Origin of the sequence: Kitasatospora purpeofusca (genome assembly GCF_036010405.1) — a bacterium.
Taxonomy (GTDB): domain Bacteria; phylum Actinomycetota; class Actinomycetes; order Streptomycetales; family Streptomycetaceae; genus Kitasatospora; species Kitasatospora purpeofusca.
The window spans coordinates 6,977,391-7,900,136 of the sequence record NZ_CP108561.1 but is presented as its reverse complement, the minus strand read 5'-3'; the positions used below and the strand labels follow the sequence as shown (position 1 = coordinate 7,900,136).

At 73.2% G+C, this 922,746-nt stretch carries 773 protein-coding genes, 2 tRNA genes, 6 rRNA genes, 15 pseudogenes and 3 riboswitches (1 of these 799 cut by a window edge); of the genes and pseudogenes, 345 read left to right on the top strand and 451 right to left on the bottom strand.

The window, feature by feature from the left end:
* From dxs to OG715_RS34460, 14 genes are all read right to left on the bottom strand, one after another.
* Positions 1 to 580, bottom strand: the start of a protein-coding gene (gene dxs / locus OG715_RS34525) for a 1-deoxy-D-xylulose-5-phosphate synthase (RefSeq protein ID WP_266273339.1). 1,361 nt of this gene lie to the left of the window's left edge; the window shows 580 of its 1,941 coding nt (coding positions 1-580); its start codon is at positions 578 to 580; its stop codon lies off the left edge, out of view.
* Positions 581 to 719: 139 nt separating this feature from the next.
* Positions 720 to 1,745: an adenosyl-hopene transferase HpnH gene (gene hpnH / locus OG715_RS34520; protein WP_266273340.1), complete on the bottom strand. Its 1,026-nt coding sequence runs from the start codon at positions 1,743 to 1,745 to the stop codon at positions 720 to 722.
* 2 nt (positions 1,746 to 1,747) lie between these two features.
* On the bottom strand, positions 1,748 to 2,443 hold the full coding sequence (locus tag OG715_RS34515; RefSeq protein WP_266273341.1) for a 5'-methylthioadenosine/S-adenosylhomocysteine nucleosidase family protein: 696 nt from the start codon (positions 2,441 to 2,443) through the stop codon (positions 1,748 to 1,750).
* Entirely contained in the window at positions 2,440 to 4,530 is a 2,091-nt protein-coding gene (gene shc, locus OG715_RS34510) for a squalene--hopene cyclase (protein ID WP_266273342.1), read from the bottom strand. The genes OG715_RS34515 and shc overlap by 4 nt, the downstream gene beginning before the upstream one ends.
* A gap of 7 nt (positions 4,531 to 4,537) precedes the next feature.
* Complete coding sequence (locus OG715_RS34505) at positions 4,538 to 5,626, bottom strand: polyprenyl synthetase family protein (protein ID WP_407661144.1); 1,089 nt, start codon at positions 5,624 to 5,626, stop codon at positions 4,538 to 4,540.
* A gap of 179 nt (positions 5,627 to 5,805) precedes the next feature.
* Entirely contained in the window at positions 5,806 to 7,242 is a 1,437-nt protein-coding gene (hpnE, locus tag OG715_RS34500; RefSeq protein ID WP_266273343.1) for a hydroxysqualene dehydroxylase HpnE, read from the bottom strand.
* A 166-nt stretch (positions 7,243 to 7,408) separates the two neighbouring features.
* A complete protein-coding gene (gene hpnD, locus OG715_RS34495; protein ID WP_051742930.1) occupies positions 7,409 to 8,266 on the bottom strand; it encodes a presqualene diphosphate synthase HpnD in 858 nt (285 codons plus the stop codon).
* A gap of 41 nt (positions 8,267 to 8,307) precedes the next feature.
* Positions 8,308 to 9,354 carry a squalene synthase HpnC gene (gene hpnC, locus OG715_RS34490; protein ID WP_407661143.1) on the bottom strand — a complete coding sequence of 349 codons (1,047 nt, stop codon included), beginning with the start codon at positions 9,352 to 9,354 and terminating at the stop codon, positions 8,308 to 8,310.
* Positions 9,355 to 9,640: 286 nt separating this feature from the next.
* Entirely contained in the window at positions 9,641 to 10,417 is a 777-nt protein-coding gene (locus OG715_RS34485; protein WP_266274601.1) for an ABC transporter ATP-binding protein, read from the bottom strand.
* Positions 10,418 to 10,481: 64 nt separating this feature from the next.
* Positions 10,482 to 11,423: an ABC transporter permease gene (locus OG715_RS34480; RefSeq protein ID WP_266273344.1), complete on the bottom strand. Its 942-nt coding sequence runs from the start codon at positions 11,421 to 11,423 to the stop codon at positions 10,482 to 10,484.
* 167 nt (positions 11,424 to 11,590) lie between these two features.
* The gene (locus tag OG715_RS34475) at positions 11,591 to 12,436 is read right to left on the bottom strand and encodes a glycosyltransferase family 2 protein (RefSeq protein WP_266274602.1); all 846 of its coding nucleotides are present in this window, start codon (positions 12,434 to 12,436) and stop codon (positions 11,591 to 11,593) included.
* A 92-nt stretch (positions 12,437 to 12,528) separates the two neighbouring features.
* On the bottom strand, positions 12,529 to 13,266 hold the full coding sequence (locus tag OG715_RS34470) for a CDP-alcohol phosphatidyltransferase family protein (protein ID WP_266274603.1): 738 nt from the start codon (positions 13,264 to 13,266) through the stop codon (positions 12,529 to 12,531).
* A gap of 91 nt (positions 13,267 to 13,357) precedes the next feature.
* Positions 13,358 to 14,431 carry an iron-containing alcohol dehydrogenase family protein gene (locus OG715_RS34465; RefSeq protein WP_266273346.1) on the bottom strand — a complete coding sequence of 358 codons (1,074 nt, stop codon included), beginning with the start codon at positions 14,429 to 14,431 and terminating at the stop codon, positions 13,358 to 13,360.
* Positions 14,419 to 15,174, bottom strand: a complete 756-nt coding sequence (locus OG715_RS34460; protein ID WP_266273347.1) for a phosphocholine cytidylyltransferase family protein — start codon at positions 15,172 to 15,174, stop codon at positions 14,419 to 14,421. Before OG715_RS34460 ends, OG715_RS34465 begins: the two co-directional genes overlap by 13 nt.
* A 348-nt stretch (positions 15,175 to 15,522) precedes the next feature.
* Here OG715_RS34460 and idi point away from each other — a divergent pair, with 348 nt between their 5' ends.
* A complete protein-coding gene (idi, locus tag OG715_RS34455; RefSeq protein WP_266273348.1) occupies positions 15,523 to 16,173 on the top strand; it encodes an isopentenyl-diphosphate Delta-isomerase in 651 nt (216 codons plus the stop codon).
* Between the two features lie 113 nt (positions 16,174 to 16,286).
* On the opposite strand, the gene OG715_RS34450 is transcribed toward idi, so the two are convergent.
* A complete protein-coding gene (locus OG715_RS34450; protein WP_266272551.1) occupies positions 16,287 to 17,594 on the bottom strand; it encodes an IS4 family transposase in 1,308 nt (435 codons plus the stop codon).
* A 245-nt stretch (positions 17,595 to 17,839) separates the two neighbouring features.
* Between OG715_RS34450 and OG715_RS34445 the strand changes: the two genes are divergently transcribed.
* Positions 17,840 to 18,256: a DUF5958 family protein gene (locus OG715_RS34445; RefSeq protein WP_266273349.1), complete on the top strand. Its 417-nt coding sequence runs from the start codon at positions 17,840 to 17,842 to the stop codon at positions 18,254 to 18,256.
* A gap of 78 nt (positions 18,257 to 18,334) precedes the next feature.
* Positions 18,335 to 19,457, top strand: a pseudogene (locus OG715_RS34440) (IS701 family transposase).
* Positions 19,458 to 19,637: 180 nt separating this feature from the next.
* On the opposite strand, the gene OG715_RS34435 reads toward OG715_RS34440, so the two are convergent.
* A complete protein-coding gene (locus OG715_RS34435) occupies positions 19,638 to 20,081 on the bottom strand; it encodes an ATP-binding protein (RefSeq protein WP_266274605.1) in 444 nt (147 codons plus the stop codon).
* Positions 20,082 to 20,480: 399 nt separating this feature from the next.
* Here OG715_RS34435 and OG715_RS34430 point away from each other — a divergent pair.
* The 5 genes from OG715_RS34430 to OG715_RS34410 all read left to right on the top strand — a co-directional run bounded on the left by OG715_RS34430 (position 20,481) and on the right by OG715_RS34410 (position 25,310).
* Positions 20,481 to 20,568 (top strand) — tRNA-Leu (locus tag OG715_RS34430).
* Positions 20,569 to 20,852: 284 nt separating this feature from the next.
* On the top strand, positions 20,853 to 22,541 hold the full coding sequence (locus tag OG715_RS34425) for an APC family permease (RefSeq protein WP_266273351.1): 1,689 nt from the start codon (positions 20,853 to 20,855) through the stop codon (positions 22,539 to 22,541).
* Between the two features lie 106 nt (positions 22,542 to 22,647).
* A complete protein-coding gene (locus OG715_RS34420; RefSeq protein WP_266273352.1) occupies positions 22,648 to 23,109 on the top strand; it encodes a very short patch repair endonuclease in 462 nt (153 codons plus the stop codon).
* Positions 23,110 to 23,149: 40 nt separating this feature from the next.
* Positions 23,150 to 24,139, top strand: coding sequence for a DNA cytosine methyltransferase (locus tag OG715_RS34415; RefSeq protein ID WP_327064179.1), 990 nt, complete (start codon positions 23,150 to 23,152; stop codon positions 24,137 to 24,139).
* Between the two features lie 10 nt (positions 24,140 to 24,149).
* The gene (locus OG715_RS34410) at positions 24,150 to 25,310 is read left to right on the top strand and encodes a DNA cytosine methyltransferase (protein WP_266273354.1); all 1,161 of its coding nucleotides are present in this window, start codon (positions 24,150 to 24,152) and stop codon (positions 25,308 to 25,310) included.
* 58 nt (positions 25,311 to 25,368) lie between these two features.
* Here OG715_RS34410 and OG715_RS34405 read toward each other — a convergent pair whose 3' ends face one another.
* Genes OG715_RS34405 through OG715_RS34395 form a run of 3 tightly spaced genes read right to left on the bottom strand, consistent with a single transcriptional unit; the run spans position 25,369 to position 29,344 of the window.
* Entirely contained in the window at positions 25,369 to 26,280 is a 912-nt protein-coding gene (locus OG715_RS34405; RefSeq protein WP_266273355.1) for a DUF6339 family protein, read from the bottom strand.
* Positions 26,277 to 27,254 (bottom strand): hypothetical protein, encoded by a 978-nt coding sequence (locus tag OG715_RS34400; protein WP_266273356.1) that lies wholly within the window; start codon positions 27,252 to 27,254, stop codon positions 26,277 to 26,279. Before OG715_RS34400 ends, OG715_RS34405 begins: the two co-directional genes overlap by 4 nt.
* Complete coding sequence (locus OG715_RS34395) at positions 27,251 to 29,344, bottom strand: helix-turn-helix transcriptional regulator (RefSeq protein ID WP_266273357.1); 2,094 nt, start codon at positions 29,342 to 29,344, stop codon at positions 27,251 to 27,253. Before OG715_RS34395 ends, OG715_RS34400 begins: the two co-directional genes overlap by 4 nt.
* Positions 29,345 to 29,657: 313 nt before the next feature.
* Between OG715_RS34395 and OG715_RS34390 the strand changes: the two genes are divergently transcribed.
* The 5 genes from OG715_RS34390 to drmB all read left to right on the top strand — a co-directional run bounded on the left by OG715_RS34390 (position 29,658) and on the right by drmB (position 41,914).
* Positions 29,658 to 29,990: a hypothetical protein gene (locus OG715_RS34390; RefSeq protein ID WP_266273359.1), complete on the top strand. Its 333-nt coding sequence runs from the start codon at positions 29,658 to 29,660 to the stop codon at positions 29,988 to 29,990.
* Positions 29,991 to 30,101: 111 nt separating this feature from the next.
* On the top strand, positions 30,102 to 34,895 hold the full coding sequence (locus tag OG715_RS34385) for a DEAD/DEAH box helicase (RefSeq protein WP_266273360.1): 4,794 nt from the start codon (positions 30,102 to 30,104) through the stop codon (positions 34,893 to 34,895).
* Entirely contained in the window at positions 34,892 to 36,826 is a 1,935-nt protein-coding gene (locus OG715_RS34380; RefSeq protein WP_266273361.1) for a UvrD-helicase domain-containing protein, read from the top strand. Before OG715_RS34385 ends, OG715_RS34380 begins: the two co-directional genes overlap by 4 nt.
* A complete protein-coding gene (locus OG715_RS34375) occupies positions 36,823 to 40,056 on the top strand; it encodes a helicase-related protein (RefSeq protein WP_266273362.1) in 3,234 nt (1,077 codons plus the stop codon). The genes OG715_RS34380 and OG715_RS34375 overlap by 4 nt, the downstream gene beginning before the upstream one ends.
* Positions 40,057 to 40,060: 4 nt before the next feature.
* Positions 40,061 to 41,914: a DUF1998 domain-containing protein gene (drmB, locus tag OG715_RS34370; protein WP_266273363.1), complete on the top strand. Its 1,854-nt coding sequence runs from the start codon at positions 40,061 to 40,063 to the stop codon at positions 41,912 to 41,914.
* A 68-nt stretch (positions 41,915 to 41,982) separates the two neighbouring features.
* Here drmB and OG715_RS34365 read toward each other — a convergent pair whose 3' ends face one another.
* The gene (locus tag OG715_RS34365) at positions 41,983 to 42,972 is read right to left on the bottom strand and encodes a class I SAM-dependent methyltransferase (RefSeq protein WP_266273364.1); all 990 of its coding nucleotides are present in this window, start codon (positions 42,970 to 42,972) and stop codon (positions 41,983 to 41,985) included.
* A 425-nt stretch (positions 42,973 to 43,397) separates the two neighbouring features.
* Complete coding sequence (locus tag OG715_RS34360; RefSeq protein ID WP_266273365.1) at positions 43,398 to 44,855, bottom strand: glycine hydroxymethyltransferase; 1,458 nt, start codon at positions 44,853 to 44,855, stop codon at positions 43,398 to 43,400.
* A gap of 22 nt (positions 44,856 to 44,877) precedes the next feature.
* Positions 44,878 to 44,975: riboswitch (ZMP/ZTP riboswitch) on the bottom strand.
* Positions 44,976 to 45,290: 315 nt separating this feature from the next.
* Between OG715_RS34360 and OG715_RS34355 the strand changes: the two genes are divergently transcribed.
* The 6 genes from OG715_RS34355 (at position 45,291) to OG715_RS34330 (ending at position 53,209) form a co-directional block, all read left to right on the top strand.
* Positions 45,291 to 46,265 carry an ABC transporter permease gene (locus tag OG715_RS34355; RefSeq protein WP_266273366.1) on the top strand — a complete coding sequence of 325 codons (975 nt, stop codon included), beginning with the start codon at positions 45,291 to 45,293 and terminating at the stop codon, positions 46,263 to 46,265.
* Between the two features lie 121 nt (positions 46,266 to 46,386).
* Positions 46,387 to 48,141, top strand: a complete 1,755-nt coding sequence (locus OG715_RS34350) for an ABC transporter substrate-binding protein (protein ID WP_266273367.1) — start codon at positions 46,387 to 46,389, stop codon at positions 48,139 to 48,141.
* A 99-nt stretch (positions 48,142 to 48,240) separates the two neighbouring features.
* Positions 48,241 to 49,233, top strand: a complete 993-nt coding sequence (locus OG715_RS34345) for an ABC transporter permease (RefSeq protein WP_266273368.1) — start codon at positions 48,241 to 48,243, stop codon at positions 49,231 to 49,233.
* Positions 49,234 to 49,268: 35 nt separating this feature from the next.
* Complete coding sequence (locus OG715_RS34340; RefSeq protein WP_266273369.1) at positions 49,269 to 50,984, top strand: dipeptide ABC transporter ATP-binding protein; 1,716 nt, start codon at positions 49,269 to 49,271, stop codon at positions 50,982 to 50,984.
* Between the two features lie 225 nt (positions 50,985 to 51,209).
* Positions 51,210 to 51,773, top strand: coding sequence for an EF-hand domain-containing protein (locus OG715_RS34335; RefSeq protein ID WP_266273370.1), 564 nt, complete (start codon positions 51,210 to 51,212; stop codon positions 51,771 to 51,773).
* A 329-nt stretch (positions 51,774 to 52,102) separates the two neighbouring features.
* Positions 52,103 to 53,209, top strand: coding sequence for a beta-ketoacyl-[acyl-carrier-protein] synthase family protein (locus OG715_RS34330; protein WP_266273371.1), 1,107 nt, complete (start codon positions 52,103 to 52,105; stop codon positions 53,207 to 53,209).
* Between the two features lie 25 nt (positions 53,210 to 53,234).
* Here OG715_RS34330 and OG715_RS34325 read toward each other — a convergent pair whose 3' ends face one another.
* The gene (locus tag OG715_RS34325; RefSeq protein WP_266273372.1) at positions 53,235 to 54,263 is read right to left on the bottom strand and encodes an EamA family transporter; all 1,029 of its coding nucleotides are present in this window, start codon (positions 54,261 to 54,263) and stop codon (positions 53,235 to 53,237) included.
* Positions 54,264 to 54,399: 136 nt separating this feature from the next.
* On the opposite strand from OG715_RS34325, the gene OG715_RS34320 reads away from it, so the two are divergent.
* The 5 genes from OG715_RS34320 to OG715_RS34300 all read left to right on the top strand — a co-directional run bounded on the left by OG715_RS34320 (position 54,400) and on the right by OG715_RS34300 (position 58,340).
* Positions 54,400 to 54,822, top strand: a complete 423-nt coding sequence (locus OG715_RS34320) for a gamma-glutamylcyclotransferase family protein (RefSeq protein ID WP_266273373.1) — start codon at positions 54,400 to 54,402, stop codon at positions 54,820 to 54,822.
* A gap of 138 nt (positions 54,823 to 54,960) precedes the next feature.
* A complete protein-coding gene (cbiE, locus tag OG715_RS34315) occupies positions 54,961 to 56,214 on the top strand; it encodes a precorrin-6y C5,15-methyltransferase (decarboxylating) subunit CbiE (RefSeq protein WP_266273374.1) in 1,254 nt (417 codons plus the stop codon).
* A complete protein-coding gene (cobM, locus tag OG715_RS34310; RefSeq protein ID WP_266273375.1) occupies positions 56,211 to 56,972 on the top strand; it encodes a precorrin-4 C(11)-methyltransferase in 762 nt (253 codons plus the stop codon). Before cbiE ends, cobM begins: the two co-directional genes overlap by 4 nt.
* Positions 56,972 to 57,763 (top strand): cobalt-precorrin-6A reductase, encoded by a 792-nt coding sequence (locus OG715_RS34305; RefSeq protein ID WP_266273376.1) that lies wholly within the window; start codon positions 56,972 to 56,974, stop codon positions 57,761 to 57,763. Before cobM ends, OG715_RS34305 begins: the two co-directional genes overlap by 1 nt.
* Before the next feature lie 40 nt (positions 57,764 to 57,803).
* Positions 57,804 to 58,340 carry a DinB family protein gene (locus OG715_RS34300; RefSeq protein WP_266273377.1) on the top strand — a complete coding sequence of 179 codons (537 nt, stop codon included), beginning with the start codon at positions 57,804 to 57,806 and terminating at the stop codon, positions 58,338 to 58,340.
* 62 nt (positions 58,341 to 58,402) lie between these two features.
* Here OG715_RS34300 and OG715_RS34295 read toward each other — a convergent pair whose 3' ends face one another.
* The 5 genes from OG715_RS34295 to OG715_RS34275 all read right to left on the bottom strand — a co-directional run bounded on the left by OG715_RS34295 (position 58,403) and on the right by OG715_RS34275 (position 64,802).
* Positions 58,403 to 59,932 carry a UDP-N-acetylglucosamine 1-carboxyvinyltransferase gene (locus OG715_RS34295; RefSeq protein WP_266273378.1) on the bottom strand — a complete coding sequence of 510 codons (1,530 nt, stop codon included), beginning with the start codon at positions 59,930 to 59,932 and terminating at the stop codon, positions 58,403 to 58,405.
* Between the two features lie 159 nt (positions 59,933 to 60,091).
* Positions 60,092 to 61,225 carry a cobalt-precorrin-5B (C(1))-methyltransferase gene (locus OG715_RS34290; RefSeq protein ID WP_266273379.1) on the bottom strand — a complete coding sequence of 378 codons (1,134 nt, stop codon included), beginning with the start codon at positions 61,223 to 61,225 and terminating at the stop codon, positions 60,092 to 60,094.
* Positions 61,226 to 61,309: 84 nt separating this feature from the next.
* Complete coding sequence (locus OG715_RS34285; RefSeq protein WP_266273380.1) at positions 61,310 to 62,839, bottom strand: precorrin-2 C(20)-methyltransferase; 1,530 nt, start codon at positions 62,837 to 62,839, stop codon at positions 61,310 to 61,312.
* A complete protein-coding gene (locus tag OG715_RS34280) occupies positions 62,836 to 63,462 on the bottom strand; it encodes a precorrin-8X methylmutase (RefSeq protein ID WP_030392140.1) in 627 nt (208 codons plus the stop codon). The genes OG715_RS34285 and OG715_RS34280 overlap by 4 nt, the downstream gene beginning before the upstream one ends.
* Positions 63,459 to 64,802: a hypothetical protein gene (locus tag OG715_RS34275; protein WP_266273381.1), complete on the bottom strand. Its 1,344-nt coding sequence runs from the start codon at positions 64,800 to 64,802 to the stop codon at positions 63,459 to 63,461. Before OG715_RS34275 ends, OG715_RS34280 begins: the two co-directional genes overlap by 4 nt.
* A gap of 166 nt (positions 64,803 to 64,968) precedes the next feature.
* Positions 64,969 to 65,054: riboswitch (cobalamin riboswitch) on the top strand.
* 260 nt (positions 65,055 to 65,314) lie between these two features.
* Here OG715_RS34275 and cobN point away from each other — a divergent pair.
* Positions 65,315 to 68,929 (top strand): cobaltochelatase subunit CobN, encoded by a 3,615-nt coding sequence (cobN, locus tag OG715_RS34270; RefSeq protein ID WP_266273382.1) that lies wholly within the window; start codon positions 65,315 to 65,317, stop codon positions 68,927 to 68,929.
* 101 nt (positions 68,930 to 69,030) lie between these two features.
* Positions 69,031 to 70,647 carry an apolipoprotein N-acyltransferase gene (gene lnt, locus OG715_RS34265; RefSeq protein WP_266273383.1) on the top strand — a complete coding sequence of 539 codons (1,617 nt, stop codon included), beginning with the start codon at positions 69,031 to 69,033 and terminating at the stop codon, positions 70,645 to 70,647.
* An 18-nt stretch (positions 70,648 to 70,665) separates the two neighbouring features.
* Here lnt and OG715_RS34260 read toward each other — a convergent pair whose 3' ends face one another.
* The 3 genes from OG715_RS34260 to gdhA form a co-directional block, all read right to left on the bottom strand.
* Positions 70,666 to 71,574 carry an NADP-dependent oxidoreductase gene (locus tag OG715_RS34260; protein ID WP_266273384.1) on the bottom strand — a complete coding sequence of 303 codons (909 nt, stop codon included), beginning with the start codon at positions 71,572 to 71,574 and terminating at the stop codon, positions 70,666 to 70,668.
* A gap of 116 nt (positions 71,575 to 71,690) precedes the next feature.
* Complete coding sequence (locus tag OG715_RS34255) at positions 71,691 to 72,563, bottom strand: AraC family transcriptional regulator (RefSeq protein WP_266273385.1); 873 nt, start codon at positions 72,561 to 72,563, stop codon at positions 71,691 to 71,693.
* A gap of 114 nt (positions 72,564 to 72,677) precedes the next feature.
* Positions 72,678 to 74,057, bottom strand: coding sequence for an NADP-specific glutamate dehydrogenase (gene gdhA / locus OG715_RS34250; RefSeq protein WP_266273387.1), 1,380 nt, complete (start codon positions 74,055 to 74,057; stop codon positions 72,678 to 72,680).
* Positions 74,058 to 74,773: 716 nt separating this feature from the next.
* Here gdhA and OG715_RS34245 point away from each other — a divergent pair.
* The 5 genes and pseudogenes from OG715_RS34245 to OG715_RS34225 all read left to right on the top strand — a co-directional run.
* Complete coding sequence (locus tag OG715_RS34245) at positions 74,774 to 75,622, top strand: helix-turn-helix domain-containing protein (RefSeq protein ID WP_266273389.1); 849 nt, start codon at positions 74,774 to 74,776, stop codon at positions 75,620 to 75,622.
* Between the two features lie 235 nt (positions 75,623 to 75,857).
* The gene (locus OG715_RS34240) at positions 75,858 to 76,058 is read left to right on the top strand and encodes a hypothetical protein (protein ID WP_266273390.1); all 201 of its coding nucleotides are present in this window, start codon (positions 75,858 to 75,860) and stop codon (positions 76,056 to 76,058) included.
* A gap of 745 nt (positions 76,059 to 76,803) precedes the next feature.
* Positions 76,804 to 77,364 (top strand): hypothetical protein, encoded by a 561-nt coding sequence (locus OG715_RS34235; RefSeq protein WP_266273391.1) that lies wholly within the window; start codon positions 76,804 to 76,806, stop codon positions 77,362 to 77,364.
* Positions 77,365 to 77,440: 76 nt separating this feature from the next.
* Positions 77,441 to 77,989 (top strand): helix-turn-helix domain-containing protein, encoded by a 549-nt coding sequence (locus OG715_RS34230; RefSeq protein ID WP_266273392.1) that lies wholly within the window; start codon positions 77,441 to 77,443, stop codon positions 77,987 to 77,989.
* 367 nt (positions 77,990 to 78,356) lie between these two features.
* Positions 78,357 to 78,641 (top strand): annotated as a pseudogene (locus OG715_RS34225) (GTP cyclohydrolase); the annotation flags it as partial.
* Between the two features lie 36 nt (positions 78,642 to 78,677).
* Here the strand turns inward: OG715_RS34225 and OG715_RS34220 are convergent.
* From OG715_RS34220 to OG715_RS34165, 12 genes are all read right to left on the bottom strand, one after another.
* Entirely contained in the window at positions 78,678 to 79,949 is a 1,272-nt protein-coding gene (locus OG715_RS34220) for an NAD(P)-binding domain-containing protein (protein WP_266273393.1), read from the bottom strand.
* The gene (locus OG715_RS34215) at positions 79,946 to 81,196 is read right to left on the bottom strand and encodes a carboxylate--amine ligase (RefSeq protein WP_266273394.1); all 1,251 of its coding nucleotides are present in this window, start codon (positions 81,194 to 81,196) and stop codon (positions 79,946 to 79,948) included. Before OG715_RS34215 ends, OG715_RS34220 begins: the two co-directional genes overlap by 4 nt.
* Positions 81,197 to 81,312: 116 nt before the next feature.
* Positions 81,313 to 82,704: a glycoside hydrolase family 16 protein gene (locus tag OG715_RS34210; RefSeq protein WP_266273395.1), complete on the bottom strand. Its 1,392-nt coding sequence runs from the start codon at positions 82,702 to 82,704 to the stop codon at positions 81,313 to 81,315.
* Positions 82,701 to 84,737 carry a glycosyltransferase gene (locus OG715_RS34205; protein WP_266273396.1) on the bottom strand — a complete coding sequence of 679 codons (2,037 nt, stop codon included), beginning with the start codon at positions 84,735 to 84,737 and terminating at the stop codon, positions 82,701 to 82,703. The genes OG715_RS34210 and OG715_RS34205 overlap by 4 nt, the downstream gene beginning before the upstream one ends.
* 5 nt (positions 84,738 to 84,742) lie before the next feature.
* Positions 84,743 to 85,567, bottom strand: coding sequence for a polysaccharide deacetylase family protein (locus OG715_RS34200; protein WP_266273397.1), 825 nt, complete (start codon positions 85,565 to 85,567; stop codon positions 84,743 to 84,745).
* Positions 85,564 to 86,652: a glycosyltransferase family 2 protein gene (locus OG715_RS34195; RefSeq protein WP_266273398.1), complete on the bottom strand. Its 1,089-nt coding sequence runs from the start codon at positions 86,650 to 86,652 to the stop codon at positions 85,564 to 85,566. The genes OG715_RS34200 and OG715_RS34195 overlap by 4 nt, the downstream gene beginning before the upstream one ends.
* The gene (locus OG715_RS34190; protein ID WP_266273399.1) at positions 86,649 to 88,205 is read right to left on the bottom strand and encodes a lipopolysaccharide biosynthesis protein; all 1,557 of its coding nucleotides are present in this window, start codon (positions 88,203 to 88,205) and stop codon (positions 86,649 to 86,651) included. The genes OG715_RS34195 and OG715_RS34190 overlap by 4 nt, the downstream gene beginning before the upstream one ends.
* Complete coding sequence (locus OG715_RS34185; protein WP_266273400.1) at positions 88,205 to 89,515, bottom strand: glycosyltransferase family 2 protein; 1,311 nt, start codon at positions 89,513 to 89,515, stop codon at positions 88,205 to 88,207. Before OG715_RS34185 ends, OG715_RS34190 begins: the two co-directional genes overlap by 1 nt.
* Positions 89,512 to 90,837: a glycosyltransferase gene (locus OG715_RS34180; RefSeq protein WP_266273401.1), complete on the bottom strand. Its 1,326-nt coding sequence runs from the start codon at positions 90,835 to 90,837 to the stop codon at positions 89,512 to 89,514. The genes OG715_RS34185 and OG715_RS34180 overlap by 4 nt, the downstream gene beginning before the upstream one ends.
* The gene (locus tag OG715_RS34175) at positions 90,834 to 91,742 is read right to left on the bottom strand and encodes a glycosyltransferase family 2 protein (protein ID WP_266273402.1); all 909 of its coding nucleotides are present in this window, start codon (positions 91,740 to 91,742) and stop codon (positions 90,834 to 90,836) included. Before OG715_RS34175 ends, OG715_RS34180 begins: the two co-directional genes overlap by 4 nt.
* Before the next feature lie 394 nt (positions 91,743 to 92,136).
* On the bottom strand, positions 92,137 to 94,281 hold the full coding sequence (locus OG715_RS34170) for a putative bifunctional diguanylate cyclase/phosphodiesterase (RefSeq protein ID WP_266273403.1): 2,145 nt from the start codon (positions 94,279 to 94,281) through the stop codon (positions 92,137 to 92,139).
* On the bottom strand, positions 94,278 to 95,084 hold the full coding sequence (locus OG715_RS34165) for an SAM-dependent methyltransferase (RefSeq protein ID WP_266273404.1): 807 nt from the start codon (positions 95,082 to 95,084) through the stop codon (positions 94,278 to 94,280). The genes OG715_RS34170 and OG715_RS34165 overlap by 4 nt, the downstream gene beginning before the upstream one ends.
* Positions 95,085 to 95,337: 253 nt before the next feature.
* Here OG715_RS34165 and OG715_RS34160 point away from each other — a divergent pair, with 253 nt between their 5' ends.
* The 8 genes from OG715_RS34160 to OG715_RS34125 all read left to right on the top strand — a co-directional run bounded on the left by OG715_RS34160 (position 95,338) and on the right by OG715_RS34125 (position 105,437).
* Positions 95,338 to 97,122, top strand: a complete 1,785-nt coding sequence (locus tag OG715_RS34160; protein WP_266273405.1) for a glycoside hydrolase family 15 protein — start codon at positions 95,338 to 95,340, stop codon at positions 97,120 to 97,122.
* A gap of 67 nt (positions 97,123 to 97,189) precedes the next feature.
* On the top strand, positions 97,190 to 97,657 hold the full coding sequence (locus OG715_RS34155) for an SRPBCC family protein (protein WP_266273406.1): 468 nt from the start codon (positions 97,190 to 97,192) through the stop codon (positions 97,655 to 97,657).
* Between the two features lie 221 nt (positions 97,658 to 97,878).
* A complete protein-coding gene (egtA, locus tag OG715_RS34150; protein ID WP_266273407.1) occupies positions 97,879 to 99,177 on the top strand; it encodes an ergothioneine biosynthesis glutamate--cysteine ligase EgtA in 1,299 nt (432 codons plus the stop codon).
* A complete protein-coding gene (gene egtB, locus OG715_RS34145; RefSeq protein WP_266273408.1) occupies positions 99,174 to 100,616 on the top strand; it encodes an ergothioneine biosynthesis protein EgtB in 1,443 nt (480 codons plus the stop codon). The genes egtA and egtB overlap by 4 nt, the downstream gene beginning before the upstream one ends.
* Positions 100,616 to 101,353, top strand: coding sequence for an ergothioneine biosynthesis protein EgtC (gene egtC / locus OG715_RS34140; protein WP_266273409.1), 738 nt, complete (start codon positions 100,616 to 100,618; stop codon positions 101,351 to 101,353). The genes egtB and egtC overlap by 1 nt, the downstream gene beginning before the upstream one ends.
* Before the next feature lie 98 nt (positions 101,354 to 101,451).
* The gene (gene egtD / locus OG715_RS34135) at positions 101,452 to 102,423 is read left to right on the top strand and encodes an L-histidine N(alpha)-methyltransferase (protein WP_266273410.1); all 972 of its coding nucleotides are present in this window, start codon (positions 101,452 to 101,454) and stop codon (positions 102,421 to 102,423) included.
* A gap of 144 nt (positions 102,424 to 102,567) precedes the next feature.
* On the top strand, positions 102,568 to 104,013 hold the full coding sequence (locus OG715_RS34130; protein ID WP_407661050.1) for a sugar porter family MFS transporter: 1,446 nt from the start codon (positions 102,568 to 102,570) through the stop codon (positions 104,011 to 104,013).
* A gap of 119 nt (positions 104,014 to 104,132) precedes the next feature.
* Complete coding sequence (locus OG715_RS34125) at positions 104,133 to 105,437, top strand: nitric oxide synthase oxygenase (RefSeq protein WP_266273411.1); 1,305 nt, start codon at positions 104,133 to 104,135, stop codon at positions 105,435 to 105,437.
* Here OG715_RS34125 and OG715_RS34120 read toward each other — a convergent pair.
* Positions 105,380 to 106,135, bottom strand: coding sequence for a TetR/AcrR family transcriptional regulator (locus OG715_RS34120; protein WP_266273412.1), 756 nt, complete (start codon positions 106,133 to 106,135; stop codon positions 105,380 to 105,382). The genes OG715_RS34125 and OG715_RS34120 overlap by 58 nt on opposite strands.
* A 229-nt stretch (positions 106,136 to 106,364) precedes the next feature.
* Between OG715_RS34120 and OG715_RS34115 the strand changes: the two genes are divergently transcribed.
* The 4 genes from OG715_RS34115 (at position 106,365) to OG715_RS34100 (ending at position 111,154) form a co-directional block, all read left to right on the top strand.
* A complete protein-coding gene (locus OG715_RS34115; RefSeq protein ID WP_266273413.1) occupies positions 106,365 to 107,516 on the top strand; it encodes an acyl-CoA dehydrogenase family protein in 1,152 nt (383 codons plus the stop codon).
* 62 nt (positions 107,517 to 107,578) lie between these two features.
* On the top strand, positions 107,579 to 108,766 hold the full coding sequence (locus OG715_RS34110) for a thiolase family protein (RefSeq protein WP_266273414.1): 1,188 nt from the start codon (positions 107,579 to 107,581) through the stop codon (positions 108,764 to 108,766).
* A 53-nt stretch (positions 108,767 to 108,819) separates the two neighbouring features.
* Positions 108,820 to 109,578, top strand: coding sequence for a beta-ketoacyl-ACP reductase (locus OG715_RS34105; RefSeq protein ID WP_266273416.1), 759 nt, complete (start codon positions 108,820 to 108,822; stop codon positions 109,576 to 109,578).
* Between the two features lie 202 nt (positions 109,579 to 109,780).
* Positions 109,781 to 111,154, top strand: coding sequence for a S53 family peptidase (locus OG715_RS34100; protein WP_266273417.1), 1,374 nt, complete (start codon positions 109,781 to 109,783; stop codon positions 111,152 to 111,154).
* Between the two features lie 57 nt (positions 111,155 to 111,211).
* On the opposite strand, the gene OG715_RS34095 is transcribed toward OG715_RS34100, so the two are convergent.
* The 3 genes from OG715_RS34095 to OG715_RS34085 are packed head-to-tail and all read right to left on the bottom strand — an operon-like array spanning position 111,212 to position 112,505.
* Positions 111,212 to 111,445 (bottom strand): DUF397 domain-containing protein, encoded by a 234-nt coding sequence (locus OG715_RS34095; protein ID WP_266273418.1) that lies wholly within the window; start codon positions 111,443 to 111,445, stop codon positions 111,212 to 111,214.
* Entirely contained in the window at positions 111,442 to 111,627 is a 186-nt protein-coding gene (locus tag OG715_RS34090) for a DUF397 domain-containing protein (protein WP_266273419.1), read from the bottom strand. The genes OG715_RS34095 and OG715_RS34090 overlap by 4 nt, the downstream gene beginning before the upstream one ends.
* Positions 111,624 to 112,505: a helix-turn-helix domain-containing protein gene (locus OG715_RS34085; RefSeq protein ID WP_266273420.1), complete on the bottom strand. Its 882-nt coding sequence runs from the start codon at positions 112,503 to 112,505 to the stop codon at positions 111,624 to 111,626. The genes OG715_RS34090 and OG715_RS34085 overlap by 4 nt, the downstream gene beginning before the upstream one ends.
* A gap of 77 nt (positions 112,506 to 112,582) precedes the next feature.
* Between OG715_RS34085 and OG715_RS42520 the strand changes: the two genes are divergently transcribed.
* Positions 112,583 to 113,491: a DUF6879 family protein gene (locus tag OG715_RS42520; RefSeq protein ID WP_353962756.1), complete on the top strand. Its 909-nt coding sequence runs from the start codon at positions 112,583 to 112,585 to the stop codon at positions 113,489 to 113,491.
* A 95-nt stretch (positions 113,492 to 113,586) separates the two neighbouring features.
* Here the strand turns inward: OG715_RS42520 and OG715_RS34075 are convergent, their stop codons facing one another.
* The 3 genes from OG715_RS34075 to OG715_RS34065 form a co-directional block, all read right to left on the bottom strand.
* On the bottom strand, positions 113,587 to 113,898 hold the full coding sequence (locus OG715_RS34075) for a hypothetical protein (RefSeq protein ID WP_266273421.1): 312 nt from the start codon (positions 113,896 to 113,898) through the stop codon (positions 113,587 to 113,589).
* A gap of 21 nt (positions 113,899 to 113,919) precedes the next feature.
* Positions 113,920 to 114,240 carry a hypothetical protein gene (locus OG715_RS34070; protein WP_266273422.1) on the bottom strand — a complete coding sequence of 107 codons (321 nt, stop codon included), beginning with the start codon at positions 114,238 to 114,240 and terminating at the stop codon, positions 113,920 to 113,922.
* A gap of 222 nt (positions 114,241 to 114,462) precedes the next feature.
* Positions 114,463 to 114,795 (bottom strand): hypothetical protein, encoded by a 333-nt coding sequence (locus OG715_RS34065; protein WP_266273423.1) that lies wholly within the window; start codon positions 114,793 to 114,795, stop codon positions 114,463 to 114,465.
* 139 nt (positions 114,796 to 114,934) lie between these two features.
* Here OG715_RS34065 and OG715_RS34060 point away from each other — a divergent pair, with 139 nt between their 5' ends.
* On the top strand, positions 114,935 to 115,561 hold the full coding sequence (locus OG715_RS34060; RefSeq protein WP_266273424.1) for a helix-turn-helix domain-containing protein: 627 nt from the start codon (positions 114,935 to 114,937) through the stop codon (positions 115,559 to 115,561).
* Between the two features lie 248 nt (positions 115,562 to 115,809).
* On the top strand, positions 115,810 to 116,295 hold the full coding sequence (locus OG715_RS34055) for a hypothetical protein (protein ID WP_266273425.1): 486 nt from the start codon (positions 115,810 to 115,812) through the stop codon (positions 116,293 to 116,295).
* Between the two features lie 118 nt (positions 116,296 to 116,413).
* Here the strand turns inward: OG715_RS34055 and OG715_RS34050 are convergent, their stop codons facing one another.
* The 4 genes from OG715_RS34050 to OG715_RS34035 form a co-directional block, all read right to left on the bottom strand.
* On the bottom strand, positions 116,414 to 117,586 hold the full coding sequence (locus OG715_RS34050; protein ID WP_266273426.1) for a DUF6183 family protein: 1,173 nt from the start codon (positions 117,584 to 117,586) through the stop codon (positions 116,414 to 116,416).
* Positions 117,587 to 117,618: 32 nt separating this feature from the next.
* Positions 117,619 to 118,089 (bottom strand): hypothetical protein, encoded by a 471-nt coding sequence (locus OG715_RS34045; protein ID WP_266273427.1) that lies wholly within the window; start codon positions 118,087 to 118,089, stop codon positions 117,619 to 117,621.
* Between the two features lie 6 nt (positions 118,090 to 118,095).
* Positions 118,096 to 120,144: a hypothetical protein gene (locus tag OG715_RS34040; RefSeq protein ID WP_266273428.1), complete on the bottom strand. Its 2,049-nt coding sequence runs from the start codon at positions 120,142 to 120,144 to the stop codon at positions 118,096 to 118,098.
* A gap of 271 nt (positions 120,145 to 120,415) precedes the next feature.
* Positions 120,416 to 121,153, bottom strand: coding sequence for a hypothetical protein (locus tag OG715_RS34035; RefSeq protein ID WP_266273429.1), 738 nt, complete (start codon positions 121,151 to 121,153; stop codon positions 120,416 to 120,418).
* Between the two features lie 216 nt (positions 121,154 to 121,369).
* On the opposite strand from OG715_RS34035, the gene OG715_RS34030 reads away from it, so the two are divergent.
* Together OG715_RS34030 and OG715_RS34025 are read left to right on the top strand one after the other, a co-directional pair.
* Positions 121,370 to 122,467, top strand: a complete 1,098-nt coding sequence (locus OG715_RS34030) for a serine hydrolase domain-containing protein (protein ID WP_266273430.1) — start codon at positions 121,370 to 121,372, stop codon at positions 122,465 to 122,467.
* Positions 122,464 to 123,240, top strand: a complete 777-nt coding sequence (locus OG715_RS34025; RefSeq protein WP_266273431.1) for a MerR family transcriptional regulator — start codon at positions 122,464 to 122,466, stop codon at positions 123,238 to 123,240. Before OG715_RS34030 ends, OG715_RS34025 begins: the two co-directional genes overlap by 4 nt.
* A 108-nt stretch (positions 123,241 to 123,348) precedes the next feature.
* Here OG715_RS34025 and OG715_RS34020 read toward each other — a convergent pair whose 3' ends face one another.
* The 13 genes from OG715_RS34020 to OG715_RS33960 all read right to left on the bottom strand — a co-directional run bounded on the left by OG715_RS34020 (position 123,349) and on the right by OG715_RS33960 (position 138,260).
* Positions 123,349 to 127,449 (bottom strand): LysM peptidoglycan-binding domain-containing protein, encoded by a 4,101-nt coding sequence (locus tag OG715_RS34020; protein WP_266273432.1) that lies wholly within the window; start codon positions 127,447 to 127,449, stop codon positions 123,349 to 123,351.
* On the bottom strand, positions 127,449 to 127,976 hold the full coding sequence (locus OG715_RS34015; protein ID WP_327064178.1) for a hypothetical protein: 528 nt from the start codon (positions 127,974 to 127,976) through the stop codon (positions 127,449 to 127,451). Before OG715_RS34015 ends, OG715_RS34020 begins: the two co-directional genes overlap by 1 nt.
* A gap of 249 nt (positions 127,977 to 128,225) precedes the next feature.
* The gene (locus tag OG715_RS34010; RefSeq protein ID WP_266274607.1) at positions 128,226 to 128,828 is read right to left on the bottom strand and encodes a TadE/TadG family type IV pilus assembly protein; all 603 of its coding nucleotides are present in this window, start codon (positions 128,826 to 128,828) and stop codon (positions 128,226 to 128,228) included.
* Between the two features lie 8 nt (positions 128,829 to 128,836).
* The gene (locus OG715_RS34005; RefSeq protein ID WP_266273434.1) at positions 128,837 to 129,268 is read right to left on the bottom strand and encodes a TadE/TadG family type IV pilus assembly protein; all 432 of its coding nucleotides are present in this window, start codon (positions 129,266 to 129,268) and stop codon (positions 128,837 to 128,839) included.
* The gene (locus OG715_RS34000; RefSeq protein WP_266273435.1) at positions 129,265 to 129,552 is read right to left on the bottom strand and encodes a hypothetical protein; all 288 of its coding nucleotides are present in this window, start codon (positions 129,550 to 129,552) and stop codon (positions 129,265 to 129,267) included. Before OG715_RS34000 ends, OG715_RS34005 begins: the two co-directional genes overlap by 4 nt.
* Before the next feature lie 106 nt (positions 129,553 to 129,658).
* The gene (locus tag OG715_RS33995) at positions 129,659 to 130,537 is read right to left on the bottom strand and encodes a hypothetical protein (RefSeq protein WP_266273436.1); all 879 of its coding nucleotides are present in this window, start codon (positions 130,535 to 130,537) and stop codon (positions 129,659 to 129,661) included.
* Entirely contained in the window at positions 130,534 to 131,544 is a 1,011-nt protein-coding gene (locus OG715_RS33990; RefSeq protein WP_266273437.1) for a type II secretion system F family protein, read from the bottom strand. Before OG715_RS33990 ends, OG715_RS33995 begins: the two co-directional genes overlap by 4 nt.
* The gene (locus OG715_RS33985) at positions 131,544 to 133,175 is read right to left on the bottom strand and encodes a CpaF family protein (RefSeq protein WP_266273438.1); all 1,632 of its coding nucleotides are present in this window, start codon (positions 133,173 to 133,175) and stop codon (positions 131,544 to 131,546) included. Before OG715_RS33985 ends, OG715_RS33990 begins: the two co-directional genes overlap by 1 nt.
* Positions 133,165 to 134,682 carry a hypothetical protein gene (locus OG715_RS33980; RefSeq protein ID WP_266273439.1) on the bottom strand — a complete coding sequence of 506 codons (1,518 nt, stop codon included), beginning with the start codon at positions 134,680 to 134,682 and terminating at the stop codon, positions 133,165 to 133,167. The genes OG715_RS33985 and OG715_RS33980 overlap by 11 nt, the downstream gene beginning before the upstream one ends.
* A 1-nt stretch (position 134,683) precedes the next feature.
* Positions 134,684 to 135,601: an SAF domain-containing protein gene (locus OG715_RS33975; protein WP_266273440.1), complete on the bottom strand. Its 918-nt coding sequence runs from the start codon at positions 135,599 to 135,601 to the stop codon at positions 134,684 to 134,686.
* Between the two features lie 62 nt (positions 135,602 to 135,663).
* Entirely contained in the window at positions 135,664 to 136,608 is a 945-nt protein-coding gene (locus OG715_RS33970) for a hypothetical protein (RefSeq protein WP_266273441.1), read from the bottom strand.
* Positions 136,602 to 137,174, bottom strand: coding sequence for a hypothetical protein (locus OG715_RS33965; RefSeq protein WP_266273442.1), 573 nt, complete (start codon positions 137,172 to 137,174; stop codon positions 136,602 to 136,604). The genes OG715_RS33970 and OG715_RS33965 overlap by 7 nt, the downstream gene beginning before the upstream one ends.
* A 189-nt stretch (positions 137,175 to 137,363) precedes the next feature.
* Complete coding sequence (locus tag OG715_RS33960) at positions 137,364 to 138,260, bottom strand: hypothetical protein (RefSeq protein ID WP_327064177.1); 897 nt, start codon at positions 138,258 to 138,260, stop codon at positions 137,364 to 137,366.
* Positions 138,261 to 138,595: 335 nt separating this feature from the next.
* Here OG715_RS33960 and OG715_RS33955 point away from each other — a divergent pair, with 335 nt between their 5' ends.
* The 3 genes from OG715_RS33955 to OG715_RS33945 all read left to right on the top strand — a co-directional run bounded on the left by OG715_RS33955 (position 138,596) and on the right by OG715_RS33945 (position 141,149).
* Entirely contained in the window at positions 138,596 to 139,039 is a 444-nt protein-coding gene (locus OG715_RS33955; protein ID WP_266273444.1) for a pyridoxamine 5'-phosphate oxidase family protein, read from the top strand.
* A 171-nt stretch (positions 139,040 to 139,210) separates the two neighbouring features.
* Positions 139,211 to 139,657, top strand: coding sequence for a MaoC family dehydratase (locus tag OG715_RS33950; protein WP_323182255.1), 447 nt, complete (start codon positions 139,211 to 139,213; stop codon positions 139,655 to 139,657).
* A gap of 256 nt (positions 139,658 to 139,913) precedes the next feature.
* Positions 139,914 to 141,149, top strand: coding sequence for an MBL fold metallo-hydrolase (locus OG715_RS33945; RefSeq protein WP_266274608.1), 1,236 nt, complete (start codon positions 139,914 to 139,916; stop codon positions 141,147 to 141,149).
* 23 nt (positions 141,150 to 141,172) lie between these two features.
* Here OG715_RS33945 and OG715_RS33940 read toward each other — a convergent pair whose 3' ends face one another.
* The 3 genes from OG715_RS33940 to OG715_RS33930 form a co-directional block, all read right to left on the bottom strand.
* Positions 141,173 to 142,132 (bottom strand): DUF389 domain-containing protein, encoded by a 960-nt coding sequence (locus tag OG715_RS33940; RefSeq protein WP_266273446.1) that lies wholly within the window; start codon positions 142,130 to 142,132, stop codon positions 141,173 to 141,175.
* Positions 142,133 to 142,395: 263 nt separating this feature from the next.
* Positions 142,396 to 145,140 (bottom strand): DUF7825 domain-containing protein, encoded by a 2,745-nt coding sequence (locus OG715_RS33935; protein WP_266273447.1) that lies wholly within the window; start codon positions 145,138 to 145,140, stop codon positions 142,396 to 142,398.
* Positions 145,137 to 146,534 carry an SWIM zinc finger family protein gene (locus OG715_RS33930; protein WP_266273448.1) on the bottom strand — a complete coding sequence of 466 codons (1,398 nt, stop codon included), beginning with the start codon at positions 146,532 to 146,534 and terminating at the stop codon, positions 145,137 to 145,139. Before OG715_RS33930 ends, OG715_RS33935 begins: the two co-directional genes overlap by 4 nt.
* 193 nt (positions 146,535 to 146,727) lie before the next feature.
* On the opposite strand from OG715_RS33930, the gene OG715_RS33925 reads away from it, so the two are divergent.
* From OG715_RS33925 to OG715_RS33910, 4 genes are all read left to right on the top strand, one after another.
* Positions 146,728 to 147,636, top strand: a complete 909-nt coding sequence (locus OG715_RS33925) for an acyl-CoA thioesterase (protein ID WP_266273450.1) — start codon at positions 146,728 to 146,730, stop codon at positions 147,634 to 147,636.
* Positions 147,637 to 147,784: 148 nt separating this feature from the next.
* Entirely contained in the window at positions 147,785 to 148,438 is a 654-nt protein-coding gene (locus OG715_RS33920) for a TetR/AcrR family transcriptional regulator (RefSeq protein ID WP_266273451.1), read from the top strand.
* Positions 148,439 to 148,699: 261 nt separating this feature from the next.
* The gene (locus tag OG715_RS33915; protein ID WP_266273453.1) at positions 148,700 to 150,343 is read left to right on the top strand and encodes a BCCT family transporter; all 1,644 of its coding nucleotides are present in this window, start codon (positions 148,700 to 148,702) and stop codon (positions 150,341 to 150,343) included.
* A gap of 150 nt (positions 150,344 to 150,493) precedes the next feature.
* On the top strand, positions 150,494 to 150,679 hold the full coding sequence (locus tag OG715_RS33910; RefSeq protein WP_266273454.1) for a hypothetical protein: 186 nt from the start codon (positions 150,494 to 150,496) through the stop codon (positions 150,677 to 150,679).
* Between the two features lie 274 nt (positions 150,680 to 150,953).
* Here the strand turns inward: OG715_RS33910 and OG715_RS33905 are convergent, their stop codons facing one another.
* Positions 150,954 to 152,816 (bottom strand): DUF2398 family protein, encoded by a 1,863-nt coding sequence (locus tag OG715_RS33905; RefSeq protein ID WP_266273455.1) that lies wholly within the window; start codon positions 152,814 to 152,816, stop codon positions 150,954 to 150,956.
* 313 nt (positions 152,817 to 153,129) lie between these two features.
* On the opposite strand from OG715_RS33905, the gene OG715_RS33900 reads away from it, so the two are divergent.
* Positions 153,130 to 153,894, top strand: a complete 765-nt coding sequence (locus OG715_RS33900) for a lysoplasmalogenase (protein ID WP_266273456.1) — start codon at positions 153,130 to 153,132, stop codon at positions 153,892 to 153,894.
* 262 nt (positions 153,895 to 154,156) lie between these two features.
* Here the strand turns inward: OG715_RS33900 and OG715_RS33895 are convergent, their stop codons facing one another.
* The 3 genes from OG715_RS33895 to ggt form a co-directional block, all read right to left on the bottom strand.
* Positions 154,157 to 154,771 carry a hypothetical protein gene (locus tag OG715_RS33895; RefSeq protein ID WP_266273457.1) on the bottom strand — a complete coding sequence of 205 codons (615 nt, stop codon included), beginning with the start codon at positions 154,769 to 154,771 and terminating at the stop codon, positions 154,157 to 154,159.
* 167 nt (positions 154,772 to 154,938) lie between these two features.
* Entirely contained in the window at positions 154,939 to 155,742 is an 804-nt protein-coding gene (locus OG715_RS33890) for an exodeoxyribonuclease III (protein WP_266273458.1), read from the bottom strand.
* Positions 155,743 to 155,924: 182 nt separating this feature from the next.
* Complete coding sequence (gene ggt / locus OG715_RS33885; RefSeq protein ID WP_266273459.1) at positions 155,925 to 157,718, bottom strand: gamma-glutamyltransferase; 1,794 nt, start codon at positions 157,716 to 157,718, stop codon at positions 155,925 to 155,927.
* Between the two features lie 245 nt (positions 157,719 to 157,963).
* Here ggt and OG715_RS33880 point away from each other — a divergent pair, with 245 nt between their 5' ends.
* Positions 157,964 to 158,764, top strand: a complete 801-nt coding sequence (locus OG715_RS33880) for a hypothetical protein (protein WP_266273460.1) — start codon at positions 157,964 to 157,966, stop codon at positions 158,762 to 158,764.
* 80 nt (positions 158,765 to 158,844) lie between these two features.
* Here OG715_RS33880 and OG715_RS33875 read toward each other — a convergent pair whose 3' ends face one another.
* The 4 genes from OG715_RS33875 to OG715_RS33860 are packed head-to-tail and all read right to left on the bottom strand — an operon-like array spanning position 158,845 to position 162,879.
* Positions 158,845 to 159,951, bottom strand: coding sequence for an ROK family glucokinase (locus tag OG715_RS33875; protein WP_407661049.1), 1,107 nt, complete (start codon positions 159,949 to 159,951; stop codon positions 158,845 to 158,847).
* Positions 159,948 to 160,835 (bottom strand): ATP-binding cassette domain-containing protein, encoded by an 888-nt coding sequence (locus OG715_RS33870; RefSeq protein ID WP_266273461.1) that lies wholly within the window; start codon positions 160,833 to 160,835, stop codon positions 159,948 to 159,950. Before OG715_RS33870 ends, OG715_RS33875 begins: the two co-directional genes overlap by 4 nt.
* Positions 160,832 to 161,869, bottom strand: coding sequence for an ABC transporter permease (locus tag OG715_RS33865; protein WP_030392061.1), 1,038 nt, complete (start codon positions 161,867 to 161,869; stop codon positions 160,832 to 160,834). Before OG715_RS33865 ends, OG715_RS33870 begins: the two co-directional genes overlap by 4 nt.
* Positions 161,866 to 162,879, bottom strand: a complete 1,014-nt coding sequence (locus OG715_RS33860; protein ID WP_266274610.1) for a substrate-binding domain-containing protein — start codon at positions 162,877 to 162,879, stop codon at positions 161,866 to 161,868. Before OG715_RS33860 ends, OG715_RS33865 begins: the two co-directional genes overlap by 4 nt.
* A 328-nt stretch (positions 162,880 to 163,207) precedes the next feature.
* Here OG715_RS33860 and OG715_RS33855 point away from each other — a divergent pair, with 328 nt between their 5' ends.
* Positions 163,208 to 164,368: an alpha/beta hydrolase gene (locus tag OG715_RS33855; protein ID WP_266273462.1), complete on the top strand. Its 1,161-nt coding sequence runs from the start codon at positions 163,208 to 163,210 to the stop codon at positions 164,366 to 164,368.
* 45 nt (positions 164,369 to 164,413) lie between these two features.
* Here OG715_RS33855 and OG715_RS33850 read toward each other — a convergent pair whose 3' ends face one another.
* Positions 164,414 to 166,006, bottom strand: a complete 1,593-nt coding sequence (locus OG715_RS33850) for a PucR family transcriptional regulator (protein WP_266273463.1) — start codon at positions 166,004 to 166,006, stop codon at positions 164,414 to 164,416.
* 438 nt (positions 166,007 to 166,444) lie between these two features.
* Between OG715_RS33850 and OG715_RS33845 the strand changes: the two genes are divergently transcribed.
* From OG715_RS33845 to OG715_RS33825, 5 genes are all read left to right on the top strand, one after another.
* Positions 166,445 to 167,332 (top strand): FAD binding domain-containing protein, encoded by an 888-nt coding sequence (locus OG715_RS33845; protein ID WP_266273464.1) that lies wholly within the window; start codon positions 166,445 to 166,447, stop codon positions 167,330 to 167,332.
* On the top strand, positions 167,329 to 167,829 hold the full coding sequence (locus tag OG715_RS33840) for a (2Fe-2S)-binding protein (RefSeq protein ID WP_266273465.1): 501 nt from the start codon (positions 167,329 to 167,331) through the stop codon (positions 167,827 to 167,829). The genes OG715_RS33845 and OG715_RS33840 overlap by 4 nt, the downstream gene beginning before the upstream one ends.
* Positions 167,826 to 170,222 (top strand): xanthine dehydrogenase subunit D, encoded by a 2,397-nt coding sequence (pucD, locus tag OG715_RS33835; RefSeq protein WP_266273466.1) that lies wholly within the window; start codon positions 167,826 to 167,828, stop codon positions 170,220 to 170,222. The genes OG715_RS33840 and pucD overlap by 4 nt, the downstream gene beginning before the upstream one ends.
* A gap of 347 nt (positions 170,223 to 170,569) precedes the next feature.
* Positions 170,570 to 172,066: an NCS2 family permease gene (locus tag OG715_RS33830; protein WP_266273467.1), complete on the top strand. Its 1,497-nt coding sequence runs from the start codon at positions 170,570 to 170,572 to the stop codon at positions 172,064 to 172,066.
* Between the two features lie 172 nt (positions 172,067 to 172,238).
* Entirely contained in the window at positions 172,239 to 173,447 is a 1,209-nt protein-coding gene (locus OG715_RS33825) for an XdhC family protein (RefSeq protein WP_266273468.1), read from the top strand.
* Positions 173,448 to 173,474: 27 nt separating this feature from the next.
* Here OG715_RS33825 and OG715_RS33820 read toward each other — a convergent pair whose 3' ends face one another.
* Positions 173,475 to 173,771 (bottom strand): hypothetical protein, encoded by a 297-nt coding sequence (locus OG715_RS33820; protein ID WP_266273469.1) that lies wholly within the window; start codon positions 173,769 to 173,771, stop codon positions 173,475 to 173,477.
* Positions 173,772 to 173,989: 218 nt separating this feature from the next.
* On the opposite strand from OG715_RS33820, the gene OG715_RS33815 reads away from it, so the two are divergent.
* On the top strand, positions 173,990 to 174,283 hold the full coding sequence (locus OG715_RS33815) for a hypothetical protein (RefSeq protein ID WP_266273470.1): 294 nt from the start codon (positions 173,990 to 173,992) through the stop codon (positions 174,281 to 174,283).
* Positions 174,284 to 174,302: 19 nt separating this feature from the next.
* Here OG715_RS33815 and OG715_RS33810 read toward each other — a convergent pair whose 3' ends face one another.
* Positions 174,303 to 174,956, bottom strand: a complete 654-nt coding sequence (locus OG715_RS33810) for a LysE family translocator (RefSeq protein WP_266273471.1) — start codon at positions 174,954 to 174,956, stop codon at positions 174,303 to 174,305.
* Positions 174,957 to 175,049: 93 nt separating this feature from the next.
* Positions 175,050 to 175,262 carry a cold-shock protein gene (locus tag OG715_RS33805; RefSeq protein ID WP_266273472.1) on the bottom strand — a complete coding sequence of 71 codons (213 nt, stop codon included), beginning with the start codon at positions 175,260 to 175,262 and terminating at the stop codon, positions 175,050 to 175,052.
* A gap of 115 nt (positions 175,263 to 175,377) precedes the next feature.
* On the opposite strand from OG715_RS33805, the gene OG715_RS33800 reads away from it, so the two are divergent.
* A complete protein-coding gene (locus tag OG715_RS33800) occupies positions 175,378 to 176,418 on the top strand; it encodes a helix-turn-helix transcriptional regulator (RefSeq protein ID WP_266273473.1) in 1,041 nt (346 codons plus the stop codon).
* Here the strand turns inward: OG715_RS33800 and OG715_RS33795 are convergent.
* From OG715_RS33795 to OG715_RS33735, 13 genes and pseudogenes are all read right to left on the bottom strand, one after another.
* Complete coding sequence (locus OG715_RS33795; RefSeq protein ID WP_266273474.1) at positions 176,409 to 177,329, bottom strand: SDR family oxidoreductase; 921 nt, start codon at positions 177,327 to 177,329, stop codon at positions 176,409 to 176,411. The two genes, OG715_RS33800 and OG715_RS33795, sit on opposite strands and share 10 nt — an antisense overlap.
* A gap of 201 nt (positions 177,330 to 177,530) precedes the next feature.
* Positions 177,531 to 177,728 (bottom strand): type II toxin-antitoxin system VapB family antitoxin, encoded by a 198-nt coding sequence (locus OG715_RS33790; RefSeq protein WP_266273475.1) that lies wholly within the window; start codon positions 177,726 to 177,728, stop codon positions 177,531 to 177,533.
* 175 nt (positions 177,729 to 177,903) lie between these two features.
* A complete protein-coding gene (locus OG715_RS33785) occupies positions 177,904 to 179,649 on the bottom strand; it encodes an SDR family oxidoreductase (protein WP_266273476.1) in 1,746 nt (581 codons plus the stop codon).
* On the bottom strand, positions 179,646 to 180,569 hold the full coding sequence (locus tag OG715_RS33780; RefSeq protein ID WP_266273477.1) for a M24 family metallopeptidase: 924 nt from the start codon (positions 180,567 to 180,569) through the stop codon (positions 179,646 to 179,648). Before OG715_RS33780 ends, OG715_RS33785 begins: the two co-directional genes overlap by 4 nt.
* 32 nt (positions 180,570 to 180,601) lie before the next feature.
* Positions 180,602 to 181,717: a PDR/VanB family oxidoreductase gene (locus OG715_RS33775; protein WP_266273479.1), complete on the bottom strand. Its 1,116-nt coding sequence runs from the start codon at positions 181,715 to 181,717 to the stop codon at positions 180,602 to 180,604.
* 94 nt (positions 181,718 to 181,811) lie between these two features.
* The gene (locus tag OG715_RS33770) at positions 181,812 to 182,726 is read right to left on the bottom strand and encodes a metal-dependent hydrolase (RefSeq protein ID WP_266273480.1); all 915 of its coding nucleotides are present in this window, start codon (positions 182,724 to 182,726) and stop codon (positions 181,812 to 181,814) included.
* 241 nt (positions 182,727 to 182,967) lie between these two features.
* Complete coding sequence (locus OG715_RS33765; RefSeq protein ID WP_266273481.1) at positions 182,968 to 183,747, bottom strand: IclR family transcriptional regulator; 780 nt, start codon at positions 183,745 to 183,747, stop codon at positions 182,968 to 182,970.
* Between the two features lie 293 nt (positions 183,748 to 184,040).
* Positions 184,041 to 185,501, bottom strand: coding sequence for a catalase (locus OG715_RS33760; protein WP_266273482.1), 1,461 nt, complete (start codon positions 185,499 to 185,501; stop codon positions 184,041 to 184,043).
* Positions 185,502 to 185,834: 333 nt separating this feature from the next.
* A pseudogene (alc, locus tag OG715_RS33755) lies at positions 185,835 to 186,947 on the bottom strand (allantoicase); the annotation flags it as partial.
* Positions 186,944 to 188,320, bottom strand: a complete 1,377-nt coding sequence (gene allB / locus OG715_RS33750; protein ID WP_266273483.1) for an allantoinase AllB — start codon at positions 188,318 to 188,320, stop codon at positions 186,944 to 186,946. The gene allB and the pseudogene alc, both read right to left, overlap by 4 nt.
* A gap of 157 nt (positions 188,321 to 188,477) precedes the next feature.
* Positions 188,478 to 189,620, bottom strand: coding sequence for a glycerate kinase (locus tag OG715_RS33745; RefSeq protein ID WP_266273484.1), 1,143 nt, complete (start codon positions 189,618 to 189,620; stop codon positions 188,478 to 188,480).
* Positions 189,621 to 190,014: 394 nt separating this feature from the next.
* Positions 190,015 to 190,902, bottom strand: coding sequence for a 2-hydroxy-3-oxopropionate reductase (locus OG715_RS33740; RefSeq protein ID WP_266273485.1), 888 nt, complete (start codon positions 190,900 to 190,902; stop codon positions 190,015 to 190,017).
* 52 nt (positions 190,903 to 190,954) lie between these two features.
* A complete protein-coding gene (locus tag OG715_RS33735; RefSeq protein WP_266273486.1) occupies positions 190,955 to 191,806 on the bottom strand; it encodes a TIM barrel protein in 852 nt (283 codons plus the stop codon).
* A 204-nt stretch (positions 191,807 to 192,010) separates the two neighbouring features.
* On the opposite strand from OG715_RS33735, the gene OG715_RS33730 reads away from it, so the two are divergent.
* From OG715_RS33730 to OG715_RS33700, 7 genes are all read left to right on the top strand, one after another.
* Positions 192,011 to 192,322, top strand: a complete 312-nt coding sequence (locus OG715_RS33730; protein ID WP_407661142.1) for a thiamine-binding protein — start codon at positions 192,011 to 192,013, stop codon at positions 192,320 to 192,322.
* Entirely contained in the window at positions 192,319 to 192,699 is a 381-nt protein-coding gene (locus OG715_RS33725; RefSeq protein ID WP_266273489.1) for a helix-turn-helix domain-containing protein, read from the top strand. The genes OG715_RS33730 and OG715_RS33725 overlap by 4 nt, the downstream gene beginning before the upstream one ends.
* A gap of 203 nt (positions 192,700 to 192,902) precedes the next feature.
* Positions 192,903 to 193,406 (top strand): 2-oxo-4-hydroxy-4-carboxy-5-ureidoimidazoline decarboxylase, encoded by a 504-nt coding sequence (uraD, locus tag OG715_RS33720; RefSeq protein WP_266273490.1) that lies wholly within the window; start codon positions 192,903 to 192,905, stop codon positions 193,404 to 193,406.
* Between the two features lie 98 nt (positions 193,407 to 193,504).
* Positions 193,505 to 193,840 carry a hydroxyisourate hydrolase gene (gene uraH, locus OG715_RS33715; RefSeq protein ID WP_266273493.1) on the top strand — a complete coding sequence of 112 codons (336 nt, stop codon included), beginning with the start codon at positions 193,505 to 193,507 and terminating at the stop codon, positions 193,838 to 193,840.
* Positions 193,841 to 193,868: 28 nt separating this feature from the next.
* The gene (gene pucL / locus OG715_RS33710) at positions 193,869 to 194,789 is read left to right on the top strand and encodes a factor-independent urate hydroxylase (RefSeq protein WP_266273496.1); all 921 of its coding nucleotides are present in this window, start codon (positions 193,869 to 193,871) and stop codon (positions 194,787 to 194,789) included.
* A gap of 216 nt (positions 194,790 to 195,005) precedes the next feature.
* A complete protein-coding gene (locus tag OG715_RS33705) occupies positions 195,006 to 196,475 on the top strand; it encodes a nucleobase:cation symporter-2 family protein (protein ID WP_266273497.1) in 1,470 nt (489 codons plus the stop codon).
* 55 nt (positions 196,476 to 196,530) lie between these two features.
* Positions 196,531 to 197,916, top strand: a complete 1,386-nt coding sequence (locus OG715_RS33700) for an 8-oxoguanine deaminase (protein WP_266273498.1) — start codon at positions 196,531 to 196,533, stop codon at positions 197,914 to 197,916.
* A gap of 273 nt (positions 197,917 to 198,189) precedes the next feature.
* On the opposite strand, the gene OG715_RS33695 is transcribed toward OG715_RS33700, so the two are convergent.
* Entirely contained in the window at positions 198,190 to 199,485 is a 1,296-nt protein-coding gene (locus tag OG715_RS33695) for an MFS transporter (RefSeq protein ID WP_266273499.1), read from the bottom strand.
* A gap of 55 nt (positions 199,486 to 199,540) precedes the next feature.
* On the opposite strand from OG715_RS33695, the gene OG715_RS33690 reads away from it, so the two are divergent.
* Positions 199,541 to 200,551 (top strand): ArsR/SmtB family transcription factor, encoded by a 1,011-nt coding sequence (locus OG715_RS33690; protein ID WP_266273500.1) that lies wholly within the window; start codon positions 199,541 to 199,543, stop codon positions 200,549 to 200,551.
* Positions 200,552 to 200,593: 42 nt separating this feature from the next.
* Here OG715_RS33690 and aceB read toward each other — a convergent pair whose 3' ends face one another.
* A complete protein-coding gene (aceB, locus tag OG715_RS33685; protein WP_266273501.1) occupies positions 200,594 to 202,243 on the bottom strand; it encodes a malate synthase A in 1,650 nt (549 codons plus the stop codon).
* 248 nt (positions 202,244 to 202,491) lie between these two features.
* Between aceB and OG715_RS33680 the strand changes: the two genes are divergently transcribed.
* A complete protein-coding gene (locus OG715_RS33680) occupies positions 202,492 to 203,232 on the top strand; it encodes an IclR family transcriptional regulator (protein WP_266274613.1) in 741 nt (246 codons plus the stop codon).
* A 166-nt stretch (positions 203,233 to 203,398) separates the two neighbouring features.
* Positions 203,399 to 203,989, top strand: coding sequence for a hypothetical protein (locus OG715_RS33675; RefSeq protein ID WP_327064176.1), 591 nt, complete (start codon positions 203,399 to 203,401; stop codon positions 203,987 to 203,989).
* A 27-nt stretch (positions 203,990 to 204,016) separates the two neighbouring features.
* On the opposite strand, the gene OG715_RS33670 is transcribed toward OG715_RS33675, so the two are convergent.
* Positions 204,017 to 205,306 (bottom strand): glycoside hydrolase family 16 protein, encoded by a 1,290-nt coding sequence (locus OG715_RS33670; RefSeq protein WP_266273504.1) that lies wholly within the window; start codon positions 205,304 to 205,306, stop codon positions 204,017 to 204,019.
* Between the two features lie 2 nt (positions 205,307 to 205,308).
* Positions 205,309 to 205,474, bottom strand: a riboswitch (cyclic di-AMP (ydaO/yuaA leader).
* Between the two features lie 313 nt (positions 205,475 to 205,787).
* Here OG715_RS33670 and OG715_RS33665 point away from each other — a divergent pair.
* The gene (locus OG715_RS33665; protein WP_266273505.1) at positions 205,788 to 206,117 is read left to right on the top strand and encodes a MoaF-related domain-containing protein; all 330 of its coding nucleotides are present in this window, start codon (positions 205,788 to 205,790) and stop codon (positions 206,115 to 206,117) included.
* Positions 206,118 to 206,170: 53 nt separating this feature from the next.
* Here the strand turns inward: OG715_RS33665 and OG715_RS33660 are convergent, their stop codons facing one another.
* Together OG715_RS33660 and OG715_RS33655 are read right to left on the bottom strand one after the other, a co-directional pair.
* Complete coding sequence (locus OG715_RS33660; RefSeq protein ID WP_266273507.1) at positions 206,171 to 207,319, bottom strand: alpha/beta hydrolase; 1,149 nt, start codon at positions 207,317 to 207,319, stop codon at positions 206,171 to 206,173.
* A 263-nt stretch (positions 207,320 to 207,582) separates the two neighbouring features.
* On the bottom strand, positions 207,583 to 208,203 hold the full coding sequence (locus OG715_RS33655) for a TetR/AcrR family transcriptional regulator (RefSeq protein ID WP_266273508.1): 621 nt from the start codon (positions 208,201 to 208,203) through the stop codon (positions 207,583 to 207,585).
* 137 nt (positions 208,204 to 208,340) lie between these two features.
* Between OG715_RS33655 and OG715_RS33650 the strand changes: the two genes are divergently transcribed.
* Positions 208,341 to 209,105 carry an SDR family NAD(P)-dependent oxidoreductase gene (locus OG715_RS33650; protein WP_266273509.1) on the top strand — a complete coding sequence of 255 codons (765 nt, stop codon included), beginning with the start codon at positions 208,341 to 208,343 and terminating at the stop codon, positions 209,103 to 209,105.
* Between the two features lie 40 nt (positions 209,106 to 209,145).
* On the opposite strand, the gene OG715_RS33645 is transcribed toward OG715_RS33650, so the two are convergent.
* The 5 genes from OG715_RS33645 to OG715_RS33625 all read right to left on the bottom strand — a co-directional run bounded on the left by OG715_RS33645 (position 209,146) and on the right by OG715_RS33625 (position 213,085).
* Positions 209,146 to 210,066, bottom strand: a complete 921-nt coding sequence (locus OG715_RS33645) for a phosphotriesterase family protein (protein WP_266273510.1) — start codon at positions 210,064 to 210,066, stop codon at positions 209,146 to 209,148.
* Positions 210,063 to 210,557, bottom strand: a complete 495-nt coding sequence (locus OG715_RS33640) for a carboxymuconolactone decarboxylase family protein (RefSeq protein WP_266273511.1) — start codon at positions 210,555 to 210,557, stop codon at positions 210,063 to 210,065. The genes OG715_RS33645 and OG715_RS33640 overlap by 4 nt, the downstream gene beginning before the upstream one ends.
* Before the next feature lie 16 nt (positions 210,558 to 210,573).
* Positions 210,574 to 211,173, bottom strand: coding sequence for a DUF4865 family protein (locus OG715_RS33635; RefSeq protein WP_266273512.1), 600 nt, complete (start codon positions 211,171 to 211,173; stop codon positions 210,574 to 210,576).
* 40 nt (positions 211,174 to 211,213) lie between these two features.
* The gene (locus OG715_RS33630; RefSeq protein WP_045942007.1) at positions 211,214 to 211,780 is read right to left on the bottom strand and encodes a TetR/AcrR family transcriptional regulator; all 567 of its coding nucleotides are present in this window, start codon (positions 211,778 to 211,780) and stop codon (positions 211,214 to 211,216) included.
* Positions 211,781 to 212,053: 273 nt separating this feature from the next.
* Positions 212,054 to 213,085 carry an LLM class flavin-dependent oxidoreductase gene (locus OG715_RS33625; protein WP_266273513.1) on the bottom strand — a complete coding sequence of 344 codons (1,032 nt, stop codon included), beginning with the start codon at positions 213,083 to 213,085 and terminating at the stop codon, positions 212,054 to 212,056.
* 362 nt (positions 213,086 to 213,447) lie between these two features.
* Between OG715_RS33625 and mgrA the strand changes: the two genes are divergently transcribed.
* Positions 213,448 to 214,440 (top strand): L-glyceraldehyde 3-phosphate reductase, encoded by a 993-nt coding sequence (mgrA, locus tag OG715_RS33620; RefSeq protein ID WP_266273514.1) that lies wholly within the window; start codon positions 213,448 to 213,450, stop codon positions 214,438 to 214,440.
* Between the two features lie 234 nt (positions 214,441 to 214,674).
* Here mgrA and OG715_RS33615 read toward each other — a convergent pair whose 3' ends face one another.
* The 6 genes from OG715_RS33615 to OG715_RS33590 all read right to left on the bottom strand — a co-directional run bounded on the left by OG715_RS33615 (position 214,675) and on the right by OG715_RS33590 (position 220,645).
* Positions 214,675 to 215,751: an LLM class flavin-dependent oxidoreductase gene (locus tag OG715_RS33615; RefSeq protein ID WP_266273515.1), complete on the bottom strand. Its 1,077-nt coding sequence runs from the start codon at positions 215,749 to 215,751 to the stop codon at positions 214,675 to 214,677.
* 3 nt (positions 215,752 to 215,754) lie between these two features.
* Positions 215,755 to 216,708, bottom strand: a complete 954-nt coding sequence (locus tag OG715_RS33610; protein WP_266273516.1) for an ABC transporter substrate-binding protein — start codon at positions 216,706 to 216,708, stop codon at positions 215,755 to 215,757.
* 108 nt (positions 216,709 to 216,816) lie between these two features.
* Complete coding sequence (locus OG715_RS33605) at positions 216,817 to 217,623, bottom strand: ABC transporter ATP-binding protein (RefSeq protein WP_266273517.1); 807 nt, start codon at positions 217,621 to 217,623, stop codon at positions 216,817 to 216,819.
* Entirely contained in the window at positions 217,620 to 218,426 is an 807-nt protein-coding gene (locus OG715_RS33600) for an ABC transporter permease (RefSeq protein WP_266274614.1), read from the bottom strand. Before OG715_RS33600 ends, OG715_RS33605 begins: the two co-directional genes overlap by 4 nt.
* Before the next feature lie 74 nt (positions 218,427 to 218,500).
* A complete protein-coding gene (locus tag OG715_RS33595; RefSeq protein WP_266273518.1) occupies positions 218,501 to 219,529 on the bottom strand; it encodes an NrtA/SsuA/CpmA family ABC transporter substrate-binding protein in 1,029 nt (342 codons plus the stop codon).
* Positions 219,530 to 219,637: 108 nt separating this feature from the next.
* The gene (locus OG715_RS33590; protein ID WP_266274615.1) at positions 219,638 to 220,645 is read right to left on the bottom strand and encodes an ABC transporter substrate-binding protein; all 1,008 of its coding nucleotides are present in this window, start codon (positions 220,643 to 220,645) and stop codon (positions 219,638 to 219,640) included.
* A gap of 484 nt (positions 220,646 to 221,129) precedes the next feature.
* On the opposite strand from OG715_RS33590, the gene OG715_RS33585 reads away from it, so the two are divergent.
* Complete coding sequence (locus OG715_RS33585) at positions 221,130 to 221,912, top strand: IclR family transcriptional regulator (RefSeq protein ID WP_266273519.1); 783 nt, start codon at positions 221,130 to 221,132, stop codon at positions 221,910 to 221,912.
* A gap of 146 nt (positions 221,913 to 222,058) precedes the next feature.
* On the opposite strand, the gene OG715_RS33580 is transcribed toward OG715_RS33585, so the two are convergent.
* The 6 genes from OG715_RS33580 to OG715_RS33555 all read right to left on the bottom strand — a co-directional run bounded on the left by OG715_RS33580 (position 222,059) and on the right by OG715_RS33555 (position 228,524).
* Positions 222,059 to 222,979, bottom strand: a complete 921-nt coding sequence (locus OG715_RS33580) for a winged helix-turn-helix domain-containing protein (RefSeq protein ID WP_407661048.1) — start codon at positions 222,977 to 222,979, stop codon at positions 222,059 to 222,061.
* A 376-nt stretch (positions 222,980 to 223,355) separates the two neighbouring features.
* A complete protein-coding gene (locus tag OG715_RS33575) occupies positions 223,356 to 223,484 on the bottom strand; it encodes a hypothetical protein (protein ID WP_266273520.1) in 129 nt (42 codons plus the stop codon).
* Positions 223,485 to 223,806: 322 nt separating this feature from the next.
* On the bottom strand, positions 223,807 to 224,355 hold the full coding sequence (locus OG715_RS33570) for a GTP-binding protein (protein WP_266274617.1): 549 nt from the start codon (positions 224,353 to 224,355) through the stop codon (positions 223,807 to 223,809).
* A 97-nt stretch (positions 224,356 to 224,452) separates the two neighbouring features.
* The gene (locus OG715_RS33565; protein WP_231978716.1) at positions 224,453 to 224,782 is read right to left on the bottom strand and encodes a DUF742 domain-containing protein; all 330 of its coding nucleotides are present in this window, start codon (positions 224,780 to 224,782) and stop codon (positions 224,453 to 224,455) included.
* A 248-nt stretch (positions 224,783 to 225,030) separates the two neighbouring features.
* On the bottom strand, positions 225,031 to 225,450 hold the full coding sequence (locus OG715_RS33560) for a roadblock/LC7 domain-containing protein (RefSeq protein WP_030392000.1): 420 nt from the start codon (positions 225,448 to 225,450) through the stop codon (positions 225,031 to 225,033).
* On the bottom strand, positions 225,447 to 228,524 hold the full coding sequence (locus OG715_RS33555) for a nitrate- and nitrite sensing domain-containing protein (protein ID WP_266273522.1): 3,078 nt from the start codon (positions 228,522 to 228,524) through the stop codon (positions 225,447 to 225,449). The genes OG715_RS33560 and OG715_RS33555 overlap by 4 nt, the downstream gene beginning before the upstream one ends.
* Before the next feature lie 524 nt (positions 228,525 to 229,048).
* Here OG715_RS33555 and OG715_RS33550 point away from each other — a divergent pair.
* The 3 genes from OG715_RS33550 to OG715_RS33540 all read left to right on the top strand — a co-directional run bounded on the left by OG715_RS33550 (position 229,049) and on the right by OG715_RS33540 (position 233,562).
* On the top strand, positions 229,049 to 230,896 hold the full coding sequence (locus tag OG715_RS33550) for an AMP-dependent synthetase/ligase (RefSeq protein WP_266273523.1): 1,848 nt from the start codon (positions 229,049 to 229,051) through the stop codon (positions 230,894 to 230,896).
* Between the two features lie 223 nt (positions 230,897 to 231,119).
* Positions 231,120 to 232,322 (top strand): polysaccharide deacetylase family protein, encoded by a 1,203-nt coding sequence (locus OG715_RS33545; RefSeq protein WP_266273524.1) that lies wholly within the window; start codon positions 231,120 to 231,122, stop codon positions 232,320 to 232,322.
* A gap of 316 nt (positions 232,323 to 232,638) precedes the next feature.
* The gene (locus tag OG715_RS33540; protein ID WP_266273526.1) at positions 232,639 to 233,562 is read left to right on the top strand and encodes a nitroreductase/quinone reductase family protein; all 924 of its coding nucleotides are present in this window, start codon (positions 232,639 to 232,641) and stop codon (positions 233,560 to 233,562) included.
* Positions 233,563 to 233,653: 91 nt separating this feature from the next.
* Here the strand turns inward: OG715_RS33540 and OG715_RS33535 are convergent, their stop codons facing one another.
* The 3 genes from OG715_RS33535 to OG715_RS33525 all read right to left on the bottom strand — a co-directional run bounded on the left by OG715_RS33535 (position 233,654) and on the right by OG715_RS33525 (position 236,856).
* Positions 233,654 to 234,454: an SGNH/GDSL hydrolase family protein gene (locus tag OG715_RS33535; protein ID WP_266273527.1), complete on the bottom strand. Its 801-nt coding sequence runs from the start codon at positions 234,452 to 234,454 to the stop codon at positions 233,654 to 233,656.
* A 323-nt stretch (positions 234,455 to 234,777) separates the two neighbouring features.
* On the bottom strand, positions 234,778 to 235,419 hold the full coding sequence (locus OG715_RS33530; protein WP_266273528.1) for a hypothetical protein: 642 nt from the start codon (positions 235,417 to 235,419) through the stop codon (positions 234,778 to 234,780).
* A 216-nt stretch (positions 235,420 to 235,635) separates the two neighbouring features.
* On the bottom strand, positions 235,636 to 236,856 hold the full coding sequence (locus OG715_RS33525; protein WP_266273529.1) for a hypothetical protein: 1,221 nt from the start codon (positions 236,854 to 236,856) through the stop codon (positions 235,636 to 235,638).
* A gap of 194 nt (positions 236,857 to 237,050) precedes the next feature.
* Here OG715_RS33525 and OG715_RS33520 point away from each other — a divergent pair, with 194 nt between their 5' ends.
* Positions 237,051 to 238,220 (top strand): exonuclease SbcCD subunit D, encoded by a 1,170-nt coding sequence (locus OG715_RS33520; protein ID WP_266273530.1) that lies wholly within the window; start codon positions 237,051 to 237,053, stop codon positions 238,218 to 238,220.
* On the top strand, positions 238,217 to 241,375 hold the full coding sequence (locus OG715_RS33515) for an AAA family ATPase (protein WP_266273531.1): 3,159 nt from the start codon (positions 238,217 to 238,219) through the stop codon (positions 241,373 to 241,375). Before OG715_RS33520 ends, OG715_RS33515 begins: the two co-directional genes overlap by 4 nt.
* 85 nt (positions 241,376 to 241,460) lie before the next feature.
* Here the strand turns inward: OG715_RS33515 and OG715_RS33510 are convergent, their stop codons facing one another.
* The gene (locus OG715_RS33510) at positions 241,461 to 241,745 is read right to left on the bottom strand and encodes a hypothetical protein (protein WP_266274760.1); all 285 of its coding nucleotides are present in this window, start codon (positions 241,743 to 241,745) and stop codon (positions 241,461 to 241,463) included.
* 84 nt (positions 241,746 to 241,829) lie between these two features.
* Between OG715_RS33510 and OG715_RS33505 the strand changes: the two genes are divergently transcribed.
* Positions 241,830 to 242,543, top strand: coding sequence for a DUF1990 family protein (locus OG715_RS33505; protein WP_266273533.1), 714 nt, complete (start codon positions 241,830 to 241,832; stop codon positions 242,541 to 242,543).
* A gap of 146 nt (positions 242,544 to 242,689) precedes the next feature.
* Here OG715_RS33505 and OG715_RS33500 read toward each other — a convergent pair.
* The 3 genes and pseudogenes from OG715_RS33500 to OG715_RS33490 all read right to left on the bottom strand — a co-directional run.
* Positions 242,690 to 242,842 (bottom strand): annotated as a pseudogene (locus OG715_RS33500) (GNAT family N-acetyltransferase); the annotation flags it as partial.
* Between the two features lie 87 nt (positions 242,843 to 242,929).
* Entirely contained in the window at positions 242,930 to 243,403 is a 474-nt protein-coding gene (locus OG715_RS33495) for a YjbQ family protein (protein ID WP_266273534.1), read from the bottom strand.
* Between the two features lie 342 nt (positions 243,404 to 243,745).
* Positions 243,746 to 244,015 (bottom strand): hypothetical protein, encoded by a 270-nt coding sequence (locus OG715_RS33490; protein ID WP_266273535.1) that lies wholly within the window; start codon positions 244,013 to 244,015, stop codon positions 243,746 to 243,748.
* Between the two features lie 774 nt (positions 244,016 to 244,789).
* On the opposite strand from OG715_RS33490, the gene OG715_RS33485 reads away from it, so the two are divergent.
* Positions 244,790 to 247,054, top strand: coding sequence for a bifunctional glycosyltransferase/CDP-glycerol:glycerophosphate glycerophosphotransferase (locus OG715_RS33485; RefSeq protein WP_266273536.1), 2,265 nt, complete (start codon positions 244,790 to 244,792; stop codon positions 247,052 to 247,054).
* A gap of 152 nt (positions 247,055 to 247,206) precedes the next feature.
* Here the strand turns inward: OG715_RS33485 and OG715_RS33480 are convergent, their stop codons facing one another.
* A complete protein-coding gene (locus OG715_RS33480) occupies positions 247,207 to 247,419 on the bottom strand; it encodes an EF-hand domain-containing protein (RefSeq protein WP_266273537.1) in 213 nt (70 codons plus the stop codon).
* 216 nt (positions 247,420 to 247,635) lie between these two features.
* On the opposite strand from OG715_RS33480, the gene OG715_RS33475 reads away from it, so the two are divergent.
* Entirely contained in the window at positions 247,636 to 248,304 is a 669-nt protein-coding gene (locus tag OG715_RS33475; protein ID WP_266273538.1) for a lysophospholipid acyltransferase family protein, read from the top strand.
* Between the two features lie 111 nt (positions 248,305 to 248,415).
* Here OG715_RS33475 and OG715_RS33470 read toward each other — a convergent pair whose 3' ends face one another.
* Both OG715_RS33470 and OG715_RS33465 read right to left on the bottom strand, forming a co-directional pair.
* Complete coding sequence (locus OG715_RS33470) at positions 248,416 to 250,230, bottom strand: ABC transporter ATP-binding protein (RefSeq protein ID WP_266273539.1); 1,815 nt, start codon at positions 250,228 to 250,230, stop codon at positions 248,416 to 248,418.
* A gap of 213 nt (positions 250,231 to 250,443) precedes the next feature.
* Positions 250,444 to 251,217, bottom strand: a complete 774-nt coding sequence (locus OG715_RS33465) for an SDR family NAD(P)-dependent oxidoreductase (protein WP_266273541.1) — start codon at positions 251,215 to 251,217, stop codon at positions 250,444 to 250,446.
* Positions 251,218 to 251,393: 176 nt separating this feature from the next.
* On the opposite strand from OG715_RS33465, the gene OG715_RS33460 reads away from it, so the two are divergent.
* The 4 genes from OG715_RS33460 to OG715_RS33445 all read left to right on the top strand — a co-directional run bounded on the left by OG715_RS33460 (position 251,394) and on the right by OG715_RS33445 (position 254,657).
* A complete protein-coding gene (locus OG715_RS33460; protein WP_045938014.1) occupies positions 251,394 to 251,591 on the top strand; it encodes a hypothetical protein in 198 nt (65 codons plus the stop codon).
* Between the two features lie 186 nt (positions 251,592 to 251,777).
* Complete coding sequence (locus OG715_RS33455) at positions 251,778 to 252,593, top strand: hypothetical protein (protein ID WP_266273542.1); 816 nt, start codon at positions 251,778 to 251,780, stop codon at positions 252,591 to 252,593.
* Positions 252,590 to 253,528 carry a DUF6895 family protein gene (locus OG715_RS33450; protein ID WP_266273543.1) on the top strand — a complete coding sequence of 313 codons (939 nt, stop codon included), beginning with the start codon at positions 252,590 to 252,592 and terminating at the stop codon, positions 253,526 to 253,528. The genes OG715_RS33455 and OG715_RS33450 overlap by 4 nt, the downstream gene beginning before the upstream one ends.
* Positions 253,529 to 253,535: 7 nt before the next feature.
* Positions 253,536 to 254,657, top strand: a complete 1,122-nt coding sequence (locus OG715_RS33445; RefSeq protein ID WP_266273544.1) for a serine hydrolase domain-containing protein — start codon at positions 253,536 to 253,538, stop codon at positions 254,655 to 254,657.
* A gap of 88 nt (positions 254,658 to 254,745) precedes the next feature.
* Here OG715_RS33445 and OG715_RS33440 read toward each other — a convergent pair whose 3' ends face one another.
* From OG715_RS33440 to OG715_RS33430, 3 genes are read right to left on the bottom strand one after another with little or no spacing between them, the layout of a single operon-like run.
* A complete protein-coding gene (locus OG715_RS33440; protein ID WP_266273545.1) occupies positions 254,746 to 255,666 on the bottom strand; it encodes an SDR family oxidoreductase in 921 nt (306 codons plus the stop codon).
* On the bottom strand, positions 255,663 to 256,646 hold the full coding sequence (locus tag OG715_RS33435; protein ID WP_266273546.1) for an alpha/beta fold hydrolase: 984 nt from the start codon (positions 256,644 to 256,646) through the stop codon (positions 255,663 to 255,665). The genes OG715_RS33440 and OG715_RS33435 overlap by 4 nt, the downstream gene beginning before the upstream one ends.
* Positions 256,643 to 258,355, bottom strand: coding sequence for a flavin-containing monooxygenase (locus OG715_RS33430; protein WP_266273548.1), 1,713 nt, complete (start codon positions 258,353 to 258,355; stop codon positions 256,643 to 256,645). Before OG715_RS33430 ends, OG715_RS33435 begins: the two co-directional genes overlap by 4 nt.
* A 188-nt stretch (positions 258,356 to 258,543) precedes the next feature.
* Here OG715_RS33430 and OG715_RS33425 point away from each other — a divergent pair, with 188 nt between their 5' ends.
* The 9 genes from OG715_RS33425 to OG715_RS33385 all read left to right on the top strand — a co-directional run bounded on the left by OG715_RS33425 (position 258,544) and on the right by OG715_RS33385 (position 265,562).
* Positions 258,544 to 259,332, top strand: a complete 789-nt coding sequence (locus OG715_RS33425; RefSeq protein ID WP_266273549.1) for a MerR family transcriptional regulator — start codon at positions 258,544 to 258,546, stop codon at positions 259,330 to 259,332.
* A gap of 289 nt (positions 259,333 to 259,621) precedes the next feature.
* A complete protein-coding gene (locus tag OG715_RS33420; RefSeq protein WP_266273550.1) occupies positions 259,622 to 260,239 on the top strand; it encodes an ABC transporter substrate-binding protein in 618 nt (205 codons plus the stop codon).
* A gap of 247 nt (positions 260,240 to 260,486) precedes the next feature.
* Positions 260,487 to 260,867 (top strand): type VII secretion target, encoded by a 381-nt coding sequence (locus tag OG715_RS33415; RefSeq protein WP_266273551.1) that lies wholly within the window; start codon positions 260,487 to 260,489, stop codon positions 260,865 to 260,867.
* Positions 260,864 to 262,423, top strand: coding sequence for a hypothetical protein (locus OG715_RS33410; RefSeq protein ID WP_266273553.1), 1,560 nt, complete (start codon positions 260,864 to 260,866; stop codon positions 262,421 to 262,423). Before OG715_RS33415 ends, OG715_RS33410 begins: the two co-directional genes overlap by 4 nt.
* Positions 262,420 to 262,809 (top strand): hypothetical protein, encoded by a 390-nt coding sequence (locus tag OG715_RS33405; RefSeq protein ID WP_266273554.1) that lies wholly within the window; start codon positions 262,420 to 262,422, stop codon positions 262,807 to 262,809. The genes OG715_RS33410 and OG715_RS33405 overlap by 4 nt, the downstream gene beginning before the upstream one ends.
* Positions 262,806 to 263,324: a hypothetical protein gene (locus tag OG715_RS33400; RefSeq protein WP_266273555.1), complete on the top strand. Its 519-nt coding sequence runs from the start codon at positions 262,806 to 262,808 to the stop codon at positions 263,322 to 263,324. Before OG715_RS33405 ends, OG715_RS33400 begins: the two co-directional genes overlap by 4 nt.
* 117 nt (positions 263,325 to 263,441) lie before the next feature.
* Positions 263,442 to 264,041: a GNAT family N-acetyltransferase gene (locus OG715_RS33395; protein WP_266273556.1), complete on the top strand. Its 600-nt coding sequence runs from the start codon at positions 263,442 to 263,444 to the stop codon at positions 264,039 to 264,041.
* Positions 264,042 to 264,182: 141 nt separating this feature from the next.
* Positions 264,183 to 264,728, top strand: a complete 546-nt coding sequence (locus OG715_RS33390) for a GNAT family N-acetyltransferase (protein ID WP_266273557.1) — start codon at positions 264,183 to 264,185, stop codon at positions 264,726 to 264,728.
* Positions 264,729 to 264,848: 120 nt separating this feature from the next.
* Positions 264,849 to 265,562 carry a bleomycin resistance protein gene (locus OG715_RS33385; RefSeq protein ID WP_266273558.1) on the top strand — a complete coding sequence of 238 codons (714 nt, stop codon included), beginning with the start codon at positions 264,849 to 264,851 and terminating at the stop codon, positions 265,560 to 265,562.
* Positions 265,563 to 265,730: 168 nt separating this feature from the next.
* On the opposite strand, the gene OG715_RS33380 is transcribed toward OG715_RS33385, so the two are convergent.
* Both OG715_RS33380 and OG715_RS33375 read right to left on the bottom strand, forming a co-directional pair.
* Complete coding sequence (locus OG715_RS33380; RefSeq protein ID WP_266273559.1) at positions 265,731 to 266,132, bottom strand: VOC family protein; 402 nt, start codon at positions 266,130 to 266,132, stop codon at positions 265,731 to 265,733.
* Between the two features lie 48 nt (positions 266,133 to 266,180).
* Positions 266,181 to 267,002, bottom strand: a complete 822-nt coding sequence (locus OG715_RS33375; RefSeq protein ID WP_266273560.1) for a (2Fe-2S)-binding protein — start codon at positions 267,000 to 267,002, stop codon at positions 266,181 to 266,183.
* A gap of 189 nt (positions 267,003 to 267,191) precedes the next feature.
* Between OG715_RS33375 and OG715_RS33370 the strand changes: the two genes are divergently transcribed.
* From OG715_RS33370 to OG715_RS33325, 10 genes are all read left to right on the top strand, one after another.
* The gene (locus OG715_RS33370) at positions 267,192 to 268,226 is read left to right on the top strand and encodes a FecCD family ABC transporter permease (RefSeq protein ID WP_407661047.1); all 1,035 of its coding nucleotides are present in this window, start codon (positions 267,192 to 267,194) and stop codon (positions 268,224 to 268,226) included.
* Entirely contained in the window at positions 268,223 to 269,368 is a 1,146-nt protein-coding gene (locus OG715_RS33365; RefSeq protein WP_266273561.1) for a FecCD family ABC transporter permease, read from the top strand. The genes OG715_RS33370 and OG715_RS33365 overlap by 4 nt, the downstream gene beginning before the upstream one ends.
* The gene (locus OG715_RS33360; RefSeq protein WP_266273563.1) at positions 269,368 to 270,303 is read left to right on the top strand and encodes an ABC transporter ATP-binding protein; all 936 of its coding nucleotides are present in this window, start codon (positions 269,368 to 269,370) and stop codon (positions 270,301 to 270,303) included. The genes OG715_RS33365 and OG715_RS33360 overlap by 1 nt, the downstream gene beginning before the upstream one ends.
* Positions 270,304 to 270,405: 102 nt before the next feature.
* The gene (locus OG715_RS33355; protein WP_266273564.1) at positions 270,406 to 271,425 is read left to right on the top strand and encodes an ABC transporter substrate-binding protein; all 1,020 of its coding nucleotides are present in this window, start codon (positions 270,406 to 270,408) and stop codon (positions 271,423 to 271,425) included.
* Positions 271,426 to 271,737: 312 nt separating this feature from the next.
* Positions 271,738 to 272,970 carry an ATP-grasp domain-containing protein gene (locus OG715_RS33350; RefSeq protein WP_266273565.1) on the top strand — a complete coding sequence of 411 codons (1,233 nt, stop codon included), beginning with the start codon at positions 271,738 to 271,740 and terminating at the stop codon, positions 272,968 to 272,970.
* The gene (locus OG715_RS33345) at positions 272,967 to 274,766 is read left to right on the top strand and encodes an IucA/IucC family protein (RefSeq protein WP_266273566.1); all 1,800 of its coding nucleotides are present in this window, start codon (positions 272,967 to 272,969) and stop codon (positions 274,764 to 274,766) included. The genes OG715_RS33350 and OG715_RS33345 overlap by 4 nt, the downstream gene beginning before the upstream one ends.
* Positions 274,763 to 276,073 carry an MFS transporter gene (locus tag OG715_RS33340; RefSeq protein WP_266273567.1) on the top strand — a complete coding sequence of 437 codons (1,311 nt, stop codon included), beginning with the start codon at positions 274,763 to 274,765 and terminating at the stop codon, positions 276,071 to 276,073. Before OG715_RS33345 ends, OG715_RS33340 begins: the two co-directional genes overlap by 4 nt.
* Entirely contained in the window at positions 276,070 to 277,851 is a 1,782-nt protein-coding gene (locus OG715_RS33335; RefSeq protein ID WP_266273568.1) for an IucA/IucC family protein, read from the top strand. Before OG715_RS33340 ends, OG715_RS33335 begins: the two co-directional genes overlap by 4 nt.
* Positions 277,848 to 279,134, top strand: coding sequence for a type III PLP-dependent enzyme (locus OG715_RS33330; protein ID WP_266273569.1), 1,287 nt, complete (start codon positions 277,848 to 277,850; stop codon positions 279,132 to 279,134). The genes OG715_RS33335 and OG715_RS33330 overlap by 4 nt, the downstream gene beginning before the upstream one ends.
* A gap of 141 nt (positions 279,135 to 279,275) precedes the next feature.
* Positions 279,276 to 280,073 carry an inositol monophosphatase family protein gene (locus tag OG715_RS33325; RefSeq protein ID WP_266274619.1) on the top strand — a complete coding sequence of 266 codons (798 nt, stop codon included), beginning with the start codon at positions 279,276 to 279,278 and terminating at the stop codon, positions 280,071 to 280,073.
* A 204-nt stretch (positions 280,074 to 280,277) separates the two neighbouring features.
* Here the strand turns inward: OG715_RS33325 and OG715_RS33320 are convergent, their stop codons facing one another.
* The 4 genes from OG715_RS33320 to OG715_RS33305 form a co-directional block, all read right to left on the bottom strand.
* The gene (locus OG715_RS33320; protein ID WP_407661141.1) at positions 280,278 to 281,720 is read right to left on the bottom strand and encodes a pyridoxal phosphate-dependent decarboxylase family protein; all 1,443 of its coding nucleotides are present in this window, start codon (positions 281,718 to 281,720) and stop codon (positions 280,278 to 280,280) included.
* Between the two features lie 134 nt (positions 281,721 to 281,854).
* Positions 281,855 to 283,276, bottom strand: a complete 1,422-nt coding sequence (locus OG715_RS33315) for a diaminobutyrate--2-oxoglutarate transaminase family protein (RefSeq protein WP_407661046.1) — start codon at positions 283,274 to 283,276, stop codon at positions 281,855 to 281,857.
* Between the two features lie 130 nt (positions 283,277 to 283,406).
* Positions 283,407 to 284,126, bottom strand: coding sequence for a response regulator (locus OG715_RS33310; protein ID WP_266274621.1), 720 nt, complete (start codon positions 284,124 to 284,126; stop codon positions 283,407 to 283,409).
* Positions 284,127 to 284,194: 68 nt separating this feature from the next.
* On the bottom strand, positions 284,195 to 285,901 hold the full coding sequence (locus OG715_RS33305) for a sensor histidine kinase (protein WP_266273571.1): 1,707 nt from the start codon (positions 285,899 to 285,901) through the stop codon (positions 284,195 to 284,197).
* A gap of 220 nt (positions 285,902 to 286,121) precedes the next feature.
* Between OG715_RS33305 and OG715_RS33300 the strand changes: the two genes are divergently transcribed.
* Positions 286,122 to 287,585 carry a cation:dicarboxylate symporter family transporter gene (locus OG715_RS33300; protein WP_266273572.1) on the top strand — a complete coding sequence of 488 codons (1,464 nt, stop codon included), beginning with the start codon at positions 286,122 to 286,124 and terminating at the stop codon, positions 287,583 to 287,585.
* Between the two features lie 159 nt (positions 287,586 to 287,744).
* On the opposite strand, the gene OG715_RS33295 is transcribed toward OG715_RS33300, so the two are convergent.
* The 3 genes from OG715_RS33295 to OG715_RS33285 all read right to left on the bottom strand — a co-directional run bounded on the left by OG715_RS33295 (position 287,745) and on the right by OG715_RS33285 (position 291,575).
* A complete protein-coding gene (locus OG715_RS33295; protein WP_266273573.1) occupies positions 287,745 to 288,803 on the bottom strand; it encodes a hypothetical protein in 1,059 nt (352 codons plus the stop codon).
* 45 nt (positions 288,804 to 288,848) lie between these two features.
* A complete protein-coding gene (locus tag OG715_RS33290; RefSeq protein WP_266273574.1) occupies positions 288,849 to 289,556 on the bottom strand; it encodes an RNA polymerase sigma factor in 708 nt (235 codons plus the stop codon).
* A 594-nt stretch (positions 289,557 to 290,150) separates the two neighbouring features.
* Entirely contained in the window at positions 290,151 to 291,575 is a 1,425-nt protein-coding gene (locus tag OG715_RS33285) for a cytochrome P450 (RefSeq protein ID WP_266273575.1), read from the bottom strand.
* 389 nt (positions 291,576 to 291,964) lie between these two features.
* On the opposite strand from OG715_RS33285, the gene modA reads away from it, so the two are divergent.
* The 3 genes from modA to OG715_RS33270 all read left to right on the top strand — a co-directional run bounded on the left by modA (position 291,965) and on the right by OG715_RS33270 (position 294,922).
* Positions 291,965 to 292,828: a molybdate ABC transporter substrate-binding protein gene (gene modA / locus OG715_RS33280; RefSeq protein ID WP_266273576.1), complete on the top strand. Its 864-nt coding sequence runs from the start codon at positions 291,965 to 291,967 to the stop codon at positions 292,826 to 292,828.
* A 131-nt stretch (positions 292,829 to 292,959) separates the two neighbouring features.
* Positions 292,960 to 293,763, top strand: a complete 804-nt coding sequence (locus OG715_RS33275) for an ABC transporter permease (RefSeq protein ID WP_266274622.1) — start codon at positions 292,960 to 292,962, stop codon at positions 293,761 to 293,763.
* An 85-nt stretch (positions 293,764 to 293,848) separates the two neighbouring features.
* Positions 293,849 to 294,922, top strand: a complete 1,074-nt coding sequence (locus OG715_RS33270) for an ABC transporter ATP-binding protein (protein WP_266273579.1) — start codon at positions 293,849 to 293,851, stop codon at positions 294,920 to 294,922.
* 71 nt (positions 294,923 to 294,993) lie between these two features.
* Here OG715_RS33270 and OG715_RS33265 read toward each other — a convergent pair whose 3' ends face one another.
* The gene (locus tag OG715_RS33265) at positions 294,994 to 295,659 is read right to left on the bottom strand and encodes a response regulator transcription factor (protein WP_266273580.1); all 666 of its coding nucleotides are present in this window, start codon (positions 295,657 to 295,659) and stop codon (positions 294,994 to 294,996) included.
* Positions 295,656 to 296,927, bottom strand: coding sequence for a sensor histidine kinase (locus OG715_RS33260; RefSeq protein ID WP_266273581.1), 1,272 nt, complete (start codon positions 296,925 to 296,927; stop codon positions 295,656 to 295,658). The genes OG715_RS33265 and OG715_RS33260 overlap by 4 nt, the downstream gene beginning before the upstream one ends.
* Positions 296,928 to 297,070: 143 nt before the next feature.
* On the opposite strand from OG715_RS33260, the gene OG715_RS33255 reads away from it, so the two are divergent.
* On the top strand, positions 297,071 to 297,979 hold the full coding sequence (locus tag OG715_RS33255; RefSeq protein WP_266273582.1) for an ABC transporter ATP-binding protein: 909 nt from the start codon (positions 297,071 to 297,073) through the stop codon (positions 297,977 to 297,979).
* Positions 297,976 to 298,767: a hypothetical protein gene (locus tag OG715_RS33250; RefSeq protein ID WP_266273583.1), complete on the top strand. Its 792-nt coding sequence runs from the start codon at positions 297,976 to 297,978 to the stop codon at positions 298,765 to 298,767. Before OG715_RS33255 ends, OG715_RS33250 begins: the two co-directional genes overlap by 4 nt.
* A gap of 37 nt (positions 298,768 to 298,804) precedes the next feature.
* On the opposite strand, the gene OG715_RS33245 is transcribed toward OG715_RS33250, so the two are convergent.
* A complete protein-coding gene (locus tag OG715_RS33245; protein WP_266274623.1) occupies positions 298,805 to 299,482 on the bottom strand; it encodes an aminoacyl-tRNA hydrolase in 678 nt (225 codons plus the stop codon).
* A gap of 171 nt (positions 299,483 to 299,653) precedes the next feature.
* On the bottom strand, positions 299,654 to 300,583 hold the full coding sequence (locus tag OG715_RS33240) for a hypothetical protein (protein WP_266273584.1): 930 nt from the start codon (positions 300,581 to 300,583) through the stop codon (positions 299,654 to 299,656).
* Positions 300,584 to 300,730: 147 nt separating this feature from the next.
* Here OG715_RS33240 and OG715_RS33235 point away from each other — a divergent pair, with 147 nt between their 5' ends.
* Positions 300,731 to 301,105, top strand: coding sequence for a YbjQ family protein (locus tag OG715_RS33235; RefSeq protein WP_030391935.1), 375 nt, complete (start codon positions 300,731 to 300,733; stop codon positions 301,103 to 301,105).
* 137 nt (positions 301,106 to 301,242) lie between these two features.
* Positions 301,243 to 302,433, top strand: coding sequence for an NAD(P)-binding domain-containing protein (locus OG715_RS33230; RefSeq protein ID WP_266273585.1), 1,191 nt, complete (start codon positions 301,243 to 301,245; stop codon positions 302,431 to 302,433).
* 55 nt (positions 302,434 to 302,488) lie between these two features.
* Here OG715_RS33230 and paaE read toward each other — a convergent pair whose 3' ends face one another.
* The 6 genes from paaE to def all read right to left on the bottom strand — a co-directional run bounded on the left by paaE (position 302,489) and on the right by def (position 307,417).
* Complete coding sequence (gene paaE / locus OG715_RS33225; protein WP_266273586.1) at positions 302,489 to 303,673, bottom strand: 1,2-phenylacetyl-CoA epoxidase subunit PaaE; 1,185 nt, start codon at positions 303,671 to 303,673, stop codon at positions 302,489 to 302,491.
* Positions 303,674 to 304,213: a 1,2-phenylacetyl-CoA epoxidase subunit PaaD gene (paaD, locus tag OG715_RS33220; protein ID WP_266273588.1), complete on the bottom strand. Its 540-nt coding sequence runs from the start codon at positions 304,211 to 304,213 to the stop codon at positions 303,674 to 303,676.
* Between the two features lie 5 nt (positions 304,214 to 304,218).
* Positions 304,219 to 305,100, bottom strand: coding sequence for a 1,2-phenylacetyl-CoA epoxidase subunit PaaC (gene paaC / locus OG715_RS33215; protein ID WP_266273589.1), 882 nt, complete (start codon positions 305,098 to 305,100; stop codon positions 304,219 to 304,221).
* 17 nt (positions 305,101 to 305,117) lie between these two features.
* A complete protein-coding gene (gene paaB, locus OG715_RS33210) occupies positions 305,118 to 305,411 on the bottom strand; it encodes a 1,2-phenylacetyl-CoA epoxidase subunit PaaB (RefSeq protein ID WP_266273590.1) in 294 nt (97 codons plus the stop codon).
* Entirely contained in the window at positions 305,408 to 306,544 is a 1,137-nt protein-coding gene (gene paaA / locus OG715_RS33205; protein ID WP_407661045.1) for a 1,2-phenylacetyl-CoA epoxidase subunit PaaA, read from the bottom strand. The genes paaB and paaA overlap by 4 nt, the downstream gene beginning before the upstream one ends.
* Before the next feature lie 219 nt (positions 306,545 to 306,763).
* On the bottom strand, positions 306,764 to 307,417 hold the full coding sequence (def, locus tag OG715_RS33200; RefSeq protein WP_266273592.1) for a peptide deformylase: 654 nt from the start codon (positions 307,415 to 307,417) through the stop codon (positions 306,764 to 306,766).
* A gap of 456 nt (positions 307,418 to 307,873) precedes the next feature.
* On the opposite strand from def, the gene OG715_RS33195 reads away from it, so the two are divergent.
* Positions 307,874 to 308,497, top strand: coding sequence for an ArsR/SmtB family transcription factor (locus OG715_RS33195; RefSeq protein WP_266273593.1), 624 nt, complete (start codon positions 307,874 to 307,876; stop codon positions 308,495 to 308,497).
* Positions 308,498 to 308,629: 132 nt separating this feature from the next.
* Here OG715_RS33195 and OG715_RS33190 read toward each other — a convergent pair whose 3' ends face one another.
* The 3 genes from OG715_RS33190 to OG715_RS33180 all read right to left on the bottom strand — a co-directional run bounded on the left by OG715_RS33190 (position 308,630) and on the right by OG715_RS33180 (position 313,078).
* The gene (locus tag OG715_RS33190) at positions 308,630 to 310,234 is read right to left on the bottom strand and encodes a M20 family metallopeptidase (protein WP_266273594.1); all 1,605 of its coding nucleotides are present in this window, start codon (positions 310,232 to 310,234) and stop codon (positions 308,630 to 308,632) included.
* A gap of 685 nt (positions 310,235 to 310,919) precedes the next feature.
* Entirely contained in the window at positions 310,920 to 311,597 is a 678-nt protein-coding gene (locus tag OG715_RS33185) for a response regulator (protein WP_266273595.1), read from the bottom strand.
* Positions 311,594 to 313,078, bottom strand: coding sequence for a histidine kinase (locus OG715_RS33180; RefSeq protein ID WP_266273596.1), 1,485 nt, complete (start codon positions 313,076 to 313,078; stop codon positions 311,594 to 311,596). The genes OG715_RS33185 and OG715_RS33180 overlap by 4 nt, the downstream gene beginning before the upstream one ends.
* A gap of 164 nt (positions 313,079 to 313,242) precedes the next feature.
* Between OG715_RS33180 and OG715_RS33175 the strand changes: the two genes are divergently transcribed.
* The 4 genes from OG715_RS33175 to OG715_RS33160 all read left to right on the top strand — a co-directional run bounded on the left by OG715_RS33175 (position 313,243) and on the right by OG715_RS33160 (position 316,465).
* The gene (locus OG715_RS33175; protein WP_266273597.1) at positions 313,243 to 314,184 is read left to right on the top strand and encodes a class I SAM-dependent methyltransferase; all 942 of its coding nucleotides are present in this window, start codon (positions 313,243 to 313,245) and stop codon (positions 314,182 to 314,184) included.
* Between the two features lie 64 nt (positions 314,185 to 314,248).
* A complete protein-coding gene (locus tag OG715_RS33170; RefSeq protein WP_266273599.1) occupies positions 314,249 to 314,551 on the top strand; it encodes a GNAT family N-acetyltransferase in 303 nt (100 codons plus the stop codon).
* Between the two features lie 115 nt (positions 314,552 to 314,666).
* Complete coding sequence (locus tag OG715_RS33165; protein WP_266273600.1) at positions 314,667 to 315,689, top strand: aldo/keto reductase; 1,023 nt, start codon at positions 314,667 to 314,669, stop codon at positions 315,687 to 315,689.
* Positions 315,690 to 315,856: 167 nt separating this feature from the next.
* A complete protein-coding gene (locus OG715_RS33160) occupies positions 315,857 to 316,465 on the top strand; it encodes a TetR/AcrR family transcriptional regulator (RefSeq protein WP_266273602.1) in 609 nt (202 codons plus the stop codon).
* Positions 316,466 to 316,574: 109 nt separating this feature from the next.
* Here the strand turns inward: OG715_RS33160 and OG715_RS33155 are convergent, their stop codons facing one another.
* Complete coding sequence (locus OG715_RS33155; protein ID WP_266273603.1) at positions 316,575 to 316,841, bottom strand: GlsB/YeaQ/YmgE family stress response membrane protein; 267 nt, start codon at positions 316,839 to 316,841, stop codon at positions 316,575 to 316,577.
* A gap of 253 nt (positions 316,842 to 317,094) precedes the next feature.
* On the opposite strand from OG715_RS33155, the gene OG715_RS33150 reads away from it, so the two are divergent.
* Complete coding sequence (locus tag OG715_RS33150) at positions 317,095 to 318,336, top strand: glycosyltransferase (protein ID WP_266273604.1); 1,242 nt, start codon at positions 317,095 to 317,097, stop codon at positions 318,334 to 318,336.
* A gap of 98 nt (positions 318,337 to 318,434) precedes the next feature.
* Positions 318,435 to 319,352 carry a class A beta-lactamase gene (gene bla / locus OG715_RS33145; RefSeq protein WP_266273605.1) on the top strand — a complete coding sequence of 306 codons (918 nt, stop codon included), beginning with the start codon at positions 318,435 to 318,437 and terminating at the stop codon, positions 319,350 to 319,352.
* A 377-nt stretch (positions 319,353 to 319,729) separates the two neighbouring features.
* Here bla and OG715_RS33140 read toward each other — a convergent pair whose 3' ends face one another.
* Positions 319,730 to 320,449 carry a TetR/AcrR family transcriptional regulator gene (locus OG715_RS33140; protein ID WP_266273606.1) on the bottom strand — a complete coding sequence of 240 codons (720 nt, stop codon included), beginning with the start codon at positions 320,447 to 320,449 and terminating at the stop codon, positions 319,730 to 319,732.
* Between the two features lie 127 nt (positions 320,450 to 320,576).
* On the opposite strand from OG715_RS33140, the gene OG715_RS33135 reads away from it, so the two are divergent.
* The gene (locus tag OG715_RS33135; protein WP_266273607.1) at positions 320,577 to 321,497 is read left to right on the top strand and encodes an NAD-dependent epimerase/dehydratase family protein; all 921 of its coding nucleotides are present in this window, start codon (positions 320,577 to 320,579) and stop codon (positions 321,495 to 321,497) included.
* A gap of 51 nt (positions 321,498 to 321,548) precedes the next feature.
* Here the strand turns inward: OG715_RS33135 and OG715_RS33130 are convergent, their stop codons facing one another.
* Positions 321,549 to 321,944, bottom strand: coding sequence for a hypothetical protein (locus OG715_RS33130; protein ID WP_266273608.1), 396 nt, complete (start codon positions 321,942 to 321,944; stop codon positions 321,549 to 321,551).
* 101 nt (positions 321,945 to 322,045) lie between these two features.
* Between OG715_RS33130 and OG715_RS33125 the strand changes: the two genes are divergently transcribed.
* The 9 genes and pseudogenes from OG715_RS33125 to cas2e all read left to right on the top strand — a co-directional run bounded on the left by OG715_RS33125 (position 322,046) and on the right by cas2e (position 332,373).
* Positions 322,046 to 322,498: a MarR family winged helix-turn-helix transcriptional regulator gene (locus tag OG715_RS33125; RefSeq protein WP_266273609.1), complete on the top strand. Its 453-nt coding sequence runs from the start codon at positions 322,046 to 322,048 to the stop codon at positions 322,496 to 322,498.
* A 696-nt stretch (positions 322,499 to 323,194) separates the two neighbouring features.
* Positions 323,195 to 323,767 (top strand): annotated as a pseudogene (locus OG715_RS42615) (CRISPR-associated endonuclease Cas3''); the annotation flags it as partial.
* Positions 323,768 to 324,059: 292 nt separating this feature from the next.
* Positions 324,060 to 327,668, top strand: a pseudogene (casA, locus tag OG715_RS33120) (type I-E CRISPR-associated protein Cse1/CasA).
* Positions 327,665 to 328,345, top strand: coding sequence for a type I-E CRISPR-associated protein Cse2/CasB (casB, locus tag OG715_RS33115; protein ID WP_266273610.1), 681 nt, complete (start codon positions 327,665 to 327,667; stop codon positions 328,343 to 328,345). Before casA ends, casB begins: the two are co-directional and overlap by 4 nt.
* Positions 328,339 to 329,562, top strand: a complete 1,224-nt coding sequence (cas7e, locus tag OG715_RS33110) for a type I-E CRISPR-associated protein Cas7/Cse4/CasC (RefSeq protein WP_266274624.1) — start codon at positions 328,339 to 328,341, stop codon at positions 329,560 to 329,562. Before casB ends, cas7e begins: the two co-directional genes overlap by 7 nt.
* A complete protein-coding gene (gene cas5e / locus OG715_RS33105; RefSeq protein ID WP_266273611.1) occupies positions 329,559 to 330,269 on the top strand; it encodes a type I-E CRISPR-associated protein Cas5/CasD in 711 nt (236 codons plus the stop codon). The genes cas7e and cas5e overlap by 4 nt, the downstream gene beginning before the upstream one ends.
* A gap of 1 nt (position 330,270) precedes the next feature.
* Positions 330,271 to 331,005, top strand: coding sequence for a type I-E CRISPR-associated protein Cas6/Cse3/CasE (cas6e, locus tag OG715_RS33100; protein WP_266273613.1), 735 nt, complete (start codon positions 330,271 to 330,273; stop codon positions 331,003 to 331,005).
* 4 nt (positions 331,006 to 331,009) lie between these two features.
* Positions 331,010 to 332,008 (top strand): type I-E CRISPR-associated endonuclease Cas1e, encoded by a 999-nt coding sequence (gene cas1e / locus OG715_RS33095; RefSeq protein ID WP_266273614.1) that lies wholly within the window; start codon positions 331,010 to 331,012, stop codon positions 332,006 to 332,008.
* Positions 332,005 to 332,373, top strand: a complete 369-nt coding sequence (gene cas2e / locus OG715_RS33090) for a type I-E CRISPR-associated endoribonuclease Cas2e (protein ID WP_266273616.1) — start codon at positions 332,005 to 332,007, stop codon at positions 332,371 to 332,373. The genes cas1e and cas2e overlap by 4 nt, the downstream gene beginning before the upstream one ends.
* Before the next feature lie 47 nt (positions 332,374 to 332,420).
* On the opposite strand, the gene OG715_RS33085 is transcribed toward cas2e, so the two are convergent.
* The 3 genes from OG715_RS33085 to OG715_RS33075 all read right to left on the bottom strand — a co-directional run bounded on the left by OG715_RS33085 (position 332,421) and on the right by OG715_RS33075 (position 335,982).
* Positions 332,421 to 333,440: a TIGR03842 family LLM class F420-dependent oxidoreductase gene (locus OG715_RS33085; RefSeq protein ID WP_266273617.1), complete on the bottom strand. Its 1,020-nt coding sequence runs from the start codon at positions 333,438 to 333,440 to the stop codon at positions 332,421 to 332,423.
* A 141-nt stretch (positions 333,441 to 333,581) separates the two neighbouring features.
* Positions 333,582 to 335,117 carry a dihydropyrimidinase gene (gene hydA / locus OG715_RS33080; RefSeq protein WP_266273619.1) on the bottom strand — a complete coding sequence of 512 codons (1,536 nt, stop codon included), beginning with the start codon at positions 335,115 to 335,117 and terminating at the stop codon, positions 333,582 to 333,584.
* 22 nt (positions 335,118 to 335,139) lie between these two features.
* Entirely contained in the window at positions 335,140 to 335,982 is an 843-nt protein-coding gene (locus tag OG715_RS33075; RefSeq protein ID WP_266273620.1) for a nitrilase-related carbon-nitrogen hydrolase, read from the bottom strand.
* Positions 335,983 to 336,441: 459 nt separating this feature from the next.
* Between OG715_RS33075 and OG715_RS33070 the strand changes: the two genes are divergently transcribed.
* The 10 genes from OG715_RS33070 (at position 336,442) to OG715_RS33030 (ending at position 348,637) form a co-directional block, all read left to right on the top strand.
* On the top strand, positions 336,442 to 339,282 hold the full coding sequence (locus OG715_RS33070; RefSeq protein ID WP_266273622.1) for a hypothetical protein: 2,841 nt from the start codon (positions 336,442 to 336,444) through the stop codon (positions 339,280 to 339,282).
* Positions 339,283 to 339,329: 47 nt separating this feature from the next.
* Positions 339,330 to 339,407 (top strand): putative leader peptide, encoded by a 78-nt coding sequence (locus tag OG715_RS42515; RefSeq protein ID WP_106981192.1) that lies wholly within the window; start codon positions 339,330 to 339,332, stop codon positions 339,405 to 339,407.
* Between the two features lie 314 nt (positions 339,408 to 339,721).
* Positions 339,722 to 340,231, top strand: coding sequence for a cysteine dioxygenase (locus tag OG715_RS33065; RefSeq protein WP_266273623.1), 510 nt, complete (start codon positions 339,722 to 339,724; stop codon positions 340,229 to 340,231).
* Entirely contained in the window at positions 340,225 to 340,659 is a 435-nt protein-coding gene (locus OG715_RS33060; RefSeq protein WP_407661044.1) for a rhodanese-like domain-containing protein, read from the top strand. The genes OG715_RS33065 and OG715_RS33060 overlap by 7 nt, the downstream gene beginning before the upstream one ends.
* A gap of 263 nt (positions 340,660 to 340,922) precedes the next feature.
* Positions 340,923 to 342,107, top strand: a complete 1,185-nt coding sequence (locus tag OG715_RS33055) for an ABC transporter ATP-binding protein (protein WP_266273625.1) — start codon at positions 340,923 to 340,925, stop codon at positions 342,105 to 342,107.
* Entirely contained in the window at positions 342,097 to 342,765 is a 669-nt protein-coding gene (locus OG715_RS33050) for an ABC transporter permease (protein WP_030391900.1), read from the top strand. The genes OG715_RS33055 and OG715_RS33050 overlap by 11 nt, the downstream gene beginning before the upstream one ends.
* On the top strand, positions 342,762 to 343,454 hold the full coding sequence (locus OG715_RS33045; protein WP_266273627.1) for an ABC transporter permease: 693 nt from the start codon (positions 342,762 to 342,764) through the stop codon (positions 343,452 to 343,454). Before OG715_RS33050 ends, OG715_RS33045 begins: the two co-directional genes overlap by 4 nt.
* Before the next feature lie 161 nt (positions 343,455 to 343,615).
* The gene (locus tag OG715_RS33040; RefSeq protein WP_266273629.1) at positions 343,616 to 344,617 is read left to right on the top strand and encodes an ABC transporter substrate-binding protein; all 1,002 of its coding nucleotides are present in this window, start codon (positions 343,616 to 343,618) and stop codon (positions 344,615 to 344,617) included.
* 154 nt (positions 344,618 to 344,771) lie between these two features.
* Positions 344,772 to 345,506, top strand: coding sequence for a hypothetical protein (locus OG715_RS33035; RefSeq protein ID WP_266273631.1), 735 nt, complete (start codon positions 344,772 to 344,774; stop codon positions 345,504 to 345,506).
* A 1,040-nt stretch (positions 345,507 to 346,546) separates the two neighbouring features.
* A complete protein-coding gene (locus tag OG715_RS33030; protein ID WP_266273632.1) occupies positions 346,547 to 348,637 on the top strand; it encodes a glycosyl hydrolase family 18 protein in 2,091 nt (696 codons plus the stop codon).
* Between the two features lie 245 nt (positions 348,638 to 348,882).
* Here the strand turns inward: OG715_RS33030 and OG715_RS33025 are convergent, their stop codons facing one another.
* The 4 genes from OG715_RS33025 to OG715_RS33010 form a co-directional block, all read right to left on the bottom strand.
* Positions 348,883 to 350,226: a multidrug effflux MFS transporter gene (locus OG715_RS33025; RefSeq protein WP_266273633.1), complete on the bottom strand. Its 1,344-nt coding sequence runs from the start codon at positions 350,224 to 350,226 to the stop codon at positions 348,883 to 348,885.
* 118 nt (positions 350,227 to 350,344) lie between these two features.
* Positions 350,345 to 350,824 carry a hypothetical protein gene (locus OG715_RS33020; protein ID WP_266273635.1) on the bottom strand — a complete coding sequence of 160 codons (480 nt, stop codon included), beginning with the start codon at positions 350,822 to 350,824 and terminating at the stop codon, positions 350,345 to 350,347.
* Positions 350,825 to 351,146: 322 nt separating this feature from the next.
* The gene (locus tag OG715_RS33015; protein WP_323182217.1) at positions 351,147 to 352,025 is read right to left on the bottom strand and encodes an alkaline phosphatase family protein; all 879 of its coding nucleotides are present in this window, start codon (positions 352,023 to 352,025) and stop codon (positions 351,147 to 351,149) included.
* Positions 352,026 to 352,228: 203 nt separating this feature from the next.
* A complete protein-coding gene (locus OG715_RS33010) occupies positions 352,229 to 353,419 on the bottom strand; it encodes an acyl-CoA dehydrogenase family protein (protein WP_266273636.1) in 1,191 nt (396 codons plus the stop codon).
* 121 nt (positions 353,420 to 353,540) lie between these two features.
* Between OG715_RS33010 and OG715_RS33005 the strand changes: the two genes are divergently transcribed.
* Positions 353,541 to 354,137, top strand: a complete 597-nt coding sequence (locus tag OG715_RS33005) for a GNAT family N-acetyltransferase (RefSeq protein WP_266273637.1) — start codon at positions 353,541 to 353,543, stop codon at positions 354,135 to 354,137.
* 58 nt (positions 354,138 to 354,195) lie between these two features.
* Positions 354,196 to 354,531: a hypothetical protein gene (locus OG715_RS33000; protein ID WP_266273638.1), complete on the top strand. Its 336-nt coding sequence runs from the start codon at positions 354,196 to 354,198 to the stop codon at positions 354,529 to 354,531.
* Positions 354,532 to 354,554: 23 nt separating this feature from the next.
* On the opposite strand, the gene OG715_RS32995 is transcribed toward OG715_RS33000, so the two are convergent.
* Together OG715_RS32995 and OG715_RS32990 are read right to left on the bottom strand one after the other, a co-directional pair.
* Positions 354,555 to 354,863 (bottom strand): AzlD domain-containing protein, encoded by a 309-nt coding sequence (locus OG715_RS32995; RefSeq protein WP_266273639.1) that lies wholly within the window; start codon positions 354,861 to 354,863, stop codon positions 354,555 to 354,557.
* Positions 354,863 to 355,630, bottom strand: a complete 768-nt coding sequence (locus OG715_RS32990) for an AzlC family ABC transporter permease (protein ID WP_266273641.1) — start codon at positions 355,628 to 355,630, stop codon at positions 354,863 to 354,865. Before OG715_RS32990 ends, OG715_RS32995 begins: the two co-directional genes overlap by 1 nt.
* A gap of 69 nt (positions 355,631 to 355,699) precedes the next feature.
* Between OG715_RS32990 and OG715_RS32985 the strand changes: the two genes are divergently transcribed.
* The gene (locus tag OG715_RS32985; protein WP_266273643.1) at positions 355,700 to 356,305 is read left to right on the top strand and encodes a helix-turn-helix domain-containing protein; all 606 of its coding nucleotides are present in this window, start codon (positions 355,700 to 355,702) and stop codon (positions 356,303 to 356,305) included.
* Between the two features lie 49 nt (positions 356,306 to 356,354).
* On the opposite strand, the gene OG715_RS32980 is transcribed toward OG715_RS32985, so the two are convergent.
* Complete coding sequence (locus tag OG715_RS32980; protein WP_266273645.1) at positions 356,355 to 358,277, bottom strand: cholesterol oxidase substrate-binding domain-containing protein; 1,923 nt, start codon at positions 358,275 to 358,277, stop codon at positions 356,355 to 356,357.
* A gap of 277 nt (positions 358,278 to 358,554) precedes the next feature.
* Between OG715_RS32980 and OG715_RS32975 the strand changes: the two genes are divergently transcribed.
* Both OG715_RS32975 and OG715_RS32970 read left to right on the top strand, forming a co-directional pair.
* The gene (locus OG715_RS32975) at positions 358,555 to 359,283 is read left to right on the top strand and encodes a carbon-nitrogen hydrolase family protein (RefSeq protein WP_266273646.1); all 729 of its coding nucleotides are present in this window, start codon (positions 358,555 to 358,557) and stop codon (positions 359,281 to 359,283) included.
* A 175-nt stretch (positions 359,284 to 359,458) separates the two neighbouring features.
* Positions 359,459 to 360,856, top strand: a complete 1,398-nt coding sequence (locus OG715_RS32970; protein ID WP_266273647.1) for a class II fumarate hydratase — start codon at positions 359,459 to 359,461, stop codon at positions 360,854 to 360,856.
* 98 nt (positions 360,857 to 360,954) lie between these two features.
* Here the strand turns inward: OG715_RS32970 and OG715_RS32965 are convergent, their stop codons facing one another.
* Positions 360,955 to 361,425, bottom strand: a complete 471-nt coding sequence (locus OG715_RS32965) for an SPW repeat protein (RefSeq protein ID WP_234326073.1) — start codon at positions 361,423 to 361,425, stop codon at positions 360,955 to 360,957.
* A gap of 202 nt (positions 361,426 to 361,627) precedes the next feature.
* Between OG715_RS32965 and OG715_RS32960 the strand changes: the two genes are divergently transcribed.
* Both OG715_RS32960 and OG715_RS32955 read left to right on the top strand, forming a co-directional pair.
* Complete coding sequence (locus tag OG715_RS32960) at positions 361,628 to 362,248, top strand: PadR family transcriptional regulator (RefSeq protein ID WP_266273648.1); 621 nt, start codon at positions 361,628 to 361,630, stop codon at positions 362,246 to 362,248.
* A gap of 61 nt (positions 362,249 to 362,309) precedes the next feature.
* A complete protein-coding gene (locus OG715_RS32955) occupies positions 362,310 to 364,010 on the top strand; it encodes an acyl-CoA dehydrogenase family protein (RefSeq protein ID WP_266273649.1) in 1,701 nt (566 codons plus the stop codon).
* 75 nt (positions 364,011 to 364,085) lie between these two features.
* On the opposite strand, the gene OG715_RS32950 is transcribed toward OG715_RS32955, so the two are convergent.
* The 3 genes from OG715_RS32950 to OG715_RS32940 all read right to left on the bottom strand — a co-directional run bounded on the left by OG715_RS32950 (position 364,086) and on the right by OG715_RS32940 (position 368,654).
* A complete protein-coding gene (locus OG715_RS32950; RefSeq protein ID WP_266273650.1) occupies positions 364,086 to 365,429 on the bottom strand; it encodes a M28 family metallopeptidase in 1,344 nt (447 codons plus the stop codon).
* Positions 365,430 to 365,597: 168 nt separating this feature from the next.
* Positions 365,598 to 367,907, bottom strand: coding sequence for a sensor histidine kinase (locus OG715_RS32945; RefSeq protein ID WP_266273651.1), 2,310 nt, complete (start codon positions 367,905 to 367,907; stop codon positions 365,598 to 365,600).
* Positions 367,908 to 368,012: 105 nt separating this feature from the next.
* Positions 368,013 to 368,654 (bottom strand): response regulator, encoded by a 642-nt coding sequence (locus OG715_RS32940; RefSeq protein WP_266274625.1) that lies wholly within the window; start codon positions 368,652 to 368,654, stop codon positions 368,013 to 368,015.
* 257 nt (positions 368,655 to 368,911) lie between these two features.
* On the opposite strand from OG715_RS32940, the gene OG715_RS32935 reads away from it, so the two are divergent.
* The gene (locus OG715_RS32935; protein ID WP_266273652.1) at positions 368,912 to 371,077 is read left to right on the top strand and encodes a GAF domain-containing sensor histidine kinase; all 2,166 of its coding nucleotides are present in this window, start codon (positions 368,912 to 368,914) and stop codon (positions 371,075 to 371,077) included.
* Positions 371,078 to 371,190: 113 nt separating this feature from the next.
* On the opposite strand, the gene OG715_RS32930 is transcribed toward OG715_RS32935, so the two are convergent.
* From OG715_RS32930 to OG715_RS32910, 5 genes are all read right to left on the bottom strand, one after another.
* A complete protein-coding gene (locus OG715_RS32930) occupies positions 371,191 to 371,418 on the bottom strand; it encodes a hypothetical protein (protein ID WP_327064175.1) in 228 nt (75 codons plus the stop codon).
* Positions 371,419 to 371,646: 228 nt separating this feature from the next.
* Positions 371,647 to 372,057: a pirin family protein gene (locus OG715_RS32925; protein ID WP_266273654.1), complete on the bottom strand. Its 411-nt coding sequence runs from the start codon at positions 372,055 to 372,057 to the stop codon at positions 371,647 to 371,649.
* Positions 372,054 to 372,605: a hypothetical protein gene (locus OG715_RS32920; protein ID WP_266273655.1), complete on the bottom strand. Its 552-nt coding sequence runs from the start codon at positions 372,603 to 372,605 to the stop codon at positions 372,054 to 372,056. The genes OG715_RS32925 and OG715_RS32920 overlap by 4 nt, the downstream gene beginning before the upstream one ends.
* The gene (locus tag OG715_RS32915; protein ID WP_266273656.1) at positions 372,602 to 373,837 is read right to left on the bottom strand and encodes a 3-dehydroquinate synthase family protein; all 1,236 of its coding nucleotides are present in this window, start codon (positions 373,835 to 373,837) and stop codon (positions 372,602 to 372,604) included. Before OG715_RS32915 ends, OG715_RS32920 begins: the two co-directional genes overlap by 4 nt.
* Before the next feature lie 173 nt (positions 373,838 to 374,010).
* Positions 374,011 to 375,036: a 3-dehydroquinate synthase family protein gene (locus OG715_RS32910; protein ID WP_266273657.1), complete on the bottom strand. Its 1,026-nt coding sequence runs from the start codon at positions 375,034 to 375,036 to the stop codon at positions 374,011 to 374,013.
* A gap of 414 nt (positions 375,037 to 375,450) precedes the next feature.
* Between OG715_RS32910 and OG715_RS32905 the strand changes: the two genes are divergently transcribed.
* The 7 genes from OG715_RS32905 to OG715_RS32875 all read left to right on the top strand — a co-directional run bounded on the left by OG715_RS32905 (position 375,451) and on the right by OG715_RS32875 (position 383,957).
* The gene (locus OG715_RS32905; protein ID WP_266273658.1) at positions 375,451 to 376,800 is read left to right on the top strand and encodes a phosphoribosyltransferase family protein; all 1,350 of its coding nucleotides are present in this window, start codon (positions 375,451 to 375,453) and stop codon (positions 376,798 to 376,800) included.
* A 308-nt stretch (positions 376,801 to 377,108) separates the two neighbouring features.
* On the top strand, positions 377,109 to 378,323 hold the full coding sequence (hppD, locus tag OG715_RS32900) for a 4-hydroxyphenylpyruvate dioxygenase (protein WP_266273659.1): 1,215 nt from the start codon (positions 377,109 to 377,111) through the stop codon (positions 378,321 to 378,323).
* A gap of 144 nt (positions 378,324 to 378,467) precedes the next feature.
* The gene (locus tag OG715_RS32895; protein ID WP_266273660.1) at positions 378,468 to 379,667 is read left to right on the top strand and encodes a homogentisate 1,2-dioxygenase; all 1,200 of its coding nucleotides are present in this window, start codon (positions 378,468 to 378,470) and stop codon (positions 379,665 to 379,667) included.
* Entirely contained in the window at positions 379,664 to 380,608 is a 945-nt protein-coding gene (locus OG715_RS32890) for a hypothetical protein (RefSeq protein ID WP_266273661.1), read from the top strand. Before OG715_RS32895 ends, OG715_RS32890 begins: the two co-directional genes overlap by 4 nt.
* Complete coding sequence (gene fahA, locus OG715_RS32885; RefSeq protein WP_266273662.1) at positions 380,605 to 381,828, top strand: fumarylacetoacetase; 1,224 nt, start codon at positions 380,605 to 380,607, stop codon at positions 381,826 to 381,828. The genes OG715_RS32890 and fahA overlap by 4 nt, the downstream gene beginning before the upstream one ends.
* A 184-nt stretch (positions 381,829 to 382,012) precedes the next feature.
* Positions 382,013 to 383,047: an enoyl-CoA hydratase/isomerase family protein gene (locus OG715_RS32880; RefSeq protein WP_266273663.1), complete on the top strand. Its 1,035-nt coding sequence runs from the start codon at positions 382,013 to 382,015 to the stop codon at positions 383,045 to 383,047.
* Between the two features lie 130 nt (positions 383,048 to 383,177).
* On the top strand, positions 383,178 to 383,957 hold the full coding sequence (locus OG715_RS32875; RefSeq protein ID WP_053651031.1) for an enoyl-CoA hydratase: 780 nt from the start codon (positions 383,178 to 383,180) through the stop codon (positions 383,955 to 383,957).
* Positions 383,958 to 384,019: 62 nt separating this feature from the next.
* On the opposite strand, the gene OG715_RS32870 is transcribed toward OG715_RS32875, so the two are convergent.
* From OG715_RS32870 to OG715_RS32860, 3 genes are all read right to left on the bottom strand, one after another.
* Positions 384,020 to 384,172: a hypothetical protein gene (locus OG715_RS32870; protein ID WP_266273664.1), complete on the bottom strand. Its 153-nt coding sequence runs from the start codon at positions 384,170 to 384,172 to the stop codon at positions 384,020 to 384,022.
* Positions 384,169 to 384,603: an ATP-binding protein gene (locus tag OG715_RS32865; RefSeq protein WP_266273665.1), complete on the bottom strand. Its 435-nt coding sequence runs from the start codon at positions 384,601 to 384,603 to the stop codon at positions 384,169 to 384,171. The genes OG715_RS32870 and OG715_RS32865 overlap by 4 nt, the downstream gene beginning before the upstream one ends.
* Before the next feature lie 103 nt (positions 384,604 to 384,706).
* Entirely contained in the window at positions 384,707 to 385,894 is a 1,188-nt protein-coding gene (locus OG715_RS32860; protein WP_266273666.1) for a helix-turn-helix domain-containing protein, read from the bottom strand.
* A gap of 83 nt (positions 385,895 to 385,977) precedes the next feature.
* On the opposite strand from OG715_RS32860, the pseudogene OG715_RS32855 reads away from it, so the two are divergent.
* From OG715_RS32855 to OG715_RS32825, 7 genes and pseudogenes are all read left to right on the top strand, one after another.
* Positions 385,978 to 386,505, top strand: a pseudogene (locus tag OG715_RS32855) (flavoprotein); the annotation flags it as partial.
* 176 nt (positions 386,506 to 386,681) lie between these two features.
* Positions 386,682 to 386,993, top strand: coding sequence for a hypothetical protein (locus OG715_RS32850; RefSeq protein WP_266273667.1), 312 nt, complete (start codon positions 386,682 to 386,684; stop codon positions 386,991 to 386,993).
* Positions 386,917 to 387,447, top strand: a complete 531-nt coding sequence (locus tag OG715_RS32845; protein WP_266273668.1) for a DUF6879 family protein — start codon at positions 386,917 to 386,919, stop codon at positions 387,445 to 387,447. The genes OG715_RS32850 and OG715_RS32845 overlap by 77 nt, the downstream gene beginning before the upstream one ends.
* A 30-nt stretch (positions 387,448 to 387,477) precedes the next feature.
* On the top strand, positions 387,478 to 388,326 hold the full coding sequence (locus tag OG715_RS32840) for a helix-turn-helix domain-containing protein (RefSeq protein WP_266273669.1): 849 nt from the start codon (positions 387,478 to 387,480) through the stop codon (positions 388,324 to 388,326).
* Positions 388,327 to 388,498: 172 nt separating this feature from the next.
* Positions 388,499 to 389,008 carry a hypothetical protein gene (locus OG715_RS32835; protein WP_266273670.1) on the top strand — a complete coding sequence of 170 codons (510 nt, stop codon included), beginning with the start codon at positions 388,499 to 388,501 and terminating at the stop codon, positions 389,006 to 389,008.
* 77 nt (positions 389,009 to 389,085) lie between these two features.
* The gene (locus tag OG715_RS32830; protein ID WP_266273671.1) at positions 389,086 to 389,754 is read left to right on the top strand and encodes a class I SAM-dependent DNA methyltransferase; all 669 of its coding nucleotides are present in this window, start codon (positions 389,086 to 389,088) and stop codon (positions 389,752 to 389,754) included.
* Positions 389,755 to 389,863: 109 nt separating this feature from the next.
* Positions 389,864 to 390,295 carry an NUDIX domain-containing protein gene (locus OG715_RS32825; protein WP_266274626.1) on the top strand — a complete coding sequence of 144 codons (432 nt, stop codon included), beginning with the start codon at positions 389,864 to 389,866 and terminating at the stop codon, positions 390,293 to 390,295.
* Between the two features lie 48 nt (positions 390,296 to 390,343).
* On the opposite strand, the gene OG715_RS32820 is transcribed toward OG715_RS32825, so the two are convergent.
* Complete coding sequence (locus tag OG715_RS32820; RefSeq protein ID WP_266273672.1) at positions 390,344 to 392,164, bottom strand: NAD-binding protein; 1,821 nt, start codon at positions 392,162 to 392,164, stop codon at positions 390,344 to 390,346.
* 210 nt (positions 392,165 to 392,374) lie between these two features.
* On the opposite strand from OG715_RS32820, the gene OG715_RS32815 reads away from it, so the two are divergent.
* A complete protein-coding gene (locus OG715_RS32815) occupies positions 392,375 to 392,974 on the top strand; it encodes an HdeD family acid-resistance protein (RefSeq protein WP_266273673.1) in 600 nt (199 codons plus the stop codon).
* A 23-nt stretch (positions 392,975 to 392,997) separates the two neighbouring features.
* On the opposite strand, the gene OG715_RS32810 is transcribed toward OG715_RS32815, so the two are convergent.
* Together OG715_RS32810 and OG715_RS32805 are read right to left on the bottom strand one after the other, a co-directional pair.
* Positions 392,998 to 394,425 carry a CoA transferase gene (locus OG715_RS32810; RefSeq protein WP_266273674.1) on the bottom strand — a complete coding sequence of 476 codons (1,428 nt, stop codon included), beginning with the start codon at positions 394,423 to 394,425 and terminating at the stop codon, positions 392,998 to 393,000.
* An 82-nt stretch (positions 394,426 to 394,507) separates the two neighbouring features.
* Complete coding sequence (locus tag OG715_RS32805; RefSeq protein WP_266273675.1) at positions 394,508 to 395,881, bottom strand: cytochrome P450; 1,374 nt, start codon at positions 395,879 to 395,881, stop codon at positions 394,508 to 394,510.
* Between the two features lie 330 nt (positions 395,882 to 396,211).
* Here OG715_RS32805 and OG715_RS32800 point away from each other — a divergent pair, with 330 nt between their 5' ends.
* Positions 396,212 to 397,108: a hypothetical protein gene (locus OG715_RS32800; protein ID WP_266273676.1), complete on the top strand. Its 897-nt coding sequence runs from the start codon at positions 396,212 to 396,214 to the stop codon at positions 397,106 to 397,108.
* A gap of 464 nt (positions 397,109 to 397,572) precedes the next feature.
* Here the strand turns inward: OG715_RS32800 and OG715_RS32795 are convergent, their stop codons facing one another.
* A complete protein-coding gene (locus OG715_RS32795; protein WP_266273677.1) occupies positions 397,573 to 397,893 on the bottom strand; it encodes a zf-HC2 domain-containing protein in 321 nt (106 codons plus the stop codon).
* Positions 397,894 to 397,948: 55 nt separating this feature from the next.
* Between OG715_RS32795 and OG715_RS32790 the strand changes: the two genes are divergently transcribed.
* The 4 genes from OG715_RS32790 (at position 397,949) to OG715_RS32775 (ending at position 402,902) form a co-directional block, all read left to right on the top strand.
* The gene (locus OG715_RS32790) at positions 397,949 to 398,536 is read left to right on the top strand and encodes a sigma-70 family RNA polymerase sigma factor (protein ID WP_266273678.1); all 588 of its coding nucleotides are present in this window, start codon (positions 397,949 to 397,951) and stop codon (positions 398,534 to 398,536) included.
* Between the two features lie 377 nt (positions 398,537 to 398,913).
* Positions 398,914 to 400,368, top strand: coding sequence for an MFS transporter (locus OG715_RS32785; RefSeq protein ID WP_266273680.1), 1,455 nt, complete (start codon positions 398,914 to 398,916; stop codon positions 400,366 to 400,368).
* A 56-nt stretch (positions 400,369 to 400,424) separates the two neighbouring features.
* Positions 400,425 to 401,786, top strand: a complete 1,362-nt coding sequence (locus OG715_RS32780) for a cytochrome P450 family protein (protein ID WP_266273681.1) — start codon at positions 400,425 to 400,427, stop codon at positions 401,784 to 401,786.
* 117 nt (positions 401,787 to 401,903) lie between these two features.
* The gene (locus tag OG715_RS32775) at positions 401,904 to 402,902 is read left to right on the top strand and encodes an isocyanide synthase family protein (RefSeq protein ID WP_266273682.1); all 999 of its coding nucleotides are present in this window, start codon (positions 401,904 to 401,906) and stop codon (positions 402,900 to 402,902) included.
* Between the two features lie 161 nt (positions 402,903 to 403,063).
* On the opposite strand, the pseudogene OG715_RS32770 reads toward OG715_RS32775, so the two are convergent.
* From OG715_RS32770 to OG715_RS32760, 3 genes and pseudogenes are all read right to left on the bottom strand, one after another.
* Positions 403,064 to 403,846 (bottom strand): annotated as a pseudogene (locus OG715_RS32770) (ABC transporter ATP-binding protein); the annotation flags it as partial.
* Positions 403,843 to 404,877: a FecCD family ABC transporter permease gene (locus OG715_RS32765; RefSeq protein ID WP_266274627.1), complete on the bottom strand. Its 1,035-nt coding sequence runs from the start codon at positions 404,875 to 404,877 to the stop codon at positions 403,843 to 403,845. The gene OG715_RS32765 and the pseudogene OG715_RS32770, both read right to left, overlap by 4 nt.
* Before the next feature lie 135 nt (positions 404,878 to 405,012).
* Positions 405,013 to 406,104, bottom strand: a complete 1,092-nt coding sequence (locus OG715_RS32760) for an ABC transporter substrate-binding protein (protein WP_266273684.1) — start codon at positions 406,102 to 406,104, stop codon at positions 405,013 to 405,015.
* Positions 406,105 to 406,337: 233 nt separating this feature from the next.
* Between OG715_RS32760 and OG715_RS32755 the strand changes: the two genes are divergently transcribed.
* The gene (locus OG715_RS32755) at positions 406,338 to 407,084 is read left to right on the top strand and encodes a helical backbone metal receptor (RefSeq protein ID WP_266274628.1); all 747 of its coding nucleotides are present in this window, start codon (positions 406,338 to 406,340) and stop codon (positions 407,082 to 407,084) included.
* 107 nt (positions 407,085 to 407,191) lie between these two features.
* Here OG715_RS32755 and OG715_RS32750 read toward each other — a convergent pair whose 3' ends face one another.
* The 3 genes from OG715_RS32750 to OG715_RS32740 form a co-directional block, all read right to left on the bottom strand.
* A complete protein-coding gene (locus tag OG715_RS32750) occupies positions 407,192 to 409,504 on the bottom strand; it encodes a hypothetical protein (RefSeq protein ID WP_266273685.1) in 2,313 nt (770 codons plus the stop codon).
* A gap of 285 nt (positions 409,505 to 409,789) precedes the next feature.
* Positions 409,790 to 411,307 (bottom strand): lipase maturation factor family protein, encoded by a 1,518-nt coding sequence (locus OG715_RS32745; protein WP_266274629.1) that lies wholly within the window; start codon positions 411,305 to 411,307, stop codon positions 409,790 to 409,792.
* Positions 411,308 to 411,706: 399 nt separating this feature from the next.
* Positions 411,707 to 412,783 (bottom strand): GAF domain-containing protein, encoded by a 1,077-nt coding sequence (locus OG715_RS32740; protein ID WP_266273686.1) that lies wholly within the window; start codon positions 412,781 to 412,783, stop codon positions 411,707 to 411,709.
* 547 nt (positions 412,784 to 413,330) lie between these two features.
* Here OG715_RS32740 and OG715_RS32735 point away from each other — a divergent pair.
* The 5 genes from OG715_RS32735 to OG715_RS32715 all read left to right on the top strand — a co-directional run bounded on the left by OG715_RS32735 (position 413,331) and on the right by OG715_RS32715 (position 418,770).
* Positions 413,331 to 414,602: an acyl-CoA dehydrogenase family protein gene (locus tag OG715_RS32735; protein WP_266274630.1), complete on the top strand. Its 1,272-nt coding sequence runs from the start codon at positions 413,331 to 413,333 to the stop codon at positions 414,600 to 414,602.
* A gap of 379 nt (positions 414,603 to 414,981) precedes the next feature.
* Positions 414,982 to 417,258, top strand: coding sequence for a sensor histidine kinase (locus tag OG715_RS32730; protein WP_266273687.1), 2,277 nt, complete (start codon positions 414,982 to 414,984; stop codon positions 417,256 to 417,258).
* Complete coding sequence (locus OG715_RS32725) at positions 417,258 to 417,689, top strand: roadblock/LC7 domain-containing protein (protein WP_045943028.1); 432 nt, start codon at positions 417,258 to 417,260, stop codon at positions 417,687 to 417,689. Before OG715_RS32730 ends, OG715_RS32725 begins: the two co-directional genes overlap by 1 nt.
* Positions 417,686 to 418,066 carry a DUF742 domain-containing protein gene (locus tag OG715_RS32720; protein WP_030391835.1) on the top strand — a complete coding sequence of 127 codons (381 nt, stop codon included), beginning with the start codon at positions 417,686 to 417,688 and terminating at the stop codon, positions 418,064 to 418,066. Before OG715_RS32725 ends, OG715_RS32720 begins: the two co-directional genes overlap by 4 nt.
* A 131-nt stretch (positions 418,067 to 418,197) precedes the next feature.
* Positions 418,198 to 418,770, top strand: coding sequence for a GTP-binding protein (locus OG715_RS32715; protein WP_266273688.1), 573 nt, complete (start codon positions 418,198 to 418,200; stop codon positions 418,768 to 418,770).
* A gap of 87 nt (positions 418,771 to 418,857) precedes the next feature.
* On the opposite strand, the gene OG715_RS32710 is transcribed toward OG715_RS32715, so the two are convergent.
* The 9 genes from OG715_RS32710 to OG715_RS32670 all read right to left on the bottom strand — a co-directional run bounded on the left by OG715_RS32710 (position 418,858) and on the right by OG715_RS32670 (position 436,425).
* Positions 418,858 to 419,325 (bottom strand): MarR family winged helix-turn-helix transcriptional regulator, encoded by a 468-nt coding sequence (locus tag OG715_RS32710; protein WP_266273689.1) that lies wholly within the window; start codon positions 419,323 to 419,325, stop codon positions 418,858 to 418,860.
* A gap of 191 nt (positions 419,326 to 419,516) precedes the next feature.
* Positions 419,517 to 421,547, bottom strand: coding sequence for a hypothetical protein (locus OG715_RS32705; RefSeq protein WP_266273690.1), 2,031 nt, complete (start codon positions 421,545 to 421,547; stop codon positions 419,517 to 419,519).
* Positions 421,544 to 425,527, bottom strand: a complete 3,984-nt coding sequence (locus OG715_RS32700) for a DUF5682 family protein (RefSeq protein WP_266273691.1) — start codon at positions 425,525 to 425,527, stop codon at positions 421,544 to 421,546. Before OG715_RS32700 ends, OG715_RS32705 begins: the two co-directional genes overlap by 4 nt.
* A gap of 103 nt (positions 425,528 to 425,630) precedes the next feature.
* Positions 425,631 to 426,794 carry an ATP-binding protein gene (locus tag OG715_RS32695; protein WP_266273692.1) on the bottom strand — a complete coding sequence of 388 codons (1,164 nt, stop codon included), beginning with the start codon at positions 426,792 to 426,794 and terminating at the stop codon, positions 425,631 to 425,633.
* Positions 426,791 to 431,947: a hypothetical protein gene (locus OG715_RS32690; protein ID WP_266273693.1), complete on the bottom strand. Its 5,157-nt coding sequence runs from the start codon at positions 431,945 to 431,947 to the stop codon at positions 426,791 to 426,793. The genes OG715_RS32695 and OG715_RS32690 overlap by 4 nt, the downstream gene beginning before the upstream one ends.
* The gene (locus tag OG715_RS32685) at positions 431,944 to 432,798 is read right to left on the bottom strand and encodes a DUF4132 domain-containing protein (protein ID WP_266273694.1); all 855 of its coding nucleotides are present in this window, start codon (positions 432,796 to 432,798) and stop codon (positions 431,944 to 431,946) included. Before OG715_RS32685 ends, OG715_RS32690 begins: the two co-directional genes overlap by 4 nt.
* 160 nt (positions 432,799 to 432,958) lie before the next feature.
* Positions 432,959 to 434,218, bottom strand: coding sequence for a PQQ-dependent sugar dehydrogenase (locus OG715_RS32680; protein ID WP_266273695.1), 1,260 nt, complete (start codon positions 434,216 to 434,218; stop codon positions 432,959 to 432,961).
* A 250-nt stretch (positions 434,219 to 434,468) separates the two neighbouring features.
* Positions 434,469 to 435,260, bottom strand: a complete 792-nt coding sequence (locus tag OG715_RS32675; RefSeq protein ID WP_266273696.1) for an ABC transporter ATP-binding protein — start codon at positions 435,258 to 435,260, stop codon at positions 434,469 to 434,471.
* A gap of 118 nt (positions 435,261 to 435,378) precedes the next feature.
* Positions 435,379 to 436,425 carry an ABC transporter substrate-binding protein gene (locus tag OG715_RS32670; protein WP_266273697.1) on the bottom strand — a complete coding sequence of 349 codons (1,047 nt, stop codon included), beginning with the start codon at positions 436,423 to 436,425 and terminating at the stop codon, positions 435,379 to 435,381.
* 164 nt (positions 436,426 to 436,589) lie between these two features.
* On the opposite strand from OG715_RS32670, the gene fhuB reads away from it, so the two are divergent.
* Positions 436,590 to 438,761, top strand: a complete 2,172-nt coding sequence (fhuB, locus tag OG715_RS32665; RefSeq protein WP_266273698.1) for a Fe(3+)-hydroxamate ABC transporter permease FhuB — start codon at positions 436,590 to 436,592, stop codon at positions 438,759 to 438,761.
* A 19-nt stretch (positions 438,762 to 438,780) separates the two neighbouring features.
* Positions 438,781 to 440,007 carry an enterochelin esterase gene (gene fes, locus OG715_RS32660; RefSeq protein ID WP_266273699.1) on the top strand — a complete coding sequence of 409 codons (1,227 nt, stop codon included), beginning with the start codon at positions 438,781 to 438,783 and terminating at the stop codon, positions 440,005 to 440,007.
* A gap of 61 nt (positions 440,008 to 440,068) precedes the next feature.
* On the opposite strand, the gene OG715_RS32655 is transcribed toward fes, so the two are convergent.
* Positions 440,069 to 440,566: a beta-class carbonic anhydrase gene (locus tag OG715_RS32655; RefSeq protein ID WP_030391822.1), complete on the bottom strand. Its 498-nt coding sequence runs from the start codon at positions 440,564 to 440,566 to the stop codon at positions 440,069 to 440,071.
* A gap of 489 nt (positions 440,567 to 441,055) precedes the next feature.
* Here OG715_RS32655 and OG715_RS32650 point away from each other — a divergent pair, with 489 nt between their 5' ends.
* Positions 441,056 to 442,039 (top strand): GNAT family N-acetyltransferase, encoded by a 984-nt coding sequence (locus OG715_RS32650; RefSeq protein WP_266273700.1) that lies wholly within the window; start codon positions 441,056 to 441,058, stop codon positions 442,037 to 442,039.
* A 136-nt stretch (positions 442,040 to 442,175) separates the two neighbouring features.
* On the opposite strand, the gene OG715_RS32645 is transcribed toward OG715_RS32650, so the two are convergent.
* The 3 genes from OG715_RS32645 to OG715_RS32635 are packed head-to-tail and all read right to left on the bottom strand — an operon-like array spanning position 442,176 to position 451,085.
* Positions 442,176 to 443,633: a DHA2 family efflux MFS transporter permease subunit gene (locus OG715_RS32645; RefSeq protein WP_266273701.1), complete on the bottom strand. Its 1,458-nt coding sequence runs from the start codon at positions 443,631 to 443,633 to the stop codon at positions 442,176 to 442,178.
* Positions 443,630 to 443,827 carry an MbtH family protein gene (locus OG715_RS32640; protein ID WP_266273702.1) on the bottom strand — a complete coding sequence of 66 codons (198 nt, stop codon included), beginning with the start codon at positions 443,825 to 443,827 and terminating at the stop codon, positions 443,630 to 443,632. Before OG715_RS32640 ends, OG715_RS32645 begins: the two co-directional genes overlap by 4 nt.
* A 55-nt stretch (positions 443,828 to 443,882) precedes the next feature.
* Positions 443,883 to 451,085, bottom strand: coding sequence for an amino acid adenylation domain-containing protein (locus OG715_RS32635; protein ID WP_266273703.1), 7,203 nt, complete (start codon positions 451,083 to 451,085; stop codon positions 443,883 to 443,885).
* A gap of 128 nt (positions 451,086 to 451,213) precedes the next feature.
* On the opposite strand from OG715_RS32635, the gene OG715_RS32630 reads away from it, so the two are divergent.
* Positions 451,214 to 452,398: an amidohydrolase gene (locus OG715_RS32630; protein WP_266273704.1), complete on the top strand. Its 1,185-nt coding sequence runs from the start codon at positions 451,214 to 451,216 to the stop codon at positions 452,396 to 452,398.
* A 79-nt stretch (positions 452,399 to 452,477) separates the two neighbouring features.
* Here the strand turns inward: OG715_RS32630 and OG715_RS32625 are convergent, their stop codons facing one another.
* From OG715_RS32625 to OG715_RS32600, 6 genes are all read right to left on the bottom strand, one after another.
* A complete protein-coding gene (locus tag OG715_RS32625; protein ID WP_266273705.1) occupies positions 452,478 to 453,245 on the bottom strand; it encodes an AMP-binding protein in 768 nt (255 codons plus the stop codon).
* A gap of 17 nt (positions 453,246 to 453,262) precedes the next feature.
* Positions 453,263 to 453,487, bottom strand: a complete 225-nt coding sequence (locus OG715_RS32620) for a phosphopantetheine-binding protein (protein ID WP_030391815.1) — start codon at positions 453,485 to 453,487, stop codon at positions 453,263 to 453,265.
* Positions 453,488 to 453,492: 5 nt separating this feature from the next.
* Positions 453,493 to 454,125: an isochorismatase family protein gene (locus OG715_RS32615; RefSeq protein ID WP_266273706.1), complete on the bottom strand. Its 633-nt coding sequence runs from the start codon at positions 454,123 to 454,125 to the stop codon at positions 453,493 to 453,495.
* Positions 454,126 to 454,187: 62 nt separating this feature from the next.
* Positions 454,188 to 455,876: a (2,3-dihydroxybenzoyl)adenylate synthase gene (locus tag OG715_RS32610; protein WP_266274631.1), complete on the bottom strand. Its 1,689-nt coding sequence runs from the start codon at positions 455,874 to 455,876 to the stop codon at positions 454,188 to 454,190.
* 83 nt (positions 455,877 to 455,959) lie between these two features.
* A complete protein-coding gene (gene dhbC, locus OG715_RS32605; RefSeq protein WP_266273707.1) occupies positions 455,960 to 457,159 on the bottom strand; it encodes an isochorismate synthase DhbC in 1,200 nt (399 codons plus the stop codon).
* A gap of 253 nt (positions 457,160 to 457,412) precedes the next feature.
* Positions 457,413 to 458,270: a 2,3-dihydro-2,3-dihydroxybenzoate dehydrogenase gene (locus OG715_RS32600; protein ID WP_380438590.1), complete on the bottom strand. Its 858-nt coding sequence runs from the start codon at positions 458,268 to 458,270 to the stop codon at positions 457,413 to 457,415.
* A gap of 289 nt (positions 458,271 to 458,559) precedes the next feature.
* Here OG715_RS32600 and OG715_RS32595 point away from each other — a divergent pair, with 289 nt between their 5' ends.
* The 3 genes from OG715_RS32595 (at position 458,560) to OG715_RS32585 (ending at position 461,451) form a co-directional block, all read left to right on the top strand.
* The gene (locus OG715_RS32595) at positions 458,560 to 459,876 is read left to right on the top strand and encodes an MFS transporter (RefSeq protein ID WP_266273709.1); all 1,317 of its coding nucleotides are present in this window, start codon (positions 458,560 to 458,562) and stop codon (positions 459,874 to 459,876) included.
* 4 nt (positions 459,877 to 459,880) lie between these two features.
* Positions 459,881 to 460,651, top strand: a complete 771-nt coding sequence (locus OG715_RS32590) for a TetR/AcrR family transcriptional regulator (protein WP_266273710.1) — start codon at positions 459,881 to 459,883, stop codon at positions 460,649 to 460,651.
* Between the two features lie 98 nt (positions 460,652 to 460,749).
* Positions 460,750 to 461,451, top strand: a complete 702-nt coding sequence (locus OG715_RS32585; RefSeq protein ID WP_266273711.1) for a siderophore-interacting protein — start codon at positions 460,750 to 460,752, stop codon at positions 461,449 to 461,451.
* 134 nt (positions 461,452 to 461,585) lie between these two features.
* Here OG715_RS32585 and OG715_RS32580 read toward each other — a convergent pair whose 3' ends face one another.
* Positions 461,586 to 462,863 carry a CapA family protein gene (locus OG715_RS32580; RefSeq protein WP_266273712.1) on the bottom strand — a complete coding sequence of 426 codons (1,278 nt, stop codon included), beginning with the start codon at positions 462,861 to 462,863 and terminating at the stop codon, positions 461,586 to 461,588.
* Between OG715_RS32580 and OG715_RS32575 the strand changes: the two genes are divergently transcribed.
* The 4 genes from OG715_RS32575 (at position 462,862) to OG715_RS32560 (ending at position 466,590) form a co-directional block, all read left to right on the top strand.
* On the top strand, positions 462,862 to 463,326 hold the full coding sequence (locus OG715_RS32575; protein ID WP_266273713.1) for a dsRBD fold-containing protein: 465 nt from the start codon (positions 462,862 to 462,864) through the stop codon (positions 463,324 to 463,326). The genes OG715_RS32580 and OG715_RS32575 overlap by 2 nt on opposite strands.
* 108 nt (positions 463,327 to 463,434) lie before the next feature.
* Positions 463,435 to 464,733 (top strand): M48 family metalloprotease, encoded by a 1,299-nt coding sequence (locus OG715_RS32570; RefSeq protein ID WP_266273714.1) that lies wholly within the window; start codon positions 463,435 to 463,437, stop codon positions 464,731 to 464,733.
* Between the two features lie 66 nt (positions 464,734 to 464,799).
* Positions 464,800 to 465,222 carry a MarR family winged helix-turn-helix transcriptional regulator gene (locus OG715_RS32565; protein WP_266273715.1) on the top strand — a complete coding sequence of 141 codons (423 nt, stop codon included), beginning with the start codon at positions 464,800 to 464,802 and terminating at the stop codon, positions 465,220 to 465,222.
* Between the two features lie 81 nt (positions 465,223 to 465,303).
* Positions 465,304 to 466,590, top strand: coding sequence for a PP2C family protein-serine/threonine phosphatase (locus OG715_RS32560; protein WP_323182219.1), 1,287 nt, complete (start codon positions 465,304 to 465,306; stop codon positions 466,588 to 466,590).
* A 24-nt stretch (positions 466,591 to 466,614) separates the two neighbouring features.
* Here OG715_RS32560 and OG715_RS32555 read toward each other — a convergent pair whose 3' ends face one another.
* Complete coding sequence (locus tag OG715_RS32555) at positions 466,615 to 467,571, bottom strand: NADP-dependent oxidoreductase (protein WP_266273716.1); 957 nt, start codon at positions 467,569 to 467,571, stop codon at positions 466,615 to 466,617.
* A 176-nt stretch (positions 467,572 to 467,747) separates the two neighbouring features.
* On the opposite strand from OG715_RS32555, the gene OG715_RS32550 reads away from it, so the two are divergent.
* Positions 467,748 to 469,199, top strand: coding sequence for a helix-turn-helix transcriptional regulator (locus OG715_RS32550; protein WP_323182220.1), 1,452 nt, complete (start codon positions 467,748 to 467,750; stop codon positions 469,197 to 469,199).
* Between the two features lie 116 nt (positions 469,200 to 469,315).
* Entirely contained in the window at positions 469,316 to 469,786 is a 471-nt protein-coding gene (locus OG715_RS32545; protein ID WP_266273717.1) for a hypothetical protein, read from the top strand.
* Between the two features lie 26 nt (positions 469,787 to 469,812).
* On the opposite strand, the gene OG715_RS32540 is transcribed toward OG715_RS32545, so the two are convergent.
* Both OG715_RS32540 and OG715_RS32535 read right to left on the bottom strand, forming a co-directional pair.
* The gene (locus tag OG715_RS32540) at positions 469,813 to 470,460 is read right to left on the bottom strand and encodes a helix-turn-helix domain-containing protein (RefSeq protein WP_266273718.1); all 648 of its coding nucleotides are present in this window, start codon (positions 470,458 to 470,460) and stop codon (positions 469,813 to 469,815) included.
* Positions 470,461 to 470,603: 143 nt separating this feature from the next.
* Positions 470,604 to 471,731: a tyrosine-protein phosphatase gene (locus OG715_RS32535; RefSeq protein WP_266273719.1), complete on the bottom strand. Its 1,128-nt coding sequence runs from the start codon at positions 471,729 to 471,731 to the stop codon at positions 470,604 to 470,606.
* Positions 471,732 to 471,766: 35 nt separating this feature from the next.
* On the opposite strand from OG715_RS32535, the gene OG715_RS32530 reads away from it, so the two are divergent.
* Positions 471,767 to 471,934 carry a hypothetical protein gene (locus tag OG715_RS32530; protein ID WP_266273720.1) on the top strand — a complete coding sequence of 56 codons (168 nt, stop codon included), beginning with the start codon at positions 471,767 to 471,769 and terminating at the stop codon, positions 471,932 to 471,934.
* Between the two features lie 178 nt (positions 471,935 to 472,112).
* Here OG715_RS32530 and OG715_RS32525 read toward each other — a convergent pair whose 3' ends face one another.
* A complete protein-coding gene (locus OG715_RS32525; protein WP_266273721.1) occupies positions 472,113 to 472,772 on the bottom strand; it encodes a helix-turn-helix domain-containing protein in 660 nt (219 codons plus the stop codon).
* Positions 472,773 to 472,901: 129 nt separating this feature from the next.
* Here OG715_RS32525 and OG715_RS32520 point away from each other — a divergent pair, with 129 nt between their 5' ends.
* The 7 genes from OG715_RS32520 (at position 472,902) to OG715_RS32490 (ending at position 481,586) form a co-directional block, all read left to right on the top strand.
* Entirely contained in the window at positions 472,902 to 474,365 is a 1,464-nt protein-coding gene (locus OG715_RS32520; protein ID WP_266273722.1) for an MFS transporter, read from the top strand.
* A gap of 253 nt (positions 474,366 to 474,618) precedes the next feature.
* On the top strand, positions 474,619 to 475,158 hold the full coding sequence (locus OG715_RS32515; RefSeq protein WP_266273723.1) for a GNAT family N-acetyltransferase: 540 nt from the start codon (positions 474,619 to 474,621) through the stop codon (positions 475,156 to 475,158).
* A gap of 592 nt (positions 475,159 to 475,750) precedes the next feature.
* Positions 475,751 to 478,918, top strand: coding sequence for a sensor histidine kinase (locus OG715_RS32510; RefSeq protein ID WP_266273724.1), 3,168 nt, complete (start codon positions 475,751 to 475,753; stop codon positions 478,916 to 478,918).
* A complete protein-coding gene (locus OG715_RS32505; protein ID WP_266273725.1) occupies positions 478,915 to 479,346 on the top strand; it encodes a roadblock/LC7 domain-containing protein in 432 nt (143 codons plus the stop codon). Before OG715_RS32510 ends, OG715_RS32505 begins: the two co-directional genes overlap by 4 nt.
* Positions 479,347 to 479,353: 7 nt before the next feature.
* Positions 479,354 to 479,785 (top strand): DUF742 domain-containing protein, encoded by a 432-nt coding sequence (locus OG715_RS32500; protein ID WP_369826039.1) that lies wholly within the window; start codon positions 479,354 to 479,356, stop codon positions 479,783 to 479,785.
* A 3-nt stretch (positions 479,786 to 479,788) separates the two neighbouring features.
* Entirely contained in the window at positions 479,789 to 480,409 is a 621-nt protein-coding gene (locus OG715_RS32495) for a GTP-binding protein (RefSeq protein ID WP_266273726.1), read from the top strand.
* A 43-nt stretch (positions 480,410 to 480,452) separates the two neighbouring features.
* The gene (locus OG715_RS32490; RefSeq protein ID WP_266273727.1) at positions 480,453 to 481,586 is read left to right on the top strand and encodes an FAD-dependent monooxygenase; all 1,134 of its coding nucleotides are present in this window, start codon (positions 480,453 to 480,455) and stop codon (positions 481,584 to 481,586) included.
* A gap of 45 nt (positions 481,587 to 481,631) precedes the next feature.
* On the opposite strand, the gene OG715_RS32485 is transcribed toward OG715_RS32490, so the two are convergent.
* The 4 genes and pseudogenes from OG715_RS32485 to OG715_RS42510 all read right to left on the bottom strand — a co-directional run.
* Positions 481,632 to 482,405, bottom strand: a complete 774-nt coding sequence (locus OG715_RS32485) for a serine hydrolase (protein WP_266273728.1) — start codon at positions 482,403 to 482,405, stop codon at positions 481,632 to 481,634.
* A gap of 79 nt (positions 482,406 to 482,484) precedes the next feature.
* Positions 482,485 to 483,342 (bottom strand): leucyl/phenylalanyl-tRNA--protein transferase, encoded by an 858-nt coding sequence (locus OG715_RS32480; RefSeq protein WP_266273729.1) that lies wholly within the window; start codon positions 483,340 to 483,342, stop codon positions 482,485 to 482,487.
* Complete coding sequence (locus tag OG715_RS32475; protein WP_266273730.1) at positions 483,339 to 486,587, bottom strand: amino acid adenylation domain-containing protein; 3,249 nt, start codon at positions 486,585 to 486,587, stop codon at positions 483,339 to 483,341. The genes OG715_RS32480 and OG715_RS32475 overlap by 4 nt, the downstream gene beginning before the upstream one ends.
* A 114-nt stretch (positions 486,588 to 486,701) precedes the next feature.
* A pseudogene (locus OG715_RS42510) lies at positions 486,702 to 486,806 on the bottom strand (MbtH family NRPS accessory protein); the annotation flags it as partial.
* 254 nt (positions 486,807 to 487,060) lie between these two features.
* Between OG715_RS42510 and OG715_RS32470 the strand changes: the two are divergent.
* Positions 487,061 to 490,273, top strand: a complete 3,213-nt coding sequence (locus OG715_RS32470; RefSeq protein WP_266273731.1) for a putative bifunctional diguanylate cyclase/phosphodiesterase — start codon at positions 487,061 to 487,063, stop codon at positions 490,271 to 490,273.
* On the opposite strand, the gene OG715_RS32465 is transcribed toward OG715_RS32470, so the two are convergent.
* Positions 490,254 to 490,862: a TetR/AcrR family transcriptional regulator gene (locus OG715_RS32465; RefSeq protein WP_266273732.1), complete on the bottom strand. Its 609-nt coding sequence runs from the start codon at positions 490,860 to 490,862 to the stop codon at positions 490,254 to 490,256. The two genes, OG715_RS32470 and OG715_RS32465, sit on opposite strands and share 20 nt — an antisense overlap.
* Positions 490,863 to 490,956: 94 nt before the next feature.
* Between OG715_RS32465 and OG715_RS32460 the strand changes: the two genes are divergently transcribed.
* Both OG715_RS32460 and OG715_RS32455 read left to right on the top strand, forming a co-directional pair.
* On the top strand, positions 490,957 to 491,994 hold the full coding sequence (locus OG715_RS32460; RefSeq protein ID WP_266273733.1) for an aldo/keto reductase: 1,038 nt from the start codon (positions 490,957 to 490,959) through the stop codon (positions 491,992 to 491,994).
* A 120-nt stretch (positions 491,995 to 492,114) separates the two neighbouring features.
* Positions 492,115 to 492,603, top strand: a complete 489-nt coding sequence (locus tag OG715_RS32455; RefSeq protein ID WP_266273734.1) for a GNAT family N-acetyltransferase — start codon at positions 492,115 to 492,117, stop codon at positions 492,601 to 492,603.
* A gap of 318 nt (positions 492,604 to 492,921) precedes the next feature.
* Here the strand turns inward: OG715_RS32455 and OG715_RS32450 are convergent, their stop codons facing one another.
* The 3 genes from OG715_RS32450 to OG715_RS32440 all read right to left on the bottom strand — a co-directional run bounded on the left by OG715_RS32450 (position 492,922) and on the right by OG715_RS32440 (position 495,984).
* Positions 492,922 to 493,896, bottom strand: coding sequence for a DUF4331 family protein (locus OG715_RS32450; protein ID WP_266273735.1), 975 nt, complete (start codon positions 493,894 to 493,896; stop codon positions 492,922 to 492,924).
* Positions 493,897 to 494,361: 465 nt separating this feature from the next.
* Positions 494,362 to 494,913, bottom strand: coding sequence for a DUF3995 domain-containing protein (locus tag OG715_RS32445; protein WP_266273736.1), 552 nt, complete (start codon positions 494,911 to 494,913; stop codon positions 494,362 to 494,364).
* A gap of 135 nt (positions 494,914 to 495,048) precedes the next feature.
* Positions 495,049 to 495,984 carry a MerR family transcriptional regulator gene (locus tag OG715_RS32440; RefSeq protein WP_266273737.1) on the bottom strand — a complete coding sequence of 312 codons (936 nt, stop codon included), beginning with the start codon at positions 495,982 to 495,984 and terminating at the stop codon, positions 495,049 to 495,051.
* Between the two features lie 308 nt (positions 495,985 to 496,292).
* Here OG715_RS32440 and OG715_RS32435 point away from each other — a divergent pair, with 308 nt between their 5' ends.
* Together OG715_RS32435 and OG715_RS32430 are read left to right on the top strand one after the other, a co-directional pair.
* Positions 496,293 to 498,116, top strand: coding sequence for an alkyl/aryl-sulfatase (locus OG715_RS32435; protein ID WP_266273738.1), 1,824 nt, complete (start codon positions 496,293 to 496,295; stop codon positions 498,114 to 498,116).
* 8 nt (positions 498,117 to 498,124) lie between these two features.
* A complete protein-coding gene (locus OG715_RS32430) occupies positions 498,125 to 499,825 on the top strand; it encodes a SulP family inorganic anion transporter (protein WP_266273739.1) in 1,701 nt (566 codons plus the stop codon).
* A 49-nt stretch (positions 499,826 to 499,874) separates the two neighbouring features.
* Here the strand turns inward: OG715_RS32430 and OG715_RS32425 are convergent, their stop codons facing one another.
* Genes OG715_RS32425 through OG715_RS32415 form a run of 3 tightly spaced genes read right to left on the bottom strand, consistent with a single transcriptional unit; the run spans position 499,875 to position 501,709 of the window.
* The gene (locus tag OG715_RS32425) at positions 499,875 to 500,336 is read right to left on the bottom strand and encodes a hypothetical protein (protein WP_266273740.1); all 462 of its coding nucleotides are present in this window, start codon (positions 500,334 to 500,336) and stop codon (positions 499,875 to 499,877) included.
* A 20-nt stretch (positions 500,337 to 500,356) separates the two neighbouring features.
* Positions 500,357 to 501,544, bottom strand: a complete 1,188-nt coding sequence (locus tag OG715_RS32420) for a methyltransferase domain-containing protein (protein ID WP_266273741.1) — start codon at positions 501,542 to 501,544, stop codon at positions 500,357 to 500,359.
* Positions 501,545 to 501,709, bottom strand: coding sequence for a hypothetical protein (locus tag OG715_RS32415; protein ID WP_266273742.1), 165 nt, complete (start codon positions 501,707 to 501,709; stop codon positions 501,545 to 501,547).
* A 271-nt stretch (positions 501,710 to 501,980) separates the two neighbouring features.
* Here OG715_RS32415 and OG715_RS32410 point away from each other — a divergent pair, with 271 nt between their 5' ends.
* Together OG715_RS32410 and OG715_RS32405 are read left to right on the top strand one after the other, a co-directional pair.
* Positions 501,981 to 502,724: an XRE family transcriptional regulator gene (locus OG715_RS32410; RefSeq protein WP_266273743.1), complete on the top strand. Its 744-nt coding sequence runs from the start codon at positions 501,981 to 501,983 to the stop codon at positions 502,722 to 502,724.
* 4 nt (positions 502,725 to 502,728) lie between these two features.
* Positions 502,729 to 503,199, top strand: coding sequence for an NUDIX domain-containing protein (locus OG715_RS32405; protein ID WP_266273744.1), 471 nt, complete (start codon positions 502,729 to 502,731; stop codon positions 503,197 to 503,199).
* 297 nt (positions 503,200 to 503,496) lie between these two features.
* Here OG715_RS32405 and OG715_RS32400 read toward each other — a convergent pair whose 3' ends face one another.
* Positions 503,497 to 503,805, bottom strand: coding sequence for a hypothetical protein (locus tag OG715_RS32400; RefSeq protein ID WP_266273745.1), 309 nt, complete (start codon positions 503,803 to 503,805; stop codon positions 503,497 to 503,499).
* 103 nt (positions 503,806 to 503,908) lie between these two features.
* Here OG715_RS32400 and OG715_RS32395 point away from each other — a divergent pair, with 103 nt between their 5' ends.
* A complete protein-coding gene (locus OG715_RS32395; protein WP_266273746.1) occupies positions 503,909 to 504,505 on the top strand; it encodes a TetR/AcrR family transcriptional regulator in 597 nt (198 codons plus the stop codon).
* Between the two features lie 41 nt (positions 504,506 to 504,546).
* Here the strand turns inward: OG715_RS32395 and OG715_RS32390 are convergent, their stop codons facing one another.
* The 5 genes from OG715_RS32390 to OG715_RS32370 all read right to left on the bottom strand — a co-directional run bounded on the left by OG715_RS32390 (position 504,547) and on the right by OG715_RS32370 (position 508,546).
* Positions 504,547 to 505,107, bottom strand: coding sequence for a MepB family protein (locus tag OG715_RS32390; RefSeq protein ID WP_266273747.1), 561 nt, complete (start codon positions 505,105 to 505,107; stop codon positions 504,547 to 504,549).
* Positions 505,104 to 505,796 (bottom strand): TetR/AcrR family transcriptional regulator, encoded by a 693-nt coding sequence (locus OG715_RS32385; RefSeq protein WP_266273748.1) that lies wholly within the window; start codon positions 505,794 to 505,796, stop codon positions 505,104 to 505,106. Before OG715_RS32385 ends, OG715_RS32390 begins: the two co-directional genes overlap by 4 nt.
* A 62-nt stretch (positions 505,797 to 505,858) precedes the next feature.
* Positions 505,859 to 506,584 (bottom strand): DUF2306 domain-containing protein, encoded by a 726-nt coding sequence (locus OG715_RS32380; protein WP_266273749.1) that lies wholly within the window; start codon positions 506,582 to 506,584, stop codon positions 505,859 to 505,861.
* A gap of 262 nt (positions 506,585 to 506,846) precedes the next feature.
* Complete coding sequence (locus OG715_RS32375; RefSeq protein ID WP_266273750.1) at positions 506,847 to 507,476, bottom strand: class I SAM-dependent methyltransferase; 630 nt, start codon at positions 507,474 to 507,476, stop codon at positions 506,847 to 506,849.
* Between the two features lie 119 nt (positions 507,477 to 507,595).
* Entirely contained in the window at positions 507,596 to 508,546 is a 951-nt protein-coding gene (locus OG715_RS32370; protein WP_266273751.1) for an aldo/keto reductase, read from the bottom strand.
* A 69-nt stretch (positions 508,547 to 508,615) separates the two neighbouring features.
* Here OG715_RS32370 and OG715_RS32365 point away from each other — a divergent pair, with 69 nt between their 5' ends.
* Complete coding sequence (locus tag OG715_RS32365) at positions 508,616 to 508,990, top strand: MerR family transcriptional regulator (protein WP_266273752.1); 375 nt, start codon at positions 508,616 to 508,618, stop codon at positions 508,988 to 508,990.
* Positions 508,991 to 509,253: 263 nt separating this feature from the next.
* Here OG715_RS32365 and OG715_RS32360 read toward each other — a convergent pair whose 3' ends face one another.
* Positions 509,254 to 509,874, bottom strand: coding sequence for a hypothetical protein (locus tag OG715_RS32360; protein WP_266273753.1), 621 nt, complete (start codon positions 509,872 to 509,874; stop codon positions 509,254 to 509,256).
* Between the two features lie 468 nt (positions 509,875 to 510,342).
* On the opposite strand from OG715_RS32360, the gene OG715_RS32355 reads away from it, so the two are divergent.
* A complete protein-coding gene (locus OG715_RS32355; protein WP_266273754.1) occupies positions 510,343 to 510,774 on the top strand; it encodes a hypothetical protein in 432 nt (143 codons plus the stop codon).
* Between the two features lie 105 nt (positions 510,775 to 510,879).
* On the opposite strand, the gene OG715_RS32350 is transcribed toward OG715_RS32355, so the two are convergent.
* The 3 genes from OG715_RS32350 to OG715_RS32340 form a co-directional block, all read right to left on the bottom strand.
* A complete protein-coding gene (locus tag OG715_RS32350; RefSeq protein WP_266273755.1) occupies positions 510,880 to 511,116 on the bottom strand; it encodes a DUF397 domain-containing protein in 237 nt (78 codons plus the stop codon).
* A gap of 162 nt (positions 511,117 to 511,278) precedes the next feature.
* Positions 511,279 to 511,461, bottom strand: a complete 183-nt coding sequence (locus OG715_RS32345) for a DUF397 domain-containing protein (RefSeq protein ID WP_030391754.1) — start codon at positions 511,459 to 511,461, stop codon at positions 511,279 to 511,281.
* On the bottom strand, positions 511,458 to 512,339 hold the full coding sequence (locus OG715_RS32340; RefSeq protein ID WP_266273756.1) for a helix-turn-helix domain-containing protein: 882 nt from the start codon (positions 512,337 to 512,339) through the stop codon (positions 511,458 to 511,460). Before OG715_RS32340 ends, OG715_RS32345 begins: the two co-directional genes overlap by 4 nt.
* A gap of 127 nt (positions 512,340 to 512,466) precedes the next feature.
* Here OG715_RS32340 and OG715_RS32335 point away from each other — a divergent pair, with 127 nt between their 5' ends.
* Together OG715_RS32335 and OG715_RS32330 are read left to right on the top strand one after the other, a co-directional pair.
* Positions 512,467 to 512,955: an ATP-binding protein gene (locus tag OG715_RS32335; RefSeq protein ID WP_266273757.1), complete on the top strand. Its 489-nt coding sequence runs from the start codon at positions 512,467 to 512,469 to the stop codon at positions 512,953 to 512,955.
* The gene (locus OG715_RS32330; protein ID WP_266273758.1) at positions 512,942 to 513,124 is read left to right on the top strand and encodes a hypothetical protein; all 183 of its coding nucleotides are present in this window, start codon (positions 512,942 to 512,944) and stop codon (positions 513,122 to 513,124) included. The genes OG715_RS32335 and OG715_RS32330 overlap by 14 nt, the downstream gene beginning before the upstream one ends.
* A 63-nt stretch (positions 513,125 to 513,187) precedes the next feature.
* Here OG715_RS32330 and OG715_RS32325 read toward each other — a convergent pair whose 3' ends face one another.
* Entirely contained in the window at positions 513,188 to 513,610 is a 423-nt protein-coding gene (locus OG715_RS32325) for a hypothetical protein (RefSeq protein ID WP_266273759.1), read from the bottom strand.
* Positions 513,611 to 514,022: 412 nt separating this feature from the next.
* Between OG715_RS32325 and OG715_RS32320 the strand changes: the two genes are divergently transcribed.
* Entirely contained in the window at positions 514,023 to 515,231 is a 1,209-nt protein-coding gene (locus OG715_RS32320) for a S8 family peptidase (RefSeq protein ID WP_266273760.1), read from the top strand.
* A gap of 212 nt (positions 515,232 to 515,443) precedes the next feature.
* Here OG715_RS32320 and OG715_RS32315 read toward each other — a convergent pair whose 3' ends face one another.
* Positions 515,444 to 515,842 carry a RidA family protein gene (locus OG715_RS32315; protein ID WP_266273761.1) on the bottom strand — a complete coding sequence of 133 codons (399 nt, stop codon included), beginning with the start codon at positions 515,840 to 515,842 and terminating at the stop codon, positions 515,444 to 515,446.
* A 72-nt stretch (positions 515,843 to 515,914) separates the two neighbouring features.
* Here OG715_RS32315 and OG715_RS32310 point away from each other — a divergent pair, with 72 nt between their 5' ends.
* Positions 515,915 to 516,829: a LysR family transcriptional regulator gene (locus OG715_RS32310; RefSeq protein WP_266273762.1), complete on the top strand. Its 915-nt coding sequence runs from the start codon at positions 515,915 to 515,917 to the stop codon at positions 516,827 to 516,829.
* 104 nt (positions 516,830 to 516,933) lie between these two features.
* Here the strand turns inward: OG715_RS32310 and OG715_RS32305 are convergent, their stop codons facing one another.
* Together OG715_RS32305 and OG715_RS32300 are read right to left on the bottom strand one after the other, a co-directional pair.
* Positions 516,934 to 517,782: a S1 family peptidase gene (locus OG715_RS32305; protein ID WP_407661043.1), complete on the bottom strand. Its 849-nt coding sequence runs from the start codon at positions 517,780 to 517,782 to the stop codon at positions 516,934 to 516,936.
* A 218-nt stretch (positions 517,783 to 518,000) separates the two neighbouring features.
* The gene (locus OG715_RS32300; RefSeq protein WP_266273763.1) at positions 518,001 to 522,053 is read right to left on the bottom strand and encodes an RICIN domain-containing protein; all 4,053 of its coding nucleotides are present in this window, start codon (positions 522,051 to 522,053) and stop codon (positions 518,001 to 518,003) included.
* A 450-nt stretch (positions 522,054 to 522,503) separates the two neighbouring features.
* Here OG715_RS32300 and OG715_RS32295 point away from each other — a divergent pair, with 450 nt between their 5' ends.
* Both OG715_RS32295 and OG715_RS32290 read left to right on the top strand, forming a co-directional pair.
* Positions 522,504 to 529,646 carry an RHS repeat-associated core domain-containing protein gene (locus OG715_RS32295; protein ID WP_266273764.1) on the top strand — a complete coding sequence of 2,381 codons (7,143 nt, stop codon included), beginning with the start codon at positions 522,504 to 522,506 and terminating at the stop codon, positions 529,644 to 529,646.
* Between the two features lie 10 nt (positions 529,647 to 529,656).
* On the top strand, positions 529,657 to 530,214 hold the full coding sequence (locus OG715_RS32290) for a hypothetical protein (RefSeq protein ID WP_266273765.1): 558 nt from the start codon (positions 529,657 to 529,659) through the stop codon (positions 530,212 to 530,214).
* A gap of 84 nt (positions 530,215 to 530,298) precedes the next feature.
* On the opposite strand, the gene OG715_RS32285 is transcribed toward OG715_RS32290, so the two are convergent.
* From OG715_RS32285 to OG715_RS32270, 4 genes are all read right to left on the bottom strand, one after another.
* Positions 530,299 to 531,639, bottom strand: a complete 1,341-nt coding sequence (locus tag OG715_RS32285; RefSeq protein WP_266273766.1) for a tyrosine-type recombinase/integrase — start codon at positions 531,637 to 531,639, stop codon at positions 530,299 to 530,301.
* Complete coding sequence (locus OG715_RS32280) at positions 531,639 to 531,839, bottom strand: helix-turn-helix domain-containing protein (protein WP_266273767.1); 201 nt, start codon at positions 531,837 to 531,839, stop codon at positions 531,639 to 531,641. The genes OG715_RS32285 and OG715_RS32280 overlap by 1 nt, the downstream gene beginning before the upstream one ends.
* The gene (locus OG715_RS32275; protein WP_266273768.1) at positions 531,839 to 533,284 is read right to left on the bottom strand and encodes a replication initiator; all 1,446 of its coding nucleotides are present in this window, start codon (positions 533,282 to 533,284) and stop codon (positions 531,839 to 531,841) included. The genes OG715_RS32280 and OG715_RS32275 overlap by 1 nt, the downstream gene beginning before the upstream one ends.
* Before the next feature lie 143 nt (positions 533,285 to 533,427).
* Entirely contained in the window at positions 533,428 to 533,616 is a 189-nt protein-coding gene (locus tag OG715_RS32270) for a hypothetical protein (protein WP_266273769.1), read from the bottom strand.
* Between the two features lie 583 nt (positions 533,617 to 534,199).
* Between OG715_RS32270 and OG715_RS32265 the strand changes: the two genes are divergently transcribed.
* The 8 genes from OG715_RS32265 (at position 534,200) to OG715_RS32230 (ending at position 539,623) form a co-directional block, all read left to right on the top strand.
* Positions 534,200 to 535,447, top strand: a complete 1,248-nt coding sequence (locus OG715_RS32265) for a helix-turn-helix domain-containing protein (RefSeq protein WP_323182221.1) — start codon at positions 534,200 to 534,202, stop codon at positions 535,445 to 535,447.
* 134 nt (positions 535,448 to 535,581) lie between these two features.
* Positions 535,582 to 535,986 carry a hypothetical protein gene (locus OG715_RS32260; RefSeq protein ID WP_266273770.1) on the top strand — a complete coding sequence of 135 codons (405 nt, stop codon included), beginning with the start codon at positions 535,582 to 535,584 and terminating at the stop codon, positions 535,984 to 535,986.
* On the top strand, positions 535,986 to 536,237 hold the full coding sequence (locus OG715_RS32255) for a DUF7848 domain-containing protein (RefSeq protein WP_266273771.1): 252 nt from the start codon (positions 535,986 to 535,988) through the stop codon (positions 536,235 to 536,237). Before OG715_RS32260 ends, OG715_RS32255 begins: the two co-directional genes overlap by 1 nt.
* Before the next feature lie 632 nt (positions 536,238 to 536,869).
* Positions 536,870 to 537,325: a hypothetical protein gene (locus OG715_RS32250; RefSeq protein ID WP_266273772.1), complete on the top strand. Its 456-nt coding sequence runs from the start codon at positions 536,870 to 536,872 to the stop codon at positions 537,323 to 537,325.
* Between the two features lie 511 nt (positions 537,326 to 537,836).
* Positions 537,837 to 538,421 (top strand): low temperature requirement protein A, encoded by a 585-nt coding sequence (locus OG715_RS32245; protein WP_266273773.1) that lies wholly within the window; start codon positions 537,837 to 537,839, stop codon positions 538,419 to 538,421.
* Positions 538,346 to 538,906, top strand: a complete 561-nt coding sequence (locus OG715_RS32240; protein ID WP_266273774.1) for a hypothetical protein — start codon at positions 538,346 to 538,348, stop codon at positions 538,904 to 538,906. Before OG715_RS32245 ends, OG715_RS32240 begins: the two co-directional genes overlap by 76 nt.
* Positions 538,907 to 538,913: 7 nt before the next feature.
* Positions 538,914 to 539,195, top strand: coding sequence for a putative adhesin (locus tag OG715_RS32235; RefSeq protein WP_266273775.1), 282 nt, complete (start codon positions 538,914 to 538,916; stop codon positions 539,193 to 539,195).
* Entirely contained in the window at positions 539,192 to 539,623 is a 432-nt protein-coding gene (locus tag OG715_RS32230; RefSeq protein WP_266273777.1) for a DUF7919 family protein, read from the top strand. The genes OG715_RS32235 and OG715_RS32230 overlap by 4 nt, the downstream gene beginning before the upstream one ends.
* A 50-nt stretch (positions 539,624 to 539,673) precedes the next feature.
* Here OG715_RS32230 and OG715_RS32225 read toward each other — a convergent pair whose 3' ends face one another.
* Positions 539,674 to 540,579 (bottom strand): LysR family transcriptional regulator, encoded by a 906-nt coding sequence (locus tag OG715_RS32225; RefSeq protein WP_266273778.1) that lies wholly within the window; start codon positions 540,577 to 540,579, stop codon positions 539,674 to 539,676.
* A 130-nt stretch (positions 540,580 to 540,709) separates the two neighbouring features.
* Here OG715_RS32225 and OG715_RS32220 point away from each other — a divergent pair, with 130 nt between their 5' ends.
* Positions 540,710 to 541,459: a GNAT family N-acetyltransferase gene (locus OG715_RS32220; RefSeq protein WP_266273779.1), complete on the top strand. Its 750-nt coding sequence runs from the start codon at positions 540,710 to 540,712 to the stop codon at positions 541,457 to 541,459.
* Positions 541,460 to 541,478: 19 nt separating this feature from the next.
* On the opposite strand, the gene OG715_RS32215 is transcribed toward OG715_RS32220, so the two are convergent.
* The 4 genes from OG715_RS32215 to OG715_RS32200 all read right to left on the bottom strand — a co-directional run bounded on the left by OG715_RS32215 (position 541,479) and on the right by OG715_RS32200 (position 545,320).
* On the bottom strand, positions 541,479 to 541,952 hold the full coding sequence (locus OG715_RS32215; protein WP_266273780.1) for a hypothetical protein: 474 nt from the start codon (positions 541,950 to 541,952) through the stop codon (positions 541,479 to 541,481).
* A gap of 356 nt (positions 541,953 to 542,308) precedes the next feature.
* Positions 542,309 to 543,526 (bottom strand): MFS transporter, encoded by a 1,218-nt coding sequence (locus OG715_RS32210; RefSeq protein WP_266273781.1) that lies wholly within the window; start codon positions 543,524 to 543,526, stop codon positions 542,309 to 542,311.
* A 126-nt stretch (positions 543,527 to 543,652) separates the two neighbouring features.
* The gene (locus tag OG715_RS32205; protein WP_266273782.1) at positions 543,653 to 544,594 is read right to left on the bottom strand and encodes an EamA family transporter; all 942 of its coding nucleotides are present in this window, start codon (positions 544,592 to 544,594) and stop codon (positions 543,653 to 543,655) included.
* 84 nt (positions 544,595 to 544,678) lie between these two features.
* Positions 544,679 to 545,320, bottom strand: a complete 642-nt coding sequence (locus OG715_RS32200; RefSeq protein ID WP_266273783.1) for a mycothiol-dependent nitroreductase Rv2466c family protein — start codon at positions 545,318 to 545,320, stop codon at positions 544,679 to 544,681.
* A 266-nt stretch (positions 545,321 to 545,586) separates the two neighbouring features.
* Here OG715_RS32200 and OG715_RS32195 point away from each other — a divergent pair, with 266 nt between their 5' ends.
* A complete protein-coding gene (locus OG715_RS32195; protein WP_266273784.1) occupies positions 545,587 to 546,462 on the top strand; it encodes a LysR family transcriptional regulator in 876 nt (291 codons plus the stop codon).
* Positions 546,463 to 546,529: 67 nt separating this feature from the next.
* Here OG715_RS32195 and OG715_RS32190 read toward each other — a convergent pair whose 3' ends face one another.
* The 8 genes from OG715_RS32190 to OG715_RS32155 all read right to left on the bottom strand — a co-directional run bounded on the left by OG715_RS32190 (position 546,530) and on the right by OG715_RS32155 (position 556,575).
* The gene (locus tag OG715_RS32190; RefSeq protein ID WP_266273785.1) at positions 546,530 to 547,246 is read right to left on the bottom strand and encodes a HemK2/MTQ2 family protein methyltransferase; all 717 of its coding nucleotides are present in this window, start codon (positions 547,244 to 547,246) and stop codon (positions 546,530 to 546,532) included.
* Between the two features lie 50 nt (positions 547,247 to 547,296).
* On the bottom strand, positions 547,297 to 548,214 hold the full coding sequence (locus OG715_RS32185) for a pseudouridine-5'-phosphate glycosidase (protein ID WP_407661140.1): 918 nt from the start codon (positions 548,212 to 548,214) through the stop codon (positions 547,297 to 547,299).
* 128 nt (positions 548,215 to 548,342) lie between these two features.
* The gene (locus OG715_RS32180; protein ID WP_266273786.1) at positions 548,343 to 552,500 is read right to left on the bottom strand and encodes an amino acid adenylation domain-containing protein; all 4,158 of its coding nucleotides are present in this window, start codon (positions 552,498 to 552,500) and stop codon (positions 548,343 to 548,345) included.
* Between the two features lie 119 nt (positions 552,501 to 552,619).
* Positions 552,620 to 553,297: an NAD(P)H-dependent oxidoreductase gene (locus tag OG715_RS32175; RefSeq protein WP_266273788.1), complete on the bottom strand. Its 678-nt coding sequence runs from the start codon at positions 553,295 to 553,297 to the stop codon at positions 552,620 to 552,622.
* A 134-nt stretch (positions 553,298 to 553,431) separates the two neighbouring features.
* Positions 553,432 to 554,112 (bottom strand): uracil phosphoribosyltransferase, encoded by a 681-nt coding sequence (gene upp, locus OG715_RS32170; protein WP_266273789.1) that lies wholly within the window; start codon positions 554,110 to 554,112, stop codon positions 553,432 to 553,434.
* On the bottom strand, positions 554,112 to 554,813 hold the full coding sequence (locus tag OG715_RS32165) for a phosphoribosylanthranilate isomerase (RefSeq protein WP_266273790.1): 702 nt from the start codon (positions 554,811 to 554,813) through the stop codon (positions 554,112 to 554,114). The genes upp and OG715_RS32165 overlap by 1 nt, the downstream gene beginning before the upstream one ends.
* 174 nt (positions 554,814 to 554,987) lie before the next feature.
* On the bottom strand, positions 554,988 to 555,680 hold the full coding sequence (locus OG715_RS32160; RefSeq protein ID WP_266273791.1) for a type 1 glutamine amidotransferase domain-containing protein: 693 nt from the start codon (positions 555,678 to 555,680) through the stop codon (positions 554,988 to 554,990).
* 115 nt (positions 555,681 to 555,795) lie between these two features.
* On the bottom strand, positions 555,796 to 556,575 hold the full coding sequence (locus OG715_RS32155) for an alpha/beta fold hydrolase (protein ID WP_266273792.1): 780 nt from the start codon (positions 556,573 to 556,575) through the stop codon (positions 555,796 to 555,798).
* Positions 556,576 to 557,169: 594 nt separating this feature from the next.
* Between OG715_RS32155 and OG715_RS32150 the strand changes: the two genes are divergently transcribed.
* Positions 557,170 to 558,036: a helix-turn-helix domain-containing protein gene (locus OG715_RS32150; RefSeq protein WP_266273793.1), complete on the top strand. Its 867-nt coding sequence runs from the start codon at positions 557,170 to 557,172 to the stop codon at positions 558,034 to 558,036.
* Here the strand turns inward: OG715_RS32150 and OG715_RS32145 are convergent.
* Together OG715_RS32145 and OG715_RS32140 are read right to left on the bottom strand one after the other, a co-directional pair.
* Positions 557,981 to 558,649: a hypothetical protein gene (locus OG715_RS32145; RefSeq protein WP_266273794.1), complete on the bottom strand. Its 669-nt coding sequence runs from the start codon at positions 558,647 to 558,649 to the stop codon at positions 557,981 to 557,983. The two genes, OG715_RS32150 and OG715_RS32145, sit on opposite strands and share 56 nt — an antisense overlap.
* Positions 558,650 to 559,438: 789 nt before the next feature.
* A complete protein-coding gene (locus OG715_RS32140; RefSeq protein WP_266273795.1) occupies positions 559,439 to 560,404 on the bottom strand; it encodes a helix-turn-helix transcriptional regulator in 966 nt (321 codons plus the stop codon).
* A 97-nt stretch (positions 560,405 to 560,501) separates the two neighbouring features.
* Between OG715_RS32140 and OG715_RS32135 the strand changes: the two genes are divergently transcribed.
* On the top strand, positions 560,502 to 561,293 hold the full coding sequence (locus OG715_RS32135; RefSeq protein ID WP_266273796.1) for an NAD(P)H-dependent oxidoreductase: 792 nt from the start codon (positions 560,502 to 560,504) through the stop codon (positions 561,291 to 561,293).
* Positions 561,294 to 561,437: 144 nt separating this feature from the next.
* Here OG715_RS32135 and OG715_RS32130 read toward each other — a convergent pair whose 3' ends face one another.
* Entirely contained in the window at positions 561,438 to 561,884 is a 447-nt protein-coding gene (locus tag OG715_RS32130) for a hypothetical protein (protein WP_266273797.1), read from the bottom strand.
* Positions 561,885 to 561,971: 87 nt separating this feature from the next.
* Entirely contained in the window at positions 561,972 to 563,000 is a 1,029-nt protein-coding gene (locus tag OG715_RS32125) for a winged helix-turn-helix domain-containing protein (RefSeq protein ID WP_266273798.1), read from the bottom strand.
* A gap of 298 nt (positions 563,001 to 563,298) precedes the next feature.
* Between OG715_RS32125 and OG715_RS32120 the strand changes: the two genes are divergently transcribed.
* On the top strand, positions 563,299 to 563,817 hold the full coding sequence (locus OG715_RS32120; protein ID WP_266273799.1) for an RICIN domain-containing protein: 519 nt from the start codon (positions 563,299 to 563,301) through the stop codon (positions 563,815 to 563,817).
* Between the two features lie 13 nt (positions 563,818 to 563,830).
* Here OG715_RS32120 and OG715_RS32115 read toward each other — a convergent pair whose 3' ends face one another.
* The 3 genes from OG715_RS32115 to OG715_RS32105 all read right to left on the bottom strand — a co-directional run bounded on the left by OG715_RS32115 (position 563,831) and on the right by OG715_RS32105 (position 567,411).
* Positions 563,831 to 564,631, bottom strand: coding sequence for a hypothetical protein (locus OG715_RS32115; protein WP_266273800.1), 801 nt, complete (start codon positions 564,629 to 564,631; stop codon positions 563,831 to 563,833).
* A gap of 92 nt (positions 564,632 to 564,723) precedes the next feature.
* The gene (locus OG715_RS32110; protein ID WP_266273801.1) at positions 564,724 to 565,305 is read right to left on the bottom strand and encodes a PadR family transcriptional regulator; all 582 of its coding nucleotides are present in this window, start codon (positions 565,303 to 565,305) and stop codon (positions 564,724 to 564,726) included.
* 54 nt (positions 565,306 to 565,359) lie between these two features.
* Complete coding sequence (locus OG715_RS32105) at positions 565,360 to 567,411, bottom strand: NADPH-dependent 2,4-dienoyl-CoA reductase (protein ID WP_266273802.1); 2,052 nt, start codon at positions 567,409 to 567,411, stop codon at positions 565,360 to 565,362.
* A gap of 248 nt (positions 567,412 to 567,659) precedes the next feature.
* On the opposite strand from OG715_RS32105, the gene OG715_RS32100 reads away from it, so the two are divergent.
* Positions 567,660 to 568,919, top strand: coding sequence for an FAD binding domain-containing protein (locus OG715_RS32100; RefSeq protein WP_266273803.1), 1,260 nt, complete (start codon positions 567,660 to 567,662; stop codon positions 568,917 to 568,919).
* A 171-nt stretch (positions 568,920 to 569,090) separates the two neighbouring features.
* Here OG715_RS32100 and OG715_RS32095 read toward each other — a convergent pair whose 3' ends face one another.
* A complete protein-coding gene (locus OG715_RS32095; protein WP_030391715.1) occupies positions 569,091 to 569,666 on the bottom strand; it encodes a TerD family protein in 576 nt (191 codons plus the stop codon).
* Positions 569,667 to 569,720: 54 nt separating this feature from the next.
* Positions 569,721 to 570,716 (bottom strand): LysR family transcriptional regulator, encoded by a 996-nt coding sequence (locus OG715_RS32090; RefSeq protein WP_266273804.1) that lies wholly within the window; start codon positions 570,714 to 570,716, stop codon positions 569,721 to 569,723.
* Positions 570,717 to 570,787: 71 nt separating this feature from the next.
* Between OG715_RS32090 and OG715_RS32085 the strand changes: the two genes are divergently transcribed.
* Positions 570,788 to 571,528, top strand: coding sequence for an SDR family oxidoreductase (locus OG715_RS32085; RefSeq protein WP_266273805.1), 741 nt, complete (start codon positions 570,788 to 570,790; stop codon positions 571,526 to 571,528).
* Between the two features lie 211 nt (positions 571,529 to 571,739).
* Here OG715_RS32085 and OG715_RS32080 read toward each other — a convergent pair whose 3' ends face one another.
* Positions 571,740 to 572,168, bottom strand: a complete 429-nt coding sequence (locus tag OG715_RS32080; protein WP_266273806.1) for a hypothetical protein — start codon at positions 572,166 to 572,168, stop codon at positions 571,740 to 571,742.
* A gap of 92 nt (positions 572,169 to 572,260) precedes the next feature.
* Complete coding sequence (locus tag OG715_RS32075; RefSeq protein WP_266273807.1) at positions 572,261 to 580,609, bottom strand: ricin-type beta-trefoil lectin domain protein; 8,349 nt, start codon at positions 580,607 to 580,609, stop codon at positions 572,261 to 572,263.
* Between the two features lie 373 nt (positions 580,610 to 580,982).
* Between OG715_RS32075 and OG715_RS32070 the strand changes: the two genes are divergently transcribed.
* Complete coding sequence (locus tag OG715_RS32070) at positions 580,983 to 581,276, top strand: hypothetical protein (RefSeq protein ID WP_266273808.1); 294 nt, start codon at positions 580,983 to 580,985, stop codon at positions 581,274 to 581,276.
* A gap of 19 nt (positions 581,277 to 581,295) precedes the next feature.
* On the opposite strand, the gene OG715_RS32065 is transcribed toward OG715_RS32070, so the two are convergent.
* Together OG715_RS32065 and OG715_RS32060 are read right to left on the bottom strand one after the other, a co-directional pair.
* A complete protein-coding gene (locus tag OG715_RS32065) occupies positions 581,296 to 582,870 on the bottom strand; it encodes a glycerol-3-phosphate dehydrogenase/oxidase (protein ID WP_266273809.1) in 1,575 nt (524 codons plus the stop codon).
* 64 nt (positions 582,871 to 582,934) lie between these two features.
* On the bottom strand, positions 582,935 to 583,579 hold the full coding sequence (locus tag OG715_RS32060) for a TetR/AcrR family transcriptional regulator (RefSeq protein WP_266273810.1): 645 nt from the start codon (positions 583,577 to 583,579) through the stop codon (positions 582,935 to 582,937).
* Between the two features lie 86 nt (positions 583,580 to 583,665).
* On the opposite strand from OG715_RS32060, the gene OG715_RS32055 reads away from it, so the two are divergent.
* The 5 genes from OG715_RS32055 to OG715_RS32035 all read left to right on the top strand — a co-directional run bounded on the left by OG715_RS32055 (position 583,666) and on the right by OG715_RS32035 (position 589,053).
* On the top strand, positions 583,666 to 585,234 hold the full coding sequence (locus tag OG715_RS32055; protein WP_266274636.1) for an FAD-binding oxidoreductase: 1,569 nt from the start codon (positions 583,666 to 583,668) through the stop codon (positions 585,232 to 585,234).
* Positions 585,231 to 586,160 carry a diacylglycerol kinase gene (locus OG715_RS32050; protein WP_266273811.1) on the top strand — a complete coding sequence of 310 codons (930 nt, stop codon included), beginning with the start codon at positions 585,231 to 585,233 and terminating at the stop codon, positions 586,158 to 586,160. Before OG715_RS32055 ends, OG715_RS32050 begins: the two co-directional genes overlap by 4 nt.
* 89 nt (positions 586,161 to 586,249) lie before the next feature.
* The gene (locus OG715_RS32045; RefSeq protein ID WP_266273812.1) at positions 586,250 to 586,660 is read left to right on the top strand and encodes an effector-associated constant component EACC1; all 411 of its coding nucleotides are present in this window, start codon (positions 586,250 to 586,252) and stop codon (positions 586,658 to 586,660) included.
* Between the two features lies 1 nt (position 586,661).
* Positions 586,662 to 587,732, top strand: a complete 1,071-nt coding sequence (locus OG715_RS32040; protein WP_266273813.1) for a caspase family protein — start codon at positions 586,662 to 586,664, stop codon at positions 587,730 to 587,732.
* Complete coding sequence (locus tag OG715_RS32035) at positions 587,722 to 589,053, top strand: Clp protease N-terminal domain-containing protein (protein ID WP_266273814.1); 1,332 nt, start codon at positions 587,722 to 587,724, stop codon at positions 589,051 to 589,053. The genes OG715_RS32040 and OG715_RS32035 overlap by 11 nt, the downstream gene beginning before the upstream one ends.
* A 7-nt stretch (positions 589,054 to 589,060) precedes the next feature.
* Here OG715_RS32035 and OG715_RS32030 read toward each other — a convergent pair whose 3' ends face one another.
* A complete protein-coding gene (locus tag OG715_RS32030) occupies positions 589,061 to 589,390 on the bottom strand; it encodes a hypothetical protein (RefSeq protein WP_323182222.1) in 330 nt (109 codons plus the stop codon).
* A 217-nt stretch (positions 589,391 to 589,607) separates the two neighbouring features.
* A complete protein-coding gene (locus OG715_RS32025) occupies positions 589,608 to 591,209 on the bottom strand; it encodes a hypothetical protein (protein ID WP_266273815.1) in 1,602 nt (533 codons plus the stop codon).
* A gap of 418 nt (positions 591,210 to 591,627) precedes the next feature.
* On the opposite strand from OG715_RS32025, the gene OG715_RS32020 reads away from it, so the two are divergent.
* Positions 591,628 to 592,086, top strand: a complete 459-nt coding sequence (locus tag OG715_RS32020) for a hypothetical protein (RefSeq protein ID WP_266273816.1) — start codon at positions 591,628 to 591,630, stop codon at positions 592,084 to 592,086.
* On the opposite strand, the gene OG715_RS32015 is transcribed toward OG715_RS32020, so the two are convergent.
* The 8 genes from OG715_RS32015 to OG715_RS31980 all read right to left on the bottom strand — a co-directional run bounded on the left by OG715_RS32015 (position 592,065) and on the right by OG715_RS31980 (position 603,036).
* On the bottom strand, positions 592,065 to 592,844 hold the full coding sequence (locus tag OG715_RS32015; protein WP_266273817.1) for a helix-turn-helix domain-containing protein: 780 nt from the start codon (positions 592,842 to 592,844) through the stop codon (positions 592,065 to 592,067). The genes OG715_RS32020 and OG715_RS32015 overlap by 22 nt on opposite strands.
* A 257-nt stretch (positions 592,845 to 593,101) precedes the next feature.
* Positions 593,102 to 594,463 (bottom strand): DUF2252 domain-containing protein, encoded by a 1,362-nt coding sequence (locus OG715_RS32010; protein WP_266273818.1) that lies wholly within the window; start codon positions 594,461 to 594,463, stop codon positions 593,102 to 593,104.
* 279 nt (positions 594,464 to 594,742) lie between these two features.
* The gene (locus OG715_RS32005; protein ID WP_266273819.1) at positions 594,743 to 596,371 is read right to left on the bottom strand and encodes a multicopper oxidase family protein; all 1,629 of its coding nucleotides are present in this window, start codon (positions 596,369 to 596,371) and stop codon (positions 594,743 to 594,745) included.
* Positions 596,368 to 597,033: a hypothetical protein gene (locus tag OG715_RS32000; RefSeq protein ID WP_266273820.1), complete on the bottom strand. Its 666-nt coding sequence runs from the start codon at positions 597,031 to 597,033 to the stop codon at positions 596,368 to 596,370. Before OG715_RS32000 ends, OG715_RS32005 begins: the two co-directional genes overlap by 4 nt.
* Before the next feature lie 504 nt (positions 597,034 to 597,537).
* A complete protein-coding gene (locus tag OG715_RS31995) occupies positions 597,538 to 600,102 on the bottom strand; it encodes an FtsX-like permease family protein (RefSeq protein WP_266273821.1) in 2,565 nt (854 codons plus the stop codon).
* Entirely contained in the window at positions 600,099 to 600,914 is an 816-nt protein-coding gene (locus tag OG715_RS31990) for an ABC transporter ATP-binding protein (RefSeq protein ID WP_266273822.1), read from the bottom strand. The genes OG715_RS31995 and OG715_RS31990 overlap by 4 nt, the downstream gene beginning before the upstream one ends.
* Before the next feature lie 212 nt (positions 600,915 to 601,126).
* The gene (locus tag OG715_RS31985) at positions 601,127 to 601,918 is read right to left on the bottom strand and encodes an aminotransferase class IV (RefSeq protein WP_266273823.1); all 792 of its coding nucleotides are present in this window, start codon (positions 601,916 to 601,918) and stop codon (positions 601,127 to 601,129) included.
* A gap of 80 nt (positions 601,919 to 601,998) precedes the next feature.
* Positions 601,999 to 603,036: a GNAT family N-acetyltransferase gene (locus tag OG715_RS31980; protein ID WP_266273824.1), complete on the bottom strand. Its 1,038-nt coding sequence runs from the start codon at positions 603,034 to 603,036 to the stop codon at positions 601,999 to 602,001.
* Positions 603,037 to 603,516: 480 nt separating this feature from the next.
* On the opposite strand from OG715_RS31980, the gene OG715_RS31975 reads away from it, so the two are divergent.
* The 3 genes from OG715_RS31975 (at position 603,517) to OG715_RS31965 (ending at position 607,311) form a co-directional block, all read left to right on the top strand.
* Positions 603,517 to 604,854, top strand: a complete 1,338-nt coding sequence (locus OG715_RS31975) for a hypothetical protein (protein WP_266273825.1) — start codon at positions 603,517 to 603,519, stop codon at positions 604,852 to 604,854.
* The gene (locus OG715_RS31970) at positions 604,851 to 606,050 is read left to right on the top strand and encodes a glycosyltransferase family 4 protein (RefSeq protein ID WP_266273826.1); all 1,200 of its coding nucleotides are present in this window, start codon (positions 604,851 to 604,853) and stop codon (positions 606,048 to 606,050) included. The genes OG715_RS31975 and OG715_RS31970 overlap by 4 nt, the downstream gene beginning before the upstream one ends.
* 241 nt (positions 606,051 to 606,291) lie before the next feature.
* On the top strand, positions 606,292 to 607,311 hold the full coding sequence (locus tag OG715_RS31965; RefSeq protein ID WP_266273827.1) for an ArsR/SmtB family transcription factor: 1,020 nt from the start codon (positions 606,292 to 606,294) through the stop codon (positions 607,309 to 607,311).
* Positions 607,312 to 607,337: 26 nt separating this feature from the next.
* Here the strand turns inward: OG715_RS31965 and OG715_RS31960 are convergent, their stop codons facing one another.
* From OG715_RS31960 to OG715_RS31950, 3 genes are all read right to left on the bottom strand, one after another.
* A complete protein-coding gene (locus OG715_RS31960; RefSeq protein WP_266273828.1) occupies positions 607,338 to 608,003 on the bottom strand; it encodes a response regulator in 666 nt (221 codons plus the stop codon).
* Positions 607,991 to 609,277, bottom strand: coding sequence for a sensor histidine kinase (locus OG715_RS31955; protein WP_266274637.1), 1,287 nt, complete (start codon positions 609,275 to 609,277; stop codon positions 607,991 to 607,993). The genes OG715_RS31960 and OG715_RS31955 overlap by 13 nt, the downstream gene beginning before the upstream one ends.
* A gap of 168 nt (positions 609,278 to 609,445) precedes the next feature.
* Positions 609,446 to 610,465 carry a DMT family transporter gene (locus OG715_RS31950; protein WP_266273829.1) on the bottom strand — a complete coding sequence of 340 codons (1,020 nt, stop codon included), beginning with the start codon at positions 610,463 to 610,465 and terminating at the stop codon, positions 609,446 to 609,448.
* 127 nt (positions 610,466 to 610,592) lie between these two features.
* Between OG715_RS31950 and OG715_RS31945 the strand changes: the two genes are divergently transcribed.
* The gene (locus OG715_RS31945; RefSeq protein ID WP_266273830.1) at positions 610,593 to 611,486 is read left to right on the top strand and encodes a LysR family transcriptional regulator; all 894 of its coding nucleotides are present in this window, start codon (positions 610,593 to 610,595) and stop codon (positions 611,484 to 611,486) included.
* A gap of 332 nt (positions 611,487 to 611,818) precedes the next feature.
* Complete coding sequence (locus tag OG715_RS31940) at positions 611,819 to 613,036, top strand: carbohydrate-binding protein (protein WP_266273831.1); 1,218 nt, start codon at positions 611,819 to 611,821, stop codon at positions 613,034 to 613,036.
* A gap of 55 nt (positions 613,037 to 613,091) precedes the next feature.
* Here OG715_RS31940 and OG715_RS31935 read toward each other — a convergent pair whose 3' ends face one another.
* From OG715_RS31935 to OG715_RS31900, 8 genes and pseudogenes are all read right to left on the bottom strand, one after another.
* Entirely contained in the window at positions 613,092 to 616,103 is a 3,012-nt protein-coding gene (locus tag OG715_RS31935) for an ATP-binding protein (protein WP_266273832.1), read from the bottom strand.
* On the bottom strand, positions 616,103 to 618,031 hold the full coding sequence (locus OG715_RS31930) for an HSP90 family protein (protein WP_266273833.1): 1,929 nt from the start codon (positions 618,029 to 618,031) through the stop codon (positions 616,103 to 616,105). Before OG715_RS31930 ends, OG715_RS31935 begins: the two co-directional genes overlap by 1 nt.
* Positions 618,032 to 618,119: 88 nt before the next feature.
* Positions 618,120 to 619,034, bottom strand: coding sequence for a hypothetical protein (locus OG715_RS31925; protein WP_266273834.1), 915 nt, complete (start codon positions 619,032 to 619,034; stop codon positions 618,120 to 618,122).
* Between the two features lie 366 nt (positions 619,035 to 619,400).
* On the bottom strand, positions 619,401 to 620,282 hold the full coding sequence (locus OG715_RS31920; RefSeq protein WP_266273835.1) for a geranyl diphosphate 2-C-methyltransferase: 882 nt from the start codon (positions 620,280 to 620,282) through the stop codon (positions 619,401 to 619,403).
* Positions 620,283 to 620,297: 15 nt separating this feature from the next.
* Positions 620,298 to 621,443 (bottom strand): annotated as a pseudogene (locus OG715_RS31915) (family 2 encapsulin nanocompartment cargo protein terpene cyclase); the annotation flags it as partial.
* A gap of 317 nt (positions 621,444 to 621,760) precedes the next feature.
* On the bottom strand, positions 621,761 to 623,338 hold the full coding sequence (locus tag OG715_RS31910; protein ID WP_266273836.1) for an APC family permease: 1,578 nt from the start codon (positions 623,336 to 623,338) through the stop codon (positions 621,761 to 621,763).
* A 105-nt stretch (positions 623,339 to 623,443) separates the two neighbouring features.
* Positions 623,444 to 624,160: a flavodoxin family protein gene (locus OG715_RS31905; protein ID WP_266273837.1), complete on the bottom strand. Its 717-nt coding sequence runs from the start codon at positions 624,158 to 624,160 to the stop codon at positions 623,444 to 623,446.
* A 97-nt stretch (positions 624,161 to 624,257) separates the two neighbouring features.
* Positions 624,258 to 625,004: a DUF5995 family protein gene (locus tag OG715_RS31900; RefSeq protein WP_266273838.1), complete on the bottom strand. Its 747-nt coding sequence runs from the start codon at positions 625,002 to 625,004 to the stop codon at positions 624,258 to 624,260.
* A gap of 437 nt (positions 625,005 to 625,441) precedes the next feature.
* Between OG715_RS31900 and OG715_RS31895 the strand changes: the two genes are divergently transcribed.
* Positions 625,442 to 626,692: a serine hydrolase domain-containing protein gene (locus OG715_RS31895; protein ID WP_266273839.1), complete on the top strand. Its 1,251-nt coding sequence runs from the start codon at positions 625,442 to 625,444 to the stop codon at positions 626,690 to 626,692.
* A 119-nt stretch (positions 626,693 to 626,811) separates the two neighbouring features.
* On the opposite strand, the gene OG715_RS31890 is transcribed toward OG715_RS31895, so the two are convergent.
* The 11 genes from OG715_RS31890 to OG715_RS31840 all read right to left on the bottom strand — a co-directional run bounded on the left by OG715_RS31890 (position 626,812) and on the right by OG715_RS31840 (position 644,969).
* Positions 626,812 to 629,697: an SGNH hydrolase domain-containing protein gene (locus OG715_RS31890; protein WP_456077714.1), complete on the bottom strand. Its 2,886-nt coding sequence runs from the start codon at positions 629,695 to 629,697 to the stop codon at positions 626,812 to 626,814.
* A 358-nt stretch (positions 629,698 to 630,055) separates the two neighbouring features.
* Positions 630,056 to 631,717, bottom strand: a complete 1,662-nt coding sequence (locus OG715_RS31885) for a glycosyltransferase family 2 protein (protein ID WP_266274638.1) — start codon at positions 631,715 to 631,717, stop codon at positions 630,056 to 630,058.
* 350 nt (positions 631,718 to 632,067) lie between these two features.
* Complete coding sequence (locus OG715_RS31880) at positions 632,068 to 633,330, bottom strand: ISL3 family transposase (RefSeq protein ID WP_266273001.1); 1,263 nt, start codon at positions 633,328 to 633,330, stop codon at positions 632,068 to 632,070.
* Positions 633,331 to 633,542: 212 nt separating this feature from the next.
* Positions 633,543 to 635,000 carry a glyceraldehyde-3-phosphate dehydrogenase gene (locus tag OG715_RS31875; protein WP_266273841.1) on the bottom strand — a complete coding sequence of 486 codons (1,458 nt, stop codon included), beginning with the start codon at positions 634,998 to 635,000 and terminating at the stop codon, positions 633,543 to 633,545.
* Positions 635,001 to 635,168: 168 nt separating this feature from the next.
* Positions 635,169 to 635,285, bottom strand: a 5S ribosomal RNA gene (rrf, locus tag OG715_RS31870).
* A gap of 86 nt (positions 635,286 to 635,371) precedes the next feature.
* Positions 635,372 to 638,494: ribosomal RNA gene (locus OG715_RS31865) — 23S ribosomal RNA — on the bottom strand.
* 281 nt (positions 638,495 to 638,775) lie between these two features.
* Positions 638,776 to 640,299: ribosomal RNA gene (locus tag OG715_RS31860) — 16S ribosomal RNA — on the bottom strand.
* The 16S, 23S and 5S rRNA genes sit together here, the layout of an rRNA operon.
* 611 nt (positions 640,300 to 640,910) lie before the next feature.
* Complete coding sequence (locus tag OG715_RS31855; RefSeq protein WP_266273842.1) at positions 640,911 to 641,810, bottom strand: alpha/beta fold hydrolase; 900 nt, start codon at positions 641,808 to 641,810, stop codon at positions 640,911 to 640,913.
* Positions 641,811 to 641,874: 64 nt separating this feature from the next.
* The gene (locus tag OG715_RS31850; RefSeq protein WP_266273843.1) at positions 641,875 to 643,008 is read right to left on the bottom strand and encodes an FAD-binding oxidoreductase; all 1,134 of its coding nucleotides are present in this window, start codon (positions 643,006 to 643,008) and stop codon (positions 641,875 to 641,877) included.
* A gap of 42 nt (positions 643,009 to 643,050) precedes the next feature.
* On the bottom strand, positions 643,051 to 644,538 hold the full coding sequence (locus OG715_RS31845; protein ID WP_266273844.1) for a phytoene desaturase family protein: 1,488 nt from the start codon (positions 644,536 to 644,538) through the stop codon (positions 643,051 to 643,053).
* On the bottom strand, positions 644,535 to 644,969 hold the full coding sequence (locus OG715_RS31840; RefSeq protein WP_266273845.1) for a nuclear transport factor 2 family protein: 435 nt from the start codon (positions 644,967 to 644,969) through the stop codon (positions 644,535 to 644,537). Before OG715_RS31840 ends, OG715_RS31845 begins: the two co-directional genes overlap by 4 nt.
* Before the next feature lie 122 nt (positions 644,970 to 645,091).
* Here OG715_RS31840 and OG715_RS31835 point away from each other — a divergent pair, with 122 nt between their 5' ends.
* Positions 645,092 to 645,658, top strand: a complete 567-nt coding sequence (locus tag OG715_RS31835) for a PadR family transcriptional regulator (RefSeq protein WP_266273846.1) — start codon at positions 645,092 to 645,094, stop codon at positions 645,656 to 645,658.
* A gap of 88 nt (positions 645,659 to 645,746) precedes the next feature.
* Here the strand turns inward: OG715_RS31835 and OG715_RS31830 are convergent, their stop codons facing one another.
* On the bottom strand, positions 645,747 to 646,412 hold the full coding sequence (locus tag OG715_RS31830; RefSeq protein ID WP_266273847.1) for an MFS transporter: 666 nt from the start codon (positions 646,410 to 646,412) through the stop codon (positions 645,747 to 645,749).
* Positions 646,413 to 646,542: 130 nt separating this feature from the next.
* Positions 646,543 to 646,929 (bottom strand): winged helix-turn-helix transcriptional regulator, encoded by a 387-nt coding sequence (locus OG715_RS31825; RefSeq protein WP_266273848.1) that lies wholly within the window; start codon positions 646,927 to 646,929, stop codon positions 646,543 to 646,545.
* 53 nt (positions 646,930 to 646,982) lie between these two features.
* Between OG715_RS31825 and OG715_RS31820 the strand changes: the two genes are divergently transcribed.
* Positions 646,983 to 647,870: an NAD(P)-dependent oxidoreductase gene (locus tag OG715_RS31820; RefSeq protein WP_266273849.1), complete on the top strand. Its 888-nt coding sequence runs from the start codon at positions 646,983 to 646,985 to the stop codon at positions 647,868 to 647,870.
* 124 nt (positions 647,871 to 647,994) lie between these two features.
* Here the strand turns inward: OG715_RS31820 and OG715_RS31815 are convergent, their stop codons facing one another.
* Positions 647,995 to 648,786, bottom strand: a complete 792-nt coding sequence (locus OG715_RS31815) for a TetR/AcrR family transcriptional regulator (protein WP_266273850.1) — start codon at positions 648,784 to 648,786, stop codon at positions 647,995 to 647,997.
* Positions 648,787 to 648,908: 122 nt separating this feature from the next.
* Between OG715_RS31815 and OG715_RS31810 the strand changes: the two genes are divergently transcribed.
* The gene (locus OG715_RS31810; RefSeq protein WP_266273851.1) at positions 648,909 to 650,126 is read left to right on the top strand and encodes an FAD-dependent monooxygenase; all 1,218 of its coding nucleotides are present in this window, start codon (positions 648,909 to 648,911) and stop codon (positions 650,124 to 650,126) included.
* Between the two features lie 6 nt (positions 650,127 to 650,132).
* Here OG715_RS31810 and OG715_RS31805 read toward each other — a convergent pair whose 3' ends face one another.
* Positions 650,133 to 650,567 carry a winged helix-turn-helix transcriptional regulator gene (locus OG715_RS31805; RefSeq protein ID WP_266273852.1) on the bottom strand — a complete coding sequence of 145 codons (435 nt, stop codon included), beginning with the start codon at positions 650,565 to 650,567 and terminating at the stop codon, positions 650,133 to 650,135.
* A 173-nt stretch (positions 650,568 to 650,740) separates the two neighbouring features.
* Here OG715_RS31805 and OG715_RS31800 point away from each other — a divergent pair, with 173 nt between their 5' ends.
* The 4 genes from OG715_RS31800 (at position 650,741) to OG715_RS31785 (ending at position 655,270) form a co-directional block, all read left to right on the top strand.
* Positions 650,741 to 652,177, top strand: a complete 1,437-nt coding sequence (locus OG715_RS31800; protein WP_266273853.1) for an MFS transporter — start codon at positions 650,741 to 650,743, stop codon at positions 652,175 to 652,177.
* 264 nt (positions 652,178 to 652,441) lie between these two features.
* Complete coding sequence (locus tag OG715_RS31795) at positions 652,442 to 654,088, top strand: ABC transporter substrate-binding protein (protein ID WP_266273854.1); 1,647 nt, start codon at positions 652,442 to 652,444, stop codon at positions 654,086 to 654,088.
* 1 nt (position 654,089) lies between these two features.
* Complete coding sequence (locus OG715_RS31790) at positions 654,090 to 655,067, top strand: ABC transporter permease (protein WP_266273855.1); 978 nt, start codon at positions 654,090 to 654,092, stop codon at positions 655,065 to 655,067.
* Positions 655,064 to 655,270, top strand: coding sequence for a hypothetical protein (locus tag OG715_RS31785; protein WP_266273856.1), 207 nt, complete (start codon positions 655,064 to 655,066; stop codon positions 655,268 to 655,270). Before OG715_RS31790 ends, OG715_RS31785 begins: the two co-directional genes overlap by 4 nt.
* Here the strand turns inward: OG715_RS31785 and OG715_RS31780 are convergent.
* The gene (locus OG715_RS31780) at positions 655,245 to 656,357 is read right to left on the bottom strand and encodes an endonuclease NucS domain-containing protein (RefSeq protein ID WP_266273857.1); all 1,113 of its coding nucleotides are present in this window, start codon (positions 656,355 to 656,357) and stop codon (positions 655,245 to 655,247) included. The genes OG715_RS31785 and OG715_RS31780 overlap by 26 nt on opposite strands.
* Positions 656,358 to 656,991: 634 nt before the next feature.
* Here OG715_RS31780 and OG715_RS31775 point away from each other — a divergent pair.
* On the top strand, positions 656,992 to 657,597 hold the full coding sequence (locus OG715_RS31775; RefSeq protein WP_266273858.1) for a matrixin family metalloprotease: 606 nt from the start codon (positions 656,992 to 656,994) through the stop codon (positions 657,595 to 657,597).
* 39 nt (positions 657,598 to 657,636) lie between these two features.
* On the opposite strand, the gene OG715_RS31770 is transcribed toward OG715_RS31775, so the two are convergent.
* The 3 genes from OG715_RS31770 to OG715_RS31760 form a co-directional block, all read right to left on the bottom strand.
* Positions 657,637 to 658,257: a hypothetical protein gene (locus OG715_RS31770; protein ID WP_266273860.1), complete on the bottom strand. Its 621-nt coding sequence runs from the start codon at positions 658,255 to 658,257 to the stop codon at positions 657,637 to 657,639.
* Complete coding sequence (locus OG715_RS31765; RefSeq protein ID WP_266273861.1) at positions 658,254 to 658,784, bottom strand: SigE family RNA polymerase sigma factor; 531 nt, start codon at positions 658,782 to 658,784, stop codon at positions 658,254 to 658,256. The genes OG715_RS31770 and OG715_RS31765 overlap by 4 nt, the downstream gene beginning before the upstream one ends.
* A 354-nt stretch (positions 658,785 to 659,138) precedes the next feature.
* Positions 659,139 to 659,387 (bottom strand): hypothetical protein, encoded by a 249-nt coding sequence (locus OG715_RS31760; protein WP_266273862.1) that lies wholly within the window; start codon positions 659,385 to 659,387, stop codon positions 659,139 to 659,141.
* Between the two features lie 255 nt (positions 659,388 to 659,642).
* On the opposite strand from OG715_RS31760, the gene OG715_RS31755 reads away from it, so the two are divergent.
* The 3 genes from OG715_RS31755 to OG715_RS31745 all read left to right on the top strand — a co-directional run bounded on the left by OG715_RS31755 (position 659,643) and on the right by OG715_RS31745 (position 662,448).
* The gene (locus OG715_RS31755) at positions 659,643 to 661,193 is read left to right on the top strand and encodes a Na+/H+ antiporter (RefSeq protein WP_266273863.1); all 1,551 of its coding nucleotides are present in this window, start codon (positions 659,643 to 659,645) and stop codon (positions 661,191 to 661,193) included.
* Positions 661,194 to 661,338: 145 nt separating this feature from the next.
* Entirely contained in the window at positions 661,339 to 661,770 is a 432-nt protein-coding gene (locus OG715_RS31750; RefSeq protein WP_266273864.1) for a DUF3592 domain-containing protein, read from the top strand.
* A gap of 282 nt (positions 661,771 to 662,052) precedes the next feature.
* Entirely contained in the window at positions 662,053 to 662,448 is a 396-nt protein-coding gene (locus OG715_RS31745) for a hypothetical protein (protein ID WP_266273865.1), read from the top strand.
* Positions 662,449 to 662,482: 34 nt separating this feature from the next.
* On the opposite strand, the gene OG715_RS31740 is transcribed toward OG715_RS31745, so the two are convergent.
* The 4 genes from OG715_RS31740 to OG715_RS31725 are packed head-to-tail and all read right to left on the bottom strand — an operon-like array spanning position 662,483 to position 665,409.
* Positions 662,483 to 663,217, bottom strand: coding sequence for a hypothetical protein (locus OG715_RS31740; protein WP_266273866.1), 735 nt, complete (start codon positions 663,215 to 663,217; stop codon positions 662,483 to 662,485).
* Positions 663,214 to 663,876, bottom strand: coding sequence for a hypothetical protein (locus tag OG715_RS31735; RefSeq protein ID WP_266273867.1), 663 nt, complete (start codon positions 663,874 to 663,876; stop codon positions 663,214 to 663,216). Before OG715_RS31735 ends, OG715_RS31740 begins: the two co-directional genes overlap by 4 nt.
* A gap of 4 nt (positions 663,877 to 663,880) precedes the next feature.
* Positions 663,881 to 665,095 (bottom strand): putative T7SS-secreted protein, encoded by a 1,215-nt coding sequence (locus OG715_RS31730; protein ID WP_266273868.1) that lies wholly within the window; start codon positions 665,093 to 665,095, stop codon positions 663,881 to 663,883.
* Entirely contained in the window at positions 665,095 to 665,409 is a 315-nt protein-coding gene (locus OG715_RS31725) for a WXG100 family type VII secretion target (protein WP_266273869.1), read from the bottom strand. The genes OG715_RS31730 and OG715_RS31725 overlap by 1 nt, the downstream gene beginning before the upstream one ends.
* Before the next feature lie 580 nt (positions 665,410 to 665,989).
* On the opposite strand from OG715_RS31725, the gene OG715_RS31720 reads away from it, so the two are divergent.
* The gene (locus OG715_RS31720; RefSeq protein WP_266273870.1) at positions 665,990 to 667,357 is read left to right on the top strand and encodes an RICIN domain-containing protein; all 1,368 of its coding nucleotides are present in this window, start codon (positions 665,990 to 665,992) and stop codon (positions 667,355 to 667,357) included.
* A 99-nt stretch (positions 667,358 to 667,456) separates the two neighbouring features.
* Here the strand turns inward: OG715_RS31720 and OG715_RS31715 are convergent, their stop codons facing one another.
* From OG715_RS31715 to OG715_RS31675, 10 genes are all read right to left on the bottom strand, one after another.
* On the bottom strand, positions 667,457 to 668,824 hold the full coding sequence (locus tag OG715_RS31715) for a hypothetical protein (protein WP_266273871.1): 1,368 nt from the start codon (positions 668,822 to 668,824) through the stop codon (positions 667,457 to 667,459).
* A gap of 411 nt (positions 668,825 to 669,235) precedes the next feature.
* A complete protein-coding gene (locus OG715_RS31710) occupies positions 669,236 to 669,913 on the bottom strand; it encodes a response regulator (protein ID WP_266273872.1) in 678 nt (225 codons plus the stop codon).
* Positions 669,910 to 672,528 (bottom strand): sensor histidine kinase, encoded by a 2,619-nt coding sequence (locus tag OG715_RS31705; RefSeq protein ID WP_266273873.1) that lies wholly within the window; start codon positions 672,526 to 672,528, stop codon positions 669,910 to 669,912. The genes OG715_RS31710 and OG715_RS31705 overlap by 4 nt, the downstream gene beginning before the upstream one ends.
* 129 nt (positions 672,529 to 672,657) lie before the next feature.
* Positions 672,658 to 673,293: a K(+)-transporting ATPase subunit C gene (gene kdpC, locus OG715_RS31700; protein WP_266273874.1), complete on the bottom strand. Its 636-nt coding sequence runs from the start codon at positions 673,291 to 673,293 to the stop codon at positions 672,658 to 672,660.
* Positions 673,294 to 673,310: 17 nt separating this feature from the next.
* Positions 673,311 to 675,425, bottom strand: coding sequence for a potassium-transporting ATPase subunit KdpB (kdpB, locus tag OG715_RS31695; protein ID WP_266273875.1), 2,115 nt, complete (start codon positions 675,423 to 675,425; stop codon positions 673,311 to 673,313).
* A complete protein-coding gene (kdpA, locus tag OG715_RS31690; protein ID WP_266273876.1) occupies positions 675,425 to 677,086 on the bottom strand; it encodes a potassium-transporting ATPase subunit KdpA in 1,662 nt (553 codons plus the stop codon). The genes kdpB (OG715_RS31695) and kdpA overlap by 1 nt, the downstream gene beginning before the upstream one ends.
* Position 677,087: 1 nt before the next feature.
* A complete protein-coding gene (kdpF, locus tag OG715_RS31685) occupies positions 677,088 to 677,177 on the bottom strand; it encodes a K(+)-transporting ATPase subunit F (RefSeq protein ID WP_037779658.1) in 90 nt (29 codons plus the stop codon).
* A gap of 529 nt (positions 677,178 to 677,706) precedes the next feature.
* A complete protein-coding gene (locus OG715_RS42505; protein WP_407661139.1) occupies positions 677,707 to 677,784 on the bottom strand; it encodes a 50S ribosomal protein bL37 in 78 nt (25 codons plus the stop codon).
* A 28-nt stretch (positions 677,785 to 677,812) separates the two neighbouring features.
* On the bottom strand, positions 677,813 to 678,634 hold the full coding sequence (locus OG715_RS31680) for an SDR family NAD(P)-dependent oxidoreductase (RefSeq protein ID WP_266273877.1): 822 nt from the start codon (positions 678,632 to 678,634) through the stop codon (positions 677,813 to 677,815).
* A 405-nt stretch (positions 678,635 to 679,039) separates the two neighbouring features.
* Positions 679,040 to 679,621: a universal stress protein gene (locus OG715_RS31675; protein WP_266273878.1), complete on the bottom strand. Its 582-nt coding sequence runs from the start codon at positions 679,619 to 679,621 to the stop codon at positions 679,040 to 679,042.
* Between the two features lie 275 nt (positions 679,622 to 679,896).
* Here OG715_RS31675 and OG715_RS31670 point away from each other — a divergent pair, with 275 nt between their 5' ends.
* The 3 genes from OG715_RS31670 to OG715_RS31660 all read left to right on the top strand — a co-directional run bounded on the left by OG715_RS31670 (position 679,897) and on the right by OG715_RS31660 (position 683,842).
* Positions 679,897 to 680,676, top strand: coding sequence for a GNAT family N-acetyltransferase (locus OG715_RS31670; protein ID WP_266273879.1), 780 nt, complete (start codon positions 679,897 to 679,899; stop codon positions 680,674 to 680,676).
* A 198-nt stretch (positions 680,677 to 680,874) separates the two neighbouring features.
* Positions 680,875 to 683,091 carry a potassium-transporting ATPase subunit KdpB gene (gene kdpB / locus OG715_RS31665; RefSeq protein ID WP_266273880.1) on the top strand — a complete coding sequence of 739 codons (2,217 nt, stop codon included), beginning with the start codon at positions 680,875 to 680,877 and terminating at the stop codon, positions 683,089 to 683,091.
* Positions 683,092 to 683,305: 214 nt separating this feature from the next.
* A complete protein-coding gene (locus OG715_RS31660) occupies positions 683,306 to 683,842 on the top strand; it encodes a universal stress protein (RefSeq protein ID WP_266273881.1) in 537 nt (178 codons plus the stop codon).
* Positions 683,843 to 683,871: 29 nt separating this feature from the next.
* Here OG715_RS31660 and OG715_RS31655 read toward each other — a convergent pair whose 3' ends face one another.
* Positions 683,872 to 686,289, bottom strand: a complete 2,418-nt coding sequence (locus OG715_RS31655) for a sensor histidine kinase (protein WP_266273882.1) — start codon at positions 686,287 to 686,289, stop codon at positions 683,872 to 683,874.
* Positions 686,290 to 686,695: 406 nt separating this feature from the next.
* On the opposite strand from OG715_RS31655, the gene OG715_RS31650 reads away from it, so the two are divergent.
* A complete protein-coding gene (locus tag OG715_RS31650) occupies positions 686,696 to 688,654 on the top strand; it encodes an RICIN domain-containing protein (protein WP_266273883.1) in 1,959 nt (652 codons plus the stop codon).
* Between the two features lie 107 nt (positions 688,655 to 688,761).
* Here the strand turns inward: OG715_RS31650 and OG715_RS31645 are convergent.
* Positions 688,762 to 689,309, bottom strand: a pseudogene (locus OG715_RS31645) (histidine kinase); the annotation flags it as partial.
* 69 nt (positions 689,310 to 689,378) lie between these two features.
* The gene (locus tag OG715_RS31640) at positions 689,379 to 691,262 is read right to left on the bottom strand and encodes an APC family permease (RefSeq protein WP_266273884.1); all 1,884 of its coding nucleotides are present in this window, start codon (positions 691,260 to 691,262) and stop codon (positions 689,379 to 689,381) included.
* Between the two features lie 590 nt (positions 691,263 to 691,852).
* On the opposite strand from OG715_RS31640, the gene OG715_RS31635 reads away from it, so the two are divergent.
* The 6 genes from OG715_RS31635 (at position 691,853) to OG715_RS31610 (ending at position 698,996) form a co-directional block, all read left to right on the top strand.
* Entirely contained in the window at positions 691,853 to 692,302 is a 450-nt protein-coding gene (locus tag OG715_RS31635; RefSeq protein ID WP_266273885.1) for a hypothetical protein, read from the top strand.
* A 334-nt stretch (positions 692,303 to 692,636) separates the two neighbouring features.
* A complete protein-coding gene (locus tag OG715_RS31630; RefSeq protein ID WP_266273886.1) occupies positions 692,637 to 692,999 on the top strand; it encodes a hypothetical protein in 363 nt (120 codons plus the stop codon).
* 98 nt (positions 693,000 to 693,097) lie between these two features.
* Positions 693,098 to 694,528 (top strand): tyrosine-type recombinase/integrase, encoded by a 1,431-nt coding sequence (locus OG715_RS31625; protein WP_266273887.1) that lies wholly within the window; start codon positions 693,098 to 693,100, stop codon positions 694,526 to 694,528.
* A 101-nt stretch (positions 694,529 to 694,629) separates the two neighbouring features.
* Positions 694,630 to 696,165 (top strand): IS21 family transposase, encoded by a 1,536-nt coding sequence (istA, locus tag OG715_RS31620; RefSeq protein ID WP_266273888.1) that lies wholly within the window; start codon positions 694,630 to 694,632, stop codon positions 696,163 to 696,165.
* Positions 696,162 to 696,953 (top strand): IS21-like element helper ATPase IstB, encoded by a 792-nt coding sequence (istB, locus tag OG715_RS31615; RefSeq protein WP_033817948.1) that lies wholly within the window; start codon positions 696,162 to 696,164, stop codon positions 696,951 to 696,953. Before istA (OG715_RS31620) ends, istB (OG715_RS31615) begins: the two co-directional genes overlap by 4 nt.
* A gap of 888 nt (positions 696,954 to 697,841) precedes the next feature.
* Positions 697,842 to 698,996 (top strand): site-specific integrase, encoded by a 1,155-nt coding sequence (locus OG715_RS31610; RefSeq protein WP_266273889.1) that lies wholly within the window; start codon positions 697,842 to 697,844, stop codon positions 698,994 to 698,996.
* Between the two features lie 58 nt (positions 698,997 to 699,054).
* Here OG715_RS31610 and trxA (OG715_RS31605) read toward each other — a convergent pair whose 3' ends face one another.
* The 4 genes from trxA (OG715_RS31605) to OG715_RS31590 all read right to left on the bottom strand — a co-directional run bounded on the left by trxA (OG715_RS31605) (position 699,055) and on the right by OG715_RS31590 (position 701,116).
* Entirely contained in the window at positions 699,055 to 699,381 is a 327-nt protein-coding gene (gene trxA / locus OG715_RS31605) for a thioredoxin (protein WP_266273890.1), read from the bottom strand.
* Between the two features lie 74 nt (positions 699,382 to 699,455).
* Complete coding sequence (trxB, locus tag OG715_RS31600) at positions 699,456 to 700,469, bottom strand: thioredoxin-disulfide reductase (RefSeq protein WP_266273891.1); 1,014 nt, start codon at positions 700,467 to 700,469, stop codon at positions 699,456 to 699,458.
* Between the two features lie 7 nt (positions 700,470 to 700,476).
* A complete protein-coding gene (locus OG715_RS31595; RefSeq protein ID WP_266273892.1) occupies positions 700,477 to 700,908 on the bottom strand; it encodes an arsenate reductase ArsC in 432 nt (143 codons plus the stop codon).
* 49 nt (positions 700,909 to 700,957) lie between these two features.
* Positions 700,958 to 701,116, bottom strand: coding sequence for a hypothetical protein (locus OG715_RS31590; RefSeq protein ID WP_266273893.1), 159 nt, complete (start codon positions 701,114 to 701,116; stop codon positions 700,958 to 700,960).
* Between the two features lie 147 nt (positions 701,117 to 701,263).
* Here OG715_RS31590 and OG715_RS31585 point away from each other — a divergent pair, with 147 nt between their 5' ends.
* Genes OG715_RS31585 through OG715_RS31575 form a run of 3 tightly spaced genes read left to right on the top strand, consistent with a single transcriptional unit; the run spans position 701,264 to position 703,436 of the window.
* The gene (locus OG715_RS31585) at positions 701,264 to 701,575 is read left to right on the top strand and encodes an ArsR/SmtB family transcription factor (protein WP_266273894.1); all 312 of its coding nucleotides are present in this window, start codon (positions 701,264 to 701,266) and stop codon (positions 701,573 to 701,575) included.
* A gap of 53 nt (positions 701,576 to 701,628) precedes the next feature.
* Complete coding sequence (locus tag OG715_RS31580) at positions 701,629 to 702,387, top strand: aquaporin (protein ID WP_266273895.1); 759 nt, start codon at positions 701,629 to 701,631, stop codon at positions 702,385 to 702,387.
* The gene (locus tag OG715_RS31575) at positions 702,384 to 703,436 is read left to right on the top strand and encodes an ArsO family NAD(P)H-dependent flavin-containing monooxygenase (protein WP_266273896.1); all 1,053 of its coding nucleotides are present in this window, start codon (positions 702,384 to 702,386) and stop codon (positions 703,434 to 703,436) included. Before OG715_RS31580 ends, OG715_RS31575 begins: the two co-directional genes overlap by 4 nt.
* A gap of 158 nt (positions 703,437 to 703,594) precedes the next feature.
* Here the strand turns inward: OG715_RS31575 and OG715_RS31570 are convergent, their stop codons facing one another.
* The 5 genes from OG715_RS31570 to OG715_RS31550 form a co-directional block, all read right to left on the bottom strand.
* Positions 703,595 to 705,043, bottom strand: coding sequence for an ArsA-related P-loop ATPase (locus OG715_RS31570; protein ID WP_266273897.1), 1,449 nt, complete (start codon positions 705,041 to 705,043; stop codon positions 703,595 to 703,597).
* Entirely contained in the window at positions 704,968 to 705,414 is a 447-nt protein-coding gene (locus tag OG715_RS31565; protein ID WP_266273898.1) for an ArsA-related P-loop ATPase, read from the bottom strand. Before OG715_RS31565 ends, OG715_RS31570 begins: the two co-directional genes overlap by 76 nt.
* A gap of 117 nt (positions 705,415 to 705,531) precedes the next feature.
* On the bottom strand, positions 705,532 to 706,005 hold the full coding sequence (locus OG715_RS31560; RefSeq protein WP_266274639.1) for a GNAT family N-acetyltransferase: 474 nt from the start codon (positions 706,003 to 706,005) through the stop codon (positions 705,532 to 705,534).
* A gap of 16 nt (positions 706,006 to 706,021) precedes the next feature.
* Positions 706,022 to 706,363: an ArsR/SmtB family transcription factor gene (locus OG715_RS31555; RefSeq protein WP_266273899.1), complete on the bottom strand. Its 342-nt coding sequence runs from the start codon at positions 706,361 to 706,363 to the stop codon at positions 706,022 to 706,024.
* Between the two features lie 60 nt (positions 706,364 to 706,423).
* A complete protein-coding gene (locus OG715_RS31550) occupies positions 706,424 to 706,786 on the bottom strand; it encodes an ArsR/SmtB family transcription factor (RefSeq protein ID WP_266273900.1) in 363 nt (120 codons plus the stop codon).
* Between the two features lie 126 nt (positions 706,787 to 706,912).
* On the opposite strand from OG715_RS31550, the gene OG715_RS31545 reads away from it, so the two are divergent.
* From OG715_RS31545 to OG715_RS31535, 3 genes are read left to right on the top strand one after another with little or no spacing between them, the layout of a single operon-like run.
* A complete protein-coding gene (locus OG715_RS31545) occupies positions 706,913 to 707,116 on the top strand; it encodes a hypothetical protein (protein ID WP_266273901.1) in 204 nt (67 codons plus the stop codon).
* Between the two features lie 52 nt (positions 707,117 to 707,168).
* Positions 707,169 to 708,575 carry an FAD-dependent oxidoreductase gene (locus OG715_RS31540; protein WP_266273902.1) on the top strand — a complete coding sequence of 469 codons (1,407 nt, stop codon included), beginning with the start codon at positions 707,169 to 707,171 and terminating at the stop codon, positions 708,573 to 708,575.
* 34 nt (positions 708,576 to 708,609) lie between these two features.
* Entirely contained in the window at positions 708,610 to 710,067 is a 1,458-nt protein-coding gene (locus OG715_RS31535; RefSeq protein ID WP_407661042.1) for an MFS transporter, read from the top strand.
* A 175-nt stretch (positions 710,068 to 710,242) separates the two neighbouring features.
* On the opposite strand, the gene OG715_RS31530 is transcribed toward OG715_RS31535, so the two are convergent.
* Complete coding sequence (locus tag OG715_RS31530; protein ID WP_266273903.1) at positions 710,243 to 711,742, bottom strand: SulP family inorganic anion transporter; 1,500 nt, start codon at positions 711,740 to 711,742, stop codon at positions 710,243 to 710,245.
* Between the two features lie 422 nt (positions 711,743 to 712,164).
* Between OG715_RS31530 and OG715_RS31525 the strand changes: the two genes are divergently transcribed.
* Positions 712,165 to 712,575, top strand: a complete 411-nt coding sequence (locus OG715_RS31525; RefSeq protein ID WP_266273904.1) for a MerR family transcriptional regulator — start codon at positions 712,165 to 712,167, stop codon at positions 712,573 to 712,575.
* 84 nt (positions 712,576 to 712,659) lie between these two features.
* Here the strand turns inward: OG715_RS31525 and OG715_RS31520 are convergent, their stop codons facing one another.
* The 13 genes and pseudogenes from OG715_RS31520 to OG715_RS31465 all read right to left on the bottom strand — a co-directional run bounded on the left by OG715_RS31520 (position 712,660) and on the right by OG715_RS31465 (position 725,942).
* A complete protein-coding gene (locus tag OG715_RS31520) occupies positions 712,660 to 713,307 on the bottom strand; it encodes a hypothetical protein (RefSeq protein WP_266273905.1) in 648 nt (215 codons plus the stop codon).
* 215 nt (positions 713,308 to 713,522) lie between these two features.
* A pseudogene (locus OG715_RS42500) lies at positions 713,523 to 713,921 on the bottom strand (S8 family serine peptidase); the annotation flags it as partial.
* Between the two features lie 44 nt (positions 713,922 to 713,965).
* Positions 713,966 to 714,454, bottom strand: a complete 489-nt coding sequence (locus OG715_RS42495; protein ID WP_353962757.1) for a S8 family serine peptidase — start codon at positions 714,452 to 714,454, stop codon at positions 713,966 to 713,968.
* Positions 714,455 to 714,661: 207 nt separating this feature from the next.
* On the bottom strand, positions 714,662 to 715,459 hold the full coding sequence (locus OG715_RS31510; RefSeq protein WP_266273907.1) for an AAA family ATPase: 798 nt from the start codon (positions 715,457 to 715,459) through the stop codon (positions 714,662 to 714,664).
* A 368-nt stretch (positions 715,460 to 715,827) separates the two neighbouring features.
* Positions 715,828 to 716,355 (bottom strand): flavodoxin domain-containing protein, encoded by a 528-nt coding sequence (locus OG715_RS31505; protein ID WP_266273908.1) that lies wholly within the window; start codon positions 716,353 to 716,355, stop codon positions 715,828 to 715,830.
* A gap of 491 nt (positions 716,356 to 716,846) precedes the next feature.
* Positions 716,847 to 719,141 carry a heavy metal translocating P-type ATPase gene (locus OG715_RS31500; RefSeq protein ID WP_266273909.1) on the bottom strand — a complete coding sequence of 765 codons (2,295 nt, stop codon included), beginning with the start codon at positions 719,139 to 719,141 and terminating at the stop codon, positions 716,847 to 716,849.
* Positions 719,142 to 719,390: 249 nt separating this feature from the next.
* A complete protein-coding gene (locus OG715_RS31495) occupies positions 719,391 to 719,852 on the bottom strand; it encodes a universal stress protein (protein WP_266273910.1) in 462 nt (153 codons plus the stop codon).
* A gap of 30 nt (positions 719,853 to 719,882) precedes the next feature.
* Positions 719,883 to 720,257, bottom strand: coding sequence for a universal stress protein (locus OG715_RS31490; RefSeq protein WP_266273911.1), 375 nt, complete (start codon positions 720,255 to 720,257; stop codon positions 719,883 to 719,885).
* Between the two features lie 1,767 nt (positions 720,258 to 722,024).
* A pseudogene (locus OG715_RS31485) lies at positions 722,025 to 722,285 on the bottom strand (metal-sensitive transcriptional regulator).
* Between the two features lie 188 nt (positions 722,286 to 722,473).
* On the bottom strand, positions 722,474 to 724,642 hold the full coding sequence (locus tag OG715_RS31480; protein WP_266273912.1) for an MMPL family transporter: 2,169 nt from the start codon (positions 724,640 to 724,642) through the stop codon (positions 722,474 to 722,476).
* 104 nt (positions 724,643 to 724,746) lie between these two features.
* Positions 724,747 to 725,136 (bottom strand): DUF302 domain-containing protein, encoded by a 390-nt coding sequence (locus tag OG715_RS31475; RefSeq protein WP_266273913.1) that lies wholly within the window; start codon positions 725,134 to 725,136, stop codon positions 724,747 to 724,749.
* A gap of 34 nt (positions 725,137 to 725,170) precedes the next feature.
* Positions 725,171 to 725,476, bottom strand: a complete 306-nt coding sequence (locus OG715_RS31470) for a rhodanese-like domain-containing protein (protein ID WP_266273914.1) — start codon at positions 725,474 to 725,476, stop codon at positions 725,171 to 725,173.
* A 199-nt stretch (positions 725,477 to 725,675) separates the two neighbouring features.
* Positions 725,676 to 725,942: a metal-sensitive transcriptional regulator gene (locus OG715_RS31465; RefSeq protein ID WP_266273915.1), complete on the bottom strand. Its 267-nt coding sequence runs from the start codon at positions 725,940 to 725,942 to the stop codon at positions 725,676 to 725,678.
* A 186-nt stretch (positions 725,943 to 726,128) separates the two neighbouring features.
* On the opposite strand from OG715_RS31465, the gene OG715_RS31460 reads away from it, so the two are divergent.
* The 3 genes from OG715_RS31460 to OG715_RS31450 all read left to right on the top strand — a co-directional run bounded on the left by OG715_RS31460 (position 726,129) and on the right by OG715_RS31450 (position 727,952).
* Complete coding sequence (locus OG715_RS31460) at positions 726,129 to 726,596, top strand: OsmC family protein (RefSeq protein ID WP_266273916.1); 468 nt, start codon at positions 726,129 to 726,131, stop codon at positions 726,594 to 726,596.
* A gap of 57 nt (positions 726,597 to 726,653) precedes the next feature.
* Positions 726,654 to 727,016 (top strand): thioredoxin, encoded by a 363-nt coding sequence (gene trxA / locus OG715_RS31455; protein ID WP_266273917.1) that lies wholly within the window; start codon positions 726,654 to 726,656, stop codon positions 727,014 to 727,016.
* A 504-nt stretch (positions 727,017 to 727,520) separates the two neighbouring features.
* A complete protein-coding gene (locus tag OG715_RS31450) occupies positions 727,521 to 727,952 on the top strand; it encodes a VOC family protein (RefSeq protein WP_266273918.1) in 432 nt (143 codons plus the stop codon).
* A 45-nt stretch (positions 727,953 to 727,997) separates the two neighbouring features.
* Here OG715_RS31450 and OG715_RS31445 read toward each other — a convergent pair whose 3' ends face one another.
* Together OG715_RS31445 and OG715_RS31440 are read right to left on the bottom strand one after the other, a co-directional pair.
* Positions 727,998 to 728,627, bottom strand: a complete 630-nt coding sequence (locus tag OG715_RS31445) for an OsmC family protein (protein ID WP_266273919.1) — start codon at positions 728,625 to 728,627, stop codon at positions 727,998 to 728,000.
* A 91-nt stretch (positions 728,628 to 728,718) separates the two neighbouring features.
* A complete protein-coding gene (locus OG715_RS31440; RefSeq protein ID WP_266273920.1) occupies positions 728,719 to 730,101 on the bottom strand; it encodes a rhodanese-like domain-containing protein in 1,383 nt (460 codons plus the stop codon).
* A gap of 248 nt (positions 730,102 to 730,349) precedes the next feature.
* On the opposite strand from OG715_RS31440, the gene OG715_RS31435 reads away from it, so the two are divergent.
* From OG715_RS31435 to OG715_RS31415, 5 genes are all read left to right on the top strand, one after another.
* Positions 730,350 to 730,715: a rhodanese-like domain-containing protein gene (locus OG715_RS31435; RefSeq protein ID WP_407661041.1), complete on the top strand. Its 366-nt coding sequence runs from the start codon at positions 730,350 to 730,352 to the stop codon at positions 730,713 to 730,715.
* Entirely contained in the window at positions 730,712 to 731,497 is a 786-nt protein-coding gene (locus tag OG715_RS31430; RefSeq protein WP_266273921.1) for a sulfite exporter TauE/SafE family protein, read from the top strand. Before OG715_RS31435 ends, OG715_RS31430 begins: the two co-directional genes overlap by 4 nt.
* A 102-nt stretch (positions 731,498 to 731,599) precedes the next feature.
* Positions 731,600 to 732,166: a rhodanese-like domain-containing protein gene (locus tag OG715_RS31425; protein WP_266273922.1), complete on the top strand. Its 567-nt coding sequence runs from the start codon at positions 731,600 to 731,602 to the stop codon at positions 732,164 to 732,166.
* A gap of 245 nt (positions 732,167 to 732,411) precedes the next feature.
* Complete coding sequence (locus OG715_RS31420; RefSeq protein ID WP_266273923.1) at positions 732,412 to 732,774, top strand: hypothetical protein; 363 nt, start codon at positions 732,412 to 732,414, stop codon at positions 732,772 to 732,774.
* 355 nt (positions 732,775 to 733,129) lie between these two features.
* Entirely contained in the window at positions 733,130 to 734,857 is a 1,728-nt protein-coding gene (locus OG715_RS31415) for an aminotransferase class V-fold PLP-dependent enzyme (protein WP_266273924.1), read from the top strand.
* A gap of 222 nt (positions 734,858 to 735,079) precedes the next feature.
* Here the strand turns inward: OG715_RS31415 and OG715_RS31410 are convergent, their stop codons facing one another.
* The 3 genes from OG715_RS31410 to lgt form a co-directional block, all read right to left on the bottom strand.
* Complete coding sequence (locus OG715_RS31410) at positions 735,080 to 736,510, bottom strand: MFS transporter (protein ID WP_266273925.1); 1,431 nt, start codon at positions 736,508 to 736,510, stop codon at positions 735,080 to 735,082.
* Positions 736,511 to 736,910: 400 nt separating this feature from the next.
* A complete protein-coding gene (locus OG715_RS31405) occupies positions 736,911 to 737,732 on the bottom strand; it encodes a phosphatase PAP2 family protein (RefSeq protein WP_266273926.1) in 822 nt (273 codons plus the stop codon).
* Entirely contained in the window at positions 737,732 to 738,586 is an 855-nt protein-coding gene (gene lgt, locus OG715_RS31400; RefSeq protein WP_266273927.1) for a prolipoprotein diacylglyceryl transferase, read from the bottom strand. Before lgt ends, OG715_RS31405 begins: the two co-directional genes overlap by 1 nt.
* Positions 738,587 to 738,756: 170 nt before the next feature.
* On the opposite strand from lgt, the gene OG715_RS31395 reads away from it, so the two are divergent.
* Positions 738,757 to 739,269 (top strand): MarR family winged helix-turn-helix transcriptional regulator, encoded by a 513-nt coding sequence (locus OG715_RS31395; protein ID WP_266273929.1) that lies wholly within the window; start codon positions 738,757 to 738,759, stop codon positions 739,267 to 739,269.
* 136 nt (positions 739,270 to 739,405) lie between these two features.
* On the opposite strand, the gene OG715_RS31390 is transcribed toward OG715_RS31395, so the two are convergent.
* Positions 739,406 to 739,825 (bottom strand): hypothetical protein, encoded by a 420-nt coding sequence (locus OG715_RS31390; RefSeq protein ID WP_266273930.1) that lies wholly within the window; start codon positions 739,823 to 739,825, stop codon positions 739,406 to 739,408.
* Positions 739,826 to 740,196: 371 nt separating this feature from the next.
* On the opposite strand from OG715_RS31390, the gene OG715_RS31385 reads away from it, so the two are divergent.
* Entirely contained in the window at positions 740,197 to 741,078 is an 882-nt protein-coding gene (locus OG715_RS31385) for a potassium channel family protein (RefSeq protein WP_266273931.1), read from the top strand.
* A gap of 44 nt (positions 741,079 to 741,122) precedes the next feature.
* Here OG715_RS31385 and OG715_RS31380 read toward each other — a convergent pair whose 3' ends face one another.
* The 5 genes from OG715_RS31380 to OG715_RS31360 form a co-directional block, all read right to left on the bottom strand.
* Positions 741,123 to 741,401, bottom strand: a complete 279-nt coding sequence (locus OG715_RS31380) for a hypothetical protein (protein ID WP_266273932.1) — start codon at positions 741,399 to 741,401, stop codon at positions 741,123 to 741,125.
* Between the two features lie 346 nt (positions 741,402 to 741,747).
* Positions 741,748 to 743,037: a helicase-associated domain-containing protein gene (locus tag OG715_RS31375; RefSeq protein ID WP_266273934.1), complete on the bottom strand. Its 1,290-nt coding sequence runs from the start codon at positions 743,035 to 743,037 to the stop codon at positions 741,748 to 741,750.
* 50 nt (positions 743,038 to 743,087) lie between these two features.
* On the bottom strand, positions 743,088 to 743,813 hold the full coding sequence (locus OG715_RS31370) for a hypothetical protein (RefSeq protein WP_266273935.1): 726 nt from the start codon (positions 743,811 to 743,813) through the stop codon (positions 743,088 to 743,090).
* 399 nt (positions 743,814 to 744,212) lie between these two features.
* On the bottom strand, positions 744,213 to 745,349 hold the full coding sequence (locus OG715_RS31365) for a Fic family protein (protein ID WP_266273936.1): 1,137 nt from the start codon (positions 745,347 to 745,349) through the stop codon (positions 744,213 to 744,215).
* 23 nt (positions 745,350 to 745,372) lie between these two features.
* Entirely contained in the window at positions 745,373 to 746,077 is a 705-nt protein-coding gene (locus OG715_RS31360; RefSeq protein WP_266273937.1) for a UPF0158 family protein, read from the bottom strand.
* Positions 746,078 to 746,186: 109 nt separating this feature from the next.
* Between OG715_RS31360 and OG715_RS31355 the strand changes: the two genes are divergently transcribed.
* Entirely contained in the window at positions 746,187 to 746,750 is a 564-nt protein-coding gene (locus OG715_RS31355) for a hypothetical protein (RefSeq protein ID WP_327064174.1), read from the top strand.
* A gap of 466 nt (positions 746,751 to 747,216) precedes the next feature.
* Entirely contained in the window at positions 747,217 to 747,435 is a 219-nt protein-coding gene (locus tag OG715_RS31350) for a hypothetical protein (RefSeq protein ID WP_266273939.1), read from the top strand.
* A 530-nt stretch (positions 747,436 to 747,965) separates the two neighbouring features.
* On the opposite strand, the pseudogene OG715_RS42610 reads toward OG715_RS31350, so the two are convergent.
* Positions 747,966 to 748,202, bottom strand: a pseudogene (locus OG715_RS42610) (RHS repeat-associated core domain-containing protein); the annotation flags it as partial.
* 197 nt (positions 748,203 to 748,399) lie between these two features.
* Between OG715_RS42610 and OG715_RS31340 the strand changes: the two are divergent.
* Positions 748,400 to 748,903: a hypothetical protein gene (locus tag OG715_RS31340; RefSeq protein ID WP_266273941.1), complete on the top strand. Its 504-nt coding sequence runs from the start codon at positions 748,400 to 748,402 to the stop codon at positions 748,901 to 748,903.
* On the opposite strand, the gene OG715_RS31335 is transcribed toward OG715_RS31340, so the two are convergent.
* The 4 genes from OG715_RS31335 to OG715_RS31320 form a co-directional block, all read right to left on the bottom strand.
* Entirely contained in the window at positions 748,884 to 749,777 is an 894-nt protein-coding gene (locus OG715_RS31335) for an IS5 family transposase (protein WP_266273942.1), read from the bottom strand. The genes OG715_RS31340 and OG715_RS31335 overlap by 20 nt on opposite strands.
* Positions 749,778 to 750,193: 416 nt before the next feature.
* Positions 750,194 to 750,889: an HNH endonuclease gene (locus tag OG715_RS31330; RefSeq protein WP_266273943.1), complete on the bottom strand. Its 696-nt coding sequence runs from the start codon at positions 750,887 to 750,889 to the stop codon at positions 750,194 to 750,196.
* 44 nt (positions 750,890 to 750,933) lie between these two features.
* The gene (locus OG715_RS31325; protein WP_266273944.1) at positions 750,934 to 752,295 is read right to left on the bottom strand and encodes an AAA family ATPase; all 1,362 of its coding nucleotides are present in this window, start codon (positions 752,293 to 752,295) and stop codon (positions 750,934 to 750,936) included.
* 99 nt (positions 752,296 to 752,394) lie between these two features.
* The gene (locus tag OG715_RS31320; protein ID WP_266273945.1) at positions 752,395 to 753,228 is read right to left on the bottom strand and encodes a restriction endonuclease; all 834 of its coding nucleotides are present in this window, start codon (positions 753,226 to 753,228) and stop codon (positions 752,395 to 752,397) included.
* A 520-nt stretch (positions 753,229 to 753,748) separates the two neighbouring features.
* Between OG715_RS31320 and OG715_RS31315 the strand changes: the two genes are divergently transcribed.
* From OG715_RS31315 to OG715_RS31300, 4 genes are all read left to right on the top strand, one after another.
* On the top strand, positions 753,749 to 753,949 hold the full coding sequence (locus tag OG715_RS31315) for a hypothetical protein (protein WP_266273946.1): 201 nt from the start codon (positions 753,749 to 753,751) through the stop codon (positions 753,947 to 753,949).
* Positions 753,949 to 754,692: a restriction endonuclease gene (locus OG715_RS31310; RefSeq protein WP_266273947.1), complete on the top strand. Its 744-nt coding sequence runs from the start codon at positions 753,949 to 753,951 to the stop codon at positions 754,690 to 754,692. The genes OG715_RS31315 and OG715_RS31310 overlap by 1 nt, the downstream gene beginning before the upstream one ends.
* Complete coding sequence (locus tag OG715_RS31305) at positions 754,682 to 755,377, top strand: restriction endonuclease (RefSeq protein ID WP_266273948.1); 696 nt, start codon at positions 754,682 to 754,684, stop codon at positions 755,375 to 755,377. The genes OG715_RS31310 and OG715_RS31305 overlap by 11 nt, the downstream gene beginning before the upstream one ends.
* A 234-nt stretch (positions 755,378 to 755,611) precedes the next feature.
* Positions 755,612 to 757,213 (top strand): restriction endonuclease, encoded by a 1,602-nt coding sequence (locus OG715_RS31300; protein WP_266273949.1) that lies wholly within the window; start codon positions 755,612 to 755,614, stop codon positions 757,211 to 757,213.
* Positions 757,214 to 757,827: 614 nt separating this feature from the next.
* Here OG715_RS31300 and OG715_RS31295 read toward each other — a convergent pair.
* Complete coding sequence (locus tag OG715_RS31295) at positions 757,828 to 758,337, bottom strand: AMIN-like domain-containing (lipo)protein (RefSeq protein ID WP_266273950.1); 510 nt, start codon at positions 758,335 to 758,337, stop codon at positions 757,828 to 757,830.
* 708 nt (positions 758,338 to 759,045) lie between these two features.
* Complete coding sequence (locus OG715_RS31290; RefSeq protein ID WP_323182224.1) at positions 759,046 to 759,276, bottom strand: hypothetical protein; 231 nt, start codon at positions 759,274 to 759,276, stop codon at positions 759,046 to 759,048.
* 510 nt (positions 759,277 to 759,786) lie between these two features.
* On the opposite strand from OG715_RS31290, the gene OG715_RS31285 reads away from it, so the two are divergent.
* Positions 759,787 to 760,266, top strand: coding sequence for a hypothetical protein (locus OG715_RS31285; protein ID WP_266273951.1), 480 nt, complete (start codon positions 759,787 to 759,789; stop codon positions 760,264 to 760,266).
* Between the two features lie 201 nt (positions 760,267 to 760,467).
* Here the strand turns inward: OG715_RS31285 and OG715_RS31280 are convergent, their stop codons facing one another.
* Positions 760,468 to 760,671: a hypothetical protein gene (locus OG715_RS31280; RefSeq protein ID WP_266273952.1), complete on the bottom strand. Its 204-nt coding sequence runs from the start codon at positions 760,669 to 760,671 to the stop codon at positions 760,468 to 760,470.
* On the opposite strand from OG715_RS31280, the gene OG715_RS31275 reads away from it, so the two are divergent.
* The 7 genes from OG715_RS31275 (at position 760,658) to OG715_RS31245 (ending at position 773,206) form a co-directional block, all read left to right on the top strand.
* Positions 760,658 to 761,404, top strand: coding sequence for a hypothetical protein (locus tag OG715_RS31275; RefSeq protein ID WP_266273953.1), 747 nt, complete (start codon positions 760,658 to 760,660; stop codon positions 761,402 to 761,404). The genes OG715_RS31280 and OG715_RS31275 overlap by 14 nt on opposite strands.
* Positions 761,405 to 761,576: 172 nt before the next feature.
* Positions 761,577 to 763,013, top strand: a complete 1,437-nt coding sequence (locus tag OG715_RS31270; protein ID WP_266273954.1) for a peptidoglycan-binding protein — start codon at positions 761,577 to 761,579, stop codon at positions 763,011 to 763,013.
* A gap of 2 nt (positions 763,014 to 763,015) precedes the next feature.
* Positions 763,016 to 763,774 (top strand): ABC transporter ATP-binding protein, encoded by a 759-nt coding sequence (locus OG715_RS31265; protein ID WP_266274641.1) that lies wholly within the window; start codon positions 763,016 to 763,018, stop codon positions 763,772 to 763,774.
* Positions 763,774 to 765,084, top strand: coding sequence for an ABC transporter permease (locus OG715_RS31260; protein ID WP_266273955.1), 1,311 nt, complete (start codon positions 763,774 to 763,776; stop codon positions 765,082 to 765,084). The genes OG715_RS31265 and OG715_RS31260 overlap by 1 nt, the downstream gene beginning before the upstream one ends.
* A 213-nt stretch (positions 765,085 to 765,297) precedes the next feature.
* Positions 765,298 to 771,936, top strand: a complete 6,639-nt coding sequence (locus tag OG715_RS31255; RefSeq protein WP_266273956.1) for an RHS repeat-associated core domain-containing protein — start codon at positions 765,298 to 765,300, stop codon at positions 771,934 to 771,936.
* Positions 771,927 to 772,436 carry a hypothetical protein gene (locus OG715_RS31250; protein ID WP_266273957.1) on the top strand — a complete coding sequence of 170 codons (510 nt, stop codon included), beginning with the start codon at positions 771,927 to 771,929 and terminating at the stop codon, positions 772,434 to 772,436. Before OG715_RS31255 ends, OG715_RS31250 begins: the two co-directional genes overlap by 10 nt.
* Positions 772,437 to 772,831: 395 nt before the next feature.
* A complete protein-coding gene (locus OG715_RS31245; RefSeq protein ID WP_266273958.1) occupies positions 772,832 to 773,206 on the top strand; it encodes a DUF2690 domain-containing protein in 375 nt (124 codons plus the stop codon).
* Between the two features lie 155 nt (positions 773,207 to 773,361).
* Here the strand turns inward: OG715_RS31245 and OG715_RS31240 are convergent, their stop codons facing one another.
* Complete coding sequence (locus OG715_RS31240; RefSeq protein WP_266273959.1) at positions 773,362 to 775,158, bottom strand: reverse transcriptase/maturase family protein; 1,797 nt, start codon at positions 775,156 to 775,158, stop codon at positions 773,362 to 773,364.
* Positions 775,159 to 775,408: 250 nt separating this feature from the next.
* Here OG715_RS31240 and istA (OG715_RS31235) point away from each other — a divergent pair, with 250 nt between their 5' ends.
* Positions 775,409 to 776,884, top strand: a complete 1,476-nt coding sequence (gene istA / locus OG715_RS31235) for an IS21 family transposase (RefSeq protein ID WP_266273960.1) — start codon at positions 775,409 to 775,411, stop codon at positions 776,882 to 776,884.
* Positions 776,885 to 776,923: 39 nt separating this feature from the next.
* On the opposite strand, the gene OG715_RS31230 is transcribed toward istA (OG715_RS31235), so the two are convergent.
* A complete protein-coding gene (locus OG715_RS31230) occupies positions 776,924 to 777,205 on the bottom strand; it encodes a hypothetical protein (protein WP_266274642.1) in 282 nt (93 codons plus the stop codon).
* A gap of 106 nt (positions 777,206 to 777,311) precedes the next feature.
* On the opposite strand from OG715_RS31230, the gene istB (OG715_RS31225) reads away from it, so the two are divergent.
* The gene (istB, locus tag OG715_RS31225) at positions 777,312 to 778,037 is read left to right on the top strand and encodes an IS21-like element helper ATPase IstB (protein ID WP_353962759.1); all 726 of its coding nucleotides are present in this window, start codon (positions 777,312 to 777,314) and stop codon (positions 778,035 to 778,037) included.
* Positions 778,038 to 778,680: 643 nt separating this feature from the next.
* Here istB (OG715_RS31225) and OG715_RS31220 read toward each other — a convergent pair.
* The 3 genes from OG715_RS31220 to OG715_RS31210 form a co-directional block, all read right to left on the bottom strand.
* Positions 778,681 to 779,142 carry a group II intron maturase-specific domain-containing protein gene (locus tag OG715_RS31220; protein ID WP_323182225.1) on the bottom strand — a complete coding sequence of 154 codons (462 nt, stop codon included), beginning with the start codon at positions 779,140 to 779,142 and terminating at the stop codon, positions 778,681 to 778,683.
* Positions 779,139 to 780,068, bottom strand: a complete 930-nt coding sequence (locus OG715_RS31215; protein ID WP_323182226.1) for a reverse transcriptase domain-containing protein — start codon at positions 780,066 to 780,068, stop codon at positions 779,139 to 779,141. The genes OG715_RS31220 and OG715_RS31215 overlap by 4 nt, the downstream gene beginning before the upstream one ends.
* 478 nt (positions 780,069 to 780,546) lie before the next feature.
* Positions 780,547 to 781,965: an IS4 family transposase gene (locus tag OG715_RS31210; protein WP_266274643.1), complete on the bottom strand. Its 1,419-nt coding sequence runs from the start codon at positions 781,963 to 781,965 to the stop codon at positions 780,547 to 780,549.
* Between the two features lie 145 nt (positions 781,966 to 782,110).
* On the opposite strand from OG715_RS31210, the gene OG715_RS31205 reads away from it, so the two are divergent.
* Positions 782,111 to 782,563, top strand: coding sequence for a tyrosine-type recombinase/integrase (locus OG715_RS31205; protein WP_266273962.1), 453 nt, complete (start codon positions 782,111 to 782,113; stop codon positions 782,561 to 782,563).
* A gap of 162 nt (positions 782,564 to 782,725) precedes the next feature.
* Positions 782,726 to 783,856: a hypothetical protein gene (locus OG715_RS31200; RefSeq protein WP_266273963.1), complete on the top strand. Its 1,131-nt coding sequence runs from the start codon at positions 782,726 to 782,728 to the stop codon at positions 783,854 to 783,856.
* 30 nt (positions 783,857 to 783,886) lie between these two features.
* Here OG715_RS31200 and OG715_RS31195 read toward each other — a convergent pair whose 3' ends face one another.
* The 4 genes from OG715_RS31195 to OG715_RS31180 form a co-directional block, all read right to left on the bottom strand.
* On the bottom strand, positions 783,887 to 784,273 hold the full coding sequence (locus tag OG715_RS31195; RefSeq protein ID WP_266273964.1) for a hypothetical protein: 387 nt from the start codon (positions 784,271 to 784,273) through the stop codon (positions 783,887 to 783,889).
* 161 nt (positions 784,274 to 784,434) lie between these two features.
* On the bottom strand, positions 784,435 to 787,065 hold the full coding sequence (locus tag OG715_RS31190) for a S8 family peptidase (protein WP_266273965.1): 2,631 nt from the start codon (positions 787,063 to 787,065) through the stop codon (positions 784,435 to 784,437).
* A complete protein-coding gene (locus OG715_RS31185; RefSeq protein ID WP_327064173.1) occupies positions 787,058 to 788,035 on the bottom strand; it encodes an AAA family ATPase in 978 nt (325 codons plus the stop codon). Before OG715_RS31185 ends, OG715_RS31190 begins: the two co-directional genes overlap by 8 nt.
* A 373-nt stretch (positions 788,036 to 788,408) precedes the next feature.
* Positions 788,409 to 788,936, bottom strand: coding sequence for a flavodoxin domain-containing protein (locus OG715_RS31180; protein WP_266273967.1), 528 nt, complete (start codon positions 788,934 to 788,936; stop codon positions 788,409 to 788,411).
* Between the two features lie 313 nt (positions 788,937 to 789,249).
* On the opposite strand from OG715_RS31180, the gene OG715_RS31175 reads away from it, so the two are divergent.
* The 12 genes and pseudogenes from OG715_RS31175 (at position 789,250) to OG715_RS31120 (ending at position 800,407) form a co-directional block, all read left to right on the top strand.
* The gene (locus tag OG715_RS31175) at positions 789,250 to 789,459 is read left to right on the top strand and encodes a hypothetical protein (RefSeq protein ID WP_327064172.1); all 210 of its coding nucleotides are present in this window, start codon (positions 789,250 to 789,252) and stop codon (positions 789,457 to 789,459) included.
* Positions 789,456 to 789,905: a MerR family transcriptional regulator gene (locus tag OG715_RS31170; protein WP_266273969.1), complete on the top strand. Its 450-nt coding sequence runs from the start codon at positions 789,456 to 789,458 to the stop codon at positions 789,903 to 789,905. Before OG715_RS31175 ends, OG715_RS31170 begins: the two co-directional genes overlap by 4 nt.
* Positions 789,886 to 790,203, top strand: coding sequence for a hypothetical protein (locus OG715_RS31165; protein WP_266273970.1), 318 nt, complete (start codon positions 789,886 to 789,888; stop codon positions 790,201 to 790,203). The genes OG715_RS31170 and OG715_RS31165 overlap by 20 nt, the downstream gene beginning before the upstream one ends.
* An 11-nt stretch (positions 790,204 to 790,214) precedes the next feature.
* Positions 790,215 to 790,519, top strand: a pseudogene (locus tag OG715_RS31160) (YnfA family protein); the annotation flags it as partial.
* Between the two features lie 345 nt (positions 790,520 to 790,864).
* Complete coding sequence (locus OG715_RS31155; RefSeq protein WP_266274762.1) at positions 790,865 to 791,197, top strand: hypothetical protein; 333 nt, start codon at positions 790,865 to 790,867, stop codon at positions 791,195 to 791,197.
* A gap of 89 nt (positions 791,198 to 791,286) precedes the next feature.
* Positions 791,287 to 792,609 (top strand): PP2C family protein-serine/threonine phosphatase, encoded by a 1,323-nt coding sequence (locus OG715_RS31150; protein ID WP_266273971.1) that lies wholly within the window; start codon positions 791,287 to 791,289, stop codon positions 792,607 to 792,609.
* Between the two features lie 231 nt (positions 792,610 to 792,840).
* The gene (locus tag OG715_RS31145) at positions 792,841 to 795,201 is read left to right on the top strand and encodes an arylsulfatase (RefSeq protein ID WP_266273972.1); all 2,361 of its coding nucleotides are present in this window, start codon (positions 792,841 to 792,843) and stop codon (positions 795,199 to 795,201) included.
* A 212-nt stretch (positions 795,202 to 795,413) separates the two neighbouring features.
* Complete coding sequence (locus tag OG715_RS31140; RefSeq protein WP_266273973.1) at positions 795,414 to 795,923, top strand: TspO/MBR family protein; 510 nt, start codon at positions 795,414 to 795,416, stop codon at positions 795,921 to 795,923.
* A 445-nt stretch (positions 795,924 to 796,368) separates the two neighbouring features.
* Positions 796,369 to 797,460 carry an ABC transporter substrate-binding protein gene (locus tag OG715_RS31135; RefSeq protein WP_266273974.1) on the top strand — a complete coding sequence of 364 codons (1,092 nt, stop codon included), beginning with the start codon at positions 796,369 to 796,371 and terminating at the stop codon, positions 797,458 to 797,460.
* Between the two features lie 117 nt (positions 797,461 to 797,577).
* On the top strand, positions 797,578 to 797,970 hold the full coding sequence (locus OG715_RS31130) for a rhodanese-like domain-containing protein (RefSeq protein ID WP_266273975.1): 393 nt from the start codon (positions 797,578 to 797,580) through the stop codon (positions 797,968 to 797,970).
* A 191-nt stretch (positions 797,971 to 798,161) separates the two neighbouring features.
* Positions 798,162 to 798,836, top strand: a complete 675-nt coding sequence (locus OG715_RS31125; protein ID WP_266273976.1) for a GAP family protein — start codon at positions 798,162 to 798,164, stop codon at positions 798,834 to 798,836.
* A 287-nt stretch (positions 798,837 to 799,123) separates the two neighbouring features.
* The gene (locus OG715_RS31120; protein WP_266273977.1) at positions 799,124 to 800,407 is read left to right on the top strand and encodes a cation:proton antiporter; all 1,284 of its coding nucleotides are present in this window, start codon (positions 799,124 to 799,126) and stop codon (positions 800,405 to 800,407) included.
* Between the two features lie 115 nt (positions 800,408 to 800,522).
* Here the strand turns inward: OG715_RS31120 and OG715_RS31115 are convergent, their stop codons facing one another.
* The 4 genes from OG715_RS31115 to OG715_RS31100 all read right to left on the bottom strand — a co-directional run bounded on the left by OG715_RS31115 (position 800,523) and on the right by OG715_RS31100 (position 806,514).
* The gene (locus OG715_RS31115; protein ID WP_266273978.1) at positions 800,523 to 801,899 is read right to left on the bottom strand and encodes a glucose-6-phosphate dehydrogenase; all 1,377 of its coding nucleotides are present in this window, start codon (positions 801,897 to 801,899) and stop codon (positions 800,523 to 800,525) included.
* The gene (locus tag OG715_RS31110; protein ID WP_266273979.1) at positions 801,896 to 802,810 is read right to left on the bottom strand and encodes an SMP-30/gluconolactonase/LRE family protein; all 915 of its coding nucleotides are present in this window, start codon (positions 802,808 to 802,810) and stop codon (positions 801,896 to 801,898) included. Before OG715_RS31110 ends, OG715_RS31115 begins: the two co-directional genes overlap by 4 nt.
* A gap of 20 nt (positions 802,811 to 802,830) precedes the next feature.
* Positions 802,831 to 804,561, bottom strand: coding sequence for an FAD-dependent oxidoreductase (locus tag OG715_RS31105; protein WP_266273980.1), 1,731 nt, complete (start codon positions 804,559 to 804,561; stop codon positions 802,831 to 802,833).
* 63 nt (positions 804,562 to 804,624) lie between these two features.
* Positions 804,625 to 806,514, bottom strand: a complete 1,890-nt coding sequence (locus tag OG715_RS31100; protein ID WP_266273981.1) for a glycoside hydrolase family 15 protein — start codon at positions 806,512 to 806,514, stop codon at positions 804,625 to 804,627.
* 669 nt (positions 806,515 to 807,183) lie between these two features.
* Here OG715_RS31100 and OG715_RS31095 point away from each other — a divergent pair.
* From OG715_RS31095 to OG715_RS31080, 4 genes are all read left to right on the top strand, one after another.
* Positions 807,184 to 807,606 (top strand): DUF7144 family membrane protein, encoded by a 423-nt coding sequence (locus tag OG715_RS31095; RefSeq protein WP_266273982.1) that lies wholly within the window; start codon positions 807,184 to 807,186, stop codon positions 807,604 to 807,606.
* 233 nt (positions 807,607 to 807,839) lie between these two features.
* A complete protein-coding gene (locus tag OG715_RS31090; RefSeq protein ID WP_266273983.1) occupies positions 807,840 to 809,195 on the top strand; it encodes a diacylglycerol/lipid kinase family protein in 1,356 nt (451 codons plus the stop codon).
* 219 nt (positions 809,196 to 809,414) lie between these two features.
* Entirely contained in the window at positions 809,415 to 809,579 is a 165-nt protein-coding gene (locus OG715_RS31085) for a hypothetical protein (RefSeq protein ID WP_266273984.1), read from the top strand.
* A gap of 396 nt (positions 809,580 to 809,975) precedes the next feature.
* Entirely contained in the window at positions 809,976 to 811,088 is a 1,113-nt protein-coding gene (locus OG715_RS31080) for a tyrosine-type recombinase/integrase (RefSeq protein WP_266273985.1), read from the top strand.
* Positions 811,089 to 811,474: 386 nt separating this feature from the next.
* Here OG715_RS31080 and OG715_RS31075 read toward each other — a convergent pair.
* From OG715_RS31075 to OG715_RS31040, 8 genes are all read right to left on the bottom strand, one after another.
* Positions 811,475 to 811,551: transfer RNA gene (locus OG715_RS31075), tRNA-Pro, on the bottom strand.
* A gap of 146 nt (positions 811,552 to 811,697) precedes the next feature.
* Entirely contained in the window at positions 811,698 to 812,990 is a 1,293-nt protein-coding gene (locus OG715_RS31070; protein ID WP_323182227.1) for an MFS transporter, read from the bottom strand.
* A 140-nt stretch (positions 812,991 to 813,130) separates the two neighbouring features.
* On the bottom strand, positions 813,131 to 813,610 hold the full coding sequence (locus OG715_RS31065; RefSeq protein ID WP_266273986.1) for a MarR family winged helix-turn-helix transcriptional regulator: 480 nt from the start codon (positions 813,608 to 813,610) through the stop codon (positions 813,131 to 813,133).
* A gap of 222 nt (positions 813,611 to 813,832) precedes the next feature.
* On the bottom strand, positions 813,833 to 814,039 hold the full coding sequence (locus tag OG715_RS31060) for a hypothetical protein (protein WP_266273987.1): 207 nt from the start codon (positions 814,037 to 814,039) through the stop codon (positions 813,833 to 813,835).
* Between the two features lie 138 nt (positions 814,040 to 814,177).
* Positions 814,178 to 814,972 (bottom strand): DUF1684 domain-containing protein, encoded by a 795-nt coding sequence (locus OG715_RS31055; RefSeq protein ID WP_266273989.1) that lies wholly within the window; start codon positions 814,970 to 814,972, stop codon positions 814,178 to 814,180.
* A 232-nt stretch (positions 814,973 to 815,204) separates the two neighbouring features.
* On the bottom strand, positions 815,205 to 816,065 hold the full coding sequence (locus OG715_RS31050; protein ID WP_266273991.1) for an acyl-CoA thioesterase: 861 nt from the start codon (positions 816,063 to 816,065) through the stop codon (positions 815,205 to 815,207).
* Between the two features lie 211 nt (positions 816,066 to 816,276).
* Complete coding sequence (locus OG715_RS31045) at positions 816,277 to 817,035, bottom strand: alpha-ketoglutarate-dependent dioxygenase AlkB family protein (protein ID WP_266273992.1); 759 nt, start codon at positions 817,033 to 817,035, stop codon at positions 816,277 to 816,279.
* Between the two features lie 196 nt (positions 817,036 to 817,231).
* Positions 817,232 to 818,044, bottom strand: coding sequence for a LysM peptidoglycan-binding domain-containing protein (locus OG715_RS31040; RefSeq protein WP_266273993.1), 813 nt, complete (start codon positions 818,042 to 818,044; stop codon positions 817,232 to 817,234).
* A 680-nt stretch (positions 818,045 to 818,724) separates the two neighbouring features.
* Here OG715_RS31040 and OG715_RS31035 point away from each other — a divergent pair.
* Positions 818,725 to 819,582, top strand: coding sequence for a hypothetical protein (locus OG715_RS31035; RefSeq protein WP_266273994.1), 858 nt, complete (start codon positions 818,725 to 818,727; stop codon positions 819,580 to 819,582).
* 308 nt (positions 819,583 to 819,890) lie between these two features.
* Positions 819,891 to 820,709: a hypothetical protein gene (locus OG715_RS31030; RefSeq protein WP_266273995.1), complete on the top strand. Its 819-nt coding sequence runs from the start codon at positions 819,891 to 819,893 to the stop codon at positions 820,707 to 820,709.
* 185 nt (positions 820,710 to 820,894) lie between these two features.
* Here the strand turns inward: OG715_RS31030 and der are convergent, their stop codons facing one another.
* From der to OG715_RS31015, 3 genes are all read right to left on the bottom strand, one after another.
* Entirely contained in the window at positions 820,895 to 822,352 is a 1,458-nt protein-coding gene (der, locus tag OG715_RS31025; protein ID WP_266273996.1) for a ribosome biogenesis GTPase Der, read from the bottom strand.
* Positions 822,353 to 822,538: 186 nt separating this feature from the next.
* Entirely contained in the window at positions 822,539 to 823,258 is a 720-nt protein-coding gene (gene cmk / locus OG715_RS31020; protein ID WP_266273997.1) for a (d)CMP kinase, read from the bottom strand.
* Between the two features lie 245 nt (positions 823,259 to 823,503).
* Positions 823,504 to 824,589: a prephenate dehydrogenase gene (locus tag OG715_RS31015; protein ID WP_266273998.1), complete on the bottom strand. Its 1,086-nt coding sequence runs from the start codon at positions 824,587 to 824,589 to the stop codon at positions 823,504 to 823,506.
* Between the two features lie 384 nt (positions 824,590 to 824,973).
* Between OG715_RS31015 and OG715_RS31010 the strand changes: the two genes are divergently transcribed.
* From OG715_RS31010 to OG715_RS31000, 3 genes are read left to right on the top strand one after another with little or no spacing between them, the layout of a single operon-like run.
* Positions 824,974 to 827,310, top strand: a complete 2,337-nt coding sequence (locus tag OG715_RS31010; protein WP_266273999.1) for a DUF4139 domain-containing protein — start codon at positions 824,974 to 824,976, stop codon at positions 827,308 to 827,310.
* Positions 827,311 to 827,313: 3 nt separating this feature from the next.
* The gene (locus OG715_RS31005) at positions 827,314 to 828,939 is read left to right on the top strand and encodes a DUF4139 domain-containing protein (protein ID WP_266274000.1); all 1,626 of its coding nucleotides are present in this window, start codon (positions 827,314 to 827,316) and stop codon (positions 828,937 to 828,939) included.
* Between the two features lie 55 nt (positions 828,940 to 828,994).
* Positions 828,995 to 829,357 (top strand): DUF952 domain-containing protein, encoded by a 363-nt coding sequence (locus OG715_RS31000; RefSeq protein ID WP_266274001.1) that lies wholly within the window; start codon positions 828,995 to 828,997, stop codon positions 829,355 to 829,357.
* Positions 829,358 to 829,456: 99 nt separating this feature from the next.
* Here OG715_RS31000 and OG715_RS30995 read toward each other — a convergent pair whose 3' ends face one another.
* The 8 genes from OG715_RS30995 to OG715_RS30960 form a co-directional block, all read right to left on the bottom strand.
* Complete coding sequence (locus OG715_RS30995; protein ID WP_266274002.1) at positions 829,457 to 830,440, bottom strand: helix-turn-helix domain-containing protein; 984 nt, start codon at positions 830,438 to 830,440, stop codon at positions 829,457 to 829,459.
* 219 nt (positions 830,441 to 830,659) lie between these two features.
* A complete protein-coding gene (locus tag OG715_RS30990) occupies positions 830,660 to 832,102 on the bottom strand; it encodes a pseudouridine synthase (protein WP_266274003.1) in 1,443 nt (480 codons plus the stop codon).
* Between the two features lie 63 nt (positions 832,103 to 832,165).
* Complete coding sequence (scpB, locus tag OG715_RS30985; RefSeq protein ID WP_231978738.1) at positions 832,166 to 832,759, bottom strand: SMC-Scp complex subunit ScpB; 594 nt, start codon at positions 832,757 to 832,759, stop codon at positions 832,166 to 832,168.
* A gap of 359 nt (positions 832,760 to 833,118) precedes the next feature.
* Positions 833,119 to 834,063 carry a segregation and condensation protein A gene (locus OG715_RS30980; RefSeq protein WP_266274004.1) on the bottom strand — a complete coding sequence of 315 codons (945 nt, stop codon included), beginning with the start codon at positions 834,061 to 834,063 and terminating at the stop codon, positions 833,119 to 833,121.
* A gap of 290 nt (positions 834,064 to 834,353) precedes the next feature.
* The gene (locus OG715_RS30975) at positions 834,354 to 834,947 is read right to left on the bottom strand and encodes a hypothetical protein (RefSeq protein WP_266274646.1); all 594 of its coding nucleotides are present in this window, start codon (positions 834,945 to 834,947) and stop codon (positions 834,354 to 834,356) included.
* Between the two features lie 41 nt (positions 834,948 to 834,988).
* Entirely contained in the window at positions 834,989 to 836,056 is a 1,068-nt protein-coding gene (locus OG715_RS30970) for a ParA family protein (protein WP_380299711.1), read from the bottom strand.
* 472 nt (positions 836,057 to 836,528) lie between these two features.
* A complete protein-coding gene (gene ald / locus OG715_RS30965; protein WP_045940690.1) occupies positions 836,529 to 837,644 on the bottom strand; it encodes an alanine dehydrogenase in 1,116 nt (371 codons plus the stop codon).
* Between the two features lie 261 nt (positions 837,645 to 837,905).
* Entirely contained in the window at positions 837,906 to 839,984 is a 2,079-nt protein-coding gene (locus tag OG715_RS30960) for a tetratricopeptide repeat protein (RefSeq protein ID WP_266274006.1), read from the bottom strand.
* A 160-nt stretch (positions 839,985 to 840,144) separates the two neighbouring features.
* On the opposite strand from OG715_RS30960, the gene OG715_RS30955 reads away from it, so the two are divergent.
* Positions 840,145 to 840,273, top strand: coding sequence for a hypothetical protein (locus tag OG715_RS30955; RefSeq protein WP_266274007.1), 129 nt, complete (start codon positions 840,145 to 840,147; stop codon positions 840,271 to 840,273).
* Between the two features lie 142 nt (positions 840,274 to 840,415).
* Here the strand turns inward: OG715_RS30955 and OG715_RS30950 are convergent, their stop codons facing one another.
* Both OG715_RS30950 and OG715_RS30945 read right to left on the bottom strand, forming a co-directional pair.
* Entirely contained in the window at positions 840,416 to 841,060 is a 645-nt protein-coding gene (locus OG715_RS30950; RefSeq protein ID WP_266274008.1) for an NUDIX domain-containing protein, read from the bottom strand.
* 94 nt (positions 841,061 to 841,154) lie between these two features.
* A complete protein-coding gene (locus tag OG715_RS30945; RefSeq protein ID WP_030396093.1) occupies positions 841,155 to 842,798 on the bottom strand; it encodes a CTP synthase in 1,644 nt (547 codons plus the stop codon).
* Positions 842,799 to 843,615: 817 nt separating this feature from the next.
* On the opposite strand from OG715_RS30945, the gene OG715_RS30940 reads away from it, so the two are divergent.
* On the top strand, positions 843,616 to 845,655 hold the full coding sequence (locus tag OG715_RS30940; protein ID WP_266274009.1) for a glycoside hydrolase family 15 protein: 2,040 nt from the start codon (positions 843,616 to 843,618) through the stop codon (positions 845,653 to 845,655).
* Between the two features lie 19 nt (positions 845,656 to 845,674).
* Here the strand turns inward: OG715_RS30940 and OG715_RS30935 are convergent, their stop codons facing one another.
* The 3 genes from OG715_RS30935 to yczE form a co-directional block, all read right to left on the bottom strand.
* Positions 845,675 to 846,844, bottom strand: a complete 1,170-nt coding sequence (locus OG715_RS30935) for a glycosyltransferase family 4 protein (protein WP_266274010.1) — start codon at positions 846,842 to 846,844, stop codon at positions 845,675 to 845,677.
* A gap of 178 nt (positions 846,845 to 847,022) precedes the next feature.
* Positions 847,023 to 848,756 carry a DNA repair protein RecN gene (gene recN, locus OG715_RS30930; RefSeq protein WP_266274647.1) on the bottom strand — a complete coding sequence of 578 codons (1,734 nt, stop codon included), beginning with the start codon at positions 848,754 to 848,756 and terminating at the stop codon, positions 847,023 to 847,025.
* A gap of 191 nt (positions 848,757 to 848,947) precedes the next feature.
* Entirely contained in the window at positions 848,948 to 849,721 is a 774-nt protein-coding gene (gene yczE, locus OG715_RS30925) for a membrane protein YczE (RefSeq protein ID WP_407661040.1), read from the bottom strand.
* A gap of 135 nt (positions 849,722 to 849,856) precedes the next feature.
* Here yczE and yczR point away from each other — a divergent pair, with 135 nt between their 5' ends.
* Positions 849,857 to 851,380, top strand: coding sequence for a MocR-like transcription factor YczR (gene yczR, locus OG715_RS30920; RefSeq protein WP_266274011.1), 1,524 nt, complete (start codon positions 849,857 to 849,859; stop codon positions 851,378 to 851,380).
* 54 nt (positions 851,381 to 851,434) lie between these two features.
* Here the strand turns inward: yczR and OG715_RS30915 are convergent, their stop codons facing one another.
* From OG715_RS30915 to OG715_RS30900, 4 genes are all read right to left on the bottom strand, one after another.
* Positions 851,435 to 852,337, bottom strand: a complete 903-nt coding sequence (locus OG715_RS30915) for an NAD kinase (RefSeq protein WP_266274012.1) — start codon at positions 852,335 to 852,337, stop codon at positions 851,435 to 851,437.
* A 92-nt stretch (positions 852,338 to 852,429) separates the two neighbouring features.
* Complete coding sequence (locus tag OG715_RS30910; RefSeq protein WP_266274650.1) at positions 852,430 to 853,236, bottom strand: TlyA family RNA methyltransferase; 807 nt, start codon at positions 853,234 to 853,236, stop codon at positions 852,430 to 852,432.
* Between the two features lie 45 nt (positions 853,237 to 853,281).
* Complete coding sequence (locus OG715_RS30905; RefSeq protein WP_266274013.1) at positions 853,282 to 853,503, bottom strand: hypothetical protein; 222 nt, start codon at positions 853,501 to 853,503, stop codon at positions 853,282 to 853,284.
* Positions 853,496 to 854,317, bottom strand: a complete 822-nt coding sequence (locus tag OG715_RS30900; protein ID WP_266274014.1) for a hypothetical protein — start codon at positions 854,315 to 854,317, stop codon at positions 853,496 to 853,498. Before OG715_RS30900 ends, OG715_RS30905 begins: the two co-directional genes overlap by 8 nt.
* 186 nt (positions 854,318 to 854,503) lie before the next feature.
* Here OG715_RS30900 and OG715_RS30895 point away from each other — a divergent pair, with 186 nt between their 5' ends.
* A complete protein-coding gene (locus OG715_RS30895) occupies positions 854,504 to 854,851 on the top strand; it encodes an SCP2 sterol-binding domain-containing protein (protein ID WP_266274015.1) in 348 nt (115 codons plus the stop codon).
* Positions 854,852 to 854,909: 58 nt separating this feature from the next.
* Here OG715_RS30895 and OG715_RS30890 read toward each other — a convergent pair whose 3' ends face one another.
* Both OG715_RS30890 and OG715_RS30885 read right to left on the bottom strand, forming a co-directional pair.
* A complete protein-coding gene (locus tag OG715_RS30890; protein ID WP_266274016.1) occupies positions 854,910 to 855,953 on the bottom strand; it encodes an HAD-IIA family hydrolase in 1,044 nt (347 codons plus the stop codon).
* A gap of 92 nt (positions 855,954 to 856,045) precedes the next feature.
* Complete coding sequence (locus OG715_RS30885) at positions 856,046 to 856,666, bottom strand: tetratricopeptide repeat protein (RefSeq protein ID WP_266274017.1); 621 nt, start codon at positions 856,664 to 856,666, stop codon at positions 856,046 to 856,048.
* Between the two features lie 93 nt (positions 856,667 to 856,759).
* Here OG715_RS30885 and OG715_RS30880 point away from each other — a divergent pair, with 93 nt between their 5' ends.
* On the top strand, positions 856,760 to 858,130 hold the full coding sequence (locus tag OG715_RS30880; protein WP_266274018.1) for a DUF1015 domain-containing protein: 1,371 nt from the start codon (positions 856,760 to 856,762) through the stop codon (positions 858,128 to 858,130).
* 119 nt (positions 858,131 to 858,249) lie between these two features.
* Here OG715_RS30880 and OG715_RS30875 read toward each other — a convergent pair whose 3' ends face one another.
* The 6 genes from OG715_RS30875 to tyrS form a co-directional block, all read right to left on the bottom strand.
* The gene (locus OG715_RS30875) at positions 858,250 to 859,122 is read right to left on the bottom strand and encodes a tetratricopeptide repeat protein (protein WP_266274652.1); all 873 of its coding nucleotides are present in this window, start codon (positions 859,120 to 859,122) and stop codon (positions 858,250 to 858,252) included.
* Positions 859,014 to 860,723 (bottom strand): hypothetical protein, encoded by a 1,710-nt coding sequence (locus OG715_RS30870; protein ID WP_266274764.1) that lies wholly within the window; start codon positions 860,721 to 860,723, stop codon positions 859,014 to 859,016. Before OG715_RS30870 ends, OG715_RS30875 begins: the two co-directional genes overlap by 109 nt.
* A 128-nt stretch (positions 860,724 to 860,851) precedes the next feature.
* Positions 860,852 to 860,968: ribosomal RNA gene (gene rrf / locus OG715_RS30865) — 5S ribosomal RNA — on the bottom strand.
* 109 nt (positions 860,969 to 861,077) lie between these two features.
* A 23S ribosomal RNA gene (locus OG715_RS30860) occupies positions 861,078 to 864,199 on the bottom strand.
* Positions 864,200 to 864,477: 278 nt separating this feature from the next.
* Positions 864,478 to 866,001: ribosomal RNA gene (locus tag OG715_RS30855) — 16S ribosomal RNA — on the bottom strand.
* A gap of 528 nt (positions 866,002 to 866,529) precedes the next feature.
* Complete coding sequence (tyrS, locus tag OG715_RS30850; protein ID WP_266274653.1) at positions 866,530 to 867,792, bottom strand: tyrosine--tRNA ligase; 1,263 nt, start codon at positions 867,790 to 867,792, stop codon at positions 866,530 to 866,532.
* A gap of 342 nt (positions 867,793 to 868,134) precedes the next feature.
* Between tyrS and OG715_RS30845 the strand changes: the two genes are divergently transcribed.
* Positions 868,135 to 868,671: an HNH endonuclease gene (locus OG715_RS30845; RefSeq protein ID WP_266274019.1), complete on the top strand. Its 537-nt coding sequence runs from the start codon at positions 868,135 to 868,137 to the stop codon at positions 868,669 to 868,671.
* An 82-nt stretch (positions 868,672 to 868,753) separates the two neighbouring features.
* On the opposite strand, the gene OG715_RS30840 is transcribed toward OG715_RS30845, so the two are convergent.
* The 7 genes from OG715_RS30840 to OG715_RS30810 all read right to left on the bottom strand — a co-directional run bounded on the left by OG715_RS30840 (position 868,754) and on the right by OG715_RS30810 (position 874,764).
* Complete coding sequence (locus tag OG715_RS30840) at positions 868,754 to 870,661, bottom strand: outer membrane protein assembly factor BamB family protein (protein ID WP_266274020.1); 1,908 nt, start codon at positions 870,659 to 870,661, stop codon at positions 868,754 to 868,756.
* Positions 870,662 to 870,779: 118 nt separating this feature from the next.
* Positions 870,780 to 871,082, bottom strand: coding sequence for a 4a-hydroxytetrahydrobiopterin dehydratase (locus OG715_RS30835; protein WP_266274021.1), 303 nt, complete (start codon positions 871,080 to 871,082; stop codon positions 870,780 to 870,782).
* A gap of 37 nt (positions 871,083 to 871,119) precedes the next feature.
* Positions 871,120 to 871,284, bottom strand: a complete 165-nt coding sequence (locus OG715_RS30830) for a DUF1272 domain-containing protein (RefSeq protein WP_266274022.1) — start codon at positions 871,282 to 871,284, stop codon at positions 871,120 to 871,122.
* A gap of 29 nt (positions 871,285 to 871,313) precedes the next feature.
* Positions 871,314 to 872,072: a sulfite exporter TauE/SafE family protein gene (locus OG715_RS30825; protein ID WP_266274023.1), complete on the bottom strand. Its 759-nt coding sequence runs from the start codon at positions 872,070 to 872,072 to the stop codon at positions 871,314 to 871,316.
* Positions 872,073 to 872,253: 181 nt separating this feature from the next.
* Positions 872,254 to 873,306 carry an SPFH domain-containing protein gene (locus OG715_RS30820; RefSeq protein WP_266274024.1) on the bottom strand — a complete coding sequence of 351 codons (1,053 nt, stop codon included), beginning with the start codon at positions 873,304 to 873,306 and terminating at the stop codon, positions 872,254 to 872,256.
* A gap of 10 nt (positions 873,307 to 873,316) precedes the next feature.
* Positions 873,317 to 873,739: an NfeD family protein gene (locus OG715_RS30815; RefSeq protein ID WP_030398242.1), complete on the bottom strand. Its 423-nt coding sequence runs from the start codon at positions 873,737 to 873,739 to the stop codon at positions 873,317 to 873,319.
* 233 nt (positions 873,740 to 873,972) lie between these two features.
* Positions 873,973 to 874,764, bottom strand: a complete 792-nt coding sequence (locus tag OG715_RS30810; RefSeq protein ID WP_266274025.1) for an ABC transporter ATP-binding protein — start codon at positions 874,762 to 874,764, stop codon at positions 873,973 to 873,975.
* Between the two features lie 147 nt (positions 874,765 to 874,911).
* Between OG715_RS30810 and OG715_RS30805 the strand changes: the two genes are divergently transcribed.
* Complete coding sequence (locus OG715_RS30805; RefSeq protein ID WP_266274026.1) at positions 874,912 to 875,712, top strand: hypothetical protein; 801 nt, start codon at positions 874,912 to 874,914, stop codon at positions 875,710 to 875,712.
* A gap of 69 nt (positions 875,713 to 875,781) precedes the next feature.
* On the opposite strand, the gene OG715_RS30800 is transcribed toward OG715_RS30805, so the two are convergent.
* The 3 genes from OG715_RS30800 to OG715_RS30790 form a co-directional block, all read right to left on the bottom strand.
* A complete protein-coding gene (locus OG715_RS30800; protein ID WP_173862035.1) occupies positions 875,782 to 876,432 on the bottom strand; it encodes a response regulator in 651 nt (216 codons plus the stop codon).
* Complete coding sequence (locus OG715_RS30795; RefSeq protein ID WP_266274654.1) at positions 876,425 to 877,540, bottom strand: GAF domain-containing sensor histidine kinase; 1,116 nt, start codon at positions 877,538 to 877,540, stop codon at positions 876,425 to 876,427. The genes OG715_RS30800 and OG715_RS30795 overlap by 8 nt, the downstream gene beginning before the upstream one ends.
* Positions 877,541 to 877,874: 334 nt before the next feature.
* Positions 877,875 to 880,436 (bottom strand): FHA domain-containing protein, encoded by a 2,562-nt coding sequence (locus OG715_RS30790; RefSeq protein ID WP_266274027.1) that lies wholly within the window; start codon positions 880,434 to 880,436, stop codon positions 877,875 to 877,877.
* A gap of 287 nt (positions 880,437 to 880,723) precedes the next feature.
* Here OG715_RS30790 and serB point away from each other — a divergent pair, with 287 nt between their 5' ends.
* Positions 880,724 to 881,998, top strand: a complete 1,275-nt coding sequence (gene serB / locus OG715_RS30785; protein WP_266274028.1) for a phosphoserine phosphatase SerB — start codon at positions 880,724 to 880,726, stop codon at positions 881,996 to 881,998.
* Positions 881,999 to 882,128: 130 nt separating this feature from the next.
* Here the strand turns inward: serB and OG715_RS30780 are convergent, their stop codons facing one another.
* From OG715_RS30780 to OG715_RS30770, 3 genes are all read right to left on the bottom strand, one after another.
* The gene (locus OG715_RS30780; RefSeq protein ID WP_266274029.1) at positions 882,129 to 882,656 is read right to left on the bottom strand and encodes a SixA phosphatase family protein; all 528 of its coding nucleotides are present in this window, start codon (positions 882,654 to 882,656) and stop codon (positions 882,129 to 882,131) included.
* Positions 882,657 to 882,768: 112 nt separating this feature from the next.
* Positions 882,769 to 882,891: an SGM_5486 family transporter-associated protein gene (locus OG715_RS30775; protein ID WP_266274030.1), complete on the bottom strand. Its 123-nt coding sequence runs from the start codon at positions 882,889 to 882,891 to the stop codon at positions 882,769 to 882,771.
* 79 nt (positions 882,892 to 882,970) lie between these two features.
* Entirely contained in the window at positions 882,971 to 884,287 is a 1,317-nt protein-coding gene (locus OG715_RS30770; protein WP_266274031.1) for a CynX/NimT family MFS transporter, read from the bottom strand.
* An 85-nt stretch (positions 884,288 to 884,372) separates the two neighbouring features.
* On the opposite strand from OG715_RS30770, the gene OG715_RS30765 reads away from it, so the two are divergent.
* The 4 genes from OG715_RS30765 (at position 884,373) to OG715_RS30750 (ending at position 888,720) form a co-directional block, all read left to right on the top strand.
* Positions 884,373 to 885,044 (top strand): FadR/GntR family transcriptional regulator, encoded by a 672-nt coding sequence (locus OG715_RS30765; RefSeq protein ID WP_266274032.1) that lies wholly within the window; start codon positions 884,373 to 884,375, stop codon positions 885,042 to 885,044.
* A 118-nt stretch (positions 885,045 to 885,162) separates the two neighbouring features.
* Positions 885,163 to 885,504 (top strand): hypothetical protein, encoded by a 342-nt coding sequence (locus OG715_RS30760; RefSeq protein ID WP_266274033.1) that lies wholly within the window; start codon positions 885,163 to 885,165, stop codon positions 885,502 to 885,504.
* A gap of 4 nt (positions 885,505 to 885,508) precedes the next feature.
* On the top strand, positions 885,509 to 887,674 hold the full coding sequence (locus OG715_RS30755) for a DUF6571 family protein (protein WP_266274034.1): 2,166 nt from the start codon (positions 885,509 to 885,511) through the stop codon (positions 887,672 to 887,674).
* Positions 887,671 to 888,720 (top strand): hypothetical protein, encoded by a 1,050-nt coding sequence (locus OG715_RS30750; RefSeq protein ID WP_266274035.1) that lies wholly within the window; start codon positions 887,671 to 887,673, stop codon positions 888,718 to 888,720. Before OG715_RS30755 ends, OG715_RS30750 begins: the two co-directional genes overlap by 4 nt.
* A gap of 76 nt (positions 888,721 to 888,796) precedes the next feature.
* On the opposite strand, the gene fabI is transcribed toward OG715_RS30750, so the two are convergent.
* Entirely contained in the window at positions 888,797 to 889,564 is a 768-nt protein-coding gene (gene fabI, locus OG715_RS30745) for an enoyl-ACP reductase FabI (protein WP_030398255.1), read from the bottom strand.
* Between the two features lie 3 nt (positions 889,565 to 889,567).
* Positions 889,568 to 890,290, bottom strand: coding sequence for a 3-oxoacyl-[acyl-carrier-protein] reductase (fabG, locus tag OG715_RS30740; RefSeq protein WP_030398256.1), 723 nt, complete (start codon positions 890,288 to 890,290; stop codon positions 889,568 to 889,570).
* A 374-nt stretch (positions 890,291 to 890,664) separates the two neighbouring features.
* Between fabG and OG715_RS30735 the strand changes: the two genes are divergently transcribed.
* The 6 genes from OG715_RS30735 (at position 890,665) to OG715_RS30710 (ending at position 896,581) form a co-directional block, all read left to right on the top strand.
* Positions 890,665 to 891,810, top strand: coding sequence for an MBL fold metallo-hydrolase (locus tag OG715_RS30735; RefSeq protein WP_266274036.1), 1,146 nt, complete (start codon positions 890,665 to 890,667; stop codon positions 891,808 to 891,810).
* A 164-nt stretch (positions 891,811 to 891,974) separates the two neighbouring features.
* Positions 891,975 to 893,537, top strand: coding sequence for a TldD/PmbA family protein (locus tag OG715_RS30730; RefSeq protein ID WP_407661138.1), 1,563 nt, complete (start codon positions 891,975 to 891,977; stop codon positions 893,535 to 893,537).
* Complete coding sequence (locus OG715_RS30725; protein WP_266274037.1) at positions 893,537 to 894,940, top strand: metallopeptidase TldD-related protein; 1,404 nt, start codon at positions 893,537 to 893,539, stop codon at positions 894,938 to 894,940. Before OG715_RS30730 ends, OG715_RS30725 begins: the two co-directional genes overlap by 1 nt.
* 31 nt (positions 894,941 to 894,971) lie before the next feature.
* Positions 894,972 to 895,520, top strand: a complete 549-nt coding sequence (locus OG715_RS30720; protein ID WP_266274038.1) for an RNA 2'-phosphotransferase — start codon at positions 894,972 to 894,974, stop codon at positions 895,518 to 895,520.
* 102 nt (positions 895,521 to 895,622) lie between these two features.
* Positions 895,623 to 896,012: a DUF3099 domain-containing protein gene (locus tag OG715_RS30715; RefSeq protein ID WP_266274039.1), complete on the top strand. Its 390-nt coding sequence runs from the start codon at positions 895,623 to 895,625 to the stop codon at positions 896,010 to 896,012.
* A 335-nt stretch (positions 896,013 to 896,347) separates the two neighbouring features.
* Positions 896,348 to 896,581, top strand: coding sequence for a hypothetical protein (locus tag OG715_RS30710; RefSeq protein ID WP_266274040.1), 234 nt, complete (start codon positions 896,348 to 896,350; stop codon positions 896,579 to 896,581).
* A 17-nt stretch (positions 896,582 to 896,598) separates the two neighbouring features.
* Here OG715_RS30710 and moaA read toward each other — a convergent pair whose 3' ends face one another.
* The 4 genes from moaA to OG715_RS30690 form a co-directional block, all read right to left on the bottom strand.
* Positions 896,599 to 897,588: a GTP 3',8-cyclase MoaA gene (gene moaA / locus OG715_RS30705; protein WP_266274041.1), complete on the bottom strand. Its 990-nt coding sequence runs from the start codon at positions 897,586 to 897,588 to the stop codon at positions 896,599 to 896,601.
* 92 nt (positions 897,589 to 897,680) lie between these two features.
* The gene (locus tag OG715_RS30700; RefSeq protein WP_266274042.1) at positions 897,681 to 899,291 is read right to left on the bottom strand and encodes a solute symporter family protein; all 1,611 of its coding nucleotides are present in this window, start codon (positions 899,289 to 899,291) and stop codon (positions 897,681 to 897,683) included.
* Positions 899,288 to 899,644 carry a DUF485 domain-containing protein gene (locus OG715_RS30695; protein WP_266274043.1) on the bottom strand — a complete coding sequence of 119 codons (357 nt, stop codon included), beginning with the start codon at positions 899,642 to 899,644 and terminating at the stop codon, positions 899,288 to 899,290. Before OG715_RS30695 ends, OG715_RS30700 begins: the two co-directional genes overlap by 4 nt.
* Before the next feature lie 277 nt (positions 899,645 to 899,921).
* Complete coding sequence (locus OG715_RS30690) at positions 899,922 to 900,965, bottom strand: zinc-dependent alcohol dehydrogenase family protein (protein WP_266274044.1); 1,044 nt, start codon at positions 900,963 to 900,965, stop codon at positions 899,922 to 899,924.
* A gap of 193 nt (positions 900,966 to 901,158) precedes the next feature.
* Between OG715_RS30690 and OG715_RS30685 the strand changes: the two genes are divergently transcribed.
* Both OG715_RS30685 and OG715_RS30680 read left to right on the top strand, forming a co-directional pair.
* On the top strand, positions 901,159 to 902,157 hold the full coding sequence (locus OG715_RS30685) for a DEDDh family exonuclease (protein ID WP_266274045.1): 999 nt from the start codon (positions 901,159 to 901,161) through the stop codon (positions 902,155 to 902,157).
* A 31-nt stretch (positions 902,158 to 902,188) separates the two neighbouring features.
* Positions 902,189 to 902,986 carry an SURF1 family cytochrome oxidase biogenesis protein gene (locus OG715_RS30680; RefSeq protein ID WP_266274046.1) on the top strand — a complete coding sequence of 266 codons (798 nt, stop codon included), beginning with the start codon at positions 902,189 to 902,191 and terminating at the stop codon, positions 902,984 to 902,986.
* 19 nt (positions 902,987 to 903,005) lie between these two features.
* Here OG715_RS30680 and trxA (OG715_RS30675) read toward each other — a convergent pair whose 3' ends face one another.
* Together trxA (OG715_RS30675) and OG715_RS30670 are read right to left on the bottom strand one after the other, a co-directional pair.
* Complete coding sequence (gene trxA, locus OG715_RS30675) at positions 903,006 to 903,338, bottom strand: thioredoxin (protein WP_323182228.1); 333 nt, start codon at positions 903,336 to 903,338, stop codon at positions 903,006 to 903,008.
* A 3-nt stretch (positions 903,339 to 903,341) separates the two neighbouring features.
* On the bottom strand, positions 903,342 to 903,785 hold the full coding sequence (locus OG715_RS30670) for a MerR family transcriptional regulator (protein WP_266274047.1): 444 nt from the start codon (positions 903,783 to 903,785) through the stop codon (positions 903,342 to 903,344).
* Positions 903,786 to 903,927: 142 nt separating this feature from the next.
* Between OG715_RS30670 and OG715_RS30665 the strand changes: the two genes are divergently transcribed.
* On the top strand, positions 903,928 to 904,701 hold the full coding sequence (locus OG715_RS30665) for an SDR family oxidoreductase (protein ID WP_266274048.1): 774 nt from the start codon (positions 903,928 to 903,930) through the stop codon (positions 904,699 to 904,701).
* Between the two features lie 39 nt (positions 904,702 to 904,740).
* Here the strand turns inward: OG715_RS30665 and OG715_RS30660 are convergent, their stop codons facing one another.
* The 10 genes from OG715_RS30660 to OG715_RS30615 all read right to left on the bottom strand — a co-directional run bounded on the left by OG715_RS30660 (position 904,741) and on the right by OG715_RS30615 (position 912,049).
* Positions 904,741 to 905,382 (bottom strand): alkaline shock response membrane anchor protein AmaP, encoded by a 642-nt coding sequence (locus OG715_RS30660; protein WP_266274049.1) that lies wholly within the window; start codon positions 905,380 to 905,382, stop codon positions 904,741 to 904,743.
* A complete protein-coding gene (locus OG715_RS30655) occupies positions 905,379 to 906,080 on the bottom strand; it encodes a DUF6286 domain-containing protein (protein ID WP_266274050.1) in 702 nt (233 codons plus the stop codon). Before OG715_RS30655 ends, OG715_RS30660 begins: the two co-directional genes overlap by 4 nt.
* Positions 906,077 to 906,298 (bottom strand): hypothetical protein, encoded by a 222-nt coding sequence (locus tag OG715_RS30650; protein WP_266274051.1) that lies wholly within the window; start codon positions 906,296 to 906,298, stop codon positions 906,077 to 906,079. The genes OG715_RS30655 and OG715_RS30650 overlap by 4 nt, the downstream gene beginning before the upstream one ends.
* Positions 906,295 to 906,654, bottom strand: coding sequence for a hypothetical protein (locus OG715_RS30645; protein WP_266274052.1), 360 nt, complete (start codon positions 906,652 to 906,654; stop codon positions 906,295 to 906,297). The genes OG715_RS30650 and OG715_RS30645 overlap by 4 nt, the downstream gene beginning before the upstream one ends.
* Positions 906,654 to 906,845 carry a hypothetical protein gene (locus OG715_RS30640; RefSeq protein WP_030398276.1) on the bottom strand — a complete coding sequence of 64 codons (192 nt, stop codon included), beginning with the start codon at positions 906,843 to 906,845 and terminating at the stop codon, positions 906,654 to 906,656. The genes OG715_RS30645 and OG715_RS30640 overlap by 1 nt, the downstream gene beginning before the upstream one ends.
* Positions 906,846 to 906,918: 73 nt before the next feature.
* Positions 906,919 to 907,425 carry an Asp23/Gls24 family envelope stress response protein gene (locus OG715_RS30635; RefSeq protein ID WP_266274053.1) on the bottom strand — a complete coding sequence of 169 codons (507 nt, stop codon included), beginning with the start codon at positions 907,423 to 907,425 and terminating at the stop codon, positions 906,919 to 906,921.
* Positions 907,426 to 907,646: 221 nt separating this feature from the next.
* Positions 907,647 to 908,453, bottom strand: coding sequence for an enoyl-CoA hydratase/isomerase family protein (locus OG715_RS30630; RefSeq protein ID WP_266274054.1), 807 nt, complete (start codon positions 908,451 to 908,453; stop codon positions 907,647 to 907,649).
* Between the two features lie 232 nt (positions 908,454 to 908,685).
* Positions 908,686 to 908,919, bottom strand: a complete 234-nt coding sequence (locus OG715_RS30625) for a helix-turn-helix domain-containing protein (protein ID WP_030398279.1) — start codon at positions 908,917 to 908,919, stop codon at positions 908,686 to 908,688.
* A gap of 388 nt (positions 908,920 to 909,307) precedes the next feature.
* Positions 909,308 to 910,906 (bottom strand): ABC-F family ATP-binding cassette domain-containing protein, encoded by a 1,599-nt coding sequence (locus OG715_RS30620; RefSeq protein ID WP_266274055.1) that lies wholly within the window; start codon positions 910,904 to 910,906, stop codon positions 909,308 to 909,310.
* A 210-nt stretch (positions 910,907 to 911,116) separates the two neighbouring features.
* Complete coding sequence (locus tag OG715_RS30615; RefSeq protein ID WP_266274056.1) at positions 911,117 to 912,049, bottom strand: hypothetical protein; 933 nt, start codon at positions 912,047 to 912,049, stop codon at positions 911,117 to 911,119.
* Between the two features lie 394 nt (positions 912,050 to 912,443).
* Between OG715_RS30615 and OG715_RS30610 the strand changes: the two genes are divergently transcribed.
* Positions 912,444 to 913,748 (top strand): glycoside hydrolase family 26 protein, encoded by a 1,305-nt coding sequence (locus OG715_RS30610; protein WP_266274057.1) that lies wholly within the window; start codon positions 912,444 to 912,446, stop codon positions 913,746 to 913,748.
* Between the two features lie 12 nt (positions 913,749 to 913,760).
* On the opposite strand, the gene OG715_RS30605 is transcribed toward OG715_RS30610, so the two are convergent.
* The 7 genes from OG715_RS30605 to OG715_RS30575 all read right to left on the bottom strand — a co-directional run bounded on the left by OG715_RS30605 (position 913,761) and on the right by OG715_RS30575 (position 922,515).
* Positions 913,761 to 914,927, bottom strand: a complete 1,167-nt coding sequence (locus OG715_RS30605) for a GNAT family N-acetyltransferase (protein WP_266274058.1) — start codon at positions 914,925 to 914,927, stop codon at positions 913,761 to 913,763.
* The gene (locus OG715_RS30600; protein ID WP_266274059.1) at positions 914,924 to 915,796 is read right to left on the bottom strand and encodes a YveK family protein; all 873 of its coding nucleotides are present in this window, start codon (positions 915,794 to 915,796) and stop codon (positions 914,924 to 914,926) included. The genes OG715_RS30605 and OG715_RS30600 overlap by 4 nt, the downstream gene beginning before the upstream one ends.
* A gap of 64 nt (positions 915,797 to 915,860) precedes the next feature.
* Positions 915,861 to 916,976 carry a glycosyltransferase gene (locus OG715_RS30595; protein WP_266274060.1) on the bottom strand — a complete coding sequence of 372 codons (1,116 nt, stop codon included), beginning with the start codon at positions 916,974 to 916,976 and terminating at the stop codon, positions 915,861 to 915,863.
* The gene (locus tag OG715_RS30590; RefSeq protein WP_266274061.1) at positions 916,973 to 917,941 is read right to left on the bottom strand and encodes a polysaccharide deacetylase family protein; all 969 of its coding nucleotides are present in this window, start codon (positions 917,939 to 917,941) and stop codon (positions 916,973 to 916,975) included. Before OG715_RS30590 ends, OG715_RS30595 begins: the two co-directional genes overlap by 4 nt.
* Positions 917,931 to 919,661 (bottom strand): lipid II flippase MurJ, encoded by a 1,731-nt coding sequence (locus OG715_RS30585; protein WP_266274062.1) that lies wholly within the window; start codon positions 919,659 to 919,661, stop codon positions 917,931 to 917,933. Before OG715_RS30585 ends, OG715_RS30590 begins: the two co-directional genes overlap by 11 nt.
* Positions 919,658 to 920,983, bottom strand: coding sequence for an O-antigen ligase family protein (locus OG715_RS30580; RefSeq protein WP_266274063.1), 1,326 nt, complete (start codon positions 920,981 to 920,983; stop codon positions 919,658 to 919,660). The genes OG715_RS30585 and OG715_RS30580 overlap by 4 nt, the downstream gene beginning before the upstream one ends.
* 8 nt (positions 920,984 to 920,991) lie before the next feature.
* Complete coding sequence (locus OG715_RS30575) at positions 920,992 to 922,515, bottom strand: exopolysaccharide biosynthesis polyprenyl glycosylphosphotransferase (protein ID WP_266274064.1); 1,524 nt, start codon at positions 922,513 to 922,515, stop codon at positions 920,992 to 920,994.
* Positions 922,516 to 922,746 lie beyond the last annotated feature (231 nt).

Here is a 922,746-nt window from a genome sequence, read left to right as displayed (position 1 = left end):
GCAGGGTGGCGAGGTGGTTGGCGAGGCCGCCGATGGTGCGGGCGTAGGAGCGCTCGTTGTCGTTGACGACGATGACCAGCGGCCGGTCCTTGGCGGCGGCGATGTTGTTGAGCGCCTCCCAGGCGAGGCCGCCGGTGAGCGCGCCGTCGCCGATCACCGCGACGGTGTGCCGGTCGTGCTGGCCGAGCAGCTGGGCGGCCTTGGCCAGGCCGTCGGCGTAGGAGAGCGCGGTGGAGGCGTGCGAGTTCTCGACCAGGTCGTGCTCGGACTCGGCGCGCGAGGGGTAGCCGGACAGGCCGCCCTTCGTCCGCAGCCCCGAGAAGTCCTGCCGGCCGGTGAGCAGCTTGTGCACGTAGCTCTGGTGGCCGGTGTCCCAGACGATCCGGTCGTGCGGGGAGTCGAAGGCCCGGTGCAGGGCGATGGTCAGCTCGACCACGCCGAGGTTGGGGCCGAGATGGCCGCCGGTCCGGGTGACGGCGTCGATCAGGAACTCCCGGATCTCGCCGGCCAGCCGGGGCAGCTCGGTGGCCGGGAGGGCTCTCAGGTCCGCCGGGGATGTGACGCTGGAGAGCAGTGACATGGCTTTCACCTCACGACTCGGAGCGGTGCGGTGGTGCCCCCGGGGTCGGGCCTCGGCCTCGCGGGGTGGGGTCCGGCCCGGGTTCGGGCCCGGGCCGGACGGGGCGGACGGCCGGTGGGCCGTCCGCCGACGGGTGCGGTCAGCGGCCCCGGTTGGAGCCGACGGTGTCGGTGAGCGCCCGCAGGGACTCCTTGAGGGAGCCCATGGTGGCGAGGACGGCGGTCGGCTCGTAGCCGCAGTGCGCCATGCAGTTGGAGCAGCGGGCGTCCTTGCCGCGTCCGTACTTGTCCCAGTCGGTCTTCTCGATCAGCTCGCGGTAGGTCGGCACATAGCCGTCGGCCATCAGGTAGCAGGGCCGCTGCCAGCCGAAGAGCGAGTAATTGGGGATGCCCCAGGCGGTGCACTCGAAGTCGACCTTGCCCTCCAGGAAGTCCAGGAAGAGCGGGCTGTGGTTGAGGCGCCAGCGCCGCCGGTTGCCGCCGGCGAAGGTCTTGCGGAAGAGCTCCCGGGTCTGTTCGACGCCGAGGAAGTGCTCCTGGTCGGGTGCCTTCTCGTAGGCGAAGGCCGGGGAGATCATCATCTCGTCGACCTGGAGGTCGTCGTTGAGGTAGTCGAGCACGTCGATGATGGTCTGCGGGGTGTCGGTGTTGAAGAAGGTGGAGTTGGTCGTCACCCGGAAGCCGCGCCGCTTGGCCTCCTTGATCGCCTCCACCGCCTCGTCGAAGGTGCCCTCCTTGGCCACCGAGGCGTCGTGCCGCTCGCGCAGCCCGTCGATGTGCACGGTGAAGGTGAAGTAGGGCGAGGGCGTGAACTTGTCCAGCTTCTTGCGCATCAGCAGCGCGTTGGTGCAGAGGAACACGTACTTGCGGCGCTCCACCAGCTGCCGGACGATCTCGTCGATCTGCGGGTGCATCAGCGGCTCGCCGCCCGCGATCGAGACCATCGGGGCGCCCGACTCCAGGACCGCGCCGACCGCCTGGGCGACCGGCATCCGCTGCTTCAGCACCCCGGCCGGGTGCTGGATCTTGCCGCACCCCTCGCAGGCCAGGTTGCAGGCGAAGAGCGGTTCCAGTTCGACGATCAGCGGGAACTTGTCGCGTCGCTTGAGCTTCTGCTGCATGAGGTAGGTGCCGACCCGCACGGTCTGGCGCAACGGCATGGCCATGGCTAGCTCGCCTCCTGGGGGAGCGTCGAGGATGTGGGGTGGTCGAGGGTGGCGGGCGAGGGCCGGTCCCGGCCCGCCCGGTCGTTCCGCAGGTGCCAGTCGACCAGGGCGGGCACCGTCGCGCGCAGCGTCCGCCAGGCGCGGACGCCGGCCGGTAGGGTCCCCGGGCGCAGCAGTTCCCGCTCGGGGGTGTCGACGACGACCCGGAGCACGGCCGCGGGCAGGCCGGGCCGCAGCTCGCTGAGGGCCGCCAGCACGGCGGCGGCCTCCATGTCGACGGCGAGCGCGCCCTGCAGGTGCAGGGCGCGCCGTTCCAGGCCGCGCACCACGTGGTCGGCGGTGTGGTGCACGCCTGTGTGCACGGTCAGGCCGTGCGCGGCCAGGGCCCGGGTGAGCCCGGGCCCCGAGCCGACGGCGAAGTGGTTGCCCTCGGCGTCACGGACCCCGTCCGCGACGATCACGTCGCCGGGTGTGATGCCCGGCGCGACGGAGGCGCCGAAGCCGGCCACCACGAGCGCCCCGTAGCCGCCGGGGGCGGCGGTCAGCAGCCGTCTGACGGTGAGCGAGGCCCGCCGCCGGCCGACGCCGGTCCGCACCACGACCGGCGGGCCGCCGGCCGCGCCGCGCCAGTCCCCGCCGCGCAGGGCCCACACCTCGGGGCCGAGCGCGCAGAGCACCAGCAGCGGGGCAGCGCTCACCGGGACGCCCCGATCGGCGCGGTACCGGTGACCGGCCGGCCGGCCGCGGGGCCGCCGTACAGGTAGCGGCCGAGCGCGGTGACCGGGAACACCAGCCGGTACAGGTGGTAGTTGATGGAGAAGTCCCACGGGAAGCCGGTGCCGGTGAACTGGGGCTCGTCCCAGGTGCCCTCGGGCAGCTGGGTGCGCACCAGCCAGTCGACGCCGCGCTCGACGGCGGGGTTGGCCCGGCCGTCCGGCCCCTCGCCGGCCGCGAGCAGCGCCATCAGCGCCCAGGCGGTCTGCGAGGCGGTGGTCTCGCCGCGCCCGGCCCAGCGCGCCGGGTCCTCGTAGGAACGCATGTCCTCGCCCCAGCCGCCGTCGGTGTTCTGGCGGTCCTCCAGCCAGCGGACGGCGCGGCGGATCGCCGGGTGCTCGGCGGGCACGCCGGCGGCGACCAGGGCGGGGAGCACCGAGCCGGTGCCGTAGATGTAGTTGGTGCCCCAGCGGCCGAACCAGGAGCCGTCCGCCTCCTGGTTGCGCAGCAGCCACTCGACGCCGCGCCGGGTGCGCGGGTCGCGGGCCTTGCCGACCTCGGCCAGCATCTCCACGACGTGGGCGGTGACGTCCGCCGACGGCGGGTCGACGACCTCGCCGAAGTCGCAGAACGGCAGCTTGTTCGCCAGGGTGCTGGTGTTGTCGACGTCGAACGCGCCCCAGGCGCCGTTCTTGGACTGCATGCCGAGGTTCCACCGCACGCCCCGGTCGACGGAGCCGGCGACCTTGGCCGGGTCCGGGTGGGCGACCCGGCACAGCGCGAGCACCACCTCGGCGGTGTCGTCGATGTCGGGGTAGGTGTCGTTCTCGAACTCGAACGCCCAGCCGCCGGGGGCGAGCGAGGGCCGCTGGACGGACCAGTCGCCGCGCTTGGTGATCTCCTCGCCGATCATCCAGTCGACGGCGGAGACCAGCGCGGGGTGGTCGGCCGGGAGTCCGGCGTCGACCAGGGCGACGGTGGCCAGGCAGGTGTCCCAGACCGGGGACTGGCAGGCCTCCATCCAGCGCCGGCCGTCCGGGGTGTGCACGGTGAAGCGGTCGAAGGAGGCGAGCCCGGCCCGCATCACCGGGTGGTCGAGCTCGTAGCCCTCCAGGTGCAGGGCGATCAGCGAGTAGACGGCGGGCGGCTGGATGCCGCCCCAGCAGCCGTCGGCCTCCTGGCGTTCGACGATCCAGCGGCAGGCCTGGGAGACGGCGAGCCGGCGCAGCGGGCGCAGGGCGCGGTGGTGGTAGGCGTGCAGGGCCTTGTCCAGGCGTTCGAACAGGCCGTCCCAGCTGGTGGCCGGGGCGAGCGGCCGGACGGGGAAGGGGTCGTCCGGGTCGGTGTGCAGCTCGGTGAGCGCGAAGGGCGCCGGGCGTACGGGCCGGTGCGCGGAGACGACGGTCAGCGGGACGATGGTCTGCCGGGCCCAGCAGCCGAAGGCGTAGATGTTGAGGGGCAGCCACCTCGGCAGGAACATGATCTCCGGTGGCATCTCCGGCAGCCGTTCCCAGGGCCACCAGCCGAACAGCGCGAGCCAGATCCGGGTGAACACCCGGGCGGCGGCGATCCCGCCGGCCGACCGGATCCAGCGCGCGGCGGCCGTCATGTGCGGGGCGGCCGGATCGTCCCCCGCGAGCTTGAGGGCGACGTAAGCCTCGACGGTGGTGGACAGCTCGGCCGGTCCGCCGTGGAAGGTGGACCAGGTGCCGTCCTCGCGCTGGTGGGAGCGGATCCATTCGGCGGTGGCCTTGGTCTGCTCCTCGGTCCGGATCCCGAGGAACTGCCGGAGCAGTAAGTCCTCGGCGTCCATGGTGACGTTGGTCTCCAGATCGCCCTTCCACCACCCCTCGGAACTCTGCAGGGAGAGCAGGTGGGTGGTGGCGCGGGCCAGTGCCTCCTCGGCGGAGGCGGCCCCGTTCTGCGGTTGCTCGGTCCGGTCGGCCGACGCGGCGGCGGCCCCCTCGGGCTGCCACTCCCCGGCGCCCAGCAGCGCCGGGGCGAGGCCGCCCACCGCGACCGGCTCGGGATCGTACTCAGGGTCGAGCCGGCCGTCCGCGGTTGCTGTCAACGTAACGTCACCTCTCTCGTACCACCACGAATTCGGCGAGTGCGACGAAGTGCTCGCGCACCACATCGGGCATGGGCACCTCGTCCAGAGCGGCGAGGGCAGTCGTGTGCTGGCGGCGGGCCTCCTCCCGGGTCCAGGCGCGGCCTCCGGCCTGCTCGATCAGCAGGGCGCGGGCGGCCAGTTCGGTCTCGCTCTCCTCGCCGCGCCCCTTGGGGTCGGCGAGCTGTTCGGCCAGTTCGCGGGAGGCGGGGCCGCCCTCGGCGAGCGCGGCGGCGACCGGCAGGGACTTCTTGCGCTGGCGCAGGTCGCCCCAGTGCGGCTTCCCGGTGACCTCGGTGGCGCCCCAGATGCCGAGCAGGTCGTCCACGGCCTGGAAGGCCAGGCCCAGGTGGTCGCCGAAGCGCTGGAGCGAGGCCGAGACCCGGTCGTCGGCGCCGGCCAGGACGGCGCCGAGCGCGGCGCCGGCGGAGAGCAGGGCGGCGGTCTTGCCGCCCTCCATCTCCAGGCACTCGGCGACGGTGACGGTGTCCCGCTGCTCGAAGGCGACGTCCATCGCCTGCCCGTCGATCAGCCGGCGGCTGGCGGTGTTGAGCAGCCGGACGGCACGCGCGGCGTCGGTGGGGCTCGCGCCGCCCGCGGTCGCGGCGTCGAGCAGCACCTCCGTACCGAGCGTGGCCAGGGCGTCACCGACCAGGATCGCCTGCGCCGGGCCGAAGACCGTCCAGGCGGTGGCCCGGTGGCGCCGGGTCTCGTCACCGTCCATCAGATCATCATGGAGCAGGGAGAAGTTGTGCACCAGTTCAACAGCGACCCCACCGGGCACCCCGGCTTCCGCCGGGGCACCGGCGGCCTGGGCCGAGAGCAGCGCCAGGGTGGGGCGCACGGCCTTGCCGCCGTCCCCCGCGACCGGCGTGCCGTCCCGGTCGATCCAGCCGAAGTGGTACGCCGCGACGGTGTCCATGGGTGAGGCCAGCCGGGCGACGGCGGCCCTCAGCGGCGGGGTGCAGAGCGCGCGGGTGCGGTTGAGCAGTTCCGGCACCGAGACCGGTCCGGCGTGTGCCGTGCCTCCGCCGACGGTGCCGGTGCGTGACTCCACGTACGTTCCCTCTCCCTGGTGGTGCCTGGCCGCGTGGGACGGCCCGAGGCTGGCGGTGATGATGCGGCCGGGCTCGGCGCGGCCGGTGGCGGTGGTGGTGGTGGTGGTGCCGCCGGGGCCGAGCGGGTGGGCACCCGCTCTGGCGGGCTCGCCGAGGTCCCCGGCGAAGGCGGTGCCGGTCACCTCGGCCACCTCCCGTCGCCGCGGTCGGCCGGGCGGGGCCGGCCGTCGGCGGCCGGTACCGCGTCGGCGGCGGCGTGGCCGCTGCGCACGGCCCCCTCCATGGTCGCGGGCCAGCCGGTGGCCGTCCACGCGCCGGCCAGCAGCAGGCCGGGGACGGCGGTGCGCGGGCCGGGGCGCAGCGCGGCGGTGCCCGGGGCCGGGTCGAAGGTGGCGGTGCGCTCGCGGGTGACGAAGAAGTCCAGCACCTCGGCCCCGCCGGCGGCGGGCAGCAGCCGGGCCAGCTCCGGCAGGTAGCGGCGGCGCAGCTCGGCGACCGGCAGGTCGATCTCGTCGTCCACGGCGGACTGCGAGAGCGCCAGGTACTGGGCGTCGGGGTGGGCCGCGCCGAGCGAGGTGCCGGCCAGCCCGGAGTGCGCGGTGCGGTCGAAGACCCACTGCACGGGCGAGCCGAGCGCGGCGAAGAACGGCCGGCGCAGCACCTTGCGGTCGTAGACCACGTGGACGTTGAGGATCGGCGAGGTGCCGAAGTCGGCGAGCCGGTCCTGGTGGGCCACCGCGTCGGGCGGCAGCAGTTCCAGCGCGGTGTCCTGGGCGCCGGCCAGGACCACCGTCTCGGCGGTGAGCGGCTCTCCGCCGCCCTCCAGTCGCACGGTGTGCTGCGGGACGGCGGGCTTGAGCTCGGCCACCCGGGCGCGCAGCAGCACCTTCACGCCCGCGCGCTCCAGCTCGGCGAGCGCCCGGTCGTGGTGGATGGTGCCGAGCGGGACGGCGGCCATGCCGATGTCGGAGGCCCCGGGGTCGGAGAGCAGGCCGGTCTTGAACACCATCGCGGCCAGTGCCAGCGACACCCGGTCGGCCCTGGCGTTCAGGGTGGCCACGCCGACGAGGTCCCACAGCGCGGCGACGGTCCGCTCGTTCTGGCCCTGCCGGCGCAGCCAGTCGCCGAAGGAGACGGCGTCCAGGGCCGGGTCGGCGAGGTCCAGGCGCTGCAGCGCGAGCGCGCCGCGGACCACCCGGGCCCGGTCGGCCGGGCCCAGGTGCGGGTAGCGGGCCAGGCTGCCGGCGAGGTGCAGCGGCACCGGCAGTGCGGCGCGTCCGAGCCGGCCCAGGGTGCGGACCGGCGCGTCGGCGGGCCCGGAGACGCCCAGGACGGGCACGTCCAGCCGCTCCTGGAGGTGGACCAGCCGGTTGGCGCCGAGGCGCTCCAGCAGGCCCCGGTAGGCGGTGCAGCAGCGCAGGTAGACGTGCTGGCCGTTGTCGACGGTCAGCTCGCCGCGGCGGAAGGAGAAGGCCAGGCCGCCGAGGCGGGGCCGGCCCTCGGCGAGGGTGACCCGGTGGCCCGCCTCCGCCAGCCGGAGCGCGGCGGTGATGCCCGCGAGGCCGCCGCCGACCACGACTGCGGCCGGGCGCGCGGCGTCGGCTCGCCCGGTCATCCGACCTCCCCCTCGCGTCCGGCGCCCGGTCCGGTCGTGACCGGAGCGCCCTTGGTCAGTGCCGTCGGGTCCGCGGTCAGTGCGGCCGGGCCCGACCCAACGGTCAACAGGGCTCTACCCATAAGTGATTCCCCGCTGACACAGCGTGACAGAACTGTGGCAAGAATCAAGAACGCCCCCCGGCGAGCCCGGAAAGCGCCACGTACGCCTTCTCCCAGCCCGGCAGCGAGACCCGGCCGCGCAGCACCGACTCCGGGTCGGCGGCGATCCGGCCGAGCAGCCGGTGGTAGATGCCCGCCATGGCGGCGGTGCAGGCCCGGCTGCGGCGGTCGAGCATCGGGAGCAGCCGCAGGCCCTCCTCGAAGGCCGCCTGGGCGCGGGCCGCCTCGAAGGAGACCAGCCCGGCGAAGTCGGCCCCGACCGGGGGCCTGGGGCGGGCGAAGCCCTCCTGGCAGCCGAACCGGACGAGGTCCTCCATCGGCAGGTAGGTGCGGCCGTTGAGGGCGTCCTCGCGCAGGTCGCGCAGGATGTTGGTGAGCTGGAGCGCCAGCCCGAGGGTGTCGGCGTACCGGGCGCCGCGCTCGGGGTCGTCGCAGCCGTAGACGCCGAGCGACAGCCGGCCGATGGCTCCGGCGACGCACCGGCAGTAGACCTTGAGCTCCTCGTAGGTCTGGTACTCGGCGCCCTTGAGGTCCATCTCGACGCCGTCGATCAGCTCGTCGAAGCCGCCGAGGTCGATCGGGAAGCGCCGGGCGCTGTCCGCGAGCGCGACCTTGATCGGGTCGGTGTCGTCCTCCGCGACGGAGCCGGCCCGGATCTCGTCGAGCAGTTCGCGGGTGCGCAGCAGCGCCTCCGCCTTGCGGTCGGCCGGGAGCTCGCCGTCGCCGATGTCGTCCACCCGGCGCGCCAGCGCGTACAGGGCCGACATGGCCAGCCGCTTCGGCTCGGGCAGCAGCCTGATGCCGTAGCTGAAGTTGCGGGCCTGCAGTCCGGTCACTGCCTCGCAGTACCGGTAGGCCGCCATGACCGGAGCCGACGCCAGTGGTGATGCCGCCACGCGGGCGTTCACCTTCCCTTCGCGAAGATGGCCGCCGCCTTCGCTGCGAGGCGGCGCTTGTCCGGCTTCGCCTGCTGGGCGAGTACGTCGTACCCGGCGCCCTCGACGGCCGCCAGGGCCGCGTACCCGCCCGCGGTGAATCCCGCGAGGAGCAGTCGAAGCCTCCCCCGAACCGTACCTACCAATGGCGCACCTCGGTCGAGCAGGGTGCGGGCACGGTCCGCCTCGAAGCGGATCAGCTCGCGGACCGGCGCCCCGGCGCTCGGCGCGGCGAGGTCGGCCTCGGTGACGCCGAAGCGTTCGAGGTCCTCGGCCGGCAGGTAGATCCGGCCCCGGGCGAGGTCCTCGGCGACGTCCTGGAGGTGCTCGACGATCTGCAGGGCCCGGCAGATGTCGTCGGACATCGCGATCCGCTCGGGGGTGGCGACTCCGGCGAGAGCCAGGACCAGGCGGCCGACCGGGTCGGCGGACAGCGTGCAGTAGGCGATGAGCTCGTCGTAGTCCCGGTAGCGGGTGGTGGTCTGGTCGACCCGGTTGGCCTCGATCAGCCGGCGGAACGGCTCCGGGGTGAGCCCGTGCCGGTCGACCAGGGGGACCAGCGGGCGCAGCAGCGGGTGCCGGGGGGCCTCGCCGCGGGCGGGGTCGAGGGCGGTCTCGAAGACCCGGTCGAGGTCGCGTTCCAGGCCGCCCAGCAGGGCGAGGCGGAACGCCGTCTCGGCCGGGGAGGGCCGGTCGGGGGCGGGCGGGCCGGACTGGGCCGAAGGGGTGAGTCCGGGGGCCTCCGAGGGCCCGGACGGCTCCGGCGGCGCGGCGACGCCGAGCAGTGCGGCGGTGCCGGCCGGGTCGGCGAGGTCGCCGTCGCCGGCGTCGTCCACCAGCCGGCAGAAGCCGTAGACCGTCATGAGGTCGTCGCGCCACGCGGCGGGCAGGAAGAACGGGGCGACCGGGAAGTTCTCCGCGCTCGCCTTCGCCAGGGTCGCCGCCCCCGCGGGGCCGGGGTCCGGGCGGCCGCCTCCGGGCGGGGACTCACTACTGGGCTGGGCCGAAGCCGACACTGCTGTCACTCCCCCGTTCTACACCGCTCAGGTGATCGGCCCGAGTCGGACACGCGTCCGATCACGGGCGTCACGTCCGGCACACCACCCCCGCGCCCACAGCCTGACACCGACGCCCGCGCGGGAGAAGAGCGCCTCACCCGGCGCACGGGGCGCTCACCCGGGCGGGGGCGGGCCACCCGGGGCACGACGGGGCCGGGCGGGGGCGCACGAACGACAGGGGCCGGCCCCGGGTCTCCCCCGGGGCCGGCCCCTTCACCCGGGCCGGGTGCGGTGCCGGACGACCCTACGGGCGCTCGCCGCGCTCGTAGGCGAGGACGACGTCCTCGGTCGGACCGTCCATGATCATCTCGCCGGCCTCGATCCAGATGGTCCGCTCGCAGGTCTCGCGGATCGACGCGTTGTCGTGGCTGACCAGGAAGACCGTACCGGCCGACGCGCGCAGCTCCTCGATCCGCTTCTTGCTGCGGGCCTGGAACGCCTGGTCGCCGGTGGCCAGCGCCTCGTCGATGAGCAGCACGTCGTGGGTCTTGGCGGCGGCGATCGCGAAGCGCAGCCGGGCACCCATGCCGGAGGAGTAGGTGCGCATCGGCAGCGAGATGAAGTCGCCCTTCTCGTTGATGCCCGAGAATTCGACGATCTCCTGGTAGCGGCTGCGCACATCGGCCGGCGACATGCCCATGGCGAGGCAGCCGAGGACGACGTTGCGCTCACCGGTCAGCTCGTTCATCAGCGCGGCATTGACGCCGAGCAGCGAGGGCTGGCCGTTGGTGTAGATGCCGCCCTGCTCGGTCGGCAGCAGACCGGCGATGGCCGCCAGCATGGTGGACTTGCCGGAGCCGTTGGAGCCGATCAGGCCGATCGCCTCACCCTTGTACGCGGTGAAGCTGACGCCCTTCACCGCGTGCACCTCGCGGACGCCGGACGAGCGCCTGCGGCTGATGATCCGGCTCATCGCGGAGGTGGCGCTGCCCTTGCCGGAGCCCGCCCCGTGCACCCGGTAGACGATGTGCACGTCGTCGACCACGACCGTGGGGTCGCGGGCCACGTCGGCGTCGAACACCTTGCGGCGGGGAGGAAGCGCGTCCTCCAGGTCCTTGCGCAGGTCGGCCCCTCGAACGTCTGTGTCAGCCACGCCCGTACTCCTCCTCAGCCTTCCAGAAGAAGACGTATCCGATGACCAGCATGCCCACGCCCCAGGCGATCGCGTACTTCCACTGGTGCGGGGGGAACTCCAGGAAGACCTTCTCGTGCTTGTTGTAGATGATCGGCGCCAACGCGTGCCGGACCAGGTCGATGTAGACCGAGGCCGGGTTGAGCTCCATCACCTTCTGCCAGAACGGCGGCCAGTCCTTGATCTTGTCGGAGATGCTGTACATGACGCCGGAGAGGAACAGCCAGGCGCGCATCGCGAACGGGATCAGCTGGGAGATGTCGCTGGTCTTGGCACCGACCCGGGAGAAGATCAGGGCGACACCGGTGTTGAACATCGACTGCAGCAGCAGGGCGGGGATCACCAGGACCCAGGTCCGGCCCGGCTCGATGCCGTTCATGAGGACGACGGCGAACAGCACGACCATCGAGATCAGCAGCTGCTGGAGCTGGATCACGGTGAAGGCGATCGGCAGCGAGGCGCGCGGGAAGTGCAGCGCCCGGATCAGCCCGAGGTTGTCCGAGATCGCCCGGGTGCCCGACTGCACCGCGTTCTGGGTGAACTGGAAGATGAAGACGCCGATGCAGAGCCAGGCGACGTAGTACGGGTTGTCGTCCTTGTTCTTCAGGATCTCGCCGAAGACCAGGTAGAACACCGCGCAGTTCAGCAGCGGCGTCACGACCTGCCAGACCTGCCCGAGCTTGGCGTCGGTGTACTGGGCCACCAGGCGCGCGGTGGCGAAGGCCCAGATGAAGTGACGCCGGGCCCAGAGCTGCTTCGAGTAGGCGAAGAGACCGGGCCTTCTGCCGCTCACCGTCAGGCCGTACTTTTCCGCGAGCTGCTTGGGAGTCAGGCCCGCGTCCGCCCCCCTCGGGGCTGAGAGGCTGACGGGTTCACTCACTGTCGACACATTCATCCTTCACGCGGGATCGTCGGGGCGGGCCGGTCGACGGGGGTCCGCCGGCCTTGCGCCGATGGGGATCCACTGGGATCTCGGGGGGAGTGCGGCCGGTGTGTGGTCACCGGCCCGACGACCGACCTGCCGTCCGGTCACCGCAGGTCACCGGACGGTCGCCGGACGGATCAGATGACCGGCGGTCGGCCCAGCCTGGTCAGTCGCCAAACGGTACGCCATCGCATGGGCCGCCGCGTACCGCAGGGTTCGCGCCAGCCCGCCCGGAACCCGCCCCACCAGGCCTTGAACGCCTCGGGGGAGGGTCGGCGGGCCAACGTGAGCAGGAACCAGGTTCCCAGGTACAGAGGTACGAAGAGGGCCGGAAGGTTCCGTCGGGCGAGCCAAACCCTGTTCCGGGCCACGTTGTGGAAGTACGAGGCGTGCCGGGCGGGCGAGGTGGTGGGGTGGTGCAGCACCACGTCGGCCCGGTAGTCGATGGCCCAGCCCGCGTCCAGCGCGCGCCAGGCGAGGTCGGTCTCCTCGTGGGCGTAGAAGAACTCGGCGGGCAGCTGTCCGGCGTTCTCGAACACCGCGCAGCGCACCGCGCTCGCCCCGCCGAGGAAGGTGGTCACCCGGGAGGAGCGCAGCGGGTCGCTGGCGCGCAGCCGGGGCACGTGCCGGCGCTGGGTGACGCCGGTCTCCGGATCGGCGATCCGGAAGCTCACGATGCCGAGCTCCGGGTCGGCCGTGAAGGCCTCGCGCAGCAGCCGGGCCGAGTCGGTGCCGGGCAGCCGGCCGTCGTCGTCCAGGAACAGCACCGCGTCGACGTCCCGGCCGTCGCGGCCGAACAGCTCGATGCCGACGTTGCGGCCGCCCGGGATGCCGAGGTTCTCCGGCAGCTCGACGAAGCGCACACCGGACGGGAGGGGCGGCAGCGGGGCGCCGTTGGCGACGACGGCCAGCTCGACGGCCGGGCCCTGCTGGGCGCGGACCGACTCGATCAGGGCGGTCAGCTCGTCCGGGCGGTTGCCCATGGTGATGATCACCGCGCCGAGCCGGAAGGCGTCGGCACCGGTGGCGGGGGTCTGCGCCGACGTGTCCGTCACGCCCGGCTCCGTCACGCCGCTCACCGGAGCCTGCTCGACAGGACGATGCTCAGCAGGTGAAGCACGGTCTGCAGCATCGCGATCGCGGCCAGTACGACCACCGCGATCCGGGTGAAGAAGAGGCCGCCGTGCACGAGGTCGGCGACACCGGCGGCGAGGATGAACAGCGAGGCCTCGACCGCGCCGACCAGCCGGTGGAACTTGAGCACCGAGGCCGCCCGGCGGGCCTTGGCGACACCGGCCGAGCGCGGCACCGAGGCGCTGTCCTCCACCGCCGTCAGACCGCTGCGGGCGCGGGCCACGTCGACCAGGTCGGTCTCCGACTTGATCAGGATCGCGCCGAGCGCGGCCAGCGTGCCGAGGAAGGCCCACTCCCACTGCGCGGCGCTGCCCTCGCGGTGCAGCAGGTCGGTGGCGCGCAGACCGAGGCCGGTCAGCAGGGCCGCCTCGGACATGTAGTGGCCGACCCGGTCCAGGTAGACGCCGGTGAGCGAGGTCTGCCGGCGCCAGCGGGCGACCTCGCCGTCCACGCAGTCCAGCAGCAGGTAGAGCTGGATCAGCAGGGCCGCCAGCACCGCGCCGGCGATCCCGGGGACGATCAGCGCGGCGCCGGCCAGGATGCCGGTGAGCATCATCAGATAGGTCAGGCCGTTGGGCGTGATCGCCGTGACCGTGGAGAGCACCCGGGTGATCCGCAGCGAGATCCGCCGCATGTAGAGGCGGCCGGCCCAGTGCTCGGCACTGCGGCGCTGGAGCATGCCCTCCGGGTGGATGACCGCGCGCAGCTCCTCGATCGAGGGGCGGCGGGTCAGGTCGACCGGCGGCGTGGACCCGGCGGCGGCGGAACGGTCAGCTGTTGACGGCTTGGACATAGTCGGCGTACGCGTCCCTGATTGCGGAAGGGGAGAGGTCGAGGTGTTCGAGGATGGTGAAACGGCCCGGCCGGGTATTCGGAGCGTAGTGCACCGCCTCGGTGAACTCCGCCTCGGTGAAACCGATCTGAGCGGCGGTCACCGGCAGGCCGTGGTGCGCCAGGCGCTCCACGATCAGACCGGTCAGCTCGCGCTCGCCCCGCAGGAAGCTGGCGAAGGCGGCGCCGAGGCCGACCTGTTCGCCGTGCTGGGCGGACCGCTTGGGATACAGCACGTCCAGGGCATGCGAGATCTCGTGGCAGGCGCCCGACGAGGGCCGGGTGCTGCCAGCGATGTTCATCGCGATGCCGGACAGTACCAGTGCCTCGGCGAGGGCGGTGAGGAAGCCCTGATCCTGAAGGTTTCCTGGGTGCCGCAGCAGGTTCTCGCCCGCCGAACGGGCCATCGCGACGGCCAGTCCGTCCACCGGTTCACCGGTCTCGGCGTGCGACAGCTCCCAGTCGGCGCAGGCCGAGATGTTGGAGACGATGTCGCCGATGCCGGCCGCGACGAAGCGCGGCGGGGCGCCCTGGATCACGTCCAGGTCGATCACGATGCCGATCGGGCTCGGCACCCCGTAGGAGCCGCGCCCGGCGTCGTTGTCGAGGGTCGAGACCGGCGAGCAGATGCCGTCGTGGGCAAGGTTGGTCGGGACCGAGACCAGCGGCAGGCCGAGCCGCGCGGCGGCGTACTTGGCCACGTCGATGATCTTGCCGCCGCCCAGGGCGACGATGGTGTCGTAGTGGCCGCCGCGCACACCGCCGCGGATCTCGTCCGCGAGCAGCACCGCGCTGTCGAGGCTGCCGTCCGCCACGCTGTACCAGTCGGCGCCGGGCAGGGCCGGCTCCAGCCGGGCCCGCAGCACCGAACCCGAGCCGTTGCTGATCGCCACCGCGATCCGGCCCGAGGCGGACAGCCGCTGGTCGGCGAGGATGCCGCCGAGCGCGTCCAGCGCGTCCGGGCGGATCTCCACGAAGAGCGGCGAGGGCACCAGCCGGGTCAGTACTGGCACGCGATCTCCCGCGCCTTCGCCAGGTCGGCGTGGTTGTCGACCTCGACCCAGGAGACCTCGCCGATCGGCTGGACGTCGATCCGCAGGCCCCGGTTCACCATCTCCTGGTAGCCGTCCTCGTAGTACAGCTGCGGGTCGCGCTCGTAGGTGGCGCGCAGCGCGTCGGCGAGGTCGGCGGCGGCGGCCGGGTTGATCACGGTGACGCCGATGTACTCGCCGGTGGCCTCCGCCGGGTCCATCAGCTTGGTGATGCGGCGCATGCCGGCGGCCGGGTCGACGACCACCTTCATCTCCTCGTCGGCGAGCTTCTTCACCGTGTCGAGGGCGAGCAGGATGCCGGGCGCGCGGCCCTCGGCGGTCAGCCGGGCGTCGGCCTCCAGCATGGTCTGCTGGACCGAGACCGGGTGGACGGTGTCGCCGTTGGCGAGCAGCAGGCCCTCGGTGAAGAGCTCACGGGCGCACCAGAGCGAGTAGGCGTTGTTCCACTCCTCGGCCTTGTCGTTCTCGACCAGGGTGAGCTTGACGCCGTACTTCCGCTCCAGCGCCTCCTTGCGCTCCTCGACCGCCTCCTTGCGGTAGCCGACGACGATCGCCGCCTCGCGCAGGCCGACCTCGGCGAAGTTTCCGAGGGTGAGGTCCAGGACGGTCCGTTCCCCGTCGACCGGCACCAGCGCCTTGGGCAGGGTGTCGGTGTAAGGGCGCAGCCGGCGGCCGGCGCCGGCTGCCAGAACGAGGCCGATCATGCGGGTCTCCTGATCCGTCGTGCTGAGCGCGGCCGCGCCCGGCTCCGGGAGTCTTCCGGGTCACCGGCGGTGGCGCGCCGGGGCCGAGATGCGGCCGCAGTGTCCTATGTGATGGTAGGCGACCACGACTACCTGCCAGAACGCGGCCGGACACTCGAACACACATCGAACACATTCCGAACGGTTCTGCTAATCCGACACCCGTCCCGGGCCGCCGGGAGCCCCTCGGCCGCCGGGTTGTGCGTCGGGCCCCTCGCCCGTGCCACCCGTACGGCAGACTGGGGCGCGTCGCCACCGGTGCGTGCCGTGGTTGCTCACCGTGCTCCCGAAGCTGCCGAAAGAGGCCTCATGCCCCAGAGTCTGCCGACCGATCCGACCGCCCCCGCCGGGCTGGACACCGGTCTCGACACCGGCCTCGATGTCGAGACGGACGTCGACGCCGCCGCGGCCGCCGGTACTCCGGAGGAGATCCTGCTGGAGCTGGTCGACGACGAGGGCGTGACCATCGGCACCGCGGAGAAGCACTGGGCGCACCAGCAGCCCGGGCGGCTGCACCGGGCCTTCTCGGTCTTCCTCTTCGACCGCCAGGGCCGGATGCTGCTCCAGCGCCGGGCCCTGGGCAAGTACCACTCCCCCGGGGTCTGGTCGAACACCTGCTGCGGCCACCCGTACCCCGACGAGCCGCCGTTCGTGGCCGCCGCCCGGCGCACCGCGGAGGAGCTGGGGGTCGCCCCGGCGCTGCTCTGCGAGGCGGGCACGGTCCGCTACGACCTGCCGGACGAGGCCACCGGCCTGATCGAGCGGGAGTGGAACCACCTGTTCGTGGGCCTGGTCACCGCGCCGGTGCGGCCCGACCCGGACGAGGTGGACGACTACGCCTTCGTGACCGCCGAGGAGCTGCGCGAGCTGGAGGCGGAGCGGCCGTTCTCGGTGTGGTTCCGGACCGTCTTCGAGGCCGCCCTGCCGGGGATCCGCGAGATCGCCGGGAAGGACTGGTAGACCGCTCCGGGCGGGGCCGCCGCGGGGCGGCCCCGCATCCCGGACCGGACCCGTTCCCTCCGGGGCGCCCCGTCTAGTACCAACGCTGTTCAGTTAGGGCGGTCGGGACCGTGTCAAGGGTCGGTTGTGAGCATGTTGATGCTGATGGTGGCCTTGTAGGTGGCGCGGTCGATGGCGGGTCCGCGTGCGTTGTACTTGGAGATCGCGCGTTTGACGATGCGGTCCTTGGTGCGGACCCGCCGCTGGGGCAGGAGGTGGGCGAGCACGTTGCGGCCGATGGCTCCGACCAGGTCGATCGTGGTGTCGGCGATGAGGCCTGTGGCCAGGATCAGCTGGTCGCGGGCGGCGGACAGGGCGACGGTGAAGCCGGCCCGGTCGGGGTCGGTGCCCGGGATGCTGTCGGTGGCGTCGGTCATTGCGGTCCGCAGCGCCTGGTAGGCGACCAGCAGGGCCCAGACCTCCTGCTCGACCCCGGCCGGGGTGCGGGCGCGCAGGACCCGGCCGCCCAGGATCGTGGACTTGAGCTCCGCGTAGGCCGTCTCGATCTCCCAGCGTTCGTGGTAGAGCCGGACGAGTTCGCGGGCGGGGTGCTCCGACGGATCGGTGAGGGTGGTCAGCAGCCGGTAGTGGCCGGTGCGGGCCCCTCGGGACGTGACGATGCTGATCTCGGCGTCGATGATCCGGACGGTCAGCGTGCCGAGCCGGGCCAGGAACGAGCCGTCGCCGCAGCGGGCCACCGGCGGCAGCCTGCGGCCGGACTTGCACCGCACCAGCAGGTCGGCGCCGGTGGCGGCCAGGCGGTTCAGCAGGTCGGCGGCGGCGAAGTTGCGGTCGCCCAGCAGCAGCATCCCTGCGCGCAGATCACCTGCCAGGCGGCCGGCGTATTCCAGCTCGCCGGTGGTGGCCGGGCCGAACACGGCTCCTACCACCGCCCTCGTTCCGCAGGCCACCAGTGCTGTCAGCCGGATCTGCGGGTAGCCGCCGGACCCGTTGTTGCACCGCTGCTTGGTGAAGACGGCCAGGTTGGCCGGGGCGTCCGGCACGGGCAGGAGCGTGCCGTCGACCGCGACCACCAGCAGCCCGCGCCACCGCGCCTGGGCCGCGGTCGTGGCCGCCGGGCCGCGCACCAGGTCGAACAGTGCCTTCAGCGGCGCTGGCCCCAGGCGCTGGCGGGCCTGCCGCAACGCGCTGCCGCTCGGCCGGGCGGGCGCCAGGCCTGCCAGACCGGCGCGCAACCGGTCGAAGACCTGCTGGTAGCCGAGTTCGGCGAACAACGCCCCGGCCAGCAGGAGATACACGGTGACCCGCGCCGGCACCAGCCGGATCCGCCGCTCGACCGCCCGGGTCGCCACCAGCACCTCGTCGACCATCTCGAACGGCACGATCCGGGTCAATTCACCAAGATGGCCTGGGGCGAACACCCCGGCCGCTACCCCGAACGTCCTTGATATGGCAGCCTGTTCCAACAGCGGAGCTCCTGTGGTGAGGATGTCTTGGAGTGACAGACCTCTTCTACAGCAGCTCCGCTGTCTCGTTCACCGGTCTTGACGAACGGACCCCACGCCTAACTGAACGGCGTTGCGTCTAGTACTCCAGTCATACTTTGCGATCTGGTTCGATGACCCACGGGGTCTACTGGCCTCAGCCGAGTCGCGGAGGTGGGCGGATGGACGAGCGCACGGTCATGTTGAACGAACTCGCGCAGGGGCTGCGCCCGCTCGGGCAGGGTGTCGAATGGTTCGAAGCCCTTCCCTCCGAGGACCAGTTCGAGGTCCTTCGGGATCTGGGCGGACACTGCATTCAGGCGCGCGCGACGGTGGCGGACGGGCCCGAGAGCGTGCGACTCGCCGGTATCCGGCCGACGCACACCCCGGCGGTGCTGATCACGCGTGGGCAGGTGGCCGGGCAGCTGACAAAGATCATCAATCTGCCGCAGGACGAGCGCGTGAAGGCGTTTCGGCTGCTTGTCGCGCTGCTGGGGGTGGCGGACAAGCGCCGCCGGAAGCGGTTCTGCGTCGACGGATGCACCCATGCCTGGCACCAATTGGTGGCAGGGGCGGATACGGAAGCGGCCACCGCGTGATCATCAGAGGTTGTGTGGACTTCTGAAGATGGTGCGGTGGCCGCAGGCCATAGCGTAGACCCTGCCCGCTGGCGGGCGATGTTCGACCAGGCCATGACCCGCATCGCGGGCCGTTTCCGACGAGTGGAACCGAGGGCGACGGCACGGGCGTTCGTCCTCGGACTGCTGTCCGGCGTCGAACGCAAGAATTGCTGGCAGCTGGCCGAGGAAGCCGGCCATGCTCGCCCCGGCGCGATGCAGCGGCTGCTGCGAAGCGCACGCTGGGACGCCGACGAGGTGCGCGACGAGGTCCGTTCCTACGTGCTGGACCACCTCGGCGGTGACGGGGTGTTGGTCGTGGACGAGACGGGCTTCTTGAAGAAGGGCCTCCGTTCGGCGGGCGTGCAGCGGCAGTACACCGGCAGTGCCGGGCGGATCGAAAATGCCCAGGTCGGGGTGTTTCTCGCTTACGCGTCTTCGCAGGGAAGGGCCCTGATTGACCGTCGGCTCTACCTCCCCGAGCACACCTGGTGCCGGGATCCCGAGCGCCGGTCGGGCTCCGGCGTTCCCGAGCAGGTCGAGTTCGCCACCAAGCCCCGCCTGGCCCTGCAGATGATCGAAGCGGCCCTGGATGCCGGGTGCGCCTCCTCCTGGGTGACCGGAGACGAGGTCTACGGCCAGGACCCCCAGCTTCGCTCCGCCCTGGAGGCACGCGGGATCGGCTATGTCCTGGCGGTCGCCTGCACCACCAGGGTGCGGATCGACCAGGACCGCACGGTGGCGCGGGCCGACGCCGTGGCCACCGCCCTGCCCCGGGACGTCTGGCACCGGCAGAGCGCCGGCGCCGGAGCGAAGGGCCCGCGCTACTACGACTGGGCGTGGGTTCAGATCGGCGCCGACAGGAACCGGTTCCTGCTGATCCGCCGCAACCCCGCAACCGGCGAACTCGCCTTCTACCTGTGCTGGTCACCGGGCGAGGTGCCCCTGTCCACGCTGGTGCGCGTCGCTGGGATCAGGTGGTGCATCGAGGAGTGCTTCCAAGCCGCGAAAGGTCAGGTCGGCCTGGACCACTACCAGGTCCGTCACTGGACTTCCTGGCACCGCCACATCACCCTGGCCATGCTCGCGCTGGCCTTCCTCGCCGCCGTCGCTGTCAGCACGAAGCCCAACCGGAGCACCGACCCGAACCTTCCTGCCCGCAGCAGTGACCCGATCGACCTGACCATCCCGGAGATACGCCATCTCATCGGCACGCTGTTCAGACAGCCGACCGCACCGCCGAACCGCCTTCTGGCCTGGTCAACCTGGCGCAGACTCCACCAAGCACAGGCCAGACGCTGCCATTACCGACGACGACTCACCAACGGCTCAAACACCTAGATCACGAAGTCGCACTGGAGTACTAGGGCGCCTCGCGCGGGAGCGGCAGCGAGGCCCAGATGACCTTGCCGCCCTGCCCCGCCTGCTCCACGTCGCAGACGCCGCCGGCCTGCAGCGTGACGCTCTTGACCAGCAGCAGCCCGCGCCCGCCGGTCCGCCCGATGTCGGCCGCCAGGGCCTTCGGCCGGTACGGGTCGCCGTCCTCGACCGAGACCCGCACCCAGCCGCCCCGCACCACCAGCTCGGTGGTCACCTCCGGCGACAGCTCGGCGGCGTGGGTCACCGCGTTGCCGACCAGCTCCGAGACGATCAGCAGCAGGTCGTCCACCAGCTCCTGGTAGCGGATCTCCGCCATGCCCTGGGCCAGCAGCCGGTCACGCACCGCGTGCCGGGTACGCGGGACCGAGGCCTGCTCGGCGGGCACGGTGAAGCGCCACACCCCCTCGACAGGACCGCCGCGCGCCACTGCCGACGCGGCGGTCACCCGTTTCTCCGGCGCCTTCGGCGCCGTCTCGTCCTCGCTGATCCGCTCCACGTCCAGCCGCCCTTCGTCCGCGACCCCGGGAATCAGGCGTTCCGCTCATGGCGCCCTCGGTCCACAGAGGCTAGGAGAGCCACCCCCGGGGCCGTGGCACCGTCGACAACTTGCCCGTGTCGGACCAGAGTCGATCGGTACCGATCGTTCATCTGCCGCAACTCGACCGTTTACCGTCCTTGAACCACCGGTTCGCGCACAGCAGCGATCCGTACCGCCGCCCCCCACCATCCCGACCGGGGAAACGCAGGTGAGAAGCACTCCGAAACCCTGGTAATGTTCTCTCTGTCGCCGAGGGGGCGAGCAGAAAACCCCCGAAGCACACACCCCGTCCGGGTGGCGGAATGGCAGACGCGCTAGCTTGAGGTGCTAGTGCCCTTTATCGGGCGTGGGGGTTCAAGTCCCCCCTCGGACACCATCGATTCCCCGTGGGAACTCGCAAGAGTTCCCACGGGGAATTTCTTTTTTCCCCACTTCTTGCCCCGGGGACCTCGACGGTCCTTCCCGGGCGCCCCGCACACTCCCCTCCGGTCGTCCCCGCACGCCCCTGCCGAAGGTCAGAGGTTCGGACACGAGATGGCAACGATCGGGCGTTTTGCGGTGAATCTGAGGCCCAGTTGAGGTTTCGCCCGATTTCGCCCTTTAGGCTCTTCCCGTTTGTCCGGAAAACAAAGTGACACGACGAGACAGAGGACCGATACGGTGAGTGAGCCCGAGTCGACGACGGCATCCCATCAGCACTACCGCCGCTCGCTCGGCACCATCAGCCTCACCGCGGTCGGACTCGGATCGATCATCGGCTCCGGCTGGCTCTTCGGGGCCGAGCGGGCCGCCCGGCTGGCCGGACCGGCCTCGATCGTCGCCTGGGTGATCGGCGCGGCCGTCGCCCTGACCATCGCGCTCACCTACAGCGAGCTCGGCTCGATGTTCCCCAAGGCCGGCGGCATGGTCCGGTACGGCCAGTACTCGCACGGCTCGCTGGCCGGGTACCTGGCCGCCTGGGCCAACTGGATCGCGATCGTCTCGGTCATCCCCGGCGAGGCCACCGCCTCGGTGCAGTACATGAGCTCCTGGGACTTCGGCTGGGCCAAGGGCCTCTTCGACGGACAGGAGCTGTCCGTCAGCGGCGTGGCCGTGGCCAGTGTGCTGCTGCTCGTCTACTTCGCGCTGAACTGGTTCGCGATCACGCTGTTCGCCAAGACCAACACGGCGATCACGGTGTTCAAGGTCGTCGTCCCCACCCTCACCGCGGGCGCCCTGCTGCTGGCGCACTTCGACACCGCGCACTTCACCGACCACGGCGGCTTCGCACCGAACGGCTGGAGCGCGGTGTTCACGGCGGTGGCCGTCTCCGGCATCGTCTGGGCCTTCAACGGCTTCCAGTCGCCGCTCAACCTGGCCGGTGAGGCCCGCGACCCCGGCAAGTCGCTGCCCAAGGCCGTGATCGGCTCGATCCTGATCGCCCTGGTGATCTACGTCGCGCTGCAGATCGCCTTCCTCGGCGCCGTCCCGACCGCCGACCTGGCCAACGGCTGGGGCGGCCTCGGCTACACCTCTCCGCTGGCCGACCTGGCCATCGCCTGGGGTCTGAACTGGCTCGCCCTGCTGCTGTACGCGGACGCCTTCGTCTCCCCCAGCGGCACCGGCATGATCTACGCCGCCACCACCTCCCGGATGATCCACGGCGTCCAGGAGAACGGCCACCTGCCGAAGCTCTTCGGCAGGGTCGACCCGAAGACCGGCATCCCGCGCCCGGCGCTGGTGCTCAACCTGGTCGTCGCCTTCTGCTTCCTCGCGGTCTTCCGCGGCTGGGGCTCGCTCGCCGAGATCGTCTCGGTGGCCACCGTGATCTCCTACATCACCGGACCGGTCGCCGTGATGGCGCTGCGCCGCCTGGCCCCCGAGCTGCCCCGGCCGGTCCGGCTGCGCGCGATGCCGGTGATCGCCCCGATTGCCATGATCTTCGGCTCGCTCGTCCTCTACTGGGCCCGCTGGCCGCTCACCGGCAAGGTCATCCTGCTGATGGCCGCCGGACTGCCGATCTGGGCCTGGTACGAGCTGCGCAAGCCGTTCGCCGAGCTGAAGCCGCACCTCAAGGCCGGCGCCTGGATGGTCGCCTACCTGTTCGTGATGGCCGGCGTCTCCTGGGCCGGCTCCACCGACTTCGGCGGCGAGGGCTACCTCCCCGAGGGCTGGGACCTGCTGGTCGTCGCGCTGATCGCGCTCGCCTTCTACGCCTGGGGCGTCCGCAGCGCCTGGGCCAACCCCAGCCTCGCCGCCGTCAAGCTCGAACTGGCCACGGACGCGAGTGCTGCCGACGAGGCCGACGGGACCACCGCCGGGACCGGACGGGCCGCCGACGCGGAGCCCGCCGGAGCCCCGCGCGGCTGAGCCCGGCACCGACCGTCGGGAGGGGCGCCGTCCCGGGGATCCCCCGGAGCGGCGCCCCTCCGGCGCTGTCGGAGGGCTGTCGGAGGGCTGCGGAATACTGGGCCGCATGTCGTCGCCCGCCGCTTCCTCCCCGTCCGTCGCGGCCCGTATGAGCCGCCAGGCGTCCCGCGACACCGCGCAGGAGCTGGCCGTCCGACGGCTGCTGTTCCGCTGGGGCCTGCGCTACCGCGTGAACGCCAAGGTCCCGGGGCTGCCCCGGCGCACCGTGGACATCCTGTTCCCCGGACCGAAGGTCGCGGTCTTCCTCGACGGCTGCTTCTGGCACGGCTGCCCGGAGCACGCGACCAGCCCGAAGTCCAACGCCGAGTGGTGGCGCACCAAGCTCGACCGCAACGTCGCCCGCGACCAGGACACCACCCGGCACCTGGCCGAGGACGGCTGGACGGTGCTGCGGTTCTGGGAGCACGAACCCCCGGCCGGCATCGCCCGGACGGTCTACACCCGCCTGCGGCCGGACGGCCCCGTACCGGAGGCGCCGGACACCCCGGCGCCCGGCGGCGCTCCCTGACCCACCCGCCCGTCCGGACTGTCGGTGCCCGCCCCTAGTCTTGGGTCGAACGACTCATGGAGGTGGCGCGTTGAGGTCCCGCAGGTTCACGTCGCTGGAGATCTGCTCCGGGGTCGGTGCTCAGGCTCTCGGGCTGGAACGGGCCGGATTCGATCCGGTCATGCTGATCGACAACGAGGACAACGCGTGCCGGACGGTCCGGCTGAACCGGCCGCACTGGGACGTGCTGTGCGAGGACGTCGTCGACTTCGATCCGGAGGAGCATCCTCAGACCTACGACGTCGACCTCCTCAGCGGCGGACTGCCGCGGATCAAGTCGGCCACCGCTCTCGGCCGGTCGGGGAACGACGCCGGGCGCAGGATTTTGCGCGCGGCGGTGCTATTGATGACCGCCGTCCGACCGAGGGCATTGATGCTGGAGAATCTCCCGGACCTCGTCGCGAAGGACGCCTTCGCCGAGGACCGGAGCTGGATCGAGGAAGAACTCGCCCACGCCGGCTACCGGTCGTACTGGGCAGTTCTGAACGCCATGGATTTCGGTGTCCCCCAGAACCGCAAAAGCGGTTTTCTGGTCGCGTTCGCCGATCGGGGCGGCGTCGACTTCTCCTGGCCCCGGCCGATCGACTGTCCGCCCACCACCGTCGGCCAGGCTCTCGGCGCCTCGATGGCGTCCCACGGCTGGGCCGGAGCCGAGAAGTGGGCCGAACAGGCCGACCGGCCGGCGCCGGCCCTCGTCGGCGGCTCCGGCAATCACGGTGGACCGGACCTCGGCCCCAGCGGCAGCAAGCGGGCCTGGGCGGCGCTGGGAGTCGAGGGCAAGAGCCTCAGCAACGATCCCCCGGACTCCGACTTCCCCGTCGACGGCCGACCGAGGATCAGCCTCCGTCAGGCAGCGACGATCCAGGCCATCCCGGACGAATGGATCGTTCACGGTCTCAAGACACCTGCGTACCGCCAGATCGGACACGCCTTGCCTCCACCGCTGGCCGAGGCCGTCGGTGGTTCGATCGCCACTGCGCTGGCGGGCTAGGATCGACCCCATGTCTTCGCCCGAAACCACCCCCGAATTCAAGATCGTGGACCTCTTCGCCGGCCCCGGCGGCCTCGACATGGCCGCGCATGTGCTAGGTGTTCCGGTGACGGGCGTGGAGTGGGACGACAATGCGTGCCAGACCCGTGCCGCGGCCGGGCTGGCCACGGTGAAGGGCGATGTCCGCCTACTGGATCCCGGGCATTTCGACGCCAACGTGCTGGCCGGCGGTCCGCCGTGCCAGACCTTCACGGTCGCGGGCAAGGGCGCGGGACGGCAGGCTCTGGACCAGGTCCTCGACTTCGCCAGGCGGATGGCCAAGGGCGAGGACGTACGGGGGGAGCTCGACGCTCTCGAGGACGAACGGACCGGCCTCGTCCTGGAGCCGCTGCGCTGGGCACTCACCGCCCTCGCCGACGGCGCTCCCGGGTACGACACGATCGTGCTGGAACAGGTGCCGGCCGTACTGCCGGTCTGGCAGGAGTACAAGCGCATCCTGGAGGAGCGGGGCTACAGCGCCGAATGCGCCGTCCTGCACACCGAGGAGTTCGGCGTGCCGCAGACCCGTCGACGGGCCATCCTGATCGCACGCAAGCGTCCGACGGACTCGGTGCTGAGCGACGTGGTCGAGCTCCCGAAGCCCACTCATCGGCGGTTCCGGAAGGGTGCGACCCAGGACGCGCACGATGCCGGTCTGCCTCGTTGGGTCACCATGGGGGAAGCACTCAAGGACGTCAGGACGCCCTACAAGGTGGTGTCGAACTACGGCACCGGCGGTGACCCCGCGGCCCGCGGTCGCCGCAGCCACGACGAGCCCGCCTTCACCGTCACCGGCAAGGTGTCCCGGAACCTGCTGAAGCGCCCGGACAGTCCTGCCGATTCCAAGGAGCGCTTCGAGCTCCACCAGTCCGGCGTTCTGCAGACCTTCCCCGCGAACTACCCGTGGTCCGGGAAGGACCGGGCCCAGCAGATCGGCAATGCCATTCCGCCGCGCCTCGGTGTCCATGTCCTGGCGGCGGCCCTCCGTCGGGGCTCGGAGGACGTCGAGGTGGCCCTGAAGGGCCTCGACGCCTGGGAGCCTTCGGCCGGCGCGTCCACGATGTACTCCGTGGACGAGTGGAAGCAGCAGGTCGAGTCCGAGAAGCAGGCAGCGGCGGCCGTCGGGGCCTGAACCTCGTGACCTGTGGGTGGGGCGGCCCCTTACGCAAAGGGGCCGCCCCACCCACAGGTCACGAGGTCGCCTCGGCCTCGCGCTTGCGCCCGCGGTCCCGCAACGGCGCGTGCTCGCTGAACTGCTGGAACATCCGGGCCAGCCGGTCCACCGAGTCGCGGCGCACCGCCTCCTCGGGCGGACCGTCGGGCAGCCGGTCCCACGGGACCGACGGCGCCGTGTCCGCTTCCGTTACCCAGGAGACCAGGGCATCCGGATCGGGAAGATCGTCCTGGGCGATGACGTCGTACATCAACGTGCTGCCGGCCGCGTTCACCGCCGTGCAGAGGGCATTGACCCGGTCACCCAGCCGAGTGGCACCCGACTCGGCCAGCCCCTTCAGGATCCGGACCATCGCCAGGGCGGTGGGACGGTGGTCGATCGCGTCCAGCCGCATCGCCGTGTTGAGCATGTCCTGGTTCCGGCAGGCGATCTCGACCGGCCGGTAGTCGCCTCCGTCACGGAACAGCTCGGCCGCCCACCACAGGCGGGCGAAGGCCTGGGTGTAGTGGATCCCCGTGAATCGGGGAGTACTGACCGTCGGCGGCTCGCCGTCCTTGGCCTCGCCGCGCGGGAGGTGGCGCCACAGCACGTAGTCCGGCGCGACCGCCATGGCGAGGAAGTTCCACAGGCCCGGCCGCGCGGCTTCCGCCCGGGTCAACCGGAGTGTCGCGTGCAACCGGGGCGACAGCCAGGCGTCGGCATCGGTGGGCGAGTCGCCGAAACGGTGGATCGCCTCGTCGAGGAGCTCTCGGACGGGAGCAGTGTCCCAGCGACCGGAGTCGTCGTCGACGGCCTCGCTCGCGCGCAGCAGTGCCACCTGGGGCAGTTGCTCCCTGCCGGCGCGGACCCCGACCGTCAAATACTTGGCGGCGACCGCCGGGGACAGGAGGGCAAGCCGGTCGGGGGTGTCGGTTCCGGGTCGGGTCAACGGCTTGCACCTTCCTGGTTGCGCGAGACGGTCCGGACGGCGGTGGTCAGCTGCTTGGGGACCTGGGCCCGGCGGGCCGCCGCGAACTGGATACGGGACTGGAGTTCGGCCCAACCGTGCCCCTCACTCCGGCGGGCGTGCGCCTCGGCCAAGGCGTCGGCGAGGGGTCGGCCGGGAAGGACGTCCGGCAACATCGCACGCAGTGCGGCTTCTCGCCAACCGTCGGGAAGCTCGGGCCTATCGTCCTCGTCCAGCTCGACGTCGCCGAGCGCAGCATGGAACATGGCGGTCCACGCCTCCCCCGCCACCTGGGCGGCCACCAGTCCGGCGGTGGCCTTCTCCAACGGGCCGCGTGGGGTGTTGAGCAGTTCGGTCAGACCCTCGAAGGACTTGTTGAGGTACACCACGGGCAGGTCGCCCGTCGTCTCAACCAGCCACGGCGAGTCCCTGAAGGGGTGGAGCCACTCGTGCGGACCGTCGCGGAAGTCCTCCTGCCTGATCTCGATCTCGCGGCGCCGGATCGGGGTTCGGGCGAGGAGGTCGACGAACCAGGGTTCGTCGGCCGTTCCGATGACCCGACCGTCGACGCCGTCGTAGCTGCCGACCAGACTGACCTGCAGAGTCGCACGTGCCACGTGCGAGCTCCGGCGGACCACCACCTCGCCGCGCCACTTACGGTCGGTACGGCTGCGTTCGAGTCGGGTGACGGTCCGGGCGTTGGTGGCGCCCTCGGTCAGGACGGCGACACAGGTCACGGCGGCCCACGGGCCGTCGGCCAGTTCGTCGCCGGGGGCGGTGACCTCCAGCTCCAGCACCCCTTCACGCCAGTCGTCCCGGTCTATCTGATGCAGGGCGACAACGTGCTCCCGTTCGGAGACGTAGGAGAGCGGAAGGTCCCTGCCGTCGATGCTCGCCCTCCGAACCGAGGCGTCGATCCTGCCCAGCAGGGTCGGGTAAGGGTAGACGGTGCTCACTGGGCAACCTCCCTGGCCTGCTGAACCTCCACGATCACACCGGCGAGGGCGGCGGCGACCGGATGGCTGCCGACAGCGGTGGAGCCCGTGAACCTGGCCGTGCGGGCCTCCGGGTCCACCAGGATCCGGCCCTCGACGATCCTGCAGTTCTCGACGGCCGACAGCTCCGCCCATTTGAGCGACGGGCGCCCACCGGATCGGACGTCGAACTTGACGACCGGCGTCAACAGCCACGGGTCCTCGCGTGGTGGAAGCTTCACCACCACATCCAGTGTCCAGGCGCCGGAGGCATCGACCCGCCCCCTGGTCCGTTCCACCGCGGGGTGCCCGTCCACCCTTCGCGCGGCGACGGCCGGCAGGTCGAGACGCAGCAGGTTCCGGAGCACCTCCGGCCCGGCGGACTCCTGCCGCTCCAACCGGCGACCGACGATCGCGCGAAGGGCCGCGTCCATCGCCGTGTTGAAGTCCGACAACTTCCTCGGCGCGTTGGCGTAGGTCGCCGTCAGGTCGTCCGTCGCACCCCAACGGTCGTGCTCGGGGGGCTCGGCGGCGCGCAGGAATGCCTCGGCGGCGTGCACCGCCGCGTCGTCCTCCCCCGTGGCATAGCCCGCCAGCAGTACGGCCTGGAACGGGTCCGCGCCGAAGCCGAGGTTGCGCGGCCGTCGGGAGGTGACGGTCATCCGGGTGCCGCGCATGCACACGATCCGGCTGTGCTCCTCGTCGGAGTCGTCGGCCGGGGTGACGAGGAGAACGGCCTCGTGGGTGACCCCTTTGACCCGGCGTCCGTCGGACCGAAGCGCCGGGACGTCCAGGTTGACCCGCACCGCGGCGACCTGGTCGGCGGCGGTGAGCTCCTCCACCGTGTCGCCGTCGAGGTAGGCCCGTAGAGCATGGGTGAGCGCCGGTCGGTGTTCCCGCGGGTCGACCGGCCGTTCCGGCAGGACGGCCTCCCCGTTGTGGAGGACCCGGACCGAGGCCTCCAGGAGGGCAGGGGTCGAGCGGCCCGCCGTCATGGCGGCCCAGAAGTTGTCGGCGAGGGCGGTGACCAGCGCGTTCTGCATCTCCTGCAGTGTGGTGCAGTTGCCCGCCGCGTCGTGCGCCCCGACGATCAGGAAGGATGTCCCGGGATCGTCACCGTCACGGTCGAGGTGCAGGTCGGCGACGGTCCGCTCGTCCGCCCACCAGGAACGCGACACACCTTCGTGCTCCTTCTCGGTGTCGGGTTCGCCGAGCCATGCCGGTCCCGCGTACGCGGTGTCGTCGACGGTTCGCCACGGGAGGTCGAGCCTGCCGACCACCCGTCGGACGGTGCGACCCTCGTGCGCGGCGGACAGGGTGCTGTTGATCAGTACCAGGCCCAGCCGACTCGCCGCCCACAGCGTGGCCTTGCCGAGTCCGTACGATCCGCCCGCCCGGTCGCTGCTCTTGTGGCTGTCGAGCTGGCGGCGGACCACTGCAGCGAACCGCCCGTCACCGTACTCGGGGCCGGTCAGGCCGGATGCGTTGTAGTCGTCGATCCGCAGGAGGAGCAACGACGGTTCCTCGTCACCGAGGCCCCGTAGGCTGCGCAGCCCCTCGGCAACCACCCGACCGACCTTCTGGCGGGACAGCGCGGCCTGGTCGTAGTGCGGCTCGATGTCGTCCCAGCGCAGCGCCCGGAGGAAGGAGTGGAGGTGCTCGCCGCTCAGCTCGTGCAGGGTGAAGCGGATCCGTACCGGCCGGGTCACGTCCAACCGCTCGTCGAGGCTGTTCTGGGTGGCCTCGCGCGCCAGTACTGCGAGGTTGGCGTCGAAGGCGAACGCGGCGGCGTTGCCGTACTCGCGCCCGCCGTCCTGGTGGGCGAGCCGGTGGTGCCACCGGACCGGCCTGGTCGTTCCGGCGTCCGTGTCCCGGGTGACGACCGTGGCCACGTCCGTGGCGAGCAGCTCGGCGATCCTGGGCATGAGGTCCGGCCGGGGCTGTGCCCGACCGGTGACCCACGCCGACACCGCGGCCCTGGTGAGCCCCAGTTGTTCGGCGAACTCGGCCTGCGACATCCCGGCGCGGCGCAGCTGGCGCCCCAACCACACGCCGAAGTGTTCCTCCTCCATCGACCCCTCTCCCGACAGCTTCCGATGGCTTCCCACCCTGGACGGGCGGATCTTGTGACATCAGACTAGCACTTCGGTTGACACGATCACACTTGTCAAATCCCCTTTGACGCGACATGCTCGTTTCAGCGCCAGCAGCCCCCGTCGAGAAGTTTTCGATCTTGCTCGCAACGGGGTCGACAGCGCCATCGCCGACCGGGTATGTTCTTCGGTCACGGGGGCCGCAACTATCCCTCCAGCCACGGCTGTTGAGGGGTGAGTTGTATCTTGTGGGCGCTTCCGCGTCCACTTTTCGGAGGGGAAGAGAACGATCATGTCGTACATCCGCCACATCACCCGTTGCATCGCCGACCACGATGCGCTCAGCACCGCCCCGGAGCAGGCTGCCTTCCTGGCCAGGCGCGGCCTGACCACCGTCGAGCTGGACTACTGGCGGCAGTTCCTCCGGGCCCGCGCCTCGGCCGAGGAGCCGAGCACCTCCGTCCACATGCGCCTCCGGCCGCGTCCGATCGAGCGCTGCGGGCGGGTGCGGGTCCGCATGCGCCGTTCGCACACCCGTCGCTCCCGCACCGGCACCGTCAGCGTCACCGTCACGACGACCACCACCACGGTGACGACGACGATCACGACCCGCGTCCGGGGCTGATCGGGCTCCTCCCCTCCGCTCGCACCACCGCACAACTCGGGGTGCCGGCCCGCCATGCGCCGGCACCCCACCCCACGTGATCGTTCGGACACACCCCGGAACAGGTGCTCCATGAGTGACCGGCAGTTCGCCGACCCCTCCTCGTCCCCCGTCATCGCCACGGTGCTGCGACAGTCGTCCGTGGTGCTCCAGACGTACCGGGTCGACCCCGGTCTCGTGCAGGAGCACGCGAACGGCGAGGTCCGCATCACCCAGGGCGGCTACGGCGACCGCCAGCTCTTCGAGCTCGTGCAGAACGGTGCCGACGAGATCGCGGCGGCGCCCGGCGGGAAGCTCCACGTCGTCCTGACGGACACTCATCTCTACTGTGCCAACGAGGGGACAGCGGTCACGGCGGAGGGCGCCGAGACCATCCTGCGCATGAGTGTCTCGCGCAAGCGGGGGGGCCAGATCGGCCGCTTCGGTGTCGGCGTCAAATCGGTGCTCTCCGTCAGCGACACACCGCAGTTCTTCAGCACCAGCGGCAGTTTCGGCTTCGACCGCGACTGGTCCGCCGGGGAGATCGCCGCCGCCCTCGGTGCCACCGGGCCGCTGGAGGTGGACACACCGGTCCTGCGAATGGCCCGGCCTCTCGACATCGACCGGGAGAAGGCCGAGGACACCGTCCTCGCAAGTCTGCTCAAGTGGGCCAGTACGGTCGTCCGGCTCCCCCTCCTGCCGGGCGCCGCCCAACGCCTCGGGCACGACATCAACGGCCACAAGGGCCGCGACGGCCGAAAGGTCGACCCCTTCCCCTCCCGGTTCCAGCTGTTCTCCTCCCACGTCGGGGAGGTTCTCCTGCTCGACCACCGGACGATGCCGCCGGTCCGCCGCGAGATCACGGTGGAGAACAGTGGTGTCCACCGCCGGCTGAAGGAGATCACCCGGGGGGCCAAGCCCACCGTCGAGGACTGGAAGGTGTACTCCGTGGCGCACCGGCCCACGGACGGTGTGCGCGGCAGCGCCGGCGAGCTGCAGTACCGGCCGGTCCTCGACATCTCCTGGGCGGTGCCGGAGTACACCGTGAAGAACGGTCTGCACACGGTGCCGCAGGGGAAGGGCGAGTTCTGGGCCTTCTTCCCGACCAAGTACGAGGTGTCGCTCAGCGGGATCCTCAACGCTCCGTGGAAGACCAACGAGGACCGTCAGCACCTGCTCGACGGAAACAGCTTCAATCTTGAACTCCTGCGGGCCGCAGCCGAACTGGTCGTGGGCACGATCCCCGACCTGGTGCCGGCGGACGACCCGGCCGCCTACCTGCCGCTGCTCCCGGGCCGCACCAAGGAATCCCTCAACTGGGCGGACGACTACCTGCTCCGGCAGATCTGGGCACTCGCGAACCGCATGCCCTCGCTTCCCGACCAGGACGGTGAGCTGCGCGTCCCGGCAGAACTGCACATCACACCGGCGCACCTGGAGAAGGACTGGGTGCGGATCTGGTCCGAGTACCCCGGCCGTCCCAAGGACTGGGTCCACCCGTCCGTCGACGCCGCCGACAACGCCCTGCGTCGCGGCAAGATGAACCACATCCTCGACGAGACCGGGCAGAAGCCCGAGAGCGTCACGACCTGGCTCGAGGCCCTGGTCGGCGACGGAACGGCGGAGGCGTCCTGCCACGCCATCGAGATCCTCTCCTCGATGGTGCTCACCGACCAGTCCCGTCGACTGCGCGGGGACTCCGACATCACCGCGGCGGCCCGCCGGGCGCGGATCGTGCTCACCGAGGAGCACGGCATGGTCGCCCCGGTGGCCGGTGAGATCTTCCACCGCACCTCGGAGGACGCGCTGCGCGACGACATGGTCTACGTCGACCCACAGATCTCCGGGCGCAACGACATGGCGCGCCACCTGCACAACATCGGCATCCGGGTCGCCGACGCCCAGGGGCGCTTCGAGGGCGTCCTCGACCAGGGGTTCGACCACTACGGGGCCCAGGACTGGACCAACTTCTGGGTGCTGCTGCGCAGCGCCGGCGGCAACGCGCAGGTCGACCGCATCCGCGCCAAGGTGCCGAAGCCGATGGAGACCCTGTACGTCCGGACCGTTGACGGTCGTTTCCGCCCGATGCGCGACTGCCTCCTGCCCGGCCCGGTGGTGCCCGCCGACGGCAGCCGGGACCGGTCTGTCGCCGTCGACGTCGACTTCCACGGCGGCGACCGACCGATCTTCCGTGACCTAGGACTGGTGGATCGGCCGACCTCGGGGCACCGGCCGGACCAGGAAGCGTGGTTCGAGAAGTACCGGGAGGTCGTGCACGAGCACCACCTGCGGGCCCTGCCCGCGGACGCCCCGCGGCCGAGCCTCTCCAGGCTGACCCTCGAAGGCGCCCCGACCGCAGGACCGCTGCACCTTCTCGAAACGCTCTCGGACGAGGGCCGTGCGGGATTCGTGGCGGCACTGCCCGAGATGGGGATCGTCCGACAGTGGACCAGCCAGTACGGTGCCCAGGCGGCAACCCGCAAGGCCGTGCTCTCCCCGCTGCGGTGGATGGTCAACAAGCACGGGCGGGTCAACACCTCGATGGGCATGACCCGGGTCGGCGAGGCCGTGGGTCCGCAGCTCAAGGAGTACGCCGGGGTCCTGCCGGTCGCCGACATCGGCGCGGACGTCGCGCAGCGACTGGGGATGCCCACCACTGCCGAGGCCGTGCCCCCTGGTCGATGGGCGAAGCTGCTCGACCGGGTACTGGAGAGCGAGGACGACGCCTTCATCGGTCGTGCCTACGCCCTGCTGCTGCGGGTCGGCTTCGACTTTCCCGAGGGTGTACTGACGCGCTGCCGGATCGGTAACACCTGGGACACCCGCACCGACGGCAAGATCGCGGTGGCGACCAACGAGAACGAGTTCAAGGAACTGGTCCGCGAGCAGCTGCCCGCCGTCCTGGTCGCCGACCGGTCGGACGCGGCCACCGCCAAGGCGATGGTCGAGGAGTGGGGCATGCTCAGGGTCTCGGACGTCATCACCAAGGAGCTGAAGCCCGTCAAGAACGGCCCGGCGGTCTCGCTGTTCGACGAGTTCACCACCGTGCGCGCCCGGATCGGCAACGCCGGCAGCAACCTCAAGATCCAGCGCTGCTCCGAGCTCGAACAGGTCGTTCGCACCGAGAAGGGCGCCGAGCCCACGCCGCTCACGGCCGCGCGCAAGGGCAACACCCTGCTCGTGCTCGACTCCCTCGATCGACTGCAGGTCCTGGTCGCGGCCGACACCGAGTTCAAGTGGGGCTTCGGCGCGGCCGGATGCCGGCAGGCGCTCGAGCTCCAGGACCGCCAGGAGCAGGACCAGCAGCTCCAGGCGCGCCTGCGGGCCGTACGGGAGGCCGAGAGCGTCATCGACAAGATCGCGCTGCTCATCGGTGCCGATGCGCTCACCCGAGGCCTGCCCCCGGGCCTGCTGGAGAGCGAGATCGAGGAGCGCGGCGAGGAGCCGGAGGCCCGCCGCATCGCGGAGATGGCCTTCAACTCGCACGGCGAGTCGATCCTCGCGGAGCACGTCCGCGACCTGGCCCTGGAGTTCCCGTCCCGGGCCCCGAGCTCCTTCAACGGGAGCGACAAGGCCCGCCGATTCGTCGCCGACCTCGGCTTCCCCGACCCCTTCGCAGGTGCCCGGGCGCCGTCGCTCGACCCTCGGTTGGAGATCGACGGGCCGTCGGAGTTCCCGTCGCTGCACGCGTACCAGGAGCAGCTCGCCCAGGCGCTGTTCCGGTTGCTGGAGAGTCCCACACCGCAGCGCGGCATGCTGAGCCTGCCGACCGGCGCCGGCAAGACCAGGGTGACGGCCGAGGGTGTGATCCGCTGGATCCGGGAGGGCGAGTCCCGTCCGGGGCCCGTGCTCTGGATCGCCCAGACCGAGGAGCTGTGCGAACAGGCCGTCCAGAGCTGGCGGTTCGTCTGGTCGAAGGTCGGCCCGGAGCGCCCGCTGGTGATCAGTCGGCTGTGGTCGTCCAACTCGGCCACTCCCGTCGACGGTCGCATCCACCTGGTCGTGGCCACCGACGCCAAGCTCGCCGAGTGCCTGGACACCGATGACTACGCCTGGCTGCGCGAGGACACTTCGCTCGTCGTGGTGGACGAGGCCCACACCGCCGTCTCGCCCCGCTACACCCGGCTGCTCGAACTGCTCGAACTCACCCAGCACCGCACCGGAAGGCATCTGGTCGGACTCACCGCCACGCCCTACCGGAACAACGAGGAGCTGACCCGGCGTCTGGTCCAGCGATTCGGCGCGCGCCTGGACACCGGGGTGTTCGACGGCGACCTGGCCGATGCGATCAAGCAGCTGCAGCACATCGGGGTTCTGGCCGAAGTGCGCCATCGGGAGCTGGCCGGCGGGACGATCTCCCTCAACCCCGACGAGCTGAAGCGGTCCGCGACGTTCGCGACCCTGCCGAAGGGGGCCGAGCAGCGGTTGGCCGACGACCACGAGCGCAATCAGCGCATCATCGACGAGATCGCCGACATGCCCTCCGACTGGCCGATCCTGGTGTTCGCCACCTCCGTGGCCCACGCCAAGTTCCTCGCCGCGAAGCTCGTGGACCGGGGGATCAGCGCCACCGCCATCGACTCGACAACCTCGGTGAGCGACCGGCGCCAACGGATCGACGCCTTCCGCAACGGTCGTATCCAGGTGATCACCAACTACGGTGTGCTCACCCAGGGTTTCGACGCGCCGGCCACCCGCGCCGTCGTCGTGGCCCGTCCGACCTACAGCCAGCACATCTACCAGCAGATGATCGGACGTGGCCTGCGCGGTCCCAGGAACGGTGGCAAGGAGACCTGCCTGATCCTCAATGTCCGGGACAACGTCACCAACTTCGGGGAGCGACTCGCCTTCACCGACTTCGAGTACCTGTGGGGAGCGGAGAAGTGACCTCGCCGATCCTCGAGAACCACGTGCTCACCGCCGAGCAGCAGACCGTCGTCGACCAGCCCTGGGACGCTCGTGTGCTGGTGACGGCCGGCGCAGGGGCCGGAAAGACCCATACGCTCGTGCGACGGCTGGACGCCCTCGTGGAACGCGAGGAGCTGGAGACCTCGGAAATCCTGGTGCTCAGCTTCTCCCGAGCCGCGGTCCGCGAACTCACCGAGCGGATCGGACGCCGCCCTTCGGCCGCACAGCGGGTGCGGGCCCAGACCTTCGACGCCTGGGCCGCGGGTCTGTTGAACCGCGCGTACCCGGAGACCGACTGGAGCGCCCTGCCGTTCGAGCGGCGGATCGAGGCAGCCACCGAGGCCATCGACCGCGGCGCCGTCGAGGTCGGCGAGCACGGCGTTCCGGCCCACGTCGTCGTCGACGAGGTCCAGGATCTGGTCGGTGCCCGCCGGGAGATGGTGGAGGCGTTGCTCGACCGTTTCCAGGAGAACTGCGGATTCACCGTGGTCGGCGACTCGGCCCAGTCCGTGTACGGCTTCCAGGTCTCCGATCCGGACCGACGCGCCGAGGAGACGGACCGCTTCCGGGACTGGCTCCGGGCGAGCTTCGGCGAGGACCTGGTCGAGCTCTTCCTGGGGGAGAACTTCCGCGCGCGCACCGAGGACGTCAGGTCGGCCCTCCGGTTCGGTCCGGAGCTCCAGCGGCTGCCGCGCGACCCCGGGGCGGCGGCCGCCGAGGCCGAACGGATCCACGGCGACCTGCGGGCCCTGCTGCTCGCAGCGCCGAACTTCGGGAGCCTGGACTCCGAGTTCGTCCGGGCCGCGCTCCACGACTACCCCGGCACCACGGCCGTCCTGTGCCGGGACAACGGCCAGGCCCTGACGGTTTCCGGCCTGCTGGCGGACGCCGGGGTACCCCACTTCGTCCAGCGGTCGGCCCAGGAACGCTCCGCGCCCGCGTGGATCGCCGGTCTGCTCGCCTCGACCAGTGCCTCGACGCTCCAGCAGGACCGGTTCACGGAGCTGCTCGGTGACCTCGAGCTCCCGCCCGGATCGAGCCCCGACACGCTGTGGCGGTCCGTGCGCAAGGTCGCCAGGGGCGCCCGCGGCGTGCTCGACCTGGCAGCACTCCATCGTGCGCTCGCCGAGCGACGGCTTCCGGACGAGCTCACGGCCCCGCGGCCGTCGTCGCTGGTCGTCTCGACGGTCCACCGCGCGAAGGGCCTCGAGTTCGACCGGGTGCTGGTCGTCGAACCACGGGTACTGAAGGAACCGCGACGCGTCGCCAAGAAGAAGTACGACTACGATCCGGCGGCGGAGGCCCGCCTCCTCTACGTCGCGATGACCCGGGCCCGGGACGACCTGTACGTGCTGGACGCCCCCAGCACGTGGCAGGTCCGCAAGGACGGCCGGCTCGACCGCTGGTACCTGGGCGGTCGGAGCTCCTGGGCACGCAACGGCATCGAGATCCTCGGTGACGACGTGTCCCACGAGCTTCCGCCGGGAGCGGAGGAGCTGCGGAAGGATCCGGTCGGACTGCTCGAACACCTACGGACCGGGGTCGCTCCGGGCGCGCGGGCGGAGCTGGTGCTGTTGCACGGCATCCCGGTCGCCCCGGACCAGTCGCCGCCGTACGCCGTCACCGTGGACGGGCGGCATGTCGCCGTCGTCTCGCAGCGGTTCCGCACCGACCTGTGGCGGATGCTCCGCCGCAATGCGCACTCCGAGGTCGAGAACTGGCCGCCGCTGATCACCGGGCTACGGGTCGACTGCGTCGAGAGCGTGGCCGGCGACGCCGCCGCGGCCGAACGGGCCGGGCTCGACAACCGCGGCGTCTGGCTGGCCCCCCGGCTCTGCGGTTTCGGTCGCTTCCAGTGGTACGACGGGCAGGCCCCGACGAACGCCGACGCCGAGGAGGGGTCCGCATGAACGACTCACCGTACACAGCCCACTACGAGATGTGTGATTCCCTGCTCGAGGCGCTCCGCTCCGACCTGCTGGGTCCCGTGGAGGGCGAGGAGGAGGTCCTCACGGACGATGCGCCGATCACCGTGTACCCGATCGGCGTGCTCTTCCCCCGAACCCGGTCGGACGAGGTCCGTCCGGAGGTCCTGGAGCTGGAAGCGGAACGCGACGGGCTGGACAGCGCTCCGCTCACGGCCCGACGTGACGCCGAGGAAGCTGCCGCGGACCTCGGTGTGTCGCTCGCCAACATGCGCATGCCTTCCTCGATCGGCCTCACCTTCGCCGTCAACCCCGCCGTCGCGCGCCGGATCCGCTTCACCGTCCGGGCGGGCATCTACGTCCCGCAGGACGAGGAGGGCAGGCCCGTGCCCGCCAAGCGCTCCGAGGCGCGGACGACGAAGACCCAGCAGGAGAACTGGCGCCGGGTCCCCGTCGAGCCCGAGGCCGTGGAGGTCGACATCACCTCCCCGGGGAACCTGCCTCCGACGGTCCTGCACACCGGTCTCGAACTCCGGGTCCTGGTCCGTCCGGCCTCGGGGCCGGAGGGCACCGTGACGGTGACCGCGACCGTGGTGAACAACCTGGAGATCGGCCCGTACGACCTTCGTGACGCCCACTGCTTCTACCAGCCGGTGCTGGAGGTCACCGGCGTTCCGGAAGGCTCCGTCCCGTTCGTCGAGCGGCCGGCCGCACTGGCTGCCGTCGACTCCGAACAGGCACTCAGCCGGCTGCTCCACCGTCACGCGCCGAGCTTCGCCACCGGCCACGGGTGTGCCGCGCAGTGGGACTGGTCCCCCTCGTCGATCGGAGAACCTGCCGCGGAGCGAGCGGCCGTCGGGGCGGTACGTACCGAGTTCGTACCCGCCCACGAGGTCCTGCTGACGGAGTCGAATCCGCTGATCGACACCGAGGCCCTCACCATGCACGGCCTCGCGACCGCCGATGCCGAGGACATCGTCGCGTCACTCCACCGACTTCTCGCCGGGTACGAGGAGTGGGTGGACGCCCAGGAGGCGCAGGTGCGGTCCGCGGCGCTCGACGGGCACCGCGGGACCGCCACCGAGCAGATCGACCGCTGCCGACATGCGCTCCGCCGTATGCGTGTCGGCGTCGACCTGCTGGCCGACCCGGCGCGGCCCAAGGTCCTCCGGGCCTTCCGGTTGGCGAACCTGGCCATGGCCGAGCAGCGGGCGCAGAGCGACTGGGTCAAGAACGGTCGGCAGGACGCACCCGACGTCCGCGCCGGCCGGTGGCGACCGTTCCAGATCTCCTTCGTCCTGCTGTGCCTGGCGGGCATCGTCGACGCAGAGCACGAGGACCGCGGTGTCGCCGATCTGCTGTGGTTCCCCACCGGTGGTGGCAAGACCGAGGCCTATCTGGGCCTGATCGCCTTCACCACCTTCCTCCGTCGACTCCGTGACGGCGAGGACGGCGCCGGTGTCACGGTGCTGATGCGGTACACCTTGCGACTGTTGACCCTGCAGCAGTTCGAGCGGGCGGCGGCCCTGATCTGCGCCATGGAGCGACTGCGGCTGGCGGACCAGGAGTCGCTGGGGCGCGAGGAGATCTCCATCGGTATGTGGGTCGGGCGTTCCGCGACGCCCAACACACTGGCGGTCGCCTCCGAGAAGCTCGCGGAGCTCGTGGCCAACCCGCTCCGCTCGGTGCAGACCGAGAACCCGGTGCAGCTGCGGAACTGCCCCTGGTGCGGCGAACCGCTGTCGGCAGCCGACTACGCGGTCGACGAGGTGGAGGAGCGCATGAACATCCTCTGCCCGTCGACGGCCTGCGACTTCCGTTCCGGCCTCCCCGTGCACCTGGTGGACCAGGCCGTGTACCGGGCCCGACCGACCCTGGTGATCGCCACCGTCGACAAGTTCGCTTCCATGCCCTGGCGGGAGAAGTCCGCAGCACTGTTCAACCGGGACCGTCCGGGCCGCACCCGGCCCCCCGAGCTCATCGTCCAGGACGAGCTGCACCTGATCTCCGGCCCGCTCGGCACCCTGACCGGTCTGTACGAGACTGCGGTGGACGCCCTGGCGGCCCGGCCGAAGATCATCGCCTCTACCGCCACCATCCGACGGGCGGACGAGCAGGGGGCGCGTCTCTTCGCACGCCGGATGGAACAGTTCCCCCCGGCCGGTCTGGACGCCCGCGACTCCTGGTTCGCGGTCGAGACACCCGCCGACGGGAAGGCCGCCCGCCGCTACGTCGGTCTGCTGACCTCCAGCACCAGTCAGTCCACACTGTTGATCCGTGTCTACGCCGCGCTGTTGCACCGTGCCGCGGCGCACGATGCCCCCCCGGAGGTGAAGGACGCCTACTGGACCCTGGTCGGCTACTTCAACAGCCTCCGACTGCTGTCCGCCGCCGAACTGCAGGTCCTCGACGACGTTCAGGACCGACTGGAGTACGTCGCCGCACGCGACGGGTCGAAGCCCCGCTCCGTGAACGGGCTCACCGAACTCAGCAGCCGCGCGAACGCGAGCGACATCTCCAGGAGGCTGAAGGAACTCGAACGGGGACTCCCCCAGACCGACGTGCTGGATGTTCTGCTCGCCACCAACATGATCTCGGTCGGGGTCGATGTCCCTCGGCTCGGCCTTATGGCCGTAATGGGACAGCCACAGACCACCGCCGAGTACATCCAGGCCACCAGCCGGGTCGGCCGTCGTCACCCCGGTCTCGTCGCCGTCATGCTCAACTCGGCCCGCTCCCGGGACCGCTCGCACTACGAGGACTTCCACCACTTCCACTCGGCGCTGTACCGGGAGGTGGAGTCCAGCAGTGTCACACCGTTCTCCTCCCGGGCGCGTGACCGCGGGCTGCACGCGGTCGTCGTGGCGCTGACCCGCCTGATGCTTCCCGAGGCCGCGGCCAACCACCGGGCGGCCGAGATCGAGGACTTCCTCCCCGCCCTGGAACGACTCGTCCGTCCCGCCGTACTCGAACGGGTGGCGCGGGTCGAGCCGAACGAGTTGGAAGCCACGACCCTCGCTTTCGACAGTTTCGTCGAATGGTGGCGGGACGCGGCGCACATCTCCTCGGGCCTCGTCTACGAGGCGCCTCGCGGTACACGGACCCCGGCCCTGCTGAGCAGCTACGACGACGAGGGCCCGAACGCCACCGGATGGCCCACGCTGTGGAGCCTGCGCGACGTCGACGCGTCGTCCCCCTTCTTCGAGGAGCGCTGAAGCGATGAGCCCCCTACCGCCCCGCACCCGTCGTCGCGGCCCCCTGACCGCCCCCGTGCGCGCCGCCCGCCGCCTCGGCGAGATCCGCCGTACCCAGCTCGTCACCACGTACGGTGTCGGCGCCATGATCGCGGTCGAGAACGAGTCCTTCATGGTCCGGGGCATCGACTCCTGGGACACCTCCGAAGCGGTCACGGTGGTGGAACCCCGCCTGGCGCAGCAGTTGGGCGTGAGCGGGTTCCGGCTGCCGCCGGCACCCGACCCGACCCGGGCCAGGGACGGCGTGCGTGCGACCCGGTTCCCCCTCCTGTACTCCTGTCCGCAGTGCGGTTCGCTGGCCCCCTTCCAGCGGTTCAACTCCCCGGCCGGGAAGGCGGAGTGCTCGCTCTGCTCGGAGGACCTCGTACCGTCCCGATTCGTCGTGGCCTGCGAGAACGGCCATCTGGACGACTTCCCCTACTGGCACTGGGTCCACCGCGGCACCGGGCGACCGAGCGGCCGTTCCTGCGGCGGGAGTCTGTCCCTGCGCACAGAGGGTTCGACCGCCTCGCTCCGCGGCGTGGTCGTGAGCTGCAGCTGCGGTGTCGACCCCGTGTCCATGGAGGGCGCCTTCCGGCGGAAGGCGCTCAAGGACCTCGGACTCGACTGCACCGGGCGGCTTCCCTGGCTGAAGGACGAGCCCCACGAGTCGTGCGGTCTCCGGCCGCGCACCCTCCAGCGCGGTTCGTCGTCCGTCTGGTTCCCCGTGGTGCACTCCGCACTGTCGATCCCCCCGTGGAGCGAGGGACTGGCGAAGCTCGTGTCCCGCTACTACGACAAGCTCAAGGACGCCTCACCAGCGGGCATCCACGGTTTCCTGGAGGTCGAAGGGGTGCTCCGGAAGCACCCCGAGTACTCGGCCGACGAGGTCGTCGATCTGGTCGAACAGTGGCGACAGGCGGGAGCGGCCGCCGAGGGGAGCTCGGAAGGGCGATCGCAGAGCCTGCGGGAGAAGATCTACCGTGACGAGTACGACACGCTGCGTCGTGAGTACCCGGAACGGGAGGACTCCGAGCACCAGGACTTCGTCTGCGAGCCCCCGATCTCCTCCGTCCTGCCGCTCACCCGTTCGCACGGCATCGAACAGGTCATGCTGCTGCACCGGCTGCGCGAGGTTCGGGCGCTCGAGTCTTTCACCCGGGTGGACGAGCCCAGCATGGCCGATGCCCCGTCGCGGCGGGCCCGGATCTCGCGCACACCGCAGAACTGGCTCCCGGCCATGGAGGTCTCCGGCGAAGGCGTGTGCGTCCGGCTCGACGAGGAACGGCTCCAGGAGTGGGAGCAGACCCCCGGGCCGGTCTCCCGCGCCCGAAGGGTCCGGGAGAACCATCAGCGCCTCCTGGACGACCGCGCCGGAAGCGCCGGCACCGCTCCCCGCTCACCCGCCACCCCCCGGTATCTGCTGCTCCACTCCTTGGCCCATGTACTGATCAACGAGTGGAGCCTGGACGGCGGCTACCCGGCCGCCGCTCTGCGCGAGCGGCTCTATGTCGACAAGGACATGGCGGGCATCCTGATCTACACGGCCACCAGCGACTCGGCCGGGAGCCTCGGAGGCATCGTGGCCCAGGGGGAACCCGACCGGCTCGCCACCGGTCTGCGCTCGGCCCTGCAGCGGGCCGGTTGGTGCTCGAACGATCCGCTGTGCATGGAATCCGAGGCGAGCGGCGCGGACGGGCTGAATCTGGCCGCCTGCCACGCCTGTCTCCTGCTGCCGGAGACCAGCTGCGAGAACAACAACGTCCTGCTCGACCGTGCGGCCCTGGTGGGGACGCCGGACGGGCGCACGGCAGGGTTCTTCGGGCCGACGGGCTTCTGAGCCAGAACGGAAGCGCCGGTCGGGTGACGTCCCGACCGGCACTTCCGCCCTGCGGAGGCCCCGGCGGGTCAGCCGCGGCGGGCGCGGCGGATGGCGGAGGTGACGACCGGGGGGAGGAGGTCGCCGACGGCGCGCTTGGCGACGTTGGTGGGGCGGCGGCGCTCGGCGGCGCGGGCTCGGCGGTCGGCGAGGTCGCGGTCGGCCGATTCGCGGTCGCGCTCGGCGGCGCGGAAGGCGTCCTCGGCGGCGCGGTGGTCCGCCTCGGCGGCCAGCCGGGCGTGGTGGCGGGAGACCCGGAACGGTTCGGCGCCCGCGTCGCTGCCGCTGATCCGGACCAGCCGGTGCCCGCCGACCGACTCGCTGGCGAGGTCGCAGTGGGGCAGGGTGCCCCGGCGGGCCAGCAGGTCGAGCTGGGCGGGCTCCGGGTCGCCCCAGGTGCCGTAGAACTTGCTGTCGGTCAGCACGATCGGCCGCAGTCCGTGGTTGAACACGGCCTCCCAGGTGGCGGCGGCGACGCCCGGGGTGTGGGCGGAGCGGTAGTCGTCCAGGACCACGATGCCGTCGGAGGCGAGCGCCGTCCGGGCCACCTGGATGTCCTCGGCGACGTGCTCGTAGAGGTGCGAGGCGTCGATGTGGATGAAGCGGAAGGCGCCGGGCGCGACCCGGCCGCCGGCCAGCGTCGAGGTCGGGGCCTGGACGATCTCCGGCAGCCGCTCGTTGAAGGCGAGGTAGTTGGTCTCGAAGGCGGTGCGGGTCAGCGTCCTGCGGTAGGACATGTCCATCTCGGCGGAGTTCTCGTCGTCCGGGGCGTCGGAGTCGAAGAGGTCGCAGACCGTGAAGGCCTCCCCCGGCTGGAGGTGCGAGCCGATGACGATCGCGCTGCGCCCCAGGTAGGCGCCCATCTCCATGAGGTCCCCGGAGCGGCCGGCCTTCTCCTGCCGGCCGAGGAACCAGTCGAAGAGGTGACGGTCCTGGTCCCAGAACCACCCGGGTACGTCGTCGAGCACCCCCGGTTCAGCAGGCAGCTGCTGGTCGGCACTGAGTGCGGCGTCGGTCACGAGGCGGCTCCTAACACGGTACGAACGACCATTGGGCACGATCTCCGGACTCGGGGCGGCCGCTGCGGCCCTGCGACGGTCCGGGCGGTCCGCGTCCGGGTCCCGTGGGCGGTCCGGGCGGACGGGCGCGACCCGGTCTGACACCGACGGTAGTCCGGGGCGCCCGAGTTCGCTGCAATCTACTCGCCACGGAGCGGAGTTGCGCGGGCTCGGAGCAAAGAATTTCGGGCCCCGGCAATTTGTGCGCGGAGTTTGACCGGGACCCGTGCGCGACACGGGAACGGTGCGTCCATAGTGCCGTCCGACCACCCGATTGTCATCAGGACGGGCCCCGGAGGGGACAGCGCAACGGGCCCGTCCGGCCGGGGGCGGTGGCCCCGGTCGGACGGGCCCGGTCGACCTGCTCGGTCGGCTGCTCGGTCGGGTCAGACCAGGTCGACGCCCGGGTAGAGCGGGAAGCCGGCGAGCAGGTCGGCGGCGCGCCCGGCAACGGCCTCGGCGACCGCCGGGTCCAGCACGTACTGGGCCTTGGACGGCGTGCCGGCGGCCGTGGTGGCCGGGGTGGCGGCGCGCAGCACGGTGTCGATCAGGCCGGCGATCTCGTCCATCTCGGCGGTGCCGAGGCCCCGGGTGGTGAGCGCCGGGGTGCCGATCCGCACGCCCGAGGTGTACCAGGCGCCGTTCGGGTCGCCCGGGACGGAGTTGCGGTTGGTGACGATGCCGGAGTCCAGCAGCGCGGCCTCGGCCTGGCGGCCGGTGAGGCCGTGGTTGGAGACGTCGACGAGCACGAGGTGGTTGTCGGTGCCGCCGGTGACCAGGGTGCCGCCGCGGCGCAGCAGCCCCTCGGCGAGTGCCTGCGCGTTGTCGACGACCCGCTGGGCGTAGTCCCGGAACTCGGGGCGCCGGGCCTCGGCGAAGGCGACCGCCTTGGCGGCCATGACGTGCGAGAGCGGGCCGCCGAGCACCAGCGGGCAGCCCCGGTCGACGTGCTCGGCGAGCTCCTCGACGCAGAGCACCATGCCGCCGCGCGGGCCGCGCAGCGACTTGTGGGTGGTGGTGGTGACGATGTGGGCGTGGGCCACCGGGTCCTCGTCGCCGGTGAACACCTTGCCGGCGACCAGGCCCGCGAAGTGGGCCATGTCGACCATCAGGGTGGCGCCGACCTCGTCGGCGATCTCGCGCATCCGGCGGAAGTCGACCCGGCGCGGGTACGCGGAGTAACCGGCCACCAGGATCAGCGGGCGGAACTCCAGGGCGGTGGCGCGCAGCGCGTCGTAGTCGATGAGGCCGGTGGCCGGGTCGGTGCCGTAGCTGCGCTGGTCGAACATCTTGCCGGAGATGTTGGGGCGGAAGCCGTGGGTGAGGTGGCCGCCGGTGTCCAGGGACATGCCGAGCATGCGCTGGTTGCCGAGCTCCCGGCGCAGTTCGGCCCAGTCCGCCTCGGTGAGGTCGTTGACGTTGCGGACCTTGGCGCGCTCCAGGGCGGGGCTCTCGACCCGCTGGGAGAGGACGGCCCAGAAGGCGGTCAGGTTGGCGTCGATGCCGGAGTGCGGCTGGACGTAGGCGTGGTCGGCGCCGAAGAGGGCGCGGGCGTGCTCGGCGGCGACGGTCTCGACGGTGTCGACGTTGCGGCAGCCGGCGTAGAAGCGGCGGCCGGGGGTGCCCTCGGCGTACTTGTCGCTGAGCCAGTTGCCCATGGTGAGCAGGACGGCCGGGGAGGCGTAGTTCTCGCTGGCGATGAGCTTGAGCGAGGCGCGCTGGTCGTCGATCTCCTGGCCGATGGCGGCGGCGATCCTCGGTTCGACCTCGCGGACCACGTCGAGGGCGGAGCGGAAGGCGGTGTTGGCGGCGGGGGTGGCGGCCGTGTGCGGCTGCTGGGCCATGACGGTCTCCTGGAAGGGGAGGTCGGGGGGCCCAGGCGCTCGGCAACTGCGTCGTGATTCGGCACGGGGCCGCTTCCCGATGGTCGATTCCATCCGTGCGCGCCAGTCGCGGCCCGCCGGAATCGTACCAATGCCCGACGTCCTGTGGCGGAGATCTCAGAATGCGGGACGGCGGCGGACATGACATACCTTTTGTCCGCTTGTGCCCGTTCTTCTGCTACGGCTGTATTGCAGCGGAATGAAGCCGTCACAATTCCCGAAACAAAGCCGCCGAACCACTTCTCGGACGCCTTCGGAATGATTTGCGAAAAGTCCTCGGTGTCCGATCTGATGGCGCTCGGCGGCGCCCCGGGAAACCCCCGGAGGCCGCCCGGAAATGTACGTCGGTGCACCCCCACCCACGGGGCGGCACGGAATTCGGGGAGTACTCCTGTCATGGCAGTGGTCGAACACGTCGCCGCATCGGACGCGCCGCCCGTGCGGCCCGCCCCGCCGGGGCTGCTGCGCCGGGTCTGCCGGGACCGCACCGGGGCCGTCGCGCTCGGCGTGGTGGTGCTCTTCCTGCTGCTCGCCCTGGCGGCCCCGCTGATCGCCGCGCTGTACGGCAAGAACCCCACCGAGCACTACGGCCAGAACGCGCCCGGCCTGCTCAGCGACGGCGGCCTGCCGATCGCGCCGAACGGCGGCATCTCCGGGGAGTTCTGGTTCGGCCTGGAGCCCGGCCTGGGCCGCGACGTGTTCACCCAGCTGCTCTACGGCATCCGCGCCTCGCTGCTGATCGCCTTCGCCTCGGCCGCCGTGACCACCGCCCTCGGGGTGCTGGCCGGGGTCGCGGTGGGCTACCTCGGCGGGATCACCGACCGGGTGTTCGGCTTCTTCTCCAACGTCCTGCTGGCGTTCCCGACCCTGCTCCTGCTGCTCGCGCTCAGCCCGGTGATCCAGTCCCGGCTGGTGGACCCGGGCACCGCGGAGCCGGAGTGGATGCAGTTCCTGGTCCTGGTGCTGGTGTTCTCCGCGTTCGGCTGGATTCCGCTCGCGCTTTCCCTGCGCGCCACCGTCCGGTCGCTCCGGGAAAGGGATTTCGTGCAGTCCGCCCGGGCGATGGGCGCCGGAGGATTCCACATCGTCGTCCGGGAGCTCCTGCCGAATGTCCGGGCGCAGCTGCTGGTGCACGCCACCATGGCGGTGCCGGCGTTCGTCGCCTCGGAGGCGGTGCTGTCCTTCCTCGGCGCGGGCATCAACGAGCCGGTCCCGGACTGGGGCCGGATGATCTCCCGCGGCTCCGAGGTGTTCCGGGCCGACCCGACGTACATGTTCTTCCCCGGCGTCGCGCTGCTGCTCTTCGTGCTCGCCTTCAACCTGCTCGGCGACGCCGTGCGGGACGCCCTGGACCCCCGGGCCGCCCGCTAGGGGTTGCCGGACCAGCCCCGGGCCGTCGCCGGCCGCGGTCCGACCGACCGCCTTCCTTCCACTGTTCACCCGACAGTTCACCCGACCGCCCCGGAGACCCCGGGGCAAGGAGAGATTCGCCATGCGCTGGATCAGACCGTCCCTCGCCGTCGTCGCGACCGCCCTGCTGGCGACGTCCTGCTCGGCCGGCGCGGGTTCCACCTCCACGGCCGGCCCCGGCGCCGCGGCCAAGGACGCCTCGCCGCTGACCGCCGCGCTCGGCAACGAGAAGGAGAGCGCCGGACCGGCCCCCGCCGTCCCCGGTGCCCGCGCGGGCGGCACGGTGAACGTCTACAACACCACCGACTTCCGCCACCTCGACCCGCAGAAGGTGTACGCGGGCGCCGCCTACAACACCTCGCTGCTGTGGGGCCGCCAGCTGACCCAGTACCAGGTGGTGGACGGCAAGGCCAAGCTGGTCGGCGACCTCGCCACCGACACCGGGACCGCCAGCGACGACGGCCGCACCTGGACCTACCGGCTGAAGGAGGGCGTGACCTGGGAGGACGGTCAGCCGATCACCTCCCAGCAGGTCAAGTACGGCATCGAGCGCTCCTTCGGCAAGGGATACGAGGTCGGCCCGCCGTACTGGCCGCAGTGGCTGACCGGTGAGGCCAGCTACGACGACGCCCGCAAGAAGTACGGCGGCCCGCAGGACGGCGACCTCGACGCGATCGCGACGCCGGACGACCGCACCCTGGTGTTCCACTTCCCGCAGCCGCAGGCCGACGTGCCGTACATGGCCGCGCAGTCCTCCTCCTCGCCGGTGCGCAAGGACAAGGACACCGGCACCGACTACGACCGGCTGCCGTTCTCCACCGGCCCGTACCGGATCGTCGAGCACGTCCAGAACACCCGGCTGGTGCTGGAGCGCAACCCGCACTGGAAGGCGGAGACCGACCCGATCCGCAGCCAGTACCCGGAGAAGTTCGTCTTCACCTTCGGGAAGGAGGCGCTCAACATCAACCAGGAGATCCTCTCCGGGCGCGACGGCGGCGCGGACGCCACCACGGTGGCCACCCAGCTCTCCCCCGAGCTGTACCAGACCGTGGACACCGACCCGAAGGCCAAGGACCTGGTCGTCTCCGGGCGGCAGGGCGCCTTCGTCACCTACCTCATGGTCAACAACGAGCGGGTGACCGACCCCGAGGTCCGCAAGGCCCTCAACCTCGCCTACCCGCGCCAGCAGGCCCGCCAGGTCCTCGGCGGCAGCCGGGCCGGCGAGCTCGCCAGCACCCTCAGCTCGCCCGCCCTGGTCGACTGGCAGAAGTACGACCTGAACCCGGCCAGGCCCGAGGGCGACCCGGACGCCGCGAAGGCCGTGCTGGCCAAGGCCAAGCAGCCGCCCGCCTCGCTCACCTACGCCCACGCCAACACCCCGAACGGCCAGCGGGTCGCGCAGGTGCTGGTCGACGGCTTCGCCAAGGCCGGTATCACGCTGGTGCCGAAGCCGGTCGACGCCAAGGCCCTGCTGGACGAGGCGCACCGCGCCGACTCCCCCTACGACCTGTGGGAGGAGACCAGCTCGGTCGACTGGCCGACGCCCTCCACCCTGATCCCGTTCTCCTTCGACGGCCGCGCCAACAGCGACCTCAACTCCGCCCGCTACCACAACGGCGAGGTGGACAAGGAGATCGACCGGATCAACGGGATCGGCGAGCCCCGGGCCAAGGCCAAGGAGCTGTACGCGCTGGAGCAGACGGTGATGAAGGACCTGCCGGTGCTGCCGTTCGCCTACCCGAACGTCAACCAGCTGCGCGGCTCCAACGTCGGCGGCGCGTTCGTCCACCCGATCTACGGGTCGGTCAGCCTCGCCTGGCTCTACCTGAAGGCCTGACAGCCCGCACACCCCCGGTGGTCCCGCCGTCCGCCCCGCCCCGCGCGTCGGGGCGGCGGGACCACCGCCCCGACGCCCACCGAACCCGGACCGGCCACCATGCTCTCCTTCGCCCTGCGGCGGATCCTCCAGGCGCTCGCCGTCCTGGCCGCGGTCTCCGCCGCCGCCTTCGCCCTCTTCTACGCCGCCCCCGCCGACCCGGCCCGCGCCGCCTGCGGCCCGCGCTGCGACACCGGTCAGGTCGCGGCGGTCCGCGCGAGCATGGGCCTGGACCAGCCGCTGCTCACCCAGTACACCGACTACCTGACCGGGATCGTGGCCGGCCGTGACATCCAGGACGTCGACGGCTCCACCCTGCACTGCGACGCGCCCTGCCTCGGCTACTCCTACCGGCTGCACCAGCCGGTCACCGAGGCCCTGGTCGACCACCTGCCGGTGACCGTCTCGCTGGCGGCGGGCGGGCTGGCCTTCCTGGTGGTGTTCGGACTCGGCACCGGCTTCGTCGCCGCGCTGCGGCACGGCACCAGGACGGACCGGCTGCTCTCCGGCTTCACCCTGATCGGCGCCAGCGTGCAGATCTACTTCCTCGGCTACGTCGCCCAGTGGGGTCTGGTCTACACGACCGGACTGCTGCCGCTGCCCTCCTACACCCCGCCGGCTACCGACCCGGCCGCCTGGGCGGGCGGCATGCTGCTCCCCTGGATCGTCCTCGGCTTCGTCAACTCGGCCGTGTTCGCCCGGCTCTCGCGCTCCCAGCTGCTGGAGACGATGGACGAGGAGTACGTCCGCACCGCCCGCGGCAAGGGCCTCGGCCGGCTCCGGGCGCACCTCAAGTACACCGCGCGCGGCGCCGCCGGACCGCTGGTGCAGCTGCTCGGCCTGGAGGCGGGCGCGCTGCTGGGCGGCGCGGTGATCACCGAGACGGTGTTCGGGCTGAACGGCGTGGGCCGGTTCGCCACCGAGGCCGTCGAGGGCCAGGACCTGCCGGCCGTGGTCGGCGCCGTGCTGCTCGCCGCCTGCTTCGTCGTGCTGTTCGTCGCGCTGGCCGATCTGGTGATCGCCTGGCTCGATCCGCGCATCCGCCTCGGCTGAACCCGCCCGCCGCCCTCCCGCCTGGAGCCCTCCCCATGACCCCCACCTCCGCGACCGCGCCCACCGCCGCTGCGTCCGCGCCCGCCGCCGAGCCGCCGGTGCTCAGCGTCCGCGACCTCTCCGTCAGCTTCGCCGACCCGCGCGGCGGCGCACCCGTCCACGCCGTGCGGGGCCTGTCCTTCGAGCTCGCCCGGGGCGAGGTCCTCGGCCTGGTCGGCGAGTCCGGCTCCGGCAAGTCCGCCACCGGGCTCGCCGTGCTCGGCCTGCACGACCCGCGCACCACCACCGTCACCGGCTCGATCCGGCTGGACGGGCAGGAGCTGGTCGGCGCCGGGGAGCAGGTGCTGCGGCGGGTGCGCGGCGGCCGGGTGGCCCTGGTCTTCCAGGACGCGCTGACCTCCCTCAGCCCCTTCCACACCGTCGGCGCGCAGCTCGCCGAGATGTACCGGCTGCACCACCCCGGCGCGGGCCGGGCCGAGGCCCGCCGGAAGGCCGCCGCGATGCTCGACCGGGTGGGCATCCCGGCCGCCCGGACGGACGACCACCCGCACCGCTTCTCCGGCGGCATGCGGCAGCGGGTCATGATCGCGATGGCACTGCTGAACAACCCCGATGTGCTGATCGCCGACGAGCCCACCACCGCGCTCGACGCCCGCGTCCAGGACCAGGTGCTCGACCTGCTGGGCGAGTTGCAGCGCGAGCACGGCACCGCCGTGCTGCTGGTCAGCCACGACCTCGGGGTGGTCGCGGGCGGCACCGACCGCACCCTCGTCCTGCGCGGCGGCCTGGAGGTGGAGACCGCACCCACCCCGGCGCTGCTGGCCGCGCCCCGGGAGCCGTACACCAGGGCCCTGGTCGGCGCCGCGCTGACGCTGGACTCGGTGCCCGGCACTCCGCTGCCGACGGTCGACGACCCCTCGCCCGCGCCCCGGCCGACGGCCCGCCCCCGCTCCGGGGCGACGGCCACCGGCGGGCGGTGGCTGGTCGAGGTCGAGGACCTCTCGGTGCACTTCCCCGGCCGCCGCCGCTTCCCCGGGACGCGGTCCGAGCCGGTGCGGGCCGTCGAGGGGCTCGGCCTGCGCATCGCCCCCGGCGAGACGCTCGGCCTGGTCGGCGAGTCCGGCTCCGGCAAGTCCACCACCTCGCGGGTGCTGGCCGGCCTCCAGCCCGCCACCGCCGGCACCGTCCGGTACGACGGCCTGGACGCCACCCGGCCCGACCGGGCGCTGCGGCGGCGGCTCGCCAAGGAGGTCCAGCTGGTCTTCCAGGACCCGTACGCCTCGCTCAACCCGCGCCGCACCGTCGCGCAGACCCTGGAGACCCCGCTGCGGCTGCACACCGCTCTCGGCGCGGGCGAGCGGCGGCAGCGGTCCGCCGAACTGCTGGAACAGGTCGGTCTGCCGGCCGACCACCTGGACCGCTATCCGCACGAGTTCTCCGGCGGCCAGCGCCAGCGGATCGGGATCGCCCGCGCGCTCGCGGCCGAGCCCCGGCTGATCATCGCCGACGAGCCGGTGTCCGCGCTGGACGTGTCGGTCCAGGCGCAGGTCCTCAACCTGCTGATGGAACTGCGCGAACGGCTGGGCGTCGCCTTCCTGTTCGTCTCGCACGACCTCGCGGTGGTCCGCCACTTCTGCGACCGGGTGGCCGTGATGCACGGCGGCCGGCTGGTCGAATCCACCGACCGGGACCGCCTGTTCGCCGCCCCGCACACCGACTACACCCGGGAGCTGCTCGCCGCCGCGCGCTGAGCGGACGGCGATCCCGGGCCGCCGTCCCGGAGGCGCCGTCCAGGGGCCGCCGTCCAGGGCCGCCGTCCAGGGCCGCGCACGGTCGGCCGACGGCCGGTCACGGACGTACGCGCGGTCGGCCGACAGTTCGAGTCTTCGGCTGCGCGGCCGGTACCGGGCGGGTTAGCGTGCTGCGAACGACCGCTGTGACGGTCCGACAGGGCATCTGCTCGATCCGGGAGAAACGTGTCCGAGGAAAAACTGCTCGCGAGGATCAACCACGGCTTCGACCACCTCGACGCCGACGGGGACGGCCGGCTGACCGAGCACGACCATGTGCTGATGGGCCGGGCGGTGGCCCGTTCGCTGGGGCACGCGGAGGGTTCCCGCACCGAGGAGCGCATCGTCGACGCCTACCTCGCGATCTGGCGCGACCTGCACGTCTCCCACCTTCCGGTCGGCACCACCTCGATCGGCCGCGCGCAGTTCGTCGCCTCGACCCGCTCGCTCGCCGACGACCCGGTCGCCGCGCGGACCGTGTTCGGCGCGCTGGCCGAGGCCTTCCTCGCGATCGCCGACGTGGACGGCAGCGGAACCGTGGACGCGGGCGAGTTCTTCGTCTTCCAGCGCGGCCACTTCTCCGCCCTCTCCCGCGACGACGCCGACGAGGCGTTCCGCCGACTGGACGTGGACGGCGACGGCCTGCTCTCGGTCGAGGAGTTCGTCGGCGGCATCATCGAGTTCTGGACCAGCCGCGAGGCCGAGGCCCCCGGGCACTGGTGGGCCGGGCGTCCTCCGTACGCGGTCTGACGCGGCCCCGCCCGGCCGGCCCGGAGGGGCCGAGCCCGGTCCTCCCGAACGGACCCCGCCGGCACCCCCGGCCGGGGGATCCCCGCAGGTGACCGGCGGTGTTCCGGCCGACGGCAGGGGCCGGGGGCGGGGACGGCGGCGGGGCGCTCCGGCGGGTAGCGTGGCGGTGCCGGCGCCCGGACGGGTCGGACGCTGTCACGACGGGTCGGTGCGTCCCGGCCTTCCCCGGCCGGCCGGGCACCGCGCCGTCGGGCGGCGCGCCACGACCGCCCGGACCGGCCGTCGCGTCCGGCCGGACGCGGCGCGCACAGCCGCAAGGAACCATCCGCATGCCCAGCACGGCCCCCACTCCCGCTCCCCCCACCGCCCTGTCCGCCCCCGCCTCCGCGCCCGCGTTCGTCGCCCGCCCGGCCCTCGCCCTCGGTCCCCACACCGTGACGGCCGAGCGGATCCGGGAGGACATCCTCGACCGCAACCCCGACTACCCGGCCCGTCAGGCCCAGACCGTCCGGCTGGCCCTCGGCAACCTGCCCGGCACCCGCCGCTACTTCCGGCCCTACGAGCTGGTCTCCTCCCCCGAGCGCACCGCCGCCGAACGCAAGGCCACGACCTTCGGCGACCTGCTCGCCGCCGCCGAACACGCCGCCGCCGAGGCGATGCTGACGGCGGGCGTCCGGCCCGAGCAGGTGGACTGCGTGATCGTGTCCAGCGCGACCGGGGACGCCGTGCCCGGGCTGGACGTCCACCTCCAGCAGAACTTGGGCCTGCGCCCCGACATCAGCCGGCTGCCGATGAGCCAGCTGGCCTGCGCGGGCGGCGCCCACGTCCTGCTCACGGCCCGGCGCTTCCTGGCCTGGAACCCGGCCGCCGTGGTGCTGGTGGTCGCCGCCGAGTCGCTCTCCTCGCTCTACCAGAACACCCGCACCTCGGTGGAGGACCAGATCTACAAGGGCCTCTGGGGCGACGCGGCGGCGGCGGCCGTGGTCACGGCCGAGCAGCGCACGCCCGGGCTCAGACTGGAGCACTGCTTCGAGTACACCATCCCGCACACCACCGACCGCTACCGCAAGCTGACGGACCACCGGGGCGACCACTTCGCCTCCACCCGGGCCTCGCTCCGCTCGGTCACCGACCTGGGACCGGCGCTGCTCGACTGGCTGGACCGGCACGGCGGCCGGGAGCTGGACTTCGGCGTGCTGCACCCGGGCGGCCCGGCCATCCTGGACCGGCTCGGGGTGCTGCTCGACGCGGACGCCGCGTTCCTGCGGCACTCGCGGGACGTCCTCACCGAGGAGGGCAACCTCGGCGGGGCCACCGTCTTCTCGGTCCTCGCCCGCACCCACCGCACGCCCCCGCCGGCCGGTGCCCGCGGCCTGCTGCTGGGCCTCGGCCCGGGCGTGACCCTGAGCACCCTGCTCGCCACCTGGTCCGGGTGAGCCGGTACCGGGCCCGGCCTTCGCCTCACCCTCGGGCAGACTCCCGGTCGGGCTCCCGGGCCGGCTTCCGTCCCGACCCGCGGCTGACGCTCACCACCAGGCACACGCCGGCGACCACGACGGCCCCGCCCAGCAGGGTGGGGCCGGTCAGCGGTTCGGCCAGCACCAGCCATCCCAGCAGCACGGCCACCACCGGGTTCACGTACGCGTAGGTGGCCACCAGCGTCAGCGGGGCGGCGCGCAGCAGCCAGGCGTACGCGGTGAAGGCGACCAGGGAACCGAACACCACCAGGAAGGCCAGCGCCAGCCAGGAGCGGGTGGACACGTCGCCGGGGCGCAGCCCGCGCTCCTCCCCCCGGGCCAGTCCGATCAGCAGATTGCCGAGCCCGCCGGCGAGCATCTGGTAGGCGCTGGACGCGAGGACGTTGCCGGGCATCCGGATCCGCTTGCTGGCGAAGGAGCCGGACGCCCAGGTGAGGGTGGCGCAGATGATCGCGACCACCCCGGCGGGGGCTATCGAGCCGCCGATCGCGGGGGCGGAGAGCACGGCCAGGCCCACCAGTCCGAGCAGCACTCCGGCCAGTTCGGCGCGCCTGGGCCGCTCGCCGCCGGCCGCCGTCAGCAGCACCATCCAGATCGGCACGGCGGCGACCAGCAGCGCGGCCAGGCCGGAGGGGACGGAGGTCTCGCCGAGCACCACGAGTCCGTTGCCGCCGGTCAGCAGCAGCAGTCCGACCAGGGCGGCGGAGCCCAGCTGCCGCGCGTCCACCCGGAGTCCGGCCCTGCCGTGGCGGACGGCGACGAAGCCGGCGAGCAGCAGACCGGCGGTCAGGAAGCGGGCGGCGGCGGAGAGGAAGGACGGCATGGTCTCCACCGCGATCCGGATCGCCAGATAGGTCGAGCCCCACACCACGTAGACCACCACGAGCGCCGTCCACACCCCGGCTCCGAGCCGCCCGGAGGAGGCGTCGGAGCCGGGGTCGCCCGAGGCGTCGGCGGGGACGGGGCGGGCGGTCGCTGACCCGGCCGACCCTTGTTCGGCTGGAGCTGTCATGGGTGTCCCCCCGGAACGGTACTGGCAGATGTACCCGACATGACACCGCATCGGCCACCCCGCGCGCCAGTGGGTATCACCAGGCGGTCACCATCGAACACCGGTCCGCTTCCCACCCCGGCCCCGAGGAGTCCCCGTGCCGTCCGCCCTCCCCTTCTTCGTCTACGGCACCCTGCTCACCGGGGAACGCAACCACGCGCTGTTCCTGGCCGGCCGCTGCGCCTCGGTACGGCCCGCGGTCCTGGACGGCGCGGCGCTGCACGCGGGGCCCGGCTTCCCGTACGCCGTGCCGGACGCCGCCCCGGGCCGGCGGATCGTCGGCGAGCTGGTGACGATCCGCCCGGCCGCCTACCCGGCGGCGCTCGCGGCGCTGGACCGGCTGGAGGACTGCCGGCCGGCCGGCGGCGGCGAGTACGTCCGCGAGCGGCTGACCGTCCGCACCGGGGACGGCGGCACCGCCCCGGCCTGGGTGTACCTGGCCGGACCGGCCGTCGGCGCCCGGCTGCGCGCGCACCCGGCGCTCATCGCCTCCGGCGACTGGCGACGGCGCGACCGATGACAGCCCGCCCGAGGGCGGCCCGGCGCACCGGTCCGGGGCCGCACCCTGACCGACCGCGGGGCGAATACCGCCAGGTAGGCTGCCCCCACCCGCCCCGAGCACGCCCCCGCCCCGAGCACGCCCCCGAGGAGCCCCCCGGTGTCCCAGCAGCCACCCCCGATCACCGTCGTCGGGATCGGGGCCGACGGCTGGCCCGGGCTCGGTGCCGCCGCGCGCGCCGCCCTGCGGGCCGCCGGGGCCGTGATCGGCGGACCCCGGCAGCTGGACCTGCTGCCCGCCGAGGAGGTCGGCGCCGAACGGGTGTCCTGGCCGTCCCCGCTGCGCCCGGCCGTCCCCGGCCTGCTCGCCCGGTACGCGGACCGCCGGACGGTCGTCCTGGCCAGCGGCGACCCGATGTTCTTCGGCATCGGCCGCACCCTCGCCGAGACCGTCGGCCCCGAACGGCTGCGGATCCTGCCGCACCCCTCCTCGGTCGCGTACGCCTGCGCCCGGCTCGGCTGGCCGCTGGAGGCGACCGAGGTGGTCAGCCTGGTCGGCCGGCCCCTCGACACCCTGAGGCTCGCCCTCAACCCGGGCCGCCGGCTGCTGGTGCTCAGCGCCGACGCCGCCACCCCGGCCGCCGTCGCCGCGCTGCTCGCCGGACTCGGGTACGGCTCCGCCCGGCTGCGGGTCCTCGAACAGCTCGGCGGCCCCGGCGAACGGCAGCTGGACGGCCCCGCCGACGGCTGGCCGCACCCGCCCGGCGACCCGCTCAACCTGATCGCCGTCGAGCTCGGCGCCGACGGCCCCCGCACCCCCGTCGTCCCCGGCCTGCCCGACGGCGCGTACGAGAGCGACGGCCAGCTGACCAAGCGGCACGTGCGCGCCGCCACTCTCGCCACCCTGGCCCCCGTCCCCGGCGAACTGCTGTGGGACATCGGCGGCGGCTCGGGCTCGATCGCGATCGAGTGGCTGCGCTCCCACCGCGACAACCGGGCCGTCACGGTCGAACGCGACCCGGTGCGGGCCGAGCGGATCGCCCGCAACGCCGCCGCCCTCGGCGTGCCCCGGCTGCGCGTGGTCACCGGCCCCGCCCCGGACGCGCTCGCCGGACTGCCCGCCCCGGACGCGGTGTTCGTCGGCGGCGGCCTCACCGCGCCCGGCCTGCTCGACACCTGCTGGGCCGCGCTGCCGCCCGGCGGCCGGCTGGTCGCCAACACCGTGACCCTGGAGTCGGAGGCGCTGCTCACCACCTGGTACCGACGGCACGGCGGCGAACTGCTGCGGCTCGCCGTCGCGCACGCCGTCCCGGTCGGCGGCTTCACCGGCTGGCGCCAGGCGATGCCGGTCACCCAGTGGTCCGCCGTCAGACCCGCCGCCGACCCCCTCACCCCCCGGGAGAACGCCTCGTGACCGTCCACTTCATCGGGGCCGGCCCCGGCGCCGCCGACCTGATCACCCTGCGCGGCCAGCGGATCCTGGCCCGCGCCGAGGTCTGCCTCTACGCCGGCAGCCTGGTGCCGCGCGAGCTGCTCGCCGAGTGCCCGCCCGGCGCCCGGCTGGTCGACACCGCCAACCTCACCCTCGACGTGATCGTCGAGGAGATGGTCCGCGCCCACGCCGCCGGGCAGGACGTCGCCCGGCTGCACTCCGGCGACCCGTCGGTGTTCAGCGCCGTCGCCGAGCAGATGCGCCGCCTCGACGCGGCCGGCGTGCCCTACGACGTGGTGCCGGGCGTGCCGGCCTTCGCCGCCGCGGCGGCCGCGCTCAAGCGCGAGCTGACCGTGCCGACCGTCGGCCAGACCGTGATCCTCACCCGGATCGCCAAGCGCGCCACCCCGATGCCCGAGGGCGAGGACCTCGCCACCCTCGGCCGCAGCGGCGCCCTGCTCGTCCTGCACCTGGCCGCCGGGTACGTGGACGACGTGGTCGAGCAGCTGCTCCCGCACTACGGGGCGGACTGCCCGGCCGCCGTGGTCGCGATGGCCAGCCGGCCGGACGAGCTGGTGCTGCGCGGCACCGTCGGGGACATCGCCGGGCAGATGAAGGCCGCCGGCGTGGTCCGCACCGCCGTGATCATCGTCGGCCGCACCCTGGCCGCCGAGCAGTTCCGCGACAGCCACCTCTACTCCGCGGACCGCGAGCGCCCGCACGAGCCCTGCGGCACCTGATGACCGCGCCGGACCTCCGCCCGACCACACCCCCGGACCGCCGCCACCTGCTGATCCTCGGCGGCACCACCGAGGCGCGCGCCCTCGCCGCCGCCCTCGACGGCCGGGCCGGGCTCCGGGTCACCAGCTCGCTCGCCGGGCGGGTGGCCCGGCCCCGGCTGCCCGCCGGCGAGGTGCGGATCGGCGGCTTCGGCGGCGCCGACGGCCTCGCCGACTGGCTGCGCGCCGAGCGGGTGGACACCGTGGTGGACGCCACCCACCCGTTCGCCGCCGTGATGTCCGGCAACGCCGCCGCGGCCGCCGCGGCGACCGGCGTCCCGCTGCTCGCACTGCGCCGCCCCGGCTGGACGGCCGGACCGGGCGACGACTGGCACCGCGTCCCCTCCCTGGACGCCGCCGCCGCGCTGCTGCCCGCTCTCGGCCGACGGGTCCTGCTCACCAGCGGCCGGCAGGGCATCGCCGCCTTCGCCCACCTCGACGGCCTGCACTTCGTGGCCCGCTCGGTCGATCCGCCCGAGCCGCCGCTGCCCGCCGCGCTCGACGTCCTGCTCGACCGGGGCCCGTTCACCCTGGACGGCGAGCGGGCGGTGCTGCGCGAGCACCGGATCGACGTCGTGGTCACCAAGGACAGCGGCGGCGCGGCCACCGCGCCCAAACTCACCGCGGCCCGCGAACTCGGCCTGCCCGTGGTGCTGGTGGACCGCCCGCCGCTGCCGGCCGGAGTGCCGGTCGCGGCGAGCGTCGCCGAGGTGCTGGAGCGGCTCGCCGACCACGGCCCGATCGGGCCGTAATTCCCGCGCGGAACCCGCCCCACGCTGCAAGGATGACCGGATGACCGACGCCTACGAACTCGCCGACGCCGCCCGCCCCGAGCCGCCCCTGGCCGGTGCGGAACTCGCCACCCTGACGGGCTTCCTGGACTTCCAGCGCGCCACCTTCGCCTGGAAGTGCACCGGGCTGAGCACCGAACAGCTCCGCGCCCGCCCGCTGCTCCCCTCCACGCTCTCCCTGCTCGGCCTCACCCGCCACCTGGCCGAGGTGGAGCTCGGCTGGTTCCGCAACATCCTCAACGGCGAGGGCCACCCCGGTATCTGGCGGGACTCCAACGGCAGGTTCGCCGAGTTCGCGGCCGACGAGGCCGACCCCGAGGAGGCGTTCGCCCACTGGCGCGCCGAGTGCGAGCACGCCCGCGAACTCGTCGCCGCCGCCCCGTCCCTGGACGTGCTCGGCCACTACCGCGCGGCCGACGGCAAGGAGACCGAGTACTCCCTGCGCTGGATCCTCACCCACATGATCGAGGAGTACGCCCGCCACAACGGCCACGCCGACCTCCTCCGCGAGCACCTCGACGGCCGCACCGGCGAGTAGCCGGACCCGGGCACGCCGCCGCCCGGCCCCGGGGTTCCGGGACCGGGCGGCGGGTGCCCGGATCAGATGTCGCGGAAGGTCTCGATCTGGGCGCCGATGGAGTTGAGGCGCTCGGCGAGGTCCTCGTAGCCCCGGTTGATGACGTAGACGTTGCGGAGCACCGAGGTGCCCTTGGCGGCCAGCATCGCCAGCAGGATCACCACGGCGGGGCGCAGCGCGGGCGGGCAGACCATCTCGGCGGCGCGCCAGCGGGTCGGGCCCTGGACCAGCACCCGGTGCGGGTCGAGGAGCTTGATGTCCGCGCCGAGGCGGGTGAGTTCGGTGAGGTAGATGGCGCGGTTGTCGTACACCCAGTCGTGGATCATCGTGGTGCCGTGGGCGGCCGCGGCGATGGCGGCGAAGAACGGCACGTTGTCGATGTTGATGCCGGGGAAGGGCATCGGGTGGATGGTGTCGATCGGCGCGGTGAGCTTGGAGGGGCGCACGGTGAGGTCGACCAGCCGGGTGCGGCCGTTGTGGGCGCGGTACTCGGGGGTGCGGTCGTAGTCGAGGCCCATGCCCTCCAGCACGGCGAGCTCGATCTCCAGGAACTCGATCGGCACCCGGCGGACGGTCAGCTCGGAGGAGGTGACCACGGCGGCGGCGAGCAGGCTCATGGCCTCCACCGGGTCCTCGGCCGGGGTGTAGTCGACGTCGCAGGTGATCTCGGGGACGCCGTGCACGGTGAGGGTGGTGGTGCCGACGCCGTCGATCCGCACGCCCAGCTTCTCCAGGAAGAAGCAGAGGTCCTGGACCATGTAGTTGGGCGAGGCGTTGCGGATGACGCTGACGCCGTCGTGGCGGGCGGCGGCGAGCAGGGCGTTCTCGGTGACGGTGTCCCCGCGCTCGGTCAGCACGATCGGCCGGTCCATCGGCGTGCCGGGCTGGACCGAGGCGTGGTAGGCGCCGCCGGTGGTGGCGACCTCCAGGCCGAACCGGCGCAGCGCGGTGAGGTGCGGCTGCACGGTGCGGGTGCCGAGGTCGCAGCCGCCGGCGTAGGGGATGGCGAAGTTGTCGGCGCGGTGCATCAGCGGGCCGAGGAACATCAGCACGCTGCGGGTGCGGCGGGCGGCCTCGACGTCCATGCCGGCCAGGTCGAGCTCGGCGGGCGGGGTGAGTTCGAGGTCGCGGCCGTCGTTGGTCCAGCGGCTCCTGACGCCGATGCTGGTGAGCACTTCGAGGATGCGGTAGACCTCCTCGATCCGGGCGACGCTGCGCAGGGTGGTGCGGCCGGTGGTCAGCAGCGAGGCGCAGAGGATGGCGACGCAGGCGTTCTTGCTGCTGCGGACGTCGATCGCGCCGGAGAGGGTGGTGCCGCCGGCGACCCGCAGGTGCATCGGGCCGGAGTAGCCGAGGGAGACGATCTCGCTGTCGAGCGCTTCGCCGATGCGGGCGATCATCTCAAGGCTGACATTCTGCTTGCCCTGCTCGATGCGGTTGACCGCGCTCTGGCTGGTGCCGAGGGCCTCGCCGAGCTGGGCCTGGGACCAGCCGCGGTGCTGACGCGCGGTGCGGATGAGGGTGCCGATACGGGTGAGGTAGTCGCCTGTCACTCGCCAGACGATATCTCATGGCTGAGATAGCAATGGCGTCGACCCCGCTCCTGGCGCGACATTTGTCCGTTTCTCACCCCGTATGAGCGTCAGATCTTCACACCATGGCGAAGTTATCGGGACAGTCCTGGGACAGAACTCCCGGACAGGGGACGGCCCTCAGGGCCCCAGAGGTTGCGCGCGGCCGACGATCGTCCCCGCCCGGTCGATGCAGATGACGTCCACCGCGACCGGCGAACCCACCAGCACCCCGAGCGCGGTGGCCCGGGCCGCCTCGGCCACCAGGTCGCCCAGCGGCACCCCGGCCGCCCGGCAGAGCTGGATCGCCTCCAGACCGGTGTTGGCCGCCGCGACCGACGCCGTCAGCTCCTCGTCGGCGCCGCCCGTACGGGCCAGCCCGGCCAGGTACCCCTGGTCCACCCGGGAGCGCGCCGAGTGCAGGTCGAGATGGCCGGCGGCGAGTTTGGAGAGCTTGGCGAAACCGCCGGCGACGGTCAGCCTCGGCACCGGGTGGCGCTTGAGGTACTTGAGCACGGCGCCCGCGAAGTCGCCCATGTCCAGCAGCGCGTCCTCGGGCAGGCCGTGCACCGCCGCGGCCACCTTCTCCGAGGTCGAGCCGGTGCAGCCGGCCACATGGGTGCGCCCGGCGGCCCGCGCCACGTCCACCCCGCGCCGGATCGAGTCGATCCAGGCGGAGCAGGAGTAGGGGACGACGATCCCGGTGGTCCCGAGGACGGAGAGCCCGCCGAGGATGCCGAGGCGGGGGTTCCAGGTGGACCGGGCGAGCTCCTCGCCGTGGTCGATCGACACCTCCACCACCACGTCCCCGCTGCCGCCGCACTCGGCCGCGACCTCGGCGACGGCGTCCCGGATCATCTGCCGGGGCACCGGGTTGATGGCGGGTTCGCCGACCGGCAGCGGCAGCCCGGCCTTGGTGACCGTCCCCACCCCGGGCCCGGCCCGGAACACCACACCCGCGCCCGGCTCCCCCGCCCGCACGGTGGAGCGGACCAGCGCGCCGTGCGTGACGTCCGGGTCGTCCCCGGCGTCCTTCACCACCCCGGCCGTCGCCAGCCGCCCGCCGTCCGGCTCCTCGGCCACCAGCTCCGCCGCGAGCGCGAAAGCCGGCCGCTGCCCCTTCGGCAGCGTGATCTCCACCGGGTCCGGGAACACCCCGGTGAGCAGCGCCCGGTAGGCGGCCTTGGTCGCCGCCGTGGCACACGCCCCGGTCGTCCACCCGTGCCGCAGCCCACTGCTCCGCAACTGCCCGGCCCGCCCACCGACCTCGCCCATCGCCGGTCTCCTCACCTAGGCATCGCTCGACTGCCGTCCGGCCCCGGGCATACCCGGGGCCGGACGGCCCTGCAGACGGGAGGCTCAGGCCTCCGGGTAGCGGCGGGGGGTCCAGGTGACGTCGGGGTGGGGGGAGCGGGTGACGTGCTGGGTCTGGGAGGAGCCGATCAGGAGGATGGTCCGCATGTCGACCTCGGCCGGGTCCAGTTCGCCGAGGGGGACGGTGCGGACCCGCTCGGTGGGGCCGCCGACGTCGCGGGCCAGCACCACCGGGGTCTCCGGGGCGCGGTACTCCAGCAGGAGGTCCCGGGCCCGGCCGACCTGGGTGGTGCGGGACTGCGAGCCGGGGTTGTAGAGGGCGAGCACGAGGTCGGCCGAGGCGGCGGCGCGCAGGCGCTGCGCGACGACGTCCCACGGCTTGAGGCGGTCCGAGAGCGACACCACCGCGTAGTCGTGGCCCAGCGGGGCACCGGCCCGGGAGGCGGCCGCGTGCGCGGCGGTCATCCCGGGGACGATCCGCACCGGCACCTCGCGGTAGGACTCCTCGCAGGCGACCTCCAGCACGGCGGTGGCCATCGCGAAGACGCCCGGGTCGCCGGAGGAGACCACCACGACCCGGTGGCCGCGGCGGGCCAGGTCGAGGGCGAACTCGGCGCGCTCGGACTCGACCTTGTTGTCGGAGCCGTGCCGGGTCTGGCCCGGCCGCTCCGGCACCCGGTCGAGGTAGGTGGTGTAGCCGACCAGGTCGGTCGCGGCGGCGAGGGCGCCGCGGGCCTCGGGGGTCAGCCAGAGCGGGCCGGCCGGGCCGGTGCCGACGACGGTGACGCTGCCCTGGCCGCTCAGGTCGGGGGCCGGGGCCTCCAGCGGGGCGACCTTGCTGGGCAGCACCGCCACCGCGAAGTAGGGGACGCTGTCCGGGTCGACCGAGGCCAGCGGGGCCGTCCGCTCGCCGTCCATGAACGCCCGCTCGACGTACTGGGCGTCGGCCAGCCGGCCCGCCCGCTCCAGGGCGCGGCGCACGGTCGGGAAGGTGCGGCCGAGCTTCATCACCACGGCGGAGTCGGCGGCGGCCAGGCGCGCGGTCAGCTCCTCCTCGGGCAGCGTGCCGGGGATGACGGTGAGCGTCTCCTCGGCCTCGGTGAGCGGCTGGCCCAGCCGCGCCGCCGCGGCGCTGACCGAGGTCACGCCGGGCACCACCTCGGTCGGGTAGCGGTGCGCGAGGCGCTTGTGCATGTGCTGGTAGGAGCCGTAGAAGAACGGGTCGCCCTCGGCCAGCACCACCACGTCGCGGCCGGCGTCCAGGTGGGCGGCCAGGCGTTCGGCGGCCTCCTGGTAGAAGTCGTCCAGCGCGCCCCGGTAGCCGCCGGGGTGGTCGGTGGTCTCGACGGTGATCGGGTAGACCAGCTTCTCCTCGATCTGACCTCCCGTCAGGTACCGCTCGGCGATGGAGCGGGCGATCGAACGGCCGTGCCGCGCGCTGTGGTACGCCACCACGTCGGCCCTGCCGATGAGTTCGGCGGCGCGGACGGTCACCAGCGACGGGTCGCCGGGGCCGAGGCCCACTCCGTAGAGCCGACCTGTCGCCTGCTGGTCGACTGCCTGACTGTCCGTCATTCTTCTTCGCTCGCAATCGCGTTGATCGCCGCTGCGGCCATCGCGCTGCCGCCGCGCCGCCCGCGCACCACCAGGTGCTCCAGGCCGGCCGGGTGCGCCGCCAGGGCCTCCTTGGACTCGGCCGCGCCGATGAAGCCGACCGGTACGCCGATCACGGCGGCCGGGCGCGGGGCGCCGGCCTCGATCAGCTCCAGCAGGCGGAACAGCGAGGTCGGCGCGTTGCCGACGGCGACCACCGCGCCCTCCAGCCGGGGCAGCCACAGCTCCATCGCGGCGGCGCTGCGGGTGTTGCCCATCGCCCGGGCCAGCTCCGGCACGGACGGGTCGGTGAGGGTGCAGATCACCTCGTTGTCGGCCGGCAGCCGCTTGCGCGTGACGCCGCTGGCGACCATGTTGACGTCGCACAGGATCGGCGCCCCGGCCCGCAGGGCGGCGCGCGCGGAGGCGACCGCGCCGGGCGAGTACACCAGGTCCTCGACCAGGTCGACCATGCCGCAGGCGTGGATCATCCGCACCGCGACCTGGGCGACGTCCGCGGGCAACCCGGCCAGGTCGGCCTCGGCCCGGATGGTGGCAAAGGACTGGCGGTAGATGGACGCGCCGTCCTTCTCGTACTCGATCACGTGGTCCTCCGGGCCGCGGCGACCGCCGCGGCCATCTGCTCGTTCGTCACTTCCACGGCGGTGTCCCGCCCCTGCGGTCCGCCGGTCACCGCCACCCGGTAGCTCTCCCCGGTCGCCAGCACGTCCACCCGGCGTCCGGCGGGGTGGCCGCAGCGGCGTTCGCAGCCCGACCAGTGCACCGGCAGCAGGGCGGCGCCCTCGTTCGGTACCCGGGTCCCGTCCAGTGCCCGGGCCTTGTCCAGTGCCCGGGTCTCGTCCGGCACCGGGGCCTCGTCCAGCGCCCGGGCCGCGTCGGCCCGGACGTCGGACCGCGACTTCGCGCAGCCCGGCAGCCCGGTGCAGGCGCTCGCGCCGTCCCAGGCTGCCCCGGCCGCCGTCCCGGCCACTGCCCCGGAAGCCGTCCCGACCGCCGCCCCGGCCCCCGTCCGGAAGCCGGCCGCCGTGAGCGCCGGCAGCCGGCCGGCGGGAGCGCCGGGCAGCACCACACCGCGCCACGGGGTCAGCCGAAGCTCCCCCTCGGCGGCGTCCACCAGCGCCCGCCACTGCCCGGCCGCGGCCACGCCGAAGCGCAGGCCCACGTGCAGCCCGCCCCCCGGCAGGGCGCCGAGCGGCGGGCGGGTACCGGCCGACAGCGGCAGCGGCAGCGGACCGGGCGGCAGCAGATCGGGCAGTTCGCGCAGGTGCCAGGCCCGCAGCCCGGCGGCGCGCTGCGCGTCCAGGAACTCCCGGGCCGCGTCCAGCGCCGCCGCGACCGCCCGACCGGCCGGAACCGGCCGCGCGGTGGCGGCCCGGCCGAGGCGCAGCAGGGCGGTGCCGGCCGGACCTGCGATCAATGTCACATCGGCGTCCAGCGCGGCGACGTCCCCCCGGCCGTCGTCCAGGGCGAACAGGAACTTTCCGGACAGGCCGGTCGCCCACGGGCTGGCGCACAGGGCCGCGTCGAGGGCGCGGGCCCAGGCCCGGACATCGGCGGAGCCCTCGGCGGGCCCGGCGCCGGGGCCGGGCGAGGCGACGATGTTGCGGACCCGTTCATGGGTGTCGGAGGGCAGCAGGCCGGCGGCGCGCAGCCGCTCGGCGAGTTCGCCGCCGCAGTCCGAAGCCAGGCCGCGCAGTTGGACGTTGCCGCGCGAGGTGATCTCCGGGCGGCCGTCGCCGAGCGCCTCGGCCGCGTCGACCAGCGCCAGCGCCTGACGCTCCGTCAGCAGTCCCCCGGGCAGCCGGACCCGCGCCAGGGCACCGTCGTCGGCGGTATGCAGACGAAGGGCCCCTGGGCAGGCGTCCGAACGCGCCCGGTCGGGCACGGCGGCGCCCGGCTCGACGGCGTCGGGTTCTGGAGGCATGGCGGCGAGCATACCGAGGATCCGACGGGTTGCCGCCGTACCGTCGATCACACCTCCGAGCCCGTCCGCACCGGCCGGAACCTGCACTCCCCCAGGTCAGCCGCACCCCGTACGATGCTCGCGGACGGTCCCCGCGGACCGTCCGCACGCCAGCGACGGCGCAGGGGAGGAAACCGGTGCGAACCCGGTGCGGTCCCGCCACTGTGACCGCGCTTCACCGGGCCTCCGGGGAAGCGCGGGAGCCAGGAACTCCTGCCGTCCTCCACCCGCCCGGGGCGCGGACCCCGAGGAAGGCTTGAAGCCATGCGCCGCCGCATGCCCGCGCCCACGTGGTGCTCCGTGCTGTTGTCCTTGCCCGCAGGCAATCGCCCGCTCGCCTCCGGGCGCTCGGACCCGCCGTCGACGCTCTTCGCTCCGGCGCTCCTTCCTTCGTCAGTCGCTTGTCACTCATCGCTTTCAACGCCGGCGCGCCCTTCGGCTCGGGGCGGCTCCGAGGCCGGGAGGGCCTTCGCATGATTCTGCTGCTGTCGACGTCAGACACCGACCTGCTCAGCGCCCGCGCGTCCGAGGGTCCGGTCCGCTACCGGCTCGGCAACCCGGCCCGGCTCGCCGCCGAGGAGCTGCCCGACCTGCTGGAGGGCACCGAACTGGTCGTGGTCCGCCTGCTCGGCGGCCGCCGCGCCTGGCAGGAGGGCCTGGACGCCCTGCTCGCCGGCCCCCGCCCGGTGATCGTGCTGACCGGCGAACAGGCCCCCGACGCCCAGCTGATGGAGCTGTCCACCGTCCCGGCCGGCATCGCCGCAGAGGCGCACGCCTACCTGGCCCACGGCGGCGCGGCCAACCTCGCCGAGCTCGGCGCCTTCCTCTCCGACACCGTGCTGCTCACCGGCCACGGCTTCGCCCCGCCCGCCTCCGCCCCCGCCTGGGGCCCGCTGGAGCGCACCGCCCGCACCACCGAGGGCCCGACCGTCGCGGTGCTCTACTACCGCGCCCACCACATGAGCGGCAACACCGCCTTCGTGGAGACGCTCTGCCGCGCGATCGAGGACCAGGGCGCCCGGGCCCGCGCCTACTACTGCGCCTCGCTGCGCGGCGCCGAGCCGGAGCTGCTGGCCGCCCTCGGCGAGGCGGACGCCCTCGTCACCACCGTGCTCGCCGCCGGCGGCACCCGCCCGGCCGACGCCCAGGCCGGCGGCGACGAGGAGGCCTGGGACGCGGGCGCGCTCGCCGCCCTGGACCGGCCGATCCTCCAGGCGCTCTGCCTGACCTGGTCGCGCGCCCGCTGGGAGGAGAGCGACGACGGCCTGTCCCCGCTGGACACCGCCACCCAGATCGCCGTGCCCGAGTTCGACGGCCGGCTGATCACCGTCCCGTTCTCCTTCAAGGAGCTGGACGAGGACGGCCTCACCGTCTACGCCGCCGACGAGGAGCGCTCGGCCCGGGTCGCCGGGATCGCCGTCGCCCACGCCCGGCTGCGGCACGTTCCGGCCACCGAGCGCCGGCTCGCGCTGGTGCTGTCCGCCTACCCGACCAAGCACGCCCGGGTCGGCAACGCCGTCGGCCTGGACACCCCGGCCAGCGCGATCCGCCTGCTGGAGCGCCTGCGCGCGGAGGGCATGGACCTCGGCGACGACCTGCCCGGTCTGGACACCGACACCGACGACGGCCACGAGGGCGACGCCCTCATCCACGCGCTGATCGCGGCCGGCGGCTACGACCAGGACTGGCTCACCGAGGACCAGCTGTCCCGCAACCCGGTGCGCATCCCGGCCGCCGACTACCGCCGCTGGTACGCGACCCTGCCCGAGGGCCTGCGCACCCGGGTCGAGGAGCACTGGGGCCCGGCCCCCGGCGAGCTGTACGTCGACCGCTCGCAGAACCCGGACGGCGACATCGTGCTCGCCGGGATCCGCTCCGGGAACCTGCTGGTGCTCATCCAGCCGCCGCGCGGCTTCGGCGAGAACCCGGTCGCGATCTACCACGACCCCGACCTCCCGCCGTCCCACCACTACCTGGCCGCCTACCGCTGGATCGCCGCCGCGCAGTCCGACGGCGGCTTCGGCGCCCACGCCGTGGTCCACCTCGGCAAGCACGGCAACCTGGAGTGGCTGCCCGGCAAGACCGCCGCGCTGTCCGACGAGTGCGGCCCGGACGCCGTCCTCGGCGACCTGCCGCTGGTCTACCCCTTCCTGGTCAACGACCCGGGCGAGGGCACCCAGGCCAAGCGCCGCGCCCACGCCACCCTGGTCGACCACCTCGTCCCGCCGATGGCCCGCGCCGACTCCTACGGCGACATCGCCCGCCTGGAGCAGCTGCTCGACGAGCACTCCAACATCGCCGCGATGGACCCGGCCAAGCTGCCCGCGATCCGCGCCCAGATCTGGACCCTGATCCAGGCCGCCCGGCTCGACCACGACCTCGGCCTGGACGAGCGCCCCGAGGACGACGGCTTCGACGACTTCCTGCTGCACGTCGACGGCTGGCTGTGCGAGATCAAGGACGCCCAGATCCGCGACGGCCTGCACGTGCTCGGCCAGGCGCCGGCCGGCACCGACCGGGTCAACATCGTGCTCGCCATCCTGCGCGCCCGGCAGATCTGGGGCGGCGTCAGCGCCCTGCCCGGCCTGCGCGAGGCGCTCGGCCTGGACGAGGCCGCGCTCACCCTCGGCGCCACCGACGCGGCCGAGGCGCAGGCCCGCGCCCTGGTCGAGGCCATGGAGGCGGCCGACTGGGCGCCCGAGGCGGTGGAGAAGGTCGCCGCCGGGCTGCCGGAGGCCGTGCACGAGGTGCTGGCCTTCGCCGCCACCCAGGTGGTGCCCCGGCTCGCCGCGACCACCGACGAGCTGGACGCCGTGCTGCACGCGCTCCAGGGCGGCTTCGTCCCGGCCGGCCCGTCCGGCTCGCCGCTGCGCGGACTGGTCAACGTGCTGCCGACCGGCCGCAACTTCTACTCCGTCGACCCCAAGGCCGTGCCCAGCAAGCTCGCCTGGGAGACCGGCCAGGCGCTCGCCGCCTCGCTGATCGACCGCTACCGGGCCGACAACGACGGCACCCACCCGTCCTCGGTGGGCCTGTCGCTGTGGGGCACCAGCGCGATGCGCACCGCCGGCGACGACATCGCCGAGGCCTTCGCGCTGCTCGGCGTCCGCCCGGTCTGGGACGACGCCTCGCGCCGGGTCACCGGCCTGGAGCCGATCACGCTCGCCGAGCTCGGCCGCCCGCGGATCGACGTCACGCTGCGCATCTCCGGCTTCTTCCGGGACGCCTTCCCGCACGTGGTCGCGCTGCTGGACGACGCCGTCCGGCTGGCCGCCGCCCAGGAGGAGGCGGACGCGGACAACTTCGTCCGCGCCCACGTCCAGGCGGACCTGGCCGTGCACGGCGACGAGCGCAAGGCCACCACCCGGGTCTTCGGCTCCCGCCCCGGCACCTACGGCGCCGGACTGCTCCAGCTGATCGACAGCCGGGACTGGCGCACCGACGCCGACCTGGCCGAGGTGTACACGGTCTGGGGCGGCTACGCGTACGGGCGCGGCCTGGACGGGCGTCCGGCCCGCGAGGAGATGGAGACCGCGTACAAGCGGATCACCGTCGCCGCGAAGAACACCGACACCCGCGAGCACGACATCGCCGACTCGGACGACTACTTCCAGTACCACGGCGGCATGGTGGCCACCGTGCGCGCGCTCACCGGCAAGGCCCCGACCGCCTACATCGGCGACTCGACCCGGCCGGAGACGGTCCGCACCCGCACCCTGACCGAGGAGGCGGCCCGGGTCTTCCGCGCCCGGGTGGTCAACCCGCGCTGGATCGAGGCGATGCGGCGGCACGGCTACAAGGGCGCCTTCGAGATGGCCGCGACGGTCGACTACCTCTTCGGGTACGACGCCACCACCGGCGTGGTCGCGGACTGGATGTACGAGAAGCTCACCCAGGAGTACGTGCTGGACCCGGTCAACCGGGAGTTCCTGGCCGGCGCCAACCCGTGGGCGCTGCACGGGATCAGCGAGCGGCTGCTGGAGGCGGCGAGCCGAGGGCTGTGGGAGCAGCCGGACCCGCAGCTGATCGAGCAGCTCCAGGCCGCGTTCCTGGAGACCGAGGGCGACCTGGAGGGCGACGAGGGCTGACCCGCCCCCGATCGGCCAAACCTCGATCGGTAGGCCGTTCGAGTGATCACGGGGCACCACGGGGCTGGTGACGGGGCCGCGCCAAGCGGACAATACGGGGCATGCCGCGCCCTCCCCTGCTCACCGGCCCCGCCGGTCCCCCCGGCCCCACCGCCCCGGCGGCCGACGCCGCCCGCCCCGGCCGGACGTTCGCCCGGTACCGGCCCCGGCTGGCCGCACTGGCCGCCGGGGCGCTGCCCGTGCTCGCCTTCCCGGCCCCCGGGGTCGCGGCGCTGGCCTGGGTCGCGCTCGTCCCCGGCCTGCTGCTGATGCGGGCGGCCCCGGGCGCCCGGGAGGCGGCGGTGCGCGGCTGGTGGTTCGGCGCCGGGTTCATCCTGACCGGGATGTCCTGGCTGACCCGCTCCATCGGCCCCGGACTGCCGCTGCTCGCGGTGGTGTTCGGGGCGCTCCAGGCCGGGGTGGGCCTCGCGGTGTGGCGGCTGCTGCGGCCCCCGCTGACGGTCCGGCGGGCGCTGCTCGCGCCGGTGGTGGTCGCGGCGGTCTGGCTGACCACCGAGTACGCGCGCTCCTGGCACGCGCTGGGCGGCCCGTGGGCGCTGCTCGGCGCCACCCAGTGGCAGCACCCCGCCGTGCTGGCGCTGGCCTCGGCGGGCGGGATCTGGCTGGTCAGCGCCGCGGTGGTGGCGGTCAACACCGCCGTGGCGGTGGCGCTCACCGCCGTCGACCCGCGCCCCCGGGCGGTGGCGGCGCTGTTCGCGGCGGGGGTCCTGGCGGCCGGGCCGCTGCTGTTCGCGCTCCGGCCGGCGCCGCCGGCCGCCCCCGCCGACGGGACCGAGCCCGCCGAGGTGCGGATCGCCCTGGTGCAGCCGGGCATCGTGGACGAGCCGGACGCCCGCTTCGAGGCGAGCGCCCGGGCCACCGCCGCGCTGGTCGGGCGGCCCCCGGTGGACCTGGTGGTCTGGGGCGAGTCCAGCGCCACCGCCGACCTCGACCGCGACCCGGCGGCGCTGGCCCGGCTGCGCGCGCTGTCCGAAGCCACCGGGGCCGAGCTGCTGGCCGGCGAGGACGCCCGGAAGGCGGACGGGCGGATCTCCAAGGACGCCGTCCTGGTGTCGCCGGAGGGCGTGGTCGACCGGTACCGGAAGATCCGGCTGGTGCCGTTCGGCGAGTACATCCCGCTGCGGCCGGTGCTCGGCTGGGTGGCCGGGGTCAGCCGGGCGGCGGGCGAGAACCGGGCGCCCGGCACCGACCAGCACCTGCTGCCGGCCGTGGACCGGTCCGGTCGTGCGCTGCCGATCGGCACCCTGATCTGCTTCGAGTCGGCGTTCCCCGACATGGCGCGGACGGCCGCCCGGGCGGGGGCCAGGGTCCTCGTCTACCAGTCGTCGACCTCGACCTTCCAGCGCAGTTGGGCGCCCGAACAACACGTCTCGCTGGCCGCGATCCGGGCCGCCGAGACCGGCCGGCCGGTCGTCCAGGCCTCGCTGACCGGGGTGTCGGCCGCCTTCGACGCGCAGGGCCGCGAGCTGGCGCGGCTGGACACCGACAGTACGGGCGCCCTGGTGGTGCGGCTGCCGCTGACGGCGCCGGACGCGGCCACCTGGTACGACCGGGTGGGGGACGTCGTCCCGCTGACGGCCGTCCTGGTCACGGCGGGGGCGGCGGCGGTCGCGGTGGCCGGCCGGCGGCGGGAGCGGCGCGGGCCCGGTGCGTCCTAGGGGTTGTCTGCCCCGCCGTCAGCCCACTTCGAGGACCAGCTTGCCGCGCGCGTGCCCCGATTCGACCAGGGCCAGGGCCTCGGCCGCGTGGTCCAGCGGGTAGCGGGCGGAGACGTTCGGGTCCAGCTCCCCGGCGGCCACGAGTTCGGCCAGGGCGGCCAGGGTGCCGGGGGTGGTGGACCGGGTGATGAAGCGGCCGCCCAGCTCCTGCGCGGTGACCGGATCGCTGGTGGCGACCAGCCGGGACCGGTCGGTCAGGGTCACCGCGGCGGCCCGGAGGTCGTCCCCGCCGATCAGGTCGAGGATGCCGTCGACGCCGTCCGGCGCGACCGCCCTGATCCGCTCCGCGACGCCCTGGCCGTAGCGGACCGGCACCGCGCCCAGCGACTCGACATAGCCGCGGTTGGAGTCGCCGGTGGTGCCGACGACGCGGATCCCCCGGCTGCGGGCGATCTGCGCGGCCGCGCTGCCGACGCCGCCGGAGACACCGAGGACCAGCAGGGTCTGCCCGGCGCCCACGCCGATGTCGCGGACGGCGTCGTCGGCGGTCGCGGCCGCCACCGACAGGGTGGCGGCCAGGTCGAAGCCGACCTTCGCCGGCTTCAGCGCGCTCGATCCGGCCAGCAGCAGCGTCTGTTCGGCGAAGGCACCCGCCGCGACCAGGCCGAACACCTCGTCGCCGGGGGTGAACCCGGTCACGCCGGGACCGATCCGCTCCACCACCCCGGAGGCCTCCGAGCCCATCACGAAGGGCAGCGGGCGCTCCCGGCCGAGCAGGCCCCGGCGCACCTTCCAGTCCACCGGGTTCACCCCGGCCGCCCGGACGGCGACCGCCAGCTGCCCCGGTCCGGGCTCCAGTACCGGCCGGTCCAGGAACTCCTGGTTCTCCGGGCCGCCGTAGTCCACGAATCCGAACGCCTTGGCCATGCCCGCTCCACTCTCCCGCTCGACGGCCCCCGCCCCAGCATGCGGGCGGGGGCCGGGGCCGGTCCGGTCCTGGTGGGCCGAACGGGCGGGCGGGGTGCTCCGCTCACCCGGCCCCGTCAGCGGGCGGCCCGCGTCACCGGGATCCAGAGCTCGGCCTCCGCCTCCGCCGCCTCCACCAGGGCGCCGACCCGAAGGATCTCCGGGCCCGGCCGGAACTCGTACGGGTTGGACGGGAACCACTGCGTGAAGACGTCCCGCCACATCTCCTGGAGGGCCTGCGGGAACGGCCCGACGGCCCGGAACACCGCCCAGGTGCCGGTCGGGACCTCCCGCACGTCGAGGCCGTCCGGCACCTCGGCGTCCGGCCCGGCCGCCACCGCGTGGTAGTAGTCGAGCGGCACGCCCTCCTCGCGGCTGTCCGAGAAGAACTCGGTGACCGAGACGATCCCGCGCGGCTCCTGCCCCGAGAGGGCGGCGATCCGCTCCACCTGCTCCGGCCCGATCCCCCTGATGAACTCCGCGATGGCCGGGTTGACCCCCTCGTGCACCAACGGGACCGTGGCCCTGCGCCCGACGATCCTGAACGCCGGCTTCTCGACGATCCGGTACTCCATGCTGCTGCTCCCTTCGACGACGAGCCGGAAGGACATCCGGGGCTGGGAGACCAGCACCGCGCCGCGCTGCCGGGCCTCGCCCGGGCCGACGCCGTGCATCGCCCGGAACGCCCGGGCGAACGCCTCGCCCGAGCCGTAGCCGTGGCGGACCGCGACCTCCAGCAGGGTCCGCTCCCCGGCCAGCACCTCGGCCCCCGCGAGGGTCAGCCGCCGGCGCCGGAGATACTCCGACAGCGGCATGCCGGCCAGGGCCGAGAACAGCCGCCGGAAGTGGTACTCCGAGGTGGTCGCGATCCGCGCGAGCTCACCCGCGTCGACCGTCCCGTCGAGGTGCTCCTCGATGTACTCCATGGCCCGGTTCAGCCGCTCCAGCATCCGCCCTGCCCCGTCCTTCCGTTCCTGTGCTCCTCACCGTAGGCAGCGGCCACCCGACCGGACCCGACATCCCGTGCCCGCTCCGGTCGGGTGGCCCGCACCCGGCCCGTGAGGTCAGATCAGGCCCTGGGCCAGCATCGCGTCCGCCACCAGCTCGAAGCCGGCGATGTTGGCGCCCAGGACGTAGTCGCCGGGGCGGCCGTACTTCTCCGCCGTGGTGTGGCAGGAGGTGTGGATGTCGCGCATGATCGCGGCCAGCCGCTCCTCCGTCCGCTCGAAGGACCACACGTCGCGCGAGGCGTTCTGCTGCATCTCCAGCGCGCTGGTCGCGACGCCGCCGGCGTTGGCGGCCTTGCCCGGTCCGAAGGCCACCCCGACCTCCTGGAACACCCGGACCGCCTCGGGCGTGGTCGGCATGTTGGCGCCCTCGGCGACCGCCCGCACCCCGCCCCGGACCAGGGCCAGCGCGTCCGGCCCGGTCAGCTCGTTCTGGGTCGCGCAGGGCAGCGCGACGTCCACCGGGACGCTCCAGACACCGGTCCCCTCCTGGTACTTGACGTGGCTTCCGCGCCGCTCGGCGTACTCGGTGAGCCGGCCGCGCCGGACCTCCTTGACCTCCTTCAGCAGGTCCAGGTCGATGCCCTTCTCGTCCACCACGAAGCCGGTGGAGTCGGAGGCGGTGACCACGGTCGCCCCGAGCTGCTGGGCCTTCTCGATCGCGTACAGCGCGACGTTCCCGGAGCCGGAGACGGAGACCCGCAGGCCGTCCAGCTCCTCGCCCCGGGCGCGCAGCATCTCGGCGGTGAACAGCACGCAGCCGTAGCCGGTGGCCTCGGTCCTGGCCTGGGAGCCGCCCCAGCCGATGCCCTTGCCGGTCAGCACACCGGCCTCGTAGCGGTTGGTGATCCGCTTGTACTGGCCGAACAGGTAGCCGATCTCCCGGCCGCCGACGCCGATGTCCCCGGCCGGGACGTCGGTGTGCTCGCCGAGGTGGCGGTACAGCTCGGTCATGAAGGACTGGCAGAAGCGCATGATCTCGGCGTCCGAGCGGCCCTTGGGGTCGAAGTCCGAGCCGCCCTTGCCGCCGCCGATGCCGAGGCCGGTCAGCGCGTTCTTGAAGATCTGCTCGAAGCCGAGGAACTTCACGATCCCGAGGTTCACCGAGGGGTGGAACCGCAGCCCGCCCTTGTACGGGCCGAGGGCGCTGTTGAACTCCACCCGGAAGCCCCGGTTGACGTGCACCCGGCCCCGGTCGTCGGTCCACGGCACCCGGAACATCACCTGCCGCTCGGGCTCCACGATCCGCTCGACGATCCGCGCCTCGACCAGCTCCGGCCGCGCCGCCAGCACCGGTCCGAGCGTCTCCAGCACCTCCCGCACGGCCTGCTGGAACTCGGGCTCGCCGGCGTTGCGGCGCAGCACCTCGGCGAGCAGGGAGTCGAGGGCGGGGTTCTCGGCGTCGTGGGACGACACGGGCACAGGGGTAGCCGGCATCTTGTGAGCACCTTCCATGGGGGTGGTCGAAAGACAGGCGCTCCCCCGCCCGGGGGGAGACGCCGGCGGTCCCCTCGCCATTGAGGGCGTCACGGCGCGCCACAACACCGGCGCGGCGACTCCGGACCGCTCGCAGGCGTCAGTCTCGCACCGCTCCCCCGTGTTTGTCCGCCCCTGTCAGGTCGCTGCCGACCTCGGCTTTCGGTTCGTGAGCAGCGCCAACCCTCCGTACACCTCCGGCCGAGCTGTTGTTCAAATTGGAACTACCTAGTACCGTCGGGATCCGAGTCCCAGGAGAACCGTCCGTCACGGAGGCCCAGCCCGTGCCGCAGGTGCAGCTGCCCGAGCAGCAGAACAATTCCCCGCGGGCGCCGTTGGCCGCGGGTGCCCCGCAGACCGCCGACGACGCCCGGGTCCGGTCCCGGGTGCGGATCCCGCCGACCTTCCCGGACGGGTACCGGGCCGAGGCGGAGGTGTTCACCTTCCACGGACTGACGGACGCTGGACGCGCTGTGCCGCAACCTGGCCGAAGCCACCATCCCGCGCCCGTTGCTCGGCCGGGGCGGACTCGAACCCTACCGCCCCCGCCAAGCCCGACCACCAGGCCATCGCCGAGAGGCTGATCCGCCGTGCGTGGTGACCCCAGGGCGGCCCGTTCCGGTGATTGGGGGGACAAGCTGTCGCCCCAAGGAGAGGGGCCCGGACAAGCTGGAACCATGCCCGCCTCTCCGCTCTCCAGTGCTCAAGAGGCCCGGAAGGCCATCGCCGACGCCTTAGGAGCCATCCGCAAAGACGCTGAACTGTCCGGCCATGAGCTGGCCCAGCGCTGCGGGTGGCACCCGTCCAAGTCTTCTCGGATCGAGAACGCCCGCACCACACCCTCCGACGCTGACATACGGGTGTGGTGCGAGGCGTGCGGTGTGCCAGAGCGAGCGCCTGACCTCATCGCCGCGTCCCGGTCGGCCGACTCGATGTACACCGAGTGGAAGCGGCTCCACGGCACCGGCTTGCGCCGCGCTCAGGAAGAGGTAGTGCCGCTCTACGAGCGGACGCGCCTCATGCGGGTCTACTGCTCCACGGTAGTGCCTGGACTGCTTCAAACCCCCTCCTATGCAACGGGACTGCTGGAGGCGATCACCGAGTTCCGGGGCATCCCGAACGACGTACCAGAAGCCGTGGCCGCCCGCATGGCGCGGTCTCACGTCCTCCGCGAGGGCAACCACCGCTTTGCCCTACTGGTCGAACAGGGCGTCTTGCATCACCAAATGGCCGACTCGGAAGGCATGGCCGGGCAGCTCGGTCACTTGCTGGCCGTGATCTCCCTGCCGAACGTGTCGCTCGGAGTAGTGCCGCACGCTGGCCGCCGGAAGCTGTGGCCCATGGAGACGTTCTCCATCTTCGACGACGCCCGTGTACAGGTGGAGCTGCTATCCGCGCGCGTGGTCATCACGGCGCCCGGCGAGGTTGCCACCTACGCACGGGCGTTTCAAGAGCTGTCCCGGATGGCCGTCTACGGTGCCCAAGCGCGTGCGCTCATCACGTCCGCGATAGCCGCGCTCGGGTGAATCCCTGCAAGACCGTGCAACATGCTCGCGGCTCGGTCGGCTCGGTCCCTACCGTTCTGACTACGGATCAGAACTGGAGACGGGAGCCACGGCCAATGTCGCAGACGACGGATCTACAGGAACCGACGGAAGTCGACCGCGTCACCGCGGATTCCGTCCCGAACCGGATCAGCATCCTGCGGGAGTGGCCGCCCTGTTCCTGCGGCAAGGACGTGTGTCCGGACAGGGGCGTGCGGTGAGTCTTCACGAGATCGCGGCCCGCCCTCACGACGTGCCGCCGGACACCGACGAGTGTCCGGGGTGTGTGTTCTTCGACCGGGCCGAGGCGCAGTACCCGCAGGCTGTGAACCCGACGATCTCGCGGATGCTCGCGCGCAACCGGGCCCGGCACGTCGAGGACGGGGAGTGCGTGGCGTCGGGGGTGGCCGGTGAGTGACCAGGACGAGGTTCAGGCGGGCCTGGACGGTACCGCTGAGGAAGTTGGGGCCGGTGGACCCGTTCGCGTGGCTGCACGCCCACCCGTGGCCCGTGAGGAAGGCGTCCGGGCCCCGGCCGGTCCTCACGCCGGAGGAGTTCGGCGAGGCGCCCTTGTCGGAGGGGGACAGGGTTCGTCGCGCGAAGTTGCTGGCGCGGGTGCGCGAGGCCAACCACCCCCGGCTGCGCTGATGGACCCCTACGCCGCTCCGGTGTTCGGCATCGGCGGCCTGTGGGCGGGCCAGCGGCGGGCGTGGGACGGCCTGCCGCCGCCGGTTCCCTGGTGGGTGCAGTACCGGCCCTTGTGGGCCACCCAGATTCCCGCTCCGGCCGTCATCCCTGGCAGGCGGCCGGCCGGAGCGGGTTCCGCAACACCGAAGGACCCCGGCACCTGCCGGTGACCGGGAACCCCGCAGTGTGAGGAGTCATCAGTATGGGCCACGACCCGGAGAAGCAGCCCGAGAGGCCGCCCGGCCCCACGCCGCCGGACACCGCCGACACCGCCCCCACCGAGTAGGAGGAACCTGCCATGCGCATCGAGATCATCGTGTCCAAGCACAAGGGCAACGAGAAGCCGCCGCCGAAGCACGCGGGCAAGCCCGCCGAGGAGAAGCCCGCCACGCCGTCGAAGTAGCGGCTGCCAGCACACGGCAGGCCCCTCGCCAGCACGCGCGAGGGGCCTGCCCCCACTGCAAGGGAGAGCACCGATGGTCGACCGTCTGGTCATCTCGTACGAGTCGCGCCACTTCGCCGACGCGGACTGGTCGAGGAACGCGGACCGCTGGCGGGCCAGCTTCTACGAGAACGGATCCAAGATCTTCGGCACCGCCGATATCACCCGCGTCGTCCCCGGTGTCACACCGAATCCCCGCGAGGCGCTGGGGTTGGACCCAGGACTCCTCGACCGCATTCCGCGGGTGGTCTTCACCGAGGACGGCGGGCTCGCCCCGGCGCTGGCCGGGCTGCGGCCGTCGCTGCTGCTTCTGCTGGAGTCCGTCGAGGTCTCCACCGAGTGGCGCGGGAGGGGCGTCGGGATGCGACTGGCGGTCGAGGCCCTCCGCCGCCTGGCCGTCCCGGGAACGGTGGCCGTCTGCTACCCGGCCCCGATTCACGAACACGGGCCGGACGAGCCGTGCAGCTTCGACTCGGACGACCCCGAGGTCCGCAGACCCGACGAGGAGGCCATGGACAAGCTCCGCCGGGCCTGGGAACGCCACGGCTTCTCGCCGCTCGCCGACGGCGTCTACGCCCGGCCGCTCGAACCCTGACCTCCCGGACCGCCCCCGCCGCACGCGTGGCCCTGGCAGCGCGCGGCGGGGCTTCCTACATCTGAACGGAACCCCCGTGCCCCGCAAGATCCCAGAACCCACGGGCAGGACCCGCACCAATCTGATCACCGCCTACGCCACGGGTACGCCGGGGCGCGCACTCGCGAAGAACCACAAGGTGTCCGAGGCCACCATGGCCAAGTGGCTCCGGCGCTGGGGGGCCACCAAAGGCCCCGCGACCAGCGACCCCGGGGTGGACCGCGAGGAGGCCGTCCGTCTCTACAACGACGGCACGCCCCTCTCCACACTCATGCGGCACTACGGCGTCACCCGCCGCCGCATGGAACTCCTCCTCGAAGCCTGGGACGTCCCCGTGCGCAGAACCCCGCGCCACCCTCAGACGGACCCCAAGGTGGACCGCGAGGAGGCTGTCCGGCTCTACAACGACGGCACGTCCGCCCAGGCGCTGGCCCAGCTCTACGGCGTCACCCCGGACCGGGTCAAGCGCCGCCTACGAGCCTGGGACGTCCCCCTGCGCACCCGGAAGCAGGCCGCCCAGCACACCGCGCGCACCCGCCGGGAAACCCAGGCACGAGCCCTCGACGCCTACCGCCTGTTCCCGTGACACGCACCTGTTGCTGAAGTAGCAGCTGCGGCGCACCCCGAATCCCGGATGTCCCACGAGGCCGCCCCGAACCCCAAAGTGGATCACTGCCTAAGATCACCGCATGATGCCGACACCGCAGCGTGGCCTGATCGGGCTCGAAGTCCGAATAGTCGGGGAGGGCCCAAAGAACCGGGTGGTCTACGTGCCGACTGAAGAGCTGGCTGAAGCCGAGTTGACCATGGCCCGACTGCGCTCCTACTCGAACGAAGCCCGGCGTGAAGCTTTGAGCAAGGCTCGGGCCACGGCCGATGAGACGGGTGCATAGGCGTCTACCTCAACCCATTTACGCAGGTCGGGCACAAGGTGGAGAGGTGTACCGTTACCCCAGGACTCCGGTCTCGACACGTACGACGCCAACACCGCGCTCGGACTGCCGGAGGACGGCCGCGACTACACGGCGGCCGCGCAGATGCTCGGCGCCCTCGGGGTCGACGGGATCGAGCTGCTGAGCAACAACCCCGACAAGGATGCCCAGTTGGCCGCCCTGGGCGTCACGGTCGAGCGCCGGGTGCCGACGGGTGTGCACCTGACCGGGAGCAACGTCCGCTACCTGCGGGCCAAGGTGGAGCGGACGGGGCACTCGATCGAGCTGTCCCGGCTGGTGGGCTGAGCCGGGCGCCGCCGACGACTGTGCCGGCGGTCCCGCTCAGCGGCTCCCCGCCGGGCCGGCCGCAGCCGAGCGGCTGATCCGCCGGGCCGCGAAGCCGGTGCCGCAGACGAACCGCATCAGCGGCCCGAAGGTGTCGGCGGCGGACAGGCCGGTGAAGTACAGCCCCGGGACGGAGCTCTCGAAGCCGGCCGAGAGCCGGGGCGCTCCCCCGTTGCGCCGCTCGATCGCGCCGCGCAGCTCGGGCGACAGGTAGTCGAGCCGCCCGACGTCCACCCGGTAGCCGGTGGCGGCCAGCACATGGTCCGCCTCCAGCTCCGAGGTCGTACCGCCGGTGGCACCACTGACGGTGCCGCGCAGTCCCAGCCGCACCCCGCCGTCGCCGCCGTCCGCCCCGCCGTCACCGCCGGTCCGCTCGGCCGCCAGCAGCTGGTGCCCGGTGAGCACCGGGAAGCGGCCCTCCAGACGCTCGCGCAGCCACCAGCCGCCGGCCGGGCCGAGCACGGTGCGCACCAGCCTGGCCCTGGTCGCGTCCGGCAGGGCGCGGAACGCCCCGGTGGCCCGGCTGAACGCGGTGAACGACCAGCCGGGGCCCAGCGGTGAACCGGGCTTGGCAAGCCGCACCGGCCACGGGCGGTCGGCGGGGTCGTCGAAGTCCGGCGGCTCGCCGAACAGCAGCTTCCCGGTCCGGGCCACCAGGACGGGCTCGGCGCCGGCCTCGTGCAGCAGGGTGGCGCTCTCCAGCGCGGACTGTCCGGCGCCGATCACCGCCACCCGGCGGCCGCCGAACTTCGCCAGATCGGCGTGGTCCACGGTGTGCGAGGCGAGACCCGCCTCGACCAGGGGGCGCAGCACTTCCGGGATCCGCGCGTACGGCGGGAACCCTCCGGCCAGGACCACGGCCCGGGCGGCGAACACCTCCCCGGTGTCCAGCGTCAGCCGGAAGCCGTCCCGCGCGCGTTCGATCCCCACCACCGAGGCGCGCTCCACCTGGGGCACCCGGGCCCGCTGGAACCACTCGCCGTAGCGGACGAACTCGTCCAGCGGTACGGCGTAGCGGTCGCCCGCCGGGGGCAGGCCCGAGGCGGCCCGGAAGTCGGCCAGCCGGTACCGGCCCGCCGGGTCGGAGATCGAGGAGGCCCTCGGCAGGGACTTGAGGAACATCCCGGCCGGCATCCGGGTCCGCCAGCTCTCCATCGGGACGCCGAGCACGCGCGGCGGCAGGCCCCGGCCCGCCAGGTGGGCGGCGACGGCGAGGCCGTACGGGCCTGCGCCGACGACCGCGACGGGGACGGTGTGCGGAGTGGTCATGACGAGCCTCCTCTGGCTCGGACGGGGACGGCTCCGGCGACCCGGCGGATCGCCTGGCCGGTGAAGCGGACGCTCATGGCGGCCACCGGGACGAGGTCGTCGCGGCAGAGCCAGGCCCGCTCGGTGGACCGGCGCGGCCGCAGGTCGGTGGGCGGGTGGCGGTCGCGCCAGAGCGCGACGGCGGCGGAGAGCGCGTCCAGTTGGCCGACGCCGTAGTAGCGGTCCAGCTGGGGTCCGCGCGGGACCGGCCGGCCGGTGAGCGACAGGTGGAGGGCCCGGACGACGTCCACGCCGTCCACCGTCTCGAACAGCCGGAACTGGGCTCCGGCCCGGGGGTTGAAGTCCAGCAGCTTGTACCGGCCGTCGCGCAGGTCCAGCCGCCAGTCCAGGTCGGCGATGCCGCTGTAGCCGATCTGCTGGCAGAGCCCGGCGGCGAGGGCCGCCAGCTCGGGGTTGGAGACCGCGACCGCGCGGGTGGTGAAGCCGCCCGACGGCGGGTAGGAGCGCAGCTTGCGCCCGGTGAACAGGGCCAGCGTCTCGCCGCCCGGGCCGCAGCACAGGTGGGTGATCCAGTGCTCGGTGTGCGCGTCCGGCAGGTACTCCTGGGCGAGCACCGAGAGCGGGCGGTCCGGGGGGCAGTGGCGCAGCAGTTCGGCCTCGTCGCGCACCACCGTGGCGTGGCTGACCACGGGGTGGCTCAGCCGGGTGAAGGGGGCGAGGTTCTTCAGGACCAGCGGGTAGCCGCAGCGTTCGGCGGCGTCGAGCAGCTCGTCCCGGTCGGCGGGCGCGGCGCTGTGCGGCGCCGGGATCCCGTAGCGGAGGCAGTCGGTGTACAGGGCGCCCTTGTCGGCCAGCCGGCGGGGCAGCGCCGCGGGTACCGGTGGCAGCAGGAAGTACGGGGCGAGTTCCGCGGCGTGCTCGGCGAGCAGGACGGCGGCCTCGTCGTCGGTGGGCACGGCCACGCAGCGGCGGCCGGACTCCCGGGCGAGCCGGCGTCCGACGTCCGCGACGGTGGCGACCAGGCGTTCGGTGGGCTCGCGTCCGCTGGTGGGGCGGACGATCGCGCGGGTCAGGTAGCGGGAGAGCGCGGTCGGGGTGAGCCGGTCCTCCACCATCGCGCGCACCTGGACGCCTGCGCGGCCGAGGGAGCGGACGGCGCCGAGCGGTCCGTGCGCGAGCGGGTACCGGCCCACCCTGACCAGCAGGACCGGTGTGCTGCGGTCCAGTGCGGGGCTGGTGCGGTTCACGGTGTCGGCCTTCCTCTGGGGTGCTTCGGTGCAGCAGTGCTTCGGTACATCAGTGCTTCGGTGCCGCGGTGCGGCAGTAGTTCCGATGCTCGGTGCTGCGGCGCTCTCCGGCGTGCTCAGTGCTGCCAGACGCCGACCCAGTCGACGTCCACCTGGGTCCGGTCGACGCCGGCCGGCGGCGACTGGTGGTAGCCGACGGCCAGGTCGAGGATCAGCTCCATCGGCACGGTCGGGATCACGCTCGGGTCGGTGACCTGGAAGACCGGCACGCCGTCGACGTACCAGGTGACCGCGTCGGGTTCCCAGTCGAGTCCGAAGACGTGGTAGCCGCTGGAGAAGTCCACCGGGCCGTGGGAGAAGTGGGCGTCGATGTCGGTGCCGTCGGGGGCCTGGGCATGCAGGTTGAGGTCGGCGTACTGGTCGGTGTTGATGAACTCGGCGATGTCCAGCTCGGGCAGTCCGCCGCGGGTACCGGCGGGGAGCAGCCAGAAGGCCGGGAACATGCCGGCCGCCTGGCCGGTGGTCCTGATCGCGGCGGCGAAGTACCCGTAGGTGAAGGTCTTCCGGGGGGTGCCGTCCCACTGGTCGCGGCCGGTGGAGACCATGCCGGAGGTCCAGGGGTAGGTCTTGCCGTCGCTGCCGGACGTGGCCTTGCGCTCGGCGGTGAGGGTGAGCTTGCCGTCCGCCACCGAGACCTGGCCCGGGAGGTACCACTGGTCCTCCTGGTTGCCGGCGTTGGTGCAGCCGCCGTCGTTCCAGTCGTAGCAGGTCGCCCAGGAGCCGTGGTCGAGTCCGGAGCCGTTGAAGTCGTCGCGGAACACCGAGTGCCACGGGCCGGTCGACGGCGGCTGGTCGGCCCCCACCGGCAGCGGCGTGCCGGAGGCGGGGGCGGCCGGGGCCGACGCCGACGGGGCCGAGGGGTCGAACACGCCGCCGACGCCGGTGCCGTTGCCGCTGCTGCCGCCGCTCCCGGTACTGCCGATGCTGCCGGTGGCCCCGCAGGCGGCGGACAGCGCGAGCACGGTGGCCACCGTGAGCAGCCGCCACCTGACCGGCGGTCGCCCGTCCGGCCGACGCTCCCGGTCCCGGTCCCGGTGCAGCCGGTGCGGACGGTGCAGCCGGTGCAGCCGGTGCAGGGGGTGGCGCGGGAGGCGCGGGAGGCGCCGCGGCAGCAGCGTCAGCACCGTGGTGAGCACCGCGAGCACCAGCACCGCGCGGGCGGCGCCGAAGGAGCCGGTGAAGAACAGCGCCTCCGCGGTCAGCACCGCGAACGCCACGCTCAGCGCGACCACCAGTCCGGCGGCGCTCAGCCGGTCCGGCCCCCGTACCGGCGCGGGGAGCGGGCGGGCCCAGTCCACGGCCGCCGCGCCCGGCCCGGCCAGCAGGAAGGCGGTCACCACGACGGCCCGCAACGGCGCGCCGACCGGGAGCAGCTGGGCCGCGAGGGCGCACCAGCCGCCCAGCGCCGGGAGGACGCGGGAGGGGGTCCACGGTCGGACGGGGGTCATGGCGTACTCCCTCCGGCGGGGGCGGCCGCGCCGCCCCCCGCGTCGGAATCGGTGTACTGGTAGACGACGGCGTCCTGGTTGGCGTAGACGCGCCGCAGCGTGGGCTCGGCCGCCGCAGCGGCCGCCAGGCCCTGGACGGCGGAGGCCGGTAGCAGGCCGGTCAGCTCGCAGTCGAGCACCTGGGCCCTGGTGAGGATGAGGTAGGTGGGGCCGCCGGCCGCGTTGGGGACGGACAGCGCGCCGCGCAGGGCGTCGCCCGGGTCCGCCGCCAGGTGCCGCAGGTCCTCGCCGGCGGAGTCGCCGAGCACCAGCCGGTCGTGGGTGTCGTAGTTCAGTTCGCCGCCCGGCTCGTTGGCGGTCAGCGAGATGATCCGGGAGCCCGCGGGAGTCCCGGCGACGTAGCGCACGGCCGCGACCTCCTGCGGCGTGAAGTAGTTCATCGCCTCCTTGCTGTAGTACCCGAAGAGGGTGCCGGTGAGGAGGCCGAGCAGCAGGACGGCGCAGACGCCGGTCCGCAGCGGGCCGCCGGGGCCGCCGACCGGCCGGGGCGGGGTGCCGGGCGGGAGGACGTCGTCGGCGCGGGTGGCGGCGCGGTGGCCCCAGAGCAGCGCGGCGGCGAGGAAGGCGGCGGCCGGGAGGGCGAACAGGTAGGCCCGGAAGAGCATCTCGCCGTCGTAGGCGTTGGCCAGCAGGACCAGGACCGGCGCCGCGAGCAGCGGCAGCAGGCCGACCCGGCGCACCCACCGGTGGCGCAGGGCGCCCGCCAGGGCCAGCAGGAGGACGCCGGCGGTGAGGCCCCGGTCGGCCCAGGAGGCGAGGATCTGGCCGAAGGGTGCCTCGCCGAGCCGGGCGAGGCCCGCGACCGCGTTGTGGTCCGGGGAGCCGAGGGCGGAGATCAGGCCGGTCAGGTTCGCGGACACGAACGGCCGGGCGACGGTGGCGTCCCAGAGGACGGTGAGGCCGACCACTGCGGCCAGCACCGGCAGGACGGTGCGGCGGTTGCGGCGGCCCAGGGCCAGCAGGAGCAGGCTCGCGGCCAGCATGACCGGGGTGAGCTGGTGGGAGGAGACGATCGCGGCGATCAGGACCAGCAGCAGGGCGAACGGCGCCGCCCGCCAGCCGGCCCGCGCGGACGCGTCGAGGACCGACCCGAGGGCCCGGGCGCCGGCGGGTCCGGCCCGGCCGGCAGCACTCGCCGTTCCGGCAGCGCTCACGGGTCCGGCTGCCGCCGCCCCGGCGAGGCGCCGCCGCGCCGCCAGCCGGTTCACCACCAGGGCGATCACGGTCAGGTGGAGCAGGTAGGCGAGGGCCTGCGGGGAGAAGTAGTCCTGGCCCACCCAGGCGGTCGCGTAGTAGAGCCAGATCCCGCCCCAGATCAGCCTGCGGTCGGTGGTGAAGCTCCGGTAGAGCAGCAGCAGCGGGCCGAGCAGCAGGACGTTGGTGATCACGGGGTACCAGGAGGCGTACCCGAGCACGGAGTCCAGGCCGGTGGCGCGCAGGACCAGCGCGTGGAACTCGAAGAAGCCCGGCCACTGGTTGTAGACGTCCAGCTTGCCCGCGCCCGGCACCGCCCCGCCGTGGCGCAGCATGGTGTCGATGATCGCGACGTGCTTCCAGGCCCACGCGTAGCGCAGGGTCGGGTAGAGCAGGCTCGGCGTCGCGTGGATCACCAGGATCAGGGCCAGCACGTAGGCGCCCGCCCACCGGTGGCGGACCACCGGGGCGCGCAGGACGGCCACGAAGCCGACGGTGAGCAGGACGGGGGCGGCGTACCAGAGCGGGGGCAGGGCCTGCAGCAGGCCGAGGTCGCCCATCCGGGAGAGCCGGACGCCGGGCAGGGCGGCCAGCCAGAGGGCGGTCGCGACCGGCAGCGCGCAGAGGGCCACCCAGCCGGACGGGCTGGTCGGGGCCGCCGCGGCGAGGGCCGCGCGCAGTCCGGCCGTCCGCCGGGCGGGGTCGGGGTGGACGGGGGTTCGGGGGGCCGGTGTCCGCGGGTCGGGTCGGACGTCTTCACGTTCCGGGGCGTCGGTCACGGCGATCACTCCTGACCGGGGCTCTTCGGTGGTCCGCCGACGGGGCGGCCGAGGGCCGCGCGCACCCGGCGGTAGCCGCGCCACGCCTTGGTGGCGGCGCTCTCGCGGTGGGGCGCGGTCGGGGCTCCCCGGAGGCCGGTCCAGTCGTCGAAGAGCTGGGGCGGGGTGTCGGCCCGCACCATCAGCCGGGCGATCCGCAGCGGGTCGTCGGCCGGGGAGCTGAAGGCGTTCCCGACCGCCGCGGCGGAGGTGTAGCCGGCCTGGGCGACCTTGCGGCGGACCTCCGCGCCCGAGTAGCCGTGCGGGTAGGCGAAGGAGGTGACCTCGTGGCCGAGGACGTCCTCCAGCAGGTGCTTGCAGCCGACGACCTCGTCGGTGAGGCGGCGGCCGTGGACCGTGTCCATCGGGACGTGGGTCCGGGAGTGGGCCCCGATCTCGACGCCGAGCGCGTCGAGGTTGCCGAGCTGGCGCCAGTTCAGCATCGGCGCCGGGGGGAGCAGGCTGCCGCTGCCCCGGCCGCCGGGCGGGTGGAGGGCGCCGGTGGTGACGTACAGGGTGGCGGGCAGTCCCTGGTCGGAGAGGATCGGGGCGACCGTCCAGTAGAAGTCGGCGTAGCCGTCGTCGAAGGTCAGGACGGCCACTCCGGGCGGCAGCGCCGGTCCGCCGCGCAGGGCGGTGACCAGTCGGCGCAGCGGCACCACCCGCAGGCCGCTGTCCCTGATGCGGTCCAGCTGGGACCGGAACCCGGCGGGTGTGACGGTGTACGGCGCGAGCCAGGACGGCGGGTCGTCGGACACCGCGTGGTAGAGGAAGACCGGGACGGCGTTCACGGGGTGCCCCCGGGGAGGTCGGGCGCGGCGGCGGGACCGGAAGTGGTGCCGGCGGCGCCGGGGCGGCGGGGCGCGGACCGCGGGGCCCGGGCGGTCCGGGCGGCCCGGGCGCGGAGCGCCGCGGTGAGGTAACCGCCGGCGGTCAGGGCGACGCCCGCGCAGAGCGCGGCCGCCGTGGCGGGACGCCGCCGCCGCAGGTTGCGCAGCAGCGCGGCGGGCACGGTGTGCCGCAGGTAGGCCCGCTCGCTCGCCAGGCCGGCGGCGGCGCCGTCGTACCGGACGACGGCCGCCTTGGAGCATCCCTCCGCCCAGCAGCGGGCGGCGAAGTAGCCGAAGGTGGTGCGGGCCGCCGGCACCCGGTGGTGGACGGCCGCGGCCGGCTCGTACCGCAGGACGGCGCCGGGGTGCCGGGCGGACAGCCGGATGCAGAGGTCGGTCTCCTCGCAGCCGAGCGGGCGGCGGCCGACCCGGCCGAGGTCGGTCCGGAAGCCGCCGGCGGCCAGTGCCTCGGCCCGCCGGAAGGACATGTTGGCGCCGATGAAGTTGCGGACCGGGGCCGACCGGACCGGCAGCCCCCGGTAGGAGCAGCCGACCACCCAGTCGAACTCGGGCGGGAACCAGTCGGGGCGGCCGGTCCGCCACCACGGCCGGACGAGGCCGCCGACGCCGAGCACGTCCGGGTCCCGGTAGCCCGCGAGCAGGTGCCCGGTCCAGTCGGGGTCGGCGGCGGCGTCGTCGTCGAGGAAGGCGACCAGGGTGCCCCGGGCCTCGGCCAGGGCGGTGTTGCGGGCGCCGGAAAGGCCGCGCCGCTGCCGGTTGGCGAGGATCCGCAGGCCGGTCAGGTGCTCCCGGGCGAGGCGGAGGAGTTCGGGGCAGTGGTCGACGACCAGCAGCAGTTCCCCGGGCGGGCGGCGCTGGGCGTGGACCGACGCGACGGCGGCGCTCAGGTCGTCCCAGCGCTCGACGGTGTAGGCGCAGATCACCACCGTGAGGTCCGGTGCGGGGCCGTCGGGGGCGCCGCGGTCGGGGGCACCGCCGTCGGGGGCGCGGGTCCCCTGCCGCGGGTGGATCCGGTCCGGGGTCATGCCGGTTCGCCTCCGTCCGTCAGTTCCGTGCCGGTCCGGTTCGTGCCGGTCCGGTCCGGGTCGGTCGCTTCCGTGCTGGTCCGGTCCGTCGTGCGCAGCCAGCCGCGCAGCACCAGCAGCAGGCCCGCCGCCAGCACGTACTCGGCGATCAGCCAGGCGACGCCGACGCCGGTCAGTCCGTAGCGGGGCAGCAGGACGGCGACCAGCGTGATGACCATCGCGCTGGAGGCGACCCTGACCCCGATCATCCAGGGCAGCGCCCGGCGGACCCGGGCCATCTGGATGACCACGTTGATCACCGCGACGGGAAGGGCGCACAGCGCCATCAGGCGCAGCACCGTCGTCCCGTGCTCGGCGTAGGCGGGGCCGAAGACGCCGAGGATCAGGGGCGCGCCGGCCACGATCACCAGAACGGCCCCGGCCAGCAGCAGCCCGGTGTGGCGCAGCATCCGGCGGGCGTACTCGGCGAGCCGGTGCGGATCGCGGGCGCCCTCGACCACCAGCGAGTGGCCCATGCTGAACGTCGCCACGAACAGGGTCTCGGCGATGACGAACGCCAGCGAGTAGTAGGCGCTGCCCTCCGGTCCGAGCTGGGCCAGCACCATCAGCGGGACGACGCTGTAGCTCGCGAAGCTGAAGAGGTTGCCGAGGTAGTCGGCGCCGGCCCAGCGCAGCACCCGCTGCGGGGGTTCGGCGTCGGCGGGCCCGGCCGCCTGGTGGGCGGGCACCGCCCGGCGGAACAGGACGACGTTGGCCAGCCCGATCGAGATCAGCATCGCGGCCGCCCAGGCGAGCATGATGCCGCTGCTGACGGCCAGCACGGCGCAGGCGGCGAGCAGCACGGCCTTGGTGACGGCGAAGACGGCGTTCTCGCCGAGCACCCAGCCGGTCCGGCGGGTGCCGGTGAGCGCGCCGTCCTGGAGGACGAAGACCGAGTAGCCGGCGGTGGCGGCGACGAACGCGACGGCGAGCACCGGTCCGCGCAGGAAGACCAGGTCGGGGGCGACCACCGGCACGAGGAGCAGGAATCCGACCGCGACTGCGGCGCTGAAGCCGATGCTGATCACGTAGCACCGCAGCACCAGGCTCCGGGTGTGGCGACCGGCGGCGGGCACGAAGCGGACCAGGGCGTCCCCCAGGTTGAGGCTGCCGAGGGTGGAGAGGAACATCGCGGCCGACAGCGCCGCGTAGCTGCGGCCGACCGTCTCGACCGCGTAGTAGCGGGTGGCGAGCAGCCAGAAGAATCCGCCGAGCCCGGCCGCGACGATCGAACTCGCGGCCAGGACGTGCCCGTTGCGCATCAGCGCGTCGGAGCGCGGCCGGTTGTCCGCCGGCTGCCCGTGCGCCGTCCGTGCGTCCGCCGGCTGGCGGGCGGTGCGGGCACGGGCCGGGAGGCCGCCGGGGAGGGCCGCGCGGACGGACCGGATCCGGGCCCGCAGCAGGGCGCGGAAGCTGCAGTCGCAGGGCATGGCGACCGGGCACGGGCAGGTCGCGGCCATCGGCCGGCGGCGGCGGCGCGGCCGGGGGCGGGGGTGTTCGAGGAGGGAGGCCATCACGGCCTCGGCGCGGTGTCGGCCCGGCGCTGGCACCGGACGCTGCGCAGGTAGCAGAGCGGCCCGTAGAGCAGGCCGAGCAGTTCGAGCCGGCCGAGGTGCGCCATCAGCGGGTCGCGGCGGCCTCCGGCGGGGGTGCCCCGGCGCAGGGTCTGCCGGACCCCGCGCGGCACCCGGGCGAGCAGGGCGGCCAGCAGTTCCGGCTGGTGGCGGACGGCGGCGGTCAGGTAGGCGCCGAAGCCGACGCCGAAGCCGAAGACCTGGGTGCTCAGCGACTCCATCGACCGGCGGTGCGGGTGCCAGACCAGCGCGTCGGGCCGGTAGACGACGGTGTGCCCGGCGATCAGGATCCGGAGGAAGGCGAGCAGGTCCTCGCCGCCGCGGGCGGGGGTGCCGGTGCTGGTCGCCGGGTCGAAGCCGCCGATCGCCCGCAGCAGGTCGGTGCGGAAGGCCATGTTGGCGCCGGTGCCCAGCCGCCCGGTGGCGAAGGGGAAGAGCGGGTCCTCGGACGGGTCGCGCAGCGACCAGCTGCGGGCGGTGAAGCCCTTGGCGTAGCCGCAGTAGTGCTCCAGCGCGAGCTGGGCGCGGGTGTCGAGTTCGGCGGGCAGGACCAGGCCGGTGACGCAGCCGGCCCTCGGGTCGGTGCGGAAGCCGTCGACCAGCGCGGCGGCCCAGTCCGGGTCGATCAGCAGGTCGTCGTCGGCGAAGGCGCAGATCTCGCCCCGGGCGACCGCGAGGCCCCGGTTGCGGGCCCGGGCGAGGCCGGGGACCGGCTCGTAGAGGTAGCGGACCCGGTCGGGGTAGCGCTGTCGGCAGAGGGTCTCGGTGGCCCGGTCGGAGGGGGCGTTGTCGACCACGACCACCTCGGTGTGCCGGTAGCTGCCGGCCAGGAGGGCGTCCAGGGAGCGCGGCAGCAGGTCGGTGCGGTCGTGGGTGCAGACGACGACGGTCAGCGGCGGGCCGTCGGCCGGGGCGGGTGCCGGCGGTCCGGGGCGGTGGTCAGGGTCGAGTTCGCGGGCGGCCGCGTCGACCAGTGCACGGTAGGGCCCGGCCGCCGTACCGGGCGCGCCGTCGGCGGCCGGTTCCCCGGTGACCAGGCCGAGCGGGCGGCCGTGCTGGCGGACCAGGGCCAGCACCCGGCCCGCCGGGGTGAACACCGCGCCCCGGCCGGGGCGGCGCAGGACTTCGGGGTGCTCCAGGTCGAGTTCGGCGACCGTGACGGGGCCGGACGGCAGGACGGATCGCGCGGACGCGGAGCCGGGGGCGGCGGGGGCGGTCCGGGCAGCGGCGGGGGTGCTCGGGGTGCTCATGAGGATCGGCCTCCGGTCCTGGTGCGGCGTTGCTGCCGGACGGTGCGCAGGTAGCAGTACGGGCCGCGGGCCAGGCCGCGGCGCTCCGTCCGCCGCAGCTCCCGCAGCACCTCGTCGGCCACCCCGTCGCGGGGCCGCGCCTCGGGCCGGTGGGTGCGGTGCCAGCGCCAGAGGCCGTAGGGCAGCAGCCGGACGATCCCGGCGAGCAGGCGCGGCTGGTGGGCGACGGCGGCCGTCAGGTAGGCGGTGAAGCCGACCCCGAAGCCGTCGACCTGGTGGGCGAGTTCCGCCATGGTCCGCCGGTGGCGGTGCCAGATCAGCGCGTCGGGCTGGTAGCTGACGGTGTGCCCGGCGGTCAGCACCTGGAGGAAGGCGAGCAGGTCCTCGCCGCCGCGGGAGGGGGTGCCGGTCCCGGTGGCCGGGTCGAAGCCGCCCATCGCCCGCAGCACGTCGGTGCGGAACGCCATGTTGGCGCCCATCCCGAACCGGCCGGTGGAGAACCGGTCCAGCGGGTCCGCCAGACCGTCGCGCAGCGACCAGCTGCGGGTGGCGAAGCCCCGGTTGGGCCCGCTGTACTGCTCCACGACGAACTGTGCCTCGGTGTCGAGTTCGGCGGGCAGCACCAGTCCGGTGACGCAGCCGATGCGGTCGTCGGAGGCGAAGGTGTCCGCCAGGGCGTCCACCCAGCCGGTGTCGGCGACGGTGTCGTCGTCGGTGAAGGCGCAGATCTCGCCCCCGGCGACCGACAGGCCCCGGTTGCGCGCCCGGGAGAGGCCCGGCAGGGGCTCCTTCACGTAGCGGACCCGGTCGCCGTAGCGCGAGCGGACGAGGTCCTCGGTGGCGGTGGTGGCCGGGGCGTTGTCCACCACGATCACCTCGTCGCCGGGGCGTCGGGCGGCCAGTACGGAGTCCAGGCAGCCGGGCAGCAGTGCCTCCCGGTCCCGGGTGCAGACGATCACGCTGACCGTGACCGGGCCCGCGGGCACCCGGGCGCGCGCGACCCGACTCGGGCGCGCCGCGGGTGTCGCGGTGGACAGGGCGGGAACGCGGAGTTCCCGGTGGGCGGCGTCGACCAGCGCCCGGCACAGCGCGGCGGTGCCGCCGGCTGTTCCGGTGGCCGTGACCAGGCCGAGCGGGTGCCCGTGCAGCCGGACCAACGCCAACACGCGGCCGACCGGGTCGTCGGCCCCGGAACCGCCGGGCGAGCGCAGCCCGCTCGGCTCGTCCAGGTCCAGGTCGACGACCCGGATGGGGGTGTAGAGCGAGTCGCGGACGGCGGGACGCGGGCAGGCTGCATCGGTGCGCCGGTCGGAGCCCTTCATCGTTGCTCCTCCGCGGGGGCGGTCGCCGAGGACCGGGCGCCGGGACGCTCGGTGATCAGGGTCCTCAGCACCCGGCGGCCGTCGGCGACGGCGTGCAGGTGGGAGCGACCGCTGCGGCGGGGGAGTTCCAGGCTCGGCACCTCGGCGATCCGCAGTCCCGAGCGCAGCGCGTGGGCGATCATCTCGGCCTCGATCTCGAAGCCGGTGGACCGCAGGTCGAGCGCGTCCAGGAAGGAGCGGCGGAAGGCGCAGTAGCCGTAGCACAGGTCGGTGAGGCGCGCGTCGTACAGGCGGTTGGCGACGGTGAGCAGGGCGCGGTTGCCCAGCGAGCGGACCCTGGTGAGGTCCAGTGAGCCGCCGCCGCCGATGCAGCGCGAGCCTTTGACGAAGTCGTAGCCGTGGTCGAGGAAGTGCAGGAAGTGCGGGATCTCGCCCGGCCACATGGAGCCGTCGGCGTCGATCATGACGATGTACTCGCCGGTGGCGGCGGCGAAGCCGGTGCGCAGGGCGTTGCCCTTGCCCGGTCCCCGCTGGGCGACGCTGCGCACGGTGGGCAGGCAGTGCCTGGCCATCGGGACGGTCGCGTCGCTGGAGGAGCCGTCGACCAGGATGACCTCGTCGACGCAGTGCGGGATCTGCTCGAAGACCCAGGGGATGTTGCGGGCCTCGTTGCGGGCGGGGACGACCAGGCTGACGGAGCGACGGGTGACGACGACGTCCCCGGCCCGGCGCATCGGCCGGGGGTGGGCGGGGTCGGGCCCGGTGTCGCGGTCGGTGGCCCGTCGCAACGGGTGACTGTCGCGGCCGTCATGGCTGTCCTGGCCGTCGTGGTTGCCGGGACCGTCAGGGCTGTCCTGGCCGTCGTGGCTGTCGGGTCGGGCGCTCGGGGGCGCGGTGGTGCTCATCGAAAGCCGGCCTCTCGGCGAAGAGGTGGTGGGCGGGGCACCGGACGGACCGTTGGACGGCGGGAGCGGCGCGGCCCCTGGCTGTGACGGGCGGCGCCCGGCGCGGAGGCGCGGCGCGGCCCGGTGGGACGGGGCGGGCCCGGTGAAGACGGATACGCAGGGCTCGGACCCCGGGAGAAAGCCCCGAGGGGGCTGGTCGACGGACCGTGGGACGTCGGGCGACCGCCGGGAACCGGGCGGCCGAAAGGGGTGCGCACCGCTGGTCCCGGGCGCCGGGAAAGCGCCGGTCCGTCGTACTGGCGGGGATCCCGCACCAGCGGTGCGGGTACTGCCAGGACCTCATCGTGCGCTCGGTCGCCTCACCGCGTCAAGGGTGATTTGTCCGTTTTTTGTACTAATCTCCGTGTGTCACCGCGTGCCCCCGGACGGCGACCGGGCGGCCCTGCGGCTCCTCGGCGATCCGCCGGGCGATCTCGGACGGCCGCACCGGCCGCCCGAAGTGCCAGCCCTGCGCCCAGTCGCAGCCGATGACGCGCAGTCGCTCGGCGTCCCGGCGGGTCTCCACGCCCTCGGCGGTGACGGTCAGCCCGAGGGCGTGCGCCATCGACACCAGACCGCTGACGATCCGCCAGCCGGTCTCCTCGTCCTTGGCCGGGTCGTGCAGGTCGCCGACGAAGGAACCGGCGATCTTCAGCCCCGAGACCGGCAGGTCGCGCAGGTACGCGAGGTTGGACCAGCCGGTGCCGAAGTCGTCGACGGCGAGCGAGACTCCCTGCTCGACCAGGCCGTGCAGGGTGCGCAGCGCCTCGTCCTCCGGACCGACCACGGTGGACTCGGTGATCTCCAGCTGGAGCCGGGCCGGGTCCAGGCCGGTGCTGTCGAGGATCCGGTTGAGGTCGCCGACCAGGGCGGCGCTGCGGGCCTGGCGGACCGCCAGATTGACGTTGAGCTGCGGCGCGGCGTCACCGAACCGCCGGATCCAGTCGGCGGCCTGACCGCAGGCCTGCTCCAGCACCCAGCGGCCGAGCGGCATGATCAGCCCGGTCTCCTCGGCGGTGGTCACGAACTCGTCCGGGCCGAGCACCCCGAGCTGCGGGTGGCGCCAGCGCACCAGCGCCTCGACGGCGGCGAGCCGGCCGTCGGCCAGCGCGTACAGCGGCTGGTAGTCGATGAAGAACTCGCCCCGGTCCAGCGCGGCGGGCATCCGCACCGACACGGCGTAGCGGGAGACGGCGCGGGCGTTCTCCTTGGGGTCGAAGAGCGTCCAGCGGCCCCGGCCGGCCTCCTTGGCCCGGTAGAGCGTCAGGTCCGCGGCCCGGACGGCGGCGCCGGGGGTGGTGGTGGAGACCCGGCGCTCCAGCACGCCGACACTGGCGCCGACGGCGAGCTTGTGGTCACCGATCAGCACCGGTCCGGCCAGCGCCTTGAGCACGGTCTTCGCGGCGGCGACGGCCTCCTGCTCGCCGCGGCTGTTCTCCAGCAGGACGACGAACTCGTCCCCGCCGAGCCGGGCCACCAGGTGGCCGAGCGGGTTGAGCGCGGCCTTCAGCCGGGCCGCGACGGCGGCCAGCAGCTGGTCGCCGGTGTCGTGGCCGAGGCTGTCGTTGACCACCTTGAAGCCGTCGAGGTCGACGTAGCAGAGCCCGAACCGGGCGCCCGGGTCCGGGTCCTCGAAGAGCTTCTCCAGCCGTTCGAAGAACGCGGCCCGGTTGGGCAGCCCGGTGAGCGGGTCGTGGGTGGCCTGGTGGCGCAGCCGCTCCTGGAGCCGGTAGCGGTCGGTGACGTCCTCCAGCATCGCGACCTGGTACTGCGGGGTGCCGTCGTCGTCGCGGATCAGCGAGACCGTCAGGTGGGTCCAGACCACCTCGCCGTCCTGCCGGTAGTACGGCTTGTCGAACTGGAAGTACTCGCGCTTGCCGCTGACCAGTTCCTCGTAGACGTCCCAGACGCCGTCGGCGTCCTCGGGGTGGACGAGGTCGCCGACCCGGCGGCCGATCATGTCCTCCGGGCCGGCCCCGAACAGCTCCTGGAGGGCCTTGTTGACGGCCAGGATGTTGCCGTCGGTGTCGCCGATGCCGATGCCGATCGCGGCGCTCTCGAACAGCGCCCGGAAGCGTGCCTCGGACGCCCGCAGTGCCTTCTCGGCCTCCTTGCGGGCGATGTCGGCGGCGGTGCGGATGGCCTCCTGCTCGCGCAGGGTGCGCTCGCGCAGGGCGGCCGCCCAGCCGGCCGCGAACGCCCCGCACAGCGCCGGCCCCCGGCCGTCGGCGGCCGGCTGCCGCTGGAGCAGCTCCACCGCGCGGGCCAGCACGATCGGGTCGGTGAACTGGGCCTCGACGAGCTGCGCACCGGCCTCGGCGGCCAGGTGCGGCTCGAAGGGCTCGTCCTGTTGGGCGCGGCGGAGCAGCCCGGCCGTCCCGGACACCAGCCGGTCGAGCAGGCCGGGGTGGACCGCCGTGCCGTGGTCACCGGAGAGCAGCCGCGCCCAGTCCTCGTGGAACCGTTCGGCGCCGCTGCTCGGTTCCGGTGCTCGGGTCACGGGCGGAACCCCACCCCGGCCACCCCGGTCATCCGCTCGGGGTGCTCGCCGACGGTCTCCGGCTGGTCCGGGTGCCACTGCGGCAGGTAGACGACGCCGGGCTCGACGATGTCGAAGCCGGCGAACATCCCGGTGATCTGCTCGACGGTGCGCATCGTCAGCGGGGTGGGCGTCATCCGGTAGAGCCGCTGGTGGTCCTCGGCCTGGTCGGGCCGGCCCTCCAGGGAGGCGTGCGAGAGCACCAGGGCGCTGCCCGGCGGGAGGGCGTCGCGGATGACCGCGATCAGCTTCCACGGGTCGTCCGCGTCCTGGACGAAGTGCATGACGGCGACCAGCAGGACGGCCACCGGCTCGCCGGCCGCGAGCAGCGCGGTCACCTCGGGGCGGGACATCAGGTCGTCGACGTCCCGGACGTCGGCCTGGACGACGAGGCTGCCCGGGTCGTCCTCCAGCAGCAGCCGGCTGTGGGCGACGGCGACCGGGTCGCGGTCGATGTAGACGACCTGGGACTCCGGCCGGATGGCGCGGGCGATCTCGTGCACGGCGCCGAAGGTCGGGATGCCGGAGCCGATGTCCAGGAAGCGGCTGATGCCGCGTTCGGCGGTGAACTGGACGGCGCGGCGGAGGAAGGCCCGGTTGGAGCGCATGATCTGCGGCAGTTCCGGCCAGAGGGCGATCGCCTTGCGGGCCATCTCCCGGTCCACCTCGAAGTTGTGCGAGCCTCCGAGGTAGTAGTCGTAGACCCGGGCGGCGTTCGGTTTGTCCAGGTCCGTGCCTTCCGGTACCCAGTTCGGTCGCCGCATTCTCGGGACTCCTTCGTTCCGGTTCCGGTGAATCAGTCGCCTGCCGTGGTGGCTGGGACTGATGAGACTACAAGCACACAAGATCCTCCCCTGCACGTCGAACGGGTGCAAGCGGAGTGACGCGGTCCTTTTGACCGCCTCGGCCGGTTCCGCGGGCGGCAACGGGCCGGTTCCGCAGGCTGCCCCGGGACGGATCCGCGGGGGCCCCGGGACGGATCTGCGGGTGGCGCCGGGAGCGCCGAGAATGGACCCGATGGCCGGACGCATCGAGGACTACGCCCTGATCGGCGACCTGCAGACCGCTGCCCTGGTCGGCCGGGACGGCGCCGTCGACTGGCTCTGCCTGCCCCGGTTCGACTCCCCCAGCTGCTTCACCGCCCTGCTCGGCGACCGGCGGCAGGGCGCCTGGCGGCTCGCCCCCGCCGGCGCCCGCGAGTGCGCCACCCGCCGCTACCGGCCGGACAGCCTCGTCCTCGACAGCGAGTGGCACACCCCCGAGGGCCGGGTCCGGATCACCGACTTCATGCCGCAGCGCGGCGCGGACGGACGGCGCCCGCCCCGGCTGGTCCGGATCGTCGAGGGGCTGGAGGGCGCCGTCCCGGTCCGCGGCGAACTGCGGCTGCGGTTCAACTACGGGCGGATCGACCCGTGGGTGCGCCGCACCGGGCACCACCGGGTCGCCGTCGCCGGGCCCGACTCCGCCTGGCTGCGCGTCCCGCCCGGGGTGCACACCTACGGCGCCGACGGCACCACCGTCTCCGAGGTCACCGTTACCCCGGGCGTCCGCGTCCCCTTCGTCCTCACCTGGCAGCCCTCCCACCTGCGCGCCGCCCCGAGCACCGACCCCGACACCGAACTGGCCGCCACCGTCGACACCTGGCGGCACTGGGCGGCCGGCTGCCGCTACGACGGCGAGTGGCGGGCCGCCGTACTCCGCTCGCTGATCACCCTCAAAGCGCTCGCCTACGCGCCCACCGGCGGAATCGTAGCCGCCCCCACCGCCTCGCTGCCCGAGCACATCGGCGGCCCGCGCAACTGGGACTACCGGTTCTGCTGGCTGCGCGACTCCTCGATGACGCTCTCCGCGCTGCTGCGCGGCGGCTTCCGCGAGGAGGCCGCCGCCTGGCGCCAGTGGCTGCTGCGCGCCATCGCCGGCGACCCCCGCGACCTCCAGGCCCTCTACGGGGTGGCCGGCGAGCGCGTCGTCACCGAGACCGAGGCCGACTGGCTGCCCGGCTACCTCGGCTCGCGCCCGGTCCGGTTCGGCAACGCCGCCGTCGGCCAGCTCCAGCTCGACGTCCACGGCGAGGTCGTCGACACCCTGCACCTGGCGCTGCTGGCCGGCATCCCCATGGAACGGCACGTCTGGACGCTGCTGCGCGCGCTGATGGACCACCTCGAACAGCACTGGCGCGAACCCGACGAGGGCCTGTGGGAGGTGCGCGGCCGGCGGCGGCACTTCGTCCACTCCAAGGTGATGTGCTGGGTCGCCGCCGACCGGGCGGTGCGGCTCGCCGAGGCCACCGGACTGCCCGCGCCGCTCGACCGCTGGCGGGCCATGCGGGACGCCGTGCACGCCGACGTCTGCGCCCACGGCTACGACCGGCGCCGGGGCGTGTTCGTCCAGCACTACGGCGGGCACGGACTGGACGCGGCCGCCCTGTTCGTGGTCAAGAGCGGCTTCCTGCCGCCCGACGACCCGCGGGTGGTGCGCACCGTCGACGCCGTGCGGGACGGCCTCGACGACGGCGGGCTGGTCCGCCGCTACCGCCCGGCGCCCGGCACCGACGGACTGCCCGGCGGCGAGGGCGCGTTCCTCGCCTGCTCGTTCTGGCTCGCCGACGCGCTCGCCGCGACCGGGCGGCGGGGCGAGGCGCGCGAACTGTTCGCCCGGGTGGTCGGCCTGGCCAACGACCTGGGCCTGCTCTCGGAGCAGTGGGACCCGCGCGCCCGGCGCCAACTCGGCAACACCCCGCAGGCGTTCAGCCACGTGGCGCTGGTCAACACCGCCTTCGCCCTGGCCGAACCCGGAGGGTAGCCGTGCCGGGCGGCCCGAGGGCCCGGCGCCCTGCCGGAGCGGGTCCGGCGCCGACTACAGTGCCCCCGTGGACCCCAACCACTACCGGTTCCGCGGCGTCTGGCGGCTGGCCGCCCCGCCGTCGGCGGTCTTCGCGGCGCTCGCCGACGTCCCCGGCTATCCGCGCTGGTGGCCGGAGATCCTCGCCGTCCGGGAGACCGGGCCGGACCGGGGCGAGGTCCTGGTCCGGGCCCTGCTCCCCTACCAGCTGGTGATCGGGCTGACCTCCGTGCGCCAGGACCGCGCCGCCGGGGTCCTGGAGGCGGCCATGGACGGCGACCTCACCGGCTGGTCCCGCTGGACGGTCACGGCCGACGGCGCGGGCGGCAGCCTGGTCCTGTTCGAGGAGGACACCCGCCCGGCCAAGCCGCTGCTGCGCCTGCTGGCACTGCCCGCCCGGCCGCTGTTCCGGGCCAACCACGCGGTGATGATGCGGCGCGGACGACGCGGCCTGGCGGCCCACCTCGACGCCCGTCCGACCGGCGGCCCGGGCTGAGGCGCAGGCGTCGAAATGGCCCGATTAACCCGTTCGCACCGGCTCTGACCTGCGAGGACACTCCTTCACCAGATGTTTGCGCGGCGCCTGGGCATGGTCCGTAGCAGACTGGGCAGGGTAGTCCGGGCCGCACCCGTGCCCCAAGGATGGTGAGTCCGGTGATACCCCTCCGACCGTCCGGTCCGACCGACCGGCAGACCGCGGGACCTCCCGCCGCTACGGTGACCCCGCTGACCGAATCCGCCGCGCGCAACCACATGACCGGCGTCTGCTTCAAGATCGGCCCTCCCCGGCTGGTCGGCGTCGAGCTGGAGTGGTTCGTCCACGACGACCGATGTCCCGACGAACCCGTCCCCCCGGAACGACTGCACGCCGCACTGGACGCACTGCCACTGGGCGGCCCCGACGGGAATTCGCTCCCCTCCGGCGCCATCCTCACCCTCGAACCCGGCGGTCAGGTCGAGCTCAGCTCCCCGCCCGCCGACAGCCTCGCCGGCTGCGTCGCCGACACCCGGCGCGACCTCGCCGCCCTGCGGAACGCCTTCGCCGCCCAGGGCCTGCGCCTCACCGGCACCGGCACCGACCCGCTGGCCCGCCCCCGCCGGATGGTGCTGGACCACCCGCGCTACGTCGCGATGGAGCACCACTTCGCCTCGGCCGGGCCCTGGGGCCGGATCATGATGACCGGCACCGCCTCGCTCCAGGTCTGCCTGGACGCCGGGACGGAGAGCGGCCCGCAGGCGCTGGAGCGCCGCTGGCGCCTCGCCCACCGGCTCGGCCCGGTGCTGGTCGCCGCCTTCGCCAACTCGCCGGTGCTGGACGGCCGCCCCACCGGGCACCGGTCCACCCGGCAGACCGTCTGGTCCCGGATGGACCCCTCCCGCACCCTGGCGCCCGCGCCCGACCACGGCGACCCGCGCGAGGCCTGGACCCGGTACGTGCTGGACGCCCAGGTGCTCTGCGTGCGCCGCCGCGACGGCCTGCCGTGGACCGCGCCCACCGGACTGACCTTCCTCGACTGGCTGCGCGGCCGGGGCGAACGGCCGCCCACCCTGGCCGACCTCGACTACCACCGCACCACGCTGTTCCCGCCGGTCCGCCCGCGCGGCCACCTGGAGCTGCGGATGATCGACGCCCAGCCCGGCGACGGCTGGATCGTTCCCGCCGCCCTGATCACCGCGCTGCTGGACGACCCGGTCGCCGCGGACACCGCGCTCGCCGCCCTGGAGCCGCTGGAGCCGCCACCGGGCACCGCCGGTCCGCGCGCGCCGCGCAGCGACGCCTGGCGCCGGGCGGCCGCCCTGGCGACGGCCGATCCCGAGCTGCGCCGCGCCGCCCTCACCTGCTTCGCCGCCGCCGACGCCGCGCTGGGCCGGCTGCCCGGCGCCGAGCCGCTGCGCGCCACCGTCGCCGCGTTCGCCGAGCGCTACCCCGCGCGCGGCCGCTGCCCGGCCGACGACCAGCTGGACGCCCTGCGCTCCGGCACCCGACGCACTCCCCCGGAGGAGGCCACGCCATGATCGACGACACCCGCGCCGACCGCAGCGCCCGGGAGACCCGCCCGCCCCAGGCCCCCACGCCGGAGACACCCTCGCCGGAGACCCCCTCGCTGGAGACGCTGTCGCCCGGGGCGCTGCGCGAGACCATCGCCGCCGAGCTGCTGGCCGCCCGCGCCCGCACCGCCGCGCTCACCGACTGCGTCGGGGACCACGACCTCACCGCCCAGCACTCCCCGCTGATGTCGCCGCTGGTCTGGGACCTCGCCCACATCGGCAACCAGGAGGAGCTCTGGCTGCTGCGCAACATCGGCGGCCGCGACCCGATGCACCCCGAGATCGACCCGCTCTACGACGCCTTCGAGCACCCCCGCTCCGAGCGCCCCACCCTGCCGCTGCTGCCGCCCGGGGAGGCCCGCGCCTACGCCGGCGAGGTGCGCGGCCGGGTGCTCGACCTGCTCGCCGCCAGCCCGCTGGAGGGGGCACCGCTGCTCGACGCCGGGTTCGCCTTCGGCATGATCGCCCAGCACGAGCAGCAGCACGACGAGACGATGCTGATCACCCATCAGCTGCGCAGGGGCGAACCCGCGCTGGCCGCCCCGGCGCCGCCGCCCGCCCCCGCCGACGCCGACGCGCTGCCCGCCGAGGTGCTGATCCCGGCCGGCCCGTTCACCATGGGCACCGACACCGAGCCCTGGGCGCTGGACAACGAACGCCCGGCCCACCGCGTCGACCTGCCCGCCTACCGGCTGGACACCACCCCGGTCACCAACGGCGCCTACCTGCGGTTCGTCGAGGACGGCGGCTACGACGAGCCGCACTGGTGGACCGAGGAGGGCTGGGCGCACCGGCGGAGCGCCGACCTGACCGCGCCGCTCTTCTGGCGCCGCGAGGACGGCCAGTGGCTGCGCCGCCGGTTCGGCGTCCTGGAGCCCGTCCCGCTCGACGAGCCGGTGCTGCACGTCAGCTGGTACGAGGCGGACGCCTACGCCCGGTGGGCCGGGCGCCGGCTGCCGACCGAGGCGGAGTGGGAGAAGGCCGCCCGGCACGACCCGGCCACCGACCGCTCGCGCCGCTACCCGTGGGGCGACGGCGCCCCCGGCCCCGAGCACGCCAACCTGGGCCAGCGGCACCTGCGCCCGGCCCCGGCCGGCAGCTACCCGGACGGCCGGTCCCCCTACGGGGTCAGGCAGTTGATGGGCGACGTGTGGGAGTGGACGGCCAGCGACTTCCGGCCGTACCCCGGCTTCCGGGCCTGGCCGTACCGGGAGTACTCGGAGGTGTTCTTCGGGCCCGAGTACAAGGTGCTGCGCGGCGGCTGCTTCGCGGTGGCACCGGTCGCCTGCCGGGGCACCTTCCGCAACTGGGACTACCCGGTCCGGCGGCAGATCTTCGCCGGGTTCCGCACCGCCGCCGACGCCCCGGACGGGCCCGGCGCCGTTCCTTCCCGGGAGGCCGGCTGATGTGCCGCCACCTCGCCTACGTGGGCGAGCCGGTGTCGGCCCGGGCGCTGCTGGTGGAGCCGCCGTTCGGCCTCCACCGGCAGTCCTGGGCGCCGCGCCTCCAGCAGTACGGCACCGTCAACGTGGACGGCTTCGGCCTCGGCTGGTACGCGGACGGCGACGAGGTGCCCGCCCGCTACCGGCGGGCCGGGCCGATCTGGGCGGACACCTCCTTCGGCGACCTCGCCCGGGTCCTGCGCACCCGGGCGCTGCTGGCGGCGGTCCGCTCGGCCACCGAGGGCTGCGCGGCCGGCGAGGAGGCGGCCGCGCCGTTCGCCGCCGGGCGCTGGCTGTTCAGCCACAACGGGGCGCTGGCCGGCTGGCCGGAGCGGACCGGCGCGCTGGCCGCACTGCTGCCGCCCGCCGAACTGCTCGGCCTGGTGGCCCGCACCGACTCGGCCCTGCTGTGGGCGCTCGCCCTGCACCGGCTGCGCGCGGGCGCCGGGCTGGGCGACGCGCTGGCCGGCACCGTCGCGGACGCGGCCGCGCACACCACCGGCCGGATGAACCTGCTGCTCACCGACGGCCGGGAGATCGCCGCCACCGCCTGGGGCGACACCCTGCACCACCGGACCCTGCCGGGCCTCGGGGTGCTGGTGGCCTCGGAACCCTCCGACGACCACCCGGACTGGACCACCGTGCCGGACCGGTCGCTGCTGCTGGCCGGGCCGGACGGGGTGACCGTCAAGCCGCTCTGAGCGCCGGGAGCGTCCGGAGCACCGTGCGAGCTCTGGGCGCTCCGATCTCCGCACCCCTGGCCAATATCTTCACTTCCTGAACAGAGGATCCGCCTGTCATGAGCACCTTTGATCTCACCCGACTGCTGCCCGCCGACCACTTCAGCACGGCGCTGCGGCACGACGTCCAGTCCGGCCTGACCGCCGAGCCCAAGACGCTGCCGCCCAAGTGGTTCTACGACGCGCGGGGCAGCGAGCTGTTCGAGGAGATCACCCGGCTGCCCGAGTACTACCCGACCCGGGCCGAGCGGGCCATCCTCACCGCCCGGGCCGGCGAGATCGCCGCCGCCACCCGGGCCCGCACCCTGGTCGAGCTCGGCTCCGGCTCCTCCGAGAAGACCCGGCTGCTCCTGGACGCGCTGCGCGACCTGGGCACGCTGGGGACGTACGTGCCGGTGGACGTCAGCGAGAGCGCGCTGACCTCGGCCGGGGAGGCCCTCGCCGACGAGTACCCCGGCCTCGCGGTGCACGGCGTGCTGGCCGACTTCACCGCCCGGCTCGACCTGCCGCCGGCCGGCGGCCCCCGCCTGGTCGCCTTCCTCGGCGGCACCCTCGGCAACCTGCTGCCGCCCGAGCGGGCCGCTTTCCTGCGCGGGCTGCGGGCCGCCCTCGACCCCGGCGACTTCCTGCTGCTCGGCACCGACCTGGTCAAGGACCCGAAGGTGCTGGTCGCCGCGTACGACGACGCGGCCGGGGTGACCGCGGAGTTCAACCGCAACGTGCTCAACGTGCTGAACCGCGAGCTGTCCGCCGACTTCGAGCCGGACTCGTTCGAGCACGTGGCGCTCTGGGACCCGGAGCGGGAGTGGATCGAGATGCGGCTGCGCTCGCTCGTCGAGCAGACCGTGAAGATCCCGGCGCTGGACCTGCCGGTGACCTTCGCGCAGGGCGAGGAGCTGCGCACCGAGGTGTCGGCGAAGTTCCGCCGGGAGCGGGTGGCCGAGGAGCTGGCCGCCGCCGGACTGCGGCTCTCGGCCTGGTGGACGGACGGCCAGGGCCGGTTCGGGCTGTCGCTGGCCCACCCGGCCTGAGCGGACCCGGTGCGGGGTGCATTTGATTGTTCACCTTACTAATCAGCGAAGGCACTTGAGCGGCATCCCACGTACAACACTTGAACATTGAGGGGTTACGATCTCGGCTACCGAACTCAGCGTTGAGTACCAGGAGTCAAGATCGTGAGCGTCACCCAGCAGTCCGTGGAGCCCTCGGGGCCCTCGGGGGCGGAGACCGGGCCGGCACCGTCCGGCCGGCTCGGCTTCGTCGTCTTCATCACCGCCGCGGCGGCCCTCGGCGGCTTCCTGTTCGGCTACGACAGCTCCGTGATCAACGGCGCGGTCTCCGGCATCCAGGAGAAGTTCGGCGTCGGCGACGGCGTGACCGGCCTGATCGTCTCCTCCGCGCTGCTGGGCTCGGCCGTCGGCGCCGCCCTGGCCGGCCGGTTCGCCGACCGCTACGGCCGGATCACCGTGATGAAGGCCGGGGCGCTGCTCTTCGCGGTCAGCGCGATCGGCTCGATGCTGCCTTTCTCCGCCTGGGACCTCGCCCTCTGGAGGGTCCTCGGCGGAGCGGCCATCGGCATCGCCTCGGTCATCGCCCCGACCTACATCGCCGAGGTGGCGCCGACCGAGTACCGGGGCCGGCTCGCCTCCTTCCAGCAGGCCGCGATCGTGCTCGGCATCGCGATCTCGCAGCTGGTCAACTGGCTGCTGGCGGACGCCGCCGGGGGCGACACCCGCGGCCAGCTGCTCGGCCTTGAGGCCTGGCAGTGGATGCTCGGGATCTGCGTCGTGCCGGCCGCCGTCTACTTCGTGCTGGCCTCGACCATCCCCGAGTCGCCACGCTTCCTGATCGCCGCCGACCGCCTCGACGAGGCCCGCGCCGTGCTCGCCGACATCGAGGGCCGGGACTCCGACACCGAGGCCCGGATCGCCGAGATCCGCGGCCTGATCGACTCCGACCACCGCCCGCGCTTCCGCGACCTGCTCGGCGGCCGGTTCGGTCTGCTGCCGATCGTCTGGGTCGGCATCGGCCTGTCGGTCTTCCAGCAGCTCGTCGGCATCAACGTGATCTTCTACTACTCGTCGATCCTCTGGCAGTCCGTCGGCATCGACCAGTCCAACTCGCTGCTGATCAGCTTCATCGGCTCGGTCATCAACATCCTCGGCACCGTGATCGCGATCCTGCTGGTCGACCGGATCGGCCGCAAGCCGCTCGCCCTGATCGGCTCGGCCGGCATGGCCGTCGCGCTCGGCGCCTGCGCCTGGGCGTTCTCCTCCGCCACCGGCAGCGGGGACGACGTCACCCTGCCCGACCTCCAGGGCACCGTGGCGCTGATCGCCGCCAACGCCTTCGTGCTGTTCTTCGCGCTCTCCTGGGGCGTGGTGGTCTGGGTGATGCTCGGCGAGATGTTCCCCAACCGGATCCGCGCCGCCGCGCTCTCGGTGGCCGCCTCCGCGCAGTGGATCGCCAACTGGGCGATCACCGTCTCGTTCCCGGCGCTCTCGCGCTGGAGCCTCTCCGCGACCTACCTCGCGTACGCGGTGTTCGCGGCGCTGTCGATCGTCTTCGTGGCGAGGTTCATGAAGGAGACCAAGGGCGTCCGGCTGGAGGACATGGGCTGAGCCCCGTCCCCCTCTGGATCAGCCCCCGCACCCTAGCGCTTGGACGCCGGGGGCGGGGGCTGAATCGTTCACTCTCTGCGGCGGGCCGGGCACCTCCGGTTTCCTGTCCCGCAGGAGGGATGTCCTTGATCTTCGACCGGCTACGCACCCGCAGCATGCGCGGCGACCGCGGTGACCGCGATGACCGCGGTGACCGTGGTGAGCGGACCGACCGCGGTCCGCGCCGCGCCACCGCCGCACCCGTCGGCGCCTGCCCCTACTCGCACGGCCACGTCCACGGCCACCTGGTGCCGGAGGAACCCCCGGGCGCCACCGCCCCGGAACCGGCCGACGAGGACCACTTCACCGACCCCCGGCAGGCGGCCGAGTTCGTCCGGCAGTTCCACCGCGAGCAACCCGGCGCCGGCGACACCGCCGCCCGGGTCCGCGCCGTGCTCGACGAGATCGACCGCACCGGCACCTACGAGCACACCCCCGCCGAACTCGCCCACGGCGCCCGGCTCGCCTGGCGCAACGCCGCCCGCTGCATCGGCCGGCTGTACTGGCGCAGCCTGGTGGTGCGCGACCTGCGCCACCTCTCCTCCGCCGACGACATCGCCGCCGAGTGCTTCGACCACCTGCGCACCGCCACCAACGGCGGGCGGATCCGCCCCGTGGTCTCGGTGTTCGCCCCCGACCGGCCGGGCCGTCCGGCCGCCCGGATCGTCAACCAGCAGCTGATCCGCTACGCCGGGCACCCCTCCCCGGACGGCGGCTGGACCGGCGACCCGGCGGGCGCGCAGCTCGCCGCCCGGGCCCGCGACCTCGGCTGGAAGTGCGGCGAGGAGCCCTTCGAGGTGCTGCCGCTGCTCGTCCAGGAACGGCCCGGTGAGCGGCCCGAATGGTACGAACTGCCGGAGGACACCACCCTGGAGGTCCGGCTCTCGCACCCCGAGCACCCGTGGTTCGCCGAGCTCGGCCTGCGCTGGTACGCGGTACCGGCGATCAGTGACATGACGCTGGAGATCGGCGGCGTCCGCTACCCGACCGCGCCGTTCAACGGCTGGTACATGGGCACCGAGATCGGCGCCCGCAACCTGGCCGACGCCGACCGCTACGCGATGCTGGCCACCGTCGCCGAACGGCTCGGCCTGGACACCTCCCACGAGCGCACGCTCTGGCGGGACCGCGCGCTGGTGGAGCTGAACGTCGCGGTGCTGCACTCCTTCCAGGAGGCCGGGGTGACCATGGCCGACCACCACACCGAGTCGGAGCGGTTCCTCAAGCACATCGCGCAGGAGAAGCGGCTCGGGCGGCCGACTCCCGCCGACTGGAGCTGGATCGTGCCGCCGGTCTCGGGCGGGCTGACGCCCGTCTACCACCGGTACTACGACCCGGTGGACCCCGAGCTGCGACCGGCGTTCGTGGTGCGCGAGCCCTGGTGAGGGGTGGGCGGGCCCTGGTGAGGGGTGGGGCGCCCGGCGTCCGTGGCCCGCGAGTCCTGACCGCTCCGCCCCAGCCGGTCGAAGCGCAGCACCAGCCCGTCGAGCAGCGCCTCCAGCCCGGTCTCGAAAGCGCCCTCGTCCACGGCCGCCCGGTGCTCGGCCAGCCGGTGCGCCTCGCCGAGGTGGGGGTAGTCGGCCGCGTCGTACAGCCCGGCGTCCTCCGGGAAGCCGGCCGCGAAGGAGGCCAGGGCGGATCCGGTGACGAAGTAGCGCATCAGCGCGCCGATCCTGGTCGCCTGCCCGCGCGGCCAGCCCGCCTCGACCAGGCAGCCGAAGACGGCGTCGGCCAGCCGCAGCGCGTTCGGCCGGCGCCCGGGGCCCTGGGCCAGCACCGGGACGATGTTGGGGTGGGCGGCGAGCGCGGCCCGGTAGGAGCGGGCCCAGTCCCGCAGTGCCTCCGGCCAGGGCGCGCCGGTGCCGAACATCGACAGGTCGACCTCCCCGATCACCCCGTCCACGACCGCGTCCAGCAGTTCGTCCTTGGTGGCGAAGTGGTTGTAGAGGGACGGCCCGCTCACCGAGAGCTCGCCGGCCAGGCGGCGGGTGGAGAGCGCGGCCAGGCCCTCCTCGTCGACCAGGCGCAGCGCGGCGACGACGATGCGCTCGCGGTTGAGCAGGGGGGTGCGCGGGCGGGGCATCGGCGCGGCTCCTCCGGTGGGGTGTTCGCGGTCGGGCGGGTTCGTCCGGCCCAGTGGGTCGGTCCGGTGGGTGTGCCCGACCCGTCCGGTACATCCGGTACGTCCGGTCGGGTGGGCTCGGTGCGGGGCGGGCCCGATTCTGACAGGTCCCCCTTCCCAGGAGGCCCCGCCCGGGGCTACAGTCCCGGTAAAACTTGCAGCGCTAGTTTAACCGGATTGGTCGCCCGCCATGGATCTGGAGCTCTCCGAGGAACAGGCCGCCGTCCGCGAGCTCGCGGCCTCCTTCACCGACCGCGAGATCGCCCCGCACGCCGCCGCCTGGGACCGCGCCGAGTCGGTCGACCGCGCGATCATCGGCCGGCTGGGCAAGCTCGGCTTCCTCGGACTGACCCTCCCCGAGGAGTACGGCGGCAGCGGCGGCGACCACCTCGCCTACTGCCTCGTCCTGGAGGAACTCGGCCGGGGCGACTCCGCCGTGCGCGGCATCGTCTCCGTCTCGCTCGGCCTGGTCGCCAAGTCCGTCAACGCCTTCGGCACCGAGGAGCAGAAGCGGCACTGGCTGCCCCGGCTCACCTCCGGCGAGGCGCTCGGCTGCTTCGCCCTCACCGAGCCCGGCACCGGATCCGACGCCGCCAACCTCACCACCCGGGCCGTCTGCGGGAGCGACGGCCACTGGTCGCTCAGCGGCACCAAGACCTTCATCACCAACGGCACCTGGGCCGACGTCGCCCTCGTCCTCGCCCGCACCGGCGAGCCGGGCCACCGCGGCATCACCGCCTTCCTCGTCCCCACCGACCTGCCCGGCTTCACCCGCACCGAGATCCACGGCAAGCTCGGTCTGCGCGGCCAGGCCACCGCCGAACTCGCCTTCGACGCCGTCCGGGTGCCCGACAGCGCCCGGCTCGGCGAGGTCGGCAAGGGCTTCACCGTCGCCATGGCCGCCCTCGCCAAGGGCCGGATGTCCGTCGCCGCCGGCTGCGTCGGCATCGCCCGGGCCTGCCTCGACGCCGCCGTCCGGTACGCGGGCGAGCGCGAGCAGTTCGGCGCGCCGATCGCCTCGCACCAGCTGGTGCAGCAGCTGCTCGCCGGGATCGCCGTGGACGTCGAGGCGGCCCGGCTGCTCACCTGGAAGGTCGCCGACCACATCGACCGGGGCCTGCCGTTCGCCACCGAGTCCTCCGTCGCCAAGCTGTTCGCCAGCGAGGCGGCGGTGCGGGCCGCCAACAACGCGCTCCAGGTCTTCGGCGGTTACGGCTTCATCGACGAGTACCCCGTCGGCAAGTACCTGCGCGACGCGCGGGTGATGACCCTCTACGAGGGCACCAGCCAGATCCACCAGCTGCTCATCGGGCGCGCGCTCACCGGCGTCAACGCCTTCTGACATCCGTCCGCCCCCACCGGGGCGAGCCACCCTCACCCCCTCCCAAAAGGAGATCCGCCGTCGTGCGTCCCGTCTACTTCGCCGCGGCCCGCCGCACACCCATCGGCCGGCTGCGCGGAGCGCTCGCCCAGGTCCGCCCGGACGACCTCTCGGCCACCGTGCTGCGCGCCCTGGTCACCGACCTGCCCACCCTCGACCCGGCCCGGATCGACGACGTCTACTGGGGCGCCGCCAACCAGGCCGGCGAGGACAACCGCAACGCGGCCCGGATGGCCGTCCTGCTCGCCGGACTGCCCGACAGCGTGCCCGGCGCCACCGTCAACCGGCTCTGCGCCTCCGGCCTGGAGGCGGTCACCATGGCCGCCCGGGCGATCGGCTCCGGCGAGGCGGACGTGGTGCTGGCCGGCGGCTGCGAGTCGATGACCCGCGCCCCCTTCGTCCTGCCCCGCCCCGACGAGGCGCTGCCGCACCGGATCGAGACCTTCGACACCCGGCTCGGCTGGCGGCTCACCAACCCGCGGATGGCCGAACTCCACGGCGTGCTCTCGATGGGCGAGACCGCCGAGGAGGTGGCCGGCCGGTACGGCATCACCCGGGAGCGGCAGGACGCCTTCGCGCTGCGCAGCCACCAACTCGCCGCTGCCGCACGCAAGAACGGGCACTTCGACGCCGAGCTGATCCCGGTCGAGCGGGCCGACGGGGTGACCGTCGACCAGGACGAGTCGATCCGCGAGGACACCAGCCTGGAGAAGCTCGCCCGGCTCAAGCCCGCCTTCCGCCCCGAGGGCACGGTGACGGCGGGCAACGCCTCGCCGATGAACGACGGCGCGGCCGGGCTCGTCCTGGTCAGCGAGGAGGCGCTCGGCGAGTTCGGGCTGGAGCCGCTCGGCCGGTACGTGGCCGGGGCCTCCGCGGGCGTGCACCCGGACGTGATGGGCATCGGTCCGGTGCCGGCCACCCGCAAGGTGCTCGCCCGGGCCGGCTGGACGCTGGCGGACGTCGCGGAGGCCGAGCTGAACGAGGCGTTCGCGGCGCAGGTGCTGGCCTCGGTCGACCAGCTGGGGATCGACCCCGAGCTGGTCAACCCGACCGGCGGCGCGATCGCGCTCGGCCACCCGCTCGGCGGCTCCGGCGCCCGGATCCTCACCACCCTGCTGCACCGGATGCGCCGTACCGGCGGCCGCCGCGGCCTCGCCACCATGTGCGTGGGCGTCGGCCAGGGCACGGCGGTGCTGGTCGAGTCCGCCTGACGGCCCCAACTCCTTCTGTCCTTACCACTCTTGAGCTCCCGAGGAGCAGCACCATGACGCGTTTCGCAGGCAAGGTCGCCGTCGTCACCGGCGGCGCGCAGGGGATCGGCGCCGCGACGGCGCGCCTGCTGGCCGAGGAGGGCGCGACGGTGGCCGTCGTCGACCTCTCGGCCGAACGGGCGGCCGGCACCGCCGAGGAGATCACCGCCAAGGGCGGCACGGCCCGGGCGTACGGCTGCGACGTGGCCGACTACGACGCCGTGGAGGCGGTGTTCGCCCGGATCGCCGAGGACCTCGGCGGTCTGCACATCCTGATCAACAACGCGGGCATCACCCGGGACAACCTGTTCTTCAAGATGCCCAAGGCCGACTGGGACGCCGTCCTGACGGTCAACCTGACCAGCGCCTACAACTGCAGCCACGTGGCGCAGAAGTACATGGTCGCGCAGAAGTGGGGCAAGATCGTCTCACTCAGCTCGCGCTCGGCGCTGGGCAACCGGGGCCAGGCCAACTACGCCGCCGCCAAGGCCGGCATCCAGGGCCTGACCGCGACGCTGGCGATCGAGCTGGGCCCGTTCAACATCAATGTGAACGCCGTCGCCCCCGGCTACATCGCGACCCCGATGACCGCCGCGACGGCCGAGCGGGTCGGCGCCACCGCCGAGGACCACCAGGCCGAGGTGTCCGCCCGCACGCCGCTGCGACGGGTCGGGCAGCCGGAGGAGATCGCCTCGGTGGTCGCCTTCCTGGCGAGCGAGGAGGCCTCCTACGTGAGCGGCCAGACCCTGTACGTCAACGGCGGGGCGCGCTGACACGAAAGGCTGTCTGACGGATCATCAGAAGACCGTCCCCGGTGCTGGGTTACCTTCACCTGGGACGGTCTTGACCTTTTCCCGTGGCCGGAGACGACCATGCCTACAGTATGAAATGACTATGGCATGATCATGCGGCAGTCGATGGGATGGCCCAACCGACCCGACCGATCCCGGCCGGGTCCACGTCCCAAGGAGTCCCATGGGCAGCCCCCGCACCCTCCGCCGCGCCCTGGCCCTGCTCGCCGTCGGGGCCACCGCCCTCACGGCCGGCACCGTCTCCACCGGCTCCGTCGTCGCAGGTGCCGCCACCACGGGCGCGCCGACCGCCGCCGGCGTCCACGTCCGGCCCGCCTCGGCCGGCCACGTCAACGCCCTCGGCCGGACCGCGCCGCTGTCCACCTCGGACTGCGTCAGCCAGCTCGGCATCCACTGCTACTCCCCGCTCCAGTACCGCGAGGCCTACAACCTGAACTCCCTCTACAAGGAGGGCGTCACCGGCAAGGGCCGCACCATCGTCATCGTCGACTCCTTCGGCTCGCCGACCATCCAGCACGACCTGGAGGTCTTCGACAAGCAGTGGGGCATCCCGGACACCCAGGTCGAGATCATGAAGTGGGGCAACGTCCCGCCCTTCGACCCGACCAACCCGGACCACACCGGCTGGGCCGGCGAATCCACCCTGGACGTCGAGTACGCGCACGCCGTGGCCCCGGACGCCCACATCATCCTGGTCGAGACCGGCGTCGCCGAGACCGAGGGGGTCACCGGCCTGCCCGAGATGATGGACGCCGAGCAGGCGCTCATCCGCTCCGGCCGGGCGGACGTCATCTCGCAGAGCTTCGGCGCCACCGAGAACACCTTCCCCGGTTTCGACAAGGGCGACTTCAAGTCGCTCACCGACCTGCGCTACGCCTTCAAGGAGGCCGCCGCGCACGACGTCACGGTGCTCGCCTCCTCGGGCGACAACGGGGCCACCGACGCCAAGGAGAACGGCTCGGACCTGTACCCGTACAAGGTCAACTCCTGGCCGTCCTCGGACCCGCTGGTCACCTCCATCGGCGGCACCCAGATGACCCTGGACGACAGCGGCAAGCGCACCGCGCCGGACAAGGTCTGGCACGACGCCTACGGCGCGGGCGGCGGCGGCGTCTCCGGCGTGTTCGACCGGCCGCTGTACCAGACCGGCGTCGCCAAGGTCACCGGCAACCACCGCGGCACCCCGGACATCAGCATGAGCGCGGCCGTCGACGGCGGCGCGTGGACCTACGAGTCCTACGACCCGACCCGCGCCGGCTGGCACCTCACCGGCGGCACCAGCGAGGCCGCGCCGATCTTCTCCGGCGTCGTCGCCCTCGCCGACCAGCTCGCCGGCCACCGGCTCGGCCAGCTCAACTGGCGCCTCTACGGCCTGAACCTGCTCCCGAACCAGTGGAGCGGCATCAGCGACGTGACCACCGGCGACAACAGCTGGGACACCGTCACCGGCTACCAGGCCGCCAAGGGCTACGACCTCGCCAGCGGCCTCGGCACCATCGACGCCGGCCGCTTCGCCCACGCGGTCGCGGGACGGTAGTACCTGACGCAAGGCGGTGCGGCCGTCAGCCGATCGGCGGACGGCCGCACTGTCACGTCAGACCGACTGCGCGAACTCGACGAAGGAGCGCCAGGCGGTCGGGGAGAAGGCCAGCCGGGGACCGGACTTGTCCTTCGAATCACGCACCAGGACCGCGTCCGTGATCTCGGCGACCTCGATACAGTCACCGCCCTCGTTGCCGCTGTGGCTGCTCTTGAACCACACCTCGACGCAGTCGCCACCCTCGCCGCCGCTGTGGCTGCTCTTGAACCACAGTGGATTGCCGGTCATCGAACCGACTGCGCGAACTCGACGAACGAGTGCCACGCCTCGGAGGAAAAGGCCAACTGCGGACCCGACTTGTCCTTCGAATCACGCACCAGGACCGATTCCGCCGCCTCGGCGATCTCGACGCAAGCGCCGCCCTCGCCGCCGCTGTAGCTGCTCTTGAACCACACCAGATCGCTGCTCATCGCTCTCCCAGCATCTTTTCGATCAAGGACAGGGACTCCTGCGGAGAATGCGCCTGCGCTCTGAGGGTGCCGTACCGCACATTGAGGAACCGGACCTCCTCCGCATCGGTAATGAGCCTACCGTTCCTCTGGACCTCCATATAGCCGGTCTGCGGGCGCCCCTTGGGCGTGATGAGGATGAACGAACCATCCATACCGGCGTTCTCGGCCCGGTCCATCGGCATGACCTGAAGCGTCATGCCCCGGGTTTCCCCGATCTCCAGGAACCGTTCGAGCTGCCTCCTGTGCACCTCCGGACCACCGAGCCGTCGGTTCAGCACGCTCTCGTCGATCACCCAGCTGAAGACCGCGCGAGGCCACCGGGCAAGAACCTCCTGCCGCGCCATCCGAGCTGCCACCCGGATCTCAACCCTCTCCTCCGTCAGCAAGGGCTGTCGCATCCGGAAGACCGCACGGGCATACTCCTCCGTCTGGAGAAGCCCCGGTGCCAAGTAGGCACTCCAGTCGTGGTGTTCGAGGGCCGATGCTTCAAGGGTGGCGTAGTTCCGGAACCACTCCGGGTGCCGCACCCGCGCCTTCGCCTTCGCCTTCTCGATGTCGTCCGCGGCGGCGATCAGCAGCCCCCTGCCGTCCAACAGCCGCTCCGACGCCTCCAGCAGCTCCCGCTGCGGCGTCCGCTTCCCCTGCTCCACCGAGCCGATCAGGCTCTCGGTGTAGCCGACCTCCTTGGCGAACTGCTTCTGCGTCAGGCCCGCCTGCTCGCGCAGCAGCTTGATCTGCTGGCCGATCGCATGCAGGAAGTCCGAGACCTCCGACAGGTCCTCGTCCAACTCCGGCCTCACGTCGCCGCTCTCGCCGCCACCCCGAACCTCGGCCATCCCGGCCTCCCCTGATCTCCGGATCACACTCACGTCACACTGTCCGCATCCGCGCAGGCACGCACCGTGCGCGTCGGATGCATCGTCAGCGTAGGCCCGAGAAGGTCCCTCCATCCCCGCACTTCGAACGCCTTCCCGACCACCGGAGCCCACCCGACCCGAGGGGCTCACCACCTCCCATTTCTCCATTGACGCCCAACTCCCCTGACACCAAAGAACATCGACACCACCACGAAGCACCACCACCAACAGGCGCACACCGGTGCGAAGCCCCGCGCCGCACCTCTCCCCCGCCCCCGCACGCCGGGCGCGCACCACCCTGCTCCGCCTCGGCCCGGAGGGATCGGGAGGATATTCGAGAATCAGCGCCCGAGCCTGCCCACTCCCGCGTCATCCTGGATCTCAGACCGACAGCAAGGGGGAGCAACTCCCCGCGATACGTAGACCGGGAGCCGACGCTGATCAGCTTCGAAGAGTTCGACGGCATGTTCGAGAACTTCGAGCACACGGCCTTCCGGCTGGAGACCCGCCGCAGGTACCGGTCCGACGTACAGACCGAGACCTACCACCGGTTCGCCGCCGGAAGGGCGCCCGGATGGGACCTGGAGGACCCGTGGTGCGTCTCGCGCCGCGAGCAGGTGGCCCTCGGCAAGCGCTTCGAGCGGGTGCGGATCATGGACAACCCACCAACCCCAGGACAGCGGTACCTGCTCGACAACGCCGAGCGGAACAGCGCCGTCGGCGAGGACATCCGCTACCTCTGGCGCGCCGACGCCGATCGCCTGGGCCTTCCCGACGAAGACACCTGGCTGTTCGACTCACGCGTGATCGCCCTGTTGCACTTCGACTCCGACGACGATCTGACCGGCGTGGAGCTCATCACCGACCCGGTTCAGGTGACTCGTGCCTGCCAGGTCCGCGACTCCGCCTGGCACTTCGCCACTCCGTACCGGGCGTTCCTCACCGAGGTACCGTCCGACGTGTGAGCTCCGACTTCCAACAGACGCGCACCGGTTCTCACCGGACAGGGTCAACGCAGGCAGTACGCGTACGTGAGGACCAAAAGCGGCGGGCCTGGTGCTCAGAGCCCGTCGCCCCATCCGAAGGTGACGTTGTACGCGCGCTGGAGTGCATGCCGGCCATGGTCCCCATCGACGTGGGCCCACGCGAGGGCTGCGGAGGACCAGAGCAGAAAGACTCCGCTGACGATGCCCAGCGCGATCAGCTTGCCGTACCAGCCGAGGAGGACCAGGGCGATGGTCACGATTGCCGCGCCGAGGTGGGCTCCCCGCGAGTCGAGCTGCGCAGTCCTGCGTGCCTCTCTGCGTTCGGCCCGTTCTGCGGCGAAGCGTTCCTCTCGAACAGCCTGCGACTCGTTCTCGTCGAAGTGCATCTCGTCCCGCTGGCCCTGACGCTACCTGGGCTCAGAGCACATCGGCGGGCGATCGAGCACTTCGATGTACATGATCCGGCCGTCCACGACATCCAGGGCCACCGTGCCTTTCGAGGGCAGGAGCGGCACGCATCGATGGCCGACACCGTACGGCTGTCCCGGCGGACGAACTGCCGTCCGGATGCTCTGGCAGAAATCATCGCCGCAGTCACACGCGCCTACCAGGCGAACCTTCTGCACGCAGTCGGCGAGGTCGAGTTCTCCTTCACCCTCCAGGAGGGTGGTCAGCTCGGCGACGAGGTCCGGGTAGACGTCGCGGACAAGGGGATGGTCCTGCTCCATGCGCCAAGGGTAACCAGAGCGACAAGGCGCCTCTTCAGAATTGGATCTGACAAATGCCCGTAGAACTCCGTCCATCGTTCCCGGTGCCGGTCACCCGGGGAGTGCCGGATCCGGCCCGGAGAGTTCAATCCGCCCTGGCCCTGGGACCGGTCGGGGCCGGTGCGGTGGCGGCGGCAGGCCGTGGTGCCTGCCGCTGCCCGACCGGGTCCTGCTTCGGCAGCATCACTCGCTGATCTGAGTGTGCGCCGGCCCCGAGTCGTAGCGGTCGAGAAACGCGTTCTCCGGGAGGTCGAGCGCATGCAGTCTGGAGAACACCTCCGTACCCACGCCCACAGCCTCGTCACCACCGGAGATCCGGTACGCCTGCACCATGTCGAGGACTTCGAGACCGCCCTCCCCGGCGTACTCGGCCGACTCCCGCTCGGCCAGTTCGACGGCCTCGTCGAGGGACCGCGCCAGGAACAGCACGACACGCTCCTCGTAGGGGCGGTTTTCCCAGGTCCGCCATCTGTAGAAGGTTCTGGCGCTGTACCACGCCTCCGGCTCGTGCCTCATGGTGATCTGCCATCCCTTCGTACCGGACCATGATCGTCGCAAAGAAGGATCTGCGCTCGCAACAAGCTCCAGTGCTGCATCAGACATCGTCTGCCCGATGACAAGGGATTGCCCTGCCGGCCGGTGGGAGAGTGTGGATATGGAGACTGCCAACCGCACACTGACGACGGACGTGATCGCGGCGCTGACGTACTGGCCCGGAATCATCTGGGTCGGTCAGAAGAACCCTCCGGACCCCGTGGATGTCACCGTACTGCCGCCCTTCTTCAACGAGCTGCTGCAGGAACTTCCCTGGTGGAACCGCGACTGGCGGATCAGCGATGTCGAGCCGGGCCGTCCCCTGGAGATCAACAGTGACCACCACGGCCTACCCGCAGCATTCACAGAAGTGTCAGTGCCGGGCACGGCCGGTTCCGGCAGTGGTGAGACCCTGCCCTTCGTCGCGAAGGTCGGATTCGCGGGTGACCGACTGATCCGATTCCAGGCCAAGATCGGCGAGGTGGTCCTCGGCCCGGCCGCCGGCCCGGCCGGGCAGCTGGAACCGCATCCGTTCGCAAGGGTGCTCACCGGGTTGATGGAGTTGCGCGGGATTCCGGTCCAAGAGATGGCCGTGGAGACCGCACGATCGCCGTCCACCATCCACATGCTTCGAAACGGCAAACTCAACCCAAAGCCCCTTCTCGCCCGTGAGATCGCCAAGGTTCTGGGCATGTCCGAAGCGGACATGCGGGTCGTTGCCGGACTCGACGACGGCAGTCCGCAGTAACTGCCAAATAGTGACGCCATGATCCGCAGTCGGCACGCCTTCGAAGAACGCCCGCCCTGGTGATCACAGTGCGGAGGCAGTTGTCGGCGGCACCGCCCTCAGACCGTGGAGTGCGCAGGCCGGCGGTCGCCGGGACCGTGCTCGGAGTGGGAAGTCGGCCGGTCCGACTTCCCACTCCGACGGCTCTTCGGAACGTGCACCGCCAACCCCTGGCGGGCCGGGACGAACCGCCCTGGTTGGATACGGGTATGGACAGCCACCAGGAATCGGGTCTCGCGAAGAGCGTCTGGAGCGATGCCGACTTCGAGGAGATGGGCTGGCACGACGCCACCATTCACGGGTTGCACCTGCAACAGACGGACATCCTGCCGAGGCTCCTGCTCGACCTCGACTACATCGTGCGCTGGGTCCACCCGGTCAGGCCGGCGAAGAGTTTCTCCTTCTGGACCGCCCCCGCGACGCTCGTCTTCGAAGAGGTCGGGGACCTTGAGGGCGACCTCGGCTTCAAGGGCACGCACCCGGAGCTGGAGATCGCCGATGTGCACCGGCTGGCACCGGACGACGGCATGCAGGACTGGCCGCAATGGCACATCGAGGGCCACGCGTTCGACCTGAGGTTCCGCGCGTCGGGCTTCCGCCAGTACTTCCGCCAGGCCCCGCGGCTCACCCCGGGCCCGGTCCTGCCCGCCGCCGAGCGCGGCGGTTGCTGCTTCACCGAGGTCGGCTTCGGCTGAGCGGGTTCGTACCTCCTGCCACGACTCATGGGTCGGGGCAAGAACGATGTGCGTCGCAACGCCACCGCACCGGAGTGGGAAGTCGGGCGGTCCGACTTCCCACTGCTCCGAGGCCCCGTCAGTCGGTCGTCGTAGCTGCCAGGACGGCCAGGCGGCGGCGGTCCTGGGTGACGGCCAGTACGCCCAGGTCCCAGACCACCCGGTGGAACCACGGGGTGTCCGCGCCGAAGCGGTACCAGGTGCACTCCCGGACGCGGGCCTCCACCTCGCTCGGCGGGGCGTCCGGCGGGGCCCCGGCGAGTGCGGCCAGCGAGCGCCGGGCGTGGAGCCGTCCGTAGGCGCCGTAGCAGGCCGAGTCGTAGGCGCCGCCGGTGGAGGAGGCGGCGAACAGGGACTGCCAGACCTCGGCCGCCTCGACGGGGACCACCCCGAACGCGGTCCTCCGCCCGGGCTCCGGCAGCTCGCCCAGGTCGGTCAGGCAGTCCAGGCCCAGCGCGAGGAGTGCACCGGGCACGGCCCCGGGCTCCAGGGGCTCCGCGAAGGCGAAGGTCCGCGCTTCGACGCGTCCCTCCGGCTCCTCCGGGTGCTCGGCCCAGTTCGCCACCGCCGACGCCATGGCCCGGGCGGTGGCGGCGGTCGTCGTCTCCACCGCCGCCACCGGCGCGGCATCGAGCCGGGGAGCCGGGTAGCGATCGTCCGGGTCCGGGTAGGGGAACCCGCAGCTGCTGCCGTCGACCGAGTAGGCCGGCAGGTCCGGGTCCCGTTCCGGCTCCGTAGGCACCAGCGGCAGCGCGGCCAACGGGTGGTCGCGCCAGTGCGGGGAGGTCGCCCAAGCGGCGATGCCCGGGAGCTCCGCCACCGGGACTCCCCGGAGCACCAGTTCGTGCAGCAGGCAGGCCCGCAGCTCATCGGAGGCAACGGCCTTCTCCTCGTACACCGCGGCGAGGTCGGCGGGCCGTTGGCAGGAGGCCAGCAGGGAGGCCACGTAGCGGTCGTGCTCGGAGTCGTCCGGCCTGCTCGCGGCCAGCAGCCGCAGCAGCTCGTCGACGTGCCCGGGGCCGCGGGTCACCGCCAGCAGGCGCACCAGGCGGTCCAAGAGGTCGTCGAACGCCTCCGAGGCCTCGGAGCCGGCCGGCAACGAGCGGTGCCGCGGTGCCAGCCCGATGCCGAGGCCGGCCACGAAGGCCGCCCCGTCGCGCCGAAGCCGACGGCGGGCCGTCCGCTCCAGCATCCGGGCGTTCTTGCTGGTCATCGGTATCGTCGTGAGCTTCGTCAGCTCGGCGTCGTCCACAGCGGACGAGCATACGACGCGGCCGATGTCCGTCAGGGCGTGGGTGTTCGGCCGCGCGCCATCGCCCGGGTCTCCCACGGGGCGAGGTCGTCGTCGAACCAGCGGGAGTCCCGCCAGGTGCCCTCGCCGGTCAGTGGGACGCCCAGCAGCACCCGGCGGCGCGAGGTCGAGAAGTCCACTTCGATCTCGCCGGCCATGACGGTCCGGAGGAACTCCAGCGCCAGGCACGTCGGAACCCAGTCGAAGACGTAGGCGTCGCAGATGATCCGGCAGGAGTCGGAGCCGTCCGCGACCATGACGACGAAGGCCTGGCCGGTGGGTGCCTCCAGGTAGAGGTCGACGCTCCCCGGCGCGACCGTCACCGCTTCCGTCGACTCGAAGAGTCCCGACGCCTCGATCGCCGCGACGAACTCCGACAGGTCCGCCTCCGGCCAGGGCTCACCCGTCCGGAGCGATCGCTTGAGGGAGCGGCGGTTCTCCCGCCACGCCGACCAGAAACCCATCGCCGGTCAGGCGGGGTCGGGGCGGGGGCCGGCCAGGGTGGCGAGGTGGCGTTCGGCGGCGCGGAGCTTGCGGCCGTCGGGGCCCGGGAGGTGGGCGCGCAGTTCGATGATCTCCGGGGCGATCCGCAGGGCCTCCTCACGGTCCGGGATCGCCCGCCAGCAGGCCTCGGCGTTGGTCGCCGCGTGCTGGGTCTCCGGGTGCTCGGGCCCCTCGCTGCGGAGCAGGGTCAGGGCGACCTCGCGGTAGATGCCGGCGGCCTCGGCCGTCCGGCCGGCGAGCCGGGACACGTGGGCGCGGACCTGACGGACCTGGAGGACGGGTGCGGACACCGGACCGTGCTCGGCGATCGCCTCCAGTTCCAGGGCGAAGGCCAGGTCGGTGGCGGCCGCGTGGTCACCGGCGTCGGCGCTGCGGACGATCCGGCCGATGACCTCGCGGTAGTCGGCGCGGGGCTCGGAGCGTTCCGGCGCGGGGGCGGGCGCGGGCACGGGTTCCGGCGCGGCCTCCGACGCGGGCGCCGCCTCGGGCTCCTCGGTGGTCGCGTCCTCGGGCCGAGCCGCCTCGGGCTCGGCGTCGGTGGGCGGCGCGCCGACCGGGGCCGCGTCGGTGGGCTCCGACTCCGGCGCCTCGACGGCCTCCGGTTCAGCCACGGCCTCGGGCTCGGGCACGACCTCCGGCACGGCCCCGACCACGAGCTCGGGCTCCGCCGCCGGCGGCTGCCAGGCGCCGGCCTTCCGCAGGTCGACCGGGTGCGGCGGGGGCGGCGGGGTGGGCGGTACGCCGGGCTTGAGCAGGTTCACGGGCCCGTCGGGCAGGCGCGCCGGGGCGGCAGCGGCCGGGGCAGCGACGGACGGCTTGTCCAGGGTGACGGCCGACCGGGGACCCGGCACCGCGTCCTGCGGGACGGCGGCGTCCCGGGGCGACTCGCCCCAGGGCCGGTCGTCCCAGCTGACCTCGTCCGGCGCGGCCGGACGGGGCAGGACGGCGGCCGGGCTCGGGGCCTCGTACGGGGCGAACTCGGTCGGTGCCCCCTCGCCGCGCCGCGCGGTGTTGCGGAAGAACGGGCGGTCCGGGGCGTGGGTGCTGACCACGATCACGTCCGGGCGGAGCACCGAGTAGACCTGGTGGCGCAGTTGTTCCGGCGCGAGGACGGCCTCGCCGCCCGGGCGGCCGCCGTGCAGGGCCTCGATCAGGGCACGGGTGAAGGTGCCGATCTGGTCCGGGTCGGGGCTGACCACCGCCCACAGCGGCAGGCCCTCGCTGAACGGCGCGAGGTCGCCCTGGAGCAGCGACCAGGCGTTCTGATCGGCGCTCAGGTCGGCGACGACGAGGGTCTGCCACTCCGCCGGGCGGTGCCGCAGCTCGCCGGCGATCGACTGCCAGGCGAGGCCGTCCTGACGGATGCTGCCGGGCTTGGAGTCGCGCAGGGTGAGGTGGAGCTGGCCGCCGCGCTTGTCGGCGAGCAGGTGGCCGCCGAGGTGGACGAGCAGCGGTCCGGGGTGACGGGCGGCGGCGCGCAGGTGGGCGAGCACGGTGTGCGGGTCGCTGGCGCCGGGCAGGTGCACGGCGTCGACGGTGTCGGCGGCGAGCAGCACCTGCGGGGAGACGGCGGCGAGCATCGCGGACAGCACCGGGGCCTGGGCGGGGCCGCCTCGGCCCCAGGTGCGGCGGCCGGAGGTGCCGTAGCCGCCCTCGACGGCCAGGATCCGGCCGCGCGGGCCGCTGCCCAGGGCGCCGCCGATGCCGGACAGGCCGTGCGCGGGAGTGGCGCCGGGGACGGTGAACGGCAGCGGTGTCGCACCGGCCGGGGCCGGGACGACGGGTGCGCCGCCCATGGCGGGCATGCCGGTGACGGTCCATCCGGTGGACGGCGCGGGCGGTCCCGCCACCGGGCCCGGGGCGGGCTGCGGAATCGCGACGGGCTGCGGGACCGGGGCGGGCTGCGGCGCCGGGGGCTCGTAGAGCGCGGCCGGGCCCGGCGGGTGCTCCTCGTAGGCGTTCCGCGCGAACCTCGGCGGTACGGCGTCCTGGGGGCCGGGGCCGGCGTCCGTCACGGGGTCGGAACCTCCGGGGACCGCCGTAGTCTCCGCCATGTCCAGGTCACCGCCCCGCCCCGCCGCTGAGCGGCGTTCTGCTGCCTCGTACCCCGTGTGGCCCCTGTCACCACACCACGGGCGCCACCCTACGAGATCGGGTGATGCCGGAGCCAGGCCGGGTGGGTGAACGGGTCCCGGCGCCGGGACCCCGCAGGCCGGGGCAGGCGCTGGAGCAAGAAGTCGACCGGGCCGACTTCCTGTTCCGCGCCCGGTCCCTGCCGCGGCGACGTCAGCAGAATTCGCCCAACCGGTCGGCCACCACGAAGTCCGCCCCGCAGTCCGTGCAGCGCGCGCCCCCGAAGAGGTAGGTCAACGCGGTGGCGACGTCACGCTGACCGTCGCCGAGGGCGAGGCTGTGCAGGCGCAGGCCGATGCCGTGCAGGTCACCGGGGTCCGCGGGTCGGAGGGGCGCCTTCTCGACGTTGTCGTGCAGGGCGTAGTCGCCGCTCGTGGAGAAGTAGCCGTATTCGCCCATGGCGATGAACAGATCGGTTTCGCACCGGGGACAGGAGGTCTGGTACTCCTCGTTCACGAGTCCGTCGGCCAGCTCCTCGCCCCAGACCGGTACACCTTCGAAGGCCAGGACGGCTTCGAGCAGGTAGATGTAGTCGGAGCGGTCGGGAGCCGTCCGAAGGTGCTCGTTCGCCGCGCGCAGCAGGTCGGCGATGTCCTGGGCGTTCTTCGCACGGACGTCGCCGACCTCGTTCAACTGGTCCGCCCCCGCCACGATCCCGGCTGCCAGGTGCAGTGCGTTCAGCTGCTCCTTAGGGTCGGATGCGGCAACGGCGATCGCCGTCAGCCGGGGAAGCGCCGCGAAGCTGGCCGAGTAGACACTGCCCTGATGGCAGAGCGCCGACCAGAGGTCGCTCCAGCTCTCGGCACTCGGATCCGCCTCGATCCGGTCGAGCAGGGCGGGTATGTCGTCCGCGGAGCCGTAGGCGTGGCTGAGTTGCGACCAGTCAGTCATGCGGGCATCCCATCAGACCGGTGTGACAGCCGGCCGCATCGCGGGCGAGCGGAGCGGCGGCCAGGATCCGGAGCGGGGCTCGGAGTTCTCGCTCGCAGTCGTGCCGACCGGAGCGACTGTGGGGTGGATCACAGTTGAGGTTGACCTTGGGTCAGGGCGGAGGCTCGTCGCAGCGGCAGGACGCCGACCCGGGCACCACCGATGTGAAGGAGCACCATGTCCACCGACCTTTCCGACCAGGGGCAGGATCGTCCGGAGCTGCAGAAGGCGATCGAGGAGCTGGCCGAGTCCGGTTTCGTCGGGGTCCAGCTCCGGGTGAACGACGAGCAGGGCGAGTGGGTCGGCAGCGCCGGTGCGCGCGAGCTGGGCCGGAGCGCCGAGCCGCTGACGAACGGGCACTTCCGGATCGGCAGCAGCACCAAGAGCTTCGTCGCCACCTCGGTGCTCCTGCTGGTGGCCGAGGGCAGGATCGGCCTGGACACCCCGGCCGGTGACTACCTGCCCGAGTTCGATCTCGACCCGCGGATCACTGTGCGGATGCTGCTGCAGCACACCAGCGGGATCTTCAACCACACCGGCGAGCTCTACGAGGACGGGACGATCGTGCTGGGGGTCCCCTGGCAGGGCAAGGAGTGGGTGGACAACCGGTTCAGGACCTACCTGCCCGAAGAGCTGGTGCGGCTGTCGTTGTCCAAGCCTGCGCGGTTCGCGCCGGGTACGGGCTGGAGCTATGCGAACACCAACTACGTGCTGGCCCGGCTGGTGGTCGAGAAGGTCACCGGCCATGCGTTCGCCGAGGAGTTGCAGCGGCTGGTCCTGGGACCGCTGGGGATGACCGGCACCGTGGCGCCGGGCGCCTCGCCGGAGATCCCCGAGCCGCACAACCACGGCTACTACCGCTACGAGGACGCCGGGCAGGAGCGGACGGTCGATGTCACCCGTCAGAACCCGTCCTGGGTCGGAGCCGGTGGCGACATGATCTCGACCACTCAGGACCTGCACACCTACTTCTCCGCGCTGATGGGCGGCAAGCTCCTCCCGGCCGACCTGCTGGCCGAGATGCGCACGCCGGAGGCGACCGTCGGCTACGGCCTGGGGGTGTTCGCGCAGGAAACGGAGGGTGGCACGGTCTTCCACCACAACGGCGCCACCATGGGCTCGGCGGCGCTGATGTACAGCACCCGCGACGGCAGCAGGACCCTGACCGCCGGGCTGACCTGGGTGGACGACGCCGAACTGTCGATAGCACCGGCGTTCCGGACCGCCCAACAGCGTTTCGTAGACGAGGTGCTCTGCGGCAAGCTGGGCCGATGAGGAACGGAGTCACGATCGGACAGGCTGCGGCCTTCGTCGGCGTCACGGTGAAGACGGTGCGGCACTACCACAAGCTCGGCCTGGTCGCGGAGCCGGAACGTGACAGCTCCGGCTACCGACGGTACGGATCCGGCGAGCTGCTGCACCTGGTGCAGGTACGGACGTTGGCCGCCGCAGGCGTGCCGCTGGCCGAGATCGGGCCCATGCTCGACGCCGACGCCGCACGGTTCGGCGCCGCGCTCGCCGACGTCGAGCGGCAGCTCACCGAACGCATCGATGAGCTGGTCGCCCGCCGCGACACGCTGCACCGGCTCGCCGACGGCGACCGGGCCCTGCTGCCCGACCGTGCCTGCGCGGTCCTGGACCGGATGCCCGGCCTCGGCTTCGGCCCCGACTACGTGGCCGCGCAGCACGAGGCCCTGGTACTGGCCCGGGCACTGGTACCGGAGGGCTTCGACGGCTTCCTGTCCCAGCTCGAACACGGGCTGGACGACCCGGAGTACGTCGACCTGACCAAGCGCGGCTGGGAGGCCGAAAGCTGGGAACCGGACGATCCGAGGATCGAAGAACTCGCGACCGCCATGGCCGACCGCTACCTCGCCAACCCCGCGCTGTTGGGGGATCACGGCAGCCGACAGGCATGGGCCAAGGCTTCGGCCCAGTACAAGCTGATCAACAACCACCGCGAGGACCGGGCCCCGGTCGCGGCCCGGCTGACCGCGCTCACCGAGGCCAGACTCCGCTCCGCAGGCGTAACCGTGCCGCACCGATGACGGCATCCTCGTGCGGGCCGGACCGACCGAGGCGGGGCAGGACGCACCGCGCCCCGCTCGGCGCTCGGGCCGGGCGGGGCGCGGTGGGAGTGCTGATGGGACGGTGGGTCAGGAGCCGGCGAGGAGGTCGCGGAGGAGGGCGATGGTGTCGGCGTCGAGTTCGCGGCCGGTTCGGCGGCTGAGGGCGTCGAGGCGGTTGACGGCGCGCAGGAGTTGGTCGCGGGCGCCGGCCGAGGCGTAGGCGTAGAACAGGTCGCGGTGCAGGAGTTCGACGTCCGGGGCGACGGCGAGGCCGCGGAAGACGGCGGCCTCGGCGCTGCGGTGGTCGCCGTACTGGAGGCGGCGGGCGGCGAGTTCGTGGGCGGTGTCGACGATCGCGGCGATCATGTCCTGCCGTTCGGCCTCGGCCCAGCCGTACGAGGCGGGCGGGGCCTCCGCGAACGGGGCGCCGCGGACCAGGGCGAGGGCGTGGGCGAGGGCCGCGTCGGCGGTGGCGCTGGTGCTGCGCATGCCGCGCCGGTAGAGGCTGCGGAACTCGTCCCAGTCGCAGGTCACGGCCGGGGCGAAGGTGCAGCCCTCGGCCTGGCCGGTGACCAGCAGGGGCCGGCCGTCCGAGGTGGTGCCCAGCCAGGCCGCCAGGTCGGCGAGCTTGTCGGACAGCGGGTTCCGGGCGTCGGCGGCGGTGGGGTGCGGGTCGAGGTGGGCCGCCCCCGGGTGCAGGTCGTGGTCGAGGGCGGCGTGGTCGGCGCCGGGGCGCAGGGCCAGGTAGGCGGCGAGCTCGGTGAGCCGGCCGAGCGCACCCGGTTCGGCGGTGCCGCCGGTGCCCGCGACGTCGACCGGTCCGAGCAGGCGGATCCGGGGGGCGTTGCGGACGGCGTGGGCCTCCGGCGAACGGAGGATGGCGAGCAGGTCGTCGCAGTCGCTGCGCCCGGAGGTGGTCCGGACGAGCGCGGTGGCGGACGGGCCCGGCTCGGGCCTGGCGGGGACGCGCGGGTCGGCGCCGGTGGGCGCGGGGGCCGGGTCGTGCGTCGGTACGGGCTCGGGGGTGGGTTCGGGAGCGGGGGTGGCGGGTTCGGGGACGGCGGGTGCGGGGGTAACGGGTGCCGAGAACGGGTCCTCGACCGCCGGAGACACCGGACCCACCGGCCCCATCGGCGGCACCGGGGCAGCCGGGGCGACCGGCGCGACCGGCGCGACCGGCGCGACCGGCTGGACGGGCACGACAGCGGTCGGCAGGCCGAGGTTCTGGGTGGTCTCGTCCCCCTCGTAGCCGTCGGACGCTCCGGGGCCGTCGGATCCGCCGCCGTCGGTCTCCGGCCCGGCGGGCGGCGCGACCGGGAAGGCGGCGGCCGGCCCGGTGGGCACCGCGGCGGGGACCGCTCCAGGCACCGCGCCGGGCACCACGCCCGGCACCACGGCGACCGCCGGTGCCACCGGCAGCGGCCCGGTGGCGGCGCCGGCCTGCCGGCCGAGCCCGTTGACGAGGTGCCGCGGGGCCGGCAGCGCGGCCGGTCCGGCGGGCGCCGGGACCGGAGCCGCCGGGTCGGTGCCCGCGAACGGGCTGGCCCCGGTGCCGATCACCCGCGCCAGCAGCCGAGGTCCGGCTGCGGCCCGGCCGCCGCCGAGGTCGTCGTCCGTGTCGTCCCCGGAGTCCGGGTCGCCCAGGGCGGCGTCCAGCGCGGCGAGCGAGAAGCCGCCCGCCGGACAGTCCGCCCCGGAGCCCGAGGCCGCGCCGACGCCCGCGAGGACCGGGACGGCGACCGGGAGGTCGGCGGGCTCCAGCTCGTCGCCGTCCAGGGTCCACGCGGGGGCGGGGTGCTGGGTGCTGTCGTCGGCGGCCCGGAGCAGCTCGGTGACCTGCTCGTACTGGCCGGTGGTCAGGCGCTGGAGCTCCAGGGTGAGGTGCAGGCCGGGCACGGTGGCCTGGCCGGTGGCCGGGAGGGTCCAGCGGGCGACCGGGCCGGTGCCGCGCTCGGGGGCGCGGGTGACGACGGCGACGCAGGTGCGGGGCCTGGCGTCGAGCAGCCGGCCGAGTTCGGCCGGGATGCCGCCGCCGGGCTGGTGGCCGCAGAGCACGATCTCGGGGACCCAGGACTCGTCGGCCAGGCCCCGGCTGCGGGCGTCCCGGGGGCTGGCGGCCTCGGCCGAGACCAGGGTGGCCCGGGCCTTGGCGGTGCGCGGGCCGAGTGCGGCGAGCGCGGCCTCCAGGGTGGTGTGGCGGTGGATCCGCTCGGCGGCCGGGCCGCTGATCGGCATCTCCTCGGCGAGGTCCACCAGGTGCAGGTGGAGCCGGTCCGCGAGCGGGCTGTGGGCGAGTTCGAGGGCCAGGGTGCGCAGGACGTCGCGGGCGTCGTCCGGGTGTCCGGAGAGGTGGAGCAGCCGGACCGTCTCCAGGTCGGCGAGGACGATCGAGCCGTCCGCGGCCGAGCCCAGGGTGACCAGGGCCGGGTAGGGGGCGGCGGTCTTGCGGGCCTGGGCCGGCGAGAGCAGGCCCTCGGAGTCGGCGGCGCACCACCAGATGTCGGGCGTGTGGGCGGCGCGGAACGGCGCGATGGGCGCGGCGGGGCCGGAGAGGTGGAGCTCGATCGTGCGACCGGGGGTGATCCGGGCGGCGACGATCGCGGGCAGCCGCTTGCCGCCGCGGACGGTGTTGCGGGCCATGCTGCGCAGGGCGCGGTCGAGCAGGTGCAGTCCGGCGTCGTCCTGGCGGGCCTTCAGTTCGGCCTCGAAGGCGGCGGCCGGGGCGCTGGGCATGGCGATGCGGTGCCGGGGGCGGCGTCCGCGCAGCTGGCCGCCGCGCTTGCGGGCGACGGCCCCGACCATGATCGCGGCGAGCAGCACGCCGATGGTGGAGGCGGCGAGGGCGACACCGTAGTCGTCGTCCGCCTTCTCGGCGTGGGCGGCCGGGGCCTGGGCCCCGATCGTCGGGGCGGGCGTCCCCGCCGGGGCCGGGGCCTGCGCGGAGGGCTGCGCGGGTGCCGGGGTCTGGGCGGGCGGCTGCGCCGGGGCGGGCGTCTGCGCGGCGGGCACCGAGGGCGCCTGGGTGTTCGGCGCGGGCGGCGGCGGGGTCGGCGCGGGGGCGGGCGCCTGCTCGGGCGCCGGAGCCGGAGCGGGTGCGGGGGCCGGGGCGGGCGCCGGAGCACCGGGCAGGCTGAGCACCATGCCCGGCACCACCACGTCCGGGTCGGTGAGCCGCTCGCCGTCGGGCGCCTGGACGCCCTGGTTCGCCTCGAACAGCTTCGGCCAGGCCTCCGCGTCGCCCAGCTCGCGTTCGGCGATCGCCGACAGGCTCTCGCCGGCCTTCACGGTGACGGTGCCGCCCTGGGCCGTGCCGCCGGCCGGTCCGGTCTGCGGCGTCCCGGCCGGGGCGGGCGCGGGCGCGGCGGGCCCGGGGGCCGTCTGGTCGGGCTTGGCGTCGGCCGGCATGGCGAGCTTCCAGCCGGGCTGGATCGGCCGGTCTGCGTCGAACCGGTTCCCCGAATCGTCCATCACCCGGCCGTCGTTGAGCTTGGCGATCTCCGTCCAGCGCTCGCCGGAGCCGAGTTGGCGCTCGGCGATGGACCACAGGCTGTCGGCCGGGCGGCTGTCGCGCACGGTGTAACCGGCCTGCGGGTCGGCGGCGGGGGCTGCGGCCGGCGCGGCCTGCGCGGCGGCGGCCTGCGCGCCCGAGGCCACCTGCGCGGTGGCGGCGGCCGGCGCGTGCTCGGCGGTGGCGGCGAAGGCCGAACCGGCCACCGGCACCAGGGCGATGACCGCGCCGACCAGTCCGGCCGCGGCCCGCTGGCTCCAGCCGAAGGCGGGGATCCGTCGGGCCACCCGGCCGCGCAACTGGGCCGGGACCTCCAGCAGGACGGAGAGCGCGAAGCACGCCCAGCCGACCCAGCCGACCACCACCAGCAGCCAGAGGAACAGCCGCCCGTCGTCGGGGCTGGTCAGCAGCGCGCCGATGCCGTCGGGCGCGAGTTCGCCCATGTCGGCCACCGACCGGGTGCCGTACAGCAGCAGGGCGGGCACGCCGACCATCAGGACGAGCAGGGTGATCAGGGCCGCGATCGCGGCGAGTACGGCGCCGCCCCGGCCGCGCCGACGGCCGCCGCGCGCCCGATGGGACGGCAGCGGCGCCGGCCGTCGGCCGGACGCGGGGGTGGCGTTCGCTCCCCGGGCCGGACGCCCGGCACGGGTCTGGTCCTTGGCGCGTGGCGCGGCCATCAGGCGGTCTCCGCTTCCTTGACTCCGTGGACGAGGGTGGCGCTCCCCTTGCCCGTGACCTTCCGTGTGCCGAGTTCGCCCAGCAGGACGGGGCGGAACTCGGCCCGCACCGTGATCGTGACGGTGGCGCCGTCCGGCGAGAATTCCACGTCGGCCGCCGACAGGCCGTACAGCGCGAGGTAGCTGTCGGCCGCCGCCTCGACGTAGGTCCGTGCCCTCAGTTTGTACCCCTCGCCCCTCAGCAGGGCTGCCTCGTCCAGCTGTTGACCGGCCATCCGGGCGGCCTCCTGGGCGTAGGCGTCGACCCGCTCGGCGAGCCGCAGCTTGCCGCCGGCGTCGATGACCAGCGCGATGACCAGCACCACGTAGGCCGCGCAGATGGCGACGAAGATCGACAGCGCGCCCCGGTCCGAACGGCCGCCGAGCGGACCGCCCAGCCGGGCCCGGAACCGCCTCACAGGGAACGGCCGCAGACCCCGCGGCCGGGCAGGGAACAGCCGCACCGCGCGTGTGTGTGCGCGTGCCATGGCGTTCCCTCCCCACCGGCTCCGCCGCCCTCCCCAGGGCGTCCTCCGCTTGCGTCTCCCCCGCCCGACGGCTCCCCAATCCCCGTCCGGCCGCCTCGTCCTCACAGCCCGGTCACCCCCTGCCCCACGACCCGACACAATCTCCACCCACTTGCCGCGCTCGACCCACTCGACCCACTTGCCGCGCTCGCCCCCCACGGGCCGCTCGCGGCGCCCGGGCCGCCCGCCCCACCGGACGGCACCCGGGCCTCACGGGCCCCGGTACCGGTCGACCACCGAGACGAACCAGCCGGTCAACGTCTTCGGGAGGACCTCCGGCCCGCCGAGCAGGTCCCCGAGGTAGACCTCGCAGGTCACCGTCACCTCGACCGTGTCCCAGTCGACACCCTGACTCGTCCGTTTCTTGTGCCCGACGGTGACCTTGCTCTTCCGGCAGTTCACTCCCTGCTGCCGCATGGAGTCCGCGGCGGCCGCCTCCGCCGCCGCGTCCATGTCGGCCTTGCCGCGGGCCAGCGACGCCGCCCGGGCCGCCGAGCGGGCCGCCGCCTCGACGGTGCCGCCGGCGGTCTGCACCCGGCCCGCCGCGACCGCGACCAGGATCAGCGCGACCACGGCGGGTGCGACGATCGCCGCCTCGATCGCGACGCTGCCGCCGTCCCGCCCCCGGTGCCACCGGGCGGCACGGCGGGCGGCGAACCCCCGCGGCCACCCTCCTGGCCGACGGGAGCGGCGCTCCGACGGTTCCTCGGCCCCGCCTCCGGACCCGCGTCCGGGTCCGGAGGCGCTCTGCCCGGCCCGGTCCGCGTCGTCCGCGGACCGGGCCGGGCGCGCCGACCGCCACCCCCACCGCACCGGCCGACTCACGGCCGCACCACCGGGGGCACGAACCGCTCGCGCGGCGCCTCGGCGAACTGGGTGACGGTCGGCGGAGTGATGAACGGGATGATGACGGGGGGCGTCACCTGAACGGTGACCTTGATCAGCACCGGCGTGCTGCCGTCGGTGACGACCCGGTGGTCCGTGTCGCCCTGTCGGTCCAGGAAGTCCTCGGCCTGCCGCCGCGCGGCGTCGTTCTTCTGCTCGTCGGTCCGGCTCCCCTGGCCCCGCCCCGCGTCGACGCCCTCACGGGCAGCACTCAGGGCGAGTTGGCGGTGGTACCACCACATCCCGGTCTGGGCGACGGTCATGACCAGGATCAGGACGATCGGGAAGACGATGGCCAGACTCAGGCTCGTCGCCCCCCGGTCGGAGCGGCGGGGACGAAGACGGCGGAGGCGAGGACGGTGGGTCACGAGCCGGCCGGAGCCCCGGCGCCGCCGGTGTACTTCGGGTCCTGGTTGACCTTCTCCACCACCTTGGTCTTGAGGGCGACCAGGGCGAAAACCACCAGGCCCGCGATGAACACCAGCGCGATGACGGCGAGCGCGAGTTCGATGCTGATGGCGCCCTTGTCGCCACGCGCCCGCGCGGCCTTGGCCCGGCCCATCCGGAAGTGGAAGAGCGTGGTGGCGAACTGGAGCGGCAGCAGGGCCGCGCCGACGAGTAGGAGGGCCAGTGGCTTGAGTCGGTCCTTCATCAACTGCTCCCAGGGTGAATTGTGGTGACGGAGGCGCTGACCTCCGCGACGGGACTGCTCATCGGACGGGGTGCTTCAGGGTGCTTCGAGGTGGTTCGGGGGTGGTTCAGTTGAGCATCTTGAACAGCGCCGGAAAGACGACCAGGAAGGTCATCAGCATGGTCAGCGCCGACCCCGGCGCCACCATCCGCTCGCTGTCGGCGTTGGCCCGGGCGAGGTCCTCCGCCAGCAGCTCGCCCCGCAGGCCCTTGGACCGGGCCCGCAGGGTGTCGTAGACGGCGGCCCCGTCGGTGCCGGAGATCCGCATGATGTCGGCCAGGTCCTGGAGCGGGGTCAGGCCCAACTCCTCCGCCAGCGCGTCCAGTCCGGCCCACGGCGGCAGCCGGTCGGTGGTCGCCCGGTCCAGCGCGTCCCGGATCCGGAGGAACACCGCGCCGCGCCCGACGGCGGCGGCCCGGCGCAGCGCCTCGGCCGGGCCGAGGTCGGCGGCCCGTTCCATCGCCACCAACTCCAGGTAGGCGGCGATGCCGTGCAGGTACTCGACCCGGGCCTCCTTGGCCTCGCCGCCCACGATGCCGTCCGGAACGAACCAGAGCAGCCCGGCCAGCAGCGGCCCGACCACCAGCGGGAGGGCGAAGGGCAGGTCCACGCCGAGCAGCAGCGCCGCCACCACCAGGTACGGCGGCAGCAGCAGTCCGAGCAGGGCGAACAGGATCTTGTGCGCCATGAACCGGGCCGGGGTGCGGCCGATCAGGGCGAGTTCGCGCTCGGGGATGCGGACCCCGCGCAGTCGGACCGAGCGTTCGCCGATCCGGTCGAACCAGCGCGGCCGCTCGTCCACGTCCGGGGTGCGGTCGGCCGGGGTGCGGTGCAGCCGGTCCAGCGCCTGGCCCAGATCGGGCGGCGAGGGCCGGAGTTCGGCGATCAGCATGGCGAGGCCGCCCGCCGCGACGGCGCCGGCCAGCACGGACCACGGGGAGATCATCGGACCTCCCCCAGCAGTCGCGCGGTGCCCTCGGCGCCGTCGCCGCCCTCGGCCGGGGCCTGCCCGTCCGGGGCCTGCCCGTCGACGCGCCGGAGCAGCGCGCGGCCGGTCCGGCTGCGGCGGTCCGGCTCCAGCAGCCGCGGCACCGGCGGGTACGAAGCCAGCGCGCGCATCCAGGCGATCACGCCCACGAACAGCGCGCAGATGACGCCGAGCACGATCTGGCCGAGCGCCGTGCTGTACGGGGCGGTGTACTCGGTGTTGAACGAGCCGACCGTGACGACCAGCAGGATGATGCCCACCAGCCAGCGGATGGTGGTGCGGTGCTTGGCCCGGTCGGCCTCGATGGTGCGCCGCTGCCGGACCTCCTCCCGGACCGACTCGGCCATGTCGGACAGGGCCCGGGCCAGGCCGGGGCCGCTGTCGGCGGCGCGCAGCACCAGTGCGGCGAGCACCTTGTCGGCGGTGGCGTCGGCCATGCTGTCGGCGAACAGCCGCAGCGCCTCCTCCGGGCGCCAGCGGGCCTGCAGCCGGGCGGCCAGCTCGCCGACCTCGTCCTCGATCGCGGCGGGCGCGGTGCGGCGGCTGGTGATGATGGCCTGGTTGAGGCCGACGCCGAGCAGCAGCACGTCGGCGATCCGCTGGGTCCACTCCGACAGCGCCTCCAGCCGCTCGATCCGGTCGGTGTCGGAGCGGGTGGTGTCGAACAGCCAGGGCAGGCCGAACACCGCCATCGGCACCAGCAGCACCGTCAGCGGGATGCCGGTGAACAGCCAGCCGAGCGGTCCCCCGATCAGGACGAGCGGCAGTTGGATCCGGCGCATTCGCGCCATCCGGTGGGAGGCGGTGCCGGGCGCGCCGTACCAGAACACGTGCAGCCGGGAGGCGAGCGGGTTGAGCGCCCTGGGCCCGGCCGGCTCCCGGGCCGGGTCGCTGCCGCGCGCCCAGGCCGCCAGGGCGACCAGGCCCGCCACGACCGCGAGGCCGCAGAGCACGAAGAGCGGCATCACCGGGCACCACCGATCCGCAGCTGGAGCGGTTCGGCCCAGTTGCCGTAGCGGGAGCCGAGCAGCGCGGCGTCGAAGCCGGCCCGGCGCAGGTCGTCCAGGCACTGCGGCGGGGTGTGCGGGACGGCGCGCGGCTCGCCCAGCTCGGGGCGCGGCCCGAACACGGTGTTCAGCGCCGGCCGGCCGCTCTCGCCGAGGCCCGCGACCTCCAGGACGTGCGAGACGAAGCGGTGCCGGCGGCCGCCGACGTGCGTCTCGTCGACCATCGACACGTGCACGATGAAGTCCACGGCGTTGGCGGTCAGCCGGTAGGCGAGCGCGTCGGTCATGTGCGAGCCGTACTCCAGGCAGAGTTCGGCGATGCGGTCGACGACCATGTGCGGGCCGCGCGCGTGCAGGGTGCACATCGAGCCGCCCTCGCCGTTGGTCATGACGCGCAGCATCGGGACGACCTCGCCGGAGCGGACCTCGCCGACGATGATCCGGGAGAGCGTCATCCGCAGTGCCGCCGGGATGAGGTCGCCGATGGTCAGCTCGCCGGCCGCCCGGCCCTCCACCCGCTCGCCGTTGCCCTCCCGGGCCTCCATCGGGACGACCTGGCGCAGGTGGCCGAGGGTGTGCAGCCAGAGCTCGAACTCCGACTCCAGGGTGCCGACCCGCTCGTCCGGCGGGATCTCGGCGGCCATCGCCCGCAGCAGGCTGGTCTTGCCGACGCCCTGGGTGCCGGTGATCATCACGTTCTTCCGGGCCCGGATGGCCGAGGCCAGGAAGGCCGCGAGGGTACTGTCCACGGCGCCGAGCCGGACCATCTCCGGCAGCGTCGCCGAGGCCACCCGGTGGCGGCGGATCGCGACGTACGGGCGCGGGGTGACCTCGGTGAGCGCCTGGAGGCGCATGCCGCCCTCCAGGCGCAGGGCGAGCATCGGGCTGGCGGTGGACAGCGAGCGCTCGCCGCCGCCGTGCTGGCGGGCCAGGTCCTGGAGCAGCTCGACGAGTTCGGCGTCGCTGTCGGCCACCGGCGGGACCTGGCGCAGCGGCTGGTGCACCCGGGAGACCCAGACGTCGTCGCAGCCGTTGACGAGGATGTTCTCGATGTCCGGGTCGTCCAGGTAGGGCTGGAGCCGGCCGGCCCGGAACAGCAGGTCGAAGACGGCCTCGGCGAGCGCGCGGTCCTGTTCGCGGGTCGGCGGGATGCCGTGGGTCTGCGCGTAGGTGTCGGACCAGCGGGCGACGGCCTCCTCGATCAGCGCGCGGCCCCGCTGACGGCGGGTGGCCCGGTCCGGCTCGGCACCGGAGCCCGAGGTCAACCGGGTGATCTGCTGGTGCAGTTCGGCGGCGACCTGGCGCTTCAGCTCGCGCGCGACCGCAGGGTCGACGGCGGGCCGGGTGCCGGCGCCGCGCCGGTCGAGCGAGGGCAGCGCGGAGGGGACGGCGGTGGGCGTGGCGGCGGCCGCGGGAACGGCGGCCGCCGGCTCCCCCGCCGACCGGCCCGGGGCCACCGGGCCGGGGGCTACGGGCCCGGGGGCGACCCGGCCGGTGGTCATCGGCCCGACCGGGCCGGGCAGTGGCGTCGACCAGGGCAGCGCGGCCGGGTCGGTCGCGGGCTGCTGGTGCAGCGGACTACCGCGCACGGAGCACCTCACCGTCGACGGTCTGGTCCCGGACCTCGGGAGCGGGGGCGGGGGCGGTCGATCCGGGCTCCGGGTACGGCTGGACTCCCGGTCCCTGGTACGGGCCGCCGGGGTGAGGACTGTCGGGGTGAGGGCTGTCGGGGTACGGGGCGTCCGGGTACACGGTCCCGGGGTACGCCGTCCCGGGGTACGGGCCTTCGGAGTACGCCCGGTCCGCGTACGGCTGGCCGACGTGCCCGTGCCCGGGGAACGGCGCCGGGGCGGCCGGCTGCGGCGCGAGCCCGGCGAGCGGCGCCACCGGGCCGGTGGTGATCACGGGCGACACCGGGCCGTACGGCTGCTGCTCGTACGCCTGCTGCCCGTACGGCTGCTCGTGAGCCTGCTGCTCGTACACCTGCTGGCCCGGTTGCTGGTACGTCTGCTGCTGGTACGACTGCTGGTGCGGCTGCTGCTGGTTCGTCGGCGCGGGCTGCGGGGTCGAGGCCGCCGCCGCGGGCCGGGCGTACCCGTACCCCGCCCCGGCCGCGTCCGGCTGCTGGGGCCCGGCCGGTGCGACCGTCGCGCTGCCGGGCACCGGCGTCAGCCCGGTGGCCACCGGCACCGGCCCGGCACCCGCCCCCACGCCCGACCCGGCACCCGCACCCGCCCCCACGCCCGACCCGGCACCCGCGCCCGTTCCCGCGCCCGTCCCCGGCCCGAGCTGCGCGGGCCCCGCCGCCGGAGCGAGCCGCTGGCGACGGCGGCGGACCGTCGACTGGATCTCGTCCGCCGCCGACCGCGCCGTGCGCATCAGCTCCGAGCGGACGAACCGCCGGTCGGTGACGTCCCCGCCGTCCGACAGCACCTGGGCGGTGCGCCGCGCGTGCGGCAGCAGGCCCAGCACCGGCAGCCCGAACTCCTTGGACACCTCGGCCCCCGAGTACGGCCCCTCGGCGATCAGCAGCAGGCCCAGCGCGTCGGCGCCGGTACCGGCCGAGGCGAGGTCCTCGGCCAGCGTGGCCAGCCGGGGCCGGGCCGCGCTCAGCCCGCGCAGGGTGGTGCGCACGGCCGCCGCCACCACGTCGGCCCGGCGGGCCAGCACCGCGCTGGTGCCGGTGGCGCCGGAGCGGCCGAGGTCGAGGATGACGTCGTAGCCCTGCGGCTCCAGCCCGTGCAGCACCTCCACCAGCGGCTCCCAGGTGTAGGCGAGGCCGGGCGCCTGGGTGGGGTCGGTCAGGCCGGGCAGCAGGAGGCGTTCGGCGTTGCCCGCCGGGGAGAGGTCGATCAGCTGCTCCCAGAGGGCCTGGGCGAGCAGTCCCCGCCGGTCGGCCACGGCGAGGTTGCGCAGTCCGTAGACCGCCTCGACCCGGCCCTCCAGGGCGCCGGCCAGCACGGCGCCGCCGTCCGGGTCGCACTCGACCAGCAGGATGCGGCGGCCGGGCTGCAGCGGCCAGGCCAGCAGCAGCGCCAGCGCGCTCGTGGTGGCGCCGGGTGCCCCCGGGGCGCCGACCACCGCGATCACGGCCATCTCAGTTCCCACCCGCCCCGGTCGGCGCGCCCGAGGCCGCGGGGCGGCCGGTGGCCGGCGCTCCAGCCGGGGTTCCTGCGGCCGGGGTTCCCGCGGACGCCCCGGAGACCGCGGCCGGGGCCGCCGCGCCGCTCGTCGGCGCACCGGCGGCGGGGGTGCCGGAGGCACCGGGGGCCGGCGTGCCCGGGGCGGTCGCACCGGGCGAGGCGGCGGAGGGACGCGGGGCCAGCACCACCTGGATCCGCCCGGTGGCCACCCAGCCCGCCAGCTTGGCGGCGTCCGCCTCGTTGACGACGACGTCGAACACCTGGCTGCCGTCGGCGTCCGCCCGGCCGGCGTTGAAGACGGTGGCGGCGAGCGTCTCGGACCGTCCCCCGTCCGAGGTGTACACCACGATCACCGGCAGGCCCGGCTGGAGCCGGGTGGCCGGCAGCTGGGTGCGCCGGGCCGCGACGCCGACCAGCAGCTGCCCCGGGTTCAGGACCAGCGACTGCGCGAGGTCGGACTTGGTGAGCAGCCCGCCCCGGTGGAGGTCCGTGGTGGCCCGCATGCCGATCGCCCTGGCCCGGTCGGCCGCGTCCAGCGGCTTGAGGGCCGGGTCGCTCGCGATCCGCACGGTCACCAGGTCGCCCTCGGTCAGGGTCTGCCCCCACGGCACGTCACGGGCCAGCGCCAGCACGGTGATCCGCTGGCCGGTGCTGTTGTAGAGCACCGCGCCGCCCAGCCCGCCGGCGGCTATCAGGGCCACCGCCATGGCCAGCACGGCGGGCCGCCTGCGCCGGGCGCCGAGCGCCCGCCCGGGGGTGCGCGGTGCGCCGCGCCCCTGCTCCGGCACGGCCACGGGCGCGGGCGCGGTGCTGCTCGCGGTCGCCGTGGCGGACGTGCCGGAGCCGGATGCGGCAAAGGTACGGTTCTCCACCGGGCTTCGGCCTTCCTCGCGTCGTTCGTTCGGTCGTTGCTGGGGTGGCGGCTGTCCGCCGCCTAGTTGAGGACCTGCACCTCGGCCACCGGGAACTGGAGCCGCACGCTGGTCTCCAGGTCGATCGGCGCCACGGTCTGGTTGCCGCCGGTGATGGTCACGTCGCCGACCCAGTGCACGGTGAGGGTTCCGTAGAAGAGGCCGTCCTTACGGGTGCCGGAGCCGGTGGTGAAGACGTGTCCGCAGGTCGGCGACGGGCTGGCGCCGTACTTCGGCTCGTACGGGGTACCGGCGCCCACGCACTTCTTGACCGTCTCCTTCTTCGGGTCCAACTGGTCGCCGAGGCTCCACTCCAGGCTCTTCAGCCGGGGAGTGACGGTCACCGCGATGACATTGCCGCGCACGGTCTTCGCCGCCGGGGGCTGCGGGTTGGCCAGCCAGAACCAGACCGGTACGCCCACCACGGAGGTGCCCTCGGGGGCGATGCCGGGCACGGGGTCCGGGAAGACGATCTCATCGGCGGCGTCGTGGGCCAGCGCGACCGGGTTGTCCGGCGGCGGGCCGGCGGGCGGCTGGGCGAAGAACTCGGCCGGGGCCCCGGTGGGGTTGCCGGCGGCGTCGATGCAGGTCGCGTTGTAGACCTTGCCGTCCTCCGGCTTGTGGCCCTTCCAGACCGGATCGTCCGCCGGGGGCTGCGGGGACGCGGCCCGGTAGTAGCAACCGGTGGCGGAACTGAACCAGCCCATCGCCGGGTCGCTGCAGGCGTACACCCGACTGTTGTAGGTGCAGACCTGCGGCCCGCCGCCGGTCCCCCCGCCCCCGGTACCGCCACCGCCCTTCGGCGGCTTGGTGCTGGTCTCGCTCGTCCCGGTGCAGATCACGTTCACATGGCAGCGGGTCGCACCCCCGGTGGGGGTGGGGTCCGCCGCGGCGGTGCCCGTCGGGGCCATCAGTAATCCGGCGAACAGCGGCGCGCCGATCACCAATCGCCGTACCGGCTTCAGCATGTGCGTCCCACCTCCCGCTTGAACTCGTGGATCAGCCAACGCGTTCTGAACTGTCGTAGCGAAACGGTCGCCACATACCGGGTGAGCCGGTCGGGCGGGTCCATGACCGCGTGGGTCGCGGCGTCCGCCTGGTGCCACCCGGACACGTCCAGGCAGTCCTCGATCACGGCGGTGTTCGGATCGGCCGTGATGTCGACGGACTTCACCACCGGTGAATTGCTCGGACTTCCCGTCATGACCAGCTTGGCGTCGTGCAGTTGCTTGAGGCTGACCAACGCGTCGGTCAGCACCTGTCCGGACGCGAAGGTACCGAAGTTCGAACCGTCCGAGTCCGGCTGCCCGAAGGCCTCGGCCTGGGCATTCCACCAGTCCTGATAGGTCCTCACCGCTTCGCGTGCGGCGGCGCCTTCGACCCCGTCGGTCGGCGCGTTCCCGACGTTTGCCGAACCACCCGAAGGAGTTACCGGAGTCACCCCCGCAACCGTCGGCGCGTTCGTCCCCAGTCGATCGGCGGACCCCCCGGCCCCACTGCTGGAACAGCCGCTCAGCAGCAACGCCAGAATCACCCCACCGATCCCAACCGCCCCAGGGCGCAACACAATTCCGCGCTGCCGCATCGCCCCACCTCGTCGCAGCCTGCCCCGTGTGTGGTCCGGGGCCGCCAGAAGAATTCCGCAGTCCCGCTGGTGTTGCCTCGCGAGGATCGATTCTTCGCCAAACCGAGCCTTCACGGCAACACCTGGGGCCCCCTGACCTTACGCGGAAGGAGGATCCGTCGGGGCACTTTCCCGCCACAGAAGAGCCAACAGTTCTTCGGAAAGCGACAATCCGGCCAATGCGCCCCGAATCGCGGCCCGATTGCGCATCAACAGGCGCCCGCCCTCCGGCGGTACGAGCAGGCGCACACCCGGCGCCTCGCCCTGCCGCGGGGGCGCGCCGGCACCGTCCCCCTCGTGCGGGGCGCCGCCGTCGAGCAGTGCGCCGACGGCCGGCTGGAGGTCGTGCGGACCGACGGCGGCGGGCGCTCCCGGGACCCCCTGCCGGAGCACGGTGGTGAGCGACCGACTGAACGACCCGGGGCCGCCGGGGAGGACCGCCTCCCGGCCGCGTCTGCCCGGGGTGTAGCGGGCGGGCGCGTGCCGACCGATCCGGCCCCAGAGCGGGACCCTCGGGTAACTCAGGAGTTCACCCGCGCCGTCCTCGCCGCCGCCGCGCTCCAGCGCCGCCCAGGTGTCCTTGTCGGCCACCGCGTCGACCAGCAGCAGCGCCTCCTCCTGGTCGCCGTGCACCATCGCGCTGACCACCCAGTCCCAGGCCAGCCCGCGCCGGTAGGCGTTGTCGGCGGTGGAGCCCGCGGTGACCAGGGCGAGCCGGCGGCCGCGCGGGTCGGCCACCAACTGGCCCACCAGGCACACCAGCAGCCAGCGGCCCGGACGGGCGGCCGCCTCCCGGACGGCGGTGAGCATGGCGTTGGCGTCCGCGCCCGGCTCCACCACGGTGACCCGGCTGTCGGCCGCTCCCGCGTCGAAGCACATCCCGGGCAGCACCTCAGCCAGTTCCCGGGCGCCCTCGGCCGCCCGGGCCGAACCGCCGAAGGCCCGGTCCGGCCCGCCGTCCGCGCCGATCACCACCAGATCGATCCCGCTTGCCACCCGCACCGCCCCCTCCTGCCCGGCCCCGGTCCCCCGGGGCCGCCGAACCGTTCCGTTCCGCCACCCGCGCCGGGCCCCGGGGCACACCCGGTGCGCCCCGGTGCCACCGCCGGGCAGGCTATCGCCCCGTACCGTCGGCGTCGGGCCTCCGGGCACCGCCTTCTCGACGGATCCGGACCCGCCCGCCGTCCGGCTGCGCCGCGTCCGCTCTCCGTCGGGCCTCCGGCCGTTCTCCGGCCGTGGACCGTCCGCGTCCGCACGACGGCCCCAAAGCCCTGCCGCTCAGGGACCATGGGCCCTGTCCGCCCGCGCCCGGCGGAGGGACGATCGGACCCATGGACCGTGACGACGCACTGGACGACGAACCGGAGGAACTCGGCGCCGAGGCGTGCCTCCGCCTGCTCAGCACCGTGCCCGTCGGACGCGTGGTGTACACCGAACACGCGCTTCCGGCCGTGCTGCCGGTCTCCTTCGAGGTCGTCCCGGACGGGCGCCTGCTGCTCGCCGTGCGCCGGGACAGTGCTACCGCGCGCGGGCTCGACGGCACCGTCGTCGCCTTCCAGGCCGACCTGCTGGACCCGCTCACCCGGAGCGGCTGGAGCGTGCTGGTCCACGGCCGGGCGGACATCCTGCGCGACCCGGAGCAGATCCTCGGCGCGCTGGGCTCGGGACTGCGGCCCTGGACCGAGGAGCCCGACCCGATGTTCGTCGCCGTGGTGCCCGAACTGATCAGCGGCCGCCGGCTGTCCGCGTCCGGCCACCCCGTCCCGCACGCCTGAGGCCGACTGCTGCCGACTGCTGCCGACTGCTCCGGAGCGCGTGGGCACCCCGGGCGGGCGCTCCCGGCGGACCCCTGACAGGTGACCGGCGAGTAGGCATACTCTGCGGAGTTCGCACCACCGCACCGCGACCGCTGTCGCACCGCCCGCCCTCAGGAGCGCTCCGTGACGATCTTCGCCTCCCTCGCCGAGCTGACCGCCGCCGTCGGCACCGAGCTGGGGACCAGCCAGTGGCACACCCTCGACCAGGCGCGGATCGACCTGTTCGCCGAGGCCACCGACGACCACCAGTGGATCCACGTCGACCCGGAGCGGGCGAAGGAGACCCAGTTCGGCTCGACCATCGCGCACGGCTACCTCACGATGTCGATGATCCCGGCGCTGGCCAAGGAGTGCTACGGCGTCGAGGGCGTCCGGATGGCGCTGAACTACGGCTCGGAGAAGGTCCGCTTCCCCGCCCCGGTGCCGGTCGGGACAGCGATCCGGGCCACCGCCGAACTCGTCTCGGCCACCGAGGTGTCCGGCGGGGTGCAGGCCGTGGTCCGGTTCACCATCACCAGCGCGGGGAGCGCCAAGCCGCACTGCGTCGCCGAGACGATCACCCGTTTCTACTCCTGATCACCGGGGAAGGCCCCTGGTCGGCGGACGGCGGCCGCCGCTCGCCGGGTCCGGAGGGCCGAGCACGAGTAACCTCCGACGAGATGGTTGTCGTACCGAATCGGTGTCCCCGCCGACGGTGCGCGCCCCGGCATGCCAGGTATCCGTCGCCGTCCTTGGAGGTGCCGTGCCCCGCCCAGCCGCCCCGTGGTACTCCCGCGTCCCCGGCCTGTCCTCCGCCCTCACCGCGCCCCCCGGCCGGACCGGGCTGTCCGGCCTGACCGGGCTGCCCCGGGCGGCCTGGCACCGGGTCCGGACCGACGCCTTCGGCGCCGAGCCGCGGGGCGAACGGCTGGCCCGGGTCCACCGCTCCCCGCAGTTCGCCGACGGCGCCTTCCGCAACCCGGTACCGACCCGCCGGCTGGTCTACGAGCGCAGCCCGCTGGAGATCACCCGCGCCCAGCTGGCGGCCGACCGCGCCCGCCGGGTACCGACCGCCGCCGTGCCGCTGCACCGGCTGCTCCCGGTCGACCTCGCCGAACCGCCCGCCTCCGGCCTGCGGCTCACCTGGCTCGGCCACGCCACCGTGCTCGCCGAGATCGGCGGCCGCCGGGTGCTGTTCGACCCGGTCTGGGGCGATCGCTGCTCCCCCTTCGCCTGGACCGGCCCCAAACGGCTCCACCCGGTGCCGCTGCCGCTCTCCGAACTCGACGGGGTGGACGTCGTGGTCGTCTCCCACGACCACTACGACCACCTCGACATGGGGACCGTCCGGGCGCTGATCGGCACCGGCGCGACCTTCGCCGTGCCGCTCGGGGTCGGGGCGCACCTGGAGTACTGGGGCGTGCCCGCCGAGCGGATCGTCGAGCTCGACTGGTGGGAATCGGCCGAGGTGGCCGGACTGACGCTGACCGCCACCCCCGCCCGGCACTACTGCAGCCGCGGCCCGCGCACCAGCCCGCTGTTCCTGTGGGCGTCCTGGGTGGTGGCGGGCGGCGGCCGCACCGTGTTCCACAGCGGGGACACCGGGTACTTCGCGGGCTTCGCCGAGATCGGCCGCCGACTGGGCCCGTTCGACGCGACGATGGTGCAGGTCGGCGCCTACAGCGACTTCTGGCCCGAGGTGCACATGACGCCCGAGGAGGGCGTCCGGGCGCACCTCGACCTCGGCGGCGAGGTGCTGCTGCCGATCCACTGGTGCACCTTCAACCTCGCCCCGCACCCGTGGGAGGAACCCGCCGAGCGGGTGGTCGCCGCCGCGCGGGCACAGGGTGCCCGGCTGGTGGTGCCCCGGCCGGGCAAGCCCTTCGAGCCGGTCGACCCGCCCGCGCTGCGGCGCTGGTGGCGCGCGGTGGCCGCACCGCCGGGGGACGGTACGCCGCTGCTGGTGCCGGAAGGGTCGGCGGAGACGACGTCCGGGCCGACGGACACGACAGCCGGGCCTGCGTCGCCCGGCCCGGACGGTTCACGCCGACCGCGGCGGGCGTCCGAGGACGACGGCGTCCCGGTCTGAGCTCCGCGCCGCCGCGGCCGGGCTCAGCCGGACGCGCGCGGCCGCCGGACCCGCCGGGCCCGGCGGCGGATCCGCTCCCAGGCTTCGTGCTGCACGACCAGGGTGAGCAGCCCGGCCAGCACGATGCCGGCCAGGTTCAGCAGCAGTTGCAGGCTGGAGCCCCAGAACTGCCGGAAGTCTCCGTAACCGAGGGCGACCGCCGCGTTGGCGGCGGCCGGCACGGTGGTGACCGAGATCGCCACCCCGACCATCATCCCGGCCTTCGCCGAGGTCAAGGAGAGCAGTCCGGCGATGCCCGCCAGGAAGGCCACCACGAACGAGGTGGCGTCCGGCTGCCAGATGAACGAGGTGTTGGGCCGTGCCGCGTCGAACTCCTCCCGGGTGAACAGCCCCAGGCCGTCCATCACCAGGGTGAACAGGACGGTCGATGCCATCGCCACCGCGAATCCGGTGACCAGCGCGTTCAGTGAGCGCAGCGCCGGGCGCGCCCGGCGCTGCACCAGTGCGACGCAGAGCCCGGCCAGCGGTCCGAACTCGGGGCCCACCGCCATGGCGCCGACCACCAGGATCGCGCTGTCCAGCACCGCCCCGCAGGCCGCCAGCATCGTCGCCACCGCGAGGAAGGCGAGGTAGACGCCGGTGAGGGTGGACTCCTCGTGGGTGATCTCGGAGACTTCCTCCCACACCAGCGCGTCGGCGCCCTCGCCCGGCGCGAGGCGCTCGGCCTCGTCGGCGGCCGCCGAGAGCGTCAGCCCGATCTCCTGGACGTCGATCGCTCCGCGCTCGGGCAGACCGGTCCCGCGCAGGCCGAGCAGCACCTCGTCCGCGGACTCCCGGGCGACGTCGCAGAGCACGACGTCCCCCGCCGGGCGGACGGCCGCGTCGGGCAGCACCACCACATGGGTCACCCCGACGCAGTCGTCCAGGCAGTTCAGCACGGCGTCGCGGAGGTCGACGGGAACGATCAGACGCAGGTGCAGCACGGAAGCTCCGGACGGGCGCGGCGGAGGGGTCCCGCTCACCCTAGGGTGTGGCGGTTCCGCCCGGCCCGGCAGGCTCCCGTGACGGGCCGTCGGAGGGAGACGGACCGCGACGGACGGGGTCTGACGAGCTCGGACGGGGTCGGACGGGGTCGGACGGGGCTCGGAGGGGATGCCACCGCCGTTCCGGCCGCGGCGACGGGTGCCACCGCGCCCTCCCGGGACTCCGCCGCGCGGGGCGGGCGAGGTAACGCCCGGCCCCCGGCTCAACCCCCGGCCAGGACGTCGCGCAGCGCTCGGGCCTCCTTCACCAGACGGGCGGCGCCGGTGCGGGCCGCGGCGGCGGTCACCTCCGCCACCGGGCCGCGCGCACCCGAGCGGCGGGCGGCGCCGGTCGCGACCACGAGCACATCGGCGGTGCCCCGCAGGGCCTCGCCCCCGAGCAGCGCGGGCAGGGCTGGGGCCAGCACCGACCAGACGGTGGCGTAGGCCCCGGTGTCGGCGGCGGTGCCCAGCGCGTGCGCGAGCCGGTTCGGCTTCACCGTCCCGAGCGTGACGAGCTCGCCCAGCTCGCGGCCGAGCAGGGCGCCGTCCAGGTCCCCCCGGGCGGCCAGTACGAGCAGCGCGTCCACGGCGGCGGTGCGGTCCTCCGGGAACCGCGCGCCGAGGCAGTAGGCCAGCGCCAGGTGCAGTGCCAGCCCGGCCGGACCGCCGGCCTCGGCGAGCACGACCAGCATCCGGGCGACACCGCGCCGCTCCCGGTCGGCGGAGTCGGCGAACCGGTCCAGCCAGCGGGCCGCCAGCTCCTCCCGGTGGTGCGGGAGCATCGCGGCCCAGTGCTCGGTGGGCTCCCAGAGCCACTCGTCCTGCTTGCGGACCCGGGCCACGCTGGGCTCCGTGCCCTCCAGCAGCGCCCGGAACTCCGGACCGAGCCGCTCGCCCCCGGGCCCGGCCGGTCCGCCGCTGCCGGGCTGGGCGACCGCGAGCCGCTTCAGGGCCTCCCACCAGCGGTCCCAGTACCGCAGCGGGCGCATCGACGCCGGGGCCGGGGCGAACAGCACCCGCTCCGAGGGCTGGGCCGGCAGACCGCCCCCGCGCAGCCACGCGGCCAGCCACCGCCCGGCGGGCGAGGCCAGCCGGTCGGCGGCGGCCAGCACCTCCTGGTCCGCCGTCGGGGCGACCCGCAGCAGCGCGGCGTTCAGGTCGGCCGGACCGGCCGTCGCGCTCGCGGCCTCGTAGGCGGCGATCCGCCCGACCAGCGCGGTCGCGGCGATCGCGCCGGTGGCGTCGGTCGGCGTGGCGAGCAGCAGCGGCACCGGGTCGGTGGCGACCCGCTCGGCCGCTTCGGAGATCCGGGCGGCCAGCACCGTGCCGTACACGGTGTTGTGCTCGCCGTGCAGCGGGTGCCGCCCCTTCTTCCGGAAGACGTGGCCGAGCCGGTGCGGGTCCACCTGGCGGGCCACCACGGCGGCGAGGTAGAGCGCGTCGGTGGGGCCGCAGTCCTGCCAGCGGCCGACGTTCTGCCAGGGGTGGGCCCGCAGCACCGGCTCCAGCGCCCCGGCCAGCGCCGGGCGGTCGCGGTGGGCGTGCCGGACCAGGCCGTCCAGGACGCGTTCGAGGACGGCGACGCCGGGCCGGCCGGCGGCGAGCAGCACGGCCAGCTCCTCGGCGACCTCCGCCGGGGTGGCGAGCGGCTCCCCGAGCGGGGCGGGCTCGGGGACCGGCGGCAGCAGCTCGTCCCAGGCGGTGTCGTCCTCCCCCGAGCCGCCGAGGACGGCGCCGAACAGCTCGCCGGCCCGGGCGTGGTGGACGGGGTCGAGCGCCTCGGCGGCGAGGCGCAGCTCCGGCAGGACGGCCTCGCCGGCGGTCTTCAGACGGCGGGCGACCAGGTTGAGCGCCCGCTCCTGGAGGGCGTTGTCGGGGTGGCCGAAGGCTTCGGCGGCGGCGAGCGCGACCGGCCCGGAGCGCTCCGGCGCGCTCCTCGCCGCCTGCTCCAGCCAGGCGAGCTGGGCCCGCACCAGCTTCTTCTCGGCCCGGAACAGCACCACCGCCGAGGCCTCGGTGACCAGCTCCGGCTCGACCAGCCCGGCGGCGTCCAGCCCGGCGAGCACCTGCTGGGCGTGCCCGGCCACCGCGGAGAGGCCGTCGAGCAGCGCCATCAGGTCGCGGACCCGGGCCGTGTACTCCTGCGGCGTGGGCGCGAGCGCGGTCAGGACTCCCAGGAACGCCCGCTGGTCGGCGGCCCTGCCGCCGCGCACCAGCCGGCCCAGGCAGCGGTCGATCAGCTCCGCGCGCCCGACCGGGCCGTCCTCGGCCAGCCCGGCGATCGCCGCCGGCCAGCTGTCCCCGGGCCTGGTGCCGAGGGCGGCGTCCAGTGACCAGGCGACGTCCTCCAGCTCGAACACCCGGGGCAGCAGGACCGGGGTGAAGGCGTCCGCCCGCAGCCGGTCCAGCAGGGTGGTGGCGCTGCCGCGCGGGCCGTTCTCCCGCCCGGCCCCGGAGCGCAGCCACTCGGCGGTGAACTCGTCGGAGGCCGGCACCGCGCAGCCGGTGCGCCGCACCACCCGCTCGATCAGCGGGAAGAGGTCCCAGCTGAAGCCGGAGCCGCGTTTGGCGGCGAGCCGGCCGACCACCTCGATCTGCCACTCCTCCGGCTGGGCGTCGACGACCTCGGCCAGGGCGGGGTGGCGGGCCCAGGAACGGCCGGTGAAGTCCCGGGAGCCGATCCAGGCGGCCGCACCGGCCGGTCCGGGGTGGCAGCCGGCACCGGCCACCAGCAGCGCGCACATCCGCTGGTTGGCGCGCTTCGTCCACTCGCCGCGGTTCGCCCGGCGCAGCTCCTTGAGCGCCGGGACGCAGGAGCGCTTCTCGGCGGGCCCGAGTGCGGCCAGCAGCCGCGGCAACCGGTCGGTCGCGCCCTCGTCGACCGCTGTCAGCACCGCCCGCACGGCGTCGGCCGCCGCCCCGGTGCCCGCCCCGGCCACTGCCCCCGTCATCGTCCCCGTGCTCATCGCGTCCCCTCCCGGTCTCCGCCGTCCTGGGCCCGCGCCTCGCGGACCATGCCCACCGCCAGCACGTGCTTGCACGGCCCGCGCCCGCCCCGGTACTTCGCCCACCAGAGGCAGGTGCAGCCGACCGCGCCCGCCGCCTCCGTCCGCACCCGCTGGATGTGGTCGTCGACCGTGACGACGGCCGTCGCGCCGCCCTCCTCCAGCCGGACGGCCCCTGCGGCGACCAGCGCGCGGGCGGCCTTCAGCCGGGGGTTGGCCGACTCCGCCCGCCCCGCCTCGTAGGGGAGCCGGCGGTGGAAGTGGGCGGCCTCGGCCACGTCGTAGCCGATCTGCCCGGCGGTGCCGAGCCTGGTCAGCGCGGCCCGCACCCGGGCCGGGGTGAGGCCGGCCTGCTCGGCGAGCTCGGCGACCTCGATCCTCGGCTCCCAGGCGAGCAGCGCCGCGACCAGGTCGGCGTCCGGTTCGGCGGTGTCGGTGGCCAGCGCCCCGAGGACGCCGCCCTCGCCGCTGAAGCCCCGGGAGGCGTCCGGCGAGAGGGTGAGGGTGAGCCGCATCCCGGGCAGCTCGACCTCCCAGGCGGAGGCCGTAGGGCCGTCGCCGACGACCGGCGGGCCGTAGATCCGCAGCGCCCGGGCGTGCCGCAGCACCCGCTGCAGGGCGGCCAGCCGCTCCGGCCCCGGCAGGCAGACCGCGCCGGCCACCGGCCTGGTGGTCGGCCGCAGCGTCCGCCCGGCCAGGACCACCCACTGGACCGTCCTGGCCCCGGCCCGGCCCCCGCGGGGCAGCGAGCGGAGGAAGCGGACCGCCTCGGCGGCGGGCAGCTCGGCCCGCAGGTCGAACCCGGCGGCGGTCACCTGGGTCTCGGCGAAGCCGCGCAGCCAGCGCTCGGGCAGCGGGACCTTCTTCTCGACGACCGGCCCGTCGAAGGTGGTGACCTCCAGGGCGTCGGGGCCGACGGCGAGGTGCAGCGGCTCGGCCGGAGCGATCCGGGTGAGTGCTTCTCGCAACGGATTGTTGACGTCGACGTTGGTGGTGCCGTGGCCTATCGCGTCCCCGTCCAGACCGGCGGCGAGCACGTCCAGGCGGGCGTAGACGCCGCAGCAGCCGGAGAAGGACTCGAACCGGAGCCGGTCGCCGTTCGCGGTGACCACCGGGTCGAGCGAGGCGCGCAGCTGCGGCTGGTAGTACCGGGCGGCGGCGACGTCGGCGACGGCGAGCAGCGCGGCGGCGGCCGGGGCCGGCTCGGCCAGGAAACCCGCGAAGAACCGCGGGTGGGCGGCGTCCCCCAGCGGGGTGGCGCCGCCGGACGTCTCCAGGGCGAGGCTCCGGCCGGCCGCGCCTTCGAGGACGGCGGACGGGCGCAGATAGGCGTACGCGTGTGCGGATTGCGACATGCCCGTAACGCTAGGTCAGGGCACTGACAATCGGCCGTCCCGGCCCCGGCGGCCGCCCCTCCGCCCGTTCGCCGCGACGCCGTCCGCCCTTCGCCGGAATCCGGCTAATGGAACACGTTCTAGCAAGCGTGTTCGCCCGGACGGGTTACCCACGTCACACCGGCGGGGCGCCCCGGTCTGCCAGTATGGGCCCGTGACAGAGCTGACCGAACAGGACAGACGGGCGATCGACACGGTCGGACCGTTCGCCGATCTGCTGCGGATCGAGACCCTCGACGAGAACACGTTCCGAGGCCGCTGCCACGCCGGGGCGCCGATGCGCGCGTTCGGCGGCCAGGTCGCCGCACAGGCCCTCGTGGCGGCCGGGCGGACGATCGGGGCGGACCGCTCGGTGCACTCGCTGCACGGCTACTTCCTGATGCCCGGCAACCCGGGCCGCCCGATCGACTACCTGGTCGACCGGGTCCGCCAGGGCTCCTCCTACGCCACCCGGCGGGTGACGGCGGTCCAGCAGGGGGAGACCGTCTTCACCCTCTCGGCGTCCTTCAAGCGCCCCGAGCCGGCCGCCGACCGGCACCGCGAGATCCCCGCGCTGCCCGGCCCCGAGGAGCTCCCGGACGCCTTCGCGCACTGGGACGACGAGGCCAGGGCGGCGCTGGCCGCCAGCGGCTTCGGCGCCCTGGAGCTGCGCTTCGTCCCGCCGGACGCGCCGGGCGTGCCGCCCGCCGTGCCCGGCATGCCGCAGCAGTTCGTCTGGCTGCGGGCCGGCTCCCCGCTGCCCGCCGACGACCCGCTGCTGCACGTCTGCGCCCTCACCTACCTCTCGGACCTCACCCTGGCCTCCACCGCCGGGCTGCACGTCCAGCCGAACTTCTTCCAGCGCACCGAGCCGCCCCGGCTGCTGATGGCCTCACTGGACCACGCGATGTGGTTCCACCGGCCGTTCCGGGCCGACGAATGGCTGCTGTTCGCCCAGCGCAGCCCCTCCTCCTCGGACGGCCGGGGGCTGGCACTCGGCGAGTTCTACGACCGAGGGGGCCGACTGGTGGCCTCCGCCGTCCAGGAGGCGCTGATCCGCGAACGCCTCGTCGCGCCCCGCTGACCACCCGGTCCTCCCGGCCGCGCCGCCCGGCCGGCCCCGCCGCGTCCGCCGTTCGCCGCCCCGCCCGCACCCGGTGACCGAGGGGCGAACGGCGGGCGGCCGGACGGCGTCATATTCCTGAGCGGCCCCGGCCCGTATCATGGTGCGGGTGACCAAGGTTGACCTGTCACCACGCCCGGTGGAGGCGATGTCTCCGCGTCAGCTCGAACGCCGCGAAAGCCTGATCGCGGCGGCGCTCGCCCTGGTGAACGAGATCGGCGTCGAGCGGCTGCAGATGAAACAGGTCTGCGAGCGGTCCGGAGTCGCCCTGGGGACGGCGTACCGCTACTTCTCCTCCAAGGACCACCTGCTGGCGGCGGCGATCGCCGACTGGCACCGGCTGCTGCTGGCCGACCTGGTGGCGGAGCTGCGCGGACCGCGCGCCGGCCTGGGCGCCACGGACCGGGTGGCGCGGTTCGTCCGCGGCGGCATGCGCGCCTACCAGCGGCAGCCCGAACTGGCCCGGCTGCGGGTGGCCGTCGCCGCCTCCACCGACCCCTTCGCCAGCGAGGCCCTCCAGGGCATGGCCCGGGCCGACAGCGCGGCACTGCAGGCGGTGATGGCCGACGAAGTGCCGGCCGCGGCCAGCGATCTGGTGCGGCACATCGTCGGCCACGCCTGGCAGGGCGAACTGACCGCCTGGGTGACCGGCCGCACCACGCTGGGCGACGCCCGGCGGCGGCTGGAGGACGTGGTGCGGCTGGTGCTGAATCCGTACGAGACGCCGCACACCGCGCCGTACGAGGTCACGTCCACGGCCTGAGCCCCGGCCCGGGTCCCGGCCCGACGCGGGCGCGGTCCGGACACGTCCCGGCCCGCGCCCCGTCGTGCCGTCGTACCGTCACGCCGTCGTGCCCGCGCGCCGTCGCGGCCCGGGCCCGCTGACGGCCCCTCAGGTCACCGCCTCCCGGCGCGCCGTCCCGACACTCCCGACGAGGACTGGACATAGTACGACATGTATCCCTTTTAGATCATGTCGCCGACGCATGCCGTCGGCCCGCCAGTACGCCGCGAGAGGTACCCCATGACCAGTCAGCCCACCGGGCCGCCGGACGAACCCGCCGCCACCCTCCCCGTCGACCGGGTGGTCTTCGGGATCGGCGCGGTCGCGGTGCTCGGGGTCGTCGCCTGGGGCATCTTCGCCGAGGACAACCTCGGCCGGACCTCCAGCACCGCCCTCGGCTGGGTCCTGCACAACTTCGGCTGGCTCTTCGTCGTCGCCGCCGACATCTTCCTGGTCCTCACCGTGCTGCTCGCGTTCAGCCGCTTCGGACGGATCCGGCTCGGCCGGGACGACGACGAACCGGAGTTCTCCACCCTCGCCTGGGTGGCCATGATGTTCAGCGCGGGCATGGGCATCGGCCTGATGTTCTACGGCGTCGGCGAGCCGCTCCAGCTCTTCGCCACCCCGCAGCCCGGCTCCGGACTCGAACCGCAGTCCGCGGCCGCCGCCCAGCAGGCGCTGGAGTTCTCCCTCTTCCACTGGACCCTGCACCCGTGGGCGATCTACGCGGTCGGCGGCCTCGCCCTCGCCTACACCACCTTCCGCAAGGGCCGGGGCAACCGGATCTCCGCCGCGTTCGTGCCCCTGATCGGCGAGCGCGGCGCCGACGGCTGGCCGGGCCGGGCGATCGACCTGCTCGCCGTCTTCGCGACCGTCTTCGGCTCCGCCACCAGCCTCGGCCTCGGCGCCCTCCAGGTCGCCGACGGCCTCGGCTACGTCTCCGACGTCCGCAACACCGAGCACACCCAGCTGGTCATCATCGGCGCGCTGAGCGCCGCCTTCGTCCTCTCCGCCTTCTCCGGCGTGCACAAGGGCGTGAAGTGGCTCTCCACCGCCAATGTGGTGCTGGCCTCGCTGATCATGCTCTTCGTCTTCGTGGTCGGCCCGACCGTCTTCGTCCTGGACGCGATCCCCTCCACCGTCGGCGGCTACCTCTCCGATCTGCTCGCGATGTCCACCCAGACCGGCGCCTTCACGGACGAGAGCTGGCTCGGCAGCTGGACCATCTTCTACTGGGCCTGGTGGCTGTCCTGGGCCCCCTTCGTCGGCACCTTCATCGCCCGCATCTCGCGCGGCCGCACCGTGCGGCAGTTCCTGATCGGCGTGCTGCTGGTGCCCAGCGGGGCCACCGTGATCTGGTTCTGCGTCATGGGCGGCACCGCGATCCGGCTCGACAGCACCGGCGCCGCCGACCTCGTCGAGACCATCCCGCAGGGCGCCGAGGCCTCGCTCTTCGAAATGCTGCGCTCGCTCCCCGCCGGCACGGTCACCAGCGTGATCGCCGTGCTGCTGGTGATGACCTTCTTCATCACCAGCGCCGACTCCGCCTCGCTCGTCCTCGGCTCGCTCTCCAGCCGCGGCTCGCTCCACCCGCGCACCTGGCTGGTGGTGGTGTGGGGCGTGCTGATGGGCGGGGTCGCCGCCGCGCTGCTGCTGGCTGGCGGGCTCACCGCGCTGCAGAACGCCACCATCCTGGTCGCGCTGCCGTTCGTCGGGGTGATGCTGCTGCTGTGCGTCGCACTGGTGAAGGAGCTGCGCACCGACCCCGCCGCCGGACCGTCCCGCTTCCACCCCGCGCACGGCCTGCGGGACGCCGTCCGGGTCGCCGTCGGCGAGGCCATGGCCGACGCCCGCCGCAGGGACCGGCGTCCTCCGACCGGGTGAACCACGCCTCCCCGGGGTGGGCCGCCGCCCGCTCCGGGGCACCGGCGTGACCTGCGGCGTTGCGGTTCTCGCCCAAGCCGACGCCCACCCCCCATCCGGACTTCACCCGCACGTAGCGATCGTTAACACCGCCCTGGAAACCTCCCTGCCATGAACGCCATCCCTCCGGCGACCTCCCAGGACCCGCGCTTCCCCATGCCCAAGCGCCACCGACGCGTCCTGGCCGGCTCCGCCGTGCTCGCTTCCATCGCCCTGGGCATCCTCGGTGTCGGCGCCACCGTCGAAACCGTCCAGCACGACACCGTCGCCACCGCCACGGCACCCGTCCGGAAGTAGCCCCACCGGACACACCGGCACCACAGGCACCACCGGACGCACAGGCGCCACCGGACAGCACAGGAACCACCGCACCACGGCCCACCATCGCCCGCCCCGCCCCGCTGCGGCGCGGGCTTCCCCATGCCCGCACGCACCCGCACGCACCCGGCCGGGGCCGGGTGGGGTGACGGCCGGCGCCGGGGGTGAGGGCCGGCGAGGAAGCGGGACCGGCCCCGCCTCGCAGGCCGACGGACGCCACCCGGGCCGACCGGCCCCGAGGTGCGGACCGGGATCAGACCGGCTGGCCGGCCCGCGGGGTGACGGGGGCGGGCACCGTGAAAGCGGGGTCGGGCCGGGAGTGGCGGCCGGTGCCGGGGGCCGGGAGCAGGTCGGGGGCCGGGGCGTAGCGGGCGGCGGGGGCCCGGAGGAGCCAGCCCGGGGGGCGGGTGCCGCGCGGGGCGGGGGTGATCAGGCCCATCCGGTGGAGCAGGTCCAGCGCGTCGCGGCGCAGAGCGGTGCGGTCGGCGAGGTAGTCGCGGCGCCAGCCGGCCGGCAGGCCGTATTCGTCGGCGATGTCGCCGAGCACACCGTCTATCAGCGCGTCGGGGACCGGCACATCGGTGCCCGCGGTCTCGCCCGGGAGCGGCCGGACCTCCTCGACCAGGCGCTCGACCAGCAGCAGGGCCGCCTGGGCGGCCGTGTCGGTGCCGGGCAGGGCGAGGTCGGTGAGTTCCTCCGCCGGGTCGAGCAGGGCGACGCCCTCGGCCCGCTGCTCCGCCTCCAGGCCGAGGAACTCGGCGAGCGCGGCCGGGCCGGTGCGGCCGTGCTCGCGCAGCCAGGCGCGCTGCTCCTCGGGCAGGTCGGCGGCGAGCACCGCCGGGGTCTCGGCGAGGCGGCGGCGGACGGCGGTGCCGGGCTCGGCCTCGGCGGCGAGGCGGATCAGGTCGGTGGCGTCGTCGGCGAGCGCGGGCGGGCCGACCGGGACGGCGCGGGCGAGTTCCCGGTCGACCGTCAGCACGGTGGGACCGGCGGCGGCCGGATCGGCGAGCGCTGCGGCGGGGAGGTCGCCGAGCACCTGCCAGTCGACGAGCACGGCGAGCGCCATCGCCAGCTCGGCCCGGTCCGCAGGCCGCGCTGCCGGGCCGGGGCGGACGGCGTCCATCGCGGCGAGCAGGCCGTCCAGCGGGAGCTGCTCGGGGGCGTCGACCAGCAGGGCCAGCGCGAGGGCGAGCTGCGCGTAGCCGCCGGGGGTGAACGGGGCGCCGGTGGCGGGGTGTTCGAGGCGACGGGCGGCGCCGGGGCCGAGTCCGGCCTTGTGCAGGCGGGCGTGCCAGGGGCCGACCACCAGGCGGTAGCCGAGCAGGGTGTCGAAGCGCTCGGCGAGCCAGTCGCGGTGACGGCGGATCAGCGGGAAGCCGTCGGCGTGCGGCCCGGAGGCGGTCACCAGCGGGTGGGCGACGAGCAGCCGGGCAGCTATCCGGCGTTCGGCGGCGGTGGTCGCGGCGGAACGATCCTGCGGGACGGTACCGGCACCCCGGGAGCGTTCGGGCTTGCGGTGGCGGCCTGGCGTGCCCGGCTTGGCGCCTGAGAGGACGACGGGCAGCGCGGCGGCGTCCCGGCGGGCGCGGCGCAGGCCGCCGGCCGGGCGGGGCTCGCGGGCGCGCAGCGGCGCGGGGGTGTGCGCGGTGGGGCCGTGCCACCAGCTGACCTCGGCGGTGGACGGCGCGGCGGTGAGGGGTACGGCGGTGAGGGGCACGGCGGCGGCCGGGTCGGCGGGGGCGGATCCGGTGGCCGGTCCGGCTGTGGCGGGTCCGCCGGCCGGACCGGCGGGGGCGCCGAAGTGGCGGGCCGGGTAGAGGCCCAGGGAGGCGGCGCACAGGTCGTCGGCGGTGCCGGGCTCGGCCTCGGCGAACCAGCGCGCGAGCCGCAGCAGCCCGGGGTCGGGCGAGAGCCCGGCGGTGGAGGGGGAGCCGGAGTCGTGGACCGGTACGGCGTCGTGCGGGGCGTCAGCTCCGGTACCGGGGACGCCCCGGGGGCCGGATCCGCGTACGACGAGGACGGCGGCGGTGGTGCCCCGCCCCGCCCCGCCCGTGCGCCCGTCCGACGTGCCACCGGCCGTCCGCGCGGCGCCGGTCGCGTACTCCTGCTGCTCCATGTCGGGGACCAGACTAGACGGTGGGCGCGGCCCCCGCTGGCAGCCGCCCGGCTCCCGACGACATCCGGCCGAACGGCGGCCGGGCCGCGACGGGAGGAGCACCGGCGTCCGGACCGGCGCCGGACGGACGTCCGACGGGCGACACGTCACCCCGGTTGCACGGCCGGACCTACGCACCGGTAACAATCTCTTCCACGCCCCCTGCCGGTCGCCCGCCGTGCCCGGCAGGACGGTGACCGGCACAGGGACACCCGCTCCCCCACCCCGCCACCCGCACCGACCGCTCCCCCCACCGCCCGGAGGACACCGCCGCATGAGCATCCGTACGACCACCCGCGCCGTTCTCGGCGGCCGGCTGCGCTCCGCCGGCGGCCTGCTCACCGGCTACGCCACCACCTCGGCGGCCCACCTGGGGGCACTGCTGACCGGCACGCCCGCGCTGCGCCACGCCACCAAGCCCGCGCTGATGCCGCTGCTCGCCGCGCACAGCGTCACCAGGGCGACCGAGGCCGGCCGTCGCGCGCCGAAGCTGCTCGCGCCGGCGCTGCTGCTGAGCGCGGGCGGCGACGTGCTGCTCCAGCTCGGCAACGACACCGCGTTCCTGGCCGGAATGGGATCGTTCGCGGCGGCGCACGTCTGCTACGTCACGATGTTCGTCGGCCAGGGCGCGCTGACCGACCGGCGGCGGACGGCGGTGGTCGCGGCGGCGTACGCGACGGCCTGGGTGACGATGGTGGGCCGGCTCTGGCCCGACCTCGGGGACCTGCGGGCGCCGGTGGCCGGCTACAGCCTGCTGCTCGCGTCGACGGCGGTCGCCTCGGCCGGGCTCGGGGTCCGGGGCGGGCTCGGCGGTGCGCTGTTCCTGCTCTCGGACACGCTGATCGCCACCAAGCTGGCGAAGTGGCGGGAGCTGCCGGGGCACGACTTCTGGATCATGGCCACGTACCTCCTGGCGCAGTACCTGCTCGCGAGCGGTGCGCTGCGGGCCGCCGAGGAGCGGGAGGCCGGGGCCGACGGTTCGACGCCGGCCGGAGCGCCCACGGCCACCGGGCCGGGCGCGGCACCGGCCTGGGCGTGACCGCGACGGCGACGGCGACGGCGACCGTGACCACCACGGCCTGACGAGCGCCCGGTCACGCCACGCGCCGCACACCGCACACCGCACACCGCACACCGGCCGAACGTACGAGGGTGCCGTCGGACGCTCCGTCCGACGGCACCCCGGCACCGCAAAGCGTTCGTGGACTTTGCAAAGTGCACTTTGCAAAGTCCACGAACGCCCGGCACCCTTGCCCAGCCACAGCCCGCACGCCGCAGGCCGCACGCGCGGAAACGTCCCGTCAGACGGACCCGGCGCCGGCCGAGCGCCGTCGCAGCAGCCAGAAGCCGCCGATCCCGCCCACCACCAGCAGCGCGCCGCCCACGAGTTCCGCGGGGTCGGCAGCCACCGAGCCGCCCAGACCGGTCTTCACCGCACCGTGCGGGGCAACCTGCTGACTGCCGGCACCGGACTGGCCGAGCGAACCCGCCCACTCGCCGGCCGCCTCGCTCCAGCCGCCCAGGCCCGAAGGCGCGGAGGAGCCGCCGGTGGTCACCGAGACCGTGGTCACCGTGACATTGGTGGTGAAGGCGCCGCCGTCCGGGCAACTGCCGTCGATCTTGTTCTCACCGCTGTTCTTGCCCGCCAGCCGGGCGGAGCCGGTGTGCTTGCCGTCGGAGCCGAGCGTGAGGGTGGCCGGGCCGCCCTCGAAGGCCGGCGAGTTGGCGGTGATGGTCTTGGCGTTGGGCTTGTCGGACTTCTCGCAGGCGACCGTGACCGTCACGGTCTGGCCCGGTGCGGCCTGGGACGGGCTGACCGAGGCCGCGCCGTCCTTGGCCAGCGCGAGGGGGGCCGTCAGGCCGGTCAGCACCGTCGCGCCGATCAAGGCGGCGGCGGCCGTACGCGTGGGGCGCATACCGGAACCTCCGGGTTCTCTCGGGCGCAGCCGGGGACTCCGAAGTCCACGTGATCGAACAACTACACCCGGTCACTCCCCGACGGTAGGCACACCCTCCGCGCCCGGCCACCGCTCTGGCCCGTTCGGGGGGCCGGTCACCGACGGTGTCCGGCCCCCGGAGAGACTCAGAGGTCCAGGTCGACGACCACCGGGGCGTGGTCCGAGGTGCCCTTGCCCTTGCGCGCCTCGCGGTCGACGTAGCTGTCGGTGACGGCGTCCACGAAGGGCTTGTTGGCGTAGGTGAGGTCGATCCGCATGCCCCGGTTCTTCGGGAAGGCCAGCTGGCGGTAGTCCCAGTAGGTGTAGGGGCGGTCGTACTTGAGCGGGCGGGGCAGCACGTCGTGCAGGCCGGCCGCGTCCAGGGCGGCGAGGGCGGCGCGCTCGGCGGGGGTGACGTGGGTCAGGCCCTCGAAGGCGGCCAGGTCGAAGACGTCCTCGTCGGTCGGCGCGATGTTGAAGTCGCCGAGGACGGCGAACGGGCGCTCGCCCGCGGCGTCCTCCAGCGAGGCGACCCGCAGGGCCTCCAGCCACTCCAGCTTGTAGCGGTAGTGGGCGTGGTCGACCTCGCGGCCGTTGGGCACGTAGACCGACCAGACCCGGACCGGGCCGCAGGTGGCGGCGACCGCGCGCGGCTCGACATCGGGCAGCAGGGCGTCGTCGGCGAGGTAGCCGGGCTGGCCGGGCAGGTCGCGGACGACGTCGTCGAGACCGATCCGGGAGAGGATCGCCACGCCGTTCCAGCGGCCGTTGCCGTGCGCGGCCGTCTCGTAGCCGAGCTCGCGGACGGGCTCGTACGGGAACGCGTCGGCGGCGCACTTCAGCTCCTGGAGGCAGAGCACGTCCGGCTTGGCGCTCTCCAGCCATTCGAGGAGCTTGGGCAGCCGCGCGGTGACGGAGTTGATGTTCCAGGTGGCGATGCGGACGGTCACGGCGGGCGGCCTTCCCGGTGGTTCGGTACGGACGGGGTGGGCGCCCCGGTCCCCCGGACGACGCCCACCCCGAATCTACCGAACGGCACCGACAAAGCCGTCCGGCCGCACGACGCCGCAGCAGCCGAGCGCACGCCGCAGCAACAGCAGCAGCCGGCCGCGCGACGTCACCGCGCCCGGCGTTACGGCTCGGGCCGGACCACCGCCGCCGAGCCGCCGCCGCGGCGCACCGGTTCGGCCGCGGCGACCCAGCGGCCGTCCGGCAGCCGCTCGACACCGGTCGCCGCCCCGATCTCCGGAGTGCCGGCGAACACATGGCCGAGCGCCTCCAGCCGCGCCCGTTCCGGCAGCGCCAGGAACGCGGGCTCGGCCTGGGTGGCCGCCGTGTTGCGCTGGCTCGCGCGCGGGGCGGCGATCGCCTGTTCCAGGCTCAGCCCCCGGTCGAGGCGGCCGAGCAGCACCTGGAGGGTGGTGGTGATGATCGTCGCGCCGCCGGGCGAACCGGCCGCGAGCACGGGCTCGCCGTCCCGCAGCACGATGGTCGGCGAGAGCGAGGAGCGCGGCCGCTTGCCCGGGCCGGCCAGGTTGGGGTCGGGCACGCCCGGCACCAGCGGGGTGAAGTTGAAGTCGGTCAACTCGTTGTTGAGCAGGAAGCCCCGGCCGGGGACGGTGATGCCGCTGCCGCCGGTCTGCTCCAGGGTCAGGGTGTAGGAGACGACGTTGCCCCAGCGGTCGGCCACGGTGAGGTGGCTGGTGCTCAGCCCCTCGTACGGCTCGGCGGCGGGCGCGGGGCCCACGCTCGCGCAGGCGGCGGGGTGGCGCGGGTCGCCGGGCGCGATCGGGCTGGTCAGCGCGCGGTCGGGGCTGATCAGGCAGGCCCGGGAGGCGGCGTACCGGGCGGAGAGCAGTTCCTTGACCGGGACGTCGTTGAACGCCGGGTCGCCGACCCAGCGGTTGCGGTCCGCGAAGGAGAGCCGCGAGGCCTCCAGGAAGTGGTGGTAGTACTGCGTGGCGTCGTAGTCGGCGAGCTCTCCGTCCTCCAGGATGCCGAGCGCCTCGCCGACGGTGGTGCCGCCGGAGCTGGACGGGGCGATCGAGTAGAGGTCGTAGTCCCGGTAGGCGACATGGGTGGGCTGCTGACGGCGCACCCGGTAGTCGGCGAGGTCGGTGGCGTCCACCTTGCCGGGGCGGGCGACCCGGCCGGAGGCGGGATCGACCGGCGGGTGCTGGACGGTGCGGACGATGTCGGCGGCGATCCCGCCCCGGTAGAGGGCCTCGGTGCCCTCCTGGCCGAGCTGCCGGTAGGTGGCGGCGAGGTCGGGGTTGCGGAAGGTGGATCCGACCGCCGGGAGCGCGCCGCCGGGCAGGAACAGCTTGGCGGTGTCGGGGAAGTCCTTGAACCGGGCCTGGTTGAGCGCGGTCTGGTCCTGGAAGGTCTGGTCGACGGTGAAGCCCCGCTCGGCGATCCGCCGGGCGGGTTCGAGCGCATCGGCGAAGCTGCGGCGGCCCCAGAGGCCGACGGCGGTCTCCCAGGTGGCCGGGGAGCCGGGCACCCCGACGGACAGGCCGCTGGTGACGGCGTCGGCGAAGGGCAGCGGCTTGCCGTCCTCCAGGAACAGCGAGCTGTCGGCGGTCCGGGAAGCGGTCTCCCGGCCATCGATGGTGTGCACCCGGCCGGTGGCGTGGTCGTAGTAGACGAAGTACCCGCCGCCGCCGATCCCGGCCGAGTACGGCTCGGTGACACCGAGCGCCGCCGCCACCGCGACCGCCGCGTCCACGGCGTTGCCGCCCTTGCGCAGCACCTCGATCCCGGCCGCCGTGGCGTCGGCGTCCACGCTGGCGACGGCACCGCCCCGGCCGACCGCCTCGGGCACCTTGGTGGGGGGCGCCGCGGCCCCGGCCGGTCCGGCGGCGACCGTGCAGACCAGGGCCGTGGCGAGCAGCAGCGGTGGTGCGATTCGTGCCAGCGCTCTCATCCGGAGTCCTCCTGAATGCCTGAGTTGACGTCAACTCCGTTGTTTCACAGGAGCCATGACCGCGACAACAGCGCCTCGGCGCTACCAACGGGTAGTTGACACACCACAGCGGACCGACCGATCGTCCGTTCGACACGCGATCACATTTCGAATTCAAACAGGTGAAGAAATGAACAGGTCGTCATCGCGGCGATAGCTTGTGCGGGTCGATCATGTATTCCTCACACAAAGGACCCGACTTCCCCGTGTACCAGGCCCCGCCACCGCCGTTCCCCGCCGCCGTTCCCCCGGCGCCCCGCCCCTGGTGGCAGCGGCGCGGCGTGCACATCGCGAGCCTCCTCGTCTTCCCGTTCGCGACCTTTCTCATCGCCTGGACCTGGCCGAGGCCGCTCTGGAAGAAGCTGGTCAGCAGCGCGCTGGCGGCGTTCTGCTGCCTGGTGTGGATCGGCGCGGTGACGGACCCGAAGCCGGCCGCGCAGCCGCCCGCCCCGGCCGCGGTCACAGCAACGCCCTCCCCCGCAGAGACCTCCCCGACCTCGGTCCCCACCCCCACCGAGGTGCCGTCACCGACGGCGGCACCGGCCGACACCCCGGCTGCGGCCCCGGCGAGCCCGACCGCCCAGCCCACCCCGGAGGCCCCGGCCGCGCCGGTCCCCACCACGGCTCCGCCGGTCCCCGTACCGCTCCCGCAGACGCACGCCCCGGAGCCGGCGGCCACCACCGCCCCGAAGGCCCCGAAGTCCACCCCGGCGGCCCCCGCCACCCGGCCCGCCGACGCCGGGGGCACGGGCGGCGCGGCCACGACGACCGGCGGATCCGGCACCACGACCGGCGGCAGCACCAGCGGCACCACGACCGGCGGTGGCGGCTCGACCGGTGGGAGCGCGGCGACGGGCGGCACTACGACCGGCGGCGGCAACGCGGGCACCGTTCACGCGGGCTCGTTCTGCTCCCCGGAAGGTGCCACCGGCGTGACCGTCAAGGGCACGGCCATGGTGTGCGCTCCGGGTTCGGACGGCCGCAACCGCTGGCAGTCGGCCGGCTGACGCACCACCCCAGAACGCCTCCGGAGCAGGAAGTCGGCCCAGCCGACTTCCTGCTCCGGAGGCGTTCGCGGTACAGCCCGCTACGGCACCGCGCGTTCCACGCGGCGGCGCTTGATGGTGCGGAAGCGGCGGGCGACCTGGCGGGCGAGGTCGGCGGCGCCGACCAGGCCGGCCTCGTTGCCGAGGGCGGCGTGGACGATGGTCGACTCGGGGCGGAAGCCCCGGCCGGTGAGGGTGCGGCGGAAGGTGTCGCGGGCGGGGGTGAGGAGGAGGTCGCCGGCCTCGGAGACGCCGCCGCCGATGACGAAGCGGCCCGGGTCGAGGGCGGCCGCCAGGTTGGCGATGCCGACGCCGAGCCAGGTGCCCACGTCGTAGAGCAGTTCGGTGGCGGTCGGGTCGCCGGCCCGGGCGGCCTCGGTCACCAGCGGGCCGGTGATGCCCTCGACGGTGCCGCCGGCCCGGGTCAGCAGCGCCTGGACGACCGGGGACTCCTCGGCGACCAGTTCGCGGGCGTCCCGCACCAGGGCGTTGCCGGAGGAGTACTGCTCCCAGCAGCCCCGGTTGCCGCACGGGCAGCGGTGGCCGCCGGGCACCACCTGCATGTGCCCGAACTCGCCGGCCAGCCCGTACTTGCCCCGGTCCACGTAGCCGTCGCGGACGACGGCGCCGCCGATGCCGGTGCCCAGGGTGAGCATCACCATGTGCTCCTCGCCCCGGCCGGCGCCGAAGCGCCACTCGGCCCAGGCGGCGGCGTTGGCGTCGTTCTCGACGACGACCGGGAAGCGCAGCCGGGAGCTGAGCGCTTCCCGGAGCGGTTCGCCGCGCCAGTTGAGGTGCGGGGCGAAGAGCACGGTGGAGCGCTCGGCGTCGACCCAGCCGGCCGCGCCGATGCCGACGGCGTGAACGTCGTGCCGGTCGGCGAGTTCCAGCACCAGTTCGACGATGACGTCCTCGACGACCTTGGCGCTCTTGGACTTGTCGGGTGTGTCGGTGCGCAGCTTCTCCAGCACCTTGCCCTCGCCGTCGACCACGCCCGCGACCACCTTGGTGCCGCCGATGTCGACGCCGATGGTCGGCAGCCGGAGCAGGCCGACCGGCAGGGCCCGGCGGCGGCGCTCGGCGCGCGGCCCGAGGCCGAACAGGGCGGGCAGGACCGGCGGTCGGTTGCCGCCGTGGGGGCTGGTCACGGCTGGGGACGCTCCTCGGAAGGATCGACGGGGGCAGGGTCGGCGGGGTGAGCAGGATCGGCGGGGTGAGCAGGATCGACGGGGGCAGGGTCGGCTGGCCGCGCAGGATCAACGGGCCGGGCGAGCTCGTGCGAGAGCTCGGCCAGGTCGGAGCCGCCCGCCATCTCGGTGGTGAGCTGTTCCAGGCCGATCTCCGCCCGCGCGTGGCTGCCCGCCATGCGGCCGCGCTTCAGCAGGGTGAAGTGGTCGCCGACCAGGTAGGCGTGGTGCGGGTTGTGGGTGATCAGGACGACGCCGAGTCCGGCGTCCCGGGCGGCGGTGACGTACTTGAGCACCACCCCGGACTGCTTGACGCCGAGTGCGGCGGTCGGCTCGTCCAGGACGAGGACCTTGGCGCCGAAGTGCACGGCGCGGGCGATGGCCACGCACTGGCGCTGGCCGCCGGACAGGGTGCCGATCGGGCGGTCCACGTCGGGCAGGTCGATGCCCATGTCCGCGAGTGCCCGGCGGGTGGTGGCGCGCATGCCGTCGGCGTCGATGCTCAGGCCGCCCCAGCGTTTGTGCCCCTGTTCGGAGCCGAGGAAGAAGTTGCGCCAGACGGGCATCAGCGGGACGACGGCGAGGTCCTGGTAGACGGTGGCGATGCCGCGGTCCAGGGCCTGGCGCGGGGAGTCGAGGCGGACTGGCTCGCCGGCCACCGTGAAGGTGCCCTCGTCGTGCCGGTGCAACCCCGCGATGATCTTGATCAGGGTGGACTTGCCGGCGCCGTTGTCGCCGAGCACGCAGCTGATCTCGCCGGACCGAAGGGTCAGCGAGACGTCCTCCAGGGCGCGTACGGTGCCGTAGGTCTTCCCGATCCCGGTGAGGGAGAGCAGCTCGGTCATCGGGGCCCCCGTTCGGCGCGGCGCTTGACCCAGGTGTTCAGCAGGGCCGCGAGCAACAGCATCGCGCCGAGGAAGAACTTGAACCAGTCGGGGTTCCACTGGGCGTAGATGATGCCCTTGCTGGCCATGCCGAAGATCAGCGCGCCCAGCGCGGAGCCGACCACCGAGCCGTAGCCGCCGGTGATCAGGCAGCCGCCGATGACGGCCGCGACGATGTAGATGAGTTCGTTGCCGACGCCCTCGCCGGACTGCACGGTGTCGAAGGAGAACAGCAGGTGCTGGCCGAGCACCCAGGCGCCGAAGCCGACGAACAGGTAGAGCACCGTCTTCGTCCGGGCGACCGGGACGCCGACGGCCCGGGCCGCGGCGGCGTCGCCGCCGACCGCGAAGACCCAGTTGCCGAAGCGGGTGCGCAGCAGCACCCAGCTGCCGGCCAGCAGCAGGCCGAGCCACCACCAGACGGTGGCCTTGATCGTCAGCCCGCCGACGGTGACCTCGGAGGCGAACAGCCAGCGGCAGGAGGCGAAGCCCTCCATGTCGGAGATCGGCTTGGTGGAGACGGTGCCCGAGACCAGCTTGGTGACGCCGAGGTTGGCGCCGGTCAGCATCAGGAAGGTGCCGAGGGTGACGATGAAGCTCGGCAGCTTGGTGCGGGAGAGCATCCACCCGTTGAACAGGCCGACCGCCAGGGTGACGGCCAGCGAGACCAGCACGCCGACCCAGGTCACCGCGGTGAGCTGGTAGGAGACCATCGACGAGGTCAGCGCGGCGGTGGTGACCAGGACTCCGGCGGACAGGTCGAACTCGCCGCCGATCATCAGCAGCGAGACCGGTACCGCCATGATCCCGATGGTGGAGGCCGCGTACAGCACGGTGCCGAGCGAGGAGACCCGCAGGAAGGGCTCGGCGACGGCGGCGAAGACCAGGAAGACGGCGACGGCGGCGATCAGCGCGCCGAGTTCGGGCCGGCCGGCCAGGCGGCGCAGCGCGGCCGGGCGTTCGCGGCCCTGGACGAGGACGTCGGAGGGGCTCACCTGGTCCCCCTGGCCACGTACTCGGCGAGCGCGTCGGCGTCGTCCTTGGTGAGGATCTGCGGGCCGGTGGCGACCGGCTTGCCGCCGCCGAGCATGTCCAGGTTGGAGCGGTAGAGCCAGAGCAGGTCGACGCCCTCGTAGCCCTGGAGGTAGGGCTGCTGGTCGACCGCGAAGCCGACGGTGCCCGCCTTGAGGCCGGTCACCACCTGCGTGCCCAGGTCGAAGGTGTCGAGCTCGACGGGGCGGCGGGCGTCCTGGATCGCCTGGAGTCCGGTGGCGGCCATCGGGCCGGAGAGGGTGAGCACGGTGTCGATGGCGGGGTCGGCCTGGAGCTTGGCGGAGACCGCGGCGCGGGCGTCGGGCATGTTGACGCCGTCGACGTACAGCACCTGGAAGGCGCCGCCGGAGGTGCCGCGGGCGCCGCCGCAGCGCTGTTCCTGGCCGACGTTGCCCTGTTCGTGGATGACGCAGAGCACGTTCTTGCGGCCGCGGGAGGACAGTTCGGTCCCGGCGGCCTGGCCGGCGGTGCTCTCGTCCTGGCCGATGTGGGTGAGCGCGCCGAAGCGGGCGGAGAACTCCTGACCGGAGTTGATCGTGATGACGGGGATGCCGGCGGCCTTGGCCTTGCCGAGCACGTCGGCCATCGCCTCGCCCTTGGCGAGGGTGACCAGCAGGCCGTCGACCTTCTGGTCGACGGCGGCCTGGACGAGCTGGACCTGGTTCTGGGTCTGCGCGTCGTTGGAGTACAGGAAGGTGATGTTGTCCTTGGCGGCGGCCTGCTCGGCGCCCTTGCGCACGGTGTCCCAGAAGGCGTCGCCGGCCCCGGCGTGGGTCACCATGGCGACCTTCCAGCGCGGGGTGGTGACGGCGCCGCCGGCGGCGGCGGAGGCCTTGGCGCGGGCCTCCTCGGCGCGTCTGCCTCCGGTGCTGCTGCAGCCGGCGGCGGCGACCGTCAGGGCCAGGACGGCCAGCGCCGCGGCGACGGGCCGGAGCCGGCGGACGGGACTCATGCGGGTTGTGCTCATCCCCATAGTCTCGCTTCCCGGCGGACGGGCGTTCGCACCGCCTCGCCCGGCGGGCCGATCCGTCCGGACGGTATCGTGCCCTGCGGGGGGATTCCTGGGAGTCCGCTGGACGCGAGGTCCGGGCAGAGCCTGTCAGGGTGGCAGACTGGGGCGGACCCGAAAAGGGAGCTTCACGGAAACGTGATGTTCCTCTCAGGTTCCGCACAGATTCGGACGGCAACCGATCCCCGTTACGGGCCGTCTGATGCCATTGAGGTGGCGTTCCGGGCGAGTGGGGCCCGGGCGGCTTCGAACCCGGATACGAGAAACATTCATGCAACTGACAGGTACGCCGTTCTTCGTCTGCACGGTCATTCTGGTGCCGATCTCCATCGCCGTGGCGATGTGGGCCTGGGCCCGGGTCAAGGGACCCAAGCCCGTGCGCGTCCTGTCCAGGCTCGCCATGATCGTCTTCTGCCAGGCCACCGCGGTGGTCATGGTCTTCGTGATGGTCAACAACGCCAACCTGATCTACGGCAACTGGGACGACCTGCTCGGGACCGGCAAGCACGTGCGCGCGGTGCCGGTCGTGCCGCCGGCCGACCCGGCCGCGGGGGCCGGTCAGGGCGCGGCCCCGGGCGCACCCGCCCCGGCGGGCGACGCGGCGCACCCGCCGGCCAACAAGGTCCAGCAGGCCTTCCGCGGCGTCGACGACCCGAAGGTGCCGAACGACGTCCAGAAGACCGACCTCAAGGGGCAGCTGTCCGGCGTCGACGGCGAGGTGCTGGTCTGGCTGCCGCCGCAGTACAACGACCCCGCGTACAAGGACAAGAAGTTCCCGGTGGTCGAGCTGATCCCCGGCTTCCCCGGCTCCTCCTCCACCTGGTACGGCACGCTGAAGGTCTCCGAGCAGCTCAAGCCCCTGATGCAGCAGGGCAAGGTGGCCCCGTTCATCCTGGTCTCGCCGCGCACCCTGCTGCTGGGCAACCGCACCGACGCTGGCTGCACCGACGTGCCGGGCAAGGTCAACGCGGACACCTGGCTCACCCGGGACGTCCCGCAGATGGTGCTGGACAACTTCCGGGCCGACCCCTCCGCCGACCGGTGGGCGATCGCGGGCTACTCGGCCGGCGCCCACTGCGCCACCAAGCTCTCGCTGGCGCACCCCAACCGCTACCGGGCGGGCGTCAGCCTCTCCGGCTACAACGACCCGGCGAAGGAGCCGGACTCGCTGGTCGGCAAGGACGCGAAGCTGCGCGAGGCCAACAACCCGGTGACCATCGTGAAGGGCGCGCCCCAGCCGCCGAAGGTCTCGCTGTACATCTCCGGCAACAAGGGCGACGGCTTCGAGGACGGCCAGGCCGTCGCCGGTGCCGCCAAGGCGCCGACCACCGTCCAGGTGGTCGAGACCACCGGGCCGCACACCAGCGATGTGTGGAAGGACATGGTGCCGGGCGTCTTCGAGTGGCTGACCGGCATCATCCCGGCCCACTGACGGAGCGTCTCCGTACGGAGGGACCCTCGGGCGGGGGGAGGGCCCTCAGGCGAGTTCGAGGGCCAGGTAGAAGTCCACCCGGTCCTCCAGCCGGGACAGGTCGCGGCCGGTCAACTCCTCGATGCGGCCGATCCGGTACCGCAGGGTGTTGACGTGGACGTGCAGCTGCGCGGCGCACCTGGTCCACGAGCCGTCCGAACGGAGGAACGCCTCCAGTGTGCGGACCAGGTCGGCCTGGTGCTCGATGTCGTAGGCGATCACGGTGTCCAGCAGCCGGCTGCGGAAGGCCCGGCGCACCTCGTCCGGGACGGCCGCGAGCAGCAGCACGTGCGAGGCCAGCTCCTCCGGCCCGGCCACGCAGACCCGGCCGACCCTGGCGGCGGCGATCCGGCGGGCGTGCCGGGCCTCCTCCAGCGCGCCGCGCAGACCGACCGCCTCCTTGGCGGGGGCCGAGACCCCGAGGGTGATCCGGCCCTCCGAACCGAGCCCGGCCTCCAGCGGGGCGAGCAGCTCGCGCAGGGTGTCGGCGGGCACCGGGCCGTCCGTCGCGGGCAGCACCACCACCGCGCCGGCCCCGGCCCCGGCGACCAGCGCCCGGTCGCTGGTGCCGCCGAGCGCCTCCTCCAGGATCGCCCGCACCGCGCCCTCGGGCAGGCCGGTGCCCTCGGCGCTGACCACCAGCCAGGAGCCCTCCGCCGCCTGCGGCTTCGGCTCGCGGCTCTCGTAGCGGGCGGCCATCGCCGAGGACGCGTACAGGGTGCGGCTGATCTCGGCCGGGTCGGCGTCGCGCTGCAGCAGGGTGAGCACCTCGTCGGCGAGGCGGCGGCGCAGCCGGCGGCCCTCGTCCCGGCGCTGGCGTTCGGCGGCGACCAGCCGGGCCAGGTTCTCGGCGAGCTGCTGGCGCTTCCCGGTCCACTCGGTGACGTCGCCGGCGACGGCGAGCACCCAGTCGGAGAGCGGCGCCTCGGCCTCGGGCGCGGCCGGCGCGGGCAGCAGCGAGTAGGCGCCGGCCGCGAGGCGGGCGCGGTGCGGGGGGCGGCGGCGCTGGCGCTGGGCGGCGAGGTGGGCGCGGATCAGCTGGTCCCGGTCGGCGACGGGGAGCCGGTCGACGGGGCCGGCGATCACCGCGCCGGTCGGGGTGAGCACCCAGCAGTCGAGGTCGAGGTCGCCGCCGAGCAGGTCGAGCACGGCGTCCAGACCGCCGCCGCCGGCCGCCGAGACCAGCAGCCGGTGCCGGTCGACCAGGGCCGCCAGGTCGGCGGCCCGGTCGGCGGAGACCTGGCGGCCGACGAACTCGGTGACGGTGCCGAAGGCGATGTCGTCGGGGACGGCCAGCAGCGGCATCCGGTGCCGGCGGCAGGCCTCGACGAGGTCCTCGGGGACGGGTCCGACCTCGGCCTCGCCGGCCGCCAGGGCGACCGCGCCGCCGGCCACGATGGTGCGCACGAAGCGCTCCGAGTCGGCCGGGGCGGTGCGCCAGAGCATGCCGGTGAGGACCAGTTCGCCGCCGTGCAGATAGCGCCCCGGGTCGGACAGGTCGGTCGTCATCACCCCGCTGACCTGCCGGTCCAGCTCCTCCTCGGCCGCGAGCAGACGCAGGCGCGGGGCGCCGGGGGCGAGCAGGTCACGGACACGCATCCGGAGGCTCCTAACGGGCGGGTGGCGGGGGTGGGGGCGGTCCGAGGGCTCGGTCCGGGGTGACAGTGTGCCCGAACATCCGTGCTCGGCGTTACGTCCCAACGGGTGCCCGGATCACGAGGTCGCAGCTCGGGAATCACGGCCGGATTACGGTCGTAGGTGTGGCCCGGTCAACGGCTGGGCTGCGAGATCGTCCTTCTTAGAGGAACGTACAGGATGCCGGGCGGGACCACAGCCGGGGCTTCATGCCATCGGTGACTGCCAGTGGCCCCCGTCACAGCGGTTCACTGGCCACACGCCGCCGGACACACCCCGGTGACCGGAATCCGACGCGGAGGCGACGACGCGGAGGCTCCGGTCCGAACACCGGGGCCCGGGCGACCGGGCCGGGCACTGTGCCCACCCGTCCGGACGGTCACGACTTGAGGAGACACCCGCATGGAGTTCCTTCGGCCCGCCACTTGGGACGAGGCGCTCGCGGCGAAGGCCGAACACCCGACCGCGCTGCCCATCTCGGGCGGTACGGACGTCATGGTCGAGATGAACTTCGACGTGCACCGGCCACCCGCGATTCTCGACCTGAACCGCGTCACCGAGCTCACCGAGTGGTCGAACGACGGCGAGGTGGTCCGACTCGGCGCAGCCGTCCCCTACAGCCGGATCATCGACGAGCTGTCCGGCCCGCTGCCCGGCCTCGCGCTGGCCGCCCACACCGTCGGATCCCCGCAGATCCGCAACCGGGGCGGCGTCGGCGGCAACCTGGGCGCGGCCTCGCCGGCCGGGGACTCCCACCCGGCGCTGCTGGCGGCCGGCCGGGACGTCCTGGTCGAGGCGGCCTCGGTCCGCGGCACCCGGCTGATCCCGATCGACGACTTCTACGTCGGGGTGAAGCGCAACTGCCTGGAGCCGGACGAGCTGATCCGCGCCGTGCGGATCCCGGTCGCGGACGGCCCGCAGCAGTTCTCCAAGATCGGGACCCGCAACGCGATGGTGATCGCGGTCTGCGCGTTCGGCTTCGCGCTGCACCCGAGGACCGGCACCGTCGGCACCGGCATCGGCTCGGCCGCCCCCACCCCGCGCCGCGCCGTCGAGGCCGAGGAGTACCTGCGGGACGTGCTCGCCGGGCGCGGCCTGTGGGAGAGCGGCGAGCTGCTGGGCGCCGAGGTGGTCCAGCGGTTCGGCGAGCTGGTCAAGGCCGCCGCCTCCCCGATCGACGACGTCCGGGGCACCGCCGACTACCGGCGGCACGCGCTCGCCGTGATGGCGCGGCGCACGCTCACCTGGACCTGGAACGACTACCGCAAGCAGATCAGGAGCGCGGCATGAGGGTCACGTTCACCGCCAACGGCAAGCCGGTCGAGGCCGACGACGTGTGGGAGGGCGAGAGCCTGCTCTACGTGCTGCGCGAACGCGTCGGCCTGCCCGGTTCGAAGAACGCCTGCGAGCAGGGCGAGTGCGGTTCCTGCACCGTCTACCTGGACGACGTGCCGGTCTGTTCCTGTCTGGTCGCGGCCGGCCAGGTGCAGGACCGCGAGGTGCGCACCGTCGAGGGGCTCGGCGACGAGGACGGCGGGCTGGGCCTGGTCCAGCAGGCGTTCGTCGACGCGGGCGCCGTCCAGTGCGGCTTCTGCACGCCGGGCCTGCTGGTGCAGACCGACGCGCTGCTGGCGCAGGACGCCCAGCCGTCGGACTCGGACATCCGCGAGGCCCTGTCGGGCAACCTGTGCCGGTGCACCGGCTACGAGAAGATCATGGACGCGGTGCGGCTGGCGTCCGCCCGCAAGTGCGCCGGCGACCGTGCCGGCGGGGCGGTGGCGGAATGAACGCGCGGACGAGTGCCCACAACAGCGCCCGGACCATCCAGGGGCAGAAGAACCTCCAGGACATCCGGCAGTCCAGCAAGGACGGCATCGGCGGCTCGCCGCTGCGTCCGGACGGCACGCTGAAGGTGCGCGGCGAGTTCGCGTACTCCTCCGACATGTGGCACGAGGACATGCTCTGGGGCATGGCGCTGCGCTCGCCGCACCCCCGGGCGAACATCCTCTCGGTGGACATCTCCGAGGCGCTCACCGTGCCCGGCGTGTACGCGGTGCTCACCCACGAGGACATCCCCGGCGCCAAGTACTACGGCCTGGAGATCGCCGACCAGCCGGCCCTGGCGATCGACCGGATCCGGTACCACGGCGAGTCGATCGCGCTGGTCGCGGCCGACCACCCGGAGACCGCCCGGCGCGCGGTGAAGAAGATCAAGGTCGAGTACGAGGTGCTCACCCCGATCGTCACCGAGGAGCAGTGCCTCGACCCGGAGACGCACGGCTACGTGCACGAGCCGCACGAGTACAAGTCGCACGCCCACGGCAACATCTGCCACGAGCAGCACCTGGTGTCCGGCCTCGGCGTGACCGACGAGGTGCGGGCCCTGGCGGACGTCGTGGTCAGCGGCACCTACGAGGTCGGCATGCAGGACCAGGCCTTCCTCGGCCCGGAGTCCGGGCTCGCGGTGCCGGCCGAGGACGGCGGCATCGACCTCTACATCGCCACCCAGTGGCTGCACGTGGACCGCCAGCAGATCGCGCCGGTGCTCGGGCTGCCGGAGGAGAAGGTCCGGCTCACCCTGGCGGGTGTCGGCGGGGCGTTCGGCGGCCGCGAGGACCTCTCGATGCAGATCCACGCCTGCCTGCTGGCCCAGCGCACCGGCAAGCCGATCAAGATCGTCTACTCCCGGGACGAGTCCTTCTTCGGCCATGTGCACCGCCACCCGGCGAAGATGTACTACGAGCACGGCGCCACCCGGGACGGCAAGCTGGTCTACGCCGACGCCCGGATCGTGCTGGACGGCGGCGCCTACGCCTCCGCCTCGCCCGCCGTGGTCGGCAACGCCGCCTCGCTGGGCCACGGCCCCTACGTGATCCCGAACGTGCGGATGCACGCGATCGCGCTCTACAGCAACAACCCGTCCTGCGGGGCGATGCGCGGCTTCGGCGCGGTGCAGGCGGCGTTCGGGTACGAGACCCAGATGGACCGGCTGGCCGCCGAACTGGGCATGGACCCGGTCGAGCTGCGTCAGCTCAACGCCATGCAGCAGGGCGACCGGATGCCCACCGGCCAGGAGATCGACGCACCCGCGCCGGTCGCCGAACTGCTGCGCCGGGTCAAGGACATGCCGCTGCCGCCGCCGCTCGACACCGACGACCTGGACGTGCGGCTGCTGCCCGGCGCGCTGTCCAACACCTCGCACGGCGAGGGCATCGTGCGCGGCGTCGGCTACTCGGTCGGCATCAAGAACGTCGGCTTCTCCGAGGGCTTCGACGACTACTCCACCGCCCGGGTGCGGCTGGAGGTGATCGGCGGCGAGCCGGTCGCCATGGTGCACACCGCGATGGCCGAGGTCGGCCAGGGCGGCGTCACCGTGCACGCCCAGATCGCGCGGACCGAGCTGGGCGTCGAGCAGGTGACCATCCACCCCGCCAACACCGAGGTGGGCTCGGCCGGTTCGACCTCCGCCTCCCGCCAGACCTACATGACGGGCGGCGCGGTCAAGCTGGCCGCCGAGGCGGTCAAGCACGAGCTGATCGAGAAGGGCCGGCGCCGCTACGGCTGGACCCAGCGGGACCTCACGCTGGCCGGCGGCAAGGTCGTCTCCGAGTCGGCCGGCGCGCTGGTCTCCATGGTCGACCTGCTCGGCGAGGACGCCATCGACCTCACCCGCGAGCACCACCACCGCCCGACCGTCCCGTTCGACAAGGAGACCGGGCAGGGCTTCGGCCACGTCCAGTACACCTTCTGCGCCAACCGCGCGGTGGTCGACGTGGACGTCGAACTGGGCCTGGTCAAGGTGGTCGAGCTGACCGCCGTCCAGGACGTCGGCAAGGCGCTCAACCCGCTGTCGGTGGTGGGCCAGATCCAAGGCGGCTGCACCCAGGCGCTCGGGCTCGCGGTGATGGAGGAGATCATCGTGCGGGACGGCAAGGTGCGCAACGCCTCCTTCACCGACTACCTCATCCCCACCATCCTGGACACCCCGCCGATCCCGGTGGAGATCCTCGAACTCCCCGACCCGCACGCCCCGTACGGGCTGCGCGGGGTGGGCGAGGCGCCGACCGTCTCGGCGACGCCGTCCATCGTGGCCGCCATCCGCAACGCCACCGGCCTGGCGCTGCGCCGGATCCCGGTCCGGCCCGAGCACCTGACCACCGAACAACCCGGGGAGCTGTAACCGGCTCCGCACCCCCACGACTCCCCGGGGCGGCGTCCGGTCTTCCCCGCCGCCCCGGGGCCGAGCACGGCCCGTAGGACCCGCACGACCTGCGCGATCCGCACGACCTGTACGACCTGCACAACCTGTACGACCCGCGTGACTTGCACGATCTGCACGGCACCACCCGGCACCACCCACAGCACTGCCACCGCACCAGGACCGCCGCCCGCCCACGCCGGGGCCCGGCGACGGCCCGCACCACCCGTGCAACCGTGAGTCGAATCGTCCCCCTGTGCCACGCCTTCGTCGCCTGGCTGCCAGGTCGGCTCGCCCACCCCAACCCCCTTTGACACTTGGGAGTGGACATGACCAGGATCCCCACGGAGCCCGGCACCACTGCAGACAGACCCACCGAGGCCGACGAGGCCACCGGGAACGACACCCCCACGTCGCCCCCGGCCGCGCCCAGGAACGCCCTGGACGCCTACTTCAAGATCTCCGCCCGGGGATCGACCCTCGCCAACGAACTACGGGGTGGCCTCACCACCTTCATGGCGATGGCGTACATCATCCTGCTGAACCCGCTGATCCTCGGCGGCGCCGACGTCACCGGCGTCAAGCTGGACCACGCGGCGCTCACCACCGCCACCGCGCTCGCGGCGGCCGTCACCACCATCATGATGGGCGTGGTCGGCAACGTCCCGCTCGCCCTCGCGGCCGGCCTGTCCGTCTCCGGCGCCGTCTCGGCCCTGGTGGTGCCGCACACCACCTGGCCGCAGGCGATGGGCCTGTGCGTCATCTACGGCCTGCTGATCGTGCTGCTGGTGGTCTCCGGTCTGCGCGAGAAGATCATGAACGGCATACCCCTGCCGCTCAAGCACGCCATCACCATCGGCATCGGCCTGTTCGTCACCGTGATCGGCCTCTTCAAGGCCGGCTTCATGCACACCGGCGGACCCACCCCGCTCTCGCTCGGCCCGGCCGGCGAACTCACCGGCTGGCCCGTCCTGGTCTTCTGCCTCACCCTGCTCGCAATCTTCGTGCTGATGGCCCGCAACGTGCGCGGCGCGATCCTCATCGGCATCGCCGGCGGCACCGTGGTCGCGATGATCGTCAACAAGCTCGCCGACGTACCCGCCGAAGCCTGGCGCAACTCCGCTCCGGTCTGGCCCGGTTCGCCGGTCGCCGCGCCCGACTTCAGCCTGTTCGGCGACGTCGACCTGTTCGGCGCCTTCGGCGGCCAGGGGCTGGGCGCGATCAGCGCCTCGGTGGCGGTCTTCACCCTCGTCCTGGCCGGCTTCTTCGACGCGATGGCCACCATCATCGGCGTCGGCACCGAGGCCGGACTCGCGGACAAGCGCGGCCGGATGCCCGGCCTGTCCAAGGCCCTGTTCATCGACGGCGCCGGCGGCGCGGTCGGCGGCCTGGCCGGCGCCTCCGGGCAGACCGTGTTCGTCGAGTCCGCCACCGGCGTCGGCGACGGCGCCCGCACCGGACTCGCCTCCACCGTCACCGGCGGACTGTTCGCCCTGATGCTGTTCTTCTCGCCGCTGGCCGCGATCGTGCCGGTCGAGGTGGCCTCCGCGGCGCTGGTCGTCATCGGTTCGATGATGATGAGTCAGGCCCGGCACATCGACTGGTCCGACCGCGAGGTGGCCATCCCGGCCTTCCTCACCTGCACGCTGATGCCGTTCACCTACAGCATCACCGCCGGTGTCGCGGCCGGCGTGATCTCCTACACGGTGATCAAGGCCGGCCGGGGGCGGTGGCGCGAGCCCGGGGCGCTGATGTGGATCCTCACCGGGGTGTTCGTCGTCTACTTCGCGCTCGGCCCGGTCAAGTCCTGGCTCGGCGTGCACTGACCGGCACGCACCGACCGGCCTCGCTTTCGAAGTGCCCCGCCGCCGTACGGGATCGTTCTCCCGTACGGCGGCGGGACCGCCCGTCCCCGCCCGTCCCTCCTGTCCCCGTCCGGCCCGTCCGGCCCGTCCGCCCCCGATTGACTACCCTCGAAAGCGCAAAGGAGCTTCCGTCATGCAGGACATCGCCGAGCAGCTGCTGGCCTGGCACACGTCCGGCCGCTCCTTCGCCGTGGCCACCGTCGTCGGGGTCACCGGCAGCGCCCCGCGCGACCCGGGCGCGGCGCTCGCCGTCGACGCGGACGGCGAGGCGGTCGGCAGCGTCTCCGGCGGCTGCGTCGAGAGCGCCGTCTACGAGCTGTGCCGGGCCGCGATCGAGTCCGGTGAGCCGGTGCTCGAACGCTTCGGCTACAGCGACGAGGACGCCTTCGCCGTCGGCCTGACCTGCGGCGGGATCCTGGACGTGTTCGTCCAGCCGGTGCGTCCCGGGGCCGACCCGGCCCTCGACGCCGGTATCGCGCTGATCGCCGACGGCACCCCGGTGGCACTCGCCCGGGTCGTCGCCGGACCGGCCGGACTGCTCGGCGCCACCGTCGCCGTCACCGCCGACACCCACCACGGCCTGCTCTCCCCCGCGCCCTCCGTGGCCGCCCCGCTGGAGCGGTCGGTCGTCGCCGAGGCCCGGGCCATGCTCGACGCCGGCCGCACCGGCCGGATCGTCCTCGGCCTGGACGGGCGCCCCTGCGACGAGCACCGGCAGGGCACCGTCACCCTCTTCGTGGAGTCGTACGTGCCCGCGCCGCGGATGCTGGTGTTCGGCGCGATCGACTTCGCCGCCGCGGTGGTGCGGATCGGCAAGTTCCTCGGCTACGACGTCACCGTCTGCGACGCCCGGCCCGTCTTCGCGACCGAACGGCGCTTCCCCGAGGCCGACCGGGTGGTCGTCGACTGGCCGCACCGCTACCTGGACACCCAGCTGGACCGGCTGGACGGCCGGACCGTGCTCTGCGTGCTCACCCACGACGCCAAGTTCGACCTCCCGCTGCTGGAGCGCGCGCTGCGGCTGCCGGTCGGCTACGTCGGTGCGATGGGCTCGCGCCGCACCCACCGCGAGCGCGAGGCCGGACTGCGCGCGGCCGGACTGACCGAGGCCGAGATCGGGCGGCTGCGCTCCCCCATCGGCCTCGACCTGGGCGCCCGCACCCCCGAGGAGACGGCCGTCTCCGTCGCCGCCGAGATCGTCGCCCACCGGCGCGGCGGCAGCTGCCTGCCCCTGAGCGCCGGGAGCGGGCCGATCCACCACGACCTGGCGCAGGACCTTGCGGCGTCCGAGGCCGGCCGGGAGACGCCCGCCCGCCGGGTCCGCAAGCCGCACGCCGCCTGACCCGTCCCGCCGTCGCGCCGGGGGCGGTCAGCGCACCACGTTGTGGGCCTCGCAGATCAGCGGCGGGCCGCCCGCCATCCCCAGCTCGCGGAGGATCGGCAGCAGCACCGCCGCGAAGTGCTCGTAGGCCTCCCGGGACTCCCAGACATCGGTCACGTGCCAGCCCGCGCCGTCCGGCAGCGGGCCGGCCGCGTGCGTCAGCAGCCCGCGCACCGGCCAGTCCTCGGGCCGGTTCAGCCCGGAGCCGCCGGTCAACCGGTCCACCGACTCCTCGTACTGCTCCCGGCTGACCCCGGGAAGGTCGAACACCACGATGACCGCCATCGGGAGACTCCTGTCCTGCGCTGCCCGCGAGTCCTGCGCCGACGCGCTCCGGGGCGGCGTCCGCTCACCGCCCGGCCGCCTCCCAGTGCAGCCCCCGAACCGCCCCGGCGGCCACCCGGTACCGCCGACCGGGTGAATTGCGGGCCCCTCGGGAGCGGAGCAGGCTGGAACCGAGGACTCGTCCGGGCCCTCGCCCGCGCCCGGGAAGGGGCACCGCCATGCGCGCCCTGCTGGAGATCGAACTCGACACCCCGACGGCCAACCGGGCCGTCGCGGACGGCGCCATCATGGCGAGGTTCAACCAGATCATGGCCGACCTGAAGCCCGAGGCGGCCTACGCCTTCCCGCGCAACGGCCGGCGCTGCCAGATCGTGGTCGTCGACGTCGCCGACGAGGCCGCCGTGGTCGCGATCTGCGAGCCGTTCTGGTTGGAGTTCAACGCCCATATCGACATGCACGTCTGCATGAACGCGGACGACCTCCGCGTGGGCCTCGGCCGCGTGGGACGCTGAGCGGCCCGACCGGTCGGACCTAGTCCGAGACCGCCAGCTTCACGCCGAAGCCGACCACGGCCAGGCCCGTCACCCGGTCCATCGCCCGGCGCGCGGACGGGCGGCGCAGCCAGCCGCGCAGCGCCTGGGCGAAGCCCACCAGTACCGTCGACCAGAGCAGGCCCTCGACCACGTGCACGCAGGTCAGCGCGACACCGGCGGCGAAGTGCGGTGCGCCGGCCGGGATGAACTGCGGCAGCACCGCCACGTAGAAGACGCCCACCTTGGGGTTGAGCAGGTTGGTCAGCAGGCCGCGCCGCCAGCCCGCGGCGAGGCCGCCGGTGGAGGTCTCCGCGGGGGTGTCCGCCGCCGTGTCCGCCGGGGCGCCCTGCTCGGGCTCCGGGTGCGCGCGGGAGCGGAGCATCCCCACGCCCATCCACACCAGGTACGCGGCACCCGCCCAGCGGAGGATCTCGTAGCCCAGTTGCGAGGCGGTGAGCAGCGCCGTCACACCGGCCGAGGTGAGCGCGCCCCAGAGCAGCGTGCCGGTCTGGATGCCGAGCACCACGCCCCAGGCCTGCCGTCGGTGGCCGAGCGCCGAGGTGCGGAGGATCAGGGCGGTGTCCAGGCCCGGGGTGAGCGTCAGCAGGCCCACGACGAGGGCGAAGGACCACAGGGCGGTCGTCATCTCCATGGCCCACGATCGTACGGGGGCCGGGCGGCCCGGCCGCAAGGGAATGTGCGGCCGGGGCGGCGGAGAGGGTCACACCGGACGTCACTCCGGGGGTCACTCCGGGCGGCGCACCCGCTCCGCCACCCGGCGGCCCTCCTGCTCGGTCGGGTCGAACTCCACCCGCTGCCCCTCGACCAGCGTCCGGTCGCCGCCGTCCGCCGCCACGATCGAGTCGTAGTACACGTACAGCGCCGGGCCGTCGTCGTCGGGGGTGATCAGGCCGTAACCGTGGTCGGCCTGGTAGGACTGCACGATGCCGGTGGCCATCGGGGTCTCCTCGGGTCCGTTGTCGGCACTCGGGCCGCACGCTCCCCCCTCCGCCACCCATGATCGGTGCTGAACCCGCCGGGCGCACGCCCCGGCCCCGACGGAAGGACGACGGATGCGGACGGCCCGCGCGATCTCCCTGCTCCTGCTGCTCCAGGCCCGCCGCAGCATGACCGGCGCCGAACTCGCCGCCGAGCTGGAGGTCTCCGAGCGCACCGTGCAGCGCGACGTCCTGGCGCTGGCCGAGGCCGGGGTCCCGGTGTACGCCGACCGGGGGCGGGCCGGCGGCTACCGGCTGCTCGACGGCTACCGCACCCGGCTGACCGGGCTGGACCGGGCCGAGGCCGAAGTCCTGCTGCTGGCCGGGCTGCCCGGGCCGCTCCAGGACATGGGCCTCGCCGATCCGGCGCTCGCGGCCCGGCTGAAGGTGACCGGCGAGCTGGGCGGGGCGCCGGCCGCCGGGGCGCGGCGGTTCCACCTGGACGCGCCGGGCTGGTTCCGGGACGCACCGGTGCCGCCGCTGCTGGCCGAGGTCGCGCGGGCGGTTTGGGGCGGGCGGGTGCTGCGGGCACGCTACCGGCGGCGGCCGGAGGCGGACCCGGTGGAGCGGGTGCTGCGGCCGTCCGGGCTGGTGCTGAAGGCGGGCACCTGGTACCTGGTCGCCCGACCGGACGGGAGCGGTGGGGAACCGGGCGGGAACGGCGAGGAGGGGGAGGCCGCCGCGCACCGGGTGTACCGGGTGGACCGGCTGCTCGCCGCCGAACCGTCGGAGCGGCGGTTCACCCCCGACCGGACCGACGAGGAGTTCGACCTGGCCGCGTTCTGGGAGGCCCGGGCCGCCGGGTTCGCCCGCTCACTGCTCCGGGAGACGGTCACCCTGCGGCTCGGCCCGCCCGGCCTGGCGCTGGTCCCGCGGCTGCTCGAACCGCTCGCCGCACGGGAGGCGCTGGCGAGCGCCGGGGAGCCCGACGGGCAGGGGCGGGTGACCGTCCGCCTGCCCGTCGAGTCGCTGGACGTCGGCTACGAGGAGGTGCTGCGGCTCGGGCCGGAGGCCGAGGTGCTGGAGCCCCCGGCCCTGCGGCAGCGGTTCGCGGAGGCGGCGGCCCGGGCCGCCGCCCTGTACGGCGTACCGCCCGCCGACCGGTCTCAGCGGTAGCCGGCCGGGTCCACCGGGTCGTCCGTGCCCTCGATGTCCACCAGGTAGCGCCAGGCGTCCGGGCGGCTCCCGTCGAGGTCGGTGAAGCCGTACTCCAGGGCCAGGCCGCCGCTGGACAGCGAGGTGCCGTTGAACCGCGCCCGACCGGCGTCGGCGGCCAGCGCGACCACCGCGCGGCCCACGTACGCCGGGGACTCCGAGATGCCGAACTGCGGTTCGGCCGCCGTCGCCTCCCGCCACGTCGCCTCGGTGACGCCGAAGTGCTCCAGCATCATCTCCGAGCGCATCCAGCCCGGGGTGAGCGCCACCGCCGTCGCCCCGCGCGGGCCCAGCTCGTGGCCGAGCGCGAAGGCCATCCGCAGCACGGCGGCCTTGGCGATGTCGTAGAAGAAGGAGTTCCGGTAGCGGGTCGCGTTGTACTCGGCGGTGCCGTCGGTCATCTCGACCACCAGCCCGCCGGGGCGGCGCAGCAGCAGGGGCAGCAGGTGGTGGCTGGTGACCGCGTGCGTCTCGACGGCGAGCCGCAGCAGGCGCAGCCCCTTGTCGAGGTCGTGCTCCCAGACCGGGACGTTCCAGCCGAACAGCTCCTCGCCGCCCCAGATGTCGTTGACCAGGATGTCCAGCCCGCCCTGCTCGGCCTCGATCCGGGCGGCCACCGCCGCGACCTCGGCCGGGACCAGGTGGTCGGCGCGCACCGCGATGCCCCGCCCGCCGGCGGCAGTCACCAGCTCCGCCGTCTCCTCCAGGGTCTCCGGCCGCCCGTACTCGCCCCGGTGGCCCTCGGCGCTGCGGCCCGTCCCGTACACCGTCGCCCCGGCGGCACCCAACGCCACCGCGATCCCCCGCCCGGCCCCCCGGGTGGCTCCCGCCACCAGTGCGACCCTGCCCTTGAGCGGCTGCTGCTCCGTCATGTCTCGCCCTTCCTCACGTGCCGCGGTGTCTCCACCCGTCGGCATCGATACTCCCCGGGAATCCCGACACCTTCTGTCGGGATTCCCTGGTCGGCCTGTGGCAAAGGACGTGGAACGATGCCGCAGTCCCAGTCGGCCGTGCCGACCGGCATCATCAGATCGGGTTACCGCGCGAAAGCCGCCTGGTCGATCGGGAACTGCTCACCCACCGGTGCCCACCGGTCCGGTCAGCTCGGGCAGCCCGCCCTCAGCCAGCCGATCGAGGAACTCCCTGCCTTTGCGGCGCTCGGCGGCGCCCTCCGGGGCGGCGTCGACGGTGGCGGCCCCGGTCGTGGTCCCGAAGGTCTCGGCCTCCTCGACCCGAAGGGTGTCGTCGACGTCCGTCTCGGTACGAGCCACGGCGGACCTCCTGGAGGCTGCGGACCTGCGCTGTCACATCCCAGTCTGTCCGATGTCACAGGCTCGTACGGCCGGGAATCCGGGCAGCACCGATCGGGATTTCGAGGGCGTCCCGGGGCGCGCGGTGGCACCGCGCGCCCCGGGTTCCGGCTTTCCGGCTTTCCGGCTTTCCGGCTCAGGTGACGTTCAGGCGGGCGGCGAGGCGGAGGAGGCCGGGGGCGAGGCGGCTGAGGAAGCGGGCGGCCTTGGCCTCGGGGGTGACGGGGACGACGGCGCGGCCGGTGCGGACGGCGGTGAGGATGGCGGTGGCGACCTTCTCCGGCGGGAAGCCCCGGCGGGCGTAGAGGCGGGCGGCGCGGGCCTGCTTGGCGGCCTGTTCGTCGGCCGTGGTGGCGGAGAAGGTGGAGGTGCGGGTGATGTTGGTGTTGACGAGGCCCGGGCAGATGGTGGAGACGCCGATGCCGTGGCCGGCGAGTTCGGCGCGCAGGCAGTCGGAGAGCATGAAGACCGCGGCCTTGCTGGTGGCGTAGGCGGTGAGGGCCTTCGAGGGCAGGTACGCGGCGGCGGAGGAGAGGTTGACGATGTGGCCGCCCTCGCCCCGGTCGGCCATCAGGGTGCCGAAGGCGCGGCAGCCGTGGATGACGCCCCAGAGGTTGACGTCCAGGACCCGCTGCCACTCCTTCTCGGTGGTCTCCAGGAAGGTGCCGGAGTGGCCGATGCCGGCGTTGTTGACGAGCACGTCGGGAACGCCGTGCTCGGCGGCGACCTGTTCGGCGAAGGCGTCGACGGCGGCGCCGTCGCTGACGTCGACCCGGTAGGCGTGGGCCGGGGGGCCGATCAGGGCGGCGAGTTCGGCGGTGCGGCGGGCCGCGTCGAGGTCGAGGTCGCAGACCACCACCCGGGCGCCCTCCGCGGCGAAGGCGATCGCGGTGGCCCGGCCGATGCCGCTGCCGCCGCCGGTGACGACGACGAGCCGGCCGTCGTCGGGGGTGCCGGACGGAGCGGCGTCCGCCCCGGCCCCGGTGCGGGCGACGTGCTCACGGACCAGTCCGGCCACGGTGGTTCCCTTCTCCAGCAGTGCGGACCAGTGGGTGGCGCGCAGGGTCCGGCGGGTCAGCCTGGGCGCCCAGCGCTCCAGTCCCTCGGAGAGGTAGCTGCCGACGTAGTGGTCCTCGGTGAGGGTGATCAGCTGGACCGGCACCTCGGTGGGGCGCTCGCGCGGACGGCGCAGGGCGGGCCGCATGTTGGCGCGGTAGAGCTCGATGCCGCGCACCGCGTCGCGCCGCAGGGTGGGCTGCGGGTGGTCGGCGCGCGGGGTGACGCCCTCCAGGTCGCGCAGCACCCGGGGCCAGGCGCGGGCCAGGCCGAGCCGCCAGACGCCGGGGGCGAGAAAGGGCAGGTGGAAGGCGGTGATGTACCAGGAGTGGGCGCCCTGGGAGAGGAGTTGCCGCAGGTGGCGCGGGGTGGGGCGGCGCAGGCGCTCGCGCAGCCAGAAGCCCATGTGGTCGAGGCAGGGCCCGGACATCGTGGTGTAGGAGGCGAGGCGGTGTTCGGCGCCGGGGGCGGTGACGGCCTCCCAGGACTGCAGCGAGCCCCAGTCGTGGGCGACGACGTGGACCGGGCGGTCGGGGCTGACGGCGTCGGCGACGGCGAACAGGTCGGCGGCGAGCTGCTCCAGGCGGTAGCCGGCGCGGTCGGCGGGGACGCCGGAGGCGCCGGCGCCACGCACGTCGTAGCGGACCACGTGGTGGTCGCGGGCGAGGTCGGCGGCGACGTCGTCCCAGACCGCGTGGGTGTCGGGGTAGCCGTGGACCAGCAGCACGGTGGGTGCGGACGGGTCGCCCTGTTCGAAGACCGCGAGCGGGAGGCCGCCGGACCGGACGGTGCGGGGGCGGGTGGCGCGGGCGGCACCGGTGCTCATCGGGCGGCTCCCTCGGGGGCGGTGGTGGTGGCGGTGGCGGCGTCGACCCCGGCGTCGACCCCGGCGCCGGCTTCGGCTTCGGCTTCGGCTTCGGCCTCGGCCCAGCGGCGGACGTGCGGGAGGTCGTCGTCGAGCCAGTAGGCGTCGTCCTCGGTCACCACCAGCAGTTCCTCGAACTTGATGCCGACCTCCCGGAAGCCGATGTGCGGCTCCACCGCCCACAGGCCGGGGGTGGGCGCGTGCCGGGAGGAGCGGCCGTCCGCCCAGAGCGGGGAACGGCCCTGCAGGCGCTCGCTGACGAGCTCGCGGCCGAGCGTCTGGAGGGTCCGCACGCCGAAGCCCAGGACGTTCACCCCGGCCGGGCCGCGGGCCGTGGTCCGGGTGACCTGGTGCCCGATCACCCGGCCCGGGTAGACCCGGTGGCGGTTGTCGTAGCCGTGCGCCTCGATCTGGGCGTCGACGGCCGCGTACACCTCGGCGAGCGGCTTGCGGGCCCGGACCTCGGCGAGGATCAGCTCGCGGTAGACCCGGAGGTCGGCGGCGAGGCGGTCCCAGACCCGGTTCTCGCCCACCTTGCCGCCGTAGCCGATGTCGGCGGTGTAGCCGTCCACGACGGGCGCGCAGTCCAGCACGTACGGCATGCCCTCCTGGAGGCGGCGGTTGCCGGCGAAGAACTGCAGCGGGGTGCGGAAGTGGCGGAACGCCGTCCGGTCCCCGAACCAGGCGAACGGGACGTGGAAGAAGTCCTGCACACCGGCGGCGACCAGGCGACGGCGCAGCTCGGCGGTCGCCTGGCGCTCGGTGACGCCGGGTTCGATCCAGGCGGCGACCTGCTCGGCGCAGTCGTAGGCGAGCTGCTGGGTCTCCCGGAAGCGGGCGAGGTCGCGCTCGGTGTACGGGAAGGCGGGGGTGCGCGGCACGGCGGGGGCTCCTTCTGGTCCTTGAGCGGGCGCTAGAGGTCGAGCACGAGGGTCTCGCCGGCGGCGGCGCGGGAGACGCAGGGCAGCAGGGCGCCGTCGGCGCGCCGTTCGGGGGTGAGGCGGCGGTCGCGGTGGTCGGGGGCGCCGGCCAGCAGCCGGACCTCGCAGGTGCCGCAGAAGCCCTGCTTGCAGGAGTACGGGAGGTCGGGGCGGGCCTCGCGGAGCACGTCCAGGGCGGAGCGGTCGGCGGGGACGGGCAGTTCGGGGCCGTCGGCGCCGAGGCGGACCGTGAACGGCTCGCCGTCGGTGACCGGGGCCGCGCCGAACCGCTCGAAGTGCAGGGAGGCGGCGGGCGAGGCGTCCAGCGCCCGCTGGACGGCGGTGAGCATCGGGGCCGGGCCGCAGCAGTAGACGGCGGCTCCGCGCGGGGCGTGCGCGAGGAGTTCGGTGCCGGTGGGCGGGCCGCCGTGCTCGTCGTCGGTGCGCAGGTGGACCCGGGCCGGGTCGAGGGCGCGCAGTTCGGCGGCGAACGGGAGGGTGTCGGCGCTGCGGCCGGTGTGGACGAGGTGCCAGTCCAGGCCGTTGCGGCGGGCCTCCCGGACCATCGGGAGCAGGGGGGTGATGCCGATGCCGCCGGCCAGGAACAGGACGGCCGGTTCGGCGCAGAAGGCGAAGCCGTTGCGCGGGCGGCGGGCGGTGAGCCGGGTGCCGGGGTGGAGGGTGTCGTGGATCTCCGCGGAGCCGCCGCCACCGTCGGGCAGGCGGCGGACGGCGATGCGGTAGCCGGACCGCTCGGCCGGACCTGCCTGATCTGCCTGGTCGGCCGGGTCGCCGCAGAGCGAGTAGTGGCGCTCGCGGCCGGAGGGGAGGGTGAGGCGCAGGTGGGCGCCGGGCTGCCAGCCGGGGAGCGGGCCGCCGGAGGGGTCGGCGAGGGTGAGCTCGACGACGTCGGCGGCGACCCGGCGGCGGGCGGTGACGACCAGTTGCAGGGCCTCGGTGGGGCGGCTGAACGGGCGGCGCGGGTTGCGGCGCAGCAGCGGGCCGCCGAGGGCGGGGCTGTAGCGGTCGCCGAAGGCGGTGAGGAAGCGGAAGAAGGTGTCGGCGCGCGGGCGGCCGTAGAGGTCGGGGGGCGGGGTGCTCAGGTCCATCCGGTGCGGTCCTCGGTTCCGGTGGCGGCCGACGGCGGGGCGCCGACAGCTGCAGGGTTTCGGGCGACGAAGGGGCGGGGGTCTCCCCCGGGGGTCACCGCCCGGCGGCGGCGCGGGCGGCCGGGGAGGTCGCGAGGTAGCCGAGGGCCTGGCTGGAGGAGCCCTCCTGGGTGGGGTGGTAGCCGGGCCGCAGGTAGCGCAGTCCGGAGCGGATCGACCGTACCGGGTCGGGCAGCAGCCCCCGCTTGGCGATCCGGCCGGTCTCGCGCCAGGTGGGCCTGAGCCGCCCGTCGAGGGTCGGGTCGGCCGCCAGCAGGAAGCGGGCGCCGCGCACCCAGAGGTGGACCAGCAGCGGGCCGGAGACGAGCATGCCGCGGATCCGGCGGGCGTAGCCGGGGTCGAGGTGGACCATCAGGTCGAAGGCGACGCTGCGGTGCTCGACCTCCTCCGCGCCGTGCCAGCGCAGCAGGTCGAGCATCGTCGGGTCGGCCTGGGCGCGGTCCAGGCCGGGGGAGTTGAGCGCCCAGTTGCCGAGGAAGGCGGTGAAGTGCTCGATCGCGGCGACGAAGGCGACCCGTTCGACGAGGTTCTCGCGCTGCCGGGCCGGGCTGAGGCCGGGCTTGTCGCCGAGGACGCGCTGGAACAGCCAGGAGACCTGCCGGACGTAGGGGCGCGGGTCGAGACCCTGGCCGAGCAGGTGGTCCAGGACCTCCTGGTGCGCCTCGGCGTGGATGGCCTCCTGGCCGATGAATCCGAGGACCTCCTCGCGGAGCTGCTCGTCGCGGATCAGCGGGAGGGCGTCCTTGAACACCTTCACGAACCAGCGCTCGCCCTCGGGGAGGAGCAGGTGCAGCACATTGATGACGTGGGTGGCCATCGGCTCGTCGGGGATCCAGTGCAGCGGCAGCCGGGCCCAGTCGAAGCGGACGTCGCGGGGCTCCAGAACGAGGCTCTCGTGCACCCGGGCGGCGGGCGCGGCAACGGCGGGGACGGGGGTGGAGCTGGGCATGGGAGGGCCCTCCTGACCTGCGGGTGGCGGCTCGACCCGGCAAAACGTACTCGCGGGTAGCCCGTGCCACAAGGGGTTCTGCACGCCTTATCGACATCGAGTCTAATAAGTGATGTGCACCGCGCGGACCACCGGGAAACGCGGACCGGGGAAACATGGACCACCGGGAAACCCGGAGCACCGGAGAACCCCGGAAACGCGAGGACCCCGCCGGAGCGGGGTCCCGTGGGCGTGCGGCGGGTCAGACCGCCATCGCGAGCATCAGCGGCGCGGCGCGGGCGGCCAGCAGTTCGGCGGCCGCCTTCAGCCGGTGCGCGTCGCCGACCGGCATCGAGGTGGCCAGGCAGCCGACCGTGCTGCCGGCGGTCACCGGGACGGCCGCGCAGACCGTGCCGACGGCGTACTCCTGGATGTCCAGCACCGGCACGGTGGCGGGCTGCCGCTCCAGGCGGTGCATCAGCTGGTCGGCGTCGGTGACCGTCCTGGAGGTCAGCCGGGCCACCGGGTGGCGGGACAGGTGGTCCCGCCGGCCGTCGTGGTCGAGCTGGCCGAGCAGGCACTTGCCGATCGCGCTGGCGTGCGCGGTGGCCCGGAAGTCCACCCACTCCTGCACCGCCGGCGCCAGGTCCGAGGCCGAGACCGCCACCACCGACAACTCCCCGTCGTGGTACCGGCTGAAGTACACCGCCGCGCCCAACTCCTCGCGCAGCTCGTCGAGTTTGCGGTCCATCCGGGCGCGCACCAGCTGCTCGCGGTTGTGCTGGCCGAGCAGCGCGAAGGTGCCGCCGATCACCCAACCGCCGTCCTGGCAGTCGAGATAGCCCTCGACCTCCAGGATCTCGGCGAGCCGGCGGACCGTCGGGAGGCCGAGCGAGGTCTCCCGGGCGAGGGTCACCAGGGTGGCGCCACCGGGGTGCCGGTCGACCGCCTCCAGCAGTCTGAGGGCGTGTCGCAGGGAGGTGAACGGACCGGGCGCTCCCTGCTCCGGTACGGCGTGACGGCCCGGGGCTGGTGTCGACATGTCGTCCCCTTCCGATGTCCACCCGCCAGGTGACCCGCGGGTAGGGTCCACCCTATCCACCGCCCGCCTCCACCAACTCCCCCTCGTGGAATATTCGGGCGGACACGGTGAATCGCTTGACTGGCATATGCCCCACCGGACACCCGCTCATTCCCGTGCGCTCCGGCCTGGGTGCCGGGGCCGGGAGACGCGGCCGGGCCGCTCCCCCACTGCCTCGGGGGAACGGCCCGGTCGGGAGGGGCGGCCGGCGTGCGGGGCCGGCCGCCCTGGAACGGGGGGGTGGGGACGGGGGGTCAGGACTCGTCGACAGCCCGCAGCTTCGCCACCGCGGCCTCCAGCCGGGTGCCGTACTCCTCGTCGGCCGCGTGGAAGTGGGCGAGGTTCTTCTCCACGATGTCGTCCCGGGTGACCTGGGCGAGCGCGCCGGCCAGGTTGGCGATCAGCCGGCCCCGCTCGCCCTCCGACATCAGCCGGTAGAGCTCCCCGGCCTGGAAGAAGTCGTCGTCCTTGGTGTGGGCCGGGGTGGTGCAGGTGCCGGTCCAGCCGGTCAGCGCGGTCGGGGCGGCGAGCGCCGCGTCGGTCTGCGCCGGGCCGTCGTAGGAGTTGGGCTCGTAGTTCCGGCCCCGGCCGGCCGGGTTGAGCGCGCTGAGGCCGTCGCGGCCGTAGTTGGCGGCCTCGGTGGCCCGGGGCGCGTTGACCGGCAGCTGGGTGTGGTTGACGCCGAGGCGGTAGCGCTGGGCGTCCGCGTAGGCGAACAGCCGGCCCTGGAGCATCTTGTCCGGGGACGGGCCGATGCCGGGCACGAAGTTGTTCGGGGAGAACGCGGACTGCTCGACCTCGGCGAATACGTTCTCCGGGTTGCGGTTGAGCACCAGGCGGCCGACCTTGACCAGCGGGTAGTCGGCGTGCGGCCACACCTTGGTGAGGTCGAAGGGGTTGAAGCGGTAGTCCGCCGCCTCGGCGACCGGCATCAGCTGCACGTAGAGCGTCCAGGTGGGGAACACCCCGCGCTCGATGGCCTGGTGGAGGTCGCGCTGGTGGCTGTCGGCGTCGCCGCCGACCGCCTCGGCGGCCTGCCCGGCGTCCAGCGAGCGGATGCCCTGGTTGGTCTTGAAGTGGTACTTCACCCAGAACGCCTCGCCCTGCTCGTTGACCCACTGGTAGGTGTGCGAGCCGTAGCCGTTCATGTGCCGGTACGAGGCGGGGATGCCCCGGTCGCCGAACAGCCAGGTGATCTGGTGCGTCGAGGCCGGCGAGTGCGCCCAGAAGTCCCAGACGTTGTCGGCCTCCTGGACCCCGGTGAACGGGTCGCGCTTCTGCGAGTGGATGAAGTCGGGGAACTTCAGCGGGTCCTTGATGAAGAACACCGGGGTGTTGTTGCCGACGAGGTCGTAGTTCCCCTCCTCGGTGTAGAACTTGACCGCGAAGCCGCGCGGGTCGCGGACGGCGTCGTTGGAGCCCAGGTTGCCCGCGACGGTGGAGAAGCGCAGGAACAGCTCGGTGCGCTTGCCGACCTCGCCGAGGAACGCGGCGCGGGTGTACTGCGACACCTCGTCGGTGACCTCGAAGTAGCCGTACGCGGCGGAGCCCCGGGCGTGCACGACGCGCTCCGGAATGCGCTCGCGGTTGAACCGGGCGAGCTTCTCCAGCAGCTGCTGGTCCTGGATCAGCAGCGGGCCGTACGCGCCGGCCGAGGCCGAGTTCTGGTTGTCGGCGACCGGGGCGCCGGACTCCGTGGTCAGGATCTTGGGCATGACGGGTCCTTGGGTTTCGATAAGGGTCTTGCGTGCAGGAAGATGTGATGCGGCATCAGATAGGGCGCGGCGCCGCCGGACCGGATGCACGGGTGCGCGAATGCTCGGGCGGTCGAACGCTCAGATGCCGAGCAGTCGCCAGGCGGCCGAGCGGCGGCGGGAGGAGTGCTCGCCGTCGGGGCCGTCGGACGGGCTGAGCCCGGCGACGGCGGCCCTGGCCGCGACCGGCCCGCCCAGTGGACGGGCGGCGGTGAGCTCGGCGGCCTCGGCGGCGGTCAGTCCGGCCTCGGTGAGCGCGGCCCCGGCCTCGGCGGCCGGGACGGCGTCGAACCAGCGCAGGGCGAGGGCGGCCCGGCCGGCCTCGGTGAGGCGGCCGGTGATCCGGAGGCGGGCGAGGCCGCCGTCCGGGTGGACGTCGATCCGCACATGGGTCACCGGGCGGCCCGGGGCCAGGCGCAGCCGGTGCCGGGTGTCGGGCTGGAGGCGGGTGCGCGGCAGCAGCGGGAACCAGCCGTCCGCGTCGGTCGCCGGGTCCCCGCCGGCGGAGGCGTCGTAGCCGGCGAGGTCGGCCCAGCCGGGGGCATTGGCGACGAAGTGGGTGGTGTCCACCTCGACCGCCAGGGCCTCACCGCCCCCGGCCAGGGCGATCCGCACCCAGTCGTTGGCCTTGTCGCGCCGACGCCGGGTCTCCCAGCCCTCGCCCATGACGGAGGCGCGGCCGGGAGCGTTCAGGTTGTGCGGGGAGGAGTAGAAGCGGTCGGAGGCGGCCTCGGCGACACCGCCGTGCTCCTGGGCCGCCAGGTCGAACGTGAGGCCGTCCAGGTCGCGCGGGTCGGGCAGCACCTCACCGTGGACGCGGAGCCGGGCCACCCCGCCGTCGGGGAAGATGTTGAGCCGGACGTGGGTGTACCGGGCCGAGGAGTCGACCGGGAACTCGTGGGCGGTGTCGCCCCGCAGCGGGGTGCGCGGCAGGAGCTCCGTCCACTCGGCGTCGGCGAGTTCGGCCGGCGAGGGGTGGCCGGGTATCGAGGCGGCCTCGACGGAGGCGCTCTCCGGGTAGTTGCCGGTGAAGTGCGCGGTGTCGACGACGAGTCCGCGGACCACCCCGGCGGCGCCGAGCCGGACCACCGCCCAGTCGTGGTCCTCGTCGGTGGGGTGCGGCTGCCCGGCGCTGACGCCGCGGCGGCGGCGGGACTCCCAGCCGTCCATGATCTGGCCCTTGTGGCCGAAGGTGTGCGGGCGGAACTCGGCGGGCGCGGCGACCAGCAGGTTCTCGGCGTCCGCGAAGGTGTCCTCGTTGGTGGCGACGACGCCGGCGCCGAGGGCCCGGGAGGCGAGGTTCACCAGCTCGGTGAACGGCGCGCGGGCGGGGGCGGCGGCCGGGGCCTCGGCCCCGCCGGGAGTACCGGCGGTGGCGGGGGCGCTCTGGGCGGGGACCGTGGTCACTGGATCTCCTCGGACGGGTTGCTGGGGCGGGTGAGCTGGATGCCGAACGGTTCGCCGCCCGGGTCGACGACCCGGCCGCGCAGCCAGGTCGTGCGCACGGCGCCGGTGAGCGTCCGGCCCGCGTACGGGGTGACGGGGTTGCGGTGGTGCAGCTCGGCGGCGTGGACGGCGAAGTCGGCGTCGGGGTCGAAGGCCACCAGGTCGGCGTCGTGGCCGACCGCTATGGCGCCCTTGCGCCCGTCGAGGCCGACCAGCCGGGCCGGGCCGGCCGACATCCAGCCGACCACCTCGGCCAGGGTGCGGCCGCGCCGCCGGGCCTCGGTCCAGACCGCCGGCAGGCCGAGCTGGAGGGAGGCTATGCCGCCCCAGGCGGCCGCGAAGTCGCCGCTGCCGCCGTGCTCGGGCAGCAGCTTGAGGTCCGGGGTGGAGGGCGAGTGGTCGGAGACCACGGCGATGAACTCCCCTGCCACCAGGGCCTCCCAGAGCGCGTCGCGGTTGGCCTCGTCGCGGATCGGCGGGCAGCACTTGAAGGCGGTGCCACCGTCCGGTATTCGCTCGGCGGCGAGGGTCAGGTAGTGCGGGCAGGTCTCGGCGGTGACCCGGACGCCGTCCGCCCTGGCCTGGCGCAGCAGGGGCAGCACGGCCGCCGAGGACACGTGCAGGACGTGCACCCGGGCGCCGGTGCGGCGGGCCGCGTCCAGCAGTCGGGCGGCGGCGGCGGTCTCCGCGCCGGCGGGGCGGGAGGCGAGGAAGTCCCGGTAGTGGACGCCGGGTTGCTGCGGTGCGGCGGCGAGTACGGCCGGGTCCTCGGCGTGGATGATGGCGAGCGCCCCGAGCCGGGCCTGCTCGGCCAGTGCGGCTTCCAGTCCGGCCGCTTCGAGGTGCGGGAACTCGTCGACGCCGCTGGGCGCGAGGAAGGACTTGAAGCCGAACACGCCTGCCCGGTGCAGGGGTTCGAGGTCGGCGAGGTTGTCGGGGACGGCGCCGCCCCAGAAGCCGAGGTCGACCCAGGCCTGGCCCTCGGCGGTCTTCCGCTTGGCCTCGAGCCCGGCGAGGGTGGTGGTGGGGGGCACCGAGTTGAGCGGCATGTCGACGATCGTGGTGACGCCGCCGGCGGCGGCGGCCCGGGTGGCGGTGGCGAAGCCCTCCCACTCGGTGCGGCCGGGCTCGTTGACGTGCACGTGGGTGTCGACCAGGCCGGGGAGCAGGGCGGTGCCGCCGAGGTCGGTCACCCGGTGGCCGTCGGCCGGGAGGGTGCCGTGGGGGGCGATCCGCTCGATCTTCCCGGCCCGGACCAGCACGTCCGCGGGGCGCTCGCCGTCCGGCAGGACCACCCGGCGGGAGCGGATCACCTCGGTCTCGCTGATGGGCATGGGGAACCTCCGAAGCCTGATGAGGGGATGGCTGGTACGAGGGGTGCGCCGAAGGATGGCCCGGAGCCTAGGCCCGCCTTCAACAAAACGTCAATGGAGGAAACTACGAGGAGCGGGCGGACGGGAGCCGTGGCCGGGAGGCCGGGAAGCGGTGGGTTCAGCGGCGCAGGAGGTCGGCGGCGAGCCGCTCCCCCGCGACCTCGGCCAGTTCCCCGGCCCTGGTCATGCCCTCGCCCGGGGTCTCGCCCAACTCGGCGAGGGCGTAGGCCGCGACGAAGCCGGCGGACCGCCACTCGCGTTCGGACAGCTCCACCCGTCCCGCGACGGCGGCCACCCGGACCCCCGCCCGGGCAGCCGCCGCGGCGACGCCGGCGGGGGCCTTGCCGTGGAGCGTCTGTGCGTCCAGGCAGCCCTCGCCGGTGACGACGAGGCGTGCCCCACGCACCGCCCCGTCGAAACCCAGCAGGTCGAGCAGCAGCTCGATGCCGGGTCGCATGGTGGCGCCGAGCACGGCCAGCGCGGCGAAGCCGACCCCGCCCGCGGCCCCGGCGCCGGGGGCCTCCCGGACGTCCCGGCCGACGGCGGCGGCGACCACGTCGGCGAACCGGGTCAGACCTTCCTCCAGGACCAGCAGGTCCTCGCCGTCCGCGCCCTTCTGCGGGCCGTAGACGGCGGCGGCCCCGCGCGGGCCGAGCAGCGGGTTGTCCACGTCGCAGGCGACGACCACCTCGACGCCCGCCATCAGGTGGGCCGAGGTGCCGAGGTCGATCCGGGCCAGTCGGCGCAGCGAGGCCCCGCCGGGCGGGAGTTCGACGCCGTCGGCGTCCAGCAGCGAGACCCCGAGCGCCTGGAGCATGCCCGCCCCGCCGTCGGTCCCGGCGCTGCCGCCGAGGCCGAGGACGATCCGGCGGGCCCCCTGGGCGACCGCCCTGGAGATCAGCTGGCCGACGCCGTAGGAGCCGGCCGCGAGCGGGGCGGTCCGCCCGCCGGGGAGCCGGGCCAGGCCGGAGGCCTGCGCCAGCTCGACCACGGCGGTGGTGCCCCGGACGGCGAGCGCGGCGTCCACCGGAAGGCCGGTGGGACCGGCCACCTTGGCCGCGACCCTGGTGAAGCCGGCCGCGAGGGCGGCGGCCAGGGTGCCTTCGCCGCCGTCGGCGACGGGCAGTTCGCGCACCTCGGTGCCGGGCGCGGCACGGCGGATGCCGGCGGCGATCCGGGCGGCGGCCTCGGCACCTTCGAGGGTGCCCTTGAACTTGTCGGGAGCTACGACCACATGGCCCTGGTGGGGGGTGGCGGGCATGGTGCGGGCCTCACTTCCGGGCTGGTCTGGCAATGGTTCGTCAAGCATGGGCCCGGGCGGCCCGGGAGCGGCTCCCTCCCCGCCGTTCCCCTCGCCCGCTTCCGACGTACGAGGGGCTCCCCTCGGTGAGGGAGGGAGCCGGTGCGACGCGCCGGGTGCACGACCGAAGTGCCCCGTGAGGGTGGGCGCGTCGCAGCCTGGTCGATCGACGGGCGGGCGGATGAGCCCCGGCCCGCCCGCCGATCGGGTCTGGAGTCGGCCGGCGGCCGACGAACGCCGTCGGCCGTCGGCCGCCGGTCGGCCTCCCGGTGGCGCGGGCACGACCGGACAGGTCACGCCACCGGGAGGAGCTGTGGGGGCCGGCGGGGACGCTCCGCCCCGCCGGCCGGAGGGGCTACTTCACCTCGCGACCGGAGAGCCGCTCGACGCCGCGCAGCAGCGCCGAGTGGTCGAGGGAGCCGTCGCCGTTGGCGCGGGCGGAGGCGACCAGCTGGGCGACGACCGCGCCGACCGGAAGCGCCGCGCCGACGGCCCGGGCGGCGTCGGTGACGATGCCCATGTCCTTGTGGTGCAGGTCGATCCGGAAGCCGGGGGCGAACTCGCGGTCCAGCATGTTGGCCTTCTTGCGGTTCAGCACCGTGGAGCCGGCCAGGCCGCCGCCGAGCACGTCCAGCGCGGCGGCGAGGTCCACGCCCGCGTTCTCCAGGAAGACCACGGCCTCGGCCAGCACCTGGATGTTGACCGCGACGATCAGCTGGTTGGCGGCCTTGACGGTCTGGCCGGCGCCGGCCGGGCCGACGTGGACCACGGTGGTGCCGAGCGAGGCGAACAGCGGCTCGGCCTCGGCGAAGTCCTCGGCGGCGCCACCGACCATGATCGACAGCACGGCCTCGACCGCGCCCGCCTCACCGCCGGAGACCGGGGCGTCCAGGGCCCGGACGCCCTTCTCCTTCGCGGCGGCCTCGACCTTGATCGAGGTCTGCGGGGTGATGCTCGACATGTCGATGAGGAGGGTGCCCGGCCGGGCGTGCTCCAGGACGCCGCCCTCGCCCAGCACGGCCTGCTCGACGTGCGGGTCCGCCGGGACCATGGTGATCACGACCTCGGCGTCCTTCACCGCGTCGGCGATGCTGGTGGCCCCGTGGCCGCCGGCCGCGACCAGGGCGTCGATCTGCGGCTGGGTGAGGTTGTAGCCGGTGACGTGGTGGCCGGCCCGGACCAGGTTGGCCGCCATCGGGCTGCCCATGATGCCGAGGCCGATGAAGGCGATCTTGCGGCTCATCGCGTCGTTCCTTCTGTTGCGTGCGTGCGGGGTGCGGAGGGAGGGGAAGGGATCAGAGCGCCGCCGCGCGGTGCTCCCGTGCGAGCCACTCGAAGCTGTCGGCGCTGACGCCGGTGGACGGCCGGTACTCCAGGCCGATCCGGCCGGTGTAACCGGCCGCGGTGAGGCGGGCGAGGAGGTCCTCGAAGTCGAGTCCGCCGGTGCCCGGCTCGTTGCGGGCGGGGGTGTCGGCGATCTGCACGTGGCCGATCCGGTCGGCGTAGGTGTCGATGACCTCGGCGAGGTCCTCGCCGTTGCGGGCCAGGTGGTAGAGGTCGCAGAGGAACTTGGCGTTGCCCAGGCCGGTGGCGGCGTTGACCTTGTCCACCACCTCGACCGCGGCGGCGGCGGAGACCAGCGGGTAGTCCGGGGACTCCGGCCGGTTCAGGGCCTCGACCAGCAGGATCGCGCCGATGCCGTGGGCGGCCCGGGCGGCGAGCACGAGGTTCTCCAGGGCGAGCGCGTCCTGCTCGGCCGGGTCGACGCCCTCGACGCGGTTGCCGTAGAGGGCGTTCAGCGCCGGGGTGCCGAGCGAGGCGGCGAGCGCGGCGGTGACCGGCACATTGGCCCGGAAGCGCTCGCGCTCCGAGGGCAGCGAGACGGTGCCCCGGGCGCCCCGGGTCAGGTCGTCGAGGAAGTTGAGACCGGTGAGGCGGACCCCGGCGTCGGTGAAGGCCTTGCGCAGCGCGTCGAGTTCGGCCTCGGACGGGTCGTGCTCCTCGCCGAACGGCCACCACAGCTCGGCGGCGGTGAAGCCGGCGGCGGCGGCCGCGGCCGGGCGCTCCAGCAGCGGGAGCTCGCCGAACAGGATCGACAGGTTGACCGTGAAGCTGTGCCGGGCGGCGGCGCTCGTTCCGGCGGCCATGTCCATCACCTCGTAATCTCTCTTCCGACATCCGCAACTTCCACGATCCGGAAGAGGGATTCTGTCTGGTGGAAGCATGTCCGGGGCATCGAGCGACTGTCAAGGCATCTGCAACAAATTGTTGAAGTGCTCCGCCCGCAGGCCGGGCCCCCTTGACCGACCCACCGCCGCACCCGCGCTCGCTAGAGTGGCCGCGTGCGATTGATGGTGGAGTTCACGACAGAACCGTTCGAACTGGACACGTTCCCGCCGCACGCCGTGGCGGCCCGCAAGGTGGTCGACGAGGCGGGCCTCGACGTCGCGGTGGGCCCCTTCGGCACCGGCGCCGAGGGCGAGGCGGACCGGATCCTGGAGGCCGTGTCCAAGCTGCTCCGGGAGAGCCTGGACGCCGGCGCGACCCGGATCTCGGTCCAGGTCAGCGTCCTCGCAGAGGCCGAAGCCGAGGCCGAGCCCGAGGCCGCAGCCGCAGCCGAGGCCGGGAACGAGAGCGCAGCCGGGGAGGGCGGTACGCCGTGACCGAGCAGACCGAACACCCGCTCGCCGCGGCGATCAAGCCGCTGCTGGACGCGGTCGGCGCGACGCCCGTCCCCCTGGACGAGGCGAAGGCCGAGGACGTCGTCCTGGAGTGGGAGGGCGAACGGGCGCTGGCCGTCCGGCTGCCGCACCTCAGCAGCGCACTGGACCGCCTGCTGACCGAGATGGCCCGCCAGTTCGACGGCCGCCCGCTGACCGAGCTGGACCGCTGGGAGAAGCAGCGCGTGGTCGCGCTGCTGGAGGAGCGCGGCGCCTTCACCGTCCGCCACGGCGTCGAGACGGTCGCCACGGCGCTCGGCGTGAGCCGCTTCACCGTGTACAACTACCTCAACCGCCAGGACGGCGCGAAGCCGAACTGACCCCTCCCGCAGGGGTGCGCCCCACCGGGGCCCGGCCAGTCTTGCCCGGGCCCCGGCGGGGCGCACTTGTCTCATCACACACGAAACACCCCGCGACCAGGGCCGTCGCGAAACGCAACCACCAACAGTTCAACAAAGTGTTGACGGCCTGATCCCGCCGATCTAGCTTGTGCGGGTGGCACCACTCTCCAGGAGGTCCACCCGTGACCAACCACCCCCACGCCCTTGACGCCCTGGCGGCGGCCGACGCCGTCGAGCTCAGGGAGATCCTGCTGGACGTCTGCACCAGCCCCAACTGGGCGGACGCCGTCGCGGCGGCCCGTCCGTGGAAGGACCGCCGGGCCCTGCTCGAGGCCAACGCCGAGGCGATGGCCGGGCTCTCCGTCCCCGACCTGCACGAAGCGATGGCCGGCCACGCCCGGATCGGCGCGCCCAAGCCGGGCGACGCCACCTCCGAGCGCGAGCAGGCCGGCGTCCACGGCGCCGACGAGGCCCTGCTCGACGAACTGCGCCGGGCCAACGCCGCCTACGAGGCCAAGTTCGGCCATGTGTTCCTGATCTGCGCGACCGGCCGCACCGCGGCCACGATGCTCGACGCCCTGCGCGAGCGCCTGCCCGACGATCCCGCCACCGAGGCGGAGATCGTCCGGGGCGAGCTGCGCAAGATCAACGACATCCGGATCAACCGGCTGCTCGACGACAACTGACGGTCGGTCGGACGCCTCCGGCGCGGCCTCAGGTATCACTGACGCAGCACCTCCGCGTCCCCCGCACCACCTCTGCCATCAGTAAGGTCACCTCACCCATGACTGGCATCTCCACCCACGTGCTCGACACCAGCCTCGGCCGCCCGGTCGAGGGCGTCCCGGTCGAGCTCGCACTGCAAACCGAGGGTGGCTGGCAGGTGCTCGGCACCTGCGCCACGGACTCCGACGGCCGGGCCAAGGACCTGCCGGCCGTGGAGGCGGGCTCGGTCGTCCGGCTGCTCTTCGACACCGGCGCGTACTTCGCCCGGAAGTCCGCGGAGCCGCCGTTCTTCCCCGAGGTCACGATCGTCTTCACGGTCGCGCCCGCGCAGCACCACTACCACGTGCCGTTGCTGCTGAACCCGTTCGGATACTCGGTCTACCGCGGAAGCTAGACCGATCGATTGATATGGGAGCCATGTCATGGCCCACGTGCTCGGTCAGAACCAGTACGGCAAGGCGGAGAACCGGATCGTCCGCGTCTACCGCGACTCGACCCGCCACGAGATCAAGGACCTGAACGTCTCGGTCGCCCTCTCCGGCGAGTTCGACGACGTCCACCTCACCGGGTCGAACGCCAACTGCCTGCCCACCGACACCACCAAGAACACCGTCTTCGCCTTCGCCAAGGAGTACGGGATCGACTCGGCCGAGGCCTTCGGCATCCTCCTGGCCCGGCACTTCGTCGACGACACCGAGCGCGGTGTCGTGCGCCGGGCCCGGATCCGGATCGAGGAGTACTCCTGGGACCGGATCCGCACCCCCGACAGCAGCGCCCGCTTCATCGGCTCCGAGGAGGTCGGGCACTCCTTCGTCCGCACCGGCCAGGAGGTCCGCACCAGCGAGATCGTCTACGACGGGGACTCCGTCCAGGTGATCTCCGGACTGAAGGACCTGGTCGTGCTGAACTCCACCAACTCGGAGTTCTGGGGCTACATCAAGGACAAGTACACCACCCTCCAGGAGGCGTACGACCGGATCCTCGCGACCCAGGTCACCGCCCGCTGGAAGTACGGCTTCACCGGCCGTGACGACGAGGCCCAGCCCAACTGGAACCGCAGCTACACCCACATCAAGCGGCACCTGCTGGAGGCCTTCGCCGAGACCTACTCCTACTCGCTGCAGCAGACCCTGCACGGGATGGGCACCCGCGTCCTCAACAACCGCACCGAGGTCGACGAGGTCCGGCTCGAACTCCCCAACAAGCACCACTTCCTGGTCGACCTGGAACCGTTCGGACTCAAGAACGAGAACGAGGTCTACTACGCCGCCGACCGGATGTACGGGCTCATCGAGGGCACCGTGCACCGCGAGGGCGTCGTACCGGTGATCCCGGTCGTCTGAACACGCCGACCGCATCACCTCCCGCACCACCTCCTGCACCTGCACCCACCTGCTTCTCCACCCCCACCCATCGGAGACCGTGCCCAGCCTCACGGCGGCCGGCCCGGGGAGCTGGAGAACCCGCCCCGAGGGACTCCTGCACCGCCGTCCCCGCCCTCGGGGGACACCTCCAGCGTCACGGGCGCGCCGAGAGCCGAGGCACAAGAGGGGCTCGACATGGCACCCAGCACCACCGGCAGCAACGACGGCGGTTCCACCCCTGCGAGAACACCCGGCCCGGACGGCGCACCGGCACGCCCCGCCGGCACGCCGTCCGGACCGGAGGTCCACCCCGTGGACCAGCTCCTGCCCCCGGTGAGGCTCCTCACCAGCGGGCTCCAGCACGTGGCCGCGATGTACGCGGGAGTCGTCGCTCCCCCGCTCATCGTCGGCGCCGGCGTGGGCCTCACCCCCGCCGAACTCGCCCTCCTGATATCGGCCAGCCTGTTCACCGCCGGACTGGCCACCCTGCTCCAGACCATCGGCTTCTGGCGGATCGGCGCCCGGCTGCCGTTCGTCAACGGCGTCTCGTTCGCCGGCGTCGCCCCCATGATCGCCATCGCCAAGGAGCACGGGCCGAAGGACGCCCTCCCGGTGATCTTCGGCGCGGTGATCGTCGCGGGGATCCTGTGCCTCCTCGCGGCACCGTACTTCTGCAAGCTGATCAGGTTCTTCCCCCCGGTCGTCCAGGGCACCGTGATCACCCTCATCGGGGTGTCCCTGCTGCCGGTGGCCGTCAACTGGGCCCGCGGCGGTTCGCCGGACGCCCCCGGTTACGGCTCCACCAAGGCCATCGGGCTGGCCGCGCTCACCCTCGGCGCGGTGGTCCTCGGCAACCGGCTGCTGCGCGGCTTCTGGCAGCAGCTCTCCCTGCTCGTCGGCCTGGCGGTCGGCACCCTGCTCGCCTTCCCGCTCGGGCTGGCCGACTTCGGCGCCGTCCACGAGGCCCGGATCTTCGCCCTGCCCTCGCCCTTCCACTTCGGCGCGCCGATCTTCGACGCCGCCGCGATCGCCTCGCTGTGCATCGTCATGGTGGTCGCCATGACCGAGTCCACCGCCGACATGCTCGCCCTGGGACGGATCGTCGACCGCGAGGCCGACGAGAAGACCCTCGCCGCCGGACTCCGCGCCGACGGTCTCGCCACCGCCGTCAGCCCGGTCTTCAACGGCTTCGCCGCCAGCGCCTTCGCCCAGAACATCGGGCTGGTCGCGCTGACCGGGATCCGCAGCCGCTTCGTGGTCGCCACCGGCGGCGGACTGCTCGTCCTGCTCGGGCTCTTCCCGGTGCTCGGCGCGGTCGTCTCGCTCGTCCCGCAGCCCGTCCTGGGCGGCGCCGGGATCGTGCTCTTCGGCACGGTCGCCGCCAGCGGCATCCGCACCCTCGCGGAGGCCGGCCTGGACTCGGGCGCCAACACCGTCCTGGTGTCGGTCTCGCTCGGCGTCGGCATCGTCCCGATCGCCGCGCCGACCTTCTACGACGCCTTCCCGGAGGCCGCCCGCACCCTGCTCCACTCCGGCATCTCAGCCGGCTGCGTCGCGGCCGTCCTGCTCAACTTACTGTTCCACCACCTCGGCGCCGCCCGCCGGGCCACCGCCGAGGGGTCCTCCGACCCGTCGGTGCCGACGGCGACCCCGTCACCGTCCTGACCCACCGGGCGGGCATGCGCACCGTGCCCGCCCGGCCCTCCCCCTTGGAGTCACCATGGCAGTCCAGCCCCCGCCCGCCGATCAGCGGATCGTCATCGAGAACGCCGCGATCGCCACCGTCGACGCCCACGACACCGAGTACGCCCGCGGCCACGTGGTCCTGCTCGGCAACCGGATCGAGTCGGTCGGCGACGGCCCCGCCCCGGGCTGGCTGGACAACGTGGTACGCCGGATCAACGCCGAGGGCCACCTCGTCACCCCCGGCCTGGTCAACACCCACCACCACTTCTACCAGTGGATCACCCGCGGCCTGGCCCAGGACAACATCCTCTTCGACTGGCTGGTCGCCCTCTACCCGACCTGGGCCCGGATCGACGACCGGCTCGTGCACGCCGCCGCCCAGGGCTCCGCCGCCGCGCTCCTCAAGTCCGGCTGCACCACCGCCGCCGACCACCACTACGTGTTCCCCAAGGACGGCGGCGACATCCTCGGCGCCGAGATCGAGGCCGTCCAGGAGCTGGGCCTGCGGTTCACCGCGCTGCGCGGCTCGATGGACCGCAGCAAGAAGGACGGCGGCCTGCCCCCGGACCACGCCGTCGAGGAGCTGGACGCGATCCTCGCCGCCTCCGAGGAGGCCGTCGACCGCTACCACGACGCCTCCGCCGACTCGATGCTGCAGATCGCGCTCGCGCCCTGCTCGCCGTTCTCGGTCTCCACCCGGCTGCTGCGCGAGTCCGCCGAACTCGCCCGCCGCAAGGGCGTCCGACTGCACACCCACGGCTCCGAGACGGCCGAGGAGGAGGCCTTCTGCAAGGAGCTGTTCGGCATGGGCCCGACCGACTACTTCGAGTCGGTCGGCTGGCTCGGCGAGGACGTCTGGATGGCGCACTGCGTCCACATGAACGACTCCGACATCGCCAAGTTCGCCGAGACCGGGACCGGCGTCGCCCACTGCCCCTCCTCCAACGCCCGGCTGGCCGCCGGGATCGCGCGGGTCCCCGACATGCTGGCGGCCGGCGTCCCGGTCGGCCTCGGCGTCGACGGCACCGCCTCCAACGAGTCCGGCGAACTCGGCACCGAGCTGCGCAACGCCCTGCTGATCAACCGGCTGCACGGCACCCCCACCGCGCTCACCGCCCGGCAGGCGCTGCGCCTGGGCACCATGGGCGGCGCCCGGGTGCTCGGCCGGCACAACGAGATCGGCTCGATCGAGGCCGGCAAGCTCGCCGACCTCGCGCTGTGGAAGGTCGACGGCATCATGCACTCCTCGATCGCCGACCCGGTCGCCGCGCTCGCCCTCGGCGCGCTGCCGCCGCTGGCCGTGCTCTTCGTCAACGGCAACGCCGTCGTCGAGAAGGGGCAGCTCACCACGGTGAACGAGGACCGGATCGCGCATGCCTGCGCCCGGGCCGCCAAGGAGCTTGCCGCCAGGCCGATCTGACAGTCGGTCCGCTTCTTCCCACCGCTCACCGGGAACCGCTCTCCACCCGAACTCCGGGCCGCCCCAGGGACGGTGCGTCACCCGGACTCCGTCGGCCGGACGGCCCCGGACCCTCCCGGTCCGGTCCGCCCGGCCGGTGGACCGCGGCCCCGGACCCACGGCGAGGGTCCGGGGCCGCGGCGTGCCGCCGCACCGGAGCCGGCTCCCACCCCCGTGGGGCGCCCGCACCGGTGCGCGACAGGCCGGGCCCGTGCCCGACAGGCCGGACCGGGCTCAGCCGACGCGGACCGCCGGGCCCGGGGCCGCACCCGTACCCGGGCCCGCGCCCCGCACCGCCGCCGTCAGCGCCGGTCCGGCGAGCGCGAACACCCCCGCCAGCACCACCCAGCCGACCGCCCCGTGGTCCACCGCCGTCAGCGTGACGACCAGCGGCCCGATCACATGCGCGGCCGCCTGCCCGCTCATGAACACCCCCTGGTACTCGCCGTGCGAGCGCGGGTCCGCCAGGTCCAGGCTGAGCGTCCAACCGCCGGCCGAGGTCAGCAGTTCGCCCAGGGTGTGCACCAGCGCCCCCACCAGCAGCGCTCCGGCCGCCGCCCACGCCGGGCCGTACTGCGCCGCCGCGTAGACCAGGCACCCGCCCGCCAGCAGCAGCGCCCCGCGCTCGCACGCCCGCGCCGCCGACGGCACATCGGTCACGCCCCGGCTCGCCCGCACCTGGAACACCACCACCAGCAGGCAGTTGACCACGTTGACCGCCGCGACCATCGCCGCCGGAGCCCCGGTGCCGAGCACGATCCACAGCGGCAACCCCACCGTCAGCACGGCGAGTTGGAGCTCCAGCACCGCGTGCAGCGCCGTGACCAGCAGGTACCGGCGGTCGCGCAGCGCCGTCCGCGGCCCGCGCGGGTCGTCGGCGGCGGCACCCCTGCCGCCGGTGGCACTGGCAGCCGTCGCCGACACCGGCAGGCCCGCCAGCAGCAGCGTCACGCCCAGGAAGCTCACCGCGTCCAGCACCAGCACGGTCACGTACCCGGTGTAGCTGTCGGCCTGCAGCGCGAGCGCCGCACCACCGGAGCCGACCACCAGGCCCGCGTTCATCACCGAGCGCAGCAGCGCCCGCGCCCGCACCTGCCCCTCGGCGGGCAGCGCCCGGGCGATCAGCGCGCTGCGCACCGCCGCCGCCCCGCGCCCCAGCACCGTCGCGGCGCAGGTCAGCACCACGAAGGCGGCGAAGGAGTGCACGAAGGCGTAGCCGAGCACGGCCGCCGCCTCCAGCGGCCCGACCACCAGCAGCAGCCGCTTGCTCCCGACCCGGTCGGCGAGCCGCCCCATCGGCACCCCGGAGAACACCCCGCACACGCTGGCGACGGTGAGGCCGAGCGCCACCGAGGTGGGCGTCAGACCGACGGAGCGGGTGAAGAACAGCACGTTCACCGTGACGAAGAGCCCGTCCCCGACGGAGTTCACCAGCCCCATCAGGACGAGTCTGCGCAGCAGCGGGTCGGTGGGCAGGAGGCGGCGGCCGGAGGCGCGCGGGGGCGCCCCCGTGCGGGGGGAGGAGGTCATGGAGCAAGCACAGCGGGGTTCCCGGACGGGCGGAATTCTTTTACCGTTACGGTCAATGTTCGAGTTCCGCCTCGGGGTCGAGGACCTCGCCGCCACCTGGTTCGCCTACTCCCCCCTGCAGGAGACGGTGCTGGGCCTGCGCGCGCGCCGCTGGACGTGGTACTACCCGGAGCAGCAGCCCTGGATCGCCGGCTGGCAGGACCGCTGGGAGACCCTGGACACCGCGCTGCTGGACGCGCTGATCACGCCGAACGCCTTTGTCCCGGACTTCCTGACACCCCGCCCGGCGGTGCCGCGGCCGGACTTCCACGACGAGCTCGCGGAGCTGGCCCGGACTCCGCCGGAGGAGGTCAGGACGGACGTGCTGGCCGCCTACTCCGGCGACGGGAGCCCGCTGCCGCCGGTGCTGACCGCGCTGGTCGACCGTCCGGCGGTGCTGCGGGACCGGGTGGCGGAGGCGCTGTCGGCGTACTGGACGCGCTGCCTGGCCCCCGCGTGGTGGCCGAGGGCGCGGGAGGTGCTGGAGGCGGACCTCTCCTACCGGGGCCGGATGCTCTCGGAGCGCGGTTCGGAGGGGCTGTTCGCGGACCTCGACGGCCGGATCTCCTGGCGGGCCGGGGTGCTGCGGCTGAACGACAGCAATCCGGCGGTGCAGGCGCTGGGCACCTCGGTGGACGTGGCCGGGCGGGGCCTGGTGCTGATCCCGACGCTGGCCGGGATCGGTGCGCAGACCGACATCACCCAGGACGGCCCGCCGCTGATCGCCTATCCGGCGCGCGGCCGGGCGACCATGGCGGAGGGTCTGGCCGGCGCGGCCGGGCCGGGCGGGGCGCCGGCCGCTCTGGTCGGACTGGTCGGGGCGGCGCGGGCGCGGCTGCTGGTCCTGCTGGCCTCGCCCGCCAGCACCACCGAGCTGGCCCAGCGGCTGGGGGTGACGCCCGGCGCGGTCAGCCGCCATCTGGGGGCGCTGGCCTCGGCCGGTCTGCTGGACCGCACCCGGCACGGCCGCCGGGTGCTCTACCGGCGCAGCACCCTCGGTGACGCGCTGACCTGCCACAAGGGGTGACGGGCCGGGCGGCGCAGTGTCGCCCGGCCGGTAGCAGGGACCTCAGCCGAGCAGGGGCAGTGCGGGCAGGGTCAGGAAGTCCGCGAACTCCTCGGCCAGCGCGACCTGTTCGAAGAGCTGGGCGGCCTCGCGCCAGCGCCCGGCGGCGTAGACCTCGTCGCCGACCTCGGCCCGCAGCGCGGTGAGTTCCTCGGCGACCAGGCGGCGGACCAGGTCGGCGGTGGCCTTCTCCCCGGTGTCGGCGAGGACGACGTCGTTGTGGATCCACTGCCAGATCTGCGAGCGGGAGATCTCGGCGGTGGCGGCGTCCTCCATCATGTGGAAGATCGCGACCGCGCCGAGGCCGCGCAGCCAGGCCTCGATGTAGCGGATGCCGACCTGGACGGCGTTGTGCAGCCCGTGCCGGGTGCAGCTGCCGCCCGCGCCCGCGATGTCGAGCAGCTGCTCGGCGGTGACCGGCCCGTCCGGGCCGGGGTTGTCCTTCTGGTGCGGGCGTCCGCCGAGCACGGCGTCGAAGGAGGCGCGGGCGACCGGGACGAGGTCCGGGTGCGCGACCCAGGAGCCGTCGAAGCCGTTCCCGGCCTCGCGGTCCTTGTCCGCCTCGACCTTCTCCATCGCGGCCGCGTTGACCTCGGGGTCCCTGCGGCTGGGGATGAACGCGGCCATGCCGCCGATCGCGTGCGCGCCGCGCCGGTGGCAGGTCCGCACCAGCAGCCGGGTGTAGGCGGCCATGAACGGCGAGGCCATGGTGACGGTGTTGCGGTCGGGCAGGATGTAGTGCTCGCCGGCGTCGCGGAAGTTCTTGACGATGGAGAACAGGTAGTCCCAGCGGCCGGCGTTGAGGCCGGCGGCGTGCTCCCGCAGCTCGTAGAGGATCTCGTCCATCTCGAAGGCGGCGGTGATGGTCTCGATCAGCACGGTGGCGCGGATCGTGCCGTGCGGGACGCCCAGCTCGGCCTGGGCGTGGGTGAACACGTCGTTCCAGAGCCGGGCTTCCAGGTGACTCTCGGTCTTCGGCAGGTAGAAGTACGGCCCGGAGTTCGGGTCGTCTGCGCCTCGGGCGAGCAGCCGGGCGGCGTTGTGGAAGAAGTAGAGGCCGAAGTCGAGGAACGCGCCGGCCACCGGCTCGCCGTCGACCAGCAGATGGTTCTCGTCGAGGTGCCAGCCGCGGGGGCGGACCACGACGGTGGCGAGTTCGGCGGCCGGCCGCAGGGTGTACGCCTTGCCCGCGTCGGTGGCGAAGTCGATCCGGCCCTCGAAGGCGTCGATCAGGTTGATCTGACCGCTCACCACGTTCTCCCAGGTCGGGGAGGTGGCGTCCTCGAAGTCGGCGAGCCAGACCTTCGCACCGGAGTTCAGCGCGTTGATCACCATCTTGCGGTCGGTGGGGCCGGTGATCTCGACCCGGCGGTCCTGGAGGGCCCTGGGCGCCTCGGCGACCCGCCAGTCGGCGGCGCGGACCCCGGCCGTGTCGGGCAGGAAGTCCAGGGTTCCGGTGCGGGCGATCTCCGCGCGGCGCTCCCGGCGGCGGGCCAGCAGTTCGCGGCGGCGGCCCTCGAAGGAGCGGTGCAGGCCGACGACGAAGGCGACCGCCTCCGGAGTGAGCACCTCCTCGGCCCGGTGGACGCGCGGACCCGCGACCGTGACGACCGGAGCGGTGGGGGAAGCTCCGGGTCCCTGATCTGCAGCCATGAGCAGGACACTCCTAAGTGGAGGGCTTGATTCTGTAAGGTGGAGACTAGTTTCCGCGATACAGAATTTCAACGGTTTGTTGAGATGATCGCTGGGACTGTACTCCTCCTCCGACCGCGAAGGGAACGCCGGTGGCCCCGACCTCCGAGAGCAGTGAGAGCACCGAAAGCAGCGGGAGCGCCGCGAGCGGCGGGGGCGGTGCCCCGAAGGCCCCCGCCCCGACGGCACCGGAGCGCACCGGCGGCGGAGTGCAGTCGGTCGAACGGGCCTTCCAACTGCTGGAGGCACTCGCCGACTCCGGCGGCGTGGCGACGCTCAGCGAGCTCTCCACCTCCTCCGGACTGCCGATGCCGACCATCCATCGCCTGGTTCGTACCCTCGCGCAGCAGGGCTATGTCCGCCAGGACACCGCCCGCCGCTACACCCTCGGCCCCCGGCTGATCCGGCTCGGCGAGACCGCCGGGCGACTGCTCGGCAACTGGGCCCGCCCCTACCTGGCCGAACTCATGGAGGCCACCGGCGAGACCGCCAACCTGGCGGTGCTGGAGGGCGGCGAGGTGGTCTACGTCGGGCAGGTGCAGTCGCGGCGCTCGATGCGGATGTTCACCGAGGTGGGCCGCCGGGTGCAGCCGCACTGCACCGGCGTCGGCAAGGCGCTGCTGGCGCAGCTGCCCGAGGAGGAGGCGCGCGCCGTCCTCGGCCCCAACCCGCTGCCCGCGCACACCCCGCACACCGTCACCGACCCGCAGGAGCTGATGGCGCAGCTCGCCGAGGCGCGCGAGCGCGGCTATGTGGTCGACGACCAGGAGCAGGAGATCGGGGTGCGGTGCATCGCCCTCGCCGTCCCCGGCGCGCCGACGCCGACGGCGCTGTCCGTCTCCGGGCCGGAGGCCCGGATCAGGGCGCTGGAGGAGCAGGCCGGCACCGCCTCACTGGTGCCGGTGATGCACGGGATCGCGGCCCGGCTGGGCCAGGTCCTGGCCCCCTGACGCACGTTCAGTGCGGGCGACACGCCCGGGCGTTCACCCGTTCGAGCCACCCTTCGGGCCGTCCGAGGGCGGGTCGCCCCGGCCCCGGAGACCCGTCGGCGACGCTGGTCCGGACGCGGCCCGCGACGGCGCGGGGCGCCGGACACGAAGGGTTGGGTGAGCGGCGATGACCCGCAGCGGTTCCGTTCGGAAGCTTCTCGGCAGGTCGTTGGTGACGGGGTGCGTGGTGGCGGTGCTGGCCGCCGGGCAGGCCGCCGGGGCGGTCTGTCCGCCGGACGACAAGGCGCCCGTGTCCGGGGAGGCTGCCCCGGGCACGACGGCCGACCCGGCGGTGGCGGCCGCGCCCTCGGACTCCGACCTCTACGTGGTCCGGATCGACCCGGACCCGGCCGCACCCGGCGGCACCACCGTCCTGCACGCCTTCGTCGGCAACCTCGGCCCGGACCGGACCGCCTCGCCGTTCACCGTCGTGATCACCCTGCCGGCGGGGGTGACGGCCGAGGGGCCGTTCTTCCCGGAGAACTGCTACGAGTTCCAGAACGGCCACCGGGTGCGCTGCACCTTCCCGGCCGGTCTGCCGAAGTTCCGCAGCGCGACGGCGCTGATCCCGCTCCGGCTCTCCCCCGACGTCCCCCTCGGCACGCTGGCGGGCGGCTACGTCGCGGTGCGCGGCGACGACGACCGGGTCGAGAGCAACAACCGGCAGCCGTTCACGATCGAGGTCGTCGAGTCCACCGGTCCGAGGCCGATCGTCTGACCGTCGGCCCCGGACCGGTGGGCGTTGCTAGCGGTAGACCCGGACGTAGTCCGCCGCGAAGGTGATCGGCGTGGTGCCCGAGGGCGCGGGGTGGTAGTTCCCCGCGCTCAGGGACAGGTTGAGGATCGGGTACGCGGTCCAGCCGGCCCCGACGCCCTTGCCGTCGGAGAACACCTTGGTGCCGTTGATGTACCAGTCGACCGAGGTGGCCCCGTAGTGAGTGCCGACGGTGACCCACTGGTCGTGGGCGATCGCCTTGGCGTCGGTGACGTACAGGTGGCCCGGGTTGATGTGGTTGGTCAGCTCCAGCAGGTTCGGGTTGTCGCTGTGGTACTCGAAGGAGTCGATCTCCCCGTGGGTGCCGCTGGTGCTGTTCCACGTCCACAGCGCCGGCCAGGCACCGGTGCCGGCCGGGAGCTTGACCCGGGTCTCGATGTAGTCCCCGACCTTCACCTTGAAGCCCTCGCTGGAGTACTCGGTGGTGAGCAGCCCGGTGTCCCAGGCCTGCTTGCCGTTCTCCAGGGTGTGCGCGCTCGGCCGGGCGGTGAAGGTGGCGACGCCGCCGGAGACGGCGACGTTGTTCTTGTTCAGCCAGTCGAGCTTGTTGTCGTTCGGGTTGTGGTCGCCGTAGTGGTAGGAGCTGCTCCGGTCGGCGGTCCAGCGGGAGCCGAGGGCGAGGCTGTCGAAGTCGTCGGACCAGGTCAGCTTCTTGCCCGCTACCGGGGCACCCGTGGCGGGGGTGGTGGGCGTGGGCGTCGGGGTCGGGGTGGGTGTGGGTGTGGGTGTGGGTGTGGGTGTGGGGGTCGGCGTCGGGGTGGTGGTGGCGGGGACGACGAGCTGGCGGGAGGGCAGGTTGTGCCAGCCGCCGCTGCTGTCCTGCCAGAAGCCGAACTGGGTGTACGTCCCGGCCGCCAGGGTGCGGGAGCCGGTGGTGACCGTCAGGCCGGACGGGCAGACCTGGACGTTGCTCTTGCTGCCGGGGAAGTCGAGGTTGCGCCCGGCGGCGTCGCGGATGCCGACGCCGACGGTCTTCGCGGTGAAGCAGGACGAGGAGTGCAGGGTCAGCGAGGCGGCGGACGCCTTGCCCGCGACCATGGCGGCCGGGGCGAGCTTGTCCTGGGTGACGGTCGGCAGGGCGGCGGCCTGGGCACCGGTCACGGCCGGAAGGCCGAGCAGTCCGGCACCGGTGACGGCGAGCGCCCCGGTGGCGGCGAGGGCGGCGGTGCGGCCCCGGTGGGAGGGACGGGCGTGGCGGGGCGCGGGGTGGCGGCCGAGGGCGCGCCGGTTCGGCGCGGGCTGCGGGGAGGCAGTGGGCATGGCAGGGTCCTCTGCGACGCCTACGAGGTGAGCTGTCGGGTTCGGGCGCGAGGTTGCCCGGCCGTCCGGAGAGCGGCTTCACCCCTAGCCACGACTCGCACGCGTTGAGCGCGCGGCCGGGCACTGACCTGGGTCCCCCGCTCCCGTCCGCTGTGGTACTCGATTGCCGGCCGGCGGGTGGACGGGACTCGGCGTCCCGACGGCGGGGCTCCGCTGTGGCGGAAGCCCCTGCAGGCTAGGCAGGCCGTCCGCGCACGGACAACCTTCCGGGGGTGGTTGTCGCGCAGCTCACACCGCCGCCCCGGACCCCCGGGCGGCCGTTCCAGGTGGCCGTGGTGGCCGCAGTGGCGGGTCCGGCGGGGAAAGTGCGCCACGGAGGCGGGGTGGTCGGATAGGTTGGAGATCCATCCGCGCCCGGAACCGTCCGGGTCGCAGCGAGCACCACGACAGCTTGTCCAGAGACGAGGAGACCCGCCCCGCCATGACCGCGTCCCCGCCCGCCTTCGCCGGCCGTACCTTCCTGTTCCGGGTCGACAACGGCGCGGCGTTCCGCAACGCGTACTCGGCCGACGGCAAGCGGCTGCGCTGGGAGGGCCTCGGCGAGTCGGCGGGCCAGTGGGAGGACGTCTCCCTGCACGTCGCCGAGGTCGGACCGCAGCTCTACTTCGTCAGCTGGACCGAGGTGAGCGGCATCACCGTGAGCCACGTCATGGACCTGACCCGGATGACGGTCCGCGCGTTCTGGACGTACGAGGGCGAGGGCGGCCGGGTCGGCGAGCTGCACACCGGCACCCTGGAGCAGGTGGCCTGAGCGCCTGCCCGCGCGGACACCTGTCCGTGCCGGTCGGGCCGGCGGCCGGGCGGTCAGGCCGACGGGCTCGCGGCCGGGACGGTCAGGTGCTGGGAGATCCACTCCAGTGAGGACGGGAGCAGCTTGCTCCAGGTCTCGAAGTTGTGGCCGCCGGTCTCCAGCATGCTGTAGGAGACCTTCATCGGGCCGTGCGCGGCGGCCACGAACGCCTCGGTCTCGCGCCGGTAGTTGCCGTCGCCCTCCCGGGTTCCGGCCAGCAGCACGGAGACCGGGGGCTGCGGCAGGTTCTTGAGACGCCACATCAGGTCGGCCTCGTCGCGGCGCCGTTCGCTGCCGCCGAAGAGGTCACCGGTGCTCGGGTCGTCGGCCGCCTGGTAGTAGCCGGACAGCGAGACGGCCGTCGGGAACACCTCGGGGTGGCGCATCGCCAGCTTGAGCGCGCAGTAGCCGCCGGTGGAGTTGCCCATGAACGCCCAGGCCCGCGGGTCGGCCGAGACCCGGTAGGTCGCCTGGACCGCCGAGGGCACGTCCTTGGTGAAGTACGTCTCGGACTGCGCGGCACCCGGGATGTCCTCGCACTCGGTGTCCCGGGGCAGCGCCGGCGAGGGGGTCACCAGCACCAGCACGGTCGGCTGCATCCGCCCCTCCTGAAGCAGCTTCAGCGCCGCGCCCGGGTAGTTGAGGCGGGTGACGAGGTTCTTGGCGATGCCGGGGAAGCCGGTGCTGACGACCAGGACCGGGAACTGCTTCTGCTCGTACTCGGGCTGGAAGTACTGCGGCGGCAGGTAGACGTACCCCTCGGTGGAGAGCCGGGTGGTGGCGCCGTCGATGCGGACCTCGCGGATCTCGCCGGACTTGTCGCGGTCGCGGCCGAGCGCCCCGCCGCCCTGCACCTCGGCGTGGCCGATGGTCTCGACGCGCAGCCGGCCGGAGGCGTCCACCTTGTTGTGGATGACCACCGGTCCGCTGTCCCCGGTGCCCAGCAGGTCGTCCCAGCTGCTGTAGAACGCGAAGTAGTTGTTGGCGACCAGGCCGAGCGCGGCGAGCACGGCCAGCTGGGTGGCGAGCAGGGCGCCGATCCGGCCGAGGACGGCCTTCCAGTTCCGCTTCGACAGTCTCGGCCACAGCCAGACCGTCCCGACCATCGCCGCGACGGCGATCAGAACGGTCAGTGCCAGCACCTTGTGGCTCGTCAGACCCATGTCGTGTTTGCTCCCACGCCTCGTACTCCCCCGCCCCCGGGGGAAGGACACCCGGGAGGGCCGCCCCGGTTCCCCCGTCCACGCGGGGCACCGTCGCCGAGGCGCGACCACCCAGCGTAGCCGCTCCGAAGTACCCGCCGCCCCCGCCGACCAGCGGTGACGCCATCGGTCTTGAGGAGGAGAAGCGGGCCGTGGGGGTGTGCTTCCGGCCCTTTGCCGCGCCCGCTGCGGCCGCCGCGGCGGGGCGGGTGACGGAGGCGGCGTCAGTTGACGCGGGTCCACAGGTCGAGGCCGGCGGTGAGTTCGCGCATGCAGCGGGCACCGAGTTCGCGCGGCGAACCGGGGCCGGTGGCCGGGGCGCCGGAGCGCGCCCACTGCTCCAGCGCGACCCGGATCGCGGCAGTCGCGGCGGCAGCGGCGAGCCGGATCTCCAGCACGTCGGTGCCGGGCGGGCAGCGGTCGGCGATCGCGGCCCGCAGCCGCTCCTCCGAGTCGGCGTGCACCCGCTGCCAGACCGTGGCCAGCCGGGGGTCGCGCAGCAGGTCGCGGGTCCAGCGCAGGGCCTCGGCGGCGGGCGCGTCGGACGGGCTCAGGGACTCCGCCGCCGAACGCTCCAGCGCCTCGCGGACCGGCAGGTCGGAGGCGCTCTCCGTGAACAGCCGCACCCAGCGTTCGCCGCCGGCCGCGAGCAGCGGGGCGACGGCGTCCTCCTTCTCCGAGAAGTAGCGGTAGAAGGTGCGCAGCGAGATGCCCGAGGCGGTGGCGATCTCCTCGGCGGTGGTCGCTTCGGCCCCGCGGGCGGCGAACAGCTCGGCGGCGGCCTGGGCGATCTCCAGCCGGGTGCTCTCGCGGCGGCGCTGGTTCAGGGTCGGACGTCCGGTCACGGGCTCAGCGTACGCGGACGAAGGGATCCTTGGCATCTCATGTCGATGCGGCATGTCGAGCCTTTTTGGCACGACATGCCATTCGGGCGTACCGTGTCAGCGAGGTCGAGAGACCACGAACGGAACGGAGAACCACCATGGAGCGCTTCGACGGACGGAACGTCCTGATCACCGGCGGCGGCTCGGGCATCGGCCGGGCCACCGTGCACCGGATCCTCGCCGAGGGCGGCCGGGTCGTCGCCGTCGACGTCAGCGAGGAGGGCCTGAGGTCCACCCTGGACCGCGCCACCGCCGACGGCACCGCCGACCGCCTCACCACGGCGGTGCTGGACGTGTCGGACGAGGCCGCCGTACGGGCCGTCGTGGCCGGGGCGGTCGCCGCGCTCGGCGGACTGGACGTCCTGGTCAACGCGGCCGGCATCCTGCGCTCCGCCCACACCCACGAAACCGGCCTGGACTTCTGGAACCGGATCGTCGCGGTCAACCTGACCGGCACCTTCCTGATGACCAGGGAGTCGCTGCCCGCGCTGCTCGCCGGCGGCCGGGGTGTGGTGGTGAACTTCAGCTCCACCTCCGCCGCCTTCGCCCACCCCTACATGGCCGCCTACGCCGCGACCAAGGGCGGCGTCCAGTCGTTCACCCACGCGATCGCCGCCGAGTACGCCAAGCAGGGGCTGCGGGCGGTGTGCGTCGCGCCGGGCAGCATCGACAGCGGCATGACCAACAACCCGGGCCTGCCGGCGGACGCGGACTTCAGCCTGCTCGCCAAGCTCTCGCCCGCGCTCGGGCAGGGCTTCGCCGGGCCGGAGACGGTCGCCGGTGTGATCGCCATGCTCGCCTCGGACGACGGCGCCTTCGTCACCGGGACCGAGCTGCGGATCGACGGCGGCACCCACATGTGACGCCGGCGGGCTCCGTGCCCGCGCGGTGGAGCGGTGGGGCTCAGCCCCGCCACTCCACCGCGAACGCCCGGGCCGGGTTGGCGGTGAGGATGCCGTGCGGGACCTCGGGGCCGAACGCCCGGGCCAGCCGCGGCGCGAGGGCGGTGAGCAGGTGCGTGGGCCCGGGAGCGGAACGGGCGGTGCGGGTGGTGGTGTCGCCGCCGAGGAGCAGTCGGTCGCCGTACCCGGCCTCGACCAGGGCCGCCACCGTGTCGAAGAGGTGGTGGTCGGTCGCGTGGTTGGCCCGCGAGGGGCCGTCCAGCGCCACGAAGGCGCCGCGGGCGGCGAGTTCGCGGTGCAGCCGGAGGTCCGGGAAGCGGTTGAGGTGCCCCAGGACCACCCGCTCCGGCGGGACGCCGTGCCGTTCGCAGAGCAGGTCGAGGACATCGGGTGCGGCGGTGCCGAGCTCGTGGTGCACGGCGATCGGCGCGCCGGTGGCGTGGTGCGCCTCGGCGGCCGCCGCCATCACCCGGCGGGTGTGCGGGTCGAGGCCGTGGTAGCCGCCCGCCACTTTGATCAGTCCGGCGCGCACGCCCTCGGGAGCGCCCCGCAGTCCGGTGGTCAGCTCGGCGGTGAAGAAGCCCGCCAGGCCCTCGTACCGCCGGTCGAGTTCCGCCGGATCGTAGTGGACCGCCTGGTGGAGCCCGGTGGCCGCGACCAGGTGGACCCCCGTCGCCCGGGACAGCCCGGGGAGCGCGTCGGCCCGCCGTCCCATCCCGGCCGGCGTCCACTGGACGAACGCCCCGCCGCCGGCCGCCGCGAAGCCCCGCAGCACCGCCTCGGCGGCGGCGGGATCGTCCAGTTCCTCCCCCGGCAGCCTGGGGCTGCGCAGGAAGAGGTGGTCGTGGGCGTCGCAGACGCCGAGCCCGGCCGGATCGAGGTCGCCGAGGACGGTGCGGACGCGGTGGCCGGGGGCGTTCACTCCGCCGCTCCCCCGGTCCCGGGCGCCGCCGGGGCAGCGGCCGCGTCGGCTTCCGCCTCGGCCTCGGCCTCGGTGAACACGGCGGCGGCGACGCGCAGTCCGGCCAGCGCCTTGGGCACGCCGACGTAGGGCGCGAGGTGGACCAGGACCTCGGTGACCTCTGTCCTGGTCAGGCCGATCCGCAGGCTGTTGCGCACATGGTCGGCGAGTTGCGGCTCCACGCCGCCGAGGGCGGTGAGCGCCGCGAGGTTGGCCACCTGACGGTCCCGCAGGGCGAGTCCGGGCCGCTGGTAGGTGCCGCCGAAGAGCGCGGTGACGATCCAGTCCGCGAAGCCCGGCGCGAGTTCGTCGAGGGGGCCCAGCGTGCCGGACCGGGTGCGGTCACCCGCCAGCTCGGCGAGCAGGGCGTGACCGGCGGCCCGGTCGAACGGGGAGGGCACCAGGCCCGCGTCATGGGGCTGTCGGGTCGAGGTCGGGGCTGCCGGATTCACGGGGCGGACGGTCCTTTCACCAGTGGCGGCCGACGGGCAGCCGGTCGAGTTCGGGGCTGGAGAGGTGGTGCACCCGGTACCGGGTGCCGGGCGTCCCGGCCGGGGCGACGGCTTGCCAGAGGGCGATCCGCAGCAGCTCCCAGCGGGCCGGGTCGAGGGCGACGGCGGCGGTGTGCAGGTCGGGGTGGTCGGGCAGTTCGGCCAGGGCCCGTTCGACGGCCTCGGCCGGGTCCGCGCCCTCCGGCAGGCGTTCCGTCAGCCTGGTGGCGGCGACGGGGCCGGGCGGGCCGGCCGAGCCCGAGCCCTCGGCCGCCGGACCCCGGCGGAGGCCCGCACCGATCCAGTGCCGGACGGCGGGCCGGCCGAAGTCCGCGCAGAGGGTGCGGAATCCGGGGCCGAGCAGGAAGGCGTTCAGACCCTCGGTGGTGCGCCAGAGGTAGAACGGCGCGTACTGGTTGACCGGCGAGCCGTCCAGGCCGCGTTCGCGCACCAGGTACGCCTTGAGACCCAGACCGGGCCAACTGTCCAGCAGCGGGCCCTTGGTGGCGATCCGGTGGTGGACGGTGCGCATGTCGTGGTCGGCGGGCAGGGTGATCTCGTACTGCATCGCGTGCACGGTGGACTCCGATTGCGGGCGGCGGGAGGTGTGCTGCCGCTCAGTCGCGGCGGTGGGCGGCGAACAGGGCGAGGGCACCGCGGGCCGCTTGCTCGAACGGTTCGGCGCTGTCGGCGGCGCGGGCGAGCACATAGCCGCCCTGCACCACGGCGACCACGGCGGCGGCGAGGTCGGCGGGCTCGGCCCCGGGGCGCAGTTCGCCGTTCGCCTGCCCCTCCGCGATGACGGCGGCGAGCCGCCCGCGCAGCCAGTCGAAGGTCTCCTCGACCGGCGCGCGCAGCCGGGGATCGGCGACCACGTCCGGGTCCTGGGCCATCCGGCCGATCCGGCATCCGCGCAGGGCGTCGCGCTCGCGCCCCAGATAGGCGGCGACCCGCTCGTAGGCCGTCCCGGGACCGGCGAGGTCGGCCTCCGCGACGGCCCGCATCTGCTCGGCGCTGCGGCGCAGGGCGGCGGCGGCGAGGTCGGACTTGCCGTCGAAGTGGTGGTACATGCTGCCCTGGCCGACGCCTGCCCGCTGCTGGATGGCCTTGGGGCTGGTGCCGACGTAGCCGCGCTCCCAGAGGAGTTCCTGGGTGGTCTCGATGAGGCGGTCCTGGGTTGCCATGGCCATCACTGTACCTACTGGTACAGCCGCTGTACATACCAGTAGGTACAGAGCAGCCGGGGGGCGCCCACGGACCCGGCCCGATCGACCTGCGGCCGTGGACGGTGGACCGTGGACCGTGGGCCGCCCCCCGGCGGTCCACAGCCCTGCGAGATCGTCGTCCCCAGGAAAACCGCACGGCACGCGCCCGCGGACCGTGGCGCGCATCACCTCACGGACCGCCGCCGGCCACGGTGCGTCACCGACGGCGGAGCGGCGTCCCGTCAGCGCCGATCACGGCCGCCGGGACGGCAGTTCACGCCGGACCACCGGCGCGACCTCCCCCGCGAACAGCTCCAGCTGCTCGCGCTGGGCCCCCTCGGTGAGCAGGTCCACGCCGACGCCCACCACCTCGTTGCCGAAGGCCTCGTGATAGCGGTGGATCTTCTCGATCACCTGCTCCACGCTGCCGACCAGCAGGGAGCCGCGCTCGACGGCGTCCTCCAGCGAGGTGAACGTCGAGCCGCCCCGCCGCCCCGCAGCCCACTTCGCCATCGCCTCCCAGTACGGACGGAAGCCGGCGAAGGCGTCCTGCGAACGCCGGGCGACGAACAGTCCGCCGAAGCCCGTGCCGACCCGGGCGTCCTCCGGGGCGCGGCCGTAGTGCTCCCAGCGTTCCCGGTAGTGGTCCACCAGCGCCCTGTACTGCTCCATCGGGTGCGAGGTGTTGGCCGAGAACAGGGGATCGCCGTAGCGGGCGGCCAGGTCGGTGGAGAGCGTGCTGGTCGCGCTGCCGTGCCAGACCGGGATCGGCTCCTGGTGCGGCCGCGGCCAGGTGGTGACCGCGTGCAACGGCGGCCGGGTGGTGCCCTCCCAGGTCACCTTCTCCTCCCGCCAGAGCCGGCGCAGCAGACCGTAGTTCTCGGCGAGCGCCTCCCACTGCCGATCCTCCGCCAGGCCGAACTGCTCGAAGAGGCGCGGGTCGTTGCCCTTGCCGATGATCAACTCAAGGCGCCCGCCGGAGATCTGGTCGACGAGGGCGTACTCCTCCGCCGCCCGGACCGGATCCACGACGGACAGCACGGCGACGGTGGTGAACAGCCGGATCACCGAGGTGCGGGCGGCGACGGCGCTCAGCAGCACGGCCGGAGCCGGGGACAGGAACGGCTCGCCGTGCCGCTCCCCCACGCCGTAGCCGTCGAAGCCGAGACGCTCGGCGGTGACGGCCTGCTCGATGATGTTGTGCACCTTCTCGTGCGGAGTGCGCCGCACGCCCGTGACGGGATCGGGCACATTGGACGCGAGGGACGAGACGATGAACCGCACAGCGGTCTCCTTGGGGGCGCTCGGTGGGCGGACGGCCGGCGCGGCGGCCCGGCGGAGCGCCCCGCGATCGGCCGCTCACGCAGGGGCAGCACCGAGAGGTCGGATCGCGTGGGGCCGGTCGGGAGTTCGGGAACCGGCGTTCAGCACGCGGCGCTGCGGGGGCGACAACAGCGCAGGTCGACGGCACGGACGCACATCGCTCCGGCCCCCTCCGCTCGCACGCGCACGATCCACGATCTCCCGCGAGCATAGGCACCGGTCCGCGCTCCGGGCAAGGGCCTTCCCCGGCACCCCGGGTGCGGCTGCCGGCGACCGCGGCCCGTCCCTCGGCCGGCCGGTACCGACCTGGCAGGATGTCCGGCATGAGCTACCTCGCTGCGGATGACCGCTATGCGTCGATGACCTACCGCCGGGCCGGCCGCAGCGGTGTGCTGCTCCCGGCCGTCTCCCTGGGCCTGTGGCACAACTTCGGCGACACCCAACCGCTGGACGTCCAGCGGGCGGTGCTGCGCCGGGCCTTCGACCGGGGCATCACCCACTTCGACCTGGCCAACAACTACGGTCCGCCGTACGGCAGCGCCGAGCGCAACTTCGGCCACCTGTTCGCGCAGGACTTCCGTCCGTACCGGGACGAGCTGTTCATCGCCTCCAAGGCCGGCTACGACATGTGGCCCGGCCCGTACGGCGACGGCGGCAGCCGCAAGTACCTGCTGGCCAGCCTGGACCAGTCGCTCGGCCGGATGGGCCTCGACTACGTGGACGTGTTCTACTCGCACCGCTACGACGCGAACACCCCGCTCGAGGAGACCATGGGCGCGCTGGCCTCCGCCGTCCGGTCCGGGAAGGCGCTGTACGCGGGCATCTCCAACTACCCGGCGGAGCAGCACCGGGAGGCCGTGGCGATCCTGCGCGACCTGGGCACGCCGGTGCTGATGAACCAGTGCTCCTACTCGATCCTCAACCGCTACGTCGAGGACGAGGGCGTGCTGGACGCGGTCGCCGACACCCGCACCAGCCTGATCGCCTTCTCGCCGCTCGCCCAGGGCCTGCTGACGGACCGCTACCTCACCGGCGAGGTGCCGAGCGGATCGCGGATGTCGGTGGGCAAGTTCCTCCGCGAGGAGGCGCTCACCGGAGCGAAGCTCGACCAGCTGCGGGCACTGAACAAGGTGGCCGAGCGGCGCGGGCAGACCCTGGCGCAGCTGGCGCTGAGCTGGGTCCTGCGGGACGAGCGGGTGGTGTCGGTGATCATCGGGGCCAGCAGCGTCCGGCAGCTGGACCAGAACCTCGACGCGCTGGCGGGCGGTCCGCTGACGCAGGAGGAGCTCGCGGAGATCGACGCGCTCAGCCGCTGAGGCGCGCGCCGGGCCGCCGGAGCGCCCCCGGAACGGAACGCGCGGTGCCCCGCCGGTCGATGCGTGACCGGCGGGGCACCGTCCTCGTTGGACCGCGGGTACGGGACCGTCCGTACGCGTCCTTCGAGACCTCGGGAGCCCGTCGTGCGGATGTACCTCCTCCGGACCGTCGCCCGCTTCGCCCGGCAGCTTGCGCTGACCTCGCCGCTGCCGTTCCCCCTCCTTCCGGGTGTCCTACCGGCGTTGGACGCCCAGCGCCGGTAGCACCGTCTCGGCGACCCGGTGGGCCTCCTCCAGCAGCGGATTGCCGGAGAGGATGAAGGTGTCCACCCCGAGCGCCTCGAACTCCTGGAGCCGCTCGACCACCTGGGCCGTCGATCCGACCACGGCGGTACCGGGGCCGGGGCGGAACAGGCTCATTCCGGGCCACATATTGGGGTGGACCTCCAGTTCCCGGGCCCGGGCCGGCACCTTGCCGCCGTGCTGGCGGAACTGCCGCTGCCAGCCGACGCCGTCCTCGCCGCGCGCGCCGCCCAGTTGGCGGGCGTAGGTGGCCTCGCTGGTCACGTCGAGCAGCCGGTCGGCGGCGGCCCAGGCCTCGTCCTCGGTGTCGCGGACGATCAGGTGCAGTCGCAGGCCGATCCGCAGGGTGCGCCCGTGCGCGGCGGCGCGCTCCCGGACCAGGTCGAGCTTCTCCTTGAGCTGGTGCGGCGGTTCGCCCCAGGTGAGGTAGACGTCCACGTGCTCGGCGGCCATCTCGATCCCGGCCGCCGAACTGCCGCCGAACCAGAGCGGGATGCCGCCCGGCTGGACCGGGGTGAGCTCGCGCAGGCTCGCTCCGGCGTTCCGGAGGTCGTAGAACTCCCCCTTGTGGTCGAAGACCTCGCCGGAGGTGAGCCGCTTGACGATCGACCAGTACTCGGCGCTGAGGCGGTAGCGGTCGTCGTGCTCGACGTGCAGGCCGTACTCGCGCAGCTGCTCGGTGGAGCCGTTGACCACGTTGAAGCGCAGCCGGCCGCCGTGCAGGTGGTCGAAGCTGAGCGCCATCTTGGCCAGCAGGGTGGGCGAGATCAGTCCGGGGTGGACGGCGAGCAGCGGCTTGAACGCCGGGGTGGTGGCGGCGGCGAGTGCGTTGCCGAGGTCCCACACGTCGTGCAGGTCGGTCGCCAGCAGCGCGCCGGTGTAACCCAACCGCTCCACACTGCCGGCCAGTTGCTGGAGGTAGCGGAGGTCGGCCGGGCGGCGTCCGGCCGGCTCCCAGGGGTAGTGACCCTCGCGCGGGATGATGTACCAGAGGAATTCGGAGGCCATCGGTCAGACCGCCCCGGTGCCGGCGTCGGCCGTGGCGGCCGTGATGGTGGCGGTGGTGGCGGCGGTCGCGGCCGCAGCCACCGGGGCCTCCAGCGCGGGCAGATGGGCGTCGGCGACGACCACCGGGCGGTCGACGAAGCCGACCCGGTGGAAGATGTCGGCCGCCTCCTGCTGCTCGGCGACGAACCCGGCGGTCGCCGGCTCCAGCCGCCACGGCAGGCCGGCCAGGGCGGTCCGCCAGTCCTGGGCGCTGCCGCCGAGGTCCGCCGCGGCGATCGCGGCCGCCTCCGACAGATTGGCGGCCACCCAGGCGTCCGCGCGCCCCAGGGCGGTGACGATCGCCGCGACCACCTCGGGCCGGTCGACGGCGAAGCCGCGCCGGGTGAAGAACACCGAGCGGTCGGTGATGACGTCACCGGTGCGGACCAGTTCGCGGAACCCGCCGTCGCGCCGGGCGGCCGCGAGTTCGGCGCCCTGGGCGATCCAGCCGATGATCTCGCCCTCGCGCAGCCGCCGCGCCTGGTCCTGCCCCGCCGCCGGGCGGACGGCCGTGACATCGGTGGCGTAGGACAGACCCTCGGCGTGCAGGGCCTTGGCGAGCAGGTGGGTCTGCCAGGAACCGATGCCCAGGACGACGGTGCCGCCCTTCAGGTCCGCGACCGAGTGCACCGGTCCGTCGGCGCTCACCAGCAGCGCGCCGTGGTCGGGCCGGGGCGCCGACACCGCCGCGTAGACCAGGTCGTGCCCGGCCGCCTGGGCGGTCACCGGCGGGGTGGAGCCCGTGCCGCCGAAGTCGATCACGCCCTCCGCCAGCAGCTCGCCGGTGCGGGTCCCGTCGGTGTAGTGGTGGAACGCTCCGGTCTCCCCGAGCGGTGCCAACTCCTCGTCCAGGTAGTCGAGTCGGGAGAGGTAGTACAGGGACGGGTTGCTGGCGTGGACGCCGAGGGTGATGGCCATGGGATCAACTCCTGTGCTGCGGGTGGGGCAAGGGGGGCTTCGGGCGGGGGCGGTTCGGGCGGGGGCGAGCGGGCTTCGGGGGCTTCGGGGGGAGGGGGACGGGCGGTGTCAGTGGACGCCGAGGTCGGCGAGCAGCTGGCGGCGCAGGTCGGTGAAGGCGGGGTCGGCCGGGTCGCGCGGGCGGGCGACGCCCACGCGCTCGTCGCGCACCAGCTTGCCGTCCCGGAGCACGGCGACCCGGTCGGCGAGCCGCACCGCCTCGTCCACGTCATGGGTGACCAGCAGGACGGCCGGCCGGTGGCGGCGGACCAGATCGCCCACGAGGTCCTGCATGCGCAGCCGGGTGAGCGCGTCCAGGGCGGCGAACGGTTCGTCCAGCAGCAGCAGTTGGGGTGCCCGGACCAGGGCCCGGGCGAGTGCGGCGCGCTGCGCCTCGCCGCCGGAGAGGGTGACCGGCCAGGCGTCGGCGTGCCGGTCGAGGCCGACCTCGGCGAGCGCCCTCAGCCCGGTCTCCCGGGTGGCGGCGCCGCGCGGCAGGCCGACGGTGACATTGGCGAGCACCCGCTTCGAGGGGACCAGTCGCGGCTCCTGGAAGACCACCGTCCGCACCGGCGGGACGAGGACCGTTCCGCCGTCGGCCCGGTCCAGCTCGCCGAGGATGCGCAGCAGGGTGGTCTTGCCGGTGCCGCTGGCACCGAGCAGTGCGACGAACTCGCCCCGGGCGATGGAGAGATCGACGCCGTCGAGGACGGCCCGGGTGCCGAACACCCGGCGCAGGCCGCGCAGATGGACGGCCGGGGTGGCCCCGGCTTCGGTCCCGGCTTCGGTCCCGGCTTCGGTCCCGGCTTCGGTCCCGACTTCGGTCCCGGTCTCGGTCTCGGCTTCGTTGAAGGTCGGGGTGGGGGTGGTGGTCATCGGGTGCCTCCCTGGGCGGCCCTGCGCCAGGGCATCAGGACCCGCTCCAGCAGGCGGACGATGCCGTCGGCGGTGAGTCCCAGCACCCCGTAGATCAGGATGCAGACGGCGAGGATGTCGGTGCGGGAGAAGTTCTGCGCCTGGGCCATCAAGTAGCCGATGCCCTCGGTGGAGTTGATCTCCTCGGCGGCGATCAGGGCGATCACGCTGAGCGTCATGGAGAGCCGCAGGCCGGAGAGGAGGGCGGGCAGGGCGCCGGGCAGCACGACGGTGCGCACGATCGCCCAGCGCCCGAGGCCGAAGCTGCGCATGGCCTCGATCAGCTTGGGGTCGGTGTTGCGGACCCCGCCGGAGGTCGACACGTACATGGGGAAGCTGGTGGCGACACCGATCAGCGCGACCTTGGCGGTCTCGGTGATGCCGAACCAGACCATGAACAGCGGGACGAGGGCGAGGAAGGGGACGGTGCGCAGCACCTGGACCGCCGAGTCGAGGAGCTCCTCGCCGAGGCGGAAGAAGCCGGTCACTACGCCCAGCACCAGGCCGGTGCCGGCGCCGATCAGCAGGCCGAGGCCGGCCCGGGTGAGCGAGACGCCGAGGGCGTCGGTGAGTTGGCCGTTGCCCCAGAGTTCGCCGACCGCCTCGGCGACCTGGGCGGGCGAGGCCAGCACGTCCTGGGTGAGCGCGCCGGTGGCGGAGGCGAGGGCCCAGCCGCCGAGGAGGGCCAGCGGGCCGAGGGCGCGCAGGGTCAGCGCGAGCGCGCGGGGGCGGGAGGTCCGGCGGCGGGTGCGCGGTTCGACCAGTCCGGCGGCACGCGCGGCGGCGGTCTCCGGATCGGCGGCTCTGTCGCCCGGCGCCGACGGGCGGGTGGCGGTGGTCACTTGGTGCCACCGCCGAGCGCCCCGAGGTCGACCAGATAGGGCTTGACGTCGACCGGCTGCTTGGTGACCTTCTGCTCCGCGAAGAACGCGGCGACGGTGCCGAACCGGGCGATGTCGGCCTCGCCGATGGCGTCGGCGGCGGCGCCCTGGCGGGTCACCTCGACGGCGACGTCCTTCTCGGCGGCGGTGACGGCGGTCGGCCCGGAGTCGGTGAAGACGTTGAGGTAGGCGGCCGGGTCGGCCTTCTCCTTGAGGCCGTTCTCGCGGAGGTAGGTGTAGAACGCCTTCACCACCTCGGGGTGCTTGTCGGCGAAGCCGTTGCGGACGGCCCAGACGGCGTAGTTGTCGGAGCCGACCTCCTTCCCGTTGACCAGGAAGTGCGCGCCCGAGTTGGCGATCGTCGGGGTGGAGAAGGTGTTCCAGGTGGCCCAGGCGTCCACCTGGCCGGAGTTGAAGACCCCCGCCGTCTGGTCGGCGCGCAGATAGACCCGCTCGACCTTGTCCGCCGGGATGCCGTTCTTCTCCAGCGCCTTCAGCAGCAGGTACTCGCTGGTGCCGCCCTGGCTCACGGCGACCTTGTGGCCGACGAGGTCCTGCACGCTCTTGATCGGCGAACCGTTCTTCACCAGGATGCCTTCGCCGACGCCGTCGGGGGCGGTCTGGGCGAACAGCTTGAAGCCGGGCTTCTGGGCGAGCGCGGCGACGGCGGAGGTGATCGAACCCTGGGCGACGTCGAGCTGGTCGGCGGAGAGGGCCTGGGCGGCGGGGGCGAACGGGCCGGCGCTGCCGGTCCAGGCGACCTTGGCGTGGACGGCCGCGAGGGCGCGGTCGAGCGAGCCGTCCTTCTTCCCCAGGGCGAGGAAGCCGTTGTTCCCGGGGTCGGGCAGCCGGAGCACCGCTTCGGCCTTGTCGCCCTTGCCGCCGCCGGCGGCGGCCGCTCCCCCGTCGGCGGAGGAGCCGCAGGCGGCCAGGAGGGTGGTGGCGAGCAGGGCGGTGGCGGCGAGGACGGGGCGGGAGGGATTCACGGGGTCGGCTCCTGAGATCGGGGGGGTGCGGGCGGAGAGCGGAGGGGGCGGGGCGGTAGCGGCGGAGGAAGAGGCGGGCGACTTGGGGGAAGTGTCGGCCGCTACCCGTCAGTCACCGTGCGTCCGCCCCTCGGCGCGGCGGGCGGCGAGCAGGTCGCGGGCGGCACGGAGCGGCTCCGGGTCGGCCCAGGCCCGGACGTCGACCGGACCGGCCAGGAACCCGTGCCGGTCGAGGAAGCGCTCCTGCTGCTCCAGCAGGGCGAGGCGGTCCTCGGAGAGGTCGAGGTGCAGGGTGCGGTGACCGCCCGCCGCGTACGCCCCGGCGACGCCCTCCTCCCCCGCGCCGGTCTCGGCGCCCAGGATCCGCGCGACCTCCGCCGGCTGCCCGGCGGCCCAGTCGGCGGCCTCCAGCAGCACGGCGAGGAAGCGGGCCACCAGGTCCGGGTGCGTGTCGAGCAGTTCCTGCCGCACGGTGATCGGCCGGGGCGTGCCGTTGTTCACCCGCGCCCGGCGGTCCGGCACGGCGTCCAGGTCGACGGCGACCTCCGCCCCGATCCGTCGGGCCGCCTCCACGGCGAGCGCGCCCTTCGCATAGACCGCGTCCACGACGCCGTCGCGCAGCGCCGTCAGCTCCGCCTCCCACTGGCCTTCGCCCGGCGCGGCCGGCACGTCCACCAGTTCGACGTCCGCCGGCGTGAGACCCGCGAGCGAGAGTGCTCCGTGCAGGCCCGCCAGTGCCATCGCGCGCCAGAAGTCGATGGCGATCCCATGTCGTGGGACGGCGAGCCGCAGCCCGCGCAGCTGTCCGGGCTCGGTGATCCCGCTGCCGGACCGGACCAGGACGACCTGGCGCTCCTCGATCCAGGTGAGCCCGACCAGCCTGGTCCGCTCGCCGCGCGAACGGGCCCAGAGCGCCGGCACGTTGCCGCCCTCGCGGAACAGCCCGGTCAGGGCGTGGGTGTAGTGGTGGTCGGCGGCGACCTCGGGAGGCGCGTCCTGGAGCGAGCGGACGGCGATGCCGTCGGGGGCGAACTCCCGGCCCAGCCAGCCCCGGTCGGCCGCGATGCCGGTCGCGGTGGGCACCGGGCAACGGGTGAACCAGAGGGTGTCGGGCACCCCCGGGGCAACGGCGGTGGTCGGGGCGGGCCCCTCGGCGGAACTGCGGGCGGAACTGGGCACGGTGGCTGGTCCTCTGCGGCGGGGCGGGGTGCGTGCGCGCCCCCGACGGCGGGGCGGGGTGCGCGGTACGGGTCACCAGGCGTGGTGGAAAGGAACGGGGGGCGGGGCGGAGTCCTACGGGGACCGGCGCGGGCCGGGGCGCGTCAGCGACAACAGGCGCGGGAGGAGGGGCACCGGTGGGTCGTCACGGCACTGCTCCTCTCCCGCGGTCCGGGCGCCGTCGGACGGGGCCGTCCGGTGCGCTGCGCCGAGCGTTCCACGGCGGGCGAGCCAGGAGCAAGGGTTTGCCACATCATGGGATTGGTTGTTCATGAACGGCATCCTTTTGCAATGCCGTTGACACATTCCCGCAGCGCACGCTGCCATAGTCTGGGAGCGACTCCGGTGAACGGCCGGAGCCACGGACAGAACGAGAGATGCCATGGCCGAGGCCGTCACCGCCGCTCAGAGCCCGCCGGCCGGCGCCCAGGCCGTTCAGCGGGCCCTCGGACTGCTGCACTGCTTCCACGACAACGGCCCCGACCTGAGCGCCTCGGACCTGGCCCGCCGGATGGGCCTGTCCGTGTCCACCGCACACCGGCTGGCCCGCACCCTGGTCAGCGCCGCCTTCCTGGAACAGGACGAGCACACGGCCCGCTACCGGCTCGGCCCGGCGGTCGCCGAGCTCGGCCAACTCACCTTCCACCAGCGCGGGCTGCACCTGGCCGCGCCCGAGCTCGACCTGCTGTCCCGCCGGACCGGCGCCGCCGCCGATCTCGCGATCCGCAGCGGTCCGCACGCGGTGATCCTGGTCGGCGCCTCCGTCCGGCCGGACACCGGGCTCGGGCTGCGACGTCCGCTCCACTCGACCGCGCTCGGCAAGGTCCTGCTGGCCTGGCCCCGCCCCGGCGACGCGGGCGTCGCCACGCTCGGCCCGCTGGCGCCGTTCACCGACCGGACCATCACCGCGCCGGAGCGCCTCGCGGAGGAGCTGGCGAAGGTCCGGGCGGCCGGCCACGCGCTCAACGACGGCGAGTCGGAGACCGGGGTGCGCACGGTCGCCGTCCCGGTGCTGGACGGCGCCGGACAGGCCAGGTTCGCCCTTGCCGTCCGCTCCACTCCCGTCCACCTCACCGACGAGCGGCTGGAGTGGTTCCTCGACCACGCCCGGGCCTGCGCCGGTGCACTGGCCGTCCTGCTGCTGCCGCCGGACCAGCGGATCTGATACATCGTCAGAACACGGAAGAGGGCCGGGCGTTCGGAGAGAACGCCCGGCCCCCGGCCGATCGGTGACACGACGTGCGGCGGAGCGGGATGCGCTGTGCGTCGGGATGCGCTGTGCGTCGGGATTTGGGGTGCGTGCCTCAGTGCTCAGGCCACCGGCGTGTACTTGTAGCCGACCCGACGGACCGTCACGATGCTGTCGCGGTAGGCCGCTCCGAGCTTGCGGCGCAGCCGGGCCACGTGCACGTCCACCGTGCGGCCGTCGCCGACGTGGCCGTAGCCCCAGACGGCGGAGACCAGGTGGTCGCGGGTGTGCACCCGCTGCGGGTGCTCGGTCAGATGGGCGAGCAGCTCGAACTCCAGGTAGGTCAGGTCGAGCAACTGGCCGTCCACGTAGGCGTTCCGGCGCTCGGTGTCGACCGTGATCCCGCGGCCGACGGGCCGCACCGGACGCGTTCCGGCGGCGGCGCCGACTGCGGCCGCACCGATGCCGCCGATGCCGGGAGCACCGAGGACCGACGCCCCGGCGGCGCCCGGACCGGCCTGCGGGGCCGGGATCGAGGCGGTCGGGAAGCCCTGCCGCCCGACGCCCGGCGCGACGGCGACTCCGCCGCCCTCGGCCGGGACCAGCACCAGGTAGCCGACCATCGACTGCCCCGCCGAGGCGCCGAACTGCGCCCCGTACTGGGCCAGCAGGGCCTGCGGCAGCGAGCCCTGGGGCAGCGCGGCGACCACCGCCGCGCCCTCGGGCAGCGCCGCGAGCAGCGCCTGCGGCGGGAGCGCCGGAACGATCTGCGGCGCGACCGGCGGAACCGGCGAGACGGACGGGACCGCTGCGGCGGCGACCCGCGCGGACCCCGACCCGGCGAAGCCGGACGGGCCGAAGCCGGGCTGCCCGAAACCGGACTGGGCGGGCCCCTGCACGGAGCCCGGCTGGCCGGCGGCGGCCGGCCGCTGCGGTACGGACCCCCCGTGCCGGCGTTCGACGGGGGACGGGACGGAGCGGACCGCGCGCAGGTGCGGGGTCGCGGCGGGGAGAGGGAGAGTGGCCGTGGAGGTGGAAGACATGACGTCGCTCATTTCGCGCGTGACGGACGGGGTGGAGTCGTCTGCGCGTCTACCGGGCGTGCTGCCGTGGACCGACCCGAGGTCAGCGGAGGGAGTGCCGGGACGCGCTGGGCGAGCCCGGACACGTCTGGTCGAACAGGTGTGGCTGGCGGGACGGCCAGAACGGTTCGAGGAGTTTCACTGGTGCTCTCCGCAAAGCGGGCAGGGCCGACGGCGGACCACCGGACTGCTGTCCGGTACTGCCGGGTCGACGATGCGATGGACCGTCAGCGTCCGCCGGGCCCGTCCGGCGACTCCGGAAGGGGCGTACCGGCCGGGAGATCCCCCGGGCGGCGAACGGCGGTGACGGTGAGGTGGCTGGCGACGGTTGGCTGGGTCAGCGACAACAGGCGCTGCAGATCAGCGCGTGGTCGATGTACCGCCGGACGGTCAGCGCCGGGGTGGCCGGCATGGCGAGATCGGCTTGGGCGGACCCGGCCGCAACACATCGCTGCTCGACGTTCATGGTTCGGTCCTCCCCCCTCGGCCTGCCGGTACGTCCCTGTACCGCGCTGCGACACGCGTGCCGGACGCACACCGGGTGCGCGGCACGATCGAGGCATCCCGGCCATGGGCCCGGGCGGCCTTCGTCACCAGAGCCTTCCACGCCGGGCCCGTCAAGGCAACCTGCTCGGCCAGGATCGTCCGGCATGTGAACACCCTGATGAGACGCCACCTGCCGGACCGGGGAGGGGCCGGGACGCACGGGACGGGACGGACGGGACGGGCCGGACGGAGCGGGCCGACCGGGCGGAGCGGGCCGACCGGGCGGACCGGGCGGACCGGGCTCATCGCGCCCCGGTGCCCGCCCCCCGGCGCGCCGCCGCGTGCTCGACCAGGGCCACCAGCAGTTCCTTGCCGTCCTCGCGGCGGCGGGCGTCGCACAGCACCACCGGGATGTCCGGGTCCAGGTCGAGCGCGTCCCTGACCTCCTCCGGCGAGAACAGCTCACTGCCCTCGAAGCAGTTCACGGCGACCAGGAACGGGATCCGCCGCTGCTCGAAGAAGTCCACCGAGGGGAAGCAGTCCGCCAGCCGCCGCGTGTCGGCCAGCACCAGCGCGCCCAGCGCGCCCCGGGCCAGCTCGTCCCAGACGAACCAGAACCGGTCCTGGCCGGGCGTGCCGAACAGGTAGAGCGCGAGCCCGGGCCGCAGGTCGATCCGGCCGAAGTCCATCGCCACCGTGGTGGTGCGCTTGGCCTCGACGCCCGCGGTGTCGTCCACCGGGCGGCCCAGCTCGCTCAGCTCCTCCTCCGTGCGCAGCGGCCGGATCTCGCTGACCGACCCGACCAGGGTGGTCTTGCCCGCGCCGAAGCCGCCGGCGACCAGGATCTTCACCGCGACCGCCGGACCGCCCCGCCAGCGCGGGTCGTTGGCCCGCTCGGCGCCCCCGTCGTACGCGGGGCCCGGGGCGGTGGCGGCGGGGGCGTGGAGGTCAGAGCGCACGGAGTCCATTGATCACGTCTCGCAGCAGGCGCTCGTCCGGCAGCTCGGCGAGCGGAACGGGTCGGGTGACGCTGATCAGCTCGGCGTCGTAGAGATCGCCGAGCAGGACGCGTACGACGCTGACCGGCAGGTCGGTGTAGGAGCCGAGCTCGGCGACCGAGATCGGCTCCCGGCGGCACCAGGCCAGGATGGTCTGGTGCTCGGGGTCCAGCACATGGGCGGGGACGGCCGCGGCGACCGGCGCCGGGTCCTTGGCGACGATCAGCGAGATCAGGTCGAACAGGCCGTCCTCGACCGGTCTGGCCCGGCCCCGGGTCATCGAGTAGAGGCGCACCACCGGGCCGGCCTCGTCGTCGAACCAGCGGTCGTCGACCGGGGTCCGCGCACGGAACAGGTCGAGCCCCGGATCGTCACCGTCCGGACCCCGGTCGTCCGGACCCCGGTCGGCGGCTTCCCCGCCGGTCGCTCCGGCCGCGCCGGAACCACCGGTCGGCTCCGCACCGGAAGCACCGGCCGGCTCCGGGCCGGCTGCCACCGCCCTCGGCTCCTCGTCCGCCATCGGACCGCTCATCTCCCGGGCGGTGCCACGTCGGCGCGCGGTTCGGCGGCGAGGTGCTCGCCGACCCGCTTGACCAGCAGGGCCATCTCGTAGGCGATCTGGCCGATGTCGGCCTCGGCCTCGCTCAGCACCGCCAGGCAGCTGCCGTCGCCGGCCGCGGTGATGAACAGGAAGGCCTCGTCCAGCTCGACCATGGTCTGGCGCACGCCGCCGACCTTGAAGTGCCCGCCCGCGCCCTTGGCCAGGCTGTGGAAGCCGGCCGCCACGGCGGCCAGGTGCTCGGCGTCCTCCCGGGCGAGGTCGCGGGAGGCGCCGGTGGCCAGGCCGTCGCCGGAGAGGATCACCGCGTGGCGCAGGGCGGCCACCCGGCCCACCAGGTCGTCCAGGAGCCAGTTGAGGTCTCCGGACGACTGCGTCGAAGTGGTCATGAATCAGTTCCTTCTGCTGGAGCGGGTCGTGCGGATGGTGCGGGTCGTACTGGTCCTGCCCGGCGTACGTGCGGTGCGGGTCGTGCCGGTCGTGCGGATGGTGCGGTGCCTTCGGGCGGCCCGTCGGACAACGGACCGGCGGGTGCGTCCGGTTCCGCCACGAGGCGCGGGGGCCGGACGAGCCTGGTCGGCGGCGGCACCGGCGCCCGGCGGACCAGCGGCGCCGGTTCGCCCCCGGAGGGGCCGGGCAGCGCCGCCGGGGCGGGTGCCGGGGCCAGCGCGCGGCGCACCGTCGGCACCGGGAAGGGCACCGGCGTCGGGGCGGCCGTCGGCCGGGCGGCAGGGGTGCCCCGGCCCCGGGTGAAGCCGCGCTGGAACGAGGCGAAGGTGGCCCGCGCCTCCTCGGGCGAGCGCTCGCGCGCCGGTTCGGCGCCGCCGCCCGGCGCACCGGAGCCGCCCGGGCCGTCGGCCCGTCCGGCGGCGGCCTCCGCCGCGCGCTCACGCAGCTGCGGGGCGAGGCTCGCCTGCCGCACGCGTCGCGGCAGCCCGCCCGGCGTACCGGTGGTGGCGGTCCGGGGCGTGGCGGTCCGCGGCGTGGCGGCGTCGGCGGTCCCCGGGGCCGACGCTGCGGGCGCCGCTGCGGACGCCGCTGCCGCGACGGGCCGGTCCGCGGCCACGGCCCCGGCCCCGGCCTCCGCCGCGTCGGCGGGCCCGGTCCGGAGCTCGGCCGGGTCCGGCCCGACGGAGTCCGGGTCGTCGGCGCGCCGGTGGCGTCCGGTCCCCGGTCCGGTCGCATCGGCGGCTGCCGCCGCGACCAGTACGGGCCCGCCGCTGCCGCGCGCGCGGCGCGGCAGACCGCCGGGGGTACGGGCCGGTTCGGGTGCCGAGGGGCGCGGCCCACCGGCGATCCGGTGCCGGCCGCCCGCTCCGTTCACACCCTTCGACGCACCGCCCGCGCTGTTCGCACTGTTCGCGCCGTTCGTACCTCGCGAGTCGAGGGAGTCGTGGGTGTCGTCCTCGGCCAGGGCGGGCACGGCGACCAGGTCGCGCTGTCCGCGCCGCCCCACCGCTGCCCGTCGGCCGCCGACCGGTCCGGGTGCGACGCCCGGGCCGGTCCCGTTCCCGTTCCCGTTCCCCGCGCCCGGGCCCGAGGCCGCGGGCGGCTCGGGCAGCCCGTCCGGCGCCTCCGCCAGCAGCTCGCGCGGGATCAGCACCACCGCCGTCGTCCCCCCGTACGGGGAGGGCCGCAGGTGCACCCGGATACCGTGCCGGCGCGCCAGCCGGCTGACCACGAAGAGGCCCAGCCGGTCGGTGTCGGCGAGGTCGAACTCCTGCTCCACCGCGAGGCGTTCGTTGATCCCGGCGAGCAGTTGCTCGCTCAGGCCGAGCCCCCGGTCGTCGATCTCCAGCGCGAAGCCGTGCGCCACCACCTCGCCCTGCACGGTGACCTGGGTGCTGGGCGGGGAGAACACCGCCGCGTTCTCGACCAGTTCGGCGATCAGGTGGGTGACGTCCGCGACCGCGCTGCCGAGCAGGCCGGTGCCGGGGAACGGCCGGACGATCACCCGGGCGTAGTCCTCGACCTCGCCGACCGCCGCGCGGACCACGTCCACCATCCGCACCGGCTTGCGCCAGGCCCGGCCCGGCGAGCCGCCGGCCAGGATGATCAGGCCCTCCGCGTGCCGCCGCATACGGGTGGTGAGGTGGTCGACCTTGAAGAGGTCCTCCAGCTCCGCCGGGTCCTCGGCGCGCCGCTCCATGGTGTCGAGCAGCGTCAGCTGGCGGTGCAGCAGGACCTGGCTGCGGCGGGCCAGGTTGACGAAGACGGCCGAGACGCCGCGCCGCAGTTCGGCCTGCTCGACGGCGGCCTCGACGGCGGCCCGCTGCACGGCGTTGATCGCGCGGCCGACCTGGCCGATCTCGGCCTGGCCGAACTCCAGCTCGGGGGCCTCGGTGGCGACGTCCACCGACTCGCCCTTGCGCAGCCGCAGCATGACCGAGGGCAGCCGGGTGCCGGCCAGTTCGTTGGCCGCGTTGCGCAGGCCGATCAGCTCGCGGACCAGGCCCCGGCCGATCCGGAAGGAGATGAGGACCGAGAGCACCACGGCGACCAGGCCGATCGCACCGGCGATGCCGCCGCGCCAGAGCAGTCCGACCGCGTAGGAGTGGTCGCGGTCGTCGATGGTGCCGCTCAGCCGGGCGTTGATCGCCGCGAGGTCGCCGAGGGCGCGGTCGGCGGTCTCCCGCCAGGCGTCGCCGTTGATCGCCTGCACGACCCGCTCGGGTCCGCCGGCGCCGACGAAGTCCGCCTCGGCGCGGGCGAGCGCGGCCCAGGCCTCGCCGCCGCGCAGGGCGATGTAGTCGGCCTGGTCGACCGGGTCCAGCTCGGCGATGTAGACGGTGAACAGCGCCTGCTGGTTGTGCAGGGCGTCGAGCGCGACCTGGTACTGCTCGGAGGTCGGCCGGCCGGTCCCGGTGCGCAGCCCCTCCATCGCCGCGTCCTCCTGGGCGAGGTACTCCCGGGCGCGCATCAGCTCGATCATGATCGTGCCCTGCCGCGGGAGTTGGCCGCTCTGGCGGGCGACGAACGCGGACCGGAAGCCGAAGGTGGGCTTGATCAGGTCGGTGTACTGGCCGAGGGCGAACTCCCAGTTCAGCGCGGCGCGGCCGATCTGGGCGCGGAGCGGGCTGAGCTGGTCGGCGGCGGCGAGGATCTGCAGGTAGCGGCCGCGCTGGGCCTCGTCGAGCCGGCTGCCCTCGGTGTCCTTCTTCTGCTGCAGGACGGCGAGGTCGTGGTCGGTGGCGGCGCGGGCCTGCTCGAAGGCGTCGCGGGCGGCGCGGGAGGCCGGATCGGCGAGCCTGCGGACGGCGGCCCGGCGCTCGTTCTGCAGGTCGTGCGCGTACAGGTCGACCGGGGTGCCGAACTCCTTGTAGGTCGCGCTGACGTCGAGCCGGCTCCAGACATCGCCGGTGGTGGCGAGCGTCGCGTACGCCCAGAGGGCGGTGAGGGCGACGATGGGCACCAGGAGCAGCGCGATGATCTTCGCGCGGATCGAGCTGCTGCGCAGACGCATGGAGTCCTCGGTCGGGAAGTGCCAGGCGCGGACGGGGTGCGGGGAACACGGGGAGGCGTCAGGGGGCGGGGCGGCCTGGGAGCGGGAGCGTGGGGGCGGACGACGCGGGGGCGGCTCGACCCGGAGGCGGGTCGGCACCGGCGAGTTGACACGGACGAGTTGGCGCGGACAGGGTTGGTACGGACCAAGCGCCGACCAGGGGCAGCGCTCGGCCGCGACCGGGGGCCCCGGCCGCAGGTCTGCGAGACTCTACTACGGCCTGACCACTCGTTCGAGGGTCGAACCCACCCTCTCCTCGGGCCTCCCCTCGCACCCCTCCCCGCACCTCTCCCCGAGCCGGGCCGGATCGTGTCCGGATCGCCGTCGCGATCACCGCTCCCGCACAGTCGTACGACGCCCCCGACGACTCCGCGACACTTTCCGCACACGCCGGTGCCGATCTCGTCGCGTCACGGCCACAACCCTGGGCAGTCGGCGAGCGATCCGATAGTTTCGCTGCACCTGCAGGACTGATCGGGGGGATCGTGCGCGAGTTCACCACCCCCGCCCCGGCCGGACCGCCGGCCGCCGGAGGGCTGGCCGACTCGCTCTACGACACCGCGGAGCGCTCCCCCGCCCTGGTCCAGCTGTCCCGCCGGGCCGACCGCGCCCGGCACGCCGCGACCGGGGACGCGTGGCAGGACATCACCGCCGCCGACTTCCGCGACGAGGTGCTCGCCCTCGCCAAGGGCCTGCTCACCCGGGGCGTGCGCTACGGCGACCGGGTCGCGCTGATGTCCCGCACCCGCTACGAGTGGACCCTGTTCGACTACGCGATCTGGTCGATCGGCGCGATCTCCGTCCCCGTCTACCCCACGGCCGCCCCCGAGCAGGTCCGCTGGATCCTCGCCGAGACCCAGGCGGTGGCCTGCCTGGTCGAGGACGAGGACCACGCGATGACGGTCGGCGCGGTCTGCGACGCGTTACCCGACCTGACCGGCATCTGGCAGCTGGACCGGGACTGCGTCGAGGCGATCGTCGAGGACGGACGCGGGGTGCCCGACTCACTGGTCCACCGGCAGCGGCTCGGCGTCACCACCGACACCGTCGCGACCGTCGTCTACACCTCCGGCACCACCGGGCGCCCCAAGGGATGCCTGATCACCCACGGCGCGCTGGCCGCGGCGGCCGACGCGCTGCTCGACGGCTGGGGCGAGGCACTCCGCGACACCGGCGGGCACCCGCCGTGCACCGTCCTGTTCCTGCCACTGGCGCACGTCTACGGACGGATGGTGCAGATCGCCTCGATCCGCGGCGGCTTCCGGATCGGCCATGTCTCCGAGGTGTCCACGGACGCGCTGCTGCCCGCGCTCGCCGCCCTCCGCCCGACCTTCCTGCTCGTCGTCCCCTACGTCCTGGACAAGGTGTTCCAGCAGACCCGGCGCACCGCCGAGGAGGCCGGCCGCGGCGAACTGCTCGAACAGGCCCGGCAGGTGGCCGTCGACTGGGCGGCCGCCCGGGAACAGCGCGCCTTCGGGCAGGGCCCCGGCCCCGGCACCGCGCTGCGGCTGCGCCACCTGGCCTACGAACGCACCGTCTACCAACGGCTGCGCACCGTGTTCGGCGGCCGGGTACGGGCGTTGATGTGCGGCGGCTCGACCCTGGACCGCGAACTCGGGCTCTTCTTCGCCGGGATCGGCTTCCACCTGTTCGAGGGCTACGGGCTCACCGAGACCTCGGCCGCGGTCACCGGCAACCCGCCCGGACGCTCGAAGATCGGCTCGGTCGGCCGGCCGGTGCCCGGGGCGACGGTGGCCATCGCCGACGACGGCGAGGTGTGGGTCCGCGGCCCCGGCGTCTTCGGCGGCTACCTCAACCATCCGCGCTGCACCGCCGAATCGCTCTTCGAGGGCTGGTTCGGCACCGGCGACCTCGGCAGCCTGGACGAGGACGGCTACCTGACCATCACCGGCCGCAAGAAGGACATCATCGTCACCAGCAGCGGCAAGAACCTCGCGCCCGCCGCGCTGGAGGTCCGGGTGGAGTCGCACCCGCTGGTCTCGCAGTGCCTGGTGGTGGGCGACGACCGGCCGTACGTGGCCGCGCTGATCACCCTCGACCCGGCGGCGCTGGCGCACTGGCTGAAGCGGCGCGGGCGCGGGCAGTCGGACCCGTGGACCGTACTCGCCGACGAGGACCTGCACGCGGAGGTCCAGCGGGCGGTGGCGGCGGCCAACACCGCCGTGTCGCGGGCCGAGTCGATCCGCGCCTTCCGGCTGCTGCCCAGGGAGTTCGGGGTGGATCAGGGGCTGATGACGCCCTCGCTGAAGCTCCGGCGGGCGGCGATCGTCGAGTACTACGCGGCGGACATCGAGGAACTGTACGCCCCCTGACGTCTCGTCTTGTCCTGTTTTACGCAAGTGAATTGGGAGTCCATCGAGTACGACCGGTCCCTTGACGATCGCGGTGGTCCAGTCCATTGTTTTGCTCCGGTCCGAGTGCGGCACGCCGACGCTCCCGCCCCCTCCGGGAGCACCCCCACATCCCGTTGTCCGCGCGTCCGCCCCACGGGCGCGTCCCCCACGCTGGAGTCCCCACGTGTCCATCTCCTCGCGCATGTCCACGCGTCTGTCCGCCCTCGGGTTCGGGCGGCTGCCCTCCCGCCTGCCCTCCCGTCTGCCCGCGCTGGCCGCCTCGGCCGCGCTGCTGGTGGCCGGCCTGGCCGGACCGGCCGTCGCGGCCCCGTCGTCCACCGAGCCGTCGTCCGCGGCCGCGCCCACCGCCGCCGCGCCCGCCGTCAACCTGGCGACCAACCCCGGGTTCGAGATCCCCGCCTCCTCGCTCGCCGACTGGGGCAGTGTGCCCGGCTGGCGCTGTTCCGGCGGGCCCGCCGAGGCCGCCCTCACCACCACCGCCCCGCACTCCGGCACCTCCGCCCTGGCCGTCACCCCGGCCGGCGACGAGTCCACCGGCGAGTGCGTGCAGACCGTCTCGGTCCAGCCCGGCACCACCTACACCGCCTCCGCCTGGGTCCGCGGGAAGTTCGTCTTCCTGGGCGCCACCGGCGGCACCGACCGCCCGACCGCCCCCGCCTGGACCGAGTCCACCAACGGCGGCTGGCAGAAGCTGACCACCCGCTTCACCGCCGCCGCCGGCGCCACCACCGTCAAGCTCTCCGTCCACGGCTGGTACCAGCAGGGCCCGTTCGCGGTCGACGACGTCCGCGTCGACGGCCCCGCGCCCGCCCCGGCGACCGCCGCCGCCTCGGTGCCGACCAGCGACAAGGTGGTCTTCTTCACCGTCGACGACGGCTGGCAGACCACCCCGGAGGCGGAGCAGGTCATCGCCGCCAACAAGCTGCCGATCACCGCCTTCCCGCTGCCGATGGCCGCCGCCAACAACCCCGACTACTTCCGGCGGGTGACCGCCGCGCCCGGCTCCTCGATCCAGAACCACAGCGTCTCCCACACCGACCTCACCACCCTCTCGCCCGCCGCGCAGCAGGTGGAGATCTGCGACGCCCGCGACTCGCTGACCCGCCTCTTCGGCACCGCGCCGACCGTGTTCCGCCCGCCGTACTTCGCCTGGAACGCCGACACCCTCCAGGCCGCCGCCAACTGCGGCATGCGCACCGTGCTCACCGCCGACGCGGACTTCAGCTGGGGCGCCTCCAACGTCTGGCACGAAGGGACCCTGTCGCCCGGCGATGTCGTCCTGATGCACTGGACCGACACCCTGGCCGACGACCTCCGCCGCGCCCTGGCCGCCGCCGAGGCCGCCGGTCTCAAGCCCGCCGGCCTGGCCTCCTACCTGCGCTGACACCGCCGACGCCCAGCCGCACCGCGCACCGCCGACCCCGCACCGGGGCCGGCGGTGCGTCGTTTCCCGGGCGCGTCGACGCGTTGACAGCGGCGCCGCACGGGTGCTGGGATGGGCCGTGTGCAGCGTGGCGCCGGCCAAAGAGATGTGGGCCGGCCGGCAGCCGGGCCGGCACTCGACACCGAGGGACGACGCGTGATGAGAACGATCTCCGCTCCCCTTTCCTGAGCTCCTCCTCGGAGCGCTTCTTCGCGGCCGCGTTCGGACCCCTCGCGGGACGGCGCCGCCGCTTCCCCAGAAAGAGCCGCACAGTCGTATGCCCATGTCTTCCCTGTCGTTCAATCAAGCTGTCGTCGAGGAGTTCCGCGCCCGGGGCGGGAGGGTCGGCGGACCCTTCGAGGGCGGGGACCTGTTGCTGCTGACCACCGTCGGCGAACGGTCCGGGCGGGAGCACACCGTCCCGCTCGGATTCGTCCGGACGGAGGGGCTGCTGCTGGTCGTCGCCTCGGCGGCCGGGGCGCCCGAGCACCCGCAGTGGTACCGCAATCTGCTCGCCCGCCCGCTGGTGCGGGTCGAACTCGGCACGGAGGTCTTCGACGCGACCGCCGTCCCCGCCGAGGGCGACCGGCGCGAGCGGCTGTTCGAGGCCGTCGTCCGGTCGGCCCCCGGCTACGGGGACTACCAGCGGCACACAGCGCGGCTGCTGCCCGTGGTCGTCCTGGAGCACCCCGGGGCCGGGGCCGGCGTTGGGGCCGGGGCCGACGCTCCGGCGGCGCGCGAGGTGGCGAGCCTCGCGGACAAACTGCTGGAAGTGCACGATTGGCTGCGCGCCCAACTGCGGCAGCTGCGGGCCGAGACCGAGGCGCACCTCGCCGGAGGCGCCGGGCGCGCTCCGACGCTCGGACTGCAGATCCGCCAGCACTGCCTGGCGTTCTGCCAGGGCCTGACCGTGCACCACACCGGCGAGGACCGGGGCGTCTTCCCCGCGCTGGCCCGCAGCCACCCGGAACTGCGGGGCGTGCTGGAACAGCTGGCCGAGGAGCACCGCACGGTGGCGCGGCTGAAGGACGAGCTGGTCGCGCTGGTGTCCGGCCTCGACTCCGCCGAGCCGGAGCCGTTCCGGGCCGCGCTGGCGCGGACGGCGGACGAACTGGAGGCCCATCTCGCCCACGAGGAGCGGGAACTGCTGCCCGCCCTGGCCGGGATCCCGTTTCCCCCGCCGGAGCGCTCGGGGCGCTGACGGGACGGGCCCGCCGGTCCTCCCTGGTGGGGGGAACGGCGGGCCCGCCGGGCTGTGCGGTCGGGGACGGGGTCCGGCCTGTGTGTGTGGGTCAGGCCTGCGCGGTGAACACCGGCAGGAAGCCGCCCGAGTGGCCGGCGGCCTTCGGGTGGTAGCTCTCCTCCACCGGCAGGGTGGTGCTGTTCAGCCAGGTGGTGCTGGAGCCGCAGATCTCGTGCTCACGGAAGATCGACCGGACGTCGCCGAAGGCGAATCCGGCGTTGGCGGCGCGCTTGGCGATGACGTCGTCGAGCACGTCGGCGGCGCCGTTGATGGCGGCCCGCTTGGTGTCGCCGATGCCGAAGATGCAGCTGCCGCCGACCTTGTAGAGGTGCGGGTAGCCGAGCACGACGACCCGGGCGTTCGGGGCCTTGGCGTGGATCGCCGAGTAGACCTGGTCGAGCTTGCCGGGCAGCGTGCCGGTGGCGTAGTTCTTCGCGGTCGCGACCGCGTTGAGACAGGCGCTCTCCGAGTCCAGGACGCAGGTCTGCATGGTGCTGGCGAAGCCCGCGTCGTTGCCGCCGACGCTGATGCTGACCAGCGTGGTGGCCGAGTTCAGGGTGGACAGCTGGTTGTTGAGCACGTCTCCGGTTCTGGCGCCGGAGCAGGCGAGGAACGAGAAGGAGGACGGCGCGTGCGCGTTCTTCCACAGGTACGCGTACGCGTTGGTGCTGCGCTTGCAGCTGCCGCTCTCGCTCGTGTAGCTGCCGGCTCCGAGGCCCGAGGCGTAGGAGTCGCCGAGCGCGACGTAGTTGACTCCGGCGGCGTGGGCCGAACCGGCTGTGACGAGGGTGGTCAGGGAGAGGAGCGCCGCGGTGACGGCGACGGACATGGCACGGGCAGGGCGTAGCATGACACCTCCTGGGAGTGACGTGCGTCACACAATTTGATACCAGGCGGTAGCTGACTCTGGAAGTTGTCATGCCAAGGCAATTGACGGTCAGTCTGACAACGGCGCGGTGAACTGCCCCTTCTGGCACGGTAAGTGCGCCAGTGCGCCGGTTTCGGGGCATCGCCCGATCGGAGGACGGAACTCGGCCGGACGTGCGACCGCCGGTGGCGCCGCGCTCGGGCGCGCGGCCCGGCGTGCGGGCGGCCGGGCGACTTTCGGCCCCGGCACCCGGTCAGGCGGTCAGGCGGTCAGGCGGTCAGTCACTCAGTCAGTCGGGCGCCCGGTCAGACGGTCGACGGTTCCCCCGGGGCGGCACCCGGCGCCGTGCCGGGGAACAGCTCGCAGCCCGCCGCCGGCAGCTCCTCGATCGTCTCGTCGGCGGCCGAGGGCACACCCAGCCTCCGGACGGCGGTCGCCACCGCCGCCCGGGCCTGACGCAGGCCGGGCGCACCCCAGCCGAGCAGCTCGACGGCGAGGCCCGGTGCGACCAGCAGCCGCCGGTAGTGCCGCCCCGAGGCCGGGTCCGGCGCGCTCGGACCGACGGCCCGCAGCGCGGCGGCCATCCGGACCCGGGCGCACTCGTGGCCGCCGTTGGCCGAACCGACCCGGTCGTAGAGGTAGCCGAGGTAGTACGCCGTGCCGATCAGTGCCTGCGCCTCCTCGGCCGCCTCCCGGGCCAGCGCCGAGCCGGGGTCGCCGGCGTCCTCCGGCTCCAGCGAGCCCCCGGGCAGCGAGACCACGCCGTCCTTGGGGTTGACCAGGGTCAGCACCCGGCCGTCGGGGGCGAAGAGCCACCCCCAGGACTGCTTCACCGGCAGCCCGGCGGGCACCTGCTCGCCCGGCCGCCACGGCCAGCCCGCCGTGGGACGCCGGCGCACCCGGCCGAGCAGCTCGGCGATCTCCGCGCTGTACTCGATCCGGCTCATGCGTCCCCCCTTTCGGTGTCGGGCTCGCCGGACCGACGGTGCGCGGGGACGGTTCGCGGTGCGCGGTTCGGGGCGGAGCGGCGGGCGCGGCGGCGTGGGGTACCGGCCGTTCCCACTGTTGATCTTCCCCGAAATCTTCCCCGAACAGGCGGTCGATGAACAGTCCCCAGCGCCGCTTGGTGGACAGCCGGGGCCGAACGCCCTGGTCAGCCGCCATCAGGCCAGGGGCCCACCCCCGCCCCCGGTCGGCCGCTCCCCGGGCCGTCCGCCCCCGCCCGACGGCGGCGGCGCCGGCAGCGGGAAGCCCGGCAGCGGGACGACGGCCGGCGGGAAGGGCAGGCCCCGGCCGACGTCGTCGGCGAGCTCGTCCAGCACCTCGCGGACAGTCATCGGCCGCAGCCTCCCGCCCCGCAGGGCCCACCCCCGCACCGTCTGCCCGCCGGGGGCCGCCGGGTCCCCGTGCAGCACCATCGCGCCGGCACCGCCGACGGCGAGGCCCGCCGCCAGGGTCACGCAGAACGCCTCGGCGTCCCGCCCGCCGGGCCCGGGCCGGCCCCGCTCCACCCGGACGTCGGTCGCCGAGGTCAGCTCCTCGCCGTCCTCGGGGCCGTGGCAGCGCAGGGTCAGCAGGTGGATCCCGTCACCCGCCCCCGCGCCCACCGCCAGCTGGACCTCGACGGCGTGCCGCATCACCGCCACCAGCCGCCGCTCCCCCGGCGGCCCCTCGCCCGCCGCCGTCAGCAGGACCGCCATCGCGACGGAGATCCGGACCCGCGCCCGGTGGTCGTCGGCCAGCTCCGGCAGCAGCACCGCCAGCCGCTGCCCCGCGTAGACGAACGGCTCCCCGGCCAGCTCCGGATCGGCCGCGTACGCGACCCGGGCCGCCGCGTCCCCCGGTGCGAAGCCGAGCTCCTCGCAGTACTCCGCGTAGTCCGCCGGGTCGAGCACCCGGAGGTGGACCTCCAGCCCGTGCCCGCGCAGCGCGCGCAGCTGGACCGCCACCCGCCGCAGGTAGGAGCGGAAGGTCAGCCCGCCGAACAGCCCGTGCCGCGCCAGGTCCGCGAAGTCGGCGGCGCCCACGGCCAGCGCGAGCGCCACCGGCTGCGGCGGCGGCGCCCCGCGCGGACGCCCCCGGCGCCGCTCCAGCACCCCGGGACCGGCGGGCCCGCCGGAACCGCCGACCCGGGGCCCGCTCACCCCGCCGCCCGGCGGCCGCCCGTCGGGGACCCTCCCGCCCGGCCCGGTCGACCCGGGGCGACGCCGCTCCGCCCCGGGACCCCGCAGCCGCACCACGGGCGCGCGCCACCGCCCCCGGCAGCCGCCCGCACCCGGACGCCCGGCCCGGCCCCGCCTCCGGCGCCGCTCCCGCCCCTGCTCCTGCTCCCGCCCCTTCTCCCGCTCCTGCTTCCCGCCCCGCTCCTGCATCCGCTCGCGCACGGCCGTCTCCCTCCGTCGTCGGTACTCCCGCACCGGCCCCACGAGCCCCTCGGCTCCCGGTGAACGCGACCGTACACACCGTCACTGACAATCGACCCGGAGTGACGTCCCGGAGGCTGCGCGGACCGCCCGGGAGGACCGGTGACACCCGTTCCGGACCGGGTTGTCGGTGGCGCCCGTTATGGTCGGGAACCATGCGACTGCTGCATACCTCCGACTGGCATCTCGGGCGCTCGTTCCACCGGGAGAGCCTGCACGACGCCCAGCGCGCCTTCCTGGACCACCTCGTGGCGGTGGTCAGGGACGAGCGCGTCGACGCCGTGCTCGTCGCCGGTGACGTGTACGACCGCGCGCTGCCGGGCCTGGAGGCGGTGGCGCTGTTCGACGACGTGCTGCACCGGCTGGCCGACCTCGGCGTGCCGACGGTGTTCATCAGCGGCAACCACGACTCGGCCCGCCGACTCGGCGTCGGCGCGGGTCTCATCGGCCGGGCCGGCGTCCACCTGAGGACGGACCCGGGCGAGTGCGCCGAGCCCGTGCTGCTGGCCGACGCGCACGGTCCGGTCGCCGTCTACGGGCTGCCCTACCTGGAGCCCACCCTGGTCCGGGAGCGCTTCGGGCTGGCCCGCGGCGGGCACGCCGCCGTACTCGGCGCGGCGATGGACCAGGTCAGGGCCGACCTCGCGGCCCGCCCGGCCGGCACCCGCGCGGTCGTCCTGGCACACGCCTTCGTCACCGGCGGCCAGCCCAGCGACAGCGAGCGCGACATCGCGGTGGGCGGGGTCGCGGCCGTACCCGCCTCGGTATTCGACGGCGTGCACTACGCCGCGCTCGGCCATCTGCACGGCTGCCAGACCCTGGCCCCGCACCTGCGCTACAGCGGCTCCCCGCTCGCCTACTCCTTCTCCGAGCACGAGCAGCGCAAGAGCATGTGGCTGGTCGACCTCGCGGCGGACGGCGCGGTCACCGCCGAGCGGGTGCCCTGCCCGGCCCCCCGGCGGCTGGCCCGACTGCGCGGCCGGCTCGACGAGCTGCTCACCGACGAGCGCCACACCGCCGACGAGGAGGCCTGGGTGCAGGTCACCCTCACCGACCCGAGCCGCCCCACCGAGCCGATGGAGCGGCTGCGCCGCCGCTTCCCGCACACCCTCCAGCTGCTGTTCGACCCGGAGGAGAGCACCGCCGCCGCCTCCCCCTCCTACGCGGCCCGGGTCAGCGGACGGACGGACCTGGAGATCGCCGAGGGCTTCCTGCGGCACGTCCGCCCCGGCGCCGACCCCGACCCGGACGAGCTGGGCTGGCTGCGCGAGGGTTTCGAGCGCGTCCGGGAGACCACCGACCGGAAGGCGGAGCAGCCCCGATGAGACTCCACCGGCTGACCGTGACCGCCTTCGGCCCCTTCGCCGGCGCCGAGACGGTCGACTTCGACGCGCTGGCCGCCGGCGGCCTGTTCCTGCTGCGCGGCGCCACCGGAGCGGGCAAGAGCAGCGTGCTGGACGCGGTCTGCTACGCCCTCTACGGCGAGGTGCCCGGCACCCGCCGGGCCAACCGGCTGCGCAGCGACCACGCCGAGCCCGACCGGCTGACCGAGGTCCGGCTGGAGCTGACGCTCGGCGGCCGGCGGCTGGAGATCGTCCGGATCCCCGAGCAGCCCCGGCCGAAGAAGGTCGGCACGGGCATGACCGTCGAGCGGGCCCAGACCCTGCTGCGCGAGTGGTCGGCGGACGGCGCGGGCACCGGCGCGGACGGGCCCGGCTGGCGGGCGGTGAGCAAGTCGCACCAGGAGGCCGGCGAGGAGATCCACCGGCTGATCGGGATGAGCCGGGACCAGTTCTGCCAGGTGGTGCTGCTGCCGCAGGGGGACTTCGCGCGCTTCCTGCGGGCCGACTCGGAGGAGCGCGGCAAGCTGCTGCGCCGACTGTTCGACACCGAGCGGTTCCAGTCCGTCGAGGCCTGGCTCGCGGAGCAGCGCCGGGCCCACGAGACCGCCGTCCAGACCGGGCGCCGCCGGCTGCGGGACTTGGCCAGCAAGGCCGAGCAGGCGGCCGGGCCGGGCGCCGAGCCCGCCGAGGGCCCGGTGGCGGCCGAGGACGAGGCGGCGCCGAGCGCGACGGCGGACGCCGGGCTGACCACGGGGGTGCTGGGCTGGGCGGCGGTGCTGCGCGGTGGCGCGGCCGAGCGACTGACCGTCGCGGAGGCCGCGCTGGCCGGCGCGGAGGAGGCGCACCGGGCGGCGCAGCGGGCCCGGGAGGCCGCCGAGCAGCGGGCCGACCGGCAGGAGCGGCACCGGCAGGCGGTGCGGGAGGCGGCCCGGCTGGCCGAGGACGAGCCCGCCCGCGCGGCGGACCGGCGGCGGCTGACGGCGGCGCAGGCGGCGGTCGGCGTCGAGTCCGTGCTGCACCTGCGGGAGCGTGCGGCGGCCGCCTACCGGCAGGCCCGGGAGGAGGAGCACCGGCACCGGGCGGTGCTCGCCGAGGTCGCGACCGGGCGGACCGGCCGTGAGCTCCTCGGCGGCGGCGACCGACCCGGCAGCGGCGACGGCGGCGACAGCGGTGAGCGCGGCGACGGACCGGTCGGCACCGGCCGGGCGCTGGCGCACGCCGAGGCCGAGGAGCTGGCCGCGGCCGAACGGCGGCTGCGCGAGGAGATCGTCCGGCTGGAGGCGGCCGGGGCGGACGAGCGGCAGTGCGCCGAGCTGGCCCGCGCCCGGACGTCGCTGACCTCGGACCTGCGGCGCGCCGAGGACCTCGCCGAGGAGGCGGGCGAGTGGCTGGCCGATTTCGACGCCCGGCACACCGCCCTGAAGGAGGAGGAGTCCGCCGCCCGGGAGGCCGCCGCACTGGTCGAGCGGCTGGACGCCAAGCGCGCGGACCTGACCCTCCGGCTGTCCGCCGCCCGGGCCCGGGACGCGCTGGACGGCGAGGTCGGCCGGGCCGGGCCGCGCGCCCTCGCCCTGCGCGCGGAGGCGCTGGACGCACGCCAGTACGGCCTGGACCTCCGTGAGCGCAGGCTCGCCGGGATGGCCGCCGAGCTGGCCTCGGGGCTGAGCACCGGCGAGCCCTGCCGGGTCTGCGGCTCGGCCGAGCACCCGGCCCCGGCGCGCCCGGTCGGCGAGCCGGTCCGGGCCGAGGACGAGGAGCGGGCCCGGCGGGCCCAGACGGCCGCCGAGCAGGCCGCCGACGCGGCCGAGCAGGAGCTCGCCGGGCTCCGGGTGCGCCGGGCGGCGGCCGCCGGCGCGGCCGGCGAGGAGGCCGCCGACGCCCTGGCCGGGATGCTCGGCGGGCTGGCGACGGAGCATCGGGAAGCGGTCCGGGTCGCGGAGCGGCTCGGTGCGGTCGGCCGGGCGGTCGAGCGGCTCACCGAGGAGCAGTCCGCCCGCCGCACGGCGCTCTCCGACGCCCGGGAGCGGAGCGCCGAGCTCGCCGCCCAGGCCCGCGCGCTGCACGCCGAGCAGGACAAGCTGACCGCCCGGGTGGCGGCGGCCCGGGGCGACGCGCCGTCGGTGGCGGCCCGGGCGGCCGCGCTCGACCGCCTCGCCTCGGCGGTGGCCGCGCTGGCCGGCGCCGCCCGGGCCGCCACCGAGGCGGCGCACCAGCTCAAGCAGGCGGACGACGAGCTGGCCGGGGCCGCGGTGGCGGCCGGGTTCGCGAGCGCCCAGGACGCCGTCGCCGTCCTGCTGCCGCAGGCCGAGCGGGACGCCTTGGAGCAGCGGATCGACCGGCACCGGGCCGGGCTCGCCGCGGTGGAGCGGCGGCTCGCCGAACCCGAACTGGTCGCGGCCGCCGCCCTGCCGCCGGCCGACCTGCCGGGCACCCGGAGCGGGCTCGGCGCCGCCACCGACCGGTTGCGGTCGGCGCACGCGGCGCGGGACGCGGCCCGCCTGCGGTGCGAGTCCCTCGCCGCCATCGGGCGGCAGCTGGCCGAGCTGGCCCGCTCGCTGGCCCCGGAGCTGGCCAGGTACGCGCGGATCAGCCGGCTGGCCGCGCTCGCGGCGGGCACCTCGACCGACAACCGTCTCCGGATGCGCCTGGAGTCGTACGTCCTGGCGGCACGGCTGGAGCAGGTGGCGGCCGCGGCGAGCGACCGGCTGGTCCGGATGTCCGGCGGCCGGTACACGCTGGTCCACAGCGACGACCGGGGCGGCGGCAACAAGCGCTCGGGGCTGGCGCTGCGGGTGGTGGACGCCTGGACGGGCACCGAGCGCGACACCGCGACGCTCTCCGGCGGCGAGAGCTTCTTCGCCTCGCTCGCCCTGGCCCTCGGTCTGGCGGACGTGGTCACCGACGAGGCCGGGGGCATGCCGTTGGACACCCTGTTCATCGACGAAGGATTCGGCAGCCTCGACGAGCACACCCTGGAGGAGGTGATGGACGTCCTGGACGGGTTGCGCGAGCGGGACCGCGCGGTCGGCATCGTCAGTCACGTGGCCGATCTGCGCAGCCGGATCCCGGCCCAGCTCATGGTCCGCAAGGGCCGGCACGGCTCCACCCTGGCGCCGGCGGGTCGGGAGGACGCGTGACGCCGAAGAGCGCCTGACCAGGGAGAGCGCCTGACCCGGGCGCCGTCGGACCGGGGCGGTCCCTGTGGCCGACCGGGCCGCCCGCTCAGCCGGAGCAGGCGATCCGCTGGGCCTGCTGCCAGGCGCAGACCGGGCAGAGGGTGCTGCCCGGGTGGTCGGCGGGCAGTTCGGTCGGCTCGCCGCACAGCACGCAGTCCGCGCGCGGGCCGGTGGAGCCGGGGTCGGGCAGCAGGGCCGCCTCCGCGCCGCTCGGGGCGAGCTCGCAGACCTGCTCCGCCGCCGGGCTGCTCACGATGCCCGGGGTGATCGGGCTGTCCGGGCTGTCCTGGGTTCCGAGGGCGACCGCATCCTGCCTGGCTGTTTCGCTCATGCCGCCTCTCTACTCCCCGGACCGGGCGGGGCGCAAGGCGGTCCCGGGCGAGGCCGGGCCGGAGGCCGTCGATACGGTGGCCGCATGCCCGACTCTCCCGGTCACGAGGTGCCCCGCGCCGTTCCCTCCGTCCCCTCGCCGGTCCCGTCGGTCCCCTCCGCCCGGGCCGGATCCGCCCTGGAGCGGAGGCTGAACGCCGCCCGGGCCACCGAACCCGACTACCGCGAGGTGGGCGCCACCGCGGACGGCCGGCTGCCGGAGGGCTACAAGCATCTGCGGCGGCGGGTGCATCTCGGGCACGGCCCCGAGGTCATGGCGCGGGCCGGCCGCTTCGTCCTCGGCTGGGGCTGCCAGCTCGGCACCGGCTTCGCCGTGTTCCCGTACGCGCCCGCCGAGCCCGGGGCGACCGTGCTCCTGCGGCTCCGCCTGCCCGGCAGCCGCTGGCCCCGGCTGGTGATCCCGTGCCGGGTGGTGTGGACGGTGGACGAGCCGGACCGGATCGGCTTCGCCTACGGGACGCTGCCGGGGCACCCTGAGTGCGGCGAGGAAGCGTTCCTGGTGTCGATGGACGCGGCGGGCGAGGTGTGGTTCGAGGTCGTCGCCTTCGCCCGGCTCACCGCCTGGTACGCACGGCTCGGCCGCCCGGTCGCCGTGCTCTGCCAGTACCTGGCGATCGAGCGGTACCTCGCGTCCGTGCTCCGGGCCGCCGCCGACCCCGACCCCGACCCCGGATCCGACCCCGACCCCAGGACACCGCGGCCGGACGGCGCACCGCCGCCCGGTGCGCCCGCTGCCTGAACCGCCGTCCGCTCGGAGCCGCACGAGCCCGGCGGCGGTCGGCCGGAATCCGCACTGACCGTAGAAGGACTCAGGTGCGGCTCGTGGTCGACGTGCAGCCACTCGGCACCGCGTGCCTTCGCCTCCTCGGCAGCCGCCCGCACCAGCCGTACCCCGAGCCCCCGCCGACGCCCGTCCGGATGCACGGTCGTGTCCAGGACGAAGACGTGCGCGCCGCCGTCACCGACGACGTTGACGAAACCGACCAGCCGGCTCCCCCGACGTGCCGCGATCCACGTCGGACTGCGGGCCGGCATCGGCGCGAAGACTGTCGCCCGGCCCCGGCGGGGTCGACGCCTCCGGGGCCGCCTCCAGGGCCACCTCCGGGGCCGGGGCCGGGCGGCGGCTCAGCCCAGGAAGGAGAGCCGGAGTGTGCGGTGCGGGTTGTCGCCGTTGGTGTCGACCAGCACCACCGACTGCCAGATGCCCAGGGCGAGTTGTCCGTCGATCACCGGCAGGGTGGCGTGCGGGGCCACCAGGGCGGGGACGACGTGGTCGCGGCCGTGGCCGGGGCTGCCGTGCCGGTGACGCCAGCGGTCGTCGGCCGGCAGGAGGTCGCGCAGGGTGGCGAGGAAGTCCTCGTCGCTGCCGGAACCGGTCTCCAGGACGGCGATCCCGGCCGTGGCGTGCGGGACGAAGACATTGAGCAGGCCGTCCCGTCCGACGGCGTGTTCGTCGAGGAACCGGACACAGCGGTCGGTGATGTCGAGCGCGACCTCCTGGCTTCCGGTGGTGATGTCGAAGGTCTCGGTCCGGAAGGACGAGGAGGTGGAGGTGGGAGTGGAGTGGGACGTGGTTCGGGAGTGGGTGTGGTCCGCCATGGCGCCATCCTGTCCCACGGCCGGGGGTGGACCGGCAAGCCTCGCCGACTCCCGGCGCCGGAGGGGTCGGTCGTCATAGGCTGAGAGGTTCAGACCAAAGATGACATTCGAGGACCGGCACGGACCGCAAATGATCGGCCGGGCCCGCGTCGATCCTCGTCGACCCGCACCGACCCGACCGCCCCGATCCGACCCGAGGAGCGGGAACGCCGAAGACCCGACGGTCGTCAGGATCCGTCGGGCCGGTGCCGAAAAAACGTGTGCGCAGGAGGCGGGGCAGTGCGGGAGACCCGGGGATCGGGGCCCCGCACGGCCGGTCCGGACTCGACCGGACCGGTCGGCTCAGCCTCGGCTGCCGAAGAGCCCCCGCCGCAGTCGGCGCAGCGGCGCCAGCAGCTTGACCCGCGTGTGGCGGCGCGGCGGCGCGGTCGGGGCGCCGACGCCACGCGGCGTCAGCTCCCTTATCAACCCGAGCGCCTCGGCGGTGTCCACCGCCGGGAGCGCGGGCGCGCCGAGCACAGCCAGGTGCCGCTCGATCCGGCGGCCGGTCGCGCCGACGCCGCACTGGATCGCGGGCACCCGAGGCCGGGGCCGCACTTGCATGTGTTCCATCAGTTTTCCCACCCCTACGAGGCGCCAGGGCCGTGAGGCGAAGACTATCCGTGACAGACGGCCTTCGCGCAACCGTCCTGGTGTTCTGCAACCGTACCGTGCTGCGTCAACTGACACCGCACCAGGGCCCACCCGACCGATCACGACTGAGCATCAATGATGGTGCACGACCGGCGCCACGTCACCGGTTCGTCGGGTCGCACACCCGGCGCCCGCCGTGACGGTGTACGCCCGGCGCACGGGGTCACCACCCCTTCACCCGCCGTGGCCACCCTGCGGCCACCGCACCGCCTTCTCGCCATCACCCCCGGGACGACCCCGGTCCACCGGCGACAAGGTACGACTATCCGTTTAGGAAGTGAACACAGCCGGGGGATTGACGCCGGAGTCGGCTCCAAGCAATATCTCTATCGACCATGCGGGCGCGAGCATGACCGCCCCCCGTGTTCGACTGATGAAGACTCCGGCTCCCCCGTGCCTACTGCCAGGCCGCCTCGACGCTGCGGTGGCCAGGTTCGGGCGGCGCTCGGACCGGCGGGCCGGCCGTAGAGGGTCGACCGGGCCGCCACCAGGCTGCCGGTGCCACCCCGCACGGGGTCCGGCACCGGCGGCTCCGGCTCCGCGCCCCTCGGCCGTGACCGCCCCGAGCCGTGACCACCCCGAGCCGCGTAAGCCCCGGGGTCGCACACCCCGCACACCGCGCACACCCCGCCCACCAGCGCCGCCGCACCCGTCCTCCGCCCTCCGCAGCCGCGCTCGGTAGACTCGGCCAGCGTGCCAGTCCTCCTCAGCATCGTGCTCCCCGTCCACGGGGTGGAGCGCTTCCTGCCCCGCTGCCTCGACTCCCTCCTGGCGGACACCCCGCCCTCCGAGTCCCGCTTCGAGGTGATCGCGGTCGACGACCGCTCCCCCGACCGCAGCGGCGCGATCCTGGACGAGTACGCGGCCCGCGATCCGCGTCTGCGCGTCCTCCACCTCGCGGAGAACCAGGGCCTCGGCGGCGCCCGCACCGCCGCCCTCCCCGAGGTGCGCGGCGGGTACGTCTGGTTCGTCGACAGCGACGACTGGGTGCCGGAGGGCACGGTGACCGCCATCCTGGACGAGCTCACCGGCGAGCTGGAGCGCGAGCGGCGCGGCGAGGCGCCCGCCGACGTCCTGCTGACCGACTTCGTCCACGTCTACCCCGACGGCGGGACCGAGCCCAACCCGTGGCGGCACGTGCTGACCGGGTCCCCGCTGGTCGCGGGGGCCACGCTGGCCGAGCACCCGGCCGTCTTCAGAACGGTGATGTCGGTCTGGAACAAGGTGTTCCGCCGGGAGTTCCTGCTCGGGCTCGGCGTCTCCTTCGGCCGCGGCTTCTACGAGGACATCTCCGTCACCTACCCCGCGCTGCTCGCCGCCGAGCGGCTGCGCTACCTCGACCGCCCCTGCTACTTCTACCGGCGCGGCCGGGCCGGGGCGATCACCAGCACCGCCTCCGCCAAGCACGCCGACGCCTTCGCCCAGTACGACGCGATCTTCGCCTTCCTGGACCGGTCCGATCGGCCCGAGAGCTCCGACCAGCCCGACCAGCCCGACCAGCCCGACCAGCCCGACCGGCCCGGCCGCCCCGTCCCCGCGACACTGCGGACCCTGGTCTTCGAGCGGACCGTGCAGCAGGCGCTCACCGTCTACGACACCCCCGGACTGGTCCCGGTCGGGCTGCGGCCGGAGTTCTTCCGGCGGATCGCCGAGCACTTCACCCGGCACCGCCCGGCGGGCTACCGCTTCCCCGGGGGCGTGCGCGGCGTGCAGTACCGGCTCGCGGCCCGGGGCTCCCGGCGCGCGTACGCGGAACTGCGCCGGACCGGCCGACTGCCGCGCGAACTCAAGCGCGGGGCGCGGGCGGTGGCACCGGCCCTGAAGAAGGGGGTGCGCAGCAGCGCCCGGTTCACCGCGTACAACACCTTCCGCCGGATGCCGCTGAACCCGAACCTGGCGGTGTACGCCGCGTACTGGCACCGGGGGTACGCGTGCAGCCCGGCCGCGATCTACGAGAAGGCGAAGGAGCTCGCGCCGGGGATCCACGGGGTCTGGGTGGTGGAGAACCGCGCCCAGGCGGCGACGCTGCCGGACGGTGTGCCGTACGTGATCGTCAACACCCCGGCGTACCTGAGGACGATGGCCACCGCCAAGTACTTCGTGAACAATGTCAACTTCCCCCGGACCATGGTGAAGCGGCCCGGCACGGTGCACGTCCAGACCCAGCACGGCACGCCGCTGAAGGCGATGGGCATGGACCTCAGGGACCACCCGGTGGCCGCCGACGGGATGGACTTCGACCGGCTCCAGGAGGCGATCGACCGCTGGGACTTCCTGGTCTCCTCCAACCCGCACACCAGCGAGCACTTCGCCCGTGCCTTCCCGGGCCGCTACGAGATGCTGGACACCGGGTACCCGCGCAACGACCGGCTGGCCGACGCGACGCCGGCCGCGACGGCGGCGATGCGCGAGCGGTTCGGGCTGGCGCCGGGGCGCACCGCCGTGCTGTACGCGCCCACCCACCGGGAGGCGCGCGGCGGTTATGTGCCGCTGCTGGACGTCCGGGAGCTGGCCCGGCGGCTGGGGCCGGAGTTCACGCTGCTGGTCCGCACCCACTACTTCCACACCGGCGGCCCGGGCGACCTGACGGCGGACGGGGGCGCGGCGGAGATCCTGGACGTGTCGGCGCACCCGACGGTGGAGGACCTCTACCTGGCGGCCGACGTCCTGGTGACGGACTACTCGTCGATGATGTTCGACTACGCCGTGCTGGACCGGCCGATCGTGGTCTTCGCGCCGGACTGGGAGGAGTACAAGCGCGACCGGGGCGTCTACTTCGACCTGTTCGAGCAGCCGCCGGGAGCGCTGACGACGGATCCGGAGGGGCTGGCGGCGGCACTGCTGGCCGGTGACCCGGAGCCGGCGGCGCGGGCGGACTTCCGCAAGCGGTTCTGCCCCTGGGACGACGGCGGGGCGGCGGAGCGCGTGGTCCGCCGGGTGTTCCCGACCGCAGGCTGAGGGCACGACGGCAACAAGCACAGGCACGACCGGCCGGCAGGCCAGCAGGCAGGCACGACCGGCACGACCGGCACAGCAGGCAGCGACAACGCGAGGACGGGGCCCCGGAAAGCGATCCGGGACCCCGTCCGGGCCGGTCGGCCCCTGCTTCGTCAGCCCTGGCGCGCGGCCAGGAACTCGTCGAAGGTCAGCTCGCCGTCGTGGTTGGTGTCCATCCCCTTGATGATGGCCTCGGCCACGGCGACCGAGGTGGTGAGGTCGCCGAGCTCACGCGCGACGAGGGCGTACTCGACGGCGGTGATCCGGCCGTTGCCGTTCCGGTCGAACTTGTCGAACGCCGCGCGGATGTCGTCGACGTCTGCCATGGGGGCCTCCTGGGACCGAATCAACTGCTGATGTGCATTTCCGACGGCGGTACCCTACCCGCCCGTGGTGAGCGCCACTGCGGGCGGGAGTGGACGGGCTCGGGGGTGGGTGTCGTAGTCTGCGGGTCTGAATCCCGGCCCGGCCGGGGAAACGAACGCCGCTCGTCGTACCCCAGGCCCGGGCACCTCCCGGGCATGCTCGTCCAGGGAGGGACCATGCTCGATCTCGTCACCAGGCTGGTGCTGAAACCGCTCGCCCGGGGGATCTGGCGGCCCACCATCGAGGGTATGGAGAACGTGCCGCGCAAGGGCGGCGTCATCCTCGCCAGCAACCACCTCTCCTTCATCGACAGCGTGGTCATCCCGCTCACCGCGCCGCGCCGGGTGCACTTCCTGGCCAAGGCCGAGTACTTCACCGGCAAGGGCCTCAAGGGCGCGCTCTCCCGGGGCTTCTTCCAGGGCATCGGCGCGGTGCCGGTCGAGCGCGGCACCTACCGGTCCGCCCAGGCCTCGCTGGAGTCGGCGCTGGAGATCCTGGAGGACGGCAAGGCGTTCGGCATCTACCCCGAGGGCACCCGTTCGCTGGACGGCCGGCTCTACCGCGGCAAGACCGGCGTGGCCTGGCTGGCGCTGACCGCCGGTGTCCCGGTGGTGCCGGTGGCGCTGGAGGGGCCGGAGCAGATCCTCCCGATCGGCAAGCGGCTGCCGCGCCTCAAGAAGGTGACGGTCCGTTTCGGGGAGCCGCTGCACTTCGACGAGTTGCACGGCCAGGCGCGTTCGCTCAAGGCCCGCCGCCAGGTCACGGACGAGGTGATGGCGGCGATCCAGCAGCTCTCCGGCCAGGAGCTCGTGGGGTCTTACAACGAGGTCCCCAAGGCCGCCTGAGCCCGGCGGCCCCACCCCTCCTGCCCCGTCCTGGCGACCCCACCCCACCGGCCCCGCTCCCTGCCCACAACCCCGACCGGCCCCCGCCCCCGACCGGCCCCCGCCCCCGGCTCAGGGAGCGACGGCCGCGACCGGGGCCTCCCGGCGGAGCAGCGCCGCGTACCGGCCGTCCGCCGCCAGCAGCTCTTCGTGGGTGCCGAGTTCGGCGACCTCGCCGCGCTCCAGGACGGCGATCTGGTCGGCCCCGCGCACGGTGGAGAGCCGGTGCGCGATGGTGATGGTGGTGCGGCCCTCCGCGAGGGTGTCGATGGCCTCCTGGACGGCGCGTTCGGTGCTGTTGTCCAGCGCGCTGGTGGCCTCGTCGAGGATCAGCACGGGCGGGTTGCGCAGGATGGTGCGGGCGAGCGCGAGGCGCTGCTTCTCGCCTCCCGAGAAGCGGTAGCCGCGCTCGCCGACCAGGGTGTCGTAGCCGTCCGGCAGCGCGGCGACGGTGTCGTGGATGCGCGCGGCCCGGGCCGCGGCGACGAGTTCCTCGTCGGTGGCGTCCGGCTTGGCGAAGCGCAGGTTGTCGCCGACCGAGGCGTGGAAGAGGTAGGTCTCCTGGGAGACCACGCCCACCGCGCGGGACAGGGTCTCGAAGGACAGCTCGCGGACGTCGACGCCGTCGATGGTGACCCGGCCGCCGGTGACGTCGTAGAGCCGGGGCACCAGGTAGCTGAGCGTGGTCTTGCCGGAGCCGGTCTCGCCGACCACCGCGAGCGAGCCGCCCGCCGGGATCCACAGCCCGACCCCGCCGAGGGTGGGCCGCTCCTGCTCCGGGTCGTAGCGGAAGTCGACGCCCTCGAAGCGGACCTCGCCGCGGATCTCGCCGAGGGTGACGGGGTGCTCGGGCTCGTCGATCTCCACGGTCAGGTCGAGATACTCGAAGATCCGCTGGAACAGCGCGAGCGAGGTCTGCACGGCGACGCCGGTGGCCAGCAGGCTGATGGTCGGGCGGAACAGCCCCTGCTGGAGCGAGACGAAGGCGACCAGAGTGCCGACCGAGACGATCGGCGCGCCGCCGGCGGCGGTCATGCCGGCCGCCCAGTAGATCACCGCGGGCATCGCGGCCATCACGATCTGGATGGTGTTCATCCGCCAGCGGCCGGCCATCGAGGCGCGGACCTCCAGGTCGGCCAGCCGGTCGGACTGGCCGGTGAACTCGCGGGCGAGCGAGTCGGTGCGGCCCATGGTGCGGCCGAGCAGGATGCCGCTGACCGACAGCGACTCCTGGACCGCCGAGCTCATCGCGGCGAGCTGCTTCTGCCGCTCCCCGGTGATCTTCTTGCGCTCGTTGCCGACCCGGCGGCTGATCCAGACGAACACCGGCAGGAGCACCAGCGACACGACGGTGAGCCGCCAGTCCAGCGCCACCATGGCGACCACCGAGGCGACCACGGCGGTGAAGTTGGAGACCAGCGAGGTGGCGGTGGAGGTCACCGTGGACTGCATGCCGCCGATGTCGTTGGCGATCCGGGACTGCACCTCACCGGTGCGGGTGCGGGTGAAGAAGGCCAGCGACATCCGCTGGAGGTGGCCGTAGACGGCGGTGCGCAGGTCGTGCATGACCCGCTGGCCGACGGTGGTGGAGATCAGGGTCTGGAGCACGCCGAAGACGCTGTTGACCACGGCGGTGGCGACCATGCCGAGCACCAGGACGGTCAGCAGGCCGGTGCGGCCCTGCGGGATCGCGGTGTCCAGCACGGCGCGGAGCAGGAACGGTGTGGTCACCGAGACCACGGCGGAGGCGGCCACCAGCAGGCCGACGACGGCGAGGCGGCCCCGGTAGGGGCGGAACAGCGCGAGTATGCGCCGCCACTGGGTGGGCGGGCGCGGATCGTTCTCGGTGTGGGCGGGCGGGGTCCACTGGATGCCTTCGGGGCGCACGGTGGGGCAGCCTCCCTCGGAAGGCCGCGGGGGCGCGGCGCCCGGGGGCGCACGCCGGCGGCGGGTGGGCGGTCGGGCGACCGCCAGCATAACGAGAGAGGCTCATAGTTAGCAAAGCTAATAGTGAGATGGCCTCCGCTGTGCTGCTCGGAACCCCCGACCGCCCGACCCGCCGCCCGACCCGCCGCCCACCCGCCGCCGGGCGGGAGGCCGTCAGTCGGTCCGGTACGTCCGGGCCGCCTTGGAGGAGACGCCGCCGAGCCTGCCGGACGGCAGCACCCGCGCGACGGCCACCGCCGCCTTGTAGCGCTTGCTCGGCACCGACACCGAACGCCCCCGGGCGAGGTCGCGCATGGCCTCCTCGACCACGCGCTCGGCCGACAGCCAGCCCCAGGACGGGATGTTCCCGGTGCCCATGCCGGCCCGCTCGTGGAACTCGGTGTGTGTGAAGCCCGGGCAGAGCGCCATCAGCCGCACCCCGGTACCGCCGAGGTCCCGCATCACGCCCTGGGTGAAGCTCACCACCCAGGCCTTGCTCGCGCCGTAGGTGCCGCGGGGCAGGAAGGCCGCCACCGAGGCGACGTTGACGACCGCGCCGCGCCCGCGCTCGCGCATCCCCGGCAGGGCGGCCGCGGTCAGCCGCAGCACCGCCTCGATGTGCACCTTCAGCATGTCCAGCTCGTCCTGCAGCGGCACGGTGGAGAAGGCGCCGCGGTTGCCGAAGCCGGCGTTGTTCACCAGCAGGTCCACCGGGCGGGCGTCGTCGGACAGGCGGGCCTCGACGTCCGCGATGCCCTTGTCGGTGGAGAGATCGGCGGTGAGCACCTCCACCTCCACGCCGAACTTGCCGCGCAGGTCCGCGGCGGAGCCCTCCAGCCGCGCGGTGTCCCGGGCCACCAGGACGAGTCCGTAGCCGCTCCGTGCGAGGCGGCGGGCGAAGGCGGCTCCGATGCCGGCGGTCGCGCCGGTGATCAAGGCAGTGGTCATGCAGCGACCGTACCTACTCCCGAGTACCGGCGACAGCGCTGCGCGGCAGCGCGGTACCTCTTCGTGACGACCGTCACGGAGCGTACTGCGGTCGCGCCGGACGGTTCGTGCTCGTATCGTCGTTCGAGGGGGGCGCCGCCGGGCCTGGCGGCGGAACTTCGATGAGGAGGCACCCGATGCTTGCTCAGACCACCCGAACCACGCGGACGACGCTCGCCACCCAGGGCGAGCTCGACGCACTCGGCATGTTGATCACGGAGGACGAGGCGACCGTCAGCGACGCGCCCACGTACCGTCCGGAAGCCGCCGCGCTGCTGCTGCTGGCAGGCGCGCTGCTGCTGTCCCCGAAGCCGCCGAAGGAGAAGACGCGGTAATCGGAACGGACGCTGCCGGGCGACGCGCGGAGTCCCACCGCGCCACAGCCCTCCGGTCCCGCCGCGGCCACCGGCCCGGCGGCCGGGGCGGCAGGCCGACGGCCCGGACCCCGGCGGGGCCGCCACGCGAACGCGCCGCGACCCCGTAACTCCGCGAAGCCCACCTCCAAGGAGAAGCACGCAACCATGCCGACCGCCGATCTCGCACTCCGCGACGAATACGCCGCAGCGGTGGAGCGGCTGGCGGGCCACACCCTCGACGCCCTCCGGGGCGCCGGGGGTGCGGTCGCGCCCGCGCCCGCCTTCCCCGGTACCGGCCCCGTGCCGCGTCCCGTCCTCGCCGCCGCCCGGGTGCTCGGGCCCGACGTCCTCGCACCGCAGGCGCTGGGTGCGACCGGCCCCGACGAGCAGGCAGTCCTGCTGCTCGCGGAGGCCCACCGGGCCTTCCCCCCGTCCGCCTTCCCGGCCGCCGCCACCACTCCCCCGTCCTCCCCCGACGAGGAGCGGGCCGCCGGTGCCGCCCTGGTCACCGCCTGGCGGGACTGGGGCACCGCCGTCCTGCTGGCCCGCGCGCTCGGGCCCGCCGCCGACGCCCCGCTCCCCGGGGCGACGGACGAGGACGCGGGCGCGGACACCGGCCTGGGAGCGCCCCGGCCCGGCCACGCCCCGCACCCGGAGCCGTACGCCTGGCAGGCCTGGTCGGTGCGGATGGCCCAGCTCTCCGCGCTCGCCCTGCCCGGCCTCGACGGGCCCGTCCACGACGCCGCCCGCGAGCACAGCCTCGCCCTGTCCCGCGGCGCCGTCCGCTCCCTGCTGCGCTGCGACCATCGCGTCGCAGCCCGCCTGACCCGCTGGCTCGCCTGGCTCGCCGCCGACGGCCGCGAACTGCCGCTGGAGGTCGAACCCATGCTGGAGCGGATCCGCTCCGTCGGCGACGGCAGCGCCCGCACCGCACTCGAACTCGCCGTCGCGGAGCGCCTGCTGACCGGAGGGACGTCATGACCGAGCACCAGATCCTCTCCACCGCACAGCAGTTGGGCTCCCGGGCGATGTCCTGGCTGCACACCTGCCACCAACGCGGCTTCGGCCGGCTGCCCGACGACGTCACCATCGACCTGGCCGACCCCAACAACGCCTACAAGCCGCTCGCCGAGTCCGCGCTCGCCGCCTCGCTCGTCCTGCGCGACGGCGTCACCGGCCCGGAGGACGCCCGGATCGCCCGTGAACTCCTCGACTTCGGCTGGTCCCAGCTGCGCGAGGGCAACCTCCTCTACGAGCGGCTGCTGCGCTACCCGGTGATGACCGACCCGCTGGAGACCTACGTCCACTTCGCCCGGTCCGGCTACCGGCACGCGGCGCTGGAGGAGTTGCTCGAATCGCTCACCAAGGTGCGCGGGATCCAGGCCATCGAGATGATGCCCAACCGGCGGCTGGCCCTCGCCAACGCCCGCCGCGTGATCGGGCTGCGCAACCAGCCCGACGACTGGCCCGCCCTCACGGCCAGGACCTGGCTCGGCGCCACCCCCGAGCCCTGGGCGCTCGACTGGCTGACCGGCTACCACATCACCCACGCCGTCTTCCATCTCACCGACTGGGGCGCGCAGCCGGAGAGCATGCCCGAGCCGATGCGCGACTACGTCCGCAACTGGCTGCCGGTCTGGGTCGACACCTGGCTGGAGGTCGGCCAGTGGGACCTCGTCGGCGAGCTGCTGGTGGTGGACTCCTGCATCGGGGAGCCGGTCACCGGCGCCCAGGGCTGGGAGGCGCTCGCCGCGATCCAGCGCGAGGACGGGCTGATCCCCCGGGAGAGCGCGGAACCGGTCTCGGACGACCCCGAGCAGGCGTTCCGGGACCACGAGCACACGGCCGTGGTCGCCGTGGTCGCGGGCACCGTCACGCTCTCCCGCGCGCTCGGCGGCGCGGCGGTCCCGGCGTGAGGACGCGATGAGCACGACGGTGGCGGGGGCGGGGACGGGAGCGGCAGACGTCGCGGGAGCCGGGGGCACCGGCCCCGGGGCGCCCGGGGCGGAGCAGCTCGCCGGACTCGTGCTCGCCGCCGGGCCGCACGCCACCGCCGTGACCCTGGCGGTGGCACGCGGCGGGCGCTCCGCCGTGCACTGCCACGGGCGGACCGCCCGGGACGGCGGCCCGTGCACACCCGACACCGGCTACGAACTCGGCTCCGTCACCAAGACCTTCACCGCGCTGCTGCTGGCCGAACTGGCGGCGCGCGGCGAGGTCGCCCCGGACGACCCGGTGCAGCGCCACCTCCCGGCCGGCCGCCGGCCCCCGGACGTCCGGCGCGGCGGACCGATCCGGCTGATCCACCTGGCCACCCACACCTCCGGTCTGCCGGGGCTGCCGCCGGGCCTGCTGGCGAGCGCCGTGCCCGCCTGGAACCGCACCCCCTACGCCTCCTACGACGAGCAGCGGTTCTGGGCGGCGCTGGCCCGAACCACCGTGCGCCGCCCGCCCGGTGAGGTGTACTGGTACTCCAACTACGGGGTGGGGCTGCTCGGCTGGCTGCTCGCCGAGGCGGGCGGCGGCCCCGACTACGCCGGGCTGCTCGACGAGCGGGTCGGCCGCCCGCTCGGACTGGCGACGCTCAGCTGCTCCCCCGACGCGCCGCACCTCGCGACCGGGCACCACCTCGGGCGGCCGCTCCCGCCGTGGCGCATCCCCGCCCTCCCGGGCGCGGGCGCCGTCCGGGCCGGGGGTGCGGACCTGCTGCGCTTCCTGCGCGCCCATCTGGAACCGCCGGACGGCGGCCCGCTCGGCACCGCGCTGCGGGAGGTGCGGCGGCCCCGGTTGCGGCTGCCGCGCTCCGGCCCCGAGATCTGCCTGGTCTGGAACCACCGGCGCACCCCGGACGACCGCGACCTGTTCTTCCACTCCGGGGGGACGCGCGGCTTCACGGCGTTCGTCGGCTTCTGCCCGCAGACCGCCACCGCGGTCGCCGCGCTCACCAATTCCGGCCCCACCGTGCGGTCCACTTTCATCCAGACCGCCTACGACACCTTCAAGCGGCTCGCCCGGCCGGACGGGGAGACCGCCGGAAGCGGCTGACGACCGACGGCGGACGGCGGACGGCCGGTGGATCCGGGAGATCCACCGGCCGTCGTCGGGCCGCCCACGTCCGGCGCGGGCCCGGCCGTCAGTCCCGGTCGGACCGGTCGGACCCGGCGGCGGTGTCGGACCGGGCGGCGGTGTCGGCCGCCCCGCCTGCGCCGACCGGCCGCAGGCGGGAGGCGGCGGTGGCGGCGAGCTGGGGCGCCAGCCTGGCCACGTCGCGCGAACCGACCGCGGCGATCAGCGACGGCAGGGCCCAGCGGACCGGCTGCATCCCGCGCAGCCACGCCTGGGCGTAGACATGGGCGGAGCGCCGGGCGATCCCGGCGGCCAGGCGGTCCACCGCCGGTTCCAGCGGATAGGTCTTGTTGGCCGGCCACGGCAGCCGGGAGCGCATCTGCTTGAGCACGGTGTCCTCGTCGGCCCCGCGCACCATGTCGGTGTCGGTCCAACTCAGGTACCCGACACCGACCTTGACACCCTGGTGGGCCACCTCGGCCCGGATCGCGTGGGCGAACGCCTCGACGCCCGACTTGCTCGCGCAGTACGCGCTCATCAGCGGCGCCGGAGTCAGCGCGGCCAGCGAGGCGATCTGCAGGAGGTAGCCGCGGCTCTCCGCGAGGACGGGCAGGAAGGCCCGGGCGGTGGCCACGCTGCCGAGCAGGTTGACCTCGATCACCCGGCTGAACGCCCGGTGGTCGCTGTCCAGCAGCGGACCGCCGAGGGCGATGCCGGCGTTGGCGACGACGGTGTCGATCCGGCCGTAGTGCGCCTCGATCCGCCCGGCGAGGCCGGTGAGCGCCTCGACGTCGGTGACGTCCGCCTCCCAGGCGGTGGCGTCCGGGCCGCACGACGCGGCGACGGCCTTCAGCTCCTCCGGCTCCAGGCCGACCAGCGCGACCTTGGCGCCGCGCCGGGCGAGGTTGCGGGACAGGGCGGCGCCGACGCCGCGCGCGGCTCCGGTGACGACGACGACCTGGGCGGAGAGCGGTGGGGTGGCGGTCATGCGACAGCGGTCCTCTCGGGGTCGGCGGTAGCGGTCGGCTGCTCGGCACCGGAGTCGTCGGCGCGGCGGGCCGGGAGGTGGGCGGTCGCCATCCGGTCGATCTCGGCGGCGACCTCGGCCGGCCGCTCCAGCGGCGCCATGTGGCCGACCCCGGGCAGCAGGAGCAGCCCCTGCGGATCGGTGAGCGCCGCGACCATGCGGTGCGCGTGCACCGGCGGGGTGAGCCGGTCCTCGGCGCCGACGACGACGGCCGTCGGCACGGAGAGGCGGGCCAGTCCGGGGCGGACGTCCAGCCGGTCCAGCACCCGCGCCCAGTTGGCGCGAACCCCGGTCGGGCAGGCGTGCGCCATCCGGACGGCCACCTCGGTGCGCTCGGCGGGCGCGTCCGTGCCCATGATCGCGTACTTGAGCCCGGCCCGGCTGACCGGACCGACCGGCCCGAGCGGCAGCCGGGACCGCAGCACCTGCCGGTGCAGGAAGCGGCGCAGCCCTGGCGGGCGCACGGCGTCCGGGACGATCCGCACCTCGGCGAGGAGGTCGGAAGGCCCGGTGGAGATCAGGACGGCGGCCGCCGTCCGCCCGGCGACCTCGGGGCGGGCGGCGCCCGCCATGATGGTCATGCCGCCCATGCTGTGCCCGGCCAGGACCGCCCGCTCGCCCTCCGGGACCACCCGGGTGAGCACCGCGGCGAGGTCCTCGGCCAGCGCGCGGGTGGAGTAGCGGGCCCGGCTCGACGGGACCTCGCTCCGGCCGTGGCCCCGCTGGTCGTAGACCACCACCCGGTAGCGGTCGGCGAGCCGGTGGATCACCGGCGCCCAGAAGTGGGTGGTGCAGGTCCAGCCGTGCGCGAGGAGGACGGTGGGCGCCCCCGGCTGTCCGTGGACCTCGACGTGCAGCCGGGTGCCGTCTGCCGAGCGGACGGCCAACTCCTCGGCGGGTACCGGCTGGAGGCAGTCGGCGGGGATCGGACGGCGGCTCATGCCATGACCTCCTCGGTCCCGGTGGCGGCCGCGGGCGGCCCTGACAGCTCCGACGACTCCGACGGCGCGGGCGGCGCGGGCGGTGCGAACGGTGCGAACGGTGCGGGCGGTGCGGCCCGGTCGTCGCGGCGGAGGATCAACTCGTACTCGGTGAGGTCCACCTTGCGGGTGGCCCGGCGGAACGAGGTGGTCGAACCGGGCCAGAGCACCGTGTTCTTGCCGCTCTTGTCCAGGTACCAGCTGCGGCAGCCGCCGGTGCTCCAGACCGTGCGGTCCATCCGGTGCTGCAGTTCGAGGTTCCAGCGCCGCTGCGCCCGGGCGGTGGGCTGCATAGCGGTCGCGCCGATCTCGTCGAGCCTGGTCAGCGCGTCGATCAGGTAGTTGAGCTGGGACTCGATCATCAGGATCATCGAGCTGTTGCCGAGTCCGGTGTTGGGGCCGATGACGAAGAAGAAGTTCGGGAAGCCGTGCACGGTGGACCCGCGCAGGGCCTCCATGCCCTCCTTCCACTTCTCGGCGAAGCTCGTGCCGTCGGCCCCGAACACCCGGGAGCCCATCGGCATGTCGGTGACGTGGAAGCCGGTGCCGAAGACGATCGCGTCCACCTCGTGCTCGCTGCCGTCGGCGGCGACCAGGGTCGAGCCGCGCACCTCGCGCAGTCCGGCGGGGACCACCTCGGTGTTGGCGGCGGCGAGCGCCGGGTAGTAGGTGTTGCTGAGCAGGATCCGCTTGCAGCCGATCCGGTAGTCCGGGGTGAGCTTGGCGCGCAGGGCCGGGTCGGCGACGCCGTCGGCGAGGTGGCGTTCGGCGAGGCGCTGGACCAGCTTGAGCAGTCCGGGCCGTCGGACGAACGCGTCCACCTGGAGCTCGCGCAGGGCGAACAGGGTGCCCCGGCGGGCCTTCGCGGTGATCGGGAAGCGGGTGTGCAGCCGCTTCTCCAGCTCGGTGATCGCCCGGTCGCGGCGCGGCAGCACCCAGGCGGGGGTGCGCTGGAAGACCGTCAGCTTCCCCACCTGCGGCTGGATCGCGGGGACGATCTGGGCGGCGGAGGCGCCGGTGCCGACCATCGCCACGCGCTTGCCGGCGAGGGGGAAGTCGTGGTCCCAGCGGGAGGAGTGGAACACCTTGCCGGGGAAGGAGTCCAGGCCCGGCAGTTCGGGGATCTGCGGGTCCGCGAGCGGTCCGGCGGCGGCCACCACGGCGTCGGCGGTCCAGCGGCCGGCCGTGGTGGTGATCTGCCAGCGGGTCTGCCCGACGTCCCAACGGGCCTCGGTGACTTCGGTGTTGAAGCGCAGGTGGGGGCGGAGGCCGAAGACGTCGGCGACCTTCTCCAGGTAGGCGCGGATGTCCGGCTGGCCGGAGAAGCTGCGCGGCCAGTCCGGGTTGGGGGCGAAGGAGAAGGAGTAGAGGTGCGAGGGGACGTCGCAGGCGCAGCCCGGGTAGCTGTTGTCGCGCCAGGTGCCGCCGACCGAGTCGGCGCGCTCCAGGACGACGAAGTCGGTGATGCCGGCCCGGCGCAGCCGGACGCCGGCGCCGAGGCCGCCGAAGCCGGAGCCGATGACGGCGACCCGGACGTGCGGGACGGCTTCCGGGCCGACCGCTTCCGGTTCGACGACTCCCTGCTCCACGGCCTCGGGCGCGGTGCGCGACCGGTCCTGGTCGGTCGCCCCGGAGGCTCGGGGGCGGGGGCGCTTGGTGCTGGATGCCATGCGGCGTCCTCCTGGGGGTGGGGGACCGTGGGGCGCATCGCCGCTGCCAGGGGTTGTCCGGCAACTCCGGCGGCGCGGCGCGGATCACGCCAACCGTGCCAGCAATCACTGGCACGATTGGCAGGGTAGCCCTTGCTGACACTTGATGGAAGAAGCCCGACCGGTCCGATCGGGCGAGGGTCGGTCCTATGCTGATCGCCGTGGACAAGGTCGAAGCCGCCGCCGAGGGCGGACAACGCGAGTTCCGGGTGGAGGAGCTGGCCGAAGCGGCCGGGATCACCACCCGCACCCTGCGCTTCTACCGCGAGCGGAAGCTGCTCCAGCCGCCCCGCAAGGAGGGGCGGATCGCCTGGTACGGGGAGGCCCACCTGTCCCGGCTGCGGATGATCGCCGAACTGCTGGAACGCGGCCACACCCTCGGCGGCATCACCGAACTGATCGGGGCCGGGGAGAGCGGACGGGACGTCGCCGACCTCATCGGGCTGGAGGCGGCGCTCGTCGCGCCCTGGTCCGACGAGACGACGGTCCACCTCGACTGGGACGAACTGAAGGCGGCCTTCGGCGACCAGCTCACCGAGGAGAACACCGCCGAGTCCATCGACCAGGGCTTCATCACGGTCGAGGACGACGGGATCACCCACGTCAGCCGCCGCCTGATGGACGCCACCACGGCGCTGGTGGCGGAGGGCGTACCGCTGTCGGTGGTCCTGGCCGCGAGCCGGCGGACCCAGGAGCACGTGACCGCGATAGCCGAGATCTTCACCGCGCTGGTCCGCGAGCACGTGCTCGGCGCACTGTCCGCCGAGACCCCGCTGCCGCCCGGCGAGGCGGCCCGGCTGACGGAGCAGATCCTGCGGATCCGCCCGCTCGCCCGTACGGTCACCGACGCCCAGTTCGCCCTGGCCATGGACCGCCGGGTGCACGCCGAGTACGAGGAGCTGCTGCGGCAGCGGCTGGAGCACCGGGACAGCGACTGAGGGTCGCGCAGGCGTAACGATCCGTGCCGCCGGGCAGGGATCAGCCGCCCCGCCGCCTGCCGCCGGAACGGAGTCGCCCGATGCCCGACGCCCCCGCCCACCGCCGTTCGACCCCCGCCCCCGCCCGCCCCGCCCCGACCCGTCGCGGGCTGTTCGCGCTGGCCGCCGGCCTGGCCGCCGGGGCGGCGCTCACCGCCTGCGGGTCCGGCGGCCCGGCCTCGGCCGACGGGCCGGGCACGACGGCGCGACCGGAACCCCGGGAACGAGCGGCACGACGGGGGCCCCTCGCGTGGTGCGGCACGCGCGCGGTGAGAGCACCGTCCCGCCGCGGGCCCGCCGGGTGGTCGTCCTGGACACCGACGCCCTCGACTCCGCCGTCACCCTGGGCCTCACCCCGGTCGGCGCCACCACCGTCGCCGCCGGCGCGCCGCTCTCCGCCTACCTGCCGGCCGAACGCCTCACCGGCGTCAAGGCCGTGGGCGTCATCGGCTCGCCCCAGCTGGAGGTGATCGCCGGGCTCCGCCCCGACCTCATCCTCGGCAACCAGGTCCGCGACGACAAGCGCTACGACGAGCTGTCCAAGATCGCGCCGACGGTGCTGAGCAGGACCACCGGCCCGGCCTGGAAGGAGAACGTCCGGCTGCACGCCGAGGCGCTCGGGCGCCAGGCGGAGGCGGCGACCGCCGAGCAGGCGTACCGGGCGAAGGCCGCCGAGCTGGTCGCGGCGCTCGGCGGGCCGGAGAAGGCGGCGGCGCTCAAGGTCGAGATGGCCCGCTTCCTCGCCGGGGCGCCCACCCGCCTGTACCTCAACGACACCTTCGTCGGCTCGATCCTCACCGACCTCGGCATCGGCTACACCGGCGCGGGCCTGATCCTCGACGAGATGCGGCGCGACCTCGTCGGCTGACCCCCGCCCACCCGGTCCGCGCGGACGCCGAACCCCAAGAGCGTGCCAAGGACCGACGGCCCGAAGCGGAGCCCGCGCGCTCCCCGCGTGAAGAAATCGCGGGGCCGGGGCGGGCGGCCGGACGGACGCGGTCCCCGGCCGGCGGCAGGCGCTAGGCTCGCCGCTCGGCTGCCGCGCGGACCACCGCGGCGCGGCGCCGACCGAACCGGGCCGGCGGACGGCCCGCAGCACGGGGGGAACGACCAGGATGAGCGACGGAACAGTGCCCGGTGCCGCCGGCGGCACCGTCAACGGCTCCGGGCCGGGCGGATCGGCCGGTCAGGACGGATACCGCGTCAATGTGGCGGGCCTGAACGGCGTCGCCGAGCAGTTGGGCCGGACGGCGACCGACATCGCCGAGGCCAAGGCGGCGTACGCGGGCTCGGTCTGCTACGCCTCCACCGCCTTCGGCGAGTTCGGCGTGGACCGCGCCTGGTCCTCCTTCGACAGCGCCTGGTCGAAGGAGATCGGCGTGGCCCAGCGCGCGCTGGAGGAGCTGTCCCAGAAGATGGCGACCACCACCGCGAACTACCGCGACACCGAGCACGCCGTCGCCTCCGGCCTGGTGCCCGCCGGCGGCGGCCGGTGAGCAAGGTCAAGGATCTGGAGCACGCGCGGCACAGCATCGAGCAGTTCACGTTCATGCTGCCCAACCTGCACCTGGTGCAGGGCATCGAGGAGGCGCTCGCCGTCCCGGAGCCGGTAGGCGACCCGGCCTCGGTCCGCGCCCGGGCGCAGGACTACGCGAAGGCGGCGGCCTCCTTCGCCAAGGCCACCACCGACCTGTCCGGGGTGGCGGCCAACCAGCTGCCCTCGGTGTGGACGGGCTCGGTCGCCGAGCACGCGGCCCAGGCGGTGCACGCGATGTCGGCGGAGACCACGACCTCCAAGGACACCCTCGCCGAGGCCGCCAAGGTGCTCGACACCTGGGCCGGCGACCTCCAGTGGGCGAAGTCCACCGACGCCCAGGGCCGCCAGCAGCTGCACGACGCCGGCGAACGCGCCCGGCACGACCCGACCGGCTTCGACCAGGGCGCCCGGCAGACGGCGCTGGCCGGCGTCGACGCCCGGCTCGCCGCCGCGCGGCGGGCCGAGAGCTGCGGCACCGGCACCGCCGGCAAGCTCAACCAGCTCGCCGCCAAAGCACGGGCGGCGCGCGCCGGCGACGGTTCGATCGACCCGCTGGCGGCTGTGGTGCTGGCCACCGAGAAGAACCCCGGCGCGGGCGAGGACGGCGACTACATCCTCACCCCCAACCAGCTCGACCGGGCGAACCAGGTGCTCGGGGTGATGACCGGCGCCGACCAGGCGGCGTTCCGCGCGCTGCTCTCCGGCGCCAAGTCCCCCGAGGAGTCCGCCTACCTGTGGAAGGCGCTGGCGGCCGGGCACCCGGTGGCGGACATCCAGCGCTTCGACGCGCAGATCCACCCGCACGGCGACGACCCGGCCTGGCTGGCCCAGCACCTCGTACCGGCCACGTCCACCGACGACACCCGGCGCGAGTCCTCCGACAACCTCGACGTCACCTACCAGGGGCAGCCGGTCAGCATCGACGGCTACGGCGTCTACTCGCAGCGCAACGTCAGCGACTGCGTCGCCGCCTCCACCGTCATCGCGCAGGCCAAACTGGACCCGCTGCTGATGTTCCAGCTGACCACCGGCGGCACACCCGACACCCCCGGGGCCGACTCGCCGGAGAACTTCGGGCAGCGCCTCCAGGACGCCTACCTCGGCGAGTACAAGGACGGCCAGCGGGCCGACGGCAACAAGAAGGTCTATCCGCAGGTGGACACCGGGCTCGGCGCCACGGCCCAGACCTACCTCGCCGACAAGGACCTCGGCCGGGCGACCGGCGCCGACTACGAACACGTCGAGCTGAAGAGCGACGAGGACCGGCGCGCCGCGGTGACCCGGATCGAGAAGTCCGTCGACGAGGGCCTGCCGGTGCCGATCACCGTGCGCAACGAGGACTCCGGCCACCAGATGATGATCATCGGCCGGGACGGCGACAGGCTCCAGATCTACAACCCGTGGGGCTTCACCTCCTGGGTGACGGAGGAGCAGTTCATCAACAGCCAGCTCGGCGGACTCACCCCCGGCGACCACCCGCTCAACCAGTCGACCGCCCTGGAGCTGCCGAAATGACCACCGTCCGGTCCGATGCCGAACTGGCGGACCTCGACGTGCCCGCCGCCGTCACCCGCGGCCTGCTGCTGGCCGGCGGGCCGCGGCAGGCCCTGTTCACCGAGGCGGCCATCGCCGCCGCGCACCGCGCCGAGGCGGCGGGCATCGGCCCGTACCCCCTGGGCTTCCTGGCCCGGCACGTGCGGGCCGGCGGCTTCGCGGCGGCGCTCGCGCTGCCCGAGCCGGTGATCGGCGAGTCCGGCACGGCGCTCGTCCGCGACTGGCTGCGGGCCGCAGCGGCGACCGGGGCGGACGTGGGGCGCGAGCACCTGTTCGCGCGCTGGCTGGTCGAGGTCGCCGCGCTGCTCGAACTGCGCCGGGACGCGCGGGCCGGCGGTGCGGCATGAGGGACCGGGTCCGCGGCGCCGTCGTTGCCGTCTCCGCCGTCACCGCCCTCGCCACCGGACTGGCGGCCCTGACCGGGTGCTCGTCCGGCGGCTCCGGCGGCTCCGGCGGCTCCGGCGGTGGACCCCCCGCCGCCCTGCTGGCCCTGCCCGCCGATCTCGACGCGGAGGCGGTGGCCGGCGGCAAGCAGCCCGCCTTCGAACCGAGCGAGGTCCACCTCGCCGTCGGCCGCACGCTCGGCATGGACGTGCGGGTCGCGCCGCTGCCGCACGGCTGGCGGCTCGTCGAGGGGGGCGACACCGCCCTGCTGCGCCGGGACGCCGACAGCAAGCAGAGCACCTGCGCCCCGAAGACCGCCGGCTGCGGCCACACCGTCCGCCAGAGCTGGACCGCCACCGCCGCCGGGAGCACCACGCTCACTTGGCGGTACGTCGACCTCGCGACCTGCACGGAGCCGCAGAACCCGGCCTCCTGCCGGATGCTGGCCGGCAAGGAGGTCCGGGTCACCGTCGGCTGACGGGCAAGGAGGTCCGGGTCACCGTCGGCTGACGGGCCTGGTCACGGTCGGCCGACGGGCCCCTCGCGACCCGGAAAGCAGGTGCCGGGTGCGCGGTGCGCGGCCTACCATCCGGTCATGATCGAAGGTAAGGCAGTACGGCTGCGCGCCCTGCGCGCGGAGGACGCGGAACACCACCTCCGCTGGCGCAACGACCCGGAGGTGGTGCGGCTGGCGGCGGCCGGCGACCCGCGCTTCGGCCCGACCACCGCCGAGGCGCTGGCCGACCGCTTCGCCCGGATGCTGCGCATCGACCCGCGCGAGAGCGGCGTCCTCACCGTCGAGGAGAAGCCCGGCGGCCGCCCGATCGGCATGGTCGACTACCGGGGCGTCGACCCGTACGAAGGCGTCGCCGAGGTCGGCATCTTCATCGGCGAACGGGACTTCTGGAGCCGCGGCTACGGCACGGAGGCCCTCGGCCTGCTGGTGGACCACCTGTTCGGCATGTTCCCGCTGCACCGGCTGGAACTGGACACCTGGAGCGGCAACACCCGGGCGGCCAGGGCCTTCGCCCGCCTCGGCTTCCAGGAGGAGGGCCGCCGCCGGGACGCCGTCCTGCTCGCCGGGGCCCGCTACGACCGCCTGCTGTTCGGCCTGCTCCGCCGGGAGTGGGAGGCCCGCCGCCGCGCCGCACCCGGGGCTCCCGAGGCGGCCGTCGCGTCGGCCGCCGCCGGGTAGCCGTTCGCACGCCGGACGCACCGGGGCGAATCCGCTCCCGGCCAGGGCAGTCGGTCGCACCGGGGCGACGGCGGCCCGGCGGACCGATGCCTCCGCCCGGGCACCCTGGACGGGCCGTGCGGCGCGGCGCAGACTGCTGGCGTGATCGAACTGCGCGTCCTCGCCCCCGCCGACCCGGACGACTGGCCACTGTGGCGGGACGCCCGGCTGGCGGCGCTCCGCGACGCGCCGCACGCCTTCAAGGTCCGGCTGTCGGACTGGCCGACGGGCGGCGAGGAGGAGTGGCGGGCCCGGTTCGGGCGCCGGGACGCCGTACACGTCGTCGCCGTGTCGGCGGACGGGCGGCCGGTCGGGCTGGCGGGCGGGCTTCCCTCGCCCGGGCGGGACGGGGTGGGCGAGTTGCGCTCGCTCTGGGTCGCCCCGGGGGCCCGGGGGCGGCGGACCGGGGACCGGTTGCTGGCCGCCGTGGAGACCTGGGCCCGGCGGACGGGCCGCACTTCGCTGCGGCTCGCCGTGCTCGCGGGCAACACGTCGGCCGAGGCGCTGTACCGGCGCAACGGGTTCACCGGAACGGACCGGCCGGACGTGCCGGACCGGCCGGCGGGGGGCGGCGCACCGGGGGCCGAACGGGCCTTCGGGGAGCGGGTGATGGTCAAGCGACTGGCATCCGTCGTACCGGAGCGGTAGTGGGCCGTCGTCCGGGACGACCATCGGCGGTGGCCACCGGTGCGCGGGCCCGGCAGCCCGTGGCCGACATCTGAGCGGAAGCGTCCGTTTCGCGGTCAACCAGGGGTAAAGTCAGCGAGCATGGTCGAATCGACAGTTCCGATCCTGCCCTGTCAAACACTCCCGCCGGTGCTCGACTTCTACACCGCGCTCGGCTTCGAAGTGACTGTCCATCAGAGAAACCCGGAGCCCTACGCGGTCGTCCAACGCGGCGGCATCCAGCTCCACTTCCTCGGCATGCAGAAGTACGACCCGGGTGCCGGCTACAGCACCTGCCTGGTCCGCACCGACGACGTGGACGCGCTGCACGCCGCGTTCCAGGAGGGCCTGCGGTCCGCCTACGGGCAGGTGCCCACCCAGGGCCTGCCCCGGCTGGGCGCGGTCGGCGACACCCCGCACGGTGTACGGGAGTTCCTGCTGACCGATCCCGGCGGCAACTGCCTGCGGATCGGCCAGTCGGTCCGTGCCGACCGGCACCACCGGCCCTCCTCCGAGGAGCCGTTCGCGAAGGCGCTGCACCACGCCGCGCTGTTCGCCGACTCACAGGAGGACCCGGCCGCGGCGGCCCGGGTGCTGGACCGGGCACTGGAGTCGCCGGACGGGCCGCCCGCCCCGCTCCTGCTGTTCCGCATCCTGGCGCTGCGGGCCGACCTGGCGCACCGCCTGGCGGACGGCGGCAGCGCCGAGGCCCTCACCCGGCGGGCGGAGTCGATCGCCGAGGGGCTCACGGCCGAGGAGCGGGAGTCCGTCCGGGACGAACTCGGGCGCCTCGCCGGTCTCCTGGTCCGGGGCTGACGTCCCGCGACCGCGCGGACGGCACCGAACGAACGACGCCCGACGGATGACGGATGGCGGATGACGGATGGCGGCCAACAGATGGCAGATGGCAGATGGCAGCATCTGCGGTCCGTTGGCCGTCATCCGGCCCCGGGCCGTCGGACTGCCGGTCACCGGACGAGCAGGTCAGGACGCCCAGAGCCGGGTGCACAGCACCAGCCGGTAGCCGTCCGGATCCGCGACCGTGACACCGTGTTCGTCCCAGTAGGGGTTGTGGGAGGGCACCCGGGTGCCACCGGCGGCCTCCAGGCGCCGGACCAGCGCCTCGTCCACCGGCGCCCCCAGGTAGACCACGAAGAGGTCGTCGACGGTGGGTGCCGGTTCGACCGGCCGCTCCGGGTCGTGGGTCAGCTCGAAGTGCCAACCGCCGCCGGGCGGGCCGACCATGAGGAGGTCGTGCTCACCCGGGACACGTTCGGTGGTGCGCCACAGGACGGCCAGGCCGAGGCCGTCGACGTAGAAGCGCTCGGCCGCCGCGAGGTCCCGGGAGGGACGCGCGACGCGGATGTGGGCGGTGGGGTCGATCACGGCCACCGAGCCTACCGGGGGCGCCGCGAGGCCCCCGTCGGCGGACCGTCAGAGCCGCAGCAGGCGCTCCTCGTCCCCCGTCCGGGGACAGGTGACGCAGGCCCCGCCGGGCTCGATCGCGTAGTAGAGGCAGCAGCCGAGGCGGGTCCGGGTGTGGTGGGCGCGGCCGTCCTCCCCGCACAGGACGCGGAAGTCCGCGGCGCCGAGGAGCGGGTCGGTGTGCCCGGGGAGCACGGCCGTCGCGGCGGCGACGGCGGCGTCCTCCTCGACGGGGACGGCCGACCCGGCCGACTCGTCGAGTCGCTTGCCCAGGTACCAGATCGCCGAGGCGAGGTCGTCGGTGACCATGCCCCACAGCGCCCGGGTGCCGCGCCGGGTGGGGGCGGCGAACGCGGCCAGCAGCGGTTCGACGTGGGCGACGACGGCGGCGCGCAGTTCGGCCCGGAGCTCGTCCTCGCCCGGGAGGGTGACGTGGGCGTGCGGGCGCAGCGCGAAATCACCCGTAGGAGCGTGGAACCACAGATTCGCGCCATCGATCGACGGGACGCGCCCGCCCAGCCGCCACGGTCCGGCGATCAGCACGCAGACCGACCAGAGGTAGTGGTGCAGCAGCCGGGAGGCGGCGACGTGGGGGCGCGGCGCGGTGCCGTGCCCGGCGGCGACCGGGGCGATCCGTGCGGCCTCGCCGGCCAGCGCCGCTTCCAGCGCGGCCGGGTCGGTCGCCAGTTCGACCGCGGAGTACCAGCCGAGCGCGCGAGCCGGGGCGGGCTCGTCGGCCGCGAGCAGCCGCACCCGGAGGACCGGGCAGAGGTCGAGCAGCAGCCGGTAGTCGGTGTCCAGCGGATTCGCGGGACATGGCGCGACGGGCACGGCGGCAGGCAGGGGCGGACCCGAGAAGATCACCGGCACTCCCGAGATCGTGTTAGGTGAGCCTCACCTTATAGGCACTCACCGGCCGGTTCGCGCCACCCCGGCCGCTCACGCCCCGACTCGCCCGGTACGTACCAATCCAGCCACGACTTGACTCACTTAGGCATACCTAACCTAATATCTCGCCCCGTGCTCACCACCGATCCGCCGGCTCCCCCGACCCCGGCCCCGAGAACCCGCTCAGCGGCCCGGCTCCCCCTGGTGCTGGTCGCCGGGCTCGGCCTGCTGGCGCTGTGCGTCGCGCTGAGCCTCGCGCTCGGCTCCCGCACCATCCCGCTGGGGACCGTGATCGGCGCCCTGACCGGCGGTGAGCACGGCGGCGACGCCGATGTGGTGACGGGTCTTCGGGTGCCGCGCACCCTCATCGGCCTCGCGGTCGGGGCCGCGCTCGGCGTCGCCGGGGCGGTCGCCCAGGGCGTCACCCGCAACCCGCTCGCCTCGCCGATCACCCTCGGCATCAACGCCGGCGCGAGCTTCGCCGTGGTCGCCGCGATCTACGCCTTCGAGCTGACCCGCCCGATCGAGTACGTCTGGTTCGCCTTCGCCGGAGCGGCGGTGGCGGCCGTGGCCGCGTACGCGATGTCGCGCCACGGCGGGGACCTCGACCCGGTCCGGCTCGCACTCGGCGGCACCGTGCTCACGGTGGTGCTCACCTCGTGGACCTCCGCCCTGATGCTGGCCAGCCACCGCACCCTGGACGAGGCACGGTTCTGGCTGGCCGGGTCGGTCGCCGGACGGCACCTGGACACCCTCGCGCCGGTACTGCCGTTCCTGGCGCTCGGCCTGATCGCCTCCTTCGCCGTCGCGCCCGCGCTCAACGCGCTGGCGCTCGGCGACGAGAGCGCCCAGTCGCTCGGCGTGCCGGTGGCCCGGATCCGGGTGGTCGGCGGCCTGGCCGTCGTCCTGCTCGCCGGGTCCGCGGTGGCCGTCGCCGGTCCGGTCGCGTTCATCGGACTGGCCGCCCCGCACCTGGTCCGGCCGTTCCTCGGCAACGACCACCGGCTGCTGCTGCCCGGCTGCCTGATCGCCGGTCCGGTGCTGCTGCTCACCGCCGACGTGCTCGGCCGGACGGTGGCCCGCCCCTCCGAACTGGAGGTCGGCATCGTGACGGCGTTCCTCGGCGCGCCGCTGCTCGCCGTGCTGGCCCGCAAGGTGGCCCGATGAGCACCCCGGCCCTCGACCCGGCCCTGGACCCGGCCCTCGACCGCGCCCCCGGCGGGACCACCGGCGACGGCGACGGCGACGGCGACGGCGACGGCGCCGCCCCGGCCCGTTCCGCCGCCCCCGGCCCGGGCACCTCCGCCGCCCGCCGCCGCGCCCGGACCGCCGCCTGGTCGCTGGTCGCCGCCGCCCTGCTGGTCCTGCTCACCGGGATCGCGCTCGGCACCGGACAGGTCAGGATGACGGTCTGGGAGGCGCTGAGCGCGCTGGCCGGATCCGGCGACCCCGGGAACGTGCTGGTGGTCCAGGAGTTCCGCGCCCCGCGCGTGGTCTCCGCGCTGATCGCGGGCGCCGGGCTGGCGGTGGCCGGCTCGATGCTCCAGCGCCTGTTCCGCAACCCGCTCGCCTCGCCCGACACCATCGGCGTCACCGGCGGCGCGTCCTTCGGCGCGGTCCTGATGCTCGCCACCGGCGCCTCGCAGGAGCTCATCCCACTGGCCGCGCTGGGCGGCGGGCTGCTGGCCGCGCTGCTGCTCGGCGGCTTCGCCTGGCGCTCCCGGATGGCGGTGACCCGGCTGGTCCTGGTCGGGCTCGCGGTCCAGCAGGGCCTGGCCGCCGCCGTCAATCTGATGATCGTGCGGTTCCCGGCCGAGCTGGCCTCCTCCGCGATGCAGTGGACCACCGGCTCCCTCTACGGCCGCAACTGGGACGAGGTCTGGATCGGCGGCTCCGCCATCGCCCTGACCACCGTCGCCGTGGTGCTCGGCCAGCGTCGGGTGGCCGTCCTCGACCTCGGCGACGACTCGGCCGGCGGGCTCGGACTCGACCCGCGGCGCGACCGCGTCCTGCTGCTCCTGCTCACCATCGCCCTGGCCTCCCTCGCCGCGGCGCTCACCGGGCCGGTCGCGTTCGTCGCGCTCGCCGTGCCGCACCTGGTCCGGCTGCTCGCCGGACCGCCCACCCTCGGCACGCTCGGCCTCACCGCCCTCACCGGCTCCCTGCTGCTGCTCGCCTCCGACCTCCTCGTGCTCCATGTGATCCCCGTCCACGGCCTGCCGGTCGGTGCCGTCACCGCCACCCTCGGCGCCCCCTGGCTCCTGGTGCTGATGATCCGCCAGGGCCGGCTTCCCCAGAGGACCAGCTGATGACCCTCGACGTGACCACCGGGGCCAGCACCGCCGCGGCCGCCGCCGCAGGTGCCACAGGTGCCGCAGGTGCCACCGACGCCGACCGGCCGACGAACCGCCTCGCCGCCCACGGCCTCGACCTGCGCTACGGCCACCGGACCGTCGTGGACGGGCTCGACCTCGAACTGCCCGGCAACGCCGTCACCGCCATCGTCGGCCCCAACGCCTGCGGCAAGTCCACCCTGCTGCGCGGCCTCGTCCGGCTGCTGGACCCGGCCGCCGGCACCGTCACCCTGGACGGCTCCGACATCCACCGGATGCCGGCCCGCTCGCTCGCCAAGCGGATGGGCCTGCTGCCCCAGCAGCCCGTCACCCCCGAGGCCGTCACCGTCGAGGCGCTGGTCCGGCTCGGCCGGTTCCCGCACCAGCGCATGCTCACCCCGTGGTCCAAGGCCGACCAGGCCGCGGTCGAGGACGCGCTGACCCGCACCGGCATGGCCGAGCTGCGCGACCAGCACGTGGACCGGCTCTCCGGCGGCCAGCGGCAGCGGGCCTGGATCGCGCTCGCGCTGGCCCAGGACACCGACCTGCTGCTGCTCGACGAGCCGACCACCTTCCTCGACCTGCGCCACCAGCTCGACGTGCTCGACCTGGTCTCCGACCTGCACGCGCAGGCCGGCCGGACGGTCGTCATGGTGCTGCACGACCTCGGCCAGGCGGCCAGGTACGCCGACCACCTGGTCGTCCTCAAGGACGGCCGGCTCGCGGCCGCCGGGGCGCCCTCGGACGTGCTCACCGCCGAACTGGTGGAGAGCGTCTTCCAGGTGGCCTGCCGGGTCGTGCCCGACCCGGAGACCGGCACTCCGCTGGTCGTGCCCAGGGCCCGGTCGAGACGGGCCGCCGCCGCGGTTGCCCCCGCTGCCCCGGCCACCCCCGCCGCCCCGGAGCGCTGAGGCCCCTCCCCGAGCTCCGCTCCCCTGCTTCCGGCCGCGCCCGCCCCTCGCGGGTCGTTCCGGCGCCCCGCCCTGCCCCGAAACAGAGACAAGGAACCCTTCATGAACTGCTCCGTCCGCGCCCGCAGACTGCCCGCCGCCGTCCTCGCCGTCGCCCTCTCCACCACCCTGCTCGCCGCCTGCGGCAGCAACGGCGACAGCAAGGCCGCCGACACCGCCGAGCCGGCCGGCGACGCCTCGGCCGCCGCCGGTGCGGCCGCCGTCTTCCCGCGCAGCGTCACCCACGCGGCCGGCACCGCCGAGATCAAGGCCCAGCCCAAGCGCGTGGTGGTCCTGGACAGCGGCGAGCTGGACGACGTCACCCTGCTCGGCATCACCCCGGTCGGCGCGGTCTCCCCGCACATGAAGACCGAGGGCGGCTTCCCGAACTACCTCAAGGACAAGATCAAGGACGCCAAGGACGTCGGCCCGATGAACGAGCCGAACCTGGAGCTGATCGCCTCCCTGAAGCCGGACCTGATCCTCTCCTCGAAGGTCCGGCACGCCAAGGTCTACGACAAGCTCAACGCGATCGCCCCGACCGTGCTCGCCGAGACCACCGGCTTCCCGTGGAAGGCCAACCTCGCCCTCTACGCGCAGGCCCTCGGCAAGGAGGCGGAGGCCAAGAAGGCCCTCACCGACTACGAGGCCCGCGCCGCCAAGCTCGGCGAGGCGATCAGGGCGAAGAACGGCGGCACCGCGCCGACCGCCTCGGTGGTCCGGTTCGTGGCCGGCCCGACCCGCCTCTACGCCAAGGCCTCCTACAGCGGCGTCGTGCTGAAGGACGTCGGCCTGGCCCGCCCGGCCGCCCAGGACGTGGACCAGAACATCCTGGAGGTCAGCGCCGAGCAGATCAACCAGGCCGACGCCGACCTGGTCTTCGTCACCGTCGCCGACGACCCGTCCAAGACCAAGCAGAGCGAGGTCCAGGACACGCCGGTCTGGAAGGGCCTGAACGCCGTCAAGGACAACAAGGTGTTCAACGTGCCGGACGAGACCTGGATGTCGGGCATCGGGGTCCAGGCCGCCGACGCCATGCTGGTCGACATCGCCAAGGCCGCGGACGTCGACGCCCCCAAGTAGGCCCCGGCACCCGAACGGGCGGGCGGCGAGGGGCGGCAGGGGGGACGGCCGGAGGCCGCCCCTCGGCCCGCCCCTCGCCGCCCGCCCCTCCGGCCCCGCGCGGCGCGCCGTCGCCCTCCCCCGACGCGCGCCGGACGCCGTCGGGCACGCCGTCGCACACGGCTCCACGCACGGTTTCACGGACGGCTCCACGAGCACGCCCACGCACGCCCTCCCTCACCCTCGCACCCTCACCGCTCCACCCCACCCGAGCCGGCCCGCGCTCCCTCGCGCCCGCCCTCGCCCGCCCACACGGAGAGGACCCGCCCTGCCATGCGCCTCTACCTGCTCGCCCTCAACCCGACCGACTCGGTGACCGACGGATTCCTGCCCGCCGCCGCCCGCCTCGGGCTCGCCGTCACCGTCCTCACCGACCACGCCGAGGCCCACCGACGCGCCTACGCCGGAACGGAGTTCGCGCCGGAGGTGACCGAGTGCGAGGTCCGGGACTTCCGCGAGGTGATCGGGCTCATCTCCCGCCTCCGCGCCTCCGGCACCGCCGACGCGCCGTTCGCCGTCTTCAGCAACAGCGACCACCTGCAGACCCAGACCGCGCTCGCCGCCGAGTACTTCGGCCTCCCGGCCAAGGACTGGAAGGCCACCCTGCGGGCCAAGAACAAGGGCCAGCTCCGCCGCCACCTGGCCGCCGCCGGCCTCGACGCCGTCCGCTCGGTCGAACTCGCCCCGGAGCAGGACCCGTCCGTGCTGCGCGCGGCGGACCTGCCCTTCCCCGTCGTGGTCAAGCCGCGCGAGGGCGTCGCCAGCGAGGACGTCTCCCTGGTCGCCGACATCGAGGAACTGGTCCGGCGCGCCAAGGAGATCCAGGACCGGCGCCCCGACGCCGCCCTCGTCGTCGAGGAGTTCCTGGAGGGGCAGTTGTACACCCTGGAGACGCTGGGCGACGGCCGCCGCCGGCACGTCCTCGGCGGGTTCCGGACCAGACTCTCCCCGCCGCCGGACTTCGTCGAGGAGATGCTGGAGTTCGTCCCCGCGCACCCGTCCGCCGTGGTCGCACAGGTACTGGCCCAGCTGGACGCGCTCGGGGTCGGACTCGGCGCCTGCCACACCGAGTTCGTCGTCCAGCCGGACGGCCGGGCCCGGATCATCGAGGTCAACTACCGCGCCATCGGCGACCAGTGCGACCTGATGCTGACCGAGATCCTCGGCATCCCGCTGTTCGAGCACATCCTCGCCGCCCACCTCGGCCTCGAACTCCCCGCCGACCTCGGCGAACGCTGCGCCGCCACCCGGCTGCGCGCCCGCAACGAGGTGGTCTGCGCCGACCGGGCCGGGACCCTCACCGCCGCCCCCGGGCCGTACGACGAGGACGCCGACGGGGTCCGGCTCGCCTACCGGCCGCTGCGCCCGGTCGGCGAACGGCACCCGCACTACCGCACCAACCGGGACTACCTGGGCGTGATCTGGGCGATCGGCCCCGAGCAGGCCGCCGTCGACGCCGCCGTGGCCCGGTACGTGGCCGCCAACCGCTGGGAGATCACCCCGTGAGCGCCGCCACCACGCCTTCCGCCACCAGCACTCCCGCCACCACCACTCCCGCCGGCCTGCTCGCCCTCCGGGTCCTCTCCACCCTGGTCCGCGAGGACGTGCTCGGACTGCGCACCCGCGGCACGGTCGAGCACCGCGCCGACGGCGCCTGGCTGGTGGCCGCCGAGCACGGCATCGCCGTCCCCGTCGCCGCCGAGGGCTTCCAGAGCGAGTACGGCGCCCGCCTGCCGCTCGTCGAGGTCGACGGCCGCCTGATCGGGGACCTCGACGCCGCGCTGACCGCGCTCGCCGCCCACGCCGACGCCGAGGACCGGCCCGGCTGGGCCGCGTTCGCCGAGGAGTGCCGCCAGACCCTCGCCACCATGGAACTGCACGAGCGGGTCCGCGCCGAGGTGCACACCGCGCTCACCGACCTCTACGGCGCCGACCCGGCCCACTGGACCGGCCCCGCCGCCGCACTCGGCCACGACACCCTGGCCGCCTTCCTCGACCACCCCGTCTACCCGACCGCCCGCGGCCGCTCCGGCCTCGACGAGCACGAACTGCGCTCCCACGCACCGGAGTTCCACCCCGCCTTCGAACTGCGCTGGCTCGCCCTGCCGGCCGGCACGCTCACCCGGCACGGCGACCGCCCGCTGCCCCGCTGGTGGCCCACCCCGAGCTGGCTCGGCCTCGACCTGCCCGGCGGCGACGCCGCCTGGGAGACCCTGCCGGTGCACCCGCTGACCGTCGGACCGGCCCTGGAGGAGGCGCTGCGCGCCACCGGCCTGGACGGCCGCGCCGTGCTCGCCGAGCGCCCCTACCTGACCGTTGTCCCGACCCTCTCGATGCGGACGGTCGCGGTCGCCGAGAACCCGCTCCACCACCTGAAGCTGCCGCTCGCCACCGCCACCCTCGGCCGGCTCAACCGCCGCACCATCAAGCCCGGCACGCTGGTCGACGGCGCCGCCGGACAGCGGCTGGTCGAGGCCGTGCTGGCGCGCGAACCCCGGTTCGCCGGGCGGATCCTGCACGCCGACGAGCAGACCTGGGCGCACGCCGGGCACGAGCTGCTGGCGGTGCTGCTGCGCCGCTACCCGGAGGGACTGGAGCGGTCCGTGACCGTCCCGCTCGCCGCGCTGCTCGCCCCGGCCCCGGCCTCGGTGGCCACCCGCGGGCACCTGGTCGTCGACCGGCTCGCCGACCGGTTCCACGGCGGCGACCCGGTCGCCCTCTACGACGCGCTGCTGGAGCTGCTGCTCGACTGGCAGACCACGCTGTTCGGCCACGGCGTCGCCCTGGAGTCCCACCAGCAGAACACCTCGCTCGTCCTCGACCAGGACGGCGGCCTGCGCCTGCTCTACAAGGACGACGACGGCCCGCGCGTCCACACCGGGCGGATGACCGCCTCCCTCGGCGAACTCTCCCCCGCACGGGAGGAGTTCGACGACGTCCGGATCTTCGGCGACGACGACCGGCGGCTCACCGACCTGTTCACCACCATCACCGGCCACCTGTGCGCCGGCTCGCTCGCCTTCGGCCTCGCCGCCCACGGCCGGGCCGGACTCGACGAACTGCTCGTCCTGCTGCGCAAGCGGCTGACCGAGGCCGTCGAACGGACCGGACCGGCCGCCGAACCGCTGCGCGCCGCCCTGCTCGACGCCGACCGGCTCCCGGTCAAGGCGATGGTCACCGCCGGCACCCTGCTCAGCAAGCAGCGCTCGGGCGCCGCCGACATCAACAAGCACTACACCGACGGCCCGAACTACCTCATGCCGCAACAGCGTTCCGCGAACGAGCCAGGACCGGCACAGTGACCGTCGACGCGCTGCCCCGGCCGTCCGAACACGACACCGCCGCACCGGACGGACTCGGCCGGCGCCAGGTGCACGCCGTCGCCGCCTGCTACTTCGTCGCGTCCTTCGCCGCCCTCGGCCTGCCGCCCTACCTGACCGCGATCCTGCCCGGACTCGGCGACCAGCAGGGACGCTGGGCGGGCGTGCTGTACATCGTGCCCACCGTGTTCAGCGCCCTCGGCGCCCCGATGTGGGGGCGGCTCGCCGACCGGTACGGCCGCAAGCGACTGCTGCTGCGCGCCCAACTCGGCCTCGCCCTCTCCTTCCTGCTGGCCGGGGCCGCCGACTCGCTGACCGCCTTCACCCTCGCACTGGTGCTCCAGGGCTTCCTCGGCGGCACCTTCGCCGCGACCAACGGCTACCTCGCCGCCGCCCTCGACGGCGCCCGACTGTCCCGGGCGCTCACCCTGATGCAGGGCAGCGCGCGGGCCGCCCTGGTGGCCGCGCCGATCCTGGTCGGCGTACTGTCGCCGTGGATCGACCCGCACCGGCAGTACCTGCTGATGGCCGTACTGCCGCTCACCGCCGCGGTGTTCCTCTCCCTGCTGCCGGAACCGGGACGCCCCGGGGCGAAGGCGACGGCCGAGAGCGCGGCCGAGGCCGGGACCGCCTCCGAACCCGACCCCGCCCTCGGCCCGGGCCCCGGCAGCGCGACCGCCGCAGCCGCGCCGACGGACGCGACCGCCGACGAGCCGACCGGCCGCACGCCCCTGCGCGTCCTCTACGGCCTGGAGTTCGCCTTCGTCTTCGCCACCATCATCTCCTTCCCCTATCTGATATCCCTGGCCGAGGAACGCCTCCCCGGGGTCTCCGGCACCACCACCGGCGTGCTGTTCGCCCTGCCCCACCTCTGCTACCTGGCGTTCGCGGCCCGCACCCACACCGCCTTCCTGCACCGCCCGCACACCGGCATCGCGCTCGGCTTCGGCTTCGTCGCGCTCGGCCTCGCCGGGCACGCCGTGGCAGACTCGCTGCCGGCCTTCGTCGCCGTCCGACTGCTGCTCGGCGCCGGACTCACCCTCGGCCTGGTCTGCCTCTCGGTGCTCGCCGCCGAGGCCTGCCGCGGCCGGGCACCCGGGCGACTGTTCGGCTCGCTCGAATTCGTCTCCAAGGGCGGCGCCGTGGCCGCCGGCGCCGTCGCGGCGCTGGTCAACGGCCGGTTCGGCGCCACCTCCCCCGTGCTGGTCGGCACCGCCGCCGCACTCCTGGCCGCCGTCGCGGCCACCGCACTCTCCTCCCACTCCCGCCAGCGTTGGAGTCGCACATGACGCACCGACTGCCCACCGCCGACCATGCCGTGGTCCACACCCTGCTCAACTGCCTGCTGCGCGAAGTGTCCGCACCCGAACACCAGACCGCCGTCACCGACGGCCGCCTGCTGATCCGCCTCCCCCGGCGCGGCACCCTGCTCCGGGTGGCCCTGCGCCGCACCTCACTGATCGGCGCACACCGCTTCACCGGACCGGTGGAGGAAGAACACCACGGCGGCTGGCGCGAGTTGGACTGGCACGAGCTCGCCCGCCAGGTCCAGGGCGAACTGGAACTGCGCACCGGCACCGTCAACGAGGAGTTCCTCGGCCAGCTCGCCTCCAGCCGCGCGGTGGTCTCGACCGCCCTGGCCGGCCGCCCCGGCCCCGGAACCAACCGCTACCTGGAGTCCGAGCAGGCCCTGCTCTTCGGACACCGGTTCCACCCCGCACCCAAGTCCCGCTCCGCCGAACGCGGCGACTGGCGCGACTACGCCCCCGAGGCCCGCGCCGAATTCCCGCTGCGCCACCTCGCCGTCCGGCAGGAACTGATCGCCGAGTCCTCCACCGACCCGGCCGCGACCGCCCTGCTCGACAGCCTCGCCGCCGTCCCGGATGGCTACCGGCTGCTGCCCGCCCACCCCTGGCAGTACGAACTCGTCGGCGACCACCCGCTGTTGCGCGGAGCGCTGGACCGCGGCGACATCGTCGACCTCGGCCCCGGCGGCACCCCGTTCGCGGCCACCGCCTCGGTGCGGACCCTGTACGGCGCGGGCGCGTTCCTCAAGTTCAGCCTCAATGTGCGGATCACCAACTGCCTGCGCAAGAACGCCGCCTACGAGCTGACCGGCGCGGTCACCCTCACCCGGCTGCTCGCCCCGGTACTGGCCGACCTGGCCGACCGGTTCCCGGACGCGGCCGTGCTGCGCGAACCGGCCTTCCGCACCCTCGCCCTGCCCGGCGCCGACGGCCGGCCCGACCGGGCGCTGTACGAGGGCTTCGGCCTGATCGTCCGCGAGGGCCTCGGCGGCTCGCTGCGCCCCGGCGTCACCCCGCTGCTGGCCGCCGCCGTCGCCGACGAGTACCCCACCAGTTCGGCGCACATCTCCCGACTGCTGTCCGAGCCGGCCGACCCCGCCCGCGCGCTCGACTGGTGGACGGCCTACCTGCGGCTGCTGCTCCCGCCGGTGCTGGCCGCCTTCTTCGACCACGGCGTGGTGCTCGAACCGCACCTGCAGAACGTCCTGATCGGCGTGGACGCGTCCGGCCGCCCGGCCCAGGTGCTCTTCCGCGACCTGGAGGGGACGAAGCTCGTCCCCGAGCGGCACGCCGAACTGCTCGCCGCACTGCCGCCCGAGGTGGCCGGCCCGATGGCCTACGACGCCGAGCGGGGCTGGGACCGGGTGGTCTACTGCCTGCTGGTCAACCACGTGGCCGAACTGCTCGCCGCCGTCGCCGACCTGCACCCGGCGGCGGAGGGCGCGCTCTGGGAGGCGGTCCGCCGCGTCCTGGAGGAGTACGCCGCGGAGCACGGCTGCCCGCCCCGGCTGCGTGCGCTGCTGGCCGGTGTGCCGCTGCCCGCCAAGGCCAACCTGCTCACCCGCTGGGAGCGCAAGGCCGACCGCGCGGCCGGGTACGTCCGGATGGCCTCGCCGCTGGCCCGCTCCGTGCTGGCCGAGGCCGCCCACACCGGCGCCGCGTCCGCGACACCGGCCCCACCCGCACCGCCCGCCCCACCTACCGCCCGGATCCCGCAGCCCGTCCAGGCCCCGCCCGTCGCCGCCGGGAGGACCCGATGACCGCCGCCACCACCACCGGCGCCACCACCGCCACCACCACCGGCGCCACCACCGCCACCGACGCCGTCCGCCGCCGGGTCGCGGAGCTGGATCCGGAACAACTCCCGGCCTATGTCTACGACCTGGCGGCCCTGCGGACGCACGCCGCCGCCGTCCGGGCCGCCCTGCCGGAGCGGGTCGAGCTGTACTACGCGGCCAAGGCCAACCCCGAGGCCCCGGTACTGGCCGCGCTGAGCTGGGCCGTGGACGGCTACGAGGTCTCCAGCGGAGGCGAGTTGGCGCACGTCCGGGCGGCCGTCCCGGACGCCCCGCTGGCCTTCGGCGGGCCGGGCAAGACGCCCGCCGAGATCGCCGCCGCCGTGGACGCCGGTGTGCACCGCTGGCACGTCGAGAGCGAGCAGGAGCTGTACCGGCTCGCCGCCGTACTGGCCGACCGGCCGGACGCGGCCGTGGACGTGCTGCTGCGGGTGAACCTGCCGGTCGGGTCGGGCGCGCTGGACTCCGTCGCGCTGGCGATGGGCGGGCGTCCGACCCCGTTCGGGCTGGACCCGGACCGCGCCGAGGCGGCGGTCCGCCTGCTCACCGAGCCGGTCGGCCCGCTGGGCCCGGTCCGGCGGCAGCTGCGGCTGCGCGGTGTGCACGCCCATCTGGCGAGCGGGCTGGCGGCCCCCGAGCAGCTGGCGCTGGCGGAGCAGATCGTCGGCTGGTCCACCCGTTTGGCCGAGCGGCACGCCTTCGCGCTGGACGAGGTCAACGTGGGCGGCGGCATGGCCGTCGACTACGCCGACCCGGCGGCCCGGTTCGACTGGGCCGCGTTCGGCGAGGGCCTCGGGAAGCTGCTGGACCGCCACCCCGGCCCGGTCCTGCGGATCGAGCCCGGCCGGGCGCTCACCGCCTACTGCGGCTGGTACGCGACCGAGGTACTGGACGTGAAGCGCAGCCACGGCGAGGACTTCGCGGTCGTCCGCGGCGGCACCCACCACCTGCGGACCCCGGCCACCCGGGGCCACAGCCAGCCGTTCGGCGCCCTGCCGGTCGAGGACTGGCCCCATCCGTGGGAGCGGCCGGCCGTGACCACCGGCCGGGCCACCCTGGCCGGCCAGCTCTGCACCCCGAAGGACGTGCTCGCCCACGCCGCCCCGGCCGCCGCCCGCCTCCGCACGGGCGACCGGGTGCTCTTCGACCTGGCCGGGGCGTACGCCTGGAACATCTCGCACCACGAGTTCCTGATGCACCCCCGCCCGGGCTTCCACTATCTGGACGGCCCGGCGGAGGACAGCTGAGGGAGCACCCCTGACGGCCGACGGATTCCGGAGGTCCGACCACGGATTCCGGGACCCGTCGGCCGCCGGTCGTGCCCACGACCCACTCGACCCGTACTGACGTGCGAAGGTGGTAGCGACGAAGGGAGCGGGCACGTGCTGATGGAGAAGGTGGCGGAGATCATCGCCGAGGCCTCGGCCGAGGCGGTGGAGCCCCGGTTCCGGGCGCTGGCCTCCGGCGAGGTGATGGAGAAGGCCCCCGGCGAGGTGGTCACCGTCGCCGACCGCGAGGCCGAGCTGATCATCGCCCGGCGGCTGCGCGAGCTGCTGCCCGTCCCGGTGGTCGGCGAGGAGGCGGTGTCCGCCGACCCGGCGCTCGCCCGGGCCCTGCACGCCGAACCCGCCGTCTGGCTGGTCGACCCCGTCGACGGCACCGCCAACTTCGTCGCCGGCCGCCCCGACTACGCGGTGATGGTCTCCCTGGTGCGCGACGGCCGGACCGTCGCCGCCTGGATCCGGCAGCCGGCCACCGCCACCACCTACACCGCCGAACTCGGCTCCGGCGCCTGGCGGGACGGCCACCGGCTGACCCGCACGCCCGCCGGCACCGATCCGGCCGCCTGGCGCGGCTCGGTGAAGAGCCGGTTCCTGGACCCGTCCCGCCGCCGACTGATCGAGGCCAACGCCCACGCCTTCGGCGGACTCACCGCCGGCCGCCACGCCGCCGGCATCGAGTACCCCGACATCGCCGAGGGCGCCACCGACTTCGTCCTCTACTGGCGCACCCTCCCCTGGGACCACGCCCCCGGCTCCCTCCTGGTGGCCGAGTCCGGCGGCCGCGCCGCCCGCCTCGACGGCTCCCCCTACCGCCCCGAGGCCCCGGGCGGCGAGGACGGCCTGCTCGTCGCGGCCGACCCGGCCACCTGGGAACGGTGCCGCGAGATCCTGTTCGCGCCGTAGGCCGCGCCCCGGGCCTCACGCGGAGAACCGGGCGCGCGGTCGGCGGTCCGGGGCGAGGCCAGTGACCCGGAGATCACGGTGGTGGTGGACCACCACCTGCGGGCGGACGCGCCCGTCCCCACGGCGCCCGCCCCACCCGGGCCGTCCCCACCGCACCCGTCCCCACCGGGGCCGTCCGACCCGCCGCCCGGTCCGGCCTCCGGTCTACCGGCCGACCCACCGCCAGGTCCGGCGGCCGGCGCGGACGACCTCGCCGATCAGGGCGGCCACCTCGGCCGGGGTGGTGTGCGGGTTGAGCAGGGTCAGTTTGAGCCGGACCCGACCGGGGCCCTCGCCGGGCAGTTCGGTCCGGCCGACCACCGCCCGTCCGCCGCGCAGCAGTTCGCGCCGCAGTTCGGCGTTGACCCGGTCGAGGGCCGCCGGGTCGACGTCGGAGCGCGAGGAGTCCAGGCCCGCCGGGCGGTAGCGGAACAGCAGGGCGGTCAGCACGGGTTCGGCGTGCAGCTCCAGCTCCGGTTCGTCCCGGACGGTGTCGGCGGCGGACCGCGCGAGGTCGTGGCAGGCGTCCACGAGGCGGCCGAGCCCGGCGCGGCCGAGGGTGCGCAGGGTGACGGCGAGTTTGAAGGCGTCGGCCCGCCGGGTGGTGCGCAGCGAGAGTCCCAACAGGCTGGGGTAGCCGGCCTGTTCGTCGTCGGCCGGGTTGAGGTAGACGGCCCGGCGGGCGAGCGAGACGTAGTTCTCGGCGTGGCGCACCAGGAAGACACCGGCGGCGGCGGGCTGCCAGCCGAGCTTGTGCCAGTCCAGCGAGACGGAGTCGGCGCGTTCGATGCCGTCGAGCAGGGGGGCGAGCCGGTCGGAGAGCAGGGCGCCGCCGCCGTACGCGGCGTCGACGTGCAGCCAGGCGTCGTAGCGGGCGGCGAGTTCGGCGGCGGCGGGCAGCGGGTCGACGGCGCCGGTGTCGGTGGTGCCGGCGGTGGCGACCACCGCGACGGGGGTGTGTCCGGCCCAACTCGCCTCGGCCAGGGCGCGTTCGAGCGCCACCGGGTCCATCCTCAGGTCGCGGTCGACGTCGATCGGGACGACGGCGCGTTCGCCGAGGCCGAGCAGGGCGGCCGCCCGCTGGACCGAGAAGTGCGCGGCGCGGGAGGCGAAGATCCGGGGCCGGACGCCGGCGGGCAGACCGAGGAGCCCGTCGAGTTCGACGATGCCGTCGAGCTTCTGGTCGCGGGCGAGCATGAGGCCCATGAGGTTGGACTCGGTACCGCCGGAGGTGACGACGCCCGCGGCCCGGGCGGGGTCGTAGCCGACCAGGGCGGCGAGTTCGGCGAGCAGCGCGGTCTCCAGCGCCGTCGCCGCGGGGGCCTGGTCCCAGGAGTCCTGGGAGGGGTTGAGGGCGCTGACGGCGAGGTCGGCCGCGGCGGCCACGGCGAGCGGCGGGCAGTGCAGGTGGGCGGCGCAGAACGGGTCGGCGGGGTCGGCGGCGCCGTGGGCGAGCAGTTCGGTGAGGCGGGCGAGGGCGTCGGGGCCCTCGGCGGCGGCGAGGGCCCGGTCGACCAGGGCGGCGAGGTCGGCGGGGCGGCCGGGCGGCAGCGGGCCGCCGCGCCGGGTGGCGCCGGTCTCCAGCGCGTCGAGGACGGTGGCGAGCAGCGGGCCGAGGGCGGCCGGTCCGCCGACCCCGCCGGAGAGGGCGTCGAGCGGCGCGTCGGCGCCCTCGCCGGCCCCGCTCCCTGCTTCCGCTCCCGCCCCTGTTCCCGCTCCTGCTCCTGCTCCTCGGCCGCCGCTCACGCGGACGCCGCCGCGATGGCGTCGGCGAGCCGGTCCAGCACCGCGGCGGCCTGCTCGTCCGTGGCGGTGAGCGGGGGCAGCAGCCGCAGGACGGCGTCGTGCCGCCCGCCGAGTTCGACGATCAGGCCGCGGGCCAGGCAGGCCTCGCGGACCCGGACGGCGAGTTCGGGCGCGGCCGGCCGGGCCCCGCAGGCGTCCGGCTCCGCGGCCGGGTCGACGAGTTCGACGCCGATCATCAGTCCGCGTCCGCGCACGTCGCCGATCGCGGGGAGTTCCCCGGCCAGCGCGCGCAGCCGTTCGACCATCCGGTCGCCGACCACCGCCGCCCGTTCGGCCAGCCCGTTGGCGGCGACGTAGCGCAGTGTGGCGGCTCCGGCGGCCATGGCCAGCGTGTTGCCGCGGAAGGTGCCGGTGTGGGCTCCGGGCCGCCAGCCGTCGTACTCCTCCCGGTAGACGACGACGGCGAGCGGGAGGCTGCCGCCGATCGCCTTGGAGAGCACCATCGCGTCGGGCACGATCCCGCTGTGCTCGACCGCCCACATCGCCCCGGTGCGGCCCACGCCGGTCTGCACCTCGTCGACGATCAGCGGGATGCGGCGCTCGGCGGTGATCCGGCGCATGGCGCGCAGCCAGTCGTCCGGCGCGGGGACGACGCCGCCCTCGCCCTGGACGGCCTCCAGGACCATCGCGGCGGGCGGGACGACACCGCCGGCCGGGTCGTCGAGCAGCCGTTCGACGTAGGTGGCCGAGAGTTCGGCGCCCGCCTCCCCGCCGACCCCGAACGGGCAGCGGTAGCCGTAGGGGTAGGGCAGCCGGACGACCTCGCCGCCGCCGGGCAGCGGCTCCTTGACGGCGACGTTGCCGGTGAGCGCGAGGGATCCGGCGGTCATCCCGTGGTAGGCGCCGGTGAAGGCGAGGGCGCCGGAGCGGCCGGTCGCGGTCTGCATCAGCTTGAGCGCGGCCTCGACGGCGTCGGTCCCGGCGGGCCCGCAGAAGTGCACGCGCGCGCCGTCGGCGAAGGCGGGCGGCAGGCTCTCGAACAGGGCGGTGGTGAAGTCGTCCTTCTCGGCGGTCGCGAGGTCGAGCAGGTGGAGCGGGGCGCCGCTGTCGAGGGTGCGGCGGATCGCCTCCAGGACCACGGGGTGGTTGTGGCCGAGCGCGAGGGTGCCGGCGCCGGAGAGGCAGTCGAGGTAGCGGCGGCCGTCGGCGCCCTCGACGGTCATGCCACTGGCGCGCACGGGGACGATCGGGAAGGAGCGCGCGTAGGTGCGGGCGGCGGACTCGCGCAGGCGCTGGCGGCGCAGCACGGCGCCCGGCGACGGCCCGGTCCCGGCGGCGGGCTCGGGCGCCGGGGCGGGCGCGGGAACGGCGGCACGGGGGACGGTCGGACCGGTGGCGGGCTCAGCGGCGAGCGTCAAGGCGGACTCCCAGAAAATTAGGTGAGCCTAACCTTACTTGTCTGACCTGCCCTGATCCGTCCGGGGGCACCTGAACCACCCTTGCGGGTGACAACCCGTCCACTCCCTCAACGAGCGACCCGCCAGGAGGTCACGGCCGACCGGGGACGTCCGGTCCGTCGGGGCCGCCGGTCCAGCGGTAGCAGAGCTCCGGCCGGCCGACCGTGCCGTAGCGGGGCTCCCGGACGCAGAGACCGGTGTCCACCAGGTGCTCCAGGTAGCGGCGGGCGGTGATCCGCGAGACACCGGCCGCCGCACCCGCGGCGGCGGCCGACAGGCCGGTGCGCTCCGCGCGCAGCACCCCCGCCACGGTGTCCAGCGTCGGAGCGCTCAATCCCTTCGGCAGGGCGGTGCGCTCGGGCATCCGCAGCAGCGCGAGCGCCTGGTCGACCTCGTCCTGCCCGGTGGCCGCACCGGTCCGCCCGAGGGTGTCCCGGTAGCGGGCGTAGCGCTCCAGGCGGTCGTGCAGCGCGGCGGCGGCGAACGGCTTCAGCAGGTACTGGACCACGCCGGCGGACACCGCCCGGCGGACCATCGCGAGGTCGCGGGCGGAGGTGACCGCGATGACGTCGGTGGCGTGCCCGGCCGCGCGCAGGGTGCCGCAGAGCTGGAGGCCGTGCCCGTCGGGGAGGTACAGGTCCAGCAGCAGCAGGTCGACGGGGCGCCCGGCGGCCCGGGCCCGCTCCAGGAAGCGCAGCGCCTCCGCGCAGCCGTGCACGGTGCCGACCGCCCGGAATCCCGGCTCGCGCCCCACGTAGAGGGTGTGGGCGGCGGCGGCCACCGGGTCGTCCTCGACCACCAGGACGGAGATCTCGGACCGTTCGGCGTCGGCGGCGCTGTCGGCGTCGGCGCCGTTCTCGGCCCGGCCGTTGCCTCGGCTCACGGGGCCACCGCCACGCGCTCGCGCTCCCCGGCGTCGTCGCGCGCCGGGCGGTCGAGCGGCAGCCGGACGGTGAGCACCGCGCCGCGCTCCCGGCCGACCTCGACGGTGCCGCCGTTGCGCCGGGCGGCCTGGGCGACCAGGGCGAGCCCGAGTCCGCGCCCGTGGCCGCTGCTGCTCGCCCGGCTGCCCCCTTCGCCGCCCCCGCCCGCGCGGCCGTCCTGTTTGGTGCTCCACCCGCGCCGGAACACGTCGTCCACCGCGCCCGGGGCGATCCCGTCCCCGCTGTCGGCGACCCGCAGCAGCAGGTGGTCCCCGTCGATCCGGGCGGTGACGGTGACCTCCGGGGGGCCGGGGTTCGCGGCCGCGCCGGTGATCGCGGCGTCCACGGCGTTGTCGATCAGATTGCCGAGGACGGTGATGAGGTCGCGGGCGGTCAGTCGCGGCGGCAGCACCCCGTCGTCGATCGAACTGTCCGGCGTGAGCGTCAACTCCACGCCCCGCTCGGCAGCCTGGGCGGCCTTGCCCAGCAGCAGGGCGGCCAGCACCGGTTCGCCGACGGCGGCCACCACCCGGTCGGTGAGCCGCTGGGCGAGGGCGAGTTCGGCGGTGGCGAACTCCACCGCCTCGCGGTGACGGCCGAGTTCGATCAGCGACACGACGGCGTGCAGCCGGTTGGCGGCCTCGTGCGCCTGCGCGCCGAGCGCCTCGGTGAAGCCGCGCACGGAGTCCAGCTCGCCGCTCAGCGCCTGGAGTTCGGTGTGGTCGCGGAGGGTGAGGACGCGGCCGAGCCCGGTGCCGATGGTGGAGGTGTTGAGCACCACCACCCGCTCGGCGGTCAGATGGACCTCGTCCCGGACCGGCGCGTCCCCGGAGACGGCCGCCAGCAGCGCGTCCGGCAGTCCCAGCCCGTCGACCGGGCGGCCCTCCACCGCCCCCTCCAGGCCCAGGAGTTCGCGCGCGGCGTCGTTGCAGAGCACCACCCGGTGCTCGCGGTCGAGCAGGACGAGCCCCTCCCGGACGGCGTGCAGGGTGGCCTGGTGGTACTCGTAGAGGTGGCTGAGCTCGGCCGGCCCCATGCCGTGGGTGTGCCGCCGCAGCCGGGAGTTGGCGAGGTAGGTGCCGATCCCGCCGACGGCCAGCGCGGCCCCCGCGACCCCCACCAGGGCGAGCAGCGGACCGCGCAGCCGGGCCGAGATCGACTGCACCGTGATGCCCGCGCTGACCAGCGCCACCACCCGGTGCCGCTCGTCCAGCACCGGGGTGACCACCCGCACCGACGGGCCGAGCGTGCCGGTGTAGGTCTCGCTGCGGGTCTCCCCCGCGAGCGCCCAGTCGATGTGCCCGAGGAAGGGCCGCCCGATCTGCTCGGGCAGCGGGTGGGTCCAGCGGACGCCGGCGGTGTCCATCACGGTGACGAAGGAGACCCCGGTGTCGACCCGCACCCGCTCGGCGTAGGGCTGGAGCACCGCCGTCGGATCGGGCGCCCCGGCGGCGTCAAGGACGGTCGGCGAGTCGGCGACGGCGCGGGCGACGGCGGTGACCTGGCGGCGGGCCGCGTCGTCGGCGCGCCCGGCGGTGAACAGGTACGCGAGCACCGCCCCGCCCGCGACCACGGCGGCGACGATCACCACTTGGACGAGGAAGAGCTGTCCGGCCAGGCTGCGCACCAGCCGGCGCGGCGGGAGAGGGGTACGCGCGGACATGCCTGTCAGTGTGCACCACGGCCCCGGCGGCGCGGACCCCGCTGCGGGGACGAGAACGACGTGAACTCTATGAACGCAAACGTGACCCCCGTCACGCCCGGACGCCATAGTCGGAGCGGCCCACCACCCGGGGCCCCCGGACCGCACACCGGCGCACCCCCATGAGCGCATCCCCACCGGCGCTCGCGCCACCGGGCACAGCAGGGCGAAGGAGCCACAGATGTCGATCACCGGAGCAGCGGCGGGCGCGGCCACCAGACCGAAGGACCGCACCCACCTCCTCTACCTCGCCGTGATCGCGGCGGTCGTCGCGGGCGTCGTGGTGGGCCTGGCCGCGCCGGACTTCGCGGTGGAGCTGAAGCCCGTCGGCACGGGCTTCGTCAACCTCATCAAGATGATGATCAGCCCGGTCATCTTCTGCACCATCGTGCTCGGCATCGGCTCCGTCACCAAGGCCGCCAAGGTCGGCAAGGTCGGCGGCCTGGCCCTCGGCTACTTCCTCGCCATGTCGACCGTCGCCCTCGGCATCGGCCTGCTGGTCGGCAACCTGCTGGAGCCCGGCGGCGGCCTCCACCTGACCTCCGCGCTCGCCAAGTCCGGCCACGCCCAGGCCGCCGCCGGCGGCGCGCAGTCCACCGCCGACTTCCTGCTCGGGATGATCCCCACCACCATGCTCTCCGCCCTCACCGAGGGCAAGGTGCTGCAGACCCTGCTGATCGCCCTGCTGGCCGGCTTCGCCCTCCAGGCGATGGGCCCGGCCGGCGCACCCGTGCTGCGCGGCATCGAGCACGTGCAGCGGCTGGTCTTCCGGGTCATGGCGATGATCATGTGGGTGGCGCCGATCGGCGCCTTCGGGGCGATGGCCGCGGTGGTCGGCGCCACCGGTACGGCCGCGCTGAAGAGCCTCGCCGTCATCATGATCGGCTTCTACCTGACCTGCGCCCTGTTCGTGGTCGTGGTGCTCGGCACCCTGCTGCGCCTGGTCGCCGGCGTCAACATCTTCACCCTGCTGCGCTACCTGGGCCGCGAGTTCCTGCTGATCCTCTCCACCTCCTCCTCGGAGAGCGCCCTCCCCCGGCTGATCGCCAAGATGGAGCACCTGGGCGTCAGCCGCCCGGTGGTCGGCATCACCGTCCCGACCGGCTACAGCTTCAACCTGGACGGCACCGCGATCTACCTGACCATGGCCTCGATCTTCATCTCGGAGGCGATGGACAAGCCGATGTCGGTGGGCGAGCAGCTGTCGCTGCTGGTCTTCATGGTGATCGCCAGCAAGGGCGCGGCCGGCGTCACCGGCGCCGGACTGGCCACCCTCGCGGGCGGGCTCCAGTCGCACAAGCCTGCCCTGGTGGACGGCGTCGGGCTGATCGTCGGCATCGACCGATTCATGTCCGAGGCCCGGGCACTCACCAACTTCGCCGGGAACGCCGTCGCCACCGTGCTGATCGGGCAGTGGACCGGGGAGCTCGACCGCGAGCGGGCCCGGCAGGTGCTGGCGGGCGAGGTGCCGTTCGACGAGCGGACGCTGCTGGACGCCGACGCGCACGGCGGCGCGGGCGCCCCGGCGGCGGAGGGCACCGTCCCGGCCGGGTCGGCCCCGGCGGCACCGGTCCCGACCACAGTCCCGGCCGCTGTCCCGACCACCGCCGCCGCCACGACGGCGGCGACCACGACGGCCGCCTGAGCCGCGGGCCCGTCCCTCACACTCCCCTGGTCCGGCGCCCCGCCCAACCCCCCGGAAAAGGCGCCGGACCAGGGGTCCCGCATGTCCCGGGGCCGAGCCGGTGCTCGGGCAGGTCCCTGCGAGGCGCGAGCCCGCGTCTCGCAGGGACGATCGGCCCGCTCAGACCTCCTCGGAGCCGCTGACCGCCCAGCTCAGCCCGGTCGCCGGATCCTCCAGCGCGAGGTGCAGGTGCCGCAGCCGGTCGGCCGGATCGTCCCAGGTGAAGCAGCGCATCCGCGCGACCAGGGCGCGGACCTCCGCCCGGTCCGCCGCCTCCGGCCGCTGCGCGCCGGTCATCGCCGTCAGCACCCGCCACAGCGCCAGCCGCCCGTGCGCCGCGCCGTGCGCGCGGTCCGCGATGCCCGCCTGCACCAGCGCCGGCCAGGCGAGGGCGAACGGCAGGTACCCGCCGATGACCAGCGGCCCCGGCACGAGCTGGGCGGCGGCCCCCGCCGCCGGTCCTCGCACACAGACCGTCCGCGCCCAGCCGGCCAGCTCGGCCAGCGCCCGGGTGGCCGGCTGCCCCGGCAGCCGGACGCCGGGTTCGGGCAGCTCCACCCGAGCCAGGCCCTCCCGGCTGGCGGGCAGCGTCAGCAGGGCGCTGCGCGAACCGCCCTGGCGCAGGTACTCCCGGACCGGCATGCCCTCGGCCCGTCCCACGGACTCCCAGGGCTCCAGCAGCAGCGGCACCCCCTCGGGGTCCGGTTCGGCGCCCCGGGAGAGGTCCTCGCCGAGCAGCACCCGGGTCTGCGCGACCAGCCGCCGCACCGGGGGCGGACCGAGCAGCGGAGCGAGCCGCCGCCAGGTGTGCCGGGTCGCCAGCACCTCCCAGAGCGGCCCGGCGTCGTGGTCGGCCACCCCCGCCGCCGTGCCGGGACCGCCGTCCGCGTCGAACAGTCGTGCGGCCACCTCGGGCGGTGCGGCGTACGCGATCAGGTGGCCGAGCGCGGCGGTGGCGATGCCGGCCCGGCTCTGCGCGGCCGACACTGCGGTCGCGGTCGCGGCCGTCCGGCGGCGGTACGCCGGGTCGCTGCCCGTCAGGTCGCCGTCCACCGGGTCGCCGTCCGCCAGATCGAGCGCGACGGCGGCGGCCCGGGCCTGCCGGTAGGCGCCCAGCAGTTCGATCCAACGGCCCTCGTCCACCAGGGAGCGGAGCCGATGCTCCTCGTACGTGATCACGATTTGCAGCGTACGGGGCGAGGCCGGAGCAGAGCTGACTTGCCGTCAGACCGGTGCGTCGGACCCCGCGCGCGCCCCTGGCACATGCCCGGGCGCTGGGCCGGACGGGGGACCCGGCGGGGGGCCGGGCAGTGTGCCGGACGGGGAACCGGACGCTCGGCCGGGCCGGGAATCGGGCCGACGGTCGGGCGAGCGACCGCCGGACGGGCGACGGACCCCGGACCCCGCCCCGGCGGGCGACTCGCGCTCCCGTTCGAGGACGTTCCGCAACCGGTCCAGCGCCCGGCGCCGGGTGACCGCCAGGGTGGAGCGGTGCACGCCGAGGAGTTCGGCGGCCTCCTCCAGGCTGTAGCCGTCGAGGTCGACCAGCAGCACCACCCGCGCCTGCTTCACCGTCAGACAGCGCAGCAGCCGCACCACCTCCCAGTGCGCCTGCAGCTCGGCCACCCCGCCACCCGACGGATCGCCGCACCCCCCGCCCCACCCGCCGACGGCCGCGAGAACGCCGGCCGGTCCGACGTCCTCCAGCGCCTCGGACTGGCGCAGCCGGCGGCGGTCGCGGCGCCACTCGTCGCGCACGACGTTCGCCATCGCGGTGAACGCGTAGGCGTAGGGCCGGGGATGACCGAGGAAGCGGGCGGGATTCCGGGCGATCCGCAGATACGCCTCGTGGACGACATCACCCGCGCCGAACGGATCCCCGAGCATGCGCACGGCGGCACGCTGGAGCCTGGGCAGCAATTCCGTGAACACCCGGTCGAATTCGGCGGATCCGGCGGACGGGCGCGGCCTCGGATCCGGGTCCGGGTCCGGGTCCGGGTCCGGGGCCGCTCCGCCTCGGCAACCGGCCGTGATTCCCATCCCGCCCCCTCGGAAATCGGCACCCCGAAAGCCCGGTCGGTGGACATCGACCCGTCGGCCGTACGGCCTTGTGACGCACATCACATCATAGTTCGTCGTCCCACCGTTCCGCAGCCATTCGCATGAGGGCGGGAGGCGGGCCCAGGGTGACACCGGGGTCGCCCGGCCCGGGCGGGCGACCCCGGGCCGGGCGGACTCCGCGCGGAGGCCGGGGTGGTGGAGCGACGGTGCTTCTTGTGCCGTCCGTGCGTGCGCTTCCGACCCGGGGTGCATGGGACGCTATCGGCGCGGCCGCCCGGCGGCGGCGAGGATCCGCGAATCCGCCCGCGGCACCGGCGCATTGTGTTCGAATGTCCCCGTCGTGTGCCCCGACCGGCACGGCCGCCCCGAAAGCGAAGGGCCCCGCACCCGGGCACTCCACTTCCAAATCCCCTGCGCCGTCAACTGATTGCCGTCGGCCACCCGCCCGCCGTCGGCCACCCGCCCTCAACCGCGCGGCGTCAGCCGGACCCGCATCGGGCTCCGCACCTGGAGCGTGATGCCCTGGCCGAGCCGGACGCCGCGGTCCACCGCCTCGAACTCGAAGTCCCGCAGCAGCGCGCCCAGCGCCAGCACCGACTCCAGCATGGAGAAGTGCTGCCCTATGCAGGCCCGCGGCCCACCCCCGAACGGGTACCAGGCGTACCGGTGGCGCTCCTTCTCCCGCTCGGGCAGGAAGCGGTCCGGGTCGAAGCGGTCCGGCTGCTCCCAGTGGTCCGGGTGCCGGTGGGTGACCCACGGCGCGAGGATGACCTGGGCGCCGGCGGGCACGACGTAGCCGTCGATCACCGATTCGGCCACCGAGCGTCGCCCCATCTGCGAGGCGGCCGGGTAGAGCCGCATCGCCTCCTTCATCACCTGGGTGAGGTAGGGCAGCGCCTCCAGGTCCGCCGCCTCCGGCGCCCGGCCGGCCAGTACGGCGTCCGCCTCCTCGCGGGCCCGGCGCCGCTGCTCCGGGTGCTTGGCCAGCAGGAAGAGCGCGAAGGCGAGCGAGGTCGCCGTGGTCTCGTGCCCGGCGAGCAGGAAGATCAGGACCTGGTCGCGCAGTTCGGCCGGGTCGAGCCGCTCCCCGTCCTCGCCCCGGGCCCGGGTCAGCAGCTCCAGCAGGTCGTCCGGACCGGCGGTGTCGGCCACGCCCGCCGCCCGCCGCACCGCGCGCTCGGCGATGATCCGGTCGCACACCGCGTAGAGGTCGCGCTGCGCGCCGGCGGCCCGCCGGTTGGCGGGGGTCGGCCAACCGCGGGGCACCTTCACCGGTGCGAAGCCGCGTTCGAGCACGAACTCGCCGAGTACCGGGAAGCTGTGGTGCACCACCCGCACCGCCGCCTCCACGTCCGCCCCGAAGAGGATCCGGGACACCGTGCGCAGCGCGAACCGCGACATCTCCTCCGCGACGTCGACCACGCCGCCGGGCACCACCCGCCAGCGGTCGGCGAGCACCGCGCACTCCTGCCCGACGGCCTCCGCGTAGCCGTCCACCCGGCGCCGGGTGAACAGCGGCTGGATCAGTCGGCGCTGGCGGTGGTAGTCGCCGTCCTGGCTGGTCAGCAGGCCGTTGCCGAGGCTGGTCCGCAGCTCGTCGTAGAAGCTGTTGTCCTTGCGGAAGTTGGCCGCTTCGCTGCCGAGCACCTGGTGCGCGCCCTCCGGCGAGAACACCGCGTAGAACTCGGCGCGCAGTCCGGGCGGCCCGGCGGCGAAGCGGACGACGTCGCCGTAGTCGCGGCGGGCGTCGAGGTAGGTCCGCAGCGGACGCCGGGTCAGGTCGAGCAGCGAGCCCACCAGCGGGAGTCCCGGCGGCCCGGGTATCCGGGTGATGGTGGCGGCGGTGCCGGTAGTACTGGTGGTGCTGGTGGTCGCGGCGGTCAGCGACATGTCCCCTCCTCGGTCGTGCGCCTCACCGGTCCCGCTGCCGGTCGGGCACCCCCGCCCCCGACCGCGCGACCGGTCGGTCGTGCCCCCCGTTCCGTCCCCAACGTAACTGCCGGGTAATCGGCACAGAAGGGGCGCACAGAGCGCTGCCGACGCGCGCCACCCCGCGCTCACCGGCCGCCCCGCGCCCCGGAGGCAGCGCGGGATCCGAACGACCGCCCCGGGCCGCTTGCGTCTTCCGACAGACCCGCCACCCGCTTCGGCACCCCTGGCCTGTGCGATGAGACAGACGAAATTAGGCCCGCATATGCGGCACTATGATCGGCGTAATGGCCGCACCTGCGGCATTGACCCCGCGCCCCTCCCGGCGCGCCCAGGAGGGGAAGCCAAGGATGACCGTCCGCAGACTCACCGCCACCAGGTTCACCGCCACCGCGGCGGCGGCCCTCGTCCTCGCCCTCGGCGCCACCGCCTGCGGCAGCGACGGCGGCACCGACGCCAGGAGCAGCAGCAGCTCCCCCGCCGCCCCCGGCACGGGCGCGGCGACCGGCGGCACGAGCGCGGCCGGCGTCCCGAAGGCCACCGGAGCGATCACGGTGTTCGCCGCCGCCTCGCTCAAGGAGACCTTCACCGAGCTCGGCAAGAAGTTCGAGGCCGCCAACCCCGGCGCCAAGGTCACCTTCAACTTCGGCGGCAGCTCCGCCCTCGCCACGAGCATCAACTCCGGTGCCCCGGCCGACGTGTTCGCCGCCGCCAGCCCGGCCACCATGAAGACCGTCACCGACGCGGGCGGCGCCACCGGCGAGCCGAAGACCTTCGTGCGCAACACCCTCGCCATCGCCGTCCCCAAGGGCAACCCCAAGCACTTCGCCGGTCTCGCCGACCTGGCCGCGCCGGGCGTGAAGGTCGCGCTCTGCGCGAAGGAGATGCCCTGCGGCGCCGCCGCGCTGACCGCCCTCAAGGCCGCGAACGTCAACCTCACCCCGGTCACCCTGGAGCAGGACGTCAAGGGCGCGCTGACCAAGGTCGAGCTCGGCGAGGTCGACGCCTCGCTCGTGTACCGCACCGATGTGAAGGCCGATGCTGCGAAGATCGACGGCGTGGAATTCCCCGAGGCCGCCAAGGCCGTGAACGACTACCCGATCGCCGCCCTGGCCAAGGCGCCGAACAAGGACGGCGCCACCGCCTTCGTCGCCTACATCCAGTCGTCCGAGGCGCAGCAGGTGCTGACCGCGGCGGGCTTCCAGGCGCCGTGATCCGTCGCACCGGCCGCGTGGACGGCGCGGCTGACGGCACGGCGGACGGCCCCGCGGGCGGCCCCGGGTCCGGGGATTCCTCGGGCCCGGGGTCGCTCCCGGGCCAGGGCTCCGGTCCGGGCTCCGGCCGGCTGCGGCGGCGCGGCCGGCGGGGGGCGGGCCGGGTGCCGGTCGCCCTGCTGCTCCCCGCGCTGCTCGGCCTGGCGTTCCTCGTCCTCCCCCTGGTCGGGCTGCTGGTCCGGGCGCCCTGGAGCGCACTCCCGGAGCAGCTCACCAGCCCGCAGGTGTGGGAGGCGCTGCGCCTCTCGCTCGTCTGCGCGACGGCCGCCACGGCGGTGTCCCTGGTCCTGGGCGTGCCGCTGGCCTGGCTGCTGGCCCGGACCGAACTGCCGGGCCGGCGGCTGGTCCGGGCCCTGGTCACCCTGCCGCTGGTGCTGCCTCCGGTGGTCGGCGGTGTCGCGCTGCTGCTGGTGCTCGGCCGGCGCGGAATCGTCGGCTCCTGGCTGGACTCCGCCTTCGGCATCACCCTGCCGTTCACCACCACCGGCGTGGTGATCGCGGAGGCGTTCGTCGCGATGCCGTTCCTGGTGATCAGCGTCGAGGGCGCGCTGCGCGCCGCGGACCCGCGCTACGAGGAGGCCGCCGCGACGCTGGGCGCCTCCCGGCTGACCGCGTTCCGGCGGGTCACCCTGCCGCTGATCGCGCCGGGCATCGGGGCCGGTGCCGTGCTGGCCTGGGCGCGGGCGCTCGGCGAGTTCGGCGCGACGATCACCTTCGCGGGCAACTTCCCGGGCCGCACGCAGACCATGCCGCTGGCCGTCTACCTCGCGATGGAGTCGGACCCGGAGGCGGCGATCGCGCTGTCGCTGGTCCTGCTGGTGGTGTCGATCGCGGTGCTGGCCGGCCTGCGCGAGCGCTGGATGTCCGCGCCGTGAGGCCGGCTGCCGCCCCTGCCCCCGTCCCCCTGCCCGTCGTCCCTGTCGTCCCCTTCCCCCTCCCCGTCCCCGGAGCGCCGCGCCGATGACCTCCCACCCCGGTGCCGCCGGTCTGGACGCCCGGCTGCGGGTCGACCGCGCCGCCTTCACCCTGGACCTCGCCCTCACCGCCGCCCCCGGCGAGGTGGTCGCGCTGCTCGGCCCGAACGGTGCCGGGAAGTCCACCGCCCTGCGCGCGCTGGCCGGGCTGCTGCCGCTCGGCGCCGGTCACCTGCGGCTGGACGGCGACGTCCTGGAGGACCCGGCCCAGCGCCTGCACACCCCGGCCGAGGAGCGCCCGGTCGGCGTGGTCTTCCAGGACTACCTGCTCTTCCCGCATCTGAGCGCCCTCGACAACGTCGCCTTCGGCCCGCGCTGCCGGGGCCGTTCCAAGCGCGAGGCACGCGCGGAGGCCGCCGGCTGGCTGGAGCGGATGGGCCTGGCCGAGCACGCCGCCGCCCGCCCGGCCCGGCTCTCCGGCGGGCAGGCCCAACGGGTGGCGCTCGCCCGGGCGCTCGCCGTCCGGCCCCGGCTGCTGCTGCTGGACGAGCCGCTGGCCGCCCTGGACGCCCGCACCCGGCTCGACGTGCGGGCGCAGCTGCGGCGCCACCTGGCCGAGTTCGAGGCGGTCGCGGTGCTGGTGACGCACGATCCGCTGGACGCGATGGTGCTGGCCGACCGGCTGGTGGTGATCGAGGACGGACGCGAGGTGCAGTCCGGCCTGCCGGCGGAGATCGCGCGCCGGCCGCGCACCGACTACATCGCCCGGCTGGTCGGGCTGAACCTCTACCGGGGCACCTCGGCCGGGCACCTGGTGACGCTGCCGGACGGCGCCGTGCTGACCACCGACGAGGACCTTTCCGGGCCGGTCTTCGTCGCGTTCCCGCCGTCCGCCGTCGTCCTCCACGGCTCGCGGCCGGAGGGGAGCGCGCGCAATGTCTGGGAACTGACGGTCAACGGGCTCGACCTCCACGGCGACCAGGTGCGGGCCGACCTGGCGGGGGCCGTCCCGATGGCCGCCGACCTCACCCCGGCGGCGGCCGCCGAACTGGGCCTGGCCCGGGGATCGACGGTCTGGGCCGCGGTCAAGGCCGCCCAGACGCACGCCTACCCGGCCTGACCACCCACCGACCACCTCTGGCCCCTCCCGCCGTCGGCAGCTCCGGTGGTCGCCCGGTGGTCACTCGGTGGTCACTCGGTGGGCGTCACGAAGCCCGACTCGTAGGCGAGGATGACCGCCTGGGTCCGGTCCCGCGCGCCGAGCTTCGCCAGCAGGCTGCTGACGTGGGTCTTCACCGTCTGCACCCCGAGGAAGAGCTGTTCGGCGATCTCGCCGTTGGTCAGCCCGCGCGTCACCAGGCGCAGCACCTCGGCCTCGCGTTCGGTCAGGGCGGCGCGGGCCATCGTGCCGCGGGCCGCCGCGTTTCCCTGGGCGGCGGCGAGCCGGCGGATCTGGGCGGGGAAGAGCAGTGACTCGCCGGCCGCCACCAGCCGTACGGCCTGGGCGATCTCGCTCGGCCGGGTGCGCTTGAGCAGGAAGCCGTCCGCGCCCGCCCGCAGGGCCTGGTAGACGTAGTCGTCGATCTCGAACGTGGTGACGACCAGGATCTTCGGCGCGTACCCGCCGGGCGCGGCGGCGTCGCGGACCAGTTCGCGGGTGGCGGCGAGGCCGTCCAGGCCGGGCATCCGAACGTCCATCAGCACCACGTGCGGGCGCAGTCGGCGGGCGAGCGCGATCGCCTCCGCGCCGTCCTCCGCCTCGCCCACCACCCGCAGGTCGCCCTGCGCCTCCAGCACCACCCGCAGGCCGGCCCGGACGAGTTCCTCGTCGTCGGCCAGCAGAATGTCGATCGTCACCCGGCCAAGCGTAGGGGTACCCGAACGGTCAGCACCCACTCGCCGCCTTCGGCGCCCGCGGCGGTCTCGCCGCCCAGCAGGACGGCCCGTTCGCGGATGCCGCGAAGTCCCTTGCCGCCCCGACGCGGTGAGCTGCCGCGGGAGCGGGCGGACTGCGGGCGGAGGGCGTTGGCGCAGCGCAGTTCCAGGCTGCCGTCGCGGACGGCGATCCGGATGCTGATCGGCTCCCCGGGCGCGTACTTGAGGGCGTTGGTGACGCCCTCCTGCACGATCCGGTAGCCCTCGCGGGAGAGCACCCCGGGGAGGGCTCCGGAGGAGACGTCGACCCGGGCCTCGACGGGGCTGCCGGCCGCCCTGGCGGTCTCGAACAGGGCGGGGAGCCGGTCTATCCCGGGCCGCTCCCGCGCGTCCTCGCCGCCGGGGCCGGTCCCGGAGTCCGGACCGGGGCTGCCCGATCCACCCTGGTCACCCGGGTCGCGCAGCAGGGCGAGCGTGCGCTCCAGGTCGTCCATCGCCCGCCGGCCGGTCTCCTCGATGACCTCCAGCGCCCTGGCGGCGAACGCCGGGTCGCCGAGCTCGCGCGCCGCCCCGGCCTGGAGCACCGTCACCGTCAGCGCGTGGCCGATCGAGTCGTGCAACTCACGTGCCAGCAGGTTGCGTTCCAGCAGGCGTTCGGCGCGGAGCTCGGCGGCGGCGAGTCGCTCCGCCGGGGACGGCCCCAACAGCCTCACCGCCATGGCGAGCTGGAGCCGCCCGGCCCAGACGACCAGCCAGCCGAGCGCGAACAGCAGCACCGGCGCCAGCAGCACCGCCCAGCCCGGCCCGCCGTCCCTGCCCTCGCCGGCCGACCGCAGCCCGAACACCGCCTGCTCCGGTCGCGCCACCAGGTCGAGGACGGCGGCGGGCACGAGGACCGAGGCCCCGCCGACGAGCCAGCCGAGGACCACCCGGCCGACCAGCCAGGCCGCCGTCCGCCGCCGGTCGGCCCAGCCGCGGGAGGGCTCGACCGCGATGTCCTGCTCCCGGTCGGGCACCAGCAGCAGCCGCGCCTGCACACCCTCCGCCCGCCGCATCGCGGGCACCAGCGCGGCCAGCACCAGCAGCGCGGCGTCCAGCGGCACCGCCCGCGCCAGCAGCTCGCCGCGGCTCCACCCCTCCACTCCCGGATAGACCATCAGCACGACGCCGACGAAGACCAGTCCGATCAACAGGTGCAGCCAGCGCGCGTAGGTGGTGGCGCTGAACAGGGGCGCGAGTATTCGGGGCATCGCGCCATCCTGCCAGGTCAGGGCCCCGAGCAAACTCCCTCTCGGGAGGGAGGCGGATCCCCTCCCGGGCGGGATCCGCCGGCCCCCCTGACTGCGGTCCCATGGAGTCACCGAAGCACGGAGGAGAGGAACGGAGGACGATCGTGATCAAGGTGGAGGGCCTCACCAAGGAGTACGGCGGGGCGCGGGTGGTGGACGGGCTCGACTTCGAAGTGGCCCCGGGGGTGGTGACGGGCTTCCTCGGGCCCAACGGCGCCGGCAAGAGCACCACCATGCGGCTGATCCTCGGCCTCGACCGCCCGACGGCCGGCCGGGCCCTGGTCGACGGCCGCCCCTACGCCGAACTCGACCGCCCGCTGCGGCGGGTGGGGGCGCTGCTCGACGCTCAGGCCCTGCACGGCGGCCGCACGGCCCGCGGCCACCTGCGCTGGCTGGCCGCGAGCAACGGTCTGCCGGACCGCCGGGTCGACGAGGTGCTCGACCGGGTCGGCCTGACCGGGGCGGCCGGGCGGCGGATCCGCGGCTTCTCGCTCGGCATGCGCCAGCGCCTCGGGGTGGCCTCGGCACTGCTCGGCGATCCACCGGTGCTGATGCTCGACGAGCCGGTCAACGGCCTCGACCCGGAGGGCATCCGCTGGATCCGCACCCTGCTGCGCGGACTGGCCGCCGAGGGCCGGGCGGTGCTGGTCTCCTCGCACCTGATGACGGAGATGGCCCTGACCGCCGACCACCTGGTGGTGATCGGCCGGGGCCGGCTGCTGGCGGACTCTGCGGCCTCCGACTTCATCGACCGCCACGGCCGGACCAGGATCCGGGTACGGGCCGTCGACCCGGTCCGGCTGGCCGCGCTGATGCTCCGTTCCGGCCTGGACGCGCAACCCTCGGCGGACGGCGCCTGGGAGGTCACCGGCACGACGGCCGAGTCCGTCGCCGCCCTGGCCGCCGCCGACGGCGTGGTGCTGTTCGAGATCGCCGTCCAACAGGACTCCTTGGAGGAAGCCTTCATGCGGATGACCGCCGACAGCGTCGAGTACCGGGCGGTGGCCGCATGACCACCGCGACGACGACCACGACGACCACCACGACGACCACCGTGACCGGCTCGACGCTCCCTGCCGCCCTGCGCGCGGAACGGATCAAGTTCACCACCCTGCGCTCGCTCTGGATCACCCCGCTGATCGGCCTGCTGCTCACGGTCGGGTTCACCACCGCCGTCGCCGCCACTCTCGGCGACAAGGACAGGAGCATCACCTCCGACCCGGGCGTCGGCATCCACTACGGCCTCAACTTCGGCCAGGCGGCCCTGGTCTGCTTCGCCGTCCTGCTGTTCGGCCAGGAGTTCAACACCCGCATGATCGGCCTCTCGCTGACCGCCGTCCCGCACCGCGGGCGCCTCTACAGTGCCAAGCTCGCCCTCGCCGCAGCCGTCGCCCTCGCCGTCGGACTGGCCGGGACGGCCGGGGCGTTCGCCGGCTACGCCACGTTCGTCCCGGAGGTCTGGGACGGCCCCGCCCTCGTCCGCAGTGCCACGGCGGGTGTGCTCTACCCGGTCCTGCTGGTGGTGTTCTGCCTCGGGCTGACCGCCGTCCTGCGCAACCTCACCGCGGCCATGGGCCTGCTGCTGCCCGTCGTCTTCCTGCTCTCCCCACTGCTGTCCGGCGTCCCGGTCGTGCGCCACGCCGTGCAGTTCCTGCCCGACCGGGCCGGCCAGTACGCGCTGCGCTACACCGACGACCCGCAGGTGGCGTACGGGCACTGGACCGGCCTGCTGATCATGGCCCTGTGGGCCGCGGCCGCGACCTACGGCGGCATACGCAGCCTGCGCCGCCAGGCGTTGTGAGCCCCCGGCACCGACACCGGGCGTCCGCCGACACCGCTCAGTCGCGCAGCGCCGGGTGGTCCGCCACCACGGTGCTGCTCCCCGGGGCGATCTCCGTGAAGCCCGCGTCCTGCACCAGCGGGAGGCCGCTCGCCACCAGTTCCGTCCAGGCCTCCGGCGTCGCCGTGCGGACGGCGAGCGCGAAGCCGCTCTCCGCCCACTCCTTGCGCCGGGCCTCGTCAAGACGCCACCAGGCCAGCTGCGCGGCGTGGCCGGTCTGCGCCATCGTCTTGCCGGCGCTCATCTCCAGCTCCGGGTTCAGCCACAGCACCGGCACACCCGGGGGCGCGGCGCCGACCGGACCGGCCTCCTCCAGGTCGGTGCCCGACACCTGGAGCTTGGCCAGCTCCTTCGGCCAGCCGTCCAGCGGCACCGGCGGGAACACCCGCACCTCCGCCTCCAGCCCCGTCACCGTGATGCCGGGCAGTTCCCCGGCCCGGCGCCACTCGCCGCCGCGCGCCCGCCGGACCACCTTGCGGATCCGCGCGTCCTCCCAGGCCAGCACCCGCTCCGCCCACTCGCCCTCCGCCTCGACCACCCGCGGGTCGTTCAGCAGGGTCAGCACCGCCCGCGCCGAGGTCTCCAGCGCGTCGGTCCGGCCGGGCGGCGTCGCGCGCTCCATCCGGACGACCAGCGGCAGCACGTACTGCTGCCGGGCGTCGCGGTCCTCGGGCATCGGGTCTGGAACGGGGGCGTCGAACGGTGAGGTCACCCGACCAGCATGCCAGCCCCCGCCCCGGGGCGATCACCTCGGGGCTCCCGGCGCCCGGCGCCCGGCACCCGGCACCCGGCGCCGGGCGCCGGGTCGGCGGCTCGCGGTCGGCGGCTCCCGGGCAGCGGCTCGCGGTCAGCGGCGGTAGCCGCGCTGCGCCTCCCGCTCCTCCGCGTCCTCGTAGTTCAGGAACCAGCCCTCCGGGTGGGTGGCGGTGAGCAGCAGTTCGGCTCGCTGCTCCGCGGTCAGCTCCGGGTCGCCGTCGTCCGGTCCGTAGACGCCGAACAGCTCGTCGTGGCAGCCGTCCCAGTCGTAGTCGTACAGGTCCGCGGGCAGATCGCCCATCATGTCGGCGACGGACTCGGGCTGCGCGCCGAGCAGTGTCCGGGCGTCGACGAGGGCCATCCGCAGCGCGATCTCCTCCGCCAGGCAGCGCGGCAGCGGCCATTCGCCGAGCGCGAGGTCGTCGGCGAGGTCGTCGAAGGTGCGGGCCATCGACCGGCGCCAGTTGCGGTGCAGCCGCCAAGTGCGTTGCGGCAGCCTCCCGAACACCGTCCAGTCGGCCTCCTCGCCGTCGGCGACCGGCTCGTCCTCGTGCTCGTCGAGGTCGTCGTAGGCGGCGTCGGCCAGCCCGAGCAGCTGGGCGTGGAGCAGGCACGCGGTGCGCGGGGTGAGCGTCCAGTCGCCCGCCGCGTTGCCGCCCTCCTCGTCGCCGTCCAGCGGGAACAGCTCGGCGAAGTCCGGCGCGAAGTCCTCGGTGACGCTGATCTCCAGCGTGCCGCCGACCGCCTCGACCCCGGGGATCGCCGCCACCAGCCGGTCCGGGTGCAGCAGTGCGCCGAGTGCCGCGTTGGCGTCCTCGGCCACCTCGCGCAGCAGTTCACGGCGCTGCCCGGCCGGATCGATGCCCTCGAAGTCCAGTTCCTCCACGGCCGCGATGGCCGCGGCGCGCAGCGCCGGCCAGTTCGTGATCCGCAGTCCCAGGACCACCGTCGCCTCGATCTCCTGCGCGCCGGAGTCCTCCGCCGCGCCCGGCCCCTGTGGATGATCGCTTCGCTCGCCCATGGGGCTACGGTACGGCCTTTCGGCCGTCCGATCACCGGTCTGTTCCGGCTACCCTACGCGTTCTCGCCGTCACTGCTCCGCCTTCTCCCGGGCGCACCCCCGCGCGCCTCTGTTCGGCGGCGTCGGACCGCCCGCAGGATGGGCGCCATGGCAAACATCGACGAGTACGGCGGCGGGCAGCGCCCGGACGCCCAGGTGCTGGTAGTGACCACCAACGACATCCCCGGCTACCGGGTGGACCATGTGATCGGCGAGGTCTTCGGCCTGACCGTGCGCAGTCGCCACATCGGCAGCCAGATCGGTGCCTCGCTGAAGTCGCTGGTCGGCGGCGAGCTGCGCGGCCTGACCAAGACCCTGGTGGAGAGCCGGAACGAGGCGATGGAGCGGCTGGTCGAGCAGACCAAGGCGCGCGGCGGGAACGCGGTGCTGATGTTCCGGTTCGATGTCACGGAGGCGGCCGACGCGGGTACGGAGGTCTGCGCGTACGGCACGGCGGTGGTGATCTCCCCGGCCACGGCCTGAGCCGAGGGGGTCGGGGAGGTCCGGCCCGGTCTGCTCCGGCCCGGCCCGGACCCGACGGCGGAGGGGCTCGCGGACGCCGGTGTTCCCGGTCCGGAGGCGGCCGGGAACACCCGCCGCGCACCGGATGTTTCACCCGCGTGACTGTTTACGGTGCAACCAACTCCGACCCGGTCCGCCGGGTCGACGTCCTGGTGATCGGCGCGGGCCAGGCGGGCCTGTCCGCCGCCTACCACCTGCGCCGCCGCGGCTTCGCCCCGTACCGCGAAGCCGTCCGGGGCGGCGGGACGGGCGAGTTCGGCGGGGCGGGAGGGGCCGGTGACACCGGCGGCGGGTTCGTCGTCCTCGACGCCGACGACGCCCCCGGCGGCGCCTGGGCCCACCGGTCCCCCTCGCTGCGGATGGCCACCGTGCACGGATTCCACGACCTGCCCGACGTGGAACTGCCCGAAGTCGACCCGAACGCGGCGGCGCGCGACGTCGTCCCGGGGTACTTCGCGGCGTACGAGGCGCAGCACGCGCTCCCGGTGGTGCGCCCGGTCAAGGTCCTGTCGGTGCGCTCGGAGTCGGCGCGGCCCGACGCCCGACTGCTGGTCGAAACCGACTCCGGCACCTGGTCGGCCCGGGCCCTGATCAACGCCACCGGCACCTGGACCCGGCCCTTCCTGCCCCACTACCCGGGCCGGTTCGCCGGGCGGCAGCTGCACTACGCCGCGTACCGGGGGCCGGAGGAGTTCGCCGGCAAGCGAGTCCTGGTGGTGGGCGGGGGCGCCTCGGCGATCCAGGTGCTGTCGGAGGTCGCGGCGGTCGGCGAGACCGTCTGGGCCACCCGTACCCCGCCGGTCTACCACGCCGGTCCGTTCACCCCGGAGTACGGGCGCGCCGTGGTCGCCCAGGTCGAGGAGCGGGTCCGCCAGGGGCTGCCGGTGCGCAGCGTGGTGAGCGTGACCGGGCTCGGACCGTCGGTGGCCTACCGCCGCGCCGAGGAGCTGGGCGCGCTGCGGCGGCGGCCGATGTTCGACCGCCTCACCGAGCACGGGGTCGCCTGGGGGGACGAGGAACTCGCCGTCGACGCGATCGTCTGGGCGACCGGCTTCCGTCCCGAGGTCGGCCACCTCGCACCGCTCGGCCTGCGCTCCCCGGGTGGCGGCATCGCGCTGACCGGCACCCGGGCCACCGCCGACCCCCGGGTCCACCTGGTCGGCTACGGGCCGTCCGCCAGCACCGTCGGCGCCAACCGCGCGGGTCGGGCGGCGGTCAACGAGATCGTGGGGCTGCTCGGCGCCCCGGCCGCCGCCCCGGCCGCTGCCGTCGCGGTGGCGGCCGGGTAGCGCCAGCAGTCCGGGACGGGCGGGCGCGGCCGGGGCGGGCGCGGCCGGGCGCCCGTCAGCGGTCGTAGTCGACCGTCACCCGGTCCGTCACCGGACGGGCCTGGCAGGTGAGGACGTAGCCGGCCGCCAACTCCTTCTCCTCCAGGGCGAAGTTGCGCCGCATCGACACCTCCCCCTCGGTGACCAGGGCGCGGCAGGTCCCGCACACCCCGCCCTTGCAGGCGAACGGCAGGTCCGGCCGGGAACGCTGCGCGCCGTCCAGCACCGAGCGGTCGCGCGGCAGGCTGAGCGTGCTGCCCCGGCCGTCCAGGACGACGGTGACCTCGCTGCGTTCGACGCCCTCGGCACCCTCCGTCGCGCCCGGGGTGTCGTCGGCGCGTTCGCCGATCGGCTCGTCCTCGGCGTGGAACAGCTCCTGGTGCACCCGGTCCGTCGGCACGCCCAGACCGCCGAGCAGTTCCTTCGCCCCGGTGACCATCCCGAACGGCCCGCAGAGCCACCAGTGGCCGACGGCCGGGACGTCCACCAGCGCCCGCAGCAGGGCCTCGACCCGCTCCGGGTCGAGGCGGCCGCTGAGCAGTTCGGCGTCCCGGGTCTCCCGGGAGAGCACATGGACCAGCTGGAAGCGGCCCAGGTAGCGGTCCTTCAGGTCGGCCAGCTCGTCCGCGAACATCACGGTGTCGCTGCGGCGGTTGCCGTAGAGCAGGGTCACGGTGGAGGCGCGGTCGGCGGCCAGCACGGAGGCGGCGATGGACAGCATCGGCGTGATGCCGGAGCCGGCGGCGAGCAGGACGTGGTCGGCGGGCTCGCCGAGGTCGGGGGTGAACAGGCCGGACGGCGTCAGCACCTCCACCTCCTCGCCAGGCCCGGCGTCCCGCACCAGCCAGCGGGAGAACAGGCCGCCCGGCACCTCGCGCACGGCGATGCGCAGCGGGCCGCCGACGGGGGCGCAGATCGAGTACGAGCGGCGCTCGTCGACCCCGTCCACCACCCGGCGCAGCGTCAGGGTCTGCCCCGGCCGGAAGGCGAACGCCTCCGTGAGCCCGTCCGGCACCGCGAAGGTCACGGCGACGGCGTCGTCGCAGAGGCGCTCCACTGCGGCGATCCGCAGGGCGTGGAACGCCGGTCGGCGGGCCGGACGGACGGGCGAGGGCTCGGCGGACGGCGGGACTGCCGGCGCTGCCGGGACCGCCGACGGGCCGGCTGCGGGTGGGACTGCTGCGGGTGGGACGGCGGCCATTCAGATCTCCTTGACGCGTTCGAAAGGCTCGCGGCACTCGCGGCAGCGCCACAGCGCCTTGCACGCGGTGGAGCCGAAGCGGGACAGCTCCTCGGTGTCGCTACCGCCGCAGAGCGGGCAGGCGACGGGCGCGGCGGCCGCGACCCGGGTCGGGCCGAGGCTCAGCAGGGTGGCGACGCCGCCCGCCGCGCCGCCCCCGGGCCGCGGCGGGGCGATGCCGGCCTCGGCGAGCTTGCGCCGGCCCTCGGCGGTGATCAGGTCGGTCGACCACGGCGGGTCGAGCCGCAGTCGGACCCGGACGTCCGCGAACCCGGCCGCGCGCAACCGCCGGTCCACATCGGCGGCCATCTCGGCGACGGCGGGACAACCCGAGTAGGTCGGGGTGAGCCAGGCGGTCACCACCGGGTCCTCCGGGCCCCCGGCCACCTCGACGTCGGCCAGCACTCCCAGGTCCGCCAGGGTCAGCATCGGCAGTTCCGGGTCCGGCACGGCGGCCGCCACCGCCCAGGCCGCCCCGCTCGACGCGCGCTCCCCGGCCACGGCCGTCACCACGTCGCGCCCGGGTGCGCGCGGGCCAGCACCTGCATCTCGGCGAGCAGCAGACCCAGGGCCTCGCTGTGCACCCCGTCCCGGCCCGCCCGGCCGCCGACGGTCGCCAGCCCCGGCACGTCCGGCACGGTCAGCCCGGCCTCCGCCAGCACCGCCGCCAGTGAGCGCAGCACCGGTTCGCGCAGCGTCGCCGGGTCCACGCCGACCCGCAGCTCGACCGGGTGCGCGGTGAGGAGCTCCTCCAGCAGCGGCCAGACCGCGTCCAGACCGGCCTGCATCCGCGCGGCCGAGTACGGCGTGCCGTCGCCGAGGCGCAGCGTCCACGCGGTGGCGTACTCGCGGTGGTAGGCCAGCTCCTTCACCCCGCGCGCCGCGACCGCCGCCAGCACCGGGTCGGCGTGCCCGGCCAGCGCCTCGTAGAGGGCGCCGCGGACGGTGGAGAACAGCAGCAGGCGGGCGATCGAGTACGCGAAGTCCCCGTTCGGCGCCTCGACCAGGCGGACGTTGCGGAACTCGTTCTCCTCGCGCCAGTACGCCAGGTCGTCCTCGGTCCGCCCGGAGCCGTCCGCCTGCCCGGCCCGGGTGAGCAGTTGGCGGGCCTGGCCGAGGAGGTCGAGGCCGAGGTTGGCGAGCGCGACCTCCTCCTCAAGTTCGGGCGCGCGGGTGCACCACTCGATGAGGCGCTGGGCGAGGACGAGCGCGTCGTCGCCCAGCATGAGGCAGTAGGCCGCGAGGTCGGTCCCGTCCAGCCCGGGCGGGACGGCGGTGTCCACCCCGAGCAGTGGGTCGGCGAAGCCCGTCCCGTACGCCCAGCGGCCCTCGCCCTCGGGCTCGGGGGACGCCTCGGCGAGGCTCAGGTACACGTGGTCGTCGGTCATGGTTCGGCTGCTCCCGGTCAGATGTGCGGGACATCCTCGGGGATGTCGTAGAAGGTCGGGTGGCGGTAGACCTTGTCGCCGCTGGGCGCGAAGAAGGGGTCGCGCTCGTCCGGGGTGGACGCGGTGATGGCGTCGGAGCGGACCACCCAGAGGCTGACGCCCTCGTTGCGGCGGGTGTAGAGGTCGCGGGCGGCGAGCAGCGCCATCCGGCCGTCGGCCGCGTGCAGGGAGCCGACGTGCACGTGGTTCAGGCCCCGCCGGGGGCGCACGAACACCTCGTAGAGCGGCCAGCCGGCCTTGGACTCGGTCACTTTCCGTTCTCCTGTTCCGTCTTCGTGCCGGGGTTCGAGGCCGTACCGGCGTCCGTCCCGGTGCTCGTGCCCGTCGCGGTACTCGTGCCGGTCGCGGTACTCGTGCGGGCCTCGGCGCGGCGCTTCTCCGCGTACGCGGTGGCCGCCTCGCGGACCCACGCGCCGTCCTCGTGGGCGACCCGCCGCCGTTCCACCCGCTGGGCGTTGCACGGGCCCTGGCCCTGGATGACCCGGTTCAGCTCCGACCAGTCCGGCTCGCCGAAGTCCCAGCTGCCGTGCTCCTCGTTCCAGCTCATCCCGGGGTCGGGGAGGGTGACGCCCAGGTGCTCGGCCTGCGGCACGGTCATGTCGACGAAGCGCTGCCGCAGCTCGTCGTTGGTGTGCCGCTTGATCCGCCAGGCCATCGAACGGGCGGTGTTCGGCGAGGCGGCGTCCGAGGGGCCGAACATCATCAGCGACGGCCACCACCAGCGGTCCACCGCGTCCTGGACCATCCGCCGCTGGGCCTCGGTGCCGCGCATCAGCGTCATCAGCAGCTCGTAGCCCTGGCGCTGGTGGAAGGACTCCTCCTTGCAGATCCGGACCATGGCGCGCGCGTACGGGCCGTAGCTGCAGCGGCAGAGCGGGACCTGGTTGCAGATCGCGGCGCCGTCGACCAGCCAGCCGATCACACCGACGTCGGCGAAGGTGAGGGTCGGGTAGTTGAAGATCGAGGAGTACTTCTGGCGGCCGGAGATCAGCTTCTCGGTGAGTTCGGCGCGGTCCACGCCGAGGGTCTCGGCGGCGGCGTAGAGGTAGAGGCCGTGACCGGCCTCGTCCTGGGCCTTCGCGAGCAGGATCGCCTTGCGCCGCAGGGAGGGGGCGCGGGTGAGCCAGTTGCCCTCGGGCTGCATGCCGATGATCTCGGAGTGCGCGTGCTGGGCGATCTGGCGCACGAGGGTCGCCCGGTAGGCGTCGGGCATCCAGTCGCGGGGCTCGATGCGCTGCTCCGCGGCGATGACGGCCTCGAACGCGTCCTCGGGCGATGCCCCGGGCCGCTCGGCCACCTCTGCTGTCACCACGGTCCCCTTTCGCTGCCTGTGTCCCCACCCGTCGGCGGGCCGCCAACCGACTGACCGTTCGGTCGGTACCATTGTGCGCGGTGGGACGGGCGACTGACAAGGGAGCACCGCCGATGACGGGGCAGCGGCTCGGGGGACGGGGCAGCGGCCCGGGGGCGGGCAGCTGCTCGTGACCCGGCGGGGCGGGGCCAGGAGCGGGCGAAGGCCGGGCCCGGGCCCCTGGGGGGCTCGGGCCCGGCCGAGTGGAACGCGTCGCCGCCGGCCGCTCACCGACGGCGCGGAAGACCTGGGTCAGGCCGACGTCCGACGCAGGGCGGCCAGTTCCTCGGCGCGGACGGCCCGCCCGGCGAACACCTCCGCCTTGCGCTCCTCCATGCGGCGCAGCGCCGCGCGCCGCTCCCGGGCGGCGAGGCGGTCGATGTAGAGGCCGCCGCCCAGGTGGTCGGCCTCGTGCTGGAGGCAGCGCGCGAAGTAGCCGCGCCCCTCGACGACCAGCGGCCGGCCGTCCAGGTCCCGGCCCCGGACCACCGCCCGGTCCGGACGGGCCAGGTCCGCGTACGGGCCGGGGACGGACAGACAGCCCTCCTCCGCCTCGACCAGTCGCCGCTCACCGGCGGGAAGCTCGTCGAGCACGGGGTTGAGGATGTGGCCCACGTGGCGGACGCCGTCCTCGTCGGAGCAGTCCCAGACGAAGAGCTGGAGGTCGACGCCGATCTGGTTAGCGGCCAGTCCGGCGCCTTCGGCGACCCGCATGGTGGCGAACATGTCGTCGATCAGCCGCGCCAGCGCGGGCGTGCCGAACTCGTCCTCCGCCACGTCCCGGCACCGGCGGTGGAGGACCTCCTCCCCGACGACGGTGACCCGTCGCACCTCGCCCCGCAGGGCCTCCGGCGGCACCTCGGGGTAGGCCGCCTGCACCTCGCCCTGCAGTCGCACCTGCCTCACCTGCCCCATCTGCCTCCGGGTCGTCCCCGTCCGGTTCGCCGACTCGTGTCGCGCCATGACCTTCTCCCCCTCCTTGTGCCTGCGGCTTCCGTGGTGCTGCTGCGCTGCCGGGTTGTTGCGGTCCCGTGCGTCCGTGCAGTCCTGCGGGTCGCGTTCCCGGAATCCCGGGCTCCCGCATTGCCGGGCAACCCGGATTCCCGAGTACCCGGCTCGTGGCGCTCTCCGCGCCGCGGTGTCGGATGCGGCGCCGCGGCGCGCAGGATCCGACACCGGCTCCACTGCTCGCCACTCTCCCACACTTTGCAAAGTGTGCACTTTGCAAAGTCTGGGAAGGCGTTCGCCGGAGCCCCGCCGAACGCCGCCGATAACTCCACAAGCCTTGCAAACACTGGCCTGACCACGGATCGACACGATCCGGACTTGCCAAATAACTTTGCAAAGTGGAGTCTTTGCAAAGTGACCACCCACAGCAACACCCCCGCCGAACCGGCCGCCGTCCAGAGCGGGGCGCCGTCCCGGCCGCTGCCGCAGCACGCGGTCCGCGCCGCACTGCTCGACCTGATCGCCGAGTGGGGCAGCATCACCTCGAACCAGGCCGCGCAGATGCTCCGCCAGAGTTCCGGAACGTGCTCCTTCCACCTCCGACAGCTGGCCCGGTACGGGCTGGTCGAGGAGGCGCCGACCGTGGACGGCCGCTCCCGTCCGTGGCGGCTGCGCTGGGAGGGGTCGCTGATGCCTTCCGAGCCGGGCACGCCGACGGCCGGCCGGACCGGCGGCGACCTGACCCCCGAGCTGGCGACCGAGCTGGAGGACAGCAGCTACCGCCACTGGCTCGCCAACCGGTCCGCCGCGCCCGCCGAGTGGCAGCGGGACCAGACCTCCAGCGACGTCCTGCACCTCACCAGCGACGAGCTCGCCGACCTCGGCGCCGCCGTCCGCGCCCTGCTCGCGCCCTACCGGCAGCGCGAACCGCGCGCCGGAACGCACCCCGTCGCGGCGGTCACCCGGCTCTTCCCGCTGCTCGCGGACGCCGGAGAGAACACCGGAGAGGACACCGGCAGGGAAACCGAACAGCACTGAACAGCCGACGGCCGACAGATGTCACCATCTGCCGGCCGTCGGCTGCCGCCAGTTGTCCTCCGACGGCCGACGGTCACTCGTCAACCGTCAGCCGTCACCGGCCGGGAGCACCGGCCAGGACTCCCCGCCCCGTCACCCCTCCGAGCGGTCGCGCAGCCGCGGGAGCGGGACGGCGAGGAGCGCCGCCAGCAGGGCGATCCTCGGTGCCAACTGGTCGATCCGGATGTGCTCGTGCCGGGCGTGCGCGCCCCCGCCGACAGCTCCGAAGCCGTCGAGCGTGGGGAGTCCGCGCGAGCCCGGCAGGTTGGTGTCGCCCGCCCCGCCCGCCGGAGCGCCGTCCAACTGCTGCCCCAGCACCGCCGCCAGCGAACGGACGTGGCGCAGCAGCGGGTTCGCGGAGCGCTCGGGCCAGGCCGGGCGGCTGGACAGCACCTCGGTCCGCACCCGCGCGCCCGGCCGCAGCGCGGTCAGGCGGGCGAGGTTGTCGAGGGTCCGGCGCTGCGCCTCGGTGGTGGAGAAGCGCAGGCCGAGTTCCGCCTCGGCCCGGCCCGCCACCACGTTGGCCCGGCTGCCGCCGCTGATCCGGCCGGCGTTCAGTTCGGTGCCGGGGAGGCTGGTCAGGCCGCGGACGGCGACGAGCTGGTCGACCAGTTCGTCCACTGCCGATACGCCGTCGGCGGCGTCGTTGCCGGCGTGCGCCTCGCGCCCGGTGACGGTGAGCCGCACCCGGGTGGAGCCGCGGCGGGCGGTCTTGAGCCGGCCGTCCGGGTGCGGCGGTTCGAGGCCCAGTACGGCAGCGGCGTCCCGCAGTTGGCGTTCGACGAGGCGCCTGCCGTCCGGGCTGCCGACCTCCTCGTCGGAGACCACGACCAGGCGGACCGTGCGGTGGGGGCGCTGGCCGAGGTCGGCGAGCAGGGCGAAGGCTCCCTCCAGGATGGCGAGTCCGCCCTTCATGTCGACCACGCCGGGACCGCTCAGGGTGCCGTCCTGCTCGGTGACCGGCCAGTCGGTGAGGATGCCGGCCGGCCAGACGGTGTCGTGGTGACCGACCACGAGCAGGTGCGGCAGGCTCTCGTCGCGGCCCTCCCATTCGAGAACGAGGTGATCGCCGGCCGGGCCCGGTTCGCGCTGGACCGTGGCGCCGGTGGCCCGGAATCCGGCGGCCAACTCCTCCGCGAGGGCGTCGAGTCGGGGTGCGTCGCCACTGGGGGACTCGATCCGGGCCAGGTCCGCGCAGCGTCGCCGGACGGCTCCGGCGAGGGTGCGGGCGCGGGTGCTGAGGGCCTGGGGCAGACCGGGGAGAGCGGCGGTGGGACCGGTTTGGCCCTCGCTGTCGGGGACGGCCGGAGTGTGGGGGGCCGCTGCGGTGGGTGGCGCGGCGGCGGGTGTGGGGGCGGCCGGGGCGAGGGTGGTTCGGGCGGTGCCGGTTCTCACGGTGCCGGAGGCGGCCGTGCCGGTTGCGGCGCCGGCGGTCCTGGTCGGCTCGACGGGGGTGAAGGCAGTGGTGGCTGCTGTCGCGGTGACGGCGGCAGTGGTGGCGCCGGCCGTCATCGTGGTGACCGTCGTGGTGCTGTCGGTGCTCGTGGTGGCAGCGCTCGCGATGGCGGTGCTCGTGGTGGTGGTGCTCGCTGCAGCGGATCCGGTGGTGGCCGCCGGGGTCGGGGCGGCCGGGGCGGTGGTCGCGCCAGCGGCGACGGCCACCGGGGCAGTGGCGGGGACGGGGGTCGCGGCGGTCACGGGGCCTGCTGCGGGAGTGGCGGGGCGGACGGCTTGAGGACTCAACGCTTGCCTCCGCGGCCGCCGCCGGTATACAGCGGCCGCGCGGATCGACCGGGACGGCCGGTCCGCTCCGACCAGGTCACCGGGCCGACGGGCCCGACTGTGACGGCGGGACACCAAGAGGGTCCGTCCGTTCCAAGTACGTTGGAACGGCTGGGCGGCGTGTGTGGCATGTGCGTCCTCCTCGCTCGATCCGGTGGCCCCGATCGTCCCGGAGCCTCCGTGGACGGCGGCTTCCCTTGCGGCGGGCGCAGAACGACACGCCACCACAGGGAAGCCGAGATGTGAGCCTAGAAGAACCGTTCGGTTTCCTGCGAGGTGGCCCTGCTCCCAGCGTGCCGGGGTCGGGATCCGCCCCGTCGCCCGGCCGCTGAACGGCGGTCGGCGCACGACATGCGAACCCGGCTCGGCGCGCGGGCGCGGTCGCCGGATCGCGCCCACCTCCACCATGGACCCGGGGCCGGGGTTCGGCAGCACAGGACGCCAAGGCGCGCCTTTTCCAAGCCAGATGGGTGACGGCGGATCGGCGTCGACTACCGCGCGGCGCTGATCCGGGGGCGGTTGATTCGGGGCAAACCACCGTGTTCCCAGGCGATGCTGGAGAAGTGCGGACGGATCGTCGCACGAGGGGAGATCGGTCGGGTCAGCCGCCGTCGCCCACCGTGCCGCCGTCACCCACCACCCCTGCGTCCCGGGCGAGCAGCGCCGCCTGGACGCGGTTGCCGACGCCCAGCCCGGTGAGGATCCGGCTGACATGGGCCTTGACGGTGCTCTCGCGCATCCCGAGGACGGCCGCGATCTCGGCGTTGGAGCGGCCGACGGCGAGTTCGCGCAGCACCTCGCCCTCGCGCGGCGTGAGCCCCTCCAGGCGGCCCCGGGCCGCGACCGCGCGTGGCTCCCCGGTGCGGTGGTAACGGTCGATGAGGCGGCGGGCGGCGGCCGGGTGGAGCATCCCCTGCCCGCCGGCGACCACGTGGACGGCGCGGGCGATCTCGGCGGGCGGGGTGTCCTTGAGCAGGAAGCCGTCGGCCCCGGCCGCCAAGGCCCGGTACACGTACTCGTCGAGGTCGAAGGTGGTGAGCGCGATGACGCGCGGACCGTCCGGCAGGGCGCGGAGCCGCCGGGTCGCGGCGATGCCGTCGAGCCTGGGCATCCGGATGTCCATCAGGGCGACGTCGATGCGGTGGCGGGCGGCGAGTTCGACGGCCTCCAGTCCGTCGGCGGCCTCGGCGACCACGGTCAGCTCCGGGTCCTGGGCGAGCAGGTCGACGAGGCCGAGCCGGACCAGCGCGTCGTCGTCGACCACCATGGTGCGGATCACGTCGCCTCGCTCGGTGGGTTCGGGCCGGTCCGCGGGCGGGCGGCCGCCGGGGCGGGACACCGGCCGGGCGGTGGGACCGGCGGTGGGACGGGTGGTGAGGCGGGCGGCGGGGCCGGCGGGTCGAGCGGTGGCCGGACCGGGAGCCGGTCCGGTGCCGGAAGGCGGGCGGCGAGACGGAACCCGCCCCGGCCGTCGGGGCCCGCGTCGAAGTGGCCGCCGAGCGCGCCGACCCGCTCGCCGAGCCCGACCAGGCCGTAACCGCCCCCGGTGCAGGCACCGGACGGCGCCGGGTCTCCCGCGCCGTTGCACACCTCGACGGTCGTGGCGGGCGCGCCGTACCGGACGCGGACGGTGACCGGGGCGGTGTGGGCGTACTTGCGCGCGTTGGTCAACGCCTCCTGGACGACCCGGTGCACGGCCAGCCGGTGGGTGGTCGGGACGGCCTCCGGGTCACCGGCGAGGGCCAGTTCCACGCGCTGGCCCGAGGCCGTGGCCTCGGCGACGAGTTCGGCGAGGTCCCGCAGGGCGGGCGCGGCGACGGACGGGCGGGGAACGACGGGCGCGGAGAGCAGCGCGGCGCCCGCCCCGGTGGGCGCTGGGCCCGGCTCGGCGCCCGGTCCCGTACTCGCCTCCGCGCTCCCCCGCCCGGAGTCCGTTCGCACACAGTCCAATACCCCGGCGTCACCGTCCGGTTCGACGGAACCGGCCGACCGGGTCGCCCCCAGGGGCACCGGCGGATCGGCCCGGAGCGCGCCGAGAACGTCGCGCAGGTCGTCGAGCGAGCGGGCGGCCGTGGACCTGAGCAGTTCGAGGCGGTGGGCGAGGCGTTCCGGGTCGTCCGCCACGGTGCCGGCCCGGGCCCGGTCGCGCAGCACTCCGGCGTGCAGGACGAGCAGGCTGAGCCGGTGGGCGAGGACGTCGTGCATCTCGCGGGCGATCCGGGCGCGTTCGGCGGAGCGGGCCTGTTCGGCCCGGAGTTCGCGCTCCCGGCCGAGTGCCTCGACCTTGGCGTTCAGGGTCCGGATCAGGATGCGGCGGCTGTGCAGCCACAGTCCGAGGGAGAGGACGGCCGCCTCGACCAGGAGTTGGGAGCCGGTGGTGCCGGCCCAGTCGGCGAGGGAGTCGGCACGGACCGCACCGAGCCCGGCGAGCACGACCGCGGCGGCGAGCGCCGGGCCGGAGCGGCCCGTCGAGGCCAGGTGGTAGAGGCTGAACAGGCCGGGGAAGGCGCGGTTCAGCAGTCCGCTGAACAGGACGGGGAGCACGGCGGCGGCGACCGGGTGGCGGCGGGCCGACAGCAGGGACAGTGGGGCGAGGACGGCTCCGGCCATGCGCAGCGGGCGCCAGGGGAGGTCGTGGACGTGCCACTGGGCGAGGCTCTCCTCGACGGCGAGCACGAGGACGGTCAGCAGGAGCAGCGTCTCGGTCGTGCGGTGCCGGCCGGGGGCGTACCGACCGAGCAGGCGTTGCTGGTTGTTCACGCGGATCGCGCCTCCTTCCGTCCGTCGTCCGGGCCCCGATGCTACGACGGACCGAGGGTGCGCCACCCCTGCCGATCGGCCATCGGCACCCTCGACTTTCGTCGGGGGTGCGGGGCATCCTTCGGCCGTTCCGGGCAGGTCGGACTCTTTCTAGCGTCGCTGTCATGACGACACATCAGCTCGGCTGCGGGCCCGTCTCCCCCGCCGGCACCACGGAGAACGCGAACACCGCGACCGCTCGGGCCGGGCGGCGGAGAGCGGGCGGCGGTGACGGGTGGCTCTTCCTGTCCGAGGCGCTGCGCACGTTCCGGCTGACGGGCGCGGTGGCGCCGAGCGGGGCGGGCCTGGTGAACGCGCTGACGGTCCCGGCGACGAGCCGTCCGGACCGGCCGCTCTCGGTGCTGGAGGTGGGGGCCGGGACGGGTGTGGTGACGCGGCGGCTGGTCCGGGTGCTGCGGGCGGGAGACCGGTTGCACGTGGTGGAGCCCAATCCACGGTTCGCCGAACGGCTGCGGACGGACGAGGAGTTGGCGCGGCGCGGGGCGGATCTCGGCCTGCGGCTGTCGACCTGCCGGGTGCAGGACCTGCCCGGGTGCGGCCCGCCTCCCGCCGGGGACGGAGGCCGCGTCGACGGTCGGTCGGGAGCGGGGGCCGAACGGTACGACGTGATCGTGTCGGGGCTGCCGTTCACCAACTTCGAGCCGGCGGAGGTGCGGCGCATCCTCGATCTCTACCTGGAGCTGCTGGTGCCGGGGGGCGAGCTGACGTATTTCGGCTATCTGGGGACGTCGGCGGCGCGGCTGCTGTCGTCCGGCCCCCGGCAGAGCGTGCGGCACCGGGCGGTGGTGCGGTTGCTGCGCCGGTTCGAGGAGGAGTACGGGCTGGGGAGCCGGGTGGTGTGGCGGAACGTCCCGCCGGCGCGGGCCCATCTGCTGCGCGCCCCGGGCGGGAGCCGGTCGGCGCCGGGCGCGGGGCCCGCGGGCGCGGCGGCGGGTGGAGCAGGTGCGGGTGGACGAGGTGCGGGTGGACCAGGCGCGAGTGGACCGGCTGCCGCCGCCGCAAGTGCCGACGGCCCGGCGAGCGGGGTCGCGGCGCCCGCTCGATGATGGACCGGGCGGCCCCGGCCCGGCCGACGGGCCGAGCAGTGGATCGAGCAGCGAGGAGTCCGCCATGACAGTCACGATCCGTGACACCGACGGTGCCGGCCGGTTCGAGGCATGGTCGGACGGCGCCCTGGCCGGGTTCGCCGAGTACCTGCGCAGCGACGGGCTGGTGGTGTACCCGCACACGGTGGTCGAGCCCGCCTACGAGGGGCAGGGCGTCGGCGGGGCGCTGGCCCGGGCGGCCCTGGACGACGCACGGGCGCGGGGGGTCGCGGTCCTGGCGACGTGCCCGTTCATCAAGGGGTGGATGCTCCGGCATCCCGAGTACCTCGACCTGGCGTACGAGAACCGCAGCCGGGTGAGCGACTGACGGCCGCCGTCGGCCGCGCGCCGAGGACGCGGGCCCCGGTGATCGACGAATAACAGCTGACAGATTTCAGATGACAGATTTTGAAATCTGTCAGTCGTCGTGTCATCGTTGACCCATGTCCACCACCCAGAACCCTCGCTACCTCCCCCCGCGCAAGCTCGGCGCCACCGGCCCGACGGTCTCCCCCCTCGGCCTCGGCTGCATGGGCATGTCGGACCTCTACGGCCCCGCCGACGAGGCCGAGAGCATCGCGACCATCCACGCCGCCCTCGACGCCGGCGTCACCCTGCTCGACACCGGCGACTTCTACGGCATGGGCCACAACGAGCTGCTGATCCACGAGGCGCTGCGCGGCCGCGACCGCGAGGACGTCCGGATCAGCGTGAAGTTCGGCGCCCAGCGCAGCCCGGACGGCCAGTGGCTCGGCTACGACGCCCGCCCGGCGGCGGTCAAGACCGCCCTCGCCTACACCCTGCGCCGCCTGCGCACCGACCACATCGACATCTACCGCCCCGCCCGGCTGGACCCGGCCGTGCCGGTCGAGGAGACCGTCGGCGCGATCGCCGAGCTGGTCGAGGCCGGCCACGTCCGCCACATCGGCCTCTCCGAGGTCGGCGCCGACACCCTGCGCCGCGCCGCCGCCGTCCACCCGATCAGCGACCTCCAGATCGAGTACTCGCTCATCTCCCGCTCCGTCGAGGCCGGGATCCTGCCCGTCGCGCGCGAGCTCGGCATCGGCGTGACCGCCTACGGCGTGCTCTCGCGCGGCCTGCTCAGCGGCCACTGGCAGAACGACCGCGAACTGGCCGGCACCGACTTCCGCGGCCACAGCCCCCGCTTCCAGGGCGACAACCTCACCCACAACCTGCGGCTCGTCGACGCCCTGCGCGCGGTCGCCGCCGAACGGAACGCCACCGTCGCGCAGATCGCGATCGCCTGGGTCGCCTCGCGCGGCGAGGACATCGTCCCGCTGGTCGGCGCCCGCCGCCGCGACCGCCTCACCGAGGCCCTCGGAGCGCTCGACGTGACCCTCACCGGGGCCGACCTCGCGGCCATCGAGCCGGCGGTCCCCGCCGGGTCCGCGGCCGGCGACAGGTACGCTGCCGCTCAGATGGCCCATCTCGACAGCGAGCACTGAGTCGCGGTCCCGGCCGTGTCGGCAACCCGCTCCGGGCGGGGCCGTCAGCACCCGTACCAACCGCAGGCCGACCGGTGGCCCCGCCCCCGAGCGGCCGCCGACCGGTCGGCCGTCCGTCCGCCGCACCCCGGCGGACGGACGCCGCACCCGTAAGGACGTACCTCCCCGTGAGCCCGGACAACGCACTGACCGCCGAGCAGATCCTGAGCGCGACGGAGGACGTCCTCAGGCGGTTCGGACCGGCGAAGGCCACCGTCGTCGACGTCGCCCGCACGCTCGGTGTCAGCCACGGCAGCGTCTACCGGTTCTTCCCGAGCAAGGCGGCGCTGCGCGAGGCCGTCACCGAACGCTGGCTCGACCAGGCCCACGACGAGCTGCGCCTCATCACCGACGAGACCGGGCCGGCCGCCGATCGCCTGCACCGCTGGCTGGCCACGCTCTTCGCCGCCAAGCGCCGGAAGGCCTTGGACGACCCTCAGCTGTTCGCGACCTACATGACGCTGGTCGGCGAGAACAGCAGCACGGTCGAAACCCACATCGGGACGCTGATCGCCCAGATCGCCGACATCGTCCGGGACGGCGTGGAGAGCGGGGAGTTCCAGTCCGCCTCCACCGACCCGACCGCGCACGTCGGCTCGACCGCCCGCGCCGTGTTCGAGGCGACCGCCCACTTCCACAACCCCGCCCACGCGGCGAGCTGGTCCGACCCGGCCGCCGGCGAGCGGTTCGAGGCCCTCTGGCGGCTCATCCTCGGCGGCCTGGCCACCAGGGCCTGACCGCTCCCCGCCCGGCACAGGACGCGAAGAACCGGCCGCGCCGTCTCCCGCGCGGCCGGTCCGGCCCGTCCTCCCGACTCTTCGCTGCGCCCCGGTGGCCGGCCCGCCGTCAGTTGCGGGAGTTGCCGAAGACGAGCCGGTAGAGGATCAGCAGCACCAGGGCGCCACCGATCGCGGCCCCCCAGGTCGCCAGGTCGAAGAACTGCGCCGTCACCGGCCGGTCCAGGAATTTCGCGGAGATCCATCCGCCGACGAAGGACCCGGCGACACCGATCAGGGTGGTCACCACCAGACCCCCCGGGTCCCGCCCCGGCAGCAGCAGCTTGGCCAGGGCCCCAGCCACCAGGCCCAGCACGATCCATGCGACGAAGCTCATGCGTCCTACCGCCCTTCGAGCCGTACGGCGGCCCCGTGCACGCCGTACAACCTGCTGGGACGCCTCACCGGCCCCGGACGGTTCCGTGCCCGGCACGACCGCACTCGGCACGTCCGCGCTGGGACATCCGCACTGGCACGTCCGCACCGGGACATCCGCACCCGGCACGTCCGCGCGCGAAGGCCCGCAGCCCGCCGTGCACCGCTGGCGTGGCGCCCTTCTCGGGACCCGACTGCCCCGGAATACTGCGGCCATGCGCATCCTGATCGCCACCGCCGGCTCACGGGGCGACGTCGCCCCGTTCACCGGACTCGGCGCCCGCCTCCAGGCGGCCGGCCATCAGGTGGCCCTCGCCACCCACGCGACCTTCGCCGACTCCGTCCGCGCCTGCGGACTGGAGTTCCGCCCGCTGCCGATCGACCCGCGCGCCGAACTCGCCTCCGCCCACGGCCAGCAGCTCCTGCGGTCCGGCGCCGGACCACTCGGCCTCCTCCACCTGGTGCGCCTCGCCCGATCGTTCATGCCCGCCCTCGGCGCGGGCATCGCCGCCGCCGCAGAACCTGGCGCCGACCTCCTCCTCACCACCAGCACCACCGCCGACCTCGGCCAGGCCGTCGCCGAGGCCGCCGGCATCCCGAACATCGCCCTCCACCTCCAACCCCTCTCCCCCACCCGCGAGTTCGCACCGGCCGTCACCGGCACCCGATCCCTCGGCGGACCGGGCAACCTGCTCGCCGGCCACGCCGTGCAGGCCGCCGTCGACCGGCTCTTCGCCCCCGCCGTCCGCGGGCTCCGCCGCCAACTCGGCCTGCCCGCCAGCTCTGTGGCACGCGGCCGCCGCAACCGCACCGTGCTGCACGGCTTCTCGCCACGCGTCGTCCCCCGGCCCGCCGACTGGCACCCCTCCCTCGGCGTCACCGGCTACTGGTGGCCCCGGACCGACCCCGACTGGCAACCCCCGCACCGCCTCCTGGACTTCCTCGCCGCCGGACCGCCACCCGTGTACATCGGCTTCGGCAGCCTCGTCGTCCCCGACCCCGAACGTCTCACCGCCACCGTCCTCGCCGCCGTCCGCGCCGCCCGCGTCCGCGCCGTCGTCCAGTCCGGCTGGAGCGGCCTCACCGCACCCGACGACAACGACGACGTCCTCACCATCGACGACACCCCCCACGACTGGCTCTTCCCGCGGATGGCCGCCACCGTCCACCACGCCGGCGCCGGAACCACCGCCGCCACCCTGCGCGCCGGAACCCCCAGCGTCCCCGTCCCCGCCCAACTCGACGCGCCCTTCTGGTCCGCCCGCCTCACCCGCCTCGGCACCTCCCCCGGCCCGATCCCCCTCCCCCACCTCACCGCCCCCCGCCTCGCCACAGCGATCCGCCAGACCCTCGACAACCCCCACCACCGCACCCACGCCCACACCCTCGCCACCGCTCTCGCCACCGAGGACGGCCCGGCCAAGGTCCTGGCAGCCGTCGAAAGGCTGTCCCGATAGCCCTGGAACTCATCACCTCCCCCTCGACGTCCTGGAAATGGAACGCCGAACGATCCCTGTCGGGGAATTCGGTGCCACCAACACGAGAAGGAGGCGGCATGAATCGTCGACCGGGCCGACGGCAGGTTCTCGGCGGAATCGCCGCGGCGGCCGCGACCGTCACCGTCCTGTCCGGCGAAGGGCGTGCCTTCGCGCAGGAATCACCCGCGCCCGGCGGCGAACTCACGGATCGACTGCGTACCCTCGAAGGGGCGTATTCCGCACGACTGGGCGTCTTCGCCAAGGACATCGCCACCGGCCGGACGGTGGCGTACCGCGCGCACGAACCGTTCCCCCTGTGCTCCACGTTCAAGACGATCGCCGTGGCCGCGGTACTGAGGGACCTCGACCGGGACGGTACCTTCCTCGCCCGACGACTGCACTACACGGCCAAGGACGTCACCGACTCGGGCTACGCACCGATCACCGGCCTGCCCGCCAACCTCGAAGCCGGCATGACGGTCGAGGAGTTGTGTGCGGCCGCCCTCCAGTACAGCGACAACGCCGCCGCCAACCTCCTCCTCCGCGAACTCGGCGGCCCTGAATCAATCACCCGGTTCTGCCGCTCCATCGGCGACCGCGTGACCCGCCTCGACCGCTGGGAACCCGCCCTCAACTCCGCAGAACCGGGCCGCCTCACCGACACCACGAGCCCCCACGCCCTCGGCCTCACCTACGCCCGCCTCACCCTCGGTCCGACCCTCGGCGCGCGTGACAGGCAACGGCTGACCAAGTGGCTCCTGGGCAACACCACGGGCGCCAACCGCCTCCGCGCCGGCCTGCCGAGCACCTGGGCCGTCGCCGAGAAGACCGGCACCGGCAACTACGGCACCACCAACGACGCCGGAGTCACCTGGCCGCAGAGCGTGGGCCCGATCGTGCTGACGGTGCTCTCCACCAAGCACGCCCCCGACGCCCCGGCGGACGAACCACTGATCGCCGCCGCGGCCAGGCTGGTCGCCACCGCACTGGCCTAGCATCCGACCCACCCGTGCCCCTGGAGACTCGCCACATCTGCCCTCCCTCGATCTGCCGTGCCGGGTAGCCTGAGATCGCCCCGCACTGTCGCCGGATTGCGAAGAATGCCCGATTCAAAGGAAGTTGCCAAAACCGCCACCCCCGCGTGACAACACCCCAGCTCACGAACCTGCTCCCCGCGCCTGCGGGGTTGGTCCCTGTGGCAGTACTGGCGGGCGCCGCCGTCGTCGCTGCTCCCCGCGCCTGCGGGGTTGGTCCCCGGGAGAAAGACCCGCTCAAGGCCGTCAAGCTCTGCTCCCCGCGCCTGCGGGGTTGGTCCCGATGAGCTGGCGCTACCGGTGCGGCGCCTGCCTGCTCCCCGCGCGTGCAGGGTTGGTCACGCAGGCGGAGGCGGCAGGACCTGGAGCCCGATTGCCTCGGCGGCAATGGTCATGGCGGCGTCGAAGTACGCGGGGAAGTCCGTGATCACCTTGTTCAGATGGCCGAACAGCTCGAAGCTGATCGTGCCGATCAGGGAGATCCACAGGGTGAGCGACCGTTCCACCAGGTCCGCGTACGGTTCGGCCGGTGCCCCGCCCGCGCCGTCGAGCACCTGTTGGGCGACGAGTCGCGGCCCGGGGAGCGGCTGCGCCGGGGGGCGCAGGAGGCCCGAGGCGTGTGCCTCGACGACGAGGCCGGCCATCAGGCGGGTGACCCGGGTGGCGGGGTCGACCGTGTCGGCGGGGGCCCGGTAGCCGGGGACGGGCGAGCCGTAGACCAGGGCGAACTCGTGCGGGTGGGCCAGGGCCCACTGGCGGACCGCCCGGCATGCGGCGAGCCACCGAACGCCCGGATCGGCGGGAGCGGCGGACGCTGCTCCCGACTCCGCAGCCGCCCCGATCGCGTTGAACGCGTCGACGATCAGCGCGGTGAGCAGGGCGTCCCGGCTGGGGAAGTAGCGGTACAGCGCCGAGGAGGCCAGGCCCAGGTCACGCGCCACCGCGCGGAGCGACAGCGCGGCCGCCCCGGTCTCGGCGAGCTGGCGGGTGGCGGCTTCCTTGATCGCGCGAGTGAGCTCGGCGCGGGCCAGCTGCCGCGCGGTCTGCGATGCCGTCATGCCGCCCATCCTGCCATTCAAGAGCAGTGCACACAATCGAGATCACCGCTCTTGACTTCTCCCCACCAGCGCGAGAACACTCCTCAACGACGAGAACACTGCTCTCGCAATTCCAAGGAGGACCTGCATGGCACGGCACATCGTCATCGGCAAGGGCCCCGTCGGCGCCACCACCGCGCGACTGCTCGACCAACAGGGGCACGAGGTCGTCGTCCTGAGTCGCTCCGGCGGCGACGGGAGTACGGCGCTCGACGTCACCGACACGGCGTCACTCCGGCAGGCCACCAAAGGCGCCGACGTGATCTACAACTGCGCGAACCCGCCGTACCACCGGTGGCCCACCGACTGGCCGCCGATCGCGAACGCCCTCCTCGACGCGGCGGAGTCCGCCGGCTCGGTGCTGGTGACGATGGGCAACCTGTACGGCTACGGCCCCGTCGACACCCCCATGACGGAGGACCTGCCGCTCGCGGGCACCGGCCCCAAGGCCCGGGTCCGCATCGGCATGTGGCGCGACGCGCTGGCCCGGCACCGGGCCGGCCGGATCCGCGTCGCGGAGGCGCGGGCCTCGGACTTCTTCGGACCCGGCGTCACCGAGGCCGGCCACCTCGCCCAGCGGATGATGCCCGCACTCCTGGCCGGCCGTGCGGTCAGGCTGATCGGCAACCCGGACGCGCCGCACAGCTTCACCTACATCCCCGACATCGCCCGTGCGCTCGTACGGCTCGGTACCGACGAGCGGGCGTGGGGACGCGCCTGGCACGTTCCCACCGCCCCGCCACTGTCGACCCGGGAGGCCGTCCGACACCTGTGCCGGCTCGCGGGCCTGCCGCCGACCAAGGTCGGCCGGATTCCCTGGTGGCCGCTCCACCTGGCCGGCCTGGTCAACCCCATGCTCGGGGAACTGCGCGAGGTGCAGTACCAGTTCGACCGGCCGTTCGTGCTCGACTCCCACACGTACACCGCGACCTTCGGCGAGATGTCTACCCCGATCGACGAGGCGCTGGGGGCGACCGTCGAGTGGTGGCGGGCGCGGCTCGGCCGGTAGCGCAGCGCGCAAGGCATAGACCTTCGGGGCCGGTTCGCCCGCCACCCGCCGTCAGGCCGCCTCCGGGGCCGGGATGCCAGTCGGGCCGATGCCGTGGGCGGAGCGGGCGAGGCGGGCGGCGAGGCCCAGGTGGAGGGCGGCGAGCACGGTGCCGCCGACCACCATGCCGGGATTGTGGGACGAGACGCCGATGGCCGCGTCGGCCACCTGGACCGCGCCACCGACCAGCAGCAGCGGCGTGAGACCGCGGCCGGTCCGACTGATCAGCAGCTGGTGGAGCAGGACTGCGCCGAGCGGCAGGGCGCGGGCCGCGTAGAGCTGGGCGTACAGGTCGGCGAGCGGGGTGACCGCGTCGGCCCCGCCGGACAGGGCGAGCCCCGGGGAGAGCAGGCCGGCGGCACTGAAAGCCATGGACACCGCGGCGCCGGCCGCGTTGGCGATCACCATGGCGCGCATGCCTAGGCCAGCGGTGGAGGTGGAACGGAGCATTTGGTCAGCCCTCGAATCGTTCGAAGTGTGAATCGTTAGTGCATGCTAGCGTTCCTCGCGTGAATGATGTCAACCCCCTGCCGCTGACCGCCTCCGTGGTCTTCCGGCTCGGCACCCTCGGCAGCATCGTCACGGCGCGGTTCACCACCGCTCTGGCGGAGCTCGGGCTCAAGCCCAAACACGTCGGCGTGATGGCGGCGCTGGACTCCGGCGCGCCACCGTCCCAGCTGGAGCTGGCCCGGATCATGGCGGTGGCACCCAGCCTGGTCGTCTCCCTGGCCGACCACCTGGAGCGGATCGGCGCGGTGGACCGGGTGCGCGACCCGGCGGACCGGCGCCGTCAGGTACTCGCGCTGACCGATGCCGGGCGGGAACTGCTCGCCGACTGCACCGCCCTCGCACACCGGCTGGACGAGGAACTCACGGCCTCGCTGACCGGCCCCGAGCGGGAGGCGCTGCGCCGCACACTCGGCCTGCTGGGCGCCGAGGCGGGACTGCCGACGAACGATTGAGGTCGGCAGCCCACTCGACCCGAGGTCCGCTCGCCACGTGCTGCACGACCAGTACCAGCGGAACCGAACGAAACCTCACGCCGATTTCAGCGTGAGCGATGTCCAGTCGTTCCCCACGTTTGGGGGACGACCCCGCCGGCGAACCCAACATCGAACAGACGACCAACTACTCCCGCGCCTGCGGCGATGGCCCTCCGGACCCCACCTGGGACCGGAGGGTCCACTTCTTCGCCACCCCCATGGAGATCTTCCGTCGGCATCGTCGCAGCTGCGCATGTGACGGCTGGGACAGGGTCGAGCGCCCGAGCCGATGCCGGCGTCCGGCTCGGTGTCGCCACCCTGGTCGCCCTGGTGGTTGTCGCGGCTGCCGCCGGGCCCGCACACCGCCACGGGTCCAAGCGGGCTTCGTAGCCCTCACCCGGCGCCGGATCGCATCCCCTGCCCACGAACGGAGTTGCCATTGCCGACCCATGGGCCTGCCGTCAAGAAAGCCGGAGGAGGGATCAAGCAAATACTGACGCCAGAACTCATCATCAATCAGATCCGATCACTACCGATCGTTCAATCAGAGCCCGCCCGCAGGCCCTGTTGAATGGCGGCGTGACGGGAAAGCCTTCCGGTCCAGAACTGTCCGCGCGCCTCTCCGATGCCGCTCGCACCGTCTGGGCCAAGTCCGACAGGGACACCTCCGGGTGGATGCCGCTGTGGCGGCACATGGCGGACAGTGGGGCCGTCGCGGGGTCGCTGTGGGACAAGTGGCTTCCGAGAAATGTGCGGGAGTTGATCGCGGGGGCGCTCGGGGGAAGCCAGACACTGGCACGCGAACTCGCCGTGTGGTTGGCGACCGTGCACGACGCCGGGAAGGCCACGCCCGCGTTCGCATGTCAGGTCGACGGGCTCGCCGACCGGATGCGGGCAGCCGGGCTGGCAATGCGTGATCCGAAGCAGTACGGCGACGACCGGCGGCTGGCTCCGCACGGGCTGGCCGGTCAACTGATCCTCCAGGAATGGCTGGTGGAGCGGCACGGGTGGAAGCACCGGGCCGCCGGGCAGTTGGCGGTGGTGGTCGGCGGGCACCACGGGGTGCCGCCGGGGCACGGGCAGTTGCACGACCTCGAATCGCGCGAGGACCTGATCCGTACTCCCGGAGCGAGCGAAAAGCTCTGGCGCGACGTGCAGTTCGAGCTGCTCGACGCGTGCACGGCGGTACTCGGCGCCGACGGTCTGCTGGCCGCCGTCAAGGGCCTCAAGCTGCCCCAGCCGGTGCAGGTGCTGCTGACCGGCATCGTCATCATGGCCGACTGGATCGCCAGCAACCCCGACCTCTTCCCCTACTTCCCCGAGGAGCACCCCCGTTCGGAGGAGGAGCGAATCCGGTCCGCCTGGGACGGCTTGAACCTCCCGCCCGCCTGGGAGGTCGGATCCACCTCTGGCGGCGACGGAGCTGCTCGAAGCCCGCTTCGAGCTGCCCGTCGGGGCGACACCGCGCCCGGTCCAGGAGGAGGCCGTCCGGCTGGCGCGCGAACTGCCCGCGCCGGGGCTGCTGGTGATCGAGGCGCCGATGGGCGAGGGGAAGACGGAGGCGGCGCTCGCCGTCGCCGAGATCTTCGCCGCCCGGACCGGCGCCGGCGGGTGCTACGTCGCGCTGCCGACCCGCGCGACCGCCAACGCGATGTTCCCCCGCCTCACCGCATGGTTGAACCACCTTCCCGCGGACGGGGACCGGACGCTCTTCCTCGCCCATGCGAAGGCGGCCCTCAACGACGAGTACGCGGGCCTGATGGCCGCCGACCGGCGCCGGATCGCGGCTGTGGACACGGACGGGTCGCAGGGTTCCGGGCATCGCGCACGGCGGAAGAACGCCGGGCTGATCGCCCACCAGTGGCTGCGCGGACGTAAGAAGGGCATGCTCGCCTCCTTCGCGGTCGGGACGATCGACCAGGTGCTGTTCGCCGGTCTCAAGAACCGGCATCTCGCCCTGCGCCACCTCGCGCTCGCCGGCAAGGTCGTCGTGATCGACGAGGTGCACGCCAACGACGCCCACATGAACACCTACCTGGAGCGGGTGCTCTCCTGGCTGGGCGCGTACCGGGTGCCGGTGGTGATGCTGTCCGCCACCCTGCCCGCCGCCACCCGGAGCGCCCTGGTCCAGGCGTACTGCGGATCGGCTGCCGAGCCGGAAGGCGCAGCCGAGGAGCTCGGCTATCCACTGCTCACCGCCGTCGTGCCCGGCCGCCCTCCGCTGACCCGCCGCCCCGAGGCCGACACCGCCCGTCGGACCACCGTCCACCTCGAACCGCTGGACGACCGCCTCGCCGTGCTCACCGACCGGCTGGCGGCCGAACTGGCCGACGGGGGTTGCGCGCTGGTCGTCCGCAACACCGTCGACCGCGTCCTGGCGACGGCGGAGCGGCTGCGCGAGCGGTTCGGGGCGGAGGCGGTGACCGTCGCGCACGCGCGCTTCGTCGACCTCGACCGGGCGCGGAAGGACGACGGCCTGCTGGCCCGCTTCGGCCCCACCGGGGACCGGCCGCGCGGGCCGCACATCGTGGTCGCCAGCCAGGTGGCGGAGCAGTCGCTCGACGTCGACTTCGATCTCCTCGTGACCGACCTCTGCCCGGTCGACCTGATGCTCCAGCGCATGGGCCGGCTGCACCGCCACCGCCGCGGCGAGGGGCAGCGCGCCCGGCCGGCGCGCCTGCGGACGGCCCGCTGCCTGGTCACCGGCGTCGACTGGGCGGCGCAACCGCTGCCGGGCCCGGCGAAGGGATCGGTGTCCGTCTACGGCAGGCACCACCTGTTGCGCTCGGCGGCCGTACTGCGGCCGCACCTGGCGGAGAGGGTCCCGGTGACGCTCCCCGACGGCATCAACGCACTCGTCCAGCGCGCCTACGGCCCCGAACCGCTCGGACCGCCCGACTGGTCCGTCGCGATGGCGGAGGCGGCGGAGGAGCAGCGGCTCGCAGACGCCGCGCAGACCGCCCGGGCCGAGGTGTTCCGGCTGGACGAGGTCCGGCGGCCGGGGCGGTCGCTGGTGGGCTGGCTGGACGCGGGGGTGGGTGACGTGGACGACCACCGTTCCGGCCAGGCCCAGGTCCGAGACGGCGAGGAGGGCCTGGAGGTGATGGTCGCGATGCGCCTCCCCGACGGCAGCCTCACCACCCTTCCCTGGCTGGACCGGGGCCGCGGCGGCCTGCCGCTGCCGACCGGGACCGCGCCCGGCTGGAACGCCGCCCAGGCCCTCGCCGCGAGCAGCCTGCGGCTCCCGTACCACTTCTCCAAGCCCTGGGTGATCGACAGGGCGATCAAGGAGCTGGAACAGCTGTACGTCCCCGCCTGGCAGGTCAAGGAGTGTCCGCAGCTCGACGGCGAGCTGGTGCTGCTGCTCGACGAGCACGGCCGGGCCGAACTGGCGGGCTTCGAGCTGGAGTACAACCCGAGCGACGGCCTGTCGGTGCACCCGGCCGGAGCCCGTGAGGTGAGGTTGGTGAAGAGCGTGCCCTCGTTCGACCTGGTGTCCCGCCCCTGGCTGCCGGTGCAGCGGCTGGACGGGACGACCGCCGAGCTGTCGCTGCGCGAGGTGTTCACCGAAGCGGCGACGCTCCGCCGGCTGGTCGGGGACGTGCCGACGCAGGAGTTCGCGCTGATGCGGCTGTTGCTGGCGATCCTGCACGACGCGGTGGAGGGGCCCGCCGATCTGGAGGACTGGGAGGAGCTGTGGGAGGACCCGGGCGCCTTCGCCGCCGTCGGCCGCTACCTCGACCGGCACCGTGAGCGCTTCGACCTGCTGCACCCGTAGACCCCGTTCTTCCAGGTCCCGGAGCTGCGCACCGAGAAGGACGAAGTAGCCTCGCTGAACCGGCTGGTGGCCGATGTGCCGAACGGCGACCCGTTCTTCTCCATGCGGATGCCGTCCGTCGACCGGCTCGCTTTCGCTGAGGCGGCGCGCTGGCTGGTGCACGCGCACGCCTTCGACACCTCGGGCATCAAGTCGGCTGCGGCGGGCGACGGTCGGGCGAAGGGCGGGAAGGTGTACCCGCTGGGCACGGGGTGGGCGGGCGGTCTCGGCGGCGTCCTCGCCGAAGGGGACGATCTGCGGGAGACGCTCCTCCTCAACCTGGTGGCCGCGGACACCGCCGGGGCTCGCTTCCGCAAGGAGGACTGTCCCGCCTGGCGGCGCGGCCCGTACGGCCCGGAACCCGACCCGGAGGCGTCGGACCCCTCCCGACGCCCTTCCGGGCCGCGCGACCTGTACACCTGGCAGTCCCGACGGATCCGGCTGCACCACGACGGGAGCGCGGTGACCGGGGCGGTGCTCTCCTACGGGGATCCGCTCGCGGCCCACGACCGCCGTTCCACCGAGCCGCTCACCGGGTGGCGGCGCAGCCGGCCCCAGGAGAAGAAGCTCGGCCGGGTGCCGGTGTACCTGCCCCGCCAGCACGATCCGGCACGTTCGGCGTGGCGCGGTCTGCCCGCGCTGTTGCAGAAGGAGACCGCGTCGAAGGCCACGAAGCCCGGTGAACCGGCGGAGTACCTGAGCCCGTTGGTGCTGGAGTGGGTGGCCCGGCTGACCACCGAGCGGGCACTGGAGCCCGGGCGCCTGATCCGCGCCCGGACGGTCGGCGCGGTGTACGGGACCCAGCAGTCGGTGTTCGACGAGGTGGTGGACGACGGCGTCGCCATGGCGGTGGTCCTGATGCACGAGGGGGACCAGCGCTACGGACGACAGGCCGAACGCGCGGTGGAGCGCTCCGAGGACGGTGTGAAGGCCGTCGTCCAACTGGCGGCCGACCTCGCGGATGCCGCCGGTGCAGTGGCCGACGGGCCCAGGGCGGCGGCCGCCGAGCGCGGCTACGCCGACCTGGACGTCGCATTCCGGCGCTGGCTGGGCGGGTTGGGACAGCCGAGCGACCCCGAAGAGGCTCTGGCGGACTGGCGGCGGCAGGCCCGGCGCATCCTGTTCGCCCTGGGCAGCGAACTGGTGGACACCGCCCCGCAGGCCGCCCGGGAGGGCCGGGTGGTGGCCGGCCGGACCGGGCGGGTCTGGCTCAACGACGCGCTGGCGTTCCGGCGGTTCGGCTTCGCGCTGGCCAAGGCGCTACCCGACCCGGACCCGCGGGCGGTCCCGGCCGGGAACCACGACAACTCCGCGGAGGGCGAGGACCGATGACCACCGACCCCGTACCGTCGCCCCGGCTCCCCGCTCTCGGGCGGGCGGGCACGGCGACGCGCGACCACATCGGCCAGTTGCAGCGCGGCTACCGCGCCGACGAGTCCGCCGCCGTCGCCCGGGTCGCGCAGATCCGGCGGGGCGCGGGCCGGCCGATCGACGCGCTGCCCGAACTGTGGGGCCTGACCGGCCTGGAGCGGCTGTATCCGCAGGGCCGGACCGGGCCCTCGGACGCCCTGGCCGAGAACGCGATGCACACGGCGGTCACGCTCTGGTCGCTGCACCAGCAGTCGCACCGCGAGGCCGGGATGCACCGCACCAGTGGCCCCCAGCTGGGCGGCGCGGTCCGGCAGTTGATGCCTTCGGACGACATCGACGAGCCCCTGCGGAAGCGGTTCGTGCGGGCGGGTGCGGCGCCCACCTTCGACATCCTCGGGCAGCGGCTGCGGGAGCTCGTCGTGCTGCTGCGCCGGGAGGCCGTCCCGCTGGACTACGGGCTGCTCGCCGACCAGCTGTACCGGTGGCAACTGCCCGACGGCCGGGGTGAGGTGAACAGGTCCTGGGGGCGGAGCTTCCACGCGTACCGGCGTCCGAGGAGCCCGGGCGGCGCCTCCGCCGAGCACACCGCCGCCGACCGTTCCGACACCGATCCCTACACCGACAAGGACCAATCGTGAGCAGCCGCACCATCCTGGACGTCCACATCCTGCAGACCGTGCCGCCGAGCAACCTCAACCGGGACGACACCGGCTCGCCCAAGTCGGCGGTGTACGGCGGCGTTCGGCGGGCCCGGGTGTCCAGTCAGGCGTGGAAGCGGGCGACTCGCAGGGCGTTCGACGGGTTGCTGGACCCGGCCGAGCTGGGGGTGCGCACCAAGAAGGTGGCGGAGCTGCTGGCGGCGCGGATCACAGCGTTGGGGGTGGGGCTGGAGGAGGCGGCGGCGTGGCAGGCGGCGGCGGACACGATCACGGCCGCGACGGGCGCCAAGGTGGCTCCGCCGACGCGGAAGGCGAAGGGTGACGGTGACGATCCGGCGCCGGAGTCGCAGTACCTGATGTTCCTCAGCAGTCGGCAGTTGGACGCCCTGGCCGCGCTCGCCGCCGAGGGGTTGACGGAGTCCGGCGGGCAGAGGGGGTCGGGCGAACTGAAGGAGTTCTTCAAGGGCAAGGAGAACAAGGCCCGCGCCCGGGAGGCTGCGAACACCCGTCATTCGGTGGATATCGCGCTGTTCGGCCGGATGGTCGCGGACGCCTCGGACATCAATGTGGACGCCGCCGCGCAGGTGGCCCATGCGATCAGCGTGCACGCGGTGGAGATCGAGTCGGACTACTACACGGCTGTGGACGATCAGCGGAACGAGGACGAGCCCGGTGCTGGCATGATCGGCACGGTCGACTTCAACTCGGCGACGCTGTACCGCTATGCGGCGGTGGACGTGGACCGGCTGCGGGCGAACCTCGGGGACGGGCTGCGGGCGGACGAGCCGGCGGCGGAGCCGGTGCGGCGTGCGGTGGAGGCGTTCGTCGAGGCGTTCGTGACGTCGATCCCCACCGGAAAGATCAACACCTTCGCCAACCAGACCCTCCCGGACGCGGTGGTCGTCAAGCTCCGATCGGCCCGGCCGATCAGCTTCGCCGGGACGTTCGAGGAGGCCGTGCAGGCGGGTGGCGACGGCCTCACCGGGGGCCATGTCGCGGGCGCCTGTGCGGCGTTGGCCGCGTACGTGCCCGAGGTGGAGAGGGCGTTCGGCGCGGTGACCGAGGACAGCTGGGTGCTCAGGGTCGGCGAGCGGACGTCCGCGCTCTCCGGGCTCGGCGCCGAGGTGGGGCTCGACGCGCTGGTCGGCGCGGTCGGCGCGGCGGTGGCGAAGCGGCTGTCGGGGTCGGCCGGGTGAGCGTGCTGCTGCTGCGGCTGGCCGGGCCGCTCCAGTCCTGGGGGGTCGCCGCGCGGTTCGTCCGGCGGACCACCGAGCCGGCGCCCACGAAGAGCGGGGTGCTGGGGATGCTCGCGGGAGCGCTCGGCCGGGACCGGGGCGAGGACCTGGCGGACCTGGCGGCGCTGCGGTTCGCGGTCCGCACCGACCAGCCGGGCACCCGGGTCCGGGACCTCCAGACGGCCCACCACGGGGACACGGACAAGCCCATGCCGCTGTCCGAGCGGTTCTACCTCGCGGACGCGGTGTTCGTGGCCGCGGTGGAGGGGCCGGACGCGACGGTCGACGCGCTGGCGGCGGCGCTGCGCGCACCGGTGCACCTGCCGTACCTGGGCCGCCGCTCGTGCCCGCCGAGCGGGCCGGTCGACCTGGGGGTCCGGTCGGGGGCGGGGCTGCGGTCGGTGCTGGAGCGGGAGCCGTGGCAGGCGGCGCCCTGGTACCGGAGGCGTCACCATGCAGCCTCCGTGGCGCTGCCGGTCCAGGCCGACGCCGAACCGGAGGAACAGCCCCGGGCGGACCTGTTGCGCGACCTTCCGCTGAGCTTCGACCCCCGGCACCGCCGGTACGCGCTGCGCGGGGTGGTCTCCTTCGTCGTCAACGCGCCGACGGCGGAGGCCGATCACGATCCGACGGCCCACCTGAACCCCCTGGAACCGGAATCGGACTGACATGTTCCTCACCCGCTTTCGCGTCAACACCGCCCGCGACGGGGCCCGGCGGCTGCTCTCCTCGCCCCAGCTCCTGCACGGCGCCGTGATGGCCTCGTTCGCCGAACCGCCGTCGTCGATCCCGTCGGCGATCCCGTCGGCGGCGGCCGGGTCGGTGCCCCGCGTGCTCTGGCGGATCGACCACAACTCCCGGTCCGAGGTGCTCCTCTACCTGGTGGGCCCGCAGCGCCCGGACCTCACCCACCTGGTGGAACAGGCCGGCTGGCCGACCACCGGCGGCTGGCAGACCTTCGACTACGGCGCGTTCCTGGCCGGCATCGCCGCCGGTTCGACCTTCGCGTTCCGGCTGACCGCCAACCCCGTCCACAGCATCCGCCGCAAGCCGGACGAGCCGACCAAGCGGACCGCGCACCTCACCCAACGGCACCAGGCGGCCTGGCTGTTGAACCAGCAGCAGCGGTCCGGCTTCACCGTCGTCGAGAAGGCGCCGGACCGGCGGCTGCTGCCGGAGGGCGACGAGCACGAACTCGTGGTCCACCGGCAGCACGCGGTGTCGTTCGGCAAGAACGACCGGGTGAAGGCCGGTCGCCACCGGGTCACCCTGGTCACCGCGACCTACGACGGCCGCCTGCGGGTGACCGATCCGGACGCGCTGCGCCGTACCCTCACCGCGGGGCTGGGCAAGGCGAAGGCGTACGGGTGCGGGCTGATGACGCTCGCGCCGGTGCGGGGGTGACGCGATGGCGACAACCCCGGCGCGCAGGCCGGTTTCCTCCCCCCGCGAGCTGCCCCGGATCGGCGACCGGGTCTCGTTCCTCTACCTGGAGCGCTGCGTGGTCCACCGCGAGGACAACGCGATCACCGCCACCGACGAGTCCGGCGTCCGGTACATCCCCTCGGCGACGATCGGGGTGCTGCTGCTCGGTCCTGGCACCCGGGTGACGCACCAGGCGATGAGCGTGCTCGGCGAGTCCGGCGCGGGTGTGGTGTGGGTGGGCGAGCAGGGCGTGCGGTACTACGCGGGCGGCCGGGCGCTGACCCGGTCGGCCGGGCTGGTGGAGGCGCAGGCCACCGCGTGGGCGAACCGGCGCCATCGGCTGGACGTGGCGCGGGAGATGTACCGGTTGCGGTTCCCGGACGCGGATCCGGCGGGGATGACCCGGCGGGAGCTGCTGGGCGGCGAGGGCACGCGGGTCAAGGAGGTGTACCGCGCGGAGGCCGCCCGGACGGGTGTGCGCTGGGTGCGGCGTACCTACGACCCGGGGGACTTCGCGGCGGGTGACGCGCCGAACCAGGCGGTGACGGCGGCCGCGCAGTGCCTGTACGGGGTGGCGCACTCGGTGGTCGTCGCGCTGGGGTGCTCGCCCTCGCTCGGCTTCGTGCACTCGGGGCACGAGCGGTCGTTCGTGCTGGACGTCGCGGATCTCTACAAGGTGGAGTTCGGCATCCCGGCGGCGTTCGACGCGGCCGCGGAGGGGGCGGAGGACGTGGCCGGGCGGACCCGGCGGGCGCTGCGGGAGCGGATCCGCGCGGGCAGGCTGCTGGAGCGGGTGGTCGCGGACGTGCGGGGCCTGCTCGCGCCGTACCGGCAGACCGGCAGGGGCGAGGCGGACGGCCCGGAGGGTCCGGACGGGCCCGACGGCCCCGACGTGCCGGAGGAGGACGTCGTACTGCTGCACGACGACCACGACAGCCTGCTGCCCGGCGGCCGCAACCACGGTGCCGGGGCGGTCCGGTGATCACCCTGGTGCTCGCCGACTGCCCGGTCGGGTTGCGGGGGCTGCTGACCAGGTGGCTCACCGAGATCTCGCCGGGCGTCTTCGTCGGCGATCCGTCGGCGCGGATCCGCGAGGTGCTGTGGGAGGAGGTGCGGGAGTACCGGGGCCGGGGGCGGGCCGTGCTCACGTACAGCACGGACACCGAGCAGGGCTTCGCCTTCGCGACCCACGAACACCGCTGGCGGCCGGTGGACCACGAGGGGCTCACGCTGACCAACCGGCCGGCGGACCGCCCGGTGCCGTCGCCCCGGGGCGGGCCGCCGACGGACGGGGCCGCGAGCGGGTGGAGCAAGGCCTCCAAGCGGCGCCGGTTCGGCGGTCGTTGAGGCGTCGGAGGAGCGTCGGCCCTGCCCCGGGATCGCTCGGGGGCCGGTCAGGCGCCCAGGGCGGGGACGATGTCCGTGCCGTAGGCGTCGATGGTGGATTCGACGGCGTCGTGCATGGCGTAGACAGCGAACTGGTCGACGCCCAGGGCGCGGAGCTGTTCGAGGCGGGCGCGGTGGGTCTCGACGGGGCCGATGACGCAGAAGCGGTCGACGATCGCGTCGGGGACGAAGGCGGTGTCGGGGTTCCCGGCGCGGCCGTGGTGGCTGTAGTCGTAGCCCTGGCGGTCCTTGATGTAGGCGGTGAGTTCGTCGGGGACGAGACCGGAGTGCTCGCCGTAGTGCCGGACGAGTTCGGCGACGTGGTTGCCGACCATGCCGCCGAACCAGCGGCACTGCTCGCGGGCGTGGGCGAGGGCGGCCGGGGAGTCGTCGGCGGTCACGTAGGCGGGGGCGGCGACGCAGACGGTGAGCGACTCGGGGTCGCGGCCGGCCTCGGCGGCCGACCGGCGGACGGCCTTGACCATGTACTCGGTGAGGAACGGGTCGGCGAGCTGGAGGATGAAACCGTCCGCCTGGCGGCCCGTCAGATCGAGGGCCTTGGGTCCGTAGGCGCCCATCCAGATCGGCAGGCGCGCACCCTCGCCGACCCAGGGCAGGTGCATCTCGGTGCCGTCGACCTCGGCGGTCCGCCCCTCGGCCAACTCCTTGACGGCGTGCATGGCATGGGAGAGCCGGTCGAGGGTGGCGGGCTTGCGGCCGGCGACGCGCATCGCGGAGTCGCCCCGGCCGATGCCGCAGACGGTGCGGTTGCCGAACATGTCGTTGAGCGTGGCGAAGAGGGAGGCGGTGACCTCCCACGTGCGGGTGGAGGGGTTGGTGACCATGGGGCCGACGGTGAGGGTGCTGGTCTCGGCGAGGATCCGGCTGTAGATGACGAAGGGTTCCTGCCACAGGACGCAGGAGTCGAAGGTCCAGCCGTGGCTGAAGCCGGCCCGCTCGGCGCGGATCATGCGATCGATGAGCAGGCGGGCGGGCGGGTCGGTCTGCAGGACGAGGCCGATGTCCAAGGCGGGCTCCGGGAGTTGGTCGGGGGGTGCGGTCGGGAGAGGTCACCGGTCGGGAGAGGCCAGCGGGTGGGAGAGGTCACCGGTCGGGAGCGGCCGACCGGCCGGCGGGAGGGACCACTCGGCCGGTCGGGGCGCGGCGGATCAGTCGAGGTACCGGCAGGTGTCCCGGCGCAGGAAGGCGCCGTGGCCGGCCCGGCCCAACCAGGTGCCCCGGTCGAGCACCACGGTGCCCCGCGAGAGCACGGTGCGGGCGCGGCCGGTGAGGGTGCGGCCCTCGTACGCCGAGTAGTCGACGTTCATGTGGTGGGTCGCGGCGGAGACGGTCTGGACGGCGTTCGGGTCGTAGACCACGATGTCGGCGTCGGCCCCGGGGGCGAGGGTGCCCTTGCGCGGGTGCAGGCCGAACATCCGGGCCGGGGTGGTGCAGGCGATCTCGATCCAGCGACGGCGGCTGATCCGTCCGTCGACCACGGCCTGGTGGAGGAGGTCCATCCGGTTCTCCACGCCGGGAAGGCCGTTGGGGATCTTCGAGAAGTCGCCGCGGCCGAGCTCCTTCTGGCCCGTGTAGCAGAACGGGCAGTGGTCGGTGGAGACCACCTGGAGGTCGTTGGTGCGCAGCCCGCGCCAGAGCGCCTCCTGGTGCTCGCGGGGCCGCAGCGGCGTGCTGCACACGTACTTGGCGCCCTCGAAGCCGTCCGTGCCCTCCTCGGCGAGGTTGTCGGTGGAGAGGAAGAGGTACTGCGGGCAGGTCTCGCCGAAGACGGGGAGCCCTTCGTCGCGGGCCCGGGCGAGTTCGGCGAGCGCGGAGGCGGCGGAGACGTGGACCACGTACAGGGGGCTGCCGGCGACCTGGGCGAGCTTGATCGCCCGGTGGGTGGCCTCGGCCTCCAGCAGTTCGCGGCGGACCTCGCCGTGGTAGCGGGGCGCGGTGCGGCCGGCGGCGAGGGCCTGTTCGACCAGGACGTCGATGGCGATGCCGTTCTCGGCGTGCATCATGGTCAACCCGCCGTTGGCGGCGCCGCGTTGCATGGCGCGCAGGATGCGGCCGTCGTCGCTGTAGAAGACGCCCGGGTAGGCCATGAACAGCTTGAAGGAGGTGGACTCGCCGGAGTCGACGAGGGTGTCCATCTCCTTGAGGACGGCGTCGGTGACGTCGGAGACGATGGTGTGGAAGGCGTAGTCGATCGCGCAGTTGCCCTCGGCCTTGGCGTGCCAGGTGTCGAGGCCCTCGCGCAGGCTGCCGCCGACCGACTGGACGGCGAAGTCGACGATGGTGGTGGTGCCGCCCCAGGCGGCGGCGCGGGTGCCGGTCTCGAAGGTGTCGGAGGCGTGGGTGCCGCCGAACGGCAGCTCCATGTGGGTGTGGGCGTCGACGCCGCCGGGGACGACGTAGTGGCCGTCGGCGTCGATCTCGGTGTCCGCGGTCCAGGAGAGTGCGGCCCCGCTGCCGGTGGCGGCGAGGGCGGCGATCCGTTCGCCCTCGACGAGGACGTCGGCGCGCAGTTCCTCGGTGGCGGTGACGACGAGGCCGCCGCGGATGACGGTGCGTCCGGTCCGGGCGGTGGCGGTGCCGGTGCCCCTGCCGGTGGCGGGGGTGGTGCTCGGGGTATTGCCGGGATTGTTGCTCGGGGTGTCGCCGGGAGTGGTGCTCGGGGTGTCGCCGGGAGTGCTGGTCATGGTGTGCTCGGGCCCCTCTCCGTCACGCCTCGGTCAGTGGTCCGTACGCCTCCGGGCGGCGGTCGCGGTAGAACGCCCACTGCTGGCGGACCTGTTCGATGAGGTCGAGGTCGAGGTCGCGCACGACCAGCTCCTCCTCCTTGTCGGAGGCCACTTCGCCGACGAACCGGCCGCGCGGGTCCACGAAGTAGGAGGTGCCGTAGAAGTCGTTGTCGCCGTACTCCTCGGTGCCGACGCGGTTGATGGCGGCCACGTAGTAGGCGTTGGCGACGGCGGCGGCGGGCTGTTCGAGCTGCCACAGGTAGGCGGAGAGGCTGCGGCTGGTGGCTGAGGGGTTGTAGACGATCTGCGCGCCGCCCAGGCCCAGGGCGCGCCAGCCCTCGGGGAAGTGCCGGTCGTAGCAGATGTACACGCCGACCTTGCCGACCGCGGTGTCGAACACCGGCCAGCCGAGGTTGCCGGGCTTGAAGTAGAACTTCTCCCAGAAGCCCTTGACCTGCGGGATGTGGTGCTTGCGGTACTTGCCGAGATAGCTGCCGTCGGCGTCGATCACGGCGGCGGTGTTGTAGTAGACCCCGGGCTGGTCCTCCTCGTAGACGGGGACGACCAGGACGAGGCCGAGCTCGCGGGCGAGTTCGCGCATCCGCCGCACGGTGGGGCCGTCGGGGACGGACTCGGCCCAGCGGTAGTGCTCCGGGTCCTGCACCTGGCAGAAGTACGGGGAGTTGAAGACCTCCTGGAAGCCGAGGATCTTCGCGCCCTGCGCGGCCGCCTCGCGGGCGTAGCGCTCGTGGAGGGCGATCATGCTCTCCTGGTCGCCGGTCCAGCGGGTCTGGACGAGGGCGGCGCGGACGATCTGCGACATGGTTACCTCCGCAACTCCGCGGCCCGTCCGGGGGCGGGCCGCGGTCCGAGGGTCGGCGGGCGGTGCTGCCTGCGGTGGATGTCTACGTGCGTAGAAAGTGGGTGCGTCGACCGTAGGCCCGGCTCCGGTCGCCTGACAATACGTCCGACGCGACGTGGCCGGGGCGATCTTGCCGGGCGGACACGCGGGGTCTCGTAGGTGGGATGAAACGGTCATCTACCCCGGGAGCGCACTCCTTACTCATTCGGGTGAATCCATGCTCGGGGTGGGGTGGGACGGGGCAGGAAGGTGGTGACGCCCCTACCGGATGCAGGTCTGCGGGAACAGACAGGATCCGGACGGGATCGGGGCGTTCGTAGGTCGCTGGCGCTGGCGCGGGGTGCGCGCTCGGGGTCGGGTGACGGTGGTGACGCGTTGGCGGTGCGTTGGTGGTGCGGTGGCGGAGAGGGGTGGATCGGTGTGACGGCCGGGGACAGGGCGGCGGGCAGGGCGCCCGCCTGGGGAGGAGTGCTGCTCGGGCTCTCGGTGCCGGTGCCGGCCGTGCTCGGATGGCTGCTGCGGCGGTCGGAGGGTTCGGAGGGTGACGAGGCTGGGGTGGGGCAGGGGGCCGAGTACGGGCAGGGGGACGCGCACGGGCAGCGCGGGCGGGAGGCCGACGGGCGCGCCGCGCGCGGACGGGGCGGGGCCGGGGCAGCCGGGGCGGCCCCGGGACCGGATCCGCCCACCGCCGCCGGACCGCCGCTGATCCCTCCCTGGCCGGTGCTGACCGCGCGGGGCGGGCGGTGGCCGCCGGGTCCCCGGGTCCACGGACCGCCCACCCGGCACGCCCGCTGGCACAACGCCGCCCGGGTCCCGCCCGGTCGCAAGCACGCTCAGCTCGGCTTCTGCGTCTCCGGCGGCGGCATCCGCTCGGCCTGCGTCACCCTCGGCGCGCTCCAGGCGCTGCGCCCCTGGCTGAAGCGGGCCCGCTACCTGGTCGCGGTCTCCGGGGGCGGGTACACCGTCGGCGCGATGCAGTTGGCGCTGAGCGACTCCGCGCCCGACAGTCCGGTCCGGGTGCGCTCCGGGCTGACCGCCGACACCGTGCTCGAACCCGGCTCGCCCGAGGAGGACCACCTCCGCCGCCACTCCAGGTACCTCGCGGACGGCGCGGGCGAGTGGCTGGTCGCGCTCGGCACCCTGCTGCGCGGCCTGGTCGCGGCGCTCGCGCTGCTGCTCGCCGCCGTCCTGGTGCTCGGCCTCGGCCTGAGCCGGTTCTACCACCTCGTACCGCTCGCCGACCTGGACGGCCTCGGCACGGCCGGCGGCTCGCCGACCGTCCGGGTGCCCGTCCTGCTCACCCTCGCCGGGCTGCTCTCGGCCGCCGCCACCGGGTGGCTGCTGTGGCTGCTCACCTTCTCCTGGCTCGGCTGGAACACGCCGCTGCCGCGCCTCCTGCGCCGCTTCTCGCACGGCGCGCTGGCGCTGGCCGTGCTGCTCTCGCTGGGTGTGCTGGCCGTCCCCGCTCTGGCCTGGGGCGCGGTGGCGCTGCGGCGGGCGCTCGCGGTCGGCGCCCGGCAGGCCTGGGCCGGCATCAGCCTCACCGTGCTGCTCAGCTACCTGGCGCTGCTGCTGGGCATCCTCTGGCACGGCCGCCACGCCATCGGGCAGGGCGCGGCGGTGCTCGGCGGTGTCCTGCGCGGGGCCCGCCGCAGCGGTCTCACCGTCCGGATCACCGAGTACCTCGTGCTCTGGTCGGCCCTGACCGCGCTCACCGTCGGCGCGCTGCTCGCCTTCGGGTGGGCGGTGGCCACCGGGCACGCCTGGCCGACCGCCGTGCAGGTGCTGCTGCCGCTGGTCCTGGGCACGGTCGGCCTCAACCTCGACCAGACCTGGATGGGCCTGCACCCCTTCTACCGGCACCGGCTCGCCTCGGCCTTCGCCGTCCGGAGGGCGGTCGAGGGCGGGGAGGCCGACGGGGAGGCGGGCGCGGAGGCGGGCGGGGAGGCGGGCACGGAGGCGGACGGAACGGCGGACGCGGACCGGGGCGGGGAGGTGCTGGCCCGGCCGTACCACTTCTTCCGCGAGCAGACCCGGCTCAGCCACTACGGCGCCCGGCACCCGGACTTCCCCCAGGTGATCTTCGCGGCGGCGGCCAACCTCTCCGGCAGCGCGCGGACGCCGCCCGGCCGGCGGGCGGTGTCGTTCACCTTCTCGTCCGACTACGTGGGCGGCCCGGACGTCGGGTACGCGCGCACCGACCTGCTGGAGCGGCGCACCCGGCGGCACATCGCCCGGGACCTCACGGTGCAGTCCGCGATGGCCGTCTCGGGCGCCGCGTTCTCCTCCGCGATGGGCCGTCAGTCGCGGGCGTACCAGGGGCTGTTCGCGATCACCAATGCGAGGCTGGGCACCTGGCTGCCCAACCCGGCCGCCCTGGCTCCGCTCTGGGCGGCCGACCGGGACTGGCGCTACGCTCCGCAGCCCGCGGTGCGCCGGTTGTCGTACCAGCTGCGCGAGGCGTTCGGGCGGTACCCGATGGACGCGCGGTTCCTGCTCACCACCGACGGCGGGCACTACGAGAACCTCGGCCTGGTCGAGTTGCTGCGGCACGGCGTGCGGACGGCGGTGTGCGTCGACGCGAGCGGCGACTCCGCGTTCGCGGGGTCGCTCGCGGCGGCGATCACCCTCGCCCGGGAGGAGCTGGGCATCGCCATCACCCTCCGGGAGCCGGACCTGCTGGTCCCGGGCAGTGCGGGAACCGGCACCAGCACCGGGAGCGGGAGCGGAGCCGGCGGCGGCGGGGGCGGGGCCGGGCGGGCGCCGTTGCGCGGCCTGGCGGCCCGGCTGGCCGAGCGGCTGGCCGCGCGGGCGGTCGTGGTCGGCGACATCGTGTACCCGTGGCCGCTGGAGCTCGGGGACTGCGACGGCGGCGCGTCGGCCCGGCACGGCACGCTGATCGTGGCGCAGGCCGTGCTGACCCCCGACATGCCGTACGAGCTGCACGCCTACGCGACGGGTGATCCGGCCTTCCCGTACGACGGCGCCGGTGACCAGTGGTTCGACCACCGGCAGTTCGACGCCTACCAGACCCTCGGCCGGTACCTGGGCGAGCAGGCGGGCCCGGTCGTCGAAGCGGCGCTGGCCGGGACGGCGGCGGGAACGGCGGCGGAGCGGGAAGCGGCGGCGGCCAAGGGCGGCAGGGCCGACCGACCGGGCCGGGGCCCGAACGTGAACGGCACCGTCCCGGGGCCCGGGACGCCGCCCGACGCCGAACGGGCTCCGACCGCGTCCGACCAGGGACGCGACGGGCGACCGTGACCGCGCTCGCTTGACTCGCGCCCGTCCCGTCGGGAAGGATCCGGCACATGGACACCGGCACCACTCTGGTCTGCCGCCTGCACGTCGACCTCCGACGCCAGGCGAGTTCCATCTGTGCCTGTTGACCTTGTTCCTTCCCGCCGGTCCCGCCCTGTGACCTTCACCAGGGCCCGCGCCGCGCACTCGCTCTCCTGACGCCACGCCGCCCGGCACGACCGCGCCACCCCGCCGGTCCGACCGGTGCGGCCCGCACCCGCCACCGGTTCCGGCACGGTACGGACCCCGCGCCACCGCGCCGCAGCGCACGGAAACGCACCGCACCGCACCGCACGCACCGAGCAGTCCCACCCCGCCCCGCCGCCCCCTGTCCCACGGCGGCGCGCGGGCCGCACGGCGAACCGCTCCACGACCACCGCCCGCCCGTCCCGAGGACACCCACATGAACCTGGACCTCGCACCGACAACAACGCCCGCCCCCGTCGAGGAGGGCCGAACGCCGCTCACCCCGAGCACGCTGCGGGAGATCGTCCGCGAGCTGGCCGAGCAGCCCGAGCAGTGGATCCACCACGTCCGCCTCTCCACCGAGGAGCGCTGGTACCGGCGGCTCGCCGCCGACGAGGACCACGAGGTCTGGCTGATCAGCTGGCTGCCCGGCCAGTCCACGGGCTTCCACGACCACGGCGGCTCGCGCGGGGCGTTCACCGTCGCGCTGGGCGAGTTGGAGGAGCTGTCGCTGGGCGGCCCCGAGCAGGGGCTGCTGATCCGGCGGATCGGGTCCGGCACCACCCGCGCGTTCGGCCCCGAGTACGTGCACGACGTCCGCAACACCGCGTCCGGCCCGGCCGTGACGCTGCACGCCTACTCCCCGCCGCTCAGCTCCATGGCGCACTACGAACTGCGGGCCGGTGGCCTGGTCCGCACCTCCGAGGAAGGACCCGACCAGTGGTGACCACGATCGACGACCTGGTGGCCCGCGCCCGGGAAGGGGTGCACCGCCCCGGCCCGGACGAGGCCCTGGAGGCGCAGCGCGCCGGTGCGCTGCTGGTGGACATCCGCCCGGCGGCGCAGCGCGCGGCCGAGGGGGAGATCCCCGACACGCTGATCATCGAGCGCAATGTGCTGGAGTGGCGGCTCGACCCGACGGGCAGTCACCGGATCCCGGAGGCCACCGGCCACGACCTGGAGGTGGTCGTGGTGTGCTCGGAGGGGTACGCGTCGAGTCTGGCCGCCGCTTCGTTGCGCGAGCTGGGCCTGCACCGGGCGACCGATCTGGACGGCGGCTTCGTCGCCTGGGCGGCGGCAGGGCTGCCGACCCGTCAGGGAGACCGCGAGGGAGGCCGCGAGGGAGGCCGCGAGGGAGGCTCTCGGGAAGGCTGAGGGTCGGTGCTTCCGGGGCACGCGCCCCGTGCTCCCCGCGTACGCGTCGGCCGCTCCTGGTGAATCCGACCACGCCCGGTAAATCAGGGACACCGGGTTCACCAGGTCATAGGCTGATCAGAGTTTCCGCCGGTCCGAAGGCGGGCAGACCAGGCGACCGACAGGCACAGCAACAGGCACAGCGACAGGCCGACGGACCGGCACAGCGACAGACACCACCATCGGCGCCGCCACCGGGGGCCGCCGAGACGAGGAAATTCCCCGTGATCAGATTCGACGGCGCGGGCAAGCGCCACCCCGACGGCACGGTCGCCGTCGAGGGCCTCGACCTCGACGTCCCCACCGGTCGGACGACCGTGCTGGTCGGCCCGTCCGGCTGCGGGAAGACCACGCTGCTGCGAATGGTCAACCGCATGGTCGAACCGACCTCGGGGCGGGTCCTGCTGGACGGCACCGATGTGGCGGAGCTGGACCCGGCCAAGCTGCGGCGCGGCATCGGCTACGTGATCCAGCAGGCCGGGCTGTTCCCGCACCGGCGGGTGATCGACAACATCGCGACGGTTCCCTATCTGCTCGGCTGGGACCGGAAGAAGGCCCGCGCCCGGGCGGCCGAACTGCTCGATCTGGTGGGGCTGGCACCCGAGACCGCCAAGCGGTACCCGTTCCAGCTGTCCGGCGGGCAGCAGCAGCGCGTGGGTGTCGCGCGGGCCCTGGCCGCCGACCCGCCGGTGCTGCTGATGGACGAGCCGTTCAGCGCCGTCGACCCGGTGGTCCGCGCCGGGCTGCAGGAGGAACTGCTCCGCCTCCAGTCCGAGCTGCACAAGACGGTGCTGTTCGTCACCCACGACATCGAGGAGGCGGTCCGGCTCGGCGACCAGGTGGTGGTGCTGCGCGAGCGCGGCCGGATCGCCCAGCTCGCCGATCCGCACACGCTGCTCACGGCGCCCGCGGACCTGGACGTCGCCGCCTTCCTCGGCCGCGACCGGGGCCTGCGCGGCCTCGGGCTGAGACCGGCCGCCTCGGTCGTCGTCCGGCCGATACCCGGCGGTCCGGGCGAGGACGCCGCCGGGCGGTCTCCGCACGGGATCCGGTTCGGCGGTTGGGAGCTGATGCTGGACGACGGGCGGCGGCCGATCGGCTGGATCGACCGGGACGCGGTGGGCGCGGCCCTGGAGCCGGCGCCCGGGTTCCGGCCGGACGCCGACACCCTGCGCGCCGCCCTGGACGCGGCCGTGCTGTCCCCCACCGGGATCGCCGTCGCCGTGGACCCGGAGGGCCGCGCGGTCGGTACGGCCGACCGTGAGGCGGTGCTGGCCGCGCTCGCGACCCGCCCGCCCGCCACGAACGGGGCGCAGCAGGCCGAGAAGGCGCAGACCGCGACAACCGAGAAGGCGGAGGCCACAACGGCCGCGACGGCCGCGACGGACGGAGCCGGCGGTGGACGATGAACCGCTCGTCCGCTGGTACTGGATCGGCGACCACCTCGGCTACCTCGGCGACCTGCTCGCCGACCACGCCGTCATCGCCCTCGTCCCGGTGCTGATCGGTCTGCTGCTGGCGGTGCCGCTGGGTCTGGCCTGCACCCGGTTCCCGCGCCTCTACCAGCCGCTCGCCGCCGTCTTCAACATCGTCTACGCCCTGCCCTCGCTGGCCGTCTTCGTGGTGCTCATCCCGTACACCGGGCTGGCCACCCAGGCCACCGTGATGATCCCGCTCACCTTCTACGCGGTGGCGGTGCTGCTGCCGACCACGGTGGACGGGCTGCGCGCCGTCCCCGACCCGGTGCGGCAGGCCGCGACCGCGATGGGGTACGGGCCGTGGCACCGGCTGGCCGCCGTCGAACTGCCCGCCGCCGTCCCCTACCTGGTGGCCGGTCTGCGGGTGGCGGCCGTGTCCAGCATCTCGCTGGCCTCGGTCGGCGCGCTGGTCGGCCGGGGCGGCCTCGGCTATCTGTTCGTCGACGGCTTCCAGCGCACCTTCCCGACCCCGATCGTGGCCGGGATCGTCCTGATCGCGGTGCTCGCGCTGGCCGTGGACCTGCTGCTGGTCGGCGCCCGCCGGCTGCTCGCGCCCTGGGCCGTCCGGGAGAAGGGGGCGGGGCAGTGAACTGGTTGACCTGGCTGGGGGACTTCTTCTCCGACCCGGACCGCCGCAGCGGTTCGAACGCGATCGCCCACCGGATCGCCGAGCACCTGCTGCTCTCCGGCGAGGCCCTGCTCTACGCCGCGCTGCTGGCCGTCCCGCTCGGGCTGCTGATCGGCTACACCGGGCGCGGCGTCACCGTGGTGACGGCGATGGCCGGGGCGGCCCGCGCGCTGCCGACGCTCGGGCTGGTGACGCTGGCGGTGCTGCTCGCGGGGGTCGGCGACACCGCCGTCCTGGTGCCGCTGGTGGCACTGGCGGCCCCGCCGCTGCTGGTCGCCGCCGTCGAGGGGGTCCGGGGCACCGACCCGGACGTGCGGGACGCGGCCCGCGGGGTCGGCCTGACGCATCCGCAGGTGCTGTGGCAGGTCTGTCTGCCGTCGGCGCTGCCGACCCTGCTGGCGGGTTTCCGGACCGCGACCGTGCAGGTCATCGCGACCGCGACGGTGGCCGCGTACGTCGGGCTCGGCGGCCTGGGCCGGTACGTCGTCGACGGGCTGGCCACCCGGGACTACGCGGCGACGGTGGGCGGCGCGCTGCTGGTCGTCCTGCTGGCCGTCGCGGCCCAGGCGTTCTTCGCCCTGCTGGCCCGGTACGCGCTGCCGCCCGGTCTGCGGGCGCAGCAGCGGGCCTCGGGCCGCCGGTCGTCGTGACCGCCCGTTCTTCGCCTTCCCTTTCCCCTGCTTCCGGTTCCGGTTCCGGTTCCGGCCCCGCTTCGGGTATCGCCTTCGTTCCGGACCCCGGGACGCCGTTCGTTCCTTCCTGATGTGACCACCCCGAGAGGAAACCTGTCACCATGTCGACATTCACCCCAGTGAGCGGTTCCGCGACCCCGAAGCCGGCTGCGGCCCCGGTGCGGCGGACCGCCTCCGCGGCGGTCCTGGCCGTGCTCGCGCTCGCCGCGACCGCCTGCTCCTCCTCCGGCGGCGACCCGCTGGGCGGCGGCGCCTCGACCTCGGCCGCGGCCGCGGGCGGCGCGCCGACCTCGGCGGCCGGCGGCACCGGCACCTCCGCGGCGGCCGCCCCCGGCGGGACGGTCGTGGTCGGCTCCGCGAACTTCCCCGAGAACGTGCTGCTCGGCTCGATCTACTCCCAGGCGCTCCGGGCCAAGGGCGTCAAGGTCGAGGAGAAGTTCAACATCGGCAGCCGCGAGGTGCTCTACGGCCAGCTGCAGAGCGGCAGCCTCTCCGTCCTGCCCGAGTACAACGGCGCGCTGCTCGCCTACCTGGGCGGCAAGTCCGCCGACCCGACCTCGGCGGCGGTCAACGCCGAGCTGACGAAGACGCTGCCCGCCTCGCTCGGGATCCTGGAGTCCTCCCCCGCCGAGGACAAGGACACCCTGAGCATCAGCCAGGAGAGCGCCGACAAGTTCGGGCTGAAGACCATCGCGGACCTGGCCGCCAAGGCTGGCGAGTTCACCATCGGCGGTCCGCCGGAGTTCAAGTCGCGGCAGGAGCAGCCGCTGAAGGACGTCTACGGCCTGACGTTCAAGGAGTGGAAGTCGACCGGCGAGACCACGGCCAACGCCGTGAAGGACGGTTCGATCCAGGTCGGCAACGTCTTCTCGACCGATCCGAAGATCACCCAGCTGAAGCTGGTCCCGCTCGCCGACCCGAAGAACCTGTTCGGGGCCCAGAACGTCACGCCGCTGGTCAACAAGGCCAAGGTGGACGCGACGGCGACCGGTGCGCTCAACGCCGTGTCGGCGAAGCTGGACACGGCGGGGCTGCTGGCGCTGATGAAGAAGGTCGCGGTGGACAAGGAGGACCCGTCGGCGGTGGCCAAGGACTGGCTGAAGAGCAGCGGGCTGTCCTGACCTCCGGGTCGGAGGGGAGCCGCCGCGGGGCGGGACCGGTCGGGAGGACGGTCCCGCCCCGCGGCGGCTCCCGCGTTCGGAGGGCGGGGCAGGGCGGCGATCCCGGTCCCGACAGATCTTCCCTTGAAAGGCGCGGACATGACAGTGTGACAGCATGCGCACTCGCCTTCTCGCCGCCACCCTCACGGCGTTCGCCGCGGTGAGCCTCGCCGCGTGCTCCAGCTCCGGCTCGGGCTCCGGCACCACCGCGGCCGGCAGCACGGCCTCCGGCTCCCCCGGCGTGTCGGCCACCGCGACCGACTCCGGGCCCGCCCCGGTAGCCACCGACACGCCCGGCACGGGAGCCGCCGGCACGGCCGGCAGCACCGCGGGGTCCGGGCCCGGCGGGACGGCCGGCGGCTCTGCCGGAACGACCACCGGAACCACCTCGGGGGCGGGCACCGGAACGACCGCCGGGACGACAGGTTCCGCGACCGCGAACCCGCCCGCCCCGGCGGCCACCGGTCCCGCACCGGCCACCGGCGCCCCCGACGGCTCCCCGGCCCCGGCCGACCCCAACAAGCCGCCGGCCGAGCCCCCGGCCGCGCCGAAGCCGGCGCCGCCCACCGACGCGGGACTGCCCGGCAAGCCCGCCGCCGATGTCACGGCGCAGCTGGTGGCCGCCCTGGACGCGATCGATCCGGCGATCGTCGGCGGCAAGCCGGAGCAGGCCGTCGAGCGGGCCCGCACCCAGTGCCAGTCGATGTACCAGTTCCCCAAGGACCGGGCCAAGTTGATCGACCTGGCCGACCAGCGCTTCACGGATCCCGCCCATCCCCAGGGTTTCGGGGCCGCGAAGGCGGAAAAAATTATCGACGCGCTGCGCACCGTTCTCTGCCCGTCGGTCTGAGCCGGGCCCGGCGGGCCCCGATCGGCCCGGTGTCCTGAGCGCCGGGCCAGCCGTGGCCGCGCGCGACGACCACCCGCGCGGCCACGGCGCACACCTGCCACCGGCTCAGACGTAGCTCCAGGCGGTGTCCTTGTCGTCGGACGGAACGAAGTCCATGGCTCCTCCTTTCCAGGCGTAGGCGGGCATACGGGCACGAGCGTCGGCGCGGGGTGCCGGCTGGCCGGCGCACCCGCGGACGGACGCGTACAGACGGAACGGGCAACGGGGCGGCGGACGCGCCGCGCGCGCCGAACGGTGCCCCGACGGACCGGAATCCGGCCCGACCGGGTGGCGGGCACCACGACGGGCGGAGATCACCACGCGGGGGCGTCGCGGCACCGGGGCGTCACGACGTGGGAGCGTCGTCACGCGGGGGCGTCACGGCGCGAAAGGTGTTCGGGCCCACCGACGGACGCGGCGAACAGGGCGGCGGGCGGGCGGCGAGGCGAACGGACACGGTCCGGCCACCGGCCACCGGAGGTGGCGGGCGGGGACCCGGGAGCCGGGGGCTCACGCCTGCGGGCGGCAGCCGCCCTCTCTGTCGAGCTTCCAGTCGAGGTCTCGCATGACTCCGATGATGTCCGAGCGTGCGCACCGGTCACAACCGGATTGTTCGGCGGTTGACCGATCCTCGGCCAACCTCACCCCTTCGCTGACGAACTGTTAGGACTCTTGACAGACGAGTGGTCTAGTCCAACCATAGGCATGTCGATCCGACCGGGATGCACTGTGGGGGTGTGACCACCGGCGGCTGAGGCAATGCCCTGCCCTGCTCCGCTCCGCCCCCAGGCCCCGTCACGGCCCATGCGCGCGCCCACGCTCGCCGCCCGCCGTGCCCTGCGTCCTCGGGGTTTGCACACCCCCGAACACCGCCCCGCCGTACGGCCGAAAAGCTCCTCTCCCGGCCCGGCACGTCCACCCCGCGCGTCCACCGCGGACGCTTCGGCACAGCTCTGCGCGCATCACCAACGTCCTGCCCCACCACGTCTGTTGGAGAAACCATGCGTCTACCCAGAACACTCCAGGCCGCCCTGACGGCCTGTGTCACGCTCGTCGCGTCGGCCGGCCTGGTGGCCGGCGCGACGTCGGCGGGCGCGGCGCCGACCGGCCCGGCCACCGCCGGGGCCGCGGCGGCGGCGACCCCGCTCCCCACCCGGGTGTTCGCCCCCTACTTCGAGGCCTGGACCGGCGAGAGCCCGGCCACGCTGGCCGCGCAGTCCGGCGCCAAGTACCTGACGATGGCGTTCCTGCAGACCGCCACCAAGGGCTCCTGCACGCCGTACTGGAACGGCGACACCTCGCTGCCCGTCGCGCAGTCCTCGTTCGGCGCCGACTTCGCCAAGATCCGCGCCAACGGCGGCGACGTCATCCCGTCGTTCGGCGGCTACACCGCCGACACCACCGGCACCGAACTGGCCGACAGCTGCACCGACGTCAACCAGATCGCCGCCGCCTACGAGAACCTGATCACCACGTACGACATCAGCCGGATCGACCTCGACATCGAGGTCGACTCGCTGGACAACTCGGCCGGTGTCGACCGCCGCAACAAGGCGATCAAGGTGGTGCAGGACTGGGCCGCCGCCAACGGCCGGCAGATCCAGTTCTCCTACACCCTGCCGACCACCACCAGCGGCCTCGCCGCCAGCGGCCTCGCGGTGCTGAAGAACGCCGTCACCAACAACGCGAAGATCGACGTCGTCAACATGATGACGTTCGACTACTACGACAACGCCGCCCACGACATGGCGGCCGACACCCAGACCTCCGCCACCGGCCTGTACAACCAGCTGGCGAAGCTCTACCCGACCAAGACCCCGGCGCAGCTGTGGGGTTCGATCGGCATCACCGAGATGATCGGCGTCGACGACTTCGGCCCGGCGGAGACCTTCACCCTCGCCAACGCCACCACCGTCTACAACTGGGCGGTCTCGAAGGGCATCAACACGCTGTCCTTCTGGGCGCTGCAGCGCGACAACGGCAGCTGCGCCGGTGCCGCCGCCCGTGACGACTGCTCCGGAATCGCCCAGAACAAGTGGGACTTCACCAAGATCTTCGCGCCGTTCACCAGCAACACCCAGCCGGTGAACGACTTCTCGGTCGGCGTGAACCCCAACTCGGGCACCGTCGTGGCCGGTTCCTCGGCGACGGCGACCATCAGCACCGCGGTGGTCTCCGGTTCGGCGCAGAGCGTCAACCTCACCGTGAGCGGCGCCCCGGCCGGGGTCACCGCCACCGTCAACCCCGGTAGCGTGACCGCCGGTTCCCCCGCGACGCTCACCGTCGCCACCACCGCCGGGGCTGCCGCGGGCACCTACCCGCTCACCGTCACCGGCACCGCCGCCTCCGGCAGCCACACCGCCACCTACACGCTGAAGGTGTCGAGCACCCAGCCCGGCAACGACTTCTCGGTCGGCGTGAGCCCCGCCACCGGTTCGGTGACCGCCGGCTCCTCGGCGACCGCGACCGTCGGCACCACCGTGGTCTCCGGCTCGGCGCAGAGCGTCAACCTCACCGTGAGCGGCGCCCCGGCCGGGGTCACCGCCACCGTCAACCCGGGCACCGTGACCGCCGGCTCCTCGGCGACCCTCACCGTCGCCACCACCGCCGCCACCACCCCGGGCACCTACCCGCTCACGGTGACCGGCACCGCCGCCTCCGGCAGCCACAGCAGCACCTACACGCTGACCGTCACCGGCGTCACCCCGCCCGGCGCGATCGTGAACGGCGGCCTGGAGACCGGCAGCCTCGGCCCGTGGACCTGCCAGACCGGCGGCAGCGTGGTGAGCACCCCGGTCCACTCCGGCTCGTACGCGCTCCAGGCGGCGGCCACCGCCTCCCAGAACGGCCAGTGCTCGCAGACCGTCACCCTGGCGCCCAACAAGGCCTACACCCTGACCGGCTGGGTCCAGGGCAGCTACGCCTACGTCGGCGTGAGCGGCGGCGCCACCGGCTCCACCTGGACCAGCGCCTCCGGCTGGACCAAGCTCAGCGTCCCGTTCACCACCGGCGCCTCCGGGACCGTCACCGTCTACCTGCACGGCTGGTACGGCCAGGGCAGCGTCTACGGCGACGACTTCTCGATCGCCTGACGGTCCCGACGGTCGGACCGGACGCGCGGGCGGGAGGTACTGAAGGGCGGATGACGGCCACCGGCTGAACGCCGCCGTCGGGTACTCGTCCGCCGGCCGACCCCGCCCCACTCCCCCGCCGGGGTGCCACGACAACTGGTCGTGGCACCCCGGCGGACTCCGTTCAGCGGCCCTCCGGCGACCGGGAACGGACGGGCGGGGAAGGACCCGGCGGGGAACGGCCGGAACGGGAACGGCCGGAACGGCTACGCCGCGGCCGGCTCCGTCGCGTCGGCCGGGGCGGTCCGCGCGGGCCGCAGGAGCAGCAGGTAGGACGCCGCGGAGAGCACCGAGCAGCTGAGCACGACGACCGCGAGCAGCACCGCCGACGGGCTGCCGCCCAGGCTGCTGAGCGGGGCGACCACGGCGCCGCAGAGGAAGGTGCCGGTGCCGAGGAGCGCGGAGGCGGAACCGGCGGACTGCGGGGCGACCAGGCTCAGCGCGCGGGCGGCCGAGTTCGGCAGCACCATGCCGAGGCTGGCCATCATCACGAACAGCGAGGCGCACACCGCGACCAACCCGAGGTCCCAGACCGCGGTGACCAGGACCAGGGACACCCCGGCGGCGATCATCACCGCGAGGCCCGTACGCATCAGCGCCCCGGCGGTGAAGCGGGGCGCGAGGACCCGCCCGTTGAGCTGGGTGGCGCCGACGATCGCCACCGAGTTGAGCCCGAACAGCAGGCTGTAGGTCTGCGGCGACACGTGGTAGACGTGCTGGAGCACCACCGAGGAGCCGCTGATGTAGCCGAACAGCGCGCCGAAGGCGAAGGTGCTGGTCAGCAGCAGCCCCAGGAACGGCATGTCGCGCAGCAGCCCGCCCATGGTGCGCAGGGTGCCGCTCAGGCCGCCGCCGCGCCGGGCGGAGGGCGGGAGGGTCTCGCGCAGGGCGGCGAAGGCCACCAGGGTGAGCAGGAGGCCGAGGGCGGCCAGTGCGCCGAAGGTGCCGCGCCAGGAGGTGAAGCGCAGCATCTGGGCGCCGAAGAGCGGCGCGAGGATCGGGGCCAGGCCGGATATCAGGGTGATCGAGGCGAGGAAGCGGATCATCGCGACGCCCTCGAAGCGGTCGCGGGCGACGGCCCGGCCGATGACCAGTCCGGCGGCGCCCGCGGCGCCCTGGACGAAGCGTGCCGCGATCAGCGTGGTCAGGTCGGGCGCGATCACGCAGACGATGCTGGCGAGGGTGTAGACGACGAGTCCGGCGAGCAGGGGCGGACGGCGGCCGAAGCGGTCGCTGAGCGGTCCGAAGATCAGCTGCCCGGCGGCCACCCCGAACATCGAGAAGGTGAGGGTGAGCTGGACGGCGGCCGGTTCGGCGACGAGGTCGTCGGCGATCGCGGGCAGACCGGGCAGGTAGAGGTCGGTGGTGAGGGGGCCGAGGGCGACCAGTCCGCCGAGGACGACGATGGCGGCGCGGCCGGTCGCGCCGGCGGCGTCCGCAGGGGTCCCCGCGGCGTCGGCGGCGGTCCCGGCGGCGTCGGCGGGGGTGGCGGCGGGTGAGGCGGGGGCGGTCGACGTGTCACCGGCAGAGCCGGCGGTCGGACCAGGCATGGGGCTCCTCTCGGAACGAGCACGGCGATCGTGCTCGCTCCGTCCTACCCCAGCGCCCCTGGCCACCGACAGCCGGGGCGGCCGCCCGGCCCATTTCGCCACCGGCCGGGAGCCCGCGTCAGCGCGGGAGGCGCTCGGCGCGGAGCGCGGCCTGCACGGCGGCGCCGTCCTGCCACGCGTAGAGCTGGTTGCCGTTCAGGGTGACCTTGTAGTGGCCGCAGGAGCCGGTGACCTTGGAGGTGATCCCCTCCGGGAACCAGCCCGCCTTGAGCGTGACCGGTGCCAGGTGGTTGCCCTTGGCGGTCGCGGTGGTCGTGCAGCCGGCGGGCAGCCGCCCCTCGGGGACGGTGGCGCGCAGCAGGCGGTCGTCGCCGGTGGTGGACATCAGGTAGCGGACCGAGGAGGCGTTGTCGGGCAGCCAGGTCGGCATCGAGCGGCGGTCGGCCTTGGCCTCGCTGCCGCTGGCGTAGGTGGCCTGCTCCTGGTGCCGGCCGTCGTACCACTCGGCGACCCTCGGCCCGACCGCCACAGTGGCGACGGCGGCGGCCATGCCCGTACCGACCAGTCCGATGGCGATCTTCCCCGCGATGCCGTTCATGCCCGTGTGTCCTCTCCCGCGCCCTGCTGATCCGCGTCCGCTCCCGTGCACCCCGTCGGGGCCGGGAGCGGCTCCCCGTTGTCTTCCATCCTGGCGGGCACCGGGGGCCCTGACGTCACCAGGAGGTCTTGATCCACCGCCGTCCTCGGGGGGTACGACCTCCACCTTGAGAGGTACACGGGCGCGACCGTTCTCGGGGTTCACCCCGGACGAGCCTGGCCCGGGGCCGGTCGGCGCGCAGCCTGGCCGGGGCCGCCCGGGTGCCGTGACGGCGTGTCGCTCACCCGGACGCCGGACGGTCCGCACCCGGGCGACGGTGGGGTCAGGCCGCGGCCGTCGCGGGCACGGCGACCGGGAAGGGCCGGCCGTCCAGGGTCCAGTGCGGGTCGATCGGCCGGCCGAGGGCGGCGTAGACCTGGGCCGCGACGTCGGGGTGGCGGATCTCCCCGGTGGGCGGCGCGGCGGGGATGCCCGGGCCGGCGCAGGCCACCCAGGCGGTGCGCTCCTCGACGGTCCGCCCGCCGTGGCCGCCGACGTCCACGTGGCCGTGGTCGGTGACGACGATGACCGTCCAGGCCTCCTCGGCGTGGCCGGGCCGGGCGCGGACCGCGTCCAGGAGCCGGCCGAGCCGCTCGTCGGCGGCGCGCATCGAGGCGCGGTACTCCTCGCCGCAGCCGAGGAAGTGGGCGGTCTCGTCGACGGCGCCGAGGTAGACGAAGGAGGCTTCCGGGTCCGCGTCGCGCAGCACGTCGACGGCCTCCCGGGTGACCTCCTCGTCGACGACCTCCCAGGCCTCGGGGGTGTCCTCGGCGGGGGCGACGTAGCAGAGGCGGCCGGGCGCGCGGAACAGCGGTCCGCCGGACTCGCCGATCACCAGCGGGTCCCAGCCGGCCGCGACGAAGGTGCGGCGCCGGTCGCCCCGGGCCAGCCGGGTGGTGAAGTCCGGGAAGACGTCGAGCCGGTTGCCGCCGAGGTGGTTGCCCCAGACGCCGTGCTTGGCGGGCTCCACGCCGGTCACGATGGTGGCCCAGCACGGTCCGGACATGGTGGGCGTGGACTCCGCCACCGTCACGGGCGCCAGGAAGCCGGCCTCCGCGACCTCCGCGAGCCTCGGCATCGGGACCTGCTCCAGCAGGTCGTACCGGACGCCGTCGATCCCGACGACGAGGACCCGGGGGCGCGGCAGCAGCGGTACGGACATGAGCGGGGCGGTTCCTTTCACGGTGCGGGTGCCGACCGTGCCCGCACCGGGGCGGACGGCGGCGACCTGGCCATGCTCCACGGCCCGCCGAACCGCGAGGTTGCCTCCCGGACAACGCGGGATGTCCTGGCCGTGTCCGAACGACGCCGGCCGACCGGTGACGGCCCACCTGCCGTCACCGGTGGGCCGTCACGGCGGGCCGGTCACTGGTACGCGGACTCGCCGGTGATCGCCTCGCCGAGGATCAGGGTGTGGATCTCGCTGGTGCCCTCGTAGGTGAGGACCGACTCCAGGTTGTTGGCGTGCCGCAGGACCGGGTACTCGGTGGTGATGCCGTTGGCGCCGAGCACGGTGCGGGCGCTGCGGGCGATCTCCAGCGCGGCCCGGACGTTGTTGAGCTTGCCGAAGCTGACGTGGGCCGGGCGGGCCGCGCCCTCGTCCTTGAGGCGACCGATCCGCAGGGCGACCAGGTAGGCCTTCTCGACCTCCAGCATCATCTCGACCAGCTTCTGCTGGGTGAGCTGGAACCCGGCGATCGGGCGGCCGAACTGGACCCGGCTCTTCGCGTAGTCGAGGGCGGCGGTGTAGCAGTCGCGGGCGGCGCCGACGGTGCCCCAGAGGATGCCGTAGCGGGCCTCGTTGAGGGAGGACAGCGGTCCGCGCAGTCCGGTGACGCCGGGCAGGACGGCGTCGGCCGGCAGCACCACCTCGTCGAAGGCGAGCTCGCTGGTCACCGAGGCGCGCAGGGACAGCTTGCCGTGCACGTCGGTGACGGTGAAGCCGGGCATGCCGGGTTCGACGAGGAAGCCGCGGACGCCGTCCTCGGTCCGAGCCCAGACCACCGCGACGTCGGAGAGGGAGCCGTTGGTGATCCACATCTTGGAGCCGGAGAGCACCCAGTCCGCGCCCTCGCCGGCGCCCTTGCGGCGGGCTCGGGTGCGCATGTTGGCGGGGTCGGAGCCGAAGTCCGGTTCGGTGAGGGCGAAGCAGCCGATCAGTTCGCCGGCGGCGAGGCCGGGCAGCCAGCGCTGCTTCTGCTCCTCCGAGCCGAACGCGTGGATGGAGCGCATCGCCAGCGAGCCCTGGACGGAGACGAAGCTGCGCAGGCCCGAGTCGGCGGCCTCCAGTTCCATGCAGGCGACCCCGTAGGCGACGGCGGTCGAGCCGGCGCAGCCGTAGCCGTCGAGGTGCATGCCCAGGACGCCGAGGGCGCCGAGTTCGGGGGCGAGTTCGCGGGCGGGGAAGACCCCGCGCTCGAACCAGTCGCCGATGTGCGGGCGGATCCGGTCCTCGGTGAACTTCCGCACGGTGTCGCGGACGAGCCGCTCCTCGTCGGTGAGCAGGTCACCGACGGCGAGCAGGTCGGCCGGGTCGATCCTGGTCGGCTTCGCCATTGAAGCTCCTTGTAGTCTCGGCGGCGCGAACCGGGTCGCGGCGTCTGGACCGGTCGCGGCGTTGGGTACCGGTGAGTATCGCGCACCGGCCCCCGGGACCGTCGGGAACGAGGGAGTGAGCATGTACACAGTCCGGCCGGTGACGGCGGAGGAACTGCTCGGCGCGGCCGAGCGGCTGGGCGGGCTGCTCGCGGACAGCGTCGACGGCGGCGCCTCCGTCGGCTTCCTCGCTCCGCTCGACCCCGGTGCGGCGGCCGACTGGTGGCGGGCGCTGGCCCCGGAGGTCGGGGCGGGGCGGCTGCTGGTCTGGGTCGCGTACCCGGAGGCGGGTGCGGGCGCAGGCGCGGGCGCGGGCGCGGGTGCGGGCACCGACGCGGGTCGGCGGATCGCGGGGACGGTGCAGCTCCGGCCGGCGTCGACCGCCAACGGCCGGCACCGGGCGGAGGTGGCCAAGTTGATGGTCCACCGGGCGGACCGGGGCCACGGTCTGGCCGGCCGGCTGCTGGCGGCCCTGGAGGAGGAGGCCGTCGGACGCGGGATCCGGACCCTGGTGCTCGACACCGAGACGGACAGCCCCGCCGAGCGCCTGTACGCGGCGGCGGGCTGGACCAGGGTCGGCACGGTGCCGGACTTCGCGACCGACCCGGCGGGGGTGCCGCACGCGACGAGCATCTACTTCAAGGCGCTGGCGGCGGCCGCCCACTCCCCTGGGCGCTGAGCGGTCTCGTCGCTACGATGACCGCTTTCGCACACGGACGAGTGACAAGGGGTGGACCGTGGGACGTTGGGCCGTGGTGGTCGAGGAGACCGAGGGCATCGGGGACGACCGGATCTGGGGCAGCAAGGTGCTCGCCGAGGTGACGGGCACCCGGGAGGACGCCGTCGCCGAACTGCGGCGGCTCGTCCCGACCTACACGCCGCAGCACCCGTTCAACGCCCGGCGGCGCCGACTGCTGCGGGACGGCGACAGCTACCTGCTGATCCTTCAGGGGAGCATGCGGGACTACCACTGCGTGTTCAAGGTGTGGGAGCTGCTGTGGGACAGCAAGCACCCGGAGGTGCAGCAGGAGCGGCTCGCGGCGGCCCAGGCCGGGGAGGCGGAGGCCGGCTGACGCCGGTGCCGGCCGGCGGGGGTTCAGGCGACGCCGCACAGCCGGAGCACCGCCGTGGTCGCGGCGGCCGCGACCACCACGAGCGGGAACGGCGCGCGCCGCAGCGCGAGGACGCCCGCGACCAGGACGCCGGCCGGGCGGGCCCAGCCGGCGAAGTCGCGGCCGTCGGTGAGCGCGCCGGTCGCGACCAGGGCGACGAGCAGGACGGCGGCGGCGACGGCGAGCAGGTGGCGCAGCCGGTCGGAGACGGTGAGCCGGCCGCCGAGCAGGGGGCCGGCCAGCCGGAACGCGTAGGTGCCGGCGGCGAGCAGGAGGACGGCGAGCAGGGACATCAGTGGACCTCCTCGGCGAGCGGGCGGGGCTCGCCCTCGCCCTCGGCAGCGGAAGCGGTGGCAGTGGAAGCGGCACCAGCGGCGGCGGCACCAGCGTCGGCGGCCGGGCGGCCCGCGAACAGCAGCCCGGCCAGGGCGAGCAGCACCGACAGGCCGGCCGGGACGAACGGGGTGGCGGCCACGGCGACGGCGGCGCCGGTCAGGGCGGCGGTGCGGGTGCGGCGGTCGGTGAGCGAGGGCAGCACGAGCGCGAGCAGGACGGCGGGGAAGGCCGCGTCCAGCCCGAGCGCGTCGGTGTCGCCGATCAGCCCGCCGGCCAGCGCGCCGGCCAGGACGGAGGCGTTCCAGATGAGGAACAGCGCGAGGCCGCACACCCAGTACGCGGCCCGGCGCCTCTTCGGGTCGGGCTGGAGCAGGGTGAAGGCGACGGACTCGTCGGTGAGCAGCTGCGCGCCGAGCAGCCGCCGCCACAGCGGGCCGTCGAGGGCGTCCGCGACGGTGAAGCCGAAGGGCAGCAGCCGGGCGTTGAGGACGAGGCCGGTGACCACGGCGGCGAGCACGCCGCCGCCGGAGAGCACGATGCCGACGGCGGCGAACTGCGAGCCCCCGGCGAAGACGAGGACGGACATGGCGACCGGCACCCAGAGCGGGAGGCCGCCGGAGACGGAGATCGCCCCGAACGAGGCGCCGACCAGGGCGTCCGCGAGGCACACCAGGGCGATGTCGCGGAGGGTGGCACGTTCGAGGGTTCGGAGGAGCGAACGCATGTCCAGTAGAGTGAACCCCAACGGTGTCGTTCGTCAAGGCGAACGCCTGGACCTGTGGAGCGAACGCGGATGAGTGGAAGCAACAGCGGACCCGGCCCCGGATCCACCTCCGGCCCCGGCGCCGCCGGGAACGAGCTGATCGGGCTGATCTCGGCGTCGATCCGGCGCGAGCGCGAACGCGCCGGACTGTCGATGGCCGAGCTGGCCCGCCGGGCCGGAATCGCCAAGTCGACGCTCTCCCAGCTGGAGTCGGGCGTCGGCAATCCGAGCGTCGAGACCCTGTGGGCGCTCGGCGTCGCGCTGGACGTGCCGTTCAGCCGGCTGGTCGACCCGCCGCGCCCGGTGGTCCGGGTGGTGCGGGCCGGCGAGGGCCCGGTCACCCACTCCGAGCGGGCCGACTACGCCGCGACCCTGCTCGCCTCCTGCCCGCCCAACGCCCGGCGCGACATCTACCGGATCGAGGCCGAGCCGGGCGAGACCCGGGCCTCCGACCCGCACATGCCGGGCACCGTCGAGCATGTGCTGCTGGGCGCCGGACGGGCGCTGGCCGGTCCGACCGGGGCGCCCGTCGAGCTGGGCCCGGGCGACTACGTGAGTTACCCGGGCGACGCCCCGCACGTGTTCCGGGCCCTCGCGCCGGGCACCCTCGCGGTGATCGTGATGGAGCACGTCTGAGGCCGCCCGGCGGGCCCGGCCGCCGGCCGGTCGACCTGGGCCAGAGGGCCTAGTGCTTCAACAGCCGGTCCAGGAACGGGTTGCCGAACACCCGGTGCGGGTCGTGGCGGTCCAGGACGGTGACCGCCTCGTCCCAACCGGCTCCGCCGCCCGCGCGGTGGCTGGCGGGAATGACCCGGTCCAGCATGTCCGCGTCGGCCCAGGCGGCGTCCTCGGTGTAGGCCCAGCCCTTGGACCACTCGACCCGCAGACCGGCCCGGGTGCCGTCGAAGGAGCGCAGCAGGCCCTGTTCGAGGTCCCGGGCGAAGCGGTTCAGCCCGGGGGTGCCGGGGAAGCCGAGCACGTCGAGCCAGACCGCGGTGTCCCACTCGGGCCGGTCGGGGCGCGGGCGCAGCGCGGAGAGCAGCGGCGGCCGGGCGCCGGGCACCCCGGAATGCGCCGGGTCGTCCGTGCCGGTGACCCGGATCTCCACCGCGCCGTTCACCGGGAACTCGCCGCGGGACCGGTAGTCGTCGAGCAACCGCCGGTACAGGTCGGCGAATTCGGCCACCACCCACTGGAGGTCGGCGCGCCGGGCGAGGACCGCGTAGCCGTTCGCGGTGACCCGCAGGGTGGTCGGGCGGACGTACTGGAGCAGGGTGCGGGAGGGGCCCCAGAGGTCGGAGTGCAGGCCGCCGGCGAGCAGGTGGGTGAGCACCTCGCCGGTGAGCAGGTCGCGGATCAGTCCGCCGGAGAGCAGTACGTCGGTGATGTCCCCGGTGAGACCGATCTTGGCGATCAGGTACTGGAGTTGGCCGAACAGAGGGGCGGATCCCCAGGCTCCGGCGAGGAGTTGGCCGGCCAGCCAGGCAATGGGTTCCGGGATCGAGTCCGAGAACGGGTAGTTGTAGGGCTCGTCGACGGCGCGGGAGCCGAACGGGCGGTTCGGGGCGATGCTCCAGGTCTTCAGCCACGGCCGGTCGGTGTAGGCGAACCAGATCGCCTCGGCCCGGCCGTCGCGGTCGACGAAGTCGGCGAAGGTGCGGGGGCGGGAGAGGCCGCCGAGCCCGGTCGTGGTGCCGGGGCGGGCGAAGAGCTCGGTGGCGGGGATGTCCAGCCGGCTGACGCAGCGCAGCGGGCGGTCGGCGCCGGCCCGGAGGACCACCTCGGTGACGAAGGCCCGGCCGAGGTGGACCAGGAAGGCGGCGCTGTCCGCCTCCGACCGGTCGAAGGTCCGCAGGGTGTAGCGGTCGGTGGCCGGGTCGAGGACGACGGCGGTCAGCCGGGTCACCTGGTTGCTGACCGAGCCGTAGCCGTGTCCGTCGGCGCGCAGTTCGCCTGCGGCGGGGACGGCGGTGCCGTGGCCGCCGATCGCGAGCACGCCGCCGACGGTGAGTTCGCCGGGGGCGGGGACGGCGGTGAGGCCGAGGCCCCGGTCGGCCAGGTGGGCGAGCAGCGCCTCCATGGTGGCGCCGGTCTGGGCGCGGACGGTGGTGGGCGAGTCGGCGGTGACGGCGGTGAGGTGGCGGGTGGTGTCGAGCAGCAGCACCCGGGCCGCCTCGGGGGTCCCGTCGGCGACGGTGAGCGGTGCCCAGGTGTGCCGGTACCCCTGGGCGCGCAGGCGCCAGCCGTGGGCGCGGGCCCAGTCGGCGAGCGCCGGGACCTCCTCGGGGGTGCGCGGGGTGCAGGTCCAGAGCTGGTCGGTGCCGATCTCGCCGGACCAGTTCCGGTAGACACGCTGGAACAGTTCGGTGCCGGCGGGCAGGTCGGGCGGGACGGAGGCGTCGGCCCGGGCGCTGTCCGGGCCGACGGTGCCGCTCACCAGCCAGCCGGTGGTGCCGAGCGCGGCGGAGAGGCCGAGGAGACGGCGGCGGCTCAGGCTGCGGTCGCCCGGCTCCCCGGCCGCCGGGTCGGGGGCGGCGCCGTCGGCCGGGCCCTGTCCGTCGTGCTGCCGGTGGTGCCCATGGTGCTGGTGGTCCGGTGCTGCCGTCATGCCCGCCCCTGTGTCCTGTTGTCCGGTGGACTCGTGTCCAGTGAGATCGGGTCCGGTGGACCCGTGTCCGACGGACGCGCGTCCGGTGTCTCCCCCGATTCCGGGTGAGCGTACGAAGCAGCCGCCGGGGTGCCCCGCCCCGGCTCGTGATCTTCACTCGAAGTAATGAACCTTGCCGGATTTCCCGGTGGGCTCGTAGGTTGATCGTGATCGCCGTCCCCGCACTCCCGCCGTCCCCGCGCTCCCGCCGTCCCCGCACTTCTCCGGAGGCCCCACCGTGCCCGCGCCCGCGCCCCTCACCGTCGCCGTCGCCCAGCCCGCCTGCGCCGAGCCGGGTCGCCCCGACACCGTCGCGGTCAACGTCGAGCGCCACGCCGCCGCCGTCCGGGAGGCCGGCGCCGCCCGGCTGGTGGTCTTCCCCGAGCTCTCCCTCACCGGCTACGACCTCGCCGCGCCCTCGGTCGACCCGTCCGACGAGCGCCTCGCGCCGCTGGTCGCCGCCTGCGCCGCGACCGGTGCCACCGCCCTGGTCGGCGCGCCGGTGACCGACCCCGACGGCCGCGACTACATCGCCACCCTCGCCGTCACCGGCGCGGGCGCCTCGGTCGCCTGCCGCAAGACGAACCTCTACGGGAGCGAGCCCGAGCGCTTCGCCGCCGCCGAGCGGCCCGCCCTGCTGGAGCTGGACGGCTGGCGGCTGGGCCTGGCGATCTGCGCCGACGCCGCCGACCCCGGGCACGCCGAGCGGCTGGTCGGGCTCGGCGCCGAGGCGTACGTCGCCTCCACCTTGTACGGGGCGGGCCCGGAGGCGCTGGCCACCAAGGCGGCCCGCTACCCGGCCCGGGCGGCGGACAACGGCGTCTGGGTGGTGCTGGCGACCGCCGCCGGGCCGAGCGGGGAGTTCGACGCCAGCTCGGGCGGCTCGGGCGTCTGGGCCCCGGACGGCGGCGAGGTCGTCAAGGCGGGCACCGGGACGGGCGAGGTGGTGACCGCCGTCCTGGGGTAGTCACAAGCGTCGGGCACAGTGCCCGGGTCCGCGTCCGCGTCCGCCCCGGAAATACCCCGGGCCGGCGCGCGGCTGTGGTCAGCGGAAGCCGAACCCGGCCGGAGCGGGGACCCTGGATCCGCAGGGGTCCCCGGCCCCCGGTCCGACCGGGACCGTTCAGGAGGTGCAGCGCACGATGGGTGACGAGCAGTACCGGATCGAGCACGACTCGATGGGCGAGGTGCGGGTACCGGCCGCCGCCAAGTGGCAGGCGCAGACGCAGCGCGCGGTGGAGAACTTCCCGGTGTCCGGCCAGCGGCTGGAGCCGGCGCACATCGCCGCGCTGGCGCGGATCAAGGCCGCCGCCGCGCGGGTCAACGCCAGGCTGGGCGTCCTGGACGAGGAGACCGCCGGGGCGATCGTGTCCGCCGCCGAGGAGGTCGCGGCGGGCCGCTGGGACGGCGAGTTCCCGGTCGACGTGTTCCAGACCGGCTCGGGCACCTCGTCCAACATGAACGCCAACGAGGTGATCGCCACCCTGGCCGGCGAGCGCCTCGGCCGGCCGGTCCACCCCAACGACCACGTCAACGCCAGCCAGTCGTCCAACGACGTGTTCCCGTCCTCGATCCACATCGCCGCCACGGCCGCCGTCAGCCACGACCTGATCCCCGCGCTGGAGCACCTGGCCGAGGCGCTGGAGCGCAAGGCGGCGGAGTTCGCGGGCGTGGTCAAGGCCGGCCGGACGCATCTGATGGACGCCACCCCGGTCACCCTGGGGCAGGAGTTCGGCGGCTACGCGGCGCAGGTCAGGCACGGACGGGAGCGGCTGCTGGCCACCCTGCCCCGGGTCGCCGAACTCCCCCTCGGCGGCACCGCGGTGGGCACCGGCATCAACACCCCGCCCGGCTTCGCGGCGGCGGTGATCGAGGAGGTCGCGCGGGCCACCGACCTGCCGCTGACCGAGGCCCGCGACCACTTCGAGGCGCAGGGCGCGCGGGACGGCCTGGTCGAACTGAGCGGCCAGCTGCGCACCGTGGCGGTCGGGTTCACGAAGATCGCGAACGATCTGCGGTGGATGGGCTCGGGCCCGCGCACCGGCCTCGGCGAACTGAACCTCCCCGACCTCCAGCCCGGCTCCTCGATCATGCCGGGCAAGGTGAACCCGGTCCTGCCCGAGGTGGTGCTGATGGTCTCCGCCCAGGTGATCGGCAACGACGCGACCGTGACGGTGGCCGGGGCGAGCGGGAACTTCGAGCTCAACGTGATGCTGCCGGTGATCGCCCGCAACGTCCTGGAGTCGGTCCGGCTGCTCGCCAACAGCGCCCGGCTGCTGGCCGACCGGGCTGTGGACGGCATCACCGCCAACGTCGAGCGGGCCCGGGAGTACGCGGAGTCCTCGCCCTCGGTGGTCACGCCGCTGAACCGGTACATCGGCTACGAGGAGGCGGCCAAGGTCGCCAAGCAGGCGCTGGCGGAGCGCAGGACGATCCGCCAGGTGGTCCTGGAGCGCGGGTACGTCGAGCAGGGGCTGCTCACGGTCGGGCAGTTGGACGAGGCCCTGGACGTGCTGCGGATGACCCGGCCCCAGCAGTGAGGCACACGCACTGAGACACACGCACCGAGGCACGCGCCCGGGGCGCGGAACGGCGGGCCCGCCGTTCCGCGCCCCGGGTTCCGGGCTTCCGTCGGACGTCAGCTCTTCGCTCGGCCGGCCCGGCCGAGTCGCATCGCGGCTCCGTTCGACGTCATGGTGGCCATCGAGATGGCGGCGAGCCCCAGCAGGAACATGACGCCGCCCGCGATCATGCAGGTCACGATGTTCTTGCCCCGGTTCACCTCGCCCGAGACGACCCACGGGGACACGAACGTCCACGCGCCGAGCAGGGTCGCGGCCCAGGCCCGTGCGTGTGTGCGCTCGTACGCCGAGCCGTAGCCGGCCATCAGTACGCAGTAGGCGATGCCGACGATCAGGCAGGTGACCGTCAGCGTGCTGAAGGCGGTGAAGCCGACGATCCACGGCGAGGCCGCCAGGAACAGACCGGCCAGGACGGCCAGGGCCTCGACGGCCTGGGCCCGTGGGGTCAGAGTGACCCGCTCGTAGTGCTCCCGGAGTTCGACGATGTCCGGATGGTGCTCCATGCCCATCGGGATCTGGGTAGACACCGATACCACCTCCTAGTGCTGGAACATGGAGGGCGCAAGCCCAGTACCATTCTGGCGCCGTTGGACCGTTTTGCACCTTTTCGCCGTGGAAGCTACCCTGCCCACCCGCCGGTCCGCCCCCTCCGCCCGACCGGGTGACCTCCGTCTCAACCCCGACCGCCGCCATTGCGTATGCAACTCGTTGCATAGCAGGATGCCGCCCATGGCACTGGAGCACGCGATCCTCGTCTCGCTGCTGGAACAGCCCGGTTCCGGCTACGAGCTGGCCCGGCGCTTCGACCGGTCCATCGGCCGCTTCTGGACCGCCACCCACCAGCAGATCTACCGGGTGCTGCGGCGGATGGAGACGGACGGCTGGATCTCGGTCGAGGAGGTCGCCCAGGACGGGCGGCCGGACAAGAAGGTCTACTCGGCGGCCGCACCCGGCCGGACCGCGCTCGCCGCCTGGCTGCGCGAGCCGGTCGAGGCGGAGACGGTCCGCCACGAGCTCGCCGTGCGGATCCGCGCGGCGGCCTTCGACGACCCCGCCGCGCTGATCCCCGAGGTCGAACGGCACCGGGACGGCCACGCCGCCCTGCTCGCCCACTACCTCTACGGCGAGGGGCGCGACTTCCCGGCGCCGGACACGCTCGACGCCCGGCAGCGGCTCCAGCACGTGGTGCTGCGCGGCGGCATCGAGTACGAGCGGATGACGATCGCCTGGCTGGACGACGTGCTCGCCACCCTGCGCGAACTGGCCCCGGAGGCCGCCGCCGCCCCGTCCGACAGCGGGACCGGGACGGACGACGACACCGGGACCGGCACCGCCGCCGCCACCGACTGACCCCGCGTACTCCTCGCCCCACCCACCTCAGCTCTCCACCCTCGACCCCCGGGAGCCCGCGATGCTCTTCAACCCGCGTTCCTACGACCCCGCGCAGTTCGACGAGCCGACCCGCCGGCTGCTGCGCGCGACCGTCGACTGGTTCGAGTCGCGCGGCAAGAAGGCGCTGATCGACACCTACATCGATCGCAGCTGGTACGCCGACTTCCTCGAATTCGCCGCCAAGGAAGGCCTGTTCGCCGAGTTCCTGACGCCGTCCGCGGCCGACCCGGACAAGCGCTGGGACACCGCCAGGATCGCCGAGCTGAACGAGATCCTCGGCTTCTACGGCCTCGGCTACTGGTACACCTGGCAGGTCACCATCCTGGGCCTCGGCCCGGTCTGGCAGAGCGAGAACGAGGCCGTCCGGGCCCGGGCCGCCAAGCTCCTGAGCGAGGGCCACGTGATGGCGTTCGGGCTCTCCGAGCGCAGCCACGGCGCCGACATCTACTCGACCGACATGGTCCTCACCCCGGACGGCGAGGGCGGCTTCACCGCCACCGGCTCCAAGTACTACATCGGCAACGGCAATGTCGCCGGCCTGGTCTCGGTGTTCGGCCGCCGCTCGGACGTCGAGGGGCCGGAGGGCTACGTCTTCTTCGCCGCCGACAGCCGCCACGAGGCGTACCACCTGGTCAAGAACGTCGTGAACGCCCAGATGTACGTCAGCGAGTTCCGGCTGGAGGCGTACCCGGTCCGCGCCGAGGACGTGCTGCACACCGGCAAGGCCGCCTTCGACGCCGCGCTGAACACCGTCAACGTCGGCAAGTTCAACCTCTGCACCGCCTCCGTGGGCATCTGCGAGCACGCGATGTACGAGGCCGTGACGCACGCCCACAACCGGGTGCTCTACGGCAAGAAGGTCACCGACTTCCCGCACGTGCGGCGGGAGTTGACCGACGCCTACGCGCGGCTGGTGGCGATGAAGCTGTTCGCCGCCCGCTCGGTGGACTACTTCCGCACCGCCTCCCCCGAGGACCGCCGCTACCTGCTCTTCAACCCGATGACCAAGATGAAGGTCACCACGGAGGGCGAGAAGGTCATCGACCTGATGTGGGACGTCATCGCGGCCAAGGGCTTCGAGGCGGACACCTACTTCGACAAGGCCGCCAAGGACATCCGGGGCCTGCCGAAGCTGGAGGGCACCGTCCACGTCAACCTGGCGCTGATCCTCAAGTTCATGGCCAACTACCTGTTCGCCCCGGCCGAGTACCCCGCGGTGCCGACCCGCCGGGACGCCGCCGACGACGAGTTCCTGTTCCGGCAGGGCCCGGCCCGGGGCCTGGGCGCGATCCGCTTCCACGACTGGCGGACCGCCTACGACGCGCACGCGCACCTGCCGAACGTCGCCCGGTTCCGCGAGCAGGCCGACGGCTTCTGCGCGCTGCTGCTGGAGCACGCGCCGAGCGCCGAGCAGCAGGCGGACCTGGACTTCCTGCTGGAGATCGGCCAGCTGTTCGCGCTGATCGTCTACGGCCAGCTGGTGCTGGAGCAGGCCGAGCTCACCGGAGTGGACCAGGACCTGCTGGACCAGGTCTTCGACGCGCTGGTGCGGGACTTCTCCGCGCACGCCACCGAGCTGCACGGCAAGGCGTCCACCACCGAGGCGCAGGCGGCGTGGGCGCTGGCGCACGTCCGCCGCCCGGTCGCGGACGGCGACCGGACGGCGAAGGTGTGGGGCATGGTCGAGGCGCTCTCGGGCGCGTACGAGATGGCCGAGTAGCCGCCCCACCCGGGCTGCACCCGGGGGTGCCGGTCGGCGGACCGGCACCCCCGGAGTCGTGTCACCGACCGGTCGTCAGAAGGTGAGCTTCCAACTGTCGATGTAGCCGGTGTCCTGCGGCCCGACATCCTGGACCTTGAGCTTCCAGGTGCCGTTGGCGGCCACGGCGGACGCGTTCACGGTGTAGGTGGTCTGCACATTGGGCGCGGAGTCGCTGCTGGACGCCTTCAGGCGGAAGGACGTGCCGTTCGGCGCGACCAGGTCGATGACCAGGTCACCGCGGTAGCTGTGCTTGATGTCCACCCCGACCTGGAGCGCGGACGGGGCGTTGCCGGTGCGGCCGGTGACGGTGACGGCGGAGGTGACCGCCGCGCCGTTGTCCGGGATCTGCACGTCTGCGGTGTTCTCGAAGACGGTGCCGGTCGGCGGGGTGGTGCTGCCGGCCGACAGGGTCCAGATCGCGTACGCGATGGCGTCGCTCATCCGGTCCAGCGCGGTGTCGTTGATGTTGGCGCTGGTGTCGCAGGAGGAGTGGTAGCAGCGGTCGAAGGGCTGGCCCGCCGTTCCGCCCCACTTCGCGGCCTGGGCGCTGGTCTTGGTGTAGTCGGCGCCGCTGAACAGGCCGCCGACCCGGATGCCCGCGTCCTGGAACGGGGCGTGGTCGGAGCGGCCGTCGCCCTCGAAGTCCTGCTCGGTGCTGATCCCGATACCGGCGAACCAGTCACGGAACAGGGCGTCGAGCGCGCTGTCGTAACGGTAGGTGAAGTAGCCGGGGTTGGGCGAGCCGATCATGTCGAAGTTGAGGTAGGTGTCGATCTTCGAACGGTCGGCGGAGGACAGGCTGTTGACGTAGTTCTTGGAGCCGATCATGCCGTACTCCTCGGCGCCCCACCAGCCGAACCGCAGGTGCTTGGAGGGCGTGAGACCGGCCCGGGAGACGGCGAGCGCGGTCTCCAGGATGCCGGCGGAACCGGAGCCGTTGTCGTTGATGCCCGGCCCGCCGGTGACGGAGTCCAGGTGGGCGCCGGCCATCACGACGTGCGAGGTGTCGCCGCCGGGCCAGTCGGCTATCAGGTTGTAGCCGGTCGAGCCGTTGTAGCTGAAGGTCTTCAGCGCCGTGGTGTACCCGGCGGCGTCCAGCTTGGCCTTCACATAGTCGATCGAGGCCTTGTAGCCGGTCCGGCCGTGGGCGCGGTTGCCGCCGTTGGCGGTGGCTATCGACTGGAGCTGGGCGAGGTGGGCCTTGACGTTGGCCACCGGGATGTCGGGGGCGGCCGCTGCCGCCGACGGCGCGGCGACGGGCGCCGCGGGAGCCGCGGCGGCGGCCGGGGTCAGGAGGGCGGCCGCGAGGGTGACGACGGCGGCGGCGGACAGGGCGGATCGGCGCAGGCGGGATCGCCTCGGCGCGCGCTCGGTCAATGGAGGCTCCGATATCTGATGGGGCAGAACGGAAGCGCGCCACTTCACGGGCGACGTCGGGGCATTGAGGGGGTGTGGGGCCGATGCCGCATCGCAAAGTTGACGCGACCATGATGATTGGGGGAAGTTCCGGGCCCCGTCAAGAGGAAGCGGGCAGAACGGCGGTTGTCAGCCGTCAGCCGTCATGCGGTCCGGCTCCGTCGTCGGGCGGTCCGGGGTGCGGGGAAGCTCCGCGCGGACGAGGGCGCCGCCGTCGTGGTTGCCGGTGGTGAAACGGCCGCCCAGCTCCTCGGCCCGCTCGGCCATCGAACGCAGCCCCAGCCCCGACCCGGCCCGGCGGGACCCGTCGGCGCCGACCGGCTCCGGCCGGTCCGGGGGGAATCCCCGGCCGTCGTCCCAGACCTCGACCACCACCGCCTCCGGCCGCACCCGCAGCGTCAGCCGGGCCTGCCCGGCCGCCGAGTGGCGCAGCACGTTGTGCAGCGCCTCGCCGCTGATCCGCAGCGCCGCCACCTCCACCGCGGCCGCCAGCCCCGGCGGCGGGTCCGGGTCCAGCACCAGTGCGATCCGGACCCTCGGCCCGTCCAGCTCCGCGACCAGCCGCCGCAGCGCCACCGCGAGCCCCTCCCCCGCCAGCGCGGCGGGCGCCAACCCCTCCGTGATCCGCCGCAGTTCGTCGATCGCCTGCCCGATCCCCGCCGACACCGCCCGCAGCGAACGGGCCGCCGAGGAGCCCTCCGGCACGGCGGCCCTGGCGGTGTCGACACCCAGCCGCAGCCCCGAGAGGGTGGGCCCGAGCCCGTCGTGCAGGTCGTGCCGCAGCCGGCGGCGCTCCTCCTCCCGGGCGAGCACGATCTGCCGCCGCCCGCGCTGCAGTTCCTCGTACATCCGCAGCGAGGCGATCGCGGGCGCGGCCTGGTCGGCGAGGAAGCGGAGCACCTCGTGGTCCTGGGCGTCCAGCTCCGGCTGCCCGGCCCTCGGCGGCGCGTAGAGGTCGCCGATCACCGCGCCCTCGTAACTGAGCGGGAAGACCTGGCTGTTGGCGCCGACGGTGCCGACGGAGGCGAGTTCGTGCGGGCCGGTGCGGGTGTGCAGGACGACCCGGGCGCCGGGCAGGCCGAGGGCGCCCACCACGGTGTCGCACAGCAGCGGCGGGGCGTCGGCCGGGCTGACGGCGCGGCTCAGGCGTTCGGCGAGCGCCCGCACCACCTGGTAGGGGCGGGCCCGGTCGCCGTAGTAGAAGCGGTCGACGGCCCGCACGACCCAGCGGGTGGTCGGTCCCAGCAGTCCGCCGATGGCCAGCGCCGCGGCGGCCAGCAGCTGCGCGCCCGCGTTGCTGGCCGTCGGCAGGGCGCGGCGCAGCAGCAGGGCGATGCCGAGGTAGCCGGCGATCAGCAGGGCGATCAGCGCGAGGACGCTGAGCATCCGGCGGGTCGCCCGGTCGAGGTAGCGGGAGCGGTCGCGGGTGAACGCGTAGCCGACCGCGCCGAGCATCCACAGCGCCGACCCGGCGAAGTAGGCCGCCGCCGCGACGCTCTCCGCACTCCCGACCTGCAGCGCGATGTTGGTCGTGACCAGCCACACCAGGTAGGGCACCAGTACGGCGGTGACGCTGCGGTGCGGCCGTGCGGAGCGGCGCCAGCGGACGGCGGCCACGGTCAGGCTGATGACGACGATGCCCCAGGCGACCAGGGTCGCGTGCCATTCGTCGATCGGCGCTCCGCCCGGGACGAGGATGTCGCCGTAGTAGGGCAGCTTGCTGCCGAGCCGCACGGCGCAGGCGTGCAGCGCGCTCCAGACGGCGATGGCGGCGACGAACGCGCGGCCCGGTCCGCCGGGCAGCCGTCCCTCGGGCAGCCAGAGCGGCAGGGCCAGGGAGACGAAGACGAACAGGGTGACGGAGGCGAGCAGCAGTGCGGCGCCGAGGGTCTGCACCGCCGGTCCGGCGTCGGCGGCGGCGCCCGCGAGGAGGGCGAAGCGGGAGAGGCAGCCGCCGAGTCCGGCGGCCAGCAGGCAGCGGCCGAGGCTGCGGCCGACCGGGGCCGCGGCGGGCCCGGGTTCGCGGCCGGGGGACCGGACGGGCGCCGGTCCGTCGGCTCCCGGGCTGTCGGCTCCCGGGCCGTCCGCTCCCGGGCCGTCCGCTCCCGGTCCGGAGCGGTGGGCGAGGATGAGCAGCCCGGAGAGCGCGAACGCGAAGCCGAGCAGGACGGTCTCGCCGTCGTGGAGGTAGTACGGCACGGCCCAGGCGGCGTCCTGGTGGGTGACGGCGAGCAGCACCCAACCGAATCCGCTGAGCAGGGTCGCCGCGCAGACCCAGGCGGCCGGGGTGAGGCCGCTCCGCCGGGGCGGCGCGTCCGGGCGGCCCGGCCGGGGGGCCGACGGCCGCGGGCGCGCGGGCACGGCGGGCCTGCTGGGCGCAGTGGGTGCGGTGCTGTGCCCGGTCCCGGTGGTGGCCGGGGTCGCGGCCGGTTCGCTCATGAGAGCCTCCTCTCCCGCATCCTCGACGGCCCGGTGTCCCGGGGGCGCGGGACGGCGGTCCGGTCCCGGTCCCGGCCGCACCCGGCGGGGACCGCCGTCGCCGGGTCAGCTGTCGCCGAGGCCCATGTCCCTGGCCCGGGCCACGGCCTCGGCCCGGGTGGCGACGTGCAGCTTCTCGAAGATGTGGGTGACGTGGTTGCGCACCGTCTTCTCCGCGACCACCAGCTCGCGGGCGATCCGGCGGTTGTCCAGCCCCCGGGCCACCAGGTCGAGGACCTCCGCCTCGCGGGCGGTGAGCGCCGGGAAGAGCTGCCCGGCCTCGCGCACCCGCGCGCCGGCCAGCAGGGTGGTGATCCGCTCGGCCACGTCCGCGCCGAACACCGCGCCACCGGCCGCGACCGTCCGCACCGCGTGCAGCACCTCCTCCCGGCCCGCGCCCTTCACCAGGTAGCCCCGGGCCCCCGCCTGGAGCGCGGCGAGCAGGCTCCCGTCGTCGTCCGCCATGGTGAGCATCAGCACCGGCGGGGCCGGACGCTCGGCGGCGAGCCGGCGGGTGGCCTCCAGCCCGGAGCCGTCCGGCAGGGAGAGGTCCATGACGACCATGTCCGGACGGTGGCGGGCGACCGCCTCCGGCACGTCGCCCACACGCTCGGCCTCGGCGACGACGACGATCCCCTCGGCGCTCTCCAGGGCGGCCCGCAGCCCCTCCCGGAACAGCGGGTGGTCGTCGACGATCAGGACCCGCACGGGTGCGGCCGACTGCTCCTCGTCCGGTCGCGGTCCCCCGGCCCGGGGGTCTTCGGCGGGCTGCTCTTCATCCACCCGGCCGACACTACCAGCGATGCCGGTGTGACTTTCCGTGGTCGTGGGGCGGTGCTGCCGGGGCGAACGAGACCGCTGCCCCATGCGCCCGGGACGACGGGCGGCCGAGACTGGGAGGAACGCGCCCGACGCGGCGGCCGGCCCCCGGCGGACCCCACCCCCATCCGTCCCTAGGCGGTGCCATGACCACGGTGACCCCTCTCCCGCCCCTGCCGCGTACGCCCGCCGGGGCCCCGCCGCGCCGGACGCCCGCCCGGCGCCGGCTCACCGGGGCCGCAGCGCTCACCGTGCTCTGCCTGGCGGTCGCCGCCCTCTGGCTCTGCTACGTGCTGGTCCACCTCGACGCGCCCGGGGTGGAGGCCCCCCGGGACCAGCTCGCGATCCTGGTCTACGCGCTGCCCACCGCCGCCGCGGGCATGCTGCTGCACGCCCACCGCCCGGGAAATCCACTCGGTTGGGTGATGCTCGTCTACGCGCTGACGTCGATGCTGCCGAGCGCGGCCGCCGCGCCCGTCTGGGTGGAGGTCTCCGACCCCGGGCTCGTCGGCGCGGCCGCCGTGGTGCGCGCGGTGTGCGACACGGTCAGCGTGGCACTGTTCTACGTCCTGCCGCTCTGGCTGCCGGCCGGCCGGCTCACCACCCGCAGGTGGTGGTGGTACATCGGTTCCGTCACCCTCTGGGTGCTCCCGGACACCATGTCCTTCCTGGACCGCGAGAGGGTGTTCGGCCACCCCAATCCGCTCGCCGACAGCGCCGTCGCCAACGCCCTCGGCTCGGTGTCCGACCACCTCGACCGCCTCTACGACCCGGTCAACTACCTGCTGATCGGCATCGCGGCCGCCGTGCTGCTGGTCCGGCTGCTCCGCCGGAGCGCGCCCCGCCACCGCGCCCACCTGGCCGGCATGCTCGGCGCCTACCTGCTCTGGGCCGGGATGCAGGACTACTACACCCGGCGGTTCCGGTACGAGTACTGGCTGAGCTACTCGCTGTTCACGGCGGCGGGCGCGGTGTGGGCGGTCGCGGTGGCGTTCCTGGTGGTGCGCGACGGCGGGTGGCGGCTGGACCGGGCCGCCCGGTCCGTGCTCAGCGGCCTGCTGCTCGCCGCCGGGCTCACCGTGGTGTTCGTGGTCTGCGCGGCGCTGCTCTCGGGCCGGCTGGTGCCCGGCCGGGGCGGTGCGGCCCTGCTGCTGATCGCCCTGCTCCTGGCCCTGGGCGCGGGCCTGCCCCGGGCCGCCCGACGGGCCGTGGGCCTGGTGGACCGGCTCTACTACGGCGAACGCGCCCAGCCCTACCAGGTGCTCCGTACCCTGGCCGGGCAGGTCCGGCAGGTCGTCGACCCGGAGCGGCTGCCGGCCGCGCTCTGCGGCACCGTCGCCCAGGAACTGCGGCTGCCGGGGGTGGCACTGGCCGTCAGCACCCGGGCCGGGCGTCGCCCGCTGGCCGCCGTGGGGCGTCTCGACGGGCCGGTCCAGGGCTTCCCGCTGGTCCACCACGGCACGACGATCGGGGAGTTGACCGTCGGGCTGCGGGCGGGCGAGGAGCGGCTCGACCCCAGCGATGTCGACATCCTGCGCTCGCTGGCGGACCAGGCCTCGCCGGCCGTCGCCTCGCTGCGGCTCCAGGAGGACCTCCAGGCCGGTCGGGAGCAGATCGTCGCGGCGCGGGAGGAGGAACGGCGGTGGCTGCGCCGGGACATCCACGACGGGCTCGGACCGGCGCTGGCGGGTCTGCGACTGAGGGTCGACAACGCGGCCTCGGCCGCTTCCACCCCCGGGAGAGGCACCGACGCGCTGGCCCCGACACTGGAGGGCATCTCCGGCGACCTGGCGCTCACGATCAAGGAGGTGCGGCGGATCACGGACCGGCTCGGGCCCGCGCCGCTGGGCGAGTTCGGCCTCACCCGGGCCGTCGAGCACCTGGCGGCCACCTTCAGCAGCGACGGCCTGACCGTCAGCACCGCGCTGCGCCCGGACCCGCTGCCGGAACTGCCGGCCGCCGTCGAGGTGGCCGCGTACCGGATCACCGCCGAGGCGCTGAACAACGTGCTCCGCCACGCCCGCGCCCACCACGCCGAGGTGACGCTCCGGGTGGACGAGTCGAACCTCGTGCTGACCGTCCAGGACGACGGGATCGGCCTCGGGGAGCCGGAGGGCCCGGCCCCCGACCCCACTGACCCGGGCCCCGCCGACGGCGACCCGGCGGACGGGGTCGGGCTGCGGTCGATGTCGGACCGCGCGGCCGAGATCGGCGGCCGCTGCACCGTCGGCCGCCTCGCCCGCACCAACGGCACCCGGGTGCTCGCCGTCCTCCCCCGCCACCCCTTCCGAAGCCCCCGGCCCGGCGGCTGAGCACCCCACGGGCGTGGCGCTGCCGACGCGCCCGTGCCCCCCGCGCGGTGAGGCACGGGGGGCACGGGCGACGGGGGCGGTACCGGGTGGGAGCGTGCGGGGAGGGATCAGCTCTAGCAGTCCCTCTGGCCCGGCTTGCAGTGGCGCTCGGCGGTCTCGGTGGCCCCGCCGACGGGCGCCGTCCCGCCTGCGGGCACCGTCCCTCCGGCGGGCACCGTCCCTCCGGCGGGCGCCTCCTTGGCCAGTGCGCCGAGGGCGCTCCTGACGGCCACGGTGGCTGTGACGATGCCGACGACTACGGATGCGACGCCGAACGTCTTCGTTCTCGTGTTCCTTGCCATGAGTGGTGCTCCAGACTTCTTTCCCCTCGAACGGTCCGACCGATCGACCGCTCCGCCCTCCACTCTGGTCGGCGGCGCGACCCGGGCACATGGGCCTGCCGTCCCGTCCCGGTCCCAGGACGGGCCCGCGGGCACGAACACCCGGCCCCCACCGGGGCGGCGGGGGCCGGAGGTCGGACAACGGGGGTCGGGCAGCGGAGTGGTCGGGCGGCGGGGCGGCAGGACCGGTCATGGCCGGCTGCGCCGGTCGGCCCGGCGCCGGGCCAGGGAGTTCCTGGTCGCGGTGGTGCGTCGCGGCGCGTCCAGCGCGAGGCAGAGCACCTCGGCGCCGAGCGGGCCGGCCTCCAGGCGCAGCGAACAGCCCCGGGTCGCCAGCAGCAGGTCGCCGTCGACGGCCAGGTGGTCCGGCTCGTCGGCGGTCCGGCCGACGAGCAGCGAGCCGCGCACCACGAACAGGACGGTCTCGCCGTCGGGCCGTCCCGGCAGCGCGTGCTGCGCGCCGGGGCTGAGCCGCAGGTGGTCGAAGGTCTCGCAGGCGCTGGTGAGCATGGACCGGCGGGCCAGGCAGCGGACGCGGACGCGTTCGCCGTTCGGGCCGAGGAGGACGGTGGCCGAGGCGGTGGCGGTGGTGACGATCATCGTGACTCGCCTCCCTTGGGGCTCGGAGGGCTCTCGGGGCGGTCGGGGCTCTCGGGGCGGTCGGGGGTCTCGGGGGTGTCGGTGGCGGCGTCCGAACCGGGCGGGGGCCCGGCAGGCGGGGGCTCGGTCCTCGGCCGCGCGGCGGGCGGGCCTTCGGCGGGCCGGCGCTCGGCGGTCGGGCGCTGCGCCGCCGGGTGGGCGGTGGCGCCGCCCGGGCGGCCGGTGACGGCGAGGATCGCGTGGAAGTACTCCAGCCCGGCGGTGCCGGCCGTGAGCACGGTGCGCGCGCCGAGCGGCAGGGTCAGGGCGGTGCCCTCGACCAGCGGGAGTCCGGAGTCGGCGACCGTCGAAGCGTCGGCCCCGGGCACCGTGGCGGTGCCCGAGCCGGCCGTGATGTAGAGGGCGCGTTCGACGCCCTCGGCGGCGACCTCGACGCTGCGGCCCGGGTCGAGCCACTGCAGTCCGACGGCGCGGAGCGGTCCGGTCAGCACCCGGGTGGGGTCGACGGCGCCGCGGCGGCGGAGGTCGGTGATGACGGTGCCCGTCATGACGGGAACTCCTTCTGCTGAACTGCGGTCCCTGCTGGGCCGCTTCTGGTCTCCACGGTGCTGCGCCCGCCGTCCCGGCCGCACGGGGACCCGGTCCCGTCCTGCTCCCGACCGGCGGCCGGGCGCCCGTCCCCCCGGTCCGGGCGTGCGACCGGGCCGGTCCCGGCAGCCCGGCTGTGCGGCACGGTGACCCGGTCCGCCCGGTCGGCCCTGTCCTCCCGGTCGGCCAGATCGCCCGCGGCGGCCCGCAGTACCGCGCCGTCGACCCGGGTCAGCAGCCGCCCGTCGGCGCAGTACGGATGCCCCAGGTCGGCGAGGAGCAGCAGGCCGGGCCGGGTGGTGGCGACGGCCGCGGCGGCGAGCCGGTCGAGGTCCGCTCCGGCCGGCAGCGCGGTCGCGGAGCCGTTCCGGGCGAGCAGGTCCCGGTGGGCCCGGCCGGTCGGGCGGGCGGCCAGGCCGAGCCGGGCCGCCACGGCGGCGGCGAGCAGCAGGCCCAGGGCGTCGGCGTCGCCGGGCGCGAGGGCGGGGCCGAGCGTCGCCCGCACGGCGGCGGCGAGGCTGCGGCCGTAGCCGAGGGCGAGGGCGGGGCCGGTCTCGTCCGGGTCGAAGTTGACCAGGGCGGACCGGGCGTCGGCGCACAGGGCGAGCAGTGCGGTCAGGGTCCGCGCGTCGTGGCGGGCGCCTGGCGAGAGCAGGCCCGCGAGCGCCGGGAAGTGGGCCGGGCAGACGGCGAGCACGTGCCGGACGACGGCGACGAGCCCGGCCCGGGTCCGTGCGGCGGGCCCGGCGGCGAGTCGGTCGGACCGGACCCAGGCCAGGGCGGCCGGGACCGGACGGTGCAGGGTGAGGGCGGGACCGCAGGCGGCGGCGAGGTCGGTCGGCACCCGGACGGCGGCGGGGACGGCGCAGGCGCGTTCGCCTCCGACCGCGATCACCGTGCCGCCGGGCAGGGTGTCGGCGTCCGTCCGGCCGTCGGTGGCAGCAGCGGTGGTTCGGGGCCGCGCGCGGAGCTCGTGCAGGACGGTGGGTGCCCGGGCTCCGGCGAGCGCGCGGACGCGGGCCAACTGGTCCCTGGGCGCGGTTCCGTCGGTGACGAGGACAAACCGGCGGGCCTCGAACCCGGCGATCCGCGCGCCCAGTTCGTCCCAGGAGTGCTCGCCGTCGCGGACGGCGAGGGTGAGGTGTGCGGCACCGGCCTGGATCCGCCGGTCCAACCGGGCAGTGCGACGCATGGGGGCCTCCTCCCGTTCGGGGTCGGAGGCCCAGCGTGTTCCGCCCGTCGCCCCGGGCGCCTGAGTCCCGGGGCCCGTCCGTGCCCTGCCCGCCGGTCGGGACGGCGGGGCCGTTCGGGTGGGACACCCGGGCCGTCGGGGCGTGGTGGCGGGTGCAGTTCCGCTGTCAGCCGTCAGCCGTCGAGTGTCGGCGCCGCGGCCGCCACCGCCGACCAGGCGCGCAACCACCCTGCCGCGCCGACGAGTTCGCGCCCGCCCAGGTCGTCGACGAGCACCCCGGCGCCGATCCCGGACGGCAGCGGCAGCCACCGCCGTCCGTCGCGTCGCCGCACGGTGTCGGCGAGCGCCTCTCCGAGCGCGATCGACTCCAGCAGCGGATGCCGGACCGGCAGTTCGAGCCGCCGCATCAGCCGGAGGATCCGTTCGGCCTGCTCCGCGTCGACCAGGCCGCGCCGCCGGGCGACCACCGTGCTCAGCGCCATGTCGACGCAGACCGCCTCGCCGTGCAGCAGCTCCGGCAGCGCGCGCGTCTCCAGCGTCGGGCTGAAGGTGTGCCCGTAGTGCCGCAGGCGCTCCCGGCCGTCCGTCCCGTCCAGGGCGGCCCCCTCGAAGGCCGTTCCGTCGACGACGCGCGCGAGCACGGCGGTGCCGACGCCGGCGGCCTGGAACCGGGTGTCGAGCAGGTCCCGGCCGCGCCGCTCCAGCAGCCCGAACAGCTCCGCGTCCGCGATCAGCGCGACCTTGAGGACCTCGGCGAGGCCGCTGGCGACGTGGCGGCGCCCCAGGGTGACCAGGAAGGCCGGGTCGATCAGCGTCTCGGCCTCGGGACGGCGGGCGACCAGGCCGTGCAGGGTGGTGGGGATCCGCACGAACGGCGTGGAACGGCGGTAGAGGGTGCAGGCGAGCCCGACGACCTCGGCGAGCACGCCGCCGCCGACCGCCAGCACCGGGGCGCCCCGGCGGGAGATCCCGAAGGAGTCCGTCCGGTCGGCGACCTGGAACACCGCGTCCATGGTCTTCACCTGTTCGTGGACGGGCAGCACCAGCGTCTCGTGGTCGACGCCGCGGGCGTCCAGGTAGTGGTGGAGCCGGTGGCCGTGCAGCTCGTGCACCCGGGCGTCGACCACGACGAGCCGGCGCCCGGGCGGGCCGCCGGCGAGGGCGAGCGCCGGATTGCCCGGATCCAGCAGGTCGGGCACGAAGCGGAGCCCCGGGCGGACGGGGCCTCCGGGGGCGGCGGGTGGTGCCGGGGGAGGCCCCGCGGGGGCGGGGCTGTCCTGGGTTCGGGTTCGGGTTCGGGGGACGTTCACGGGTCGGCTCCTTCGAGCGGGACGGGACGGCGCGGGGAGGGCGCAGGACGGACGCGGACGGACGCGGGGGGCGGCCCGGCGGGCGAGGGAGGGCCCGCCGGGCAGCTGTCCCCACGGTGCCGCGCCCGCCGTCCCGGTTGCACGGGTGGACGGCCCCATCCGCGTCCCGACCCGGCGCGGGACCGCGCCACCGTCCGACCGCCCCGTCCGGCCGCCCCGCCCGACCGCCGCCGGGCCCCGCTCGCGACGCCGGGTCCGGCCGGCCGCCCCGGCGACGTAGGGTGGAACGGAGAGGCCGCACCCATGCCCGCCACCCGCACCCGCTTCACCGACCGCGCCGACGCCGGCCACCGACTGGCCGCCCGGCTCGCCCACCTGCGCGGCCCCGGCACCGTGGTGGTCGCCCTGCCGCGCGGCGGGGTGCCGGTGGCCGCCGAGGTGGCCACCGCGCTCTCCGCACCGCTGGACATCTGCGTCATCCGCAAACTGGGCCTCCCCCACCAGCCGGAGCTGGGGATGGGCGCGATCGGCGAGGACGGGGTGCGGGTGCTCAACGACCAGGTGCTGCGGCCCGCGCGGGTCACCCCGGGGCAGCTGGCCGCCGTGGAGGCCCGCGAACGGGCGGAGCTGGAGCGCCGGGCCCGCCGCTACCGGGGCGACCGGCCGCCGGTCGACCTGCGCGGGCGGACGGTGGTCGTGGTCGACGACGGCGTGGCGACCGGTTCCACCGCGCGGGCCGCCTGTCTGATCGTGCGGGCGCGCGGCGCCCGGCGGGTGGTGCTCGCCGTGCCGGTGGCGCCGGAGGACTGGACGGAGCGGCTCGGCGATGTCGCGGACGAGCTGGTCTGCGTCGCCACGCCCTCGCCGTTCTTCGCGATCGGCGAGTTCTACGCCGACTTCTCGCAGACCGGGGACGCCGAGGTGCTGCGCCACCTCGCCGAGGCCGCGGGCAGGCCCGTCCCCGGGGCCGGACCTCCCGCCGCCGACCGCGAGCTGACCGTCCGCGCCGCCGGTGTCCGGCTGACCGGCCGGCTGACCGTGCCCGACGGCGTCCGCGGCACCGTGGTGTTCGCGCACGGCAGCGGCAGCGGCCGGCACAGCCCGCGCAACCGCCGGGTGGCCGAGGAGCTGAACCGCGCCGGGCTGGCCACCTTCCTGTTCGACCTGCTCACCGAGGACGAGGAGCCGGACCGGGGGAAGGTCTTCGACGTCGCCCTGCTCGGCGCCCGGCTGACCGACGTCGCCCGCGCCCTGCCCTCGGAGCCCTCGGTCGGACCGCCCGCGGGCCCCGCGCTCCCCCTCGGCCTGTTCGGCGCGAGCACGGGTGCCGCGGCCGCGCTGTGGACGGCCGCGCGGCTCGGCGACGGGGTGGCCGCGGTGGTCTCCCGGGGCGGGCGGCCCGACCTCGCCGGGGCCCGGGTGCTGGCCGCCGTGACCGCGCCGACCCTGCTGGTCGTCGGCGGCCGGGACCACGAGGTGATCGACCTGAACCGGCGGGCGCGCGAGCACCTGCGCTGCGAGAGTGAACTGGCGGTGGTCCCGCACGCCGGCCATCTCTTCGAGGAGCCCGGCACGCTGGACCGGGTCGCCGAGCTGGCCCGGGACTGGTTCCGCGAGCACTTCGGCGCGGACCCGGGAGGCGCGGCGTCCTGACCACCGGCCCCGTCGGCCCGCGCCGACCCGCCGCCGACCCGTGGCCGACCTGTTGGCGACCTGTTGGGGACCGTTACGCAGAAGCCGTGAAACACCACTGATCCACCGAGCATTCTGCACAGCCCGGTCAGCGATTTCCTGATCACCTTGTACACATTGAACAGTGAAAACCCGACCTGTTGCCCAACCACCCCGACTGGAGCAAGCTCAGCGCTCAACCGCCCGCGCAGCCTTGCCCACCCCCTCAGCGGCGCGGCCGCCACCAGCGGATGCCTCAACGCCGAGGCCTCAATGTGGAGGAACGACCGATGACCCCGCAGACCCACGCCCTTGAGCTGACCCCCGAGGAGCGCGAGGCCGGTCTCGACGCCGAGCAGCTGCGCCGCCTCGTCGGCCTCGTCGAGCACGACCCCGCCAGCGACCCGTTCCCGGTCACCGCGCAGGACGCCGTCGTGTTCGTGGTCGGCAACGCCACCCAGACGGCCCAGTTCTACCAGGTCGTCTTCGGCATGGAGCTGGTCGCCTACTCCGGCCCGGAGACCGGCCGCCGCGACCGCAAGGCCTATGTGCTGCGCTCCGGTTCCTGCCGCTTCGTGATCAAGGGCGGCGTCTCCCCGGACAGCCCGCTGCTGGACCACCACCGCCGCCACGGCGACGGCGTCGTCGACCTGGCGATGGAGGTGCCGGACGTGGACAAGTGCATCGCGCACGCCCGTGCCCAGGGCGCCACGATCCTGGAGGAGCCGAACGACGTCTCCGACGAGCACGGCACCGTCCGCCGCGCCGCGATCGCCACCTACGGCGAGACCCGCCACACCCTCGTCGACCGCTCCCGCTACACCGGCCCCTACCTGCCGGGCTACATCGTCGCCGAGAGCCGGGTGAAGCACCCCGAGGGCTCGCCGCGCCGCCTGTTCCAGGCGCTGGACCACGCGGTCGGCAACGTCGAGCTGGGCAAGATGGACGAGTGGGTCGCGTTCTACAACAAGGTCATGGGCTTCGTGAACATGGCCGAGTTCGTGGGCGACGACATCGCCACCGACTACTCCGCGCTGATGTCCAAGGTCGTCGCCAGCGGCAACCACCGGGTGAAGTTCCCGCTCAACGAGCCGGCCATCGCCAAGAAGAAGTCGCAGATCGACGAGTACCTGGAGTTCTACACCGGCCCGGGCTGCCAGCACATGGCGCTGGCCACCAACGACATCCTCACCACCGTCGACGTGCTGCGGGCGCGGGGCATCGAGTTCCTCAACACCCCCGACTCGTACTACGACGACCCCGCGCTGCGCGAGCGGATCGGCCACGTCCGGGTGCCGATCGAGGAGCTGAAGAAGCGCGGCATCCTGGTCGACCGCGACGAGGACGGCTACCTGCTGCAGATCTTCACCAAGCCCATCGGCGACCGCCCGACCGTCTTCTACGAGTTCATCGAGCGGCATGGTTCGCTGGGCTTCGGGAAGGGCAACTTCAAGGCGCTCTTCCAGGCCATCGAGCGCGAGCAGGACGCCCGCGGCAACCTCTGAGGCCGGCCTCGCCCGACGGACGACCGGTCCGGGGGCGACAGGCCCTCGGGCGACAGGGCCCACGGGCGAGCCCCGAGGGCGACAGGCCACCGCTGGAGCCGTACGAAGGTCTGGGCCCCGGAGGGTCCGGGAGGAGCAGGGACGATGGCGCACTACCGGCAGCTGGGCAGCATCCCGCCCAAGCGGCACACGCAGCACCGCACGCCCGAAGGCGGGCTGTACTACGAGGAGTTGATGGGCGAGGAGGGGTTCTCCTCGGACTCCTCGCTGCTCTACCACCGGGGCATCCCCTCGGCCGTGGTGAACGCGGTCGCGTGGGAGCTGCCCGACCAGTCGACGGTCGCCAACCACCCCCTGCTCCCCCGGCACCTCAAGCTGCACGAGCTGTTCGCGGGCCAGGAGTGGAAGTCCGCAGACGTCGTCAGCAGCCGCCGGCTCGTCCTCGGCAACGGCGACGTGCGGATCTCGTACGTCGCCGCCGGGGCGCCGAGCGAGCTGTACCGCAACGGGCTCGGCGACGAGTGCGTGTACGTGGAGTCCGGCTCCGGCACCCTGGAGACGGTCTTCGGCACGCTGGAGGTCGGCCAGGGCGACTACGTGCTCATCCCCCGGGCGACCACCCACCGCTGGGTGCCCACCGGCGAGGAGCCGCTGCGCGCCTACTGCATCGAGGCGAACAGCCACATCACCCCGGTCAAGCGCTTCCTCTCCAAGTACGGGCAGCTGCTGGAGCACGCGCCGTACTGCGAGCGGGACCTGCGCGCCCCGTCCGGACCGCTGCTGGTGGACGGCACGGACGTCGACGTCCTGGTCAAGCACCGCGGCCCGAACGGCATTTCGGGCACCCGGTACACCGTGCCGCACCACCCGTTCGACGTGGTCGGCTGGGACGGCTGCCTGTACCCGTACGCGTTCAACATCAGCGACTACGAGCCGATCACCGGGCGGATCCACCAGCCGCCGCCGGCTCACCAGGTGTTCGAGGGCAACGGGTTCGTGATCTGCAACTTCGTCCCCCGCAAGGTGGACTACCACCCGCTGTCGATCCCGGTGCCGTACTACCACTCCAATGTGGACAGCGACGAGGTCATGTTCTACTGCGGCGGCGACTACGCGGCCCGCAAGGGCTCGGGCATCGCCCAGGGTTCGATCTCGCTGCACCCGGGCGGGCACACCCACGGCCCGCAGCCGGGCGCGTACGAGCGGTCGATCGGCGCGGAGTTCTTCGACGAGCTCGCGGTGATGGTGGACACCTTCCGCCCGCTGGAGCTGGGCGAGGGCGGCCGGGCCACCGAGGACCCGAACTACGCCTGGACCTGGGCCGGTCGGGGGCCGCAGTCGTGAGCACCACCCCTGCCACCCCTGCCGCCTCCGGGGCGGCCGTCGTCCCGCCGCTGTTCCAGGGACTCTTCGACGACGCGGCGGTGTTCCCGCCCGGGAACCTGCCCGTCGCCGACGCGGTGCCCGCGCACCTCGCGCACCGCGCCGCCCCGTACGCCGACGCCGTGGGCCCGCTGCTCTGCGGGGCGGGTCGGCTGGGCGAGTTGGCCGCCGCGGCGGACGCGGCGACGGGCTCGGCGGGCGGCACTGCGGTGGCCGCTGCGGCGGGCGGCACCGCGGCGGACGGCACCGGCCCCCGGCTCCGGGTCGGCCTGGTGCTGCCGGGGGGCAGCTCCGAGCTCGGCCCGGCCCTCACCGCCGCCGCCCCGTTCGTGGTGGCCGGCGTCGAACTCGCCACCCGGGACGCCGGCGAGGCCGTCGCCGCGCTCGACCTGCTGCTGCCGCCGGACGTGCCCGCCGCCGTCGAGCTGCCGCGCGAACTGCTGCGCGGCGACGGGCTGGAGGAGGTCCTGGACGTCCTGGTCGACAGCCCGTACCGGGCCAAGTTCCGCACCGGCGGCGTGGTCGCCGGCGCCTTCCCGGACGAGGCCGAGCTCGCGGGCTTCCTCACCGGATGCGCGCAGCGCGGCCTGCCCTACAAGTGCACCGCCGGGCTGCACCACGCCGTCCGGCACACCGACCCGGCGACCGGCTTCGAGCACCACGGGTTCCTGAACGTCCTCCTGGCGGCGGCGGAGACCGACCCGAAGACGGCGGCCGAGATCCTGGCCGAGCGCTCGGGCACGGTGCTCGCCGAGGCCGTTCGATCACTGACCGACCGTCAGGTGACGGTGATCCGGAACTCGTTCACCGCTTTCGGCACCTGTAGCATCGCCGAGCCCCTGGACGACCTGGCCGCCCTCGGCCTGCTGTCGCCCGACCTGACGTCCCAGGAGGACCGTTGACCACCCCCCGCAGCTGGCTCGCCCCCGCGAACGACTCGCCGTTCGGCGTGCACAACCTGCCGTACGGCGTCTTCACCGCGGCCGACCGGCCCGGCGTGCGGCGGATCGGCGTCCGGATCGGCGACTTCGTCCTCGACGCGGGCGCCGCCGCCCGGGCCACCGGGGAGCCCTCGGTCCTGCTCGACGCGGACTCGCTCAACCCGCTGCTGGCGGCCGGCCGGCCGGTGTGGACCGAGGTCCGCGCCGCGCTGACCCGCTGGCTGACCGACGAGACCCACCGGGACGCGCTCTCCCCGCTGCTGCTGCCGCTCGACGAGGTGGCGCTGCACCTGCCGTTCGAGGTGGCCGACTACGTCGACTTCTTCGCCTCCGAGCACCACGCCACCAACCTGGGGAAGATCTTCCGCCCCGGCACGGAGCCGCTGTCGCCCAACTGGAAGCACCTGCCGATCGGCTACCACGGCCGCTCCGGCACCGTGGTGGTGTCCGGCACGCCGGTGAGCCGCCCGCAGGGGCAGCGCAAGGCGCCGGCCGACGCCGTCCCGTCCTTCGGGCCGACCCGCAAGCTGGACATCGAGGCCGAGGTCGGCTTCGTCGTCGGCGCGCCCTCGGTGCTGGGCGAGCCGGTCCCCCTGGACCGCTTCGAGGAGCACGTCTTCGGGGTCTGCCTGGTCAACGACTGGTCCTCTCGGGACATCCAGGCCTGGGAGTACGTGCCGCTCGGCCCGTTCCTCGGCAAGTCCTTCGCCACCTCCGTCTCGCCGTGGATCGTGCCGCTGGCCGCCCTGGAGCACGCCCGGGTCGCCCCGCCGGCCCGTGACGTCGAGCCGCTCCCCTACCTCGACGACCGCGAGGGCGACCGGCCCTGGGGCCTGGACCTCGCCCTGGAGGTCCGGCTGAACAGCCACCTGGTCTCCCGCCCGCCGTTCGCCTCGATGTATTGGACGGCCGCCCAACAGCTCGCCCACATGACGGTCAACGGCGCCTCGCTGCGCACCGGCGACCTCTTCGCCTCCGGCACCGTCAGCGGCCCTGAGCCCGAGACCCGCGGCGCCCTGATCGAGCTGACCTGGAACGGCGAGAACCCGCTCAAGCTCCCGGACGGCACGACCCGCACCTTCCTGGAGGACGGCGACGAGGTGACCATCACCGCGACCGCCCCCGGCCCGGACGGCACCGTCGTCGGCTTCGGCGAGGTCACCGGCCGCATCACCCCCTGACCCGGCGGGGCCACCACCCGGGCCCCGTCGCGGCACCACCCGCACCACCCGCACGGCGGAGGGCGGCACCGGTCAGCACCGGTGCCGCCCTCCGTGCTTGCGGACCGGCCGGGGCCCGAAGGTACGGTGGCAGCGCGGATCCTGACCGCACGGGGCCGGGCGAGGACGGACGGGAGTGGGGACGATGGGCGACGAGGTGCTGGTCCGGCGGGACGACGGGGTGGGGCGGATCGTGCTCGACCGGCCCCGGGCGCTCAACTCGCTGACGCACGGCATGGTGCTGGACGTGCGGGCCGCGCTGGACGCGTGGGCCGAGGACGACGCGGTGCGGGTGGTGGTGCTGACCGGCGCCGGGGAGCGCGGCCTGTGCGCGGGCGGCGACATCCGGGCGTTCCACGACGACGCCAAGCTCGGCGGGGCCGGGACGCGCGCGTTCCTCCGCGACGAGTACCGGCTCAACGAGCTGATCTCCCGCTACCCGAAGCCGTACGTGGCCGTGATGGACGGCATCACCATGGGCGGCGGCGTCGGCGTCTCCGCCCACGGCTCGGTGCGGATCGTCACCGAGCGTTCGGTGGTGGCCCTGCCGGAGACCCGGATCGGCCTGGTGCCGGACGTCGGCGGCAGCCGGCTGCTGTCCCGCGCGCCGGGCGAGCTGGGCACCCATCTGGGGCTGAGCGCCGCCTCGATGACGCCCGGCGACGCGCTGCTGTGCGGGTTCGCCGACCACTTCGTGCCCTCGGCGAAGCTGCCGGGGCTGCTGGCGGAACTCGACGGTTCGCCGGTGGCGGAGGTCGTCGCGCGGTACGCGGAGCCGGCGCCGGCCGCGCCGCTCGCGGAGCAGCGCGCGTGGATCGACGCCTGCTACGCGGCCGACAGCGTGGAGGAGATCGTGGCCCGGCTGGTGGCCAGCGGCGTCCCGGAGGCCAAGCAGGCCGCCGAGGAGCTCGCCGAACGGTCGCCGACGATGCTCAAGGTCACGCTGAGCGCGCTGCGCCGGGCCCGGTCGCACGGCTCGCTCGCGGAGAGCCTGGAACAGGAGTACCGGGTCTCCTGCGCGGCGGTCGCCCACCACGACCTGGTGGAGGGCATCCGCGCGCAGGTGGTCGACAAGGACCGCAACCCGCGCTGGTCGCCGGCGACGCTCGCCGGGGTCGACGAGCGGGCGGTGGCCGCGTTCTTCGAGCCCCCGGCCGACGGTGACCTGCGGCTGGGGTGACCTGTCTTGCCCAGGCGGGTGACGACCGTCTCGCGGATCGAGACTGGCGCGAGGCGGCCCGTTTCGGAGATCGTTGGACGGTCCTGGGCGCCCCGAGCGGGGCCGAGCAGCGAAATGGGAGTCAACGGCGATGACCGAGACCTACGAGACGATCCTGGTGGACCGCAAGGGCCGGGTCGGGCTGATCACGCTCAACCGGCCGGAGGCGCTGAACGCGCTCAACACCACGCTGATGAACGAGGTCGTGGCCGCCGCCACCGCGTTCGACCGTGACCCGGAGATCGGCTGTCTGGTGATCACCGGCTCCGAGAAGGCGTTCGCGGCGGGCGCGGACATCAAGGAGATGCAGGGCAACCGCTTCCCGGACGTCTACCTGGACGACTGGCTCGGCCCGTGGGACCGCCTCGGCGCGCTGCGCAAGCCGGTGGTCGCGGCGGTGTCCGGCTTCGCGCTGGGCGGCGGCTGCGAGCTGGCGATGCTCTGCGACATCCTCATCGCGGCGGACACCGCGAAGTTCGGCCAGCCGGAGATCAAGCTCGGCGTCATCCCGGGCATCGGCGGCTCCCAGCGGCTCACCCGCGCCGTCGGCAAGGCCAAGGCCATGGAGCTGTGCCTGACCGGCCGGATGATGGGCGCCGAGGAGGCCGAGCGGGCCGGCCTGGTCTCCCGGATCGTCCCCGCCGACCAGCTCCTCGCCGAGGCCCTCGCCACCGCCGAGAAGGTCGCCGCGATGTCCACCCCGGCCTCGATCATGATGAAGGAGTCGGTCAACCGCGCCTTCGAAACCACCCTCGCCGAGGGCGTCCGCTTCGAACGCCGCCTCTTCCACGCCGCGTTCGCCACCGCCGACCAGAAGGAAGGCATGGCCGCCTTCGCCGAGAAGCGCCCGCCGGAGTTCAAGCACCGCTGACCCGGCTCACAGCAGTCGGTCCCCCCGTCCGCGCTGCCGGGCCGGCGGCGCGGACGGGGGCTTCAGCGGCATCGGCCGAACAACACCAGTGCGGCGGCGAGGACATGGAACCCCGCCGCCACCGACACCCCGTACGCGGCCCAGACCCGGGCCGCATCGCGGCCGGGGAACGAGTCGTCGGAATCGAGATCGTCGTCAGGCTGCTGCCAACTCACCGGGTGATCACCAGGTCGGCGTGGACGATCTTCCCGAAGGGGAGCAAGGTGACGCCCCAGCGACCGTGCGTGAGCCGATGAACGATAGCCAGGCCCCGGCCGGACGTGGCATCGGATTCGGCCTCGATCATCACGGGCATCGCACCCGATCCGTCCACGACGAGAAGCCGGACAAGGTGTTCGGCCGGTCGGCGGACAGCAACGATCATGCGGGTCCTGCAGCCGGTCCTGACGGCATTGGTGGCCAGCTCGCTCACGACCACCGACGCATCGTCCACCAGCTCGTCGAGTCCCCAATCGTGCAGCTTCGCGCGGATGCAGCAACGCGCGGCGGCCACGGACTCCGGCCGGTACGGCAGGCTGACGGTTGCCGGTCGGGTGGCGCGGCGAAGCGCCACGCCACCTCCGGCAGCGTTCGAGGTGAGGGTCATCGACGCTTCTCCGTGGCGTAGTGAGGACTCGTTGCCTTGAGCATCGCCACTGGAGAAGAGCCGAACTATCACCGATTGGTGATAGTTCGACTCCAACAAGTGATTATCCGATTCCCACCCAGTGCGCCAGGCCGGTGAGTGTTCCCGGCGTCGATCGGTGCGCGGAGACGAGTCCGGCGACCGTCTCGCGCACCATCGGGTGGTAACGCATCTGCTGGGGCGCGAGCGACCGGGCCTCCTGCAGCGACCTCAACGAAGCCTCCGACCGTCCGAGCCACAGCTGTGCCCGCGCCACCTCCGCAATGTGCGCGGCCGCCCGCGATGCCGGCCAATCGCTCGAGACCCTCACCCGCTCGGCGACCTGGACCGCTTCTGCGTACTTGAATTGCTCCGCGAGTGTCGCGACCTGGTGGACCGCCACATTGGTCGGCCCGAAGGAGAGCCAATGCACTCGGACCGCCTCGCCCGTGGCCTCGGAGAGGCGCGCAGCCTCAGAGATGTGCTTGGCCGCCGTGTCACCGTCACCGGATCGAGCGGCCAGCATGGCGGCGCCGAGATGGAGTTGCCCCACCGACACGTCCCGGACCCGGCCGGCGTCCGCCTGTTCGAGGGTCGTCATGCCCACCCCGACGAGTCGCTTCCCGAGGTCGAACTGGCCCGAGCGGAGGTAGACGATCGACCGCAGATATTGGCGGATTCCGGCAAGAACCGGGTCGGACGCGCGTTCGGCGGCCCATGCCATCCGGTCCAGGGCGACGACGCACAGATCGCTGTAGCCCAACTTCGTGGTGATGTCGTACGCCGTGCGGTACGTGCTCGCCAGCACCCGCCACGCACCCTCGGACGGAGCCAGGTGCGCCGCCGTAGTGGCCTCGGCGATCAGACCCGGCAGCTTCCGGGCGGCATCCTTGATCCGGGCCTCGCGGACCAGGTGGCACAACTGATCGGCCGCAGATCTGAGTTCGCCTGCGGGGCGGGGTGCGATGTCGGGATCAGCTCCGAGGTCGTACAGGTCGAGGGCTTCGCGGATCGGCTGAATCAGCATGTCGAGCTCGTCCTGTCGCAGCTCCGCCAAGTACGGCTGGCCGGTGAGGTCGACGGTCTGCACGAAGAGCGTTCGAGCAATTGCGGCGATCACAGCGGGCGTTGCCGGTTTGACGCCCTGCTCGATCTTGGCCAGCATGCTGTAGGAGATGCTGGCACGGACGGCGAGTTCACGCTGGGTCAGCCGGCGAAGCTTGCGGTACTGGGCGATACGTTCGCCCATGTGCTCGGAGATGTGCCTGGGCATACTGGTACTCCGTTCCTAGCGACCAGTGCGGACGATACCCGCCGGGGACAGCGGGATGTCCCCCCCTTCAAGGGAGTCGAGGCTTGACCGAGCACCACGGGCCGTTCCTCTACGCGGTCGTCTGTGCCTCCGGGGTCGCTGACGGGGTCGGCGAGCTGATCTCGGCAGCTCAGGCCGAGGGATGGCAGGTCGGAGTGATCGCCACTCCCAACGCGCTCGGACTTCTTGACCAGGCAGCCGTCGAACGGCAGACCGGCTACCCGATCCGCTCCGCCTGGCGCACACCCGGCAGCCCGCGGCCGCTGCCCCCGGCAGACGCCATAGCAGTCGTCTCCGCCACCTTCAACACCGTCAACAAGTGGGCTCTCGGCATCGCCGACACCCTCGCACTGGCGATTCTCTGCGAAGCGTACGGCCAGGGAATCCCCACGGCTGTCCAGCCCTACCTCAATTCCGCGCTCGCCGCCCATCCCGCGTACACGGAAAGCCTGGCCCGACTCCGCGCCATGGACGTTCTGATCGGCGACTACGTCCCCCACCCGCCCAACTCCGGTGGTGGCCGCGACACGTACAGCTGGACCGACGTCCTCGATCTGCTCCGGCCGTTGGTTCGTTCGAGGCAAGCGTCATGCGCGGTGGGTAGGGACGACCCGACAGTCGAGGTCCACCGATCCGGCGGGTCACCGACGGGCGAAACGCCTGACAGGGCAGCCCTGGACATCTGATGCTGGTGGTCACGTCAACTCCGAGCGCAGAAATGCGCGAGGTGTGCGAAAGGAGGAGTCCCATGAGCCTGGAGTTCTTCGGCATCGATCCTGAGACCAACGAGGAAGGCTCGCCCACCGTCTGGGCGGACGTGGATCGCCGTCGCCTGGTGATCCAGAGCGACACCGTTACTGGCGCCGAGCTTGCTGAGGTCAACGAGACCGAGTGGGTTGCCGGTCACAAGATCGGCGTGCCCTCACACGAGTCCGTGATCAGCATCCCCGAACGAATGATCCCCTTCATCAGGAAGGCTTGCGATGCCATCGAACGTGCCGGACTTCAGGACCCTGCTCCGGGAGACGAAGAAATCGGCCGTGCATCTGGAGATGCGTGATCAGTACAGCGTCTCCGACGAGGCCGACCAGTTCGCCGCTTGGAAGGCCGGGCACCGGTACTCCGCGGAGAACCGGGCCGAGTGGTGGCACCCGTTCCACGACTTCGTGGTGGAGACCATCGCCCGCGGTGTGACCATCCGGCGCGCGCGCATCGTCTCTGAGCCCGTCACCGAGTACATCCGCTACGAGCACTCCCACACGTTCACCAACATCGCGGCCGGTGAGCAGATCCGATGGCTCCCCAGGAGCCGGGCGCTGGACCTTGCTTTGCCGGGCGCCGACTTCTGGTTGTTCGACAGCCGGATCGTGCGCTTCAACCTGTTCACCGGCGATGGTGAGTGGGCCGATCCCCGAAACGTGATGACGGAGGAACCGGCGACCGTGGAGCTGTGCGCAAATGCCTTCGAGGCGGTGTGGGAACGAGCCTTGCCCCACAGCGACTTCGAGGTCTGAGTTGGTTCCCGGCCACCGAGTGGACAGCACATGCCATCGTCGCCTTCATCCAGCGTTGTCGCAGCACGGAAGGCCATCGCCGACCGACTGACCGAAATCCGCAAGGACGCCGGTCTCAGTGGGGCTGAACTGTCTGCCCTGTGTGATTGGCACCCGGCCAAGACCTCCCGCATCCAGTCCGGCAAGTCTGCCCCGTCGGAAGCCGACATACGGACATGGTGTGGTGCCTGCGGTGCCGGCGACCGGATCCCCGACCTGATCGCGGCGTCCCGCGCTGCCGAATCGATGTACCAGGAATGGCGGCGCCGCAACAGCTCCGGCTTGAAGTTCGCCCAGGAGAAGGTCATCAGTGACTACGAGCACACGAGGCTCTTCCGCATCTACGTCTCGAACGTGCTCCCCGGCTTCTTCCAGACCGCCGAGTACGCGACGGCGCTCATGCAGTCCATCACGGATTTCCAGGGCACTCCGAACGACGTCGCGGCAGCTGTACCGGCTCGTCTGGCACGCACGCGGCTCATGTACACGGGAGCGCACCGGTTCGCGGTACTGATCGAGGAATGGGTGCTGCGGACCAGGATCGGAAGCCCGGCGGACATGGCCGCTCAGCTCCGCCACTTGATCACCTTGATGTCGCTGCCGTGCGTCGCCGTCGGGATCATCCCAGCCGGATGCCACCGCACCGTCTGGCCACTTGAAGCCTTCTACCTGTTCGATGCTCAGCGGGTGGTCGTCGAGACCCTGACGGCGAAGGTCACCGTGCTCCAGCCCAGAGAGATCACGGACTACATCCGGGCCTTCGCGGGCCTGTCCGAAATGGCCGTGTATGGGGCGAGAGCGAGGGCGTTGGTCACCGCAGCCGCTGCCTCGATCGAGTGATACACCGCAATAAGGCGCAAGCTCGTTGAGCCCATCGCGTGGGGTTTCTACGGTCTAACACGTACCCGCCACCTCGGTGAGGAGGCCCCTCGCGCCGAACCACGGACGGGGACCGTCCGACCAGGGCGGGTCCGTGAAAGGCAGTGCGCCACCGAAGAGAGAGGGACGAACCATGACCGTTGCGCTGGAAGCGCCCACGGAGACCGAGTTCCGTGATCCCCGCGCGCTCCTCAATGCGGTTCGGCCGTACGTCAAGGAGCTGACGTACAACGTGTTCGAGGGCCCGGGTAACACCGGCGACCTGTACGACCGGGAGATCGCGCTCCTGCTCCGCGACAACACCATGGTCCGCAACATGGCAGAGCGGATCCTGGACAACGCCATCGCGTACACGATCACCGCCATGGAACACCCGGAAGTGCACCTCGGCGTCGGCAAGGTCGTGGACATCGGAGTGCACCAGCTCCTGCTGGACACGCCGGTGTACTTCGCCATCTGCGAGGCGTACAACGCCGGTCGGTACAAGCACCACGCCCCGCTGATCCACCGGCGCGGCGACGGCATCGTGATCCGGACCGCCGATTTCCTTCGTGCTAACGGGTTCGACGCCGACGAGGAACTCTGGGCCGTTGACGGGGCAAACTGTTCCCCGTGCGACTCGAAGGTCCCCGACAGCCACTGATCGGACAAACGGGTGCCCCTGCCTCGTGTCTCGAGGCAGGGGCACTTATCCGTCAACTCTTCTTCGAGGGAAGCCCGTTGCCCGCACAGCACGACATCGACTCCGAGCGCGAACTCTGGGACACCTACGCGACCGGTACCAAAGCCGACGTGTTCGACGCCGGGCCGGTGTTCCGCTGGACCCAGTACGCCGACCACGGACCCGGCCCGGAGCTGCTCGGGGCGCCGCAAAGTGCCTTGGAGATCGGGTGCGGCACCGGGCGTGCGTTGGCCGCGCTGGCCGAGCGGGGTGTGAAGGTCACCGGCGTCGATCTCTCGCCCGTCATGGTCGGGAAGGTCTCCGAACGGTGGGGGCCGTCCGGTGTCCGGATCCACTGCGCGGAGGTCCTGGACTACCTTCGAGGAACCGACGAGACGTGGGACGCGGTCTACTCGGTGTTCGGAGCGGTCTGGTTCACGGACCCGCTGAAGCTGCTCCCCCTCATCGCCTCCCGACTGAACCCCGGCGGCGTCCTGGCCTTCTCACAGCCTCCCGCCATCCCCGGCGCCTACGGCCCGCAGGGCATGTACAAGGGCGGATTCGCAGGGCGGGCGCTCTACACCTACCGCTACTCCTACACGCCCCGAAAGTGGGTAGGTCTGCTCCGGCGGAGCGGATTCGAGTCGGTGGAAGCGACGGTCCTCGACGCCCCCACCGAGGGCCACATCGGCACGCTGATCGTCACGGGCAGGACTCCGGGAGAATGAATTATCGGCAAGGCGTCAGATCATGGCCGCCCTCTCCGGGAGGGCGGCCATGACCGGGAACAACCCCACTCAGCAAGCCCTCTCCGTGGCAGGTGACGCGGACGGCGGGATGCCATCGCCGATCCACTCGGTGTCCGTCGCCGGGGTGGTAGTGCGGGAGGACGGGCGGGTGCTGGCGATCCGGCGGGCGGACAACGGGATTTGGGAGCCACCGGGTGGAGTCCTTGAGGTGGCGGAGGGCTTCGAGGACGGTGTACGGCGCGAGGTGTTCGAGGAGACCGGGATCAAGGTCGCTGTCGAGCGGCTGACCGGTGTCTACAAGAACGTGAGCCGCGGAATCGTCGCCCTGGTCTTCCGCTGTGTCCCGGAAAGCGGGAGCGAGCAGCTCTCCGCCGAGTCGACCGCCGTCGACTGGCTCACGTCGGAGGAGGCGTCCGAGCGGATGGCCGAGGTGTACGCCGTGCGCGTCCTGGACGCGCTCCGAGGTGACCTGGCGCCGGCCGTCCGTGTGCACGACGGCCGACGCCTGCTGGGAAGGTAGTGGTCCTTGAGGCCACAGGAAGTCGGCGTGGCCGACGTCCTGCGGCTCTCAGGCGTTCTCCGTCAAAGTTGTATTGAGGCGCGCCAAACCGCTACGGGTGGCGGCCACCACAACGCTGTCGCCCGGCTCCAGCGTCCGGGTGCGGTCCGCATAGTTCCAGTGGTAGAGGCGGGGGCTGCGAGCCAGCCGAACCGCCAGGACCCGCACACCGCCGGTGTCCTCCAGGTCGTGGCGGTTGAGGCCGATCAGGCCGGTGCCGAGCTCGGCGGGGAGTTCGGCGATCAGCAGGACGTGCCGGAAGACCGAGAGGGTGCCCAGCACCTCGCGGCCCATCAGGGCGGCGGCGAAGGCGGGGGCCGCAAGGTACGAGGTGGAGCGCGAGACGACGTTGTCCAGGGTGGCGTAGACGTGGCTCGCGAAGGAGTCGTCGAAGAGGCGCAGCACCACGCGGACGTCGGGCCGGACGGCGCGGGCCTCCAGCGCAGCCTCCAGGTTGGTGGCGTCGTCGCCGCTGACGGCGACCACCGTGCGGCTGTGCTTGAGGCGGGCGCGGCGGAGCTGTTCGGCGAGGGGGCCGTCGTCGACGACGACCGGGACGCCGAGGGCGCGGACGGCGGAGATGCCGCGCGCCTGCGGGTCGCTCTCCAGGCCGACCACCGGGACGCCGAGGCCGTGCAGTTGGGCGACCACCCGGGTGCCGACGTTGCCGAGGCCGACCACGACGACGTGGTCGCGGGTGCCCGCGCCGGGGCTGCGGTGCTGGCCGCGGCGGCCCGAGGCGAGCACCTCGACCATGATCGCGGTGGCGACCGGCGCGAAGGTGATGCCGCAGAAGGTGATCACCACCTGGGCGATCCGCTGCCAGGTGCCGCCGGTGCCGCTCCCGTCCCCCGTGCCGGGCTGGTCCGGCTGGGCGGCGCCGGCGAGGTCGAGCAGGGAGGCGTAGAGGGACCAGGCGAAGTTGCCGTTGAGGTACCAGAGCAGGGCGAAGGCGAACAGTACGGCGGCCAGGGCGGTGATCAGCACGACGCGGAGACGGGCGCTGGTGAAGAAGCGCAGGGTGTCGAGCAGGCGCCAGCGCAGCCGCCGCCACCAGGGGATCCGGACGGCCGGTTCGGTGGGCAGGGTCTGGAGCGCGGCGACGCCCCCGCCGTCGGGGTCCGGCCCTGCGGGGGCGGGTTCGGCGGCGCGGCGGGCCTCGGGGCCCGAGCGGACCGGGCCGCCGTCGCCGAACTCGCCGGCGAGGCGGACGAAGGAGGCGGAGTCGCCCTCCTGGTCGGGCAGCAGGCGGATCCGGCCGAGGTCCTGGCGGTCGATGCGGTCGGCGACGACGCAGATCCGGTCGGTGGCTATGTCGTCGTCGTAGGCGATGTGCAGGAAGCGGTCGCCGACCTGGACGGAGTTGGGCCGGGACAGCGCGGCGTCGGCGAAGGCCGGGGCGGCGGTGGCGGAGCCGGAGAGCGCGGTGCCGTTCCTGAGCAGCCGCTCGATGTTGGAACCGAGCCGCTGGTTGAACATCCGCAGCACGATGCGGATCCCGGGGTTGTGCCCCTGGGCGGAGAGCGCGGCGTGGATGTTCTCCTGGTCGTTGCCGTCGACGAGGGCGATGCCGCGCGCGGTCTCGACCCGGACGGCGCGCAGTGCTTCCTCGGTGACGCTGGTGTACTCGACGACGGCGGCGACGCCGTCCAACTGCTCGATCCGGGGTGCGTGGTCGCGGGTGCGGTCCGGGACGAGGACGACGACCGGTACTTCGTAGTGCTCGACGAGTTCGAGGACCAGGCGGTGGGCGAGCGCGTTGCCGCCGCAGACGATGTAGTGCTGACCGATCGGCTCGACCGGAGGGGTCCCCCACCCTTCAGAAGTCATATCGCCGGATCCTATCGACGGTTAGTGAGGGTGAGGTGACGTTCCGGGAACCCCGGGGGAAATCCGTTCGACCGCCCGAACGGGTGCGCCCCGCGAGCGCGGTCCGGCGCGGGCGGTGATCGTGAGGTGATCGTGAGGAACGCCCTCCCGTGAGGAACGCTCTCCCGCAAGGAACGCCCTCCGCTGCCCGCACTCCAGGAGGATGCCACCGTGGTCTCCCCGATCATCACTCCCGACGGTTCCCCGGTCCGGGGTCCGCTAGGGATGCTCGCCAAGGCCGCCTGGCAGGTGCTGCTGCTCGCCGGGCTGGTCTCGCTCGCGCTCGGGATCATCGTGTTCGTCTGGCCCAAGCAGACGCTGATGGTGGTCGGTGTGCTGTTCGGCCTCTATCTGCTGGTCATCGGCATCGTCCAACTGGTCGCCGCGTTCGGCACCCACGCCAGCACCGCGATGCGGGTGCTGGCCTTCATCAGTGGGGCGATCTGTGTCCTGCTCGGCCTGCTGTGCTTCCGCAGCGCGGTGCAGTCGCTGCTGCTGCTGGCGATCTGGATCGGCATCGGCTGGCTGTTCCGCGGCATCACGCAGCTGGTCGCCGCGATCTCGGACGAGACGATGCCGGCCCGCGGCTGGCAGGCGTTCGCGGGCGCGGCGAACACGCTGGCCGGTGTCCTGCTGATGGTCTGGCCGGTCGGCTCGATCAAGGCGCTGACGGTGCTGGCCGGGTGCTGGCTGCTGTTCCTCGGTCTGGTCGAGATCGTGACGGCCCTCCAGGTGCGCAGCTCGGCGAAGCAGATCCCGTCCGGCGTCTGACCGGTCGGAGAACGGGACGGCCGTCAGCGCCAGACCGGGGCGTCCGTGCCCCAGCGGCCCGGCGGGCGGGACCAGTCGGTGGGGGCGCCCGCGTAGCCGAGGGGCGGGCGGGCGTGGCGGAGCGGGCCGTAGTCCGACGTGGCGGTGTCGGTGATCCACCGGGCCGGGTCGTAGGGCTCGTCGTTCGGCAGCACGTGCGGGTCGGCGGTGGGGGCGATGCCCTGCAGCAGCCAGCAGGCGGTGCCGGCCAGGGAGTAGCGCAGGTGGCGGCTCCCCGGACGGCCGGTGCGCTGCTCGGTGAGGGCGCGCAGGACCCCGGCCGCGATCAGGTAGCCGGTGCCGTGGTCGAGGGCCTGGGCGGGCAGCACACCGGGGCGGCCGTCGGCCCCGGCCTCGACGGCGGCGATGCCGCAGCCCGCCTGGACCAGGCTGTCGAAGCCTCGGCGTCCGCTCCACGGGCCGGTCCAGCCCCAGGCGTTCAGCTCGACGGCCACCAGGCCCGGCCGGCGGGCGAGCAGTTCGTCGGGGGCGAGTCCGTACGCGTCCAGGGCGCCGGGACGGTAGGCGGTGACGAGGACGTCGGCGGTGGCGAGCAGCTCCTCGAAGACGGCCCGGTCGGTCGGAACGGCGAGGTCGAGGCGGGTGGAGCGCTTGCCGAAGCCGGTGTCGGCGTGGGCGTCCTCGGCCTCGGGCATCCGGGACGGGTCGACCCGCAGCACGTCGGCGCCGAGCAGGGCGAGGGTGCGGGTGGCGACCGGTCCGGCGATCACCCGGGTGAGGTCGAGGACGCGGATCCCGGCGGCGGGCAGCTCGGCGGGGGCCAGTGGACGGGGCGCGGCCGCGTCGACGGTCCGGAGTTCGGCCAGCGGCAGGACCAGCTCCCGGGTCGGGGCGACCGCGACGGCGAGCGCCCCCGCCGCGTACGCGCGCTCCTGGACGGTGGCGGCCGGCTGTTCGCGCAGTTCGGCGGCGAGCCGTTCGGGCCCGGTGTCGGCGGGCAGGCCGAGGGCGGTGAGCAGCCGGTCCCGGTGGTGGGGGTAGTTGGCGTGGGTGCGCAGCCAGCCGTCGGCGGTCTGCCAGAAACCCGAGAGCGGCGCGAAGCTGACCGGGGCGCGGCCGTCGATCCGCAGGTGGCGCTCGCTGACGAAGGCCGTGGCGACGGCGCCCTGGTCGACCCGGACCTCTGGCACCGGGCCGCCGGAGCGTTGCGCGGCGAGTTCGGCGGCGGCCAGCGAGCAGGCGGCGACGGTGGCCCGGGCCAGCCGCCGCACGGGCAGCCGGGAGGGGAGCACCGAGTCCGGGCCGTGGAAGGAGACCCGGTCCAGCAGCGCGGCCGGTCCGCCGAGCGCGGTCCAGGCGTCGGCGGTGGGCCCGTCGACGCCGGACGGCAGCGGGTCGGCGGGGGCGGGGGCCGGGGTGGGGTCCGGGGCGGGGAGCGAACGGTCGGTCATATCGGCATTCTGCTCGGCGGCCCGGGCGGCCGCAGTGACGCCGGCCACCTTCCGAACCGGGTCGGACCGGCCGGTCGGCGGGTCAGAAGGTGAACCGGAGCGAGCGGACCCGGTGGTCGAAGCTGGACGGCGCGAGGTCCGGTTCGCCGACCGAACGGACCTCCGGGAGCCGGGTGAACAGCTCCCGGTAGAGCACCTTCATCTCCTGCCGGGCGAGGTGCGCGCCGAGGCAGTAGTGCGGCCCGCCCCCGCCGAAGCCGAGGTGGGGATTGGGGGTGCGGGTGATGTCGAAGGCCTCGGGGTCGGCGAACACGGTCTCGTCGTGGTTGGCGGAGCCGTAGTAGAGCACCACCTTCTCGCCCGCCCGCAGCAGCGGGCCGTCCGGGCCGCCGAGCCGGTGGTCGACGGCCAGGGTGCGGCGGAACTGGATGATCGGCGTGGAGTGGCGGACGATCTCGTCGACCGCGCCGCCGAGGTGCCGGTCGAGGTCGCCGAGCAGCAGGGCGCGCTGGCCGGGGTGGACGGTGAGCAGGTGGAGGCCGTGCGCGAGGGCGTTGCGGGTGGTCTCGACACCGGCGACGAGCAGCAGGGAGAAGAAGGCGCCGAGTTCGCGGCCGGTGAGGCGGCGGCCGTCGACGTCGGCGGTGACCAGGGCGGAGATCAGGTCGTCGGCGGGGCGGCGGCGGCGCTCCCGGCCGAGGGCGGCGACCATGCCCTGCATCCGGGCCAGCGCCCGCAGCCCGCGGCCGGGCGTCCGGAGGCGTTCGCGCAGCGGGCGCGCGACGCCGGTGTGCTCGGAGGCGTGGTTGACCTGGTCGAGGATGGCGCGGCGGATTTCGGCCGGAATGCCCATCATGTCGCAGATCACCCGGAAGGGGAGTTCGGCGGCCACCGCGTTGACGAAGTCCCGGGGGCGCTCGTGCTCGACCCGGTCGACGAGTTCGGTGGCGACCCGGCGGATGTCCTCCTCCACCCGGGAGAGCAGGCGCGGGGTGAAGGCGCGGGAGACGATCCGGCGCAGCTGGGCGTGCCGGGGGTCGTCCAGGTTCACCATCGAGTCGCCGAACAGGAGGCGGACCCAGCGGGCGGGTTCGGGGGTGGTGACGCCCGGTCCGCTGAGGAAGACGTCGGGGGTGCGGCTGGCCTCGACGACGTCGGCGTGCCGGACGAGGGCGTGGAAGCCCTGGTCGCGGCCGCCCCGGCCGTGGCCTGCGCCGAAGCGGGCGGGGGCGGGGAGGCGGCGCAGTTCGGCGAAGGCGGCGGTGCGGACCGGGGCGGGCAGGCCCCAGAAGGCCGGATCCGCGAGGTCGACACCGCCCGGCCGATCGACGGCGGTCGCGGGGCGGACGTCCGCCGCGCCGGACCGGGCGCCGGTCCCGGAGTCGAGGCCCGCGGCCGCTCCGGCCGTCGCGCCGCTGGTCGTGGTCGCGCCGGCGTCGGATGCGGTGGTGCCCATCCCGGGCCTCCTGTCGCTGTCGGTCCCGTGTGCGTAAGGTCACATTCAGTGCGTATCGGAACGAAGCTGTCAAACCGATATGACGGCATGAATAACACCTTCCGGGACCAGTCGGGCACCGATCGGCGCTCCGACCCCGCCCGCACCGTCGGGATCCGGCCACCGGGTGACACCCCTTCCGCACCACCCCTCCCGGCGGCCCCGGAGGTGTCGGTGCCCGAACGGCCTGCCTCCCCGGGACCCGCCCGAGGTGCCCGGACGTGCCGTCACAGGGGTGGAACCGGCCAATAGCGGAGGGTGCGGTACTGGTCGGCGGAGGCGGGTGCGACGATGAGTGTCATCGTGATGACCGACCGGATCCGCTCTCTGCGCGCCGTGGTCTTCGCCGCGCTCTGCGTGGCGCTGGCCGCCACGGCGCACGTCTCCATGTCCGGTTCGGGGGTTTCGGCCCCCGTCCTCGTCGGCGCCTTCGGTCTCGTCCTCGGCCTCACCTGGCTGCTGGCCGGCCGGCGGCGCGGGCTCACGGTGATCAGCCTCTGGATGGTGGCGGCGCAGACCGCGCTGCACCTGACCTTCGAACAGGCGGGCACGCTGTTCGCCGGTGGCGGCGCGAGCCGTACTCCGCCGACGGACTGGGCCTCGCTGCTGCTGTGCAATCCGGACTCGGCACCCGTCGGGGTGACGCCGGACGACCTGGCCGTGATGGCCGGGCTCGACCCGGACGTCCCGCCGGCCGGGGTCCAGGCCGCGACCGCCGCGCACCACGCGCACGGCGCGGCGGCGGCGCCGGACCTCCCGTCCGGGGCGGGCACGGGCCTGACCGGCCAGAACGTGACCGGCCAGAACGTGACCGGCCAGAACGTGACCGGCCAGAGCGTGACCGGTCAGGGCGCGGGCGGTCACGCGATGGGCGGTCACGACATGGCCGCGCACGGCATGTCCACCGGCATGATCGCCGCCCACGTGCTCGCCGCGCTCGCCTGTGCGCTGCTGCTCTGGCGCGGCGAGACGGCGCTGGTGCGGCTGTTCGACCTGCTCGGCGCACTGGGCGCGGTCCTGGCCGGGGCGCTGCTGGCACCGCTGCTGGCCCTGTTCGGCCGACCCGCCGGGTACCGGCCGCCGGGAGCGCCGAGACCCGTCGGCCACCGGACCAGATTGCCCCGGCTGGTGCTGCTCTCGCACGCCCTGGTGAGGCGTGGGCCGCCCCTCGTCGCGTACGCCCGCTGACGCGCCCTCCGCCCTCCCGGACACCACGGTGTCCCCGGCGCGGTGGGCAGGTCGCCCCGCGCCGCAGCCGCGCCGCCGGGTACCGCCGCCCGTCCCGGACGACCCCGACCGACCGCGAACCACCGCACCGCCGTGCCGTCGCACCGCTCCGCCCAGCCCCGCGCCTTCCGCCGGGAAAGGGACCGGGAGCGGCACCGACCGCCACGGACGGCGACGGAGGCCGCCGACGGCCGGGTGCCCCGGGGACGGCGCGCTGCCGGTACCGACGGACGCCGCCCGCGCCACCGGGGCCCGGGCCCGTGCGCGCCGACCGTCCCGCCGTTCCGCCGGCCGGGGCTCCGGCCGCGCGGCCGCCCACCGACGCCGACGGTTCCGCCCGCAGCGGGACCGCACCCCCGTTCTCCCCTCGGGACCCTTCCATGTCTCACATCGACGGCGCACCGGCCCGAACCGGCGCCACCGTCCTACCGCGTCCGCCCGCCGTCCCCCTGCCCGGGACGGCCCTCCGCCTCACCGAACGCCTCACCGACCACCTCACCGTCGGACTCCGCCCCGCCCTCCGGCTCCGCGCCGAGGCGGGCGAGCAGCCCCGCCGTCCACTCCGCCGACGGGTCGCCGCCGCTCCGGTCGCCGAGCAGCGGTCCGCGCAGCCGCTCCGCCCGCTCCAGCCAGTCCCGGCAGACCGCGCAGCGCGCGACGTGCTTGTCCAGTCGACGGTCCGGCACACCGGCCGGCTCGCCGTCGAGGCGGGCGGACAGAGCGGTACGGAGTTGCTCGCATCTCATATGACCATCGTCCCGCACCTTCTCCGAGGTGGGACTGTCCGGGTAGGAGGCCGCCATGGATGACGAACAGCTGACCGCCCTCGCCCTGGCCGCCCGCGAGGGGCGGTCCGCCGACGTCGAAGCCTTCGTCCGGGCCACCCAGCGGGACGTGTGGCGGTTCGTCGCCCACCTCACCGACGTGCAGTCCGCCGACGACCTCGCCCAGGAGACCTTCCTGCGCGCCCTGCGCAGCCTGCCCGGGTTCGCCGGACGCTCCTCGGCCCGCACCTGGCTGCTGTCGATCGCCCGCCGGACCGTCATCGACCGCTACCGGACCGCCGCCGCCCGCCCGCGCTGCGCTGCGCTGCCGGACTGGCAGGAGGCCGCCGAACGGCAGGGCACCACGCCCGCCGCGGGCTTCGAGGACGGCGTGGCGCTCGGCGACCTGCTGGACCGGGTGCCCGCGCAGCGGCGGGAGGCCTTCGTCCTCACCCAGGTGGTCGGGCTGAGCTACGCCGAGGCCGCCGAGGTGGCGGGCTGCCCGGTCGGCACCGTCCGCTCCCGGGTCGCCCGGGCGCGCGAGGAACTGATCGCCCGCCTGCGGGCCGCCGAGGCCGGCGAGCCGGCCCCGGGCGCCGCGGCGGAACTGGCGGCCGCCTGCTGAGCGCCGCGCGAGCACTGCCGACCGGCGGGTGACGGATCCAGGGATCCGTCACCCGCCGGTCTGTCGTCCGGAAACCGCTGTCCGGCGGGTCGGGTGCCGCCGGGCGTCCGGCGCGACGGGAGAAGGGCCGGGAGAGGGCAGGGAGAAGCCCGGAGAGGGCCGGGACGAGGTCTGCCGCAGCCGATGCCCGGCCCCCGGCGGGCCCCGGGGAACCGGCGACGGGCACCGGGCAGGGATCGGCCACTGTGGGCATGATCCGGCCAAGCCTTAAAAATCCCCCACCTGTTCGGAACTGGAGCCGAGGTATCTCCGACTGCTGTACCGGACGCCGCCGCCGAGGTGGTGTCCGGACAGCACGGGGGAACGGAGGATGACCCATGGCAGCGCAGCAGTCGCCCGCCACCAGTACGTCGGGTGACGGCCCGGTCCGGTCGGAGGACCGGTGGAGCCTGGTCTTCGCCGCAGGGCTGATCTCCTTCGTCGCGATGCTCGACATGAACGTGGTCAACCTCGCGCTCACCGACATCGCGGACGCCCTCGACGTCTCCCCGACCACCGCCCAGTGGGCCGTGCTCGGCTACCAGCTCCCCCTGGTGGCCCTGCTGCTGCCCGCCGGACGGTGGCTGGACCAGGTCGGCCTGCGCGCCGCCCTGCTGCTGTCGGTCGGCTGCTTCGCGCTCTGCAGCGCCCTGGCCGCCGTCGCGCCCTGGGCGAGCTGGCTGATCGCCGCCCGCCTCGCCCAAGGGGCCTTCGGCGCCGTGCTGTTCGTCCTGATGCCGGTCCTCGCGGCCACCGCCGTCCGCCCCGAGCTGCGCGGCCGCGCGATGAGCGTGCCCGCCACGCTGGGCCCGCTGGGCGCCGTCCTCGGCCCGGTCGTCGGCGGCCTGCTGCTCGACCACGTCGGCTGGCGGGCGATCTTCCTCGTCAAGCTGCCGATCTGCCTGGCCGCCTGGCTGATCGCCCGCAAGGACGCCCCGCGCGGCGGCAAGCGGCTGCGGCTGCCCGACCGCGCCTCGCTCGGCGACGCCGCGCTGATCGGCTCGGCGGTCGCCGCCGTGCTGCTCGGCCTCACCCTGGCCCCGGACGCGCCGCTCTGGCTGCTGCTCACGCTGCCCTCCGTGCCGCTGGTGCTGTTCTGGCTGCGCCGCCCCGGCGGACGCCCGGTCGCCGGAGTGCTGCGCGCCTCCGGCACCGCCGCCGTCAACGGCTCGGTGCTGGCCCTCGCGGCCGGCTTCGCCGCCAACCACTACCTGCTCGCCCAGTACCTGCGCCGCGACGACGGCGAGAGCGCCACCAGCACCGCGCTCACCATGCTGGCGTTCCCGCTCGGCATGGTGGTGGCCGGCCGGTTCGGCGGGCGGCTCGCGGACCGCTGGGGCGCCCGCCCGACGGCGCTGACCGGCGCCGCCGTGACCGCCCTCGGCCTGCTGCTGCTCGTCCCGGTCGACACCGACTGGTCCGCGGTCGACATCGCCTGGCGGCTCGCGGTCGCCGGCGTCGGCATGGGCCTCAACGGCGGGCCGGTCCAGGCCCTGGTGATGAGCTCCGCCCCGCCCGACCAACTCGCCACCGCCGGCTCGGCCGTCCAACTGGCCCGCAGCCTCGGCTTCGCGCTCGGCCCCGCGCTCGGCACCGCCGCCGCGCTCTACGGCACCACCGAGGTCGCCGGCATCCGGGCCGGGCTCACCCTGGCCGGCACCGCCGCCGCCCTCGCCGTCGGCCTGCTGACCCTGCACCACCGCAACAACCGCACCAAGGACGCCGCCGCCGGCGGCAGCACCGGCAGCGGGAGCACCACCGGAACCGACCGGACGATCCGCAGCCGCGTGTGACCCACCGTCGCACCTCCCCCTACGCACGGCAGATCCTTACCGGAGGAACAACCGCAATGACCGACACCGTCCACGACCCGACCGCGGCGGGCGAGACGCCCGACGGACCGCGCTGCCCGTTCGGGTACGACGAACTCCCCGATCCGGTACCGCTGTTCGGACCGGAGTACAAGAGCGACCCGTACCCGCTGTACCGGCAGATGCGGGCCGCGGGACCCGTCCACCGGGTGACCTTCCCGAGCGGCGTCGGCGCCTGGCTGGTCACCGGCTACAAGGCGGCCCACTCCGCGCTCAACGACCCCAGGCTCGGCAAGAACCACTCACTGGGCAACGAGGACTGGCGCAAGCTCGCCTCGATCATGCCGGAGCCGCAGCACTCCCAGCTCCAGGTGCACCTGCTGCACCAGGACCCGCCGAAGCACACGACGATGCGCAAGCTCGTCCTGGACGCCTTCGCACCGCGCCGGGTGGAGGCACTGCGCCCGCGCATCCAGGAGCTCGCCGACGCCCTGATCGACGAACTCCCGCCCACCGCCCCGGCCGGCGGCACCGACCTGGTCGAAGGCTTCGCGGCCCACTTCCCGTTCCGGGTACTGGCCGCCGTGATCGGCCTGCCCCAGGAACTCGCGGTGCGCTTCGACCGCGACTGGGGCAAGGTGGTGCAACCGGTCGGCCCGCAGGACCCGGGCCGACCGGCGTACGAGGGCCGGCTGCACGGCCTCCAGGGCTACATCGCCGACGTGGTCGCCCACAAGCGTGCCACCTACGACCCCGCCGGGCCCGACGTGGACCTGCTCGGCCGGCTCGTCGCCGCCTGCGACGCCGGCGAGTTGAGCCCCGAGGAGCTCGCCTCCATGGTGTTCCAGCTGCTGGTCGCCGGCCAGGAGCCGGTCACCAACCAGATCACCACCATGCTGATCACCCTGCTGCGCCACCCGGACCAGCTGGACCGGCTGCGCGCCAGCCTCGACCCGGACGGGCCCGTCGCCGAGCCGGGCCTGCTCACCCGGGCGATCGAGGAACTCCTCCGCTACGACGGCGCGTTCGAGCTCACCACCTGGCGGTTCTTCGGAGCCGACAGCGACCTGCACGGCACCACCGTGCCGGCCGGGGACTCGGTGATCGTCTCGCTCGGCGCCGCCAACCGCGACGAGGAGCAGTTCCCGGACACCGACGTCCTGGACTTCGACCGCTCCCCCAACGCCCATCTGGCCTTCGGCCACGGCATCCACTTCTGCCCCGGTGCCGCCCTGGCCCGCGCCGAACTCCAGATCGCCGTCGGCACCCTGCTCACCCGGCTGCCCGGGCTGCGCCCGTCCGCCGCCGACGGCGAGGCGATCGACTCGCTCGCCTGGGTGCCCGCCGTTCTCGCCCGAGGGGTGAACCGGCTCCCGGTCGCCTACGACCGGCGGCACTGACCGCCCGCGAGGACCCAACGACGCGTCTCCCCGCATCCACCGCAGCGTCCCGGCGAACACCGCCGGGGCGTGGCTCCGCCTGCCCGAAGCCCGTACAACGTTCCGTGGAGGACAACCATGCCGCCCGCCGGCACCACCGTCACCAGTGACTCCCAGGCCGACAGCAACGAGAGCACCGGCACCGCGTACACCGCCCCGGACCAGCAGACCGTGGCCCGGCTCTCCGCCGAGATCCTCGACCTGCTGCTGCCGCACCGCCGCGCGTCCGATCCGGACGCCGAGGCGATACCCGCCGACTTCCCGCTCCAGCTGGAGCAGTTGGCGGACTTCATCACCGCCGGGGACCAGATCCTGTTCACCCTGCCCGGCTTCCCCTGCAAGTCGCCGAACCTCGCCAAGGTGCTCAGCCACCTGCCCGACGAGGGCGAGCGGCTGTCGCTCACCTTCCTCAACCGGCTCGCCGAGGAGATCGGCAAGATCTACGAGCCCGGCGCCAAGATCCTGATCTGCTCCGACGGCCACATCTTCGGCGACCTCATCCACGTCCCCGACGACCACATCGACCAGTACTCCGACGAGTTGTCCGCGCTGATCGAGCGCGAGGGCCTGACCAACCTCGACACCTTCGACCTGCGGGCCGTCCTCGGCGACCTGCCCTTCGACGAGAAGCGCGCCCGGGTGCACGCCCAGTACGCGCCGACCAAGGAGGAGCTGCGCGAGCAGGTGCTGACCGACGAGGAGACCGCCAAGCTCTATCGCGGCATCACCCGCTTCCTCACCGAGGACACCTTCGGCTGGACCGGCACCAAGTCCGCCCTCCAGAAGGACTGCCGCCAGCGCGCCTACGGCGTCATCCAACGCAGCCGCGCCTGGGGCGACCTGATCGCCGAGCAGCACCCCCGCTCGTTCCGGCTCTCCATCCACCCGCAGAAGGTCGGCGTGCTGAAGTTCGGCATCCGGCTGCTGGAGCACACCGACATGTGGATGACCCCGTGGCACTCCTCGGTGCTGCACCGTCCGGACGGCGAGTGGGAGCTGATCCGCAGCGCGGAGGCGGCGAAGGTCGGCCGGCTGGTCGAGCGCAACGGCCGCCCGAGCCACTACGAGACCTCCTGACGTTCGACGGAGACCGGGGCGGGGAGACCGGCGGGGACGGTGACTCCGGTGACTTCGGTGACCGGTACCACCGGGGGCGGGGCGATCACGTCTGCCCCGGTACCCGCGGCACTCCCCGCCCCCCTGCCCGACGGCGGCGCGACCGGACCCGGCACCCCCGGGTCCGGCGCGCCGACCGGCGCGCGGTGGTCGAACGCGATCAACGGGTCCCCCGTGAGCGGGTGCTCGATCACCGCCGCCCGCACCCCGAACACCTCCGCCAGCAGCTCGGCGGTCAGCACCTCCCTCGGCTCCCCGGAGGCGACCAGCGTGCCCCGGTGCAGCACGTGCAGCCGGTCGCACACCGAGGCCGCCGCGTTCAGGTCGTGCAGCGCGACCAGCGTGGTGCGGCGCTGCTCCCGCAGCAGCGCCAGCAGCTCCACCTGGTGCCGGACGTCCAGGTGGTTGGTCGGCTCGTCCAGCACCAGGACGTCCGGCTGCTGCGCCAGCGCCCGCGCCAGCAGCACCCGCTGCCGCTCCCCACCGGAGAGCTGGGCGAACCCCCGGTCCGGCGCGTGCGCCATGCCGACGCGGGTCAGCGCCTCGGCCACCAGCCGGTGGTCCTCGGCGTCGTCCTTGGCGAACGCCCGCTTGTACGGGGTCCGGCCCATCGCGACCACCTCGCGGACTGTCAGCTCGAAGTCGCCGCCGCGCTCCTGGGGCAGCGCCCCGATGTGCCGGGCCGACTGCGCCGGACTCAGCTCCGACAACTCCCGCCCGGCCAGCAGCACCCGCCCGGCACTCGGCCGCAGATGCCGGTAGACGGTGCGCAGCAGACTGGACTTGCCGCTGCCGTTGGGACCGACCAGGCCGGCGATCTCGCCCTCCTTGGCGACCAGGTGGACACCGGCCACCACGGTCCGCCCGGCGAGGGAGACACTCAGGTCTTCGACGGCGATTCTCAATTCCGCTCCAGTCGTCGGTCCAGCAGGTAGAGCAGGGTGGGCGCGCCGAGCAGCGCGGTGACCACGCCGATCGGCACCTCCTGGCCGTCGAGCGCGACCCGGGCGATCAGGTCGACGACGACCAGCAGGACGGCGCCGGTGAGGGCGGACAGCGGCAGCAGCCGCCGGTGGTCGCCCCCGACCAGCAGCCGGCACACGTGCGGCACCATCAGGCCGACGAAGCCGATCGCACCGGAGACGGCGACCAGCACCCCGGTGAGCACACTGGTGACGGCGAAGATCTCACGGCGCAGCCGGACCACGTCGACCCCGAGGCCGGCCGCCGTCTCGTCGCCCATCAGCATCGCGTTCAGCCCCCGGGCGCGGCCCTGGAGCAGCACCAGTCCCAGCACCACGGCGGCGGCGGGGACGGCGAGCTGGCCCCAGGTGGCGCCGCTGAGGCTGCCCATCAGCCAGAACAGCACGCCCCGGGTCTGCTGCTCGTCGCCGGTCTGGAGCACCAGGTAGCTGGTCAGGCCGGTGAGGAACTGGCCGATGCCGATGCCGGCCAGTACCAGGCGCAGCGGCGAGAAGCCGCCGCCGCGCCGGGCCAGCACCCACACCAGGGAGAACGCGGCGAGCGCGCCGAGGAAGGCCGCCACCGAGACGGTCAGTCCGGCGATCCCGCCGATGGTCAGCGACAGGCCCATGCCGGTGCCGAGCACGATCACGCCCACCGCCCCGAGCGAGGCCCCCGAGGAGATGCCGAGCAGGTAGGGGTCGGCGAGCGGGTTGCGGACCAGGGCCTGCACCGCCGTACCGACCAGGCCGAGCCCGGCCCCGACCGCCGCCGCCAGCAGCGCGCGGGGGACGCGCAGCTGCCAGACGATGAGGTCGCGGGTGCCGGGCGCCGGGTGCTGCCCGGTGAGCCGCCGGCCGACCACCGACCACACCTCGCCGGGCGGGATGTCCACCGAGCCGAGCGAGACGGCGGCGGTCAGCGCCACGACCAGGGCGGCGGTGAGCAGCGCGGCCAGCGGCCCGGGGCGCAGCGCCCGGACCCGCCCGCGGCGCCGGGGGCCCGGGGCAGCCGGGTCGGCGTCGGGGGCGGTGTCGGGGGCGGTCCCCCCGGCGACCGCGGTGGCGGCGGCGCCCGTGGTGTCGGTGGTGGCGGCGCGGGCCACGGCCTACTGCCCGTTCTTGACGAGCGTCGGGTGGACGGTCGCGGCGATCTGCCGCACGGTGTCGGCGTTGCGGATCCCGGCGATCGTGGTGACCTCGGAGCCGATCCGCAGGAAGTGCCCCTCCTGCACGGCCTTGAGCCCCTGCGTCGCCGGGAAGCCCTTGAGGAACGCCTCGGCCTCGTCGAAGGCCTTGCGGTTGGCGTCCTCGCTGCCCCGGTTGCGCACGGCGAGCTGGATCCAGTCCGGGTTCTTCGCCACCACGTCCTCCCAGGAGACGGGCCGGAAGTCGGCGTCGCAGTCGGAGAACACGTTGCGCGCGCCGGCCAGGGTGATCACCGCGTTGGCGATCTGCTTGCCGCAGACGGCCATCGGTTGCTTTGTACCGGCGTCGAAGTCGAAGAGGAAGTACCCGGGACGCTGCGCCTCCGGTACGCCCGAGGTCGCGTTCTTGACCTCATTGATCCGCTGGTCCATCGCGGCCACCAGTTCCTGGGCGCGGGCCGCCGTCCCGGTGACCGCGCCCAGCCGGCGCACGTCCTCCGCCACCCCGGTCAGATCGGTGCGCGGCCCGGCCGCGGCCTTCGGGCCGCTCGCGCAGGCCGTGGAGAGCAGCAGCACGTGCTGCATGCCGACCGCCTTGAGCTCGTCCTCGGTCGGCCCGGCACCCGCGGCGCCCATCATCGGCATCGGCCCGAAGGTGTCCACGTAGAGGTCCGCGCCGGAACCCAGCAGCTTCTCCTTGGGGATCAGGGTGTCCCCGAGCACCGGCACCTTGGCGCCCTGCTCGGCCACGGCCGCCGGCAGGCTGCCCTTCCCGGGCGGGAACCCCGTCCCGATGACGCGGTCACCGGCCCCGAGCTGGAGCAGCATCTCCAGACCGGCCGCGTCGGTGGTGACGATCCGCTGCGGTGCCCGGGCGACCGTCGTCTCCTTGCCCGCGCAGTCCGCCACCTTCACCGGAAACGCGCCGGCGGCGGACGCCTGTGCGCTCCCGCCGCCGTTCGTGGTGTCGCCGCTCCCGTCACCGCCGCTGGAACAGCCCGTGGCGAACAGGGCGACGGCTGCCGCGATACCGCAGAAGACGCGAGGGCGCATCAGTAACTCTCCTGGTCAATGGTCGTGCTCGGGTTCGTCCTGTGAACCCGGACCAGGTAGTCGGCCGTTGTGCCCTGCCGGTTCCCGGAACTTTGCCCTCCCGGCCACTGGAGGGCGGTTAGGGTTGCGCGGTGAGTTTCCTCAGGACCGGCGGGACGCCGGGGGGCGGTGCGGCGGTCGACGATCTGGGGCTGGTCGTGCCGCTGTTCGGGGCGGGTGGTGGTGTCGGGCCGGTGCGGCGGGTGGTGTCGCTGGTGCCCTCGCTCACCGAGGCCGTGGCCGCCACCGCGCCCGGGCTGCTGGTCGGCGTCACCGACTGGTGCAGCCACCCCGCCGACCTGACGGCCCCCCGGATCGGCGGCACCAAGAACCCCGACCTGGCCCGGATCACCGCCCTCGCCCCGGACCTCGTGATCGCCAACGACGAGGAGAACCGCCGGTCCGACCTCGACGCGCTGCGGGCGGCCGGACTGCCGGTCTGGGTCACCGACATCCGCACCCTCGACCAGGCGTTCCGCTCACTGGACCGGCTGCTCACCGTCGGCTGCGGCCTGCCCCGCCCCGCCTGGCTGGACGCCGCCGAGGCCGCCTGGGCGGAGGTCGTTCCCCTGCCCGGCCCCGCCCGCCGGGCGGTCGTGCCGATCTGGCGCCGCCCGTGGATGGTGCTGGGCCACGACACCTTCGCCGGCGACCTGCTGCAACGCCTCGGCCTGCATCTCCCGCACGCCGAGGACCCGGCCCGGCCGGAGCGCTACCCCGCCGTCCCCCTGCCGGAGTTGCTCGCCGGCCGCCCCGACCTGGTCGTCCTGCCGGACGAGCCCTACCGGTTCACCGCCGAGGACGGCCCGGAGGCCTTCCCGGGCATCCCGGCCGCGCTGGTGAGCGGACGCCACCTCACCTGGTACGGGCCGTCACTGGCGGAGGCCCCGGCGGTCCTGGCGGAGCAGCTGCGCCGGGCCCGGCCCGCCGGGGTGGGGTAGACCGGGCCGGGCGACGACGACGACACGGCCCCGGGGCGCGGTTCGTGGACCGTGCCTCCGGGGCCGTGGTGGTGCGGGTGCTGCGGGGTGCGGCCGTGCGGCCTCGGTCAGGCGCGGGCGGCGGTGATGGCGGCGCCCAGCGCCTCCTTGATACGCGGGCCCAGGCGGGCGAAGCCCAGCTCCTTCATCGCCGCACGGAGCAGTTCCTCGTCGGTCCGCCCGACGCCGTCGGCGTCGATCCAGCGCACGATGGCGAGCAGCTCCTCCGCCGAGTACGCGGTCACCGGCCGCCCCGGGGTGAACTCCGGCTTCGCCGGGGACGCGGCCGCTTCGGTCTCGGTCTCGGTCTCGGTCTCGGTCTCGGCAGCAGGCTCCTCGACGACGACGGCTGGCACCTCCGCAGCCGACTCGGCTTCGGCGGCGGGCTCGCTCTCGACGGTCTCGGGCTCGGTGACGGCGGGCTCGACGGCCTCGACCTCGACCTCCGTCTCGGGCTCGGCGGGCGCGGGCGCCTCGGCGACGACCTCCGCCTCGGGCTCGACCTCCACCTCGACGGACGGCTCGGCCTCGACGGCCGACTCCGCGACCTCCGCGACCTCCGCGACCTCCGCGACCTCCGCGACCTCCGCGACCTCCGCGACCTCCGCGACCTCCGCGACCTCCGCGACCTCCGCGACCTCCGCGACCTCCGCGACCTCCGCGACCTCCGCGACCTCCGCGACCTCCGCGACCTCCGCGACCTCCGCGACCGGAGCCTCGTCCACGGCGTCAGCGATGACGGTCGGCTCAGTGACGGCCGGAACCTCGGCCACCGGCTCGACCTCGGCAGGGGCCTCCGTAACCGGCTCCTCCTCGACCTCGACCGCGGTCTCGGCGACAGCCTCGACCTCGGGCTCGACCTCGGCGATCGGCTCAGGGGCCTCCTCCGGCGCGATCGGCTCCGCCTCGGTCGCAGCCTCCGGCGCGATCTCGACCGCAGGCTCGGGCTCCACCACGGGCTCGACCTCGGCCACGGGCTCCGGCTCGACCGTCGGCTCGACCTCGGCGACAACCTCGGGCTCGGGCTCGACCTCGGCGACAACCTCGGCCTCGGCCACGGCGGGGGCAACCGCCTCCGCCTCCGGGGCGGAGGGCTGGGCCGGCGGAGCGGGGGTGGTGCCGAGGATGTCGTCGGCGGCGGGAGAGGGGGCCGGGAGGGTGACGGCGAGCGGCTGCTCCTCGACCGGGGCCTCGGCCTCCGGGCTGTCCTCCTCGGTCTCGGCTTCGGCGCTGACGGCCTCAGCGGCCTCAACGACCTCGGCGGCCTCCGGTGCGTCGGTGTCCACCTCGGCCTCGACCGCGACCTCGACCTCGACCTCGGCGGCCACGTCGGCGGCCGTCTCGGTCTCCTCCGTACCCGTCACGTCAGCCGCCTCGTCGGCCGTTGTGTCGGCGGCCTCCTCCACCGGCGGCACCAGACCGTCGCGCTGCCCGCCGGCCAGGGCCTGGCGGGCGGCGTAGGCGGCCTCGGCGGCGCGGCGGTCGGCGCGGGCGGCGGCGAGCTCGGTGAGGAGCTCGGCGAGGCCGGCGTCCTCAAGGGTGGTGCGCAGCCCCCGGACGGTGGGCAGGCGGTAGAGGGTGCCCTCGTCGGCGGCGAGGCGGTCGACCAGGTCGACGAGCTCCGGGAAGGACAGCGCGTCGAGGTCCTGGCCGGGCAGCAGGCGGGCGAGTTCGCGCACCCCGCTGTTGATCGCCTCGAAGGCCGTGGCCGTGCGGTGGACCAGCGCGGCGTCGGACGGCGCGGCGGGCAGGGTGCCGGCGGGCGCGAGGGCGGCCCAGGCCCGGCGCTCGACCGCGGCGGAGGCGAGGGCCTCGTGCAGGTCCTGGCTCCGGGGGCGGCCGGTGGTGACGGCGAGGGCGCCGGCCTGCTTGCGCAGCGAGCGGCCGCGCAGCCAGGAGAGCTTGACGCCGCGCTCGCGCCGCCAGGCCCGGTCGGCGGTGGCGGCGATCAGGGAATCGAGGTCGGCGTCGTACGCGGCCGGGGCGAGCACGGTCGAGGTGCGGCGCAGGAGCTGGAGCATCTCGACGAGCACGGCGGTCTTGCCGACGGTGTCGGGCGCGTCGATCCGGACATCGGCGGCGAGCGCGGTGATGTCGTCCCAGACCTGCTGGAGGTCGTGTCCGCGCAGTTCGGCGAGGACGGTGGACGCGGCGCGGGCCTCCTCGGGGGTGGCGACGGTGTCCAGGGCCGCGTACCAGGGATGGGTGTCGGCGGTGAGGGTGAAGGCACCGAGTTCGGCGTAGCGGCCGAGGTCCTCGCGGAGGTCGGTGCCGGTGGTGGTCGCGGCGGCCGTGGTGTCCGCGGCGGCCGTGGTGTCCTTGACGTCTGCGGAGCCGGCTGCGTCGGCCGCGTCGGCGTTGCGGGAGTGAAGCACTGTCATGTGAGGTCCGGTTCTGGGCGGCTGCGGCGGGGGCGTGGGCTGGCGGCGAGGGGGCGGCGGTCCGGGTGCGCGGTGCGGCCCCGGCGGGTGGGGCTGAAGGGGCGCGCGGTAGGGCTGCCGGTCGGAGGCCAAGAATACGGGTGCCCGTTCGAGCCATGCACGCACCCACCGCTCCTCGGGGCGGTGTGGCGTGCCACAGCGCCCGGCCGGGCGCCACCGGGGAGGGCCGGTCGGGTGGTCCGGCGTCATCGGTCGTCATCGGGCCGTCACCCGGTCGTCGCCGGGTCATCGCCCGTTCGGAGCACGCCGGGCTCGGCCGTCCAGGTCCGTACCGACGGCCCCGGCCGGGCCCGGGGCCGGTGGCGGGTGGTGTCCGGCGCGGGCGAGGGCGGCGAGGTCGACCGGCGCGAGGTACTCGGTCAGCGGTGTCCGGTGCCACCAGGCGCGGGTCTGCCGCAGTTCGCGCCGATCGGTGAACCGGTAGTGGTGGAGGGTCGCCCGGACGTGGGTCGGCGGGGTGTCCGGGAAGGGGTTGTGCCGCAGCAGGCGCAGGGTGTCGGGGTCGTTGACGAGCAGCCGTGCGACGAACGGCAGGAACCACGGCCGGGCGTACCCGGTGGAGATCGCGGCGAACCACATCAGCCAGTCCAGCCGTAGGTGGTAGGGGGCGTACTGGCGCGGGAGGCGGTGCACGTCGCCGGGTTTGCCCTTGAACCCGTACTCCTTCCACACGGTGTGCCGGGTGACCACCGGTTCGTCCGTCCCTTCGACCACGACCTCCTGCCGGGTGCGGCCGACGCTGCCGAACGCGCCGTAGGTGTTGACCAGATGGAGGCGGTTGAAGGAACGGTTCATGACCTGCTGGGGCGAGACCATGTTGCGGACCGGCCAGTAGCTCAGGACGAGCACGGCGGCGGTGAGCGCCAGGGCCAGGGCCTCGAACCAGGCGGGGGCGGCGGGGTAGGCGCGCGGGTGGACGGGCAGGCCGAGGCGGGCCGGGTCGACGGCGGCGAGGGCGAGCGCGACGGTGAGCCAGTTGAGCCAGGCGAAGTTGCCGGAGGCGATCAGCCAGAGCTGGGTGGCGACGACGACGCAGGCGGCGACGGTCGCGACCGGCTGCGGGAGGAGCAGGCAGACCGGGACGAGGAGTTGGGTGACGTGGTTGGCCGCCGCCTCGACGCGGTGCAGCGGATCCGGCAGGTGGTGGAAGAACCAGCTGAGCGGACCGGGCATCGGCTGGGTCTCGTGGTGGTAGCGCAGACAGGTCAGATCGCGCCAGCAGCTGTCGCCGCGCAGTTTGATCAGTCCGGCGCCGAACTCGACCCGGAAGACCAGCCAGCGCAGCAGCCACAGGACGGGGGCGGGCGGGGCGGTGTCGGCGTTGCCGAGGAAGGCGGCCAGGAAACCCGCTTCGAGCAGCAGCGATTCCCACCCGAACGAGTACCAGGTCTGCCCGACGTTGACGATCGACAGGTAGAGGACCCACAGCACCGCCCAGCAGAGCATCGACACCCCGAGCGGGACGGCGTCGCCGAGGCCGACGAGCAGGGCGGCGGAGAGCGCGGCGCCGGTCAGGGCCGAGGCGGCGAAGAAGCGGTCGCTGTAGTGGAGGTGGAAGAGTCCGGGCGCCTGCCGGAACGGGACCCGGGCGGTGAAGCGGGGCACGGGGAGCATGCCGCGGCTGCCGATCAGGGCGCGGAACTGCCGGGCGGCGGCGAGGAAGGCGATCAGGTAGAGGGCGGCCAGCAGCCGTTGCACGAGCAGTCTGCTGAGCCAGTACTCGGGGGCGGCGAACCACTGCATGCGGCCCATGCCTACCACCGGCGGCGGCCTCGGGGGCCGGTCCGGCCGGGCGGCGGCGGGCGGTTCACCCGGACAGCAGCGCGGCGGGGAGCCTCTCCTCGGGGGTGAGAGGCGCCCCACCGCGGTGGGACGGCCTGCCGCGGTGGGCGGGCCGGTGCTGCGGGTCCCGCCACGACGCGCGGTCGGGGCGCGTTCGGGACCTGGCCGGGACGTGGGAAGAACATGGGACGGACATCGGAGGGACGAGGGGAAAACGTGGGTGGAACGTTTCGGGACGTGGTCGGGGCGCGGTGCCGCCGCGGTGGGCGGCCGGTGCTGCGCCGTACGGAACTCCGGTGGTGCGTACGCGGTCCGGGGGGGTGACCCGCACGCGGTCCGGCCGGATCGGGCCGGTGGTGCTCAGCCCGGCAGGACGAGGCCGGTCTCCCCCGCGCCGAGGCCGGGGCGGCCGACCGGGGTGGTGCCGTTCTGCTGGAGGCGGTCCACCAGGAGGGCCGCGAGCGTGCCGAGTTCCTCCTCGGTGCGGGACTGCGCGGTGACGTCCATGCCGACCGTCAGCACGCCGGTGACCTGGCCGGTGCGGGCGGTGCGCAGCGGGGTGCAGGTGAAGCTGAAGATCTGCTGCCCGCGCTGGGCCTCGGGGCGCAGGGACTGGACCCGCACCTCGTTGAGGACGGTGGCGCGGCCGGTGTGGTACGCCTCGGAGACCGCCTGCTGGAGGCCGGCGACGCCGAGTTGGGGGTAGGCCAGGCCGACGGCGCCGTACGCCGCCGGGGCGCCGAAGGTGTCGGCGTGCTGGGCGTTGGCGTAGCGGATCTCCTGGCCGGGCCCGTCGGTGAGCATGATCGGGAACGGCGAGCCGTCGAAGGCCGCGAACATCTCCTGCTGCTGGGCGAGCAGGTTGTCGCGCAGGCGGATCTCGGAGAGCAGGGCCTCGGCGAGGTGCTGGATGTCGCGGAGTCGTTCGCGGCCCCACTGGCGGGGTTCGCGGTCGAGCACGCAGACGGTGCCGATGACGGTGTTGGTGTCGTCGACGAGCGGGGCGCCGAGGTAGGCGCGGACGCCCAGTTCGTCGACGACCGGGTTACCGGCGAACCGGGGGTAGGCGAGGATGTCGTCGAGCGCGAGGGGGGAACGCTGCGCGACGACGTGGGGGCAGAAGCCGTGACTCAGCGGCATCTCCCGGGTCGGAAGGTCGAAGGCGATGCCGCGATCGGCCCACGAGGAGCCTTCTTCAGCCACCGCATCGGTCGAGTTTGGCGGGATGTAGAGCCCCCGGAACATCTGGCGCTCGTCGTTGATGAAGTTGACCATCGCGATTGGGGCGCGGGTGATGCTGGCGGCCAGGTGGGCGAAGCGGTCGAAGGCCTCGTCCGCGGCGGGCTCGTTGAGGCCCAGGCTGCGCAGCCTGCGGGCCCTCTCGGACTCCCCGGCGGCACCCGGGAACTGGCCTTGAGTGCTCATCACATCAGTCATGGCGCACATGTAATCAGACATCCGGCGCCTTACGCGCTCCCGGCCCCTCCCCTTCCCCACTGCTGATGCTCAGTCAAAGCCGCATGTCGGCGGCGAGGCGACGGACGGCCCACCTGCGGGCGGCGGTGGGCCGTCCGGCGGGCCGCCGGGCGGGAACGGGTCGGGAACCGCCGGGCAACCGGTACGGAAGCGGCGGACAACCGGAACGGGAAGCGGCACAAACCCCGGATCCCAAAAGCGGGAGAGGTCACTTCCCCGCCGGGCGCCGCTTCAATCCCCGGCAGTCCGTGAACGGCCCGAATCACGCCAATCCAAGATCCACTGTAGAGCGCTTACGGCACACATATGACAATGAGCCCTGCCGAAAAACGGCGGTCCCCAAGGGCAGCGTGGGCCACCGCCGGCACATCCGCACGCACCGGCTGCAACTCAGGGGCAACCGGCCGCCACCGTCACTCCCCCACCCCCTCGGCGGCCGAAGCGGATCGGCTGCACGGACGGAGGCACATCCACCGAACGACCCGAACCGAGAGGACCTGGTATGGCGATGGACTACTTCACCGACGAGCGACACGAGAGCCTCCGAGCGGAGGTACGCGAGTTCGCGGAGAAGGAAGTGCGCCCGCAGGTGGCCAGAATGGAGGCCGAGCGCCAGGTCGAATTCGAGCTCGCTCGGGAGATCGCGCGCCGTGGCTGGATCGGCGTCACCATCCCGCGCGAATTCGGCGGACTGGGGCTGGGACACCTGGCCAAAACCGTGATCGTCGAGGAACTCTCGCGCGTCAGCGGCGCGATGGGGGCGATCGCGCAGGCCTCGCAGCTCGGCGTCGCCAAGGTCATCCACTTCGGCAGCGACACCCAGCGCCGCCACTGGCTGCCCAGGTTCGCCAACGGGACGGCGCTGCCCACGATCGCCGTCACCGAGCCGGAGTCCGGCGGCCACGTGCTCGGCATGAGCGGCACCGCCAGGCGCGACGGCGACGAGTACGTGCTCAACGGCCGCAAGTGGTTCGTGGGCAATTCGCACATCGGCGACGTGCACGGCGTGGTGCTCCGCACCGGCGAGGGCAGCAAGGGGCTGTCCGCGTTCCTGGTGGAGAGCGACCGCCCGGGCTTCCGTACCGGCGAGCTGGGCTCGCAGAGCGGTCTGCACGGCTTCAGCTTCGGCGAACTCGTCTTCGAGGACTGCCGGATCCCGGCCGCCAACCGGCTGGGCCTGGAGAGCCAGGGCCTGGACGTGGCCTACTCGTCCTCGACCCTCTACGGGCGGCTGAACCTGGCGGCGGTCGCGCTCGGCATCCACCGGGCGATCGTCGAGGACACCGCGCGGTTCGCCGAGGAGCGCATCATGTACGGCAAGCCGCTGTCCCAGCTGCCCAACATCGCGCTGAAGCTGGGCGAGATGCAGTCCCGGCTGATGACCGCCAAGCTCGCCGCGTACCACGCCTCGCACCAGCTGGACCACGGCCGGCCGTGCGACGCCGAACTGATGAACGCCAAGCTCATCAACACCGAGTACGCGCTGGACTCGGCACGCAACGCGATGGAGATCCACGCCGCCCGCGGGCTGCACGCCGATTTCCACATCGAGCGCTACCTGCGCGACGCCACCCACGTCTACCCGCCGGCCGGCACCTCGGACGTCCAGCGGCTGCGGCTCGGCCAGGTGGCCTCGGGCACCTACGGGAAGCAGTGGTCGGCCGAGCTCGCCCACCTGGCCAGCTGGGCGTGGACCGAGCTGGCCGAGCGCGAGGCCGGGGCGGAGGCCCAGGCGCAGGGCGCGCCGGCGGCCGTGCTGCGGATGCCGCTGGCGGGCTGACCCGGGCAAGGTCGGATGCCTCCCCACAGGCGCTCTTGACACGTCCCTGACGGCTTTCCGGAGGCCGAACCCCGGCCTCCGGAAAGCTCTCAGGGACGCCCTCCACCTCCCCCGACCTGCCGGAACAACCCCCGGGGCGGACCCCGGTCGAACCCGCCGCCCTGTCATCACCCGTTCACATATCGTCAGTTGATGTTGCCCAGAGGGCACCTGGGGCTGGTAGCGTGCCTGCAGTCGGCGGCCGTGCAGCATCCGTCCGGACGGTGACAGGACGTCACCACATCCGGCAACCCTCCGGGCACCGCCGGCCGCGGCGCCCCGCGACCGCGGTCGGACCGCACACGGACAACCGCCGTTCGGCCCTGCTACAAGGAATCAGATGCCAGGCATATCGGCCCCCCGGACGGGCCACCGCGCCGGCCGGTCCGGCTCCCTCCGCAGCTCGCTCCTCGCCCTCGCGGTGGTCCCCTGCCTCGGCCTCGCCGCCGCCTGGGGCTACGCCGCCTACCTGCTGCGCGACGCCGGGGAGCGCACCGCCCTCTACGGCGGCACCGCAGTGGTCGTCGTCGTCCTGCTCTGGAGCCTGGTCCGCGGCCTGCGCGCCGCGCGCACCCTCCCGGGCCGGCTCGCCGACCTCCACGCCGAGACCCTGGCCCTCGCCCAGCACGAGATCCCGCAGGTCGTCGGCCGGCTCCAGGCCGGCGAATCGGTCCCGACCCCGCCCGCCTGGACCCCCTCCCGGCGGATCGGCGACGAGGTCCAGCAGACCGCCGACGGCCTCGCCGCCGTCCGGCAGGCCGCCGTCGCCGCGATCGTCCACCAGGCCCAGGGCCGCGAGGGGACGAAGAAGGTCTTCCTCAACATCGCCCGGCGCACCCAGATCCTGATCCACCGCCAGATCAGCATGCTGGACGCGCTGGAGCGCGAGCACGAGGAACCCGAGCTGCTGCGCGAACTGTTCGCGGTCGACCACCTCGCCACCCGGATGCGGCGCAACGCCGAGAACCTGGTCATCCTGGGCGGCGCCCTGCCCGCCCGGCGCTGGCGCAACGCCGTCCCGATGGTGAACGTGCTGCGCAGCGCCGTCTCCGAGACCGAGAACTACTCGCGGGTCGTCGTCCAGGGCGTGCCCCGGGCCTCGCTCAGCGGCCAGGCCGTCGCCGACGTGATCCACCTCGTCGCCGAACTGATCGAGAACGGCACCACCTTCTCCCCGCCCTACACCCAGGTGCAGGTCTCCGCGCAGGAAGTGCCCAAGGGCCTGGCGGTGGAGGTCGAGGACCGGGGCCTCGGCATGGCCGAGGACGAGTACGAGCGGCTCAACGACTACCTGGCCAACCCGCCCGAGCTGGACGTCTCCGCGCTCGGCGACGACCTGCGGCTCGGCCTGTTCGTGGTCGCGCGGCTCGCCGCGCGGCACGACATCCAGGTCACCCTGCGGCCCTCGCCGTACGGCGGGACCAGGGCCGTGGTGCTGGTGCCCGCGCTGCTGCTGGAGCAGGCCGGACAGCCGGCCGCCCTCCCCGGCCTGCCCTCCGGCGCCCGGGTCACCCGGACGCCCGTGCCCGACCTGCCGCCCGGCGGCGGGGCCGACGCGGACGCGGAGCTCGGCGAGATCGACCAGGAGCTGTCCGGCGCGCTCGCCGGGGTCCTGGGCGGACTGCTGGGCACCCGGCCGGGTGCGGGGCAGGGGCAGAGTTCGGAGGCCGTCGTGACGGAGGGGCTCCCGGCCCCCGGTGCGGCGCCGGCCCCCGGTGCGGCGCCGGCCCTCGGCGCGGCTCCTGCTTTCGCTCCGGTTCCGGCTTTCGCCCCGGTTCCGATTCAGGCTCCGGCTCCGGCTCCCGTCGCGGACCCGGTTCCGTACGGTGACGACCCGACCGGAGTGCTCGCCGGTACGGCGGACCGGTTCGACGGCAGCGTGGTGATCGGCGAACTGCTCGCCCGCTACCCCCAGGGCGGCGCCCGCGACGAGGACGACCCGACGGTCAACGCCGGCCTGTCGGTGGGCTCGTCGATCCCCGGCCTGCCGGGCGCCGTGGTGGTGGCCCGACCGGCCATGCCGCGCCCCTACGGCGAGTCGGAGGACGAGTCCGGCCCGGACGGGGCCGCGACGGCGGTTACCGCAGCGGCCGGGGCCGGGGAGCCGGTGGCGGGCGGCAGCGACGGGCCGACGAGCGCGCTCGCGGCGCTCGCAGCGGCGACGGCGGCGGCCTCGGCAGCGGCGGCCGCACCGGCGCCCACGCACCAGCGCGCCGAGGAGGCCGCGCCGGAGCTCGGCCCCGACGGCGAGCTGCGCACCCCGCGCGTACTGCCGCAGCGGGTCCGCAACGCCAGCCTCGCGGAGCAGTTGCGCGAGGCCAATGCGCCGGGCGCGGCGTTCGGCCACCCCGGCCCCGGCGCGTACGGACGGCCCGGCACTCCCGCCCCCGCCCCGTACGGCCGCACCGGCCCGTCGGCCCCCGACGCGGCCGACGGCGTCGGCGGGACCGGCTCCTTCGGACCGTCCGGGGACGACTCCGCGCCGCAGCGCTCGCGGGCCACCATGGCCGCCATCCAGCGCGGCACCCGCACCGCCCGTGCGACGACACCCGACGCGGACGCGCCGGCCACGCCCTCCGCCCCGGCCGCACCTTCCGCAGCTAAGGAACAGCAGTGATGACGCAGTACACCGATACCCAGCGCGACCTCAACTGGCTGCTGGACCAGCTGGTGGCGCGGGTCCCGGAGACCCGGCACGCCATCGTCCTCTCCGAGGACGGCCTGCTGATCGGGCTCTCCCAGGGCCTGGACCGGGCCGACGCCGAGCACCTGTCGGCCGTGGCCTCCGGCCTGCAGAGCCTCGCCCGCGGCGCCGGCCACCGGTTCAACGGCGGGCGGGTCCGGCAGACCGTGATCGAGATGGACCAGCTGTTCCTGTTCGTCACGACCGCAGGCCAGGGCGCCCGGCTCGCCGTGCTCACCAGCGAGGCGGTCGACGCCGGGCTCATGGCCTACGAGATCAACATGCTGGTGAAGCAGGTCGGCCAGTACCTCACCGCGGCGCCGCGCAGCGACGCCGGCCAGCCGGGCGTGGGTGGCGGTGCGTGACCGTCGACGCCGACGAGGCCTGGTTCTTCGACAAGGACGCGGGCCATCTGGTCCGCCCCTACGCCATCACCAACGGGCGTACCGGACCGGTCCGTGACGGATTCGCGCTGATCACCCTGGTGGTCACCGCCGACCCGCGCACGGACACCAGCCGACTGACGCCCGAACCGGCCGCGATCCTGGACCTCTGCCGCGAACGCCCGCTGGCGGTGGCCGAGATCGCGGCCACCATGGACCTCCCGGTGAGCGTGGTCAAGGTCTTACTCGACGACCTCGCCGAGGCCAGGATGATCCTCACCCGGGCACCCGTCCAGCTCGCCGAGGCACCGGACATCGCGCTGATCCGGGCCGTCATCGAGGGTGTCCGGCGGCTCTGACCGGCTCTGACCGGCTCGGACCGGGTCGGACCCGTGCGGGACGGGCCCGTTCGGAACGCCTTCCGCTCCCCAGCTCTTCGTTTTCCCAGCTCTTCCGACCTTTCGCTCAGTTCCTCTCCAGGAGACCAGACGTGACGACCCAGAGCCTGGTGCCGGGCGCGGTCAAGATCCTCGTGGCCGGCGGCTTCGGCGTCGGCAAGACCACCATGGTCGGCTCGGTCAGTGAGATCGAACCGCTCCAGACCGAGGAACGGATGACCCGGGCCAGCATCGGGATCGACAGCCTCGACGGTGTCCAGGGCAAGTCGACGACCACCGTCGCGATGGACTTCGGCCGGATCACCGTCCGCCAGGACCTGGTGCTCTACCTGTTCGGCACCCCGGGCCAGTTCCGGTTCTGGTTCATGTGGGACGACCTGGCCCTCGGCGCGCTCGGCGCGATCGTGCTGGCCGACACCCGCCGACTGGAGTCCAGCTTCGCCGCCGTCGACTTCTTCGAGCAGCGCGGCATCCCGTTCGCCATCGGCGTCAACTGCTTCCACGGGCGCCGCGACTGCACCCCCGACGACGTCCGGCGCGCGCTCGACCTCGACCCGGGTGTGCCGGTCGTGCTCTGCGACGTCCGGGAGCGCGCGTCCAGCAAGCAACTGCTGCTCGCCCTGCTCGACCGGGTCCACGAGAACGCGCTCGGCTCACGGCGCTGAGCACCGGGCGTCCGGGCGTCGGGGCGCCCCGATGTCCGGGCGGCCCGATGTCCGGATGCCCGGGCGCCCCGCTCCCCCGCGCTGTGCTCAGGAGGCGGCCGGGGCGGCGGGAGCCGGCTCCAGGTCGTGCAGCGCACGCACCAGCGGCGCCAGTTCGGGGACGTCGGCGGCCCCGGTGAGCGTCGCCTCCAGGGTCGCGTCGTGCAACGGCCGCGCCGCCCGAAGCAGTTCGCGGCCCTGCGCGGTCAGCTCGGTGTAGATGCCGCGCCGGTCGTCCGCGCACAGGTAGCGGCCGAGCAGCCCGCGCTCCTCCAGCCGACTCACCAGCCGGGTGGTGGCGCTGCTGCTGAGTGCCGCCGCGCGGGCCAGCTGCTGCATCCGCATGTGCCAGCCGTCCTGCCGCGACAGCGCCTCCAGCACCGTGTACTCGACCACGGAGAGGCGGTACTCGGCCTGCAGGGCCTTCTCCAGGGCCGAGTCGATCAGCCCGTGCAGCGCGGCGAGCGTGCGCCAGCCGCTGGCGCGGATCTCGGCGGCATCGTCCTGGATCCCCATGGCTCGCGTCTCCCTGCTCGGGTCATGTGCCCGTACGGTCCTGCTGTGCGGCAGTGCAACTCCGGTGGCGTCCTGCGGGGCCCTGCCCCGGGCGGCCGGCCCCCTCCCGCAGGCCACCGGCCGTTCGAACGTTCCGCTTCGTTCAAGTATGCCATTTGGCGCGGCATATCTGCTTGTGCAAATAGTTCTCCTTATGGCCGATTGCCGGGAACATCCTCGGACCAGGCGGTCGCACAGAGTGCCGAGGCCAACTCCTCCTCGTACCAGGCCGCCGCCAACCAGGCGGCCGCGAAGGCGCCGTGGTCGTCCTCGACCACCCGGCCGAAGACGTCGCGCGACTGGTCCACCGCCGTCGCGAGCAGCCCCTCCAGCAGCGATGCCCCGGTGGCCAGCCCCGCCGACCGCAACCGGGCCCGGTCGCCGCGCGCCGCCGCGGTCCCCAGCGCCAGCACCGCCCGGCCGCCGGTCACCGCCTGCTCCACCCGGCGGGACAGCAGGTGCACCGGCGTGGCCGGCGGGAGCGGCTCGGCCGGCGGGGCCGTGAGCGGCGGGGCGGCGTCCCGGGGCGGGAGGGCCAGGTCCGCCGTCTGGAGCCGTTCCAGACCGAGATTGACCCGGCCGGCGCGAGCGGCGGGCAGGGCGAGGGCCGGGATCGGGGGGTGGGGCTGGGGCTGGGCCTCCGTGGGCTGGGCCTCCAGGGTCTGGGCCTCCGTGGTCTGGGCCTCCGTGGGCTGGGGGGACGGTGGCTCGCCGACGGCCAGCAGGCGCAGCTCGGGGCGGGCCGAGCGCTCCAGGCGGCCGATCACCCGCAGCCGCAGGCCCGGGGCGGTCGCGAGCAGTGCGAGGTTGCCCCGGTGCGCGAGCCCCGGGTGGTCGTGCGCGGCACGCAGCGCCACCACCACTCCCCCGCAGTCCGCCAGCAGGCGCGGCTCCCCGCCCGGCCCGTACGGGACCGCCCCGAGCAGCGTCACGTCCAGGAAGAGGAGTTCGCCCCCGGCCGGCCGGACCTCCGGGGGCAGTGCGGCCGCGCCGAGCGCCCGCGCCACCTGGGCGGCGGGCGGCTCGGCCCAGAGCCGGGCCGCGGGCTCGACCGTCCAGGCCGCCCCCGCCGCGCGCACCGCCCGGACCGAGGCGCCCGCCCCGAGCCGCCCGGCCGCCGACCTGGTCGCCCCCTGCACGGCCAGCCCGGCCCTGGTGAACTCGCGGTGGCTGAGCATCGCGTCGCCCAGCCGGACCGCCCGGTTGCCGGCGCCGACCGCCTGCGACGCCGCCGCGGCGGCGGCGTCGGTGTGCGGCATGATCTCGGCCATCGTGTGCAGGCCGCCGCCCGCGTCGACCGCCCAGGTGAGCACACCCGCGTGGGTGGCCGTCAGCACCGGCTCGGAGAAGAGTCCGTACAGCCGCAGACCGCCCGCCGCCGTGTACACCTGGCGGGCCGTGCCCCGGAGGGCGGCGACGCCCGGTCCGGCGATGTCCGCCGCCGCGGCGGCGGACAGGGCCGTGCTGAGGCCGAGCAGCTCGCGCAGACCGGCCACCAGATCGGCGAGCCGGTGGTCCGGCTCGCCCGACCGGGCCGCCCTGATCCGGGTGACCACCGCCACCGCCGCGGCCGCAGGCCGGTGCAACCCGGCCAGCCGGGCCCGGTGGGCCGCCCGCAGCAGCTCCGCCTGGAGCACCGCGCCCGTACCGCCCACACCTGCCGCCAGTGCGGCGGAGGCCACCCGGTGCAGCTGGTCGACGGCGGCGCGCTCGGCGGCGCCGAGCGTTCCGGCGGCCGGAGCGTCGCCCTGCGGAGCTCCGGGGGAAGGGACCGGGGCTGCGGCCGGGGACCCGCCGGCGGCCACGGCCGGTTCGGCCCGGTCGGCCTGCTCGGCTGGTTCGGCCTGCTCCGCCGGCGGTTCGCCGTCGGCCAGCGGGCAGACCGTGACCGCCGCCGCCCGGTGCACGCAGGCGGGCGCCAGCAGGCAACCGCAGCGCACATCGTCCGACGTGGCCACCACCCCGCCCGGCGCGTGCAGAACAAGCTCCGTCTCCTCGTCCACGGCGATCCGCCAGTCCTCGCCCGTCCGCTCCACCGGCCGTTCGGCCAGTTTGGCGGCGGCCCCGTCCAGCCTCTTCTGCAGGCGCGCCGACAGTCCGGCCACCACCTCGGCGACCACCTCCGGTCGCACCGCCGGCCACTGCACCCGCGAACCCGCCACGCCCTGCACCCCCTCCGTCATCGGACCTTCTCCCCCACCCAGCGGGCCAGTTCGAGCGGGCTGAGCGCCGCCACCGGCATCCCGGCCGCGACCAGTTGGCTCGCGATCGCCTTCGAGTACCGGGCCGTTCCGGTGTCGTCCAGTGCGGCGCAGCCCAGCAGATGGCACCCGGAGTCGACCAGCGCCCGGGTCTGCGCGAGCAGCCCGCCCACCGGACCGCCCTCCTCGAAGTCGCTGACCACCGCGATCAGCGTGCGGGACGGCACCGTCACCAGCTCCCGCGCGTACTTCAGCCCGGCGGCGATGTGGGTGCCGCCGCCGATCCGGACCTCCAGGAGCAGGCCGAGCGGATCCGTCACCCGCTCGGTCAGGTCGACCACCTCGGTCGAGAAGGCGACGAAGTGCGTGCTCAGCGAGGGCACCCCCGCCAGGATCGACGCGGTCAGCGCCGCCCAGACCGTGGAGGACTCCATCGAGCCGGAGACGTCCACGACCAGGATCATGCGCCACTCGGACGCCTGCTTGGCCCGGGTGCGGAACACCGGGCGCTCCGGCACGATCACCATGCGGCCCGGCTCGGTGCCGGTGCCGGTTGCGGTACCGCTGCCGGTCGAGGGGGCGGCGGGGCGGGCGGTCGCCAGATTGGCGCGAATGGTGCGGTGCAGGTCCAGGCCGCCGCCGGGGCGCCGGCTCGGGCGCGGCACGCTGATCCCGGTGAGCGCGGGGCGCAGCCTGGTCGCCAGCTCCCGGCTCAACTCGTCGACCAGGCGCCGGACCAGCGGGCGCAGCGCGGCCAACCGGGCCTCGGGCAGACCGCCCGCGTGCTCCAGGACAGTGCGCAACAGGTCGACCGACGGCCGGACGGCGCCCGGGTCGATCGCCTCCAGGGCGTCGCCGCGACCGTGGGCCACGGCCGCCGCGAGCACCTCCTCCCGGATGCCGGGCCCGAACAGGGCCGTCAGCTCCTCGGACCACTCGCGCACGCCCGGGTACGGCGCCTCGCGGCCGCCCCGGTTGCCGCCCGCCCCGCCCCGCCCGTCCAGACCGGGGCCGGAGCCCTCGCCGTGCCCGGTGCCGTAGAGCTCGTCGAGCGCGGACGCGAGCCGCGAGGCCCGGCTGCCGGGGCGGCCGCTGCCCGGGCGGCCGAGGAGCAGCCGCCAGCGCTCGGCCGCACCGAGGGCGTGGGAGCCGGACGGCTCGGGTGCAGGTGCGGGTGCGGGTGCGGGGACGGGTGCCCTGTCGGTGGGTGCTGTGTTGGTGGGTGTCGCACCGGTGGGTGTCGGGAGGCTCGGGGGGAGCAGCCCCAGGCGGGCGAGCGCGGAGCGGGCCGCGAGGTCGGCGCGGGACCAGTCGGCGAGCAGAGCGGGCGGCACCTCCTCCGGCAGCGCGTCCAGCCGGGCTCCCAGACGCTCCTCGACGAGCGTCAGCAGCCGCTCCCGGGCCGCCGGGCTGAGCGTGTCGAACCCGCCGCGCAGGGCGGGCAGCCGGTCCAGGAAGGCGTTGTCCGGGAGGGTGGCGATCCGCTCCAGCAGTGGTTCGAGCACCTCGGGGGCGGTGGAGAGCAGCCCCTCCGCGGCCGTCAGCAGACCGACCAGCGACCGGCCCAGGGCGTGCCGGGCGTCGGGTCCGGTGGCGCCGTCGACCCAGGAGGCGGCCCGGTCGCCGAACACCGCCGGGACCTCCTGCCGGAGCAGCACCCGCACCGCACCGGCCGCACCGCGCACCAAGGGGCTGCCCCGGTCGGCGAGTTCGGCCAGCGCGTGGCGCAGCCGCAGACCGCCGGAGAGATCGGCCCGCCGGGCCAGCTCGACCAGCGCCCTGGCGTCGTCGGCCTCGTCCGAGCCGCCCAACCCCTCCAACTGCCGCACCGCCGCCACCGTCACGACCTCTGCGGCGGCGGCCACAGCGGCCAGGAACGAGTCCTGCGCGCCCGGGCCGGTGGGGCTGGTGGGACCGGAAACGGTGGGGTCGGCAGGGCCGGTCGGGCCGATGGCGATCGGGCCGTGAGCGACAAGGCCCGTCGCGGCGGGGCCGGTCGCAGGGGAGCCGGGCGCGGTGGGTCCCCCGCCCCCGGGAAGGGGAGCGGGGACAGCCGCGAGGGCGGTGCCGGTGGCGGCCAACGGGTCGGCGGCAGCACCGGGGGCGGGGAGGCCGGTGGCCGCGCCCGGGTCGGGGGTCGTGGCCGGGGTCGTGGCCGGGGCCGGGGCCGGGGCCAGGGCCGGGAGCGGGCGGTGGGTGGCGGTGAGGCGGTCGAGGAGGGCGAGGGCGTCGAGGAGTTCGGGGAGGGTGCCGCTCTCCGGGAGGACGGCCGTGAGCTGGGTGAGGCGGCTGCCGGTGAGGGCCGGGAGGCCGCAGGCGTCGGCGTCGGCGAGGCCCCGGAGGACCTCGCGGGCGGTCGGGCCGTCGGCCTGCCGCTCCCGGCGCAACCGCTCGCGCAGGGCGCCCTCGGCGGCCTGGGCCGGGGTGACGCCCTGGGTCCCGGCGACGGTGAGCATCGCGGCGACGGCCGGGGTCCAGCGGACCCGCCAGCGGGTGGTGAGGGTCTCGGTGCCGCCCGCTCCGGTGGACTCGACCGGTTCGGCGTAGGGGACACCGCAGGCGGTCAGCCGGTGGAGCAGGAGTTCGCGGCGGCGGTCGAGGGAGGAGCGGAGTGGGTCCAGGCGCAGCTCGCGCGGGGTGGGCTCGGCGGTGTCGCCGGGGCCGGGCAGGCCGAGCTCGGCGAGGAGTCGCTCGACGGCGGGGGCGAGGCCGCTGCGCGGGGCGGACGGGGTGGGCGCGCCGGTCCGGGTGCCGACCAGGACGCGTTCCAGTGCGCGGGCCACCGCCCGGCCCCGACCGAGCGGTTCGCCCTGGGCGAGGGCGGTCTGCACGGCCTCGATCAGCTCGCCCCGGCCGGGGGCGGCCAGGCCGCGCAGCCGGGCGAGGTCGCCGGCGAGGCGGACGACCTCGCGGGCGTCGGCCGGGCCGGAGGGGTGGTCCTGGCCGCGCAGGGCCTCGCAGATCCGCACGGCGGTGGTGATCAGCGCCTCGGCCAGCCGGTCCTGGTCCCCGGCGGCGTCGAGCACGGTGTGCTGCCACTCGGGGTCGCGGATGCCCGCCGGGTAGCCGGAGCGGGCGTCGAGCAGCGGGTAGGTGTAGGGGATCAGGGAGACGACGTGGCGGCCGTCCGGCACCCGATCGGGGGTGAGGAGGAGGTCGGGCCCGGGTGTCTCCGCGCCGTCCGCCCCCGCCGGGACGAGCGCGGGCGCGTGGAAGGCACCGACCACGGCGGCGACGCGGCGGCCGCCCTCGGCCGCCTCCTGGATGCGCGCCCGCATCCAGGCCTCGCGCCGCAGGTCGTACGGGTCGACACCGGTGCCGTCCCGGGCGTCGCGGCGCAGCGCCCAACCGACCAGCAGCGCGGCGCGGCGGACGGCCTCCGGGGTGGAACCGGGGGCGGCGGTCTCGACGAGGCGGTCCCAGAGGTCCTCGTCGTCCTCGCGGCCGGTGAGGCGGTGGCGGAGGGCGTCGGCGACCCCGGGCCGGGGAGTGCCGGGGCCGGTGCCGTCCCGGTGGGCGTACCGGTCGCGGACGGCGAGGGGAAGGTCGCAGGCGACCGTCTCGACGCCGTGCCGACGGGCCCAGCGCAGGGCGGCGAGCTCGGGCGAGAAGTCGGCGAACGGGTAGAAGGCGAGCCCGGCGCCGTCGGTCGCGTCGTCCGGGCGGTCGGCGGCGGGCGCGGCGGCGAGGGCGACCGGGGCCCGGGTGGCCTCGTCCGCGAGCAGGCCGAGCCAGGGCTGGAACTCGGCGGGCAGCTCGACCAGCAGGACATCGGGCCGGGCGGCGTCCAGCAGCGCGGGCACGACGACGCTGAGCGAAGGGGCGTGGTGGCGCACCCCGATCAGGAAGGGCCCGGGTGCGTCGAGGCCGGAGGCGGCCAGTCGGGCCGCCTCGGTCGCGACCGTCCCTCGCGGGTCGTCGTGGCCGAGGTCCGCCCCGCCGGGCGGCGCCGCGCTGCTCATGTGTTCACCTCTCGGTGGAAGTTCGGGGAGGGGGAAGGGAGGAGGGAGATGTGCGGGGCCGGGGGTCGGCCCGCCGCCCCGGTGGCGGCGGGCCGACCGGGCCTCACTCCAGGGCGGAGCGCAGCTCCCACAGGGTGCGCCAGGTGGCGGCGCCCTGTTCGGCGCGGCGGCGGACCGGGCCGTCCCAGTAGCCGAGCAGCCGGGCGGCGTCGGTCGGGTCGTCCTTGCGGACGACGCCGATCAGCTGGCCGGGGAGCCGGCCGAGCAGGTCGCCGCCGTCGGGCAGGTAGGCGGCGCCGACCCCGAGCGCGGTGGCCACCGAGACCGCCTCGGCGGTGCTCATCACGGTGGACGGGCGTTCGACGTCCCAGCCCTCGGTGGAGCGGCCGGACCGCAGGTCGCGGAAGGCCGTGACGAGGGCCTCCAGCACCGCTTCGTCGACCGCGTAGGCGGCCCCGGCGCGGGCGACGGCGGCGGTGGACTGGCGGCGGACCAGCTCGACCTCGGCCGCCAGGCTGCCGATCGGCCCGACCGTCTCGAAGTTGAACCGGCGCTTGAGCGCGGCGGACATCTCGCTGACGCCCTTGTCGCGCAGGTTGGCGGTGGCGATCAGGGTGAAGCCGGGAGCGGCGTGCAGCTGGCCGTCCGGGGTGCCGGCCAGCTCGGGGACGGCGATCCGCCGCTCGGAGAGCAGCGAGACCAGGGCGTCCTGGACCTCCGGGAGGCAGCGGGTGACCTCCTCGACCCGGGCGACCGCGCCGGTGGTCATCGCGCTGAGCACCGGCGAGGGCACCAGCGCCTCGCGGCTGGGGCCCTTGGCGAGCAGCAGGGCGTAGTTCCAGCCGTACTTGAGCTGGTCCTCGGTGGTGCCCGCGGTGCCCTGGACGGTGAGCGCGCTGGTGCCGCAGACGGCGGCGGCGAGGAGTTCGGAGAGCATCGACTTGGCGGTGCCGGGCTCGCCGACGAGCAGCAGACCGCGCTCGCCGGCGAGGGTGACGACGCAGCGTTCGACGAGGGCCCGCTCGCCGACGAACTTCTGCTCGATCGCCAGGCTCCTGCGCCCGGCCTTGAGCTTCTCGCCGCCGCTGCCCATCACGAAGGTGACGACGGCGCGCGGGGTGAGCCGCCAGCCGGGCGGGCGCGGGCCGGAGTCGTGCGCGGCGAGGAACTCCAGCTCGGCGGCGAACTTCTCCTCCGGCGGGACGACCTGCCGGGCCGGGGTGTCGGTGCCGGCGGTGGAGGCACTGGTGGCGGGAGTGGTGGTCATCGGCGGGCCTTCCTGCGCTTGCCGGTCCGGAGCTCTTCGAAGCCCGGGGCGTCCCCGTCGGTGACGCGCTGCCAGGCCCGGGCGAACAGCTCCGGGACGGCGAAGCGCGGCAGCACGTCGTGGTGGGTGGGGAGATCGTAGAAGGCGGCCTTCCAGGTCTCGACGGGCAGGCCGGGGGCCTTGGCCTCCTGCCAGCCGCCGGGGAGGAAGAGGGTGCGCCCGGCGCGGGCCCGCTTGGCCTCCATGACCAGTCCGGAGGCGAGGAGCTCGGCCCGCGCCTTCTTCAGCCGGGCCGGCTTCCAGCCCGTCCAGCGCGCGGCATTGCGGTCGGTCGGGTCGGGCAGGGCGAGCAGCTGGAGGTAGAGGACGGCGGCGTCCTCGCCGAGCTCGTGCGCCTTGGCGACCTCGGTGACGAGCTCGGGCACCGTGAGCAGCGGGTGCTGCGCCCAGACCTCGGCCCCGTCGACCGGCGCACCGGCGGCACCGTCGGCAACGGGCAGCTCCGGCAGGACGACCAGCCGGTCCAGCTCCCCGTCCAGGAGTGCCGTGAGCACCGTCCGCTGACGGGACAGCCAGTAGCTCTCGCCGAGCCCGGCCAGCTGGTCCAGCGCCTGGTCCTGCGCCCCGTCGAGGCCGGCCGGGCGCCACCAGATCTGCTCCGCCTCGTCGTGGGTGGGCGAGAGCACCAGGGCCTTGCCGCAGCGGACCAGCCCGTCCGTGTCGGCGCCGCCCTCGGCGGGCAGACCGAAGCGGGTGCGCAGTACGGCGGCCAGCGGCTCGCCCTTGCCGTTGCGGCGCAGGTCGTAGGCGAGCAGCAGCTCCGGGTCGGCCAGGCGGGTGTGCAGGGCCCGGACGGCGGGCGCGAGCGAGGCGCGCAGCGGACTGTTCCAGGGCAGCCGGTAGGCGAGCCAGGCGATCGCGTCGGCGGCCTCGGACAGGGTGTTGTAGTCGGGCAGGGCCAGCGGGTCCTCGGCCTGGAGGACGGGGGTGGCCGACTCCCCCAGGGGGAGCACCCGTTGGCGAGTGGTGCGGCTCAGCCAGGGGGTGGTCGCGGAGTTGAGGATCTCCTCGACCCGCTGGATGGTGGTGCCGCTGACGGTGGCCTGCTCCGCCTCGGGCAGGGTGACCAGCCGGCCGAGGCGGGCCGTCCAGTGCGCGGCGCCGGCGGCGCTGTCCGGGCCGGTGCTCCAGAGCTCCTCCGGGTCGGCGGGCAGCAGGGCGGACCAGACCTCGGCGAGGGCGTCCCGTTCGCATCCGCGCAGCCAGTCGCGGGCGGCCTTGGCCTCGCCGGACTTGAGGCCGTACTCCTTGAGCGCCTCGGGGGGCAGCGGCGCGCCGTACCAGTGGATCAGGGCCTCGGTGGGGCTGAACAGCAGGGTGGAGCGGACGGCGCCGATGCCGGTGCGGGCGCCGAAGTCGGCGGCGCGGTCGGCGCGGTGGGTCATGGCGCCGTGCTCGCGCAGCAGGGCGGTGAAGCGGGCCACCCACGCCGCGTCGACGGTCTCCTCGGTGCCGCGCTCCTCGGCGGTGCCGAAGTGGGCGACCGCGCCGAAGGCTCCGCTCGGGTCGTGGTCGACGGCGATCCAGTGCGCCTTGTCCTCGCGGTGGTGGCTGCAGGCGAGGACGACGACGGTGCGGTCGCCGTGCCGCCAGACCTGGCCGGCCCGCCGCTCGTGCTTGCCCTCCTTGGCGTTGGGGTCGGTCAGCGGCTCGGTGAGGACGATCTCGCGCAGGGTGGCGCCCCGGTCGGCGAGCGGCCCGGCGGTGAGCTCGGTGAGCAGCAGCGCGAGCGAGTCGCGCTGCTCGGCGGAGGTGAGCGGGGCGGCGGCGGCGTAGGCGAGGGTGCCGAGCCGGCCGAGGGTCTGCAGCCAGCCCTGGTGGTCGTCGTCGCCGTGCAGCGCGATCCGGTGCGGGGTGCTCCAGCCGTCGCCCTCGGCCGCGGGGGGCGCGGCGAGGACGGCGGTGACGGCCCTGAGGTTGTTGAGGACGCGGTAGTTGGCGCTGCGGTCCCAGGAGCGGCCGAAGCCGCCGACGCCGGGCAGCAGCAGGGCGACGGCCTGGCCGAGTTCGTAGTCGGTGCCGTGCTCGGGCCGGTAGGCGCACTCGACGGCGCCGGAGCCGCCGGTGGCACGACCGTCGTCCTCGGGCTGCGGGAGGTAGCGGGCGATCCGGTCGAGCAGGTCGGCGGCGGTGCGGGCGAGGCCGGTGACGCCGGCCAGCAGCAGCCGGTGGGTGATGCCGGGCAGGACGCCGGCGACGGCGTCGACCGGCAGCCGCTCCTCGGCCTTGTCGCCGCTGACGACCGGGCGGCGCACGCCCTGGACGGTGATCCAGCGCTGCCGGGCGGCGGGGACCGGCTCGGCGTCGGCCGGCCAGGCGGCGTCGATCAGCCGGGCGGCCTGCTCGTGGTCGATGCCGCGCAGCTCGGTCGAGCCCTGCTCGTCGCGCGGGCGCAGGACGTGCCAGTGGGCTATCGGCAGGACGAGGGCGGTGCCGGCGCCGCCGAGGCCGCCGGGGCGGCCGGGTTCGAAGCCGGCGGTGAAGCCGGCCGGGTCGGCGGTGACGGTGCCCTCGGCCGGGGAGTCGGCGGCGGGCAGGGCGAGGGCCAGCTGGCGACCGCGGCCCTCCTGGAGCACCGGCCGGCCGCCGCCGGGCAGGGTGAGCCGGCCGAGCGGGTACAGCGATCCGCCGTCGCGGGTGTTGTCGGCGACGAGCGCGGTGCCGTCGGCGGTGAGGGTGGTGGTCCGCTTGCCGTCCTTCCGGAGCCAGCTGCCGAGGACGGTGCCGTCGGTGCCGAGCGGGGTGGCCTCCAGGCCGGGCTGGAACGGCAGCAGCCAGGTGCGGCGGACGTCGAGGCGGCCCGCCGCGGCGTTGGCGGCGATCCGCGGCGGCTCGGAGGCGCGGCCCGCGGCGCCGGTGGCGGCGTCGAGCTCCTCCAGTTCGGGGCCGCCGGAGCGCCGGTGGACCGTCCAGTGGCCGGTGCCGTCGCCGAGGACGCCGCTCTGGGCGGGCAGCACGGTGTCGCCGACGTGCAGCGGCCGGTGGCCGCCGGTGCGGCCGCCGCCGGGCAGCGGCAGGGTCGGCGTGTCGATGTCGCCGGCGCCGTAGTAGTGGGCGATCCGCTCGCCGCCGAGCTCGAAGATCTCGGCGGGGCGGCCGGACCAGTAGGCCCGCTGCTTGCCCTCGTGGGCCCAGGCGACCAGGAGTTCGCCGTCGACGAAGCGGAAGCGGGGGCGGTGCCAGCTCTCTAGCTTGTCGGGGATGCGCAGGGTGTGCTCGAACACGATGGCCTGCGGGCCGGCCACCACGACCTGGTTGCCGCGGGCGAGCACCAGGTGCGGCCAGGCCTCCTCCAGCAGCAGCCCCTCGGGGAGGTTGCGGCCGCTGCCGACGCCGGGGGTGTCTCCGGCCTCGACGCCGAGCCGGGCGAGCGCCTCCTCCAGGGCGGGCCAGCCGAGTTCGTCGAGGATGCCGCCGCGCAGGGTGTCGGCGAGCAGTCCGGTCACGTCGAGTGCGGCGATCCGCCGGGCGGCGGCCGGGTTCTCGTCGCGGACGGCGGTGCGGTGGGAGCTCAGCTGGTGCAGGATGCCGCTCGCGCTCTCCAGTCCGCGGGCGGCCGTCAGCTCGTCGGCGCGGGCGTCGGACCACTCGACGAAGAGTTCGCGCAGGACCGGGCGGGCGGCGAGGCGGCGGCTGTCGACGGTGTCCCAGACGGGCGGGACGGCGGCGCGCAGCGCGGGCCGGAAGCGGGGGTCGGCGGCGAGGGCGGTGAGGGTGCGGCCGTCGGTGTCGGAGGCGGCGACCCAGTCCTGGAGGACGAAGGTGTGGCCCTCGGCCGGGTCGGCGACCGGGATGCCCTCGGCGAGCAGCAGGTCGAGGAGTTCGAGCTGGGTGGCGCTGCGGCGCACCCCGGTGAAGAGGTCGACCGGCACGGCCTCGGCGCGCAGCCGGTCGAGCATCCGGTGGGTCAGCGCGACGGTCTCGGTGCTGAGGCCGAGGGTGCGCCAGCCCCGGCCGAGGTGGTTGGTCCAGCGCTGGAGCCAGGCGGCGGCCGGCTCGGCCGCCGAGGCCCCGGCGGCCGCGTCGGCGGGCAGGTCGGTGAGCAGGCGCTCGGCGCCGCTCTCCGCCAGCACGGCGAGCCAGCCGGCGTCCTGGTGGGTGCGGTCGTCGTTGCCAGGCGGGTCGGGCATCAGCTCCAGCAGGCGGGCGCGGACGGCGGCGTCGCCCCGGCCGAGCTCGACGACGGCCTCGTGCCAGCTCTTCCAGAAGGTGCCGGGCGCGCGGTTGACGGCGGGCGAGGCGAGGAGTTCGAGCAGCAGGGCGCGCTCGTGCTCGCCCCGGTCCAGCCCGGCGGCCTTGAGCAGGGTGCGGGCGTCCTCGGCGACCCCGGCGTAGGGGGCCATGCCGGCCGCCGAGCGCTCGGTGCACAGCTGGCGGAACCGCTGCCAGGCGGTCAGCGGGTCGAGCCGACCGCTCAGCTCCTTGACGTACTGGCGCAGCGCCTTGACGGTGAGGGCACCGGCCAGCGCGAACTCCAGGAAGACGGCGCGCAGCCGCTCCTCGTCGACGGGCAGGTTGTGGGTGCGCTCGGCCTCGCGGGCGCGGCCGAAGAAGGTGCTCGCGTAGGTCTGGTTCTCCTGCTCCAGGAAGATCCGGCCGACCTGCTCGCAGAACGTGGGCAGGAAGTGCGGGACGGCGCGGCCGAGCCGGCGGGCCAGCTCGTCGAAGCCGTCCTTGGCGTGGCCGGGCTTGGACTTGGCCTGCCGGGCGAGCCGCTCCATCTCCTTGACCAGGGCGAGCGCGTGGTGGCCGTTGGCCGGGTCGTGCACGAGCGCCCAGGCGGGGAAGCCCAGCGCCTCCTGGCGGACCTGGCCGACCTCGACCGGCTCCTCGGCGGGGACGAGGCCCAGGAAGTCGACGGCGAGGTCCTCGGCGGGGCCGAGCACGCCGGGGACCAGGCGGACGATCCGGCGGCCGTCGAGCGCGGGGTGGGCGTAGCCGCGGGCGGTGAGGACGTCGGCGGCGCTGTCGGGGGCGCCGGCGCCGGGCAGGGTGCCGGGGGCGAGGATCGCCCCGGACTCCAGCAGCCGCTGGTGGCGGTCGGCTCCGCCGAGGGCACCGGTGGTGCGGTCGGCTCCGGTGGTGGTGCTCATGCGGCTTCCTCCCCTTCGATCGTGCGGCCGGCGTACAGTGCGGCGGCCATCCGCATCCCCTCGGACCAGGCGACCGGTCCGACCTCGGCCAGCGGCAGGACCTTGCCGTCCGGGCCGGTCCAGCTGAGCGAGCCCGTCTCGCACTCGTCGTACTCGTAGTAGTCGCCGACCCAGACCCGGGCCTCCAGGGCCCGCCCGTCCTCGACCACGGGCAGTACGGCGTGCCCGCCGCGGACCCGGTGGCCGAGCCTGGTGCAGCGGCCGAGCAGGTCGCGCAGCGCGGCGTAGCGGCCGCCCGCGTAGGTGTCGACCTGGGTGCCGGTGGCATCCGCCGGCCGGTGCCAGACCTCCCGGTACAGCTGCTGGACCTGCTGGGAGACGCCGAGCTCGACGGCGAACTCGCGCAGTTCGTCCAGCTCGTCCAGCAGGACCGGGTGGGGTATCCGCAGCTCGCTGCCGGTGAGCCGGACGGTGTCCCCGTCGAGGTCGACCAGGCCGATGCCGCGCTCCGGGTCGGCCCCGCGCAGGAAGCCGGCCACGGCGCCGTCGGCCCCGGTGACCACGAGGTCGCGCAGCACCTCGCGCCACGCCTCGTCCGCCCAGACGGCGGTGACGACGGCGGCGGGCACCGGCAGGGAGCGCACCATCCACCGCTCGGCGGTCTCCAGGCAGCCGCGCCGGTGGGCGTCCAACCACTCGGTGAGCTGCCGGAGTCCGACCACCACCGGATCGTCGTTCAGCTTCGGCGGGACGGCTTTCAGCTGACGGCCCGCCGCGTTGCGGCAGACCACCTTGCCCTCCTCGTCGAAGGCGACGAAATAGCCGCCCGAACCCGTTTCAACCCACGCCACGGCCGCTCTCCTCCCAGCTGGTCGGTCAGTTGGGAGGAACGTAACGGGACACACTGACAACGCGGCGGGCAGGGAGGGGTACTGAACGGTAGGAAAGCGGTGGATCCCCGGTCGAACCGCGTTCAAACCGCTCGAACGGGTGGCCGAACGCGACCCGCCGCTACCCGGCGCTGACGTCCAGTCGCAGGATCCGGTCGTCGCCCGGCCGCGGCGAGCCCCGGCCGTCGGTGTTGTCGGTGACGAGGAGCAGGCCGCCGTCCCCGTCGGCCGCGACGGTGCGCAGCCGGCCGTAGTCGCCGCGGAGGAACTCCTGCGGGGCACCGGCCGCCCGGCCGCCGTCCACCGGGACCCGCCAGAGCCGGGTGCCGCGCAGCGCGGCCACCCAGACGGCGCCGTCGGCGAAGGCGATGCCGCTCGGCGAGGCGTCGGCGGTGTGCCACTGGGCGACCGGGTCGGTGAACCCCTCCCGCCCGGCGGTGCCCTCGACGGTGGGCCAGCCGTAGTTGCCGCCGGGGGTGATCAGGTTCAGCTCGTCCCAGGTGTCCTGGCCGAACTCCGAGGCCCAGAGCCGCCCCTGCGGGTCCCAGGCCAGCCCCTGGACGTTGCGGTGGCCGAGCGACCAGACCGGCGAGCCGGGGAACGGGTTGCCGGGCGCGGGGGTGCCGTCCCGGGTGAGGCGGAGGATCTTGCCGCCGAGGGAGTCGCGGTCCTGGGCGAGCGAGCGGTCGTCGGCGTCGCCGGTGCCGGCGTAGAGGAAGCCGTCCTGGCCGAACGCGATCCGCCCGCCGTTGTGCCGGGGTCCGTGCGGGATGCCGCTCAACAGCACAGTGGGAGAGCCGAGTTGGGAACCGGCCGGCCGGGAGGGGTCGAGGTCGAACCGGACGATCCGGTTGTCCGAGCCGGTGGAGAAGTACGCGTACACCTGGTGGTCGGTGGCGAAGTCGGGCGACAGGGCGAGGCCGAGCAGGCCGCCCTCTCCGCCCTGGGTGACACCCGGGACGGTACCGGCCACCGCCTTGCCGCCGCCCTTCGCCGGGACGCGCAGGATCCGGGCACTGTCGCGCTCGGAGACCAGCAGGTCGCCACCGGGCAGGACGGCCAGGCCCCAGGGGGACTTGAGGCCGTCGGTGACGGTGCCCCGAACGGCCACCGAGGCGACGGCGGGGGCGGAGGAAGAGGACGGAACAGAGGACGGAGAAGAGGTGCCGGGCACCTCGGTCGACGCGGAGGCCGTCGGAACAGGGGACGTCGACGCGGAGGCCGACGGCGCGGAGTCCACCGGGGTGGGCACAGTGGTCGTGGCCCCCGCCCCCGAGGACGACCCGCCGGCCCGGTCGGGACCGGCGGCCGAGGAACAGCCCGCAGCGGCGGCCGAGCCGAGGGCGATGGCGACGAGCAGGGCGGCGGTACGACGGGGCATCGGTGACCCTCCCGGAGGCGGCGCGGGCGACGGCGGCGGCACGGACGTCCGGCGGACGCCCGTCCAGCAGACCACACCGGGCCCGACGGCCGCCCGGCAACCCGCCGCGCCCGACGCCCCCGCCCGGCAACCCGTCGCACCTGACGCACCCGACGCACCCGACGCACCCACCCGGCAACCCGTCGCGCCCGCCTGGGCAACCCGCCGCGCCCGCCGGTCCGCCCGGGTGAGCCGCCGACAGACGGCCCGGTCAGGCCGCCTTCCGGCCCCCCGCCCGCGGGACGATCACCGGCGCGCCGTCCCCGGGGGCCGCGAGCACATCGCTGTCGACGTCGTACAGCGCCCGCACCAGCGGCGCGTCCACCACCTCGCGCGGCGGGCCGCAGGCGATCATCTCGCCGCCGCGCATCGCCACCACCAGGTCGGCGTAGCGGGCGGCCGCCGCGAGGTCGTGCAGCACCATGACGACGGTGCGCCCGCCCGCCGCGACCTCGCGCACCAGCTCCAGCACCTCGACGGCGTGGCCGAGGTCGAGGGCGCTGGTCGGCTCGTCGAGCAGGACCACGGGCGCGTCCTGGGCCAGCACCATGGCGAGCCAGCAGCGCTGCCGCTGCCCGCCGGAGAGCCGGTCGAGCCGCCGGTCGGCGAACTCCTCGACGCCGGTGGCCCGCAGGGCCTCGGCGGTGAGCCGCTCGTCGTCGGCGGACCACTGCCGGAACAGGCCCTGGTGCGGGTGGCGGCCGTAGCGGACCAGCCCGGCCACGGTGACCGCCTCCGGCGCCTGCGGGCTCTGCGGCAGCAGCGCGACCCGGTGGGCGGCCTGCCGGGGGCGCAGCTTCCAGATGTCCTCGCCGCCGACCAGCACCCGGCCGGAGTCGGGCCGGTGCAGCCGGGCGATCGAGCGCAGCAGGGTGGACTTGCCGCAGCCGTTCGGGCCGACGACGGCCACCACCTGCCCACCGGGCACGGTGAGATCGACGCCACCGAGCACCGGGCGTCCGGGGCCGTAGCCGGCCGTGAGGCCCTCGACCGTCAACTCCATGGCGGATTCCTCGGTTTCGCAAAGGTGGCAGGGGTGGCAAAGGTGGCGGGGCAGCGGGACGGTGGAGAAATGGCGCAACGGCGGGCGCCCGGTGAGGAGGGCGCCCGCCGTCGGCCGGTCACTTGGCGGCGAGCGCCTTGCCGATGTCGCCGATCACGACGTCCGCGGCGAGCGGGCCGCCGCGGGTCGACCAGACCGAACCGTCCACGGTCACGGTGTGGCTGTTCTTCACGGCACCGAGCTCCTGGTAGGCGGGCTTGGACTGGACGTCCTTCAGCGCGGCCTTGCCGTCGTCGGTGAGGGTCGACAGGAACAGCCAGTCGCCGTCGATCTCGTTGATCTTCTCCAGGCTCAGCGCCGGGGTGTGCGCGTTGCCGTCCTTGTCCTGGGCCTTCGGGCGGGTCAGGCCCATGTCGAGGGCGACGCCGCTGGCGAACTGCTTCTTCTCCATCCAGCTGGGACCGGTCGGGTTCCAGCGGACGATGGAGACGGCCGCGCCCTTGTTGGCGCCCAGCTCGCCGCCGGCCTTGACGGCCTTGGCGTCGTAGTCGGCGATGACCTTGTTGGCCTGCTCCAGCTTGTTGAGGGCGTTGCCGATGCCGCGGAAGGAGAGCTTCCAGTCGTCGGTCGGCGCCATCGTGACCAGGGTGGCGGGGGTGATCTCGCGCAGCTGCTTGAGGACCTGCTGGTCCTGCATGTCGCCGGCCAGGATGAGGTCGGGCTTGGCGGCGATCACCTTGTCCATGACGGGCTGGAGCAGGTTGCCGACCACCGGGATGCCCTGGACCTTGTCCTTCAGGTACGCCGGCGGCTCGTTGAGGCCCTGGCCGTTGGTGATGCCGGCCGGCTTGAGGCCGAGGGCGAGCACCGCGTCGAGGTCCTCCTGGGTGAGGGTGACGATGCGCTTGGGCTCGGCGGGGATCTCGACGGCCGTGCCGGTGGCGTCCTTGACGGTCCGCTTGTCGCCGGCGGCCGGGCTGCCCGCGGCGGCGGTCGTCGCGGCGGCCGAGGTGCTGGCGGCGGACGGGGAGCCCTTGTCCGACGCCTTGTCGGAGGAGCCCGACGAGCCGCAGCCGACGAGCAGGAGCGTGGCAGCCCCGGTGGCGGCCACCGCCTGGACCGCGCGACGGCGGGCGAGGTGCAGCGAGCTCTGGGGGGTCGACATGAATGCCTCCGGGCAAGGGTGTTACGTACGGGCGGTACGGACGACGGTGCGGACTGCGGCGGTGCAGCGGTGGTGCGGTAGTACGAACCAGGACGATCCGGACGGATGCCACCCCGGCTCGGACACCTGTCCGACCGCGCTGACCATTAGGTTAGCCTTACCTTATGACATTGTCGCAAGTGGGTGCCGTCGAAGCGGCCGGCGCGGACCCCTCCGCCCCCGCACCGCCGACGGCCGACCGGTCCCGCCGCACCGCCTGGATCACCCTCGGCGGCATCCTCGCCGCACTGCTCGCGCTGACGGCGCTCTCGCTGTCCGTCGGCGCCGGCGAGGTCGGCCCCGGCCGCGTGCTGGACTACCTGCTCGACACCGGCGGCGCCCGCGCCGACAGTCACCTCGCCCTGGTCGTCGGCGACCTGCGCCTCCCCCGCACCCTGACCGCCCTGCTGGTCGGCGGCGCGCTCGGCGTGGCCGGCGCCCAACTCCAGGCCGTCACCCGCAATCCGCTCGCCGAGACCGGCCTGCTCGGCGTCAACGCCGGTGCCTCGCTCGGCGTCGTCCTCGGCATCGCCGTGCTCGGCGTCCAGACCTCCTACGGCTACCTCGCCTTCGCCTTCGGCGGCGCCGTCCTGGCCAGCGGACTCGTGCTCGCGATCGCCGGCAGCCGGGGCGGCGGCTCCCCGATGCGGCTCGTCCTCGGCGGCTCCGCCGTCGGCGCCACCTTCGGCGGCCTCACCGGCGTACTGATCGTCAACTCCCCGGAGGCGTACGACCGCTACCGGGTCTGGGTGCTCGGCTCGCTGTCCGGCGTGGAGGGCTGGACCACGCTGAGCCAGCTCGCCCCGGTGCTCGGCGTCGGCTTCGTGGTGGCCCTGCTCACCACCCGGCCGCTGTCCGCGCTCGCGCTCGGCGACGACCTCGCCCGCGGCCTCGGCCACCGCCCCGGCGCCACCCGCGCCGCCGTCGCGCTGGCCGTCACCCTGCTCACCGCCTCCGCCGTCGCCCTGGCCGGACCGATCTCCTTCCTCGGCCTGCTCGCCGGCTTCCTGGCACGGGCCGCGGCCGGCCCCCGCGTCGGCCGGCTCACCCTGCTCGCCGGGCTCGTCGGCGCCGCCGTGCTGACCGCGGCGGACGTGCTCGCCCGGGTGGTCGCCCGCCCCTTCGAGGCCCCGGTCTCGGTGATCGTCGCGCTGATCGGCGCGCCCACCCTGATCGCCATCGTGCGGTCCCGGAAGACCGCCGCGCTCGGCCTGACCGACACCGCCCCCGCCGAGTCCTCCGGCCGGAGCGGCCACCCGGAGGAGAAGCCGCCCAGGCCGGACGTGGTGGTCCGGCGCGGCGCGCTGTCCGTCCTGCTGCCGCGGCGCTCGGCGCTGGCCGCGCTCGGCCTCGCCGCCGCGCTGCTCGCCGCCGTGGTGGTCTCCGCGCACGCCGGTCAGAGCGAACTCGACCTCGGCTCCACCTTCCGGGCCGTCTTCGGCTACGGCGACCGCCTCGACGTCCTGCTGGTGCAGAAGTTCCGGCTCGGCCGGATCGTCGCCGGGCTGGCCGCCGGCGCCGCGCTCGGCCTGGCGGGCTGCCTCACCCAGACGCTGGCCCGCAACCGGCTCGCCACCCCCGAACTGCTCGGCGTCAACGACGGCGCCACCGCCGCCGTGCTGATCTCCGTCACCGCCACCGGCGCGTTCGGCGCCTGGTGGGCCGGACCGATCGGCGCGCTGGTCGCCGTCGCCGTGGTCACCGCCGTCTCCGGCGGCCTCGGCGCCCGCGGCTACCGGGTGCTCGTGGTCGGCCTCGCCATGTCGTCGCTCGCCTCCGCGATCATCCAGGTCGCGATGGCCCGGCGCTCGCTCAGTTCCGCCTCCTCGCTGTACGTCTGGACCTCCGGCAGCCTCAACGGCCGGGACTACGAGGTCGCCACCCCGGTGCTGATCGGCCTCGCCGTCCTGGTCCCGGTCGCGCTGGTGGTGGCCCGCCGACTCGCGGTGCTGCGCTTCGACGACAATGTGGCCTCCTCGCTCGGCGTCGACCCCGGCCGGGTCCGGCTCACCTGCCTGCTGCTGGCCGTGGCACTCGCCGGACTCGCCGTCGGGATCTGCGGACCGGTCGGATTCGTCGCACTGGCCGCACCGGTCGTCGCCGGCCGGCTGGCCGGGCCGTCCCGCGTCCCGGTACTCGGCTCGGCCCTGGTCGGCGCGGTGCTGATCGTGCTCGCCGACACCCTCGGCCGGGTACTGATCTCCGGTGTCGAGATCCCGGTCGGCATCGTCACCACCGTGCTCGGCGGCCCGTTCCTGCTCTGGGTGCTGCTGGGCCGCAAGGGCAACCCCGCCTGATCATCGAGGAGTTCTCGCAGTGCAGAACGAACAGCCCCGCCCGGCAACGGCGAACGAGCAGCCCGGCACCGCGGCACAGAACGAACAGCCCGGCACCGACGACGCGTTCTGGGCCCGGGTGGCCGCCGAGGGCGCCCCGCTGGTCGACCCCGACCCCGAGGACCCGGCCTACCGGCAGGTGACCTTCGTCCTGCGGGACGAGCCGGGCGAGCAGCCGTACGACGGCGTGCTCGCCCTCGTCCACACCGTCACCGACAAGGACCGGCACGCCGGCGACCTCACCCCGCACCTGATGGAGCGCCGGGGCGGCGGCTGGTCGCGCACCTACCGGCTGCGCGCCGACCACCGGGCGTCCTACCAGTTGTACCCGGTGCGCGGAGCCGCCCCCGGCACCCGGCGGGCCGACTGGCTGAAGGTCCTGGACGACGCCCGCCCCGACCCGCTCGACCGGGGCCCGCGACTGCCCGGCCGCGACGGGCGCCACCCCTCCTCGGTGCTCGCCCTGCCCGAGGCGCTCGCCCAGCCGTACGCCGAGCGCCGCCCGGAGGTGCCGCGCGGGCGCACCGTGCGCGCCGAGGCGGCCGGGCGGACGATCGACGTCCACCTGCCCGCCGGGCACCGCGCGGACGGCGGCCCCTACCCGGTGCTGGTCCTGCTGGACGGCGACGTGTGGGGCGGGCAGTTGTCCGTCGGCGACACCCTGGACAACCTGACGGCCGAGGGGCTGATCCCGCCGACCGTCGCGCTGCTCGTCCACACCCCGCCCCGGACCAGGCCGGACGACCTCAGCTGCAACCCGGACTTCGTCGACCTGCTGGCCGACCGGGTGCTGCCCTGGGCCGGCGCCGAGTACCGGGCCACCGCCGACCCGGCCCGCACGGTGATCGCCGGCCAGAGCGCGGGCGGCCTGACCGCCGCCTTCGCCGCCTTCCACCGGCCGGCCCGGTTCGGCAACGCGCTCTCCCAGTCCGGTTCCTTCTGGTGGCCGGACCCCACCGAGCACAACGACGGCAGCGAGTGGCTCACCCGTCGGTTCGCCGCCGCCGAACGGCGCGACGCCCGCTTCTGGGTGGAGGCCGGTCTCCAGGAGTGGCTGCTGCTCCCCCAGAACCGCAATCTGCGCGACGTGCTGCTCGACCGGGGCTACGACCTCGCCTACCGCGAGTTCAACGGCGGGCACGACTACGCCTGCTGGCGCGGGGGCCTCGCCGACGGCCTGATCCACCTGCTGGGGCAGCACGGCTGAAACCCCTCCCCGGCCCGCCAGGGGTGGTGGGTGCGGCCACCGCACCCACCACCCCTGACGCTCAGAGCTCGACCTCCGCGAGGGCCCCGGTCGCGACGTCGAACACGAAGCCGCGCACGGACCGGGTGTGCGGGATGAAGGGGCTGGTCCGGATCCGCGCGGCCGACTGCCGGACGTCGGTCTCCAGGTCCGAGAAGGCCTCCGCCGCCCACGGCGGCTTGACCCCGGTCTCCTTCCGGATGTCCTCGCGGAAGGCGTCGTCGCCGAAGGTGAGCATCCCGCAGTCGGTGTGGTGGACGAGGATGATCTCCTCGGTCCCGAGCAGCCGCTGGCTGATCGCCAGTGAACGGATGGCGTCGTCCGTGGCGACGCCGCCGGCGTTGCGGATCACGTGCGAGTCGCCCTCGTTGAGGCCGAGCGCGCCGTAGACGTTCAGCCTGGCGTCCATGCAGGCCAGGACGGCCGTGCGACGGGCCGGCGGGAGCGGCAGCGGACCCTCGAAGGCCGCGGCGTAGTCGGAGTTGTTGCGCAGGTAGTGGTCGGTGGCGGTGTCGGTCATGGCGGAGGGTGGTCCCTTCGGTGCGGTCGGATCGTGGTCGTCCGGGCACACGGGGACGCCTGGCGGTGTGCAGGGGTCGGCCGGTGCGCCCGGGACGGCGCCGCGCGGGCGCGGACCGGCCCGCCCGGAGGCGGCGGACCGTGCGCGGCGGCGGAGAACGACGGCCGTCCGGCGCGGCGCCGTCCTGCCGGGCGGCGCGGCCCGACGGGCCGGGGATCGATCGATCGATCAGAAGGTGACCGGACAGCCGGTGGAGTGGATGCGGCCGAAGTCGATGTGACGACGGCGGACGAGCACGGTCATGCGGGCACCGTACCGCCCGCCGTACCCGCCTGCCGGGGAATCCGGCATTCTCCACCCCGTCGGGTGACGGTACCCGGGAGTCCGGGACGGGCGGCCGCCCGGTAGGCAAGGGAAACCCCGGCGGGAGGCCGCGAAGGCCAGTACCGTGTCACATGTGACGCATTCCATTCTGTCCGGCGGCCGCCGGTGATCCGCGCTTTCCGGCCCGACACCGACTACCCCGCGCTGGCGGAGCTGCTCTCCGCCGACGGGGCCGGGCCGCCCGTCACGGCCGCCGAACTGCGCGGCCGGGACGCGGCGTTGCCCGACGCGGACCGGCTGACCACCGACCTGCACGGGCGGCTCACCGGGCACGGCCGGGTCCGGCTGGTCCAGCCCGGGCCCACCGGGGACCTGCTCGGGTACGCCACCGCCTGGCGGGCGCCCTGGACGCCGCCCGGGGACCTCGCCTCGCTCGTCGTCAGCGCGCCGGGCCGCGCCCCGGCCTGGCTGCTGCCGCTCTACGACGGGCTGGAGCGCTGGGGCCGCGAGGCCGGAGCCGGCCGGCTGCTCGGCGAACTCCCGGACGGGCACGACGGGTCGGCGACCGCGGGGCGGGACCCCACCGCCGAGCTGACCGGGCTGCTGCTCGGCCGCGGCTACCGGGTGGACGCCCATGTCCGGTCGGCGTGCGCCCCCTTGGGCCCACACCTGCCCGCCCCGCAGCCGCCGCCCGGGCTGTACCTGGACACCCTCGCCACCACCCTCGCGCCCGAGCCCGAGCGGCAGCTCCACCACCTCTACCGCGAGACCCTCCGCGACAACCCCGGATTCGCCGACACCCTGCCGGAGTTCGACGACTGGCGGGCCGAGGCCCTGGCCGGTCCCGGCGGCCGCCCCGACTGGGTGTTCACCGCCGAGTGCTCCGGGCGGATCGTCGGCGCCACCGTCGTGCACGGGACGGCCGACCCGCTGGCCTGCCGCGTCCACTACACGGCGGTGCTGCGGGCCTGGCGCGGGCGCGGGCTCGCCCGGGCGCTCAAGCTGCAGGCGGCGCGGTACCTGCTCGGGCACGGTGTGCGGACGGCGCACACCGAGGTCGAGGCCGGCAATGTGCCGATGGTCGCGGTGAACGCCGCCCTCGGGTACCGGTGGGGCAGCGGGCACCGGCGGCTCGTCAAGGAGCTCTGAGATCCAGGCCGCACACGGCCGCGAACGACCGCGAACGACCGCGAACGGAACGAACGGCACGAACGGCACGACGGCCGGAAACGGCCGCAGGACGGCACCCCGACCGGGGTGCCGTCCTGCGAGTGCCACGAGGTGCTCAGTCCATCGGCGGCGGACCCGGGGCCTCCTTCGGCAGCCGGGCCGCGACCAGGGCGCCGAGCGCGACCGCGCCCGCCGTGGCCAGCAGCGCGACCCGGTAGGGCCCGGGTTCGGCGCTGTGCGTGCCGTCCTCGGCCAGCGCGCCGATCAGCGCCGCGGCGCCGGCGATGCCGAACGCGCCGCCGAGCGTGCGGACGATGGTGAACAGACCCATCGCCCGGCCCATCGCGGGCCCCGGCACGTCCGCGAAGCCCGCGATCTGCACCGTCAGCACGGCGGTGCCCAGGATCAGGCCGACGCCGAACATCAGCGCCCGGACGGCCCAGGCGTTCTCACCGACGCCCGGCAGGGCGAGGGCCGCCAGCACCAGCGCCGCGAGCAGCAGGGCCGGCAGCGCGAGCCGGCGCGGGCCGAGCCTCGGCAGCAGCCGGCCGACGACCTGGGAGGCGGCCATCAGGCCGATCGCCTCCGGGAACACGCTCAGGCCCGCGTCCAGCGCCGAGGCGCCGAGCGCCGCCTGGTAGAGCAGCGGGAAGGCGAACAGCGCGCCCATCAGTCCGGCGGCGGTCAGCAGGGCCAGCCAGCTCGCCGCGCCGAAGGTCCGGTCGACCAGCAGCCGCAGGTCCACCAGCGGCTCCTCGGCCCGCAGCTGGTGCCGGACGGCGAGGACGAGCAGCACCGCGCCGAGGACCCCGGAGAGGCCGACCGCCGGGGAGGTCCAGCCGTGCGCGGGGCCGAAGCCGAGCGCGTAGGTGAGCAGGCCCAGGCCGGGGGTGGCGAGCAGGAAGCCGGTGGTGTCGAAGCGCCCGGCCGGCGGCTCCTCCTGGTCGCGCAGGGCGAACACGCCGGTCAGGACGGCCGCCACGCCGATCGGCACATTGACCAGGAACAGCCAGTGCCAGGAGAGGTGCTCGGTCAGGAAGCCGCCGAGCGGCGGGCCGAGCGCGGGCATCAGGGCCGTCGGCACGATCAGCACCTTGCCGAGGCCGGCCCGCTCGTGCGGTTCGAAGGCCCGGAACAGCAGCGTCATGCCGACCGGGGTGAGCAGGCCGCCGGCCACGCCCTGGGCGGCCCGGGCGGCGGTGAGCGCGCCGAGGCCGGGGGCGGCCGCGCACAGGGCGCTGGCCAGGGTGAACACCGCGAGCGAGCCGAGGAAGACCCGGCGGACCCCGAACCGGTCGCCGAGCCAGCCGGCCGCCGGGAGGCCGACGGCGAGGCCGACCAGGAAGGCGGTCTCCACCGCGTTGGCGGCGGAGACCGGGCGGCCGAAGTCACCGGCGATGGTGAACAGGGCCGGGTTGACGATCGTCGAGTCCAGGCCGTTCATGCACATCGCGGCCGTGTACACGAGCACCACGGCGAGGCGCCCCGCGAACAGCGGGCGGGCCGGGGCGCCGCCCCCGGCCCCGGCGGGGTTGCCGGGGGCGGGGGCGGGCTTGGCGTCCGTGTCGGTCATCGGGCCGGGCTCAGCTCGGTCCAGTGGGCGGTGATCCAGTCCAGCACCGCGGCGCGCTCGCCCGGCCCGTGGGCGACGGTCCAGCCGGCCGGGACGGCGGCGAAGGCCGGCCAGAGCGAGTGCTGGCCCTCGTCGTTGACGAGCGCGAGGAACTCGCCGTCACCGTCGAAGGGGTTGGCGGGGGCGTCACTCATGGGGTGGGTTCTCCTGTGTGTTCGGAGCGGGTTGCGGGTGCGGACGGGGCCGGGTTCAGCGGCCGGAGTCGAGGGCGGTGAGGTGCTCGGCGACGACGCCCGCGATGTGCGCGATCGGCTCCGGCAGCGTCATGTCCTTGTGCGAGCAGGCGACATCGGTGTTGTCGATCCGCCCGGCCACGTACGGGGTCCACAGCTCGGGCACCAGGGTGTCGTCGATGGTGTCGACGACGGCGCGGAAGAACAGCACGTCGCCGGTGAGGCGGCGGTGGTCGTACTCGCGCACCAGGTGGTTGATGTGCAGGTAGATCCGGTTCAGCGCCTCGACGGTGGCGTCGTCGAGACCGGCCAGCGGGCTGCCCTCGCGGCGCAGCACCTCGGTGACGTGGGCGAGTTCCAGCGGCCGGCCGTCGAGGTCCTCGGGGCCGAAGCCGCCCATGGTGAGCAGCGCCTCCAGGGCCTCGGCCTGGTCGGGCACCGGCAGGTCGCGGAAGCCCTCGGCCGGGTAGGCGTCGAGTACGGCGAGCAGTTCGACGACGCAGCCGAGCTCCTCCAGCCGGGCGGCCATGGCGTGGGCGATGATGCCGCCGGTGGACCAGCCGAGCAGCCGGTAGGGGCCCTCGGGCTGGACCTCGCGGAGCCGGTCGACGTAGTGCGCGGCGAGGTCCTCCATGGTGGCGGGCAGCGGCTCGTCGGCGGTGGCGGCGCCGACGCCCTGCGCCTGGAGGCCGTAGATCGGCACGTCCGCCGGGATGTTGCGGATCAGTCCGGTGTAGCACCAGCTGAGGCCGCCGGCCGGGTGGACGGCGAAGAGCGGGTTGCGGCGGCCGGGGGCGGTGGGCCGCAGCGGCAGCAGGACGTCGAGCGCGTCGGCGCCGGGGGCGTCCGCGGACAGCGCGGTGTCGAGCGCGGCGACGGTCGGCGCCTGGAACAGGGTGCCGATGCCGACCTCCAGGCCGAGCACGGCCCGGATCCGCCCGGCGAGCCGGACGACCAGCAGGGAGTGGCCGCCGAGTGCGAAGAAGTCGTCCTCGACGCCGACCGCCGGTACTCCCAGGACCTCGGCGAACAGTTCGCAGAGCTGCTGCTCGCGCGGGTTGCGCGGCGGGCGGCCGGCCCCGGCGGCGGGGGCGTCGGGGGCGGGCAGGGCGCGCCGGTCGAGCTTGCCGTTGGCGGTGAGCGGCAGCCGGTCGAGCAGGACGACGGCGGACGGCACCATGTGGACGGGCAGGTCGGCGGCGGTGCGGGTGCGCAGTTCCTCGCCGGTGACCAGGTCGGCGCCGGGGGCGAGGACGGCGTAGCCGACCAGCCGCTTGTCGCCGGGCACGTCCTCGCGGACGATCACGGCGGCGTCGGCGACCGCCGGGTGGGCGGCCAGGACGGCCTCGATCTCGCCGAGTTCGATCCGGAAGCCGCGGATCTTCACCTGCTGGTCGGCCCGGCCGAAGTACTCCAGAACACCGTCGGCCCGGCGGCGGGCGAGGTCGCCGGAGCGGTACATCCGGGTGCCGCGCTCGCCGAAGAGTTCGGCGTACGGGTCGGCGACGAAGCGTTCGGAGCTGAGCGCCGGGCGGCCGAGGTAGCCCCGGGCGAGGCCGGCGCCGGCCACGTACATCTCGCCGGTGACGCCGGGCGGGACGGGCTGGAGGTACTGGTCGAGGACGTAGATCCGCAGGTCGGGGATGTTGACGCCGATGGTGCTGCTGCTGCCGGCGGCGGCGCTCGCCCGGTCCAGGGCGATGTAGGAGACGTGCACGGTGGTCTCGGTGATGCCGTACATGTTGACCAGGGTGGGCGCGTCGTCGGCGTGCCGCTCGTACCAGTCGTCGAGGCGGCCGAGTTCGAGCGCCTCGCCGCCGAACACCACGTAGCGCAGGGCGAGTTCGGTGCCGGGCCGCTCCCGGTCGGCGGCGCTGAGCTGGTAGAAGGCGGACGGCGTCTGGTTGAGGACGGTCACCCGCTCGCGGGCGAGCAGGTCGAGGAAGGCCGCCGGGTCGCGGCTGACCAGGTGCGGGACGACGACGAGCCGCCCGCCGCGGAGCAGGGCGCCCCAGAGCTCCCAGACCGAGAAGTCGAAGGCGTAGGAGTGGAACAGCGTCCACACGTCCTCGGCGCCGAAGCCGAACCAGTGGTCGGTGGCGGAGAACAGCCGGACCACGTTGTGGTGGGTGACCGGGACGCCCTTGGGGCGGCCGGTGGAGCCGGAGGTGTAGATGACGTAGGCGGTGTCCTCGGCGGTCAGCGGCCGGGTGCGCTCGTGCTGGGCCAGCGGGACGGCCGGGTGGGCGTCCGCCTCGCCGCCGTCGACCAGGAGCTGCGGCACCTGGTGCTCGGGCATCCGGGGCGCGGTGGCGGTGTCGGTGAGCAGCGCGGCGGGCGCGGCGTCGGCGAGCATGTAGGCGAGCCGGTCGGCCGGGTACTCGGGGTCGAGCGGCAGGTAGGCGGCGCCGGACTTGGCGACCGCGAGCAGGCCGGTGACCAGGTCGAGGGAGCGCGGCAGGGCGAGGGCGACGATGGTGCCGGGCCCGATGCCGCGGGCGGCCAGCAGCCGGGCCAGCCGGTCGGCGCGGGCGCCGAGTTCGGCGTAGCCGAGGCTCTCGCCGTCGCAGCTGACGGCGGTGGCCCCCGGATTCGCGAGGGCGGCGGCCTCGAACAGCTCGGGCAGGGTGGCGCCGGGCACCGAGCGGACGGGGGTGCCGTTCCACTCGACCAGGGCGCGGTGGTGCTCCTCGGCGCCGATCAGCGGGAGCCGGCCGATCGTGGTGTCGGGCGCGGTGGCGGCGGCGGTGAGCAGCCGGGCCAGGCGCTCGGCGAGGGCGCGCACGGTGGCCTCGTCGAAGAGGTCGGTGCGGTACTCCAGGAAGCCGGCTATGCCGCCCTCGCGCAGTTCGCCCGCGTTGAGGGTGAGGTCGAACTTGGCGGTGCCGGAGGGGATCGCGGCGACGGTGGCGGTGAGGCCGCCGCCGAGCGCGAAGGCCCGGTCGGGGACGGACTGCCAGGCCAGCATGACCTGGAACAGCGGGTGCCGGGCCAGCGAGCGGCGCGGGTTGAGCTCCTCGACCAGGCGGTCGAAGGGCAGGTCGGCGTGGTCGTGGGCGCCGAGGACGGCGGTGCGGGTGCGGCCGAGCAGGTCGCGGAAGGTCGGGTCGCCGGACGTGTCGGTGCGCAGGACCACGGAGTTGACGAAGTAGCCGACCAGGGCGGCGGTCTCGTCGGAGTCGCGGCCGGCGACGGGGGTGCCGACGGGGATGTCGGTGCCGCAGCCGTGCCGGGTGAGCAGGGCGGCCAGACCGGCCTGGACGGCGGTGAAGACGCTGGTGCCGGTGGTGCGGGCGAGCGCGGCCAGCGCCGCGTGGGCGTCGGCGTCGAGGCGGAACGGCACGGTGGCGCCCCGGTGGGCGGCGACGGCGGGGCGGGGGCGGTCGGTGGGCAGGTCGAGCTGGTCGGGCAGGCCGGCCAGGGTCTTGCGCCAGTGGTCGAGCTGGCGGACGGCGAGGGCACTGGGTGCCTCGCCGGTGCCGAGGAGCTTCGCCTGCCAGTCCACGTGGTCGGCGAACTGGACGGTCAGCGGCGTCAGTTCGGGGGCGCGCCCGGCGAGGCGGGCGGTGTGGGCGGCGGCCAGGTCGCGGGCCAGCGGGGTGGTGGAGGCGCCGTCGCCGGCGATGTGGTGGAGCAGCAGCAGGAGGGTGTGGGTGCCGTCCTGGTGGGCGAACAGGCTGGCCCGCAGCGGCGGTTCGGCGCCGAGGTCGAAGGCGTACCGGACGGCGTCGGTGATCTCGCCGGTGCCGGTGTGGAGTTCGACCGGGGCGGGCGGCAGGATCCGCTGGTAGGGCTCGCCGTCGGCGGACTCGCCGTAGACGGTGCGCAGGGTCTCGTGCCGGGCGACGAGGTCGCCGACGGCGAGCGCGAGGGCGTCGCGGTCCAGCGGGCCGGTGAGGGTGAGGGCGAGCGGGATGTTGTAGGTGGGGCTGGGGCCCTCCAGCCGGTAGTGGAACCACAGGCCGCGCTGGGCCGGGGAGAGCGGGAGCCGCTCGGCGCGCTCGACCGGGACCAGGGCGGGGCGGGGTTCGGGGGCGGAGCGCTCGCGCAGCAGGGCGGCGAGGGCGGCCGGGGTGGGGTGGCGGAAGACGTCGGCGAAGCCGACGGCCACGCCGAGGGCCTCGCGCAGCCGGGCGGCGAGGCGGCCGGCCAGCAGCGAGTGGCCGCCGAGGTCGAAGAACCCGGCGTCGCGGGAGAGCGGTCCGGCCTGGTCGAGGAGGTCGGCGAACAGCCCGCAGATGTTCTCCTCCTGCGGGGTGGCGGGCGCGGCGCCGGCCTCGGCGGCGTCGGACTCGGGCTCGGGCAGGGCGCGGTGGTCGAGCTTGTCGTTGCCGGTGCGCGGCAGGTCGTCGAGCACGAGCACGGCGGCGGGCACCATGTGCTCGGGCAGCCGGGCGGCGAGGCCGGAGCGCAGGGCGGCCGGGTCGAGCAGGGCGCCGGCGGCGGGCACGGCGTAGCCGAGCAGCCGCTTGCCGTTGGGGCCGGGGCGGGCGATCACCACGGCCCGGTCGACGCCGGGGAGTTCGCCGAGCACGGCGGCGATCTCGCCGGGTTCGATCCGGAAGCCGCGGATCTTCACCTGGTCGTCGGCGCGGCCGAGGAACTCCAGGGTGCCGTCGGACCGGCGGCGGGCGAGGTCGCCGGTGCGGTACATCCGGCTGCCGGGCGGGCCGAAGGGGTCGGCGAGGAAGCGTTCGGCGGTGAGGTCGGGGCGGCCGAGGTAGCCGAGTGCGAGGCAGGCGCCGGCCACGTAGAGCTCGCCGGCGGCGCCGTCGGGGGCGGGGCGCAGCGAGCCGTCGAGCACGTAGGCGCGCGAGCCGCGGACGACCTTGCCGACCGGGGCGCCGTCCGGACCGGGGGTCCAGGTGTAGGCGTCGACGGTGGTCTCGGTGGGGCCGTAGAGGTTGACGGGGCGCAGGCCGTCGACGGCGGTGAGGCGGCGCCAGAGCGGCTCGGGGGTGGCCTCGCCGCCGACCGCGACCACGGCGGGGCGGTGGGCGTCCTCGGCGAGCAGGCCCTCGGCGATCAGCACGTCCAGGTAGGACGGGGTGACGTCGAGGTAGTCGATCCGCTCGTCGCGGACGTGGCCGACGAGGGCGGCCGGGTCGCGGTAGGTCTCGTCGTCGAGCAGGTGGAGCTCGTGGCCGTGGAGCATCCACAGCACCGGGTCCCAGGAGGCGTCGAAGGCGAAGGAGGCGCTGTGGGCGATCCGCAGCCGCTGGCGGCCGGTGCGGGCGAGGGCGGGGGTGATGTGGTCCTCGTCGTGGCCGGCGGCGAGGTTGGCGAGCGAGGCGTGGGTGACGACGACGCCCTTGGGGCGGCCGGTGGAGCCGGAGGTGTGCAGCAGGTAGGCGGTGTGCGCCGGGTCGGGGGCGGGCAGCGGTCCGGCGGGCAGGGCGGCGAGTTCGGCGCGGACGGCGGGGTCGTCGAGGGCGACGGCGGGGCGGTCGGCGGCGCCGGGCAGCGCGGCGAGGGCCTCGGCGGTGCCGACGGCGCACACCGGGCGGGTGTCGTCGAGGATGTCGGCGGTCCGCTGCCGGGGGTGGGTGAGGTCCAGGGAGAGGCAGGCGCCGCCGGCCTTGAGCACGGCGAACATCGCGACCAGGGTGTCGGCGCCGCGCGGCATGGCGAGGGCGACGGGGGTGTCGGCGCGGACGCCGAGGTCGGTGAGGCGGTGCGCGAGGCGGCTGCTGGCGGCGTCCAGTTCGGCGAAGGTGAGGGTGGTGGCGCCGCAACGCAGGGCGACCGCGTCGGGGGTGCGGGCGGCCTGGCCGGCGAGCAGTTCGGGCACGGTGCGGGTGGCGGGCGGCTCGGTGCGGCCGGCGGTGGCGCGGCGCAGCGCGTCCTGGTCGAGCAGGTCGATCCGGGCGATCGGGGTGTGCGGGGCGTCGAGCAGCAGGCCGGCGAGGCCGTCGAGGTAGCGCAGCAGGCCGTCGCGGTGGGCGGCGAGGGCGTCGGCGCCGTACTGGTCGGGGTGGGCCTCCAGGCCGATCCGCAGGGCGCCGTCGGGGCCGGGCGAGACGGCGAGGGCGAGGTCGTCGACGGGGCCGGCGGCGAGGTTGCGGACGGTGCCGGGCAGGCCCGCGAGGTCGAGGTCGCGCTCGAAGGCCTTGATGTTGACCATCGGTCCGAACAGGGCGCGGCGGGTGCCGGTGAGCCCGAGGTCGCGGCGCAGGTCCTCCAGCGGGTAGCGCTGGTGGCGGCGGACGTCGCGGACCTCCAGGACGACCCGGCGCAGCAGTTCGGCGGCGGTGTCGCGGGGGTGGACGGCGAGGCGCAGCGGCAGCACGTTGGCGGTGGCGACGGGGGTGCGCAGGGCGGCGGGGCCGCGGCGGTTGGCGAGCGGCAGGCCGAGCACGACGTCCTCGGTGCCGGCGAGGCGGTGCAGGTAGCCGGCGGTGGCGGCGATGACGAGTTCGGCCCAGGTGGCGCGGGCGGCCTTGGCGGCGGCCTCCAGCCGGGGCAGGGTGCCGGCGGGGAGGGAGGTGGCCAGGCGGGGCAGTCCGGCGGGGCCGGCGGGGGTGCCGCCGGGGAGGGTGGCGGGGGCGTCGGCGCCGGCCAGGCGGTCGCGCCAGAAGGCGCGGTCGGCGGCGTGCTCCGGGCCTGCGCGGTAGGCGGCCTCCTCGGCGGCGACCTCGGCGGGGGTGGCGAAGGTGCGGTCGGTGGGGCGGGTGCCGGTGGTGAGCGAGGTGTAGAGCTCGGCGACCCGGCCGGTGAGCAGGGTGAGCGCGTAGGCGTCGACGGCGAGGTGGTGGACGCGCTGGTACCACCAGTGGCGGTCCTCGGCGAGGCGGACCAGGGCCTGGGTGAAGAGCGGGCCCTCGGCGAGGTCGACGGGGCGGGCCAGGTCGGCGCGCATCCAGGTCCCGGCGGCGGCCTCCGGGTCGGCCTCGGCGCGCAGGTCGAGGTGGTGCAGGGTCCAGGGGCGGCCGGGGGCGAGGCGCTGACGGGGCGCCGGGTCGGCGTCCTCCGCACCCGTGTTCTCCGTGACGACGACGGCGGAGAGCGCGTCGGCCTCGTCGACGGTGCGGCGCAGGGCGCTCTCGAACAGCCCGGCGTCGAGCGGGCCGGTGATCTCGACGGCGTCGCCGGTGTTGTAGACCGGGCTTTCGGGGTCGAGCGCCTGGGCGTACCAGATCGCCGCCTGGGTGGCGAGCAGCGGTACGTCGGTTGCGGCGGGGACGGCGACGGGGTCGGACGCGGCCTGGTGGCGACGCATGGTTCTGAAAGCTCCTCGGGTCCGGCGAACGGCACGCCAATTGCCTGGTTAGGTTAGCCTAAGCTATCTGCATATTGTCTGGTCAACAGCCTGCCGATGGGCAGGCCCTGACAGCCCCGGAGGCGCCGATGTCCCCCTTGAACGCGAGCGTGCCCGCGCCCGGTCCGGCGGTCGCCGCCGGACCGGCCGACCCCACGTCGAAGCAGGCCGTGCGCGAGCGCGTCCTCGCCCACCGGGACGAGCTGCTGGCGCTCAGCCGCCGCATCCACGCCCACCCGGAGGTCGCGTTCGAGGAACACCGGGCCGCCGAGTGGTGCGCCGAACTGCTGCGCGAGCACGGCTACTCCGTCGAACCCGGCACCGCCGGCCTGCCCACCGCGTTCAGCGCGAGCACCGGCAGCGGACCGGTCACCGTCGCGATCGTCTGCGAGTACGACGCCCTGCCCGGCCTCGGCCACGCCTGCGGCCACAACCTCATCGCCGCCGCCGGCCTCGGCGCCGCGCTCGGCCTCGCCCCCCACGCCGACCGGCTCGGACTCACCGTCCGGGTGATCGGCGCACCGGCCGAGGAGCGCGGCGCCGGGAAGGCGCTGCTGCTGGACGGGGGCGCGTTCGACGGCGTGGACGCCGCGATGATGGTCCACCCCTGTCCGGTGGAGGTCGCCGACTTCCACTCCTTCGCGCTCGGCACCCTGTCCGTCCGCTACACCGGCCGCGCCGCCCACCCCAGCCTCAACCCGCACGAGGGACGCAACGCCGCCGACGCCCTCACCGTCGCCCAGGTCGCGCTCGGCCTGCTGCGGCAGCAACTGCCGCCGCAGTGGCGGGTGCACGGCATCACCACGGCCGCCGGCACGGCGCCCAACCTCATCCCCGACAGCGCCACCGCCGAGTACGAGATCCGGACCTCCGCCGCCGAGGACCTCGCGGCGCTGCGCGAGCGGGTCGAGGACTGCTTCCGGGCCGGCGCGCTGGCCACCGGGTGCGAGGTCGAGCTGACCCGGCCGGAGCCGGACTACCTCGACTTCCGCAGCGACACCGGACTGCTCGCGCTGTGGCGGGCCAACGCGGCGGCGGCGGGCCGCCCGGAGCCGGTCGAGAGCGGGCCGTTCGCCTGCACCGACATGGGCAACGTCTCGCACGCCGTCCCCTCCATCCACCCGGTCCTGGACATCACCGGCGGCTCCTGCGGCCCGCACGAGGCCGCGTTCGTCGAGGCCGCCGTCTCGCCGCAGGCGGACCGGGCGATCCTGGAGGGCGCGGTCGCGCTGGCCTGGACCGCTGCCGACTTCGCGGCGGCGCCGCGCGGGTGACGCGGGCGACGCACGGATGACGGCGGCGGACAGCGGCCGACGGGCTCGGAAGTCCGTCGGCCGCTGTCCGTCGGGTCCGTCAGCCGCGCTCCGGGACCAGGTGCACCGGCCCCGGCTCGGGCACCAGCTCTCCGAGCACCGAGGGCGCCGCGCGCAGCGCGGTCACCCCGGCCGCCCGGACGAGGTCCCCGACCTCGCCCGGCAGGTCCGGATCGGCCAGCACCAGCGCCGCCCCGGTCCGCAGCGGCCACAGGAACTCCCACAGCGGCAGGCCGAGTTGCAGCACCCGGTCGCCCGGGCCGAGCCCGTAGACGGACTGCAGCTCGCGCACCCGGCGGTCCACCTCGGCATGGGTGGTCCACACCCCGGCCGGACGCCCGCCCGGCCCGTAGGCCCGGCACAGCGGGTGCTGCGGGGTGAGCGCCCGGGGCGGGTCGGTGGCCGCCCGCCCGGCCAGCTCGGCGGGGCTCGGCCGCTCGGCGTCCGGCACCCCCTCTCCCAGCACGCACACCGGCGCCGCGTCGGCCAGCAGCCAGGACAGCCGCCCGGGGGCGTCGTCCGGGTCCAGCGCCAGGTACGCCGCACCCGACTTGGCCACCGCCAGCAGCGCCGGAACCAGGTCGGCCGGGCGGGTCAGTGCGAGGCCGACGACCGTGCCGGGGCGGGCGCCCCGCTCCGCCAGGCAGCGGGCCATCCGGTTGGCCGAGGCGTTCAGCTCGCCGTAGCTCACCGGCGCCGCGCCGGCCGGCAGCAGGGCCGGGGCGTGCGGCGTCCGCGCCGCCCGGGCCTCGATCGGACCGACCACCGTGGTGGCCGGCCACCGCTCCGTCCGCGACGGCTTCGCCACCGCCGTGCCGGACTCCATCAGGACGCGCCCAGCAGCTCGGCCCAGGCCTCGACGGCCGGACGCTCGGCCAGCTGGAGGAAGGCCACCTCGGCGCCCTCGGCCCGCCAGCGCTCGGCCAGCGCCATCAGGCGCACCGAGTCCAGGCCCCAGTCGGCCAGGTTCTCGTCCAGCGGGATGTCCGCCGGGTCCTCGCCGAGCAGGTCGGCGACCTCGGCCCGGATTCGCTCCACGGTGAAGGCCATGGCTGTCACTTCCCTTCCACGACGGAGTCGGTACCGGTGACGACGCCGCAGCGGCCGGCCACCCAGGTGAGCGCGGCACGGTGCTCGTCCGCGCCGAAGTCGGCGACCGCGTCGGCCACCACGAAGGCCCGGATGTCCCGCATCCAGGCGTCGCAGGCGGTCGCCTGCACGCCGATGTGCGCGTACACGCCGGTGATCACCAGCTCGTCGCGGCCCTGCTCGCGCAGCAGCTCGTCCAGGTCGGTCCGGACGAAGGCGCTGTACTTCCACTTGGTGAGCAGCCGGTCGCCCTCGGCCGGGGCGACCTCGTCGACGATCGCCGCCGCCTGCGGGTCGTCCGGGATCCCCGGGCCCCAGAAGTCCTGCTGCAGGCCGCGCTGCTCGGCGCTCTGGCCGCCCGGCTGGGCCGAGTAGACGACGGGCACGCCGTGCTCGGCGGCCCAGGCGCGCAGCCGGTTGATGTTGGCGAACAGCTCGGTGACCGGCTCGGCCGAGGTGTCGAAGGCGCGCATGAAGTGGTTCTGCAGGTCGTGCACCAGCAGCACGGCGCGGGACGGGTCGACCGTCCAGTCGACCCGGTTGGCCGGCAGCTCGGCGGCGGCGGGCATCGGATAGGAGGGGATGCGGGGCAGGCCCACGGCGTGCGTCCTTAACGTTCGGGAGACTGTGAAGTCGGGAGGCGAGGCTCGGGAGTCGAGGCTCAGGAGGAGGTGAGGGAGGCGGCGATGGCGGCGCGCAGGTCCTTCTTGCTGACCTTGCCGATACCGGTGGCGGGGAAGGCGTCGACGAACTCGACCCGGTCCGGCACCTTGAAGTCGGCCAGGCCGCGCTGCCGCACGAAGCGCTTCAGCTCCACGGACTTCGGCGGCTGCGCGCGGTGCTCCTCGCGCAGGACGACGTAGGCGCAGGTGCGCTCGCCGAGGTACGGGTCGGGCATCGAGACCACCGCCGCGTCGTGCACGGCCGGGTGGGCCAGCAGGTGGTTCTCGATCTCCTCTGCGGCGACCTTCTCGCCGCCCCGGTTGATCTGGTCCTTGGCCCGGCCCTCGACCACCAGGTGGCCGGTGGCGGTGCGGCGGACCAGGTCACCGGTGCGGTAGAAGCCGTCCGCGGTGAAGGAGGCGGCGTTGTGCTCGGGCGCGTTCCAGTAGCCGCGGATGGTGTACGGGCCGCGGGTGAGCAGGTGGCCGGTGGTGCCGTCGGGCAGGTCGCGGTCCTCGTCGTCGACCACCCGCACCTCGTCGTCCGGGGAGATCGGCCGGCCCTGGGTGGTGACGACCACCTCCTCCGGGTCGTCCAGCCGGGTGTAGTTGACCAGGCCCTCGGCCATCCCGAACACCTGCTGGAGGGTGCAGCCCAGCACCGGGCGCACCCGCCGGGCCGCCTCCTCGCTGAACTTGGCGCCGCCGACGAGCAGCACCTCCAGGGTCTCCAGACCGGCACTGCCCCCGGCCTCGCGGATCCGCTCGGCGGAGTCCAGCCAGAGCAGGGCCAGCGGCGGCACCAGGCCGGTGATGGTCACGCCCTCGCGCCCGATCAGCGGGAACGCCGTCTCCGGGCTCGGCTGCGGGCAGAGCACCACCCGGCCGCCCGCGTACAGCGTGCCGAGCGAACCCGGCGAGCTGAGCGGGAAGTTGTGCGCGGCGGGCAGCACCACGAGGTAGACGCTGTTCTCGTCCTGGCCGCAGAGCTCGACCGAGCCGCGCAGCGAGTAGATGTAGTCGTCGTGGGTGCGCGGGATGAGCTTGGGCACCCCGGTGCTGCCCCCGGACAGCTGGAGGAAGGCAACGTCGCCGGGCTGCGGCTCGTCACCGGGCGCGCCGGCCGCATCGGCCGGGTCGACCGGGACCTCGGCCAGCGGAGTGTGCTCCCCGGCGTCCCCGCCCACCACCAGGACGTGCCGCAGCGAGGGCGTCTCCGCCTTCACCCTGCTCGCCAGGTCGCGGTGGTCGAAGCCGCCCTCGACGGCCGGGACCACATAGCCGACCGCGCCGGTGAAGGAGCAGAAGTAGGAGATCTCGGTGTACCGGTGGGCGGGCAGCGCGAAGACCGGCAGCGCGCCGACCCGGAACAGCCCGAAGACCAGCTCGAAGAACTCGGCGGTGTTGGGGAGCTGGACCACGACGCGGTCGCCCCGGCGGATGCCCCGGGCGCGCAGTCCGGCGGCCATCCGGTCGGCCCGCAGGTCGAGTTCGGCGTACGTCCAGCGTCGGGTGGGGTCCTCGCCGGTGCCGCCGGCCGGGTCGACGATCGCGATCCGGTCGGGGTGGGCGGCCGCGCGCTCGCGCAGCACCGAGCCGAAGGTCTCGCCGCGCCAGTGGCCGTCGGCCCGGTAGCGCGCGGCGAACTCGTCCGGGTACGGGGCGAATCCGGCCAGCACCTCGGCCATCGGGTGGTGCGGATCGGTCACGGCGGAGGCTCCCGGGGCGGTCGGGTCGGTCACTGCGGAAGCTCCCGGAGTGGTCGGTTCGGTCACTGCGGCACCCCGGCGGCGTCCAGGAAGGTGCGGAACTTGGCGCTGGTCTCGGCGAGTTCGGACTCCGGCCGGGACTCGGCGACGACACCGGCACCGGCGAACACCCGCAGCGTCCGCTCGTCGGCCTCGGCGCAGCGCAGGGTCACCACCCACTCGCCGTCGCCGTCCGCGTCGCCCCAGCCGACCATGCCCGTGTACAGGCCCCGGTCGAAGGGCTCGATGCCGCGGATCGCCTCGCGGGCGAGCGGGGTCGGGCTGCCGCAGACCGCCGGGGTCGGGTGCATGGCGACGGCCAGCTCCAGGGCGGAGACGGCCGGGTCGATCAGCTCGCCGGTGATGGTGGTGGCCAGGTGCCACATCGCGGCGGTGCGCACCAGGGTGGGGCGGGCCGGCACGACCAGGTCGCGGCAGTACGGCGCGAGCGCGGCGTGGATCGCGTCCACGACGAAGGCGTGCTCCTGGAGGTCCTTGGGCGACTCCAGCAGCGCGGCGGCGCGGCGGACGTCCTCGCCGAGGTCGGCGCTGCGCGGCACCGAGCCGGCCAGCGGGTTGGCGACGACGGCGGTGCCGCTGCGCGAGAGCAGCAGCTCGGGGCTGGCGCCGATGAGGGTGCGTCCGCCGCCGGCGGGGACGGCGAAGGTGTAGCCGCCGGGGTCGCGGCGGCCGAGCCGCTGGAGGATCGCGGGCAGGTCGAGCGGGCGGTCGGCGTGCAGCTCCAGGGTCCGGGAGAGCACGACCTTGCTCAGCTCGCCGTCGGCCCGGAGCAGCTCCACGGCCTCGGCGACGCCGGCCCCGTACGCCTCGGGCGCGGGCACCGGGCGGACGTCCCAGTCGATCCGGTCGGCGGCCGGGGCGGGCAGCGCGATCAGCGGGTCGTCGCGCAGCGCGCCGCAGGTGCGGAGCGTCGCGGGGACGGCGAGCTCGGCCCGGCTGTCGTGGTCGAACGCCACCGCGCCCACCACCAGCGGGTGTTCGACACCGTCCCGGCGGGCCCGGGCGAGGCTCTCGGCGACCCGGTCGACCAGCGGGCGCCCGTCCTGGGGCACCCGGGCGTGCACGCCCTCGGCGAGCAGCGTGCGGGTCGGGGAGGCGAAGAACGCCTCGTCGGCCGCGGCCCGGTACTGGCCCAGCAGCCCGCTGGCCGCGCCGATGACGGTGTGGTCCGTCCCGGCGGGGGCGTGATGCACGGTGGTCACCTGGAATCTCCCAGTCTGCGAGTGGTCGCCGGACGCTGCTCGTCGCGGCGGTCGGCGGTGGTCTGGTCGGGGGCGCGCCCCGGTGGGGGTGCGGTCCCGGTGGGGCGCCGGGCCCCGGGTGCTGCTCGCCCCGGGCGTCCGGCCCCGCCGTGGGTGTCGGGGGCCGCGACGGACCGGGGCGGGGCCGTCGTGGAGTCGTGCCGGAGTGGTGCCGGAGGCGTGCCCGATCCGGGCCGGAGGCCGTGCCGGGGCGTCAGGCCCGCAGCGTGGCGCCGCCGTCCACGTAGAGGTCGTGCATGGTGATGTGGCGGGCCCGGTCGGAGACCAGGAAGGTCACCGCCTCGGCGATGTCGGCGGGTCGGGCGATCCGGCCGAGCGGGATGCCGACCCGGTAGCTGGTCGGGTCGCCGTCGATGACGCGCCGTTCGGCGGCCTCCGCGTCGTCCCCCCAGAGGCCGCGCTGCATCTCGGTGTCGGTGGAGCCGGGCGAGACGATGTTGCAGCGCACGCCGGAGCGGCCGAGCTCCAGGCCGAGACATCGGGTGTACATGGTGGCCGCCGCCTTGGAGGCCGCGTAGGCGGCCATCCCGGTGCGCGGGACGCCGGCCGCGTTGGAGCCGACGGTGACGATGGCGCCGCCGCCGCGCTCGGCCATCCGTCGGCCGAGCGCCCGGGTGGTGTGGAAGACTCCGGTGGTGTTGACCGCGAAGCTGTCCGCCCAGTCCTGGTCGGTGAGCTCCACCGCGGGGGCGACACGCAGGATTCCCGCGACGTTCACCAGGATGCCGATCGGGCCGAGTTGGCTTTCCATCAGCTCGACGGTGGATTCGACCGCCGCCGCGTCGGAGACGTCCAGCAGGTAGGGGTGGACGGGTCCGCCGGAGGCCGTGCCGCCCGGGGCGGTCCCGACCGGACGGACCGACAGCTCGTCGGCGAGCTCGGCGAGCGGACCGGGGTTGCGGTCGACCGCCGCGACGACGGCGCCGGCCGCTACCAGCGCGCGCGTCACCGCCGCGCCTATCCCCTGTCCGGCGCCGGTGACCATCGCGACGGCGCCCGCGAGTTCGGACTGCTGCACTGAAAATCCCCTCCGACCAGCAACATTAGGCAAGCCTAACCTAACACAATTGTTCGGACTCTCCGAGGGGTCCTGCCGGTGCGGACCGACGCTGCGGGGTCGTCAATTGCGGTCGACCGGAGGCCGGGGGCGCATCCGCCGACCGGGGGCGGGCCCGGCGACCGGCGCGCGAATGAATGTAGACGCAACGTTGCGTCCAGTGTTAGCGTCGGGGCGTTGGATCGAGACGCAACGTTGCGTCCATGTTCAGTTCCGACGGCGCGGACCGTGACCGAAGGCCCCGACGCGCCCTCCTCCCACACCGTCACCCCCGAGGAGCACCATGCCCTCCGCCCCGCCCCCGCGCCCCGGCGGCCCGCTCGCCCCGGCCGCCGTCGCCCTCGCCTTCTGGGTCACCATGGCCGGAACCACCGTCCCGACCCCGCTCTACCCGCTCTACCAGCACGCCTTCGGCTTCACGACCTTCACCGTCACGGTGGTCTTCGCCGTCTACGCGCTCGGCGTCGTCGTCGGTCTGCTGACCCTCGGCCGCCTCTCCGACCGGATCGGCCGACGCCCCGTCGTCCTGGCCGCCCTGCTGCTGGCCTCGGCCGCCGCCACCCTGTTCGAACTCGCCGACTCGCTGCCCTGGCTGCTCGCAGCCCGGGTCCTCTCCGGCTTCGGCGCCGCCCTCGTCACCGGCGCCGCCACGGCCGCCCTGCTCGACCTCGCCCCGCCGGAGCGCCGACTGCGCGCCCAGACCGTCGCCCTCGCCGCCAACATGGGCGGACTGGCCGGCGGCACCCTGTTCGCCGGGGCCCTCGCCGAATGGGCCGACGCACCGCTGCGCCTGCCCTGGACGGTGACGCTCGTGCTCACCGGCGCCGCCCTGCTCGGACTGCTCGCCGCCCCCGAGACGGTGCCCGCCGAGATCCGCCGCGCGGGCCGGTCCGGTCCGCGGACCGGGAGCACCTTCCGGTTCCGGCTGCCGCACGTCCCGCCCGCCGTCCGCCCCGCGTTCCTGCGCGCCGCACTGGCCGGCGGCGCCGGATTCGCCGTCACCGGCGTGCTGACCGCCGTCAGCGGACTCTTCCTGGCCACCGTGCTCGGCCTGCACAACCACGCGCTCACCGGCCTCGTGGTCGCTCTCGCCTTCCTCTCCACCGCCGTCGGACAGCTGCTCGTCCGCGTCCTGCCACCGGCCCGCGCCCTGCCGCTGGCCTGCGCCGGACTGGTGCTGGCCGCCGCGCTGGTGGCCGGTGCCCTGCTCAGCGGGACCCTGCCGCCGCTGCTGCTCGGCGCCTGCGTCAACGGCCTCGCCACCGGCACCGCGATCGGCACCGGACTCGGCACCGTCAACGGCGGCGTGGAGCCGCACCGGCGCGGCGAGGCGGTGTCGGCGTTCTTCGCCGTGCTGTTCACGATGCTCTCGGTGCCGGTGATCGGGGTCGGCGTGCTGGTCCGGGCGACCGGGCTGCGCACCGCCGGGGTCGCCTTCAGCGCGGCGGTCGCCGTGCTGGCCCTCGCCGTCGCCGCCGGACTGGTCCGCCGACCGACACGCGGGGCCCCGCCGGAGCCGACGGTGACGGTGGCGGCGGACCCGGTGCCCGCGACAGCGGAGCCCTCACCGGCACCGGCCGCCCCGGCCGGGAAGGCGTGAGAGGATGGCCGCGACCGTCGCCAACGGCCAGCAGCCGCCCCCGGACAAGGACCACACCGCCATCGCCGCCCAGCCCCGCCCCGCCACCGGAAGCCGGTCCGGTGCGAGCCGCGCCGCCGGTGACCGTGCCACCGGCGCCGCGCGCGCGGCCCGGGCGAGCGGGAGCACGACGAAGGGCGGCGCCGTCAAGGGCGAGGTGGCGAGCACCGGCGGCAGCGGTCGGCGCAGCGAGGCCGCGCGGCTGGCGGTCCTGAACGCCGCCGACGACCTCCTGGTCGAGGTGGGCTTCGAGGGCCTGACCATCGAGGGCATCGCGGCCGCCGCCGGGGTCGCCAAGCAGACCATCTACCGCTGGTGGAAGTCGAAGGTGGACATCCTCTTCGACAACCTCGTCCTGGACGCCGCCACCGGTCTCGCCTGGCCCGCTGAGACCCCCGCCGACCCGGCCGATCTGCGCGCCTACATCCACCGGTTCGCGGACTTCCTCGGCGCGGCACCGGCCGGCAAGGTGCTGCAGGCGCTCCTCGGCCATGCCCAACTGGACGCCAGAACCGCCGAGTTGCTGCACGGCGGCTTCCTGGACGCACTGCGCGCCCGGGACGTCGCGCACACCCGCGCCTGCCTCGGGGGCGCCACCGGCGAGGGCGACTCCGACGAGGCCGCCGTGCTGCTGGACGCCCTGCTCGCCCCGCTCTACCACCGCGCCCTGGTCCTGCGCCGACCGCTGGACCGGGCGTTCGTCGACGCGCTGCTCGACCAGCACCTTCCGGGCTGAGACCCACCCCTTTCCCGTTCCTCCCCCGCGCGCCGCACCGCGCCACCCGTGCCGATCCCCGGGCCCGCGCAGGCGCCACCCCATTCCCTGGAGTCCCCGTGTTCCGTCGCCCCCGGCCGACCCACGACGTACAGGTCGTCGCCGTCACCCCGCTCACCCCCGCCCTGCTCAGGCTCACCCTCGCCGGACCGACCCTGGACACCCTCACCGTCGAACACCCCACCCAGTGGGTGAAGTTGGCGACCCCCGACGGGCACTCCCGGGCCTACACGATCCGGCACCACCGCCCCGCCGAGCGCGAGACGGACATCGACATCGTGCTGCACGGCAACGGCCCGCTGTCCCGCTGGGCCGCGTCCGCCCGCACGGGCGACCGGGCCCGGATCGCCGGCCCGCGCGGCCGTCGGCCGTCCTTCGAGGGTGCCGGGCACGTCCTGCTCGCCGTCGACGAGAGTGCCCTTCCCGCCGCGCTCACCATCCTGGAGGAGCTCCCGCCGACCGTGCCGGTGACCCTCTTCGCCGAGGTCGGCGATGCCACCGGGGCCACCCTGCCGCTGCCCGCCCGGGCCGGTCTGACCACCCACTGGCTGGTCCGCCCCCAGGACCGCGCCAAGGGCCGGACACTCACGGACACCCTGCTCGCGACCGACATCCCGCCCGGCACCACCGCCTGGCTGGCCGGGGAGTCTCAGGCCGTCGCGGCCGTCCGCCGCCACCTGCTCAACGACTGGACCCTGCCCCGCGAGCGCGTCCACGGCAAGGGCTACTGGAAGCTCGGCGAGGTGAACCACAAGGACTGACCCTTCGTCAGCCCACGTTCTGCTCAGACGACTTGTCGCCGGGGCCCGTTCCGTCCGCGGACAGGAGGTGCGGGCCCAGGAAGTAGGACAGGGTTGCCAGCGAGGCGCCGTCCGCCACCGCCGCCCGTCGACGCTCAGCGCGAGGCGGTCGGGGCGGGCGCGGCACTCCGCGCGGCCGGGGCGGCGGGCGCGGTCGTCCGCGCGGACGCGGACCCGGACGCGGACGCCGACGGGGACGCCGACGCGGGCCCGGCCGCGGCCCCCGGGACGGGGGCGAGGCCGGTGCAGCCCCGGAGCCCGTCCCGCCGCTTGAGCGCGGCGGTGGCGGCGGCACCGGTCTGCGGCACCGGCACGCCCTTGTCGTCGATGGTCGCCGGCGCGAACTCCTCGCCGAGCACCTTGCCGTTCGGGCCCAGGGTCAGGGTGGTGACGCCGGTCTCGTTGGAGTTGGCGTAGTTGGAGGTGCCGTACCAGAGGAAGTTGCCGAAGCCGTACCCGATGTAGGTGGAGCCGAGCATGCCCGAGCCGACCATGGTGTGCGCGTGCGTGCCGACCACGGCGGTCGCGCCCGCGGTGGCGAGCTTCTTGGCGATGGCGGTCTGGGCGGCGGTCGGACAGGCCTTGCCCTCGTCCCCCCAGTGCAGGTAGACCAGCACCACCGGCGCCTGCTTCTTCGCCGCCTCGACCGCCTTGACGATCGCGGCCTGGTCCAGCGCCGAGGCGATGCCGGGCTTGTTGGCCCCGGCGCGCCACTTCTGGTTGGTGAGGTCCTCGACCTGGCTGGCGGCGACCACCGCGACCTTCACCCCGCGCACGGTGGTGACGTACGGGGCGTACGCCTCCTGGGAGTTGCGGCCGAGGCCGACGATCGGGAGCGGCGAGGACGCCTTGGCCGCGAGGGTGTCGGCGAGACCGTCGGCGCCGAAGTCGACGGCGTGGTTGTTGGCGAGCGAGACGACGTCGACGCCGGAGTCCTTGAGCGCCGTGAGTGCCTTCGGCGAGGTGCGGAAGGTGTAGGTCTTCGCCTCGGGCGCGCCGCGGTCGGTGATCGCGGTCTCCAGGTTGAGGACGGAGAGGTCGGCGGCGGCGAGGCTCTTGGAGATCGGTCCGAGCGCCGTCCCGGGCGGCTGCACGGACAGCCTCTCCTCGGTGCGGCCCTCGAAGTGGACGTCCCCGGCGAACGCCACCGTGATGCTGCCGTCCGGACGGGGCGCCCCGCCGTCGGCGGAGGCCTGGTCCCCGGGAGTACCGGAACCGGCGGCGTCCGGCGAGGCCTTCGCGGCAGCGGCGTCGGCGGCGGCCTTGGCGGACCGGGAGGCCTTGACGGCGGCCGGGTCGGGGTCGTCCGGTCCACAGGCGGCCACGGGTATCAGCCCCAGCAGCAGTGCGACGGAGGCCGCGGCACGGCGCATGTCTGTTCCCCCAAGGGTCGATCCGGAAGCGGTCAGCCTACGCCACTCCCCCGCACCGCCTCCGCGCTGCGGCCACAATCCGCGCCGGGCCGCCGGGTGGCCCGCGGAGTGGCAGCGTAGAGGTACGGAGGCACGGCGGAGGCCGCCAGGACGGAGGTGCGACGGGGGCTCGACGGGGGCGGCAGGCGAGGCTCGGGGACCGGAGCAGCCCGCCGCCCGCACCACCAAGGACTGGCAGCTGAGCCTGCACCTGGTCGAGGAGCGCGACACCACCCGGGTGCACGCCGTGCTGGACGCCGGGGGCGCGGTGCTGCACAGCGACGCGTACGCCCGCCGCAATCCGCTCGACGATCCGGCGCCCGCGGTGGGCGACGAGTTCGCGGTCGGCCGGGCGCTGATCGACCTCGGCCACCAGTTGCTCCGGGCGGGCACCCGGCACGCCACCGGGCCCGGCGAGGAGTGACATGCTGGCTGCCGGGGGACGACGGTCCACGAACGCCCCTGCCGGCCGACGGCCGAAGCTCGACGACTGACGACTGACGACTGACAGACCTCGGATGACGGACAACAGATGACAGATTCTGTCGGCCCACCGCCGGGCGACGACGGCCGGGCCCCCGACCTCACCTCCGGCCTCGCCCCCGGCCCCACCCCCGACCTCACCTCCGGCCTCGCCCCCGGCCCCACCCCCGACTTCACCCCCGCCGAGCGCGCCCGGGGCCGGGCACTGCGCCGCGCCCAGCTGCCCTGGGCGCTCGGCGCGCAGGCCACCGGCCTGGCGCTGACCCTCGCGCTCGGCCTGACCCCCGCCGGGGCCGGGCTGGTGTCGACGGCCGGCGGCTGGTTCGGGGGCTCCCGAACGGCGGAGGTGCTCGCCGGGACGGCCGCCCTGGTACTGCTCGGCCGGGCGGCGCAGCTGCCGTTCGGGGCGGGCGCGCGCTCGGTCCGGGCCCGGTTCGGCCTGGTCACCCAGGGCTGGGCCGGCTGGGCGGTGGACGCGCTGCGCGGACTCGCCCTCACCCTGGCGCTCGCCCTGCCGGTGGTCCTCGGCCTGTACGCGCTCACCGGCCGTTCGCCGGAGCGCTGGTGGCTCCCGGCGGCGGGCGCGGCCGCGCTGCTGACCGCCGCGCTCTCCTTCCTCTACCCGCTCCTCGTCGAGCCGGTGTTCAACCGCTTCACGCCGATGGCCCCGGGCCCGCAGCGCGAGGCGCTGCTCGGCCTGGCCGCGCGGGACGGCGTCCGGGTGCGGGACGTCCTGGTGGCGGACGCCTCGCGCCGGACCACGGCGCTGAACGCGTACGTCTCGGGCCTGGGGGCGACGCGGCGGATCGTCGCCTACGACACGCTGCTGACCACCGCCGATCCGCGCGAGGTGGAGCTGGTGGTGGCGCACGAGCTGGGGCACGTCAAGCACCGGGACGTCCTGACCGGGACGGTGCTGGGCGCGGTCGGCGCGGCCGTCGTGGTGGTGCTGCTGGGCCTGGCGTCCGGCCGGGACGCGCTGCTGTCGGCGGCCGGCGCGGCGGACGCGGCCGATCCCCGGTCGCTGCCGCTGCTGGCGGCGCTCGCGGCGCTGCTGGGCGCGCTGTCCGGCCCGGTGCAGTGCGCGGTGAGCCGCCGGGTGGAGGCCAGGGCGGACCGGCACGCGCTCGAACTCACGGGGGACGCGGAGCAGTTCGTGGCGATGCAGCGCAGGCTCGCGGTGACCAATGTGTCCGATGTCGACCCGCCGCGGGTGCTTGAGCTACTGTTCGCGACTCATCCGAGCGCCACCCGCCGGATCGCGGCGGCGCGCGCCTGGCAGGCGGGCCGGGCCGGTGCGGCGGACCGTCCGCCGGGATCTTCGGACGCACCCAAAACCGTTGTATAATGCAACAACTCCCCGCGCGGCAGATTCCCGAGCGGTAGACCCCCGAGCCCCCGGAGGACGGTCCCCGTGCCCGACCGCGAGACGTCGATCGCGACCATCCAGCGCGAACTGACCGCCTTCGCCCGCCGCGCCCGGCACAAGGCCTCCCAGCTGCACCCCGACCTCTCCCTGGTCACCTACAGCATCCTGGACCTCATCACCGAGCGCGGCGGCTGCCGGGCCGCCGACGTCGCCGCGCACTTCATGCTCGACAAGTCCACGGTGAGCCGCCAGGTCACCGCGCTGGAGAAGCTCGGACTGCTGCGCCGCGAGACCGACCCGGAGGACCAGCGCGGCCAGATCCTGCTGGCCACCGAGGCCGGACTCACCCTGCTGCGCGAGGCCAACGAGCAGCGGCGACTCTCCTTCTCCGCCCGCTTCACCGCCTGGTCGGACGAGGACGTCGCCCGGTTCGCCGACTACCTGGCCCGCTACGGCGCCGAGGACTGACCCGGCCCGGCCGCGCCGCCCGGGACGCGTCACCACCGGCTCGGGGTGCGGCCGACCACCCGGACGGTGTACAGAGGAGGAGTGCCCCTCCGGCAGCACCCCGACGATCGGCGTCCCCACGACCGCCGCCGGTCCTGGACGCCCGACCGCCGGGCGCTGACGGCCGTACCGCTCGCCCTGATCGTGGTGATCACGGTGGTGGACGTGCTCGCCCCGCCGGACATCCACCTGGGCCCGCTGCTGATCGTCGCCCCCGCGCTCACCGCGTCCCTGGCCGGTGCCCGCGCCACCGCCGTCGTCGCGCTGCTCTCGCTCGCCGCGCTCACCGTCATCGGCATCCTGCGCGACGGCCTCACCACGGGCAACCACGAGACCCAGCTCGGCGCCCTGCTCGCCGTGTCGGCGCTGATCGTCGCCCTGCGGGTGCTGCGCGACCGGCACGAACGCGAGCTGGCACAGGTCCGCTCCGTCTCCGAGGCCGCCCAGCGGGTCCTGCTGCGCCCGCTGCCCGACCGGACCGGTCCGCTGCACCTCGCCTCCTTCTACCTGGCCGCCGAGGCCGAGGCGCAGGTCGGCGGCGACCTCTACGCGGCGGCCCGCACCGCCACCGGCACCCGGCTGCTGGTCGGCGACGTCCGGGGCAAGGGCCTGTCCTCGCTCGGCGACGCGGCGCTGCTGCTGGGCGCCTTCCGGGCGGCCGCGCACCTGTACCCGGACCTGCCCGGCCTGGTCGGCCACCTGGACGGCAGCATCGCCTGGGACCTCGCCCAGCTCGCCGAGCAGCAGCGCGTGCAGCGCGAGGACAGCCTCGGCGACCGGCCGCGCCCGCGCGGGTTCCGCCGCACCGGGCCGACGGACACCGGGGCCCCGCCCGGTACCCGACCAGCGGACGACGGGCGGCCCGACCCCGCGACGGACGACAGCGGCGAGTCGTTCATCACCGCCGTCGTCCTGGACGTCCCGGACGACGGCGCGGTGGTCCGCCTGGTCGACTGCGGCCACCCCCCGCCGCTGCTCCTGCACGGCGACCGGGTCACCGCGCTGGAGCCCCGCCGCACCTCGCCGCCGCTGGGCCTGGGCGAACTGGTCGCGGCGCCGTACGTGGTGGAGGACTTCCCGTTCCTGCCCGGCGACCGGCTGCTGATCTACACCGACGGCGTGATCGAGGCCCGCGACAGCGAGCGGCGGTTCTACCCCCTGACCGAGCGGGTCGCCGAACGGACCGCCGCCCGCCCCGCCGAGCCCCCGGCCGCCCTGCTGCTGCACCTGCGCCGCGACCTGCTGGCCCACGCGGGCGGGCGGCTCGACGACGACGCGGCCATGGTCGTCGTCGAGCGCCTCGGCCGACCGGGCCCCGGCACGGGATGAGCGCCCGCCGGGCCTCCGCAGGACTCAGCCGACGGTGAGGACGATCTTCCCCCGGACGTGGCCGCCCTCGCTCTCGCGCTGCGCCTCGGCCGCCTCCGCCAGCGGGAGCACCCGGTGCAGCGGCAGGTTCAGACCGCCCTCGGCGGCGAGGGCGAGCGCGCTCTCCAGGGCCGGGCGGAGGTAGTCGGTCGGCTCGTCGCCGCCGGTGAAGCGGACCCCGTGCTGCGCGGCGCCCGGCGCGTCGGCGATGGTCAGCACGTGCTCCGCGCCGCCCGCCAGCTCGATCGACAGCGGCAGCACGCCCGCCCCGGCCGTGTCCAGCACCCGGTCCACACCCTCCGGCGCGACGGCGCGGACCCGCTCGGCCAGGCCCTCCCCGTAGACGACCGGCTCGGCGCCCAGCTCGCGCAGGTACGGGTGGTTGGCCTCGCTCGCGGTGCCGATCACCCGGATCCCCCGGGCCCGGGCGAACTGCACCACCAGCGTGCCGACGCCGCCCGCCGCCCCGTGCACCAGCAGCGTCCGGCCGGGCTCGACGCCCAGCAGGGCGAGCGACCGCCAGGCGGTCTCGGCGGCCACCGGGAGCGCCGCGGCGACCGTCCAGTCCACCCCGGCCGGCTTGCGGACCAGCTGGTCGGCCGCCGCCAGGGCGTACTCGGCGTATCCGCCGCCCCAGACCTGGCCGAGCACCTCGTCGCCGGGCTGCCAGTCGGTGACGTCGGCGCCGACGGACTCCACGACGCCCGCGATCTCGTAGCCGAGCACGGCCGGGAAGGTGACCGGGAACAGGTCGGTCAGCGAGCCGGAACGGACCTTGTGGTCGAGCGGGTTGACGCCGACGGCGCGCACGGCCACCCGGACCTGGCCGGGGCCGGGCGCGGGCACCTCGACCACGGCCGGCCGCAGGACGTCCGCGGTGCCGTACTCGGTGATGGCGACGGCCTTCGTGGCGAGGGCGGCGGCGTTGAGGGTGCTGCTCATGGCGGATCTCCAGCGTTCTTCCGGACCTGGGGACGCCGGGGCCGGGGGCCGCCGTCGTCCTGGTGACGGGCTCCAGCCTGGTACGGCGGACCCGGCGGTCCGGCCGGCCGTTCGGACAGTTCCACCTGGCCGTTCGGGCGGGCGGGTTCGGGCGGGCGCGGACTAGGCTCGGTCGCATGGTCGAGCGCGGCGGTGGGCACGGTGGCGGGCACGGTGGTGACCGGGGTGGCGGGTGGTCCTGGGAGGACGCCGAGGGGGTGCTGACCCTCGCCGCCGAGGTGCTGCGCGAACCCCGGGTGACGATCCTGCCGAAGCTCTCCGAGGTGCTCGCCGGACTCGTCCCGCACCTCGCGGTGGCGCAGCTCAGCGGCGTCTGCACCTACTCGCCCGCGAACGCCGTCGGCCCCGAGGAGCTGTCCGCCCGGATCACCGGCACCGAGCTGGGCCTGCTGGCCCAGGAGGTCACGCCCGGCCGCCCCTGGCAGGGCGAGGCCGTGCTCGGCGGTCGGCCGCGCCCGGCGGTCGCGGTGGCGTCGGCCCCGCCCGGGAGCAACGGCGCCCTGCTGGTGCTGGTCCGTCCGGCCGCGACCGGTCCGACCGTCCCGCCAGGACGGACCAACGGCAGGCCTTCCGGGCGCGCACCGGAGCCGCCGGAGTCACCGGAGCCGCTGCCCGAGCGCTCGCTCGGCCTGCTCCAGCAGTTGTGGGAGCTGGTGACCACCCACTCCCACCACCGCGCCGTGGACGCCGCGCCCGCGCAGGCCGCCGCCTCCCGGGCCTCGGCCGGTGCCCGGGCCCGGGCGATCGCCGAACTCAGCGGCGCCCACGCCTCCGCGCTGTCCGCGATCCTCGGACCGCTGCGGTCGGCCGGCCTGGACGACGCCACCGCCCGACGCAACGCCACCGAGCTGGCCGTGACCGCCCTGCTCGACCTGCGCAGCGCAGGCGACCTCGACCGCGAGCTGAGCGAGGAGCCGGCCGCCACCGCGTTCGCCCGACTCGCCGACGAGGTGAAGCCGTTGCTGCGGCACAGCCCGGTCCGGCTGGACCTGCTGGCGCCGACCGAGGGGGACCGCTCGGTGCCCACCGACACCGCGCACACCGCCCGCACCGCCGTCCGCTCCGCCGTGCTCGCGATGCTGGAGCAGGACGGCCTGACCCGGCTGCACGTGAGCTGGCAGTTCGTGGCGGACGGCCTGCGGGCGGTCGTCCGGGACGACGGCCCGGGTCTGCTGACGGCCGACGCGCTGGCCGTCCACCGCACGGCCGACCGGATCGCCGCGCTGGCGGGCCGGTTGACGGTCGAGGCCGTGCCGGGCTGGGGCACCACGGTGACGGTCGACCTGCCGCTGCACGCCCCGGCCGGTCCGATCGGCGCGGCCCGGCCGCTGGAGGGCCTGCAGCCCCGGGAGCTGGAGGTGCTGGACCAGCTGGCCCTGGGCCGCCGCAACCGGGAGATCGCCGCCGCCCTGCACATCAGCGAGTCGACGGTGAAGTTCCATGTGGCGAACATCCTGGCCAAGTTGGAGGTGGGCTCCCGGGGCGAGGCAGCCGCCCTCGCCCACCGCGCCGGCCTGCCGACGACCCCTGCGGCGGGCACACCGACCGCCCTGCACGCCGCCTCCTGAGCCACCCCCTGAGCCACCCCCGACCGGGCCCGGGATCCTCCGGGGAACTCCGCCGCGCGGTACGCGCCGCACGGTACGGTCGGGCGCGTACCGCAGCCTTCGACACAGGAGCCGCGATGGGACCGGACCATGTCTCCGACGGGTTCTGGGAGGTCCTGGAATCGACCCGACCGCGCCTGTCCGCCCTGGAGTCGTGGCTCGGGACCCAGCCGCGGGAGGCGCTGGAGGCGTTCGCACTCGCCTACGAGTCCGCGGCGGAGTCGCTGGCCGACTTCTCCGAAGGTGTGACCGTGGACGGGGAGGTCTGGTCCGAGGACAGCACCGAGGACCTGTGCCTGTGGGTGGTCGGGCAGGGCCGCGCGCTGTGGAGCTCGGTGGTCGTGGGTGACCTGCCGCTGGCGGAGGCCGCCCGGATGTATCTGGGGCGTGCTCCGCTGGGTCCGGACGTCGCGACGCCCTGGGACGGGGAGGTCTCGGACCCCGGGCACCGGGGCTACCAGTCTCCCGGGACCATCGTCCACGGCGTCTACCGGACGCGCTTCGCCGAGGACCTCCATGAACGGCTCGACGGCGTGCGAGGGGATTGAGCGGCACGGGGACCGGCCGGGTCGGCTCAGGAGTCCTTCGGGCGGGTGCGGGCGCGCAGGTGGAGGCGTTCGCCCTGCTTGCCGAAGAGGCTCAGGACCTCGACGTCCCCCGTCCCGGTGGAGCCGAACCAGTGCGGGTTCTGGCAGTCGAACTCGGCCGCCTCGCCCGGCGCGAGGACGACGTCGTGCTCGCCGAGGAGCAGCCGGAGGCGGCCGGAGAGCACGTAGAGCCACTCGTGGCCGGTGTGGGTGGCGAGGGTGGGGGTGTGGTGGGCGGCCGGGATCAGGATCTTGAACGCGCGGGGCTCGGTGCGGTGGCGGGAGAGCGGGACGAAGGTCCGCCCGTCGGCCCGGCCCGGGTGCTGGTGGACCCTCGGGTCCTGGACGCGCGGGGCGGAGACGATCTCGTCCAGCGGAACGGCGAGGGCGGCGGCGATGGGCAGCAGGAGTTCGAGGCTCGGCTTGCGCTGCTCGGACTCCAGGCGGGAGAGCGTGCTCTTGGAGATGCCGGTGGCCTGGCTCAGGTCGGCCAGGGACAGGTCCTTGCGCTCGCGCAGCCGGCGCAGCCGGGGGCCGATCTGGCGCAGGGTGGCGGCGATGGCGGGGGCCGAGGCGGCAGCGGCGGCGACGGGGTCGGGGGCGGGGGCGGGGGCGGGGGCGGGTTCCTGGTCCATACGGACGATCGAACCAGGGCGTCCCGGTTCCGGCAACGCGGTGTCCCGCCGGGACGGGCGGGCCCGGTGCTCCCGGGCGCCCGCCCCGGCGGGACACCGGGGCGGGACGCCGAGCGCGTGCCGTCGGACGGGGGCGGGTGCCGTCAGCCGACGAGCAGCTGGCTGCGCAGGTCGCGCAGGTCCCGCTTGTCCAGGCCGAGGCCGGACTTGAGGTAACCGTCGAAGGAGCCGAACTTCCGCTGCACCTCGTCGAACCCGGCGGCCAGGTACTCGGACCGGACGTCCAGCAGCGGCTTGTAGATCGCCTGGTAGGCGGGCGGCAGCTGGGCGAGGGTGGCCGCGATCTCGGCGGCGCGGTAGGTGTTGCTGGCGAGGTAGTCGGCCTCGACGGTCTCGCGCGGCACGCCGAGCGCGGTCAGCAGGGCGGCGGAGGCCCAGCCGGTGCGGTCCTTGCCGGCGGTGCAGTGGAAGAGCACGTTCTCGTCGTTCCGCTCGACCAGGGCGTTGAGCACCGCGTGGTAGGCGGTGCGGGCGCTGTCGGCGGAGACCATGGTGCGCTCGGCGTCGACCATGGCCCGGACGGCGGCCTGCGGGCTGGTGACGTTGAACGCGCCGGTGTCGGCGACGCCCAGCACATTGGCGTTCACGGCGGTGGCACCGGCCGGGATCCGGTCCGGGGCGGTCTTCTGCTCCCCGGGGGTGCGGAGGTCGAAGACGGTGCGGACGCCGAGGCGGCGGAGCTTGGCGAGGTCCTGGTCGGTCAGCTTGGAGAGGTCGCCGGAGCGGTAGACGACGCCCGTCCGCACCCACTGGCCGTCGGCGGTGCGGTAGCCGCCGGCGTCACGGAAGTTCGGCGCGGAGGCGAGGTGCAGCGAGCGGTCGGCGACGACCAGCGGCGCGCCCCGGTCCGGGACCAGCTCGAAGAACCAGCGGTCGGCGGCGGCCAGGCCGGTGACCGTGACGCTGGCGGAGCCCGCGCCCTTGGCGACGGCCTTGCGGTGGCGGATGTCGTCCGGGTCGGTGCCGGCGTAGACGGTGACGTTGCGGGCGCCGTGGGCGGTCCAGCTGAGGGTGAAGCTGCCGTCGGCCTGCTGGGTGGCGGTGGCCGAGGTGAAGGGGATCGCGTGCCGGGCGACGGCCGGGGCGGCGGCCGCGCTGTCGGCGGAGGCGGAACCGGCGGCCGGGGCGGCGACGGCCAGCGCGGGGGTACCGAGGACGAGGGCGCCGGTCAGCGCCACGGCCGCGGTCAGCCGGGTGTGGGAGTTGCTCATGGCCCGGCACGGTAGGCAGCGCGGAGTGTCACCCCGTGGCCGCCGGATGGCGTGACGGCAACAATTTGTTGAACGTCCAGGTGAACGCCCCTGCGGGCTTGATCGCCGCACCGGGCGTGCTGAGCGAGGTCTCCTTCACCAGCGCCCTCGAAGCCGTCTCCCTCACCCTCGGCCACCACCCCACCCGGCAGTTCACCCACTGAGGCTCCGCCCCGCACGGGAAGTCGGACCCGCCGACTTCCCGTGCGCAGCCCCCCGAGCCGAGCCAGTACGCGAGGCCGCACCGGAGCGCAGCAGGGCCCGCAACACACCCACCACCCCCACCGCACGGGAAGTCGGACCGGCCGACTTCCCGTCCGAAGCCCCTCCCGCAGCCGCCCGCTACGCCGGGGCCTCGCCGGTGCGGAGCACGGCCTGGTCGCCGTGGGGGCCGAAGAGGTGGAGGATCTCGACCGCCTCGGTGCCGGCCGGGCCGAACCAGTGGGGTTCGGCGGTGTCGAACTCGGCGGCCTCGCCCGGGTGGAGGGTGAGGTCGCGGTCGCCGACGAGGAGGCGCAGCTCGCCCGCGAGGACGTAGAGCCACTCGTAGCCGACATGGCTGACGAGCCTGGGCTCGCGCGGGGCCAGGACCTGCTTGAAGACCTGCACCCGACCCGGGTACTGGGTGAGCGGGACGAGGACGCTGCCCGGGTCCCGGTGGCGGGGCCGGAGGTGGAGGCGGGGGTCGCCGGTGGCGGGGGCGGCGATCAGGTGGTCCAGGGCGACGCGGTGGGCGCGGGCGAGCGGGATGAGCAGGTCGAGGGTGGGGCGGCGGTGGCCGGACTCCAACCGGGAGAGGGTGCTCACCGAGATCCCGGTGATCACGGCCAGCGCGTCCAGGGTGAGGCCCCGGCCGAGCCGCAGCGCGCGCAGCCGGGGCCCGATGGCGGCGACGATCGCCTGGACGTCGTCGGTCGCGACGGGCGTGGTGTCCGCCTCGACCGGGCGGTCGGGCTCGGAGGGACCAGCGGGGCCTGCGGAATCAGCGGGGTCGGCGTCCATGGGGGCGATTCTGCCCCGTCCGCGGTTTTGCGGTTTCCGCAAGGACCCTGGGCGACCGCCCACCGCCGGTCCGACCATGGCGATCACCAGCACGACCCGTGCCACTGTCCCGACCGGAAGGCGCCCCCCATGACCACCTCCCCCTCGACCGCGACCACCGCGGCCACCGCGGCCACCGCCCCTCCCCCGCTGAGCGCGCGCCGACGGTGGACCGTGCTCGCGGTCTGCGCGCTGAGCCTGTTCCTGGTCGGCCTGGACACCACGATCGTCAACGTCGGCCTGCCCGCGATCGGGCACGGGCTGGGCGTCGGCACCCGCGACCTGGAATGGATCGTGGACGCCTACACCGTGGTCCTGGCCAGCCTGCTGATCTCGGCCGGCGCGCTCGCGGACCGGTTCGGACGCCGCCGGGTCTTCCAGTGCGGACTGGTCGTCTTCGGCCTCGCCTCGCTGGTGTGCGCGCTCGCGCCCTCGGCCGGCGCGCTGGTCGCGGCGCGCGCCCTCCAGGGGGTGGGCGCGTCGATGCTCAGCCCGGTGGCGCTGGCGATCGTGGTGAACGCGATGCCCGACCCCCGGGAACGGGCCCGGGCGATCGGGGTCTGGGCCTCGGTGTTCGGGCTGAGCATGGCGGCCGGGCCGGTCACCGGCGGCGCGCTGGTCTCGGCCCTCGGCTGGCGCTCGGTGTTCTGGGTGAACGTGCCGGTGGTGCTGGCGGCCGTGCTGCTGAGCATCCGTTTCGTGCCCGAGTCCCGCGCGCCCCGGGCCCGCCGCCCGGACCTGCCCGGCCAGCTCCTGCTGACCCTCGCGGTGTGTACGACGGTGGCCGTGCTGATCGAGGGCCCGCGGATCGGCTGGGGCTCGCCCTGGGCCCTCGCCGGGTACGCGGCGGCCGCGGCGGCGACCACCGGCTTCGTCCTGGCCGAACGCGGCCGGGCCGAACCGCTGATGGACCTCGGGCTGTTCCGGCGGCCGGCGTTCAGTACGGCCGCGCTGGGCGCGGTGACGGTGTTCGTCGCGCTGACGGTGACCCTGCTGCTCACCACCTTCCAGCTCCAGCACGCCCGGGGGTGGACGCCGCTGGCCGCCGGGCTGGCCTCGCTGCCGATGGCGCTGGGAGCGACCGTCTGCGCGCCGCTGTCCGGCGCCCTGGTCGGCCGGGGCGGGCCGCGCCGGCCGCTGCTGCTCGCGGCCTGGTTCACCACGGCCGGCGGGGCACTGCTGCTGGTCCGGGCGTTCCTGGTCGACGACGCCCCGCACGGCGCGGACGGCAGCCCGTCCGGCGTGGCCGACGTGGCTGACCTGCCCGGCCTGCTGCTCGCCCTGCTGCTGCTCGGTGTCGGCTTCGGCTTCGCGAACGCTCCGATCACCAACACGGCCGTGGGCGGCCTCCCGGCGGACCGCGCGGGGGTGGCCGGGGCGATCACCTCCACGGCCCGCCAGCTCGGTTCGGCGCTGGGCATCGCGATCGCCGGCGGCCTGGTCGCGGGCGCGGCCCCGGCCGGCCTCACTGCCGCCTCCCGGACCGGCTGGGTGGTGGTCACGGCCTGCGGCCTGTTCCTGCTCGTGGTCGCCCGCGCCGCCCGCCGCCGCTGACGCCCGGGCTGCCCCGGGGCGGGCGCAGAAAACCCTTCGCGGCCCGTCCGGGGCCCGTGTTACGTTCGATCGTCGAGCCCGGCCCACCGGCCGTTCGAGCTCGCGCGAAGTCCGCTACGGAGACAGGGAAGGTGAATTGTGGTCGCGGTGACAGCCGCTGCGCACGTGCTGCGCGGCACCCGGACTGTTCTCACCTCCCGGGTCCCGGTCTGACGCCCTTCGCTCTCCGGGGCCCCTTCTCCAAGGGACTCCCATGTCTTCTTCCGCTTCCTCGCCTTCTTCCTCCTGGCACACCCGGGTCGAGCAGCCCCGCGACCTCCCGGCCGTCCATGAGCTGACGGTCGCCGCTTTCGGGCGGCCGTACGAGGCCGATCTCGTCGAGGCCCTGCGCGCCGACGAGGCGTGGATCGACGGTCTCTCGATCGTCGCCACCACCGAGGCCGGGGCCGACCCCGTCGGCCATGTGCTGCTCACCCGCGCCTTCATCGGCGACACCCCGGCGCTCGCGATGGCTCCGGTCTCCGTGCACCCCGACCACCAGCGGTCCGGCGCCGGCTCCGCCCTCGTGCGGGCCGGACTCGACGCCGCCCGCGAGCGGGGCGAGCGGTTCGTCATCCTGCTCGGGCACCCGTCGTACTACCCGAGGTTCGGCTTCGGCCGGGCCTCGGAGCACGGGATCACGCTCACCGTCGACGCGCCGGACGAGGCGTGGATGGCCCTGAGCCTGGACGAGGCCCGTCACCCGCTGCCGTCCGGCACGGCCCGCTGGGCCGCCGCGTTCGGCATCGCGTAACACCTTCCGGCGGCCCCGGGGTCCCGACGGACCCCGGGGCCGCCCCCACCAACGCCGAACGCCTCGCACCGGACGCCGCGCACCGGACGCCGCGCACCGAACGCCGAACGCCGAGCACCGAACGCCGAGCAGCGTGCCCGTGAACCTCCACCGGGGGCGTTCCCGTTCCTCCGAGGGCACTCCCCGACGACGGAGCGAACAGGGCTGCGGACACCGTCCGACCAGCCCGGGGCGGGTGCCGGAGCACCGCCGGGAGACCGGGCGGGAGACCGTGTACGGGCGTGAACCACGTGCTACCGGGATGTTAAGGACCTGTGTGTGTACCGTCCGAAGATCGAACGGGCTTTCACTCCTAACACACCGTATGACTAGTATCGCTTCGTCATAAAGCCCGTGCCCCGGACGGTCCGACCCTCGCAGGCCGACCGCCAGCCCCAAGGAGTCAGCTCTGCGCGCGCGTGCGAATCGGCGGCCCCCGACGCCGAAGGCCCCCCGCAGGCGTCGGCCGCGCCTGTCGCTGCGGACGGCACTGCTCGTCCTGGCCCTCGTCCCCAGCATCGCCCTGGCCGCCCTCTGGGCGGTCACCAGCGGCGTGACCTTCTTCGACTTCCAGCGCCTGGCCGCCCAGGGCCTGCTGGCCCAGAAGGCGGGACAGCCGTCCAACATCGTCTACTACAACCTCCAGGAGGAGCGCCGGCTCAGTGCCGAGGCGCTCTCCCGCCCCGGCAGCGTCGCCGACCAGCTGAAGCGCCAGCGCCGGCTGACCGACGAGGCCGTGGAGAAGTTCCAGACCCTGTCCGGCGAGACCGCCGACAGCGCGCCCGCCGAGGTGCGCACGGCCGTCGCCGAGGCCCGGCGCGCGATGGAGAAGCTGGGCGACCAGCGGGCCCTCGTCGACAAGGGCACCGCCGACCAGCAGGGCGTCTACGCCTACTACACCGACCTGATCGCGGTCGACCTGCGGCTGTTCACCGCGCTCAGCCACGTCGACACCGGTGAGGTCACCTGGATCTCCAAGACCCTGGTCAACTCCTTCTGGGCCAAGGAGATGCTGGCCCGCGAGGACGCGATCCTGGCCCGGGGCTGGCCGTCCGGCAAGCTCAGCGCCTCCGACTACCAGCTCGTGCAGCAGTCGATCGGCGCCCAGGAGCACCTGTTCACCGTCCAGGTCGTGCCCTACGTGCCGACCGACGAGCGGGCCGCCTGGTCCGAGCTGATGAGCGGTCCGGCGTGGCAGGCCAAAGCCGCCGTCGAGCAGGCGCTCACCCGCCCGGCCGTCGCCGACGCCACCGGCACCGTGCGGCTGCCGCAGCTCCAGGACCAGTGGCGGCAGGCCGTCGACCAGGTCAACCCGCAGCTGGTGAAGGCCATCGAGACCCGCACCGAGGGCGTGGTCGAGGTCGGCAAGGGCTCGATCCTCTCGCTGCTCATCCGGGTCGCGCTGACCTCGGTGATCGGTCTGCTCGCGGTGGTCGTCGTGGTCATCGCCAGCTGGCGGCTGACCCGCTCGCTGCGCCGCCGGATCAACGATCTGCACGCCCAGGCCCAGGACATGGAGCACACCCTGCCCGAGGTGGTGGAGCGGCTGGCGCGCGGCGAGCAGGTGGACGTCGAGGCGGAGAGCCGAGCGATCACCGCCGGCACGCACGCCCGCGGCGGCGACGAGCTGGCGCAGCTCGGCCAGGCCATGAACCTCGCCCGGACCTCCGCGCTGGGGGCCGCCGTCCGGCAGGCCGAGCAGCACCGGGGCTTCGAGCGGCTGCTCCAGCGGATCGCCCGCCGCACCCAGCTGCTGATCGGTCAGCAGCTGCGCAAGCTGGACGCCCTGGAGCGGCGGCACGAGGACCCGGAGGTGCTGGAGGGCCTGTTCGACCTCGACCACCTGACCGCCCGCCTGCGCCGCTACGAGGAGAACCTGGTCATCATGGCCGGCGGCCAGCCGCAGCGGAAGTGGCGCAAGCCGGTGCCGCTGCTGGACGTGCTGCGCGCCGCGCAGGGCGAGGTCCAGGAGTACCGCCGGATCGTGCTGGACGTCGAGGGCCACCCGTGGCTCTCCGAGCGGGCGGTCGGCCCGATCGCGCACGTGGTCGCCGAGCTGATGGAGAACGCGGCGAGCTTCTCCAAGCCGCCGACGCCGGTCGACGTCCGGGCGGCCGTGGTCGGCCGGGGGCTCGCGATCGAGATCGAGGACCGCGGCCTGGGCATGGACCCGGAGCAGTACGACACGGCCAACGCCCTGATGGCCGCCGCGCTCGCGGACGAACCGCCCCGTACGGACATGCTGGCCCGCGGTGACGACATCCGCCTCGGCTTCCACGTGGTGGCCCGGCTGGCGTCGGCGATCGGCCTGCAGATCGAGTTCCGGCCGTCGGCGTTCGGCGGGACCAGGGTGGTCGTGCTCGTCCCCGGCGAGCTGATCCTCGACGGCGACTCCGGGCTGCCCGACAACGCGGCGGTCACCCCGATCCCGCTCGCCCGGCGGCAGCGGCCCGCGGACCGGGCCCAGCCGCCCGTGCCGCTCGCCTCGGTGACCGAGATGCCCTCCCCGGCACTCCCGGCCGGCACGGAGACGGAGCGGGCGGCGGACACCACGACCTCGTCGGCGGTCGTCGCGGTGGACGAGGAGGAGGAGCGCGCCGCCCACGCGGACGCCGCTCCGCACCCCGGCCAGGCCGGCGGCGACTGGTTCTCCTCCGGCAGCGCCCCCCTCGTGACCCCCGGCGCGGCCTCCGGCGCCCAGGCGCCCTCCCAGGCCCAGGCGTTCGGGTACGTCGAGTACGTACCCCCCTCGGACGACGAGCTCCTCGGCGACCCGGTCCGGATCGACTTCGGCAAGCACGACGGCTTCCCGGAGCCCGGCCCCTTCCCCGAGCAGGACGCCTTCGGCGCGCGTGACGTCTTCGGCGGACCCACCGCCTTCGGCGAGCGCGACGGCCTCGGTGGGCACGACGGCCTCGGTGGGCGTGACACCTTCCGCACGCGCGACGGCGCCTTCCCCCACGTCGAGGCGGACGGCTATCTGCACCCGCCGGCCGAGCACGGCCAGCCGGTCGAGCACGGTTCGCCGGCCCCCGCCGGTGGCGGCCACGGCTACGACGGGCAGCCCTACGACACGTCCCCCCACTCCGCCGGGGACGCCCCTCCCGCCTACCCGGACATCGCCTACGCCACGGTGATGCCCGCCGAGGCGCCCTACGCCGACGAGCAGTACCGGCCCGCCGACCACTACCGGCTGGCGGAGCGACGCCAGCACGACGGGCCGCCGGCGAACCCGCTCCCCGGGTCCGCCGTCGCACCGGCCGACCCCCCGGCCGCCGCCCCGGGCGCCCCGACCGGCGGTCTCCAGCCGCCGCTGCCCCAGCGGGTGCGCCAGGCCAGCCTGGCCGCCGAGCTGCGCATCCCGCCGCCGCCCCGTACCCCGTACGCCGGGGCCGGAACGGGCACCGGGACCGGCTTCGGAGGCGCCACCGGCCCCGGCAGCGCCGAGGGCCCGTTCCAGCGTCCGCCGCGCCGCTCCGGCGCCACCGTCGGCGCCTTCCAGCGCCAGTCCCGGGCCGCCCGGGGCCTCGACGGCGCGGAGGACCGGTCCCCCGCCGGCGGCCCCGCGGCCGGCGCCCTGCCGCCGGGGCGCGGCCCCCTCCCCCCGTCCGGCCCGGCCTCCCCCACGGCCGCCGGAACCCCGACTCCCGCGCCGGGTCCCTCCCCCTGGGCCCTCCCGGCCGCGGACCCCCGAACCACGAGGACGGAAGAGCAGTCATGAACCGCACCATCGCCACCCATCAGGACCTCGACTGGCTGCTGGACGGACTCGTCGACACGGTCCCCGGGACGAGAAGCGCCGTGCTGCTCTCCGACGACGGCCTGGTGGTCAGCCACTCCCGCACCATCGAGCGGTCCGACGCCGAGCGGCTGGCCGCCGTCGCCACCGGTCAGCAGAGCCTCGCCCGCGGCATCGGCCAGCTGTTCGACGGCGGCCCGGTCCACCAGGTGATCGTCGAGCTGGCCGAGGTCTGGCTGTTCGTCATCGCCGCCGCGCAGGGCACCCACCTGGCCGTGGTCGCCGACCAGGAGGTGGACGCCGAGGTGATGTCGGTGGCCATGCACCAGCTCGTCCAGCAGGTCGGCCAGAAGCTCAGCACGCCGGTCCGCAGCGAGTTCGACGCCTTCGCCTCCAGGAACCGGGGGTGAGTCCCCGGTGAGGCCGCACTGGAGCGAGCTGCCCGAAGAGGACGAGGACGACGACTACGGCGCGGGCACGATGGTGCGCCCCTACACCATCACCCGCGGCCGGACGGCGCCGGAGCGCGACGACCTCACCCTGATCACGCTGATGACCACGGTGGAGGAGCTGGCGGACCAGGCGCTCGCCACCCGGTCGTCCGGTCCGCGCGGGCTCCAGCCGGAGCACCGGCTGATCCTCGAACAGTGCCGCCGGCCGGCCGCGGTGGCCGAGGTGGCCGCCGGACTCAACCTGCCGGTGTCGGTCACCAAGATCCTCCTGGGCGACCTGATCGCCCAGGGAATGCTGCTGGCCCGGGCCCCGATCTCGGTGGCCCGGGCCGCCGGGGACGGCGGTCTGGACCTCGGGCTGCTGACGGCCGTACGCGAAGGACTCCGGAGGCTCTGAACCATGGCACCATCCGCACCCCGCCCCTCCTCCCCCTCCTCCCCGCTCCCCTCCTCCGCCCCCGCCGTCCCCGCGGCCGTCAAGATCCTCATCGCCGGCGGCTTCGGGGTCGGCAAGACCACCCTGGTCGGCGCGGTGAGCGAGGTCGCGCCGCTGCGCACCGAGGAGTACCTGACCCGCGCCAGCGAGGGTGTCGACGACCTGGCCGGGGTCGACAACAAGGAGACCACCACGGTCGCCCTGGACTTCGGGCGGATCACCGTCAACCCGGAGCTGGTGGTCTACCTGTTCGGCACGCCCGGACAGGAGCGCTTCTGGTTCATGTGGAACGACCTGGTGAACGGCGCGCTCGGCGGCGTCGTGATCGCCGACACCCGCCGGCTGGACACCAGCTTCGCCTCGATCGACTTCTTCGAGAGCCGGGGCATCCCGTTCGTGGTCGCGATCAACTGCTTCCACGGCCACAACACCCGGACGGCGGACGAGATCCGGGCCGCCCTCGACCTGGACCCGCAGGTCCCGATGCTGATCGGCGACGTGCGGGTGCGGACGTTCGGGCGGGACCTGCTGCTCGCGCTGGTCGACCACCTCATGGAGCTGTCGGCCGGCGCGCCGGTCCGCTGAAACGTTTCCCCACTTCTCCCACCACAGCTTGGAGCACCCCGTCATGACCCCACCCCTGCGCGTCCTCGTCCACGGCGGCGGCATAGGCGGCCTCACCGCGGCCACCGCCCTCGCCCGCCGCGGCCACCGGGTCGACGTCGTCGAGCTGCGCGACGCCCTGGAGGCCCTGGGCGTCGGCATCATCCAGCCGTCCAACGCGCTGCACGTGATGCGCGAGATCGGTGTGCTGGAGCAGTGCCTGGCAGCCGGGTTCGAGTGGGAGGTGCTCACCATCTGCGACCCGACCGGCGGCATCCTCGCCAAGATCCCGCAGCCGCGGATGGACGGCGCGCCGTCCAACAACGGCATCCCCCGCCCCGAGCTGGCCCGGGTGCTGGGCGAGGCCGCCACCGCCGCCGGGGCGACCCTGCGGTTCGGCACCACGATCACCGGACTCGCCGACGAGGGCGAGGAGGTGGCGGTCACCCTGAGCGACGGCAGCAGCGGGCGCTACGACCTGGTGGTCGGCTTCGACGGCATCGGCTCGCCGCTGCGCAAGCGGCTCTACGGCGAGAAGTACGCGCCCGAGTACACCGGCTTCGCCAACTGGCGCGTCACCCTGCCGCGTTCGCCCGAGGTGCAGGGCGTGGTGATGTCCACCGGCAACCTGAAGGCCAAGGCGCTGCTCACCCCGATCAGCGCGGACCTGATGTACCTGGGCTCGGTGTTCGCCGAGGCCGAGGACTTCCGGCCGGACCCGGAGCACGCCCACGAGCAGCTGCGCGAGCGGCTGGCCGGCTTCGGCGGGCCGATCGCCGAGGCGCTGACGCAGGTGACCGACCCGGCCGCGGTGGTGTACTCGCGGATCTCGCAGGTCACCGTCGAGGAGCCGTGGCACGTCGGCCGGGTGGTCCTGGCCGGCGACGCGGCGCACGCCTCCACCCCGCACCTGGCCCAGGGCGCGGCGATGGCCGTCGAGGACGCGCTCGTCCTCGCGCAGAGCCTGGACCCGGCGGAGACGGTGCCCGCCGCGCTCGCCGCCTGGGAGGAGCGCCGCCGGCCGCGCGCCATGTGGGTGCAGGCGCTGTCCCGGGCGATCCTCAAGCAGGAGACCGGCACGGCGACCACGCCGGAGGAGGACGAGCTGCTGAAGGTCGGCATCCCGGGTGCGGCGCACTTCCTGGTGAAGCCGTACTGACGGGCTGACGGTCCGACGGCCGCCGGTCGACAGCCTTCTGCGGCGTCAGCCGGCGGCCACCGGGCCGGAGATCGTGTGCCGGCGGGCCCAGACCGCCGCCGAGACCCGGGCGACCAGCCGGGCCGCCGGATCGTCCTCCGCCGCGTCCGCGCCGGAGGCCAGCGGGCCGGTGTAGCAGACGGCCAGCAGGTAGGGCGGGCAGTCCCCGGGCCGCACCAGCCCCACGCAGTGCCGGGCGCCGGGGATCCAGCCGTTCTTGAACGCGACGGCGGTCCCCGGCGGCAGCCCGGCCGCGAGGTCGACCCGGAACGCGTTGCGTTCCAGCAGCGCCAGCAACTCCGGCTCCCCGGCCAGGGACTGGAGCAGCCGGACGAGGTCGCGGGCCGTCACCCGGTTGTGCAGGCCCGCGTCGCGCGCCGGGTAGTCCTCGATCCCGCGCGGGCTGCCGCTCCGGGTGGCGCCCGCCCGCCGCCAGACCTCCGCGACGGCCTCGTGACCGGTCCGGGCGAGGCAGAGGTTGGTGGCGAGGTTGGACGAGTGGGTGATCATCCGCTCGGCGAGCAGGCCCAGCGGCGCGGTGCCGCCGAGGAGGCCCCACGGCACGGGGTCGCTGTCCCACTCCGGGTCGTTGGCGAACTCCCCGCCCGCCCGCGACTCGAAGGAGTTCACCACCGGCACGGCCTCGTCGAGGTCGGCCCCGGCGCGGTGCAGGGCGGCCAGGACGGCGATCTTCATCGTGCTCGCGGCGTCGTGCGGCTCGTCCGCGCCTCGCTCGAACACCAGTTCTCCGCCCCAGGGGGCGACCACTACCGACAGCATGCCCGCCACCGTGCCCAGCACCCGCCGCCCCGAAACCGGCGGGCCGCCGTCCACCGGCAGGTCACCGCGCACCGGTGCGTCAGCTGCGGTCGGCGCTCGCGGCGGGACGGTGCCCGTGCCGGTGCCCGGGCGGCCACGGCGGGCGGGGCTTCGCGGGGGCCAGGCGGACGGCCGGGAGCCGGGAGGTGTCCAGCGGCGCCCCCGGCCCGGGTCCGGCGGCGAGCGCGGCGAGGTAGTCGGCCCGGGGCAGGGGCGCGGCGCCGAGGGAGCGCACGTGCGGGGAGTCCCACTGGGCGTCGAGCAGCCGGCCGCCGACGGCGGCGAAGCGGGCGGCGAGGTCGGCGACGGCGACCCGGGCGGCGTCCGGGCGGCGGTGGAACATCGAGTCCAGGCTGAGCACCGGCCCGGCCGCGGTACCGAACACCCCGCCGATCAGCTCCCCCTCCTCCCACACCTCGACGCTGTGGGCCGCGCCCAGCCGGTGCAGGGCGGTCAGCGCCTCCCGCAGGTCCCGGGTGAGCCAAGGGGGTTCGCGGCCCTCGGCGCAGGCCGCGAGCACCTGCTCGAAGGCCGCGTCGGCGGTGGTCGACCAGTCCAGGCGGTTGCGCAGCAGGCGGGAGAGCTTGCGGCCGAGGCGCACGCCGTCGGCGGGGAGGACGGGGCGGGGGTCGGGCGACCACCAGGCGAGCGCGTACGGGTCGGCCTGCCCGGGCCCCGGCAGCAGGGCGATCCGGCCGGCCTCCACCTCCTCCTCGTAGCGGGCCTCGCTGAAGGCGCTCGCGTAGGCGTCGGCGGCCGGGAGCGGGAACAGCCCGCGCCGGTAGGCGGCGAGCAGGGTGCCGGGCGCGAGGTCGCCGCCGAAGGCCGCCGGTCCGTCGGCGGGGGCGCGGGCGACGTCCACCGCCGCGAAGAGCTGCTCGGGGGTGGTGGCGGTCATCGCACCGCCCCGAGCGGCGAGGTGCCGAGCGGCGGGGACAGGAAGCCCTCCGCCGTCAGCCGGTCGAGGTAGAAGTCCAGCAGCCCGCCGTCGACGGCGGGCAGCACCACGCCGCTGCCGGCCAGGGCGTGTTCGGTGTTGGCCCGGTCGAAGCGCGGGAAGGTGGGGCGGAAGTACATCTCGCTGATGGACAGTTCGGTGCCGGGCACGCGGTCGACGAAGAGCGGCACGAACGGCGTCATCGGGTGGGTGGGGTGCCCGGCGGCGAACCGGACCAGGCCCTGCACCCACTGCTCGTAAGGGACTTCGTCGACGGGGTGGCCCCGGGCGCGCAGCCGTTCGGCGAGTTCGGGGAGGCCGGCCGGGGTGGGCGAGGTCAGGTGGTAGACCTCGCCGATGGCGGGCGCGTGGGTGACGATGTGGCAGATCGCGCGGCTGAACCGGTCGGCCGGGACGAAGTCGAGCGGCAGCCGGACGTCCGGGCAACTCCCGCTCTCGGCCATGTACTTGATCAGCGCGCACATCTCGGTACCGGTGTTCATCACGCCGGTGCGGAGGTCGCCGGTGACGTCGTTGGTGCGCAGCACGGTGACCGGCAGCCCGGCCTCGGCGGCGTGGTGGAGGAGCTGTTCGGCGACCCATTTGCTCTCGACGTAGCCGACGGCGAGCCGGTCGGCGTGGTCGAGCGGGGTGCGTTCGGTGACCTCGGGGATGCCCGCCGCGCCGAAGCCCGCGACCACGGCGAGGGTGGACAGGTAGTGGACGGGGATGCCGCGCGAGTGTCCGGCGAGCCGGACGATCTCGCGGGTGCCGCCGACGTTGGCGGCGCGCAGCTGGTGGTAGGGGTAGATGAAGTTGACCAGGCCGCCGAGGTGGTGGATGGCGTCCAGGGTGTTGGCGAGGTGTTCGAAGCGCTGCTGGGTGAGGCCGAGCAGAGGTTCGGCGAGGTCGCCGACGAGCGGGACGACGCGGCGGTCGGCGAGGTCCTGGCGGAGGAAGCGCTGCTGGGCGGCGCGGAGGCGTTCCAGGGCGTGTTCCTCGTCGGGGGCGCGGACCAGGCAGTGGATGCGGGCGGCGGTGGTGTGCAGCAGGGCGTCGAGCAGGTGGGCGCCGCAGAAGCCGGTGGCGCCGGTGAGGAGGATCTCGGTGGGTTCGGCGCGGGACGGCGCGGGGCTCCAGGACTGCCGGACGGGTGTGTCCAGGCGGGCTTCGGCAGCCCAGTCGACGGCGGCCTCGCCGCCGGCGCCGGCGGGGTCCTGCGCCCGGGCGGAACCGTCGGCGCGGGCCGGGCCGCCGGTGCGGGCGGCGAGGGTGTCGGCGGCGAAGGCCCTCAGGGTGGCGTCGCGCAGCAGCGAACGGGTGAGGAAGCGGATCCGGGTGACGTCGATGCCGAACATGATCCGGGCGCGGGCGAGCATCTCCATGGCGAGCAGGGAGTTGCCGCCGAGGTCGAAGAAGTCGTCGTCCGGTCCGACCTCCTCGACGCCGAGGAGTTCGGACCACAGTTGGGCGACGCCCGCCTCGACGGCGGTGGAGGTGCCCCCGGCCGGGGCCGTTCCGTTCGCGGACGAGCCGTTCGTTGACGATCCGTTCGGGGCGGTGCCGTTCGGGGACGGGGCCCCGCGCGCGGCCCCGGCCCGGCGCGCGCCGGTCGGGTTGCCGCCCCCGGCCGCCTCCTGGCCGTCCCGCCGCTGCAGCTGCGGCCGGGCGTCGGGCAGCCGGCGGCGGTCGATCTTCCCGGCCGGGGTGAGCGGCATGCTGTCGAGGAGCACGAAGTCCGACGGGACCATGAAGTCCGGCAGCCGTTCGGCCAGGTAGGCGCGGATCCGTCCGCGCCGGGCGTGCGGTCCGGACGCGGCGCGTTCGGTGAGCGTGTAGTAGGCGATGAGGACGCGGCTGCCGTCGGCGCTGCCCTCGGCGGCGACCCGGGCCTGCCGGACGTCGGGGTGGGCGGCGAGCACGGATTCGACCTCGGCGGGGTCGACCCGGTGGCCGCGGACCTTCAGCTGGTCGTCGAAGCGGCCGAGGATCTCCAGGTTGCCGTCCGCCCGCCAGCGGCCGGCGTCGCCGGTGCGGTACATGCGCTCGCCGGGCTCGGACGCGTACGGGTCCGGCAGGAACGTTTCGGCGGTCAGCCCGGGCGCCCGCCAGTAGCCCCGGGCCAGGCCGGGGCCGCCGAGGTGGATCTCGCCCTTCTCGCCGGGCGGCACGGGGCTGAGCCGGGCGTCCAGCAGGTGCAGCCGCACCCCGGGCAGCGGCCGACCGATCGGGACCGGCGCGACGGACGGATGGCCGGGGCCGGCGTGCTGGGCCCCGGGCTCCAGCGCCTCCGGCGTGAGTTCGCAGAGCGTGGAGGTGACGGCCGCCTCGGTCACTCCGTAGGCGTTGACCAGCCGGACCCCCGGCAGCCGCTCCAGGCAGGCCCGGCAGTCGTCGGCGTGCACGGTGTCGCCGCCCACGATGATCAGCCGCAGGCCCTCCGGCGCGGGCCCGCCCGGCGGGAACAGGCCGAGCAGGTGGTGCCAGTACGCGGGCGTGAGGTCCGCGACGGTCAGCCGCAGCTCGCGCATCCGGTGGGCCAGCTCGGTGGGCGCCCAGGTGCGGGCGCCGCCGAGCACCAGGGTGGCCCCCGCGGCCAGGGTCGCGAAGACCTGCTCCAGCGAGGTGTCGAAGCCGAGTGCGGCCAGTTGGAGGACACGGTCGCGCGCGGTGAGCCCGTAGGCGTCGACCACCCGCTCCAGGGTGAAGACCAGCGCGCGGTGGGTGACCGGCACGCCCTTGGGGGTGCCGGTGGTCCCCGAGGTGTAGATCAGGTAGGCGAGGTCGTCCGGGCCCGCCGGGTCCTCCCCCGGCGCCGCGTCGACGGTCGGGTCGACGGTCGCGTCGGTGCGCCCGTCGGGTGCGACCGCCCGCACCCCGGGGAAGGTCCGCCCGTCCGCGGAGACCACCACGTCCGCCCCGCAGTCCTCGACCAGCCGGGCCAGCCGCCGCCGCGGGTGCGCCGGGTCCAGCGGCAGGAACGCGCCGCCCGCCTTGAGCACGCCGAGCAGGGCGGTCACCAGGTCCGCGCCGCGCTCCAGGCAGACCGGGACGATCCGCTCCGGGCCGACGCCCAGGCCGCGCAGGACGCCCGCCAGCCGGTCACTGCGGGTGTCGAGGTCACGGTAGGTGAGCGTCTCCTCGTCGGTGACCACCGCGACGGCGTCCGGGGCGTCCGCCGCCCGGGCCCGGACCAGCCCGTGCACGGTGTCCGGGGGGCCCGTCCGGCCGGTGCGGGCGACGCGAGGGACGACGGCTCCGCCGGGGCCGCCCGGGCCCAGGCCGAGCCCCGGCGCACGCCACTCACGCTCGACGTAGCGACGGCACTCCGTACGCCCGGCGGGCCCGAAGACCGTCCGCCAACCGCTCGGAACCGTGAAGTCCCCGGGCCAGATCGTATACTGACCGTCCTCGTTGACCAGCACGGCGTGACGTCCGGAGCCCACTCCGGCACGTACTCCCCGTGCGCTGTCCGCTGCTTCATCCACCGGCTTGACCTCGTGCTGTAGCGGCAGAATGCTGGGAGGTGCGACATTTCCGACTATACGCACTCAAGGACCATTTCGAACGTTCGGCCGGACCACCCCGGTCCGGCCCGGACGCTCGCGAGCCCCTGCCCGGAAATCCCACCACCCGTCACCGCGGGAGGACGGGGTGATGTCGCGGAGGAGGTAGCTCGTTGACACGTCGGCGCCAACGCCTGATGGCCTGTTACCTGGCGTGGATGGTGCTGTTCACCGGCATCTACTACGCCAATCCCTCCCAGCGGATCATCTGGTGGACGGGCATCGGCCTGGGCGGCGTCGCCGCCATCGTGGTCGGCGTCCGCCTCAACCGCCCCTCGCACGCCCGCTACTGGTACCTGCTCGCGCTCGCCAACCTCAGCTTCACGGCGGGCGAGGTGGTCCAGGTCGTCCAGATGCAGTTCCTGCACCTGGGCAGCCCCTTCCCGTCCATCGCCGACGGCTTCTACCTCGCCGAGTACCTGCTTTACGCGGCAGGCGTGTTGGGCTTCATCCGCTGGCGGACCGCGCATCAGGACCGGGCCAGCCTGCTGGACGCGCTGATCCTCACCATGGGTCTGGCGCTGCTGGTCTGGATCTACCTGATCCTCCCCTACGCGCGGAACCCCGACCTCGACTGGTTCCAGAAGGCCGTCTCGATCGGCTACCCGCTGGGCGACGTCGTGGTACTGGCCCTGTTGCTCCGTCTGGTCGTACCGCGGGGCGGCGTCAGCCGATCGCTCCAGCTGCTCGCCGTCGGCACCGTCGGCCTGCTGGTCTCCGACATCGCCTACGGGCTGATCGTGCTGCACGGCAACTGGCACATCGGCACCCCCGTGGACTTCGGCTGGGCCGCCTTCTACACCGCCTGGGGCGCGGCCGCCCTGCACCCGTCCATGGTCGAGCTGACCAGGCCCATCCCCAGCCAGCAGCCGGACCTCAGCCCCGTCCGGCTGGCGCTGCTCACCGCCGCCTCACTGATCGCGCCGACCATCCTGATCATCGAGGCCGGCGCGGGCAACACCAGCAACGCCGGGGTGATCGGCGCCTTCTCCGCCCTGATCTACCTGCTCGTGCTCGCCCGGCTGGCGGTCGTGGTGCGCGCCCGCCGCCAGGCCGTCGCCAGGGAACGCGCGCTGCGGGTCGCCGGCTCCGCCCTCACCTCGGCCGTCACCGTCGAGGAGGTCGCCGACGCCGTCCAGGCCGCCGCCTCCACCCTGATGCCGACCGAGCCCGGCCATGTCGCGCTGCTCGCCGTCACCGAGGGCGGCGTCCTGCACGTGCGGCACGCCGAGCGCGGCGCCGACCGCCACCTGCTCGGCGCCGAGCACGAGTCCGACGAGGCGCTCGCCCTCGCCGCCTACCGGGAGACCAGGCTGCTGTCCGTCGAGGACATCGGCAACGGCCTCGCCACCCGGCTGGACGGCATGCCCAGCGCCCTGCTGTGCCCGCTCACCCTGGCCGAGCGCCCGTCCGGGGACCCCTTGATCGGCGCCCTCATCGTCACCGGCACCGAGCAGGAGCTGACCAGCCTCTGGGGCTCGCTGGAGATCCTGGCCGGCCAGGCCGCGTTCGCCGTCGAGCGCGTCATGCTCAGCCAGGAGATCACCCGGCGGGACAGCGAGGCCTACTTCCGCACCCTGGTCCAGAGCGCCAGCGACGTCATCCTGATCCTCAACGGCGACGACTCCGTCCGCTACGCCTCGGGCTCCTCCGCCGAACGCGTCCTCGGCTACCCGAACCTCTCCGGCTCCCTGATCACCGACCTCGTCCCGACCGAGGACAGCCGGTCGGTCGGCAAGGCGCTGGCGCGGATGCGCAGCCGGGACGCCGGCCTCCCCGCCTCGCGCCCCGGCCGTTCCGGGCTGGACGCCCAGCGCGACCACTGGCGGCTGCTGCGCGCCGACGGCACCCCGATCGAGGTCGAGGTTCACTCGAACGATCTGCGGGCCGATCCGACGGTGGGCGGGCTGGTGCTCACCCTGCGCGACGTCACCGAGCAGCGGCAGATGGAGCGCGAGCTCACCCACCGGGCCTTCCACGACTCGCTGACCGGCCTGGCGAACCGGGTGCTGTTCCTGGACCGGGTGAGCCACGCGCTCTCCCGGGGCGAGCGCAGCGGCGCCGTCACCGGGGTGCTCTTCCTCGACCTGGACGACTTCAAGATGGTCAACGACACCCAGGGGCACGCGGTCGGCGACGAGCTGCTGATCGCCGTCTCGCTGCGGGTGTCGACGGCGCTGCGCACCTCGGACACGGCGGCGCGCCTGGGCGGCGACGAGTTCGCGGTGCTGGTGGAGGACGCGCTGGCGCCGGCCGACGTCGGGGCGCTCGCGGACGGCGTGCTGGCGGCGTTCGCCGAGCCGTTCCGGCTGAGCGCGGGCGCGGTGCGGGTGTCGGCCAGCATCGGGGTGGCGACGACGGAGGACAGCGTCGACGCCACCGAGCTGCTGAGCCACGCCGACCTGGCCCTGTACTCGGCGAAGTCGGCGGGCAAGCGGCAGTGGTGCCACTACCAGCCGTCCTTGCAGGCGGGCCTGGTGGCGCGGCACGAGCTGAACGAGAACCTGGACACGGCGATCGCCGAGTCCGCGTTCCGGCTGTACTACCAGCCGATCGTCGACCTGGCCTCGGGGGCGCTGGTGGCCTTCGAGGCGCTGGTGCGCTGGCCGCACGACCGGCGCGGCATGGTGCTGCCGGACGAGTTCATCGCCCTCGCCGAGGAGAGCGGCCAGATCGTGCCGCTCGGCGCCTGGGTGCTGGAGCGCGCCGCCCAGGAGACGGCTGTCTGGCACGCCGCCAGCTCCGCCGCCCGCGCCGCCGTCGGCCTCCCGCCGCTGCGGGTCAACGTCAACGTCTCGGCGCGCCAGTTCCGCGACCCGGGCTTCGTGGACGTGGTGCGCGGCGCGATCCGCTCCTCCGGGATCCCGCCGCAGTCGCTGGTCCTGGAGCTCACCGAGTCCGTCCTGATGCGCCGGGACGACCGCGTCCACACCGATATGCGCACCCTGGGCGACCTCGGCGTCGGCATCGCCATCGACGACTTCGGCACCGGCTACTCCTCGCTCTCCTACCTGCGGGAGTTCCCGATCTCGATCCTGAAGATCGACAAGTCCTTCATCGACGGCCTCAGCCTCTCCCAGCAGCAGTACGCCCTGGTGGAGGGCATCACGAGGATCGCCGACACCCTCGGCGTCCAGGTCATCGCCGAGGGCATCGAGCACCCCGACCAGCGCGACCTCCTCGCCGCCATGGGCTGCCCCCTCGGCCAGGGCTACCTCTTCGCCCGCCCCCTCACCCCCGACCAGGCCCGCGCCTTCATCGAAGAGCACACGGCGCCCCCCTCCACGAACCCACCGGCCCCGGCGACTAGGGCGACGGACGACTGAAGGCGCCGGCGTGGGCCGCCGCGAGGGCGGCCTCGGCGGCGCGGTCGGCGGTGGTCTCGTCGATCGGGTCGGCCGTGGTGAGCATGCGGTAGTAGAGGGGGGCGGAGACGGCCCGGATCACCTCGAACGGGTCGGTGCCGGGCGGGAGTTCGCCCCGGTCGACGGCCTCGGTGACGCACGGGGCCCACTCCTCCACCCGGGCGCGGTAGAAGCGGTGCAGGGCCTCGGCGGCGTCCGGGTCGCAGGTGGCGGCGACCAGGACGGCGCGGAAGAGGGCGCCCTGCCGGGGGTCGGCGAGGGTGCGGGCGACGAGGCGGGCGTTGGCGCGGAGGTCCTCGGCGAGGGAGCCGGTGCGGGCGCGCGGGAGGGACTGCTCGGCCATGTCGGTGAGCAGGTCGGCGAGCAGTGCGCCGACCGAGCCCCAGCGCCGGTAGACGGTGGTGCGGCCGACCTCGGCGCGGCGGGCGACGTCGCCGAGGTCGAGCCCGGCGAAGCCGACCTCGACCAGGGCGTCCTCGGCGGCCCCGAGGACGGCGGTTCGGACGCGGGCGGTCCGGCCGCCGGGGCGCTGCATGTCCGATGCTGTCATTAACGGGATTCCTGTTCCATTAGCGAGCGCGACGGTGCTAGGGTCGAGGCATCTTAACGGAACAGCAGTACCGTTAGCGAAGGGAACACCTCTCATGGAGTACCGCCGCCTCGGCGCGTCCGGCCTCACCGTCCCCGCACTCTCCCTCGGCACCGGCACCTTCGGCGGCCGCGGCCCGCTGTTCGGCGCCTGGGGCACCACCGACGAGACCGAGGCCCGCCGCCTGCTGGACATCGCCATCGACGCCGGCGTCACCCTGTTCGACACCGCCGACGTCTACTCCGACGGCGCCTCCGAGGAGGTCCTCGGCCGGGCGATCAAGGGCCGCCGCGACCAGGTGCTGATCTCCACCAAGGCCGGCCTGCCCACCGGCGACGGCCCCAACGACGCCGGGACCTCCCGCGCCCGCCTCACCACCGCCGTCGACGCCGCCCTGCGCCGCCTCGGCACCGACCACCTCGATCTCTTCCAGCTGCACGCCTTCGACGCCGCCACCCCGGTCGAGGAGGTGCTCGGCGCCCTGGACGAGCTGGTCCGGGCCGGCAAGGTCCGCTACACCGGCGTGTCCAACTTCTCCGGCTGGCAGCTGATGAAGTCGCTCGCCGCCGCCGACCGCGACGCCCGCCCCCGCTACGTCGCCCACCAGGTCTACTACTCCCTCGTCGGCCGCGACTACGAGTGGGAGCTGATGCCGCTCGGCCAGGACCAGGGCGTCGGCGCGCTGGTGTGGAGCCCGCTCGGCTGGGGCCGCCTCACCGGGAGGATCCGCCGCGGCGCCCCGGTCCCGCCCGGCAGCCGCCTCCACGACACCGCCGACTACGGCCCGCCGGTGGAGGACGAGCTGCTGTACGACGTGGTCGACGCGCTGGACGCGATCGCCGCCGAGACCGGGCGCACCGTCCCCCAGGTGGCGATCAACTGGCTGCTGCGCCGCCCCACCGTCTCGTCCGTGATCATCGGCGCCCGCAACGAGGAGCAGCTGCGCCAGAACCTGGGCGCGGTCGGCTGGGAGCTCACCGCGGAGCAGGTCGCCCGACTGGACGCGGCGAGCGCCCGCACCGCGCCGTACCCCTACTTCCCGTACCGCCGCCAGGAGGCCTTCGCCCGGCTGAACCCGCCGCTCGCGGGGTGAGCGGGGCGGCGCGGCGGCGGGGCGGCGGCGGGGGGCGGCGGTGCGGGGCCACGGGATGCGACGGGCGCGGGCGCGTAAACCGCTTGTCGTCGCAGGTGGGGGCAGTGCATGGTCGGTGCCATGATCGAACTCCGCGCACTGACCCCCGAGGACTGGCCGCTCTTCCGGGAGCTGCGCCTCGCCGCCCTGGCCGAGGCGCCGTACGCCTTCGGCTCCACCCTCGCCGCCTGGCAGGGCGAGGGCGACCGGGAGGAACGCTGGCGCTCCCGGCTGGGGATCCCCGGCGCCCTGGACCTCGTCGCCCTCGTGGACGGCAAGCCCGCCGCGATGGCCACCGGGGTGCCGGAGGACGGGCACGCGGAGCTGATCTCGATGTGGGTCGGCCCGAAGGCGCGCGGCCGGGGTGTCGGCGCCCGGCTGATCGCCGAGATCGAGGGGTGGGCGGCCCGGCGGGGTTTCGCCACCCTGCGCCTCGCCGTGATGCCGCACAACACCCACGCCATCGCCCTCTACGAGCGCGTCGGCTTCACCGACACCGGCGAGCCGGGCGACCTGCTCCCGGACGGCGTCACCCGCGAGCTGGTGCTGGCCAAGCCGCTGTCCCCCTGAGCACCTGCGGCACCAGCCCCCACCTCCATCAACTCCCTTGTGTTTTACCGGAGTTCACACGTCCGTTCCGGCCGCGCACCGTGTGGAACGCCGAGCCAGGGAGTCCGTACTGTGCCGCCCTTGCTGCCCTACGAGATCGTCGCGGATCCGACACCGCTCCAGGCATCGCTCCCGGCATCGCTCCCGGACGAGCCCTCCGTGGGGACGGTGTACCTGATCGTCGCCGACACCCACCGGGTCCAGGTGGAGTGGGTGACGCGCCGGCCGCGCGCGGAGCCCCGCGCGGCCGGTGGTGCGTGCGGCCGGTGGTGCGTGCGGCTAGCCCGCCGGGGGGACGGGGTGGGGGTGGCCGAGGTGGGGGAAGTCGGGCAGCAGATCGGCGTGCGGGGGGATGTGGTCGCTGGTGATCTTCCCTCCGGAGACCATCGCGAGCCGCGCGGAGGTCACGTCGTCGGTGAGGGTGCGGCCGTTGGGGTAGACGGCCGGGCGGGCGCGGTCGTAGCGGAGGATGTCGGGCAGGACGATCTTCAACGTCTCGGTGGCGGCGTCGGTGGTGTAGTCGCCGGTGTGCTGGAGGACGGCCGTCCAGGGCTCCCGGTACCTCTCCCAGTCGTCGGCCGGCTCACCGGCGTTGTACACGTCCTTGACCTCCTCCGCGTTGAAGTAGGCGGTCAGGGAGGGGTGCGCGCCCCGGTCGACCGAGATCAACTGCCCGTCCTGGTGCAGACTCACCCGCGCCCACACCCCGATCCCCGGCTCCGGCCCGAGGTCCGCGTCCGGCACTTCGAGGGCGATGCCGAAGACGTTCGCCTCGGCCATCGCGTCCTTGCCGGTCCAGGTGAACTCGTTGACGATCCCTTCGAGATCGGCGAAGAACGGGTCGCTGCGCAGCCCGACGGAGACCCTTCGCCCGTCGGCCTCGGCGACGTGCGGGGTGTTGCCGAAGACCACCGGCACATCGGTGAACAGGACGTCGCCGCCCGCCTCGTGCTTGCGCGCGGCCTCACCGGCGGCCCGGCGGACGGTCATGTTCTGCGTACCGTCGGCGGGCGCGGAGAAGGTGAACGAGTAAGCGACGTCGGCCTGGTGGTCGCCGTCGCTGTCGATGTTGATCCGGTAGACGGCGTCCGGGTGGAACTCCGTACCGCCGGTGGGTGCGTAGGGGTTGACGTTCATGATCAGGACCGTCCGCCCGGGGCCGCCGACGGCGGGGAAGGCGAAGAGGTCGGTGAGGTCGAGCCGCGCGTCGCCGCGCGGGGAGCGGAGGTTCGGTCCGCTGAGGTGGTGGGACATGGCCGTAGAGCTACCAGCCCCCGCCCGAGCCCGACCGAACGACACCCACGCACGCTGCGGCCGTCCACCGATCGGCGGAAACCCGGCTCAGAGGAGCCAGGCGGTCGCCCCACCGTCGGGGCCGGTGAAGCCGGCAGCTTGGGTGCAAGCTAGCGTCTGCCGATGCTACGTAGCGTGATGATCCCGCGGACGGAGCTTTCAATCTGCCCGATGGCCTGCCTCGTCAGGCCATCGGGCAGGCTTCCTCGGATCGCTTCCTCAACTGCCTCGGTGACGAAGTGTCACTGACGATCAACCATAGAGTTGGGCGGTCGTGGAGCGCCACGAACAGCTTCAACGCCACTGACGGCAATACGGCCGCGGTACCCACGACAGGATGATCCAGCTCCCGTGCCACAAGTGCCCTTGCAGGAAAGCGAAATCGGTGCGGTGCGCGGGAAGTCGGGCCGGCCGACTTCCCGCGCGTCAGCCGAGGCCGGTGGCCGTGGAGGCCAGGGAGAGGAGGAGGGCGCCGAGGGCTCCGGTGGCGGCGAAGCGGCGGCCGACGGGGCGGAGGTGGGGGGCGGTCGCGGCGGCGAAGGCGAGGCCGCCGGCGAGGAACCACGGGCCCCACAGGTAGAGGTACCAGCGGGTGAGCCCGGCGAGGTCGGGATCGACGGCGGCGGCGCCCGTTTCGACGAGGATGCCGTGGAGGACGAAGAGGCCGCCGTGCCAGATCAGCAGGACCGCCGCGCCGCCGCCGCAGAACACCAGGGAGCGGCCGGCCAGGCGACCCCGGGGGCGCGTCAGGCCGAGCCCGATCGCCGCCCCGACCAGCTTGAGGAAGCCCGTCACCCACAGGACGGCCAGGAACCACGGCACCCGGTCCTGCGCGAGCCGCACCAGTTCCGGCGCCACCGTCGACCGCGCGCCGAAGGTGCTCCCCATCGCCCAGAGGAGGCTGGGTATCGCGAACAGCACCCCCCACACCGCGACCGCGTAACCCCACCGCGTGCCCGTACCGCTCTTGATCGACATGACTCCACCGTCGCAGTACGACCGGCGGAGGGGCCTCGTCCGCGTGGACGAGGCCCCTCCCCCGCGAGAGCCAAACCGCTCCGCCCTGCGCAGGAAGTCGGACGGGTCGACGTCCTGTGCAGGGCCATCGGGCGCCTACGCGTCACGCGCCCGCAGGGCGGCCGTGAACCAGCCGAACACCGGTGCCAGGCTGGGCGGAACGGGCCACCCGTTGATGACGGACAGCAGGTGCCAGTAGCGCTCGGTCCGCGGGTCGCCGGCGATCTCCAGGCGGGCCAGCAGCCAGTGGCGCAGCTCCGCGTCGTCGGTGCGGTCGAAGGTCTGCGCGTAGCGCGCGGTCAGGGAATCCACGACGGCCGCCGCCTCGGGCGAGGCCGGAGGAACGCCGGCGTCGAGCGCGCGGCCGACGGCGGCGCGGACGGCCTCGGTGAGGTCGTGGTGCAGGCCGGTGCGGTCGCCTCCGGCGCGTTCGGCCGCCTGGTACTCGGCCATGCGGCGGACGGCGGCGCGGAAGTCGGGGTCCTGGGCGAGTTCGGCGAGTTCCACCCAGGCGTGGACCTGTTCGGGCTCGGGGTCGTCGGGGAGTTCGGGCACGGCCGAGCGGAGCAGGTCGACGAACTCGGCGTTGGCGTCGAGGCCGCCGAAGGTGTCGTCGACGAAGTCGGTGATCAGGCGTCGGCGTTCGTCGTCGGAGAGCTTTGCGAGCTTGTGCATGAGGTCCATTTCCTCGGGAGTGGAGCCGCGTTCGGCCACCGCGCGCAGGACCGCGCGCCGCAGGCGGAGGATGCGGATCTGCACCTCCAGGGCGTCGGCGTGCGCGGCCGCGACCTCGGGCACCGTGACCTCCCGGTCCAGCACCCGCCGGACGACGGCGAGTTCGAGGCCGAGGTCGCGCAGGGTGCGCACCAGGTCGAGGCGGGCGAGCGCGGCGGGGTCGTAGAGCCGGTAGCCGGCCGGGCTGCGGTCGGTCGGCGGCACGAGCCCGGAGTCGGCGTAGAACCGAATGGTCTTGACCGTGAGCCCGGTCCGCCGGGCCAGGTCACCGATGGTGAAGAGCGTGTCGCCGTCCATGCCCCTACTCTGGCGTCTCCCCCGAGGGGAGACTCAAGCCCCATGCGGCCAGGAAGCACGCCTCCGCCGGCGGAGGCTCGCCGAGGTCGCCGTGCCCGAGCACCGTTCGCCGCGATGACCACGCACCCGTTCGCCGCGGTGACCGCGCACCCGTTCGCCGCCCGCGCCGTGCGTTGTGCCCCGGTATGTCGCAGACTTCCCGAAGATGCCCGCGGCATTCCCGAGCCCGTAGTCCCGCGGCATTCCCGAGCCCGTCAGGGGCCGCGCCCGGCCCCTGACTGCTGCTGATCGGATGATCGGAGCGACGCATGAGTCACCTGCCCTCGTTCGAGGACACCACCGACTTCGAGAATGCCGACCGGGGCTTCCTGGGGGCGTTGGTGCCCGCGGTGGTCAGGGCCGCGGACGGGCGGGTGGTGTGGGACAACGATGCCTACGACTACCTCCAGGGCGAGTGCCCGGACACGGTCAGCCCGAGCCTGTGGCGGCAGGCGCAGTTGTGCGCGAAACAGGGTCTGTACGAGGTGGCGGAGGGGATCTACCAGGTCAGGGGGCTGGACCTGTCGAACATGACGCTGGTGGAGGGCGAGCGGGGGGTGATCGTGATCGATCCGCTGATCTCCACCGAGTGCGCCGCCGCCGCGCTCGCGCTCTACCGCGAGCACCGCGGGGAGCGGCCGGTGACCGGTCTGATCTACACCCATTCGCACGGGGACCACTTCGGCGGTGCGCGCGGGGTGCTGCCCGAGGGGAGCGAGCAGGGCGTGCCGGTGATCGCACCGATCGGGTTCCTGGAGCACGCGGTCAGCGAGAACGTCTACGCCGGCAGCGCGATGACGCGGCGGGCGATGTTCATGTACGGCGACCGGCTGCCCAAGTCGCCGGAGGGGCAGGTCAGCGCCGGGCTGGGGATGACGACCTCGACCGGCACGGTCTCGCTGATCCCTCCGACTCTGGACGTCACCCGCACCGGGCAGGAGGAGACGGTGGACGGGGTGCGGATCGTCTTCCAGCTCACCCCGGGCACGGAGGCTCCGGCGGAGATGAACTTCTCCTTCCCGCAGCGGCGCGCGCTGTGCCTGGCGGAGAACGCCACCCACAACATGCACAACATCCTGACCCTGCGGGGGGCGGTGGTGCGCGATGCGCGGATCTGGTCGCGGTACCTGGACGAGGCCGTCGAGTTCTTCGGCGACAGCTACGACGTCGCGTTCGCCTCGCACCACTGGCCGACGTGGGGCCGGGAGAACGTGGTCGAGATGCTGACCCAGCAGCGCGACCTGTACGCCTACATGCACGACCAGACGCTGCGGATGCTCAACTCCGGCCTGACCGGCGCGGAGCTGGCCGAGGAGATGCAGCTGCCGCCCGCACTGGAGCAGGCATGGCACGCGCGCGGCTACTACGGCTCCCTCAGCCACAACACCAAGGCCGTCTACCAGCGCTACCTCGGCTGGTTCGACGGCAATCCCGCCCACCTGTGGGAGCACCCCCCGGTCGAACTGGCCACGCGCTACGTCGAGTTGGCCGGCGGCCCGGAGGCCGCCCTGGCCAAGGCCCGCGCCTGCGCCACCGACGGCGACCTGCGCTTCGCGGCCACCCTGCTGAACCACCTGGTCTTCGCCGATCCCCGGAACGACGCCGCGAAGGAGGAGTTGGCCGGCGTGTACGAGCGCCTGGGGCACGGCTGCGAGAACGGCCCCTGGCGCAACTTCTACCTCATGGCCGCGGTGGAACTGCGCCAGGGCCCGGGCACCGTCGAACTGGACACCAGCACCGGGATGGCGGCGGCGCTGACCACCGAGATGCTGCTCGACTCCGTCGCCGTCCGCATCGACGGGCCCAGGGCGTGGCACGACTCCCTGACCGTCGACCTCGCCCTGACCGACGAGGGCGCCCGCCACCGGCTCACCCTGCGCAACGGGGCCCTGACCCACCGCGCCGCCCCCCTCGACACCGCCCCCAAGGGCCCGTCGGACCTCACCCTGACCCTCACCAAGCCGCAGCTCCTCGGGCTGCTGGCCGGCAAGGGCCTGGACGGCGTCCGGAACGAGGGCGACCCCGCCGTCCTCGCACGCCTCTTCTCCTACGTCTCCGAGCCCGACAAGTCCTTCGCCATCGTCACCCCCTGACCGGACCGATGGCGACCGACCTGGCAGGACGGGCGCGCAAGCTCACGGCCCGGGTGCGGTGGGGCCGGCCGACCGGTGCCGATGTGACGGCGGGCATGGTGACCGGACTGTTCAGCATCCCCGAGGGGATGGCGTACGCGTCCATCGCCGGCTTCAACCCGGTCGCGGGCCTGTACGCGGGCGTGGTGCCCCCGATCCTCGGGTCCCTGACCGCGCCCACGGTCCTCATGGTCACCACCCTGACCAGCGCCATCGCCCTGACCGGACAGAGCGTCGTCGCCGACGCCGGCCTGGACCCGCACGCGGGCGGCACCGTCGCCGCGCTCACCCTCCTGGTGGGCGTGGTCATGCTGCTCATGGGCGCGCTGCGCCTGGGCGTCGTGCTCAGCTTCGTCTCCAACGCGGTGATGACCGGGTTCTCCACCGGCATCGCCCTGCAGATCGTCACCGGCGTCCTGGGCGACGCGAGCGGCTACCAGCCACCCGGCCACAACAAGCTGCTGCAACTGTGGAACTGGCTCACCGGCATCGGGCACTGGCAGCTCGCCCCCACCCTGGTCGCCGCCGCCACCATCGCCGTGTGGGCGCTGGCACGCACGGTCCGCAGGCTGGAGCCGGTGGCGCTGCTGGTCGCGATGGTGCTCGTCAGCATCGCGGTCGCCCTCCTGGGCACGGACGTGGAACTGGTGCGCGGCATCGCCCGAATACCCGGCTCGCTGCCCGGACTGTCCTTGCCCGACTGGAGCGCGATGCCGCACTTGATCGGCGGCGCGCTCTCGGTCGCTCTGGTCGCCCTGGCCCAGGCCGCGGGTGTGTCCCCCTCGATGCCCAACCCGGACGGCAGCCGCTCCAACGTCAACGGCGACTTCGCCGCCCAGGGCCTGGCCAACCTCGGCGGCGGCCTCTTCCAGGCCCTGCCCTCCGGCGGCTCGCTCTCCCGCACCGGCGTCGCCGCCAGTGCGGGCGCCAGAACCCGCTGGGCCGGAGTGATCTCCGGGGTGTTCCTGGCCCTGGTCGTCCTGGTGGCGGGCAAACTGGCCGAGCGGATCCCGATGCCGGTGATCGGCGGCCTGATCCTGGTCGTCGGCGGCGAACTGATCTGGGGCAAGCGCGCGGATATCGCGCTGGTCCTGCACACCTCCGCACTCTCCACCGCCGCCATGGCCGTCACCTTCGCCGCCACCACCCAGCTCCCGCTCCAACAGGCCATCGTCATCGGAGCCGTGCTGTCCTTGCTGCTCTACTGCGTCCAGGCCGCCCGTCAGTCCGGGCTCGCCACGCTGGAACGCGACCACGAGGGCGCCTGGGCCACCACCGGCGACCCACCGCCGGCCGTTCTGCCCCCCGGACGCGTCACCGTCCTGGTCTACGGGGGAACCAGCCTGTTCGCCGAACTCCCCCGCCTGGAGACCCAACTGCCCCGCGTCGACGGCGCCCGCGCGGCCGTCCTGATCCTGGTGATGCGCACCGCCCCGGACGTCCCGTCCTCCGCCATGCTCAAGCTGATCCGCCGCTACGCGAACAGCTTGCACGCCCAGGGCGGACGCCTCGTCCTCGCCGGTGTCCAACCGGCCCTGGCCACCCTCCTCGCCCGCACCGGAATCACCGCCCAACTCGGCGACAACGCCGTCGTCCCCACCGAACCCGCCCTGCTGGCGCCCCTCGACCGCGCGGCGGAGCAAGCCCGGGAGTGGATCGCCACTCGGTGAAGGGGCCGCGTTCGTCCCGGCGATCCGGTGGTAGCCGCGGGCGCGGCCGTCAGCCCCGGCGGCTCGCCGCGTTGCGGACGCGGCGGGTGCGTCCCCGCTCGGCGAGGAGGCCGAACGCGGCGGGAGAAGTGACGAGCGGGGATGTGGTGACCGTGCGTTGGAACCAGTCGGAGGCGGTCAGCAGTTCCTCCTCGGCCCAGGGCTCGTCCAGGGCAATGGTCCTGAGCAGGGTCCACTCGCGCAGGCGGCGGACGAGGAACGCGCGCTCGCCGATGACCTCGGCCGTCCTCCCGGCCCAGGCCGGGAACCCGGGGCCGGTCAGCTGCGCGGCGGCCCGGCGTTCGAGATGCTGGTTCACCGCTGCCTCGGCCACGGACTGGTCCTCGTCGCGAAGGACGGTGGCCAGCAGCTCGGCCTCCTCCGCCTCGGCGACGCTTTCCAGCGCCCGCAGGTACTGGGCGTAGCGCCGGTGCTCGGGCGGTTCGTCGTCATCGATGGGCGAGCCATTCATTCGGCCATCACATCATTGACTCACTCCAGCGGGGGTGCGGAACTCCGTACGACCGTCCGCGGGTCGTCGAGCCAGAAGCTGTGCGACCCGTCGGGCGCCACGGTCAGCCCGAAACGGTCCGGCCCGGGCTCGTCATTGACCAACCACCAGGCATGGGCCTCGGCCACCTCGGCCCACAGCCGCCGGGGGCCGTACTGCCACACCGTGAACCCCTTCGTTCCCTCGCCCGCCCAGTCCACGGCCGCCCACGACTTCGCGTCCGTGGTGGCGAGCCAGAGCCGGCGAGCTACGCCGTCCACGTCCGGATCGTTGTCCCACGCCTGCCACACGTCGGCGAGGCGAATGCCGATGCCGAACGACGGGTCCCCCCGGTCCTCGGCGATCTCGAACGCGGCCAGGTCCGTGGACGACTCGTCGGGCACGTGCTCGTCGTGGACCACGTCCCGGTAGAGCCGGACCCCGGATCGCTGCCTCCGGTTGAGCATGAACGCGCTGTGCGGGCTGAACCGCCCCGACGCGCTGCCGTCCGCGCCGACGATCAGCAGCAGTAGCCCCCACCCCACCCACGGACTGTCCCACGGCAGCAGAACCAACCCACCCGCTACGGTCTGCGCGATCAGAGCCGACGGCACGGACCGGAACGCGCAGGTCGCGACCACGCGATCGTACGGAGCACCCGGGGCCCACCCACGGCTGCCGTCACCGCACACCACCACCGGGGACAACCCGAGCTCGTGCAGGGCGGCGCGGGCGCTCGCGGTCACGTCGGGGTCCACTTCGACACTGGTCACCAGGCCCGGGCCGAGTCGGTGCGACATCAGCGCCGCGTTCCACCCCGGACCGGTGCCGACCTCCAGCACCCGCATGCCGTCCCGCAGGTCGAGCATGTCGAGCATGCGGAAGACGATTCCCGGATCGGACAGGGACGACGTCGGAACCGGGTCGTCGTCGCTCTCCCGGCCGTCGTTGATCTGAGTGACCACCGGGGCTTCCGCGTAGGCGGAAGCCCACCAACCTGCGGGGTCGCCGGTCCTGCTGGTCGGCTCGAACGTGTCCGCGTCCCAGACCAAATCAGGCATGAATCGGTGGCGAGGTACCGCGTAGGCGGCCGCCTCCCACTCGGGGGCCACATCGCGGCCGAGGTACTCCGCGACAGCCCGGAGCAGGCCGCGCATGGCGACCTGCCCCGTCCCGTGCTCACCGGTCACCTACTTCTCGTCCTTCTTGTGCTTGTTGTCGACCTTGCCGCTCTGGTGGTCGGCGTTCGTCTTGGAGTCCCCGGGGTCCTTCTTCCCCCCGTGCCTGCCCTGCCCGCCGTCGTTGGCGCCCGATCCGCCACCACTGCTTCCACCCTTGCCCGTTCCCCAAGCCATAACCAGTCCTCTTACGTTGATTGTCAGTCGGTGTTCTCGGTGAACCGCTTGGTCTCCGGCGCCGTCGGGCCGGGAGGACGTTCGATCGGGGTGCTCATGATGAAGTTGCCTTGCGCAGTGGCCATTGCTTCCTCTCCTCTCCCCCAAGTTGGCACCAAGATCTGCCAGGTACCTGGGACGGTGGAACCTCACTCAAGGGACACTTCAGTACGTCCCTCGTGCGGTAGAACGTCCCTGGCACAGGACCAGGATGTGAGGTGGGACGGGCGAGATGCCGAACGAGCGGCTGAAAGACGCTATGGCCACGGGTGGTTGGACGTGCTCAGCTCTGGCGGAGAGAGTCGGCGTGGACACCAAGTCGGTTGAGCGGTGGGCCAGCCAGAACCGAACGCCTCGATTGGGTGCGGCTCGCTTGGCCGCGGAGGCCCTCGGATCGGACATGCTTGCACTGTGGCCGAGCCTTCGGCAGCCGCGCACCGCACGCGCGATAAGCCCCGAACTGGTCGCCCTGTACGAGCAGCGAGCAGATCTTCCAGCGTCGGCTTTTGTGGACTTGCTCGGAAAGGCCACGAAAAACATCGATGTACTGGTCTACGCCGCCGTTTTCCTTCACGAAGCGTATCCCCGACTCAACGATTTACTTCGCGAGCGTGCCGCCGAAGGATGTGTGGTTCGGATCGCTCTCGGCGACGCCGAGAGCGAGAACGTCAGGCAACGCGGGGAAGAGGAGAAGTTCGGCGATGGCATCGAGTCCCGGTGCAGGCTCGCCCTCATGCACTACCGCCCGCTGCTCGGCACGCCAGGCATCGAGATCCGCACCCATGGGACCACGCTCTACAACAGCCTCTACCAGGCAGACGACCAGATGCTGGTGAATGCGCATGTGTGGGGGGTCAACGCCTTCGGAGCCCCGGTTTGGCACCTACGGAGGGCTGGAACAGGGACGCTGTTCGGCACCTATGCTGCGAGCTTCGAGGCAGTGTGGAACGCTGCCCAACCTGTCGAGAGGAGTTGATCACGTGGCACGCACCGAGTTCTACGACAACCCCGACGCGCCGGTGCCGAATCGGCTGGTGGTGGCGGCGTCGGCGGTGGTGACCGATGGTGAGGGGCGGGTGCTGCTGCAGCGGCGGGTCGACAATGGGCTGTACGCGCTGCCCGGTGGGGCGATGGATCTCGGGGAGTCGCTGCCGGGGGCGGCGGTCCGGGAGGTCCGGGAGGAGACGGGTCTTGAGGTGGAGATCACCGGGATCGTCGGCACGTACACCGATCCGCGGCATGTGATCGCCTACTCGGACGGCGAGGTGCGGCAGCAGTTCAACATCTGCTTCACCGCGCGCATCACGGGTGGGGAGCTCCGGATCTCCGACGAGTCGACCGATCTCCGGTTCGTGGCACCGGAGGACATCGGCGACCTGCCGATGCACCACACCCAGCAACTGCGGCTCCAGCATTTCCTGGAACACCGGGCGACTCCCTACTTGGGATAGCCGCGCAGGAAGTCGGAGGGGCCGACTTCCTGCGCGGGTCAGTCGAAGAGGCGGCCGAGCAGGGCCCCCTGGCCGGACTGGAGGATGTGGGCGGTCTCCAGGGGAGCCAGAAGCACTCGAAGGCGGTGGGCAGCCGGGTGCCGTCGTGGGTCTCCTGGCCGGTCCAGCGTTCGGGGGTCGGTTCGGCGAGGGCCAGGTGGAAGATGTGCCGGTGCTGGATCTCGTACCGGTACGGGGTGAGGTCGTACTCGGTCTCGCCGCCCCGCCCCGACCCCGGGGCGGGGCGGCCAACGGGCGTCAGCCGTAGTAGGGCGAGTCCAGGTCGACGCTGGCCTCCCTGACCACCTCGCCGTCGAAGAGCCGGGTCGTCGCCGGGGCCCCGGCGCGGCGGGCCTCCTCGGCGAAGGGGCCCTGGGCGAAGGCGAGGGCGTTCTCGGCGGTGTCGAACTCGTAGAAGCCACCGATGGAGTGGGTGCCGATCCCGGACAGCCAGGTCTTGCGAATCAGGCCCGGTGCGGCCTTCAGGGCCGCGTTGACCTGCTGCCAGTCGAACTCGTCGAACGGAACTGCCGCTTGGATCTCGGTGTAGAGGAAGGTCTTGCCCATCACGAACCTCCGGTTTCGGGGCCTGTCCGGCCACGTCACTAGTACGTGCGTCCTAGTGGCACGAGCTTGGAGTAGGATGCGCGTACTAGTCAAGGGGGTAGCGATGGCGACGGACACCAAGTCCCGCATGATCGGCGCGGCGATCGGGCTGCTGCAGCGCCACGGCCTGGCCGCGATGTCCTTCACGGAGGTCCTGGCCGTGAGCGGTGCCGCGCGCGGGGCGATCTACCACCACTTCCCCGGCGGCAAGCAGCAGCTCGCGCTCGAAGCCGCCCGCCAGAACGCGGCGGACGTCCGCGGCCACCTGCGCGAACTGCCGGACCGCACACCGCGCGAGGTGGTGGAGGCGTTCCTCGGCAACGTCCGCCCCGTGGTGGAGGCGTCCGCCGGGGGCGGCGGTTGCGCGGTCGCGGCGGTCACCATCGACGGCGGTGCGGCCATCGCCGACCAGAGCGGCCTGCTCGCGGTCGCGGCCGAGGGATTCGCCGGCTGGGTCGGCGAGCTCACCGGGAAGCTCACCCACGCCGGTATGAGTCCGTCCGAGGCCGCCGACCTGGCCACCCTCATGGTCGTCACCCTCGAAGGCGCCCACGTCCTCTGCCGCGCGGCGGGCAGCGTCGCACCCTTCGACCGGGCTGCCGCAGCCGTGCTGTCCGCCCTCCCGGAGCCGGGCGGCCCCGGGGGCGATCGGCTCGGTTGACGTCGCAGGCGCTCAGTGGAAGCGCGACTGCCGGCGCCGCCCTACGGGTGGTACAGCTCCCGGGCGCGGGCCAGGTCGACCGGCCCGCCCTGGGGCAGGTGCAGGAAGAAGCCCAGCTGCCACGCCTGCGTACGAGCGGCCTGGCGGCTGGCCGGGGTCACCCAGGGCGGGTAGACACGAAAGGCCCGCTTCCCACCCGCGCCGTTCGCCGATACGACGTCGTGCCGACGGAGCGCGTCCACGGGGAGGACGAACTGGCCGAAGTGGTCGTCGTCGCGAGTGCTGATGACAAAGAGGTCGACGGGGTCCGTGGCGTCGAAGGGCCGGATGGGCCCGGCCGGGGACCTCTTCCAGACGGTGACGAACTGGCCGGCCTTGGTGGGGGTCGTCCTGGCGGCGCGGAACCGGACGGCGAGGCCGTCGAGGGTGAACTCGTGTGCGGCGTACTCGGCACTCTCGGCCTCGGGGACCGGCAGCGAGCAGACGAATCCGCAGGGGTCGTAGACGAGCGCCTTCGCCGCGACGAGATCTCCGTGGACGGCGGCGGTGCCCGACCAGGGTTCCGGGCGGAGACCGGCCGAGTGGTCGGGGTCCGTGGTCATTCGCCCAGCGCCGTGATACCCAGCAGCAGGACGCGCAGGCCGTTGTCGATCGCCGCCGTGCGCTCGGCGGGCGCGAGGTCGGGCTGCAGGTTGACCAGTATGGTCGCGAGCCCGTGCACGGTGGCCCAACTGGCCACCACCGCCGCCCCGGTCTCCTCCGGTGGCAGGCCTCCCGCGTCGGTCAGCCGGTCGAGGGCCGCCAGGAGGATGGCGTCCGGCTGCGGGCGGCCCTCGGCGTCGGGGGCCGGCTCGTGGCCGGGCGATCCCGGCGTGCCGACACCCGAGGGGTTGCCGTCCATGGCGGTCCGGAACAGCCCCGGCTCGTCGAGTGCGAACTGCACGTACGCGCGGCCGACTTCGCGCAGGTGGGACACCGCCGCCTCGCGCGGGTCCGAGGGCTCCGGGACGGAGGCGACATGTGCCGCCATGGCCGCTCCCAGCTCGCACAGGGCCTGCTTGGCCACCGCCGCCTTCAGTTCGGCCAGGGTCTTGAAGTGCCCGTACGCGGAGTTGGGCGCGACCCCGACGAGGCGCGCGACCTCGCGCAGGACCACCGCCTCCGGCCCGCCGGTGCGGGCCAGTTCGATGCCCGCTCCGATCAGTGCCGCCCGCAGGTCGCCGTGGTGGTAGGTGGTGCGGGTCGTACGGGTCGTACGGGTCGTGCGGGTGCGGCGGGTCGGCTGGGTCATGCAGGGATCCTGGCACGGAAGGATCCCGGGCGGCCACTCGCGCCCGGGATCCGAACGAGGGCCTACGGCACGACGAACCGCAGGCCCGGCAGGTTGCGGCGGCGGACCATCAGCTCGGCGACGACGAGGTTGGGCAGCCAGCACAGGAACGGCACCGCGGCGTACGCCTGGCTGACCATCCGGTCCACGTCGCCCCCGGCGGCAGGGCCGGCCAGGACCTGCACCAGGATCAGCACGCCGAACCAGAGCCGCAGCGTCGGCGCCGCGAAGGTCAGGGCGAAGCTGCGTATCATCCAGGCCTCGTGCGCGGCGAAGTCGCCCTCCCGGGCGGCCCGGTAGCCGCGGTAGGTGGTCCACCCCCAGAGCACGGCGAGGCTGCCGAAGCCGAAGAACCCGGCGAACGCCACGGAGTTGAAGCAGGACATCACCAGCGCCGCCACCGAGCCCAGGCCGACGGCGGCCACATAGCCGCGCCCGATCCAGCGGTGCACCCGGGGGAAGCGGCGACGGATCGCGCGGACGAACTGGAACGGACCGACCGCCAGGGCGAGTCCGGCGGTGACGATGTGGACGTAGAAGGCGACCTGGACCGCGAAGGGCCGGTCCGCGTACGTCGGCGCGAGGCCGACCTTGTCGGCGGCGAGCGCCTGGAGGCTGCCGGCCGCGTACTGGCCGACGGACCAGCCGGTGATCGCCACCGACAGCAGCAGCATCACGGTCCAGCTGAAACGGGAGCCGCGGCGGGGCCGACCGGTGACCGTCGGCGGGCGGGAGGTCAGTACGGACATGGCGAAGAAGCCCTCTTTCGGGGCGAGGCGAGGCACGGGAACGGCGACACATGCTCAATCTGTACAGTGTGAGTTTTAGTGCCCGCCGAGCGCGGGTGTCAACAACTCCCGAAAGTGCGCAGGTCGAGGCACTGCGTCGGCAACTGGGCTTCGACGAAGGGGATGTCGCCGGTCGGTTCTTGACGCTCGTGGTGCTGACCACTCTCGCGGAGCGCTCGTTGGGCCGGGCACTCGGGAGGCGCACAGGCCCCCCGGCACCCGCCTAACGACGCCGGGCCAGCAGGTGGGCGTCGAGGAAGCCCCGTTCCGAGGCCGGGTCGTGGAGCAGCCGGGCGAAGGGGTCGAGCCCGGCCCCGGTCAGCAGCCCGGCGAGGCGGTCGACCGGCCAGCTGTACGCGGGTGTCACCTTGTGGTCGAACCGGATCGGCTCCGGTCCGTCGGTGCCGAAGAAGGAGAGCAGGAGCAGGCCGCCCGGCGCCAGGACGCGTACCAGTTCGGCGAGCAGTGCCGGCAGTTCCGCCGGCGGCGTGTGGATCGTCGAGTAGTGGGCCAGCACACCGCCGAGCGCGCCGTCCTCGACCGGGAGGGCCTCCATCCGCGCCTCCTGGAAGCGCAGCGCCGGGCGGGCCCGCCGGGCGTGCTCGACCATGCCCGGGGAGAGGTCGAACCCCGAGGCGTCCAGGCCCAGTTCGTTCAGCATGGCCGTGATGTGTCCGGGCCCGCAGCCGACGTCGGCCACCCGCGGGTTGCCCGTCGCGCGCACCAGTTCGGCGAAGGTGCCGATCATGGCGCGGGCGAACGGCCGCTGCTCCAGCCCGTCGGCGAACAGCGACGCGTACAGCTCGACGACCCCGTCGTAGGCCGCCCCGGTCTCGTCCTGGTGATCCGCCACCGGAGGACTGTAAGCCATGCCCCGTAGACCGCGGGCGGGATCCTGACGAGGACCGCGGCCGGAGCTGCCGGGAGTGGGAAGTCGGCCCCTCCGACTTCCCACTCCGGGCAGGACGCCGGTCACACGCCCTCGGTCTCGCCCTCGGTCCCGCCCCCGGCCCCGGCCTCGGCCTCGGCGGCGGCGATTCCGTCCAGGCGCGCGTACTGCTCGTCGCTCAGCTCGACGGCCACCGCGCCCAGGTTCTCCACCAGGTGCTTCGCGGACGTGGTGCCCGGGATCGGCACGATGTTGGGCGAGCGGTGCAGCAGCCAGGCGAGCGCGGTCTGCGCCGGGGTGGCGCCGACCTCCCGGGCGACCTCGGAGACCGGGCCGCCCTCGCCCGCGTGGCCGCCGACGGCGATCGGGAAGAACGGCAGGAACGCGATGCCGTGCTCGGCAGTGAAGTCGACCACCGGTTCGTGCTGCCGGGCGGCCAGGTTGTACCAGTTCTGCACGGAGGCGATCGGGGCGATCTCCAGCGCCTGCCTCAACTCGTCGACCGTGACCTCGGAGAGGCCGATGTGCCGGACCTTGCCCTCGTCCTGGAGCTGCTTGAGCGCGCCGATCTGGTCGGCCAGCGGCACCCCGGGGTCGATCCGGTGGAGCTGGAGCAGGTCGATCCGCTCCACGCGGAGCCGGCGCAGGCTCAGCTCGGCCTGCTGGCGCAGGTACGCGGGGTGGCCGACCGGGATCCACTCGGAGGGGCTCGGGCGGGTCACGCCCACCTTGGTGGCGACCACGACGCCCGGGGCGTACGGGTGCAGCGCCTCGGCGACCAGTTCCTCACCGCCGCCGAGAGCGTAGGAGTCGGCGGTGTCGACCAGTTGGACGCCGTGCTCGACGGCGGCGCGCAGCATGTCGAGGGCGGCGGAGCGCGGGGTCGGGGCACGCCAGATGACCGCGTCGCCGGGCTTGATGTCCGGGGTGTCGGCGAGACGCATGGTGCCGTAGCCGATCCGGTGGAGCGTCAGGTCACCACCGATGGAGAAGGTCTGACGGACAGGACGGGCGCTGATCTCGGTGTTGGTCATGGGGATCACGCTAGGATCTCTCATCCGTGTGAGGTTCAAGGAAGCACGACGAGATGTGAGGGGCGTCACATGCGGATCGGCGAGCTGGCGGCGCGGACCGGGGTCAGTGTCCGCCTGCTGCGGTACTACGAGGAGCAGGGCCTGCTGGAGCCCCGGCGGCCTGCGGGCGGCCAACGGCGGTACGACGAGGACGCGCCGACGGTCGTCCGCAACATCCGGGCCCTGCTGGGCGCCGGGCTCTCCACCAGCGCCATCCGGGACGTGCTGCCCTGCGTGAACGGCGACGGCGCGGTGGCCGCCTGCATGCTGGAGGTGCTGGAGCAGCGGCTCGACCTGATCGACACGCAGATGCTGGCGCTCGGGGCGAGCCGGGTCGCGCTGGCGGGGATCGTCGCGGCGGCCCGCCATGAGGCCGGAACGGCCGCCGAACCGGTGCCGGTGTAGGACTTCGACGATCGCCTCGCTCCCGAAGCTCAGACCGGTCGGGCCGGGCATACGCGGGTGGGATCCACCGCGCACTCCATGCCGAGCGGCACGGGCGACCACCAGGTAGCCTCGCCGATCGATTCGTCCTTGGCGCATCGAGCCCGCGGCCACGCGGTGCGGGCGCGAGCCGTCGGGGCCGGCGTCGCGTGCGACGCCGGCCCCGGTGGTGCTCGTCCGCACCCGCCCCAGGCCTCATCGGCGGGGCGCCGGCGCGGGCCGGATCAGATGGAGATCCAGAACGCCTCCATCCAGCGGTTCTCGTCGATGCTGCCGATCCACTGGTCGTACGACCACTGGTTCGTACTCTTCCAGCCGAAGTTCTTCACATGGGCGCCGGCCTTCATGCTCTCGTTGGAGCTCCGCAGGTGGATAGCCTCAAGGACATTGCCGTTGCCGTTCCACATCTGGACCCAACCACCCGGCTCGACGTGGACCTCCGGGCCCCTGGCATCGTTCGCCCAGTGCAGCTGCACGTTGAAGTCCATCCCGCCGGTCGGGCCGACGGCGAAGTAGACAGCGTCGATCGGGTCGCCCTGCCCCACCGATCCGGTGAAGCCCGACTGGTCGGTACAGATCAAGCTGGTCCATACATTGGCGTTCCGCACGTGCGCCTGGTAGCACACGACGCGCCCCTGGATCGTGGCGCCGTCCGTGACTCCCTGCGTGTTCACGTCGGCCCGCGCCGCGCGCATCTTCTGGAACTCCTCCGGGCTCAGCTTCCCGACCGTGGTCACCTCGTTCGCCGCAGGAGCGGACGGTTCGGCGGCCTGCGCCACCGGCATCATGCCGAGGAGCGCGAGCGCGGTGAGCCCCGAGACGGCGGTCAGTGCACGAAATCGCATGACTGTTTTCCCTTTTCGATCACTCGGTCAACCTACTTCGTGAACACCATTCAATGGCACTCGAAATGATTGCGCCGTATAAAAACCAGCCACGTTTTCCGCCAGCCGTCCATGAATGGGGAAGAGGGCCCGAATCCCTCGACATGCATATCTTTTGACGGATATGTGGCCCCATACTCCCGCCCGCTGGGTCGTCAGCCCCCTTCGAGGGGCGGTCGGCGCGGGGCGCCGGCAGTCCTCCGGCCGGGCACCGAGGTCCGGCGGGCCTTTGCCACACGTCGGAGTGAGGTGAACCGGAGGGGGACGGGACCCGTCGCCGAGGAATTCTCGGGCGGGATCATCCTCGTTTGAGGGGTTTTCGCATCCGAACTCATTTTACGAAACCCGACCCGCCTCATAAGCTCCCGCATCGTGAGTGAGTCTCCCTCGAAGCGCCACTGGCGCACGTCCGTATTCCTCTGGATCGGTTTGCCCTTCATTGCCGCCATCGGCCTCGCCAAGGCCGCACCCGATCTCGTACCGGCCTGGAAGGCTCAGAGCGGCAGCGGGGTCATCGGGACCTTCACCGCTGTCCGGGAGAGCTGCAGCCACGGGTCCTGCGACTACTACGGTGACTGGAAGGCGGCGGACGGCAGTTCCGTCCGCACGAACGTCCACCTCTACGACTCGCCGGACTCCATGGCGATCGGCGGCACTGCGGAAGCGCGGGACGTCGGCGCCCTCGGCGGTGTCTTCGCCACTGCGGGCGGCTCCGCCTACCTGCTGGTGACGGCCTTCGCCGTCGGCGGCGTGGCGGCGGCGATCGCCTGGCCGGTGTTCCTCTGGCGCACCTGGCGCACCTGGCGCTCATCGCGGGGGCACGGGACTCCGTCCCTGGGATCGGCCGAAGTCACCGCGTGAAGCCGATTCGAGAATGAAAGCGTTGCCGCTGTCCGGCCCCGTCGCACGAGCGGCGGGGCCGGACTCGTACCGGGGGTTCCCTGCGACCGGACCGACGGCCGGCCCTCAGGCGGAGCGGGCGTAGGCGACGAACGCCTCCCAGGCGGCCGGGGTGAAGGTGAGGTGGGGGCCGGACTTGTCCTTGGAGTCGCGGACGAGGACGGCGGCGGTCGTCCCGGCTACCTCGACGCAGGCTCCGCCCTCGTCGCCGCTGTGGGTGCTCTTACGCCAGGCGATCTCGACGCATTCGCCGCCCTCGTTGCTGCTGTGGCTGCTCTTGAACCAGACCAGTTCGCTGCTCATGGCGCTCCCTAGGCGAGGGTGTCGTGGCGCGCCCAGGATACGGAGCAACTCCCCTGGGGGATACCGGTACAACCCACACAGCGGGGCAGGGGCGCCCACACAGAAAGCGACCGTCCACCGGTCGGTGGACGGTCGCGGGGCACCGAGCGGGGAGACTGGTCGTCAGACCGACTGCGCGAACTCGACGAACGCCTCCCAGGCGGCCGGCGAGAAGGTGAGACGGGGACCGGACTTGTCCTTGGAGTCACGGACGAGCACGGCCGACGTCGCCTCGGCGATCTCGACGCAATTGCCGCCCTCATCACCGCTGTAGCTGCTCTTGAACCACACCAGTTCGCTGCTCATCGTTCTCCCAGAATCTTCTCGATCAAGGACAGGGACTCCGGCGGAGTGTGCGCCTGCGACCTGAGCGTGACGTAGCGCGCGTTCAGGATCCGGACCTCACTCTGACTCGTGATCAGCCTACTGCTGGTCTGAATCTCGATATAGCCCATCTGCGATTGCCCCTTAGGGGTGACCAGTACGAACGGTCCGCCCATACCAGCGTGCTCCGTGCGATCGAGGGGCAGGACCTGCACGACCATCCCTCGGGTGTTACCGATCTCCAGCAACCGTCGCAGTTGCTCCGCGTGCACGTCCCAGCCACCCAGCGGTCGACGGAGCACACTCTCGTCGATCACCCAGCTGAACATGGCGCGAGGCCACTTCGTGAGGACATCCTGCCGCGCCATTCGGGCCGCCACCCTCATCTCGATGACCTCCTCGGACAGCAACGGCTGGCGCATCGAGAACACGGCACGCGCGTGAGCCTCGGTCTGGAGCAGGCCTGAGAGATCCCACATGCTCCAGTCGTTGAGTTCTTCCGCCTTCGCCTCCAAGCCCGCGTAGCCCCGGAACCACTCCGGGTGGCGCACCCGCGCCTTGGCCTTGGCGCTCTCGATGTCGTCCGACGTGACGATCAGCAACCCGCCGGCGTCGAGGATCCGCTCCGACGCCTCCAGCAACTCCCGCTGCGGCGTCCGCTTCCCCTGCTCCACCGCGCCGATCAGGCTCTCGGTGTACCCGACCTGCTTGGCGAACTCCTTCTGCGTCAGACCCGCCCGCTCGCGCAGCAGTTTGATCTGCTTGCCGATCGCCTTGAGGAAGTCGGAGACCTCGGAGAGGTCCTCCTCCAACTCGGGCCGCACATCGCCACTGTCGCCGCCGCCCCGAACTTCAGCCATAACGGCCTCCCCATTTCCCGGTCACGGCCGACGGGCCGTCACACAACACGTTCCGCACGCATACAGGCACTTACCGTGCTCACCCGATGCATCGTCAGCGTAAGCCCGGGGGGGCAGGCTTTTCCCCATGAAGTCCGAAATCCCCCTCGACGACCCGGCCCCGCGCGCCCACACCGCACTCCTCTCTTCCACCCCCAAGGGAGCCGCGATCGGTCGCCGGACAGCCAGACAGAAGCTGACCTCCTGGGAGCTCAACTCCCTTTGCCCGGATGCCTTTCACTCCGCGCTGATCATCGTGGCAGAACTGGCCGCGAACGCCTCGATCCACGGGCGCACACCGGGGCGCGGGTTCGAGCTGAGCCTCTCGCTCACCTCCGTGCGCCGGTCGCGCACCACCGTGCTCCGCATCGAGGTGTCCGACTGCCGGGGCGACAAGCGGCCCGTGCTGCCGGACCCGAGGAGCTGTTCCACCGAGGCGCAGTCGGGGCGCGGGCTCACGCTCGTCGACGCGCTCGCCGACCGCTGGGGCACCCTCCCCCGGGAGCCCAACGCCAAGACGGTCTGGGCCGAACTCGACCTCCCCGAAGACAAGTTCGAGACCGATGACACCGCCTGAGCGCCACTCCCCCGACGCCGCGACCACCGCGACCGTCGCGGTCTGCACCGTCCTGCCGATCACCCTGCTGCTCGCCCTGGTCGCGTGGATCTACCCCGTCCTCAAGCACCACCACGAGCTGCACCCCTCCCCCGCCAGCACCACGTCCAGCCCGTCCGCCCCCCGATGACAAGCGCCCTCGGCCCCTCCCGCCCGGGAGGAACCGAGGGCATCCGCCGTGCGGGCCGTCGGGTCAGGAGACGACCACCGCGACCTTCCAACGGGCCACGAACGGCGGGCAGACCGTGCGCGGGTCCGGGACGCAGCGGCCGATCGCGTTGATGTCGCTGGTGCCGGCGGTCGAGGCCGTGAAGGTGGCGTGGGAGTTGCCGTTCGGGTCGGCGGTGCCGGCCGTCTGGGTCAGGACGGCGGCCGAGGCGGCGGCGGGCGCGTACCAGAACCACGTCACCGTGTAGTCGCGCAGGGCGGTGAGGTCCACCTGCACGGTGTCGCCCACACCGGCGTGCACGGTGGTGCCACCGTCCTCGCTGACGATGTGCACGGTGGTGGTCGTCGTGGTCGTGGCGGCCGTGGTGGACGCGGTGGCGGCGGGCGCGGCGCTCAGGGCCAGCGCCAGGGCGACGGCGGGCAGGGTGAACAGTCGCATGATCTTCATCAACACTCCCGGGCTTCAGTGGGGTTCGGCACTCGGAGCCTCCCGTCTACCGGGCCGCACCCGCCCCGGGCAATGCCCTCCGCCCCCACCGCCCCGAAGCTCCGCCGAACGCACGCCCCACACGCTCCCCCGATCACCGTAGGCGGCCCCTGCACCACCTTTGCCCTCCTTCCCACACTTTGCAAAGTCGCACTTTGCAAAGTGTGGAGAGGCAGCTGCCCCGCCTGGGGCAGCTGCGGGTGCCTGACCGTCTCCGACCTGGTAACGACCACTTCGCCAACCGGTAACCGAGCAGGCTCCCGCAGCGCGCCGGGCTCAAGGAAGGCAGGCGGGCGGACGATACGTCAGGTGATCCTCATGCACGGGGCCGTCCCCGCCCCGGGGACGGCCCACTTTCGTGAACGGAGACCTGATGCGACTGTCCGCGCGCTGCGCGTCCGCCGCCCTCATCCTGATCGTTCCCCTGGCCGCCGCGCAGGGAGCGGCAGCCGACGGCCCGTCCGGGCGGGCTGTCGCGGCTCCCCTGCACAGGACGGCCGCGGCTGTCCCCGGCGAGTACATCGTCACGGTGGACAAGGGCCTGGACCCGGCCCGGGTGGCGGCCAGGGTCGGGGGCGTCGAGCCGTTGCACACCTACCGCCACGTCCTGAACGGCTTCTCCGCCCGCCTGGACGCAGCGCAGCTGGAGCAGGTGCGTGCCCTGCCCGGGGTGGAGGCCGTCGAGGAGAACGGCCGGGCCGGCACCCGGGCGGCCACCGTCCCGCCCGCCCCGGCCACCCGGGGAGCCGCCTCCAGCTGGGGCCTGGACCGCATCGACCAGCAGGACTGGGACAAGGACGCGGGTACGGGTGACGGTCAGTTCACCGTCGAGGGCGACGGAACCGGCGTCACCGCCTACCTGATCGGTACCGGCATCGAGTTCGGCCACGACGAGTTCGAGGGTCGCGCCGTCCTCGGCACCGACACCGTCGGCGACGGGCAGAACGGCGCCGACTGTCAGGGCGTCGGCACCCACGTCGCCGGCATCGTCGGCGGCAAGACCTACGGCGTCGCCCGGAAGGTCAACCTGGTCGGCGTCCGCGTCGTGGGCTGTGACGGCCAGGGCACCAACGAGCAGCTCATCGCCGGCCTCGACTGGGTGGCGGCGAACGCCAAGAAGCCCGCCGTCGCCAACATCTCCGTCGGCGGTGACAGGAACGAAACGATCGACAAGGCCGCCGACGCGCTCTCCAACGCGGGCATCCTGCCCGTCGTCTCCGGCGGCAACGGCGCCCGCGACGCCTGCCTCTCCTCCCCCGCCGCCGCCAAGCGGGTCATCACCGTCGGCTCGACCAACAAGTACGACGAGGAGACCGACTTCAGCAACTACGGCACCTGCGTCTCGCTGTACGCGCCCGGCGAGGACATCACCTCCGCCAAGCTCGGCGGCGCCAGCGTCGTCCGGAGCGGCACAGCCATGGCCGCCCCGCACGTCACCGGCACCGTGGCCCTCTACCTCGCCGGACACACCGACGCGACCCCCGAGGCCCTCGCCCTGTGGCTCTCCACCGAAACCACCAAGGGCGCCCTGACCGTCAGCAAGTCCAGCCCCAACGAACTGCTGTACACCGCCGGCCTCTGAGCGGCCCGGAGGCCCACCGGACGCCCCGCCGTTGATCAGACCCCGCGCCCAGGGCCGGCGGGGCAGTCCCCACTGACGGACGGCGAACGACAGCTTCACAGCTCGTCGTTCTGGGCGGCGGCGGGCGCGGGTGCTGGACGCCGCCGCTCGTGACGAGCGCCCGAGCGGAGTGGGAAGTCGGCGGGCCCGACTTCCCACTCCGCGCAAGGCGGCTACTCCCCTGCCGCGCGCGCCCGGTACGCGTCGACCTCGATCTCGATCCGCATCCGCTCGTCCGCCAACCCCGCGACCAGCATCGTCGCCGCCGGCCGGACGTCCCCGAAGCAGCGGCGCAGCACCGGCCAGCACGGCTCGAAGTCCTCGCGCCGGGGCAGCAGGTAGCGCACCCGGACGACGTCCGCGAAGGTGCAGCCCGCCTCGTCGAGGGCCGCGCCGATGTTGCGCAGGCACTGCTCGGCCTGCTCCACCACGTCGTCGGAGATCGTCATCGTCGTGTAGTCGTAGCCGGTGGTGCCGGACACATGGACGTGGTCGCCGACGACAACCGCGCGGGCGTAGCCGATCTGCTCCTCGAAGGTCGAACCGCTCAGGATCACGCGTCGCTCTGTCATGCGCCGAACGCTAGGTGACCTGCGGTGATACGTCCAATACCCAGAAATCCATCGTCTGGTATCCCTAGGGATATGGACCGCCCCGAACTCGCCCTCCCCCAGTTGCACGCGTTCACCGTGCTCGCCGAGGAACTCCACTTCGGCCGTGCCGCCGCGCGTCTCGGTATCGCCCAGCCGCCGCTGAGCCAGCAGATCGCCCGGCTGGAGACGAAGGTCGGGCACCCGCTCTTCGTCCGCGGGCCCGGGCGGGTCGTGCTCAGCCCGGCCGGGCGGGAGCTGCTGCCCTCGGCGCAGCGGGCGCTCGCCGGCCTTGCGGACGGGCTGGCCGCCGCACGGGCGGTGGGGAGCGGACGGGCGGGGCGGTTGCGGATCGGGTTCTCCGCCTCGCTGGCGCTGACCGTCCTGCCGGGGCTGCTGCGGACCTTCCGGGAGCGGTTCCCGGCCGTCGAGCTGGACATCCGGGAGATGACCACAGCCCCGCAACTGGCCGCCCTGCAGCTCGCCGTCCTGCACGAGGACGCCGTCGACATCGGGCTGCTGCGCGAGCCGCCGCCCGCCGGGGAGGCGGGGTCGCTGGGTTTCCGGACCGTCCTGACCGAGCCGTTCGTCGCCGTGCTGCCCTCGGACCATCCGCTGGCCGCCCGGCGGACCGTGGGGGTGGGCGCGTTGGCGGAGGAGCCGTTCGTGCTGCTTCCCCGGGCGGCCGGGCCGGGGCTGTACGACCGGATCACCGAGGTGTGCGGGTCTGTGGGGTTCGCGCCGAGGATCGTGCAGCACGCGGTGGAGTGGCAGACGGTGTGCGCGCTGGTCGGGGCCGGGCTGGGGGTCTCGCTCGCGCCGGCGAGCATTCGGCGGATCCGGCTGCGGGGTGTCGCGTTCCGGGCGGTCGAGCCGAGCACCGTCCGCACGCGGGTGGCCGTCGCCTGGCGCCGGGACGACCCGAATCCGCTGGTGGGGCAGCTGCTGGAGGTCGTCGGTACCGAGTGACCGGCCCCGGGACAAGCGGCTCGTCGACGCTGCGTGATCCGTCCGCCCAGTGACCGGGCGGACGGCTCACGCGGTGCGACCCGCGGCGGGGCCGTGAGGTCCGGTCAGCCTGCGGTCGGCACGGAGGCGGTGGCGGGAGCCGCGGTGCGGTTGTCCCTCAGGGTCTGCTGGATCCAGCCCTTGTACGCGGCCGCGTTGGTGTAGAGGCCGGGGCCCTCGGAGCAGGGCACGCCGGGGGCGCCCGGGCCGGAGGTGACGCCGATCAGCTCCCAGCGCCCGTTGCGGGCCTTCTGGAGCTGCGGGCCGCCGGAGTCGCCGTGGCAGGCCATGGCCTTGGGCTTGGTGGTGAGCGTGCACAGCCGGGTGGCGTCCGCGAAGCCGGGGGCGCAGTCGGACACGGCGCCCACCCGGGTGTTGAGCTCCTGGAGCCGCTCGGGGAAGGCGAACTTGCCGTCCACGGTGGTGCCGTAGCCGAGCAGTCGGGTGGCGGTGCCGGGGCGTCCGGCCTCGGCGATCCTGATCGGCCGCTGGGTGACCGGGCGGTCGAGGCGGACGAGGGCGAGGTCGTCCTTGTTGGCGGTAACGCCCGCGCCGTTGACGTAGCCGGGGTGGACGAAGGTGCGGTCGATCTTCCGGACGGTGCCGCCGGTCTTCCGGTGGTCGCTGCCGACCCGGACGATGCCCTCCAGTTCGATGCCCTCGACGGCGATGCAGTGCGCGGCCGTCAGCACCCACTGGGGGTCGATCAGCGAGGCGCCGCAGTTGCCGTCGACCAGGCCGAGGCTGGGGGCGGACTCCGGGATCGTCGCCATGAACGGGTAACGCTCGGTGGAGTCGCCGCCGTTGACGATCGCTCCGGCGCTGCCGGCCATGACGGTGGCGCAGACTGCGGCGGCGAGGACGCCGACGGAGACGGTTCGGAGGGCGGTGCGGGAGAGCTTGGCGCTGAACACGATTGGTTCCCTTTGCTCGGAAATGCCGATGTGCTCCAGCCTGGTCGACCAAGATCCACCGGACCACGGTGGCAGCCGGTGGACCGGCCGTCGGGGCAGCCGGACCGCGCGTGGTGGGGGTATCCCCCGGCCGCCGGTGCCGCGAAGGCCCCCGGCCCGGGCACTCCGTGAGGAACACGGAGCGCCCGGGCCGGGGGTCGGAATCGGGGGACCACCCGTCAGGTGGTGCTCCACCTCTGATTGGGGCCGCCGTTGCAGTCCCACATCATGAGCTCGACACCGTTCTCGGCCCCGCCTCCTGGGATGTCCAGGCACCGGCCGGACGGCCCGTTGACGATGGCGCCGTCACCATTCATCGCCCACTGCTGACTGTTCCCGTCGGTGCCGGGGAGGCAGGTCCAGAGGACGAGGCGGGTGCGGTTCTCGCCGCTGTTCTCGGCGCCCGCGAGGCACTTGCCGTACACACGGAGGGTGCCGTCGGTGTAGAGGGTCAGGTACTGGTTGGTGCCGTTCCAGCAGTCGTACAGCGTGATCGGCGCTCCATCGTAGGCGCCGGCGGCGTCGATGCACTTCCGGCGGTCGACCGCACTGTGGAGCGGGCTGGGGCCGTTGGCCGTCGTGGTCCATCGCTGGTTGTCACCACCGTTGCAACCCCAGAGCCCCGGGTCCGTTCCGTTGTTGCCGTTCCACTGCGGTACGTCCAGGCAGGAGGTCGACGACGGGTTGTAAATGGAACCGTCGGCGCGCAGCTCCCACTTCTGGCCGTCGGTCGCCGAGGCCGTCGGGCCGGACGGACAGGACTGGACGGTGATCCGGCCGTCCGCCCCGGCGGTGACGCACTTGCCCGACACACGCAGGGTGTTGTCACTGTGGAAGGTAAAGTGCTGCTGGTCGCCGTTCCAGCAGTCCCAGAGGGTCAGGCTGTCACCGTCGTTGGCGTTGCGGGCGTCGATGCACCGGCCGGTGAGCGCCGTGTGGATGCTGACGGTCCCGCCCGGGAAGCCGAGGAGGGGCTGTCCGGCGAATCCGGTGACTGGGGTGGCGGCGGTGCCGTCCGCAGTGGTACCACGCCAGTTGTCGAGTCCGCCACTGGAGTTGAGGCCCCAAAGGTCGGCGATGCCGTCGGAGGCGAAGTCGCCGGAGGAACCGACGGCCGGGTAGACCAACGGATTCAGGCCGACCCCGATGGCGCTGTCGGTCACCGGATTGCTGAAGGCGGCGAGGTCGCCCTTGCCCGCGGCGTTCTTGCGGCTCGGGTACTGGTAGAGCTTGCCGGACTGGCGGTCGCGGGCCCAGAGGTCGGCCAGGCCGTCCCCATTGGTGTCGCCGGGCGCGATGAGGTCGAGGTCGCGCCAGTCACCGGCGGAGAGCAGGACTGGGTAGTCCAGGACACCGGTGGCGGCGGTGCCGCGGAACAGCCAGAGCTGGGTGCCGCCCTGGCCGTTGTCCTCGACGGTGAGCAGGTCCGTGCGGGTCTTGTCCGGGGCACCGCCCTCGGCGGAACCGAGCGCGAGGATCTGCCTCACCCTGGTCCAGTCGGTGACGTAGGCGGAACCGCACGGCTGTCCGTCCAGGAGCTTGCAGCGCGGGGCCGGGGGCCGCTTGACCACGATCCTGGCGTTCGCGGTGAAGTACTGCGAGGTGGTCGAAAAGGTGCCGGTGGTCAGGGTGTTGCGGTAGAGGGTCAGCTCGCGGTCGCGGTAAGCGAACAGGTCGTCCACGTGGATCCCGTTGCCGCCGCGGTGCGTGACGAGCGTGTCCTTCCAGCCCTTGCCACCCGGGCTGTTCTCCTTGTCGGACGCCAGGACACCGGTGGCACCCGGGTCGCTGGCGGCCGGGTAGACGCGCAGGTTGTCGCCCGCGTCGGGCAGCAGCAGGTCGACCCGGTCGTCGCCGGTGATATCGCCAAGCACCGTCCTGTCGTTCGGGTCACTCGGCGCGTAGAAGGTGTAGGTGTTCTCCTGCGAGCGGTTGCCGGCCCGGTCGACCGCCTGGACCCGGAGGATGTTGGTGCCCCACATGGTGGGCGTCAGGTTGAGGACCGCAGAGCCATCACCGCCGGCGTAGACCGTCGCGGCGCCGCCGACCGGGATGCTCGAGTTGAAGGCGTACTCGTAGTAGAGGATGCCGCTGGCGTTGTCCATCGCCTGGACGGTGAAGGCGCCGGCCTGGCCGATCACCTTCGTGGAGCCGGGCAGGGTGCCGGACTTCGGGTAATCGGTGGAGGTGACGGTCGGCACGTCCGGCGGGGTGAGGTCCAGGCTGAACATGCAGCCGAACGCCCATTCCGAGGGGAGCTCGCCGTCACCGGCCTGCACCCGCCAGTAGTAGGTGTGGCCGTCCTGGAGGTTGCCGGGCACGACGGCGGCCTCGTGATTGCTGTTGCCGAGGTTGCCCCAGCCGCTTCCCCAGGCGACCGGCTCGCCGGCCACGCCAGCCTCGCGGACCTCGAACTGGGCGTCGGTCTGGTTGCCGTCCGGGTCGCCGACCCAGGCCGACATCCGGATGCCGGTGGCGGCGTTGGTGGCGCCGATCCAGCCGCAGCCGTTGCCGTTGGCGTTCACCGGGGTCGGGGTCATGCCCAGGTCCCACGGCTTGAGCGGGGCGCGGTTGTACTCGACGTCGATGTACGGCAGCTTGCTCGGGGCGCGGGTGAACCGCTTGAAGCCGATGTTGCCGGCCTGCTTGGACTCGTCGGCCGCGAACAGCGCGAAGGTCAGCGCGCCGCGCCAGTTGTTCGCGGTCAGGTGGTCGCGGACGTCCCACTCACCGGTGGCGGTGGCACCGGGGCAGCCGTCGCCACCGGCGCTGTTGAAGTTGAATGTACCGAGCGGGCCCCAGTCCCAAGGCTGCGTGCCCCACGAGGTGGAGCCGTCGATGGGGTGCGTGGGGTGCAGCACGACACCGAACTCGGAGGCGCAGTTCTTGGCCGCACCGTAGGACTGGGTGGCCACCACGGAGGCCTTCCGGATGGCCTTGTAACCCAGGTCGCCAGTGTCGATCTGGAAGTAGTAGCGCTCCAGACCCTTCTTGACCTGCCACTGCTGGTAGCCGACGCCGGGGTCGTACTGGTCGCCGTAGTCGTCGTAGTGGGTCTTGCCCGGGTACGCCTCCTGGACCCAGGTCCAGTGCTGGGTCCCCCGGCTGGTGGGGGTCCAGGTCGGGTCGATGTAGACCGGGTAGGTGGTCGTCGACTCGTCGAGGAACGTGGTGTCCGGGGTGATGGTCAGCGAGGTGGCGGCCGGGGTGGCCGCCAGCTGGGAGACCTTGGCTGCGGCGCCGGGGCCGGCCGCGTCCGAGTGGGTCTTCAGACCGTCGGAGTCGGCGGGGGCGGCGTCGGAGTCGGCGGGCGCGGCGTCGGAGGCGGCGGGCGCGGCGTCGGAGGCGGCGGGCGCGGCGGCTGCGTCAGGGTTCGCGTCCCCGGCCGGGGCGGCTGCCGCGGCCGGCGCCGCAGCACGGAGGCCGGCCTTCGCCGCCGCGGGCACGGCGGGCACGGTCAGGGCCTGCACGGCGGTGCTGGAGTCCCACATGGTGGGCGCCGGTGCGCGGAAGACCACCCGGCCGCCGGTGTCGGTGGCGTTGAGGTTACCGCCCGCGTCGGCACTCACCGAGACGCCGTCGGCCTTCATGCCGAGGGTGAGGTCCTTGATCCTGGGGTTCTTCGCGGCCTCCGGGGTCTTGACCACCAGGACCTGGGAGAAGCCGCCCGCCTGGTTCGCGGTGACCTTCAGGTCGACGCCGGGCACGACCTCGGGATAGGTGGCGGTCTCGCCGTCGAGGGCGGGCGCCGGAAGCGTGCCGGGCCAGCTCAGGGCGAGCTTCTTGCCGTCCTGGTCGAGCGTGGCGAGCGGCCCGGAGCCACCGCCCGAGAGGGTGAGGTGATTGCTGGTCACCTTGGGGACGACGGTGCCGTCGGCGCCCCGGGCGAGGGTCGCATCCAGGCCCTTCCAGGCCCCGTCCTGCTGCTTGGCGCGCGCGGGGGCAACCGTGCGCCGCAGGCCGAGCGTGCCGTTCGGGTTGGCGACGACCGTGTCGGTCTCGGTGGTCAGGGCCGGGATCTCGACCGGCTTGCCGGTGCGCTTCGCCTCGGCCAGGGCCGCGGCCTCGGCGGAGCGGTGCTCGGCGTCGGCGGCCTGGGCGGCGGCGGTCCGGTCCGCGCCCGGAGCGGTCGGGGCCGGAGCGGTCGGGGAGGACGCGGTCGCGGCCAGCGCCGGTCCAGTGGAACCGAGCGCGCCCACAGTCAGTACGAGGCCGATCGATGCGGCGAGCACCGATCTGCGTCGACGACTGCGGTCAGGGGATATCGACCCCATATGTAAAAACCCCTCGTCAGGTCGTGTAGAGCCGTGCGGATATCGGCGAACGGGAACTTAACACCCGCGTGTGACGTCCAATCTGACGGGAGGTCGCCGCCAATGTGATGCGGCTCACGAGCCACAGCTCTCCGTGACCATTCAGTCCGCTTCAGTGGGTCGTTCGCCTGCGCTCAGTAGCGGAACTTCGGGAATCCGGTGCAGCAATGCAGGCAAATCACCCACCATTCCTTGACGCTCCGTGATCCCCGGAGTAATAGTTGACTTCACGTCAGTTCACCCCTTATCGGCGCGGCCCGGGTCACCGATGGATCACGTTCTCCGACGGGCGTTAGGCTCCGCGAAAATATCTCCGTTCAGCAGGCCTTCCCGTCGGAAGGTCTGCTTCGGCGTGCCAGGGGGCAAGTCGTGTCGTCATCATCAGGGGGATTCCGCGCCGGCAGGCGGTCACGAGGAAGACGACGGCTCAGTACCGTCGCCGTCGTCGTACTGTCGCTGCTCACCGGCGTCGGGCCCGCAAACGCGGCGGAGTGGAAGCCGCGCAATCCCAAGGTCTGGTCGCCCCGCGACCTCGAACCGGTCGCGGCGGTCGGCGGCAAGAACGCCGCCGCCGTCAAGCCCACGCCGCCCAAGGGCGACGGCACGCCGGCCTGGAAGTCCAAGGCTGTCAGTTGGCCAGCGGCAGTGGACAGCGAGGTCGACCTCGCACCGAAGACCGCGACGCCGAACAGCGTCCGGGAATCGGCCTTCGCCGCCGCACCGGCGGCCGTGCCGGCCGGTGGCCGGGCGGGGGCCGCACCGGTCTGGGTGAGCTCGCCGGCCGTGGCGGCCGTCGCCGAGGCACCAGGAATGCTGGGCGCGCGGTCCGCGCCCGCCCCGCAGAAGGTGCGGGTGACGGTCGCGGACCGGTCGGCCGCCGAGAAGGCGGGCGTCAACGGCCTGCTGCTGTCGGTGCGTCCGTCCGCCTCCGGCGGCGGGGCGGGCGCTCCGGTCAAGGTCGACGTGGACGTGTCCTCGGTCGAGGGCGCGTTCGGCGGCGACTGGCTCTCCCGGGCCCGCCTGGTGGCACTGCCCGAGTGCGCGCTGACCACGCCCGAGCAGCCCGAGTGCCGCACCCAGACGCCGGTGGAGACGCGTCGTGCCCAGGCCCGTCCCGGTCTGCTGAGCACCGACGTCGAGCTGCGGCCGGGGGCGGCGCAGGCCGCGCCCGCGGCCGCCGACCTCGGCGCCCGCTCGCTGGCGGCCGCGCCGTCGGGCGCCATGGTGCTGGCGGCGTCGGCGGCCCCGGGCGGTGGCGCGGGAACCTTCGCGGCCACCGGTCTGGCACCGTCCGGCACCTGGACCGTCGGTGGCAGCACCGGCGGCTTCAACTGGTCGTACCCGATCGCCGTCCCGGACGGCCTGGGCGGCTCCAAGCCGAACGTCAGCCTGTCGTACAGCTCGCAGGCGGTGGACGGCCGGACGGCCGCGACCAACAACCAGTCCTCGTGGATCGGTGAGGGCTGGGACTACACCCCCGGCTTCGTCGAGCGCCGCTTCAAGCCGTGCGCCAAGGACGGTCAGGCCGGCTCCGGTGAGCAGTGCCTGTCCGGCTGGAACGCGACGATCTCGCTGAACGGCCGCTCCTCGACGCTGGTCCGCGACGACGGGACCGGCGCATGGCGTCTGGAGGGCGACGACGCCTCGCGCGTCGAACTGCTGACCGGCGCCACCAACGGCGACAACAACGGCGAGCACTGGCGGGTCACCACGACCGACGGCACCCAGTACTACTTCGGCGCCGGCCGCAAGCCCGGCGCGGGCGCCGGTTCGCCGGCCACCAACTCGGCCTGGACGACGCCGGTGTACGGCAACAACGCCGGCGAGGAGTGCAACAAGTCGACCTTCGACACCTCCTGGTGCGACCAGGCCTGGCGCTGGAACCTCGACTTCGTCGTGGACCCGCGCGGCGGTGTGGTCTCCCACTGGTACGAGAAGGAGACCAACTACTACCAGCGGGGCGTCTCCGCCCAGAACCCGTCCGGCACCCGTACCTCGTACGTGCGCGGCGGCTACCTGACCCGGATCGCCTACGGCTCCAGGCTCACCGACGCGGACAGCGTCAAGCCGACCGGTCAGGTGCTGTTCGGCACCGTCGAGCGCTGCCTGCCCGACGACGCCTTCGACTGCGCGCCCGGCAAGCTGAACGCCGCCAACGCGGCCAAGTGGCCCGACGTGCCGTTCGACCAGAACTGCGGCGCGAGCGGCACCTGCACCAACTACTCCGCCACCTTCTGGTCCACCAAGCGCCTGGCGAAGATCACCACCCAGGTCCTCAACGGCGGCGGTTACGCCGACGTCGACTCCTACGCGCTCGACCAGGAGTACCCGGACCCGGGCGACCGCACCGCCCCCGCGCTGTGGCTGAAGTCGCTCACCCACACCGGGTACGACGGCGCGAACAGGATCCAGCAGCCCGCCATCACCTTCACCGGGCAGTTCCTCAACAACCGCGTCGACTCCAGCACCGACGGCCGCCCCGCGCTCAACCGGCGCCGCATCATCGGCGTCACCGCCGAGACCGGCAAGGTGACCGAGGCCGTCTACGCCGGGACCGACTGCGCCCCCGGCGCGCTCCCGGGCAGCCAGGACGGCAACGGCAAGCGCTGCTATCCGGTCTACTGGAACGCCGACGAGAAGAGCCCGCTCGACCCCACCCTCGACTGGTTCCACAAGTACGTCGTCTCCCAGGTCAACGAACGCGACCCGTTCGGCGGCTCGCCCGCCCGCACCACCACGTACCAGTACCTGGGTGACGCGGCCTGGCACCGCGACGACGACGAGTACACCGACCCCAAGCGCCGTACCTGGAACCAGTTCCGCGGCTACGAGCAGGTCGTCACGCGCAGCGGCGCGGCCCCCGACCCGATCGGCAAGGCCGTCGCCTTCTACCTGCGCGGCATGGACGGGGACTACAAGGCCGACGGCTCCAAGCGCTCCGTGACCTACACCGACATCAACGGTGCCACGGTCAAGGACGCCAACCCGCTGGCCGGCTCGCTGCGCGAACGCCACACCTACACCGCCGACGGCGGCACGGTCGTGGCGATCACCAAGTCCGACATGTGGCTGTCGAATTCCACCGCCACCCACAACCGCGGCACCGGGCTGCCCCCGCTGACCGCGCAGATGATGCGCAACGGCACGGGCAAGGACACCGCCCTGCGCTCGGACGGCGGCTGGCAGTCGACCTCGAAGACCGCGGTCTTCGACGAGTACGGCATGCCCAAGCGGGTCGTCGACCGCGCGGACGGTCTGCCCGACCTGTGCGTGGTCACCAAGTACGCCCGCAACACGGCGGCGTGGATGGTCGACCGGGTCGCCGAGACGATCCAGGGCCAGGGCGACTGCGCCACGGACCCGACCGAGGCCAACACGCTCGGGCGCAACCGCGCCTTTTTCGACGGCCAGGCGTTCAACGTCCTGACCGGTCCGGGGCAGGTGACGCGCACCGAGGAGCTGGACGGCTTCTCCGGCGGCCAGCCGGTGTTCTCCCTGGTCTCCACCGTCGGCTACGACAGCTACGGACGGGTCACCACCAGCACCGACGCGGCCGGCGCGACCACCGGCACGGAGTACCAGCCGGCGAGCGGCGCCCTGCCCACCACGGTCAAGGTGACCAACGCCAAGGGCTGGAGCAGCACCACCGCCTTCCACCCGACCCGTGAGGTCCCGGTCAGCTCGACCGACCACAACGGCCGCACCTCGCAGCAGACCGTCGACGCCCTCGGCCGCACCACGGCCTCGTGGCAGCCCGGCCGCACCCCCGGAAAGGACCTCGCCGACACCGTCGTCGAGTACCAGCTGACCAACACCGGCACCAGCTCCGTCACCACCAAGCAGCTGCGGGAGAGCGGCGAGAGCTACACCGTCGGCGTCACCATCCTGAACGCCTTCGGCGAGCCGGTCCAGAACCAGTCCTCGCCGGCGAACGCCGCCGCCGACGCCCGCGTCGTCAGCGACACCTTCTACGACAGCCACGGCCAGGTGGTGAAGACCAACCAGCCGTACATCAACCGCACCGGCAACCCCGGGACGACGCGCTTCGTCGCCAACGACAACGAAGTCCCCGGCCAGAACGCCGCGTTCTACGACGGCCTCGGCCGCCCGGTCGTCCGGACCTTCTCGTCCAAGGCGATCGAGCAGTGGCGCTCCACCGTCTCCTACCCCGGAGTCGACCGCACCGACGCCACCCCGCCCCAGGGCGGCGTCGCCACCAGCACCCTGGTCGACTCGCGCGGGCGCACCACCGAGCTGCGGCAGTACAGGAACGGCGCGCCGCAGGGCGCGTACGACGCGACGAAGTACACGTACGACGTCGAGGGCAAGCTGAGCCAGGTCAACGACCCGGTCGGCAACGCCTGGAAGTACGGCTACGACATCCACGGCCGCCAGACCCGGGCGGAGGACCCGGACAAGGGCACCACCACCACCGTCTACGACGCCGCCGACCGCCCCGTCTCCACCACCGATGCCCGCGGCATCACCGTCGCCGTCAGCTACGACATCCTCGGCCGGCCGCTGTCGCGCAACCTCGACAGCACCACCGGCACCCCGCTGGCCACCTACGAGTACGACACCCTGCTGCCCGGCCTGCCCACCGCCGCAACCAGCTGGTCCGACGGCAAGGGCTACCGCCAGGAGGTCACCGGCTACAACACCGCCTACCAGGCGACCAGCACCCGGATCACCGTCCCGGACGGTGAGGGCGCCCTCACCGGCACCTACAGCAACGAGACCACCTACGATCCGATCTCCGGCCTGCCGGTCCTGACCGACCTGGGTGCGACGGGCCCGCTGCCGGCCGAGACCGTGTACCTCGGCCGCAACCCCAACGGCCTGCTGATCTCGATGGGCTCCTCGCTCGGCGACGACTTCGTCAACTTCACCGTCCACGACGAACTCGGGCGGCTCGAGCGGATCACCTACGGGGACGTCCCCAAGCAGGTCGCCGTCACCCACACCTACGACCCTGGCACCGGCCGGCTGCTGCGCTCCCTGCTGGACAAGGAGGACGGCCGGACTTCGGTGGACATCACCGACTACACCTACAGCCCGGCCGGTGACGTCACCTCCGTCTCCAGCTGGCGCAACGACGGCGCCACCGACACCCAGTGCTTCACGTACGACCACCTGAAGCGCCTCACCCAGGCCTGGACCGACACCGGCGGCACCAGCACCCGCCCCGGCCCGTCCGTGCCCGGCATCGGAGGCTGCGCCAACACCAACCCCGACCCGGCCGCCATCGGCGGACCGAACCCCTACTGGCAGTCCTTCGGCTACGACGCCACCGGCAACCGCACCGGCACGGTCGACCACGACCCCACCGGCAACACCGCCAACGACGTCACCTCCACCCACACCTACCCGGCGCCCGGCCAGCCCCGGCCGCACGCCCCGACCAGCACCCGGACCACCACCGGCGACGGCCCGACCGTCACCACCGGCTACACCTACGACCAGACCGGCAACACCCTCACCCGCCCCGACGGGGGCGGCAACACCCAGACCATGACCTGGGACCCGGACGGCCACCTGGCCACCGCGGCCACCGCCGGCGGCGACTCGTCGTACGTCTACGACGCCGACGGCAACCGCCTGCTGCGCCGCGACCCGGGCCGCACCACGCTCTACCTCGGCAGCACCGAGCTGACCCTCGACACCGCCAGCGGCGAGGTCACCGGCACCCGGTACTACCCGACCGCGGGCGGCCCGACCATCGCCCGCACCTCGGACGGACGGCTCAGCTACATCGCCTCCGACCTCAACGGCACCGGCACCACGGCGATCGACACCTCCTCGCTCGGGGTGACCCGGCGCGCGTTCAAGCCCTTCGGCGAGGAGCGCGGCGCGCAGCCCGCGCCCGGCGAGTGGCTCGGCGAGAAGGGCTTCGTCGGCGGCACCCAGGACAAGGCCACCGGCCTGACCCACCTGGGCGCCCGTGAGTACGACCCCAAGCTCGGCCGCTTCCTGTCGGTCGACCCGGTCATCGACACGAGCGACCCGCAGCAGCTCCAGGGCTACCTGTACGCCAACAACAGCCCGCTGACGTTCTCGGACCCGAGCGGCCTGTGGTGGGGCTCCAGCATCGTCAAGAAGGCGACGCAGGCGGTCAGCAAGGCCGTCGACGTGGTCAAGGAGAACTACAGCACCATCTCCAACATCGGCCACACCGTCCTGGACGTGGCCGGCATGGTCCCGGTGATCGGCGACGCCTGCGACATCGTCAACGGCGTCTGGTACGCGGCCGAGGGCGACTGGAAGAACGCGGCCATGTCCCTGGTCGCCGTCGTCCCCGTCATCGGCAGCGCCGCCACCGCGGCCCGCATCGCCTCCAAGGCCGCCAACATCGTCGACGCCGCCACCGACGTGGCCAAGGCCGTCGAACGCGGCAGCGAAGCGGCGAAGAGCGTACGGAGCGCCTCCAAGTCCGTGCCCTCCTCCCCCCGCGCCGCCACCGCCGGCGGCAAGGCCGGTCCCACCCCGGGCGCCGGCAAGGCCGGCGGCGGGAAGTCGACGGGCGGCGGGGGCGGCAAGGCCTCCGGCGGCGGTGCCAAGTCGTCCGGAGGCAGCAGCAACGCCGGCGGCCGCGCCGCCCCGGGGTGCAAGAACAGCTTCACCCCGGAAACCATGGTGTTGATGGCTGACGGCACGACCAAGCCGATCGAGCGGATCACCACCGGCGACCACGTTCTCGCCGCCGACCCCACTACAGGTCGGATCACGGCAGAGGAGGTCACCGCCACCGTCATCGGCGACGGTGACAAGAACCTCTACGAGATCACCGTCGACCCGGCTACCACCACCCAGACCCCGGGCATCACCCACCCGACCGACGACGCGGTCAAGTCGGCCGCGAACTTCACTGTCGACGTCACCAAGTCCCAGACCGTGACGGCCACCGACAACCACCCGTTCTGGCTCCCCCGGACCAAGGAGTGGCTCACCGCCGACAAGCTCCAGCCCGGCCAGTGGCTGGAGACCTCTGCCGGTACCTGGGTCCAGATCAGCAGCATCCGCAGCTACACCCAGCAGCAGCGCGTCCACAACCTCACCGTCAGCGACCTGCACACGTACTATGTGCTGGCGGGAACCACGCCGGTCCTGGTGCACAATTGCGGTGAGACCGATGTCACGACGGTCTACCGAAAGCAGGACACGTCGATTCCCGAAACTCAGCGGCTTTCTGTCGATGAGGGAGGAAATGTCTCACACTCGGGGTCTGGATCGCTATATCTTAATATGACTGGCGATATTAGCCATTCGCTTGGATTTAAGGGCGATCAGCTAGTCGCCTTCCACGTGCCGACCTCCTTTGTTCGGCAGCTTTCTGAAGCCTCTCTGCCTCAACGTATGCCGCGTGGATGGGCGGGAACGAGGCGCGAATGGAATCAGGCCCTCAAAATGGCTCCGGATCAGTCTGACGGGCCTGGACTATTTGGCCTTCGCGATCACCACATCCCTGGACTAATGGAAGCCATTATCCCGGGATCCGGCCGGATCATTGGGTAGGACGGATTTGATGAGTCGTTACGATCTTGCAAGTGAGGGGCGCCGCTTGCGGGGGCGCCCCCCAGAGGACCCGATCAGCCTGCTTGGGCTGCTGGTGGTCACTCCCGCAGCGGATGGTTTGAAGTACGCCCAGCGCCTTCGGGACTTGATTGCTGGAGCCGTAGAGATCTCCAGTTCTGCCAACTTCGAGAGCGATGATGTTTCGGAGGACACGCTCCCGTCCTGGTTCCTGTCGCTTTCTGACGGTGAACTGGGGGACGCTCCGGGTGACTCAATTGGGAGTAAAGGGAAGCGTAGATACCTAGAGGTCAGAGACGATCGCCCTTGGAATTCAGGGGATTGGATCTATTGCTTCGACCCGGATCTCCGGGCATGGTCCTGGTGGGATGTAACAATCGATGAAAATGGGAAGATTTGCGTTTGGGTCGACACGAAGGGTGAGGCTCATATTCCCTGCGAAGAGCTCTGGTGGGCGATTTTTGTGTCAGGGGCGGCAAGTGTTGAGCCGTTGACACTGGAACTTGCTTCAGCGTGGAGCGGTCAGCGGAGCATTGGCCTCGAAAAGTAGGCTCATCCGTAGTGCAAGGAGCCCCGCCGGAATTGTTTCCGGCGGGGCTCCTTGGGTGTCTGACGGCAGTAGTTGACGGCAACGTCAGCGGACAGGGGCTGCACAAAGCGGCGGGTCGTCGCCGTCGTCGGGCTGGCTGGCGGTCTCTGCGGGGTCGCGGAGGGCGCGGCCGAGGAGGTCTATGGCGTCGCGCTGGAGGCGGAGTCGGACGTGGGCGTAGACGGTGGCGGTGACGCCGATGTGGGCGTGGCCGAGGAGTTCCTTGATGACGACGAGTTCGACGCCCTGCTCCAGGAGGAGAGTCGCGGTCGAGTGCCGGAGGTCGTGGAATCGGATCTGACGGAGCCCTGCTCGGCGGAGGAGCACCTTGAAGTGTCGGGTGAGGGTTGCGGGTTCGATCGGCTGGCCGTCGGGCCGGACGAAGACTTGACCGCTCTCCTGCCAGTTCCCGCCAGCCTTCTCCCGCTCCCGAGCCTGCTGCTCGCGGTGGGCGCGAAGCGAGCGCAGGCAAGGAGTGGGCAGAGCGATACGGCGTTCGGAGCTGAGGGTCTTGGTAGGAAGGGTGGTCAGACCGCCGGTGCTGGTGCGCTGGAGGGTGCGACGGATGCTGGCGGTTCCGCCGCCCAAGTCGAGGTCTTCCCAGCGCAAGCCGAGGAGTTCGCCCTTGCGGAGCCCGGTGCGGAGGGCGACTTCGAACAGAGCGTGCAGGCGGTGACCCTGCGCGGCGGAGAGGAAGATGCGAGCCTCGTTGGAGGTGAGGGGTTCGAATCGGCGGGGCCGCGGTGTGCCGGTGCGGACGTTGCGGGCGACGTTGCGCGGGATCTCTTCCTCGCGCACCGCGTGCTCCAGCGCCGACTTCAGCACGGAGTGAATGTAGGCGAGCGTCAGCGGGGAGAGCCGCTTGCGGCAGCACTTCCCGACCGCGCAGCAGCGGGGGCGGCGGTCGGCCTGTGCGTCGGGCTTGCGGCCGGCGTCGATGCCGCGCGCACAGCACTGGCAGACGGCGCGGAGCTCGTTCAGCCAGGTGCGGACGTCCTTGGCGGCGAGCTTGGCGGCGAGCTTGGCGAGCTTCTTCCGGCCCAGGCCGGGGATGAGGTACTGGTTCGCGCAGGCGGTGTAGCGGGTGTGGGTGGTCTCGCGGAGGTAGTGTACGGCGACGTTCTCCAGCCAGTACGTCAGGTAGGCGCCGACGCTACCCTGCGCGGTGGGTACGGGGACGCCGCGGTTGCTGGCAGCTGTCTTCTCAGTGAGCTTGGCCAGGGCGTCCTTGCGGGTGGTGCCGTAGACGCGGACGCGCTTGCGGGTGTTGCCGGGGGCGAGGACGTATCCGGCGGCTTCCCAGCGGCCGTCCTTGCGCTGGTAGACGGTGCCGTCGCCGTTGGCGCGGCTGCGGCGGGAGGCGGGGGTGTCGCGGGGTGTGGCCATCAGGCGGCTTCCTGTTCGAGTCGGGTGCGGATGAAGTCGGTGAGCGCGTGGGTGGGGATGCGGCGGGAGCGGCCGAGGGTGATGGAGGCGAGCTGCCGGGTGCGGAGCAGGTCGTAGACGGCGGAGCGGCCGAGCTGGAGGCGGGCCATGACCTGGGGGACCGTCAGCAGGTCCCCGCCAGGGCCCGGGAGTGGGGGCATCAGTAGCCACCTTCTGCGGTGAACTGCCGTTCCAGTTCTCTGCGGTGCCAGACGGCGGCGGCGAGGAGTTGCGCGCCGGGGTTGTAGCCCGAGCCGTGGTAGGTCCAATGGCCGATGACGAGGGTTGTGTTCGGGTCGAGGTCGGGCAGGCCGGCGTGTGCGCGGGCCTGTTCGGCGCGCCAGGCGCGGCGGTCGTCGCGTAGTTGGCCGAGGGTGACGGAGTAGCAGCGGGACTTGGTGGAGAAGTGGCCCCGGAAGCCGAGCATGTGCGCCCACTTCCAGAGCTTGAGGTCGGCGAACTCAGGGCGCTTGCCGAGCTCCCAGCAGGTGCGGATCATCTGCCGTACGTGGCGTTCGACGGCGAGGCGGGGCAGCGGACGGGCCTGTCCGGTGCCGCCGCAGGCGGTGCACTGGAGCGGGGTTCCGTGGCCGGTCAGGGTCATGCCGCGTCCTTGGCAGGGGCGGCAGAACAGGGCGCGGTCGAGAGCGCCGGATGAGTCGGCGGACTTTGTGGCGTACTTGGCTACGTAGGCGGCGACCGCGTGATCGGTGAGCTCTGCGTCGGTGCCGAAGGCGGCGATCTCGCGCACGTCGAGCTGTTCGCCCCAGGCGAGTTCGCGTTCCCCGACCGCGTCCGAGACGACGCTGACCGAGACGCGGGCGGCGGCGGCCCGGATGGCGTCGGCGAGCAGGGTCGCGGTGGCGGACGGTGGTGGGGGCTGGGTGCTGCCGTCCGGGCCGTCGAGGCGGATGACGGAGTGGAAGTGGACCAGGCCGCGCTTCTGGTACTCGGCGACCTTGGCGAAGGAGACGCGCAGCACTGCGCGAGCCGCCTTCTGGGTCAGGCCGAGCCGGGCGGCGATCTCGCGGCGCAGGTAGATCGTGAAGCGCGCCCACAAGGCTCCGGCGTGGGCGTTGAACAGGACCGCGCCCGGGTAGTCGTAGGTCTTCGGGTCCAGCGGCGTGCCGAGCAGCGCGTCCATGGGTTCGTGGAGCTTGCCGCAGCGGCAGGGCCGGTGGGCACCGCCCGTGTCGGTGGGGCGGTTGTGGACGGGGCCGAAGGAGGGCGCGGTGAGCGTGGCGAACACGCGGGGGTGGGTGCGGACGGTGTCCGGCACGCTCTTGCCGCCGGTCAGGCCCGCCCGGATCAGTTGGAACGTGTCGGCGGCGTAGACGCGGGAGCAGGCCGGGCAGCGCGAGGCTCGGCGGTTGCCGCAGGACATCAGCAGGCTGCCCGTGGGTTCATCGGCCGTGGTGTAGGAGCGCAGTACCTCACCGGTTGCCGTGTCGATGGTGGTGGTCTGGCCGATCAGGCGCACGGGTTCGGTGCAGCCGCCGAGGTGTTCGATCTGCTGGTGCGTGCGGTCGAAGTCCGGGTGGTTGACCAGGTGGATCAGGTCCCGCAGGGCGGGGCTTGCCACGTGGCGCAGGTCCAGGGCAACCATGTCGGGGCGTGTCCCTTCTGTCGGGTGGGCTGGCCCCGAGCAGCAACCAGCCAGTCAGGAAGGCGTGTTGGTGCTGCTCGGGGCATGGCGAACCGAGCCCGGTCGGGCAGGGGTCGGTCAGGTGGGGAGGGGGCTGGCGGGGCTCAGGCGGAGAGCTGAGCGTGTGCGGCGGTGGCCAGCGGCAGCGTGACGCCCAGGCGGGCCTTCAGCTGACCGGGCGTGATGTGCTCGCCCTGTTCGGCCTGATGCGTCTCGGCGATGCGCCGGGCAGCGATCAGCAGGGCCTCAGGGACAGCCGGGAGCGTGGCGGACACGGTCCTCTTGGCCGGCACGGGAGCAGGCTCAGGCTCAGCGGTGACGACTACAACCGGGGCAGGCGCCGGCCCGGAGGGCGGTACGCGGACGGGCTCCGGTGCGGGGTCGAGCGATGCGAGCGGGTCCGGCAGGTGTTCCACGGCCGGAACAGGGACGGGGGTGTTTGCCGGGTTCGGGGCGCTCAGGGCGTGGAAGCAAGGCTCTACCCCACACCAGGCCCTCCCTCCGAGGGACCAGGGGTCGAGCACCGGTGCAGCACCGTCGTGGTGAGAGGTCGCGGTCGCGGGTCGTGCCCCTCGCCGGCCGACCCCCGGAGGCGTACCAGGAACCCCCGGGGGCCACCAAGGCCGAGCGCCAGCGTCACCCGGTGAGCCTTGGCGGCCCCCGGAGAACCCTGGTCCGGCGAAGCTGCCCGACCGACGAGGGACCCGTCCCGCTCAGGCCCACAGCCTGCCGGAAGCTCCGGCGCCGCACCGCTCCAGTCAACCGCGTGCCCGGCGCTGCGCGTGGCGGTGGGTCACCGCCCCGGGTGGGTATCTGCCCAGAGAGCCCGGTCAGTTCGCCCGCCAGGCGTACCGTGGCGCTGGAGGTGGTGAGCAGATGACGATGGAACTCGCGGACAACGTACGGAAGTACCGGCGCCGCGCCGGGATGAGCCAGGAGGAACTTGCCCACGCGGCGGGCCTGTCCCCGGCGACGGTCCGGAAGGTCGAGCAGGGCGGAACGGTCCGTATGGAGACGCTTCACGCTCTGGCCCGCGCGATGGGCATCCCCACGGCGGCACTCGTCGCATCCAACGCGCCGGAGCCCGTGGGACGGGCAGAGGAGCCGAACCGGCTCAACCTCATCCAGCTTCGCGCCGCGCTCACCCCGGCGGTGGGGCTGGTGGACCAGGACGTCCAGGCCGTGGGTGAGGAACCGAACCTGCGTGCCTACGCGCGAACGGTTCGAGACGCGCGGGTGCTGTACTTCTCCGACAGCTACCAGAGCGTTGCCGCCCAACTGCCCGGCCTGTTGCGGGACGCCGCGCGGGCCGTCGCCCACTACGACAGCGGAGAAGAGCACCGGCAAGCGCTGCTCGCCCGCGCCGAGGCGTTGCGCCTGGCTGGCACCTACCTCACGCAGGTCAGGCAGTACGACATCGCCTACACGGCCCTGCGAGGAGCCATCACGGACGCGCGGGAGGGCGGGGACCTGCTCGCCGCCGGTTCCGGAGTCGGCTGCATGTGCTGGCTGCTGGTGCGGCAAGGCCGACTGGAGGAGGCGGAGCGAATCGCGGCCCAGAGCATGGACGTAGTGGAGCCGAAGATCACCGGCGCCGAGCCCGACCACTACGCGGTGTGGGGTGGTCTGGCCATGGAGGCCGCAGCCGCGGCGGCACGCAACAACCGCCCGAATGAGGCCAAGGAGTACCGCAGGGCGGCGCGGGTAGCGGCAACCGCAGTCGGCACGGCGCACCGCAACGTCTCCCGGCACTGGTCCGTCTTCGGACCGGTGACTGCCGCCATCAAGGCGCTCGAAGACTCCATGGTCGTCGGGGACGCCCGCGCGGTGGTGCGCAAGGCAGGCGAAGAGGTCGAGCTGTCACCGAAGGCGTGGAAGCGACTGGGCAGGCCCAGCACGAACGATGGGAACCGCTTCACCCTGGACATGGCGCGCGCCCACACCCGGACCGGAGACCTGTCGGCCGCGATGGGCGAGCTGAGCCGCGCTCGTGAAGCCGCTCCCGAGTGGCTGAGGCACCAGAACTCGGCGGCCGAGACGATGCAGGAGATCCTGAGCAAGCGCAAGCGCACGCTGACCAGCGACATGCGCGAGATGGCCGCCCACCTGGGCGTCGTCGGATAGCTGCTACACAGCGTGGCAGTTCGCGGACCTTGCGTTGCGATCTGCCCTGCCGAGTCCGTGGATTGACGTGAGGTCAGGTCATTACGGTCGCCGTGTCCCATTCCAGCGACCGAGGCCGGAGATCCACTGTGAGCATGCCGAGGAGCGACGCGGACCGTCTGCGTCGCAGGGAGTTGCACGAAGCGGCATCGGGCATGGCGGGCCCCCGCCTGCTGCCATGGACCGAGGACGGGCGCCCCTGCTACCTGAACACCGACGGCAAGGGCTACATCTCGACGCTCGCCGACGGCATCGAAACCGTGCAGCTCGGCATGGGCCAGGAGCTGCTGGAGTACGCCCGGGGCATCCTGACCCCCGGAGCCCAGGCGCAGTCGGCGATCGAATACCGCTGGCTCGCCCGCCGGCTGACCGAGGCCCTGTCGGACGCGCTCAGGGTCGCCCAGTCGCGCGGAGAGCGCATCCCGGCCCATCAGGAGGAGGCAGCCAAGGACGGTGAACCCGCGAACGCCAGCCCCCTTGGCGGACAGGAGGAAGGCTGATGGGCAAGGCCACCCGCTACCGCTTCCGCGAGTACCACGTGACCACCGTGGCCGACCCCATGGCGTTGCCGACCTTCGAGGCGGTCTGCGTCACCGGCGAAGAACGGAACTGCGCTGCCGCCTCCGGCGAGCTGCACACCCCCGAGGAGCTGACACGCTGGATCGCCGGCCACTGCGCGCAGACCGGTCACCAGTCGTACGAGCAGACCACACGCACCGTCGTCCGCGCCGAGCCCGGAGCTTGGCAGTAGGATCGCGCGCAGCCGACGACAGCACGATTGGTCTACACCTCTGACGGCAGCGGCGACGGCAACAACCACGGACTTCGGCGCACATCCACGGACATCGACGGACCGTCAAACCACCGTTGAACTGCGAAAAAGCAGGTAGAGAGGGGTCGCGTAGCACACGTACTATGTGCTGGCGGGTGCCACGCCGGTCCTGGTACACAACTGCGGAAGCAATACGGGGGGAACCTACGGGAGCCTGAAGCCGGCGAACCAGCCGGGCCTGCCTCCGCAGGAGATCAACCACATGCCTCAAAATGCCTCGACCTCTCTCGGATACGACCGGGGACCGGCAATCCGTATGGACAAGGTTGACCACCGTCAGGTTTGGTCGACGGGGCAGGGGAGTCGCCCGGAGCCTAAGGCGTGGCTCATGATGCAGCGAGAGCTCGTAGATTCCGGCCGAATAGACGAAGCCATGCAGAATGATATCAATGACATCGTTACGCGCTTCCCGGGGAAATATAACAATGCAATTGGCGATATGATCGGCGCCCTGTCGAAAAATTCTCAGTACCAGGCGCTGCGAACTATCCCGAGTCAAGTTCACGTGCAGTTGGCCCTGTGGTAGACCAAAAGAACTCCGGAGACGGAAAATGCTAATCGACCTCGATCCCCCAAGGGGATTCGGCGACCTGACAATCGGCATGCCCATCGAAGAGGCGGAGCAGATCCTTCGGGAGATCCCGGGGTTCATGCCTCCAAGAGTCGGGGAGGTCAGGAACAAAGGGTTTGCACACTACGACTCGGAGTTGTCGATCTCTCTCGGCTTCGATTCCCGCGGAGCAGTGAATGCGATCGAGCTTTTTCGGCCGGGAGGTGACGTGCAGGTCACCGTCCGCGGCTTGTCGTTGTTCGGCGAGCCTGCCGATGTTGTGATCGCGCGGCTCGCTGAGATGTTCCCTCTCGAGATCGAGGACGAGGGGCTGAACGTCACGGCCCCTGATGTCTTCATCGGACTCTGGAGGAGCGTAACCCCCGAGGATTCCGGCGGAGAGGAGGGGCATTTCTTCGAGTCCGTTCTAATCGCCGCTCCCGGCTACGGGGCGTAGAGAACTCCGAACCTGACTGCCGACTTCCTCAGGACTGACGGCCGAGCAGTTCAGGACGCTTGAAAGCAAGCGCTGCCCACCGGACAGGTTCCGGTGGGCAGCGCTTCATGTGGCCCAGAGGACTCCCGGACGCGCTTGTCCGAGCGTCGCGGACGGCCTACTGAGACTGGTACCAGTCCGGACAGTCAAATACGGGGAGCACGGATACCGGCCGCCGGACGAATTCCGGGCCCCTTCGGCTTGTGCCCGCTCGCCGTCCTGCGACGCGGGCAGCCGAAGCAGGGCCAGGACGGCATCCATCGCCGGGCGGGCGACAGGGGCCGGGGGAGTCAAGGCGTCGATGCGCCGTCGCATTTCGGCCCGTTTCGAGGGGTTCGCTGACCGCAGGCGTCGGTGGACGTGGGATGCCCGGGGTGTCGGCGTGCCCTAGCCTCTGCACTGCTGTTACGGGCCCCGGCCCGGCCATCGGCCGGGGCGGGGCCCGTTCGTCATGTGCGTCGGGGAGGACGTCATGGGGAACACGGGGGAAGCGGTGGGGGAGCTGCCGGAGAAGCGGGTCACCTGGGCGGAGTTGTACTTCGACCTGATCTTCGTCTTCGCGATCACGCAGGTGTCGGGCCTGCTGCACCACCGGCACGACCCGGTCGGGATCGTGCAGGCGCTGGTGGTGTTCGTGCCGGTCTACTGGTGCTGGGTCGGCACCACCGTGCAGGCCAACATCCGCGACGTGGACACCGCGCGCGACCGGCTGGGCATCCTGGCGGTCGGGTTCACCGGGCTGGTCATGGCGCTGGCCGTGCCCGGCGCGTACGGGAACCGGGGTGTGCTGCTCGGCGCCGGGTACTGGGCGGCCCGGGTGGTGCTGCTGTTCCTGCTGGTGCGCGTCCCGGGGGTCTGGCGCGGGCCGTACGGGGTCGGTGTGCTGGTCAGCGGGCCGCTGCTGGTGGCGGGCGGGTTGCTGCCGGAGGGGCCGAGGGTCTGCCTCTGGGCGCTGGCGGCGCGGTCAGCGAGGCCGTCGACGTGGTCAAGGAGAACTACAGCACCATCTCCAACATCGGCCACACCGTCCTGGACGTGGCCGGCATGGTCCCGGTGATCGGCGACGCCTGCGACATCGTCAACGGCGTCTGGTACGCGGCCGAGGGCGACTGGAAGAACGCGGCCATGTTCCTGGTCGCCGTCGTCCCCGTCATCGGCAGCGCCGCCACCGCGGCCCGCATCGCCTCCAAGGCCGCCAACGTCGTCGACGCCGCCACCGACGTGGCCAAGGCCGTCGAACGCGGCAGCGAAGCCGCGAAGGCTGTCAAACGGGGGGAAGAGCGGCGCGAGCCGCCTCGAAGTCCTCGCCGAGTTCGGCGTCCGTTTCACAGCCGCGGCCGCCAAGAAGTCCGGTCCCGCTCCCGGAGCCTCGAAGGCGAGCGGCGGAAAGAAGCCTTCCCGGAGCAACGGGGTGTCAAACAACGGCGCCCGGGCCGAGGCGGGATCCGGCAATGGAGAGGCGGCGCAATGGAACCAGCGGAGACGCCCCGACGGGCAGAAGGTCATCGCCGGGCACGGATCCTATGTCAGGGGATCGGGTGAGTTCGAGGTGTCCAAGGGCACCACGCTGAAGTTCCATGTCAAGGACGGCGAGGAACTCGGACAGATCGATGCGCTGAACGTCGAGCTGGGAGGGTTCCCACAACCGAAGATCGCCCAGGTGGTCAAGCCCGGGAAAACGGTGCAGGACTGCACTTTGTTCCCGGGCGAGAACCTGGAGATGTCCGTCGAATCGACCACCGTGAGCAACGCGATGCGGCTCAGTGGAATCCTGAAGGAGAATACGGCCATCGTGCCTGTTGCCATCTGCAGAAAATGGTCGAACTCGTGACGCACTTCCCGGACGGATCGCCGTACACCTACCACCGGCATGCCGAGGGAATGGTGAATATCGGCTGGCTGGACAGCTCGCACGAGTACCGGCGGGGCGAGGTGGCCGAGGAGGTCGTGGACGGCCTGCTGAGGCTGGTCACCAGGCCGGACAATCAAACGCGGGGCCTGCAGCACGAGTGCCACTTCTGCGGTGTCATCTACCTGCAGGTGGACAACCCGCACTCCAAGACCGGCACCAGCCTGCTGGGGAGCGCGGAGATCCATGTCAGAGGGTCCTCCGACGACACCGTCCTCGTGGCGCCGACGCTGGTGATCCACTACATCCTCGAACACGGATACCGGCCGCCGGACGAGTTCCTGGAGGCCGTGGAGGTCGAGGTGCGACGGCGTTTCGGCGAGGAGGCCTTGACGGGCCGCTCGTCCTGACGGTCGGAGGGGCCCCGCCGGATTCCGGCGGGGCCCCTCCGGCTCGGTCCCTACGCCGCAGGCGGGCGCAGCAGGGTCAGGACAGCGTCCACGGCCGGGCGGGCCGAAGGTGCCGGGAGGGTCAGGGCGTGGATGCGGCGGACGAGTTCGGGGCCGCGTACCGGGTGCAGCGCGATGTCGGCGGCGGCCGGGGCGTGGGCTGCGGCCGCGAGCCTTGGCAGCAGGGCGACTCCGAGGCCGTTCGCCACCATGCGCAGGACGAGGTGGTAGTCGTCCACCGCGTGGGCGATCCGGGGTGCGAAGCCCGCCAGTGCGCAGGCGGCGCGCACCAGGGCGGCGCTGCCGTCCTCGCGGGAGCCGACGATCCAGGGGGTGTCGGCGAGGTCGCGCAGGTCGACGGTGTCCGCCAGATCGCTCCCTGCGGGGAGGGCGAGCAGGACCGGGTCGGCGGCGAGCGGGTGGACGGTGAACTCCTCGGCCACCGGGCCCGGTTCGGGGACGAGGTCGTAGGTGTAGCGGACGGCGACGTCGCAGCGGCGGGCCCGGAGGGCGGCCAGGGCCTCGGGCGGTTCGAGTTCGCTCAGCGAGACCCGGAGCCCGGGGAAGCGCTCGCGGGCGGTGACCAGGGCGGGCACCACGTGCACGGCGGCGAAGGTCGAGAAGCAGGCCAGGCCGACCGGGCCGCGCGGGGTGTCGGCGGCGGCCCGCAGGTCGCGTTCGGCGGTCTCCAGCGCGCCCAGCACGATGCGGGCGTGCGCGACCAGGCGCACGCCCTCGGGCGTCAGCCGGACCCGGCGGCCGTCCCGCTCCAGCAGCGGCACCCCGGCCTCGCGCTCCAGCACGGCGAGCTGCTGGGACACCGCGGAGGAGGTGCGGCCGAGGGCGGTGGCAGCGGCCGTCATCGTCCCCCGGTCGGCGAGTTCCCGCAGCAGGAGGAGCCGCGCCGGATCCAACATCAAGCTCTCCTTACAGGTCTGTGAAGCATTACGTGGTGGACCTCAAAGATCCTTTCGAGGCATCCTGCCGCATGCACCGGGCAACGCGCCCGGACGGGGACGGGAGCACGCGGTGGTACGGGAGCAGACCTTGATTGACACACGGCTGATAGAGCGGCACGCGGCCCGGGCCTGGCCCGCCGAGGAGGTGCGGGAGGAGGACGGCTGGCTGCTGCGGCACACCCCGGGGGTCCCCCGCCGGCGCTCCAACTCCGCGCTGCCGGTCGGTCGGGGCGACGGCCTGCTGAGCGGGATCGAACGGGTGGAGGAGTACTACGCCGGACACGGGCTGCCGGTCGCCGTCCAGGTCTCCCCCGCCGAGGAACACGCCGCCCTGGACGCCGGCCTCGACGCGCGCGGCTACCGGAAGGACGGAGAGGTCCTGGTCTGCACGGCACCGTCCGCCGCCGTGGCCGACGCCGCCCGGCCCGCCACGCCGCTCGACGTCACGCTTGCCGACCACCCCACCGGGGCCTGGCTCGACGCCTACGCGGCACTGGAGCCGTCCGGCAGCGGACGGGCGGAGGCCGAGCAGTTGTTCCGCCGCATCACCGGACCGGCGGCCCACCTCGGTGTCGAGCGCGACGGCCGGCTCGTCGGCATCGGCCTCCTGGTGGCGGCGCCCGGCTGCGCCGGTGTCTTCTGCATGGCCAGCGACCCCGCGCACCGGCGGCAGGGTGTCGCCGGGGCGATCCTGCACGTCGGCGCGCGCTGGGCACAGGCCCGGGGCGCGGGGACGCTGTACCTCCAGGTGACGGCCGAGAACGCGACGGCGCGGCGGCTGTACGAGCGGCTCGGCTTCGAGGTCTCGCACAGCTACCACTACCGGCTGAAGCCCTGACCGCGCGGCGGGGGGACGGTCAGGAGCCGTCCTGGCAGGAGGACTTGCGGCGCTTCTCGAAGTCCTTGGCGTTCAGCAGCTTGTAGTCCCAGTCCCAGCCGCCCGCCGCCCACTTGCCGGCGGGCAGGCCCAGCAGCACGTCACCGGGCACGGTCACGGTGAGGGCGCGGTCGCGGACGACCTCCACGGTGTAGCGCCGGTCCGCGACCACCGGGCCGGGGGGCTTCCCGGAGGTGGTCCATCCGGGCGGGAGGGCGCCGAGGTCCACGGCCTCGGTGGCGGAGCGTCCCTCGCGCGGGTGCACCTCCAGCTTCTCCGAGCCCGGGAACACCTTCACCCGCACCACGTGCAGCCGCTCCTCGTGGCACATGCCCGTCCGCACGACCAGGCGACCGGCGTCCAGGCGCACGGCGATCAGCCGCTCGGCCCTCGGTTCGGGGTCGCCGCACCCGGCCACCGCCCCGGCGACCACCGTCACGGCCGCGGCCGTCACCGCCGCCCTGTGCCACCACCGCTTCACGAGCCCCCGCTCTCTCCTACCGCTGCACAGGAAGTCGGCCCGGCCGACTTCCTGCTCCGGGACGGCGGACGAGTTCCATCGGGCCATCATCCCAGGGTGCGCGCACCACCCCGGGCAGGGGGTCGGGGGGCTGGCGGGAAGTCAGGAGCGCGGGGCGGGAGGACAGGATGCGGGGCGCGGCCCCGAAGGCCGCGCCCCGCAGAGAGAAGTGTGGGCGCGTGCCGGCCGGCCGTCGCCGGGGGCACGCGCCCACCTCACCGGAGGGGTCGGTACGGACGTCGCGACGGGGGTGGCGCGGCGTCCGTACCGGGCTCCGGTGGTTCGAGGGGTCAGCCCGCCGCCGGGACGGCGCGGCGGCCGGTGGCGGCGCGCAGGGCCACGGCGAGGCCGACCAGGACGATGCCGAACCAGACGACGCTCTTGACGCCGGTGTGGTCGGCGAACAGGCCGCCGATCAGGGCGCCCAGGGCGATGCAGGTGTTGTAGGCCATGGTGTTGAGCGACATCGCGGCCTCGAAGGTCTCCGGCGCGGCCGCGAGGGTCATGTTGATCTGGCTGAGCTGGACGACACCGAAGGCGAGGCCCCACAGCACCATGGCGACGATCACGCCGACGTTGTTGGTGCCGATGGTCAGCAGCATCACCAGGGCGGCGATCAGCAGCAGGCCGCCGACCACGAAGCTGCCGCGCAGGCTCTTGTTGACGCTCTGGCCGCCGATGAAGTTGCCGATCGCGCCGCCGATGCCGAAGACGATCAGGACGACGGTGATGAAGCCGACGCTCGCCTCGGCGCTCTTCTCCAGGTACGGGCGGACGAAGGTGTAGGCCCCGAAGTGGCCGAGGACGAAGAACACCACCATGACCAGGACCACGCGCAGCGGCACGTTCTTGACCGGCAGTCCGAAGACCTCGCGGACGGAGACGGCGTTCGCCGACGGCAGCGAGGGGATGGTGGCGGCGACGGCGAGCAGCACCAGCGCGCTGAGGCCGGCCCAGATCAGGAAGGTGGTGCGCCAGGAGCTGACGCTCTCCAGCAGGGTGCCGAGCGGGATGCCGACGACGGTGGCGATCGAGATGCCGGACATCACGACGGCGGCGGCCTTGTTGGCCTGCTTCTCCGGGACGATGCGCATCGCCATGCTGACGCCGATGGCCCAGAAGACGCCGCTGGCGAAGCCCATGAACATGCGGGTGACGAGGATCAGCGGGTAGTTGGGGGCGATCGAGGTGATCAGGTTGCCCACGGCCAGCACGCCGAGCAGGGTGGTCAGCAGCTTGCGCCGGTTGACCTGGCGGGTCCAGGCCACGATGAACGGCACGCCGAGGCCGGCCGCGACGCCCTGGGCCGTGACCATCAGGCCGGCGGTGCCGACCGAGACGTCCAGGCTCTCGCTGAGCGGGGTGAGCAGGCCGATCGGCATCAGTTCGGTGGTGAGGAAGACGAAGAGGCTCGCGGTGATGGCGGCTACACCGAGCCATCCGTCGGCCGCCGGACCGCGCTTCTGCGGCGTCGCCGCTGTGGGGAGTTCTTCTTCTTGCGTGGTCATGTCATATCTCCGGAAGTGGAGTGGGTCGGGCGGAAGGGGTCGGGCGGATCGGTCGGGCGCGGTACCCGGCGCCGGGCGGCGCCGGGTCCGACGAGGTGGTGGGCGTGCTGGGCCGCGCCCGTGCCGCTATCCGCTGCGTTCCTCTTCGAGGGCGCGTGCGCCGGTGCCGGACGCGAGGGGCTCGGGAGGCGCGGCCCCGGGCTCCTTCCGGGGTGGGCGGGACTGGCCGAGCACGACCGCCAGGAAGATCACGACGATGCCGAGGAGCTGGAGCAGCGACAGCGTCTGGTCCTTGAAGAGGTAGCCCAGCAGCGTCGCCACGACCGGGCTGCCCAGCGCCAGGAAGGACACCGCGGTGGCCGGCAGCAGCCCGATCCCCCGGAACCAGACGATGTAACTCAGCACCGCGCCCAGCGAGATGAGGTAGGCGAAGCCGAGGACGTTGTCGCCCGTCAGACCGTCCGGCATGTCCTCCAGCGACAGCCAGAACGGCAGCAGCACCAGACCGCCCGCCGTCAGCTGCCACCCGGTGAAGGTCAGCAGGCTGACGCCGTCGGGACGGCCCCACCGCTTGGTGAGGGTGATGCCCGAGGCCATGCACAGGGCGCCGCCGACCGCGGCGAGAACGCCCACCGCGTCCAGCGACACCCTGCCCTTGAAGACGAGCAGGGCCACACCCCCGGCGCCCAGGGCGCAGGCCAGCGCGTGCACGCCTCTGACCCGTTCACCGAGGAACAGCGCCGCCAGGATCACCACGAACATCGGCTGGGCCGACATGATCACGGCGGCGATGCCGCCCGGCAGCCGGTAGGCCGCGACGAACAGCAGGAAGTTGAAGGCGCCGATGTTCAGCACCCCCAGCACCAGCGCGCGCAGCCACCAGACGCCGACCGGCAGCTTCCGGCCGAGGGCCAGCAGGAAGAGGCCGCCCGGCAGGGCCCGCATGGTGGTCGCCAGCAGCGGCCGGTCCGGGGGCAGCAGCTCGGTGGTGATCAGGTAGGTGCTGCCCCACACCGTCGGTGCCAGGCCGGTCAGGGCCACCGTGGACAGGTTCCGTCTGCTCGTCATGTCGATCTCGCCTCGAATCCGGTGGGAAGCACCGTGGGAATACGTCCGGTCGGCCCGGCGGCCGACGAGCCCGGCGGGGACGGCTCAGTCGAAGATCGGGTCGCGGTCGCGGCCGCGCTTCAGCTCGAAGAAGCCGTCGGTGCTCGTCACCGCCAGTACGCCGTCCCAGAGCTTCCCGGCCGCCTCGCCGCGCGGGGCGGGGGTGAGAACGGGGCCGAAGAAGGCCAGCGGCTCGCCGTCCGGGCCGGGCACGTGGATCACGGGGGTGCCGACCTCGGAGCCGACCGGGTCCATGCCCTCGTGGTGCTGGATCCGCAGCTTCTCGTCCCAGGAGTCGTCGTCCGCGGCCGAGAGCAGCTCGACCGGCAGCCCGGCCTCCTTGAGGGCGGCGGTGATCATGTCGTGGCCGAGCCCGGCCTTCTCGTGGTGGATCAGCCGGCCCATGGCGTTGTAGAGGGGGCGCAGCACCTCGGTGCCGTGCTGCTCCTGGGCGGCGATGCAGACCCGCACGTTGGCCCAGCCGTCGATCATGCCCTGGCGGTACTTCTCCGGGACCTCGCGGCCCTCGTTGAGCACGGACAGGCTCATGATGTGGAACCGGGTCTCGACCGCCCTGACCTGCTCCACCTCCAGCATCCAGCGGGAGGTGATCCACGCCCAGGGGCAGCGGGGGTCGACCCAGATGTCGGCGGTGATCGTGTCGGGACTGGCCGGCGTGGCGCTCATGACGGTCGCTCGTCCTTTCGGTCTGACGGGCGGCACGGGCGCGCGCGGGCACGCCTCGGCGGAGTGCGCCCAGGTGCGGGTGAACGGGGAGAGGTCGACGGCGGCACGGCGTCCGGGCAGGACGGACGGACCCGGTCGGGGCCCGCCCGGCGGAGCCGCTCCGGGGCGGCTCCGACCGTGTGCGGTCGCCTTCAGTGTCGGGCCGCGCGCATCGATGAGTCCAACACATGCTTGTCACCCGTTGCATCGCGGATCACGATGGACGAATGGAGCTCCAGCAGATGCGCTACGTGATCGCGGTCGCCGAGACGAACAGCTTCACCCGTGCCGCCCAGCGCTGTCTGGTGGTGCAGTCCGCGCTCAGCCACCAGATCGGGCGGCTGGAGAAGGAGCTGGGCGCGCGGCTGTTCGAGCGCACCAGCCGCCGGGTGCGGCTGACCCCGGCCGGGGCGGCCTTCCTGCCCGCCGCCCGGCAGTGCCTGGACGCGGCGGAACGGGCGGCCACCGAGGTCGCGGCCGCCGTCGGGGAGGTGCGCGGACTCCTCAAGGTGGGGCTGATCCCCACCGTCGCGGCGGTGGACATCCCGGGCGTGCTCGGCGAGTTCCACCAGCGGCACCCCAAGGCCCGGATCAGCCTGAGCGTCGGGGCCAGCGACGAACTGGTCGAGCAGGTCCGGCAGGGCGAGATCGAGGTGGCCTTCCTCGGCATCCCGGTCACCGCGCACCCCCGGGGGGTGATGGCCAGGGAGCTGGCCCGGGAGCGGCTGGTCGCGGTGGTCTCCCCGGACCACCCGCTGGCCGGCGAGAGCTCGGTGGACCTGCGGCGGCTGGCCTCGGAGGTGTTCGTCGACCTGCCGGCGAAGACCGCCGGGCGGGCCCAGTCGGACCTGGCGTTCGCCGCGGCCGGCCTCACCCGCGAGGTCGCCTTCGAGGTGACCAACGCCGACTACCTGGCCCGGCTGGTCGCGGCGGGGCTGGGGGTGGCGCTGCTGCCGCCCCGGTACGTCGCGGGCCTGACCGGCATGGTCACGATCGAGGTGACGGACGCGCCGTCCCGGGCGGAGTACGTGATCTGGGGCCGGGAGAGCCCGCACCCGGCGGCGGCGGCCTTCCTGGAGCTGCTGGGGATCACCGAGGACTGACGCCGGGTCGGTGGAGGCGTTGGGACCGGGGCCTCCCCGAGGGGAGGGAGGCCCCGGCGGGTGGGGGTCAGGAGAGGCGGTGCACGGTGAAGTCGACCGCCACGTCCAGGACGGGCTGGGTGGTGGTGAACACCCTCTTGTGGGTGAAGCCGCTGTCGGCGACCAGCTTCTCGAAGTACGCGACGTCGCCCATGGTGCTGAAGAAGAGCACCATCCGCCCGTCCTCCGTCAGGTGCTCGCGGGCCTCGGCGAAGAAGCGGGTCAGCGCCCGGTAGCCGGCGTCGGTGCCCGCGACGTCCGCGTAGTCGGCGGCGGCGAACCACTGGAACGGCGGGTTGAAGACGATCAGGTCGAACCGGCCCTCGACGGCGGCGAAGACGTCGCTCTCGCGCGCCTCCACCCGATCGCGGACCCCGTTCAGCTCGGCGTTGACCCGCACGGCGGCCACGGCGTCCGGGTTGAGGTCGACCGCGAGGACGTCGGCGCCCTTCTTCGCGGCGACCAGGGCCAGCGAACCGCTGCCGGTGCCCATGTCGAGGACCCGGTCACCGGGCTTGACCTCGGCGAACACCGCGCCGCCCAGCATCGGGGAGACCGGGCAGGGGGTCATCACGGAGGCGGGCACCCGCAGGGTCAGGCCGAGGAACGGGACGGTCTGCTCGCCCTCCTCGCCGCCCAGCTCGCCCAGGGCCCGGCGCAGTTCGGTGATCTCCTTCACCTGCGCCTCGGGGACCAGCGGGCGGTAGGACTCGGCCTCGGAGGTGGACTGCTGCTGAAGCGTCATGTCGTGTTGTCCGTCCATGTGTCGGGTGGGGTTCGGTGAATGACGTGCGGTCAGAGCTCGGCCCGGAGCCGGGCGTACGCGGCGGCCAGTCGGCCGCCGACCTCGGCGGTGCTGATCAGCACCGCCATGTTGGCGCGCGAGGAGCGGCCCTCGGTGGCCGCGTCCACGGCCCGCATCAGGTACTTGGTGACCGCCTGGCCCCGGATGCCGTCCCGCTCGGCGGCGGCCGTAGCCCCGGCGATCGCGGCGTCCACCTCCTCGCCGTCGATCGCCTCCTCCGGCCGGACCGGCGTGGTGACCAGGAAGCCGCCGCGGTTGCCCAGCGCCCAGTGGTTCTCGATCGAGCGGGCCACCTCCTCGTCCTCGTCCAGCCGCAGCGGGCTGCGGAAGCCGCTGGACGCGCAGTAGAAGGCCGGGAAGTCGTCCGAGCGGTAGGAGACCACCGGGACGCACTGGGTCTCCAGGTACTCCAGCGTCAGGCCGAGGTCCAGGATCTTCTTCGCCCCGGCGCACACCACCGCGACCTTGGACCGGGTGAACTGGATCAGGTCCGAGGACACGTCCATGGTGGTGGCCGCGCCCCGGTGCACCCCGCCGATGCCGGCCGAGGAGAAGAACGGGATGCCCGCCAGCTCCGCCGCCACCAGGCAGGAGGCGACCGTCAGCGCGCCCGTCCGGCCCCGGGCCAGGACGACCGGCAGGTCCCGGCTGCTGACCTTGGGGATGCCCGGCGTGGAGGCGAAGCGCTCGATGTCGGCGTCCGTCATGCCGACCACGATCCGGCCGCCCTCGACCGCGATCGTGGCGGGGACGGAGCCGCCCGCCCGGACGGCCTGCTCCACCTTGCGGGCGGTCGCGGCGTTGTCCGGGTAGGGCAGTCCGTGGGTGATGACGTTGGACTCCAGCGCCACCACCGGGCGGCCCTCGTGGAGCGCCTCGGCCACCTCCTCGCTCAGGGTGAGCGGCACGGCCCGGTGGGAGAGGGCGGTGGTCGGGAGCACGGCGGGGGTCGCGGGTGTCACGGTGGCGGTCGCGGGAGTCACGGTGGCGGTCCCGGGAGTCACGGTGGCGGTCGCGGGAGTCACGGCGGCGCCCATCAGAGCGCGTCGGGGCGGTAGTCGGGCACCTTGCCGAGGAGGTCCCGGCGGTTGACGATCTCCGGGATGTAGACCTGCTCGGTCCAGTTCTCCTCGGCGATCGACTCGACCGCGATCGACACCACGCCCTCCTCGCAGCCGAAGGCGTCGGTGACCGCCTTGGTCACCGCCGCCAGCAGCTCGGCCTGCTGGGTGTCGCTGAGTTCCATCGGGAAGTGCTTGATGTTGACGTGCGGCATCACGGTGTCCTTCCGGAGGTGCAGGCGGCGGTGGACGGCCGTCACCAGCTCGTCGACGTCCGGCGCCCGGAGCAGGGAGTAGTGGTCGGCCGTCAGCTCGACGACGGTCGGCGGCTCGGCGGAGTACCCGCTGCTGCCGTCGAGGAACGAGTACTCGTCCCCCCGCGCCTTGAAGACGGTGATGGGGGCCGAGACCCGGCGCTCCCGCAGTTCGCGGAAGGTGTAGTTGAACTCGAAGGTCGTCCCCACGATCCGGACGATCCGGCGCACCAGGTCCGGGTCCAGGCCGGGAACGCCCTCGCCGACGACGCGGGCGAAGCTCTCGTCGTCCCGGGCCGCCGCGAGGCAGCGCTCCAGCAGCGGGCTGTCGATCGTGCCGGTGAAGACCGAGAGCAGGATCGCCACGAAGGCCCGGCTGCTGTAACTGGCGGTCCGCTCCTCGGGGCGGGTCCCGGTGGTGCGGACCTTGGGCGAGCCGGGGGCGATCAGGAAGACGTGGTCGACCGTGCGGCCGGCCTGCTCCAGCTGGTACGCCGCCTCGAAGGCGACCCGCGCCCCGAAGGAGTAGCCCCACAGGGTGTACGGGCCCTCGGGCTGGACCTCCAGCAGTGCCCGGACGTCCTCGGCCGCCATCTCCCTGATCGTCGGGTACGGGACCTCGCCCGGGTTGACGCCGTGGGCCTGCACGCCGAGGAACGGCCGCTCGGTGCCGAGGCGTTCGGCCAGCAGGCGCAGGTTCATCGGGTAGCCGCCCAGGCCGGGCCAGCAGAAGACGGGGCGTCCGGCCGTTGCTGGTGAGGCGGCGCCGGAGCCGGTCAGCGGCACCAGCCGCGAGGTGTGCTCCGCCGGGCCGCCGGAGAGCCGGCGGGCCAGGCCCTCCACCGTCGGCGAGGTGAACACCACCTCCAGCGGCAGCGCCGCCCCGAAGGCCCGGTTGATCCGGTTGACCAGGGTGACGGCCAGCAGCGAGTTGCCGCCGCAGGCGAAGAAGTCGTCCTGCGCGGAGACGCTCTCCTGCTTCATCACTTCCTGCCACAGCACCGCCACCCGGCGCTCGGTCTCGTCCCGGGGAGCCACGAAGGGCCGGTCGGCGGCCCCCGCGACGACCCGGTCGGAGACCGCCAGCGCCTTGAGGTCGATCTTGCCGTTGGCGGTGGTCGGCAGCGCGTCGAGCACCACGACCTTGTTCGGGATCATGTAGTCCGGCAGGTAGTTGACCAGGTCGTCGCGGATCAGCTCGGCCGGCCCGCGCATGTGGACCGCGTCCTCCCGCATCCCCTCGTGCCGCCGCTGCTCGCGGCTGACCCGGCCGCCGAGGAAGAAGTACGAGGCGCCGCCCGGCCGCCCCAGCTCGCGCAGGATGCCGTCGAACCGACGGGCCGAGGGCAGGTCGTCGCCGCCGCGGGAGCTGTAGCCGGAGGACATGAAGCCGAGGTCGAGGTCGTTCAGCGACAGCCGCTGCGCCGTCCGGCCCAGGTCGATGTAGCGCCGCCACCGCTGCGGGCTGCGGCTGATCACGGTGACCCCGAACGACGCCCGGCCGTAGACGGCCTGGTTGATCGCGATGACCTGCTTGCGCAGCACGAGGTCCGACGAGACCAGGCGCAGCCGGCCGTCCTCGTGGAGGTACTGCCCGGCCGGGAGGTCCACGCCCTTGCCGGGGTGGACCTGGACGAACAGGTCCACGTCCCGGTCCTCGCGCGGTCCGCGCCAGGGCGTCCAGTCGAAGCTGCCGAGGTAGTGGTCCTGCTCGGCGACGCCCAGCCGGGCCTTGACCTCCGAGGTGAAGGGGGCGGGCCCGATGTCCAGGCCGTAGGCGGGCAGGACCTCCTCCAGGAGGCCGAGGATGTGGCCGGTCTCGATCTCCAGGACCTCGGTGATATTGGTCCTGTAGACCGGCTCGATGGCGCCTCGGCGGCCGAGGAAGTGCATCCGGATCCGGGGGCCCTCGGCGGCGGCCGTGTCGTCGGGGGCCTTGCGCGGTCCGGGTATCAGACGCGCGGGCCCTGCCGGTGCGGCGGGTGCCGCCGGGGCCGCGGAGACCAGGACGAGCCGGTGGTCGATCGGGTGGTGGTAGTGGATGCCCGGCCGGATGCCGGGGAAGCCGGTGATCTCCAGGTAGACCTGCGTCGCGTAGAGCGAACCGGGCGAGGCGTAGGCGTACTTGGGGAGCAGCCGCTCCGGGCTCAGGTGCTGCCCGAGGTGGCGCAGGATCGTGCCGAGCGTCCCGGTGTCCAGCTCCGCGAGCGGCCGCGAACGGCCGGCGGCGGCCGGGCGGCGGGCCAGCAGCGCCAGCAGGTCGCGCTCCGAGACCGGTGCCTCGCCCTCGTAGAAGCGGTAGGTCTTGCGGGCGAAGGCGAGGGCGCGCTGCGCCTCGGTGGCCGTGCGGCCGGGCAGGTCGACGGAGGGCAGTCCGGCGAGCTCGGCCGGGGACCGCACACCCGGGTTGGACAGCTGCGCCTTGACCTGGAGCTTGCTCTCCTTGGACTGGTGGTGCGCGCCGTGGCTGCCCTGGTCCATCAGGGCGGCCTCCCTGGGGTCGAGCTCGACGCAGGCGACGAGGTTCTGGAAGCCCGTCCTCGGGTCGTCCTTGACCAGCACGGCCGCGTGCCGGACCCAGTCGTGGGTCTCGATGGCGAGCCGGATCTCGTCCAGCTCCACCCGGAAGCCGCGCAGCTTCACCTGGTTGTCGGCACGGCCGGTGAACTGGACGGTGCCGTCGGCGTTCCAGTAGGCGAGGTCGCCGGTGCGGAAGAACCGCCCGCCGCCGTCGGGGTCCTCGGTGAAACGCTGCTCGGTGAGGTCCGGCCGGTGCAGGTAGCCGCGCGCCACCTGGACGCCGCCGACGGAGAGTTCGCCGATCTCGCCGACGCCCAGCTCGGCGCCGTCGCGGCCGAGGATCCGGTACTCGGTGCCGTCGACCGGGGCGCCGATGGAGACCGAGTTGGGGCCGTCGCCGACGGAGGACTTGGTGACCACGAAGGAGGAGGAGTTGATGGTGCACTCGGTCGGCCCGTAGAGGTTGACCAACTCGCGCCCCGGCAGGGCCTCCAGGAAGGTCCGGGCCAGGGATCTGGAGAGCGCCTCGCCCCCGGTGAAGACCTGCTCCAGCGTGCGGCAGGAGTCCAGCTCCTCGGTCTCCAGCAGGGCCTGGAGCAGCGTCGGGACGCACTGGAGGGTGGTGACGCCGTGCTCCTTGACCGCCGCCACCAGCCGCTCGGTGTCCCGGTGGATGCCGGCCCCGCCGACCACGACGGCGGCGCCGACCGCCGGGGCGAGGATCTCCCACTGGGCGGCGTCGAAGCTGATCGGCGTCTTCTGCAGCACGACCCGGGTGCGGTCGAGGCCGTGGGCCGCGCGCAGCCAGGCCATCTGGTGGGCGATGCTGCGGTGCTCGATCATCACGCCCTTGGGCCGGCCGGTGCTGCCCGAGGTGTAGATGACGTAGGCCAGCGCGTCGGGGGCGGGGTCGGGCAGGGCGAGCGGCGGCGGGTGCTCGTCCTCGGCGCGGACGACCACGGTGCCGGCGGGCGCCAGCGCGGTCAGCCGCTCGACCAGCCGCTCCTGGGCGACGATCACCTCGACGCCGGAGTGCTCGATCATGAAGCGCAGGCGTTCCTCGGGGTACTCCGGGGCCAGCGGCAGATAGGCGCCGCCCGCGAGGAGGATTCCCCAGGCGCCGGTCAGCACCTCGGTGGAGGGCTCGACGAACAGCCCCACGCACCGGTCCGAGGTCACTCCGAGGCTCCGCAGGTGCCCGGCCAGTCCCCGGCTCCGGCGGACCAGTTCGGCGAAGGTCAGCCGCTCGTCGCCGCCGGTCACCGCCGGGTCGTCGGGGCGCTCGGCGGCGGTGCGCAGGAGCAGTTCGGGCAGTAACGGGTGGTCGGCCGGGCCTCGGCCCGACGCATGGGCAGTCATCTGGTCCCCCTGGGTGTACGGGTGTCCTGGTGTCCGGCTTTCCTGGTGTCCCGGCGCTCCGGCGTCCCGGTGTCCTGGTGTCCTGGTGTCCTGGCGTCCCGAGGTGCGGGGCGGGCGGGTCAGCGGTCGGCGGCGGTCCGGCCCCGGCGCAGCGCGTCGGCGACGTCGATCATGCGGCGGGTCTGGTACGCGAGGGCGGCGAGGTTGTCCTCGGTGACGTTCTCCGCCAGCCGGCCCGGAACCGCCTGCCGGCCGGAGACCGAACTGACGCCGTAGGGGTTGCCGTTGCTGGGGGCCGTCATGATCTCGTCGGTGACGCCGGGCGGCACGATGATCCCGCCCCAGTGGTAGAAGACGGAGTTGAGCGACAGGATCGTCGCCTCCTGGCCGCCGTGCGGGGCGCCGGTGGAGGTGAAGGAGGCCATCACCTTGCCCTGGAGGCCGCCGCGGGCGTTCAGCGGCCAGGCGAGCTCGATGAAGTGCTTGAGCGGGGCGGCGATCATCCCGAACCGGCCGGGGCCGCCGAGCAGGATCACGTCGGCCCAGGCGAGGTCGTCGACGGAGGCGGCGGGGACGGCCGCGATCGCCGCGGCGTTCTCCTGCCAGGCCTCGGTCCACTCGGTGAACTCCGGGGCCAGGGAGGCCTGGACGTACTCGGGGACGCGGCGCAGCCGGACCACGGCGCCGGCCTTCGCGGCGGCCTCCTCGGCGGCCAGGGCGAGCTTGTGGACGTTGCCGGTGCCCGAGTAGTAGACGATCGAGATCCTCGTCGGCGCGGAGGTGTCGGCGGTGGACACGGTGGTGCTCCTCAGGGTCGGTGGCTTCCGTGGTTCCCGCGGCGGCGGGGGCAACGGGGGGTGGGGGCCGGAGCGGTGGGGTCGCGGGGTTACGGTTCCCGGACCCCGCCCGCCCCGGCGGGTGGGGAGGGTCCTCAGGCGGGGACGTCGGTCCCGAAGTAGCGGTCGCCGAAGTCGCCGATGCCGGGCAGCATGAACGCGTTCTCGTTGAGCCGCTCCTCGATCGAGGAGGTCACGATCCGCACCCCGGGGTGGCGGTCGTGCACGGCGCGGATCCCCTCCGGGGCGGAGAGCAGGTTCACGAAGAGGATGTGCTCCTCCGGCACGCCGTGGTCGAGCAGCACCCCGATCGCGGCCAGTGCGGTGCCGCCGGTGGCGAGCATCGGGTCGAGGAGCAGCACATGGCCCTCGCCGATCCCGGCGGGCAGCGCCGCGTAGTACAGGCGCGGGAGCTTGGTGACCTTGTCCCGCTGGATCAGGATCTTGCCCAGCCTGGTCTCCGGTGCCATCACCCGCAGCTCGGACTCCATGCTGTCCCCGGCCCGGGCGACGGACACGCCGTAGACCGGGGTGGCCGGCGACAGGCCGTGGTAGACCTGCCCGACCGGGGTGCGGACGTCGCGCGGCTCGTACGGCAGCAGGTCCAGCGCGGCGTCCAGGAGGCCGCGGATGATCCGGTTGGCGGAGAGGACGAAGTCCTCCCGGCGGGCCTCGCGGTCGCGGACGACCGCGTGCAGGGCCCGCAGACGGTTGGTCTGGGGCACCAGGTGGGTCACCCGGGTGACGCCCCGCAGCGGCTCGGTCCCGGTGGTCATCAGGAGGCGCTCCGGCCATCCTCTGCGGCGACCCGGGCGAAGGCCGCGCGGGCCTCCTGGACGAAGACGCGCACCTTCTCCCGGTCCTTGCGGCGGGTGGCCCTGTCCTCCAGGCCGGTGTGGGCGTCCACGGCGGCGGGGCGGACGGCCTCGATGGCGGCCGCGACGTTCTCCGGCGTGAGCCCGCCCGCCATCATCAGCGGCTTCGGGGAGAGCCGGACCAGCTCGGCGCTGACCGACCAGTCGTGGGTCAGGCCGGTCGCGCCCTTGGCGCCGGTGGCCGGGTTGAAGCTGTCGGTGATGAACATGTCGACCCACTCGGCGGAGGTCTCGACGACGGCGCGCAGCTCGTCGATGTTGTCCGACTTCACCACCAGGCTCTTGAGCACGTAGAGGTCCGGGGCGAGGGTGCGAAGGCGGCTCAGCTCGGCCGGGGTCACGTCGCCGTGCAGCTGGATCGCGCTCACGCCGATCTCGGCGCAGAACGCGGCGATCTCGTCGGCCTCGGTCAGGTAGGTGATGATGACGCCCTTGTTGCCGGGCTGGATCGCCTTGACGATGGCGGCGGCGTCGGCCTCCGAGAGGTCCTCGTTCTTGGCCGGCAGGCGCAGGGCGAAGCCGAGCCAGTCGGCGCCCTCCTCGATGATCAGATCGGCCTCGGCCTGGTCGATGATGCCCGCGACCTGGATCAGTCCGTACATGTCTGCCTCCTCGGGCCTCGGCGGTCCTGGCCGGGGCCGGTCTTCGACGGTTTCGGGGGGCCGTCCGGGGACGGCGGGGGTGGTGCGGGGCCGCTCTGCGGGGCGGGCCCGGCGGGTGCTTCCCGGGACTGCGCGTGCGCGTCGCGGGGCGGGCCCGGGTGGGCGCGCCCGGGGTCAGCGGGTCTCGGCGGCCTTGGCGAGCTCGGCGACGACGAGGCGGGCCACGGGGGCGGCGGAGGCGGGGTTCTGCCCCGTGACGACCCGGCCGTCGCTCTGGGTGTGGGCCTGGTACACGGGCGCCTTGCTGTGCAGCGCGCCCGACTCCTTCAGCCGGTCCTCCAGCAGGAACGGCATGACCTCGACCAGGCCGAGCGAGTCCTCCTCCTCGTTGCTGAAGGAGGCAACCCGCTTGCCGCTCACCAGCAGCGTGCCGTCCGGCAGCCGCAGGTCGACCAGCGCGGCCGGGCCGTGGCAGACGGCGGAGACGACGCCGCCCCGGCCGTGGATGTCCATGGCGATGCGGGCCAGGTCCGGGGAGTCCGGGAAGTCCCACATGGCGCCGTGGCCGCCGACGTAGAAGATCGCCGCGTACCCGGCGGGGTCGACGTCGGCCGCCCGGCGGGTCGCCACGAGCTTGGCCTTGACGGTCTCGTCGGCCAGGAAGCCGACGATCTCGGGGTCGTCCTCCTCGCCGGGGAAGACGACGGCCGGCGGCTCGCCGCCGCGCACCGAGACGAAGTCGACCTCGTGGCCGGCGCCGACGAAGACGTTGTAGGGGTGGGCCGCCTCCGAGACGCTGTAGCCCGTCCGGTTGCCGGTGTCGCCCAAGGTGTCGTGGCTGCTGACGGCGAGCAGGATCTTGGCCATGGTTCCTCCTGGAGTCGCTGCGGAGTGCTCCGCGGGTGGTCGGGCGGGGTGCTCGGGCGCGGGGCGGGTGGCCGACCCCGGCCGGTGCCGGGGCCGGGTGGTACCGGGTGGAGGATCAGGCCCGGTGGATGAAGTCCTGGATCAGCTGCACGAGTTCGGCCGGCCGCTCGAAGATCACCATGTGGCCGCTGTCGATCTCGGTGTAGCTGGAGTTCGGGATCGCGGCGGCCAGCTCGCGGGAGTGCTCGGCGGGCACGGCGGCGTCCGGGTACGGGGCCAGCACGAGGGTCTCGGCCTCGACCTTGCCGACGATGTCGCGGATGTCGACCTGGACCAGCAGCTCCAGCTGGCGGATGCGGCCGTTGGAGGGGCTCAGCTCGGAGCCGAGGTTCTCGACGTCGCTCAGACTCGGCCGGGTCCGGATGTAGCGCGGGCTGAAGGCCGTGGTGCTCAGGACGCGGCCGAAGGCCTTGGCGTCGTGCTTCTGACTGAGCGTCAGACCGATCAGGTTCTCGATGTAGAGGTCCGACTTCACCAGGCCGCCGATCGGCACCAGCCGGCGCACCAGCCCGGGGTGGAGCGCGGCGGTGGCGGCGACGACGGCCCCGCCGAGCGAGAAGCCCACCAGGTCCACCGGGCCGAGGCCGGCGTGCTCGATCACGGCGGCGACCTCGTCGGCGAGCTGCTCGACGGTCAGCGCCGTACCGTCGTCCTCGGCGGTCTCGCTGCCGGACAGCTCCGGCAGGATGACGGTGTTGCGGCGGGCGAAGTCCTCGACGAGGTGCCCGAAGGTGACCTGGCCCCCCTTGCCCACACCGTGCACCAGGACCAGGGCCGGCCCCTCGCCGGTCACGGTGTAGTGGACGCGCGAGTTTCCGACAGAGATCGTGGGCATGACGGATCGCCTCCTGTGACGATGTGGAAAGGAATACCCCGACAGACCCGACCGGGGAATCGGAAAATATGGTGCTGGCATGCGTACGGAAATGCGCACGGAGAATTCCGCCGGCCCACCGGATTCGCGTGGGTGCAGGCCGCCGGGTTCCGCGGGGTGCAGCTGCGCAGGATTTCGACAACGCCGACCGGCTTCGCCCGAGGGGCGGCCGGACGGATGGTGCGGGTCCGCACGACGGACCGCGGGGCCAATGACGACGCGGACACGACATGCCGGAGTACGGGAAAGGAGCGCCTCCGAGCCCCGCCCCCTCGATCACTCGAAGTAGAATTTATCTACTTCCAGCGATCCGGTCAAGCTTGCAGATCACCTTCCGGTGATCCGAGGCCCGTCCCGTAGCGCGCAAAGGTATGCCTCGAATGCACAGAAAAGCAATGAAACACAATAAAACGGACACCGGGCCACGGCGGGAGCGGAGCCTTCGACGGCCAGCCTGAACACCGGCCGCGGTCACGAGCTCATGCCGATGCCCCGGATGTCGGGATCTTCCGCTGCCTGGGCACTATCATTCTTTCAGACCCCATCCAGTGGAGTATGCCCGTGCCCGACCGCTTGTTCGACGGCAATAAGCTGCGCAACCTCCGCGTCGTCAAAGGAATGTCGCAGGCCACACTGGCGGCCGGGCTTCATGTGAAAGTGAACGCCGTCTATCGCTGGGAGAACGGCCTGGCAGCTCCCCCGCCGGAGCGGTTGCCGACGATTGCCGCATTCCTGGACACCGAGCTGGACAAGCTCTTTCCGCGCGCCGGATCACCGAATCTCGCCGACCTGCGGTGCGACGCCGGGATGACCCAGGCGGACACCGCGCGCCACACCAACACCGCCTCCCCCATGCCGGTGCGGGCCGCCGAGCAGGGCAAGCGGCCGCTCTCCGAGCAGGCGGCGGCCGCACTCGCCGCCGCCTACGGGGTGACCCGGGCCGAGCTGCTCGCGGCGCAGCGGCGCTCCTTCGGCCAGGACGACGAGCCCGCGGCGGAAGCCTCGGCCGAGGGCGCCCGGGTGGCGCGGAAGCTGGAGTCGCTGCGCACCGAGGTGTACGGCGGGGTGACGCCCTCGGACGCGCACCTCGCGGCCGAGGGGAACCGCCGGAGCGGTTCCGCCGCGCTCACCGAGGACCTGGTCCGCTCGCTGCGGGCCGGCGAGGTCGCCGAGCCGCCGGACGCGGCGCTCGACGCCCTGGCGCTCGCCCTCGACGTGCCGCCGGTCTACTTCCGGCAGGACGATCCGGAGGTGGACGCGCTGATCCTGTCCACCCGGGCCGTGCGCGACAGGTTCACCGTGATGGCCGCGCGCGGCGCGGGCCAGGACCTGCCGAAGGAATCCTGGGACCAGCTCCGGGACTTCATCAGCGGGACGATGGCGGAGATCTTGGCAGAGGACGGGGACGGGCGCCCGGAGTGAGGCGTTCGGCCGCCGGCTGCCGGGACTCCCGGCCGGCAGGCTCGGCCGCGGGCCCGGCCCCGGAGGACGCACGGCGGTCCGTTCCGGCGGCGCGGCGGTCCGCCCCCGGGGACGCGCGGCGGTCCGCCCCCGGTGCCGGTCCGCGCTCGCGCCGCCGACTGATCAACCGGGCCGCGTGGTCGGCGCGCAGCTCGATGAAGGCGTCCCGCTTCAGGGACCTGGCCGTCGCCGGGACCCCTCCGACCGGTGCCATCCCGCGCGCCCGCAGGACGTCGGGCGGGCCGACCAGCCCGGCGCCGTCCCCCGCCCACAGGTGCACCAGCTGGTGGACCTTCAGCTCCACCTCGTGCGAGAGCGACCGGCCCTCGCGGTGGAGGATCAGGTCGACCGGGCGGGTGTCGTGCTTCACCAGGAGGCCGCAGGTGCCGTCGAGCCCGGTCAGATGGGCCGCCGGGATCGGCCGCAGCACGATGTGCCGGCCGCTGGCCTCCGCGAGGTTCCCGACCAGGCGGTCGAGGTCGAAGGGGTCCGGGAGGGGCATGGAGGCGACGAGGCGCTCGCCGTCCTGCTCGGCCTGGAGGTGCAGCAGTCCCGCACCTCGGTGCCGGTACATCCCCGAGAGAATTCCGGGTGCGTCGTGACCACGGCGAGGAGCCCCGCTCATTTCGGGGATCCCGTACCGCCGATCCCTCTTTCCAGAATTTGGCACCGGGTGTGTAAGTAGCCTACTCTGCGCATTCTACATTCCCCCTTCTGTGCACGGCTCATAAAGTCGTCGCAAAGGCATGCGGAAACGTTCGGAATCGCTCGCTAATTCGCTCGTGGATATGCGAAGGGCGCGACGCGATGATATATGTCTATCGGTCGCAGCAGTTCGCCGTCGAGTCCTCGGGCCCTGAATTCCGCCCTTACGGGCAGGTTGTCGGCCCGGAATCCCCCGCTTCCTGCGACGCCCGGGTCCACGATGTTCACAGCGACCCGGCGCGCAAGGCACGAATCCGATGCCCCCCGTTCATGCCTGTCTGACAGTGGTCCCTCCCGAGGGCGCCGGCCGACGCCCGGCCCGGCGTTACCGAGGTGCGAGCGTGCCGAGGCTACGATAAATCTCGGACAACCACCATGGTGCACGGTTTACGACATGTGGCCGAAACTCACCAGCCATCGGGCGGCGAAATCCGAATTTCGCCCGACGGCCCGCGCCCGGCCTGCGGGCGGCCCGGCACCGGCCGCCCCGGGGCCGTCCCGCCGCGCGGCCGGTCCCTCCGGCATCGTCCGACGTCATACGATGTCGCGCGGTGCCGGGCGACGCCGTCCGCACCGGCGGACCCGGCGGCGCCACCCGGCGGCCCGGTTCCGGGGCGCGGCCGGCCCGGCCGGGGACAGGGCCCGGATCAAGTCGTGATCAATCCGCCGGATTCACCGTAGCGGTGGGCGTGGGAAGCGGTGGACCGTCGACCCCCCTGGGCGACGGAATGTCAGCACGTCGCGCGGCCGGTCCTCCTCGGCCCGCGTCCACCGCCGCGCCGAGACGGGCCAGGGCCTCGGCGGCGGCCGCGTCCGACCCCGCCGAGAAGACGTGCACCACGAGACCGGTCTCGCCCGGCGCGGCCGGGACGTGCAGGGCCTCGAAGTCCAGTGACAGGGTCCCGGTGACCGGGTGGTGCAGCCGCTTGTGCCCCGAGGTGCAGTTCATCACTTCCCCGGAGTCCCAGATCCTGCGGAACTCCGGGCTCTGCGAGGACAGTTCGGCGATCAGACCGGTCAGCTCCGCGTCGTCCGGCCAGGTCCCCGCCGAGGCCCTCAACTGGCCGACCGCCTCGGCGGCGCGGTCCGACCACTCCGGGTGGACGGTGCGGGCGGCCGGGTCCAGGAACAGGAAACGGGCCTGGTTGCGGTCCCGCCGGCCCCCCGACTCCCCCAGACCGCCGATGAGTTCGGCCCCCAGCGGGTTCCAGGCCACCACGTCCAGCCGGTGGTCGGTCACGAAGGCCGGCATCCGCGCGCCCAGGGTGTCCAGCATGCCGCGCAGCAGCGGGCTCACCCGGGGCGCCGGCGGCGGCAGCCGACGGGAGCCCGCCAGGGTGTCCAGATGGCGGCGCTCGGCCGCCGACAGGCCCAGGATCCGGGCCAGCGCCTCCAGCACCTCGAACGACGGCTGGGTGGACCGCCCCTGTTCCAGCCGGACGTAGTAGTCGACACTGATCCCGGCCAACTGCGCCAGTTCCTCCCGGCGCAGCCCGCGCACCCGGCGCCGTCCACCGGCCGTCAGCCCGACCAGCTCGGGCGCGACCCGGCCCCGGCGGGCCCGCAGGAACTCCCCCAGGGCGGGGCGGGGAACGGCGGAACGAGCGGCGGCGGTGGTCTCCATACGCTCCAGTATGGTGGCCCTCGCATTACCAGGATCCGGAGTCCGACGGAACAGGGGGGACCTGGCTGCGCCCCGCCGCCACGGCGAGGCTGGAGCCATGAGCAACCACACCTCGCAGCAGCAGCGGCCCCGGCGCGTCCTGGTCGTCACCGCCCACCCCGAACCCCGCTCGCTCAACGCCGCGCTGGGCGACTTCGCGGTCGCCCGGCTGCGCGCCGCCGGGCACGAGGTGGAGGTCTCCGACCTGTACGCGATGAAGTGGCACGCCGCCCTCGACGCCGACGACTTCCCCGACCACCCGGCGGACGCCCGGCTCGGGGTGCTCGGCGCCCAGGACGCGGCCACCCGCGCGGGGCGGCTCTCGGCCGACATCGCCGCCGAGCAGGAGAAGCTGCGCCGGGCGGACGCGGTGGTGCTCCAGTTCCCGCTGTGGTGGTTCTCGGCGCCGGCGATCCTCAAGGGCTGGATCGACCGGGTGCTGACCTTCGGCTTCGCGCACGGCCCGGACGTCCCCCCGCCGTACAGCGAGGGCGCGTTGGGCGGCCGGCGCGGCCTGCTCGCGGTGAGCGTCGGGGGCCGCGAGTCCGCGTTCACCGACCGGGGCGCGCACGGGCCGCTGGCGGACCTGCTGTTCCCGCTGCAGCACGGGGTGTTCTGGTTCAGCGGCATCGCGGCCCTCGAACCGTTCGCCGTGTACCGGTCGGAGGGCCTGTCGGCCGAGGAGTTCGAGGCCGCCGCCGAAGCCTACGGACAGCGGCTGGACGCCCTGTTCACCGAGGAGCCGGTCCCGTTCCGCCGCCTGGACGGCGGCGACTACGGGCGCGACATGCGCCTGCACGAGGGGCTGGAGCAGCCGGGCACCACCGGCCTCGCCCTCCACCTGCGCTGAGCGCACACCGGTCCCCGGTCCCCGGGGGCGCCGACCGTACAGGGGTCGACCGGCGCCCCCGGGGGCCGGTCGCGCCGGAGGGCGGGCCGCGTCAGGAGGTGGGCCGCGTCGGAAGGCGGCCCGGGGTCGGAAGGCGGCCCGGCGTCAGAAGGTCGCGAGGTCCAGGGCCTCATGGAGCGAGGCGTAGCCGACGCAGGCCAGCAGCCAGACCCCGAGACCGGCCGTAGCGGCGGCCAGGACCCGGCCGACGCGGCCGCGCCGCTCCTTCGGGCGGCGCGACTGCCGCACGCCGAGGAGCACCAGCAGGACGGCGGCGAGGCCCAGAGCGTAAGCGAGCAACGGGTCCTGGCGGTGGGCGAGTTCGGCCAGCACGAAGACACCGGCGAGGGAGGCGGTGGTCAGCAGCGCGAGCAGGGTGCCGAGCACCAGCTCGCCGACCAGTTCCCCGAGGAACTCCCCGATCGCCGTCAGACAGCCGCGCACCGGCCCGTGCGCGGGGTCGTCCACCGGCGTCGGGTCCCCCGGCAGGTGGAGCGGGCGGCCGGGCTCGGGCCCGCCCGGGTCCGGTATGTCGGGACCTCCGTCGGCCATGCTCCCCACCGTCCCCTCCCGCCGGGCGCACCGCTGTCGCCCGTGCCCGGTACAGGCGGACAGGCTATCGGCGGCGCGACGGACCCGTCAGGTCTTCCCGGGGGCGGCCGGCCGCGGGACCGGCCGGTCGTCGAGGAGGGCCCGGCCGAGCGGGGTGAGGGTGTGGCGGACACCCGGGCCGGTGCGTTCGGTGGTCAGCAGGCCCGCAGAGCGCAGGACGGTGGCGTGGTGGCTCGCGGTGGCGGGCGAGGTGCCGGTGCGGCGGGCGAGTTCGGCGGTGCCCGCCGGGTCGGCGACCGCCCGGAGGGTGCGGGCGCGGGTGGCGCCGAGCAGCGCGACGAGCGCGCCGTCGGGCTCCGCCGGGGCCGAGGCCGCCCAGACCGTCCGGTAGGTGGCCAGGTCCCGGGCCAGCGGGTAGTGCAGCACCACCGGGTACTCGGGGCCCCGGTTGTCCGTCAGGGCGAGCGGCTCGGGCCAGAAGAAGGTGGGTACCAGGACGATCCCGGTGCCCCGCAGACTCAGGTCGGCGTCGACCGGACAGGGCAGCGACAGCACCGGTGACTCCCAGCGGACGTCCGGGTGAAGCGAGCCGAGCAGGCCGTCCAGTCCGGTGTCGGCGGCCGCCAGCGCCCGCCCGGTGCGCTCGGTGTGGGTGGCGGCGAGCAGTTGCGGCCAGTAGGGTGCCACCGCGAAGGCGTGGTACTCGCGGAGCCTGCGCTGCACCAGGCCGCGCCACTCGCGGTCCCCCCGGTGCAGCTCGCGGACCCAGCGGGGCGCCTTCGGGCGCAGGTACTCCAGGGCGCACAAGTCCGCCGCCCACAACTGCCGGGGCATCGACCAGGTCTGCTCCAGGCTGTCCGCCAGACTGCCGGTGCCCGCGTGCAGGAACGCCTCCGGCGCCTCCGTCGCGCCGGCCGAGGTCGCCAGCTCGAACAGCATGTGCAGTTCGGGGCGCAGGCGTCCCCGGGTCCTGCTGCGCCAGCCGTCCAGCGCCACGCCGCCCAGGTCTCGGGTCTGCACGAGTGACAGGCTCAGCACGGTCTCCGCGAGCGGGTCGGGCGCCCGCGCGATCCGTACCCTGGTCAGGTCGTCGTGGGTGAAGTGGATGCGCAGCAACCCGGTCCTTCCGTCGGCTTCCCCGGCGAGGCACGGCGGCGGCGGTGGTCCGGCCCGGTCCCCCGATCGGGCGGCCGGGCCCGCCGCGTCCTTGGGTCCACCGTATGCGCACGCGCCCGGCCGGACGGGCGCGTTGCCCGGCCCTGACCGGTTCGTGGCACGTCACGGACATTGCCACGCCCGAATTCGACGGACCCCGAAGGGTCTTGGGGCGGACGCTTCCGGACGCCGAGACTGGCGGCCGGGACGCCCCGGTGCGGGGCGTCCGGACCACCACCAGACCGGGAGTGCACCGATCATGCGATCCAGCCGCCAGTCCACCGTCCGCTCCGTCGCCCGCTCCGCCGTCGTCGCCGGGTCGGTGCTCGCCGCCGCCACCGTGCTGGCCGCCCCCGCGCAGGCGGCGCCGGTGCTGCACAGCTACGTCAACGTCGTCCAGGGCAAGTGCCTGGACATCCGCGGTGCCTCCACCGCCGAGGGCGCGGTGCTCCAGGAGTTCGACTGCAAGAACGACGCGAACCAGCGCTTCTGGTCGGACACCGGGGCCGACGGGGCCACCGAGCTGCGGGTGCAGAAGTCCGGCCTGTGTCTCGAACCGACCACGCTCAACGCCTACAGCAGCGTGATCCAGCGGGCCTGCTCCGGTGCCGCGACCCAGCGCTGGGAGCTCCTCCCGCACGGCCCGAACGCGGTCGTGTTCAAGAACGTCGCGTCCGGCCTGTGTCTCCAGGACTACTACTCGGCGGGCGGCGCCCGGCGCGACGTCAACATGTGGCAGTGCCAGGAGAGCGCCTACCAGCAGTGGGTGGTGCGCTGAGCGGGGCCGGGGGTCAGACGGCGGAGCCCGGGGCCGCGGTGGTGCCCGGGCTCCCGGTGGTGGCGCCCGCCTTGACGCCGAGGGTGCGTTCGGCCTTGGCGACGGCCGCGCGGTAGTAGAGCGAGGCGAGCTGCGAGTCGTCGGAGTCGCGCTGGAAGTACCCGTAGGCGAGGGCGACCTCGCCGAGGCGCTCGATGCCGAGGTAGCCGTTCAGCCGAACCCCGGCGAGGTCGCCGTCGAGGCGGACGGCCGGGGCTCCGGCGCGGTCGCCGAGGGCGATCGGGGTCACCGAGAAGGTCACGGCCGCGCCGGTGTTGTCGGTGAAGGTGATGCTGTGGCAGTCGGCGAACGCGCCACTGACGGTGGCGAAGTCGGCGTCCAGCCGGGACGCCTCCTCGGCGCTGAGGGACTCGGTGACCATCGGACTGCCGTCCGGCCCGTCGAACTGCGCCTCCTGGTGCGGCCCTCGGCCGGAGGCGCCGGACGGGTTCCGGTTCAGCAGCGCGCGCAGGGCGTCGCAGCCGGCCACCGGGGAGGCCCCCGCCTCCGGCGAGGGGTTCGGGTCCACCGGGACCTCGGTGAAGTCGGGGCCGAGTTCGGCGGTGGTCAGCAGGGCGGCCCGCAGCTGCTCGTCGGTCGGCAGCAGCGGCGCCGACGCCGCGACGGCGGAGGCCGCTGAGGTCGTGGAGGCGGACGTGGGCGCGGGCGCGGGTGGCGCGGGTGGCGCTCCCGCCGCGAGCTGGGCGGTGCCGAGGGTGAGCACGGTGGCGACGGCCGCCGCGGTGAACGCACGGAGATGCCTCGGGAGGGACATACGGGCCCCCGATCGATGAGGTCGGGCAGGGACAGGCGTCCAGTGTCCCACCGGCCCCCGGGGAGCGCCCGCCCGGAGCGCGAAGGCACAGGTCAGGAGGGGTTTGCCCGGGCCTTCGAGTCTTCTGCCGACGGTTCGCCCGGTGCCGGCGGCAGGCTCTCGACGGTCTCCGCGAGCCACCGCACCCAGAAGGACTCCAGCCCGACACCGGCCCGCAGCACCGCGTACTGGAGCGGGTCGGCCCCGTCCTTCTCCCCCGCCGGGAAGTCGCGCCGCCCGATCGCCTCGTAGTGGGCCAACTGCGCCCGGTGCAGGTCGAGGTGGCGGCGCAGCTCGGCGTCGAGCCCGGCCGTGCCGACCACGGCGGCGGCGCGCAGCCGCAGCAGCAGCGGGTCGCGGATCGGCCGGGGGTCGTCCGCGGCGGCCGTCCACCGCGCCAGTTCGGCGCGGCCGGCGGGCAGCACCTCGTACTCCTTCTTCTGTCCGCGCACCGGACCGGCCTGCGGGAGCGCCCGGATCAGCCCGGTGGTCTCCAGCCGGCCGAGCTCGCGGTAGATCTGCTGGTGGGTGGCGGACCAGAAGAAGCCGATCGACCTGTCGAACCGCCGGGTCAGCTCCAGCCCCGAGGAAGGCTGCTCCAGCAGGGCGGTGAGGATGGCGTGCGGCAGCGACATGGCACCGATCCTAGGGCGCCGCCCCGGGAGGCAGGCCGGGGCGACGTCCCGGTGTCAGAGGGCGGCGGCGAGCTCGGTGCCCTGCTTGACGGCGCGCTTGGCGTCGAGTTCGGCGGCCTCGTCGGCGCCGCCGATCAGGTGCGGGGTGACGCCCAGGGCGCGCAGGGCGGCGTCGAGGTCGCGGCGCGGCTCCTGGCCGGTGCACAGCACCACGGTGTCGACGGGCAGCAGTTGCGGCTCGCCGTCGACGGTGAAGTGCAGGCCGGCGTCGTCGATCCGGTCGTAGCCCGCGCCGGCGACCATGGTGACCCCGCGGTGCTTGAGCTCGGTGCGGTGGATCCAGCCGGTGGTCTTCCCGAGCCCGGCGCCGACCTTGGTGGTGCGGCGCTGGAACAGGTGGACCCGGCGCGGCGGCTCAGGCCGCTCGGGGCGGGCGAGGCCGCCGCGCTCGCGGTAGTCCCCGTCGATGCCCCAGTGCCGGCGGTGCACGGCCGGGTCGAGGCTCGGCGCGTCGCCCGCGTCGGTGAGGAACTCGGCGACGTCGAAGCCGATGCCGCCCGCGCCGAGGATCGCGACCCGCTCGCCGACGGCCGCGCCGTCGCGCAGCACGTCGAGGTAGCCGAGCACGCTGGGGTGGTCGACGCCCGGCAGGTCGGCGGGGTCGGGGACGCGCGGGCTGGCGCCGGTGGCGAGCACGACCTCGTCGAAGCCCTCGGCGGCGAGCGCGGCCGCGTCGACCCGGGTGCCGAGCCGCAGCTCCACGCCGAGGTCCGCCAGCCGGTGGCGGTAGTAGCGCAGGGTCTCCGCGAACTCCTCCTTGCCCGGGATCCGGCGGGCGATGTCGAGCTGCCCGCCGATGACGGCGGCGGCGTCGAACAGGGTGACCCGGTGGCCGCGCTCGGCGGCGGTGACGGCGCAGGCGAGGCCGGCCGGTCCGGCGCCGACGACGCCGACCCGCTTGGCCCGCCGGGTCGGGGCGAGCACCAGCTCGGTCTCGTGGCAGGCGCGCGGGTTGACCAGGCAGGAGGTGATCCTCCCGCTGAAGGTGTGGTCGAGGCAGGCCTGGTTGCAGCCGATGCAGGTGTTGACGGCCTCGGGGCGGCCCGCGGCGGCCTTGGCGACGAAGTCCGGGTCGGCGAGCAGCGGGCGGGCGAGCGAGACCAGGTCGGCGCAGCCGTCGGCGAGCAGTTTTTCGGCCAGCTCGGGGGTGTTGATGCGGTTGGTGGCGACCAGCGGCACGGACACCGAACCCATGACCCGCTCGGTCACCCAGGCCCAGGCGCCGCGCGGCACCGAGGTGGCGATGGTGGGGATGCGCGCCTCGTGCCAGCCGATGCCGGTGTTGATGATGGTGGCGCCGGCCGCCTCGACCGCCTTGGCGAGCCGGACCACCTCGTCCAGGGTGGAGCCGCCGGGGACGAGGTCGAGCATGGAGAGCCGGTAGACCAGGATGAAGTCCGGTCCGACCCGCTCCCGGACGCGGCGGACGATCTCGACCGGGAAGCGCATCCGGTTCTCGTAGCTGCCGCCCCACTCGTCCTCGCGGTGGTTGGTGGCGGCGGCGACGAACTCGTTGATCAGGTAGCCCTCGGAGCCCATGATCTCGACGCCGTCGTAGCCGGCCCGGCGGGCGAGTTCGGCGCAGCGGGCGAAGTCGTCGACAGTGGCCTCGACCTCGTCGGCGGTGAGGGCGCGGGGCGGGAACGGGCTGATCGGGGCCTGGACGGCGCTGGGGGCGACCAGGGCGGGGTGGTAGGCGTAGCGGCCGAAGTGCAGGATCTGGAGGGCGATCCGGCCGCCGGCGGCGTGCACGGCGTCGGTGACGACGCGGTGCTTGTCCGCCTCGTCCTCGGTGGTGAGCTTGGCGCCGCCGTCCCAGGGGCGCCCGGCCTCGTTGGGGGCGATGCCGCCGGTGACGATGAGGCCGACGCCGCCTCGGGCGCGTTCGGCGTAGAAGGCGGCCATCCGCTCGAAGCCGTTCTCGGCCTCCTCCAGGCCGACGTGCATGGAGCCCATGATCACGCGGTTGGGGAGGGTGGTGAAGCCGAGGTCGAGCGGGCGCAGCAGGTGCGGGTAGGGCGGCGGGGTGCTGGCGGTCGTCGTCATCGCGGCTTCTCCTGGCGGGGGCGGGCGGGGCGGTGGTCGGGAGGGGCAGTGTCGGGAGGGCGGAGGGGGTGGCTGGCCACCACACGGTAGGCGAGCCCGAGCGCCCTATGCAACCAGTTGCATAGGTGATCCAGGGAACACCCGGGGAACACCTCGGACACTGCGCTGACGGACCGTCAGTCCACGGCGTATGGTCGACGGGACGACGGACGGGGCCGCTGGCGCCCCGGCGAGGAGGGGGAGCGGTCGTGCGGGGTGGATCGGTGGCCGTGGTCGGCGGCAGCATCGCGGGTTGTGCGTTCGCGCGGGCGGCGGCCCGGGGCGGGGCCGAGCGGGTCACCGTGCTGGAGCGCAGCCCGGGTCATCTGGAGGACCGCGGGGTGGGCCTGTGCGTCCTGCTGGACCGCTACGACGAACTGGTCCTGGCCGGCCACCTGGACGACGGCATCCGCCACCATCCGCTCACCACCCGGCACTGGGTGGCCAAGGACCCGGCGGGCGCCCCGCGCGGGCGGGTGCTGTGGGTGCAGCCGATGGCGATGCACTCGTTCCACTGGGGTGTGCTGTGGCGGGGGCTGCGCGAACGCACCCCCGAGCAGGTGGAGTTCCGCCCCGGGACGGCCGTCACGGCGGCGGGCGGCACGGACCTCGCCGGACCGGCCTGGGTGGAGACGGCGGACGGCGGGCGCGAGCCCTACGACCTGGTGGTGGGCGCCGACGGCCACCGTTCGGTGGTGCGCGCCGCCGTCTGCCCGGAGGCCCGGGCCGAGTACGCCGGGTACGTCGCCTGGCGCGGCAGCTTCGACGCCCGGCTGCTCGACCGCCTCCCGGGCGGCGCGGCCCGGTGGCCCGAGGCGGAGGTGATCACCGCCTGCTTCCCCGGCGGACAGGTCGTGCTCTACCGGATCCCGGGGCTGACCCCCGGCAGCACCCTGGTGAACTGGGTCTTCTACGCCCCCGCGCCCGACTGGCTGCGGACCGCCGGCGGCACCGACCCGCTCGGCTTCGCGGTCGGCTCGCTCGACGCCGCCCACCGCGGCGAACTGTCCGCGCTCGCCGAGCGCGTCCTGCCGTCGTACTGGGCCGGGGTGGTCGACCTGACGCCCGTCGAGCGGATCCTGCTCCAGCCGATCCACGACCTGGAGACCCCGCGCCGCACGGCCGGCCGCCTGCTGCTGGCCGGGGACGCCGCGACCCTCGTCCGCCCGCACACGACCAGCGGTGCGGCGAAGGCGCTGCAGGACGCCTGCGCCTTCGAGGACGCCTGGCGGGCGGCGGAGGGCTGGGCCGACCTGCTGCCCGGCTACGACCGCGAGCGCGGCGCGGCGGGGCGGGCGCTGGTGGAGCTCAGCCGCCGGCTCGGGCGGGCGCAGGTCACCGGGGCTCCGGACTGGTCGGCCGTGGACGGGCCGGCGATGGCCGCGTGGTGGCGCGACCAGCTGGGCGCCTCGGGCGGGTTCGGCGGGCTGGCGCTGGAGCGGAAGCCGTCCGGTCCGGCCGGTCGCTGACCTGACCGGGGGGCGACCCCGCCGGGGCCGACCACCGGGCGGCGACCCGCTCAGTCGACCGCCCGGTGGCCCGTTCACGTGGCCTGTTCAAGTGGCCCGTTGGGACGGCCCGCTCAACCCGCCCGCTCAAGTGGCCCGTTCACGTGCTCCCGGCACCCCGGGAACCCGCTGTCAGACGTTGACGCCGTAGTCGGTCGCGATGCCGCGCAGGCCGGAGGCGTAGCCCTGGCCGATCGCGCGGAACTTCCACTCGGCGCCGTTGCGGTACAGCTCGCCGAAGACCATGGCCGTCTCGGTGGAGGCGTCCTCGGTGAGGTCGTACCGGGCCAGCTCCTGGCCGTTGGCCTGGTTGACGATCCGGATGAAGGCGTTGCGCACCTGGCCGAAGCTCTGGAACCGGGCGTCGGCGTCGTAGATCGACACCGGGAAGACCACCTTGGCCACGTCGACCGGGACACCGGCCAGGTCGACCTTGATCTGCTCGTCGTCGCCGTCGCCGCCGCCGGTCAGGTTGTCGCCGCTGTGCTCGACCGAACCGTCCGGGCTGCGCAGGTTGTTGAAGAAGACGAAGTGCTGGTCCGAGACCACCTTGCCGTGCGCGTTGCAGAGCAGCGCGCTCGCGTCCAGGTCGTAGTCGGCGCCGGTGGTGGTACGGACGTCCCAGCCGAGTCCGACGATGACGGCCGTCAGGCCCGGCGCCTCCTTGGTCAGCGAGACGTTGCCGCCCTTGGCCAGCGAAACTCCCACGATTGCCCTCCTCGGTTGCTCTCCCTGCCAAACGAATCTACAGCACTGTAGAGATCACGAGAATCCGTCGGTCGGCACATCCGCCGATCCGGCCGGCCCGCCCGCCGACCCGCCCTCCGCCCCACCGGCCGCCCCACCGCCCGCTCCACCGGCCGCGATGTCGGGCAGCAGCCGGACCCGGCGGGCCAGCAGCTCGACGAACGCCGTCGTCAGCGCGTCCGGCCTGCTCCGGGTGTAGGCCACCAGCGGCCGCCGCACCGGCGGTTCGGGCCGACGGACCAGCCCGTCGAAGCCGGGCGGCACGATGTTCGCGGGCACCAGCGCCGGGCCCAGCCCGGCGGCCGCGAGCAGCGGCGCCGCCGCCGTCTGCTCGGTGCGCACCGCCACCCCCGGGCGGAACCCGGCCGCCGCGCAGGCCGCGTCCAGCACGTCCGCCAGGCCGTTGCCGGGGGCGTAGTGCACCCAGTCCCGCCCGGCCAGGGCCGCCAGCGGCACCGGGGCGTCGTCCTGCCCCTCCCGCCCGTCCTCCCCCTCGGACGGGAGAACCAGCACGAACTCCTCCTCCCCCAGCTCCCGGATCGGCCCCTCCCAGCCCGTCGGCAGCGGCCCCACCGCCACATCCGCCTGGCCCGCCGTCATCGCCGCCCGGAGGTCCTCGGTGTGTGCGAACTCCCGCAGCCGGATCCGCACCTCCGGATGCGCCGCCCGCCAGGCCCGCAGCACCGGCGGCAGCAGGCCCAGGCTGACCGAGTACACCGTCGCCAACTCCAGCTCCCCGCCCGCCAGTCCGGCCGCGCCCAGGGCCGCCGCCCGCAGCCGCTCGGCGTCCGCCAGCGCCGCCCGCGCGTGCGGCAGTACCGCCCGCCCCATCGGCGTCGGCCGCACCGCCCGCGGCAGCCGCTCCAGCAGCGGCCCGCCGAGGGCCCTCTCCAGCGCCCGCACCTGGTGCGACAGCGCCGGCTGGGTGACGTGCAGCAGCTCGGCGGCACGGGTGAAGGACCCGGTGTCGACGACGGTCACCAGGTACTCGAACTGTCGGAGCGTGGTCATGCAGCCAGTTTATGGATCTCTTCGAAAACAAGCCTTGGACGCATCACCCCTGGTCGGAACAGCCTTGTCCCATGACCGACAGCACTCTCCCCCTCGCCTCCCGCCGCGTCGTCGTGATCGGCGCCGGCTCCCGCACCGGCCGCGCCCTCGCCCACGCCGCCTCCGCCGCCGGAGCGGAACTCGTCCTCGCCGGCCCCGACCCGCGCAAGCTGGAGTGGACGGCCGGCGAACTGCCCGGCCCCGCCCGCACCGTCCCCGTCGACCTCGCCGACGAGGCGTCCGTCGCCGCCCTCGCGGCGGCCACCGGCAGCTTCGACCACCTGGTCTCCACCGCCGCCATGCCCGCCAACGGCCCGCTCGCCGAACTCGAACTCGCCGACATCCACCGGGCGTTCGCCGCCAAGGTCTACGGCCCGCTGCTGCTCGCCAAGCACCTCGCCCCGCAGGCCGCCACCGACACCCCCGACGGCGCCTCCTTCACCTTCTTCTCCGGCGTCGCCGCCTGGCGCCCGGCCCCCGCCCGCACCGTGATGGCGACCACCAACGGCGCGCTCGCCTTCCTCGTCCAGGCCCTCGCGGTCGAGATCGCCCCGGTCCGGGTCAACGCCGTCTCCCCCGGCATCGTCGACACCGGCGCCTGGGACGGCCTGGGCCCCGAAAAGGCCGCCTTCCTGCGCTCCGTCGCCGAACGCAACCCGGCCCGCCGCACCGGCACCGTCGACGACCTGGTCAGCGCCGTCCGGTTCGCCATGACCAGCCCCTTCGTCACCGGCACCGTCCTGCACGTCGACGGCGGCGGCCGCCTGGCCTGAGCCGTCGGAGACAGAACGGCCGGTGCCGGGGTGAGCAGCTGCTCACCCCGGCACCGGCGTCCCTACGACCTGCGACGTGCACGTGGCTGTCGGAGCCGCACGGACCGCGGAACCCGCACCGCCCGCTGCGCGCGGCGGTCGCCATGGCCGCCTTCGCCGCCTCGGCCTTGCTCTTGAAGTCCCCAACGCTTCCCGTTCGGCTTCGTCGGCGTCAGACCGCTCCCGCCACTTCAAGGGCGAAGATCTTCAGTCGATCACTGGGATCGCGGTATTCGCGTGCAAGGAATTCGTCCACGACATCCTGCACACGGTCGACGAAAAGCAGCGATGCCCGGAACGGAAGATCATCGCGCCCGGCGGATATGAACGACATGCGCAACTGCGCCGCCTGGTCGTCGTACCACGCATAGACGACGCCAGGCCTTCCCGTCCCGTCGGACGCGGCATCCCGCAACCAAGCCTCCATAGTGTCCGCCAGTGCAGCAGCCAGCTCGGCCGAGTCGGCATCCTCGGCATCGTCAACCAGGTCGGAAAAATACTCGATGTTCTCCAGTGCCTCCTCATCAAGGTTTCCAGTGCCACGCCAGACACCGACCTCGGCCGTTTCCTTAATGATGTCCACCAGCTCCGAAAAACTCAATTCGGAAAGCCCTCCAATACTCGAACACGAGAGGCGACGGCGAAGGCATGGCCCGCGCCGCCGCCTCGACTACCGTGAGGGAGCGGTACCGCTTATCGCCTTCTCACGACCTTACCGGCCTTCCCCTTGTGTTTCTTCGTCGCGTAGGTCCCACACACACATGCGTCCGCGTGCCACACGAACTTCTTGCCGACCTTCTTCATGACCTTGAAGGCGATGCTCGCGTGGTTCGTATCGTCGCGCGACCACCAGTAGACGTTGCCCTTGCGGTCCTTCGGCTGCTCGATGTACGTGCGAGTGCCCTGCCTCTCGGTCTTCCCGTTCCTGCCGGGCGAGAGCTGCCAGACCCGCTTTTGCGGCCCGTGGACCGGGCAGACGACCTCGCTGCTGTTGTGGGCGATGATGTCGGACCCGTCATCGCCCATGACGGTGAAGGTGTGAACATTGCCGACGTTGAGGTTGACGACCAGTTGGTCGGCGACATCGCCCTCGTCGACGACCAGCGCGACCTGACTCTCGCGGCCGTCCGGTCCGAGGAGGGTGTCCCCAGGTGCGACGTCCACGGCATCGGTCCAGCCCTCGCCCACCACCCAGAGCGGGTGGTACGAGGTCACGCGAAGGCCGTCGTCGTCGCTGTCGAGCGAGGTGACGATGTCGACCATGTGCTTGGTCGCGTAGGTCGTAAAGACAGCGACCACGGGCTGCGCCGAGGTCTCGCCAGTACCCGGATCCGTGGCACTCACCATGTCACCGACCTTGATGTCGATGATGCTCGCGTATGTGCCGTCCGCCATCAACACCGGCGTCTGCGGATCGAATGAGTTGCATCCCGACCGCCGGAAGACCTTCCGTGCAACGGATGCTGCCCGCTCAACCCTTGTGGCGGCTCGAGTGCTCTTGACCGCGGCGACCGCCGCCTTCACGACGGGCCCGGCGCCGACCGTGGCGGCGACCGCCGTCACGGCCATCTCTGCGGCCTTCTCCCAGTTGCCGGTGGCCGCGTAGGACACCGAGGAGACCACGGCCGCGATCGCGCCGATCGGGCCGGGGACCACGGTGGCCACGACCTCCGCAACGACAGCCACGACCTGAACCGTCTTCTTCAGCCACTTGGGCATGCCCCAGTTGCCGTCGAGGTCGGTGCAGTTGACCGGGTCGCCGGTGCAGTAGTCGTACGTGCTCGCGTTGCCGCCCGGCATCGGGTCGATCTGCAGGAAGCGGCCCAGGGCCGGGCTGTAGAGGCGGGCACCCATCAGGATGTCGCCGTCCTGCGCCTCGGCGGAGCGCTGCTTGCCGCCCAGCCAGCCGTAGCGGACGACGCCCTGGCCGTCCTGCGGGATGCCGAACTCGTCGAAGTCCAGCACCACCGGCCTGGTGAGCGCGGTGTCGGTGGTGACGACCACCGAGCCGAACAGGTTGGTCAGCTGGAGCTGGACGTCACCGGTCCTGCTCGTGGTGGCGATGAGGTCGCCGTCCGGGCCCGAGACGTTGCGGGTCACATTGCCCAGGGTGGTGTCCTCGACGGTCCAGCGGACCTCGTCGGAGTCGTCGCCGTAGTGGTTCAGCTTCGACGTGGCGCCGGCCCAGGAGCCGTCCGCCTGCTTCTTGCTGGTGGTGAACGCGGTCAGGCGGTGGGCGGCGTCGACGGCCCACTCCTGCTTGGTGTCCCCCTTCTCCTGGGCGGCGACGCGGTCGTTCGCCCAGTAGGTGTTGGTCGCCCCGGTCGCGGTCTTCACCGTGCGCCCGAAGGCGTCGTAGGTGAAGCCGGGGTCGGTGAGGCGGTCGGCACTGTCGTAGGTGTGGTTCTCCGCTGCGGCCCCCGTCGTGCCGCACTCGCCCGACGCCCCCTTGGGGGAGGTCTGCTTGGACAACCGGTTGGAGTGGGAGTCGAAGGCGTACTGGCGGGTGACGCAGCCGGTGGCGACCGTGGACTGCTCGGCCTTCACCAGGCGGCCGAGCCGGTCGTACTGGTAGGAGCGGGTGGCCGTGGAGCTGGTGTCCTTGGCCACCTGGCCCTGGGTGGAGACGTCGGCGGTCTGGGCCCAGACCACCTTGTTGTCGCTGGTACGGGTGTAGGTGCGGCCGGTGGCCTCGCCCGCCGCGTTGAAGGTGTCCTTGCGGACGATGCCGCCGGGGTAGGTCTGCTCGACGAGCTGGCCGTCCGGACCGTACTTCGCGGTGAACTCGCCCGCGACGCTGTCGCTGATGGAGGTGACCAGCCCGCGCGGCTCCTTCGCGCGGTCGTAGGTGTAGGTACTGGAGCCCGTCGGGTCGGTGACCTTCACCGGCTTGCCGAACTTGTCGAACTCGCTGGTGGTGGTGCCACCGTCGGCGTCCGTGTAGGAGATCAGCCGCCCAAGGGCGTCGATCACCCGGGTCAGCGACTTGCCGCCGGCGTTCGTCTTCACGATGCCGCCGGTGGCGGGGTCGTACTCGGTGGTGACCTTCGGCAGCGGCTTGCCCTCGTCCGAGGTGATCTCGGTCGACAGGATCCGGTCCGCACCGTCATAACTGGTGACGGTCTTGCGGGACTTGCCCGCGTTGGTCTCGGTGGTCTCCTCCGGATCGCCGAACGGCGAGTAGCGGGTGACCCGCTTGACCGGCAGGGTGGTCGGCATCCGTGCCGCGTCCGCGCCGGTGATCGCGCCGCCCGGCATGGTGACACAGGCCAGGCCCGCCCACTCCGGGCGGTTGCCGCACGCGCCGTCGTCCGGGTTGGCACCGGCGGTGTAGTACACCGCCTTGACCGCGCCGGCGTCCGCACCGTTGGACCCCGGCTTGCGGGACTCCAGCGCGCGGGCGTGGGCGTCGTACTTGACCGTGGCCGTCAGCTTGGCGCCGAGCGCGTCGGTGGTCACCGAGGTCGCGGTCTTCAGCGTCCAGCCGGAGGTGCCGCCGATCGGCGCGTCGTAACCGTTCTTGGTGACGCGCACCTCCGCGTCGTCGGCGTAGCCGTCGATGCGGGCACCGTCGGTGGCGGTGGTGACCAGGTGGTAAACCTGGCCGTCGGGCTTGCCCTCGTCGTAGGTGCTGGTGTTGTGGTCGCGCGCCACCACCGACGTCCCGGCCGCGAGGGTCGGGTTGACGGTGCTCTTGGTCAGCGTGACGGTGTCGATCCCGGTGTGGTAACGGGCGCCGCTGCTGGCCGGGTTGGCGTCGACGACGGTGATCCTGAGCTCGTGGTCGCCGCGCGCCAGCCGGACCGACTGGCCGGTCGCGTACGGGACGACGGCCCCGTCGGCGGAGTAGGTGTCGATCGGCTGGCCGACGTTCTGCCCGTCGATCGCGAACTGCACGATGCCGTGGTCGCTGTACTTGGTCAGCTGACCGGAGAGCACGTAGTCGCCCTCCTCCGGCACCTTGACGCGCACGGCGTCGAACGCACCGGCGGCAGTGGGCCGGATGCTCAGATGGGCACCGCCGGACCAGGTGAGGCCGCAGCAGTTGGTGTCGATCTGCGTCGGCGCGGTGCCGCCGAGCTGCGGGAGCGTCTCCGCCTCGGACGTGACCGTGACCGGGGTGCTCTGCCCGTTGACCTGCTCGGCGAGCGAGGCCCGGTAGACCGGGCCGAGCGTCTCGACGACGTCGATGCCGTCCGGGTCGTAGGTGGTCCGCGAGTCGAGCAAGCGGGCCCGGGACTTGGTGATCTCGGCCTTGCGGGCCTTCTGCTCGTCGGTCAGGTTCGCGGCGAGCAGTTCCGCCGGGATCTGCGGCAGGCCCAGCTCGGCCGTGAACCGCTCCCACTCGGGGTGCGTCCCGAGCGCGATCGCGCGGTTGGTGGCCTGCAGCGAACGCACGGCGTGGCCGTAGCGGTCGTACTCGGTGGTGTCGATGTCACCGCCGGGGGTCACGGACGGGCCGGCGGTGTTGACCTCGTTGCCGGAGGCGTTGAGGTAGTGGACGGCGGCCGCCTTGTAGCCGCCACCCCCCGGCTTGGCAACCGTGGCGGTGTTGACGCCCGGGTCGTCCTCGGGGCCGAAGACGGCGGTGGCGTCGGTGGGCGCGTCCAGCTGCGCCCACTTGGCCACGTCCGGGCCGGCCAGGTCGTACGGACCGCCCGCGCCGGTGGTGAGCGGCACGTCGTAGACGACGCTGGACGCGACCTCGCCGTTGAGCTGGTCCTTCGAGCCCTGGGCCAGGGCCGCGCGGCGGACCTTCAGCAGGCGCCCCGGGTCCTGGTCGGCCGCGGCCCTGCCGTAGTCGAAGTTCCACGGCAGCGAACCGGCGGAGCCGACCCGGGTGACCCGGCCGTCCGCGTCGTAGCCGTAGGTGGACTTCAGCGGCTGGGCCAGGCGCGGGTCCCAGACCTCGGCGATGCGGCCCTTGTCGTCGTACGTGTAGTGCGCGACCTCGACGGCCTCCTGCTTGGAGGTGGTCGGGTTCCACGACCACACCTTGATTGCCTTGACGCGGTCCGGGTAGTCGCCGGGCGTGCTGCCCGTGGCGGTGAGGGCCTTGGCGTACTCGTACTCCATGACCTCGCAGCCGCGCGGCAGCGGGTCGACCGAGCAGTGGTTGAGGTCGTCGACGCCGGGCTCGACCGGGGGGATGACGCGCTTGACCAGCGAACGGGCGTCAGCGGTGTCGTACTGGTAGCGGGTGGTCGAAGCCGCCTCGGGGCCGCTGTCGCTGACCACCTGGTAGATGTTCGAACCGGCCTGCTGCGCGAACACCGTCTTCGAACCGTCCAGCTCGGACAGCTCGTAGGTGGTGGCGGCGGTCTGGACGTTCCAGAGCTGGTTCGGGCCGGCCCAGCAGACCCAGACCGAGGCGCCCTTGTCGGCGTCCAGGCACTTGCCCGAGTGGCGGTTCAGCACCATGCCGTCGGTGCGGACCTCCCACTGCTGGTTGATGCCGCCGTTGCAGGTCCAGAGCAGCATCCGGGTGCCGTTGTCGACCTGGCCCAAGGGGTTGTCCAGGCAGTAGCCCAGCAGCCGCAGCGTCAGGTCGTCCCCGCGCGTCCACTGCTGGTTCGCCGCGCCGGTGCAGGGCGCCGGCTGCAGCCCGGCGCCGTCGCCGACCGCGCCGTTCGGGGCCTCCAGGCACTGGCCGGTGCTGCTGAGCACGATCGCGCCCGCCGTGGCCGGGGCGGCCTTGAGGGTGAGCGACTCGGCGCCCGGCTCCGGGAAGAAGGTGCCGTCGGTGCCCTTGGCGAAGGTCAGCGAGGTGTCGTCGTTGCCCTTGATCTCGACCAGGTCGGACTGCGGGAACGACAGCGAACGGTAGTCCGAACCGGCACCCGCGTCGGGGCCGCCGGCCCACTGCGGACCGAACGGCGCGACGATCTCCTTCATCGACAGGTCGTCGAAGAAGACCTGCTTGTCCGCCGCGATGAAGCCGTTGTAGAGGCGGAAGAACGCCTCGGTGGCGTCGGCGGGGACGGCCAGGTCCACGCTCAGCTGCTGCCAGCCGTCGGTGAAGCCGGCCTTGGCCGAGGTGGTCTTGGCGTAACCGGCCGGGGTCTTGACGAAGCCGGCGAGCCGCAGGCCCCGGTCGCCGAAGTCCGGGTTGAGGCCGGTGGAGCCGGGGACGTAGATCCAGCCGGTGAGGCGGTAGGTGCGGCCCGGCTTCATGCCGAGCGCCATGGTGTTGTCCGGACCGACGCCCGCATAGGAGTCGATCTGGCCGCTCTGGCCGGTCGGCGTGATCAGCAGCGAGTCGGTCGAGCTGTCGTGACCGCGGACCGTGGAACGCGACAGCGACGCCAGGCCGGCCGAGAAGCCGTTGGTGTCGGTGCCCACCTGGCGCTGGTTGGCGCTCAGGCGCTCGCCCTGGGGCTGCCAGCCGCGTCCGAGGTCGCGCGAGGAGGTGGTGCGGGCCACCGACATGCCGAACTCGTTGGCGTCGGTGACGTCGGTGGAGTAGTCACCGGTCAGCAGGTTGACCGAGCCGGGACCGATCGGGGTGGCAGCCGCGCCGTCGGCGTTGCGGTCCACCGTGATGGTGTTCCAGACAGTGGCGTAGCCGTTGCCGGAGCCGTCCTCGGGGAACAGCTTGGCCCGGACCTGGACCACACCGCCGACACTGCCGAGGGTGTCGATGACCGTCCAGTTGGCGTGCGCTCCCAGGTCCGCCAGTCGGGGCCGGTCCTCGGTGACCGGGGTGTTGTCCGCCTTGGTGAGGTTGACGCGCGGGACGGCGTACTCTGTGGCACCCGGACCGCGGCGGTACTCGTACACCACCCGCTTGAACTGCGCCTGCGCGTCCACTGCCAGCTTGACCCGCTTGGCGGACTGGGTGCCGTTGATCGGCGAACTCAGACCGGCCTGGCCGACCTGGAAAGTGTAGGTCGCCGGCGGGGACAGGTTGCCCGCGCGGTCCTTGGCCTTCACGCTGAGCACGCGCCGGCCCTCGGTGGCCGGGGTGATGCTGGTGGTCAGCGTGGCACCCGAGTTCACGGTGACGGCCGTGCCGCCGTCCAGCGTGTAGACGTACGCGGTCACGTCGTCCGTCCCGGCCGGGGCCGAGAAGGTGAACGAACCGGCCTGGTTGGCCGCGCCGTGCCACAGCCCGTCCGACGGGTAGTCGGCGGAGGTCACGAACGGCGTGCCCGGCTTGGTCGTGTCCACCACGAACTGCGTGGTCGCCCAGTTGGAACGGGACTTGCCGTCGTCCAGCAGCGAGGAGATCGAGTACTGCACACCCTCGTCGAGCTTCGGCAACCCGAAGTCGGAGGCCCGGACGGACGCGACCGCGCCGTTCGGGGTGTCCTTCGAGAGGGAGCCGATGAAGGTGCCGCCGCGCCACAGGTCGAAGTAGACCTTGACGTTGTCACCGTCGACGTCCGCGGCCTGTGTCAGGAAGAGCGGGTTGGCGTCCGAGGTGTACTTCGGGTTGCCCGGCTGCGACGGCTGGATCTCGACCGCGGACGGGGTGGCCGGCACGGTGTTGTAGGTGATCGACAGGAACGGGGAGTGCTCGCCCTCGGAGGACTCGAACCGCTTCCAGGTGTAGGAGTCGTTCTCGTCCACCGCCTTGAGTCCCAGCGCGTACGTACCCGCGCCCATGGCGGACCAGTCCCGCACCAGGTTGGTGACGTTGGCCTTCACCCAGTAGGTGCCGCCCTCGCCGAGGCAGTCGTGGCTGTCACCGTCGTTCGGCACGTCACGGGTCTCGTCGGAGACCGCGTAGCGGTCGATCATGCCGGGCTGGTTGCCCCAGCGGTTGCCCGTGTCCGCGTACTGGGAGGACCAGACCCCCCACTGCTTCGGGATGCACGAGGAGGAGTGGAAGTTCGCCAGGTACAGCTCGGCCTTCAGGATCTGCTTGCCGTTGAACTCGCCACCGGGGAAGTGGATGAACGAACGGGCCTTGGTGGCACCGCCGTTGTACGTTCCCAGCTTCAACTCCGTGGATGAGGAGTTGTCGGTGTTCTCACCGGTGTGCACGTACGTGTCGAAGTTCGCCTCGACGTTGACCACCGGGTCGATCGTCACGGGGAACTGCGTCTTCGCGTCGGCCAGGAACGCCGCGTCCGGGGTGAACACCAACTCGGCGTCCCCCCCGCTGCCACGCAGCTCCATGAGGACGGGTGCGCGGTTGAGGTGTTCGCCCGAGCGCTCCTCCACCGAGGCGTCCCACATGACCGGCGCCGGGATCCTGACGGCCACACTGCCGTCGGCGCCCAGCAGGTGGATCGCGCCGTCGGGCTGTCTGGCCACCTGGTAGCCGGTGGTGTCGATCGGCAGCGTGAGCGTGCCGGCCTGGGAGACCGCGCTGCGGTCCTTGACGATCAGGTACTGCTCGAAGCCGGTCCGGGTCGCCTCCAGGAGGAGGTCCACCCCGGGGCGGGCGTCGACGTACGTGGCCTTGTTGCCGGACAGCTTGGGCTTGGGCAGTCGGCCCAGCCAGCCGAACTCGACCTGACGGCCCTCGGAGCCGATCTTGACCAGCGGGCGCTCGGCGGGCCTGGGGGCCTGCTCGGGCTTGGACTCGGGCTTGGACTGGAACTGGGACTGGGACTGGGCCTGGGCCTGGGCCTGGGGCTCGGCGGCCGGCTCGCCCTCGGTCGCAGCCCCGGTGCGTGCGACGCCCCGGGAGGCGTGCTCGGTCGGCTCCGGCGTGCCGGCGACGGGGAGGCTGTCGCCCACCGTCACCCCGGCGTCGCCGCCCTCGAAGACCAGCCCCTCCGGGTGCGCCTTCGGTGCGACCTTGCCGTCCGGCGTCTGGACGAGGGTGGTATCGACCGGGACCCACGCCTCGCCGACCTTCATCCGGATCGGACCGGTCGACCGCTCCGCGGTCAGCGTCCCCTCCGGGTTCGCCCACAGGGTGGTGAACTCGGTGCGGGCCTTGGTGACCTCGATCCGCTTGCCCTGCAGGCGGGCCGCCAGCAGCGCCGACGCCTCGTCAGGGGCCTCGGTGGACGGCGCGGCCGGGGTGCCAGGCGCCTGCGGAGCAGGCTTCTTGTCCGCCCGGGGCGAGGCCAGGGCGTCGGTCATGACACCGGCCTGCACCAGCAGACCGAGTGTCAGAGCCGTTGATATTCGGCGCAACCAGCGCATGGAAAAGGCCCCGCCGGTGGAACCGGACGAGGCCGAGAATCGTGGTGTCATCTGGACTCTCTCGAATGGTGACAGGTCATCAGACAGTCCCGTTCGGGACCTCGGAAAACCTCTCACTCCAAGCAAAGCCACCGCTGCAACCCAGGATGACAATCATGTAACAGATCGCCTACGCAGCGTTATTTCATCATGATTCCTGCACGAAGGAGATGATCATGACATTCATGCCGATCACCCCACCGCGGGGGGAATTCACCCGACTTGCGACGTACACTGACCGTGTCCCGGAGGGCAGCACCGGAGGTCTCCCATGCGCCAGCGGCACAGCTTCCACCTCGACCGGATCGGCCATTCCGTCACAGTGAACGTCCGGTCCGGATGGATCACCGAGACCGAGGTGCTGGTGGACGGCAAGGAGGTGGCCTTCCACCGGGTCCACGGGCACGGGGCGTACCCCCTGGTGCTCGCCGCGCAGCTGCCGGAGGAGCCGCCGCGGCCGCTGGCCGTCCGGCTGGAGCGGACGGGCGCGCCGGAGCGGCCGCTCAGCTGCACGCTGGACCTCGGCGGGGCCGTGCAGCCGATGGCGGAGCGGACCGGGCGCTGAGCCGAGGTGCCGGACGCGGTCAGACCGAGGCCTTGGCCACGATCCCCTCGACGGCCGCCCGGGCGCGTTCGGCGTCCGCCGCGACGAGGCCGATCCGGGTGCGCCGGTGCAGCACGTCCTCGACGTCCAGCGCGCCCTCGTGGGTGAGCGCGTACGCGATCTCGGCGCGGCTGACGTCGATCCCGTCGGCGACCGGCGCCCCGTACCCGGCGCCGAGGAGTTCCTCGCCGACCGCCAGTACCTCGGTGGCCGCCCCGCCGTGCCGGGCGAGCAGCGAGGCCGCCACCTCTCCCTCAGGCACCGGGCGGCTGTCCCGGTGGCCGGGCGCGCCGACCAGCGGCAGCCGGGCGGTCCAGCAGGCGCGGGCGGACAGCTCGCGCAGCCGGACGGCGGTGTCCACCGCGTCCTCGGCCATCCGGCGGTAGGTGGTGAGCTTGCCGCCGACCACGGTGATCACGCCGTTCGGCGACTCCAGGACGGCGTGCTGCCGGGAGATGTCGGCGGTGGCGCCGTCACCGGTGTCGATCAGCGGACGCAGCCCCGCGTAGGCGCCGCGCACATCGGCCCTGGTCAGCGCCGTCTCCAGGGCGCCGTTCACGGTGTCGAGGAGGAAGTCGACCTCGGCCTCGGAGGGCTGCGGCTCGTCGGGGACCGGGCCGGGCGCGTCCTCGTCGGTGAGGCCGATCGCCACCCGGCCGAGCTGCTGCGGCAGTGCGAAGACGAAGCGGCTGGTGGAGCCGGGCACCGGGACGGTCAGCGCGGCGAGCGGCCGGCCGAGCGCGGCCGCGTCCACCACCAGGTGGGTGCCGCGACTGGGCCGCAGCCGGACGGACGGGTCCACCTCGCCCGCCCAGACGCCGGTGGCGTTGACGACGGCGCGGGCGTTCAGGAAGAACGACGCCCCGCTGAGGGTGTCGACGAGCCGGGCGCCCGTCCCGGTGACCTCCTCGGCGCGCACCCGGGTGAGCACGGTCGCCCCGTACTGCGCGGCGGTGCGGGCCAGTGCCACCACCAGGCGTGCGTCGTCGACGAGTTGGCCGTCGTGGGCGACCAGCGCGCCGGACAGGCCGGCGCCGCGCAGACCCGGCACCAGGGCCCGGGCGCGGTCGGCGCCCACCCGGCGGACCCGGGGCAGCAGACCGCCCGGGGTGCCGGTGCTCAGCCGCAGCGCGTCGCCCGCGTGGAAGCCGACCCGGACCAGCGCGGCCTGGCCGGGGCGGAACAACCCGTCCAGCAGCGGCACGAGTTGGGGCAGCGGCCGGACCAGGTGCGGGGCGGTGCGGGTCATCAGCACGCCGCGCTCGACGGCGCTCTCCCGGGCCACGCCGATCCGGCCGGAGGCGAGGTAGCGCAGACCGCCGTGCACGAGCTTGGAGCTCCACCGGCTGGTGCCGAAGGCGAGGTCGCGGGACTCGACCAGCACCACGCACAGCCCCCGCGCGGCCGCGTCCAGGGCGACACCCGCGCCGGTGACGCCGCCGCCGATCACCAGCAGGTCGACCGACGGGCGGTCGGCGAGCACGGAGAGCTCCAACTCGCGGCGGCGGGCGGTGAGTCGGGCGGTCCCGGCGAAGGGCCCGGCGGTGGTGGTCATCTGCGGCCTCCGGAGGCGGTCGGTCTGCGGGCGGTGCGCGGGCACTGGGCTCTAGGGGCTGGTACTACGGCGCGAGGTAGCCGTCGAGGGCCCGGGCGAGCTCCCGCCGCCAGGCCTCCTCGGGCAGCACCGGGGCCACCATGCGGTGCGACTGCACGGTGGACTGGGCGATCAGCAGCACCATCGCGGCCAGTTCGAGCGGCTCCCCGGCCCGGATCGAGCCGTGCCGCTGCCCCTGCTCGATCCCCGACCGCAGCGCCTCCAGCAGTCCGCGCTGGCTGGCGCCCAGGCGGTCGACCACGTACTCGAAGAGCGTGTCGGAGTCGCCGGAGCGCAGCAGCGCGCCCAGCACCGGGTGGTCGCGCAGCCGGACGGCCACCTCGACCACGCCGTCGACGAACGCGCCCCGGTCGGTGCCGGTGAGCCGGACGGCGTCCCGGGTGGCCGCGATCTCCCGGGTGAGCAGTGCGCCGATCACGGCGCGGACGTCCGGCCAGCGCCGGTAGACGGTCGGCCGGCTCACCCCGGCGCGGCGTGCGATCTCGGCCAACTGGGCTCGTCCGACGCCGAGTTGGACGATCAGTTCGGCGGCGGCGTCGAGGATCGCGTCGTCGGTGCCACGCTCGGGGCCGCGCTCGGCGGCAAGTGCGGCGGCAGGCGCGGCGGCGCTCCCGGTGCCTCGCTCGTGAGGCTCGTTACTACTTGACATGATGTGTAAAACTGTAACGCATGACCCCCGAGAAGCAAGCGGCACCGGCGACCCCCACCGGTACGGGCTCCCTGCCGCTCCCCCCGATGAAGTGGGACGCCTGGGGCGACCCGGCCCTCGCCAAGGAGCTGTCAGCCGACATCAAGGGCCTGCTCGCCGCCGCCCTCGGCGTCACCGGCGACGCCGCCCCCGGGCCCGACGCCTCGGAGGTCGTCCTGCGGCCGTCCGCCCTCACCCCCGACGACCTCGCGGCCCTCGCCGCCGTCGTCGGCGAGGGGCACCTGAGCACCGCCGACGCCGACCGCCTCCCCCGGGCCGGCGGCAAGTCCACCCCCGACCTGCTGCGCCGCCGCTCGCGCGACCCGCAGGACGCGCCCGACGCCGTCGTGCTGCCCGGCAGCGAGGACGAGATCACCGCGCTGCTCGCCGTCTGCACCGAGCGCCGGATCGCCGTCGTGCCGTTCGGCGGCGGCACCAGCGTCGTCGGCGGACTCGACCCGGAGCGCGGGGAGTTCGCCGCCGTCGTCTCCCTCGACCTGCGCCGGCTCGACCAGCTCCTCGACCTCGACGAGACCTCCGGCGAGGCCCTGCTCGGCGCCGGCCTCACCGGCCCGGACGCCGAGGCCCTGCTCGCCGGGCACGGATTCGAACTCGGCCACTACCCGCAGAGCTTCCGCTTCGCCACCATCGGCGGCTTCGCGGCCACCCGCTCCTCCGGCCAGAACTCGGCCGGCCACGGACGGTTCGACGACATGGTGCGCGGCCTGCGGGTGGTCACCCCGACCGGCGTGCTCGACCTCGGCCGCGCCCCGGCCTCCGCCGCCGGACCCGACCTGCGCGAGCTGTTCCTCGGCTCCGAGGGCGCCCTCGGCGTGATCACCGCCGTCCGGGTGCGCGTCCACCCCGTGCCCGCCGTCAAGGCGTACGAGGCCTGGTCGTTCCCCGACTTCACCACCGGCGCCGCCGCGCTGCGCGCCGTCGAGCAGCAGGGCACCGGCCCGACCGTCATCCGGCTCTCCGACGAGGCCGAGACGATGATCAACCTGGCCATGACCGAGAAGATCGGCGGCGAGGCCGCCATCAGCGGCTGCCTCGCGGTCACCGTCTTCGAGGGCACCGCCGAGCAGGTCGCCGCCCGCCACCAGCTCACCCGCGCCGCCCTGCTCGCCGCCGGCGGCACCTCGCTCGGCGAGGCCCCCGCCCGGGCCTGGGAGCACGGCCGGTTCAACGCCCCGTACCTGCGCGACTCGCTGCTCGACGCGGGCGCGCTGTGCGAGACCCTGGAGACCGCCGCCGGCTGGCGCGACCTGCACGCCCTGCGGTTCGCCGTCACCACCGCGCTGACCGAGGCCCTGCCCGGCTCGCTCGTGCTCTGCCACATCTCGCACGTCTACCCGACCGGCGCCTCGCTCTACTTCACCGTGGTCGCCGCCCTCGGCGAGGAGCCGCTGCAGCAGTGGGGCGCCGCCAAGCGGGCCGCCTGCGACGCCATCGTCCGCTCCGGCGGCACCATCACCCACCACCACGCCGTCGGCACCGACCACCGCCCCTGGATGGCCGACGAGATCGGCGACCTCGGCGTGCGCATCCTGCGCGCCGTCAAGGCCGAGATCGACCCCGCCGGCATCCTCAACCCGGGCAAGCTGATCCCGTGAGCGACCGGAGAACCATCGCCCGCGTCGTTCTCCTCACCAACCCAGCGGCCGCGGCCGGCCACGCCGAACCGGCGGCCCACCGCGCCACCGCCCGCCTGCGCGCCCACGGCATCACCGTGGACCCGCGGGCGGGCGGCTCCGCCGCCGAGTCGCTCGCGCTCGCCCGGGAGGCGGTCGCCTCGCCGTCCTGCGACGCCCTGGTCGTCGTCGGCGGCGACGGCATGATCAACCTCGCCCTCCAGGCCGTGGCCGGCACCGCCACCCCGCTCGGCGTGATACCCGCCGGCACCGGCAACGACCACGCCCGCGCCCACGGCCTGCCCCGGGACACCCCCGAGGCCGCCGCCGACACCGTCGCCGCCGGGCACACCCGCACCGTCGACCTCGGCCGGGTCACCGCCGCCGACGGCACCACCCGCTGGTTCGGCTCCGTCCTCGCCAGCGGCTTCGACTCCCTGGTCAGCGACCGCACCAACCGCCTGCGCTGGCCGCGCGGCCGGATGCGCTACAACCTCGCGATCGCCGTGGAGTTCGCCAACCTCCGCCCGCTGCCCTTCCGCATCACCCTCGCCGACGGCACCCGGATCGACCGCGACCTCACCCTCGCCGCCGTCGGCAACACCAGCAGCTACGGCGGCGGGATGCTCATCTGCCCCGACGCCGACCCCGCCGACGGCCTGCTCGACGTCACCCTCGTCGACGCCATGCCCCGGCGGCGGATCGCCCGCTTCTTCCCCACCCTGCTCAAGGGCACCCACACCGCCCGCCCCGAGGTCACCACGCACCGCACCACCTCGCTGCGGCTCGACTCCCCCGGCATCACCGCCTACGCGGACGGCGAGTTCATGGCGCCGCTGCCCGTCGAGGTCAGCGTCGTGCCGGGGGCGCTGCGGCTGCTCGTCCCGGACCACGGTCCCGAGCAATGATCGGGAACTCCCGCGAGGCTCCCGCGGATCAGTAGACCGACCGCTCTCGACTCCGTCCAGAACCAGCCTTGTGGGGGGCACCTGTGGACGTGCACATTTCCGTGACCGGTGGGGAGACCGTCGCGGAGGCCGAATCGCTGACCGACTGGCTCCGGGGCGAACCGGGCCTGGCAGGGGTCACCCTGACCGGGCGTCCGCCCGGGCCCGGGGAGATGGGCTCGGTGCTGGACACCGTCACCGTCGCCCTCGGCGCCGGCGGCGGGCTCTCGGTGCTCGCCTCCTCCCTGCGCACCTGGTTCGCCCAGCCCCGGCGCAGCGACGTCCGGGTGAAGATCCGCCGGACCGACGGCGGGACGGTGGAGATCGACGCCGAGCGGGTGCGCGCCGGGGACCTGGAGGCGATCCTGCGCACCGCGCTGGAGGGCCCGGCGGCGGAGGGCCAGGCGTTGGAGGGCCAGGCGTTGGAGGGCTCGGCTCCGTCCGGTCCCGAGCAGGGCTGAGGTGCGCCTCCCGGACCCCCTGCGGTCCCGGATCGTGCTGGTCGGCGCGAGCACGTACACGGACCCGGACCTGCCGGACCTCCCGGCGGTCGCGCGCACCGTGACCGACCTGGCGGCCCTGTTCGCCGACCCGGACCACGGGGTCGTCCCGGAGGAGCACTGCACCGTCCTGCTCGACGACGCCGACCTCGGCCGGGTCGGCCGGAAGCTGCGCGAGGCCGCACGGGCCGCCGAGGACCTGCTGCTGGTCTACTTCACCGGCCACGGCCTGGTCGGCGGCCGCCGGCACGACCTCTACCTCGCGCTGCCCGACAGCGAGTACGCGGACCCGGACTTCACCTCGATCGAGTACGACAAGCTGCGCGGCGCGGTGCTCAACAGCCGTGCCACCACCAAGATCATCGTGCTGGACTGCTGCTTCTCCGGCCGCGCCGTCACCGGCACCATGGTCGGCGGCGACCCCGGCACCATCGACCGGCTGGAAGTCTCCGGCACCTATGTGCTGACCTCCGCCCAGCGCGACCAGGTCTCCCTCTCCCCGCCCGGCGAGGACCACACCGCCTTCTCCGGACGCCTCATCCGACTGCTGCGCGAGGGCGTCGTCGGCGGCCCCGAGTACCTCACCATCGACGACATCTACCAGCGCCTCGTCAGCCTGATGGTCGCCGAGGGCCTGCCCGTCCCCCTCAACAGCACTACCGACAACGCCAACCTGATCGCCCTCGGCCACAACCGGATCTACGCCGACAACGTCGCCCCCGCACTGCGCGAGCAGCAGGCGGCGGCCGAGCAGCAGGCCCTGGAGGGCGACTGGGCCGGCGCCGCCGCGTCCCTGCGGGACGTCCTGGACGAGCAGACCCGCCTCCTCGGCGCCGAACACGAGGACACCCTGCGGACGCGGCACATGCTGGCCCGAAACCTCGCGCTGACGGGCGCCGAGGAGGAGGCGACGGCGCTGCTGCGGCAACTCGTCGCGGAACGGGACCGGGTGCTGGGGACGCAGCACCCGCACACGGTACGGGCGCGGAAGGAGCTGGCGGTGCTGGAGAGGAGTGGGCGGCATGGAGTTTGAGAGGTTCACCCTCGGCGCGCGGCGTGTGGTCGGCCTGGCACAGGAAGAGGCCCGAACACTGGGCTACCGCCAGGTCGGCACCGAGCATCTGCTGCTGGCCCTCCTGCGCTACCCGGACAGCCCCGCCCAGCAGGCCCTCACGGCCCTCGGGGTGTCGCTCGAACCAGCCAGGGCAGTGGTGGGGCAGATCAGCGCCCGGCTTCCCGTCCCGGGCAACGAGCAGATTCCGTTCACGGCGAGGGCCGAGAGCGTCCTGGACGAGGCCACCAGGCTCGACAGCGTCCGCATCGGCCCCCAGCACCTACTGCTGGCCCTCCTGAAGTCGGAGCACGGCCGCGCGATGGCGGTGCTGACCTCCTTCAAGGTCGACCTCCGCCAACTGCGCGAACAGGTCCTCGCCGCGAGCGCGCGGGCGGCCGAACCGTCCGACGCACGGCCCAAGCTGCGTGGCTCACTACTGAAGCTCGGCCGGGAACTCACTGCGGCGGTCGACCGCGAGCGACCCGAAGGTGTACTCGGACGCCGCCCGGACATCGACCGCGTCCTCCAGGTGCTCAGCCGACGGGCCCGCAACGTCGCGCTGCTGGTGGGCGATCCCGGGGTGGGGAAGACCAGCATCGCGGCCGGGCTGGCGCAAGCCGTCGTCCGCCAGGACGTTCCCGCGCGATTCCTCGGCCGGACCGTCCTCCGGCTCGACGTCACCGCACTGTTCACCGACCCCCGGCACCACGGCCGCTTCACCGAGGTGATGGCCGAGCTGGTGCAGGACATCCTCCGGTCCTCGGACCTCATCCTCTTCCTCGACAACGCCCTCTCCGTCGTCCGCACCCGGGAGGGGCAGGCCGAGGCGCTGGCCTTCTTCCGGCCCGTGTTCGACGTGCCCGGCGTCTCGATCGTCGCGGCCACCGGCTCCGCCGACCACCAGCGGTGGGAACGGGACTCGGGCCCGGACCGGCGGATCCAGCCGGTCCCGGTGGCCGAACCGGCGCCGGAGGACGTCCTGGAGATCCTGCGCAGCGCCCGGCGGCGGCTGATCGACCACCACGAGGTCGAGATCACCGACGAGGCCCTCGCCGCGGCCGCCCGACTCGCGCACGGCTACCTGCCCGGGCACGCCCTGCCCGGTGCCGCGATCGACCTGCTGGACGAGGCCAGCGCACAGATCCGCTCCGGACCGGTGGCCCCCGGCACGACGCCGAGCGTCACCGAGGAGGTGGTGACCCTGGAGGCCGGCGCCTCCGCCGCCCTCCCGGTCGCCCCCCGCCCACCGGTCCTCTCCCCTCCCGTCCCCCACGACCCGACCGTCTGGTCCATGAGCTGACCCGCCACTACCCCAACTCCAGTGCCTCCCAGGCGAAGCCCTCGCCCCACCCGGGCTCGCGGCGGGCCCAGGCGGCCATGGCGGCGATCACCGGTTCGGGGTCGTCCAGCTTCACCTGGAAGTGCCGGTCGGCACTGCCGTCCCGGTACTCGAAGGAGTACTCTTCCCCGCTCTCGTGCCACACCTGCACGTAGACGTCGGGCTCGTCGGGTATCCGCTCGACCACCAGGAACCTGTCCCGCCTCCCCCCGATCCGCCGCACCAGCCCGCCCAACGCCTCGGCGTCCGGCCGGGGGTGGTTCCGGTCGTCTTCCGTCCGCACCGTGATCGCCAACATGAACCGGATCCTGGCACGCCCCACTGACAACGCCTCCGGCGGCAGCCGTCCGGAGTTCGGCCGCACGGCCCTGCCACACCGGCGAATCGCGCCACCGCGCGCAGGAAGTCGGACCTGCCGACTTCCTGCGCGACAGGACCCTCGACCTCCGCACGCAGAACGCCCCCTGCCGCACGGAGCTCGCGGCAGAGGGGCGTTCGGTCGGCGGGGAGGCGGGTCAGCCCTTGGGGGTGGGGGTGGGCAGGGTGCCGGTGAGGAGGGGCCATTCGCGGTGGAAGGCCGGGAGGGGGAGGCGGCCCTCGATCAGCGGGGTGCCGAAGATCTTGAGGTGGGCGAGCAGTGCACCGTTGAGGTCGATGCCGCCGACGAGGCCCCAGCTGCCCTGGACCCGAGGGGCGCCGCCGGGGACGTCCACGGCGAGGGAGCCGTCGGCCTTGGCCTGGAGGTAGGGGGCGACGGTGGCTTCGACGCCGACCGCGTCGTAGAGGCCGACGCTGACCTCGGTGCCGAGGGTGGCGCGGACGGAGGCCCTGCCGTCGAGGCGGACATGGACCGGGGAGACCCTGGTGTCGGGGGCGTCGGCGGAGGATGTCCAGCCCCGGCCGCCGCCGGTCCAGTCGGCACGGACGGCCCAGGTGCCGGTGGCCTCCTGCTCGGCCTCGACGTGGACCTGGCCGTCGGCGCCGACCTCCAGGTAGCAGGTGAGGGCGAGGTTGACGACGACCGGCAGCCCCGCGACGGTCAGCACCGGGCTGGCCCGGAGCTTGGCGAAGGGGACGCGGACCGGCGCGGCGGTGGCGCGGGCGAAGTCGCCGGTGACCTTCCAGTGGGCGCGGGCGCCGAGGTCGAAGCCGATGGAGGCGGTGCGCGGGGTGCCGACTCCGGCGCCGTGGTAGGCGAAGCGGACGGTCGGGTGGAGGGCGAGTTCGCCGGTGGCCTCGGCGGTGGCGCCGCCCGGGAGCGGGATCGGGGCCTTGGCGTCGACCTCCAGGGTGCCGGAGGCCTCGGCCTTGGTGGTGCCGTTCTCCCGGCCGACGGTGGCCGTGACGTCCTTGACCAGCGGGGTGACCTTGATCGACTTGGGGTCGACGGGGACCGTGCCGTCGGCCTCGGCGGCGCCGAGCAGTTCGGGCAGGGTGGCCGGGCGGGTGGCGAGACCGAGGGTGTTGCCGGCGCCGGGGTGGACGGCGGTGACGGCGAGCAGCGCGCCCTGCGGGGCGGCGTCGGTGGGCGGGCTGGCGAGCAGGCGCCCCGGCTGGACGGCCTGGGCGAGAGCCGGGACGGCGGCGGGCGAGGAAGCCGCGGGGGCGGTGGCCGGGGCCGAGGACGCTGCGGGCGCGGACAGGACGGCGGTGCCGGCGGCCGGGTCGTAGGCGGTGAGCCGGAGGTCGGTGGCCGCCGCCGGGGTGGCGGCGGACCCGTCGGCGGACGGGGTGCCGATGGCCACGGTCTGCGCGCCGGGCTGTGCGGCCGCGACCGGCAGCGGCAGCGGGGCGGCGCCCGTCGGCGGCGGGACGGCGGGAGCCGCCGGGGCCGAGGAGACCGGGGCCGGGACGGCGGAGGATCCGCCGGGGGCCGGGGCGGACGCCTTGCCGGCGGGACGGGCGGCAGCCGCCGAGGCGTGCGCGGTCGGGGATCCGCCGGACGCGGGGGCCGCCGGGTTCGCCGCGCCGGTGGCGGCGACGGGGACGGCGGACGGCACGTCGATGCCGACCGACGCGGCCCGTCCGTCGCCGGAGGCGGGCCCGCAGGCGGCGACGCCGAGCAGGAGCAGGGAGGCGAGGGCAGGCCGGACGGCCGGGACGAGAGGACTCTTCACCGGGGCTCTTTCAGCGGGGTGTTCCGCACGGGCGGCGGCGCACGGACGGTGTGCGCCCGCCCGGGAACGAGGGTGGGTGGTGGCAAGGGGGAGCGCGGCCCGCACGGCCGCACGGCTCGTCATGTTACTGACGAGAAATCAGGTTGTCGAAGACATGTCCGACAAGTGAACAGCGTCCCGATCGCACCTCAGGAGCTTTGTCGGCAAGGGTGGTTGGTGCACGTTCGGAGCCCTGGCACCCCCGTTCGGCGGGGGCCTAACCGTTCGCAATCCACCACTCGGCGGGGGCCCTCCCCCGCCGACGGGCGGGTCCCGGGGGCGGGCCGTCGGCATTCCCCGCCGGGAATTGTCGGGCCTCCCTCCACCTCCCAGGATGGGTGGCGCGAAGGACGACCACGAGGGGAACGAGGAAGTCACGATGAGCACGAGGACCAGCACCGACACCGACACCGGCGTCGGCACCGGCACCGCGCAGGGGATCGCCGACCGCTATGTCGCACTCTGGAACGAGCCCGACCCGGAGCGGCGGCGCCGGGCGGTCGAGGAACTGTGGGCGGCGGGCGGCGTCCACCTGCTCCAGCCGCCGGAGGACCTGCGCGAGCGGGCGGCCGAACTGGGATTCACGGACACCGTGCTGGAGGCGCGCGGCCACGACGCGCTGGAGCGGCGGGTGGCCCGGGCGCACGAGGAGTTCGTGGCCGGCGGCGGCTACGCCTTCCGCCGGCAGGGCGGGGCGATCCGGGTCGGCGACGCCGTCAAGCTCAGCTGGATGATGGTGCGCCCGGGCGAGGAGGAGGTGCTCGGCGGCGGGGTGGAGGTGCTGGTACTGGACGAGAACGACAGGATCACGGTCGACTACCAGTTCCCCGGGCTCTGATCCCCGGACTCCCGCTCCGCATAGGCGCGCAGGGCGGCGGCCGTCGGTTCGTCGACCGGCAGGAAGGCCTCCAGTCGCAGTTCGGCGAGCGTGACGTCGACGGCGGTGGCGAAGGTGGTCACCGTGGTCATCAGGTGCAACTCGCCGTACGGGCTGCGCAGATGCAGCGGGACGGCGAAGCCCAGGTGGTCCCGGGTGGCCGGCGAGGCGTTCAACGGCGGTACGTAGCCTTCGAGTTCGTCGTGGAGTTCGGTCAGGTGGGAGGTCGCCGCCAGCACATGCCGGGACCACGCCGCGAAGTTGAGGATCCTCGGCGCGAGCCCGGCCGGGTGCAGGGCGAGCCGGTAGGCGTTCGCACCCCGGCCGAGCAGCTCGGGCGCGGCCCCCTCGGTCAGCAGTCCGAGCGCGGCGTTGGCCGCGACGATGCCGCCCCGGCCGTCCACCACCACGGCGGGATAGGGGAGATGACCCTCCAGGATGTGGCCGAGCGCGGACCGGACGGGCGCCAGCTCGGGCCCGTCGAGCGGGCACTCCGCGTACACGGGGGCGTAACCGGCCGACAGCAGGAGCTCGTTGCGCTCGCGCAGCGACAGGTCGAGCGACTCGGCGAGCCGGACGACCATGCCGCGCCCGGGCGCCGACCGGCCCGACTCCATGAAGCTGAGGTGGCGCTGGGTGGTGCCCGCCCGGCCGGCGAGTTCGAGCTGGCTGAGGCGGCGGCCGGTGCGGCGCTCGCGGAGCGTGCTGGGAAAGTCCACGACAGCCAGTTGTAGCCGGAGCGGGGCCGCCGGGCCATTCCCCGGAGGGAATGGCCCGGTGAACTCCCGGTGCGGGGCGGTCTGGCCGGGCACCTTGTTGGCCGGACGCCCAATAGCCCCGATGCCGCATTGGTCGGGCGCCCAATCCCTCGGATCCACCATCGGAAGCACTATTGGTCAGGCGACCAACCCTTCGGGCGCACTACTGGTCGACCACCCAATAGATCCGACGCCCTATTGGCCGGACGCCCAACCCCTCAGACGCCCCGCTGCGCCGTCACCGTGCCGTCGTCGACCGCCGCCAGCAGTTCGGCGTGGTCGGCGGCGGTCCGGTCGGCGTACCGGACCGAGAAGTCGGCGATCGCCTCGGCGAAGACGTCCGAGCGGCCCAGGTAGCCGGCCACGGCGAACCGGTCGCCGGAGCGGGCGTGCGCGCGGGCGAGGGTGCGACCGCAGAGGTCGGCGTACTGGCGCAGGTCGGCGGGCGTCATCCGGGCGATGACTGCCGAGCCCTTCATGTCGCGCAGCTGGCGGCCGTAGAAGTGCCGGCCGGCCGGGCCGCTGGTCCAGCCGAGGAAGATGTCGCTGGCCGCCTGCATGAGGTGCTGCCCGGTGACGACCCGGCGCCCGCCGTGGACCACCGGGGCCTCGGCGGACGGCCGGGAGACCGGCAGGTGCTCCTCCAGCACGGACCGCCCGGCCTCCTTGATCTGCAGGAACAGCGGATCGCTCTCGTCCCGCCCGGACAGCAGCAGGATGAAGCAGCGGGTGCCGACACTGCCGACACCGACCACCTTGCGGGCGACGTCCACCAGTTGGAACCGGTCGAGCAGGACGCGGCGGTCCTCGGCGAGGGTGGCCCGGTAGTCGCCGTAGATCTTGCCGACCAGGCGCAGCTCGTCCTCCGGCAGCCGCTCGATCAGCGGCGGGTCGTTGACGATGCGGCGCCGCCCGTCCTCGCCCTTCTCGGTGAGCTTGCCGAAGGCCTGGAGGCTGGTGCGGCGGCGGGCCTTGTCCAGGTTGGCCTCGAAGCGCTTGCGGCGGCTGGCCTTGCCGACCAGCGGCAGGATGTCCTCGGTGTCGATCCGGGCGTACCAGACGTCGAGTTCGCCCATCCCGGCGAGGCGGCGCACGGCGGTGGCGTAGCCCTGCGCGGCGGTGAGCGCGGCCCGGCGGACCTGCTCCTCGCTGTGGCCGTTGTCGCGGGCGGCGACGGCGACGCTGGCGGCGAGGCGCTTGACGTCCCACTCGAACGGGCCGGGGTAGGTCTCGTCGAAGTCGTTGACGTCGAAGAGCAGCGCCCGCTCCGGCGAGGCGTACACGCCGAAGTTCAACAGGTGGGCGTCACCGCAGAGTTGGACGGTGATACCGGTGTCGGGGACGGCCGCCAGGTCGGCGGCCATGACGGCGGCGGAGCCGCGCAGGAAGGCGAACGGCGATTCGGCCATCCGCCCGTAGCGGATCGGGCCGAGGTCGGCGAGCCGGTCCTCGGCCTGCCGGGCCAGGACGGCCAGCGGGTCGGGCCGGTCGGCGGCGGGGATCCAGGGGCCGTGGGCGGAACGCGGTACGCGGTCGCGGGCGGCCCGGCCGCGCCGCCGGCGTTCGGTCGGACTGGTCATGCGCGACTCCTCGGTGCGTCCGTCCTGCGGGTCCGTCGTGCTGCGGATCCGTCGTGCTGCGGGCTTGTCGACCTGCGGATCCGCCGTCCTGCGGGTCCGTCGTGCTGCGGTCCTCCCCGCGACGCTAGATCACGCCCGGCGGCGCGGCATGTCGGGACCGGACGGCCCGCACCGGAGGCGGAGCGGGACGGACGGGGCGGGACGGGCGTCCGGTCGCCCCGCCCGCGCTCCGCCGAACGGGTAAGGGAACGGGTAGGGGAGCGGGCGGGGGAACGCCGGTCACTCCACGACGAAGTCCGCCATCATCGCCATGTCCTCGTGCTCCAGGTTGTGGCAGTGCAGCATGTACGTCCCCGCGTAGTCGGTGAACCGCACCAGCACCTGCACCGCCTCGGCCGGCCGCAGGTCCACGGTGTCCTTCCAGCCCGCGTCGTACGGCCCCGGGTCCTTGCCGTTGCGGGACAGCACCTGGAAGGAGTTCAGGTGCACATGGACGGGGTGGTGGACGTCCGAGAAGAACCGCCAGATCTCGGTGGAGCCGAGCGCCGGCCGGGCGAGCGAGCGGCCCGGCTCGTAGGGCTGGTTGTTGATCGTCCAGCCCGCGTTGCGGCTTCGCCGGAAGCCGAAGGTCCGGGTGGTGACGGCCGCGGCCGGGTCGAGCCGCTCCAGCGTGCAGAGCCGTTCGGGGACCGTCGAGTCGTCGCGCACGGGCCGCGAGGAGACGTCGAAGAGCATGACCTCCTCCGTCCGCCCGCTGCCGAACCTGTTCATCAGCCGGACCTGGGTGCCGGCCGGGTAGCGGGAGAAGTCGACCACCAGGTCGAAGCGCTCGGCGGGCGCGATCTCGACCGCGTCGTGCGCGATCGGCTGCTCCAGCAGGCCGCCGTCGCCGCCGATCTGGACCAGGGCGCCGCCGCCGGACGGCTGCGGGTCGAGTTCGAGCCGGTAGAGGCGCGCGTTGGAGGCGTTGAGCACGCGCAGCCGGTAGCGGGCCCGGTCGACCTCGGCACGCGGCCAGGGGGCGCCGTTGACCAGGACGATGTCGCCGAGCACGCCGTTCATGTAGTCCTCGGTGACGCCGGGGACGGCGAGGGCCGCGTCGAGGGCGGGGTAGGCGAAGGAGCCGTCGGCGGCGAAGGAGCGGTCGGCGAGCATCAGCGGGAGTTCGCGCTCGCCGCGCGGCAGCGGCAGGGCGTCCTCCTCCTCGTCGCGGACCAGGTGGAATCCGGCCAGGCCGCGCCAGACAGCGGGGCCGGTGAAGCCCATCCGGTGGTCGTGGTACCAGAGGGTGGCGGCGCGCTGGCGACCCGGGTAGGTGTGGGTGCGCTCACCGGTGACGGTCCGGGAGCGGTCTGCGGCGCCCATTCCGGCCATTCCGACCATGCCTGCCATGCCTGCCGTCGTGTGGTCCGCATGGTCCGCGTGGTCGGCATGGGCGGCCCAGGTGGAACGGTCGGCGGAGGAGCCGACCGGGAGCAGCAGGTCCACCGGGTAGCCGTCGCTCTCGGCCGGGGTGTGACCGCCGTGGAGGTGGACCACCGTGGGCACCGCCAGCTCGTTGCGGTGCCGCACCATCATCTCCCGGCCGGAGCGGGCCACCAGGGTCGGGCCGGGGAAGGTCCCGCCGTACGTCCAGGCCTCGGTGCGCAGACCGGGCAGGATCTCCAGCCGGGCGATCTGCTGGGTGATCTCGTAGTGGTCCGCGGTGGCGTCGGAGTGGACGGGGGCGAGGACCGCCGGAACGGGAAGCGGCACCTGGAACGCCGCCGGCAGCGGGACCTCGCTGCTCAGCAGCCGGCCCGGTCGGGCCTCGGCCAGCAGTCGGGCGGTCGCCGGGCCGGCGAGGGCTCCGACAGCGCCCGCGCCGAGCACGGCCGCGCCGGCGCCGAGGAACCGGCGGCGGTTCACGGCGCCACCTCCACCGCGTCGGCCCCCGCAGCGGTGGGCCGGGGCAGCCGGCCGGAGCCGCCGTCGCCACCATCGCCGGTACCGCCGGTACCGCCGGTACCGGAGCCGGTCCCGGATTCGGATTCGGATTCGGATTCGGATTCGGCGAGCGGCTCGGCCTCCGACGTCGCCGGGGGCACCGGGGCCGGCCGCCAGGCGCCGACCAGGCCGAACAGCAGTCCGCTGACCAGCAGCACGCCCAGGGTGACGTGCACGCCGACCGCCCGTTCGTAACCGGTCCCCGTCTGCGCCCCGGACGCGGCCAGCAGCAGCGCGGTGGCGCCGAGCGGCCACCACGGCCCGCGCGCGCCGCCCGCTCCCCCGCCCCGGCGGACCAGTGCGGCCACCGGCAGCTGGGCGATCAGCAGACCGCCGAGGGCCATCGCGGTCAGCTCGTGCGCCCGGAGCGCCTCGTAGTGGCCGTTCAGGAAGCTGCCGGCCAGCACCGTCTGGGCCAGCCCCAGCACGGCCGACGCGGTCGTGGTGGCCCGCAGCAGCAGCCGCGGCACACGGACCCCTCGGGGGACGGCCCGGGCCGGGGCCGACGGGCTCGCCGGGGCGAGCCCGGGCAGGCGGGGCAGGCGGGGCAGGCGGGGCGTGCGGGCCACGGGGGGACTGCTCAACGGTCGGCCTTCTCTCTGCCGGGCACCGCGGCGGAGCGGGCAGGCCGGGACGACGGCATGCCGGACGTGCTCGGCGCGGGGGTGGGTGGGTGTGTCGTGGGCACTACGGGCGCGCGCCACCTGGACGGACGCGGCCGTGAGCGTAACTGATCACACATCACTATCGGCTTGGCTCAGGGGCTTTACGGCCGACGACCACTCTCGCGCGGCGTTTCGGCGCGGCTTTGTCACCCGAACGGCCGGTGGGACGCCCCCGCGCGGGCCTCCGCCGCGAGCCCCTGTCGCGCCCCTACCTGCCCACACGCGTGCGAGGCCGGTGTGCGCGGGCCCGTGCACACCGGCCCGTGCGTACGTGCCCGCGTGTCGCGCGTCCCCGTGCACGCGAAGGGCCCCGGTCCACCGACGACACCCCCGTCGCCCTCGGTGGACCGGGGCCCGGACCCGAAGGCCGCCCCTCCTCGCGCTGCTCCCCTCCTCCCCCGCGCCCTTCCTCCCTCCGAACCGCTACTGCTTGCCGCCGCTCATCGCGATCGGGCTGGCCCGCAGCAGCGCCCTCGCCGGCAGGGCCGTCGCGGCCAGGCAGAGCGCCACCGCCCCGGCGGCCAACGGCAGCGCCGTCCCCGGCGGCACGTACGGCGTGGCCCCGGTGAGGCCCCGGGTGACCGGCACCAGGGTGACCCAGGCGATCACCGCGCCGACCCCCAGACCGGTCGCGGCCACCAACAGCGCCTCCCAGCGCATCATGTGGCGCACCTGCCCCCGGGTGGTCCCGGCCAGCCGGAGCAGCGCCACCTCGCGCCGCCGGTCCAGCACCGTCATCACCAGGGTGTTGGCCGCCGTGACCGCGGCGAACCCGCCGAGCACCCCGGCCATCACCGCGTTCGCCCAGGCACCCATCTCCTGGTCCTTGTCCGCCTGCGCGGCGAAGCCCTCCCCGTCGGTGACGGTCATTCCCGGGACGCCGAGCCCCGCCAGCCCCCGGGCGACCGCCGCCCGGTCCGCGCCGGGCGCGTCCGCGACCAGCACCTGCTGGTCGAAGGCCGCCGTGACGTGCTCCGCGACCGCCGCCCTCGGCAGCAGCACCTGGCCGAAGCCGAGTCCGCGCCCGTACGTGGCGACCACCAGCGGCTTCGCCTCCGTCCCGTCGCCGAGCCAGAGCTGCACCCGCTCGCCCACCTCGGCGCCCAGGGCGGAGGCCAGGGTGGCGTCCAGCGCCACGGTGTCCGGGGAGCGGCCCAGGTCGGCGAGCGAACCGGTGCGGACATCGAGGTCGAGCACTCGCGGCAGCCGGGACGGGTCGCCGGTGACGCCCAGCGCGGCGGCCGAGTCCAGGTTGTGGCCGTCGCGGTAGACGACGCCGGTGCGCAGCACGCCGACGGCCGCCTCCACACCGGGCAGCCCGGCCGCCCGCTCGACCACCCCGGGAGTCCCGGCCGCACCGGCGGCACCCGGCACGGCGGCCGGCAGGCCGGGGCCGGTGGAGCCGAGCACGTGGTCGGCGGTGAGACCGGCCCGCACCTGCTCGCCGCTCTCGTGCCGGACGGTGCTCTGCATGAACAGCAGGGTGCCGCAGAACGCGGTGACCATCGCGATCGGCGTGATCGCCGAGGCCAGCCGACGGGCGTTGGCGCGGGTGTTGTCTGCCGCCAGCGAGCCGGGCGCGCCGCCCGCCCGCAGCGGCACCCCGAGCAGTCCGGCCGCGACCCGGGCCACCCAGGGGCCGAGCAGGGCGACCGCCGTCAGGAAGCACATCACCACGCCCAGCGCGGTGTTGGCGGCGTCGGTGCCGTTCAGCCCGGTGGCGACCCCGGCGAGCACGATGCCGCCGACGGTGAAGAGCAGGCCCAGGCCGGTCCGGATCCACCCCGGCCGGGACGGTTCGACGGCGGCCGCGCCCAGCGCCTGACTGGCCCGCATCCGGGCCGGGCGGCGGGCCGCGAAGAAGCCGGCCGCGAGCGCCGCGAGCGTGCACAGCACCACCGCGGCGACCATCGGCAGCGGTCCGACGGACAGTTCGACGGCCTCGGGGACGGCCCCGCGCTCCACCATCCCGCCGAACCACCAGCGGGCCAGACCGACGCCGGGCAGGATGCCGCTCGCGGCGGCGAGCGGCGCGACCAGCATCGCCTCGGTGGCGATGGTGCGGCGGATCTGCCGGGGCGTGGCACCGACGGCGCGCAGCAGCGCGAACTCGCGGGCGCGCTGGCCGGTGGCGAGGGCGACGGTGGAGACCACCACGAACACGGCGGTCATGGTGGCGATGCCGCCGAAGGAGCCGCCGATCCCGGCCAGCGCTTCCCGGGCCCCGGCGAGCGCGGGCTGCTCGACGGCGCCCCGGTCCCGGCCGGTCCGCACCTCGGCGGCGTCGCCCACGGCCGTCCCGACCTGGGCGGCGAGGGCCTTGGCGGTCACTCCCTCGCGGGGCTGGACGGCGATCGCGTCCACCCGGCCGGGGTGGCCGGAGAGCCGGTCGGCCTGCTGGTCGGCGAACCAGGCGGTGGACCCGGCGGACTGCGGGGCGGCGAGGCCGGAGATCCGGTAGCTCCCGCCGCCGCCCGGCGCGGTGAGCGCCACGGTGCCGCCGGGGGCCAGGTGTGCGGCGCGCGCGGTGTCGGCGTCCAGCACGACCTCGCCGGCGCCGGGGGCGCGGCCCTCGACCAGGCGGTCCTGCGGGCCGGCGATGCCGAGCGCGGCGAAGCCCCGGCCGGTGAGCGGGCCTCCCGGCCCGCCCTGCAGCGGGAACGCGCTGTCCGGGCGGGCGGCCGCCACGCCGGGCTGTGCGGCGATCCGGGCTGTCAGCGCCGCGTCCACCCGGGCCCGGTCGGGGACGGGCTGCTCCTCGGTGTCGGTGTCCTCGCCCTGCCGGAAGGTGATGCCGACGGTCGGGTCGGCGGCGACCACGACCGGGGTGTCCGCGTACCGGGCGGCCGGCACCGAGGCCGTGATGCCGGTCTGCAGGAGGGTGCCGCAGGCCGTGATCACGGCGGCGGCGAAGAACAGCGCGACGAAGGTCCCGACGAAGGAGGCGGGACGGAAGCGCACCGAGGCGCGGGCGAGTCCGTTGCTCATGCCGCCGCCTCCATCGGGCGGGCGGTCAGCGACACCATCCGGTCGGCGACGGTCTTCGGGTCCGGCCGGTACAGCTCGTCGGCGAAGGCGCCGTCGGCCAGGAACACCACCCGGTCGGCGAACGAGGCCGCCACCGGGTCGTGGGTGACCATGACGACGGTGGCGCCCATGGTGTCCACCGCGTTCCGCAGCAGGCCGAGCACCTCGTGCGCGGTACGGGTGTCCAGCGCGCCGGTCGGCTCGTCCGCGAACACCACGTCCGGGTCGGTGATCAGCGCCCGGGCGATCGCCACCCGCTGCTGCTGGCCGCCGGACAGCTGCCCCGGCCGCCGCCCGGCGTGCTCCCCGAGGCCGACCCGGGCGAGCAGTTCCCGGGCCCGGGAGCGGTCCTGGCGCTCACCGGCGAGACGCAGCGGGAGCAGCACGTTCTGCAGCACGGTCAGCGAGGGCAGCAGGTTGAAGGACTGGAAGACGAAGCCGATCCGGCCCCGGCGCAGCTTGGTCAGCCGGTCCTCGCTCAGCCGGGTGATCTCCTCGCCGCCCAGGTGGACCTCGCCGGAGGTCGGGCGGTCCAGGCCGGCCGCGCACTGCAGGAAGGTGCTCTTGCCGGAGCCGGACGGTCCCATCACGGCGGTGAACGTGCCCCGGCCGAGCGCCAGGTCGATGCCGCGCAGCGCGTGCACGGCCTCGGCGCCCCGGCCGTAGCTGCGCCGGACGCCGCGCAGCTCGATCGCGGCCTGCGGGGCGGTTCCGAACGACGCGGCGGGGTGGCCGGTCTGCTCGGGCCGGGGGCGGGAACGGCGGGGTGCCATGGTGGGCCTTCCTTCGTGGATCGTCGCCGGTGGTCGACGTGTTCCAGGCTAGGAAGGCGGGGTGCGGCGGACCATGGAGTCCGCTGGCGGACGTGGGGTGGGGTTATCCCCCCCGGCGTGTCCCCCGGAGGGCCCGGGGGTAGAGCCGCGCCGGGCCGCCGGAATGGCCCGGGGCCGTTCGGCGCCGGCTCCCGGAGTGTCCTGGCGGCAGGTCAGATCTCGTCCCCCGGCACGCCCTCGTAGGCGGCGCGCAGCTCCGCGACGACCGGGTGGGCGGGGTCGAAGGAGGTGCCGTCGATAGCCGCGATCGGGCGGACGCCCACGCCCGCGTTGACGGCGACGGCGGCGACGAAGCGCCCCAGGCCGTCCGGGGAGAGGACCTCGCGCCGCTGCGGTCCCGGGTGGACGCGGGCGAGCAGGGCGGCGGTGACACCGGGCAGCGCGGCGTCGGTCTCCGGCCAGACCAGCGTGCGGCCGTCGTACAGGGCGAGGTTCCAGGTGGTGCCCTCGACGAGGCGGCCGGCGCGGTCCAGCAGCAGGGCGTCGTCGTAGCCGTCGAGTTGGGCTTGCCGACGCTGGTGGACCAGGGCGAACAGGCCGACATGCTTCACCTCCGGCAGCTCGCGCCGGTACGCGGTGGTGCGGACCCGCAGCGGGCCGGGCGCGGCGGCCGGCGCGGGGCGGGTGGTGACCAGCAGGTGGGGCGTGGCGGGGGCGGCCGGGCGCTCCAGGCCGAGCGCCGGGTCGAACGCGGTCACCCGGACGATCACCGGCGCGCCGTCGGCGGGGAGCACCCGGCGGATCCGGGCCCGGACCTCCGCGGGGTCCAGCTCGGCGTCGAAGACCGTGCGGCAGTCGCGGACCAGGCGGTCCAGGTGGAGCGCGAGGCCGCGGGTGCGGCCGGACTCGGCGCGCAGGGTGGTGAAGTGGCCGTAGTTGATCAGGCCCAGGGCCGCCAGCCGGGCGGGGTCGGCGGGGCCGCCGTCGATCTCGATCTCTGCCATGGTGTCGAGTCTCCCAGGGGCGGGGCCGGTTCGGGGCGGGGGCCCGGCCCAGGAGGCGGCCCCGGTCCCGGGCGGTGGTCCTACGGTGCCACCGCGCCGGGGCGGTGGGCGGGGGCGGGGGCGGGCAGCGCCCCATCCGGGAGGGCCGCACCCGGCAGAGCTGTGCCGGGCGGGGCCGACGTCCGGTCGTCGGCGCCGCGCCGTCGCCCGAACCGCTCGAACTGCTCGATCCGGTGGGCCAGTCCCTCCGGCTCCCCGCCGTCGGACCAGCGCCAGGCCTCCGCCCACCACTGCGGGCCCCGGACCAGCGGACGGCCGGCGAGCGCCAGGTGCAGCGCGAGGGTCGAGCGGGCGTAGTCGTGCACCCAGCCGTCCGCCTGCCGGTAGGCGGCGGTCTCGTCCAACCGCAGCCAGCGGCCCTCGCGGCCGGCGGCGAGCAGCGGCGTCCAGACCTCCCCGGAGGGGGCTCCCGACGGCCGGTCGGCGACCAGCAGCACCAGTCGGTCCTGCTCCTCCCGGATCCGGTAGGCCGGGAGTTGGGGCATCCGGGTGAGACCGATGGTGTGCTTCCAGGACCGCACCCAGAGACCCCGGCGCAGGTAGTAGCGGACGGCCCGGGGCCAGGCCCAGTCCGCCTCCAGCCGGTAGCCGGACAGGCCCTCGGCGGTGGCGGCGCGGTAGACCCGGTCGAGGGCCGCGGCGGCCAGGCCCCGGCCGCGCGCGTCGTGGCGCAGATAGAGCGAGGAGACGGCCAACTGGCCCGCGCCCCTGGTCCAGTTGTCGACCGCGACGGTCCCGACCGGGACGGCGGGAGCGGTGGGGGCGGAACCGGTGGGGGCGTCCGGGCGTCCGCCGCCCAGCAGCCAGTAGCGGCGCCGGTAGAGCTCGCCGCCCGGCCATTCACGGCCGGACTCGCCGAGCCGGGCGCGCAGCCGGGCCTCCTCGGCCGGACCGATCGCCGCCGGATCGACCGGCTCGCCCAACTCTCCCTCGGCGCAGGCCGCGAGGTCCCAGAGCGCGAACTCGCGCCCCTCCTCGTCGGCCACCGCCCGCAGGGCGGGCGCCGCGGCCAATCGTTCCTGCACCCGCTCGACCGCCATGTCCCAGGAGTTCACCACGCGCCCACGATAGCGAGTGATCGGCACGGTGTGTAATTCGATGGACACCGAACGTCAGGTCGGATACGAATTCCCTTGTTCGGAAAGTCCGCTGTCGAGGAGGAGTCCAGCACCGTGCCCGTCGTCCGCACCGCCCGCACCCACCCCGGAGCCCGGGGGCCGCCCGGCGCGCCCGCCCGGTGGTAGGGGAAACCCGACCGAAGGACTCGACCTGACCGCCATGACCTCGCTGACCTGCGCCGCTGCAATGAAGTGGTGCTGATTCACCGCGTCCGTACCCCACGTCCGCCCGTTCCCGGCCCCGTCGTTCGGCCCGTAGTTCGGCCCGTCGTTCAACCTGCCCGTCGCTCCACCCGTCACCCCGACACCGACACGGGCACCGGCCCCCGACCCGGTTCCCGAACCGCTGCCGGCTCCCGTCGGGTCCACCGCGTCCCCCGTCCTCCCGGCGGGCGGCGGGCGCTGTGGTGCGGCGGGTGGGTGCTCGCCGCCGGGTGGGCGGGGGCGTTCCCGCTGGTGTCCGGGCTGGGGCCGCACCGGAGTTGGGGGCTGTGCGCGGCGGCGGGGTACCTGGCGGCGGCGGTCGCCGTGCTCGTACTGCCCCGACGGTGGGCACGCGCGGGTTCGGTGGCGGTCGCGCTGCTCGGCGCCGTCCTCGTACCGCTGCTCGTCCTGGTGGTGGGCGGGCAGGGGCAGAGCGAGGTCGCCGTCATCGAGCGCTCGGGCGAGTTGCTGCTCCGGCACGGGACGCCGTACCTGGCCGAGCCGCGCACGGTCGCGGAGTACACGCCCTACCTCCCCGGGATGGCACTCTTCGGGCTGCCCCGCGCCCTGTTCGGTACGGACGGGTGGCCGGCCAGGGTGGCCGGGGACGCCCGGCTCTGGTGCGCCGCCGCGTTCCTCGGCTGCCTGGCCGCCGCCGCCCTGCCGACCCGGCACCGCCCCGGGCGGCCCGGCGTCACGGCGGCGCTCAGGGCAACGGTCGCGGCAGCGGTCACAGCGGCGCGCACAGGAGCCCTTCCTGCAGTGCTCCCCGCCGCGCTCCCGCGCGTGCTCGCAGTAGCGGCGCTCGTCGCCTCGCCGGTGGTCGCGCTGCCGCTGAGCGTCAGCGGGGTCGACCTGCCGCTGGCCGGCCTCTGCGTCCTCGCCCTGGCCCTGGCCGGCCGGGCCCGGCCGGTCGCCGCCGGGTGGGCGCTCGCCCTGGCCTGCGCGCTCAAGTGGACGGCCTGGCCGGCGGTCGCGGTGGTGGTCGCCCTGCTCGCCGCCACCACCGGACGGCGCGCCGCGCTGCGGGCCGCCGTCACCGCCGCCGCCGGCACGGCCGCCCTGGTGCTGCCCTCAGCACTGCGCTCCCCGGGACCGCTGCTGCAGCAGGTGTTCGCCTTCCCCACCGGGCGCGGCGACCTGCCCACCCCGGCCGGCAGCCCGCTGCCCGGACGGCTGCTCGCCGACCTCGGCCCGGTCGGCTGGTACGCGGCCGTCGCGCTGCTGCTGCTCGCCGGGGCCGCCGTCGCCCGGTCCCTCGTGAGCCGCCCGCCACTGCACACCCGCGCCGCCGCCGACCGGCTCGCCCTCGGCCTCGCCCTGGCGTTCCTGCTCGCCCCCGCGGGCCGGTTCGGCTATCTCGCACTGCCCGCCCTCCTGCTGCTCCTCCCCCGGCCCGCCCCGCTCCCCGACCTCCCCCACCTCTCCGGCCCCGGCCCCGGCCCCGGCCCCGACCGGCTCCCGCGCCTCCCCCGGCCACAAACACCCCGCCCGCACGCACCCCGGCCACAAACACCCCGCCCGCACGCACCCCAGGTGGTTCCCGCGCCATGACCGGCACCCTCGTCGTCACCAATGACTTCCCGCCCCGTCAGGGCGGCATCGAGACCTTCGTCCACGCCATGGCCACCCGGCTGCCCGCCGGGGAGGTCGTCGTCTACACCTCGGCCGAACCGGGTGCCGACCGGCACGACGCCGCGCTGCCGTTCCCGGTGGTCCGCGACCGGTCCCGGCTGCTGCTGCCCACCCCCCGGGTGACCCGGCGGGCCGCCGAGCTCGCCCGGGCGTACGGGTGCGACCGGGTCTGGTTCGGCGCAGCCGCCCCGCTCGCCGCGATGACCCCGGAGCTGCGGCGGCAGGCGCCCGGCATACGGAGGACCGTCGCCACCACCCACGGGCACGAGATCTGGTGGGCCCGCACCCCCGTCGCCCGGCGCCTGCTGCGGCGGATCGGCGACAGCGTCGACGTCGTCACCTTCCTCGGCGCCCACACCCGCGAGCGGATCGCCCCCGCGCTCGGCCCGGCACCCCGGCTGGAGCGGCTGGTCCCGGGCGTCGACACCGAACTGTTCCGCCCGGGGAGGCGCGAGCAGGACGCCGACCCGCGCGCACCCGTGATCCTCTGCGTGGCGCGGCTCGTCCCGCGCAAGGGGCAGGACACCCTCGTCCGGGCACTCCCGCTGGTCCGGCGCAGCGTGCCGGGCGCGGTCCTGGTCCTGGTCGGCCGGGGCCCCGCCGAACGCCGGCTGCGCGAACTCGCCCGGCGGCACACCGAGCCCGGCTCGGTCGTCTTCGCCGGCGGCCACGAGCACGCGCAGACGCCCGCCGACTACGCCTCGGCCGATGTGTTCGCGATGCCGTGCCGCACCCGCCGGGCCGGACTGGAGGCCGAGGGCCTGGGCATCGTCTTCCTGGAGGCGGCGGCCGCCGGACTGCCGGTGGTCGTGGGCCGCTCGGGCGGCGCGCCGGACGCCGTCCTGGACGGCGTCAACGGGACCGTGGTGGACGGCCGCGACCCGGCCGCCGTCGCGGCGGCGATCACCGGCATCCTCCGCGCCCCCGCCGCCGAGCGTGACCGGATGGGCGCCGCCGGCCGCTGGTGGGTCCGCGACCACTGGTCCTGGGACACCACCGCCGACCGCCTGGCCGCCCTCCTCGCCCCGCCGCAGGACCACCCCGGCCACTGCGGCCACCCCGACGCGGCCGCCCCCCGCGACCCCCTCGACCCCCGCCCGGCCGACGCCAGGTGATGCCCTGTCGGACAGGGCACGATCCGCCGGGCGGCACCGGGCGTCCGGATCCACGAACGCCCGGTCGAGGAACGTGCTCCGGCCCCCACTCCCCTCGTGGTGGGGGCCGGAGCGGGCCTCCGCCGCGCCGACGAGAGAGAGCATGCCAACGGGAGGGGCCGGACGGCCATGCATTAGCCTCTGGGCCTAATAGTCAACAACGCGGCAGGTCAGAACGGCTGCGGGGGTCGGGGGAAGGTTCGTGATCGCACTGCGGTTCGGGGTCGCGGACCTCGCGAGGACCCGCTTCGTCATATCCCCGTTCGACCATCTGATGGCCGGCTCGGCCCGGTTGGGCGTGCACCAGGGCAGCGGGTCGCGCAGCGAGCGCTGGTGGCGGGACGTCCGCCGCCACGTGCCCCACCGGGCCGTGCGCTTCCTGGAGGTGGTCAACGCGAGCCCGGTCGGCGTCCCCGACTTCATGGTGGCGGACCTCGACGCCGTCCGCCGGCAGCTGACCGACGAGCTCGACGCGCTCCTCTCCGTCCCGCAGCAGGCCGTGGAGGAGGGGGTCGCGATGTTCGGCAGCGGCCCCGAAGTACCGGCCGCCCTGGCCCGGTTGCGCGAGGACGGCAGCCGGGGCCTGCGCGAGGTCAGCGACGGCGCCTGGGCGCTGTTCCGGGCCTGCCTCGCCCCGGACTGGCCCGACATCCGCCGCGCCCTGGAGGCCGACATCGCCGTCCGGGCCCGCACCGCCGCCCGCGCCGGGATCGGCGAGATGCTCGACTCGCTCCACCCGAAGGCCGTCTGGCGGGACGAAGGGGTGCTGGAGTGCACCCTCGGCGACCTGGAGGGCTCCTTCGAGCTCGGCGGCCGGGGCCTGGAGCTCCGGCCCAACTACTTCGTCCAACGGAGCATCAGCCTGCTGGCCGGGCCCGACCGCCAGAGCCTGCTGCTGCACCCGATCGCCGCCCCGGCCGCCGCGCCGATCGCCACCGCGGTCGCCGGGGCCTCGGCCCGGACACCGGCCGCCGACGGCCTCGCCGCCGTGCTCGGCGCCGCCCGGGCCCGCGTCCTGCGCGCCGTCGCCGGCAGCGACTGCTCCACCACCGAGCTCGCCCAGCGGCTCGGCGTCACCCCGCCCTCGGCCTCCGCCCATGCCGCCGCCCTGCGCACGGCCGGTCTGATCGCCACCCGCCGCGAGGGCAGGCAGGTCCGCCACACCCTCACCGACGTCGGCCACGACCTCCTCCGCGACAACCCGCCGCCGCCCCCGGCCTGAGCATCGGCCGGTCGCGGGCGGCGGCGCTACTCGCCGTGCAGGTCCGCGAGGTGGGCCAGGACGGCGAGGACGCGGCGGTTGCCCTCGACCGGGTCGAGGTCGAGCTTCATGAAGATGTTGCCGCAGTGCTTGACCACGGAGGCCTCGGTGATGTTCAGCCGGGCGCCGACGGTCTGGTTGTTGAGGCCCTCCGCCATCAGCCCCAGCACCTCGCGCTCGCGCGGGGTCAGCCGGGCGATCGGGCGGTCCGCGGACTGCTGGCGGAGCAGCACCCGCACCACGTCCGGGTCGATCACCGTCTCGCCCGCCGCCACCCGGCGCAGTGCGTCCAGGAACTCGGACACCTCGCCGACCCGGTCCTTGAGCAGGTAGCCGAGCCCGGCCCGCTGCGCGCCCGCCGCCCCGAGCAGCCGGGTCGCGTAGGGGGTGGCCACGTACTGGGAGAGCACCAGGACGGGCAGGTCGGCGTGGCGGGACCGGAGGTCGAGCGCGGCGCGCAGCCCCTCGTCCCGGAAGCCGGGCGGCATCCGGACGTCGGTGACGACGATGTCGGGCCGGTCGGCGTCCACGGCGGCGGCCAGGGCGTCCGCGTCGCCGACGGCGGCGGTCACCAGGTGGCCGCCCCGGGTGAGCAGTTCGACCAGGCCGGCCCGGAGCAGCACGGCGTCGTCGGCGAGGACTATCCGGAGCACGGCACCTCCAGCCGGAGCGCGGTCGGCCCGCCGGTCGGACTCGTCACCATCAGTCGTCCTCCCAGGATCGCCACCCGGTCTGCCAGTCCCTGCAGCCCGGTGCCGGCGGCCGGGTCGGCCCCGCCGCAGCCGTCGTCGGTCACCTGGAGCACCAGCCGGCCGGCCGCGACCCGTCCGTGGACGGTGACGGCGGTGGCGCCGCTGTGCTTGGCGGCGTTGGTGAGAGCCTCGGTGACGGTGAAGTAGGCGGTGGTCTCGACGGGGCCCGGCAGTCGGCCCGGCAGGTCGAGGTCGACCTCGACGGGGACCGGGTGGCGCAGCGCCACCTCGGCGACGGCGGCGGCCAGGCCGTGGTCGGTGAGCACCTGCGGGTGGATCCCCCGGACCAGGCCGCGCAGTTGCTCCAGCGCCTGCCGGGCCTCGCCCCGGGCCCGGTCGACCAGGGCGAGCGCCCCTGGCGGGACACCCGCGCTGTCGGCGCCCGCGTGTTCGCGCAGCTCGTGCGCGGCCAGGCCGAGCGTCATGGTGAGGGCGACCAGCTGCTGCTGGGCGCCGTCGTGCAGATCGCGTTCGATGCGGCGGCGCTCGGCCTCGAAGGCGTCCGCCAACCGGGCCCGGGACCGGGTCAGTTCGAGGACCTGGCCGCCGGGGTCCTCCTCCCGGGGCCCGAGCAGCAGCCGGGCCAGCCGGACGTGGGCGGTGGTGAGCAGCGCCCCGGCGTGGCCGCCGAGGTAGAGCCCGACCAGGCCGACGGCGGTGAACGGGAGCGCGTGCAGCGGTCCGGGCACGGCATGGCCGGGGATCAGCATCACGGTCTCGGGGGCGAGCACCTGGACCACCACCGGGCTGACGACCAGCGTCGCGGAGAACAGCAGCAGGGCGGTCAGCCCGAGGCCGGCGGCGGTGAGCGGCGGGGCGACGAGCAGGGTGTGGGCGAGTTCGCGCCAGGTCGCGCGCTCGCGCAGCCGGGTGCGCAGTCGGGCCGGGCGCCCGGCCCCGGGGAGCGCCCGGTGCGGGTCGGGCAGCGGCGCCGGTTCGACGAGCCGGAGCAGGCGGCGTTCCAGGGCCCCGGCCGGCAGGCCGGAGAGGGCGGCGGCGAGGAGCAGCGGAAGGCCGACGCCGACCACCGAGAGCCCGAGGCCGAGCGCGGTCAGGGCGAGCAGCAGCACCGCCGTCACCAGCCCCAGGACGGCGCCGCCGGCCAGGTAGGCCCAGCAGCGCAGGGAGTCGCGGGTGAACGGGAAGCGCAGTGGGCGGGCCCGCAGGGCGGCCATGACGGCCACCTCGGCCGACCGGTCGGCGGGCCCGGCAGTCCGGACGGCCTCAGCGGCCCCGACGGCGGCGGCGGTGGAGGAGAGGAACGAGGAAGCGGCGCCGACCTCCCCGGTCGCGCCCGCCCCGGTGTCCTCGGCCGTCGCCCGCCCCGTGCCCATCACCCCACCCTAACCGACCGGCTGACGTGCCCTTCGGCCCCACCGGACGGCCGGTCCCCGCCCGTCCCCTCCCCCGCCTCCGACGGACGGCGGCCGGGTGAGCGCGACCGCGGCGATCACCGCGAGGCCGCCGGCCAGGGTGTTCCAGCCGACCGGTTCGGCGAGGAGCAGCGCACCGATCGCCGTCGCCCAGAGCGGGGTCGCGTAGGTGACGGCGGCGGCCACGGCCGTCCCGGCGGTGCGGACCAGGTCGAGGTTGAGGATGTAGCCGACGCCGGTGCCGAGCGCGCCGAGCACCAGCAGGGCGGCCGCGGCCCCGACCCCGGGCCAGTGCGGGGCGCCCGCCGCCAGCGGGGCGGCCACGGCGAGCTGGGCGCCGCCGCAGGTGATCTGGACGGCGGACAGGGCGGTCGCCGACTGCGGACGGCTCGCGAGGTGGCGGCGCAGGTAGGCGAAGCCGGCGCCGTAGCAGCAGGTCGCGGCCAGGCAGGCCAGTCCGCCGGCCACCGCGCCCGCTCCGCCGCCGGCCGCTCCCGCCGCCCCGGCCGGTCCCCCGCCCGGTCCCCCGGCGGAGGCGTCGCCGAAGCCGTGCCACACACCCAGCACGGTGAGCACCCCGGCGAAGCCGAGGGCGAGTCCGGCGAGCCGGCGCGGGCCGGGCCGGGGCTCCCCGGGTACCACGGCGAGCGCGAAAAGCATGGTGAACAGCGGGGTGGCCGCGTTCAGCACCCCGGCCAGCACCGAGCTGACCCGGGTCTCCCCGTAGGAGAAAAGGACGAACGGCACCGCGTTCAGCAGGACGGCGGCGACGGCGCTGTGGCCCCAGACGGCGGGGTCGCGCGGGACGGCCTCGCGGCGGACGGCGAGGATCACCCACAGCGCGCCCGCGCCGAGCAGGCAGCGCCACGCCGCGACCCAGACCGGGGGCACCCCCGCCTCCACCGCCACCTTGATCAGGGCGAAGCTCGCACCCCAGATCGCCGACAGCACCACGAACCCCGGCCACCAGCGCCCTCGCACTCCGACCACCCGCCTTCCCTGCCGCAGGTCCGGGCCGACCCGGCCCGACCCCTGCTCGTACTCGATGGACAGAGGGTCGCGGGTCGGCCGATCATGAGTCCAACAAGTGATGGTGCTGCACGGATGAGGAAGTCTCATGGCCCAGGAGGTGAACCTCGCCCAGCTCAGGGCGCTGGTCGCGGTGGCGGACGCGGGCGGCTTCGGATCGGCGGCCGCCGAGCTCGGCGTGAGCCAGTCGGCGGTCTCGCACGCCGTGGCCGCGCTGGAACGGGTGCTGGGCGCGCCCGTGCTGCACCGGGGCACACCCGCCCGGCCGACCCCGCTGGGCGAGCGGATCCTGCCGCACGCCCGGACGGCGGTCGCCTCCGCCACGGCGGTCCGGTCGATCGCCGAGCACCACGGCGGCGGGCTGACCGGCACCGTCCGGCTGGCCGCGCCGACCACCGTCTGCCAGGGGCTGCTGCCGGCCCTGCTGCGCGACTGGCGGTCCGAGCACCCCCGGCTGACGGTGCGGGTCTTCGAGGGCGAGGACCACGAGCTGGCCGTCTGGCTGGAGACCGGCACGGTGGACGCGGCGGTCCTGGTGGACGTCGACCGGCCGCTGCCGGGGGCGGTACCGCTCGGCGCCGACTCGATGCACGCGCTGCTGCGCCGCGACCACCCGCTCGCGGGAGAGGCGGGCGTCGACGTGGCGGACCTGGAGGACGACGACTTCCTGCTCTCGGAGGGCGGCTGCGAACGGCACGTCCGCGACGCCTACCGCCGGGCCGGCGTCCGCTTCGCGCCCCGGCACCGGATCCGCGACCTCAACACGCTGATCGGCATGGTGCACGCGGGGGTCGGCGTCTCGGTGATGCCGGCGCTGGCGCAGCCGATGCTGCCGCCGGACTGCGTCCTGGTGCCGATCCGGCCGGCCACGCACCGCACCCTGACCCTCACCGGCCCGGCCGGGCGGCCGTGGTCCCCGGCGGTGACGGGCCTGCTGGCGGCGGTGCACCCCGGTCCCGGGGCGTCCGTCGTCGCGTCCTGACCGATCCGCCGACGCAGCCCGGTCGCACGCGGAGCAGCGGCCGGGGCGGTTGACGGCCCCTCAGGACAGGTCTATACCAGTGAGGGCCTCGCGGCGGCCCGACCCCGACGCGGGGCGCCGTCGGCCCGGCGCGCCGCCCCCACTGTTGGCGCGGGTGGGCCGCAGTCCGCCGTTTCCTGGAGAGGCAGATCCCGATGGAACGTGCACTTCCCCCACAGCCGGACCGAAAGCCGAACCCGCCCCAGCCCCCGCACCCGCACCCGTCCGACCGGAGACCCCGCCGGAGCTCCCCCCGGAGGTCCCGTCGCGGCGCCCTCGCCGCCGTCGCCGGGGTGCTCGGCCTGGTGGCCGGCGGGCTGGTCACCGGCGGCCTGGTCGCCACCGCCGACACCGGCACCGGCACCGGCACCGGCACCGCAGCCGCCGTCGCGGGCGGCATCGGCAGCAATTGGTACGCCTCCGCGCCCTATCTGATGCCCGAGGACAACAGCCCGCCGGACGTCTCGACGGTGATGGACGCCACCGGCCAGAAGGCCTTCCAGCTCGCGTTCATCCTGGACAAGGGCGGCTGCGTCCCGGCCTGGGGCGGGACGTCCCCGATCGACACCGACACCACCATGCCCGCCGTGATCCGGACCGTGCGGGCCAAGGGCGGCGACGTCTCCGTCTCGATCGGCGGCTACGGCGGCACCAAGCTCGGCCAGACCTGCGGCACGCCGGAGGCGACCGCCGCCGGGTACCAGAAGGTCGTCGACAAGTACCAGTTGAAGGCGATCGACTTCGACCTGGAGGAACCGGAGTACGAGAGCACCGCCGCGATCCACAACGAGATCGGCGCGGCCCGCATCCTGCAGCGCAACAACCCGGGGCTGTACATCTCGATCACCACGGCCGGCACCACGGCGGCGGGCACCGGCTGGTTCGGCCAGCAGATGCTGAACGAGGCCAAGGCCCAGGGCTTCACCCCGGACAACTACTCGATCATGCCGTTCGACGGCGGCTTCAGCGGCGCGGCCGCGCAGACCGACGCGCTGGTGAAGTTCAACCAGCTGCTGCGCACCACGTTCGGCTGGTCGGAGGCGGACGCCTACGCGCACGAGGGCGTCTCGCTGATGAACGGACGCACCGACGCCGCCGAGTACTTCCGGCAGGCGGACTTCCAGGCGGTGCTGGACTTCGCGCTCGCGCACAAGCTGGCCCGCTACACCTACTGGTCGGTCAACCGGGACCGGCAGTGCCCGGGGCCGGTCGACCCGGGGCTGTCCGGCTCCTGCTCCAGCGTGGCGCAGAACGACTGGGACTTCACCAGGTTCACCGTCCGCTTCGCCGGGGCGACCCCGCCCACCGACCCGCCGACCACGCCGCCCACGACCCCGCCCACGAGCCCCGGCAGCTGCCTCGACCAGCCCTGGGACAGCGGCACCGTGTACACCAACGGAGCCAAGGTCTCCCACCAGGGCCACAAGTACCACGCCAAGTGGTGGACGCTGAACGAAGTGCCGACCGCGAGCGGCCAGTGGGGCGTCTGGGGGGACGACGGCCCCTGCTGAGCCCGTGACGGTGGGGCGGGCCGCACCGGCCCGCCCCGCCCGCCCCGCCGACGCGTCAGTCCGCGAGCCGCTCGCGCAGGTCCGCCAGGATCTCCGCGGCCTCCTCCAGCCCGTACGCCCGGCAGCGCTCGACGGCGGCGGCGAGCCGCTGCCGGGCCGCCGCCGGCCGGCCGAGGTCGGTGCCCTCGATCAGCGCGGCCAGCCGGACGGCCTCGGCGCGCGGGGTCTCGGCCCGCTCGCCGCCCGCCTCGTAGGCGGTGATCGCGAGGTCCGCCTCGGTCAGCGCCTCCTCGTAGCGGTCCGCCACCGCGTAGGCGCGGGCCCGCTCGTAGTGGACGGAGGCCCGCAGGTACCAGGCGTCGGCCTCGGGCTCCGCCCGCTCGCGCACGGCGTCCGCCTCGGCCAGCCGGGCCAGTGCCTGCTCCAGCCCGTCCGGGCCCTCCTGCTGCACGACCAACCGGGCGAACTGCCGCAGCATCGCGGAGACCGGACCGGTCTGCGGCCACTGCTCCTGCGCGGCGAGCGCCCGGGACCTGGCCGCGTGCGCGGCCTCCCAGCGGTCGGCGAGGGCCAGCGCGACGGCCGCCTCCGCGGCGACCATGGTGCGCAGGTGCAGGTCCTCGGTCCAGCCCTCCAGGGCGGTGGCCAGCCGCAGGTACTCCTCGGCGGAGTCCCGGTACTCGTCCAGCGTGAACAGGCCGCGCGCGAGGTCCAGCCTGGCCTGGGCGAACAGCCGGTCCTCCGGGCCGGCGGCGGCCGCGTCGGCCAGCACCGACTCCAGCACGGCCACCGCGTCGGCGGGCCGGTCGGCGGTGCTCAGCAGGTCGGCGAGCTGCAGCCTGGTCCTGGCCGCGTCCCCGGCGCCCGCCGGGCCCTTGCGGTCGAAGCGCCCGGCGGCCTCGGAGAGCGCCCGGATCGCGGCATCGGTGTCCCCGAGGTGGGCGCTGGCGTGCCCGGCCATCAGGTAGGTGGCGGCGAACGGGTAGGACTCGTCGGCCCAGCGGGCGGCCGCGGCCAGGGCCCGGTGCAGCACCTCCACGGCCTCGGCCTGCTCGCCGTTCTGCAGCAGCGCCTGCCCCAGCAGGCCGTAAGCGCGGGGCGTGTGCCAGGGCTGCCCGGCCTGCTCCAGCTCGGCTATGACGGTGCGCAGTTCCTCGGCCGCCTCGGTGATCCGGCCCTGCCGGGCGGCGACGTCGGCGGCGTACTGGCGGGCCACCGTCAGCCGGCGGACGGAGCCCCGGGCTGCGGCGGCCTCGCGGTAGGCGGTGACGGTGCGGGCGAAGCGCCCGGCCTGCTCGGCGGGCGGCTCCTCGGGCGGCTCGGGCAGTGCCAGGACGAGTTCGTGGTGCGCGGCGTAGGCGCGGCACTGGAGCACGACCAGGTAGTCGTCGTCGGCGAGGGCGGGGCCGCCGGGGGCGGCGGCCAGCTCGTCGGCGAGGGCCAGCGCGGCGTCCAGGGCCGCCCAGTCGACGGCCCGTGCGGTCCCCGCCGCATCGCTGCCGCCGGAGCCGTCCCCGTCCCCGTCCTTGTCCTCGTCGGAGGCATCCCCGTCCCCCGGGTCGTTCCCGACCAGGACGGCGACCAGGGCCCGGGTCCGGGCCGCCAGGGCCCGCCCGGCCAGCCCCTCCCGCTCGAAGAGGTCACCGGCGCCCCGCAGTTCGGCGGCGCCCTCCTCCCAGTCCTCCCGGTCGAGCGCCGCGTGCGCCCGCCGCTCGGCGAGTTCGGCGCGCAGCTGCCCGGCCGTACCCACCCGGTCCGGGTCGGCCGCACCCGTGACCTCGGCCTCGCCCCCGGCGGTGAACCGCTCGCCGATCCGGCGCCAGAGCCGGTCCGCGTCGGGGTGGCCGAGCAGCTGCAGCTCGCGGGCGCGCAGCACCAGCGCGCCGAAGTCCTCCGGCTCCGGCTCGACCTCCCGGACCGGCACCGCCGGCACGACCGGGACGGCGGCCAGTTCCGGCGCGGCCGAGGCCCGCACGCCGAGTGCCAGCGGCTCGGCGAGCAGCGGCCGTCGGGCGAGCCGGTCGCGGCGGCGGGATCCCACCGCCGCGGTGCCGTTGCGGGCGTCGAAGCGGGCGGCCAGGGCGTCGGCCTCGGTGCGCAGATGGGCGAGCAGGGTGTCGACGGTCCAGCTCCTGCCGGGCGGGCCGCTGACGGTGAGCTCGCCGTGGCCGGCCCGGGCCAGGCCGGCGATCAGCACCTCGACGCCGGTGAGGAAGTCCAGCTGGCCGCTCGGGTCGCCGGTGACGCCGAACAGGTCGCGGTTCTCGGCCAGGATCTCCAGCCCGCGCGGCTCGTTGCCGGACAGCGCGCAGAACTCGATGTGCTGGCCGACCGAGCGGACCAGCCCGCTCTTGCCGCGCGCGAAGCGGTAGCCGACCAGGTGGCTGGAGCGGGCCTCGTCCAGCCGGCCCTGGCGCAGCAGCGGAAGCAGCGCCTGGGCGTGGCTGACATGGGGCTCCTCGGCGCAGGTGCTCTCACCGCTGAGCACCGGCCGCCAGGCGTCCAGCGCGGCCGCGTCGTCGCCCTGGCGCACCAGGTGGGAGGCCGCGGCGCGGACCTCGCAGGCGTGGCAGTCACTCAGCTCGGTGCGCGGCCGGGCGGCCCACAGCTCGTAGGCGTCCTGGACGTCCTCGCCGATGTGGGCGGCGAGGTGGAAGCGCTGGGCGTAGTAGGGCTGGAGGCCGTGGCCGGCGGCGCGGTAGCGGTCGCGCATCTCGCCGTGCCAGCGGCGGACCGAGGCGAGCGGCACGTCGGGGGTGCCGAGCAGCGAGGTGGCGACCCACTTGAAGCGCCAGAACACCTGCTGGCTCGCCCACTCGCCGAAGCTGCCCCGGTCGGCGTCCCAGAGCTTGAGCACGCGGGCGAAGACCACCGGGGCCTTGCTCCGCTCGCCGTCGTACTCGTAGGCCTCCATGAGTTCCAGGAGGGCCATGGCGCGCAGCCCGGTGTCGTCGAACCGGTCGGCGGCGTCGACGAGTTCCTCGGCGGTGACGGTCCGGGGCCGGCCGTAGGGTCGGGCGTCGTTGTCGCGCAGCGCGGCCATCACCGCGTCGATGGTGTCCAGCATCACGCCTCCTTCTGCGGGTCCTGCGGGCCCTGCGCGCCGCCGCCGGACCGGCCGGCCGCCTCGTGGCCGAGCATCGCGTGGTCCAGCAGGCTGATGAACGAGCGGTTGAGCAGGGCGCTCTCGCTGGAGGTGAGCGGCCGGCGGGTGAGCAGCACGGCCTGCCCGTAGAGCGTCTCGACGGCGGTGACGGCGAGTTCGCGGTCCACGATCGAGGCGGCCCGGCGCACCAGCGGGTTGAGGTGGTTGAGGACGAGCTGCGCCCGGGGCACCTCGGCGCGCAGCGAGCCGAGGATGTCGGCCCACAACCCGTCGGCCTCCTCGGCGAGTTGGGCGCGGCCGCGCTCGTGCCTGGCCTCCCGGTTGTCGAGCAGCAGGGCGGGCGCGCTGGTCGGGTGGAAGCTGCGCAGGGCGACGTCGCAGTCGAACCGGCCGACCACCTCGCGGGCCACCGCGAGGAAGGCCGAGGCGGCGAGTTCGGCGGCCGGGTCGACGGTGTCCAGGTGCGCGGTGACGGTGCTGGGGTCGAGGTCGGCGACGGAGGTGCCGGGCCGGATCTCGGGCAGCCGGTGCACGAGGTCGCGGTCGTAGGTGTAGCCGCCGTTGACGACGCCGAGCCCGGCGGCGCCGGCGATCGGGGCGACCTGGCGGAACTCCTCGACGGTTCGGGTGACCAGGACGACCGGGTGGGTGCGGGCGAACTCGTCCAGGGTGACATTGCCGTCGGTGGTCTCGAACGGCAGCCAGGGCAGCAGCATCCGCAGCAACTCGTCGTCGTAGCGGGCGAGTTCCTTGACGGCCAGGTGGTGCACCGAGATGAACCGGTGCAGCAGCGCCGGGTCGCTGGCGGACAGGCCGGTGAGCCAGTCGCGGATCCGGGTGCCGAGCGCGTCGCGGACGGCGGCGAGCATCTCGTCGGCGTACAGGCCCTCGCGGGAGGCGGTGGGCCGCAGGCCGTCGGTGTCGACCACGCAGCGGACGAAGAACGCCCAGTCGGGCAGGAGTTCGTCGGCGTGGTCGGAGAGCAGCATGCCCTTGAGGTGGACCCGGTGGCCGGCCCGGCGCGACGGCGGGACGGCGTCGGGCAGCACGTAGGCGACGCCGCGCAGGCCGACCAGCGGCAGGTCCAGCTCGATGGTGTCGAGCGGGGTGAAGTCGAAGGTCGAGCGGCAGTACGCGGCCAGCGCCTCGCGGCGGGCCAGCGGGGAGCCGTGCCGCTCGGCCCACGGCGGGGTGTGGTTGACCCGGGTGGTCTCGCCCCGGCCGTCGACCACGGTGACGTCGTGGCGCAGCAGGCTTCCGAAGTCCCTGGCCAGGGAGATCACCCGGTCGGTGCGGGTCCACTCGGCGGCGTCGGCGCGGGGGGCGAGCCGGACGGTGGTGCCCGGCTCCGGCTTGGCCTCGGGCGGCAGGGTGCGGATGGTGTAGCGGCCGTCCGAGCCGCCGCGCCACTCGATGACGGGGGCGTCGGGGGTGGCGGCGGAGCGGGTGACGACGGTGATCTCGTCGGCGACGACGAAGCAGGCCAGCAGGCCGATGCCGAACTGGCCGATGAAGTCGCCCCGGGCGCGGGCGAGTCCGTCACCGTCGAGGCGGCCGTCGGCGTCGCGCTTGGAGCTGCGGCCGATGGTGGCGAGGAAGGTGTGGACGTCCTGCTCGGTCAGGCCGATGCCGGTGTCCGTGACGGTCAGCCCGTGGTCGGTGCGGACGGTGATCGCGGCGGGTGCCGACGGGTCGAGGGCCTGCCGGGCGGAGATGGCGTCGACCGCGTTCTGCAGGAGTTCGCGCAGGTAGACGCGGGGGCTGGAGTAGAGGTGGTGGGAGAGCAGGTCGACCAGGCCGCGCAGGTCGACCTGGAAGGTGTGCGCGCTCGTCGGGTTCTCGGATGGGGACACCGGTGGCTCTTTCGATCGCAAGGGCGGTTCGGGCATGGGGAGGGGCGGCGCGACGGCTCCCGGCGGCGGCAGCCTCAGCGGGGGTCGCGGGGCCGGGCGTCGCGGGACCGGGAGGCCCGGGCCCCTAGGGTGCGCAACGGTCGCGGTGGGTGCGGAAGTTCTCGGCCTCGTCGCCGCCCAGGTAGTACCAGGGCCAGTCGGTGACCACGTCGTCGAGGGTGGCGAACACCGCGCGGGCGAGCTCGCGCTCGTCGGCGAGCGAGAGGACCATCGCGAACACGTTGTGGGTGGCCCGCCAGTCGCGCCGGCGCCGGTAGGCGGGGTGCAGCACGGAGCGCAGCGCCGCCTCGCGCAGCGCGGCGCGGACGGTCGGGCCGGTCAGGTAGGCGTGGTCCTCGCCGTCGGGCAGGTCGAGCCAGTGCTCCAGGTGCGCGAGGGCGACGATCTCGCCGAGCGGGCTGCCCTCGGGGGCGTCGAGCATCGCCCGGCGGGCGAAGGCGTGCATCTCCTCGTGCGAGCCGCCCCACTTGGCGCAGAGCTGCTGCAGCCGCTGCTGGTGGGAGGCGAGGTGCTCGGGGTCGCGGCGCAGCGCGGCGTCGAAGCGGGCGGTGGCGATGCCACGGCCGAGCGAGGCGCCGCGAGCGCCGATCTGCAGGAAGAACCAGGGGGCGAGCCAGGACGGTTCGCGCTCGGCCACCTCCAGCAGCTGTTCCTCGGCGGTGCCGAGCCGCTCGCGGAAGAGCCGCCACTGCTCCTCGGTGACGTGCTGGGCGCGCTGCCCGGTGCGGGCCTCCCAGCCCCAGGCGATGTGCCGGGCGCCGGAGAACAGCAGCAGCAGGGTGTCCTCGGGACGCTCGGCGACGGCGCCGACCAGCCAGCGCTCGGTGCCCTCGACGGAGGAGAGCCGGTGGAGCAGCCAGGTCAGCTCGGCGTCGTCCTCGATCTCGGCGAGGACGGAGCCGACCGCGTTCCAGTCGCCCGCGTCGGCGAGGGCGCGCAGCCGGCGCAGCTCCTCGTCGCCGTGGGAGAGGTCGAGCACCGGGGTGAGGCCGCGCGGCGCCTTCCGCCCGAGGCCGCGGCTCCGACGGCCGGCCGGACCCGCCGGGGCGTCATCGGCTGATCGGCGTCGGAAAAAGGACATGGTGCGGCCCCCCTGAGACCTCGTCGACCGGGACGGTCAGCGGTTTCGTTCGTATGGCCTCGCAGTGGCCACTCGGATGCACTGCATATCACGCGCCTCCGACATCCCGATGACCAGCCCTGTTCCCGGACGCCCCCGAACGCTCCCCGGACGACCCCGGACGACCCCGGACGCCGCCGGACGCCGCCGGGCGACCCCGGACGCACGGGACCCGGCCCGCCGCCGTGCGGCCGGGCCGGGTCCTCGCCGTGCGGCGACGCGGGGTCAGACCCGGTCGGCGGCGATCAGCAGGTACTGGAAGGAGCCGTCCTTGTAGGAGTTGATGAACGCCTCCTCGATGCCGGTCACCAGCGACGGCACGGTGGCGCGCAGCTCCCAGTACGGCAGGGTGGCCGCGGTGAGGTCGATGACCGCGTTCGGCACCAGGCGGTTGTCGGCCATCGCCTTGAAGTACTCGCGGCGGGAGTGGATGTTGCACTCGAAGTGGGCGTTGATCTGCGAGACCCACTTCGAGGGCTGGCCGTAGGTCGGGTTCCAGCAGCCGGTGATGGTGACGTAGCGGCCGCCGACCGACAGGATCCGGGAGTGCTCGCCGAGCAGGTCCTCCAGGTCCACGTACATGCTGGACTCGTTGTTCCAGGACGCCCGGACGCTGCCGGTCTCGAACGGCATGTCCAGCATGTTGCGGACCTGGGCGCGCACCGAGCCGTCGATGCCGAGTTCCTTGGCCCGCCGGTTGCCGAACTCGGCCTGCTTGGCGGACAGGGTGACGCCCTCGACCTTGCAGCCGAAGCGCTGGTGGGCCATCACCATGGAGCCGCCGCGACCGCAGCCCGCGTCGACCAGGGTGTGCTCGGGGCGGATGTCACCGAGGTTGTCCAGCAGGACGTCGGTCTGCGCGGACTCCAGCCGGTGCAGCTCGGCGACGAGCTTCTTCTCGCGCTCGCTGTCGTCCGGCGCGCCCAGCGCGGCCTGGTCGACCGCGCCGATGCCGTAGTGGTGGTGGTAGAGGCCGTCGACGTCGCCGAGGCGTAGGTTCACCGGCCGGGCCTCGTGATCCCAGTAGCGGGCGATGTCGCCCTGGTACGGGGTGGCCGGACCAGGGACGGCGGTGCGGTTCACGGGGGTGGTGTCGGTGACGGACACGGTTCAGCTCCTTGGTTACCAGAAGTCGGGCAGGCTGTAACGGAAGGTGTTGGTCTGGTGCCAGTTGTGGTTGCCGTCGACCCACGCGGCGACGCCGCGCAGGAAGCGCACCACGACCGGGACGGGGCAGGTGGCGGCGAGTGCGGCCGCCTCCGCCTCGAAGGCGTGCATGAGCTCGTTGTGCACCTCGACGGCCTTGAGGTAGCCGGCGCGGTGGTCGACGCCCTCGCGCTCGGAGATCACCACCGGAAGGTTCAGGTGGACGCCGGGCGAGCGGAGCTCCTTGGTGTACGAGTAGAGGTCGTTCACGATGGTGGTGGCGTTCGAGGCCAGCGCGATGACCCGCTGCATGCCCGGACGGGCGTGCAGGTCGGCGGGCAGCTCGTAGCCGCCGACGGTGTCGGTGATGGTCGGGCAGGGGCGGAAGTTGTTGAACTGACGCATCGCCAGGTACTCCCACACCTCCGGGACGTACTCCTCCTGGGCCCAGGCACCCTCGGCGAGGTACCCGAGGTGCAGCCGCGCCATGTCGTGCCGGAACCGGTCCGACTGGGCGGCGGTGGCGCTGCGGTCGAAGTGCTCCATCGCCGAGCGGTAGGCGCGCCGGGGCGCGTCCGCCGCCAGGGACTCCGCCCAGGCGCCCTGGTACTCGGCGGTGGTGTGCACCGGGTCGAGCGCGGTGTGGGCGAGCAGCAGCCGGCTGCCGAGGCCGATCGGCGAACCGCCGTGGTCCTCGCAGTAGTAGTCGTCGACGGCGTTCTCGGCGACCATCAGCCGGGTGGCGATCATGACGTGGTCGACGCTGGGCGCGTCGGGGTGGCAGCCGACCATGTAGCGGCTGACCGAGAAGCCGTCGAACTCCTCCTCGTAGTCCGGCGGGAAGAGCTCCACCTCCTCGGTCCACAGCTTGATCCGCCGGCTCACCTCGTCGACCCGCGCCTGGTCCGGCTCGGCGACGGGGTGGAAGTACAGGCCGGGGATCGGGTCGCCGACACCCGACTTCGCCGATGCCGCGGGAGTCGCCGACTCCGGTGCGGCAGAAGGTTCCTGACGTGGCGTCAGACTCAGTCCGGCCGTGCCCAGCCCGCTCGGTCCGCGGAGGATCTGCTCCAGCGCCGTGCCGCTCATGACCGCACCGCCGCCCTGCGGCCGGGGTGCGGGTGGTGCGACGTCTGCGGTGTCTCGCTGCTCGTGGCCACGGGCATGGGAGAACCTTCCTCTGTGAAGGGGGACACGTCAGGACGGGCCGTCGCCTCGTCCGAAGAAGGGGATCTCCACATGCGGCGGGCCCCGTCTCGCTTGCTGCCCAACCGTAGGCGTGGCGGAACGATCTGAGCCGCTTCGCATGATCCTGTGCACTCGAAAGGGTGAACGTGTGCATGTGTTGCGTTTGAAACCGCGCATCAGATGATCGGTTCGGACCTGCCCCTCCGGGGAGGCCCGCGGACCGCCCTCCGGAGCGGGGCAGGTCGGGGGCCTCAGCCCCGCGGGGCGTCGGCCGGGTCCGCCGCCTCCACCGGGACGTCCGGGTGCCGGAACCACGAGCCGTCGACCGCCCACTGGACCAGCATCAGCACCACGCCGAGCAGCAGCGCCCCGATGCCGATCACGGTCACCCCGCCGGTCTCCCCGAACAGCGGCAGGTCGATCGAGGTCGAACCGTAGTCCGGGTCGGCGTAGACGTCGAAGGCCCCGTAGCAGAAGAAGTACAGCAGCAGCAGGCCGCCGAGCAGCGGCATCAGGCCCTTGAAGACGAAGTCCCGCACACTCCGGGTGAGCACCCTGCGGTAGTACCAGACACAGGCGAAGCCGGTCAGGCCGTAGTAGAAGGCGATGGCCAGGCCGACCGAGGCGATCGAGTCGGCGAGCACGTTCCCGCTGATCGCGGTGAGCAGCACGTAGAACGCGATCGACGCCAGGCCCATGGCGATCGTGGACCAGGTCGGGGTGCGGTGGCGCGGGTGCACCCGGGCGAACTGACGGGGGACGGCCCGGTGCGCGGCCATCGAGAAGGTGGTCCTGGCGGTCGGCAGGATGGTGGTCTGGGTCGAGGCCGCAGAGGAGGTCAGCACCATGAAGATGAGGAGTTTGGTCAGGAACCAGCCGAGGCCCGCACTGCCGAACACCGCGCCGCCGAGCGAGGACAGCACGTCCCCGACGTTGTCCTCGTTGCCCAGTCCGATGCCGTCCGTCCCGATACCCGCGAAGGCCTGCGCCGAGGTGGCGACCAGGGCGTAGATGATCAGCAGCAGGACTGTGGAGATGACGGCGGCCCGCCCCGGGGTGCGCGCCGCGTCCTCGGTCTCCTCGTTCACGGACACGGCGGTGTCCCAGCCCCAGTAGATGAAGACGGCGGCCAGGATGCCCGCGGTGAAGGCCGTCGTGGAGGTCACCTCGAACGGGTTGAACCACGATCCGCTGATCCGGATCGCCGTGTCCGGGGGGTGGTCCCCGTACACCTTGACCAGGGCCGTGATGGCGAGCAGCACCAGCATCACGACCTCGATGCACAGCAGCCAGCGCTGCAGGGCGGCCGAGATCTCGATGCCGACGTAGCAGATCGCCGTCATCACGATGATCCAGACCACCCCAGCGATCGTGGTCCAGACGGTGCTCTCGGCCAGGCCGTCGAAGCCGAACAGCTGGAAGCCGTAGACGCCGGCGATCTGGGCGAGGTTCGCCATCACGATGATGTCCGCGATCACGATGCCCCAGCCGCCCATCCACCCCGTGCGCGGCCCGAAGGCCCGCGCGCCCCAGGTGAACGTGGTGCCGCAGTCCGGGTCGGAGGCGTTGAGCTCCTTGTAGGCGTACGCGATCAGCAGCATCGGGACGAAGGCCAGGATGGTGATGATCGGCGCCTGCAGGCCGACCCCGACCACGATGATGCCGAGCGTCGCGGCCAGGCTGTAGGCCGGGGCGGTGCTCGCCAGGCCGATGGCGACCGAGGAGACCAGGCCGAGGGCACCGGTCTTCAGGCCCTTCTCACCGGCACGGGAACTGACGACAGTGGGTGCGGCGGGCGGCGGAGTGTGTCCGCCGTGGGGTTCCGGCACGTTTCCCACCCCCTGATCCTGCACGCAGAGGTACTGACGGGGTCGATGAGATCAGCGTACGCCCGTGAGCCGTTCCCTTCCTGGCCGGTGTCCGCCCGGTCACGGTCAGCGGTGTTCGGGGTTCTCGAAGTCGAAGCGGCAGCCCGCGTCCCACTCGGAACGCTGGTTGCCGTGGGCCGGGATCCCGCCCGCGTCCTTGATCATCCGGGCGAGGTGGAGCAGGTTCCAGGTCATGAAGGTGGCGTTGCGGTTGGTGAAGTCGTTCTCCGGCCCGCCCGAGCCCGCGTCCAGGTAGGACGGTCCCGGACCGGCCTCCCCCACCCACCCCGCGTCGGCCTGCGGCGGGATCACGTACCCGAGGTGCTGAAGGCTGTAGAGCACGTTCATCGCGCAGTGCTTCGCACCGTCCTCGTTCCCGGTGATCAGACAGCCGCCGACCCGGCCGTAGTACGCGTACTGGCCGTGCTCGTTCAGGATCGACGAGCAGGAGTACAGCCGTTCGATCACCTGCTTCATCACCGAGGAGTTGTCGCCGAGCCAGACCGGCCCGGCCAGCACCAGGATGTCGGCGGCCATCACCCGGCTGTAGAGCACCGGCCAGTCGTCGGTCTCCCAGCCGTGCTCGGTCATGTCCGGCCAGACCCCGGTGGCGAGGTCGTGGTCGACCGCGCGGACCACGTCCACCCGCACGCCCTGGCGCTCCAGGATCCCGGTGCTGACGTCGATCAGCCCCTGGGTGTGGCTGCGCTCGGGCGAGCGCTTGAGCGTGCAGTTGACCACCATGGCGGTCAGATCGTCGTACCGGGCGGGCGAGGAGGACATCGGCGGCCTTTCCAGGTCCTTCGACGGGTCGGGTCACCCACCACTCCACCCCGGGCCGGCGCCGACCGCCCGCCGGGATCCGCCGACCGGGCCCGCCTCACGCCCTCCCGAACGGCCCCGACTCCGCCTCCGTCTCCGGGGTCGGGACCGGGATCGGGGTGACCAGCATCCGCCCGGCCAGCGCGGTGCCCGCCGTGACGGCGGCAAGGGTGGCGTCGAACAGCGGCCGGATATTGCGCTGGTGCCAGAGCGACAGCGTGGCGGCCCAGGCGGCCTCCCTGGCCCGGGCGGTCGAGAACGCCCCCACCAGATGGCGCAGCGGCTCGGCCGCCCCGGCCGCGACCCCGGCGATCCGCTGCTCGAACCCGGCCCGCTCCTCCGCCTCCGCCCGCACCAGCAGCTCACCGACCAGGACGTAGTCCTCCTGCACCGGCGGGGTGTCGGGCGTGGTGCGGCGCTCGATGCAGGTCTCGACGACGGCCAGCGGCAGATCGTGGCAGAGGTGGGCGTTGGTCCCGGCGAAGGCGAACTGCACCGGCCACACCCTCCGGTCGTCCCGCGCGTCGACCAGCGGCTGCCAGGCGTCGCCGACCTCCCGGCCCGCCCCGGCGGCGTCCAGCACGTCGAAGTACTGGTTGGCCAGCAGGACCCCGAGCCGCTCGACGAACGCCGGGTCCCGGACCTCACCGGCCGCGATCCGCCGCTCCACCAGCGCGGCCACCCGCAGGTGCATCCGGTTGAAGCAGGCGATCCCGTCACCGGGGTCCAGCCGCGCCCCGATCGCCCGCATCCGCTCGACGACCTCGTCGGCACTCTGCGCGGGCCTGGCGTGTGACTGAGCCATGGGGGCGGTCCTTCCGTCGCGGTTCTCCGGCTGTCACCTATACACACCGCCACCGCCCCTGGTCCGCCGCCCCGGTGGACGCCCCACCACCGTCACCCGATCCGATGAGTCGGCCGCCCCGGCCGGGGGTGGACCGGCCGGCAGTCGGGCGAGGAGCGGAGAAGGGAGGAGAGGTCGCTGCGCCTCCAGAACCGGGCGTGGGCCCGCACAGAAGGAACTCCGCGGCGGACCCTTCGACCGGTCCGTCCCGGCCGGGATCCCCGATCTCCGGCGCCGGGGTACAACTGCCGTGCGGGGCAGTCTCCTTCCGGCGGCGTACACGAGTACCTCCCGGGGCCGAGAGGCCGGTCCTCAGTCAGGGCGACGATCCGGCGGCGGGCAGCCGGAAGGCTGAGGTCGGAGGCGGACGCGGTCCGCCCACAGCAGGGGAGGAACCCGTGAAACGTCGCCTTGCCCACATCGTGGCTGCAGCAGTCTGTCTCGTCCTGGCCACGCCCGCGGCCCCCGCCCTGGCGTCGGCGGCGAGCTCACCGCCCGCCACCGGGGCGGCCGACGCGGCCGGAGCGGCCGGGTCCGACGACCGGGGCGACCAGTCCGACCGGACTGCCTCCGGGCAGCGCCAGCGGGCCCTCGCGGCGCTGCCCGGCGCCGGGGCGGTCTCCGCCATCGCCGAGATCCGCGACCGCGGCGGCGTCTGGCGAGGCGCCTCGGGAGTGGCCGACCTGGCGACCGGCGCGCCCGTGCGCGGCGACGGCCGCTTCCGGGCGGGCAGCGTGACCAAAGTGTTCGTCGCCACCACCGTCCTGCAACTGGTCGGCGAGCACCGAATCGGTCTGGACGACTCCGTGGAGAAGCACCTGCCCGGCCTGATACCCGGCGGCGCGCACATCACGGTCCGCCAACTGCTCAACCACACCTCGGGCCTGTGGGACCCGACCAACGAGAGCGGCGGGATCTTCCCCGAGCTGTTCGACCCGGCGGTCTTCCGCGCCTGGGTGGCCGACGGGGGGCTGCTGCGCACCGTCACCGCGCGCGAGCTGGTCGCGGCCTCGGCGGCGCACGCGCCGAACTTCCCGCCGGGATCCGAGTGGCAGTACTCCAACACCAACTACGCGCTGCTGGGCCTGCTGATCGAGAAGACCACCGGGCGCGGGTACGGCCAGGAGATCACCCGGCGGGTCCTGCGACCGCTCGGGATGACCGACAGCCTGTTCCCCGGTACCGCGAGCACGATTCCGGGCCGGCACGCCCACGGGTACTGGACGATCGTCGACGAGACGGCACCGGTCCGTAGGACGTACGTCGACGTCACCGAGCACAACCCCTCCTGGGCCGGGGCCGCCGGGGAGCTGATCTCCACCACCGCCGACCTGGTCCGCTTCGAACGGGCCCTGCTCAACGGGCAGTTGCTGCCGCCGTGGCTGATGCGGGAGATGACCTCCACGGTGCCGACCGAGCCCGGGGCGCACCAGCTCGACTACGGCCTGGGCCTGGCCCGGTACCAGCTCTCGTGCGGGCCGGTACTCGGCCACAACGGCGGGATCTTCGGCTTCGACACCCAGCTCTGGGGCACCGCCGACCGCCAGGTCGCGCTCTCCTACACGGGCCGCGGCGACGAGAAGGACGAGGCGGGCCAGCTCGCGGCGATGCGGGCGTTCCTGGAGACGGCGTTCTGCGGCGGCCGCTGAACGGCGGCGTCCGGCCGGGAACCGATCGCCGCCCGGCCCCGGCCGGACGCCGACGGCCCCGTCCGGGGAGCGAGGAGAGCTCCCCGGACGGGGCCGGGCCGTGCCGCCGGGCGGGCCGGCTACTGCTTCGAGGCCACCGACACGTAGTCCACCCGCATCGGGTGGCCCGGCTCGGTGGCCGGGGTGACGGAGCCGCCGAAGGCCGCCGGGAGGTTGCCGCCGACGGCGACGTTGAGGATGAGGAACAGCCCCCGGCCGACGGCCCGGTCCCAGGTCGCGCGGTCCATCTGCGCGGCCGTGACCCGGTGGTGCTCCCGGCCGTCGAGGTACCAGCGGACCGCCTCGGCGCCCGGCTTCAGGTCGACCTCGACCGCGTAGCGGTGGAAGCCGCTGCGGCACTCGGCGCCGCAGGGCTGGTCGCCGGAGCCGAGGCCGCGCGGCTCCTGGCACGGTCCGCCGTCCAGCACGCCGCAGTGCATCGTGCCGAAGACCGCGTCCCGGCCGTTGACCTGCTCCATGATGTCCAGCTCGCCGATGGCCGGCCAGCCGGTGAACCCGTTGCGCAGCTCGCCGCCGAGGGTCCAGAAGGCGGGCCAGTAGCCGGCGGCGGCCGGACCGGTGACGTCGGGCAGGGCGATGCCGGCCTCGATCCGCAGCACACCGCCGGGCGGCGGGGCGAGGTCGGCGCGGCGGGACTCGATCCGGCCGGAGGACCAGCGGCCGTCCGCGGCCCGGGTGGGCACGATCTCCAGCGCCCCCCGGCCGTCGAGCCGGACGTTGTCGGTCGAGTCGGTCATGGTCTCGACCTCGCCGGTGCCCCACTGCGCGGCCGGGCAGCCCGGGTAGCAGGTACCGAGGTCGTACTGCCAGTCCACGGCGGACGGGCGACTGCCGGCCGGGCCGTCGAAGTCGTCGCGCAGCAGCTGGGTCCAGCCGGAGGCGTCGGGCGCCGGGGCCGGGGCACCACCGGTACCAGCGGCACGCGGCGGCAGGGCGCCCGCGTCCGTCAGCACCCGCTCCAGCCGCGGCGTCAGGACGACGGCGGCGACGTTGGTCAGGTGCGTGTCGTCGCGGTAGAGCAGGATGCGCTCCAGCACGGCCGGGCAACTCCGGCCGTTGCCGGGGCAGATGACGTCGTTGACCGACACCGAGCGCACGCCCGGCATCCGGCCGGCCGCGATCTCCTCCGCGAGCGGGTCCGCCCAGAGCGCCTTGTCGCGCGGGAACTCGCAGGCCGCCGGGTCCTCGGTGTGGCCGGAGACGCAGGCCGGCACGTCCCTCCCGGGGATCGGGGTGTCGCGCAAGTAGACGATCGGTACGCCGAGTTCGCGCAGCGGGGCGAGGGTCTTCGCCCAGCCCCGGAGCACCGCCCCGCGGTCGTCTGTGTACCGGTTGAGGGTGGAGACCACGATCAGCCGGGGCTTGGGGCCCTCGGCCAGCCTGGTCAGGGCGTTCGCCCGCCAGGTGTCGCACTCGTGGTAGCTCCGGCCCAACTGCGGGTTCACCACAGAGAGTTCCGGCAGCGGGCAGCCCTGCTTGACCAACTCCTCCAGCTCCCAGCGCCGTTCGGCCGCGAGGGCGAGCAGCGAGGAGAACCACTGGCCGGCGTGCGAGTCGCCGAGCAGCACGATCCGGTCCGGGCTGCCGACCACGCCGAAGCGGCAGTCGGGGCTGGTGGTGGCCGCCGGGTCGACCTCGCACTCACCGTCCGGCGGGAAGTCCTTGCGCGCCTGGACGGCGTCCGGCACCACCGCCGGACCGGCCTTGACCGGGGCCGAGGTGCGCACCAGCAGCGAGGTGCCGTCCGGCGAACCGGGCGGCAGCCCCTGGAGGTCGACCGGCGCCGCCGGACCGAGCAGCCGCAGCGTCCCGGTGCCGACGACCAGTGCCAGCACCACCGGGATGACCACCGAGGCGAGCCCCAGGGACAGTCCCCGGCGCGGGAGTTCGGAGACGGTGCGGCTGTGCCGCAGCGGCTGCTCGACCCACCGCATGACGGCCGCGGCGGGCAGGGCCGAGGCGGCGGTGAGCGCCACCTTCACCGGCCAGTCCAACGGGCCGAACTTCGCGCCGACCAGGACCAGCACCGGCCAGTGCCACAGGTAGAGGTTGTAGGAGAGCCGGCCGATCGCACGCGGGAGGCGCAGGCCGAGGACGCGGTCCACGCCGTAGCCGGAGGCCGCGATCCCCTCCCGCCCCGGCGTACCGGCCAGGATCACGGCCGCCGTGCCCAGGGTCGGCACCAGCGCGGCCCAACCCGGGTACGGGGTGCCGCTGTCGTACGCCAGCACGCACCACACCACGGCCGCCGCACCGCCCCAGCCCACCGCCGCCCGCAGCGGGCGCGGCCCGCGCAGCAGGTGCCAGGGCAGCAGGGCCAGCAGCGCGCCGACCCCGAACTGCCAGACCCTGGAAGGGGTTCCGAGGTAGGCGAGCGAGACGGAGTCGTGCGTCCAGTGCAGCGAGAGCACGAAGGAGCCGACGGTCAGCACGGCGGCGAGGACCGTCGCGACCGGCCGCAGCGACCGCCCGCGCCCGTCCGCCCGGCCGCGCCGCGCCACCCGCAGCACCAGGTAGGCGGTGAGGGCCAGCAGCGGGCCCCACACCAGGTAGAACTGCTCCTCCACGGCGAGCGACCAGAAGTGCAGCAGCGGGCTCTCGTCCCGCCCGGCGGCCAGGTAGTCGGTCTGCTGGGCGACGAAGCGCCAGTTGCCGACCGAGAACGCCGCCGCGAGCACGTCGTACTCCAGGTCGGCCCGGCGCAGCGGCACCGTCAGCCAGGCGCCGAACAGTGCCACCGCGCCGAGCACGATCGCGGCCGAGGGCAGCAGCCGGCGGGCCCGGCGGGAGAAGAACTCACCGAGCCGGACCCGGCCGGTGGTGGTGGCCTCGCGCAGCAGCAGGCCGGTGATCAGGTAGCCGGAGACGACGAGGAAGACGTCGACCCCGACGAAGCCGCCGGCCAGCCCGGGGACGGCGGCGTGGAAGGCGAGCACGGAGAGCACGGCCAGCGCGCGCAGGCCCTCGATGTCGGGACGGAACCCGGCCGAGTGGCGCGCCCGGCCCGGGGCATCGGAACCCCGGGAGAGGGCGCGGCCGAAACGGCCGCCGCGACCGGCGTGACCGGCCTGACCGGTGCGGCCGGCGGCGGTCCGCTGGCCGGGGATGGTGAACGCGTCCGGCGCGAGCTCGGGTACGAGGGCCGACGGTTCCGGCGGTGACGACCCGGGAGGTGACGACTCGGGTGGTGACGACTTGGGTGGTGACGACTTGGGTGGTGACGACTCGGGTGGTGACGACTTGGGTGGTGACGACTTGGGTGGTGACGACTTGGGTGGTGACGACATGGAAGAAGGCGACCTTTCAACCCAGCCAGGGCAGCATCGGGCGGACCCAGCCGGACGCGAGCAGAGCGGTGAGCACGAGCGTGGCGGTGGCGGCCAGCCCCTCCGGCCAGCGGCGGGGCAGCATGCCTGACCGGGGCGCCTTCGGCCCGGCTGTGACGTCGTCGCGGCGGGCGGTGCCGCGCACCTCGCCGACGAGGTCGCGGATCAGCGGCAGACCGATCTGCGCCTGCACCGCGAGGTAGAGCCCGAGACCCCAGTTGGGGGCCCATCCGTACTGCGCGACGGCCAGGCCGAGGCCGAGCGCGGCGGCCCCGAGCGAGCCGCAGAGCCAGACCAGCGAGACCAGCACGACCTTACGCGCCATCCCGCCGGAGCGGGACTTGCTCCGCGCCGCGGGCGCGGTGGCTCCCTCGGCGGCACCCGCCGCGTCCGCCCCGGCCGAACCGGCGGCGCCGGTCGGCACCCAGGCCGCGCTGCGCCCGCGCAGGGTGTGCCAGAAGGCGACCCCGGCGGCGACGCCCATCAGCACGTTGGAGCGGATCACCTCGATCCGCCAGCGGGTGCGGCTGACCCGGGGCATCAGCACGTGCCAGAGCCAGAGCGGCGCCAGCATCGGCAGCACGTGCCAGGGCCGGATCTGGTCCGGGTACCAGAACATCATCACCAGCGGCGGCAGTGGCGCGACGAAGATGTTCACGGCGGCGGCGAGATAGCCGACGATGCCCTCGTAGAAGCAGAGCCGCATCCGCCAGGGAGCGCCGATCCGCTTGAGCTCGGGCGAGCCGAGCAGGTGCAGATTGCCCATCGCCCAGCGGTACTGCTGGTTGACGTACGAGGCCAGGTTGTCGGGCGAGGTGCCCTTGGCGACCAGCACCGGGACGTACAGCGTCCGGTAGCCCTTGGCGTACAGGCCGAGCCCGGTGAAGAGGTCCTCGCTGTGGTCGAGCCGGGCGAAACCGCCGGCCCGGTCGATCGCGACCCGCCGGTAGACGGCGTTGCTGCCGCAGCAGATGGCGGCGTCACTGGCGTCACGGGAGGGCTGGATCCAGCGGAAGAACCACTCCTGCGCGGCACCGGCGGCGCGCTCGATCCAGCTCATCGACTCGTCGGTGTCGAAGCACTGCGGGCTCTGGACGATGCCGATCCGCGGGTCCGAGAAGTACGGGACGAGGTGGCGCAGGAAGTCGGGCCTGGGCGCGAAGTCCGCGTCGAGGATGGCGATGAGCTCGCCGGTGCTGAGCGTGAGCGCGTGGTTGAGGTTGCCGGCCTTCTTGAGGTGCCCCCGGTCGGGCCGCACCACGTACCGGTACCCGTGCGCCGCCGCCAGGTCGGCGACCTCCGCCCGGTCGGCGTCGTCGAGCACCCAGACGGTCAGCGCGCCGGGCCAGTCGACCTCGGCCACCGCCCGGTAGGCGTTCTCCAGGATGTCCAGCGGCTCGCCGCAGGTCGGCAGGTAGAGATCGACGGTCGGCAGCTCCTCCGGCGCCCACGCGTGCACCAGCACCTCGTGGGACTGCCGGGTGAGCCTCCGCTGCCGCAGGCTGTTGACCGAGGACAGCGCCAGCGCGACGACATTGAGCCCCAGCACGGCGAGGAACACCCACAGCGCGGGCGTCCGCAGCGCGAACGTGAACATCGTCCCGGCGGTGAAGACGAACGCCGCCGAACTGGCCACCAGCACCCACCGCCGCTGCGGTCCGAAGTACCAGTAGAGCTCCTGGTCGTCCGGCGGTTGCGGCAGATGCGTCGGAGGAGAGGAGGAAGAGGATGAAGTAGACGAAATGGACGTAACTTGTCGGACAGTCATATGGCCCCCACAGCCGTGTTTCTGACAGCTCCAACGGCCACAGTACCGCATTGGTATAGACCATTGACCCATCGTCCGGCGGCCGGACGTCACCTCCGCGCCACCTCGCCCCCTCCCGTGAAGCAGCAGGTCACGCGGGCGTTAACACTCCTCCAACAAGCGCCCCGTCCGACCCTTCCGACACCCGAAAACGGGCTCTTGTGTTGGACCTGTGGGTCTGGTCATGCGAGTTGGCGTCGGGGCAGGGTGGGGCGGTTGCCGCCGAGGCAGAGCATGACGAGGGCGATGACGGCCTCGGCGGATCGGAAGCCGAAGCCTCTGCGGATGATCAGGCGGGTCTTGGTGTTGGTGGACTCGATCAGGCCGTTGGACAGCTTCTCGACGATCGCGTGGAGGATGGCCTCGTAGTGGCGCTTGATCTTGCGGGCGAGGTCGGTGAAGGCCGGAAGGCGGGACCGGACAGCCCAGGACAGCCATCGGTCCAGGGCCTTCACAGCGGCCTCGACGCCCTCGTCGGCGGCGATCCGGTAGATCGTGCGCAGGCCCTCCTTCAGCAGATAGGCACGGTGCAAGCGGGGGTCGTTGGTCGCGATCCAGGCGAGTTTGACCTGCTGGCGGGGCGTGAGGTCCTCGGGGTTCTTCCACAACGCGTGGCGTGAGTGCTTGAGGCGTCGGGCGAGTTCGGGGTCCGCGGCCTCGCGTCGGGCCCGGTTCCACGCGGAGCGGCGTTCCTCGTCCAGGGCCTCGGTGGCCCAGGCCACGACGTGGAACGGGTCCATGGCCCGGACCGCGTTCGGAGCGCGCTCGGCGACCACGTCGGCAATCCACTCGGCGCCGTCGGCACTGATGTGGGTGAGCCGGTGCGCGCGGTCGGCGCCGAGTGCGTCGAAGAAGGAGCGGAGCACGTCCTTGCCGTGGCCGTCGGCCATCCACACCACGCGGCGCGAGTCGTGGTCGACCACCACGGTCATGTACTTCTGCCCGCGCCGGTAGGAGATCTCGTCGATGCCCACACGCCGCAGGCCGGCGAGCCGGTCGATCCCGGCATCGGCGTCGGCCTGGTGGCGGGTGATGATCGCGCCGACCGTGCGCCAGGAGGTCCGCATCAGCTGGGCGGTGGCCGCCTTGGAGCATTCGGTGGCCATCCAGGCGACCTGCTGGTCGAAGTCTCGGGTGTGTCCCGCATCGTGGCGGGCCCAGGGGACGGCGGCGACCACCACCCCGTGCCGCCCGCAGGTCACACGAGGTGCGTCGGCCTCCAGGTAGAGCTTGAGGCCGGCGGCGTCCAGGTGGCGCCAGCGCCGCCGCCCCGCACCGGCGTCGAACCCCGGACAGCGGCTTCCACAGATCCCGCACCGGCGACGCGCCCGAGACCTGGGCCGGACAGTGACCACGATGACCTGCGACTTCTCCTCAAACCGCACCTCCTCCGGCACTGCCTGCTCGCATCCGACCAACGCCTTCAATACCGTGGTCAACCGCACGCCGTTCTCCCTGCACCCCAGATTCTGAGTCTCGACACCTCAAGATCTGCACAGGGGACGGCGTGCCCCGCGTTAGACGCGCCTCAGCGACCCACAGATGGAGCAGAAGAGCCCGAAAACGCCAGTGGGGCGGCAACCGGATCACCGGTTGCCGCCCCACTGTTCATGTCCGCGCCCCTGGCAGGGGCCCCGCAGACGTCGATCCGTCCGGATCAGGCCGTCGGGACCGCCGGAACGGGGTAGGTCGGGTACTCGACGCCCGAGACGTGCTGGACGACTCGGATGACCTGGCAGGAGTAGCCGAACTCGTTGTCGTACCACAGGTAGAGGATCGCGTTGTCGCCCTCGACCTTGGTGGCGCCCGCGTCGACGATCGACGCGTGGCGCGAGCCGATGAAGTCGTTCGACACCGCGTCGGGGGCGGTGGTGAAGTCGATCTGGCGCTTCAGCGACGAGGTCAGCGAGACGTTGCGGAGGTAGTCCAGGACCTCTTCGCGGTTGGTCTCGCGGGACAGCTGGAGGTTCAGGATGGCGATCGAGACGTCCGGCACCGGCACGCGGATCGAGCTGCCGGTGATCTTCGCCTTGAGGTCCGGCAGCGCCTTGGCGACGGCCGAGGCGGCACCGGTCTCGGTGATCACCATGTTCAGCGGTGCCGAGCGGCCACGACGGTCGGCCTTGTGGTAGTTGTCCAGGAGGTTCTGGTCATTGGTGAACGAGTGGACGGTCTCCACGTGGCCGCGCAGCACGCCGAACTCGTCGTCCATCGCCTTCAGCGGCGGAACGATCGCGTTGGTGGTGCAGGAGGCGCAGGAGATGACCTGCTCGTCCGGCTTGATGGTGTCGTGGTTGACGCCGTGCACGATGTTGGGCACGTCGCCCTTGCCGGGGGCCGTCAGGACGACCTTCTCGATGCCCGGGCGCAGGTGGTTCGACAGGCCCTCGCGGTCCCGCCACTTGCCCGTGTTGTCGATCAGGATGGCGTCCCGGATGCCGTGGACCGTGTAGTCGATCTCGGACGGGTCGTTGGCGTAGATCACCTTGATCGCGGTGCCGTTGGCGACGATCGTGCTGTTCGCCTCGTCGACCGTGATGGTGCCCTGGAACTGCCCGTGGATGGAGTCACGGCGAAGCAGCGAGGCGCGCTTCACGAGGTCCTGGTCCCCACCGCCACGGACGACGATGGCCCGCAGACGGAGGCCGTTGCCGGAGCCGGCCTTCTCGATCAGCAGACGGGCGACCAGGCGGCCGATACGGCCGAAGCCGTAGAGCACGACGTCACGGCCCGACTCGCGGCGCTCGAACTTGTTGGCACCGGTGGCGCCGGCGACGGCCTCCGCGGTGAACTCCTCCACCGAGAGACCGCGGCTGTCGGCGCGGTAGGTGGCGGCCAGCATGCCGAGGTCGATCTGGGAAGGGCCGAGATCCAGGGTGGTCAGCGCCTGCAGGAAGGGCAGCGTCTCGGTGACCGAGAGCTCCTCGCCGGCTATCTGGCGGGCGAACCGGTGGGTCTTCAGGATGCTGACCACCGACTTGTTCACCAGGGAGCGGCTGTACAGCAGGACAGTGACGTCCCGCTCCCGGTGCAGTCGGCCGATGATCGGAATCATCGACTCCGCGATCTCCTCGCGGTTCTTCCAGTCCGTGAACACGTCGTCGTTGACAGTCACAAGTCCATCTTTCGAGCTAGGAGGGTGTTCACATGCTAACTGCGACCCACCCACCAGCTGAAACGGGTCCCCCCCTGGCCCGCATGACAAGAATCACACAGGGTGACAAAAAGGGCAGAACGCAAAGAACCCCCGTCGGTTACCCGACGGGGGTTCTTCACAATGATTGTTCGGCGGCGTCCTACTCTCCCACAGGGTCCCCCCTGCAGTACCATCGGCGCTGTGAGGCTTAGCTTCCGGGTTCGGAATGTAACCGGGCGTTTCCCTCACGCTATGACCACCGAAACACTATGAAACTGTCAACCGCACCCACACCGTGACCTTGGTGTGGGGGTCGTTGTTTCAGAACAACACAGTGGACGCGAGCAACTGAGGACAAGCCCTCGGCCTATTAGTACCGGTCAACTCCACCCCTCACAGGGCTTCCATATCCGGCCTATCAACCCAGTCGTCTACTGGGGGCCTTACCCTCTCAAGGAGGTGGGAGTGCTCATCTCGAAGCAGGCTTCCCGCTTAGATGCTTTCAGCGGTTATCCCTCCCGAACGTAGCCAACCAGCCATGCCCTTGGCAGGACAACTGGCACACCAGAGGTTCGTCCGTCCCGGTCCTCTCGTACTAGGGACAGCCCTTCTCAACACTCCTACGCGCACAGCGGATAGGGACCGAACTGTCTCACGACGTTCTAAACCCAGCTCGCGTACCGCTTTAATGGGCGAACAGCCCAACCCTTGGGACCTACTCCAGCCCCAGGATGCGACGAGCCGACATCGAGGTGCCAAACCATCCCGTCGATATGGACTCTTGGGGAAGATCAGCCTGTTATCCCCGGGGTACCTTTTATCCGTTGAGCGACGGCGCTTCCACAAGCCACCGCCGGATCACTAGTCCCGACTTTCGTCCCTGCTCGACCCGTCAGTCTCACAGTCAAGCTCCCTTGTGCACTTACACTCAACACCTGATTGCCAACCAGGCTGAGGGAACCTTTGGGCGCCTCCGTTACTCTTTAGGAGGCAACCGCCCCAGTTAAACTACCCACCAGACACTGTCCCTGATCCGGATCACGGACCCAGGTTAGACATCCAGCACGACCAGAGTGGTATTTCAACGACGACTCCACCATGACTGGCGTCACGGCTTCAAAGTCTCCCACCTATCCTACACAAGCCGAACCGAACACCAATATCAAGCTATAGTAAAGGTCCCGGGGTCTTTCCGTCCTGCTGCGCGAAACGAGCATCTTTACTCGTAATGCAATTTCACCGGGCCTATGGTTGAGACAGTCGAGAAGTCGTTACGCCATTCGTGCAGGTCGGAACTTACCCGACAAGGAATTTCGCTACCTTAGGATGGTTATAGTTACCACCGCCGTTTACTGGCGCTTAAGTTCTCAGCTTCGCCCCGACGAATCAGAGCTAACCGGTCCCCTTAACGTTCCAGCACCGGGCAGGCGTCAGTCCGTATACATCGCCTTACGGCTTCGCACGGACCTGTGTTTTTAGTAAACAGTCGCTTCTCGCTGGTCTCTGCGGCCACCCCCAGCTCTGGCAGCAAGTGCCGTCACCAGGAATGGCCCCCCTTCTCCCGAAGTTACGGGGGCATTTTGCCGAGTTCCTTAACCATAGTTCACCCGAACGCCTCGGTATTCTCTACCTGACCACCTGAGTCGGTTTGGGGTACGGGCCGCCATGAAACTCGCTAGAGGCTTTTCTCGACAGCATAGGATCATCCACTTCACCACAATCGGCTCGGCATCAGGTCTCAGCCTTGATGAGTGACGGATTTGCCTATCACTCGGCCTACACCCTTACCCCGGGACAACCACCGCCCGGGCTGGACTACCTTCCTGCGTCACCCCATCGCTCACCTAGTACAGACTTGGTCCAGCGGCTCCACCACGTCCCTTCGTCCGAAGACTCCGGGCCGGCTTCACGGCTTTAGCATCACCTGGTTCAGCGTTGGCGCTTCAAAGCGGGTACGGGAATATCAACCCGTTGTCCATCGACTACGCCTGTCGGCCTCGCCTTAGGTCCCGACTTACCCTGGGCAGATCAGCTTGACCCAGGAACCCTTGGTCAATCGGCGCAAGAGTTTCCCACTCTTGTATCGCTACTCATGCCTGCATTCTCACTCGTGTACCGTCCACGACTGGTTTCCACCGCCGCTTCACCCGGCACACGACGCTCCCCTACCCATCACAGCAGGCGTTGGCCCTATATGCTGCAATGACACGACTTCGGTGATGTGCTTGAGCCCCGCTACATTGTCGGCGCGGAATCACTTGACCAGTGAGCTATTACGCACTCTTTCAAGGGTGGCTGCTTCTAAGCCAACCTCCTGGTTGTCTCTGCGACTCCACATCCTTTCCCACTTAGCACACGCTTAGGGACCTTAGTCGGTGTTCTGGGCTGTTTCCCTCTCGACCATGGAGCTTATCCCCCACAGTCTCACTGCCACGCTCTCACTTACCGGCATTCGGAGTTTGGCTAAGGTCAGTAACCCGGTGAGGCCCATCGCCTATCCAGTGCTCTACCTCCGGCAAGAAACACGTGACGCTGCACCTAAATGCATTTCGGGGAGAACCAGCTATCACGGAGTTTGATTGGCCTTTCACCCCTAACCACAGGTCATCCCCCAGGTTTTCAACCCTGGTGGGTTCGGTCCTCCACGAAGTCTTACCTCCGCTTCAACCTGCCCATGGCTAGATCACTCCGCTTCGGGTCTTGGGCATGCAACTGTATCGCCCTGTTCGGACTCGCTTTCGCTACGGCTACCCCACACGGGTTAACCTCGCTACACACCGCAAACTCGCAGGCTCATTCTTCAAAAGGCACGCAGTCACGAGACACACAGCAAGCTGCATGTCCGACGCTCCCACGGCTTGTAGGCACACGGTTTCAGGTACTATTTCACTCCGCTCCCGCGGTACTTTTCACCATTCCCTCACGGTACTATCCGCTATCGGTCACCAGGGAATATTTAGGCTTAGCGGGTGGTCCCGCCAGATTCACACGGGATTTCTCGGGCCCCGTGCTACTTGGGAGTTCTTCAAACGAGCCGTACAGATTTCGTCTACGGGGGTCTTACCCTCTACGCCGGACCTTTCGCATGTCCTTCGACTACCTGTACGGTTTCTGACTCGCCGACCGGCCGGCAGACCGGTCAAGAAAAATCCCACGACCCCATCAGCGCAACCCCTGCCGGGTCTCACACGCTCATGGTTTAGCCTCATCCGGTTTCGCTCGCCACTACTCCCGGAATCACGGTTGTTTTCTCTTCCTGCGGGTACTGAGATGTTTCACTTCCCCGCGTTCCCTCCACATACCCTATGTGTTCAGGTATGGGTGACAGCCCATGACGACTGCCGGGTTTCCCCATTCGGAAACCCCCGGATCAAAGCCTGGTTGACGGCTCCCCGGGGACTATCGTGGCCTCCCACGTCCTTCATCGGTTCCTGGTGCCAAGGCATCCACCGTGCGCCCTTAAAAACTTGGCCACAGATGCTCGCGTCCACTGTGCAGTTCTCAAACAACGACCAGACACCCACACTCGACAAGTCCGAAAACTCGCCTCGCATGAGACCGGCATCACTGAAGCAACAGACCATACGGCCGTTCCCTCAGGACCCAACAACGTGCCCGACACACCCCATCAACAATCCGTTTTCCACGCCGAAGCAGTACTGACGGATGCCAACCAAGTGTGCCGAATAGTCAACGTTCCACCCATGAGCAACCGTGCAGGACATTCGCCTGCAAGCGGCACATTGCTCCTTAGAAAGGAGGTGATCCAGCCGCACCTTCCGGTACGGCTACCTTGTTACGACTTCGTCCCAATCGCTGGTCCCACCTTCGACGGCTCCTCCCCTTACGGGTTAGGCCACCGGCTTCGGGTGTTACCGACTTTCGTGACGTGACGGGCGGTGTGTACAAGGCCCGGGAACGTATTCACCGCAGCATGCTGATCTGCGATTACTAGCAACTCCAACTTCATGGGGTCGAGTTGCAGACCCCAATCCGAACTGAGGCCGGCTTTTTGGGATTCGCTCCGCCTCGCGGCATCGCAGCCCTTTGTACCGACCATTGTAGCACGTGTGCAGCCCAAGACATAAGGGGCATGATGATTTGACGTCGTCCCCACCTTCCTCCGAGTTGACCCCGGCAGTCTCCTGTGAGTCCCCATCACCCCGAAAGGCATGCTGGCAACACAGAACAAGGGTTGCGCTCGTTGCGGGACTTAACCCAACATCTCACGACACGAGCTGACGACAACCATGCACCACCTGTATACCGACCACAAGGGGGCGACCATCTCTGGCCGTTTCCGGTATATGTCAAGCCTTGGTAAGGTTCTTCGCGTTGCGTCGAATTAAGCCACATGCTCCGCTGCTTGTGCGGGCCCCCGTCAATTCCTTTGAGTTTTAGCCTTGCGGCCGTACTCCCCAGGCGGGGAACTTAATGCGTTAGCTGCGGCACCGACGACGTGGAATGTCGCCAACACCTAGTTCCCAACGTTTACGGCGTGGACTACCAGGGTATCTAATCCTGTTCGCTCCCCACGCTTTCGCTCCTCAGCGTCAGTAATGGCCCAGAGATCCGCCTTCGCCACCGGTGTTCCTCCTGATATCTGCGCATTTCACCGCTACACCAGGAATTCCGATCTCCCCTACCACACTCTAGCCTGCCCGTATCGAATGCAGACCCGGGGTTGAGCCCCGGGCTTTCACATCCGACGCGACAGGCCGCCTACGAGCTCTTTACGCCCAATAATTCCGGACAACGCTCGCACCCTACGTATTACCGCGGCTGCTGGCACGTAGTTAGCCGGTGCTTCTTCTGCAGGTACCGTCACTTGCGCTTCTTCCCTGCTGAAAGAGGTTTACAACCCGAAGGCCGTCATCCCTCACGCGGCGTCGCTGCATCAGGCTTTCGCCCATTGTGCAATATTCCCCACTGCTGCCTCCCGTAGGAGTCTGGGCCGTGTCTCAGTCCCAGTGTGGCCGGTCGCCCTCTCAGGCCGGCTACCCGTCGTCGCCTTGGTAGGCCATTACCCCACCAACAAGCTGATAGGCCGCGGGCTCATCCTGCACCGCCGGAGCTTTACACCCGGGACCATGCGGTCCCAGGTCATATCCGGTATTAGACCCCGTTTCCAGGGCTTGTCCCAGAGTGCAGGGCAGATTGCCCACGTGTTACTCACCCGTTCGCCACTGATCCACCCCGAAGGGCTTCACCGTTCGACTTGCATGTGTTAAGCACGCCGCCAGCGTTCGTCCTGAGCCAGGATCAAACTCTCCGTGAATGTTTACTCGGCCCAATGATTAGAAGGGGCCGGTCTACACTCGCGTCGAGCGGCACGGCAACCACCGGAATTGGGCGGTCCCGCGCACTGCGTCCTCGCTAGTGTTTTACTTCAAAAGGAATCTCCAACCCCGGAACAAGTCCGAGGCCGGGGATGTCAACATATCTGGCGTTGACTTTTGGCACGCTGTTGAGTTCTCAAGGAACGGACACTTCCTTCAGGCGGCTTTCACACCGGCCCTCCGGGCGCTTCGTTCTTTCGTGTTCCCAGCCTATCAGATGTCTTCCGCTCCGTTTTCCGGAGTTTCATTCGTCCGACTCGCCGGTGTCTTCTGCGGCTTGCGCCCCGTCCGACGTTCCAAACTGTAGCCGACCCCCGCTCCGAAAAGCGAATCCGGCCGCAATCCCCATTAATGGACACGCCAAATAAACCCGGAGCCGGGTGTCGTTGGTATTTCCAGAGGATTATTCGCCCCGGGACCGTCCGCGCGTTTGCGTGTCCGGTGCTCCCTGTCAAGCGACTAGAAAACACTACCCCTCCCCCGCGGACGGGGCAAGTCGCCGCTGGTGAGCCCTCTCCCCGGGCCGGTCCCCGGCCCGGGGAGAGGGCGGTCAGCGCGCCAGAAGGGAAGCGGCAGCGTCGGCGAAGGCCTCGGGGGTCTCCTGCGGGACGTTGTGGCCCACTCCCGGCAGGAGGCGGTGTTCGTACGGGCCGGTGAAGCAGTCCCGGTCGTCCGCCGCGCTCGGGCCGGCCACACCGTCGGCTCCGCTTTCGAGGACGACGGTGGGAACGGTGATCGGCGGCAGGGCGGCAATGAGGTCTTCGAGTCCCTGGTAGCGGGGGTCGCCCTCGGCCAGGCCGAAGCGGTGGCGGTAGGAGTGGATCACCACATCGACGAAGTCGGGGTTGTGCAGGCTCGCGCTGCTGGCCGCGAAGGCCGCGGTCGCGTCGGCCCAGGTCGGCGACCAGGAGCGCCAGAGCAGCTCGCACAGCTCGTCGCGGTTGCGTTCCAGGCCGAGACGGCCGCGCTCGGAGTGGAAGTAGTACTGGTACCAGTAGGTGCTCTCCCAGGCCGGGGCGGCGGGCTCTCCGGCGTGGGCGAGGTCCTGGACGTTGTAGCCGTCGACCGTGACCAGGCCGCGGACGCGCTCGGGGTGCAGCGCGGCGGTGATGCACGCGGCGCGGCCGCCCCAGTCGTAGCCCGCGAGGACGGCGCTCCCGATGTCCAGCGCGTCCATGAAGTCGACGAGGTCCTGGGCGAGCGCCGCCTGCTGTCCGGAGGGGGGCGTCGCGGCGTCCCGGAACCGGGTCGGTCCGAAGCCGCGCAGGTACGGTGCGAGCACGTGGGCGCCCCGGTCCGCGAGGCGTGCGGCCACATCGTCGAATGCCCTGACGTCGTAGGGGAAGCCGTGGAGGAGGACCACCGTCCCGGCGGCGCCGGGTTCGCCGGCGAACTCGTAGCCGATGTCCAGTACTTGGGTCGCAACCCGTCCTGATGATGAGAAGGCCATCGTGCGATCCTGGCACGGCCGAGCGTCGGTCTCCCTCGATTTTCCCGTCGTGCGCGGCGCTCTGTCAGAGGTCGAGTTCGGTGTCCGTGATCGGGTAGGCGACGCAGGAGTGGGTGTAGCCGAAGCGTTCGTCGGACAGGCGGAGGCGGGCCTCGGTGGCGGTGTGGACGTGGCCCTTGACCACCCGGATCCGGCAGAGGCCGCATTCGCCGGAGCGGCAGGCAGCCTCGGGGCGGATGCCGGCGTCCTCCAGGGCGTCGAGCAGGGGCCGGTCCCGGCGGGTGCGGAAGGTGCGGCCCCGGGCGGTGACGGCGACCTCGGTCGCCGGGTCGGTGCCGGTCGGCCAGTGGGGCTGGGCGGTGGGGTCGGCGGGGGCGCCGTTGGCCTCGAAGCGGATCCGGCGGCGGGGGTGGCCCAGCGCCGCGAGCTGTCGCAGGGCGTAGGGGTAGAGGGCCTGCGGTCCGCAGACGTAGACGGTGCGGCCGGCGAGCGGTCCGGCGAGGGCTTCGACCAGGGCGCCGGTGAGCAGGCCGGTGGGTCCGGTCCGGCCGGCGGGGGCGTGCTGGACGACGTGGTGGACGTGGATGCCGGGGTGGGTGGCGGCGAGGGCGTCGAGTTCGGTGCGGAAGACGATGTCCTCGGCGCTGCGGGAGCCGTACAGCAGGTGGAAGCGGCGGGACAGGCCCCGGTCGGCGATCTCGCGGACCATGCTCATCGCCGGGACGACGCCGGAGCCGCCGGCGAGGAAGACGACGTCCTCGCCGTGGAAGAGCGGGTTGTGGTGGAAGGTCCCGGTGGGGGCGGTGGTGGTGAGGGTGTCACCGGGCGCGAGGGTGTCGATCAGGTGGTTGCTGATCCGCCCGCCGGGCACCCGGCGCACGGTCAGGTCCCAGTGGTCGGTCCGGGCGGGGCTGGACGCGATGGCGTAGGGGCGGCTGGTGCCGTCGGCGAACACCCCGACGTACTGGCCGGCGAGGAAGGGCGGCAGGTCGCCGCCGTCGGGGCGGCGGAGCCGGAAGGTGCTGGTGCTGACGGTCTCGGTGACGACCTCGGCCACGGTGAGGCGCAGCCGCCGGGGGTGGTGGGCGTCGACGGCGGCGGTGCTCGCGGCGGGGTCGGTGGCGTGGCGCGGGCGGGCTTCGAGTTCGGCCCGCACCGCGTCGTGGTCGTCGAAGAGGGGGGCGATGGGGTGGCTCACGGGCGTTCTCCAACCTGGTGCGGGCGGGCAGAGGGGCCGGGCTCAGGCCGCGTCCCTGGCGCGGAGCAGGCGGCGGGCGACGCGGGCGCCGGCTTCGAGGGTGGGCTGGAAGCCGCCCGGTCCGGCCCAGGAGCCGGCCAGGTGCAGTCCGGGGACGTGGCTGCGGCGTTCGCTGTTGCGGAAGAGCCAGCCCTCGGTGCGGTCCTGGTCGTAGCCGTAGATCGCGCCGCCGGGGTGGCCGAGGTAGCGGGCCATGGTGAGCGGGGTGGCGACGTCGACCTCCTCGATCGCGTCGCGGATGCCGGGGGCGACCGCCTCGACCCGGTCGAGCAGGGTCTGCGCGTAGGCGAACTTGGTCCGGGCGTAGTCGGCGGGCGGGATCTTCGCCCAGTGGTCCCCGTACTGGAGGGTCATCAGGCTGACGTGGGTGGCGCCGGACGGGGCGAAGCCGATCGGGGCCACGTCGTAGGAGGTGACGCAGATGCCGCGGGCGGGTTCCAGGGTGCGGGTGGCGGCGTAGGTGCGCTCCTCGTCCTCGTCGGTGTGGACGAAGGTGGTGCTGGTGGTGAAGCCGAGTTCGGCGGGCGTGGCGGCGAGGCCCATGTGCAGGACGACGCCGGAGACGCCGGTCCGGCGGGTGGCGAGGTCCTCGCGGACGGCGGCGGGGACGGCGTGCTCGCCGAGCATGGCGTAGGTGACCGGGAGCGAGGCGTTGGAGACGACGTCGCGGGCGGTGACCTCCTCGCCGTCGTCGAGCCGGACGCCGGTCACCCGGCCGTGCTCGGTGAGCAGGGCGGTGGCGGCCGTGTTGAAGCGCACCTGTCCGCCGGCGCCGAGGAAGGAGTCGAGGATCGCGGTGGACAGCGCCTGGGATCCGCCCACGAGGTGCCAGGGCTTGTACTCCAGGTAGGCGTAGAGGGTGAGCGCGAGGTCCTGGAAGGCGAGCCGGGAGGGCGGCTGGCCGAGGTAGGTCCAGTAGGTGCCGAGCACCGACTTGGGGCCGGGGTCGTCGAAGAACTCGTCGAGGACGTCCTTGACCGGGCGCAGCCCGTACCGGAACAGGACCGGGTCGACCTGCTCGGGCGGCATGCCGCGGATGGCCGCGATCTGCCAGAAGGTGACGTCCCTGACGAGCTGGAGGAAGCGCTCGATCCGGTCGCGGTTGCCGGGGAAGGCGGCGGCCAGCGCGTCGGTGGTGCCCTGCCAGTCGGCGGGCAGGGTGACGTCGTAGCGGCCGGGGACGACGGCCCGGTAGAGGTCGTGCTCCTCGACGAACTCCAGCTTGTCGCTGACGCCGAGCCGGTCGAAGAGGCCGCGGAGGGTGAAGGGCTGGCCTTCGGCTCCGACGCCGGAGAGCTGGTGCAGGGCGACCTCGAACTCGAAGCGGCCCCGGCGGTAGGAGGTGGCGCAGCCGCCGGGCAGGTTGTGCCGCTCGACCAGCAGGGTGCGCAGGCCGGCGAGCTGGAGGCTGGTGGCGGCGGTGAGCCCGGCGTTGCCGGCGCCGATGACGACGGCGTCGAAGTCGCTCACCGCTCGGCCGCCCCGGCCGTGTCGGCCGCTCCGGCGGGGTCCGCCTCCGCCGCCTCGGCGGCGATCCGGTCGAACTCGGCGGCCATCGCGGCGGCGAGCGCCTGCGCGGCGGAGAGCGGGCGGACCATCACGGTGAGCTCGTCGATCCTCCCGTCCTCGTCGAGGTGGAGGAAGTCGCACCCCTGGAGCCGCTTGCCGCCCACGGTGGCGGTGAACACGAGGGCGTGGTCCCGTCCGTCGGGGTCGCCGATCTCGCGGACGTAGGCGAAGTCCTCGAAGACGCGCAGCACGCCGCGCAGGATCGCGCCGGTGATCGCCTTGCCGGGGTAGGGCTTGAACGCGACGGGGCTGGTGAACACGACGTTCTCGGCGAGCAGATCGATCATGGCCTGGGCGTCGCGGTCCTCGACCGCCTTGCGGAACGGGTGCATGGGAGGTCTCCGGTCCCTAGTCATCGAATTGAGTAGGTGTACCGGCGAGTATGGAGCTGGCGGGAGCGCACTGTCCATAGCCATTAGTCGCCTTGTTGACTAGTGGCTGCTAGCGTGACCGCATGGCTCTGCGGCACGCGGTGATGGCCGCCCTCCTGGAGGGCGAGGCCTCCGGCTACGACCTCTCCAAGGGCTTCGACGCCTCGGTGGCGAACTTCTGGATGGCCACCCCGCAGCAGCTCTACCGCGAGCTGGACCGGATGGAGGCCGCCGGCCTCATCTCGGCCCGGGTGGTCGAGCAGGAGCGGCGCCCGAACAAGCGCCTGTTCTCCCTCACCGAGGCCGGGCTCGCCGCCGTCCACGCCTACACTGCCGAGCACTCGAACAAGCCGACCACCATCCGCGACGAGCTGATGGTCAAGGTCCAGAGCGTCGACGCCGGTGACGCCGGCGCCGTGCGCGCCGCCGTGGCCGAACGCCTGGAGTGGGCCCGCGCCAAGCTCGCCCGCTACGAGCGTCTGCAGGCCAAGCTCCTCGACGGCCGCACCGAGGAGCAGCACCTCGCCGAGGCCGAGCGCGTCGGCCCCTACCTCACCCTGCTGCGCGGGATGGCGTTCGAACGCGAGAACATCCGCTGGTCCGAGACCGCCCTCCGGGTCCTCTCCGCCCGCACCGCCTTCCACGGCTGACCGCACCGCCCGCCCCCCGGCGGACCGGGAGACGGGAGCCGGGGGACGGGCGGTGGGGACGGGCGGTGGGGACGGGTGCGGACAGCGGTCAGGACGCTTCGCCCAGGCGCAGGCCGGGGGCACGGCGGCGCGGGACGCGGACGCCGGCGGAGGGTGCGGGGTGCCGGGCGGGGCCGGGGATCAGGGCGGTCAGGCGGTTGGGCATCACGACCGCCCCCCACTCCTCCAGCAGCGCCAGCGCCTGGCGCTCGCCGAGCCGGTGCCCGTTCTGCTGGTGGATGGTCAGCGCGCGGCGGGCGAAGTCGTGGGCCGAGGCGCCGCGGGCGCTCTGGGTCCGGGCCAGGATCAGCAGGCTGTCGGCCTCGCACAGCCGGAAGCCGTAGGTCTCCGCCAGTCGCAGCGCCTGGAGGGCGCAGTCGCGGGCGGGGCCGATCGGCAGCAGCGCGATGGCCGCGGCCCGCCCGATGTCGGCCGCCACCATCACCCGCCTGCGGTCCCACCGGTCGAGCAACGCACCCGCCGGGAGCCCGAACAGGAGGAACGGCAGGGTCTCCAGCGCCGATATGAGACCGAGTTGTCCCGTCGACGCCGAAAGGGTCGTCAGAGCGAGCACGGGGACGACGAAGAACGTGATCTGGGTGCCGAACTGGCTGACGGTGTGCGCCGACCACATGGCCCGGAAGTTGCGCTGCCGCCATACGCCCACCGGCCGAGCGGTGACAACGGTCGGGGCGGGTTCGGAGTCGACGTTCACGGTTCCTCGTTCCTGATCGGTGGTCGCGGCCGTCTGCCGACGCAGTAGCCACCTTTTTGTGCGTACTGGGCAACGGCGTGCGGCGCGACGAGACTTGGTACCCGGAGCACGGAAGGGAGAGGGCAGCGGATCAGGAGGCCGACGACTCGACCTGTCCGGTCCGTCCGGCCCGTTCGGCCTGTTCGGCCGCCAGGCGGTCGAGGCGCTCGTGGCCCAGGTCGGAGACCGGGCCGAGGGCGACGGAGAGCCGCCGGCCGAAGTCGGTCAGGGAGTAGACCGTCTTCAGCGGAAGGACGTCGTGCACCTCGCGGTGCACCAGGCCGTCGGACTCCATCTCGCGCAGGGCCTGGGTGAGGACCTTCTCGCTGAGGCCGGGAAGGCGCCGGCGGATCTCGGCCGGGCGCTGCGGGCCTGCCTCCAGCAGCCAGAGCAGGGACGTCTTCCACTTGCCGTCGATCACGGCGACGACGGCGGTCACCCCGCACACGTCCAGCTTCACGGCCTGACCGCGCGTCATGTCTTCCCCCCGGGCTCATTGTTGTCCACCACCATGTCTACAGGAGATGAAGTATGCCCACCAACCACCCCCGCCCCACCGTCACCGTGCTCGGCCTCGGACCGATGGGACGCGCCCTGGCCGGAGCCTTCGTGGACGCCGGCGTCCGCACCACGGTCTGGAACCGCACCCCGGGCCGGGACGCGGAACTGGTCGCCCGGGGCGCGGTGAGCGCGGCCACGGCCGGAGAGGCCGCGGCCGCGAGCGCGCTGACGGTCGTCTGCGTGGTGAACTACGACGCCTCGGACGCCGTTCTGCGCCGTGCGGAGGTCGAGGCCGCGCTCAAGGGCCGGGCGGTGGTCAACCTGACCGCCGACTCGCCGGACCGGGCCCGGTCCACGGCCGCGTGGGCGGCGGAGCACGGCGTCGAGTACCTGGACGGCGCCGTCATGACGCCGGCCCCGAGCATCGGCACACCGGCGGCCGTCTTCCTCCACAGCGGGCCGGCCGAGCTCTACGAGCGGTACGCGCCGGTGCTGGCGCTGCTCGGCGGCACCCACACGCACCTCGGCGAGGAGATCGGCCGGGCGGCCGGCTTCGACCTCGCGCTGCTGGACATCTTCTGGACCGCGATGGCCGGGTACGTGCACGCCCTGGCGCTGGCCGGGGCGGAGGGGATCAGCGGGCGGGAGCTGGCACCGTTCGCCCAGGGGATCGGCGCGATCCTGCCCCCGCTGTTCACGGAGTTCGCCGAGGACTTCGACAGCGGCAGCTACTCGGGCGCGGTCAACCCGCTCACCTCGGCGGTCTCCAGCATGGCCCACGTCGTGCACACCGCGGAGTCGCACGGCATCGAGTCCGGGGTGATGCGCGCGGCCGAGGGCCTGGTCCGCCGGACCGTCGCCCTCGGCCACGGCGCGGACGGGGTGAGCCGCCTCGCCGAGGTGCTGGGCCGCCGCTGAGCCCGGCGCGCCCCGGCGCACCCCCGCCCCCTCCGGCGCGGTCACCGACCGGCGCTCCGGTGGCACCGGCCCCGGCCGACAGGCCGCTTGAGGGCCCTCTCGGGACCGCTTCCACCCGTGCGAACTACACCCCCGGCCGAACTCCTCCCGGCCCCGGCCGGCCGGCTCCTTCGGCGTCGCCCCCGGGGAGGCCGAACTCGGCGCGATCGGCGTCGACGAGGTCGTCGAGGAGTGCGGCGGTGGCGGCGGCGATGGCGGGGAGTGTGCCGTCGGCGGGGGCGGCGCCGGTGGGGGCGAGTCCGGTTTCGAAGGCGCGCCGGACAGTGCGGGCGAGGAGGTCGGCCCGCTGCCCGGTGTCGAGCGCGGTGGGCCCGGCGCGCAGGAAGCCCTCGAACGTGGCCTGGTAGGCGTACGCGATCTCGCCGAGGTCCAGGTCGTCGCGCAGGAGGCCGTGTGCGGCGAGGAGTTCGAGGTGGCGGTACGCCGTCGCGCCGTGCCGTTCGTCGCGTCCGGTGTCAGGGGCGTCGGTGAGCCTGCCGAGCAGATCCGGGTCGTTCAGCAGGAAGCCCCGCAGCAGCGGTCGGTCGTCGACGGCCAGGAAGTACGTCCGCGCGAACCGGTGCAGCAGGCAGTTCTCCGGGTCGCGGCGCAGGGCGCGGCGCAGTTCGTCGACGGCGGCGAGGATCTCGCGGGCGAAGACCGCGCCGAACAGTTGCTCGCGGGTCTTCCAGTGCAGGTAGACGGTGCCCTTGCCGATGGCGGCCCCGGCGGCCACGTCGTCGATGGACACGTGGCGGTAGCCGCGGCGGGTCAGCAGGTCGGCGGCGGTGTCGAGGATCCGGGTGGCGCGGGCGGCGCGCTGCTGCGGGTCGCGAAGGCGTCCGGGTTGCCCGGTTCGCCCGTCAGGCAGGGTCATGAGCCCCAGCATATGACCGGATTCGAGATTCGGTCACCATCCGGTTGACCAACTTTCAGAAATGGTCATATCGTCATGGACGGCTCGGGCGGCCCGGGTCGGCAGTTGCGAGGGGAGCTCCCATGAACACCCGCACCACCGGCCCGACGGTCCTGATCTCCGGCGCCGGCGTCGCCGGGACGACGCTCGCGTACTGGCTGGCGCGGCACGGATTCCGGCCCACGATCGTCGAGCTCGCGACCGGTCTGCGGTCCAGCGGCAACCCGGTGGACGTCCGCGGCCCCGCGGTGGAGGTCGCCGAGCGCATGGGGGTGCTGCCGCGACTGCGCGACGCGGCCACCGAGGTCACCGCGCTCAGCTTCGTCAACACCGCCGGCCGCCCGGTCGGCCGCATCAACATGCTTGCCCTGCAACGGGCTTCGCGCAGCGGCGAGGTCGAGCTGACGCGCACGGACCTGGCCCGGATCCTCTTCGAGGCGAGCCGGGACTCCACCGAGATCCTGTTCGGCGACACGGCCACCGCGTTCCACCAGGACGCGGGCGGTGTCGACGTCACGTTCGCGCACTCGGCGCCGCGCCGGTTCGACCTCGTGATCGGCGCGGACGGCCTGCACTCGACGACACGCCGCCTGGCGTTCGGGCCGGAAGCCGGGTTCGTGCGCCACATGGGCCTGTACATCGCGACCGTGCCGCTCGACGGACCTGCCGACAGCCGCACCGACGTGGTCATCCACAACGCGCCCGGCCGGATGGCCGCCCTGCACCCCGTCCACGACCGCGCGGTCGCGGCGTTCGTCTTCCGCCACCCCGGCGTCACCGACTTCGACCCCCGCGACACCGAGCAGCACAGGCGCGTACTCGCCGGCTCCTACACCGGCGGCGGCTGGCGCGTCCCCGAACTCCTCGACCGCGCCCTGACCGCCGAGGACCTGTGGCTCGACTCGGTGAGCCGGGTGCGCATCGCTTCCTGGGCCGACGGCCGCATCGCCCTGCTGGGCGACGCCGCGTCCTCGGTCTCACTGTTCGGCGACGGCTCGACCCTCGCCATGGCCGGCGCGCACACCCTCGCCGAGGAACTCGCCGCCACCCCCGCCGACCACCGCGCCGCGTTCGCCCGCTACGAGGCGAAGCACCGCGAGCTCGTCGACCCCCGCCAGAACAACGTCGGCGCGGCCGCGGCCCTCATGGTCCCCGCCACCCGCGCGGCCATCGCCGCCCGCAACGCCGCGACCCGCCTGTGGCCCGCGGTCGCCGCCGGGGCCTGGCTCCGCGACCGCGCCAGGCCGCGCCCCGCCCACCGGGCACCGGCCCCGCCGCGGGTGGACACGGACCGGGCCTGAGGGGGTTCAGAGGTCCCCGGTGGCCGCCGCCTCCTGCTCACGGTCGTAGGAGTCGCGCGAGCGGGCGATGGCGTCGCGGTGGCGCTCCGCCCAGGCGGTGAGGCCCTTGAGGGAGGCGTAGAGCTCGTCGGCCATCTCGGTGCCGCGGTACTCCACCTTGGGCGGCACGGTCGCGTAGACGGTGCGCCGGATCAGTCCGTCGCGTTCGAGGTTCCGCAGCGTGAGGGTGAGCATACGGCGGCTGATTCCGGGTACGGACCGTTCGAGTTCGGTGAAGCGGACCGGGCCGTGGCTGAGGTTGAGCAGGATCCCGATCGCCCACTTGCCGCTGATCCGGTTGAGCGCCTCCAGGACGGTGCACGCCTCGCGGACGGGGGCCGGGTCGTCGAGGCCACCGGCCTCATCGAGGTCGTCGATCACATCGCTGTTCCCCAGGAACATGAAAGTGCCTCCTTACGGTGGGACTTGATGGTCACACAGGATGGTCGCTGTAACAAGAAGTGCCCTCAGGGAGCGCGGGCGCCACCGGGCGCCCCTCCCCGGCCATTCCCCGAAGGACTCCTCCGATGACCACGCATGCCCCGCCGTCCCTCCAGCCTTCCAGGTCACGCTGGTTGGCACTGGGGGTCCTCTGCACCGGCAACCTGATGATCATCCTCGACGGTTCGATCGTGACCGTCGCCCTCCCGACCATCCAGACCGACCTCGACTTCACCCAGTCCGGTCTGGCCTGGGTGGTCAACGCCTACCTGATCGCGTTCGCCGGGCTGCTGCTGCTCTCCGGCCGGCTGGGCGACCTGCTGGGCGGCCGACGCGTCTTCAGCGCGGGCCTGGGCCTGTTCACGGCGGCCTCGCCGGCCTGCGGCCTGTCCTCCTCCTCGACGGCGCTGGTGGTGTTCCGGTTCGTCCAGGGGGTCGGCGGGGCGCTCGCCTCGGCCGTCGTCCTGGGCATGATCATCACCCTGTTCCCCGACGCCGGCGAGCGCGCCAAGGCACTGGCGGCGTACGCGTTCGTCTCCGCGGCCGGCGCCTCGCTGGGCCTGATCCTGGGCGGCGTGCTGACGCAGAGCTTCAGCTGGCCCTGGGTGTTCTACGTCAACGTGCCGATCGGCCTGGTGGCGCTCGTGCTGACGCAGAGCGTGGTGCCCGGCGGGAAGGGAGCGGGGCTGCGCGAGGGCGCCGACCTGGTCGGTTCGGTGCTCGCCACCGGCGGTCTGATGCTGCTGGTCTACACGATCATCAAGGCCGAGGAGTACACCTGGGGCGACGGCCGCACGCTGGGCCTGCTGGCCGGCTCGCTGGCGCTGCTGGCCGGCTTCGTGGTCCGCCAGGCGTACGCGGCCAAGCCGCTGCTGCCGCTGCACATCTTCCGCTCCCGGGCGGTCTCCGGCGCCAACGGCATCATGGTCCTGATGGTCGCCGGCCTGTTCGGCTACCAGTTCTGCACCGCGCTGTACTTCCAGAACGTCCTGGGCTACGACGCGCTGAAGACCGGGCTCGCCTTCCTGCCCGCACCGGTCACCATCGCGATCGTCGCGCTGGGCTTCGCGGTCAAGCTGAACCAGAAGTTCGGGCCCCGCCGGGTGCTGGTCGTCGGCCTGCTGCTGGTGGCCGCGGCGCTCGCGCTGCTGGCCCGGGTGCCGAGCGACGGAAGCTTCCTCCTCGACATCGTGCCGCCGTTCGTGCTGCTCGGCCTCGGCTTCGGCGCGGCCATGCCCGCACTGATCGGCCAGGCCATGTCGGTCACCTCGCCCAACGACGCCGGCATCGCCTCCGGCCTGGTGAACACCACCCAGCAGGTCGGCGCCTCGATCGGCACCGCCGTGCTCGCCACGGTGGCCGCCTCCCGCACCGCGACGCTGCTCGGCGAGGGCGACAGCAAGGTGGCGGCGCTCACCGGCGGCTTCCACCTCTCCTACGGGCTCAGCGCCGTGTTCGTGGCGATCGGCGTCCTGGTGGCCGCCTTCGTCCTGCGCAGCCCCTCGGCCGTCGCCGAGAACGCCCCCGGACCGGACCTCAAGTCTGCGGACACCCCCGTGCCGCAGATCTGACGGTCCCGGTGCGGCCGTTCCGGAGGGCTCCCCGGAACGGCCGCACCACCCTGACCGGGCGCACCCGCGAGCGTCCGGCAGCCAAACCCGCGGGCCCCGGAAGAGGGCCCGCATAGGGGGACGGTCAGGGGGTTCGGATCCGGACGGAGCCAGCAGACTCGTCGCATCGTCCGTGGCCGGGGCCGTCAGCGCCTCCCCCTCGGGGTGGGCGGGCCTCGCGCCGCCCACCGTTCCGCCGTCTCGCGCAGGATCGAGAAAGAACCCATGTACACCAGACGCCGTTTCCTCCGTTTCCCGGTCACCCTGACCGCCGCCGCCGTCATCGGCCCCGCCGTCCTCACGGCCTGCTCGGACTCCTCCGCCCCGCCCTCCGCGAAGAAGGGCGGCGGCACCCTGCGCTACGGCGCCGCCGTCGAACCCGACAGCTGGGACCCGCACGCCGCGTCCACCGCCGTCACCGGACGGCTGCTGCGCCCGGTGCTGGAGTCGCTGGTCTCGGTCGCCCCGGACGGGACCGTCAAGCCGTGGCTGGCCGATTCGTGGACGGTCTCGCCCGACGGCCTCACCTACACCTTCACCCTGCGGGCGGGCGTGACCTTCAGCGACGGCACCCCGTTCGACGCGGCGGCGGTGAAGGCGAACTTCGACCACGTCACGGCGGCGAAGACGGCGTCCAAGCGGGCGGCCGGCCTGCTCGGCCCCTACAAGGAGACCGAGGTGGTCGACCCGCGCACGGTGGCCGTCCACCTGACCGCCCCCCACTCCTCGTTCCTCAGCTCGACGGGGAGCACCTTCCTCGGCTTCCACTCGCCCGTCGCCCTGCGCGACCACAGCGGCGACCTCTCCTCCGGCGGCGCGTTCGTCGTCGGCACCGGCCCGTTCACCTTCGAGTCGGTGACGCCCGGCCAGCAGGCGGTGTTCAAGCGCCGGCCCGACTACAACTGGGCCCCGTCGACCGCCGCCCACCAGGGGCAGGCGAAGCTGGAGAGCATCGTCGTCCTGCTGCTGAAGGAGGACGCCTCCCGGGTAGGCGCCCTGACGTCGGGCCAGGTCGACGCCGCCGAGCTGATACCCGCCAACCGGCTGGCCGGCCTGCGCGGCCAGAACGGCGTCCAGGTGGTCCGCAAGGCGGTCCCCGGCGTCCCCTACACCTACTACCTCAACACCGCCCGCGCGCCGTTCGACGACCCGCGCACCCGGCAGGCCGTCCGGCACGCCATCGACTTCGCCGGGATCGTCAAGGGCATCTTCCAGGGCGAGTACGAGCAGGCCTGGGGGCCGCTGGCGCCCTCCACCCCCGGCGCCGAGCCGTCGTTCGCCAAGCCGGCCTGGGAGTACAGCAAGGAGAAGGCGGAGAAGCTGCTCGACGAGGCCGGCTGGACCGGGAAGGACGGCGAGGGCTACCGCACCAAGGACGGCAAGCGCCTCACCGCCGAGCAGCCGTACGTGCAGACCTTCGTCTCGGCCCAGAACCACACCTTCGACGTGGGCGTGCAGGACGCGCTGAAGCAGGTCGGCATCGAGCTGAAGCTGGTGCCGCTGGACTCCGCGGGCTCCATCGGGCGCACCGGCAAGGGCGACTACGACGTGTTCGCCTTCGCCTGGCAGGGCTCCGACCCGAGCCTGCTGGGCAACCTCTACCACTCCAAGTCCCAGTTCGGGGGCGGCGGGGCGAACGGCAGCCGGGTCAAGGACGCCGAGATCGACGGCTGGCTGGACCAGGCCGAGGCGACCGTGGACGCTGCACAGCGCGCCGAGCTGTACCGCAAGGTCCAGCGGAAGATCGTCGAGCAGGCGTACTCCTTCCCCGCCTACATCGCCACCATGGACGTCGCCCGGCACGGCAAGGTCGACGGGCTGGTCCTGGACGTCGACGCCAACACGGACTTCTACGGCATCGAGGTGGCCTGAGGTGTCCGACCGCGCCCGGCTCGCGCCGCGACGGCACGTGCCGCCCTGGGCCAGGTTCGTCGCCCGGCGGCTCGCGGCGGGGCTGGTGGTGGTGTGGGGGACGCTCACGGTGACGTTCTTCGCCCTCCACCTCGCCCCCGGCGACATCGTGGACGGACTGATCGGGCCGGGCGCCGCCGCGACCCCGGCCCTGCGCGGCCAGGTGATCGCCGAGAACGGCCTGGACGACCCGCTGCTCCTCCAGTACGGCCGCCAGCTCGGCCAGTTGGCGAGCGGCGGCCTCGGCTGGTCGTACCAGCTCAACGAGCCGATCGAGCGGCTGCTCGGCAGCCAGCTCGGCCCGACCGTCGAGCTGGCGGTGTCCGCGCTGGTCACCGCGCTGGTGCTGGCGGTGCTGGCCGCCGTCCTGACGGCCGGCCGGGGCCGGGCGGTGCGCGGCGCCGCCGGTCTGACCGAGCTGCTGATGGTGTCGATGCCGTCGTTCTGGCTGGGCATCATCCTGCTGACGGTGTTCTCCTACCGGCTGCACGCGCTGCCCTCGATCGGGGCGGACGGGCCGGCGGCGCTGGTGCTGCCGACGCTGGCGCTGGCACTGCCGCTGGCCGGAGTGCTCGCCCAGGTGATCCGCCAGGAGCTGGAGAGCACCGACGGCCGCCCGTTCGTACTGACCGCGCGCTCGCGCGGCCTGGGCGAGACGGCGGTGCTGCTGCGGCACACCCTGCGGCACGCCCTGCTGCCGCTGACCACGCTGGGCGGCTTCGTGCTGGGCAGCCTGTTCGGCGGCGCGGTGCTGGTGGAGAACATCTTCACCCGGCCGGGCCTGGGCCGGGTGCTGGCCAACGCGGTCGGCTCGCGCGACCTGCCGGTGGTCAGCGCCCTGGTGGTCATCTCCAGCGCGGCGTTCGTGGTCATCAACACCCTGGTGGACGTGCTCCACCCGCTGATCGACCCCCGGCTGCGCGAGGGAGGCCCGGCATGAGCACCGTGACCGCCCTCCTCGACCGGCCGGCCCCGGCCGCCGCCCGCCGGGGCGGGCTGCTGCGCTCGCCGGCCGGCCTGGCCCCGCTGGTCCTGTCGAAGGGGATCGCCTGGCCGAGCACCACGTCGAGACCCGGGACCGGGAAGTCGTCCGGCAACGCCTTCGCACTGCCCGCCATCAACGCCGTATGTCCGTGCAGCTGAGGTACTCGACACGGAGCGCATCGACTTCGTGGCGATGCGCGGCGAGAAAACCTCGGAGAGTCATAAGGTTCCCGTTGAAACAGAGGCTCTGCCAAGCCGTACTGAACTCCTCCGGATCGTCGGACGAAATGCGCATCGACTGCCCGTCCTCGACCAGCCAGAGTCCGCGTTCGTCTTCGGGAGCCGGGAACTCCGGGCCGTCACCAACAATCTCAAGCAGCACGTAGCGCAAGCCCAGGAGACCGAGCAAGCCCTGGTCGTACTCCCAGGTGACACCGCCGTACCGAGTCGTCATCCACTTGATCGGGTCCCGGTACACCACATGGACCATGTCGAGAAAACCCGGAGCCCCGTAGCCGTCCGCGCACAGCATGCCCTGGACGACGGAGCGGGTGCCGTCGGCGAACTCGGCAGTGGCAATGACACCCGGCTGCCACCGGTCCAGCTCGTCCGGCCAGCCGTGCACGATGGCCTGCACCAGATCACACGGGTTGTAGACGCGCAGCGTGACATCGACATCGCCCGGCTCCTGCGCAATTGCTCGAGCTGCTCGCACGAGCGTCCGCCCGATCTGCCGGATCTGTCGCCATCCTCGGTCTCGTTCCCGGGGACTCGCGTAGAGGTAGATGCCGTGCACGGGCGTGATGTACCGCTCGGGCGACTCGGGCAGGAGTGCGACACGGTCGGCATCGAGCCGACCGTCGACATCCACGTGGAGCTCGTAGCCGCGAAGGTCATGGCTCCAGTCACGGGCCATGTTGCTCACCGGCACGAGCAGTTCCGTCCAGTCGGTCGAAACGATGAGGGCGCGAATCCGGTCGGGGGCAAGCTGCTTGTCCCGCTGGAGCAGTTCCGCGTACTTCGCGATCTCGTGCAGCGCCTGACGTGAACTGGACCTCTCGCGCTTCAACTCGATGATCACCCAGAGCCCGTGCCGATCACGAGCGAGGATGTCGATCCGACCCCTGGTCCCGAGTGGGGCGTCGCGCAGCGAAAAATCGCATCGGACCAGACTCAATCCCGGCTCCAGAACTTCCAGTCGGGTTGCCAGGAGGTCCCTGAGCTCGCTTTCGAGTAACGACGTCACCAGCGGAACAGTACCGATGCGTACCGACACAGTGGCACGGGGACCCCGACCCACCCCGCACCGGCACCATTCCGGCGAGCCGGTCGTCGCACCGCCGCAGGACGAGTCCACCGTACGGACCGAACGCCTGGCCAAAATGTGATCAAGGTGAAGACGCACTGAGCTGCATCCCTATAAACGGATATGGCTGGCACGACGCTTATCGGCCAGAGCCGCGAGCTGGGCTTTCGTCAAATGTGTGGCGCCGTAGCGCACACCGCCGCACTTCGAGAAGCGGCCAAGTTGCCGAACGACCCCCGGCACCGCGATCTGTGCGTGCAAGGATCCCTCTCGGCCTGAACACATGTTCGGACACAAAGGGGGACTTATGCTTATCAAACGGACTCTCGTCACAGCAGCCGCAGCAGTACTGGCAGCCACCGCTGTCGTCCTGTCACCCGCTCAGAGCGCCTTCGCAGGGGAGGGGCCCGCGCCGGGGCCGCGCCCCGTAACACCCTCCGCACCGACGCCCGCTCCCGCCCCGCAGACGCCCGCTCCCGGGTCCCCGACTCCGGGCGTCCCGACGGAGGTACACGTCGAGTACCGGACCGCGGACGGCGTCACCCACGGCGCGAACTACCTGGCCGCAACGGGCGTGAGCGCCGACCAGCTGTACAAGCAGCTGAAGGCCACAGGCGTCAAAGGCCTGATCGACCCCAGCACGGTCGGCACGGCCGCCACGAGTCCCTCCCTGGTCGCAAGCGGGTCCTGCGGCTACGGGACCGCCAGCAACATCGCCGGCACGTGCCCGCCCCTGACCTGGGCGCGCAACGGATACACCAACCCGCAGATCTACTACAACGACCGCACCGGTGCCGGTTGGCCCGTGGGCACGGTCATCACCGAGTGGAACCAGTCCCCGAACATCCATGTCGCCCGAGCGGTCGGAGGCTGCCCGGGCTACAGCGGCACCCACTGCGTGGACGTGTCCGAGGACTACTACGGTACGAACGGATGGCTGGCCCTGACCTCCTACAGCTGGGACGGGAACAGCCACTTCGTCGACGGCTCGGTCTCGATCCAGTACAACGACTCCTACACCTCCAACCACCAGGCCGTGGCCTGCCACGAGACCGGCCACGCCTTCGGCATGGGCCACAACGACTCGACGGGCAGCTGCCTGTACTGGCAGGACCCCCAGGCCACCTGGCCCAGCAACGACGACTACTACGAGGTCCTGTACCAGCTCTACCCCCGTTGACGCCCTCCGGGGCGGTGCCCGCCGGGCACCGCCCCGGGTTCACGCGCAGAGCGGTGCGTCGGCCACGGCCCGCAACGCGGCCGGTTCCCGAAGGTAGCCGGGCGCCTCGAACCGGGCCGTGTCCGCCCCGGTGACCGTCACATAGCCAGGCACCACCAGCGGAGCGGAGTTCGGCCCGTGGACTCCCGGCAGCCCCGGCGGCAGTGGCACCTCACCCTGCGCCTGCCAGATCCTGCCCGAGAACCACAGGTACCGCGCCCCGCAATGGACTCCCCAGTCGAACGGATACGCCTGGCCCAGCACCGGACTGCCGGGCTGGGCCGGCGGACCGGCGGGATCCACCTCACGGCGGACCAGCGCCGCCGCCGGTGCGGACGCAGACGCAGACGCGGATGCAGAGGTCGTCGCCGAGACCGTCGGTTCCGCGGCCGCCGACGCCGGCCGGCGTTCGTCCGGCGCGGACCGCGACCCGGACAATACGCCCACCACCACCGCACACGCCACGACGGCCGTGACCGCACCGGCCACTCGCACCCGACGACGGCGCCGCCCACGCTCCACCACCTCGCGCACCGGTGCCGGCACCGGAACCTGCCGATCCGCCAACCCCCGTAGGCCCGAACGGAGTTCTTCCTGCTCCCGGCCCTCGAAGTCGTTCATTCCTGGTCCCTCCTTGCGCGTCCGGACAGTTCCACCCGTCCGCGGATCCGGTCCAGCGCCCTGCTCGTCCTGGATTTGACCGTCCCCACCGAGCACCCCAGCAACTGCGCGACCTGCTCCACGCTCAGGTCCTCGTAGAACCTGAGGACCAGAACCGTGCGCTGCGCGGCCGGCAGCGCGGCAAGAGCGCGCTCCAGATCCACCAGGTCCCCCCAACGCTGTGCGGGGTCCTGGGCCTGCCCCTGCTCCCGGGGACTGCGGTGGGGAATCTCCCGGTACCAGTGCCTCCGACGCCACGTGGCGTGGACGTTGACCAGGGTCCTGCGGGCGTAGGCCGCCGGGTTGTCCCACGTACCGGAACGCCCCCAGGACATGTAGATCCGCAGCAGGGCACTCTGAGCCAGGTCCTGTGCAGCATGCGGGTCCCCGGTCAGCAGCCTGGCGGTGCGCAGCATCGCCGGATGGACATCGTGGGCGAAACGGCTGAAGTCCGCTTCCCGTTCGGAAGGCGAGTCCCGCACTGGCATCCCTCCCGCAGGTCGTGTCGTCATGTCGTTCTACTGGACAACCTGGGAGTCCGAGCGGGTTCCCTCCACCCGACAGCTGCCGTTCGAACGGCAGAGTGAACGCGCTACGGCTCCGCGAGGAGGGCCGACCAGCCGAACCAGGACCGGAAGACGGCCCGGAGCGACAAGGGGACTCCCAGCACTGAGGGGCCTGCACGAGCCCGGCGCCGCGTACGGGCCGTGGGCAGGGGATGTTCCGTCGCCGCGCTTGCACTTTCCCGCTGCCCGGTCCGTCTACAGCTGCAAATACGGGTCCCTGGCCCGCCCCGGGCCACGGACTACCGCCCCACCAGCAGCCGACCGCGCCGCGCCTTGTCACCTCCCGGCGGCGAGTCCGGCCGGAACACCACCGACCACAACGCCGCCCCCGAACCCGCTGTTCAGCCACGCGACCTGCGCCTGCTCGACGGCGAACTCGACGGCGTCACGACTGCGTGCAGGCACCGCGGGACGTGCCTCGTGCTGCGGACCGCCCCGGGGCTCTGCGTCGACCAGACGCTCAAGGTCGCGCTGCCCGGCCTGCCCCGCATCACCTCGGGCCGCGCCAAGCTGCTCGTCCTGCACACCTTCGCTGTGGTGGAAACGGCCCGGCGAGCGTCGGGCCACAGCGCTCGGCACCGCTCCGCCCGAAGCGACTTCGCGGTCCGAGGCCGCTGGCGCTCTGCCGATGCACCTCGGCCGTCTCTCGCACCTTGCCCGAATCCGCCGTATGGAATTGATAAAGTACGGCCCGGTGTGCCGGGAAGCCTGGTCGGCCGGGGGACGGACCGCGGCACTCCGCTGCGGCGCCCTCGTGAACGAAGTCCGGGGTTTCCTCAGATGCGCGCGGTGGGCACGGTTCTCCTCCTGGTGGTCCTGGCGACAGCGGTGGCGACCGGTGCCCGACGATGGCGGGTGCCCGCGCCCTCCCTGCTCGTCCTGGCCGGACTCGGGGTCGCGCTGATACCCGGGGCCCCGGCCCTGCACGTCGCGCCGGAGACGATCGGGCTGGTCGTCCTGCCACCCCTGCTCTACGCCGCCGCCGAGGAGCTGTCGCTGCGTGACCTGCGCGCGGTGTGGCGGCCGGTGACGGTGCTCGCCCTCGGGCTGGTCCTGGCCTCCGCCGCGACGGTCGGCCTGCTCGCCGCAGCGCTGACACCGCTGCCCACGTCGATGGCGTTCGTCCTGGGCGCGGTACTGGCCAGCACCGACCCCGTCGCGGTCAGCGCGCTCGGCCGGCGCCTCGCCCTGCCGGGGCGGGTGCAGGTCCTCGTCCAGGCGGAGAGCCTGTTCAACGACGCGACCTCGCTCGTGCTGTTCCGGGTCGCGGTGACGGTGGCGGTCGCCTCTGGGACGGTCGGCTGGCAAGCGGCCGGCGGCCAGTTCCTGCTCCTCGCCGGCGGCGGCTGCGCGATCGGTGCCGCCGTGGCGGTCGGCGTGGCACTGATCCGCCGCCGTACCACCGACCCGGTGCTGGAGACGGTGATCGCCCTGGTCACCCCGTACGGCGCGTACGTGCTCGCCGAGTCCGCGCACACCTCGGGGGTCACGGCGGTCGTGGTGACGGGGGTACTCCTGGGACGGTCCGGCCACCGGTTGAGTGACGCGCGGATCCGCCTCCAGCTGCACGCCGTGTACGCGGTGGTGGTGTTCCTGCTGGAGAGCGTCGTCTTCAGCATCATCGGGCTCGAACTGCCCGCTCTGGTCAGGGAGCTGCCCGACGGCAGCGGGCTCTGGCCGCTCCAGGCACTCGCACTCGCCGCAGTACTGATCGGCTTGCGGGTGCTGTGGATGCTTCCGCTGTCGGCCGCCGTGAAGCCGACCGGGAGCCGACCGTCCTGGCGGGTCGCGAGCGTGGTCGCCTGGGCCGGCACCCGCGGGGTGATGCCGCTGGCGGCCGCCCTGTCCGTCCCGCTGGTCGCCGACGACGGACAGCAGCTGGACGGGCGCCCGCTGGTGCTGGTGCTGACCACGGCCGTGGTCGTCTTCACCCTCGTCGTCCAGGGTCTGAGCCTCGCCCCGCTGGTCACCCGCTCGGGCCTCGCGCTGGCTCCCGAGCACACGGCCCGCGAGGAGGCGGAGGCCCGCACGGCCATCGCCCGTACCGGGCTTTCCCACCTTGAGCAGCTCACCGACCTGGAGTCCGTCCCCGATCACGTCCTGAAGCGCGTCCGCCGGGGTCTGGAGGCCCGTCTGCGCAACGCCGACGAGCAGGACGACACGACGGGCGCCGACGACCTGGCCGCCTACCGGGACGTTCGCCGCGAGATCATCGGTGTCCAGAGCGAGGAACTGCACCGTCTCTACGACGACCACCGGATCAGCGACACCACCCTCCGGCAGCTCCAGCGCGACCTCGACCTGGAGGAGACCGGCCTCGGTGAGCGGTGAACGCGCCGTGCCCGGTCACGCCCGCGCGGTGACGACGGAACCTTGACGCGGGGACAGCGCCGGGCCGGGCCGGCGAGGGCAATACTGGGACGGTCGCGAGCGGCGGATCCGGTGGGCAGCACGGGTTCCGGGGACAGGAGGAACCGTGGGAACCACGACCGGGGTCGTGGCCGCTCTGGCGGTGTTCACGGGGCTGGGCGGCCTGGTGGCCTGCCTTTCCGGCGTGGCCGGGCTGCGGGAGCTCCGCCGACTGCACCGGAGCGGTGTCTCGGTGTGGGCTCTGGTGCGCGAGCGCCTGCCAGGGCCGGAGGACCGCTCGGCCGTTTCGCGCCCGCTGCTGCAGTTCACCACCGAGGACGGGCGGGTCGTCGAGGTGTTCTCGCCGGTGCCGTCGAGCCGGCGCAGGCCCCTCGTCGACGGCTCGCACGTCCCGATCCGCTACGACCCGGCAGACCCCCGGCAGGTGCTCGTGGCGGGCCTTGAGCGCCGACGACTGGAGTACGCCTTTCTCGGACTCGGCTGCGTCATGGCGATCACCGCGGTCGTCCTGGCGGTCCTGGTGCTCCTGGGGAGGTGACCGCGCTCCAACGGTCCTGCCGGAGAACGACCCGGGGCGGCGTTCCCTACGACACCCTGACGCCTGCGGGCCTTGTCCCCGATTCCGTCGGCTTGCCAGGGTGGAGGGTCCGAACAGACTCGGTTCCGAAAGGAACGAAGTGAATCAGCGCACCAGGTCCGGCCGGTCGGCCGTGGCGGCCCGTACCCTGGCAGCCGTCTCCTCGACAGCCGCGGGTCAAGGATCCGTTCGGACCGGTGCGCCCGCCCGACTGTTGCACGGACCCGATCGGCGGTCGGAGCGATGAGCACGCACGGCACCACCGGCGGCGGATTCCATGTCCGGATCCTGGACGGCCTGCACGAGTTGACCGTCCACTCACTGACGACCACGGCGGAGGGGTTCACTGTCACCTACTCCGTCACCCCGCCCCTGCCGGGTGACCTCCTCCCCCACTCTCCCGGCGTGCCGCCACTGTTCCTCTGGCTGGAGGCCGTCGACGACCGCGGCCACCACTACCTCGACTACGGCGGCGCCCACGGGCTCAGCGCCGACGGCCTGCGGACCGACGGCAGCATCTGCGGGCGCCCCACCGTGGGTCCGGACGTAGGGGTTCTCACGGTCCGGCTGGTCTTCCTGCGGGACGGCACGGAGCAGACCTACGACATCGCCTTCCCGCTGTCAGCGGCCACCCGTTGAGGGTCGGGAGCCGGAGCTGCGACCCCGGCCGGCGTCACACCAGTACGGTCCCGAACGGGTCGGTGCCCGGTGTGCCGGGCCCGTTCCCGCCCGACGCGACCGGCCCGATGCCGCCGGCCGGGGCGGCCGGCCCGGCGGGGGTGTCCGCCGAGCCCGGCATCCCGAACCGGACACTGCGCAGAACGGCGACCAGCAACGGCGCGTAGCCGTCCGTCCAGTGGTCCACGTCCGGGGTGGTCAGTTCCACGATCAGGACACCGGGCAGTGGCGGGGGAAGCGGCAGGTGGGCCTTGGCGGAGAGCAGCGGGACACTCCGTCCACCGCCGAGCTGCCAGCCCGGGGTCTGCTCCAGGGCGACGACGACCGGGCCGGCCGGTGCTTCGAAGCGGCGCACCGGTCGCCGATGGCCGCTTCCAACGGCGGTCCCCGGTGCCGGGGCGAGGATCTCGGCGAGGGCGGCTGCCACCGCTTCCTGGGGCGCGGGGTCGGCGGTGTCCAGCCGGGCGACGGTGAGCGTCGCCGTGGACAGCTGTCCGTCGAGAGTGCCGACGCAGGTGCCCGACCAGAGCGCGTCGAGTTCACCGAGGGCCGCCGAGCCGGTCAGGTGGAGGTCGGTCAGGGCCCGGCGCCGGTCGGCGCCGAGTTCGGCGGCCCGCTCGCCGAGCCGGTCCAGCACCAGCTCGTACGCCTCTTCGGGGTCGTCGGTGGCGCGGAACTCCTCGAAGACCGCCGGGACGTCGAACTCCACGGTGCCGGTCTCCGGATTCACCGGGTCTCCCCTCGGTCGTGCGGTCCTGCCCCGCGGGGCGGGCGCGGAGGTCCGGGCGGCGGGACTGCCCCGCCGCTCTCCGGGTACAGCGGCCGGTGCGCGCGGGCCCGTTCCAGCAGCCGGTCCCGGTGGCGGGCGTACGGGCGCGCACCGAGCAGGCAGGCCGCCGCGAGCACCAGGAGGACGGCGCCGGCCGCGGGCAGCGACCACACGAGTACCAGCCCCGCCAGGGCGAGCGTGACGCCGAGGCCGAGCAGGGCCCGCGGGCCGGGCCGCGCCTCGATCTCCGCGACCGAGGCCGTCGGCATCCGGTCCGGTGCGGGCCGCACCGGTCCCAGGCCCGGTGGCCAGCCCGGCGGTGTCCACACCACCGGCCCGCCGGGCTGCGGCGGGCCCCACGGCACGGGCGAGGGGACACCTGGCCGAAGGTCCGGGCGGCGCATCCAGGCCGCCCGGGCAACCGCCCGCGGGTCCGGGTCGAGGGCGGCCCGCACCCGGGCGCTCCCCAGGCGGTCGGAGAACTGCTTGAAGTGCTCCAGCCGGTAGCCGTAGAGCCAGCACAGCCACCGCATCTCGGCCTCCCCGAAGGAGAAGAGGTTGACGGGCCGGTCGACGTGCGGCCGGCCGTCGAGCAGCAGGGCCGCCCCGTTCATGTCCATCCCGTCAACTCCCCTTGCCCGCGGCTTCCTTGTCCTTCTGCGAGCCGTCCTGCCAGGCGTTCTCCAGCCCGACGATCAGTGGGCCGCCGGGCAGCAGCATCTCGCCCCACTGGCGGCCGCCGCGCGGCAGGAACTGCTTGAGGCCGCCCGCGTCCTTGGACCACCCGTCCAGGGTGATGCCCGTGCCGCCGAGGCTGACGCCGTTGCCGACGGCCTCACGGGCGAACAGGGAGGTCGCGAGCTTGCCCGCTTTGCCCACGGTGCCGATCACCGGGACGACGCCCATCACGTCGACGGCGAGGCTCAGCGGCGGCACGTCCGCACCGGCCGCCTTGGCGGCGGCGTGGGCTCCCAGGGCCGCCCCGGACAGACCCATCGACACCGCGCCCAGCCCGCCCGCGACCACCTCCAGCGGCGGGAAGAACACCCCGGCCGCCGCGACACCGATCGCGGCGAGGCCGACCAGCGTGCTGGCGTTGGACAGCAGGTCGCCGACGGCGGCGATGGCGTTGGCGTGGTCCTTCACCCACTGTGCCGCGTCCTTGGCGAGCTGGATGTGTGCGGCGGCGAGCTGCTTCACGCCGTCCATCAGCCGGGCGAACCAGCCGGGACCGTCGGGGGCCGCGTCACCGGCCTTGCCGACCGCGCGCGCCGCCTCCTGCGCCAGGCGGTCGTGTTCGGCCCGCAGTTCCTCCGCCTGCGCGAGGATCGCTTCCAGTTCGGCGTCGGCGGTCTTCAGCCGGGCCTGGGCGGAGCGCAGCTTCGCCGTCGCCTCCTCGGCCTGCTGGCCGTCCTGGAACCAGAGGCCGTCGAGGTCGAGGTCCGGGTCGTCCGCCGCCTTCTGCCGCTTGGCCTTGGCAGCCTTCGCCCGGCTCTCCTGGTCGTCGGCCCTGGTCTGCATTCCGGCTAGCTGGTCCCGCCAGCCGGCCATCGTGGCGGCCGCGGAGGAGAACGAGGTGTGCGCCGTGTCCAACTGCCCGGGCAGCTTGGCGATCCGGGCCGAGAAGGCGTCCGCCGCCTCCCCCTGCCAGGCTTCTCCGTTCCGCGAGGCCCGCTGGACGCTGCCGCGGGCGTCGTTCAGCTCCTTCGCGGCCAGCCGGAGATCCTTCACCAGGGTGTCGACGCCGCCCAGGCTGCCCGGCGCCGGGTCGAAACCGAGGGCGTCGAAACCGTCCCGTTCCACCTTCGGGCCCCAGCCGGGGAACCCGGGGCCCGCCATCAGGCGGCCGCCTTGCCGGTGGACGCACTGCCGGTCATCGTGCCCTGGATCACCGCGTCGGTGTCACGGTACGCCTTGGCCGTGGCGTCCAGCCCCTCGCCGATGGCGTGCAGCGTCTCGTTCAGCTGCTTGAGGCCGAACTTCCATTCGCCGCCGAAGTGCGCGCACGCGCCGTCCAGAGCGAGATGGCCGGCCACCTGCGGCGAGGCCTTGTCGAGCGCGTGCATCGCCCCGGCCATGCTGCCGGTCGCCTCGCGCAGTTCCTGCGACACCTGGCCGAGTGCTCCCGCGTCGACCCTGAACCTGTCCGCCACTGCTCCCCCATGAGCCCCGTACGAATGATCACCGGCACGCTAACGGCCGGTTCCGCGAAGCGATCACGGTGTTGACGAAGCCCTGACGCAACCCCAACGGATTCCGTACGGCGAGGGCACTCCCGGGCGGCCGACCAGTGCAAGGACCGGAGGAGCGCGCGACCCGAACGGCGGGCCACGCGCTCCTCTCCCCTGTTTCGACCGACCTCGGCCCCGGCAAGGAGGCCAGGACCGGGATTCGGCGCGGTTCACCACTCAAGCCCCCACGACCGAGAGGCGAACCGTTTCCGCACGACCGACGTTATGGCTCTCCGGAGCCGGTTCCCGCTCTCGTTGGCACACCCTTGACGTCGCGGACCAGGACCTTGACGCGATTCTGGCGACGGCCCCGGCGCGCTGCCGACCCCCTCGGATCCGGCGGTTCCGGCGGAAGGATCCAGGTCAACGGGCCTTCCGGTGCCCGGTCGGACCGGTGCGGGCGCCCCTTGGGGCAAATGTGCGTATCGGGACCGTTCAGGAAGCGTTGTCGGCACGACAAGAAGCCCTGCGGGAGCGACCGCATGGTGTGGTGTGTCCGTCCATGAACGCACCTTCACGTCGAACCACCGCCCTGCTGTCGGCAGTGGCCCTGGGACTGACCCTCTTCAGCACGGCCTCCGTGGCCGGCTCCGCGCCGGCCGAAGCCGCCACGACCGCCGAGAAGGACCCGGGCCAGAAGAGCGCGCAGGAGGTCGGATACGACTGCGACCACGCGCGGATCTGGAGCTTCCCCCGCGTGAAGCCGGGCCTGTCACCGGTCTGCAAGGTCCTGCGCGTCTACGACGAGCAGAAGTACGGCGGCCCGGTGAAGCTCATGGGCGAGGTCCTGAAGAACTGCAGCGACATCCCCGGCGCCCAGGGCTACAGCCGCTCGGAGACCATCACGCAGTCGTTCAGCATCGGGCTCAACCCGGGCCTGGGCCTCGGCAAGGCGATCAACCTCGACTTCGGCTGGGAGACCAGCACCTCGCAGTCGACGGAGATCTCCTCGACCGCCTACATGCCCGCGATGGGCGTCGGCTGGATCACCTACCAGGCCCCGATGCTGCGCGGCGGCTACGAGATCGAGGCTACTTACTACAACCCGACGAGCTACGGCTACAAGACGGTCAAGGTCAACGGCACGGTCACCCGGCCGCAGAAGCAGGAGAACCTCTCGTCCGGCTGGGTCGCGCGCTCCCGCGCGATGACCGACACGGAACTCAGCGGCAGCTGCGGGCCGCGCGGGTTCAACAACCAGTCGTCCGCCGCCGAGGACCTCGCGCCGGCAGGGCCCCTCACTCCCATGACGGAGGTGCCCTCCACCGACCTCGCGTCACCCGCGCAGCAGGCGACCCCCTCGCCGGAGCAGGCGGTGGAGCAGAACGCCCTCACGGTCGGACAGAACACGGTGCAGACGGCGGAGCAGGGCGCCGCGCCTGCGGTGAACCCGTTCACCCAGGTGTCCGCCAAGGCCGCAGCCTGGCCCAAGTACGGGCCGGACTTCCGGTTCTGGGCCGGAAGCCAGGGGCGCTGGATGAACAGCTACAGCAGCTTCTGCCTGAGCAACGACGGGGCCGCCTCCAAGCAGCGCGCCTGCACGTACCCGATCGACAAGTCCCAGGCCTTCAAGACCGTCCCCGCGACCGACGGCTACTACTCGCTCCGCAACACCGGCACCGGCAAGTGCCTCAGTGACCCGACGAAGTCCGGCAGCTCGGCCACCAAGGGGGTCGCCGAGGCTCCGTGCAACGTGAAGGACCTCTCGCAGCACTGGTCGGTCAATCCGATCGACCTGCAGCTCCCGCCCTTCGCCGACTACCAGCGCGGCTACTCGTTCAGCAACCGCAAGAACGGCCTCTGCCTGGCCCTGGACTTCAACGACCTGCTGAAGGACCGCGGCCGGGTGGTCTTCCAGAACTGCCCGTAACAACACCTGTCGGTGGAGAACGCGAGGCTCCGCGCACGGCGTGCTGAACGCTGTGCACGGAGCCCTCGCCGAACCCCGGTCAGGGTTCCGTCGCGCCCGTCAGGCGAACTCCCGCAGCCTCGGCCGGACTCCGAGGGCGACCAGGGCGAGCGCGGCTGCCAGGACCGCCCCACCCAGAACCGCCGTCGCGGTGTCGAGGTCGTCGTCGGTGGCGGCCACCGCACGGTCCAGCGCGTGCTGGTTGATCGCCTGGACGTCGTCGAGCGCCGTGGCCAGCAGACCGAAGTCGGCGTTGGACTGGCCGGCGGCGAGGCCCGTGTTGAAGGTGACGGCCTCTTTGAGGCGACCCTGCGCGTTGAGTTCGCGGATCTTCCGGTCGTCCCGCTGGTAGGCCTGGAACGCCGTCAGTACACGCTCGGCCGCGTCCTGCTCGCCGGCGAAGGTGATGTTCCGCAGCTCGTCGCCGAGGAAGCCGCCGAAACCGACCGTACCGAGGTCGGCCCGGTGGGTGTCGGCCAGGGCCGCGAGCTTCGCGTTGTACGTACCGAGGATCGCGCCGTCGACCCGGGCGAAGGACTGGGTCTTGTCGAAGAAGCTCTGTTCGTACGCGGCGGCGCGGGCCGGATCGGTCAGGTAGCGGCTCTCGTCGGCGTTCAGGTCGTAGGCCACCGCGCGCGCCCGGCCCAGAGCGATCACCGAGTCGTAGGAGTTGCTCTTGGCCACGACCAGCTGGTGGTCCGCGCGGGAGGCGAGCGTGAGCCCGGTGACCAGCCAGGCGAGAGTGAGGAGAGTCGTGACGGCGAGCGGCACGTTCACCAACCGGTGGAAGCGCATCGCCAGGACGCGCTGGAGAACGCCGAGGGCGGCGAGCGCGAGCAGGCCGGTGACCAGGATCCACCACCAGCCCGCACCGAGATCGCCCCGCTGGGCCGCGTAGATCCGTTCCACCGTGGCCGCGTTGGCCGCGGTGACCTCGTCCACGGCAGGCAGCAGCCGCTGCCGCAGCAGGTCGGTCCCCTCGCGGTAGGCCGCGAGCGCCTCCGCCGACGGCTTGCCGGCGGCCGCGTGGGCCTGCTCCTCCAGCAGCTGGGCACGGGCCACCCGGCCCTCGTAGCGGCCGAGTTCGCCGATCACGCTCTGCACCGCCCGCTGCCCGGCCGGATCGCCGACGACCGCCTCGGCGACGCGCTGGAGGTCGGTGTCGGCGCGGGCGCGGCTCTGCTCGTACGTGTCCAGGGTCTGCCCCCGCAGAGCCGCGAAGTCCGGATCGGCGCCGAAGAGCAGCAGGTTGGCGGCCTGGGCGTCCATGTCGTTGAGCGCGAAGTACAGGTCCGCGGAGCGCACCACCTGGGGCGCGGCGTGGTGGCCGATGGTGTCGGTGCCGTCCCGCGCTCCGCCCAGCACGGTGGCGGTGGCGGCTCCGGCGGTCAGCAGCGCCGCCAGGCAGACACCGGTGAGGCCGTGCACCAGGCGCGGGGTGTGCCACCACGACCGGTGCAGCCAGCCGTAGGAGGAGATTCCCCCGCGAGGTCGCCAACGAGGTCTCCAGTGACGGGGGGCGCGCACTGCGGGTGCCGGACCGGACGGTTCCGGGCCCGCCACCCCCGGCGAGCCCGTTTCCACAACCACCGATCTGCCCGACGTAGCCGTTGGCATCGCCGCGCGCCCCCCTCCCCTGTTTTCACTGGCCGCCGAAACGGCCCCGGAGGAAGATCCGCCGGGGCTGGCATTCGGCACGGCTCACCACCAGTCGTTGACCCTGGTGGCGAATCGTTTCCTCACTGCTGACGCTATGCCCCGACCAGGCCGGTCCCGGCCGTTCCTGACGCACCCTTGACGGCCCGCGCCACCGTCTTGACGCACTCTTGGCACTGCGGCTCAGGGCTGGTACCGGTAGCCGATTCCCGGCTCGGTGATCAGGTGCCGCGGCCTGGCGGGGACCGTTTCGAGCTTGCGCCGCATGGCTGCCAGGTAGACCCGCAGGTAGTTGCCGTGGCCCTCCGCCTCCGGTCCCCAGACCTCGGCCAGGATCTGCCCTCCGGGCACCAGCCGACCCGGGTTGGCCATCAGCAGGGCGAGGATCTTCCACTCCGTGGGTGTCAACCGCACCGGCCCGTCCGGCCCGGTCACCGTGCCGGCGGCGAGGTCGACCTCGTACGGGCCGATCCGGGGCAGCCCTGCCGGAACGGCCGCCGCCACCGGCCGGCGCAGGACCGCGCGCAGCCGGGCCACCAGCTCGTCCATCACGAACGGCTTCGTCACGTAGTCGTCCGCCCCCGCGTCCAAGGCCCGGATCTTCTCGGCGGTGTCGGCCCGGCCGGAGAGCACGACGATCGGCACGTCCAGTGTGGAGCGGACACCCCGGATGACGTCCATGCCGTCGAGGTCGGGGAGGCCGAGATCCAGCACCACGACGTCGGGCGGCACGAGACCGACGGAGTCCAGTGCTTCCTGACCGGTGCTCGCCGTCAGGACCGAGTAGTGGCGCGCCTGGAGGCTGATTCGCAGGGTGCGCAGCAGGGCCGGCTCGTCGTCGACCACCAGGATGTGACTCATCGGGTCGCCCTCTCCTCCATGCGCTCCGTCCCGCCCTCGGGCACCGGAAGCTCCGAGGTGTGGCGGTCACCGTCCGCCTCCGCCGGGGCGGCGGGCAGGGTGAGCAGCATGGTGGTGCCGCCGCCGGGGGTGTCCTCGACCTCCAGGCTGCCGTCCATGGCTTCGGCGAGGCCGCGGGAGAGGGCCAGGCCGAGGCCGACGCCCGTGGTGTTGTCGGTGTCGCCGAGGCGCTGGAAGGGCAGGAAGACCCGGTCGCGGTCCTCGGGGGCGATGCCGGGGCCGCGGTCGATCACCCGCAGTTCGACGCGCCCGGCGTGCTGGCTGGCGGCGACCAGCACGGGCGCGCCGGGGGCGTTGTGCCGCAGCGCGTTGGCGATGACGTTGGCCAGCACACGTTCCAGCAGCGGCGGGTCGACCAGTACCGCAGGCACGGTGTCGAGGTCGAGCGGCTGGACGGGGGCGTACGGGTCCGGGAGTGAGTCCACCGCGCGCCGCAGGATGTCGTCCAGCCGCGTGGGCGCCAGGTGGAGGGTGAGGGCGCCGGCCTGGAGGCGGCTCATGTCGAGCAGGTTGTCCACCAGACGGGTGAGCTTGAGCAGGGACTCGTCCGCCATCGCGAGGAGTTCGGCCTGGTCCTGGTCCGAGAACTCGACGTCGGGGCTGCGCAGCGAACCGATCGAGGCGAGGGCGGCGGCGAGCGGGGTGCGCAGGTCGTGGCTGACGGCGGCGAGCAGGGCGGTGCGCATCCGGTCGGCGGCCTTGATGGGTTCGACCTCGGCGGCGACGACGGCGAGGCGGTCGCGTTCCAGGGCGGCGGCGACGTGGGCGGCGAAGGCGGTGAGGACGCGCTGGTCGGCGGCGGGCAGCCGGCGACCGGTCAAGACGAGCAAGGCCTTCTCCCCCACCGGCACTTCGGTCGTCTCCCGCTCCGGCCCGCTCTCGCCCACACTCTCGCTCTCGCCCGTTCCGTCACTCCGGGCAATCAACGTGGCGTCGCCCCGGTCGAGCAGGGCGACACAGTGCATTCCGAAGGCCGTCCGGGTCTTCTCCAGCAGGGCGGGCAGGGCGTCGGCGCCGCGCAGCACGCTTCCCGCCAGCGTGCTCAGGGTCTCGGCCTCGGCCGTGGCCCGGGCGGCCCGGGTGGTAAGTCGGGCGGCGTGGTCGACCACGGTGGAGACGGTCAGCGCGACGGCCGCGAAGACCACCAGGGCGACGATGTTGTTGGTCTCGCCGATGGTCAGGGTGTGGACGGGCGGGATGAAGAAGTAGTTCAGCAGCGCTGAGGCGACCAGTGCGGCCAGCAGAGCGGAGGTGGCGCCGCCGAGCAGCGCCACTGCCACCACGCCGAGTTGGAAGATCAGCGCGTCCGTGGTCAGGTTCACCGTCTCGTGGAACTGGGAGAGGATCAGGGTGAGCAGCCAGGGCACCACCAGTCCTGCGGCGAACCCGGCGACGGTGCGGCGCCGGGAGTGTCGCCGGCCGAGCGAGGGCAACCGGCCGCGGCCGGTGAACTCGTGGGTGACCATGTGGACGTCGATGTCCTCGGAGGCGTCCACCGTGGTCTCGCCGATGCCCGGGCCGGTCAGGAGCCGGGTGATCCGGCCGCGCCGGCTGGTGCCCAGCACGAGCTGGGTGGCGTCGTGGGCGCGGGCGAAGGCCAGCAGCGAGGTGGGGATGTCGTCACCGACCACCACGTGGTAGCTGCCGCCCAGCGCCTCCACCAGTTGGCGCTGCTGGGCGAGCGCGCCGGACGAGGCGCCGGCCAGGCCGTCGCTGCGGGTGACGTGCACGGCGAGCAGGTCGCCACCGGCGGTGCGGTCCGAGATCCGGGCGGCGCGTCTGACCAGGGTCTCACCCTCGGGGCCGCCGGTGAGGGCGACCACCACCCGCTCGCGGGTCTCCCAGACCCGGTCGATGCTGTGGTCGGCCCGGTAGTCGCGCAGGCCCTCGTCGACCCGCCCGGCCACCCAGAGCAGGGCGAGTTCGCGCAGGGCCGTGAGGTTGCCGACCCGGAAGTAGTTCGAAAGCGCGGCGTCCACCTTCTCCACCCTGTAGACGTTGCCGTGGGCCATCCGGCGGCGCAGCGCCTGGGGGGCCATGTCGACGAGTTCGATCTGGTCCGCGCGGCGGACCACCTCGTCGGGGACGGTCTCGCGCTGCGGGATGCCGGTGATCTTCTGGACGACGTCGTTCAGCGATTCCAGGTGCTGGATGTTGACCGTGGTGATGACGTCGATCCCGGCGTCCAGCAGCTCCTCGACGTCCTGCCAGCGCTTGGCGTGCCGGCCGCCGGGGACGTTGGTGTGCGCCAGCTCGTCCACCAGCGCCACCGATGGACGCCGGACAAGCAGGGCGTCGAGGTCCATCTCCTGGAACTCGGCATCACGGTAGCTCCGTCTGACTCTGGGCAGCACTTCGAGCCCGTCCACCAGCCCCTCGGTGAACCTCCGGCCGTGGCACTCGATGTAGCCGACGACGACGTCCGCTCCCCGCTCCTGTCTGCGGTGGGCCTCGTCCAGCATCCGGTAGGTCTTGCCGACACCGGGGGCGGAACCGAGGTACACCCTCAGCCGGCCGCGTCGGTGGCCGGTGCCGGGGGTGAGGTCGCGGGCCATGGGCGCTGCTCTTTCCGTTCAGTAGGTGAGGCAGGTCGATTGCGGGGCGAACATGGGCGACCGACCCGGGCGGCGGGGTGTGTTTCCGCTGCCCGGGTCGGTCCGGTTACCGAGATGACTGATTGAGCGTCACTTCTGCTCGCTCAGAGCCTTGTTCAGCAGGACGATGTTGACGCCCTCCTGGCCGAGGAAGCCGAGCGAGCGGCTCTCGGTGTACTTCTCGACGAGCTTGTTCAGCTGCTCGGGCGAGACGTTGCCGCGGGTCTTGGCGACCCGGTCGACCTGCTCCTTGGCGTAGGCGACCGAGATGTGCGGGTCGAGGCCGGAGCCGGAGGCGGTGACGGCGTCCACCGGCACGCTCGCCGGGTCGACGCCGTCGAACTCGGCGACGGCCTTGCGGCGGTCCTCGATCGTCGTGGTGAGGTCCTCGCTGTTCGGGCCCAGGTTGGAGGCGCCGGAACTCTGCGGGTCGTAGCTCCCGGAGGAAGGGCGGGGCTGGAACCACTGCGGGTCCGGCTTGGCCTCCTCGTTCTCGTCGTCCGGGTTCTGCTTGGGCAGGTTGTAGTTCTGGCCCAGCAGGCTGGAGCCGATCTCCTTGCCGTCGGCGGTCTTCACGATCGATCCGTTGGCCTTGTCGTTGAAGACCGCCTGGCCGATGCCGGTGACCAGCAGCGGGTAGGCGAGGCCGAGGATCACCGTCATCACCAGCAGCATCCGCAGTGCGGTGAAGTGCGTGCGCACGGTGGTGGGCAGGGGCTTGGACATCTGGGTTCTCCTCTCTCTCAGCTCAGGCCGGGGATGAACTGGACGACGAGGTCGATCAGCTTGATCCCGACGAAGGGGACGACCAGCCCACCGAACCCGTAGACCCCGATGTTGCGGCGCAGCAGGGAACTGGCGTCGGAGGGGCGGTACTTGACGCCGCGCAGGGCCAGCGGGATCAGGCCGACGATGACCAGGGCATTGAAAATGATGGCCGAGGTGATCGCGGACTGGGGGCTGTGCAGCTGCATGATGTTGAGCTTGTCCAGGCCCGGGTAGACCGCGGCGAACATCGCCGGGATGATCGCGAAGTACTTGGCGACGTCGTTGGCGATGGAGAAGGTGGTGAGCGCGCCGCGGGTGATCAGGAGCTGCTTGCCGATCTCGACGATCTCGATCAGCTTGGTGGGGTTGGAGTCCAGGTCGACCATGTTGCCGGCCTCCTTGGCCGCCATGGTCCCGGTGTTCATCGCGACACCGACGTCGGCCTGGGCGAGGGCGGGGGCGTCGTTGGTGCCGTCGCCCGTCATCGCGACCAGCTTGCCGCCCTCCTGCTCCTTCTTGATCAGGGCCATCTTGTCCTCGGGGGTGGCCTCGGCGAGGAAGTCGTCCACGCCCGCCTCCTCCGCGATCGCCCGGGCGGTCAGCGGGTTGTCGCCGGTGATCATGACGGTCCTGATGCCCATCCGGCGCAGCTCGTCGAACCGCTCCCGCATGCCCTCCTTGACCACGTCCTTGAGGTAGATCACACCGAGGGCTTTGGGGGGCGCGCTGCCCACCCGGGAGGCGACGAGCAGGGGGGTGCCACCCGCGGCGGAGATGCCGTCGACCAGCTCGGCGATGTCCTTGCCGACCGTGCCGCCGTTCTCGGTGACCCAGTTGGTGACCGAGCCGGCCGCGCCCTTGCGCACCGAGTGGACACCGTCGGCCTCGTCCAGGTCGACGCCGGACATCCGGGTCTGCGCGGTGAACTGCACCCAGGTGGCGTGCTCCAACTCGCCCTGGGCACGGGCCCGCAGACCGTACTCCGTCTTCGCGAGCACGACGATCGAGCGACCCTCCGGCGTCTCGTCCGCGAGGGAGGAGAGCTGCGCGGCGTCCGCGAGGTCACCGATGCCCACGCCCTTGGCCGGCTGGAACTCGGCGGCCTGGCGGTTGCCGAGGGTGATGGTGCCGGTCTTGTCGAGCAGCAGGGTGTTGACGTCGCCCGCCGCCTCGACGGCGCGGCCCGACATCGCCAGCACATTGCGCTGGACCAGCCGGTCCATGCCGGCGATGCCGATCGCCGAGAGCAGCGCGCCGATGGTGGTCGGGATCAGCGCCACGATCAGCGCGACCAGCACGATCATCGACTGCGGGGCACCGGCGTAGGTGGCCATCGGCTGCAGGGTGACGACCGCCACCAGGAAGACGATGGTCAGCGAGGCCAGCAGGATGTTGAGCGCGATCTCGTTCGGCGTCTTCTGCCGGGCGGCGCCCTCGACCAGGGCGATCATCCGGTCGATGAAGGACTTGCCGGGCTCCGAGGCGATCTTCACCACGATCCGGTCCGACAGCACCTTGGTGCCACCGGTCACGGCCGAGCGGTCGCCGCCGGACTCCCGGATCACCGGCGCGGACTCACCCGTGATCGCCGACTCGTCCACCGAGGCGACGCCCTCGACGACGTCGCCGTCGCCCGGGATGATCTGCCCGGCCTCGACCACCACGTGGTCACCCAGCTGCAGGGCGGTGCCGGAGACCTCCTCCTCCGCCTGCGACCTCGGCCAGTCGAGCAGCCGGCGGGCCATGGTGTCGGTCTTGGTCTTGCGCAGGGTGTCCGCCTGCGCCTTGCCGCGGCCCTCGGCGACGGCCTCGGCCAGGTTGGCGAAGATCGTGGTCAGCCAGAGCCAGACCGTGATCGACCAGGCGAACACCGACGGATCGGCGACCGCGGCGACGGTGGTGACGACCGAGCCGACCTCGACCACGAACATCACCGGGTTCTTGACCATCACCCGGGGATCGAGCTTCTTCACCGCGTCCGGGAAGGAGGCGACGAGCAGCTTGGGATCGAGGAGCCCACCGGAGACTCTGTGGGGCACCGTGCTCTCGGCCTTGTCAGCCGGGGTGGGAGTGAGAGTGGTGGACGACATCAGGAGAGACCTTCCGCGATCGGCCCGAGAGCCAGGGCCGGGAAGTAGGTGAGGCCGACGACGATCAGGACGACGCCCGACAGCAGGCCCACGAACAGCGGCTTGTGGGTGGGCAGGGTGCCCGGGGTGGCGGGGACCGGCTGCTGCTGGGCGAGCGCGCCGGCCAGGGCCAGGACGAAGACCATCGGCAGGAACCGGCCGAACACCATCGCCAGCCCGATCGCGGTGTCGTACCAGTCCGTGTTCACCGTGATGCCGGCGAACGCCGAACCGTTGTTGTTGGCGCCCGAGGTGAACGCGTACAGCACCTCGGAGAAGCCGTGGGCGCCCGAGTTCAGCATCCCGGCCCGCTGACCCGGCAGCGCCATCGCGACACCGGTGCCGACCAGCACCAGCGTCGGCGTGGTCAGGATGTAGAGGGAGGCGAACTTCATCTCCCGCCCGCCGAGCTTCTTACCCAGGTACTCCGGGGTGCGTCCGACCATCAGACCGGCCACGAAGACCGCGACGATCGCCAGCACCAGCATCCCGTACAGGCCCGAGCCCACACCGCCGGGCGCGATCTCGCCCAGCATCATGTTGAACATCGTCAGCCCGCCGCCGAACGCGGTGTACGAGTCGTGGAAGGAGTCCACCGCACCGGTCGAGGTCAGCGTGGTCGAGGCCGCGAACAGGCTGGACGCCGCGATGCCGAACCGCTGCTCCTTGCCCTCCATCGCCCCGCCCGCCGACTGCAGCGCGGAGCCCGCGTGCTGCGACTCGGCCAGGGTCATCAGCGCCACCGAGGCGACCCAGAACAGGCCCATCACCGAGACGATCGCGTAGCCCTGGCGATTGTCGCCGACCATCCGGCCGAACGCCCGCGGCAGCGCGAACGGGATCAGCAGGATCAGGAAGATCTCCAGGAAGTTCGTGAATCCGGTCGGGTTCTCGAACGGGTGCGCCGAGTTGGCGTTGTAGAAGCCGCCGCCGTTGGTGCCCAGCTCCTTGATGACCTCCTGCGAGGCCACCGGCCCGCCCGGGACCGCCTGCGCGTCCCCGCCGAGCGTGGCCACCTCGTGGAAGCCGTGGAAGTTCTGCACCAGGCCGTTCGCCACCAGGACCAGGGCGAACACGATCGACAACGGCAGCAGCAGGCGCAGGGCGATCCGGGTGAGGTCCACCCAGAAGTTGCCCAGCCGGTCGGTGCGGTTGCGGGTGAAGCCCCGGATCAGGGTGGCCACGACGGCGATGCCGACGGCCGCGGAGACGAAGTTCTGCACCGCCAGACCGGCCATCTGGGCCAGGTGCCCCATCGCGGCCTCACCGCTGTAGGACTGCCAGTTGGTGTTCGTCACGAAGGAGATCGCGGTGTTCCACGCCTGGTGGCCCGGCATCTGCTCGACGCCCAGCCCCAGCGGAAGCCACTGCTGCACCCGGATCAGGGTGTAGAGGAAGAGGACGGACACCGCCGAGAACGCCAGCACCGAACGCAGGTAGACCGGCCAGCGCTGGTCGGCGTCGGCGTCCACGCCGATCACCTTGTACAGCGCCTTCTCGGCTCTCAGGTGCTTCTTCGAAGTGAGGGTGTGGGCGATGTAGTCGCCCAGGGGGCGGTAGCACAGGGCCAGCGCGCCCACCAGGGCGAGGACCTGCAGCCAGCCCGCGAGAGTCGAACTCATGTCAGAACTTCTCCGGGTAGATCAGCGCGAGAACGAGATAGCCGACGAGGGCGACGGCGACGATGAGACCTGCGACGTTCTCGGCGCTCACAGCTTCTCCACCCCCCGCGCGATCAGGGCGATGACGCCGAACACGGCGACCGTGACGACGACGTAGATGAGATCGGACATGGACTCCACCAGAGCGGCTACGAGGATGCCGCGGGCCGCCCGGATCGGGCTGCCCTCAGCACCGGGGGAAGACCGGCTGGAGCAGCCAACCAGCCGGTGGGGGTGCGCAACGGTTCCCTGATGACCTCCATACGGGTGATTCGGAAACATTGACGCGGCCTTGATATCCGCGTCATGCCCCGGAACCACGGGTTGTCCTGAACATTTCGCCGGGCCCGGACAGCGGCGCTGTCCGGGCCCGGCGAATGTCCCACGATCGTGCGGCCGACCGAATCACCGGCCGCTGCTCACGACGCTCCCTACGCGGACACCAGGAGCCTTGACGGCATTTGACGGCCGTGGGCATGCAGCGGCCCCCGAGGCCGCCCGTCCGCACAATCGGGCAGGCCCCGGGGGCCGCTGTGGTTCCACCCGGTGCCGGTGGCACGCGGCACCGGGTGAGTCATGGGCTACCGGCCGCCGGGCTTGCGGCCGTGGTTGGCCTTCTTCTTCCGCCGGGCCTTCTTCTTGCGGGCGCGCTTGGACATGTCGTTCTCTCTTCGCGGTGGGGGTGGTTCAGGCGGCCTTGGCGACCAGCTGGTCCGCGAGCTTGGCGAGGCGCTTCTGCGAGCGCTCCTCCTGCACGACGGCGGCCGTCGGGGCGAGCTCGCCGCCGTCGTAGTACTCGCCGTTGATCAGCGTCGTGGTGGGCAGGCAGAGCCGGACCACGGCCGCCGCACCCTCGGCAGCCGGTGCGCCGACCCGCCCGTACAGCGGGAGCAGCGCGGTGTCGCACAGGCCGGGGTTGAGGCTGACGGCGGTGATGCCGGAGCCGGCCGGGGCCATGTCGGCGGTGGCCATGGTCAGGGCGAGCTGGGACTGGGCGTAGGCGGCGACGCGGGAGTACTTCTTCACGCGGTGCGGGTCGGTCCAGTTCATGGAGGCGGTGCGGTGGAGGGAGGAGGAGACGTTGACGATCCGGGCGTCGCCGGCGGCGGAGAGCGGGGCGCGCAGGAGTTTGGCGAGCAGGTGGGCGGCGAGGAAGTTGACCTGGAGCGAGACCTCGTTGCCGTCGTCGGTGAGGGTGCAGCGCTCGGGGGCCATCGCGGCGGCGTTGTTGACCAGCAGGTCCAGTGCCGGGTAGTGCTTCACGACCGAACCGGCGAGCACGGCGACCTCCGAGAGACGGGTGAAGTCGGCTGCCAGCTCGACCAGTCGGTCCCGTCGGGCGCCGGCGGCGACCAGCCGTTCGACGGCGTCCTCGGCCTCGGCGGTGGTGCGGGCGTGCACCAGCACGGTGGCCCCGAGCCCGGCGAGCAGGCGGGCGCTCTCCCAGCCGATGCCGGAGGAGGCGCCGGTGACGAGAACGGTACGAGCGGACAGAACAGCGTCGGACATGACCCATCCAAGGGTGGCGGGCACCGCCGGGGTGCCGGCGGGCGTGACGGGTCACGCCCCCGGGGGCCGGCGGTGCGGAGAAGGTGGAACGGCAGGAGAACGCGTCCGCCTCCCCGCGCAGGAGGGCGGGGAGGCGGACGTCCTTGAGCGGCACACGCCGGAGGCCGAGCGGGGAGGCAGGGACCTACCGGACGGTGGCGACCGCGACAGCGACAACCAGTGGCCGCGGATGCGGCGGGCGGTCGTGATGGCGTGTCGAGCGGTTCATGTCCACCATCCAACGCGACCCCGCCGCTCCCCGGCAAGCCCCGCCCGCCGCCCTGACGCAGCCCTGACGACTCCCTGACGGGCCCTTGGCGCCCGGTCCGATCAGCAGCCTGGCCGACAGGCCGCAGGAAGGTCGGGTCAGGCCGACTGCCTCCGCGCAGGGGGCTGACCCTTCGCCCGGAGCAGCTCGGGCGTCGTGTCGAGCGGCAGGTGCCAGTGGTTGCGCCGGTGCAGCGTCTCCAGGTCCTGCTGGAGCTCCGGCACCGGCACGGCGAGGACCGCGCAGCCGGCCTTCCGGGTGCAGTATGCGGTCACCGACGGCCGCAGCCGGCGGCGCAGCGGGCCGCCGCTGCGCCCGACCACGAGCAGGTCGTCGGGGCGGTCGGCGATGTGCACCAGTGCGGGCCCGGTCTCGCCGCGGACCACCAGCGGCCGTATCGGCACACCGGGGTCGACGGCGGCGAAGGCCGTGTCCAGGGCGTCGCGCAGGCGCTGGTCGGCGTCGTCCCGGACGACCGCGAGCAGCGGCGGACACGGGGAGCGGCGGTAGCCGAACTCACCGCCGGGCGGCTCCCAGGCGAGGACGGGGAGGAGTTCTGCTCCCGTGCGGCGGGCCTCGGCGACCGCGCGGTGCAGGGCGGCCAGGCTGCCCAGGGAGCCGCTGACGCCGACCACCACACGGCCCCGGGGCCGCTCGTCGTTCAGGTGGCTGCCGTTCATGTCCCGTTCCTCACTCCGCCGTGGTTCACTCGTTCGTCCTCGGCTGTCTCCAGCCGCTTCCAGCCAAGCCGCGCGAGCGGCCGGGCCGACCGGTCTTGACGGGTTTCTGACGGGGCCGTCCATGATCCGAACGCGGTCTTGACGTGTGCCGAGGCCGGCCGAGCCGGGTCTCCCGCCAAGGCTGTGTCAGCGCGGTGGCGATCACCGTCAGACTTCCGTCAACGACCGGCCGCCGGGGCCCTGCGGTACGCGGTACTGGGCGGGTGCCCGCTTCCGTGACCGCCCCCGTCGCCGCCCTGCCGTCCACCGACTGGTTCACCCCCGAGCGTCCGGGGGCCACCGTTCTCGCCAGCCATGTCGACCGGAGCGGTCACGGCGGCTGGTGGGCGGACGATCCGGGCGCGGTCGGAGCGCTGCTGGTGCACTGCGGGCCGGAGCGGCTGCTGCGCGGCGACCCGGCCCGGCTCGACCCCGCCGTCCTCGCCGGGTTCGGGCGCGGCCAGTTCCATACCCCGGACCGTTTCCTCCCGCTGCTGGGCCGTACCTTCACCCACATCACCCCGTGGGTGCGCGTGGTGTACGTCGAGCGGGAGCGCCCGCGTCCGGTGTCGCCGCACATCGCCGGCTGGGTCCGCCCGCTCGGCCCCGACGACCGGGGCCGGCTCGACCGCTTCGCGCTGCGCGGCGGCGGTGCGGCCCGGAGCGGCGAACCCCACTGGACCGCCGGCACCTGGGGCGGCCACCGTGGGATCGCGGCGAGCGGGTTCTCCTGGGGCGCCTTCGTCGGCCCGTACCTGGCGTCGCTCGCCTGCGGGTACCTCGTCGGCCGGGACCATCTGGAGATCGCCGTCGCGACCGATCCCGCCTTCCGCCGACTCGACCTGGCGCTGGCGTGCGTCCGGTCGGCCGTCGTCGCCGCTCACGCTCGCGGCCTCACGCCGACCTGGTGCGCCCCGGAGAGCAACCTCGCCAGCCGGGCCCTCGCGGAAGCGGCCGGCTTCCGCGCGGTAGGACGCGAGGTCGTCTACTGGGTGGGCCCGACCAGGTCCTGGTGATCGGCCCGGCACCTCCCTGCCGACAGGGCATCAGGTCGCCGCGTCAGGGTCGTGTCAAGGACACCGCGCCGCACGCCAAGCGGACGTCAAGACGCGCATGGCGTGCGGAGGTCCGGTGCTTCGCTGTGCGGCGTCCCCCGTCCCCGTCGATGGCTGCTCCGCTCCCCCGGGGCTGCTCCGGAAGGTCCCAGAACACCGATGCGCCGCTCGGCTCTCACCCCACCGGACACCACCACCGACCAGGCAGGGCCCCGGCCCGACCGGCCCGACTGGTTCCGCCGCCCGAAGGAACCCGTCCCGGAGCCGGCACACCCGCACCAGCACCCGAGCCACCGCCCCGGCCCGGCCCGGCCCGGGCGGCGCCGGCTGATCACCGCCCGCCAGCTCCGGGAGGCCCTGCCCGCCGCCGTGCGCAAGCTGCACCCGCGCACCATGGCGAAGAACCCGGTCATGCTGGTGGTCGAGACCGGATCCGCCCTCACCACCCTCACCGCCGTCCTCCACCCGAACGTCTTCGCCTGGATGATCAGCTTCTGGCTCTGGCTCACCGTGCTGTTCGCCAACCTCGCCGAAGCCGTCGCCGAGAGCCGCGGCAAGGCCCAGGCCGATTCCCTGCGGCGGGCGCAGGCGGGCACCACCGCCCGGCGCCTGCTGCACTGGCGGGTCGGCACCCGCGACCACCGCCACGAGAGCATCCCCGCCGAGGAGTTGCTGCTGCACGACATCGTGCTCGTGGCCGCCGGCGAGGTGGTCCCGCGCGACGGCGAGGTGGTCGAGGGCGTCGCGGCCGTCGACGAGTCGGCGATCACCGGCGAGTCCGCGCCGGTGATCCGGGAGTCCGGCGGCGACCGCACCGCCGTCACCGGCGGCACCCGGGTGCTGTCCGACCACCTGGTGGTCCGGATCACCTCCCGACCCGGGCAGAGCTTCATCGACCGGATGATCGCCCTGGTCGAGGGCGCGAACCGGCAGAAGACACCGAACGAGATCGCGCTCAACATCCTGCTCGCCTCGCTCACCGTCGTCTTCGTCCTGTCCGTGGTCTCGCTCCAGCCGATGGCCATCTACGCCGGGTCCCCGCAGACGACCGTCGTCCTGGTGGCGCTGATGGTCGCGCTCATCCCGACCACCATCGGCGCGCTGCTCTCCGCGATCGGCATCGCCGGCATGGACCGGCTGGTCCAGCGCAACGTGGTCGCGCTCTCCGGCCGGGCCGTCGAGGCGGCCGGCGACGTGGACGTGCTGCTGCTCGACAAGACCGGCACCATCACCCACGGCAACCGGCGCGCCACCGCCCTGCACCCGCTGCCCGGCGCCACCGCCGCACAGCTCGCCGAGGCCGCCCAGCTCGCCTCGCTCGCCGACGAAACACCCGAGGGACGTTCGGTCGTCGAACTGACGACCCGTCAGTACTGGGTGCCGCCGCGTGCCGAGGGCGAACTGGGCGAGCGCACCGACGTCCCGTTCACCGCGCGCAGCCGGATGAGCGGCGTCGACCTCGCCTGGCCCGACGGCACCGCCTGCCTGATCCGCAAGGGCGCGGCGACCGCCGTGGCACGCTGGGTGGTGAGCTCCGGCGGGCGGCTGCCGATGGAGGCGAAGCCGCTGGTCGACCGGATCGCGGGCGAGGGCGGCACCCCGCTGCTGGTGGCCGTCCACGACCGGCACGGCGCCCGCGCGCTCGGGGTCGTCGAGCTGAAGGACGTGGTCAAGGAGGGCATCGCCGAACGGTTCGCCGAACTGCGGCGGATGGGCATCAGGACCGTCATGGTCACCGGCGACAACCCGCTCACCGCCCGGGCGATCGCGGCGGAGGCGGGCGTGGACGACTTCCTCGCCGAGGCCACCCCCGAGGACAAGCTCGCCTGTCTGCGCAAGGAGCAGGCGGCCGGGAACATGGTCGCGATGACGGGCGACGGCACCAACGACGCCCCCGCCCTCGCCCAGGCCGACGTCGGGGTCGCGATGAACACCGGCACCCCGGCCGCCAAGGAGGCCGGCAACATGGTCGACCTCGACTCCGACCCCACCAAGCTGATCGAGATCATCCGGATCGGCAAGCAGCTGCTCATCACCCGCGGCGCGCTCACCACCTTCTCGATCACCAACGACGTCGCCAAGTTCTTCGCGATCATCCCCGCGATGTTCGCCGGCACCTACCCCGGCCTGCGGCACCTCAACATCATGGGCCTGCACAGCCCCCAGTCCGCGATCACCTCGGCGATCGTCTTCAACGCCCTGATCATCGTCGCCCTGATCCCGCTGGCCCTGCGCGGCGTCCGCTACCAGCCCGCCGACGCCACCGACCTGCTCCGCCGCAACCTGCGCGTCTACGGCCTCGGCGGCCTGATCCTGCCCTTCCTCGGCATCAAGGCCATCGACCTGGTCGTCCAGTTCCTGCCCGGCCTGAACTGAGGTCCTCGACCGGCGCCCCCGGCCCGGGCCCGACAGGGTACTGGGCCGCGGGGCGGGCAACCCCGTCATGGATACGTCAGGAATACGCTTCCCGCCGTCATGGTGCCGTCAGCGGCCGGCCCGGGAAGGCTCCCGGAGGCGTTCCATGAACGAAGGTTCCCTGGACTCGGCGAACCACCGGGCTTCACGCGATTCGAGGCGGAGGCGACCAGCCATGACCGGCACCAGCAGAGTGATCGTCGGACTCAACGGCTCCCTGGGCAGCCTCGCGGCGCTCTACCGCGCCGTGGCCGAGGCGGCCCGGCGGGAGGCCGTCCTCGTGCCTGTCGCCGCCTGGTCGCCCGCGGACGGCGACCGGCGGGGACCGCGCCCGCTGTCCGAGCTGGAACGCGCCGCCCGCAGGCGCATCGACACCGCCTTCGAGCAGGCCTTCGGCGGCTACACGGCCGACCTCGTGATCCACCCGCTGACGATCCGGGGCCAGGCCGGGGCCGCCCTGGTCTCCGCCGTCACCGGACCCGACGACCGGCTCGTGATCGGCACCGGCCGGCACGGCCGTCTCGACCGGCTGCTGCACGGCTCCGTCCTGGGCCACTGCCGCGCGCACGCGCCCTGCCCGGTCATCGCCGTCTCCGCCTCCGAGCTGCTGGAACGGCTGGAGTTCAGCGCCCGCGTCGGAGCCCCGCTCCCCCTCGCGGTGGGACAGCACCGCGCCGCACACCCCGTTCCCCCGGCCGTCGGCCTGCACTGACCGTCGCCCGCGCGCCCGGCCGTGGCCGACTACGCGGCACGGCCGAGAGCGATCACGAAGGACGTCCCGCCTCCGGATGCCTCGTCCACGGTCAGCTCACCGTTCATCGCCTCGACGAACCCCACGGCGACCGCCGGCGCCACTCCGGCGCCGCCGCCGGTCCGCCCGACGACCCTGATGCCGACCCGCCCGGCCACCACACCGGCATCGACCGTCACCGCGTCCGGCCCCTCCGCCGCCCGCGCAGCGGCCAGGACATCGGCGAGCGCGCGCTCCAGCAAGCCGGGATCGGCCAGCACCCGCGGCAGCCCGTCCACCGCGCCGATCCGGACCGGTGGCACGGTCGGCCCCTCGGGCAGCCCGGCGACGGCCGCCCGGACGACCTCCCCGACCACGGTCGGCCGCAGCACCACCGGCGTCACCCCGGCCCGCAGCCGACTCAGGTCCAGCAGGTTCGCCAGCAACCGCTCCATCCGCGCCGCCTCTGCCCCGATCCGGTCGGCCGCCGCACCGGCCGGACCGTCCCCGGCCGCGAGGTCGGCGGCCGAACGGCGAACGGCCGCCAACGGATCACGCAGATCCCGGCCCACGGCCTCCAGCAGCGCCGTGTGCAGGGCATCGGCGTCCGCCAGGTCGTCGGTCGCGGAGGCACGGGCCACCAACCGCTCCCGCTCCAAGGCCAGCCGCAGCTGGGCGACGTACGGGCCCAGCAGCCGAGTGTCCTCCCCGCTCAGCGACCGGCCGCACAGAAGGAGCACCGCACCACCGCCCAGGTCCACGGCGTACGACGCCTCCTCAGGGTTCGGCACGGCCGCCCCGGACGCGGCCAGCGGCTGCCGGAACTCCTCCTCGCGCCACACCACCGCCGCGCCGTCCTGCCCGAACACCTGCCGCAGCTCCGCCACCAGCTCGGACAACGTCCAGGCCCCGGCGTCCACCGTCCCGCCCGCAAGCCGGGCCAGCACCGCCGCCTCCGCCCGGGCCCGGTCGGCCTGCTGGGAGCGCCGCGCCAGGCCGTCGATCAGATGGGCGACGATACCCGCGACGGCCAGGAACACCATCAGCGCAGCAACGTCCGCCCCCCGCTCCACCACCGGACTGTGCCAGGGCCGGGTGAAGAAGAAGTCGGCGGCGAGCGCCCCCGCCGCGGTGCTGCCGGCCGCCGGCAGCAGACCGCCCAGCCGGGCCGTCCCGGCCACGGGCAACAACAGGCAGAGCAGCACCCCCGACAGCCCCAGCGAGTCGCGCAACGGTGAGAGTGCCCAGGCCAGCGCGACCGTACCGGCCGGCCCGAGCAGCCAGGCCGCCCGGCGCCGTCGCGCGGACACCGGCGCGGGCCGGCGCCTGCGCGGTCCGGGCGGAACGACCAGTAGCCCCGCTTCGGGCGGCGGCAGGACGTGCACGTCGATCGGCCCGGCCGACCGGATCACCCGGTTGATCACGGACCCCGACAGCAGCTCGCGCAGCCGTGAGCGACCGGTCGGTCCGAGCAGGATCTGGGTCGCGCTCTCGGTCCGCGCGAAATCCACCAGGGTCCGGGCCACGTCCGCGCCGCCGACCTCGACGTAGGTGCCCCGCAGCTCCCGCAGCAGCTCACGCTGGGCCGCCAGCTCCGGTGGCGCGGCCCGGGCGGTGCCGTCGTCCGGCCGGACGTGCACGCCGATCAGGTCACCGTGCACCCGGGTCGCGATCCGGGCGCCCCGCCGGACCAGGTGCTCGCCCTGCGGCGCGCCGTCCAGCGCGACCACGATCCGCTCCTTGGTCTCCCACGGCGCCCGGATGCCGTGCCGGGCCCGGTAGTCGGCCAGCTCCTCCTCCACGCGGTCGGCCAGCCAGAGGAGCGCCAGCTCCCGCAGCGCGCCCAGGTTGCCGGCCCGGAAGTAGTGGTCCAGTGCGACGTCGATCCGGTCCGGCGCGTAGATCTCACCCTGCGCCATCCGGGTGCGCAGCGCCTGCGGGCTCAGGTCCACCAGTTCGATCCGGTCGGCGGCGCGCACCACCTCGTCCGGGATCCGCTCCCGCTGGGCGACACCGGTGATCTGCTCGACGACGTCGCTGAGGCTCTCCAGGTGCTGGATGTTGAGCGTCGTCGCCACATCGATCCCCGCCGCCAGCAGCTCCTGGACATCCTGCCAGCGCTTGGCGTTCCGACTGCCGGGCACATTGCTGTGCGCCAGCTCGTCCACCAGCGCGAGCGCCGGCCGACGCGCCAGCAGACCGTCCAGGTCCAGCTCGCTCAGCTCGATGCCGCGGTACCGCACCGGGCGGCGGGGCAGTACCGGCAGGTCCCCCAGCTGCTCCTCGGTGCCGCGCCGGCCGTAGGTCTCGGCGAGGCCCACCACGACGTCCAGCCCCTCGCCCCGCAGCCGCCGGCCCTCGGCGAGCATGGCGTACGTCTTCCCGACCCCCGGCGCCGCCCCCAGGAAGACCCGCAGCCTGCCTGTCACGTCCCGCTCGCCACCTCCGTCAGATCCATGCTGCTCCTGCTCGGGCGTGCTGTCGCGCAACGTTGGCCCAACTGCCGCGCCGTCGCACTGCACCCGTTCCCCGGCAGCACCGTCGAGCAGCTCGCCGAGGGCGCCCGGCTCGCCTCCCTCGCCGACGGGACCCCCGAGGGGTGCTCCGTCGTCGAGCTGACCAACCGCCGGTACTGGACTCAACGGGTGGTTGAGCAGTCTCGCGTCCAGCCGGCCCTCGATTCCGCCGGACCAGGGCGATGCACGAAAGGGCAGACCTCTCGACCCTGCCGTATGGATGCCGCCAGGAACCGCGGGCCGCTGAATTCCGGGACCTACGATCCGTCCCTGTCGAGAAGAAATACTCTTCCGAGTCGAGCAGAAGGACGATCCTGACGTGGAAATCCTGTCCCGCCTGAAACGCGCCGTCGTCTGTGGGACCGCCGCGGTCGCGGTGGTATCCGGCCTCACGGTCCAGGCCCAGGCCGCGCCGGCTGCCCCCGTGGACAAGACCTGCGGAACCCCGGCCGTGCCGGGCGGCGGCAACTGCATGAGCTCGCTGATCAGCTCCACCTTCGACATGATCAAACTCATGCACAGCGCCGCCAACGCCAACAAGCTGGACAACGCGGAGTTCACGCAGAGAACCGCGGCGCAGCTGAGCCAGAAGTTTCCCGGGTTCAATGTCCTGGTGTTCAAGACCGTGGGCACCGACCTGTACGACACCGAATGGTTCACGAACGAGCACAAGGCCGACATGAAGGGGGTGCTGATCGACACCACCTACAAGCTGAACCATTTCATGGACAAGGAGAAGAAGGAGCCCTCCGGCTACGACAAGTTCCGGATCTGGGTGTTCCAGGGCGAGTCGACCTTCCGCAACCGGGGCGACGGCGGCTACATGAACTGGGCGTTCGTCGGCAACGACGGCGACAGCGTCAAGAAGGAGCCGTGGACCTGCCGGTCGGGCACCGCGCGGCCCTACAAGTGCGACGGCGACGTGCGCACCCTGCACTTCCCCGCCCGCTCCGGCTACGGCAGCAGGACCGGCAGCCTGACCCCCGACAGCGCCCCCGGCAACCACGCCTGCCTGGACGTGAGCGGCAACGGCAGCGCGAACGGCACCCCCGTGCAGATGTGGGAGTGCAACGGCGGCGACGCCCAGAAGTGGACCTACAACGGCTACAAGCTCCGGGCCGCCAACGGCAAGTGCCTCGACCTGGCGGACAACAGGGCCGCCAACGGGAACAAGCTCCAGGTCTGGGACTGTCTGGAGATCCCCGGCCAGCGCTGGAACATGTCAGCCAGCGGAGGCTTTCGGCACATGACGGACCAGGACGACCGGTCCAAGGACGTCTGCATCGACGACTACAGCGGCCGCACCGCCAACGGCAGCTCCGTGGTGGCCTGGGCCTGCGGTTCCGACAGCAACCGCGACGCGCCCAACCAGAACTGGGCCTGGGGCGGCACCCCGCCGACCACCAACCCCACCACGCCCGGTAACGGCGCCGATGTGACCCTGAAGCTGGACAACGGGCTCGGCGCCGTCCCGCTCAACGGCTCCGCCGGCGCCGCCGTGGTCCCCGGGATCCGGGGCGGCAACGAGTCCAAGTGGAAGCTCACCCCGGTGGGTGGCGGCCGTTACCGGATCACCAGCTCCTACGGCCTCGACCTCACCGAGAGCGGCGGCTACATGGCGGAGCTCCAGCCGTGGAGCAACTCCTCGAAGCAGAAGTGGGAGCTGTTCGGCGTCGGCAACGGCCGGTACCAGATCCGGATCTCCGACGACGACTGCCTCGCCCACGACGCCGACTTCAAGCAGCTCGGCGTGTGGACGTGCAAGCGCGGCTGGCAGCAGGAGTGGGTCCTGGAGTCCAAGTCCGGCGGGATCACGCCCGGCGAACCGGGCACGCCGACCGACCCGAAGGACCCGAAGCCCCCGACGGGCGGCGGGGCGAGTGTCCCGACCGAGCGGCCGCTGTTCCTGAAGCTCTCCAACGGCCTGGGCGCCACCGCCCCCAACGAGACCGCGAGCTGGGGCGCGCCGGTCCTGGGCGGGCTCCTCGGCTACAAGGGGTCCACCTGGACGATCAAGCCGCTCGGCGGGGACCGCTACCGGATCGTCAACGACCTCGGGTACAACCTCACCGAGAACCCCGAGACCTACGTGGCCGAGCAGCAGGCCTGGGGCAACACCTCCAACCAGAAGTGGCAGTTCGTCAGCCTCGGTAACGGCAAGTACCGGATCCAGATCGACGACGACAACTGCCTCACCCACGACTCCGACCACAAGCAGCTCGGGGTGTGGACCTGCGAGGGCGGCTGGAAGCAGGAGTGGTCCTTCCAGCTCCACTGACCGTAGCCGCCAGACCGGCATGAGGCCGAGGACACCCGATCCTCATGCGGGCCAGAGCCACGCCGAAGGGCGCCAGCCGCTCGGCTGGCGCCCCAGGTGCCGGCCCCGTAGACGTCGCTCTGCGCAATCCGGGCTCGCAGTGCCTGCGGACTGAGGTCCACCAACTCGATCCGGTCGGCCGCGCGCATCCCCTCGTCCGGGATCTGCTCGCGCTGGGCGACACCGGCGACCTGCTCGACGACGTCGTTCAGGCTCTCCACGTGCTGGATGTTCAGCGTCGTCGCCACGTCGATCCCCGCGTCCAGCAGCTCCTGCACGTCCTGCCAGCGCTTCGCGTGACGGCGGCCGGGGGGCGTTGGTGTGCGCCGGGGCGAGCGCGGGGCGGCGGCCGCGCACCGCGTCCGTGTCCGGCTCGGTCAGCTCGATCCCCCGGTAGTGCATCGTGCGGCGCGGCAGCACCGGCAGGTCTGCCAGCTGCCCCTCGGTGCCCCGACGGTCGTACGTCTCGACGAACCCGACCACCACGTCCACCCGCCGGCCCGCGGGCGGCGCCCCTCGGCAAGCATGGCGTACGTCTTCCCGGCCCCGGCGTCGCCCCAGAATAGACCCGCAGCTTCCCCAGCACGTCCCGCTCGCCGCCTCTGTCACCGTCCATGCTGCCCGGCTCGGATCCGGTGTCCCGGGGCGGCCCGGGAGACCGTGGTGGTCTCCGGCTCCCGCGCGCTCAGCCGACGTGGACGCGGGGGCGGCGGTTGCGGTCCGGTTCCGCCTCGCGCAGCACCTCGCGGGTGACCGGCGCGACCTCGCCCTGTCCGAACAGGAAGAACCGCAGGAACTGGGCGAACGGGTTGCCCTCGGTCCACTCGAAGTAGATGTGCGGCTGCTGCCCCGTCCGGTCCCGGACCTGGATCAGCAGCGCCGCCAACGCGTTCGGCACACTGGAGCTCTCAAGCGAGAGCACCCGGTAGCGGTCGTGCATCACCTCACCGCGGACGGTGAGCACCGCCTCGAACTCCGAGGGGTCGAGCACGGTGACCTCGACGAAGACCAGGTCGTCCTCGGCCGGGATGTCGTTGTCCGCCCGGATCTGCCGCTTCTTCTCCTGATACTCGGCGAGGTCACGGTTGTCCGGCTCGTTGGCGATCAGCCGCAGCGGGCGGTGGGCGCAGTCGCGGATGAACCGCTCGGCGGCCTCGTCGAACACGACGTCCGTCACGCGGAGTTCGAAGGCCCGCTTGAGCCGGGAGAGCAGCGAGACCAGGACGATGGCGGCGATGAAGCAGGCGCCGATCTTCACCCCGTCCGGCCGCTCGGCGATGTTGACCGCCGTGGTGTAGAGGAAGACTGCTGCGATCACCGCGAAGCCGATGGTCCAGTTGCGCTGCCGGGCCTTGCGGGCGGCGATGGTGACGGCGATCGCGGCCGAGGAGATCAGCACCAGCACGCCGGTGGCGTACGCGCCGCCCTGGGCATCGACGCTCGCGTCGAAGATCCACGTCACCAGGAAGGCGATCAGGGTCAGCACGATGACCATCGGCCGCACCGCCCGCGCCCAGTGCGGCGCCATGCCGTAACGCGGCAGGTAACGGGGCATCAGGTTGAGCATGCCCGCCATCGCCGATGCGCCGGCGAACCAGAGGATGAGGATCGTCGAGAGGTCGTAGACGCTGCCGAAGGTATTGCCCAGGTACTCGTGCGCCAGGTACGCGAGGGCGCGTCCGTTGGCCGCGCCGCCCTTCTCGAAGGCCGCCTTCGGGATCAGGAGGGTGGTGATGAAGCTGGTGGTGATGAGGAAGACGCTCATGATCAGCGCCGCCGTGGTCAGCAGCTTCCTGGCGCCGCGGATCCGGCCCGTCGGCCGCTCCTCGGTGTCCTCCGGGCCACCCTCGATGTGCGGCATCACCGCGACGCCGGTCTCGAAGCCGGACAGACCCAGCGCCAACTTGGGAAACGTGATCAGCGCGACGCCGATCATCGCGACCACGTTGCCGTGCTCGGCGGTCAGCGCGTCCTGCCAGTCGCTGACCAGGTGCGGCGCCTGCAGGACCTCCCAGAGCCCGGTGGCGACGACGACCACGTTCAGTGCGAGGTAGATCGCGACCAGCACCACGGCCAGGCCGATCGCCTCGCCGAACCCCTTGAGGAAGACGGCGCCGAGCAGAGCCACCAGAACGAGCGTGATCAGCACCTGTTTGCCGCTCAGTGCGCTCTGCAGGTGCGGGTTCTCCACCAGGTGCGCGGTGGCGTCGGCCGCCGACAGTGTGATGGTGATCATGAAGTCGGTGGCGGCGAAGCCAAGCAGCGCGAGGACGAACAGCTTGCCCTTCCAGAACGACAGCAGCCGCTCCAGCATCGCGATCGAACCCTCGCCGTGCGGCGACTCCCCCGCCACCCGCCGGTACACCGGCAGCGCGCCGAACAGCGTGACCGCCACCAGCACGATTGTCGCCACCGGGGACAGCAGACCGGCCGCCAGCGCCGCGATACCCGGCTGGTAGCCGAGCGTCGAGAAGTAGTCCAGACCGGTCAGGCACATCACCCGCCACCAGCGGGCGCCCTTGTGCTCGACGGGCGCCTGCGCGTGCGGCCCCGGATGCTGCTTGGCCATGTCGGCCAAGCCCTCCAGCAACCACGCACGGAAGCGCTGCCGTCCCGACAGTGCGGCCCCCGGACCGGCTGAACCCGACAAAGCCACGCCGCACCCCTGTCACAGACCCGAACCGCCTCGCCGTCGGGCCGACGGCAGGGCGACAGGGTATGCGACTCGGATGATCAGACCGCGGAACGCCGGAGCGATGTCACCGCAACGGCGGAGCACCCCCTCCAACAACACGGCTGCTGCGGGTGCATGGCGGACCGATCACGCGCACCGCAGCGGCCCAACCCGGCACCGACGCCGCAGCAACCACGCACGGGTCGGCGACCACCGACCACCCCTGACGCTTCCTTGATTGCGCCAGTGCGGCTGCTGACGTCACCCTGACGCCGTAGCGGGACGCAGACGGACGAACGCACAGCGCGGCGGATCAGCCGCCCCGTTTCTCGATGGCCGCCTCGCCGCCAGAGCAGACTGTACGGACCAAATGCCGTTCCAGCTCGACGGATCCGCGACAACCGGACCATCGGGCATCTGACGGTCGGCCAGAATAGCCGGGTGCCACGAGGCACGCAGTCAGTGGTGGAACCGGAGGAAAGCCCATGACGCGGTACTGCGTCGACCCCGACCGACGTGAACTGATCGCCACCTGGGGTACCGGCCAGGGCGACCTCGCCACCCGCATCGCCATCCCGCCCGCGGATACCGAAACCTCCGCGCTCCTGAGTCTGGCCCGATCCCTCGGCCAGCTGTCGGACGCTGCGTGGCGCACCTACACCCACCCCGCGAGCGCCGCCGGCTCCCTGCAGCCCAACAGCGAGGGCCGGCGCCGCGAGCGGGAGCGCGGTCACTTCGGCGAGGTCGTCGACGCCATCGCCAAGCCGAACCTGCCCAGTGGCGGCTCGATGGTCGTCTCCTACAGCCCCCTGATCGAATCCGCGAACCGCGTCGGCCGCGCCCTCCACGAGCTCGCCGACCCTGCTCTCACGGAGGCCGTGCTCGCCGAGGCCGCCACCGAGCTCGCGGCCCGTCGAAAGCGCCGAACTCGGTGACCTCGCCGGACGCGCGCAGCAGGCCGTCCTGCTGAGCCGGGAGGACGCCTCCCCCGTCCAGGCCGCCGCCGACCGCCTCCTGGAGCAGAACCCGATCGGGTCGGCGGAGCTCTTCTCCGCCGTCGACCCGACCGCGGCCGCCGTCGCCGCAGCCCACTGGCTGGCCGCCGCGGCCGAGGTCACCGCAGAGGCCTCCGGAGACGACCCTGCCCGGGTCGTCCTGGAGGCCGACAATATCGAGGCACTCCCCCATGAGACCTCCACCCTCGTCCTCGGCCTCATCGAGGACGGTGCCACCCCGTACGACGTCGTCACCGGCCTCGTCCGCCACGCCATGCACGTCGCCGACGGTCTCCTCCCCGACCCCGCCGGCCTGCGCGAACAACTCGAGAACCTCGAGGACGCCCTCACCGAGTACACCGACGACGAGGAGGCCGACCCGGAGGACACCGGCCTGCGCCTCACCCCCCTCGATCCCCGGCGCCCGGCCCGCGACCTCCTCGAAGACCTCCTCACCGGCATCCACGGCTGCTGGCTCCTCCACAGCGAGTACGACGAACTCGACACGGACGAAGACCTCGGCGACGCCCAGGACTGGGACGACGAACAGGCCGAGGAACACCAGCGACGCAGCCGGGACCGCTTCGCCCAACTCGTCCGCGACACCGCAGCCGCGAACCGCGACCGCCTCGTCTGACCGAGCCCTGGGCGGCAGCACACTCGGCGCAGCCCAGCGAGCGACCGTTCTCCCTTTGCCGCTGGTCAAGGGAGAACCGCAGGTCAGCCAGTACTTTCGTGGCCAGGTGGTCGCACGGCGGTCGCCTGGCGGGCGCACACTGGAAGGCAGAGACCCGCGCGCTCGACCCTTCGAGGCGATCACCATGCGCTGCTCACCCCACCCCCACGTTCGACCGAGGGCGCGTCTACCGGCGCTGCGGCTGCCGCGACGACCACCGCCACCAACTCGGCACCACCTGCCCCCGCCTTACCGCCGACCCGCACCACGGCACCTGGGCATTCGCCGTCGACACCCCGCCCGTCGACGGCCACCGCCACACCGTCCGCCGCGCCGGCTTCCCCGACGAACTTCAGGCCCACATCGCACTGCGGCGCTTCAACGAGGGCCTGGCCCTGTGCGTCATCGCCGACCCCAGGCAGCGCACCGCCGACTACCTGCGGGACTGGCTGAGCGAGGCGGAGCTGCGCCTCAAGCCCACCACCATGGCCCGCTACCGTGCCTACGTCGAACAGGACCTGGTCCCCGCCCTCGGCACCGTCCCCCTGATCGACCTCACCCGCGAGCACCTGCGCGCCTTCGTCACCGCCCAACTGCGCAAGGGCCGCGGCAGGGTCACCGTCCACCGGATCATGGCCACTATCTCCAGCGCCCTCAGCAGCGCCGTCACCGACGGCCGACTCGCCCGCAACCCCGCCAAACCCCCGCTCCTCCCCCGCCCCGCCTCCGCCCCCAGACGCCTGTGGACCGAGGAGCAGACCGCCCGCTTCCTGCGCTTCACCCACGTCACCGACCCCCTCTACGCCGACCTCGCCGAACTCATGATCGGCTCCGGCATCCGCAAGGGCGAAGCACTCGCCCTGCACTGGGACGACGTGCACCTGCCCGAACGGGTCTTCTTCGTTCGCGCCACCCTCTCCGTGATCGACAACAACCGGCTCCTGCTCACCGCCCCCAAGACCAGAACCAGCAAGGCCTGGGTTGCCCTGTCCGACCGCGTCGTCGACACCCTCGAAGACCGGGCCGCTCCACGGGCCTTCGGCGAAACCACCCCCGCCGGCGGCTACGTCTTCCACCGCCACGGCCGCCCCCTGCACCCCAAGAACGTCCTCGACCACTTCCACCTGCTCTGCGACAAAGCAGGCGTCCCCCGCATCGCCCTCCACGACCTGCGCCACCTCATGACCAGCTTCGCCCTGGCCGCCGGAGTCCCCCCGCCCGTCATCTCCAAGACCCTGCGCCACCGCACCCTGTCAACCAGCGCGAACATCTACGCCGACCTCACCCGACTCGCCGCCCGCGCGGCCGTCGACGCCGTAGCCTGGACCCTCGACAACGCAGACCGCTCCCTGCTCGGACGCACCGTCTGCCGCGCCCGGCGCCCCTGGCACCAGCACCCACGCCCCCACCGGCAACTGCCCGCCTATCAGCAGGCCCGAACAGAAGAACCACCGGCACCATTGACAGCGGTCGTGACAAGCTCCCCATAGGCGGCCATATAGGGCCCCACTGATGGCCAGGGGTTTCCCCGTGGACGGCCAGATATCTCCCCGCTCGCCCCACCCCTCCCCGGTCGGCGACGCTCGACCGGGTGAAGAACAGCAGGGAGATCATGGAAATCCTGGAGGCCTACGACCTCACGGGCAGTTACCGCTCGGCCGCTGAGCTGGCCGGATGCGACCACCACACGGTCGCCCGGTATGTGAAGATGCGCGCGGCCGGCCTGCAGCCCGACCAGCGCCGACACCGCGACCGGGCGATCGACGCCTTCCTGCCCAAGATCGAGGAGCTCGTGGTCCGCTCCGGCGGCAGGATCCGCGCCGACGTGGTCCACAAGCGGATCTCCGCGATGGGCTTCACTGGCGGCGAACGTACCACCCGCCGCACCGTCGCCGAGGCAAAGGCCCAGTTCAGGGCCGGGCAGCGGCGAATCTACCGACCCTGGATAACCGAGCCGGCGCTCTGGCTGCAGTGGGACTGGGGCGAGGGTCCGACCATCGGCGGGCGGCGGACCTCGCTGTGGTGCGCGTGGCTGGCCTGGTCCCGCTTCCGGGTCGTGATCCCGGTCTGGGACAAGACCCTGCCCACGATCACCGCCTGCCTCGATGCCACCTTGCGCAGGATCGGCGGAGTGCCCGCCTACGCGCTGACCGACAACGAGAAGACGGTCAGTACCGACCACATCGCCGGGATCGCGGTCCGCAACCCGGAGATCGTCGAGGTCGCCCGGCACTACGGCATGACCATCCGCACCTGCCTGCCAGCCGACCCGGAGACGAAGGGCGGCAGCGAGGCGACCGTGCGGATCGCCAAGGCGGACCTGGTTCCCAAGGACGTCAACCTCCTTGAGGAATACCGAAGTTTCGCCGTGTTGGAGGCGGCTTGCCGCAGCTTCTGCGAAGAGGTCAACAACCGCGTCCACCGAGAGACCCGCCGCCGCCCGGTCGAGATGCTCGCCGAGGAACAGCAACGGCTGCACCCGCTGCCCAAGCAGCCCTTCACCGTCGCGTTCGGCACCACCCGCCGGGTCAACTGGGACGCGACGATCTCGGTGGAGGCGGTGCGCTACTCGGTCCCGCACCCGCTGATCGACACCCGGGTCTGGGCCCGGTTCCACGGCGACGAGCTCATCGTCACCGCCGTCCAGGCCGACGGAACCGCGTCCGAAGTGGCCCGCCACCAGCGCGGCACCCCGGGCAGCCCGGTCATCGACGAGGCCCACTACCCCGAGCGCGAGAACAAGGAGGGCGACCGCACTCCGCGCGCCACCAGCGCCGAGGAGGCCGCGTTCTTGATGCTCGGACCAGGAGCCGCCGCCTGGCTGGTCGAGGCGGCAACCGCCGGAACCCGCAGGGTCAAGGCCAAGATGGCCGAAGCCGTCTCGCTGTCCAAGCTCTTCCCCGCCGCCCAAGTCGACCGGGCCCTGGGCACCGCCGCGGTCACCGGCCGCTTCGCTGAGAAAGACCTGCTGTCGATCCTCGACTACCAGGCCAGACACGGCATCCCCGAACCCACCCGCGCGAGCGAGGCCCACAGCCTGCAGCCGGGCACCTCCGCCTGGGCCCGCTTCGGCACCACCACCAGCAGCGACGCGACCGACGACGACGAACAGGACGACTTTCGATGACGACCCCGCTCCGCAGCGTCCCTGGCTCGGCCGGCGATCCCCTGAACGAGGCGATCGCGCTGACCCGGCGCTTGAAGCTGCCTCACATCCGTCGCGCGCTGGGCGACTTGATCCCCACCGCGAAGGCCCAGCGTTGGGACCCGGCCGAGGTCGTGCGTGTCCTGCTGGCCGAGGAGGCCGCCGGCCGCGACCGCGCCAACCTGCACACACGCCGCAAGCGGGCCGGGTTCCCCGCCGGGAAGACGTTCGGCGACTGGGACGAGACGGCATCCTCCATACCCCGCGCCACCCAGGACGCCCTCAAGACCCTGGAATGGGTCAGGCGCCGGGAGAGCCTTTGCGTCTGCGGACCGTCCGGCACGGGAAAGTCGCACTTCACCGAGGCGCTCGGGCAGGCCGCGGTCGAGGCCGGAATGACCGTTGCCTGGTTCACCATCGAGGACCTCGGCGCCCTGGTCCGCCGCCACCGCGCGGACGACTCCATCGCCCGAGCCCTGGCCCGGGTCATCCGATCCGACTTGATCATCGTCGATGACATTGGCCTGCTGCCGGTCAGCCCCGACGCGGCCGAGGGCTTCTACCGGCTGGTCGATGCCGCCTACGAACGCCGCGCGCTCGCGGTCAGCAGCAACCTGCACCCCTCGGGATTCGACGAGATCATGCCGAAGACCCTGGCCACGGCCACCGTCGACCGGCTCATGCACCACGCTCACATCGTGGTCACCCAGGGTGACAGCTTCCGCCTCACCCAGGCCACCTCCGGTCAGGGCGTCAAGCCCTTCAGCTGAGCATCACACCACCCAGGGCGGGGAGGTATCTGGCCGCCGTTGGGGAGAACCCGCAGGCCACCAGTGGGGAGAACTCCTGGCCGCCTACGGGGAGAACTTCAAGACCGTTGACACACCATGGCCGATGTGGCCCGGCGACCACCGTGCGACCACCAGCTGACGTAGAAACAGAAAGAGACGGCACCTGGTCTCCCAAGCACCGTCCCTCACAACCGACTTCACAGTCGGGACGACATGATTTGAACCTGCGACCCCTTGACCCCCAGTCAGGCGGTTCAACTATTGTCGGCAGCCGGGGCTCTGATGCCTCGGCCTTTTTGTTACTCAACCATCTTGGGGAACAAGTGAGTTGGAACTCCTCGACGGAATCGTTGGCACAGAGATCTGACAGTTGCTCAGCGTCTACTTCGTGCACAAGTGTCCGTTTCGGACCATCGGCGCCCATAGGCGCTCATCAGGTGTGGTCCCAAAGCGGTCCCCAGGCCTACCGCCCCGCCACAGCTACTGCCTGTGATCGAGACCTGTCGACCCTTCAGCAAGCGGCGTCACGCCTGCCCGACCGCACCTGCATTGATGCCGTCAGCCGGCTCACGGAGCTGGCTCCTGCGGGCAGATCATGGTCGCTTACCCACCGGTTGCGGATGGTGATCTTCCGGACGGTGTGTCGTCTTGAGCGTGTCGTCGCCGTGTGGTTCTGACGTGCCTCGCGCACCCTCCCGCACGCGCTGCCACCACGCCCGACGAGGCGGCGAATCTTGGTCCCAGGACCACCCGGACCGAGAGAAGGAGAAGCTCATGGGACAGCGTGCGCAGCGTGGTCGGGTCTATCGGCGGTGTGGTTGCAAGGGCGGGCACGGGAAGCAGTTGGGTCCGTGGTGTGTGCGGTTGTTGGAGGAGGCGGGTAACGGGTCGTGGACGTACTGCGTCGACCTGGCCCCGGAGGAGGGCAAGCGCCATACGCATCGTGGGGGCGGCTTCGCGACGCGGGCGGAGGCGGTGCGGGAGATGAAGGCGGTGCTGGATGGTGAGCTTCGCGGGGTCTACGAGGACCGGCGGACCACCGTTGCGAGCTTCCTGCGGGAGTGGCTGGCGGCGAAGAAGGAGGTGCTCGCGCCGAACACCTACGCCGGCTACGAGGACTGCGTCGAGCGTGACCTGATCCCCGCCTTCGGCCACTACCGGCTCCCCGACCTGCGCCCCAAGCAGATCGACGCCTGGGTGAGTGCCCAGCAGCAGGCCGGCCGCGGCCGGGTCACGATCTACCGGGTCGTCTCCACGCTGCGCAGCGCGCTGAACCACGCGGTGCGCTCGTGGCGGCTTCGCTACAACCCGGCCAAGCACTCCGTCCCGCCCAAGCCGCGAGCCGCCGAGCGTGTCTGCTGGACCCCGGACGAGGCGGCGGCGTTCCTGCGCCACAATGCGGAGCACTATGCCGACCGGCTGACCGACCTGTTCGAGGTCATGCTCGGCACCGGCATGCGCCGCGGCGAGATCCTCGCCCTGCACTGGTCCGACGTCCACCCCATGGACCGAAAGCTCTACGTCCGCTGGACCCTCGCCGCCGTCAACAACGGGAAGATCCACCTCCGCGAGCCCAAGACCGAGGCCAGCCGCGCCTGGATCAGCCTCTCCCCCAGAGTCATGGCAGCCCTCCACCGCCAGGCCGCCCACCAAAAGGCCGCCCACCCCGACGGCCGGCTTGAAGGCCTCGTCTTCGCCCGCCCCGACGGCCTGCCCCTACGCCCGCAATGGGTCCTCGACCAGCTCCGCAAGCGCACCGCCGAGCTCGACCTACCCAGGATCGGGTTGCACGACCTGCGCCTCCCCGCGGCCAGCATCATGATCGCCGAAAACATCCCCGTTGCCGTCGTCTCCAAGACCCTGCGCCACTCCACCATCGCCACCACGATCAACCTCTACGGTCACCTCCTCAAGGACTCCGCAGACCAGGCCGTGCTCGCCTTGGCCCAGGCTCTCGACCGGGCCGCCGCCAGGCGGAGTCCGGTCCTGGGGCCTGGCGAGGTCCTCCGGCGGGCGGCGTAACACGCGTCGAACGGCTTCGGTACTGCGGACGACGACACCTTCGCCGGATCACCGAGGCCTACAGGTAGTCGGCGAGTTCGGCGAGCAGGGCGGCCTTTGGCCTGGCGCCGGTGATGGTCTTCACAATCTGACCGTCCTGGAAGAGGTGCAGGGTGGGCAGGGACAGCACGTTGTACTGCACGGCGGTCTCGGGGTTGGCGTCGGCGTCGAGCTTGGCGATGGTGATCTTGTCGCTGTGCTCGGCGGCGATCTGCTCCAGGACGGGCGCGATCTGTCGGCACGGTCCGCACCAGTCGGCCCAGAAGTCGACCAGGACCGGATTGCTGCTCCGCAGGACGTCGGCGGCGAAGGTCTCGTCGGTGACGGTGATGGTGGCGCCTGCCACAGTGGCTCCGGCTTCGAGAGGGCCCGGGTGGTGGTCCACCCGGGCCGTGCTGAGGGATGTTGGTGCCGGGTCGGTCAGCCGACCGGCACAGGTTCCGAAGTGTCCTCGTCGAGGTCGTCGCTGCGGACATCCGCGAGGGCGGCGAGGTAGCGCTCGGCGTCGAGCGCGGCCGAGCAGCCGGAGCCGGCGGCGGTGATGGCCTGGCGGTAGGTGTGGTCGACGACATCGCCCGCACCGAAGACGCCGGGCAGGTTGGTGCGGGTCGACGGCGAGTCGACCTTGAGGTACCCGGCGTCGTCCAGGTCCAGCTGACCGGCGAACAGTTCGGTGCGCGGGTCGTGGCCGATCGCGATGAACAGGCCGGAGGCGGCCAGGTCGCGTTCCTCGCCGGTGACGGTGTCGCGCAGGGTGACACCGGAGACCAGCTTCTCGCCGTGGATGGCGGTGATCTCGCTGTTCCACGCGAAGGTGATCTTCGGGTCGGTGAACGCCCGGTTCTGCATCGCCTTCGACGCGCGCAGACCGTCGCGGCGATGGACGACGGTCACCGAGTTGGCGAACCGGGTGAGGAAGGTGGCCTCTTCAAGGGCGGTGTCGCCGCCGCCGACCACGATGACGTCCTTGCCGCGGAAGAAGAAGCCGTCGCAGGTCGCGCACCAGGAGACGCCGCGGCCGGAGAGCTCGTCCTCGCGCGGAATGCCGAGCTTGCGGTAGCCGGAGCCGGTGGCCACGATCACCGCCTTCGCGCGGTGGACGGTGCCGGCGGAGTCGGTGAGGAGCTTGATGTCGCCGGTGAGGTCGACCTCGATGATGTCGTCGTCGACCATCTCGGCGCCGAACTTCTCGGCCTGGGCCCGCATGCTGGTCATCAGGTCGGGGCCGTCGACGCCGTTCGGGAAACCGGGAAAGTTCTCCACCCCGGTGGTCGTGGTGAGCGAGCCCCCGACGAAGATCGAGCTGCCGAACAGCAGCGGCTTGAGCTGGGCCCGGGCGGTGTAGAGGGCGGCGGTGTATCCGGCGGGGCCGGAGCCGATGATGACGACCTCGCGGACGTCGCTGTCGCCGGTGATCGATGCGTTCGCGCTCATGAAGGGCTCAGCTCTCCTTGCCCTGGACGGCCTTGGCGTCGATCTCGGCGATCAGGTTCTCGATGAGGCCCTTGATCTCGTCGCGGATCGGACGGACGGCCTCGACGCCCTGGCCGGCCGGGTCGTCCAGCTTCCAGTCGAGGTACTTCTTGCCGGGGAAGTACGGGCAGGCGTCGCCGCAGCCCATGGTGATCACGTAGTCGGACGCCTGGACGGCCTCGGAGGTCAGCACCTTCGGCTTCTGGTCCGAGATGTCGATTCCCAGCTCGGCCATCGCGGCCACGGCCGAGGGGTTGATCCGGTCGCCCGGGACGGAGCCGGCGGAACGGACCTCGACGCGGTCGCCGGCGAGGTGGCGCAGGAAGCCCGCGGCCATCTGCGAACGGCCGGCATTGTGGATGCAGACGAACAGCACGGAGGCGATCGGCGCGGTGGTCATGGTGAGGTGTCCTTCGGTTGTGCGGTGCCCGCTGTGGGACGGGTGGGGGTTACTTCGGCTGGTCGGTGAGTTCGGCGAGGAGACGGTAGGAATCGTCCAGCAGCCGCTGGACGGCCTCCGGCGCGAAAGCGCCGTCGTAGCGCAGGGCCAGGCGGGCGGCACCCGCCGAGAGTCTCGGGTCCGGCACCGACGGCGGGGATTCGGTCATCAGGGGTTCCAGCCCTTCAGGGGATGGGGGCACCGCCCGGCCGAAGGCTGGGGGAGGGTCATGAGGCGAAGTCGCGCAGGTGTCCCCGGTGGCGGCCGGGAGGAGGGGGCTCGCTTCGGGGCCCCGACACGGGTAACGTATCAGCCCATGGTGACATCAGTCGACAGTGACGTCTTGAAGGCTCTGGCCGATCCCCTCCGGATGCAGATCATCGCGCTCCTCGCCGAGGAGGCGCTGTGCACGACGCATCTGGTCAAGGAGACCGGTGCCCGGCAGACCAACCTGTCGAACCACCTGAAGATCCTGCGCGAGGCCGGGCTGGTCGACACCGAGCCCTGCGGGCGCTTCACGTACTACAAGCTCCGCGCCGAGGCCCTGGAAGCCGTCGCCGGGGAGTTCGCCGGGCTGGCCGCCACCGCCCGCGAAGCCGCCGCGGTCAACCGCAAGCGGTCCTGCTGAACCGTCCAGCCCCATCCCGGCGGCCCCACTCCGCCCTGCACGAGGAGTACCTGTTGAGCGCCATAGACGAGGCGAGACCCGAAGTCACCGAGGCCGAGCCTCTCGCTGCCGAGCCGTCGGCCGTTCCGCTGCTGAACCGCGTCGCGGCCGAGTTGGTCGGCACCGCCGCCCTGGTCGCCGTCGTGGTCGGTTCCGGTATCCAGGCCACCGAGCTCACCAAGGATGTCGGCCTGCAGCTGCTGGCCAACTCCCTGGCCACCGTCTTCGGCCTCGGCGTTCTCATCCTGCTGCTCGGTCCCGTCTCCGGTGCGCATTTCAACCCGGTCGTGACGCTGGCCGAGTGGTGGTCCGGCCGCAAGGATCCCCAGGGTCTCGGGGGCCGGGAGGTCGCCGCGTACGTCCCGGCGCAGATCGCGGGGGCGATCGGCGGCGCGATCCTCGCGGACGCCATGTTCGGCGAACAGCTGGTGAAGTGGTCCACCCACGACCGCTCGGCCGGACACCTGCTGCTGGGCGAGGTCGTGGCCACCGCCGGACTGGTGCTGCTGATCTTCGGCCTGGCGAAGACCGACCACCTGCGTTTCGCACCGGTCGCGGTCGCTTCCTACATCGGCTCCGCGTACTGGTTCACGTCCTCGACCTCGTTCGCCAATCCCGCGGTCTCCATCGGCCGGGCGTTCACCGACACCTTCGCCGGCATCGCCCCGAGTTCGCTGCCCGGGTTCATCGGGATGCAGCTCGTCGGCGGCATCGTCGGCCTGGCCCTCGTCGTGCTGATCTTCACCCACCGCACCAAGGCCACCGCCAAGTGAGCCCGGTCCGGCGCGTCCAGGTCCTCGTCGTCGGGGCCGGCCAGGCCGGCCTCGCCGCCGGATACTACCTGCGGCGCGCCGGACTCGACTTCGCGATCCTCGATGCATCCGACGCGCCGGGTGGCGCATGGCAGCACTACTGGGAGAGCCTGCGGCTGTTCTCTCCTGCCGCGTACTCGTCGCTGCCCGGGCGTCCGATGCCGGGTCAGGCCGGGCAGACCTATCCGGACACGGAGCACGTCGCAGCGTACTTGGCTGAGTACGAGAAACGGTACGAGCTGCCCGTCCACCGACCGGTTCAGCTGCGGGCGGTCGAGAACGCCGGTGACGGCGGCCTACTGGCCCGCACCGAGGAGGGCGACTGGCGCGCCCGGGCGCTGATCAGCGCCACCGGCTCCTGGTCGCGGCCATTCATTCCCGCTGTTTCCGGCCGAGAGCTGTTCGCCGGTCGACAGCTGCACACCCGTGACTACCACCGCGCCGAGGACTTCACCGGCCAGCGGGTCGTCGTCGTGGGCGGCGGCAACTCCGGCGCACAGATCGCCGCTGACCTCACCGGCCGTGCCGACGCCGTCCGGTGGGTGACCCGCCGCTCCGCCCGGCTCCTGCCCGACGAGATCGACGGCCGCGCCCTGTTCGAGATCGCGACCCGCCGCGTCCAGGACGGCGGCCCGCGCATCAGCGACCTCGGCGACATCGTCGCCGTCCCGCCCGTCCGCCAGGCCCGTGCGGCCGGACTCCTCGATGATCACCGCATGTTCGACGCCCTCACCGCCGAAGGGCCGCGCTTCACCGACGGAACCGTGTGGCCGGCCGACGCGGTCATCTGGTGCACCGGCTTCCGCCCCGCCCTCACCCACCTCGCCCCGCTCGGCCTGCGGACCGGCGAACGCGGCCGGATCGACACCATCGGCACCCGGGCGACGGCCGACCCGCGCATCCACCTGATCGGCTACGGCGACTGGGCCGGACCCGCCTCCGCGACCCTCATCGGCGTGGGCCGCACCGCCCGGCAGGCCGTCACCGAGATCGCCGATCTCCTGCACTGACCGCTGCCCGGTACTGCGACGGAGAGACGCAACCTGTCACCCGGTGCAGACCTGCCTTCGAACACGTCCCCGCCCGGCGAACTCGGACGCCCCACAACGGGTAGCGGGGCCGGTCATGGTGCAGGTCGGACCACCACGGCGGCGGCATCCGACTGGCCTCAACGAACGTCCAAACTGCGCCAGGGTGCCAGCCAGGTCCGGGCTGCCAACTCGTCGCGGACGCGGTGCAGATGGGGGTGTTCGAGGGCGGCTCGGGCCCGCAGGAGCGGATCGCGGGTACCGCTGGCGGTCAGGGCGGCGTTGACCACCCAGCCGTACGGTTCGATGCCGGCCCGGCGCAGGTCGTCCTGGAGCGCGGCGGCCTCCGAGACCGGGGTCGGTTCGGGAAGCGTCACGATGAGCACCCTGGTGGAGGCCGGGTTCTGGAGGCGCATCAGGGGTGTGGTGATCCGCCCGGCGATGCGGTCTGCGTCGGCCATGGCCTGGCGGTGGTAGGAGCCTGTGAGGTCGAGCAGTCGCAGGGTGTGGCCGCTGGGGGCGGTGTCGACGACCACGTACCGCCGGCGGGCCTCGGTGAGCAGCCCGGCGAATGCGCGGAAGACTGCCAGCTCCTGGGTGCACGGTGATCGCAGGTCCTCTGCCAGCAGTGCGCGGCGCTGCGCGTCGAGGTGTGCGGCCGCGTGCAGGCGTCCGGCGGTGTAGCGGGCGAGTTCGGCGCGGGGGTCGATGCGGTCGACCGTGAGGTGGTCGGGGGCGTCGCCTTCCAGGACGTCGGTGAAGCGGCCGGCGGGGTCGGTCGTGGACAGGTGCACCTCGTGGCCCCGGTCGGCGAGGCCCTCGGCGATTGCGGCGGCGATGGTCGTCTTGCCCACTCCGCCCTTGCCCATCACGAGGACTGCTCCGGGCGGGCCGGCCGCGAGCTCGTCGACGAGTGCGTCCAGGCCGGGCAGCGCGGGCTCCTCCTCGCCCTGGCCTCGTTGCGGCTCGGCGTCCCCCGGCGGGGTGTCGGCCCCGGGCACGGCGCGGGGCCTGTTCGCGGCCAGTTCCCGCAGTGCGCCGATGCCGGTCAGCTCCAGTGCGACGAGCGGCACCGCCGCGGCGGGCATCCCACGCAGCGACGGCGGCATGGCGTCCAGGGCCGCCGCCTGCCGCGCCGCGAACGCCTCGGCGACCACGTCACCGGCGAGCGGCCCGGTGAACAGGCCGTTGACGACCAGGCGCTGGTTGCGGATCCCCTGGTCGGCCAGCTCGGTCCCGGCCCGGCCAGCCTCGCGCAGCGCGGACGCGTCCGGTCGGCTCACCAGCACCACTGTCGTCCGCGCGGGATCGCCCAACTGCTGCACGGCCTCGGCGTACTGAGCGTGCTGGCTCTCCAACCCCGACTGCGGGCCCAGGCAGCTGGCGCCCTCAGCACCGCTGTCGAGGTAGCGGGACCACGCCGCGGGCAGGCTCAGCAGCCGCAGCGTGTGACCGGTCGGCGCGGTGTCGAAGACGACGTGGTCGTAGGCGCCCACCTGCTCGGGATGGACGATCAGCTGGGTGAAGCGGTCGAAAGCGGCGACTTCGACAGTGCACTCGCCCGCCAACTGCTCCTCGATGCCCCGCACTCCTCCTCCGGGACCGTCCCCCGGTAGGGGGCGATCACACGCTCGCGGTACGCGTCGGCCGCCGCGTCCGGATCGAGGTCGAGCACCTCCAGGCCAGGAACTCCCTCAACAGTCCGGCGCTGAGCTCCCACGGTCGTGCCGAAGAGCTCCGCGAGGTTCGATGCCGGGTCGGTTCCGACCACGAGCACCCGCCGTCCGGCGTCCGCCAGTGCGACGGCCACCGCACCGGCCACCGTCGTCTTACCCACTCCGCCCTTGCCGGTGAACAACACGAACGGCGTCCGCCACGAACCCCAGTCCAGGGCCGGCAGCCGATGCGCCCGAGCGGCAGGGACGGCGCCCGGCATCTGCCGGTCACGGAGTCCGTCCATGCGTCCAGCCTGCACCCGCGCGGCCCGGCCCGCCGCCCGGACCTGCGCCGAGGTCCGGCCCGGCTTGGATAGGTCGCGCGGACTCCTGTCACCAGTGTCTCGGCGGTCGGCGGGTCGTCACACGACGGCAGAGCTCCGCCGCTCGATCAGGACGGTGTCCCGCCAGATTCCGCGGTGGCGGCCGATGCGCTCACGGGTGCCGATGATCCGAAAGCCCGCCTTGGCGTGGACGGCGAGGCTGGCGGTGTTCTCCTGGAAGACACCGGACTGGATCGTCCAGATCCCCGCCGTCTCGGTCGAGACGATCAGCGCTCCGAGCAACCGGCTGGCGACGCCCCGGCCCCGGGCGTCGGGATGGACGTAGACGGAGTGCTCCACGACGCCCGCGTACGCGCACCGGTCGGACACCCGGCTCGCCGCCACCCAGCCCAGGACCCGGCCGGCCTCGTCGAGGGCGACGTACCGATGTCCTGGCAGCCTGGCGGCGTCGAACGACTCCCACGTCGGCGCGGTGGTCTCGAAGGTGGCGTTGCCCTCGTCGATCCCCGCCCGGTAGATCGCCAGGACCTGCGCGGCGTGCTCGGGCGTCATCGGGGCGATCAGGGGTTCAGCAGCCACTGGCCCGCTCCTCGTCCTCGCCGAGGATCACCCGCACGGCGGCCGGGAAGACCGTCAGGCAGGCCCGGTTGACCTCGTACCGGGTGGAGGTGCCCTGCCGTTCGGGCAGGACGAATCGCACCGCGGCGAGGATCTTCAGGTGGTGCGAGACGGTCGACTGGCCGACGCTCGCCAGCTCGACGATCTCGCCGACGCTCATCGGTCGGCCTTCAGCGGCCAGCAGGTTCAGCAGCCGGATGCGGGTCGGGTCGGCCAATGCCTTGAACCACGCCGCATACCGCTCGGCGGCCTCCGCATCGACCCCGGGGCTGGTGGAAGAGGTCTCATTCATCGATAATCGACGATAGTTGATGAAAGGCTGGCCCGGAAGCCCTGCGCACCCCAAGGAGCTTCAGCGGGCCGCCGACAGCAAGCCGGCCATGGCGGCAAGGACCTCGGGGGCGACCCGGTAGTAGACCCAGGTGCCGCGCCGCTCGCTGGTGAGCAGACCGGCCTCGCGCAGCTTCTTGAGGTGGTGGGAGACGGTGGGCTGGGAGACGCCGACGTCCTGGATGTCGCAGACGCACGCCTCGCCGCCCTCGTGCGAGGCGACCCGGGAGAACAGCCGCAGCCGGACCGGGTCGGCGAGCGCCTTGAACATCGCCGCCATCTTCACCGAGTCCGCCTCCGACAGTGCCGCCGACGTCACCGGCGGGCAGCACGGCACGGCCTCCGGCTCGATGACCGGCAGCTCCACCAATTCCAGATTCGACATATGTCTATGTTGACATCCGTCGATGCGAGCGGCAAGCTCGAAGCACATCGACAAACGTCGAATCAGCGAAGCGGGATGGTCTTCCCGGTCCGCCGACCAGCACGTGTCCTCGCCGAGGAGATCACCATGAGTGACAACGCCACCCCCGCCCCGGACTCCGCCACTCAGTCCGCCGGTTGCTGCGGCCCGACCGCCACCGAGCGCGCCGTTGAGGCGCCCGCCGCAACGGCTCCCTGTTGCGGGACCGTCGAGGACGCCACCGCCGCCGACACCTGCTGCGACCCGGCCGCCAAGCACGAGGCCGTCGCCGCTGGTGCCGGCTGCTGCTGACCACCCTCGACCCACCTCCCACCTGCCCCATCACCGTTCCGGAGACCCTGAGATGAGCGAGAACACCCCTGCCGGCCGGCTGCCCGTCGTCGTGGTCGGCGCCGGCCCGATCGGACTGGCCGCCGCCGCCCACCTGATCGAGCAGGACATCGATCCCCTGGTTCTGGAGGCCGGCCCCACTGCCGGCACCGCGGTGCGCGAATGGGCCCACGTCCGGCTGTTCTCGCCCTGGGCCGAGGTCGTCGACCCGGCCGCCGAGAAGCTGCTCGCCCCCACCGGCTGGGTCCGGCCCGACGGCGCGGCCTACCCGTCCGGCGGCGACTGGGCCGAGCTCTACCTGCAGCCCCTCGCCGACGTCCTCGACATGGGGGCACCCCCGGCCGAAGGCTGGGGGAGGGTCCGCTACGGAGCGAAGGTGACCGGGGTGGCCCGTGCGGGCCGGGACCGCATCGTCGACTCCGGCCGCGACGAGCAGCCCTTTACCGTCCACGTCGAGTACACCGACGGCCGCGAGGAACGCGTCCTCGCCCGCGCCGTCATCGACGCCTCCGGCACCTGGTCCACCCCCAACCCGCTCGGCGCCAACGGCGTGCCCGCCCTCGGCGAGCGGGCCGCGAACGGCCGAGTTTCCTACCGCATCCCCGACCTCAAGGACCCAGCCGTCCGCGCCCGGTACGCCGGCAAGCGCACCGCCGTCGTCGGCACCGGCGCCTCGGCGTTCACCGCTCTCGCCTACCTCGCCGACCTGGCGACGGACGAGCCCGGCACACACGCGGTGTGGGTGCTGCGGCGCGGCATCACCGGCTCGACCTACGGCGGCGGCGAGGCCGACCAGCTCCCCGCCCGCGGCGCGCTCGGCCTGCGCGCCAAGAAGGCCGTCCAGGACGGCCACGCCTCCGCGCTCACCGGCTTCCGCACCGCCGCCGTCGAGACCGACGGCGAGCAGCTGGTCCTGGTGGATGAGGGCGGGCACCGCAGCGAACCGGTCGACCAGGTCGTCGTCCTCACCGGCCTGCGCCCCGACCTCTCCTTCCTGTCCGAGGTCCGCCTCGGCCTCGACGAGCGCCTCCAGGCGCCGGTCGCGCTCGCCCCGCTGATCGACCCCAACCAGCACTCCTGTGGGACCGTCTACCCGCACGGCGCGAACGAGCTCGCCCACCCCGAGAAGGACGTCTACCTCGTCGGCATGAAGTCCTACGGCCGCGCGCCGACGTTCCTCGCCATGACCGGCTACGAGCAGGTCCGCTCGGTGGCCGCCGCCCTCGCCGGCGACCACGAGGCCGCCGCCCGCGTCGAACTCACCCTCCCTGAGACCGGAGTCTGCGGCGGAGCCGGACTCTTCGACCAGCCCGATGCCGACCAGGCGGACGGCGGCGGCTGCTGCTCGGTCCCCGCCGCGCCGCAGGTCCTCAGCATCGGTCTCGGCACCCCGACCGCGGCCCCGTCCGGCTGCTGCTGACCAGGCCGTGACGACCCTTCAAACCAGTGGGGCCGTGACCGGATCGGGGGATCGGTCACGGCCCCGCGCCGCCCTGCCCGCCCTCTGCGCCACCCAGATCACCGGCTGGGGCATCCTCTACTACGCCTTCCCCGTCCTTCTCCCGCACATCACCGCCGACACCGGCCGGTCCACCCCGGCGACCACGGCCGCGTTCTCCGCGGCCCTGCTCGTCTCCGCCCTCGCGGGCATCCCCATCGGCCGTATCCTCGACCGGATCGGCCCGCACATCGTCATGACCACCGGCTCGTTGATCGGGGTCGCCGCCCTGATCGCGGCCGCGCTGGCCCCGAACCTTCCCGTCTTCCTCGCGGCCTGGCTGCTGGCCGGCACAGCGATGGCCGCCACCTTCTACCAGCCGGCCTTCGCCGCCCTCACCCGCTGGCACCAACCCGACCACGTCCGGGCGTTGACCACCCTCACCCTCGCCGGCGGCCTCGCCAGTACCGTCTTCGCACCCATCACCGCAGCCCTCGCCGAGCACCTCAGCTGGCGCGGCACCTATCTGGCACTCGCCGCGATCCTCGCGGTCACGGCGCTCCCGCTCCACGCCGTCGCCCTGTGCCACCCCTGGCCGCCGCCGCCCCGAGCCGCCGGCAGTGCGGCACCCGGGGAAGCCTCCACCGCCCGGAGTCGGCCGTTCATCCTGCTCGCCACGGCGTTCACGCTCTCCGGGTTCGCGATGTACGCCGTCGTCTTCAACATCGTCCCCCTCCTCACCGAACGCGGCAGCAGCCCGACAACCGCGGCCTGGGCGCTCGGGCTCGGCGGCCTCGGCCAGACCCTCGGCCGCACTCTCTACGCAGCCCTCGCCCGCCGCACCACTGTCACCATCAGAACCACGGCAATCATCGCCGCAGGCGGCGCCACCACCGCCCTCCTCGCCGCCGTACCCGGACCCGCCGCCCTGCTCATCGCCATCGCCGTCCTGGCCGGCACCGTCCGGGGCAACCTCACCCTTCTCCAGGCCACTGCCGTCACCGACCGTCGGGGCACCACCGCCTACGGCCGCCTCACCGCCCTCTTGACCGCGCCGGCCACCGTGGCCGGCGCGCTCGCGCCGTGGGCCACCGCCGCCCTCGGTCCGCGTCCAGGTGGCACCCCGGTGATGTTCGCGTTCCTGGCGGTAGCTTCCGGTGCGGCAGCGGTCCTCGCACTGGCCTCTGCGGGCACGAACGTCGCCAACTCCGATCGGCGACCGATGACAGCCCGGCTGCTTCAGTTCAGGCGTGGCGGCTGGAGATCGGACCCGACCCGGACCGCCACCACGGGCACCGGCGTGTCGGCTGCCGGGTGGCAGCCGACGGCGAGGACCAGGCGCCGCGCACCGGGGACGACCCGTCAAGTGGCTGGGCAGACCTCCCGGGGAGCCCCGGCGCAGCCGAGCAGCAGCGGGGAGGGGCCACGCAGGACTTCTGCTGCCTCGCCCGCCGTGAGCAGGAGCCGTCGATGACCCGGTGTGGCAACGCCGTCTGCCCCGGCCGGCCGACTGCCATTGGCACGCCGTCAGGTGAGGAGGATGTAGCGCAGCCAGAGGTAGAGGGCGGAGACGGCGACGGGGGCGCTGGGGGCGCCGAACGACGGCGCCGGCCCTCCGGGAGTTCGGAGAGCCGGCGCGGTGTGGCGCGTCAGTGGCTGGCGAGTTCGCCGCTGAGTGTCTGGTGGATCTGGGCGCTGGGCTGGTTGAGGCCGATGATCTCCACCGTCTTGCCGCGCTGGGCGTACTTGGTCTCGATGGCGTCGAGGGCGGCGACGGAGGAGGCGTCCCAGATGTGGGCGGCGGTGAGGTCGATGACGACCTTGTCGGGGTCGGTGGCGTAGGCGAACCGGCCGACCAGGTCGTTGGAGGAGGCGAAGAACAGCTCGCCGGTCACCGAGTACACCACGCTGGTGCCGTCGGGGTCGGTGACGGCGGTGACGTCGGCGAGGTGGGCGACGCGCTTGGCGAAGATGACCATCGCGGTGATCGACCCGACGACGACGCCGATGGCGAGGTTGGAGGTGGCGACGACGACGGCGACGGTGATCACCATGACGGTGACCTCACCGGCGGGCATCCGCTTGAGCGTCTTGGGGGCGATGGAGTGCCAGTCGAAGGTCGCGAACGACACCATCACCATGACGGCGACCAGCACGGCCATCGGGATGTCGGAGACGACGGGGCCGAAGACGATGCACAGCACCATCAGGAACGCGCCGGCCAGGAAGGTCGACAGGCGGGTACGGGCGCCGGACACCTTCACGTTGATCATGGTCTGGCCGATCATCGCGCAGCCTCCCATGCCGCCGAAGAAGCCGGTGACGATGTTGGCGATGCCCTGGCCGATCGACTCGCGGGTCTTGGAGGAGTGGGTGTCGGTGATGTCGTCGACGAGCTTGGCGGTCATCAGCGACTCCATCAGCCCGACCAGCGCCATCGCGAGCGCGTACGGGGCGATGACCGTCAGGGTGTGCAGGGTGAACGGCACGTCCGGCAGGCCCGGCACCGGGAGGGAGGAGGGCAGGTCGCCCTTGTCACCGACGGTCGGCACCGCGATCCCGGCTGCGACCGTGATCACGGTGAGGACGACGATCGAGACCAGCGGCGCCGGGACGACCTTGGTGACCTTCGGGAAGAACACCATCAGCGCCAGGCCGCCGATGATCAGCGGGTACACGGCCCAGGGCACGTGCGTCATCTCGGGGACCTGGGCCATGAAGATCAGGATCGCAAGGGCGTTGACGAACCCGACCATCACGCTGCGCGGCACGAACCGCATCAGCTTCGCCACCCCCAGCACGCCCAGCACGATCTGGAAGACACCGCCGAGGATGACCGCTGCGACCAGATAGCCCAGGCCGTGCTCGCGGTTGAGCGGTCCGACGACCAGGGCGACGGCACCGGTGGCAGCGGAGATCATCGCCGCCCGGCCGCCGACGACCGAGATGACCACGGCCATGGTGAAGGACGCGAACAGCCCGATCTTCGGGTCGACGCCGGCGATGATCGAGAACGAGATCGCCTCGGGGATCAGCGCGAGCGCGACCACCAGGCCCGCCAGCACCTCGGTGCGGAAGACCTTCGGCGACAGCCAGGACGGACGGGAGCCGCGCAGGCGCGAGGCAGCGGCGAGCGGGGAAGTCTGCAAGAGGGGGTGGACCTGTCGTGCTCGGGCGCGACCGGCGGTACGCGCGGGGACTGGAACGCGGGAGGCCAGGGCGGCAACCCCGCGGATCGCCCGAGGTGGCGGGCGGAAGACGGAAGGGGCCGAGCGAGGCGGGCCCGAAGGCAGCCGATCAGCTCACGGCACGTGCTGCGTCACGGCGGGCAGACGGCGGCGCCGGGCACGTGGGGCATGCGCACGCTTCGTCTCCTGCCGGCGGATGTTCGCGGGAGCGGCTTCGGCCCCGACACGGCGGTGGGCCCGCACCACGCGCACAGGCCGTAGGGTCGGGGAAGGCACGAGGCCACCCCGCGCCGCCAACTCTACCCTGACGTTAGAGTAGGGAGGGTTTGGAGTCGTCGGCCGCCGACGGACCGAGAGACGAGAGTGACACGGGGATGGCGGGCGTGGAATCCGAGCACATGCAGATCGGCGAGGTCGCCGCCCGCACCGACCTGTCCCTGCGCACCATCCGGCACTACGAGGAGACCGGCCTCGTCATCCCCTCCGCCCGCTCCCAGGGCGGCTTCCGCCTGTACACGGAGGCCGACGTCGCCCGCCTCATGGTCATCCGCCGCATGAAGCCCCTCGGCTTCAGCCTCGACCGGATGCGCGACCTCCTCGACGCCACCGACCGCCTCGACGCCGGCAGCCGGCTCGACCCCGGCGCGCGGGAGAAGCTGCTCGACCGCGTCCGCGACTACGAGCAGGCCGCCCAGGACCGCATCGCCGATCTGCGCGTCCAGCTGTCCCGCGCCGAGGACTTCGCCACCACCCTCCGCCGGCGGATCCAGGGAGCCGACCCGGCCGGCCGCTGAGCAGGTCCGGCGCCGTGCCGTCCGTGTCCACTGCGCCGGCTCCGGGGGCGTCGTACTCGACGGCCGCTGCCTGCCCGATGCCAGCTACCAGCTGATCGGCAGTTGGACCGGCACTCCGTGCGACGTCTCGACTCGGGCGGCGAGGCCGGCCGGGATCGGCACGTCGAGCTTTACGGCCGTGGGCGTGTAGAGGTCGGCCTCGACCTCTGTTGTCGCCAGCGACACCAGCAGGGCGCAGGAGACGGGACGGCCGACCCGGTCGGAGCGGTCGTGGTCCTTCCACCAGCCGCCGGCAGGGTAGACGGCGGGCATGCCGCTGCCGGCCAGCGCTGTCGCGTCGCCCCTCCAGACGTCGGAGTGGAGTGAGCCGCGTTTGCGGTTGGTCGGGCCGACGACCCACGCGTCGTCGCTGTCGAACTTCTTGACCCTGGTGATTCCGTCGTCCCCCGCCTCCGCGGTCTCCGCGATGCGGCGCTCGAAAGCGGCCCGGGACTCGAGGGAGCCCTTCATGGCGAACCTGAGCCGATGGGAGGGGTAGGTGCGCTGGCCTCTGACACCGCGCCGGCCGGGGTTGGGTTCGACGAAGTACGACAGGGTGACCCGCAGCTCGACGTCCGTGCCGCCCAGGTCGTCCAGCTGCTCACGGGGCCAGGGAAGCTCGTGGAGCTTGAGCTCACCCAGGCGGACACCCCCCGGGTAGCGGCGGTACGGGATGAGCGAGCCCTGGAACATGAGGGTGACGGCGTTCGCCGCGCTCGACAGGACCCTCTCCTCGGTCGGTACGCCCCAGCCGTAGCGGCGCAGTACCTTTCTCGCGAAGTCACCCGGCCCATTTTGGGCCGGCCGGTCCTGGTGTAGACGCCCTGGAGCATGGGCGTGGTCCAGCGGGCCTCGTGGACCAGCAGGCCGCGGATCGCTTCGGGGCCAAGGGCTGGGTAGGCGGCGTGGGCCATCGCTGCCAGGCGGGCGGCCTGGGCGGTGGCTGCGCTGGTGGCATTCGCCGTGGTGAGGGGCCGGTCGATGTGGATGCCGGTGGTGGTGAGGCCGACGATGTCGTGCTCGTGCCACTGGGTGTTGGCGTCGTCGACGAGGAGGTTGCCGCCTTCGAGGACGATGTCCGGCTTGATGGGGGTGGACTCGCCCATCGCCACGGAGGTACGGCTGAAGGGCGAGAGTTCCCCGGCCGACGCGAGGGCGCGGTAGCCCTTGAAGTCGGGGTGGTCGGGAACGTCGGTGAGGTTGGTGTGGGCCCCGACGGCGAGGATGTTCCAGGCCTGTGCGGGGTCTTCGATGCGGGAGGTGTCGCACAGGTCGAGGTGCGTGGGGCTGCCGTCGGCGGCTCGCATCTCGTGGGGCAGGCGGTCGCGGATGTTGCCGACCGAGACGACGATCAGCCGGGAGGCGGCCGGGTCGGGGGCGCCGTGCAGTTCGATTCGGTCGTCGCGGACGGTGACGGACGTGCCGGCCGCGAGCGCGTCGACGTGGCCGACCAGAGGGTCGCCGTTCCGTCGGTGCCGTTCTCCGGGCGGACGGAGTGCTTGGTGACGGCCATCGAGAACACCCGGGCACGGGGCTGCTCGACGGATCCGGTCTCAGCGACGGCTACCGCGTCGGCCGTGACCTCGCCGAAGGTGCGGGGAGTGCCGGGGGTCTTCGCCGGCAGGAGCATGACCGCTTCGATGCCGTGGGTGAGGCGCACGGGATCATTGGTCGTCAGTGCGGCGTCGAGGTCACCGTAGAGCGCCAGGCCGGCCATCCAGGTGCCGTGCCCGTTGCGGTCCTCCGGGCCTTCCGTGGGGAAGGCGCTCTGCGCGCGGCCGGCGAGCGCGTCCTTCAGCAGAACGTGTTCCTGGCGGATTCCGGTGTCCAGGATGCACACGGTGGGTGGATCCGGGCGGTGCCTGCTCGAGACGGGTGGCGAGGTCGGCCACGAGCGGCATCTGCAGGGCGCGCTGGGTCGTGTGGATCTCTTCGGTGAAGTTGGGGATGGCGCGTTTGGCTGCCGACTCCGCGGCTTTGACCAGCTCGGCGTGGCTGAGCTGGTCGACCTTGCCGGTCAGGTCGGACCACCGTACTGCTGCGGTGTTCATACCGGTGAGCCTTCGCTGCAAAACCTCGATCGCCTGGTCCGGGGAGGGGGCGCGTAGCGGACGACGAGGTCGAAGCGGCGGAAGAGGGCTCGGTCGAGGAGTTGGCGGTGGTTGGTGGCGGCGACGACGAGGCTTTCGGAGGGGGCCTCGTCGAGGAAGAGGAGGAAGGAGTTGAGGATGCGGCGGGCTTCACCGACGTCGTTACCGGCGGTGCGCTCCGCGCCGAGGGCGTCGAACTCGTCGAAGAGATACACCGCCCGGGTCTCGGCTGCTGCTTCGAAGATCAGGCGGAGCTTGGAGGCGGTCTCGCCCATGAAGCGGCTGATCAGCCCGTCGAGGCGGATGGTGAACAGCGGCAGGGAAAGTTCCTTGGCCAGGGCGGCGGCGGTCATGCTCTTGCCGGTGCCCGGCGGCCCGGACAGCAGGATCCGGTGGACGGGCGTGAAGCCGAACCGTTCGAGGCGGGCGCGCTGGCGCTGCTCGTGGAGGACCTTGTCGAGGCAGGCGCGGAGGTCCTCGGCGAGAGTCATGTCGTCGAGGCGGACGTCGGAGTAGCCGGCGGTGAGCAGGCTGGCCAGCTCGCCCCTGGGTTGCACGACGGGGGTGGGGCCGGTGCGGGGGATCTTCTGGGCGCGGGCGGCGTCGATGAGTTCGCGGATCTCGACGGCGAGCTTTCCGTGCCCCTGCCGGGCGGACTTCGCAGCGACCTGGAGAGCGACGCTGTAGAAGAGGTCCTCGTCGCCTTCGGCATGCGCGGTGAGGAGCGCCTTGAGGTGGTCAGCTGTCGCAGCCACGCACCCCACACCCCTTCTCCGAAAACCTGGCCCGCCATAGGAACGGGCGTTGATGACAGTCGACACTCGCACAGTGGAAGAGGCGGTGCTTTCCGCCATCGTACGGGGGCGGCAGGAGCCGGCGAGGCCCGGCACACAAACCGATGCTGTCAAGTCCGCGCGTCCCGGCGAGCCGGACATGGCCGACCGAAGGGCTGCGCCTGGCCCTGCCCTGCGTGAGGTGCGAGGGCCCACGTCCACGCGCTTTCGGCGCTGGCCCGGCTTGAGTACCGCCTGCCCGAGGACAGGACCGCACAGCCGGGAGGTCCATGAGCGGTCAGCAACCGGGGATCGGCGCGGTGGTGTCGCAGTGATCCCCAGGGCCGAGGTCAGCGCCCCGGGGCCTTCCCGGCGGCCATGAGCGTCTCGGCGATCTCGGCGGCCCAGGCGTCGATGGCGTCCCAGTCACGGTAGTCCCCGGTGTGGCCGCCCAGGAGGCGGAGTGCGAGTGTGCCCACCCGGCCGAGTTGTTCGCGGGTGACGACACCGGAGAAGAGGCGGTGCCCGCACAGGCCGGGCAGCGGCACGAGCGCGTCGAGGACGATCGCCTCCTCGCGCCAGGCGAACCTGCGCCACGGCCCCCGCAGCGCGGCGGGCATACCGACGCTGAAGGCCCAGACCCGACCGTGCACGAGCGTGTCACAGTGGCGTCGCAGGAAGGCTGCCGCCTCCGGCAGCCACCGTCGGTTGTGGACCGCGCTGCCCAGCACGAAGGCGGTGTAGCCGTCCACGGCCGTCCCGTCGTCGAGCGGCCGGACATCGGCACGGCAGCCGGACTCGGCCAGCCGAGCGCCGATGCGCTCGGCGATCTCCCGGGTGGAGCCGTGCGCGCTCGCATAGCCGACCAGGACCGTCATCGCGCCTCCTCGAAACGCCCCCGTCCGCGGGTCATGACCAGTCTCCGTACCGTGACCGTGCGGCGCCCTGGGTCCGACGGTCCCGATGCCGGGCCGGCCGGCCCCAAGCCAGCCCACAGCACCGGGCTTCTACGGCGTGCCTCCATCGTCCAGCCTGTACCCGCACCACCCGGTTACGCCGCGCGAAGCCGCGCGCGGGCGATCGCGTGACGCGCCGGGCGCCGACCGCCGGTGGGGCGCAGACCACCGGCAGCGAGCCGATCACGCCCACCCCTGCGGCCCGGGGCAGGACGATCACGGTCACCTGTGCCGGCTCGCTGCCGCCCCTCCGGCGTCGCGTAACAGTGAAGGGGATGCGCCCGAAGAGCGCGACCGATGCCGGCCGATCCGGAGCGAGCCCACGCACCGATGGTCGGCGCGACTTCGGCACCGGCGACCGGTGAGCGGCAGCGGTGCCGCGGATGGGTGTCCGCGTCTCGGTGGGCGGCAGTTCAGGGGACGAGGGAGAAGTAGCTCTCCTCCTCCTGCTGGAAGTGCAGGCGCAGGACGGCGTGGAGTCCGTAGAGGCAGGCGGTGAGGTCGTCGATCTGCTCCGGGCGCAGGTGGCCTTCCTCGTCGGCGAGGTGGAGGTGGGTGGTGATGCGGCGGGCGAGGCGGTCGATCTCGGTGTGGGCGCGGCTCATGGTCTCGGTGGCTTCGGTGCCGCCGAGGCGTCGGGTCAGGGCGGGGTAGAGCTGGTGTTCCTCGGCGTGTTCGTGCGGGAGGAGGCGGTCGGTGAGGAGGCGGTCGATCTCCCGGACGGCAGCGAGGGCGCGTGGGCCGTGCTCGGTGGTGAGCAGGCCGGCTGCTTCGCGGATGGCGTCGAGGGTGTCGCGGAGGTCGTCGTGTTCGGTGGCGAAGCGGTGGATGAGGTCTTCGGTGTCGGGTTCGAGTGGGGGCCTGGCTCCGCGGGCGGGCAGCAGGGCGCGCAGGGCGTTGAGGATGACCAGGACGTCGATGGCCTCCTGAAGGAGCGCGCCTGCGGCCGGGGGCAGCAGGCCGAGCAGGGCGGCGACCATCGCGAGCAGCGACAGGGCCATGCCGCCGGCGGCGCTCTGGACGGCGATGCGGCGGGCGCGGACGGCGATCTCCATGGCGTCGGAGAGGCGGTCCACTCGGTCGGTGGTGAGGACGATGTCGGCGGCTTCGGAGGAGGCGCTGGAGCCGCGTGCGCCCATCGCTGCGCCGATGTCGGCGGCGGCGAGCGCGGGGGCGTCGTTGACGCCGTCGCCGACCATGAGGGTGACGGCACGGGCGGATTCGGCGCGGACGGCAGCGACCTTGTCGGCGGGTGACTGCCCGGAGCGGACCTCGTCGAGTCCCAGAACGGCGCCTACCTCGCGGGCGGGTTCGGGGCGGTCGCCGGTGAGCATGACCAGCCGGATCAGTCCGGCTTCGCGCAGCCGTTGCACGGTGTGCGGGGCGTCGCGGCGCAGCGGGTCGCGCAGCAGGACGGCTCCGGCGAGCGTGCCGTCGACGGTGAGCCAGGCGGTGGCGGCGCCGTCGAGGACCGCGCGGTTGTCGACGGCCCGCGCCCAGGCGGGGAGGGCGGCCGGCGCGAGGTCGGTCCTGCCGACGGTGAGGTGGTGGCCGTCGACGGTGCCGGCGGGGCCGCGTCCGGGCTTCTCGGTGCTGTCCCGCGGGAGGGAGAGGGTGAGGTCGCGGGTGTGGGCCTCGTGGACGATGGCCTGGGCCAGGACGTGGGTGGACACCTGGTCGAGTGAGGCCGCCAGGCGCAGTACCTCGGTCGGGGTGCGGCCGGGGGCGGCGGCGACTTCGAGGACGCGGGGGCGGCCGGCGGTGAGGGTGCCGGTCTTGTCGATCACCAGGGTGCGGGCCCGGCCGAGGTTCTCCAGCGCCACACCGTCGCGGACGATGACGCCGCGCCGTGCGGCGCGCGAGAGTCCCGAGACGATGGCGACCGGTGCGGCCAGCAGCAGGGGGCAGGGGGTCGCGACCACCAGGACCGCCACCGCCCGCACGGCGTCGCCGCTGAGCAGCCAGGCCAGCCCGGCGAGCGCGAGGGACAGGGGCAGGAACCAGGCGGCGTAGCGCTCGGCGAGGCGCACGGTGGGTGCCCGTTGCGCGCCGGCCTGCTCGGCGAGGCGGACGATCTCCGCATAGGTGCTGTCCTCGGCGGTGGCGGTCGCCGTGATCTCGAAGACGCCGCCAGCGTTGACGACACCGCTGCGCACGGCGTCCTCGGTGCCGCGTTCCACCTGTTCGGACTCGCCGGTGAGCACGGACTCGTCGAGCACGGCCGTGCCGTCGCTGACCCGGCCGTCCACCGGGACCACGTCGCCGGGCCCGACGACGAGCACGTCGCCGACGGCGACTTCGGCCAGCGGGACGACGGCCACCTCGCGGCCCGTGCGGCGGCGCGCGGTGCGCGGCGCGTGCTCGAGCAGGGCGCGCAGGTCGTGCGAGGCCCGGCGTTCGGCGGCAGCGTCCAGAGCGCGTCCGGTGGCCAGCATCACGGCGATCAGGGCACCCGCCAGGTACTCGCCCACCGCCAGGGTGCCGACCAGGGCCAGCACCGCGATCAGGTCGACGCCGGCGCGTCCCTTGCGCAGCGCGACCACGACCCAGGCCACAGCCGGAGCGATGGCCAGTACGGTGCCGGCCGCCCAGCAGAGGTCGGCGACGGTCTGGCTGCCGGCCAGCCAGGCGATGCCACCGGCGGCAAGCGCCGCGGTGGTCACCACCAGCAGAACGGGCTCCAGCCATCGGCGCGCACGTGCATCCACTGGCCGACCTTCGTCACGGCCGGTCGTCAGGCCCTTCTTGTCCGGCACGACATCCTCCGGTCTCCCCGGGTAGCGCCCACAGCAGCCGCGACGGCGGCCCGGACCTTCAGTTCATCGTGGTACCGCGTCCCGGGACAGGGTCCACCGGTCCACATCGCCTCCCCTGAATGGTCCACTCCGGCGCAGGGCGCCGGGAGACACCTGTCGGCCCCCTGCGAGGCCTTCACCGACCGTGCGCGGCGGTCACGGTCAGGCCGGTGTCTCGGCAGGTCGGGGCCGCACGACGGCGATGGGGCAGATGCCGTAGTGCAGGAGGGTGTGGCTGACGGAGCCGAGGGCGAGGCCGTGGAATCCGCCGCGACCGCGTGAGCCGACGACCGCGAGGTCGGCGCGGTCGGAGGCGCGGATGAGGGCGGGTGCGGCCCCTCCCCTGACCAGGCGCCGCTCGACCTCGACGTCGGGGTACTGCTTCCTGAGGCCTGCGAGTTGCTCCTCGAGTTCGACCCGGTGCTCGGCTTCGACTTCCTCCGGGTCGGTTTCACCCTCGGGGGATTCGGACGAATTCGGCATGCTCCATGCGCGCAGGGCCTCGAGCCGGGCCCCGCGCAGGGACGCTTCCTCGAAGCCGCACTCCAGGGCGGTGTCGGAGTGTGCCGATCCGTCGGTGCCCACGACGACCTTGTGGTGGCCGGTGGTGATCTGGCCGACCACCACGACGGGGCCGGCCGCGTGTCCGGCGACCTACAGGCTGACGGAGCCGAGCAGCAGGTTGCCGAAGCCGCCCTCGCCGCGGGCGCCGAGCACGATGCTGTGGGCCTGCTCGGAGGCGGATCGAAGGACCTCGGACGGAGAGCCGGGAAGCTGGGTGGTTGCCACCTCCAGGCCGGGGTGGCTCTCCCTGACGATGGCCTCGGCCTCGGCGAGGATCGCCGCGCCGCGCCGGCTCGCGCCCTGCGACCGCCCAGGAGGGTAGAACGGGAAGTCCATCTCCCAGGACGGCAGCACGTGGACGATGTACAGCGGGCGCTGGTGGAGCGCCGCCTCGTTCGCGGCCCATATCAGCGCGCGCAGGCTCCGTCCGGAGCTGTCAACCCCCACAATGACCGCGTCCCTCATCGTTCCTCCTGTCCATACTGTCCATATCGGTTTGCTGCCCGCTGCCCAATCCGGACGCGCCCGAGCGACGGATCCCGGCCAGGTCCCCTCGGGGCCCGGTAATCTCCTCTTCGAATCACGACACGTGGTTCACCGGCTTCCGCGCCTTGCCCGCACTGAGGGCTGGGTGCTACGCGCCGTCGTTGTCACCGGGCTGCGGACAGCCGCCACCGGGAGGGTCCGGTGGCGGACAGGCCAGCACATACTGATTCCCTGGTCCGCGCCCGCATCGGGGGTCGTCGGAGAGTCCTTCCGGCAGCCCCCACCTTCCAGACTCACCCGTCCAGGCGCGGCCCGCCATCGGGCAATGTCCCTCGCGGCGCACCGAGAACCGTGCGCCGGCGGACCGAGCCAACGAACGCCCGGGACCGGACAGGTCGGGCGCAGCGCCAACGGATGTCCTCGACGACACGCCCGCACCCCCCGTCCCACATACCCCCTCCGGTATATTTGAGGCATCGGCCTCGCCGGGGCCGTCGAGAGAGGATTCATGCGATGTGCCGACGCGTCGTCTGCCGGACTTGCAGCAAGCTCACCTACGCCGGATGCGGCATGCACGTCGACCAGGTGCTGGCGGGCGTACCCAAGTCCAACCGCTGTGACTGCAGCAAGGATGCCCGAAAGGCCAACGGCTGGCTGGGGAGACTGTTCGGCCGGCGCTGACGCCCCCGCCCACCGGAGCTGCACGGTTGCCACCGGGGGCGGTCGGAGGCTGCGGCGCCCCCGGTCGTTGGGCCAAGCCGTGCGGGCCGACCGCGCGGGGCCCGCACGGCCGCAATTCGCACCTGGCCGCAGGCCGTCCGGCCACGAATCTGGTGCCGCTGCTTCCGATCCGGTCGCCATCGCGGGGCTGGGGGCGCCACGCGCTGCTCGCCGTCAACCGGGCCCGACCGGGCCAACGACCATCGTCATGGAGATCGAGACAACCGCTTACGGCACTCCGGCCATGGCCATCGGCGGGATCCCAGCCCACCCCGGCCTGCGTGCCGCGCTGCTCCTCCTGGGCACCGCGTACACCGCACTGGAAATGGGCCGACCACCGTCGCCATACGCCGGACCCGCGAGCCGCCCGCACCGAAGCCGCCCTTCGCCCGGCGCCGGCCGGTGGGGCCCGCCCAGCCGATCCGGCCAGCACCCGGGTCGCCCGGGTCACGAGCCCCGGTGACAGAACCCCGCGCTCCGCAGCCGTAGAGGGCGTGGCCCGCGGCTCAACGAGGCGCCTGCCTGTGACGTCGTCCCGCCGCTGCACGCCGCCCACGGCCTGCCCGTCGCTCGGATCGGCCTTCCTCCCCGCCCTCCAGTCGGCCAGGCGGGCCCGCGCAGTCCGCGTCCACCAGCTCTGCCACGGCGGCGGCCTCGCCATCGACGCCGCTCTCCCCTGCACCCTTGCCGACGCGAACCGGGCCGCCGCCCCGCCCGCCGCCCCCGGCCCGCCGCAGTGCGAACGCACAAGCACCCGCCCCGATCCCGGCCCGCGGCGGGTCGCCAGGCGGCATGGACAGGATGCCGCCCGCCGACTCCCGGCCACCACACACCCGCGAGGAGATCCGAGCGGATCCGTGTTCAAGCCGCGCACGGCCGGCGGCCGGCCGGCCGGCGCAGCGGCGGGTGGGCTGTCGGGCGGCTCTGCCTCGGCGTGCCGTACGGACGGACCGTCGCAGCCGGTCCGGCATGACGTCCCTGTGGACGGCAAGGACGGCTTCACGTCGCCCGGACCTGGGTGGGGCGTCAGACGAGGGCGAGGAAGAGCTTTTCGAGTTCCGTTTCGGTCCTGGGCGTTGTGTCACCGTCGACGGCGGTCATGCACCGGCGCGTGCCACCGGCGGCGACTTTGAATCCGGCGCGATCGAGGGTCGGGAGACGGCGGCGGGCTCGGTGACGATGTCCTGGCAGTCCCGCCCCGCCTCGATCATTGCGCCGGCTCCGGCGAGTTGGCCCTGCGCGGCGCAGGTGGTTGACGACGGCACTGACGGGCTCGTCAACCTGCATGGCATGCACTCTCCTTGGACGACTTTACCCAGGGGTTGTATGAGCGGGGCGGCCGGACCCGCGACCGGCCTTCCGGTCACGGGCGGCGGGCCACGGCGCCGAGAGGGCGGCAGTTCGACATCCCTCCGGTGCGGCACGCCGAAGGTGGCAGGGCCGCCGCTGTGCGACCCCGCCACCGATGGTGCGGGTCAGCTGTGGGAGAAGCTGATCTTCGGCAGGACCCGGTCGAGCCAGGCGGGGGTGTGCCAGGCGGCGCGGCCAGTGAGGCGGAGGATGACCGGGAGCAGGACGAGCCGGACGAGTGCGGCGTCGAGGAGGACGGCGACGCCCAGGACGATGCCCATCTCCTTGGGCGGCAGCGGGCCGGAGATCGCGAAGGTGAAGAAGACCGCGACCATGACGCCGGCCGCCGCGAAGATCACCCGGCCGGAGTGGGCGAGCGCGCCCACCATCGCCTCCTTGGGGTCACCGCTGCGCTCGTAGTGCTCCTTGGCGGAGGCGAGCAGGAAGACGGTGTAGTCCATCGCGATGGCGAAGATCATCGCGAAGAAGAACACCGGCGCCCAGCCGTCCAGGAAGCCCTGCGGCTTGAAGCCGAGCAGCCCGGCACCGTGGCCGTCCTGGAAGACCAGCCGGGCGACTCCGAAGGCCGCCCCGGTGGAGAGCAGGCTGGCGGCGGTGCCGAGCGCGGAGATCAGCGGAGCGCGCAGCGCGATCAGCAGCAGCAGGAAGCCCAGTCCCATGACCACGCCGATGACCAGCGGGGTCTTCTGGGTGAGCAGGTGCTGCAGGTCGAGGTTCTCCACCGCGGCGCCGCCGACCATGGTGTCGTGCGGGAGTTCTGCGCGCAGGGTGTTCAAGGTGGAGCCGAGCTGCGGGCTGGACGGGTCGACGGTCGGGACGGCCTGGATCATCGACCATCCGGAGCCGTCGGCGGCGCTCTGGGCAGGCATCACTCCGGCGATGCCGGGCGTGTGGGCGATCTGCGCGCCGACCGAGGCGGCCTGCCCGCTGGGGGTGATGATCTGCAGGGTGCCGGGGGCGCCGGGGCCGAAGGCCTGCTGGACGGCGGTGTAGCCGGCGCGGGCGCTGTCGTGGGCGGGGACGACGGTGATGGACGGCATCGCGGTGCGCAGGCCGATGACCGGTGCGGCGAGGGCGATGAGCGCGGCCAGGGCGATGGCGCCGTAGCGGACGGGGTGCTTCCACAGGCGCTCGCCCCAGGCGGCGAAGCGCGGTGAGCGGTGTTCGCCGGTCTTCACCCAGGGCAGGGCGAGGGCGTCGACGCGGTGTCCGAGCTTTCCGAGGACGGCGGGCAGCAGGGTGAGGGTGGCGGCCAGGACGAACAGGACGGCGAGCATGATGCCGCCGGCCATCGAGCGGAACGCCGGGGACGGCACGAGCATCACTGCGGACAGGCTGACCAGCACGGTCGCCCCGGAGAGCAGCACGGCCTTGCCCGCGGTGTCCATCGTCTCCGCGACCGCCTCGGCACTGTTCAGTGAGCGTCCCATGCGGGCGCTGCGGAAGCGGACGACCAGGAAGAGCGCGTAGTCGATGCCGAGCGCGAGGGCGAACATCATGGCGAAGTTCATCGCCCAGATGGAGACCGGGAAGAGGTGGCTGATCAGCACGAGCGACCCGGCGGAGGCGGCAAGTCCGGCCATGGTGAGCAGCAGGGGCAGTCCGGCGGCGACCAGCGAGCCGAAGGCGAGGACGAGGATGGCCAGGGTGACCGGCCAGGACATGATCTCGGACTTCATCATGGCGTCGTGGTTGGCCGTGTTGAAGTCGCTCCACAGCACGGAGGCGCCGGTGGCGTGCACGCTGACACCGTCGGTGGACAGGGCGTTCAGCGGCCCCTTGAGGTCGTCGGCGGCGCGGACCATGTCATCGGGGTTGGCCTTGGCGCCGGCGAGCAGGATGGCGGTGCGGCCGTCCTGGCTGATGGTGGTGCCGGGCTGGGGCGGGACGACGGTGGAGATCCGGGGGTCGGCGGCCGCGACGGCCTCGGCCTTGCCGATGACCTGCTGGACGGCGGGGTCGGTGACCGGCCGGTCGGCGGCGACGACGATCTGCAGGGCGGTGGAGGCGTTGCCCGCGAAGTGCTGTTCCGCCAGTTGGCGCACCTTGACCGACTCGGAGCCGTTGGCCTGCCAGCCGGCGCCGGAGAGGGCGCTGGTGACCTGCGGGGCGAACGCGCCGAGCGCGACCACGACGAGCAGCCATCCCACGAGTACGGCCTTGAAGTGCTCGGCCGACCAGGCGCCGAGGCGGCCCAGGAGGCCGGCTCGGCCGGGAGTTCCGGGCGGCGGCGCGGTGGGGGGCTGGGCGAGCGATGTGTCCGGGTGGTTCACGGGGGTGCTCCGTTCCAAGGGCGGCCCAGTGGGCTCGCTATACGGGTGGGGGTATATGAAAGACCGGGAAAAAGGGCCCGCGGGGGCGGGCCCGGGAGGGACGGTCAGCCGGCGAGGACGTCCAGTGCGGCGCGCAGCCGGCCGGCGGCCTCGTCGGCCACGGCTTCGAGCGCCGGCTGCTCGGTGACCCGCACCATGAGTTGCGGGTCCATCACCTCGACCACGGTGCGCCCGTCGGCCGCGCGGACCACCACATTGCACGGCAGCAGCAGCCCGATCCGCCGGTCTACCTGGAGGGCATGGTGGGCCAGCGCCGGGTTGCAGGCACCGAGGATGACGTACTCCTCGATCTCCTCGCCGAGCTTGGCCCGCAGGGTGGCCCGGACATCGATCTCGGTGAGGATGCCGAAGCCCTGCTCGGCGAGTGCGGCGCGCACCCGCTCGACGGCCTCGGCGAAAGGCAGGTCGAGGGTGAGGGGAATGCCGTAGTCCATGGCGTGCTCCGTTCGTGGCATGAGGTCAGGGAGGTCAGACGGCGAGATCGCGGCCGGAGAGCGACCACTCTGCGGTCCCGCCCCGGACGGAGGCGGCGTCGAAGCCGGCCCGGCCGAGCAGTTCGGCTCCGATCCGGCTCCGGTTGCCGGAGGCGCAGATCACCATGACGGTGCGGTCGCGAGGCAGTTCGGCGATTCTTCCCGCGAGCATGCCCAGCGGGACCCAGCGGGCGCCAGGCACATGCCCCGCGGCAAACTCGAAGGCCTCACGCACGTCGAGCACCAGCGCGCCGCGTGTCCGTGCGGCGGCGAACGCCTCGACGTCGACTTCCCGAACCATGATCCACCTCCATAAATACCCCTAGGGGTATGCAACAGAGTACGTCAACACCCAGAGGGAGATATGCATTCCACTGAGGGTCTTTGGGGCGTGTCGCACGCCCTCACGTCCCGGCTGCCGGATGTCCCGGCCTGCCCGCAAGCAGGCCGGGAGGGCATGGGACCGCACCACACGACGCCGCCGATGGGCGGGCGGGACGTCAGGCGAGGGCGAGGAAGAGCTTTTCGAGTTCGGCCTCGCTCATCGGTGGCGCGTCGCCGTCGGCAGCGGCCATGCACTGGCGCATGCCACTGGCCACGATCTTGAATCCGGCCCGGTCGAGGGCGCGGGAGACGGCGGCGAGCTGGGTCACGATGTCCTTGCACTCGCGCCCGGCCTCGATCATCGCAATGACGCCGGCGAGCTGACCTTGCGCGCGGCGAAGGCGGTTCAGGACCGCGCCGACCGCGTCGTCGTCGACCTGCATGTGCGCACCTCCAGAGTGTCGTTCCCCCTCCAGTTTACCCCGTGGGGTATATATCGGGCGCAGGTGGGGATCAAGGGCCCTCCCGGCAGGGCCGGTCGGCTCTGGCCTGTCGCTCGGCACCGGTCTCCACTGGAACTGAACCCGACCGCCACCGGCCGTTTCGCGGCCCGTCGACAGGAGCAGACCGTGACCTCGCCCGCGCAGAGCGCCTCACCCACCGACTCCGGCGCAACACTCCCTCCTGGCCGGATCCGGATCGAGCACCTGACCGGAGACCGCTACGAAATCGCGGTTCGCGGCCACCGCCTCGTCGTGGACCAGCCGGTCGAGGACGGCGGCCAGGACGCCGGCCCCACCCCGACCGAACTGTTCGCCGCGTCGCTCGCCTCGTGCGTGGCGTTCTACGCCGGCCGATACCTGGTCCGGCACGATGTCGATCCGAAAGGGCTGCGGGTGGACGCCGGTTTCACGATGGCCACCGACCGCCCCGCCCGGGTCTCCGAGGTGACCCTCACCGTGGAGCCGCCGAAGGGCCTGGACCCGGCCCGGTACAACGCACTGCTCGCCGTCGCCTCGCACTGCACCGTCCACAACACCCTCCACCGGCCGCCGACCGTCCGCATCGAGACGACCCCGTCCGACGGACCGGAATAGCCGACCGCGCTTCACCGTTAACATACCCGTGGGGGTATTTGCGAGAGGAGATCGGCCATGGCCACTGTCGAGCTGACCGAGAAGAACTTCGACGAGATCGCCGGCGGCGAGGGCATCGTGCTCGTGGACTTCTGGGCCGCGTGGTGCGGTCCGTGCCGGATGTTCGCGCCCGTCTTCGAGCGTGTGTCGCACAAGCACCCGGACATCGTGTTCGGCAAGGTCGACACCCAGGCGCAGCAGCAGCTCGCCACCGCCTTCCAGATCGCCTCGATCCCGACCCTGATGGCGGTGCGCGACGGCATCGTCCTCTACGCCCAGCCCGGCGCGCTGCCGGAGGCCGCACTGGAGGACGTGATCCGCCAGGTCCGCGCCGTGGACATGGACGACGTGCGTCAGCGGATCGCGGCATCCGCCGCGTAGTCCACAAGCCCGCCGGACGAACCGAGGGCCGCCGGAAGAGCACGCTGCGCCGACCGGCTTCGTGACGGACCGATGGGCGCAGGCCGCCGGGCCGCATCACCTGCACCACGGGTGATGCGGCCCGGCGGCCTGCGCCCGCCCGGCTGAGGCCTGTTGCGGCGTGCTGGTCATGGCGGCTCGTTGATGGCCGTGACCAGCACTGTTGCTCCGTCGCGGATCGCCGGCTTCGTGCAGACACGTCCGCCGAGTGCCCGTCGGCTCTGTCATGCACCTCTTCGACCGCCCCCTGCTCGACACCTTTGCGGAGGTCCCCGAGGGCCCGAGGACGGCTGACCTGCCGCAGCGGCTGTGGCGGCTCACGCAGGTGCTGCTCCGCTAGATTGGAGCTGAGACCGGACGACCTTCTTCCACGTCTGCGAGGGCCTCCGTGGCGAGCAGCCCTGGCGTCCGCCGGTGAGTACGTACTTCAGTCGCACGACGCGGCCCGAACGTCTGGAGTAGGACATGAAGCCGAATCGCTCCATTCCGGCGTCGACGGTGATCCCCGTCCTGATCTATCCCGATGTGCGCGAGGCGGTTGCCTGGCTCGGTGCAGCCTTCGGGTTTGCCGTGCGGGTGCGGATCGGCGAGGACCACCGCGCACAGCTCGCTTTCGGCGATGGTGCCGTGATCGTCGGCGATGTACGACATGATCGCCGCCCGCCACGCCCCGGCGAGGTCACACACTCGGTGATGGTGCGCGTGGAAGACGTTGGCGCTCACTACGAGCGGTCCCGGGAGCATGGCGCACGCATCATCATGGAACCGACCGATTTCGACTACGGCGAACGGCAGTACACCGCCGAGGACCTTGCGGGCCACCAGTGGACGTTCTCGGAGACGCTCGCAGACGTTGCCCCGGAGGAATGGGGCGGAACGTCCGTCACGACCGATTGACCCATCCTCAGCGTCGCTGCGCGGCGGCGTGGGTAGCAGCCCCCGTCAGAGTAGGTCGACCATGACCTTCGGTGGGTGCCGGAGGGTGTTGGTGACCGCGCACCGGGTGAGGGCCTCGCGCAGCGCTGCGTGCCGCTGCGGGTCGAGGCCGGGCGGTAGGGCGAGGACCAGGCGCAGGGAGGTGATCCTGGCGGGCTGGTCGTCGAGTTCGTCGTAGTGGGCGGTGACGCGCAGGGTGTCGTGCGGGAGGCCCCGGCTTTCCAGGAATCGGGCGGCGCGTTCGGCCGCACACGTTGCCGCGGATGCCACCAATTGCTCCACGGGAGTGGGCGCCGGGGCGCGACCTCCGGCGGTGAGCAGGTGCCGGCCGTTTGCGGTCGCGGCCCAGCCGTGGGGGCCGGCACGGGCAACCTCGACCACCCTCCGGGCGGCCGTCGGTGACGACTCCCCCTCGGCACGGGCTGCCTGGTCGAGCAGGCGCTGTGCGAGTTCACGCGCCTCGGCCGGGCTGAGTCCGGCCCAGATGCGGGAGGTTCCGCCGGTCTCGGGTCCGACATCGAGGGTGACCCGGCCGATCCGGACGGAAGGGCCGTCAACCTTGAGCTGTCCTACGTCGATCCGCCGCCCGCAGGCGGTGACGAGCGGCTCCGCCGCCTGGACCACCATGTTCGCCATCACTCCCACAACCCTTCCATAAATACCCCCATGGGTATCTATGGAAGCGGTCGCGGGGCGGTGGGTATTCCTTCCGGACCAGGGACCGGGTTCAGGCGGCGGGCTGGTGGGCGGCTGCCCAGGCGGCGTAGCCGCCGAGCAGGTCGGAGACGTCACCGTAGCCGTGGTGGCGCAGGAGGCTGGCGGCGATGGAGGAGCGGTGGCCGCCGGCGCAGTGGAGGACGAGCGGGCGGTCGGTGGGGATCTCGTCCAGACGGCCGGGCAGTTCGTTGAGGGCGATGTGCACGGAGTCCTCGACGGCTCCTTCGGCGCGCTCGCCGCAGGTGCGGACGTCGATGACGAGCGGCGGCAGGTCGGCGGTGAGGGCGGTGCGCAGCTGGTCGACGGTGAGGCGGCTGGCGGGTGTGAGGTCGTCGGCGAACGCGGCGAGGGCGCTCTCCGCGTCGGCGAGGTGGCCGGCGGTGCGGTCGAAGCCGATGCGGGCGAGGCGGGTCACCACTTCCTGCTCCTGTCCGTCGGGGGCGACGACGAGGAGTTCGGCGTCCGGGGTGAGGACGGCGCCGGCCTGTTCGGCGAAGCGGCCGTCGGCGGGGACGTTGATGGCCCCGCGCAGGTGTCCGGCGGCGAACTCCTGGGGGCTGCGGGCGTCGACGACGACCGCTCCGGCTGCGCGGCGGGCGCGGAACTCGTCGGCGGTGAGCGGGCGGTGGGCCTGGGCGGTGTCGTAGAGGGCGCGGTCCTGGCGGTTGAGGGTGGCGTCGTAGCCGAAGTAGCCGGGCGCGGCGGACTGGCCGGCGGTGACGATGGCGACGAAGTCGTCCTCGCCCATGGGGGCGCAGGCGTAGTTGGTGGCGCGCTGCGCACCGATGGTGGACTGGCGCTCGGTGGAGAGGTTCTTGCCGCAGGACGAGCCGGCGCCGTGGGCGGGGAAGACCCGGACCTCGTCCGGCAGCGACATCAGCTTGCGCTGGACGCTGTCGTAGAGCATCCGGCCGAGCTCCTCGGCCGTCACGCCGACGGAGGCGAGCAGATCGGGCCGGCCGACGTCGCCGATGAACAGCGCATCGCCGGTCAGCACGCCGTACGGCACGGCATCCTCGGCGCGCTCGTACGCGAGGACGCTGATCGACTCGGGGGTGTGGCCGGGGGTCTCCACGATCTGCAGGGTGACCTCACCCAGGCTGATCCGCTCGCCGTCGGCGAGGTGGCGGATCGGGTACTCCGTCTCGGCGCGCCGCCCGTAGCCGATCCACGCGCCGGTGCGGGCCGCCAGCTCCAGGTGGCCGGCCAGGAAGTCGGCGTGGAAGTGGGTGTTGATCACGGCCTCGATCGTGAAGCCGTGCACCTCGGCGTCCGCGACGTACTCGTCGATGTCGCGCCGCGGGTCCACCACGACCGCGCGGCCGGTGGCCTCGTCGGCGATGAGGTACGAGGCCTGGGAGAGGCAGTCGAGGTAGTACTGGGCGAAGAACACGTGGATCGCTCCTGTTCCTGAGGCATGGCAGCCCGGGCCGATGCGGCCGAGTCGGGCCGCCGCGTGAGCCCGAAAGATACGGGGTGGGGTATCCCTTGCCTTCAAAGATACCCCCATGGGTATTATCGGAAGCAAGGGGCGTCGTTCACAGGCCGCCGCGCACTCCGCCCCTCACCGCCCGGCCAGGTCGCCACCGTCACCTGGGCGCCGCTTCCATCGACTCGCAACACACCCACCGGAGGCCAGCCATGCTCTCGACCCACCAGCCACCCGCCCCGCCGCAGGCCACCCCGGCCGAGGCCGAGCGGATGGTCGCGACCGGCCGGGCGGTCCTCGTCGACGTCCGCGAGCAGGAGGAGTACGCCGCGGGCCGATCGCCCTCCGCGCTCTGGGTGCCGCTCGGCGTCCTCGACGCCGGTGACGATCTGCCGCCCGACGCGGTGGGACGGACGGTGCTGGCGATCTGCCGCTCGGGCAACCGCTCGCAGCACGCCGTCGCCCTGCTCACGGCGCGCGGCGTCACCGCCGTCAACGTGGCGGGCGGGATGCGGGCCTGGGCCGACGCCGGGCTCCCCGTCGTCACCGCACACGGCGCAGGCGGCCAGGTCATATGACCACGCTCGTTCTCGCCCTGATCGCCGGCGCCGTCGTCGGCCTGGCACTCGGCGGCCTCGGCGGAGGGGGCAGCATGCTCGCCGTCCCCGCCCTGATCTACCTGCTCGGCTTCACCCCCGCCCACGCCGGCACCGCCAGCCTCCTCATCGTCGCCGCCACCTCGCTCACCGGGCTCCTCGCCCACGCCAGGGCCGGGCGCGTACGCTGGCGCACCGGTCTCTTGTTCGCCGCCGCCGGACTCCCCCTGGCCGCCGCCGCAGGCGCGCTCTCCGCCCACCTGCCCGCCACCCTGCTCACCGTCGCGTTCGCGGTGCTGGCAGCGTTCGCCGCCTGGCGCATGCTCGCCTCGGCCCGCAAGCCCAAGGACTCCGCCCGGTACCGCACCGGCGACCTGGACGCCGACCGGCCCAATGCGAGCGGCCCCGGGCGTTCGGCCGCCGCCGGCGCCGGCCTCGGCGCCGTCACCGGCCTGCTGGGAGTGGGCGGCGGCTTCCTCGCCGTCCCCGCCCTCGTCTCCGTCCTCGCCTTCACCATGGCCGAGGCCGTCGGCACCAGCCTGCTGGTCATCACCGCCAACTCCCTGGCCGCACTGGTCCCTCGCATCGGCACGACAGGCTCGCTCGACTGGGCCGTCATCGCCCCGTTCACCGCCGCCGCCATCCTCGGCGCCTGGGACGGCAAACGCCTGGCCGACCGCTTCAGCAGCCGCACCCTCCAGAAGGCGTTCGCCGTCGCACTGCTCGCCGTCGCCGCACTGATGATCACCGACGCGCTCCGCTGACTCCGCACACAACTCCCGGACGCCGGCACCCGTCTGCGGCACGCTCCCCCATGGACGCCGACGTCCCGACGGCGCCCCGCCCCATCGGAAGGACCTCACCCCATGGCAACGCCCCTGACCGTCGAGCAGCTCCACCCCCGCCTCGAGCAGCTCACCGTCATCGACGTTCGCTCCCCCGGCGAGTACGCCGGCGGCCACATCCCCGGCGCCCACAACATCCCCCTCGACCAGCTCGACCGCGCCCTGCCCACCCTGCGCGCAGCCGCCGCGCACGGCGCGATCGCCGTCGTCTGCGCCTCCGGCGCCCGCTCCCAGAACGCCTGCGAGAAGCTCGCCGCCACCGGCATCACCGCCCACACCCTCATCGGCGGCACCTCCGCCTGGGCCCAGAACGGCCACCCCCTCAACCGCCCCGAAGGCGCACGCGCCGTCTGGGCCATGGACCGCCAGGTCCGCCTCGCAGCCGGCTCCCTCATCGCCCTCGGCATCCTCGCCGACCTGGCACTCCCCGGCGCCCGCTGGTTCTCCGCCGCCGTCGGCGCAGGCCTCGCCTTCGCCGCGATCACCAACACCTGCGCCATGGGCGCCATGCTCGGCAAACTCCCCTACAACCGCCCCCGCACCGGCGGCCCCGACCTCGACACCACCCTCGCCGCACTCCACCGGTAGCCGCCCGCCGCCGGGCACGCCGCACAGGCCGTGCCCGGCACACCGCCGAGACCATGAACAGCGCACCGACGGGGCATCCACGCAACAAAGCCCCGGGGCTTCGCCCTCAACCCGATGCGCGCCCTACTCGGCGCGACCGACCGCCCAGACACCAGTGACCGGCTCCACCCCGACAGCTGAACTTGATTGAGCGATGTCGGGTAATCGCCTGACAGCCGAGGGTCAGGTCCGGTAGGTCTATGCAGGTGAACGCCTCCGACGAGACCCCTGAGGTCAACGACCGGGCCAACCCCGCGGACGGCGAGCCCACCTCCTTCGCCGAGACCGCGAAGAACTGGTACAGGAAGCACAAGCCCAAGATCGTCGCCGTCGGCGCCGTGGGCCTGGCCGTCGTCGGCGTGGTCGCCAGTCTCGCCGAGAGGCAGGACACCGAGGACATCGAGGATTCCGAGCCGGTCTTCGCCCCTGAAACCATGCACGAGCCTCGTCGGTCCCCCAGCGCCTATGCCGTTGACGACTTCCTGCGGAAACTCCCCGCCGGCCAGCGCGCTAGCGAGGCAAAGCAGGCGAAGTACAAGGAGGGCGACAGGGGAAGACCTTCCTCCTGATCACACCTTTGTCGATGGGTGGTCTTTCCCGGGCGGCTCCCCGGAGGACGGGAATCCCGATCCACCCGCAGCCTGACTCGGCGGGTACCGTCGCGCGCTGATCATTCCTGTGCAGTACCGACGGATACCGTTAAGGACGGTCGGATTGCCACTGACCTGCGGTTTTCTGAAGCGGGAGACGCCGATCCCGCCCACCCGGGCCCGGCGCCGGCTGTACCAGCGGAAGGCCTGCGAGGAGCTGTGCGGGAGGGCCGTCCGGCTCTGGCCCGCCGGGAGCCGATGCGGGATGCTGGCAATCAACGGGGTTCTCCGGGACCACGCCGACCGGTCCCGGCCGCCCTGACAGGAGGGCGACGTGAGCACCACCACCGCATCGGGCGAACGGTCCACCTCCCCCGCCCCGCCCTCACCGCTGCTGGAGCGCATCCGGGCGGGCATCATCGGCGAAGGCGAAGTCCTGGACGGCCCCTACGGACCACGCAGGGTCACCTACGCCGACTACACCGCCTCCGGCCGCTCAATCGACTTCATCGAGGACTTCATCCGCGAGGCCGTGCTCCCTCGGTACGCGAACACCCACACCGAGAGCTCCGGCACCGGTCTGCAGACGACGCGGCTGCGCGAGGATGCCCGCCGCATGATCCGGGAGAGCGTCGGCGGCACCGACGACCACCTGGTGATCTTCTGCGGGTCCGGCTCCACCGCCGCCGTCAACAAGCTCATCGGCATCCTCGAACTGCGGACGCCCACCGGTCTCGCCGCCCGGCTCGGGCCCGACGGACGACTGCCGCCCGGTGAGCGGCCGGTGGTCTTCGTCGGACCGTACGAGCACCACTCCAACGAACTGCCCTGGCGCGAGACCGTCGCCGACGTGGTGACCATCGGCGAGGACGCCGACGGGCACCTCGACCTCGCCGACCTCGCGGCCCAGCTCGCGCGCTTCGCCGACCGGCCGCTGAAGATCGGCAGCTTCTCCGCCGCCTCCAACGTGACCGGCATCCTCACCGACGCCGACCGCACGGCCCGCCTCCTGCACGACCACGGCGCACTCTCGTTCTGGGACTACGCCGCAGCCGCGCCGTACGTGCCCATCCGCGCGGCCGACAGCGCCCCGGGCCGGGGCGACGGCAAGGACGCACTGTTCCTTTCCCCGCACAAGTTCCCCGGCGGCCCGCAGACACCCGGCGTGCTGGTCGTACGCCGGGAACTGGTCCGCAACCCCGTGCCCACCGCGCCCGGCGGCGGCACGGTGCTGTTCGTGGACCCCACCAGCCACCGGTACCTCGACGACCCGGTCGCCCGCGAGGAGGGCGGCACACCCGCCATCGTCGAATCCATCCGCGCCGGCCTGGTATTCGGCCTCAAACAAGCCGTCGGCACCGACCTGATCCAGGCCCGCGAGGAGAGCATGTGGCACGCCGCCCTCGACCGGTGGGAACGCAACCCTCGCATCGACGTCCTCGGCAGCCACGCCGCCCGCAGGCTGTCCATCGTCTCCTTCCGGATCCGGCACGGCCACCGGTTCCTGCACCACAACTTCGTGGTCGCCGTCCTCAACGACCTCTTCGGCATCCAGTCACGCGGCGGCTGCTCCTGCGCCGGCCCCTACGGCCACCGCCTGCTCGCGATCGACGCACCGCACTCGCACGCCTTCCGCGACGAGATCGTCGGGCACCGGTGCGAGGGGATCAAGCCGGGCTGGACCCGGATCAACTTCCACTACTTCCTGTCCGACACCGTCCGGGACTACCTCATCGACGCCGTCGACCTGCTCGCCGACAACGGACACCGGCTGCTGCCCGACTACCGCTTCGACCCGCGCACCGGACTGTGGCGCCACCGCGACGCCGCGGCCGGACCGCCGCTACGACTCACAGACACCGGTTATGACGAGCACGGCCACCTGCACTGGCCGCACGGACGCGCGCGGATGGGCGAGGAGGCACTCGCCGGACAACTCGCCGAAGCCCGCACGCTGCTCGCCGGCCTGCCCGACCCCGTCGCCTCCGGCCCCTGCGCCCTCCCTGCAGACTTCGAAGCCCTGCGCTGGTTCCCGCTGCCACCGCAGTGCCTGGCACCGTGACGGCGAACGGGCCGGCCACCACCCGCACCACCGTCCGTACCGGCGCCCACAACGCCCCGGCCTCGGCCCCCCCTGCCGGCTCCGCTCGCGGCCGACGACCCTCGGCGAGTCCGCCATGCTCTGCCCTTCGGGCACCCGCTCCGCCCCCGCCCCCGGGGCACCACCCGCGATCTACGGCTGACTGCTATCCGGCTCGGGCACTCTCCCGGTATCCCGGGCAGGTCAAGGGTGGTGGGAGGCGTATCCGAGTGCCCAAGCGAGGGCGGCGAAGGCGAGCAGGACGAGGGTGGCGGTGCGGGCTCCGGTTCCGGTGCCGCCGAGGTGGAGGGCGAGAGTGACGGCGGCGACGCCGATGGCGGTGCCGAGGCCGCGGGTCATGTTGACCATGCCGCCGCCGGTTCCGGCGGCGGTGGCGGGGATGGCTTTCATGACGAGGGTGTTGTTGGCCGGGATGAAGACGCCGAGGGCCAGGCCGAGTAGGGCCAGGGGGCCGGGAAGGAGTGCGGGCTGTTGCGGGACAGCGGCGAGCACGGCGAGGGCAGCGATGCAGCCGGCAGCGCCGTAGCGGCTGCGCCGCTGGTCGGTCCAGGCGGCGGGGAGGAGGCGGTCCGCGGTGGTCGCGGCGAGGGCGAAGCCGAGCGGGAGTGCGGTCAGGACCAGGCCGGCGATCAGAGGTGGGGTGCCGTGGCGGTCGAGGTCGACGGGGACGAGCACGAGGGGGCCGAACAGTACGAGGTAGCCGCACAAGCCGGCGGCAAGTCCTGGGCCGATCCCGCCGGTGCGCAGCAAGGCCAGGTCGACCAGGGGGCGGGGGTGGGTGTGCTGGCGGCGGGTGAAGGCCCACCCGGCGAGGATCGCTGCGCCGGCGAGGGCGAGGGCGGTCCAGAGGGGCAGGCGCAGTCCCGAGGCGATGGACAGGGCGAGCAGGGCACAGGTGGTGGTGGCGGCCAGGAGCAGGACGGCGGCCGTGTCGATGCGGGTGCTGGTGGCGCGCTGGCGTGTTCGCGGTAGCAGGTAGTGGCCGGCGATGAGGGCGATGACGCCGATGGGGACGTTGACACCGAAGACCCAACGCCATCCGACCGTGGCGACCAGGGCGCCGCCGATGGTGGGGCCGAGTGCGAGTCCGAGGGCCTGGCCCGCGGCCTGGATGCCGAGGGCGGGCCGCATCTTGCCGGGCGGGGCGCTGGTGGTGACGAGGGCGACGCTGTTGGCCTGCATGAGGGCGGCGCCGGCGGCCTGCACGGTGCGGAAGGCGACGAGGGCGGTCAGGGTGGGGGCGAGTCCGCAGGCGGCGGAGGCGGCGGTGAACACGGCGAAGCCGTAGAGGTACATGAGTTTGCGGCCGCGGGCGTCGGAGAGGCGGCCGGCGGGGACGAGCAGCGCGACCAGGGTGAGCAGGTAGGCGAGGGAGACCCATTCGACGCCGGCGAGGGTGGTGTGGAACTCGTTGCGGAGCGGCCGGTAGGTGAGGGTGACGATGCTGGCGTCGAGTTGGCCCATGAACGCGCCGAAGCAGACGGTGGCGACTGCCAGGCGCCAGGCCCGGGGGCTGGTGCGTATCGCGTCGGGCCGGGGCCGTTCGGTGGTGAGCAGGTGCCGAAGGCGCGGTGTGGCGGGGTGCGGGTCGGTTCGGTGGTCGCGGACCGGCATGGCGGCATCCCCCGGAGGGTTCGGCTGGGAGTGAGGGTGGGGACCGCCTCCGGCGGGATTTTCGGTGGCGGCACCCACGAACAGATTACATCTGCCACAGACATTATCTATAGGGGACGTGTTCGGTATGGGAATGAATTTCCGATGACGTTGTGGTGTGCGGCCCGGTCACGCGCGGGTGCCGGTCCACGCGAGAGCGGAGACGGTGAGCACCGCGAGCGCCAGGGCTGCCAGCAGGCGGGCGGGGCCAGGGTGGGCGACGGTGCGGCCGGGCGGGGGAACGCCAGACGGCCGATGAGCAGGAGTGCGGGGACGGCTACGAGGAACTCGGTCGCGGGAATGCCGGCAGTCTCAGGTGCGGCGGCCTGGAGCACGCGGTGCACGGGGGATGCCTGGGCGCTCAGCCGGCCGCCGGCGCCGGTGTAGCGGATCCGGGGCGGCCGACGAGCAGCCGGGCGGCGGCGAAGCCCGCGCCGATGGTGAGCAGCCCGGCCGCCGCGTCGGCCTCGAAGTGGTTGGCGGTGGCGAGGATCACCACCAGCGTGGCGACCGGGTAGCAGGCGGCGGCGATGCGCACGGTGCGCGTGCGGGCGTGGTGGTAGAGGACGACGGCGCACCAGGTGGCCCAGACGATGTGGACCGAGGGCATGGCGGCGTACTGGTTGGAGACCTGGTCGACCGATCCGGAGGCCCAGGATCCCCAGGTGTGGTGGACGACGACGGTGTCGATGAAGCCGTCGCCGGCCAGGAAGCGGGGTGGGGCGAGGGCGAAGAGGTAGAAGCCGGCGAGCGCGGCGGCGGTCGCGGCGTACAGGGCGGTGCGGGCGTGGCGGAAGTGGTCGGGCCGGCGGGCGTAGAGCCAGAGCAGGACGCCGATGGTGACGATGAAGTGCAGGGTGGCGTAGTAGTAGTCCATGCCGGTGATCAGCCAGGTGACGTGGTCGGCGGCGTGGTTGACGGCGAGTTCGAAGCTGAGGTGCAGGCTGCGTTCGGTGTCCAGGATCTCCTGCGCACGATGCAGGGCCGCGACACGGTGGTCGGGCACGGCGTTGCGGCTCACCGTGTACAGGGCGTAGCCGATGCCGGCGAGCAGGAGTTCGGCCCACCACGCGGGGCGGCCCGTGCGCGGCCGGCGCGCCGGGCGTGTCGCGTGGCGGTCGGCCGGGTCGGTGGCGGTCGGTCGGCGGGTGTCGGCGCTGTGTGTCGTCGCGGACCTGGGCATCAGACGCCCGCCCGGTCGCAGTCGGCGGGTGCCGCGATCCGCACGGGGCCGCCCTCGGGCGTTGTGCGGTGGCGGGTGGCGATCAGGTAGGCCACGGCGGCGGTGAAGACGATCAGGGCCGTCCAATCGTTCAGGCGCAGGCCCAGGATGTGGTTGGCGTGGTCGCTGCGCAGCGCCTCGACCCAGCCGCGACCGACGGTGTAGGCGGCGACGTACAGGGCGAACAGCCGGCCGGAGTGCAGCCGGTAGCGGCGGTCGGCCCACAGCAGGAGGGCGACGACGCCGAGGTTCCAGAGCGACTCGTAGAGGAAGGTGGGCTGGTACGTGGCGAGGCCCGGGGTGGCGGCGGGCCGGTTGGCGGGGTCGATGAGCAGGCCCCAGGGAAGGCTGGTCGGGTTTCCGAACAGTTCCTGGTTGAAGTAGTTGCCCCACCGGCCGAGGGCCTGCGCGAGGACGAGCCCCGGGGCGAGCGCATCCGCGTAGGCGGCCAGGCGGATGCCGCGCCGGCGGCAGCCGATCCACGCGCCGACGGCTCCGAGCGCGACCGCACCCCAGATGCCGAGCCCGCCGTCCCAGATGTACAGGGCGCGGATGGGCTGGTGGCCTGCGGTGAAGTACAGCTCCGGGTCGGTGATCACGTGGTACAGGCGGCCGCCGACGATGCCGAACGGCACCGCCCACACCGCGATGTCGGAGATGTCGTCGGGGTTTCCACCCAGCGCCGTCCACCGCCTGCGGGTGAGCCATACGGCTGCGGCGATGCCGGCGATGATGCACAGCGCGTACGCGCGGATGGGCACCGGGCCCAGGTGCCACACGCCCTGCGAGGGGCTGGGCAGGTAGGCGAGATCCATGAGCGCCGGGTTCCCTTTGCGGCCGGGCGCGGCGGTGGTTCCCGCCCCGCGAGGGGCACCACAGTACATCGGTCGACGAATAGATCGGCAACAGCAGTATTTGCCGTTTGATCCCGGCCGCTGCGGCCGGGCGCACCGCTCACCTCGGGCCCCGTGGTTAGGTTGGCGGCATGGCCAGCCTGCCGACCAACAGCCGTCCCGCCCACGACGAGCAGCCCGCGCTCGATGCCCACCTCCTCACCGAGGCGATCACCGGGCTTCGCCGCGCGCTTCGCGCCTCGATCCGGTCCGACTACCCATGGGAGACGCTCCCCATCGCCCAGGTGGAGATCCTCCAGTCGCTGGCCGAGTCCCAGCCCGCTCCGGCAGGCCAGCTCGCCGAACGGCTGCGCCTGGCGCCGAACACGGTCTCCGGACTCATCAGCCGTTTGATGGCCGCGGGCCTGGTCGTCCGTGGCACGGACGTCCGGGACCGCCGCCGGGCCGCCGTCCAACTCACCGAGGAGGGCGAGGAGCGCCTCGCCGCCTGGCAGCGCGCGCACGAACGCCGTATCGGAACAGCCCTCGACGCCCTCAGTGGAGACGAGCGCGCGGCCCTGGGCGCCGCGATTCCGGCCATGGCGGCCCTCGTGCGCGAGCTCCATCACGAACTCGCCGCCTCCCAGGCCGAACCGGAGGCATAGCCGCCGACACCGTGCCGCGGCACCTCACGGACGATCCGGCAGCGACCCGCTTTCAGACCCCGGCGCCCGCCCGCGTGACCCCCGCCGTCCGGCACGTGAACTCCGCGACGTCCCCCGCGGTGCGCACGCACTCGCGTCAGGCGGTCGGCGGCTCCGGGAGCATTCCGGCACCGACCAGCGCCAGCAGCCGCACCGGCAGCTCGGGGTCGGCCTGGCCCACGGTCAGGCCCAGCCACCGGTCAACGGACGGCTGCCACACCCGCAGCTCGGAGGCGACGCTGGCCAGGAACCCCAGTGGGCCCGGTGCGGCGGGGTCCGGCAGGTCGGTCTCGGAACAGAGCCACAGCTCGACCGTGGTCGGGGCGCCCCAGGTATTGGTGAGAGCGGCCGCAAGCATGTCAAGGGCCGCCTCCACCCTGCGCTCCTCCGCGTCGACCACATCCGGGTCGCGGACCTCCCAGAAGTCCCGGGACTCCAACAGCGCGGCCAGCCGGAAACCCGGACCGCTCCACTCCGCACCGTCCCGGTCCTCGATCTCGGCGAACGGAGCGGCCAACAGGCGATCGACGGCAGCCCGATGGGACGCAACATCGGTGTCCAACATGCTGCGAGCCTAGTCCCGCCCACGGACAGCCGGCCGACCGCCAGGGCGTGGGCGGGGGGACGAGCGAGGCGTGGTGGCCGCCGAGCACGAAGGAGTCGGTGAGGGCGCCCGGCAGGGCTCGCGGCGAGCCCGACAGGCCTCCCCTCCTGAGCTTCCGGTGTCCCGCGGCCGAGGCCATGCCGTTGCCCGACGGTTGCGCCGGGTGCACGGCTCCGGCCACCCTCCGAGACGCAGCACCTGCACGCAAGGCCCGGGTCCGTGCGCGCGGCTCCAGCGGTCACACCTCCCGGCGCGAGACCCTGACACCGCGGCGAAAGGAAGCTATGGACTGGCTGGTGACCGTTCTGGGGGCGCTCCTAGTGCTCCTCGTCCTGCGGGACGTGTTCCACACACTGTGGCACCCCACCCGCCACGGCGGACTCAGCAGACTCGTCATGACAGCCGCATGGCGGCTGACCTCGCACCTCAGCACACACCGGCGAGCAGCCGGGCTGGCGGGCCCGCTCGCCATGGTCTCGGTCGTGGCCCTGTGGGCATCCGCCGCAACGATCGGCTGGGCACTCGTCTACTGGCCGCACATGCCGGTCTCCTTCACCTACGCCACCGGCCTCGATCCCGCCGACCACGCCGGCTTCGTGGACGCGCTGTACGTCTCCCTCGTCAACCTCACCACCCTCGGCCTCGGGGACATCGCGCCGACCGCGGGATGGCTACGCATCGTCGCCCCCATCGAGGCCCTCGTCGGCTTCGCCCTCCTGAGCGCCACCGTCTCCTGGATCATCGGCATCTACCCCGCCCTCGCCCGCCGGCGCGCCCTGGCCCTGCGACTGTCCCATCTGCGCCGCAGCCGCCCCACGACAGGACTGAGCGGGGCAATCGCCGGGGCCACTCTGCTCGACAGCCTCTCCAGGGAAGTCGCCGTAGTATCCGTCGACTTCATGCAGTACGCCGAGTCCTACTACTTCTACGACGGCAACGACCGCACCTCACTGCCCGCCCAGATCGGCGACGCCGTCGAACAAGCCGACCAAGCCGCAGCCGCCGCTCATCCGGAGGTCCGGCACTCCGGTTCGGCGCTCAAAGCAGCCCTCGAAGATCTCGCCGCCATCCTCGACGAACGCTTCCTCCACACACACGGCACACCGAAGCAGACATTCGAAGCCTACGCACGCGACCACGGCCGCCAATCCGGGTCGGCAGGCTGAGGTACAACCCCGTCGGGCGCCATGTGCCCGGCGACCCGCTTCCGTCAGGTCCCGCGCCACCCTGGAGCGACGAAGGCGGCGTCGACCCCGACCAGCGCGAGATGATCGCCGCACGGGGCTGCGGCGAGCGTGACCACCCGGCCCGCATCACCACTGGTCTCGACAAACGCCGGCGCCCCACCCTGCTGAACCTGGCCTGTGCCCTCCCCGAAGAACTCCTCGCCGGCATCCACAGCTGCTGGCTCCCCCAGCGAGTACGACGAATCGACGGAGACCTCAGCGACGACGCCGAAGACCATGGCGCCGAAGGCGCCGAGCAGCACAAGAACCAGCAGCGGCGAACGCGGCCGAGCCCGGACTGTGGTTGCATCTCCCCTTGTAGCTGGCCAAGGGAGACCCGCAGGTCAATAACCATTCTCCGGGCTTAGTGGTCGCACGGTGGTCGCCCCAGAGGAGCAGCCGATTCGTTCAGGTCTGGGTCCATCTCGTCCACCTCCCATGACGCCTGATCCCATCTCATGACACCCAGTCCGTGAGAGGCGCGTGAGAGGCCGGTGAGCCGCAGGAGCTTCCTCACTGCGGCTCACCTCGTTCTGAGTCGGTTCCCCGTCATCGCCAGACACGCTGGTTCAGGCTGTTGCTTCGGCGAGTGACCTTGGCATCCGGTGGTCATCGGACCTGCGCCAGCGGGTATCCCTGGGCGAGGACAGTCTTGCGGAAGGCGGCGAGCCGGTCGGCGGGGACGGCGATGTGGCGCTCCCCCAGCCGGGTCGCGAAGGTACGCAGGTGCCGGTCCCCGGCCAGGAGGGCCGCCACCGCAGGGTCCGCGCATTCGATCAGGTGGACCGGGCCGGTGTCACGAACCTGGCCGAGGCGGCGGGCCGTGTCCTCCAGGAGCGTCGTGACGGTCTGCGACAGCGGATGCCGACTTGCCGACTCAAGGTAGCGGCGCAGCTCGGTGAGGTCGCGTCCGGCGTCGGCGGCTCGAAGCAGGGAGCGGCGGGTGAGGCTCCAGACGCGGTCGCCGGTCTTGTCTGCGAAGGCGTCCAGGAGCATGGCGTCGGCGGGGGCCAGTCCGTCGAGGGCGGCGATGTCGTGGTTCGGCAGTACGGTGAGCCGGCCGAGCGGGGTTGCCGGTTGGGGCTTGGGGCTTGGGGTATAGGTGGCCGCTTGGTCGGTGGCGTAGGCGCCGAGTGGGTTGAGGCGCAGGGCGAGCAGGCCGTCGTAGCGGCTGAGTTGTTCAAGGTAGTCGCCGCCCCAGTTGTTCTGGTAGTCGGTGCGGGCTCCGGCGGGCGGGATGTAGTCGATGTCGATCAGGCCGAGGACGGCGGCGTATTCGAACAGCACGGCGAGGGTATAGCGTCCTTGGAGCAGCGACCAGTCGTGGTGGCCGTCGTAACCGAGGCTTCCGTACTGGGGGTCCTCCAGGTACAGCTTCCACAGGGCACGTTCGCTGCGGGTGATGACGGGGTCCTGGCCGGCTCGGCGCATCTGGGCGAACAGATCGTCCGCGGTGATCCATTGGCCGGTGGTGCGGGCGGTGAGTGCCTGGCCGACGAGTTCGCGACGCGATCGGACGGCGGTGAGCACGTTCGCGGCGCGCTGGCCCTTGATCTCCTCGATCCGGTTGAACTCGTCCAGCAGGGTGTTCTTCAGCCAGCGCTGCCAGAGGGCCACGATGGTCTCGTGTGCGGGCTTGGCGAGTGCGGTGCGGCCGCGCGGGGTCAGCGTGAGCCTGCCTGATGCGAGGGTTGCCAGGGCGCCTGCCTGGAGGAGCAGGGGCCAGGCGAAGGCGGCGATGGCCTCGTGCTCGTAGAAGTCGTCGCCGTCGAGGACCTCGCCGATCGCGGCGACGGCGGCCGCGCTCGGCCTGCGGGTCTTCTCGCTGCAGCGCAGCTTGCCCGTCGCGCACAGCTGGAGCATGGCGGCCAGGTTGGCCTGCGCCTCGTGTTCGGTCACACGGACCCGGCGTCCTTTCTCCTGGCGGTCATCGAGCTGGTGATCGATGCTCATACCTGCCCCATCGCCACGGTGTAGTGAAAGCCGTCCGTTCCGCAGGACTGCTCCAGGGTGTGGACGATGTGCCGGGCGTCGTCGTACGGGCCGGAGACGTAGAACGGCTTCCCCTCGCGGCCGAAGACGATCGCGGGCTCATCGCCTCGCACAGACCCGAGGTAAGGGGCGGTATCCGCGAAGCCGGGTGCGGGTGTGAAGCCGAGGGAACGCGCGTACGCGACCGCGCCTTGCACGATCGTGCGAGCCTGGTCGAGCTCGATGCTCAGCGGCGGCTGGTCGAAGGCCGAGTAGTACCGGCGCAGATAGGCAAGGAGTGAGCCAGCTCCGACAACCTCCGGCTCGACGGTGTTCTTCACACCCAAGCAGTAGACGTCCACCAGGAACCCGCACACTGTCACTCTGCTGGCTCGCTCCTGACGGGCCACCAGCACCTGCGCGAAACCGCCGGTCGCGGGATCAGCGGTGGCATGCGGGTCGGCCTGCGCCCACGCGGACGCGGCGGCCAGTCCCAGGCCGGCGCTCCAGCCCGCGTTCACCCAGCATCCGACCACCGGCCGATCGGCCGGGTCCCTCCCTTCCGCCCGGCACTCGGCGGCCTGTCGCAGCAGCGCACTCGCCTGCGCGGGGCGCAGACCGAGCGCCCTGGCGATCTGCTTCGGCCCGCTCCCCGCGGCCCGCAGCTCCAAGACCCTCGCCAGCACATCGTTACTCTCCATCACCCGGGCATTCTCCACCAGCCCCGCACTACCTTGGACCTGGCCCTGGGATGTCGACCCGAACGGCTGGCAGACGCTTCAAGCAACCGCCGGCGCCCCTGATGGCGGTATACCCTGCGCTCCGAGCCCAGCTTCAGCGGTGGAACTGCCATCCGTTCTCCACGAAGACCCGCCATGTCGCCCGTGTCCCGCAGCGGCAAGCCCGAGAAGAAGAACCAGGGCGCCAGGGGACGATAGGGCAACCCTGGCCGCCGTGTCCCAGGGAGGCCGCCGGGCCGCCGAGCACTGCCCCCAGGTGCACTGACCCATCGCCTGCCCCTCGGACGAATCCGAGGGCCGCAGTCCCAGCGCACCTGCGCCCGGACCGGTCTGCTGGCAGCCCCCGCCAATGACCGCAGGACCTCACTCGGCGAACGGGTCAACCAGGGCCATCGGAGTACGTGCCACCTCCAGTGCGAGCTGTGGGAATCGGGGTCCGGCCGTGTAGTACCTCGCCCGAGTACGCCCGACCGGCTCAAGCACCTGGGTAGCGACCATGTCTCGTAGATCTCGCTGCGCCTGCTGCAGGCTCAGACTCTCGGCGTGCTCGTAGCGCGAGCGCCGCACACGGCCAGCCATCGCCACATCGTGCAGGGCGGAGACCAGGCGCTCGTCGACGCCTGCGCCTGCCGCGAAGTCGGCAAGCAGGCCCCAGACCCGCCCAGACCTCTCAAGGCGGGCTCGTACGGTCTGCGCCTGCTGATGGTAAGCGGTCAGGTTGAAGCGAACCCAGCTGGAGACATCCTGGTCGGGCACGTACTCGGAGCCGCGGCGACCCAGCTCCCGGTAGTACTCCCAGGTATTGCCCGGACGCCCCAGCCAGGCCTCGATCGAGGAGAACTCCGGCGCCAGTACCCCCTCTCTGGCGATCATGAGCGTCTGCAGCGAGCGTGACATCCGGCCGTTCCCGTCCGCCCATGGATGAATGGCCACCAGATGCAGGTGCGCCATGGCGGCCCGTACCAGCGGGTGGGTACCATCGTCGGAGTTCAGCCAGTCCACCAACTCCCCCATCAACGCCGAGACATCCCCCGCGTCGGGGGCGGTGTAGGCGGCAATGCTCGGATCGCGGGCATCGGTGACATACACAGGCCCCCTCCGCCACTGCCCGGCCGGCTTTCGCACAGTGTGACGATGCCCCTGCAGCATCCAGTGCAGGGCATTGAGAAGGCCCTTGCTATAGGAGAAGTCCTCGACATCGAAAAGCGTCTGGATGTACGTCATCATCCGCTGGTAGGCGAGCGTCTCCTCGCGGTTCTCCTCCGACACCTCGACGTCGCGCTCACCTTCCAGAAGGTCCTCGACGTCGACCGTGGCGACCTTGAATCCCTCGATGGAGTTGGACGCCGCCACGGCATCGGCCGTCAGGAACTTACGCAGGCCCTCAGTCCACTTCGAGGGAGCCGAACGCACCTGGTGGCGCAGAGCCAGGCGCATGCTCTCGACGTCGTGGAGAACTCCTTCGTCGCGAGCAGTGAGGACAGGGATAGGGAAGAGCATGCAGCAATGATAGAGTGACGCAGTCATTGCGTCAAATCGCGAGGCGCCGGACGGTAGCCGTACCCGGCGAGCCAGGCCCGCGCCCGGCCGCGCTGCCGCTCCTCGGCGAACACGTGGAACCGGCGCAACTCGTCCTCACGGCGCGCCAGGACGTCCTTGAAACGGCGGAACGCCCCACGGCCCGTGATCGCGATCTCCAGGCGATCCGTGAAATCGGCGTCACCGACTGTCGCGATGAACAGCTCCATATCCCGGTAGCCATCCCGGGGGCCCTCGCACCACACCGGTAGCCACCGCTCGGGGTCTTCGTCATCCTCCGTCTGCTCGTCGGAGTCGGCCTGCTGGGGCCAGCAGTCACCGGTGGTCAGGTCGATCCGGCCACCGCCGAAGACCGGGTCGCCTTCCAGCAGCCCGGACAACTCCTCCAGATCCACCGGCAGTGGCCTGAGCACCCGCACGCGGCCGGCGCCCAGCGCGGCCTCGAGCTGCCGTGCCAACTCCGCGTCCCCCTCCCAGTCGCGCTCGGTGAGCCCGACGACGCACTGTGCGGCCAGTTCCTCCGCGCCCGGCACCCGCGCGGTCACCGCGTCGCCGACGGCATCCCCCACCTGCTGCAGAACCTCGGCCAGCAGTTGCTCCGACAGCAGCGCGACCAGCGCTGCCCAGTCGCCGGCATGCCGCGCCGCGCGCAGCTGCCGCAGACTCTCCTCGCTCCACGTACCCCTCATGGACAGCACGGTAGCCGCATACCCGATCCGGCGAACGCCAGGTCCTCGGTCAGGGAACAGGCCCTCGGGCGTCTACTCGCGGGCATGCCCGATGTGGTGGGATGGGCGCATGGGCGCGAACACGGTCTCCCCGGAAGGGCTCGCCACACTGGTGGACAGGTTGCGGTGGGACAAGCGCCGCCATCCTTACCACGGGCGCGGCGAGTACCAGGCAACCGCCCACCAAGCACTGGAGACCGCGACCGCCCTGGTCGAGGCCGGCCACGCCCAAACGGTCGTGCGGACGCTGCGCACCGCCGTGGACCGGGTCACCCGCACGCTGATGTATCTGGACGACTCCTCCGGCATCGTCGGCGACGCGCTGCAGGAACTGACCGACCTGTACGCCCGCGCCCTCGAACTCGCTCCGCCCGCCAGCCCGAAGACCCTCGCCTCGTGGCTGGTGGCGGCACAGTTCGACGGGCCCGGCTGGCCCGCATCCACCTGCGCGCCTTCGCCCCAGCCCTCGGCGAGAAAGGAATCGCCGACATCGCCGCCCAGGTCGAGGCCCGCGCCGCCAGTGCCGCACCGGACTCCTGGAGCGCTCAGTTCTCCGTCCGCGACTTCCGCGAACAGCTCGCTGAACTCACCGGCGACGTTGACCACTACGTCGCAGTCCTCGCCGAGGACTTGAAGAGCCCCGAGCAGTACCAAAAGATCACCCTGGCACTGGTGGCCGCCGACCGCACCGCGGAGGCCGCGGCCTGGGCCCGGCGCGGACTGGCCCACCACCCCGGCAACCCCTACAGCGAACGCCTTCGCGACCTGCTGGTCGACCTCCTCCTCGACGACGACCAACCGGCCGATGCGCTCGAGGTGCGCATCGCCGAGTTCAACCGACACCCGGTCGCCGCCACCTACCGGGCCCTCGCCGCCACCTGCGAGCGCATCGGCGACACCGCGCCGCTCGCCTCGGCCCTGGATGAACTACGCGCCCGCGCCACCGCCGACCCCAACCGCCTCAGCGAACTCGTCCGGCCCTCACGCTGGCGGGCCTGGACGACGAGGCCTGGTCCACCGCCGCCGCCCATCCCCACCAGGTCGGCCCGCTTCTGCTGCACAGCCTCGTCGAACAGCGCGAGACCACCCACCCCGCCGACGTGCTGCCCGCCTACCGATACCTCGTCCAGGCCCAGCTCTCCGACACCAGCAAGTACCGCTACGACCGCGCGGTCAAGCTGCTGCGCCGCCTGCGCGCCGCCCACGCCGCAGCTGGCAACCCAGACGGATTCAGCGACTACCTCACCGAACTACGGGACGAGCACAAGCGCAAGACCACCTTCATCGCCAAACTCGACAAGGCCGGCCTGACCCCCTGACCCGCCCAGTGCGGAGACGGTCAAGGCCGGAACGGTTACCAGCGGCGCAACGCCTTCCATCGCTGTTCGAAGGCGGCTACTCCCTGCGGGCCGAGCAACTGCCGGTACGCGGCGGGCGGGTTCAGGCACGAGTCCATGTCGCAGGCCGCGGCCAGCTCCACCGGATCCGGCCGGAGCCGCTCGCACAACTCCACGCGAACGGCGCCGAGTTCACCGCCGATCGCGCCCGACTCGGCGGCTTCACCCGCTCCGCCGGACATGCCGATGTCCATCTTCATCGCGACGTCGAACTTGCCTTGGGCGATGAGGGCGCGTTGCTTGGCGCGCCATGCCTTGCCCTCCGCGCTGGATCCGGTGCTGATGAAGTCGCGGTGGTCGTCGTAGTCCATCCGGATCGCCGGCCCGGGCCCGTAGCCGAGCTGGGCGGTGCCGACGCCCAGGTAGGCGTCCCGGGCCGGTATGTGGTTGCGCTCGTAGCTGTTGTTGTCGCTGCCGTCGGTCCAGTTGCTCGGCCGCAGGCTGTAGTGCGATCCGCCCCAGCCGACGGGCTGTCGACGCGGGGCCAGGCCCAGCGGGTCGGTGAAGAACAGCGGGTTGGGGACGTAGGCGTGCGGGTTGGGACCGCCGTCCAGGCCGAGCGGGTCGCTGCTCAGGTAGCGGCCGGTCGACGGGTCATAGTAGCGGAAGCAGTTGTACTCGAGGCCCGACTCCGCATCGTGGTACTGGCCCGGCCTGGGCAGGTCAGACCTGATCGAAGGCCTGGTCCACCTCACGGAACTCAGCGCGCACGAGGTCACCGCACCGGAGGACGTCGTACGCGAGCGCGACAACGTCAGCGTCATGCTCAGAAGCGATTCCCAAACCGAAGGTAGGGTCACGTTTTCCCAGGTGAGGTATGTGGCCGCCGCTCGGTAGGCATGCTCGGTCCGTCTGTGTCGGTGCGGGGCGTGCTTGGAGGTGGCGGATGCCGTCGGTGCTGGGGGTGCTGGAGCTGCGCGAGCGGGTGGCGCTGGCCCGTGCGGAGGAGTTGCGGGCCGAGTTGGAGCGGCTTCAGGCTGCTGTGGTCGAGGCGGATGAGGCCGCGCGGCGCGCGGTCATCGCCCGGGAGGAGACCGTCGCTGCCTTGGCCGAGTTGGCCGATGAGGCCGCGGTGACCGGGGCGCCTGCTGGCGGTCCGGTGGTGGAGCCGGTTGCGGGTGCTGCCGGGCCGCGGCTCGAAGTCCCCGTCTGGTCCGAGGGGTTGGGGGTTGATGTGCTTCCGTCGGACTGCGCGCGGATCGTTGCCCTGGTCGAGCGCGATGCGGCCAGTGGTGGGGAGGGGGTGCGGGCTCGGCGGATGCGCGAGGATCTGGGCTGGCTCGCGGGTGACGCGAAGGAGCAGGCGGCTCGGTTCCGGGCGAAGCGGCTGGTGGAGCGGGGCTGGTTGAGCGAGGGGCGGCCGGGGTTGTTCAGGCCGCGGACCGCTTGACGCGGCGGGGTGCGGGCCGGCCGGAGCGGGCCAGGCGGCGGGTGGCCGGGACGCTCGCGGCCCACCAGGCCATCGCCTCGGCGCTGTCGATGCGGGTCTCGTAGTCCCGGGCGAGGCGCCGGGCCCGGATCAGGTGGGAGAAAGATCGTTCCACGACCCAGCGGCGCGGCAGCACGACGAACCCGGTGGCGTCGTCGCTGCGCTTGACGACGGTCAGCGCGAGGGCCAGGACGGTCGCGGCGAAGGCGACCAGCCAGCCGGTGTAGCCGCCGTCGGCCCAGACCAGGGCGATGCGGTGGTGTTCGGCGCGCAGTTGTTCCAGCAGGTCGCGGCCGGCGTCGTTGTCCTTGACCGAAGCGGCGGTGACCATCACCACCAGCAGCGGGCCCAGGGTGTCCACGGCGATGTGCCGTTTGCGGCCGTTGATCTTCTTTCCGGCGTCGTAGCCGCGGGTGGCCGCGCCGACGGTGGCGTCGGCCTTCACCGATTGTGAGTCGATGATCGCGGCCGTGGGCTCCTCCTTCTTCCCGGCCAGTTCGCGCAGGTGCTTGCGCAGTCGACTGTAGAGCTCCTTGATGAAGTCGTTGTCGCGCCAGCGGCGAAAGAACCGGTAGACGGCCCGCCACTTGGGGAAGTCGGCGGGCAGGCCGGCCCAGCGAACGCCCTCGGCGACCAGGTAGCGCACCGCGTCGATCATCTGCCGGTGGCAGAAGCCCTCCGGGCGCCCGCCGCGTCCGTTCATCCAGGCCGGAACCGGCAGCAGCGGCCGCACGATCGCCCACTCCGCGTCGGTGAGGTCGGAGCCGTAGCGGCGGGTCCGGCCGGGCTGGTCGGCGGCATTCCCGAGTCGGTGTGCGAGGCAATCGCACGACATGCCGGAACTGGACGCGGACGGCGCGAGCACGCCACAGTGGGACACCAGGGCCTCCTGTTGGTTCGTTGACTCGACATCACCGAACTGTGCAGGAGGCCCTTCTTCTATGCGCCGGCCGCGGAGTGATCACCTGAACGAGGCTGATCCGCGCGGAAGTTCGACCGGCAGCCGGGTTCCCCGGTTTGGGAATCGCTTCTGAGCTTAGCCGGGGACGCCGACAGCCAGGTCCGGAAGTAGCAGCCAGGTGGCCACAGATGTCGCCTGGCGGGCGCTCCGGCTCGGTAGAGCGGGGCTCGGCGGCGCGATCCGGTGCCGCCGCCAACGGCGGGTGCCGACGCAAGGCTCGGCCCTTCCGATGTCGGCTCCGACCGATGACGTGGTCAGTCCCACAGGGTCACCGGGCCCACCTGCGTGTCCTACCGGATGAGCAGTGCCGCTCGCAGCCCGGGTTCGCGGAGGTGGGTAAGGAGCTCGGGGTCGTCGTCGAAGAGGATCTCGGCGGCGGGGTCGAGGGCCTGGTGCAGCATCGCCTGGACGACGTCGGCCATCGGCTGTTCGTTGACGACTGCGGCCCAGCGAGCGGCGTCGTCGTGGTCGCCCTCGGCGGTGGCGCCGGCCCACTGAGCGACACAGGCCTTGGTGACGTGGAATGCGTTCACCCGGCCCTTGGCCAGCAGGCCGCGGTTGAGATCGAACAGGTCGATGGTGGCCTCGCCCCTGGGGGTGAGCGGGTGGTACTGACCGACTGCCAGGACCAGGCGCAGGTGCGGTGTCGGGTCCTCGGCCGTGGGGTCGATGAGCAGCGGGTTCCCGCCGTCGTCGAGCGGGAAACCGGCGCCCTTCAGATGGCTGTTGCACAGCGAGCAGGCGAGGACGTGGTTGGTCCAGTCGAAGGCGCGCATCGGGTGCAGGTCGATCGGCTCGAAGTGGTCGATGTCGGTGCCCTGGTTGTCCCCGCAGTACATGCACCGCTCTCGCCCGGCCGCCATGTCCGCGAGGAGGTCCCGAAGCGGCGCGTGCACGTTCCGTCGCACCGTGGTGTGCTTCCAGAGCTCTCGCGCCCGCGTCGCGGGCTTCTCGGCGAGCACGATGTCGCAGGTGCATTCGGCCATGCGGGAGCCCGGTGGCTCCGGGAGGGGGAGCCGGTGGATCCGGATCACGCGACGTGCCCGGTCAGGGCGTGCAGGTGGGCGGCGACCTCGTCGACGCGGGCGGCCGGCGAGCTGGTCAGGGTTCGCTTCAGCTGGCGGTAGCGCTCCCGCTCCTCCTCGCTGGCCCCGTCGGCCACGATCTTCATCTCCAGTGCGACCAGGAGTGCCCGGGCCTCGTCCGCGCGCTGCGAGTACGGGGTGTCGAGGCCGAAAAGGTCGGACAGCACCGCGTCGTCGCCGCTGCCGAACACCACCCGGTCGTACAGGTCCGCCCCGACGACCTCGGGGGCCTCGTCGACGTCCGGTCCCGGCAGCCGGATCAGCCCGGCGGGGTCGGCGGCCTGGCAGATGTAGGGGCTGTGGGTGGTGACGAGGAACTGCACCAGCGGGAAGTGCTGCTTGAGCCAGCCCCCGATGCGCTTCTGCCAGGACACGTGCAGGTGGGCGTCGATCTCGTCGATGATCACGACACCGGGGACGGTCACGACAGGATGGCCGCTGTCGCGATCGACGCGAAGGGCGCCGTAGGTGTCGTGGAGCTGCTTGAGGATGTCGACCACGAGCGCGGCGACTGTTCGGTAGCCGTCGCTCATCTCCCGCAGGGGGAAGGAGCGGCCGCCGTGCGCGACCCACAGGCCGTCGGAGTCCACGTTCCCGATGGTGTAGTCGTCGGGCAGGAGCTCGTCACCGAGGATCTCCAGCGCGACGAGCTTCAGCTCCGCGGCGCCTGGGCGGTTCTCCAGGGACCGCAGGTGCTGCTCGATGAGCCAGCTGACGCCCTCGGCCAGCGAGGCGTCCTCGTGGAAGAGGCTGGTCAGCCGGGCCACGGCACCCGACCCGGCCATGCGCCGCTGGACCTCCCCCGAACCACCGACGAGCCGGCGGAACGGACCGTAGCCCGCGCAGAACCAGCCCACCGGGTTGTCCGCCCACGGCCCTCGCTGGGCAGCGGTCGGCGCTCTCTTGTAGCCCACAGGGGTCAGGGCCGGCTGTACATGCCGGGTGGACACGGTCTCGGCATCCGGCGCGGTCCACTTCAAGCCCGCCCAGAACACGCCGGCCGGGGGCCGTCCCGTGGTGGTGAACTTGTCCTCGGCCGGGTCCGGCTGAAGGCAGACCTCCGCGACCGCCTCCGACCGCTCGTCGCTGATCCACGAGTCGAAGCCGGTCACCAGCCCGCGCGCCGCGCTCGGGCCGCTGACCGCCAGCGCGACGGCGCGCAGCAGAGTCGACTTCCCGGAGCCGTTGCGGCCGGCCAGCACCGTCCATCCGGCGTACGAGCCGTCGGGCCTGGTCAGGTCGAGGTCCACCTCACGGGCGCCGCGGAAGCCGCGTACGTTCCGCACCCGCACGTTCTTGAGGTACATGCCCCGTCCTCCAGCCCGTTTCCTCCGTTGCACGTCCCGGTCCTGGGCCGCTGCGTCGACTCTATCCGTGCGGGCGTCTTCCTTGTCGGGTGTCGGGTGTCAGGTGTGCCGCCCCGGCCCGGGATCGATGTCGAGGACCTGGTAGAGGTGCTGGCCGGCGCCCCAGCGGGCGAGGCGTTCACGGTCGACGAGGTGGAGGCGCTGCCGGGTCGCGAAGGCGGCAGCGGGTTCGGTGAAGCCGTTGAGCGCCACGACGACCGGGACCGCGGCGCCGTGGACGGGTCTGGCGGTGCCGTTGAACGTCTGGACGGCCTCGGACCCGAGTGGGCTCGCGTATCGCTTGCACTGCAGCACCACCCGTCGCCCCAGCCCGTCCACGGCGACGACATCGGCACCGAGGTCCCCGGCGCCGCCGACCCGTACGGCGTCGATGAACCCGTCGCGTTCCAGCAGTTCGCGGCACATCTCCTCGAACCGGGTCGGTGTGGCGGCCTCGAACGCCTCCAGGGTGTGGTCGAGGGAGCGCCGCGTGTAGGAGGCGTCGGGTTCTTCCGGCGTCTCATGGCGCACCGGCCGCTGGGCCCACTGCTCGATGCGGCCGGTGACGGACGCCGCGGCTCTGGTACGGGCGAGCGTGAATCGCGTAGCGACACCGGCCTGGACCAGGGCCCACAGCGGCCGCAGGAATCGGCGCACGGGTGGGCCGAGGGCGGTGCGTCGAAGTGCCGCACGCAGGGCGAGCAGCACGGCGGCGAAAGCGCCAAATGCGGCGGTGGCGGCCAGCGGATGGCCCCACAGCCAGGCCGCGGTCTGCACGACGATGCCGAGCGTGAAGAAGCCCATCAGGAACGCGAGACCGCTGTCGCCGTCCGGCCCCGTGCTGTCCGGACTAGTGCTGTCCTGCCGCCGCAGGCGTTCGTCGCCGGAGGTCATACCTGTCACCGTTTCCTTCCCGTCCGACGAGAGGTTAGGGCCCAGCTGCGGTCCCGGTTCACGCTTCTGATGAATCTCCGCAATCGGGCGGCCTGTTCGCAGCTTCGACGGGCTGGTGGACGACGTGCGACCGCTGACGGGCCCACGGCGCGAACGCCCCACTCGTGCACCCCCGGCGTACGCTGCCGGTTTTCGCCAGATGCGTCGACGACGCCACCGCGCCGCCCCGGCCGGGCATTCGTGCAGCTGACAGACGGTTCGCAGGGTCCAGGCCGTAGCCGCGGATGCTTCGTTCCTCACAGGCACCACTGGGACGGGCGCTTCGGCAGCCTGGGCCGAGGCCGCCGGCCGGCCCCGCCGGGATGCCGGCATCGGCGCGAGGCCCGTGTCCGAATCCCTTCGCGCCCTGTGATCGATTGCCGACGTTCCGTCAGTTCGTGTCGGAGGGCGCTGCTACATCAGAGGGCGGAACGGGCCGCGAAGGGCGGCCCGCCGATGGGAGAGGAGTTGTCCGGTGCCGGTGCCCGATGGATACCACACGGTCCGCAGCCACATCCGCCGCAACCCGCGGCCGAGCGCGAAGAAGACGAGCGGCTGGTCGATCATCGGCGTCTGCGCGCTGGTGTGGTTGTGGAGCCATTTCATCGGCTTCGGCGACACCGGCACGGTCACGCCGAACAATCCGGCCCCGACGGCCGCCTCCGCCCCGGCGGCGCCGTGATGGTGCGTAGGCGACGCCGGTGGCTGCGTCGGCCCCGGGGATCCACCGAGCACCTCGCGGCCGGTGTCACCGCCCTCGCGGTGGCCACCCTGCTCGCCCGGGCCACGACCGCCGGCGCCCGGGCCTCCGCCGAGCACTGGCCCGTCCTCGCCGCTCTCGCCGCCTCGGCCCTCGTCGGCATGACAGTGCGCCGGGTGCGGCGCGGCACCGCCGATCGGGCCCGCGCGGCGCGACTGGCCGGTCTGCGGCTCAGCCTGAGCGGCATCGACGCGCTGGACGACCAGGAGTTCGAGTTCGCTTTGCGGGACCTGCTGGTCCGCGACGGCTGGACGGCGCGGAAGGTCGGCCGGCAGGGCGACCAGGCCGCCGACGTGATCGGCCGGCATCCGGCGCTGGGCCGGATCGTGCTGCAGGCGAAGCACACCACGGTCGGCGGAAAGGTCGGCTCCCCAGTGATGTACCAGGTCAAGGGCACCGCCAGCCCCGTCCACGGTGCCGACATCGCCGTCGTGGTGACCAACGGCTCCGTCACCCGCGACGCCAAGTCCTGGGGCGACAAGCACCAGGTGCGCCGGGTCGACCGCGAGAGGCTGCGCCTGTGGGCCGAGCACGGCTCCGCCCACCATGAACTGCCGCACATGTCGGCCCGAAGGCCCCGGCGGCGAGTCCGCCGCCCCACAGCCCGGCCGTTCCGGCCCCAGCATCCCGAGACGGCACAGGAGAGGCCGCACAGTGCGCCATGACGGCACCTTCGATCCGCTGCTGAAGGCCATCGCCTGGGCGGTACTCGCCATCGCCGTCGCCAAGGTGGTCTGGCAGTGGCTGAGCACCTCCTTCTGGCGCTGGCTCAGCGTCGACGTCTGGGGCTGGATCACCGATCACCCCTGGTGGTCGGCTCTCATCGCCGCCCCGCTCGTGGTGGTTCCCGCCCTGCTCGCCGCCCGCTTCCTCGTCCCGCGCAGGTACGTCCGTTACCTGGACGACGCCTTCGACGACGAGGCCCCGGCCGTCCTGAGGTACGGGATGGATTATCTGGACGCGCTGGAGGCCACGGAGTTCGAGCGGGCGTGCGCCGCCCTGCTCGTCCGCGACGGCTTCACCGGGGTCCAGCACTCGGGCCGCGCCGGCGACCTCGGCGCGGACGTCGTCGCCTGGGACCACCTCGGCCGCAAGGTGGTCGTGCAGTGCAAGCACTACGCCAAACCGGTCGGCTCCCGGGACGTCCAGACCTTCAACGGCACCGCCCGCCCCGAACACCACGCCGACGTACCCGTCATGATCGGACTCAACGGCTTCACCCGCGACGCCCGCGCCTTCGCCGCCCGCCACGACCTCATCCTCGTCGACCGGCAGATACTCCACGACTGGGCCCAGGGCGCCGACCTCTACAACGCCATCGACGATGAAGCGGACCGCACCGCCGCCTGAGCACCTGCCAGCGCCCTGACGGCGAAGAAACCCGTCCTCGCCCCCGTGTCCCTGAAGCCGCCCAAGCCGAGGCTGAGCACATCATCACGGGCACGGGACGACCCAGTACGGCGGATCAGCCGGCACCCGGACGACCGGTCGTTGGATCACCGTGTAGTCGACTTTGCCGTATGGCGCCGGGTCGGTTAGGGCAAGGTGGTAGCGGCACACGAGCTATGAGCATAAGGAGGGCCAGTGGCGGGAGGGGCGGCGCGTCCGAGGCGGCAGCCGGACTATGCGGCGCAGGCACGGCGGGCCGAAGCCGAGCAGCGCAGGCTCCAGCAGCAGGCGGAGCGTGAGCGCAAGGCCGCGGAGACCCGTGCCAAGCAGGCTGAGCGGGAGCAGCGTGCCGCCTACGCAGTGGCGCGGGCGCAGGAGGTGGTGGACCTGACGAGCGTGGCGGAGGACGATGCCGAGAAGCTGCGGACGCTTCTCGCCCGGTCGGTCCAGCAGGCGGCTCCGTTGTCGTTCAGCGCGCTTCGCCAACAGTTCACGCCTGCTGTGTTCGTGGCCGGCAGGTTGGACCGTGCGGCGCCGGCACCGCGGTGGGAGGACTTCGAACCGCCCGCTCGGCGTGGCCTGCTGGCCTCGCTGGGTTTCGCCAGCCCGCGTCACGAGGCAGCGGTCGAGGAGGCCCGGCGGCGTTTCGACGAAGCGCTGAGCGAGCACGCCCGAGGAGACGAGAAGCGGGTGGCCAAGCTCGCGGAGCGCCGGGCCGCGCACGACTCGAAGGTCCGAGAAGCCGCCGATCGGGTCCACGCGTTCAACGCCGCCCTGGCCGAGCGGGAAGCGGCGTACAGGGCCGGAGACGTCGAGGCCGTGGAATGGTTCGTCGACCAGGTACTGGCCGCGTCTGTCTACCCCCACGATTTCCCGAAGCGGCACCAGGTGTCCTACCAGGCCGACACCGGTGATCTCCTGGTCCAGTTGGACCTGCCGCTGGAGGACGTGGTGCCGCCGGCCCGCGCCTTCAAGTACGTGAAGACGCGGGACGAGATCGTTCCTGTGCCGCGGCCCGAGAAGGAGCGTAAGGAGCTGTATGCGTCGGTGCTCGCCCAGAGCGCGCTTCGCACTCTTCACGAGGTCTTCGCCTCCGACCCGAACCGGGTCATCCGGTCCATCGCCCTCAACTGCCACGTCGACACCATCGACCGCGCCACGGGACGCGGTGTCCATCCGTGCCTGATCACCCTGCAGGCGAGCAGGGAGGAGTTCGAGGCCCTCGTTCTGACCAAGGTGGAACCCCGGCTCTGTCTCCAGCGGCTTCGGGCTCTCGTCTCCCCGAACCCCTACGAGCTGGAACCGGTGCGCCCGCTAGTGACGTTCGACCTGTCGAAGTTCAGGCTGATGGACAGCATGGACGTGGTTTCCGGCCTTGACAGCCGACCGGTGCTGATCGACCTTTCGCCTCTCGAGTTCGAGCACCTGGTCCGTCAGCTCTTCGAAGCCATCGGCATGGAAGGGTGGAACACGCAGCCGTCCAAGGACGAGGGGGTCGACGCCGTCGTGATGAACACCGACCCGGTGATGAAGGGGCTGTGCGTCATCCAGGCGAAGCGCAGCCGCAACGTGGTGCCCTTCGAGACCGTCTCGGCCCTGGCGGGCGTCGTCGAGCACAAGCGGGCAGCGAAGGGCATCCTGGTCACCACCTCGTGGTTCGGCAGAGCCAGCCAGGCATTCGCCCAGGACCACGGCCGACTCGAGCTCCTCGACGGAGCCAACCTGATCCACCTCTTCAAGGAGCACCTGAATCTCGACGTCATCCCCGGCCCGGTTCCCCCCAAGCGTCGATCCTAGAAGCGCTGTTGGCTCCACTCCGGGCGGGCGCTCGGCGGGGCGGGAGTTCGCGGGTTGACTCGCACGCGGCCGGGACGAGGATTGGTCAGTTCGCCGGTTCATATGTCGGTGGCGAACGCGAGGAGGACCCGTGCCCCACCACGCCGACGCAGCTCCGGCAGCACTTGCAACCGCTCCACTGGTGACAATCCGCCAAACTGCCCAGCGGGTGCGACGTGGTCAGATAGATGGATGGCGTGCCGAAGCTCCGGCGGGTCAGGGCGATTGGCAAGGTTACCGCGACCAGCCGGAGCTTCGATGATCTGTTCTTGACGGACGGCCAGCTTCCGCGCACCGCTGTGGCCTGCGGACTCACATGATCGCCGGAAGTTGAGATGCCCCTGGGCCTAACTCGGCTCGATGGATTTCATGCCGCAGGCTATCTGCAACCTTCACCGGGATAGCGCGATACAGCGCCGGTGGACTCCCCGGGGCGCCGGTGCCGAGCAGCGCGGCCCGGCCGGCCGGGCCGCTCAGGGCCATGGGTTTGGCGGTCTACCGACCCGACGCGAACCGTGGTTGTGCCCGAACTTCGCGGGTGGGTCGGTCGGCGCGGGCGCAGTCCCCTCACCAGGTCAGTGGTAGATATCCACTACGATGCGGTTGGGGCTGGTGAGGGTGAAGAAATTGTAGCTTGTGTAGTTGTCGAGCGAGATCCCGAAGTCGGTGTAGCCCTCGAAATCGCTCAGGAGTTGGACTCCCTTGAGCGACGGGAGCGCGACGGGGAGGACAGTCGGGGTCGTATAGGACCGAGAGCCGTCGTCGTAGGTAGTGCGTGAGAAGAATGTGTGGAGCATCAGGTACGACTTGCCGGGTATCTGGACGACCTTTGTGTCACCGCTCCCGCCGACGGCATACTCGCCGGTGGGCGAGATACCAGCCTGCACTGTGGGCAGTGCTGAGCCGCCGACGTCGAAGACAAGACGGTCGAAATCGGTGTGGGCACCCGCTCGGGCATCCAAATAGCAACTTTGAGTGCACGTCATTGCTGCGTCGGCGGGCGAGGCGCCAATGAGCGTCGCAGCAGTCAAGGCAACGGCGGCGATTACTCCGGCAAAGCCATGGCGCGTCTTGAGAACAGGCATCAGCGATCCTTTCGAGGTGACTATCTGCGGAGTGTTTCGATTGGGTCGATCCGGGCGACTCGTTGCGCGAGGCAGCGGGATACGGGTATCTCGACGACCCGCGTGGGCATGACTGCTGCCAATTCGAAAGAATTTGTTGAAAGTCCAACGAGACAGGAGCTCTCGACACGGGACGGCAAGCACGTTGATCAGACGGCAAACTGTGGTCGCGGCTTGGCCGAGCACTCCAGCAGTGTAAGCGTCGGAGCTGCCGAGCGACGATTGTCAGCCTAGCGGATGATGAGAGCTGTGCGTCTACTAATTGCGAATCGCGCACATCCCATGTCGCCGACCTGCAGGAACGATCAGGGATTGACCGGCGTGAGATCATCTTCCGCTTGCTGGGGCGGCGAAATATCCGTTCCGGGTGCTTTGAGTGATTAAGGGGGACAGGGGCGGTTCATGCCTCTCGGGGTCCGCGTGAGCCCAGCCCACCATGAATTTGCGAGGGCCCACCGAACCGGATCAGGGACCGGCGGGAATCAAGAAGCTTGCGGCCGGCCGTTAGGATTTCAACGGTGTCTCCGCGCCCCAGTTTCTTGCGGATATCACCGATCGGCAAAATTCTCACCGCGAGGGCCAGCAACTCGAACGCAACTCGCCGGAAGAACGGCAAGCCCCTCCTCACCTCGGCCTGAATAGGCCTGGACCGGGATCCCGCCAAGCACGTCAACTGGAAAACAGGTATGCGGCCTCGGCCTCAAACGGGATATACCCCGCCTCGTCGATCATGATCAGCGGGTAACGGCCGAGCTTGACCAGTTCGCCCTGGAGCCGGCCAGCGTGATGGGCGGCGGACAGGGCCCGTTTCACCGTACTCGCCGGCAATGCGCCGTCAGCGCCGCGCTCCGCTCGTGCACCAGTGGACTTCGCCGACCGGTCGCCTGCCTCCCCGTGCAACTGCGAACAGTGGAACCGGAAGTGGAATCGCCTATTTCGGCTGCCCCAGACAAAAGAAGATGCACGAACCGATACTGGACAAATAGTGCGGCACCAAGCCTTGACCAGCGGTGAACAATATCGACATCACCGTCAAATTATTAAATTCTCGGCAGGCGGCCGTTCGAATCTGTCGAAAAATAAACCCATCACCCCCAGGGGCACTCCGGCCCAATTCGGGCATGTCGGTGAATTTCACTCCCACCCAGAGCCGAATGATCGACGGAATCAGCCATCGAGAATCAAATCGCTACCAGCCCATACAGTATATATCCGATTTCTGCCCGCCTTGGCGATGATTCAATGGGTCCGCACACGACCTGGTCAACGAGCATCGCGAGGAAGGAAACCCATCTCCTTGTCACAGCAGCGGGAGGAACAGCAGAGCCCACTCGGCATCTCTCAAAAGCGTGGCCACCGCGGCCGTAAGGTCGAGTTCAATCGATTCTCGAGAAGAAGAATTGGAATGCCATGAAGATCAAATCGAAGAGCATCTTGCGGGGAGCGGTACTCGCCTCCGTTCTTGCCAGTTCGCTGGCCTTCGCGAGCCAGGCGAGCGCTGCCGACTACTTCGTGTCGGACAACTGCCTCGTCAATACGAATCCCGACTGCACCACGGGAACGAACGTGCTGTACGTTTTCTACAACTCGGTCGATTCGAACGGCTATACCGACAGCGCTCGCGCGAAGTTCCTCGGCAACGTTCCTGACTACGCCGGGGCGGGGGTCAACATCCACTACATCTTCTCCGGCAACTCCGGGAACGGCGTGGCTGTGAAGAACCATGCGGCGTCCGTGCTCGGCTGCTCGTCCCAGGCGAACTACCGGGTTTACCTCTATTCCAACTACGGAGGCCACTCCCAGTACATCTCGGGCAACTACGGCTGCAGTAGGGGCGTCAACCTCGACTCGCAGCTCCACGACGACAACGCCTCACAAGCCTGGGCCTGAAAAGGCGGACCCCGAGCCTCCGATCGGACCACCGGAGTGCTTCGCCTGCGGTCCTCGGACTTTCCAGGTCGGAGACGGTTCGCCCGGCCCGGGGTCGGGCCGGGCGGCCGAACCGGCGATGTTGTCGGAACCGTCGCATCCTCCGCACCACGACCGACGTCAACCTTCGCGAGAAAGTGACCCTATGGCCGGTACACCGCTTCACCAGCGCTTCCGGGCTCTCCCCGGAACGGTCATCGCGGCGCTGATCGCCGGCAGTGTGGCCGTGAGCATCAGTGCCTGCTCCGGATCGCCCATGACAGGGCGGGCCACCGTGTCCAAGGACCGCACCAGCGCGACGGCACCGCCACCCTTTCCGTCGACCGGTCTTACCAAAGGGATGGTGCTCCCGATGTCGGCGTACATGGAGAACTACTCGCAGCGCCAGACCATCGACAGCGCAGTCAACCGCTTCACCCGTGACTGCATGGCGCGCTTCGGCTTCTCCTACAATCCGCCGCCGTCCGACGGAAACCCCGCGAGCATCTACGACGACACCAACATGGTGCGCCGGTACGGCATCACCGACCGCGAGTCGGCAAGCAAACTCGGCTACCACCTGGGGAGCGAGTCCTACACTCCGCCACCCGTACCAAGAATGAGCGCCGCGGAGGTCGCGGTCCTCAGCGGCCACGTGGAGATGAAACCGGGCGCGCCTGAGGCCCCGCCGACCCTCAACGGAATCCCCATCCCCCGGGAGGGCTGCCAACGGGAGGGCCTGGACAAGGTCGGAGCAATGTTGGACACCACCCTGTCGGGCCGACTCGACAGTGAAAGCTTCGACACCTCCAAAGCCGCCCCCCAGGTACAGGCGGCACTGGGCCAGTGGTCCTCCTGCATGGCGGGCAAGGGTTACACCGTCGACCTTCCCGAGAACGCCTTCAGGCTCGCGCCTGCCGGCGGCTCCGGGGCGGTGAGTTCGGCCGAGATCGCCGTCGCCGTCGCGGACGTCGACTGCAAGGAGACGGTGAACCTGGTCGGCATCTGGTTCGAGACCGAGAGCCGGGTCCAGCAGGGGCTCATCGAGAAGAACCAACTCGCCCTCACCGAGCTCCGCGACCGGATCAACGCGGCCGTGAAGGCCGCCGCCGCCCGGTGAACGGCCGGGCAGCTCCCCGGAGGACATCTCGTCCTCACCTCTCATTCCGTGCATTCGTGGTTGGCCGGCGACAGGAACAAGCGAAGTGAACGTCATGGAACAAGCCGGAGAGCCGTCCGAACCGCCGCCGGCGTCCGGGGCGGCGCGGCTGGTACGACGCAGGCGGGCCATCATGGCAACCGCGCTGGGCGCCGCGCTGGTGTCGGTCGGCGCGGTGGCCGGCTCGTCCTTCGTCCGGTCCCCCGCGCAGGCGGCGGCCGACTCCCGGCCGCCGCAGGCCAGCACCGTGACCGCTCCGGTCACGTCACAGGTCCTGCGCAGCACCGTGGTGCTGCGCGGCACGTTCTCGGAGGGGAAGAAGATCTCCGTGACGCCCACGTCGGTCGCTGCGACGGCCGGCAACCCCGGCGGAGCGAACGCGGTCGTCACCCGACTCCTGGCCAAGCCCGACGACGAGGTCAAGCCCGGGATCCCGCTGGTGGAGTACTCGGGACGTCCGGTGTTCGCCCTGGAGGGCCCCCTGCCGTTCTACCGCGATCTGACGCCCGGTGAGTCAGGAGCCGACGTGGAACAGTTGCAGACCGCCCTGGGCAAGCTGGGCCACGACGTCGGCTCCGACACCCCTGGGACGTTCGGGCCGGGGACCAAGCGGGCCCTCACAGCGCTGTACACGGCCATGGGCTACCAGGTCCCGATCACGGGCGCGACCACCGCAGCCGCGGTGAAGGCGGCCCGTCAGGAGGCGGACCAGGCCAGGGCCGCATTGAAAGAGGGGCAGAAGCCGGCGCCCTCGACCACGACGGCTTCCGCTCCGTCCCTGGGTGCCACCCCGGACGCGAGCGGCGGAGCCGGTCCCGCGAAGGCACCCGATCCCACGAGGAGCGCCGGGCCAGGAGGCGGTGCGGCTCGCGCCCCGGACCTCGCGGCGCTCCGCCAGCGGGTCACCCAGGCGGAGGAAGCGGTACGGCAGGCGGAGAGCATCGACGGACCGATGCTGCCCGCTTCGGAGTGTGTCTACCTGCCCTCCCGACCCACCCGGGTGGCCACCCTGCCCTTGGAGGTCGGCGACCCGGTCAAGGGGCCGGTGATCACCCTGGCGCGGGGCGACATGCAGCTGGTCGGAATGCTGGATCCGGCACGCGCAGCCCTCGTCCAGCCGGGGATGCCGGCGCAGGTGCTCTCCGAGACCCAGGGCCGGGAGGCGAAGGCCACCGTGGCATCGCTAGGGGAGCTGATGGCGCCCGGTGACGTGCCGCCGGCGGCCAAGGGTGGCGAGCCCACCGGCCCCCCACCGCAGGCGGTCAACGGGGGAGCCGCTTACTTGCCGCTGGCGATCAGTCCGGCCGAGCCCTGGGACAAGGCCTGGGCGGGCCGGGAGGTGCGAATCACCATCACCTCCGCGACGACCTCCGGGCCCGTCCTGACGGTGCCTGAGGCGGCGGTCTTCGCCGGAGCGGACACCCGCACCCACGTCACCACGGTGCGGCAGGACGGCACCCGGCAATTGGTGAACGTCACCACCGGGCCGTCCGCCGACGGCATGGTCCAGGTGACGGCCGTCGACGGCGGACACCTGGCGCCCGGTGACCAGGTGGTGATCGGCGAGTGAGGATCACCACTGTCCACTCCACAGACCCCACCCGCACCGCGCCACCGCCCACGGCGGATCCGGTGATCGAGCTCGTCCAGCTCGCCAGGTCGTTCCCGGGCCCTCCGCCGGTCGATGCCCTGCACCCGACCGACCTGACCGTGCGGCAGGGCGAGTACCTGGCCGTCACCGGTCCCTCCGGCTCCGGCAAGTCGACGCTGCTGAACCTCCTGGGCCTGCTGGACCGCCCCACCTCGGGCATCTACCGCTTCTGCGGAACGGATCTCCGGGACGTGGACGAGGCCGGGCGCACCGCGCTGCGCGGACGGCGGATCGGATTCGTCTTCCAGTCCTTCCACCTGGTCCCGCACCGCACCACCGTGGAGAACGTCGCCCTAGCCCAGCTCTACGTCACCAGCACCCGCCGCGAGCGTCGCGAGCGCCGGGGCGTCGCCGAGTCCGTCCTGCGACGGGTCGGGCTCGCCCACCGCCTCGACGCCCTGCCCACCACCCTCTCCGGCGGCGAGCGCCAACGCGTCGCCGTCGCCCGGGCCCTGGTCAACGCCCCGGACCTGCTGCTGTGCGACGAACCCACCGGCAACCTCGACTCCGGCACCGCCGGGACGGTGCTCGACCTCATCGACGAACTGCACGGCGACGGCGTCACGGTCATCGTCATCACCCACGACCCGGGGGTGGCCGCCCGGGCCTCCCGCCGGGTCGCCATCCTGGACGGTCGGATCAGCCACCGGCAGGACACCGCCCACGGGCGGGACACATGATGCCCCAGGTACCTCCGGGCCGGGCCCGACGGCTCCGCTCCACCGTCCGCGACCGCAGGACCCGCCGGGCCGGGTACACCCGCCTGGGCATCCACGACCTCGTCAGCGAGGCCGTCACCGGTCTGATCCAGCGACCGGCCAGATCCGTGCTCACCATGCTCGGAACCGTCCTCGGTGTCGGGGTGTTCGTTGCGGTGCTGGCCCTGACCACGACCGTTACCCACCAGATCGGCAAGTCCTTCGACCTCCTCCAGGCCACCACCGTCACCGTCACGGACACACCGACGAAGGCCCCGAAGACCGCCCTCGTACCGGGGGAGGAACCGCGCACGGGCTTCCCCTCGGACACCGACGCGCGGTTGGCGCGGCTCAACGGGGTCGTCGACGGCGGCCTCTGGTGGACCGTTCCCCTGCGCAGTCCCGCCATCGGGACCAAACCCGCCGGGTCCACCACGGCCCCGGACCGGCGGGGAGGCGGAATCGGGCTGTACGCCGCCACTCCGGGTGCGCTCGCCGCGATGCAGCCCACCGTCAGGAGCGGGGTGCTGTTCAACTCCTTCCACCAGGAGCGCGGGGAACAGGTCTGCCTCCTCGGTTCCGCCGCGGCCCGCCTGTTGGGCATCACCCGGGTCGACAGCCGGCCGGCGGTGTTCGTCGAGAACACCGCCTACACCGTGGTGGGCATCATCGCCGAGACCCAGCGCCTGCCCGAGTCCCTCCTCGGCGTGATCATCCCTGCCGGTACCGCACTGACCGCCTACGGCCCCCCGAACGACCGGCCCGCGCAGGCTGTCGTCCACGTCCGTCTCGGAGCCGCCCCACTGATCGCAGACCAGGCGCCGCGGGCCCTGCGTCCGGACCAGCCCCAGCTGCTGAAGGCCGCCGCCCCGCCCGACCCGCGCTACCTGCGGGACCAGGTCAGCACCGACCTGTCGGGTCTGTTCCTCCTGCTCGCCGCGATATGCCTCGCCGTAGGCGCCCTCGGAATCGCCAACACCACCCTCGTCGCCGTCCTCGAACGCACCGGAGAGATCGGACTGCGCCGGGCACTCGGCGCCCGCCCCAGTCACATCGGTGTCCAGTTCCTCACCGAGTCCACCGCCCTGGGCACCCTCGGCGGGCTGATCGGGACGAGCCTCGGTGTCCTGAGCGTCATCGCCATCGCCGTCGCCAAGCGGTGGACCGCCGTCATCGAACCGGCCACCGTCCTGCCCGCTCCGCTGATCGGCGGCCTCGTCGGCCTGGTGGCCGGCTGCTACCCCGCGCTTCGGGCGGCGCGCATCGAACCCCTCGAAACACTGCGCCGGTGACCGCGGACACACCGCTCGTGGTGGCGTCCGCACGGTCGCCCGGTGCAGCCCGGGCCGGCCCGCCGGAAGAGAGGGTCCGGTGGATCCTCCTCCGAGGGCCGGCCGTTTCCGTCCATCGAACGCAATGAGAGGTACCACGTGTCCCTGCGCAAACGGCCGCTCCTGGGATTACCCGGGACGGCTTTCCTCAGCATGGCCCTGATAGCGGGAGTGATGTCCGCGACCAGCCCCGCCTCGGCGGCCGCCCCGCCGCAACAGCCGTCGACCGCGGCGGGCGAGGGTACCCTCGGCCCCGCCGAGGACGTCCTGGTCAACGGCTGGGGCGACGGCTCGGGCTACCACATCGACGTCGCCACCGGCGCCGGCGGCTACCGATGGCGCGAGACGGCGCTGCTGCGCCCCGCAGGTATCGACGACGCGTCCTGGACGGGCTACCAGTGCGTGTCGGGCGACGGCAGGTTCGCCGCCGTCGCGGTGCTGCCCGCCGGCGCCGTCAATCGGGCCGAGGCCCGTGACCACGGAGCCCTCGCGTACTCGGTCGACCTGTCCAGCGGCGTGGTGAAGCCGGTGGCCTCCGGGGTCGCGCTCAAGTACCACTCGCCCGGCTGCGGTACCGGGCAGACCGCCACTTTCACGGTCAACCCCGGAAGCGATCAGCGGCTCACGCAGGTCCTGACGGTCGATCTGCCGACTGGCGAGATCAAGGAGTCCACCACCGTGGTGGGCCAGGTGACGTCTGTGGTCCCGACCCCCGGCGGCCCGATGGGCGCCCAGGGCGCCTCCCTGGTCCGCCTTCCCGCGTCCTCGGCCGAGACCCCCGTCGAGCCGGTGCGGATCGCGCAGGTCGACGGCCTCGCCCACGACCTGCGCCCTGCCACCAGCGGCGGGGTCGACTTCGTCGTACACAAGGACGGCCGGCCGACCTCCGCCCTGATGCACGAGCGGGACGGCAAACTCTCCACCCTCGGCGAGGGCCCCAGCGACGCGCTACGGCTGATGCAGGGCCGGGGCGGGAAGTCCGTCGCGCTGGGAGCCACCAAGCTGGCCGAGAAGTCCGGCATCCGCTCCGTCTCCACTGGCAAGCTGCCCCTGGGCGCCGCCGACGTGTCCCTGGACGGCGGCGCCCTGCTGGGCCTGGGGCCGGACACCGCCGCGTCGGCCCCGCTGCTCGTTGCGACAGCGGGTGACACGCTGTTGAAGCGGGACGCCGCCGACGCCGCTGCGGTGTCCGTGTCGAGCGCGGTTCCGGCCCTCGCGCCGGCTCCGGCCGGAGCCGTGTCGCCCTCCACCGCGTCTGCGGACAAGGACGCTCGCGGCACCGAGGAGTCCCCCGCCGTCGCCGATCCGGCAGCCGCACCGCCGGCCACGCTGGCTGCTGCGGCGCCCAAGTGCGCGGTGGACCGGCTGGCCGAGAATCGGCAGGTGATGCAACCGGGTACCGCGCAGGCGTCCTGGGCCATCCAGATGGCGGAGCAGGGCCTGCTGACCGGCGCCGCCTACACCCGCCCGGCCGGGTACGCCAACCTGGGTCTGGCCGCCTACGCACCGAACGGCGACTTCGCCCGGGTGCCGCTCAAGCACCCCGCGAGCGACACCTTCGACTCCGTACCGCGTTCGGTCTACCAGGCGATCGTCGCGCAGGAGAGCAACTTCAGCCAGGCCTCCTGGCATGCCCTGCCGGGTATCGCGGGCGGCGCGCTGGTCGGCGACTACTACGGCGCCGGCGGCTCCATCTCCAAGATGGACTACGCCAAGGCCGACTGCGGCTACGGCCTCGGCCAAGTCACCAACGGCATGTCCAAGGGCGACACCGTCTACTCGGTCAACGGCCAGACCAAGATCGCCGTCGACTACCAGGAGAACGTCTCCGCCGGCCTCCAGATCCTGGAACGGACCTGGAACCAGCTCTACGACGCCGGCATCACCGTCAACGGCGGCAACCCGCGCTACCTGGAGAACTGGTACCTGGCCGCCTGGGCCTACAACTCCGGTATCCAGCCCACCGCCGCGTTCGGCAACACCACCGGCTGCGTGCCGAGCCCCACCTGCACCAGCGCCGAGGGCAACTGGGGCCTCGGCTGGGCCAACAACCCCCGCAACCCGGACTACCCGCCGACCCGCGCGCCCTACCTCAAGAACTCCTACGCGGACGCCGCGCACCCCGGGAACTGGCCCTACCAGGAACGCATCATGGGCTGGATCGGCCAGCCGATCCTGCGCTTCAACCAGCCCGCCTACACCAAGCCCGACTACCACGGCGGCAAGACCTGGCTCCAGATCCCCCCGGTCACCGCCTTCTGCTCCACCGACAACAACTGCGACCCCACCGGGGCCGCGAACCCCAAGTTCTGCACCCTGGCCAGCTCCCAGTGCTGGTGGCACCAGGCCGTCACGTTCATTCCCGACTGCGCCACCACCTGCGCGACCAGCGCCTACACCGTCGGCGCCGGCTCGACGGAACCGGCCATGGTGATGCCGCACCCGCACCCGCCGACCTGCACGCTGGACTCCTCGAAGGTCGGCAACGCCGGCTACGGCGCTCCGATCGTCGTCGACGAGGGGCAGACCCAGCCACCGCTCAACCTGGTCGGCTGCGGCGCACCGTCCAACTGGTCGCAGGGCGGCACCTTCACCTACGGGTACGGCACCAACGCCGCCGGTGACAAGATCGGCGCGATCGACACCCACCAACTGGGCGTCGGCTTCGGCGGCCACGTCCTGTTCACCCACACCGAGGACGGCTCCAACCCGGACCTGATCAACACCGGGACCTGGACCCCGAACCTGCCCAAGCTCCAGTACTACAAGATCAAGATCCATCTCCCTTCGACGGCCGCCACCGCCACCAACGTCGTCTACACCGTCAACCCCGGCGGCGGCGCTGCTCCCTGGAAGATCCGGGTGAACCAGAACTGGGGATCCGAGGAATGGGTCACCATCGGCACCTTCGCGATGCAGAACGGCGGCAACCTCCAGCTCACCAACAAGAGCGAGGTCACCGGCGCCGGGAACATCAACTACGCCGACTACGACGTCGCCTACGACGCGGTCGCGTTCGTCCCCATGGGCGGTACTCCCGGCCAGCCGATCGGCGGCCCGCCCAGTGTCCAGGACGCGCCCAAGGGCAGCAACCCCTCGTGGGTGCAGTGCGGCTGCGCGCGCCGCACCGCAGGCGACCCGGTCGACACCAGCACCGGCTACTTCGGTGAGACCTTCACCGACCTCACCACCCCGGGCCGCGGCAAACCGCTCGACTTCACCCGCACCTACGCCTCCGCCGTCGCCGACCTGGCCGGACCGGCCGGCGCCCTCGCCTCGGACGGGCCGTTCGGCTGGGGCTGGACCCACTCCTACAACCTGAGCACCGTCACCGATCCGGCCACCGGCAACGTCACGGTCCGCCAGGAGGACGGCTCCCAGGTCGCCTTCCTCAACAACGCCGGCACCTACGCGCCGTCGGCCCCGCGGTTCAACGCGACACTGACGAAGAGCGGCACGAGCTACACCTTCACCCGCAAGTCGAAGGAGGTCTTCACCTTCGACACCGCCACCGGACGGCTGCTCCGCGAAACCGACCTCGCCGGCAGCAAGGCCTCACCGCCCTACGCCACCACCCTCGGCTACGACGGCGCCGGCCACCTCACCACGATCACCGACCCCGGCGGGCGCAGCTACACCCTCACCTGGACCGGCAACCACATCACCGGCCTCTCCGACGGCTCCGGACGCCAGGTGACCTACCGCTACGACGGCGCCGGCAACCTCACCGACGTCCTCGGAGTCGGCACCACCCGCACCCCGGTGGTCAAGGACGACGACCACTTCCAGTACGGCTACACCGCCAACCACCTGCTCAACTCGATGCGTTGGCCGAGCCAGTACGGCTCCACGGCCACACCGGCCCCGGTCGTTTCGATGACCTACGACGCCGCCCAACGGGTCCTGGTCCAGACCGACCAGCTCGGCGGAGCCACCACCTTCACCTACGGCCCCGACACCGGAGCCAACCTGACTTCCGGCCAGACCCTGGTCACCGACCCGGGCGGCCACAAGACGCTGTACACCTACCAGAACGGCCTTCTCCAGTCCGAGACCAAGGGCTACGGCACCGCGGCCGCCGGGACCTGGAGCTACACGTACGACCCGGTCAGCCTCGGCGTCACCGCGGCCACCGACCCGGCGGGCAACCTCCGCACCTACACCTACGACGACCACGGCAACCAGACCTCGGCCAGTGACGCCCGCGGCTTCACCCGCGTCAGCTCCTACGACTCCGCGGACAACCTGACCTCAGTCATCGACCCGAACGGGCTACGGACCGGCTACGGGTACGACGAGGCCGGCCGTATCGCCGTACCGGGCGGCGGGACCAGCCCCGCCGGGGCTGGCTACCACCTACTCACCAGCATGCTCCGAGAACCCGTCAACGGCTCTGCCCCGGCCCAGACGGTGAACTTCTACTACGACGACGCGGCCCACCCCGGCGACGCGACCCGGGCCGTCGACGCCCGCGGCAACACCACCACCAACGGCTACGACGCCGCCGGCAACGTGGTCAGCTCCACCGACGCCACGGGGAACGTCACTCGCTACGGCTACAACCTCCAGCGCGGCCTGCTGACCACCACCGTGCTGCCGAGCGGAGCCGCAGCCGGGACCGCTCCCGGCTGCGCCCCGCCTGCCAAGGGCTGCTACCGCTACACCTACAACGCCTGGGGCAACCGCATCGGCGCCACCGACCCGCTCGGCCACACGACGGCCGAGGTCTTCGACGCCAACGGCCGGCGGACCACCGCCACCGACGCCAACGGCCGGACCACGACCTTCGGCTACGACGCGCTCAACCGGCAGACCGCCGTCCACCGGCCCGACGGCACCGTACTCACCACCACCTTCAACCCCGACTCCACGGTGGCCACCACCGTCGACGGCGCCGGTGCCACCACGAGCTACGGCTACGACGCCGCCGGACGCCAGAGCAGCCGGACCGATCCTGCCGGCCGCACCACCACTACCGCCTACGACACGGCGGGCCGACAGAAGACCTTGACCGACCCGGCGGGCCGTACCACCACCTACGCCTATGACGCCGCCGGTCACCGCACCTCGATCGGCTACTCGGCTCCGGGCGGCCCGACGATCACCGCGATCGGGTACGACGCGGCCGGCCGGCAGACCTCGATCACCGACTCCACCGGGACCGGCCTCCGAAGCTACGACGCGTTCGGCCGACTCGCCTCCCAGACCGACGGCACCGGTTCCACCGTCTCCTACGGCTACGACGGCAACAACAACCTGACCACCATCACCTACCCGGGAGCCACCGCCCCCGTCGTCACCCGCACGTTCGACAAGGACAACCGGCTGACCGGGCTCAAGGACTGGAACAACCGCAGCACCACCTTCGGCTTCGACCCGGACGGCCGCTGGGCCACCACCACCTTCCCCAACGGCACCACGGCCACCACCACACGCGACGACGCCGGGATGCCGGCCTCCGACACCCTCCGGCAGGGCGCCTCCACGCTGGCCTCGCTCACCTACGGCCGGGACAACGAGAGCCAGCTCACCTCCGAGAGCCCCAGCGGCCTCCCGGGCACCAGCCAGACCTATCAGTACACCCCGCTCCAGCAGTTGCAGTCGGCCACCGCCGGTGGCGTGACCAGCTCCTTCGAGTACGACGCCGCAGACAACCCGACGCGAGTCGGCGGCCGCACGCAGGGCTTCGACCAGGCCAACCAGCTCTGCTGGAGCACGAGCGGGGCCGCACCGCCCACCGGCACCTGCGCGGCACCGCCGAGCGGCGCGACCACCTACCAATACGACGCCCAGGGCAACCGCACCAAGGCCACCACCGGCCCCGGCACCACCGTGGACTACGGCTACGACCAGGAGGGCCGGCTCACCTCGTTCGGCACCGGTTCCACCACCGCGTCCTACCGGTACGACGGCAACGGCCTGCGTGCCTCCAAGACCGTCGGTGCCACCACCACGGCGTTCATCTGGGACTCCGCCGACAACCCGAACCTGCTGTCGGACGGCGCCACCAGCTACCTCTACGGTCCGGGCGACACGCCGGTGGAGCAGATCTCCGCGACGGGCAGCCAGTGGTACTTCCATGACCAGCTGGGCTCCACCCGCGCGCTGACCGACACCGCCGGAGCCGTCGTCGGCAGCTTCGCCTACACCCCGTACGGGGCACCGGCCGGCCAGACCGGCACCGTCTCCACGCCGCTGCGGTACGCGGGCCAGTACACGGACACCGAATCCGGTCTGATCTACCTGCGGGCCCGGTACTACGACCCAGCGACCGCGCAGTTCCTCACCGTCGACCCGGCAGTGCGCAGCACCCGCAGCACCTACGGCTACACCGAGGACAACCCGCTCAACGGAACGGACCCGTCCGGAAGGTTCGTCTTCGCCCTCCCGGCCATCCCGTTCATCGCCGTCGTCGCCGTCGTCGTCGTCGCGGTGGTGGTCGCGGCCGCGGTAACCGCCTCGGTGACCACCACCCTGCGGAACGTCAACGAATGGGAGGACGACCGTTCCCGCTCCAGTTCCGACTCGGCTGCCGTCGGCTCGAACTCCACGAACGTGCCACTGGACGACTCGATCCTGGACACCTGGGACAGGGGGGAGGGCGACGCCGACAGCCAGGACGGCTACAAGACCACCAAGAGCCGCGAGAAGCAGCAGCAGGAGATCCAGAGCGCACGCGCGGAACTGGAGCACGCTCTCGGGCGTAAGCTCACCGGGAAGGAGCGACGGAAGGTGCACGACGAGGTGTCGGGTGAGGGTTTCGACTACTCGGAGATGATGGTTCGACTGAAGAAGGCTTTCGGATGCCCGTGAACGAGGACTCCGGCGAGGGCGGGAGCAGGGATGACGCCCTGTTCCAGCGGCTGGTCGGCGAAGTGTGCGTCAATGTCTACCGGTTCGGCGGTATGGGCGTGGTCGACTTCGGGGAGACGGTCTCCTGGCCGCTCGGCGAATCCGGGGAGGTGTCGACGGGCAGCCGGTTCGCCGTGCACGCCCAGTGCCCGTTCCGGATCGTCCAGCACGGGAAGATCTTCCTCGGCTCCGACGACCTGGTGCCCGCCCGTCGCGGGGACCCGTCGGAGGGCGAGGACCAGCGGCTGCAGTACGACACCGGCGCCGACGTCCTACGGGAGTTCCTCAACCGCAAGGCACCCCGGGTGCTGACGGTCGAGCGGGCACCCGAGGGCGACATCCGGATCGCGCTGGAGCACGGGATCAGGATCGACGTCCTGCCCACCAGTTCGAAGCCGGAGGAATCCTGGCGCTTCATGGTCCGCCTCGGCGAGCACGTGACCTTCCCACCGACCGACTGACCACCGCCTCCCGACCAGCCGCGCCGTCCCCCGGATCCGTCCGGGGGACGGCGCGTTCCGTTGGGCGACATGGCGGGTCATGGCCGCACATGCCTCGACTTCCGGTGATCATCCCGTCTCTTTTCCGACCGACCGGACAATTCTTCCGAACAGGTCCATTCGTCAGCAAACGAAGTGGAAAAGGCAATGTGATCATGGCTAAAAGAATTCCTTGCGGAGTCGATCGCCATTTAGTGAAGATGTGTAGTCGATCCTCCTGGGGCGTCGGTGTTCGACAACGATGGATCGGTGCTGTCGCAGGTATCCGTGCCGCTTGTCCGAACGTGGTTTCGCGCGGCGCCGGTCCCAGGCCGCCGCCGGGCGGCAAACCGTGGACCAGATCCGAAGGACGAAGGATGAGGACCTTACGTGCCATGGCGCGAGTCGCCGTGGGTGCGACGCTGCTCGCGGCGGCGCTGCTGCCCGCGGCGCCCGCCCATGCGGCGGCGTCGTGCAAGTACAGCACCTGCGAGGGCGGTGACCCGGACGCCTCCGGCTGCCGCGAGGACGAGGAAGTACTCCAGACAGTGAACGGTCAGAATGCCGCCGTCAAGCTGATGCGCTCGCGCGCCTGCGGAGCGACCTGGGCGGAGGTACAGGTGCTCCAGGGCAGCAACTACGCGTCCGCCTATCTCTGGTCCATTTCCGGGGACGGCGGCATCGAGAACGCCAAGGGGACCATCGTCGGGTACGAGTTCCGCGCGAGCTACCCGTACACGGCGGTCGGGTAGCCGGAGGGATTCTCACCCTCCGGCTCCCACAGATCCGTACGTGACGTTGGGTAGGCCGCCAGCGAGGTGCCTGTGACCAGGCCCTTTTCCGACGGCCCCCCACCGAACCGGACGTGCGACGTTAATCGCATCCGGCTCTCCAGTGCCTTTTCTTCTCATGAGTTCTGTCGGGAGGGACGTCCGCTGTAGTGGATGCCCTCGTGGCAGGTGCGGCAGACGACCAGGGTCTTGCGATGGCGCGCGGCCATCATCTGGGCCCAGGCGGGCTTGACGGCCCGTCCCTTCACGTTCAGGTCCTTCAGATGCCGAACGTGGTGCACTTCGACATTGTCGTGGGACCCGCACATCTCACAGGTGTCGGCGAGCAGGCGCTTGACGATCTCGTTGCGTCCGCTGTTCCAGACCTGCGTCGGGTGGTCGTCGAGACTGTTGATCTTGATCTTGCGGGCCAATGAGATCCCGCCCCACTGCGCCACCAGCGGCTTCTTACCCTCACGCTCGACGGTGACTTGGAGCCCCCGGCGGGGGCCCTGGTCGGTCTGGAGCACGGCCCGGTAGCGCTTGTAGACCCTGGAGACGCGGACGCGGTACTTGCGCGCCAGCGTCTTGGTCAGGGAACGCTCCATCACGTACTTCAGCCGTCCGAGACGGTGAAGGTTGTAGGCCAGCTGGTAGTAGCCGGCGATCCCGCGAAACTCTGCCTGGTACTGGGCGACGATGGAGAAGTCGCTGTTGACCGTGCGTTCGGTCCGCCGTATCGGCTGGCCGTGGTGCATGTAGGGACGGCACTTGGCCCGGATGACGTCAGCAGGCACCTTCAACCCGATCTGCGCGTTGATGCTGCGATGACCGCGATGATCGCGCTTGCTGTCGTTGCCCAAGACCACGATCTCGTAGCCGAGGAACCGGACGGCCTTCGTCCGCCCGTGGGTGATCAAGGTCTTCTCTTCGGACAGTTCCAGCTTGAGCTCGTCGCGCAGGAACCGGCCGACGTCGGCCTTGATCTCCTCGACCTCCCCCTTCGGGCCGGTGAAGCCCAACAGCCAATCGTCCGCGTAGCGGGCGTAGTTCAGCCGCCTGTAGTCCGGATCGTTGGGGTCACGGGACGGCATGGCCTTCATCTGCTTGCGCAGCGCCAGGCCCGCCTCCACGTCACCCTGCTGTTCCAGCCTGCACGCGCGCTGCCATAACCGCGCATAGGGTCGATGAGCTTTGCGTCGGGCTCCCCGGTTGTAGGTGGGCAGCAGGTTCGTCTCGATGTACTTGTCCAGCCGGTCCAGGTAGATGTTGGAGAGGATCGGCGAGATCACGCCGCCTTGCGGAGCACCGCTCAGCGTCGCGTGATAGCGCCAATCTTCCAGATATCCGGCCTGGAGCAGTCCGTCAACCAACCGCAGGAAGCGGTTGTCATGGATCTTCTCTGCCAGAATCGACCGCAGGACACCGTGGTCCAGACTGTCGAAACAGGCTTTGATGTCGCCCTCGACGAACCAGGTCGTACCCCGCCAGCCGGGATAGATCGCTTGCAGCGCGGTGTGACACCCCCGGCCGGGCCGGAAACCGTGGGAGTGGGCGGAGAACTGCGGCTCGTAATACGCTTCAAGCAGCAGGCGCATCACTTCTTGCAGCAGTTTGTCCGACCACGTCGGCAGTCCCAACCCGCGTCGCTTCTTCGTGTTTCCCTTCTTCTCGATGTAGACGCGGCGTGTGGGTGACCATCGGTAGCGCTCACTGCGTAGCGCGTCGATGATCGCCTGGATCTTGCCCAGGCGCATGCCGTCCACGGTCTCGGCCGTGGCGCCGGGCGTCATCGCACCGTCGTTGCGGTAGATCCGCCCGTAGGCCAGCAGGTACAGATCCGGGTTGAACAAGCACCGATAGAGACGTTCCAGCGGCAGTCCCTTCCTGCCGCGCTCACGGATGATCCCCAGTACGGATTCGGCGCTCTGCATTTCGCATACCTCACCATCATGGACGATCAGTTGACACCTGGGGTGTCGGCGGCCGTGGCAAAGTCCAGGTGTGCGGCCAGCCGGGTCCAGGCTGATGGCCACCGGAATTCCAGGTGTATGGCCGTCTGACCTGTGGTGTTCCTGATCGCTTCCTTATCTGAAGGAGACCCCTCCGTCCGGTTTGCTGGTGTTTGCGAAGCATCAGCGAACTGGTCGAAGAGGTCCTGTGACGAAGTCTGACAGAGAGATCATGGAAATCTTTGAGGCGTACGACCTGACCGGGACGGTCTGGTCGGCGGCGGCCTTGGCGGGGCACGACCCGAAGACGGTCAAGCGGTATGTCGAGGCCCGCGACGGCGGGCGCAACCCCTATGAGCGAGAGCCGCGGCCGAAGATGATCGACGCGTTCCTGGAGAAGGTCGAGGAGTGGGTCGAGCAGTCGAAGGCGACGATCCGCGCCGATGTGGTCCACGAGAAGCTCGTGAAGATGGGCTACCGGGGCAGCGCGCGCTCGACGAGGCGGGCGGTGAACGCGGCGAAGGCCGCGTGGAAGACGGGCAAGCGCCGGACGTACCGGCCGTGGATTCCCGAGCCGGGCCGGTGGTTGCAGTTCGACTGGGGCGAGGGGCCGCGGATCGGCGGCCGGAGGACCTGGCTGTTCTGCGCGTGGCTGTCCTGGTCGCGGTTTCGGGTCGTGATCCCGGTCTGGGACTGCACGTTGGGCACGTTGGTGGCCTGCCTGGACACCACGTTGCGGCGGATCGGCGGGGCGCCGACGTATGTACTGACCGACAACGCGAAGACGGTCACCGTCGAGCACATCGCCGGGATCCCGGTGCGTCATCCGCAGATGGTCGCCGCGGGCCGGCATTACGGCTGCCAGGTGGTCAGTTGCGTGCCCTACGACCCCGAGTCGAAGGGCGGCGCGGAGGCCACGGTCCGTATCGCGAAGGCCGACCTGGTGCCCACAGGTGCGAACTTGTTGCCCGCCTACGACTCCTTCGCCGAACTCGCCGATGCCTGCCGCACCTGGTGCGAGCAGGTGAACTCCCGTCGTCATCGGGCGACCGGGCAGATACCCGCGGACCGCCTGGACGTGGAGCGCACCACCCTGCACGTCCTGCCCATCGAGCCGCTCGCGCTCGCGCTGGGCGAGGAGAGGCTGGTCGGCTCGGATCGCACGATCAGCTTCAACTCGGTGCGCTGCTCGACCCCGCCGGGCTATACCGGCGCGAGGGTGTGGTGCCGGGTCGTCGGCGAGGAGCTGTCCATCACCGCCCGCACCAACTCCGGTGATCTGTCGGAGATTTGGCGCCACCGGCTCTCCACCCCGGGTGTTCCGCAGATCATCGACGCCCACTACCCCGACCACCCGGACGGCCGCAGCGTCCACCAGCCGAGGCTGCGGCCCCGCTCGGAGGCGGAGATCGCGTTCGTGGGCATCGGCCCCGGAGCCGGGCGCTGGCTCAAGGAAGCCGGACCCGCCGGCGCGGTCCGTATCCGCGCCAAGATGGCCCGCGCGGTCGAGCTGGCCACCGTCCTGGGCAACGACCAGGTCGACCACGCCCTCGGCCTGGCGGCCACGGCCGGGCGCTTCGCCGACGACGACCTGCTCTCGATCCTGGGACACATCGCGGACAGCAAGCCCGCCGGCGAGGTCGTCCGCGCGGACGAGGCCCACTCCGTCCAGAACGGAACCATCGGCTGGCAGGCTCTGCGCCAGTAGGCAACAACCCCAAGGCAGTTGAAGGCCAGCCGATCGGGGTCAGTCGCCGACGAACCACAGATACAGGTGTATTCCGCGCTCGACGACCTGGCACAACTCGCGGGCCTGCGCGACCCAGTCGCCACCACAGGCGGCGGGAAGCCGGTCGAGTTCCGACAGCAGCATCGGCATCTGCCGCCAGTTGAACACCGCATCCCCAGACGGGTCGAGGGCCCAGAGCAGCGGGAACCTCACCCGGTCCAGGTCCGCGAAGGCAGCGGTCCACTCCACGCCGACCTTGGCGCTGGCCACGATGTCCCCGCTGTCACCACGCACCACCATATCGATCACCCGCCGAGCCTATCGGCGCCCACCCCGACCATCGAAGGAATATACGACCGTGACGTTTCCCCAGGCCCCGGCCCTGCCCGAGGAGCTGGACAGGCTGATGCGCCGGATGCGCCTGCCCTATATGCGCAAGGCCGCACCCGACGTGCTGGCCACCGCCCGCGCGCAACGCTGGGACCCCGCCGAGGTGTTGAGGCTGCTGATAGCCGAGGAGGTCACCGGCCGCGACGCGGCCACCCGACGGCTGCGGCGGCATTCGGCGAACTTCCCCACCGGCAAGACCCTGGGCTCCTGGCGGGCCGAGGACTCCACCATCCCCGAACCCACCCAGAACTCCCTGATCACCCTGGAGTGGATCGGCCGCGCCGAGAACCTGGTGGTCGCCGGCCCGTCGGGGACGGGCAAAAGCCACTTCACCGAGGGCCTGGCCCAGGCCGCGATCGAGAAGGACCTGCGGGTGTCCTGGTTCACCCTGGAGACGCTGAGCGCCGCGATCGGGAAGTCAAAGGTCGACGGGTCCACCGCACGGACCGTCGCCCGGATCTGCCGCGCGGACCTCATCGTCATCGACGACATCGGCCTGCTGCCCGTCGGGGAAGACGCCGCCGAGGCGTTCTACCGAATCATCGACGCCGCCTACGAACGCCGGTCCATCGCGGTGACCAGCAACATCCACCCCTCAGGCTTCGACACGATCATGCCGAAGACCCTCGCCGGCGCGAGCACCGACCGCCTCATGCACCACGCCCACCTCGTGACCACCACCGGCGACTCACACCGCCTCGCCGAAGCCCTCGCCGGCAAGGGAGTGGTCCCCTTGAACTGACCCCCACCCCCAGGAACACCACTGGCCACACACCTGGGTTTCTGATGGCCACCAGCCTGGACACCCAACGGCCACCCACCTGGGCATCTCAATGGCCGTTGACATGGGGCCCTTCGCCCGTGTAGACGGCTTTCCCGTCCTCCCCGGTCGGGCGTTACTCCGACGACTACTACGGCCCCTCCGTAGCCATAGGGCTCTCGCCCCTTAGGCCATCCCGCATTCCCCTTGCGCTGGACGTATCGAGCGTGACTTAGGCGGCCTTTCCGTCCCCTTGAGCGAACTCGCTGTCCGCCGCCCGCCGGCCGGAAGGGTTGAGACGAGGAAACTCGGACTCGTCCGATGCCGACGGCTGCGACCTAAGACGTCGTGTCGCAGAGTGTGCCAATTCCACCGCTGGTGACTGGGCTTCAGGCAGTATGGCTTTCGCCGTATCACGCGGGCCTCGCGCGGCAGCGTCTTTGACGCCTTCTCAACGCTCCGCGCTTTCCCGCCATGCTGCTGTCCCCTCGCGCTTTCGCGTCCAGGTGAGGCGGGCGACCCCAAGGTCATCTCCTTCCGAACCTAGGCCCCCTGCGGGGGCGATCCAGCGCCGAGTGAAACGGCGCACGATCTCTCGGCAACGGGCTCTCCACGGTTCCTGCCGTCAGGCGGGGTTCGCAGGTGGCCATGGGGTCGGGATCTTGTTGCCCCGGTAGGTGTAGCGGGAGACCGTCACACCCTCGATCCGGAAGTACTCGACCCCGTCCGCCGCGATCTTCCACCGCCCGGAGGCGGCCAGATGGCGTCGGACCTGACTCCAGTTCCAGCCGTGGCGCGCCCGCAGCATGTGGACCAGTCTCCACCAGGTGAAGTCGTCCAGTTTGCTGAAGGTGTGTTTGGCCACGGCGTACTTGAAGTAGTTGGCCCATCCGCGCATGATCTGACCGAGCCTGGTCAGAACCGACGCGAAGTCCTGCTGCGATGTCTTGTGCGTCAGGGCACGGATCTTCGCCTTCAGCGTCCGGACGGGCCGGTGCGCGATGAAGGTGTAGACGTACCACTTGTTCGTCCCCCTCTTGCGCTTCCACCGGATGCGGAAGCCGAGGAAGTCGAACCCGTCGCTCATGTGCACCACTTGGGTCTTGGCCGGTGACGCCGCAACCCGAGCGGGGCCAGCGCGACGGCGACGTCTTCGCGCAGCGCCTCGACGTGCTCGCGCTCACCGTGCACCAAGACGACGAAGTCGTCCGCGTAGCGGACCAGCCGCCACGTCGGCCGCCCCTTGGAGCGCCGGTACTCGCGCTTGCCGGGGGTCGACATCGCCCCGCCCGGCTTCCACGGCCCCATCACGTGCTCGTCGAGCACCGTCAGAGCAATGTTGGCCAGCAGCGGAGACAAGATGCCGCCCTGCGGCGTCCCGGTCAACGTCTCCCGGTGATCGCCGAGTTCCGTGAGGATCCCGGCTTTCAGGAACGCCTTGACCAGCGCCAGGACGCGTTTGTCCTTCACGCGGCGACGCACCCGGTCCATCAGGGCCGCGTGGTCGATCGAGTCGAAGCACGCCTCGATATCCGCATCCAGCACCCAGCGGTAGCCGCGGGAGCCGAAGTGGTGGATCTCGGCGATCGCGTCCTGCGCACGCCGCTTGGGCCGGAACCCGTACGAGCACGGCAAGAACTCCGCCTCGAAGATGGGCTCCAGCACCAGTTTCAGCGCCGCCTGGACGACCCGGTCCGCAACCGTCGGAATCCCGAGCGCGCGAACCTTCCCCGACCCGCCCGGTTTCGGGATCTTGCGCTCCCGCACCGGCAGCGGCCGGAACGAGCCGTCCTTCATGGCGGCCCGCAGGTCGTCCAGGAACCCGGGCACGCCCACCAGTTCCGCGACGTCGGCGACCGTGAGACCGTCCACGCGAGCAGTGCGCGCACCCTGGTTCCCCGCGACCCGGTCGAACGCCACGATCAGCGTCGCCGAGTCATGCACGAAGTTGAACAAGTCATCGAACCGGCGGCCGGGATCGGCCACCGCCCAACGATGAAGCTTGGCCTGCATCTCCGATACCCGAGACCATGCTCCCGAAGGGACGTGGTCCGGGGCACCGCCGTTCGGCGGCGCGTCTTTCGGCATTGCAGCCTCCTCCCCTTCCCGAAACCGCTGCCGCCCTTCCCCATGTGCCGGGCTCTCCCCGGCTCGGAGTACTACGGCGGCTCCGCCCCGCCCCGGACCGATCGGCGGTCGACGCGCCCAGGCCCACTCCCGCCGGCAGCGAGGCAGAAGGGCAAGACCCGGGACGGTTCCCGTGTTCACTGTGGTTCGCTCAACGAAGTAGGAGCCCGACTATGCCCCTGCGGCATCGCTGCGAGTACGCCGCAGACCTTCCTCGCAGCCTCCCTGGCAGCTCGTGCCCACCACCTCGGGAGTTCCCCGCCAACCATCGACGGGTGCGCGCCGCCCCCGGCCCAGATCCACCAGGTTCGAGCCGGTGCCGCATAAAGGGCAAGACCGGGAAGTTAGGGCCCGTTGGCGGTGGTCAACTGGGGGCGATGGCGATGGTGATTTCTACTGGTTTCTTTCCTCCGACGCTGCCTGCGACCTTGTTGTAGGCGTAGGGCGAGAGGGTGCGTTTCACGCACCGCGGGCTGATCCGTGACCGGCGGCGCCGGGGGCCGAGATTTCTTGCGAGGACCAGCACGTCGGCAAACGGCACCTGCGGCACCGGGGCGCCGAGGGCTCCTGCTGCGGTGATCACGCGGAGTCGGGCGGTTCGCAGTGCGATGGTGAAGGACAGCCGGTCGGGGTCGATCCCCGCTGCCGTCGCGGCCTGGGTCATCGCCATGCGGGTGATCTGAAAGACGATCAGCAGGGCGTATATCTCCTGGTCAACCCCATCATCCCAGTGCGAACGCAGGACACGGTCGGCGCCGCGCAGGGTGACCTTCAGGCCGAAGTAGGCTGTCTCGGCCTCCCATCGCTCGTGGTAGAGGGCCGCCAGTTCGGTGGCCGGATAGCGATCGGGATCGAGCAGAGTGGTGATCAGGCGGACGTCGGTAGTGCTGCGTTCGCCGCTCGCAGTGGTCACGGTCACAGAGAAGCTGATCACCCGGACAGCCACCCCGGTGACCTGGGGCGGGACCGTCCGGCTGGCCCTGTTCAGCCATGCGGTCAAGCGCGCCATCGATCGGGTGTCGGTGATCACCGACAGATGGGACCCGTCGGCGAGCGCATGCAGAACGGGGAGATTCCGACGCGTGTGCATCCTCCACAACAGGTCAGCACCGGTGGCAGCAGCATCACGGATCAACTCGAAGCCGTCGTAACCACGGTCGGCCAACAAGAGCATGCCCCGTTCCAGTGCCGACAGCAGAGCGTGTGCCTGGACTCGTTCCTGCTGGTCACGCGGTCCGAACACCACCGCGATCAACGCCCGGGTTCCGCATTCGACCAGCGCGGTCAAACGCACCTGCGGATAGCTGGCCGGGCGACTGCAGCCGCTGCCGTGCAGACCGAAGCGCGCCACGTTCGCCGCACTGCCGGCGACCTCCAGCGATGTACCGTCCCAGGCCACCACCCGCAGTCCCCGCCAGAACGCACCCACCGTTCCGGCGCTCGCCACCGGCCCGCGCAACCGGTCGAACAGCATCGCCAGCGGTGCCGCTCCCAAACGCCGACGCGCATGACGCAACGCCGCCGACGAGGGATCCGACAGACCAGACCGTGGAAGCCCGGCGACCAGCGACGCCCACACCCCGCCATACCCGCAGTCCATGAACAGCACCATGGCCAGGACGAAGTAGACCACCACCCGCGCGGGAAGCAACCGGACCCGCTTCTCCACTCGGCCCGTCGCCGCCAGAACCTCATCCACCAGAGCACCCGGAACCCACCCGGTCAGCTCGCCCAGATGCCCCGGACCAAACACCCCCAAGCGACTCGGACCGATTCCACGCATGACAGACTGAACCAGCAACGGAGCTCCCCAACTGCGACTTCGACACTCACAGTTGTGACAGGAGCTCCGTTGCCTCGTCAACAAACAAGCACTCGGTTTGACCACCGCCAACGGGCCCTAACTTCCCGGTCTTGGCATAAAGGGGGTGTCACACGCCGGTTCCTCGCGTACTCCTCTCCGTCCCGCTCGCCGAACCCGAACCGTCTGGCAGTACCGGCCCGTCCCGGCTTTGTCAGGGCTGCTCCCACCCTCCCCGGCGTCACCCGGATCAGGCTGCCCTCAGCTCCACCGCCCTGCTGCGACAGGATCAGCGGCGAAGGTCTCTCACCTCCACTCGAACCACAGCGCCTCACGGCGCACGCACGACCTCAGGCACACCGCCGCCAGCATCATGATCGCCGAAGACATTCCCCTCGCCATCGTGTCCAAGACGCTGCGGCACTCCACCCTCGCCACCACCATCAACCTCTACGGCCACCTTTTCAAGGACTCCGCCGATCAAGCCGTACGCGCCCTCGCGAAAGCGCTCGACCAAGCCGACGCCCACCGTGAGAATGCCTCGGCTGTCGTCGACGCATCCGGTCGTTTCGCCGCTTAGGCCCTTGCCGGCAGGGCGACTTGGGTGGAGCCGAGGGTCTGCCCAAATTCGGATGGCCTGTCCGGGGTCGCAGGTATCCTCCCGTTACGGTGGTCAGCGTCGCGCCTGACCGGTCGGCCTGCTGGCCAACTCTCCTGGCCGGCAGGCGTGGAAGGACCCCCAGTGATAGATCTCAGCAACTACGAGCTGCTCTGGCCTGCCGATCTCTTCATCGCCGAGGCCAACCACGTCGCGGCGTCAGGTCGGCGGGACTGGACCTCCAGGGCCGAATGGCTGCTCACCGAGGCGTTCCAGGGATCGAGTGCCTGCTCGGACTTCGAGAACCTGCCCGCCGCGGCCCCCAAGGACGACCCCTGGGGCCAGCCCGACCTGCCTGCGTGGGTGCAGGCTCCGGCACTGACGCAGCGGACGTGGTTTCGCGAGTTGGTCGACCGGGCGAAGGAGATCCGGCACTTCACGGAGCCCCGCCCCTACTGGCCTCACCGCCAGGGGCGGGTCACCCCCGCGGCGCCGGCGCAGCCGGATTCGGTGCGCCTCGGGTTCGCCCGGCTGGTCATGGAGATGCACGGCAACGGCTACCTCGTCGAGCACTTCGGGGAGGAGTGTGTCGACGTCGACGAGGAGTTGCCGGACGCTGCCGAGGTGCTGGAGCTTCGCCTGGGCATCGCGCAGCTGTGGCCTCTCAAGCCGCAGCGGTGGGACGAGGACGTCTTCTTCGGCCTGGTGGAGGTCTTCCATGATCTGCTGTCGCGTCCGCGCGACCGCTACTTCCATGACTGGGACCGGTGCGGTTGGCACCACCGGGAGTTCCACGCCGGCCCGGCCCGGGTGTTGTACCGGTGGCGGGTGAACCGGCTGCTCGCGGGCGCCGGTATCCACTACCGGCTTGCCGATGAGGGAGAGGATCAGGGACGCCTGGTTGCCGTGACTGACGATGCCCGGGGCGACCTTGTCCACCGGGCCCTGGCTGTCACCGACCCCGACATCAAGCAGCGCACCGCGCACGCTGTCGCCCTGTATCGCGCCCGCAGCGCAGCCATCGAGGAGAAGCGCTCAGCGATCATTGCCCTGGCGGGAATCCTTGAGGAGCGGCGCGACCTGATCCGCGCCGAGCTTGGAAAGCCGGATGACGGCGCGTTGTTCATGATCGCAAACAAGTTCGAGATCCGTCACCGCGACGCCTCCCAGCAGGAGGACTACGACCCGGCGTTCCTCGACTGGATCTTCTGGTGGTACCTGGCCACGGTCGAACTCACCACCACGCTCGCCGGGCGCCAACAGGCCGGCGGCTGAACTGGTCACCTGGCTGGGTTGCTCCGTCCTCTACTCCAGCGGACGGTTGAGCCGCTCGGTGGGGATGTTGCGGCGCCGGAGGAAGGCCAACATTGCCCTGGAGTAGGGGCCGTCGATGTGGAATTGTCCGTATCGGTTCTCCAGGTCGATCCAGATGGCGTCCATGAGCCCTCTCCCTCGCTCGTAGGGGTGGATCCGGATCCAGTCCATCCACCACACGCCGTCCTCGATCGCGAAGCCGGCAGCGCCTGCGGCGATCGGGAACGTGGCGTGGAAGCGACGGGAGACGAACAGCACGCCCTCCGCTTCGCCGCGTTCAGCACTGAACGGGGCGATGTCGCTGGTCGTCTCCCGCTGGAATTGTTGGCCGATCACGTCCACGGCTTCGCGCAGGATCTTGCTGTCCGCGACGATCACGGACCTGCTGCTCGGTCGCTCCATACCGAGCAGGGGGACCATCCGGATGTCGAACCGCGGAGGATCACCGTAGTTCGCCAACTCCCTCTCCTGCCCCTCCGCACCTACTGCTGCCTCCGATGTCGCGATGCTTGAGGTGGCCGTTGCCTGCCCGATGTCACCTACCAGCTGATGGGAAGCTGTACCGGCACTCCCGAGGACGTCTCGACTCGGGCGGCGAGGTCGGCAGGGATCGGCACGTCGAGCTTTACGGCCGTGGGCGTGTAGAGGTCGGTCTCGACTGCTGGTGTCGCCAGCGACACCAGGAGGGCGTAGGAGACGGGAAGGCCGACCCGGTCGGAGCGGTCGTGGTCCTTCCACCAGCCGCCGGCGGGGTAGACGGCGAGCATGCCGCTGCCGGCCAGTGCTGTCGCGTCGCCCCTCCAGACGTCGGAGTGGAGTGAGCCGCGTTTGCGGTTGGTCGGGCCGACGACCCAGGCGTCGTCGCTGTCGAACTTCTTGACCTTGGTGATTCCGTCGTCCCCCGCCTCCGCGGTCTCCGCGATGCGGCGCTCGAAGGCGGCCTGGGACTCGAGGGAGCCCTTCATGGCGAACCTGAGCCGGTGGGAGGGGTAGGTGCGCTGGCCCCTGACACCGCGCCGGCCGGGGTTGGGTTCGACGAAGTACGACAGGGTGACCCGCAGCTCGACGTCCGTGCCGCCCAGGTCGTCCAGCTGCTCACGGGGCCAGGGAAGCTCGTGGAGCTTGAGCTCACCCAGGCGGACACCCCCCGGGTAGCGGCGGTACGGGATGAGCGAGCCCTGAATCATGAGGGTGACGGCGTTCGCCGCGCTCGACAGGACCCGCTCCTCGGTCGGTACGCCCCAGCCGTAGCGGCGCAGTACCTTTCTCGCGAAGTCACCCGGCCCCATTTTGGGCCGGCCGGTCCTGGTGTAGACGCCCTGGAGCATGGGCGTGGTCCAGCGGGCCTCGTGGACCAGCAGGCCGCGGATCGCTTCGGGGCCAAGGGCTGGGTAGGCGGCGTGGGCCATCGCTGCCAGGCGGGCGGCCTGGGCGGTGGCTGCGCTGGTGGCATTCGCCGTGGTGAGGGGGCGGTCGATGTGGATGCCGGTGGTGGTGAGGCCGACGATGTCGTGCTCGTGCCACTGGGTGTTGGCGTCGTCGACGAGGAGGTTGCCGCCTTCGAGGACGATGTCCGGCTTGATGGGGGTGGACTCGCCCATCGCCACGGAGGTACGGCTGAAGGGCGAGAGTTCACCGGCCGACGCGAGGGCGCGGTAGCCCTTGAAGTCGGGGTGGTCGGGAACGTCGGTGAGGTTGGTGTGGGCCCCGACGGCGAGAATGTTCCAGGCCTGTGCGGGGTCCTCGATGCGGGAGGTGTCGCACAGGTCGAGGTGCGTGGGGCTGCCGTCGGCGGCTCGCATCTCGTGGGGCAGGCGGTCGCGGATGTTGCCGACCGAGACGACGATCAGCCGGGAGGCTGCCGGGTCGGGGGCGCCGTGCAGTTCGATGCGATCGTCGCGGACGGTGACGGACGTGCCGGCCGCGAGCGCGTCGACGGTGGCCGACCAGAGGGTCGCCGTTCCGTCGGTGCCGTTCTCCGGGCGGACGGAGTGCTTGGTGACGGCCATCGAGAACACCCGGGCACGGGGCTGCTCGACGGATCCGGTCTCAGCGACGGCTACCGCGTCGGCCGTGACCTCGCCGAAGGTGCGGGGAGTGCCGGGGGTCTTCGCCGGCAGGAGCTTGACCGCTTCGATGCCGTGGGTGAGGCGCACGGGATCGTTGGTCGCCAGTGCGGCGTCGAGGTCACCGTAGAGCGCCAGGCCGGCCATCCAGGTGCCGTGCCCGTTGCGGTCCTCCGGGCCTTCCGTGGGGAAGGCGCTCTGCGCTCGCCCGGCGAGCGCGTCCTTCAGCAGAACGTGTTCCTGGCGGATTCCGGTGTCCAGGATGCACACGGTGGGTGATCCGGGCGGTGCCTGCTCGAGACGGGTGGCGAGGTCGGCCACGAGCGGCATCTGCAGGGCGCGCTGGGTCGTGTGGATTTCTTCGGCGAAATTGGGCCGTCTGATCTCGGCGGGGCAGTTGGTGGTCAGCAGGAGCCTCAGCTGGTCGCCCGGGGCCTCAACTTGGGCGACGTGGTAGTCCCCGAGGGTGATCGACCGGGGGGCGACCCGCCAGCCGAGCTCGGCGGCGGTGCGGCGCAGACCCTGGATCTGGTCCCCTTCGGTGATGGAGGGGTCGAACCACAGTTCCCACCATCGGGGCGCTTGTAGCTCCGGGAGCGGTGCCTCCTCCTGCCAGAAGTGTTCGAGCAGCGCGCGCTGGATTCGCTGCATGTTGGCGACGGTCGCGGCCTGCTTCGGGTTGTGGTCCCTGGTGTCCTGGGTGAACTGGCTGATCTTGTCGGCGAAGGTCGGCACCAGTCCGTCCGGAATCCAGACCACCGCGTCCTGCGGGTGGCCAGGCGTCGCCGGGTGGGCGCTCAGCAGGGTCAGGCCGGAGCTGTCGAGGGCGCCCAGGTTCAGGCCGTGGCCCTCCGCCGCTTCGACGCGGATGGCGAACCCGTCGGGCCGGTTCTCTGCGGGGCTCTCCCGCCGGTCCTCGACAGCTTCGTGCTGGGCCTGGCGCAGTCCTTCGAGCAGGCGTGTGACGTGGCCCTGCCGGTCTGCGGACCTGTCGACCAGGTCGTCCCCGCCGCCACGCGCGGTCTGCTTCTTCGGCACCAGGGTGGCGGCGCTCCACGGGACGAGCAGGTGCGGGGTGAACCTCGGCAGGGCCGGGTCAGGCATGGCGCAGCGCGTGCCGCTCGTCCAGGGCGTCGATGAGTAGGCGTTCGTCGATCATGTCGTCCCCTCCGAGGATGGCGCGTTTGGCTGCCGACTCCGCGGCTTTGACCAGCTCGGCGTGGCTTAGCTGGTCGACCTTGCCGGTCAGGTCGGACCACCGTACTGCTGCGGTGTTCATACCGGTGAGCCTTCGCTGCAAAACCTCGATCGCCTGGTCCGGGGAGGGGGGCGCGTAGCGGACGACGAGGTCGAAGCGGCGGAAGAGGGCGCGGTCGAGGAGTTGGCGGTGGTTGGTGGCGGCGACGACGAGGCTTTCGGAGGGGGCTTCGTCGAGGAAGAGGAGGAAGGAGTTGAGGATGCGGCGGGCTTCGCCGACGTCGTTGCCGGCGGTGCGTTCGGCGCCGAGTGCGTCGAATTCGTCGAAGAGGTAGACGGCCCTGGTTTCGGCTGCTGCTTCGAAGATCAGGCGGAGTTTGGAGGCGGTTTCGCCCATGAAGCGGCTGATCAGTCCGTCGAGGCGGATGGTGAACAGCGGGAGTGAGAGTTCCTTGGCCAGGGCGGCGGCGGTCATGCTCTTGCCGGTGCCCGGCGGCCCGGACAGCAGGATCCGGTGGACGGGTGTGAAGCCGAACCGTTCGAGGCGGGCGCGCTGGCGCTGCTCGTGGAGGACCTTGTCGAGGCAGGCGCGGAGGTCCTCGGCGAGGGTCATGTCGTCGAGGCGGACATCGGAGTAGCCGGCGGTGAGCAGGCTGGCCAGCTCGCCCCTGGGTTGCACGACGGGGGTGGGACCGGTGCGGGGGATCTTCTGGGCACGGGCGGCGTCGATGAGCTCGCGGATCTCGACGGCGAGCTTGCCGTGCCCCTGGCGGGCGGACTTCGCGGCGACCTGGAGAGCGACGCTGTAGAAGAGGTCCTCGTCACCTTCGGCATGCGCGGTGAGGAGCGCCTTGAGGTGGTCAGCTGTCGCAGCCACGCACCCCACACTCCTTCTCCGAAAACCGGGCCCGCCATAGGAACGGGCGTTGATGACAGTCGACACTCGCACAGTCGAAGAGCCAGCACTTTCCGCCATCGTACGGGGGCGGCAGGAGCCGGCGAGGCCCGGCGCACAAACCGGTGCTGTCAAGTCCGCGCGTCCCGGCGAGCCGGACATGGCCGGCCGAAGCGCTGCGACTGGCCCTGCCCTGCGTGCGGTGCGAGGGCTGAGTGACGTCCACGCGCTTTCGGCGCTGGCTCGGCTTCAGTACCGGCTGCCCGATGCCAGGAGCACATAGGCGGGAGGTCCATGGACGGTCAGCGACCGGGCATTGGTGCGGTGGTGTCGCAGCGGCTCCCCGGGCCCGAGGTCAGCGCCCCGGGGCCTTTCCGGCGGCGAGGAGCGTCTCGGCGATCTCGGTGGCCCAGGCGTCGATGGCGTCCCAGTCGCGGTAGTCCCCGGTGTGGCCGCCCAGGAGGCGGAGTGCGAGTGTGCCCACCCGGCCGAGTTGTTCGCGGGTGACGACACCGGAGAAGAGGCAGTGTCCGCTCAGGCCGGGCAGCGGCGCGAGCGCGTCGAGGACGATCGCCTCCTCGCGCCGGGCGAACCTGCGCCACGGCCCCCGCAGCGCGGCGGGCATACCGACGCTGAAGGCCCAGACCCGACCGTGCACGAGCGTGTCACAGTGGCGTCGCAGGAAGGCTGCCGCCTCCGGCAGCCACCGTCGGTTGTGGACCGCGCTGCCCAGCACGAAGGCGGTGTAGCCGTCCACGGCCGTCCCGTCGTCGAGCGGCCGGACATCGGCACGGCAGCCGGACTCGGCCAGCCGAGCGCCGATGCGCTCGGCGATCTCCCGGGTGGAGCCGTGCGCGCTCGCATAGCCGACCAGGACCGTCATCGCGCCTCCTCGAAACGCCCCCGTCCGCGGGTCATGACCAGTCTCCGTATCGTGCCCGTGCGGTGCCGTGGATCCGACCGGTCCCGATGCCGGGCCGGCCGGCCCCAAGCCAGCCCGGTCACCGGGCTGTTTCGGCGTGCCTCCATCGTCCAGCCTGTACCCGCACCACCCGGTTGCGCCGCGCGAAGCCGCGCGGGCGATCGTGTGACGTGCCGGGCGCCGACTGTCGGTGGGGAGTGCCACACGGCCACGGTTCGCTTGCCGCACCGTTCCCGGTAGGAGCCCGAGCCGGCTGCGGCTGCGGCTGCATGTGGTGCTGGCCAGCGGCGAGGGCGTCGAGGAGCGGGTACGCGACCTGGCGGACCGCGAGAGCGGCTGCTGCTCGTTCTTCACCTTCAGCGTCACCCAGGCCCTGGGCGGCGATGAGGTGCAGCTCGAAGCCGAGGTAGACCCGGTTCACGAGAACGTGCTGAACGCCCCGCAGGAGCGAGCCGGCTCCGCCGCCGAGAGCGGTGGACAGTGAACGCCAAGGGCCTGCGCTCCGGCCAGGTCGCCGAGGCGGCTGGGGTGAACATCCAGACCTTGCGCTACTACGAGCGGCGCGGCCTGCTCGCCGAGCCGGACCGCTCGCCGGGCGGTCACCGTCTCTACGGCGAGGACGCGGTGACCGCCCTGCGGGTCATCAAGGCCGCCCAGCGCTTGGGCTTCTCCCTGGAGGAGGTCGCTGAGCTGCTGGAGACCGGCCGCCACCGCCACGGCCGCCCCGTCCCCGGCCTGCAGGAACGTGCGCGGGTCAAGCTCGCCGAGGTCGACTCGAAGATCGCCGACCTGTCCACGATCCGCGAAGCCCTCACGGCCGCAGTCGACGCCGGCTGCGATGACCTGACCCTGTGTGCCACCAGCACGTGCTGCCCCATCCCGTTCACCGACCTCGCCGAGGAGTTGCGCCATGCCGGACCCTGCTGTTGACCGGCCCACGGCCCGCGCTGTGAAGGCCCTGGGCGCGCTGGCGGCCGCGGCGTGCGCGGCGTGCTGCCTTCTGCCCGCTCTGATCGCCGTCGGCGTCGTCGGCGCGGGCGCCGGGGCGGTGGTCGGCTGGCTGCCCGCCATCGCGCTCGCCCTGGCCGTGGGTGCCGGCGCCATGTGGTGGCTGGATCGGCGCCGGGCCGCCCGCGGCTGCGGCTCCGCCGCCTGCGGGCAGGGCGGATGCGGCTGCAAGGCGACCGAGGACCCGCTGCAGATCACCCTGGCCGCCGCCCGCCGGTAGGGTCGCTGCCTGTGACCGTCCTGCGCTCCGTCGCTCTGTTGGCCGCCGTCGGCCTGTTCGAGATCGGCGGCGCCTGGCTCATCTGGCAGGGCATGCGCGAGCACAAGGGCTGGGCCTGGATCGGCGCCGGCGTCGTCGCATTGGGCATCTACGGCTTCGTCGCCACCCTCCACGACGACGCCAACGGGCGCGTCCTGGCCGCCTACGGCGGAGTCTTCGTCGCTGGCTCCCTGGCCTGGGCATGGTCGTCGACTGCTACCGGACCGACCGCGCCGATGCCGTCGGCGCTCTGACCTGCCTGGCCGGCGTCGCCGTGGACGTGCACCGTCGATCTTGCGCAGGAGGGCCGGCGTCGTGTCCGCCGCCGGGGCGGGTTCGCCAGCCGCGGCGAGGCGGCCGGGGCGAGGCGGCCGGGGCGATGGCCGCAATGATGGACGGTGTCTACGAGAACAGCCGAACCATCTTCGCTGACTGCCTGCGCGGGGGCGCTGGCAACGAACAACGCCGGTGCTCGCTCCGAACTCATTCGCCCGACACAAAGCGTGGGTCGAGCGCGACCTCATCCCCGCCTTCGGCCGATGCCGACGACTCGCCGGATCTGCGATTTCCCACGAGCCGCCACGGCAGGACGGGGCTTCAATGGAGAAGGAGGTGCGATCCAATGCTCGAAATGCACTCGTCAAGGTCCCCCGGTGTGAGGGGTTCATCCGGAGTGAGTCGGGGTGAGTGGCTCCTGCTCGGCGCCGGTGCCATGGCGGTGGGCGCGGGCCTGCACGCTGCCGCAGGACTGGTGGAGATCATCAAAGAGACGTGGGGCATCAAGCCGTCCTACGAGAAGACGGGCGAGGCCGGCGCGGATTCGAAGGCGGTGCCCGGGACCGCGAGCTGGATACTCTTCGGTGCCATCACCCTCGGAGCCGCGGCCCTCCTGCACGCGGTTGCCAGCCTTGTGGAGATCATCAAGGAGATCCTGCAGGCAAGGCCGAGCTCATAGAGCCGGGGTGTGTCCCCGCCGGCCACGGCACAGACGACCTCCGGCAGGTACACGGCAGCGCCGAGCCGGCACGAGCGAAGGCGGGCTCGATGGATCCGCAGGAAGACTCTTCGCGGTCGGACGTTCCCGACCTCGGCCAGCGCCGTGACGACGATGTCGACCGGATCGTCGGGCGTCTGCGGGACCTCGCGCACGCCCAGAGCCGGTTCCAGGACCTGCTGGACGCGGTGATGGCGGTGGGCCGGGAGCTGGAACTGCCGGTCGTGCTCCGGCGGGTGATCACCACCGCGATGGGCCTGGTCGACGCCCGCTACGGCGCGCTGGGCGTGCTCAGCGCGAACGGCGAGGAACTGGACGAGTTCATCCCCGTCGGACTCACCGAACGGGAGGTGGGGGACCTGACCGGCGTCGCGCTGCCGCACGGACGCGGACTTCTCAAGCTTCTGATCGACCACCCCGAGCCACTGCGTGTCGCGGACATCGGCGACCACCCCCACTCGGTCGGCTTCCCACCCGGGCATCCCCCGATGCGGACCCTGCTCGGGGTCGCCGTGACCTCCCGCGGACGCGTCTACGGCAACCTGTACCTGTCCGAGCGGCGCGACGGGCAGCCGTTCGACGTCCACGACGAGGCCATCGTCGTGGCGCTCGCCGGTGCGGCGGGCCTCGCGATCGAGAACGCCCGGCTATACCAGCAGGTCCGCGCCGGCGCCGAGTACTTCCAGCGTCTCCTGCTGCCCCGGCTTCCGGACCTCGACCCGTTCGAGACCGCGGCCGTCTACCGGCCCGCCGCGACCCCGGATCACGTCGGCGGCGACTGGTACGACGCCCTGATGCTCCCCGACGACGCGTGCGCCCTGGTCATCGGCGATGTCGGCGGCCACGACCTCCAGGCCGCCGCAACCATGGCCCAGACCCGCAACATGCTGCGCGCCCTGCTGTACGACCGCCGCACGCCGCCCAGCGCGGTCCTCACCCAGCTCGACCGCACCCTGGACGCGATCACCGACAACCCGATCACCACCGCCTGCCTGGTGCGCATCGAGCCTGCCGGTGACGGCTGGACGCTGCACTGGAGCACCGCCGGACACCCGCCGCCGCTCCTGCTCTCACCCGACGGCACCCACCGCTACCTGCACGCCGACCCCGGCCTGCCCCTCGGCGTGGACACCGACCTGCCCCGTCCCGACCACAAGCACCCGCTCCCCGGGGACGCCCGGCTCATCCTGTTCACCGACGGGCTGGTCGAACACCCCCACCGCCCACTCGACGCCGGCCTCGCCGAGCTCGCCCGGATCGCCGCCGCCCACGCGGACCTGCCCCTGGACGACCTGTGCCGGACCCTGGCCGACGCCCGGGTCGGCGACGGCCGCGACGACCTCGCCGTCCTCGCCCTGCGCACCCCGCCGTAGGAGCCGGGTTCGGCCGGATAGCGGGGGTGATGGTCGCGGCCTAGCGTGGAGGGGAGTGCCGGTACCCGGCCCGAGCGTCTGCCACATGGACCCGGACCTCGGTGTTCGACGGAACTGCCCTCGATGCGGCACCCATCGACACCCTCGCCGTGGCGACGGCGCCGAACCCCACCCCGAACGGTATGCGGCGCCGGCCCTGAACGGTGTTCGCCGCGAATTGGAGGCACGGGCATGTCGCAGGAATCCTGGAGTGAGTACAAGCCGGGGCAGCCCTTTCCAGGGATGATCGGGCGGACGACGGACGAGTCGGCTCCGGCGTGGCCGCAGCCGGTGCGGGCAGTGCCGGGGGCGCCGAACGTGCTGTTCATCGTGCTGGACGACACCGGGTACGGACAGTTCGGCTGCTACGGCAGCCCGATCGAAACACCGAACCTCGACGCGTTGGCGGCGGCTGGGCTGCTGTACACCAACATGCACACCACCGCGCTGTGCTCGCCCTCGCGCTCCTGCATCGTGACCGGCCGCAACCACCACGCCAACGCGATGGCGGCGATCACCGAGGCGGCCACCGGATACCCCGGCTACAACGGACAGGTCCCCTTCGAGAACGGGTTCCTGTCCGAGATGCTGCTCCAGCACGGCTACAACACGTACATGGTCGGCAAATGGCACCTGGTGCCCTCCGAGCACGAGTCCGCAGCGGGGCCGTACGACCGGTGGCCGCTGGGGCGGGGCTTCGAACGGTTCTACGGCTTCCTGGGCGGGGACTCCAGCCAGTGGTATCCGGACCTGGTGTACGACAACCACCAGGTCGAGCCGCCGGCGACGCCGGAGGAGGGCTACCACCTGACCGAGGACCTGGCCGAGCGGGCGATGTCGTTCATCGCGGACGCGAAGCAGGTCGCCCCGGACAAGCCGTTCTTCCTGAACTTCTGCCCCGGCGCGACGCACGCCCCGCACCACGTGCCCAAGGAGTGGGCGGACCGCTACCGGGGCCGGTTCGACGACGGCTGGGACGCCTACCGCGAGCGCACCTTCGCCCGGCAGAAGGAACTCGGTGTGGTGCCCGCGGACGCCGAGCTGTCGCCGCACGACCCGGACGTACCCGCGTGGGAGTCGCTGACGCCCGACGCGCGGAGGCTGGCGGCGCGGATGATGGAGGTGTTCGCCGGGTTCCTGTCCCACACCGACCACCAGATCGGGCGGCTGCTGGACTTCCTGAAGGAGACCGGCGAACTCGACAACACCCTGGTCATGGTCGTCTCCGACAACGGCGCGAGCGCCGAGGGCGGGGTCACCGGCACCACCAACGAGCTGCAGTTCTTCAACAACGCGCCCGAGTCGCTGGAGGAGAGCCTGGCGCGGATCGACGAGATCGGCGGCCCGGAGACGTTCAACCACTACCCGTGGGGCTGGACCTGGGCGGGCAACACCCCCTTCCGGCGGTGGAAGCGCGAGACCTACCGCGGCGGCGTCAGCGACCCCTTCCTGGTCCACTGGCCCGCCGGCATCCGGGCCCGCGGCGAGATCCGCGACCAGTTCGCGCACATCATCGACATGGTCCCCACCGTCCTCGACGTGCTCGGCATCGAGCCGCCCGCCACCATCCGCGGCGTCACCCAGTCGCCCCTGCACGGCGTCAGCTTCGCCCACACCTTCGACGATCCCGCCGCGCCGACCCGCCACCGCACCCAGTACTACGAGATGCTCGGCCACCGGGCGATCGACCACGACGGCTGGCGCGCCGTCTGCCCCTGGCCCGGTCCCAACTTCACCGAGGCCCAGCGCCCGTTCGGCACCCCGATCACCATGGCCGACCTCGACGACCTCGACGCGAACCACTGGGAGCTGTACCACGTCGAGAAGGACATCGCCGAGACCCGCAACCTCGCCCAGGAGCACCGCGGCAAACTGATCGAGATGATCGCCCTGTGGTACGTCGAGGCCGGCAAGTACAACGTCCTCCCCATCGACGGCAGCGTCCTGGAACGGATGATGACCGAACGCCCGCAGATCACCCAGGCCCGCACCAGCCACACCTTCCGCCCCGGCACCCAGGTCCTGCCCGCCGCAGTCGCCCCGCGGGTCCTCAACCGCCCGCACAGCGTCACCGCCGACGTCGAGATCCCGCCCGGCGGCGCCGAGGGCGTCCTGCTCTGCCAGGGCACCAACGCCGGAGGCTGGACCCTGTACGTCAAGGACAACTACCTGCACTACGCCCACAACTACGTCCGCCGCGCCCTGCACCACGTGGCCTCCGCCGAGCCGCTGCCCGAGGGACGGCACACGCTGCGCTTCGAGTTCGAACCCACCGGCACCCCGGACATCGCGGCCGGCAAGGGCTCACCCGGCCTGGCCCAGCTCTACGTCGACGGACACCTGGTCGGCGAGACCGCGATGCCCTACACCACGCCGGTCGCGTTCAACCCGGGCGGCATGTGCTGCGGAGCGAACCCCGGCTCGGCCGTCACACCCGACTACCGGGCACCGTTCCGCTTCACCGGCACCCTGCACAGCGTCACCGTCGACCTCTCCGGCGACCTCATCGTCGACGCCCCCAGCGAGATGCGCATGCACATGGCCCGCCAGTAGAACCCCACCCACGGGGGCCGCCCGCTGCATCGGCCACACCATCCAGCAGCGAGGCCCGTTCCCAACAAGGGTGAACACGAAGGCAGTTGAAAAACCATCCACCGACGTCACCGCGCTCCGGGAGTCACAGACCTTCACCCGCCCCGGGCGGCATTCCGAAGGCCCCCGGCGGCGCGGGATCGAGTGACGGCAGACGGGGAAGGCGAACGCGCATGAGGATCATCAGTGAACGATCACGGCCCTCGGCACCCGCCCGGTGGCCGGTGTACGCGGCGACCGCGGCGGCGGTGACCGCGACCGCGGTGGTGGGCGGGAAGGCGGTGGACGCGGACAGCGACTGGTACCGGTCACTGGCCAAGCCGCCCTGGCAACCGCCCTCCTGGGCATTCGGCGCGGTATGGACGCCGTTGTACGCCTCCATCGCCTGGGCCGGCGGTCGCGCCCTGCTGAAGGCCCACGGCCACGAACGGCGAGCCCTGACCGCCGGCCTCGGCGTCAACCTCGGCCTGAACGCGGCATGGAACTGGATGTTCTTCCGCTGCCACAGCCCCGCCGCCGGCGTGGCCGGCACCCTCCTGCTCGACCTCAGCAATGCCGACCTCATCCGGCGCACCGCCCGCACGGACCGCACCGCCGCCACCGCCCTGCTCCCCTACGCCGCATGGTGCGCCTTCGCCACCGCCCTCAACGCCGAGATCGCACGCCGCAACCCCGGCAGGTGACGCCACCCGACCCGACGACAGAAGTCGGCCCCGAACCGGAACGCGAACGGAAGCATGCCGTGGCGCCCACCTGGCACTGCAGCAGCCCGTCCACAGCCGGCGTTCCCCATGCGCACAGCTACGAAGGCTGGCCCTGCCGCGACAGCACAGCTGCCGGACCCGCGCGAGACCAGTGCCCACACCCACCCCGGGCTGACTCGACAAGCCGGCCGCACTCGGACGCAGCAACATGGCAGGGATCGGCTCGCGGAGCCTGCTCCGGCGTGATGGGTTGGGCATAGCCCTATCTCCCGACGTCGGCAGCCGTCCCGGCTTTGCCCTTCCAGCGCGGGGAGAGGTCCCCGAGCGGCAGGAGAGAGCGATGGCGGCGAAAGAGGCTCCCGGAAAGCAGTCCAGCACGGTGCCCCTCGACTGGAGTGAGGTGTACTACACGAACTGTCCTCTGGTGTCCGCCAGCAACGTCGACCAGGAGCTGGGGTGGACCCGGGAGGAGTTCAAGAAGATCGGCGTGTCGTACGCCTTTCTCCGCTCCCGCCGGGAGAACAACTGGTACCCGCACTACATCCACAACCTGGACAACCTGATCCGCTTCGGCGGACTGTTCCCGCCCGTCCACGTGCACGCGGACCTGCGCCGGACCAGGCTCCTGGGCGCGACCCACGCTCCGCGCGAGGGCGGCTGCATGCTGGTGCGCGCACGGGACGACATCTACCGGATGACGGAGCTTCGGGGGAAGAAGATCGGGCTGACGAAGAGCCTGAACACCATCAAGAACGACTGGTGGCGCATCCAGGAGGAGCAGGGCATCGAGCTGATGCTGCGGGTCAACGGCATGACCCGCGACGACGTGGAGATCGTCGAGTTCCCGTACCCGGACGACTGGTACGACAACCCGAAGATGCTGGACCCGATGGACAACCCGTCCGAGCTCTGGCTCAAGCGCGACCACAAGCACGACCTGGCGTTCCGCCCGCTGGAGACGGCGCTGGAGAACGGCACGGTCGACGCGATCTACACCCAGAGCAAGCCCTTCCAGCACCTGCAGGAGGCGACGGGCAAGTTCAAGGCCATCGAGGACCTGTCCCGTTACCCGGACTGGACGCTGCAGGTCGCCAACATCCCCGCCGTGATCACCTGCACCACGGAGATGGCCGAGCAGCACCCCGAGCTCGTGGTCGCGTTCATGAAGGGCATGATCAAGGTCGGGCGCTGGGCCAACGCCCACAAGCACGCCGCCGCCGCGATCCTGAACCGGCAGACGTTCTACCTCGACGTCGAGGACACCTACCGCGGCATCAAGAACATCGACATGGTGCCCAACCTCTCGCCGCAGAACATGGCCTCCATCGACATCGGCAAGGACTTCATGCTCAGCCACGGCTACATCCAGAACGACTTCGACGTGCACGAGTGGGCCGCACCAGAGTTCCTCGAGGAAGCCGCCAAGCAGCTGCTCGAAGAGGAATGGGAGCGGGTCACCCTGGCGAAGGTCGGAACCCAGGAATCGCTCGGTATCGGCCACGCCCGACTCGGCTAGCACAGGGCTGTTGTCGCCACCCGACCTGGTTGTGGCCGCGCGCACGGTGCGTGACCGGGCGCGCGGCTTCGTGCGCGGCCCGGTTCGGGGACGTGAGAGTGAAGAAGGTAGAGCGAGATGACCAGGACTGCGATGCAGATGATCGATGAGGCCCGGGCACAGGTGGGGCTCGTGGCGCCGCTGAAGGCCGCGGACGAGCGCGGCAGTAGCGCGGTGTTCGTCGACGTGCGTGAGCCCGAGGAGTGGCAACACGGCCATATCGACGGCTCCGTGCCCGCGCCCCGGGGACTACTGGAGTTCTTCGCGGACCCGACCAGCCCCCGCCACAAAGAAGCCCTTGACCCGGGCCGGCGGGTCATCGTCGTGTGCGCCTCAGGGGCCCGTGCCGCCCTCGCCGCCCTGACCCTCAAGACGATGGGCTATGGCGACGTGGCCGTCCTCGACGGCGGACTCAAGGCCTGGATCGCGGCGGGCCTGCCGACCAACGAACACGAATACGCGGGCATCTGAACAATCGTCCGCCAGCGCCACGGCGGTCCGGGAAAGCTCGGGCATACGCCTGCGCCATGAGGCAGGGCCCAACCCTCTCCACTTGGCAGTGAAGTACGCCGGATCAGCCGGGCAACCGGCCGCCGAACCAACGTCAGCGGTGCGGAGGGCGGGAACGACCCCGCCCGGACTGCTCGGGAAGGCAAGGAACCATGGCTCAGGGGATCGGCGAGGTACTGACGTTCGCGATCGGTGTGGCGATCAGCCCCGTACCGATCATCGCGGTGATCCTGATGCTGTTCTCGCACCGGGCCAAGGTGAACGGGCCGATGTTCCTGGCTGGCTGGGTGGTCGCACTCGGCGCGGTCAGCAGCATCGTCTACCTCGTCTCGGACGCCGGTGACGCCTCGACCGACAGCACGGCTGCCGACGGGGTCTCCTGGGCGCAGATCGTGTTCGGCGTGCTCCTTCTGCTCCTCGCCGGCCGTAGTTGGCGCAACCGTCCGGCGCCGGGAAGCGAACCGCGGATGCCGCCGTGGATGGCGGGGATCGACGCGTTCACGCCGGGAAAGGCATTCGGGCTCGGCGTGCTGCTGGCGGGGGTGAACCCCAAGAACCTCCTCCTGGCGGCCGGCGCCGGGTCCGCCCTGGCGGTGGTGGGGCCCTCGACGACGGAGGCGGTCGTCTCGCTGATCGTCTTCGTGGTCGTGGGCAGCCTCACGATCGCCGGCCCCGTCCTGTTCCACCTGACCGGCGGCGATCGCGCGAAGGCGTCCCTGGACTTGGCGAAGGGCTGGCTGTCGGTGCACAACGATGCCGTGATGACGGTCCTGTTCCTCGTCTTCGGCGTGAACCTCATTGCCAAGGGCATCCCGCCACTGACCTGATGACCGGGTGTTGGCCGGAGGAAGAGGCATCGTCACCATGACGACACCACCCGACCCCGCCAGGCAGGGCACCACGCGCGTGCCAGGCCCGGCACCCCACCGGCCATCGCCGACCGCGCCGGTTACGCGAGGCGTCCGGTGAGCCCCGGCGCCTTCCACGAGGTCTCCCAGCCAGCCGGTGGGCCGGACACCGTCACGGGCGGTGCCGGCCCGTGGCCGTCCGGACTCGTCGCCCGCTCCTGCCCGCCGGCGGGCCGTCGCGGCAGCAGCCAGCCCGGAGCGGGCCGATGACGGTCACGGATCTGGCGATCATCGCCGGGCTGGTCTTCGTGTGGGGGATGCTGTCGGCGCGGCTGGAGCACTTCGACATGACCGCGCCCATCGTGTTCACCGCCGCAGGTGTGCTGCTGACCCACGGCCCGCTGGCACCGCTGGGGATCACCCCGAGCGCGGAGCTGGTGAAGGTCCTGGCCGAGGCGACACTGGCGCTGGTGCTGTTCTCCGACGCTTCCCGGGTCGGGCTGCGTCAACTGCGGGCGGACATGGGACTGTGCCTGCGACTGCTGGGCATCGGGCTGCCGCTGTCCATCGGCCTGGGCACGCTGGCCGCCTTCATGCTCCCCGGGGTGGGGAGCATCTGGCTCGCCCTGCTCGTCGGTGCGGCACTGGCACCGACCGACGCCGCACTGGGCGCGGCCGTCATGGTGAACCGGGCGGTTCCGGCCAGGATCCGGCGGCTGATCAACGTCGAGAGCGGACTCAACGACGGGATCGCCACGCCGATCGTGCTGGTCGCCATCGCAGGGGCGTCCACCGCCGAACACGCCGGCGACACCGGGCTCGGGAAGGCGGTGGCCGAACTCGCGCTGGGCCTGCTGATCGGCGCCGTGGTCGGCGGCGGCGGCCGGCTGACCAAGGTGGGCCGCGACCGCGGCTGGGTGGCCGAAGGCTTCGCCGGCGCAGCGGTGCTGGGCCTGGCCCTATGCTGCTACGCCACCTCGGTGGCACTGGACGGCAACGGGTTCATCGCGGCGTTCACCGGCGGCCTGGCGTTCACCGCCGCCGGCGGCCCGGCGGCGAAACTGGTCCCCTTCGTCGAGGACACCGGCGCCCTGCTGTCGCTGCTGGTCTGGCTGGTCTTCGGGGTGGTCGCGGTGGTGCCTGCCCTGGAGGCGCTGACCTGGCAGACCGCGCTCTACGCCGTGCTCAGCCTGACGGTGATCCGGATGCTGCCGGTGGCGCTCGCGCTGACCGGGGCAGGACTCGGCCGGCCCGCCGTACTGTTCGTGGGCTGGTTCGGGCCACGCGGACTGGCATCCGTCGTCTTCGGGCTACTCGCCCTGGAAGACCTCGGTGAGCCCGCAGCGCAGCCGGCCGTCACCGTGATCGGCTTCACCGTGCTGCTCAGCGTCCTGGCACACGGACTCACGGCGGACCCGCTGGCCAAACGCTACGGTCCCCGGCTCGCCGCACTACCGGGAACGACCACTGCGGCTCCGGCCGGCCTGGCCGAGATCCCCGAACGACGCCTCATCCGCCGAGCTCCGGCCGCGGACCGGCGCAAGGAGTAGCAGGAGCGGGAGCGGTGATGCAGCCGCTCCCCGGGCCCGCTCGGGCGCCCTGCCAGGCCCCGCTGCCTGCTGCGGGCCGGCCAAGTGCAGTGCTGTGCTCGCCGGCCGGCCAGCCTCAGCCGGTGGGTCCTGGCGGTGCCTCGCCGGCCGGGTACTCCTGCATCGGGACTCCTGCGGCGGTCCACGCCGTCACCACGGGGTCGATGATGCGCCACGCTTCTTCGGTCTCGTCGCCGCGGATGAAGAGGGTGGCGTCGGCGCGGAGCATTTCGAGGAACAGATTGGCGTAGGGGGTTCGCCGGGATCCGGCCGAGGAAAGTTCGAGTTCGCGGTTCTCGGCCGTGCGGTCCGGGCCGTTGAGGGTGGTGGTCAGCCGGACGTAGGGCTGTTTGAGGCCGAGGCGCAGTACGTTCGGTTGGATGCCGGGCCACCGGTCGAGGAGGTAGGCCGGTGCGGGCCGGAAGTGGATGGCGATCTCGGCGGCGTCCTGGGCCATGCCCTTGCCGGATCGCAGGGTGAACGGTGTGCCGTGCCAGCGGGCGTTGTCCACCTGGAGTGTGAGGGAGGCGTACGTCTCGGTGGCGCGGGCGGGGTCGACGCCGGGTTCGTCGGTGTAGGACGGGATGTGGCGCTCTCCGATGGTGCCGGCGGTGTACCGGGCGCGGACGGTGTCGGTGCGCATCCGGTCCTTCGCGGGTGTGGCGACGGCGCGCAGGGCTTCGACCCTGTTGCCCCGGAAGGAGTCGGCGTCGATGCGGGCGGGCTCTTCCATGAGGACCAGGGCCATGACCTCCATGAGGTGGTTCTGCACCATGTCCTTCAGTGCGCCGGCCTTGTCGTAGTAGGAGGCCCGGCCTTCGAGGGCGAGGCTCTCCAGCCAGCTGATGTCGACGTGGTCGACGTGGACGGCGTTCCAGGTGGGTTCGAAGACGCGGTTGAGGAACCGCAGGACCATGACCCGGCGGACGAGTTCGTCGGACAGGAAGTGGTCGACGCGGAAGATGGTGGGCAGCGGCAGGCGGGTGCGCAGGATCTCGTTGAGGTGGCGGGCGGAGGCGAGGTCGGTGCCGAAGGGCTTCTCGATCGCGACGGCGTCCCCGGCGCCGAGTCCTGCGGTGGCGAGTGCGGGGAGGACGGACTGGAGCAGGCCCGAGGGCAGGGCGAGGTAGACGAGGGCGGGTTCGCGGTCTGCGTCCCCGGTGGAGAGGACCCGCCGTACGTCGTCGGGGTCGGTAACGTCGGCGGCCCGGTAGTCGAGCATTCCGAGGACGGCGTCGCGCGCGGACGGCGTCACGGCGCTGGCGTGTTTGTCGAGCTCGTCGGCGATGTGCCGGTGGAAGTCCTCGGCCGACCAGTCGGTGTTGGCCGAGCCGGTGATGGTGAGCCCGGGTGGGAGGAGTTCGGCCTCGGCGAGCTGGGCGATCGCGGGCATGATCAGGCGGCTGGTGAGGTCTCCGGAGGCTCCGAAGAGGGCTATGCGTCGGATCGTCATGGGTCGCCTCGCTCGGAGGGAGAAGTGGCATGTCGGGTCCGCACGTATCGGGCGGCTGGTCGGCCGGTCGTACCGGGGCGGCAGCGGAGGACAGCGCCGGCGAGTGGCTGGAGGGACCGGTTGGGCGCTTCGAGGTCGGACCAGGAGGTGGTGATGAAGAGGTCGCCTGCGTCGGGGCCGCCGAAGGCCACCGAGGTGGGGTTGGGGGTGGGGAGGGTGATCGCCCCGTCGAGCGTGCCGTCGGGGCGGTAGCGGTGGACGGCGCCGGCCCGCCCGAGCGCGATCCACAGCATGCCGTCGTCGTCGACGGTCATGCCGTCCGGCCACACCCCGGCCCCGGTGAAGTCGAGGAAACGCCGTCGGCCGCTCAGGGCGCCGGTGTCGACGTCGAGGTCGAAGAGGTCCACCGTCATCACCGTGGTGTCGGCGAGGTAGAGACGGCCTGCTGCCTCGTCGAAGGCGGGCCCGTTGGAGCAGGTCAGTCCGTCGACCATCCGAACGACCCGGTCGCCGTCGACCCGGTACAGCGCGGCGTTGCGCGGCTGTTTGTCGTATGCCATCGTCCCGACCCAGACCCGGCCGCGGCTGTCGGTCTTGGCGTCGTTGGCGCGGTTCTGGGGCTTGTCGCGCTCGATCGGGACGCACAGTTCGGTCGAGCCCGTGGCGGGGTCGAGGACGCGCAGGCCGTCCGGGTCGGCCACCACCGGGTGCCCGGCGGTGTCAAGGACGACGCCGCCGGGCTGGCCGGTGGTGCTCCAGGAGCAGTCGCCGCCCGACACGGGGTCGAAGCAGTGCACCCGCCCGCCGGTGATGTCGACCCACCACAGGCGGGCGGTGGCGGCGTCCCACACCGGGCCCTCGGCGTGCTGGGCCCATACGTGCAGGGCGGTCTCGACCGCGATGTCTCCCATCGGGCGCACCTTCGCCTGGGTCAGATGCCCGTGAGCGCGCCGGGCCGCTGGGCCAGTTCGTCCTCGGCGTGGGTCACTACTGGCTGGCCGGCCTTGCCGGTGGCCAGCGGCGTCTTGTGGAAGCCGTGGTAGGTCATCGTCCCGCCGGACAGGAACGCAGTGTCCCAACCTCCCTGCCGCAGCACGCAGTAGGCGATGTAGCTGCGGAATCCCGATCGGCAGTAGGTGTACACGGGCTTGTCGCGGGGCACTTCGTCGAGGCGCTCGCGCAGTTCGGTGTAGGGGATGAGGACCGCGCCGGGGATGTGCCAGGCGTCGTACTCGGCCCGGGTGCGGGTGTCGAGGATCAGAGCCCGCTCGGCGCACTGCGGGAAGTCCTCCGGGTACCAGAGGTGGATGTCGCCGCGCAGCAGGTTCGAGGCCAGGAAGCCGACCATGTTGACTGGGTCCTTCGCCGAGCCGTAGGGCGGGGCGTAGGCGAGTTCAAGGTGTTCGAGGTCGTAGACGGTCATGCCGGCGCGCTGGGCGACCGCGAGGACGTCGATGCGCTTGTCGACTCCGTCCCAGCCCAGTACCTGCGCGCCGAGCAGTTTTCCCTCGGCGGGGTCGAACAGCACTTTCATGAACAGCGGCGCGGTGCCGGGGTAGTAGGCGGCGTGGCCGCTGGGGTGGGCGTACACCTTGCGGAAGTCGATTCCGGCGGCTCGTAGTTGGGCTTCGGTCAGGCCGGTGCCGCCGGCGGTCATGTCGAAGACCTTGACGACGGCGGTGCCCTGGGTGCTGCGGTAGGCGCTGTCGCGGCCGGCGATGGTGTCGGCGGCGATGCGGCCCTGCCGGTTGGCGGGCCCGGCGAGCATGGAGAGCATGGGTTCGCCGGTGACGAGGCTCGGCGTCTCCACGGCGTCGCCGGCGGCGAGGATGTCGGGCGCGGAGGTGCGCATGTGGGCGTCGACGACGATGCCGCCGCGCGGGCCGATCTCCAGGCCGGCGTCGCGGGCCAGCTCCACGTTGGGGCGTGCTCCGGCGGCCAGGACGAGGACGTCGGGCTCCAGGGTGGTGCCGTCGGAGAGGTCGACGGTGAAGGTGCTCTTGTCGCCGCGGTGGATCGCCTCGGCGGAGGTGGACAGGCGCACGTCCACGTCGTGGCTGCGGACGTGGTAGTGCAGGATCCGGGTCATCTCGTGGTCGAGCCAGGGCATGAGCTGGTCGGTGCGCTCGACGATCGTGGTCTCCAGCCCGCGCGAGCGCAGGGCCTCGGCCAGTTCCAGGCCGATGTAGCTGCCGCCGACCACAGTGGCCCGTGAGGCGCTCTCGTCGAGGTGGGTGATGACGCGGTCCATGTCGGCCACGTCGCGCAGCACGTCCACCTGCGGGTCGTCCGCGCCCGGGATGGGCGGGCGGATCGGGTCGGCGCCGGGGCACAGCACAAGCGTGTCGTAGGACTCGCGGTAGGTGCGCTCGGCGTCGAGGTCGCGTACCTCGACCTCCTTGGCGTCGCGGTCGATGCGCAGCACCTCGTGGCCGGTGCGGACGTCGAGCGCGAGGCTGCGGGCAAGGCTCTCGGGGGTCTGCAGTAGCAGGCTGTCGCGTTCGGGGATCGCTCCGCCGATGTGGTACGGCAGGCCGCAGTTGGCGAACGACACGAAGCGGCCGCGTTCGAGGATGACGATCTCGGCCGACTCGTCCAGTCGCCGCAGGCGCGCACCGGTCGACGCTCCGGCGGCGACTCCGCCGACGATGACGGTCTTCATGGAAGACCCCTTCCAGACTCACTACTTCGGGGGGTGGCTCCGGGCGGCCCGGGGCCCGGGGCGTCAGCTCGCGAGCCACCTCTCTCCGGGCAGGGCGCCGAGGGTGCCTACGCCGTGGTCGATCTGGTAGTCGAGGTTCATGGCCGCGGTGATCAGCGCGAGATGGCTGAACGCCTGCGGGAAGTTGCCGAGTTGCTCGCCGGTAGGGCCGATCTCCTCGGCGTAGAGGCCGAGGTGGTTGCCGTAGGTGAGCATCTTCTCGAAGGTGAGCCGCGCTTCGTCGAGCCGCCCCGAGCGGGCGAGGGCGTCGACGTACCAGAAGGTGCACATCGAGAACGTGCCCTCCGAGCCGCGCAGCCCGTCGGGTGAGGCGCTCGGGTCGTAGCGGTAGACCAGGCTGTCGGAGACGAGTTCCTTGTCCATCGCGCGCAGGGTGGACTGCCACATCGGGTCCTTGGGGGCGATGAAGCCGACCAGTGGCGTGTAGAGCAGGGCCGCGTCCAGGACCTGGGTGTCGTAGTGCTGGACGAACGCCTCACGGCCCGGATCCCAGCCGCGGTCCATGATCTGGCGGAAGATCGCGTCCCGTGCGCCGGTCCAGCGTGCCAGGTCCGCGGGTTTGGCGTGGTCGGTCGCCAGGCGGATCGCGCGGTCCAGTGCCACCCAGGACATCAGGCGGCCGTAGGTGAAGTCCTTGCGTCCGCCGCGGGTCTCCCAGATGCCGTCGTCCGGTCGGTCCCAGTGGTCGCAGAGCCAGTCGATGATGCGGGTGATCCGCTGCCAGCCCCAGTAGGTCAGCGGCAGGCCGTGCGCGTCACCGAGCCGGATCGAGTCCAGGGCCTCGCCGTAGACGTCGAGCTGCAGCTGGTCGAAGGCACCGTTGCCGATCCGCACCGGCCGCGAGTCGCGCCATCCGCGGAGGTGGTCGAGGACCTCCTCGGTGAGGTCCGAGGAGCCGTCCACCCTGTACATGATCTTCAGCGGGTCGACCTCGTGCCCTTCGCCGCCGGCGGCCTCCTCCACCCGGTGCGCCAGCCAGTGCAGGAAGCCCTCCGCCTCCTCGGTGTAACCGAGCCCCAGCAGCGCGTACACCGAGAACGACCCGTCTCGTACCCAGGTGTAGCGGTAGTCCCAGTTCCGCTCCCCACCGGGCTGCTCGGGCAGGCCGGCGGTCGGCGCCGCGACCAGCGCCCCCGTGGGCCGGTACGTCAGCAGCTTGAGCGTGATCGCCGAACGCTCCACGTGCTCCCGCCACCGCCCGCGGTACTGCGACCGGGCCACCCAGCCGCGCCAGAAGTCCCGGGTCTCCTCGAACAGCCCCGTGACATCATCGAGCGTGACCGGGCCGCCCTGCCCGTCGGGGGCGGTGTCCAGCACGATCCCTCCCGCATCGCCCACCGCCGCCGTCACGGCCACGTGCACGGCGCCGTCCTGAACGGTCGGCTTCACGTACTCCGACGGCGCCGCGCCGGGGCGCCGGACGAGACTGAGCGCCACGGCGTCGCCGTCGTCGGTGCGGAACACCGCTCCGTTGTCGGTGATCTCGGTGCGGTGGGCCCGGCGGCCGTAGTCGAAACCAGGCCGGCACTCGACGACGAACCGCATCCGCCCGCGCACCACGCGCATCAGCCGCACCAGCCGGTGCCGGTCGTTCGCGCCGCCCTCGATCACCGGCATGAAGTCGACGACCTCGCCCACCCCGTCCGGGGTCAGGAACCGCGTGATCAGGATCGCGGTGCCGGGCAGGTACAGCTGTTGGCTCTCCCACGCGTCCGTGTCCGGGGAGATCCGGAAGTGCCCGCCCCGCTCGGGGTCCAGCAGCGAGGCGAACACGCTGGGCGAGTCGAACCGCGGATGGCAGAACCAGTCGATCGTGCCGTCCGTCGCCACCAGCGCGCTGGTCTGCAGATCACCGATGAGACCGTGCTCGCCGATCGGCGTGAAGGCTTTCATCCGTGGAACTCCTCAGCGGTGACACTGCTGCCCGCCGGTAACCCGTGGGAGCAGAGGCGGGTCGGACGGCTGCCCTCGCGGACCAGGCCCAGCAGCGGGCGCGCCGGCGCCGGAGGCCGTCGCGGCGTCGGCGACTTACCGGCAATGGCATCGGATGTGCCAGATCTCAGCCGGACGAACTCCCGAGCGCGGATACACCGCTCGAATGAGCGTGCTCACACCGCGTTCTCGTGCCGCAGTTGTCTCTCATCCCACCGTAAGCAGCTCACTCCGAATTGCGCCATCGGACGTCGCCTCCGGCAGACGGCTTACCACGATGATCCGGCATCGACCGGCGCCTTGCCGAAGCCGGGGGCCGACTGCCACACCGCAACTCCCGTCTGCGCCAGGCACCACGCCCACGTGTCCCCCGGTGAGATCCGGGGGACACTACTGGTGATCGCTGCAGCCGCCGTCGACATCCGCGGACCAGCTCTCCGACAGCTCTTAGGCTGCCCTGGCAGCAGGTCCCCGAAGGCTCGACTCAGTGCTTCACAGCGGCCGTGAGGGCTTGGCGCAAGCGCTCCCACTTCCAACGAACCGGCAGCTTGTCGACCATCCCCCTCCGTGGACGCCCTGGCCCGACGTTTCCGCCGCCCGGCCGTGGACACCGTGAATCGAGGTAAAGGAATGTCCTCACCCGCGAAAACCCGCAGTGATTCGTCCGCGAGCCTGCGCAGTGGCCTGGTGGTCTTCGCCGCCGTGATGCTCCTGATCGCCGGATGTCTGAACATCCTCCGGGGAATCATGGCGATCGCCGAAGACGACGTCTTCGTCAGTACGCCCAAGTACGTGTTCCGGTTCGACCTGACCAGTTGGGGCTGGATCCACCTGGCCCTCGGTGTGCTCGCGATCGGCATAGGCATCGGGCTGTTCAGGCTCGCCCTCTGGGCCCGGATCCTCGGAATAGTCGTGGCGGCACTGCTCATCATCGCCAACTTCCTGTCCATCCCGTACTACCCGCTCTGGTCCGTCACCGTCATGGCCGCCTGCGCCCTCGTCATCTGGGGCCTGTGCGTGATACGCCGCGACGAGCCATCCCGGTCCACCTGACCCAGCAGCCGAGCCGGACCAGGCACCCTGCGTACATCGCAGCGCCGCCCCGACTCATAAGCCGACGACCAACGGCCCTGGCTGTTCGCAAGGACGGACAGGCCGCCGCGGTCAAGGGCTGAAGCCCGTCGAACTGTGACACCCGTCCGCTGACCGGTCGCATCCCGAGCCACCTGGGCAGACACCCGCCATAGAACTGACGGGACATCAGAGTGGATCGGAAGGAGGTCCCGATGGCAACGACCGATCCTCGCGCACCGTGGCGCGTCCGTCTCGTCGCCCTACTCGCGTTGGCCTGCCCGCTCGGCGCGATGGCGGTGCTGATCTCCGTAAGCGGACCAAGTGGCCTGATGATCCTCGGCATCGGGCTGGCCGGACTCGCTGCGGCAGCTGCCGGGACATGGTGGGCCCTGTCACATCACGGGCCCGTGCGGGCTGTCGGGGCACTGCTCGCGATCGCTGCACCCGCAGTCGTGCTTGTGCTCTACACCCGCGCCGGCCTGTGGCCCGCAGCGCTCGCCGCGATCGCCCTGCTGGCCGGCGGGCTGGCATTCGCACGATCGGCACTGCGCTCGGCGCACACCACCCACGGCATGCACGCGGTTGCTTGCGCCGCTCCCACGCAAGCAGTACTGATCATGAACCCGAAGTCCGGAGGCGGGAAGGTCGGCCGCTTCGGTCTCGCCGAGAAGGCCGAGGCCCTGGGCGCGCGGGTCATGCTGTTGGACACGTCCATGCAGACCGATGTCGCCGCCCTCGCCCGTCGTGCCGTGGCCGAGGGCGCGGACCTGCTCGGGGTCGCCGGCGGCGACGGCACCCAGGCCCAGGTGGCCGAGGTGGCCGCAGAGCACGACCTCCCGTTCCTGGTGGTCTCCGCCGGCACCCGCAACCACTTCGCCATGGACCTCGGCCTGGACCGCGACGACCCCTCACTCTGCCTCGACGCGCTGACCGACGGTGAGGAACTGCGGGTCGACCTGGGCATGGTGAGCGGCCGGGCCTTCGTCAACACGGTGTCATTCGGCGTGTACGCCCAGATCGTCCAGCAACCCGAATACCGGGACGCGAAGACGGGCGTCGCCTTGGCCGCACTTCCCGACCTCCTGCTCGGATTCGCCGGCCAGCCGCTGGACGCACTCTCGGACGGCACCCGCCTGGAAGCCCAGCAGGCCCTCCTCGTCAGCAACAACCCCTACGCCGCCCCCGGACCGCTGGCGGCAGGCGGGCGCAGACCCCGGCTGGACCTCGGGACTCTGGGAGTCGTCGGGGTTCGTGTCCGCAACGCGGCCCAAGCAACCGAGGTCGCGCTCCGCGGCACCAAGGCTGCAGGTCTCCACGTCCTGACCTCACCTCAGGTCACCGTCAGCGCCGACGGGGAAAGCATTCCGGTCGCGGTCGACGGCGAAGCACTGCAACTTCCCACCCCCGTCACCTGCAGCATCCGCCAGGGCGCGCTGCGGGTCCGGGTACCCAAGCACCGACCCGGTTCACCGGCGAGCAGGCCACCCCTCGAGTGGCGGCAGATCCTCGCCCTGGCGTTCGGCCGGCCGCTAAGGGGCCCGACCGTTGAGGATCAGGCCGGTAGGTAACGGCGACACGATACTGAACGGCCCCGGGGGATGTGGGCCCGGCCGTACACGAGCTGTCCACCCGATCGCGTGACCGTCGATAGAACGACTCGCCGCGCAGCATGGGCATAGGCGGCAGAAAGAGCAACCCACGCCCGCACCGGAGTCGTCCTGCACCCGCGCGCCGATCCCCGCCACCGCGAAGCCGCCCGCCGACGTGCCCGCCTGCGCGGACAGCCGATGGCATCGGCCGCCCTCCAGATCCACCGCCGCGCCTGGACCCGACGCTCCGGCCAACCGCGCGCCGAGAGCCTCGACGAGAACACCCCAGCCAAGGGCCCCGAGCCGTTCACGCTGATCCACTCCCTCCGGAAGCCCCTGCCCCCGGAGCGCTCCGGCGTGTAGTCCGTCGTGGCAACCGCCTCCAGCACGGCCACCAGCAGCCGTCCACCACCTGCGGCACCTGCCGCCCTTCCCACGCAGCACCTTCCACGTGCGGGTGCTCACCGAAAGTCGCAGGTCAGCGCCGTGATTCCGTGCTGGTGATCGCATGGTGGTCGCAGCAGGCCATCCAGGCGCGGGATGTGTAGCCTCGCGGGCTGATCAAGGAATCAGGACCGCAGGAGGCAGAAGAACGTGCGCAGTTCGGGACGGCGACGGGGCCGGGTCTACCGTCGGTGCGGGTGTCGTGACGCGGATCGGCGCCAGCTCGGGGCCGGGTGTCCTCGCCTGGCCGAGGAGGGGCACGGTACGTGGACCTTCGCAGTCGACATCCCCTCCCTCGACGGCCGCAGGCGCACCGTGCGCCGTAGCGGGTTCGAGGATGAGTGGCACGCGGAGGGCGCGCTGCGCCGCTTCCTCGAAGGCCGCAAACTCGGCTTCGATGCCGACCCGCACGAGACGGTGGCCGTCTACCTCACCAAGTGGCTCAAGGGTATGGAGTTCCTGCTCAAGCCCACCACCTACGCCCGCTACCGCACCTACGTGCTCTGCGAGTTGATACCCGTGTTCGGCAAGTTGCGCCTGGAGGAGCTCGCCCACGACCACATCGCCGCCTATGCCCACGACCACATCGCCGCCTATGCCCACGAGCAGCTCGACGCCGGTCGCGGACGCCAGGCCGTCTACCACTGCCTCGCGACGCTCTCCAGTGCCCTGGGCACGGCCGTGCGCACGCACCGCCTGCCCTTCAACGCCGCGCAGCCGCTGCCCATGCGCAAGCCCCGCCCCGACGAACGCGTCCCCTGGACCGCGGAACAGGCTGTCGCCTTCCTGGGTCACTGCCGGAATGTCGACCCCGCCTTCGCCGACCTCTTCGAGGTCATCATCGGCACCGGCCTGCGCAAGGGCGAGGCACTCGGTCTCCAGCGCCCGTGCGTGCGGATGGACGACCGCGTCATGTACATCCGCCACACCCTCTCCGCGATCGACAACCACGAACTCGTCCTGACCGCGCCGAAGACCAGGAAGAGCCGCAACTGGGTGCCCCTTTCCGAGCGCGTCGCCGCCGCCCTTCAGCGCGCCATGGCCCGCAGCACGGCCACTATCAACGGTCACGTCTTCCAGGGCCCCGACGGCCAGCCCCTCCACCCGGCCGCCGTCCGCCGGCGCTTCCACGAACTGCGCGAACAGGCCGCACTCCCCCACGTCACCATCCACGACCTGCGCCACCTCGCCGCCACCCTCGCCCTGGAGGGCAACGTCTCCATGGCCGTCATCTCCAAGACCCTGCGGCACTCCACACTCTCGACCACCGCCAACATCTACAGCCACCTGACCTGGGACGTCGCCAGAGCCGCCGTGAACACCATCGAAGCAAGGCTCCACCTCGTCGAGGCCCGTACCCAGTGCGGCCGGGACATCACCGACCTCGACGTCGGCTCGCCGAACCCGCTGTTCAGCAACGCGGCCTGACCAACGCACCCCTGAGGTCGGCTCAGCGTTCCGAGCCGCTCCGGCTCCGGGGCCGAAAAGTACCCGGGATTCCCGGCTCATAGCTGACACCCGATAAACGTGCGGCCCGTCGCGACAGACGACGCCGCAGGTTCCACCGGCATGCCCATTCCCCGCGAATCCGGGCCCATTTCTGCGCCGCCGAGGCGACCGGTCCGCGATCGGCCACACGCGGATTCCGGATAGGTGAACAAATACCCCGTCACGGCCGGGTCGTAGGGGCCAGGCCTGCGGAAACGCGCCCAGCAAGGCCGCGTGAACGAGCGTTCACGACCACCTTGCGACCACCAAAGGAAAAAGCCACTCCTATCGTTTCGATAGAAGTGGCTTCCGACCTGCGAAAAAGCTGGTCGGGACGACAGGATTTGAACCTGCGACCCCTTGACCCCCAGTCAAGTGCGCTACCAAGCTGCGCCACGTCCCGTGGTCTCGTGGCCCGGGCTGAGCCTGGGGGGCTCGGCTTCGGGTTTCTCGACCTTGTCGGCCGGTTCTCCCGGCGACGTGGAAAACAATACAGCACGTCGGGGGGTGCTCGCTGCAGGGTTGTCGCGGGATGGGTGGGGTGGGGGGTCAGGGGGTGGGGTGGCGGGCGTCGTAGCGGAGGAAGGCGGGGCGGCGGGCGGCGAGGAGGAGGATGGCGGCGACGCAGGCGAGGCCGCCGCTGACGACGGAGACGGTCGGGCTGGTGAGGGAGGCGACGGCGCCCGACTCGAAGTCGCCGAGGCGGGGGCCGCCGGCGACGATCACGATGAAGACGCCCTGGAGGCGGCCGCGCATCTCGTCGGGGGCGGCGACCTGCATCATCGTGTTGCGGAAGATCATGCTGATGGTGTCGGCGCAGCCGGCGACGGCGAGCAGGAGGAGGCCGAGCCAGAGGTTGCGGGCCAGGCCGAAGGCGGCGATGGCGAGGCCCCAGGCGGCGACGGCGGTCATGACGGCGGCGCCCTGGCGGTGGATGCGGCCGACCCAGCCGGAGAAGAGGGCGCCGGCCAGGGCACCGACGGCGGGGGCGGCGGCGAGCAGGCCGACGGTGCGGGCGTCGCCGCCGTAGAAGGTGACGGCGAGGGCCGGGAAGAGGGCGCGCGGCATGCCGAAGATCATCGCGGCGAGGTCGGCGAGGAAGCTGGTGCGCAGGTTGGGCTGCTCGCGCAGGAAGCGGAGGCCGTCGAGGACGGAGGCGCGGCCCTTGCGTTCGCCGAGCGGGCGCATGGCGGGCAGGCGCCACATCGCGTAGAGGGTGGCCCCGAAGGCGACGGTGTCGACCACGTAGGCGGCCTGGACCCCGTAGGCGCCGATGAGGACGCCGCCGATCATGGGGCCGACGGTGAGGCCGAGGTTCATGCTGACGGTGTTCAGGGCATTGGCGGCGGGGAGCCGCTCGGCGGGGACGAGGCGCGGGATCATCGCCGAGCGGGCGGGCGAGGCGAGCGCGAAGAAGGCGGCCTGGAGGGCCACCGCGGCGTAGAGGACCGCGACGAGGCCGAGGCCCGCGATCGCCTGGGCGGCGAGGACGGCGGAGACGACGGCGAGGCCGGCCGAACCGATCAGACCGAGGCGGCGGCGGTCGGCGGTGTCGGCGATGGCGCCGCCGTAGAGGCCGAAGGCGATCAGCGGGACCAGCGAGAAGAGGCCGACCAGGCCGGTGGCGAAGGTGGAGCCGGTCAGGTCGTAGACCTGGACGGAGACGGCGACGGCCGTCATCTGCTGGCCCATGGAGGAGATGGACTGGCCGAACCACACCCGCCGGTAGTCGGCGTGGTAGCGCAACGGGCTGAGGTCGGCGAAGGCTCCCCGGGCCAGCCGCCGGTAGCGGGACCGCGGCGGCGCTGAGGGCTGCGCGGAGGACGGAACGGAAGGCTGCACGGGGGCCGGGACGGGGGCCGGCGGCGCGTCTCCGTCGGCCGGTGAATTGGCAGGATGATTGGTCGACACAGTGCCCCATCGTCGTCCCGCCCGCCCCGGCCACCGACACCGGGGGCGCTTGCGGCGGCTCGACCCCGGTCCTAGCGCGGCCCGACGTTCTCCAGGATCCGGTCCAGCAGCGTCGCGAGCTGCGCGACCTCCCGGTCGCTGAGGCCCTTCAGCATGTCCTGCTGGCTGCCGATCGCGACGGAGGAGATCCGGTTGTACATCTCCTCGCCGTCGGGCGCGATCTCCACGGTCGCCGCCCGGCGGTCGACGTCCGTCCGCTTGCGGACGACCAGGCCGCGCCGCTCCATCGACTCCAGGTGACGGGAGAGCGTCGGACCCTCGATGCCCAGGTACTGGGCGAGTGCTCGCTGGATCATCGGACCCTCCAGCTTGAGGGCGGCGAGCACCGTCCAGGCCGCGAAGGTCGCACCGGCCTCGGCGAGGCGCTCCTCGAAGAACGCCCGGCAGGACTTCGCGGTCAGGTGCAGCTTGGGCGCGACGCTGCTCCGCAGCCACGTCGGACCGGCATCCGCCTCGGCGGCCAACCGTTCTGCGCTCTGCCGACCGGGCATCCGCGCCTCCCCATCGTCACGAAATCCTCCGTGCAGCGTAGCGCCGACCGGCACATCGACCAGTCCCGGGCGAGTGACCGTCGCTCGCAGGAAGCGGCACGCCGCGCGAGAGGAGGCCCGCACCGCGCCACCACGGTGCGAACCCCTTCCCGCGCACCCGGAAGGACCCACGCGCGGGAGTTCAGAGCACGGGAGTTCAGAGCAGGAGTTCAGCGCAGGACCTCAGAGCGGGACGACCCGGAACAGCGGAATCCCCCGGGCCGCCCGCTCGAAGCTCTCCGGCCGCTTGTCCGGCACCACGCCGTTCCTCACGAAGATGCTCGCGCCCATCGGGACCTGGGTCGGGAACTGCCGGGCGATCGGCCCGCGCTCGTGCGGCGGCACCTCCACCAGCCCGACCCGCCGCGCCCTGCGACCCCGCACCAGCACGCCCCCGCGAGGCTGTCAACGCGGCCCCTGTCGCTCCAACTCACCTACCGGACCCGGCAGATGGACTTCGGAGCAGGTGGCGCAGAACCCGCCGGCCCCGGAACGCACCGGGGCCGGCGGGCGCAACGAACCCGGCGCCTACCGGGTGAGGACCTGCTTCTCGCCCGCCTCCACCGGGAAGTCCAGCCGGTTGCCGGGCGGCGGGAAGGGGCAGATGAAGTGGTCCGCGAAGGCGCAGGGCGGCAGGTAGGCGCGGTTGAGGTCCAGCACCGTGCGGCCGTCCTCGTCAGGGGCGGGGAGGGTGACGAACCGGAAGCGGTAGGTGTCCCGGCCGCTGGTCGCGTCGGCGATCACGCCGCTCAGCCGGCCGTCGCCCGAGCGGCTGACCGTCAGGGTGCGGTGCTCACCGGCGACGGTGAACGCGATCTGCCCGGTCACCGCGAGCGGGCGCTCCTTGCCGTCGGCGTTCGGGACGAGCACCGTCTGCCCGGTGCCGTCCTCGAAGGGGGTGAAGACGGCCGGGACGGCCCACTCCGGCGCGTAGGGGTAGGCCGCGATCCCGGCGAACGACGCCCGCCCGGGCGAATTCGGGTCGAAGACCCGCAGGGCCGGCTCGCCCTCGCGCTCGATCGGCACCAGCAGGACCTCGCCGAGCGCGGCGGTGTCCGCCGCCGGGTCGGTGTCCGGGCGCAGCAGCACCTCGCCGTCGACGGGGGTGCCCGCCCCCGCGACGGTGACACCGTCGGCCGCCGCAGCCCGCAGCCGCACGCCCTCCGCGTCCGCCCACCAGACCCCGGGCAGGCCGGCGATCGCCGCCGGCTCCGGCTCCAGCCAGTGCGTACCGGTGAGCGCAAGCTGGCCGTGCGGCGCGCTGACGGTCGCCGCCCGTCCGTCGCTCCAGTGCTGCCATTCCTCCGCGGCCGTCGCCGTCATCGGCTGGCCCTCCCACTCCGGTCAAGGGCCCGCGGCGCGGGCCGTCCGTTCTCCGTCACCCCATCGAACATCCGGCACCCGGGCGCGGCATTCCCGGGCCCGGACACCGCCACACGGTCGTCGCACGGCCGTCACGCGAGCCACACGGCCGTCATGCGAGCCACACGGCCGTCATGCGGGCCACAGCGCGGTCACACCGGTCAACACGCCGGTCACGGGCCAACAGCACCGGTCACGCCTTGATCCGCCGGAACAGACCCTCCTGCACCACCGACACCACCAGCTGCCCGCTCCGGTCGAAGATCTGCCCGCGCGCCAGGCCCCTGGCACCGTGGGCGATCGGGGACTCCTGCTGGTAGAGCAGCCAGTCGTCGGTACGGAACGGCCGGTGGAACCACATCGCGTGGTCCAGCGAGGCCATGTCGAAGTGCCGGGTGCCCCAGAGCGGCTCGACCGGGGCCCGGACGGCGTCCAGCAGCGTCATGTCGCTCGCGTAGGTGAGCGCGCACACATGGATCAGCGGGTTGTCCGGCAGCGCCCCGTTGGTGCGCAGCCAGACGCCGCTGCGTGCCTCGACCCCGGCGAGCTCCTCGGTGCTCCAGCGCAGCCGGTCGACGTAGCGGATGTCGAAGGGCTGGCGCCGGCTGATGAACGGGGGCAGCTCGCCGAGCCGGGAGCCGACCTCGTCGAGTGCGCTCGGCAGCTTCTCCGGGCCGGGCACGTCGGGCATCGGGAACTGGTGCTCGATGCTGTCGGGCTCCGGGGCGTGGAAGTCCGCGGTCAGCGCGAAGATCGACCGCCCGCCCTGGATCGCCAGCACCCGGCGGGTGGTGAACGAGCGGCCGTCCCGGAGCCGGTCCACCTGGTAGACGATCGGCACCCCCGGCACGCCGGGCCGCAGGAAGTACGCGTGCAGCGAGTGGACCGGGCGGTCGTCGTCCACGGTGCGCCCCGCCGCCACCAGCGCCTGGCCGGCCACCTGCCCGCCGAACGTGCGCTGGAGCGCCTCCTCGGGGCTGCGCCCGCGGAAGATGTTCAGCTCGATCTGCTCGAGGTCCAGCAGTGCGACGAGATCGTCGACGGGGGTAGCCATGGGACACGTCCTCTCCGGACCGCCACCCGGGCCGGAGGTCTTCCGCCCCGCCGTCGGCAGCCCGTTCTCTCGAATTCTCCAGCTCAATCGAATTCCTCAGCGAGCCGGGACATTCCCCTCCCCCGGGCCGACCGCGCCAATTCACTCGAACGAGTTCGAACAGTAGCCCCTGCGCGGAACGTCACCGCAGGTGGGAGCCGCCTGGCACCGGTCACAGGCCCGACTGCCGGACGGTGATGTTCAGCCGACCGGTCAGCCCCAGCGCCGGGTCCGCCGTCCCGGGCAGGGTGCGCACCACACCGTGGTACGCGAACCGGGCCGGGCCGCCGAACACCAGCAGGTCGCCGCCGCACAGCTCCAGATCGGTCCACGGCCTGGTCCTGGTCTCCGTGTTGCCGAGCCTGAAGACGCAGGTGTCGCCGAGCGACAGCGAGACCACCGGGGCGTCGGCGCGCTCGTCGCGGTCCTGGTGCAGGCCCATCCGGGCACCGTGCGGGTAGTGGTTCACGATCGCGACGTCCGGCTCGTAACCGACGGCCCCGGCGATGCCCTCGGTCCCAGCACCAGCACCAGCACCAGCACCGGTACCGGTCCCAGCGCCAGCACCGGTACCGCCGTCACCACCGCCCGCGCTCCCGTACGCCTCGGCCACCGCCCGCCGGGCGAGCGCGCCGAGCTCGGGCGGGAAGGGCTTGACCGGGGTGCCGTCCTCGGCCACGGGCCGATAGCCGTACGGATACCAATGCAGCCCGAGGCTGACCATCCGGACGGACATCGTCCCGCCGGTGGGCATCCGGACGGTGTGCATCCCCGCAGGCGGGCGCGCCCACTCCCGGCAGGCGGCGAGCAGGCGCAGTTGGGCAGCGGCGTCGAGCCAGCCGGGGAGCAGCACCGCCCCCGGGGCCGGCTCGGACCGTCCGCGCTCGGGGGAGGCTTCGAAGAGTCCGCCGAACAACTCGCCCTGGGTCACGCTCCCATCCTCGCGCACCCCTCCGACAACCGCCGGAAACCCCCGACGGCCGCCCTCCCGTGGTGCGGGAGGACGGCCGTGGAGGCGTGGACCGGACAGCGTCGGACCGAACAGCACCGGACCGGACGCTGCCGGTGCGGACGCCGCCGGATCAACCGGCGTCGGATCAAACACCGCCGGATCAACCGGCGCCGAATCAGACGGTGAGGGTCTGACCCGGGAGGATCAGGTCCGGGTTGGCACCGATGACCGTGGCGTTGTTGTCGTACAGGGCGTGCCAGTCGAGGCCCTTGGCGGCGGCGATGCTGCTCAGGGTGTCGCCGGCCTTGACGGTGTAGGTGCCGTTGACCTGCTTGGCGTCGTTCGAGGTCCAGGACTTGCCGGACTTCGCGGCCTTGTCGGCCTTCGGCGCGGCGTCGGCCTTGGGCGCGGCCTTCGGAGCCTCGGCGGCCTTGGGGGCGGCCGGCTTCGGGGCCTCAACGGCCTTCGGCGCGGCCTTGGGGGCCTCGGCAGCCTTCGGCGCAGCGGCCTTCGGAGCCTCGGTCGCCTTGGGGGCGGCCGGCTTCGGGGCCTCGGTGGCCTTCGGGGTGGAGGTGTCGACCGCGGCGGCGGCGCCGCCCTTGGTCAGACCGGCCTTGACGGAGCAGACGGGCCAGGCGCCCGGGCCCTGCGAGGCGAGGACCTTCTCGGCGACGGCGATCTGCTGCGCCTTGGTGGCCAGGTTGGCCTGCGAGGCGTAGGCGGTGCCGCCGAAGGCGGCCCAGGTGCTGGAGGTGAACTGCAGACCGCCGTAGAAACCGTTGCCGGTGTTGATGGCCCAGTTGCCGCCGCTCTCGCACTGGGCGACGGCGTCCCAGGTGGAGACGGAGGCGGCCGAGGCCGAGGTGGCCGTGACGAGGCCGGCCACCGGCAGGGCCGCGACAGCGGCGCCCGCCACAACAGCCATCCGGACGCGGTTGCGCTTGGTGGCCGTGGTGGTGGCAGCGGCGATCTCGTTACGGAAGGTCATGAGGTTCCTCTCGACAGCCCCGGGAGGGCATGCGGAACCAAGCCCTGAAGGGTCTGGAAATCGCTCGCCGCGTCCGTCGGGCGACCGGAGACGTGTCGGACGTTCCGTGCCGCCCCGGCCACCCTCCACACGCCGGCGACCTGTTCGAGCGGTCGCTTCGGCGGGCACTGCCGGCGCCGGTACGAACCGGCGGGCTGTGCGTCGGGGGTGAACCCGGGTGGTGCTCGTTGCACCGCCAATGAAGCTACGAGGCGGGCGGCCGGGGTTCAAACAGCGGGAGGTCTCCCCAGCTCAGCACGGGGTTACCGACGGTAACGACCATGCAAATGTGTCCAATTTGTCCGTTTTAACCGTCATTTCCTAGATCAAACATCGGCGAGCCGTGACTCACCTCACCGTTTCATTCCGGCAGTCCCGCCATCGAGATCGACAGATTGCGACGCCGAGAACACCCTCCGCGATCGGATCAGAGGCAATTCCCGTCACCCCTACCCCCCACCCGTGACCCCTGCCACAAGGGCCCGTTGGTAAGGGCGGCCGGGCCGCCGTCGCCTCCCGGCTCGAACAGACCCGACCCTCCGGCTCCACCCCGTTCGACCCCGGGGGCCGGCCCCGAGACCCCGGGCGCCGGTCCCGACAGCCCCCACCCGGTATTTCCGACCCCGCACCGAGGAGACCCAGTGCCGCGCATGCTCGACGTCAGCGACGAGGTCCGATCCGAGATCGGCGACGACGAGGCCGACCGCCTGCTCGGCGGCGCCCACGCACCCGACAACTACGAATGCACCTCCTGCCGCACCCCCGGCGACGCCCTTCTGGAGCCGACCAGCACCGTGCTCTTCGTCGGCGACGAGACAGCCGTGCTCGCCTTCGCCCATGCCCGCTGCATCCCGTCCCAGGTCGTCCCGGTCGCCGAGGAGCAGCTGGCCGGCGCCGTCCGCAGCATCAGCCAGGCCCAGAGCGACGTGTCCGCCGACGCCGCCCGGCTGCAGCCGTCCCTCCCCGCGCAGGCCCTTCCCGCCCCCGCTCCGGCGTCGGACCCGGCCGGCCGGACGGGCGCACCCGGCCAGGCCGCGATCCTCGGCATCACCTGCGGACTGGTGCTGCACGGTGGCACCGGCCACGCCTCGCTGGTCGTCGAGCCGACCGGGCCGGTCGGCCGCCCCGGCAACACCACCGGCGAGGACGAGTTCCTCGACCTGCTCCAGGACGCGGGCTTCCAGCCGGTCGCCGACCTCGACAAGACGCCGGACCAGCTGCCCGGCTGGTCGGTGCTGGTCGCGATGGGCAAGCTGCACGCGATCCTCCAGCCGGCCGCGGCCGGGGGCAGCACCGGCTGGTGGCAGGCCCATCAGCCGCTCCAGGTGACCGACGCCTGGCGGTTCGCCGCCAACCAGCTCGGCGAGGTGACCATGTACGCCGTCCCGGCCGGGACGGTCGGCCGGCAGCCGCGCGAGGACCTGCTGCGCCAGGCGCTGGAGCGCGCGGTGGCGCTGGGCCAGGTGGTGTCCGCCTCCCTCCCGCTCGCGGGCACCTGAGCGACGCCCGGGACCGCAGGCCGGGGCGCCGAGCGCCTCGCGTAAACGGATGTCGGCCGGACCACCAGCCGGAACGCCGACCGAACCGCCCGCCCGTGGAGGCCGCTGCCCGAACGCGGCCTCCACCGGCGCCGGCCCGGGGCAACGGCACCCCCGCCGCACGCCCCGCCGCACCCCCGCCACACGCCCCGCCACCCCACCACCGCACCCCGCATCCCCCGGCGTCCTCACTCGTTGGGCCCTGCGTGTACAGCTACGACGTCCCCGCAGCCCCTCGGCGGTCCGCCGCCTCCCGCGCGATCCCGGGCATGCGCCCGTCGTACGACGCCGAGCACCCGCACTCGGCGACGCCGATCTACGACGAGCTGTACTCCGAGTACCGGCGCCTCTTCCGTGCCCTGCCCGGCGACCGCTCCGGTGAGGAGGACCTCGCCTTCGCGGGCTTCGCCGTCCGCGACACCGGACCGGGGCGCGCCGACCACCGCGCCGACCACCGCGCCGACCACCGGACCGACCACCGCGGCTACCCACCCCAGCACCAGGCGTTCCAGACGTACGCGGGCCAGGCGCTCGGCCTCCCCCAGTTCATGCCGAGCCAGCCGAGCAACCCCGACCCCACCGGCCCGGCCGAGCACCACGGCCACGCCGCCCAGCACACCGGCCACCACAGCAGCACCGGCCACCAGGGCCCGCACAACCAGCAGGCCCAGCACAGCCAGCACAGCCACAGCAACCTCCCCGCCCTCCCGGCCCAGATCCACGCACACGACCAGGGCCAGGGCCACACCCACGGCGGCCAACCCGGCCACGCGCCGAGCCCGTACGCGACCGGCTTCCACCCCGTCGCGGCCCCGGCCCACCCTCACCCGCATGCCCCGGCCCAGGCACACGCCCAGGCCCAGTTCGGCACCGGCCAGGGCTGGGTGGCGGCCGGATACCTCGGCGCCGTCCCGCACCCGATGGCGACGCACCTGCCCGCGCCCGTCCCGGTGACGGTCCCGGTCCCGGCCCCCGTGCCGACCGTGGGCACCGCCTACGGCCCCGGCGGCGGCCCGGGCACGACCACCGGCGGCCGCCACCGCAGCCTGCTCTCCCTGCCCCCGGGCCGCAGCGGCGACCACCACTGACCCACCGCGCACCGCACCCGCGCACCGCACCCCGCACCCCACGCACCGCACCCCACCGCTCCCGGCCGGACACGACGAAGGGCCCCGCCGCCCGGTCCGAAGACCGGCCGACAGGGCCCTGCCCCGGGGCTTCCGCCCGGCTCACCGCCTCAGCGGCCCCACCGGAGCGTCCACCCGCCCACTCGTCACTTCTTGCGGCTGCGCTTCTCCCGCACCCGCACCGAGATCGAGATCGGCGTCCCGACGAAGCCGAACTCCTCACGCAGCCGGCGCTCGATGAAGCGCCGGTAGCCCGCCTCCAGGAAGCCCGAGGCGAACAGCACGAACCGCGGCGGCCGGATGCCCGCCTGGGTGCCGAACAGGACGCGCGGCTGCTTGCCACCGCGGATCGGGTGCGGGTGGGCGGCCACCAGCTCACCGAGGAACGCGTTCAGCCGGGCGGTCGGGATCCGGGTCTCCCAGCCCTGCAGCGCGGTCTCGATCGCCGGGACGAGCTTCTCCATGTGCCGGCCGGTCTTCGCCGAGACGTTGACCCGCGGCGCCCACTGCACCTGGACGAGGTCGCGCTCGATCTCGCGCTCCAGGTAGTAGCGGCGCTCCTCGTCGAGCTGGTCCCACTTGTTGTAGGCGATGACGACGGCACGACCGGCCTCGACGGCCATCGTGATGATCCGGGTGTCCTGCTCGGCGAGGGTCTCGCTGCAGTCGACCAGGACGACCGCGACCTCCGCCTTCTCCAGCGCGGCGGAGGTGCGCAGCGAGGCGTAGAAGTCGGCGCCGGCGGTCATGTGGACCCGGCGGCGGATGCCGGCGGTGTCGACGAACTTCCAGGTCTTGCCGCCGAGCTCGATCATCTCGTCGACCGGGTCACGGGTGGTGCCGGCCAGCTCGTTGACGACGACGCGGTCCTCGCCGGCGACCTTGTTCAGCAGGCTGGACTTGCCGACGTTCGGGCGGCCGATCAGCGCGACCCGGCGCGGGCCGCCGGGGGCGGCGTCGCCGAAGGTCTGCGGCGGGGCGTCGGGCAGGGCGGCCATCACGGCGTCCAGCAGGTCGCCGGAGCCGCGGCCGTGCAGGGCGGAGACCGGGTAGGGCTCGCCCAGGCCGAGCGACCAGAGGTAGGCGGCCTCGGCCTCGGTGGACTGGCCGTCGACCTTGTTGGCGCAGAGCACGGTCGGCTTGCCGGCCCGGCGGATGATCTTGATCAGGGCTTCGTCGGTGTCGGTGGCACCGACGGTGGCGTCGACCACGAACAGCACCGCGTCGGCCTGCTCGATACCCAGCTCGGCCTGGGCGGCGACCATGGCGTCGAGGCCGAGGACGTCGATCTCCCAACCGCCGGTGTCGACGACCTTGAAGCGGCGGCCGTTCCAGTTGGCCTCGTAGCTGACGCGGTCGCGGGTGACGCCGGGCTTGTCCTCGACGACGGCCTCGCGGCGGCCGATGATGCGGTTGACCAGGGTCGACTTGCCGACGTTCGGGCGGCCGACGATGGCCAGCACCGGCAGCGGGGCGTGGCTGCCGTCGCCGAAGCCGTCGATGTCGTCGAGGTCGAAGCCCTCCTCGGCGGCGAGCGCCATGAACTCGGCGTAGTCGGCGGCGTCCAGCTCGCCGGGGCCGGTGGAGGTGTGCTCTGCGGTCATGTTCGTACTGTCCGTTTCCCGGTGCGGCCCTTCCCAGGGGCGCGCCGTGCGTACCTGCCCCTCCGGGGCAGCGCGAATGGGTTCGGGTGCCACCGCGGCACCCCGTTGTTGTCAGAAAGTTCTTGCCGGGAGTCCCGGTCGATCATTCAAGGAGTCGAGGAGCCGGACCGAACGGTCCGGCCGGTCTCAGACCGTCGACAGCGCGGCTCCGGCCCGCTGCTCGACCAGCGTCGTGATCCGGTCGATCACCTGCTCCAGGGTGAGCTCGCTGGTGTCCACCAGCACGGCGTCCGCGGCCTGGGTGAGCGGCGCGGTCGCCCGCGAGGAGTCCGCCGCGTCCCGGCGGGCCAGGTCGGCGGCCATCGCGGTGATGGTCGCCTCGTCCAGGCCCTTGGCCCGCAGCTCGGCCGCCCGGCGCTCGGCCCGGGCCGCCTCCGACGCGGTCAGGAAGACCTTGACGGTGGCGGTCGGGAAGACCACGCTCCCCATGTCCCGGCCCTCGGCGACGATGCCGCGCTCGGCGACACCGGCGCAGCCGCGCTGCAGCTCGACCAGACGGGCACGCACCGCCGGCACCGCGGAGACGGCGCTGACCTGCGCGGTCACCTCGGGGCCGCGGATCGGGCCGGAGACGTCGCGGCCGTCGACCGTGATGGTCGGGCCGTCCGCGTCCGTGCCGGACACGATCACCGGCTTGCCGCAGGCGACCGCCACCGCCTCCGGGTCGTCCACGTCGATGTCGTTGGCCAGCATCCACCAGGTCATCGCCCGGTACATGGCACCGGTGTCCAGGAAGCTCAGGCCCAGCCGGGCGGCGACCGCCCGGGAGACGGTCGACTTGCCGGAGCCGGAGGGTCCGTCGATGGCGACGACGACCGGGGCGTGCGCTCGGTCGGCAGTGTCCACGGCGGGAACCTCTCTCTGAAGCTCGGATCTGTGATGTCTGATCCCTGAGCATGGCGACCCGGATCTACGGGGCAGCCGGGGATTGTCTCCCTCAAGGTTAATGGACCGGCGCCCGACCCGGCCCCGCCGGTGCCGAGCGCTCCGCAGCCACCCCCGCCGACCCCTCCGCGCCCGCCCAGCCCCGGGCCCGGCAACCGTCCCGGACCGGGACGGTCGGCGGGACGGTCGACGGGCCCGCAGGACCCTCAGTCCCGGACGCTCCACCCACTCGACCGCAGCGCCGCCGTCAGCGCCCGGACCGCACCCGGCGCCACCGCGAGCTGGACGAAGCCCACCTGCTGGCCGCTCGAATGCTCGATCACGACATCCTCGATGTTGACCCCGGCCGCGCCGACCTCGCCGAACAGCCGGCCCAGCTCGCCGGGCTGGTCGCCGAGCACGACGGCCACGTTCTCGTAGCGGGTGGGCGGTGCGCCGTGCTTGCCCGGGATCCGGGCCTGGCCGGTGTTCCCGCGCCGCATGACCGCCTCGATGCCCGCCGTGCCGCCCTGCCGCTCGGCCTCCTCGGCGGCCTGCAGGGCGCGCAGCGCGGTGACGGTCTCGCCGAGGTCGGTGGCGAACTCCGCCAGCACGTCCGCCACCGCGCCCGCGTTGGCGGACAGGATGTCCACCCACATCGCCGGGTTGGAGGCGGCGATCCGGGTGACGTCCCGGACGCCCTGGCCGGAGAGCCTTATGGCGGTCTCGTCGGCGTGCTCCAGCCGGGCGGCGACCAGCGAGGAGAGCAGCTGGGGGGCGTGCGAGACCAGGGCGACCGCGCGGTCGTGGGCTGCGGCGTCCATGACGATCGGCATGGCCCCGCAGAGCGCGACCAGTTCCAGGACGGCGTTCAGCGTCCCGGTGTCGGTGTCGGGGGTCGGCGTGAGCACCCACGGCCGGCCCTCGAACAGGTCGGCCCGGGCGGCCAGCGGACCGGACCGCTCCCGCCCGGCCATCGGGTGGCTGCCGAGGTAGTGGACGGTGTCGCAACCGAGCGCGGCGATCTCGGCCCGAGGACCGTCCTTCACGCTGGCGACGTCGGTGTAGTACTGCGCCAGGCCGCGCCGCTGGCAGTCTGCGAGCACCTTGCCGACCAGCGCGGGCGGGACGGCGATGATCGCCAGGTCCACCGGGCCGTCGGCCGGCTCGATCGTGCCGGCGCCCAGCGAGGCGGCGGTGCGGGCGGCATCCGGGTCGGCGTCCTCCAGATGGACGGTCAGACCCCGTCCGGTGAGGGCGAGCGCGGCGGAGGTGCCGATGAGTCCGGTACCGACGACGACAGCTGTGCGCATGGCGGGGTGGCTCTCCTCACAGAACGGAACAGCACGGAACAGCACGGGACGACTAGGACCGGCACGGACCAGCACCGCGGACCGGGTCCGCCTTATCCTCCCCCATCGCCACCCCCCACGCGGCCGCCGTCCGCAACCGCGCCGGGCCCCGCGACCGTCCCCACTCACACGGACCCGCACCGCCCGCCACGGCACCGCCCCGCGACGGCACCGCCCCTCCACCCACCGCACCGTCCGGACGCCGCCGACCGAGCGCGACCGACCGCACGCCACGCACGACGGAAAACCGGGGACGCGGGAACGGGCACACGGCAGGATGGGCCGCCCGGGAGAAGGCTCGGCGCGCGCTCGGCGCCGAAGGTACGCGACGAAGGGGTTGGCCGGGTGAACGATCAGCACAGCAGCGACCAGCATCAACCGCAGGACCACAGCACCACCACCGGATCCGCCACGGGGAACACCGGGGACACCGCGGACATCGGGAACACCGGGGACACCGGGGACACCGGAGGAGGGAGCACCGCCCCGACCGTCCCCTCGGTCCTGGAGTCCGTCGTCGTCCACGCCGCCGGCGCGGTCTGCCGCCGCCGGGCCCGGGTGGCACTGCCCCCGGACGGGCGGGTCCGGCTGACCGGCCTGCCCGGAAGACTCGACGAACGCTCGCTGCGCGCCCGGGTGCTCTCCGGCCCGGCCGGCACCGCCGTCACCGGGGCCCGGCTGGAGGCCGTCGCCGAACTCCGCGACCCCTCCGAACTGCCCGAACTGCGCCTGCGGCTGGACGCGGCCAGGGAGCACGAGAGCACCCTGCGCGAACGCCTCCGGCTGGTGCTCGCCGCCGTCGCCGAGACCATCGCGCTGCGCGCCGTCCCGCCGGCCCGGCGCCGCGACGAACCGCTGCGCCGTACGCCGGCCGACGCCTGGCTCGAACTGGCCGACTTCGTCGACGAACGCCTCGAACGGCTCCAGGGACGCGCCGAGGCGCTCACCAGGGACATCGAACTCGCCGAGCACGAGACCGAGTTGCTCGCCGACCGGATCGCCCGCGCGACCACCGCCGACCCGCAGGAGGCGATCACGACCGCGACCACCGCCCTCCTCACCCTCAGCACCACTGCCCCCACCGCGCCCACCGGCACCGAAGCCACCGCCCCCGAGCTGGACATCGAGCTGGAGTACACCGTCCAGGCCGCCCGCTGGGTGCCCTCCTACCGGCTGTCCTACCGCCAGGGCGACGACACCGGCCGCCTGGTCCTGCGCGCCTCCGTCGCCCAGCAGACCGACGAGGACTGGAGCGGCGTCCGCCTCGCCCTCTCCACCGCCGACCTGGAACGCCGCACCGAGCTGCCCAAGCTGCGCTCCCTGCGGATCGGCCGCAGCCAGCCGGCCCCGCCGCCCTCCGGCTGGCGCGAGCCCCCGGCCGGGCTGTCCGACCTGTTCTCGGCCTACGACGCGGTGGGCCCGCGCCCGGTGCCGGACCGTCCGCTCCGCTCCCCCGGGGCGCCGCTCGCGGTGTCAACCCCGACCGCCCCGATCACCCCGACCGCCCCGGCCGTCGCCGCGCCGCCCCCGCCCCCGGCCCCCGTGGCCTCGTTCCCCGCCCCGGGGTCCTTCCCGCCCCCGGCCCCCCAGGCCCCGGGCGGCTTCGGCCGTCGCCCCGCAGGCGGCGGAGCCCGCGGCGGCACCCAGGGCGGCATGCGCGCGGCCGACGAGCCGCCCACGTTCGGCGGCTACGGCGGGGTGCCGCTGCCGCCCGAGGCCCGCCGCGTCCGCGCCGCCTTCACCACCGAAGGCGCCGGAGCTGCCGGAGCTGCCGGCCCCGCCGGATTCGCCGAGGAGGCCGACTTCCTCCTCGCCGGCGCGCCCGGCCCGTTCGCTCCCCCGACCGGACCGCCGGTCCCGGACGAACGGCTGCTCGACTACCCCGTGCTCGAACTGCTCGGCCCGGACGGCGACACCGACCGGCGCGGCACCCTGCACCGCGGGTTCCGTCCGGGCGCCGGCATCAGAACCGCGGTCGGCCCCTACGGCGCCCGGCTGCAGCGCCTCCCGATGCCGCTGCACGCGGTGCCGCCCCGGGTCTCGGCCGGCTCCTTCGACCACCGCTTCGACGCCGCCGCCCCCGCCGACATCCCGTCCGACGGCACCTGGCACACCGTCACGATCGACGACATCGCGGTCAGCGTGCGGCCCGAGTACGTCGCCGTGCCCTCGGTCGAGGAGCGGGTCTACGCGACCCTGGTGCTCACCAACGGCACCGCCCGCGCCGTGCTCGCCGGCCCGGTCGAGGTGACCGTCGACGACGAGTTCCTGCTCACCGGGGCCCTGCCCACCCTCGCCCCCGGCGGTGTGCGCCGACTGGGCATCGGTGTCGCCGAGTCGGTCGAGGTGACGCGCCGTACCGAGCTGCACGAGTCCACCGCGGGCATGCTGAACAGCAGCACCGTGCTCGACCACCGGGTGCGCGTCGAACTGGCCAACCGGCTCGGCCGCCCGGTCACCGTCGAGGTCCGCGAACGGGTACCGGTCAGCTCCGACGCCGATGTCCGGATCGAGGAACGGCCCGGCTGGCACGCACCGGACGAACCGTCCCCCGAGTGCCCGCCCGGCACCCGGCTCCGACGGGTCGACCTGCCGCCGGGCGGCCGGGCCGAGCTGGACGGCGGCTACCAGATCAGAATCCCGGCCGGAAAGGCCATCGTCGGCGGAAACCGGAGGAACTGAACGATGACCGTCACCCCCCTCCCCGGCGCCGCGAGCGCGGGCGCCCCGGGGCCGGACACCCCAGGCCCCGCAGGCACCACCGCCCCGCACCCCGTGACGCCGCTGCCCGTCACCACCGTCACCTGCCTGGAGGACCGCGCCCGGATCGGCCGCACCGCCACCCCGGACCTCGCCCCCGGCGTCCAGCGGCTGCGGCTCGGCCCGCTCACCGCCCTCGCCGTCGACCGCACCCTGCGCGCCGAGTCGGACACCCCGGGCGTCCGTGTCCTGGACGCCCGGATCACCCGCGCCTGGACCCCCCGCGCACCCCTGCCGCCCGGCCCGGGCGACTCCGGGCTGCGCCACCGGCTGCACGCCCTGGAGGTCCGGATCCGCGAGGAGCAGCGGCTGACCGACCGGCTGGAGGCCCGACTGGCCCTGCTCGCCCAGCTCAGCGCCGATCTGCTGCGGGAGGTCGGCGAGGACGCCGGCGCCGGCGAGGTCGAACGCACCCGCTGGCACCGCGAGCTGGACCGGGTCGACTCCGGCCGCGAGCAGCACGGCGAGGAACTGCGCGCCGCCCGGGTCCGGCTGCGCCGGCTGGAGGTGGACCGCGCCGCGGCGCTCGGTGCCCTGGAGGAGTCCGAGGAGCGGCCCGCCGAACTGGTCGCCCACCTCGAACTCACCGTCGAGGCGGCCACCGCCGGTCCGGCCCGGCTCACCGTGCACCATCTGGTGCCGTGCGCCCTGTGGCGGCCGTCCTACCGCGCCACCCTGGCCGACGGCGTGCTGCGGCTGGAGTCCGAGGCGGTGGTCTGGCAGCGCACCGGTGAGAGCTGGGACGGGGCCCGGCTGACCTTCTCCACCGCCCGGTCGGCGCTGGCCACCGAGCCCCCGGCGCTGGTCGACGACGTCCTGGTGCTGCGCGAGCGCACCAGCGAGGAGAAGCGCGCCGTCGAGGTCGAGCTGCGCGAGGAGGCGATCTCCGAACTCGGCCCGGACGGCGTGGTGCCGGGTGTGGACGACGGCGGCGAGGTGCGGGTGCTGACCGCCCCGGCCCCGGCCACCGTGCCGTCCGACGGCAAGGCGCACCGGGTGCCGCTGGCTTCCTTCGACGGTCCGGCGCACAGCGAGTTCACCTGCGCACCTGAGCTGTCGCCGCTGGTGACCCAGGTGGTCCGGTTCCGCAACACGGCCGGCCACCCGCTGCTCGCCGGGCCGGTGGAGCTGGTCCGCGGCAGCGGGTTCACCGGGCGCGGGCAGCTGCCGTTCACCGCGGCGGGCGCCGACACCGAGCTGTCCTTCGGCAGCTCGGACGGCTACCGGGTGGTGCGGGAGACCGAGGAGCGCCGGTCCACCGCGGGCCTGAGCCAGCGTTCGGTGACCACCCGCACGGTGCGGCTGCACCTGTCCCGGTTCTCCGGCCCGGAGGAGCGGGACGAGCAGCTGGTCGCGGTGCGCGAACGGGTGCCGGTTTCCGAGGTCGCGGCGGTGGAGGTGCGGCTGCGCAAGGAGGAGTGCTCACCCGTGCCGGACGCCTTCGACGCCGAGGGCATCGTGCGCTGGGACGTCCCGCTCGGCCCGGGCGCCCGCCGCACGCTGACGCTGGTGTACGAGATCTCCGCCTCGTCGAAGGTGGCCGGCCTGTGAGCGGCGGCGGCCCGGGCGCCCGTCCGGGCCCGGCCGGAGCAGGTACAACAGGAGCATGATCCTGCACCTCGCTCCCCTGGACGACTGGCTGGCCGACCCCGGGCGGCCGTACGCGACCGCCTCGCTGCTCACCGACGGGTTCATCCACTGCTCGGCGGACGAGCCGACCGCGCTGGCCGTGGCCAACGCCTTCTTCGCCGACACCCGCGGACCCCTGATGGTGCTGCTGATCGAGGAGTCACTGGTGGAACCGATGGTCAAGTGGGAGGCCCCGAACGGCGCACCGCCGTCCGGGGCCACTCCCGGGGTGCTGTTCCCGCACATCTACGGGCGGCTGAACCGCACGGCCGTGGTCGGCCTGGAGAAGGTCGAACGGGGCCCGGACGGCCGCTGGGCGTCCCTCTCCCCCTGGAGCTGACGTCCCGCCCGGCCCCGCCCGGCCGCGCCCGCGGATCCCGGGGCACGTCCTCGGGCCCGCTCCTGCCCGGCGGGGTCCGGCGGGTCCGGCGGACGCGCCCTACAGCCAGCCCCGCTCCCGGGCCGCCATCCCGGCCTGGAAGCGGGTGGTGGCACCGAGCTCGCGCATCAGCGACTGGAGCCGGCGCTGGGTCGTCCGGGCGCTCCAGCCCAGCGAGCGGGCGATCGACTCGTCGGTGAGGCCGGCCGCCAGCAGGCCCAGCAGCTTGCGGTGGTCGGCCTCCGGTTCCAGCGCCCCGTCCCCGGTGCCGATCGCGGCCTGCAGTTGGACGGCCCGCTCCCACTCCGCCTCGAAGAGCGTGTCCAGGGCCTGGAGCAGGGCCGAGGGGTGGATCACATAGGCGGCGTCGAGGACGCTGTCGCCGACGCTGATCGGGATGATCGCCATCCGGTCGTCCGACATGACCATCTTCATCGGGAGCACCGGCCTGACCCTGGCCTCCTCCCCGTCGGCGACACCGGCCAGGATGTTCTTCTCCAGCCGGCCCGGCCAGGCCACCGCCTCCCGGTCGTAGATGGTCCGGAACCGCACGCCCTCCCCCAGCCGCTGCCGCTGCAGCGGGATGTTGGCGACCGGGTCCTGGATGTAGGGCGGGCAGTCGAAGCCGCGGATCTGGTACTGGCTGGTGCCGGTGATGTGCTCCAGTCGCTGGGCTATCGCCTCACCCCCGGTCAGCACCTCGACCGAGTGCGCCGGGTCGGTGTACCGGGACGCCTCCCGGAAGGCGTCCATCAGCCGGTGCATCTCGGCCCGGGCGTGCCGCAGTTCGGACTCCCGGTGGCCGATCAGGGTGCCGATCGCGACGTCCGGGGCGACCGGCAGGAAGCGCTGGCGGTCCACCGGGGCCCGGGTGGCCATGCCCTGCTGGGCGAGCCGGTCCAGGGCCCGCAGGCTCTGCTGGGGGGTCAGTTCGCAGAGCCCGGCGAGGTCCTCGGCCGTGGACTGCGGGTTGGCCACCAGCGCCGCGTAGACCCGCCCGTCCGGTCCGGCCAGTCCCAGAGCACTGAGTGGTGCATCGGACACGGCGTCGCTCCCCCGTTCGCCCATCGCCCCCCGCACGGGGGTGGCGCACTCCCGCCACCCGGCGGGTCGCGGTCAGGTGGCAATCCTCGGCCACGGATCACCGGGCTGACAAGGTGATCACCCCACGATGCGGTCCGCTTCACCACGGATCCGCCGAACGACGGAGGGCCTCCCCGCCGATCGGCGGGGAGGCCCTCCGGGGACCCTGGGGTCGGGGTGTTACAGCCCGACCTCGTTCATCAGCTGACCGACCTCGGGGTTGGTCAGCCGGCGCAGCCAGCCGGACTTCTGGTCGCCGAGCGCGATCGGCCCGAAGTGGGTGCGCACCAGCTTCTCGACCGGGAAGCCCGCCTCGGACAGCATCCGGCGGACGATGTGCTTGCGACCCTCGTGCAGGGTCACCTCGACCAGGTAGTTCTTGCCGACGTTCGAGACCACCTTGAAGCTGTCGGCGCGGGCGTAGCCGTCCTCCAGCTCGATGCCCTTGGCGAGCTGCTTGCCCAGGTCGCGCGGGATCGGGCCCTGGATGGCGGCCAGGTAGGTCTTGGTCACGCCGTACCGGGGGTGGGTGAGGCGGTGGGCCAGCTCGCCGTGGTTGGTGAGCAGGATGATGCCCTCGGTCTCGGTGTCCAGACGGCCGACGTGGAACAGCCGGGTCTCCCGGTTGGTCACGTAGTCGCCGAGGCACTGGCGGCCGTCCGGGTCCTCCATGGTGGAGACCACGCCGGCCGGCTTGTTCAGCGCGAAGAACAGGAAGGACTGGGTGGCGACGGTCAGGCCGTCCACCTTGATCTCGTCCTTCTCCGCGTCGACGCGCTTGCCCTGCTCGGTGACGCGCTTGCCGTTGACGTCGACCCGGCCCTGCTCGATCAGCTCCTCGCAGGCGCGACGGCTGCCGATGCCGGCCCGGGCCAGCACCTTCTGCAGTCGCTCGCCCTCGGGCTCGCCGAAGGTCTTCGGCAGCTTCACGGCCGGCTTGTCGTGCCGGGCCAGCACCGCGTCCTCGATCCGGGCCTGCAGCTCGCGCGAACGCTGCGGCTGGCGGCGCGGGTCGCCCGGGGCGGGCGCGCCCTCACGGCGCGGCCGGGGGGCCGGGCCGGGCCGGCGACCGGTGTAGCTGCCGCGGGCCGGGGTGGCGTTGGGGCCGCCGCCGAACTCGGGGCGGTCGTACCTGCGCTCCTCGGGCCGCAGCGGGCGGTCCGGGAAACGACGGTCGTCACGGCGGTCGTCGCGCCGGTCGTCACGGCGGTCGTCCCGTCGGTCGTCCCGTCGGTCGTACGAAGCGGAGCCGGAGCCCGGACGGCCCGCACCCGAGCCCGGACGGCCCGCACCGGAGCCCGGACGGCCCGCGCCGGATCCACCGCGGGGCGCGCCGGATCCACCGCGGGGCGCACCGGAACCGCCACGGCCGGAGCCGGAGCCGCCGCCGTACGAACCGCCGCGCTCACCCGAGCCGCCACGGCCGGAGCCGCCGCCGTAGGACCCGCCGCGCTCGCCGGAACCGCCGCGGCTCGCGCCGCCGCCGTACGAACCCCCGCGCTCACCCGAGCCGCCGCGGCTCGCGCCGCCCCCGTAGGAGCCGCCCCGGCCCCCGCCCTGTCCGCCGCGAGCGCTGCCGCTGCCGCCGCCGCTGCTGTTCCTGCCGTTGCCACTGCTACGCATCAAAGTGTCCGTACGTCGTTACCGTCTGGGCTGTGCGGTCGTTTCGGCCGACCTCACCGCCCCCTACCGATCAGGCGCAGCCCGACCGGCCTCGCCACTGCCGTCCGCAGCCTTCGCGGCAGCGGCGGCGACCGCCTCCGCGATCATCGTGCCCTCCAGGGACTCCGCTTCCACGTCGTCGACCTCGGGCAGGAACGGGGCGAGCTCCGGCAGCTCGTCCAGGCCGCGGAGCCCCATCCGTTCCAGGAAGTAGTTCGTCGTCCGATACAGGATCGCACCTGTTTCGGGCTCGGATCCGGCCTCTTCCACCAGTCCTCGCTGTACCAGGGTACGCATCACGCCGTCACAGTTCACACCGCGGACGGCGGAGACCCGCGATCTGGACACCGGTTGCCGGTATGCGACCACCGCCAGGGTCTCCAGTGCCGCCTGGGTCAGACGGGCCTGCTGGCCGTCCAGGACGAAGCGGTCGACGGCCGGAGCGCAGGTGGCACGGCTGTGGAAACGCCAGCCGCCGGCCACCTGCCGAAGGTCGAAGCCGCGCCCCTGGGCGGTGTACTCGGCGGACAGTCCGCGCAGGGCAGAGGCCACCTCCGCCCGCGGGCGCTCCAGCACGGCGGCCAGGTGGGCCTCGGCGGCCGGCTCGTCGACGATCATCAGGATCGCCTCCAGCTCCGCCCGCAGGCCCGGCCCGTCCTCCGCCGGGAGGCCGGGAAGATCCGCGGAGAAGTCTTCGGGAAGCTCCGCCGGAGAATCAGCCGGAGAAGTCGACGGAGCCGACTTCTGGTGCACCACCTCCACCGGCACCGCCCCGGCCGCCTCGACCGCTGCGACCACCTCGACCGCGACGGCCGCGACGGCGGCTGTGACCGCAGGGACGGCCCCGGGAGCCGTCACCGGACCGTCCTCCAGGACGCTCGGCGCCGGTTCCTGCCACTCCTCGGCCCTCGGCTGCCCCGGGACCCCCAGCGCCCGCCTGGCCGGCCGTCCACCGCCCGCCTCGCCGTTCCCGACCGTCATCGCCCGTCCTCACTCCTCGCCGCCGCCTCGTCCACCGGCCGGTCGAACTCGTCCGTCACCTCGACCGCGCCCCGGTCCGCCTCGGCCACCCAGCGCACCACCAGCTCGCCGAGCGCGTCCGGCTGCTCGAAGGCGAGCACCCGCTCCCGGTACAGCTCCAGCAGCGCCAGGAAGCGGGCGACCACCACCATGGTGTCCGGGGCGTCCGCGACCAGCTGCTGGAAGGTGGCCTCGCCCAGCTCGGCCAGCAGGTCGACCACCAGACCGGCCTGCTCGCGCACGCTCACCGGCGGGCTGTGGATGTGGTCGACGTAGACGACCGGCGGGGGCTTGGGCGTCATCGCCCGGGCGGCGAGCTGCGCGAAGCGCTCGGTGCCGATGCTGATCACGACCTCGGGCAGCAGCGCGGCGTGCCGGGGCTCCAGACCGACGCTGCGCGGGCGCCGGAGCAGCTCGGCGGCCCACCGCTCCCCGAACAGCGCCGCCGCCCGCTTGTAGGCCCGGTACTGGAGCAGCCGGGCGAAGAGCAGGTCGCGTGCCTCCAGCAGGGCGAGGTCCTCCTCGTCCTCGACCTCGGCGGCGGGCAGCAGCCGGGCCGCCTTGAGGTCGAGGAGGGTGGCGGCGACCACCAGGAACTCGGTCGCCGCGTCCAGGTCCCAGTCCGGCCCCATGGCCCTGATGTGGGCGAGGAACTCGTCGGTGACCGTCGCCAGCGCCACCTCGGTGACGTCCATCCGGTGCTTGGCGATCAGACTCAGCAGCAGGTCGAACGGGCCCTCGAAGTTGTCCAGCCGGACCCGGAAGCCGCCCTGCGGCCCGTCGGTACCCGCCCCGCCCCCACCACCGGCACCCGCCGCACCCACGGCGGCCGACGCGCCGGGCTCCGCCGCAGCGACAGCGGCGGCCTGGGCGACGACGGGGCTCTCGGACGTGCTCGGCATGACGGTCCATCTTCGCCCGGCAGCACCGGTCACCCCGCACCGGGGCCGCCGACACGCCGGTCCCTCCGGCCCCGCAGCCGCCCGCACGGCCGCCGCACGGCCCCGGGCCCGCCCCGGCCCCCCGCGGCCGCGAGGCGGGCGCTCACCGCCCGCACAGCCGCCGTCCCGGGGCCCGACGGCCTCGCCACGCCGCCCCGCGACCCGCCGGGACGGCCGCGAGCCCTCCCGAACGCCTGCCGCCGCGCGAACCGCGACCCGCCCCGGACCCCCCGCGGCCCCGAGGCACGGGCTCAGCGCCCGCGCAGCCGCCGCACCAGGATGCTGGCCTCGCCGCGCTGCTCCAGGTCCGCCAGGACGACCGCGATGGCCTCCCGCACGATCCGGCCCCGGTCCACCGCCAGGCCGTGCTCACCGCGGAGCACCAGCCGGGTGTGTTCGAGGTCCATCAGCTCCTCGGCGGACACGTAGACGGTGATCTTCTCGTCGTGCCGCTCGCGCCCGCTGGGGCGGCGGGGGGCACGGCCACGCGGACGGGGCCGCCCCGCGGCACCCGTCTGGTCCTCGACCGCGCCGGCGTGCTGGCGCGGCGCCGGGGCCGAGGTCCGGCCGCCCGGCTGTGCGGGGGCGGGCACGGAGGCGCCCGCCGCACCGGTCTCGCGGCGCATGCTCCGTCGGCCGCCCGCCTGGTCCCCGTCCCGGTCCGCGCCGTTCCCGGCGCGCTCCGGCCCCTCGCCGCCGTCGGCCGGGCCGACGCCACCGGCTGCGGCGACCTCGTCGGCGCCCCCGGCGCCGTCCGGGTCACCGGCGCCGTTGACCGCCCGGGCGGTCTCCGGTCTGGGCGCCTCGACGGCCGAACGCGACGCGAGGGACGGCGAGAGCGCCATCCCGCCGGTGGTTCGGAACAGCTCGTCGGCCCCCGGGAGACTCACTCGGCGGGGCGGCACCGGTCGAGCACCTCCCTGGCGAGCTGGCGGTAGGCGGCGGCACCGACCGAATTGGTCGCGTACGTCGTGATCGGTTCGCCGGCGACGGTGGTCTCCGGGAAGCGCACGGTCCGCCCGATGACGGTGTGGAAGACGTGCTCGCCGAACGCCTCGACGACGCGCGCCAGCACCTCGCGGCTGTGCACGGTGCGGGAGTCGTACATGGTGGCGAGGATGCCGTCCAGCCGCAGCTCCGGGTTGAGCCGCTCGCAGACCTTCTCGATGGTCTCGGTGAGCAGCGCGACACCGCGCAGTGCGAAGAACTCGCACTCCAGCGGCACGATCACGCTGTGAGCGGCCGTCAGCGCATTGACCGTCAGCAGACCCAGCGAGGGCTGGCAGTCGATGATGACGAAGTCGTAGTCGGGCAGCAGCGGCTTCAGGGCGCGCGCCAGCGCGGACTCCCGGGCCACCTCGCTGACCAGCTGCACCTCGGCGGCGGAGAGGTCGATGTTGGACGGCAGCAGGTCCATGCCCGGCACGGCCGTCTTCAGCAGCACCTCATCGGCCGTCAGCCCGCGCTCCATGAGCAGGTTGTAGACGGTGACGTCGAGTTCCATCGGGTTGACGCCGAGTCCGACGGAGAGGGCGCCCTGCGGGTCGAAGTCGACGAGCAGCACGCGGCGGCCGTACTCGGCGAGCGCGGCACCCAGGTTGATGGTCGACGTGGTCTTGCCGACGCCGCCCTTCTGGTTGCACATCGCGATGATCTGGGCGGGGCCGTGCTCGGCCACCGGCGCCGGGATCGGGAAGTACGGCAGCGGACGTCCGGTCGGGCCGATCCGCTCGCGGCGCTGACGCGCGGCGTCGGGGGCGAGCGTGGCCGCGTACTCCGGGTCCGGCTCGTACTCGGCGTCGGGGTCGTCGTAGGCGCCGTAGGCGAACTCGCCGTAGGCCAGGCCGTGGGCCGGCAGTTCGGCGTCGTAGTCGGTCACCGTGGTCACCTGTGCTGTGTTCTGGCGTGCTTCGAAAGTACGGAGAGCGACCGAGCCGACCTCGGCCGAGCCCACGGAGGCCTGCCTGGCCCCGGACTCCCCACTCGGCTGGCCGGCGGTGTGCTCCGCCAGTCCTGGCTGACCACCCCCGGGAGCAAATGTCGACTCATTCACAAGTCGTCTTACCTCCTTGGGCATCCAGGACTCTATGTCGATTCGTCAGCGTGGCAGCATGCCGACGGTTTGCGACTCTAGGCCGTTCAAGGCGTTCGCAGCAACACAATCCACGGTAGTGGGCAGGATGTGTCGACTATCGGGCAACCCTCTGTCAAGGGATGCGAGGGCCCTTGACCCTAACGTTTCTGCGGTGGGGTGACACGACCCACAGAAATTGACGACAGAGCGACCCACCCGTTCCGCCCCCGAAGTCGTCACCGGGTTCACCCGTCGTTCACACCCTCCGCGGGGACACAGCGTGACCCCGCGGACGGGCACGGCGAAGCCCCCGACCCGAGGACATCGGGTCGGGGGCGACACTGGGTGGTGCTCAGGCGAGCACGGACTCCAGGGAGACCGACTCCAGGCCGAACGCCTCGGCGACGGCGGCGAAGGTGATCTGGCCCTCGTGGACGTTCAGACCCTTGGCGAGCGCGGCGTCGCGGCGCAGCGCGTCCTTCCAGCCCCGGTTGGCCAGCTCGACGACGTACGGCAGCGTCGCGTTGGTCAGCGCGTAGGTGGAGGTGTTCGGGACGGCGCCCGGCATGTTGGCCACGCAGTAGAAGACCGAGTTGTGGACCTGGAAGGTCGGCTCGGCGTGCGTGGTGGCGTGCGAGTCCTCGAAGCAGCCGCCCTGGTCGATGGCGATGTCGACGAGCACGGAGCCCGGCTTCATGCGGGAGACCAGCTCGTTGGTGACGAGCTTCGGGGCCTTGGCGCCCGGGATCAGCACCGCGCCGATGACCAGGTCGGCCTCGATGACGGCCTTCTCCAGCTCGAAGGAGTTGGACATGATGGCCTTGATCTTCGTGCCGAAGATCTTGTCGGCCTCGCGCAGCTTGTTGATGTCGCGGTCCAGCAGGGTCACGTCGTAGCCCATGCCGATGGCGATGGTGGCCGCGTGCCAGCCGGAGACGCCGCCACCGATGACGACGGCCTTGGCCGGGTGGGTGCCGGGGACGCCGCCCGGGAGGGTACCGCGGCCGCCGGCCGGGCGCATCAGGTGGTAGGAGCCGACCTGCGGGGCCAGCCGGCCCGCGACCTCGGACATCGGGGCGAGCAGCGGCAGGGCGCCGTTGGCGAGCTGCACGGTCTCGTACGCGATGGCGGTGGTGCCGGAGGCGACCAGCGCGTCGGTGCCGGCCCGGTCGGCCGCCAGGTGGAGGTACGTGAAGACCGTCTGGCCCTTGCGCAGGCGGTGGTACTCCTGCGCGATGGGCTCCTTGACCTTCAGCAGCAGGTCGGCGGTGGCCCACACCTCGTCGGCGGTGGGGAGGATGGTGGCGCCGGCGGCCACGTACTCCTCGTTCGGGATCGAGGAGCCGACACCGGCGTTGTCCTCGATGTAGACCTCGTGCCCGTTGCGGACGAGCTCATGCACGCCGGCGGGCGTGATGGCCACGCGGTACTCGTGGTTCTTGACCTCGCGGGGGATGCCGACCTTCACGGCTAAACACGTCCTCTTGCCATGGGGGTCCCTACCGGAGAAGACCGGCGGGCGACGCGCACGGGGGGAAGCCTCCGGATGGCACCGGGGCACGGCTCGCTGCGCGACTGAGTACGAGTGTAATGAAGCCCAGGCGGCCTGTCAGCCTTCCAAAGTGAATAAATCCGTCGAGCTCATTGGCAGGTTCGTAGGCTTCCATCGCGATCTTCCTGCCAAAGCCGTGCCGACCAGGCATATTCGACAATACTCCTGAACCGGGACCTACCACCCGGCGGAGACCCGTTCCCGCAGCTCGGCGAGGGCGGCGGCGACGGCCTCCCGGCCCCGTTCGTCACCGATCCGGCGCAGCACCGAGAGGGACGCCCGGTACTCCCGCTCCGCCTCGTCGAACCGGCGCTGGGCCGCGTGCGCCTCGGCCACCCGGGCCAGCAGCCGGGCCTCGGCGGCCTGGTCCCCCATCGACTGCCGGACACCCAGCGCCCGGCCGTACCAATCGGCGGCGCGCACGGCATCGCCGAGCGCCCGGTGACAGCCCGCCGCGCCCTCCAGCGCGCGGGCACAGAGCGCCTCGTCGTCGGCGGTCCTGGCGTGCTCCAGGGCCGCCCGGTAGTGCCCGGAGGCCTGTTCCCAGCGGCCCGCGGCGGCCTGGAGGTCGCCCAGGTTGAGCAGCGCGGCCGAGGCCCGGCGCGGCCGGCCGTGGCGCTCGGCCACCGTCAGCACCAGCTCGTGCAACTGGTGGAGGTCGGCCGGGGCGGCGGCGCCGGTCAGCGGCAGCGACCGGAGCAGCGCGGTGACCAGCCGGCCCGCCGAGCCGTCGAGATCGCCCTGGCCGATCGCATCGGCGACCGCGCCGAGCAGCGGGTCCCGCTCGCCGAGCAGCCACTCCCGGGCATGGGCGGCGGACTTCAGGCGCAGCGGACCGGGCAGCGGGTCGGGCCCGGCGCCCTCGGACGAGTCGAGCAGCGAGCGGGCCGACTCGGTGAGCCGGACCAGCCGCTCCAGCAGCCGGGCCCGGGCCAGTTCGATCTCGGCGGGCCGGTCGTCCCGCTCGCGCAGCCGGACCAGCCGGGGGTGGAGCCGGCCGGGGACGCGGTAGCGGGCGGTGCCGTCCGCGGCCGGCGGCTCCTCGGCCAGCAGCTCCCGCTCGGCGAGCGCGGCCAGGGTGGTCGCGGCCTCCGGGGCCGGGCAGCCGACCAGCGCGGAGGCGGTGCGCGGGTCCGCGGACTGGGCGGGGGCCAGGGTGAGCGCGCGCAGCATCCGGGCCTGTGCGGCGGTCAGACCGGCGTAGGCCAGGGTGAAGGCGCCGACCAGCGGGTCGTTGTCGGGTACCGGGACGGGTTCGGCGGGCTCCGGCCCGGGCCGGACCCAGGCGGCCGGGTCACGGGCCGGCTCCGCCGGCGGGTCCACCGCGGCGGCGGGCTCAGGCCCGGTCACGGCCGCCCCGCGCCGCCCCTTGCCCCGCTCCCCTTTGCCCTGCTCCCCCTTGCCCTTCCCGTTCGGCGCCGGCGGCTCCACGGCCTCCACCGGCTCCTTCACGCCCTCCGGCTCCGCCTTCCCGGCCTCGGCGACGGCCCGCAGCAGTTCCTTCGCCGCCTCCGTCACCGCCAGCTCCGGCTTGCCGCGCAGCCGCCCGGCCATCAGCCGCAGCGCCGCCGGCTGGGAGCCGCAGGCCTCCGCCAGGTCCGCCGCGCCGACCGGGTCGCAGCCGATCCTGGTGCCGCCGACCAGGTCGCCGAGCAGCTCGGCGGCGGCCGTCCGGTCGAGCCCGCCGAGGATCACCGGATCGATGTCCTCGATCCCGGTGAGCGGCCCGGCCGTGGTGGCGAGCACCAGGCAGCCGGGCTCGTCCGCGAGCAGCGGCCACAGCTGCCCGGCGTCCCGGACGTCGTCCAGCACCAGCAGCACCCGCCGCCCGGTCAGCGCGGCGCGCAGCGCGACGCACGCCGGGTCGTCCCGGCCGTCCCCGGCGGCGCCGGGCAGCGGGACGTCGGCGGTGTCCGCGCCGAGCTGCTCCAGCAACCGGCGGGCGGCCCTGGCGGGCGGCACCCGGCCGCCGTCGGGGGCGGACAGCCGGGCGAACAGCACACCGTCGGGGTACTGGCCGGCGACGGTGACGGCGAACCGGACGGCCAGCGCGGTACGGCCCGAACCGGGCCGCCCGGCCAGGACCAGCACCGGGCTGCGGCCCTCGGCCGGACGCACGGCGGCGGCCCGGAGCGCGGCCAGCTCGGTGCGCCGGCCGACGAACAGGGCGGGGCCGGCGGGCAGCCGGTCCAGCCCGGGAACACGCTCGGCGGGCGCGCCGGTCCCGGCCTCCATGGTCGCCGTCTTCCTCGCCACCCGTGCCACTCCCGACGTCACCCAGCACCGACCGGCGGCCGCCCGCGACGGACGCCCCGTCTGCGAAGCGTAGTTCGGCCGCCCGCCCCGACCGAGGTGACATCCGGTCGTACGAACCGGTAAATCACCCCCCCGGCCCCAAACCCGCCAGAACTCACCCGTGGAGACCCCGGTCGGACACCACCACGAGGAGCCCTCACTCACGCCACGCACGGACCGCGACCAGGCCGAGGGGGTGCGCCAGCCGGTCACCGAACCCCGCACCCCGACCCCCACCCACCCGCCGTGACCCCCACCACGCACGGACCGCGAGCGAGCCGAAGGGGCGCGCCGGTGCCGAAAGGGAGAAGCGAGGACGACGCGACGAAGGAGCGGCGTTGGAGCGCCGACCGTCGGCACCGGACAAAAGCGCCCCGGAGGCGAGCCGAGCCTCAGATAAACGGCCTCGCGGGCCACGGCGAGTCCGCCGCCCGCAGCGCGTCCAGCCCCCCGGGCCCGTGCAGGGCCGCGTACACCGCCAGGGTCCCGGTGATCAGGGTCGGGTTGTGCAGCTCGCCGGCGTGGATCAGCCGGACCAGCTCCTCGACCGGCACCCGGGCGGACTCCAGCTCCAGTTCCTCCCCGTGCGCCTCGTACCGGTCCCCCTCGGCCTCGGAGAGGTCGGTGGCGAGGAAGAGCCGCAGTGCCTCGTCGGTGCCGCCGGGCGAGGTGTAGAAGTCGACCAGCACCCGCCATTCCCCGGCCTTGCAGTGCGCCTCCTCGTACAGCTCGCGCTGGGCGGCGTGCAGCGGGTTCTCGCCGGGCACGTCGAGCAGCCCGGCCGGAAGCTCCCAGAGCCGCTGGCGGACGGGGTGGCGGTACTGGCGCAGGATCAGCACCCGCTGCCGCTCGTCCAGGGCGAGGACGGAGACCGATCCGGGGTGGGTCTGGTAGTCCCGGCGGGCCCAGCTGCCGTCGGGCATCAGGACCTCCTCGGTGCGCACCCCGGTGACCCGGCCCTGGAACGGGGTGGTGCTCCCCCGGATCTCCCACTCCTCGGCCACGTCGGCGACATCGGCGGTGCTGCGGTCGTCCATCACGCTCTCCCCTTTTCGTCAGTACGACACAATCTAACGCCGAACGGCGGCCCCGCAGGAATCGCGGGACCGCCGTCCGGGGAACGGACCGGGACTACTGGGCGTCGGCCGGCGCCGTCTTGATCTCGATCGCGGCCTTGACCAGACCCGCGAACAGCGGGTGCGGGCGGGTCGGCCGGGACTTCAGCTCCGGGTGGGCCTGGGTGGCCACCAGGTAGGGGTGCACCTCGCGCGGGTACTCGACGTACTCGACCAGGTCGCCCTTCGGGGAGAGGCCGGAGAACTGCAGGCCGGTCTTCTCCAGGTCCGCGCGGTAGGCGTTGTTGACCTCGTAGCGGTGGCGGTGGCGCTCCTCGACGTACTGCTCGCCCGCGTAGACCTCGCGGACGATCGAGCCCTCGGCGAGCTTGGCCGGGTAGAGGCCCAGGCGCATGGTGCCGCCCAGGTCGCCCTTGCCGTCGACGATGGCCAGCTGCTCGGCCATGGTGGAGACGACCGGGTGCTTGGCGGCGGCGTCGAACTCGGTGGAGTTCGCCTCGGGCAGGCCGGCCAGGTTGCGGGCGGCCTCGATGACGACGCACTGCAGGCCCAGGCAGAGGCCGAGCAGCGGCACCTTGTTCTCGCGGGCGAAGGTGATCGCGCCGACCTTGCCGTTGACGCCGCGGTCGCCGAAGCCGCCGGGGATGCAGATCGCGTCCACGTCGCCGAGCTGCTCGCGGGCGCCCTCGGGGGTCTCGCAGTCGTCCGAGGTGACCCACTTGATCTCGACCCGGGCGTTGTTGGCGAAGCCGCCGGCGCGCAGCGCCTCGGTCACCGACAGGTAGGCGTCCGGGAGGTCGATGTACTTGCCGACCAGGGCGACCTTGACGATGTGCTGCGGCTCGTGGACGCGGCGCAGCAGGTCGTCCCAGGTGGTCCAGTCCACGTCGCGGAACGGCAGGTCCAGGCGGCGGACGACGTAGGCGTCCAGGCCCTCGCCGTGCAGCACCTTGGGGATGTCGTAGATCGACTTGGCGTCGATGGCCGCGACCACGGCCTCCTCGTCGACGTCGCACATCAGCGAGATCTTGCGCTTGATGGCCTGCGGCACCTCGCGGTCGGCGCGCAGCACGATGGCGTCGGGCTGGATGCCGATGTTGCGCAGCGCGGCGACGGAGTGCTGGGTCGGCTTGGTCTTGAGCTCGCCCGAGGGGCCGATGTAGGGGAGCAGCGAGACGTGCACGAAGAAGACGTTGTCCCGGCCGACCTCGTGGCGGACCTGGCGGACGGCCTCCAGGAACGGCAGCGACTCGATGTCGCCGACGGTCCCGCCGACCTCGGTGATCACCACGTCCACGTCCTCGGTCGCCATCCGGCGGATCCGGGACTTGATCTCGTTGGTGATGTGCGGGATGACCTGGACGGTGTCGCCCAGGTACTCGCCGCGGCGCTCCTTGGCGATGACGGTCGAGTACACCTGGCCGGTGGTGACGTTGGCCGACCCGTGCAGGTTGGTGTCGAGGAACCGCTCGTAGTGACCGATGTCGAGGTCGGTCTCGGCGCCGTCGTCGGTGACGAAGACCTCACCGTGCTGGAACGGGTTCATGGTGCCCGGGTCCACGTTGAGGTACGGGTCGAGCTTCTGCATCGTCACGCGCAGGCCGCGGGCCTTGAGCAGGGCACCGAGGCTGGAGGCGGTGAGGCCCTTGCCGAGCGACGAGGCGACACCCCCGGTGACGAAGAGGTGCTTGGTCGTCACGGCGCGGCCGTTCGATGCCTTGCCGGAATGGGGCTGTGCCAAGAGGGGGCTCCCGTGGGTCGCGTGTCGAAGGTGACGTGGTGGGAGGCTCGCGGCTCGCCGTCGCGACGGGGGAGGGCGGTGCTGCGCACGGAGCCCTGAGGGTCGTCGGTTCGGCCGGTCCGGGGCGTTTGATCCCACCGGTCCACGGGATACCAGGGTATCAGCGACCCGGCCCGGACGCGTTCCGGCCCGCCGTCGGCGGGCCCCGGGGCCCCGGTTTCCGGTCGGGGAGCCGCAGGGGCGCTCCCGGGGCGCACGCCAGGCGCACCACCGGCGCACCATCCGGCGCAACGGTCACACCCGTTGCACCACCCGCCCGTCCGGGCCACCCGGCGGCGGTCCGGAGCCCTCGGGCGGGCCATCGGCGGATCCCCACTTCGTGCCATCCGGAGCTGATCCTTCCGAGCCATCCTGACGGCCGCTCCCGCGATGCGCGGTATTTCCGCCGAAATGCGGCGCCACATCGCGCTGCGCCCGCGTGCTTCGCCCCTTTCGTCCGTCGTAAGCTGCTCGGACGCATCGCCGACAACACGAGCTCGCGGAGGGCGTGGGAGGGTCAGGAACCTCTCGGTCCCCGATGCGCGACCGGACCTCCCCGCAGTGCCGCTCCTCCCACCCACCCAGAGGCTCGACCGAGCCCTCGCGGATGCTCCGGCAAGGCCCGCCACCACCCCACGGAGGGCCGGACGTCCCGGGGTGGCCCAGGTCCCGCGGTCCCGCTGGCTCCCCCTCGGATCGCCGATGCGTCGTGACCACATTGCGAACTGGAGATCACGTGGCCGGCCGTATCGAGGACTACGCACTCATCGGGGACATGCAGACCGCCGCCCTCGTCAGCAGGGACGGAGCGGTCGACTGGCTCTGTCTGCCCCGGTTCGACTCGCCGGCGGTGTTCGCCGGCCTTCTCGGCACCGACGAACACGGCTTCTGGCGGATCGGCCCCGCCGAGGCGGTGGCCACCGCACTGCCGCACCCGGCCACCGCGCCCGCCGCCGAACCGGCCGACCCCTCGGCCGCGCGGCCGAGGCTCGCCGACACCGGCGACCTGAGGGTCCCGCCGCCCACCGCGGCCGCCCCCGCCGTGCCCGCCGACCGCCGCCGCTACCGGGGCGACTCGCTGATCCTGGAACAGGAGTGGGACTCCCAGGGCGGCACCGTCCGGGTCATCGACTTCATGCCGCCCCGCCCGCTGGCCGGGAAGGACGCCGTGCCGCAGGTGATCCGGATCGTCGAGGGCGTGGCCGGCACCGTGCGGATGCGCTCCGCCCTGCGGATGCGTTTCAGCTACGGCCGGGTCGTCCCCTGGGTGCACCGGGTGGAGCAGCCCGACGGCGGCCACCGCACCGTCGCCGTGGCCGGGCCGGACTCGGTCTGGCTGGACGGCGAGGCCGACACCTACGGGCGCAACCTCACCACCTATGCCGACTTCACCGTCCGGGCCGGCGAACGGATCGCCTTCGCCCTCACCTGGCAGGCCTCCCACCTGGAGCAGCCGACCCCGCCGGACGCCGAGGGACTGCTGGAGGCCACCGCCGACTTCTGGCTCGACTGGGTCGGCCAGTGCACCTACCAGGGCCCCTACCGGGAGGCCGTGGTCCGCTCGCTGATCACCCTCAAGGGCCTCACCTACGCCCCCACCGGCGGGATCGTGGCCGCCCCCACCACCTCGCTGCCCGAGGACATCGGCGGCGAGCGCAACTGGGACTACCGCTACACCTGGCTCAGGGACGCCGCGATCACCCTCTCCTCGCTGCTGCGCACCGGCTACCGCGACGAGGCCAAGGCCTGGCGCGAGTGGCTGCTGCGCGCGGTCGCGGGCGACCCGGAGAACCTCCAGATCATGTACGGCATCGCCGGCGAGCGCGAGCTCACCGAGTCCGCGCTGGACTGGCTGCCCGGCTACGAGGGCTCGCAGCCGGTCCGGGTCGGCAACGGCGCGGCCGGCCAGCTCCAGCTGGACGTCTACGGCGAGGTCGTCGAGGCGCTGCACCTGGCCCACATGACCGGTCTGGTCCGCAACGACCACGCCCACCACCTCCAGCTGCGGCTGATCGAGTACCTGGAGGACCACTGGACCGAGCCGGACGAGGGCATCTGGGAGGTCCGCGGGCCGCGCCGGCACTTCGTCCACTCCAAGGTGATGGCCTGGGTCGCGGTGGACCGCACCATCAAGCTGCTGGAGCAGACCCCCGAGGACGCCCCGGCCGGCGGCCAGCTGGAGCGCTGGCGGGAGCTGCGCGACACCATCCACCGGGACGTCTGCGAGCGGGGCTACGACCCCGGCCGCAACACCTTCACCCAGTACTACGGCGGCAAGGAGCTGGACGCCTCGCTGCTGCTCATCCCGCAGGTCGGCTTCCTGCCGCCCGACGACAAGCGGGTGATCGGCACCATCGAGGCGATCCAGCGCGAGCTGTCCACCGAGGACGGCTTCGTGCTCCGCTACCCGACCCACGACGAGTCGGGGAACAACGTCGACGGCCTCTCCGGCCACGAGGGCGCCTTCCTGGCCTGCTCGTTCTGGCTGGCCGACGACCTCGCCATGATCGGCCGGGTGCAGGAGGCACGGGAGCTGTTCGACCGGCTGCTGTCGCTGCGCAACGACCTCGGGCTGCTCGCCGAGGAGTGGGACCCGCGGCTCAAGCGCCAGGTCGGCAACTTCCCGCAGGCCTTCAGCCACGTCCCGCTGATCGACACCGCGCTGCGGCTCACCGCCTGCGGCGGCGCCTACCTGTCGGCCCAGCCGGACGGCCCGGCCGCCGAACGGGCCGGCGAGCGGGCCGGCGAGCGGGCCGGCGAGCAGGCCACCGTCTGACCCGCCGCCACCGTCGCGCTCACCCGTTGCGCTGCACCAGCTCGTCGTAGGTGCTGAGCACCTGGGCGACGGTGGCGGCCTCGTCCGGCCAGGTCTCCGCCTGCTGCCGGCCGGCCGCCACCAGGCGCTCGCGGCGCTCCGGGTCGGCCAGCAGCTCCCGCACCGCCCGCCCGAGGGCCGCCGCGTCGCCGGGCGGGACCAGTACGGCGGCATCGCCGACCAGTTCGGGGATGCCGCCGACGGCGGTGGCGACCACCGGCACGCCGGCCCGCATCGCCTCCTGCACCACCAGCGAGCGGGCCTCCCAGCGGCTGGGGAGCACCAGCACGTCGGCGGCGGCCAGCAGGTCGGACACGTCGGTGCGGTAGCCGAGCAGCCGCACCGGCAGCTTCTCGGCGGTCACCCGCTCGCGCAGCCCGGCGGCCTCCGGGCCGTCCCCGGCCAGCAGCACCAGCGGCTCGGGCGTGAGCGCGGCCAGGTCGCGGGCCGCGTCCAGCAGCAGCCCGAAGGCCTTCTGCGGGACGAGCCGGCCGACCGCGAGGACCAGCGGGCGGTCCGGGCCGCCGTCGAGCAGCGCCGCCCTGGCCCCGGCCCTGGGCAGCCGCGCCTCGGGCATCGGCGGGGCCGCGACCGGGCCCAGCCGGGCGTCGGTGGCACCGAGTTCGCGGGCCCGGGCCACCAGGTCGGAGGAGGCGCCCAGGACGAGGTCGGCGGCGCGCGCCACCCGCCGCTCCATCAGCCGCTGGAGGCGGCGCTCCATGCCGGTGGCGTCCAGCGCGTGGTGCGAGGTGACCACCAGCGGCGTCTCCGGGCGCAGGCCCGGGAAGCGGCCGGCGGTGCGCAGCGCGAGGTCGGACAGCAGCCCCGCGCGCAGGCCGTGGGCGTGCACCACGTCGGCGCCGGTGAAGGCGCGGCGCAGCTCGCCGATCGCGGTGGCGTCGCTGCGGGCGCCCGCGGTCGGGGTGATGTCGACCAGGTGGAACCGCGCGCCGGTGCGGGAGAAGCCGTACAGCGCGTCCGCCCCGGCGGGGGCGCACACCGTGACGGTCACTCCGTGCGCGACCAGGCCCTGTGCCAAGGAGCGCACATGCGCACCGATGCCGCCGCTACTGGCGGCCAGGACGAGCACCGCGTGCAGCTGCCCCGGTTCGGGGGTGGCCGCGGCTGCCCGGGCGGCGGAATGGTCCACGTCGTCTCGCATCCGACTCGATCAGCTACGCGCGCCCCGGGCGGGGGTTGCCCGTCGGTGGCGCTCGGGACAGGAAGGGCCAGTGTCCAGCCGCCACCATGCCAGGTCGGCGGCCCTCTTGGACAGTCGGCGCCCCCGGCGGGGCGCGTCGTGGCCGGTCCGCGAGGGCCGCCCGGGTTCAGCGGTGGCGGGGGGCGCGGGCCGCGGCGAGCAACTCCTCCGCGTGCGCCCGGCCGAGCTCGGAGTCCTCCAGGCCGGCCAGCATCCGGGAGAGCTCGCGGACCCGCTCCTCGTCGGTCAGCACCTTGACGCCGCTGCGGGTCACGGTGCCGTCGTTGGTCTTCTCGACCACCAGGTGGCGGTCGGCGAAGGCCGCCACCTGCGGCAGGTGGGTGACGACGACGACCTGGGCACTCTCGGCGAGCTTGGCGAGCCGGCGGCCGATCTCGACCGCCGCCTTGCCGCCGACGCCCGCGTCCACCTCGTCGAACAGATAGGTGGGGACGGGGTCGGCGCCGGCGAAGACCACCTCGACGGCGAGCATCACCCGGGACAGCTCGCCGCCCGAGGCACCCTTGGCGATCGGCCGGGGCTGGGCGCCGGGGTGCGGGGCCAGCAGCACCTCGACCTCGTCCACGCCGTGCGGCCCGTAGGCGACGGTCCGGCCCTCGATCTCGATCCCGGACAGGTCGTCGACCTGGCTGATCGCGAAGGTGACCCGGGCGTGCGGCATGGCCAGTTCGGCGAGCTCGGCGGAGACGGCCGCCGCGAAGCGCCCGGCGGCGGCCTGCCGGGCGGCAGACACCTCGGCCGCGAGTTCGGCCAGCTCGCCGCGCAGCTCGGTCTCCCGGGCGCCGAGCTCGTCGATCCGCTCGTCGTCGCCGTCGAGCTCGGAGAGCCGGGCGGAGCCGGACTCGGCCCAGGCGATCACCTCGGCCAGCGAGTTCTCCGGGCCGCCGTACTTGCGCAGCAGCTGGGACAGCACGGCCCGGCGGTCCTCGACGGCGGCCAGCCGGACCGGGTCGGCGTCCAGGTCGTCGGCGTAGCCGGCCAGGTCGCCGGCCACGTCGGCGAGCAGGTAGCCGACCTCGTTGAGCCGGTCGGCGAGGGCGGCGAGCCGCTCGTCGTGGTGCCGGACGGCGTCCAGCGCGCGGCGGGACTGGGCGAGCAGGGTGCCCGCGTCCAGCGCCTCCGGGTCGGCCGGGTCGCCGGCCAGGGCGGCGTGGGCGAGGGTCGCGGCGGAGGAGAGCGCGTCGGCGTGGCCGAGCCGCTCGGCCTCGGCGGACAGCCCCTCGTCCTCGCCCGCCACCGGTTCGGCGGCGGCGACCTCGTCGAGGCCGAACCGCAGCAGGTCAGCCTCCTGGGCGCGCTCGCGGGCCCGGGTGGTCAGCTCCTCCAGCGTCGAGGAGACCTCGCGCAGCCGGCGGTACACCTCGCGGTAGCGGGCCAGCGGCTCGGCGAGCGACTCGCCCGCGTACCGGTCCAGGGCGCCGCGCTGGCGGGCCGGGCGCAGCAGCCGCTGCTGGTCGGTCTGGCCGTGCACGGCGACGAGGTCCTCGCCGAGCTCGGCGAGTAGCCCGACCGGGACGGACCGGCCGCCGACGTGGGCGCGGGAGCGGCCCTCGGCGGAGACGGTCCGGCTGATCAGCAGCGCGCCGTCGTCCAGCTCGGCACCGGCCTCGACGGCGCGGGCGGCCACCGGCGAGCCGGGCGGCAGGTGCAGGCGCCCCTCGACGACCGCGCGCTCGCTGCCGTTGCGCACCAGGCCCGGGTCGGCCCGGCCGCCGAGCAGCAGGCCGAGGCTGGTCACCACCATGGTCTTGCCGGCTCCGGTCTCCCCGGTCACCGCTGTGAAGCCGGGGGCCAGCTCGACGACAGCGTCGTCGATGACCCCGAGATCCCGTATCCGCATCTCGTCCAACACGGAGACGACCTTACGAGGTTCCGCACCCGCCGCGCGACGAGCGGCAACGACGCGCGGCAACTCCGTGCCCCCAAGTTCATCCGTTCCGGGCGTTTCCGGACGGGCCGCGCCGTGAGCCGGGGCGGTCCTCCGTGCCCGCCCCACCGGCGGCCCCGGCCCGGGACGGGCCGGGCGACCCGTTACTCGCCCGGACCGGGCTTTCCGGCCTGCTCGGCGGTGGGCACGGTGAACCAGGGCAGGAAGAACTGCGCGAGCGGGCCGATCGTCAGCGCGTACGCGACGGTGCCCACCCCGGCCGTGCCGCCGAGCAGGACGCCCACCGCCAGCACCACCAGCTCGATGCCCGTGCGGATCAGCCGCAGCGAGCCCCCGGTGCGCCGGTGCAGCCCGGTCATCAGCCCGTCCCTCGGCCCCGGGCCCAGCCGGGCGCCGATGTACAGCCCGGTGGCCAGGCCGTTGAGCACGATCGCGGTGACCATCAGCACGATCCGGACCGGGAGCGCCTCCGGGGTGCCGACGAAGCGCAGGGTGAGGTCCATCGCGGCGCCGATCAGCAGCACATTGGCGACCGTGCCGACCCCGGGCAGCTGGCGCAGCGGGATCCACAGCAGCAGCACCAGGGCCCCGCAGATGGTGACCCAGGCGCCCACCGAGAGGCCGAAGCTGCCCTGGAGCCCCTGGTGGAACACGTCCCACGGGTCGAGCCCGAGGCCGGAGCGGAGCATCAGGCCCATGCTGCCGCCGTAGAGGGCGAGGCCGACCACCAGCTGCGGCAGGCGGCGGCCCAGGGCGTGGGTGTCGCCCAGCAGCCGCAGCAGCGGACCGGGCCGGGCGGCGGCACCGGCGGGGGCGGCACCGGCCGCCCCGGCGGCGGGGGACGGCGACGCGGGCCCGGACGGGCACTCGGACGGGGACGACGGGGACGGGGAAGGGAGGGCGCTCGTGGTGGCCATGGAATCTCCGGACAGATGGTGCTGCACCGCCGGCGGACCGGCCCGACAGTGGCGGTCTCTACAGCCGCCCTGTCATGATGGCCAAGCCAATAGGGCCCAAGACAGGGCCAATCACGAGTAAGTGGACTGATCACCTTGGCCGACTGGCAGACCACCGTCGCTCCCCCGGCGCTCGCCCGGCTGCTCGCCACCGCCCGGCTGCCCGAACCGCCCGGCGCCGCCCGCCGCCCCGCCTACCGCGCGCTCGCCGCCCGGATCCGGCTGCTGGTCTCGGAGGGCCGGCTGCCGGTCGGCGCCCGGCTGCCCGCCGAACGCGAGCTCGCCCTGGCCCTCGGGCTCAGCCGCACCACTGTCGCCACCGCCTACGAGGCCCTGCGGGCCGAGGGGTACCTGCACAGCCGGCGCGGCGCCGGCAGCTGGACCGCCCTGCCCGAGGGCTCCGCCCCGCCCAGCGACGCCCTGCACCCCGTCCCGCCGGACGAGCAGGGCAACATCCTGGACCTCGGCGTCGCCGCGCTGCCCGCCCCGCAGCCCTTCCTCTCCGCGGCCGCCGCCCGCGCCGTCGACCAGCTGCCCGCCTACGCCGCCGGGCACGGCCACTACCCGACCGGCGTCCCGGTGCTGCGCGAGGCCGTGGCCCGCCGGTACACCGAGCGCGGCCTGCCGACCACCCCGGACCAGATCCTGATCACCATCGGCGCGATGGGCGCCCTGCACCTGGTCCGGCAGGCCCTGCTCGGCCGGGGCGACCGGGTCGCCGTCGAGGCCCCCAGCTACGCCCACACCCTCCAGGCGCTGCGGCTCAGCGAGGCCCGACCGGTCCCCGTCCCCCTGCTCCACACGCCCCCCGGGCCGGGCGGCGGGGGCGGGCCGCGCTGGGACCTCGCCGAGTGGCGGCGGGTGCTGGGCGGGGCCGCGCCGAAGGCCGTCTATGTGATCCCCGACTTCCACAACCCCACCGGAGCGCTGATCGACGAGGAGCAGCGGCGCGAACTGCTCGCCGCCGCCCGGTCCGCCGGCGCCGTGGTGCTGGTCGACGAGACCACCGCCGAACTCGGCTGGGGCCTGCCCGAACGAGTGCCGCTCCCCCGCCCGACCGCCGCGCTGGACCGCGCCGCCCAGGTGGTCACCGTCGGCTCGGCCGGGAAGCTGCTCTGGGGCGGCCTGCGGATCGGCTGGGTGCGCGCCGCCCCCGCGCTGGTCCGCCGACTGGCCACCACCCGGGTCTACAGCGACGTCGGCGCCCCCGTGCTGGACCAGCTGATCGCCGCCGAGCTGCTGGCCGAGGACCTGCCGGCCGTCCGCGCCCACCAGCTGACCCGGCTGCGGGACACCGCCGAGGCGCTCACCACCGCCCTGCGCGAGCAGCTGCCGCACTGGCGCTTCACCGTGCCGCCGGGCGGGCTGTCGTTCTGGGTCGCCACCGGCGGGGTGTCGGGCACGGCGCTGGCCCGGGCCGGCGAGCGCTCCGGGGTCCGGCTCGCGGCCGGCAACCGGTTCGGCTCCGACGGCGCCTTCGAGCACCACATCCGGATCCCGCTCACCGTGCCCGCCCCGGCCGTGCCGGCCGCCGTCCGCCGGCTGGCGGAGACCGCCGCCCGCGCCGAGGACGACGGCGGCTGGCGGGGCACCGACGACAACCAGCCGCTCGCGGTCTGACGGAACGGCGGACCGGGCGACGCCGAGTCACCCGGTCCGCCCGCTCCGCGGAACTCAGGCGGTGTCCGCCCGGCCGCGCCAACCGGTCACCGGCAGCGCGAACTTGGCCACCAGCCGGTCCGTGAACGGCGCCCGGTGCAGCCTGGCCAGCCGCACCGGCGTCTGCCCCCGGCGCACCTCCACCCGCGCCCCGGCGGGCAGTTCGACCGAACGGCGGCCGTCGCACCACAGCACCCCGTGCGGGGTCTTCGGCTGCACCTCCACCGCCAGCACCGAGTTCGGCGAGGCCACCAGCGGCCGGGCGAACAGCGCGTGCGCGCTGATCGGCACCATCAGCAGGGCCTCCACCTCGGGCCAGACCACCGGCCCGCCGCCGGAGAACGCGTACGCCGTCGAGCCGGTCGGCGTCGCGCACACCACGCCGTCGCAGCCGAAGTTGGAGACCGGACGGCCGTCCACCTCGGTCACCACCTCGAGCATCCGCTCCCTGGCCGCCTTCTCGATCGAGGCCTCGTTCAGCGCCCAGTCGTGGTGCACCACGTCACCGTTGGTCCGGACGATCACGTCGAGGGTCATCCGCTCCTCGACCTCGTAGTCGGCGTCGACCACCCGCTCGACCACCACCGCCAGGTCGTCCCGCTCCGCCTCGGCCAGGAACCCGACCCGGCCCAGGTTGATGCCGAGCATCGGCAGCCCGTGCTCGCGCGCCAACTCCGCCCCGCGCAGCAGGGTCCCGTCCCCGCCGGCGACCAGGATCAGCTCGCAGCCGTCGGCCGCGCCAGGCCCCCCGGCCACCGTCTCCACGCCGTCCGGCAGGTCCAGGTCGACCGCCTCGGCAGCCAGCAGTCTGATCCGGATCCCCGCCTTCAGCAGGCCGTGCACCAGTCCCTCGACACTGCGCAGCGCCGCCTCGCGGCCCGTGTGCGCGATCAGGAAGACCGTACGTTCATCACTCATGCCCGCTGCCCTCTCCCTACGCCGGCCGGGTCGTCGTCGGCCCGGTACGGCCGCGCCACCCAGCATGACGGACCGGACGTTCGCAGAGCACCCTATCGGGGGCCTTCGGCGACAGCCCGGTCCGCCTCCGCGGGGTCCAGCTGCGGTGCGTCCCGGCGCATCCAGAGGAAGTACTCGACATTGCCCGACGGCCCCGGCAGGGGGCTCGCGGTGACCGCCCGCACACCCAGCCCGAGCAACCAGGCCTGCCCGGCCACCTGGCGCACCATCTCGGCCCGCAGCTGCGGGCTGCGCACCACGCCGCCGCTGCCGAGGCGCTCCTTGCCGATCTCGAACTGCGGCTTGACCATCAGCACCAGGTCCGCGTCCGGGGCGGCGCAGCCGGCCAGCGCGGGCAGCACCAGGCCCAGCGAGATGAAGGACAGGTCCCCCACCACCAGGTCGACCCGGGTGCCGCCGATCATCTCCGGGGTCAGCTCCCGGACGTTGGTGCGGTCCATCACGGTCACCCGGTCGTCACTCTGCAGCGACCAGGCCAGCTGCCCGTAGCCGACGTCCACCGCCAGCACGTGGGCGGCGCCCGCCCGCAGCAGCACATCGGTGAACCCGCCGGTGGACGCGCCCGCGTCCAGCGCCCGGCGGCCCTCGACGACCAGGCCCTGCGGCACGAACGCCGCGAACGCCCCGGCGAGCTTGTGGCCGCCGCGCGACACGTAGTCGGGATCGTTGTCGTCCGCGGCCACCACGACCGCCGCCGCGGTCTCCACCTGGGTGGCCGGCTTGGTCGCGGTGGTCCCGCCGACGGTCACCCGGCCGGCCGCGATCAGCTCGGAGGCGTGCTCCCGGGACCGGGCCAGCTTGCGGCGGACCAGCTCCGCGTCGAGTCGGCGTCGTGCCACTGCCACTGGTGTTTCAGCTCCTACGGTGGTTCCCGCTCGCCCCGGTCAGTCCCGGTCGAGCGCGGCCAGCGTGTCGGCGAGCCGCTGATGGACATCTTCGTACACCGCGACGTGTGCGTCGGTCGGCACCCCGTCCAGCGCCGCCAGCCGGGCCAGCCCGGCGTCCACCGCCGGGTGCCCGGTGGGCGTGAGCTCGACGCCGAGCGGCAGCGGCTCACCGGGGGCGGGGACGGGAGCGGCGGCGGTCCGGCCCTCCGGTTCAGGCATCGGGCTTCTTCGTGGTGCTGGTCCGGCGGACCGTGGTCTTCCGGGTGGCGGTGCGCTTGGCGGGCGGCTGCTCCGACCCGGCCTCGGCCGGCTTCTTGGCGGCCGTCGCCCTCTTCGCGGTCGAGGTCTTCTTGACGGCCGTCTTCTTCACCGCCGTCTTCTTGGCCGCCGCCTTCTTCGCGGCCGGCGCGGCCTTCTTCGCGGCGTCGGGCTTCGGCGCCGCAGCCTTCTTCGCGACGGTCCTCTCGGCGGCCTTCTCGGCGGTCTTCTCCGTGGCCTTCTCCGAGAGGGCCTGCGCCGCCACCGCCGTCCCGTTCGGCGGCACCGGCGGGTCGACCTCCACCGGCTCGTCCACCACTATCCGCTCGGCCCCCGCCGAACCCCTCGTCTCCTGCTCCCAGCCGTCCTCGAACAGCCCGCCGGCCCGGGGCGCGGGCGGCGACCCGGCCTGCTCCGACGGCGCCCCCTCGTCCTCCTCCTCGACCTCGCGCAGCTTGCTCTCCAGGTAGGCCAGCACCACGCCCACCTTGGTCACCTGGTCGCCGACCTTCTCGAAGACCTTCTCGACCTCACCGCGCGCCACCCCGACGGCCAGGTCCACCCCGGCCCGCCCGGCGGTCACCGCCTCCTCGGCGAGCGTCTGCAAGGACTGCGCCGACGGAGGGAACTGTCCGCCGAAGCGGCGCTCCACCTCCGTGACGTCGATCCCGCCCTTCTCCAGCAGACCGGCCGCCGTTCCGACGACCCGCTTGCCCACCTCCTCCACCAGTACGGCCGCGGCCGCCACCGCTCCTCGTACCGTCTTCGGCAGCATCCGGGTGCCTCCCATTCGCCTGCGCGCATCGCTCCGTCGCCACGGCGCCCGGACGGATCCGGGCATCCCACCGACGACGCTACCGCCAAAACCCTCCTGCGGTAGCGTGGCCCGGCAGTCGGCCGCCACCGGACCCCGCCACCCGCCGGGGGCGCGGCGGCCCTTCCGGGGAGGGGATCCACCGCCATGGCCAACGCCGAGGAGTGCCGCGAGGCACTGGAGCAGCTCAGCCTCAACCTCGCCAAGGCCACCGGCGACGTCCGCACGGCGGCCGGCCTCGACCGCTCGCTGAGCTGCCGGATCACCGACCTCGACCTGACCTTCACCGGGCAGCTGCGCGCCGGGAGCATCCAGGACGTCGAGCAGCACCCCGGCGGCCCCACCGAGAAGGCCGACATCCGGCTCACCATGGGCAGCGACGACCTGCTCGCCCTGGTCGGCGGCCGGCTCAACTTCGCCTCGGCCTGGGTCGGCGGCCGGATCAAGCTGGAGGCGGGCTTCCGCGACCTGCTGCGGTTGCGCACCCTGCTCTGACCCGGCCACCGACCGGCCGGCGACCGGGGCCGCTCCAGGAGCGGCCCCGGTCCCGGGCTCAGAACCCCAGCTCGGCCAGCGCCTTCCGCCCGTCCACCGGCGCGCCGTCCGCGTCCAGCGCCGTCCAGGCCGCCGCGCACAGCGCCCGCAGACCGTCCCAGCGGTCCGCCCCGACACCCTCCAGCCGCAGCACGCCGTCCTGCGCCACCGCGACGAAGCCGCCGCAGCCGAACCCGCCGCCCTCCCCGGCCGTGACCGGCGCGTGCGCGGTCAGCAAGCCCCGCAGGTCCTCCGCCAGGTACGTCGGCCGGTGCTCGGCCGGGGCCGCCAGCAGCTGCGCCGCCGTCGTCACCCCGGTGAAGACCAGCAGGCTGTCCACCCCGCCGTTGAACGCGCCCTCGATGTCCGTGTCCAGCCGGTCACCGACCACCAGCGGCCGCTTCGCCCCGGTCCGCAGCACCGTCTCGCGGTGCATCGGCGGCAGCGGCTTGCCCGCCACCTCCGGCTCCACCCCGGTCGCCGCCCGCACCGCCGCCACCAGCATCCCGTTGCCCGGCGCGATCCCGCGCGCGGTCGGCACCGTCACATCGGTGTTGGACGCCACCCACGGCAGCCCGGACTGCACCGCGTAGGAGGCCTCCGCCAGATGCGTCCACCCCACCGAGGCGTCGAAGCCCTGCACCACCGCCAGCGGCTCCTCGGCCAGGGTCCGGACGGCGACCAGGCCGCGCTCGGCCAGCGCCTCCTCCAGGCCGAGCCCGCCGACCACCAGCACCTTCGCGCCGGCCGGCAGCTTCTCGGCGAGCACCCGGGCGGCGGCCTGGGCGGAGTTGATCACGTCCGCCGCCTCGGCCGGCACCCCCAGCTCGGTCAGGTGCTCGGCGACCACCCGGGGCGGCCGGGAGGCGTTGTTGGTCACGTACGCCAGCCGCATCCCGGCGGCGCGGGCCGCGTCGAGCGACTCCACGGCGTACTCGATCGCGTTCGGACCGGCGTACACCACGCCGTCGAGGTCCAGCAGTGCCGTGTCGTACGCCTCGGTCAGCGGCAGCTCGCTGCCGCCCGGGGCGGTCCGTCGCACGGTGGTGGCCGTTTCGGTCATGCCTGCTCTACCTCACTCATCACGTCAGTCGTACTCGTCCGTCGGGAGTCCGCGCGGCGGCCGGAACCGCACCCGTCGGGCACCGCACCGGCTCAACCGTCCTGCCGGTCCCGATCACCGGTCGGCTCCGGACCCTCCGTGGTTCCCGGCCCCGACCCGATTCCCGGACCCGGCCCGTCCGCCCCGGTCGGCGGCTCCAGGTAACCCGGCGCCCCCGGCAGCAGCGGACCGAACCCCCCGGCCCGGGCCGTCAGCGTCGCCCGGGTCTGCCGCAGCGCCGCCCGGTAGTGGTCGTTCTCCGGCCGCATCGCCACGGCCAGCGCCAGATGCTCGGCGGAGGCCTCGAAATCACCCAGCCGGGCCGCCGCCACACCCCACCCGAACTGAGCGTAGTCGTCCGACGGATCGGCCAGCGCCACGGTCCGGAAGTTCTCCAGCGCCGCCGCGTACGACCCCGCGTCGAACTGCGCCCGGGCCAGCGCCTCCCGAATACTGCGCGAGTCCGGCTCCGCCGAGGCCGCCCGGGCCAACAGCTGCTCGGCCGCCGCCGGGTTCCCCTGGGCCAGCAGCCGCGCACCCCGGCGGAACCACTCGTAGACATCCCCCTCCGGCTCACCGGACCGCTGCTGCTGCCCGGACGAAACCGCCCCGCCACCACCGGTGTCCGCACCGCCACCAGCGCCGTCGTCCACCCGCTCGTCGCGCTCGTCCACCCCGAACCTCGCCCTCGGTCACGACACCCGGCCACCGGTCCGGCACGGGTGTTCCGATCTCTGAACAACGCGTACCCGGTTACGATGCCCAGAATGAGCACACCCAGTGCAGAAAGCGGAGTGGAGTCTCCGCAGGGCGGCCCCGGCAATCCCGGCCACGTCGCCACCGCAGGCCTGTCCCTGTCCCCGTTCCGCGGCCTCCGCTACGACCCCGACCGGGTCGGCGCCCTGGCCGCCGTCACCTCACCCCCGTACGACGTCGTCGACCCCGGCCGAAGGCTCGACCTGGAGACCGCCGACCCGCACAACGTGGTCCGGCTGATCCTCCCGCGCCCCGAGCCCGAGGACACCGGAGACCGCCCCGACCGCGACACCCGCTACCGGCACGCCGCCAGGCTGCTGCGCGAGTGGCAGCGCGAAGGCGTCCTGGCCGCCGACCCCGAGCCGGCCCTCTACGTCTACGAGCAGCGCGTCCCCGCCGCCGACGGCAGCGCGGAGGTCCTCCAGCGCGGACTCATCGGCGCCCTCGCCGTCAGCGGCAGCGAGGCCGGCGTGGTCCTCCCCCACGAGGACGTGATGCCCCGGCCGGTCGCCGACCGGGTCGGCCTGATGCGCACCACCCGGGCCAACCTCGAACCGCTGCTGCTCACCTACCGGGGCAGCGGCGGGGCGTCCGACGTGATCGAACGCGCCGTCCGCGCCGAGCCGCTGCTCACCACGACCACCACCGACGGCACCCACCACCGGCTGTGGGCGGTCACCGACCCGGCCGAGATCGCCGAGATCGGCCGCGACCTGGCCACCTGCCGCGCCCTCATCGCCGACGGCCACCACCGCTGGGAGATGTACCTGCGCCTCCAGCGCGAGCACCGGCACCTGCCCCGCAGCCCCTGGGACCGGGGCCTGGTCCTGCTGGTCGACACCGCCCGCTATCCGCTGCGGGTGCGGGCCATCCACCGGGTGCTCTACCGGCTGCCGGTCGAGGAGGCCCTGGCCCGGCTCGGCGGCCAGTGGCAGGTCAAGGAGGTCCCCGGCCCGCTGGACGGCGCGCTGCAGGCACTCTCCGAGCAGAAGCGGCACGGCGGCAGCGGCTTCCTGCTCACCGGCGGGAACGGCGTCTACCACCTCGTCACCGACCCCGACGAGGCCCTGCTCGACGCCACCGTGCCGCAGGACAAGCCCGAGGAGTGGCGCCACCTGGACGCCACCGTCCTGCACGCCACGCTGCTCGACCACACCTGGCGGGTCCCGGACGGCCCCGACGACATCGGCTACCTGCACACCGCGGTCGCCGCCGAGCGCGAGGCCGCCCGCAGCGGCGGCACGGCCGTCCTGCTGCACCCGGTGCGGGAGAGCGTGGTCCGCCGGCTCGCCGAACAGGGCGTCACCATGCCGCGCAAGTCCACCTCCTTCGGCCCGAAGCCGGCCACCGGTCTGGTGCTGCGCAACCTGGAGCTGGGCTGACGCCGTAGTGGCTCCGAACGCAGTGAGGCCCTGCCGCACTCCGGATCTCCCGGGGTGCGGCAGGGCCTCACTCGTGACGCGCCCGACCGCCAGCACCCGCCGGCGGTCGGGGCCGTCGACTACTTGTCGTCGCGCTCGGCGGAACGCTCCGGCACCACGCCGTCGAACTCCTCGTCGATCTCGAGGTCGTCCTCGTCGTAGAACTCCTCGACGTCCTCCTCGTCCTCGAAGATGACCCGCTCGTCCGAGGACTCGCCACCCTTGCGGGCGGCCGGCTCGGCGGCCTGCTCGGCCTCCTCCTCGGCGAGCTCCGGGTCGAGGGCGTCGATGAACTCCACACCGTCGATCTCGGCGAGACGCTCGGCGGCGTTGGTGGTGCCGTCGGTGTCCGCCTCGACGGCCTTGGCGAACCAGTCACGGGCCTCGTCGCCGCGGCCGGCCGCGATCAGCGCCTCGGCGTAGGCGTAACGCAGGCGCGCGGTCCACGGGTGCACCGCGGACGAGGCCAGCTCGGAGCTCTGCAGGGTGACGACGGCGGCGTCGAACTGCTCCATGTCACCGCGCGCACCGGCCGCGACGAGACGCATCTCGACCTGGCCGGCCTTGTCCAGCTGCTTCACCTCGGGCTCGCCGGCCATCGCCAGCGCCTTCTCCGGGCGGCCCAGGCCGCGCTCGCAGTCGGCCATCACCGGCCACAGGTCCGCGCGACCGGTCATCCGACGGGCGGCACGGAACTCGGTCAGCGCCTCCGAGTAGCGCTGGGTCACGTACGAGGCGAAACCGGCCGCCTCACGGACGGCGGCGACGCGGGAGGCCAGCCGCAGCGCGACGCGCGAGTACTGGTAGGCCTCCTCCGGCTCGTCGTCGAGCAGCCGGGCGACCATCACCAGGTTGCGGGCGACATCGTCCGCGAGCGTCTTGGGCAGGCTCTTGAGCTCCTGGCGCACATCCGCGTCGATCTCGAAGCCGGTGACGTCCTCGGGGATCGGCAGGCGCTTGACCGGCTCGTAGTTGCCCCGGCGGTCGTCCTGGTAGTCCCGGCCGCCGCCGCGCTCGTCGCGGCCACCCCGGTAGCCGCCGCGGTCGTCGCGGTCACGGCCGTAGCCGCCGCCCGAGGGACGGTCGCCGCGGTCGCCGCGGTCGTCACGGCGGAAGCCGCCGCCACCGCCGCCGCCGTAGGGGCGGTCGCCACCACGGTCGTCACGACCACCACCGAAACCACCGCCCGAGGGACGGTCGCCGCGGTCGTCACGACGGAACCCGCTGGGGCGGTCGTCGCGGCGGAAGCCACCACCGGTGGGACGGTCACCACGGTCGTCACGACGGAAGCCACCACCGGCCGGGCGGTCGCCGCCACGGTCATCGCGACGGAAACCGCCGCCACCGGTCGGACGGTCACCACGGTCATCGCGACGGAAACCGCCGCGGTCGCCACCGCGGTCGTCACGACCACCACCGAAACCACCGCCCGAGGGACGGTCGCCGCGGTCGTCACGACGGAAGCCACCACCACCGGTCGGACGGTCACCACGGTCATCGCGACGGAAGCCACCGCCGGTCGGACGGTCACCACGGTCGTCACGACGGAAGCCACCGCGGTCGCCACCACGGTCGTCACGACCGCCACCGAAACCACCCGGGCGGTCGTCACGACGGAAGCCACCACCGGTGGGACGGTCACCACGGTCGTCACGACGGAAACCGCCGCCACCGGTCGGACGGTCACCACGGTCGTCACGACGGAAGCCACCGCCACCGGTCGGACGGTCACCACGGTCATCGCGACGGAAGCCACCGCCACCGGTCGGACGGTCACCACGGTCATCGCGACGGAAGCCACCGCCACCGGTCGGACGGTCACCACGGTCGTCACGACGGAAGCCACCGCCACCGGTCGGACGGTCACCACGGTCGTCACGACGGAAGCCACCGCCACCGGTCGGACGGTCACCACGGTCGTCACGACGGAAGCCACCGCCACCGGTCGGACGGTCACCACGGTCGTCACGACGGAAACCGCCGCGGTCGCCACCACGGTCGTCACGGCCACCACCGAAACCACCGCCGGAGGGGCGGTCACCGCGGTCATCGCGACGGAACCCACCCGGGCGGTCGTCGCGGCGGAAGCCGCCACCCGACGGGCGGTCGCCGCCACGGTCGTCACGGCGGAAGCCGCCGCCACCACCGGTCGGACGGTCACCACGGTCGTCACGACGGAAACCGCCGCCGCCACCGCCGCTGTAGGGGCGGTCACCACCACGGTCGTCGCGACGGAAGCCGCCACGGTCGCCGCCGCGGTCGTCACGGCCACCGCCGTAGCCACCGCCGGCGGGACGGCCGCCGCGGTCGTCGCGGCGGAAGCCGCCACGGTCGTCGCTGCGGTCGTCGCGTCGCGGAGCACGGTCGTTGGACCAGCTCCCGCGAGACCGGGGCTCGTAGCCGCGGCCGTCGTCCGATCGACGCTCGGGACGGTCCTGGGGCTCGTTCGCCATCGTGGTGACTCCTTCTGCTTCTTCATCTCCACCGCGCACCGGGCAGCACCACTGCCCGCTCGCGGTTCGGCGCCGACCTCCTGGCCGTGCACCTTCTCCATTGTCCGACATCCAGGGACACCCCGCGTCCGGGCGGAAGTCCCTGTCCTGCCGGTCGTACACACATGCGCACAACGCAAAAAAGCCGCGGCCCCCAGCGATTCGCTGGGGGCCGCGGCTTTGAATAATTGTTCGGCGGCGTCCTACTCTCCCACAGGGTCCCCCCTGCAGTACCATCGGCGCTGTGAGGCTTAGCTTCCGGGTTCGGAATGTAACCGGGCGTTTCCCTCACGCTATGACCACCGAAACCCTATCGGGTATTCAGCGAAACACACTTTTTAGTTGATAAGTGTTTCTTGTGTTCGCCGGCGATAGCTGTTCGCTACCCGGGAACCACACAGTGAACGCGAGCGTCTGAGGACAAGCCCTCGGCCTATTAGTACCGGTCAACTCCACCCCTCACAGGGCTTCCATATCCGGCCTATCAACCCAGTCGTCTACTGGGAGCCTTACCCTCTCAAGGAGGTGGGAGTGCTCATCTCGAAGCAGGCTTCCCGCTTAGATGCTTTCAGCGGTTATCCCTCCCGAACGTAGCCAACCAGCCATGCCCTTGGCAGGACAACTGGCACACCAGAGGTTCGTCCGTCCCGGTCCTCTCGTACTAGGGACAGCCCTTCTCAACACTCCTACGCGCACAGCGGATAGGGACCGAACTGTCTCACGACGTTCTAAACCCAGCTCGCGTACCGCTTTAATGGGCGAACAGCCCAACCCTTGGGACCTACTCCAGCCCCAGGATGCGACGAGCCGACATCGAGGTGCCAAACCATCCCGTCGATATGGACTCTTGGGGAAGATCAGCCTGTTATCCCCGGGGTACCTTTTATCCGTTGAGCGACGGCGCTTCCACAAGCCACCGCCGGATCACTAGTCCCGACTTTCGTCCCTGCTCGACCCGTCAGTCTCACAGTCAAGCTCCCTTGTGCACTTACACTCAACACCTGATTGCCAACCAGGCTGAGGGAACCTTTGGGCGCCTCCGTTACTCTTTAGGAGGCAACCGCCCCAGTTAAACTACCCACCAGACACTGTCCCTGATCCGGATCACGGACCCAGGTTAGACATCCAGCACGACCAGAGTGGTATTTCAACGACGACTCCACCATGACTGGCGTCACGGCTTCAAAGTCTCCCACCTATCCTACACAAGCCGAACCGAACACCAATATCAAGCTATAGTAAAGGTCCCGGGGTCTTTCCGTCCTGCTGCGCGAAACGAGCATCTTTACTCGTAATGCAATTTCACCGGGCCTATGGTTGAGACAGTCGAGAAGTCGTTACGCCATTCGTGCAGGTCGGAACTTACCCGACAAGGAATTTCGCTACCTTAGGATGGTTATAGTTACCACCGCCGTTTACTGGCGCTTAAGTTCTCAGCCTCGCCCCGACGAATCAGAGCTAACCGGTCCCCTTAACGTTCCAGCACCGGGCAGGCGTCAGTCCGTATACATCGCCTTACGGCTTCGCACGGACCTGTGTTTTTAGTAAACAGTCGCTTCTCGCTGGTCTCTGCGGCCACCCCCAGCTCTGGCAGCAAGTGCCGTCACCAGGAATGGCCCCCTTCTCCCGAAGTTACGGGGGCATTTTGCCGAGTTCCTTAACCATAGTTCACCCGAACGCCTCGGTATTCTCTACCTGACCACCTGAGTCGGTTTGGGGTACGGGCCGCCATGAAACTCGCTAGAGGCTTTTCTCGACAGCATAGGATCATCCACTTCACCACAATCGGCTCGGCATCAGGTCTCAGCCTTGATGAGTGACGGATTTGCCTATCACTCGGCCTACACCCTTACCCCGGGACAACCACCGCCCGGGCTGGACTACCTTCCTGCGTCACCCCATCGCTCACCTAGTACAGACTTGGTCCAGCGGCTCCACCACGTCCCTTCGTCCGAAGACTCCGGGCCGGCTTCACGGCTTTAGCATCACCTGGTTCAGCGTTGGCGCTTCAAAGCGGGTACGGGAATATCAACCCGTTGTCCATCGACTACGCCTGTCGGCCTCGCCTTAGGTCCCGACTTACCCTGGGCAGATCAGCTTGACCCAGGAACCCTTGGTCAATCGGCGCAAGAGTTTCCCACTCTTGTATCGCTACTCATGCCTGCATTCTCACTCGTGTACCGTCCACGACTGGTTTCCACCGCCGCTTCACCCGGCACACGACGCTCCCCTACCCATCACAGCAGGCGTTGGCCCTATATGCTGCAATGACACGACTTCGGTGATGTGCTTGAGCCCCGCTACATTGTCGGCGCGGAATCACTTGACCAGTGAGCTATTACGCACTCTTTCAAGGGTGGCTGCTTCTAAGCCAACCTCCTGGTTGTCTCTGCGACTCCACATCCTTTCCCACTTAGCACACGCTTAGGGACCTTAGTCGGTGTTCTGGGCTGTTTCCCTCTCGACCATGGAGCTTATCCCCCACAGTCTCACTGCCACGCTCTCACTTACCGGCATTCGGAGTTTGGCTAAGGTCAGTAACCCGGTGAGGCCCATCGCCTATCCAGTGCTCTACCTCCGGCAAGAAACACGTGACGCTGCACCTAAATGCATTTCGGGGAGAACCAGCTATCACGGAGTTTGATTGGCCTTTCACCCCTAACCACAGGTCATCCCCCAGGTTTTCAACCCTGGTGGGTTCGGTCCTCCACGAAGTCTTACCTCCGCTTCAACCTGCCCATGGCTAGATCACTCCGCTTCGGGTCTTGGGCATGCAACTGTATCGCCCTGTTCGGACTCGCTTTCGCTACGGCTACCCCACACGGGTTAACCTCGCTACACACCGCAAACTCGCAGGCTCATTCTTCAAAAGGCACGCAGTCACGAGACACACAGCAAGCTGCATGTCCGACGCTCCCACGGCTTGTAGGCACACGGTTTCAGGTACTATTTCACTCCGCTCCCGCGGTACTTTTCACCATTCCCTCACGGTACTATCCGCTATCGGTCACCAGGGAATATTTAGGCTTAGCGGGTGGTCCCGCCAGATTCACACGGGATTTCTCGGGCCCCGTGCTACTTGGGAGTTCTTCAAACGAGCCGTACAGATTTCGTCTACGGGGGTCTTACCCTCTACGCCGGACCTTTCGCATGTCCTTCGACTACCCATACGGTTTCTGACTCGCCGACCGGCCGGCAGACCGGTCAAGAAAAATCCCACGACCCCATCAGCGCAACCCCTGCCGGGTCTCACACGCTCATGGTTTAGCCTCATCCGGTTTCGCTCGCCACTACTCCCGGAATCACGGTTGTTTTCTCTTCCTGCGGGTACTGAGATGTTTCACTTCCCCGCGTTCCCTCCACATACCCTATGTGTTCAGGTATGGGTGACAGCCCATGACGACTGCCGGGTTTCCCCATTCGGAAACCCCCGGATCAAAGCCTGGTTGACGGCTCCCCGGGGACTATCGTGGCCTCCCACGTCCTTCATCGGTTCCTGGTGCCAAGGCATCCACCGTGCGCCCTTAAAAACTTGGCCACAGATGCTCGCGTCCACTGTGCAGTTCTCAAACAACGACCAGACACCCACACTCGACAAGTCCGAAAACTTGCCTCGCATGAGACCGGCACTGAAGAAACAGACCATACGGCCGTTCCCTCAGGACCCAACAACGTGCCCGACACACCCCATCAACAATCCGTTTTCCACGCCGAAGCAGTACTGACGGATGCCAACCAAGTGTGCCGAATAGTCAACGTTCCACCCATGAGCAACCGTGCAGGACATTCGCCTGCAAGCGGCACATCGCTCCTTAGAAAGGAGGTGATCCAGCCGCACCTTCCGGTACGGCTACCTTGTTACGACTTCGTCCCAATCGCTGGTCCCACCTTCGACGGCTCCTCCCCTTACGGGTTAGGCCACCGGCTTCGGGTGTTACCGACTTTCGTGACGTGACGGGCGGTGTGTACAAGGCCCGGGAACGTATTCACCGCAGCATGCTGATCTGCGATTACTAGCAACTCCAACTTCATGGGGTCGAGTTGCAGACCCCAATCCGAACTGAGGCCGGCTTTTTGGGATTCGCTCCGCCTCGCGGCATCGCAGCCCTTTGTACCGACCATTGTAGCACGTGTGCAGCCCAAGACATAAGGGGCATGATGATTTGACGTCGTCCCCACCTTCCTCCGAGTTGACCCCGGCAGTCTCCTGTGAGTCCCCATCACCCCGAAAGGCATGCTGGCAACACAGAACAAGGGTTGCGCTCGTTGCGGGACTTAACCCAACATCTCACGACACGAGCTGACGACAACCATGCACCACCTGTATACCGACCACAAGGGGGCGACCATCTCTGGCCGTTTCCGGTATATGTCAAGCCTTGGTAAGGTTCTTCGCGTTGCGTCGAATTAAGCCACATGCTCCGCTGCTTGTGCGGGCCCCCGTCAATTCCTTTGAGTTTTAGCCTTGCGGCCGTACTCCCCAGGCGGGGAACTTAATGCGTTAGCTGCGGCACCGACGACGTGGAATGTCGCCAACACCTAGTTCCCAACGTTTACGGCGTGGACTACCAGGGTATCTAATCCTGTTCGCTCCCCACGCTTTCGCTCCTCAGCGTCAGTAATGGCCCAGAGATCCGCCTTCGCCACCGGTGTTCCTCCTGATATCTGCGCATTTCACCGCTACACCAGGAATTCCGATCTCCCCTACCACACTCTAGCCTGCCCGTATCGAATGCAGACCCGGGGTTGAGCCCCGGGCTTTCACATCCGACGCGACAGGCCGCCTACGAGCTCTTTACGCCCAATAATTCCGGACAACGCTCGCACCCTACGTATTACCGCGGCTGCTGGCACGTAGTTAGCCGGTGCTTCTTCTGCAGGTACCGTCACTTGCGCTTCTTCCCTGCTGAAAGAGGTTTACAACCCGAAGGCCGTCATCCCTCACGCGGCGTCGCTGCATCAGGCTTTCGCCCATTGTGCAATATTCCCCACTGCTGCCTCCCGTAGGAGTCTGGGCCGTGTCTCAGTCCCAGTGTGGCCGGTCGCCCTCTCAGGCCGGCTACCCGTCGTCGCCTTGGTAGGCCATTACCCCACCAACAAGCTGATAGGCCGCGGGCTCATCCTGCACCGCCGGAGCTTTACACCCGGGACCATGCGGTCCCAGGTCATATCCGGTATTAGACCCCGTTTCCAGGGCTTGTCCCAGAGTGCAGGGCAGATTGCCCACGTGTTACTCACCCGTTCGCCACTGATCCACCCCGAAGGGCTTCACCGTTCGACTTGCATGTGTTAAGCACGCCGCCAGCGTTCGTCCTGAGCCAGGATCAAACTCTCCGTGAATGTCTGCTCGCAATCGAGCACCACTCGCGTCGAGCGGCACGGCAACCACCGGAATTGGGCGGCCCCGCGCACTGCGTCCTCGCTAGTGTTTTACTTCAAAAGGAATCTCCAACCCCAGGAAACCCTGAGGCCGGGGATGTCAACATATCTGGCGTTGACTTTTGGCACGCTGTTGAGTTCTCAAGGAACGGACACTTCCTTCAGGCGGCTTTCACACCGGCCCTCCGGGCGCTTCGTTCTTTCGTGTTCCCAGCTTATCAGATGTTTTCCGCTCCGTTTTCCGGAGTTTCATTCATCGGATTTCCCGAACTGGCCGGGGTCGCTTTCTTGCGACGTCCTCCACATTAGCGTATTCCGAGAGTTACTCGAAATTCATGCTCCGAGCGACAAGCACTCGATGGGATGGCCGTTTCAGCGACTCGTTCAACACTAGTCCACCTGGCGGACACCGTCAAACATCAGGGGCAGGATCCGGCTGGATCCCGCCCCTGAGAGTCGAAGCCGCAGGTCAGCGGCGTCGGGTTTCGGTCACTTGGCCAGCTCGGCGGCGGCCAGGTTCCGCTTCCCGCGGCGCAGGACCAGCCAGCGGCCGTGCAGCAGATCGGTCTCGGCCGGCACTGCCTCCTCGTCCGTCACCTTGACGTTGTTGAGGTAGGCACCGCCCTCCTTGATCGTCCGGCGCGCGGCCGAACGGCTCGGGGAGAGACCGACGGCGACCAGCAGGTCGACGATCGACTGGAGCTCGGTGACCTCGGCCTTGGGGACCTCGGCCAGCGCCGCCGCCAGGGTCGGGGCCTCCAGGTCGGCGAGGTCGCCCTGGCCGAACAGCGCCTTGGACGCGGCGACCGCGCGCTCGTACTGCTCGGCGCCGTGCACCAGCGTGGTCAGTTCCTCGGCCAGCGCGCGCTGGGCGAGGCGGGCGGCCGGGCGCTCGGTGCTCTCGCGCTCCAGCTCCTCCACCTCCGCCTGCGAGCGGAAGCTGAAGATCCGCAGGAAGTTGGAAACGTCCCGGTCGTCCGCGTTCAGCCAGAACTGGTAGAAGGCGTACGGGGTGGTCAGCTCGGGGTCGAGCCAGACCGTGCCGGACTCCGTCTTGCCGAACTTGGTGCCGTCCGCCTTGACGATCAGCGGCGTGGCCAGCGCGTGCACGGACTTTCCGTCGGCCTTGCGGATCAGGTCCGTACCGGCCGTGAGGTTGCCCCACTGGTCGCTGCCGCCGGTCTGCAGGCTGCAGCCGTAGCGGCGGTTCAGCTCCAGGTAGTCCATGCCCTGCAGGATCTGGTAGCTGAACTCGGTGTAGCTGATGCCCGCGTCGGAGTTCAGCCGTCGGGAAACGGCCTCCTTGGCGATCATGTTGTTGACGCGGAAGTACTTGCCCACGTCGCGCAGCAGGCTGATCGCGGACATCCCGGAGGTCCAGTCCAGGTTGTTGACCATGCGCGCCGCGTACGGGCCCTCGAAGTCGAGGAACCGCGAGATCTGGCCGCGAAGGCGGTCGACCCAGGCGGCCACCGTCTGGGGGTCGTTGAGCACGCGCTCGGCGGTGGGCTTCGGGTCACCGATCAGACCGGTGGCGCCGCCGACCAGGCCGAGCGGGAGGTTCCCCGCCTGCTGGATGCGGCGCATGGTGAGGATCTGGACCAGGTTGCCGAGGTGCAGGCTGGGGGCCGTCGGGTCGAAGCCGCAATAGAACGTGACCGGGCCGTCCGCGAACGCCTTGCGCAGTGCGTCCTCGTCGGTGGACAGGGCGATCAGCCCACGCCACCGCAGCTCGTCGACGATGTCCGTCACGGTCACGCTTCTCCTTCGATCGGGCGCCCGCCCGGTGCGGGCCCGGTTCGTCCGGGCCAAGGTGCGGGGCGACTCCAGCTTTGTAGAGCCTACGCGGTCCCGGCCAACGAGTTTTCTCCGCACTGGCATGGACGCGCCGGACGGGTCGGATTCCCGGTCCTCCGATTCCGGTCGGATCCCGTTCCCGTCGGTCCGGTCGTGACCGTGCCCCTCGGCGACACCGGAAATTCCGTTGTTCGACGGCCCGGTGCCCCTTCAGAGTGGTCCCACCGCCGCGCGGCGGCAGTGACGTGTGTGGAGACGGTCGTGCCGCCGTGGCACGCCCGCGGAAGGGTGGCCGAGGTGCGCAGCACGCTGGTTCTGAACGCAAGCTACGAGCCGCTGACAACGGTGTCGCTCCAGCGTGCCGTGGTCCTGGTACTCCAGGACAAGGCCGTGGTCGAGCAGGCCCACCCACTGCGCACCATGCGCGGGACGGGGGTGACCGTACCGGTGCCGCGGGTGATCAGACTCCAGCGGTACGTCCGGGTGCCGTTCCGACAACAGGCTCCGTGGTCCCGCCGCGGGGTGCTCGTCCGGGACCAGCACCTGTGCGCCTACTGCGGCCGGCGGGCCACCACGGTGGACCACCTGCAGCCCAGGTCGCGCGGGGGTACGGACACCTGGATGAACACGGTGGCCGCCTGTTCCGAGGACAACCAGCGCAAGGCCGACCGGACGCCGGAGCAGGCGGGGATGAAGCTGCTCCGCCGGCCGTTCGTGCCGACGCCGCAGGCCACGCTGATGATGGCGCTGGGCCTGCGCGGCGCGGACGTCCGTGAGCTGGCCGCCTGGCTGCCGGCCCAGGTGGTCGCGTCCGCCGCGTCCGCCGCCGCCTGACGCGGTACCCGGACCAGGGGGGAACCGGGGGGAAGCTCGGCCGCGCATCGACGGGGGGAAGTCGGTGCGCGGCCGGGCACGACTACTCCTGCGCCCGGTAGCCGGTCGCGGTGCCGAAGTTGGTCGAGTGCTCGGGGACGGCGACGACCCGGCCGCCGCCGATCAGCACCCGTCCGGAGACCAGCAGCGAGCCGGTACCGGGCGGGAAGTTGCCGCCGACCGTCTGCCGACCGTCGGCCAGGGCGAAACGGCTGAGGTGGGCCGGCTGGTCGAGGCGCTCGTCGACCGCGAGCACCAGGGCGCCGCCGTCCACCGCGACCGCCCGGGCCGCGCCCTTCTCCCGCGCGGTGGTCCGCCAGCGCTGCTTGCCGCTGTCGAGGTCGTAGCCGACCACCGCGACGGAGCCGCCGGCGCCGTTCGCCGGGGCGACCGTGGTGATCATCGTGCGGTCCTGGAAGAAGGCCCCGGGGGTGGCCGAGAACATCCCGTGGGCGACGTCGAGCCGGCCTCCGGAGCCGGCGACCGGGATCTCGGTGGCGGGGTCGCCGTTGGCGCCCCAGGCGAGGACCCGGTCGTCCTCGGGCTTCTCGCCGGTGGTGAGGACGACCGGCGGCTCGACGGAGAGCACCGTCGAGGTCCGCGGCCGGTTGTTCAGGGGGCGCGACCAGGTGACCTTGCCGTCGACGGCGTTCAGCGCGACGGCCTGGTCCACGGGGGTGGAGTCGGCGCAGGAGCTGGCGACCAGGACGGTACCGCCGGACGCCCCGCCGGAGAGGGTGCAGAACTTCCCCTGCCCGGTGTACTGCCAGAGGTCGTTGCCGCCGGTGGCCTCCCAGGCGACGGCGTGGCTGTCGCCGACGGCTATCACCTTGTCGTCGGTGACCCCGACGCTCGCGCCGTAGGCGCCCTTGGCGTCGGAGAGCGACTTGGTCCAGGCCGTCCGGCCGGTGCCGCTGTCGACGGCCGCGACCAGGGAGCACGGGCTCTTGGGGTCGGCCCGGGGCCGGAACAGCACGGCCCCGAGGCCGGTCAGGTTGACGGTCGGGGACAGCGCGCAGGGCACGGCGCCGGCGGCCGGCGGCTCCATCGACCAGGTCGGACGGCCGTCCGTCAGGTCGTAGGCGCGGACGCCGGTGGCGTCGGCGCGGACCACGGCGCCGCCCAGCAGCCAGCTGCCGACCAGGGTGTCGTCACCGCCGGGTTGGGTGGCGGCACCGGCGGCCCAGGTCCGGGTGTGCGCGACGGTGAAGCCCGGCTCGCCGCCGGTGGCGTTGTCGGCGGAGCCGCCGCCCTCCAGGCCGACCATGAGGCCGGCCGCGACCAGGACACCGAGGGCGGCGACACCCGCCCCGGTGCGCACCAGCAGGGCCCGGCGGCCGGGGGTGTGCTCGGCGGCGACGACGGCGTCCGCGGCGGCCCTGGCCTTGGCGGCGAGGCCGGACCGGCCGGCGGCGCGGTCCGCCCGCCGCGAGGAGGGCGCCACGGGCTGGGCCTCGGACTCGGGTTCCGGCTCCGGCGCGGGCTCGGGCTCGATGACGGGATCCGGCTCCAGCCGCAGATAGCCGTCGGCGGAGTACTCGGCCCCGGCGGGGGCGTACAGCTCGCCGCTGCTCGGCTGCTGCGGGACGACGACATAGGGCGCGTACTGCTGCTGGTCCGGTGCGTCGACGGTTCCGTGGGGCCAGGGCTGCTGAGGGATGTGGCCGTACCCGGCCTGCGGGGTGTGGGGGTCGTGGACGGCGTAACCCTGCTGTCCGTAACCCTGGTGTCCGTACCCCTGCTCCACGTATCCCTGCTGCCCGTACGCCTGTGCTCCGTAGGCCTGTGCTCCGTGGGCCTGCTGCCCGTACTCCCCCGGCCACGCCTGCTGCGCCGGGTACTCGGCGGGCTCCAGGTGCTCCGGGTGCTCGGGGTATCCGGCGGGCCACTCCTGGGGCGCCTGCTGCGGGTACCACTGCTGGTGGCCGTCGCCGAGGGGATCCTGAGCCATCCGTTCCGTCCCTCCCGACCGCCGGCAATGCGGCAGTCAGCATCTCACGGCCCCGGAGTGGGGCGGAGCGGACGGTTCCGGTGCGGTCGGACGGGGCCGACCGCACCGTGGTTCCGGCCTACCGGGCGGACTCGGCGGCGAGCGCGGCGTCGATCCGGGCGGCGAGGTCGAGGTCGAGGGCGGTGAGGCCCCCGGCGCTGTGGGTGGAGAGGACGAAGCGCAGGGTGCGCCAGCGGATGTCGATGTCCGGGTGGTGGTCCATCGCCTCGGCCGTCCCGGCGACGGCCGCCACGACCCTGATCCCGGCCGGGAAGTCGGGGGCGTCGGCGGTCCGGACGATGCTGTCGCCCTCGCGCGTCCAGTGCGGCAGGCCCGCCAGCCCGGCGGTGATCCCGTCCTCGGTCAGCCGTTCGCGGCTCATCGGCTCTCCTGTCCTGTCGCCGGCGGCCGGTCGGTCGTCAGCCCGTCCGTCGGGGACGGGCGACCAGTTCGCCGCCGCGGTTCGGGCGGGCGCCGGCCATTTCCTCGGTGCGCGGCCCGCAGAACGCGCACTCGTAGGAACATATAGAGGCCGGGCCGTCCTGGGTCGGCGACACCTCGCAGCGCTCGCAGATCGGGCGCATTTCCGGGGCCGTACCGGGGTCCCTCCGGATCAGGTGGCGAGCAGCTTGACGATCGCCGCCAGGCCGACGACGACGATGACGGCGCGCAGCGCCTGCGGCGGGAGGCGGCGGCCCACCTTGGCGCCGACCATGCCGCCGACCAGCGAGCCGGCCGCGATCAGTCCGGCGGCGGTCCAGTTCACGGTCGAGGTGAAGAGGAAGAACAGCGCCGCGACACTGTTGACGATCATCGCGAGGGCGTTCTTCACCCCGTTGATCCGCTGCAGGTCCTCCTGGAGCAGCATGCCCATCATGGCCAGCAGCAGGACACCCTGCGCCGCGCCGAAGTAGCCGCCGTAGACGCCGGTGAGGAAGATGCCGACGAGCAGCAGCGGTCCACCGTGCGGGTCGCCGTCGGGGCGGCGGCGGGCCGCGACCGCCTTGGCGACCCGGGGTTGCAGCACCACGAGGACCAGGGCGAGCAGGATCAGCACCGGGACGATCGCGTCGAAGGCGGCGCTGGGCAGTTCGATCAGCAGGTAGGCGCCGAGGACGCCGCCGAGCAGGGAGGCGGTGCCGAAGCGGGCGAGCCGGGCGCCCTGGCCCACCAGCTCGCGCCGGTAGCCGAGCACACCGCTGGCCGAACCGGGCACCAGGCCGAAGGAGTTGGAGACGTTGGCGGTGACCGGCGGGAGTCCGACGGCGAGCAGCACGGGGAAGGTGATGAGGGTGCCGGAGCCGACGATCACATTGATCATCCCCGCGCCGACGCCCGCCACCAGGACGGCGATCGCCTCCCAGACCGTCATGAGCCACCTCCCGTTGGGGTCCTGTCGCCGTGATCATGCCGGACGGACGGGCGCCGGTACCAGCCTCGACCAGGATTCGGGACGTAGGACACACCGGGCGCGAACACGCCCGAGGGCCCGCCCCCGTGCGGTACGGAAGCGGGCCCTCGGTGGAGCACTCGGTGGAGCCGGGACGCGCCGCTTACTGCTCGGGGTCGTTCTTGCGGTACTCCCGGAGCGGGTCGATCCGGGGGCGGGCGGCGCCCTTGGTGTCGGTGTCCAGCGGGCGCGGGCCGGCGGCCGGGTCGATCGGCACCTGGGTGGCGGCGGGCGGGGCGGCCGGGGCCCCGGTGGGGACGGCCATCGCGCTGCCGTTGGCGCCGCCGGTCACCCCGGTGAAGGCGCCGCCGATGCCCTTGAGCGCGTCGCCGATCTCGCTCGGGATGATCCAGAGCTTGTTGGCGTCGCCCTTGGCCAGCTCGGGCAGGGTCTGCAGGTACTGGTAGGCCAGCAGCTTCTGGTCCGCGTCGCCCTCGTGGATCGCCTCGAAGACGGTCCGGATGGCGGCGGCCTCACCGTCGGCGCGGAGCACGGCGGCCTGGGCCTCTCCCTCGGCCTTGAGGACCTCGGCCTGCTTCTCGCCCTCGGCGCGCAGGATCTGGGACTGCCGGTTGCCCTCGGCGGTGAGGATCGCGGCGCGCTTGTCCCGCTCGGCGCGCATCTGCTTCTCCATCGAGTCCTGGATCGAGGTCGGCGGCTCGATGGCCTTCAGCTCGACCCGGTTGACCCGGATGCCCCACTTGCCGGTGGCCTCGTCGAGGACGCCGCGCAGGCCGGCGTTGATGACCTCGCGCGAGGTCAGGGTGGATTCGAGGTCCATCGAGCCGATGATGTTGCGCAGCGTGGTGACGGTGAGCTGCTCGATCGCCTGGATGTAGCTGGCGACCTCGTAGGTGGCCGCCCGCGCGTCGGTGACCTGGTAGTAGATCACCGTGTCGATGTTGACCACCAGGTTGTCCTGGGTGATCACCGGCTGCGGCGGGAACGGCACGACCTGCTCGCGCAGGTCGATCCGGTTGCGGACCCGGTCGATGAACGGGACCACGATGTTCAGGCCGGCGTTGAGCGTCCGGGTGTAGCGGCCGAAGCGCTCCACGATCGCGGCGCTGGCCTGCGGGATGACCTGAATCGTCTTGATCAGCGCGATGAAGGCCACCACGACCAGGACGACCAGGACGATAAGGACGGGTTCCACTGACTCTCCCCTAGACGACCAGGGCGGTCGCGCCCTGGATTTCGACGACGTCGACCTGCTCACCCGGCTGGTACACCTGCTCCGGGTGGAGCGCGCGGGCCGACCAGATCTCACCGTTGAGCTTGATCCGACCGCCCTCCCCGTCGACCTTCTCCGCGACGACCGCGGTGGCGCCCTTGAGCGCCTCGATGCCCATTCTGATCTGCGGGCCCTTCCGCAGTGCCCGGTAGGCGATCGGGCGGACGACGACCAGTTGCGCGACCGAGACCGCGACGAAGGTCAGCACCTGCCACACCACGTCGGCGCCCAGGCCGGCGACGCCGGCCGCGAAGAGCGCGCCGACGGCGAACATCGCGAGCTCCGGCATCGTGGTGATCACCAACGGTATGCCGAGGCCGACGGCGACCAGGAGCCACCAGATCCAGCTGTCCACGTGTCCATCCTAGGGAGGAAAGGGCCTATGAGGCGGTCAGTTCCCGCAGGTGGAGGGGCGGAAACCGGTCGCACGTGCGACCGGTTCCGGTTCGGCCGAGTTCAGCGGAGTTCAGTGGCGTCCCGGTCGGGGCCCGGTCGGGCCGCGGAAGGACCCGCCCGGTCCCGCCCGGACCGGCGCGGGCCGGTGCGGGCCGGTGCGGGCCGGTGCGGGCCGGTGCGGCCCGGGCCGGTTCAGCCGAGCGGCAGGCCCTGGGCGGACCAGCGGTCGCCGTGGCGCTCCAGGGTCAGCGGCAGGCCGAAGCACTTGGAGAGGTTGCGGGCCGTGAGCTCGGTGTCGATCGGTCCGGCGGTGAGCACCTTGCCCTGGCGGATCATCAGGACGTGGGTGAAGCCGGGGGCGATCTCCTCGACGTGGTGGGTGACCATCGCCATGGCCGGCGCGAACTCGTCCTGGGCCAGGGCGCCGAGGCGGCGGACGAGGTCCTCGCGGCCGCCGAGGTCCAGGCCGGCGGCGGGCTCGTCGAGCAGCAGCAGCTCGGGGTCGGTCATCAGGGCGCGGGCGATCAGGGTGCGCTTGCGCTCGCCCTCGGAGAGGGTGCCGAAGCGGCGGTCGGTCATACCGGCCATGCCGAGGCGGTCGAGCAGGGCGAGCGCGCGGGACTCGTCGAACTGCTCGTAGGACTCCTGCCAGGTGACGGTCATGCCGTACGCGGCGGTGAGCACCGTCTGCAGCACGGTCTGCTCGGCGGGCAGCTTGTCGAACATCGCCGCGCCGGCCAGGCCGATCCGCGAGCGGAGCTCGAAGACGTCGATCTCGCCGAGCTTCTCGCCGAGGACGCTGACCTTGCCGGAGGTCGGGAACAGGTACGAGGAGGCGATCTGCAGCAGGGTGGTCTTGCCCGCGCCGTTCGGGCCGAGGATGACCCAGCGCTCGCCCTCGGAGATGGACCACGAGACCTGGTCGACCAGCGTGCGCCCCTCCCGGACCACGGAAACGTCCACCAGCTCCAGCACGTCGCTCATGCCTATGCCTTCCCCAAAAACAGATATACGGCCGTCGGTGCGGGCGGCGTCCCGTCCCTGCGGCCGGTGGGCACGGAACGGTTGCGCCGCACGCGCATGGGCAAACCTACGCCACCCGGGTGTCCGCCGATTCCGTAGGCTGGCCGGATGCTCGCCACACCTGCCGACAATCCGTACGAAGAGCCCCGTTCGGGGCGGCTGGCCGCCTGGGGCAACGCTCTGCTGGCCGGACTGGTGCCGCCCGACAACGCCGCCGCGGCGGTCCTGGGGGCCGACGAGAGCCACCGGGTGACCGGTCTGCCCGGGGACGGCCCGGACGAGCGGCACGGGCTCACCTGGGCGCTGGGACGGCTGCGGGTGCTCGGGGTGAAGGGCCTGCGGCTCGCTCTGCCGTCGGCCGGGCACCCGCTGGGCCTGACCGGCCCGGCGCCGTTCAACGCTCGCGCGCTGGTGGCCGGGGAGGCCGTACTGGCGGTCGGGGTGCCGCTGGGGCTGGTGCCCGAGGTGGAGGTGTTCGGCCCGCCCGGGGACCGGTCGGCGACCGTGCTGTGGCGCTGCGCCGAGGTGAACGACGCGCCGCCGGCCGACGTGCCCTCGCTGCACGAGGCCGAGTTCGAACTGGCCGACGGGCTGCGCCGGGCCACCGTGCTGCTGACCCGGCTGGACGTGGCCGGGGCCGGACCGGAGGCGCTGCGGGCGCTGGAGGCGTACCGGCGGCGCGGGCACGCCGAACTGCTCGCGCCCGGGTACCCCCCGCGCGCGGTGCGGGTGCTGGAGTCGGCCCGGCAGGTGGCGGCGCTGCTGTCGATCGCCTCGGGCGGCCACGGCGCGGCGGTGAGCGCCTCCGAGATGGCGGCCCGGCAGGAGGCGCTGGCGCCGCTGTGGCGCACGGCCCGCCGGGCCCGGGTGGCGGCGTACAACGCGCTGGTGGACGAGCGGGAGCCGTAGCGGTCGCGGTGGCCCGAGCGGCGGTGTCGGCAGAGTCACGACGCGACTTCGCCGACGCCCCTCCAGGGCCTATCGGGTCTCGCCGTGCCGGACGGCCCAGAGCGCGGCCTGGGTGCGGTCGGCGAGGTCCAGCTTCATCAGGATGTTGGAGACATGGGTCTTCACCGTCTTCTCGGACAGGTGCAGGCTGCGCGCGATCTCCCGGTTGGAGCGGCCGTCGGAGATGTGGCCGAGCACCTCGCGCTCGCGCTCGGTGAGGGTGCCGCCGCGGCCCTGCGGGGGGCGCGGGCCGTCGTCGGCGAGCAGTGCCTCGGCCAGCTCCGGCTGGAGCAGCACATGGCCGGCGTGGACCGAGCGGATCGCGCCGGCCAGTGCCTCCGGGTCGACGTCCTTGTAGACGTACCCGGCGGCTCCGGCCCGCAGCGCGGGGACCATGGTGCGGTGCTCGGTGAAGCTGGTGACGATGAGGATCCGGGCCCGGCTGCCCTCCTCCTTGAGCGTGCGCAGCGCCTCGATGCCGTCGACGCCGGGCATCTTGAGGTCCATCAGGACCACGTCGGGGTCGAGCGCCCGGGCCCGCTCGACACCTTCGGCGCCGTCGGCGGCCTCGCCGACCACCTCGATGTCGTCCTGCACCTCCAGGAAGGTGCGCAGGCCGCGGCGGACGACCTGGTGGTCGTCGACCAGCAGGACGCGGATCGCGGACAGGGTGTCAGGCACCGGGGACCTCCATCTCGACGATCGTGCCCGTTCCGGGGGCCGAGTCCAGGGTGAGCCGGCCGCCGACGGCGGCGGCGCGGTCGCGCATCGAGGCCAGGCCGAGGTGGCGGCCGGCCCGTCGGACGGCGCCGGGGTCGAAGCCCCGGCCGTTGTCGCTGATCCGCAGCAGGGCGCCGCGTTCGGGCGTTCCGACCAGGGTGACGGTGACGCGGCCGGCGCCGGAGTGGCGCAGCGCGTTGTGCAGGGCCTCCTGGGCGACCCGCAGCAGAGCGGCCTCCTGGGCCTGCGGGAGGGCGCGGACGCGGTCGGCGGCGAAGGCGATGTCGGCGGTGTGGGCGCGGTCGAGGACCTGCACCTGGGAGGCCAGGGTGGCGCTCAGGCCGTCCTCCTCCAGTGCGGCGGGGCGCAGTTCGACGACGACGGCGCGCAGTTCGTCGGCGGCCTCGGCGGCGAGCCGGGCGACCTCGGCGAGTTCGGCGCGGGCGCGGGCCGGGTCGCGGTCGACGAGCTTGGCGGCGGCCTTGGCGGTGAGGCGCAGCGAGAAGAGCTTCTGCGAGACGGCGTCGTGCAGGTCGTGGGCGATCCGGGCGCGCTCGCCGGCCAGGGTGAGTTCGCGGCTGCGCTCGTAGAGGCGGGCGTTGGTGAGGGCCAGCGCGGCGTGCGCGGCCAGTATCCGCAGCAGTTCCTCGTCGTGGTCGGTGAAGCCGCCGCCACCGCGCTTGTTGGCGAGGTAGATGACGCCGAGCACCTCGGGTCCGTCCTCGTCCTCGTCGCGGTCCTCGTCGGCATCGGCGTCGACGATGGGCATGCCGAGGAAGGCGCCGAGTTGGGGGTGGGCCTCCGGCCAGCCGCCGAAGGCGGGGGCGCGGCGGACGTCGTCGAGCCGGATCGGGCCGGTCTCGTGGAGCATCGCGGCGAGCACGCCGTGCTGGCGGGGCAGCGGTCCGATCGCCCGCCACTGCTCGTCGGTGACGCCGTCGACGACGAACTGGGCGAAGCCGCCGTGGTCGTCGGGGACCCCGAGGGCGGCGTACTCGGCGCCGAGCAGCCGGCGGGCGGAGGCGGTGATCCGGCGCAGGACCTCGCGGACCTCCAGGTGGCGGCTCATCCCGAGCAGGGCCTGGCTGACGGCCTCGATGCCGGCCAGGCAGGGTTCGCAGGCGGGCAGGGTGCCGTCCGGCGGCGGGCCGACCGGGATCCGGTCGGCGGGCAGCAGTCCGGCGTGCCGGTGGTCGCTTGGCACGGTGGGCATGACGCCAACCTACCGCCGTCCGCGGAGCCCGCGCGTCGGTCCCCGGCCGGGCGGGACGCAGGTCCAGCGACCTAGGTCGTGCCCTGCGGACCGCGCCGGGCGGGGCGTGGTGAGCGGGCCCGGGAACGCCGCGGGGGCGGCCCGCCCCGGTCGGGGTGGGCCGCCCCCGTGCTGGTGGCGGTGCCGGGCGTCAGCCCTTCTGCATGACCTCGGGCTCGTGACGGCGCTGGAGGCGGGTGACGATGATGCCGAGGACGACGGACATCAGGATCAGCACCCCCGCGTCGAACCAGAACTGGCCCGAGTTGTGGCCCCAGAGCGCGTCGTACTCGGGGTTCTGGAAGTCCTTGTTCCAGGGTCCGAGCAGCTTGGACAGGTCGAGCGTGGTGGCGACCATGCCGGTGCCCCAGCGGGCGGGCATCAGCCAGGCGAACTGCTCCAGGCCGGGCTTGGAGAAGATCTGGAACAGGCAGCCGGTGAAGACGACCTGGATGATCGCGAACATCACCAGCAGCGGCATGGTCTTCTCGGCGGTCTTGACCAGCGCGGAGATCACCAGGCCGAACATCATCGAGGCGAAGCTCAGCAGGATCAGGCCGAAGCTCATCTCCAGGATGGGCAGGTCCTTGATCACCAGTCCGTGCGCGGGCAGCTTGCGCGGCAGGAAGCCGACGGCGGAGATGATCGCGCCCTGGACCACGCTGAAGAAGCCCAGCACGATGATCTTGGACATCATGTACGCCGAGCGGGACAGGCCGGTGGCCCGTTCCCGTTCGTAGATCGCCCGTTCCTTGATCAGCTCGCGGACCGAGTTCGCCGCGCCGGAGAAACAGGCGCCGATCGCCAGGATCAGCATGATCGTCGCGGCGCCGCTGTTGAGGCCGAGCTGCGACTTGGGGTTCGGCGCCAGCCCCGGTTCGTTGGGGATCAGCACACTGACCGCGCCGAGCACCGCCGGCAGCAGCACCGACAGCGCCAGGAAGCCCCGGTCGGAGGCGAGCACCGAGGCGTAGCGGCGGATCAGCGTCCACAGCTGCGAGCCCCAGCTCTGCGGCTTCGGCGGGCGGACCGCCTCCTGGACGATCTGCGCGGACTGCACGGCGCCGGACTCCACGTCCGCCGAGTACTGCTGGTGGTGCACCGAGCTGCGGTAGCGGCCGGCCCAGTCGTGGTCCGGGTAGTTCTCGAAGGCCTGGAAGACATCGGCCCAGGTCTCGTACCCGAAGAAGTGCAGCGCCTCGTCCGGCGGGCCGAAGTAGGCCACCGAACCGCCCGGCGCCATCACCAGCAGCCGGTCGCAGAGCGCGAGTTCGGCCACCGAGTGGGTGACGACCAGGATCGTGCGGCCGTCGTCGGCGAGGCCGCGCAGCATCTGCATGACCTCGCGGTCCATGCCCGGGTCGAGGCCCGAGGTGGGCTCGTCCAGGAAGATCAGCGAGGGCTTGGTGAGCAGCTCCAGCGCGACCGAGACGCGCTTCTGCTGGCCGCCGGAGAGGGCGGTGATCCGGTTGTCCGCGCGCTTGTCGAGACGCAGCTCGTAGAGCACCTCGTCGATCCGGGCCTCGCGCTCGCGCGGCTCGGTGTCGCCGGGGAAGCGCAGCCGGGCCGCGTACTTGAGGCCGGTGCGGACGGTCAGTTCCTTGTGCAGGATCTCCGACTGCGGCACCAGGCCGATGCGCGAGCGCAGCTCGGCGAACTGCTTGTAGAGGTTGCGGCCGTCGTAGAGGACGTCGCCCCGGTCGGCCGGGCGGTAGCCGGTGAGGGCGCGCAGCAGGGTCGACTTGCCGGAGCCGGACGGGCCGATGACGGCGACCAGGGACTTCTCCGGGACGCCGAAGCTGACGTCGTTCAGCAGGACCTTCTTGCCGCCCTTGAAGTCGACCTCGACGGTCAGGTGGCGGGCGGAGAAGGAGACGGCGCCGGTGTCGACGAACTCCTGCAGCTGGTCGCCGACCAGCACGAAGCTGGAGTGGCCGACCGTCAGCCGGTCCTGCGGCCCGATCAGCTGGCGCTCGACCCGCAGGCCGTTGAGGAAGATGCCGTTGTGGCTGCCGAGGTCGACGATCTCGTACCGGCCGTCGGGCAGCTGGCGCAGCTCGGCGTGGTGGCGGGAGACCTGGAGGTCGGAGACGACGATGTCGTTGTCCAGCGCACGACCGATCCGCATGGTGTTCATGCCGGCGGTCAGGTTGCGGATGACCGTCGGCTGCGGGCCGCCGTCGTGGGGGACGGGCGCCTGCTGCGGGAACCCCTGCGGGGCGTGCTGCCCCGGGAAGCCCTGCTGCTGCGGGAAGTGCTGCGGCTGGGCCTGCGGCTGCGGCCGGTCCTGAGGCTCCGGCTGCCACTGCTGCTGCGGCGGGTAGGGCTGCTGCGCCGCCGGGGGCTGCCACTGCTGCTGCGGGGCGGCGCTCCGGCTGGTCGCGGCCTCGTGCCAGGCCGGCTGGGCGGCCTGCTGGGCGGCCGGCGCGGAGAACGCGAGCCTGGGGCCGTTCTCGGCGTTGCCGAGGTTGACCACGGCCCCCGGGAACAGCTGGGCCTGCATGGTGCGGGCCCCGCCCGTGTACGTGCCGTTGGTGCTGCCGTGGTCGTCCAGCTGCCAACCCGCCCCGTTGAAGGAGATGGTGGCGTGCTGCCAGGACACCCGCGCGTCGTCGAACTGGAAGTCCGACTGCGGATTGCGACCGATGGTGTAGGACCGCCCGGGTTCCATGACCCGCTGCTGTCCGTTGATCTCGATGACGAGTTGCGGCACTCTCGCCTGCCCCGCTCTCTCGGTTCCCCCGATGGTGCGCCCCGGCCAGGTGGGGCGAAATGATCGTGAATCTGACGGGGGAATCATTCCAGCCCGTCGGCCGCGGGTGAAAGCCGCCCCCGCGGACTGTGACCAGGCGGCAACGATTCAGGGACCGCCCTTGTACGACCTGGTCCGGCCCGGTCCGGCCGGACGGCGGGCCCGTCGTCCGGCCCGGGCGGCGGGCTCGTCCACGAACCGGACGGGTGCCGTCGCGGCCTCCGGCTGCGGGTAGCGTGGGACGCACCATGAACGCATCGCCCTTGGCCGCCGAGCCGTTCCCCGCCCCGCAGCCCCGGACCGAGGACGGGCGCACCCTGCTCGTCAAGGTGTTCGGCAAGGACCGCCCCGGCATCACCGCCGGGCTCTTCGCCACCCTGGCCGGGTTCGGCGTCGAGGTCGTCGACATCGAGCAGGTGGTCACCCGTGGCCGGATAACGCTGTGCGCCCTGGTCTCCGCCCCCGCCGTGCTGGGCGCCGAGGGCGACCTGCGGGCCGTGGTGCACCGCTGGGCCGAGGAGCAGAAGCTCCAGGCCGAGATCATCTCCGGTATCGGCGACAACCGGCCGCGCCGCGAGGGCCGCTCCCACGTCACCGTGCTGGGCCACCCGCTGACCGCCTCCGCCGTCGCCGCGCTCACCGCGCGGATCACGGCCGCGGACGGCAACATCGACCGGGTCTTCCGGCTCGCCAAGTACCCGGTGACCGCCGTCGAACTGGCCGTCTCGGGCGTGGCCACCGACCGGCTGCGGGCCGAGCTGGCCCAGGAGGCGGCCACCCAGCGGGTGGACGTCGCGGTGGTGGCGGCCGGGCTGGAGCGGCGGGCCAAGCGGCTGATCGTCATGGACGTCGACTCGACACTGATCCAGGACGAGGTGATCGAGCTGTTCGCCGCCCATGCGGGCTGCGAGCAGGAGGTCGCCGAGGTGACGGCCGCGGCGATGCGCGGCGAGCTGGACTTCGCGGAGTCGCTGCACGCCCGGGTGGCGCTGCTGGCCGGGCTGGACGCCGCGGTGACCGAGAAGGTGCGCGCGGAGGTCCGGTTCACGCCGGGCGCCCGCACCCTGATCCGCACCCTGCAGCGGCTGGGCTTCCAGGTCGCGGTGGTCTCCGGCGGCTTCACCCAGGTCACCGACCACCTGGTGGAGCAGCTGGGCCTGGACTTCGCGGCCGCGAACACCCTGGAGGTGGTGGACGGGAAGTTCACCGGCCGGGTGGTCGGCGAGATCGTCGACCGGGCGGGCAAGGCGCGCTGGCTGAAGCGGTTCGCCGAGCAGGCCAAGGTGCCGCTGGAGCAGACGGTGGCGATCGGCGACGGCGCCAACGACCTCGACATGCTGAACGCGGCCGGGCTGGGCGTGGCGTTCAACGCCAAGCCGGTGGTGCGGGAGGCGGCGGACACCGCGGTGAACGTGCCGTTCCTGGACACCGTGCTCTACCTGCTCGGAATCACCCGCGAGGAGGTCGAGGCGGCCGACGTGGTGGACGTCCTGGACCACCCGGAGGCCGGCGCGCGGGCCTGACCGCGCGGGACCGGCACCGGCGCGCACTGCGGCGCGCGGGGCCGACCGGACGCACCGAGCCGGACGCACCGAGGGGCGCGTGGACCATGTCCGCGCGCCCCTCGTCGTCGGTCCGGTCCTCTGCCGCCGCTCAGTCCTGCGGCGTGAAGTACGAGACCAACTGCGCCACACCCGGTTCGACGTCCTTCCACGAACCGGAGAAGCTGAGCACCGCGACCGCCGCGGTCGGGAAGCCGCCCAGCCGCAGCCGCTCCAGCGCCTCCCGGTCGCCCTCGTCGCCGGCCAGCACCTGGGTCAGACCCAGCACCCCCGGGTTGTGGCCCACCAGGACCACGTCGGCGTACTCCTCCGGGGTCTCGTGGAGGACGGTGATGATCTGGCCGGGACTGGCGTCGTAGACCCGGTCCTCGTAGACGGTCTTCCGCACCCGCTTCGGCAGCTCGTGCGCGGCGAGCTTCCAGGTCTCCCGGGCGCGCAGGGCGGTGGAGCAGAGCACGTAGTCGGGGTTGATACCGGAATCGACGAGCCAGCGGCCGGATTCCGGGGCCTGGTGGCGGCCCCGGTCGGCCAGCGGCCGCTCGTGGTCGTCGACGCCGTCCGGCCAGTCGGCCTTGGCATGGCGGAGAACGATGATCCTGCGGGGCGTGTCTGCGCTCATACCCAGCAAGCTTGGCAGAAAAGCCGGCTGCGGGCGCGATGCTGCCCGATGGCGCCACCCACGGCGTCGGGGAGTGCCATCATGCGCGGTTCACCGGGGCGTCCCCCGGGGGTCAGCCGATGTTCCGGGCGACGATCGCGACGATCACCAGCAGGACGACGATGCCGCCGATGATCGCGGCGAGCTGGCCGAGCTTCTTGTGGCCGTCGGTGGGGTTCGGTTCGAGAACGGGCATGCCCGGATTCTCCCACCCCGGACACGCCCGTCCCCCACCGGGACCCGTTCTCCCCCGCCGGCCCCGCTCCCTCCTGGCGTCAGGCCGCGACGGCCCCGGAGGCCGTCGCCACCGCCTCGTCCTCGATGTGCCGGGCCCGGGCCGCCCGCAGGCCGAACAGCATCTGCGGCACCAGCAGCACCGCCAGGAAGCCGAGCGGCAGGTACCACTCGCCGGTGGCCTGGTAGAGCCGGCCGATCAGGATCGGGCCGGGGATCGAGATCAGGTAGCCGACTCCCTGGGCGAAGGCCGACAGCTGGGCCACCCCGCCGGCCGTCCTGGCCCGCAGGCCGATCATGGTCAGCACCAGCGGGAAGGCGCAGTTCGACAGGCCCACCAGGACCGCCCACAGCCACGGCGCACCGGCCGGGGCGAGCGCCAGCCCGGTGTAGCCGGCGATGCCGAAGGCCGCCAGGACCACCACGAAGAGCCGCTGGTCACCGCGCCGGGCGGCGAGGTTGGGCAGCACGAAGGAGACCGGCACGCCGATCACCATGGTCAGCGCCAGCAGCACGCCCGAGGTGCCCGAGGAGACCCCGGCGTCCTGGAAGATCGTCGGCAGCCAGCCCATCACCACGTACGCGCCGGTGGCCTGGAAGCCGAAGAAGATCGCCAGCGCCCAGGCGGTGCGGCTGCGGGTGATCGGCAGCCGCACGGTGTCCGGCGCGCCGGCCGCCGCGCCGGCGGACTCCCGCCGCCGTCCCAGCAGCACCGGGATCCAGAGCAGCAGCGCGACGGCGCCGAGCCCGGCCCAGACCCCGAGGCCGAGCCGCCAGTCGCCGCCGAGCCCCTTGGTCAGCGGGACGGTGACGGCGGCGGCCAGCGCGGTACCGGCCGAGAGCGCCATCGAGTAGAGGCCGATCATCGGCCCGACCTTCTCCGGGAAGTACCGCTTGATCACCACCGGGATCAGCACGTTGGAGACGGCCACACCGGCCAGCGCGAGCGCGGTGAGCAGCAGGAAGACCGCCGTGCCCCCGGCGAAGGAACGGGCCAGCACGCCCGCGGTGATCGCGCCCATGCCCGCGGTGACCACCGCGACCGGGCCGAGCCGCCGGGCCAGCCCGGGCGCGGCGAAGCCGAACAGGGCGAAGCAGAGCGAGGGGACGGCCGTGAGCAGGCCCGCGACGGTCGGGCTCATCCCGAGGTCGGTGCGGACCTGGTCCAGCAGCGGCCCGAGGCTGGTGACCACCGGGCGGAGGTTGAACGCGGCGGCGGCGATCGCGAGGGCGAACAGCCAGCCGAGGTGGCGACTTCTGGGCGGAACCGGCCGCTCGGTCTGCGGCCGGTCGGCGCCCCGGGGGTCGACCCGGGTGGAAGCGGTGACGGGATCTGCGGTGTCTGCTGCGGACGACATGCGGGCCATCATAGAATGATGGGATGAATTAGCGCATCCTCGAATTGGCATGATGGCCCGACCCACCCGACCCAAGGAGTCCCCCGTGGCGCTGTCCTCGCCGAGGCGCACCCCGCTGTCCGACCAGGTGATCGACCAGCTCCGCGCGCAGATCACCTCCGGGGAGTGGCCCGTCGGCTCGCGCATCCCCACCGAGGCCGCCCTGGTCGAACAGCTGGGCGTGGCCCGCAACACCGTGCGCGAAGCCGTCCGCGCCCTCGCCCACAACGGACTGCTCGACATCCGCCAGGGCTCCGGCACCTACGTCCTCGCCGCCAGCGAACTCGCCGGAGTGATGCACCGCCGCTTCGCCGACGCCGACCGGGCCCAGGTCGCCGAACTGCGCACCGCCCTGGAGACCGCCGCCGCCGGCCTCGCCGCCGGCCGCCGCACCGACCGCGACCTCGACCTCCTCGACGCCGCCCTGGCCCGCCGCGACGACGCCTGGCACTCCGGCAACGCCGAGGACTTCGTCCAGGCCGACGCCGCCTTCCACCAGACCGTGGTCGCCGTCGCCCACAACGACGTGCTCGACGCCCTCTACGCCGACCTCGGCGAGGTCACCCGCGCCCTGCTGCGCCACGACGTCGGCCCCGAGATCGTCCCCGAGCGCTACGTCGGCCACGACGGCATCGTCCACGCCATCCGCGCCCGCGACGCCCAGCGCGCCTCGCACGAGGCCGGCCGCGCCATCGGCGCCTGCGACCAGGAGGGCTGACCGGGGGCCGGTCCGCGGCCGCTCGCGCCTTGCGGGCGGCGGGATTTGGCGTGCTAACGTCCATGCAAAATTCGGGGGCGGCCGGGCTGTCGTCCGGGCACGAACACAGGGGGAACTGATGGCGGATCCGGACCTGAAGCTGGGCCAGGGACCAGGCGGCGCAGGACCGACCAAGGTTTCGACGGCGGCCATCGACAAGGCCGCCACCGCGCTCGACGGCATCGCCAACGACAGCACCGCCGCAGGGAAGGCCGCCGACGAGTCCACCGAGGCGGCGGCCGGCAAGCTCAGCGGCTGGGACACCGCGACCGCGCTGCGCGGGGCGCTCAAGGAGTGGCACGAGCAGGTGTCGCAGCTCAACGGCCGGATCAACCAGGAGGCCGGGATGATGCGGCAGACCCACAGCAACTACCTGAACGTCGAGCACGGCATCGCGACGTCGTTCACCGGGAAGGCGTGACCGCATGAGCCTGCTCGGTTTCGAGGACGTCATGAAGGCCGACCCGGCCGCGATGGCCAAGGCCGCCGCCGACTGGACGGCGATGGCCGGCAAGTACCAGCAGATCCAGCACCGGCTGGAGAACGAGGTGCTCTCGGTCACCGGCAACCAGGGCCTGTGGCTCGGCTACACGGCGTTCACCGCCAACCAGCACGTGAGTTTCACCCGCCAGCAGAGCATCGACGCCCAGACCGAGGCCAAGGCCGTCGCCTCGATCATCACCGACGCCAAGAACGACTTCGAGTCGGCGCAGAAGAAGCTGAAGCAGGCCGTCACCGATGCCCAGGCCGACGGCATGAAGGTGACCGGCACCGGCTCCGTGATGTTCGACGTCGGCGCGCTCGACCCGGCCACCCGGAGCGCCTACCACCACGAGCCGGACTACCAGCGGGAGCGCAACGAGGCCGCCGGCCAGTGGGCGCAGAAGATCAAGATCTATGTGGAGGAGGCGACCGCAGCCGACCAGCGGGCCGCCCTCCAACTGCGCCGCGCCGCCAAGGTCGGCGACATGGTGAACGAGTTCAACGGCCAGGCGGTCGGCGGCGGCGACGAGGCGGACGGCAAGCGGGCCGCCGAACTCGCCTCCCGGCTCAAGGACGGCAAGACCCTCAGCCCGGAGGAGCTCGCCGAGCTCAACAACCTGATGAAGGCCAACTCCGGCAGCCCCGCCTACGGCCAGACCCTGCTCAACGCGCTCGGCCCCGAGGGCACCCTGCTGCTCGCCGACGAGCTGGAGGTCCGGCTCAACGAGCGCGGCGGCAAGCTCAAGGGCGAGTACGGCGAGCTGCAGACCAACCTCGCCAACACCATCGCCGGCGCCACCAGGGACACCAGCACCAAGTTCTACCAGGACTTCCGCAAGGGCCTCCAGGAAGCCGGCGTCAAGAACATCGACGCCCGCCACTTCGGCGGCAACACAGCGCCGATCTACGGCTACCAGACGCTCGCCACCCTGCTGCAGCACGGCAACGCCGGGTACGGCGCGCAGTTCCTGAACGACCTCGGGGCCGATGTCATAGCCGCCGAGCGCAAGGACAACCACTGGTCCTCGCACCAGTTCAACGGTCCCCGCCCGGACCTCGTGCACGACCCGGTGGACGGCGTGCTCAAGCTGATGGGCCAGAACCCCGAGGCCGCCACCCAGTTCCTCGACCCCAAGGGACCGGGCTCCGAGGACCGCCTCAAGTACCTGCTGCGCGACCGCGAGTGGCCCACCACCTACACCAACACCCTCTTCGGCCCGCCGATGAACGACAAGGGCACCCACCAGGCCGGCCTCGCCGCCGCCATCGAGGCTGCCGCCACGGGCGACGTCCCGGGCGACGGCACCCACACCGGCGGCCCGCACACCCCGGCGCAGGCCCGGGTGATGCAGGGCGTCGTCGACGCGCTGGACGCCGACGGCAAGGGCAGTGAGGTCCACGACGACCTCAAGATGCCGATCGCGAACGCGCTGTCGGACTACGTGGACGACACGCACCTCATCCTCAGCGAAGACGTCAGCAACGTTCAGCACAACGGCGCCTGGGAGAAGAACGGCGAGGGCCACCTCGGCGGCAGCTCCGACCACATCGTCCGGGTGATGCGCGGCGTTGCCGACGACCCGGAAGCCTACGCCACGCTGTACGCCGCCGAGCGGGCCAAGGCCGCCGACGCCCTGGCCGTCCTCCCGCCCGATCCTCAGCACGCCCCGGAGGACCGGGACATCCCGGCCCGGCAGGTCGGCACGGCACTCGGTGCCTACGACGCGATCCGGACCTCCGTCATCCTGGACGAGAAGGACGACCGGATGGAGTGGGCCGAGAAGACGGGCGAGTTCGCCTCCACGGTGAACGGCAGCGTGACCGGATTCATCCCGGAGGTCGGCGACATCGCGGGCGGCCTCGTCGATCTCGGCATCTCCGAGTGGACCGACCACATCAAGGAGGACGCCCAGAACGCGGGCAACTCCAAGTCGGCCGATGCCCACTACGCCGCCCTCACCCAGGGCAAGGCCATGGCGGCGGGCTGGGGCGACGCGCACCACGCGGACCCGAGGACGACCAGCGTGGTCTCGCAGGAACTGGGCACCGGCCACACCACCGGTCATGCGAACGCCATGAGCGCCCTCGGACGGAACGGCCAGAAGTGACCATCTCCCGACGTGCCTGGGCGATCATCGCCGGCGTGCTCGTCCTCGTCATCGGCGCAGGCGGCTATGCGTCCTGGCGGTACAACCTCTTCCTCCCGGACCGGCTCTGCGACAGCGCCGTCGCCGCGAAGGACGTTCGGCAGGTCCTGGGCGACGGCAGGATCGAGGTCGTACAGAGCCGCCTGTCGAAGGACCGCGCCGAGCCGGAAGGCCGTTGCGTGATCCGGATCAGGAACGGCGCCGACCTCACCCTCCAGAGCCACGGCGTCAAACGCGCCGACGACCGCAGTCCCGTCGATCCCGCGATGTCGCAGCCGGACCGGGGTCCGCTTGGCGCCTTCGCCAACGACACCGGTTGGCTGGTACTCCCGGCAGGCTGCCGAAAGGCCACTGGCACCGGATCGGACGTCTTCCCGGACCGGTACGCCGACATCCTCGCCGCGGATGTGCGCCATCGCGGCGAGCACGAGCTCATGTGGCAGGACGACCCGTCCAAGGAGACTCCCGACCAGGAGGCCCGCGCCGCCCTCGCCCGGCTCGCCGCCGACTTCGGCGCGGCCCTGGCCAAGTCGTCCGGCTGCGGCTCCGCCGACGTGCCGGACATGCACCTCACCGCCCCCGGCCCGGCCGTCACACCCGCGACCGACGGGCAGCTCTGCGGCCTGCCGGGCGTCGGGACCGGCCGGAACCTGCCGGAGCTGGCCCAGCGGGTCAGCGATCCGGCGGCGCCGCTCCAATCCTGCTGGGTCTACAGCCAGATCATGTCCGAGCCTGCGCTCCGTTTCACCGTCACCACCGACACCCGTTATCCGACCTTCGTCGCCAGCAGGAAGAGCCTGGACACCCTGTTGCCGAGCGGTTGGCGCGGTGCCGGCTCGGACGGTGCCGTGCACGCGCAGTGCGGGAAGGACGACCTCTTCCTCCACCTGTCCGGACGGCGCGACCTCATCGCCCCCGAGCCGAATGCCTTCAGCACGCCGCTGTTCGCCTCCTGGGCGAACGCCGTGGCCGCGCAGCGCGGCTGCGAGCCGGTCGCCCCCAAGTAGCACCGAAACGCCGCTGCCCGGCACCCCCTCCTACGAAGGGGGTGCCGGGCAGCGGCGTTCGAACGTACCCGAGGCGTCAGGCGCCGATGGCGTGCAGGCCGCCGTCGACGTGGACGATCTCGCCGGTGGTCTTCGGGAACCAGTCCGACAGCAGGGCGACGACGCCGCGGCCGGCCGGCTCCGGGTCGCTCAGGTCCCACTTCAGCGGGGAGCGGTCCTCCCAGGTGGCGGCGAGGTCGCCGAAGCCCGGGATGGACTTGGCGGCCATCGAGCCGATCGGGCCGGCCGAGACCAGGTTGCAGCGGATGTTCCGCTCGCCCAGGTAGCGCGCCAGGTAGCGGTTGGTCGACTCCAGGGCGGCCTTCGCCGGGCCCATCCAGTCGTACTGCGGCCAGGCGTACTGGGCGTCGAAGGTGAGGCCGACGACCGCGCCGCCGTCCTGCATCAGCGGCAGCAGCGCCGTGGTGAGCGACTTCAGCGAGTACGCCGAGACGTGCATGGCGGTGGCCACGGACTCCCACGGCGTGTTCAGGAAGTTGCCGCCCAGGGCGTCCTGCGGGGCGAAGCCGATCGAGTGGACGATGCCGTCCAGGGTCGGCAGGTGCTCGCGCACCTGGTCGGCGATGCCGGCCAGCTGCTCGGGGCTGGAGACGTCCAGCTCCAGCACCTTGACCGGGTTCGGCAGCTTCTTGGCGATGCGCTCGGTCAGGCTCGGCCGCGGGAAGGCGGTGAGAATGATCTCGGCACCCTGCTCCTGGGCCAGCTTGGCGGTGTGGAAGGCGATGGAGGACTCCATCAGCACACCCGTGATCAGAATGCGCTTGCCCTCAAGGATTCCGCTCATGACTCAGTGACCCATGCCCAATCCGCCGTCCACGGGAATGACGGCTCCGGTGATGTACGCGGCCTCGTCCGAACCGAGGAACCGCACGGTGGAAGCGACCTCGGCGGGCGCCGCGTAACGGCCCAGGGGCACGCCGGCGACGATCTCCGCGCGGCGCTCGTCGGTGAGCACCGCGGTCATGTCGGTGTCCACGAAGCCGGGGGCGACCACGTTGACGGTGATGTTGCGCGGGCCCAGCTCGCGCGCCAGCGAACGGGCGAAGCCGACCAGGCCGGCCTTGGACGCGGCGTAGTTGGCCTGGCCCGGGGAGCCGGAGAGGCCCACGACCGAGGAGATCAGCACGATCCGGCCCTTGCGGGCGCGCATCATCAGCTTGGACGCGCGCTTCACCACGCGGAAGGTGCCGGTGAGGTTGGTGTCCAGGACGGAGGTGAAGGCCTCCTCGGACATCCGCAGCAGCAGGGTGTCGTTGGTGATGCCGGCGTTGGCGACCAGCACCTCGACCGCGCCGCCGTGCGCGGCCTCGATCTCGGTCAGGGCGGCGTCGACCTGGGCACTGTCGGTGATGTCGCAGCGCACCGCGAGCACGTCGTACTTGGCCAGCGCCTCGGGGACCTCACCCGAGCGGCTGGTGATGGCGACCTTGTCGCCCGCCTCGGCGAAGGCCAGAGCGATCGCGAGGCCGATGCCCCGGTTGCCTCCGGTGACGAGAACCGAGCGGCTCAACGATCCACCTCTCTCCGTTGTGTGCGCACGCCGTGTGTCCGCGTACCACTCCGTGATGATGTCCGCGCACGTCGAAACGATGTACGCGGTGCGACGCTATCGGTCGGCCCGGCGCGGCGACGAATCGGGCTCCCACAGCGCAGCACCGGTGGAACTGTCGGTATCCGACAATCCGGCCCGGGGTGGATTTCCCGCCGTTCCCCCATGTGGCGGGGCCGTATTGTCGTGTCCACTGAGCCGCACGTCCGGGAACCCGGCGGCGGGGCACGCCCGTTGTGCCCCCTGGTGCGGCACGAGCCGGGGCCGCCGCACCGGGGGCCGACCCGGGCCCACGGCCGGACACGGGCCCCGGCGACGACGATGCGGAGCGCGGAATGAGCGAGGCACAGGCCGGGACGACCCACCGGCGCGGACGACTGGCGGCCCTGGTCGCACTGGCGGCCGGCGCGGGAGCGGTCGCCTGGGCGCTGCGCGACCTGCCGGCGGCGTTCGGCCGGCGGCCGGACGGCGAGCGGGAGGAGCGGCTGCGCAACTCCCCGCAGTACCGCGACGGCGTCTTCCACAACGCGCCCTCCGAGCTGGCCCGGCCGACCGCCCAGGCCGGTATCGACGTGGAGACGGTGCGCCGGGCGCTGTTCCAGCGCGACGGCCGCACGCCGAGCCACCCGGTGCCGACCGTCCGCCCCGCCGAGGGCCCCGGGCCGGCCGCCGAGGGCGTGGCGGTCACCTGGTACGGGCACGCCTCGGCACTGGTCGAGGTCGAGGGCGCGCGGGTGCTGCTCGACCCGATCTGGAGCGACCGGTGCTCCCCCGCCGCGCAGGTCGGCCCGCGCCGGCTGCACCCGGTGCCGGTGGAGCTGGAGGAGCTGCCGCAGGTGGACGCGGTACTGATCTCGCACGACCACTACGACCACCTGGACATGGCGACCGTCCGGCGGCTGGTGCGCAGCCAGTCCGCGCCGTTCGCGGTGCCGCTCGGCATCGGCGCCCACCTGCGCCGCTGGGGCGTGCCCGAGCACCGGATCATCGAGCTGGACTGGAACGAGACCTGCACGCTGGGCGAGCTCACGGTCACCCTGACCGCCGCCCACCACTTCTCCGGCCGGGGCCTGACCCGCAACACCACGCTGTGGGGCTCCTGGGTGATCGCCGGCCCGAACCGCCGGGTCTACTACACCGGCGACTCCGGCTACTTCGAGGGCTACGCGCGGATCGGCGCCCAGCACGGCCCGTTCGACGCCGCGCTGGTGCAGGTCGGCGCGTACGACCCGGCGTGGGCCGACATCCACATGACGCCGGAGGACGCCGTCCTCGCGCACCGCGAGCTGGACGCCGGGCTGCTGGTCCCGGTGCACTGGTGCACCTTCAACCTGGGTCTGCACCCGTGGGCCGAGCCGATCGAGCGGCTGCTGGTGGCGGCCAAGGAGCAGGGCGTGCCGCTGGCGGTGCCGCGCCCGGGCGAGCGGGTGGACGTCGACAACCCGCCGGAGCCGGACGGCTGGTGGGAGGGCGTCGCCTGAGCCGGACGGGACCGGGCGGGACAAATCCGGACCGGACGGGGCCACGCCGGAAGGAATGCGCTGGCCGAAACCCCTGTGACGGGCCATGATGCCGTGCGGGTACCCCCGTTCACCCGGGGGTCCTGCACCACCGTCCCCCCGACCAGGGAGCCCGATTGTCTCCGCTGCCCCCGACCAGCACGCCCCCGGCCCCCGGCGGCGGCGCCCCGCGCACCGTCGACCCGCTCTTCCTCGGCCTGCCGCTGCGCGCCCTGGCCGACGCCGCCCTCACCCGGGCCCGCGGACTCGGCGTCGAGCACGCCGACTTCCGCCTGGAGCGGGTCCGCAGCGCCTCCTGGCGGCTGCGCGACGCCCGCCCGGCCGGCACCTCCGACAGCGTCCAGCTCGGTTTCGCCGTCCGGGTGCTGCTGGACGGCGCCTGGGGCTTCGCCGCCGGGGTGGACCTCACCCCGGACGCGGCGGCGCGGGTGGCCGAGCAGGCCGTCGCGGTGGCCCGGCTGTCCGGCGGGATCAGCCGCGCCGCGGGGTCGAAGGAGCGGGTGGAGCTGGCCGCGGAGCCGGTGCACCCGGACGTCACCTGGGTGTCCGCGTACGACGTGAACCCCTTCGAGGTGCCGGACGCCGAGAAGACGGCGCTGCTCGCCGGGTGGAGCTCCCGGCTGCTGGCCGCCGAGGGCGTCTCGCACGTCCAGGCGACCCTGCTGACCGTGCAGGAGAACAAGTTCTACGCGGACACCGCCGGCACCGTCACCACCCAGCAGCGGATCCGGCTGCACCCGGAGCTGGAGGCCACCTCGGTGGACGGGCGCACCGGCGCCTTCGAGTCGATGCGCACCCTCGCCCCGCCGGTCGGCTGCGGCTTCGAGTACCTGACCGGCACCGGCTGGGACTGGGACGCCGAACTCGGCGAGCTGCCCGTCCTGCTGGCCGAGAAGATGCGGGCGCCGAGCGTCGAGGCGGGCCGCTACGACCTGGTGATCGACCCGTCCAACCTGTGGCTGACCATCCACGAGTCGATCGGCCACGCCACCGAGCTGGACCGCGCGCTCGGCTACGAGGCCGCCTACGCCGGCACCTCCTTCGCCACCTACGACAAGCTCGGCTCGCTGAAGTACGGCTCCGAGCTGATGCACGTCACCGGCGACCGCACCGCCGAGCACGGCCTGTCCACCGTCGGCTACGACGACGAGGGCGTGGCCGCGCAGTCCTGGGACCTGGTCAAGGACGGGGTGCTGGTCGGCTACCAGCTCGACCGGGCGATGGCCGCGCTCAAGGGCCTCGGGCGGTCCAACGGCTGCGCCTTCGCCGACTCCCCCGCGCACGTGCCGGTGCAGCGGATGGCGAACGTCTCGCTGCAGCCCGCCGCCGACGGTCCGTCCACCGAGGGCCTGTTCGCGGACGTCGAGAACGGCCTGTACATCGTCGGCGACCGGTCCTGGTCGATCGACATGCAGCGCTACAACTTCCAGTTCACCGGCCAGCGCGCGTACGCCATCCGCAACGGCGAACTCGCTGGCCAGGTCAAGGACTTCGCCTACCAGGCGACCACCACCGACTTCTGGGGCTCGATGACGGCCGTCGGCGGCCCGCAGACCTACGTCCTGGGCGGCGCCTTCAACTGCGGCAAGGCGCAGCCCGGCCAGGTCGCCGCCGTCAGCCACGGCTGCCCGTCGGCGCTGTTCCGGAACGTCAATGTGCTCAACACCCAGCAGGAGGCGGGTCACTGATGGCCGCGACGCAGCCCCACGAACTCGTCGAGCTCGCGCTCGGCCTCTCCCGCGCCGACGGCTGTGTGGTGATCGCCGACGAGGAGTCGACCGCCAACCTGCGCTGGGCCGGCAACGCCCTCACCACCAACGGCGTCACCCGGGGCCGGCGGCTCACCGTGATCGCCACGGTGGACGGCGCCGAGGGCACCGCCTCCGGCGCGGTCTCCCGCGAGGCCGTCGTCCCGGAGGAGGTGGCCGCACTGGTGCTGGCCGCCGAGGAGGCCGCCCGCGCGGCCGGTCCGGCCGAGGACGCCCGGCCGCTGGTCACCACCGCCGAGCAGACGCCCTCGCCGGACTTCACCGCACCGCCGGCGGAGACATCGATCGAGGTGTTCGCGCGCTTCGGACCCGCCCTCGGCCGGGCCTTCGCCGACGCGGCCGGGCGGGGCGAGCTGCTGTACGGCTTCGCCCGGCACGAGCTGGTCAGCAGCTACCTGGGCACCTCCACCGGTCTGCGGCTGCGGCACGACCAGCCGACCGGCATGGTCGAGCTGAACGCCAAGGCCGCCGACCTGTCCGACTCGGCCTGGGTCGGCGCCGCCACCCGGGACTTCACCGACGTCGACATCACGGCACTGCACGCCGAGGCGACCCGGCGGCTCGGCTGGGGCGCCCGGCGGATCGACCTGCCGGCCGGCCGGTACGAGACGCTGCTGCCGCCGTCGGCCGTCGCCGACCTGATGATCCAGCTGAACTGGTCGTCCGGCGGCCGTGACGCCGTCGAGGGCCGGACGGTGTTCTCCCGGCCCGGCGGAGGCACTCGGATCGGCGACAAGCTGGCCGCGCTGCCGCTGACCCTGCGCTCCGACCCGGCCGAACCGGGCCTGGAGTGCGCGCCGTTCGTGCTGGCGCACGCCAGCGAGGACGAGTCCTCGGTGTTCGACAACGGCCTGCCGCTGACCGCCACCGACTGGATCCGCGACGGCGAGCTGGCCTCGCTGGTCACCAGCCGCCACTCGGCCGCGCTGGGCGGCCTGCCGGCGCGCCCGGCGGTCGACAACCTCGTCCTGGAGGCGGCCGGCCAGGAGTCCGCGCCGACCCTGGAGGAGATGATCGCCCGCACCGAGCGCGGCCTGCTGCTCACCTGCCTCTGGTACATCCGCGAGGTGGACCCGGCGACGCTGCTGCTGACCGGTCTGACCCGGGACGGCGTCTACCTGGTGGAGAACGGCGAGGTGGTCGGGGCGGTCAACAACTTCCGCTTCAACGAGTCGCCGGTGGACCTGCTCGGCCGGATCACCGAGGTGGGCCGGACCGAGCGCTGCCTGCCGCGCGAGTGGAGCGACTGGTTCACCCGGACGGCGATGCCGCCGGTCCGGATCACGGGCTTCAACATGAGTTCGGTCAGCCAGGCCTCGTAGCCGGGCGGCCGTCGAGGGGGGAACGACGGGGATGGACGAGAAGCGCACGGTCAGGACGAGCAAGATGCTGTCGCGGATCCTGCGGCACGAGCCGGAACGGGTCGGGGTCGCCCTGGACCCGGCCGGCTGGGTGGGGGTGGACGTCCTGCTCACCGCGCTGGCGGCCCGGGGCACCCGGCTGACCAGGGCGGAGCTGGACCACGTGGTGGCGACCAACAACAAGCGCCGCTTCGCCTACTCGCCGGACGGCCTCTCGATCCGGGCCAGCCAGGGGCACACGGTGGCGGTCGACCTCGGTCTGGCCGCCACCGAGCCCCCACCGGTGCTGTTCCACGGCACCGCGACCCGGAGCCTGGAGGCGATCCACCGGGAGGGGCTGCGCCCGATGGCCCGGCAGGACGTCCACCTCTCCGCGGACTCCGAGACCGCGACCCGGGTGGGCTCCCGGCACGGCCGCCCGGTGGTGCTGCTGGTGGACGCGGCCGCGATGGCCGCCGCGGGCCACGAGTTCCGGGTGAGCGCCAACGGGGTCTGGCTGACGGACGGGGTGCCGCCGGAGTACCTCTCCCGGCGTCTTTGAGGCGTGTCCGCCGACCCGGTCTCGTCGCCGGACCCCTCCGGGCGTACCGTGAGGTGGCCGTGCGGCGAGGCGCGCGGGAGCGTGGACGAGGGCGGTAGGGACATGGGCAAGAGCACCGGGGCCGGACAGGTCCACCGGATCACGGGGGCCCGCAGCAGCCTCAGCGAGGACGTCCGGGGCCGCCAGCGCCGCTATGTGGCGTCGATGCTGCTGCGGACGGCCTGCGTCCTGCTCGCGGTGGTCCTGTGGGACGTGGAGCGGTGGCTGGCGCTCGTGGCGCTGGCGGGCGCGGTGCTGCTGCCGTACTTCGCGGTGCTGCTCGCCAACGCGGGCCGGGAGCGCGCGCCGGGGCTGCCGTCCACCTTCGACGTGCCGCCGGAGACGCCGCTGATGCTGGGCCCCGGGGGCACCGGCGGCGGAGGGGCGAATGTGACTCACGGTGCCGATGGGGCGGGCCGTGTGCCCACCGATCCTTCACAGAATCAGAACTGAGCGCCCGTTTTGACCGAATTTCCATCCTTTGCCTGAGCGGAAAGCTCAGAAGAAGCTCAGATTAATCATGCAAGACCTCCCCATACCCGGCTCCTACCGTGACATACTGCGTACGCGCTCCGCATCCCCCGTCGGAGCGACGGACCGACGCCGGGCGGCTCCCCCCGTGGCTGCCCGGCGTCGCCATGTGTTCTCCGGGTCCGGCTCCCCCGCCTCCTCCCGGAGGAACGGCTCCGGAGCGTGACAGACTGGCGGTGACCACCCCCGCCGATCGCCCGCGGACCGCCCGGCGATCACGCGACGACCCGCCGCCGACCGCCCCGAGGACGACTCCGATGCTGCTCCCCGACGCCCCTCAGCCGCAGACCCCGATCTGCTCCGCCAAGGGCTGCCGCGCGGACGCCGTCTGGGTCCTGGTCTGGAACAACCCCAAGCTGCACACCCAGGACCGGCGCAAGACCTGGCTCGCCTGCGACGAGCACCGCGAGCACCTCTCCCAGTTCCTGGGCGTCCGCGGCTTCCTCAAGGAGGTCCTCCCCTTCGCCGGGTGGACCCCCGACGCGGGCTGAGCCGCAGCAGAGCGGTCCTAGCCGCCGATCGCCGACATCGGGCGGTCCGGCTGGTGGAACTCCGGGCTGTCGATCCCGGCTCCGGCCTTCTTGCCCCACATCGCCGTACGCCAGCGGGCGGCGAGTTCGGCGTCGTCGGCGCCGGAGCGCAGGGCCGAGCGCAGATCGGTCTCGCCGGTGGCGAAGAGGCAGTCGCGGACCTGGCCGTCGGCGGTGAGCCGGGTGCGGTCGCAGGCGCGGCAGAACGGGCGGGTCACCGAGGCGATCACCCCGACCCGGCCGGGGCCGCCGTCCACCAGCCAGCGTTCGGCGGGCGCCGCGCCCCGGGTCGTGGAGGGCTCGGGAGTGAGGTCGAAGCGGGCGGACAGCCGGTCCAGGATCTCCTCGGCGGTGATCATCGAGGAGCGGTCCCAGCCGTGCTGGGCGTCCAGCGGCATCTGCTCGATGAACCGCAGTTCGTAGCCGCGCTCCAGGCACCAGGCGAGCAGCGCGGGCGCCTCGTCCTCGTTGACGCCGCGCATCAGCACCGCGTTGAGCTTGACCGGGGTGAGCCCGGCGGCCTCGGCGGCGGCCAGGCCGTCCAGGACGTCCTGGTGGCGGTGGCGCCGGGTGAGGGTGTGGAAGGTGTCCGGGTCGAGGGTGTCGAGCGAGACGTTCACCCGGTCCAGTCCGGCCGCGCGCAGCGCCGCCGCGGTGCGGGCGAGGCCGATGCCGTTGGTGGTGAGGGAGAGCTCGGGGCGCGGGTCGAGGGCGGCGCAGGCCTGGACGATGCCGACCAGTCCGGGGCGCAGCAGCGGCTCTCCGCCGGTGAAGCGGACCTCCTGGACGCCGAGGTCGCGGACCGCGACCGTCACCAGCCGGACGATCTCCTCGTCGGTGAGCAGGTCGGGCTTGGCCAGCCACTGGAGGCCCTGCTCCGGCATGCAGTAGGTGCAGCGCAGGTTGCACCGGTCGGTCAGGGAGACCCGGAGGTCGACGGCGCGGCGGCCGAAGGTGTCGAGCAGCACAGCGGTCCCTTCCCGAGTGAGGTGCCGCCTGGGTGCGGCCGGCCCGGCCACCGTCGCGGCGGGGCCGGGCCAGCTTAGTCACCGGCTGTTCGTCAGTGGGCGCCCAGCCCGGTCAGCGAGCGGACCTCCAGTTCAGCGTACTTCGCCGGGTCGGCCTGCTCACGGGAGAGCACGGTGCCGAGCCAGCCGGCGAGGAAGCCGACCGGGATCGAGACCAGGCCGGGGTTCTCCAGCGGGAACCAGTGGAAGTCGGAGTGCGGGAAGAGCGAGTTCTTACCGCCCGAGACCACCGGTGAGAAGACCACCAGCAGCACCGAGCTGACCAGTCCGGCGTAGACGGAGCTGACCGCGCCGACCGTGTTGAACCTTCTCCAGAAGAGCGAGAACAGCAGGGTGGGCAGGTTCGCCGAGGCGGCGACCGCGAAGGCCAGGGCGACCAGGGCGGCGGTGTTGAGCTTGTCGGCGAACAGGCTGAGCGTGATCGCCACCGCGCCGATCCCGGCGGCGGCCCACTTGGCCACGTGCACCTCCTGGCGCTCGGAGACCTTGCCGCGCCGGATGACGTTGGCGTAGAGGTCGTGGGCGAAGGAGGCCGAGGAGGCCAGGGTGAGCCCGGCGACCACGGCGAGGATGGTGGCGAAGGCGACCGCGGAGATCACCGCGAGCAGCACGGCGCCGCCGGTGGTGCCCGCGCCGCCGCCGAGGTTCTCGGCGAGCAGCGGGGCCGCGGTGTTGCCGGCCGCGTTGGAGGCCTTGATGGTCTTCGGGCCGACCAGCGCGGCGGCGCCGAAGCCGAGCGCGAGGGTCATCAGGTAGAAGCCGCCGATGATGCCGATCGCCCAGAGCACGGACTTCCGGGCGGCCTTGGCGGTGGGCACGGTGTAGAAGCGGACCAGGATGTGCGGCAGTCCGGCGGTGCCCAGCACCAGCGCGAGGCCGAGGCTGAGGAAGTCGAGCTTGCTGGTGCCGGTGGCCCCGTACTTCAGCCCCGGCTCCAGGAAGGCGTTGGCCTTGCCGCTGGCGTCGGCGGCGGCGCCGAGCAGGCTGGAGATGTTGAAGTGGTACTTGGCGAGCACCAGGACGGTCATCAGCGCGGTGCCGGCGATCAGCAGCACGGCCTTGACGATCTGCACCCAGGTGGTGCCCTTCATACCCCCTATGGCGACGTAGAGGACCATCAGCGCGCCGACCGCGACGATGGTCCAGCGCTTGGCGCCGTCGCCGCTGACCCCGAGGAGCAGGGCGACCAGGCTGCCGGCGCCGACCATCTGGGCGAGCAGGTAGAAGATCGACACCACGATGGTGGAGATGCCGGCGGCGGTGCGCACCGGGCGCTGGCGCATCCGGAAGGCCAGCACGTCGGCCATGGTGTAGCGGCCGGAGTTGCGCAGCGGCTCGGCGACCAGCAGCAGGGCCACCAGCCAGGCGACCAGGAAGCCGATCGAGTACAGGAAGCCGTCGTAGCCGAACAGCGCGATGGCTCCGGCGATGCCGAGGAACGAGGCCGCGGACATGTAGTCGCCGGAGATGGCGAGGCCGTTCTGGAAGCCGGAGAAGCTCCGGCCGCCGGCGTAGAAGTCGGCGGCGTCCTTGGTCTGGCGGCCGGCCCAGACGGTGATGCCGAGGGTGGCGAGCACGAAGATCCCGAACAGGGTCATCGTGAGGCCGCGGTGGTCGGTGGCGGACGTGGCGAGCAGGTTCATTCGGCGGCCTCCCGGGGGGCGTGGACGACGGCGCCGCGCGCCTCGCGGATGGCGGCCGCGGGCGGGTCCAGCCTCCGGGCGGCGTAGCGCGCGTACCAGGCCGCGATGGCGAAGGTGGTGACGAACTGGAGCAGTCCGAGGACGAGGGCGACGTTGATGTGTCCGACGACCCGGGTGCCCATCAGGCCGGGGGCGTAGCTGGAGAGCAGGACGTAGAGCAGGTACCAGAGCACGAAACCGATGGTGACCGGAAACGCGTAGCTCCGGAACGAGGACCGGAGGTCGCGGAACTCGGCGCTCTCCTCGATGAGTTGGGTTTCGGTGACGGTGGTGTCGATCGGCGGCGATTCCACTCTGACTCCTCACTCGTTCGGCGTAGTGGTCGCACCAGTGGAACGATCGGACGTGAGCGGCGTCACAGTCCGGATGCGCGCCGCGCAATGCTAGGAGGGTGGCGCGTAAGCCGAAAGTGTTTGACCGTGACCAGCCAGACGTTCACCCCTCTGCACTAACCGATTGGCCGAAAACCACCGTATCCGGGCAAACGGAAGGGGCGGCACCGGCCATTCGGTGCCGCCCCGACCACCCGTCAGGACCTCTTCGCGACAAGCCCCGCCAAGAGGCGTCCGATCAGAACTCGATCCGCACCTTCAGCGCGGAGCGGTCGGTCATCGCCCGGTAGCCGTCCGGAACGCCGTCCAGGTCGACCGTGCGGTCGAAGACCAGGCCCGGCTCGATCGCGCCGGACAGGACGTCCGCGAGCAGCTCGGGGATGTAGGCGCGGGCCGGCGCGACGCCGCCGTTGAGCGAAACGTTTCGGCCGAACATCTGACCGATGTCCACGCCCGCGCTGCCGCCGTGCGGCACACCCACGTAACCGACCGCGCCGCCGTCCCGGGCGATCGACACGGCGGTGCGCATCGACTCCTCGGTGCCGACCGCCTCCAGCACGGCGTGCGCGCCCTGCCCGCCGGTCAGCTCGCGCACCGCCTCGATCGCCGCCTCGCCGCGCTCGGCGACCACGTCGGTCGCGCCGAACCGGCGGGCCAGGTCCGTCCGGGCGGTGTGCCGGCCCAGCGCGATGATCCGCCCGGCGCCCAGCCGGTGCGCGGCCAGCACCCCGCACAGGCCGACCGCGCCGTCCCCGACCACCGCCACCGTGTCGCCCGCCCGGACCCGCGCCGAGACCGCCGCGTGGTGACCGGTCGCCATCACGTCCGACAGCGCCAGCAGGCCCGGCAGCAGCTTCTCGTCGCCCAGCGCCTCCTTGGGCAGCTTCACCAGGGTGCCGTCCGCGAACGGGACGCGCACCGCCTCGCCCTGCCCGCCGTCCGAGCCGACCTCGCCCCAGAAGCCGCCGTGCGGGCAGGAGGTCTGCAGTCCCTCGCGACAAAAGTCACACGTGCCGTCCGACCAGACGAACGGCGCCACCACCAGGTCGCCCCGGCGGAAGTCGCGGACCTCGGCGCCGACCTCCTCGACCACACCCAGGAACTCGTGCCCGATCCGCTGCCCGGCCACCCGCGAGGCGACACCCCGGTACGCCCACAGGTCGCTGCCGCAGATGCAGGCGTTCACCACCCGCACCACGACGTCGGTCGGCTGCTGGACGACCGGGTCCGGCACCTGCTCGATCCGGATGTCATTGGGACCGTGGATGACCGTGGCGCGCATGAGGGTTCGTCCTTCGCAGAGGTGTCCGCAGGGGTGGCGCGGACGACCGGAAAACAATCGACCAGATGTACGACGACTGCACCGTCCACTCTATTCCGGGGCGCCCCCGGCAACATTCCGGACAGCGGCGGACCGGGGCCCACCTCGCCGGACCGCCCTCCGCGACCGCCGACGGGCCGTATTCTGTTGCACCATGTACGCGATCCAGCCCGAGACCCCCGGCGCAGCTCCGCGGACCGCCCCCCTCCCGGCCCAGCGGTCCGCCGCGCCCGCCGCCGGCTTCGCGGTGGTGGACGTCGAGACCACCGGCCTCGGCCGGACGGACCGCGTCATCTCGGCGGGCGTCTACCAGCTGGACGACGAGGGCGAGGTCACCGACCACTGGTACACCCTGGTCAACCCCGAGCGCGACCCCGGCCCGGTCTGGATCCACGGCCTCACCGACGACCAGCTGGCCGGCGCCCCCACCTTCCCGGAGATCGCCGGCGAGTTCGCCGAGCGGCTGCGCGACCGGGTTCTGGTCGCCCACAACGCGCTCTTCGACTGGAACATGATCTCCCGCGAGTTCTCCCGGGCCGGCCTGCACGCCCCGGTCGACCAGCGGCTGTGCACCATGGTGCTCGCCCGCGACCTGCGGCTGCCGCTGCCCAACGGCAAGCTCTCCTCGCTCGCCCAGTACTTCGGCGTCCAGCAGCGCCAGGCGCACAACGCGCTCGACGACGCCCGGGTCCTCGCCGAGGCCTTCCGCCCCAGCCTGCACCTGGCCCGCTCCGGCGGCGTCCCGCTGCCGCTCCAGGCCTGCGTCGCCGTCACCGACCTCGGCGAGGACACCCCCGCCTCCCCCTCCCGGGCCTCCTGGACCGGCGCGGCCTACCGCCAGGCCAAGAAGCGCCCGCCGTGCCCCTACCCCAACCCGGGACGCTGGGCGGACGGCGGTCCGCTGGTCCAGGGCATGCGGATCGCCTTCACCGGCGACACCGCCACCGACCGGGAACTGCTGGAGGACCGCGCCGTCGAGGCCGGCCTGCACATCGCCACCTCGGTGAGCCGCCTCACCAGCCTGCTGGTCACCAACGAACCGGGCAGCTGGAGCGGCAAGGCCCGCCGGGCCCGCGAGCTCGGCACCCCGGTCGTCGGCGAGGACGCCTTCCTCCAACTGCTCCGCGAGGTCGCCCCGCACCCCGGTGCGTGAGCCCGTTGTGAACAGGGCGTACCGTGCCCATGTGTACCGTTTTCTGCTCTCCCGGCGCTGGCTGATCACCCTGCTGATCGCCCTGCTGCTGATCCCCGCGACCGTCCGGCTGGGGTTCTGGCAGCTGCACCGCCACGAGGCGCGGGTCGACCGCAACGAGCTGATCGCCCGGTCCCTCACCGACCAGCCCGTGCCGTTCGACACCCTGTCGGCGGCGCCCGGCTTCGCCGTCCCCAAGGACCTCACCTGGCGGACCGTGACGGCCACCGGGCAGTACGACCCGGCGCACGAGTTCGTGGTCCGCAAGCGGACCGACTCCAGCGGCGACAAGATCGGCTACTTCGTGATCACCCCGCTGGTGCTCGCCGACGGCGCGGGCACCGTCCTGGTCAACCGGGGCTGGGTGGCCTCCGGCAACTCCGCCGTCGAGTACCCCGCCGTCCCGGCCGCCCCGGCCGGCCAGGTCGCCCTGACCGGCCGGCTGCGCGCCGACGAGGCCGCCGGCGGCAGCATCAAGGACCGGGCCGGACTGCCGGACCGGCAGTTCAACCTGATCAGCTCCACCCAGCAGGCCAGGGAAACCGGCGCCGCCCTGCTCGGCGGCTACCTGGAGCTCACCGCCACCCTGCCGGCCCCCGCCGACCAGCCCGAGCTGCTGCCCGAGCCCAACCACTCCGACATCGGGCCGCACATGGCGTACGCGATCCAGTGGTGGCTCTTCACCGCCCTGATCCCGGTCGGGTTCGTGGTGATGGCCCGGCGCGAGGCCAAGGACCGCCGCAAGGAGGCCGCCGGGACCGAGGGCCTGCCGGTCGCCGTCCCCGCCTGAGCCCCCGGGCCGCCACCCGTCAGATCACGTCCTCCAGGTCGCGCAGCAGCCGGGCCTTGGCCCGCGCGCCGACCACCGACTTCACCGGCTCACCGCCGCGGAACACCATCAGCGTCGGCATCGACAGCACGCCGTAGGCCGCCTGGGTCTCCGGATTGTGGTCCACGTCCAGACTGACCACCGTCAGCCGGTGCGCCTCCTCCCGGGCGATGTCCGCCAGGACGGGCGCCATCTGGCGGCACGGCGGGCACCAGTCCGCCGTGAAGTCCACCAGCACCGGCCCCTCGGCGGCCAGCACCTCGGCGGCGAAGGTCTCGTCCGTCACCGTCGTCACTCCCGCGATCCGCATCATGCGCTACCACTCCCCTGTGTTCCGGTCGGGGGCCGCGGACGCGGCCCACTCGCACTGCGGCGGCTCCCCGGCGGCCCCGGCCGCCAGCGCGTCGCGCTCCCGCTCCGCCCGGGCGAACTGCTCGGACACCCGGGAACGGACCTCCTCCAGCCGGGCGATGCACTCGTCCAGCTCGGACAGCTTCTTCCGGTAGACCTCCAGCGAGGCCGGGCAGGAGTCGCCGTGCGGGTGCCCCGCCTGCAGGCACTCGACGAACGGCCTGGTCTCCTCCAGCCCGAAGCCGAAGTCCTGGAGGGTGCGGATCTGCCGGAGCAGCCGCACGTCCTCCTCCCCGTACGCGCGGTACCCGTTGCCGGCCCGACGGGCCGGGAGCAGCCCGAGCTGCTCGTAGTACCGCAGTGCCCGGGTGGTCGTCCCCGCCCGCTTCGCCAGTTCACCGATCCGCATGTCCGGACCCTGCCCTTCCGGCAGCCGTCCGAACGCCGCCGGGACCGACGGTAGACCTTGACGCCGACGTCAACGCCAGCGGCACCGGCCGGCCCGCCGCGCCCGCTACCGACGGCCCGGGCCCACCCGGCAGGATGTGCCCATGGATCTTGGACTGCAGCACAAGGTGTACGTGGTCACCGGGGCGACCCGGGGCCTGGGCCTGGCCACCGCCCGCGAACTCGCCGCCGACGGCGCCCGGGTGCTGGTCACCGGCCGCGGCGCGGAGGCCGTCGACGCCGCCGCGGCCGAACTCGCCGCCCTCGGCGACGGGCCCGACGCGGTGCACGGACTGGTCGCCGACAACGCCGACCCCGGCACCGCCGAACGGCTGGTCGCCTCGGCCGTCGAACACTTCGGCCGCCTCGACGGCATCCTGATCAGCGTCGGCGGACCGCAGGCCGGACCGGTCGCCACCGCCCCCGAGGAAGCCTGGCGGGACGCCTTCGAATCGGTCTTCCTCGGCGCCCTGCGGATCGCCCGCGTCGCCGCCGCGGCCCTCGGCGAGGGCGGGGTGATCGGCTTCGTGCTCTCCGGCTCGGTCCGCCAACCCATCCCCGGCCTCGGCATCTCCAACGGCCTGCGCCCGGGCCTGGCGATGGCCGCCAAGTCGCTGGCCGACGAGCTCGGACCGCGCGGCATCCGGGTGGTGGGCCTGCTCCCGGCCCGGATCGACACCGACCGGGTCCGTGAGCTCGACGCGCTCGGCGGCGACCCGGAGGCCTCCCGGGCCCACCACAGCGCCGCGATCCCGCTCGGCCGCTACGGCACCCCGGAGGAGTTCGGCAAGGTCGCCGCGTTCCTGCTCTCCCCCGCCGCCTCCTACCTCACCGGGGTGATGGTCCCGGTCGACGGCGGCGCCCTGCGCGGCCTCTGAGCCGCCGCCGGGCGGACGTCGCCGTCGGGGACCGGGCGGTCAGACCACGCGTGGCCGCTTGCCCCGGCGGTGCTGACGCCCGGTGACCTCCGGCCGCGCCGCGACCACCCGGATCCGCAGCTCCGCCGGCAGCTCCGGCAGCCCCAGACTGGCCCGCGCCCCGGTGCGCGGGCCGGTCTCGAAGTGCTCGGCGAGCGCGGCCGGATCACCGCCCGGGGTCATCCGCACGGCCGCCCGCAGCCGGGGGTGCCGACGCCCGCGCACCAGCCGGACGCCCACCCGCTCGACCTCCGGCAGGGTGACCGCACCGCTCTCCACCGCCTCCTCCAGGGCCCTGGTCCGCAACCGCAGCCGCAGCCCGGACACCCCCGGCGTCGGCAGCAGGACGGTCGTCGGGCCGCTGCGGCGCAGCTGCGCCAGCAGCCACCAGCCGGTGCCCAGGACCACCAGCGAGAGGCCCCCGATCACCACCGGCCACCACCAGGACCGGTCCGCCCAGCGGGTGCGCGCCCGGACACCGAGCACCGGCCGGTCGGGCGAGGCGAGCGGCCAGCGGGACGGCGGGTCCACACCGAGGCGCCGGTACAGGTCGAGCCCGCCGAGCAGCACCAGCAGCCCGGCCGCCAGCAGCACCGCCCCGACCACCCCCAGCAGCAGCCGGTTGACCGCGGTCCGGCTCACCCGCCACCACCGCCCCGCACCGGACCCTCCGGCACGCTGCGCTCCGGCCCGCTGCCTTCGACCACGCTGTCCTCCCCCACCGGCTCCTCCTCCACCGGACCGGCCCCGGCCCGTCGACCCCGGCCCGCCGTCCGCACGTCCAGCCGCAGCGGCCCGGCCAGGGTGACCGCCGCCAGCTCCGCGCGCAGCTGCCGCTGCACCGAGGCCGGATCGGCCGGTCCGACCAGCGCGATCCGCACCCGGCGCCGGTTGATCCGCACCTTGAGGTGCTCGACACCCGGCAGCCCCGCCGCCCGGTCGGCCAGCAGCGCGGCCACACCGGACCGGTCGATGGCCGCCGCGGTGTCCCCGTGCGGGCGCAGCGGCAGCCAGCGGCCGAGGCCGGGGGCGAGCGCGAGCCACAGCAGCCAGCCGCCGAGCAGGGTGACCGCCCCGGCGCCGAGCAGTACCGCGAGATCGTCCACGTGCCGGGCGGCCAGCTCGTCGGCGAGGTCCGTACGCCACTGCCGGGCCGGCTGTCCGGCCCGGACGGCCACCACGTCGTACAGCAGCGCCAAGGCCAGGATCAGCAGCACGGTGGCCACCACGACGGCGGCCGTGGTGCGCGGCGCGCGCAGCCGGGGCACCTTCGGCGCCGGTTCGGCGGCCGGGTCCTCCGGGGTGTCCCCGGCCGGCGGCTCGCCGCCCCCGCCGCTCATGCCCGCCCCTCCTGGCCCGGCCGGCCGGGCCGGCGCACGACGAGGTCCGCCCGCCGCACGGCGGGCCCGGTCATCCAGCAGCCGCCGTGGCAGGCCGGTCCGCCGCCCGGGCCGGGACGGCCCCGGCCCCAGCCCGGCCCGGTGCTGCCGCCGCAACGGCCGCCGCCGGTGGCCCAGACCTCCCGCCGGCCCACCCCGGCGCTCCGCCAGGTGCTCATCCCGCCACCTCCGGCACCAGGTGCTCGACCACCACGACCACCTCGGCCACCCGGGTGGCCGTCAGGGCGCGGACGTCGGCGCCGATCCGGTCCTTGACGGCAAGGGCCAGGGCGGTGAGATCGGAGGGGAAGGGCAGGTCTACGGCCACCCGCACGGTGACCGGGGCGCCCGGCGCGGACGGGGTGTTCACCGAGACCGTGGGCGGTGCGCCGCGCGCGGTCCGGCCCTGCCAGGCGTCGGCGAGCGCCTCCCGGGCGGCCCTGGCGGCGATCCGGGCGTAGACCCGGTCGGCGATCCGCAGCCGGCCGCGTGTGCCGGGTCCCCCGTGCGCGGGCGCGGGGACGAGGGCCGCCATCAGCGGCGCCGGTCGCGACTGCGCAGCAGGTCGCCGAGCTCGCCGAGCTCGATGTCGCCCTCCAGCAGACGGCCGACCACGAATCCGACCACCCCCAGCGCGGCCACCAGCAGGAAGGCCGCGAACCCGCCGAAGTATCCGGCGAAGCCCAGGGCCATTCCCACCACCAGGCCGACGATGGCCAGGTTCATGCGTTCCACCTCGTCTTCGCGGGGGCGACTTCAGCCGGGGAGTGCTTCGGCTCGGGACGGCTTCAGCTTGGGACTACTTCAGCTTGGGGCGCTGGGCGGAGGAGGGAGGCTCCTCTTCCTCCTCCACGACGTCGGGCTCGTCGGGCAGGTGGACGTCGTTGACGGCGATGTTCACCTCGACGACCTCCAGACCGGTCATCCGCTCGACCGCGTCGACGATGTTCTCCCGTACCTGGCGGGCGAGTTCGGGGATGACGACGCCGTACTCGACGACCAGCGCGATGTCGATGGCGGTCTGCTTCTCCCCCACCTCGGCCTTGATGCCGCGCCCGATGCTGCTGCGGCCGCCGGGGACCCGGTCCCGCATCGCGCCGAAGGTGCGGGCGAGGCCGGAGCCGAGGGCGTGGATACCGCTGACCTCGCGCGCGGCCATCCCGGCGATCTTCTCGACCACGCCGACGGCCAGCGCGGTGCGGCCGCGATCGGCGACCGCTGTCGCGCCGTCGGCGCCCGTCGAGGACGCGGCGGCACCGGCCGAGGGGTTCTTGTGCAGGGTGGCGGGCGTCGGAGTGTCAGGCATGGCTCATCTCCCGTTGTGCGGCTCCAGCTATATCGCAAATCGCTCCAACTCTGGCATTTCGCCACGGTTCCCGCCCCCGGAGCAGCCGGACGGACGGACCGGCGGGTGAACGGCCGGCCGAATGGCCGAACAGATGGCCGGAGGGACACGCGGAAGGGCCCGGCCCCGTGGGTCGTCCCACGGGGCCGGGCCCCGAAGCAGCCGTTCGGGCGAGCGGCCGGTCAGTCGCCGAGGCCGGCCAGGTCGCGCAGGCGGCGGGCCTGGGCCGCCCGTTCGGCGGAGCGCTGCTCGTCGTAGGAGCGGGCGGCGGCGCCCTGGAGCAGGGCCTTGGTCTCGATGACCGCGTTGCGCGGTGCGGCGAGCAGGGCGGCGGCGAGGTCGCGGGCGGCGGCGTCCAGCTCGGCGGCCGGGACGGCGAGGTTGGCCAGGCCGATCGCGGTGGCCTCGTCGGCGCCGACCCAGCGGCCGGTGGCGCAGATCTCCAGCGCCCGGCCGTAGCCGACCAGGTCGGCCAGCGGCTTGGTACCGCCGAGGTCGGGGACGAGGCCGAGCGAGGTCTCCTTCATGGAGAACTGCACGTCCTCGGCGACCACCCGCAGGTCACAGCCGAGGGCGAGCTGGAAGCCCGCGCCGACGGCGTGGCCCTGGACGGCGGCGAGGGTGACCAGGTCGGGGCGGCGCCACCAGGTGAAGGCCTCCTGGTAGCCGGCGATGGTCGCGTCGAGTTCCTTGTCCTCGGCTCCGGCCAGCTGGAGGAAGCTGGGCTCGCCGGGGATGCCCTCGGGGCTGAACATCGCGCGGTCCAGGCCGGCGGAGAAGGAGACGCCCTCGGCGCGGAGCAGCACCACCCGGACGTTCCCGGGCAGCTCGCGGCCGACGGCGGCAAGGGCTCGCCACATCGCGGGGGACTGCGCGTTCCGCCGCGCGGGCTGACAGAGGGTGACGACGGCGAGGTCGCCGTCGAGCTCCAGGCGAACGCCGTCCTGCTCCCCGCTCGGGGTCTGCGGATCGGTGGCGGGAGCGGTCATGCGGGAACCTCCGGTGGCGAGGGTGCTTGGCTACCGGAGAGTAACAAAACTGACGGCGCAGCGGCAGGGCCCCACCGGCGATCGTCGTGCGGCGGCTCGCGACCGGGTCACGGCCGGGCCGCGACATGACGATCGGCGGCCGGTTCGCTCTGGCCGGGGACTGGCGATCGACGGTCGCCCTCCCGGTCGGCGCCCTGCCGCCGAGTCATCCGTCCGATGAATTGACGGGGCGTCAGGAGCCGGCCCCGGCTGCGGCTTTGTTCTTGCCCCGCGTAGCACCGCCGCGTCCCCGGAGGATCACTCCGGATTCGCTCAGCATTCGGTGCACGAAGCCGTACGAGCGACCGGTCTCCTCCGCGAGGGCACGAATGCTCGCCCCGGAGTCGTACTTCTTCTTGAGATCGGCCGCGAGCTTCTCACGCGCGGCACCGGTTACCCGGCTGCCCTTTTTCAGAGTCTCGGCCACCCGTGCCTCCTCGTAGCGTTGCTCGGTCAGATTCCCATGATCACCCATCCACCGCGTCCTGGCCACCCATTCGACAAGGTCCATGTCTGGAATGGGCGGTCCTGCGGTGGTGATCCGAGCGCACAAGGGCGCTCACGCTGAGTGCACGCCCCCGGAGGTCTACCGCCGTTCGGTGCGAATGGGCTGATCAGCAGCGTGGGCCCGACCACGATCGAGTGGTGGGCTGACGGAAGCTCCTCAAACGGAATGCGCGACCCCTTCATTCCCGGACACGCCGGAAGGAGTAGTTTTTCTGGCGCAGAAAGTGGAGGAAGCGTCTACGGCCGGCCGGACGGGAACACGAAGGCCCGGTCGTCCGTACGGACGACCGGGCCCTGACGTGGCGGAATCAGGCCAGCGAGACCAGGTCGGCGTAGGCCGGGCTCCAGAGGTCCTCGACGCCGTCGGGGAGCAGGATGATCCGCTCCGGCTGGAGCGCGTCGACCGCGCCCTCGTCGTGGGTGACCAGCACGACCGCGCCGCTGAACTCGCGCAGCGCGCCGAGGATCTCCTCGCGGCTGGCCGGGTCCAGGTTGTTGGTCGGCTCGTCGAGGAGCAGCACATTGGCGCTGGAGACCACCAGCGAGGCCAGCGCGAGCCGGGTCTTCTCGCCGCCGGAGAGCACCCCGGCCGGCTTGTCGACGTCGTCGCCGGAGAACAGGAACGAACCGAGGATCTTGCGGATCTGCACCAGGTCGGTGTCCGGGGCCGAGGAACGCATGTTCTCCAGCACCGTGCGCTCCGGGTCCAGGGTCTCGTGCTCCTGGGCGTAGTAGCCGATCTTCAGGCCGTGGCCCGGGATCACCTCGCCGGTGTCCGGCTTCTCCACCCCGGCGAGCATCCGCAGCAGGGTGGTCTTGCCGGCGCCGTTGAAGCCCAGCACGACGACCCGCGAGCCCCGGTCGATGGCCAGGTCGACGTCGGTGAAGATCTCCAGCGAGCCGTAGGACTTGGACAGCCCGCTGGCGGTCAGCGGGGTCTTGCCGCACGGGGCCGGGTCCGGGAAGCGCAGCTTGGCGACCTTGTCGTTCATCCGGACCTGCTCCAGGCCGGAGAGCAGCTTGTCGGCGCGGCGGGCCATGTTCTGCGCGGCGACGGTCTTGGTGGCCTTGGCGCGCATCTTGTCGGCCTGGGCGTTGAGCGTCGCGGCCTTCTTCTCGGCGTTGGCCCGCTCGCGCTTGCGGCGCTTCTCGTCGTCCTCGCGCTGCTGCTGGTACTGCTTCCAGCCCATGTTGTAGACGTCGATCGCGGAGCGGTTGGCGTCCAGGTAGAAGACCTTGTTGACGACCGTCTCGACCAGCTCGACATCGTGCGAGATGACGATGAAGCCGCCCTTGTAGGTCTTCAGGAAGTCCCGCAGCCAGACGATCGAGTCGGCGTCGAGGTGGTTGGTGGGCTCGTCGAGGAGCAGCACGTCCGAGTCGGAGAACAGGATCCGGGCGAGCTCGACGCGGCGGCGCTGGCCACCGGAGAGGGTGTGCAGCGGCTGGTTGAGGATGCGGTCCGGCAGGCCCAGCGCGGCGGCGATGGTCGCGGCCTCGGCCTCGGCGGCGTAGCCGCCCTTGGTGAGGAACTCGGTCTCCAGGCGCGCGTACTTCTTCATCGCGTTCTCCTGGGTGGCGCCCTTGCCGTTCGCCATCCGGTCCTCGTTCTCGCGCATCTTCTTCAGCACGGTGTCGAGGCCGCGGGCGGAGAGGATGCGGTCCTTGGCCAGGACGTCGAGGTCGCCGGTGCGCGGGTCCTGCGGCAGGTAGCCGACCTCGCCGGAGCGGATCACGGTGCCGGCCGCGGGGATGCCGTCGCCGGCCAGCACCTTGGTCAGCGTGGTCTTGCCGGCGCCGTTGCGCCCGACCAGGCCGATCCGGTCGCCGGCGGCGACCTTGAAGTTCGCGGACTCGATCAGGATCCGGGCGCCGGCGCGCAGTTCGAGGCCGTTGACGGAAATCATGGCTGGGCACTACTCCTGGGACGTGGGCGGGCGACCGGACGGGCTCGGGCCGGGGCGGCGGGAAGGGGCGTCGTCGACGGGGTTCGGCGGACCGCTCGGGGCGGTGCCGCGCACCCGCTAGTGCCCGGAGAGAACAGCCATGGCGGCAAGTCTACCGGGCCGCGCGCGCGGCCCGGGAGGAGCCGCCCGACCGGGGGCCGGAGACCCGTCCTAGCGGGCCTGCGGGCTGTCCGGGTCCGGTACCGCGCAGCCGCCCGCCGGGGGGACGGCGGCGAACGGCTCGGCCGCGCTGCCGCAGGCGGCCTCGGGGGCGGCGGCCCAGGTGTCGAAGACCCGCGGGGTGACGATCGGCCCGTCCGAGATCAGCACCCGGCGCCCGTCCAGCGCCTTCATCGAGACGCCGGGGCCGGCGTTCAGCTGCCAGCCGGTGCTGTCCAGCCGGTAGCCGGAGATGCCGCCGGAGACCTGCTGCCCGGTGCTGTTGGCGCAGCTGCGCGGGACCAGCACCGCGTAGTCGGTGGCCACCGTGCGCTCGGGGTCGTAGACGCAGTTGCCGGCCGGCTTGGAGTTGTAGCGCAGGTCGCCGTCGGCGTCCCGGAAGCCCATGGTGAGCTGGGGAGTGACGACCGCCACCCAGGGCGTGGACTGCTGGACGGTGCGCAGTGCGGCCGAGGCCCGCTCGGTGGCCTGCTGCTTGCGCTGCTCCTCGGTCCGCTTGTCGGCGCCCGGTTCGCCGGCGGCGCGCAGCCAGTCCGCGAGTCCGGGTACCGCGCGGTGCCAGCGGACCTGCTGGTCGCCGGGGCGCACCGAGGTGACGAGGCCGTCGTCCCAGATCACGACGGCGTTCTCGGCGGCCATCGCGAGGTAGAGCGCGGTGGCGCCCTCCCGCTGGTAGGACCAGGCGTGCTCGCCGGTGGCCCGGTGGTACGCCTCCAGGCCGGGGCCGACCCGCAGGTCGAGGTCGGCGGCGTCGAGGGTCGCGGTGGGATCCGTGCTCGGGTCCGCGGCGCTCCGTGCGGCCACCCGGTCGCCGAACGGGACCGGCTTGTTGGCGTGCGCGGCGGCGCCCGCCACAAGGACCAGCAGCACCGCCAGGGCAGGCAGGATCGATCGGGGGCTGAGGGCGCGCGACTTCCAGGACACGGGCGGAGCGTACCTTTCGGCACCCGCGCGAGTCAGCCGCGATTCGTCGTACCGCCGAACGGCGCAGGCCCGCGCGGCGGGCGGGCGCGGGCCTCCCGGACCCGCCCGGCGACCTGCGCCGTCGGGCCCGGCGGGGCCCCGGGCGGGGCGCGCGGTAGGGCCTCCGGGGCGGTCAGGACTGTTACGGAGGTGATACACGGCACACCGCCGGACGGCGTTCGAATATCGCCCACTTTAGGGTGACATTCGACTTTTCCCCGGCCGGGCGGCCCTACTGTCGGCAATCGGGACACCACTGTGCGTGCCCCTGCCCGCCTCCGCCCAGACTGTTCCGCCCCGACCCGCCCGCGGCCCCGCCCGCGGCACCGTCCGGGGAACCGCCCGAGGAGAGACCATGCGATTCGGCCGCCTGGCGCTGGCCGCCGCCACCCTGCTGCTGCTCACCACGGCCGGCGTTCCCGCCGGGACGCCGCTGAGCCAGACGGAGCGGCACGCGCTCTCCTCGGACGGGATCTCGCCGCGCGGGGCCGCGCCCCGTCCGGTGGTGCAGCGGCCGCCGCACGAGCCGCCGTTCGGGGCCTTCGTCGGCTCCTGGGACAAGTACATCCCGCAGATCGGCCGGTACTCGCAGTGGCTGGGCAACGCGAACCTGCAGGTCGGGCACACCTATCTGGCGGGCAACGGCTGGGCGGACGTCGAGGGCGAGCCGGTGGTGCTCGGCCTGTGGTCGCAGTGGCGCCAGGCGGACCCGTCCCGGATGCTGATCCTCGGTGTGCCGATGCTGGTGCCGAACGAGGCGAACGTGCCGGACGGCGAGGTGGCCCGGCTGCTGGCCCAGGGCGCGCGCGGCGACTTCGACGGGCACTTCCTGAAGCTGGCCCGGCGTCTGGTGGCGCTCGGTGGCGCGGACACCGTGCTCACCCTCGGCTGGGAGATGAACGGCGTCACCTACACCCACCGCTGCAAGCCAGACCCGGCCGCCTGGAAGACGTACTGGCGGCGGATCGTCACGGTGATGCGCTCGGTGCCGGGTCAGCGCTTCCGGTTCGACTTCACGCCGAACCGGGGGCTGGACGCGATCCCGTGGACGAAGTGCTACCCGGGGGACGACGTGGTCGACATCCTGGGCATGGACAGCTACGACCAGCCGGCCGGCGGCACCTTCGACGACTACGTGCGCGAACCGTACGGACTGCAGGACCAGGTGGAGTTCGCGGCCAAGCGCGGCAAGCCGGTCTCGTACCCGGAGTGGGGACTGTTCCGGAACGGGGACAACCCGGAGTTCGTGCAGCGGATGGTGGAGTGGATCCGCACCCACGACACCGCGTACCAGACCGTCACCGACTACTGCCCGCACGGGTTCTGGCAGTGCGACCGGAACCCGCGGGCCGGTGCCCGGTTCAAGCAGCTGATGGCCGGCTCCAAGGGGGCCCCGGCGGCGCCGACGCCGCCGTCGGCCCCGGTCGTGCCGGTGGCGCCGAGCGCCCCGGCGCAGCCCGGTGTGCCGACCGCGCCGGCCTCGCCGTCCGCCACCCCGACGGCTCCGCCGAGCCCCGGGGGGCCGGGCGAGCCGTCGCCGTCGGCGGCCCCGACGGCCCCGGCGAGTCCGACCACCCCGACGTCCCCGGCGGCGCCGTCCGCGGTGCCCTCCCCCGCGCCGACCGCCCGGCCGGGGTGGCACTGGTGGCCCTGGTGGTAGCGGGGCGGGCGGTCAGCCGCGGCGGCGGGCGGCCAGCGCCTCCTTGAGCCGCGGCATCCGGGTGGTGAGCAGGTGCACCGTCGCCCGCCGGGCGCGGACCGCGCCGCCCCGGGCCGCGGCCGCCGGGGCAGCACCGCGCGGGCCGAACAGCAGCCGCTGGTTCGGCAGCTGGTCCGGGCGCCAGCGCTGCTTGTACGCCTCCTGGCCGCGCAGCAGGCTTATCACCGGGATCCCCGCTGCCAGCGTCTCGTCCAGGGCGGCACCGAACAGCAGGCCCGCGATGTCCAGCCGCTCCCGCAGCCGGGGGTGCGCGCCGTACAGGTAGAGGCCGCTGTAGGCGGGGCAGAGCAGCACCAGGTTGACCGCCAGCAGCTCGCCGTCCAGCCAGAACCGGTGGACGGCGGCGCCGCCGGTGGCGACCAGCGCCGCGGTGGACTCGGTGAGGTGCCGGGAGAACCGCTCGGTGCGGTGCTCCGGCGTCACCCCGCGCTCCTCCCACTGGGCGAAGTGCAGCCGCAGCAGTGCCTCCAGCGCCTCCGGGACCTCCTCCGGGCTCGTCGGCCGCACCTCGACGCCGGATTCGGCGATCTTGCGCTGCTTGACCCGGCTGCGCTGGGCGGTCTTCCCCGGCAGCCGCTTGAGCAGCTGGTCCATCGGGACGGCGGGCAGGTACTGGCAGAGCGAGTCGGCGAAGCGGTGGCGCCGGCCGCGCCACTGCTCGAAGACCCGCTGGACGGCCGCCTCCGGGTGGACCTCGCGCAGTTCCAGGCTGTGCCAGGGGCGGGTGAGCGGGAGGGCGGCGGCGAACTCGGCGGCGGCCCGGTCGGCGCAGGCGTCGTCGAGCAGGATGTCGGTGAAGTCGACCAGTCCGGCGCCGAGGCCGGTCAGTCCGCCGAGCGGGCCGCCGCGCCGCCGGAAGGCGCCCGCGCCGACCAGCCTGCCCTCGCGGCGCACCAGCACCACCACCAGGGCGCCGGGGCGGCCGTAGTGGCGCCACCAGGAGCGCTGCCAGGCGGAGGTCTGGAAGGTGGTGGCCGTGCGGCAGCGGGCGGCCAGGTCGTCCCACTCCTCGGCGAGGGTGTCGAGGGCGTCGTCCTCGCGGCGCAGCTCGGTGGTCCAGCGGGGCGAGCGGGCCTGGGCGGGGAGGCCCGCGGTGGGGGTGACGGCCTCGGTGCTCATCGTCCGCCCCCTGCCGTCGTCTCGGCCCGGGCGGCGCCCCGGGCGCCGTTCCCGGGTCCGGTCCTCGCCCCGGCGGGCTCGGCCTTCGCCGTTCCGGCCTTCCCGGCCTCGGACTTCCCGGCCTCGGGCTTCTTGGCGTCGGGCTTGGCGGCCTCGGGCTTCGTGGACCCGGGCTTCACGGCCTCGGGCTTCACGGACCCGCTCGTCGCTTCCCCGGCCGGGCCGACGGGGTCGGGGTCCGGTTCGGCGGCGCGCGGGCGCGGGGTGGTCGCGGGACCGGCCGCGGCGGGCGCCTCCTCGGCGGCGGTCCCGGTGCCCCGGCGGCGGGTCATCATCACCAGCGCGCCGATCAGCACCCCGGCCGCGCCGCCGACGGCGACGTCCAGCTTGCCGGAGGGTGTGGTCGGCCGGTCGGGCTCGGCGGCGCCCGCCAGCGGGACCAGGCGGACGCCGGTCTCCTTGCTGCTGCCGTTGGCGAACGCGACCAGCGAGCGGGCCACCGCGTCGGCCGCCCGGACGGCCTCCCCGGGCTCGGCGCCGGTGCCGGTGATCTCGATCATCGGGGCGTCCGGCGACGTGGTGCCGTGCACCAGGCTCTCCAGTTCACCGCGGCTGTGCCCGGTCTCGGCGGCGGCCGCCGCGAGCACCTGCGGCTGGCCGGCCAGCCGTCCGTACGCCTGGGCGAAGTTGACCGCGGTGGCGGCCTGGCCCTGGGCGTCGGGCACGACGATCACATAGGAGTTGGCGGCGTACGAGGGGTGGGCGACGACGGCGTACCCGGCGCCGGCGGCGGCGCCCAGCGGCACCGCGAGGGCCACCGGCCACCATCGGCCGACGAGCCGACGGGCGCTACGGCGCGATTCGCTCATGGGGACTCCTTGGCTATGAGGGCCGCCCGGCCGGCGGCCCGGTGTCTGCGGGGGTGCGGCCGGCTCAAGCCCGGGCCAGCCGGTCGTAGAGCGCGCCGAGGTCGGCGGCCACCCGGACGATGTCGTAGTGGCCGACCGCCGGCGGCCTGGGCAGCGGGTCGGCGCCCAGGTCGTCGAGGTGGCGCAGGTCGCGCAGCGCGGCCGTGTAGGCGGCCGCCCCGGAGGGGATCCGGCGGGCCTGCGGGGCGGCGCCGGGCGGCAGTTCGTCCAGGGCCGGGCAGGCGCTGTGGCGCACCGGCAGGCCCGCCGCGAGCCCTTCCAGTACGCCGAGGCCGAAGGTCTCCTCGGTGGAGGGGGCGGCGAGCACGTCGAGCGCGGCGAGCAGGTCGGGGACGTCGTCGCGTTCGCCGGTGAGCACCAGGCGGTCGCGGACGCCGAGTTCGTCGGCCCGCCGCTCCAGGGCGGCGCGTTCGGGGCCTTCGCCGATCAGCACCAGGCGGGCGGCGGCGTCCAGGGCGGCGAGTGCCTCCAGCAGGACGGCGAAGCGTTTGCCGGGGACGAGCCGGCCGATCCCGCCGATCACCCAGGCGTCCTGCGGGAGGCCGAGTTCGGCGCGCAGCCGGGCGCGGGTGCCGGCCCGGTCGGCGGGCGGGTGGTGGTAGCGGGCGGCGTCGATGCCGTTCGGGATCAGTTCGACCCTGGCCGGGGGCACGCCCCAGGCGTGCAGGGTCTGGGCGACCTGCCGGGACACCGCGACGGTGGTGGTGCCGAGGCGTTCGGCGGCCAGGTAGAGGCCCTTGACGCCGCGGGTGACCGGGCGGCCCTCGATCACTCCGGCGTGCAGCGAGTGCTCGGTGGCGACGACCGCCCGGACGCCGGCCAGCCGGGCGGCGAGCCGTCCGTAGAGTCCGGCCCGGTAGAGGTGGGTGTGCACGATGTCGTAGCGGCCGGCCCGGACCAGCCGGGCCAGCCGGGGCAGTGCGCCGAGGTCGCGGTTGCCGCGCATGCCGAGGTGGTGGACGGTGACGCCGTCGGCGCGCAGCGCGGCGGCCACGGTGCCGGGGTTGGTCAGGGCGAGGACTTCGCACTGCTGGTGGGCCGGCAGGTGGCGGAGCAGCAGCTGCAGCTGGCGTTCGGCGCCGCCGGAGGCGAGGCCGGTGACGATGTGCAGGATCCTCACGGCACCCTCCGGAGGCGTCCGGCGCGGGCGGCGAGGCGGTGGCGGCGGAGTTCGGTGACGGTGTCGCGCAGGCGGTGGCGGCCGCGTTTGGCGCGCAGCCGCCAGGCGCCGTCGCGGTCTCCGACGTAGCAGCGGGGCAGCGCGTAGCGGCCGGTGAGCGGGGAGTGCGCGATGGCGCAGGCGTAGTCGTAGCCGGCGTCGCGGACGGCCAGGGTGGCGGCCAGGTCGACGGCTCCGTAGGGGTAGCAGAAGCCGGTGACGGGGCCGCCGACGACCTCTTCGAGGAGCCGTCGGCTGTCGCGGGTCTGGGCGGTCAGCACGTCGGCGGGCAGTCCGGGCAGGGCCTGGTGGCCGAGGCCGTGCGAGCCGATCTCCCAGCCGGCGGCGGCGAGGTCGGTGACCTCCTGCACGGTGAGCAGGGTCTTGCGGGGGCCCTCGGTGTCCCAGTCGTTGGCCCGGCCGAGCAGGTCGGCGACGACGTAGGCGGTGGCGGTGAAGCCGTAGGCCTGGAGAATCGGTACGGCGTGGCGGGCGAAGTCGGCGTAGCCGTCGTCGAAGCTCAGGCCGACCAGCCGGTCGGCCCGGCCGGCGGCGCGGGCCCGCATCAGTTCGCGGACGGAGACGCCGCGCCTGCCGCGCCGGTGCAGCCAGGCGATCTGCTCGGCGAAGCGTTCGGGGCTGACCGTGAGCCGGTACGGGTCCTCCTTCTCGACGGCCACCGAGTGGTACATCAGGATCCACGGCGAGGTGGTCTCGGTGCTGGGGAGGTCGGCGAGCGGGCGCCGGCTCCTGGGCAGCCGGGCCGGTGGTCGACGGGCGCCGGGGTGCGGCGGGTCGGTGTGCGGCGGGTCGGCGCGCGGGGTCGCGGTGTGCGGCGCGTCGGTGCGCCGGCCGCCGGCCGTCGGCGCGGCCGGGCGGCGTACGCCCGACGGAGCCGACCTGACGGTTCCCCGTTCAGCGTCCATGAGGAGGGTTCCCTTCATCGGCGACAGGTGACGGGTCGGGGACCGGTCCCAGGACCCGGACGGCGGCGCGGACCGGGCTGCGCACCTCGTGGGCGCCGAGACCGGTGCCCAGGGCGGCGAAGGCCAGCGCGACGGTGAGGCCGCCGAGGACGGTGGAGAGCAGCGGGTCGGCGGTGAGGCCGGCCACCGGCGTGCCGAGGGCGGCGGCGCCCGCGGCGGCGGCGAGCAGCCGGGCCTGGCCGCCGAGGACGCGTCGCAGGCGCAGCGGGATGCCGCGCAGGACGAGGCCGCGGAGCAGCAGCGCGGCGGCGGCGGTGATCCCGGCGGCGTTGCCGGCGGCCAGGCCGAGGGCGCCGAAGCGGGGGGTGGCGAGCAGTCCGACGGTGACGGTGACGACGAGGCCGAGGGCCATCGCGGCGGCCGGGTACCAGTCGAGCAGTCGGCGGCCGCCGTCGTCGGGGCTGGGGTCGCCGGCCCGGCGGACGACCGGGCGCAGCGAGAAGTAGGGGCGGATCATCACGCCGATCAGGGCCTGGGCGAGCAGGCCGAAGCTGTAGACCCGGATGACGGCGGCGGTGGCGGCGGTGTCGGCGGGGCCGAAGGCGCCGCGCTCGAAGAGCAGGGCGACCACCGAGGGGGCGCAGGCCATCAGGAAGGCGGTGCCGAGGAGGACGACGGCGGCGGCCTGGCCGAGGTCCTTCTCGACCCGGTCGCGGGCGGCGGTGAGGTCTCCGGCGGCGAGGGCCCGGGCGACCAGGGGGAAGGTGACGGTGCAGATCAGGATCCCGGCGGTCATGGCGAGCTGGGAGACCTTGGCGGCGTAGTTGAGGTGGGAGATGGTGCCGGGCGGCAGTCCGGAGCCGAGGTAGCGCTCGATGAAGACCTGGGCCTGGCGGGTGAGGGTGAACGCGCCGACGGGGAGCAGGGCGAGCGGGATCAGGACGAGGGCGTTGCGGGAGCGGCGGGCGCGGGCGGCGCGGCCGGGTGCGGTGCGCAGGGCGCGCAGGAACGGCCCGATCAGCAGGCCCGCCATGAGGAGGCTGCCGAGGGCGACGCCGATCGCGGCGGAGCGTACGCCCCACAGGGCGTGGCAGCTGAGCAGGACGACCAGGATGCCGAGGTTGTAGGCGACGTAGATGCCGGCGGGGGCGGTGAAGCGGTGGTGGGCGCGCAGGGCGGCGGCGAGGTAGCCGGCGACGCCGAACGGCAGCACGGTGATCGCGGTGATCCGGGTGCAGGTGACGGCGAGTCGGGGGTCGGCGAGGCCGGGGGCGAGCAGGTCGACGAGCTGGGGGGCGCCGAGGGCGGCGCCGAGGGAGAGGGTGGTGAGGGCGAGCAGCAGCCAGGGCAGGGTGGCGCGGACGACCTGGCGGACCGGGTCGGGGCCGTCGGGGCGTTCCTCGCGCAGGACGAGGGCGAGGGCGAAGGCGGGCACCATGAGGAAGGACATGGCGTCCTCGATCAGCAGGGGTGCGGCCGTCTCCGGGACGGTCCAGGCGACGAGGAAGGCGTCGGTGCCCTGGTTGGCGCCGAAGTAGCGGGCGAGCAGGAGGTCGCGCAGCAGTCCGAGGGCGGAGCCGGCGGCGCTGAGGACGGCGGTGACGCCGAAGGCCCTGGCGAGGACGCGGCTGCGCGGGGCGGCGGCCGGTCCCGGTCCGGGCGGGGCCGGGCGGGGGGCCGGCAGGGTGGCGGGGGCGACCGTCGGTCGGTCGGTCGTCATGGCGTGCCCGCCGGGGGTCGGGCCGCGCGGGCGGCGAGGCCGAGGACGATCGAGGTCAGCACGGTGGTGGTGCCGCCGATGTCGGCGTAGAGGAAGTCGATCAGGACCCAGGTGAGCAGGGCGAGGGCGGCGAGGGCGGGGCCCCGGCCGCGGGCGTGGCGCAGGCAGCCGACGAGGAGGCCGAGGAAGAGCAGTCCGTAGGCGACGATGCCGATCAGGCCCTGTTCGCTGAGGACCAGGAAGTACATGTTGTGCGGGGAGAGCAGCGGTTCGCGCTGGAAGCCGATGGTGGCGTCGGCGGCGTCGCTGCCGGAGGAGAGCCGGAGCGGGGCGTGGCTGTCGCGCAGTTGCTGGAAGGCTTTGGGGCCGGCGCCGGTGACGGGGTGGTCCTGCCAGATCCGGCCGGCGGTGGCCCACAGGTCGTAGCGGTCGGAGACGGACTGGTCGGGGGCGGCGGAGACGGAGCCGATGGAGCTGATCCGGTCGGTGACGCCGGAGCCGCCGAGGCCGAGTCCGCCGACGAGGACGACGGCGGCGGCCGCGGTGAGCAGGGCGCCGCGGACGGCGAGCCGGGCGTCGGCGCGCAGCAGCAGGACGGTCGCGGCGGCGGCGGTGGCGATCCAGCTGCCGCGGCTGAAGGAGACGGCGAGCGGGAGGGCGAGGAAGGCGGCGGCGGCGAACATGGCCCGGCGCAGCCGGGGGTTGCCGTCGGGTCCGCGTTCGCCGAGGGCGAGGGCGAGGGCGGCGAGCAGGCCGTAGGCGACGACGGTGGACATCGCCATGATGTCGAGGGCGCCGAAGGTGCCGACGGCGCGGATGGGACGGCCGGTGTAGGAGGCGCCGGTGCCGGTGAGGAACTGGTGGACGCCGACGACGCCCTGGATCAGGGCGGCGGCGACGAAGGAGCCGAGCACGAGGCGCTGGTCGGTGCGGTCGCGCAGGGAGCAGAGCACGGCGGCGGGGACGAGGACGAACACCTGGGTGAGCCGGACGAAGCCGGTGAGGCTGGTGGCCGGGTCGATGGAGCCGACGGTGGCGACGGCGGCGGCGGTCACGATCGCGCCGAAGCGGACGGCGTCGGCGCGCCCGAGGGCGGGGGTGCGGCCGCGCAGCAGGTTGACGGCGGTGAGGGCGACCAGGGCGAGCGAGGCGAGGTCGGCGGCGGTGATGTGGACGGCGGCGGCGACGTCCTTCTCCCCGGTGGGGACGCAGACCAGCAGCACGGTGGCGGCGGCCAGCAGGCCGGGGCGTTCCTGGAGGACGCCGCCCGCACGCCGTAACAGCCGGGCGGGGTGCGGTGGTGCGGCGAGGGTCAGGGCCACGGCGTTGTTCAGCTCCCGTCCGGGTGGAGCATGAGGGCTGCGGTGCGGCACAGGATCTTGACGTCCTGCCAGAGGCTCCAGCTCTCGATGTAGCGGTTGTCGAAGCGGGCCCGGTCCTCGATGGAGGTGTCTCCGCGCAGGCCGTTGACCTGGGCGAGGCCGGTGAGGCCGACGGGGACGCGGTGGCGGTCCGCGTACTCGGGGTAGGCCTGGCTGAACCGCATGACGAAGTAGGGGCGTTCGGGGCGGGGACCGACGAGGCTCATGTCGCCGCAGAGCACGTTCCAGAGCTGCGGGAGTTCGTCGAGGGAGCTGCGGCGCATCAGGCGGCCTACGGCGCCCATCCGGTGGTCCTGGGAGATGTTCCAGCGGGTGGCGGACTCGTGTTCGTTGCTGGGGCGCAGGGTGCGGAACTTCAGGACGGTGAAGACGCGGCCGTCGAGGCCGGTGCGCTGCTGGCGGAAGAGGACGCCGGGGCCGGTGTCGAAGCGGACGGCGAGTGCGCAGAGGGCGAGTACGGGCGAGAGCAGCAGCAGGCCGGTGGCGGCGGCGGTGACGTCGAGGGTGCGTTTGGCAGCCCAGCCGGGGCGGCGGGTGGCGGCGCGGCCGACGCGGAGGCAGGGGTAGCCCCAGAGGTGGTCGGCGCCGGTGAGGCGTCCGGCGGCGAGGGAGCCGTACTCGCGCAGGGCGGGGACCAGCCAGACCTGGCAGCCGAGGCGGGCGGCGTCGCGCAGGGCTGCGGCGGTCTCGGCCTCGTCGGCGGCGCCGGCGGTGGCGACGACGTGGTGGACGCGGTGGCGGCGGACTTCGCGTTCGAGGACCTCGCGGCCGCCGAGCACGGGCAGGTCGGTGTCGCCGGTGAGCAGCGGCGGGTCGGCGTCGAGGAAGCCGATGGGGCGCATCCCGTACTCGGCGCGTTCGTTGAGGGCGGCGGCGACGCGGCGGCCGAGGCGGCCGGCGCCGAGGACCAGGACGGGGCTGGGGCGGCTGCGGCGGATGCGGCGCACCAGGTGGTAGAGCAGGGCGCGGCCGCAGACGGCGAGCAGCAGTTGGGTACCGAGGAGGACGGTCAGCCGGGCGGGGGTGGCGGGGCCGGTGTCGGGCCAGCGGCCTTCGAGGCAGCCGGCCAGGCTGATGGCGAAGGCGGAGGCGACGAGCGCCCGCGCGGTGAGGGCGGGCAGCTCGTCGAGGACGGAGAGGGTGAGGCGGGTGCGGTAGAGGCCGCCGGCCAGGTTGAGCAGGAGGAGCAGGGGCAGCAGGGCGGCGACGCCGAGCAGGGGTGCCACCCGGACGGCGGGGTCGAGGGCGCGGTTGGCGACCCCGGTGGCGGTGCAGAGGGCGAGGGCGTCGACGGCGACCAGGGTGACGGGCAGGGCGAGCCGGGCGCGGACCGGGCGGCGGTGCCGGCGGGCCGGGGCGGCGCTGCGGGTCTGGGCGGAGCGTGCCGGGCGGTCGAGCAGCCCGGTGGCGGGCCGGGGTGGGCCTGACAGGGACCGCCCGGGCCTTGGCACGCTGTCGTGGTCAATGGTCATCAGCGCACGAACTCCCCTGCTGTGTGCCCGGGGTGACGGCGGCCCGGCACCGGTTGGCCCGGAGCGGCCGTCCCGGCCCGGTGGGCGCGGTCCTGACAGCACCTGCTGCCGCTGGCGGCTTTCGAATTCCTCGCGAATTGCCGGCGTGAAATCGAAACGAAGCAGGCAAAATCAGACGTTACCGAACGCTGGCTTGAATGCTGGAAGTTGACTTGCCGTTTCATTCCAGCC

Bases quoted from the DNA above. Each gene is read 5' to 3' on its own strand.
- OG715_RS33260 (WP_266273581.1), bottom strand. From the start codon at position 296,927: ATGCCCCGAATACTCGCGCCCCTGTTCAGCGCCACCACCTACGCGCGC.
- OG715_RS33555 (WP_266273522.1), bottom strand. From the start codon at position 228,524: ATGCGTCTGCGCAGCAGCTCGATCCGCGCGAAGATCATCGCGCTGCTC.
- OG715_RS31105 (WP_266273980.1), bottom strand. From the start codon at position 804,561: ATGAAGACCGTCATCGTCGGCGGAGTCGCCGCCGGAGCGTCGACCGGT.
- OG715_RS32435 (WP_266273738.1), top strand. From the start codon at position 496,293: ATGAGTCACCTGCCCTCGTTCGAGGACACCACCGACTTCGAGAATGCC.
- OG715_RS31065 (WP_266273986.1), bottom strand. From the start codon at position 813,610: ATGCCCGGTCGGCAGAGCGCAGAACGGTTGGCCGCCGAGGCGGATGCC.
- OG715_RS30980 (WP_266274004.1), bottom strand. From the start codon at position 834,063: ATGCCGAGCACGTCCGAGAGCCCCGTCGTCGCCCAGGCCGCCGCTGTC.
- OG715_RS31660 (WP_266273881.1), top strand. From the start codon at position 683,306: ATGACCGGCACCAGCAGAGTGATCGTCGGACTCAACGGCTCCCTGGGC.
- OG715_RS31210 (WP_266274643.1), bottom strand. From the start codon at position 781,965: ATGCGTGGAATCGGTCCGAGTCGCTTGGGGGTGTTTGGTCCGGGGCAT.
- OG715_RS32705 (WP_266273690.1), bottom strand. From the start codon at position 421,547: ATGACGGAGGGGGTGCAGGGCGTGGCGGGTTCGCGGGTGCAGTGGCCG.
- OG715_RS34325 (WP_266273372.1), bottom strand. From the start codon at position 54,263: ATGACAGCTCCAGCCGAACAAGGGTCGGCCGGGTCAGCGACCGCCCGC.
- OG715_RS33490 (WP_266273535.1), bottom strand. From the start codon at position 244,015: ATGGAACACATGCAAGTGCGGCCCCGGCCTCGGGTGCCCGCGATCCAG.
- OG715_RS32065 (WP_266273809.1), bottom strand. From the start codon at position 582,870: ATGACCACCACCGCCGGGCCCTTCGCCGGGACCGCCCGACTCACCGCC.
- aceB (WP_266273501.1), bottom strand. From the start codon at position 202,243: ATGGCTGCAGATCAGGGACCCGGAGCTTCCCCCACCGCTCCGGTCGTC.
- OG715_RS33450 (WP_266273543.1), top strand. From the start codon at position 252,590: ATGACCGAGCACCAGATCCTCTCCACCGCACAGCAGTTGGGCTCCCGG.
- istB (WP_353962759.1), top strand. From the start codon at position 777,312: ATGCGCCGGATGCGCCTGCCCTATATGCGCAAGGCCGCACCCGACGTG.
- OG715_RS33005 (WP_266273637.1), top strand. From the start codon at position 353,541: ATGTACACAGTCCGGCCGGTGACGGCGGAGGAACTGCTCGGCGCGGCC.
- OG715_RS32730 (WP_266273687.1), top strand. From the start codon at position 414,982: ATGCCAGGCATATCGGCCCCCCGGACGGGCCACCGCGCCGGCCGGTCC.
- OG715_RS33675 (WP_327064176.1), top strand. From the start codon at position 203,399: ATGACCCGCAGCGGTTCCGTTCGGAAGCTTCTCGGCAGGTCGTTGGTG.
- OG715_RS32385 (WP_266273748.1), bottom strand. From the start codon at position 505,796: ATGACCCAGCCGACCCGCCGCACCCGCACGACCCGTACGACCCGTACG.
- OG715_RS32450 (WP_266273735.1), bottom strand. From the start codon at position 493,896: ATGTCCCACCACCTCAGCGGACCGAACCTCCGCTCCCCGCGCGGCGAC.
- OG715_RS32320 (WP_266273760.1), top strand. From the start codon at position 514,023: ATGCGACTGTCCGCGCGCTGCGCGTCCGCCGCCCTCATCCTGATCGTT.
- OG715_RS32020 (WP_266273816.1), top strand. From the start codon at position 591,628: ATGAGCACGAGGACCAGCACCGACACCGACACCGGCGTCGGCACCGGC.
- OG715_RS31490 (WP_266273911.1), bottom strand. From the start codon at position 720,257: ATGAGGGACGCGGTCATTGTGGGGGTTGACAGCTCCGGACGGAGCCTG.
- OG715_RS31705 (WP_266273873.1), bottom strand. From the start codon at position 672,528: ATGGCCCGCGACCTCACCCCCGGCACCGGCCACCGACGCGGCCGGCTG.
- OG715_RS32795 (WP_266273677.1), bottom strand. From the start codon at position 397,893: ATGAGATGCGAGCAACTCCGTACCGCTCTGTCCGCCCGCCTCGACGGC.
- OG715_RS33155 (WP_266273603.1), bottom strand. From the start codon at position 316,841: ATGAGCTTCGTCGCATGGATCGTGCTGGGCCTGGTGGCTGGGGCCCTG.
- OG715_RS33660 (WP_266273507.1), bottom strand. From the start codon at position 207,319: ATGGGTCTGACGAGCCACAAGGTGCTGGCACTGACCGTTCTGATCGCC.
- OG715_RS31115 (WP_266273978.1), bottom strand. From the start codon at position 801,899: ATGACGATCCGACGCATAGCCCTCTTCGGAGCCTCCGGAGACCTCACC.
- OG715_RS31540 (WP_266273902.1), top strand. From the start codon at position 707,169: ATGAGCGAGAACACCCCTGCCGGCCGGCTGCCCGTCGTCGTGGTCGGC.
- OG715_RS32960 (WP_266273648.1), top strand. From the start codon at position 361,628: ATGGCACTGGAGCACGCGATCCTCGTCTCGCTGCTGGAACAGCCCGGT.
- OG715_RS32555 (WP_266273716.1), bottom strand. From the start codon at position 467,571: ATGAGCAGCACCCTCAACGCCGCCGCCCTCGCCACGAAGGCCGTCGCC.
- OG715_RS32330 (WP_266273758.1), top strand. From the start codon at position 512,942: ATGACACCGCCTGAGCGCCACTCCCCCGACGCCGCGACCACCGCGACC.
- OG715_RS34360 (WP_266273365.1), bottom strand. From the start codon at position 44,855: ATGGCCCAGCAGCCGCACACGGCCGCCACCCCCGCCGCCAACACCGCC.
- OG715_RS30635 (WP_266274053.1), bottom strand. From the start codon at position 907,425: ATGCCTGACACTCCGACGCCCGCCACCCTGCACAAGAACCCCTCGGCC.
- OG715_RS30780 (WP_266274029.1), bottom strand. From the start codon at position 882,656: ATGAGCGCAGACACGCCCCGCAGGATCATCGTTCTCCGCCATGCCAAG.
- trxA (WP_266273917.1), top strand. From the start codon at position 726,654: ATGGCCACTGTCGAGCTGACCGAGAAGAACTTCGACGAGATCGCCGGC.
- OG715_RS32440 (WP_266273737.1), bottom strand. From the start codon at position 495,984: ATGGACGGCGACACGCTCTTCACCATCGGTGACCTGGCCCGGCGGACC.
- OG715_RS34075 (WP_266273421.1), bottom strand. From the start codon at position 113,898: ATGCACTTCGACGAGAACGAGTCGCAGGCTGTTCGAGAGGAACGCTTC.
- OG715_RS32290 (WP_266273765.1), top strand. From the start codon at position 529,657: ATGAGTCGTTACGATCTTGCAAGTGAGGGGCGCCGCTTGCGGGGGCGC.
- hpnE (WP_266273343.1), bottom strand. From the start codon at position 7,242: ATGACCGGGCGAGCCGACGCCGCGCGCCCGGCCGCAGTCGTGGTCGGC.
- hpnH (WP_266273340.1), bottom strand. From the start codon at position 1,745: ATGGCCATGCCGTTGCGCCAGACCGTGCGGGTCGGCACCTACCTCATG.
- OG715_RS32590 (WP_266273710.1), top strand. From the start codon at position 459,881: ATGGCCGCGACCGTCGCCAACGGCCAGCAGCCGCCCCCGGACAAGGAC.
- OG715_RS32010 (WP_266273818.1), bottom strand. From the start codon at position 594,463: ATGACCAGTCCGACCGAACGCCGGCGGCGCGGCCGGGCCGCCCGCGAC.
- yczE (WP_407661040.1), bottom strand. From the start codon at position 849,721: ATGGCCACCACGAGCGCCCTCCCTTCCCCGTCCCCGTCGTCCCCGTCC.
- ggt (WP_266273459.1), bottom strand. From the start codon at position 157,718: ATGAGAGCGCTGGCACGAATCGCACCACCGCTGCTGCTCGCCACGGCC.
- OG715_RS32840 (WP_266273669.1), top strand. From the start codon at position 387,478: ATGCCATCGTCGCCTTCATCCAGCGTTGTCGCAGCACGGAAGGCCATC.
- OG715_RS31050 (WP_266273991.1), bottom strand. From the start codon at position 816,065: ATGGCTACCCCCGTCGACGATCTCGTCGCACTGCTGGACCTCGAGCAG.
- OG715_RS32760 (WP_266273684.1), bottom strand. From the start codon at position 406,104: ATGCGCCCTCGCGTCTTCTGCGGTATCGCGGCAGCCGTCGCCCTGTTC.
- paaC (WP_266273589.1), bottom strand. From the start codon at position 305,100: ATGACCGACGACCACGTGTACCTGAGCCTCGCCGAGGCGTCCCCCGAG.
- OG715_RS32930 (WP_327064175.1), bottom strand. From the start codon at position 371,418: ATGGCAAGGAACACGAGAACGAAGACGTTCGGCGTCGCATCCGTAGTC.
- OG715_RS31945 (WP_266273830.1), top strand. From the start codon at position 610,593: ATGGCCCAGGAGGTGAACCTCGCCCAGCTCAGGGCGCTGGTCGCGGTG.
- OG715_RS33900 (WP_266273456.1), top strand. From the start codon at position 153,130: ATGAGCATCCGTACGACCACCCGCGCCGTTCTCGGCGGCCGGCTGCGC.
- OG715_RS32570 (WP_266273714.1), top strand. From the start codon at position 463,435: ATGACAGATTCTGTCGGCCCACCGCCGGGCGACGACGGCCGGGCCCCC.
- OG715_RS42505 (WP_407661139.1), bottom strand. From the start codon at position 677,784: ATGTCCAAGCGCGCCCGCAAGAAGAAGGCCCGGCGGAAGAAGAAGGCC.
- lgt (WP_266273927.1), bottom strand. From the start codon at position 738,586: ATGGATCTCGCCTACCTGCCCAGCCCCTCGCAGGGCGTGTGGCACCTG.
- OG715_RS32335 (WP_266273757.1), top strand. From the start codon at position 512,467: ATGAAGTCCGAAATCCCCCTCGACGACCCGGCCCCGCGCGCCCACACC.
- OG715_RS30685 (WP_266274045.1), top strand. From the start codon at position 901,159: ATGTACGCGATCCAGCCCGAGACCCCCGGCGCAGCTCCGCGGACCGCC.
- OG715_RS30670 (WP_266274047.1), bottom strand. From the start codon at position 903,785: ATGCGGATCGGTGAACTGGCGAAGCGGGCGGGGACGACCACCCGGGCA.
- OG715_RS33300 (WP_266273572.1), top strand. From the start codon at position 286,122: ATGTCGATCACCGGAGCAGCGGCGGGCGCGGCCACCAGACCGAAGGAC.
- OG715_RS32245 (WP_266273773.1), top strand. From the start codon at position 537,837: ATGGGGAACACGGGGGAAGCGGTGGGGGAGCTGCCGGAGAAGCGGGTC.
- OG715_RS34340 (WP_266273369.1), top strand. From the start codon at position 49,269: ATGACCCCCACCTCCGCGACCGCGCCCACCGCCGCTGCGTCCGCGCCC.
- OG715_RS30590 (WP_266274061.1), bottom strand. From the start codon at position 917,941: ATGGACGCTGAACGGGGAACCGTCAGGTCGGCTCCGTCGGGCGTACGC.
- OG715_RS31930 (WP_266273833.1), bottom strand. From the start codon at position 618,031: ATGCCCGAACCGCCCTTGCGATCGAAAGAGCCACCGGTGTCCCCATCC.
- OG715_RS31255 (WP_266273956.1), top strand. From the start codon at position 765,298: ATGTCCGCGACCAGCCCCGCCTCGGCGGCCGCCCCGCCGCAACAGCCG.
- OG715_RS33235 (WP_030391935.1), top strand. From the start codon at position 300,731: ATGGCAAACATCGACGAGTACGGCGGCGGGCAGCGCCCGGACGCCCAG.
- OG715_RS30645 (WP_266274052.1), bottom strand. From the start codon at position 906,654: ATGGCGGCCCTCGTCCCCGCGCCCGCGCACGGGGGACCCGGCACACGC.
- OG715_RS33065 (WP_266273623.1), top strand. From the start codon at position 339,722: ATGAACCTGGACCTCGCACCGACAACAACGCCCGCCCCCGTCGAGGAG.
- OG715_RS32145 (WP_266273794.1), bottom strand. From the start codon at position 558,649: ATGTACCGGCACCGAGGTGCGGGACTGCTGCACCTCCAGGCCGAGCAG.
- OG715_RS32415 (WP_266273742.1), bottom strand. From the start codon at position 501,709: ATGGCTTGGGGAACGGGCAAGGGTGGAAGCAGTGGTGGCGGATCGGGC.
- OG715_RS32550 (WP_323182220.1), top strand. From the start codon at position 467,748: ATGGTCGAGCGCGGCGGTGGGCACGGTGGCGGGCACGGTGGTGACCGG.
- OG715_RS33915 (WP_266273453.1), top strand. From the start codon at position 148,700: ATGACCAGTCAGCCCACCGGGCCGCCGGACGAACCCGCCGCCACCCTC.
- OG715_RS32315 (WP_266273761.1), bottom strand. From the start codon at position 515,842: ATGACAGAGCGACGCGTGATCCTGAGCGGTTCGACCTTCGAGGAGCAG.
- OG715_RS34260 (WP_266273384.1), bottom strand. From the start codon at position 71,574: ATGGCCAAGGCGTTCGGATTCGTGGACTACGGCGGCCCGGAGAACCAG.
- OG715_RS31285 (WP_266273951.1), top strand. From the start codon at position 759,787: ATGAAGATCAAATCGAAGAGCATCTTGCGGGGAGCGGTACTCGCCTCC.
- OG715_RS30630 (WP_266274054.1), bottom strand. From the start codon at position 908,453: ATGACCGCTCCCGCCACCGATCCGCAGACCCCGAGCGGGGAGCAGGAC.
- OG715_RS30760 (WP_266274033.1), top strand. From the start codon at position 885,163: ATGGCGGATCCGGACCTGAAGCTGGGCCAGGGACCAGGCGGCGCAGGA.
- OG715_RS31585 (WP_266273894.1), top strand. From the start codon at position 701,264: ATGGTGACATCAGTCGACAGTGACGTCTTGAAGGCTCTGGCCGATCCC.
- OG715_RS34095 (WP_266273418.1), bottom strand. From the start codon at position 111,445: ATGACCGGCAATCCACTGTGGTTCAAGAGCAGCCACAGCGGCGGCGAG.
- OG715_RS34285 (WP_266273380.1), bottom strand. From the start codon at position 62,839: ATGACGGACAGTCAGGCAGTCGACCAGCAGGCGACAGGTCGGCTCTAC.
- OG715_RS31095 (WP_266273982.1), top strand. From the start codon at position 807,184: ATGTCCTCACCCGCGAAAACCCGCAGTGATTCGTCCGCGAGCCTGCGC.
- OG715_RS32110 (WP_266273801.1), bottom strand. From the start codon at position 565,305: ATGTCGCTGCCGCACGCCATCCTCACCGCCCTGCTGGAGCAGCCTTCC.
- OG715_RS32970 (WP_266273647.1), top strand. From the start codon at position 359,459: ATGGGTGACGAGCAGTACCGGATCGAGCACGACTCGATGGGCGAGGTG.
- OG715_RS31180 (WP_266273967.1), bottom strand. From the start codon at position 788,936: ATGACGGTCCTGGTCGGCTATGCGAGCGCGCACGGCTCCACCCGGGAG.
- OG715_RS31970 (WP_266273826.1), top strand. From the start codon at position 604,851: ATGACCGGCACCCTCGTCGTCACCAATGACTTCCCGCCCCGTCAGGGC.
- OG715_RS33400 (WP_266273555.1), top strand. From the start codon at position 262,806: ATGAGGGACCGGGTCCGCGGCGCCGTCGTTGCCGTCTCCGCCGTCACC.
- OG715_RS32155 (WP_266273792.1), bottom strand. From the start codon at position 556,575: ATGCCCACGATCTCTGTCGGAAACTCGCGCGTCCACTACACCGTGACC.
- OG715_RS32285 (WP_266273766.1), bottom strand. From the start codon at position 531,639: ATGGCCACACCCCGCGACACCCCCGCCTCCCGCCGCAGCCGCGCCAAC.
- OG715_RS33355 (WP_266273564.1), top strand. From the start codon at position 270,406: ATGAACTGCTCCGTCCGCGCCCGCAGACTGCCCGCCGCCGTCCTCGCC.
- OG715_RS32430 (WP_266273739.1), top strand. From the start codon at position 498,125: ATGGCGACCGACCTGGCAGGACGGGCGCGCAAGCTCACGGCCCGGGTG.
- OG715_RS33650 (WP_266273509.1), top strand. From the start codon at position 208,341: ATGGAGCGCTTCGACGGACGGAACGTCCTGATCACCGGCGGCGGCTCG.
- OG715_RS33785 (WP_266273476.1), bottom strand. From the start codon at position 179,649: ATGAGCACCGGTGCCGCCCGCGCCACCCGCCCCCGCACCGTCCGGTCC.
- lnt (WP_266273383.1), top strand. From the start codon at position 69,031: ATGCCGCGCCCTCCCCTGCTCACCGGCCCCGCCGGTCCCCCCGGCCCC.
- OG715_RS31215 (WP_323182226.1), bottom strand. From the start codon at position 780,068: ATGCAGGCCAAGCTTCATCGTTGGGCGGTGGCCGATCCCGGCCGCCGG.
- OG715_RS30710 (WP_266274040.1), top strand. From the start codon at position 896,348: ATGCTGCTCCCCGACGCCCCTCAGCCGCAGACCCCGATCTGCTCCGCC.
- gdhA (WP_266273387.1), bottom strand. From the start codon at position 74,057: ATGCCGGCTACCCCTGTGCCCGTGTCGTCCCACGACGCCGAGAACCCC.
- OG715_RS31815 (WP_266273850.1), bottom strand. From the start codon at position 648,786: ATGACCCTGCCTGACGGGCGAACCGGGCAACCCGGACGCCTTCGCGAC.
- OG715_RS33630 (WP_045942007.1), bottom strand. From the start codon at position 211,780: ATGGCAACCCAGGACCGCCTCATCGAGACCACCCAGGAACTCCTCTGG.
- OG715_RS30950 (WP_266274008.1), bottom strand. From the start codon at position 841,060: ATGGACGACCGCAGCACCGCCGATGTCGCCGACGTGGCCGAGGAGTGG.
- bla (WP_266273605.1), top strand. From the start codon at position 318,435: ATGAATCGTCGACCGGGCCGACGGCAGGTTCTCGGCGGAATCGCCGCG.
- OG715_RS32880 (WP_266273663.1), top strand. From the start codon at position 382,013: ATGGGCGACGAGGTGCTGGTCCGGCGGGACGACGGGGTGGGGCGGATC.
- OG715_RS32825 (WP_266274626.1), top strand. From the start codon at position 389,864: ATGCCATCGCCGATCCACTCGGTGTCCGTCGCCGGGGTGGTAGTGCGG.
- OG715_RS30755 (WP_266274034.1), top strand. From the start codon at position 885,509: ATGAGCCTGCTCGGTTTCGAGGACGTCATGAAGGCCGACCCGGCCGCG.
- cas6e (WP_266273613.1), top strand. From the start codon at position 330,271: ATGTTCCTCACCCGCTTTCGCGTCAACACCGCCCGCGACGGGGCCCGG.
- OG715_RS31450 (WP_266273918.1), top strand. From the start codon at position 727,521: ATGAAGCCGAATCGCTCCATTCCGGCGTCGACGGTGATCCCCGTCCTG.
- OG715_RS32925 (WP_266273654.1), bottom strand. From the start codon at position 372,057: ATGATCGTCACCACCGCCACCGCCTCGGCCACCGTCCTCCTCGGCCCG.
- OG715_RS32905 (WP_266273658.1), top strand. From the start codon at position 375,451: ATGCCCGCCACCCGCACCCGCTTCACCGACCGCGCCGACGCCGGCCAC.
- OG715_RS31795 (WP_266273854.1), top strand. From the start codon at position 652,442: ATGTACACCAGACGCCGTTTCCTCCGTTTCCCGGTCACCCTGACCGCC.
- OG715_RS32780 (WP_266273681.1), top strand. From the start codon at position 400,425: ATGACCGACACCGTCCACGACCCGACCGCGGCGGGCGAGACGCCCGAC.
- egtC (WP_266273409.1), top strand. From the start codon at position 100,616: ATGTGCCGCCACCTCGCCTACGTGGGCGAGCCGGTGTCGGCCCGGGCG.
- paaE (WP_266273586.1), bottom strand. From the start codon at position 303,673: ATGGCCGCCGTCCCACCCGCAGCAGTCCCACCCGCAGCCGGCCCGTCG.
- OG715_RS30775 (WP_266274030.1), bottom strand. From the start codon at position 882,891: ATGCCCGTTCTCGAACCGAACCCCACCGACGGCCACAAGAAGCTCGGC.
- OG715_RS34065 (WP_266273423.1), bottom strand. From the start codon at position 114,795: ATGAGGCACGAGCCGGAGGCGTGGTACAGCGCCAGAACCTTCTACAGA.
- OG715_RS33335 (WP_266273568.1), top strand. From the start codon at position 276,070: ATGACGCACCGACTGCCCACCGCCGACCATGCCGTGGTCCACACCCTG.
- fabI (WP_030398255.1), bottom strand. From the start codon at position 889,564: ATGAGCGGAATCCTTGAGGGCAAGCGCATTCTGATCACGGGTGTGCTG.
- OG715_RS32480 (WP_266273729.1), bottom strand. From the start codon at position 483,342: ATGACCGCCACCACCCCCGAGCAGCTCTTCGCGGCGGTGGACGTCGCC.
- OG715_RS32365 (WP_266273752.1), top strand. From the start codon at position 508,616: ATGCGGATCGGCGAGCTGGCGGCGCGGACCGGGGTCAGTGTCCGCCTG.
- OG715_RS30605 (WP_266274058.1), bottom strand. From the start codon at position 914,927: ATGAGCACCGAGGCCGTCACCCCCACCGCGGGCCTCCCCGCCCAGGCC.
- egtD (WP_266273410.1), top strand. From the start codon at position 101,452: ATGAGCACCTTTGATCTCACCCGACTGCTGCCCGCCGACCACTTCAGC.
- OG715_RS31220 (WP_323182225.1), bottom strand. From the start codon at position 779,142: ATGAGCGACGGGTTCGACTTCCTCGGCTTCCGCATCCGGTGGAAGCGC.
- OG715_RS31100 (WP_266273981.1), bottom strand. From the start codon at position 806,514: ATGAAAGCCTTCACGCCGATCGGCGAGCACGGTCTCATCGGTGATCTG.
- OG715_RS33905 (WP_266273455.1), bottom strand. From the start codon at position 152,816: ATGGAGCAGCAGGAGTACGCGACCGGCGCCGCGCGGACGGCCGGTGGC.
- OG715_RS33830 (WP_266273467.1), top strand. From the start codon at position 170,570: ATGACCAGGATCCCCACGGAGCCCGGCACCACTGCAGACAGACCCACC.
- OG715_RS32545 (WP_266273717.1), top strand. From the start codon at position 469,316: ATGGGACCGGACCATGTCTCCGACGGGTTCTGGGAGGTCCTGGAATCG.
- OG715_RS32350 (WP_266273755.1), bottom strand. From the start codon at position 511,116: ATGAGCAGCGAACTGGTCTGGTTCAAGAGCAGCCACAGCAGCAACGAG.
- OG715_RS33585 (WP_266273519.1), top strand. From the start codon at position 221,130: ATGGCCGAGGCCGTCACCGCCGCTCAGAGCCCGCCGGCCGGCGCCCAG.
- OG715_RS32370 (WP_266273751.1), bottom strand. From the start codon at position 508,546: ATGACCAACACCGAGATCAGCGCCCGTCCTGTCCGTCAGACCTTCTCC.
- OG715_RS33075 (WP_266273620.1), bottom strand. From the start codon at position 335,982: ATGTCGCAGATCGTCCGCGCCGCCCTCGTCCAGACCCGCTGGACCGGC.
- OG715_RS32525 (WP_266273721.1), bottom strand. From the start codon at position 472,772: ATGGACGCCGACCCCGCTGATTCCGCAGGCCCCGCTGGTCCCTCCGAG.
- OG715_RS32675 (WP_266273696.1), bottom strand. From the start codon at position 435,260: ATGGAGTTGACGGTCGAGGGCCTCACGGCCGGCTACGGCCCCGGACGC.
- OG715_RS33895 (WP_266273457.1), bottom strand. From the start codon at position 154,771: ATGCGCCCCACGCGTACGGCCGCCGCCGCCTTGATCGGCGCGACGGTG.
- OG715_RS33330 (WP_266273569.1), top strand. From the start codon at position 277,848: ATGACCGCCGCCACCACCACCGGCGCCACCACCGCCACCACCACCGGC.
- OG715_RS33465 (WP_266273541.1), bottom strand. From the start codon at position 251,217: ATGACCACTGCCTTGATCACCGGCGCGACCGCCGGCATCGGAGCCGCC.
- OG715_RS33010 (WP_266273636.1), bottom strand. From the start codon at position 353,419: ATGGCGAAGCCGACCAGGATCGACCCGGCCGACCTGCTCGCCGTCGGT.
- OG715_RS34350 (WP_266273367.1), top strand. From the start codon at position 46,387: ATGCGCTGGATCAGACCGTCCCTCGCCGTCGTCGCGACCGCCCTGCTG.
- OG715_RS33015 (WP_323182217.1), bottom strand. From the start codon at position 352,025: ATGTCCGTACCGCTGCTGCCGCGCCCCCGGGTCCTCGTCGTCGGGATC.
- OG715_RS33775 (WP_266273479.1), bottom strand. From the start codon at position 181,717: ATGGACCTGAGCACCCCGCCCCCCGACCTCTACGGCCGCCCGCGCGCC.
- OG715_RS33130 (WP_266273608.1), bottom strand. From the start codon at position 321,944: ATGGTGATCGCCAACGCGGCCGGCGCCGCGGTGTCCATGGCTTTCAGT.
- OG715_RS30640 (WP_030398276.1), bottom strand. From the start codon at position 906,845: ATGAACCTGGCCATCGTCGGCCTGGTGGTGGGAATGGCCCTGGGCTTC.
- hydA (WP_266273619.1), bottom strand. From the start codon at position 335,117: ATGACCAGCACTCCCGGCGACACCCCGAGCACCACTCCCGGCGACACC.
- OG715_RS31190 (WP_266273965.1), bottom strand. From the start codon at position 787,065: ATGCCTGACCCGGCCCTGCCGAGGTTCACCCCGCACCTGCTCGTCCCG.
- OG715_RS31325 (WP_266273944.1), bottom strand. From the start codon at position 752,295: ATGTACCTCAAGAACGTGCGGGTGCGGAACGTACGCGGCTTCCGCGGC.
- OG715_RS34195 (WP_266273398.1), bottom strand. From the start codon at position 86,652: ATGACCCCGGACCGGATCCACCCGCGGCAGGGGACCCGCGCCCCCGAC.
- OG715_RS34300 (WP_266273377.1), top strand. From the start codon at position 57,804: ATGACCGACGCCTACGAACTCGCCGACGCCGCCCGCCCCGAGCCGCCC.
- OG715_RS31260 (WP_266273955.1), top strand. From the start codon at position 763,774: ATGCCCCAGGTACCTCCGGGCCGGGCCCGACGGCTCCGCTCCACCGTC.
- OG715_RS31015 (WP_266273998.1), bottom strand. From the start codon at position 824,589: ATGCGCACAGCTGTCGTCGTCGGTACCGGACTCATCGGCACCTCCGCC.
- OG715_RS34190 (WP_266273399.1), bottom strand. From the start codon at position 88,205: ATGGCCTCCCTCCTCGAACACCCCCGCCCCCGGCCGCGCCGCCGCCGC.
- OG715_RS33365 (WP_266273561.1), top strand. From the start codon at position 268,223: ATGAGCACCCCGGCCCTCGACCCGGCCCTGGACCCGGCCCTCGACCGC.
- OG715_RS33825 (WP_266273468.1), top strand. From the start codon at position 172,239: ATGCAGGACATCGCCGAGCAGCTGCTGGCCTGGCACACGTCCGGCCGC.
- egtB (WP_266273408.1), top strand. From the start codon at position 99,174: ATGATCGACGACACCCGCGCCGACCGCAGCGCCCGGGAGACCCGCCCG.
- OG715_RS32115 (WP_266273800.1), bottom strand. From the start codon at position 564,631: ATGTCCCTCCCGAGGCATCTCCGTGCGTTCACCGCGGCGGCCGTCGCC.
- OG715_RS33665 (WP_266273505.1), top strand. From the start codon at position 205,788: ATGACCGCGTCCCCGCCCGCCTTCGCCGGCCGTACCTTCCTGTTCCGG.
- OG715_RS33285 (WP_266273575.1), bottom strand. From the start codon at position 291,575: ATGTCGCTGACCGCCGCGACCACCAGCACCACCAGTACTACCGGCACC.
- kdpC (WP_266273874.1), bottom strand. From the start codon at position 673,293: ATGTCCAAGCCCCTGCCCACCACCGTGCGCACGCACTTCACCGCACTG.
- OG715_RS32750 (WP_266273685.1), bottom strand. From the start codon at position 409,504: ATGACAGTGCTTCACTCCCGCAACGCCGACGCGGCCGACGCAGCCGGC.
- OG715_RS33845 (WP_266273464.1), top strand. From the start codon at position 166,445: ATGGAGTTCCTTCGGCCCGCCACTTGGGACGAGGCGCTCGCGGCGAAG.
- OG715_RS33505 (WP_266273533.1), top strand. From the start codon at position 241,830: ATGCCCGACTCTCCCGGTCACGAGGTGCCCCGCGCCGTTCCCTCCGTC.
- OG715_RS32670 (WP_266273697.1), bottom strand. From the start codon at position 436,425: ATGTCGACCCCCCAGAGCTCGCTGCACCTCGCCCGCCGTCGCGCGGTC.
- OG715_RS30610 (WP_266274057.1), top strand. From the start codon at position 912,444: ATGCGATTCGGCCGCCTGGCGCTGGCCGCCGCCACCCTGCTGCTGCTC.
- OG715_RS34330 (WP_266273371.1), top strand. From the start codon at position 52,103: ATGCCCAGCACGGCCCCCACTCCCGCTCCCCCCACCGCCCTGTCCGCC.
- OG715_RS31355 (WP_327064174.1), top strand. From the start codon at position 746,187: ATGGGCGCGAACACGGTCTCCCCGGAAGGGCTCGCCACACTGGTGGAC.
- OG715_RS30665 (WP_266274048.1), top strand. From the start codon at position 903,928: ATGGATCTTGGACTGCAGCACAAGGTGTACGTGGTCACCGGGGCGACC.
- OG715_RS32540 (WP_266273718.1), bottom strand. From the start codon at position 470,460: ATGGACCAGGAACCCGCCCCCGCCCCCGCCCCCGCCCCCGACCCCGTC.
- OG715_RS34020 (WP_266273432.1), bottom strand. From the start codon at position 127,449: ATGGCCGCGCCACGCGCCAAGGACCAGACCCGTGCCGGGCGTCCGGCC.
- OG715_RS31765 (WP_266273861.1), bottom strand. From the start codon at position 658,784: ATGCCAGTGCGGGACTCGCCTTCCGAACGGGAAGCGGACTTCAGCCGT.
- kdpA (WP_266273876.1), bottom strand. From the start codon at position 677,086: ATGAGTTCGACTCTCGCGGGCTGGCTGCAGGTCCTCGCCCTGGTGGGC.
- OG715_RS30805 (WP_266274026.1), top strand. From the start codon at position 874,912: ATGCTCGCCACACCTGCCGACAATCCGTACGAAGAGCCCCGTTCGGGG.
- OG715_RS32680 (WP_266273695.1), bottom strand. From the start codon at position 434,218: ATGCCCCGTCGTACCGCCGCCCTGCTCGTCGCCATCGCCCTCGGCTCG.
- OG715_RS32995 (WP_266273639.1), bottom strand. From the start codon at position 354,863: ATGTCCCTGCTCGCCGTCCTCCTGCTCGCCGCCGGCACCTACGCGTTC.
- OG715_RS32505 (WP_266273725.1), top strand. From the start codon at position 478,915: ATGAACCGCACCATCGCCACCCATCAGGACCTCGACTGGCTGCTGGAC.
- OG715_RS32255 (WP_266273771.1), top strand. From the start codon at position 535,986: ATGGGCAAGGCCACCCGCTACCGCTTCCGCGAGTACCACGTGACCACC.
- OG715_RS32105 (WP_266273802.1), bottom strand. From the start codon at position 567,411: ATGACGACGACCGCCAGCACCCCGCCGCCCTACCCGCACCTGCTGCGC.
- OG715_RS34100 (WP_266273417.1), top strand. From the start codon at position 109,781: ATGGGCAGCCCCCGCACCCTCCGCCGCGCCCTGGCCCTGCTCGCCGTC.
- OG715_RS30620 (WP_266274055.1), bottom strand. From the start codon at position 910,906: ATGATTTCCGTCAACGGCCTCGAACTGCGCGCCGGCGCCCGGATCCTG.
- OG715_RS32610 (WP_266274631.1), bottom strand. From the start codon at position 455,876: ATGGCCGAGGTGCTGGCCGGATTCGCCCCGTACCCGGACGAGTTCGCC.
- OG715_RS32340 (WP_266273756.1), bottom strand. From the start codon at position 512,339: ATGGCTGAAGTTCGGGGCGGCGGCGACAGTGGCGATGTGCGGCCCGAG.
- OG715_RS31090 (WP_266273983.1), top strand. From the start codon at position 807,840: ATGGCAACGACCGATCCTCGCGCACCGTGGCGCGTCCGTCTCGTCGCC.
- OG715_RS32620 (WP_030391815.1), bottom strand. From the start codon at position 453,487: ATGGCCTTCACCGTGGAGCGAATCCGGGCCGAGGTCGCCGACCTGCTC.
- OG715_RS31385 (WP_266273931.1), top strand. From the start codon at position 740,197: ATGGACTGGCTGGTGACCGTTCTGGGGGCGCTCCTAGTGCTCCTCGTC.
- OG715_RS33840 (WP_266273465.1), top strand. From the start codon at position 167,329: ATGAGGGTCACGTTCACCGCCAACGGCAAGCCGGTCGAGGCCGACGAC.
- OG715_RS32935 (WP_266273652.1), top strand. From the start codon at position 368,912: ATGACCACGGTGACCCCTCTCCCGCCCCTGCCGCGTACGCCCGCCGGG.
- OG715_RS33035 (WP_266273631.1), top strand. From the start codon at position 344,772: ATGCGCACTCGCCTTCTCGCCGCCACCCTCACGGCGTTCGCCGCGGTG.
- OG715_RS33270 (WP_266273579.1), top strand. From the start codon at position 293,849: ATGACCTCCCACCCCGGTGCCGCCGGTCTGGACGCCCGGCTGCGGGTC.
- OG715_RS31785 (WP_266273856.1), top strand. From the start codon at position 655,064: ATGAGCACCGTGACCGCCCTCCTCGACCGGCCGGCCCCGGCCGCCGCC.
- OG715_RS32035 (WP_266273814.1), top strand. From the start codon at position 587,722: ATGGAGTTTGAGAGGTTCACCCTCGGCGCGCGGCGTGTGGTCGGCCTG.
- OG715_RS31595 (WP_266273892.1), bottom strand. From the start codon at position 700,908: ATGACCACCGCGCCGATCGCCTCCGTGCTGTTCGTCTGCATCCACAAT.
- OG715_RS34125 (WP_266273411.1), top strand. From the start codon at position 104,133: ATGTCCTTGATCTTCGACCGGCTACGCACCCGCAGCATGCGCGGCGAC.
- OG715_RS33535 (WP_266273527.1), bottom strand. From the start codon at position 234,454: ATGCTACGCCCTGCCCGTGCCATGTCCGTCGCCGTCACCGCGGCGCTC.
- OG715_RS31445 (WP_266273919.1), bottom strand. From the start codon at position 728,627: ATGGCGAACATGGTGGTCCAGGCGGCGGAGCCGCTCGTCACCGCCTGC.
- OG715_RS31430 (WP_266273921.1), top strand. From the start codon at position 730,712: ATGACCACGCTCGTTCTCGCCCTGATCGCCGGCGCCGTCGTCGGCCTG.
- OG715_RS33455 (WP_266273542.1), top strand. From the start codon at position 251,778: ATGCCGACCGCCGATCTCGCACTCCGCGACGAATACGCCGCAGCGGTG.
- OG715_RS32595 (WP_266273709.1), top strand. From the start codon at position 458,560: ATGCCCTCCGCCCCGCCCCCGCGCCCCGGCGGCCCGCTCGCCCCGGCC.
- OG715_RS34475 (WP_266274602.1), bottom strand. From the start codon at position 12,436: ATGGGCAACCGCCCGGACGAGCTGACCGCCCTGATCGAGTCGGTCCGC.
- OG715_RS32725 (WP_045943028.1), top strand. From the start codon at position 417,258: ATGACGCAGTACACCGATACCCAGCGCGACCTCAACTGGCTGCTGGAC.
- OG715_RS34030 (WP_266273430.1), top strand. From the start codon at position 121,370: ATGTCCACCGACCTTTCCGACCAGGGGCAGGATCGTCCGGAGCTGCAG.
- OG715_RS32490 (WP_266273727.1), top strand. From the start codon at position 480,453: ATGACCCCACCCCTGCGCGTCCTCGTCCACGGCGGCGGCATAGGCGGC.
- OG715_RS31825 (WP_266273848.1), bottom strand. From the start codon at position 646,929: ATGACGCGCGGTCAGGCCGTGAAGCTGGACGTGTGCGGGGTGACCGCC.
- OG715_RS32345 (WP_030391754.1), bottom strand. From the start codon at position 511,461: ATGAGCAGCGAACTGGTGTGGTTCAAGAGCAGCTACAGCGGTGATGAG.
- OG715_RS31140 (WP_266273973.1), top strand. From the start codon at position 795,414: ATGAGGATCATCAGTGAACGATCACGGCCCTCGGCACCCGCCCGGTGG.
- OG715_RS31245 (WP_266273958.1), top strand. From the start codon at position 772,832: ATGAGGACCTTACGTGCCATGGCGCGAGTCGCCGTGGGTGCGACGCTG.
- OG715_RS32160 (WP_266273791.1), bottom strand. From the start codon at position 555,680: ATGGCCAAGATCCTGCTCGCCGTCAGCAGCCACGACACCTTGGGCGAC.
- OG715_RS34175 (WP_266273402.1), bottom strand. From the start codon at position 91,742: ATGAGCACCACCGCGCCCCCGAGCGCCCGACCCGACAGCCACGACGGC.
- OG715_RS34275 (WP_266273381.1), bottom strand. From the start codon at position 64,802: ATGCCTCCAGAACCCGACGCCGTCGAGCCGGGCGCCGCCGTGCCCGAC.
- OG715_RS33850 (WP_266273463.1), bottom strand. From the start codon at position 166,006: ATGCGTGTCCGTGACCTGCTCGCCCCCGGCGCCCCGCGCCTGCGTCTG.
- OG715_RS32850 (WP_266273667.1), top strand. From the start codon at position 386,682: ATGAGCCTGGAGTTCTTCGGCATCGATCCTGAGACCAACGAGGAAGGC.
- serB (WP_266274028.1), top strand. From the start codon at position 880,724: ATGAACGCATCGCCCTTGGCCGCCGAGCCGTTCCCCGCCCCGCAGCCC.
- OG715_RS42515 (WP_106981192.1), top strand. From the start codon at position 339,330: ATGGACACCGGCACCACTCTGGTCTGCCGCCTGCACGTCGACCTCCGA.
- OG715_RS33745 (WP_266273484.1), bottom strand. From the start codon at position 189,620: ATGCCCGCCACCCCCCACCAGGGCCATGTGGTCGTAGCTCCCGACAAG.
- OG715_RS30905 (WP_266274013.1), bottom strand. From the start codon at position 853,503: ATGCCTGAACCGGAGGGCCGGACCGCCGCCGCTCCCGTCCCCGCCCCC.
- OG715_RS32400 (WP_266273745.1), bottom strand. From the start codon at position 503,805: ATGGGCAAGACCTTCCTCTACACCGAGATCCAAGCGGCAGTTCCGTTC.
- OG715_RS34070 (WP_266273422.1), bottom strand. From the start codon at position 114,240: ATGGAGCAGGACCATCCCCTTGTCCGCGACGTCTACCCGGACCTCGTC.
- drmB (WP_266273363.1), top strand. From the start codon at position 40,061: ATGAGCCCCCTACCGCCCCGCACCCGTCGTCGCGGCCCCCTGACCGCC.
- OG715_RS33770 (WP_266273480.1), bottom strand. From the start codon at position 182,726: ATGCCCAGCTCCACCCCCGTCCCCGCCGTTGCCGCGCCCGCCGCCCGG.
- OG715_RS34115 (WP_266273413.1), top strand. From the start codon at position 106,365: ATGGATCTGGAGCTCTCCGAGGAACAGGCCGCCGTCCGCGAGCTCGCG.
- OG715_RS33245 (WP_266274623.1), bottom strand. From the start codon at position 299,482: ATGCCCGAGGACCGCGACGCCCGGCAGCAGTACGTGCTGCCGCTGGTC.
- OG715_RS32635 (WP_266273703.1), bottom strand. From the start codon at position 451,085: ATGCGTCGCCACCAGGCCGCGTCCGACCCCGTCGCCGTCCCCGCCGCA.
- OG715_RS34480 (WP_266273344.1), bottom strand. From the start codon at position 11,423: ATGAATGTGTCGACAGTGAGTGAACCCGTCAGCCTCTCAGCCCCGAGG.
- OG715_RS42520 (WP_353962756.1), top strand. From the start codon at position 112,583: ATGCATCGTCAGCGTAGGCCCGAGAAGGTCCCTCCATCCCCGCACTTC.
- OG715_RS33030 (WP_266273632.1), top strand. From the start codon at position 346,547: ATGCGTCTACCCAGAACACTCCAGGCCGCCCTGACGGCCTGTGTCACG.
- OG715_RS31560 (WP_266274639.1), bottom strand. From the start codon at position 706,005: ATGACGCCCGAGCACGCCGCGCAGGTCCTGGCGATCTACCGGGCGGGG.
- OG715_RS34385 (WP_266273360.1), top strand. From the start codon at position 30,102: ATGAGTGACCGGCAGTTCGCCGACCCCTCCTCGTCCCCCGTCATCGCC.
- OG715_RS31905 (WP_266273837.1), bottom strand. From the start codon at position 624,160: ATGTCCTCCTCGCCCGCCCGGTACGACGATCTGACCGCCATGGTGGTC.
- idi (WP_266273348.1), top strand. From the start codon at position 15,523: ATGCCCCAGAGTCTGCCGACCGATCCGACCGCCCCCGCCGGGCTGGAC.
- OG715_RS31590 (WP_266273893.1), bottom strand. From the start codon at position 701,116: ATGACCGAATCCCCGCCGTCGGTGCCGGACCCGAGACTCTCGGCGGGT.
- OG715_RS34085 (WP_266273420.1), bottom strand. From the start codon at position 112,505: ATGGCCGAGGTTCGGGGTGGCGGCGAGAGCGGCGACGTGAGGCCGGAG.
- OG715_RS33980 (WP_266273439.1), bottom strand. From the start codon at position 134,682: ATGGCCGTGATCGCGGTGGTCGGCGCCCCGGGGGCACCCGGCGCCACC.
- OG715_RS33475 (WP_266273538.1), top strand. From the start codon at position 247,636: ATGCTCGATCTCGTCACCAGGCTGGTGCTGAAACCGCTCGCCCGGGGG.
- OG715_RS32520 (WP_266273722.1), top strand. From the start codon at position 472,902: ATGACCACCTCCCCCTCGACCGCGACCACCGCGGCCACCGCGGCCACC.
- OG715_RS33805 (WP_266273472.1), bottom strand. From the start codon at position 175,262: ATGGCCACCGGCATCGTGCAGTCCTACCAGGCCGACCACGGTTACGGC.
- OG715_RS32800 (WP_266273676.1), top strand. From the start codon at position 396,212: ATGAGTGTCATCGTGATGACCGACCGGATCCGCTCTCTGCGCGCCGTG.
- OG715_RS31990 (WP_266273822.1), bottom strand. From the start codon at position 600,914: ATGGCACCCCGCCGTTCCCGCCCCCGGCCCGAGCAGACCGGCCACCCC.
- OG715_RS34015 (WP_327064178.1), bottom strand. From the start codon at position 127,976: ATGGCACGCGCACACACACGCGCGGTGCGGCTGTTCCCTGCCCGGCCG.
- OG715_RS32205 (WP_266273782.1), bottom strand. From the start codon at position 544,594: ATGACGAGCAGACGGAACCTGTCCACGGTGGCCCTGACCGGCCTGGCA.
- OG715_RS34025 (WP_266273431.1), top strand. From the start codon at position 122,464: ATGAGGAACGGAGTCACGATCGGACAGGCTGCGGCCTTCGTCGGCGTC.
- OG715_RS32250 (WP_266273772.1), top strand. From the start codon at position 536,870: ATGCTAATCGACCTCGATCCCCCAAGGGGATTCGGCGACCTGACAATC.
- OG715_RS32920 (WP_266273655.1), bottom strand. From the start codon at position 372,605: ATGACGGGCACCGTCATCACCGACCTCCGCCGCCGCGGCGCCGTCGAC.
- OG715_RS32835 (WP_266273670.1), top strand. From the start codon at position 388,499: ATGACCGTTGCGCTGGAAGCGCCCACGGAGACCGAGTTCCGTGATCCC.
- OG715_RS33765 (WP_266273481.1), bottom strand. From the start codon at position 183,747: ATGTCGACACCAGCCCCGGGCCGTCACGCCGTACCGGAGCAGGGAGCG.
- OG715_RS33735 (WP_266273486.1), bottom strand. From the start codon at position 191,806: ATGGCCGCCGGAACGAGCGCCGCCGCCCGGCACAGCTTCACGGTCAAC.
- OG715_RS32130 (WP_266273797.1), bottom strand. From the start codon at position 561,884: ATGGCCGACGGAGGTCCCGACATACCGGACCCGGGCGGGCCCGAGCCC.
- OG715_RS31410 (WP_266273925.1), bottom strand. From the start codon at position 736,510: ATGCCGGTCCGCGACCACCGAACCGACCCGCACCCCGCCACACCGCGC.
- OG715_RS32425 (WP_266273740.1), bottom strand. From the start codon at position 500,336: ATGAATGGCTCGCCCATCGATGACGACGAACCGCCCGAGCACCGGCGC.
- OG715_RS31085 (WP_266273984.1), top strand. From the start codon at position 809,415: ATGGCATCGGCCGCCCTCCAGATCCACCGCCGCGCCTGGACCCGACGC.
- OG715_RS33325 (WP_266274619.1), top strand. From the start codon at position 279,276: ATGGAGAAGGTGGCGGAGATCATCGCCGAGGCCTCGGCCGAGGCGGTG.
- OG715_RS31710 (WP_266273872.1), bottom strand. From the start codon at position 669,913: ATGAGTCACATCCTGGTGGTCGACGACGAGCCGGCCCTGCTGCGCACC.
- OG715_RS30915 (WP_266274012.1), bottom strand. From the start codon at position 852,337: ATGAGTGATGAACGTACGGTCTTCCTGATCGCGCACACGGGCCGCGAG.
- OG715_RS31320 (WP_266273945.1), bottom strand. From the start codon at position 753,228: ATGACCTCCGGCGACGAACGCCTGCGGCGGCAGGACAGCACTAGTCCG.
- OG715_RS34305 (WP_266273376.1), top strand. From the start codon at position 56,972: ATGACCGCGCCGGACCTCCGCCCGACCACACCCCCGGACCGCCGCCAC.
- OG715_RS33575 (WP_266273520.1), bottom strand. From the start codon at position 223,484: ATGAACGTCGAGCAGCGATGTGTTGCGGCCGGGTCCGCCCAAGCCGAT.
- OG715_RS33395 (WP_266273556.1), top strand. From the start codon at position 263,442: ATGATCGAAGGTAAGGCAGTACGGCTGCGCGCCCTGCGCGCGGAGGAC.
- OG715_RS31055 (WP_266273989.1), bottom strand. From the start codon at position 814,972: ATGACGGCGACGGCCGCGGAGGAATGGCAGCACTGGAGCGACGGACGG.
- OG715_RS32735 (WP_266274630.1), top strand. From the start codon at position 413,331: ATGGACTACTTCACCGACGAGCGACACGAGAGCCTCCGAGCGGAGGTA.
- OG715_RS31150 (WP_266273971.1), top strand. From the start codon at position 791,287: ATGGATCCGCAGGAAGACTCTTCGCGGTCGGACGTTCCCGACCTCGGC.
- OG715_RS30655 (WP_266274050.1), bottom strand. From the start codon at position 906,080: ATGAGCGGCGGGGGCGGCGAGCCGCCGGCCGGGGACACCCCGGAGGAC.
- OG715_RS31280 (WP_266273952.1), bottom strand. From the start codon at position 760,671: ATGTACGCCGACATCGGGAGCACCATCCCTTTGGTAAGACCGGTCGAC.
- OG715_RS31295 (WP_266273950.1), bottom strand. From the start codon at position 758,337: ATGCCTGTTCTCAAGACGCGCCATGGCTTTGCCGGAGTAATCGCCGCC.
- OG715_RS30825 (WP_266274023.1), bottom strand. From the start codon at position 872,072: ATGACGGTCTGGGAGGCGATCGCCGTCCTGGTGGCGGGCGTCGGCGCG.
- OG715_RS31230 (WP_266274642.1), bottom strand. From the start codon at position 777,205: ATGGTGGTGCGTGGTGACAGCGGGGACATCGTGGCCAGCGCCAAGGTC.
- OG715_RS32955 (WP_266273649.1), top strand. From the start codon at position 362,310: ATGCTCTTCAACCCGCGTTCCTACGACCCCGCGCAGTTCGACGAGCCG.
- OG715_RS30840 (WP_266274020.1), bottom strand. From the start codon at position 870,661: ATGGCTCAGGATCCCCTCGGCGACGGCCACCAGCAGTGGTACCCGCAG.
- OG715_RS32260 (WP_266273770.1), top strand. From the start codon at position 535,582: ATGCCGAGGAGCGACGCGGACCGTCTGCGTCGCAGGGAGTTGCACGAA.
- OG715_RS34255 (WP_266273385.1), bottom strand. From the start codon at position 72,563: ATGCTGGAGCGGCTGAACCGGGCCATGGAGTACATCGAGGAGCACCTC.
- OG715_RS32465 (WP_266273732.1), bottom strand. From the start codon at position 490,862: ATGACAGCATCGGACATGCAGCGCCCCGGCGGCCGGACCGCCCGCGTC.
- OG715_RS31395 (WP_266273929.1), top strand. From the start codon at position 738,757: ATGGCCAGCCTGCCGACCAACAGCCGTCCCGCCCACGACGAGCAGCCC.
- OG715_RS32945 (WP_266273651.1), bottom strand. From the start codon at position 367,907: ATGAGCGAACCGGCCGCGACCCCGGCCACCACCGGGACCGGGCACAGC.
- OG715_RS31675 (WP_266273878.1), bottom strand. From the start codon at position 679,621: ATGAACGGCAGCCACCTGAACGACGAGCGGCCCCGGGGCCGTGTGGTG.
- OG715_RS30890 (WP_266274016.1), bottom strand. From the start codon at position 855,953: ATGACCGAAACGGCCACCACCGTGCGACGGACCGCCCCGGGCGGCAGC.
- OG715_RS32180 (WP_266273786.1), bottom strand. From the start codon at position 552,500: ATGACTGCCCATGCGTCGGGCCGAGGCCCGGCCGACCACCCGTTACTG.
- OG715_RS33140 (WP_266273606.1), bottom strand. From the start codon at position 320,449: ATGACGGCATCGCAGACCGCGCGGCAGCTGGCCCGCGCCGAGCTCACT.
- OG715_RS34460 (WP_266273347.1), bottom strand. From the start codon at position 15,174: ATGATCGGCCTCGTTCTGGCAGCCGGCGCCGGCCGCCGGCTGCGCCCT.
- OG715_RS34220 (WP_266273393.1), bottom strand. From the start codon at position 79,949: ATGACCACTCCGCACACCGTCCCCGTCGCGGTCGTCGGCGCAGGCCCG.
- OG715_RS33250 (WP_266273583.1), top strand. From the start codon at position 297,976: ATGACCACCGCGACGACGACCACGACGACCACCACGACGACCACCGTG.
- OG715_RS31465 (WP_266273915.1), bottom strand. From the start codon at position 725,942: ATGCAGGTCGACGACGACGCGGTCGGCGCGGTCCTGAACCGCCTTCGC.
- OG715_RS33605 (WP_266273517.1), bottom strand. From the start codon at position 217,623: ATGACCACCACCCCCACCCCGACCTTCAACGAAGCCGAGACCGAGACC.
- OG715_RS32070 (WP_266273808.1), top strand. From the start codon at position 580,983: ATGCGCCAGCGGCACAGCTTCCACCTCGACCGGATCGGCCATTCCGTC.
- OG715_RS33435 (WP_266273546.1), bottom strand. From the start codon at position 256,646: ATGAGCCGCCGTCCGATCCCCGCCGACTGCCTCCAGCCGGTACCCGCC.
- OG715_RS31630 (WP_266273886.1), top strand. From the start codon at position 692,637: ATGCACGTCGCCGACGGTCTCCTCCCCGACCCCGCCGGCCTGCGCGAA.
- OG715_RS32060 (WP_266273810.1), bottom strand. From the start codon at position 583,579: ATGTCAAGTAGTAACGAGCCTCACGAGCGAGGCACCGGGAGCGCCGCC.
- OG715_RS33425 (WP_266273549.1), top strand. From the start codon at position 258,544: ATGCTGATCGCCGTGGACAAGGTCGAAGCCGCCGCCGAGGGCGGACAA.
- OG715_RS32860 (WP_266273666.1), bottom strand. From the start codon at position 385,894: ATGCCCAGGCACATCTCCGAGCACATGGGCGAACGTATCGCCCAGTAC.
- OG715_RS33580 (WP_407661048.1), bottom strand. From the start codon at position 222,979: ATGTCTTCCACCTCCACGGCCACTCTCCCTCTCCCCGCCGCGACCCCG.
- OG715_RS31820 (WP_266273849.1), top strand. From the start codon at position 646,983: ATGCCCACCAACCACCCCCGCCCCACCGTCACCGTGCTCGGCCTCGGA.
- OG715_RS31425 (WP_266273922.1), top strand. From the start codon at position 731,600: ATGGCAACGCCCCTGACCGTCGAGCAGCTCCACCCCCGCCTCGAGCAG.
- OG715_RS30810 (WP_266274025.1), bottom strand. From the start codon at position 874,764: ATGAGCGACGTGCTGGAGCTGGTGGACGTTTCCGTGGTCCGGGAGGGG.
- OG715_RS31770 (WP_266273860.1), bottom strand. From the start codon at position 658,257: ATGAACGACTTCGAGGGCCGGGAGCAGGAAGAACTCCGTTCGGGCCTA.
- OG715_RS30700 (WP_266274042.1), bottom strand. From the start codon at position 899,291: ATGAACCTGCTCGCCACGTCCGCCACCGACCACCGCGGCCTCACGATG.
- OG715_RS34090 (WP_266273419.1), bottom strand. From the start codon at position 111,627: ATGAGCAGCGATCTGGTGTGGTTCAAGAGCAGCTACAGCGGCGGCGAG.
- OG715_RS32745 (WP_266274629.1), bottom strand. From the start codon at position 411,307: ATGCAGTGGTTCGCCGCCCCCGAGTACTGGCTCAGCAGACTGCTCGTG.
- OG715_RS33520 (WP_266273530.1), top strand. From the start codon at position 237,051: ATGCGACTGCTGCATACCTCCGACTGGCATCTCGGGCGCTCGTTCCAC.
- OG715_RS32380 (WP_266273749.1), bottom strand. From the start codon at position 506,584: ATGTCCGTACTGACCTCCCGCCCGCCGACGGTCACCGGTCGGCCCCGC.
- OG715_RS32455 (WP_266273734.1), top strand. From the start codon at position 492,115: ATGATCGAACTCCGCGCACTGACCCCCGAGGACTGGCCGCTCTTCCGG.
- OG715_RS33560 (WP_030392000.1), bottom strand. From the start codon at position 225,450: ATGACCACTTCGACGCAGTCGTCCGGAGACCTCAACTGGCTCCTGGAC.
- OG715_RS31735 (WP_266273867.1), bottom strand. From the start codon at position 663,876: ATGGACATGAACGGGGCGGCCCTGCTGCTCGACGGCCGGCCGCACGTC.
- OG715_RS31110 (WP_266273979.1), bottom strand. From the start codon at position 802,810: ATGGGAGACATCGCGGTCGAGACCGCCCTGCACGTATGGGCCCAGCAC.
- OG715_RS32225 (WP_266273778.1), bottom strand. From the start codon at position 540,579: ATGTTGGATCCGGCGCGGCTCCTCCTGCTGCGGGAACTCGCCGACCGG.
- OG715_RS31275 (WP_266273953.1), top strand. From the start codon at position 760,658: ATGTCGGCGTACATGGAGAACTACTCGCAGCGCCAGACCATCGACAGC.
- OG715_RS31635 (WP_266273885.1), top strand. From the start codon at position 691,853: ATGACGCGGTACTGCGTCGACCCCGACCGACGTGAACTGATCGCCACC.
- OG715_RS33610 (WP_266273516.1), bottom strand. From the start codon at position 216,708: ATGGCCATCACCCTCGGCGTCCACGCCAGCAACCCGTCCCTGTACTAC.
- OG715_RS31640 (WP_266273884.1), bottom strand. From the start codon at position 691,262: ATGGCCAAGCAGCATCCGGGGCCGCACGCGCAGGCGCCCGTCGAGCAC.
- OG715_RS34000 (WP_266273435.1), bottom strand. From the start codon at position 129,552: ATGAAGGACCGACTCAAGCCACTGGCCCTCCTACTCGTCGGCGCGGCC.
- istB (WP_033817948.1), top strand. From the start codon at position 696,162: ATGACGACCCCGCTCCGCAGCGTCCCTGGCTCGGCCGGCGATCCCCTG.
- OG715_RS34345 (WP_266273368.1), top strand. From the start codon at position 48,241: ATGCTCTCCTTCGCCCTGCGGCGGATCCTCCAGGCGCTCGCCGTCCTG.
- OG715_RS30715 (WP_266274039.1), top strand. From the start codon at position 895,623: ATGGGCAAGAGCACCGGGGCCGGACAGGTCCACCGGATCACGGGGGCC.
- OG715_RS32165 (WP_266273790.1), bottom strand. From the start codon at position 554,813: ATGTACGGACTGATCCAGGTCGCGGGCATCATCGACCAGGCCGAGGCC.
- OG715_RS32785 (WP_266273680.1), top strand. From the start codon at position 398,914: ATGGCAGCGCAGCAGTCGCCCGCCACCAGTACGTCGGGTGACGGCCCG.
- OG715_RS31125 (WP_266273976.1), top strand. From the start codon at position 798,162: ATGGCTCAGGGGATCGGCGAGGTACTGACGTTCGCGATCGGTGTGGCG.
- OG715_RS33350 (WP_266273565.1), top strand. From the start codon at position 271,738: ATGCGCCTCTACCTGCTCGCCCTCAACCCGACCGACTCGGTGACCGAC.
- OG715_RS32360 (WP_266273753.1), bottom strand. From the start codon at position 509,874: ATGCGATTTCGTGCACTGACCGCCGTCTCGGGGCTCACCGCGCTCGCG.
- OG715_RS33445 (WP_266273544.1), top strand. From the start codon at position 253,536: ATGAGCACGACGGTGGCGGGGGCGGGGACGGGAGCGGCAGACGTCGCG.
- OG715_RS31000 (WP_266274001.1), top strand. From the start codon at position 828,995: ATGATCCTGCACCTCGCTCCCCTGGACGACTGGCTGGCCGACCCCGGG.
- OG715_RS32690 (WP_266273693.1), bottom strand. From the start codon at position 431,947: ATGAGCACCACCACCGGAGCCGACCGCACCACCGGTGCCCTCGGCGGA.
- OG715_RS34210 (WP_266273395.1), bottom strand. From the start codon at position 82,704: ATGACCCCCGTCCGACCGTGGACCCCCTCCCGCGTCCTCCCGGCGCTG.
- OG715_RS30880 (WP_266274018.1), top strand. From the start codon at position 856,760: ATGAGCACACCCAGTGCAGAAAGCGGAGTGGAGTCTCCGCAGGGCGGC.
- OG715_RS34410 (WP_266273354.1), top strand. From the start codon at position 24,150: ATGTCTTCGCCCGAAACCACCCCCGAATTCAAGATCGTGGACCTCTTC.
- pucD (WP_266273466.1), top strand. From the start codon at position 167,826: ATGAACGCGCGGACGAGTGCCCACAACAGCGCCCGGACCATCCAGGGG.
- OG715_RS33810 (WP_266273471.1), bottom strand. From the start codon at position 174,956: ATGGAGATGACGACCGCCCTGTGGTCCTTCGCCCTCGTCGTGGGCCTG.
- OG715_RS32980 (WP_266273645.1), bottom strand. From the start codon at position 358,277: ATGACGGCAGCACCGGACCACCAGCACCATGGGCACCACCGGCAGCAC.
- cobN (WP_266273382.1), top strand. From the start codon at position 65,315: ATGATTCTGCTGCTGTCGACGTCAGACACCGACCTGCTCAGCGCCCGC.
- OG715_RS32395 (WP_266273746.1), top strand. From the start codon at position 503,909: ATGGCGACGGACACCAAGTCCCGCATGATCGGCGCGGCGATCGGGCTG.
- OG715_RS33440 (WP_266273545.1), bottom strand. From the start codon at position 255,666: ATGACCGCCACCCCACCGCTCTCCGCCCAGGTCGTCGTCGTCACCGGA.
- kdpB (WP_266273875.1), bottom strand. From the start codon at position 675,425: ATGTCGTCCACCACTCTCACTCCCACCCCGGCTGACAAGGCCGAGAGC.
- OG715_RS31165 (WP_266273970.1), top strand. From the start codon at position 789,886: ATGCCGGACCCTGCTGTTGACCGGCCCACGGCCCGCGCTGTGAAGGCC.
- OG715_RS31310 (WP_266273947.1), top strand. From the start codon at position 753,949: ATGGTGCGTAGGCGACGCCGGTGGCTGCGTCGGCCCCGGGGATCCACC.
- OG715_RS32990 (WP_266273641.1), bottom strand. From the start codon at position 355,630: ATGCGTTCGCTCCTCCGAACCCTCGAACGTGCCACCCTCCGCGACATC.
- OG715_RS31340 (WP_266273941.1), top strand. From the start codon at position 748,400: ATGCCGTCGGTGCTGGGGGTGCTGGAGCTGCGCGAGCGGGTGGCGCTG.
- OG715_RS33545 (WP_266273524.1), top strand. From the start codon at position 231,120: ATGTCCACGCGTCTGTCCGCCCTCGGGTTCGGGCGGCTGCCCTCCCGC.
- OG715_RS33995 (WP_266273436.1), bottom strand. From the start codon at position 130,537: ATGATCTCCCCGTGGTCCGTGCTGGCCGGCGCCGTCGCGGCGGGCGGC.
- OG715_RS30600 (WP_266274059.1), bottom strand. From the start codon at position 915,796: ATGAGCGAATCGCGCCGTAGCGCCCGTCGGCTCGTCGGCCGATGGTGG.
- paaA (WP_407661045.1), bottom strand. From the start codon at position 306,544: ATGGTACCGACCGAACGGTCAGTCGGTTGGCGGCCCGCCGACGGGTGG.
- OG715_RS33360 (WP_266273563.1), top strand. From the start codon at position 269,368: ATGACCCTCGACGTGACCACCGGGGCCAGCACCGCCGCGGCCGCCGCC.
- OG715_RS33150 (WP_266273604.1), top strand. From the start codon at position 317,095: ATGCGCATCCTGATCGCCACCGCCGGCTCACGGGGCGACGTCGCCCCG.
- upp (WP_266273789.1), bottom strand. From the start codon at position 554,112: ATGACCACCGGGACCGAGCCGCTGCGGGGCGTCACCCGGGTGACCCAC.
- OG715_RS32695 (WP_266273692.1), bottom strand. From the start codon at position 426,794: ATGACCACCACTCCCGCCACCAGTGCCTCCACCGCCGGCACCGACACC.
- modA (WP_266273576.1), top strand. From the start codon at position 291,965: ATGACCGTCCGCAGACTCACCGCCACCAGGTTCACCGCCACCGCGGCG.
- OG715_RS33870 (WP_266273461.1), bottom strand. From the start codon at position 160,835: ATGACCGAGCTGCTCTCCCTCACCGGGATCGGGAAGACCTACGGCACC.
- OG715_RS32810 (WP_266273674.1), bottom strand. From the start codon at position 394,425: ATGACCGACCGTTCGCTCCCCGCCCCGGACCCCACCCCGGCCCCCGCC.
- istA (WP_266273960.1), top strand. From the start codon at position 775,409: ATGGAAATCTTTGAGGCGTACGACCTGACCGGGACGGTCTGGTCGGCG.
- OG715_RS30895 (WP_266274015.1), top strand. From the start codon at position 854,504: ATGGCCAACGCCGAGGAGTGCCGCGAGGCACTGGAGCAGCTCAGCCTC.
- OG715_RS30735 (WP_266274036.1), top strand. From the start codon at position 890,665: ATGAGCGAGGCACAGGCCGGGACGACCCACCGGCGCGGACGACTGGCG.
- OG715_RS31985 (WP_266273823.1), bottom strand. From the start codon at position 601,918: ATGGCAGAGATCGAGATCGACGGCGGCCCCGCCGACCCCGCCCGGCTG.
- OG715_RS34060 (WP_266273424.1), top strand. From the start codon at position 114,935: ATGGAGACTGCCAACCGCACACTGACGACGGACGTGATCGCGGCGCTG.
- OG715_RS32580 (WP_266273712.1), bottom strand. From the start codon at position 462,863: ATGCGCCGTGCCGCGGCCTCCGTCGCACTGCTGCTGGGGCTGATACCC.
- pucL (WP_266273496.1), top strand. From the start codon at position 193,869: ATGGCCCACGTGCTCGGTCAGAACCAGTACGGCAAGGCGGAGAACCGG.
- OG715_RS34035 (WP_266273429.1), bottom strand. From the start codon at position 121,153: ATGACTGACTGGTCGCAACTCAGCCACGCCTACGGCTCCGCGGACGAC.
- OG715_RS32485 (WP_266273728.1), bottom strand. From the start codon at position 482,405: ATGCTGTCGGTAGTGGTCGCCCCCTGGGGCGGAGAACTGGTGTTCGAG.
- fhuB (WP_266273698.1), top strand. From the start codon at position 436,590: ATGACATTGTCGCAAGTGGGTGCCGTCGAAGCGGCCGGCGCGGACCCC.
- cas1e (WP_266273614.1), top strand. From the start codon at position 331,010: ATGGCGACAACCCCGGCGCGCAGGCCGGTTTCCTCCCCCCGCGAGCTG.
- OG715_RS31550 (WP_266273900.1), bottom strand. From the start codon at position 706,786: ATGTCGAATCTGGAATTGGTGGAGCTGCCGGTCATCGAGCCGGAGGCC.
- OG715_RS34390 (WP_266273359.1), top strand. From the start codon at position 29,658: ATGTCGTACATCCGCCACATCACCCGTTGCATCGCCGACCACGATGCG.
- OG715_RS31005 (WP_266274000.1), top strand. From the start codon at position 827,314: ATGACCGTCACCCCCCTCCCCGGCGCCGCGAGCGCGGGCGCCCCGGGG.
- OG715_RS30725 (WP_266274037.1), top strand. From the start codon at position 893,537: ATGGCCGCGACGCAGCCCCACGAACTCGTCGAGCTCGCGCTCGGCCTC.
- OG715_RS33615 (WP_266273515.1), bottom strand. From the start codon at position 215,751: ATGGCCTCCGAATTCCTCTGGTACATCATCCCGCGCGAGGGTCACTAC.
- allB (WP_266273483.1), bottom strand. From the start codon at position 188,320: ATGCCCATCAGCGAGACCGAGGTGATCCGCTCCCGCCGGGTGGTCCTG.
- OG715_RS34045 (WP_266273427.1), bottom strand. From the start codon at position 118,089: ATGGGTTTCTGGTCGGCGTGGCGGGAGAACCGCCGCTCCCTCAAGCGA.
- hpnD (WP_051742930.1), bottom strand. From the start codon at position 8,266: ATGGCGGCCTACCGGTACTGCGAGGCAGTGACCGGACTGCAGGCCCGC.
- OG715_RS33970 (WP_266273441.1), bottom strand. From the start codon at position 136,608: ATGCTGAAGCCGGTACGGCGATTGGTGATCGGCGCGCCGCTGTTCGCC.
- OG715_RS31805 (WP_266273852.1), bottom strand. From the start codon at position 650,567: ATGTTCCTGGGGAACAGCGATGTGATCGACGACCTCGATGAGGCCGGT.
- OG715_RS32280 (WP_266273767.1), bottom strand. From the start codon at position 531,839: ATGCCCCCACTCCCGGGCCCTGGCGGGGACCTGCTGACGGTCCCCCAG.
- OG715_RS33740 (WP_266273485.1), bottom strand. From the start codon at position 190,902: ATGAGCCGCAAGATCGCCTTCATCGGCCTCGGCATCATGGGCAGCCCG.
- OG715_RS33990 (WP_266273437.1), bottom strand. From the start codon at position 131,544: ATGCCGCTCTTCGTGCTCTGCGGCCTCGCGGTCGTGGCGGGCCTGGTC.
- OG715_RS33480 (WP_266273537.1), bottom strand. From the start codon at position 247,419: ATGGCAGACGTCGACGACATCCGCGCGGCGTTCGACAAGTTCGACCGG.
- OG715_RS32875 (WP_053651031.1), top strand. From the start codon at position 383,178: ATGACCGAGACCTACGAGACGATCCTGGTGGACCGCAAGGGCCGGGTC.
- OG715_RS33705 (WP_266273497.1), top strand. From the start codon at position 195,006: ATGGCACCCAGCACCACCGGCAGCAACGACGGCGGTTCCACCCCTGCG.
- OG715_RS33385 (WP_266273558.1), top strand. From the start codon at position 264,849: ATGGTCGAATCGACAGTTCCGATCCTGCCCTGTCAAACACTCCCGCCG.
- OG715_RS33855 (WP_266273462.1), top strand. From the start codon at position 163,208: ATGCAACTGACAGGTACGCCGTTCTTCGTCTGCACGGTCATTCTGGTG.
- OG715_RS32915 (WP_266273656.1), bottom strand. From the start codon at position 373,837: ATGCGTCGCACTGCCCGGTTGGACCGGCGGATCCAGGCCGGTGCCGCA.
- OG715_RS31040 (WP_266273993.1), bottom strand. From the start codon at position 818,044: ATGACCTTCCGTAACGAGATCGCCGCTGCCACCACCACGGCCACCAAG.
- OG715_RS30990 (WP_266274003.1), bottom strand. From the start codon at position 832,102: ATGCGTAGCAGTGGCAACGGCAGGAACAGCAGCGGCGGCGGCAGCGGC.
- OG715_RS30720 (WP_266274038.1), top strand. From the start codon at position 894,972: ATGGACGAGAAGCGCACGGTCAGGACGAGCAAGATGCTGTCGCGGATC.
- trxA (WP_323182228.1), bottom strand. From the start codon at position 903,338: ATGATGCGGATCGCGGGAGTGACGACGGTGACGGACGAGACCTTCGCC.
- OG715_RS33495 (WP_266273534.1), bottom strand. From the start codon at position 243,403: ATGGCGGACCACACCCACTCCCGAACCACGTCCCACTCCACTCCCACC.
- OG715_RS33405 (WP_266273554.1), top strand. From the start codon at position 262,420: ATGACCACCGTCCGGTCCGATGCCGAACTGGCGGACCTCGACGTGCCC.
- OG715_RS33510 (WP_266274760.1), bottom strand. From the start codon at position 241,745: ATGAGCGAAACAGCCAGGCAGGATGCGGTCGCCCTCGGAACCCAGGAC.
- OG715_RS34395 (WP_266273357.1), bottom strand. From the start codon at position 29,344: ATGGAGGAGGAACACTTCGGCGTGTGGTTGGGGCGCCAGCTGCGCCGC.
- OG715_RS31730 (WP_266273868.1), bottom strand. From the start codon at position 665,095: ATGGCGGGCCCCGGGTTCCCCGGCTGGGGCCCGAAGGTGGAACGGGAC.
- OG715_RS32265 (WP_323182221.1), top strand. From the start codon at position 534,200: ATGACGATGGAACTCGCGGACAACGTACGGAAGTACCGGCGCCGCGCC.
- OG715_RS33515 (WP_266273531.1), top strand. From the start codon at position 238,217: ATGAGACTCCACCGGCTGACCGTGACCGCCTTCGGCCCCTTCGCCGGC.
- OG715_RS33460 (WP_045938014.1), top strand. From the start codon at position 251,394: ATGCTTGCTCAGACCACCCGAACCACGCGGACGACGCTCGCCACCCAG.
- OG715_RS32445 (WP_266273736.1), bottom strand. From the start codon at position 494,913: ATGTCGATCAAGAGCGGTACGGGCACGCGGTGGGGTTACGCGGTCGCG.
- OG715_RS31855 (WP_266273842.1), bottom strand. From the start codon at position 641,810: ATGGCCTTCTCATCATCAGGACGGGTTGCGACCCAAGTACTGGACATC.
- OG715_RS31680 (WP_266273877.1), bottom strand. From the start codon at position 678,634: ATGTCCGACGCTGTTCTGTCCGCTCGTACCGTTCTCGTCACCGGCGCC.
- OG715_RS33730 (WP_407661142.1), top strand. From the start codon at position 192,011: ATGGTGGAGTTCACGACAGAACCGTTCGAACTGGACACGTTCCCGCCG.
- OG715_RS31145 (WP_266273972.1), top strand. From the start codon at position 792,841: ATGTCGCAGGAATCCTGGAGTGAGTACAAGCCGGGGCAGCCCTTTCCA.
- OG715_RS31755 (WP_266273863.1), top strand. From the start codon at position 659,643: ATGCGCGCGGTGGGCACGGTTCTCCTCCTGGTGGTCCTGGCGACAGCG.
- OG715_RS32195 (WP_266273784.1), top strand. From the start codon at position 545,587: ATGGAGCTCCAGCAGATGCGCTACGTGATCGCGGTCGCCGAGACGAAC.
- OG715_RS32820 (WP_266273672.1), bottom strand. From the start codon at position 392,164: ATGACTTCTGAAGGGTGGGGGACCCCTCCGGTCGAGCCGATCGGTCAG.
- OG715_RS32190 (WP_266273785.1), bottom strand. From the start codon at position 547,246: ATGACGCTTCAGCAGCAGTCCACCTCCGAGGCCGAGTCCTACCGCCCG.
- OG715_RS32135 (WP_266273796.1), top strand. From the start codon at position 560,502: ATGAGCAACCACACCTCGCAGCAGCAGCGGCCCCGGCGCGTCCTGGTC.
- OG715_RS31270 (WP_266273954.1), top strand. From the start codon at position 761,577: ATGGCAACCGCGCTGGGCGCCGCGCTGGTGTCGGTCGGCGCGGTGGCC.
- OG715_RS31995 (WP_266273821.1), bottom strand. From the start codon at position 600,102: ATGAGCAACGGACTCGCCCGCGCCTCGGTGCGCTTCCGTCCCGCCTCC.
- OG715_RS31720 (WP_266273870.1), top strand. From the start codon at position 665,990: ATGAACGCACCTTCACGTCGAACCACCGCCCTGCTGTCGGCAGTGGCC.
- OG715_RS34055 (WP_266273425.1), top strand. From the start codon at position 115,810: ATGGACAGCCACCAGGAATCGGGTCTCGCGAAGAGCGTCTGGAGCGAT.
- OG715_RS34120 (WP_266273412.1), bottom strand. From the start codon at position 106,135: ATGCCCCGCCCGCGCACCCCCCTGCTCAACCGCGAGCGCATCGTCGTC.
- OG715_RS33820 (WP_266273469.1), bottom strand. From the start codon at position 173,771: ATGGCGGTCATCGTGGTGTTCGACCTTCCCGGGGTCAGCCGGGAGCAG.
- OG715_RS33800 (WP_266273473.1), top strand. From the start codon at position 175,378: ATGCGGACGGCCCGCGCGATCTCCCTGCTCCTGCTGCTCCAGGCCCGC.
- OG715_RS33165 (WP_266273600.1), top strand. From the start codon at position 314,667: ATGTCCACCACCCAGAACCCTCGCTACCTCCCCCCGCGCAAGCTCGGC.
- OG715_RS31840 (WP_266273845.1), bottom strand. From the start codon at position 644,969: ATGCACCCGTTCCGCAAGGCGGTCGAGGACCGCGACGCCCAGGCCATG.
- OG715_RS32630 (WP_266273704.1), top strand. From the start codon at position 451,214: ATGTCCCCCTTGAACGCGAGCGTGCCCGCGCCCGGTCCGGCGGTCGCC.
- OG715_RS32845 (WP_266273668.1), top strand. From the start codon at position 386,917: ATGCCATCGAACGTGCCGGACTTCAGGACCCTGCTCCGGGAGACGAAG.
- OG715_RS30835 (WP_266274021.1), bottom strand. From the start codon at position 871,082: ATGAGCCGCGAACGGCTGACCGAGGACGGGATCACCGCCGGGCTGGCG.
- OG715_RS32575 (WP_266273713.1), top strand. From the start codon at position 462,862: ATGTCTGTTCCCCCAAGGGTCGATCCGGAAGCGGTCAGCCTACGCCAC.
- OG715_RS33170 (WP_266273599.1), top strand. From the start codon at position 314,249: ATGACAGTCACGATCCGTGACACCGACGGTGCCGGCCGGTTCGAGGCA.
- OG715_RS32085 (WP_266273805.1), top strand. From the start codon at position 570,788: ATGACCGACAGCACTCTCCCCCTCGCCTCCCGCCGCGTCGTCGTGATC.
- OG715_RS34160 (WP_266273405.1), top strand. From the start codon at position 95,338: ATGGCCGGACGCATCGAGGACTACGCCCTGATCGGCGACCTGCAGACC.
- OG715_RS32710 (WP_266273689.1), bottom strand. From the start codon at position 419,325: ATGGGGATCCAGGACGATGCCGCCGAGATCCGCGCCAGCGGCTGGCGC.
- OG715_RS30585 (WP_266274062.1), bottom strand. From the start codon at position 919,661: ATGACGACCGACCGACCGACGGTCGCCCCCGCCACCCTGCCGGCCCCC.
- OG715_RS30795 (WP_266274654.1), bottom strand. From the start codon at position 877,540: ATGAGCCGCCACCTGGAGGTCCGCGAGGTCCTGCGCCGGATCACCGCC.
- OG715_RS32030 (WP_323182222.1), bottom strand. From the start codon at position 589,390: ATGTTGGCGATCACGGTGCGGACGGAAGACGACCGGAACCACCCCCGG.
- OG715_RS33670 (WP_266273504.1), bottom strand. From the start codon at position 205,306: ATGCCCACTGCCTCCCCGCAGCCCGCGCCGAACCGGCGCGCCCTCGGC.
- OG715_RS33415 (WP_266273551.1), top strand. From the start codon at position 260,487: ATGAGCGACGGAACAGTGCCCGGTGCCGCCGGCGGCACCGTCAACGGC.
- OG715_RS34180 (WP_266273401.1), bottom strand. From the start codon at position 90,837: ATGAAGGGCTCCGACCGGCGCACCGATGCAGCCTGCCCGCGTCCCGCC.
- OG715_RS32090 (WP_266273804.1), bottom strand. From the start codon at position 570,716: ATGACCACGCTCCGACAGTTCGAGTACCTGGTGACCGTCGTCGACACC.
- OG715_RS31520 (WP_266273905.1), bottom strand. From the start codon at position 713,307: ATGTTCCAGGGCTCGCTCATCCCGTACCGCCGCTACCCGGGGGGTGTC.
- kdpB (WP_266273880.1), top strand. From the start codon at position 680,875: ATGCGCCGCTCGGCTCTCACCCCACCGGACACCACCACCGACCAGGCA.
- OG715_RS33135 (WP_266273607.1), top strand. From the start codon at position 320,577: ATGGCACGGCACATCGTCATCGGCAAGGGCCCCGTCGGCGCCACCACC.
- OG715_RS32495 (WP_266273726.1), top strand. From the start codon at position 479,789: ATGGCACCATCCGCACCCCGCCCCTCCTCCCCCTCCTCCCCGCTCCCC.
- OG715_RS31935 (WP_266273832.1), bottom strand. From the start codon at position 616,103: ATGCTGGACACCATCGACGCGGTGATGGCCGCGCTGCGCGACAACGAC.
- OG715_RS33430 (WP_266273548.1), bottom strand. From the start codon at position 258,355: ATGGCATCCAGCACCAAGCGCCCCCGCCCCCGAGCCTCCGGGGCGACC.
- OG715_RS30975 (WP_266274646.1), bottom strand. From the start codon at position 834,947: ATGGCGCTCTCGCCGTCCCTCGCGTCGCGTTCGGCCGTCGAGGCGCCC.
- OG715_RS32075 (WP_266273807.1), bottom strand. From the start codon at position 580,609: ATGACCGACGCCCTGGCCTCGCCCCGGGCGGACAAGAAGCCTGCTCCG.
- OG715_RS31330 (WP_266273943.1), bottom strand. From the start codon at position 750,889: ATGGCCGAATGCACCTGCGACATCGTGCTCGCCGAGAAGCCCGCGACG.
- OG715_RS30690 (WP_266274044.1), bottom strand. From the start codon at position 900,965: ATGCGCGCCACGGTCATCCACGGTCCCAATGACATCCGGATCGAGCAG.
- OG715_RS32865 (WP_266273665.1), bottom strand. From the start codon at position 384,603: ATGACCCTCACCTCGAACGCTGCCGGAGGTGGCGTGGCGCTTCGCCGC.
- OG715_RS33930 (WP_266273448.1), bottom strand. From the start codon at position 146,534: ATGTCGCAATCCGCACACGCGTACGCCTATCTGCGCCCGTCCGCCGTC.
- OG715_RS31030 (WP_266273995.1), top strand. From the start codon at position 819,891: ATGCGCCCGTCGTACGACGCCGAGCACCCGCACTCGGCGACGCCGATC.
- OG715_RS30870 (WP_266274764.1), bottom strand. From the start codon at position 860,723: ATGGAGAAGGTGCACGGCCAGGAGGTCGGCGCCGAACCGCGAGCGGGC.
- OG715_RS33565 (WP_231978716.1), bottom strand. From the start codon at position 224,782: ATGACCCGGGGCCGGGCCAGACCGGTCGAGGACGGCCTGTTCGACCTG.
- mgrA (WP_266273514.1), top strand. From the start codon at position 213,448: ATGAGCTACCTCGCTGCGGATGACCGCTATGCGTCGATGACCTACCGC.
- OG715_RS31955 (WP_266274637.1), bottom strand. From the start codon at position 609,277: ATGGCCGCCCTGCGGGCCCGCCCACTGCGCTTCCCGTTCACCCGCGAC.
- OG715_RS33795 (WP_266273474.1), bottom strand. From the start codon at position 177,329: ATGACGGAGCAGCAGCCGCTCAAGGGCAGGGTCGCACTGGTGGCGGGA.
- OG715_RS34245 (WP_266273389.1), top strand. From the start codon at position 74,774: ATGCCCGCCTCTCCGCTCTCCAGTGCTCAAGAGGCCCGGAAGGCCATC.
- OG715_RS30900 (WP_266274014.1), bottom strand. From the start codon at position 854,317: ATGCTGCCGAAGACGGTACGAGGAGCGGTGGCGGCCGCGGCCGTACTG.
- OG715_RS33910 (WP_266273454.1), top strand. From the start codon at position 150,494: ATGAACGCCATCCCTCCGGCGACCTCCCAGGACCCGCGCTTCCCCATG.
- OG715_RS32640 (WP_266273702.1), bottom strand. From the start codon at position 443,827: ATGAGTGACGCCCCCGCCAACCCCTTCGACGGTGACGGCGAGTTCCTC.
- OG715_RS34470 (WP_266274603.1), bottom strand. From the start codon at position 13,266: ATGCTCCAGCGCCGCAGTGCCGAGCACTGGGCCGGCCGCCTCTACATG.
- OG715_RS30650 (WP_266274051.1), bottom strand. From the start codon at position 906,298: ATGAGCACCTGGCGGAGCGCCGGGGTGGGCCGGCGGGAGGTCTGGGCC.
- OG715_RS33955 (WP_266273444.1), top strand. From the start codon at position 138,596: ATGGACCGTGACGACGCACTGGACGACGAACCGGAGGAACTCGGCGCC.
- OG715_RS31475 (WP_266273913.1), bottom strand. From the start codon at position 725,136: ATGGACTACGGCATTCCCCTCACCCTCGACCTGCCTTTCGCCGAGGCC.
- OG715_RS32805 (WP_266273675.1), bottom strand. From the start codon at position 395,881: ATGGGCACCACCGCATCCGACGCCGGCGCGACCACGACCAGCGGCGCG.
- OG715_RS33815 (WP_266273470.1), top strand. From the start codon at position 173,990: ATGCGCGCCCTGCTGGAGATCGAACTCGACACCCCGACGGCCAACCGG.
- OG715_RS34235 (WP_266273391.1), top strand. From the start codon at position 76,804: ATGGTCGACCGTCTGGTCATCTCGTACGAGTCGCGCCACTTCGCCGAC.
- OG715_RS32120 (WP_266273799.1), top strand. From the start codon at position 563,299: ATGCGATCCAGCCGCCAGTCCACCGTCCGCTCCGTCGCCCGCTCCGCC.
- OG715_RS31250 (WP_266273957.1), top strand. From the start codon at position 771,927: ATGCCCGTGAACGAGGACTCCGGCGAGGGCGGGAGCAGGGATGACGCC.
- der (WP_266273996.1), bottom strand. From the start codon at position 822,352: ATGACCGCAGAGCACACCTCCACCGGCCCCGGCGAGCTGGACGCCGCC.
- OG715_RS33540 (WP_266273526.1), top strand. From the start codon at position 232,639: ATGCCCATGTCTTCCCTGTCGTTCAATCAAGCTGTCGTCGAGGAGTTC.
- OG715_RS32700 (WP_266273691.1), bottom strand. From the start codon at position 425,527: ATGAGCAGCGCGGCGCCGCCCGGCGGGGCGGACCTCGGCCACGACGAC.
- OG715_RS32740 (WP_266273686.1), bottom strand. From the start codon at position 412,783: ATGACTGATGTGATGAGCACTCAAGGCCAGTTCCCGGGTGCCGCCGGG.
- OG715_RS30575 (WP_266274064.1), bottom strand. From the start codon at position 922,515: ATGACCATTGACCACGACAGCGTGCCAAGGCCCGGGCGGTCCCTGTCA.
- OG715_RS33860 (WP_266274610.1), bottom strand. From the start codon at position 162,879: ATGAGTCCCGTCCGCCGGCTCCGGCCCGTCGCCGCGGCGCTGGCCGTC.
- OG715_RS31835 (WP_266273846.1), top strand. From the start codon at position 645,092: ATGGCTCTGCGGCACGCGGTGATGGCCGCCCTCCTGGAGGGCGAGGCC.
- OG715_RS31155 (WP_266274762.1), top strand. From the start codon at position 790,865: ATGCTCGAAATGCACTCGTCAAGGTCCCCCGGTGTGAGGGGTTCATCC.
- OG715_RS34165 (WP_266273404.1), bottom strand. From the start codon at position 95,084: ATGCGGCGACCGAACTGGGTACCGGAAGGCACGGACCTGGACAAACCG.
- OG715_RS32275 (WP_266273768.1), bottom strand. From the start codon at position 533,284: ATGGTTGCCCTGGACCTGCGCCACGTGGCAAGCCCCGCCCTGCGGGAC.
- OG715_RS33530 (WP_266273528.1), bottom strand. From the start codon at position 235,419: ATGAGCCGGATCGAGTACAGCGCGGAGATCGCCGAGCTGCTCGGCCGG.
- OG715_RS34185 (WP_266273400.1), bottom strand. From the start codon at position 89,515: ATGAGCACCCCGAGCACCCCCGCCGCTGCCCGGACCGCCCCCGCCGCC.
- OG715_RS32140 (WP_266273795.1), bottom strand. From the start codon at position 560,404: ATGGAGACCACCGCCGCCGCTCGTTCCGCCGTTCCCCGCCCCGCCCTG.
- OG715_RS33760 (WP_266273482.1), bottom strand. From the start codon at position 185,501: ATGCCCAAGATCCTGACCACGGAGTCCGGCGCCCCGGTCGCCGACAAC.
- OG715_RS30770 (WP_266274031.1), bottom strand. From the start codon at position 884,287: ATGTCGTCCGCAGCAGACACCGCAGATCCCGTCACCGCTTCCACCCGG.
- uraH (WP_266273493.1), top strand. From the start codon at position 193,505: ATGACTGGCATCTCCACCCACGTGCTCGACACCAGCCTCGGCCGCCCG.
- OG715_RS32460 (WP_266273733.1), top strand. From the start codon at position 490,957: ATGGAGTACCGCCGCCTCGGCGCGTCCGGCCTCACCGTCCCCGCACTC.
- OG715_RS33700 (WP_266273498.1), top strand. From the start codon at position 196,531: ATGGCAGTCCAGCCCCCGCCCGCCGATCAGCGGATCGTCATCGAGAAC.
- OG715_RS34105 (WP_266273416.1), top strand. From the start codon at position 108,820: ATGACGCGTTTCGCAGGCAAGGTCGCCGTCGTCACCGGCGGCGCGCAG.
- OG715_RS31810 (WP_266273851.1), top strand. From the start codon at position 648,909: ATGAACACCCGCACCACCGGCCCGACGGTCCTGATCTCCGGCGCCGGC.
- OG715_RS31120 (WP_266273977.1), top strand. From the start codon at position 799,124: ATGACGGTCACGGATCTGGCGATCATCGCCGGGCTGGTCTTCGTGTGG.
- OG715_RS32515 (WP_266273723.1), top strand. From the start codon at position 474,619: ATGTCTTCTTCCGCTTCCTCGCCTTCTTCCTCCTGGCACACCCGGGTC.
- OG715_RS31405 (WP_266273926.1), bottom strand. From the start codon at position 737,732: ATGCCCAGGTCCGCGACGACACACAGCGCCGACACCCGCCGACCGACC.
- OG715_RS32895 (WP_266273660.1), top strand. From the start codon at position 378,468: ATGGCGCACTACCGGCAGCTGGGCAGCATCCCGCCCAAGCGGCACACG.
- OG715_RS32790 (WP_266273678.1), top strand. From the start codon at position 397,949: ATGGATGACGAACAGCTGACCGCCCTCGCCCTGGCCGCCCGCGAGGGG.
- OG715_RS31565 (WP_266273898.1), bottom strand. From the start codon at position 705,414: ATGGACGGACTCCGTGACCGGCAGATGCCGGGCGCCGTCCCTGCCGCT.
- OG715_RS32200 (WP_266273783.1), bottom strand. From the start codon at position 545,320: ATGAGCGCCACGCCGGCCAGTCCCGACACGATCACCGCCGACATCTGG.
- OG715_RS32390 (WP_266273747.1), bottom strand. From the start codon at position 505,107: ATGACCACGGACCCCGACCACTCGGCCGGTCTCCGCCCGGAACCCTGG.
- OG715_RS33305 (WP_266273571.1), bottom strand. From the start codon at position 285,901: ATGTCCGCGCGTACCCCTCTCCCGCCGCGCCGGCTGGTGCGCAGCCTG.
- OG715_RS32150 (WP_266273793.1), top strand. From the start codon at position 557,170: ATGCCCGTGCCCGACCGCTTGTTCGACGGCAATAAGCTGCGCAACCTC.
- recN (WP_266274647.1), bottom strand. From the start codon at position 848,756: ATGCGGATACGGGATCTCGGGGTCATCGACGACGCTGTCGTCGAGCTG.
- OG715_RS32655 (WP_030391822.1), bottom strand. From the start codon at position 440,566: ATGACCGACACCGCCACCGACCACTACCTGCGCAACAACTCCGACTAC.
- OG715_RS32310 (WP_266273762.1), top strand. From the start codon at position 515,915: ATGGACCGCCCCGAACTCGCCCTCCCCCAGTTGCACGCGTTCACCGTG.
- OG715_RS31545 (WP_266273901.1), top strand. From the start codon at position 706,913: ATGAGTGACAACGCCACCCCCGCCCCGGACTCCGCCACTCAGTCCGCC.
- OG715_RS33175 (WP_266273597.1), top strand. From the start codon at position 313,243: ATGACGACACATCAGCTCGGCTGCGGGCCCGTCTCCCCCGCCGGCACC.
- OG715_RS32645 (WP_266273701.1), bottom strand. From the start codon at position 443,633: ATGACCGACACGGACGCCAAGCCCGCCCCCGCCCCCGGCAACCCCGCC.
- OG715_RS31555 (WP_266273899.1), bottom strand. From the start codon at position 706,363: ATGAATGAGACCTCTTCCACCAGCCCCGGGGTCGATGCGGAGGCCGCC.
- OG715_RS31335 (WP_266273942.1), bottom strand. From the start codon at position 749,777: ATGTCGTGCGATTGCCTCGCACACCGACTCGGGAATGCCGCCGACCAG.
- OG715_RS31435 (WP_407661041.1), top strand. From the start codon at position 730,350: ATGCTCTCGACCCACCAGCCACCCGCCCCGCCGCAGGCCACCCCGGCC.
- OG715_RS33695 (WP_266273499.1), bottom strand. From the start codon at position 199,485: ATGACCTCCTCCCCCCGCACGGGGGCGCCCCCGCGCGCCTCCGGCCGC.
- OG715_RS31365 (WP_266273936.1), bottom strand. From the start codon at position 745,349: ATGCTCTTCCCTATCCCTGTCCTCACTGCTCGCGACGAAGGAGTTCTC.
- OG715_RS33025 (WP_266273633.1), bottom strand. From the start codon at position 350,226: ATGCCTGGTCCGACCGCCGGCTCTGCCGGTGACACGTCGACCGCCCCC.
- OG715_RS31505 (WP_266273908.1), bottom strand. From the start codon at position 716,355: ATGACGGTCCTGGTCGGCTATGCGAGCGCGCACGGCTCCACCCGGGAG.
- OG715_RS32055 (WP_266274636.1), top strand. From the start codon at position 583,666: ATGAAGTGGGACGCCTGGGGCGACCCGGCCCTCGCCAAGGAGCTGTCA.
- OG715_RS34290 (WP_266273379.1), bottom strand. From the start codon at position 61,225: ATGGGCGAGGTCGGTGGGCGGGCCGGGCAGTTGCGGAGCAGTGGGCTG.
- OG715_RS34375 (WP_266273362.1), top strand. From the start codon at position 36,823: ATGAACGACTCACCGTACACAGCCCACTACGAGATGTGTGATTCCCTG.
- OG715_RS31470 (WP_266273914.1), bottom strand. From the start codon at position 725,476: ATGGTTCGGGAAGTCGACGTCGAGGCGTTCGCCGCCGCACGGACACGC.
- OG715_RS32775 (WP_266273682.1), top strand. From the start codon at position 401,904: ATGCCGCCCGCCGGCACCACCGTCACCAGTGACTCCCAGGCCGACAGC.
- OG715_RS33935 (WP_266273447.1), bottom strand. From the start codon at position 145,140: ATGAGCACGGGGACGATGACGGGGGCAGTGGCCGGGGCGGGCACCGGG.
- casB (WP_266273610.1), top strand. From the start codon at position 327,665: ATGACCACCGACCCCGTACCGTCGCCCCGGCTCCCCGCTCTCGGGCGG.
- OG715_RS32410 (WP_266273743.1), top strand. From the start codon at position 501,981: ATGCCGAACGAGCGGCTGAAAGACGCTATGGCCACGGGTGGTTGGACG.
- OG715_RS31130 (WP_266273975.1), top strand. From the start codon at position 797,578: ATGACCAGGACTGCGATGCAGATGATCGATGAGGCCCGGGCACAGGTG.
- trxB (WP_266273891.1), bottom strand. From the start codon at position 700,469: ATGAGCGCGAACGCATCGATCACCGGCGACAGCGACGTCCGCGAGGTC.
- OG715_RS32210 (WP_266273781.1), bottom strand. From the start codon at position 543,526: ATGACCACGCAAGAAGAAGAACTCCCCACAGCGGCGACGCCGCAGAAG.
- OG715_RS32985 (WP_266273643.1), top strand. From the start codon at position 355,700: ATGAGTGGAAGCAACAGCGGACCCGGCCCCGGATCCACCTCCGGCCCC.
- OG715_RS31240 (WP_266273959.1), bottom strand. From the start codon at position 775,158: ATGCAGAGCGCCGAATCCGTACTGGGGATCATCCGTGAGCGCGGCAGG.
- OG715_RS34445 (WP_266273349.1), top strand. From the start codon at position 17,840: ATGGACGAGCGCACGGTCATGTTGAACGAACTCGCGCAGGGGCTGCGC.
- OG715_RS31360 (WP_266273937.1), bottom strand. From the start codon at position 746,077: ATGAGGGGTACGTGGAGCGAGGAGAGTCTGCGGCAGCTGCGCGCGGCG.
- OG715_RS34355 (WP_266273366.1), top strand. From the start codon at position 45,291: ATGGCAGTGGTCGAACACGTCGCCGCATCGGACGCGCCGCCCGTGCGG.
- OG715_RS33240 (WP_266273584.1), bottom strand. From the start codon at position 300,583: ATGGGCGAGCGAAGCGATCATCCACAGGGGCCGGGCGCGGCGGAGGAC.
- OG715_RS33020 (WP_266273635.1), bottom strand. From the start codon at position 350,824: ATGAACGGCATCGCGGGGAAGATCGCCATCGGACTGGTCGGTACGGGC.
- OG715_RS32535 (WP_266273719.1), bottom strand. From the start codon at position 471,731: ATGAGCAACTCCCACACCCGGCTGACCGCGGCCGTGGCGCTGACCGGC.
- hppD (WP_266273659.1), top strand. From the start codon at position 377,109: ATGACCCCGCAGACCCACGCCCTTGAGCTGACCCCCGAGGAGCGCGAG.
- OG715_RS31745 (WP_266273865.1), top strand. From the start codon at position 662,053: ATGAGCACGCACGGCACCACCGGCGGCGGATTCCATGTCCGGATCCTG.
- OG715_RS31900 (WP_266273838.1), bottom strand. From the start codon at position 625,004: ATGGCTCAGTCACACGCCAGGCCCGCGCAGAGTGCCGACGAGGTCGTC.
- OG715_RS32325 (WP_266273759.1), bottom strand. From the start codon at position 513,610: ATGAAGATCATGCGACTGTTCACCCTGCCCGCCGTCGCCCTGGCGCTG.
- OG715_RS33690 (WP_266273500.1), top strand. From the start codon at position 199,541: ATGTTCGAGTTCCGCCTCGGGGTCGAGGACCTCGCCGCCACCTGGTTC.
- scpB (WP_231978738.1), bottom strand. From the start codon at position 832,759: ATGATCGTCGACGAGCCGGCCGCCGAGGCCCACCTGGCCGCCGTGCTG.
- OG715_RS30830 (WP_266274022.1), bottom strand. From the start codon at position 871,284: ATGCGCCCGATCTGCGAGCGCTGCGAGGTGTCGCCGACCCAGGACGGC.
- OG715_RS34420 (WP_266273352.1), top strand. From the start codon at position 22,648: ATGTCGTCGCCCGCCGCTTCCTCCCCGTCCGTCGCGGCCCGTATGAGC.